Origin of the sequence: Bradyrhizobium sp. B097, assembly GCF_038957035.1 — a bacterium.
Taxonomy (GTDB): domain Bacteria; phylum Pseudomonadota; class Alphaproteobacteria; order Rhizobiales; family Xanthobacteraceae; genus Bradyrhizobium.
Genome location: NZ_CP152412.1, coordinates 1,168,773 through 2,077,225 on the forward strand (window position 1 = coordinate 1,168,773; position 908,453 = coordinate 2,077,225).

841 protein-coding genes, 3 tRNA genes, 9 pseudogenes and 1 riboswitch (2 of these 854 cut by a window edge) are annotated in these 908,453 nt (G+C 63.6%); of the genes and pseudogenes, 495 read left to right on the forward strand and 358 right to left on the reverse strand.

Translation table 11 applies throughout. The annotated features are described in order from the left end of the window. A protein-coding gene (locus tag AAFG07_RS05325) for a CoA transferase (protein WP_342726326.1) crosses the window boundary here: on the reverse strand, positions 1-82 show its 5' end (the start). 1,085 nt of this gene lie to the left of the window's left edge; 82 of the gene's 1,167 nt are visible here — the first part of the coding sequence; its start codon is at positions 80-82; the stop codon falls past the left edge of the window. After that, positions 79-1,164: a CoA transferase gene (locus tag AAFG07_RS05330; protein WP_342726327.1), complete on the reverse strand. Its 1,086-nt coding sequence runs from the start codon at positions 1,162-1,164 to the stop codon at positions 79-81. The genes AAFG07_RS05325 and AAFG07_RS05330 overlap by 4 nt, the downstream gene beginning before the upstream one ends. A gap of 407 nt (positions 1,165-1,571) precedes the next feature. Here AAFG07_RS05330 and AAFG07_RS05335 point away from each other — a divergent pair, with 407 nt between their 5' ends. Beyond that, positions 1,572-2,810 carry an ABC transporter substrate-binding protein gene (locus AAFG07_RS05335; RefSeq protein ID WP_342726328.1) on the forward strand — a complete coding sequence of 413 codons (1,239 nt, stop codon included), beginning with the start codon at positions 1,572-1,574 and terminating at the stop codon, positions 2,808-2,810. Between the two features lie 74 nt (positions 2,811-2,884). On the opposite strand, the gene AAFG07_RS05340 is transcribed toward AAFG07_RS05335, so the two are convergent. Continuing rightward, positions 2,885-3,649 carry an alpha/beta fold hydrolase gene (locus AAFG07_RS05340; protein WP_342726329.1) on the reverse strand — a complete coding sequence of 255 codons (765 nt, stop codon included), beginning with the start codon at positions 3,647-3,649 and terminating at the stop codon, positions 2,885-2,887. A gap of 46 nt (positions 3,650-3,695) precedes the next feature. Continuing rightward, positions 3,696-5,015 carry an MmgE/PrpD family protein gene (locus AAFG07_RS05345; protein WP_342726330.1) on the reverse strand — a complete coding sequence of 440 codons (1,320 nt, stop codon included), beginning with the start codon at positions 5,013-5,015 and terminating at the stop codon, positions 3,696-3,698. Positions 5,016-5,445: 430 nt separating this feature from the next. Between AAFG07_RS05345 and AAFG07_RS05350 the strand changes: the two genes are divergently transcribed. After that, positions 5,446-6,876, forward strand: a complete 1,431-nt coding sequence (locus AAFG07_RS05350) for an aldehyde dehydrogenase family protein (RefSeq protein ID WP_342726331.1) — start codon at positions 5,446-5,448, stop codon at positions 6,874-6,876. 126 nt (positions 6,877-7,002) lie between these two features. On the opposite strand, the gene AAFG07_RS05355 is transcribed toward AAFG07_RS05350, so the two are convergent. Together AAFG07_RS05355 and AAFG07_RS05360 are read right to left on the reverse strand one after the other, a co-directional pair. Further along, entirely contained in the window at positions 7,003-7,914 is a 912-nt protein-coding gene (locus AAFG07_RS05355) for a CoA ester lyase (protein WP_342726332.1), read from the reverse strand. 23 nt (positions 7,915-7,937) lie between these two features. Next, positions 7,938-9,170: a CoA transferase gene (locus tag AAFG07_RS05360; RefSeq protein WP_342726333.1), complete on the reverse strand. Its 1,233-nt coding sequence runs from the start codon at positions 9,168-9,170 to the stop codon at positions 7,938-7,940. Between the two features lie 915 nt (positions 9,171-10,085). Between AAFG07_RS05360 and AAFG07_RS05365 the strand changes: the two are divergent. From AAFG07_RS05365 to istB, 4 genes and pseudogenes are all read left to right on the forward strand, one after another. Beyond that, positions 10,086-11,071, forward strand: a pseudogene (locus tag AAFG07_RS05365) (MaoC family dehydratase). Positions 11,072-11,119: 48 nt separating this feature from the next. Beyond that, the gene (locus AAFG07_RS05370; RefSeq protein WP_342726334.1) at positions 11,120-12,412 is read left to right on the forward strand and encodes an alpha/beta hydrolase; all 1,293 of its coding nucleotides are present in this window, start codon (positions 11,120-11,122) and stop codon (positions 12,410-12,412) included. A gap of 907 nt (positions 12,413-13,319) precedes the next feature. Beyond that, positions 13,320-14,810, forward strand: a pseudogene (istA, locus tag AAFG07_RS05375) (IS21 family transposase); the annotation flags it as partial. Positions 14,811-14,818: 8 nt separating this feature from the next. Next, positions 14,819-15,682, forward strand: a complete 864-nt coding sequence (gene istB / locus AAFG07_RS05380) for an IS21-like element helper ATPase IstB (protein ID WP_176539598.1) — start codon at positions 14,819-14,821, stop codon at positions 15,680-15,682. Between the two features lie 1,188 nt (positions 15,683-16,870). Here istB and AAFG07_RS05385 read toward each other — a convergent pair. Continuing rightward, entirely contained in the window at positions 16,871-17,155 is a 285-nt protein-coding gene (locus AAFG07_RS05385) for an usg protein (protein WP_342726335.1), read from the reverse strand. 301 nt (positions 17,156-17,456) lie between these two features. Between AAFG07_RS05385 and AAFG07_RS05390 the strand changes: the two genes are divergently transcribed. Both AAFG07_RS05390 and groL (AAFG07_RS05395) read left to right on the forward strand, forming a co-directional pair. Continuing rightward, positions 17,457-17,774 carry a co-chaperone GroES gene (locus AAFG07_RS05390; RefSeq protein ID WP_342726336.1) on the forward strand — a complete coding sequence of 106 codons (318 nt, stop codon included), beginning with the start codon at positions 17,457-17,459 and terminating at the stop codon, positions 17,772-17,774. Positions 17,775-17,914: 140 nt separating this feature from the next. Further along, the gene (groL, locus tag AAFG07_RS05395) at positions 17,915-19,564 is read left to right on the forward strand and encodes a chaperonin GroEL (RefSeq protein WP_342726337.1); all 1,650 of its coding nucleotides are present in this window, start codon (positions 17,915-17,917) and stop codon (positions 19,562-19,564) included. 1,043 nt (positions 19,565-20,607) lie between these two features. On the opposite strand, the pseudogene fdxA reads toward groL (AAFG07_RS05395), so the two are convergent. Both fdxA and AAFG07_RS05405 read right to left on the reverse strand, forming a co-directional pair. After that, positions 20,608-20,942 (reverse strand): annotated as a pseudogene (gene fdxA, locus AAFG07_RS05400) (ferredoxin FdxA). 34 nt (positions 20,943-20,976) lie between these two features. After that, positions 20,977-21,579, reverse strand: a complete 603-nt coding sequence (locus AAFG07_RS05405; protein WP_342726338.1) for a MarR family transcriptional regulator — start codon at positions 21,577-21,579, stop codon at positions 20,977-20,979. Between the two features lie 100 nt (positions 21,580-21,679). On the opposite strand from AAFG07_RS05405, the pseudogene rpoH reads away from it, so the two are divergent. Continuing rightward, positions 21,680-22,574, forward strand: a pseudogene (gene rpoH / locus AAFG07_RS05410) (RNA polymerase sigma factor RpoH). Between the two features lie 179 nt (positions 22,575-22,753). Further along, positions 22,754-22,990 carry a zinc-finger domain-containing protein gene (locus tag AAFG07_RS05415; RefSeq protein ID WP_342726339.1) on the forward strand — a complete coding sequence of 79 codons (237 nt, stop codon included), beginning with the start codon at positions 22,754-22,756 and terminating at the stop codon, positions 22,988-22,990. Between the two features lie 98 nt (positions 22,991-23,088). Here the strand turns inward: AAFG07_RS05415 and AAFG07_RS05420 are convergent, their stop codons facing one another. The 3 genes from AAFG07_RS05420 to AAFG07_RS05430 form a co-directional block, all read right to left on the reverse strand. Continuing rightward, complete coding sequence (locus tag AAFG07_RS05420; protein WP_342729058.1) at positions 23,089-23,175, reverse strand: hypothetical protein; 87 nt, start codon at positions 23,173-23,175, stop codon at positions 23,089-23,091. Next, positions 23,153-23,386, reverse strand: coding sequence for a hypothetical protein (locus tag AAFG07_RS05425; RefSeq protein WP_342726340.1), 234 nt, complete (start codon positions 23,384-23,386; stop codon positions 23,153-23,155). Before AAFG07_RS05425 ends, AAFG07_RS05420 begins: the two co-directional genes overlap by 23 nt. A gap of 341 nt (positions 23,387-23,727) precedes the next feature. Then, a complete protein-coding gene (locus tag AAFG07_RS05430) occupies positions 23,728-24,099 on the reverse strand; it encodes a signal transduction histidine kinase (RefSeq protein WP_342726341.1) in 372 nt (123 codons plus the stop codon). A 562-nt stretch (positions 24,100-24,661) separates the two neighbouring features. On the opposite strand from AAFG07_RS05430, the gene AAFG07_RS05435 reads away from it, so the two are divergent. From AAFG07_RS05435 to AAFG07_RS05450, 4 genes and pseudogenes are all read left to right on the forward strand, one after another. After that, positions 24,662-25,591 carry a class I mannose-6-phosphate isomerase gene (locus AAFG07_RS05435; RefSeq protein WP_342726342.1) on the forward strand — a complete coding sequence of 310 codons (930 nt, stop codon included), beginning with the start codon at positions 24,662-24,664 and terminating at the stop codon, positions 25,589-25,591. Next, positions 25,588-27,873 carry a glycosyltransferase family 4 protein gene (locus tag AAFG07_RS05440; protein ID WP_342726343.1) on the forward strand — a complete coding sequence of 762 codons (2,286 nt, stop codon included), beginning with the start codon at positions 25,588-25,590 and terminating at the stop codon, positions 27,871-27,873. The genes AAFG07_RS05435 and AAFG07_RS05440 overlap by 4 nt, the downstream gene beginning before the upstream one ends. 6 nt (positions 27,874-27,879) lie before the next feature. Then, positions 27,880-29,199, forward strand: coding sequence for a glycoside hydrolase family 130 protein (locus AAFG07_RS05445; RefSeq protein ID WP_342726344.1), 1,320 nt, complete (start codon positions 27,880-27,882; stop codon positions 29,197-29,199). A 209-nt stretch (positions 29,200-29,408) separates the two neighbouring features. Next, positions 29,409-29,589 (forward strand): annotated as a pseudogene (locus tag AAFG07_RS05450) (hypothetical protein); the annotation flags it as partial. A 1,314-nt stretch (positions 29,590-30,903) separates the two neighbouring features. On the opposite strand, the pseudogene AAFG07_RS05455 reads toward AAFG07_RS05450, so the two are convergent. The 4 genes and pseudogenes from AAFG07_RS05455 to AAFG07_RS05470 all read right to left on the reverse strand — a co-directional run. Then, positions 30,904-31,262, reverse strand: a pseudogene (locus AAFG07_RS05455) (transposase domain-containing protein); the annotation flags it as partial. 333 nt (positions 31,263-31,595) lie between these two features. Next, the gene (locus AAFG07_RS05460) at positions 31,596-32,039 is read right to left on the reverse strand and encodes a tripartite tricarboxylate transporter permease (protein WP_342726345.1); all 444 of its coding nucleotides are present in this window, start codon (positions 32,037-32,039) and stop codon (positions 31,596-31,598) included. 71 nt (positions 32,040-32,110) lie between these two features. Next, positions 32,111-33,193 (reverse strand): ROK family transcriptional regulator, encoded by a 1,083-nt coding sequence (locus tag AAFG07_RS05465; protein ID WP_342729059.1) that lies wholly within the window; start codon positions 33,191-33,193, stop codon positions 32,111-32,113. Between the two features lie 48 nt (positions 33,194-33,241). Beyond that, a complete protein-coding gene (locus tag AAFG07_RS05470; RefSeq protein ID WP_342726346.1) occupies positions 33,242-33,904 on the reverse strand; it encodes an SGNH/GDSL hydrolase family protein in 663 nt (220 codons plus the stop codon). A 319-nt stretch (positions 33,905-34,223) separates the two neighbouring features. Here AAFG07_RS05470 and AAFG07_RS05475 point away from each other — a divergent pair, with 319 nt between their 5' ends. The 12 genes from AAFG07_RS05475 to AAFG07_RS05530 all read left to right on the forward strand — a co-directional run bounded on the left by AAFG07_RS05475 (position 34,224) and on the right by AAFG07_RS05530 (position 47,410). Continuing rightward, entirely contained in the window at positions 34,224-35,300 is a 1,077-nt protein-coding gene (locus AAFG07_RS05475; protein WP_342726347.1) for a substrate-binding domain-containing protein, read from the forward strand. A gap of 77 nt (positions 35,301-35,377) precedes the next feature. Continuing rightward, the gene (locus AAFG07_RS05480) at positions 35,378-36,874 is read left to right on the forward strand and encodes a sugar ABC transporter ATP-binding protein (RefSeq protein ID WP_342729060.1); all 1,497 of its coding nucleotides are present in this window, start codon (positions 35,378-35,380) and stop codon (positions 36,872-36,874) included. 79 nt (positions 36,875-36,953) lie between these two features. Beyond that, the gene (locus AAFG07_RS05485; RefSeq protein WP_342726348.1) at positions 36,954-37,832 is read left to right on the forward strand and encodes an ABC transporter permease; all 879 of its coding nucleotides are present in this window, start codon (positions 36,954-36,956) and stop codon (positions 37,830-37,832) included. A 3-nt stretch (positions 37,833-37,835) separates the two neighbouring features. Beyond that, positions 37,836-38,783: an ABC transporter permease gene (locus AAFG07_RS05490; protein WP_342726349.1), complete on the forward strand. Its 948-nt coding sequence runs from the start codon at positions 37,836-37,838 to the stop codon at positions 38,781-38,783. Between the two features lie 7 nt (positions 38,784-38,790). Next, positions 38,791-39,474, forward strand: a complete 684-nt coding sequence (locus AAFG07_RS05495) for an SGNH/GDSL hydrolase family protein (protein WP_342726350.1) — start codon at positions 38,791-38,793, stop codon at positions 39,472-39,474. 449 nt (positions 39,475-39,923) lie between these two features. Next, complete coding sequence (locus tag AAFG07_RS05500) at positions 39,924-40,835, forward strand: helix-turn-helix domain-containing protein (RefSeq protein ID WP_342726351.1); 912 nt, start codon at positions 39,924-39,926, stop codon at positions 40,833-40,835. 245 nt (positions 40,836-41,080) lie between these two features. Further along, positions 41,081-41,593, forward strand: coding sequence for a heme-binding protein (locus tag AAFG07_RS05505; protein ID WP_342726352.1), 513 nt, complete (start codon positions 41,081-41,083; stop codon positions 41,591-41,593). A gap of 8 nt (positions 41,594-41,601) precedes the next feature. Continuing rightward, positions 41,602-42,651: an alpha/beta fold hydrolase gene (locus tag AAFG07_RS05510; RefSeq protein ID WP_342726353.1), complete on the forward strand. Its 1,050-nt coding sequence runs from the start codon at positions 41,602-41,604 to the stop codon at positions 42,649-42,651. 32 nt (positions 42,652-42,683) lie between these two features. Next, a complete protein-coding gene (locus AAFG07_RS05515) occupies positions 42,684-43,544 on the forward strand; it encodes an ABC transporter ATP-binding protein (RefSeq protein WP_342726354.1) in 861 nt (286 codons plus the stop codon). A gap of 10 nt (positions 43,545-43,554) precedes the next feature. Further along, complete coding sequence (locus AAFG07_RS05520; RefSeq protein ID WP_342726355.1) at positions 43,555-44,370, forward strand: ABC transporter permease; 816 nt, start codon at positions 43,555-43,557, stop codon at positions 44,368-44,370. A gap of 76 nt (positions 44,371-44,446) precedes the next feature. After that, on the forward strand, positions 44,447-45,610 hold the full coding sequence (locus AAFG07_RS05525) for an ABC transporter substrate-binding protein (protein ID WP_342726356.1): 1,164 nt from the start codon (positions 44,447-44,449) through the stop codon (positions 45,608-45,610). A gap of 165 nt (positions 45,611-45,775) precedes the next feature. Then, positions 45,776-47,410, forward strand: coding sequence for a dihydroxyacetone kinase subunit DhaK (locus tag AAFG07_RS05530; protein WP_342726357.1), 1,635 nt, complete (start codon positions 45,776-45,778; stop codon positions 47,408-47,410). Between the two features lie 472 nt (positions 47,411-47,882). Here the strand turns inward: AAFG07_RS05530 and AAFG07_RS05535 are convergent, their stop codons facing one another. After that, positions 47,883-50,750: a hypothetical protein gene (locus tag AAFG07_RS05535; RefSeq protein ID WP_342726358.1), complete on the reverse strand. Its 2,868-nt coding sequence runs from the start codon at positions 50,748-50,750 to the stop codon at positions 47,883-47,885. 703 nt (positions 50,751-51,453) lie between these two features. Between AAFG07_RS05535 and AAFG07_RS05540 the strand changes: the two genes are divergently transcribed. Both AAFG07_RS05540 and AAFG07_RS05545 read left to right on the forward strand, forming a co-directional pair. Continuing rightward, positions 51,454-53,595 (forward strand): type I secretion system permease/ATPase, encoded by a 2,142-nt coding sequence (locus AAFG07_RS05540; protein WP_342726359.1) that lies wholly within the window; start codon positions 51,454-51,456, stop codon positions 53,593-53,595. Continuing rightward, positions 53,579-54,991 carry an HlyD family type I secretion periplasmic adaptor subunit gene (locus AAFG07_RS05545; RefSeq protein ID WP_342726360.1) on the forward strand — a complete coding sequence of 471 codons (1,413 nt, stop codon included), beginning with the start codon at positions 53,579-53,581 and terminating at the stop codon, positions 54,989-54,991. The genes AAFG07_RS05540 and AAFG07_RS05545 overlap by 17 nt, the downstream gene beginning before the upstream one ends. A 21-nt stretch (positions 54,992-55,012) precedes the next feature. Here the strand turns inward: AAFG07_RS05545 and AAFG07_RS05550 are convergent, their stop codons facing one another. After that, positions 55,013-55,816, reverse strand: coding sequence for an FkbM family methyltransferase (locus tag AAFG07_RS05550; protein WP_342726361.1), 804 nt, complete (start codon positions 55,814-55,816; stop codon positions 55,013-55,015). 150 nt (positions 55,817-55,966) lie between these two features. On the opposite strand from AAFG07_RS05550, the gene AAFG07_RS05555 reads away from it, so the two are divergent. From AAFG07_RS05555 to AAFG07_RS05565, 3 genes are all read left to right on the forward strand, one after another. Further along, positions 55,967-57,277, forward strand: coding sequence for an autotransporter strand-loop-strand O-heptosyltransferase (locus tag AAFG07_RS05555; protein ID WP_342726362.1), 1,311 nt, complete (start codon positions 55,967-55,969; stop codon positions 57,275-57,277). A 40-nt stretch (positions 57,278-57,317) separates the two neighbouring features. Beyond that, entirely contained in the window at positions 57,318-64,550 is a 7,233-nt protein-coding gene (locus AAFG07_RS05560) for a hypothetical protein (RefSeq protein WP_342726363.1), read from the forward strand. A 262-nt stretch (positions 64,551-64,812) separates the two neighbouring features. After that, entirely contained in the window at positions 64,813-67,332 is a 2,520-nt protein-coding gene (locus AAFG07_RS05565) for a hypothetical protein (RefSeq protein ID WP_342726364.1), read from the forward strand. Positions 67,333-67,369: 37 nt separating this feature from the next. Here AAFG07_RS05565 and AAFG07_RS05570 read toward each other — a convergent pair whose 3' ends face one another. Then, on the reverse strand, positions 67,370-68,887 hold the full coding sequence (locus AAFG07_RS05570; RefSeq protein WP_342726365.1) for an ATP-binding protein: 1,518 nt from the start codon (positions 68,885-68,887) through the stop codon (positions 67,370-67,372). A 327-nt stretch (positions 68,888-69,214) separates the two neighbouring features. On the opposite strand from AAFG07_RS05570, the gene AAFG07_RS05575 reads away from it, so the two are divergent. After that, a complete protein-coding gene (locus AAFG07_RS05575; protein ID WP_342729061.1) occupies positions 69,215-72,016 on the forward strand; it encodes an SUMF1/EgtB/PvdO family nonheme iron enzyme in 2,802 nt (933 codons plus the stop codon). Positions 72,017-72,048: 32 nt separating this feature from the next. Here the strand turns inward: AAFG07_RS05575 and AAFG07_RS05580 are convergent, their stop codons facing one another. Continuing rightward, on the reverse strand, positions 72,049-74,439 hold the full coding sequence (locus AAFG07_RS05580; protein WP_342726366.1) for a hypothetical protein: 2,391 nt from the start codon (positions 74,437-74,439) through the stop codon (positions 72,049-72,051). 365 nt (positions 74,440-74,804) lie between these two features. On the opposite strand from AAFG07_RS05580, the gene AAFG07_RS05585 reads away from it, so the two are divergent. Next, entirely contained in the window at positions 74,805-76,094 is a 1,290-nt protein-coding gene (locus AAFG07_RS05585; RefSeq protein ID WP_342726367.1) for an MFS transporter, read from the forward strand. A gap of 27 nt (positions 76,095-76,121) precedes the next feature. Here the strand turns inward: AAFG07_RS05585 and AAFG07_RS05590 are convergent, their stop codons facing one another. From AAFG07_RS05590 to AAFG07_RS05605, 4 genes are all read right to left on the reverse strand, one after another. Next, positions 76,122-76,832, reverse strand: coding sequence for an alanyl-tRNA editing protein (locus tag AAFG07_RS05590; protein ID WP_342726368.1), 711 nt, complete (start codon positions 76,830-76,832; stop codon positions 76,122-76,124). Between the two features lie 11 nt (positions 76,833-76,843). Further along, positions 76,844-78,019: an OpgC domain-containing protein gene (locus AAFG07_RS05595; RefSeq protein WP_342726369.1), complete on the reverse strand. Its 1,176-nt coding sequence runs from the start codon at positions 78,017-78,019 to the stop codon at positions 76,844-76,846. Positions 78,020-78,251: 232 nt separating this feature from the next. Beyond that, a complete protein-coding gene (locus AAFG07_RS05600) occupies positions 78,252-78,866 on the reverse strand; it encodes a TetR/AcrR family transcriptional regulator (RefSeq protein ID WP_342726370.1) in 615 nt (204 codons plus the stop codon). Positions 78,867-79,017: 151 nt separating this feature from the next. Next, entirely contained in the window at positions 79,018-80,190 is a 1,173-nt protein-coding gene (locus AAFG07_RS05605) for an acyl-CoA dehydrogenase family protein (protein WP_342726371.1), read from the reverse strand. A gap of 226 nt (positions 80,191-80,416) precedes the next feature. Here AAFG07_RS05605 and AAFG07_RS05610 point away from each other — a divergent pair, with 226 nt between their 5' ends. Next, positions 80,417-81,517 carry an asparaginase gene (locus AAFG07_RS05610; RefSeq protein ID WP_342726372.1) on the forward strand — a complete coding sequence of 367 codons (1,101 nt, stop codon included), beginning with the start codon at positions 80,417-80,419 and terminating at the stop codon, positions 81,515-81,517. Here AAFG07_RS05610 and AAFG07_RS05615 read toward each other — a convergent pair. Continuing rightward, positions 81,496-82,062 (reverse strand): sigma factor-like helix-turn-helix DNA-binding protein, encoded by a 567-nt coding sequence (locus tag AAFG07_RS05615; RefSeq protein ID WP_342726373.1) that lies wholly within the window; start codon positions 82,060-82,062, stop codon positions 81,496-81,498. The two genes, AAFG07_RS05610 and AAFG07_RS05615, sit on opposite strands and share 22 nt — an antisense overlap. Before the next feature lie 185 nt (positions 82,063-82,247). On the opposite strand from AAFG07_RS05615, the gene AAFG07_RS05620 reads away from it, so the two are divergent. The 5 genes from AAFG07_RS05620 (at position 82,248) to AAFG07_RS05640 (ending at position 89,049) form a co-directional block, all read left to right on the forward strand. Next, a complete protein-coding gene (locus tag AAFG07_RS05620) occupies positions 82,248-83,228 on the forward strand; it encodes an AraC family transcriptional regulator (protein ID WP_342726374.1) in 981 nt (326 codons plus the stop codon). A gap of 60 nt (positions 83,229-83,288) precedes the next feature. Beyond that, complete coding sequence (locus AAFG07_RS05625; protein WP_342726375.1) at positions 83,289-84,095, forward strand: MBL fold metallo-hydrolase; 807 nt, start codon at positions 83,289-83,291, stop codon at positions 84,093-84,095. Positions 84,096-84,181: 86 nt separating this feature from the next. Beyond that, positions 84,182-86,047, forward strand: coding sequence for a molecular chaperone HtpG (gene htpG, locus AAFG07_RS05630; protein ID WP_342726376.1), 1,866 nt, complete (start codon positions 84,182-84,184; stop codon positions 86,045-86,047). Between the two features lie 383 nt (positions 86,048-86,430). Further along, a complete protein-coding gene (zigA, locus tag AAFG07_RS05635; RefSeq protein ID WP_342726377.1) occupies positions 86,431-87,636 on the forward strand; it encodes a zinc metallochaperone GTPase ZigA in 1,206 nt (401 codons plus the stop codon). A gap of 264 nt (positions 87,637-87,900) precedes the next feature. Then, a complete protein-coding gene (locus AAFG07_RS05640; RefSeq protein WP_342726378.1) occupies positions 87,901-89,049 on the forward strand; it encodes a DUF3095 domain-containing protein in 1,149 nt (382 codons plus the stop codon). A gap of 187 nt (positions 89,050-89,236) precedes the next feature. On the opposite strand, the gene AAFG07_RS05645 is transcribed toward AAFG07_RS05640, so the two are convergent. The 3 genes from AAFG07_RS05645 to AAFG07_RS05655 form a co-directional block, all read right to left on the reverse strand. Further along, entirely contained in the window at positions 89,237-89,680 is a 444-nt protein-coding gene (locus tag AAFG07_RS05645) for a DUF2147 domain-containing protein (RefSeq protein WP_342726379.1), read from the reverse strand. Positions 89,681-89,874: 194 nt separating this feature from the next. Then, the gene (locus AAFG07_RS05650; protein WP_342726380.1) at positions 89,875-91,254 is read right to left on the reverse strand and encodes an MATE family efflux transporter; all 1,380 of its coding nucleotides are present in this window, start codon (positions 91,252-91,254) and stop codon (positions 89,875-89,877) included. Positions 91,255-91,508: 254 nt separating this feature from the next. Beyond that, positions 91,509-92,039, reverse strand: coding sequence for a GNAT family N-acetyltransferase (locus tag AAFG07_RS05655; protein WP_342726381.1), 531 nt, complete (start codon positions 92,037-92,039; stop codon positions 91,509-91,511). Positions 92,040-92,181: 142 nt separating this feature from the next. On the opposite strand from AAFG07_RS05655, the gene AAFG07_RS05660 reads away from it, so the two are divergent. The 13 genes from AAFG07_RS05660 to AAFG07_RS05720 all read left to right on the forward strand — a co-directional run bounded on the left by AAFG07_RS05660 (position 92,182) and on the right by AAFG07_RS05720 (position 106,761). Beyond that, positions 92,182-92,781 carry a superoxide dismutase gene (locus AAFG07_RS05660; protein ID WP_021078629.1) on the forward strand — a complete coding sequence of 200 codons (600 nt, stop codon included), beginning with the start codon at positions 92,182-92,184 and terminating at the stop codon, positions 92,779-92,781. A gap of 244 nt (positions 92,782-93,025) precedes the next feature. Further along, a complete protein-coding gene (crcB, locus tag AAFG07_RS05665; RefSeq protein WP_342726382.1) occupies positions 93,026-93,412 on the forward strand; it encodes a fluoride efflux transporter CrcB in 387 nt (128 codons plus the stop codon). A 483-nt stretch (positions 93,413-93,895) separates the two neighbouring features. Further along, a complete protein-coding gene (tolQ, locus tag AAFG07_RS05670) occupies positions 93,896-94,609 on the forward strand; it encodes a protein TolQ (RefSeq protein ID WP_016846954.1) in 714 nt (237 codons plus the stop codon). 95 nt (positions 94,610-94,704) lie between these two features. Further along, on the forward strand, positions 94,705-95,172 hold the full coding sequence (locus AAFG07_RS05675) for a biopolymer transporter ExbD (protein ID WP_212320444.1): 468 nt from the start codon (positions 94,705-94,707) through the stop codon (positions 95,170-95,172). An 89-nt stretch (positions 95,173-95,261) separates the two neighbouring features. Beyond that, complete coding sequence (locus AAFG07_RS05680) at positions 95,262-96,206, forward strand: protein TolA (protein ID WP_342726383.1); 945 nt, start codon at positions 95,262-95,264, stop codon at positions 96,204-96,206. 72 nt (positions 96,207-96,278) lie between these two features. Next, positions 96,279-97,613, forward strand: coding sequence for a Tol-Pal system beta propeller repeat protein TolB (tolB, locus tag AAFG07_RS05685; RefSeq protein ID WP_342729062.1), 1,335 nt, complete (start codon positions 96,279-96,281; stop codon positions 97,611-97,613). A 184-nt stretch (positions 97,614-97,797) separates the two neighbouring features. Further along, positions 97,798-100,122, forward strand: coding sequence for an EAL domain-containing protein (locus tag AAFG07_RS05690; RefSeq protein ID WP_342726384.1), 2,325 nt, complete (start codon positions 97,798-97,800; stop codon positions 100,120-100,122). Positions 100,123-100,299: 177 nt separating this feature from the next. Beyond that, positions 100,300-101,034 (forward strand): hypothetical protein, encoded by a 735-nt coding sequence (locus AAFG07_RS05695; RefSeq protein ID WP_212320437.1) that lies wholly within the window; start codon positions 100,300-100,302, stop codon positions 101,032-101,034. 270 nt (positions 101,035-101,304) lie between these two features. Further along, positions 101,305-101,799, forward strand: a complete 495-nt coding sequence (pal, locus tag AAFG07_RS05700; protein WP_092123460.1) for a peptidoglycan-associated lipoprotein Pal — start codon at positions 101,305-101,307, stop codon at positions 101,797-101,799. Positions 101,800-102,048: 249 nt separating this feature from the next. Further along, complete coding sequence (gene ybgF / locus AAFG07_RS05705) at positions 102,049-103,068, forward strand: tol-pal system protein YbgF (RefSeq protein WP_342726385.1); 1,020 nt, start codon at positions 102,049-102,051, stop codon at positions 103,066-103,068. Positions 103,069-103,119: 51 nt separating this feature from the next. Continuing rightward, positions 103,120-104,154 (forward strand): tRNA lysidine(34) synthetase TilS, encoded by a 1,035-nt coding sequence (tilS, locus tag AAFG07_RS05710; protein WP_342726386.1) that lies wholly within the window; start codon positions 103,120-103,122, stop codon positions 104,152-104,154. Between the two features lie 258 nt (positions 104,155-104,412). Continuing rightward, positions 104,413-106,335, forward strand: a complete 1,923-nt coding sequence (ftsH, locus tag AAFG07_RS05715; protein ID WP_097676103.1) for an ATP-dependent zinc metalloprotease FtsH — start codon at positions 104,413-104,415, stop codon at positions 106,333-106,335. 12 nt (positions 106,336-106,347) lie between these two features. Continuing rightward, positions 106,348-106,761, forward strand: coding sequence for a DUF3052 domain-containing protein (locus AAFG07_RS05720; RefSeq protein WP_342726387.1), 414 nt, complete (start codon positions 106,348-106,350; stop codon positions 106,759-106,761). A 2-nt stretch (positions 106,762-106,763) separates the two neighbouring features. On the opposite strand, the gene AAFG07_RS05725 is transcribed toward AAFG07_RS05720, so the two are convergent. Further along, positions 106,764-108,266: a hypothetical protein gene (locus AAFG07_RS05725; protein WP_342726388.1), complete on the reverse strand. Its 1,503-nt coding sequence runs from the start codon at positions 108,264-108,266 to the stop codon at positions 106,764-106,766. A gap of 411 nt (positions 108,267-108,677) precedes the next feature. Here AAFG07_RS05725 and AAFG07_RS05730 point away from each other — a divergent pair, with 411 nt between their 5' ends. Together AAFG07_RS05730 and AAFG07_RS05735 are read left to right on the forward strand one after the other, a co-directional pair. After that, positions 108,678-109,352, forward strand: coding sequence for a TetR/AcrR family transcriptional regulator (locus AAFG07_RS05730; RefSeq protein WP_342726389.1), 675 nt, complete (start codon positions 108,678-108,680; stop codon positions 109,350-109,352). A gap of 82 nt (positions 109,353-109,434) precedes the next feature. Next, on the forward strand, positions 109,435-109,863 hold the full coding sequence (locus tag AAFG07_RS05735) for an OsmC family protein (protein ID WP_092123474.1): 429 nt from the start codon (positions 109,435-109,437) through the stop codon (positions 109,861-109,863). Between the two features lie 115 nt (positions 109,864-109,978). Here the strand turns inward: AAFG07_RS05735 and pyk are convergent, their stop codons facing one another. Further along, entirely contained in the window at positions 109,979-111,415 is a 1,437-nt protein-coding gene (gene pyk, locus AAFG07_RS05740) for a pyruvate kinase (RefSeq protein WP_342726390.1), read from the reverse strand. Further along, complete coding sequence (locus tag AAFG07_RS05745) at positions 111,412-112,020, reverse strand: DUF1036 domain-containing protein (RefSeq protein WP_342726391.1); 609 nt, start codon at positions 112,018-112,020, stop codon at positions 111,412-111,414. Before AAFG07_RS05745 ends, pyk begins: the two co-directional genes overlap by 4 nt. 197 nt (positions 112,021-112,217) lie before the next feature. Between AAFG07_RS05745 and AAFG07_RS05750 the strand changes: the two genes are divergently transcribed. The 3 genes from AAFG07_RS05750 (at position 112,218) to AAFG07_RS05760 (ending at position 114,938) form a co-directional block, all read left to right on the forward strand. Then, positions 112,218-112,520 carry a DUF1244 domain-containing protein gene (locus AAFG07_RS05750; RefSeq protein ID WP_173638909.1) on the forward strand — a complete coding sequence of 101 codons (303 nt, stop codon included), beginning with the start codon at positions 112,218-112,220 and terminating at the stop codon, positions 112,518-112,520. A 249-nt stretch (positions 112,521-112,769) separates the two neighbouring features. Then, positions 112,770-113,042 (forward strand): DUF2312 domain-containing protein, encoded by a 273-nt coding sequence (locus AAFG07_RS05755; RefSeq protein ID WP_029085502.1) that lies wholly within the window; start codon positions 112,770-112,772, stop codon positions 113,040-113,042. A 132-nt stretch (positions 113,043-113,174) separates the two neighbouring features. After that, on the forward strand, positions 113,175-114,938 hold the full coding sequence (locus AAFG07_RS05760; RefSeq protein WP_342726392.1) for an adenylate/guanylate cyclase domain-containing protein: 1,764 nt from the start codon (positions 113,175-113,177) through the stop codon (positions 114,936-114,938). Between the two features lie 32 nt (positions 114,939-114,970). Here AAFG07_RS05760 and AAFG07_RS05765 read toward each other — a convergent pair whose 3' ends face one another. The 3 genes from AAFG07_RS05765 to AAFG07_RS05775 form a co-directional block, all read right to left on the reverse strand. Continuing rightward, the gene (locus AAFG07_RS05765) at positions 114,971-116,569 is read right to left on the reverse strand and encodes a DUF882 domain-containing protein (protein ID WP_342726393.1); all 1,599 of its coding nucleotides are present in this window, start codon (positions 116,567-116,569) and stop codon (positions 114,971-114,973) included. A 264-nt stretch (positions 116,570-116,833) separates the two neighbouring features. Further along, positions 116,834-119,092, reverse strand: coding sequence for a L,D-transpeptidase family protein (locus AAFG07_RS05770; protein WP_342726394.1), 2,259 nt, complete (start codon positions 119,090-119,092; stop codon positions 116,834-116,836). 299 nt (positions 119,093-119,391) lie between these two features. Next, the gene (locus tag AAFG07_RS05775; RefSeq protein WP_342726395.1) at positions 119,392-120,888 is read right to left on the reverse strand and encodes a sigma-54 dependent transcriptional regulator; all 1,497 of its coding nucleotides are present in this window, start codon (positions 120,886-120,888) and stop codon (positions 119,392-119,394) included. 142 nt (positions 120,889-121,030) lie between these two features. Here AAFG07_RS05775 and AAFG07_RS05780 point away from each other — a divergent pair, with 142 nt between their 5' ends. The 10 genes from AAFG07_RS05780 (at position 121,031) to AAFG07_RS05825 (ending at position 130,168) form a co-directional block, all read left to right on the forward strand. Beyond that, positions 121,031-122,992 (forward strand): M3 family oligoendopeptidase, encoded by a 1,962-nt coding sequence (locus tag AAFG07_RS05780; protein ID WP_342726396.1) that lies wholly within the window; start codon positions 121,031-121,033, stop codon positions 122,990-122,992. Positions 122,993-123,241: 249 nt separating this feature from the next. Next, a complete protein-coding gene (locus tag AAFG07_RS05785; protein ID WP_342726397.1) occupies positions 123,242-123,394 on the forward strand; it encodes an aa3-type cytochrome c oxidase subunit IV in 153 nt (50 codons plus the stop codon). Between the two features lie 143 nt (positions 123,395-123,537). Continuing rightward, a complete protein-coding gene (locus AAFG07_RS05790; protein ID WP_342726398.1) occupies positions 123,538-124,662 on the forward strand; it encodes a Re/Si-specific NAD(P)(+) transhydrogenase subunit alpha in 1,125 nt (374 codons plus the stop codon). An 11-nt stretch (positions 124,663-124,673) separates the two neighbouring features. Then, positions 124,674-124,991: a proton-translocating transhydrogenase family protein gene (locus AAFG07_RS05795; protein WP_016841609.1), complete on the forward strand. Its 318-nt coding sequence runs from the start codon at positions 124,674-124,676 to the stop codon at positions 124,989-124,991. Positions 124,992-125,034: 43 nt separating this feature from the next. Next, positions 125,035-126,432, forward strand: coding sequence for an NAD(P)(+) transhydrogenase (Re/Si-specific) subunit beta (locus AAFG07_RS05800; protein ID WP_092116272.1), 1,398 nt, complete (start codon positions 125,035-125,037; stop codon positions 126,430-126,432). A 48-nt stretch (positions 126,433-126,480) separates the two neighbouring features. Then, on the forward strand, positions 126,481-126,606 hold the full coding sequence (locus tag AAFG07_RS05805) for a hypothetical protein (RefSeq protein WP_342726399.1): 126 nt from the start codon (positions 126,481-126,483) through the stop codon (positions 126,604-126,606). Positions 126,607-126,621: 15 nt separating this feature from the next. Further along, entirely contained in the window at positions 126,622-127,440 is an 819-nt protein-coding gene (locus tag AAFG07_RS05810) for an alpha/beta hydrolase (protein WP_342726400.1), read from the forward strand. Positions 127,441-127,493: 53 nt separating this feature from the next. Continuing rightward, a complete protein-coding gene (locus AAFG07_RS05815) occupies positions 127,494-128,591 on the forward strand; it encodes an ionic transporter y4hA (protein ID WP_342726401.1) in 1,098 nt (365 codons plus the stop codon). Between the two features lie 135 nt (positions 128,592-128,726). Beyond that, on the forward strand, positions 128,727-129,011 hold the full coding sequence (locus AAFG07_RS05820) for a cupin domain-containing protein (RefSeq protein WP_092123500.1): 285 nt from the start codon (positions 128,727-128,729) through the stop codon (positions 129,009-129,011). 263 nt (positions 129,012-129,274) lie between these two features. Next, positions 129,275-130,168 (forward strand): hypothetical protein, encoded by an 894-nt coding sequence (locus AAFG07_RS05825; RefSeq protein WP_342726402.1) that lies wholly within the window; start codon positions 129,275-129,277, stop codon positions 130,166-130,168. A 126-nt stretch (positions 130,169-130,294) separates the two neighbouring features. Here the strand turns inward: AAFG07_RS05825 and AAFG07_RS05830 are convergent, their stop codons facing one another. Together AAFG07_RS05830 and rpsU are read right to left on the reverse strand one after the other, a co-directional pair. Next, a complete protein-coding gene (locus AAFG07_RS05830; protein ID WP_342726403.1) occupies positions 130,295-130,879 on the reverse strand; it encodes a tetratricopeptide repeat protein in 585 nt (194 codons plus the stop codon). Between the two features lie 188 nt (positions 130,880-131,067). Then, positions 131,068-131,364, reverse strand: coding sequence for a 30S ribosomal protein S21 (gene rpsU, locus AAFG07_RS05835; protein WP_021078544.1), 297 nt, complete (start codon positions 131,362-131,364; stop codon positions 131,068-131,070). 264 nt (positions 131,365-131,628) lie between these two features. Here rpsU and aqpZ point away from each other — a divergent pair, with 264 nt between their 5' ends. Beyond that, positions 131,629-132,351 carry an aquaporin Z gene (aqpZ, locus tag AAFG07_RS05840; protein ID WP_092123506.1) on the forward strand — a complete coding sequence of 241 codons (723 nt, stop codon included), beginning with the start codon at positions 131,629-131,631 and terminating at the stop codon, positions 132,349-132,351. Between the two features lie 85 nt (positions 132,352-132,436). On the opposite strand, the gene AAFG07_RS05845 is transcribed toward aqpZ, so the two are convergent. Beyond that, on the reverse strand, positions 132,437-133,540 hold the full coding sequence (locus AAFG07_RS05845; RefSeq protein WP_342726404.1) for a 5-(carboxyamino)imidazole ribonucleotide synthase: 1,104 nt from the start codon (positions 133,538-133,540) through the stop codon (positions 132,437-132,439). Continuing rightward, positions 133,537-134,025 (reverse strand): 5-(carboxyamino)imidazole ribonucleotide mutase, encoded by a 489-nt coding sequence (purE, locus tag AAFG07_RS05850; protein WP_342726405.1) that lies wholly within the window; start codon positions 134,023-134,025, stop codon positions 133,537-133,539. Before purE ends, AAFG07_RS05845 begins: the two co-directional genes overlap by 4 nt. 145 nt (positions 134,026-134,170) lie before the next feature. On the opposite strand from purE, the gene AAFG07_RS05855 reads away from it, so the two are divergent. After that, positions 134,171-134,887 carry a GGDEF domain-containing protein gene (locus AAFG07_RS05855; protein ID WP_342726406.1) on the forward strand — a complete coding sequence of 239 codons (717 nt, stop codon included), beginning with the start codon at positions 134,171-134,173 and terminating at the stop codon, positions 134,885-134,887. 3 nt (positions 134,888-134,890) lie between these two features. Here the strand turns inward: AAFG07_RS05855 and AAFG07_RS05860 are convergent, their stop codons facing one another. From AAFG07_RS05860 to AAFG07_RS05870, 3 genes are all read right to left on the reverse strand, one after another. Further along, positions 134,891-135,142: a hypothetical protein gene (locus tag AAFG07_RS05860; RefSeq protein ID WP_050422668.1), complete on the reverse strand. Its 252-nt coding sequence runs from the start codon at positions 135,140-135,142 to the stop codon at positions 134,891-134,893. 18 nt (positions 135,143-135,160) lie between these two features. Beyond that, positions 135,161-135,370, reverse strand: a complete 210-nt coding sequence (locus AAFG07_RS05865; protein ID WP_342726407.1) for a hypothetical protein — start codon at positions 135,368-135,370, stop codon at positions 135,161-135,163. Between the two features lie 186 nt (positions 135,371-135,556). Then, positions 135,557-135,763, reverse strand: a complete 207-nt coding sequence (locus AAFG07_RS05870) for a DUF465 domain-containing protein (protein WP_024583705.1) — start codon at positions 135,761-135,763, stop codon at positions 135,557-135,559. 240 nt (positions 135,764-136,003) lie between these two features. Here AAFG07_RS05870 and AAFG07_RS05875 point away from each other — a divergent pair, with 240 nt between their 5' ends. Beyond that, complete coding sequence (locus tag AAFG07_RS05875; protein WP_050422666.1) at positions 136,004-136,189, forward strand: DUF465 domain-containing protein; 186 nt, start codon at positions 136,004-136,006, stop codon at positions 136,187-136,189. Positions 136,190-136,282: 93 nt separating this feature from the next. Here the strand turns inward: AAFG07_RS05875 and AAFG07_RS05880 are convergent, their stop codons facing one another. Next, on the reverse strand, positions 136,283-137,386 hold the full coding sequence (locus AAFG07_RS05880) for an NAD(P)/FAD-dependent oxidoreductase (RefSeq protein ID WP_342726408.1): 1,104 nt from the start codon (positions 137,384-137,386) through the stop codon (positions 136,283-136,285). Positions 137,387-137,653: 267 nt separating this feature from the next. On the opposite strand from AAFG07_RS05880, the gene AAFG07_RS05885 reads away from it, so the two are divergent. The 3 genes from AAFG07_RS05885 (at position 137,654) to AAFG07_RS05895 (ending at position 144,025) form a co-directional block, all read left to right on the forward strand. Next, positions 137,654-140,341 (forward strand): EAL domain-containing protein, encoded by a 2,688-nt coding sequence (locus AAFG07_RS05885; protein WP_342726409.1) that lies wholly within the window; start codon positions 137,654-137,656, stop codon positions 140,339-140,341. 352 nt (positions 140,342-140,693) lie between these two features. Further along, the gene (locus AAFG07_RS05890; RefSeq protein WP_342726410.1) at positions 140,694-142,217 is read left to right on the forward strand and encodes an ABC-F family ATP-binding cassette domain-containing protein; all 1,524 of its coding nucleotides are present in this window, start codon (positions 140,694-140,696) and stop codon (positions 142,215-142,217) included. 341 nt (positions 142,218-142,558) lie between these two features. Further along, positions 142,559-144,025 carry a glycerol-3-phosphate dehydrogenase gene (locus AAFG07_RS05895; RefSeq protein ID WP_342726411.1) on the forward strand — a complete coding sequence of 489 codons (1,467 nt, stop codon included), beginning with the start codon at positions 142,559-142,561 and terminating at the stop codon, positions 144,023-144,025. 207 nt (positions 144,026-144,232) lie between these two features. On the opposite strand, the gene AAFG07_RS05900 is transcribed toward AAFG07_RS05895, so the two are convergent. Next, on the reverse strand, positions 144,233-145,462 hold the full coding sequence (locus AAFG07_RS05900; protein ID WP_342729063.1) for a tetratricopeptide repeat protein: 1,230 nt from the start codon (positions 145,460-145,462) through the stop codon (positions 144,233-144,235). A gap of 399 nt (positions 145,463-145,861) precedes the next feature. On the opposite strand from AAFG07_RS05900, the gene AAFG07_RS05905 reads away from it, so the two are divergent. From AAFG07_RS05905 to AAFG07_RS05915, 3 genes are read left to right on the forward strand one after another with little or no spacing between them, the layout of a single operon-like run. Then, on the forward strand, positions 145,862-146,962 hold the full coding sequence (locus AAFG07_RS05905) for an ABC transporter ATP-binding protein (protein ID WP_342729064.1): 1,101 nt from the start codon (positions 145,862-145,864) through the stop codon (positions 146,960-146,962). Next, a complete protein-coding gene (locus AAFG07_RS05910) occupies positions 146,959-147,873 on the forward strand; it encodes an ABC transporter permease subunit (RefSeq protein WP_342726412.1) in 915 nt (304 codons plus the stop codon). Before AAFG07_RS05905 ends, AAFG07_RS05910 begins: the two co-directional genes overlap by 4 nt. Next, positions 147,873-148,688, forward strand: coding sequence for an ABC transporter permease (locus tag AAFG07_RS05915; protein WP_342726413.1), 816 nt, complete (start codon positions 147,873-147,875; stop codon positions 148,686-148,688). The genes AAFG07_RS05910 and AAFG07_RS05915 overlap by 1 nt, the downstream gene beginning before the upstream one ends. A gap of 114 nt (positions 148,689-148,802) precedes the next feature. On the opposite strand, the gene AAFG07_RS05920 is transcribed toward AAFG07_RS05915, so the two are convergent. The 4 genes from AAFG07_RS05920 to AAFG07_RS05935 all read right to left on the reverse strand — a co-directional run bounded on the left by AAFG07_RS05920 (position 148,803) and on the right by AAFG07_RS05935 (position 154,276). Further along, a complete protein-coding gene (locus AAFG07_RS05920) occupies positions 148,803-149,654 on the reverse strand; it encodes a carbohydrate ABC transporter permease (RefSeq protein ID WP_176533664.1) in 852 nt (283 codons plus the stop codon). Further along, positions 149,651-150,520 carry a sugar ABC transporter permease gene (locus tag AAFG07_RS05925; protein ID WP_092123532.1) on the reverse strand — a complete coding sequence of 290 codons (870 nt, stop codon included), beginning with the start codon at positions 150,518-150,520 and terminating at the stop codon, positions 149,651-149,653. The genes AAFG07_RS05920 and AAFG07_RS05925 overlap by 4 nt, the downstream gene beginning before the upstream one ends. 198 nt (positions 150,521-150,718) lie before the next feature. Then, positions 150,719-152,104 carry an ABC transporter substrate-binding protein gene (locus AAFG07_RS05930; RefSeq protein ID WP_092123534.1) on the reverse strand — a complete coding sequence of 462 codons (1,386 nt, stop codon included), beginning with the start codon at positions 152,102-152,104 and terminating at the stop codon, positions 150,719-150,721. A gap of 207 nt (positions 152,105-152,311) precedes the next feature. Further along, positions 152,312-154,276 carry an AsmA family protein gene (locus tag AAFG07_RS05935; RefSeq protein WP_342726414.1) on the reverse strand — a complete coding sequence of 655 codons (1,965 nt, stop codon included), beginning with the start codon at positions 154,274-154,276 and terminating at the stop codon, positions 152,312-152,314. Between the two features lie 244 nt (positions 154,277-154,520). Between AAFG07_RS05935 and AAFG07_RS05940 the strand changes: the two genes are divergently transcribed. The 8 genes from AAFG07_RS05940 to AAFG07_RS05975 all read left to right on the forward strand — a co-directional run bounded on the left by AAFG07_RS05940 (position 154,521) and on the right by AAFG07_RS05975 (position 162,625). Beyond that, entirely contained in the window at positions 154,521-155,228 is a 708-nt protein-coding gene (locus AAFG07_RS05940) for a CoA transferase subunit A (protein ID WP_092123538.1), read from the forward strand. A gap of 78 nt (positions 155,229-155,306) precedes the next feature. After that, positions 155,307-155,957 carry a 3-oxoacid CoA-transferase subunit B gene (locus AAFG07_RS05945; RefSeq protein ID WP_092123540.1) on the forward strand — a complete coding sequence of 217 codons (651 nt, stop codon included), beginning with the start codon at positions 155,307-155,309 and terminating at the stop codon, positions 155,955-155,957. A 1-nt stretch (position 155,958) separates the two neighbouring features. Next, entirely contained in the window at positions 155,959-156,603 is a 645-nt protein-coding gene (locus tag AAFG07_RS05950; RefSeq protein WP_342726415.1) for a GNAT family N-acetyltransferase, read from the forward strand. Positions 156,604-157,150: 547 nt separating this feature from the next. Continuing rightward, entirely contained in the window at positions 157,151-158,176 is a 1,026-nt protein-coding gene (locus AAFG07_RS05955; protein ID WP_342726416.1) for a helix-turn-helix domain-containing protein, read from the forward strand. Between the two features lie 102 nt (positions 158,177-158,278). Next, positions 158,279-158,806 (forward strand): Tautomerase enzyme, encoded by a 528-nt coding sequence (locus AAFG07_RS05960; RefSeq protein ID WP_342726417.1) that lies wholly within the window; start codon positions 158,279-158,281, stop codon positions 158,804-158,806. 14 nt (positions 158,807-158,820) lie between these two features. Then, positions 158,821-159,804, forward strand: a complete 984-nt coding sequence (locus tag AAFG07_RS05965; protein ID WP_342726418.1) for a carbon-nitrogen hydrolase family protein — start codon at positions 158,821-158,823, stop codon at positions 159,802-159,804. A gap of 354 nt (positions 159,805-160,158) precedes the next feature. Continuing rightward, entirely contained in the window at positions 160,159-161,859 is a 1,701-nt protein-coding gene (locus AAFG07_RS05970) for a vWA domain-containing protein (RefSeq protein ID WP_342726419.1), read from the forward strand. A gap of 280 nt (positions 161,860-162,139) precedes the next feature. Beyond that, the gene (locus AAFG07_RS05975) at positions 162,140-162,625 is read left to right on the forward strand and encodes a cyclic nucleotide-binding domain-containing protein (RefSeq protein ID WP_092123548.1); all 486 of its coding nucleotides are present in this window, start codon (positions 162,140-162,142) and stop codon (positions 162,623-162,625) included. Here AAFG07_RS05975 and AAFG07_RS05980 read toward each other — a convergent pair. Both AAFG07_RS05980 and AAFG07_RS05985 read right to left on the reverse strand, forming a co-directional pair. Next, positions 162,564-163,391, reverse strand: coding sequence for a metallophosphoesterase (locus AAFG07_RS05980; RefSeq protein WP_342726420.1), 828 nt, complete (start codon positions 163,389-163,391; stop codon positions 162,564-162,566). The two genes, AAFG07_RS05975 and AAFG07_RS05980, sit on opposite strands and share 62 nt — an antisense overlap. Before the next feature lie 363 nt (positions 163,392-163,754). Continuing rightward, positions 163,755-167,672 carry a PAS domain-containing protein gene (locus AAFG07_RS05985; RefSeq protein WP_342726421.1) on the reverse strand — a complete coding sequence of 1,306 codons (3,918 nt, stop codon included), beginning with the start codon at positions 167,670-167,672 and terminating at the stop codon, positions 163,755-163,757. A 375-nt stretch (positions 167,673-168,047) separates the two neighbouring features. On the opposite strand from AAFG07_RS05985, the gene AAFG07_RS05990 reads away from it, so the two are divergent. The 3 genes from AAFG07_RS05990 (at position 168,048) to AAFG07_RS06000 (ending at position 169,421) form a co-directional block, all read left to right on the forward strand. Continuing rightward, positions 168,048-168,446: a phasin family protein gene (locus AAFG07_RS05990; RefSeq protein ID WP_229199309.1), complete on the forward strand. Its 399-nt coding sequence runs from the start codon at positions 168,048-168,050 to the stop codon at positions 168,444-168,446. Between the two features lie 274 nt (positions 168,447-168,720). Then, entirely contained in the window at positions 168,721-169,158 is a 438-nt protein-coding gene (locus AAFG07_RS05995) for a phasin (protein ID WP_092123552.1), read from the forward strand. 186 nt (positions 169,159-169,344) lie between these two features. Then, a tRNA-His gene (locus AAFG07_RS06000) sits at positions 169,345-169,421 on the forward strand. A gap of 433 nt (positions 169,422-169,854) precedes the next feature. On the opposite strand, the gene AAFG07_RS06005 is transcribed toward AAFG07_RS06000, so the two are convergent. From AAFG07_RS06005 to AAFG07_RS06015, 3 genes are all read right to left on the reverse strand, one after another. Continuing rightward, entirely contained in the window at positions 169,855-170,088 is a 234-nt protein-coding gene (locus tag AAFG07_RS06005; RefSeq protein WP_342726422.1) for a hypothetical protein, read from the reverse strand. Between the two features lie 96 nt (positions 170,089-170,184). Continuing rightward, a complete protein-coding gene (locus AAFG07_RS06010; RefSeq protein ID WP_342726423.1) occupies positions 170,185-171,555 on the reverse strand; it encodes a styrene monooxygenase/indole monooxygenase family protein in 1,371 nt (456 codons plus the stop codon). A gap of 89 nt (positions 171,556-171,644) precedes the next feature. Then, entirely contained in the window at positions 171,645-172,868 is a 1,224-nt protein-coding gene (locus tag AAFG07_RS06015; protein WP_342726424.1) for an acyl-CoA dehydrogenase family protein, read from the reverse strand. 510 nt (positions 172,869-173,378) lie between these two features. Here AAFG07_RS06015 and AAFG07_RS06020 point away from each other — a divergent pair. From AAFG07_RS06020 to sfnG, 7 genes are all read left to right on the forward strand, one after another. Then, the gene (locus tag AAFG07_RS06020; protein WP_342726425.1) at positions 173,379-174,800 is read left to right on the forward strand and encodes an LLM class flavin-dependent oxidoreductase; all 1,422 of its coding nucleotides are present in this window, start codon (positions 173,379-173,381) and stop codon (positions 174,798-174,800) included. A 6-nt stretch (positions 174,801-174,806) separates the two neighbouring features. Next, a complete protein-coding gene (locus AAFG07_RS06025) occupies positions 174,807-175,577 on the forward strand; it encodes an ABC transporter ATP-binding protein (RefSeq protein WP_342726426.1) in 771 nt (256 codons plus the stop codon). Between the two features lie 7 nt (positions 175,578-175,584). Further along, positions 175,585-176,466 carry a branched-chain amino acid ABC transporter permease gene (locus AAFG07_RS06030; RefSeq protein ID WP_342726427.1) on the forward strand — a complete coding sequence of 294 codons (882 nt, stop codon included), beginning with the start codon at positions 175,585-175,587 and terminating at the stop codon, positions 176,464-176,466. Between the two features lie 3 nt (positions 176,467-176,469). Beyond that, a complete protein-coding gene (locus AAFG07_RS06035; RefSeq protein WP_342726428.1) occupies positions 176,470-177,537 on the forward strand; it encodes a branched-chain amino acid ABC transporter permease in 1,068 nt (355 codons plus the stop codon). Positions 177,538-177,647: 110 nt separating this feature from the next. Beyond that, the gene (locus tag AAFG07_RS06040) at positions 177,648-178,970 is read left to right on the forward strand and encodes an ABC transporter substrate-binding protein (RefSeq protein ID WP_342726429.1); all 1,323 of its coding nucleotides are present in this window, start codon (positions 177,648-177,650) and stop codon (positions 178,968-178,970) included. 19 nt (positions 178,971-178,989) lie between these two features. Continuing rightward, complete coding sequence (locus AAFG07_RS06045; RefSeq protein ID WP_342726430.1) at positions 178,990-179,775, forward strand: ABC transporter ATP-binding protein; 786 nt, start codon at positions 178,990-178,992, stop codon at positions 179,773-179,775. Between the two features lie 16 nt (positions 179,776-179,791). Beyond that, the gene (gene sfnG, locus AAFG07_RS06050; RefSeq protein WP_342726431.1) at positions 179,792-180,877 is read left to right on the forward strand and encodes a dimethylsulfone monooxygenase SfnG; all 1,086 of its coding nucleotides are present in this window, start codon (positions 179,792-179,794) and stop codon (positions 180,875-180,877) included. Between the two features lie 51 nt (positions 180,878-180,928). Here sfnG and AAFG07_RS06055 read toward each other — a convergent pair whose 3' ends face one another. Then, positions 180,929-181,075, reverse strand: a complete 147-nt coding sequence (locus tag AAFG07_RS06055) for a hypothetical protein (RefSeq protein ID WP_342726432.1) — start codon at positions 181,073-181,075, stop codon at positions 180,929-180,931. Between the two features lie 34 nt (positions 181,076-181,109). On the opposite strand from AAFG07_RS06055, the gene AAFG07_RS06060 reads away from it, so the two are divergent. The 5 genes from AAFG07_RS06060 to AAFG07_RS06080 all read left to right on the forward strand — a co-directional run bounded on the left by AAFG07_RS06060 (position 181,110) and on the right by AAFG07_RS06080 (position 185,379). Beyond that, the gene (locus AAFG07_RS06060; protein WP_342726433.1) at positions 181,110-182,138 is read left to right on the forward strand and encodes an ABC transporter substrate-binding protein; all 1,029 of its coding nucleotides are present in this window, start codon (positions 181,110-181,112) and stop codon (positions 182,136-182,138) included. 10 nt (positions 182,139-182,148) lie between these two features. After that, positions 182,149-183,141 (forward strand): ABC transporter permease subunit, encoded by a 993-nt coding sequence (locus AAFG07_RS06065; protein WP_342726434.1) that lies wholly within the window; start codon positions 182,149-182,151, stop codon positions 183,139-183,141. After that, positions 183,141-183,929, forward strand: a complete 789-nt coding sequence (locus AAFG07_RS06070) for an ABC transporter ATP-binding protein (RefSeq protein WP_342726435.1) — start codon at positions 183,141-183,143, stop codon at positions 183,927-183,929. The genes AAFG07_RS06065 and AAFG07_RS06070 overlap by 1 nt, the downstream gene beginning before the upstream one ends. 34 nt (positions 183,930-183,963) lie before the next feature. Next, positions 183,964-184,221: a hypothetical protein gene (locus AAFG07_RS06075; RefSeq protein ID WP_342726436.1), complete on the forward strand. Its 258-nt coding sequence runs from the start codon at positions 183,964-183,966 to the stop codon at positions 184,219-184,221. 417 nt (positions 184,222-184,638) lie between these two features. Continuing rightward, positions 184,639-185,379 carry an alpha/beta hydrolase gene (locus AAFG07_RS06080; RefSeq protein WP_342729065.1) on the forward strand — a complete coding sequence of 247 codons (741 nt, stop codon included), beginning with the start codon at positions 184,639-184,641 and terminating at the stop codon, positions 185,377-185,379. Between the two features lie 31 nt (positions 185,380-185,410). Here AAFG07_RS06080 and AAFG07_RS06085 read toward each other — a convergent pair whose 3' ends face one another. Genes AAFG07_RS06085 through AAFG07_RS06100 form a run of 4 tightly spaced genes read right to left on the reverse strand, consistent with a single transcriptional unit; the run spans position 185,411 to position 189,611 of the window. Beyond that, positions 185,411-187,021, reverse strand: coding sequence for an ABC transporter substrate-binding protein (locus AAFG07_RS06085; protein WP_342726437.1), 1,611 nt, complete (start codon positions 187,019-187,021; stop codon positions 185,411-185,413). Continuing rightward, entirely contained in the window at positions 186,984-187,832 is an 849-nt protein-coding gene (locus AAFG07_RS06090) for an ABC transporter ATP-binding protein (RefSeq protein WP_342726438.1), read from the reverse strand. Before AAFG07_RS06090 ends, AAFG07_RS06085 begins: the two co-directional genes overlap by 38 nt. 1 nt (position 187,833) lies before the next feature. Continuing rightward, positions 187,834-188,604, reverse strand: coding sequence for an ABC transporter permease (locus AAFG07_RS06095; RefSeq protein WP_342726439.1), 771 nt, complete (start codon positions 188,602-188,604; stop codon positions 187,834-187,836). Next, complete coding sequence (locus AAFG07_RS06100) at positions 188,601-189,611, reverse strand: glycine betaine ABC transporter substrate-binding protein (RefSeq protein WP_342726440.1); 1,011 nt, start codon at positions 189,609-189,611, stop codon at positions 188,601-188,603. The genes AAFG07_RS06095 and AAFG07_RS06100 overlap by 4 nt, the downstream gene beginning before the upstream one ends. A 359-nt stretch (positions 189,612-189,970) precedes the next feature. On the opposite strand from AAFG07_RS06100, the gene AAFG07_RS06105 reads away from it, so the two are divergent. The 3 genes from AAFG07_RS06105 to AAFG07_RS06115 all read left to right on the forward strand — a co-directional run bounded on the left by AAFG07_RS06105 (position 189,971) and on the right by AAFG07_RS06115 (position 193,255). After that, positions 189,971-190,969: an alpha/beta hydrolase gene (locus AAFG07_RS06105; protein WP_342726441.1), complete on the forward strand. Its 999-nt coding sequence runs from the start codon at positions 189,971-189,973 to the stop codon at positions 190,967-190,969. An 80-nt stretch (positions 190,970-191,049) separates the two neighbouring features. Beyond that, a complete protein-coding gene (locus AAFG07_RS06110) occupies positions 191,050-191,832 on the forward strand; it encodes a MetQ/NlpA family ABC transporter substrate-binding protein (protein WP_342726442.1) in 783 nt (260 codons plus the stop codon). Positions 191,833-192,280: 448 nt separating this feature from the next. After that, complete coding sequence (locus tag AAFG07_RS06115; protein WP_342726443.1) at positions 192,281-193,255, forward strand: aliphatic sulfonate ABC transporter substrate-binding protein; 975 nt, start codon at positions 192,281-192,283, stop codon at positions 193,253-193,255. Between the two features lie 41 nt (positions 193,256-193,296). Here the strand turns inward: AAFG07_RS06115 and AAFG07_RS06120 are convergent, their stop codons facing one another. Together AAFG07_RS06120 and ftrA are read right to left on the reverse strand one after the other, a co-directional pair. After that, the gene (locus tag AAFG07_RS06120) at positions 193,297-193,815 is read right to left on the reverse strand and encodes a nuclear transport factor 2 family protein (protein WP_342726444.1); all 519 of its coding nucleotides are present in this window, start codon (positions 193,813-193,815) and stop codon (positions 193,297-193,299) included. A gap of 500 nt (positions 193,816-194,315) precedes the next feature. Further along, complete coding sequence (gene ftrA, locus AAFG07_RS06125; protein WP_342726445.1) at positions 194,316-195,275, reverse strand: transcriptional regulator FtrA; 960 nt, start codon at positions 195,273-195,275, stop codon at positions 194,316-194,318. 132 nt (positions 195,276-195,407) lie between these two features. Between ftrA and AAFG07_RS06130 the strand changes: the two genes are divergently transcribed. From AAFG07_RS06130 to AAFG07_RS06190, 13 genes are all read left to right on the forward strand, one after another. Next, complete coding sequence (locus AAFG07_RS06130) at positions 195,408-196,175, forward strand: carbon-nitrogen hydrolase family protein (protein ID WP_342726446.1); 768 nt, start codon at positions 195,408-195,410, stop codon at positions 196,173-196,175. A gap of 94 nt (positions 196,176-196,269) precedes the next feature. Next, positions 196,270-196,827 (forward strand): MSMEG_1061 family FMN-dependent PPOX-type flavoprotein, encoded by a 558-nt coding sequence (locus AAFG07_RS06135; RefSeq protein WP_342726447.1) that lies wholly within the window; start codon positions 196,270-196,272, stop codon positions 196,825-196,827. 15 nt (positions 196,828-196,842) lie between these two features. Continuing rightward, positions 196,843-197,601 carry an MBL fold metallo-hydrolase gene (locus tag AAFG07_RS06140; protein WP_342726448.1) on the forward strand — a complete coding sequence of 253 codons (759 nt, stop codon included), beginning with the start codon at positions 196,843-196,845 and terminating at the stop codon, positions 197,599-197,601. Positions 197,602-198,273: 672 nt separating this feature from the next. Then, positions 198,274-199,164: a DMT family transporter gene (locus tag AAFG07_RS06145; protein WP_342726449.1), complete on the forward strand. Its 891-nt coding sequence runs from the start codon at positions 198,274-198,276 to the stop codon at positions 199,162-199,164. A 235-nt stretch (positions 199,165-199,399) separates the two neighbouring features. Beyond that, positions 199,400-200,569 (forward strand): ABC transporter substrate-binding protein, encoded by a 1,170-nt coding sequence (locus AAFG07_RS06150; protein ID WP_342726450.1) that lies wholly within the window; start codon positions 199,400-199,402, stop codon positions 200,567-200,569. Positions 200,570-200,577: 8 nt separating this feature from the next. Beyond that, positions 200,578-201,459 (forward strand): branched-chain amino acid ABC transporter permease, encoded by an 882-nt coding sequence (locus AAFG07_RS06155; RefSeq protein ID WP_342726451.1) that lies wholly within the window; start codon positions 200,578-200,580, stop codon positions 201,457-201,459. Then, positions 201,456-202,298 (forward strand): branched-chain amino acid ABC transporter permease, encoded by an 843-nt coding sequence (locus AAFG07_RS06160; RefSeq protein WP_342726452.1) that lies wholly within the window; start codon positions 201,456-201,458, stop codon positions 202,296-202,298. Before AAFG07_RS06155 ends, AAFG07_RS06160 begins: the two co-directional genes overlap by 4 nt. Then, positions 202,295-203,059, forward strand: a complete 765-nt coding sequence (locus AAFG07_RS06165; RefSeq protein WP_342726453.1) for an ABC transporter ATP-binding protein — start codon at positions 202,295-202,297, stop codon at positions 203,057-203,059. The genes AAFG07_RS06160 and AAFG07_RS06165 overlap by 4 nt, the downstream gene beginning before the upstream one ends. Further along, positions 203,052-203,774: an ABC transporter ATP-binding protein gene (locus AAFG07_RS06170; protein ID WP_342726454.1), complete on the forward strand. Its 723-nt coding sequence runs from the start codon at positions 203,052-203,054 to the stop codon at positions 203,772-203,774. Before AAFG07_RS06165 ends, AAFG07_RS06170 begins: the two co-directional genes overlap by 8 nt. Positions 203,775-203,985: 211 nt before the next feature. Beyond that, complete coding sequence (locus AAFG07_RS06175) at positions 203,986-205,632, forward strand: FAD-binding protein (protein WP_342729066.1); 1,647 nt, start codon at positions 203,986-203,988, stop codon at positions 205,630-205,632. Continuing rightward, complete coding sequence (locus tag AAFG07_RS06180) at positions 205,629-205,994, forward strand: 2Fe-2S iron-sulfur cluster-binding protein (RefSeq protein ID WP_342726455.1); 366 nt, start codon at positions 205,629-205,631, stop codon at positions 205,992-205,994. The genes AAFG07_RS06175 and AAFG07_RS06180 overlap by 4 nt, the downstream gene beginning before the upstream one ends. Continuing rightward, a complete protein-coding gene (locus tag AAFG07_RS06185) occupies positions 205,991-206,863 on the forward strand; it encodes an ABC transporter substrate-binding protein (RefSeq protein WP_342726456.1) in 873 nt (290 codons plus the stop codon). The genes AAFG07_RS06180 and AAFG07_RS06185 overlap by 4 nt, the downstream gene beginning before the upstream one ends. Before the next feature lie 31 nt (positions 206,864-206,894). Beyond that, complete coding sequence (locus AAFG07_RS06190) at positions 206,895-208,022, forward strand: LLM class flavin-dependent oxidoreductase (protein ID WP_168855525.1); 1,128 nt, start codon at positions 206,895-206,897, stop codon at positions 208,020-208,022. A gap of 208 nt (positions 208,023-208,230) precedes the next feature. Here AAFG07_RS06190 and AAFG07_RS06195 read toward each other — a convergent pair whose 3' ends face one another. Beyond that, positions 208,231-208,596, reverse strand: coding sequence for a hypothetical protein (locus AAFG07_RS06195; RefSeq protein ID WP_342726457.1), 366 nt, complete (start codon positions 208,594-208,596; stop codon positions 208,231-208,233). Between the two features lies 1 nt (position 208,597). Here AAFG07_RS06195 and AAFG07_RS06200 point away from each other — a divergent pair, with 1 nt between their 5' ends. From AAFG07_RS06200 to AAFG07_RS06275, 16 genes are all read left to right on the forward strand, one after another. Then, entirely contained in the window at positions 208,598-209,272 is a 675-nt protein-coding gene (locus tag AAFG07_RS06200; RefSeq protein WP_342726458.1) for an ABC transporter permease subunit, read from the forward strand. After that, positions 209,269-209,997, forward strand: a complete 729-nt coding sequence (locus AAFG07_RS06205) for an ABC transporter ATP-binding protein (RefSeq protein ID WP_342726459.1) — start codon at positions 209,269-209,271, stop codon at positions 209,995-209,997. The genes AAFG07_RS06200 and AAFG07_RS06205 overlap by 4 nt, the downstream gene beginning before the upstream one ends. A 38-nt stretch (positions 209,998-210,035) precedes the next feature. After that, positions 210,036-211,103 (forward strand): ABC transporter substrate-binding protein, encoded by a 1,068-nt coding sequence (locus tag AAFG07_RS06210; RefSeq protein ID WP_342726460.1) that lies wholly within the window; start codon positions 210,036-210,038, stop codon positions 211,101-211,103. A gap of 36 nt (positions 211,104-211,139) precedes the next feature. Further along, positions 211,140-211,565: an OsmC family protein gene (locus AAFG07_RS06215; RefSeq protein ID WP_342726461.1), complete on the forward strand. Its 426-nt coding sequence runs from the start codon at positions 211,140-211,142 to the stop codon at positions 211,563-211,565. A gap of 2 nt (positions 211,566-211,567) precedes the next feature. Then, positions 211,568-212,899: an LLM class flavin-dependent oxidoreductase gene (locus tag AAFG07_RS06220; protein ID WP_342726462.1), complete on the forward strand. Its 1,332-nt coding sequence runs from the start codon at positions 211,568-211,570 to the stop codon at positions 212,897-212,899. A 432-nt stretch (positions 212,900-213,331) separates the two neighbouring features. Beyond that, positions 213,332-214,942, forward strand: coding sequence for an ABC transporter substrate-binding protein (locus AAFG07_RS06225; protein WP_342726463.1), 1,611 nt, complete (start codon positions 213,332-213,334; stop codon positions 214,940-214,942). Between the two features lie 9 nt (positions 214,943-214,951). Then, a complete protein-coding gene (locus AAFG07_RS06230) occupies positions 214,952-215,869 on the forward strand; it encodes an ABC transporter permease (RefSeq protein WP_342726464.1) in 918 nt (305 codons plus the stop codon). Beyond that, a complete protein-coding gene (locus tag AAFG07_RS06235; protein ID WP_342726465.1) occupies positions 215,866-216,774 on the forward strand; it encodes an ABC transporter permease in 909 nt (302 codons plus the stop codon). Before AAFG07_RS06230 ends, AAFG07_RS06235 begins: the two co-directional genes overlap by 4 nt. Further along, positions 216,672-218,525 carry an ABC transporter ATP-binding protein gene (locus AAFG07_RS06240; protein WP_342726466.1) on the forward strand — a complete coding sequence of 618 codons (1,854 nt, stop codon included), beginning with the start codon at positions 216,672-216,674 and terminating at the stop codon, positions 218,523-218,525. The genes AAFG07_RS06235 and AAFG07_RS06240 overlap by 103 nt, the downstream gene beginning before the upstream one ends. Positions 218,526-218,554: 29 nt before the next feature. After that, positions 218,555-219,778, forward strand: a complete 1,224-nt coding sequence (locus tag AAFG07_RS06245; protein ID WP_342726467.1) for an acyl-CoA dehydrogenase family protein — start codon at positions 218,555-218,557, stop codon at positions 219,776-219,778. A 205-nt stretch (positions 219,779-219,983) separates the two neighbouring features. Beyond that, positions 219,984-220,508 carry an OsmC family protein gene (locus tag AAFG07_RS06250; protein WP_342726468.1) on the forward strand — a complete coding sequence of 175 codons (525 nt, stop codon included), beginning with the start codon at positions 219,984-219,986 and terminating at the stop codon, positions 220,506-220,508. A 22-nt stretch (positions 220,509-220,530) separates the two neighbouring features. After that, entirely contained in the window at positions 220,531-221,592 is a 1,062-nt protein-coding gene (locus AAFG07_RS06255) for an LLM class flavin-dependent oxidoreductase (protein ID WP_342726469.1), read from the forward strand. A gap of 230 nt (positions 221,593-221,822) precedes the next feature. Next, positions 221,823-222,110, forward strand: coding sequence for a co-chaperone GroES (gene groES, locus AAFG07_RS06260; protein WP_021077051.1), 288 nt, complete (start codon positions 221,823-221,825; stop codon positions 222,108-222,110). 85 nt (positions 222,111-222,195) lie between these two features. Continuing rightward, entirely contained in the window at positions 222,196-223,821 is a 1,626-nt protein-coding gene (groL, locus tag AAFG07_RS06265; RefSeq protein ID WP_342726470.1) for a chaperonin GroEL, read from the forward strand. Positions 223,822-223,972: 151 nt separating this feature from the next. Then, positions 223,973-224,806: a MetQ/NlpA family ABC transporter substrate-binding protein gene (locus tag AAFG07_RS06270; protein ID WP_342726471.1), complete on the forward strand. Its 834-nt coding sequence runs from the start codon at positions 223,973-223,975 to the stop codon at positions 224,804-224,806. A gap of 9 nt (positions 224,807-224,815) precedes the next feature. Further along, positions 224,816-226,411: an ABC transporter substrate-binding protein gene (locus AAFG07_RS06275; protein ID WP_342726472.1), complete on the forward strand. Its 1,596-nt coding sequence runs from the start codon at positions 224,816-224,818 to the stop codon at positions 226,409-226,411. Here AAFG07_RS06275 and AAFG07_RS06280 read toward each other — a convergent pair. Genes AAFG07_RS06280 through AAFG07_RS06295 form a run of 4 tightly spaced genes read right to left on the reverse strand, consistent with a single transcriptional unit; the run spans position 226,408 to position 230,317 of the window. Continuing rightward, positions 226,408-227,367: an oligopeptide/dipeptide ABC transporter ATP-binding protein gene (locus AAFG07_RS06280; RefSeq protein ID WP_342726473.1), complete on the reverse strand. Its 960-nt coding sequence runs from the start codon at positions 227,365-227,367 to the stop codon at positions 226,408-226,410. The two genes, AAFG07_RS06275 and AAFG07_RS06280, sit on opposite strands and share 4 nt — an antisense overlap. After that, positions 227,345-228,349, reverse strand: a complete 1,005-nt coding sequence (locus AAFG07_RS06285) for an ABC transporter ATP-binding protein (RefSeq protein WP_342726474.1) — start codon at positions 228,347-228,349, stop codon at positions 227,345-227,347. The genes AAFG07_RS06280 and AAFG07_RS06285 overlap by 23 nt, the downstream gene beginning before the upstream one ends. A gap of 1 nt (position 228,350) precedes the next feature. Then, positions 228,351-229,328, reverse strand: coding sequence for an ABC transporter permease (locus tag AAFG07_RS06290; RefSeq protein ID WP_342726475.1), 978 nt, complete (start codon positions 229,326-229,328; stop codon positions 228,351-228,353). Positions 229,329-229,330: 2 nt separating this feature from the next. Then, the gene (locus tag AAFG07_RS06295) at positions 229,331-230,317 is read right to left on the reverse strand and encodes an ABC transporter permease (RefSeq protein WP_342726476.1); all 987 of its coding nucleotides are present in this window, start codon (positions 230,315-230,317) and stop codon (positions 229,331-229,333) included. A 211-nt stretch (positions 230,318-230,528) separates the two neighbouring features. On the opposite strand from AAFG07_RS06295, the gene AAFG07_RS06300 reads away from it, so the two are divergent. Next, on the forward strand, positions 230,529-231,731 hold the full coding sequence (locus tag AAFG07_RS06300; RefSeq protein ID WP_168855541.1) for an LLM class flavin-dependent oxidoreductase: 1,203 nt from the start codon (positions 230,529-230,531) through the stop codon (positions 231,729-231,731). A gap of 16 nt (positions 231,732-231,747) precedes the next feature. Here AAFG07_RS06300 and AAFG07_RS06305 read toward each other — a convergent pair whose 3' ends face one another. From AAFG07_RS06305 to AAFG07_RS06315, 3 genes are read right to left on the reverse strand one after another with little or no spacing between them, the layout of a single operon-like run. After that, complete coding sequence (locus AAFG07_RS06305; protein WP_342726477.1) at positions 231,748-233,145, reverse strand: LLM class flavin-dependent oxidoreductase; 1,398 nt, start codon at positions 233,143-233,145, stop codon at positions 231,748-231,750. Positions 233,146-233,160: 15 nt separating this feature from the next. Beyond that, complete coding sequence (locus AAFG07_RS06310) at positions 233,161-234,342, reverse strand: acyl-CoA dehydrogenase family protein (protein WP_342726478.1); 1,182 nt, start codon at positions 234,340-234,342, stop codon at positions 233,161-233,163. Positions 234,343-234,361: 19 nt separating this feature from the next. Further along, positions 234,362-235,969: an ABC transporter substrate-binding protein gene (locus AAFG07_RS06315; RefSeq protein ID WP_342726479.1), complete on the reverse strand. Its 1,608-nt coding sequence runs from the start codon at positions 235,967-235,969 to the stop codon at positions 234,362-234,364. A 262-nt stretch (positions 235,970-236,231) separates the two neighbouring features. Here AAFG07_RS06315 and AAFG07_RS06320 point away from each other — a divergent pair, with 262 nt between their 5' ends. From AAFG07_RS06320 to AAFG07_RS06380, 13 genes are all read left to right on the forward strand, one after another. Then, positions 236,232-237,830 carry an ABC transporter substrate-binding protein gene (locus AAFG07_RS06320; protein WP_342726480.1) on the forward strand — a complete coding sequence of 533 codons (1,599 nt, stop codon included), beginning with the start codon at positions 236,232-236,234 and terminating at the stop codon, positions 237,828-237,830. A gap of 161 nt (positions 237,831-237,991) precedes the next feature. Beyond that, the gene (locus AAFG07_RS06325) at positions 237,992-239,074 is read left to right on the forward strand and encodes an ABC transporter substrate-binding protein (RefSeq protein WP_342726481.1); all 1,083 of its coding nucleotides are present in this window, start codon (positions 237,992-237,994) and stop codon (positions 239,072-239,074) included. Further along, positions 239,071-239,907: an ABC transporter ATP-binding protein gene (locus AAFG07_RS06330; protein ID WP_342726482.1), complete on the forward strand. Its 837-nt coding sequence runs from the start codon at positions 239,071-239,073 to the stop codon at positions 239,905-239,907. Before AAFG07_RS06325 ends, AAFG07_RS06330 begins: the two co-directional genes overlap by 4 nt. 101 nt (positions 239,908-240,008) lie before the next feature. After that, positions 240,009-240,761: an ABC transporter permease gene (locus AAFG07_RS06335; protein ID WP_342729067.1), complete on the forward strand. Its 753-nt coding sequence runs from the start codon at positions 240,009-240,011 to the stop codon at positions 240,759-240,761. Then, positions 240,751-241,530, forward strand: coding sequence for an ABC transporter permease (locus tag AAFG07_RS06340; protein WP_342726483.1), 780 nt, complete (start codon positions 240,751-240,753; stop codon positions 241,528-241,530). The genes AAFG07_RS06335 and AAFG07_RS06340 overlap by 11 nt, the downstream gene beginning before the upstream one ends. An 865-nt stretch (positions 241,531-242,395) precedes the next feature. Beyond that, complete coding sequence (locus AAFG07_RS06345; RefSeq protein WP_342726484.1) at positions 242,396-243,451, forward strand: fatty acid desaturase; 1,056 nt, start codon at positions 242,396-242,398, stop codon at positions 243,449-243,451. A gap of 11 nt (positions 243,452-243,462) precedes the next feature. After that, a complete protein-coding gene (locus AAFG07_RS06350) occupies positions 243,463-244,293 on the forward strand; it encodes a PhnD/SsuA/transferrin family substrate-binding protein (protein ID WP_342726485.1) in 831 nt (276 codons plus the stop codon). Positions 244,294-244,581: 288 nt separating this feature from the next. Next, positions 244,582-245,574: a sulfate ABC transporter substrate-binding protein gene (locus tag AAFG07_RS06355; protein ID WP_342726486.1), complete on the forward strand. Its 993-nt coding sequence runs from the start codon at positions 244,582-244,584 to the stop codon at positions 245,572-245,574. Further along, positions 245,574-247,316 (forward strand): SulP family inorganic anion transporter, encoded by a 1,743-nt coding sequence (locus AAFG07_RS06360; protein WP_342726487.1) that lies wholly within the window; start codon positions 245,574-245,576, stop codon positions 247,314-247,316. Before AAFG07_RS06355 ends, AAFG07_RS06360 begins: the two co-directional genes overlap by 1 nt. A 204-nt stretch (positions 247,317-247,520) precedes the next feature. Beyond that, on the forward strand, positions 247,521-247,715 hold the full coding sequence (locus tag AAFG07_RS06365) for a hypothetical protein (RefSeq protein ID WP_342726488.1): 195 nt from the start codon (positions 247,521-247,523) through the stop codon (positions 247,713-247,715). A 99-nt stretch (positions 247,716-247,814) separates the two neighbouring features. Beyond that, positions 247,815-248,162, forward strand: a complete 348-nt coding sequence (locus AAFG07_RS06370; protein ID WP_342726489.1) for a DUF3088 domain-containing protein — start codon at positions 247,815-247,817, stop codon at positions 248,160-248,162. Between the two features lie 559 nt (positions 248,163-248,721). Continuing rightward, a complete protein-coding gene (locus tag AAFG07_RS06375; protein WP_342726490.1) occupies positions 248,722-249,825 on the forward strand; it encodes an ABC transporter substrate-binding protein in 1,104 nt (367 codons plus the stop codon). A gap of 24 nt (positions 249,826-249,849) precedes the next feature. Continuing rightward, positions 249,850-250,725 (forward strand): nitroreductase family protein, encoded by an 876-nt coding sequence (locus AAFG07_RS06380; protein ID WP_342726491.1) that lies wholly within the window; start codon positions 249,850-249,852, stop codon positions 250,723-250,725. A 45-nt stretch (positions 250,726-250,770) separates the two neighbouring features. Here the strand turns inward: AAFG07_RS06380 and AAFG07_RS06385 are convergent, their stop codons facing one another. From AAFG07_RS06385 to AAFG07_RS06395, 3 genes are read right to left on the reverse strand one after another with little or no spacing between them, the layout of a single operon-like run. Continuing rightward, positions 250,771-251,595, reverse strand: coding sequence for an ABC transporter permease (locus AAFG07_RS06385; protein ID WP_342729068.1), 825 nt, complete (start codon positions 251,593-251,595; stop codon positions 250,771-250,773). Continuing rightward, positions 251,588-252,403 (reverse strand): ABC transporter ATP-binding protein, encoded by an 816-nt coding sequence (locus AAFG07_RS06390; RefSeq protein WP_342726492.1) that lies wholly within the window; start codon positions 252,401-252,403, stop codon positions 251,588-251,590. Before AAFG07_RS06390 ends, AAFG07_RS06385 begins: the two co-directional genes overlap by 8 nt. 1 nt (position 252,404) lies before the next feature. Then, positions 252,405-253,412, reverse strand: a complete 1,008-nt coding sequence (locus AAFG07_RS06395; protein WP_342726493.1) for an ABC transporter substrate-binding protein — start codon at positions 253,410-253,412, stop codon at positions 252,405-252,407. A gap of 581 nt (positions 253,413-253,993) precedes the next feature. Between AAFG07_RS06395 and AAFG07_RS06400 the strand changes: the two genes are divergently transcribed. Then, positions 253,994-254,737 carry an XRE family transcriptional regulator gene (locus AAFG07_RS06400; protein WP_342726494.1) on the forward strand — a complete coding sequence of 248 codons (744 nt, stop codon included), beginning with the start codon at positions 253,994-253,996 and terminating at the stop codon, positions 254,735-254,737. Between the two features lie 60 nt (positions 254,738-254,797). On the opposite strand, the gene AAFG07_RS06405 is transcribed toward AAFG07_RS06400, so the two are convergent. Beyond that, positions 254,798-255,109: a hypothetical protein gene (locus tag AAFG07_RS06405; protein WP_342726495.1), complete on the reverse strand. Its 312-nt coding sequence runs from the start codon at positions 255,107-255,109 to the stop codon at positions 254,798-254,800. A 494-nt stretch (positions 255,110-255,603) separates the two neighbouring features. Between AAFG07_RS06405 and AAFG07_RS06410 the strand changes: the two genes are divergently transcribed. Genes AAFG07_RS06410 through AAFG07_RS06420 form a run of 3 tightly spaced genes read left to right on the forward strand, consistent with a single transcriptional unit; the run spans position 255,604 to position 257,395 of the window. After that, positions 255,604-255,960, forward strand: a complete 357-nt coding sequence (locus tag AAFG07_RS06410; protein WP_342726496.1) for a hypothetical protein — start codon at positions 255,604-255,606, stop codon at positions 255,958-255,960. Positions 255,961-256,005: 45 nt separating this feature from the next. Beyond that, on the forward strand, positions 256,006-256,596 hold the full coding sequence (locus AAFG07_RS06415) for an NAD(P)-dependent oxidoreductase (protein ID WP_342726497.1): 591 nt from the start codon (positions 256,006-256,008) through the stop codon (positions 256,594-256,596). A gap of 16 nt (positions 256,597-256,612) precedes the next feature. Continuing rightward, complete coding sequence (locus AAFG07_RS06420; protein WP_342726498.1) at positions 256,613-257,395, forward strand: class II aldolase/adducin family protein; 783 nt, start codon at positions 256,613-256,615, stop codon at positions 257,393-257,395. 452 nt (positions 257,396-257,847) lie between these two features. Here the strand turns inward: AAFG07_RS06420 and AAFG07_RS06425 are convergent, their stop codons facing one another. Beyond that, on the reverse strand, positions 257,848-258,672 hold the full coding sequence (locus AAFG07_RS06425) for an HAD-IIB family hydrolase (protein WP_342726499.1): 825 nt from the start codon (positions 258,670-258,672) through the stop codon (positions 257,848-257,850). A 353-nt stretch (positions 258,673-259,025) separates the two neighbouring features. Between AAFG07_RS06425 and AAFG07_RS06430 the strand changes: the two genes are divergently transcribed. From AAFG07_RS06430 to AAFG07_RS06485, 12 genes are all read left to right on the forward strand, one after another. Beyond that, complete coding sequence (locus AAFG07_RS06430; protein ID WP_342726500.1) at positions 259,026-259,619, forward strand: carbonic anhydrase; 594 nt, start codon at positions 259,026-259,028, stop codon at positions 259,617-259,619. A 21-nt stretch (positions 259,620-259,640) separates the two neighbouring features. Then, complete coding sequence (locus tag AAFG07_RS06435; RefSeq protein WP_342726501.1) at positions 259,641-259,955, forward strand: hypothetical protein; 315 nt, start codon at positions 259,641-259,643, stop codon at positions 259,953-259,955. 210 nt (positions 259,956-260,165) lie between these two features. Next, positions 260,166-260,978 (forward strand): CmcJ/NvfI family oxidoreductase, encoded by an 813-nt coding sequence (locus tag AAFG07_RS06440; protein ID WP_342726502.1) that lies wholly within the window; start codon positions 260,166-260,168, stop codon positions 260,976-260,978. Positions 260,979-261,424: 446 nt separating this feature from the next. Continuing rightward, the gene (locus tag AAFG07_RS06445; protein WP_342726503.1) at positions 261,425-262,816 is read left to right on the forward strand and encodes an amidase; all 1,392 of its coding nucleotides are present in this window, start codon (positions 261,425-261,427) and stop codon (positions 262,814-262,816) included. After that, entirely contained in the window at positions 262,813-264,252 is a 1,440-nt protein-coding gene (gene atzF, locus AAFG07_RS06450; RefSeq protein WP_342726504.1) for an allophanate hydrolase, read from the forward strand. Before AAFG07_RS06445 ends, atzF begins: the two co-directional genes overlap by 4 nt. Beyond that, the gene (locus tag AAFG07_RS06455) at positions 264,249-265,235 is read left to right on the forward strand and encodes an NrtA/SsuA/CpmA family ABC transporter substrate-binding protein (RefSeq protein WP_342726505.1); all 987 of its coding nucleotides are present in this window, start codon (positions 264,249-264,251) and stop codon (positions 265,233-265,235) included. The genes atzF and AAFG07_RS06455 overlap by 4 nt, the downstream gene beginning before the upstream one ends. A gap of 14 nt (positions 265,236-265,249) precedes the next feature. Further along, positions 265,250-266,047: an ABC transporter ATP-binding protein gene (locus tag AAFG07_RS06460; RefSeq protein ID WP_342726506.1), complete on the forward strand. Its 798-nt coding sequence runs from the start codon at positions 265,250-265,252 to the stop codon at positions 266,045-266,047. A 4-nt stretch (positions 266,048-266,051) separates the two neighbouring features. Further along, entirely contained in the window at positions 266,052-266,873 is an 822-nt protein-coding gene (locus AAFG07_RS06465) for an ABC transporter permease (protein WP_342726507.1), read from the forward strand. A gap of 69 nt (positions 266,874-266,942) precedes the next feature. Then, positions 266,943-267,236, forward strand: a complete 294-nt coding sequence (locus AAFG07_RS06470; protein WP_342726508.1) for a DUF971 domain-containing protein — start codon at positions 266,943-266,945, stop codon at positions 267,234-267,236. Between the two features lie 9 nt (positions 267,237-267,245). Next, a complete protein-coding gene (locus AAFG07_RS06475) occupies positions 267,246-268,982 on the forward strand; it encodes a fumarate reductase/succinate dehydrogenase flavoprotein subunit (RefSeq protein ID WP_342726509.1) in 1,737 nt (578 codons plus the stop codon). A 17-nt stretch (positions 268,983-268,999) separates the two neighbouring features. Continuing rightward, positions 269,000-269,233 (forward strand): ferredoxin family protein, encoded by a 234-nt coding sequence (locus tag AAFG07_RS06480; protein WP_050420777.1) that lies wholly within the window; start codon positions 269,000-269,002, stop codon positions 269,231-269,233. 1 nt (position 269,234) lies between these two features. After that, a complete protein-coding gene (locus AAFG07_RS06485) occupies positions 269,235-270,197 on the forward strand; it encodes a HEAT repeat domain-containing protein (RefSeq protein WP_342726510.1) in 963 nt (320 codons plus the stop codon). Here the strand turns inward: AAFG07_RS06485 and AAFG07_RS06490 are convergent, their stop codons facing one another. After that, complete coding sequence (locus AAFG07_RS06490; protein WP_342729069.1) at positions 270,198-270,914, reverse strand: Crp/Fnr family transcriptional regulator; 717 nt, start codon at positions 270,912-270,914, stop codon at positions 270,198-270,200. Positions 270,915-271,357: 443 nt separating this feature from the next. On the opposite strand from AAFG07_RS06490, the gene AAFG07_RS06495 reads away from it, so the two are divergent. Genes AAFG07_RS06495 through AAFG07_RS06505 form a run of 3 tightly spaced genes read left to right on the forward strand, consistent with a single transcriptional unit; the run spans position 271,358 to position 274,419 of the window. Next, positions 271,358-272,779 (forward strand): ABC transporter substrate-binding protein, encoded by a 1,422-nt coding sequence (locus AAFG07_RS06495; protein WP_342726511.1) that lies wholly within the window; start codon positions 271,358-271,360, stop codon positions 272,777-272,779. Between the two features lie 3 nt (positions 272,780-272,782). Next, on the forward strand, positions 272,783-273,586 hold the full coding sequence (locus AAFG07_RS06500) for an ABC transporter permease (protein ID WP_168855571.1): 804 nt from the start codon (positions 272,783-272,785) through the stop codon (positions 273,584-273,586). Beyond that, positions 273,583-274,419 carry an ABC transporter ATP-binding protein gene (locus AAFG07_RS06505; RefSeq protein ID WP_342729070.1) on the forward strand — a complete coding sequence of 279 codons (837 nt, stop codon included), beginning with the start codon at positions 273,583-273,585 and terminating at the stop codon, positions 274,417-274,419. Before AAFG07_RS06500 ends, AAFG07_RS06505 begins: the two co-directional genes overlap by 4 nt. Before the next feature lie 74 nt (positions 274,420-274,493). On the opposite strand, the gene AAFG07_RS06510 is transcribed toward AAFG07_RS06505, so the two are convergent. Then, a complete protein-coding gene (locus AAFG07_RS06510; RefSeq protein WP_342726512.1) occupies positions 274,494-275,885 on the reverse strand; it encodes an FAD/NAD(P)-binding protein in 1,392 nt (463 codons plus the stop codon). 688 nt (positions 275,886-276,573) lie between these two features. Here AAFG07_RS06510 and AAFG07_RS06515 point away from each other — a divergent pair. After that, a complete protein-coding gene (locus AAFG07_RS06515) occupies positions 276,574-277,548 on the forward strand; it encodes a quinone oxidoreductase (protein ID WP_342726513.1) in 975 nt (324 codons plus the stop codon). 29 nt (positions 277,549-277,577) lie between these two features. Here AAFG07_RS06515 and AAFG07_RS06520 read toward each other — a convergent pair whose 3' ends face one another. Both AAFG07_RS06520 and AAFG07_RS06525 read right to left on the reverse strand, forming a co-directional pair. Continuing rightward, a complete protein-coding gene (locus AAFG07_RS06520; RefSeq protein ID WP_342726514.1) occupies positions 277,578-278,132 on the reverse strand; it encodes an Lrp/AsnC family transcriptional regulator in 555 nt (184 codons plus the stop codon). 464 nt (positions 278,133-278,596) lie between these two features. After that, a complete protein-coding gene (locus tag AAFG07_RS06525; RefSeq protein WP_342726515.1) occupies positions 278,597-279,856 on the reverse strand; it encodes a site-specific integrase in 1,260 nt (419 codons plus the stop codon). 394 nt (positions 279,857-280,250) lie between these two features. Between AAFG07_RS06525 and AAFG07_RS06530 the strand changes: the two genes are divergently transcribed. The 3 genes from AAFG07_RS06530 to AAFG07_RS06540 all read left to right on the forward strand — a co-directional run bounded on the left by AAFG07_RS06530 (position 280,251) and on the right by AAFG07_RS06540 (position 281,980). Continuing rightward, the gene (locus tag AAFG07_RS06530) at positions 280,251-280,571 is read left to right on the forward strand and encodes a hypothetical protein (protein ID WP_342726516.1); all 321 of its coding nucleotides are present in this window, start codon (positions 280,251-280,253) and stop codon (positions 280,569-280,571) included. Between the two features lie 229 nt (positions 280,572-280,800). Continuing rightward, on the forward strand, positions 280,801-281,118 hold the full coding sequence (locus tag AAFG07_RS06535; protein ID WP_342726517.1) for a hypothetical protein: 318 nt from the start codon (positions 280,801-280,803) through the stop codon (positions 281,116-281,118). Between the two features lie 181 nt (positions 281,119-281,299). Further along, complete coding sequence (locus AAFG07_RS06540; protein ID WP_021081815.1) at positions 281,300-281,980, forward strand: ParA family protein; 681 nt, start codon at positions 281,300-281,302, stop codon at positions 281,978-281,980. 183 nt (positions 281,981-282,163) lie between these two features. Here the strand turns inward: AAFG07_RS06540 and AAFG07_RS06545 are convergent, their stop codons facing one another. After that, the gene (locus AAFG07_RS06545) at positions 282,164-282,307 is read right to left on the reverse strand and encodes a hypothetical protein (protein ID WP_171947763.1); all 144 of its coding nucleotides are present in this window, start codon (positions 282,305-282,307) and stop codon (positions 282,164-282,166) included. A gap of 155 nt (positions 282,308-282,462) precedes the next feature. Further along, on the reverse strand, positions 282,463-282,759 hold the full coding sequence (locus AAFG07_RS06550; RefSeq protein ID WP_092126096.1) for a DUF4282 domain-containing protein: 297 nt from the start codon (positions 282,757-282,759) through the stop codon (positions 282,463-282,465). Positions 282,760-283,080: 321 nt separating this feature from the next. Between AAFG07_RS06550 and AAFG07_RS06555 the strand changes: the two genes are divergently transcribed. From AAFG07_RS06555 to AAFG07_RS06565, 3 genes are all read left to right on the forward strand, one after another. Further along, entirely contained in the window at positions 283,081-283,539 is a 459-nt protein-coding gene (locus AAFG07_RS06555) for a MaoC family dehydratase (RefSeq protein ID WP_342726518.1), read from the forward strand. An 8-nt stretch (positions 283,540-283,547) separates the two neighbouring features. Then, positions 283,548-284,030, forward strand: coding sequence for a MaoC family dehydratase (locus AAFG07_RS06560; protein WP_342726519.1), 483 nt, complete (start codon positions 283,548-283,550; stop codon positions 284,028-284,030). Positions 284,031-284,225: 195 nt separating this feature from the next. Then, a complete protein-coding gene (locus tag AAFG07_RS06565) occupies positions 284,226-284,369 on the forward strand; it encodes a hypothetical protein (RefSeq protein ID WP_223969772.1) in 144 nt (47 codons plus the stop codon). A gap of 107 nt (positions 284,370-284,476) precedes the next feature. Here the strand turns inward: AAFG07_RS06565 and AAFG07_RS06570 are convergent, their stop codons facing one another. From AAFG07_RS06570 to AAFG07_RS06595, 6 genes are all read right to left on the reverse strand, one after another. Then, complete coding sequence (locus AAFG07_RS06570; protein ID WP_342726520.1) at positions 284,477-284,617, reverse strand: hypothetical protein; 141 nt, start codon at positions 284,615-284,617, stop codon at positions 284,477-284,479. Positions 284,618-284,843: 226 nt separating this feature from the next. Next, a complete protein-coding gene (locus AAFG07_RS06575; RefSeq protein WP_092117486.1) occupies positions 284,844-285,263 on the reverse strand; it encodes a hypothetical protein in 420 nt (139 codons plus the stop codon). Between the two features lie 154 nt (positions 285,264-285,417). Further along, positions 285,418-286,383 (reverse strand): hypothetical protein, encoded by a 966-nt coding sequence (locus AAFG07_RS06580; RefSeq protein WP_342726521.1) that lies wholly within the window; start codon positions 286,381-286,383, stop codon positions 285,418-285,420. A gap of 243 nt (positions 286,384-286,626) precedes the next feature. Next, a complete protein-coding gene (locus AAFG07_RS06585; protein WP_171947760.1) occupies positions 286,627-287,061 on the reverse strand; it encodes a nuclear transport factor 2 family protein in 435 nt (144 codons plus the stop codon). A gap of 288 nt (positions 287,062-287,349) precedes the next feature. Further along, positions 287,350-287,610, reverse strand: a complete 261-nt coding sequence (locus AAFG07_RS06590) for a hypothetical protein (RefSeq protein ID WP_097673103.1) — start codon at positions 287,608-287,610, stop codon at positions 287,350-287,352. A gap of 230 nt (positions 287,611-287,840) precedes the next feature. Beyond that, a complete protein-coding gene (locus AAFG07_RS06595; RefSeq protein WP_342726522.1) occupies positions 287,841-288,284 on the reverse strand; it encodes a nuclear transport factor 2 family protein in 444 nt (147 codons plus the stop codon). 356 nt (positions 288,285-288,640) lie between these two features. On the opposite strand from AAFG07_RS06595, the gene AAFG07_RS06600 reads away from it, so the two are divergent. The 4 genes from AAFG07_RS06600 (at position 288,641) to AAFG07_RS06615 (ending at position 290,597) form a co-directional block, all read left to right on the forward strand. Further along, positions 288,641-288,880 carry a hypothetical protein gene (locus AAFG07_RS06600; RefSeq protein WP_342726523.1) on the forward strand — a complete coding sequence of 80 codons (240 nt, stop codon included), beginning with the start codon at positions 288,641-288,643 and terminating at the stop codon, positions 288,878-288,880. A gap of 78 nt (positions 288,881-288,958) precedes the next feature. Then, complete coding sequence (locus AAFG07_RS06605) at positions 288,959-289,150, forward strand: hypothetical protein (RefSeq protein ID WP_342726524.1); 192 nt, start codon at positions 288,959-288,961, stop codon at positions 289,148-289,150. A 522-nt stretch (positions 289,151-289,672) separates the two neighbouring features. After that, complete coding sequence (locus AAFG07_RS06610; RefSeq protein WP_342726525.1) at positions 289,673-290,059, forward strand: hypothetical protein; 387 nt, start codon at positions 289,673-289,675, stop codon at positions 290,057-290,059. A gap of 37 nt (positions 290,060-290,096) precedes the next feature. Further along, positions 290,097-290,597 (forward strand): N-acetyltransferase, encoded by a 501-nt coding sequence (locus AAFG07_RS06615; protein ID WP_342726526.1) that lies wholly within the window; start codon positions 290,097-290,099, stop codon positions 290,595-290,597. A gap of 53 nt (positions 290,598-290,650) precedes the next feature. Here AAFG07_RS06615 and AAFG07_RS06620 read toward each other — a convergent pair whose 3' ends face one another. From AAFG07_RS06620 to uvrB, 4 genes are all read right to left on the reverse strand, one after another. Further along, a complete protein-coding gene (locus AAFG07_RS06620) occupies positions 290,651-290,818 on the reverse strand; it encodes a hypothetical protein (protein WP_342726527.1) in 168 nt (55 codons plus the stop codon). Between the two features lie 116 nt (positions 290,819-290,934). Then, positions 290,935-291,702 carry a DpnI domain-containing protein gene (locus AAFG07_RS06625; protein WP_342726528.1) on the reverse strand — a complete coding sequence of 256 codons (768 nt, stop codon included), beginning with the start codon at positions 291,700-291,702 and terminating at the stop codon, positions 290,935-290,937. 37 nt (positions 291,703-291,739) lie between these two features. After that, positions 291,740-292,156, reverse strand: coding sequence for a pyridoxamine 5'-phosphate oxidase family protein (locus AAFG07_RS06630; RefSeq protein ID WP_342726529.1), 417 nt, complete (start codon positions 292,154-292,156; stop codon positions 291,740-291,742). A gap of 3 nt (positions 292,157-292,159) precedes the next feature. After that, positions 292,160-295,072 carry an excinuclease ABC subunit UvrB gene (gene uvrB / locus AAFG07_RS06635; RefSeq protein ID WP_342726530.1) on the reverse strand — a complete coding sequence of 971 codons (2,913 nt, stop codon included), beginning with the start codon at positions 295,070-295,072 and terminating at the stop codon, positions 292,160-292,162. Positions 295,073-295,364: 292 nt separating this feature from the next. Between uvrB and AAFG07_RS06640 the strand changes: the two genes are divergently transcribed. Beyond that, the gene (locus tag AAFG07_RS06640; RefSeq protein WP_342726532.1) at positions 295,365-296,579 is read left to right on the forward strand and encodes a hypothetical protein; all 1,215 of its coding nucleotides are present in this window, start codon (positions 295,365-295,367) and stop codon (positions 296,577-296,579) included. Between the two features lie 66 nt (positions 296,580-296,645). Here the strand turns inward: AAFG07_RS06640 and AAFG07_RS06645 are convergent, their stop codons facing one another. From AAFG07_RS06645 to AAFG07_RS06660, 4 genes are all read right to left on the reverse strand, one after another. Beyond that, positions 296,646-296,837, reverse strand: a complete 192-nt coding sequence (locus AAFG07_RS06645) for a hypothetical protein (protein ID WP_342729071.1) — start codon at positions 296,835-296,837, stop codon at positions 296,646-296,648. A gap of 11 nt (positions 296,838-296,848) precedes the next feature. After that, positions 296,849-297,073 (reverse strand): hypothetical protein, encoded by a 225-nt coding sequence (locus AAFG07_RS06650; RefSeq protein WP_097673115.1) that lies wholly within the window; start codon positions 297,071-297,073, stop codon positions 296,849-296,851. Positions 297,074-297,225: 152 nt separating this feature from the next. After that, the gene (locus tag AAFG07_RS06655; RefSeq protein ID WP_342726533.1) at positions 297,226-298,446 is read right to left on the reverse strand and encodes an NAD(P)-binding domain-containing protein; all 1,221 of its coding nucleotides are present in this window, start codon (positions 298,444-298,446) and stop codon (positions 297,226-297,228) included. Continuing rightward, positions 298,439-299,341, reverse strand: a complete 903-nt coding sequence (locus AAFG07_RS06660; RefSeq protein WP_342726534.1) for a LysR substrate-binding domain-containing protein — start codon at positions 299,339-299,341, stop codon at positions 298,439-298,441. The genes AAFG07_RS06655 and AAFG07_RS06660 overlap by 8 nt, the downstream gene beginning before the upstream one ends. Positions 299,342-299,456: 115 nt before the next feature. On the opposite strand from AAFG07_RS06660, the gene AAFG07_RS06665 reads away from it, so the two are divergent. Continuing rightward, positions 299,457-299,690 (forward strand): hypothetical protein, encoded by a 234-nt coding sequence (locus AAFG07_RS06665; RefSeq protein WP_342726535.1) that lies wholly within the window; start codon positions 299,457-299,459, stop codon positions 299,688-299,690. 172 nt (positions 299,691-299,862) lie between these two features. Here the strand turns inward: AAFG07_RS06665 and AAFG07_RS06670 are convergent, their stop codons facing one another. Both AAFG07_RS06670 and AAFG07_RS06675 read right to left on the reverse strand, forming a co-directional pair. After that, the gene (locus AAFG07_RS06670) at positions 299,863-300,516 is read right to left on the reverse strand and encodes an SCO family protein (protein WP_342726536.1); all 654 of its coding nucleotides are present in this window, start codon (positions 300,514-300,516) and stop codon (positions 299,863-299,865) included. Continuing rightward, the gene (locus AAFG07_RS06675) at positions 300,513-301,628 is read right to left on the reverse strand and encodes an MBL fold metallo-hydrolase (RefSeq protein WP_342726537.1); all 1,116 of its coding nucleotides are present in this window, start codon (positions 301,626-301,628) and stop codon (positions 300,513-300,515) included. The genes AAFG07_RS06670 and AAFG07_RS06675 overlap by 4 nt, the downstream gene beginning before the upstream one ends. Positions 301,629-301,849: 221 nt before the next feature. Between AAFG07_RS06675 and AAFG07_RS06680 the strand changes: the two genes are divergently transcribed. Next, positions 301,850-302,557: a glutathione S-transferase N-terminal domain-containing protein gene (locus AAFG07_RS06680; protein ID WP_176533494.1), complete on the forward strand. Its 708-nt coding sequence runs from the start codon at positions 301,850-301,852 to the stop codon at positions 302,555-302,557. A 121-nt stretch (positions 302,558-302,678) separates the two neighbouring features. Here AAFG07_RS06680 and AAFG07_RS06685 read toward each other — a convergent pair whose 3' ends face one another. Then, positions 302,679-303,470 carry a crotonase/enoyl-CoA hydratase family protein gene (locus AAFG07_RS06685; protein ID WP_342726538.1) on the reverse strand — a complete coding sequence of 264 codons (792 nt, stop codon included), beginning with the start codon at positions 303,468-303,470 and terminating at the stop codon, positions 302,679-302,681. Positions 303,471-303,559: 89 nt separating this feature from the next. On the opposite strand from AAFG07_RS06685, the gene AAFG07_RS06690 reads away from it, so the two are divergent. Continuing rightward, positions 303,560-304,156 (forward strand): TetR/AcrR family transcriptional regulator, encoded by a 597-nt coding sequence (locus AAFG07_RS06690; protein ID WP_342726539.1) that lies wholly within the window; start codon positions 303,560-303,562, stop codon positions 304,154-304,156. A 493-nt stretch (positions 304,157-304,649) separates the two neighbouring features. Here the strand turns inward: AAFG07_RS06690 and AAFG07_RS06695 are convergent, their stop codons facing one another. Continuing rightward, positions 304,650-305,324, reverse strand: a complete 675-nt coding sequence (locus tag AAFG07_RS06695) for an HAD family phosphatase (protein WP_342726540.1) — start codon at positions 305,322-305,324, stop codon at positions 304,650-304,652. Further along, on the reverse strand, positions 305,321-305,536 hold the full coding sequence (locus tag AAFG07_RS06700; protein ID WP_342726541.1) for a cysteine-rich CWC family protein: 216 nt from the start codon (positions 305,534-305,536) through the stop codon (positions 305,321-305,323). The genes AAFG07_RS06695 and AAFG07_RS06700 overlap by 4 nt, the downstream gene beginning before the upstream one ends. A 103-nt stretch (positions 305,537-305,639) precedes the next feature. Here AAFG07_RS06700 and AAFG07_RS06705 point away from each other — a divergent pair, with 103 nt between their 5' ends. Then, entirely contained in the window at positions 305,640-307,205 is a 1,566-nt protein-coding gene (locus AAFG07_RS06705; protein ID WP_342726542.1) for a DUF1800 family protein, read from the forward strand. Continuing rightward, positions 307,202-308,431: a DUF1501 domain-containing protein gene (locus AAFG07_RS06710; protein ID WP_342726543.1), complete on the forward strand. Its 1,230-nt coding sequence runs from the start codon at positions 307,202-307,204 to the stop codon at positions 308,429-308,431. The genes AAFG07_RS06705 and AAFG07_RS06710 overlap by 4 nt, the downstream gene beginning before the upstream one ends. Positions 308,432-308,579: 148 nt before the next feature. On the opposite strand, the gene AAFG07_RS06715 is transcribed toward AAFG07_RS06710, so the two are convergent. The 3 genes from AAFG07_RS06715 to AAFG07_RS06725 all read right to left on the reverse strand — a co-directional run bounded on the left by AAFG07_RS06715 (position 308,580) and on the right by AAFG07_RS06725 (position 311,175). Continuing rightward, positions 308,580-309,521 carry an aldo/keto reductase gene (locus tag AAFG07_RS06715; protein WP_342726544.1) on the reverse strand — a complete coding sequence of 314 codons (942 nt, stop codon included), beginning with the start codon at positions 309,519-309,521 and terminating at the stop codon, positions 308,580-308,582. A gap of 274 nt (positions 309,522-309,795) precedes the next feature. Next, positions 309,796-310,257, reverse strand: a complete 462-nt coding sequence (locus tag AAFG07_RS06720) for a GNAT family N-acetyltransferase (protein ID WP_342726545.1) — start codon at positions 310,255-310,257, stop codon at positions 309,796-309,798. Between the two features lie 102 nt (positions 310,258-310,359). After that, entirely contained in the window at positions 310,360-311,175 is an 816-nt protein-coding gene (locus tag AAFG07_RS06725; protein WP_342726546.1) for a PAS-domain containing protein, read from the reverse strand. Between the two features lie 211 nt (positions 311,176-311,386). On the opposite strand from AAFG07_RS06725, the gene AAFG07_RS06730 reads away from it, so the two are divergent. Then, positions 311,387-311,740: a DMT family protein gene (locus tag AAFG07_RS06730; RefSeq protein WP_212016991.1), complete on the forward strand. Its 354-nt coding sequence runs from the start codon at positions 311,387-311,389 to the stop codon at positions 311,738-311,740. A 10-nt stretch (positions 311,741-311,750) separates the two neighbouring features. On the opposite strand, the gene AAFG07_RS06735 is transcribed toward AAFG07_RS06730, so the two are convergent. From AAFG07_RS06735 to AAFG07_RS06745, 3 genes are all read right to left on the reverse strand, one after another. Continuing rightward, positions 311,751-311,906 (reverse strand): hypothetical protein, encoded by a 156-nt coding sequence (locus tag AAFG07_RS06735; RefSeq protein WP_176533486.1) that lies wholly within the window; start codon positions 311,904-311,906, stop codon positions 311,751-311,753. A 60-nt stretch (positions 311,907-311,966) separates the two neighbouring features. Then, entirely contained in the window at positions 311,967-312,143 is a 177-nt protein-coding gene (locus AAFG07_RS06740) for a hypothetical protein (protein ID WP_342726547.1), read from the reverse strand. A gap of 179 nt (positions 312,144-312,322) precedes the next feature. Further along, positions 312,323-312,976: a glutathione S-transferase family protein gene (locus tag AAFG07_RS06745; protein ID WP_092117422.1), complete on the reverse strand. Its 654-nt coding sequence runs from the start codon at positions 312,974-312,976 to the stop codon at positions 312,323-312,325. Between the two features lie 647 nt (positions 312,977-313,623). Here AAFG07_RS06745 and AAFG07_RS06750 point away from each other — a divergent pair. From AAFG07_RS06750 to AAFG07_RS06760, 3 genes are all read left to right on the forward strand, one after another. Further along, the gene (locus tag AAFG07_RS06750; protein ID WP_092117420.1) at positions 313,624-314,826 is read left to right on the forward strand and encodes a pyridoxal phosphate-dependent aminotransferase; all 1,203 of its coding nucleotides are present in this window, start codon (positions 313,624-313,626) and stop codon (positions 314,824-314,826) included. A gap of 278 nt (positions 314,827-315,104) precedes the next feature. After that, a complete protein-coding gene (locus AAFG07_RS06755) occupies positions 315,105-315,629 on the forward strand; it encodes a DUF992 domain-containing protein (protein ID WP_212316213.1) in 525 nt (174 codons plus the stop codon). Between the two features lie 274 nt (positions 315,630-315,903). Then, positions 315,904-316,386: a DUF992 domain-containing protein gene (locus tag AAFG07_RS06760; RefSeq protein WP_342726548.1), complete on the forward strand. Its 483-nt coding sequence runs from the start codon at positions 315,904-315,906 to the stop codon at positions 316,384-316,386. Here the strand turns inward: AAFG07_RS06760 and AAFG07_RS06765 are convergent. Beyond that, positions 316,383-317,315: an alpha/beta hydrolase gene (locus AAFG07_RS06765; RefSeq protein ID WP_342726549.1), complete on the reverse strand. Its 933-nt coding sequence runs from the start codon at positions 317,313-317,315 to the stop codon at positions 316,383-316,385. The two genes, AAFG07_RS06760 and AAFG07_RS06765, sit on opposite strands and share 4 nt — an antisense overlap. Before the next feature lie 124 nt (positions 317,316-317,439). Here AAFG07_RS06765 and AAFG07_RS06770 point away from each other — a divergent pair, with 124 nt between their 5' ends. The 7 genes from AAFG07_RS06770 (at position 317,440) to AAFG07_RS06800 (ending at position 325,913) form a co-directional block, all read left to right on the forward strand. Then, complete coding sequence (locus AAFG07_RS06770; RefSeq protein WP_342726550.1) at positions 317,440-318,345, forward strand: LysR substrate-binding domain-containing protein; 906 nt, start codon at positions 317,440-317,442, stop codon at positions 318,343-318,345. 170 nt (positions 318,346-318,515) lie between these two features. Then, on the forward strand, positions 318,516-320,564 hold the full coding sequence (locus AAFG07_RS06775; RefSeq protein ID WP_342726551.1) for an elongation factor G: 2,049 nt from the start codon (positions 318,516-318,518) through the stop codon (positions 320,562-320,564). 182 nt (positions 320,565-320,746) lie between these two features. Continuing rightward, positions 320,747-322,738 carry a WG repeat-containing protein gene (locus tag AAFG07_RS06780; RefSeq protein WP_342726552.1) on the forward strand — a complete coding sequence of 664 codons (1,992 nt, stop codon included), beginning with the start codon at positions 320,747-320,749 and terminating at the stop codon, positions 322,736-322,738. Between the two features lie 91 nt (positions 322,739-322,829). Continuing rightward, positions 322,830-323,471, forward strand: coding sequence for a YoaK family protein (locus AAFG07_RS06785; protein WP_342726553.1), 642 nt, complete (start codon positions 322,830-322,832; stop codon positions 323,469-323,471). 31 nt (positions 323,472-323,502) lie between these two features. Next, entirely contained in the window at positions 323,503-324,369 is an 867-nt protein-coding gene (locus AAFG07_RS06790) for a shikimate dehydrogenase (protein ID WP_342726554.1), read from the forward strand. Between the two features lie 68 nt (positions 324,370-324,437). Continuing rightward, positions 324,438-325,058 (forward strand): hypothetical protein, encoded by a 621-nt coding sequence (locus AAFG07_RS06795; protein ID WP_342726555.1) that lies wholly within the window; start codon positions 324,438-324,440, stop codon positions 325,056-325,058. A gap of 246 nt (positions 325,059-325,304) precedes the next feature. Next, positions 325,305-325,913 (forward strand): hypothetical protein, encoded by a 609-nt coding sequence (locus tag AAFG07_RS06800; RefSeq protein WP_342726556.1) that lies wholly within the window; start codon positions 325,305-325,307, stop codon positions 325,911-325,913. Between the two features lie 241 nt (positions 325,914-326,154). On the opposite strand, the gene AAFG07_RS06805 is transcribed toward AAFG07_RS06800, so the two are convergent. Then, positions 326,155-327,291, reverse strand: a complete 1,137-nt coding sequence (locus tag AAFG07_RS06805; RefSeq protein ID WP_342726557.1) for an alpha-hydroxy acid oxidase — start codon at positions 327,289-327,291, stop codon at positions 326,155-326,157. Positions 327,292-327,414: 123 nt separating this feature from the next. On the opposite strand from AAFG07_RS06805, the gene AAFG07_RS06810 reads away from it, so the two are divergent. The 10 genes from AAFG07_RS06810 (at position 327,415) to AAFG07_RS06855 (ending at position 337,678) form a co-directional block, all read left to right on the forward strand. Next, the gene (locus AAFG07_RS06810) at positions 327,415-327,588 is read left to right on the forward strand and encodes a hypothetical protein (RefSeq protein ID WP_342726558.1); all 174 of its coding nucleotides are present in this window, start codon (positions 327,415-327,417) and stop codon (positions 327,586-327,588) included. Between the two features lie 217 nt (positions 327,589-327,805). Further along, positions 327,806-329,152, forward strand: a complete 1,347-nt coding sequence (glmM, locus tag AAFG07_RS06815) for a phosphoglucosamine mutase (RefSeq protein ID WP_092117402.1) — start codon at positions 327,806-327,808, stop codon at positions 329,150-329,152. 516 nt (positions 329,153-329,668) lie between these two features. Then, a complete protein-coding gene (locus tag AAFG07_RS06820) occupies positions 329,669-330,514 on the forward strand; it encodes an outer membrane beta-barrel protein (protein WP_342726559.1) in 846 nt (281 codons plus the stop codon). 179 nt (positions 330,515-330,693) lie between these two features. Then, positions 330,694-331,545, forward strand: a complete 852-nt coding sequence (locus AAFG07_RS06825; RefSeq protein WP_342726560.1) for an outer membrane beta-barrel protein — start codon at positions 330,694-330,696, stop codon at positions 331,543-331,545. Between the two features lie 71 nt (positions 331,546-331,616). Next, the gene (locus AAFG07_RS06830; RefSeq protein WP_342726561.1) at positions 331,617-332,207 is read left to right on the forward strand and encodes a glutathione S-transferase family protein; all 591 of its coding nucleotides are present in this window, start codon (positions 331,617-331,619) and stop codon (positions 332,205-332,207) included. Positions 332,208-332,225: 18 nt separating this feature from the next. Beyond that, positions 332,226-332,696, forward strand: a complete 471-nt coding sequence (locus tag AAFG07_RS06835) for a GNAT family N-acetyltransferase (RefSeq protein ID WP_342726562.1) — start codon at positions 332,226-332,228, stop codon at positions 332,694-332,696. Positions 332,697-332,858: 162 nt separating this feature from the next. Further along, positions 332,859-333,071, forward strand: coding sequence for a hypothetical protein (locus AAFG07_RS06840; protein WP_342726563.1), 213 nt, complete (start codon positions 332,859-332,861; stop codon positions 333,069-333,071). 78 nt (positions 333,072-333,149) lie between these two features. Continuing rightward, positions 333,150-334,322, forward strand: coding sequence for a phosphoserine transaminase (locus AAFG07_RS06845; protein WP_342726564.1), 1,173 nt, complete (start codon positions 333,150-333,152; stop codon positions 334,320-334,322). Between the two features lie 209 nt (positions 334,323-334,531). After that, positions 334,532-336,121, forward strand: coding sequence for a phosphoglycerate dehydrogenase (gene serA / locus AAFG07_RS06850; protein WP_229168507.1), 1,590 nt, complete (start codon positions 334,532-334,534; stop codon positions 336,119-336,121). Between the two features lie 384 nt (positions 336,122-336,505). After that, positions 336,506-337,678, forward strand: a complete 1,173-nt coding sequence (locus tag AAFG07_RS06855; RefSeq protein WP_342726565.1) for an acetyl-CoA C-acyltransferase — start codon at positions 336,506-336,508, stop codon at positions 337,676-337,678. 74 nt (positions 337,679-337,752) lie between these two features. Here the strand turns inward: AAFG07_RS06855 and AAFG07_RS06860 are convergent, their stop codons facing one another. Continuing rightward, positions 337,753-338,211 carry a MarR family transcriptional regulator gene (locus tag AAFG07_RS06860; protein ID WP_342726566.1) on the reverse strand — a complete coding sequence of 153 codons (459 nt, stop codon included), beginning with the start codon at positions 338,209-338,211 and terminating at the stop codon, positions 337,753-337,755. 85 nt (positions 338,212-338,296) lie between these two features. Between AAFG07_RS06860 and AAFG07_RS06865 the strand changes: the two genes are divergently transcribed. Continuing rightward, the gene (locus AAFG07_RS06865; RefSeq protein ID WP_342726567.1) at positions 338,297-339,724 is read left to right on the forward strand and encodes an MFS transporter; all 1,428 of its coding nucleotides are present in this window, start codon (positions 338,297-338,299) and stop codon (positions 339,722-339,724) included. A gap of 175 nt (positions 339,725-339,899) precedes the next feature. Next, positions 339,900-341,567: a mucoidy inhibitor MuiA family protein gene (locus AAFG07_RS06870; RefSeq protein WP_342726568.1), complete on the forward strand. Its 1,668-nt coding sequence runs from the start codon at positions 339,900-339,902 to the stop codon at positions 341,565-341,567. Positions 341,568-341,643: 76 nt separating this feature from the next. On the opposite strand, the gene AAFG07_RS06875 is transcribed toward AAFG07_RS06870, so the two are convergent. The 6 genes from AAFG07_RS06875 to AAFG07_RS06900 form a co-directional block, all read right to left on the reverse strand. Beyond that, a complete protein-coding gene (locus AAFG07_RS06875) occupies positions 341,644-342,087 on the reverse strand; it encodes a hypothetical protein (RefSeq protein WP_342726569.1) in 444 nt (147 codons plus the stop codon). Positions 342,088-342,559: 472 nt separating this feature from the next. Next, positions 342,560-343,912, reverse strand: coding sequence for an esterase-like activity of phytase family protein (locus AAFG07_RS06880; protein WP_342726570.1), 1,353 nt, complete (start codon positions 343,910-343,912; stop codon positions 342,560-342,562). A gap of 108 nt (positions 343,913-344,020) precedes the next feature. After that, positions 344,021-344,824, reverse strand: a complete 804-nt coding sequence (locus AAFG07_RS06885) for a heme ABC transporter ATP-binding protein (RefSeq protein WP_342726571.1) — start codon at positions 344,822-344,824, stop codon at positions 344,021-344,023. Next, a complete protein-coding gene (locus AAFG07_RS06890) occupies positions 344,821-345,921 on the reverse strand; it encodes an iron chelate uptake ABC transporter family permease subunit (protein ID WP_342726572.1) in 1,101 nt (366 codons plus the stop codon). The genes AAFG07_RS06885 and AAFG07_RS06890 overlap by 4 nt, the downstream gene beginning before the upstream one ends. After that, on the reverse strand, positions 345,918-346,868 hold the full coding sequence (locus AAFG07_RS06895; RefSeq protein ID WP_342726573.1) for a hemin ABC transporter substrate-binding protein: 951 nt from the start codon (positions 346,866-346,868) through the stop codon (positions 345,918-345,920). The genes AAFG07_RS06890 and AAFG07_RS06895 overlap by 4 nt, the downstream gene beginning before the upstream one ends. A gap of 8 nt (positions 346,869-346,876) precedes the next feature. Then, a complete protein-coding gene (locus AAFG07_RS06900) occupies positions 346,877-347,083 on the reverse strand; it encodes a hemin uptake protein HemP (RefSeq protein WP_342726574.1) in 207 nt (68 codons plus the stop codon). On the opposite strand from AAFG07_RS06900, the gene AAFG07_RS06905 reads away from it, so the two are divergent. The 7 genes from AAFG07_RS06905 (at position 347,001) to AAFG07_RS06935 (ending at position 352,765) form a co-directional block, all read left to right on the forward strand. After that, positions 347,001-347,222, forward strand: coding sequence for a hypothetical protein (locus tag AAFG07_RS06905; protein ID WP_342729446.1), 222 nt, complete (start codon positions 347,001-347,003; stop codon positions 347,220-347,222). The two genes, AAFG07_RS06900 and AAFG07_RS06905, sit on opposite strands and share 83 nt — an antisense overlap. 112 nt (positions 347,223-347,334) lie before the next feature. Then, positions 347,335-349,683, forward strand: a complete 2,349-nt coding sequence (locus tag AAFG07_RS06910) for a TonB-dependent hemoglobin/transferrin/lactoferrin family receptor (protein ID WP_342726575.1) — start codon at positions 347,335-347,337, stop codon at positions 349,681-349,683. Positions 349,684-349,823: 140 nt separating this feature from the next. Further along, positions 349,824-350,156: an antibiotic biosynthesis monooxygenase gene (locus AAFG07_RS06915; protein WP_342726576.1), complete on the forward strand. Its 333-nt coding sequence runs from the start codon at positions 349,824-349,826 to the stop codon at positions 350,154-350,156. An 11-nt stretch (positions 350,157-350,167) separates the two neighbouring features. Continuing rightward, on the forward strand, positions 350,168-350,677 hold the full coding sequence (gene hutX / locus AAFG07_RS06920; RefSeq protein WP_342729072.1) for a heme utilization cystosolic carrier protein HutX: 510 nt from the start codon (positions 350,168-350,170) through the stop codon (positions 350,675-350,677). A gap of 73 nt (positions 350,678-350,750) precedes the next feature. Beyond that, positions 350,751-351,488: a tonB-system energizer ExbB gene (gene exbB, locus AAFG07_RS06925; protein ID WP_342726577.1), complete on the forward strand. Its 738-nt coding sequence runs from the start codon at positions 350,751-350,753 to the stop codon at positions 351,486-351,488. Positions 351,489-351,491: 3 nt separating this feature from the next. Next, positions 351,492-351,938 (forward strand): TonB system transport protein ExbD, encoded by a 447-nt coding sequence (exbD, locus tag AAFG07_RS06930; RefSeq protein ID WP_342726578.1) that lies wholly within the window; start codon positions 351,492-351,494, stop codon positions 351,936-351,938. 5 nt (positions 351,939-351,943) lie between these two features. Next, the gene (locus AAFG07_RS06935) at positions 351,944-352,765 is read left to right on the forward strand and encodes an energy transducer TonB (RefSeq protein ID WP_342726579.1); all 822 of its coding nucleotides are present in this window, start codon (positions 351,944-351,946) and stop codon (positions 352,763-352,765) included. A gap of 164 nt (positions 352,766-352,929) precedes the next feature. Here the strand turns inward: AAFG07_RS06935 and AAFG07_RS06940 are convergent, their stop codons facing one another. From AAFG07_RS06940 to AAFG07_RS06955, 4 genes are all read right to left on the reverse strand, one after another. Beyond that, positions 352,930-353,838 (reverse strand): carbohydrate ABC transporter permease, encoded by a 909-nt coding sequence (locus AAFG07_RS06940; protein ID WP_342726581.1) that lies wholly within the window; start codon positions 353,836-353,838, stop codon positions 352,930-352,932. After that, complete coding sequence (locus AAFG07_RS06945) at positions 353,831-354,787, reverse strand: sugar ABC transporter permease (RefSeq protein ID WP_342726583.1); 957 nt, start codon at positions 354,785-354,787, stop codon at positions 353,831-353,833. Before AAFG07_RS06945 ends, AAFG07_RS06940 begins: the two co-directional genes overlap by 8 nt. A gap of 131 nt (positions 354,788-354,918) precedes the next feature. Further along, the gene (locus tag AAFG07_RS06950) at positions 354,919-356,265 is read right to left on the reverse strand and encodes an extracellular solute-binding protein (protein WP_342726584.1); all 1,347 of its coding nucleotides are present in this window, start codon (positions 356,263-356,265) and stop codon (positions 354,919-354,921) included. 146 nt (positions 356,266-356,411) lie between these two features. Continuing rightward, the gene (locus AAFG07_RS06955) at positions 356,412-357,455 is read right to left on the reverse strand and encodes a C-terminal binding protein (RefSeq protein WP_342726585.1); all 1,044 of its coding nucleotides are present in this window, start codon (positions 357,453-357,455) and stop codon (positions 356,412-356,414) included. 269 nt (positions 357,456-357,724) lie between these two features. Between AAFG07_RS06955 and AAFG07_RS06960 the strand changes: the two genes are divergently transcribed. Beyond that, entirely contained in the window at positions 357,725-359,410 is a 1,686-nt protein-coding gene (locus AAFG07_RS06960) for a methyl-accepting chemotaxis protein (RefSeq protein WP_342726586.1), read from the forward strand. Between the two features lie 323 nt (positions 359,411-359,733). Here the strand turns inward: AAFG07_RS06960 and AAFG07_RS06965 are convergent, their stop codons facing one another. Then, on the reverse strand, positions 359,734-360,117 hold the full coding sequence (locus AAFG07_RS06965) for a nuclear transport factor 2 family protein (RefSeq protein ID WP_342726587.1): 384 nt from the start codon (positions 360,115-360,117) through the stop codon (positions 359,734-359,736). Positions 360,118-360,252: 135 nt separating this feature from the next. On the opposite strand from AAFG07_RS06965, the gene AAFG07_RS06970 reads away from it, so the two are divergent. Next, complete coding sequence (locus tag AAFG07_RS06970) at positions 360,253-361,209, forward strand: LysR family transcriptional regulator (RefSeq protein ID WP_342726588.1); 957 nt, start codon at positions 360,253-360,255, stop codon at positions 361,207-361,209. Between the two features lie 137 nt (positions 361,210-361,346). Here AAFG07_RS06970 and AAFG07_RS06975 read toward each other — a convergent pair whose 3' ends face one another. Both AAFG07_RS06975 and AAFG07_RS06980 read right to left on the reverse strand, forming a co-directional pair. Then, on the reverse strand, positions 361,347-362,288 hold the full coding sequence (locus AAFG07_RS06975; RefSeq protein ID WP_342726589.1) for a DMT family transporter: 942 nt from the start codon (positions 362,286-362,288) through the stop codon (positions 361,347-361,349). A 341-nt stretch (positions 362,289-362,629) separates the two neighbouring features. Beyond that, complete coding sequence (locus tag AAFG07_RS06980; RefSeq protein WP_342726590.1) at positions 362,630-363,475, reverse strand: metal-dependent phosphohydrolase; 846 nt, start codon at positions 363,473-363,475, stop codon at positions 362,630-362,632. Positions 363,476-363,609: 134 nt separating this feature from the next. Here AAFG07_RS06980 and AAFG07_RS06985 point away from each other — a divergent pair, with 134 nt between their 5' ends. Then, complete coding sequence (locus tag AAFG07_RS06985) at positions 363,610-364,011, forward strand: DUF1330 domain-containing protein (RefSeq protein WP_342726591.1); 402 nt, start codon at positions 363,610-363,612, stop codon at positions 364,009-364,011. Positions 364,012-364,161: 150 nt separating this feature from the next. Here the strand turns inward: AAFG07_RS06985 and AAFG07_RS06990 are convergent, their stop codons facing one another. Further along, entirely contained in the window at positions 364,162-364,785 is a 624-nt protein-coding gene (locus AAFG07_RS06990; RefSeq protein ID WP_342726592.1) for a TetR/AcrR family transcriptional regulator, read from the reverse strand. A gap of 74 nt (positions 364,786-364,859) precedes the next feature. Between AAFG07_RS06990 and AAFG07_RS06995 the strand changes: the two genes are divergently transcribed. Then, on the forward strand, positions 364,860-365,264 hold the full coding sequence (locus AAFG07_RS06995) for a hypothetical protein (RefSeq protein WP_342726593.1): 405 nt from the start codon (positions 364,860-364,862) through the stop codon (positions 365,262-365,264). 190 nt (positions 365,265-365,454) lie between these two features. On the opposite strand, the gene AAFG07_RS07000 is transcribed toward AAFG07_RS06995, so the two are convergent. The 5 genes from AAFG07_RS07000 to AAFG07_RS07020 all read right to left on the reverse strand — a co-directional run bounded on the left by AAFG07_RS07000 (position 365,455) and on the right by AAFG07_RS07020 (position 370,430). Further along, the gene (locus AAFG07_RS07000; protein ID WP_342726594.1) at positions 365,455-366,609 is read right to left on the reverse strand and encodes an alpha-hydroxy acid oxidase; all 1,155 of its coding nucleotides are present in this window, start codon (positions 366,607-366,609) and stop codon (positions 365,455-365,457) included. Between the two features lie 213 nt (positions 366,610-366,822). Then, complete coding sequence (locus AAFG07_RS07005) at positions 366,823-367,632, reverse strand: MlaD family protein (protein WP_212316138.1); 810 nt, start codon at positions 367,630-367,632, stop codon at positions 366,823-366,825. Positions 367,633-367,714: 82 nt separating this feature from the next. Then, entirely contained in the window at positions 367,715-368,641 is a 927-nt protein-coding gene (locus AAFG07_RS07010; RefSeq protein WP_342726595.1) for a DMT family transporter, read from the reverse strand. Positions 368,642-368,931: 290 nt separating this feature from the next. Then, entirely contained in the window at positions 368,932-369,318 is a 387-nt protein-coding gene (locus AAFG07_RS07015; RefSeq protein ID WP_342726596.1) for a hypothetical protein, read from the reverse strand. Positions 369,319-369,656: 338 nt separating this feature from the next. Then, positions 369,657-370,430, reverse strand: coding sequence for a LuxR family transcriptional regulator (locus AAFG07_RS07020; protein ID WP_342726597.1), 774 nt, complete (start codon positions 370,428-370,430; stop codon positions 369,657-369,659). 79 nt (positions 370,431-370,509) lie between these two features. Between AAFG07_RS07020 and AAFG07_RS07025 the strand changes: the two genes are divergently transcribed. Genes AAFG07_RS07025 through AAFG07_RS07035 form a run of 3 tightly spaced genes read left to right on the forward strand, consistent with a single transcriptional unit; the run spans position 370,510 to position 372,747 of the window. Next, positions 370,510-371,166, forward strand: a complete 657-nt coding sequence (locus tag AAFG07_RS07025; protein ID WP_342726598.1) for an acyl-homoserine-lactone synthase — start codon at positions 370,510-370,512, stop codon at positions 371,164-371,166. Next, complete coding sequence (locus AAFG07_RS07030) at positions 371,126-372,490, forward strand: cytochrome P450 (RefSeq protein ID WP_342726599.1); 1,365 nt, start codon at positions 371,126-371,128, stop codon at positions 372,488-372,490. Before AAFG07_RS07025 ends, AAFG07_RS07030 begins: the two co-directional genes overlap by 41 nt. A 38-nt stretch (positions 372,491-372,528) precedes the next feature. Next, entirely contained in the window at positions 372,529-372,747 is a 219-nt protein-coding gene (locus AAFG07_RS07035) for a hypothetical protein (protein ID WP_092117320.1), read from the forward strand. An 83-nt stretch (positions 372,748-372,830) separates the two neighbouring features. Here AAFG07_RS07035 and ybaK read toward each other — a convergent pair whose 3' ends face one another. Then, positions 372,831-373,313 carry a Cys-tRNA(Pro) deacylase gene (ybaK, locus tag AAFG07_RS07040; RefSeq protein ID WP_092117318.1) on the reverse strand — a complete coding sequence of 161 codons (483 nt, stop codon included), beginning with the start codon at positions 373,311-373,313 and terminating at the stop codon, positions 372,831-372,833. Between the two features lie 349 nt (positions 373,314-373,662). Between ybaK and AAFG07_RS07045 the strand changes: the two genes are divergently transcribed. From AAFG07_RS07045 to AAFG07_RS07065, 5 genes are all read left to right on the forward strand, one after another. Further along, positions 373,663-374,955, forward strand: a complete 1,293-nt coding sequence (locus AAFG07_RS07045; RefSeq protein ID WP_342726600.1) for an adenylosuccinate synthase — start codon at positions 373,663-373,665, stop codon at positions 374,953-374,955. Between the two features lie 35 nt (positions 374,956-374,990). After that, positions 374,991-376,526, forward strand: a complete 1,536-nt coding sequence (locus AAFG07_RS07050; protein ID WP_342726601.1) for a hypothetical protein — start codon at positions 374,991-374,993, stop codon at positions 376,524-376,526. Between the two features lie 192 nt (positions 376,527-376,718). Continuing rightward, positions 376,719-377,153, forward strand: a complete 435-nt coding sequence (locus AAFG07_RS07055; protein WP_223969681.1) for a DUF5413 family protein — start codon at positions 376,719-376,721, stop codon at positions 377,151-377,153. 282 nt (positions 377,154-377,435) lie between these two features. Then, positions 377,436-379,058, forward strand: coding sequence for an inorganic phosphate transporter (locus AAFG07_RS07060; protein WP_342726602.1), 1,623 nt, complete (start codon positions 377,436-377,438; stop codon positions 379,056-379,058). 21 nt (positions 379,059-379,079) lie between these two features. Beyond that, positions 379,080-379,490: a cyclic nucleotide-binding domain-containing protein gene (locus tag AAFG07_RS07065; protein ID WP_342726603.1), complete on the forward strand. Its 411-nt coding sequence runs from the start codon at positions 379,080-379,082 to the stop codon at positions 379,488-379,490. Between the two features lie 318 nt (positions 379,491-379,808). Here AAFG07_RS07065 and AAFG07_RS07070 read toward each other — a convergent pair whose 3' ends face one another. Together AAFG07_RS07070 and AAFG07_RS07075 are read right to left on the reverse strand one after the other, a co-directional pair. Beyond that, entirely contained in the window at positions 379,809-380,054 is a 246-nt protein-coding gene (locus AAFG07_RS07070; protein WP_342726604.1) for a hypothetical protein, read from the reverse strand. Between the two features lie 79 nt (positions 380,055-380,133). Next, a complete protein-coding gene (locus tag AAFG07_RS07075; RefSeq protein WP_342726605.1) occupies positions 380,134-380,376 on the reverse strand; it encodes a hypothetical protein in 243 nt (80 codons plus the stop codon). Between the two features lie 237 nt (positions 380,377-380,613). Between AAFG07_RS07075 and AAFG07_RS07080 the strand changes: the two genes are divergently transcribed. Both AAFG07_RS07080 and AAFG07_RS07085 read left to right on the forward strand, forming a co-directional pair. Next, on the forward strand, positions 380,614-381,576 hold the full coding sequence (locus AAFG07_RS07080) for a helix-turn-helix domain-containing protein (protein WP_342726607.1): 963 nt from the start codon (positions 380,614-380,616) through the stop codon (positions 381,574-381,576). Positions 381,577-381,652: 76 nt separating this feature from the next. Then, positions 381,653-382,213 (forward strand): DUF4112 domain-containing protein, encoded by a 561-nt coding sequence (locus AAFG07_RS07085; RefSeq protein WP_342726608.1) that lies wholly within the window; start codon positions 381,653-381,655, stop codon positions 382,211-382,213. A gap of 164 nt (positions 382,214-382,377) precedes the next feature. On the opposite strand, the gene AAFG07_RS07090 is transcribed toward AAFG07_RS07085, so the two are convergent. The 6 genes from AAFG07_RS07090 to AAFG07_RS07115 form a co-directional block, all read right to left on the reverse strand. Beyond that, positions 382,378-382,668: a hypothetical protein gene (locus AAFG07_RS07090; RefSeq protein WP_097673192.1), complete on the reverse strand. Its 291-nt coding sequence runs from the start codon at positions 382,666-382,668 to the stop codon at positions 382,378-382,380. Positions 382,669-382,890: 222 nt separating this feature from the next. After that, positions 382,891-383,055, reverse strand: coding sequence for a DUF3309 family protein (locus AAFG07_RS07095; protein ID WP_176533426.1), 165 nt, complete (start codon positions 383,053-383,055; stop codon positions 382,891-382,893). 137 nt (positions 383,056-383,192) lie between these two features. After that, on the reverse strand, positions 383,193-383,570 hold the full coding sequence (locus tag AAFG07_RS07100) for a hypothetical protein (RefSeq protein WP_342726609.1): 378 nt from the start codon (positions 383,568-383,570) through the stop codon (positions 383,193-383,195). Positions 383,571-383,804: 234 nt separating this feature from the next. Further along, a complete protein-coding gene (msrB, locus tag AAFG07_RS07105; protein WP_342726610.1) occupies positions 383,805-384,218 on the reverse strand; it encodes a peptide-methionine (R)-S-oxide reductase MsrB in 414 nt (137 codons plus the stop codon). 115 nt (positions 384,219-384,333) lie between these two features. Then, the gene (msrA, locus tag AAFG07_RS07110; RefSeq protein ID WP_342726611.1) at positions 384,334-385,050 is read right to left on the reverse strand and encodes a peptide-methionine (S)-S-oxide reductase MsrA; all 717 of its coding nucleotides are present in this window, start codon (positions 385,048-385,050) and stop codon (positions 384,334-384,336) included. Between the two features lie 384 nt (positions 385,051-385,434). Next, positions 385,435-386,544: an ATP-dependent RecD-like DNA helicase gene (locus AAFG07_RS07115; RefSeq protein ID WP_342726612.1), complete on the reverse strand. Its 1,110-nt coding sequence runs from the start codon at positions 386,542-386,544 to the stop codon at positions 385,435-385,437. A 199-nt stretch (positions 386,545-386,743) separates the two neighbouring features. Here AAFG07_RS07115 and AAFG07_RS07120 point away from each other — a divergent pair, with 199 nt between their 5' ends. The 7 genes from AAFG07_RS07120 (at position 386,744) to AAFG07_RS07150 (ending at position 393,608) form a co-directional block, all read left to right on the forward strand. Further along, entirely contained in the window at positions 386,744-387,949 is a 1,206-nt protein-coding gene (locus AAFG07_RS07120; RefSeq protein WP_342726613.1) for an LLM class flavin-dependent oxidoreductase, read from the forward strand. Positions 387,950-388,165: 216 nt separating this feature from the next. Further along, positions 388,166-389,116, forward strand: a complete 951-nt coding sequence (locus tag AAFG07_RS07125) for a sulfonate ABC transporter substrate-binding protein (protein WP_342726614.1) — start codon at positions 388,166-388,168, stop codon at positions 389,114-389,116. Between the two features lie 39 nt (positions 389,117-389,155). Further along, entirely contained in the window at positions 389,156-390,109 is a 954-nt protein-coding gene (locus AAFG07_RS07130) for a sulfonate ABC transporter substrate-binding protein (RefSeq protein WP_342726615.1), read from the forward strand. Then, the gene (gene ssuD, locus AAFG07_RS07135; RefSeq protein WP_342726616.1) at positions 390,091-391,272 is read left to right on the forward strand and encodes an FMNH2-dependent alkanesulfonate monooxygenase; all 1,182 of its coding nucleotides are present in this window, start codon (positions 390,091-390,093) and stop codon (positions 391,270-391,272) included. The genes AAFG07_RS07130 and ssuD overlap by 19 nt, the downstream gene beginning before the upstream one ends. Before the next feature lie 158 nt (positions 391,273-391,430). Then, on the forward strand, positions 391,431-392,177 hold the full coding sequence (locus AAFG07_RS07140; protein WP_342729074.1) for an ABC transporter permease subunit: 747 nt from the start codon (positions 391,431-391,433) through the stop codon (positions 392,175-392,177). An 8-nt stretch (positions 392,178-392,185) separates the two neighbouring features. Then, complete coding sequence (locus AAFG07_RS07145; protein ID WP_342726617.1) at positions 392,186-393,016, forward strand: ATP-binding cassette domain-containing protein; 831 nt, start codon at positions 392,186-392,188, stop codon at positions 393,014-393,016. 7 nt (positions 393,017-393,023) lie between these two features. Continuing rightward, positions 393,024-393,608 (forward strand): flavin reductase family protein, encoded by a 585-nt coding sequence (locus AAFG07_RS07150; RefSeq protein WP_342726618.1) that lies wholly within the window; start codon positions 393,024-393,026, stop codon positions 393,606-393,608. 24 nt (positions 393,609-393,632) lie between these two features. Here the strand turns inward: AAFG07_RS07150 and AAFG07_RS07155 are convergent, their stop codons facing one another. Then, positions 393,633-394,010 carry a hypothetical protein gene (locus tag AAFG07_RS07155; protein WP_342726619.1) on the reverse strand — a complete coding sequence of 126 codons (378 nt, stop codon included), beginning with the start codon at positions 394,008-394,010 and terminating at the stop codon, positions 393,633-393,635. A 180-nt stretch (positions 394,011-394,190) separates the two neighbouring features. On the opposite strand from AAFG07_RS07155, the gene AAFG07_RS07160 reads away from it, so the two are divergent. Beyond that, positions 394,191-394,346, forward strand: coding sequence for a hypothetical protein (locus tag AAFG07_RS07160; RefSeq protein ID WP_342726620.1), 156 nt, complete (start codon positions 394,191-394,193; stop codon positions 394,344-394,346). Positions 394,347-394,387: 41 nt separating this feature from the next. Here the strand turns inward: AAFG07_RS07160 and AAFG07_RS07165 are convergent, their stop codons facing one another. The 6 genes from AAFG07_RS07165 to AAFG07_RS07190 form a co-directional block, all read right to left on the reverse strand. Beyond that, a complete protein-coding gene (locus AAFG07_RS07165; protein WP_342726621.1) occupies positions 394,388-395,773 on the reverse strand; it encodes a sigma-54 dependent transcriptional regulator in 1,386 nt (461 codons plus the stop codon). 53 nt (positions 395,774-395,826) lie between these two features. Next, positions 395,827-396,177, reverse strand: coding sequence for a flagellar motor switch protein FliN (fliN, locus tag AAFG07_RS07170; protein ID WP_021076999.1), 351 nt, complete (start codon positions 396,175-396,177; stop codon positions 395,827-395,829). Positions 396,178-396,195: 18 nt separating this feature from the next. Next, positions 396,196-396,819 carry a FliH/SctL family protein gene (locus tag AAFG07_RS07175; protein ID WP_342726622.1) on the reverse strand — a complete coding sequence of 208 codons (624 nt, stop codon included), beginning with the start codon at positions 396,817-396,819 and terminating at the stop codon, positions 396,196-396,198. Continuing rightward, positions 396,819-397,904: a flagellar motor switch protein FliG gene (fliG, locus tag AAFG07_RS07180; protein WP_021077001.1), complete on the reverse strand. Its 1,086-nt coding sequence runs from the start codon at positions 397,902-397,904 to the stop codon at positions 396,819-396,821. The genes AAFG07_RS07175 and fliG overlap by 1 nt, the downstream gene beginning before the upstream one ends. A gap of 1 nt (position 397,905) precedes the next feature. Beyond that, entirely contained in the window at positions 397,906-399,537 is a 1,632-nt protein-coding gene (fliF, locus tag AAFG07_RS07185) for a flagellar basal-body MS-ring/collar protein FliF (RefSeq protein WP_342726623.1), read from the reverse strand. Positions 399,538-399,710: 173 nt separating this feature from the next. Then, positions 399,711-399,986: a DUF1153 domain-containing protein gene (locus AAFG07_RS07190; protein ID WP_002714638.1), complete on the reverse strand. Its 276-nt coding sequence runs from the start codon at positions 399,984-399,986 to the stop codon at positions 399,711-399,713. A 542-nt stretch (positions 399,987-400,528) separates the two neighbouring features. On the opposite strand from AAFG07_RS07190, the gene AAFG07_RS07195 reads away from it, so the two are divergent. After that, the gene (locus AAFG07_RS07195) at positions 400,529-401,308 is read left to right on the forward strand and encodes an alpha/beta hydrolase (RefSeq protein WP_342726624.1); all 780 of its coding nucleotides are present in this window, start codon (positions 400,529-400,531) and stop codon (positions 401,306-401,308) included. Positions 401,309-401,449: 141 nt separating this feature from the next. Here AAFG07_RS07195 and AAFG07_RS07200 read toward each other — a convergent pair whose 3' ends face one another. Next, positions 401,450-402,703: an OpgC domain-containing protein gene (locus AAFG07_RS07200; protein WP_342726625.1), complete on the reverse strand. Its 1,254-nt coding sequence runs from the start codon at positions 402,701-402,703 to the stop codon at positions 401,450-401,452. A 122-nt stretch (positions 402,704-402,825) separates the two neighbouring features. Continuing rightward, positions 402,826-403,005: a hypothetical protein gene (locus AAFG07_RS07205; protein ID WP_342726626.1), complete on the reverse strand. Its 180-nt coding sequence runs from the start codon at positions 403,003-403,005 to the stop codon at positions 402,826-402,828. A gap of 565 nt (positions 403,006-403,570) precedes the next feature. On the opposite strand from AAFG07_RS07205, the gene AAFG07_RS07210 reads away from it, so the two are divergent. Further along, positions 403,571-404,548 carry an AraC family transcriptional regulator gene (locus AAFG07_RS07210; protein ID WP_342726627.1) on the forward strand — a complete coding sequence of 326 codons (978 nt, stop codon included), beginning with the start codon at positions 403,571-403,573 and terminating at the stop codon, positions 404,546-404,548. Between the two features lie 397 nt (positions 404,549-404,945). Beyond that, positions 404,946-405,233 (forward strand): hypothetical protein, encoded by a 288-nt coding sequence (locus AAFG07_RS07215; RefSeq protein ID WP_176533406.1) that lies wholly within the window; start codon positions 404,946-404,948, stop codon positions 405,231-405,233. Positions 405,234-405,369: 136 nt separating this feature from the next. On the opposite strand, the gene AAFG07_RS07220 is transcribed toward AAFG07_RS07215, so the two are convergent. The 3 genes from AAFG07_RS07220 to AAFG07_RS07230 form a co-directional block, all read right to left on the reverse strand. Next, positions 405,370-405,552, reverse strand: a complete 183-nt coding sequence (locus AAFG07_RS07220; RefSeq protein ID WP_342726628.1) for a hypothetical protein — start codon at positions 405,550-405,552, stop codon at positions 405,370-405,372. Positions 405,553-406,132: 580 nt separating this feature from the next. After that, positions 406,133-406,852 (reverse strand): flagellar hook capping FlgD N-terminal domain-containing protein, encoded by a 720-nt coding sequence (locus AAFG07_RS07225; protein ID WP_342726629.1) that lies wholly within the window; start codon positions 406,850-406,852, stop codon positions 406,133-406,135. Between the two features lie 10 nt (positions 406,853-406,862). Next, entirely contained in the window at positions 406,863-408,455 is a 1,593-nt protein-coding gene (locus tag AAFG07_RS07230) for a flagellar hook-length control protein FliK (protein ID WP_342726630.1), read from the reverse strand. Between the two features lie 362 nt (positions 408,456-408,817). Between AAFG07_RS07230 and mnmA the strand changes: the two genes are divergently transcribed. From mnmA to AAFG07_RS07250, 4 genes are all read left to right on the forward strand, one after another. Beyond that, on the forward strand, positions 408,818-410,014 hold the full coding sequence (mnmA, locus tag AAFG07_RS07235; RefSeq protein WP_342726631.1) for a tRNA 2-thiouridine(34) synthase MnmA: 1,197 nt from the start codon (positions 408,818-408,820) through the stop codon (positions 410,012-410,014). Positions 410,015-410,039: 25 nt separating this feature from the next. Further along, positions 410,040-410,678 (forward strand): methyltransferase domain-containing protein, encoded by a 639-nt coding sequence (locus tag AAFG07_RS07240; RefSeq protein WP_342726632.1) that lies wholly within the window; start codon positions 410,040-410,042, stop codon positions 410,676-410,678. A 52-nt stretch (positions 410,679-410,730) separates the two neighbouring features. Beyond that, positions 410,731-411,087, forward strand: coding sequence for a hypothetical protein (locus AAFG07_RS07245; protein ID WP_342726633.1), 357 nt, complete (start codon positions 410,731-410,733; stop codon positions 411,085-411,087). A 115-nt stretch (positions 411,088-411,202) separates the two neighbouring features. Continuing rightward, positions 411,203-411,279, forward strand: a tRNA-Met gene (locus AAFG07_RS07250). Here AAFG07_RS07250 and AAFG07_RS07255 read toward each other — a convergent pair. From AAFG07_RS07255 to AAFG07_RS07265, 3 genes are all read right to left on the reverse strand, one after another. Next, positions 411,236-412,867: a recombinase family protein gene (locus tag AAFG07_RS07255; RefSeq protein WP_342729075.1), complete on the reverse strand. Its 1,632-nt coding sequence runs from the start codon at positions 412,865-412,867 to the stop codon at positions 411,236-411,238. The two genes, AAFG07_RS07250 and AAFG07_RS07255, sit on opposite strands and share 44 nt — an antisense overlap. Further along, on the reverse strand, positions 412,806-412,991 hold the full coding sequence (locus AAFG07_RS07260; protein WP_342726634.1) for a hypothetical protein: 186 nt from the start codon (positions 412,989-412,991) through the stop codon (positions 412,806-412,808). The genes AAFG07_RS07255 and AAFG07_RS07260 overlap by 62 nt, the downstream gene beginning before the upstream one ends. Before the next feature lie 119 nt (positions 412,992-413,110). After that, positions 413,111-413,356 (reverse strand): hypothetical protein, encoded by a 246-nt coding sequence (locus AAFG07_RS07265; protein ID WP_342726635.1) that lies wholly within the window; start codon positions 413,354-413,356, stop codon positions 413,111-413,113. A 248-nt stretch (positions 413,357-413,604) separates the two neighbouring features. Between AAFG07_RS07265 and AAFG07_RS07270 the strand changes: the two genes are divergently transcribed. After that, positions 413,605-413,976 (forward strand): hypothetical protein, encoded by a 372-nt coding sequence (locus AAFG07_RS07270; RefSeq protein ID WP_342726636.1) that lies wholly within the window; start codon positions 413,605-413,607, stop codon positions 413,974-413,976. Between the two features lie 127 nt (positions 413,977-414,103). Further along, positions 414,104-415,213: an ATP-binding domain-containing protein gene (locus AAFG07_RS07275; RefSeq protein ID WP_342726637.1), complete on the forward strand. Its 1,110-nt coding sequence runs from the start codon at positions 414,104-414,106 to the stop codon at positions 415,211-415,213. A gap of 277 nt (positions 415,214-415,490) precedes the next feature. Here the strand turns inward: AAFG07_RS07275 and AAFG07_RS07280 are convergent, their stop codons facing one another. Next, on the reverse strand, positions 415,491-416,330 hold the full coding sequence (locus AAFG07_RS07280; RefSeq protein WP_342726638.1) for a phosphoadenosine phosphosulfate reductase family protein: 840 nt from the start codon (positions 416,328-416,330) through the stop codon (positions 415,491-415,493). 308 nt (positions 416,331-416,638) lie between these two features. Here AAFG07_RS07280 and AAFG07_RS07285 point away from each other — a divergent pair, with 308 nt between their 5' ends. Further along, positions 416,639-416,851 (forward strand): DUF2892 domain-containing protein, encoded by a 213-nt coding sequence (locus AAFG07_RS07285; protein ID WP_342726639.1) that lies wholly within the window; start codon positions 416,639-416,641, stop codon positions 416,849-416,851. A 630-nt stretch (positions 416,852-417,481) separates the two neighbouring features. Here AAFG07_RS07285 and mgtA read toward each other — a convergent pair. After that, positions 417,482-420,040 carry a magnesium-translocating P-type ATPase gene (gene mgtA, locus AAFG07_RS07290; protein WP_342726640.1) on the reverse strand — a complete coding sequence of 853 codons (2,559 nt, stop codon included), beginning with the start codon at positions 420,038-420,040 and terminating at the stop codon, positions 417,482-417,484. Positions 420,041-420,510: 470 nt separating this feature from the next. Between mgtA and AAFG07_RS07295 the strand changes: the two genes are divergently transcribed. Continuing rightward, positions 420,511-420,675, forward strand: a complete 165-nt coding sequence (locus AAFG07_RS07295; protein WP_342726641.1) for a hypothetical protein — start codon at positions 420,511-420,513, stop codon at positions 420,673-420,675. A 282-nt stretch (positions 420,676-420,957) separates the two neighbouring features. Further along, complete coding sequence (locus AAFG07_RS07300; RefSeq protein ID WP_342726642.1) at positions 420,958-421,170, forward strand: hypothetical protein; 213 nt, start codon at positions 420,958-420,960, stop codon at positions 421,168-421,170. A gap of 70 nt (positions 421,171-421,240) precedes the next feature. Here AAFG07_RS07300 and AAFG07_RS07305 read toward each other — a convergent pair whose 3' ends face one another. The 6 genes from AAFG07_RS07305 to AAFG07_RS07330 all read right to left on the reverse strand — a co-directional run bounded on the left by AAFG07_RS07305 (position 421,241) and on the right by AAFG07_RS07330 (position 425,415). Further along, a complete protein-coding gene (locus tag AAFG07_RS07305) occupies positions 421,241-421,978 on the reverse strand; it encodes a CBS domain-containing protein (protein WP_342726643.1) in 738 nt (245 codons plus the stop codon). Between the two features lie 407 nt (positions 421,979-422,385). Further along, on the reverse strand, positions 422,386-423,063 hold the full coding sequence (locus tag AAFG07_RS07310; RefSeq protein ID WP_342726644.1) for a helix-turn-helix domain-containing protein: 678 nt from the start codon (positions 423,061-423,063) through the stop codon (positions 422,386-422,388). 175 nt (positions 423,064-423,238) lie between these two features. Further along, positions 423,239-423,403, reverse strand: a complete 165-nt coding sequence (locus AAFG07_RS07315; RefSeq protein WP_342726645.1) for a hypothetical protein — start codon at positions 423,401-423,403, stop codon at positions 423,239-423,241. A gap of 18 nt (positions 423,404-423,421) precedes the next feature. Further along, positions 423,422-424,144 (reverse strand): CBS domain-containing protein, encoded by a 723-nt coding sequence (locus tag AAFG07_RS07320; RefSeq protein ID WP_342726646.1) that lies wholly within the window; start codon positions 424,142-424,144, stop codon positions 423,422-423,424. 63 nt (positions 424,145-424,207) lie between these two features. Then, entirely contained in the window at positions 424,208-424,501 is a 294-nt protein-coding gene (locus tag AAFG07_RS07325; protein ID WP_342729076.1) for a c-type cytochrome, read from the reverse strand. A 77-nt stretch (positions 424,502-424,578) separates the two neighbouring features. Continuing rightward, positions 424,579-425,415: a universal stress protein gene (locus tag AAFG07_RS07330; RefSeq protein WP_342726647.1), complete on the reverse strand. Its 837-nt coding sequence runs from the start codon at positions 425,413-425,415 to the stop codon at positions 424,579-424,581. Between the two features lie 162 nt (positions 425,416-425,577). On the opposite strand from AAFG07_RS07330, the gene phbB reads away from it, so the two are divergent. From phbB to AAFG07_RS07355, 5 genes are all read left to right on the forward strand, one after another. Continuing rightward, on the forward strand, positions 425,578-426,303 hold the full coding sequence (phbB, locus tag AAFG07_RS07335; protein WP_342726648.1) for an acetoacetyl-CoA reductase: 726 nt from the start codon (positions 425,578-425,580) through the stop codon (positions 426,301-426,303). Between the two features lie 15 nt (positions 426,304-426,318). Then, positions 426,319-426,798, forward strand: coding sequence for a CBS domain-containing protein (locus tag AAFG07_RS07340; RefSeq protein ID WP_342726649.1), 480 nt, complete (start codon positions 426,319-426,321; stop codon positions 426,796-426,798). After that, positions 426,795-427,175 carry a hypothetical protein gene (locus AAFG07_RS07345; protein WP_342726650.1) on the forward strand — a complete coding sequence of 127 codons (381 nt, stop codon included), beginning with the start codon at positions 426,795-426,797 and terminating at the stop codon, positions 427,173-427,175. Before AAFG07_RS07340 ends, AAFG07_RS07345 begins: the two co-directional genes overlap by 4 nt. Beyond that, complete coding sequence (locus AAFG07_RS07350) at positions 427,102-429,075, forward strand: alpha/beta fold hydrolase (RefSeq protein WP_342726651.1); 1,974 nt, start codon at positions 427,102-427,104, stop codon at positions 429,073-429,075. The genes AAFG07_RS07345 and AAFG07_RS07350 overlap by 74 nt, the downstream gene beginning before the upstream one ends. Before the next feature lie 87 nt (positions 429,076-429,162). Beyond that, positions 429,163-429,330 carry a hypothetical protein gene (locus AAFG07_RS07355; protein WP_198964632.1) on the forward strand — a complete coding sequence of 56 codons (168 nt, stop codon included), beginning with the start codon at positions 429,163-429,165 and terminating at the stop codon, positions 429,328-429,330. Positions 429,331-429,550: 220 nt separating this feature from the next. Here AAFG07_RS07355 and AAFG07_RS07360 read toward each other — a convergent pair whose 3' ends face one another. The 3 genes from AAFG07_RS07360 to AAFG07_RS07370 are packed head-to-tail and all read right to left on the reverse strand — an operon-like array spanning position 429,551 to position 432,435. After that, the gene (locus AAFG07_RS07360; protein ID WP_342726652.1) at positions 429,551-429,805 is read right to left on the reverse strand and encodes a hypothetical protein; all 255 of its coding nucleotides are present in this window, start codon (positions 429,803-429,805) and stop codon (positions 429,551-429,553) included. Positions 429,806-429,859: 54 nt separating this feature from the next. After that, positions 429,860-431,452: an AAA family ATPase gene (locus AAFG07_RS07365; RefSeq protein WP_342726653.1), complete on the reverse strand. Its 1,593-nt coding sequence runs from the start codon at positions 431,450-431,452 to the stop codon at positions 429,860-429,862. Further along, on the reverse strand, positions 431,452-432,435 hold the full coding sequence (locus AAFG07_RS07370) for a zinc-dependent alcohol dehydrogenase family protein (RefSeq protein ID WP_342726654.1): 984 nt from the start codon (positions 432,433-432,435) through the stop codon (positions 431,452-431,454). The genes AAFG07_RS07365 and AAFG07_RS07370 overlap by 1 nt, the downstream gene beginning before the upstream one ends. A 171-nt stretch (positions 432,436-432,606) precedes the next feature. Here AAFG07_RS07370 and AAFG07_RS07375 point away from each other — a divergent pair, with 171 nt between their 5' ends. Both AAFG07_RS07375 and AAFG07_RS07380 read left to right on the forward strand, forming a co-directional pair. Beyond that, positions 432,607-433,083 (forward strand): CBS domain-containing protein, encoded by a 477-nt coding sequence (locus AAFG07_RS07375; protein WP_342726655.1) that lies wholly within the window; start codon positions 432,607-432,609, stop codon positions 433,081-433,083. Next, positions 433,065-435,836 carry a bifunctional acetate--CoA ligase family protein/GNAT family N-acetyltransferase gene (locus AAFG07_RS07380; protein WP_342726656.1) on the forward strand — a complete coding sequence of 924 codons (2,772 nt, stop codon included), beginning with the start codon at positions 433,065-433,067 and terminating at the stop codon, positions 435,834-435,836. The genes AAFG07_RS07375 and AAFG07_RS07380 overlap by 19 nt, the downstream gene beginning before the upstream one ends. Here the strand turns inward: AAFG07_RS07380 and AAFG07_RS07385 are convergent. Then, entirely contained in the window at positions 435,806-436,216 is a 411-nt protein-coding gene (locus AAFG07_RS07385) for a hypothetical protein (RefSeq protein ID WP_342726657.1), read from the reverse strand. The two genes, AAFG07_RS07380 and AAFG07_RS07385, sit on opposite strands and share 31 nt — an antisense overlap. 182 nt (positions 436,217-436,398) lie before the next feature. Here AAFG07_RS07385 and AAFG07_RS07390 point away from each other — a divergent pair, with 182 nt between their 5' ends. The 3 genes from AAFG07_RS07390 to AAFG07_RS07400 are packed head-to-tail and all read left to right on the forward strand — an operon-like array spanning position 436,399 to position 439,377. Further along, entirely contained in the window at positions 436,399-437,511 is a 1,113-nt protein-coding gene (locus AAFG07_RS07390; protein ID WP_342726658.1) for an ABC transporter permease, read from the forward strand. A 2-nt stretch (positions 437,512-437,513) separates the two neighbouring features. Continuing rightward, on the forward strand, positions 437,514-438,251 hold the full coding sequence (locus tag AAFG07_RS07395) for an ATP-binding cassette domain-containing protein (RefSeq protein WP_342726659.1): 738 nt from the start codon (positions 437,514-437,516) through the stop codon (positions 438,249-438,251). A 16-nt stretch (positions 438,252-438,267) separates the two neighbouring features. After that, complete coding sequence (locus AAFG07_RS07400; protein WP_342726660.1) at positions 438,268-439,377, forward strand: MlaD family protein; 1,110 nt, start codon at positions 438,268-438,270, stop codon at positions 439,375-439,377. Positions 439,378-439,457: 80 nt separating this feature from the next. On the opposite strand, the gene AAFG07_RS07405 is transcribed toward AAFG07_RS07400, so the two are convergent. The 7 genes from AAFG07_RS07405 to AAFG07_RS07435 all read right to left on the reverse strand — a co-directional run bounded on the left by AAFG07_RS07405 (position 439,458) and on the right by AAFG07_RS07435 (position 447,987). Beyond that, the gene (locus AAFG07_RS07405; protein ID WP_342726661.1) at positions 439,458-440,642 is read right to left on the reverse strand and encodes an acetate/propionate family kinase; all 1,185 of its coding nucleotides are present in this window, start codon (positions 440,640-440,642) and stop codon (positions 439,458-439,460) included. A 28-nt stretch (positions 440,643-440,670) separates the two neighbouring features. After that, the gene (locus AAFG07_RS07410; protein ID WP_342726662.1) at positions 440,671-443,082 is read right to left on the reverse strand and encodes a phosphoketolase family protein; all 2,412 of its coding nucleotides are present in this window, start codon (positions 443,080-443,082) and stop codon (positions 440,671-440,673) included. A gap of 1,078 nt (positions 443,083-444,160) precedes the next feature. Further along, the gene (locus tag AAFG07_RS07415; RefSeq protein WP_342726663.1) at positions 444,161-444,412 is read right to left on the reverse strand and encodes a hypothetical protein; all 252 of its coding nucleotides are present in this window, start codon (positions 444,410-444,412) and stop codon (positions 444,161-444,163) included. 860 nt (positions 444,413-445,272) lie between these two features. Further along, entirely contained in the window at positions 445,273-445,881 is a 609-nt protein-coding gene (gene fixJ / locus AAFG07_RS07420) for a response regulator FixJ (RefSeq protein ID WP_342726664.1), read from the reverse strand. Beyond that, positions 445,878-447,308 (reverse strand): PAS domain S-box protein, encoded by a 1,431-nt coding sequence (locus AAFG07_RS07425; RefSeq protein ID WP_342726665.1) that lies wholly within the window; start codon positions 447,306-447,308, stop codon positions 445,878-445,880. The genes fixJ and AAFG07_RS07425 overlap by 4 nt, the downstream gene beginning before the upstream one ends. A 93-nt stretch (positions 447,309-447,401) precedes the next feature. Further along, positions 447,402-447,530 carry a hypothetical protein gene (locus AAFG07_RS07430; protein ID WP_342726666.1) on the reverse strand — a complete coding sequence of 43 codons (129 nt, stop codon included), beginning with the start codon at positions 447,528-447,530 and terminating at the stop codon, positions 447,402-447,404. Between the two features lie 100 nt (positions 447,531-447,630). After that, positions 447,631-447,987: a hypothetical protein gene (locus AAFG07_RS07435; protein WP_342729077.1), complete on the reverse strand. Its 357-nt coding sequence runs from the start codon at positions 447,985-447,987 to the stop codon at positions 447,631-447,633. Positions 447,988-448,685: 698 nt separating this feature from the next. Between AAFG07_RS07435 and AAFG07_RS07440 the strand changes: the two genes are divergently transcribed. Then, positions 448,686-449,435 (forward strand): CBS domain-containing protein, encoded by a 750-nt coding sequence (locus AAFG07_RS07440; RefSeq protein WP_342726667.1) that lies wholly within the window; start codon positions 448,686-448,688, stop codon positions 449,433-449,435. Between the two features lie 135 nt (positions 449,436-449,570). Here the strand turns inward: AAFG07_RS07440 and AAFG07_RS07445 are convergent, their stop codons facing one another. Beyond that, positions 449,571-449,726 carry a hypothetical protein gene (locus AAFG07_RS07445; protein ID WP_342726668.1) on the reverse strand — a complete coding sequence of 52 codons (156 nt, stop codon included), beginning with the start codon at positions 449,724-449,726 and terminating at the stop codon, positions 449,571-449,573. Positions 449,727-449,858: 132 nt separating this feature from the next. Here AAFG07_RS07445 and AAFG07_RS07450 point away from each other — a divergent pair, with 132 nt between their 5' ends. From AAFG07_RS07450 to ccoS, 10 genes are all read left to right on the forward strand, one after another. Then, positions 449,859-450,086, forward strand: coding sequence for a hypothetical protein (locus AAFG07_RS07450; RefSeq protein WP_097673058.1), 228 nt, complete (start codon positions 449,859-449,861; stop codon positions 450,084-450,086). A gap of 113 nt (positions 450,087-450,199) precedes the next feature. After that, the gene (locus AAFG07_RS07455; RefSeq protein ID WP_342726669.1) at positions 450,200-450,697 is read left to right on the forward strand and encodes a hypothetical protein; all 498 of its coding nucleotides are present in this window, start codon (positions 450,200-450,202) and stop codon (positions 450,695-450,697) included. Further along, positions 450,694-452,346: a cytochrome-c oxidase, cbb3-type subunit I gene (gene ccoN / locus AAFG07_RS07460; protein WP_342726670.1), complete on the forward strand. Its 1,653-nt coding sequence runs from the start codon at positions 450,694-450,696 to the stop codon at positions 452,344-452,346. The genes AAFG07_RS07455 and ccoN overlap by 4 nt, the downstream gene beginning before the upstream one ends. An 8-nt stretch (positions 452,347-452,354) precedes the next feature. Next, positions 452,355-453,089 (forward strand): cytochrome-c oxidase, cbb3-type subunit II, encoded by a 735-nt coding sequence (ccoO, locus tag AAFG07_RS07465; protein ID WP_342726671.1) that lies wholly within the window; start codon positions 452,355-452,357, stop codon positions 453,087-453,089. Between the two features lie 10 nt (positions 453,090-453,099). Continuing rightward, positions 453,100-453,264, forward strand: a complete 165-nt coding sequence (locus AAFG07_RS07470; RefSeq protein ID WP_097673061.1) for a cbb3-type cytochrome c oxidase subunit 3 — start codon at positions 453,100-453,102, stop codon at positions 453,262-453,264. A 6-nt stretch (positions 453,265-453,270) separates the two neighbouring features. Continuing rightward, complete coding sequence (ccoP, locus tag AAFG07_RS07475; protein WP_342726672.1) at positions 453,271-454,143, forward strand: cytochrome-c oxidase, cbb3-type subunit III; 873 nt, start codon at positions 453,271-453,273, stop codon at positions 454,141-454,143. Between the two features lie 94 nt (positions 454,144-454,237). Continuing rightward, positions 454,238-455,695: a cytochrome c oxidase accessory protein CcoG gene (gene ccoG, locus AAFG07_RS07480; RefSeq protein WP_342726673.1), complete on the forward strand. Its 1,458-nt coding sequence runs from the start codon at positions 454,238-454,240 to the stop codon at positions 455,693-455,695. Between the two features lie 15 nt (positions 455,696-455,710). Next, on the forward strand, positions 455,711-456,211 hold the full coding sequence (locus AAFG07_RS07485) for a FixH family protein (RefSeq protein ID WP_342726674.1): 501 nt from the start codon (positions 455,711-455,713) through the stop codon (positions 456,209-456,211). A gap of 11 nt (positions 456,212-456,222) precedes the next feature. Next, entirely contained in the window at positions 456,223-458,409 is a 2,187-nt protein-coding gene (locus AAFG07_RS07490) for a heavy metal translocating P-type ATPase (RefSeq protein WP_342726675.1), read from the forward strand. Continuing rightward, entirely contained in the window at positions 458,409-458,576 is a 168-nt protein-coding gene (gene ccoS, locus AAFG07_RS07495) for a cbb3-type cytochrome oxidase assembly protein CcoS (protein WP_165128271.1), read from the forward strand. Before AAFG07_RS07490 ends, ccoS begins: the two co-directional genes overlap by 1 nt. Here ccoS and AAFG07_RS07500 read toward each other — a convergent pair. Together AAFG07_RS07500 and AAFG07_RS07505 are read right to left on the reverse strand one after the other, a co-directional pair. Further along, a complete protein-coding gene (locus tag AAFG07_RS07500) occupies positions 458,558-458,743 on the reverse strand; it encodes a hypothetical protein (protein WP_342726677.1) in 186 nt (61 codons plus the stop codon). The genes ccoS and AAFG07_RS07500 overlap by 19 nt on opposite strands. A 1,381-nt stretch (positions 458,744-460,124) precedes the next feature. Further along, the gene (locus AAFG07_RS07505) at positions 460,125-460,409 is read right to left on the reverse strand and encodes a hypothetical protein (protein ID WP_342726678.1); all 285 of its coding nucleotides are present in this window, start codon (positions 460,407-460,409) and stop codon (positions 460,125-460,127) included. A gap of 185 nt (positions 460,410-460,594) precedes the next feature. On the opposite strand from AAFG07_RS07505, the gene AAFG07_RS07510 reads away from it, so the two are divergent. The 4 genes from AAFG07_RS07510 (at position 460,595) to AAFG07_RS07525 (ending at position 463,418) form a co-directional block, all read left to right on the forward strand. Continuing rightward, complete coding sequence (locus AAFG07_RS07510) at positions 460,595-461,074, forward strand: MarR family winged helix-turn-helix transcriptional regulator (protein ID WP_342726679.1); 480 nt, start codon at positions 460,595-460,597, stop codon at positions 461,072-461,074. A gap of 9 nt (positions 461,075-461,083) precedes the next feature. Beyond that, positions 461,084-462,031 (forward strand): helix-turn-helix domain-containing protein, encoded by a 948-nt coding sequence (locus AAFG07_RS07515; RefSeq protein ID WP_342726680.1) that lies wholly within the window; start codon positions 461,084-461,086, stop codon positions 462,029-462,031. A 128-nt stretch (positions 462,032-462,159) separates the two neighbouring features. Further along, positions 462,160-462,432, forward strand: a complete 273-nt coding sequence (locus AAFG07_RS07520) for a hypothetical protein (protein WP_342726681.1) — start codon at positions 462,160-462,162, stop codon at positions 462,430-462,432. Continuing rightward, entirely contained in the window at positions 462,429-463,418 is a 990-nt protein-coding gene (locus AAFG07_RS07525) for an MBL fold metallo-hydrolase (protein WP_342726683.1), read from the forward strand. The genes AAFG07_RS07520 and AAFG07_RS07525 overlap by 4 nt, the downstream gene beginning before the upstream one ends. Before the next feature lie 281 nt (positions 463,419-463,699). Here AAFG07_RS07525 and AAFG07_RS07530 read toward each other — a convergent pair whose 3' ends face one another. Together AAFG07_RS07530 and AAFG07_RS07535 are read right to left on the reverse strand one after the other, a co-directional pair. Next, the gene (locus AAFG07_RS07530; RefSeq protein ID WP_342726684.1) at positions 463,700-463,945 is read right to left on the reverse strand and encodes a PilZ domain-containing protein; all 246 of its coding nucleotides are present in this window, start codon (positions 463,943-463,945) and stop codon (positions 463,700-463,702) included. A gap of 108 nt (positions 463,946-464,053) precedes the next feature. Further along, positions 464,054-464,300 (reverse strand): annotated as a pseudogene (locus tag AAFG07_RS07535) (FAD-binding protein); the annotation flags it as partial. Between the two features lie 182 nt (positions 464,301-464,482). Between AAFG07_RS07535 and AAFG07_RS07540 the strand changes: the two are divergent. Further along, the gene (locus AAFG07_RS07540) at positions 464,483-464,785 is read left to right on the forward strand and encodes an NnrS family protein (RefSeq protein ID WP_342729078.1); all 303 of its coding nucleotides are present in this window, start codon (positions 464,483-464,485) and stop codon (positions 464,783-464,785) included. A 15-nt stretch (positions 464,786-464,800) separates the two neighbouring features. Here AAFG07_RS07540 and AAFG07_RS07545 read toward each other — a convergent pair whose 3' ends face one another. From AAFG07_RS07545 to AAFG07_RS07565, 5 genes are all read right to left on the reverse strand, one after another. Further along, positions 464,801-465,364 (reverse strand): hemerythrin domain-containing protein, encoded by a 564-nt coding sequence (locus AAFG07_RS07545; protein WP_342726685.1) that lies wholly within the window; start codon positions 465,362-465,364, stop codon positions 464,801-464,803. 13 nt (positions 465,365-465,377) lie between these two features. Continuing rightward, on the reverse strand, positions 465,378-465,602 hold the full coding sequence (locus AAFG07_RS07550; protein WP_342726686.1) for a hypothetical protein: 225 nt from the start codon (positions 465,600-465,602) through the stop codon (positions 465,378-465,380). A 295-nt stretch (positions 465,603-465,897) separates the two neighbouring features. Next, complete coding sequence (gene hemN / locus AAFG07_RS07555; protein WP_342726687.1) at positions 465,898-467,250, reverse strand: oxygen-independent coproporphyrinogen III oxidase; 1,353 nt, start codon at positions 467,248-467,250, stop codon at positions 465,898-465,900. 113 nt (positions 467,251-467,363) lie between these two features. Further along, positions 467,364-467,804, reverse strand: coding sequence for a cytochrome c maturation protein CcmE (gene ccmE, locus AAFG07_RS07560; protein WP_342726689.1), 441 nt, complete (start codon positions 467,802-467,804; stop codon positions 467,364-467,366). Positions 467,805-467,985: 181 nt separating this feature from the next. Next, positions 467,986-468,471 carry an SUMF1/EgtB/PvdO family nonheme iron enzyme gene (locus AAFG07_RS07565; RefSeq protein WP_342726690.1) on the reverse strand — a complete coding sequence of 162 codons (486 nt, stop codon included), beginning with the start codon at positions 468,469-468,471 and terminating at the stop codon, positions 467,986-467,988. A gap of 260 nt (positions 468,472-468,731) precedes the next feature. Between AAFG07_RS07565 and AAFG07_RS07570 the strand changes: the two genes are divergently transcribed. The 4 genes from AAFG07_RS07570 to AAFG07_RS07585 are packed head-to-tail and all read left to right on the forward strand — an operon-like array spanning position 468,732 to position 472,076. After that, positions 468,732-470,561 carry an ABC transporter transmembrane domain-containing protein gene (locus AAFG07_RS07570; protein WP_342726691.1) on the forward strand — a complete coding sequence of 610 codons (1,830 nt, stop codon included), beginning with the start codon at positions 468,732-468,734 and terminating at the stop codon, positions 470,559-470,561. A gap of 25 nt (positions 470,562-470,586) precedes the next feature. Next, a complete protein-coding gene (locus AAFG07_RS07575) occupies positions 470,587-470,922 on the forward strand; it encodes a helix-turn-helix domain-containing protein (RefSeq protein ID WP_342726692.1) in 336 nt (111 codons plus the stop codon). A gap of 46 nt (positions 470,923-470,968) precedes the next feature. Beyond that, on the forward strand, positions 470,969-471,214 hold the full coding sequence (locus tag AAFG07_RS07580) for a biotin/lipoyl-containing protein (protein ID WP_342726693.1): 246 nt from the start codon (positions 470,969-470,971) through the stop codon (positions 471,212-471,214). A 13-nt stretch (positions 471,215-471,227) separates the two neighbouring features. After that, positions 471,228-472,076 carry a copper chaperone PCu(A)C gene (locus AAFG07_RS07585; protein ID WP_342726695.1) on the forward strand — a complete coding sequence of 283 codons (849 nt, stop codon included), beginning with the start codon at positions 471,228-471,230 and terminating at the stop codon, positions 472,074-472,076. Between the two features lie 850 nt (positions 472,077-472,926). On the opposite strand, the gene AAFG07_RS07590 is transcribed toward AAFG07_RS07585, so the two are convergent. The 3 genes from AAFG07_RS07590 to AAFG07_RS07600 form a co-directional block, all read right to left on the reverse strand. Further along, positions 472,927-473,076 (reverse strand): hypothetical protein, encoded by a 150-nt coding sequence (locus tag AAFG07_RS07590; protein ID WP_342726696.1) that lies wholly within the window; start codon positions 473,074-473,076, stop codon positions 472,927-472,929. A 6-nt stretch (positions 473,077-473,082) separates the two neighbouring features. Continuing rightward, entirely contained in the window at positions 473,083-473,505 is a 423-nt protein-coding gene (locus tag AAFG07_RS07595) for an SseB family protein (RefSeq protein WP_342726697.1), read from the reverse strand. A gap of 69 nt (positions 473,506-473,574) precedes the next feature. Further along, positions 473,575-475,470 carry a sigma-54-dependent Fis family transcriptional regulator gene (locus AAFG07_RS07600; protein WP_342726698.1) on the reverse strand — a complete coding sequence of 632 codons (1,896 nt, stop codon included), beginning with the start codon at positions 475,468-475,470 and terminating at the stop codon, positions 473,575-473,577. A 336-nt stretch (positions 475,471-475,806) separates the two neighbouring features. Here AAFG07_RS07600 and AAFG07_RS07605 point away from each other — a divergent pair, with 336 nt between their 5' ends. The 10 genes from AAFG07_RS07605 (at position 475,807) to AAFG07_RS07650 (ending at position 485,726) form a co-directional block, all read left to right on the forward strand. Further along, positions 475,807-476,850, forward strand: coding sequence for an NAD(P)-dependent alcohol dehydrogenase (locus AAFG07_RS07605; RefSeq protein ID WP_342726699.1), 1,044 nt, complete (start codon positions 475,807-475,809; stop codon positions 476,848-476,850). A 57-nt stretch (positions 476,851-476,907) separates the two neighbouring features. Beyond that, the gene (locus AAFG07_RS07610; RefSeq protein ID WP_342726700.1) at positions 476,908-477,279 is read left to right on the forward strand and encodes a hypothetical protein; all 372 of its coding nucleotides are present in this window, start codon (positions 476,908-476,910) and stop codon (positions 477,277-477,279) included. A 71-nt stretch (positions 477,280-477,350) separates the two neighbouring features. Next, positions 477,351-477,548: a hypothetical protein gene (locus tag AAFG07_RS07615; RefSeq protein WP_342726702.1), complete on the forward strand. Its 198-nt coding sequence runs from the start codon at positions 477,351-477,353 to the stop codon at positions 477,546-477,548. Positions 477,549-477,698: 150 nt separating this feature from the next. After that, on the forward strand, positions 477,699-479,369 hold the full coding sequence (locus tag AAFG07_RS07620; RefSeq protein WP_342726703.1) for an aromatic/alkene/methane monooxygenase hydroxylase/oxygenase subunit alpha: 1,671 nt from the start codon (positions 477,699-477,701) through the stop codon (positions 479,367-479,369). Between the two features lie 103 nt (positions 479,370-479,472). Further along, positions 479,473-480,507: a 2Fe-2S iron-sulfur cluster-binding protein gene (locus AAFG07_RS07625; RefSeq protein ID WP_342726705.1), complete on the forward strand. Its 1,035-nt coding sequence runs from the start codon at positions 479,473-479,475 to the stop codon at positions 480,505-480,507. A 49-nt stretch (positions 480,508-480,556) separates the two neighbouring features. After that, on the forward strand, positions 480,557-481,663 hold the full coding sequence (locus tag AAFG07_RS07630; protein ID WP_342726707.1) for an aromatic/alkene monooxygenase hydroxylase subunit beta: 1,107 nt from the start codon (positions 480,557-480,559) through the stop codon (positions 481,661-481,663). Between the two features lie 47 nt (positions 481,664-481,710). Beyond that, positions 481,711-482,067: an MmoB/DmpM family protein gene (locus tag AAFG07_RS07635; protein ID WP_342726708.1), complete on the forward strand. Its 357-nt coding sequence runs from the start codon at positions 481,711-481,713 to the stop codon at positions 482,065-482,067. A gap of 114 nt (positions 482,068-482,181) precedes the next feature. Further along, complete coding sequence (locus AAFG07_RS07640) at positions 482,182-483,225, forward strand: amidohydrolase family protein (protein ID WP_342726709.1); 1,044 nt, start codon at positions 482,182-482,184, stop codon at positions 483,223-483,225. Between the two features lie 95 nt (positions 483,226-483,320). Continuing rightward, positions 483,321-484,031: an iron-sulfur cluster assembly protein gene (locus AAFG07_RS07645; protein ID WP_342726710.1), complete on the forward strand. Its 711-nt coding sequence runs from the start codon at positions 483,321-483,323 to the stop codon at positions 484,029-484,031. 66 nt (positions 484,032-484,097) lie between these two features. Beyond that, entirely contained in the window at positions 484,098-485,726 is a 1,629-nt protein-coding gene (locus AAFG07_RS07650; protein WP_342726711.1) for a molecular chaperone GroEL, read from the forward strand. A gap of 98 nt (positions 485,727-485,824) precedes the next feature. Here the strand turns inward: AAFG07_RS07650 and AAFG07_RS07655 are convergent, their stop codons facing one another. From AAFG07_RS07655 to AAFG07_RS07700, 10 genes and pseudogenes are all read right to left on the reverse strand, one after another. Then, on the reverse strand, positions 485,825-487,744 hold the full coding sequence (locus AAFG07_RS07655) for a sigma-54-dependent Fis family transcriptional regulator (protein ID WP_342726712.1): 1,920 nt from the start codon (positions 487,742-487,744) through the stop codon (positions 485,825-485,827). A 790-nt stretch (positions 487,745-488,534) separates the two neighbouring features. After that, positions 488,535-489,026, reverse strand: coding sequence for a recombinase zinc beta ribbon domain-containing protein (locus AAFG07_RS07660; protein ID WP_342729079.1), 492 nt, complete (start codon positions 489,024-489,026; stop codon positions 488,535-488,537). A gap of 257 nt (positions 489,027-489,283) precedes the next feature. Continuing rightward, entirely contained in the window at positions 489,284-490,105 is an 822-nt protein-coding gene (locus AAFG07_RS07665) for an LssY C-terminal domain-containing protein (protein WP_342726713.1), read from the reverse strand. Between the two features lie 95 nt (positions 490,106-490,200). Continuing rightward, positions 490,201-490,400 (reverse strand): annotated as a pseudogene (locus AAFG07_RS07670) (phenol degradation protein meta); the annotation flags it as partial. Between the two features lie 80 nt (positions 490,401-490,480). Further along, positions 490,481-490,993, reverse strand: coding sequence for a helix-turn-helix domain-containing protein (locus AAFG07_RS07675; RefSeq protein WP_342726714.1), 513 nt, complete (start codon positions 490,991-490,993; stop codon positions 490,481-490,483). 137 nt (positions 490,994-491,130) lie between these two features. Further along, on the reverse strand, positions 491,131-491,748 hold the full coding sequence (locus AAFG07_RS07680; RefSeq protein ID WP_342726715.1) for a response regulator: 618 nt from the start codon (positions 491,746-491,748) through the stop codon (positions 491,131-491,133). Positions 491,749-492,162: 414 nt separating this feature from the next. Beyond that, on the reverse strand, positions 492,163-492,723 hold the full coding sequence (locus AAFG07_RS07685) for a hypothetical protein (protein WP_342726716.1): 561 nt from the start codon (positions 492,721-492,723) through the stop codon (positions 492,163-492,165). Between the two features lie 1,674 nt (positions 492,724-494,397). Continuing rightward, entirely contained in the window at positions 494,398-495,702 is a 1,305-nt protein-coding gene (locus tag AAFG07_RS07690) for a TAXI family TRAP transporter solute-binding subunit (protein ID WP_342726717.1), read from the reverse strand. Between the two features lie 16 nt (positions 495,703-495,718). Continuing rightward, entirely contained in the window at positions 495,719-496,660 is a 942-nt protein-coding gene (locus AAFG07_RS07695) for a helix-turn-helix domain-containing protein (RefSeq protein ID WP_342726718.1), read from the reverse strand. Between the two features lie 229 nt (positions 496,661-496,889). Next, positions 496,890-497,885 (reverse strand): helix-turn-helix domain-containing protein, encoded by a 996-nt coding sequence (locus tag AAFG07_RS07700; RefSeq protein WP_342726719.1) that lies wholly within the window; start codon positions 497,883-497,885, stop codon positions 496,890-496,892. A 420-nt stretch (positions 497,886-498,305) separates the two neighbouring features. On the opposite strand from AAFG07_RS07700, the gene AAFG07_RS07705 reads away from it, so the two are divergent. The 6 genes from AAFG07_RS07705 (at position 498,306) to AAFG07_RS07730 (ending at position 502,884) form a co-directional block, all read left to right on the forward strand. After that, the gene (locus AAFG07_RS07705; protein WP_342726720.1) at positions 498,306-498,806 is read left to right on the forward strand and encodes a DUF992 domain-containing protein; all 501 of its coding nucleotides are present in this window, start codon (positions 498,306-498,308) and stop codon (positions 498,804-498,806) included. A 126-nt stretch (positions 498,807-498,932) separates the two neighbouring features. Continuing rightward, complete coding sequence (locus AAFG07_RS07710; protein ID WP_342726721.1) at positions 498,933-499,235, forward strand: hypothetical protein; 303 nt, start codon at positions 498,933-498,935, stop codon at positions 499,233-499,235. 424 nt (positions 499,236-499,659) lie between these two features. After that, positions 499,660-500,376: an outer membrane beta-barrel protein gene (locus AAFG07_RS07715; protein ID WP_342726722.1), complete on the forward strand. Its 717-nt coding sequence runs from the start codon at positions 499,660-499,662 to the stop codon at positions 500,374-500,376. A 204-nt stretch (positions 500,377-500,580) separates the two neighbouring features. Further along, a complete protein-coding gene (locus AAFG07_RS07720; RefSeq protein WP_342726723.1) occupies positions 500,581-500,934 on the forward strand; it encodes an HdeA/HdeB family chaperone in 354 nt (117 codons plus the stop codon). A 120-nt stretch (positions 500,935-501,054) separates the two neighbouring features. Continuing rightward, positions 501,055-502,008 carry a helix-turn-helix domain-containing protein gene (locus AAFG07_RS07725; protein WP_342726724.1) on the forward strand — a complete coding sequence of 318 codons (954 nt, stop codon included), beginning with the start codon at positions 501,055-501,057 and terminating at the stop codon, positions 502,006-502,008. 129 nt (positions 502,009-502,137) lie between these two features. Next, on the forward strand, positions 502,138-502,884 hold the full coding sequence (locus tag AAFG07_RS07730; protein WP_342726725.1) for an outer membrane beta-barrel protein: 747 nt from the start codon (positions 502,138-502,140) through the stop codon (positions 502,882-502,884). Between the two features lie 642 nt (positions 502,885-503,526). On the opposite strand, the gene AAFG07_RS07735 is transcribed toward AAFG07_RS07730, so the two are convergent. Both AAFG07_RS07735 and AAFG07_RS07740 read right to left on the reverse strand, forming a co-directional pair. Continuing rightward, positions 503,527-504,531 carry a phospholipase D-like domain-containing protein gene (locus tag AAFG07_RS07735; RefSeq protein WP_342726726.1) on the reverse strand — a complete coding sequence of 335 codons (1,005 nt, stop codon included), beginning with the start codon at positions 504,529-504,531 and terminating at the stop codon, positions 503,527-503,529. Between the two features lie 45 nt (positions 504,532-504,576). Next, on the reverse strand, positions 504,577-506,436 hold the full coding sequence (locus tag AAFG07_RS07740) for an ABC transporter ATP-binding protein (protein ID WP_342726727.1): 1,860 nt from the start codon (positions 506,434-506,436) through the stop codon (positions 504,577-504,579). On the opposite strand from AAFG07_RS07740, the gene AAFG07_RS07745 reads away from it, so the two are divergent. Further along, on the forward strand, positions 506,405-506,998 hold the full coding sequence (locus AAFG07_RS07745; protein WP_342726729.1) for a hypothetical protein: 594 nt from the start codon (positions 506,405-506,407) through the stop codon (positions 506,996-506,998). The genes AAFG07_RS07740 and AAFG07_RS07745 overlap by 32 nt on opposite strands. 4 nt (positions 506,999-507,002) lie before the next feature. Here the strand turns inward: AAFG07_RS07745 and AAFG07_RS07750 are convergent, their stop codons facing one another. Beyond that, positions 507,003-507,539 carry a DUF2721 domain-containing protein gene (locus tag AAFG07_RS07750; protein WP_342726730.1) on the reverse strand — a complete coding sequence of 179 codons (537 nt, stop codon included), beginning with the start codon at positions 507,537-507,539 and terminating at the stop codon, positions 507,003-507,005. 271 nt (positions 507,540-507,810) lie between these two features. Here AAFG07_RS07750 and AAFG07_RS07755 point away from each other — a divergent pair, with 271 nt between their 5' ends. Beyond that, complete coding sequence (locus AAFG07_RS07755) at positions 507,811-508,197, forward strand: DUF992 domain-containing protein (RefSeq protein ID WP_342726731.1); 387 nt, start codon at positions 507,811-507,813, stop codon at positions 508,195-508,197. Between the two features lie 276 nt (positions 508,198-508,473). On the opposite strand, the gene AAFG07_RS07760 is transcribed toward AAFG07_RS07755, so the two are convergent. Next, positions 508,474-509,583 (reverse strand): biotin/lipoyl-binding protein, encoded by a 1,110-nt coding sequence (locus tag AAFG07_RS07760; RefSeq protein WP_342726732.1) that lies wholly within the window; start codon positions 509,581-509,583, stop codon positions 508,474-508,476. 251 nt (positions 509,584-509,834) lie between these two features. On the opposite strand from AAFG07_RS07760, the gene AAFG07_RS07765 reads away from it, so the two are divergent. The 13 genes from AAFG07_RS07765 (at position 509,835) to AAFG07_RS07825 (ending at position 525,877) form a co-directional block, all read left to right on the forward strand. Continuing rightward, positions 509,835-511,277: a DUF1254 domain-containing protein gene (locus AAFG07_RS07765; protein WP_342726733.1), complete on the forward strand. Its 1,443-nt coding sequence runs from the start codon at positions 509,835-509,837 to the stop codon at positions 511,275-511,277. Positions 511,278-511,521: 244 nt separating this feature from the next. Next, entirely contained in the window at positions 511,522-512,202 is a 681-nt protein-coding gene (locus AAFG07_RS07770; RefSeq protein WP_342726734.1) for a hypothetical protein, read from the forward strand. 81 nt (positions 512,203-512,283) lie between these two features. Next, on the forward strand, positions 512,284-513,720 hold the full coding sequence (locus AAFG07_RS07775) for a DUF1254 domain-containing protein (RefSeq protein WP_342726735.1): 1,437 nt from the start codon (positions 512,284-512,286) through the stop codon (positions 513,718-513,720). A gap of 52 nt (positions 513,721-513,772) precedes the next feature. Continuing rightward, complete coding sequence (locus AAFG07_RS07780; protein WP_342726736.1) at positions 513,773-515,203, forward strand: DUF1254 domain-containing protein; 1,431 nt, start codon at positions 513,773-513,775, stop codon at positions 515,201-515,203. Positions 515,204-515,273: 70 nt separating this feature from the next. Next, the gene (locus tag AAFG07_RS07785; RefSeq protein WP_342726737.1) at positions 515,274-515,630 is read left to right on the forward strand and encodes an HdeA/HdeB family chaperone; all 357 of its coding nucleotides are present in this window, start codon (positions 515,274-515,276) and stop codon (positions 515,628-515,630) included. 52 nt (positions 515,631-515,682) lie between these two features. Next, positions 515,683-516,036: a response regulator gene (locus AAFG07_RS07790; RefSeq protein WP_342726738.1), complete on the forward strand. Its 354-nt coding sequence runs from the start codon at positions 515,683-515,685 to the stop codon at positions 516,034-516,036. A gap of 190 nt (positions 516,037-516,226) precedes the next feature. Further along, positions 516,227-518,005, forward strand: a complete 1,779-nt coding sequence (locus AAFG07_RS07795) for an ATP-binding protein (RefSeq protein WP_342726739.1) — start codon at positions 516,227-516,229, stop codon at positions 518,003-518,005. A 507-nt stretch (positions 518,006-518,512) separates the two neighbouring features. Further along, positions 518,513-519,058, forward strand: a complete 546-nt coding sequence (locus AAFG07_RS07800; RefSeq protein ID WP_342726740.1) for a nuclear transport factor 2 family protein — start codon at positions 518,513-518,515, stop codon at positions 519,056-519,058. Between the two features lie 501 nt (positions 519,059-519,559). Then, a complete protein-coding gene (locus AAFG07_RS07805) occupies positions 519,560-519,787 on the forward strand; it encodes an SDR family NAD(P)-dependent oxidoreductase (RefSeq protein ID WP_342726741.1) in 228 nt (75 codons plus the stop codon). Positions 519,788-519,926: 139 nt separating this feature from the next. After that, complete coding sequence (locus AAFG07_RS07810; protein ID WP_342726742.1) at positions 519,927-520,700, forward strand: SDR family NAD(P)-dependent oxidoreductase; 774 nt, start codon at positions 519,927-519,929, stop codon at positions 520,698-520,700. A 43-nt stretch (positions 520,701-520,743) separates the two neighbouring features. Further along, entirely contained in the window at positions 520,744-521,493 is a 750-nt protein-coding gene (locus AAFG07_RS07815; RefSeq protein WP_342726743.1) for an SDR family oxidoreductase, read from the forward strand. Between the two features lie 31 nt (positions 521,494-521,524). Next, positions 521,525-522,601, forward strand: a complete 1,077-nt coding sequence (locus tag AAFG07_RS07820) for a sigma-70 family RNA polymerase sigma factor (protein ID WP_342726744.1) — start codon at positions 521,525-521,527, stop codon at positions 522,599-522,601. A gap of 492 nt (positions 522,602-523,093) precedes the next feature. Beyond that, complete coding sequence (locus tag AAFG07_RS07825) at positions 523,094-525,877, forward strand: UPF0182 family protein (protein ID WP_342726745.1); 2,784 nt, start codon at positions 523,094-523,096, stop codon at positions 525,875-525,877. Between the two features lie 140 nt (positions 525,878-526,017). On the opposite strand, the gene AAFG07_RS07830 is transcribed toward AAFG07_RS07825, so the two are convergent. The 4 genes from AAFG07_RS07830 to AAFG07_RS07845 form a co-directional block, all read right to left on the reverse strand. Beyond that, positions 526,018-526,371 (reverse strand): hypothetical protein, encoded by a 354-nt coding sequence (locus tag AAFG07_RS07830; RefSeq protein ID WP_342726747.1) that lies wholly within the window; start codon positions 526,369-526,371, stop codon positions 526,018-526,020. Positions 526,372-526,446: 75 nt separating this feature from the next. Next, positions 526,447-531,279: an NAD-glutamate dehydrogenase gene (locus tag AAFG07_RS07835; protein ID WP_342726748.1), complete on the reverse strand. Its 4,833-nt coding sequence runs from the start codon at positions 531,277-531,279 to the stop codon at positions 526,447-526,449. A 308-nt stretch (positions 531,280-531,587) separates the two neighbouring features. Next, positions 531,588-532,487 (reverse strand): AraC family transcriptional regulator, encoded by a 900-nt coding sequence (locus AAFG07_RS07840; protein ID WP_342726749.1) that lies wholly within the window; start codon positions 532,485-532,487, stop codon positions 531,588-531,590. A 241-nt stretch (positions 532,488-532,728) separates the two neighbouring features. Further along, positions 532,729-533,700, reverse strand: a complete 972-nt coding sequence (locus tag AAFG07_RS07845) for an AraC family transcriptional regulator (RefSeq protein ID WP_342726750.1) — start codon at positions 533,698-533,700, stop codon at positions 532,729-532,731. A gap of 339 nt (positions 533,701-534,039) precedes the next feature. Here AAFG07_RS07845 and AAFG07_RS07850 point away from each other — a divergent pair, with 339 nt between their 5' ends. The 3 genes from AAFG07_RS07850 to AAFG07_RS07860 are packed head-to-tail and all read left to right on the forward strand — an operon-like array spanning position 534,040 to position 535,764. Then, entirely contained in the window at positions 534,040-535,002 is a 963-nt protein-coding gene (locus AAFG07_RS07850) for an NAD(P)H-binding protein (RefSeq protein ID WP_342726751.1), read from the forward strand. Then, positions 534,987-535,301 (forward strand): antibiotic biosynthesis monooxygenase, encoded by a 315-nt coding sequence (locus tag AAFG07_RS07855; RefSeq protein ID WP_342726752.1) that lies wholly within the window; start codon positions 534,987-534,989, stop codon positions 535,299-535,301. Before AAFG07_RS07850 ends, AAFG07_RS07855 begins: the two co-directional genes overlap by 16 nt. A gap of 22 nt (positions 535,302-535,323) precedes the next feature. Beyond that, entirely contained in the window at positions 535,324-535,764 is a 441-nt protein-coding gene (locus AAFG07_RS07860) for a hypothetical protein (RefSeq protein ID WP_342726753.1), read from the forward strand. Positions 535,765-535,810: 46 nt separating this feature from the next. Here the strand turns inward: AAFG07_RS07860 and AAFG07_RS07865 are convergent, their stop codons facing one another. Next, positions 535,811-538,120 (reverse strand): tetratricopeptide repeat protein, encoded by a 2,310-nt coding sequence (locus tag AAFG07_RS07865; protein WP_342726754.1) that lies wholly within the window; start codon positions 538,118-538,120, stop codon positions 535,811-535,813. A 231-nt stretch (positions 538,121-538,351) separates the two neighbouring features. Continuing rightward, complete coding sequence (locus AAFG07_RS07870; RefSeq protein WP_342726755.1) at positions 538,352-539,647, reverse strand: MFS transporter; 1,296 nt, start codon at positions 539,645-539,647, stop codon at positions 538,352-538,354. A gap of 94 nt (positions 539,648-539,741) precedes the next feature. Here AAFG07_RS07870 and AAFG07_RS07875 point away from each other — a divergent pair, with 94 nt between their 5' ends. Beyond that, entirely contained in the window at positions 539,742-540,338 is a 597-nt protein-coding gene (locus AAFG07_RS07875) for a TetR/AcrR family transcriptional regulator (protein WP_342726756.1), read from the forward strand. Positions 540,339-540,490: 152 nt separating this feature from the next. On the opposite strand, the gene fabF is transcribed toward AAFG07_RS07875, so the two are convergent. Continuing rightward, complete coding sequence (gene fabF, locus AAFG07_RS07880; RefSeq protein WP_342726757.1) at positions 540,491-541,753, reverse strand: beta-ketoacyl-ACP synthase II; 1,263 nt, start codon at positions 541,751-541,753, stop codon at positions 540,491-540,493. A 296-nt stretch (positions 541,754-542,049) separates the two neighbouring features. On the opposite strand from fabF, the gene AAFG07_RS07885 reads away from it, so the two are divergent. From AAFG07_RS07885 to AAFG07_RS07900, 4 genes are all read left to right on the forward strand, one after another. Then, a complete protein-coding gene (locus tag AAFG07_RS07885; RefSeq protein ID WP_342726758.1) occupies positions 542,050-543,036 on the forward strand; it encodes a hypothetical protein in 987 nt (328 codons plus the stop codon). Between the two features lie 383 nt (positions 543,037-543,419). Beyond that, positions 543,420-543,605, forward strand: coding sequence for a DUF2158 domain-containing protein (locus AAFG07_RS07890; RefSeq protein WP_342726759.1), 186 nt, complete (start codon positions 543,420-543,422; stop codon positions 543,603-543,605). 256 nt (positions 543,606-543,861) lie between these two features. Then, a complete protein-coding gene (locus tag AAFG07_RS07895) occupies positions 543,862-544,512 on the forward strand; it encodes a hypothetical protein (protein WP_342726760.1) in 651 nt (216 codons plus the stop codon). Continuing rightward, on the forward strand, positions 544,512-544,991 hold the full coding sequence (locus tag AAFG07_RS07900) for a hypothetical protein (protein WP_342726761.1): 480 nt from the start codon (positions 544,512-544,514) through the stop codon (positions 544,989-544,991). The genes AAFG07_RS07895 and AAFG07_RS07900 overlap by 1 nt, the downstream gene beginning before the upstream one ends. 66 nt (positions 544,992-545,057) lie before the next feature. Here AAFG07_RS07900 and AAFG07_RS07905 read toward each other — a convergent pair. After that, positions 545,058-545,174 (reverse strand): annotated as a pseudogene (locus AAFG07_RS07905) (SOS response-associated peptidase); the annotation flags it as partial. 364 nt (positions 545,175-545,538) lie between these two features. On the opposite strand from AAFG07_RS07905, the gene AAFG07_RS07910 reads away from it, so the two are divergent. The 3 genes from AAFG07_RS07910 to AAFG07_RS07920 are packed head-to-tail and all read left to right on the forward strand — an operon-like array spanning position 545,539 to position 547,477. Continuing rightward, complete coding sequence (locus AAFG07_RS07910; protein ID WP_342726762.1) at positions 545,539-546,303, forward strand: hypothetical protein; 765 nt, start codon at positions 545,539-545,541, stop codon at positions 546,301-546,303. Continuing rightward, positions 546,272-546,733, forward strand: coding sequence for a hypothetical protein (locus AAFG07_RS07915; RefSeq protein WP_342726763.1), 462 nt, complete (start codon positions 546,272-546,274; stop codon positions 546,731-546,733). Before AAFG07_RS07910 ends, AAFG07_RS07915 begins: the two co-directional genes overlap by 32 nt. Further along, the gene (locus AAFG07_RS07920; RefSeq protein ID WP_342726764.1) at positions 546,734-547,477 is read left to right on the forward strand and encodes an HNH endonuclease; all 744 of its coding nucleotides are present in this window, start codon (positions 546,734-546,736) and stop codon (positions 547,475-547,477) included. 663 nt (positions 547,478-548,140) lie between these two features. Here the strand turns inward: AAFG07_RS07920 and AAFG07_RS07925 are convergent. Continuing rightward, the gene (locus AAFG07_RS07925) at positions 548,141-548,407 is read right to left on the reverse strand and encodes an HGGxSTG domain-containing protein (protein ID WP_342726765.1); all 267 of its coding nucleotides are present in this window, start codon (positions 548,405-548,407) and stop codon (positions 548,141-548,143) included. Then, complete coding sequence (locus tag AAFG07_RS07930; RefSeq protein ID WP_342726766.1) at positions 548,404-549,063, reverse strand: hypothetical protein; 660 nt, start codon at positions 549,061-549,063, stop codon at positions 548,404-548,406. The genes AAFG07_RS07925 and AAFG07_RS07930 overlap by 4 nt, the downstream gene beginning before the upstream one ends. 613 nt (positions 549,064-549,676) lie before the next feature. Here AAFG07_RS07930 and AAFG07_RS07935 point away from each other — a divergent pair. The 3 genes from AAFG07_RS07935 to AAFG07_RS07945 all read left to right on the forward strand — a co-directional run bounded on the left by AAFG07_RS07935 (position 549,677) and on the right by AAFG07_RS07945 (position 554,047). After that, positions 549,677-551,998, forward strand: a complete 2,322-nt coding sequence (locus AAFG07_RS07935) for a molybdopterin guanine dinucleotide-containing S/N-oxide reductase (protein WP_342726767.1) — start codon at positions 549,677-549,679, stop codon at positions 551,996-551,998. Between the two features lie 103 nt (positions 551,999-552,101). Next, the gene (locus tag AAFG07_RS07940; protein ID WP_342726768.1) at positions 552,102-553,145 is read left to right on the forward strand and encodes an alpha/beta hydrolase; all 1,044 of its coding nucleotides are present in this window, start codon (positions 552,102-552,104) and stop codon (positions 553,143-553,145) included. Between the two features lie 26 nt (positions 553,146-553,171). After that, positions 553,172-554,047, forward strand: a complete 876-nt coding sequence (locus AAFG07_RS07945; RefSeq protein WP_342726769.1) for a PhzF family phenazine biosynthesis isomerase — start codon at positions 553,172-553,174, stop codon at positions 554,045-554,047. A 5-nt stretch (positions 554,048-554,052) separates the two neighbouring features. Here AAFG07_RS07945 and AAFG07_RS07950 read toward each other — a convergent pair whose 3' ends face one another. Continuing rightward, positions 554,053-554,565, reverse strand: a complete 513-nt coding sequence (locus AAFG07_RS07950) for a helix-turn-helix domain-containing protein (protein WP_342726770.1) — start codon at positions 554,563-554,565, stop codon at positions 554,053-554,055. A 208-nt stretch (positions 554,566-554,773) separates the two neighbouring features. On the opposite strand from AAFG07_RS07950, the gene AAFG07_RS07955 reads away from it, so the two are divergent. The 12 genes from AAFG07_RS07955 (at position 554,774) to AAFG07_RS08010 (ending at position 567,256) form a co-directional block, all read left to right on the forward strand. Then, positions 554,774-555,412, forward strand: coding sequence for a 2-hydroxychromene-2-carboxylate isomerase (locus AAFG07_RS07955; RefSeq protein ID WP_342726771.1), 639 nt, complete (start codon positions 554,774-554,776; stop codon positions 555,410-555,412). A gap of 49 nt (positions 555,413-555,461) precedes the next feature. Beyond that, on the forward strand, positions 555,462-557,009 hold the full coding sequence (locus AAFG07_RS07960) for a class I adenylate-forming enzyme family protein (protein WP_342726772.1): 1,548 nt from the start codon (positions 555,462-555,464) through the stop codon (positions 557,007-557,009). A 57-nt stretch (positions 557,010-557,066) separates the two neighbouring features. After that, positions 557,067-557,804, forward strand: a complete 738-nt coding sequence (locus AAFG07_RS07965) for an SDR family oxidoreductase (protein ID WP_342726773.1) — start codon at positions 557,067-557,069, stop codon at positions 557,802-557,804. 12 nt (positions 557,805-557,816) lie between these two features. After that, positions 557,817-558,998 carry an acyl-CoA dehydrogenase family protein gene (locus tag AAFG07_RS07970; protein WP_342726774.1) on the forward strand — a complete coding sequence of 394 codons (1,182 nt, stop codon included), beginning with the start codon at positions 557,817-557,819 and terminating at the stop codon, positions 558,996-558,998. A gap of 71 nt (positions 558,999-559,069) precedes the next feature. Then, complete coding sequence (locus AAFG07_RS07975; RefSeq protein ID WP_342726775.1) at positions 559,070-560,200, forward strand: acyl-CoA dehydrogenase family protein; 1,131 nt, start codon at positions 559,070-559,072, stop codon at positions 560,198-560,200. Positions 560,201-560,215: 15 nt separating this feature from the next. Then, positions 560,216-561,403 carry an acetyl-CoA C-acyltransferase gene (locus tag AAFG07_RS07980; RefSeq protein WP_342726776.1) on the forward strand — a complete coding sequence of 396 codons (1,188 nt, stop codon included), beginning with the start codon at positions 560,216-560,218 and terminating at the stop codon, positions 561,401-561,403. A 21-nt stretch (positions 561,404-561,424) separates the two neighbouring features. After that, on the forward strand, positions 561,425-562,435 hold the full coding sequence (locus AAFG07_RS07985) for a nitronate monooxygenase family protein (protein WP_342726777.1): 1,011 nt from the start codon (positions 561,425-561,427) through the stop codon (positions 562,433-562,435). Positions 562,436-562,446: 11 nt separating this feature from the next. Next, positions 562,447-563,220 carry an enoyl-CoA hydratase-related protein gene (locus AAFG07_RS07990; protein WP_342726778.1) on the forward strand — a complete coding sequence of 258 codons (774 nt, stop codon included), beginning with the start codon at positions 562,447-562,449 and terminating at the stop codon, positions 563,218-563,220. A 41-nt stretch (positions 563,221-563,261) separates the two neighbouring features. After that, positions 563,262-564,422 (forward strand): iron-containing alcohol dehydrogenase, encoded by a 1,161-nt coding sequence (locus tag AAFG07_RS07995; protein ID WP_342726779.1) that lies wholly within the window; start codon positions 563,262-563,264, stop codon positions 564,420-564,422. A 25-nt stretch (positions 564,423-564,447) separates the two neighbouring features. After that, positions 564,448-565,254, forward strand: a complete 807-nt coding sequence (locus tag AAFG07_RS08000; protein ID WP_342726780.1) for a glutathione S-transferase — start codon at positions 564,448-564,450, stop codon at positions 565,252-565,254. Between the two features lie 39 nt (positions 565,255-565,293). Continuing rightward, the gene (locus tag AAFG07_RS08005) at positions 565,294-565,995 is read left to right on the forward strand and encodes an SDR family NAD(P)-dependent oxidoreductase (RefSeq protein WP_342726781.1); all 702 of its coding nucleotides are present in this window, start codon (positions 565,294-565,296) and stop codon (positions 565,993-565,995) included. A gap of 55 nt (positions 565,996-566,050) precedes the next feature. Next, complete coding sequence (locus AAFG07_RS08010; protein ID WP_342726782.1) at positions 566,051-567,256, forward strand: ABC transporter substrate-binding protein; 1,206 nt, start codon at positions 566,051-566,053, stop codon at positions 567,254-567,256. 29 nt (positions 567,257-567,285) lie between these two features. On the opposite strand, the gene AAFG07_RS08015 is transcribed toward AAFG07_RS08010, so the two are convergent. Both AAFG07_RS08015 and AAFG07_RS08020 read right to left on the reverse strand, forming a co-directional pair. Next, a complete protein-coding gene (locus tag AAFG07_RS08015; RefSeq protein WP_342726783.1) occupies positions 567,286-568,842 on the reverse strand; it encodes a hypothetical protein in 1,557 nt (518 codons plus the stop codon). Positions 568,843-568,857: 15 nt separating this feature from the next. Then, entirely contained in the window at positions 568,858-570,048 is a 1,191-nt protein-coding gene (locus AAFG07_RS08020; RefSeq protein ID WP_342726784.1) for a glycosyltransferase family 4 protein, read from the reverse strand. A 277-nt stretch (positions 570,049-570,325) separates the two neighbouring features. Here AAFG07_RS08020 and AAFG07_RS08025 point away from each other — a divergent pair, with 277 nt between their 5' ends. Further along, the gene (locus tag AAFG07_RS08025) at positions 570,326-572,434 is read left to right on the forward strand and encodes a GumC family protein (protein ID WP_342726786.1); all 2,109 of its coding nucleotides are present in this window, start codon (positions 570,326-570,328) and stop codon (positions 572,432-572,434) included. A gap of 90 nt (positions 572,435-572,524) precedes the next feature. Here the strand turns inward: AAFG07_RS08025 and AAFG07_RS08030 are convergent, their stop codons facing one another. Continuing rightward, complete coding sequence (locus AAFG07_RS08030) at positions 572,525-573,871, reverse strand: polysaccharide biosynthesis C-terminal domain-containing protein (RefSeq protein ID WP_342726787.1); 1,347 nt, start codon at positions 573,869-573,871, stop codon at positions 572,525-572,527. 489 nt (positions 573,872-574,360) lie between these two features. Here AAFG07_RS08030 and AAFG07_RS08035 point away from each other — a divergent pair, with 489 nt between their 5' ends. After that, the gene (locus tag AAFG07_RS08035) at positions 574,361-575,581 is read left to right on the forward strand and encodes an FAD-dependent monooxygenase (RefSeq protein WP_342726788.1); all 1,221 of its coding nucleotides are present in this window, start codon (positions 574,361-574,363) and stop codon (positions 575,579-575,581) included. Between the two features lie 262 nt (positions 575,582-575,843). Here AAFG07_RS08035 and AAFG07_RS08040 read toward each other — a convergent pair whose 3' ends face one another. Next, positions 575,844-576,974, reverse strand: coding sequence for a GNAT family N-acetyltransferase (locus AAFG07_RS08040; protein WP_342726790.1), 1,131 nt, complete (start codon positions 576,972-576,974; stop codon positions 575,844-575,846). A gap of 495 nt (positions 576,975-577,469) precedes the next feature. Between AAFG07_RS08040 and AAFG07_RS08045 the strand changes: the two genes are divergently transcribed. From AAFG07_RS08045 to AAFG07_RS08060, 4 genes are all read left to right on the forward strand, one after another. Then, positions 577,470-578,282 carry a WecB/TagA/CpsF family glycosyltransferase gene (locus tag AAFG07_RS08045; protein ID WP_342729080.1) on the forward strand — a complete coding sequence of 271 codons (813 nt, stop codon included), beginning with the start codon at positions 577,470-577,472 and terminating at the stop codon, positions 578,280-578,282. A 72-nt stretch (positions 578,283-578,354) separates the two neighbouring features. Further along, on the forward strand, positions 578,355-579,638 hold the full coding sequence (locus AAFG07_RS08050) for an O-antigen ligase family protein (protein WP_342726791.1): 1,284 nt from the start codon (positions 578,355-578,357) through the stop codon (positions 579,636-579,638). Continuing rightward, complete coding sequence (locus AAFG07_RS08055; RefSeq protein ID WP_342726792.1) at positions 579,635-580,660, forward strand: cellulase family glycosylhydrolase; 1,026 nt, start codon at positions 579,635-579,637, stop codon at positions 580,658-580,660. Before AAFG07_RS08050 ends, AAFG07_RS08055 begins: the two co-directional genes overlap by 4 nt. A 187-nt stretch (positions 580,661-580,847) precedes the next feature. Next, positions 580,848-582,068, forward strand: a complete 1,221-nt coding sequence (locus AAFG07_RS08060) for an MFS transporter (RefSeq protein ID WP_342729081.1) — start codon at positions 580,848-580,850, stop codon at positions 582,066-582,068. Positions 582,069-582,133: 65 nt separating this feature from the next. Here AAFG07_RS08060 and AAFG07_RS08065 read toward each other — a convergent pair whose 3' ends face one another. From AAFG07_RS08065 to clpB, 5 genes are all read right to left on the reverse strand, one after another. Further along, entirely contained in the window at positions 582,134-582,325 is a 192-nt protein-coding gene (locus tag AAFG07_RS08065; RefSeq protein WP_342726793.1) for a hypothetical protein, read from the reverse strand. An 85-nt stretch (positions 582,326-582,410) separates the two neighbouring features. After that, entirely contained in the window at positions 582,411-583,226 is an 816-nt protein-coding gene (locus tag AAFG07_RS08070) for a family 1 encapsulin nanocompartment shell protein (RefSeq protein ID WP_342726794.1), read from the reverse strand. Next, the gene (locus tag AAFG07_RS08075) at positions 583,219-584,280 is read right to left on the reverse strand and encodes a Dyp-type peroxidase (RefSeq protein WP_342726795.1); all 1,062 of its coding nucleotides are present in this window, start codon (positions 584,278-584,280) and stop codon (positions 583,219-583,221) included. Before AAFG07_RS08075 ends, AAFG07_RS08070 begins: the two co-directional genes overlap by 8 nt. Before the next feature lie 117 nt (positions 584,281-584,397). After that, positions 584,398-584,667, reverse strand: coding sequence for a DUF2171 domain-containing protein (locus tag AAFG07_RS08080; protein WP_173638385.1), 270 nt, complete (start codon positions 584,665-584,667; stop codon positions 584,398-584,400). Between the two features lie 102 nt (positions 584,668-584,769). Next, positions 584,770-587,382 (reverse strand): ATP-dependent chaperone ClpB, encoded by a 2,613-nt coding sequence (gene clpB, locus AAFG07_RS08085; RefSeq protein WP_342726796.1) that lies wholly within the window; start codon positions 587,380-587,382, stop codon positions 584,770-584,772. 653 nt (positions 587,383-588,035) lie between these two features. Between clpB and AAFG07_RS08090 the strand changes: the two genes are divergently transcribed. The 5 genes from AAFG07_RS08090 to AAFG07_RS08110 all read left to right on the forward strand — a co-directional run bounded on the left by AAFG07_RS08090 (position 588,036) and on the right by AAFG07_RS08110 (position 591,268). Then, positions 588,036-589,436 carry a hypothetical protein gene (locus AAFG07_RS08090; protein ID WP_342726797.1) on the forward strand — a complete coding sequence of 467 codons (1,401 nt, stop codon included), beginning with the start codon at positions 588,036-588,038 and terminating at the stop codon, positions 589,434-589,436. 86 nt (positions 589,437-589,522) lie between these two features. Beyond that, on the forward strand, positions 589,523-589,705 hold the full coding sequence (locus tag AAFG07_RS08095) for a hypothetical protein (RefSeq protein WP_092116659.1): 183 nt from the start codon (positions 589,523-589,525) through the stop codon (positions 589,703-589,705). A 123-nt stretch (positions 589,706-589,828) separates the two neighbouring features. Next, positions 589,829-590,731 (forward strand): J domain-containing protein, encoded by a 903-nt coding sequence (locus tag AAFG07_RS08100; protein ID WP_342726798.1) that lies wholly within the window; start codon positions 589,829-589,831, stop codon positions 590,729-590,731. Further along, entirely contained in the window at positions 590,728-591,003 is a 276-nt protein-coding gene (locus AAFG07_RS08105; RefSeq protein WP_342726799.1) for a chaperone modulator CbpM, read from the forward strand. Before AAFG07_RS08100 ends, AAFG07_RS08105 begins: the two co-directional genes overlap by 4 nt. 40 nt (positions 591,004-591,043) lie before the next feature. Beyond that, positions 591,044-591,268 carry a hypothetical protein gene (locus AAFG07_RS08110; protein ID WP_021081495.1) on the forward strand — a complete coding sequence of 75 codons (225 nt, stop codon included), beginning with the start codon at positions 591,044-591,046 and terminating at the stop codon, positions 591,266-591,268. 5 nt (positions 591,269-591,273) lie between these two features. On the opposite strand, the gene AAFG07_RS08115 is transcribed toward AAFG07_RS08110, so the two are convergent. Further along, the gene (locus AAFG07_RS08115) at positions 591,274-591,507 is read right to left on the reverse strand and encodes a hypothetical protein (RefSeq protein ID WP_194459216.1); all 234 of its coding nucleotides are present in this window, start codon (positions 591,505-591,507) and stop codon (positions 591,274-591,276) included. Positions 591,508-591,546: 39 nt separating this feature from the next. Continuing rightward, the gene (gene ybaL, locus AAFG07_RS08120) at positions 591,547-593,280 is read right to left on the reverse strand and encodes a YbaL family putative K(+) efflux transporter (protein ID WP_342726800.1); all 1,734 of its coding nucleotides are present in this window, start codon (positions 593,278-593,280) and stop codon (positions 591,547-591,549) included. A 114-nt stretch (positions 593,281-593,394) separates the two neighbouring features. Between ybaL and AAFG07_RS08125 the strand changes: the two genes are divergently transcribed. The 17 genes from AAFG07_RS08125 to AAFG07_RS08205 all read left to right on the forward strand — a co-directional run bounded on the left by AAFG07_RS08125 (position 593,395) and on the right by AAFG07_RS08205 (position 612,896). Then, complete coding sequence (locus AAFG07_RS08125; protein WP_342726801.1) at positions 593,395-594,060, forward strand: HAD family hydrolase; 666 nt, start codon at positions 593,395-593,397, stop codon at positions 594,058-594,060. A gap of 9 nt (positions 594,061-594,069) precedes the next feature. Continuing rightward, a complete protein-coding gene (locus tag AAFG07_RS08130; protein ID WP_050402572.1) occupies positions 594,070-595,023 on the forward strand; it encodes a sugar-binding transcriptional regulator in 954 nt (317 codons plus the stop codon). Between the two features lie 342 nt (positions 595,024-595,365). After that, complete coding sequence (locus AAFG07_RS08135; protein WP_342726802.1) at positions 595,366-596,679, forward strand: sugar ABC transporter substrate-binding protein; 1,314 nt, start codon at positions 595,366-595,368, stop codon at positions 596,677-596,679. A 135-nt stretch (positions 596,680-596,814) separates the two neighbouring features. Next, positions 596,815-597,687 carry a sugar ABC transporter permease gene (locus AAFG07_RS08140; RefSeq protein WP_342726803.1) on the forward strand — a complete coding sequence of 291 codons (873 nt, stop codon included), beginning with the start codon at positions 596,815-596,817 and terminating at the stop codon, positions 597,685-597,687. 4 nt (positions 597,688-597,691) lie between these two features. Further along, a complete protein-coding gene (locus AAFG07_RS08145) occupies positions 597,692-598,522 on the forward strand; it encodes a carbohydrate ABC transporter permease (RefSeq protein ID WP_342726804.1) in 831 nt (276 codons plus the stop codon). Positions 598,523-598,538: 16 nt separating this feature from the next. After that, the gene (locus AAFG07_RS08150) at positions 598,539-599,546 is read left to right on the forward strand and encodes an ABC transporter ATP-binding protein (protein WP_342726805.1); all 1,008 of its coding nucleotides are present in this window, start codon (positions 598,539-598,541) and stop codon (positions 599,544-599,546) included. Between the two features lie 86 nt (positions 599,547-599,632). Then, a complete protein-coding gene (locus AAFG07_RS08155) occupies positions 599,633-600,406 on the forward strand; it encodes an SDR family oxidoreductase (RefSeq protein WP_342726806.1) in 774 nt (257 codons plus the stop codon). Between the two features lie 27 nt (positions 600,407-600,433). Continuing rightward, positions 600,434-602,086, forward strand: coding sequence for an FGGY-family carbohydrate kinase (locus tag AAFG07_RS08160; RefSeq protein WP_342726807.1), 1,653 nt, complete (start codon positions 600,434-600,436; stop codon positions 602,084-602,086). A 9-nt stretch (positions 602,087-602,095) separates the two neighbouring features. After that, on the forward strand, positions 602,096-603,034 hold the full coding sequence (locus AAFG07_RS08165; protein WP_342726808.1) for a carbohydrate kinase: 939 nt from the start codon (positions 602,096-602,098) through the stop codon (positions 603,032-603,034). A 119-nt stretch (positions 603,035-603,153) separates the two neighbouring features. Next, on the forward strand, positions 603,154-604,584 hold the full coding sequence (locus tag AAFG07_RS08170; RefSeq protein ID WP_342726809.1) for an amidase: 1,431 nt from the start codon (positions 603,154-603,156) through the stop codon (positions 604,582-604,584). A gap of 76 nt (positions 604,585-604,660) precedes the next feature. Next, positions 604,661-605,611 (forward strand): ABC transporter permease, encoded by a 951-nt coding sequence (locus AAFG07_RS08175; RefSeq protein WP_212319376.1) that lies wholly within the window; start codon positions 604,661-604,663, stop codon positions 605,609-605,611. Positions 605,612-605,661: 50 nt separating this feature from the next. Then, complete coding sequence (locus AAFG07_RS08180) at positions 605,662-606,504, forward strand: ABC transporter permease (protein WP_342729082.1); 843 nt, start codon at positions 605,662-605,664, stop codon at positions 606,502-606,504. A 2-nt stretch (positions 606,505-606,506) separates the two neighbouring features. After that, on the forward strand, positions 606,507-607,511 hold the full coding sequence (locus AAFG07_RS08185; protein ID WP_342726810.1) for an ABC transporter ATP-binding protein: 1,005 nt from the start codon (positions 606,507-606,509) through the stop codon (positions 607,509-607,511). Further along, the gene (locus tag AAFG07_RS08190; protein WP_342726811.1) at positions 607,508-608,542 is read left to right on the forward strand and encodes an oligopeptide/dipeptide ABC transporter ATP-binding protein; all 1,035 of its coding nucleotides are present in this window, start codon (positions 607,508-607,510) and stop codon (positions 608,540-608,542) included. The genes AAFG07_RS08185 and AAFG07_RS08190 overlap by 4 nt, the downstream gene beginning before the upstream one ends. 56 nt (positions 608,543-608,598) lie before the next feature. Further along, positions 608,599-610,089, forward strand: a complete 1,491-nt coding sequence (locus tag AAFG07_RS08195) for an ABC transporter substrate-binding protein (protein ID WP_342726812.1) — start codon at positions 608,599-608,601, stop codon at positions 610,087-610,089. Positions 610,090-610,530: 441 nt separating this feature from the next. Then, positions 610,531-612,240 (forward strand): PQQ-binding-like beta-propeller repeat protein, encoded by a 1,710-nt coding sequence (locus AAFG07_RS08200; protein ID WP_342726813.1) that lies wholly within the window; start codon positions 610,531-610,533, stop codon positions 612,238-612,240. An 89-nt stretch (positions 612,241-612,329) separates the two neighbouring features. Beyond that, the gene (locus tag AAFG07_RS08205) at positions 612,330-612,896 is read left to right on the forward strand and encodes a c-type cytochrome (protein ID WP_342726814.1); all 567 of its coding nucleotides are present in this window, start codon (positions 612,330-612,332) and stop codon (positions 612,894-612,896) included. Positions 612,897-613,029: 133 nt separating this feature from the next. On the opposite strand, the gene glyA is transcribed toward AAFG07_RS08205, so the two are convergent. The 3 genes from glyA to bla all read right to left on the reverse strand — a co-directional run bounded on the left by glyA (position 613,030) and on the right by bla (position 616,495). Further along, the gene (glyA, locus tag AAFG07_RS08210; RefSeq protein ID WP_342726815.1) at positions 613,030-614,307 is read right to left on the reverse strand and encodes a serine hydroxymethyltransferase; all 1,278 of its coding nucleotides are present in this window, start codon (positions 614,305-614,307) and stop codon (positions 613,030-613,032) included. A 34-nt stretch (positions 614,308-614,341) separates the two neighbouring features. Next, positions 614,342-614,427, reverse strand: a riboswitch (ZMP/ZTP riboswitch). A gap of 84 nt (positions 614,428-614,511) precedes the next feature. Continuing rightward, on the reverse strand, positions 614,512-615,426 hold the full coding sequence (locus AAFG07_RS08215; protein WP_342726816.1) for an ankyrin repeat domain-containing protein: 915 nt from the start codon (positions 615,424-615,426) through the stop codon (positions 614,512-614,514). Between the two features lie 151 nt (positions 615,427-615,577). Continuing rightward, positions 615,578-616,495, reverse strand: coding sequence for a class A beta-lactamase (bla, locus tag AAFG07_RS08220; RefSeq protein WP_342726817.1), 918 nt, complete (start codon positions 616,493-616,495; stop codon positions 615,578-615,580). Between the two features lie 99 nt (positions 616,496-616,594). Here bla and AAFG07_RS08225 point away from each other — a divergent pair, with 99 nt between their 5' ends. Beyond that, positions 616,595-617,575 (forward strand): LysR family transcriptional regulator, encoded by a 981-nt coding sequence (locus AAFG07_RS08225; RefSeq protein WP_342726818.1) that lies wholly within the window; start codon positions 616,595-616,597, stop codon positions 617,573-617,575. A 173-nt stretch (positions 617,576-617,748) separates the two neighbouring features. Here AAFG07_RS08225 and AAFG07_RS08230 read toward each other — a convergent pair whose 3' ends face one another. The 6 genes from AAFG07_RS08230 to AAFG07_RS08255 form a co-directional block, all read right to left on the reverse strand. Next, positions 617,749-618,717, reverse strand: coding sequence for a dipeptide ABC transporter ATP-binding protein (locus AAFG07_RS08230; RefSeq protein WP_342726819.1), 969 nt, complete (start codon positions 618,715-618,717; stop codon positions 617,749-617,751). Next, positions 618,714-619,694: an ABC transporter ATP-binding protein gene (locus AAFG07_RS08235; RefSeq protein WP_092116610.1), complete on the reverse strand. Its 981-nt coding sequence runs from the start codon at positions 619,692-619,694 to the stop codon at positions 618,714-618,716. The genes AAFG07_RS08230 and AAFG07_RS08235 overlap by 4 nt, the downstream gene beginning before the upstream one ends. Continuing rightward, positions 619,691-620,608, reverse strand: a complete 918-nt coding sequence (locus AAFG07_RS08240; protein WP_342726820.1) for an ABC transporter permease — start codon at positions 620,606-620,608, stop codon at positions 619,691-619,693. The genes AAFG07_RS08235 and AAFG07_RS08240 overlap by 4 nt, the downstream gene beginning before the upstream one ends. Then, on the reverse strand, positions 620,574-621,530 hold the full coding sequence (locus tag AAFG07_RS08245; protein ID WP_342726821.1) for an ABC transporter permease: 957 nt from the start codon (positions 621,528-621,530) through the stop codon (positions 620,574-620,576). Before AAFG07_RS08245 ends, AAFG07_RS08240 begins: the two co-directional genes overlap by 35 nt. Before the next feature lie 243 nt (positions 621,531-621,773). After that, positions 621,774-623,564: a peptide ABC transporter substrate-binding protein gene (locus AAFG07_RS08250; RefSeq protein ID WP_342726822.1), complete on the reverse strand. Its 1,791-nt coding sequence runs from the start codon at positions 623,562-623,564 to the stop codon at positions 621,774-621,776. 412 nt (positions 623,565-623,976) lie between these two features. Further along, complete coding sequence (locus AAFG07_RS08255) at positions 623,977-625,395, reverse strand: M20 family metallopeptidase (protein ID WP_342726823.1); 1,419 nt, start codon at positions 625,393-625,395, stop codon at positions 623,977-623,979. A 210-nt stretch (positions 625,396-625,605) separates the two neighbouring features. Between AAFG07_RS08255 and AAFG07_RS08260 the strand changes: the two genes are divergently transcribed. Continuing rightward, positions 625,606-626,967: a metallophosphoesterase gene (locus AAFG07_RS08260; protein ID WP_342726824.1), complete on the forward strand. Its 1,362-nt coding sequence runs from the start codon at positions 625,606-625,608 to the stop codon at positions 626,965-626,967. Positions 626,968-627,047: 80 nt separating this feature from the next. Here the strand turns inward: AAFG07_RS08260 and AAFG07_RS08265 are convergent, their stop codons facing one another. From AAFG07_RS08265 to AAFG07_RS08280, 4 genes are all read right to left on the reverse strand, one after another. Beyond that, on the reverse strand, positions 627,048-627,260 hold the full coding sequence (locus AAFG07_RS08265; protein WP_342726825.1) for a hypothetical protein: 213 nt from the start codon (positions 627,258-627,260) through the stop codon (positions 627,048-627,050). 406 nt (positions 627,261-627,666) lie between these two features. Next, on the reverse strand, positions 627,667-628,041 hold the full coding sequence (locus tag AAFG07_RS08270) for a LuxR C-terminal-related transcriptional regulator (RefSeq protein ID WP_342726826.1): 375 nt from the start codon (positions 628,039-628,041) through the stop codon (positions 627,667-627,669). Continuing rightward, a complete protein-coding gene (locus tag AAFG07_RS08275; RefSeq protein WP_342726827.1) occupies positions 628,038-628,904 on the reverse strand; it encodes a S1C family serine protease in 867 nt (288 codons plus the stop codon). Before AAFG07_RS08275 ends, AAFG07_RS08270 begins: the two co-directional genes overlap by 4 nt. A gap of 97 nt (positions 628,905-629,001) precedes the next feature. Then, positions 629,002-630,030: an AraC family transcriptional regulator gene (locus AAFG07_RS08280; RefSeq protein ID WP_342726828.1), complete on the reverse strand. Its 1,029-nt coding sequence runs from the start codon at positions 630,028-630,030 to the stop codon at positions 629,002-629,004. A gap of 264 nt (positions 630,031-630,294) precedes the next feature. Between AAFG07_RS08280 and AAFG07_RS08285 the strand changes: the two genes are divergently transcribed. Together AAFG07_RS08285 and AAFG07_RS08290 are read left to right on the forward strand one after the other, a co-directional pair. Continuing rightward, complete coding sequence (locus AAFG07_RS08285; protein WP_298366857.1) at positions 630,295-630,744, forward strand: cupin domain-containing protein; 450 nt, start codon at positions 630,295-630,297, stop codon at positions 630,742-630,744. Positions 630,745-630,861: 117 nt separating this feature from the next. Next, a complete protein-coding gene (locus tag AAFG07_RS08290) occupies positions 630,862-632,355 on the forward strand; it encodes an NAD(P)/FAD-dependent oxidoreductase (RefSeq protein ID WP_342726829.1) in 1,494 nt (497 codons plus the stop codon). Here the strand turns inward: AAFG07_RS08290 and AAFG07_RS08295 are convergent. Beyond that, the gene (locus AAFG07_RS08295) at positions 632,352-633,077 is read right to left on the reverse strand and encodes an alpha/beta hydrolase (RefSeq protein WP_342726830.1); all 726 of its coding nucleotides are present in this window, start codon (positions 633,075-633,077) and stop codon (positions 632,352-632,354) included. The genes AAFG07_RS08290 and AAFG07_RS08295 overlap by 4 nt on opposite strands. Positions 633,078-633,226: 149 nt before the next feature. Here AAFG07_RS08295 and AAFG07_RS08300 point away from each other — a divergent pair, with 149 nt between their 5' ends. Both AAFG07_RS08300 and AAFG07_RS08305 read left to right on the forward strand, forming a co-directional pair. Continuing rightward, positions 633,227-634,204 (forward strand): helix-turn-helix domain-containing protein, encoded by a 978-nt coding sequence (locus AAFG07_RS08300; RefSeq protein ID WP_342726831.1) that lies wholly within the window; start codon positions 633,227-633,229, stop codon positions 634,202-634,204. Positions 634,205-634,225: 21 nt separating this feature from the next. Further along, positions 634,226-635,293, forward strand: a complete 1,068-nt coding sequence (locus AAFG07_RS08305) for a maleylacetate reductase (RefSeq protein ID WP_342726832.1) — start codon at positions 634,226-634,228, stop codon at positions 635,291-635,293. On the opposite strand, the gene AAFG07_RS08310 is transcribed toward AAFG07_RS08305, so the two are convergent. Then, positions 635,294-636,748 (reverse strand): GH1 family beta-glucosidase, encoded by a 1,455-nt coding sequence (locus AAFG07_RS08310; protein ID WP_342726833.1) that lies wholly within the window; start codon positions 636,746-636,748, stop codon positions 635,294-635,296. 220 nt (positions 636,749-636,968) lie between these two features. Between AAFG07_RS08310 and AAFG07_RS08315 the strand changes: the two genes are divergently transcribed. The 6 genes from AAFG07_RS08315 to AAFG07_RS08340 all read left to right on the forward strand — a co-directional run bounded on the left by AAFG07_RS08315 (position 636,969) and on the right by AAFG07_RS08340 (position 647,429). Then, entirely contained in the window at positions 636,969-639,635 is a 2,667-nt protein-coding gene (locus tag AAFG07_RS08315; protein WP_342726834.1) for a M1 family metallopeptidase, read from the forward strand. Between the two features lie 78 nt (positions 639,636-639,713). Continuing rightward, entirely contained in the window at positions 639,714-641,366 is a 1,653-nt protein-coding gene (locus AAFG07_RS08320; RefSeq protein ID WP_342726835.1) for an acetolactate synthase large subunit, read from the forward strand. A 138-nt stretch (positions 641,367-641,504) separates the two neighbouring features. Further along, entirely contained in the window at positions 641,505-643,145 is a 1,641-nt protein-coding gene (pgm, locus tag AAFG07_RS08325) for a phosphoglucomutase (alpha-D-glucose-1,6-bisphosphate-dependent) (RefSeq protein WP_342726836.1), read from the forward strand. 23 nt (positions 643,146-643,168) lie between these two features. Continuing rightward, complete coding sequence (locus AAFG07_RS08330; RefSeq protein WP_342726837.1) at positions 643,169-644,125, forward strand: NAD(P)-dependent oxidoreductase; 957 nt, start codon at positions 643,169-643,171, stop codon at positions 644,123-644,125. After that, positions 644,118-644,993 (forward strand): dihydrodipicolinate synthase family protein, encoded by an 876-nt coding sequence (locus AAFG07_RS08335; RefSeq protein WP_342726838.1) that lies wholly within the window; start codon positions 644,118-644,120, stop codon positions 644,991-644,993. Before AAFG07_RS08330 ends, AAFG07_RS08335 begins: the two co-directional genes overlap by 8 nt. A gap of 111 nt (positions 644,994-645,104) precedes the next feature. Beyond that, positions 645,105-647,429: a xanthine dehydrogenase family protein molybdopterin-binding subunit gene (locus AAFG07_RS08340; protein ID WP_342726839.1), complete on the forward strand. Its 2,325-nt coding sequence runs from the start codon at positions 645,105-645,107 to the stop codon at positions 647,427-647,429. Positions 647,430-647,568: 139 nt separating this feature from the next. On the opposite strand, the gene AAFG07_RS08345 is transcribed toward AAFG07_RS08340, so the two are convergent. The 3 genes from AAFG07_RS08345 to AAFG07_RS08355 are packed head-to-tail and all read right to left on the reverse strand — an operon-like array spanning position 647,569 to position 650,720. Next, on the reverse strand, positions 647,569-648,765 hold the full coding sequence (locus tag AAFG07_RS08345) for an acyl-CoA dehydrogenase family protein (RefSeq protein WP_342726840.1): 1,197 nt from the start codon (positions 648,763-648,765) through the stop codon (positions 647,569-647,571). A 13-nt stretch (positions 648,766-648,778) separates the two neighbouring features. Next, complete coding sequence (locus tag AAFG07_RS08350; protein ID WP_342726841.1) at positions 648,779-649,924, reverse strand: acyl-CoA dehydrogenase; 1,146 nt, start codon at positions 649,922-649,924, stop codon at positions 648,779-648,781. 4 nt (positions 649,925-649,928) lie between these two features. Beyond that, the gene (locus tag AAFG07_RS08355; RefSeq protein WP_342729083.1) at positions 649,929-650,720 is read right to left on the reverse strand and encodes an enoyl-CoA hydratase; all 792 of its coding nucleotides are present in this window, start codon (positions 650,718-650,720) and stop codon (positions 649,929-649,931) included. 224 nt (positions 650,721-650,944) lie between these two features. Here AAFG07_RS08355 and AAFG07_RS08360 point away from each other — a divergent pair, with 224 nt between their 5' ends. Genes AAFG07_RS08360 through AAFG07_RS08370 form a run of 3 tightly spaced genes read left to right on the forward strand, consistent with a single transcriptional unit; the run spans position 650,945 to position 652,981 of the window. Beyond that, on the forward strand, positions 650,945-651,559 hold the full coding sequence (locus tag AAFG07_RS08360) for a LemA family protein (protein ID WP_342726842.1): 615 nt from the start codon (positions 650,945-650,947) through the stop codon (positions 651,557-651,559). A gap of 22 nt (positions 651,560-651,581) precedes the next feature. After that, positions 651,582-652,481, forward strand: coding sequence for a YgcG family protein (locus AAFG07_RS08365; RefSeq protein WP_342729084.1), 900 nt, complete (start codon positions 651,582-651,584; stop codon positions 652,479-652,481). A gap of 2 nt (positions 652,482-652,483) precedes the next feature. Then, positions 652,484-652,981: a TPM domain-containing protein gene (locus AAFG07_RS08370; RefSeq protein ID WP_342726843.1), complete on the forward strand. Its 498-nt coding sequence runs from the start codon at positions 652,484-652,486 to the stop codon at positions 652,979-652,981. Positions 652,982-653,184: 203 nt separating this feature from the next. Here the strand turns inward: AAFG07_RS08370 and AAFG07_RS08375 are convergent, their stop codons facing one another. The 4 genes from AAFG07_RS08375 to AAFG07_RS08390 form a co-directional block, all read right to left on the reverse strand. Continuing rightward, the gene (locus AAFG07_RS08375; RefSeq protein ID WP_342726844.1) at positions 653,185-653,799 is read right to left on the reverse strand and encodes a glutathione S-transferase family protein; all 615 of its coding nucleotides are present in this window, start codon (positions 653,797-653,799) and stop codon (positions 653,185-653,187) included. A gap of 157 nt (positions 653,800-653,956) precedes the next feature. Continuing rightward, the gene (locus AAFG07_RS08380; RefSeq protein WP_342726845.1) at positions 653,957-655,270 is read right to left on the reverse strand and encodes an MFS transporter; all 1,314 of its coding nucleotides are present in this window, start codon (positions 655,268-655,270) and stop codon (positions 653,957-653,959) included. Between the two features lie 124 nt (positions 655,271-655,394). Then, positions 655,395-656,204: an MBL fold metallo-hydrolase gene (locus tag AAFG07_RS08385; protein WP_342726846.1), complete on the reverse strand. Its 810-nt coding sequence runs from the start codon at positions 656,202-656,204 to the stop codon at positions 655,395-655,397. Then, positions 656,201-656,575: a cyclic nucleotide-binding domain-containing protein gene (locus tag AAFG07_RS08390; RefSeq protein ID WP_342726847.1), complete on the reverse strand. Its 375-nt coding sequence runs from the start codon at positions 656,573-656,575 to the stop codon at positions 656,201-656,203. Before AAFG07_RS08390 ends, AAFG07_RS08385 begins: the two co-directional genes overlap by 4 nt. A 204-nt stretch (positions 656,576-656,779) precedes the next feature. Between AAFG07_RS08390 and AAFG07_RS08395 the strand changes: the two genes are divergently transcribed. The 3 genes from AAFG07_RS08395 (at position 656,780) to AAFG07_RS08405 (ending at position 659,762) form a co-directional block, all read left to right on the forward strand. Then, positions 656,780-657,859: a hypothetical protein gene (locus AAFG07_RS08395; RefSeq protein WP_342726848.1), complete on the forward strand. Its 1,080-nt coding sequence runs from the start codon at positions 656,780-656,782 to the stop codon at positions 657,857-657,859. A 90-nt stretch (positions 657,860-657,949) separates the two neighbouring features. Beyond that, positions 657,950-659,497 carry a hypothetical protein gene (locus AAFG07_RS08400; protein ID WP_342726849.1) on the forward strand — a complete coding sequence of 516 codons (1,548 nt, stop codon included), beginning with the start codon at positions 657,950-657,952 and terminating at the stop codon, positions 659,495-659,497. Between the two features lie 100 nt (positions 659,498-659,597). Continuing rightward, the gene (locus tag AAFG07_RS08405; RefSeq protein WP_342726850.1) at positions 659,598-659,762 is read left to right on the forward strand and encodes a hypothetical protein; all 165 of its coding nucleotides are present in this window, start codon (positions 659,598-659,600) and stop codon (positions 659,760-659,762) included. A 107-nt stretch (positions 659,763-659,869) separates the two neighbouring features. Here the strand turns inward: AAFG07_RS08405 and AAFG07_RS08410 are convergent, their stop codons facing one another. Continuing rightward, the gene (locus tag AAFG07_RS08410) at positions 659,870-661,075 is read right to left on the reverse strand and encodes a CoA transferase (protein ID WP_342726851.1); all 1,206 of its coding nucleotides are present in this window, start codon (positions 661,073-661,075) and stop codon (positions 659,870-659,872) included. Between the two features lie 310 nt (positions 661,076-661,385). Further along, the gene (gene putA, locus AAFG07_RS08415) at positions 661,386-664,391 is read right to left on the reverse strand and encodes a bifunctional proline dehydrogenase/L-glutamate gamma-semialdehyde dehydrogenase PutA (protein WP_342726852.1); all 3,006 of its coding nucleotides are present in this window, start codon (positions 664,389-664,391) and stop codon (positions 661,386-661,388) included. A gap of 135 nt (positions 664,392-664,526) precedes the next feature. Here putA and AAFG07_RS08420 point away from each other — a divergent pair, with 135 nt between their 5' ends. Both AAFG07_RS08420 and AAFG07_RS08425 read left to right on the forward strand, forming a co-directional pair. Continuing rightward, positions 664,527-664,991, forward strand: a complete 465-nt coding sequence (locus AAFG07_RS08420) for an Lrp/AsnC ligand binding domain-containing protein (RefSeq protein WP_342726853.1) — start codon at positions 664,527-664,529, stop codon at positions 664,989-664,991. 175 nt (positions 664,992-665,166) lie between these two features. Continuing rightward, positions 665,167-665,733 carry a hypothetical protein gene (locus AAFG07_RS08425; RefSeq protein WP_342729085.1) on the forward strand — a complete coding sequence of 189 codons (567 nt, stop codon included), beginning with the start codon at positions 665,167-665,169 and terminating at the stop codon, positions 665,731-665,733. Positions 665,734-666,046: 313 nt separating this feature from the next. Here the strand turns inward: AAFG07_RS08425 and AAFG07_RS08430 are convergent, their stop codons facing one another. From AAFG07_RS08430 to AAFG07_RS08450, 5 genes are all read right to left on the reverse strand, one after another. Then, on the reverse strand, positions 666,047-666,247 hold the full coding sequence (locus AAFG07_RS08430) for a cold-shock protein (protein WP_021079749.1): 201 nt from the start codon (positions 666,245-666,247) through the stop codon (positions 666,047-666,049). A gap of 283 nt (positions 666,248-666,530) precedes the next feature. Further along, on the reverse strand, positions 666,531-666,842 hold the full coding sequence (locus tag AAFG07_RS08435; protein WP_342726854.1) for a cytochrome c: 312 nt from the start codon (positions 666,840-666,842) through the stop codon (positions 666,531-666,533). Positions 666,843-666,853: 11 nt separating this feature from the next. Next, on the reverse strand, positions 666,854-668,053 hold the full coding sequence (locus AAFG07_RS08440; RefSeq protein WP_342726855.1) for a molybdopterin-dependent oxidoreductase: 1,200 nt from the start codon (positions 668,051-668,053) through the stop codon (positions 666,854-666,856). Positions 668,054-668,261: 208 nt separating this feature from the next. Continuing rightward, positions 668,262-668,489, reverse strand: coding sequence for a hypothetical protein (locus tag AAFG07_RS08445; protein WP_176529489.1), 228 nt, complete (start codon positions 668,487-668,489; stop codon positions 668,262-668,264). A gap of 162 nt (positions 668,490-668,651) precedes the next feature. Further along, entirely contained in the window at positions 668,652-670,388 is a 1,737-nt protein-coding gene (locus AAFG07_RS08450; RefSeq protein ID WP_342729087.1) for an adenylate/guanylate cyclase domain-containing protein, read from the reverse strand. Positions 670,389-670,615: 227 nt separating this feature from the next. Here AAFG07_RS08450 and AAFG07_RS08455 point away from each other — a divergent pair, with 227 nt between their 5' ends. Beyond that, positions 670,616-672,133: a glycosyltransferase family 39 protein gene (locus tag AAFG07_RS08455; RefSeq protein ID WP_342729088.1), complete on the forward strand. Its 1,518-nt coding sequence runs from the start codon at positions 670,616-670,618 to the stop codon at positions 672,131-672,133. 60 nt (positions 672,134-672,193) lie between these two features. Here the strand turns inward: AAFG07_RS08455 and AAFG07_RS08460 are convergent, their stop codons facing one another. Further along, positions 672,194-673,933: a sigma-54-dependent Fis family transcriptional regulator gene (locus tag AAFG07_RS08460; RefSeq protein ID WP_342726856.1), complete on the reverse strand. Its 1,740-nt coding sequence runs from the start codon at positions 673,931-673,933 to the stop codon at positions 672,194-672,196. Positions 673,934-674,212: 279 nt separating this feature from the next. Between AAFG07_RS08460 and AAFG07_RS08465 the strand changes: the two genes are divergently transcribed. Genes AAFG07_RS08465 through AAFG07_RS08475 form a run of 3 tightly spaced genes read left to right on the forward strand, consistent with a single transcriptional unit; the run spans position 674,213 to position 676,281 of the window. Beyond that, positions 674,213-675,442: an acyl-CoA dehydrogenase family protein gene (locus tag AAFG07_RS08465; RefSeq protein ID WP_342726857.1), complete on the forward strand. Its 1,230-nt coding sequence runs from the start codon at positions 674,213-674,215 to the stop codon at positions 675,440-675,442. Between the two features lie 12 nt (positions 675,443-675,454). After that, positions 675,455-675,790, forward strand: a complete 336-nt coding sequence (locus AAFG07_RS08470) for an EthD family reductase (RefSeq protein ID WP_342726858.1) — start codon at positions 675,455-675,457, stop codon at positions 675,788-675,790. Next, positions 675,787-676,281 (forward strand): flavin reductase family protein, encoded by a 495-nt coding sequence (locus AAFG07_RS08475; RefSeq protein ID WP_342726859.1) that lies wholly within the window; start codon positions 675,787-675,789, stop codon positions 676,279-676,281. Before AAFG07_RS08470 ends, AAFG07_RS08475 begins: the two co-directional genes overlap by 4 nt. 198 nt (positions 676,282-676,479) lie before the next feature. Here AAFG07_RS08475 and AAFG07_RS08480 read toward each other — a convergent pair whose 3' ends face one another. Further along, a complete protein-coding gene (locus AAFG07_RS08480) occupies positions 676,480-677,511 on the reverse strand; it encodes a TIGR01620 family protein (RefSeq protein WP_342726860.1) in 1,032 nt (343 codons plus the stop codon). Then, positions 677,508-678,971 carry a YcjX family protein gene (locus AAFG07_RS08485; RefSeq protein ID WP_342726861.1) on the reverse strand — a complete coding sequence of 488 codons (1,464 nt, stop codon included), beginning with the start codon at positions 678,969-678,971 and terminating at the stop codon, positions 677,508-677,510. Before AAFG07_RS08485 ends, AAFG07_RS08480 begins: the two co-directional genes overlap by 4 nt. A gap of 191 nt (positions 678,972-679,162) precedes the next feature. Between AAFG07_RS08485 and AAFG07_RS08490 the strand changes: the two genes are divergently transcribed. Together AAFG07_RS08490 and AAFG07_RS08495 are read left to right on the forward strand one after the other, a co-directional pair. Continuing rightward, on the forward strand, positions 679,163-679,858 hold the full coding sequence (locus tag AAFG07_RS08490; RefSeq protein ID WP_342726862.1) for a hemolysin III family protein: 696 nt from the start codon (positions 679,163-679,165) through the stop codon (positions 679,856-679,858). A 252-nt stretch (positions 679,859-680,110) separates the two neighbouring features. Continuing rightward, positions 680,111-680,905, forward strand: a complete 795-nt coding sequence (locus AAFG07_RS08495; RefSeq protein ID WP_342726863.1) for an SDR family oxidoreductase — start codon at positions 680,111-680,113, stop codon at positions 680,903-680,905. Positions 680,906-681,166: 261 nt separating this feature from the next. Here the strand turns inward: AAFG07_RS08495 and AAFG07_RS08500 are convergent, their stop codons facing one another. Further along, entirely contained in the window at positions 681,167-681,787 is a 621-nt protein-coding gene (locus AAFG07_RS08500) for a helix-turn-helix domain-containing protein (protein ID WP_342726864.1), read from the reverse strand. Between the two features lie 81 nt (positions 681,788-681,868). On the opposite strand from AAFG07_RS08500, the gene AAFG07_RS08505 reads away from it, so the two are divergent. Beyond that, a complete protein-coding gene (locus AAFG07_RS08505) occupies positions 681,869-683,416 on the forward strand; it encodes a 4-hydroxyphenylacetate 3-hydroxylase N-terminal domain-containing protein (RefSeq protein WP_342726865.1) in 1,548 nt (515 codons plus the stop codon). 240 nt (positions 683,417-683,656) lie between these two features. Here AAFG07_RS08505 and mdlC read toward each other — a convergent pair whose 3' ends face one another. The 4 genes from mdlC to AAFG07_RS08525 all read right to left on the reverse strand — a co-directional run bounded on the left by mdlC (position 683,657) and on the right by AAFG07_RS08525 (position 687,601). Continuing rightward, complete coding sequence (mdlC, locus tag AAFG07_RS08510) at positions 683,657-685,285, reverse strand: benzoylformate decarboxylase (RefSeq protein ID WP_342726866.1); 1,629 nt, start codon at positions 685,283-685,285, stop codon at positions 683,657-683,659. Between the two features lie 307 nt (positions 685,286-685,592). After that, complete coding sequence (gene blaBJP / locus AAFG07_RS08515; RefSeq protein ID WP_342726867.1) at positions 685,593-686,480, reverse strand: BJP family subclass B3 metallo-beta-lactamase; 888 nt, start codon at positions 686,478-686,480, stop codon at positions 685,593-685,595. Positions 686,481-686,608: 128 nt separating this feature from the next. Continuing rightward, on the reverse strand, positions 686,609-686,992 hold the full coding sequence (locus tag AAFG07_RS08520; RefSeq protein WP_342726868.1) for a tautomerase family protein: 384 nt from the start codon (positions 686,990-686,992) through the stop codon (positions 686,609-686,611). Between the two features lie 111 nt (positions 686,993-687,103). Then, on the reverse strand, positions 687,104-687,601 hold the full coding sequence (locus AAFG07_RS08525; protein ID WP_342729089.1) for a helix-turn-helix domain-containing protein: 498 nt from the start codon (positions 687,599-687,601) through the stop codon (positions 687,104-687,106). 122 nt (positions 687,602-687,723) lie between these two features. Between AAFG07_RS08525 and AAFG07_RS08530 the strand changes: the two genes are divergently transcribed. From AAFG07_RS08530 to AAFG07_RS08545, 4 genes are read left to right on the forward strand one after another with little or no spacing between them, the layout of a single operon-like run. Then, on the forward strand, positions 687,724-688,329 hold the full coding sequence (locus AAFG07_RS08530; protein WP_342726869.1) for a VOC family protein: 606 nt from the start codon (positions 687,724-687,726) through the stop codon (positions 688,327-688,329). Positions 688,330-688,386: 57 nt separating this feature from the next. Continuing rightward, complete coding sequence (locus AAFG07_RS08535) at positions 688,387-689,037, forward strand: isochorismatase family cysteine hydrolase (RefSeq protein ID WP_342726870.1); 651 nt, start codon at positions 688,387-688,389, stop codon at positions 689,035-689,037. After that, on the forward strand, positions 689,034-690,401 hold the full coding sequence (locus AAFG07_RS08540) for an epoxide hydrolase (RefSeq protein ID WP_342726871.1): 1,368 nt from the start codon (positions 689,034-689,036) through the stop codon (positions 690,399-690,401). Before AAFG07_RS08535 ends, AAFG07_RS08540 begins: the two co-directional genes overlap by 4 nt. Positions 690,402-690,437: 36 nt before the next feature. Further along, positions 690,438-690,731 carry a putative quinol monooxygenase gene (locus AAFG07_RS08545; RefSeq protein ID WP_342726872.1) on the forward strand — a complete coding sequence of 98 codons (294 nt, stop codon included), beginning with the start codon at positions 690,438-690,440 and terminating at the stop codon, positions 690,729-690,731. 29 nt (positions 690,732-690,760) lie between these two features. Here AAFG07_RS08545 and hisC read toward each other — a convergent pair whose 3' ends face one another. The 4 genes from hisC to AAFG07_RS08565 all read right to left on the reverse strand — a co-directional run bounded on the left by hisC (position 690,761) and on the right by AAFG07_RS08565 (position 695,274). Then, positions 690,761-691,813, reverse strand: a complete 1,053-nt coding sequence (gene hisC, locus AAFG07_RS08550; RefSeq protein ID WP_342726873.1) for a histidinol-phosphate transaminase — start codon at positions 691,811-691,813, stop codon at positions 690,761-690,763. Between the two features lie 103 nt (positions 691,814-691,916). Further along, positions 691,917-692,771: a MaoC family dehydratase N-terminal domain-containing protein gene (locus AAFG07_RS08555; RefSeq protein WP_342726874.1), complete on the reverse strand. Its 855-nt coding sequence runs from the start codon at positions 692,769-692,771 to the stop codon at positions 691,917-691,919. 224 nt (positions 692,772-692,995) lie between these two features. Further along, complete coding sequence (locus AAFG07_RS08560; protein ID WP_342726875.1) at positions 692,996-694,093, reverse strand: CaiB/BaiF CoA-transferase family protein; 1,098 nt, start codon at positions 694,091-694,093, stop codon at positions 692,996-692,998. Between the two features lie 11 nt (positions 694,094-694,104). Continuing rightward, positions 694,105-695,274 carry an acyl-CoA dehydrogenase family protein gene (locus tag AAFG07_RS08565; RefSeq protein ID WP_342726876.1) on the reverse strand — a complete coding sequence of 390 codons (1,170 nt, stop codon included), beginning with the start codon at positions 695,272-695,274 and terminating at the stop codon, positions 694,105-694,107. Between the two features lie 152 nt (positions 695,275-695,426). On the opposite strand from AAFG07_RS08565, the gene AAFG07_RS08570 reads away from it, so the two are divergent. Beyond that, the gene (locus AAFG07_RS08570; protein ID WP_342726877.1) at positions 695,427-696,350 is read left to right on the forward strand and encodes a LysR substrate-binding domain-containing protein; all 924 of its coding nucleotides are present in this window, start codon (positions 695,427-695,429) and stop codon (positions 696,348-696,350) included. Positions 696,351-696,476: 126 nt separating this feature from the next. Here AAFG07_RS08570 and AAFG07_RS08575 read toward each other — a convergent pair whose 3' ends face one another. From AAFG07_RS08575 to AAFG07_RS08590, 4 genes are all read right to left on the reverse strand, one after another. Continuing rightward, positions 696,477-697,070 carry a thiamine pyrophosphate-dependent enzyme gene (locus AAFG07_RS08575; protein WP_342726878.1) on the reverse strand — a complete coding sequence of 198 codons (594 nt, stop codon included), beginning with the start codon at positions 697,068-697,070 and terminating at the stop codon, positions 696,477-696,479. Then, the gene (locus tag AAFG07_RS08580; RefSeq protein ID WP_342726879.1) at positions 697,070-697,627 is read right to left on the reverse strand and encodes a thiamine pyrophosphate-binding protein; all 558 of its coding nucleotides are present in this window, start codon (positions 697,625-697,627) and stop codon (positions 697,070-697,072) included. Before AAFG07_RS08580 ends, AAFG07_RS08575 begins: the two co-directional genes overlap by 1 nt. A 142-nt stretch (positions 697,628-697,769) precedes the next feature. Further along, positions 697,770-698,573 carry an isocitrate lyase/phosphoenolpyruvate mutase family protein gene (locus AAFG07_RS08585; RefSeq protein WP_342726880.1) on the reverse strand — a complete coding sequence of 268 codons (804 nt, stop codon included), beginning with the start codon at positions 698,571-698,573 and terminating at the stop codon, positions 697,770-697,772. 69 nt (positions 698,574-698,642) lie between these two features. After that, a complete protein-coding gene (locus AAFG07_RS08590) occupies positions 698,643-699,542 on the reverse strand; it encodes an alpha/beta hydrolase (protein WP_342726881.1) in 900 nt (299 codons plus the stop codon). Positions 699,543-699,649: 107 nt separating this feature from the next. Here AAFG07_RS08590 and AAFG07_RS08595 point away from each other — a divergent pair, with 107 nt between their 5' ends. After that, positions 699,650-700,159 carry a MarR family transcriptional regulator gene (locus AAFG07_RS08595; RefSeq protein WP_342726882.1) on the forward strand — a complete coding sequence of 170 codons (510 nt, stop codon included), beginning with the start codon at positions 699,650-699,652 and terminating at the stop codon, positions 700,157-700,159. 239 nt (positions 700,160-700,398) lie between these two features. Here AAFG07_RS08595 and AAFG07_RS08600 read toward each other — a convergent pair whose 3' ends face one another. The 4 genes from AAFG07_RS08600 to AAFG07_RS08615 form a co-directional block, all read right to left on the reverse strand. Then, positions 700,399-702,237, reverse strand: a complete 1,839-nt coding sequence (locus tag AAFG07_RS08600) for a methyltransferase domain-containing protein (protein WP_342726883.1) — start codon at positions 702,235-702,237, stop codon at positions 700,399-700,401. 115 nt (positions 702,238-702,352) lie between these two features. Beyond that, positions 702,353-703,633: a cytochrome P450 gene (locus tag AAFG07_RS08605; protein WP_342726884.1), complete on the reverse strand. Its 1,281-nt coding sequence runs from the start codon at positions 703,631-703,633 to the stop codon at positions 702,353-702,355. A gap of 286 nt (positions 703,634-703,919) precedes the next feature. Beyond that, positions 703,920-705,191 carry a cytochrome P450 gene (locus AAFG07_RS08610; RefSeq protein ID WP_342726885.1) on the reverse strand — a complete coding sequence of 424 codons (1,272 nt, stop codon included), beginning with the start codon at positions 705,189-705,191 and terminating at the stop codon, positions 703,920-703,922. Between the two features lie 240 nt (positions 705,192-705,431). Beyond that, complete coding sequence (locus AAFG07_RS08615) at positions 705,432-705,806, reverse strand: hypothetical protein (protein WP_342726886.1); 375 nt, start codon at positions 705,804-705,806, stop codon at positions 705,432-705,434. A gap of 310 nt (positions 705,807-706,116) precedes the next feature. On the opposite strand from AAFG07_RS08615, the gene AAFG07_RS08620 reads away from it, so the two are divergent. The 3 genes from AAFG07_RS08620 (at position 706,117) to AAFG07_RS08630 (ending at position 708,817) form a co-directional block, all read left to right on the forward strand. Beyond that, a complete protein-coding gene (locus AAFG07_RS08620; protein ID WP_342729090.1) occupies positions 706,117-707,268 on the forward strand; it encodes a DUF898 family protein in 1,152 nt (383 codons plus the stop codon). Positions 707,269-707,272: 4 nt separating this feature from the next. Further along, on the forward strand, positions 707,273-708,397 hold the full coding sequence (locus tag AAFG07_RS08625; RefSeq protein ID WP_342726887.1) for a M48 family metallopeptidase: 1,125 nt from the start codon (positions 707,273-707,275) through the stop codon (positions 708,395-708,397). Between the two features lie 174 nt (positions 708,398-708,571). Next, complete coding sequence (locus tag AAFG07_RS08630; RefSeq protein ID WP_342726888.1) at positions 708,572-708,817, forward strand: hypothetical protein; 246 nt, start codon at positions 708,572-708,574, stop codon at positions 708,815-708,817. A gap of 146 nt (positions 708,818-708,963) precedes the next feature. Here the strand turns inward: AAFG07_RS08630 and AAFG07_RS08635 are convergent, their stop codons facing one another. Then, positions 708,964-710,112 carry an ABC transporter substrate-binding protein gene (locus AAFG07_RS08635; RefSeq protein WP_342726889.1) on the reverse strand — a complete coding sequence of 383 codons (1,149 nt, stop codon included), beginning with the start codon at positions 710,110-710,112 and terminating at the stop codon, positions 708,964-708,966. Positions 710,113-710,468: 356 nt separating this feature from the next. On the opposite strand from AAFG07_RS08635, the gene AAFG07_RS08640 reads away from it, so the two are divergent. Next, positions 710,469-710,681, forward strand: coding sequence for a hypothetical protein (locus tag AAFG07_RS08640; protein ID WP_342726890.1), 213 nt, complete (start codon positions 710,469-710,471; stop codon positions 710,679-710,681). Positions 710,682-710,690: 9 nt separating this feature from the next. Here the strand turns inward: AAFG07_RS08640 and lspA are convergent, their stop codons facing one another. The 5 genes from lspA to AAFG07_RS08665 all read right to left on the reverse strand — a co-directional run bounded on the left by lspA (position 710,691) and on the right by AAFG07_RS08665 (position 715,471). Beyond that, complete coding sequence (gene lspA, locus AAFG07_RS08645) at positions 710,691-711,143, reverse strand: signal peptidase II (protein WP_342726891.1); 453 nt, start codon at positions 711,141-711,143, stop codon at positions 710,691-710,693. A gap of 85 nt (positions 711,144-711,228) precedes the next feature. Further along, entirely contained in the window at positions 711,229-712,224 is a 996-nt protein-coding gene (locus AAFG07_RS08650) for a LysR family transcriptional regulator (protein WP_342726892.1), read from the reverse strand. Between the two features lie 77 nt (positions 712,225-712,301). Beyond that, the gene (locus AAFG07_RS08655) at positions 712,302-713,333 is read right to left on the reverse strand and encodes a MerR family transcriptional regulator (RefSeq protein ID WP_342726893.1); all 1,032 of its coding nucleotides are present in this window, start codon (positions 713,331-713,333) and stop codon (positions 712,302-712,304) included. 671 nt (positions 713,334-714,004) lie between these two features. Further along, entirely contained in the window at positions 714,005-714,724 is a 720-nt protein-coding gene (locus AAFG07_RS08660) for a DUF2927 domain-containing protein (RefSeq protein ID WP_342729091.1), read from the reverse strand. A gap of 174 nt (positions 714,725-714,898) precedes the next feature. Continuing rightward, positions 714,899-715,471, reverse strand: a complete 573-nt coding sequence (locus tag AAFG07_RS08665) for a L,D-transpeptidase (protein WP_342726894.1) — start codon at positions 715,469-715,471, stop codon at positions 714,899-714,901. Positions 715,472-715,797: 326 nt separating this feature from the next. Here AAFG07_RS08665 and AAFG07_RS08670 point away from each other — a divergent pair, with 326 nt between their 5' ends. Next, on the forward strand, positions 715,798-717,342 hold the full coding sequence (locus tag AAFG07_RS08670) for an acetolactate synthase large subunit (protein ID WP_342726895.1): 1,545 nt from the start codon (positions 715,798-715,800) through the stop codon (positions 717,340-717,342). A 194-nt stretch (positions 717,343-717,536) separates the two neighbouring features. Continuing rightward, positions 717,537-718,073, forward strand: coding sequence for a hypothetical protein (locus tag AAFG07_RS08675; RefSeq protein ID WP_342726896.1), 537 nt, complete (start codon positions 717,537-717,539; stop codon positions 718,071-718,073). A gap of 384 nt (positions 718,074-718,457) precedes the next feature. Here AAFG07_RS08675 and AAFG07_RS08680 read toward each other — a convergent pair whose 3' ends face one another. After that, the gene (locus AAFG07_RS08680) at positions 718,458-718,691 is read right to left on the reverse strand and encodes a hypothetical protein (RefSeq protein WP_342726897.1); all 234 of its coding nucleotides are present in this window, start codon (positions 718,689-718,691) and stop codon (positions 718,458-718,460) included. Between the two features lie 179 nt (positions 718,692-718,870). Here AAFG07_RS08680 and AAFG07_RS08685 point away from each other — a divergent pair, with 179 nt between their 5' ends. Next, on the forward strand, positions 718,871-719,011 hold the full coding sequence (locus AAFG07_RS08685; protein ID WP_171947715.1) for a hypothetical protein: 141 nt from the start codon (positions 718,871-718,873) through the stop codon (positions 719,009-719,011). 66 nt (positions 719,012-719,077) lie between these two features. On the opposite strand, the gene AAFG07_RS08690 is transcribed toward AAFG07_RS08685, so the two are convergent. Further along, on the reverse strand, positions 719,078-719,449 hold the full coding sequence (locus tag AAFG07_RS08690) for a DUF4118 domain-containing protein (RefSeq protein WP_342726898.1): 372 nt from the start codon (positions 719,447-719,449) through the stop codon (positions 719,078-719,080). A 180-nt stretch (positions 719,450-719,629) separates the two neighbouring features. Here AAFG07_RS08690 and AAFG07_RS08695 point away from each other — a divergent pair, with 180 nt between their 5' ends. The 3 genes from AAFG07_RS08695 to AAFG07_RS08705 all read left to right on the forward strand — a co-directional run bounded on the left by AAFG07_RS08695 (position 719,630) and on the right by AAFG07_RS08705 (position 721,191). Next, positions 719,630-719,980, forward strand: a complete 351-nt coding sequence (locus tag AAFG07_RS08695) for a hypothetical protein (RefSeq protein WP_342726899.1) — start codon at positions 719,630-719,632, stop codon at positions 719,978-719,980. Between the two features lie 67 nt (positions 719,981-720,047). After that, positions 720,048-720,118: transfer RNA gene (locus tag AAFG07_RS08700), tRNA-Glu, on the forward strand. A gap of 857 nt (positions 720,119-720,975) precedes the next feature. Continuing rightward, positions 720,976-721,191 (forward strand): hypothetical protein, encoded by a 216-nt coding sequence (locus tag AAFG07_RS08705; protein ID WP_342729092.1) that lies wholly within the window; start codon positions 720,976-720,978, stop codon positions 721,189-721,191. Positions 721,192-721,234: 43 nt separating this feature from the next. Here the strand turns inward: AAFG07_RS08705 and tenA are convergent, their stop codons facing one another. Continuing rightward, a complete protein-coding gene (gene tenA / locus AAFG07_RS08710) occupies positions 721,235-721,909 on the reverse strand; it encodes a thiaminase II (RefSeq protein ID WP_342726900.1) in 675 nt (224 codons plus the stop codon). Positions 721,910-721,986: 77 nt separating this feature from the next. On the opposite strand from tenA, the gene AAFG07_RS08715 reads away from it, so the two are divergent. The 10 genes from AAFG07_RS08715 to AAFG07_RS08760 all read left to right on the forward strand — a co-directional run bounded on the left by AAFG07_RS08715 (position 721,987) and on the right by AAFG07_RS08760 (position 731,936). Further along, positions 721,987-722,292: a hypothetical protein gene (locus tag AAFG07_RS08715; protein WP_342726901.1), complete on the forward strand. Its 306-nt coding sequence runs from the start codon at positions 721,987-721,989 to the stop codon at positions 722,290-722,292. A gap of 521 nt (positions 722,293-722,813) precedes the next feature. Continuing rightward, the gene (locus tag AAFG07_RS08720; RefSeq protein WP_342726903.1) at positions 722,814-724,028 is read left to right on the forward strand and encodes an MHYT domain-containing protein; all 1,215 of its coding nucleotides are present in this window, start codon (positions 722,814-722,816) and stop codon (positions 724,026-724,028) included. 172 nt (positions 724,029-724,200) lie between these two features. Then, a complete protein-coding gene (locus AAFG07_RS08725; RefSeq protein ID WP_342726904.1) occupies positions 724,201-725,064 on the forward strand; it encodes a xanthine dehydrogenase family protein subunit M in 864 nt (287 codons plus the stop codon). Positions 725,065-725,075: 11 nt separating this feature from the next. Beyond that, the gene (locus AAFG07_RS08730) at positions 725,076-725,576 is read left to right on the forward strand and encodes a (2Fe-2S)-binding protein (RefSeq protein WP_342726905.1); all 501 of its coding nucleotides are present in this window, start codon (positions 725,076-725,078) and stop codon (positions 725,574-725,576) included. After that, positions 725,573-727,999: an aerobic carbon-monoxide dehydrogenase large subunit gene (locus AAFG07_RS08735; RefSeq protein ID WP_342726906.1), complete on the forward strand. Its 2,427-nt coding sequence runs from the start codon at positions 725,573-725,575 to the stop codon at positions 727,997-727,999. The genes AAFG07_RS08730 and AAFG07_RS08735 overlap by 4 nt, the downstream gene beginning before the upstream one ends. Continuing rightward, positions 727,996-728,868 carry a MoxR family ATPase gene (locus tag AAFG07_RS08740; RefSeq protein WP_342726907.1) on the forward strand — a complete coding sequence of 291 codons (873 nt, stop codon included), beginning with the start codon at positions 727,996-727,998 and terminating at the stop codon, positions 728,866-728,868. Before AAFG07_RS08735 ends, AAFG07_RS08740 begins: the two co-directional genes overlap by 4 nt. Beyond that, a complete protein-coding gene (locus AAFG07_RS08745) occupies positions 728,865-730,076 on the forward strand; it encodes a VWA domain-containing protein (RefSeq protein ID WP_342726909.1) in 1,212 nt (403 codons plus the stop codon). The genes AAFG07_RS08740 and AAFG07_RS08745 overlap by 4 nt, the downstream gene beginning before the upstream one ends. Position 730,077: 1 nt before the next feature. Beyond that, entirely contained in the window at positions 730,078-730,914 is an 837-nt protein-coding gene (locus tag AAFG07_RS08750) for an XdhC/CoxI family protein (protein WP_342726910.1), read from the forward strand. An 8-nt stretch (positions 730,915-730,922) separates the two neighbouring features. Beyond that, positions 730,923-731,435 carry a carbon monoxide dehydrogenase subunit G gene (locus tag AAFG07_RS08755; protein ID WP_342726911.1) on the forward strand — a complete coding sequence of 171 codons (513 nt, stop codon included), beginning with the start codon at positions 730,923-730,925 and terminating at the stop codon, positions 731,433-731,435. 102 nt (positions 731,436-731,537) lie between these two features. Beyond that, on the forward strand, positions 731,538-731,936 hold the full coding sequence (locus tag AAFG07_RS08760; protein ID WP_298367039.1) for a hypothetical protein: 399 nt from the start codon (positions 731,538-731,540) through the stop codon (positions 731,934-731,936). Positions 731,937-732,213: 277 nt separating this feature from the next. Here the strand turns inward: AAFG07_RS08760 and AAFG07_RS08765 are convergent, their stop codons facing one another. From AAFG07_RS08765 to AAFG07_RS08785, 5 genes are read right to left on the reverse strand one after another with little or no spacing between them, the layout of a single operon-like run. Beyond that, on the reverse strand, positions 732,214-732,951 hold the full coding sequence (locus AAFG07_RS08765; RefSeq protein ID WP_342729093.1) for an amino acid ABC transporter ATP-binding protein: 738 nt from the start codon (positions 732,949-732,951) through the stop codon (positions 732,214-732,216). Continuing rightward, entirely contained in the window at positions 732,935-733,588 is a 654-nt protein-coding gene (locus AAFG07_RS08770) for an amino acid ABC transporter permease (protein ID WP_342726912.1), read from the reverse strand. Before AAFG07_RS08770 ends, AAFG07_RS08765 begins: the two co-directional genes overlap by 17 nt. A gap of 4 nt (positions 733,589-733,592) precedes the next feature. Next, positions 733,593-734,210 (reverse strand): amino acid ABC transporter permease, encoded by a 618-nt coding sequence (locus AAFG07_RS08775; RefSeq protein ID WP_224924800.1) that lies wholly within the window; start codon positions 734,208-734,210, stop codon positions 733,593-733,595. Between the two features lie 50 nt (positions 734,211-734,260). After that, complete coding sequence (locus AAFG07_RS08780; protein ID WP_342726913.1) at positions 734,261-735,055, reverse strand: transporter substrate-binding domain-containing protein; 795 nt, start codon at positions 735,053-735,055, stop codon at positions 734,261-734,263. Next, positions 735,055-735,813: a GntR family transcriptional regulator gene (locus AAFG07_RS08785; protein WP_342726914.1), complete on the reverse strand. Its 759-nt coding sequence runs from the start codon at positions 735,811-735,813 to the stop codon at positions 735,055-735,057. The genes AAFG07_RS08780 and AAFG07_RS08785 overlap by 1 nt, the downstream gene beginning before the upstream one ends. Positions 735,814-735,926: 113 nt before the next feature. On the opposite strand from AAFG07_RS08785, the gene AAFG07_RS08790 reads away from it, so the two are divergent. Together AAFG07_RS08790 and AAFG07_RS08795 are read left to right on the forward strand one after the other, a co-directional pair. Next, a complete protein-coding gene (locus AAFG07_RS08790; protein WP_342726915.1) occupies positions 735,927-737,342 on the forward strand; it encodes an amidase in 1,416 nt (471 codons plus the stop codon). Then, a complete protein-coding gene (locus tag AAFG07_RS08795) occupies positions 737,339-738,082 on the forward strand; it encodes a fumarylacetoacetate hydrolase family protein (protein ID WP_342726916.1) in 744 nt (247 codons plus the stop codon). The genes AAFG07_RS08790 and AAFG07_RS08795 overlap by 4 nt, the downstream gene beginning before the upstream one ends. Before the next feature lie 176 nt (positions 738,083-738,258). On the opposite strand, the gene AAFG07_RS08800 is transcribed toward AAFG07_RS08795, so the two are convergent. After that, the gene (locus AAFG07_RS08800; RefSeq protein WP_342726917.1) at positions 738,259-739,383 is read right to left on the reverse strand and encodes an alkene reductase; all 1,125 of its coding nucleotides are present in this window, start codon (positions 739,381-739,383) and stop codon (positions 738,259-738,261) included. 587 nt (positions 739,384-739,970) lie between these two features. Between AAFG07_RS08800 and AAFG07_RS08805 the strand changes: the two genes are divergently transcribed. Beyond that, positions 739,971-740,912 (forward strand): ring-cleaving dioxygenase, encoded by a 942-nt coding sequence (locus AAFG07_RS08805; RefSeq protein WP_342726918.1) that lies wholly within the window; start codon positions 739,971-739,973, stop codon positions 740,910-740,912. Here AAFG07_RS08805 and AAFG07_RS08810 read toward each other — a convergent pair. Together AAFG07_RS08810 and AAFG07_RS08815 are read right to left on the reverse strand one after the other, a co-directional pair. After that, on the reverse strand, positions 740,909-743,770 hold the full coding sequence (locus tag AAFG07_RS08810; protein WP_342726919.1) for a winged helix-turn-helix domain-containing protein: 2,862 nt from the start codon (positions 743,768-743,770) through the stop codon (positions 740,909-740,911). The two genes, AAFG07_RS08805 and AAFG07_RS08810, sit on opposite strands and share 4 nt — an antisense overlap. 67 nt (positions 743,771-743,837) lie before the next feature. After that, positions 743,838-744,293 (reverse strand): hypothetical protein, encoded by a 456-nt coding sequence (locus tag AAFG07_RS08815; RefSeq protein ID WP_342726920.1) that lies wholly within the window; start codon positions 744,291-744,293, stop codon positions 743,838-743,840. A 191-nt stretch (positions 744,294-744,484) separates the two neighbouring features. Between AAFG07_RS08815 and AAFG07_RS08820 the strand changes: the two genes are divergently transcribed. After that, positions 744,485-745,408, forward strand: coding sequence for an AraC family transcriptional regulator (locus AAFG07_RS08820; RefSeq protein WP_342726921.1), 924 nt, complete (start codon positions 744,485-744,487; stop codon positions 745,406-745,408). 17 nt (positions 745,409-745,425) lie between these two features. On the opposite strand, the gene AAFG07_RS08825 is transcribed toward AAFG07_RS08820, so the two are convergent. After that, positions 745,426-746,052, reverse strand: a complete 627-nt coding sequence (locus tag AAFG07_RS08825) for a hydrolase (protein ID WP_342726922.1) — start codon at positions 746,050-746,052, stop codon at positions 745,426-745,428. A 14-nt stretch (positions 746,053-746,066) separates the two neighbouring features. After that, the gene (locus AAFG07_RS08830; RefSeq protein WP_342726923.1) at positions 746,067-746,882 is read right to left on the reverse strand and encodes an alpha/beta hydrolase; all 816 of its coding nucleotides are present in this window, start codon (positions 746,880-746,882) and stop codon (positions 746,067-746,069) included. A gap of 311 nt (positions 746,883-747,193) precedes the next feature. Here AAFG07_RS08830 and AAFG07_RS08835 point away from each other — a divergent pair, with 311 nt between their 5' ends. From AAFG07_RS08835 to AAFG07_RS08870, 8 genes are all read left to right on the forward strand, one after another. Further along, a complete protein-coding gene (locus tag AAFG07_RS08835) occupies positions 747,194-747,832 on the forward strand; it encodes a hydrolase (RefSeq protein ID WP_342713089.1) in 639 nt (212 codons plus the stop codon). A gap of 132 nt (positions 747,833-747,964) precedes the next feature. Then, complete coding sequence (locus tag AAFG07_RS08840) at positions 747,965-748,249, forward strand: XapX domain-containing protein (RefSeq protein ID WP_342726924.1); 285 nt, start codon at positions 747,965-747,967, stop codon at positions 748,247-748,249. Then, a complete protein-coding gene (locus tag AAFG07_RS08845) occupies positions 748,246-750,123 on the forward strand; it encodes an amidohydrolase (RefSeq protein WP_342726925.1) in 1,878 nt (625 codons plus the stop codon). The genes AAFG07_RS08840 and AAFG07_RS08845 overlap by 4 nt, the downstream gene beginning before the upstream one ends. Before the next feature lies 1 nt (position 750,124). Further along, a complete protein-coding gene (locus AAFG07_RS08850; RefSeq protein ID WP_342726926.1) occupies positions 750,125-750,565 on the forward strand; it encodes a DoxX family protein in 441 nt (146 codons plus the stop codon). Between the two features lie 25 nt (positions 750,566-750,590). Beyond that, positions 750,591-751,544, forward strand: a complete 954-nt coding sequence (locus tag AAFG07_RS08855) for a glyoxalase (protein WP_342726927.1) — start codon at positions 750,591-750,593, stop codon at positions 751,542-751,544. A gap of 8 nt (positions 751,545-751,552) precedes the next feature. Further along, positions 751,553-752,974 carry an alginate export family protein gene (locus AAFG07_RS08860; protein WP_342726928.1) on the forward strand — a complete coding sequence of 474 codons (1,422 nt, stop codon included), beginning with the start codon at positions 751,553-751,555 and terminating at the stop codon, positions 752,972-752,974. 1 nt (position 752,975) lies between these two features. Then, positions 752,976-753,671: a YoaK family protein gene (locus tag AAFG07_RS08865; protein WP_342729094.1), complete on the forward strand. Its 696-nt coding sequence runs from the start codon at positions 752,976-752,978 to the stop codon at positions 753,669-753,671. 6 nt (positions 753,672-753,677) lie between these two features. After that, on the forward strand, positions 753,678-755,279 hold the full coding sequence (locus AAFG07_RS08870; protein ID WP_342726929.1) for a Na+/H+ antiporter: 1,602 nt from the start codon (positions 753,678-753,680) through the stop codon (positions 755,277-755,279). A 59-nt stretch (positions 755,280-755,338) separates the two neighbouring features. Here AAFG07_RS08870 and AAFG07_RS08875 read toward each other — a convergent pair whose 3' ends face one another. Both AAFG07_RS08875 and AAFG07_RS08880 read right to left on the reverse strand, forming a co-directional pair. Continuing rightward, entirely contained in the window at positions 755,339-755,968 is a 630-nt protein-coding gene (locus tag AAFG07_RS08875) for an alpha/beta hydrolase (protein WP_342726930.1), read from the reverse strand. Beyond that, complete coding sequence (locus AAFG07_RS08880) at positions 755,965-756,903, reverse strand: ring-cleaving dioxygenase (RefSeq protein WP_342726931.1); 939 nt, start codon at positions 756,901-756,903, stop codon at positions 755,965-755,967. Before AAFG07_RS08880 ends, AAFG07_RS08875 begins: the two co-directional genes overlap by 4 nt. Positions 756,904-757,026: 123 nt before the next feature. Between AAFG07_RS08880 and AAFG07_RS08885 the strand changes: the two genes are divergently transcribed. Beyond that, a complete protein-coding gene (locus tag AAFG07_RS08885) occupies positions 757,027-757,920 on the forward strand; it encodes a LysR family transcriptional regulator (protein ID WP_342726932.1) in 894 nt (297 codons plus the stop codon). 7 nt (positions 757,921-757,927) lie between these two features. Here the strand turns inward: AAFG07_RS08885 and AAFG07_RS08890 are convergent, their stop codons facing one another. From AAFG07_RS08890 to AAFG07_RS08900, 3 genes are read right to left on the reverse strand one after another with little or no spacing between them, the layout of a single operon-like run. After that, complete coding sequence (locus AAFG07_RS08890) at positions 757,928-759,076, reverse strand: FAD-dependent monooxygenase (RefSeq protein ID WP_342726933.1); 1,149 nt, start codon at positions 759,074-759,076, stop codon at positions 757,928-757,930. A gap of 39 nt (positions 759,077-759,115) precedes the next feature. Then, positions 759,116-760,225: an FAD-dependent monooxygenase gene (locus AAFG07_RS08895; RefSeq protein WP_342726934.1), complete on the reverse strand. Its 1,110-nt coding sequence runs from the start codon at positions 760,223-760,225 to the stop codon at positions 759,116-759,118. Positions 760,226-760,265: 40 nt separating this feature from the next. Further along, a complete protein-coding gene (locus AAFG07_RS08900) occupies positions 760,266-761,468 on the reverse strand; it encodes an MFS transporter (RefSeq protein WP_342726935.1) in 1,203 nt (400 codons plus the stop codon). Positions 761,469-761,894: 426 nt separating this feature from the next. On the opposite strand from AAFG07_RS08900, the gene AAFG07_RS08905 reads away from it, so the two are divergent. Genes AAFG07_RS08905 through AAFG07_RS08915 form a run of 3 tightly spaced genes read left to right on the forward strand, consistent with a single transcriptional unit; the run spans position 761,895 to position 765,958 of the window. Then, positions 761,895-763,202: a cytochrome c gene (locus tag AAFG07_RS08905; protein ID WP_342726936.1), complete on the forward strand. Its 1,308-nt coding sequence runs from the start codon at positions 761,895-761,897 to the stop codon at positions 763,200-763,202. Between the two features lie 42 nt (positions 763,203-763,244). Next, entirely contained in the window at positions 763,245-763,733 is a 489-nt protein-coding gene (locus AAFG07_RS08910; protein WP_342726937.1) for a (2Fe-2S)-binding protein, read from the forward strand. Then, entirely contained in the window at positions 763,730-765,958 is a 2,229-nt protein-coding gene (locus AAFG07_RS08915) for a molybdopterin cofactor-binding domain-containing protein (protein WP_342726938.1), read from the forward strand. The genes AAFG07_RS08910 and AAFG07_RS08915 overlap by 4 nt, the downstream gene beginning before the upstream one ends. A 16-nt stretch (positions 765,959-765,974) precedes the next feature. On the opposite strand, the gene AAFG07_RS08920 is transcribed toward AAFG07_RS08915, so the two are convergent. After that, positions 765,975-766,646, reverse strand: a complete 672-nt coding sequence (locus tag AAFG07_RS08920) for a helix-turn-helix domain-containing protein (RefSeq protein WP_342726939.1) — start codon at positions 766,644-766,646, stop codon at positions 765,975-765,977. A gap of 199 nt (positions 766,647-766,845) precedes the next feature. On the opposite strand from AAFG07_RS08920, the gene AAFG07_RS08925 reads away from it, so the two are divergent. From AAFG07_RS08925 to AAFG07_RS08940, 4 genes are read left to right on the forward strand one after another with little or no spacing between them, the layout of a single operon-like run. Then, positions 766,846-768,096, forward strand: coding sequence for an FAD binding domain-containing protein (locus tag AAFG07_RS08925; protein ID WP_342726940.1), 1,251 nt, complete (start codon positions 766,846-766,848; stop codon positions 768,094-768,096). 30 nt (positions 768,097-768,126) lie between these two features. Then, complete coding sequence (locus AAFG07_RS08930) at positions 768,127-768,426, forward strand: DUF485 domain-containing protein (protein ID WP_342726941.1); 300 nt, start codon at positions 768,127-768,129, stop codon at positions 768,424-768,426. Beyond that, positions 768,423-770,081: a cation/acetate symporter ActP gene (gene actP / locus AAFG07_RS08935; protein WP_342726942.1), complete on the forward strand. Its 1,659-nt coding sequence runs from the start codon at positions 768,423-768,425 to the stop codon at positions 770,079-770,081. The genes AAFG07_RS08930 and actP overlap by 4 nt, the downstream gene beginning before the upstream one ends. Before the next feature lie 36 nt (positions 770,082-770,117). Further along, entirely contained in the window at positions 770,118-770,561 is a 444-nt protein-coding gene (locus AAFG07_RS08940; RefSeq protein WP_342726943.1) for a hypothetical protein, read from the forward strand. Between the two features lie 218 nt (positions 770,562-770,779). On the opposite strand, the gene AAFG07_RS08945 is transcribed toward AAFG07_RS08940, so the two are convergent. From AAFG07_RS08945 to AAFG07_RS08975, 7 genes are all read right to left on the reverse strand, one after another. Continuing rightward, positions 770,780-771,712 (reverse strand): sugar-binding protein, encoded by a 933-nt coding sequence (locus AAFG07_RS08945; protein ID WP_342726944.1) that lies wholly within the window; start codon positions 771,710-771,712, stop codon positions 770,780-770,782. Positions 771,713-771,803: 91 nt separating this feature from the next. Continuing rightward, the gene (locus AAFG07_RS08950) at positions 771,804-772,886 is read right to left on the reverse strand and encodes an ABC transporter permease (protein ID WP_342726945.1); all 1,083 of its coding nucleotides are present in this window, start codon (positions 772,884-772,886) and stop codon (positions 771,804-771,806) included. After that, complete coding sequence (locus AAFG07_RS08955; protein WP_207835400.1) at positions 772,886-773,650, reverse strand: ATP-binding cassette domain-containing protein; 765 nt, start codon at positions 773,648-773,650, stop codon at positions 772,886-772,888. Before AAFG07_RS08955 ends, AAFG07_RS08950 begins: the two co-directional genes overlap by 1 nt. Before the next feature lie 39 nt (positions 773,651-773,689). After that, positions 773,690-775,039 carry a carbohydrate porin gene (locus AAFG07_RS08960; protein ID WP_342729095.1) on the reverse strand — a complete coding sequence of 450 codons (1,350 nt, stop codon included), beginning with the start codon at positions 775,037-775,039 and terminating at the stop codon, positions 773,690-773,692. A 308-nt stretch (positions 775,040-775,347) separates the two neighbouring features. Then, positions 775,348-776,409 carry an ABC transporter permease gene (locus AAFG07_RS08965; protein ID WP_342726946.1) on the reverse strand — a complete coding sequence of 354 codons (1,062 nt, stop codon included), beginning with the start codon at positions 776,407-776,409 and terminating at the stop codon, positions 775,348-775,350. Continuing rightward, positions 776,406-777,932 (reverse strand): sugar ABC transporter ATP-binding protein, encoded by a 1,527-nt coding sequence (locus AAFG07_RS08970; protein ID WP_342726947.1) that lies wholly within the window; start codon positions 777,930-777,932, stop codon positions 776,406-776,408. Before AAFG07_RS08970 ends, AAFG07_RS08965 begins: the two co-directional genes overlap by 4 nt. A 64-nt stretch (positions 777,933-777,996) precedes the next feature. Next, a complete protein-coding gene (locus tag AAFG07_RS08975; protein ID WP_342726948.1) occupies positions 777,997-778,962 on the reverse strand; it encodes a sugar-binding protein in 966 nt (321 codons plus the stop codon). 241 nt (positions 778,963-779,203) lie between these two features. Here AAFG07_RS08975 and AAFG07_RS08980 point away from each other — a divergent pair, with 241 nt between their 5' ends. From AAFG07_RS08980 to AAFG07_RS08990, 3 genes are all read left to right on the forward strand, one after another. Then, positions 779,204-780,475, forward strand: a complete 1,272-nt coding sequence (locus AAFG07_RS08980; RefSeq protein WP_342726949.1) for an ROK family protein — start codon at positions 779,204-779,206, stop codon at positions 780,473-780,475. An 80-nt stretch (positions 780,476-780,555) separates the two neighbouring features. Further along, complete coding sequence (locus AAFG07_RS08985; protein WP_342726950.1) at positions 780,556-781,314, forward strand: SDR family oxidoreductase; 759 nt, start codon at positions 780,556-780,558, stop codon at positions 781,312-781,314. Between the two features lie 39 nt (positions 781,315-781,353). Next, entirely contained in the window at positions 781,354-781,494 is a 141-nt protein-coding gene (locus tag AAFG07_RS08990; protein ID WP_342726951.1) for a hypothetical protein, read from the forward strand. A 119-nt stretch (positions 781,495-781,613) separates the two neighbouring features. Here AAFG07_RS08990 and paaZ read toward each other — a convergent pair whose 3' ends face one another. Together paaZ and paaG are read right to left on the reverse strand one after the other, a co-directional pair. Continuing rightward, positions 781,614-783,641, reverse strand: coding sequence for a phenylacetic acid degradation bifunctional protein PaaZ (gene paaZ, locus AAFG07_RS08995; protein WP_342726952.1), 2,028 nt, complete (start codon positions 783,639-783,641; stop codon positions 781,614-781,616). A gap of 115 nt (positions 783,642-783,756) precedes the next feature. Then, positions 783,757-784,548 carry a 2-(1,2-epoxy-1,2-dihydrophenyl)acetyl-CoA isomerase PaaG gene (paaG, locus tag AAFG07_RS09000; RefSeq protein WP_342726953.1) on the reverse strand — a complete coding sequence of 264 codons (792 nt, stop codon included), beginning with the start codon at positions 784,546-784,548 and terminating at the stop codon, positions 783,757-783,759. A gap of 380 nt (positions 784,549-784,928) precedes the next feature. On the opposite strand from paaG, the gene AAFG07_RS09005 reads away from it, so the two are divergent. Then, positions 784,929-785,903 (forward strand): AraC family transcriptional regulator, encoded by a 975-nt coding sequence (locus AAFG07_RS09005; protein WP_342726954.1) that lies wholly within the window; start codon positions 784,929-784,931, stop codon positions 785,901-785,903. Between the two features lie 39 nt (positions 785,904-785,942). On the opposite strand, the gene AAFG07_RS09010 is transcribed toward AAFG07_RS09005, so the two are convergent. Next, positions 785,943-786,179 carry a hypothetical protein gene (locus tag AAFG07_RS09010; protein ID WP_342726956.1) on the reverse strand — a complete coding sequence of 79 codons (237 nt, stop codon included), beginning with the start codon at positions 786,177-786,179 and terminating at the stop codon, positions 785,943-785,945. A gap of 223 nt (positions 786,180-786,402) precedes the next feature. On the opposite strand from AAFG07_RS09010, the gene AAFG07_RS09015 reads away from it, so the two are divergent. From AAFG07_RS09015 to AAFG07_RS09050, 8 genes are all read left to right on the forward strand, one after another. Continuing rightward, entirely contained in the window at positions 786,403-786,843 is a 441-nt protein-coding gene (locus AAFG07_RS09015) for a hypothetical protein (RefSeq protein WP_342726957.1), read from the forward strand. A gap of 37 nt (positions 786,844-786,880) precedes the next feature. Next, positions 786,881-787,900 (forward strand): DUF4424 domain-containing protein, encoded by a 1,020-nt coding sequence (locus AAFG07_RS09020; protein WP_342726958.1) that lies wholly within the window; start codon positions 786,881-786,883, stop codon positions 787,898-787,900. A gap of 169 nt (positions 787,901-788,069) precedes the next feature. Next, the gene (locus tag AAFG07_RS09025; RefSeq protein ID WP_342726959.1) at positions 788,070-789,284 is read left to right on the forward strand and encodes an acyl-CoA dehydrogenase family protein; all 1,215 of its coding nucleotides are present in this window, start codon (positions 788,070-788,072) and stop codon (positions 789,282-789,284) included. Positions 789,285-789,311: 27 nt separating this feature from the next. After that, entirely contained in the window at positions 789,312-789,818 is a 507-nt protein-coding gene (locus AAFG07_RS09030; RefSeq protein ID WP_342726960.1) for a hypothetical protein, read from the forward strand. Positions 789,819-790,053: 235 nt separating this feature from the next. Then, positions 790,054-791,175: a branched-chain amino acid ABC transporter substrate-binding protein gene (locus tag AAFG07_RS09035; RefSeq protein WP_342726961.1), complete on the forward strand. Its 1,122-nt coding sequence runs from the start codon at positions 790,054-790,056 to the stop codon at positions 791,173-791,175. 237 nt (positions 791,176-791,412) lie between these two features. Further along, positions 791,413-792,456, forward strand: a complete 1,044-nt coding sequence (locus AAFG07_RS09040; RefSeq protein ID WP_342726962.1) for a hypothetical protein — start codon at positions 791,413-791,415, stop codon at positions 792,454-792,456. Positions 792,457-792,539: 83 nt separating this feature from the next. Further along, the gene (locus AAFG07_RS09045) at positions 792,540-793,304 is read left to right on the forward strand and encodes an alpha/beta hydrolase (protein WP_342726963.1); all 765 of its coding nucleotides are present in this window, start codon (positions 792,540-792,542) and stop codon (positions 793,302-793,304) included. A gap of 150 nt (positions 793,305-793,454) precedes the next feature. After that, positions 793,455-794,294 carry a class I SAM-dependent methyltransferase gene (locus AAFG07_RS09050; protein ID WP_342726964.1) on the forward strand — a complete coding sequence of 280 codons (840 nt, stop codon included), beginning with the start codon at positions 793,455-793,457 and terminating at the stop codon, positions 794,292-794,294. A 9-nt stretch (positions 794,295-794,303) separates the two neighbouring features. On the opposite strand, the gene AAFG07_RS09055 is transcribed toward AAFG07_RS09050, so the two are convergent. Beyond that, entirely contained in the window at positions 794,304-794,882 is a 579-nt protein-coding gene (locus AAFG07_RS09055) for a TetR/AcrR family transcriptional regulator (RefSeq protein ID WP_342726965.1), read from the reverse strand. Between the two features lie 80 nt (positions 794,883-794,962). Between AAFG07_RS09055 and AAFG07_RS09060 the strand changes: the two genes are divergently transcribed. The 4 genes from AAFG07_RS09060 (at position 794,963) to AAFG07_RS09075 (ending at position 799,788) form a co-directional block, all read left to right on the forward strand. Beyond that, complete coding sequence (locus tag AAFG07_RS09060) at positions 794,963-795,280, forward strand: monooxygenase (RefSeq protein ID WP_342726966.1); 318 nt, start codon at positions 794,963-794,965, stop codon at positions 795,278-795,280. Positions 795,281-795,428: 148 nt separating this feature from the next. Further along, the gene (locus tag AAFG07_RS09065) at positions 795,429-796,478 is read left to right on the forward strand and encodes an aldo/keto reductase (RefSeq protein WP_342726967.1); all 1,050 of its coding nucleotides are present in this window, start codon (positions 795,429-795,431) and stop codon (positions 796,476-796,478) included. Beyond that, positions 796,475-797,329: an amidohydrolase family protein gene (locus AAFG07_RS09070; protein WP_342726969.1), complete on the forward strand. Its 855-nt coding sequence runs from the start codon at positions 796,475-796,477 to the stop codon at positions 797,327-797,329. Before AAFG07_RS09065 ends, AAFG07_RS09070 begins: the two co-directional genes overlap by 4 nt. A 119-nt stretch (positions 797,330-797,448) precedes the next feature. After that, positions 797,449-799,788 carry a Tex family protein gene (locus AAFG07_RS09075; protein ID WP_342726970.1) on the forward strand — a complete coding sequence of 780 codons (2,340 nt, stop codon included), beginning with the start codon at positions 797,449-797,451 and terminating at the stop codon, positions 799,786-799,788. Between the two features lie 49 nt (positions 799,789-799,837). On the opposite strand, the gene AAFG07_RS09080 is transcribed toward AAFG07_RS09075, so the two are convergent. Beyond that, complete coding sequence (locus AAFG07_RS09080) at positions 799,838-801,301, reverse strand: catalase (RefSeq protein WP_342726971.1); 1,464 nt, start codon at positions 801,299-801,301, stop codon at positions 799,838-799,840. Between the two features lie 430 nt (positions 801,302-801,731). Here AAFG07_RS09080 and AAFG07_RS09085 point away from each other — a divergent pair, with 430 nt between their 5' ends. The 3 genes from AAFG07_RS09085 (at position 801,732) to AAFG07_RS09095 (ending at position 804,455) form a co-directional block, all read left to right on the forward strand. Beyond that, positions 801,732-802,256, forward strand: coding sequence for a hypothetical protein (locus AAFG07_RS09085; protein ID WP_342726972.1), 525 nt, complete (start codon positions 801,732-801,734; stop codon positions 802,254-802,256). A 146-nt stretch (positions 802,257-802,402) separates the two neighbouring features. Further along, positions 802,403-803,095: a response regulator transcription factor gene (locus AAFG07_RS09090; protein WP_021075850.1), complete on the forward strand. Its 693-nt coding sequence runs from the start codon at positions 802,403-802,405 to the stop codon at positions 803,093-803,095. Next, on the forward strand, positions 803,082-804,455 hold the full coding sequence (locus AAFG07_RS09095; RefSeq protein WP_342726973.1) for an ATP-binding protein: 1,374 nt from the start codon (positions 803,082-803,084) through the stop codon (positions 804,453-804,455). The genes AAFG07_RS09090 and AAFG07_RS09095 overlap by 14 nt, the downstream gene beginning before the upstream one ends. A gap of 425 nt (positions 804,456-804,880) precedes the next feature. On the opposite strand, the gene AAFG07_RS09100 is transcribed toward AAFG07_RS09095, so the two are convergent. From AAFG07_RS09100 to AAFG07_RS09215, 24 genes are all read right to left on the reverse strand, one after another. Further along, positions 804,881-805,507, reverse strand: coding sequence for an NAD(P)H-dependent oxidoreductase (locus AAFG07_RS09100; RefSeq protein WP_342726974.1), 627 nt, complete (start codon positions 805,505-805,507; stop codon positions 804,881-804,883). A gap of 9 nt (positions 805,508-805,516) precedes the next feature. Continuing rightward, complete coding sequence (locus AAFG07_RS09105; RefSeq protein WP_342726975.1) at positions 805,517-807,088, reverse strand: isochorismatase family protein; 1,572 nt, start codon at positions 807,086-807,088, stop codon at positions 805,517-805,519. An 18-nt stretch (positions 807,089-807,106) separates the two neighbouring features. Beyond that, on the reverse strand, positions 807,107-807,955 hold the full coding sequence (locus AAFG07_RS09110; protein WP_342726976.1) for an MBL fold metallo-hydrolase: 849 nt from the start codon (positions 807,953-807,955) through the stop codon (positions 807,107-807,109). A 51-nt stretch (positions 807,956-808,006) separates the two neighbouring features. After that, on the reverse strand, positions 808,007-808,897 hold the full coding sequence (locus AAFG07_RS09115; RefSeq protein ID WP_342726977.1) for an amidohydrolase family protein: 891 nt from the start codon (positions 808,895-808,897) through the stop codon (positions 808,007-808,009). Then, complete coding sequence (locus tag AAFG07_RS09120) at positions 808,894-810,012, reverse strand: VWA domain-containing protein (protein WP_342726978.1); 1,119 nt, start codon at positions 810,010-810,012, stop codon at positions 808,894-808,896. The genes AAFG07_RS09115 and AAFG07_RS09120 overlap by 4 nt, the downstream gene beginning before the upstream one ends. Next, positions 810,009-810,890, reverse strand: coding sequence for a MoxR family ATPase (locus AAFG07_RS09125; RefSeq protein ID WP_342726979.1), 882 nt, complete (start codon positions 810,888-810,890; stop codon positions 810,009-810,011). Before AAFG07_RS09125 ends, AAFG07_RS09120 begins: the two co-directional genes overlap by 4 nt. Positions 810,891-810,899: 9 nt before the next feature. Next, the gene (locus tag AAFG07_RS09130) at positions 810,900-811,922 is read right to left on the reverse strand and encodes a molybdopterin cofactor-binding domain-containing protein (protein ID WP_028333322.1); all 1,023 of its coding nucleotides are present in this window, start codon (positions 811,920-811,922) and stop codon (positions 810,900-810,902) included. 2 nt (positions 811,923-811,924) lie between these two features. Further along, complete coding sequence (locus AAFG07_RS09135) at positions 811,925-813,517, reverse strand: xanthine dehydrogenase family protein molybdopterin-binding subunit (RefSeq protein ID WP_342726981.1); 1,593 nt, start codon at positions 813,515-813,517, stop codon at positions 811,925-811,927. Positions 813,518-813,529: 12 nt separating this feature from the next. Beyond that, a complete protein-coding gene (locus AAFG07_RS09140; protein ID WP_029082752.1) occupies positions 813,530-814,009 on the reverse strand; it encodes a (2Fe-2S)-binding protein in 480 nt (159 codons plus the stop codon). Positions 814,010-814,015: 6 nt separating this feature from the next. Next, entirely contained in the window at positions 814,016-814,834 is an 819-nt protein-coding gene (locus AAFG07_RS09145) for an FAD binding domain-containing protein (RefSeq protein WP_342726982.1), read from the reverse strand. Positions 814,835-814,849: 15 nt separating this feature from the next. Further along, a complete protein-coding gene (locus AAFG07_RS09150; RefSeq protein ID WP_342726983.1) occupies positions 814,850-815,293 on the reverse strand; it encodes an SRPBCC family protein in 444 nt (147 codons plus the stop codon). Positions 815,294-815,509: 216 nt separating this feature from the next. Further along, positions 815,510-815,947, reverse strand: coding sequence for an SRPBCC family protein (locus tag AAFG07_RS09155; RefSeq protein ID WP_194458956.1), 438 nt, complete (start codon positions 815,945-815,947; stop codon positions 815,510-815,512). A gap of 9 nt (positions 815,948-815,956) precedes the next feature. Then, positions 815,957-818,848, reverse strand: a complete 2,892-nt coding sequence (locus AAFG07_RS09160) for a flotillin domain-containing protein (RefSeq protein ID WP_342726984.1) — start codon at positions 818,846-818,848, stop codon at positions 815,957-815,959. 24 nt (positions 818,849-818,872) lie between these two features. Then, positions 818,873-819,706 carry a phosphoenolpyruvate hydrolase family protein gene (locus AAFG07_RS09165; protein WP_342726985.1) on the reverse strand — a complete coding sequence of 278 codons (834 nt, stop codon included), beginning with the start codon at positions 819,704-819,706 and terminating at the stop codon, positions 818,873-818,875. Between the two features lie 3 nt (positions 819,707-819,709). Beyond that, entirely contained in the window at positions 819,710-821,920 is a 2,211-nt protein-coding gene (locus AAFG07_RS09170) for an ABC transporter permease (protein ID WP_342726986.1), read from the reverse strand. Beyond that, positions 821,913-822,695: an ABC transporter ATP-binding protein gene (locus tag AAFG07_RS09175; protein WP_342726987.1), complete on the reverse strand. Its 783-nt coding sequence runs from the start codon at positions 822,693-822,695 to the stop codon at positions 821,913-821,915. The genes AAFG07_RS09170 and AAFG07_RS09175 overlap by 8 nt, the downstream gene beginning before the upstream one ends. Next, positions 822,688-823,770 carry a branched-chain amino acid ABC transporter permease gene (locus AAFG07_RS09180; RefSeq protein ID WP_342726988.1) on the reverse strand — a complete coding sequence of 361 codons (1,083 nt, stop codon included), beginning with the start codon at positions 823,768-823,770 and terminating at the stop codon, positions 822,688-822,690. Before AAFG07_RS09180 ends, AAFG07_RS09175 begins: the two co-directional genes overlap by 8 nt. Before the next feature lies 1 nt (position 823,771). Further along, entirely contained in the window at positions 823,772-824,782 is a 1,011-nt protein-coding gene (locus AAFG07_RS09185) for a branched-chain amino acid ABC transporter permease (RefSeq protein ID WP_342726989.1), read from the reverse strand. A gap of 121 nt (positions 824,783-824,903) precedes the next feature. Further along, entirely contained in the window at positions 824,904-825,722 is an 819-nt protein-coding gene (locus tag AAFG07_RS09190) for an AraC family transcriptional regulator (protein WP_092124419.1), read from the reverse strand. Positions 825,723-825,860: 138 nt separating this feature from the next. Further along, the gene (locus tag AAFG07_RS09195; RefSeq protein ID WP_342726990.1) at positions 825,861-827,111 is read right to left on the reverse strand and encodes an ABC transporter substrate-binding protein; all 1,251 of its coding nucleotides are present in this window, start codon (positions 827,109-827,111) and stop codon (positions 825,861-825,863) included. An 841-nt stretch (positions 827,112-827,952) separates the two neighbouring features. Continuing rightward, positions 827,953-828,672: an SDR family oxidoreductase gene (locus AAFG07_RS09200; RefSeq protein WP_342726991.1), complete on the reverse strand. Its 720-nt coding sequence runs from the start codon at positions 828,670-828,672 to the stop codon at positions 827,953-827,955. Between the two features lie 20 nt (positions 828,673-828,692). Continuing rightward, on the reverse strand, positions 828,693-829,937 hold the full coding sequence (locus AAFG07_RS09205) for an acyl-CoA dehydrogenase family protein (protein ID WP_342726992.1): 1,245 nt from the start codon (positions 829,935-829,937) through the stop codon (positions 828,693-828,695). A gap of 113 nt (positions 829,938-830,050) precedes the next feature. After that, the gene (locus AAFG07_RS09210) at positions 830,051-830,986 is read right to left on the reverse strand and encodes a helix-turn-helix domain-containing protein (protein ID WP_342726993.1); all 936 of its coding nucleotides are present in this window, start codon (positions 830,984-830,986) and stop codon (positions 830,051-830,053) included. Positions 830,987-831,121: 135 nt separating this feature from the next. Further along, complete coding sequence (locus AAFG07_RS09215) at positions 831,122-831,895, reverse strand: SDR family oxidoreductase (RefSeq protein WP_342726994.1); 774 nt, start codon at positions 831,893-831,895, stop codon at positions 831,122-831,124. Between the two features lie 138 nt (positions 831,896-832,033). Between AAFG07_RS09215 and AAFG07_RS09220 the strand changes: the two genes are divergently transcribed. After that, positions 832,034-832,942: a LysR family transcriptional regulator gene (locus AAFG07_RS09220; RefSeq protein WP_342726995.1), complete on the forward strand. Its 909-nt coding sequence runs from the start codon at positions 832,034-832,036 to the stop codon at positions 832,940-832,942. A 37-nt stretch (positions 832,943-832,979) separates the two neighbouring features. Here the strand turns inward: AAFG07_RS09220 and AAFG07_RS09225 are convergent, their stop codons facing one another. The 3 genes from AAFG07_RS09225 to AAFG07_RS09235 form a co-directional block, all read right to left on the reverse strand. After that, the gene (locus tag AAFG07_RS09225; protein WP_342726996.1) at positions 832,980-833,147 is read right to left on the reverse strand and encodes a hypothetical protein; all 168 of its coding nucleotides are present in this window, start codon (positions 833,145-833,147) and stop codon (positions 832,980-832,982) included. A gap of 103 nt (positions 833,148-833,250) precedes the next feature. Continuing rightward, the gene (locus AAFG07_RS09230; protein WP_342726997.1) at positions 833,251-833,739 is read right to left on the reverse strand and encodes a hypothetical protein; all 489 of its coding nucleotides are present in this window, start codon (positions 833,737-833,739) and stop codon (positions 833,251-833,253) included. A 46-nt stretch (positions 833,740-833,785) separates the two neighbouring features. After that, positions 833,786-834,136: a hypothetical protein gene (locus tag AAFG07_RS09235; protein WP_342726998.1), complete on the reverse strand. Its 351-nt coding sequence runs from the start codon at positions 834,134-834,136 to the stop codon at positions 833,786-833,788. 115 nt (positions 834,137-834,251) lie between these two features. Here AAFG07_RS09235 and AAFG07_RS09240 point away from each other — a divergent pair, with 115 nt between their 5' ends. Continuing rightward, positions 834,252-835,184 (forward strand): LysR family transcriptional regulator, encoded by a 933-nt coding sequence (locus AAFG07_RS09240; RefSeq protein ID WP_342726999.1) that lies wholly within the window; start codon positions 834,252-834,254, stop codon positions 835,182-835,184. Positions 835,185-835,218: 34 nt separating this feature from the next. On the opposite strand, the gene AAFG07_RS09245 is transcribed toward AAFG07_RS09240, so the two are convergent. Together AAFG07_RS09245 and AAFG07_RS09250 are read right to left on the reverse strand one after the other, a co-directional pair. Continuing rightward, the gene (locus tag AAFG07_RS09245) at positions 835,219-837,492 is read right to left on the reverse strand and encodes a TonB-dependent receptor (protein WP_342727000.1); all 2,274 of its coding nucleotides are present in this window, start codon (positions 837,490-837,492) and stop codon (positions 835,219-835,221) included. 147 nt (positions 837,493-837,639) lie between these two features. Continuing rightward, positions 837,640-838,011, reverse strand: coding sequence for a hypothetical protein (locus tag AAFG07_RS09250; protein ID WP_342727001.1), 372 nt, complete (start codon positions 838,009-838,011; stop codon positions 837,640-837,642). A 141-nt stretch (positions 838,012-838,152) separates the two neighbouring features. On the opposite strand from AAFG07_RS09250, the gene AAFG07_RS09255 reads away from it, so the two are divergent. After that, positions 838,153-838,305, forward strand: coding sequence for a LysR substrate-binding domain-containing protein (locus tag AAFG07_RS09255; protein ID WP_342729096.1), 153 nt, complete (start codon positions 838,153-838,155; stop codon positions 838,303-838,305). A gap of 57 nt (positions 838,306-838,362) precedes the next feature. Here the strand turns inward: AAFG07_RS09255 and tuf are convergent, their stop codons facing one another. Further along, positions 838,363-839,568, reverse strand: coding sequence for an elongation factor Tu (gene tuf / locus AAFG07_RS09260; protein ID WP_342727002.1), 1,206 nt, complete (start codon positions 839,566-839,568; stop codon positions 838,363-838,365). 359 nt (positions 839,569-839,927) lie between these two features. Here tuf and AAFG07_RS09265 point away from each other — a divergent pair, with 359 nt between their 5' ends. Beyond that, a complete protein-coding gene (locus tag AAFG07_RS09265; RefSeq protein WP_342727004.1) occupies positions 839,928-840,548 on the forward strand; it encodes a hypothetical protein in 621 nt (206 codons plus the stop codon). A 124-nt stretch (positions 840,549-840,672) separates the two neighbouring features. Continuing rightward, positions 840,673-841,446 carry an SDR family NAD(P)-dependent oxidoreductase gene (locus AAFG07_RS09270; protein ID WP_342727005.1) on the forward strand — a complete coding sequence of 258 codons (774 nt, stop codon included), beginning with the start codon at positions 840,673-840,675 and terminating at the stop codon, positions 841,444-841,446. Between the two features lie 220 nt (positions 841,447-841,666). Here AAFG07_RS09270 and AAFG07_RS09275 read toward each other — a convergent pair whose 3' ends face one another. The 4 genes from AAFG07_RS09275 to AAFG07_RS09290 form a co-directional block, all read right to left on the reverse strand. Then, positions 841,667-843,850, reverse strand: coding sequence for a TonB-dependent receptor (locus AAFG07_RS09275; RefSeq protein WP_342729097.1), 2,184 nt, complete (start codon positions 843,848-843,850; stop codon positions 841,667-841,669). A 613-nt stretch (positions 843,851-844,463) separates the two neighbouring features. Next, positions 844,464-845,138 (reverse strand): RraA family protein, encoded by a 675-nt coding sequence (locus AAFG07_RS09280; RefSeq protein ID WP_342727006.1) that lies wholly within the window; start codon positions 845,136-845,138, stop codon positions 844,464-844,466. Between the two features lie 243 nt (positions 845,139-845,381). Continuing rightward, positions 845,382-846,407 (reverse strand): amidohydrolase family protein, encoded by a 1,026-nt coding sequence (locus tag AAFG07_RS09285; protein ID WP_342727007.1) that lies wholly within the window; start codon positions 846,405-846,407, stop codon positions 845,382-845,384. Between the two features lie 34 nt (positions 846,408-846,441). Continuing rightward, positions 846,442-847,770, reverse strand: a complete 1,329-nt coding sequence (locus AAFG07_RS09290; RefSeq protein ID WP_342727008.1) for an MFS transporter — start codon at positions 847,768-847,770, stop codon at positions 846,442-846,444. A gap of 202 nt (positions 847,771-847,972) precedes the next feature. Between AAFG07_RS09290 and AAFG07_RS09295 the strand changes: the two genes are divergently transcribed. Both AAFG07_RS09295 and AAFG07_RS09300 read left to right on the forward strand, forming a co-directional pair. Then, positions 847,973-848,908: a LysR substrate-binding domain-containing protein gene (locus AAFG07_RS09295; protein ID WP_342727009.1), complete on the forward strand. Its 936-nt coding sequence runs from the start codon at positions 847,973-847,975 to the stop codon at positions 848,906-848,908. Positions 848,909-849,156: 248 nt separating this feature from the next. Next, positions 849,157-849,507: a hypothetical protein gene (locus AAFG07_RS09300; RefSeq protein ID WP_342727010.1), complete on the forward strand. Its 351-nt coding sequence runs from the start codon at positions 849,157-849,159 to the stop codon at positions 849,505-849,507. A 9-nt stretch (positions 849,508-849,516) separates the two neighbouring features. Here the strand turns inward: AAFG07_RS09300 and AAFG07_RS09305 are convergent, their stop codons facing one another. After that, on the reverse strand, positions 849,517-850,230 hold the full coding sequence (locus AAFG07_RS09305) for a gamma-glutamyl-gamma-aminobutyrate hydrolase family protein (RefSeq protein WP_342727011.1): 714 nt from the start codon (positions 850,228-850,230) through the stop codon (positions 849,517-849,519). 79 nt (positions 850,231-850,309) lie between these two features. Beyond that, complete coding sequence (locus AAFG07_RS09310) at positions 850,310-851,284, reverse strand: hypothetical protein (RefSeq protein ID WP_342729098.1); 975 nt, start codon at positions 851,282-851,284, stop codon at positions 850,310-850,312. 444 nt (positions 851,285-851,728) lie between these two features. Between AAFG07_RS09310 and AAFG07_RS09315 the strand changes: the two genes are divergently transcribed. Further along, positions 851,729-852,277, forward strand: a complete 549-nt coding sequence (locus AAFG07_RS09315; RefSeq protein WP_342727012.1) for a cytochrome b — start codon at positions 851,729-851,731, stop codon at positions 852,275-852,277. A 193-nt stretch (positions 852,278-852,470) separates the two neighbouring features. Here AAFG07_RS09315 and AAFG07_RS09320 read toward each other — a convergent pair whose 3' ends face one another. After that, positions 852,471-852,944 carry an Lrp/AsnC family transcriptional regulator gene (locus AAFG07_RS09320; protein ID WP_171948063.1) on the reverse strand — a complete coding sequence of 158 codons (474 nt, stop codon included), beginning with the start codon at positions 852,942-852,944 and terminating at the stop codon, positions 852,471-852,473. Positions 852,945-853,085: 141 nt separating this feature from the next. On the opposite strand from AAFG07_RS09320, the gene ald reads away from it, so the two are divergent. After that, a complete protein-coding gene (gene ald, locus AAFG07_RS09325; RefSeq protein WP_342727013.1) occupies positions 853,086-854,201 on the forward strand; it encodes an alanine dehydrogenase in 1,116 nt (371 codons plus the stop codon). A 146-nt stretch (positions 854,202-854,347) separates the two neighbouring features. Here ald and AAFG07_RS09330 read toward each other — a convergent pair whose 3' ends face one another. Then, entirely contained in the window at positions 854,348-855,136 is a 789-nt protein-coding gene (locus tag AAFG07_RS09330) for a helix-turn-helix domain-containing protein (protein ID WP_342727014.1), read from the reverse strand. Positions 855,137-855,281: 145 nt separating this feature from the next. Here AAFG07_RS09330 and leuC point away from each other — a divergent pair, with 145 nt between their 5' ends. From leuC to AAFG07_RS09360, 6 genes are read left to right on the forward strand one after another with little or no spacing between them, the layout of a single operon-like run. Further along, on the forward strand, positions 855,282-856,685 hold the full coding sequence (gene leuC, locus AAFG07_RS09335; RefSeq protein ID WP_342727015.1) for a 3-isopropylmalate dehydratase large subunit: 1,404 nt from the start codon (positions 855,282-855,284) through the stop codon (positions 856,683-856,685). Positions 856,686-856,688: 3 nt separating this feature from the next. Then, positions 856,689-857,354, forward strand: a complete 666-nt coding sequence (leuD, locus tag AAFG07_RS09340) for a 3-isopropylmalate dehydratase small subunit (RefSeq protein WP_342727016.1) — start codon at positions 856,689-856,691, stop codon at positions 857,352-857,354. Continuing rightward, the gene (gene leuB, locus AAFG07_RS09345; RefSeq protein WP_342727017.1) at positions 857,351-858,484 is read left to right on the forward strand and encodes a 3-isopropylmalate dehydrogenase; all 1,134 of its coding nucleotides are present in this window, start codon (positions 857,351-857,353) and stop codon (positions 858,482-858,484) included. Before leuD ends, leuB begins: the two co-directional genes overlap by 4 nt. Beyond that, positions 858,484-859,545, forward strand: a complete 1,062-nt coding sequence (locus AAFG07_RS09350; protein ID WP_342727018.1) for an ABC transporter substrate-binding protein — start codon at positions 858,484-858,486, stop codon at positions 859,543-859,545. Before leuB ends, AAFG07_RS09350 begins: the two co-directional genes overlap by 1 nt. Then, a complete protein-coding gene (locus AAFG07_RS09355) occupies positions 859,542-860,375 on the forward strand; it encodes an ABC transporter ATP-binding protein (protein WP_342727019.1) in 834 nt (277 codons plus the stop codon). The genes AAFG07_RS09350 and AAFG07_RS09355 overlap by 4 nt, the downstream gene beginning before the upstream one ends. Beyond that, positions 860,372-861,244 carry an ABC transporter permease gene (locus AAFG07_RS09360; protein WP_342727020.1) on the forward strand — a complete coding sequence of 291 codons (873 nt, stop codon included), beginning with the start codon at positions 860,372-860,374 and terminating at the stop codon, positions 861,242-861,244. The genes AAFG07_RS09355 and AAFG07_RS09360 overlap by 4 nt, the downstream gene beginning before the upstream one ends. Positions 861,245-861,304: 60 nt before the next feature. On the opposite strand, the gene AAFG07_RS09365 is transcribed toward AAFG07_RS09360, so the two are convergent. From AAFG07_RS09365 to AAFG07_RS09395, 7 genes are all read right to left on the reverse strand, one after another. Continuing rightward, positions 861,305-861,511, reverse strand: coding sequence for a hypothetical protein (locus AAFG07_RS09365; protein ID WP_342727021.1), 207 nt, complete (start codon positions 861,509-861,511; stop codon positions 861,305-861,307). 138 nt (positions 861,512-861,649) lie between these two features. Further along, positions 861,650-863,191, reverse strand: coding sequence for a galactarate dehydratase (gene garD, locus AAFG07_RS09370; RefSeq protein ID WP_342727022.1), 1,542 nt, complete (start codon positions 863,189-863,191; stop codon positions 861,650-861,652). A gap of 190 nt (positions 863,192-863,381) precedes the next feature. Continuing rightward, the gene (locus AAFG07_RS09375) at positions 863,382-864,830 is read right to left on the reverse strand and encodes an aldehyde dehydrogenase family protein (RefSeq protein WP_342727023.1); all 1,449 of its coding nucleotides are present in this window, start codon (positions 864,828-864,830) and stop codon (positions 863,382-863,384) included. A gap of 17 nt (positions 864,831-864,847) precedes the next feature. After that, positions 864,848-866,203, reverse strand: coding sequence for a glucarate dehydratase (gene gudD / locus AAFG07_RS09380; protein WP_342727024.1), 1,356 nt, complete (start codon positions 866,201-866,203; stop codon positions 864,848-864,850). 32 nt (positions 866,204-866,235) lie between these two features. Beyond that, the gene (kdgD, locus tag AAFG07_RS09385; protein ID WP_342727025.1) at positions 866,236-867,177 is read right to left on the reverse strand and encodes a 5-dehydro-4-deoxyglucarate dehydratase; all 942 of its coding nucleotides are present in this window, start codon (positions 867,175-867,177) and stop codon (positions 866,236-866,238) included. Between the two features lie 127 nt (positions 867,178-867,304). Further along, positions 867,305-868,210, reverse strand: a complete 906-nt coding sequence (locus tag AAFG07_RS09390) for a LysR substrate-binding domain-containing protein (protein WP_342729099.1) — start codon at positions 868,208-868,210, stop codon at positions 867,305-867,307. A gap of 242 nt (positions 868,211-868,452) precedes the next feature. Further along, the gene (locus AAFG07_RS09395; RefSeq protein WP_342727026.1) at positions 868,453-869,790 is read right to left on the reverse strand and encodes an MFS transporter; all 1,338 of its coding nucleotides are present in this window, start codon (positions 869,788-869,790) and stop codon (positions 868,453-868,455) included. Positions 869,791-870,001: 211 nt separating this feature from the next. Here AAFG07_RS09395 and AAFG07_RS09400 point away from each other — a divergent pair, with 211 nt between their 5' ends. Next, positions 870,002-871,033, forward strand: coding sequence for an alpha/beta fold hydrolase (locus AAFG07_RS09400; RefSeq protein WP_342727027.1), 1,032 nt, complete (start codon positions 870,002-870,004; stop codon positions 871,031-871,033). A 14-nt stretch (positions 871,034-871,047) separates the two neighbouring features. Further along, positions 871,048-871,998 carry a fatty acid desaturase gene (locus AAFG07_RS09405; RefSeq protein ID WP_342727028.1) on the forward strand — a complete coding sequence of 317 codons (951 nt, stop codon included), beginning with the start codon at positions 871,048-871,050 and terminating at the stop codon, positions 871,996-871,998. Between the two features lie 3 nt (positions 871,999-872,001). Here AAFG07_RS09405 and AAFG07_RS09410 read toward each other — a convergent pair whose 3' ends face one another. Continuing rightward, positions 872,002-872,613: a TetR/AcrR family transcriptional regulator gene (locus AAFG07_RS09410; protein ID WP_342727029.1), complete on the reverse strand. Its 612-nt coding sequence runs from the start codon at positions 872,611-872,613 to the stop codon at positions 872,002-872,004. Between the two features lie 151 nt (positions 872,614-872,764). Between AAFG07_RS09410 and AAFG07_RS09415 the strand changes: the two genes are divergently transcribed. The 8 genes from AAFG07_RS09415 to AAFG07_RS09450 all read left to right on the forward strand — a co-directional run bounded on the left by AAFG07_RS09415 (position 872,765) and on the right by AAFG07_RS09450 (position 880,090). After that, on the forward strand, positions 872,765-873,790 hold the full coding sequence (locus tag AAFG07_RS09415) for a histone deacetylase family protein (RefSeq protein ID WP_342727030.1): 1,026 nt from the start codon (positions 872,765-872,767) through the stop codon (positions 873,788-873,790). A 237-nt stretch (positions 873,791-874,027) separates the two neighbouring features. Then, complete coding sequence (locus AAFG07_RS09420; RefSeq protein ID WP_342727031.1) at positions 874,028-874,957, forward strand: Gfo/Idh/MocA family oxidoreductase; 930 nt, start codon at positions 874,028-874,030, stop codon at positions 874,955-874,957. A 2-nt stretch (positions 874,958-874,959) separates the two neighbouring features. Then, on the forward strand, positions 874,960-876,030 hold the full coding sequence (locus AAFG07_RS09425; protein WP_342727032.1) for an aldose epimerase family protein: 1,071 nt from the start codon (positions 874,960-874,962) through the stop codon (positions 876,028-876,030). A 35-nt stretch (positions 876,031-876,065) separates the two neighbouring features. Beyond that, a complete protein-coding gene (locus AAFG07_RS09430) occupies positions 876,066-876,944 on the forward strand; it encodes an SMP-30/gluconolactonase/LRE family protein (RefSeq protein WP_342729100.1) in 879 nt (292 codons plus the stop codon). Positions 876,945-877,002: 58 nt separating this feature from the next. Beyond that, positions 877,003-877,749 (forward strand): TetR/AcrR family transcriptional regulator, encoded by a 747-nt coding sequence (locus AAFG07_RS09435; protein WP_342727033.1) that lies wholly within the window; start codon positions 877,003-877,005, stop codon positions 877,747-877,749. 66 nt (positions 877,750-877,815) lie between these two features. Next, positions 877,816-878,298 carry a hypothetical protein gene (locus tag AAFG07_RS09440; protein WP_342727034.1) on the forward strand — a complete coding sequence of 161 codons (483 nt, stop codon included), beginning with the start codon at positions 877,816-877,818 and terminating at the stop codon, positions 878,296-878,298. Beyond that, on the forward strand, positions 878,298-879,221 hold the full coding sequence (locus AAFG07_RS09445; protein ID WP_342727035.1) for a DUF1932 domain-containing protein: 924 nt from the start codon (positions 878,298-878,300) through the stop codon (positions 879,219-879,221). The genes AAFG07_RS09440 and AAFG07_RS09445 overlap by 1 nt, the downstream gene beginning before the upstream one ends. Positions 879,222-879,307: 86 nt before the next feature. Further along, positions 879,308-880,090, forward strand: a complete 783-nt coding sequence (locus AAFG07_RS09450; protein WP_342727036.1) for an SDR family oxidoreductase — start codon at positions 879,308-879,310, stop codon at positions 880,088-880,090. 461 nt (positions 880,091-880,551) lie between these two features. Here the strand turns inward: AAFG07_RS09450 and AAFG07_RS09455 are convergent, their stop codons facing one another. Then, positions 880,552-881,364 carry an enoyl-CoA hydratase gene (locus tag AAFG07_RS09455; protein WP_342727037.1) on the reverse strand — a complete coding sequence of 271 codons (813 nt, stop codon included), beginning with the start codon at positions 881,362-881,364 and terminating at the stop codon, positions 880,552-880,554. Between the two features lie 391 nt (positions 881,365-881,755). Here AAFG07_RS09455 and AAFG07_RS09460 point away from each other — a divergent pair, with 391 nt between their 5' ends. Then, positions 881,756-882,409: a PilZ domain-containing protein gene (locus AAFG07_RS09460; protein WP_342727038.1), complete on the forward strand. Its 654-nt coding sequence runs from the start codon at positions 881,756-881,758 to the stop codon at positions 882,407-882,409. A 428-nt stretch (positions 882,410-882,837) separates the two neighbouring features. On the opposite strand, the gene AAFG07_RS09465 is transcribed toward AAFG07_RS09460, so the two are convergent. Continuing rightward, a complete protein-coding gene (locus AAFG07_RS09465) occupies positions 882,838-883,644 on the reverse strand; it encodes a class I SAM-dependent methyltransferase (RefSeq protein ID WP_342727039.1) in 807 nt (268 codons plus the stop codon). 299 nt (positions 883,645-883,943) lie between these two features. Between AAFG07_RS09465 and AAFG07_RS09470 the strand changes: the two genes are divergently transcribed. Both AAFG07_RS09470 and AAFG07_RS09475 read left to right on the forward strand, forming a co-directional pair. Further along, positions 883,944-884,706, forward strand: a protein-coding gene (locus AAFG07_RS09470; RefSeq protein ID WP_342727040.1) for an IS5 family transposase whose coding sequence is annotated in 2 segments (ribosomal slippage) — positions 883,944-884,624 and positions 884,626-884,706 — 762 coding nt in all. Because the reading frame shifts where the segments join, the coding sequence is not laid out codon by codon here. A gap of 214 nt (positions 884,707-884,920) precedes the next feature. Continuing rightward, positions 884,921-885,319 (forward strand): hypothetical protein, encoded by a 399-nt coding sequence (locus AAFG07_RS09475; protein WP_342727041.1) that lies wholly within the window; start codon positions 884,921-884,923, stop codon positions 885,317-885,319. Positions 885,320-885,581: 262 nt separating this feature from the next. Here the strand turns inward: AAFG07_RS09475 and AAFG07_RS09480 are convergent, their stop codons facing one another. Both AAFG07_RS09480 and AAFG07_RS09485 read right to left on the reverse strand, forming a co-directional pair. Beyond that, positions 885,582-887,264: an arylsulfatase gene (locus AAFG07_RS09480; RefSeq protein ID WP_342729101.1), complete on the reverse strand. Its 1,683-nt coding sequence runs from the start codon at positions 887,262-887,264 to the stop codon at positions 885,582-885,584. Positions 887,265-887,293: 29 nt separating this feature from the next. After that, positions 887,294-888,277, reverse strand: coding sequence for a formylglycine-generating enzyme family protein (locus tag AAFG07_RS09485; RefSeq protein ID WP_342729102.1), 984 nt, complete (start codon positions 888,275-888,277; stop codon positions 887,294-887,296). 439 nt (positions 888,278-888,716) lie between these two features. Here AAFG07_RS09485 and AAFG07_RS09490 point away from each other — a divergent pair, with 439 nt between their 5' ends. Further along, on the forward strand, positions 888,717-889,808 hold the full coding sequence (locus AAFG07_RS09490; protein ID WP_342727042.1) for a transporter: 1,092 nt from the start codon (positions 888,717-888,719) through the stop codon (positions 889,806-889,808). Between the two features lie 66 nt (positions 889,809-889,874). Here the strand turns inward: AAFG07_RS09490 and AAFG07_RS09495 are convergent, their stop codons facing one another. Beyond that, a complete protein-coding gene (locus tag AAFG07_RS09495; RefSeq protein ID WP_342727043.1) occupies positions 889,875-890,579 on the reverse strand; it encodes a hypothetical protein in 705 nt (234 codons plus the stop codon). A gap of 184 nt (positions 890,580-890,763) precedes the next feature. Here AAFG07_RS09495 and AAFG07_RS09500 point away from each other — a divergent pair, with 184 nt between their 5' ends. From AAFG07_RS09500 to AAFG07_RS09530, 7 genes are all read left to right on the forward strand, one after another. Then, on the forward strand, positions 890,764-891,384 hold the full coding sequence (locus tag AAFG07_RS09500; protein WP_342727044.1) for a class I SAM-dependent methyltransferase: 621 nt from the start codon (positions 890,764-890,766) through the stop codon (positions 891,382-891,384). Positions 891,385-891,407: 23 nt separating this feature from the next. Further along, a complete protein-coding gene (locus tag AAFG07_RS09505) occupies positions 891,408-891,818 on the forward strand; it encodes a DOPA 4,5-dioxygenase family protein (protein WP_092124462.1) in 411 nt (136 codons plus the stop codon). 144 nt (positions 891,819-891,962) lie between these two features. Then, entirely contained in the window at positions 891,963-894,344 is a 2,382-nt protein-coding gene (locus AAFG07_RS09510) for an EAL domain-containing protein (protein ID WP_342727045.1), read from the forward strand. A 290-nt stretch (positions 894,345-894,634) separates the two neighbouring features. Further along, positions 894,635-895,594 (forward strand): DUF2778 domain-containing protein, encoded by a 960-nt coding sequence (locus AAFG07_RS09515; protein ID WP_342727046.1) that lies wholly within the window; start codon positions 894,635-894,637, stop codon positions 895,592-895,594. A gap of 254 nt (positions 895,595-895,848) precedes the next feature. Next, complete coding sequence (locus AAFG07_RS09520) at positions 895,849-896,898, forward strand: aromatic ring-hydroxylating dioxygenase subunit alpha (protein ID WP_342727048.1); 1,050 nt, start codon at positions 895,849-895,851, stop codon at positions 896,896-896,898. Between the two features lie 9 nt (positions 896,899-896,907). After that, positions 896,908-897,654, forward strand: a complete 747-nt coding sequence (locus AAFG07_RS09525) for a GntR family transcriptional regulator (RefSeq protein ID WP_342727049.1) — start codon at positions 896,908-896,910, stop codon at positions 897,652-897,654. Positions 897,655-897,666: 12 nt separating this feature from the next. After that, a complete protein-coding gene (locus AAFG07_RS09530; protein WP_342727050.1) occupies positions 897,667-898,647 on the forward strand; it encodes a PDR/VanB family oxidoreductase in 981 nt (326 codons plus the stop codon). Between the two features lie 18 nt (positions 898,648-898,665). Here the strand turns inward: AAFG07_RS09530 and AAFG07_RS09535 are convergent, their stop codons facing one another. Further along, the gene (locus AAFG07_RS09535) at positions 898,666-900,627 is read right to left on the reverse strand and encodes an EAL domain-containing protein (RefSeq protein ID WP_342727051.1); all 1,962 of its coding nucleotides are present in this window, start codon (positions 900,625-900,627) and stop codon (positions 898,666-898,668) included. A 285-nt stretch (positions 900,628-900,912) separates the two neighbouring features. Here AAFG07_RS09535 and AAFG07_RS09540 point away from each other — a divergent pair, with 285 nt between their 5' ends. Further along, positions 900,913-901,194, forward strand: a complete 282-nt coding sequence (locus AAFG07_RS09540) for a VOC family protein (protein WP_342727052.1) — start codon at positions 900,913-900,915, stop codon at positions 901,192-901,194. Here the strand turns inward: AAFG07_RS09540 and AAFG07_RS09545 are convergent. Genes AAFG07_RS09545 through AAFG07_RS09555 form a run of 3 tightly spaced genes read right to left on the reverse strand, consistent with a single transcriptional unit; the run spans position 901,184 to position 904,754 of the window. Next, positions 901,184-901,657 carry a heme-binding protein gene (locus AAFG07_RS09545; protein WP_342727053.1) on the reverse strand — a complete coding sequence of 158 codons (474 nt, stop codon included), beginning with the start codon at positions 901,655-901,657 and terminating at the stop codon, positions 901,184-901,186. The genes AAFG07_RS09540 and AAFG07_RS09545 overlap by 11 nt on opposite strands. Before the next feature lie 39 nt (positions 901,658-901,696). Next, on the reverse strand, positions 901,697-903,202 hold the full coding sequence (locus AAFG07_RS09550; protein ID WP_342727054.1) for an aldehyde dehydrogenase family protein: 1,506 nt from the start codon (positions 903,200-903,202) through the stop codon (positions 901,697-901,699). A gap of 10 nt (positions 903,203-903,212) precedes the next feature. Next, a complete protein-coding gene (locus AAFG07_RS09555; protein ID WP_342727055.1) occupies positions 903,213-904,754 on the reverse strand; it encodes a hypothetical protein in 1,542 nt (513 codons plus the stop codon). A 309-nt stretch (positions 904,755-905,063) separates the two neighbouring features. Between AAFG07_RS09555 and AAFG07_RS09560 the strand changes: the two genes are divergently transcribed. The 6 genes from AAFG07_RS09560 to AAFG07_RS09585 all read left to right on the forward strand — a co-directional run. Then, positions 905,064-905,831 (forward strand): iron-containing redox enzyme family protein, encoded by a 768-nt coding sequence (locus AAFG07_RS09560; RefSeq protein ID WP_342727056.1) that lies wholly within the window; start codon positions 905,064-905,066, stop codon positions 905,829-905,831. A 21-nt stretch (positions 905,832-905,852) separates the two neighbouring features. After that, positions 905,853-906,197 carry a 2Fe-2S iron-sulfur cluster-binding protein gene (locus tag AAFG07_RS09565; RefSeq protein WP_092124472.1) on the forward strand — a complete coding sequence of 115 codons (345 nt, stop codon included), beginning with the start codon at positions 905,853-905,855 and terminating at the stop codon, positions 906,195-906,197. 3 nt (positions 906,198-906,200) lie between these two features. Further along, positions 906,201-906,497, forward strand: a complete 297-nt coding sequence (locus AAFG07_RS09570) for a ferredoxin (protein WP_342727057.1) — start codon at positions 906,201-906,203, stop codon at positions 906,495-906,497. 12 nt (positions 906,498-906,509) lie between these two features. Beyond that, complete coding sequence (locus AAFG07_RS09575) at positions 906,510-906,839, forward strand: 2Fe-2S iron-sulfur cluster-binding protein (protein WP_092124474.1); 330 nt, start codon at positions 906,510-906,512, stop codon at positions 906,837-906,839. Positions 906,840-906,966: 127 nt separating this feature from the next. Further along, the gene (locus AAFG07_RS09580; protein ID WP_342727058.1) at positions 906,967-907,776 is read left to right on the forward strand and encodes a GntR family transcriptional regulator; all 810 of its coding nucleotides are present in this window, start codon (positions 906,967-906,969) and stop codon (positions 907,774-907,776) included. Positions 907,777-907,953: 177 nt separating this feature from the next. Beyond that, a protein-coding gene (locus AAFG07_RS09585) for a choline dehydrogenase (RefSeq protein ID WP_342727060.1) crosses the window boundary here: on the forward strand, positions 907,954-908,453 show its beginning. The gene runs 1,132 nt beyond the window's last position; only the first 500 of its 1,632 coding nucleotides appear in the window; its start codon is at positions 907,954-907,956; the stop codon falls past the right edge of the window.

Below are 908,453 nucleotides of genomic sequence, written 5' to 3' on the forward strand. Positions count from 1 at the left end.
GATCCGCCAGCATGGCCGAGGTGTTGGCGCCAGCGGTCAATTGTCCGAAATCGACGACTCTGACGTTTGCGAGCGGCTTCATGGGGCAAATGAGGTTGGGGACGAGGGTTCGCGAGGAGCAGGCGGCGCGAAACCGCGACCGTTCCACAGCACAGGCAATCGCGGTAAGCGAAGTCCTTCAAGCGAAGGATCGTTCAACGGAACGATGAAATCTCGCGCGGCATTTTGCTGATCATCCAGGAGATCAGAAGGCCCGCAAACAGGCCCGAGCGGCACACCGCGCGCCTGCGCTTCGGCATAGACTTCGGCTCGCGTCCGTACTGCAAACCATGGTGATAGGTATTCATACAGCTCCCGAATGTGGGCCACGCGCCCGGCTCGGGTAGCGAACCTTTCATCGTGCAGGCACCGGCTACCCACCAGGTCACGCAAGTTATTGAACTCAGTGACGGTGAAGACTACCGCGATCCAGCCATCGAGGCAGCGGACAACCTGGAATTCCGAACCGTCGCCTTCACGTGTCGGCGCACCACCCGTGTCGTCGACGCCCGCGATGGCTTTCCAGTTCACCCACATGACGCTCTCAATCAGGGAAATCCGAGCGGGCGGCGCCGCATGGCCCGCATCGCGCTGGGTGAGCAGCGCCATGAACGCGGTGAAGGCGGACAAGCCCGCCGAATAGGAGGCCTGATGGCCGCCGAGCCGCAACGGTTCGCGCTGTGGGCTTCCTACCATATCCAGCAGACCACCAAGTGCGAGAGCGGTGAACCCCGACAAGCGTCGCCCAGTCGGCATCGTCGTCGGCCATCCTGCGACCTCGACAACAGCGACCGAACTTTCGTCGAGAGATGCTCGGATAGGGTCGCCTTCCTCCAAGAAAACACCGTCGACGCGGCCGCTCAAAAGTGCCTCCAACGATCTCCTCATCGCGGTGGATTCGTTCGGCAGTATCAACGATGTCTTGCCCGCATTCAAAAATCTGAACAAGGCGCTGGGCTCGTCCCCGGAAGCATCCGGCAGCAATGGGGGCTTATGTCGAACAGGATCGCCCCCGAAGGGCTCGAGTTTGATCACCCGAGCACCGAGATCAGATACTATTTTGGTAGCAAGGGAGGTCGCCAAACGAACACAGGTTGGTGCCCGCGCATTGCCGATTTCCAGCACGACTGTCCCCTCCAGTGGAGGTGGCTCGGCAGGAACAGGGGCCGTCGAATTTGTCTCGTTCATGAAACCGAGTTAGCTTCTTTGGTTCGATTGCGGTTGTGCCTCACGTGCAAGCTCCCGAACCTAGTCTGTCGTCATGTGATCGAGCGGGATGCCTTCGTGTGTCCAGTTGCGGTGAGACTTGGTCCAGTGTCCAGTGAGTCTCCGCGGCTCGATGCGACAAATTACGGATGCAATTTCAACTCGAACGAGGCCCGGTACGAGGTCTTCGTCGTATCATTACAACCATGATAGTTCTTGGCGCTGAAGTCGAAACGAGTTGATTAGACGACGCGCTGCCGCAAACCTCCGGATCTTCAACGCCGCTATCGCATCTATGAGAATAAAGCGGCCTCCGGAGGAACGATATGTTGTCCAATTTTTCGCGCTTCGCGGCTATTGCGTTGCTTTGCGTGTCCTGCGGTATCGCCGCACCGGGTCAAGCGCAAAAGAAGTATGATCCCGGCGCGAGCGATACCGAGATCAAGATCGGCAATACGGTCGCATATAGCGGCCCAGTCTCATCTTACGGAACTATCGGAAAAGTTGAGGCGGCTTATTTCAAGAAGATCAACGAAGAAGGCGGCATCAATGGCCGGAAGATCAATTTCATCTCCTATGACGACGCCAACAGTCCGCCGAAAACCGTCGAACAGACCCGCAAGCTGGTGGAAAGCGATGAAGTGCTGTTCGTCTTTAGCGCAATTGGAACGGGGCCAAATGGGGCGGTACAAAAATATCTGAACGCGAAGCGGATCCCACAGCTCTTCGTCGGAAGTGGCGCGGCCAAATGGGGCAAGCCGGAGAGTTTCCCTTGGACAATCGGCTTGCAGCCAACATACCAAAGTGAAGGCCGCGTATTTGCCAAGCACATCCTCGAGCACTACCCGAATGCAAAGATCGCCGTCCTTTCGCAGAATGAGGATTTTGGTAAGGACTACGTGAAGGGGCTGAGGGATGGCCTCGGTAGCAGGGCGGATTCCATGATTGTCGCAGAAAAGACTTACGAGGTGACCGATCCTACGGTCGATTCGCAAATCGTCGCCCTGAAGGCTTCCGGTGCAAACGTCATGATGTCGTTTGTCACTCCCAAGGCTGCTTCGCAAGCGATTCGAAAGATGGGTGAAATTGGCTGGTCTCCCGTCCACTTCCTTGCTGGCATTTCGAACTCGGTTGGTTCAGTCATCAAGCCTGCGGGATTCGAAACCGCTCAGGGAATCATTTCCAGCGCATACATGAAGGATCCAACGGACGCAGCATGGGCCGAAGATGCGCCCATCCGCGAGTGGATTGCGTTTATGGAGCGATATTATCCAGAGGGCGACAAGACGAACAGTCTTAATGTTTATGGCTACCTTGCCGCGCAGACGGTCGTCCAAGTCCTAAGGAATTGCGGAGAGGATATATCGCGCGTTAACATCATGAAGGAAGCGGCGAACCTCAAGGAGTTTGAGCTCGGCCTTCTGCTACCGGGCATTAAGATCAACACGAGCCGCACGGACTATTATCCAATTGAGCAACTGCAAACGATGCGCTTCGAGGGCCAAGGCTGGCATCGATTTGGACCAGTAATGGTCGGTGAGATCGGAAGCGGGCAGTCGCAATAGCTACCCGCGCATTCAAAACCGGTCCATTGAGAGACTACAATAGACCAGGTTGGGCACGACCGACGCTGTCTGTCTCACTCCAGGCGGCGAGCGAAATCGGTGACCGCAAGATTGAAGTGTTCGGGCGCTTCCAGATTGATCGAATGCCCTCCTTCGATATCGGCCACTTCCAGCGCTGGCAGCCATTTCGCCGCGATGTTGCGCAGTGGCTGGAATTTCTTCTCCCAGAGGCCGTTCACCAGCAAGGTCGGAACGGTGAGATTCCGGAAGAAATCCGCCGTGGACAATTCCGCCGCGGTGTAGCGGATCGCATTGGCTATCGCGATCGGAGAGATCAGCGCCGCATCATCGAGCATCTCCTGCCTTACGTTACTTGAAATCCGAAGAGCAAAACGTGGATGGAACGGCAATGCCTCAACCGCGGTATGCCCGCCGCGTTCGATGCCGTCGGCTCGGGCCAGGCGGATGGCAGCATCCTGTGCTTGGTCTGGCATCGACAGAGCTGACATCGAATTGGTGAAGACTTGGCCGACGACCCGATCTGGATGACGATGGGCGTACCGAATCGTCAAGCCCGCTCCAAAAGACTGACCGCAGATCATCCAGCGATCGATGCCGAGACCGCGCCGGATAGCCTCGAATGCGTCGATGTAGCTGGAAGCGCGATACGCTTCAGGGTCGATCGGGGCAGGTGAACGGCCGTGTCCCCACAGTTCGACCACTACCGGCCGGAAACTGCTCTTTAGACCCTCCAGGTTCAAACGCCATTGTGCTCGGCTTGATAGGAAGCCGTGCACCAAAAGCAGGTAGGGGCCCGTGCCCCCGGCATGGACGTCCACATGAGGTTTCATAAGCGTCAGGTTCGCGCATTGGCTCCGCGGTGGCCTAAACCGTCGTGAGGAGATTGATGCGGTGTTGTGCGTTCAGCGTCGCTATATTGTTCCGTAGTTTATCGGCGCGATCGGCGCCGACAACAGCCGACGCCAGGGTGGTGAACTTATCTGCCAATCGCTTGCCTTGACGCGTGAGGTCGGAATCCGGAAGCCCAACATCGCATGTGAGTTCGGCGGATCGACCGCTACGTGAGGTCATGATGACGCGTGCGTCCTGCCCGGGCGGCCGATCGCCATAAACGGTCACGCGTTCTCGAACCTCCGCCAGCGAAGGATCGACAGCATACCGATCCGAGTATGAGGTGACCGAAGCCGTATCTGTGCCGCACGCCGCAAGCGCTGCCGTGTGGCGCAAGCTGAATTTGGTTTCGAGTCCGTTTCGCGGGGCGGGAATATTACAGACGGAAAGATGGCCAATCGGAACGTGCACGTCGATACTGGCAATATCGGGCCCGCTCAACTTGAGCTCGCGCCGCAACGCGGCGACAGCCTCGATGGTGGAGTGGGTGAGGTAGCATGCGGCATGATACTTGAAACGAGTCGTGACGACCACGCTTCCCAAGGGGAGCGGACGAACGTCCTTCTCCGGGCGCCCGTCGCATTGTGTGGTGACGAATCCCTGTGCAACATCGAGAACTGCCGGATTTGCGGAGAAGCCTCGTGCCGCCAGACGGGCCGCGATAATGCCGTTCGATGCTGCCTTGCCGGCATGGAATGGCTTCGCCATCGTACCAAACATTGACTTCAGGCCAGCGGCTTGGGTTCCGGCAAGCCCGAGCGCCACCGCCATTTGCGTCTCATTGAGTTTCATCAACACGCCGGCAGCAGCTGCGGCTCCAAAAGCGCCTAAGGTCGCCGTGGAATGAAAGCCGCGATCATAGTGCGAGGGCATCACGAGCGAGCCTACGAAAGCCGCTACCTCGTAGCCGGCGACAAACGCGCGAAGAACGTCGTCGCCGCTACAGCTTTCCGCCTCACCAAGGGCAAGAGCGGCAGGAAGAATTGCAGCGGTGGGATGACCGACGAGTGGGTGAACATCGTCGTAATCAAGCGCATGCGATGTTGCTCCATTGATCAAGGCGGCGTCGGCTGGAGCGCATCGCATATCATGTCCGATTATCGACGACATACCGCGTGAGCCAGGAGCAATTTCACTACGTAGAATTCGAGCCACTGGCTCGTCCATTCCGGCCAGCGTGACGCCAAACCAATCCAGAACGCACTGCTTTGCGACTGTAAGCGTCGACGTATCAAGTGCGGCAGTTCGGTATTCGATAGCATGGCGAGCCAAACGAGCAGTTAGATCATGCATTGCGGTTCCTCGCCTTAAATGATCGGCATCATCATGGAACGAGTATCCGCATGCAAGAATGATCTGAGGGGATACTCGACCATCTCATATGTGATGAGTTCGCTTACCATGATGACCTCACCTGGCCGAGGAAGATGAACTTCTGATATCGATACTTCTGCATGCAGCGCCCGATGACCGTGCCTTGGAAGCGGGCTCGCGCTGATACCAGCCACCGTCGTCATCATTGCGGCGCCGTGCCCAGTCTCGGTCGGAGGGGCAGTTTTTGTGAGAGGCACCATGCGGGCGACAACGTCCGTTCGGAGCGGTCCAACACGCGGGAGCGTATCTTGTCGCGTTTGCGAACGCGACCGGATCGCATGCAATCGGCTCCAAAGTGATTCCGCACCGAGATTCGAACATCAGATTTGATCCACGAGGAGAGGCCGTGATGAACGATGATTTGCTGCATTTCATTGGCGGAGAGGAGATGCCTCCCAGCTCGGGCGCTTACCTGGACAACTATGCGCCGGGCAACGGCGCACTCATCGGGCGGCTCGCGGCGGGGAACGTCGCCGACGTCGAGCATGCTGTTGAAGCGGCTAAGACTGCCTTTTCCGCATGGCGCGATCATCGCCCAATCGTCCGCGGTCGTGTCCTTGTCGAAATCGCACGGAAGATTCGAGAACAGATCGAGCGGATTGCGGCGATAGAGGCCGAGGATAGTGGCAAGCCGCAATGGCAGGCGCTGACAGAGGTCGAGGGCGCCGCGCAGTATTTCGAGTTCTATGGCGGTCTGGTGAATTTGCCCCAAGGTGACGTGATCAATCTTGGTTCTTCATTTCACAGTTTCACGCGCCGAGAACCTTTTGGAGTGGTGGCAGCCATCCTTCCATGGAATGCACCAATAAACCAAGCAGCTCGAGCAATCGCGCCCGCGATCGCGATCGGGAATGTCGTTGTTGTCAAGCCTTCTGAAGAAACGCCACGCTCAGTCGTGGAGCTGGCTCGAATCGCGACCGAAGAATGCGGTCTAGCGCCCGGTGTACTGAATATCGTACTCGGGACGGGCAAGGGTGTGGGAGAGCCGCTGGTATCGCACCCTGCGGTGAGGAAGATCATGTTCACAGGCAGCGTTCGGGCTGGTCGGGAGATCGGCCGAATTGCAGCGGAGCGTATCATTCCTTTGACCCTCGAACTCGGCGGCAAGTCGCCCAACATCATCTTCGAAGATGCCGATCTTGATACCGCGGCCGCGGTCGCGGCGCGTGCTTTCACGATTAATGCTGGCCAAGTTTGCGTCGCCGGGTCCCGACTTCTCGTGCAGGACAGCATCTACGATGTGGTTCTCGAGCGTCTCGTGCACCGTGTCGAAGCGCTGAAGGTCGGCTTGGCCTCGGATTCGGCCTTCGGAGCACTTACGACCAGGGCGCAGTTCGAGCGCGTGGAGGCCATCCATGGCATTGCCGAAGCTGAGGGCGCAAGACGGGTCACCGGAGGTCCCGGTAACCCGAATGAAGGATCTGGTCTGTTCGTCCGCCCTACCATCTATGCGGACGTAAAAGAGAGCATGCGCATCGCACGCGAGGAAATTTTCGGCCCGGTGTTGGCAGTCATCCGGTTCGGCGACGAGGAGGACGCATTGCGCATCGCCAATGACTCCGACTATGGTCTCGGCGCGGCTGTCTGGACGCGGGACATCAGTCGGGCGCTGCGCATGGCTGCTCGGCTTGAGGCCGGCCAAGTGTACATCAACGACTATATGGCTGGTGGCGTCGAGACGCCCTTCGGGGGCTACAAGAACAGCGGATATGGTCGGGAGAAAGGAATCGAAGCGCTTCTCCAATATACCCAACTCAAATGCGTGACAATCAAGCTGTAGCGGTACCGCATTCGACGATACCGGTGTAGGATCTCAAGGTACAAAATCGGACATATCGCACCATTCCGAGGTCAACGGTCGGGACTGTGTCGCCCGACCGTTGAAGCTGCTTCGATCTCGACGCACCTACACGCGGTAGAGCTCTGCTTTTGAGAGCGTTCCACGAACGAGACGCAGGGTTGCAGCATCGATCATGTTGCCCTCGAACATGGCGGCGCCAAGTCCCTCGTCCTGGGCTGCGAGGAATGCGGTTTCCATGCGGCGCGCGCGATCAACCTCTTCGATGGTGGGCGCGAAGATTTCGAGGGCGGGAGCGATCTGCGAGGGATGGATCGCCCATTTCCCAACCATTCCGAGAGACTTCGCCATGCGAGCTTGAGCGCGATAACCCATCTCGTTTTTGACATCCGCATATGGGCCGTCGATCGCATCGATCCCCGCCGCGCGGGCGGCCATCGTGACCCGAAAGCGAGCGTAGTGGAGGATATCCCCCGGGTAGACAGCTTGATCCCCAATCGCTAGCCAGTCGAGGCCTTGGGAACAACTATAGTCACCCATTCCGAAGATAAGCGCCTCCATGCGATTGGAGCACGTGGCGATGGCTTCCACATTCTGTAGAGCCCCGACTTCTTCGATCAAGACCTCGATGCCGATCCTGTAGTCGAGACCGAGCTTGGCTTCGAGTTGCCCGAGGAGACGATCGAGGAAGATCACGTCGGCAGCTGTATAGGGCTTGGTCAGCATGATTGTGTCGACGGATTTTCCTGCCTTCTCGACAATCGTGATAACGTCGTCGTGGCACCATTGCGTCGTTACATCATTAATCCTGACGCAGCGGGTCTTCGTGCCCCAATTGAGGTTATTGAGAGCCCAAGCGATTTTGTCACGAGCTTCCACCTTGGCGCTCGGGGCAACCGCATCCTCCAGGTCACAGAAGACGTGATCAGCATTTGATGCGGCAGCCTTGGCCAGCATCTTTTCACTGCTACCAGGCACCGAAAGCTGCGAGCGCCGAGGACGCGCGGGGCGAATAGTCATAGAATGGACTCCTTGGGGTTGCATTAATTCTTTGCGGCGCTGGCTTGGATTGCCGCATTGATCTCGTCGTCGTTCAGGCCAGCGTCGCGCAGACACGAGACTGTGTCCTCTCCAAGCAGCGGACTTCTGCTGCGAACGCCGCCAGGCGTGTCGCTCATCTTGATGGGGACGCCGGCGATGCGAATGGGCCGGGCGCCGGGCTGCTCGACATCCACGATCATGTTGCGAGCGATGTAGTGCCGATCCTTGACGATCTCGGCGATATCCATGACTGGTCCGAATGGAATCTCGCCGCCCAACCTGTCTTGGAGTTCGCGTTTAAGAAGACGTCGCGTACGCGAACTGATGGCTTCGATGAGCGTGGTTCGATTCTCCACACGCGAGGCTTCGCTGGCAAAGCGTGCGTCATCAAGGAGATCAGTGGCGTCAAGCCGCTTGCACAGTATTTCGAAGAAATTATCGCGCATGGCCGCGATGGTCACAAAGCCGTCCTTTGCCGGATACACGCCGAAAGGGCAGAAGTAGGGGTGATGATTGCCTTCTGGCACGGGCACAACGTTGAGAACAGAATGTTGCCAGACCAAACGCTCGCTCAGTGCGAGGATTGCGTCGACCATCGCTATGTCAACATATTGCCCATGTCCCGCTACACGCGCCCGGTGGATGGCAGCGAGCACGCCAAAGGCGAGGAACATGCCTGGAACGATGTCTCCGATTCCTGGCCCCACCTTCGTTGGTGTAGCGGTGTCGGGTCCAGTAACCGCCATGATGCCGCCCATGGCCTGCGCGGTGACGTCGAATGCCGGCCAATTGGTGTAGGGTGAAGCTCCGGACCGGACGTCGCCGAAGCCGCGGATGGCGCCGTATACTAGCCGAGGATTGACGTCCCGCAGGACCTCGTACGAGAGGCCAAGGCGTTCCATAACCCCCGACCGGAAGTTCTCGACCAAGGCATCGGCATTCCGAACGAGCGCGATCAAGGCAGCCTTTCCCTCGGCCGTCTTGAGGTCGAGAACAACGCTTTGCTTGTTGCGGCCGATGCTTTGGAAATAGCCGCCGAGCGCTTTCACTTCATCATCGGGACGAAATGGGCCCGCGCTGCGGCTCATATCTCCTTCCGGAGGTTCGACTTTGATGACCTTAGCCCCCTGGTCCGCGAGCATCATAGTTGCATAGGGGCCGGAGAGAAGTTGAGTAAGGTCGATGATTCTAAGATCGCGAAGCGCGCCAAAGCTCCTCGGGTTCGTGTCCGTCATATCTGCGCACCTCTGCCTATTTACCTTCGAAACGGCCAGCGATCTCCTCGCGGGCGTGGGCGCAGCCGTCCTCTGAAGGATGCGTCGGTGGAGTAAGGCGGGCAAGTGCGCAGCGCGCCTCGGGAAGATTCATTGCAGATGTAGTGAAATGGCGAGAATGTGATGAAGTTAAACTCGTGGACCAGCGGCTAGTGCGATCCGCCTCCTAGAGTGTATTGCGTGATTACGCCGTCGACGTTCACGCTTGTGGCTGTTGGATACCCATTCGCCGAGCGAGAAGCGCGTCCGGGTGCCGCAGTTCGCACAGAAGTGCCAATGCGCAAGCCGGGGATGGTCTGAGTACGTTCAGAGGTCAAGATGCCCGACATTCCTGACCGGGTCGCAATCTTTTCGAGGCAGCCAAGGCCCATACGCGTTTGCCGCGAGGCGTGTGTCGCAATGTCTCGAGGCGCGGAAGATCCATGATAGCTCTAGGATATGCGGGAGGGCATCGTGGATCGCCCGCTGACAATTCATTCAATTGAGTGACTATCGAGACAGAGTCGTTGAGGTCTATGACCATGTCGCGGCTCGAGCTTCGCGCTCTTAGAGAGCCGGTGGTCAGCTCTTCGCTGGATCGGCTGTCTCTCGCTATCGATCTCCTCGCAATCGTTGCAACTATCATACGGGAGGAATGGCGGGACACGGTCGGGAAGTGACTAGTGGCCGCAGGATGGAGCCACTCGCTCAAGCGCGCATCTTGCCGACGTTAATAGGCCAATTGTCATGCGGGCACACTTCGCATGCGACAGTTCTAGACGCGCGAGGCGTGATGCCATCTCATATGTAATCAGGAGGTGCGGCTCGGTAGTTTCCTGTTGTCGCTACGGCGCAGGACGATCAAGTTAGGGGACCAAATTCTTGGAGAGAGATGCAGTGAGCGACATTCGAGAGCGCGCGACGCTGTGGGCGAAGGGTCGGTTGTTTGAGGACTTCGTGGTCGGCGCCCAGTTCAAGCACCATTGGGGTCGAACGATATCGGAAAGCGACACATTGCTTTTCTCGACGCTTACGCTGTCGTTCAACCCTCTATATTTCAACCGTGACTATGCTCAAGAGCATGGACACCCCGACATCGTGGTCAATCCCCATCTTCTGTTCAACGTCGTCCTGGGGTTGAGCGTCGAGGACCTAAGTGAGATCGGTGGACCGTTCCTCGGGGTGTATGATCTCGTCTATCATCGGCAAGTCTATCCCGGCATCACCGTGCGGGCCGAGAGCGAGACCACGGAAGTCAGACTTTCCGAGAGCAACCCTGCCAATGGCATCGTAACGTGGTCAACCCGCGGCTTAGATGCCGGTGGCGAAACGGTGGTCAGCTTTCGACGGTCCAACCTCATTCGTCGTCGCCATCCGCAGGGAGAAGTCGAATGACTGGCGTTGCCGCACTGACAGCCACCAACAACTATTTCGAGGACTTTGAGGTCGGAACGGCTATTCGCCACGCGCGGGGAAAAACAGTCACGCCCCTCGAGAATGTGTTGATCACCAACATGGTTATGAATACCGCAGCCGGTCATTTCAACGAACATCAGATGCAGAACTCGCCCTTCGGCGGGATCCTGAGCTATGGGGGCGTAAATTTTTCGCTGATCCTGGGTCTGAGCGCACAGGACTGCTGCGAGAATGCACTCGCTGAGCTTGGCCTGGACAAGATCCGGCTGTCGAAACCTGTGAGGCATGGCGATACGCTCTATGCCTACAGTGAAGTGGTCGAAACAAGCGAAAGCGATCGCGCAGACGCCGGGATAGTTCGCTTTCGGCATTACGGCTTCAATCAGCGCGACGAGCAGGTTCTGCAGCTGGAACGGGTCGTGCTGATGAAGCGGCGAAGCCATTGGCTCAATGAGCGACCTCGATAAGCAAGCAAAAGTCCATCGGTGTCCAAAATAACAGACGGGAGGGTGATGATGTCGGCATTGAGTGAATTTGGTTCTGCGAGACTGGTCGAATTGTGCGCATCTGACGGAGAGTTCTTGCTTGCGGCTCGAGGATGGACCGGCGGCTTGAAGTTCGAAGGCGAAGCCGGCGCAGTCTCTCTCACCGTCAGCGATGGTCGACCTACGGCAGGCGACCCAGGAAACGGCCAAGGCGTGATCATGATCTCTGGTCCCGACACTCTCTGGGGCGCGCTTTTAGCGGCGGTGCCGCCGCGGCTCGAGAATGATCTGTGGCCGCTGGTCGGGAAGGGACAGCTCGCGCTCAAGGGAGACAATCTCACTTTTGCCCAGTATTTCGCGGCAGCCGCTCGTGTGATTGAGTTGATGCGACCGGCGAGCCCTTATGCCTCGCGTCAGGTTTCCGAAGCGGCTCGCACTGGACAGTTCGATAGCCCGACCGGCCGCTATATCCATCTAGATCTCGGTGGGCAGGACTATCGGATCTATTTCGAAGAAGCCGGCGAGGGTATTCCGCTGGTGCTCCAGCACACCGCCGGGTGCCATGGTTCTCAATGGCGGCATTTGTTCGAAGCAAAAGAGGTCACGGACCACTTCCGCCTCGTCGCCTATGATCTTCCCTTCCACGGCAAGTCCCTACCTCCCGTTGGACCAAAATGGTGGACGGAGCAGTACAGGCTAAGGGCGGACTTTCTACGCTCGGTTCCTGTTACGTTGTCGCAAGCTCTCGGTCTCGATCGACCCGTGTTCATGGGCTGCTCGATTGGAGGCATGCTGGCGTTGGACTTGGCGCGATACTATCCAGATAGTTTCCGCGCCGTAATTTCGGTTGAGGGCGCGTTGAAGACACACATCCCCGTGGAGCATCCTGCAGTCCAGACGATGTGGGACCCAAGGGTCAGTAACGACTACAAGGCGCGTATGATGGACAGCCTCATGAGCCCAACCTCGCCCGAAGCCTATCGTAAGGAGACGTCGCAGATGTATGCGGCCGGCTGGCCGCAGACATTCATCGGCGACCTTAACTATTATTGTTCGGATTATGATCTGCGAGAGGAAGCCCATCTCATCGATACGAGCAGGGTCGGAGTGCATATCCTCAACGGCGAATATGACTATAGCGGTTCCATTGAGGCCGGGCGCGAAGCCCATGCGGCAATTGCCGGGTCGACCTGGGCAGCGATGGACGGGGTTGGACACTTCGGAATGTCGGAGAACCCGGAAAAGTTTCTGGAGCATGTATTGCCGATATTGCGCGAGTTGCGGATGCGCAGCGACAAACGTTCCGAGAAACTGTCTGCATAGCGGCTTGGAAACTTGAAGCCGGAGGGCGAGCCCATCTGTCGCCCCTCTTGCGCTGGCTGCGCCGACCCTGCGTCGAGCGGAGATTACGCGACGTCGTCGCGGCCGGTTTGTAACTACCGAACCGAAGCTGCATGGGGACATTCCGACGGCTGTCGAAGTCAAGAGGAGCTGCGTTCCGCAGCTTCTTTTCGTCGGCGGACGCTATAGAGAATACCAACGGTTGGGAGACGCCGCCATTGAGCTATCGGCAGTTTCATGCCGCTCTTCGAATGGATTTCCATCGAGGAGGCCCTGCCGACGTTGCGGCTTGCCACCATCTCTTCGGCGCGCCTGCCGAAATTGCGACAGCAACCTACCAGCGCCTGCAACAATTTCCTCACAAGTCGCCAAGCCTGACGTGATGAACCTCGTCGATTCCGACATGGAAATGGCATTTCCTTTGCTGCTATCTGGTCTAGCTCATGAGAGGATGCGCCAAATCGCGAAGGCGCGGCCAAAATAAGCGCGCTGACTATCGAGTAGCTGTCAAAGACACCGGAATGGTCGGCTGAACGGTTGCTCGATCTCCGCGTCAGGAGAGAAACGCAACGGGGTTGGCATGGAATCGCGAGCGCCTGGAAATCGAGGCGTACCGCCGGACTGGCTCCGTTGGAGCGCAAGCGCGACAAGCCAAGCCGTACGACACGCACCTTAGCCACTAGCGACTTATTAATCTCCTGTTGTTTAGGTCCACTCGTTTGTCGAGCGTGCGGCTGCAAATGATGTGGTCCTCGACCGCCCGCAAGACCTGAGGTGTCATTCGGCCTGCAATATTGACCCCCTAAGCCGGGGGATCGGCGTCCAAAATTGACCCCCTGTAGGTTGGTCTGTTGCGCTGCCTGCTTTGGAATGAAGCAGGTGGTCGGGGATGCTGGTCGTGGAGACGATTGCGCGGATTCGGCGCGAGCACTTCATCAAGGGCAAGACGATCAAGGAGATCGCCCGCGACCTGAAGGTGTCGCGGAACACGGTCCGGAAGGTGCTGAGGTCCGGAGAGACCTCCTTCGAGTACGAGCGGCAGGTGCAGCCGCGGCCAAAGCTGGGGCGGTGGGCATCGGAGCTCGATAGGCTGCTGGCGGCGAACGCGACCAAACCGGCTCGTGAACAGCTGACGCTGATCCGGATCTTCGAAGAGCTGCGCGGGGGCGGCTACGACGGCGGTTACGATGCCGTGCGGCGTTACGCCAGGCGGTGGAGCAAAGAACGCGGGCAATCGACCGCGGCCGCTTATGTCCCGCTGTGCTTTGCCCCCGGCGAAGCCTACCAGTTCGACTGGAGCCACGAGGTGGTCTTGCTGAGCGGCACCACGGTGATGGTGAAGGCCGCCCATGTCCGGCTCTGTCACAGCCGCATGCTGTTCGTGCGGGCCTATCCGCGGGAGACGCAGGAGATGGTGTTCGACGCCCACGACCGGGCGTTCGCCCTGTTCAAAGGCACCTGCACCCGCGGCATCTACGACAACATGAAGACCGCCGTAGAGACGATCTTCGTCGGTAAAGGGCGTCTCTACAATCGCCGCTTCCTGCAGATGTGCAGCCACTATCTGGTCGATCCGGTCGCCTGCACGCCAGCGTCGGGCTGGGAGAAGGGCCAGGTCGAGAACCAGGTCGGGCTAGTCAGGGAACGCTTCTTCACGCCGCGGCTGCGGTTCAAAAACCTCGACGAGTTAAACGCCTGGCTGCTCGACAAATGCATCGCCTACGCCAAGGCTCATCGCCATCCGGAACTGGTCGATCAGACGATCTGGGAAGTGTTCGAAGCCGAACGCCCCAAACTCGTTCCTTATGCCGGCCGCTTCGACGGCTTCCATGCGGTGACGGCATCGGTCTCCAAGACCTGCCTGGTGCGCTTCGACAATAACAAATACTCGGTCGCAGCCAGCGCAGTCGGACGACCGGTCGAGGTTCAAGCCTATGCCGATCGCATTGTGATCCGTCAGGATGGACGCATCGTTGCCGAGCACCCGCGATCCTTTGGCCGCGGCGATACCGTCTACGACCCCTGGCATTATGTGCCGGTGCTCGCCCGCAAACCCGGCGCCTTGCGCAACGGTGCTCCCTTCAAAGACTGGGTGCTGCCGGCCGCGATCGAGCGGATCCGGCGCAAGCTTGCCAGCACCGACGATGGCAATCGGCAGATGGTCGACATCCTCAACGCGGTGCTGACTGACGGTCTGCCCGCGGTGGAAGCAGCCTGTGCCGAAGCGCTCAGTCACAGCGTCCATTCCGCCGATGTCGTGCTCAATATCCTGGCCCGTCAACGTGAACCCGCCCCACCGGCCAACATCATGACGCCGGCCGCACTGACGCTCCGTCATGCGCCGATCGCCGATTGTGCCCGCTACGACAACCTCCGGAGGACCATCTAATGGAACGAACCCAAATCTTCGACCTCATGGGCGAACTCAAGCTCTACGGCATGAAGGCTGCCTTCGACGAGATCATGGCAACTGCCGTCAAACGCCAGCACGAACCTCAGCGCATTGTCGGCGACCTGCTCAACGCCGAGATCAACGAGAAGCAAGCCAGGTCGATCAAATACCAGCTCACCATTGCCAAGCTGCCGCTTGCCAAGGACATTGCCGACTTCCAGTTCGACGGCACGCCGATCAATCAGACTCTCGTCAATGATCTCGCTGGCGGCGGCTTCATCGCCCAACAACGCAACGTCGTGCTGGTTGGCGGCACCGGCACAGGCAAGACCCACCTGGCCATTGCCATCGCCAGAAGCTGCATCCGATCCGGAGCTCGCGGCCGCTTCTTCAACGTAGTCGACCTCGTCAATCGCCTCGAGACCGAGACCCGCAACGGACGGCAAGGACGGCTCGCCGAGCATCTGACCCGGATGGACTTCATCGTGCTGGATGAACTCGGCTATTTGCCCTTCGCCCAGTCCGGTGGCCAGCTTCTCTTCCACCTCGTCAGCCGGCTCTATGAGCGCGCCTCTGTCATCGTGACCACCAATCTCGCCTTCGGCGAATGGCCGAGCGTGTTCGGCGACGCCAAAATGACCACCGCGCTGCTCGACCGGTTGACCCATCACTGCGACATTGTCGAGACCGGCAACGACAGCTGGCGGTTCAAGAGCCGAGACGACGATCACGCCACCCGCGCTCGTCTCGCCTCCGCTATCCCGGCCAGCTCCGACGAGACGAGCGCTACCAGCAAAGCCCGCCGCGCAAAGGGGTCAAAATTGGACGCCGATGAGGGGTCAAATTTGAACGCCGATTGACACGCCAGGAAAGCCTGCGGCCGGCATCGTCGTGCTCAAAGGGGTCGAAGTTCAGATCGTCGAATCGCGACAGGCGGATTGGGGAACTGCTGGCAAGCCGGCCGCTGCCCTTCTGCAGGCGATGCGGAGCGAGGGATTGACCGCATTCGCAAGACAAGTTCCGAACAATCAAGAAAGCTCCGACGCGATCCATATCAAGATCGGTGCCAAGCCATAGCAAAGTGCGGCCGGTCATCAGCCCGCATATCTGGACTCAGAATTCAGCGAGAATCCGCCAAATTCGCATGAACCCGCACTATTCATAACGATCAAGGCTGAAACAGGAGTTCGATTCCCCTAGGGAGCGCCACTCAAAACTCAGTTGCACATCAAATCGCAACCGCACCGAGTGTCGGTATCGGTGGTTGCGCCTCCCCGCAACCACTTTTGTTATGACTCACTCACCGTCCCAGTCTAACCGCCGGAACGGATTTAGCCTTTCCGGGGAATCCGGAGTCGGGTGGAGCAAGTCCTGCGACCGCGTGCAGCGTTACAGAACATCCAGAGATGCTACTTTCGCGCGCACGCTCAACTAAAGAGTGAGGCAGCGGGATATATGTAGAAGACAAAATCATCGCCGAATATTTTTACTGCGAATCTTGGGGGGCGAATCTCCCAGGGCGCGCCACTTCAGCATACCCTATCGACGCCAAACTGCGCCGATTTCCCGATGCAAGAACACTCCGCGCGCAACCACAGGCCCATCGATTTTCTGCAGGAAAGCGGCGATTCGAATCTAATCCAATCGGCAACGGACGACCATCGCTCGCCGAAGCGTCGGTCAACCGCTGTCGAACTGATACACGCCGCCCATTCCAAACGGTGCGCTCGACGTGCGATTCTGATGACAATCGGAAGGAGGCGTAGGCAACGTCCACAGCTTCATTTTATGGGTTTGAGGCTGTCCGTTTCACTTCCGCTTTAACTCGAAAAGCGGCGCTATAGCGGACATCGCGGCATGTCTCAAACCTGCACAGATTCGGACTCCTGCACCGCAGCAAACAACTATTCGATCGTTTCGTCGGCGCCGGCGAGTAAGAAATGCGGCACTGTGAACTCGCTGAATTTACCCCGAGTGACGGGAGTAAATTTCCCGAAAGCAATTTGCGCATGAGCGACAGAGATCACCCCAAAGTTCGCGCCCTTGCATTAGTGCAACTGGAACACGCCGTCGACGGCGTGCAATTCGGCTGGCTTGATCAGTTTCGAGTGCGCAACGCTAACTGCGAACAGAGGTCCTTCGAGTGATTTTTCCCAGAACGCGAGAAAATCCTTTAGCGCCGGGAAATTTGGAAACAGATCGTAGTCCTGCCAGACGTAGGTTTGTAGCAGCCAGGGACGATCCGGACGGCGATAAACGATTTCCGCCGTTGTCAGTCCGTAGCCCAAGACCTGCTTCCTGAAATCCTTGGAAGGGGCATCTTTCTCGACCATGGCAACCTCCAGCCCAACTAAAGCAGCTGCATGATTCTCAATTCGCCAAAAAAGAAAACGTTCAATAGATCATAGCAATCAACGCGCTAGCAGCTTATTTAGTTCGCCTGCTAGCGATCGCCCCAGACCTTCCTCCTGAAGAGACTGAAGTTGAAGTCTAACATCCTGGGCCGACGCCCCTTGCGCCCCAGTGTCACACAGCCCTTGCGCCTCAGTGTCGCAGTCTTATGTGAAGAGCGGCTAGCACTCGGTCATCGCGACTGCCAATCCAGAAATAATCACAAAAGCCAAGGAGGATTGCATGAAATTCCGTCCGCTCCACGACCGCGTCGTGGTCAAACGCATCGACGCCGAAGGGAAGACCGCAGGCGGCATCATCATCCCGGACACAGCCAAGGAAAAGCCCTCGCAGGGCGAAGTCATCGCGGTGGGCCCAGGTGGCCGCGACGAAGCCGGCAAGCTGATTCCGATCGACCTCAAGGTCGGCGACCGCGTGCTGTTCGGCAAATGGTCAGCCACTGAGGTCAAGATCGATGGCCAGGAGCTGTTGATCATGAAGGAAAGCGACATCATGGGCGTCCTCACCGACGTTCCCGCGGCCAAGAAGAAGGCCGCCTAAGCGCTAGCCAGTTTTCCTTATCCTGAGGATTCGGCGCAGCCGAGTTCTCGAAGGATGAGGTCCGCAATCAAATCTCATCCCTCAAGAGCCGACCCAGTCGCGCGGTCATGGGATCTGACCAGTTGAAAACGGAGACCATTATGTCAGCCAAAGAAGTCAAATTCGGCGTCGATGCCCGCGACCGCATGCTGCGCGGCGTCGAAATTCTCAACAACGCGGTAAAGGTGACGCTCGGTCCCAAGGGCCGCAACGTCGTGCTCGACAAGTCGTTCGGCGCACCCCGCATCACCAAGGATGGCGTCACCGTCGCCAAGGAAATCGAGCTTGAAGAAAAGTTCGAGAACATGGGCGCACAGATGGTTCGCGAAGTGGCCTCCAAGGCGGCCGACGCCGCTGGCGACGGCACCACCACCGCGACCGTGTTGGCCGCAGCCATTGTGCGCGAAGGCGCCAAGGCGGTTGCCGCCGGCATGAATCCGATGGATCTGAAGCGCGGTATCGACTTGGCAGTGGACGCCGTGGTCGCCGACCTCGTCAAGAACTCCAAGAAGGTCACCTCGAACGAGGAGATCGCCCAGGTCGGCACCATCTCCGCCAACGGCGATTCCGAAATCGGCAAGTTCCTCTCCGACGCCATGAAGAAGGTCGGCAACGAGGGCGTCATCACGGTCGAGGAAGCCAAGTCGCTCGAGACCGAACTCGAGGTCGTCGAGGGCATGCAGTTCGACCGCGGCTACATCTCGCCCTACTTTGTCACCAACGCCGACAAGATGCGCGTTGAGATGGACGACGCCTACATCCTCATCTACGAGAAGAAGCTCTCCAGCCTGAACGAACTGCTGCCGCTTCTGGAGGCTATCGTGCAGACCGGCAAGCCGCTCGTCATCGTCGCTGAGGACGTCGAAGGCGAAGCGCTCGCCACCCTCGTCGTCAACCGTCTGCGTGGCGGCCTGAAGGTCGCGGCCGTCAAGGCGCCGGGCTTCGGCGATCGCCGCAAGGCCATGCTGCAGGACATCGCGATCCTGACCGGCGGTCAGGCGATCTCGGAAGATCTCGGCATCAAGCTCGAGAACGTCACGCTCGCCATGCTCGGTCGCGCCAAGAAGGTGATGATCGACAAGGAAAACACCACGATCGTCAACGGCGCCGGCAAGAAGGCCAACATCGACGCCCGCGTCACCCAGATCAAGGCGCAGATCGAGGAAACCACCTCGGACTACGACCGTGAGAAGCTGCAGGAACGTCTCGCCAAGCTCGCGGGCGGCGTCGCGGTGATCCGCGTCGGCGGCGCGACCGAAGTCGAGGTGAGGGAGCGCAAGGATCGCGTTGATGACGCGATGCACGCGACCCGTGCGGCAGTCGAGGAAGGCATCGTCCCGGGCGGCGGCGTCGCCCTGCTGCGTGCCTCCGAGCATCTCAAGGGGCTGCGCACCAAGAACGATGACCAGAAGACCGGCGTCGAGATTGTGCGCAAGGCGCTGTCCGCGCCGGCCCGCCAGATCGCGATCAATGCCGGTGAAGACGGTTCCGTGATCGTCGGCAAGATCCTGGAAAAGGACCAGTACTCCTACGGCTTCGACTCGCAGACCGGCGAGTACGGCAACCTGGTTGCCAAGGGCATCATCGACCCGACCAAGGTGGTTCGCGTGGCGATCCAGAACGCGGCCTCGGTCGCGGCTCTCTTGATCACCACCGAAGCCATGGTGGCCGAAGTGCCGAAGAAGAGCACCGGTGCCGGCATGCCCCAGGGCGGCGGCGGCATGGGCGGTATGGGTGGTATGGATTTCTAAGTCCAACCGTTCAGCGCTGGTTCAAATCAGCAATGCCCGGCAGCGATGCCGGGCCTCTTTGCTGTGTGCCGAGTATGAACGGCAGCTTGGAGGTGGAAGTCCTCTGTCCAGCCTATGGCGGTGAAGGATTAGCGAAGCGCAAGGGCATCACCGCGAGGTGGGGTCTGAAGAAAGCGTGGAGCAAAGCCGCGGCTCGATGAACAAACACCGGATAACGAGGCCTACCCGGCCGGACGAGCGAGCAACTGATCGCGAAGTCCATGGTCATGAAGGACCGGGGTGGTAAATCCGGCGGGGATGCGGCGAAGGCGGTCGGTCTTACCTCGGAAGGTCTGCTCTGCGTCAGTAAGCGGTCCGGCGATTATTCGTCGCAAATCCGCCGGTTCATGCCGGCGTGCCTTACTTCGGTGGGTGCAAATCGCCTTGAAGCCAGCGTCCAAGACCCTTGGACCGCATAGGGTCTTCATACGCGGCAAGGGTCTTATGTACGCGATGGCAGATAGCGCATTCAAACGTATGCAAGTCGACGCCCGGGCGTGCCAGTTCGATACTGATGAGCATCATCGGGGCCTTGCACTTCGGACAAGCGGGGCGCTCAATTGCAACGAATGGAATGACGGACGACAGGCGTTGAGACTGGGGCATGATGCTTCCCTCGAACAGGCGGGAGCGCAACACTCTCTGTCACCGGTAATGCCCTGGAGGCGGAGCGGTGATTGTCTGAGTATGCGCCTCCAGCGATCTCGAAAGCGAGTTAATTCGCGTATATTTGAAAGGAAGGTAAGCGCCTCGCGGAAAACGCGAAACCCGACGCTCCCGCCCGATGCGGTGAGCTTCCTCCGCCAATTGCCAGTCTGGGGCCTGTGCGTGAAAGAGCTTAGCGTGCTCGCGCGTGAGTGGCGATATTCCCCCCCCCCGCGACAAGGGGGTACATGTCCTGCTAGCAAGAGCTTCGGTCATGTTCCTTGCCCCTCGTGTCAACCTTCGCCCGCATAAGGCTCGCAAACTGCGAGGTAAATGTTGCGGCGCGGGCACTGTCCGCCTCAATCACTCGCGCCGGGATTTGGTGAGAAGTATTGGAGTTTGTCCGGCTTCCCCTCCCACTCCTTGGAGTCGGGCGGGGGGCTTTTTTGACCGTAATATTTGGCCAGAGTCTCGCGTATTCCGCATTCAGCGACAGCCATTTCTCAAGCCCCGGCTCGGTGTCAGGCTTGATCGCGTCGACCGGGCATTCCGGCACGCAGACCCCGCAATCGATGCATTCGTTCGGGTGAATGACGAGCATGTTCTCGCCCTCGTAGAAGCAGTCTACGGGGCACACGTCGACGCAGTCCATGATTTTGCAGCGAATACAGCTCTCGTTGACGACGAAGGTCAATTAAGCGTCCTTTCAGCGGATCGCAGCGGTGAACTCATTCATGGTGTCCGTCCTCGCGGTGCTCGTTCATAGGTTGAAAATGGACGCACAGAAGACCTACGTCCTCTGGCTGAATCGGAACACCGAGGAGCAGGCATTCAGCGGCCGAGGGGTCCGTGCTCGGCAGGTTGCCGCACACCCCTCTGCCGAAGTACGTGCAGTCCGGGCAAACACCGAAGCGCCGATGCGCACCACTCGTAGCTAGAGTGGACAGCACTTGGTGCAAGGCTCGACGCATCGCAGTTTGCTCTGTCGCGTCGAGCGAATCCACGGCGCGCACTAGAACCTCGAACGGATCGCGTGCAAGCGCTTTTTTGCCCTTGCTCGTCAGTCGCAGACTTACGCTTCGTCCGTCCGTCTTGAATGGCTGTCGGACCAAGTACCCACCTGCTTCAAGCGCCTTAATGGCTTGTGTTGCAGTGCCGCGGGTTGTCGCTTGAAATTCCGCGAATGCCGACGGGGTCCGCGAGAACGGGTTGGCACGCGCGAAGAAGCGGAGCGCCATCCATTGGGCCGGACTGAGTTCGCCGTCATAGCCCTCAGCTTGTACGAGCCGTCCCACCTGCAGCAGGAGCTCTGCCGTTTCGCGCGCTGACATGACTGCCTCTTTGGAAATATAATAGTGTTTCGAAATTAACTTGACAATCGATAATCGGGTATAGATAATTCTGTTTCGAAACTAGTTAGAGGGCTTGATCATGGCCCGCAATGTGGCTCTGCCGATCCTCACGGCCGAACCCGGCCTCACCCATTATCTTGCGGAAATCCGGCGGTTCCCGATGTTGGAGCGCCAGGAAGAATACCTGCTAGCCAGGCGCTGGCGCGAGCACGGTGATCGCGACGCGGCGCACAAGCTGGTCACCAGCCATCTGCGGCTCGTGACCAAGATCGCCAGGGACTATCGCGGCTACGGCCTGCCGATCTCTGAGGCGATCTCCGAGGGCAATGTCGGCCTGATGCAGGCGGTCGAGCGCTTCGAGCCGGAGAAGGGCTTCCGGTTCGCCACCTACGCCGTGTGGTGGATCAAGGCGGCGATCCAGGAATACATCCTGCGGTCGTGGTCGCTGGTGAAGATGGGCACCACGGCCAACCAGAAGAAGGTGTTCTTCAACCTGCGCAAGGCCCAGAGCAAAATCTCCATCCTCGACGATGGCGATATTGCGGCTGGACCAGGTGAAGATCATCGCCCGGCGGATCGGCGTCACCGAAACGGACGTGATTTGCATGAACCGGCGGCTTGGCGGCGACGCCTCGCTCAATGCCGCGATCCGCGAGGACGGCGATTCCGGCGAGTGGCAGGACTGGCTGGTGGACGAATCCCCAGACCAGGAGACGACGCTCGCCGCGAGCGAGGAGTTCGATAACCGCCACAAGACGCTGTCCGATGCGCTCACCGTGCTCAACAAGCGCGAGCGGCGCATCTTCGAGATGCGCCGGCTTGCCGAGGAACAGATCACGCTCGTGGAGCTGGCCAAGGAGTGCGGCGTCTCGCGGGAGCGCCAGATCGAGGTGGGCGCCTTCGCGAAGGTGCAGAACGCAATGATTCAGAGCGTCGCGTCGATGGCGACCCCGGCGCCTCTGCAGGTGCGTTAGCTTCCGACCCTCTCCCGTGGTAGGAGAAACTGACGGTGGACGTCGCTATGGGTACGTTTTCACGGCAGCCGAACGACGCGAGGGGGGCGCCGCTCACCGGGTGCTGATCGAGCCCTCGGTCGACGATCCATGCACGGCACTTTGCATCATCGATCGGGCGCCCAAGCCGCGCGCTGCAGATGGAAAGTTATCCGACGTTTCATAATGAAGTCGGGGTGCCGATCGTGCGCATTGGCTGCCGCGAGTTCAAGTGCATTGGGGATAAACCGCCGCAAGATCACCCACACATCTACCTCAAGATGGGCGATGCCAGTGAGATCGTCTGCCCCTATTGCTCTACGCTATTCCGCGTCGATCCGAGCTTGGGCGCACACGAAGCTAACCCGGCAGATTGTGCTTACGGTGATACGGACTGAGTTGAAAAGCAGTAACGCTGTTTCCTTCGTCATGCCGGCCGGCGCCAGGCGCCATCGTCCTGCAGTTTCGGGGCGGCTCACGATGGCCACGAACGATCCTAATTCGGCAGGATGCAAGCGTCTCGACGGCCGAACCAGCGATAGCGGTTGCGCGCGATCAAGTCATAGATCGCGTCGCGGATCATCCGTGGGATGAATTGGAAGATCCACGTCCACTGTAGAGTCAGGAACGAAAGTATCGGCTACATAGTTTTTATCGGCCGAACCAAACCGGATAATAGTGTGCGTATAAATCCAACCACCCGGCACTCTGAAACGAAATATGGTTTCGTCATACTGACCGGAGACATGATCTTTAAAGACTTCTTCGTGCGCGTGAAGCTTTTGCTTGGGCATGAACATCTTTCGAGTGCCGCGGCCGGTAGCTGCCAAAATCAATTGACTCGCCACGCTTCAAAGACAAAGCTGCGAGGCGGTTGACTTGCTCACCGTTCGACAGACGGCCGTTGTCCCTCTCCAAGACCGCTCTTGAGCGTACTGCAAAAGGTACGCACCGGCGATGTGGTGATGGATGCATTCCAGTTCATCCATCCAGGTTGTCCATGGTAGCGGAGCTGAATTGCGCATGCCACTTCCAAACCAACATCCGGTCATAGTCGTCGTGCCGAAATCCTCCTCGCGTGAGCGCCATGTCACGCTTCTTACGGAACATCCGTCGTCTGTTCGCAGTGCAGATCTCAAGTCAGCCTATGAAATGCCGGCGGCAAGGGCTCACGGACGAGTTCACTCAAGTTCAGGACCTCTCCGCTTTCCGTGATGTCCGAGAACAGGACCTCGACAAAGGGATGCTGGCGGTTGGCCGCGGTGCCGCGCTGGTATTTCGCGCTCACGATCCGCTCAAGCGCCGCAAGGTTCAGCTTGCCAAGCGCGTTGTATTGACTGCGGAACAGACTTTGTCTTCCTCCAAGGTGCTCAATCGACTCGGCCCAGACGTCCATCACCTTGCGGCCTATGAACGCTTCGACCGATTCAGTTCCATCTCGGGCAAAAAGTCGTAACCCGTCCATGGCATGCAGTCCGTCATCGACGCGGAATTGTGTAAGCGACATGGAGTCCTCCTCTTGTTGGCGTACGTTCACACCGCGACTCCTCGCGGAACGGGTCTTTGCCCACCACGACGGTGCGGCGGCGCCTCAATGGGGCGTCGCGCCGGACATCCGCTGCCGCGGCATCACCACTGGATAATGACCGCTCCGGCAATCATCAGACCGAGGAAAACCGGCACCATAACTGGAGGGACGATCCACTCATGCAGTTTGAATTGTGGGATGGTGGACATACTGACCTCCCTCTCTGTGGCGGGAGTACAGGTCTCTCAGTCACCGATAGCAGCCAAGGGTGGACGGTGATAAGTGCAGCAGACGCCCTTTCTTGCACGATGTCGAGAGAAATCGCCAAGGCAATTGCTGTAAGCACTGTTTCTACTGTAGCGACCGCGCATCGCGAAAAGCTTGCTATTGGATGCACCAGTCTCCATATGATCGATAGCGTCACCGGCTTCCTGCAAGAACGCGTGTCCGGAGACGCGACGCCTTAGCCAAGCAAATCGTAATCGACGAGATCGAGCAGCGGCACGTCGCTCCGGCGTGCGCGTCACGCGTCAGGACAACCATGCCCATCGAACACGCATCCGTGCGGGCCGTGCACAAGCCCTGGGGCGTCAGCGATCTTCAGCCATGGAGCGACATCGACGGTACGGGTGACGCCGTGGGGGAGCTGTGGTTCGAGCGAGCCGACGAGAACGCTCCTGTCCCTGCGCTGCTGCTCAAGCTGTTGTTCACAAGCGGGCCATTGTCCATCCAGGTCCATCCGGACGACACCTTCGCGCGCGCGAAGGGGATGCCGAACGGCAAGAGCGAAGCTTGGTATATCATCTCGGCGAAGCCGGGCGCGCAGATCGGCATCGGTTTGAGGCACCGGGTGACGCCACAGGAATTGCGGGCGTCAATCGCCAACGGCTCGATCGTCGACCTGGTTCAATGGCGTCCAGTTGCGAAAGGCGATGTCATCTCCATTCCCGCCGGCACCATTCACGCCCTCGGCGCCGGCATCGTGCTGGCCGAAATTCAGCAGCGCTGCGACACCACGTTCCGCCTGTTCGACTATGACAGAGCGCGTGAATTGCACATCGAAAACGGCGTCGCGGTTGCCAACACCTGGCCGCTTCGACCCCGAGCCGGCCCGACCTGCCTCACCGATGAACGGACGGTTCTCGTCGCCAGCCGGCATTTCGTGCTCGAGCACGTTGACCTGCAGGAGGCTTCAAGCTGGGCGCTGGTTGCGGAACCCGAGACGTGGGTTCTTGTTCTCGACGGCCATGCGGCGATCGGATTGGCCACGGTATCGATCGGGCAGGCGGTATTCGTCGGCGGTGGCCGTAGCAGCATCGAGGTTGGCGCCAACGGCTTGGCCGCCCTGATTGCGTATCCGGCGGCTCGGCCAATTGCTTCGCTCTTGCAGAGACTCTGCGAGCCCTCAACCCAACCCGCTCAATCAGCGGTGCCCGATGATCCGATCGTCCTGGCAGAGGCTCGTACGTGACGCCGCCCCGCAGGATTGCGCTGATCGGCAATTCGCTGCCTCGCCACTGCGGCATTGCGACATTCACGACCGACCTGCTACGCGCGATCTCGAATTCAGGACCACACCTGCAGGCCTGCGTCGTGGCGATGACCGACCGCGATCAGACCTATGACTATCCTGCGTCGGTCGTCCTGCAGATCAGGGACGACAACCTTCAGGAATATGCCCGCGCCGCAGCTTCCCTGAACGCTGGTCGATTTGACGTCGTCTGCCTGCAGCACGAATTCGGGATTTTCGGCGGCGACGCCGGCGCCCACATCCTCGAATTGCTGACACGCCTGACCATGCCGGTCGTCACCACATTGCACACCGTGCTGGCAAGCCCCAGTGCGATCCAGCGCACGGTAACGGAGCGAATCGTCGAGGCGTCCGCGAGGGTCGTCGTGATGGCCGACAAGGGCCGTGAGCTGCTGCATAGCGTCTATCGGGTGCCGCACGAGAAGATCGAAGTCATTGCCCACGGCATCCCCGACTTTCCGTTTGTCGCGCCGGACACGGCAAAAGCAAGATTGGGATTCAGCGGCCGCTCCGTCATTCTGACATTCGGGCTGTTGTCGCCCAGCAAGGGCATCGAGGTCATGATCGACGCCATGCCTTCGATCCTGAAACGACGACCGGATGCGGTGTATGTCGTGCTCGGCGCGACCCACCCCAACCTGGTTCGCGATCAAGGCGAAGCCTATCGCGAAAGCCTGACGGCACGCGTGCGCGAACTCGGCGTCGAAGATCACGTCGTATTTCTCAATCAGTTCGTTGACCAAGCCACGCTGCTCGAGTTCATCTCGATGTGCGATGTCTACGTCACGCCCTACCTCAACGAAGCACAGATGACGTCGGGTACGCTGGCCTACAGCTTTGGCCTCGGAAAACCGGTCGTCTCGACACCTTATTGGCATGCGCGCGAGTTGCTGGCCGATGGGCGCGGCATCCTCGTTTCCTTTGGGGATGCAGCGGGGATCGGCCACGAAATCGCGGAATTGCTCACCGACGCCCCCCGCCGGCAGGCGATGCGCAAGCGGGCCTATGCCGCCAGCCGGTCGATGACATGGGAGCGCGCCGCCGAGCATTACATAACCGCCTTCGAGCATGCGCGGCAGGGCCACCGACTGAAGCTGATCGCGCGCGCCGCGCCTGAGGCGATAGCGCCGCTCAGCCCCGCGGGAGCGCCCGACATGCGATTGGAGCACTTTCTATCGATGTGCGACGATACCGGCCTGTTCCAGCACGCCGTGCATTCGGTACCCGATCGCGCGCACGGTTACTGCGTGGACGACAACGCCCGCGCGCTGCTACTGGCTTGCGCGCTCAATGAACCGGGCGAGCAGCCCCTTCCGGAAATTCTGACGGGCTGCTTTGCGGCTTTCGTGCAGCATGCCTGGAATCCTGACACCAGACGATTTCGTAACTTCATGGGCTTCAACCGAACCTGGCTCGAAGACAGGGGGTCCGAGGACAGTCACGGGCGAACGTTGTGGGCCCTGGGCGGTTGCGCGCGCAAGGACGCCAGCGCGTCACGGCGCCGCTGGGCCGCTACCCTGTTTGCCGAAGCACTACCTGCCGCGGCGTCGTTTCGTTCACCTCGCGCATGGGCCTTCACGTTGCTTGGTCTGGACGCCTATTGTGCGACCGCTCCCGATGATCTTCACGCCAGGGAAATCCGTCATCTTCTTGCCGACAGGCTGATGTCCGGTCTGTCGTCGGTCGAGACGCCGGACTGGGTGTGGTTCGAGGAGGGCCTCGCTTACGACAATGCGCGCTTGCCTCAGGCTTTGATCGCAACGGGCATGGCGACGCAGACACCCAGCTACGTCGAGGCCGGGCTGAGATCCCTGCGCTGGCTGACGACCCAACAGGGGGCAACGGGCCATTTCAGGCCGGTCGGTACCGCCGGGTTCGGCGATCGCCGAAAACCCCCTCGCGCGTTCGATCAACAGCCGTTGGAGGCCACAGCGACGATTGCGGCCTGCCTGACCGCGTGGCGCGCGGACGGCGATGCGGAATGGAAGACGCTCGCAACACGGGTGTTCTGCTGGTTTCTCGGCAGCAACGATCTGTCGGTTGCGCTCGTCGATTCCGAGACTGGCAGTTGCCGCGACGGTCTGCACCCCGATCGTGCCAATGAAAACTGCGGAGGCGAGTCAGTCGTATCCTATCTCCTGGCGGTTGCCGATATCCGTCAGCTTGGGCGCGCCGACGTCAACCCAAAAAACCCGGTATCGCTTCGGGCCGTCGGCACCTGATCTGGCATGACGCGGGCGAACAGAGGAACTTCATTGCAAGCCACTTTTCTGAATCGGCAGGCACTCCATCTGCGTCCTGATCCCGCGCGCGTGATCGTGCGCCCGTTCAAGCCGGCGACCGAACCGCGCGATCTTAACCCGACCGACAAGACGCGCGCCAACCATATCGTCGAACGCGTTCTCGATCTCGACTCGAAGGCCGCAGCCGCCCAGCTGGCGGACGTGCTGGATAACTTCCAGGGCCGGCATCGCAACCTGCTGGAGACGTTTGAACGCCGCGCCGATGAAATGGAAGAAGCTCTCGCGGCGCACGGTACGTTTTCAGTCGTTCAGCGTCAGCTTGTCGGCGCCTATTTCATGAACGAGTACTCATTCGAAGCATCGGCGCTGTTCAATCCCAGCATCGTTCCGCACCCCGACCAGTCAGGGACAGCGACAGGCAGCGTGCGTTTTGTTCTCAGCCTCCGTGCCGTTGGCGAAGGCCACGTGTCGTCACTGACGTTTCGCGCCGGCATCATCGCGGCCGACGGCAGCATTGCCATCGACCCGACAGTTCGGCTCGCTTCAAGCCCCCGGGTCAAATACTTGATACCGGGACCAATCGGCGACGAGGTCGAGCTCACCTTCGAGCCGGATCAGGACATCAGCGAACGCGTCATCTTTCCGATAACGGACTCGCAATCGCACGGCATAGAGGACGCCCGCTTCGTCGAATTTGCCGATGGCGCCCAGAAAACCTATTATGCGACCTATACGGCGTATAAGGGAACAGCGATCCGATCGGAGTTGATCGAGACCCGCGACTTCCTGTCATTCCGAATGTCGGCCCTGCAAGGCGCTGCCGCGCGCAACAAGGGCATGGCCCTGTTTCCGCGCAGGATCGACGGCAAGTACGCCATGATAGCTCGGCAGGACAACGAGAATCTTTATCTGATCTATTCGGACGACCTGTACAGATGGGATGGCGGTCAAGCCATCCTCAAACCGCAATTTCCGTGGGAGTTCGTGCAGATCGGAAATTGCGGATCACCGATCGAACTGGAAGAGGGCTGGCTGCTGCTGACGCACGGAGTCGGTCCGGTGCGAAAATATACCATTGGTGCGGCACTGCTCGATAAGCGCGACCCATCGAAGGTGCTGGCGCGTTCGAGCGAACCGTTGTTGAGGCCCGAACCATCCGAGCGTGAAGGATACGTTCCCAATGTGGTCTACACCTGCGGGGCGATGACCCACAACGATCAACTCATTTTGCCGTACGCCGTGTCAGACACCTTCTCTAACTTCGCGACCATCAAGATTTCTGCGCTGCTGCAGTCGATTTCCTGAATCCGAAGTGGCCCGGCGTATCTGCGCGCAAAGAGGCGCCACAAGGAGACGCGCATGGCTCGCGGAATAAGTTACTTCGTCCAAGCGTTCAACGCCGGTCGGGGAGGATATCTGAAAGCCGATGTTCCGATCGCCTGCAAGACGGCGAGGGGCGCACTGCAGACGGCAGAGAGACTGGCGTTGAGCAAGCTCGGCGTCATTGCCTTCTCATCCACCGGCGATCCCGCTCTGAGGTCGTTTCCCTGGCGCCCTTGATCGACCGCGTCCCCTCCGGCAAACAATGGATTCACGAAATCAAGTTCGACGGTTACCGCGTTCAGAACACATCGCCAATCTCGCGGCGATGGTGCTCACGCGGCGCGGAAGGACTGGACGGACCGGAAGATCGCCAGGAGCCGAGGAAGATCGCCAGCAGCCGAGCCGGCCTTGCGCTGCTCCAATTCGGAGACTGTCAATGTAGCCACACTAGAAGCGCGCCGCTCAAGACGATTGGCGACACGCCGAAGGCCATTGCACTCCAAAACAAGGCGTCTTTGAAAACATCGAGGTTGCGATGCATGGCAGTTCCTTTCCACCTGCGTCGCTTAGTCAAGGATTAAGACCGAAGCGCTTGCCGGCTGTAACCGTCATCAACATTCTCGGCACTGGCGATGTCGTGGCGGCGGCGGGAGCACTCGCTGGTCACGCCCTGTTCAGGACACCGTGGTGTTACGGACGTCTACTGTCGCTTTGTGCATCGACTGCAGGGTCGATACGCGTTAGTTCTATGGATTGTCCGTCTTCGAATATGTTTCCGATCAGCCCGGCCCTCGTGGCCGGGCTTTTCGTTCTAGGAGGCATCGCGGCGGTGCAGCGACCCGTTTGAACCTAGTGTGCTCAGCCCCGGGGCGAGGAAAGCCACTCGTTCATCTGGGAGGCCGTATCGGCTTGTTGGGCTCTGCAGATAAGGCGCTCGCGTTTGATGCGCGGCAGAGTGCCCGTCGCTTGTTGGCGCAAGCGAACAGCCGCTTGTGTCAGTCTAATTTGACGCGTTTCAGATCGTTGAATACGACGATGCCTATGCATGCGCTGCTCCATCCCTTCGGGATTGGCGGGAGCGCGACCGGCGTTCTCATCACCGATGTTTGCCACGGTACCGGGCGGTGACATCGTCATTGTGCGCCGTAAATCCGGGACATGCCACAAAATAAGCCAAGGCGTGGAAGGGAACCAAACCCGAAACGCTCCCCAAGAGCGGGTAGGCCGCGCCATGTCCAGGGGTTAGCGGGGGCCGATGCGAACTGCTGAAGTCCGATGCGCCACGATGGGCCCTATAACCCATTGCGACCTTGAAACTCCCGACGGCCGCTAAAATCGCTCCAGCGAGGCACAGCGTCACAAAGGTCCAATCGCGTTTCTTCATGTTGATCGCGGATCCCACGTTGAGCAGATAGGAGTCGTTGGCGATCTTTTTGAAGCGGCGGGTCCAGTCGTTGCCGCGGCGAGAAGACCTTGCCGGTAGACCGCGTAGCTTTGGCCAATCCACAGAATCTCCTCGCCTTCGTTGCCTAACTTATCGCTCTTACCCTTTACAAGATCGCGCAGTAGAAATGGTTTTGTGCAACGGCCGCTTCCATCTGTGCCCGCTCAGCCAATCCTATCGCAGTGTGGTCGTCCATTTCGTACGCGTCCGGCGAAGACCCCGGCCGCGGAGCTTGAGCGCGTTTAGGCGGCGGCGGCAGTCTTGGATTGTTGAGCGGCTTTCCAAGTCCACGGAAGCAGCTGGGCGACTTGGCTGGCGGGATGATCAGGAAGCCGCGCCAGCACGTCGGCCAGCCAAGGTTGCGGATCAACATCATTCATTTTGCAGGTCTCGATCAACGTATTGATCACCGCCAGCGCCCGGGCCGGCAAGAGTCTCCGATCGCGATGCCACGCAAGGCACGTTCGGTTGCGTTGTTTGACAAGCAGCCACGACCGTCGTCGAGGAAGCGGGTGAACACTGTCCAGCGGTTGAGAAGGTAGTTGATCGCCTTGGCGGTATCGTTCTTGGTGCAGAGTAAGGCTCGCTGCTGGCGCATCCAGATTTCTCGCTCGGAAAAGCGGACCTGACGCTGGGCAGCAACCCGCAGGCGGTGAGATTGGCCAGAGGCCTTTGCTTCAAACTCCCGAACAACTGGCTAAACTCGGCGACGAATTCTCCTGATTGCTTACTCGCTCGAATGGGGCAGAACTGCAATTTCGGTTCGGGCGCGCATATCGCGCTGTAAATCAGAGAAAGACTGGCGCGCCGCACCGGGGTGATGATGAGAACTATATCTCTCCTCCATAGCCCTCTAAGGCCCTCCATAGACCTGGTAAGCCTGGCAAGCACGGTGACACGTTAGTTCGAATCCCTCCCTCTCCTGCGGCCCTGATCAGTCTGATGCCGCGTTCGCGTCGGAGGCGAGCGCTGCGCGCCATGCTTTCAGCGTGGCGAAGATTTGCCAGGAAATAAAGAGCCCGAGCACGGAGAGCAGTGTCGCGCTGATCGGATGCTCGAAGAAGGTCAGGAAGTTGCCACGGCTGATGATCATCGATCGCCTGAAATACTCCTCCAGCATGGGCCCTAGGATGAAACCGAGCATCAGCGGTGCCGGATCGAAGGACAGCCGCATCGGGATGTAGCCGATCAGCCCGAAAGCCGCCGTCGTGTAGATGTCGTGGAGACTGTTGTTGATGCTGAAGGTGCCGATGCAGCAGAAGAAGAGGATCGACCGAAACAGCACGTTGTAAGGGATCTTGAAGACCGACAGCCAGAACCGCACCAGCGGCACGTTGAGCAGCAGCAGGAAGCAGTTGCCCACCCACAGCTCCAGCATTGGTGCTCCGTCTGCTGCTGCATGCTTACGTCTCGCGCATAGGCCTCACAAAGTCACTGCAGATGCAACTCCTACTGCACCATAAAGCGCGAGTGATACGGTAGGTTGGCTGCTCCCACAGCCTTTGGTGCAACAGAGTTCGCGCCGTAGAGGAAGTCTACCTCGGGTACCTCCTCATGAAGTTCGGAGCATAGCGTCTGCCCGAGTTTCGGCGGTGCGTAACTTGATATGACCACTGAGTTGAAACTGACAAAGCTCAGGAGTGAACGGACAGCCCCGACGAGGTGGCGGCAATACAGGCGACGCCATTCGGCGTAGTACTCTGCGGCAGCCGGCGGCAGGGTTTCCCGTCCGATGTCACTCAGCACGAGCCCATGCCGCTTCAATTCCTCGCGCAGGCGCAGCAGTCCGACGTCATGACTCATGCCGAACCTGCCGCTGTGAATTTGATAGTTCAGGACGAGTCGGCTGTGCAGGTGAGAACCCAGATAAAAGAAGAGAAAATCGGGCAGCGAGCGCGCTACGCCGAACAGGCTTTCCCCGCCTGCAGCCGCCGTTATGTCATCCTGGATGTATACGGAAAGATTAAGAGCGCTCTCAATGCTAGCCTGTAGACTTGGCAGGTCGCTCCCCAAGAGGTCTCTCACATGACGTGGTGAGCCTGCTTCGTTGGGAGCCGCCAGTCCGATGCCCGCAACTCGGGTTCGGCTCGATGGCGGAAGCGCCGCGAGAGTCTCCTCGATCTTCGCAGCGAGCGCGCCGGATCCCTGCAAGGCCGAATATGGATGCGCAGCGTGGTGCTGCACCTCGCCGACGAAATCGATGACGGCAATATCGACCGCGCTCTCGCCGAAGCTCACGCCGATTGAGAATGCTCCCTCGGGATTGAGGGAGAGGGGAATCGTCGGCGGCCCGACGCGACCACGCTGGGCCTCACCTTTCGAGACAAGGCCTTCCTGCTCGAGCGAACGCACGATGACAGATACGGTCTGTGCGGAAAGACCGGTTTTCTCGCCGATCTCGAGGCGAGAAATTCCAGAGCTCTGCAACAGCAATGAGAGCACAAGGCGTTCATTGTAGCTTCTCACGCTAGGCGCATTGAGGCCGCTCGCCCGGTCTGCAATCCGCAGCGGGTTCGGTGGCGCAAATCGCATGTCAGGCAAGGAACTGCTCCTCTCTGAAGAACTCAGGCGCGATTTCACTCAGCGCGGAGCCTCGCTAGGCCATCCGATCGCCTCGATCTCCTGCGCCAGCGCTGCCCCCAGTGCACGATGCGCCTCGGCGTTCAGGTGAAATCCGTCTGCCTCATCGCATTGGCATATGGCCCCCGCGTTGAAGAAATGCACGCCCAGGGAATCCGCCATGATTTCGAATTCTAGGGCAAGCTGTCGTGACTTCTCCGGTCCCCCTGCAAAGATTGATTTCCACTCCTTGATGTCGTCGAGCATTGGAGGAGGTGCAACGATCATGATCTCGGGTACGCTTCCTCCGGGTCCTGGCGCCAATTCTCGTATGTCGTAAATCAGGCACCCCATTCCCATCGCGACCTCGGAAGGTGGCTTGTTGAATCGCACCTTGAGGTCATTGGTGCCCAGCATGATGATGACGAGGTCGAGAATGGTGTGGCTCTGGATGCACGGGCGCAGATAGGTCCGGCCGTTCTTGTGCGCTCCCTCGATGGGATCGTCATGAACGGTCGTCCTTCCGCTCAGACCCTCCTCGACGACGTACCACTTCGGCCCCAGCTCGGCCTGAAGCACACCCGGCCACCGGGTGTGTCGATCGAAGCGTTCAAGCGGCCCGCGACCCGGTATTTGGCCGTGGGTATTGGAGTCTCCGAAACATAGAACCGAACGCACCCGCATCGTCCTGAATCCCTGTGCTTTTTCGGTGCCATCATTGTCTCCGCAATCCAGAGTCTGCAACAGACCAATTGATCATTCAATCTGAATAACTATTGACACCGGGAGTGACGCTGTGCATCGTAGGCTCGCGGCGGACTGAAAAGCCCGCCAGCACAGGGAGTAGAACGCCAACAGGCAAGCTCTTCGTCGAGAGGAGCTGATCCATCAACTTAAATGGATGCGACCACGTACGCCGTGCTGCGGCGGACGCGCGCTGACCTGCGCTCTGCTTTCCCTACCGAAGAGAATTGGGGCTTCAACTGCGTTGAAGGAGGGATTCATGCACCAGGGACTTAAACTTCTCGGAATTGGACTTGTCACCGCGACGTTGACTGCCTGGACGCAGGTTCGCGCCCAGGAAGTCAACTTGATGAATGGCGTCACGCCACGGCCGGGCGATGAGCGCACGACGGCACCGAACCAGTTCAAGAAGGACGGGCCATGGAAGATCGGGATGAGCCATTTTGGCGTGAACGCCAACACCTGGACGGTCCAGATGGCGCATGACGCGGAAGCGGCCGCTAAGCTCGACAAGCGAGTTGGTCAATTCATCCTGCTCGACGCCAATATCAGTCAGGCCAAGCAAGTCGCCGACATCGAAGATCTGGTTGCGCAAAAGGTCGATGCGATCATCGTGACACCGCTGACGCCAACCTCTGCCGATGCCGGCATTGAAAAAGCCGTCGCCGCCGGCATTCCCGTTATCGTCCACACCGGCCTAACCGAGACAGACAAATACACTGTCGACATCCAGGGCGGAGGTGTCCACTTCGGAAAGGTGATGGGAGACTTCCTTGTCAAGCAGCTCGGCGGCAAGGGAAAGATCTGGGTCTTGCGTGGACTTCCGGCGCACCCCGAGGACATCAACCGCTACAAGGGGCTTCTGGAAGCGATCAAAGGTACCGACGTCAAGATCATCGCGGAAGATGCCGGCAAGTGGCAATATGACGTCGGCAAGCAGGTCTGCGAGACCCTCTATCTGAATGATCCGCAGGTCGATGGCATCTGGTCATCGGGTGCCGATATGACCCGCGCCTGCGTCGATGTCTTTCAGCAATATGGCGCAAAGATTCCGCCTATCACCGGTGAAGGCAACAACGGCTTCTTTGCCAGGTGGATTGAACTCGGTTTCCCTTCCATCTCGCCGGAGTATGGTCCGGAACAGGGCGCTGCCGGCGTGCGCGCCGCGGTCGCTCTGCTCGAGGGCAAGCAACTCCATAAGCGCTACATCTATGAGCCCGAAGGCTGGGATTTGGAGAAAGCCAAGAAATATTATCGCAAGGATCTGAGCGCGAATGCCTGGTTCCCAACAAGCCTGACCGAGCAGGATCTGCAGAAGTATTACGGCAAGCACTGATCTCCGTTGGTGCCGGCGCCCATTTGGTGCGCCGGCACCCCCTTCCACTTATTCCGCCTTGGATCGAAGCGATGACCATGCAGCCGCTTGTCCAGATGACATCCGTCTCGAAATCTTTCGGGGGGACTGCCGCGCTCGAGAACGTCGATTTTCAACTGATTCCCGGATCCGTTCACGCGCTCGTGGGAGAAAACGGGGCCGGCAAATCGACCCTCATGAAGATCTTGGCTGGCGTCGTTCAGCCTGACGGCGGCATGATTCGGAAGAACGGGCGGATCGTCCGCTTCGCCTCGCCTCGCAAGGCGCTCGATGCCGGTGTATCGACAGTGTTTCAGGAGCATTCGCTGCTTCCCAATCTGTCGATTGCCGAGAACATGTTCCTTGGCAAGGAGCCAGTTGCAAGGTTCGGCGTAACCGACAGTGCCCGGATGGAGCGGGAAGCGAAGGAGGTCTTGTACGGCCTAGGCCTGAAACTCGATCCAGCGACCCTCGTCGGAAATCTCTCGATCGCGGAGCGGCAGTTTGTGGAGATCGCCCGCGGCATTTCGGCACGCGCAGACGTGGTCATTCTCGACGAACCAACGGCCGCGCTCAATGCCGCGGACGTCGAAGTTCTCAATACTCAGATTCTGTCGCTCAAGAAGCAGCAGAAGGCCGTCGTCTACATCTCGCACCGCATGGAAGAGATATTCAAGGTCTGCGACACCATCACCGTGCTGAAGGATGGTCGCAACGTGGACACCGTGCCAGTCTCGTCAATCCGTCCCAAGCAGCTGATCGGGATGATGGTCGGCCGCGAGCTGAGCGAGCTATTCCCGCCGCGGCCGGATCAAACGCAGGGCGAGGTCGTTCTCTCGATCGACGGTCTTCGACTGACTCCCGACGCGACGCCGTGTTCAATCGTGCTCCGGCGCGGCGAGATCGTCGCACTTGCAGGTCTGGAAGGGCAGGGGCAGAGGGAGCTTGTCAGGTCGCTCGTCGGCGAATACGTGCCCCACGGCGGCAAGGTCGCCGTCAGAGGACGCGAGTTCGCCTTCCCGCTCTCAGAAGAGCGCGGCATTCGCGAGATGCAGGCGCTAGGCCTCGGCTTTGTGCCCGAGGACAGAAAGCTCGAAGGCTTGTTTCTTGATCTCTCGCTCGCGCACAATCTCACCATCGGACTGCACAGCCGGCATTTTGAACTGAAGCCGGCTGCGGCTCATCGCGAGGTGATTGCAAACTCGATGAAGAGCCTTTCCATAAAGGCTGCAAGGCCGTCGCTGCCGGTGAACGCGCTCTCTGGCGGAAACCAGCAAAAGGTTCTTCTGGGACGATATCTGGCCCTGGGGGCCGACATATTGATCATTGAAGAGCCAACACGAGGTGTCGACGTCGGCGCGAAAGCAGAGATCTACAAGCTCCTTCGCGACTATGCGAACGCCGGCGGTTCAGTCGTTGTCCTCTCGCGAGAGACCCTGGAGCTGATTGGGCTTTGCGACCGGCTGTACGTCGTCCATGACAAGCATGTGGTTGCCGAGATGCCCGCCAAATCGGCTACCGAGCACGCCATTCTCGAAGCCGCTCTGCATGGTTGAGGGGAACACAACAGCGATGAGCCAACTTGGTCGCATGTTTCTAGGAGCAAACTCACGGGACGGGTTGTGGACGGTCCCGTTGATCGTCGCTCTAGCCTGTTGTGCAGGCCTGGCCTTCTCGACAGCTGAGTTCGCGAGCTCACAGAATATTCTCAACCTGATCGCACAGGCGGCGCCGCTCATCCTCGTGAGCATCGGACAGATGATCGTGATCCTTGTCAGAGGCCTCGATCTATCAGTCGGCTCTGTCGTAAGTCTGACCACGGGGATTCTGTCGCTTAATGTCCCGGTCTACGTTTCGGTGCCCGCGGTCATGCTCGCGGCAGCAGCGATCGGCCTCCTGAACGGGATCTCGGTAACCACGTTCAGAGTGCACCCAATCATCGCAACCCTCTCCATGATGGGCATTGTGCAGGGCGTTACGATGTTTGTCAGGCCCTCCGCTGGAGGCATGGTCCCACCGGAGATTCTTGCTCTGGTGAGCGGTCGGCTTTTGGGCATCTACATGCCGGTCATTTGGGTGATCGTTGCAATACTGGTGGCGTGGAAGGTGGTGCACGGCTCCCGTTTCGGTTTGCACCTCTTCGCGATCGGCGGAGGTGAAACGGCAGGTACCTTCGGTATCGCCGAACAGCGCAATGTCCTCGCCGCCTATGTCCTGAGTTCCTGTTTCGCCGCCGTGGCCGGCATCTTTCTGGCGGGTCGCATCGTTTCGGGGGACCCAAACATCGGGACGCAATATGCGGTCGACTCGATCACCGCCGTTGCGCTTGGCGGCACCCAACTTGCCGGGGGAATCGGCAGCCTCCACGGCACTGTCATCGGCTGCGCGCTTCTGGCGGTCATCGCAAATGGCATGAACCTGCTCAACGTCTCGGCCTTCATCCAGACGATCGTGAAAGGTCTGATCCTGCTTGCCGTGATCTCGCTCCAGCCCCGCAAGACAATTGGCCTGTAGGTCATGAACAGACTTTCGAATCTGTCCCGCGCGGCTTTGCGAGTACCGCCTTCCTATGTCGTTTTCGCAGTGCTCCTTGTCACCCTGTGGGCGATGCGGCCCAACCTGATGAACGTCGCGATCCTCGGTACGTTTGCGCGCCAGGTCGTGCCGCTCGGCATCGTCGTTCTCGGACAGCTCCTTGTAATCTCCTCGCGCTCCATCGACCTGTCCGCGGGCGGTGTCATTCTGCTCGTCAACTATCTGATATCTTCCGGCCTTCTTTACGACTGGCCCGTTTGTCTGGTCATTCTTCTGTGCCTTGGTGTCGGGTTGTCGGTCGGCCTTGCGAATGGCCTACTCGTGGGCAAGCGCAGAGCCTCCGCCGTCATTGTGACGCTCGCGCTGAACATCATTCTTATCGGATTGGTCGAATATCTCGCGAACGGCAAGCCGCCGGGAGATGTGCCGAAGTATTTCCGCGAGCTCTATAACCTAAGGTTCTGGACGCTGCCGGCCCCGGTCATCTTCTGGTTCGCGCTCGCTGGACTTATGAGCGCGTTTCTCGGCAGATCCGTGTTCGGCAGATTCGTCTGGTCGATCGGGAGCAATCCGATATCCGCTCATTTCTCGGGCGTGCCCGTCGAACGCACGGTCGTGCTTGCGCACACGATCTGTGGGCTCATGTCTGCCGTGGCCGCGCTGGTTCAGACGTCGTCGATCGCGGTCGGGAGCGTGCGATTCGGACCCGAGCTCGTCATGAACTCGATCGCGGCGACCATATTGGGCGGCGTGGTCTTCGGCCGACCTGCGCTTGTGTGGGGCCCGTTCGTCGGCGTCCTCTGCTTCGCCCTTCTGTTCGTTGTCATGACGACTATGGGCGTGCAGGAGCCAGGCAAGCTCATCGCTCAGGGGCTGATCATCCTTCTCGCCGCGATTTTCTACGGCGTTCGTTCCAAATCAAACTCATGAGGGACCGATGACGAAACGTATCCTGTGCTTTGGAGACTCGCTCACCTGGGGATGGGTTGCCGTCCCCGAAGGCTCGCCCACGACCCGTTTTCCCTATGCGGAGCGATGGACGGGCGTCATGGCTGCGAAGCTGGGACCCGACTACGAGATCATCGAGGAGGGGTTAAGCGCACGTACGACATCGATCGATGATCCGGCTGATCCGCGATTGAACGGTTCAGCCTATCTTCCATCAGCTCTCGCAAGTCATCTTCCGCTGGATCTCGCCATCATCATGCTCGGGACCAACGATACCAAGAGCTATTTCCACCGCACGCCCTACGAGATTGCGGTCGGTATGTCGAAGCTGGTGGGACAGGTGCTCACTTCGGGCGGCGGAGTCGGCACCATCTATCCCGCGCCCAAAGTGCTCATCGTCTCGCCGCCGCCACTCGCCAAATTGCCGGACCCGTGGTTCCAGGGAATGTTTGAGGGCGGGCACGAGAAGACCATCGAACTCGCCAATCAGTATAGTGCGCTCGCCGCCTTCATGAAGGTCGACTTCTTCGATGCTGGTAGCGTGATCTCAACCGACGGTGTGGATGGAATTCACTTCACCGCCAAGAATAACGCGGACCTTGGAAGAGCGCTTGCCGGGAAGGTAGCGGATATCTTTGCCACGACCGCGAAACGCGAGAAGGTCTTAACGTAGTCTGCATTCACGCCAGACAAGATGGTGCCTCAACCTCAAGGGATCAGTTGCCATCAGCTGCATTTGCGAATTGCGTCGCGGTCGCGCCGCGTGCGCTCCGTGGTCCCGCATGGGACGTTCCTCCCGAAACTGGTCATGACCTTCATGACCGGGCCCGCACTTCCCACAAGTGCGGGCTTTTTTCGGAACGCCAGCCGAATATGCGGTTTTGGCCACCCTGCATTCAAAGGTGCGACCGCCTCTTCGAGGAGCGTATCCAGCTCAATCAAGGCATCTGTCCACAGACCATCCAACAACTCCGCCGATCTTTAACTGGCCGATCCGGATTTGACTTAGAAGGGAGCTGGCATAAGATCGAATGAAGGGCGTTTTGTCGCCCGGTGCCCATCTGCCGTGAATTTCGCCAGGCGTAGGCCCGCGAGATGGGAAGTCGGAATCGGGAGGAGTTGTTGGGCACACAAAGCCAGGAAGCGTGGCATGCCCCCGCCCTTGCAGAGGATATCCGCGAGGATGTCTTTGCAAAGCAGCGGAAGCTGCGCACCCGGCTTCTTGATCGTGGTGCAATCCGCTACGCCCACGCGCGCGATCTAGCCGCACACATGCTTCTTCATCTTGATGACCTGTCGGGCTGCTGGTCGATTGCCACCAACTGGCTGCGGGCCGAACTTCGATGTCAGCGCGTCGACACCGGTTTCGGAATGCGCGAGGCCAGGGACTATTTCCCCGGCTTTGCGGAAGCAAAGGACGCAGGCTACGATGTTCCCTCGTTCGGCGGCAAAGCCGTCGACAATCGGGATGCCGCGATGCAGGCGATGTGGCTGGATCCCCGCCCGGTGATCTTTGCCGATATCAAGCAGGACAGCCGCATCACGATGCGACTGCGGCAGAGGCTTTCGGGGGCGCGGACGAAATCAAAGTTCGCTTGGGCGCTCCGGGCCGGACGCGGCAGCTACGGCCTGATCTGCGCCGACTGGACCGAGCATTTTGCCCCTTGGGAATCCGGCCTTTATGATTGCTTCGAGCAGACGGTGGTCGATGTCCTTAGCCCGATCGTTGCCGTTGCCAAAGAGATTGCCGATCGAGACCCGACGAGTCGGAATGGAGAGGCGCAGGGTAGCTATCCACTGACCTTATCCATGAGCCTTTCAGCGACTGCGTGGCTAGCAACCCTTACGGATTCAGAAGTCGAGGTCGCCAGACTGGTCGCGAAGGGCCTGAGCTACAAGGAAATCGCTAGAATTCGCCGCAGGTCCTTTTCCACTATCGATCATCAGCTCAGAAGCATCCGGCAGAAGACCGGCGTTTCAAGCACCTCCGCCTTGGTCAGCCTGCTGGCGCGGACCGGCTTGCCGCTGGCCTGAAGAGCAGCGGACGTCGCGCCGACCACATTCGCAACGTCGGGGAGCGAACGTCTACTCCTGACGAAAACCAGCATTCCCAAGATGTTGGATCGATGAAGCCATGCTTCACCGATCCTGATCGGTATCGCGAACCTTCGCGATAGATGGCTCCGCACGTCTCTTGGTAGACCCGTATTGCACGCAAATCATCGTGCCGCGCTGAACCATCTCAGATGGGGGGTTTTGCGAAGGGCGGGGGAGACGAGATGACCAAGCAATTGCTTGCGGCAACAATGCTCATGGCTTGCCTGCCAACGCTCGGCATGGCCGAGGGCTTAAAAGGCAAGCCCATACTTACCTACGGCGCAGCCGAAAAGATGATTGCGGCCTGTTTCGCTGCGCAGGCGGCCGCCGGGTATGCGAAGGTCAATGTCGTCGTGGTCGACGACGGGGGGCGTCTGATCGCCGCCGCGCGACAGGATGGGGCCTGCAAGGCCTGCACCGGCATTGCGGAGAACAAGGCGATCACGTCGTCGCTGTATGCCGCACCAACCCGGGCATTCGCCGATCTGTCCTTTGGCGCTAAGCGCGATGGCGTGAACGCCCTATTGCCAGGCGCGGCGTTTGTTCCTGGCCTTGTGGCGTTTGCAGGCGGCCTACCGATAAAGACCGGGACGGGCGATGTCGTCGGCGGGATTGGTGTCAGCGGCGGCAGCGAGGACCAGGACGAAAGCTGCGCGCAAGCGGGCCTTAATGCAGTTTCAGAAAGCCTGAACTGAGTGGCGCCATGATCGAGAACCCGTTTTACGGCCGCGAAACGCAGGGCGAGTTCAAGCTTTACGAACTCGGCAACCTCATCCTTGAAAGCGGCGAAACGCTGCGTGGCGCAAAGCTGGCCTATCGCACCTTCGGCAAGCTGAACGCAGAAAAATCCAACGCCATTCTGGTGACAACCTGGTTCTCGGGAACCGGCAAGGTGATGCAGGACGTATATGTCGGCCAGAGCCACGCGCTTGATCCGGACCGATACTTCATTGTCATTGTGGATCAGCTTGGCAGCGGCGTGTCGTCGTCGCCACAGAACACCCCCGCGCCACAGGCGATGGCGAAGTTTCCGAAGCTTACAATTGGCGACGATGTCCGCGCGCAGCACCAGATGTTGACAGACCTGTTCGGAATCGAACGGCTGGTGCTTGTGGTCGGCGGGTCGATGGGCGGGCAGCAGGTCTATGAATGGGCGGTCGCCTATCCGCTGATGGTTGAACGGGCGGCGCCGATAGCTGCGACGGCCCGTATTTCGCTGCACCAGCAGGTCTTTGTCGAAACTCTCAAAGAGGCGATCACGTCCGACCCCTGCTGGAACGGCGGCTGGTACGCCTCGGGCCTCGTCGTGCGCGAGGGCATGGACCGGATGGCGCGGATCGTGGCGACACTCGGCTGGTCTACGCAGTTCTACCAAGAAGAACGTTGGCGCAGCGTCGTTGGCATGTCGTCGCTTGACGATTTCATCAACGGCGTGATGAAGGCCTATTTCGAGCCGATGGATCCCAATGTCCTATTGTGTGAGATGCACAAATGGCAGCGGGCTGACGTGTCGCGGCACGCAGGGGGCGATCTTGCTCGAGCGCTGGCTCAGGTCAAGGCAAGGACAATGGTCATGCCCATCAGTCATGACAGTTTCTTCCCCCCGCAGGAATGCGAGGCCGACTGTCGCCTTGTGCGGGGCGCTCTGTTTCGGGTGATCCAGTCCCCTGAGGGTCACATGGGCCTGAATGGGTTCGAGCCGGGATACATGGAGCAGGTGGACCGCCATCTGAATGAACTGCTAGCCACCTGACGACTTCCAAAATCAATTTTGACCGCCCCCGAGTGCTGTGGCGCCGGGGAACGGAGGGGCATGCCCCGACGACCGCGCCGGAGGACGCGTTCAAGATGCAACAGATCAAGAGCAAGGCTCTCAACGTCAGAGCTGCCACCAAGACCTACACGACCCAATCGGGCGAAGTTCATGCCCTGAAGGACGTCGATCTGACGGTGCGGCCGGGCGAGTTCATCTCGGTCGTTGGACCCTCCGGTTGCGGCAAGACCACGCTGCTATGGTCGATCGCAGGATTGCACAAGCTAACCTCCGGCGCCATCGCTCTTGGCGAGGAATGGATTACCGGCCCACATCCCAGCATCGGGATGATGTTTCAGGAGGCAAACCTTCTGCCTTGGCGGACGATCCGCAAGAACATCGAGCTTCCGTTCGAGATCCGGGGACATCGCCCGGATACCGCGCGGATCGATACATTCCTGCAGCGTGTGGGGCTGGGCGGTTTCGGCGACAAGATGCCCCGCGAACTGTCCGGAGGCATGCAGCAGCGCGCGTCCATCGTGCGCGCGCTGGCCAGTGATCCCACGGTTCTTTTGATGGACGAGCCCTTCGGGGCGCTTGACGCTTTCACCCGCGACGAGATGAACAAGCTGGTCGAGGAGATCTGGCTGGAATCCCGCAAGACGGTGATGCTGATTACCCATTCCATCGCTGAGGCGGTGTTTCTGGCCGACAAGGTCTACATCATGAGCGCCCGCCCCGGTCAGATCGCGCGAATGGTGGACATTCCATTTCCGCGGCCACGGTCGCTGGACCTGATGGAAACGCGCGAGTTCTTCGAACTCGTCAACATGATCAAGCACGACATCCAGCACCAGCCGCCGGCCAGGCTTGCGGTTGCTGCGGCGAGATGAGGGCAACACCATGAGCCAGACAACTCAGACCGGTTCGGGCATCGCGGGTGCAACAGGAATTGCCAGCGGACTTGGTGACCAAGGGGTCAAGGAAGTGGCCGCGATCATCGCTGTGGCTCTGCTTGTCGTCGGTGGCGGAGAGCTGCTTTTGCGCCTGTTTGGCGTGCCGCAATACATTCTGCCCACTCCATCGGCTATCGCCAGCGTGTTCTTCTCGCACGAAATCTCGACCATCTGCGAACACTATTCCTACACGCTCATCGAACTGTTGGCAGGCTATGCCATCGGAGCGTCGATCGGGTTGGTCCTGGCTGCGGTCATCACGCAATTTCCGTTCGTGGAAAAGGTGATCACGCCGTACATCCTGTTGCTGGTGACCACGCCGATGCTGGCACTGGTGCCGCTCTTGATCCTGAACTTCGGCTTCGGATTCACACCGAGGATCATCGCCGTTGCTCTCGCGTCCGGTCCGATGGTGATGATCAACGCAGCCACCGGATTTCGGCGCGTCGACACGATGAAGATTGCGCTGGCGCGATCCTGCGGAGCATCGACCCTGCAGATATTCACAAAGATCCGCATTCCGATGGCCATGCCGATGGTAATCGTAGGCCTGATGATCGGAGCGATCTTCGGCATGATCACCGCGGTCGGCGCCGAGATGTCGGGCGGTGGGTTCGGGCTTGGCAGCCGCCTGACAACCTATTCTTCGACGCTTCGCATGCCGGAATTCTTTGCTTGCATCGTGATCCTCGCTGTCACCGGGATCACGATCTACGCCTTTTTCTTCTGGCTCGGGAAAAGGCTGGCCGGCTGGGAAAGCTGACCAGAAACGGGCGAAACGCCGCGCTCGACCCGGGACATACCAACATCGCGGCCTAACCAACGAGGGAGGAGATCCTATGACTCACCAAATGATGACGCGTCGGCGGCTGCTGCAAGTCAGCGCCACCGGCCTTGTGACAACCACCGTTCTCGGCGGCGGACTGCTGACCTCGGGCGCGGCCCAGGCCAGGCCCTACAAGTCTCCCTTCACCTGGATTTCGCCACGGGGCACCGTCGAGGTGATGGACGACTACCCTTACTGGGTCGCCAGGGAGAAGGGCTACTTCGGTGATCTCGGAGTAGAGACCGCTATGGAGCCGGGCCCTTCGGACGGGACCGCGGTGGTGAAATTCCTGGCGGTGCAACAGGCCGATATCGGTTTTCCCTCGCCGGGCGTTCTTTCCTTTGCGGTCAACGCGGGGATGGACCTTGTCTCGGTGTTCGGCAGCGGCTGTCTCGATCTCTTCAACGTCGCCTTCCGCAAAGGCGAAGGAGTCAAGGATCTGAAGCTACTCGAAGGCAAGACCGTGCTTGTGGGGTCGGCCGCTTGGCAGTCGATCTGCGACCCAATGTTTGCCGCCGTCGGTGTGAATCCCAAGAAGATCACCTATGTGGAGGCGGGCTGGCCGACCTGGACAACTGCGCTTGCCAGCGGACAGGGGCATGCCTGCCTCGCCTGGGAAGGCCTCAGGGCCGATCTGGGCGCAAAGGGTCTCAATTTCGACTACTGGCTGGGCATGCGCGGCTCACCTCTGCCGTCGAATTCGTTGGTCGTGCGGCGGTCCGATCTGGAGGATCCGGATCGGCTGAAGTTCCTGAAGAAGTACCTGAAGGGCTGGGCCATGGGCAGCGAGTTCGCCGACCGCAACCCGCGCGCCGCCGCCGATATCGTGTTCAAGGCGTTGCCGACGACCAAGGCCAACTACGGTCCGCGAGCAGGCACGGAAAGCCTCATGCAGATCCACCGCACCTTCAAGGGCAATATGGCGGCACGCGCAGGCTGGGGCGAGCACAACATTCCGGCTTGGGACAAGTTCTTCAAGACACTCAAGACCATCGGCCAGTCGAGCATCGACATCGATACCACCCGCTATGTCACCAATGAATTCATCGCGGGAGCGAACGACTTCGACAAGGCGAAGGTTCATGCCGATGCCGATGCTTATGCGCTGCCCAAGGAACTCGCGGCGATCGACATGGCTGACGTCGAAGCGAAGTTCTACAGCAACGTGATCAACTGACAGAACCGCGGCGCTGGCGGCGTGCGCACCGAAGCATGGCGCGATCTCGGTCACGTGAAGGACCGGGAACAGGCATCAACCATGCCACCTCGCCGGGCACCTACCTCCCGGTGCCCGGTGAGGAGTTGCATTCGGGTTGATGTCGCAAACAAAGAGACGATCAGAATGGCGCAGTTCATCAATTCCAAGGAAGACATTGTTCAAGAGGCGATCGACGGCCTTGTCGCCGCTTCCGGTGGACAACTCGTCAGGTTGAGCGGGTATCCGTTCATCCGGGTCGTCGCTCGGTCGGATTGGGACGGATCCCGTGTGGCGGTGATCTCCGGCGGCGGGGCGGGGCATGAACCAGCACATGCAGGCTTTGTCGGCCCGGGCATGCTGACGGCGGCAGTCTGCGGCGACATCTTTGCCTCTCCATCCGTCGAGGCGGTCCTGGCAGGAATCCTTGCTGTGACCGGACATGCCGGCTGTGTCCTGATCGTCAAGAACTACACCGGCGACAGGCTGAACTTCGGTCTTGCCGCTGAACGGGCTCGGGCCCTCGGCAAGAAAGTCAACATGGTCATCGTCCAAGACGATATCGCCATCCCGGACATCAGCCGTCCTCGCGGCGTCGCTGGAACTCTCTTCGTGCACAAGCTTGCCGGCGCGGTGTCCGAGCGCGGAGGCGACCTGGATGCCGTGACTGCAGCAGCACGCCGGGCGGCCTCCAATGTCATGAGCATCGGCATGTCGCTGGATACCTGCACGGTGCCCGGTTCGCGCAAGGAAAACCGAATCCGCCCGGGAGAGATCGAACTGGGGCTTGGCATCCACGGCGAAGCCGGCGCTTCGCACATCCCGTATCTTGGCGCACGTCAGGCTATGGCGGATGCTGCTGCAAAGCTCCTCCCAAGAATGAACGGCAGCAGCAGCTACGCAGCGCTCCTGAACAACCTCGGCTCTACGACCGAGCTTGAAATGTCCATCCTTGCCGGAGAGTTGCGGCAGTCCGCCATCGGACCCGCGATTTCCCATATCGTCGGTCCTGCCTCGATGATGACGGCACTGGACATGCACGGCTTTTCGCTGACGCTCTATTCGCTGAACACTGAGGACGAAAAGCTGCTGACCACGGAAACGCCACTGCGTACCTGGCCGGGGCTTAAGCCTTTCACGGCGCCCCGCATCGTGCCGTTGCCCGATGGGTTGGCTCCCCTGCGTCCAACGCCATCCGCCGATCCAGCAACCGAGGCACTCCTCATCCGGTGTTGCAAGGCGCTGATCGCGGCTGAGGCCGATCTGAATGCGCTCGATACAAGAGCGGGAGACGGCGATACCGGAACAACCCTGGCCAGGGCGGCGCGAGCCTTGATCCAAAACATTGGTCTGCTTCCGCTGTCGGACCCCACGCAACTCTGTCGCGCGCTGGGGCAAGAACTCAGCCAGACCATGGGCGGCTCTTCGGGGGTCCTGCTCGCGATCTTCTTCGCTGCCGCAGGGGATGCGGCATCAAGCGGGCACAGCCTGATGGGTGCGCTGAAGGTTGGATTGGCAAGGATGCAGGATGTGGGTGGCGCGCAACCGGGTGACCGAACCATGATCGACGCGCTGCTGCCCGGCCTTGATGCCTTGCCACGGGGGTTGGCCTATGCAGCCCGCGCAGCAAGAGAGGGGGCGAACCGGACGGCCACCATGTCCAGGGCGCATGCTGGAAGAGCCACCTACATCAGCGCGGAACAGCTGCAAGGACATGCCGACCCGGGCGCAGAAGCCGTTGCGAGATTGTTTGAGAGCTTGTGCCAAGTCGGTGTTGAATGAGTTGTTGTTCGCATTGACCAGGCGCTTCAGTAGGCCTTCTTCCAGCCGCAGTTGCAGTGCGTCGGCAGTTGGGAAGCCTAATCCTCACGGGCGCTCGCGCAAGCGTTTGTAGTCCAACACTCTTTCTTCGTCACTTTCACACCAGCCGGCTTGACGCGTGCCTTCGCAGGGCAACGGTTCTGCGTCGGCAGGACATCCTGCGATCGATGATCTTGGCCCCGAGAGCATTTTTAGGCCGCTGCACGAAAGAGCCCGTTCTTCAACGCCAGAGCCCCCACTGCCAGGGTCGAAGGAAGCAGGGGATTGTTTCGCAATTTGAGATGGTTGCAGGTCCCCGCAACCAAGTTCGGACCAACCGGTTCCGATAAAATGGCCCGCATCGCGCGGGCCATTTTTGTTTTGAGATGGATTCGCGCTCACGTTGCCGATTGCCCGGGTGCGGATCACTGCGTCCCCCAACCCGGCGCGCGTCCTAGACGATGAAATGAAATTCCTGCCAGGCGCTCCAGATCATGCCGTCGTTGGCGCGAACCCAGAGGTCGTCAGACACGGTGCCGCCATCGAAAGTCGTGCTGGCGAGCTGGGCCGCACTGACGTTGATTGCGGTGTTGGTGGGCTGCGCATTGCCGCCGATGCTCCAGTGGCCGCTGCTTGCCGACGCCGTCGAATCCCACAATTGATACTGGCTCATGCTGTCCCCGTCGGCATCCGAGACCGAGAACAGGCTCGTTGCGGCCACGCTCTGGTTGGCGGTCGCGTGGAAGTCGGATGCGGAGACGACCGGAGCATGGTCAATCGGTGCGGTGACGTGAAATTCCTTCCACGGTCCCCAGGCGAAGCCGTCATAGGCCCTCGCCCAGAGATCGTCTGAACCGGAGCCGCTCTGAAAGCTTGTGGTCGAGAGCTGGGCTGCCGTCACATCGATTGCAACATTGGTGCCCTGAGCTACTCCCCCGACCACCCAGTGCCCGCTGCTGGGATCAGACGTCGAATCCCACAGCTGATAGTTGGCGATAGTGTCTCCATCCGCGTCGGTGGCCGAGAACAGCGCGGAGGCCGCGATATCCTGGCCGTGGCTCGCGGAATAGTCGGTGGCCGATACGATCGGAAGGTTGTCGGCTGGCGCGTTGACGTGAAACTCCTTCCAGTTGCTCCAAGTCATGCCATCGAAGGCTCGCACCCAGAGATCGTCGGAGCCCGAACCGCTCTGGAACGAGGCATTCGTCAATTGGGTGGGCGTAACATCGATGGCGATGTTGGCGGCCTGCGCCACGCCGCCGACCACCCAATGCCCGCTGGCAGGATCGGCGGTCGAGTCCCAGAACTGATAATGGGTGAACGTATCGTTGTCGGCGTCGCTGACCGAGAACAGGCTCGACGCGGCGATGTCCTGACCGTGCGTTGCGGTCATGTCCGATGCGCTCACCACGGGCGCATGGTCGATCGGCGCGTTGACGTGGAATTCCTTCCAGGCTCCCCATGTGATGCCGTCATTGGCTCGCGCCCACAGGTCATCCGATCCGGAGCCCGATTGAAACGAGGTGCTCGTCAATTGAGCGGGCGTCACATCGATGGCGATGTTGGTGGCCTGCGCCACTCCGCCGACCACCCAGTGGCCGCTGGCGGGATCGCTCGTTGAATCCCAAACCTGATAGGCGGTGATCGTGTCGCCATCGCCGTCGGTCGCGCTGAAGAGACTGGATGCGGCGATATCCTGGCCGTGGGTCGCCGAAGAGTCGGTTGCGCTCACGGCCGGCGCATGATCCGGGCCTGGCGTGACCGTGAACGGGACCCATGCTCCCCACAGCGTTCCATCGTAAGCCCTGACCCAGAGCTGGTCCGGAGCTGAACCGAATTGGTAGGTGGTCTGTGCAAGCTGCGCGGCAGTGATGTCGATCTCCGCATCGGTGGCCTGAACGGCGCCATTCACCACCCAGGCGCCGTTTCCGTTGCTGTCCCAGAGTGCGTATTGGGTGATCGTATCGCTATCCGGATCGGTGGCGCTGAACAGGCTCGAAGCCGCGACCGACATTTGCCCGTGTGCTGCCGTGAAGCCGGAAGCCGAAGCAACCGGAGCATGATCCGGAGTTGGCGTGGCCGTGAACGGGACCCATGCTCCCCAGAGATATCCGTCATAGGCCCGTACCCAGAGCGTGTCCGGGGCCGCACCGAACACATAGCTCACTTGCGAGAGGCTGGCGGCCGCGACGTCGATCTCGGCGTTGGTGGCTTGTGTGGCACCATTGATCGCCCAGTGCCCGTGGCCCTCGGTGTCCCAGAATGCATACTTGGTGATGCTGTCGCCATCCGCGTCGCTGGCTGAGAACAGTGAGGATCCAGTTGCCGAGAGCTGCCCGTGCGACCCGGTCACGTTGGTTGCCGTGACCAGGGGCGCATGATCAGCCGGAGAAATCACGAAGGATTTCCAGTCGCTCCACAAATAGCCATCGAAGGCTCTCACCCACAGCGTGTCCGAGCCGGGGCCGGCCTGGTAACTCGCTTGGGCCAATTGCGACGCGCTGATGTCGATCTCGGTGTTGGTGCCCTGGACTGTTCCTCCCACCGTCCAGTGACCGTTGCCATTGGTGTCCCAGAAGGAATATTCGGTGATGGAATCGCCCGTGGCCATGTTCACCGAGAACAAGGATGAGGCCGCATAGATCTGATTTCGGGCGGCGGACTGATCGCTGGCGGTTACGACAGGTGTCGTCCGGATGCTGTATCCGAGGTCCTTCAGAACTCCGATGTCCAGGTTGGAGATCGCGTACTGGTAATTGGCGTAGAAGACGATCCCGTTCATCAGGTCCAGCGTAAGTGGATCCTTCACGGTCGACGGGGTGGCGTAGAGGTCGGATTGCTGGTTGCCGAAATGGTAGTAGTTCTGGGTGGTGCTGTTGGTGGTCAACGGTACCGGGCCGCCGTAAGCGGCCTCGGCATTCGCACCAACAAAGTTGGCGCCGGTTGCGGTCTTTTGAATCAGGGTGTCGAACGTGGACTCGTATGCGCCGGGCAACTGGCCGCTCTGGTCGTACCAGCCCGTCATGCCGAAGCCGTGCATGAGCTCATGCAGAAAAACGTTGATCGGATTGATCACGTTTCCAGGCACCTGACTGGACCAGCTCAGGCCGTAGTCGAGGTCGATGTACTGGAAGTAGCCGGGATCGATGTTGATGGTGATGTCGCTTGTCGTTCCAGGCACGTGCTGTCCGGTGGTCAGCTCGTACTGGCTTGACGGCTCATACACCGCGAGCCCGCCATTCGTGCCGATGTAGTAGCTCGAGGTAGGCCCGCCGTCGGCGCGGCCGACGGCGGTGGGCAGGATGTTGAGGGACACCGCCACGGTGCCGATGCCCAGGATATATCGCTGCCAAATATTGAGGGCCTGCTCGAGATCGTAAACGAGAGACGTGTCGGCAGATCCGCCTACGTTCGATGAATCGTTTAATGTTACGGAATAATTCCAAGTCATCTTGGTCGGGCCTTCAATCTATGGTAGCGTAGCAACAATCAGTAGTATTCATGCTGACCAGTCACGGCGTAGTCAACAGGCGCCAAACGGCCGGCACCGGACAAACCGCACGTGAGGCTGTTCATCTCCAGCGCCTCGGGCGCGATAGGCTTGGAGCATGGCACCGAGGCCCTGGCTATTCTTGCATGCTGCAAGATCGGAAGGGCATGACCCCCTTATACGCGATAAGGCCGACGCGATCATCCCTTCGATCCCGGTGACAGCCATATCGCGTGCCGCGATCCGTAAGACTACGGAGCCTGGTTCGGCTTTCCGAATGGTTCCGCGATGGACTCCATGATCGGCATGATGTTGCTCGCGAATTCGGCTTGGCCGTTGATAACGCCAATTGCATCTCGCCGAAGAGCCATAGTACTCTAACTGTCATATTCATTTGCTGCTCTGTCGTTTCGTTGCGAATAGCCAGTTTGCGCTGATCGCGAGGCCGACGGGCGGGGGCGGGGCGCGCTCACGGCAATCTCGGCTCACCTTCGACTGCAATTATTTTCAGCTACTGAGCAGATTAAATCGCGAGATGATTGAAACGCGGAGCGGTACGACAGCAGACAGCGGGATAGTTGGGCTCGCGATGCTGCTGCGTTTTCACGGCCTCCCGGCCGATGTCGACCAGATTCGTCATCAAGTCGGCAACGGCCCGTTCGGAACGCCGGAGATGCTGCGGTACGCGCGCTCGACCGGCGTCAAGGCTCGCGAGCTGAGCACCAACTGGTTAAGGCTCGAGAAGGTCCCGCTTCCTGCCATCGCGCTGTTGCGCGACGGCGGCCATCTGATCCTCGCCAAGGTGGGCGCAGACAAGATCCTCGTTCAATCGCCTCTGTCAGAGCGCCCGGAGTTGATCACGAGGGCCGAACTGGAAGCGGTGTGGACCGGCAAGCTGATCCTGGTGAGCCGGCGGGCGGGACTGGTCAATCTTGCACGCCGCTTTGACCTGTCGTGGTTTCTGGGGGCAATCCACAAATATCGGTACCATTTCGTGGAGGTGTTGATCGCCTCCTTTTTCTTGCAGCTGTTTGCATTGGTGTCGCCGCTGTTCTTTCAGGTGGTGATCGACAAGGTCCTGGTTAATCACACACTCAGCACACTCGACGTGCTCGTCGTGGGGTTGATCGGCATCGCGGTTTTTGAGACGGCCCTCGCGATACTGAGGACCTACCTGTTCTCCCACGTGACCAACCGGATCGATGTCGAACTGGGAGCCCGCTTGTTTCGACACCTCATCGGGCTGCCCATTGCCTATTTTCAGGCTCGCCGGGTCGGCGACTCGGTTGCGCGGGTCCGCGAGCTGGAGAACATTCGCAACTTCCTGACCGGCTCCGCGCTGACGGTCGTGATAGACCTGTTCTTCACCGTCGTTTTCATCGGTGTAATGTTTATCTACTCGCCGATCCTGACCTGGATCGTGCTTGGGTCCTTCCCGCTTTACGTCGGCATCTCGGCCGGCGCGACGCCGATGTTCCGTCAGCGGCTGGATACCAAATTCGAGCGCGGGGCCGAAAACCAGGCCTTTCTCGTCGAGAGCGTGACCGGGGTCGAGACCATCAAGGCCATGGCGCTCGAACCGCAGATGCAGCGCCGCTGGGAGGAGCAGCTTGCCGGCTACGTGGCGGCCAGCTTCCGCGTGCTCAGCCTGGCGAATGTCGCGAGCCAATCGGTCCAGTTCGTGAGCAAGCTCGTCACCGCGGTGATCCTCTACGCCGGCGCCAAGCTGGTGATCGACGGAAGCCTCACGGTGGGCGAGCTGATCGCCTTCAACATGTTCTCGTCACGCGTGAGCGCGCCGGTTCTGCGGCTGGCGCAGCTCTGGCAGGACTTCCATCAGGCCAGGCTCTCTGTCGCGCGGCTCGGCGACATCCTGAATACGCCGGCGGAGCAGACGTTCAGCCCCGGTCGCGCCGTGCCGCCGCCCATCAAGGGGCAGGTCACCCTTGAACACGTGTCCTTCCGCTATCGGGTCGATGGACCCGAAGTGCTGCACGACATCAACATCAGCATTCCGGCCGGCCAGGTCGTCGGCATCGTCGGTCCGTCCGGTTCGGGCAAGAGCACCTTCACGAAGCTCGTTCAGCGGCTTTACGTTCCGGAGAAGGGCAGGGTCCTTGTCGACGGGGTCGACCTTGCGATGGTCGATCCGGCGTGGCTGCGTCGCCAGGTCGGCGTCGTCCTGCAGGAAAACGTGTTGTTCAATCGCAGCGTACGGGAAAACATCGCGCTCGCCGACCCGGCCGCTCCGATGGAGAAAGTGGTCGCCGCGGCTCAGCTTGCGGGAGCGCACGAATTCATTCTGGAGCTGCCGGAAGGCTACGACACCGTCGTCGGCGAACGCGGCTCCAGTCTGTCGGGAGGGCAGCGGCAACGCATCGCGATCGCGCGGGCCCTTATCACCGATCCGCGCATCCTGATCTTCGACGAAGCGACGAGTTCGCTCGACTACGAAAGCGAAAGAGTCATTCAAGACAATATGAACCGGATCGTGAAGGGACGAACGGTTTTCGTCATTGCACATCGCCTGTCCGCCGTCAGGCGCACCGATCGGATCATCACCATCGATCGCGGCCGGCTCGTCGAACAGGGATCCCACGAGGAGTTGCTCAGCACAGGCGGAAGATACGCGTCGCTGTACCGGTTGCAGGCGGGGATCCATGAAGTCGGCTCGTGAAGCGCTTGCGGTCGGGGGCAAAACCCGGGACGAGCTGGCCTTCCTGCCGGCCGCCCTCGAAATCGTCGAGACGCCGCCATCTCCCACCGCCAGGCTGACCGCCGGCTTGCTTGCTGCCTTGTTCTGCTGCGCCGTGGCGTGGGCGGGTCTCGGCAAGATCGACATCGTTGCCTCGGCACCCGGAAAGATCGTGCCGGGCGACCGTGTGAAGCTGGTTCAGCCGCTCGAGATCGGAGTGGTGCGCGCGATTCACGTCCGCGACGGCCAAACCGTCAAGGCCGGCGAGATTCTGATCGAGCTGGATCCGACCAGCAATCAGGCGGAGCTTCAGCATCTGAAGAACGATCTTCTCTCGGCACTGCTGGATATCTCACGCACCCGTTCGGCGCTTGACGGAAATACCGACGCGCTTGAGGGCGTGCCGGACGACACGCCGCCCGCCTTGATTCAAATGCATCTGGAGTACTTGCGCAGTCAGGATTCCGAGCAGCGCGCCAAATTGTCCGAACTGGATCGGCAACGCCTGCAGAAGGTCGCGGAGACCAGGACGATCGACGCCAGCATCGCGAAGATTGAAGCTTTGCTGCCGGTGCTGCAGGAGCGCGTCGGGGTTCGCAAGTACCTGGCGGACCGGGAGTACGGTTCAAAGCTGCAATATCTGCAGGAGCTCCAGGAGCTCGTCGGGATGCAGCAGGACATCCTGGTGCAGCGGAGCAAGCTCCAGGAGGCCAACGCGGCCGTCGCCGCGCTCGAAGAGACGCGCGCCAAGCTTGTCTCGGAATACCGCCACCGCCTGTACGATGATCTGGCCAAGGCGACGCAGAAGGCCGGCAGCCTCAAGGACGAGGTGTCCAAAGCCGAGCACCGGACCAACCTTCAGAAACTTGCAGCCCCCATCGATGGCGTGGTGCAGCAATTGGCGGTGCACACTGTCGGCGGTGTCGTCACTCCCGCCCAGACGCTCGCGGTCGTCGTACCCAGCGACAATCTGATTGAAATCGAAGCGATGGTTTCAAATCGCGATATCGGCTTCGTGCACCCGGGCCAGGACGCCGAAATCAAGGTCGATACCTTCAACTTCACGCGCTACGGCCTGCTGCACGGCAAGATCGTCAGCGTCTCGCCCGATTCCGTCTCCCGCGACAAGGCGCGGGATCCGGCCCGCGAGCCCAATGGCGGAGCGCCGGACGAAAGCAGCGAGCCAAAGGGGCAGGGGCCGGTGTATGTCGCGCATGTCTCGATCGACCGGACCAAGATGGTCGTCGATGACAAGGAGATCAATCTTTCGCCGGGAATGACCGTGACTGTCGAGATCAGGACGGGCGCCCGCAGCGTCATGAGCTATTTGCTGTCGCCGATCGTGCGCTACCGGAAGGATGCTCTCCGCGAGCGGTGAAGGAATTCGGCGGTCAGGCCGTCATGACGTGGTTCGCGATTCGACGTGGCTCAGGGTCGGGTCGGATTCATGGATCGCAAGGCAGTTTTGCCCCGCGTCGTAGGTCCGGTATCCATGATCGTTCAGCTTGCGAACCAGTGCGGCCTTGTCGGTCTTGATGAATTCCGCATGAATGACGGGTTGATGTTGCCGGATCGTGGCGCTGGCTCCTTCCAGCACCTTCAACTCCATCCCTTCGACGTCGATCTTGATCAGATCGCAGCGGCTCAGATTCAGGGAGTCCAGGGTGATCATCGTCGTCTCAGAGCCTTTGGCCTCGGAATAATCGATCTTCTGGCCGATCTGCTCGGTGCCGGGGCGTTGCGTCACCTCCAGACTTCCGAAGCTGGCGGGCTCCTGATGGCTTAAGGTCGGCACCCAGGTCTTGCCGGTTTCCGACGAAATCACCGCGTGCATCGCCCGCGCGTTGAAGCAGTTGTTGATGGCGATGTTGCCGGCAAGCGCGTAGTAGACCCGCTCCTGCGCCTCGATGGCAAGGATTGAACCCCAGCCGTCCATGTGCTTGGACCATTCGATGGTGTGAACGCCGATGTTCGCCCCGCAGTCGATGGCCACCACGCCGTCCCCTCGGTAGGTTCTTCGCAGTGCAAGAAGACCCTTGGTCAGCTCGATTTCTGTGACGTCGAACGCGCCGTGCTCGAGAATCTGAATCCCAACGCCAAAGGTGTGATCGCCCGCGGTGTGGTAGTCCAGCCGGTTGACGATCAGCGGGCCATGCGCCGACGCTGCGATCACAAACGGGACCTTGCTGGGATTGCGGCTCATCGATTCAGTTTCTTTGTTTCTGCCGGTCCGGGACGAGCGGCTGCAAGGGGGTACTCGCTAAAGCTTTCGTCCGTTGACGCGGTTGTCAATCTCGCTTACCTTCTGCCCGCATTTTTAGCGGTCTTTATATTTTTAGGGCAGGGGATATTCGTGAATGCGATTGCCGTCGCGCCGGCGATCGGGCTGAAGCGTCCGATTGACCATGTGGCCGACCAACCCAAAGTCATCGTTGATCGGTCGACCGACGGCGTACCTGCCAAGTCGGAAGCGGTTGCGCCGGATGCCGAAACGCCCAAGCGTGCCTATCCGGCGGCCGCCGAACTGCCCACGCAAGTCGGTCCCAAAGGACTGCGATTCGACTTCAACGACGGCGCTCGAGTCGTTTGTCCCGAAGCCGAAGGCCCTTGGCGCGTGCGTCTTTGGGACGCCGAGACCGGCAATGTTCTGTTTGAGACGCAGTTCGCGGGCGGACGCGTCAACAGCTCAAAGCGCTACTACATTCGTTTCCGTATCGAGGTCTTGCAGGGCGAGGATGTCATCTTCTCGCATGAGTACAACGCGACGGATCGTCACGTCCTGATCCAGCTTCCGGTCGGCACCCTGGGCGACACGATCGGCTGGTTTCCCTATGTGGAGAAGTTCAGGAAAGCTCACAATTGCAGGCTGACCTGCGCAATGGCGGAGAAGCTGATTCCGCTGTTTCGCGATGCGTATCCGGAGATCAACTTCGTCACGCATGAGGAAATCCAAACCGACCGATATTACGCCACGTACAGCGTCGGATTGTTTTTCGACGACAAGAATTTCGTCTACCAGCCGTGCGACTTCCGCTTCGTGGGGCTGCACCGCACCGCCGGATACATCCTCGGTGTCGATCCGACCGAGGTGGCGCCACGCATCTCGCTGGCAGATGATCAAAGGCCCATCCCCGAGCCTTACGTTTGCATTGCGGTGCAGAGCACGACGCAGTGCAAGTACTGGAATAACCCCAACGGCTGGCGCGAGCTGACCGGCTTTCTCAAGCAGGCCGGCTATCGCGTGATCTGCATCGATCAGAAGCCGACGCACGGCCACGAGCTGGTATGGAATCACATTCCGAACGGCGCGGAGGACTGGACCGGTGACCGCCCGATTCAGGAGCGGGCGAATCTGCTCAACCATGCGGACTTTTTCATCGGCCTTTCCAGCGGGCTTGCTTGGCTGGCCTGGGCGGTCGGCACCCCGGTCGTGATGATCGCGGGCTTCACGCATCCGACAAATGAATTTGCTACGCCCTACCGCGTGATCAACTATCACGCCTGCAACAGCTGCTGGAACGATCCGGCCGTTCGATTCGACCACAAGGATTTTTTCTGGTGTCCCCGCCACAAGGGGACGCCGCGTCAGTTCGAATGCACAAGACTGATCACCGTGGACCATGTGAAGTCGGTGATCAGAACGATTCCCGGATTCAAGCTCTAGCCTATTTCAAGAACTGACATTTTTTTGGGGGAGCGCTGCCATGAGCACCACTGTTGTAAGCTCGGGTGTTACCAGCTCAGGATTGATCGAAACGGGCGGCAATACGCTCGAGGTCCTCAGCGGAGGCTCGGCAGCCTCGACGACGCTGAGCGGCGGCCAACTCCTGGTCGATGCCGGCGGCTACGCGGTAGGGACCACGATTTCCAGCGGCGGCAGTGCCGTCGTCGGCGCGGGCGGCGCGGGCGATCGCTTCGCCGTCTCGAGTGGCGGCACGCTCAACGTGGCGGGGACCGTCAACAGCTTCACCGCGGTGTTCACCGGCGGCGTCGAGAACATCGAGGCCGGCGGGTTCATCTCCGGAGCCATCGGCTCGGGGACCGGCATTTCCGGCGGCACCGTCAATGTTCTGGCAGGCGGCTCGGCTTCATACCTGTCGGTTTCGAGTGGCGGCGTCTTCAACGTAGCCGGCACGACGCTCAGCATGATCGGGGTCCGTAGCGGCGGTGTCGAAAACGTACTGTCGGGCGGTCTCATTTCGGGGGCGATCAGCTCAGGCACCGGCGTTTCCGCCGGCGGCATCCTGAACGTTTTGGCCGGTGGCTCTGCGGCGTTCGTCGGTGTTTCGAGCGGCGGCACGTTCAACGTATCGGGCACCGTGCTCAGCAATGTGTCCGTCTACGACGGCGGTGTCGAGAACGTGTTCTCCGGTGGTGTCGTCACCGGCGTGACCGGCTCGGGGACCGGCATATCCGGCGGTACCGTCAACGTCCTTGCGGGCGCTTCACTGGATCACCTGACGGTTTCGAGCGGCACGCTGAACGTCTCCGCTGGCGGTACGGCGCATAACATTACGGTGTCGGGCGGCGGCACCATGAATGTTGCAGGCGCGATCACCAGCAACACGCTGGTCTCGAGCGGCGGTATCGAGAACATCCTGTCGGGCGGGTCGATCTCCGGAGCGATCGGAGCCGGGACCGGCGTTTCGGGCGGTACGTTGAACCTTTCGGCTGGCGGCTTTGCGTCCTATGTGGGTGTGTCGAGCGGCGGTATCTTCAACGTCGCCGGTACGGTGCTGAGCTCTGTCGGCGTGTATAGCGGCGGCGTCGAGAACGTGCTGTCGGGCGGCGTGGTCCAGGGTGTGTCCGGAGGCTTTGGCACCGCGATCTCCGGCGGCACGGTGAACGTGCAGACGGGCGGCACGGCGACCGCGATGTTCGTCTATGCCAGCGGTGCGCTGAACGACAGCGGCATCGTCACCAATCAATTCGTGCTCAGCGGAGGCGTCGAAACCGTTTCGTCGGGAGGTCTCGCGTCGGGCGTGCAAGTTTCGGGCGGCGGTCTGCTTGACATTCTCGCCGGTGGTTCGGCGACGGGTGTCGGCGATGCCGGGCGGGTCATCGTCGAAGCCGGCGGCACTGCCGATCACATCCTGGTTTCGTCCGGCGGTGTGCTCAGCGTCGGGGGCACCATCACCAGCAATACAGGCATCCTGGCGGGCGGCGTCGAGACCGTGCTGTCCGGCGGACTGATTAGCGGAGCTAGTGGGTCGGGGACCGGCATTTCTGGCGGTACGCTGAACCTTCTGGCCGGTGGCTCGGCGGTCTTTGTCGGCGTGTCGAGCGGCGGCACGTTCAATGTGGCGGGCACCGTGCTCAGCAATGGGATGGTGTTTGCCGGCGGTGTCGAGAACGTGCAGTCCGGTGGATTGATCACCGGAGACGTCAGCTCGGGGACCGGAGTTATCGGCACCTTGAATGTTCAGGCCGGCGGCTCGGCGGCGTTCGTTGGGGTGTCGAGCGGCGGCATCTTCAACGTGGCGGGCACCGTGCTCAGCAGGGTGGCGGTTTGGGACGGCGGCGTCGAAAACGTTCTCTCGGGTGGCGTTGTCACCGGCGTGACGGGCTCCGGGACGGGGATATCCGGCGGTACCGTCAACGTGCTTTCGGGCGGTGCACTGGATCACCTCACGGTTTCGAGTGGCACTCTGAACGTCTCCGCTGGTGGTACGGCACACAACATTGCGGTGTCGAGCGGCGGCACCGTGAATGTCGCAGGCACGATCACCAGCAACACGCTGGTATCGAGCGGCGGTATCGAGAATGTGCTGTCCGGCGGATTGATCTCCGGAGCCACGGGCTCCGGGACCGGAGTGCTCGGCACATTGAACCTTCTTGCCGGTGGTTCGGCCGCTCACGTCGGTGTGTCGAGTGGCGGTACGTTCAACGTGGCCGGCACCGTGCTCGGCAATGTCGGCGTCTATGACGGCGGCGTCGAGAATGTTCTCTCGGGTGGTGTCGTCACCGGTGTCCCGGGCTCCGGGACGGGCGTGTCCGGCGGCACCGTCAACGTCCTTTCGGGCGGTGCGCTGGATCATCTGACAGTTTCGAGCGGCACTCTGAATGTCTCGGCTGGTGGCACGGCCCACGACCTTACGGTGTCGAGCGGCACCCTGAATGTTGCAGGCACGATCATCAGCAATACGCTGGTGTCGAGCGGCGGTACCGAGAACGTGCTGTCCGGCGGGTTCATCTCCGGCGCATCGAGTGCGGCGACCGTCATTTTCGCCGGCGGTACCGTGAACGTCCTGGCCGGTGGTTCGGCCACGCACGTCGGCGTGTCGAGCGGCGGCATTTTCAATGTCGCAGGCAAGGTACTGAGCAACACCGGTGTCTACGCCGGCGGCGTCGAGAACGTTCTGTCCGGTGGATCGATCTCGGGAGCGAGCGGATCGGGGACGGGAGTTTCGGGCGGTACGTTGAACCTGTCGGCCGGCGCCACGGCCGCCTTTGTCGGCGTGTCGAGCGGCGGCACCTTCAATGTTGCGGGCAATGTGCTGAGGAATGTCACCGTCAACAACGGCGGCGTCGAGAACGTGCTGTCCGGCGGGTCGATCTCCGGAGCCATCGGCTCCGGCACGGGCGTTACCTCTGGCGGCATATTGAACATTCTCGCCGGTGGCTCGGCGTCGTATGTCGGTGTTTCGAGCGGCGGCACATTCAACGTGTCGGGCACCGTGCTTAGCATGGTCGGCGTCTATGCCGGCGGCGTCGAGAATGTCTTCTCGGGCGGCGTCGTCACCGGCGCGGCGGGCTCCGGGACGGGTATCTCCGGCGGCACGGTCAACGTATTTTCGGGCGGTGCACTGGATCACCTGGCGGTGTCCAGCGGCGGTGTGCTGAACGTTGCGTCCGGAGGCACGGCGCACAACATCGGGGTGTCGAGCGGTGGCGTGCTCAATCTTGCAGGCACGACGACGAGCAACGTCTTCGTGTTCGCTGGTGGCAGTGAGATTGTATCTTCCGGCGGCTCCGCAGGGGCGGTGACGATCTCCGGCGGCGTGGTCGAATTGCAGGCGGGAAGCCTCGCGAGCGGCATCACCTTCAGCGGGTCCGGCGGGCAGCTCAAGATCGACGGCACGTCTTTGGCCGGCACCACCGTCAGCGGGCTGGTGCTGGGCGACAGCATCGATCTCGCAGGCCTCAGTTTCGTATCCGGCGGGTCGGCAACCTTGCTTCCGGGCAATGTCCTGCATGTCACGGAGGGGGCTTCCTCGTTCGATGTGCAGCTTGATGCGACGCCTGGCGTGCGGTTCAGCGTCGGCGCGGATTCCGGCAGCGGCACGCTGGTCACGGCGCGTGCCGATGTCGCACCGGTCACGTCAGCACCCAATGTAACGGCAATCTTTGGCGAGAGCTCTGCGCTCGCCTCCAGCCTGTTCTCGGTCACGGACGCCGATGGCGATCCCATCACCCAATATGCGTTCTGGGACACCCAAGGTAACGGACATTGGGTCGTCAACGGCGTCGCGCAGGCGACCAATGCCGAGATCGATATTGGGGCGGCCAACCTGTCGCAGGTGAGCTACGTCTTCGGTCCAAGCGGTTCGACCGATACCCTTTACGTTCGCGCCAATGACGGCACGGTTTGGGGCGCCTGGACTCAGTTTACGGCAAAGGCGTTTGTCGACACCGCGCCGACCGTGAACGCAGCCAACGTCACTGCGGCGCACGGCCAGACGTCGATTGCCGCATCCAGCCTGTTCACGGTGAGCGATCCGGATCCCGACACGATGACCCAGTACGCGTTCTGGGACACCGGCGGAAGCGGCCACTGGGTGGTGAATGGTGTGGCTATGCCCGCCAACACCGAGATCGATATTACCGCATCGCAACTGTCGCAGGTGAGCTACGTGTTCGGGCCGACAGGGTCGGCCCCTGATACGTTGTACATCAAGGCGAACGACGGAACGTTGTGGGGAGGCTGGAAGTCGTTCACGGCAACACCGGGGCCCGAAACCGCTCCGGTCGTGACGGCCGCGAACGTGACGGCCGCCCATGGGCAGACGTCGGCTCTTGCATCGAGCCTGTTCTCGACCTCGGATGCCGAGAGCGATCCGATCACCCAGTACGCGTTCTGGGACACCGGCGGCAATGGCCACTGGGTGGTGAATGGTGTCGCCCAGGCCGCCAATGTCGAGATCGATGTCGCCGCGGCGAACCTGTCACAGGTGAGCTACGTGTTCGGCCCCGGTAGCTCTCCAGCCGACACACTCTATGTGCGGGCGAACGACGGGATGCTGTGGGGCGCTTGGACTGCGTTCACGGCAACGCCGGGACCCGATCAGGCTCCGGTCGTGACGGCAGCGAACGTGACCGCGGTTCATGGTGAGACGTCGGCGCTCGCCTCGAGCCTGTTCTCGACCTCGGACCCCGAGAGCGATCCGATCACCCAATATGCGTTCTGGGACACCGGCGGCAATGGTCACTGGGTGGTGAATGGTGTCGCCCAGGCCGCCAATGTCGAGATCGATGTTGCCGCGGCGAACCTGTCACAGGTGAGCTACGTGTTCGGCCCCGGCAGCTCTCCAGCCGACACGCTCTATGTGCGGGCGAACGACGGATCGAAGTGGGGCACCTGGACCGCGTTCACGGCAACGCCGGGCCCCGATCAGGCTCCGGTCGTGACGGCATCGAACGTGACCGCGGTTCATGGTGAGACGTCGGCGCTCGCCTCGAGCCTGTTCTCGACCTCGGACCCCGAAAGCGATCCGATCACCCAGTACGCGTTCTGGGACACCGGCGGCAACGGTCACTGGGTGGTGAATGGTGTCGCCCAGGCCGCCAACGTCGAGATCGATGTCGCTGCGGCGAACCTGTCACAGGTGAGCTACGTGTTCGGGCCCGGCGGCTCGACGCCCGACACACTTTACGTGCGGGCGAACGACGGATCGAAGTGGGGCACCTGGACCGCGTTCACGGCAACGCCGGGCCCCGATCAGGCTCCGGTCGTGACGGCATCGAACGTGACCGCGGTTCATGGTGAGACGTCGGCGCTCGCCTCGAGCCTGTTCTCGACCTCGGACCCCGAAAGCGATGCGATCACCCAGTACGCGTTCTGGGACACCGGCGGCAATGGTCACTGGGTGGTGAACGGTGTCGCCCAGGCAGCCAATGTCGAGATCGATGTTGCGGCGGCGAACCTGTCACAGGTCAGCTACGTGTTCGGACCCGGCAGCTCTCCAGCCGACACGCTCTATGTGCGGGCGAACGACGGATCGAAGTGGGGCACCTGGACCGCGTTCACGGCAACGCCGGGCCCCGATCAGGCTCCGGTCGTGACGGCATCGAACGTGACCGCGGTTCATGGTGAGACGTCGGCGCTCGCCTCGAGCCTGTTCTCGACCTCGGACCCCGAGAGCGATGCGATCACCCAGTACGCGTTCTGGGACACCGGCGGCAATGGTCACTGGGTGGTGAACGGTGTCGCCCAGGCAGCCAATGTCGAGATCGATGTTGCGGCGGCGAACCTGTCACAGGTCAGCTACGTGTTCGGACCCGGCAGCTCTCCAGCCGACACGCTCTATGTGCGGGCGAACGACGGATCGAAGTGGGGCACCTGGACCGCGTTCACGGCAACCCCGGGCCCCGATCAGGCTCCGGTCGTGACGGCATCGAACGTGACCGCAGTTCATGGTGAGACGTCGGCGCTCGCCTCGAGCCTGTTCTCGACCTCGGACCCCGAGAGCGATGCGATCACCCAGTACGCGTTCTGGGACACCGGCGGCAATGGTCACTGGGTGGTGAATGGTGTCGCCCAGGCCGCCAACGTCGAGATCGATGTCGCTGCGGCGAACCTGTCACAGGTGAGCTACGTGTTCGGGCCTGGCGGCTCTCCAGCCGACACGCTCTATGTGCGGGCGAACGACGGATCGAAGTGGAGCACCTGGACTGCGTTCACGGCAACGCCGGGACCCGACACGGCTCCGGTCGTGACGGCAGCGAACGCGACCGGGATCCACGACCATTCGGTGGTGGCCTCGAGCCTGTTCTCGACCTCGGATGCCGAGAGCGATCCGATCACCCAGTACGCGTTCTGGGACACCGGCGGCAATGGTCACTGGGTGGTGAACGGTGTCGCCCAGGCCGCCAACGCCGAGATCGATGTTGCGGCGGCGAACCTGTCGCAGGTCAGCTACGTGTTCGGCCCCGGCGGTTCGACGCCCGATACGCTCTGGGTGCGGGCCAATGACGGCAGCATGTGGAGCGCCTGGAAGAGCTTCACGGCGACCGCCACCAACCAGGCGCCGACGGTCGCGGTCTCCAACGTCGTGACGGTCTCGGGGCAGACCTTTGCTGCTGCGAACCTCGTCACTGCGACGGACGCCGACGGCGATGCCATCACGAAATATGCGCTGTGGGATTCCAACTCGAACGGGCGCTGGAACGTTGGCGGAGTGAACCAGCCGGCGAATACCGAGATCGACGTGACGGCGGCACAGCTTGCCCAGGCGACCTATCAGGCCGGCTCGGGCACCGACCAACTCTGGATCCGGGCCAATGACGGCACCGCGTGGGGAGCCTGGCAGTCGTTCAACGTGACGGGAGAGAGCCCGAGCAGCGCCACCATCGTCCCGAGCGGCACCCTCGAATTGCCGGGGGCGTCGAATGCCGCCGTGGCGTTCCAGGGCTCGACGGGGACGCTGAAGCTCGACAATTCCGCGAGCTTTAGCGGGACCGTCGCCGGGATGACCGGTTCGGACGCGATCGATTTCGCGAACATCAATTTCGCGAACGTTCACACGCCGACCTTCAGCGGAGACTCAACGCACGGAACGCTCACGGTGACGGACGGCACCGTCACGGCGAGCATTGCGCTGCTCGGCAACTACATGGCCTCGACCTTCACGACCTCGAGTGATGGCCATGGCGGTACCCTGGTTGTCGATCCGCCGGCGATGCAGGTCAGCCAGCTTGCGCAGCCACAGCATGCGTGAGGCTTGAAGATAGGGCATGCGGAGCCACCAAGATAAGGTGGCTTCGCCTGCTGCCGATACCCGCGCAGCGATCGTGGCGCTCGAGCGACAAGGCATGTTGCCGTCCTGCGGCACGGCCGACATGGCGCTCGTGCGCCACGCGGCAGCGCGAAATAGCCGGGGCGCTCTTTAGGTCAGGCTGATCCGCCCGGCTGCTTCATCAAAATTTTCTGACGCCTCGCCGTCCGCACAGGATGGAGGGTTTTCAAATGGGGGGACTTTCATGCGGCTGGCGATCGGCGTTTTCACTTTTCTGCTCTCGGTCCATTCCGCGTCGGCACTCACGGACACGGAAAGGCAAATCATCGTCGAGAGAGTCAAGTCCGGAGACATCGCAGGTGGTGCGTACAAGCTCGAGATCAAACCGGAATACGCGGCCGATCTCAAAAAGAGGTCGCTGTTCGTTGAGCAAAGTGGTGGCAAAACGTACATAAATCGCGATCTGGACCCGGCCTGGCAGGACTGCATGAGCAAGGCTGGCGCGACATGGATGGTGAATCTTGTCGCAGGATACACCCCTGCCGGCCCGCTGGTTTCCTCCACCATCGATCTCACGGACCTTCCCAAGGTTGGCGATTGCAACAAGGACTGGCATCAGACGCTCTATCAGGCGGCCGTCGACATTCGGTTCGATGCAATATCGGCAGACGTCAAGATCGGCGACCAGCTCGTGAGGGAATACGTTGACCTCATATTTGGCAGCATCAACACCGACGTTGTCCAGCTTGAAAAGGACGGCAAGGTCATCAAGGCCGAGGTCAAGGATCTAAAGGGGGGCATGAAAACCCTTCAGGAGCAGGTCACGCAGCTGACGGGCGATCATAACAAGCTTGCCAAGCTTATTGTCGATGAGAACAAGAAACAGGTCGAAGCGGCGCAGGTTGCCGCGCAACATGAGCGCATCGCTGCCGGCGTTTCAACGGTTCAGCTGCTCGGCCGGATCGTTCTCCGAAATAACCCCGACGCACAGTACAAGCTCTCAACCGGCGTGAAGAGCGTGGGCGCGATCGCCGACGCGGTGGTGGAATTGGGGCGCAATGGCGTAACCGATGCTGCGAAGATTCTGCTCAGCGGTAACATAGCAAATGCGGCACTTTCCATCGTCGGGCTCTTTGGACCGGGCGGGCAAGATCCGACCATAGCGCTGTTGCAATCCGGCTTTGCTTCCGTGAGGGCGGATATTCACCAGCTCGAGTCTGAAATGAACGACAGATTCGACCGCGTCGATCGCGCCCTCGATACGATCTATTCGTCAATGCAGACCCGGTTCGACGAGATCACCGACCGTCTGGATGTGTTCAACGGCCGGCTGGACGGCCTCTCGATCGTCCAGAAGCAGGAATACGATCTGTCGATCTCGGCATTCCAGGCCTTGTTGACGCAACAATACAAGATGCGGATCCAGACCTGCCTGAATCCGGAGGCGCCGAAATATCTAACCTATGGTGATTTTGCACAATGCTTGACGGCTATCGCGTTGTACGGAACCGGCGATGCAGCGAACGATGTCTTTACCGGAGCCGTGTTTTTCGATGCGACCCTCCAACCTGAACAGACGGTCGACAATCTGGACGCGCTCGATCCGGACTACTGGCGGGGCCTTCTGGCGGCCTCGCTCAAGAGCCCAAAGGCATCGGTCGCCGAGCCTGGACTATCTGCTATTCGGGTCGAAAGTCCGAGCCCGATGGGCTGGTCGGGGGCCGTCGACACCTACTTTGCGATACGGGCGCTTGCGCCAAAGCTGAAGAGTGCCAAAGAGATCAAGCTGTCGTCACTCACAGGCGGTTCGCTCAAGCATCTTGAAGAGACCGGAAACAAGCTCTTCGGCAGCGTGGTCGCACTCCGAAAATATGGTGCACCCGTCGCAATGGATATCTACTTGCGGGACGCAAGAGCGGCGGCCAAGCCGTTGGCCAAGGCCATTGTCGCGCACCTGGCCGAGAGCAACCTCGGCGTCGTGGCGATTGGCGACTACCGCAAGAATACCGCCTATTTCTACCACGACGGAAACGACGTCGACTTCGACCTCTATCGAGGTTCGGCGGAGTACGTGACGGTCGGTCCCGACAAGGGTACGCTCGTCACGAACGTCTCGGTTCAACATCGCCACGTTGTGACCGGCTATCAGGCAACAGCGGCCAATGTCGCCTGGCTGCAGAAGTCGATGGACGACGCTTTGCATGATGATGCCAGCTTCGGGTTGGGCACCTACGAGCCTCCGGTCGTCACGCCTGCCGATGATGTGAAAGCGGCCGTCAAGCAGGCCAACGCGACCTATCTGAGCAAGGTGAAGATGACAGAGTGGCCGGTGCAGGCCATCTCGGCCCTTCAGACAAGCCTTGCCGACTATGCCGGGACAGCGGAACTCAAGACTGCATGTTCGAAAATGTCCGAGAGCAAACGTTACCTCGACGCTCTGGCTACACTTTATCGAGGCCGAATCGATCTCACCAAGGGATGGCCAGCAGAATTGCAGGCGCTCCCGACCGGCACAGCCTCCGACGCCATCTGCGGCGACGTTGCAAGGGCCGTCTCGCAAGCCGGTCCGATTGAGGCCAAGGACGGACTTGCCGCGGACATTCTCGCCGATATCATCGCCGATCGGGTCAACGCCCGTCTGACGAAGCTGCGAAACGCATACGCTGCTGCGCCGATGGACGACAGCAAGCTCCCTGAGATCGAGCTCCGGCTGCAGCGCATTCAGCGCTGTCGGAAGCATACGGACAATCCCGTGTGTCTCTGACGAGAGAAGCGGCCGGCATGACGTGCTCAGCGCGCGATCACAGCGACGAGCTGTTGGAGACCGCTTCCGCCGGCGCTTCGTCGGCATTCGGGTCGGCCGCGGCCGTGGCCCAGGCGAGCTCGACGAGTGTCACGATCCGCCGGCCGGCACCGTCAAGCTGGCAGACAATGAGGCCTTGCTCCTCGATGTAGGTCAGAAGATGCCGGGCGCGGCGCAGCGAGTGCGTGCCATAGGCGCGGGCGATCGCTGCATCGCTCGGGCAGGGCCAGCCTTCCTTCGCGGCACGGGCGATCATCATGAAGACGCCCTGCATGTCCTCGGGCAGGATGGCGGCACGCAGCGAGACATCCTGCCACGCGTCGTCCTCCGCCATCTCGGTGCCGAGCCCGGCGCGGGCGCGCGTCAGCATGCGGCGAAAATCGGTTAGCTCGGGCACGACGGCACCGAGACCCTCGATCCGGCAGCGGACCACGAACTCCTGATAGAGCACGCCGATGGCGCGGAAGCCGGCGTCGGGCTCGGCGAGGATCGCGCGCAGGATGCGATCCAGCCGCTCACGCCGCTCGGCCAGCTGCTCGGCGCTCGGCGGCGGCTCCGTGGCTTCGGGATCTTGCTCCGGTGCCGGCTGCTTGGCGGCCATCAGCTGGCTGAGCAGGTCGGGCGGCGGTGTCCGGCGCGGCGGCCTGGCCGCCGTTTCAGGCGGCGGCGCAGCCAGGATAATCGCGCGCGCGTCTTCGAGCGCCGCTTCAGGCAGCGGCATCAGCCGCGGCGCCGCGTTGCGCGGTTGGGTGTCGGTTGGACCGATGCGCAAGCCCAGCGGACGGCGGGAGAGCGCGGGCCCCAGCGCCATGAATTGTCCGCGCTCCAGGTCGCGGAACGCCTCCGCCTGCCGCCGCTCCATGCCGAGCAGGTCGGCGGCGCGCGCCATGTCGATGTCGAGGAAGGTCCGGCCCATCAGGAAGTTCGATGCTTCGGCGGCGACATTCTTGGCGAGCTTGGCCAGCCGCTGGGTCGCGATGATCCCGGCAAGCCCGCGCTTGCGGCCGCGGCACATCAAATTGGTCATCGCGCCGAGCGAGAGCTTGCGCGCCTCGTCGGACACTTCGCCCGCGATCGCCGGCGCGAACAGCTGCGCCTCGTCCACCACCACCAGCATCGGATACCAGTGGTCGCGGGCAACCTCGAACATGCCGCCGAGGAAGGCCGCGGCGCGCCGCATCTGATTCTCGGCGTCGAGCCCCTCGAGATTGAGCACGGTCGAGACGCGATGGATGCGCACGCGCTCGCCGGCGACCTGCAGGCTGCGCTCGGTATGGTCCTCGGCATCGATGACGAGGTGACCGAATCGCTCGGCCAGGGTCACGAAGTCACCCTCGGGATCGATGATGGTCTGCTGCACCCATGGTGCGCTCTGTTCCAGCAGCCGGCGCAGCAGATGGGATTTGCCGGAACCGGAATTGCCCTGCACCAACAGGCGCGTCGCCAATAGCTCCTCGAGGTCGATGGCCGCCGAAGCGCCGGCCGTCGTCTGTCCCATCTCGATCGCTACGGTCATGTCCCGACTCAAATTGTCATTGCGGGACGCGGCTTAACAAGCCGATCGCGCCCCGTCGAGCGAACCGCGGCATGATCCCCAGGCACGACCGGGACTTCGACAATCTGGAAACCATTGCCGAGAAAGCGTCGCGCGACGATGGCCGCCGGATGCCAGCTGAGGTCGAGCGGTATGAGCTCGCTGATTGCGAGCCGAAGTCCGAGATCAATTGTGCGCAGACACCTCCGCTGGTTGGCGAGACAATCCGGGTGCCTGACACGCCGCCATTGATCCGAAAAATCACAGTCTTTACGCACACTGTTTTAGGAGTACAACTATGTGGCGAGCATGCTGCCGGAGCAATTGCTCCAAGGGGAGGTCGAGGTGCATCGCTGGTTCATCAGTTATCACTCGCCGGAACGCCCGCTTGCGGAACGCATCAAGCAAGGGATTGAAACGCACGATGCGACTGCCAGCATTTTCTTTGCCCCGGCAAGTATGAGGGCTGGAGGATTCTGGACCAACCAGCTTGCCCAGGAGATCGCGACCTCAACTGTTTTTGTTCTGGTCCTGGGAGAATGCGGAATTGGGCCATGGCAAGTGCTGGAATATGGTGAAGCGCTCGATCGGAAGGTAGCGCACGACGATTTGCCGATTATCGTCCTGCTGCAGGAAGGACAGACCGCGCCGGGACTGCCGTTTCTGCGAAGACTGCACTGGATTGTGAGTGCGGATCTATCGTCTGCAGCCACAATAGCGCTCCTGTTTAGAGCAGCCGCGAACTCCACCGAAACTCCGCAAGCCCTCTGGCGTTACACTTCCCCATATCGGGGTCTCTCCGCGATGGAGCAAAAGGATAGCGATTATTTCTTTGGCCGTGCCAAGGAAACCACTCAAGTCCTTCGATCTCTGCACAATTATCCGGACAAAGTACCAATTCTGCTCGGTAACTCTGGCGTTGGAAAGTCGTCTGTAGCCCAGGCGGGGGTGCTCGCTGCGATGGTCAGACAGCGGTGGCCCGAGGAGAGTGCCGAAGCCTGGCCAGCCAGCTTCAGCAACAGCCGGCGCTGGTGCGTCTTGTCGTTTCGGCCGGGTGCGACGCCGATCAAATCGCTGGTCGAAGCATTCCTGGCAACCTGGCAGCTCGATGGCACAACCACCGAATGGCCTGACCGCCGGAAGCTGTGGATCGAGAAGCTGCTTGAAGAGAAACTCGATTTGCAGGACCTGATCGATCAGACCTGCCGCCGGTATGTCGAATTGAACCAGGTCCCACCTGCGTCCTTCTTTCTCTACGTCGATCAGGGTGAAGAACTATACCTGCGTTCGGACCCCAACCAGCGTCAGTGCTTCTCGAAATTGCTGGAACGGGGAGTCGCCGACGGCCGCATCCGTGCGCTCATGAGCATGAGATCGGATTTCCTCGGCGAACTGCAGAGCGACGCGCCGCTGTACCGGGCTCATATTCAGATCAATGTTCCCCCTCTCCGCGAAGATCAGCTTCTTCAGGTGGTGGGCGGTCCGGCCAAATTGCTGTCCGCACGCTTCGAGAGCGATACCCTGGCCGATGACCTGGCAAAGCGCGCTGCCGACGATTCGATCAAGGATGCCGGCGCCTTGCCGCTTCTGTCATACTTGCTCGACGGAATGTGGAAGCAGATGGTTGAGCGCGGCGACGGGATCCTCCGGCTTCCGCACCAGTCGATCGATCTGGGACGGGTATTGGTCGATCGCGCCAATCTGTTTATTTCGTCCAATCCAGAGTCGGAAAACGCGTTACGTCGGATCTTTACACTCCGGCTTGCAACAGTTCGCGAAGACGGTGAACCAACCCGCAGGCGCGCGTCCCGTTCTGAATTCTCGGATGCCGAATGGCGCCTGGTTACTCAACTTGCAAACGATCCATATCGTCTATTGAGCACCTTTACCCCGGAAATGACGACGACTGCGTCGGAGCCGCAGGATGGGGAGCGCATTCCTGGCAGGACGTTCTACGCTGAAGTCGCTCACGAAGCGATTTTCCGGAGATGGGACAAGCTTCGCTCGTGGATTTCATCGGAACGAGAGTTCCTGACATGGCGGACGGGGCTTGAACTGGCTCGTCGCGCATGGGATTCCGCGCCCTCCGACTCCAAGGATGAAGCTCTGCTGCTTGGCTTGGCTCTGAAGCAGGCCCTCACCTGGTTAGCCAGCCGCGCGGAGGATATTCCGGTCAAGGACCGCGAGTTCATCACCCGTAGCCGAAGCTCGCTGAGATCACGAAGGCTTCGTACGCAAGCGGCACTTGTTGCGACAGTCGCCCTGATCCTTTCGGCGGTCGGATTATGGGAATACGGCAGGAGCGAGTACCTTACGGCGATCAAGGAGGCATACTTTCGATTTGCGAAAGCCTCTGCCAAGTCAGATCAGCAAGTCCTCGCGCTGGGCCGAGGGCAGCCATTTGCGGACTGCATTGGTTGCCCGGAGATGGTCGCGATCCCGGTCGAGCCGTTCCTGATGGGGGCGCCCGGAACGCAAGGACTTGCTCGTGAACGTCCCCAACACCGGGTATCTCTAACCAAGCCGTTCGCCGTCTCCACGAATGAGATCACCTTCGACGAATGGAATCTCTGTGTTGCGAACGGTGACTGCGAAGCGCGCCATGCCGCATGGGAAGACGGCAATCGGCCGGTCATCAACATTACCTGGAATGACGCGAAGCAATACACCGGTTGGCTTTCGAGAGTGACCAGGCAGCGTTATCGATTGCTCTCGGAGGCCGAATGGGAATACAGCGCGCGCGCCGGGGGACAAGGCCTCTATTCCTTCGGCAACGACGACGACGCGCTTCTGAAGCAATATGCTTGGTATGATGCCAATTCGGACGGGCGCACCAATCCCGCTGGCAGCAAAAAGGCCAATGCCTTCGGCCTGCACGACATGCATGGAAATGTCGCCGAATGGGTCGAGGATTGTGCCTTCTATGAATACTCCACGAAGGAACCGGATGGCTCGCCATGGGTGGCGGCGAACTGCGGCAAGCGAGTGATACGAGGAGGATCCTGGCGCTACGGACCGTTTGCGCTCAGGTCGGCGGCACGAGATTCCGCAGGGATCGACACGTTCGATGACGATCGCGGGATGCGAGTCGCGCGTGAACTGTCGGATTGACGCGCATGTCTTCTACGTTTGATGCGTCCTTGTCATTCGTCATCGTCGCAGGTGCGCACACTGTAGTCTCCAGCCAATCGCCCTCGCGCATCGTCCGCGTGGCGCGTGAGAGTAAATCGCCTGACGATTTCCTGGTCCATCTTCTTTGCTTCCTCGCCCTTGCCGGCGCATGCGAGTGTTTGGGCCATGATCGAGTAGGCGTTATCGACGGCGTTTCCATTCGGTGAAACTTCTAGCAGGCGCTTGAAGGTCGCGCGCGCCGCCGCCAGGTCCTTCTTGCGAAGACCCTCCGCATAAAGCTGCTCGGCTAACGCATCGTCCAGCAAGGTCGAGTTTGGGAATTCGGCCTGCATGCTATTGACGGTCGCCGCGACGCTGTCGGGGGCAAAGCTGGCCGACAATCGCGCCTTCCGATAGTAGAGCCATTCGCGCAGCTTGTTGTACGAGGGAGCTTTCGGCGTGCTGGACAAAGCAATATCGGCCATATGAATTGCCTGCCGCAGGTCGCGATGCGTAAACGCCAACAATCCATATTTCTTCAGATTCTTCCGCTTGGGGTTCTCATCGTCGATGATCGTTGAGTACTTTATGACTATGGTTCGGGTCCGCTGTATGACCTCGGCCGGCTGCTTGCCCTGAATCGTTGTGGTAAAATTGATGAAGTCGATGAATTCTCGCGATGCCTGAAGTAGGTAGGGCAATTCAACAAGATTCGGATCGTCTCGCTCCTCAGCGTCGAACTTCTTGAGAGCCGCGTCTATCCGTTCCGGACTTGTCGTGGACGGCAGGCTCTCGGGCGTGATGCCCATGAGCTTCAGGTACCGGTTGGCCAGCGTGATGGCGAGCGGGTAATTGAACTCTCGATATGCCGATCTAGCGGCGACATAAGCGAGGATCGGCTGCTTCGGGAAGTTGGCGTCCTTGTCGACGATTGATCGCATTTCGGTCGTTGGAAGACCCGAGACGGCGCGAAGCACTGCTCTCCTTGCGCCCGGATCCTTATAATCTCCGTTTCCGACAATCATCGCCTTGGAAAGATAGGGCAGTGCTTGGTCGAGTTTCCCCTCGTTGATCTTCAGCCAGCCCAGCATGAAGGCGGCATCGTCGGCATGGGCTGTCTTCGGATCAGCAACAACGGCCTCGAAATGAGGGTAGATCCGGCCTACGCGTGCAGAGTAGTCAGGCAGCAGGTCGACCAAATACCTGCCCTTCACATGATCGGTATCTCGTATCAGGTCGCTGACCCGCTCGACCACCGCATCCGGCTCGTCAACATCGGCCTTCTCTTTCTTCAGGGTCCCGTAAACATCATGCAGCACGTTGCCCATTTCTCTCAGGCCAATCGCGTAGTGCAAAACGGCCCTTATCGGAGAGTCGTCGGAGCTCTTCTTGAGCGCTTCGTCGAGATCGCCGATCACATAGTAAGGGAATTCGACAAAGCGATCTGAAGGGTTTTTTGCGAGAAAATCTTCGATGGATTTCCGAATGTTCGGAAAGTCGGTCTTCGGTCCGTATATGTCCAACGCGTAGTGCATGTGATCGGCAAGGTGTCCGATGGCGCCGGACGGAAGCATCGGCCAAACTCGCGTGCGATACTTCTTGGACGGATATCGATCAAAGACGGTGTCGACACCCGCAATTGCTGTTTCGACCGACGTATCCCGCGCAAATCGCCGGAATGCTAGGGCAACTTCAGGCCAAAGAGAGTAGTCGTTGCCTGACAGGCGGCGGTCCTTGTCGAGCGCCGAAGATACGGCCGCTTCCAGGAGCCGTTGGCTGATCTCCGCACCGTTGATCGCGATATACTGTCGGTGTCCTTGCCCCTTCTTGTCAAAGCTCGCTGTATAAACATAGCCTTTCCCCCCACCCGTACGATAGACAGGTAGGCCCTTGTTCGCGGACGCTTGGGCGTCACCGAGAGGATCGACGAGTACGCCGGAATGTATCTCTCGTCCTTCTGCCAACGCGCCATACTCGAGAGAGGCAGGCGTAAGTTCCTCGAACTTTAGATCCCCCCACTTCGCGATCACGGATTGACCGTCGCTGGTCCAATCCGCTGCGTCTGGCGCGCCGCCACGTTCGCGCGAGAGCTCGTCAATCTCTCGCAGGATCTCCTTTTTTGTCAGCAGGACAGGAGCAACCTTGATGGCCACGAGCAGAAGATTCCGGTCCTCACCGAATAGCAATATGCTGTCAGCGGTGTAATTGTAGCCTCTGTTTCTGGTTTGCGTGCGATTGCAGGACGTAAGACGCGCAAAGTCCGGGCTCGAATTGCAGGTGAATGATTTCAGCCTGGAATCGCTCGCGGAAACGGACGTCCCAAGCGTCCATCCATCGACCAGAAAGTCCGGTGCCGCTTCGCCGCCTTGAACGCAGACCGTTAGCAGTATTGCTATGATACAAGCTCTGAAAACGCGAAGCATTGAAATCTCCCAATCGAAAATAATTGCGCAGGAGGGCGATCAATAGTATTGATACTACTACTGCGAGCATCTATTTCAATGGTCTCGCGGTCTGGATAATCCGGGGGCTGTTTTTGCGGTGCAGCTGCGCATCTGCTGAGCGCCAGATGCGCCAGTGGCGAGGTCTTTCGCCGTCACTTGCTCCGAGTTTCTTCCCGGCGCGAAGACGCGGATGACGCCGAGGCGGGCGTTCGTGCCGTCGCCGTGACATCGATGTGAACGGCGCCGCCATTCTCATGCCGGATACCTCCGTCCCGTTTGCCGGTGGTGTCCCCTCGCTCAAACCCCGTCATAGTCCTCAGCACAAAAGAAACGTGCGAGGAAACATGACTGAGAGCATCGTTGATGCCGTTGCGCCGTCGGTGGCGGCGACTGGTGCGGTGTCGCCGCGAAAGGTGTTTTGGGCGACTTGGTTCGGCTGGATGCTCGATGGCTTCGATTCTTCCATGTACGGCTACATCCTGGTCAGCGCGCTGAGCGAGCTGTTGCCCGCCAGCGGCATCGAGCCGAGCAAGGCCAATATCGGCATCTATGGCGGGCTGCTGTTCTCGATCTTCATGCTGGGCTGGGCCTGCTCGATGGTCTGGGGCTGGGCCGCGGACCGTTACGGGCGCGTCAGGATCATGTGCTGGACGGTGCTGGTCTACTCGCTGTTCACGGCGCTAAGCGGCCTTGCGACCGGGATCGTGATGTTCGCATTGTTTCGCTTCGTTGCCGGTTTCGGCATCGGCGGTGAATGGGCTGCGGGCACGCCGCTGCTGCAGGAATCCGTGCCGGAGAATACGCGGGTGCGGCTCGCGGGCTGGCTGCACACGGCCACGCCGACCGGATTGTTCCTCGCCGCTGCCGTGACGCTCGTGATCGGCAGCACGCTCGGCTGGCGCGGCATGTTCCTGCTCGGCATCCTGCCGGCGCTGCTGATTGCGTATCTGCGCAGCAACATTCCCGAACCCGAGGGCAGCGCGTCGCGCGAGCGGCCTTCGGTCTCGGCCCTGTTTGCGGGAGATCAGGCGCGCACCACCTGGGCGGCTGCGCTGATGATGGCCTGCATCATCTTCGGCCTGTGGTCGTCGAACTTCTGGGCGCCGACCGTGATTTCGACCAAGCTGGTCGCGGCGGGGGCGACGCCGGCGCATGCGCAGGAGATGGGGGCGGTTGCCGGGCTGATCACCAATGTCGGCACGCTGATCGGCTGCCTTCTTGTGCCATGGATCACCGGCTGGCTTGGCAGCCGGCGCCGCACCGCGGTGCTGTTCTTCATCGGCGGGCTGATCTCGGTCGTGGTCTGCTATGAAGTCGCGATCGAATGGCTCGATAGTCTGGTGCTGTTCATGGCTTTGCTCCCGGTGCTCGGCTTCTTCACCAATGGCGTGTTCGGCCTGTTCACGATCTGGCTGCCGGAGATGTTTCCATCCGCGCTGCGCGGCTCGGGTTCCGGTTTCGCCTTCAGCATGGGCCGCGTGCTCGGCGCCGCCGGCCCGACCCTGATCGGCGTGCTCGCCGCTCGCACCGGAAGTTTCCCGCTGGCGATATCGATGCTGTCGCTGATCTATCTGATCGGTCTGCCGTTGATCCGGCTCGCGCCGGAGACGGCCGGCAAGCCGCTCGCCAAATAGCAAGCGCGGGCGGCTTGGGAGAGCCGGTCAGACCGCAACCTTGATCCGGCGATTCTGGCGGCCCTTGTTGTCGATCTTGACGATACGCGCGGGTCGCGCGCGCCCGGTCGACGCCAGATGCGTCCCGCCGCAGGCCTGGCGATCAAGGTCGAGGATCTCGACGATGCGAACGAGTCCATCCTCCCCGGCCGGCGGGGCGACGGCCTTGCTGCGGAACAGGCCGGGCACGGCCTGCGCTTCGTCGTGTGGCATGAAGACGCTGTGCACCGGAAGATCCCGCCGAATGACCTCGTTCAGCGGCGCCTCGAGCGCCCGCAGCGTGCCATTGTCGGCTCCCGGCAGATCGAAATCGACGCGGAACGTGGCATCGGCGTTGAGCTGGGCGCCGGTGAGAAGGGCGCCGCCAAACTGCGTGTAGACGAGTGCATTGACGACATGGGCCAGCGTGTGCAGTTCGCACATCAGGGCGCGAAATGCCGGCTCGACCTCGAGCGTCACGTTGCCGGAGGGCAGGGCTTCGCCGGCAAACAGATGCCACAGGCCGCGTTCGTCGCGCTCAAGGCCGGTGATGGGCAGCACGCCGCCGGACCATCTCAGGACACCCTGGTCCGGAAGCTGCCCGCCCCCTCCGGGAAAGAACGGCGAGCGTTCGACGAGGACGGCGCCGTGCCGTGCGTCGCGCACCTCGGCTTCGAGCTGCAGGATGTCAGGATGATCGTGATAGAAGGCACGCGACATCGATGACGCGCCTATTCCGCCGGCTTCGCGGCCGCCGGCGCCTGCGCCTGCGCGGCCGCGGGCGGCTTCGGCGCCTTGTCGACCTTCTTCGACCAGGAGCGGTAATAGGCGAGCACGGTCATCAGCACGATGCCGATCGCGCTGACCAGGATCTGCATCCAGAGGCTGCCCGAGACCTCGACCAGCACCACATGCGCGACCACGGCAAGGAACACGCCCGAGCAGAACACCTCGAGCGACTGCTGGCCGCATTTGATGATCGGCCGGAATATCGGCCATTCATATCCGGGCCATTCGCGCGGCAGGAAGCGCGTGACGAAGAAGGCCAGCACCACGAAGTGAAGCACGCGATAGGGCGCGAGGTTGGTCTTGTCGTTCGGGTTGAAGGCGTCATAGAGCCAGGCCGGCATCGCCTGGCCCAGCTCCGGGAAACGGCCCGCCAGCGTCATGACCAGCGCGAACAACAGATAGGCGCCGCCGAGCCAGAGGAAGGCGCGCGAGCGGATGAATGTGATCGATTCGCTTGCGCCGCCGAGCGCGAACCAGCCGCCGAACACGAACAGGAACTGCCAGCAGAACGGGTTGAAGTACCATGAGCCGCCTGGATAGGCCGGCAGATTCCAGCCGAAATGGCGCGCGGCGAGATAGAGCAGGAACGAGGCCGCCAGCGTCAGATTGAGCTTCCGCAGCATCGCCCACAGTACCAGCGGATAGACCAGCATCAGCGCGATGTAGAGCGGCAGAACGTCCATGTTGACCGGCTTGAACGCCAGGATCAGGCCTTGATAGAGCGTCTCGGCCGGGTTCTGCATGAAGCCCGCGACGTTGAACTCGTTCTCCAGGTTGGGGTCGTGGTAGCGCTGGGCGAGATAGCCGATCTCGGCGATGTAGATCACGAACAGCAGGACATGCGCGACGTAGATCTGCCAGGCCCGCTTGATCAGTCGGGTGGCGCCGATCACGGTCCCGCGCTCGAGCATCGTCCGCGCATAGACGAAGGATGCGGTGTAGCCGGAGATGAACACGAACAGATCGGCCGCGTCGCTGAAGCCGAAATTCTTCTGGGTGATCCAGTTCACCGCGTTGTTCGGGATGTGATCGAGATAGATCGCCCAGTTGGCGAAGCCGCGTAGCAGATCGAGGCGATAGTCGCGGCCACGCGGCGGCAGAACGGCCTTGACGTCCATCGGTTCGCTCCCGTCCCCAGTGCCCGCGAGTCCAACCGCGGGTCGCCCATGGCGTCATACTAGAACAGGATTTCGACGGTTGTGTATTGGTTTTCTGGGAAAGGGATCGCCTCTGGGGCCGGCCAAAACAACGATGAATTTGGATCAAATCATGAGGGCCGCCGAAGCCAAGGCCGGGCATGACGCTTCCTGGTGTATGGGATGGGCAGTGCGTAGGATGGGGGAAGCGCAGCTAACGCTGAACAAACCCGTTGTGCAGCGTGGTGAACAGCGTCTTGCCCTTCTTCACCAGATCGTATTTGCGGCCGTACAGCAGCCAGACCGCGGTCAAGTGACACATGCCGCCCATCATCAGCGACATCGCGGTGTAGGGATCGAGATTGCGGCGATAGGTGCCCGCGCGGATCGCCTGCTTGATCAGCTGCACATAGCGCAGCGCATATTTGTCGACCGCCTTCTTCACCCGCGGCTCGGCGGCAAGGACGCTTGGCCATATCTCCAGGAAGAACACGCGGCCCCAGCCCGGGTTGTCCTTGATGTACTGGAAGTTGGTCAGGAAGATGATGCGAAGCTGCTCGACGGGGTCGCCGCCCTTCACCAGCAGCGGTTCGGTTTTCTGATACAGCGCTTCGAAATTGCCTTCGGGCACATCGAGCACCAGCGCGCGCTTGTCCTCGAAATAGTCATAGATGCTGGAGAGCGGTACTTTCGCCAAGGCAGCGATCTCGGTGAGCGAGGTGCCGTCGATGCCCCTCTGGCCGAACAGCTTGGTCGCTGCCGAGAGGATCTGCTCGCGCCGGTCGCGGCTGCGTTGTTGCTTGAGCTTGAGCGTCGTCCCCGAAGCCACGTCCTTCTCCAAGAGCGTTTTCGAGCGAAGTGGATACCGGTTCGCGCAAAGAAAACGCGTCAGAATAAGAATCTTGCGTCGCGCAAAAACAGTAAGACAGCGGCAGTGGATCACCAAGAACTATTGCAACATGAAGTGGAAGAGGCGGTTGTCAGATTGGCGCGTTCCGCCGTTCATGGTTGCGGAACGCGTTGCGGGCGATGATCTGCCGCATGATCTCCGATGTGCCATCCAGAATGCGGACCACCCGCGTTTCCCGCCAGATGCGCTCGATCGGCAGGTCCCTGGAATAACCGGCACCACCGAACAGCTGCATGGTCATGTCGGCCAGCCGCTGCACCATGTCGGCGCCGGTATATTTGGACAGCGCCGCGGCGGCGGTGCGGGCGGCGGCGTCGCTCTGGTCATAACGCCAGGCCGCCTCATAGGCGACAAGGCGCGCGGCATGCAGCGCGCTCGCCATGTCGGCAATCTGCCACTCGATGCCCTGGTGGTCGCGCAGCTTGCGTCCGAACGTTTCGCGCTCCGAGACATGTTCGAGCGCGTAGTCCAGCAGCTGGCTCGCTGCGCCGACGCAATAGGCACCCCAATGCGTGCGCCCGGCATCCAGGCACCGCATCGCGATGGCGAATCCTCCACCCTCCTGGCCGAGCAGGTTTTCGCGCGGAACGCGGCAGCCCTCGAAGATCACCTCGGCATGATCAGAGCCGCGGCCGGCGGCCATCTCGACCAGGCGGCCGATGGAGATGCCCGGCGTCTTCGCGTCCACGATAAACGCCGCGATGCCCTTCGCGCCGGCGGAAGGGTCGAGCGTGGCGAACACCGTAAAGACGCCGGCGACCGGCGCATTGGTGATGTAGGTCTTGCGGCCGTCGAGCACGTAATGATCGCCGTCCCGCCGCGCCCTGGTCTGGATGCGGGCGACATCCGATCCGGTGTTCGGCTCGGTCAGCGCGAAGGCGCCGATCATCCGCCCACTGGCGAGCTCGGGCAGATACCGGTCGCGAACCGCAGGCAGCGCGAAGAACTCGATCGCCTTCGAGCCGATATGAACATTCACCCCGCTCAGATAGTAGAAGGCGGTGTGCGCCTTGGCGAGCTCCTCGATCGCAAGGCAGCTGCCGAGCATCGAGAGGCCGAGCCCGCCGAATTGCCTGGGCGTGTTGGTGCCGAACAATCCCATCCTGCGCAGGCCGGCCATCGCGCTCTCCGGCACCTCGCCGGTTGCCTCGATCGCGGCATCGTGGGGCTTGAGCTCGCTGCGCACGAAGTCGCGCACCCGGCCTTGCAGAACGCGGAGGTCGTCGGGAAGCTCGAAATGCATGGCGGGCTCATATTTCGAATAATCTTCGAAAAATGTGCGCCGCCATTCCGGCGGTGTCAACATTTTGCAGGAGCGCCGGCGAACGAGGCGGTGTGAGCAGGGTACCGGGTGGGAGCGGCCGGGAAGGGCGGAATTCCGTCCCCGATGGTTTCCGCCGCAAGTTTGTCCATTTCTTGCGCGATAAAACCACGAGTTGTGAGTACGCAATTTGTCACTGGGGGAAGAAATGACGCTGCACTCGCTTCGATCGGCTCGTTCCGTACGCATCATCGTTGGCCTTGCCGCAGCCCTCGTGATCGGGCTCGCGTCGCCGGCCATCGCCCAGCAGTCGCCCGCCGGCGGCGCGCTGGCCCGCGTGCTCGTACTCGGCACCGGCGGCACCATCGCGGGCCAGGCCAATGCACGCGCCGGCAATGCCTATGATTCGGGCAAGGTCAGCGCGGCGAACCTGATCGCCGCCATTCCGGGGATCGACAAGCTCGCCCAGATCTCGGCCGAGCAGATCTCGTCGATCGGCTCGCAGGACATGAATGACAAGGTCTGGTTCGATCTCGTCAAGCGCATCCGCACCGCGATCGACAACAAGGAAGTCGACGGCGTCGTCATCACGCATGGCACCGACACGATGGAGGAGACGGCGTTCTTCCTGCAAAACGTGCTGGATACCGACATGCCGGTCGTGCTGGTCGGATCGATGCGGCCATCCACTGCGATCGGGGCTGATGGTCCGGCCAATCTGTACGAGGCGATGCGGGTCGCATCGGCGCCGGAATCTCGCGGCCGCGGCGTGCTCGTGGTGCTCAACGACACCATCCATGCCGCGCGCTGGGTGCAGAAGACCAATACCACCAGCGTCGAGACGTTCCGTTCCCCGGATGCCGGTCCGGTCGGTTATGTCGACACCGGCTCGCTGCGCTTTCTGCAACCGGCCGCACCGGTCAAAACTGCCAAGCTGAAGCTGCCGGACGCGCCGCCCTTGCCGCGGGTCGACATCATCTATTCGCACGCCAACATGGATGCCGCGGAGGTCGAGGATGCGGTCAAGCGCGGCGCCAAGGGCATCGTGCTGGCCGGCGTCGGTGACGGCAATTCATCGAAGGGCGCGATCGATGCGCTGGCGGCCGCGGCGAAGCAGGGTGTCATGGTGGTGCGTTCGACCCGCGTCGGCTCGGGCTATGTCAACCGCAACGTCGAGGTCGAGGACGACAAGCTCGGCTTTGCGGTCGCGCTCGATCTCAATCCGCAGAAGGCGCGCGTGCTACTCCAGCTCCTGATCGCCAACGGCGTCACCGAGTCCGCGGCGGTTCAACAGGCGTTCGCGCGGTAGATCGTGGGTTTCGATGTGCCGCTTGCAGGGCTCGCCTCCGGCGCCGCCCTGGTCGCTGCTCGCCGCGCTGCGAGCAGCAGGCCGCGGGCCTCCGCGATGCGCGCCATCACAGTGGTGACGGGAACGCCGGTCACCTCAGCGATCTCCTTGTAGGAGAGATCGATCATTTCGCGCAGGGTGATGACCTCGCCGAGCGGTGCGGGCAGGTCGTCGACGAGTTGCCGGATCGTCGGCGAGGCGCGCCGGCTGGACTTTTCCTTGGTGCCGGCATCGTCCGTCGGCGAGCCGCGGCGGACCAGCATCTCGCCGAGTTTTTCCTGGCAGACGGTTTTGAGGATCGCGAGCAGCCACGGCCTGACGGCGGTGCCGCGAAAGCCGTCGAACTGGCGCTGTGCGTGCAGATAGCAATCCTGCACGGCCTGTTCGGCGTCCGCCTCGGTTCCCATCAGCACCTTTGCGAACGCATAGGCATCGTCGAGCCATGGCAGCGCGGCGTCACGAAACTGCTGCGCCGTTTTATTCCCGGCTTTCGCGCTTCGCATCATAGGGTTGCATCTCGTGAATAGCTTTACCGTCAATCGGCGGAGTGGTATCAGGCTCCCCGCCGGAGTCGTGGACCGTCGCGCCAAGCGTAGGGACAGGAACGACATGCGTGTGACATGCGCATATCGGGCAGCAGGCGATCGATCGAGCCAGCGTCGAGGTCGATCGGGCGTTCGGAGCACGGATCATGTCCGAGACACAGGTGCCCAACCGCTTCTCGATCTTCCATCACGGGCTGGCGAAAGGGCCGGCCTATGAGGCTTGGCGCGAGGGCATTTGCCGCGGCTTCTGCCGGCTCGACGTCGGACCGACCGACGACAACCGCATCGATTGTCATAACGAGTTCACACTGCTGCATACGGTCGCGATCGCGACGCCGCGCGGCGGCTCGGCCCGTTTTGCCCGCACCCGCGCGCTTCTGAGCGACGGCTGCGACGATCTCGTCCTGATCTTCGCGACGCGCGGCGCGGTGCAAGTCACACAGGGCAGCAAGGCGATCGAGCTTAAGCGCGGCCAGATGTGCCTCACCGAAATGAATGTCGTCGGCACCGCCGATCTCACCCAGTCCGGCAGCTTTACGACAACGCGGTTTCCGCGGCGCCTCTTGCTCCAGGTCGCCCCCATGGCCGAGACCCAGCTGGCGCGGACGCTTGGGCGGGAGCCGGCCTTGAGCGCGATGATCGAGCGCTATTCGACGCTCTGCACCGAACTCGCCGGCGATCTGGATGTGCCGGGACAGCAGGCGGCGGCGCATCATCTGGCCGACCTGGTCGGCCTCGTGCTCGGCAGCAGTGCCGAGACAAAGGAATTGGCCGCGCGCGATGGCGTGGCGAAGGCGCGGCTCGATCTGATGAAGGCCGATGTCCTGAAGAATCTCGACAATGGCAGGCTCACGATCGAGGCCATAGCGAGGGCGAATGCGCTGAGCACGCGCCAGGCGCAACGCCTGTTCGCGTCCGAAGGGACCACGTTCTCGGAATATGTCCTCGAGCAGCGCCTGCTGCTGGCGCGCCGGCTGCTGCTGCACGCGCAGGGCGCCGGCCGCAAGGTCAGCGACATCGCCTATACGGTCGGCTTCAACGACCTGTCCTATTTCCACCGCGCGTTCCGCCGCAAGTTCGGCGCAGCGCCAGCGGAGATGCAGATGGAACTGGGGCGCCGGCATTGAACGCGTTGCGTGGCTGACGTAGATCAGGGGATCAGCTTCACCCCAACGCGTGTGCTCTCAATGCCTCTCTGGACCTGCGAACAATGCGGCGCGCAATTTCCCGAAACCGCGGCGCCGCCTTCGTCCTGTCCGATCTGCGAGGACGAGCGGCAATATGTGAACTGGAACGGGCAAGCCTGGCTGACGCGCGAGGAGCTCGCCGAGCGGCACCGGCTGGTCTGGCGCGACGATCTCGGGCTGGTTGGATTGGCGCTCGAGCCGTCCTTTGCGATCGGGCAGCGCGCGCTGCTGGTGCCTGACAACGGCGGCTGCGTGATGTGGGACTGCGTGCCGCTGGCCACGGAGGAGGCGATCGCGCATGTCAGGTCGCTCGGCGGCCTGAAGGCGATCGCGATCTCGCACCCGCATTACTATGGCGCGGTCGCCGACTGGAGCGCGGCGTTCGACGACGCGCCGGTCTATCTGCACGGCGACGATGAGCAATGGGTGACGCGGCCTTACTCGTCGATCGTGCCGTGGCAGGGCGACAGCCATCGCATCTCCGAAGACATTCTCCTGCTGCGCGGCGGCGGCCATTTCGCCGGCGCCACCATGCTGCATTGGCGCAAGGGGGCGGACGGACGCGGTGCGCTCCTGACCGGCGACATCGCGATGGTGGCGATGGACCGCCGCTCGGTTAGCTTCATGTATTCCTATCCGAACTACATCCCGCTCAACGCGTCCGCGGTCCGCCGCATCGCGCGCACGGTCGAGCCGCTGGCGTATGATCGGATCTACGGCGCCTGGTGGGGCAAGAACATCGCAACCGACGCCAGGGCGGCGTTCGACCGTTCGGTCGCGCGCTATCTCGCCGCGATCTCGGACTGACGGTTCCCGGCCGCTCGTCTTGCCAGGCGGCGCGATCGCGCTATATCAGGGCTTTCCCGCCACTTACCGTTTGTCCGAGTTTCTGCATGACCACAACTGCCGCCGCCGAATCCCAGCCGTTCCAGGCCGAGGTTGCCGAATTGCTGCACCTGATGGTGCATTCGGTTTATTCCGAGACCGATATCTTCCTGCGCGAGCTGATCTCGAACGCATCCGACGCCTGCGACAAGTTGCGCTATGAGGCGATCGCCAATCCCGGCCTGATCACCGACGGCACGCCGCCTGAAATCAGGATCGTCCCGAACAAGGCGGCCGATACGCTGTCCGTGGTCGATACCGGCATCGGCATGGAGCGGGCCGAGCTGATCGACAATCTCGGCACCATCGCGCGCTCCGGCACCAAATCGTTCCTGTCGAAGCTGACCGAGGCCAAGGACGGCGCCAACCTGATCGGCCAGTTCGGCGTCGGCTTCTATGCCGCCTTCATGGTCGCCGATAAGATCGTCGTCACCAGCCGCCGCGCCGGCAGCGATGAAGTGTGGGTGTGGACGTCGGAAGGCGGCAGCGGCTTCGAGATCGCGCCGGCGAGCGAGGAGGCCGCCCAGCGCGTTACGCGCGGCACCGAGATCGTGCTGCACCTGAAGAAGGACGTCGCCAAATATCTCGAGGCTTACGAGATCGAGCGCATCGTCCGCGAATATTCCGACAACATCCAGTTTCCGATCCTCCTGGTGCCGGAGGAGGGCGAGCCGCGCCAGATCAACTCGGCGAGTGCGCTGTGGCAGCGCTCGAAATCCGAGCTGACGCCTGAAGACTACGCGCAGGCCTACAAGCAGATCGCGGGCGCGTTCGACGAGCCGGCGATGACGCTGCATTATCGTGCCGAGGGCCGGCAGTCCTATGCCGTGCTGCTGTTCGCGCCGTCGCAGAAGCCGTTCGACCTGTTCCAAGTCGAGCGCAAGGGCAAGGTCAAGCTCTATGTCCGCCGCGTCTTCATCGCCGACGATGCCGAGCTGCTGCCCGCGTACTTGCGCTTCATCCGTGGCGTGATCGATAGCGAGGACCTGCCGCTCAACATCTCGCGCGAGATGCTGCAGAACAATCCGCAGCTCGCGCAGATCCGCAAGGCCGTCACCAGCCGCGTGATCGGCGAGCTGGAGCAGCTCGGCGAGAAAGAGCCGGAGACCTTCACCAAGGTCTGGGACGCGTTCGGCCCGGTCATCAAGGAAGGCCTGTGGGAGGATTTCGAGCGCCGCGAGAAGCTCCTGGCGCTGGCGCGCTTCACCACGACGTCGGGCGAGAAGCGCTCGCTGAAGCAAATTGTCGACGACTTCAAGCCGAACCAGACCGAGATCTATTATCTGGTCGGCGACAGCGTCGAGCGGCTGAAGTCGAACCCGAAGCTGGAATCGGCGCGCGCGCGTGGCATCGAGGTGCTGCTGCTGACCGATCCCGTCGACGCGTTCTGGACCTCGGCGCCGCTCGAGTTCGGCGGCAAGCCGCTGAAGTCGCTGAGCCAGGGCGATGTCGATTTCGGCCTGATCCCGCTCGTCGACGACAAGGCGGACGAGAAGAGGGACGAGCCGGAGGCCGATGCCGCGACCACGATCGCCGTGATCAAGGATGCGCTCGGCGAGCGCGTCTCCGACGTCCGCGCCTCGCAGCGGCTGACCGCGAGCGCGTCGTGCCTCGTCGCCGGCGGTGACGCGCGCGACCGCGCGCTGGAGCGGCTGCTCGCCCAGCAGAACCGCGGCGAGATCACCAAGCCGATCCTCGAGATCAATTTGCGCCATCCGCTGGTTGCCGCGCTCGCGACCGACACCGCGCAGGCGAAAGATCTGTCGCTGTTGCTGTTCGAGCAGGCGCAGATCCTCGACGGCGAGATGCCCGACGATCCGGCCGCCTTCGCCAGCCGCCTGAACCAGCTCGTGCTGCGGGGCTTGGGGAAGTAGGGCGCTCCAGCCGGGCTAAGCAGTAAATCCGTCATCCTGAGGCGCGAGCGGAGCGAGCCTCGAAGGATGCACGGCCGAGCTGCTGCAGCGGGGCCGTGCATGCTTCGAGACGGCCGCTGCGCGGCCTCCTCAGCATGAAGGGACTGGCAGTTCGTAGCCCGGATGGAGCGCAGCGCAATCCGGGGCACTTCAACCGCCGAGGAACATCCCGGATTTCGCTGCGCTTCATCCGGGCTACGGTTTCGCAGACAGACAAACGATGCGGCGCGCCGCACACCGGCGCTTGACACGTCTGCGTCCTAATGATGTTATGTTATAACATTACGTAAAACTACGTGCCATGCCCCGCCGCCGCCTATCCCTCCAGCAACTGTTTAATCTCGATGCAAAAACTCCCCGTCACCATCTTGTCCGGCTTCCTCGGGGCTGGAAAGACCACTTTGCTGAACCACGTGCTGAACAACCGCCACCGCCTGAAGGTTGCGGTGATTGTGAACGACATGAGCGAGGTGAACATCGACGCCGACCTCGTCCGCGACGGCGGTGCGAACCTGTCCCGGACTGACGAAAAACTGGTCGAGATGAGCAATGGCTGCATCTGCTGCACCCTGCGCGACGATCTCCTGAAAGAGGTGCGCGCGCTGGCCGAGAGCGGCCGCTTCGATTATCTGCTGATCGAATCCACCGGCATTTCCGAGCCGCTGCCGGTCGCCGCGACCTTCGAGTTTCGCGACGAAAATGGCCAGAGCCTGTCCGACGTCGCGCGCCTCGACACCATGGTCACAGTGGTCGACGCCGCCAATCTCTTGAACGACTATGCCTCGACCGATTTCCTCAGCCAGCGCGGCGAGGCGCTCGACGGCGACAAGCGCACCTTGGTCGATTTGCTGGTCGAGCAGATCGAGTTCGCCGATGTCGTCGTGCTGAACAAGGTCGATGCCGCGACGCCGGCCGAGCGCGAAGCTGCCCGCACCATCGTGCGCGCGCTCAATCCCGACGCCGACGTCGTCGAGGCGAATTTTGCAAACGTGCCGTTCGACCGCGTGCTCGACACCGGCCGCTTCGACCATGAACGCGCGCAGCAGCATCCGCTTTGGCACAAGGAGCTTTACGGTTTTGCCGAGCACGTGCCGGAGACAGAGGAATACGACATCACGAGCTTCGTCTATCGCGCGCGGCGCCCATTCGATCCGGTGCGGTTTCACGGGTTCCTGTGCGAGAGCTGGCAAGGCGTGATCCGCGCCAAGGGCCATTTCTGGATCGCGACGCGCCCGGATTGGTGCGGCGAGATGAGCCAGGCCGGCGCGATCGTCCGGACCGAAGGCCTCGGCTCGTGGTGGGCGGCTATCCCGCGCGAGCGCTGGCCGGATCATCCGGACTGGCGGCTGATGATGCAGCGGAGCTGGAACGATCTCTACGGTGATCGCCGGCAGGAGCTGGTCTTCATCGGCTCAGGCATGAACGAAGCCGACATCCGCCGCCGGCTCGATGCCTGCCTCGTCACCGGCCGGCCGGGCATGGACCCGAAGGCCTGGGCGCGGCTGAGCGATCCGTTTCCGCCGTGGAGGAGAACGGGCGAGGCGGCGTGAAGTGCTAGAGATGCGCCCTCTATCCCCGTCATCCTGAGGTGCGAGCGGAGCGAGCCTCGAAGGATGAATCGGCCCCGGATGTATTCATGGGGCACCATCCGTTCGTGGCGACAGTCGGGCCGTCGACCCTTCGAGACGCGCGCCAAGGCGCGCTCCTCAGGGTGACGGTGACAGAGGGCGCGGGCTCCGAGGGAAAACCCGGTCCCAACCTGCGCCGTATCTGCTAGAGAGTTTCGTGACGGACGAACACAGCACGGCGTTGCGATGGCTGGCGGCAGCGAGATCTTCTACGGCGGCATTCCGGTGTTTCGCGGCTTCGCGCGCCTGATGGATCCGGCGCTGTATGCGCCATTGCCGGATGACTGGACGGTCGGCGTCGCCGATATCGTGGAGTCGACCAGGGCGATCGCGGCGCAGCGCTACAAGGCGGTCAACATGGCCGGTGCCGCGGTGGTTGCCGCCGTCACCAATGCGCTGGAGGGCCGCGAATTCCCCTTCGTGTTCGGCGGCGACGGCGCGAGCTTCGCGGTCGCGCCCGCCGATCTCGACAAAGCGCGCGAGGCGCTCGCGGCGACCGCACGCTGGGTGCGCGATGATCTTGACCTGGTGCTGCGGGTGGCGCTGGTGCCGATGTCCGCGATCCGCGCCGCGGGCGCCGACGTGCGCATCGCGCGCTTCGGGCCGTCGGCCAATCTGTCCTATGCGATGTTCTCGGGCGGCGGTCTTGCGTTTGCCGATGCCGCGATGAAGCGCGGCGCGTTCGCGGTCGATCCGGCGCCCGAGGGCACGCAGCCCGATCTGTCCGGCCTGTCCTGCCGCTTCGAGGTGATGCCCTCAGTGCGCGGCGTCATCCTCTCGGTGCTGGTGCTGCCGGCGAAGGACGTCGATCCGGCTGCCTTCCGCAAGGTGATCGAGGATATTGTCGTGCTGGTCGAGAAGAGCCCGGAGGCTGGACGGCCGGTGCCGGCAAATGGCCCGCCGCTGCGCTGGCCGCCTCAGGGAATGGAGTACGAGGCGCGGGCGCGGCGCGGCGGCTCGCTTGCACTGCGCCGTGCCACGGTGCTCGCGTTCACGCTGTGGGCCTATACGCTGATGCGGTTCAATATCCCGGTCGGCAAGTTCGTGCCGAAAAACTATGTGCGGCAGCTGGTCGAGAATTCCGACTTCCGCAAGTTCGACGACGGCCTGCGCATGATCCTGGATTGCACGCCGGAACTCGCCGCCGAGCTCGAGCAGCGCCTGGTTGCCGCAGCCGCGCAGGGCATCGTGCGCTACGGCCTGCACGAGCAGGATGCCGCGATGATGACCTGCTTCACGCCGTCGGTGATGCGCGCCGACCACGTCCACTTCATCGACGGCGCCCGCGGCGGCTACGCCTCGGCCGCCACCGTGCAGAAGACGCGCGCGGTGTAGCGCTGATCAAGCGGCAAACTCGGTGCACCTCTCCCGCTTGCGGGGGAGGTCGCATCGCATCGAATGATGCGATGCGGGTGGGGGCTCTCTCCACAGTGTGACTAGAGGAGAGAGCCCCCACCCCAACCCTCCCCCGCAAGCGGGAGAGGGGGCGCAGCTTTCTCCGCGTTTGCTGCTCGGCCAAGGATCAGCGTCCCACCCGCGTCCAGGTCTCGCCGCCGCACAGCGCGCCGACGCAGCCTTCGACGCGCAGCGTGCTCTCGCCGGTGACCGAGATGCTGCTCGCATAGGTGCCGCCATCATCGGCATTGTAGATCTGGCCCGACCATTTGCCCGCGGCAACCGGCTGCATGCCGGAGAACAACGGCAGCCCGATGATCGGCCGGTTGGCCAGCGACGGATTGGGATTCTTGTTGTCGACCTGCGGCTTGCCGGTCATCGGATCGATCGGGTCGCGCAGGCTCGCCACCACGCCGCAGATGCCGCCGCCGCATTTGCTGACCTTGATGCGGGCATCGCCGGCCTGGGTCTGCCAGACGCCGAATGGCTCAGGCGCGCCTTGCGCATGTGCGGCAGGCACAGCGAGTGCCGTCGCAATGATTGCGATCACGAATCCGAATTTGCAGGCCATGACGTGTTCCCCAAGAGGTCGGCCTGCATATCAAGTCGAAAGATTTCTGCAATGTAATAATCGCGCGATCAGGCGGGCACGATCCGGAAAATTTTGTAGCTTCTTTCCGAGGCCGCCATGCTCCGGCAAGGCTCGGAAGGGTGGCGGTGCCATGTCGCGACTGAAAGCGCAGCGCGAGCTCCGGCGCTGCGGGTCTAGCCCCAACGGGTCAGCTTGATTGACACGATGGTCGCGAGGCCGAATGCCACCATCGCACCTCCGACCAGCGCAAACAGCGTCCACGCCGGGGCGCTCGCGGTGGCGAGCCACCAGCCGCCGATGCCGACCAGCAGCAGGCGGATGGTCCCAGCCAGCACCGGCCCGCCGACCTTGGCCGCGCCTTGCGAGGAAAAATACAGGCAGACGCCGACGCCGAAGAAGCCGAAGGCCGGGCCGGCCAGCGCGAAATAGGACGAAGCGGCGGCGGTCACGCCGGGATCGGTGGTGAACAGCGCAATCCACAGTGTCGGCTTGAGTGCGACCACGAGGCCGACCACTCCGACGACAAGTCCGGCAACCGTGCCGGCGGTCCATGCCACCTTGCGGGCCCGCGTCACCAGTCCCGCACCAACAGCCATGCCGACCATCGGCACCGAGGCGACGCCGACCGCGAATGCGATCGGAATCAGCAGGAATTCCAGCCGCGAGCCCATGCCGTATCCGGCCAGCGTCTCGGTGCCGAAGCTCGCCAGGATCTTGGTGAAGATCAGGATGGTCAGCACGCTCTGCAGCGGCGACAGGCAGGAGATCGCGCCCACTTTCAGGATGTCGAGGAACATCGCGCGCTGGAAGCTGAAGGCGGCGAAGTCGAGCTTCAGCCGGCTGCGGCCAGAGGCGAGATACCAGGCGAGGAAGATCGCACCACACGTGAACGCCGTGAGCTGGCCCGCGGCGACGCCACGCATGCCGAGGCCCGGCATGCCGAACAGCCCGAGACCGAACACGCCGCCGATCGCGATCTGGATCATCGAGACGGTGATCAGCGTCATCGAGGGGACGCGCATGTCGCCGGTCCCGCGCACGACGGAGGCGAGCGTGTTGACCAGCCAGATCGAGATCGCGCCGGAGAACAGCACCTGCGAGTAATGCATCGACTGCTCGAGCACGCCGCCGCGGCCGCCGAGCAGCGCATAGAAGTCGCGGCCGAAGCCCAGCATCATCACCGTGAAGAACAATCCGGCACAGGCGCCGATGATCGCTGCATGCAGCGCCAGGTCGGCGGCGCGGTCGCGGTCGCCGGCGCCGAGCGCGCGGCTGATCGCCGACGAGACGCCGCCGCCCATCGCGCCGGCCGACATCATCTGCGTCAGCATCGCGAACGGAAACACCAGCGCGATGCCCGCCAGCGGCTCGGTGCCGAGCCGGCCGATATAGGACGTCTCGGCGACCGCGACCAGCGTCGAACCGAACATCGCAATGGTGTTGGGGACCGCCAGCCGCAGCAGCGTCGGCAGGATCGGCGCCGTCAACAAATGGTCGACGGGTACCGCAGGCGTGGCCGGGTTGATGTCGTCGATCGAGGCATCGATGGTCATGCGCTGATTGCCTTCACCTCTCCCGCTTGCGGGGGAGGTCGGATTGCATCGGAGATGCAATCCGGGTGGGGGCTCTCTCCATGGAATGACTCGTGGAGAGAGCCCCCACCCCAGCCCTCCCCCGCAAGCGGGAGAGGGGGCCTATTGCCGATGCGGCGCTCTTCGATGTCAATTGTTCGGACTCGGAATCAATAAATGATGATCAACATGCTACGACGCACGTCTAATTCAGGCCACCCGCGCTCGCGCAGGGGTCACCACGGCAGGCCGCATAGGTCGATCTTGCCCTGGCGTGGCGCGCGAACGATGTCGTTGACGAACGGCGCCATCGCCTCGAAGCGGATCTGCCCGGAGGGCTGTTCGCAAGTGACTTCGCCGGCGAAGGGATGCCAGCCGCGCGACTGGTAGAATGCGAAATTGTGCGGCTCGCAGAATAAGATTGCAAATTTCACCGCGTCATTGGCACGAATGGTGTGCACGGCGGCATCTAACGCGAGCGATGCATAGCCGCGCCGCCGGCAATCCTCGCGGGTCGCAACCCCGCCGATGCCGCCGACATGCACCTTGTGGCCATTCCAGGTGATCGTCCGGAAATAGATACCGACGTGGCAGGCGAGCCCGCTATCGTCGGGCGCATCGAGAAACACGCGCAAATCCGCGTGAGCCCATTTGATGTCCGCCCACTGCTTGTTCGCCATGATATCCGGGCTCCAGACCGCCCCGAGCAGCGGCTCGGCGCGCCGCCACGACGCATCTCCGTTGAGAATGTCGATTTCGATGCTCATCGTCTCAGGTCCCTGGGTCTTGGTCCTCGGCTGCGCCGATCTGTCATACACGATCCGAAAATGCGGTGTTTCTCCGCCGTGGAACCTTCTATAAGGGGGACCCGTTAAGTGTAGTCTCCCACCCTCTGTTGGACATTACCCCATGACCTTCACGCTACCCGATCTGCCCTACGCCCACGACGCCCTTGCGCCCTACATGTCCAAGGAAACGCTGGAGTTTCACCACGACAAGCATCACCAGGCCTACGTCACCAACGGCAACAACGCGATCAAGGGGACCGAATTCGAAGGCAAATCCCTCGAGGAGATCGTGAAGGGCTCGTTCGGCAAGAACGCGGCCGTCTTCAACAATGCCGGTCAGCACTACAACCACATCCACTTCTGGAAGTGGATGAAGCCGAATGGCGGCGGCAGCAAGTTGCCCGGTCGGCTGGAGAAGAAGATCAACGAGGATCTCGGCGGCTTCGAGAAGTTCAAGACCGACTTCGCCGCTGCCGGCGTCGGCCAGTTCGGCTCCGGCTGGGCCTGGCTGCAGGTCAAGGGCGGCAAGCTCGAGATCGCCAAGACCCCGAACGGCGAGAACCCGCTGGTCCACGGCGCGGTGCCGATCCTCGGCGTCGACGTCTGGGAGCACTCCTACTACATCGACTACCGCAACCGCCGTCCGGACTATCTAAAGGCGTTCGTCGACAGCCTCGTCAACTGGGACTACGTCGACGAGCTGTTCGGCAAGGCCGGCTGAGCGCAGATCGCAATTCGGCTCGACCCTCTTATCCTCCCCTGGAGGGGGAGGGTCGACGCGAATGAAATGAGCGGCGGGGTGGGGTGACGGTCTATCCACGCGCGACACCGTCCGTGTTGAGAGATCATCCCACCCCGTTTCGCATTCCGCTTCGCTTCATGCGAACCGACCCTCCCCTCCAGGGGAGGGTGAGCTTTTGAGCGGCGCGTATTGTGAGCTTCTCGACACACCAGCGGGGGCATTGGTGGTTAACGCGGCAAGCTATCTCCTCGTCTTCTTCGGCGGCGGCCTCGGCGCCACGCTGCGGCAGCTGATCAATGTCACCTGCGCGCGCTGCATCGGCACCGCATTTCCCTACGGTACCTTCATCATCAACATCACGGGCTCGACCGTGATGGGCCTGATCGCCGGCTATCTCGCCTTCAAGGGCGAGGCCTCGCAGCCGTGGCGGCTGTTCCTGATGACCGGCATCCTCGGCGGCTACACCACCTTCTCCGCCTTCTCGCTCGACACCGCGCTGCTCTATGAGCGCGGCGAGCTCGGCCTTGCGGCGCTGTATGTCGCGGGCTCGGTGGCGTTGTCGATCGCGGGTCTGTTCGCCGGGCTTGCGATCGTCAGGCATTTGACCTGAGCTTGAATCGCGCCATATCCCCGTCGTCGTCCTGGCGAAAGCCAGGACCCATTACCCCAAGTCTCAATGTTGCGCGCGGCTGGGGCCGCGATCCCGTTCATCACCGAGCGCGGTGGTTGTGGGTCCTGGCTTTCGCCAGGACGACGCAAGGAGAGGGGGCACCCGCACCCCCTCCGTCTGGCGCAACCAATTCATCTGCGGAACCCGCCAACCGCCTCCGCCGGCGGCATTTCCCGCCTCCGAATTTCCCTTTGGTAACCTCGCCTTAACCATGATTAGCGTTTGGTTAGGGTCGGAATGCCGCGTGAAAAGCCCTCGTTTTGACATGTTGGCAGGGGAAGCAGGGCCCGGCTTTGGACGGGCCCCCCATGCGACAGATGCAAGAGGCTTTCGCGCAGTTTCGCCGCGCCTGATGCGGCCGTGGAATCGGTGCCGATGGGCGGCCCGCCTGATGGGGACACTTGCGTTGAGAGGATATTGCCGATGAATCCCGCCGACGTGGCTCAGTCAACTCTGCCACTGGCATCGAGCGATGTGTCGCTGATCGCGTTGTTTTGGCAGGCTCATTGGGTCGTCAAATGCGTGATGTTGGGACTTTTGTCCTGCTCGGTGTGGGTCTGGGCGATCGCGATTGACAAGATCCTGCTCTACGCCCGTACCAAGCGAGCGATGGACAAGTTCGAGCAGGCGTTCTGGTCCGGCCAGTCGATCGAGGAACTCTACCGGGCCCTTTCGGCCAAGCCGACCCAGTCGATGGCGGCCTGTTTCGTGGCGGCGATGCGGGAGTGGAAGCGCTCCTTCGAGAGCCAATCACGGTCCTTTGCCGGCCTGCAGGCCCGGATCGAGAAGGTCATGAACGTCTCGATCGCCCGGGAAGTGGAGCGGCTGGAACGGCGGCTGCTGGTGCTGGCGACCGTCGGCTCGGCCGGCCCCTTTGTCGGCCTGTTCGGCACCGTCTGGGGCATCATGTCGAGCTTCCAGTCGATCGCGGCCTCGAAAAACACCTCCTTGGCGGTGGTGGCGCCCGGTATCGCGGAAGCGCTGTTTGCGACCGCAATCGGCCTGATTGCCGCAATTCCGGCGACTATTTTCTACAATAAGTTCACCTCGGAGGTGAACCGGCAGGCCGCGCGCCTGGAGGGGTTCGCCGACGAGTTCTCCGCCATCCTGTCGCGTCAGATCGACGAGCGGGGCTAGAGCATGATCCGGAAAAGTGGAGACCGGTTTTCCGAAAGGATCATGCTCAAACAAAGAACCGAACTTACGATGGTCACTGTTGTGAGCGCACGATCATGGCGATGAGCATGGCAGGGTCCGGCGGTAGCGGCAGACGCCGCCGCGGGCGCAAGCCGGTCATGGCCGAGATCAACGTCACGCCGATGGTCGACGTGATGCTGGTGCTGCTGATCATCTTCATGGTCGCGGCGCCGCTGATGACGTCAAACATCGACATCGACCTGCCGGTCGCGAGCGGCGGCAAGTCGATCTCGTCGAACCAGCCGCCGCTGACACTGTCGGTGAAGCGCACCGGTGGTGGCTGCAACTCGAATGTCGAGCTCTATCTCGGCGACGCGCCGGTCACGGCCGCCGACTTTCCGGCCAAGATCAAGGCGATCGGGGACGCCCGGTCGGATGCCGAAAAGGTGGTTTATCTGCGTGGCGACAAGGATGTCTGTTACACGGATATGATGAAATTGCTCGGGGAGGTCCGGGCCGCGGGATTCAAGGCGAATATCGTCATCATCCCGGAAGGTGGATAGAGCATGATCCGGAAAAGTGGAGACCGATTTTCCGATCAGATCATGCTCCAATACGAGGCCAATGTGCGGCAAGGCACGGGGAGCCTGATTTGAAGGTCAAGGTCGACAAGACTCTGGCGGCATCGATTGTCCTGCACGTCCTCGTGATCGGGTGGGGCCTCGTGTCGTTTTCGACCAGGGCGTACGTGATGCCTGAAGAGGATACTGTTGCCGTCGACGTCATCTCGCCCGACCAACTCTCCCATGTCATGGCCGGCCTGAAGGACGGCAAGAAGGAAAATCCCAAACCGCTGGTCGAGAAGGTCGCCGAGGCCAAGCCGATGGATGATGCCGTCGGCAAGATCGATGACAAGAAGCCGCCTGTCGTGACCGATACGGCGCCGGCGCCGACGCCGAAGGTGGAGAAGCCGGAAGACAAGAAGCCGGATCCGCCGAAGAAGGTCGAGAACAAGCCGGAGAATAAGCCAAAGGAAGAGCCGAAGCCGGTCGAGAAGAAACCCGATCCGGTCAAGCCCGATCCGATCGCGGAAGCGATCAAGAAGGAAGAGAAGAAGCCGCCGCCGAAGCCGGTTCAGCAGGCCGCCAAGCCGCCGCCGGAGCAGAAGCCGAAGGATCGCGTGTTCGACCAGAGCAAGATCGCAGCGCTGCTGGACAAGCGCGATCCGACGCGTACCTCCGCGACCGGCGATACGCTCAACGCCAATGCCTCGCTCGGCACGGCAAAGGGCAAGGCCGCCGACAACTCCGCGACCTGGGGCGCGATGTTCAAGCAGCAGGTCGAGCGCTGCTGGAAGAAGCCCTATGGCGGCATCGAGGCGCAGCAGACCGAGGCCGTTTTCGAGATCAAGCTGAACCGTGAGGGCAAGCTCGAAGCGCCGCCGGTGCCGGAAGGCACGCCGGCGACGCCCTATTTGCGCGTCTATCAGGAGAGCGCGCTGCGGGCGATCATCGAATGCCAACCGTACAGACTGCCGGCGGCCTTCTTCGAGGAATGGAAGTATTTCGCGCCGGTGTTCACAGAACGGAAGACCTGAGGACAGCCGCGTCGCCTGGCCAACGGCAAGCAAAAGTTACCGACAATGACCAACACGAGTGATTTGCGGACCATGAAATTTCGCCTCGACCGTCGACAGATGATCTCCGGGATCGCCGCTCTCGGCGCGCTTGTCGGAAGCCGAAGCGCTTTCGGGCAGGCTGGCCCGAAGCGAATCCCGATTCCGGAAGGCGAGTTTGCGCCGGTGCCGATCGCGATCCCGAACTTCGCCGCCGGCACGCCCGGCGACGCCGAAGTCGGCGTCGGCGTCACGCAGGTGATCACCAACAACCTGAAGCGCAGCGGCTTGTTCGCGCCGATCGATCAGGCCGCCTATCTCGAGAAGCAGATCAACATCGACGCGGCGCCGAACTTCAACAACTGGAAGAGCATCAACGCGCAGGCGCTGGTGACCGGCCGCATGACACGCCAGGGCAACGGGCGCGTGAAGGCGGAATTCCGCCTCTGGGACGTCAACACCGGCCAGCAGCTCGCGGGCCAGCAGTACGACACCTCGGCCGAATACTGGCGGCGCATCGCGCACATCATCTCCGACCAGATCTATGAGCGCATGACCGGCGAGAAAGGCTATTTCGATACCCGCATCGTGTTCGTCGACGAGAGCGGTGCTGCGGATCGCCGCGTCAAGCGCCTCGCGCTGATGGACCAGGACGGCGCCAATGTGCGCTATCTGACCCGCGGCTCGGACCTCGTGCTGACGCCGCGCTTCTCGCCGTCGACCCAGGAAATCACCTACATGGAGTTCGGGCAGGGCGACCCGCGCGTCTATCTGCTCAACATCGAGACCGGCCAGCGCGAGATCGTCGGCAACTTCCCGGGCATGTCGTTCTCGCCGCGCTTCTCGCCCGACGGCCAGCGCGTCATCATGAGCCTGCAGCAGGGCGGCAACTCCAACCTGTTCGTGATGGATCTGCGCTCGAAGTCGATGACGCGGCTGACCGACACGCCGGCGATCGACACCTCGCCGTCTTACGCGCCCGACGGCACGCGGCTCTGCTTCGAATCCGATCGCGGCGGCAAGCCGCAGATCTACGTGATGCCGGCAACCGGCGGCGCGGCACAGCGCATCTCGTTCGGCGACGGCACCTATTCGACGCCGGTGTGGTCGCCGCGCGGCGACTACATCGCGTTCACCAAGCAGGGCGGTGGGCAGTTCGCGATCGGCATCATGAAGCCGGACGGCTCCGGCGAGCGCATCCTGACCTCGGGCTTCCACAATGAAGGCCCGACCTTTGCGCCGAACGGGCGCGTCGTGATGTTCTTCCGCGATCCCGGCGGCAATAGCGGTCCGTCGCTGTTCACCATCGACGTTTCCGGGCGCAACGAGCTGCGGGTGCCGACCCCCGGTTTTGCCTCCGACCCCGCCTGGTCGCCGCTGTTGTCGTGAGGCTCGCGCAGGGCTGCTCCGGGGAACCCTGGGGCGGTCGGCACTTCTTACCTAGCGCACTGAAACTTATGCCGAATTTCGGCTATCAATGGGTCGCGGCAACGACTCGCTAACGATGTTCCCTCAGAAAGACTTCACCTGCGATCAGTAAGAGTGCGAGCTGAAAAGGACGCGCGCTCTCACAATGCAGTTTGCAAGTCAGACGGGAGAACCGGACCAGTCGATGTCGCCGACGATCTCCGCGGCGCTGGTCGATTCCCTGTTCATGAACCCCGCGCCCATGATCTTCGGCGCCTTCGGCCCCGCCATCGCGGGCGCCGTGATTGCGTTCGTCACCGGCAATCTGCTGTCCTGGCTGTGCGTGCCGCTGTTCATCGTGGTGGGTCTGGCGCGCGCGCTGCAGATGTACCGCTATCAGCAGCGCAGTTCCCGTCTCACCGTCGAAGAATCCGTGACGTGGGAGAAGCGCTACCGGATCGGTACCATCGCCTATGGCATCTCGCTCGGCATCTGGGGCGTCACCGTCCTGCTCACGACCAAGGACGCCGCCGCGCATATGCTCTGCGTGACCACCGTGGTCGCCTACACCTCGGCGGGAGTGGGGCGGACCTTCGGCCGGCCGCAGATCTTCCACCTGCACCTGTTGATGTCGATCGGTCCCCTGATCGCGGCGCTGATGTATGTCGGCGGCCCCTATCACATCGCCCTTGCGCTGCTCAGCCTGGTGTTCTTCAGCGCCATCCGGCATCTCACCTCCAGCCTGCAGCGCATCTACGTCAACGCCTGGATCGCCAAGGAGCGCGAGGCCGCGCTGGCGGGCCAGTTCGATACCGCGCTGAACAACATGCCGCACGGCCTGTGCATGTTCAGCGCCGACGGCCGCCTTGCGGTGATGAACCACCGCTTCATCGAGATGATGGAGCTGTCCGACGATTTCGTGCAGCGCGGCGCCAGCGCGACCGACATCTGCAATGCCTGCGTGCTGTCCGGCGCGATCTCGGCCGCGGCCGCGCAACAGATTCTCTACGAGATCGAGAGCTCCCAGCGCGGCGACATCGTCACCAGCGACCCCGATCCGGCCCAGAACCGTTCGCTGGACTGGACGTTCCAGCCGATGCCAGGCGGCGGTACGGTCGTGCTGGTCGAGGACATTACCGAACGCAAGGACGCCGAGGCCAGGATCAGCCATCTTGCGCGCTACGACGAACTGACCGCGCTGCCCAACCGCGTCAATTTCCGCGACGAGATCGGCCGGCTGCTCGCCATGCAGCACGGCGACCATCGCTCCGCATTGCTGTTCGTCGACCTCGACCAGTTCAAGCAGGTCAACGATACGCTCGGCCATCCCTGCGGCGATCAGCTGCTTTGCGCGGTCGCCGAACGGCTGCGCGAGATGCTGCGTCCGGAGGATTTCGTGGCGCGGTTCGGCGGCGACGAGTTCGTCGTGTTCCAGCAGAACATCCATTCGCATGAGGACGCCGCCGCGCTGGCGCGGCGCATCGTCGACCGCCTGAGCGAGCGCTACAAGATCGACAACCATCTGGTCGAGATCGGCGCCAGCGTCGGCATCGCGATGACCGCGCCCGGCGTCGGCGCCGACACGCTGCTGAAGAACGCCGACATGGCGCTCTACCGTGCCAAGGCCGATGGCCGCGGCACCTTCTGCTTCTTCCGCGACGAGATGGCCCAGACTGTCGAGGCCCGCCGCATCCTCGAGCTCGATCTGCGCAAGGCGCTCGCCAACGAGGAATTCGAGCTGTTCTACCAGCCGTTGATCAACCTGAAGTCCGGCAAGGTCTCGACCTGCGAGGCGCTGCTGCGCTGGAACCATCCGGTGCGCGGCACGGTCTCACCGGTCGACATCATTCCGGTCGCCGAGGACATGGGCCTGATCGTCGATCTCGGCCGCTGGATCCTGCGCAAGGCCTGCATGGAATGCATGAAGTGGCCGGAGGCAGTGAGCGTCGCGGTGAATTTCTCGCCGCAGCAGTTCCATCAGCGCGACGTGCTGAGCGAGGTCCGCTACGCGCTCGAGGTCTCCGGTCTGCCGGCGCACCGCCTCGAGATCGAGATCACCGAGTCCTCGCTGCTGCACAACACCGAGCTGACCCACGACGTGCTGTCGCAACTGCGCTCGCTTGGCGTGCGGATCTCGCTGGATGATTTCGGCACCGGCTACTCGTCGCTCAGCTATTTGCACAATTTCCCGCTGCAGAAGGTCAAGATCGACCGCTCCTTCCTCGAAGGCATCGACAGCGATCGGCCGCTGACCTTGCTACGCGGCGTGGCGCGGCTGTCCGCGGACCTCGGCATGTCGGTCGTGGTCGAGGGGATCGAGACCAACGAGCAGCTCGAACTGATCAGTGCCGACGGCGCGGTGACCGAAGCACAGGGATACCTGTTCAGCCGGCCGGTTCCCGCCGTCCGCATTCGCCAGCTGCTCAATGCCTCGCACGGCCGGCGGGGCGACGAGCAACTGCACGTGGTTCCCTCGCGCTCGATCGCGTGAGCTTACGCACCGACCGTTCTCAATCGATAGTTGTAGGAGTCTTTGACTGCACGATTCGAAATGCACCGTTGCGGTCAGAGGTTAACTGTATTGCCGCGATTGCTTTGACGAAAATTAAGAAGCTGTTAATCTTTTGGCTCGCGCGTTGAAGTTGTTGAGTGATTCAGGGAGTGCCATATGAGGTCCGCGGCCGAAGCCATCAAGCCCGCGACAGGAAGGCTTGCGGACCCTCTGGATCAAGTCGACTACCGTCTCGCTCAGACCCCCGAACAGAAAGACGAAATCTACCGGCTGCGTTACCGTGCCTATCTGCGCGAAGGCGCGATCCGGCCCTCGGCGGACGAGCGCGTCGTCGATCAGTTCGACGATGCACCGAACGCCTGGGTGTTCGGCGTCTATCTGCAAGGCGAGCTCTGCAGCTCGATCCGCATCACCGTGGCGACACCGGAGTGGCGCTCCTCGCCGACGCTCGACGTGTTCGGCGATGTGCTGCTGCCGAAACTCGATCAGGGGCTGGTCTTCATCGATTCGACGCGCTTCGTTGCGGATCCCGACAAGGCGCGGAACAATCCGGAACTGCCCTATGTCACGGTGCGGCTCGGCTCGACTGCGGGCGTGCATTTCAACGCCGATTACGGTCTGGCGCCGGTCCGGCCCGAGCACATGGCGTTCTACCGGCGTGTGTTCCTGCATGAGACCTGGTCGGAGCCGCGGCTCTACCCGGGGCTCGTGAAGCCGGTCGGGTTAATGGCGTCGCATCTGCCGACCGTGCGGGAACGCGTGCTCGCCCGCTATCCGTTCCTGCGCTCGAGCGCCTTCGAGCGGCGGATGCTGTTTGAGCGGGAAGGCCAGTTGCAGCCCGACGGTATCGTCCGGCCGTTCGAGCGTGCCTCGATCGTGCCGAATCCCTGAGCAAACCGGCGTTCTGATCAATCTGACATCGATCGACTGTTGCGCGCGGGCCAAATTGTCCTGCAAAAGCGGCCGGTTCCCGCAAGCCTTGCCTTCCCTTCACCATCGCGCCACATTTGCCACCCATTAACCATCGGGGGCGCTTTTCGCCATTGCCTGGCATTTGATCGGCTCGAGCAAGGTCTCGTCAAGGTTGACGGAACGTTCGCTTAACCATCGCCCTGTAGACCCAATGGACAGTACGAAGAGCGTGAGCGTGGAGGCTCCGGAATGAAACATCAGATGCGTATCCTCCAGGGTATGAAGCTGGCTGCGGTTCTGGCGGTGGCGTTGTCGATGGGTGCCTGTGCCAACAAGAACCCGCTGGACGCCAATGGCGCAATTGGCGGCGCCGCGACCCCGGGCAGCCAGCAGGATTTTGTGGTCAATGTCGGCGACCGTGTGTTCTTTGAGAGCGATCAGACCGATCTCAGCCCGCAGGCCACAGCGACCCTCGACAAGCAGGCGCAGTGGCTGCAGACCTACAACCGCTATTCCTTCACGATCGAAGGTCATGCCGACGAGCGCGGCACGCGCGAATACAACATCGCGCTCGGTGCGCGCCGTGCCCAGTCGGTTCGCGCCTATCTCGCTTCGCGTGGCATCGACCCGAGCCGCATGCGCACCATTTCCTACGGCAAGGAGCGCCCGGTCGCGGTCTGTAACGACATCTCGTGCTGGTCGCAGAACCGCCGCGCCGTCACCGTGCTGAACGCCAGCTCCTGACGCGATCCTGGATCGATTTGTTCAAGCCGGCGCCTTCGGGCGCCGGTTCTGTTTTGGCCGCGTGAGAGCCTGACCCGGCTTCATCAAGATGAACGAAGCTGCGTGCAATTGGCCGCTTGCTTGTTCCACCGTCCGTACTAAACCGGTATCCGCGGCGCTGTCCCGGATTTGAACTGCAAGTCACAATTCTGGCGTACTCCGTCCCTCAAAGTCGCGCGCTTTTCACGTCGATCTCGTCGTCAGGGCAAAATGTCATCCAGGCTACATTTTCTTTCTTCCGCCGCGGCTATCGCGGCGCTGTTCGTCGTTTCCGCACCAGCGTTTGCCCAATCCGACGATTCCGATGCCGAGATGCGGATCGAGCGGCTGGAGAACCAGCTGCGGCAGCTGACCGGGCAGAACGAGGAACTGCAGTACCGCAACCGCCAGCTCGAGGAGCGCCTGCGCCAGCTCGGCGGCCAGCCGCCCGGCCCGAATGGACAGCCTCCGGCGGCCCAGCCCGGTGTCGCGGCGGTGCCGCCGGCGCAGCAGGGGTACCCGCAGGCGCAGCCCGGCAACGCCCAGCCACAGCAGGGATATGGCCGGCAGCCGCAGGGCGGCTATGACCAGCAGCAGATCGCGGCGCCCGCGCCGATCGTGCAGGAGCCGGCACCCGCGGCAGCTCCCGGCCGCCGTGGCCGCGGCGATGCCTTCGATCCGACCCAGAATCCGAATGCCCCCGGCGCTCCGCGCGTGCTCGGTGGCGGCGGACAGATGCCGATGCAGAACGATGCGGCGGCCGGTGCGCCCGGCGGCCGCGGCGCGGGCGAGCCGCTCGATCTCGGCAACACGAGCCCGCAGCGGGCGCCCGGCGCGAGCGCGGCCCTGACCACATTGCCGCCGTCGGCGACGCCGAAGGACGAGTTCGACCTCGGCATCGGCTACATGCAGCGCAAGGACTATGCGCTCGCCGAAGAGACGATGAAGAACTTCGCCACCAAGTATCCGAGTGATCCTTTGGTGGCGGATTCGCAATACTGGCTCGGCGAAAGCTATTTCCAGCGCCAGCAATATCGCGATGCTGCGGAAACTTTCCTCGGTGTGACCACCAAGTTCGACAAGTCCGCGAAAGCGGCCGACGCGCTGCTGCGGCTCGGCCAGTCGCTGGCGGCGCTGAAGGAAAAAGAAGCCGCCTGCGCCGCGTTCGGCGAGATCGCGCGGAAGTACCCGCGCGCGTCAGGCGGGGTCAAAGCTGCGGTTGACCGCGAGCAGAAGCGCGTGAAGTGCTAAACCAGCCGGGGGAGGCCGCTTCCGGCCTTTCCGCGACCTGCTGGTTCTGTGATGCCCGACGACCGATCCGCCATCCCGGCAAGCGACGCCAAGCGCCTGTTCGCGGGCCTGGCGCGCGCGCCAGCGATCGTGCTCGCGGTGTCGGGCGGTCCCGATTCCGTCGCGCTGATGTGGCTGGCCGCGCGCTGGCGCCGCGCGCTCGCGCAGGGACCGCGGCTGGTGGCGGTCACCGTCGATCACGGCCTGCGTGTTGAAGCGGCCCGCGAGGCGCGCGACGTCAAACGGCTGGCGCGAAGCCTCGACCTGCCGCATCACACGTTGCGCTGGAGCGGGCCCAAGCCCAGCACCGGCGTGCCGGCAGCCGCGCGTGAGGCGCGCTATGGCCTGCTCGCGCAAGCCGCGCGCAAGCACGGCGCGACGCATATCGTGACCGCGCACACCCGTGACGACCAGGCCGAGACGCTGTTGATGCGGATGCTGCGTGGCAGTGGCGTCGCGGGCCTCTCGGCGATGGCGCGCGAGACCGAGCGCGACGGCGTCATGCTGACGCGGCCGCTGCTCGATATTTCCAAGGCACAGCTGATCGCGACGCTGAAGAAGGCGCGCATCAGCTTTGCCGACGATCCGACCAACCGCGATCCGTCCTTCACGCGACCGCGGCTGCGCGCGCTGATGCCGCTGCTGGCGGAGGAGGGCGGCGACGCGCGGAACCTGGCACGGCTCGCGGCGCGGATCGCGCGCGCCAACGCCGCGCTGGAGGTGCTGGTCGACGGCGCCGAGGGCTATCTTGCGTTGAAGAGCGAGGATAACTTCGATGCGGGCTTCGACGCGGCACTGTTCGCGGTGATGCCGGACGAGATCCGCCTCCGCCTGCTCAAGCGCGCCATCGACCGCACTGGACATGAGGGGCCGGCCGAACTCGGCAAGGTCGAAACCCTGCTCGCCGCGGTCGATGAGGCCGTCAGTCAGCGCTCGGGACAACGCGAATCCAAGCTGAAACAGACGCTTGCCGGAGCGGTCATCAGCGTCGCCTCCGGCCGCATCAGGATCAGCCCGGCGCCGCCTCGCCGGGCCCGTTCCCGCTGAGCCGGGTTCGATTGTTTCAACCGCTGTCATAATCCGGCAAGGAGGCTTAACCACCCCGGAAAAACACCGGATTCCGCGTCATTTTTTGACCGGGAATTGGGCTAGGATGCGGTAAATAGTCGTGCGTGGTTCCCTTGGCATCGACCCCAGCGGCACCTAGATTGTAGGCATCGACGGGATGGATTCCCTGGGGATTCCCACAGAGCCTGCCCAAGGACTAGAGAGAGGCCGCGATCCGCGCGACCACGAAGGAAGACCATGAACGCCAATCTGCGGAATTTCGCCCTCTGGGTCATCATTGTCCTGCTGTTGCTGGCGTTGTTCACGCTTTTCCAGAATCCTGGCCAGCGCTCGTCGTCCTCCGACATCTCGTTCTCGCAGCTTCTCACTGAAGTCGATCAGGGCCATGTCCGCGACGTCGTGATTCAAGGGCCCGAGATTCACGGCACCTTCAACAACGGCACCAGCTTCCAGACCTACGCGCCGAGCGATCCGTCGCTCGTGAAGCGCCTCTATGACGCCAAGGTGCAGATCACCGCGAAGGCGCCCGGCGACAACGTGCCGTGGTTCGTCTCGCTGCTCGTCTCGTGGTTGCCGTTCATTGCGCTGATCGGCGTCTGGATATTCCTGTCGCGGCAGATGCAGGGCGGCGCCGGCAAGGCGATGGGCTTCGGCAAGTCGCGCGCCAAGATGCTGACCGAGGCGCATGGCCGCGTCACCTTCGAGGACGTCGCGGGTGTCGACGAGGCCAAGCAGGACCTGCAGGAGATCGTCGAATTCCTCCGCGACCCCGGCAAGTTCCAGCGGCTCGGCGGACGCATTCCGCGCGGCGTGCTGCTGGTCGGCCCTCCCGGCACCGGCAAGACGCTGATCGCGCGCGCGGTGGCGGGTGAAGCCAACGTGCCGTTCTTCACGATCTCCGGTTCTGACTTCGTCGAAATGTTCGTCGGCGTCGGCGCGAGCCGTGTCCGCGACATGTTCGAGCAGGCCAAGAAGAACGCGCCCTGCATCATCTTCATTGACGAAATCGACGCGGTCGGCCGTCATCGCGGCGCCGGCCTCGGCGGCGGCAATGACGAGCGCGAGCAGACGCTGAACCAGCTGCTCGTCGAGATGGACGGCTTCGAGGCCAACGAAGGCGTGATCCTGATCGCGGCGACCAACCGTCCCGACGTGCTCGATCCCGCACTGCTGCGTCCGGGCCGCTTCGACCGCCAGGTCGTGGTGCCGAATCCGGACGTCGTCGGCCGCGAGCAGATCCTCAAGGTTCACGTCCGCAAGGTGCCGCTGGCGCCGGATATCAACCTCAAGACCATCGCGCGCGGCACCCCGGGCTTCTCGGGCGCCGACCTGATGAACCTCGTCAACGAAGCCGCGCTGACCGCCGCCCGCCGCAACAAGCGGATGGTGACGCAGGCCGAGTTCGAAGAGGCCAAGGACAAGGTGATGATGGGCGCCGAGCGCAAGTCGCTCGTGATGACCGAGGAAGAGAAGTTGCTGACGGCCTATCACGAGGGCGGCCACGCCATCGTCGGCCTCAACGTCGTCGCGACCGATCCGATCCACAAGGCGACCATCATTCCGCGCGGCCGTGCGCTGGGCATGGTGATGCAGCTGCCGGAGCGCGACAAGCTGTCGATGTCGCTGGAGCAGATGACCTCGCGCCTCGCCATCATGATGGGCGGCCGTGTCGCGGAAGAGCTGATCTTCGGCCGCGAGAAGGTGACCTCGGGCGCCGCATCCGACATCGAGCAGGCGACCCGCCTGGCCCGCATGATGGTGACGCGCTGGGGCCTGTCGGAAGAGCTCGGCACCGTGTCCTATGGCGAGAACCAGGACGAGGTGTTCCTGGGCATGTCTGTCTCGCGCACCCAGAATGCGTCCGAGGCGACGGTCCAGAAGATCGACTCCGAGATCAAGCGCCTGGTCGAGGAAGGCTACAAGGAAGCGACCCGGATCCTGACCGAAAAGCATGGCGATCTCGAAGCCCTGGCCAAGGGTCTGCTCGAGTTCGAGACGCTGACCGGCGACGAGATCATCGACCTGCTGAAGGGCAAGAAGCCCAACCGCGAGTCCGTGCTCGAGCCGTCGACGCCGCGCGCCTCCGCCGTGCCGCCGGCCGGCAAGTCGCGTCCGCGTCCCGATCCGGACACCGGCATGGAGCCGCAGCCGCAGGCGTAAGCCTCGCCCGCCATGGCCGGCACTTCCGGCAAACCGATTGTGCAAAAGCTCGGCTTCAAGCCGGGCTTTTGTATTTTTGTCGACGGGTTGTCCGTTCCCTATCGCGACATTGTCGGCGAACTGCCTGCCGATGTACGGATCGCGAAGACCGCGCGGGCACCGCTCGATGCCGTGCATCTGTTCGCCGCCGAGGCCAAAGGGCTTGCCGCCAAGCTGCGGCGTTACCGCGAGGCGATCGCACCTCGCGGCATGATCTGGGTGTCGTGGCCGAAGAGGAGCTCAGGCGTCGCGACCGATCTCGACGACAGAGCGGTGCGCGAGATCGGGCTCGCGTCCGGCCTGGTCGACATCAAGGTCTGCGCCGTCGATGCGGTGTGGTCGGGGCTGAAATTCGTGATCCCGGTCAAAGAGCGCGGCAAGCGCTGAGGCTAGTTCGAACCTTCAGCCGCCGGCACCACGCCGGCCTTCGTCTCGTCCGATCGTATATGGATGACGGCGATGTCGTCCCTGTAGAGCCGCTTCCAGCCCTTGAGGTGGTCCAGCGCGTTTCCGGCCGGAGAGTCCGAGCTCAGCAGCGTGGCGTCGATCCGGTATTTGTCGAGCAGGTCCAGCAGCTGGCCGACGTCGCGGGCATCGAGCGCGGCGTAATAGTCGAGTACGAATTGCTCGCCATAAAGCTCGGCGCGGCCGTCGATGAACACCTTCATGTCGCGGCTGACCATGTAGCCGCCGAACGGCGCGGTGCTGAACACGCGCTGCGCCTTGTGTTGCTGGAGGACGTCGACCGCGGCAACGGGCGAGAACACCGGCAGGAATTTGAACTCGTGCTGCGCGACGAACATCGTCGTCGTCACCCACGCTCCGATCACCATTGCGATGGTCGCCAGGATCGTGACGACGGGGACGGCGCGTCCTTGCTCGAAGCGGGCGGCGCGGACGCCTGCCATTCCCCATTGTTCGGCGATCGGCTTGGCGAGCACCAGCGGCGCGATGAACGCGAACACCTCGGTGTTGCGGATATGGCTCAGCGCCATCCAGATCAGCCCGAGCAGCAACAGGATCCGCGGCACCGACAGGGTCAGCCCGCGATAGCAGATGACGCCGATCAGGCCGAGCAGCGTGGCTTCGAAGAAGCTGGGCTTGCTGAAATCCGCGGGCAGCCATTCGCCGATCATCGACAGCAGCTTGCCGAGGCTGAGGATCTTGGTCGCACCCAGCAGGCTATTCCAGCCATAGGGCGTCACGCAGCTCGCGGCCAGCGCGGCGACGCCGAACAATCCCCATCGCACGATGAGCTGACGGCGGCGGCTCGGCTCCGCGCTCCACACCGCCTCCAGTCCGATCGGCCCGATCAGCGCCAGGCCGAGCACGAAGCCGCCATGCAGATTGGCCCACAACGCCATCAGCGGCAGCAGCCACCATGACGGATGGGTGCGGCGATCCGCGGCCGAGATCAGGCCACCGATGAACGCCAGCAGCACCGGCAGTGCCAGCACATGCGGCCGCGCGAAGAAGTGGATCGTCGACAGCAGCAGCGCCAGCGCCGCGATCAGGAGTGCACGCGCCGGATCGAAATACGGGCTCAACAGATGCAGGAAGATCGCGACGGACGCGCCGATCGCGATCGACGTCAGGATCACCGGCCCGGCCCAATCGCCGCCGTACACGAGCGCGTACGCCACCTGCGACAGCCACGAGCTCGAGATCCAGGGCTCGCCGAAACGGGTGAACGAGAACACGTCTGTCGTCGGCATCGCGCCGTGTTCGAGGATCCACTGTCCGACCTTGATCTGCCACTCCGTGTCGGAATCGCGCAGCAGGATTTCACCGGCGGAGAGATAGAACAGATAGGCGCCCACGGCTGCGCACAGCGGCAGCAGTCCTCGCACCGCGCTACGGCTGCTCACGCGGCTGGTGATGGAGAGTGACATGCGCTTTCTTGGCTCGGCCGGGGACATCGAGGCAACGCCACACGTGGCGTTGGGCGCACTCGACCACGGCTTCCGATAAATTCGGGTAAATGCGACCGCGACGTGGTGGGTCCGCGCGAGATCGGATGTCTCGATTTCGAGCAATCGTCTTGGCGCGCGATTTACCATCGCAAGCCCGATCCGGACCTGCGTGCTGTCGGCACCTGGCGCTTCCGACGGCCGGAGGGCCGCCAGTTCAATCGGAGGTGGCGTGCGGCCGTCGCAAAATCCTTACAATTCCAGCTTGTCATTCAGTCTGAATAGTTGTTCACTTCTTCAAACGGTTGCGGGATCAATCGTTCAAAACATTGAAGACGCGTGTGTTCTGCCGGTGGGCGCCGGCCAGGGCACACGGTTGGGGGGCGGAACGCCATGGTCTACCGGCGAACTCATCAGGTCGTGAAACGGCTGGCTGCCCGGCGCAGCGCCATCCTGTCGGCTGCGCGCGACGCGGCGGCGGCGGGCGGCATGGCCGCGGTCCAGATCGCACCCGTCGCGGTGCGGGCCAATGTCGCGGCCGGCACCGTCTATCGCTATTTCCCGTCGAAGGCCGAGCTGATCTCGGAATTGATCACCGAAGTCTCACGTGACGAATTGTCTGCGATCCGGCGCGCCGCAGAGGCCGCGCCCGGACCGTCATCGGCGCTGGCCGCCGCGGTCACGACGATTGCGGTCCACGTGCTGTCGCAGCGCAAGCTGGCCTGGGGCATCCTGGCCGAGCCGGTCGATGTCGACGTCACCGCTTCGCGCCTCGCCAGCCGCCGCGATATTTCCGGCGAGCTTGCCATGCGCATCGACGCCGCCGTACGCGCCGGACATCTGCCGGCACAGGACACGGGGCTGGCCGCCACCGCCTTGCTCGGCGCGCTGCACGAAGCACTGGTCGGCCCGCTGGCGCCGGCCAATCTCGACGATCCGATCAAGCTGCGCGATACGGTGCAGACCGTGACGCTGCTCGCGCTGCGCGCGGTCGGTGTGATGGACGCGCGCGCCCGTGGCCTTGTGGTGCAGGCGACGACCCCCGCAAAGGCGCTGGTCGGGGCCTGAGATCGCGACTGCGCGGCGAACACTTCCGTCGCATTGGCGTTGTAGGTTGAGGCTGGGTTCAACCAACCTCACGGAGCAACGCATGACGACGACCCATGGTTCGGCCAAATGGCAGGGTGGCATCAAGGACGGCAAGGGCGCGATCTCGACCAAGAGCGGCGCGCTCTCGGACTACCCCTATGGCTTCGCCAGCCGCTTCGAGGGCAAGCCGGGCTCGAACCCCGAAGAGCTGATCGGCGCGGCGCATGCCGCCTGCTTCACGATGGCGTTGTCGCTGATCCTGGGCGAGGCCAAGCTGACGGCCGAGCACATGGAGACCAAGGCTGACGTGACCCTGGAGAAGGTCGCCGACGGCTTTGCCATCACCGCCGTGCACCTGACGCTATCGGCGAAGATCCCGGGTGCCGATAACGCAACGTTCCAGGAATTGGCGGGCAAGGCCAAGGCCGGATGTCCGGTGTCGAAGCTGCTCAACACCAAGATCACGCTCGACGCGGCGTTGCAGGGCTAACGGTCTGGAGCGCAGCATGGGGCCACGCTGATGCGCGGCCCGGCGCGCCGGGTTAGAGCGTTTTCGAGCGAAGTGGGCACCGGTTCGCGTGAAGAAAACGCGTCAAAACGAGAATCTACAGCTGCGCGTCGCCGTTCGGTCCGACCGAGGCGATGCGCAGCATGTTGGTGGTGCCGGGCGCGCGGAGCGGCACGCCGGCGACGATGATGACGCGCTGGCCGGCCTTGGCAAAGCCGTCCCGGAATGCAATTGAGCCGGCGCGTTCAACCATGTCGTCGAGATCGTGGGCGTCCTCGGCGACCACGCAATGCACGCCCCACACCACCGACAGCTTGCGGCCGGTGACGAGGTTCGGCGTGATCGCGACCACCGGCACCTTGGGGCGCTCGCGCGCCACGCGGATCGCGGTCGAGCCTGACGACGTCCAGCAGATGATCGCCGACAGATCGAGCGTCTCGGCGATCTGCCGCGCGGCGTCGGCAATGGCATCGCCCACCGTCGCCTCCGGATCGACGCGCTGTGCGTTGATCACGCTGCGATAGGTTGGATCGCGCTCCACCTCCTCGCCGATCCGGTTCATGGTCGAGACCGCTTCGACCGGGAATTTGCCGGCAGCGGATTCCGCCGACAGCATGATGGCGTCGGCGCCTTCGTAGACGGCGGTGGCGACGTCGGAGACTTCGGCGCGCGTCGGCACCGGCGCCTGGATCATCGATTCCAGCATCTGGGTTGCGACCACCACCGGCCTGCCGGCGCGGCGCGCCATCCGGATCATCTGCTTCTGCAGGCTCGGCACCCGCTCCAGCGGCAGCTCGACGCCGAGATCGCCGCGCGCCACCATCAGCGCGTCCGCCACCTCGATGATGTCGGCGAGGCGGTCGATCGCCTGCGGCTTCTCGATCTTGGCCATCACCGCGGCGCGGCCGCGGATCATCTTCTTGGCCTCGATCACGTCCTCGGCACGCTGCACGAAGGACAGCGCAACCCAGTCGATCCCTTCCGGAAGCGCGGCTTCCAGATCGGCGCGGTCCTTCGGGGTCATCGCGGAGACGGGCAGGTCGGTGTCGGGCAGGCTGACGCCCTTGCGGTCCGACATCTTGCCGCCGATCACGACGCGCGTGACCGCGCGGTCGGGCGAGGTTTCCTCGGCGATCAGCCGCACCTTGCCATCGTCGAGCAACAGCGCGTGGCCGGGGCGGAGCGCGGCGAGGATCTCCGGATGCGGAAGCTGGACGCGGCTGTTGTCGCCCGGCGCCTTGTCGGAATCCAGAATGAAGCTCTGGCCGTTCTTGAGCTGGGTCGACCCTTCCACGAAGGCGCCGACCCGCAGCTTCGGCCCTTGCAGGTCGACCAGGATGCCGATCGGCCGGCCGTAGCTCGATTCGACGTTGCGGATGGTCTTGACCAGCTCCCGCATCTTGTCATGCGGGGTATGGCTCATGTTGATGCGGAACACGTCGGCACCCGCCTCGAACAGCTTGCGGATCATCGCGCTGTCTGAGGAGGCTGGGCCGAGCGTCGCAAGGATCTTGATTCGGCGCAGTCGTCTCATTGTTTGTTTCCGGGTGGTGCGGCTGGCGGCAGACCCGACGCGCCCGGAGGCGCTGCGCCCGGCGGCGGGTTGGGCAGGCCCGGCATCGCCCCGGGGCTTCCCGGAGCCACGCCGCCCGGCATTCCCGGTACTTTCTGCGGCTGTTGTTCGTTGGCTTCGGTCAGCTGGACGGTCCATGCACGCTGCTCGCCGGTGTCGACCTCGAAGAAGCCGGTGCGGTCAAAACCCCGCGCCAGGCAATTCTCGGTGCCCTTGATTGTGAATTCCTTGTCGCGCGAGCACATGAAGGCCTGGCCGGACCATTCGCCGCCGCGATCGTAGTCGAGAGCGTAGATGTAGTAGTAGCGCGCCACAAGATTGCCGCGCAGCAGGGTCTCGCAGGTCCGCGACGACACATTCCACCAGCCTTCCGTGGTCCAGCCCTCGGCGTCCTTGTAGCCGAGCGCGATCCCGACCCGGCTCGAGGTGTTGTTGCAGAGCCGGAAATCGGCGGCCGCCGGGCTCGTCCACAGGCATGCCGCGACAAGCGCCAGCACCGGCAGGATGCCGGCCAGGATCAGGCGAGTGGTGCGGGGAGCAGAGGCGAGAGAATCTGTTGGGCTCATGCGGCGAAGCTATATCAAATCATTGTCGATTTCGCGTGCCCGGCAGGCACTGTCAACGGGCGGGCGCCCGTCTGCCACACTGCGGGACCGTGGCCAATGTGGCCGGAGAGCTCCGTATTGCGCGTCGATATGGCAAAATCTGTGACAATTCCCATCTGATATCAATATGGTGAGCGCATCACACCGGGATCACGATCATGAGCATTGACGACAAAACCAGAACAGAACTCGAGGCCGCGGTGTTCCGGCGCCTCGTCGATCATCTGCGCAACCGGACCGATGTGCAGAACATCGACCTGATGAACCTTGCCGGCTTCTGCCGCAATTGCCTGTCCAACTGGATGAAGGAAGAGGCCGACGCCAAGGGCCTTGCGGTGAGCAAGGATGAGAGCCGCGAGGCGGTCTACGGCATGCCCTATGAGGAGTGGAAGGCGAAGTTTCAGGGCGGTGCGACGCCGGAGCAGCTCGCGGCGATGAAGAAGGCCCAAAGCGGGCATTAAGCCCAGCAACGTCATTCCGGGATGGTGCGCTAGCGCCAGACCCGGAATCTCGAGATTCCGGGTTCGATGCTGCCGCATCGCCCCGGAATGACGTTTATACCTGAAAGACCAGCATCTCCTGTGGGCGCGCTGTGGATGAGCGCGATGTTTCCTTGACGGGACGTGCTCCAAAATCGAGGGTCGCCCGCGACAAGCGGTGCGCGTGGCGCGTATTCGCGCGACATTTCATTGCCATTTCAGGAGTACGCGATGGCCACCACGTCTGCCGCCGTTCAGGATGAACCCGCAACGCGATTTGCCAAGGATCAGCTCAAGTCCATCATCGAGCGCATCGAGCGGCTGGAAGAGGAAAAGAAGACCATCTCGGACGATATCCGCGACGTCTATGCCGAGGCCAAGGGCAACGGCTTCGACGTCAAGGCGCTGCGCACCATCGTGCGCCTGCGCAAGCAGGATGCCAACGAGCGCCAGGAGCAGGAAACCATCCTGGAGACCTATATGCAGGCGCTCGGGATGCTCTGAGGCGGCAGGCGGGCCGGTCTGGCGTCGCCAAGGCGCCCGCCCGAGGTAACTCGCCCAATCCTCTCGGCGAGGCTTGGGTGAAATCCCGGGATTTGCTACACTGCCGGTGAGGTAACCGGGCAGAGCGTTCAGATGGACGTGCCAGGACCAGAGCGTCGGCTCGCTGCGGTCCTCGCCGCCGACATGGTCGGCTTTAGCCGCCTGATGGAGGCTGACGAGACGGGCACCCTTGCGCGCCTCAAGACCCATCGGATCGAACTGATCGATCCGGCCATCAGCAAGAATCGCGGCCGCATCATCAAGACCACAGGCGACGGCCTGCTGGTCGAATTCCACAGCGTCGTCGATGCGGTGTTGTGCGCGGCCGAGGTCCAGCGCCGGATGGCCAAGCGCAACACCGACGTCGCGCCGGCGCGGTGGATGCAGTTTCGCATCGGCATCAATCTCGGCGATGTGATCGTGGACGGCGCCGACATCTTCGGGGATGGCGTGAATGTGGCGTCCCGCCTCGAGGTGCTGGCCGAACCCGGTGGCATCTGCATTTCCGGCGCGGTCCGCGATCAGGTCGGCGATCGCCTGGAAGATCTGAGCTTCGAGGATCTGGGCGACCAGACCGTCAAGAACATCGCGCGACCGATCCGGGTTTTCCGCGTCCATTTCGAATCGGGCGCCAGATCCGCAACCGACCATCCGAGCGCGGCGGCCGCCCCTGTCGTCGCCAAAAAGCCTTCGATCGCCGTGCTGCCGCTCGTCAATATGAGCGGCGATCCCGAGCAGGAATTCTTCGCCGACGGCCTCACCGAGGACATCATCACCGAGCTGTCGCGCTTCCACGATCTGCTCGTGATCTCGCGCAACTCGACCTTCGTGTACAAGGGCAAGGCGGTGAAGGTGCAGGACGTCGCGAAGGAATTCGCGGTCGACTATGTACTGGAAGGCAGCGTGCGCAAGGCGGGCGGCCGGATTCGCGTCACCGTGCAGCTGATCGATGCCGAGGCCGACCGGCACGTCTGGGCCGAGCGCTACGACCGCGAGCTCGCCGACATCTTCGCCATCCAGGACGAGATGACGCGCGCGATCGTGGCGACCTTGCCGGGCCGTGTCGAGGCCGCCGCCCATGACCGCGTCAAGCGCAAGCCGACCGACAACATGGCGGCCTATGAGTGCGTGCTGGCCGCCAAGGTGCTGCATCATCGCTCGGCGCGCGACGACAATGCGGAGGCGCAGCGTTTGCTCGAGCGGGCCATCGTGCTCGATCCCAATTACGCCCATGCGCACGCCTGGCGGGCCTGCGTGCTCGGCCAGACCTGGGTCTACAATTGGTGCGACGACCGCGACGCGACCTTCGCGCAGGTGGCGGCCGAGCTCGAGATCGCGCTCAAGCTCGACGACAATGACAGCGACGTGCACCGGATCCTCGCCGCGCTGAACCTCAACCGCGATGACCACGACAAGGCGGCCTTCCACCAGGAGCGCGCGCTCGCGCTCAATCCTAACTACGACCTCGTCGTCGTGCAGCAGGGCGAGCTCCTGACCTGGCTCGGGCGGCCGGAGGAGGGCATCGACTGGATCAAGCGGGCGATGCGCCTCAATCCGTTCCATCCGGAGCGATTCTGGAGTCATCTCGGCCGCGCCTGCTATTGCGCCGAGAAATATGCCGATGCGGCCGAGGCGTTCTCGCGGATCACGCGGCCCGACCACACCCATCACGCCTTCCTCGCCGCGACATTGGCGCAGATGGGCAACGCGGTGGCGGCCTCAGCCCATGCCACCGAGGTGCTGAAGCGCGAGCCAACCTTCTCGGTCGCCGCGCACCTGGCAACCCAGCACTACAAGCGCGCGCCCGATCGGGCGCGTTACGAGGCCGGCCTGCTCAAGGCGGGGCTGCCGGCTTGAACGGCTGATGAAGTGAAGTTGTCGGCAGAAGCCTAGCGCAGCGAGGCGGTGCGCAGCACGAAGGATTGGGTCGTCAGGAGGGCGGTCGCCGAGCCCGAGAAGCGATCGCAGGTCATGCCCATCATCGGATCTTCCGAGAAAGTCATGGCGACGGCGGCCTGCGGCTTCACGAAGTGAGCCCGCATCATGTTCATGTCGGTGTCGCCGAGCACGGTGGTCAGCATGCCGCTGCTCGCGCTCGGCGCCAACATCACGACGCGCATCCAGATGTCGTTGCCCTTGGCGGCCGAGATCCGCGCCGATGTCGTGATCACGCCCTGGCCAGGTGTGCCCTTCGCAACGACGGTGTTGATTTCGGTGGCCGGCGCCGCCGCATTGCGCGTCGGGCGCACATTGCGCGGGATCGGCGCGGTCGCCGCGACGATATTGGCACGGTCGACCGGCGAGGACGCAGCCGGCGCATAGGCTAGCGCCTTGTTGAAGTTCTCGGTCGTGCTGGCGGTGGTCTGCGGATCGGAGCCGCCGACCGCCTCACGCGCCTTCAGTGCGGCGATCTGCGCGGCCGATGCCTGCTTCGGCGCGGCTGAGTCGTCACCCCAGAAACCGCGGGCATTGATGATGTCGGCGGGCGATTGCGGTGCGGTGCTCTCGGCCGTCTGCACCACCTGCACCGCCGGCTTGGACTTCGGCATCGGGACGAGCTGCGCGTCGGCGGCGGCGAGCTGGATGGCGGCGGCGAATTGCTGCGGCTTGGCGCGCGGCAGCGGAACCGGGTCGGCGGATTTGGCAGGGGCAGCGGTCGCAACCACGGTGGCGGCGGCGGGCTTGTCGTTCACGGAAGCCCCGCCTTCGTCTTCGTCGTCACCCGACTTGCCGGCCCCGAACAGCTTCGCGAACAGGGTCGGCTTGCTGATGGTTGCAGCATCGTCGCCATTGCCGCGGCGTTCGATGTCGGCCTTGGCGAGTTCATAGCCCTTCAGTGGCGTGCCGTCGGTCGGGACATGGACGGTGCGGCCGTCGGGGAACACCCGGACCAGCTGCTCGCGGGTCATCCGCGGCCAGTGGCGAATGCCGCCGGTGTCGAGATGCACGAAGGGCGAGCCCGAGGTCGGATAGAAGCCGACGCCGCCACGCTGCAGGCGCAGGCCGGCGAAGCGGATCTGCTCCAGCGGAACGCCGGGAATGAAGAAGTCCATCGCATGCCCCAGCATGTGCTGGCTGTGGCGCGCAACGCCCGAGGAGCGGCGGCGGAGCATGGCGTTGGTGGCAGGGGCGCGGTAGGCGGAGATGATCTGGATCGGCTGCTTGCCGCCGACGTCGTTGTAGACTTCCCAGAGGATGTCGAACAAATGACGGTCCATCACCGTCTCATCCTGGGAGCGCCAGTCGCGCAGGAAGTGATTGAGCTGCTTCAGCGCGGCTTCGTCGTAGCGGCCATCGCGCTTGAAGGTGATGGTGAGGTCTTCGCCGGAATGGGTGTGGTGGAAGGAGAGGGTGCGGGTCTGGTTCAGCGCAGTCGCATCGTGCACCGAGCCGGCGCCCGCCAACAGCAATAGCGCGGTCAGGCCGACTTGGTACCCGGCCTTAGGCAGCGACAGCGGTTTGTAGCGGCGTGCGAAAACAGCCAGCACTATGAGCCCACCCAGTCGACGAGCGTTCGGTCGGCATCCTCGCAGACCCCCTGCGGAAGACGGTGAACGCTTTCTTAAAGCGGGAGGGTTAACCGAAGTTTACCGACCCGCCCCCAAGTTGGGCTTAACTAACTGGGGGAGTGTGGCAAAAGATAGCCCTGTTCCCCGGACCCCATCGCAAATGGTTAACGTAAACGATCTCGCTTTTTGAGCGAGATCGTTGATTTTACTTCAAAATTTATCGCAATCGGGCCGAGAGGCAGATCAGCGGGTAATCACCCGGCGCTGCTGCTGGGCCTGGCCGCGGCGGACCGGCTGCGGCTCCGGCTGGCCGAATCCACCGAACAGGCGCTCGAAGAAGTTCGGTCCGGAGGAGCCAAAGCCGCTGTTGTCGCCGGCGACGTTGACGCCCGGCGGCAGGCTGCTGCTCGGGGGCCGCGCGTAGCTCGGCTGGGCGTGCGCAACCACCGTTTCGAGATCCTTGCCGCGGCTGTTCTTGAGCAGCGACAGCATAGCGGCGTCGCGGCCGTAGATGTCCCTGCGGATCTGCAGCTTGCCGGCGTCGTCCACGAACGCGGTCTGGTAGGTGATGTTGACCGGGATCGGCGTCGGGAATTTCAGATCGACTTCGCTCGAGCCGTACATGCTGCGGATCCGTTCCGGCGTGTAGTGCTGGTTCGGCTCGGTGATGTTGAGCAGCACGGACGCGTACTGATCCGGATTCTGCACGCGCATGCAGCCGTGGCTGAAGGCGCGCTCATCCTTCGCGAACAGATACTTGTCCGGCGTGTCGTGCTGATAGACCAGGAACTTGTTCGGGAAGTTGAAGCGGATGCGGCCGAGTGCGTTGGCTTCGCCGGGCGGCTGCGAGACGTGGATCGAGCCGTCGCGGTTGCGCTCGAGCTTGAGGCCCATGCGCTGTAGCACCGTCGGATCCTGCTGCAGGGCCGGCAGATACTCGTTGTAGATGATCGACGGCGGCACGTTCCAGGTCGGGTTGACCGTGATGTACTTCATCGTCTCGGTCAGCAGCGGCGTGGCGTGCTGGCCGGGCTTGCCGGTGACGACGCGCGTGGTCCAGACCTGCGCGCCGTTCTGCATCACCTTCAGCGTATAGTCGGGGATGTTGAGGATCACATAGGCATTGCCGACATTGGCCGCGCCGAGCTGCCGCGGCAGCCAGCGCCAGCGCTCCATGTTGACGAGCACGGTGTCGATCTGACGGTCGCGCTTCGGATTGTTCAACGCCTTCACCGTGCGCTCGTCGAGCACGCCGGTCGCCTTGAGGTCGACGCTGCTCTGGAATTTCTCCACGGCCCGCGCCACCGTTGCGTCATACTTGGTGCTGTCGGCATCCTCGGTGATGCCGAGCTTGTTGCGCAGGTCCGGCACGCGCGGATCGTCCATCTCGACCGCGGCCTGCTTCTTGCGCGCGGGGACGTATTTCAGCGCGGGGCCGTCGGCGATCATGATCACCGGGCCGTCGCCCTGTCCGCGCAGCTCGGCGAGCTTCTTCTTCAGCTCCTTGTAGAGCTTCTGCGGCGGGTTGTAGCCGTCGAGCGCGGCAGAGGCGTCCTTGGCCGAGGTCACATTCGCAAACACCTCAGCCGGATCGATCGGATGCTCCGGATAGAGGATGTCCGCCGACACCTGCGACCAGTGCATGCGGCCGCTCTGGGCCTGGCGCGCATAGTCCAGCATGCTGGCCGCGAGCTTCAGCTCGGCGTCGGCCAGCGCATCCGGCGTCGTCGCAGCAGTGAAATCCGGCACCGGATAGTCTGATGCATCGAGGCCGTCGGCGGCCGCATCCTTCAGGCGGGCGATGACGCCCTTGCCGGCATCGGTCAACTTGCCGGCCTTGGTGAAGACGGGTGCGTATTCGCGGGCCGAGTAGAACTTCTCGGCCGCGGCGCGCTCGTTCTTGCGATCGAAGGTGCGCAGCGACTTGCTGGCGAGCAGCTCGCGCAGCTTGTCGGCGACCGGCTGATCCTCGGCGGCAACGTTGCTCGCAGCCTTCGCGGGTTCGGTCGCGGGAGCTGCCGCCGTCGCGGGAGCCGGAGCTGCGGCAGGCGCCGTTGCGGTTGCAGGGGCGGCCGCTGCCGGCGCGACCGCGGTATCGGTCTTCGGTGCATCGCCGGGCTTGGTCGCCGGTGCGGTGACGACATCGGCGGGCTTCGGCTCGACGGCCTTGGCGGTCGCGCTCGATTCTGCCGGCTTTGCGTCGACAGGCTTGGCATCGACGGGCTTGGCTTCGGTGGCCTGCACCTCGGCGGGCTTCACGTCCGCCGGTTTGGCGGCGTCGGGCAGCGCGGCAGTGGTGTCGGCCTTGAAATCGCTTGCGGTGGGCGGCGGCACATTGGCCGGTTCGGGGCGCGGGATCGCGGCGTCGATCGCCAGTTCCGAGGCGCTGGAGCGAGGCGTGTCCTGCGCGAAGGCCGAGCTCGCGGACACCGTGAGGAAGGTCGCCGCGACGGCCATCAAGACGCGGTCAAATCCTCGACGGTTGTTCGAACAGTCACGCATTTTCGCACCCCCTGGGTGGAACTGCCCCTCAGATTCTGGAACAGTTCAAATCGGTATTCGGTTTCATAGCTTGCGCGAAAGCGCCGGCTTCTCAAACGACTCGTATGCCTGCACGCAATTGACGCAGACGATACATTTGCCCCTCTTATGCAGCCAGCGCCTTGCGGGGCAACTCACGACAAACTGACCTCGAAGCGGCTGATTTCGCTCGGGCCGTGCGTTTTTGCCACGCGGCACAGCCTTTGTCTGTCACCGATGGGACACGGTTCAAAAGGTTCCCTGGTATGGCCCTGTCGGCCTCAGGTTGAGGTGGCGTCGCTTGTGCGCGTGCCGGCCGCGGCTTCGTCGAGCTTGCGGTAGAGCGTCGAGCGGCCGATCTTGAGACGACGCGCGACCTCCGACATCTGTCCGCGATAATGCGAAATCGCGAACCGGATGATCTCGTTCTCGAGATCTTCTAGCGGACGCACCTCGCCCGCGGCATTGAGTATCGAGAGGCCGCCTGCTGTCGGCAGCGCAGCGGTTACCGGTATTTCATTACCGGAGATCATGGCGGGCGCCGTGGACGGCGACACCACCAGCGGCTCGCCCTGGAGCATTTTGCCTTCCGGCACCGGATGCGACGCTCCTTGCGGGAAGTCGGCGAGCCCGAGCTGGTCGCCATCGCTCATCACCACGGCGCGATACACCGTGTTCTCGAGCTGGCGGATGTTGCCCGGCCAATCGAGCTGCGCCAGATGCGCCATCGCGTCGCCGCTGATGCCGGTGATGTTGCGGTTCTCCTCGGCGCAGAACCGCGCCAGGAAATGCCGCAGCAGATGCGGGATGTCTTCGCGCCGCTGCCGCAGCGCCGGAATGGTCAGCGGCAGCACGTGCAGGCGATAGAACAGGTCCTCGCGGAACTGGCCGGCCTTCACGAGATCGAGCAGCTTGCGGTTGGTCGCCGAGATGATGCGGACATCGACCTTGACCGGCTTGCGGCCGCCGACCGCCTCGACGGTACCTTCCTGCAGCGCGCGCAGCAGTTTCACCTGTGTGGCCAGCGGCAATTCGCCGACCTCGTCGAGGAACAGCGTGCCGCCATGGGCCTCGACGAACTTGCCCTGGTGACGCTCGGTGGCGCCGGTGAAGGCGCCCTTCTCGTGGCCGAACAGGATCGATTCAACGAGATTGTCCGGGATCGCGCCGCAGTTCACCGCGACGAACGGCTTGGCCTTGCGCTCGCTGCTGCCGTGGATGGCGCGCGCGAACAGTTCCTTGCCGACGCCGGACTCGCCCTCGATCAGCACCGGGATGGTCGAGGATGCCGCTTTCTGCGCCGTGCGCAGCACGCCGGCCATCGCCTCGCTGCGGGTGATGATGTCGGAGAAGGTCAGCCGGCCCTCGCGGCTGTGGCGGATGCGCTGCAATTCGCCCTTCAGCGCCGACGCGTTGAGGGCGTTGCGCAGGCAGACCTGCAGCCGCTCGAAGCCGACCGGCTTGACGACGAAATCCTGGGCACCGGCGCGCATCGCCGACACCACATTGTCGATGCCGCCATGCGCGGTCTGCACGATGACCGGGACGTTCAAACCAGCTTCACGAATTTTTGCGAGGACTCCGAGACCGTCGAGGCCCGGCATCACGAGGTCGAGCACGACGGCATCGATCGTCTGCGTCTCGGATGCGGTCAGGGCCGCTATCGCCGCGTCGCCACTGTCCACGACGAGGGGCTCATAGCCGCACTTCTGCACCATGTTTTCAACCAAACGACGCTGTACTGCGTCATCATCGGCGATCAAAATGGTGGCAGCCATGGTTTTCCCCGCACGCTACGTTTATCTGTCTCGAATCGGGGCAATGTCGCCGATGCCGATTAACGCACTCTTAAACCTTGCAAACCCGCCTTCATTCCGCCGCCGCCGACATCTTTCCGACTGAAGTAAGGTTACGAACAAGATGACCTCGCGCTCCAAAACTGCCTCCCCCAAATCTGCTCTCAGCAAGTCTGCTCTCAACAAGTCTGCTTCCGGCAAGTCTGCTCTCAGCAAGGCCGCTCTCCGCAAGGAAGCCGCGCTGCGCAAGACGGCCGCGCAACGCAAACCGGCCGCAGCCAGCCCGGCGGCGAAACAGGCAGCCAGCAAGACCGGCAAGCTTCCGGAATGGAATCTGGCAGATCTCTACTCCGGGATCGACGCGCCGGAAGTCGTACGCGATTTGCAGAAAATGGATGCAGATTGCGTCGCGTTTGAGACCGACTACAAGGGCAAGCTTGCCGAAAATACCGGCAAGGAAGGCGGCGGAAAGTGGCTAGCCGGGGCGATCCGCCGCTATGAGGCGATCGACGATCTGGCTGGCCGTCTCGGCTCTTATGCCGGCCTGGTCCATGCCGGCGACAGCGTCGATCCGGCGATCTCGAAATTCTACGGCGACATCTCCGAACGGCTGACGGCCGCGTCGGTGCATCTCCTGTTCTTCTCGCTCGAGCTCAATCGGGTTGACGATGATGTGATCGAGCGCGCGATGGCCGAACCCACGCTCGGGCACTACCGGCCATGGATCGAGGATCTGCGCAAGGACAAGCCGTACCAGCTCGAGGACCGCGTCGAGCAGCTCTTCCACGAAAAGGCGCAGAGCGGCTACGCGGCCTGGAACCGGCTGTTCGACCAGACCATCTCCGGCCTGCGCTTCAAGGTCGCGGGCAAGGAGCTCGCGATCGAGCCGACGCTGAACCTGTTGCAGGACAAGGCCGGCGACAAGCGCAAGGCGGCGGCGCAGGCGCTCGCCAAGACCTTCAAGGACAATGAGCGCACCTTCGCGCTGATCACCAACACGCTGGCCAAGGACAAGGAAATCTCCGACCGCTGGAGGGGCTTCCAGGATGTCGCGGATTCCCGCCATCTCAACAACCGCGTCGAGCGCGAGGTGGTCGATGCGCTGGTCGCCTCGGTGCGCGCGACCTATCCGAAGCTGTCGCACCGCTACTATGCGTTGAAGGCCGGCTGGTTCAAAAAGAAGAAGCTGCCGCACTGGGACCGCAACGCGCCGCTGCCGTTCGCGGCGACCGGCACCATCGCCTGGCCCGAGGCGCGCAACATGGTGCTGTCGGCCTATAACGGCTTCTCGCCCAAGATGGCCGAGATCGCGGAGCGCTTCTTCAGCGATCGCTGGATCGATGCGCCGGTGCGTCCCGGCAAGGCGCCCGGTGCGTTCTCGCATCCGACCACGCCGTCGGCGCATCCCTATGTGCTGATGAACTATCAGGGCAAGCCGCGCGACGTGATGACGCTGGCGCATGAGCTCGGCCATGGCGTCCATCAGGTGCTGGCGGCGAAGAACGGCGCGCTGATGGCGCCGACGCCGCTGACGCTGGCGGAGACCGCGAGCGTGTTCGGCGAGATGCTGACCTTCAAGCGGCTGTTGTCGCAGACCAGGAACGCCAAGCAGCGTCAGGCGCTGCTCGCGGGCAAGGTCGAGGACATGATCAACACCGTGGTGCGGCAGATCGCGTTCTATTCATTCGAGCGTGCGGTTCATACCGAGCGCAAGAATGGCGAGCTCACCGCCGAGCGGATCGGCGAGCTGTGGCTCAGCGTGCAGGGCGAGAGCCTCGGGCCCGCGATCGAGATCAAGCCGGGCTACGAGACGTTCTGGATGTACATCCCGCACTTCATCCACTCGCCGTTCTACGTCTACGCCTATGCGTTCGGCGATTGCCTGGTGAATTCGCTCTATGCGGTCTACGAGCACGCATCCGAGGGTTTCGCCGAGCGCTATCTCGACATGCTCGCCGCCGGCGGCACCAAGCATTACTCCGAGCTGCTGCGGCCGTTCGGGCTCGACGCCAAGGACCCGAAATTCTGGGACGGCGGCCTGTCCGTCATCGCCGGCATGATCGACGAACTGGAGACGATGGGCTGACGTCCATCGGCCTTCCCGCTCGCTCGGGTCAGATTCGCGCGGCGTTTTTTTGCGCCTCGCGGCATGATCATCCCGTGACGTCCGCGTTTGGGAGATCAATCCTGCTCCAGGGCGGCCGCAGGCCGTCGCTCGAGGGGTGAATCGGGGACGATTTGCGGTTCAAATCGCCCGATCGGGACCACGCCGTTGCCCTGCCAACCTGTTTGCGGTAATGGCTCGCAGAACGCGAATTTCTGACTGGGGACAGCGATGGCAGACCATAACGAAGTGGCCTATACGACCGCCGACGGCAACGATTACGTGGCGCATGAGCAGACCTATGAAGGGTTTCTCATCCTGGTCAAATACGGCACCATCAGCGTCGCCATCCTCCTCGCCTTGATGGCCTATTTCCTGGTCTGATCCCCTGATCGGCTAGCGGCATCGCCGTCCCGCGGCGGTGCCGGAATTCCTGTCGAAACCCGGATGGAAAAACCGGGTATCCAATCTGGCGAAAATAACGCTAGTTTGAAGACGCGTGCGCCGCTCGCGCCGCCGGAGGGCCCATGAAGATCGCCGTTGCCAAGGAAATCGATGCGTCCGAGCCGCGGGTTGCGGTTTCGCCCGATACCATCAAGAAGTTCAAGGCGCTCGGCGCCGAGGTCGCGGTTGAGCCGGGCGCGGGCATCAAGTCGGGGCTGCCCGATTCGGAGCTTGTCGCGGCCGGCGCCACCGTCAGCGCCGACGCGCTCAGGGATGCCGACATCATCATCAAGGTGAAGCGGCCGGAGGCCTCGGAGCTGTCGAAGTACAAGCGCGGTGCGCTGGTGATCGCGATCATGGATCCCTATGGCAACGAGGCCGCGCTGAAGGCGATGGCCGATGCCGGCGTGTCGGCGTTTGCGATGGAGTTGATGCCGCGCATCACCCGCGCCCAGGTGATGGACGTGTTGTCCTCGCAGGCCAATCTCGCCGGCTACCGCGCGGTGATCGAGGGCGCCGAAGCCTTTGGCCGCGCCTTCCCGATGATGATGACCGCCGCCGGCACCATTCCGGCCGCCAAAGTGTTCGTGATGGGCGTCGGCGTCGCCGGCCTGCAGGCGATCGCGACCGCGCGGCGGCTCGGGGCCGTGGTCACCGCGACCGACGTACGCCCCGCCACCAAGGAGCAGGTGGAGAGCTTGGGCGCCAAATTCCTCGCCGTCGAGGACGAGGAGTTCAAGAACGCGCAGACCGCCGGCGGCTACGCCAAGGAAATGTCCAAGGAGTATCAGGCCAAGCAGGCCGCGCTGACCGCCGAGCATATCAAGAAGCAGGACATCGTGATCACGACTGCGCTGATCCCGGGCCGTCCGGCGCCGAAGCTCGTCAGCGGCGAGATGGTGAAGTCGATGAAGCCGGGCTCCGTGCTGGTCGACCTCGCGGTCGAGCGCGGCGGCAATGTCGAGGGCGCAAGGCCCGGCGAGGTGGTCGAGACCGACGGCATCAAGATCGTCGGCTACACCAACGTCGCCGGCCGTGTCGCCGCCTCGGCCTCGAGCCTCTATGCGCGCAACCTGTTCTCGTTCATCGAGACGATGGTCGACAAGGCCAGCAAGGCGCTCGCGGTCAATTGGGATGACGAGCTGGTGAAGGCCACCGCGCTGACCAAAGACGGCGCCGTCATCCATCCCAACTTCCAGCCGAAGTAAGGAGAGAAGCCATGGAGCATCTCGCGCAGGCCGTCGATCCGTTCGTGTTCCGGCTGTCGATCTTCGTTCTTGCGGTGTTCGTCGGCTATTTCGTGGTGTGGTCGGTGACCCCCGCGCTGCATACCCCGCTGATGAGCGTGACCAACGCGATCTCCTCGGTGATCGTGGTCGGCGCGTTGCTCGCGGTCGGCGTCGGCATGGTGTCGAGCGGATCGGGCTGGGCCCGCGGCTTCGGCTTCGTGGCGCTGATCTTCGCCTGCGTGAACATCTTCGGCGGCTTCCTGGTCACCCAGCGCATGCTGGCGATGTACAAGAAGAAAGCCAAGTGAGCGGCGTGCACCTCGGGGTGACGAAGACAAAGGGGGACCTGAGATGAACGCCAATCTGGCTGCTGTTCTGTATCTCGTGGCGGGGGTGCTGTTCATCCTGTCGCTGCGCGGCCTGTCGAGCCCGGCGTCGTCGCGCCAGGGCAATTTCTTCGGCATGATCGGCATGGCGATCGCGGTCGCCACCACGCTGGCGAGCCATCCGCCGGCCGACGGCGTGGCCTGGCTCCTGGTCATCGTCGCGATCGCGATCGGCGGCAGCATCGGTGCTGTGATCGCGCGCCGGGTGCCGATGACCTCGATGCCCGAGCTGGTGGCCGCGTTCCACTCGCTGGTCGGCATGGCCGCGGTGCTGGTCGCCGCCGGCGCGTTCTACGCCCCCGAGGCGTTCGACATCGGCACGCCCGGCAACATCCATCCGCAGAGCCTGGTCGAGATGTCGCTCGGCGTTGCGATCGGCGCCCTGACCTTCACCGGCTCGGTGATCGCGTTCCTGAAGCTGTCGGCCCGGATGAGCGGCGCGCCGATCATCCTGCCGTTCCGCCACGTCATCAACATCGTGCTCGCCCTGGCGCTGGTGTTCTTCATCGTCGGCCTGGTGATGAGCGGCAGCGCGCTCGACTTCTGGCTGATCACGATCATCGCGCTGGCGCTCGGCGTCCTGATGATCATCCCGATCGGCGGCGCCGACATGCCGGTCGTGATCTCGATGCTGAACTCGTACTCCGGCTGGGCCGCCGCCGGCATCGGCTTCACGCTCGGCAACTCGGCGCTGATCATCACCGGGGCGCTGGTCGGCTCGTCGGGTGCGATCCTGTCCTACATCATGTGCCACGCGATGAACCGCTCGTTCATCTCGGTGATCCTCGGCGGCTTCGGCGGCGAGACCGCGGCGGCCGGCGGCGGCTCGGGCGAGCAGAAACCGGCCAAGCTCGGCTCGGCGGACGATGCCGCCTTCATCATGAAGAACGCCTCCAAGGTCATCATCGTGCCCGGCTACGGCATGGCGGTGGCGCAGGCCCAGCACGCGCTGCGCGAGATGGGGGATATCCTGAAGAAGGAAGGCGTCGAGGTGAAGTACGCCATTCACCCGGTGGCGGGCCGCATGCCCGGCCACATGAACGTGCTGCTCGCCGAAGCCAACGTGCCCTATGACGAGGTGTTCGAGCTCGAGGACATCAACTCGGAGTTCGCCCAGGCCGACATCGCGTTTGTGATCGGCGCCAACGACGTCACCAACCCGGCCGCGGAAGAGGACAAGACCTCGCCGATCTACGGCATGCCGGTGCTGCAGGTCTGGAAGGCCGGCACCGTGATGTTCATCAAGCGCTCGCTGGCCTCGGGCTACGCCGGCATCGACAATCCGCTGTTCTACCGCGACAACACCATGATGCTGCTCGGCGACGCCAAGAAGGTCACCGAGAACATCGTCAAGGCGATGTAAGGCACGCGGCGAATGGCGCTGAACCGGGAGTGGCATCGAGACCATCGCATGCCGCTCCTCGCTACCCGCGAGCAGCGCATCAAGTGGTATGCGGCGGCGTGCGCGTGCCGGCCGATCCCCGACAGCATCAAGGCTGACGTCGAGAAGCTGCTCAAGCTTCGCAGCAAGACATAGCTGCGGCTACCTGTGATGGCGCTGGCACTCGCAATCCTGAAATGGCTCATGATCGCAGCGGCCGTCGTCTATCTCGGCGGACTCGCGGTGCTGTACGTCAAGCAGCGCGAATTGCTGTTTCCGATCCCGCCGGTCGGGCGGACGGCGCCCGCAGCCGCCGGTCTTCCGGAAGCGGAGGAGCATGTCCTGACCACGGCCGACGGCGAGAAGGTCATCGTCTGGCATGTGCCGGCGAAGCCGGGCCGGCCGATCGTGCTGTTCTTTCCCGGCAATGGCGATTTCCTGGCCGGCCGCGTGGCGCGCTTCAAGGCCATCACGGCCGACGGGACCGGGCTGGTGGCGTTGTCGTACCGCGGCTACGCGGGCTCGAGCGGATCTCCGAGCGAGCAGGGGCTGATGCTGGACGCTGCGGCCGCCTACGCGTTCGCCACCGCGCGCTACCGCGCCGAGCAGATCGTAGCCTGGGGATTCTCTCTCGGCACCGGCGTTGCGGTTGCGCTCGCCGCCGAACATCCGGTCGGCCGACTGATCCTGGAGGCACCCTATACCTCGACGGTTGACGTCGCCGGCGTGCTCTTCTGGTATGTGCCGGTCAGCCTGCTGATGCGCGATCAATTCCACTCCGACCGACGAATCACCGGCGTCACGGCGCCGCTCCTGATCATGCACGGCACCAACGATCCGGCGATCCCGATCCGCTTCGGCGAGCGGCTGTTCGGCCTCGCCCGCGAGCCCAAGCAATTCGTCCGCCTGCCTGGCGGCGGACACGACAATCTCGACGATTTCGGTGCGATGGATGCCGCGAGGCGGTTTATCGACGCCGCAAGAGGCTGACGGCCGCGATTGTCTGTCGCATAATCGGGCCAATGACGTGAGGGGACCCCACGATGAGCGCACACGGACCGATGCCACGGTCGGCCTGGCTGTATCCCGTTCTGGCGGTGCTGTTGTTTGCCGCGGTCTCCGCCTCCGGCTACAGCTTCGCGCCATCGGCCGGGGGCTGGGTGTTCGCGGCCGTGCTGCTGCTGATCCTGTTCGGCACCGTGTTTGCGGCTGTCCACCACGCCGAGATGATTGCCGAGCGGATCGGCGAGCCGTTCGGCACGCTGCTGCTGACACTGGCGGTGACGGTCATCGAGGTGGCGCTGATCTCGACCATCATGCTGGGCGACACCCCGGCGCCGACCCTGGCGCGCGATACCGTGTTTGCGGTGGTGATGATCGTCTGCAACGGCCTGGTCGGGCTCTGCATCTTCATCGGCGGCATCCGCTACCGCGAGCAGGATTTTCAGATCACCGGCGCCAACCTTTACCTCAGCGTGCTGTTCGTGCTCGCGACCATCACGCTGGACATGCCGAATTTCACGCTCACGGCGCCGGGCCCGATCTACTCCACGGCCCAGCTCGCCGTGATCAGCGTCGTGACCCTGCTGCTTTATGCGGTGTTCCTCTACACCCAGACCATCCGCCACCGCGATTATTTCGTCAGCGGCGCCAATGAGGCGGCGGCGCATGGCGAGGTGATGTCGGACCGCATGACGGCGATCAGCGTTGCCCTGCTGCTGGTTTCGCTGCTGGCGGTGGTGCTGCTGGCCAAGAAATTCTCGCTGGTGGTCGATGTCGTCACCGTCAAGATCGGCGCGCCGCCGGCCTTTGCCGGTCTGGTGGTGGCGGCGCTGATCCTGCTGCCGGAGAGCGTTGCCGCGGTGTCGGCGGCGCGCAAGAACGACCTGCAGAAGAGCATCAACCTCGCGCTCGGCTCCTCGATCGCTACCATCGGGCTCACGGTTCCCGCGGTAGCCGTTGCCGCCTATGCGCTCGACAAGCAGCTGGTGCTCGGGCTCAGCAACCAGCATATGCTGATCCTGCTGCTCACCTTCATGGTCAGCATGCTCACCTTCGGAACCGGCCGCACCAACATCCTGTTCGGCCTCGTTCACATGGTGGTGTTCGCCGTGTTCGTGTTCATGGTATTCGTGCCTTAGAGCCTTTACCGTTCCGCACCGTTCCGCACCGTTCCGCTTGAAGCGGAACGGTGCTCGAGATTCTAGTTTTGACGCGTTTTCTTCACGCGAACCGGTATCCACTTCGCTTGAAAACGCTTTCGTGGAGAAGTGACGATGCTCAGCGCCAAATCGGATGTTCAGGTGGATACGGCGGAGGTCCGCGTGACCGAATGGCGGCTCGCGCCGGGCAGCGCCACCGGCCACCACACCCATGAGATGGACTACGTCATCGTTCCGATCACGGCAGGCGAAATGACCATCGTAGCGCCGAACGGCGAACGCTCGAAGGCACAGCTCGGGGCCGGCAGGTCCTATTTCCGCAAGGCGGGGGTCCAGCACGACGTGCTTAACGAGACGGCCAGCGAGATCGTGTTCCTCGAGGTCGAACTCAAGCCCTGACGCGGTGCAAAAGCCCTGCAAGGAACCCTGCGCGCGCCGAATGGCAGATCCGAGTCGGCCGGGCTGTGGAAATTCATAACCCGTTAACGGCTGCAGGATGATCTAGAAGGCGGATGCGGCCTGCGCAGGGGGCGCCTCCGCTGAAACCAAAGTGACACCAAAGGTGACGTCGGAACGGGGGTTTGCCACCGATCCGTCGCAGTTGATCCCTGAATGTGCCTCAAAGTTCCAGCATGAAATAACGGGGTGGGGAGTGGCAGGTCATGCTGAGTTACCTGAAGAAATTCGTGATGGACATCTTACCCTCGGTGGCAGCGACCATCATCGGGGCGTACATCGTCAATCATTACATCGTGGCCAAGCCGCAAGCGCCCGATGCCGCCGCCGTGACCGCCGCCGTGGATCCCAAGGCGGATCCGAAAGCCGCCGCCAAGCCTGCCGAAAAGTCCACCGTGGTCAGCAGCCTCCCGGAAGCCGGCGTGAAGGCCAAGGGCATGTCCGAGCGCACCCTGATCGAGCGGTCGGCGTCGGAGAAGGCCACCGTCACCGAGAAGCCCGCCGATCCCAAATCGGCTGATACCAAATCTGCCGACACCAAAGCTGATGCGCCGGCCGAGACGGCCAGCATCCCGGCCGATGCGCGCCATCATCCGGCAGCGCCGAAGGCGGTCGCGAAGGCTGCGCCCGCCGCGGCGCCGGTCGAGTCCGCCGTCACGCCGGAGGAAGCCCGCGATGCCAACGATCTTGCGCGTGCCGCCATCGAGCGGCTGCGCAAGGAGCGGCCGCAGGACGCTGCACGGTCCCAGGACGCTGGGCGGACCCAGGACGCTCGCAGCACCGATCTCGCCCGCCTGCCTGACCAGCAGCGTCCGGCGGCAGCCCCGACGATCCGGCCGTTGCCGCCGCCGATCATGGTGTCGAACCCGTCCAGCGACAATGCCGATCAAGCCTCGCAGCCGCGTCCGCCCTACGCCGCCAATGCCCAGGATTCGAATCGGCTGACGCCGCCGGCCGACATTCCGGTCCCGGTGTTGCAGGCTCCGCTGGACCTGCGCGCCGACGCTGCGATGCCGGCGCCGAAGAACGAGCGCCCGTCGGTGACCGACGACATGTTCTCCGGCATGAAGTCGATGTTCCACGCCGTCCTGCCGAAGTAACGCGCAGCACGGATCTATCGTTCTCGATGCATCCTGTTCGAGCGAAGTGGACGCCGGTTCGCGTGAAGAAAACGCGTCAAAACAAGAATCTAGAGCTTCGGTTCTGATTTAATCAGAACCGAAGCTCTAGCCGCCAGTGCGCGCCAGCCCGCTGCGCGCGCTTCCGTCATTTGGCCGCAGCGCGAGCGCGCGATTGTAGGACGCCGCTGCCTTGGCCTTGTCGCCGAGCCGCTCATAGGCCTGGCCGCGGGCGCTCCACGCCGCAACATTGCCGGGATCGGCCTGCACGGCCTCGTCGAGGTCGGAGGCGGCCTGCTTGGCCTTGTCGAGCGCGAGGTAGCTGGTGGCGCGGCCGATCAGCGGCTCGGCCTTCTGCGGCGACAGCCCGCTCGCCGCCGTGAAATCGTCGATCGCCTGCTGATGTTGTCCGCGGCCTTGATAGATCAGGCCACGGCCGTACAGCGCCTGGATGTTGTAGGGGTCGGCGGTCAGCGCCTGCTCGAATTCCGCCTGCGCCTCATCGAGCTTGCCGGAATGCGCCAGCACCTGGCCGCGCGTGGCGTGATCCTTGGCGCTGTTGATGTCCTGTGGGGTGATGGTGTCGGCAGCAGGCTTGTCGGCAGCGGCAGCCGGTTTCGGCTTGTCGTCCGAGCCCCATGATCCCAGGTCGAAGGAACAGCCCCCGAGCGGCAGGCCGAGAACCACGGCCATGATGACGAGGTGCGCCGCACGAGGGCGGTGTGCAGCGTCTGGGAGCGGGGAGCGGAGTGCCGGATCAGCCATCATGCAAAATGCTCTTGCCGGTCGTTTTGCATGGGTACCCCGGAACGCGGCTGGCTTCAAAACGACAACGCGGGCCCGTGGCCCGCGCTGTTAGACTTCCATATCGGCAAAACGGTTCAGCGAGGTCCGCGACCAGCGCCAGCACCACCGGGACGGCCGCCACGGTCGCCACCGGGACCAGCGCCGAACACCGGCTTCGGCTTCATCGGCAGCAGGCCTTCGCGCTGCAGCTTCTTGCGCGCCAGCTTGCGTGCGCGGCGCACGGCTTCGGCCTTTTCGCGAGCCTTCTTCTCAGAGGGCTTTTCGTAGTGACCGCGGAGCTTCATCTCGCGGAAAATGCCCTCGCGCTGCATCTTCTTCTTCAGCGCCTTCAGGGCTTGGTCGACATTGTTATCGCGGACGAGAACCTGCACGCGGCATCCTCTTTTGAATTGATCGGTTCGGAATTCTGGCAAGGTAAAGGGGCGGCAAAAGGCCTGCCTCTTAACCCTAGGCGCGCGCATGTATCAGACAAACGCGCAGATGTCCACCGGTCGAGTGACTTTAGGGCCTAGTAAAGCCACGAAATGGGGCGAAAATGCCTTCGTGCGGCCCTGATTTGGGTGGTTTGGCGCCAGGATCGGGGCCGCTCCCGGAGTTTCAGATAACCCGGACATTGGAAATAGGGGAGATGCCACATGGACATGAAGAAATACGCGGCCGAGCTGATCGGTACGTTCTGGCTCACATTCGCTGGCTGCGGCAGCGCGGTGATCGCGGCCGGCTTTCCGCAGGTCGGGATCGGCCTGGTCGGTGTGTCATTGGCCTTCGGGCTGAGCGTGGTGACCATGGCCTATGCGATCGGCCATATCTCGGGTTGCCACCTCAATCCGGCCGTGACGGTCGGGCTCGCCGCGGGCGGGCGTTTCCCCGGCGGCCAGGTGCTGCCCTACATCATCGCGCAGGTCGCCGGCGCGATCATCGCGGCCTGGCTGCTCTATGTGATCGCCAGCGGCGCGCCCGGCTTCGATGTCACCAAGGGCTTCGCCTCCAACGGCTATGACGCGCACTCACCCGGCCACTACAGCATGGTGGTGTGCTTCATCACCGAAGTGGTGATGACCATGATGTTCCTGTTCATCATCATGGGATCGACCCACGGCAAGGCGCCCGCCGGCTTCGCGCCGCTCGCCATCGGTCTCGCGCTGGTGATGATCCATCTCGTCAGCATTCCCGTCACCAACACCTCGGTGAACCCGGCGCGCAGCACCGGGCCGGCTCTGTTCGTCGGCGGCTGGGCGCTGGGGCAGCTCTGGATGTTCTGGGTCGCGCCGCTGATCGGCGGTGCGCTCGGCGGCGTGATCTATCGCTGGCTCAGCGACGAGCCGACCGGCATCGTCGCCGGTGTCAAGACAGCGTGATCGGCTAGAGCGCTAATGGGATCGTGGTTGCCACGATCCCATTTCCGTCGATGGCGCGAAGGCGGCCGCGGCCGCCGGTGTGGAATTACGGCTTACGGGCCGGCGTCACTTCGGTGACGTGCCCCATCTTGCGGCCAGGGCGCGGCGTGCCCTTGCCGTATAGATGAACAGTGGCGCCGGGAACGGTGAGCCACTGCTCGTAGCTCAGGATGTCGTCGCCGATCAGGTTGGTCATGGTGACATCGCCGTGGCGCACCGGCTTGCCGAGCGGCCAGCCGGCGATCGCGCGGATGTGCTGCTCGAACTGTGAGATCGAGGCGCCGTCGAGCGTCCAGTGGCCGGAATTGTGCACGCGCGGCGCGATCTCGTTGACCAGCACCGTCGGTGTGTCCGTGCCTGTTACCACGAACATCTCCACCGCGAGCACGCCGACATAGTCGAGCGCCGCGGCGATCTTTTCGGCGATCGCCCGCGCCTGCGCCGCAAGCTCGTCGGGGATCGCGGCCGGCGCGCGGGAAGTCTTCAGGATGTGGTCGCGGTGCTCGTTCTCGGTGACGTCGAAGCACTCGACCTCGCCGGAAGCTGAGCGCGCCGCGATCACCGAGATCTCGCGCTCGAACGGCACGAAGGCCTCGAGGATGGCCGACTTGGTGCCGATGTCCTGCCAGACCTGCTCGATGTAATCACCGGCGCGGATGATGGCCTGGCCCTTGCCGTCATAGCCGAAGCGGCGGGTCTTGATCACGGCGGGTAGGCCGATCCGTTCGATCGCTGCGCGCAGCGTGGCGACCGATGAGACGTCGGCATAATCGGCGGTGCCGATCCCGAGCTTGCTGACGAAATCCTTCTCGATCAGCCGGTCCTGCGTGGTCTCGAGGATCTTCTGTGCGGGCAGCACCGGACGGCGCGCGGCGAGCACCATCGCGGTCGCAGCCGGCACATTCTCGAATTCATAGGTGACGACGTCGACGTCGTTGGCGAACAGTTCGAGCGCCTCGACGTCGGCATATTCCGCGCAGGTCGCGTTCTGCACCACGTCGAAGGCCGGCGAGTCCGGATCCGGCGAAAACACCTGGCAGCGGAGCCCGAGGCGCGCGGCGGCAAGCACCAGCATCCGGCCCAATTGTCCGCCGCCGAGGATTCCAATGGTGTCGCCCGGCTTCAGCTTCACGAGGTTCGAAGCCGTCACGCCGAGCCCTCCGGATGCTCCTTGACCGCATCGGTCTGCTGCGTGCGCCAGGCCGCAAGACGGACCGACAATGCGGGATCGTTGAGCGCGAGCACGCTTGCCGCGAGCAACGCGGCATTGATCGCACCGGGCTTGCCGATCGCCAGCGTCCCGACCGGGATGCCGGCCGGCATCTGCACGATCGAGTACAGCGAATCGACGCCGGACAGCGCCTTCGATTCGACGGGAACCCCGAACACCGGAAGCTCCGTCAGCGCCGCCGTCATGCCCGGCAGATGGGCGGCACCGCCGGCGCCGGCAATGATCACCTTGTGCCCGGCCGCCTTGGCGCCCTTGGCAAAGGCATAGAGCCGATCGGGGGTGCGGTGCGCCGAAACGATGCGCGTTTCGCAGGCAACACCCAGCGCAGCCAGGGTCTCGGCAGCATGGCGCATGGTTTCCCAGTCGGACTGGCTTCCCATGATGATGGCGATCGGAGCGGTCATCTCTTCAATTCTGTGCAGGAATCCAAAAGCATAGGCCGATTATAGGGGCGGCCCGGGCGGCATCCAAGGCGTGGCAAGGGAGTTAGAATGGACTATCCTGTCTTGGTGAATCCCGGCAAGCCTTCATAAGCAGGCCTCAACAAGGATGCGCATGAAGAAGAAGACGACCGCGGCGGCCTCCGGGGCGGCAAAACGACGAAAAGGCGCGCCTGCCGTGCGCAAATCCGCGCCCGGCAGGACGGCAACAAAGGGGACTGGAACCAAAGCGGCTGGAACCGAAGCTTCCACGCGCGGCGCGGTCGCGTCCGGCGACAAATCCACGATCCGCAGGTTGCGGGCGCAGCTGGCGCGGGCCCAGGCCCGGATCGAGGAGCTGCAGGCCTCCGCCGAGACCGACTTCCTGCTCGACATCCTGAACCGGCGCGGCTTCGAGCGCGAGCTCGTCCGTTCGCTCTCCTTCATCAAGCGCTATCAGGCCTCCGGCGCGCTGATCGTGCTCGACGTCGACCGCCTCAAGCCGATCAACGATGCCTTCGGGCACGCGGCAGGTGACGAGGTGCTGAAGACGATCGTCGCCGCGATATCGGACCAGGTGCGCGCCTCCGACGTGATCGGCCGTCTCGGTGGCGACGAGTTCGCGGTGCTGTTGTGGAATCTCAGCGAGACCGATGCTCGCGCCAAGGCGGCTGCACTTGAAGAAGCGATTGATCACCTGACCTTCGTGTTCCGCGGCAGCCGCGTCTCCGCGGGCGCTTCCGCGGGCGTTGCGATCCTCACCGCACATTCGGATGCCGATCGCGTGCTCGATGAGGCCGATCGTGCGATGTATGTGCGCAAGGCGCAGCGGCGCCACGAATCCTGAAAATTACAGCGCGCTCAGATCCTCCGGCACATTGCCGTAGGCCCGCAGCAGCTTGGCATCGCCGAATTCGCCGATCGCGGGATCGCCGGTGCGGCTGAACGCGACGGCGCCGATGCTGCCGGGCATCCGCGACATCGTCTCCGCCCGGCGCAGCGCGATCGCCGAGCTCTGGCATTCCTCGGCACTGCCGGCGACCGGCGTGCCGTCGTCGTCCTGCATGAAAGGCAGCGCCACGTAATAGGTCACGTCCGCCATTGCTGTGCTCCCTGAAGATCAGGCGGCGTCGCTCGCCGCATGGGTTCGCGCCGGCACGCAGCCGGCCGTGATCGCGGCCTGCAATTCCTCGAGCTCGGCTTCCAGATATTCGTTGGCCATGATCAGCGCCTTGATGGTGCTGCGCAGGTTGCCGTCGCACATCGCGATCGCCTGATCGCAGGCCTGCTCGTAGCGGCTGTTGTCGGGCAGGGAAGGCGGTGCGGACATGGCGAAACTCCCTCTGATGGCTGGCGGATGGATCGACATGTTCTTATTTTGTTCTTTTGGAGTCAAGCGCCGAAAAGCACACGCGCGTCCGTTGTCGCGAACGTGAAGCCAGTCGGGCGCTGTGGATGACGGGGAAAACCGCCGCCGGATCTGAACCGGCGGGCCGCCGAACCGCCGAGGCGGGCGTCAGGCGATGATGTCGGGCGTGATCTGATCTTCGATGAAGGCGATGCGATCGCGCAATTGCAGCTTCCGCTTCTTCAAGCGTTGCAGCATCAAGAGATCCGGCGCCGGCGATTGATGCAGCGCGTCGATCGCGGCATCGAGGTCGCGGTGCTCTTGTTGCAGACGCGCAAGCTCGGCGAGGAGTTCGCGCTCATCCTGATCGTTCATGGTTGTGTATTGACTGGTAAGCACGACGAGATTGTTGCGGCCGAAGCAGCCGCTCGCCGGAATATCCTCCCTGAGCGCGCGCGGCGCAAGCCGAACCGGTTCCATAGTCACGATTAGTTACAGATAAACCGAAATGAGTGCATGCGGCATTTCGCGTCCCCTATCGACAGTACCGCCCACTCGTGTAGACTTATTGGTCCGGATCGAACCTGAGGTTTAACGCACCGAGGAGTGTTCGCAATGGCAATACAGGCCCATCTCGTTGAGCTGGAGCGTAAGCACAAAATACTCGAGAACGAACTGCACGAAGCACTCGTTCACCCCTCCGTAGACGATCTCCACATTTGCGAGCTCAAGCGCCGCAAGTTGATGGTCAAGGACCAAATCGAGCGGTTGAGACTTTCCGCCGACGACACGGTCCACTAAGCCGGTTCCTCCGCAAATTTGCAAATAATCTGGCCTTTTACCGAGGGATGAACGCCGCAGCGCGCATCCCTCGGGAGGCCATGTTGCATTTGCTCAGAGCTCTGCCAGCTCGCCGACATGGTCGGCGACCGCGAGCGATGACGTGAGTCCAGGCGATTCGATCCCGAACAGGTTGATCAGGCCCGCGACGCCGTGATCGGCCGGTCCCTGGATCAGGAAATCCTGGGTCGCGACCGCCGGTGGTACGATCTTGGGCCGGATTCCCGAATAGCTCGGCATCAGCGCCCCGTCCGGAAGCGTCGGCCAGTATTTGCGGATCGCCGGATAGAACCGCTCGGCCCGATCAGGGTCGACGGCGTAATCGATGTGATCGATCCATTCGACGTCGGGGCCGAACCTCGCCTGTCCGGCCAGGTCGAGCGTCAGGTGCACGCCGAGCCCGCCGGGCTCCGGCACCGGATAGATCAGGTGCGAGAACGGCGCCTTGGCGCTGCAACTGAAGTAATTGCCCTTGGCCAAATAGGCCGTTGGAATCAACGCGATCGGCATGCCCTCGACGTTGCGCGCGACGGCCGTCGCGCCGAGGCCGGCGGCATTGACCAGGAGATCGCAGGCCAGCGTCATGGGCGCGGCGCCGCCGGCTTCGATTTCGAACCCGTTGGCGGTGGCCCTGGCGTGGAGCAGCGGCGTATGGAAGGCGAATGCCGCTCCGGCCGCCTCGGCGTCGCCGCGCAGCGCCAGCATATAGGCATGGCTGTCGATGATCCCGGTGGAGGGCGACAGCAGCGCCGCGTCGCAGTTCAGCGCCGGCTCCAGTCCGCGGGCCGCCTCGCCGGACAAGAGCTGCATGTCGTCGACGCCGTTGGCCTCGGCATGGGCCCGGATCGACTGCAGTTTTTCGGTCTCTTTGGCCGTGGTGGCGACGATCAGCTTGCCGCAATTCCTGTGCGGGATGCCGTGCTCGGCGCAGTAACGATAAAGCGCCCGCTTGCCGCTGACGCACATCCGCGCCATCAGGCTGCCGGCCCGGTAGTAGATGCCGGCGTGGATCACCTCGCTGTTTCGCGACGAGGTCACGGTGCCGATCCCCTCGGCCTCTTCGATCACAATCACTTCGCGGCCGGCCTGTGCCAGCCGGCGCGCCACCGCGAGGCCGATCACCCCCGCTCCGACGATCACGCAATCAACCCTGTCCATCTCGTCCTTCACGTCCGAACATTTCCGCGCAGCCACGCCGTTGCCGCCAACATCGTTCAGCCGATCCCATCATTTTGGGCAAGTGCTTATTAGCCAAGTGCTTGGGCCATCTCAAATAGTTGGGGAGCCATGCCCTGTTAGGGCAGCATTAATCATGTCAGGGCAATTGCCGTACATTAAGGGGCATTTTCCAGTTGCATCCCTACGCGTTTACCCGATCCAAACCGCCGGAGCCGGACACTCACCCCGGAAATCCGCGGGTGATTGATGGCTGGCAGGAAGTGGCAGGCGGGCGGGAAGAATTCGATTCCGGCAAGGGCCGTCCTTTGCCTGATCGCCGCCGTCGTGCCGGTCGGTGCAGCCCGGGCCGCCTCCGCCGCCTTCGCGCCGTCGACCTACCTTGGTGACCTAGATCCCGGTGTGGTCTGGGAGCTCCTGATCGGCAGCGTCGTGGTTGCCTCCTTCCTCGGCGCGGTCGGGCTGTGGATTCTTTCGGCCCTGCGCAAGGCCAAGCGCGCGCAACTGCGGCGCAACGCCTTCGTGTCGTCCGCCCTCAACCACCTGAACCAGGGCGTGGTGATGACCGATGCGCGCGAGCGCATCGTGTTCTGCAACGACCGCTATCTCGACATCTACGGCCTGTCGCGTGCCGACATCAGGCGCAACATGACCGGCACCGAGCTGTTGGAGCTGCGCCGCGACCGCGGCGTGCTCGACATCAGCGCCGAGGATTTCTTCGCCAGGGCCGCAGCGCCCGATGGGCTGGTCACCGAACTGCCCGGCGGCCGGTCGGTGCTGGTGAAATATTTTCCGCTGCCGAACGGCGGCTCGGTCGCGACCCATCTCGATTGCACCGACCAGCGCAAGCTGTCGCGCAAGCTCGCCTCGACCACGCAATTCCTCGAATCCGTGCTCGACAACGTCCCGGTCTGCGTCGCGGCCAAGAACATCGAGGACGGCCGCTACATCTTCGCCAACCGCGCGTTCGAGCGCTTCTCGCGCTTCTCCCGCGATCACATCGTGGGCAAGCGCGCCGACGAGATCTTCCGTCCCGAGACCGCCGTCAGCATCGACACCGCCGACCGCGCCGCGCTGGACGCGCCGGAAGGCTATCACCGCAGCGAATTCTTCGTCGAACGCGGCTCGGAGAGGCGCATCCTGGCCTCGAACCGCGTGATCGCCCGCAACGAGGCCGGCGATCCGGAATTCCTGATCGCGCTGTTCGAGGACGTCACCGATCGCCGTTCGTTGTCGCGCGAGCTCGAGAACAACAAGAAATTCCTCGAGCTCGTGGTCGACAACATCCCGGTGTCGCTGATCGTGCAGCGCGTCAGCGACGGCCGTTACCTGCTGGCCAACCGCAGCGCCGAGACGATCCTCAATCGCCGCCGCGAAGACGCCGCCGGGCTCACCGCGTCCGACATCTTCAATGCGCGCGAAGCCAAGCTGATCGTCGCCCGCGACGAGGCTGCGATCCGGAAGCGCAGCATGATCGCCGAGGAGCACCCGATCTCGACCAAGGACGGTCTGCGGCTGTTCCTGACCCGCCGCATGACCGTGCTCGACGACCATGGCGAGCCGCAATATCTGATCAAGACCCATGAGGACGTCACCGACCGGCGCCAGACCGAGTCGCGCATGGCGCACATGGCCTATCATGACGGCCTGACCGATCTGCCGAACCGCGCCGCCTTCCTGCAGGCGCTGACCCAGATGATCGAGGCCTGCGACGGCACCGACGAGGAGTTCGCCGTGCTCTGCGTCGACCTCGACGGGCTGAAGGAGATCAACGACGTCTACGGTCATGCGATGGGCGACAAGGTGCTGATCGAGGTCGCGCAGCGCTTGCAGACCGTGGCGCGCGGCGGCGTGGTCGCGCGGCTGTCCGGCGACGAATTCGGCCTGATCATCGACGGCCGGCAGCCGGCCGCCGGCATTGCGCTGGCCGAGCAGGCCGCCGAGGCGTTGGGTGAGGATTTCGCGATCGACGGCAAATCGGTGCGCACCGGCCTCACCACCGGCATCGCGGTGTTCCCGCACAACGGATCCGACGCCGCCTCGCTGCTGGCCAATTCGGGCGCGGCGCTGTTCCGCGCCAAGGCCAAGTCGCGCGGCACCATCTCGATCTTCGAGCCGGAGATGGACCAGCAGATCCGCGATCGCCGCGTGCTGCATCAGGAGCTGTCGGTCGCGATCAAGAACGGCGAATTGTCGCTCTACTACCAGCCGCAGGCGGCCACCGGCGCCAGCGTTGCGGGCAGCCACATCATCGGCTTCGAGGCGCTGGCGCGCTGGCACCATCCGCAGCGCGGCTTCGTGCCGCCCAGTGACTTCATTCCGCTCGCGGAAGAAAGCGGCCTGATCGTCGAGATGGGCGAATGGATTTTGCGCGAAGCCTGCCGTGAGGCCGCCTCCTGGGCGGTGCCGATGCAGATCGCGGTGAACCTGTCGCCGGCGCAGTTCACCCATGGCGACCTCGTCGGGCTCGTGCATTCGATCCTGCTCGAGACCGGGCTGACGCCCGATCGCCTCGAGCTCGAAATCACCGAGGGCGTGCTGATCGAGGATTTCGACCGCGGCCTGTCGCTGCTGCGGCGACTGAAGGCGCTCGGCGTGCGCATCTCGATGGATGATTTCGGCAGCGGCTATTCCTCGCTGAGCTACCTGCAGGCGTTTCCGTTCGACAAGATCAAGATCGACCGCGCTTTCGTCATCAATCTCGGCCGCAATCCGCAATCGGCCGCGATCGTCCGCGCGGTCATCGATCTCGGTCACGGCCTCGAAATGTCGATCGTCGCCGAAGGCGTCGAGACCGAGGCGCAGCTCAGCTTCCTCTCCGAGGAAGGCTGCGACGCGGTGCAGGGCTATCTGATCGGCCGGCCCGCCCCGATCGGTCAATTTGCCGCGCTGGTCGGCGGCGACCGGCTTGCCGAAACCGTGCGCAGAGCCGGGTAAATCGGCCTGAACCGTCGGACCGGCCCGGCCGGCGGCGCTTGCCATCCGCGGCACGTCCGGTTAAATCTCGGGCCACCACAACATTCTTGCCGAGAAAGGAGGGCTGCGTCGTGGCGACATTCATCGATCATCACTTCAGGCGTGGCCCCGTCAACGCCCTGCAAATGCGTTTGCAGGGCTGACCGGAAACTCGGACAAAATCTCTTCCTGGTCTGCCCTTCGTGGCCGTGCGGCGTCGAACCTTTGAGCGTTCGCGCCTGCATTTGAATCCTCGCCGCGCACCGACACGCACATCCAACGATGGCTGGACGCCGCGGGATGTCGTGATCGCCGGCAAGACCAGAGATCGATCGTGACCCTCATCAATGTACGCAATCTCGGCGTGACGCTGAACGCGCCGCTGTTTTCCGAACTGAATCTTGTCGTCAATGCCGGCGACCGGATCGGCCTCGTTGCCGCCAACGGCCGCGGCAAATCCACGCTGCTGCGCTGTATCGCAGGCAGCGTGGAGCCCAATGAAGGCGACATCACCCGCGCGCGTGGCCTCACCGTCGGCCATGTCGAGCAGGATGCGCCGCCGAGGCTGCTCGATACCCCGTTCCATGCCGCCGTGCTCGCGGCGCTACCCGGCGAGCAGCGCGCCAGCGAAAGCTGGCGGGTCGACGTCGCCTTGCAATCGCTGGAGGTGCCGGAGGAGTTGTGGGCACGACCGCTCAAGCAATTGAGCGGCGGCTGGCTGCGGCTTGCGCTGCTCGCGCGTGTGCTGGTGACCGAGCCCGACGTGCTGCTGCTCGATGAGCCGACCAACCATCTCGACCTCGCCAAGATCAGCCGGCTCGAGGCCTGGCTGAATTCGCTGCCGCGCGAGATGCCGGTGGTGATCGCAAGCCACGACCGTGCCTTCCTCGATGCGACCACCAACCGGACGGTGTTCCTGCGCCCGGAGCGGTCGCAGCTGTTCGCGTTGCCCTACACCGCGGCGCGCGCGGCGCTCGACGAGTTCGATGCCTCGGACGAGCGGCGCTTCCAGCGCGACATGAAGGCCGTCCGCCAACTCCGGCAGCAGGCCACCAAGCTCAACAACCTCGGCATCAATTCCGGCAGCGACCTTCTGCTGTCGAAGACCAAGCAATTGAAACAGCGCGCCGAGAGACTGGAGGAGACCGCGAAACCGGCGCATGTGGAACGCTCGGCCGGCACGATCCGGCTCGCCAACCGCGACACCCATGCCAAGGTTCTGATCAGGTTGAACAACGCCGCGATCGGCACCCCCGACGGCCGGCCGCTGTTCAGGACCGGCCAGCAGTTCATCTGCAAGGGCGACCGGATCGCGCTGCTCGGGCCGAACGGCGCGGGCAAGACCCGGTTCGTCGCAGCGCTGCGGCTGGCGATCGAGGACGCGGAGGCGGCAGCCGCCGAGATCAGGGCCACCGAGTCGCTCGTGCTTGGCTATTGCGACCAGGCGCTGGCCGATCTCGCGGATAGCGATACGCCGCTGCATATGCTGACGCGGCGCTTCGCGGTCGGCGACCAGCGGGCGCGTGGCCTGCTCGCCGGCGCCGGGCTCTCGATCGAGATGCAGGGCCGTCCGATCGGGCGGCTGTCGGGCGGGCAGAAGGCTCGTCTCGGCATGCTGGTGCTGCGGCTCACCCAGCCGAACTTCTATCTGCTCGACGAGCCGACCAACCACCTCGATATCGAGGGCCAGGAGACGCTGGAGGAGGAACTGATGGAGCAGCAGGCCAGCTGCCTGTTGGTGTCGCACGACCGCCAGTTCGTGCGCACGGTGGCCAACCGGTTCTGGGTGATCGAACGCAAGAAGCTGATCGAGGTCGATGGCCCCGAACATTTCTTCGCCTCGGTCGGTGCGGACTAGCGTGATGGAGTCAGATTGGATAGCCGTCGCGAAGACGGTGTACCTCTCCCGCTTGCGAGGCCGTCGCGGGAGGAGCGCTGCCAAAATATCGAAAACAACCCCATGCAAAGTAGCCGGTGGCGGCCGGCGTTCGAGCAGGCTACTTGACACGTCGGGCAACTCAGGGGTATTATTCTAATATTCAGAAATTATGCAGGCGTACGCTCACCCCGCAGGCGGGAGAGGTGGAGTGTGCCGTGAGACCGCTTCACCCAGACATCATGTCGTTCAGCGCCACGCCTTGACGCAATTTGGGTGCGAATACGTATTCCGTTCGCATCGAAATGCGATAGGCGTTGCGCATGGCGGATTATGATCTCGCGATCATTGGCGGTGGCCTGAACGGCACGAGCATTGCGCGTGATGCGGCCGGCCGCGGCCTGCGCGTGATCCTGCTGGAGCAGGGTGATCTCGGCTCCGGCGCGTCGGGGGCCTCGCCGCGGCTGGTCCATGGCGATCTGGCCGGGCTGGAACGGCGCGAGTTCTTCCGCGTCCGCAGGGCGCTGAGGGAACGCGATGTGTTGCTACGCATCGCGCCGCATCTGGTGCGGCCGGCGCGCTTTGCGATCCCGGCGCATGCCGAGGAGCGACCGCCGTGGCAATTGCGGTCGTTGCTGCTGCTCTACGAACGGTTGGCGTCGCGCAGCGGCCTGCCACGCTCGACGACGCTGGATGTCACCCACCATCCGGTCGGCAATGCGCTGAAGCGGCCGTTCGGAACCGCGTTCGAATATTCCGACTGCGTCGTCGACGATTCCCGGCTCGTCGTGCTCAACGCGGTGGATGCCGCAGCGCGCGGCGCCGATATCCGCACCGGCGCGCGCGTGACCAGGGCCGAGCGAGGCGACACCTGGCGGCTGGTCACGATCGACCGCGGCTATCGCCGGGTGATCACGGCGCGGTCGCTGGTCAACGCGACCGGCGCATGGACCGCCTCCGTCGCCGACATCGTGTTGCGCGTGCCGGCACCACGGCTCGCGACCGTGCAGATCAGCCAGATCGTGGTGCGCCGCCTGTTCGACTGCGACAACGTCTATGTGTTCCAGCACAGCGACGGGCAACTGATCTTCGCCAGTCCCTATGAGCGCGACTTCACCCTGATCGGCAGCGTCGGTCATGCGTTCAAGGGCGATCCCGCCATTGTCGCGATGGGTGTGCTTGAAGTTGCTTATCTCTGCGACGCAGCCAATCGTTATTTTCGCGAGCAGATCACCCCGGCCGATGTGCTGCGAACGATTTCCGGCGCCAATTCCGTCATCGCTCCCGCGCGCCGGCGCAGCAGCGATGGCGCTGCGTCGCCCGATTTCAGGCGCGGCAAGGCCCCGCTGCTCACCATCTTCGGCGGCGACGTCACCACCTCGCGGCGCCGCGCCGAGCGGGCGGTCTCGGAGTTCACGCGGTTCTATCCGATGACGCCGCGCTGGACCGCAACCGTGCCGCTGCCGGGCGGCGAATTCGCCTGGCAGCGCTTCGAGACCGAGGTCGACATCGCGCGCGACCGCTGGCGTTTCCTGGACGAGGCGCAGGCGCGGCGGCTGGTGGCCGCCTACGGGCTGAACGTGAAGGATATCCTGGGCGAGGCGAAGCAGAAGGCCGATCTCGGCCCGGCCTTCGGCACGGAGTTGACTGGAGTTGAGGTGCGCTACCTCATGCGCAAGGAGTGGGCGCGCTTTCCCGACGATATCCTGTGGCGGCGCTCCAAGCTCGGGTTGACCATGCCGAAAGCCGATCAGCATGCGCTCGCGGCGTTCATGGCGAAGGGCGATTGAGCGCAACTCTCAAACCTCCCCTTGCAAAGCGGGTGGGGATCCTGCCTCCACAACATCCGCTGTCGCCTGTGGCCGACCCCCATCCCGACCTTCCCCCTTTCAAGGGGGAAGGAGAACACCTCCCGGCCGGCACGACTGCGTAGCCCGGATGGAGCGCCGCGAAATCCGGGAACAGGCGACGATACAGTCACCAACCCGCAACAGCTTCTATTGCCTTTCCGCCTCCTGCGACCAGGCGAGGTCACGCTTGGATGGACGGCGATGCAGCCGCTCCGAGATCAGGCTCGTCGCTTGCCGGCCTTGGCCCGCGCGCAGGCACGCGACGATGAAGGTGTCCTCCCACAATTCGCGTTGCGCGTGGCTGCCGCCGATCCGCACCAGCTCGGGCATCAGCGGCGCAAGGATGCGCACGGCGCGCTCATGATCGCCGGCGGCGAAGGCGGCAACGCCCCGGCCGAGCCCGATCGCGGCAGGGCCGGGCGCCAGTTTGCCGTCGGCGTCGCGCGCCGCCATCTCGGTCAATCGCGCCTCAAGCGCATCGTTGTTGGTCGTGGCTGCGACCAGCGCGTGGTGCACGTCGGCGAAATGCGCACCGGCCTTCGGGAAGTAGCCGTCGCCATAGGCGGCGACATCCTTCCAGTACGGTTCGAGACCCGTTTTGCCGGCGACCGACAGTCGCCACAGCAGCGAGGCCGTGTCGGTGTAGATATTGAGCGGCGGATAGGGCCGGCCCGCCGGCTTGATGTGCTGCTCGTAGATGGCGAGCGCGCCGTCGGCGTCGCCTTCCTCGATCGCGATCAAGGCGAGGTGCCAGGCGAGGTGGCCCTGCAGGAAGCTGGTGCGATCATTCGCCGGCAGCCATGCGGAGAGGAAGCTGCGGCCTTCCGCCGCGTCGCCCTGTTCGAACAGCGCATGCGCCACCGCGTGCGCGGCGCCGGCGTTCTCCGGCTTCAACTCATAGCCGCGCTCGGTGACGGCGCGGCCCGAGACGAGGTCGCCGGCTTCGGTCTTCGACCAGCCGAGATAGGTGAGGAACCACCAGTCGTCGCCATAGTCGCCGATGTAGCGTTCGCAGATCGTGAGCCGTGCCGCGTCGTGGTCGGACCGGCCGGAGAAGGCATAGAGGCCGAAGGCGCCGAGCAACAGCGAGAGCACCTGCGCATCGCGCGGATATTCGCTGAGATGCTGTTCGGCCGCTGTCATCGCCTTCTTGCCCTGGCCGTCGATCACCGACGCGATGATCTCGATGTGCTGGCGCTCGCGCGGGCTTGCGGCCGCCGCGAGCTGCCGTGCGTCGGCCGCCTTGGCGCGGGCTTTGGCGCCTTCCATGTTGAGCTGGTGGACGCGGGCACGGCCGAGATGGGCCAACGCGAAATCGGGGTCCTCGGCGATCGCCGCCTCGAACGCCGAATCGGCGCCGTGCAGCGCCGCCAGCATCCGATCGACGCCGTCGACATAATATGCGGCGGCGCGGTCCGAGGTGGTGGTCAGCGGCAGGCCGTAGCGGTCGTGAATCATCGGTTGTCCTCCCGAATTTGACTGCGAAGTCTAGAGCATTTTCGGTTCTGATTGAATCAGAACCGAAGCTCTAGCTTTTTGTTTTGACGCGTTTTCTTCACGCGAACCGGTTTCCACTTCGCTCGAAAACGCTCTAGCAGAGGCGCGGAAGCCGACAATATTGCGGGAGATGTCCGTGAGGCGGTTGAGCCGGTGGCGATCCGCCGCTAGCTTGCCGCCAGGATCGGACCTTGCGGGGAATCGGGGCTTGCGGACGTGACATCGGGCGAAGCGAGTGCGGAGGCGGCAAAGCCGTTGCCTGAACCGGCCGTCTCGGACATGCCGCTGCTGCGGATCGAGGGCGTCGCCAAGTCGTTCGGCAATTTCCGCGCGGTCGACCGGCTCTCGCTCGACGTCCGCGCCGGCGAGTTCTTCGCGCTGCTCGGCCCGAGCGGCTGCGGCAAGACCACGCTGCTCCGCATGCTCGCAGGCTTCGAGACCCCGGACGAGGGCCGCATCCTGCTCGGCGGCAGCGATATCGCCCAGGTGCTGCCGCATGAGCGGCCCGTCAACATGATGTTCCAAAACTACGCGCTGTTCCCGCATCTGTCGGTGCGCGACAACATCGCCTTCGGCCTCAGGCGCGCCGGCATGGCGCGTCGCGATATTGCGACCCGCGTTGCCGAGATGGTGGCCCTCGTCAAGCTCGAGGGGCTCGAGAAGCGCAAGCCCGACCAGCTCTCCGGCGGGCAGCGGCAGCGCGTGGCGCTGGCGCGCTCGCTGGCGCGACGCCCGCAGGTGCTGCTGCTCGACGAGCCGCTCGCCGCGCTCGACAAGAAATTGCGCGAGAGCACGCAAGGGGAGCTGATGGAGCTGCAACGCCGGCTCGGCATGACCTTCATCATCGTCACCCACGATCAGGAGGAGGCGATGACGATGGCCGGCCGGATCGGCGTGATGGATGCCGGCCGGTTGGTGCAGGTCGCGACCCCGCGCAATCTCTATGAGGCGCCGGCCTCGCGCTGGATCGCCGAGTTCGTCGGCGACATCAATCTGTTCAACGGCCAGGTCGCCGCCCGCGAGAATGGACGGTTGACGGTCTCCACCGCGGAAGCAGGCACGCTCGCGGTCAGCGAGCTGTGGCCGCCGGTGACCAAGGAGGTCGTCAGCGTCGCGATCCGCCCCGAGAAGGTGAAGCTGTCGCGCCGCGCACCGGCCTCGGACGCGGGCGCATCGCAGACGATCAACCGGCTGGAGGGCGTCGTCACCGATGTCAACTATCTCGGCGGCGTCACGAGCTACCGAGTGAAGCTGGAGACCGGCGCGGTGGTGCGCTCGTCGATGGCCAATACCGCGCGGCTCGATGTCGACGCCTATCTCGCCGGCCAGCGCGTGGTGGCGTGGTTCACCGCCGACGATTGCCTGGTGCTCGAGCAATGAGTGCGCGCCGCATCTTCGCGCGGCCGGCGCGGCTCGCCGCGATTGCGCCTTACCTCTGGATGGTGCTGTTCTTCCTGGTGCCGTTCGGCTTCGTGCTGAAGATCAGCCTGTCGCAGACCGCGATCGCGCAGCCGCCCTATACGCCGGTGTTCGATTTCACCGAGGGCCGCGCGGCGCTGGCGGCCGCGTTTGCGCAATTGTCGTTCGATAATTTCCGCCTGCTGCTGCAGGACAATCTGTACATCCTGTCCTATCTGCGCAGCCTCGTCGTGGCCGTGACCTCGACGTTGATCCTGCTGCTGATTGGCTATCCGATTGCGTACGGCATGGCGCGGCTGCCGCAGCGCTGGCAGGGCGTGGCGATGATGCTGGTGATCGTGCCGTTCTGGACCTCGTTCCTGATCCGCATCTATGCCTGGATCAACATCCTGCAGCATGACGGCCTGCTCAACCAGTTCCTGCTCACGCTGCACATCGTGTCTGCGCCGGTGGTCTGGCTGTCGACCGACAGCGCGATGTATCTCGGCATCGTTTACTCCTATCTGCCGTTCATGATCCTGCCGCTCTATGCGACGCTCTCGAAGATGGATGCCTCGCTGCTTGAAGCCGCGGGCGATCTCGGCGCCTCGCCGCGGCAGGCGTTCTGGCTGGTGACGTTCCCGCTGTCGCTGCCGGGCGTCGGCGCCGGCGCGCTGCTCTGCTTCATTCCTGTTGTCGGCGAGTTCGTGATCCCCGATCTGCTCGCCGGCTCCAACTCGCTGATGATCGGGCAGACGCTGTGGCTCGAGTTCTTCACCAACAAGGACTGGCCGGTGGCGTCAGCCGCGGCGGTCGCATTGTTGCTGCTGCTGGTGCCGCCGCTCGTGCTCTACGACCGCCTGCAACGCCGCCAGCTCGAGAGTAATCGCTGATGGCTGGCACCGTCACCAGGTTGACGCGCTTCAACATGACCTCGCTGGCGCTCGGGCTGGCGTTCCTTTATCTGCCGATCGTCATCCTGGTGATCTACTCATTCAACGCCTCGCGGCTGGTGACGGTGTGGGGCGGCTGGTCGCTGCGCTGGTACCATGAGTTCTTCAGCGATCGCGCCATGCTGGAGGCGGCGTGGATGAGCCTGTCGGTCGCCGCGGTGTCGGCGACGCTGGCGACATTGCTGGGCACGCTGGCCGCGGTCGGGCTGGCGCGCGGCGAACGGTTCCGAGGGCGGGCGCTGTTCTCCGGCATGCTGTATTCGCCGCTGGTCATGCCGGAGGTGATCTCCGGCCTGTCGCTGCTGCTGCTGTTCGTGGCGCTGAATGCCGAGCGCGGCTTCTGGACGGTGACGATCGCCCACACCACGCTGACGATGTGTTTCGTCACTGTCGTGGTGCAATCGCGCCTCGCCACGCTCGATCGCAGCCTGGAGGAAGCCGCGATGGACCTCGGCTGCGATCCGGTGCGCGCGTTCCTTTTGGTGACGCTGCCGCTGATCGTGCCGGCGATCGTTGCCGGCTGGATGCTGGCCTTCACGCTGTCGCTCGACGACGTGGTGATCGCGAGTTTCACCACTGGCCCCGGTTCGGCGACGCTGCCGATCCGGATCTATTCCGAGGTCCGGCTCGGCGTGAAGCCCGAGATCAACGCGATCTGCACCCTGGTGATCGCGCTGATCGCCGTGATCATCGTGGTCGCCTCGTTCGCCTCGAAACTGTCGAGCACACGCGGCGAGAGCGCCGCGCCGCTGTAGCGGCCCGTCATTGCGAGCGAAGCGAAGCAATCCATCGCGCCGCAAGCGGAGAGGTGGATTGCTTCGTCGCTGACGCTCCTCGCAATGACGACGAGGTTGGATCGGTTCCTGGCCTCACGACTTGACGGCGCCCGCCGTCAGCCCGCCGACCATGTAGCGCTTGAAGGCGTAGTAGACCGCGGCCGGCGGCAGCGCGTAGATGAAGCCGGTGGTCATCAAGAGCTCCCACGGCGAGTCGTCGGCGGCGAGGAAGTTGCCGAGCGCGACCGGCAGCGTGATGTCGGTGTCCTTCGACAGCAGCAGGAACGCGTAAAGATACTCGTTCCAGGCGAGCAGGATCGCGTAGGTGCCGACCGCGACCAGCGAGGGCATCATCAGCGGCACATAGACCAGGCGGAACAGCTGCAGCGTGGTGGCGCCGTCCATCGTCGCGGCTTCATCCAGTTCGACCGGCAGCTTGTCGGAGGCCTGCTTCAGCACCCAGATCGCGTAGGGCGCGGCGATCGTCACCATCGCGAGGATCAGCGACCAGTGATTGTTGAGCAGCCCGTAGGTGCCCATGGTGCGATACATCGGCACGGCGAGGAACGCCGCCGGGATGAAGTAGGTGAACAGCGCCAGATTCATCACAGCCCGGCCGCCCGGCACGCGCAGCCGCGAGATCGAGAACGCCGCGGCGGTGGCGACGAACAGCGTCAGCGCGCCGACGGCCAGCGCGATCACGGCTGAATTCCAGAACTGGATCCAGAAGTCGCGCAGGAAGTAATGCTGCTGGTGGAACACGATCGAGAAATTATGCAGCGTCGGATGCGTCGGCCACAGCTTGCCGGTGAACGCGTCCTCCTTCGGCGAGATCGCGAACACGAACATGTGGTAGATCGGGATCATGGTCCAGATGAAGACCGGGATGCCGATCAGCAGCAGCTTGGCTTCGGTGCCGACTTCGCGGAGGGTGGGCAGCTTCATCGCGACAACCGTTTCATCATGTAATAGACCAGCGGCAGCACGAACGGCATCGCGCAGACGATCGAGGCCATCGCCAGCGAGAGCTGGTCGAGCCTGAGATAGCGGATGCCCAGCGTCGACAGCACGTGGGTGAGGTCGGCGGGCCCGCCGCCGGTGAGCAGATAGACGCTGTTGAAATCGCCCAGCGTCCAGATCATCGAGAGCAGCGTGCAGGTGATGTAGAGCGTCTGCATCGACGGCCAGGTGATGTAGCGGAATTTCTGCCACCAATTGGCGCCGTCGACGTCGGACGCCTCGTACAGATCGTGCGGGATCGCGAGCCGTCCGGTCAGCAGGATCAGCGTCCAGAACGGCAGCGACTTCCAGATGTGCACGCCGATCGCCATCGCGAGCGCGACCGCCGGATCGTTCAGCCAGTTCGGGCCGTCGTCGCCGGTGAACTTGAAGATCAGCTGGTTGACCACGCCCCATTCGGGATTGAGCATGAAGCGCACCGACAGGATGGTCGGGATCGACGGCACCGCCCAGGGCAGGATGAAGATGACAGACAGCCACCTGATCCAGGGCCGCTGCTGAGCGAAGAAGCCGGACAGGAACAGCGCGATCAGCATCTTGATGTTGATGCCGATGACCAGGAAGATCAGCGTGTTGACGGCCGCGCGCGCGAAGATCGGGTCGTTGTAGAGCGCGACATAGCTCGACGGATGGCGCGCCAGCCACAGGCCGTAGCCGACCGGATAGACCACGAAGGCGAGGAAGACGAGCAGATAGGGCACGAGCAGCACGATGCCCCAGACCTGCGGCGGCGACAGCCGCGCCGACAGTGGCGGCGAGGGGACATCGGATGCGGAGAGCGTGATCGCCATTCGGTTACTCTAAGAACGAGGTGTCGGACGCATCCACGGTGTCGTCCCGGCGAAGGCCGGGACCCATAACCACAGGTCCCGGTCGTTGCGCGAAAGCCGTCGACCAGCATACTCCAGAACTGCTGCCGCGGCGTATGGGTCCCGGCTTTCGCCGGGACGACGCGGAGCTAGTGTCGGCAGTACCGGTCATCGTTTAGCTTACCCGGCGACCTGCTTGATGCGGGCGATCAGTTCGTCGACGGCCTTGTCCACCGGCACCTTCTCGCTGACCACGCGGTTCATCGCCTTGGCCCAGACGTTCTCGTTGTTCAGGATGGTGAACTTCCAGTTCTTGGTAAAGTCGAACGGCGCGGTGCCGCCGGTGAACTGATTCCAGACTGCCTTGCGATGCCGGTCGGCCTGCCAGAACGGGCTCGCCTGGCTGGCCTTGGTCACCGGGAACCAGCGGCCGAGCGCACCTTCGATATAGGGCCGCACGTTGTCTTCCTGCATCAGGAAGCTGATGAACTGCTTGCCTTCCGCCTTGTTCTTGGCGTTGGCGAAGATCAGCCCGGTCTTGACGTCGGAGCGATACCGGATCGTCGAGCCGTCCGGTGCCTTCGGGAACGACGCCGTGATGATGTCGTGCTCGTAGGCCTGCTTGCCGGCGGCGCGCTGCGCGTCGGTCAGCGCCGGGTTGGTGGAATCCTCGAACCACTTCGCCGCGATCGAGATCGTGAAATTGTGGGTCATCACGATCGTCTTGTTGTGGAAGGCGACGTTGTTGTCCGGGTCCTTCCAGGTCGTCGAGGATGGCGGCGTGCAGCCCTTGATGTAGGTGTCGGTATAGTCCTTCAGCGCGTGGATCAGGCCGTCGCGCACCTTGGGATCGTCGACGAGGAGCTTGCCGTCATCGTCGACCAGCTTGACGTGGTAGGCGTCCATGAAGGTGTAGAATGACTGGAACGAGTCGGTGGATTCCACGCCCATCGGCTGGCCGACGCCGTAGATGCGCTGGCCGGTCGCCTTGCGAATCCCCGGCTGCACCTTGTCGCACCAGAACGTCCAGTAATCCTCCCACTTGGTCGGGATGTCATCGGCCTTGAAGCCGGCCTTCTCCAGCATGTCGCCCCAGATCTGGACGTGCATGCTCTGCTGCTTGAGCGGGAAGCCGTAATAGGACTTCTTCTTGGTGACGTCATTGTAGAGCAGGGCCGCTTCCAGCGTGTTCGGCGCGAAGGCGTCCTTCATCGGCAGCATGATGTCGGACAGGTCTTCGAGCTTGCCCTCGAAGGCCCACTTGCCCTGGGCCTGCACATCGTAGGTGTCGGAATAGGCGACGTCGGGCACGGTGCCGGAATCCAGCGCGGCAACCGTCTTCGGAATCATGTCCTGGATCGCGTATTGCGACAGTTCGACCTTGATGCCGGTCTTGGCTTCGAATTTCTTGATCGTATCGAGCAGCGCGTCGTCTTCGGACTTGTAAAATCCCTTGCCCCACCAGACGGTGATCGTCTTGCCCTGGGCCAGAGCGGGTGCAGTTGCGGCGAACAGGCCGACCGCAGCGACCGCAATTGATAGCGCACCGATAACCTTGGATCTCACGTTCTTCTCCCCTCATGAGGCCGGCTTTTTTAACCGGTTAGGGAAAACACTAGCGCATGCCCGTGACCCGATAAAGATGTCGCGTCGACGACTTCTGTAGGGGGCTCGCGGGAGAGCGTGGATCAGTCCCGCTGCATTGATGCGGAAAGTGAATGGATCGATCAGTTCGACGCTTGATCAGTTCGACCTTGGTCGGTTCGACTTTGGTCAGTTCGATTTGGCATTCTCGGCCGCTGTCGCCGGTGCGTTGCCGGGCGTGCCTGCCGCGGCATCGGGCGCGGCCGCGGGCCGTGCGGCACCGCCGGTGAAGCGCTCGATCACCGAGCGCACCGCGTCGCGGGTCTTGCGATCCTTCACCGCGTCGAGCAACGGGGCGGATGCCGGCGAGCGGCGGATCAGGCTTTCCGGATCGGGGAAGATCAGCGGATCGTCCCACGGGCCTTGAATCACGAAGGGCAGATCGAACGCGGTGCCGCCGGCAGCCGCCGAGGTCAGGCTGGCGACGCCCTTGAGATCGTACTCGCGCGACGGCACCGAGGCGGTGCCGGTCAGCGTGATCTTCGCCGCCGGGCTCTCGACATGGATGTCGTCGGCGGTCGCGACGCCGTCGGCGAATTTCACCGAGACGCTGAGATTGTCATAGGCCGTCGAGCCCGAGCGGAAATTGCCGCCGCCGGACAGCGGCCGCTTCTCCAGCCGCCGCAGCAGTTGCTCGACATTGAAGCCGGCGATCGCGCCGTCATGCCCGTTCAGCGTCGCGGTGCCGTCCAGTGACGATGCGAGCCCGAACGGGCTCGAGCCGGAGGCCGTCAGCGAGACGTTGAGGTTGCCGCGTCCGGACAGCTTGTTGATGCCGAACAGTTCGCTGGCACAGGCCTGCAGATCGACATCGGTGAACTGGAATTGCGCCCTGACGTCGGCGACCGCGTCCGAGCGCGCGATCGCGAACGAACCCTTGGCGATGCCGCCATACATCTGCGCCTCGCCGACGCTGAGCGCGAGCGCGCCGCCCCGCAGATTGGCGCCGAACGCGGTGCGGCCGAGCTTGGACGGGCCGACCGTCACCTTGGCGGCCGACAGGCGCATGTCGAGATCGGTCGACGACAGCGAGGAGAGGTCGAACAGCTGTCTGTTCCAGTCGCGCTGGCCGCTGGCCAGCAGGCGGAACGTCGAGATGTAGGGCGTGAAATCGAGATTGCCGGCGGCAAGCGTCGCCTGCAGCGTCTGCCGGCCGTTATTGGCGTAGGTCATCACGCCCTCGGCGACATTGCCGTCGAGCTCGACATTGACATTGGTCAGCGCGACCGAGCCGCCGACCACATTGGCGCGAGCCTTCAGTGCGAAGCGGCCGAAGCCGCCACCGCCGCCGGGCGGCGCCTGGCCCATCCAGCGCAACGCGTTGCGCAGCGACGGTGAGTCCATGGTGGCGGTGCCTTCCATCATCAGGCTGGTGCGGTTGGCGACGGTTCCGTCGAACGCAATCTTCAGCGGCGCGCTGGCAAGCCGTGCCTTGAGGCCGGAGCGGTCGCCCGACAGCAGCGCGACGAAATCGCTGGCGCTGATCGAGCCGTCGACGCGTTCGCCGCGCCAGTCGAACTGGCCGGTCGCGGCAAACGAACGCGAGATGGAGGGCCAGGCCAGCGAAAGGTCGATATCGCCGAGCTGTTCGGAGATGTGGTTGGTGCCGTCCTCGTAATTCAGCTCGCCGTCCTGGATCCGGATTTCCGAGAATGACACCTGGTTCTCGGCGCCGGGCGTCATCGTCTTGGCGATGGTCTCGACGAACGGGGTCCAGTTGCTCTCGCCGGCGCTGTCGCGAACCACATGGATATGCGGACGGAGCATCATGACGTCGGCAATCTCGAACCGCCGCAGCAACAGCGGCAGCAGGCGCAGGTTCGCGGTCAGCACGTCGACCTGCAAGGCCGGATCGGTGGTATCAGCGCCCTTCAGCCCGACATTGTGAAAGGAGACATAGCTGCCGGGAAACACCGAAACGTCGATCGGCCCGTTGACGACGAGCTCGAGCCCGGTCACGGCGCGAATCTGCGCTTCCACCGCGCTCCGCAGCGCGTCCCGGTTGAGGAACCAGGACGTTGCGACCAGCCCCACGAGCGCCAGGCCGAGAAGCGCCGCGATCGGCATCCCCAGGCGCTTAATTCCTTGGGCCATCGTCAATGACATATCCGGGTCGGGTTGAGTTTTGTCGGGGCGTCGTCGAACACTGCCGGCTGCGCAATGGAAGCCGGTGCCAACCCACGCAACTTGAAGGGTTTTCTTGTCGCTTTCAAGGCCATGTTGATGCCGCAGGCCGCCGCCCGCCGCCGCACGGGGCCGTGATTGACGCATTGCGAAGATTTCGCCTAATAATCCGCTGGACAGAGCCGTTCCGCGCCCTCCATCAGGTATTCATTGCATGAACAAGGTTTATCCCGACGCCAAATCGGCACTCGATGGTCTCCTCAAGGACGGCATGATGATCATGTCGGGCGGCTTCGGCCTCTGCGGCATCGCCGAGACCCTGTCGGACGCGATCCGCGATTCCGGCGTCAAGGGCCTCACCGTCGTCTCCAACAATGCCGGCGTCGACGGCATCGGCCTCAGCCGGCTGCTGGAGACGCGCCAGATCAAGAAGATGATCTCGTCCTATGTCGGTGAGAACAAGCTGTTCGCCCAGCAATATCTCGCCGGCGAGCTCGAGCTCGAGTTCAACCCGCAGGGCACGCTGGCCGAGCGCATCCGCGCCGGCGGCGCCGGCATCCCGGCCTTCTACACCAAGACCGGCGTCGGCACGCTGATCGCCGAAGGCAAGGAAGTGAAGGAATTCGACGGCGAGAAGTACATCATGGAACGCGGCCTGTTCGCCGACGTCGCCATCGTGCACGCCTGGAAGGGCGACACCGCCGGCAACCTGGTCTACCGCAAGACCGCGCGCAACTTTAACCCGATGATGGCGACCGCCGCGAAGGTCACCGTCGCCGAGGTCGAGCATCTGGTGCCGGCCGGCGAGATCGACCCGGACCACATCCACACCCCCGGCATCTTCGTCAAACGCATCATCGAGGTCGGGACCGGCAAGAAGCGGATCGAGTTCCGCAACACCCGCCCGCGGCCCGCCGCTTAACGCATGATCCGGAAAACCGGGCACCGGCTTTCCGGCAAGATCATGCGCAACTAAGACATAACTCTTCAGGAGAGCCTCATGGCCTGGACCCGTGAACAGATGGCCGCCCGCGCCGCCAAGGAGTTGCGCGACGGCTATTACGTCAATCTCGGTATCGGCATCCCGACGCTGGTCTCGAACTACATCCCCGACGGCGTCGACGTAAACCTGCAGAGCGAGAACGGCATGCTCGGCATGGGCCCGTTCCCCTACGAAGATGAGGTGGATGCCGACCTCATCAACGCCGGCAAGCAGACCGTGAGCGAATTGCCCTCGACCAGCTATTTCTCGTCGGCCGATTCCTTCGGCATGGTGCGCGGCGGCCATATCGATCTGTCGATCCTCGGCGCCATGCAGGTGGCGCAGAACGGCGACCTCGCCAACTGGATGATCCCCGGCAAGATGGTGAAGGGCATGGGCGGCGCCATGGACCTCGTCGCGGGCGTCAAGCGCGTCGTGGTCGTGATGGAGCATTCCGCCAAGGACGGCGCGAAGCTGCTCAAGCAGTGCAATCTGCCGCTGACCGGCGAGCGCGTGGTCGACATGGTCGTCACGGATCTGGCGGTGTTCACCATCGACAAGCATGGCAAGGACGGCATGGCGCTGATCGAGCTCGCCGACGGCGTCACGCTCGACGAGGTCAAGGCCAAGACCGAGGCGGAATTCCGCGTCGCGCTGACGAACACCTGAGATGACCGGCGCGGGACGATCCACGATCCGTCCCGCACGATCCGACGACGCCGGCTTCATCGCCCGCATCGTGCTGGCCGCGCAGCGCGGCCCGTTGCCGCGCGGCTGGTTCGACATCGCGCTCGACCGCCCGGAGGCAGAGTGTCTCGCGTTCATGACGCGGCTCGCCGTCGCGCGGGTACGCTCATGGTACCATGTCGCCCATTTCCTGATCGCTGAAGTCGATGGTGTGCCGGCTGCCGCGCTGTGCGCCATGCCCGCATCCGGAACGGTCGTCGCCGCACGCGCGGCGATCGAGGAGGTCGCGGCCGAGACCGGTGCCGATGCCGATGGCATCGTCGCGCGCGGCGGCTATGCCCGCAATTGCTGGGTCCAGGGCGGCGAGGGCGACTGGCTGATCGAGCACGTCGCAGCCGAAGCGTCGCATCGCGGCGGCGGCCTGGTGCAGGCCCTGATCGCCCGCGCGCTCGCCGACGGCAAGGCCGCCGGCTATTCGCGGGCATCGATCTCGTTCGTGATCGGCAACGAGGCGGCCGAGCGCTGCTACACCATGGCCGGCTTTGCCTTCGCCGAGGAGAAGCGCGATGCGGCATTCGAGGCGCTGACCGGCGCGCCGGGCTTTCGCCGATTTGCGCGGGGGATCTGAGGCGGCGGCAAGGGCACGTAGCAAGCGATCATATACACCGCCGTCGTCCTGGCGAAAGCCAGGACCCATAACCACCGTATTCGGTAGTGAGCGGGATCGCGGCCCCAGCGTGGCGCACCAACCAGCACTTGGGGTAATGGGTCCTGGCTTTCGCCAGGACGACGATGAGGATAGCTCTCGCACGATACGACGCACCGCTATTGCGTACCGCATCTCGGTGTCATCGCCCGGCTCGACCGGGCGATCCAGTATTCCAGAGGCAGTTGTGCTCGAACCGAGAGGCCGCGGCGTACTGGATCGCCCGCCTTCGCGGGCGATGACAGATGAGGATGGGAAACAGCTTCGCGCTCTCGCGACATGATTGTCCGAGCTTTGCTCTTCGTTTCGCCGCTCTGAGATCAGAGGGCGCAGGGAAAGCCGGGTGCCGATCGCACCCATGGGTCTCGCGGGAGCTATCCGTCCGGCCGTCACATCGGCGGCCGCTGCCGGCCGCTTGCCCGCTCCCGCGCGAGATGGCAGAATTGCCTCACTTTGTGCAAGATCGGACATGGCCATGCCACTCATCCGGATTTGGGTCTATGACGGTATCCTCGCTTCGGGCGTTGCGGGCATTGTCGACGTGTTCACGGCCGCCAATTCGGTGGCGGCGAAGCGGCCGCAGCGCCACAACGGCAAGCCGTCCCAGCTGCGGTGGCGCGTCGAGTCACTCAATGGCCGGCCGGTGCAGACCGCGTCCGGCCAAATCATCGGCGTCGATGGACCGATCAGTGCGCGGTCTGCGGCGGATGCGGTGGTGATCTCCGGACCGTTCGTCGGCGACATCGAGCGCTTCTTCGCCCGGCTCGATACGGTCGAGCCGTTGCTCGCCGCGCTGCGGCGGCAACATGAGCGCGGCACCCTGCTCGCATCCTATTGCACCGGCAGCTTCATCCTCGCCGAAGCCGGCCTGCTCGACGGCCGGGTCGCGACCACCCATTGGGCGAAGGGGCGGACCTTCGCGACGCGTTACCCGGCGGTGGATCTGCGCGTCGCCGAGATCCTCACCGAGCAGAACCGGATCGTCTGCTCGGGCGCGGTGACGACCTCGCTCAATCTTGCGCTTCGGCTGGTCGAGAAGTTCGCCGGCGCCGATCTGGCCGCCGAGACCGGCAAGCTGATGCTGATCGACGGCAATCGCGTCTCGCAGGCGTCTTATGCCAGCCGTACGCACGACACCCAGCATTCCGACGCGCTGGTGGCGCAGGCGCAAAGCCTGATGGAGAAGTCGCTGCAGCGGGGCTTCAGCCTCGCCAGGCTGGCGCGCGACCTTTCGGTCAGCGAACGCACCCTGAACCGCCGCTTCAAGCTCGCGGTCGGCGAGGCCCCGCTGCAATATCTGCAGGCGCTGCGCGTCGATGTGGCCAAGCGCCTGATCGAATCCAGGCGGCTGAAGCTCGACGCGGTCAGTGCGCGTGTCGGCTACAACGATCTGTCGACCTTTCGCCGCCTGTTCAAGCGCGAAACCGGGCTTTCGCCGCGCGAATACCAGCGCCGGTTTGCGCGTGTCACCGCGCGCATGGCGCCTGCCGGCTGACGACGCCGTGTCCGAATTTGCCCTGAGAATGGCGATACTGCCACTGCTGCCGGAAGCACCTCGCGCATAGACCTCATGCTGGCAACAACAGGAGGTCTCTCAATGCCGATGATCGACGTCACAATTCCCGAAGGAGCCCTGAAGCCGGTAGCGGAAGCGCGGCTCATCAAGGAGCTCGGCGATATCCTGATCGGTCACGAGGGATTCGACCCGGCCAACAAGGTTGCGCAAGGCGTCACCGTCGTGTTCCTGCATCGGCCGGCCGCCGTCTATGTGGCGGGCGAGCCGTCGCCGTCGCCACGCTATCGCATCGTGCCGACGGTGCCCGAGGGGCAGTACACCGAAGCCTCGCGCGCGGCGTTGGTGAAGGACGTGACAGCCGCCGTGGTACGCGCTGACGGTGGTTCGTACGAGGATGTGGCGCCGCAAGTCTGGGTGTTTCCGACCGAGATACCGGATGGCCAGTGGGGCAGCCGCGGCGTCATTCGTCTGCTGCCGGACATCCAGGCCTTCATCGCCGGCGAGCATGAACGCAAGGTCGGCGAAGAGCGCCTTGCGCGGCGACGGCGCGTCAAGGCGCTCGAACTGCTTGCGGGCGCGCTCGATGCTGCCCGCAAGGGCGTCGCGTGATGCGGCACCCGGCCATGGCAATCGATACGCATTTCAGGCTCGCGGCGATCCAGGCCGCCGCGGTCCCGTTCGATCGCGAGGCGTCGGTGGAGAAGGCCTGTCGCCTGATCCGCGAGGCCGGTGCCATGGGGGCAACGATCGCCGCGTTCGGCGAGACCTGGCTGCCGGGCTATCCGTTTTTCTGTCATGCACCGACCGGTCCGAGCACCTTTCGCGCCATGGCGGAATATCTCGATAGCGCCGTCGAGATTCCGTCGCCCGCCACCGACCGGCTCTGCGATGCCGCAGAGGGCGCCGGGATCGATGTCGTGATCGGCGTTGCCGAACGCGACGCAGTCACGAAGGGCACGGTCTACTGCACGCTTCTGTTCATTGGCCGCGAGGGGCGGATTCTCGGCCGTCATCGCAAGCTCAAGCCGACCTTCAACGAGCGTTCGGTGTGGGCCGACGGCGACGCGGTCGGCCTGCGGGTTCATGAGCGGCCCTACGGCAGGATCAGCGGGCTCAATTGCTGGGAGCACAACACCATGTTGCCCGGCTATGCGCTGGCGGCACAGGGAACGCAGATCCACGTCGCCGCGTGGCCGGGACGAGAGCCCGCCGTGGCGCCGCCGTCACCCACGCCGCTGTGGCCGCGACAGCTCCTGCTGTCACGCGCGTTCGCGTCCCAGGCGGGTTGCTACGTCATCGCCGTGGGCGGCATGCGGTCGCACGAGGCGACGCCCGAACGCTATCGCGAGCTGTCGACGATCGAGTACAGCGGCGACAGTGTGATCATCGATCCGCGCGGTGAGATCATCGCGGGGCCGGCGCAAGGTGAGACCATCCTGATCGCTGACGGATCGCGGGAGGTTGTTCTCGCCGCCAAGGCGCTATGCGATATCGGCGGCCACTACTCGCGCCCGGACCTGCTGCGACTGATCGTCGACCGTGATCGACAGGATCGGGTCATCGATTGCGCCTTCGCCGGGCGCGTCGCGCCGGACATGTGGGAGTAGTGCGATCAAGTGCACGGCAGCGTACAAAGCAGCGTCATCTGTGATGACGCTCACGCCGACGAGCGCGATGCGCGCAACTCTGGAAGCAATTTAGTCGTCATCTGCGTGTCGCATCAGGCCAAATGCTTGTCGCAATAGTCCAAATGTTCGGACGCAAGTGACGCCAATCAAAGACATTTTGGCGTTTCGTCGCGTGCACGCCGGAAGTGTATCGCATCAGCAATCCGGCCAACAAAAAACAAAATCCGGATCGAAGGAGGGCGCAGCTGTGGCAAGGTGCGAATGATCTCACGACATGACCGCCGCCGCAGCCGTCTTTGCCCTCCGATTGTCTCCATCATCGAGGATCGATCCGTGATTAAGGTTTTTCGCCGCTCGTTCGTTGCCGGCCTGCTGTCGCTTGGCCTGGCGTTGCTGTCACTTCACGGCGCCCAGGCGCAGGCGCAAGCGCAGGGGACCGACACCATTCTCGTGCTCGATGCATCCGGCTCGATGTGGGGCCTGGTCGATGGGCAGAGCAAGATCTCCGCTGCACGACAGGCGGTCGATGCCATCCTGTCGAAATGGAATCCCGCCGATCGTCTCGGCGTGATGGTCTATGGCCATCGCTCGAAGGGTGACTGCAAGGACATCGAGCTGATGGTGCCGGTCAGCAAGTTCGATCCGGCGAGGATCAAGGCCGCGATCGACGGCATCAACCCGAAGGGCAAGACGCCGATCTCGGATTCGCTCCGTGCCGCCGCCGAGGCGCTGCACTCGACCGAGAACAAGGCCAATGTGATTCTGGTCTCCGACGGGATCGAGACCTGCGCGCCGGATCCGTGCGCGGCCGCGGCCGAACTGAAGAAGGCCGGCATCGGCTTCACCGCCCATGTCATCGGCCTCGACGTCGCCGACCCCGCGGCGAAGAGCCAGCTGCAATGCATCGCGCGCGCGACCGGCGGCGTCTATCTCGATGCCGGCAACGCCGCGAGCCTCACCGGCGCACTGACCAAGGCGGTGGCGGCGACGCAAGGCACCAAGGTCGCAAGCGAGGCGCCGCCGAAGCCTGTGGCCGCCGATCCGTATCTCGGCAAGAACCTTCGCGGCGTGGCACGGCTCGCCGAAGGACTCGATCCGATCAGCGACGAGGACGTCAACTGGGGCGTCTACAAGCGCGCCGGAGGCGAGAAGGGCGAGCACGTCAACACCTTCTACGGTGCGCCGTTCGCGGACAACATCGCGCCCGGCGATTACATCGTGGAGGTGAGCTATCGGCAGCTCAAGCGCGAGTTTCCGCTCAAGGTCGAGAACGGCAAGCCGGCGATGCTCGACGTCATCCTCGATGCCGGCTACGTCACCAGCGAGGGCTCGGTGGCCGGCGGCGCGGGCAAGGTCGATGACGTGGTCTGGCAGGTCTCCGACAAGGGCGGCAGACTGATCGCGCAGGAATACGACGCGGTGCCGCGCTTCGTGCTCGCTGCGGGCAACTATACGCTGACCCTGACCAAGGGGCAGTCGAAGACCAGCAAGCCGTTCGTGGTCGCCGCGGGTGACTCCAGCAACGTCCAGCTCACCCTCGACGTCGGCAAGCTGATCGTCACCACCACCTATGCCGAGGGCGGCCCCAAGGTCGAGAAGGACCTCGTGGTTGCCGTGCACCAGCCGGCGAAGGCCGACGGTGACGAGGGCGAGAAGGTCGCGCAGGAATACGACGCCGAATCGAAGTTCGATCTGCCCGGCGGCAGCTACGAGGTGATGGTGACGGTCGGCGAGGCCAAGGGCACGGCGCGCGCGGAGGTGAAGTCCGGCGCGCCGACCCGGATCAACGTCAATCTCAACGCCGGCGTGGTCGGGATCAAGGCCGACGGCGCCCATGAGATCGACATCTACGGCGCCGAGCGCGACATCAATGACGAGCGCAAGCGCGTCTCGGTGAGCTATGATGCGACCACCAACGTCGCGCTCAGCGCCGGCGACTATGTCGCGGTCGCCATCTTTGCCGACGGCCAGAAGGCGGAAAAGCCGTTCTCGATCGCCGCCGGCAAGCGCCAGACGCTGGAGATCAAGCAGTAGCCCGCTGGACGGTCGGGCCACGGAAACGGCGCACCTCTCCCGCTTGCGGGGGAGGTCGGATCGCATCTTCGATGCGATCCGGGTGGGGGCTCTCTCCACACTGGGACTCGCGGAGAGAGCCCCCACCCCGACCCTCCCCCGCAAGCGGGAGAGGGAGCCCTTCGGCCGCTGCGTCCCTCTCACGCACGGCATGCCGACAATTTGGGCAAACCGCCTGGCTAATCCCGTTCACCTCGGCCACATCTCCGCCTAGTCTGACCGCAGACGGAGGCGAAACAGCATGCGAGCGATCCTTGATCACTGCACCGGCGGGAGCAGGCGCAGCCTGCCGGCCGGCACGGATTTCATCGAGGAGGGCGGCCAGACAGGTCATCTGTTCGTCCTGCTCGAGGGCAAGGTCGAGGTCGTGAAGGGCGACAGTCTGGTCGCGGTGATCGACGAGCCCGGCGCGGTGTTCGGCGAGATGAGTGTTCTGCTCGACAGGCCGCACAGCGCAAAGGTGCGCGCGGCGTCCGACTGCGTCCTGTACGAATTCGACGATGCGGCGTCGTTCCTGCGGGAGCAGCCTGCGCTGGCGCTGCTGATCGCGCAGCTGCTGGCGCAACGGCTGCATGTCGCCACCACCTATCTTGCCGATCTGATGCATCAATATGCCGATCACGGCACCCATCTGGCGATGGTCAGCGAGGTGCTGCAGAGCATGATCAACCTGCCGCCGATGCAGGTCGCGCCAGGCTCGGATCGGCAATCCGATCCAAGGATGTGAGCCAGTCGGGCGCCTCGCCGAGCGGCGTTGCCGGCCGATGCAGGGGGGCGTTGAGATCGACGATCTGCGCGTCGCCGGCGGCGAGCCAGAAAACCTTCTCCTGGGTGAGATCGAGCACGATGTAGACCGGCGGCCGGCCGGGTTGCAGGCCGGTATTGAACACCCAGGTGGCCCCGATCCGGTCGAACCACGAGCCGTTCGGGATGAACGGCGATTGATGCACATGGCCCGAGATCACCATCGCCGGGTGGTGGCGTTCGATCCAGCGCAGCAGCTCGACGTCGCCGAAGAAGCGCTTGCCGCCCCAGCTGATCGGGGAATCCGCCGGCGGGGCGTGATGCACCCAGACCCAGCGGCGGTGCGGCATGGCGGCTGCCTCGCGCAGCTGCTCGTCGATCCGCGCTTTGACCATCGGGCCGTCCCACCACGGGCACACCGTGAACAGCGTGTCGCCGATGGTCAGATTGTCGCCGTCGCAGGCCACGCCGAATTCCCTGACGGCGGCGACCCATCGCGCAACCTTCTCGCCCTCTGCGTTGCGCTCGTCGAGGTCATGATTGCCCGAGCAGAAGATCACGCGCGTGAGGCCGGCGAGGCGCGCGAGGTATTTCGTGACGACGACGATCTGGGCGCGGAAATCGACCGCCGAGCCGAGGTTGAGCGCATCGCCGGCGAAGATCACCAGATCGAATTGCGGCGCGGCCGCCAGCAGCCAGTCGAACTGCGGCAATGAATAATGCAAGTCGGCGACGACAAGGCAGCGCATCCGCCAGATCCAGATGCCCGGAAAGCGGGCTGGGTTCGCGAGATAATGAATTTCAAACAATCGGAATTGCAGCAAGATCCATGCCGTGCCGCGCCGATCAAGCGCGACAGATTTTCGCAGTGAGGTAGGCACGCTGGCCAGGCTCCCTCTCCCCTTGCGGGAGAGGGTGGGGAGAGGGGTGGCCCCGGGCGAGATGATCGAGATGAGTGTCGGTCTCACAATCTCGGCCGCGTGGCATTGAAGAATATTACACGGAGGGAGCGTACCGTGTGGCCACCCCTCTCCCCAACCCTCCCCCGCAAGGGGGGAGGGAGCCCCTCCGCTAGTGCGTTCCTCACGCGGGCGACGGAGCGTGCCCGCCGCTTACACCCGCGCGGCGGCGTGGGAGAACACGATCTCGATCAGCGTGCCGGTGCGGCCGCCGGTCCGGATCTGGAATTTGGCGCGGTTGGCTTCGACCAGCGCCTTGGTCAGCGACAGGCTGACGCCGGCGGAGCCGGCCTGATCGGACGGCGTCGGCGCGCGGAACGGCTCCAGCGCCGCGGCGACCTCGTTGTCGTTGAGGCTCTGGCCGGTGTCGCGCACGCGCAGCATCACCTCGCCGAAATCCGACAGCGCGGTCGAGACGATCACCTGGCCGCCGGCATTGGCGAGATGGATCGAGTTGCCGATCAGGTTCAGCGTGATCTGGCGCAGCGCGCGGGCGTCGGCGACGACAGGCGGCAGCGTGTGCGCGAGCGAGGTGCGGATGATGATGCGCTCGCGATTGGCCTGCGGCTGCATCACAGCGACGCAGCTCTCGACCATCTCGTTGAGGTTCTGGCTGGTGAAGGCGAGATCGAGCTTGCCGGTCTCGATCCGCGACAGGTCGAGCAGGTCGTTGACGATCGTGATCACCCGCTCACCGGAGGCGCGGATGTCCTTCATGTATTCGACATAGCGCTCGTTGCCGAGCGCGCCGAAGCGCTCGCCGATCATCACCTCGGAAAAGCCGATGATGGCGTTGAGCGGCGTGCGCAGCTCGTGGCTGATCCGCGCCAGCATGTCGGATTTGGCGTTCGCTGCGCGTTCGGCGAGCCGCCGCGCCTCGCGCAATTCGCCCTCGCTCTTCCTGGTCTGCGAGAGATCGCGGAACACGGCGAAGAAGTTCGGGCCGTCGGCGCGGGTGCGGCCCATCGTCACCGACAGCGGGATGATGCCGCCCTGGCGCACGCGGCCGAGCGTCTCGCGGCCGTGGTCGAGCAGGCTGGCGACGCCGGCCGATTTCACGCTCGTGAGATAGTCGAAGATGCCGTGCTGGCTTTCCGGCGCGAACAGGTCGGCGAGATTATGCGTGATGAACTCGTCGCCGTCATAGCCGAACAGCGCCTCCGCGCTGCGGTTGCAGGAATGGATGTTGCCCTCGGCATCGAACATGATGATGCCTTCGGCCGCGGTGTCTAGGATCGCGCCGAGTTCCTCGGCGTCGGCGTGGCCGGCCTGCGGCGGTAGTGGCGCAAGCATCGGCTCGGCGGCAGCCACGGGCTCGGGATCGGGCTCGGGATCGGACTTCGGATCGGACAGAGCGGCCGCGACCGCGGCGTCTTCGTCCAGCGTGCGCGAGAAGATCAGCGCCAGCGCGGAATCGTCGTCCCAGGTGATGGTGTGCAGCCGTGCCTCTGCGGACACGGACTGCGCGCCGTCATCCGCGTTCTGGTTTGCGGAGATCGTCACCGGCGTGCCGGTGCCGGAGGTGCTGCTCGCCTGCGAGACGCCGGGCTCGACATAGAGCGCGTCCAGCCCGCCGGCGGCTTCCAGTGCGTGCAGGCTGTCATAGCCCATGCGGGCGAGGAAGGCGTGGTTGGCATAGAGCAGGCGGTCGAGCCGGTAGATCAGGATGCCGACCGGCAAGAGATCGAGCAGCGCGCGGTCGCGTCGGGACTCTCCGCGCGGTGCAGGTTCGCTCGCGGCGAGCCAACCGGCCTTTGGCGCGTCAGCCGGCGTATCGAGCTGCGCGATCGCTTCTTGCTGCCGCGGTGCCTCCGCCTCCGGTTCGCTGGCGGGCGGCGCTTCGGCAACCGCCTCCGTGGCGGCGCGCTCGTTCGTTGTCGCGGTGAGGCCGGCCTCGCTCTCGAGCCGCGCCGACAATTGACGGGCGAGCTCGTTGAAGGCGTTGTTCTCGACCGGCGTCAACGACGGCGGCCGCGTATCGCCGGCAAGGCGGAACGGCAGCACGTTCTGCGGCGGGTCGTGACGCACGTCGTGCGGTCCCTCCTGCGTTCCTCCTTGCGTTTCTTGCGGCGTTTCCACGGCGTGATCCGGATCGGCTTGGTGTGAGGTCTCTGCTGCGCTCGGCTCGGTCAATTCCTCGGGCGGCGCTGCGGTCGGGTCGGGCGGCGGAGCAACATCATGCGGCGCGGCGGGCCCGGGCGGCGCGGCGGTGCGCGGCGCCGGCGCGACATCGGCCGACAGCGATCGCGGCGCGATCGCGCCGCTGAAGAACTCATAGCGGCGCAAAGCGGCGAGTCGCGCAAGCCCGTCGAGGTCGCGACACACACCAAAGCCACGGTAGCCGGCGAAATTCCTGGAACGATCGAACACCGGCAGGCCGGACAGTTCGACCGGCAGCCGGCCGCCGCCGTCGACCGGCCAGTGCAGGGTGATGCCGCTCCAGGTGTCGCGGCTGGCGACCGCCTTGAGGACGCGGCCCTCGGGATCGAGGCCAAAGCTCTCGGCGATGTCGCTCCAGAGACGGCCGAAGCCTGCCGCGGTGTGCAGGCCGATCAGGCGGGTGAATTCGTCGGAGCCGAGCGAGAAGCGGGCCTCATGGTCCATCTGCCACATGAAGCGCAGCGGATGCCGCCGCACCGGCAGCGGCTCGTCGAGCCAGGATGGCGGCGGCACCGGCGCCAGCGTCGCGGGCGCCGGCTCGGCGGCAGGCGGCGGAGCCGGCACATCCGCGATCGCATAGGGCGAGGGCACGGGCTCGGCCGGTGGCGCCGATATTTCTGGAGCCGGCGCGTGTGCGGTCTCTTCGAGAGCGGGCGTAGGCGCAGCTGCGGGCGCTTCGACCTGTGCCGCAGCGGGCACCTGGATCAGCGCTTCCGATAGCGGTTCCTCGACCGCGGCAGTTTCGTCGGGCGTGGTGTCGAGAGGCGGGATCTCGACCGGCGCTTGCTCTGTATGCGTCAGCTCTGCCGACGCGAGCGGTGGAGCAGGGGGCGCGGGCGCTTCGACCTGTGCTTCAGCGGGCACTTCGATGAGCGCTTCCGATAACGGCTCCTCGACGGCGGGACTTTCGTCCGGTGTGGTGTCGAATGCCGTTGTCGCGACGGGCGCGGTCTCGACGTGCGTCTCTTCAGATGCGGGAGATGGAGCAATGCCCGCGGGTTCGGATTCAGTCACGCTGGCGATCGGCTCGAGCGCGACGCGCTCTTCCACCTGCGGATCCAGCGCATCGAACAGTGTGAAGCTGGCCGGCATTTCGCTGGCCGGCGCGGGGGCTTCTTCACGCGCTGTTGGCTGTTCGACGGCGGCAGGCGCTGGCGGCGGCTCCACGGCTGCGGCCTCTTGCGGCGCTGCTGCCGCTACCAGTGCCTCCGGCGCAACCGGCTCAGGCACGATCGGTGCCGCCGGTTTGGCGGCGAGATGCGGTGCCGGCTTGATCAGCGCGATCAGCGCGCGATCGGCACCGTGGCCGATCCGCTGCAGCACGACGCGGCCGATCGCAACGCTCGCCGCCGCGCGGCCCTGTGCCAGCGCTTCGTCGCGCGCGGCATCGAGGCCGGCTTCGGTGAGATCGTGCAGGCCGGGCAGCGAACGCGCCGCCTCGTTGGTTGCGAGTAAAAGTCCGTCGCCGTTGAAGGCGGCCGCCGGCCGCGGCAAGCCTTGCACCAGCCGCAGCAAGCGCTCGGCGAGCGGCATGTTGCGGCCGATCGCATTGAGCGCGCTCATCAGGATGCCGTGGTTGCCGTCGGGCAGGTCAATCCGCCTGCAGCCGCAGGTCGCAAGCCCGCCGGGCACCGCGCCGAAGCCGCGCAGCCGCTCCAGCCGCACCGCGCCGCCTGCGTCGAGGCGGTAGCCGAGCCGCGCGACCTGGCGGCGATGCGGATCGGCCGGGCCGAAGGCGCGCTTCGCCAGCTCGGCGCCATTGGCGGCACCGAATACCTGCGCGCCGACCGGATTGGCCCATAGAATCCGTGCGCCGTCGGCCGACCACAGCCACGCCGGCAGGCCGCTCGTCGCATGGTCCGCCAGCCGCACATCGCCGAGCGCCTGGATCTGGAATTCCGCGTCACTCATCACGCAAGATTTGACCGCATGGTTTGGCTTCTTCCTTAGCTTTGCCGGAGTGCCGGCGGCCGCAGGACGACAGCCTTAACAGAAGGTTAGTATCGCAACTGGGGGGCGGCAGGTCCATGTCCGCGGCCAGCGTGCCCCGGCTTAAGCCGGGATAACGTTAACTTGGCTGAACGATCCACAGCCGTTTGGCGTTGTCGGGTAGAGAGAGGCGGCTGCGACAGCGTGTTGCGGAGCCGGGGCGGCGCCGCGTCATGCCTGCGATTGCAGTGCCGCGATATGTTCTGCCGTCTATTCTACCTTGTATTCTGCCTTGTATTCCACCTTGGGCCCGCAAGGCCAACCGGCGGGCCGACCACCAAGCGAGGGAGAGCGACCATGAGCGACAACGGGCGTGACCATTTCGAGATCCCCAAGTTCGAGATTCCGAAGGACATGCGATCGATGGCGGAGGCGAGCTTCGATCAGGCGCGCAAGGCTTTCGAGCAGTTCGTGACCAACGCGCGGGACACCGCCGGCAAGATCGAGGAGCGCAACGCCACGGTGCGAGCCGGCGCCAAGGAGCTTTCCACCAAGGCGCTGTCCTACGCCGAGAAGAACGTGCAGTCGTCGCTGGACTACGCCCAGTCGCTGCTCAAGGCCAAGGACCTCACCGAGGTGATGCGGCTGCACAGCGAATATGTGCAGGGCCAGATGCGCTCGCTCGCCGAGCAGGCCAGCGAGATGGGCCAGGCGGTCAGCCGCGCCGCGATGGATGCGGTCAAGCCCAAGAGTTGATGAAAGAGCTGACGAAGAGCTGACGGGCTGTGGCAGGCCCAACCCTCGCCGGGCGCGGTAATCCCATATTCCGCCACATAAAAATGTGGCGTCGCACGCGATCTTACGTTGCGTTGCACAAAATTGACATGATATGGGTGTTTATTAGGCGCGCCCGACGAAGGGCACTCCCGTGAATCAAGGCAGCGTGATCCATTTCAACGTTCCCGGCCTTTGTGTCTCCGGGACGTTCGCAATGGTCACATCTACTCACCCGTTGCGAAGGATTACACGTATGACCAACCCGTCCGATCCGTTTTCCGCCTCGATCATCCCGTTCGAGGTTCCCGAGCAGATGCGCGCGTTCGCCGAAAAGGGCGTGCTGCAGGCCCGCGACAGCTACGCCAAGTTCAAGGATGCTGCCGAGACTCACAACTCGACGGTCGAGGCCGTGTTCACCTCGGTGAACAAGGGCGCCACCGCGTATTCGGCCAAGCTGATCGAGTTCTTCAAGGCCAATACCACCTCCTCGCTCGACTTCGCCCAGGAGCTGTTCAGCGTGAAGTCGCCGACCGAAGCGGTCGAGCTGTGGACCTCGCACGCCCGCAAGCAGTTCGAGACCTACACCGCGCAGGCCAAGGAACTGGCCGAGCTCGGCCAGAAGGTCGCCACCGAGACCGCCGAGCCGATCAAGGCCAGCGCCTCGAAGTTCTACCAGCAGCCGGCCGCCTGATCGCAGCCTGCATGAGATCGCGGAAGGCCCGGGCCGATGCGGTCCGGGCCTTTTTGCTGGACGGCGCCGTGGAATGGCCCGAGATAAGAGCGGAAATCAGCGCGTTACGGCCTTGCCAAAGGCGGGCGTTGCACCTAGTTTCCGCCGAAATCGCCGCCCCCTTTTTGCGGGGCCGCGCGTCAGGATGCAGTTGTAGCTCAGTTGGTTAGAGCGCCTGTCTGTGGAACAGGAGGTCGGTGGTTCGAGCCCACCCAACTGTACCAACAAAATCAATTTCCTACACTAGCATCCCTCGATGCCGCGAGCAGTCAGCATACCACAAACTGCAGCGGAGAATCGATAGCATACGACGAAATAAGTCGCTGATAGCTATGCTGGTTTTTGTGCCAAGGCTGAAAGGCGGAGCTCAAATCGCAATTTTCAAAGTCGTCTAGGGACAGGAGGTCAATTGCAAAATATACATAAAGATCAGTATCTTGTCTGCGATTCTTCCCTTTCAGAGCTACCGATTAGCTACCACTAGGGCTGGAACGCGATCTGGTTTTAGGAACAGTTCATTGTGACATCATGGCTGGAAAGACGCGGGTTTCAGCACGACAGAGATGCTGCGCGGAAAGGCAGTTGTCAGAGGCGGTGCGGGAACGGCCCCGCGCCGACGGTGCGCGGCATCCTCAATGATGCCGTCGCGAGGCGGCATCATTGACGGCACCCGGCCCATGGCGTCCGCAAACCCAAGGACAATGTATGAAGGCGTCGATTACGTGCCTCGGCGGCTTGTGCGATGGAGGTGCCGAAGCTTCTCGCGGTGAGATGCTTGTCGCCCCAACTCGCCACTTCGCCGAAGCGCACAATCCGCACGACGAAAACGCGAAAGGCCAGGTTCGCCGGGAAAGCCGCAAGGAACTGCGCCAGCGGCTGGGTATCGCGCAAGCGTCATTTCGCCACTGCCACCGGCCGTGACGCAAGCCGCACGATGCGATCTGCCCGGCCTTTGCCCGTCAACCCTTGCGGGACAACGCAGGTCGCTTATGTGGAGACAAGCGAACGCTCGTCGGCCTTAGCTTGCGCAAATTGCGTTGGTGCCTTGAACCTCGCCAGGACAGTCTCGGCGGCCTCGCCCGCCAAATCCGAGATGAACTTGCCGATCTGCTCTCGAGTCTGGATACCAAGCAGTGGCTTTGGCTCTGAGAGAAAATCGAAGAACGCGCTTCCAATCCTTGCGTTGACGGCAGCGGCCGGGAATAACAGCTCGGCATGCGTTGCATATTTTTCGTCACCCAGGAACAGTCGGGTCACTTCCGTTGCGGCCTCGGCGCGATGCTCCCAATGCGAATTGAATTGGTTCTGCAGCCACTCGTAGGTGATCTTGCCCGTGTGCTCCCTGAGCGCCCTTATTAGCAGCACGGATTGAACGACCGCATTCTGCGCTCCCTGACCACCGATCGGATCGAAGGAAACTGCGGCATCGCCGATCGCGGCAACAGGGTGTCCATTTCTCGTGCGGGCAACGGCACGCCGAACGGTCGGAGTGACTGCGCCGAGGAACCATGAGTGCGGGTCCTCATGCAGCGGCTCGAGCTGCTCGACCAACGCCAGATCTTCCGGGAAGTATGTCGCGAACAACTTCACCACGGCGTCGCGCGCGCTCTGGGTATCGGTCGCGGATTTGAACAGGTCGATCCACGGACTGCCTGGCTTAGCGAACCCGATGAAGGCTCGTGTGGCGCCGGCATCCTTGTGCAGGTAGGGGCCAAAAAAAGTTTCACCAAAATCGGCATGGATGGTGAACCAGTTGTGCCTGGCGCCGTCCGAACTGCGATAGGCGAACTGGTGATCGGCGCGATCCGGCCCCTTGAACGTCGCAAGCAGTAGATGCCGCTGCGGCTCCGCGTAGACGGTGCGATCCGGGTCAGCCGGGAACAGCGAGGACAGGCCGCCTTTTCCAGTCGCAACGAGGGTGAGATCGACCTCCGCGGCAATTGCATCGAGATCTTCTGTCGTGACCGTACGCACGACGAATTTGCCGCTTCGCGCGAGGAAGCGACCCAGCCGATCGTCGGCGCGCAGCCGCGTATCGACAGCTTGCGCCCGATAGTTGAACGGACGGTCGAACTCGATGATCGGAGTTCGAGCCTCGCCGGTGCCGGAGAATATCCGAACGCTCATCCCTGTGCTGGTCCCGACATCGTAGAGGTTCTCGATAATCTCGGCATCGTATTCCAGGGATTTGCCGAAGTAGACGGCGGTCCCGGTCGGAGGCACATTGTTGCGTAGCGACGCGCGGTCTCGATCGCTGTATATGGTGACGTCAAACCCGGCGTTGACGAGGCCAAGCCCGGCCGTCGTCCCGGCGAGACCTGCTCCGACAATGGCAACTTTTCGTTTGGTATTGGACACGTGGCTCTCCTGACGAAATTGCTTGTGCCAAGAAGCGAGGCCCGGGCATGCACCGTCTCAACGGGCTAAACTGCAGAGCGCGCAATCTTCTAACGGGTGTGCTGCCTAGCCCGACGAACGCCGGCACTCCATGCATATGGAAGGGCCTCGCCATTCAATTCATGTGCGCCGATTGCGCGAAGCTTGAAGATTGCGGGATTGTGGGAGGCGATGGTGCGTGCGTTGCGCCAGTGCCGATCGATCGCGAGCTTATCGGAACTGAGAGAGGCTCCGCCGACCTCGAAAAGAGCGGTCACGGCGTCGAGAACCAGCTTGATGACGACCACCTGGGCCTCGGCTGCCGCGAGCTCGGAGGCATCGAGCTGCTCAGGGTCTTGGTGGCGACCGTCAAGGGTCCGCGCGAGCTCGTCGACCGCGGCGAGGACGGTCGCTCGTGCGCCGAATGCCGCGCTGATCAGCTGCCCGATGACCTGCTGCACAAGGGGATCATTCCGTGGCAGGTCGGCGACAGCGTGGGAAAAGGTGCGGGTTCGCGCCTTGATCCATTCGGTCGTATCGATGGCCGCGCGTTTTGCGATTCCTGCGAGGGTCGCCAGCAGGATCAACTGAACGTGGGCGGTTCCGAAGACGCGTCCTTCCGATCCATAACCCGGGCCCACAATGCGGTCCGGACCGACGGTTACATCCTTGAACTCGGCCGTGCCGCTCGCGGTTAGTCTCTGGCCGAAGCCGTCCCAGTCGTCCTGAACGTCGACGCCGGGCTGGTTGGCGTCGACAAGAACCGTGACCCGCTTGCCGTCCTGGTCAGCCGCCACGATCAGGTGATCGGCATAGAGGGTGCCGGTCGTGTAATACTTTGTGCCATTGAGACGCAGTGCGGATCCCTCTGACGTCACGGCGGTTCGGTAGCGATCGACCGCGCCAATGCCGGGTTCAGTCACTGCAACACCAAATAATGCGCCGCTTGCGATGGCTTTGAGCCACCGCGCTTTGACTGTCTGATCCGTGTTGAGCCGCAAGTCTTCGACCAGGTTGAAGTGAGCTCTCAACGCCTGAGGCAGGTTGGAATCGGCGGCTGCAAGCCCGATCAGCAGGTCGAAGGTCTGACGAAGAGTTGCGCCAAGTCCCCCGAACTCAACTGGTACGCGCAAGGCCCCGAAGCCTGCCTCCTTCAACAGTCTGATTTCGTCGAATGGCAGTGTGCGGTTTCGTTCGCGCGCGACCGCCCCCGCCGCGATCTTCGCGAAGATCGGTGCAAACCGTGTTTCCAGCTCGTTGTCGCTCGTCGTGGGGTTTGCAACGTGAATGGTCATCGTTCCGCTTCAGCTCGTTCTGACATCAATCTTGGTGCCTTGAAGAATAGTCTGCTCCCGGCTGAGAGCCAGACTGTATTTGCGCTGGATCGAAGACGAACGTTCGGAGCAGTGCGTCGTACGAAGAAAATTCTGCCGTACATCATGATGTCTGATTCTGTGGCGGCGCTATTCGCGCTTCGTCGAAGAGCGGCGAGATGAACGCGACGATGGTCAATTCGAGAGAAGTGTTCTCCGAAGCGAGGCGTGATGCGGTGGATCGCATCGAGATTTGAATGCGTCGGGGCGATTCATTGTCGTGGTCCGTATGAGTGCGCTGCTCAACGTCGCTCGACGGTCACGGATTGGAATTCGTCGAGAGAGATTTTCTCATCTCGCAAATGGCTGCGGCGAAAGATGCGCATCGAAAAATGCCGATAAACGCGATGGACCATCGATCGCTTGTTGTGGCGAGATACCGTCGAAGGAAGCGAGAGCGTCGCAAGTGAGCGATGCAACGGAGAGATGTGCATGGCGCGACAGATTCGGTTCAACGCGTTCGACATGAATTGTGTCGGCCATCAATCTCCCGGTGTCTGGGCGCACCCGCGAGATCGCTCCTATAAGTACAAGGACCTCGACTATTGGCAGGATCTTGGCCGAACGCTGGAACGCGGGATTTTTGACGGCATCTTCATCGCCGATGTCATCGGCTATTATGACGTCTACAAGAATTCTCTGTTCCATGCGCTGGAGCAGGCAGCGCAGATCCCGGTCAATGACCCGTTGCAGCTGGTGGCGCCGATTGCGCTCGCAACCGAGCATCTCGGCATCGGCATCACAGCATCGACCTCATTCGAGCATCCCTACAGCTTCGCCCGCAGGCTCTCCACCGCGGATCATCACAGCAAGGGCCGTGTCGGCTGGAACATCGTGACCTCGTATCTGGAGAGCGGGGCGAAGAATATCGGCCAGGGCGGGCTGCGCCGCCACGACAATCGGTACGAGGTCGCGACCGAATATGTCGAAGTCCTCTACAAGTTGCTCGAGGGAAGCTGGGAGGAGGGGGCCGTTCTGCGCGATGCCGGGAAGCGGATCTTCACCGACCCTTCGAAGGTTCATGAGATCGGGCACAAGGGAAAATACTTCGATGTGCCGGGTTATCATCTTTGCGAGCCGTCGCCGCAGCGGACGCCGCTGCTCTACCAGGCGGGTGCGTCGGGCCCGGGTAAGGCCTTCGCGGCTCAGCACGCGGAATGCGTGTTTGTCGCCGCCCCGATCAAGCCGGTTCTGAAATCCTACGTCGCCGAGGTGCGGCGGCAGGCGGCTGAAGCCGGCCGCGATCCACGCAAGATCCTGATCTACAACCTGGTCACGGTGATCGTCGATGAAACCGACGCCAAGGCGGAGGCGAAGTTCAGGGAGTATCAGCAATACGCCTCCTATGATGGCGCGCTGGTGTTCATGTCGGGCTGGAGCGGCATCGATTTCGGGCAGTATGCGCCGACCGATCTGGTCAAGAAGGTCGAGACCAACGCGATCGTGTCTGTCGTCGATCATCTCGCCAGCGGCAGCAAGTCCTGGACCATCGAGGAACTGGCGCGCTGGGGCGGCATTGGCGGCCTTGGCCCGGTGTTCGTCGGCTCGCCATCGACAATTGCCGACATCCTGCAGGAGTGGGTCGAGGAGACCGACGTCGACGGCTTCAACCTTGCCTATGCGGTGACGCCTGAGACCTTCGAGGACGTGGTCAATCTGCTGGTGCCGGAGCTACAGAAGCGCGGCGTCTATCCGACGGGCTATCGTCCGGGGACGCTGCGCGAGAAGCTGTTCGGGGAGGGGCCATATCTGCCGTCCAGCCATCCTGCCGCGGCCTATCGCGACATCGAGGCGGTCAAGCGTCGGGCCGCCCAGGCGGCCGGTGTGGCCGGGCGACAGCCGGTCGAGGCCTGAGGCGCGATGTCCGGACCGGTCCTGCAACTCCGCGACGTCTCCTTGTCGTTTCAGCGCATCAAGGCGCTCAACGCGCTGAGCTTCGAGGTTGCGCGTGGCGAAATCTGCGCGCTGATAGGTCCGAACGGGGCCGGCAAGAGCTCGCTGCTCAACATCATCAACGGGGTGTATCGGGCCGACAGCGGCAGCGTCACGTTCAACGGCGAGCAGTTCATCCGGATTCGCCCGGCGCATGCCGCGCATCTGGGCGTGGGCCGGACCTTCCAGCATAACGCGCTGTTCCGTCACTTAAGCGTTCTCGACAATGTGCTGGCCGGACTGATCAGGCATTCCCGAACGACGCTCCTCGAGCACGCCTTTGGCGTAGGCCGGGATCGGCGCGAGACCCGCGAGTTCAAGCGCCGTGCGGACGAGATCATCGCGTTCCTGGACCTGACCAGGCATCGCGACACGGTGGTGGCGACGCTTCCCTATGGCGTTCAGAAGCGGGTCGATCTCGCACGCGCATTGGTCGGCCGCCCGAGCCTGCTGTTGCTGGACGAGCCGATGGCCGGAATGAACCAGGATGAGAAGCACGAGATGAGCCGCCTGATCGTCGAGACCAATGCAAGCCTTGGCACCACCATCGTGCTCATCGAGCACGACATGAGTGTCGTGATGGGGCTCTCGCATCACGTGGTCGTGCTCGACTACGGCCGCAAGGTCGGCGACGGCTCTCCGGAAGAGGTGCGCAAGAATCCGGACGTAATCTCGGCCTATCTCGGCACGGCGCATTGAGGTCGAGATGAGCTTCTTCATCGAAACGCTGGTCGGCGGCCTGCTCGCGGGCGTGATGTACTCGCTGGTTGCGATCGGCTTCGTGCTGGTCTTCAAGGCCTCCGGTGTTTTCAACTTCGCGCAGGGGTCGATGGTGCTGTGCGCCGCGCTGACCTTCGTGACCCTGCGCGACAAGGGAATCGATTTCTGGTTCGCCGCGCTGATCACGCTGGCGGTGATGGTTCTGATTGCGATCACGGTCGAGCGCGTCGTGTTGCGACCGCTGGTCAATCGTCCACAGATCACGCTGTTCATGGCGACGCTCGGGGTGTCCTTCGTGATCGAGGGTCTCGCACAGATTGTGATGGGTGCGAGCGTGCACGAGCTCGATCTCGGCATCGTCGATACGCCGATCGAAATCGGCGGAGTTCAGGTCAGCCAGTTCGACCTCGTTGCGGCAGGCACCGCCGGCGTTCTCGTGCTCGCGCTCTCGATCTTCTTCAACAAGACCCGCGTCGGGATCGCACTGCGCGCGATCGCGGATGATCCGCAGGCTGCACTCTCGATCGGCATCCGGTTGCAAACCCTGTGGCAGATCGTTTGGGGTGTCGCAGGCTTCGTGTCGCTGGTTGCGGGCCTCTTGTGGGGCGCGCGCCAGGGAGTTCAGTTCGCACTCACACTCGTGGTGCTCAAGGCCCTGCCGGTGCTCATCATCGGCGGATTTACCTCGATCACGGGCGCGATCGTCGGCGGCCTGATCGTCGGTGCGGGCGACAGCCTGGCGGAAATCTATCTCGGAAGCCTGTTGGGCGGCAGTGTCTCGACCTGGTTTTCGTATGTGTTGGCGGTCGCCTTTCTCCTGGTCCGGCCGGCTGGACTGTTCGGCGAAGCGCCGATCGAAAGGATTTGATGCATGTCAACGATCGGCACGGAAGCCATCGAAGGGTTCACCCCGTCGCGTGAGACCGCGCAGAGCGCGCGTGACCGGCTGCGCGCAGGCTCGCTTGTGGTGTTGCTCACCGCACTCGCGGGCATTCCGCTGGTGGCGAACGATTACTGGCTCAACGCCGTCCTTATCCCGTTCCTGATCATGTCGCTCACGGCGCTGGGGCTGAACCTGCTGATGGGCTATGCGGGACAGGCCTCGCTCGGCAGTGGCGGGTTCATGTCGGTCGGCGCGTACGCGACCTACAATCTGCTGCTGCGACTGCCGGAGCTGCCGCTGCCGGTCAGCCTGCTGCTCGGGGGTATCATTTCGGGGCTTGTGGGAGTCGTCGCGGGGCTGCCGAGCCTGCGGATCAAGGGCTTCTACCTCGTCGCATCGACGCTGGCGACCCAGTTCCTGCTCGAATGGCTGTTCAATCAATATGGCTGGTTCTCGAATTACTCGACCTCGAGCTCGATCTCGGCGCCGCGGCTCGCGCTTCTCGGCCATGATCTCTCGAGCCCGACCGGTCGCTATCTCCTGACCCTCGCCACCGTGGTGGTCGTGACGGCCGTTGCGGCGCGGCTGGTTCGCAGCCAGACCGGCCGGACCTGGATGGCGATCCGTGACATGGACACCGCGGCTTCGGTGATCGGCATTCCCGTATCCGCCGGAAAGCTGAAGGCGTTCTTCGTGAGCTCGCTGGTGATCGGGATTGCCGGTGCGCTTTGGGCCTTTGCCTATCTTGGCACCGTCGATGCACGCAGCTTCAACCTGGACCGGTCGTTCCAGGTGATGTTTGCGATCATCATCGGCGGCATGGGCAGCATCCGTGGCAATTTTCTCGGCGCCGCCTTCATGATCTTCCTGCCGATCCTGCTCGATCATCTCGGGGGCGGGGTGTTCGGTGGTGCGGTCGATCCCGGACAACTCGAGAACTTTCAGAAGGCGCTGTTCGGTGCGTTGATCGTCTGGTTCCTGATCAAGGAGCCGCGGGGCCTTGCAGCATTGCTGTCGCGAGCGTGGACGCAGCTGGTCTCGCGGATCAACCGTTAGCAAACGACGAAACTTGTCGTGCGTGGGTGTGAACCGCGCGCACGATCGAACGTGAATTCTGCAGTCAAATGGAGGGTAAGCAGATGTCTTTGTGGAAACAGAAGCGGCTCATGAGCAGGGCGGTCGGCCTGGCGGCGCTCGCTCTGTCGGCGGTGGCCGGCACCAGCGTCTCGGCGGAAGAAGCAAAAACGCAATACTTCCCGCTCGCGACCTTCCGGGTCGGCGCCTATGCGTCGAGCGGCATTCCGGTCTGGGCGGGCGAGATCGACTATTTCCGCTACATCAACGAGGTCGAAGGCGGCATCAACGGAATCAAGCTCGTCTGGGACGAGTGCGAGACCAATTGGGAAGTCGAGAAGGGCGTTGAATGCTATGAACGCGTGAAGGCCGGCAAGAACGGATCACTGGTTCCGATCTTCCTGCCGCACGGCGATCCGATCTCGAAGGCGCTGACCGAAAAATCGGTGGCCGACAAGATTCCGCTGGTCACGATCGCTTACGGCCGCACGGAAGCAATTGACGGACGCGTCTTCCCCTACAGCTTCCCCGTCGTCTTCAGCTTCTGGAGCGAAGCCTCGTCGGCGGTCAATTTCATCGCGGAGAAGGTCGGCGGCAAGGACAAGCTGAAGGGTCTCAAGATCGCGACCGTCTATCACGATTCACCTTACGGCAAGGAAACCCAGGTCCCGCTCGCCCATCTTGCGAAGACCTACGGCTTCGAGGACATCCAGATCCCGGTGCCGCATCCCGGCAATGAGCAGTCGGCGCAATGGGCCAAGATCCGCCAGCTCAAGCCGGACTGGGTGTTCTTGCGCGGCTGGGGCGTGATGACGCCGGTCGCAATCAAGACAGCGGCCAAGGTGGGCTTCCCGGTCGATCATATCATCGGCGGCATCTGGTCGGGCTCTGAGGAGGACGTCCGTCCTGCCGGCGCGGTCGGCAAGGGCTATCTTGCGATTACGCCATTCCCTGCGGGCGCCAATTTCGAGATCCATCAGAAGCTGAAGAAGTACATCCTCGACAAGGGGCTGAGCGATCTCAAGGATCCCAAGAGCTTCGGCTCGGTCTACTACAATTCCGGCGTCGACGAGGCGATCATTGCGGTCGAGGCGATCCGGACTGCGCAGGCGCATTTTGGCGTGCGGCCGATCAATGGCGAGGAGGCGCAGTGGGGCCTCGAACATCTCGATCTCTCCGAGAAGCGTCTCGCGGAAATCGGCGCCACGGGCCTGCAGCAGCCGCTGAAGCTCTCGGCCAAGGACCACGAGGGCGGCGGTGCCGGCAAGGTGCTGCAATGGGACGGTGAGAAGTGGAACGTGGTGTCGAACGGCTGGGTGAAGTCCGATCGGGACCTGTTGCTGCCGCTGATCTACGAGCGTGCCGCCGCCTATGCCCGGGAAAAGGGCATCACGCCGCGCGACGCGACCAACTGACGTCGCCTGAGGGATCGCTATGACCACGTCTTCGTTTCTCGAGGTCGACAACATCGAGGTCCTCTACGGTCATGCGATCCTGGCCCTGCGCGGCGTGTCGCTCAGGGTCGAGCAGAGATCGATCGTTGCTCTTCTCGGCGCCAATGGCGCCGGGAAGACCTCGACCTTGAAGGCCATCTCCAACCTGCTTGGGTCCGAACGCGGTCACTTGAGCCGGGGCGCGATCACATGGCGCGGCGAAGCGACGAGCCGGCTCGACCCGGCCGATCTCGTTGCCAGGGGCGTGGTCCAGGTTCTCGAAGGTCGTCATGTCTTTCCCCAGCTCACGGTCGAGGAGAATCTGCTCAGCGGCGGGTTCGTGCGTCGGCCGAGCCGTCGTGCGCTCGCCGACGATCTTGAGCGCGTCTACACCTGGTTTCCGCGGCTCAAGCAACGCCGCAGCGCGCGTTGCGGCCTGACGTCGGGCGGCGAGCAGCAAATGGTCGCGATCGGGCGCGCGCTGATGACGCATCCGACTCTCGTGCTGCTTGACGAGCCTTCGATGGGGCTCGCACCGATCATCGTGGAGGAGATCTTCCACATCATCCGCGATCTCAACAGGAACGAGGGGGTCAGCTTTCTGCTGGCCGAGCAGAACGCGCATCTCGTGCTTCAGTTTGCCGATCACGGCTACATTCTCGAGAACGGCAGGGTCGCCGCGTCAGGCACTGCGGCCGAGCTCGCCGAACGCGACGACGTTGCAGAATTCTATCTTGGCGCCGTATCGGCCGGAACGGCTGCCTCCCTTCAAACCCCGGTCGTCTGAACAGGAGCGACGCGTCTTGACCATTCGTTTCGGATATTGGATGCCGCTCGGCAGCGGCGGCTTCGTCATCAGCAACGTTCCCCAGCGGACCGATTGGACGCTTGACTACAATGCCTCCCTCGCGCGCGAGGCCGAAGAGCTCGGTTTCGAATATGGCCTCGCGCCGGCGCGCTTCATTGCAAGTCATGGCTGGGAGCTGCAGCAGGAAGCCATCACCTGCACGGCGGTGCTTTCGGCCCAGACCAAGCGGCTGAAACTCATCAGCGCGATCCACACCGGCTTCTGGCATCCGGCGATGATCGCCAAGGTGGGCGCCACGATCGACGTCTATTCGAAAGGCCGGTTTGCCATCAACATCTTAACCGGCTGGTTCAAGGATGAGTTCCGCGCCTTTGGGGAGCCCTGGCTGGAACATGACGAACGCTACCGTCGTTCGGAAGAGTTCATCCAGGTTCTCAAGGGGCTCTGGACGCAGGACAGGTTCACTTTCAAAGGCGACTTTTACAGCATCAACGACGCTTGGTTGAAGCCGCGCCCGATCTCGCAGCCCTATCCGGAGATTTTCCAGGGCGGCAATTCCAAGGCCGCGCGGCGGATGGCTGCGAAATATTCGGATTGGTACTTCCTCAACGGCACGACGGTCGAGGGTGCCAAGCAGCAGATCGACGAGGTCCGCGCGCTCGCCAAGGCAGAGGGGCGCACCGTCAAGTTCGGGCTCAACGGCTTCATCATCCAGCGGCCGACCGAGCGGGAAGCGCTTGAGCAGCTCGAGGCGATTGTCGCAGGCGCAGACCCCGAGATCGTGCAGGCCTTCGCCGAACAGGTGAAGCAGGCCGGCGCATCGACTGCGGACAAGATCGGGATGTGGGCGGATTCGAGCCATGCCAATCTGGTTCAGCCCAATGACGGCTTCAAGACCCGTCTGTTCGGCCCTCCCGAGCTGATCGCCGAGCGCATCCGAGCCTATGAGGCCATCGGTGTCGACATGATCCTCTGCGCCTTCCTGAACTTCACAGACGAACTGCCAGCGTTCGGTCGCGAGGTGATTCCACTCTTGAACCCGGCCAAAGCCTACAGAGCCCATGAGCCTGAACCGGCTTGAGGCGGCCGCAGCGGAATGTGGAAAAGGAATGAGCTGCGACCGTATGCGAATTCAAAACAAAGCGCGCGCAAAGTGAACGATCAGCAGCGCGCCCGTCGCTATTTTCGCAGCTTGCTCGACACATCGGAACTGACGACGCATCATCATCACGCATCGACGGACACCGAGCCGGTCGTTGTAACGGTTCTCGTTGATCAACTTTGAATCATCAGATTGGGACTGGAGCTTCGAAATGAGCAAATCGGAACGACGTCACAAGGTCAGCCGGCGTACCTTCCTGCGGGCAACGGGTGCTGCGGGGCTCGTGGCATCCGGCGGCATCGCGGCGAGCAACGTCTATTCGCCGGCGATCGCCAGTCCGGCGCCGAAAATCAGGTTAGCTTGGACCGAGGTGGCCGCCTGCCACTCGCCGCTTGGCTTCGGCCTGGCCAAGGGGATCTATGCCAAGCATAACGTCGACGTTGAGCTGTTTTACCAGGGAGCGAGCGGCCAGACATTGATTCAAGCACTGGCGACAGGCAAGGCGGACGCCGGCGCCGGCCTGATCGGCGACTGGCTGAAGCCGCTGGAGCAGGGATTCGATGTCAAGCTATTCGTCGGCTCACACGGCGGATGCCAGCGCCTGCTGGCCTCGCAGGCGTCGGGGATCAAGGATATTGCGGGTCTCAAAGGCAAGACGATTGCGAGCTATGATGTGGTTTCGCCGCCGAAAGTGGCCTTCCAGGTGACGCTCGCGAAGGCGGGCATCGATCCGGAGACCGACGTCACGTGGAAGGTCGTGCCGTTCGATCTGGTCGGCGAAGCCGTCAATCGCGGCGAGGCTGACGTCGCGGCTCATCTCGATCCCTGGGCCTACTCGATCGAGAAGAAGTTCAACTTCGTCAAGATCGCCGATACCCAGACCGGCGTCTATCAAGGCCATACCTGCTGTGTGCTCGGCGCCAACGGCCCCTTTCTGAACGCTAACAAGGACGCGCTGCGGCGGCTTGCGGAGGCCAATATCGAGGTCCACGAATACACTGCGAACCATCCCGATGAGGTGGCGGCCTGGTATCTCGAAACACTGAAGCCTGCGGGTTTGACGCTTGCCGAGCTCACCGAAATTCTCGGAACTCTGGTCTATCACGATCATCCGATCGGGCAGCCACTGGTCGATCAGATCAGGGTGACGGCGGAGGACCTCAAGCTCGTCAAGGTGCTGGACGCCTCGACGGATCCGAAGGCCTTCGCCGAGCGGGTCACCGTGAACCTGCTCGGCTGAGATTGGCACAATGAGCGAGGCGCAAGCGCTCGACGGCGCAGCCCAGGCGCAGCTGACATCGTTTCGTCGGCTGTGGCGCGACGGCTTGTTCGCCGCGCTCTCCTGGGGGGCGGCTGCACTGGTGACCATCGGGCTGCCCGACGTCGTTCCCTGGGGAAGTGCCGGTCTGTTCGCAGCGATCACCGGCGCACTTGCTGTGCTCTTCGTCCTACTGTCTCCGGTCGTCTACCGGCTCGGGCGCGCTGGCGAGGTCATGATCCATTACGGCCCATGGCTCGTCGCAATCGGCGTCTGGCTTGCCCTTTGGGAGCTCTCCACCGCAAAGTTCGGTTGGCTGCCGAAGCCGTTCTTCTCTCCGCCACACGGGCTGCTCAACGTCTATGTGGCGGACGGAACGCGCCTGTTGATCTGTGTCGGCTATACGCTGAGATTGTGGTCGCTCGGTTTCCTGTCGGGCGTGGCGGTCGGCTACGCCACCGGCGTGGCGCTAGGTTGGTCGAAACGATTCAGCTATTGGGGCATGCCCTTCCTCAAACTGATCGGGCCTGTGCCCGCGACGGCCTGGATTCCCTGCACATTCTACTTCTTCCCGACCACGTTTGGAGCAAGCGTCTTCATCGTTGCTCTGGCGTCCGGCATTCCGGTTGCGATCCTGACCGCGTCGGGCGTCGGTTCGGTCAACCGTTCTTTCTACGACGTGGGGAGAGTTCTGGGTGCTGACAATCGCTATTTGATCCGACGGGTCGCAATACCCGCGTCGCTGCCCCACGTCTTCGTCGGCCTTTTCATGGCGCTCTATTACTCCTTTGCGGTGCTGGTCGTAGCGGAAATGCTCGGCGCGAAATACGGCCTCGGCTGGTACATCCAGTTCCAGACGGCCTATTCCGGCTACGCCAACGTCTATGCCGCCTTGATCATCATGGCTGCGCTCTGCGCCGGCATCGTTCGCCTGCTGTTCGTCGTTCGCGACCGCCTGCTGCGCTGGCAGGAGGGATTCATCTGATGCCGAGCGTCCCGCTTGCCCCCAGGAGTCCCGAACTCGTGAGCTCCGGGATCGATATTCGGGCGGTAAGTCATCAGTTCAGCCTGTCCGGTTCGAAGCTGCCGGTCATCGATGCGATCGATTTCAGCGCCGTGCCCGGAGAATTTGTCGCGTTGTTGGGGCCGTCGGGCTGCGGCAAGTCGACCTTGCTTCGCTTGACCGCCGGTCTCGAGTTGCCGAGCAACGGCTCGATCCTCGCCGACGGCCTGCCCGTGATACGCCCCGATCCGTCGCGCATTCTGGTCTTCCAGGATCCGACCCTGTTTCCTTGGACAACGGTCTGGAAGAATGTGGCGACCGGCCTGGAGGCACGAGGGGTGCTCAAGCAGTCCCACGCGCGGGTGGACGCCGCCCTGTCGCTCGTCGGTCTCAGCGAATTCGCTGCGGCCTATCCGCATCAACTCTCGGGTGGCATGGCCCAGCGCGCGTCGCTGGCTCGGGCGCTCGTCAACGATCCGAAACTGCTGCTGCTCGACGAGCCCTTGGGCAAGCTTGACTCGCTCACGCGGCTGACGCTGCAGGCCGAACTGGTCCGCCTATGGCAGCGTAACGGCTTTACCGCGATCCTCGTCACGCATGACGTCGAGGAGGCGCTGCTGCTGTCGTCGCGCATCGTCGTCCTGAGCGAGCGGCCCGCCCGCGTCAAGGCCGAGTTCCAGTTCGGCAAGCCTTATCCGCGGCATCGTGACGATCCTGAGCTCGTCGCGCTACGGCGGAGAATCCTCGATACACTCGGCCTTGCGACCTGAGGTGAGGCCGATGCGGCATGCACGAGCTTGTCTGGTGCTGGGCATCGGCGTTGTCGTGCTCGCAGTGCTCTGGTGGTGGATCACATATCGTGATGTGGTCGGCTATGCCTATTTGTCGACGCGCGAAGCGGGCTTTTGCCTAGTCGGCCGCTCGGATCTTTGCGATTTGGCGCGGGCGCTCTGCCGCGGGACGCATCCCGCGATTGCGCTGGGTTACTGGTGGGGCACGTTCTGGATCGGTGTGGCAATCGCTTCGCTGAGCCTGGCATTGCCAGCACAGCGGCAGTCGTGATGGCCTCCACCTCGCTTGTTGGACCCGATCGATTCATGAACGATGCGGGTCGCGCCTTCCAGCTGCGCGCGAACGAAGGGATGACGCGTTCGCGCATCCGTACGCGGACTACCGCAAGAGGCGATCGAGGCGTTGCAGGAGATTGCGGCGTCCGTGAACGGAGCATCGATCGCTGAACGGTTGCGCGCTCGTCTGGCCGTTCCCACCGTCGGATCTCTGGCGGAGCGTGTGAGGGTCGACTAACAAGGCAGCTGTCGAACGATGAAGGACGGCTGCCATGTTTGAAGGATTCGAGCGCCACGATGTCGAGACCGAAGGTGCGACGATCGCCTCGTTCGTAGGCGGGAGCGGTCCTCCCTTGCTTCTGCTCCACGGGTACCGCAGACCCACGTCGCCTGGCATCGTATCGCCCCGGTCCTGGCGCGCGACTACACCGCGGTCGCCACTGATCTGCGGGGATATGGCGACAGCCGCGGTCCGCAGCACGTCGATGCATCGGCTTACTCCAAGCGGACGATGGCGCGCGACCAGCTCGCGGTCATGAAGCAGTTCGGCTTCGATCGCTTCGCCGTCATCGGGCACGACCGCGGCGCGCGAGTCGGGTATCGGTTGGCGCTGGACCATCCAGGAGCGGTGCAGGCTTTCGTATCGCTGACAGTGATCCCGACCGGCGAGGTGTGGGCGCGCACCGGCAAGGATTTTGCGCTCGGCGCCTATCACTGGCTGCTGTTCGCGCAGCCCTATGACCTGCCCGAACGGCTGTTGAGCGGCGATCCCGATTTCTTCCTGGACTGGACGTTGCGAAGAATGGCCGGGGATCTCGTTGCCCTGTCGGATGAGGCCCGCGACGCCTATCGCGAAGCATTTCGCCGGCCCGAGGTGCGACACGCGATGATGCAGGACTATCGCTCCGGCGCGAGTCTCGATCACGAGCATGATCTTGCCGATCGCGCCGCCGGGCGAATCCTCGATTGTCCTGTGCTGGTGCTGTGGGAGCAGGGCCGGTTTGGCGAGACGGATACCCCGCTCCAGATATGGAGGAGCTGGGCTGTCGATGTCGATGGCTGGGCTATTCCGGGCGGCCATCTTCAACCGGAAGAGCAGCCTGACGCCGTGCTCGACGCCGTCAGTTCATTTCTCGCACGCAAGCTCGGGTGACTGAGCGAATGCATTGATCGAGGTGCCGGGATCACCGGTCGAGCCAGGCGTCGGAAAAATCCCCTGCGGTGAGGTCGACGCTGTTGTAAAGATTGCGCACGCGCGCATTGCTGACGAGGGTTGTCTCCAGCGCTACCAGTGGCAAGGCTGGCAGGTCGTCACTGGCGATCTTTTGGATCTGCCGGAATTGATCCGCGCGCCGCGCTTCGTCACGTTCCGTGGCCGCTTGCCGGAACAGCTCATCAACCGTCGGGTTATTGTAGTGGGCCGCATTGACATAGGGCAGTGGGTGCTTGATTCCGTCGGACCAGTAGATCCGCTGCACGCCGACCGTCGGGTCGAACAGCAGGCCGAGCCCGTTGAGGTTGATGTCGAAATCACGGTCGTAATAGACCCGCTTGATAAAGGTACCGAGATCGCCGTCGAGAATGTCGACGCGGATGCCGGCACGGCCGAGGGCGGACCGCAGGTAGCCGGCAGTCGCCTTGAATGCCGCCCCCGGAATGAAGGTCAGCTTCAGTGCAAACCGGATGCCGCCGCTTCCGCGCTTTAATCCCGCCTCATCGAGAAGGCGATTGGCCTCGTCGAGATTGAAGGGATGGTCGAAGCTCATCGGGTCGAAATAGGATGAAAGCACTTCGGGAATCGGCGAGCGGATCCGGCTGGCATAGCCGTAATAGATCCACTGCCGGATGAAATCGCTATCGATCGTGCGCGCGATGGCGTGCCGCACGGTGCGTTGGACGAGGTATTGGTTGTCGAGGCTGAACTCCAGCACGGCGGCGTTGTTGAGATAGGCGTCTCGCTGCGACGAGACGATGAGCTTTCCACCCTCTGCCAGCCGTTTCACATCGCCGAGGGAAATGCTGCCGCTGATGTCGGCTTCTCCCGTTTCAAGCGCCGTGGAGGCCGCGGCCGGATCACCAACGAACTTGACCACCACTCGATCCAGAAAGGGCCGCTCGGGCCGCCAATATTGTGGGTTCCGGCGCAGGCTGACGTGGCTGCCGCGCTTCCATTCCTCGAAGATGAATGGACCGGTTCCGATCGGTGCGTTGTTGTTGGGGCTGCCGTCGAGATTATCGGGCTGATAGGCGTGACGCGGAACGATCGGCGATTCCGCAGCCGCGAGCGCCTTCAGGAAGTAGGGTGTCGGCTTCGACAGCTTCACCACGGCGGTGAGCGCATCAGGCGTTTCGACACGATCGAGATTGGCGAAGCTGATCCGGCCGCGCGGCCCGACCTTTTGCAGCGCTTGCAGCGAAAACTGGACGTCGGCGGACGTGAAGTCGGCGCCATCGTGCCATTTGACGCCGGGACGCAAAGTGAAGGCATATTCGAGTCCGTCTGCACTCGACTTCCAGGCCGTCGCCAGAAGCGGACGCGGTGTGAAGTCTGCATCGTAAGCCAGCAGACCCTCGGTGATTTTGGTGCTGATATTGCGGGTCTGTGTGTTGGTGTCGAGCAAGGGAACGAGCGTTCGCGGTTCTCCCTGCGTGACGACGGTCAGCGTCCCGCCGCGCCGCGCTTCGGCCGCGAGCGCAGGCGAGCCGGCGAGCGGCAGCGCGAGCGCGCCGGCCCCCGCCTTCAGGACATTTCGCCGATCAATGAGACTGCGGATACGATCGTAAGTCGTCATCATGTGGCAAGCTTTCCGTTGTTGCGTGCTGAGGGCGTGCGGCCTGCTCGCGCAGTGTCGCCAGGATCGACCGTTTCAGCTCGCCGAACGTGGGCGTCGCGATGATCTCCTGATAGGCGCGCGGCCGCGGATAGGGGACGACGATCTCTTCGACGATCCGGCCAGGGCGGCCGCTCATGATGGCGATGCGGTCCGACAGGAACAGCGCTTCTTCGATGTCGTGCGTGACGAACAGGACGGTGGAGCGGCGCTGCTCGCGCGCGGCCAACAGCAGCTCTTGCATCGCGAGTCGAGTCTGGGCATCCAGAGCCCCGAATGGCTCGTCCATCAAGAGGAGCAGCGGCTGCGATATCCAGGCGCGGGCGATCGCGACGCGCTGGCGCATTCCACCGGACAGCTCATAGACGGCATGATGCTCGAAGCCGCGCAGGCCCATCATCTCGATCAGCTCTTGCGCCCGTGGCCGATATTCGGACGCCGGGCGCCCGGCCAGACGCGATGCGAAGGTGATGTTGTCGATGACAGACAACCATGGGAACAGCGTCGCTTCCTGAAACACGATGCCGCGATCGGGGGACGGGCGTCCGACCGGCTTGCCATCGATCGTCACGCAGCCGTGCGTGGGTTGTTCGAAACCCGCCAGCAGGTCGAGCACGGTTGATTTACCGCAGCCGCTGGGTCCGAGCAGGCACACGAATTCGCCTTCCGCAACGCCAAGCGAAAGTCCGTCGAGCGCGACGGTCTTGCGTCGGCCGCGCTGGTCTTCGAAGCGCTTCTCGACATCTTCAAGCACGATCAGTGGAGAGGTCGTCATCTCAGGCGCGTCCTGACCAAGGGGCCACCCAGCGCTGCAGCCCCACGAGCGCCAGGTCCAGCGCGTAGCCTGTGCCGCCGAGCATGACGATGCCAAGCATGACGACGTCAGTGCGCAGATAGGAGCCGGCGTTGACGACCATCCAGCCGATGCCGGCGTCGGAGGCGATCATCTCGGCTGCGATCAGAGTCGTCCAGCCGATCCCGAAGGACAGGCGCAGCGTCACGAACAGCTCGGGCAGGATGTGGGGCAGGATCACGTAGCGAAACAACGCCAGCCCGTGCGCGCCAAGCGCCTGGCCGGCGCGGATCCGTTGTCTCTGCACGGTGCCGACCGCAGCCGCCGTTCCGACAATGATGCTGAGCGCGGCCGAGATGAAGATCAAAAGAACTTTCGAGGTCTCGCCGATACCGAACCAGAGGATCACGAGGGGGATCAGTGCGAGCTTCGGGAGCGGCCGCAGGAACTGGACGAAGGGGTCGAGCACGGCGCCAAAGCCTGGCGCCGTTCCCATGGCGAGCCCGAGCGGCACACCGATCAGCGTCGCCACGGCAAACGCGCCAAACGCGCGGGCGAGACTGAGCGCCAGGTGCTGCCAGAGCGGGGTACCACGATAGCCGTCCCGCATCAGATCGATCGCGGTCGTCACGATCTCGGACGGCGGCGGGAGCAACAGCGGTTCGACCAGGTGAGTCCGCCCGGCGATCTCCCACGCCAGCGTGACGCCGGCGACCGCAGCGAGGCCGATCAGGAAGCGACGGCTGGCGTTCAAGACGGGAACGCGCGCCGCAGCAATGCGTAGTTCACCGCGGGGACAAACGAGGCGGGGACGTCGTCGCGCCTGATCTCGCCTGTCTCGGCCAGGAAGGCGGCGGCATCGCCGAGCGCCTTGATGAGCGGTGCATCCTTTGCGGCGCCAGGCCCATCGCCCCAATATTTCGGACCGAGCTGATCCTGGAAGGTGGGATAGCGCAGCCCGGCCAGGGTGTCGCGCACGGCTTCGAACGGTGCGCCAAAATCCTTCGCCAGAATCCGTGACACGCCTTCCGGATCGGACCGGTATCGATCGAACTGAGCTTGAACGGTCCGCAGCCAAGCCACCACTGTCTCGGGGGATCGCTCGGCGAATTCGCTCCGCACCACGGCGCTGTTCCAGACAAAGACGCCCGAGGGCTGCAACTGTTCGGAGACCAGCAATTGCTGGCCGCCGTCCGCCAGAAGCTCCGCCCAGAACGGACCATTGATGTAAGTCGCGTCGATGTCGCCGCGCTTCCAGGCCGCGATCGTGTCCGGCTGGCTCAGGGGCAGGCGCTTGATCTTGCTGGCATCGAGCTTGTTGATCCGGATCAAGGCTTCAAGCGCGAAGGCCATCGTGGAGGCGGGAGCAACCGCGATGCGCTTGCCTTCGAGATCCCTGAGCGTGGTGATGCCCGGCTTGGCGACGAGCCGCTCGCTGGTGGCGACGATCTCCGGCGAGCCAAGAATTTGAATGGGCAGTTTGCGCGAAAGCCCGGCCACGATCGGCGTGTTACCGAAGATCGCGAAATCGATCTGCTTGGCGGCAAGCAGCGACAGCGCCGGTCCACCCGATGGGAACGGCACCCACTCGACCTTGACACCAAGCGACCTGTCGAAACTGCCGTCGGTCTTGCCTACCACCCAGGCTCGCGCCGCCGTCAGATAGCCGATGCGAACGACATCAGGCTTCACCGTGGTCTGCGCGCGGCTGCGTGCTGCCGTCAGTGACAACGCAACTGCGCCGAGGCCCAGTCGCAGCACGTCACGTCGTCCCGGCCTACCCGTGCGAATATTTGTCGTCATGGTGCACCTTCGTGAATGATGCGTGCAGATCGTCACCGCGATGGCGTCGAGTCAATCGCGGTCGAAAAATAAGATATTCGTTTCAGCGTGCCACGAACGAACGCAATGAATTGCGCTTCCGTCGCACGTGATGGATGAAATTCATTCTCACGAAGACGCCGAAAGCTGCGTTGATGAAGTTCGCCGTCTGCGGGCGGAGCAGAACTGAATCGTTCTCAATTCGCGAGCCTATTTAGAATTGACGGCGGCAGGCGTGAACGCCCAAATGCGCGTCGCAAAATCCGGATGAAATCCATCGCGTCTCGAAGGAAGCTCGCATGAAGCGCTTGTTGTCGTCGCTGCTGGTATCACTCTCGGCTGCGTGGTTGCCGGCTTCGGCGAAGGAACCGCGCCAACTGGTCACGCAGGATTATCATGTTGCGTCGGCGACACCAGGCGTCCAGATCTTCCTGCGAAACAAGCACCCGAAGGACCTCGCGACGTTCGACGCCTCGCGCACGGTCCTCTATGTCCACGGGTCGACGCAGCCATCGGAAACCGTCTTCGATCTGGCTCTGGGGCAAGGATCGTGGGCGGACTACATCGCATCGCATGGCTACGATGTCTGGCTTGTCGACGTCAGGGGCTACGGTGGCTCGACACCTCCCACGGACCAGTCGAAGCCATTTGCAACGACCAGGGAGGGGGTCGAAGATTTCGGTGCCGCGGTCAACCACATCCTCGCCCAGCGCAAGATATCGAAATTGCAGCTGATCGGCTGGTCATGGGGGACGCTGATCGCCGGCAGCTACGCAGCCGCACAGCCGCAACATGTCGCCGGCCTGGTTCTGCTGGCACCGCCCTGGCTCTCATCGTCCGGCGGCAAGATCCCGGAAGCGGCTTGGCAGGAATGGACCGTCGACGCGGTGCTGAAGCGCCTTCAGACCGGCGTACCGAACGGGCAGGCCGAGGCGATCTTCCCCCCGGCATCGAAGAAGATCTGGGAGCAGGCTCTTCTCTCGGCCCAGCCCGATGCCAAGGCGCATAATCCGCCGCGCTTCCGTTCTCCGACCGGCGTCGTGGCTGATGGCGCCGAGTACTGGAGCGTCAACAAGGCAATCTACGATCCCGGCAAGATTTCGGCGCCGACGCTCATCATTCGCGGTGAATGGGACGAGCTGACCCCGCTCAGCCAGTCGCAGGCGCTGTTCGCGCTTCTGCGTAATGCGGCGGTGCGCCACTTGATCGAGATTCCGCGCGCCACGCATTTCGTAGAGGTCGAGACGGGACGCGACGCGCTCTTCCGCGAAGTGCAGAGCTTTCTCGATCGCAATTGACGCGTCCTTCATCGAGCGCGCGGAGAGTTTTTCGCACTATACGCTACCTCCATTCAACACAGATGCAAGATCGCACAACAATGAAACATCGCCTGCTCGCACTTATTGCCGGATTCGCTCTCTTTGCCGCACCTGCTTTTGCGGATCAGAAGATCAAGGTCGGAATATCCGGCGGCGATTCCGAAATCGTCTGGGCCAAGGTAAAGGAGATCGCCGCCAAGGACGGGCTCGACCTCCAGGTGGTGGTATTCAACGATTATCTGCTGCCGAATGCTGCGCTCGATGCCGGTGATCTCGACGCCAATGCGTTCCAGCACAAGCCGTTCCTCGACAATCAGACCAAGACGAGAGGCTACAAGATCACTCCGGTGGGTGAGACCATCGTTGCGCCGATCGGCCTCTACTCCAAAAAGGCAAAATCGGCCGCCGAGATCAGGGACGGATCGTCGATCGGCATTCCGAACGATCCCTCCAACGGCGGCCGCGCGCTCCTGCTGCTCCAGGCTCAGAACCTGGTCAAGCTCAAGGATGGGGTCGGCATCTTGCCGACCGTGCTGGACGTTGTCGACAATCCGAGGAAGCTCAAGATTCGCGAGATCGATGCGGCGCAGCTCCCGCGCAGCCTTGACGACGTCGACGCGGCGGTGATCAACACCAACTACGCGGTGCCGGCCGGGCTGATCCCGGGCAAGGATTCCATCGCGATCGAATCCTCCGTCAGCAATCCGTACAACAATTTCATCGCCGTCCGCGAGCGCGACAAGAATGCCCCCTGGGTCGCCAAGCTGGTGCAGGCCTATCAGAACGACACCATCCGACAACTCATCAAGGACAAGTTGCCCGGCCAAATCCCTGCGTTTTGAGGCATGAGACGGGCGGATGGATTCATCAATTGGGCGTTCGGCGTTGACCGCAGTCGTAGAGTGCTCGCCAAGCGAGAGCCCTAAGGCATTGGGTTTCGCGTTCCTGGCGCTTCTGGGAAATGTGACATCGGTTTTTGGCCCCTTGATAGAGAGGAAGACAACATGTGACGAGAGTGTCGCGTCGACGCTCGCCGCGATACCTGATGCCCCTTCTTTCGTAGCTTCGAAGGTCCTTCTTGGCCCCGAAGCCGGCGGACTGAGGGCCCAATCCATTCATCATAGTAAGATTGGCATGCAAACGAGCGTGTCTTTGCAACACTCTTTCATTGCGAGATTGAAGGACGAAAGCCTTTTTTCGATGCGGCTGATTACAAAGAAGCTCTGTCCGCGCACGGTCGGATATCGAGCGCGCTTCCCGTAGCGACCACCCGCGAGCCAAGGAACGACAATGTCCACTTCCCGACGTCAGATCATCACCAGCGGCCTCGGTCTCCTTGGTACGGCCTTGCTTTCGCCACGCGTCGGTATCGCCGCGCCGGGCGGCGTCGTGCCGAAGGAGTTCAAGGTCGGTTTCCAGAAGGGCGCAGCCATTTTGGTTCTGGGGCGCGAGCAGCAAGTGATTGAAAAGCGGCTGAAGCCATTGGGTGTGGACGCCGTCCAATGGGTGGAATTTCAGTTCGGTCCCCCCATGCTGGAAGCTCTTGGCGCGGGGCTTATCGACATCGGTTCGGTGGGCGACACACCACCTATCTTCGCGCAAGCCGCCGGCTCCCCGTTGGTATATGTGGCGTCCACGCCGTCCGCCGAGCACGCAGTGCTGGTGCAACACGATTCGCCTATCAAGACCCTGGCAGAACTCAAGGGCAAGCGCGTCGCCTTCGCCCGAGGTTCCAGCGCCCATAACGTAGCGGTCAAGGCGCTGGCGCTGGCCGGCCTGGGCCTCAAGGATATCGTGCCGACCTATTTGGCGCCTGCAGACGCCACTGCCGCCTTTAACGGCGGTACCATTGATGCCTGGGTGGTGTGGGATCCGTTCTACGCGATCGCTCAGGAGCGCTACAATGCGCGCATTATTGCCGACACGTCCGACAAGCGGCTGGCCAGTTCCTCGTACTACCTGTCGAGCCGTGACTTCGCCGACAAATATCCCGCTGTGCTGTCGGCTGCGCTGGACGAGATCGGCAAGCTGACGGAGTGGTCCGGCCAACATCGTGATGAACTGGCCAAACTGGCTGCCGCCGCCACCAGCATCGACGAGAGATCATGGCGCGCTGCCTTCGCACGGGCAAGCTTTACCTTCGGTGAGGTGACTTCAGCGCAGGTCGCTCAGCAACAGCAATTGGCTGACGCCTTTTATGAACTTGGCATTGTGCCCAAGAAGGTCGCGGTTGCCGATATCGTTTGGCATCAGCCCAAGAGCTGACGTCGCCGCGGCGTATCGGCGACGAAATCGGGTGCGTCCTCTCAGGTGTCCTTTAGGAAAATAGGATCGATCTCCATCGATGGAGGTGGAGCGGCGCTCATGAATACCGGCTGGATTGTATGTGATTTGAACTGCCACGAATTGTCGTCGTTCAGCACGCACTCATTGATCAAATCCGCCACCATCATTGGAGGATTTGACTGTCGCGTGGATGGATAGGTCAGACCACCGTAGAACACGATGATGCCCACCACTGTCGCGGAGCGTTCGCTGCTGGACACGACGTACAGATTGGTGATCAGGTGGCGCACGGCCTTCACGCCACTGATCGCCAGTCGATCCGCTGCCTTCTCGCCGATTTGACTCGCGCGCCACTCATAAAATGCGCGGATCTCTTCACGTCCTTCAAACCGGTTGTGACCCACGATCTTCACGCCGTCCGGCGTGAAGAAGTCATGCGCCGTGCGGCCGTCGTTGAAGTCGACGTCATACCAATATGTCACCTCGAGACGATGAAGGGCATGCCAGAGAAGCAGGTCGTCTTGGGGCGTCATCGGCATCCAGACTACTCCGGAGAGCTGGCGGCTCCGCTGCCGACCTTCGTCCGCGAGCGGAACCGATGGAACGCTAGTGCACTGTTGCGAAGGTCACGAGATCCATCTCGCCATCGCCCTATGCTCCGACGATAGCATCATGCAGGTGTTTTGTTCGACGTGTCAAACGGCTTGGTCCGACGTGTTGCCGTGCGCACATCGCTATTCGTGCAAGCCCTTGATCTGACACGGCTCGGCCACTGTGCATGGGGTTGTTTTCGCCGTTTTGGCGAGAAGTCGGTTTACGCCGAGCGCCGCTGCGGCATCGGGCGGTCGAAACGGCTCGGTACTGGATCAAGCCCGAGCCTGTCGCGCGGCATGCCGTCGCGATACTCGCCTCGGAACGGGCCGCGTTTGCGCAGCAGCGGCACGACCTGGTCCGTGAAGACGGTGAACTGTGCCGTCTAGGTAATATAGGCATTGGATGAGCGGTCGCGGGTTCGGTTGGCAAAGGAAAGGGCGATAGCTCAGCGACTGTCCGCGCCAGCCTGAGAGCGGGCGGACGCCTGAAAGACAGCGCGATAGCGCACGGGACTCGTGCCGAGCCGCTGTCTGAAATGATGCCTCAGCGCTTCGACCGAACCGAACCCCGTGGCGGTTGCGATGCCTTCGATTGGAAGCTGCGTCGCCTCGAGAAGCTCCCGAGCCCGCGACACCCGTGCCTGCACCACCCATTCGCCAGGTGTCATGCCGGTTGCTTCCTCGAACCGTCGGATGAAGGTGCGGCGGCTCATTCTTGCCCGCGAAGCGAGACCGTTGATCGCCAGGTCTTGATCGAGGTGGCGTTGCGCCCACGCAAACACGGAGGCCAGCGCATCGCCCTCAGCCTTGCGAACGGGTTGCGGAATATACTGCGCTTGCCCGCCTTCGCGATGAGGTGGCACGACAAGCCGCTGCGCGACCTGGTTGGCGATCTGCGCGCCATAGTCTCGTCTGACGATGTGGAGGCACAGATCGAGACCTGCAGCCCGCCCGGCCGAACTCATGATGTCGCCATCGTCGACGTAGAGCACGTTAGGATCGACTTTTATCGTTGGATATTTGCGTGAGAGCAGTTCGGCTTGCGCCCAATGCGCTGTGGCACGGCGACCATCGAGCAATCCGGCGGCAGCGAGGACAAACACGCCGGCGCAGATGGATGCGATTCTCGCACCCCGTCGATGTGCACGGCGGAGCGCGTCGAGCAGCGCTACGGATGGTGTGTCTTCAATATTCTCCCATCCGGGAACGATGATTGTGGTGGCCCGCGCCAGTGTCTTCAGGCTGACCTCGGCGACAATTCTGATGCCGTTGTTCGCAACAAGCGGTCGTCCTGGATGCTCGGTGCAAACGACGAGGCGATACCAGTCAGCCCCCATATCGGTCAGGCCGAACACTTCGACGGCCATCCCAAGCTCAAAAGCGTTCACGCCATCATAGACGAGCACGGCGACAAGTCGCTCCCGTCGTGGCGGAGTTGGTTTCTGGGTAGCGCGGGTGCGGAATGGCATTATCTTAACGCTATACGGCATTCGTGCCACTGGTCAATCCGCCTCGCTCGTCACAAGATCTCGGTCGAGATGGAGAACACTGTGAGCTTTCGAGTAGCGACCTGCGAATTTCCCGATCGTGCTTATGAAGCAGGGGCGATGTGGCGCAGGCTCGAAGGTGAACTCACCAAAGCGCCCGTCGATCTCCTGGTCCTTCCCGAGCTGGCAGGCGTTGACAGCTTTTGGGAAAGTCCCGTGTTCGGCGAGGCGGTCTGGCGTCAAGCCGTTGCCACGCATGCCGGGATCTCGGACGAGCTGAAGCACCTCACGGCGAAGCGTATCGTCGGGACGCGGGCGGTCGAGGTGGATACACGGCGGTGGAACGAGACCTTTCTTTGGAAACCGGAGACCGGTCTCGTCCGAGGCAGGCCCAAGGCGTGGCTTCCCCAGCAGGAAGGTGGCTGGGAAGCCACCTGGTTCGAGCGCGGGCCACAGAACGTGCTGCCGGTGCGGGACGGCGGACTCTGTTTCGCCGAACTGGTGTGTACGGAGATCATGGTGAGCACCGTAGCGCGCTGCCTCGGGCAGGCTGGGGTTCAGTTGATTGCGGTGCCGCGAGCGACCGGCGGTCATGCGCGCTGGGAAGTGGCGACGCGGATGGCGGCGATTGCGGCCGGCGCCTTCGTGGTCACGGCAAATCGCCGAGGCGGCAGCCTTGCCGGCGGGAGCTGGATCGTGGCTCCTGACGGGGACATCCTTGCGCGCACGAGCGAGGCCAATCCAATCATCAGCCTTGACATTGATTTGGCCGCGGCCGACGCGGCCAAGCAGACCTATCCGCGCAACGTCAGGGATTGACTGGATCGAGGAGCCTCCGCCGATGCTTGAGGAGTTAACCTATCTCACGTCTGCTGAGGAACTGCGGCCACCGTATCTTGCGCCATCGGCGCTGATGCGCGCCAAGCTGCTCGACCGGCTGGATCGCCATTGCTGCAACTTTATTGCGCATGCGCCGCTTGTCATCATCGGCTCTTCGCATCCCGAGCGCGGCCACGACGTCAGCCCCAGGGGGGATGCCCCGGGGTTTGTGCATATCTTCGATCCCCATCACCTGGCGATTCCGGATCGGCCCGGCAACAACCGCCTCGATACGATGGAGAATCTCTTCGCCAATCCCGCAATCGGGCTGCTGTTCATCATTCCTGGCATCGAGGAATTGCTACGGGTAAACGGCACGGCGCGTCTCACGCGTTCGCAGAAGCTCCTCGAATCCATGTCCGTCGGCGGCAAGATGCCGAAGCTCGCCATCATCGTGAGCGTCACGGAAGCATTCCTTCATTGTACGAAGGCGCTCAAGCGCAGCCATCTCTGGCAGGATGATTATCGGCTGGATCGGGCCAAGCTGCCGTCGCTCGGACAGATGATTTCCGATCAGACCGAGCCCGCGGGTCTTACCGTCAAGGACATCGAGGCGCGAATTGAAGCCGACGCGCAAAAAAATCTCTATTAGCAACGGAAATGACGGATGAAGCTGCAACTCCTGCGAAACGCAACATTGAAGCTTACTCTCGGCGAGCGGACGATACTCATCGATCCGTTCTTCGCTCCGAAGCACAGCCGCCCCTCCATTGCGGGACGCTCACCAAATCCGCTGGTCGACCTCCCCGTGAGCACCGATCAGGCCCTGGACGGCGTCGAGCTCGTTATCGTTTCTCATCTCCATTCGGATCATTTCGATCCCGTGGCGCAAGGTCTGGTCCCCAAGGATCTGCCGATCGTCTGCCAACCCGGAGATGACACCAAGACAAGCTCCTTTGGCTTCGAAAAGGTCACGCCACTTCACGACAACCTTGTTTGGCGCGGCGTTAAGCTCACCCGACGCAAAGGTCGGCATGGCTTCGGCCCTGACGTCGAGAAGATGGGGCCGGTCATGGGGTTCAGCGTTGAACTGGAAGGCGAGCCGAGCCTCTATTGGGTGGGCGACACGGTCCTTTACCCGCCGGTCGAGGAGACGATTCGAAGCACCGACCCGGATATCATCGTGATTCATCCGTCCGGTGCGCTCTGGGAGGGGCAACCGATAGCCATGGATGCAGAGCAAGCCGTGACGCTCGGCAGGATCTTTTCGCGCCCGACTATCGTTGCGACCCATTTGGAGGCTCTTGATCACACGACCGTCAGCCGAGATGACCTGCGGCACAAGTTGCTCGCCCAGAACATCGCTGCCGAACGATTTCTGATCCCCCATGACGGCGAAGTGCTGACCCTCGGCGTCCCAGCTTGAGCAGAAACGACGACGAAGTGCGATGGCCATTCCAACAAATTGGACGGACAAGAAACAGGCAGTGTTAGTGTGCGCACCATTCGCGGCATTCCCAACCCTCAAGCCGGTGGAGCAATTGGATGACGAGATGGGCTGCAATCTTTGAGGACCATCCTGAAGCCGAAAAGGGCTGGATACGGCAACAGCACTCGCAAGATCATTTTGCCTATCTTGCGCAAAATTGTGGAAGGATCCTTCTCGCCGGCGGGCTACGGAATTCGCCGGACGAATGGTACGGTGGTGGATTGTGGGTATTGGAAGTGAAAGATCGGAACGAAGCCGTCTCGCTCTGCGAACAGGATCCATATTTTCGACTTGGCCTGCGACGAGGATATCAACTCTACCTATGGGGCAAGGCACCGTGCTACGGCGATGTCCAACTATAGCTCTGGAGGCCGTGTGGTCGGGCATGACTGGGATTGTTCCGAAGTCAGGGCTTGGTGCGCACGCCTCAATAGTTTGCTCATCTCACTATGCGACGGGTCATCTGGCCGTCCTCGAAAAAGGACGGTCACTTCCGGGAAAGATTGACCTCGCGCGGTCAGTGGAAAAGCGTTCTCATCCCCAAGTCCGGGGCGTCATCCCACAGCAATGCGCGTTTTGATCTCAACTCCTGGACATGAACGCACTTCGATGAATGTCGTAGCCCCGCTGCTCTTTCTGGTCATGTGGAGCAGCGGTGCCATTTTCGTGAAGCTTGGCCTCATGAGTTCGTCCGTCTGGACGTTCCTCGCCATCCGCTCCACCGGCGCAATGCTCGTTCTCGCGGTCGTCTTGGCCATCGGCTTCCGATCTGACCTTCGCGCCGCCTTAATGTTGCCTCGTCGGATCATTCTCTGGGCGGTCTTTGTCGGCGTCTTGCTGCAGGCAGGCTACCAAGGCGCGTACTTTCTGGCGATCGCTCACAAACTGTCACCCGGCACACTCACTATCATCCTTGGTGCTCAGCCCTTGTTGACGCCATTTGTCGCCCGGGAACGGACGTCATGGGCGGGCAAGGCGCTCTTGCTTACAGGATTTTTCGGATTGGTATTGGCGGTTGCCGGTACACGCGAGTTAGGTGATGGTTCGGTGCTGGGACTTACTTTCGGGGTAGTTGCGCTTGCGGCTATTACGGTAGGGACCGCCTTGCAGAAACAGATCGGGGTCACCGTGGCCCGCTCGATCCTGTGGCAGTATATCGGCTCAGTACTGATCTTTGGCGCGATCGTAATGGTGACCGGCTGGTACGCCACCCCAAGTATCAGCTTCCTGGTCTCTGCGACATGGATGATCTTGGTCGTGTCCGTTGGTGCGAACGTACTGCTCTTATATATGTTGTCGCGACATCCAGCCTCGAGAGTTGGTGTCGTATTTTACTTTGTACCGATCGTTACCTTGATCGGGGAGCATTACATCTACGGTACGGCTCACAGTGCAGAAGCAGTGATCGGGGCGGCGATCGTCGTCCTGTCCTCACTTATCTTTGCCAAGTTCGATGTCCTGCTGCCGCATCTCAGCACCCGCATGGCGGACAAATCGTAGTCGACCGAGAGCGTTGTAGCGCTCCTTTGATGGCGCGGCTCTCTAAAGCGTGCCGTGACCACGTGCCGAGCGACGCACGAACTTGCACAAAATTGCCGCCGCTCAGATCGATCATTCTCGTTCCGATTGCTATTCAAGGAAATTTTCTCTTTCATCTTCAATTGCTTGACACTGTTTTTGCGGGTTCTACACAGGCCTCCCGACCACACATGATGTCCAGTGTAGAGAATCAGGCATGGCTTCCATTTCCATTTCCATTTCCCTTTCCCGCCGCGCGGTTTTAGCTCTTGGCGGCGCTGCTGCGTTGTCCGGCTCCGGTGTCTTCGCGCAAGGCGTGCGCGTTGCGAAGATCGGTCTTGTCCAGTCCACTACCGGCGGATCGGCGGCGCTCTACGGCACCGAGCAGAAACAGGCCATCGAACTTGCCTTCGCGGAAATCAATGCCGCAAAGACCTTGAAGGACATCACGCTGGAAGCGATCCATGCCGATGATGGCGCCGATCGCGGGCAGACCGTCAATATATTCCAGCGGCTCATCCGGCAGGACAAGGTCGTTGCAATCCTGGGGCCCACTCTCTCCAACTCTGCGTTCGCCGCCAATCCCATCGCGCAGCAGGCAGGAATCCCTGTCATCGCAAGCTCGAACACCGCTCCGAACCTCACCAAGATTGGCGACTTCATCTTCCGCACCAGCGTTCCGGAAGATCAGGTGTTCCCGACCGTTCTTCGCTACGCCGTGCAGAAGCATGGCATCAAGAAGGTTGCGCTGGTCTACGGGCTTGATGACGCTCTGACGCGCAGCGCCCACGACGTGCAGAAGAAGGCGGTGGCGGATCTTGGCCTCGAGCAGGTAGGCGTCGAGAGCTATCAGCGGGGCGATGTCGATTTTTCGGCGCAGCTCACCAAGCTCCTGGCGCAAAAGCCGGATGCGATTATCCTTGGTACGCTTGCCGAGGAAGCCGCCGCCATCCTGCGGCAGGCGCGCCAGCTCGGATTCGACAGCAAAGTCGCATTCATCGGCTGCAACGCGAACATCTCGTCCAAGTTGTTCGATCTGGCCGGCCCGGCAGCAGACGGCATCATTGTCGGCGCGGCTTGGTTCGCCGGTTTCGACAGTCCTCGCAGCAAGGCGTTCGTGGATGCCTACCACAAGCGTTATGGCTCGACGCCGGATATCTATGCGGCGCAGGGCTACGACGCGGCCTATCTTCTCGCCGAGGCTATCCGCCGCGCGGATGACGTGACGAACGGCAGGCTGGTGCGCGACAAGCTGGCATCGATCAGCGATTTCGAGGGTGTACTCGGCCGGTTCGGCTGGTCGGCGGAGCGCGACGCGACGGTCCAGCCGAAGGTATTGATCGGCGACGGCGCCAACAAGGTTTTCGTCGCCGCGGCCACAAGCTGAGTCGTGCCATGCTCTTGCAGCAACTGGTGAACGGCCTCTCGCTGGGCGCCGTCTACGCCGTTTTCGCCATTGGCTTCACGCTCGTTTTTGGCGTGATGAACGTTCTCAACTTGTCGCAGGGCGCGGTCTTCATGTGGGGCGCGTATGTGGGACTCGAAGTCGTCCGCAAGCTTGCGCTTCCCCTGCCGCTCGCGATCCTCGCGGCGGCGGGCGCTGCCGGCCTGCTCGGTGTGTTGAGCGAGGTTTTGGTGTTCCGGCCCTTGCAACGGCGCGGGGCGCACCGCTGGATGGGCATGGTCGGAAGCCTGGCGCTCGCCCGCATCCTGATCGGCCTTGCACAGGAGATTTTCGGCACGCAAGTCGTACGCTATCCGGACAACGCTCTCGCCGGAGCCGCGGTTGAACTGTTCGGCGCACGGTTGCAGCTTCTGCAGATTGTCGCCATCGGTGCAGCGCTCGCGATGGTGATCGCACTCGCCGCGCTGCTGCGTTTCACAAATCTCGGACGCGCCATTCGCACGGTGGCATTCAGCGAAACGGTCGCGCGCCTCGTCGGCGTGCCCGTGGACCGGGTCCGGCTGGCGACGTTCTTTGTCTCCGGCGCGCTGGCTGGTGGGGCAGGTGTCTTGTGGTCGCTGCTGTTCCAGTCGGTGTCGCCGTTCATGGGCGATGGTATCTTGCTCAAAGGCCTGACGGTGTTGATCCTCGGCGGCCTTGGAAATGTTCTTGGCGCGCTGGTCGGAGGGCTATTGCTCGGACTGGTCGAAGTCGCGAGCGTCGTCGCTGTCGGCTCGGGTTACCGCGACGCGGTTGGCTTCGGGCTGGTCCTGCTCATCTTGTTGACCAGGCCGACCGGTCTGTTCGCAACGCGCGAGACGAAACGCGCATGATCGACTTTTTCCACGCTTATCATAACGTCATCGACCTCTGCCTGCTGAATTCTGTGCTCGCTTTCGGCTGCTTTCTGCTGCTCGGGGTCAACCTCTTCTCGCTGGCGACGGGTGGGCTGATGGCGGTCGGGGCCTATCTCTCGATCTGGCTCACCATGCAGCAGGGCTGGAGTTTTGCGCCGGCGCTGGCTGCCGCAGTTGCCGCTGCTTCACTCGCAGCCTTTGGCCTCGGTTCACTCGTGTTACGGCTGCGCGGCGACTACTTCACCATGGCAACGCTCGCCTTCACCGAAGTTATTCGGATCATTGCGTTGAATTGGGATTCGGCGACCGGGGGCGCGCTGGGGGTCTTCGGCATTCCGAAGTTGACGGAGACCTGGCAGCTTGTGCTGCTTCTCGCGCTCGTCATCTATCTTGTCTGGGCGGTGCGCCGTTCGGCCATCGGCGAACGCATGCGCGCAGTCGCCGCCGATGAGCTGGCAGTGTCGACAGCCGGCCATGACGTCGCGCGTTTCAAGCTCGCGCTATTTACGGCATCGGGCGCCATTGCCGGGCTTGGCGGCGGACTGGCGGCGCATCTCAACATGTTCGTTGCTCCCGGCGATTTCGGGTTCTTGCGTAGCGTCGATACCGTGATAGCGCCGGTGCTGGGTGGCGCATGGAATATTGCGGGTCCAGTGATCGGTGCGACCATTCTGACCGTCCTGCCGGAGGCGCTGCGGTTCTCCGCACAGATGCGGGAAATCCTGATCGGCGTGGCGATGCTCGGTGCCGTGCTGTTCCTGCCGGCCGGCCTTGTGTCATTGCCAACGGTGTGGCGACGGAGAGTGGCATCATGACGGCGCTTCTCGAGTTGCGTGGCATTTCTCGCCATTTTGGTGGTGTCGCGGCGCTATCGGACGTGTCATTGTCGCTGTCGAGCGGCGCCGTGATCGGGCTGATTGGGCCGAATGGTTCCGGCAAGACGACGCTGATGAATGTGATCAGCGGCGTCGATGCGCCAACCGAGGGCGCTGTGCTTCTCGACGGCGCACCGGTGCACGGACTGTCCGCGAACGCGCTGGCGCGACGGGGGGTCGCCCGCACATTCCAGCACATACGTCTCATTCCCGATCTCACCGTCGCACAAAACGTCACGCTCGCGCTGCATGCGCCCTTGGCCGGCGCATTCGACATTCTGCTGCGGCTGTCGCGGTTGAGACGAATTGAAATAGACCGGCGCGCTCGTGCGCTGGAGTTGCTCCGCAAGGTTGGCGCGAGCCAACACGCAGACGCACTGGCTGGCGGTTTATCTTACGGTGATCGGCGGCGGGTTGAGATCGCCCGTGCGCTTGCATCTGAACCGCGCCTTCTCCTGCTCGACGAACCCGCCGCCGGCATGACCCATGGCGAGCGAGCATCGCTGCGCGATCTGATCGCGAGTTTGCCAGCGCACGGCGTCACCGTGCTGCTGGTCGAGCACGACATGGATTTGATGATGAGCGTTTGCGACGAGATCCACGTCCTCAATCAGGGTAGTCCAATCGCTTCCGGCCGGCCGGAGGAGGTGCGGACCAACCCGAAAGTGATCGAAGCCTACCTGGGAGCCGAAGATGCTTGAGATCGCCGGACTGTCTTGCGGGTATGGCGGCCCGGCGGTCTTGAAGGACGTGTCGCTTCGCGTCGGTGCCGGCGAGATCGTCACTGTCGTTGGAGCCAATGGTGCCGGCAAGACCACGCTGCTGAATACCATTGCGGGGCTGCTGCACCCGGCGGAAGGCACTGTTCGGCTGGACGGTGCGTCGATCGGGGGCCATTCGACTGAGCGCATCGTACGCGCGGGGCTGTCGCTCGTGCCAGAGGGCCGGCAGGTTGTGGCGCCACTGAGCGTGGAAGAAAATCTGCTGGTCGGCGCTTACGGCCGCAAGGGCGGCGGCGCAGCAGATACGCTGGCTGCAATCTATGATCGCTTTCCCCGGCTCAAGGAACGCCGTCGCCAGCCGGCGGGACTGTTGTCCGGAGGCGAGCAGCAAATGCTGGCCATTGGCCGAGCCTTGATGGCGAACCCGCGCGTCTTGCTGCTGGATGAACCCTCGATGGGACTCGCTCCGCTCATCGTCTCGGAAATTTTCCTCTTGCTCGGGGAATTGAACAGGCAGGGCCTCACGGTGCTGCTTGTCGAGCAGAACGCCCGCAAGGCGCTGGCGCTTGCAAAGCGTGGCTATGTCCTCGAGGGTGGCCGGATCGTGCTGGAGGGACCAGCGGAGGAACTCGCGAAATCTCCGGCGATCGTCGAGGCCTATCTCGGCGCTGCGACCTCGGAGGTTGCGGCATGACCGCGGTCTCCGAAAGGCCCGCCGAAGGCGTCGGTGCCGGCGTGCTTCGCCGTGAGGGCCGTCGCCATGCGTGCAGTACTCGACATGACCTTCACGGTGGCAGGCGAGAAGATCGTCACATAGATGCCGGCATCTGTTAACTGCAACTCGGAAGGAGGCCGCGATGCATCTTGAAGCCGATGTCCTGGTGATCGGCGCCGGCGGTGCCGGGATGTATGCGGCCCTCGAGGCGGAACGTGCCGGTGCTTCGGTGATCCTGGCCGATCGCAGCCTGATCGGGCGTGGCGGCGCCACTGTCATGGCGCAAATGACCGTCGCTGCGGCGCTCGGGGAACAAACTCCAGATCATTGGGAAAATCATCTTGCCGACACGCTTGCCGCCGGGCGCGGCCTTTGCGACGAGCGACTCGCCGCTCTTGTCTGCGAGGATGGTCCGCGACGCATCCGCCAGATGGACTCCTGGAAGATTGGCTGGGCGCGCGAAGACAATCACATCAAGCAGGCGCAGGCTCCAGGCCACGACCGGCCGCGCTGCGTCTATGTCGATTTTCTTTCCACCGGTCCTGCCGTCTCGCGGACGTTGCGAACGCGGTTGAACGGGTCAAGCGGCGTTCGTCGGATTGGCGATCTTGCGATCGTCGATATCGCGCTCCATGACGGCGAAGCCGTTGGTGCGACAGCCCTTCACTTGACGACCGGGCGTGCGGTGACGATTGCTGCAAAGGCCGTCGTGATCGCAACGGGAGGGCTGACGCGGCTCTACAGCCGCAACAGTGCGTCGTCCAATATGGGGGGCGATGGCTATGCGCTCGCGCTGCGCGCCGGAGCTGAACTCATCGACATGGAGTTCGTGCAGTTCTTTCCGATCGGACATCTGGCGCCGCGGCTAGTGGGCATGGATCCGATCATGTGGGACCCGTTCCGCTACAAGCTCGGCGGCAAGCTGCTGAATGGCGAGATGCGCGAGTTCGAAGGGGACTATGCAACACGCGACCAGCGCAGCGATGGCAAGTATGTGCTGACGCGCGATCTCGCCACCTACGCGATCTCGAAAGAGGTTGAGGCCGGCCGCGGCAGTCCCGCCGGGGGCGCCTATCTGAGCTTTCGGCATGTGCCCGAGGTCGAGATTCGCCGCGCGTTCGGGCCGGTGGTCGATCGGCTTGCCGCAAACGGAATCGATCTCGCGCGTCAGCCGGTCGAGGTTTCGCCGATCGCGCATTATCACATGGGCGGCATTCGCGTGGATGACAAGCTCGAGACGCGGGTTCCCGGACTCTACGCCTGCGGCGAAGCGGTGGGCGGCGCCAACGGTGCCAACCGGCTGTCGGGCAACGCCATCACGGAGGCGTTTGTGTTCGGTGCTCGGGCGGGCCACAGCGCCGCGAACCGCGCGTTGAATACTGCCGATGCGTGGACGGCGGAAGCCGCGCGCCCCGCGGTCGATCTGCTGCGCAGCGCAAAACGCCGCGATGCGCCGAACATGGCAGCGAGCGTCCTGGAACTACAGGGCCTGATGTCCGAAAAAGCAGGTCCGTTTCGAAGCGAAGCTAGTCTCCGTGAGGCGGTCGGCGGGTTGGAGCGGTTGACTCGAGAAGTCGGCGAAACGCCGGTGTCCTCCGCGAATGGATTCGACCCCGTGCTGGTCGATTCGCTGGATCTTCGCAACATGCTGCTGGTCGCGCAGTCCGTGGTCTTTCCAGCGCTGGCGCGAACGGAAAGCCGCGGCGCACATCAGCGTGAGGATTATCCCGGCCTCGATGAGGGCGCTTGGCGAATCAATCAGATTGTGGCGCTCACCGAAGGACGGATCGACGTCAGGCAAAGCGGGCGGCTGCTGCAGGGGAGGGACGCGATATGAAGGCGACACTAGCGATCCAGCGCGGCATTCCGGGTGAAGCGCCGCTCGTGCAATCGTTTGATGTCACGTTCGAGCCCGGACAATCCGTGCTCGATGGTCTGCGCGTGCTGCGCCGCGAATCCGATCCGTCGCTTGCGTTCCGCTTCGCTTGCATCAATGCCAACGCCTGCAAGGAGTGCATGATGCTGATCGACGGCAAGGTCGACTACGCTTGTACGGTACGCCTCAAGGAAGGTGTCACGACTTTGGCGCCACTGCCAAAGAAGGCGCTCATTCGCGATCTGGTGACCGAAATCGCGCCTCCGGACGAGCGGCTACAGCTGTCGTCCTTTTCCATTCCTCAAGACGGAGCCGTCTCATGACGCTGGTTGTCGGAGCTCATCCTCAAAACCTGTCGCTATCCATTCTCGCGCGAAGGCCAAAATCGGTCGCTGCGTTACGTGAGAAGGGCCTGACGTTCTTTGTTTACGGTGCTGGCTCGCAGACCATCCCGCTTTTGAAGGCGGGAGTGTTGCATCTCGCGGGGACGGGCGCGACGCCGCCGATCCTCGCCAAGGCGGAAGGGCTTGCGACAGCGGTTTTCGGCATGTCCGGACCGAGACCCGAGCGCGGTGGATTGGTGGTGCGGGAAGCGTCTGGCATTCGCAGCCTTTCCGATCTCAGGGGCAAAGGTATCGGATTGATGCCAATTTCCTGGCACACGCAGTTCCTGGCAGCCGAGCTTGATGCCGCGGGCCTTCGCTGGAGCGACGTGTGCGCCTCCGAGATAATTCCCGTCACTGCCAAGGACGCGTTTCTTGAAGGTCTGCTCGATGCGATCGTCGCGACCGATCCATTGTATTCACAGATCGCCGGCAAGGTGACGACACGCGTGCTTGCAGCTCCCGGCGCGGCGTTTTCCAACCGCTCCGTTTACTGGGGGTTGAGCGAAGTGCTTCGTGACCGGCCCGATGCAGTCAGCGCCCTGCTCAACGCGTTGATCGAATCAGACCGGGCGACGGCGAATAATCCCCGAGAGGCCGCGGCGCTGCTCGCTGGTCTCAACGGTAGCTCCGCGGAGGAATGGCTGCCCGCACTCATGTCGCGCCCATGGGGTGTCGATGCGCCGGACGATGGCTTTCTTGCTGAACAGCAAGCCCACGCGAATATCTTCGCGAAGTTCGGACTCATTCCGCACGCGATCGACGTGACCGATACGGTCGACCGCACTCATTTTTCTGCGGCCGCCTGACGTCCGCACTTGCCCGAAGAAGAGGTTTGCCATGGAAGTTCTCTGGTATCTCACCGGCCCCGACGGCCGTTATCCCTGGCGCGCCGACGGCGCGCGCAAGCTGAACTATGCCTATTTTCAACAATTGGCTCGTGCAGTCGACCATCTCGGCTACACCGGCGCGTTGCTGGCGACCGGTTCGCACGACGCTTGGATCCAGGGCGCTTCGCTGATTCCGTTCACGGACAATTTTCAGCATCTGGTCGCGGCTCATCCGCCGCTGCTGTCGCCGACCTTGTTGGCGAAGATGATCGCAACCTTCGACCAGTTTTCGAAGGGGCGGCTGAGGGTCAACATTGTCAACGGCGATGCCAAGCTAATGGCGCAGTACGGCGTGCATCTCAGCCATGACGAGCGTTATGCCTACACCGACGAATATCTGACGGTGCTGACCGCCCTGCTGCGCGGAGAGACGGTCAATTTCAAGGGGCGTCATATTCATGTGGTCGATGCGGGTGTTCCGTTGCCGCCGGTACAGCGACCGCGCGTGCCGTTGTGGTTCGGCGGCTCGTCGCCGGCCGCGCACGAAGTTGCCGCCAAGCACATCGATACGTACCTGTCTTGGGGCGAGACGCCTGACCAGGCCGAAGTCAAGATACGCGAAGTCAAGGCGCTTGCCGCGCGCCACGGACGCGCGGGCAAGATCAACTTCGGTATCCGGCTCTATGTTATTGTGCGAGAGACCGAGGACGCTGCATGGGCGGCAGCACAGGATCTTTACGATCACATGGACGAGAAAGCGATCGCCGGCGCGCAGGCCTATGTGGCGGGCATCGATTCCGTTGGTCAGCAGCGAATGTCGGCGTTGCACGGAGGCCGCAAGCCGAAAGACCTGCGTGAGCTTGAGATCGCGCCAAACCTCTGGGCCGGCATAGGGCTTGTCCGGCATGGGCCGGGAACGGCGCTCGTCGGAAGCGCCAAGCAGGTGCTGGCGCGCATTCAGGACTATCGCGATGCAGGAATCGAGGTTCTGATCGTGTCGGGGATGCCCCTTTTGGAGGAAGCCTACCGCTTCGCCGAACTGGTGTTGCCGCACCTGCCGGTCGATCGTCCCATCGAAAGCGGTGTGACGTCTGCATTCACGAAGGACCGTGATGCTGCTTGGCAGAAGACGGCCTAGTTCGCCTCGTTCGCCATGGGGGCGATCCGGCTTTGCCGCTATGAGGGCCTTGGGGCCGATTGATCGCGGCGCATTATGGCCGCGGCCGGAAAGGCATGACTGGGCTCGGGAATGCTCGGGCTTTGGCATTCCTTTTCTGCAGCAACAAGTAACCGGAAGATAGGTCAGCAACGGTCATGAAAGGACGTTCTGCAAACTACGGTACAGGTTAGAACGGCATTGGCGTCAAACGTCGAAAAATGAATTTCAATCCCATCGAATTGTAGGCAAGAGTTTGCGAAGCTGACTGCGTCTCAAACGAGACGGAGTACATCGAACGAATGACAGATGCGTCGTTTCTTTCTTCGTCTGCCGGCGAGGCGGCGTCGCGAGCGGTTGTCCGCATGGAAGTCGCCTTGCGAACAGGCGCACCGATGGTGACGGTCGTGGCGGATGTGCCGCGCGAGAGCGACGCGACTGTGTCCCGCGCGCAAGCGGTGCAGTGGCGTTCATTGCTTCTGCCTTGGCTGCCGCCATTGGGATTGCTGGCTGTTTGGCAATGGTTGTCGGCTACGGGCTTGGTCTCGACGGCCATTGTGCCCGCACCGTTGGACATCTGGAACGCCGCGCGTCAGCTCGCCGAACGCGGCGAATTGCAGCACGATATCCTGGTCAGCTTACGGCGCGTCGCGATCGGCTTCAGCATCGGGGCTGCGAGCGGCCTGTTGTTGGGCTTGGTCGTCGGATTGTTCGTTGCGGCGCGCGACCTTCTCGACCGCTCGCTGCAGATGGTCCGGACGATCCCACATCTTGCGCTTGTACCCTTGATGATTCTCTGGTTCGGGATCGGCGAGGTGCCGCGGCTGATTCTCGTCGCGATGGGATCGCTGTTCCCTGTCTATATCAACACAGTCGGCGGCATTCGCAATGTCGATCCCAAGCTGATCGAGCTCGGCAGGTGCTATGGACTTGGGCGCGCGGAGCTTGTGTGGTCGATCATCCTGCCGGCGGCGCTGCAGCCGATCCTGGTCGGAATCCGCTATGCGCTTGGCGTGGCCTGGTTGACGCTCGTCGTCGGCGAAACGATCGCCTCGCGCGACGGAGTCGGATACCTCGTCCAGAATGCCCGCGAGTTGCTCCGCATCGATATCATCATGCTGGCCATCATACTCTATGCGATCGCGGGCTGGCTGTCCGATCTCATCACGCGTCTGATTGAGCAACGCCTGCTCCGCTGGCATCCGAACTATGCCGATCGAGGGGCGCCATGAGCGGCGCAGAAGTCAGCCTGCGCTCGGTCAGCAAGTCATTCGCCGGCCGCTCGGTGCTGCGCAAGGTCGATCTCGACATCGCGACCGGCCAGTTCGTTTCGATCATCGGGCCGAGCGGAGCCGGCAAGTCGACGCTGCTGCGCCTCGTGGCGGGATTGGATCCGCCTTCCGCAGGCCGTATCGAGCTGCGTACGACCGGCCACAGGGCGGACGTCCGACTGATGTTCCAGGAGGATCGCCTGCTGCCTTGGCGAACGGTGCTCGGCAATGTTCGATTGGGCCTCAAGGGCCGGGACCGGGAGGCTCGCGACATTCTCAACGCAGTGGGATTGCAGGGGCGCGAAACCGAATTTCCGGTTGCACTGTCCGGCGGCCAGCGCCAGCGGGTGGCGCTGGCCCGGGCGCTTATCCATGAGCCGGACGTGCTGCTGCTCGACGAGCCGTTCGGTGCGCTCGACGCCATCACCCGCGCGGCGATGCAATTGCTGCTCGAGCAATTGCTCGCCGCACGGCCTCGGACTGTCTTGCTGGTTACGCATGACGTGGAGGAAGCACTGCTGCTCTCCGATCGCGTGCTCCTGGTCAGGGACGGCGGCATCGCGCGGGATCTCGTGTTCGACCGCCCGCGTCCGCGTCATCGCGGCGATCCGGCGCTGGCTGCCCTGAAGGAAGAGCTGCTCGACGGCTTGTTGACGGCAGAAGGCAATCTGCCAGCGGTCGCGTGACACATCGAAAGGATACTTGTATGACTTCGAGAGGTCCAATGGTCAGGCGTGGTCGCTCCGTTTCGCGGCGAACATTCCTGGCGTCGGCCGGCGTTACAGTCGCAGCTGCCGCCGGCTTGCGCAGCGGGTCGCTCGCGCATGCGGCCGACGCGGTTCCGCCGCGACTCACTGTGGCCGTGATCGGCGATGGCCGGACCGGCGTTTGGGCTTCTCTACGGGCCGGAGCCGGCGGTCGCGATCTCGAGCAGGAACTCGGGACGAAGATCATCTGGCAACCAGGATTCACCGCTTCGCTGCCCGTGATGGAGGCTGTGAAGGCTGGGGCAGTCGACTTCACATTCGCGACCGCAACCGCCGTTGTAAACGCCGTTCCGGCGCGTGTGCCGATTGTGCCACTTGCGGCCTATCCGCTGCCCGCCGACGAGGTCGATTTCCTGGTGCAGGCCAATTCCGCGATCAGGACCGCGGCGGATCTGAAGGGCAAGAAGATTGCCCACCAGAATGGGACGACTGGCACCTACAGCTTGATCAAATATCTGGAGACCGCCGGGCTGAGATTGCCGGACGTACAAGCGGTCAGCCTGAGCGGAGCGGACGCATTCACGGCGTTTGCGCAAGGGAGCATCGACGGTTGGATTCACTGGCAGCCCGCTACGGCCCTCGCACTGACAAAGCTCGGCGACCAGGCGCGCCTGTTGCCCGACGTCAAGACCTACGACTACGCCTTCTATGTCGGGCGAAGCGAGGTCGCAGTGAAGTATCCGCAGACCTTTGCGAAGTTCGTGAAGATCATCCGCGAGACGCAAGCCTATATCTTCGCGCATCCCGCGGAGTCGGTCGCGCTTTGGGCTTCTCAGGGCGGCTTCCCGCCCAACGGAACCGAACAGGCGGTGTACGAGAAGCTGGTTCGCGACGCGAGACTATCGGAATCCACGGCAGTCGCGTTGAAGCCGGTCGACGAGGCCGCTGCCGCATCTACCCAGGACTTGGCGGACAATTTCCACGCCCTGGGCGTCTTGCCGAACAAGGTCGAGGTACGGTCGTTCCTGCTTGGCGCGCAATTCGACGCGGCAAAGCAAGCCGTCGCCTCGGCACTCGGCGCATAGGCAGCGACGCGAAACCGAAGGCACAGAGAAAGTATCATGAGTACCCAGGCTGGCGAGACGGTCTTCGTCACCTCTGCGACCACCGGCCTCTTTGGCCGCTATCTGGTCAGCGCAGGCACGAACCATTTTATCTCCGATCAGCGCGCCGCTGCCGGCGGGCCCGGCGAGGCAATCACGGCCGGCGAGTTGCTTCTGTCGTCTCTTGGTAGTTGCTCGCTCGGTCTCATCCAGAAGACCGCGAAAGAGCACGGCATCGCCTTACGCGAGGCGGGAACCGAAGTGTCGTTCCAGCGTCACGCCAGCGATCCCACGCAGTATGAGGCGATCCGCATCTCTGTGCGGCTATCCGGGGTGACTCCGCGTGAGGCCGAGACGCTGGTCGGCGGTTTCACTTCGAACTGCCCGATCTATAACACGCTAAAGCGTGGCGGGCCCGTCGAAATCACCTGGACCGTGAGTTGATCATGACTGCCAAGAAGTTGCATCTTGCTGCCTTCGTCTCCGCCGGCCCGGTCTCGGGCAGTCATGGCGGATGGCGGCATCCGAAAGCGGAAGGCGACCTGCTGTCCGCTGCCTACTACCAGAATATCGGCCGGTTGCTGGAGGAGGGCCGGTTTGACCTGCTCTTCATTCCTGACATTGTCGCCATTCCGGATACGCTTGGTGGCAGTCTGGACAGCCAGCTCCGCTACGGGGCCCTCGGGGCTCTACGGCTCGATCCGCTGGTGGTGCTGTCGGTCATCGCGGGCGCGACAAAGCACCTCGGGCTCGGCGCGACCATCTCCACGACCTACACTCAGCCGTATAGTCTGGCGCGCGCGCTGGCGACGCTCGACCATGTCAGCGGCGGTCGCGCTGCATGGAACATCGTGACCTCATTCCAGGAAGCGGAAGCCCGCAACTTCGGGCTGACAGAGCAGCTCTCGCGCGACGAACGCTACGACCGAGCCGATGAGTTTCTCGATGTCACGACCAGGCTGTGGAACTCCTGGCAGGACAACGCGCTCGTTCGCGATCGTGAGGCGCCGCTGTTTGCCGATCCGGCCCGGGTACACCGGATCAACCATGCCGGCAAATGGTTCAACGTCCAGGGTCCGCTCAATATCAGCCGGCCGCCGCAGGGCCGTCCGGTTTTCATCCAAGCGGGGGCGTCGGCACGTGGCCGCGATTTCGCGGCGCGCTGGGCCGAGGTCATCTTCGTAACTCCCGGCTTGATCGATGTAGCCGTCGAATTCCGGAATGACCTGCGTGCCCGGGCCGCGCGGTTCGGCCGCGATCCGGACTCGCTCAAGGTGCTGCCTGGCATCGTTCCTGTGATCGCCGACACCGAGAAGCAGGCCCAAGCGCTGCACGATGAGCTCTATGGGCTCGCCCATGCCGAGGCCGGACTCTCGACATTGTCCTATCATCTCGGTGTCGACCTCTCGCTGTTTCCGCAGGATCAGGTCTTGCCGGAGAACCTCAATGTCCCCGGAGTCGAGGGGCACTATCGCGAGGTCTCCGAACTCACCCGTCGCTCCGGTCTCAACCTCGCCGAGCTCGGGCAACGTTATGGCGCTGGGCGTACAACCAGCGGATTCACCGGAACTCCCGGCCTGGTCGCCGATCGCATGCAGGAGTGGTTCGAGGCCGGAGCCTGCGACGGGTTCATGCTGCAGATCCCTTATCTTCCTGGCGGCGTCGAGGACGTGGTGCACCGGCTGGTACCCGAGTTGCAACGCCGCAGCTTATTCCGCAGAGAATATGACGGCTCGACCTTGCGGGATTCGCTCGGGCTGGCCCGGCCCGTGAGTTGAATTTGTGAGGCTGCGCCGGCTGATCCTACAGAGTGCACCCAGAAGATCGGTGCAGGCTCTCTCTGTTCAACCAATTGGGTGAGACGGGCGTGACGACGTCCCCCGCATCACTCCCCGCTCATCAGGGCATGTTCGGAGACCCGCCGTTGCGTGTCATGTCGGGGCAGCATCGGATTGCCGGCTTCGCATCGTGTTGGATCGATTTTATCCATCGACGATGCAGGCTTGCGAATTATTTTTCAAACTTCGCTTGCGGACAGCGTGTCGATCGTTTGCATGTTGCGCTCATGCGCGGCCACGAATTAGATCGCACTGCAACAGAAGCGATGCCTGCAAATAATGGTTGAGGCACAGACATTCTCCATCCTCCAAATGGAAAATGTTCGATGCGCCGGTGACGCAGGCATTGGAAAATAAATGCAGGTGACGCGAATGAAGAACAATAGTTTGCTCGTAAACGGAATTGCGATCGCGTTGCTGGCGATAAATGCGGCACAGGCAGCGGATGCGCCAGTTTCCGGCGGCTCGCTGACATGGGGTGTCACGACAGAGCCATCCTGTTTCGATCCCCACCGCTCATCCCAGCAGGCCGCGTTCTTCGTCGCGCGCAACTATATCGACTCGCTGATCGCGAAGAAGACCGACGGCACTTTCGCGCCATGGCTCGCGACGGAGTGGTCGATTTCGCCGGACGGCAAGGAATACACCTACAAGCTCCGCGAGGACGTCGTTTTCCATGACGGCGAGAAATTCGATGCCGCGGCGGTCAAGGCAAACTTCGACTTCATCTTCAAGCCGGAGAATGCCGCAACCGCGGTCTCACTTCTGCAGACTTTCGATCACGCCGAGGTGGTTTCACCCTACGTTGTGAAACTCGTCCTGTCCAAGCCGGACTCGAGCTTCCTGGAATCGACATCGAACGTGAAACTGGGGCTGATTTCGCCCAAGGCGCTGGAGAAGGGTGATTTATGCGGCGGCGGACGCGCGCTGGCAGGCACCGGGCCGTTCATCTTCGAGGGCTACACGCGCGGTCAATCCGCGGTATTCGTTCGCAATCCCGCCTACAAATGGGGACCGGGCAACGCGGCTCATGATGGCCCAGCCTATCTGGATCGCGTGACGTTTCGATTCCTGCCCGAATATGCCGTGCGCACCGGCGCTTTGACGTCGGGGCAGGTCGACCTGATCGAGGGGGTGCAGCCGACCGATGCGCCGCTATTTGCCGAGCAGCCGGGCTTCAAGCTGCTCGTGGGACCATCCGGCGCCAGCACCTCCTTTACCTTCAACATCAACTATACGCGTTCCCCGGCCGACGATGCTCGCGTGCGTCGCGCGTTGCGCGATGGGTTCGATCTCGAGCCGATCGTCAAGCAGGTCTATCTCGGAACGGTACCTCGCGCCTGGTCGATCATCGGGCCCGCCAATCCCGCCTACAACAAGGCGCTCGTCGGCTCTTGGGGCAATGACATTGCGGGGGCCAACAGGCTGCTCGATGAAGCCGGCTGGACCGGCCGCGACTCCGAAGGCTTTCGAACCAAGGATGGCAAGCGTTTGTCGATCGAGGTCGGCTATCCCCAACCTTATGTCCGGGACAACCGTGACATCCTGATCCAGGGCGTTCAAGCGTCGCTACGCAAGAATGTGGGCCTGGATCTGAATTTGCGGCTCATCACTGCCGGCGAATATGCCAAGAACAACGCCAACGGCACCTGGACGATCTATCCGAACACGGACAATCCCTCTGATCCGGCGCGCGAGCTCTGGGATATGCTGGGCTCGAAGGGATTTCTGTACGCCAACATTCCCAACCCGGACCCGGTGATCACCGGCCAGATCGATGAGGCGCTTGCGTCGACCGATCCGGTACGCAAACGGGAGCTGACGGACGCGGTCCAGAAGCGTGGCGTCGATCAGGCTTTCATCGTCCCGCTGTTTGCCCCGAGCTGGTTCCTGGCCGCCAAGAGCACCGTCAATGGTTTGAGCTTCGAGGCTGGCCTCGACTCGCCGTCCAGTGCTTACGACTTCTGGATCGCAAAAAAGTAGGGCAGCTGGATGTGGTTCCGTATCATATCCAGGCTGTTCACCAGCCTGGTGGTTGCCTGGGCGAGCGTGACCGCGACATTCGTCGCGCTCCATGCTCTGCCGGGGCGCATCCAGGACATTCTTGCCGGAGACCTCGAATATCCTGGCCTGCGCGAGGCGATTGCCGCCGAGTGGGGACTGAACCGTAGTCTGCCAGAGCAGTATTTCGATTTCCTGTTCCGTATCTTTCGCGGCGATTTCGGCACCTCCTACGTGCTACGGCAGCCCGTGATCGAGGTGGTTGGTTCGCAGCTGCTGCCCACGGTCGAGCTAGCTCTGACCGCGGGCGTGCTGGCGGTCGTGATTGCAGGTGGCATCGCGCTCCTGACGGCCGGCCGTGGCAATTTCTCGCGAGAGATTGCATCAGTCGTCGAACTGGTGTTCGCCTCGACGCCGGTATTCTGGCTCGGCATTCTGCTGCTGATGGCATTCTCCTTCAACCTGCGCTGGTTCCCGGTATCGGGCGCCGAGGGGTGGAAGTCGATCGTTCTGCCGTCGATCACGCTGGCGCTGCCGACGGCGGGTCTGTTGACGCAGGTCCTGCGCGAGGCCATGGAGAAGACGCTCGACCAGCCGTTCGTGACGACGGTGCGGGCGCGCGGCGTCGGCGAGTTCATCATCCGGTGGCGACACGTGCTGCGACATGCCTTGCTGCCGGCGGTAACCTTGGGAGGCTGGCTGATCGGCGGCCTGCTCGGCGGCGCGGTGATCACCGAGAAGGTATTCGGCCGGCCGGGTCTCGGCACGGTGACGCTCGGAGCCGTGCTTACGCATGATGTGCCTGTGGTGCTGACCGTGGTGCTGCTCGCTGCATTCATCCACGTCGCCGCCTCGACCCTGCTCGACATCCTTTATGTGCTGATCGACCCGAGATTGAGGGCTCAATGACCGCGCCGTCGCATCGCTCGTTCGAGCAAGCCGTCCCTCTCGATCGGCCCGAAGACCTCGTCGGGTTCGAAACCTCGCTTCCAGTGATTGCGGTTCGGCGTCGTCCGCCTCTCGCGTTTGCGGTGGCCGTGGCATTCGTGATGCTCCTGATCGCTGCGGCGACGGTGCCGTCACTATTCACCCATTTCGATCCGCTCGTCGGCGATTTCAGCGAGGGCCTGAAGCCGCCAGGCTGGGCGCATCTGTTCGGCACCGATCGCCTCGGCCGCGACGTCTTTGCGCGAACCGTCTACGGCACCCGGTACTCGCTTTTGATCGGCTTCGGCGGCGTTGCCGTCGGGCTCGGTCTGGGTGTGATTCTCGGAATCATCGCCGGCCAGCGCAATCGGATCCTCGATGAATCCGTGTCACGTCTGTTCGACATGCTGTCGTCCTTTCCAGGCGTGTTGCTTGCGATGCTGATCGTCACCTTTCTCGGCCAGGGCATGCTCAACATCGCGATCGCAGTCGGAATCGCCGGCATTCCCAAGTTCGGCCGGGTGGTCCGGGCGCAGACCCAATTGGTTCGTGACGCGGATTACGTGACACAGGCGACAGTCTATGGGCTGAGCCAGTGGCAGGTGTTTCTGAGGCACGTGTTGCCCAACGTGCTGGTCGCCATCCCGATCATTGCGACCGTCTATATCGGCAGCACGATCCTGATCGTATCGGGTCTCAGTTTTCTGGGCTTGGGCCCGCAACCACCGACGCCGGAATGGGGCGTCATGCTGGCGGAAAGCCGGGACGTCTTGCGTGTGGCGTGGTGGCCGGGCGTCTTTCCGGGCCTTGCGATCACGGCCACGGTGATTGCCTTCGGTGTGATCGGCAATTTCCTGCAGAAGAAGTTCGAGGGTCGGGTGGCATGAGTAACGACCAAACCGCGATCGAGCATGCTGCTCCGCTCGTCGAAATCCAGGGCCTGAATGTGGGCTTTGCCGCCGTGAATGGCGGCCGGCCGATCGTGATCGACGTCGATTTGACGATCCGGCCCGGCGAGTGCGTCGCGCTGGTCGGCGAGTCCGGTTCGGGCAAAAGCGTGACCGCGCGAAGCCTGTTGAACCTCGCCGGAGAGGGCGCCAGGACAAGCGCCCGCCGCTTCGAGATCAAGGGGCGCGATGTCCGCAGCTATGGCGATGCTGATTGGCGAAAGCTGCGCGGAACGGTCACCGGTCTCGTCATGCAGGATGCGCTGGTTTCGCTCGACCCGTTGCGGACCATCGGCCAGGAGGTCGCCGAGGTGATCTCCAGCCATCGGATCCTGACGGATCCCGGATCGATCCGAGAGCGAACGCTGGACACGCTGCGCAAGGTCGGCATCCCCAATGCTGCCGATCGCGCTTTGCAATACGCACACCAGCTGTCAGGCGGATTGCGACAACGTGCGCTGATCGCATCGGCAATCGCCGCCAATCCCGATCTGATCATTGCTGACGAGCCGACCACGTCTCTTGACGTCACTGTGCAGGCGCAAGTGTTGCAGGTGCTCGCGGAACGAATCCGCGAAGGTGCGGGCGTATTGCTGATTAGTCACGATCTCGCCGTCGTCGCCGGAATCGCGGACCGGGTGATGGTGATGCGCGACGGCAGGGTCGTCGACGGCGGACCAACCCGTGACGTGCTGACCCGGCCGCGACACTCTTATACGCGGCAGTTGATCGCGGCCGTTCCGTCGGTCCGCTCGCGCGGAGCGCGGCTTGCGTCGGCGCGAATTGAACTCGCGGCAGTGAACGCCGGAAACGGAGATGCCGTTACGATCACGCGTGAGCCGTTGCCGGCTCGCCGCGAGGCCGGCGAGGTGGTTCTGGAGGTCGAGATGATTTCCAAGAGCTACATTTCGCCCAAGGCGACGGGGCGCATCCGTTCGACTGTGTTGCAGGGCGTTAGCTTCGACGTCAGGGCGGGCGAGGTTGTTGGCATCGTAGGCGAGTCGGGTTCGGGCAAATCGACCTGTGCCAAGATCGTTCTCGGCCTGCTTTCACCCGACGATGGCGAGGTACGATTGCTCGGTCATCCCTGGTCGACGGTCTCGGAAGCGGAGCGGCGGCCGCTCCGGCGTAAGCTGCAATATATTCCGCAGGATGCACTCAGCAGTTTCGATCCCCGCTATCGCGTTCAGGACATCATCGCTGAGAATCTCGCGGGCATGCCGGAGCGCAAGCAACAGCGTGAACGCATCGTTTCGCTGCTTGAGCTCGTCGGTCTGAGTGCCGAATTCCTCGAACGCCGGCCGAGGTCGTTGTCCGGCGGCCAGCGTCAGCGGGTCTCGATCGCGCGGGCATTGGCGGCCCAACCCGCCCTGATCGTCTGCGACGAGCCGGTGTCGGCGCTCGATATCTGCATCCAGGCTCAGGTGTTGGACTTGCTCGCGGAGTTGCAGTCGAAGCTTGGCATGGCACTGCTCTTCATCTCGCATGATCTCGGCGTGATCGAACATCTGGCCGATCGGGTGCTCGTTTTCCACAACGGCCGCTTGGTCGAGCAGGGGACCGTCGAGGCGGTGCTCGGACATCCGCAACAGCCCTACACACAGGCGCTGCTGGCCGCCGTCCCGGATATCCAGCGTGGATTGTCCGCCAGGGCGCTAGCGGCCGGCGCATTCGTCGCCGGCCCTGCTTAAGGGGCAGAGGCCGCAACAGGAGGATAGCGATGACGCAGATCGATCAAGCCTGGGGCAGTGGCCCGTCGTCACGATATGAAGACCTTGCGGGACCCTTTCGGCCGTTGTTCCGCTCGATCAGGGAGACCGCCGTCGCGCGTGATCTTGAGCGGCGCCTGCCCTATGACGAGATCAAGGCGTTGCGCGCGGCTGGCTTCGCGACCGTGCGGGTGCCGGACGAGTTTGGCGGCGCCGGCGCGACGCTGCCGGAGCTGTTCAACCTGCTGATCGAACTGTCGGAGGCCGACTCGAACGTCACCAATTCGCTCCGCTCGCATTTTGGCTTCACCGAGGATGTGCTCAACTCGGCCGATCCAAAGCGCCGCGAATTGTGGCTGCGCCGCATCGGTGAGAAGACCCTGTTCGGCAATGGGCACAGCGAGGTCGGCGACAACAAGCTGCAGGCCTTCTCGACCACTGTTTCCAGCAAGGATGGGCAGCTGGTGCTCAACGGCAGGAAATACTACACGACCGGCACGCTGTTTGCCGATTGGATCAACATCGCGGCCCAGCATGAGAATGGCGAGCCGGTCGGTGTCGTCGTGTCCCGCCATTCGCCCGGGGTCGAGGTGCTCGACGATTGGGACGGCTTTGGTCAGGCGCTCACGGCGAGCGGCACGACGATCTTCAAGGATGTTCCGGTCGAAGGTAACCAGGTTGTCCCGGTGACTGCACGGTTCAAATATTCCAATCCATTCTACCAGCTCGTGCATCTCGCGACACTCGTCGGCATCGGCCGCGCCGCGGCCAACGACGTTGCGCGCCTGGTCAAGCAGCGGACGCGGGTTTTCAGCCACGGCAACGCCGATCGCGTAGCGGCGGACCCGCAGATACTTCAGGTGGTGGGCAGGGTACGCGGCAATGCTTATGCGGCCGGGGCAATCGTGCTCAAGGTCGCCGAGGCCTTGCAGCGCGCCCATGAATCGCAGCTCTCTCGTGACGAGGATCGAACCGCCGCAGCCGTCGCCATCGCCGAGCTCGAGCTCGATCAGGCGGTCACGGTTGTCTCAAGCCTGATCCTGGAGGCGACCACGATCTTCTTCGATGCCTTGGGTGCATCATCGGCAGCGCGCAATCTGGCGCTTGATCGCTACTGGCGCAATGCGCGTACAATCACCAACCATAACCCCCGCGTTTACCGGGATCGCATCGTGGGTGATTTCGCGGTCAACGGAACGCCTCCGCCGGGCCAATACCGGATCGGCACGGTGTAAGACGGCAGCAAGTTGCGTCGCTTGCGGACCGACGCGCCTGTGACTGCGACGGTTTTCCTTCACACTGGTCAAGCCGTGGAACGAATGTGTTGTCGGTCCAACCTGCGAGGCTCTGTTCATCGTTTTTGTCGTGGCTCGATTGATAAGCAAGCCATGCGGCCGCACAATTTCGCCGTCGTAGCTTACTCAAGCGAAGGGACTTGCGATGAGCTTCAAGTTCAAGGATGTATTCACCGGAACCCAGGCTGCGTTGGGTGTAGACCCGGCGCAGGCTCAGGCCGTGTTCCATGCACAGTCGCGCCTCGGTGATGGTGTCAATAGCGCCGTTTCAATCCGCCAGTTTCATGTCGCGGTGGATGAGCCTCCGGGCCTTGGCGGGAATGACGCCGCGCCGAACCCGGTCGAATACGTCCTGGCTGCATTGGGGTCCTGCCAGGAGATCACCTACCGGCTCTATGCGGACGCGCTCGGCATTCCGCTTGATGGTGTCTCGGTTCGTCTCACCGGGACAATTGATCTGCGCGGCTTCTTCAACGTGCAACCGGACATCCGGGCGGGCTTTCAGGGGATCGAAGCCGAGGTAATTCTCGACAGCTCAGCCCCAGAGGCGGAGCTGGCGCGTCTCAAGCAGGTCGTCGACGCCCATTGTCCGGTGCTCGATATCCTTCGCAATCCGACGCTTGTGCAGCTTTCATTGCGGCGGGACTCGCTGAGCGCGGCGGCCGAGTGATTGGACGGCGAGGTCTCGATCGATGACGTTACCCCTGCGATTTGGCGTATGGGCGCTCACCCATGGCAGCTGGGCCTCCCGACATCATCCCGCCGATCCGCCCGATGCGTCCTGGAAACGCGTTCGTGCCCAGATTTTGAAGGCCGAAGCGCTCGGGTATGACTCCACGCTGCTTGCGCAGCACATCATTCATCCGAGCGGTGACGACCAGGATCTGCTCGAAACCTGGACCGGCGCGGCGGCACTTGCCGCCCTGACCGGCCGGATCGAGCTGATTGCCGCGATCAAGCCCTTGCTGGTGCACCCGGTCGTGCTCGCGAAGATGGCGCTGCAGATCGAGAATATCAGCGAGGGGCGGTTCGGCATCAACCTGGTCAATGCGTGGTACCGTCCGGAACTGGAACGTTCGGGAATTGGCTTTCCCGATCATGACGATCGCTATGCCTATGGGCGGGAGTGGGTCGAGATTGTCGAGCGGCTGACATCCGGCCATCGCGTGGATTTCCAGGGTCGGCACTTCAGCATCGAGGCCTATCAATTGCGTCCGCGCGACCAGTTCCGGCCACGACCGGCGATCTATCTTGGCGGCGAGTCGGAGGCGGCACGGGCGCTCGCGGCTCACGCCGCGGACGTCTATTTCATGAATGGACAGCCGCTTCAGGATATTCGCGCTCTGATCCAGGATGTCGTCCGCAGGCCGCGTATTGGAGCGCCGATCCGCTTCGGGATGTCCGCCTTCGTTATTGCCCGCGAGACGGATGCTGAAGCAGAAGCCGAGCTGACGAAGTTGTTTGCTATCTCGGAGCAGGACAAGCTGGAGCGCGCCCGCTTGGTGGCGAATGCGGATCCCGAAGCGCAGATGTTCAAGACCGCGGCCAAGGAGGCAAGAGTCGGGACCAATGGCGGCACCTCGGCGCGGCTGGTCGGAAGCTATGACACGGTCGCCAGGCGTATCGTCGAGTTCAATGCGATTGGTGTCGAACTCTTCATGCTGCAATTCCAGCCGGTCGACGAGAACATGGCGCGATTCGCCGAACACGTGATCCCCCGCGTTCGGCACTTGCAAGGCAAGGCTGCAGCTTAACGGCGCGACACCCTGCGGGTCTCGCCATCGAGGACTTGCAGGGTGTCATTGCATTTCGCCAACCGAAACGTTTTCCGCGTCGCGCTGCATCGGCAGCAATCGTCTATTTCAGCAGCGCAATTTGACATGGACACGAAATCATCGCGACCATAACGTTTTGAAGACGTCAAAGACGAAATTGCGCGGTTGATGCGCGAACTTGAACGCAGAATTCTTCGAAGGTAGTCCCGATGAGCTTTCGTCCGTTGCATGATCGTGTGGTGATCCGCCGCATCGAGGAGACCAACAAGACCAAGGGTGGAATCATCATTCCCGACACGGCGAAGGAGAAACCTCAGGAAGGGGAGGTCGTCGCCGTCGGCGGCGGGGCGCGGGATGAAACCGGCAAGCTGCATCCACTCGACGTGAAGAAGGGCGATCGGGTCCTGTTCGGAAAATGGTCTGGAACCGAGGTCAAGATCAATGGTGAAGATCTGCTGATCGCCAAGGAATCCGACATCCTCGGCGTGATCGCCTAGACCTCGTCATCAACAACACCTCAACGATGTCAGACCGCGCAGTCTTGCGCGCGGCAGGGACAGTTTTGCTCGAAGGACAACACATATGGTTGCAAAGGATGTGAAATTCTCGACCGATGCCCGCGATCGCCTCTTGCGAGGCGTCGATACACTTGCCAACGCCGTCAAGGTGACGCTCGGCCCCAAGGGGCGCAATGTCGTCATCGAAAAGGCATTCGGGGCTCCGCGGATCACCAAGGACGGCGTGACCGTCGCCAAGGAGATCGAACTCGAGGACAAGTACGAGAACATCGGTGCGCAGCTTCTGCGTGAGGTTGCCTCCAAGACCAACGATCTTGCCGGCGACGGCACCACGACCGCGACCGTGCTGGCGCAAGCCATTGTTCGGGAGGGCGCAAAGGCCGTAGCAGCAAGCCTCAATCCTCTCGATCTCAAGCGCGGCATCGATCTGGCGGTCGCCGAAGCGATCAAGGATATCGAGAAGCGGGCGCGAAAGGTCCAGTCCTCTGAAGAAGTCGCCCAGGTCGGCACGATCTCGGCGAACGGCGATGTCGCGGTCGGAAAGATCATTGCCAATGCCGTCAAGAAGGTCGGCAATGACGGCGTCATTACCGTCGAAGAGGCAAAGAGCCTCGACACCGAGCTCGATGTCGTGGAGGGTCTCCAGTTCGACCGCGGTTATCTGTCACCCTATTTCGTCACCAACGCGGAGAAATTGCTGGTCGAGTTCGAGGATCCCTATCTTCTGATCCATGAAGCCAAGCTGAATTCGCTGCATCCCTTGCTGCCGGTGCTTGAAGCGGTCGCGCAGTCCGGCAAGCCCCTGCTGATTGTCGCCGAGGATGTCGAGGGCGAGGCGCTCGCGACCCTGGTCGTCAACAGGCTCCGCGGCGGACTAAAAGTGGCTGCCGTGAAGGCGCCAGGGTTCGGCGATCGGCGAAAGGCACAGCTCGAGGATATCGCGGTCCTAACCGGGGGGCAGACGATCTCGGATGAGCTCGGGATCAAGCTCGAGAATGTGACGCTGTCGCAGCTTGGCCGTGCCAAGCGCGTCCGGATCGACAAGGAAAACACGACGATCGTCGGCGGCGCCGGCAAGCGCAAGGATATCGATAGCCGGATTGCCCAGATCAGGGCGCAGGTCGAGGAGACCACTTCGGAGTATGACCGTGAGAAGCTGCAGGAACGCCTTGCCAAGCTCTCGGGCGGCGTTGCCGTGATCCGCGTCGGTGGCGCGACCGAGGTCGAGGTCAAGGAAAAGAAGGACCGTGTCGACGACGCGCTCAACGCCACGCGAGCGGCAATCGCGGAAGGCATTGTGCCCGGCGGCGGCGTTGCGCTGTTGCGGGCAAAGGCCGCCATCGGCCGGCTTAGCCATGGCAATGCCGACGTGCAGGCGGGAATCAACATCGTACTCAAGGCGCTGGAAAGTCCGATCCGGCAGATCGCGGAGAATGCGGGCGTTGAGGGGTCCATCGTGGTTGGGAAGATCCTGGAGCAGCGATCGCCGACCTTCGGCTTCAACGCACAGACCGAGGAATATGTCGACCTGATCGAGGCTGGCATCGTCGACCCGGCGAAGGTGGTGCGAACTGCATTGCAGGATGCGGCCTCGGTCGCCTCATTGATCGTGACCACGGAAGCGTTGGTCGCCGAACTGCCAAAAGACAGGCCAGCAATTGCGGCTCCCGGGGCGGGGGGAGAGTTCTGAGCAGCCAGCCGGCAGTCTCGCCGGTCGATTGATCAGAACGGGGCTGTCACGAGGAGAAACGACCAAACGGCGGCTTTGGTTGGGTCTCCCGCGACAGTCGCCTCCGCCGCCAAGGGACGAGCCTTCCTGGCCGCAGCAAGAAGGGAAGACAGTGTCACAAGAGAGCCTGTATCGTTCGTCCAAACTGAGCCGGCCATGGCGATATTTCTCGATTGGCCTGACGCTCGTTGGGTTGCTTGTCAGCGTATCGCTGGTTTCGGCCGATGATAGACCGCTCAGAATCGGGCTCGCGACTAGCATATCGAACCAAGCCGCCGAGATTGCGGCGCGCGAAGCCAAGGCGCAGGGCCTGAACGTCGAACTGATCGAGTTCAACGACTGGAATACGCCAAATCGCGCGGTAGCCGAAAAGGAGATCGACGCGAATCTGTTCCAGCATGTCCCATTCCTTGAATTCAGCATCAAGAATGTGGGCTACGAGCTCGTTCCCGTCGCGGCGGCTTTCAGTACTCCGTTCGGACTTTATTCCAAGAAGTTTAAGTCGATACCAGATCTCCCGGACAATGCCCGGATCGCGATCTCGAGTGATGCAGTGAACACCGGTCGAGCGCTGCTGCTCCTGCAGCGAGCCGGCCTGATCGAGCTCAAGCCGGGGGCCGATCATCGTGCAAAGATCGAGGACATCGTCACATACCGCAAGCCATTGAAGCTGGTCCAACTCGAAGGTCCGCAGATTGCGCGCTCCCTTGATGACGTTGACGCCGCAGCAACCTATCCGACGTTTGCGAGGCTTGCGGGGCTCGATCCGTCCTCGGGCCTGATCTTTGAGAATGACCCGATTTATGCCTTTCAGTTCGTGACGCGGCCGGAATTGAAGGACGACGCGCGTCTGAGCCGTTTCATAGCGGTCTATCGCGACTCCGAGGCTGTGCATGCCAAGTTGCGTGAGCTTTACGGATCGCTCGTGACCTTTCCAGGTTCGTAGGGAAGCAGGATGGTCTCGATTTCCCGACGAACCTTCGTCACGGCAACCGTGGCTGCGCTCGCGGCGCCGGCTGGCAATGCGTGGGCGCAAGAGGGCACTCCCCGTGCGGGAGGGCGGCTATCCTTCGTGATCCAACCCGAACCGACCAGGCTGGTGTGCTTCAATACGACGGAGGGGCCGGCCATCCAGGCTAGCACCAAGGTCGTTGAGGGGCTGCTGACCTACGACTTCGAGCTCAATCCCAAACCGCAACTCGCAACGGCCTGGAGCGTCAGCGAAGACGGGTTGCAATATCGTTTCGAGTTGCGGCGGAACGTGAAATGGCATGACGGCCAGCCGTTTAGGGCAGCGGACGTTGTCTATTCCATCGGTCTTCTCAAATCCGCGCATCCACGTGGTCGTACGACCTTTGCCAACCTGCTCGAAGCCGGTGCGGTCGACGAGCATACGGTCGTGCTTAAACTGTCGAAGCCGGCGCCGTATCTGCTCTATGCGCTGGCGGCGGGCGAGTCTCCGATCGTTCCGCGTCACATTTACGACGGCAAGGGCGATCCGCTGCAGAATCCCAACAATCGTGCGCCAATTGGGACCGGGCCCTTCGTCTTCAAGGAATGGGTGCTCGGCAACTATGTCGGCTATGTCCGCAATCCGAACTATTGGGACAGCCCGAAGCCATATCTTGACGCCTTGCTAGTTCGCGTAATTCCTGACGGGGCTGCGCGCGCCGTCGCATTTGAAACCGGTGAGCTCGACCTCGGTGGATCGACGCCCGTTTCGCCGCTGGACCTTGAGCGCTTCCGCACCCTTCCGCATCTGGGCCAGGAGACGCGTGGTTACGAATACTCTCCGACGCTCTACGGCCTGGAGTTCAATCTGGATCACCCGATCCTGAAGAGCCAGCAAGTTCGAAAGGCGATCGCGCATGCGGTCGACCCCGCCGTGGTGCTGAACGTGGCATGGTACGGACTGGGAGAACGGACGGTCAGCATCGTCAGTCCGACCTTGAAGCGGTTCTACAACGCCAAGGTCCCGACATACCCTTATGATCCGAAGGCAGCGGCCAGGCTCCTGGACGAAGCCGGCTTCCCCTTGAAAGGCCGTTGGCGGTTTGCGCTGACGCACGACTTCCAGCCGTTTGGCGAGAACTTCAAGCGCAGCGGCGAAGCCCTGAAGAGCGCGTTGGCCGCCGTCGGCATCGACGTAACCGTTCGCGGGCAGGATTTTCCAAGCTATCTGAAGCGGGTCTATACCGACCGCGACTACGACTTCACCTTTCATCCCTTCACCAACATGTTCGATCCGACGGTCGGTTTGCAGCGGTTCTTCACCAGCGACAACTATCGGAAGGGTGTGGCCTTCACCAATGCGAGCCATTATTCCAATCCGGAGGTCGATCAGCTCTTTGCCCAGATTGCCGTCGAATCCGACGCGACCAGGCGCAGGGCGCTGATTGATCGCTTTCAGGAGGTTGTCGCGGATGAGCTTCCGGTGCTCCCCTTGATGCTGAGCAAGCCCGTGACGGTCTACAACCGGCGCGTAGTCGGGCACACCATCGATAGTGTCGGTGTGCAGGGCAATTTTGCGGAAGTCTGGCTGCGCGGCTAGGTCGGGCCCGATACTGCGGTTATCTCGGCGTGATGGCATGCAACCCGCTGGCCGGAGGGGGCGCTGCGCAGCTCAGGAGACTGCTGCTTGCAGAGCTCCGTTGCGAGCGGACAGCGTGGTTGGAAGCGACAGCCCTTGGTCGCGTTGCGTGGGTCCGGCGGGTCGCCCCGCAGGGGCGCCGCATAACGGCGCCGCGTGGGATCCGGAACGGCGTCGATCAGCGCGCGGGTGTACGGATGCAGCGGATTCCTCCAGATTTGCTGATGGCTGCCGGTTTCGACGATGCGCCCGAGATACATCACCAGCACCCGATCCGACAGATAACGCACGACCGAGAGGTCGTGGGATATGAAGAGCAGCGACAGCTTCAAGTCACGCTTGATGTTGGCGAGCAGATTGAGGATCTGGGCCTGCACTGATAGATCCAGCGCGGACACCGGCTCGTCGCAGATGATCAGATCCGGTCCCAGGACCAGCGCTCGTGCGATTCCGATGCGCTGACGCTGGCCGCCCGAAAATTCGTGCGGATAGCGTGCAACCGTGTCCTCCGGCAAGCCGACCTGGGACAGGATTGCGCTGACCCGCTGGCGTCGGTCGGCGCGTGAGCCTACGCGATGGACGTCGAGCGGTGCCAATAGAATATCGCCGATGGTGTGGCGCGGATTGAGCGAGGCAAACGGGTCCTGGAACACCATCTGCAGCCTGCGTCGGTAGGCCCGCAGTCGCCGCTCCGGCAGCGCGGTGAGATCCACGCCGTCGAACGCGATACGGCCGGCCGACGGTTCGACGAGCCGCAGGATCGTCTTGCCGAGGGTCGACTTTCCGCAGCCGGACTCTCCAACGAGACCGACTGTCTCGCCTGGCGCGATGTCGAGCGATACGCCATCCACCGCGTAGAGCGGCGCAGTACCGACCCGATAGGTGGTCTTGAGATTAGTAACTGACAGCAGCGTCATGATGCAGACCGCGAGATGATTTAGAGATATCGACATGGCAGGCAATGCGCCGTCCAATCGCAGCGTCGCGTTCGTACGGGACATTGGTCCGGCACTGCGTCAACCGGACCGGACATCGCGGTGCAAAGGGACAACCTGCCTGGGTTGCCGCGGACGCGATGTTGCCGGGAATCTCCGACAGCCTAGCGCTTCGATAGTGCAGATTTTCGTGCAATCGCGGAGATGCCGCGAGTAGCCCCTGCGTGTAGGGATGCAAGGGATGCTCGAACAAGACGTCCGGTGGCGCCTCCTCGACCTTCCGGCCGGCATACATGACGACGACACGGTCGGCCCATTGGCCGACCAGACCGAGATCATGGGTGATCAGCAGCAGCGACAGCGACAGTTCGCGGCGCAGGCGATCAAGCAGCTCGAGCACCTGGGCCTGGATGGTCACATCGAGCGCGGTGGTCGGCTCGTCCGCGATCAGGATCTTCGGACGGCACGCCGCCGCGATCGCGATCATGACGCGCTGGCGCATGCCACCCGACAGTCGGTGCGGATGATCATCCAGGCATCGCTCAGGGTTGGGAATGCGCACCAGATCGAGCAGCTCGGCCGCTTCGCGTCGCGCCTGTGCCTTCGACAGGCCGCGATGCACCTGGAGAACCTCCGCGATCTGTCGGCCGATGGTCAGCACCGGGTTGAGTGACGTCATCGGTTCCTGGAAGATCATTGCGATATCGCGGCCACGTCGGCGACGCATCTCGACCTCGGGAAGCGCGAGTAGATCTTCGTCATCGAGGCGCACCCGACCGGAGGTAATACGCGCGGTGCTGGGGAGCAGGCGCATCAGCGCCAATGCCGTCAGGGATTTTCCGGAGCCGGATTCGCCGACGATGGCAAGCGTCTCCGCCGGCGCCAGGCTGAAGCTGAGGTTCCGCACCGGCGTTGCGCTCGGAAAGCCGATGGTGAGATCGCGGACGTCGAGCAGGGGTGCCATCCTATCGCTCCCTGCTGAGACGCGGATTGAGCACGTCCGTCAGCCCGTCGCCGATCAGGTTCAGCGAGAGTACGGTCAGGACGATGACGAGGCCCGGAAGCGCGGTGAGATACCACGCCGTTCTGATCAACTCGCGTCCGGAGCCGATCATGCTGCCCCAGCTCACGACATTCGGGTCGCCAAGTCCGAGGAATGACAGCGCCGCCTCCATCAGGATCGCGGTCGCGACCATCACCGACGTGGTCACGATGATTGCCGGAAGGGCATTGGGCAGGATCTCGCGGACGACGATGCGGGTGTCGCTGAAGCCGAGACTGCGTGCCGCCATGACGAACTCCTTTTCGCGCAGCACCCGAAATTCGGCGCGGACCAGCCGTGCGATGGTCGGCCAGGTGACGAGCCCGATCGCCCAGGTCATCGTCGCAATCGAAGGTTGGGCGATAGCGACCAGCACGACGAGCAGGATAAAGCTCGGAATGGTCTGGAACAGTTCGATGACCCGGACGAGGAAGTCGTCGATGCGGCCGCCCCGATAGCCGGCGACCGCACCCACCACAGTGCCGACCGTCACGCCGATCGTCGTGGCGACAAAGCCGATCAGGAGTGAAATCCGTGCTCCATGCATCAGGCCGGCGGCGACATCGCGTCCCAGCGAGTCGGTCCCAAGGGGATAGGCGAGATCCTGTCCCGGCCACAACAGGGGACGCGCAACCATCGACAGAGGATCGCCGGGATAGAGAACCGGAGCGAACACAGCCGCCGCGATGATCACCAGCAGCAAGACGGTGCCCGCCACGAACGAGGGATTTCGTCGCAGACGGTCAGGCAACCAGGATCGCTGACGGCCAGCGTCGATCGCGATCACATGCGTGTCGGGCGCATGAATATTCGACCATTCGGGGCGGTCCGGGACAGGCCGCGGCCGATCATCAGCGGAGTGCTCGGTCGGGCGGGTGGAGTCCAACGTGGCGTCGGTCATGGTCAGCGCGTCTCGATGCGTGGGTCGAGCCAGGCCTGCACGAGATCGACCGTGACATTGGCGATGATCACGAGCAGGGAGGAAAGCAGGAGAATTCCGAGCAGCACGCTGAAGTCGCGGCTCATCACCGCCTCGAAAGCGAGGCGGCCGAGGCCGGGCCAGCTGTACACCGTCTCGACCACCACGGCGCCGCCGAGCAAACCTCCGAAGTGCATGCCGGCGACCGTCGTGACCGGCAACAGGGCGTTACGCAAGACATGACGCACTGTGATCGTGAGTGGAGATAGCCCTTTCGCGGCTGCGGTGCGCACATAGTCCTGTGCCTGGGCTTCGAGCATGGCGGCGCGAGCCAGTCTGGAGTAGATCGCGATGTAGAACAGCGACAGCGAGACTGCGGGCAGAACCATGTAGCGGGCACGATTGATCAGCAGATCGAAGCCGCTGATGTCAGCGCCGATCGTGGCCGCGCCGCCGCTCGGCAACCACCCCAGCTTGACGGAAAACAGCAGGATCAGCATCAGGCCGATCCAGAACCCCGGGATCGAGTAGAACAGCGTGACGACGATCGAGATCACCCGGTCGGGCCATCGGCCGGCGAACGTAGCCATCACGATGCCGAGCGCGATGCCGCCGGCGACGGCGATGACGAGCGCCGTCGTCATCAATGCCACGGTGCCGGGCAGTCGCTGGCCGATGATGTCGGCGACCGGAAGGTTGTAGCGCGGCGAATAGCCGAGGCTCAGATGGGCGAGATTGTCGAGATACGCCACGAGTTGCAGCAAGACTGGCTGGTCGAGGCCGAAGCGGGAGCGGAGCGCGGCGACCGTTTCCATCGTCGCCGATCCGGATTCGCCGGCAAGCACGTCGGCTGCATCGCCGGGCGCGAGCTGCAGCAGAAAAAAATTGATGACGATGATTCCGATCACCGTCGGGACCGCCTGCCAGATCGTGCGGCGAAAAGTCTTTCCGATGCGCTGGATGCCTGACATGTTTGTTCTAACTTTCGCGCCGTGTCGAAAAAATACGTGTGCTCATGCGTTCGCTCGTCACGTGTCGGGAGTACCGAGATCGCGCAATGTGGAACGTGCCGCGCGGTTGACAACGGCAAAGCCCGCCGCCAACGTCGATGCATTCACGTGCGATCGTATCGATGTTGCGGATGCTCCACGGACGGCACGTATCACCACGACGGACATGACGATGACGATAGTGCACAAGCCCGGCGACATTGTTGGCTGGCCGCTGTTTCCGAGCCCGAGCCAGTTTCCGGAAAGTCCTTTGTCGAAGTCGCTGAAGCAGCCGTTGCTGCTTGGCCTGTTCCTGCCGATCCAGGCCGGTGGCTGGAGCGCGTCGACCTTGCCGCGCTCGACGACGTGGACGTTCGACTACAATCGCGATCTGACGCTCAGTGCGGAGTCCTTCGGCTTCGATCTCGTGTTCGCGCTGTCCCAATGGCTGCCGAAGGGCGGCTATGGCGGCGTCTTTACGGGCGAAGCGCTCGATTCGTTCATCACTACCGCTTCCCTTGCCGCTGTCACGTCGCGGATCATGCTGATCTCGACTATCCACGTGCTCTACGGACCGATCCATCCCCTGCATCTCGCCAAATACGGCGCCACGCTGGATCATATTTCGGGAGGGCGCTGGGGGATCAATGTCGTGACCGGGCACCGTGCGATCGAGCACGAGGCATTCGGCTGGAACCAGATCGAGCATGACCGACGCTACGAGCTGGCGGCCGAGTTCATCGAAGTGCTGCAGCGGCTGTGGGGCGACAAGGAGAACTTCTCTTTCGAGGGAGAATCTCCCTGGCGCCTGAGCAATGCGTTCGTGACTCCCAAGCCGCGTTTTGCGCGTCCGATCCTGGTCAACGCGACCGGATCGGATGCCGGCATTGCGTTCGCGGGCCGCTACTCGGACATCGTCTTTGTCACCAGTCCGGCGGGTTCGTCGTTTGCGAGCGCGATCGAGGCGCTGCCGCCGCATGTCCAGCGCGTGAAGCAATCCGCCATCGATGTCGGACGAGAGGTGCGGACGCTGCTCAATCCGATGGTCGTCTGCCGGGAGAGCGAGCGTGAGACCTGGCAGTATCACGACGCTATCGTCGACCATCTCGATCCGGTCGCCAGCATGCAGAACTTCGCGAGCGATGCGCATGCCTGGAAAGGGCGCGTCGGCGTCGATGCGCCGAAGCGGCGCGCCATTGGCGGCAATATCGAGGTGATCGGCACCCCCGAGCAAGTCGTCGAGCAGTTTGTGCAGCTCAAGAAGGCCGGGATCGACGGCCTTCAGCTCAGCTTCTTCGATTTCAAGCCTGATCTCGATTTCTTCGGTCGCCGCGTCCTGCCGCTGATGGAGCAGGCCGGACTGCGCCATGCCGTGCCGAAGCTCGAGGTGGGTTGACCGGGGTTCCATGAGGTCAGGCGGATGCGGCTTCACGCGTCCGCGCCGCCGCATGGGGCCGGAAGCTTGCGGCAGGATGCGAGGACGGCAGGCGTGCCCGACCGGCGCCGAAGATTTTCTCCCGCAACGTCCCCGGAGCATATTCGGTCTTGTAGACACCGCGGCGCTGCAATTCCGGCACGACGAGCTCGGCGAAATCCCGATACCCGCCCGGCGTCACAGCGTAGCTGAGGTTGAAGCCGTTGATATCGGTCTCATCGACCCAGGCCTGGAGCTCGTCAGCGACTTCCGCAGGCGAGCCAACAATGACGGGGCCCCGGCCGCCGATGCCATTGTGCTCGATGATCTCGCGAATGGTCCAGGGGCGCTCGCTCCTGGAGAAGGAATCGATCATCGAGGTGACCGCGTTGTCCTTCTTCGCGGTCGGAAGGGGATCATCCAGGCTGTAGCGGGAGAGATCGATTCCGGTCCAGCCGGACAGCAGCGCGAGCGAGCCCTTGGGATCGATATAGCGTTGATAGTCGCGGTATTTGGCTTCCGCCGCGGCGTGGGTCTCTGCGACGATCACGGTCGTCAGGGCATAGAAGCGGATGTCGTGCTCGTCGCGGCCGAACGCCCGAGCGCGTGCCCGCGTCTCGGCGACGTTGGCCGCCGTGCGTGCCTTGGAATGCTCCCCCAGGAACACCGCTTCGGCGTGCCGGGCGGCGAAATCCTTGCCGCGATTGGAGGCGCCTGCCTGGAATAGGAATGGCGTCCGTTGCGGAGAGGGATGGACGAGGTGGATGGCGTCAAGCTTGAAATGCGTGCCGTGGTGATGAACTTTGCGGATGTGCTGCGGATCCGCGATCACACCTTTGGTGGGATCGACGATAATGGCCTCGTCGTCCCAACTACCTTCCCAGAGCGCATAGACGGCATCGAGGAATTCGTCGGCAAGATCATAGCGGGGGTCGTGCGGCATGATGCTGTCGCGGCCGACCGCACGTGACGCGGCGTTGGAGTAGCCGGTCACGATGTTCCAGGCGACGCGCCCCTTGGTCAGATGATCGAGGGTCGAGAAGCGGCGCGCGAGCGTGAACGGCGGCTCATACGATACGGGGGCCGTGACGCCGATGCCGAGATGCTCGGTGACATGCGCCATGGCCGAGACCAGCAGCATGGGATCGAGCTTCGGAATTTGCGCGCCGCTGCGCAGCGCCGCGTCGGCCGTTCCGGCATAAACGTCATGAATGCCGATGCCGTCGGCGATGAAGATCGAGTCGAACTTGCCGGCCTCGAGAATGCGCGCCACGTCCGTCCAGTAATCAAGCGTATCGAAGTCCAGCGAGCGGTCCTTCGGATGGCGCCATAGCCCGGGAGAAAGGTGAACCGGGCTGAAGATGGCGAAGCCGTTGATCTGGATTTGCTTGGGCACGACGGACTCTCTCGGCTACTGGAATGTGGACGGCTCGGGATGGACACCGGTGAGAAACCAGTTCCCGACATTGCGCGTCTTGTATTCGGCGGGATTGTGCAGCGTGTGGATGCGCACATTGCGCCAGAAGCGGTCATAGCCATTGGCAATAGTGGCGGAACGCGCACCCATCACCTCGAAGATGCGGCTGGTGACATCAAGCGCGACCTCACCGGCATGTGCATTGGCGCCGGCAATCACGACCGCGGCCTCGCCGCGCTCCTGGGGCGTCAGATCGCGGCCGCGCGACCAGACCCGGTCGAGCGTCACGGCCGCCTCATCCGCGAGCAGCGTGGCCGCTTTCACCCGCGTATAAAGCTCGCCATAGACCCGTCTGACCCAGGGATCATCGGTGTGCTTTTCAACGCCCGAATGAAGCCAGGGGCGGGACGTTTCCCGCGTATAGTCGCGCGCGGTGATCAGGGCGCCCTGCGCGCTGCCGATGAAGACGTTCAGCAGGGTGCTCTGCTGCAGGAAGGGCGTTACGGTCTGATAGGGACGGCCGCCGTCAGGCTTGTGGTCGAACACCTCGGTTCGATGAATCCGGACCCCGGTGTAGGTGACGCGCCCGCTTCCGGTTTGGCGCTGGCCGAAGCCGTCCCAATCATTCTCGATCCGGATGCCGTCCCGGTTTGCCGGAATGGCCGCAAAACTCCGTGCATTGGTGTCGCGATCTTCCCAGGCGACCTGCAGATAGTCCGCAATATGCGATCCTGATGTGAACGGACGAAACCCGTCCAATATATAGCCATCGGCATCGCGGCGACCGAACAGGCTCTTTGAGAAGCTGTTTGCGGTATTGCCCCAGAACCAATTGCCGGCAGCGGACCGCCGGAAGATATCGGCGGCTTGCTCGGCCGTGCCGCGCAGATGGGCGGCATGCTGGGAGCCGAAATGGTAGCCGTAGAGGTGCCCGAGGGCACCGTCTACCTTGGCAAACTCACGGGCGATCTTCAGCGCGGTCGACCAGCGTTCGCCGGCTCCGCCGAATTCCGTCGGTATCAACAGGTTGAGAAGGCCGCTCTCCTTCAGCAAGGCCAACTGCTCGAGCGGTTTGCCGCCGGCACGGTCGCGCTCGGCGGCGTCGCGCGCGAAGATCTCGCGCAACCGCGCTGCCTTGGCGAAATGGGGATTTGATGTATCGAGATCGAAACTCATGAGGATATCCCGTGCGAGATCAGCTTTGCAGCCAGACGTCGGCAAAGTTGGCGGACGGCCCGTCGATCGTCGTGGTGTGATCGCGGACCTTGCGGTTGACGATGGTCAGGTTTGGTCCCGTCACCAGATTGATGTCGGGCAGGTCGGTCGCGACGATGACCTGGAAGGCGTAGAACAGTTCCTTCCGCTTTGCCGGATCGCTTTCGACGGCGGCCGCCTCCAGCAGCCGGTCGACCTCAGGGTTGCTGTAGCCCGATCCGTTTGAGAAGGGCACGCCGGGTTTGAAGTTCTTCGACCAGTACAGCCGCTGTACGCCGACCGTCGGATCGAAGGAATGGCTCATGCCGTTGCTCATGAAGTCGAAGTCGCGGTTTGTGTAGGTTCGCTTGAACCAGGTCGGAACGTCCTGTGCGCGCAGCGTCACGCCGATGCCGATCGTGGAAAGCGCCTGGCGCGTGTAGGCGCCAAGTTGCTGATAGGTCTCGCCATAGGGCATGTAGTCATGGAAAACCTTGAAGCGCGTACCGTCCGGGCCGCGCGGCAAGCCTGCGGCGTCGAGCAACGCTTCGGCCTTCTTGGGAGCGAATTCGTAGTGCGGAATCCCGGGATTGTGGAATTGCTTCAGCGCGGGACTGATCGCGGCCGGTGCACTCTGGGTCCATCCGTAGAAAACGATGCGGTTGATCGCGTCGCGGTCGACTGCATGAGCGACGGCACGCCGGACCTCCGGCTTGGCAAAGTAGGGATTGGCGAGGTTGAACTCGAGCCGGTACACGATGGGCTGATAGTCATAGCCGCGTGTTTCGATCAGGAGGTTCGGGTTGGCCTTGAGCGTCTCGATCTGCCCGAGCGGCACCGGCGTATCAGGCGCGTAGTGGATCTCCCCGGTCTCGAGTGCAACCGCACGGGCGTTGGCGTCGGCGATGAAGCGGATGACGATGCGGTCGAGATAGGGCTTGCCCGGATCCCAATAATTGGGATTGCGCTCCAGCACGATGTGGCTGCCCTGTTTCCATTCCTTGAAAACGAAGGGACCAGTTCCAATCGGCGCGCGTTCATTGGGATTGGCCAGGGGATCGGTGCCCTCATAGATGTGTCGCGGCACGATCGGTGATTCTGAGGCCGTGAGGGCGGCGAGCAGGTATGGCGCGGGCTTGTCGAGCACGATTTCCGCAACATGCGGATCGGGCGTGCGCACCTCGCGAACCGAGGCCAGCGTGCCGCGGCCGCGCGGATGATGCTGCTTGAGAAGCTCGATGGAGTGCGCGACGTCTGCCGACGTGAAGTCGCGGCCATCGTGCCACTTTACACCGCGCCGGAGCTCGAACCGATAGCTGAGCCCGTCTTCGCTCTTCTGCCAGCTGGTCGCGAGCTGCGGGCGGGGATTGAAGTCCAGATCGAAGGCGACGAGCCCCTCGGTGACCTTTCCGCTCACGCGGGTGGTCGGGCCCGCGGTGTGCGTGAGGCTGACGAGGATGGGAGGCTCGGGCTGGATCACGACGTTCAACGTTCCGCCATGCTGGCCTTCATCGGCTGCGCGCGCCGAAGTCACCATTGGTCCGCCGACAAAGGCGCCGGAGGTCAACAGCAGAGCCTTTGTGATTTGCCGGCGCGTAAGCCAGTCCATTGCCGATCGCACGTCAGTTGTGAACACTGTGTCGCAATAATCCACCTCGAGGTCCGACAATCAATCCTACGGCGCGCTTCCTCGCATAATGAAAATTTTGCTGCTGCATGGGTGGCACGTCGCGCTCGCGAACGCGCGCCGTTGCTGTGAACAACAAAAGCAAATTCTCTGCGAAACATGATCAAGATTGAGGCGGTACAACTTGCGCGGCGGATCCGGCGAGATAACCTCTCCGTGCGCCGCGGTCTGACGCGAGGGCGCGATGTCGCTGGATCGACGGACCTTCAATCGCGGCCTTCTGGCTTCCGGCGCCGCCGGCCTGCTCGGTCCATCACAAGCGATGGCCGCCGATACGAAACCGGTACCCGGCGGCACCTTGAACTGGGTGTACTATCCCGACCCTTCCGCGATCATCGCGATCAACACGTCGTCGGGAACCGGGCAGACGATCGGCACCAAGATCAACGAAGGGCTCCTTGCGTACGACTACGATCTCAATCCGAGGTCGGTGCTGGCGACATCCTGGACCATCAGCGACGATGGCAGGCGCTACACGTTCCGGCTGAGACCGAACGTGAAATGGTCCGATGGACGGGAGTTCACGTCGGCCGACGTCGCATTTTCCATTGAGCGGCTGAAGATCGCTCACCCGCGCGGGCGCATCACGTTCGCGAATGTCGAGGCGGTCGAAACGCCGGACCGTCTGACCGCCGTGATCGTGCTGTCAAAGCCGGCCCCCTTCCTGATTTCGGCACTGGCCGGTGCCGAATCTCCCATTGTGCCCAAGCATATTTACGAAGCTCTCAAGCCCGAGGAACAGCCCCGGCTCGAGCAGACGATCGGGACCGGCCCGTTCCTTCTGCGGGAATGGGTTCCCGGCAGTCATCTTCTGTTCGTTCGCAATCCGAACTATTGGGATGCGCCGAAGCCTTATGTCGAACGCCTGGTGCTGAAGGTCGTGCTGGATCCGGCCGCGCGTGCGGCGGCGCTTGAAGCGGGCGAGGTCGATATCGGGGCGACGCCGGTGCCATATGGCGATATCGAGCGTTTCAAGATCGACAAGCGGTTCGTGGTCGACACCACGACCTACGCCTATTCGGGCCCACAGCAGCAGCTGTTCTTCAATTTCGATACGCAGATCCTGCAGGATCGCCGTGTCCGTCAGGCGATCGCCCATGCGATTGATCATCGGGCTTTGGTCAACGTCGTGTTCTTCGGCTACGGCCTGATCTCTCCGTCGCCGGTCAGCACGGCCCTGCCTAAGTTCTACGATCCGAAGATCCAGGCTTGGCCATTCGATCCGAAGGCGGGAGATCAATTGCTGGATGAGGCCGGCCTCAAGCGAGGTGCGGGCGGCATCAGGGCCAAGCTCAGGCTCACGCAAAATCCATTTCTGCCCGCGAGCTTCGCCGATTTCCTGCGCAATTCCCTGCGCCGAATTGGCCTGGACATCGAGATTCTGCGGTACGATCTCGCAACCTACCTGAATGTCGTCTATCGAGATCGGGCATTTGACCTGACGATCGAAAGCCTCTCCAACACGTTCGATCCGACGCTCGGCGTGCAACGCGCTTACTGGTCGAAGAATTTCCGCATCGGCCTGCCGTTCTCGAACGCGGCGCATTACAGCAATCCGGAGGTCGACCAGCTGCTGGAGGCAGCTGCGATCGAGCCGGATGCCGAGAAGCGGCGCGCGATCTGGTCCAAGTTCCAATCGATCATCCACGAGGGAGTGGCCTCCGTCGACATCGTCGCGGCGGGCGGCGTGATCATTGCCAACAAGAAGGTTCGAAACTTCGCTCCCGGCGCTGAGGGATTGAACGGGAGCTTCGCCGATCTCTGGATCGACCCGTCCGTCTAGGCCGTGACATCACATTCTTTTCCGTTCGCCTGCCTGCGCAGAAGAGAAATAGCGCGGTACGCGTCAAGAATGAAAATCTGTGAGATTGCGCAGGGCGATCATGGATCGTCATACTCTGACGGCACCGCCGGGCGGGTGATGGTGCGGCGAGGAACGTGTTGATGATCGCAAAACGCAAACTCTTCAGTCTCCTGCTTGCGGGGGCCGGTCTACTGTTCGGTTTGAGGTCGGGGCTTGCCGCCGATACGCTCACGGTGCGGATCGGATTTGCTTCCGTCGGTGCCGACAATCGCCAGTTCTCCGGCGGCTCGTCCGCGGCGGTTGCCCATTCCGAGCATTATCTCGATCGGGAATTGCACGACCGGCCGGACGTGAAGGTCGAATGGTATTTCTTCAAGGGAGCAGGCCCCGCGGTCAATGAGGCCTTAGCCAACAACCAGCTCGACTTCGCGATCCAGGGCGATCTGCCCGAGATCATCGGCCGTGCAAATGGCCTAAAGACCAGGATATTGCTCGCATCCGGTGCCCATGCGCCGATCTATCTTGCGGTTCCGTTCGGTTCGGCGATCCGAAGGGTTGCCGATCTCCGTGGCCGAAAGGTCTCCATTTTCCGTGGAACCAACAATCATCTCGCCGCCGTCAAGGTGTTGGCCGGCAACGGTCTCCAGGAGCGGGACGTTCAGATCATCAACATGGATACGGCCACCACGAATGCGGCGTTGACGTCAAAGGATATCGAAGCTGCGTTCGGCAACTTCCCGCTGGCCAGCCTCGCCGAGAAGAATATCGCGGAGATCATCTACACCACCAAAGGCGACAATCCGGCCTATGAACGGCATTCGACGCTGATCGGGCAGGATGCCTTTATCAAGGCGCATCCCGATATCACGCAGAAGATCGTCTCGGCGATCGTCCGTGCTGCGCGCTGGTCGTCGGACGAGGCCAACCGGGAAGCGTTCTTTGAGATATCGGCCCGAACAGGCTTTCCGGCGTCAGGATATCGCTTTGACTTCTCCAACCTAGAACTGAAGTATCGCAACACCCCGATTATCGATGCATCGATCATCGAGAGCTATCGCGTGCAAGCCAAACAGGCGAAGGAGTTCGGTCTGCTTCGCCGCGACGTTGACCTCAATGGCTGGTTCGACCGTTCATTCCTGGATGTTGCGCTCAAGGAGCAGGGTCTCGTCGGTTACTGGCAGGAATATGATGCGAGCGGACGGCCGCAGGCGGCGGGACAATGAACGTCGCCGCGCAACTGCGGACAACGGCATTCCCTGACCACGGGCAGGGGCGGCTGGAGGTGCGCAACGTCTCCAAGTCGTTTGTCGTGAATGGCGCGCCCGTTGAAGCGCTGCGGGACGTGTCGCTCGACGTCGCGGGCGGCGAGTTCGTCGTTCTCCTGGGGCCGAGCGGCTGCGGGAAGTCGACGCTGTTGCGGCTGATCGCCGGGCTCGAGCCGGAATTCCGTGGCAGCATCAGCCAGGATGGCAATGCAATCGCGGGGACGAGCCTGGATCGCGGCATCGTCTTCCAGGAGCCGCGACTGTTCCCCTGGGCAACGGTTTCCCAAAACATCGCCCTCGGTCTCAAGAATGCGCCGCTCAGCGAGCGGGCCAAGCAAGAGGCCGTTGCCGCGCATATCACGTTGGTCGGACTTGATGGATTCGCGCAAGCATATCCGCACCAGCTCTCCGGTGGCATGGCCCAGCGCGCGGCGATTGCGCGCGGCCTCGTCAATCGCCCTCGGCTGCTGCTACTGGACGAGCCCTTTGGTGCGCTCGACGCGCTGACGCGGGCGCGGCTCCAGGTCGAGCTACAGCGAATCTGGGCGCACGAGAGCATCACGATGGTGCTGGTCACCCATGATGTCGACGAGGCGGTACTGCTCGGCGACCGAGTCATCGTGCTCGCGCCTCGGCCCGGTCGGGTGTCGCGGATTTTCGCAATTTCCGCACCAAGGCCGAGGTCGCGAACCGATGATGATCTGGTCCGAATTCGCAACGATGTATTGCGCGCGCTCGGCGATGGTGAAGAGGACGGCTCCGAGGGTGCGCCGATCGTCGGCCCGGCATGAGTGATGCAGCGCTTCGCACGACACTTGAGCCTCGGACCACCGCGGTGGCGGGTTTTCGACGTATCTCCGGTCGCGTCAGCGAAGCGGTGTCTCGTCAGCTCATGAAGCTTGGCTGGTTGCTCATCCCGCCGGCCATCACTCTCCCGATCTGGATCGTCGGCACTGACCGCGGCTGGCTTCCGGAGCAGATCCTTCCGCGTCCCGGCGATGTGCTGCACACGTTGCGGGACATGATCGCAAGCGGCGAGCTTGCCCAGCATGCGGGCTACAGTTTACGGCGCGTCGCGTTGGGCTTCGCGATCGGTGCAGCTGCCGGCTTGGTCGTCGGCTCCGCCATGGGGCTGTCGCGGCGCGTGGACGACTATGTCCGTCCCCTGTTCACGGCGATCGCTCAGGTGCCGGCGCTGGCCTGGATTCCACTCGCGATGCTGCTGCTCGGCATCGGGGAGGGGCTCAAGATCGTCGTGATTGCGAAGGCGGCATTTGTGCCAGTGGTCATGAACACCAGCGCGGGCATCGCGAACGTGCCGAGGGCGTTCGTCGAGGTGGGAGAAACATTCCGCTTCACATCCCTGCAGATGCTACGCCACGTCGTCCTCCTGGGAGCGATACCGCCGATCTTCACGGGCCTGCGCTACGGGCTGACCCACGCCTGGATCGCGCTGGTCAGCGTCGAACTGCTGGCCTCGTCGGAGGGGCTCGGCTACCTCCTGGTCTGGGGCCGTCAGATGTTCTGGCTCGATACCGTGCTGGTCGCGATGATCGTGATCGGCGTGATCGGCTTCGTGAGCGACAAGATCCTCGCCGTTATCGAAGCCCGTCTGCAAACTTGGCGGATTGACGGTGCCCGGTAGCGCCGCTCTCGGATCACTCGGCCGCGGGCTGATCTTGCCGGCCGGGCTGCTGCTGACCTGGGAGGTCGCCAGCCATTCGGGCCTGGTCAACCGCCAATTCCTGCCGCCGCTCGAGCATGTGGGCGCCACAGCCTGGCAGGAGATGGCGAGCGGCGAGCTTCTAGAAGCGCTTGCCGCCAGCCTGCGGCGTGATCTTCTCGGATTTGCGCTCGGCTCCGGCGCCGGGGTGTTGATCGGGCTGTTGCTCGGCCTCTCCACAATCGCGGACCGCGTCGTCATGACCTGGTTCAACGGGCTGAAGCAGATCGCGCTCCTGGCGTGGATCCCGCTGATCTCGCTCTGGTTCGGTTTCGACGAGATGGCGAAGATCGTCTTCATCGGGCTCGCGGCGGCGATCCCCGTCATTCTCAACCTGGTCGAGGGTATTCACGCGACATCCCGCAAGCTGGTCGAAGTGGGTGAGATGTTTCGCTTCAACCGCGCGCAATTCATCCTTTATGTTTATCTTCCAGCGGCGATGCCGTCGCTGCTGACCGGGCTGCACCTTGCGCTGATCTATGGATGGCTTGCGACGATCGGCGCCGAATACTTCATGGCTGCCGGACCCGGTATCGGCGGCCTCATCATTGCCGGCCGCGAACGCTTCGACATGGATCTCGTGATGCTCGGTATCCTCGTCGTTGGCTCGGTTGGATTCCTGGTTGATCGCGGCGCAAGTTGGCTGGAGCGGCGATTGATCCCCTGGCATGGTGCTTCGGCGCGAGCCTGAGCTACAATCATCAAGCCCAAAGGAACCTGGCCAAGCTAGCCAACGTGTCCTGGAGAAGCACGCATTCGGCGCTCTTGTCGAAAGATGAGGAGTTTTCATATGTCGGCTCTTCTTCCTCGTCGGCGCGTACTTGCCTCGGGGCGCCAGGCAACTGTGGTCACAAATCCTTGGGAACTGCCGAGAAAATTATGCATGTGTCGATGCCCCGTCCATGCCAATGCAACCCAACTTTATCGCGCACTTTGGAATGGGCTGAGCTGCAATTTTGTAGAGTTTGGATGGCGGCTCTGGATTACGTATCCCCGTTGGTCCCGCGCCTCCTTCCTGAACTCGAGCGCACCCTGCGGCCCCGGTCCCCAGACTGGGGCCGTACCTTTTGCGGCTAACGAGAGTTGTTGCCCTGAGCTGAAAACCGGCAAGACGGCAACGCTTTTCTTCTGATCACTGCGCCGGATCGGCGCGGGTTTGATGTTTGAAAATCCGGTAGATATCCACGGGCGCCCGCTGCCATTCCAAAAGTCGGCTGTGAGGGGCAACATTTCGCCTGCTGTACCGAGTGATCGCAGGCAAATCCTGCAGAGAGCTCGCGCGGTCAGTCGCTTCATCGCGGGCGAGTAGGCCAAAGTCGGAAATCCTGTTTCCTAATTCGCGGCTCAAGCAGGCGATGTATTCTCGCGAGCAACGCGCGACTAAAAAACGCCGGCGCTGCAATGCAACGCCACTTTGATCGTACGATCATTCGGTAAATCATTCCGTTGACCCGGTCCGAAGCGGGCGACAAGGTCGCTGTCCGTCTTCGGATGTGCGCAGTCATGCTTTCGCGTCCCTGGAATCCCCCGTCCTGCTTGGCCGAAATGGAAGGTCGATGCCCTCGCTTGAGCTTGAACACGTTCGGAGTGATCTGGTCACGAGCAAGATCTCGGCAAGCCGCCCCCCCGGTGACTGGTCCTACCTCGGCGTAGAGTTTCATGCCGACTCCTTGTTCGAGCGCCATGATGGGCCAACTTTCCTCGTAGCTGGTGGTGTCTACGGTAGCTGGCTGCTTCTGCTCCTGCTGCACCGCCAGGTCCCCTGGTACGTCATGGCGCCGGTCGCCGGTTATGTCATTCAATGGCATTTCTCCTTGCAGCACGAAGCGATCCACGGCATGCGGGGCGTGCCGAAATGGCTCCGCCGAGCACTGGTCTGGCCCCCGATCGGGATCTGGTTTCCGTTCGAGTTATATCGGCGTCTGCACTCGCAGCACCATCGCAACGGCTATCTCACCTATCCTGGTGAGGACACTGAATCGTACTATCACGATGCAGAGGATTGGGAAGACTTCGGCGATCTCTCCCGGTGGCTGCTGACGATCAACCAGACCTTCCTCGGCCGGATCTGCATCGGACCGATCTTGTGCACGCCAAGGCTTTTCATCAAGGAGATGGCGAGGCTGGTCGCTGGCGAGACCGCCAACGCTGGCATCTGGTGCCGACACCTGATCGGCGTCGTGCTCGTCCTGCTTGTGGTCGAAGCCTTCGGCGTGAGCGTTCTGCAGTATCTGGCGGTGTTTGTTTATCCCGGCCTGATGTTCGGCATGATGCGCGGCTTTGTCGAGCATCGGTGGGGTGAGCGGCCCGAGGAGCGAACCGCGGTCGTCGAGTCGAATTGGGTTTTCGGCATGCTGTTTCTGTGGAACAACCTCCACGCTGTCCATCATACCTTTCCAACACTCCAGTGGTGGAAGGTGCCCCGGGTGTGGCGGCAGCATCGCGAATACATCAAGGCGCGTAACGGAGGATTCGTATTCCGGGGGTACGGTGAGATCGCCCGGCGATGGCTGGTCAAGCCCGTATTCGTTCCAATTCACCCGCATCGCTTCGCGCCGGGCTCGGTTCGTCACCCCGACGCATCGATGCGCCAGCCCCCCGCGACGTATTGAGGTCCACCGGTATGCGCGGCCGCACTGAACCGGAGACACTGAGCGGGGCAGGTCGCATCCTGAACCTGCCGATGTACGAGCTTCCCGAGATGGCGGCCGCCAATGACGCGTTCCTGGCTGAGCTGGAGCATCGGCTCGATAGCAAGGGGGTGAGGGCGGCCGGCCGCATTGCTGGCGAGGCGACGGACACTCAGCCGCATGTTCTCTTCACGCAGGTCTGCGGCTATCCGCTGTTGAAGTATCACGGCGATGAATACCGCGTCCTGGCGACTCCGCATTATGCAATGCCCGGATGCGCAGGCTCGCATCACCGTGCCTTCGTCATGGTTCGGGCCGACGACGCCGCCGCCTCGCTCGCGGACCTGCGCGGGCGGGTGTTCGGCTGCAACAGCCTGTTCTCGAATACCGGAATGAACCTCCCCCGTCTGTCGTTTGCGCGGATCGCCGGCGGCAAGCCGTTCTTCTCCTCTGTCGTGGTGACGGGGGCTCATGTCGCAAGTCTTCAGAGGCTCGACGAGGCCACGATCGACGTCTGTTCGATCGACAGCGTGACGTGGGGATATTTTCGGCAGCTCCGGCCGACGGCCGCCACAAGATACCGGATCCTCACAGAGACGCTGCCGAGCCCGTCATTGCCGTTCGTGACGTCGGCCGCCACGACCGAGGCTGATGCCGCGGTGCTCGCAGAGACGCTGCGCGAGATGATGCGTGATCCGGGGATCAGCCATATCCGTGAGCCGCTGCGTTTGACCGACGTCTCCGCGCCGGACTTGGCCGCTTACTGGCGACTGATCGCGTACGAGGCGGAAGCGGCAGAGCTGGGTTACCCCGAATTGGCCTAGAGCTCACCGGTATCATGAGTGAGCGCCAGCCCCGATCGAACCACCGTCAACGAACCGTTCGGCGCGAGGCGCAAGTCATTTGTTAGAGGCGCCATTTTCGAAGCATTCGTCTACGCGTGGCGCAGAATTTGACATGGACAGCCGGTTGAACCGCACTACGATCGTTGGTCACTGCAATCCGTCACTTTTCAAAGAGAGGCGCACAGGTCGTCTCACGATTGACCGCTGTCGATTGGTCCGGAGGCCGTGGTGGGAGGCTCCCAAACTTGGGTGAATGTTGGCGCAGTGGTGGCCGCCCTCGCGGGCCTGTCGGCCATTGTGACCGTCAATCTTCCTGAAAAGGACGACCGCCAGATCGTGAATGTCTCCTATGATCCGACTCGCGAACTGTACCAGGCCATCAATCCCCTGTTTGACGCGGCCTATGCCCGGGAGACGGGACGCCATCTACGTGTGGTGCAATCACATGGCGGGTCTTCGCGTCAGGCGCACAAGGTGGCCAATGGCGAGCAGCCGGCCGACGTTGTGACGCTCGGGTTGGCCTCTGATATCGAGACGTTGCGCAAGCGGGGCCTTGTCGAGCCGGGTTGGGCTGATAAGTTTCCCAATCATGCGGTGCCCTATGCCTCGACCATCGTCTTCGTCGTCAGGCACGGTAATCCACATCAAATCAGGGACTGGCCGGATCTGCTCGCCCCACAGCTGGAAGTCGTGATGCCCGACCCTCGGACGTCGGGGAACGGCAAGCTCGCGTCGCTGGCGGCCTGGGCTGCGACCATCACGCGAGGCGGGACGCAGGACGATGCAGTCGCTTTCCTCCGTGCGCTGTTCCGACAGGTCCCTGTGTTTGACGAGGGCGCGAGGGGCGCAGCGTTGCGCTTTGCGAACCCAGATGGCGGCGACGTGCATCTCACCTGGGAAAACGAGGCGATCCGCGAGGTAGCCGCTTCAAACGGTGCTCTCGAGATCGTCTATCCTCCAGTCAGCATTCTCGCCGAGCCGTCCGTTGCCGTGATAAGCAATGACAGGGTGCGCAAGGCGAGCCTCGCCGATGCCCGGACCTATCTGTCGTTCCTGTTCAGCGATGCCGGGCAGGAGACGATCGCACGGCTCGGATACCGGCCCTACAAGACAGAGATCGCGCAGAAGATCGGCGTGGTCTTCCCCTCCATCAAGCTCATACCGGTCAGCTCCATCGCAAAGGACTGGAGCGACCTGCAGGACAGGTTCTTCGCGGAAGACGGCGTCGTGGAAGCCGCCTTTGCATTGCGGAACAAATGATGGGCGGGATCAGTTACGGCCCGCAGACATTGCGGCGCGACGTCATCGCCGGTCTCACCGTCGCCGCGATCTCGCTGCCGCAAGCAATGGCTTATGCGCTTCTGGCAGGCGTTGACCCCCGTTATGGCCTTTATTCCGCGATCCTGATCACAGCCGTCGCCTCGGTATTCGGATCGTCGTCGCACCTCATCAACGGTCCGACCAGTGCAATCTCGCTGGTCGTGTTCAGCGCGCTCTCGATCTTCGACGCCGATCAGAGGATCGAGGCAGCAGAGGCCATGTTCCTGCTTGCAGCCTTGGTCGGCACGATCCAGATCGCTATCGCAGTTTTGCGGCTCGGGGATCTCACGCGCTACATTTCGGAATCAGTCATTCTTGGTTTCATGAGCGCCGCCGCGCTGCTGCTGGCCTTGGCACAGATCAGCAATGCACTGGGCGTACGCGACAAGGGGACGGGTGCCCAGCACATCTTGTCTCGGCTCTGGTTGACGCTTGCGACCGGCGACACCATTAACATGAAGGCCGTAGTTGTAACGCTCGTGACGCTCGTACTGGCGGTGTCGCTTCGGCATGTCGTGCGGCGCAATCGATGGCCGCAGTTCGACATGCTGGCCGTTCTGGTGGTCGTCGCGACCGGAGCCTATTTTGCCGGCTGGACCGTGCCCGCTGGCGATGGCAAGACGGCAATCGGAATCGCCGGCGCGGTGCCCGCCGACCTGCCATCCTTCCATATTCCGAAAGTGCAGTTGAGGTGGGCGCTCGATCTTTTCTCCGACAGTGTGGCGATCGCCTTCCTGGGACTGCTGGAGGCGCTCGCCATCGCCAAGTCTATCGCCCATCAAACGCGACAGCCGTTGGACTTCAACCGGCAGTGTCTTGCCGAGGGACTTGCCAATCTGTCGGGAGGTCTTTTTCAGTGCCTACCCGGATCAGGTTCGCTGTCTCGCTCGGCGATCAATTTCCAGGCGGGAGCCGCGACGCGCTTCTCGGGTATGTTGACCGCGACGTTCGTTGCGATCGCCGTGATCGCATTCGCGCCGCTTGCGCGCTACGTGCCGAAGCCCGCGCTCGCCGCGCTCTTGTTGTTGACCGCGTCGCGCCTGGTTGACTTCAAGCGTATCTCGTACGCCCTGCGTGCGTCGCGTGTGGATGCCGGCGTCATCGTGATAACTGCTCTGTCGGCGATAGCATTCGGCCTCGATCTCGCGATCATCATCGGTGTCGTGCTGTCGATCGCGTTATTCGTGCCGCGCGCAGCGAAGATTAGGGCCGCAGAGCTCGTTGTCGACGACGACGATGTGGTGCGGGAGCGGTTGCCAGCCGAGCCTTCAAATCGCGGGTTTCTGTTCTACGATCTCGAAGGCGAACTGTTCTTCGGTGCCGGCCCGGAATTGCACAAGGTGCTCGATCTGATCTTGCACCAGGCCTCGGGCGAAAAAGCGGGGCACATCTTGTTGCGTCTCAAGCGCGTGCGCAATCCGGATGTCGTCAGCCTCGAACATTTCGAGCAGTTTCTCAAGGACGCGCGCAACGCCGGCATCGAGGTCTGGCTGGCCGGTCTTCGTCCCGATTTGCTGGCGGCATTCGACCGCCTGGGCTTCGCAGACTGGATCAAGTCCGATCACATCTTTGCGCAGGGCGCGGACGAGGACTCGGCCACACTGGCGGCCGTGAGGCAGATCAGGTCGGAGCTGCAAGAGCAGGCGGCGAACGTCCGATCGCGATTGTATTATCGCGTATGATCGCAGTTGACGCTGCGAACGTCTCAGGGCTGCGTTATCATTCGTGGATCCATCCGACGTTGCAAGGATGCCGCCATTCGAAGCGCTCGCGAAACACGATTCCTTCTATCGTCGCAGTCAACTTTGGTTTGACGTTTTATTGCGTACAAAGACGTTTTTCCTCAATATCCAAGCGTTCCTCGACGGTGCAAGGAGGTCTCTACAATGAATCTGGCGACGCTTGCGGGTCGTGCTCTTCGTGCCTTTACTCCGTCGCGAACGTGGAGGCGCGCGGCCGCGCTTGCCGTTTCCGCCGCCGTACTCGTCGCTGCCCCAGCGTTGTCCGCGCCGGCTTTACAGAACGGCGCGGTTCGTCAGCTCATCAAGGACAAACTGCCCGGAGAGCTGCCTGCGTTCTAGCGGATACGGTAGCTCCATGGCGAAGACAACGAAAGTGCGCGGTGCAACGGGCGCACGATCTGATCGACAAGACCTATCTCGGCGTACGAGGTGAGCAACATGAGCAAGGATCAGCTATTCCTTCTGAAGCCCGGATTCGAAGACCCGGCGCAGGCCGGCAAGTTCTTCGTCTGTCCGCACTGCAATGCGATCGAAGGTCTCCTCGCATCATTTCCGGGTCTGGCCACGCAGATCGAGGTTCAGCGTTTGCCGTTCGCGCGACCGCGAAGTCCGATCGTCGAAATTCTCGGTGAGTTGCATCAGTCGTTACCCGTGCTGGTTTTCGACCAAAGTGGGCCGGTGCCCGAGGACGCTGGCGTTGTCAATGGCCGGCGGTTCATCGATTCGTCAGAGCGCATCCTTCGATATCTGGCCGAACGGTACTCCTTTCCATATGTCCATCAGTGAAGTGTATCGATAATTCTGCCGTCGTGATCGGCCATGGAGGCGAAGCGCGATCGGCCTCGAAGGTGGCACACCGCCTTTACACCGTTGACCGCCAGTCGATCCACTGCGTTTTCACCGATTTGGCTGGCACGTCACTCATAAAATGCGCGGATCTCCTCGCGCTCAAACGGCTTTGCCCGCTGCCTTGTTCCGCGCACATCGTTGGGCGTGCAAGCCCTTGATTTGGCGAGCCTGGGCTACTGTGCATGGGGTTGTTTTCGCCGTTTTGGTGAGGAACCCGGTTACGCCGGGCGCTGATGTTGCGGCGGCGTATCTGACCGGCGCCGCGGCGACATTTTTCGGCGACGTTGAGCAACGCTGTTTTCATTGCTCGTCGCAAAGCGACATGAACTCTCTCTGTTTGAAGCAAACTTTGCGATCGACGCAATCGGATGCTGGACTTAGCATTTCGGACAGGAGGTCGTGCCTTGAGGAGCGCTCCGTTGAACACGACAGGTGCTCTGCGCCGTGCGGGTAAGCTGGGTATATGCGACTACAGTGCAAAGCAGGAATGCGCATCATGACGATAGACCAACATCAGCCATTCTCGCCGTCGCGGCGCGCCCTTCTCGGTCTCGCCGGCCTGGCGGGCATCGCCGCGCCATTCGGCGTCATGAGCGCCGCGCGCGCCTTTCCGGCGTTTGGTCTGGGCCAGACCGTTGATCCCCTGAGCGAAGCGCCGATCTGCCGAGTTGCTGACGCGGCTGAGGCCTCGACAGGGCCGGCTCGTCACATCCGCTTTGCCTACAATGGCACCGGCATTTGCACGGCAGCGGTGCCCGTCGCCCTGCACCGGGGCTATTTCGCACGTCACAATCTCGATGTGGAATTCCTGCAGCTTGCTGGCAGTACCGACCAGATGTTGCAGTCGCTGGCGACCGACAAGGCGGATGCCGGCTCGAGCATGCTGCTCAACTGGCTGAAGCCGCTGGAGCAAGGCATCGACGTCAAGCTGACCACCGGCCTGCACGGCGGCTGCACCCGGCTGTTCGTGCGGAAGGGGTCCGGCTTCAAGGATATCACCGATCTCAAAGGCAAGACGATCGGTGTCTCCAGCATTTCCGGGCCTCCGCGGAACTTCTTCGCCATCCTGCTGTCGGACAACGGGCTCGACCCGCAGACCGATGTGCAATGGCGTGAATTTCCGGCCGATCTGCAACTCACGGCCCTGCAGCGCGGCGAGATCCAGGCGATCGCCGACTCCGACCCGAATGCCTGGTTGACGGAGCGGCGCGCCAATGGCGATCTGGTTGAGATCGCATCAAACCTGAGTGGGGATTACGCCAACCTGTCGTGCTGCACGCTCGGCGTGCGGAGTTCGCTCTGGGCGTCGGATCCCGCCGCGGTGAAGGCGCTGACCCTCGCCATCCGCGAAGCTGCGCACCACGTTGCCGAACATCCCGATGACGCTGCCGAGATATTTTCCAAATACACCCCGAAAGTAGCGGTCGCCGATCTGGCGACGATGCTGCGCAGCCACACGCACGGCCATCATCCGGCAGGTGCAGACCTGCGTCGCGAGGTCGTGAAGATCACGAGCGATCTGAAACGTGCCACGATCATCAAGCCGAATACGGACCCGAGAAAGCTTGCCAATCGCGTCGTAGTCGACATTGACGTCTAGGCGATTTACCGGAGGAGCGCGTTGATGAGCAACGCGAGAAGCAAGGCCGCTTCGACTGTGGTGCCCGGGCCGTCGGGGATTGATGATGCCGCTTCGGCGGCGTTGCACTCCCGTTACGGCAAGGATTTTCCTCTGATCGGCGACGCCTGGAACGGGGTGCTGGATAATCTCCTTGCCCACCGCTCGGTGCGAGCCTATCGGCCGGACCCGGTGCCGCGCGGTACAGTGGAGACGCTCGTCGCGGCTGCGCAGTCGGCCTCATCGTCCTCCAACCTCCAGACCTGGAGTGTCGTGGCGGTCGAGGATGAGGCACGCAAGGCGCGCCTCGCCGAGTTCGCCGGCGGACAGAAGCATATCGTCGAGGCGCCGCTGTTCCTGGTTTGGCTGGCGGATTTGTCGCGGGCCGAGCGTCTGGCCAGGAGTGCGAACCATCCCAAGGATGGACTGCCTTACCTCGAGACGTTCATCGTGGCCGTGGTCGATGCGGCATTGGCCGCCCAGAACGCGGTTGTAGCGGCCGAAGCGCTTGGCCTCGGATCGGTCTATATCGGCGCGCTCCGCAACAGGCCGCAGGCCGTGGCCGAGGAACTGCGACTGCCGCCCCAGGCCGCGGCGGTGTTCGGCCTCTGTATTGGCTATCCTGATCCGACCCGGCCCACCCGGGTCAAGCCGCGCCTGCGCCAGGACGTAGTCATCCATCGCGAGCGCTACGCGACGGCCGGAGAGGAGGCGGGAATCGCAGCCTACGACGCCACCTTGCGCGATTTCCAGAGCACCGAGGAATTGCCTGCGACCGGGTGGACCCAAACCGTGCTCAACCGGCTTGGATCGGTCCGGTCGCTGAATGGACGGGACCGCCTCGTCGAGGAACTGCGAGGATTAGGCTTTCCACTCAAATAGGATGCAAGTGGCGCTTGCGACCTCGAGCGCACGGAGGGGCGTGCTCTAAGTTCGCTCCTGCCCCCAGCGTTGGACCGTAATCCGGGTAAGGCTTCGAAACACCACGCTCTCCACGAGGAGGCCGATCAGGATGACCGTGAGCAGTCCGGCAAAGACGCTGGCGGTCTCCAATTGAGCGCGGCTGGTGTAGATGAACCAGCCAATTCCACCGGAACGCGCGCTGACGCCGAACACCAACTCGGCTGCAATCAGCGTACGCCACGCGAACGCCCAGCCGATCCGCAAGCCCGACAAGATTTGGGGAAATGCGGCCGGTACCAAAATCTCGGCAACGAAACGGCCGCCCGACAAGCCGAGGTTACGGCCGGCCATCAGCAGCGTTGGTGGGATGGCGCGAAAGCCGGCATGGCAGGCCAGTGCAACCGGCCACAGGACCGAGTGGACAATCACGAAAACGAGGCTGGGCGTTCCAACGCCGAACCACAGCAGCGCAATTGGAAGCAGCGCGATCGCCGGCAGCGGATTGAACATCGAAGTCAGCAGGCCAAGAGCCTCGTTGCCCCAGCGTGACAGGGTAGCAAGGGCGGTGAACACTGCGGCGATGCCGACCCCCAGCGCGTAGCCTGTGACCAGAACGCGCAACGATGTCAGCGTCCGATTTGGCAACTCGCCCGACAGGATCGCCGACCAGAGTGCCGACAGCGTCGCTCCCAGCGTCGGGAGCAGCAGCGCATTGTCGAGCCAGCGCGCATAGAGCTCCCAGGCGAGCGCAAAAGCAGCAAGAATCACAAGACGCCGCCAGGGCGTTTGCTCGAACACACGGCGCAGCGCCGGTGCGTCAGAAAGCTTCGGAGCTGTAATGTCAGCCATGATCAAGTTCCGGATCGGCAAAGACGGCTTGTTGGATCCTTTGCTCCAACTCGGCGAAAGCCGTCGTGCCGCGAGTGCGGCTTCCCGGCGGAACGTCAAATGTCGCGGCCAGACGCCCCGGATGAGGTGTCAGTGCGAGGATGCGGGTCCCGACCCGGATCGCCTCGTCGATGCCATGTGTCACAAACAATGCCGTACTGCCGGTCTCTTCGCATAGTTTGAGCAACTCGTCCTGCATCTGACGTCGCGTCAGGGCATCCAGCGCGGCGAAAGGTTCATCCATCAGCAGCAGCGCCGGCTCTAGTGCGAAGGCGCGCGCGATCGCGACGCGCTGCTTCATTCCGCCCGACAAGGTGTGAGGAAAGGCATCGACGAAGTTTTTCAATCCGACCCGCTTGAGCCAATCGCGAGCCACAGCCTCCGCCTCCCGGCGGGGGAGTGATCTGCCCCGCTCCAAAGCATAACGCACATTGCCCAGCACGGTGCGCCAAGGCAGCAACTGGTCGAATTCCTGGAACACCGTCATCCGGTCGGGGCCGGGGGCTCCGATCGGTTGCCCATTCATCCGCATCTCTCCAGTGCTCGGCTTCAGAAAGCCGCCGACCGCTCGGAGCAGCGTGGACTTGCCGCAGCCCGACGGACCCAGCAGAACAAGCCGCTCGCCTGCCGAAAGAGCGAGGCTGACATCTTCGACCGCAGTCAAGATGCCGTCGCGCATCGGGTAACTGATGCTGACGCGATCCAGCGTGAGCAACGTCGGAGACGCGGCATCGCCGGCGAGGTCGACCAATCGGGGAGCGACGTTCATGTCAGCTTCCCGGTTTGTCCCCGAGCCCGGACCAGAACAAGTCCCGCCACGACGCTGGCGCCTGCTTGATCAAGCCGACCTTGGCCTCGAAATCAGCGAACTTCTGGGCGCCTTCCGGAGCGGTTGTGAAATTGACGTCCTTGTCGCGAATGATGCTCTCGACGAAGTCGGGAGCGAGCTTCGAGCCCTCGGCCTTGATATAAAGCGCGGCCGCATCTTTCGGGTTCGCCTTGATCCATTCGTTGGCGCGATCGAGACCGCGAACGAACGCCTGGATCGTCTTCGGATTGTCGTTGACGAACTTCGTGGTGGAGTAAACCACGTTGAAGGTGTGCGGACCGCCGAGGACATCGTAGCTGTTGAGGACCTGATGCACCTTGCCGCTCGCCAGCTGCTGCTGTGAGAACGGTGGTGAAGTGAAGTGCGCCGTGATCTCGGAATGTCCCGACAGGATTTGGGCGGTGGCGTCCGGATGAGGCATGCTGACGGTGAGTTCGTCGAGCTTGTCGTATTTACCGAAGGCCTTGTCGGCCGCCATCTGGAGGACGATCGGCTGGAAGCCGACCTTGACCGATGGAAGCGCGATCCGATCCTTCTCGGTGAAATCCGCAATTGTCTTGATGGCTGGGTTGTTGGTGGTCAGGATGTTGGCCATCGATCCCAGCGCTGCCACGCCGATGATCTTGGCGGTTGTCCGCGTCTTGTCCCAGGTCAGGATCATCGGCGTGATGCCTGCCGTCGCGAAATCGAGCCCACCGGAAATAAGTGCCTCGTTCATCGCCGCTGCACCGGACAGCCGAAGCCATTCGATCTTCGGCGGCGCGATGCCGAGTGCTTTCGCTTCTTGCTCGATCAGTCCCTTTTCGCTGGCGACAATGAGCGGAAGATAGGCAATCCCGAATTGCTGCGCGATGCGAAGTTGATCGGTTTCCGCGCGGACGCTATTGGCGCCGCTTGCGAGCGCGATCAACGCCAGGGCGGCAGCACGTAGAAGCATCGATGTATTCATTCTGTGGTCTTCTGAGTTTCCGTTGGTCCAAGCGGCACGTCGCGCTTTTGCAGGCCCTTTTGGCCACACTTCAGGAAATGCTGCAATTGGTCCAATGGATTGGACGAATTGCAGCGGCTCTAGGAATTTTTCGTTGCGGTGCAGTTGGCGAGATCGTTGTTCTCCAATTCGTCTGCGACGGAGAAATCAGTTCTTTGTGGTATAGCGCCCCCCTTTGATGATGGTGTCCAAGTCGCGGTCGGTATGGTGGGAGCGTCGCAATCAAAGGGCTCCTACCCAATCGGCGTTCGCCGGCGCAATTGCCAGCGTGCCGGTTGCAGCGCGTTTCGAGCGAAACGAGCCGATTGCTATTGGAAGCACGGACGCGAGAAAGTCTTTGCTACATGATCGAACTTTACAGAGCGCGTGTTGTTTTGTTCGACAACGGCTTGTCGGGAGCCGGGGTCCAACTAGGATATCGGGGACGGCAATCGAACGCGGGCACACCAGGTGACAGAAGCCTTGAATTCAGCGCGGATCATTGATCTGGACGCCTATCGATCAATGCGGCGGAGGCAGCAGCCAGCGACAGCCGCCGGACAGTGGCAAAACGCCACCTTCAGTCCTTCCCTTGGCGCGGTGCAGCTTTTCTGGCTCTGGCCGGCCTGGGTGTGGGTGCCGATGGCGGTACCGGCGACATCCGCTGCGCCCTGGGATGCTTTATGAGCGACGGTAACGTCGCTTCCTCGTTAGACGCCAACCCGCCACCCGGCGTGGAGCAGGATCTGCCCGCGGTCCTCGGACGCAATCTGCGACGGCTGCGAACGAGCCGCGGCCACTCGCTGGAGCGGTTGGCGAAGCAGTCCGGTGTCAGCCGTGCGATGCTTGGACAGATCGAGACCGGAAAGAGCGTTCCGACCATTGCGCTGCTGTGGAAGGTCGCGAACGCACTGCACGTTCCGTTCGCTAATCTGTTGCAGGCGGATGTCGCGCGAGGCCCGGTCGTACTCCGCCAAAGTGACGCCAAGCTGCTCTCATCGAGCCAAGGGCAGTTCACCTCTCGCGCGTTGTTTCCGTTCGATGGCAGCCATCAGGTCGAATTCTACGAGCTCAGAATAGGTCCGCTGCATCGCGAGAACGCCGAAGCGCATGCGCCCGGCACCCGGGAAAACCTTTTCGTGGCGAAGGGCGTCGTGGAGATCGCTACCGGCTCCGACAAGCCGCAGACATTGACGGAAGGCGACGCGATTGTCTTCGAGGCCGATGTTCCGCATGTCTACAAGAATCTGGTAGCCAGCGAGGCAGTGCTGTACCTCGTCATGACCTATGCAGACGACGCGACCTGAAACAAAAGGAGGGCCGGCAATGCCGGCCCTCTGGGAAGGCAGCGCGAGCCGGTCGAGGTCCTAGGCCTTCATCGGCATGCACATCATCATCATGCCGCCGCAGCCCATCATCATGGGCATGCCCATCTGCATCATGTTCATCATGCTCTCGCAGCACTTCATGAACATGTCCTTCATGGCCGGGTCCATTGGCATCATCTCGCAGGTCATGCCGGTGGGGGTCATGGTGCACTTCATCTGACAGGCCATCATCGGCATACCCATGCCCATCATGGGCATGTTCATCATCGGCATCATGCCGCCGGCCATCGAAGGGTTCATCATGCCGCCCATCATCATCGGCATGGGCATCATCTGCATCGCGGTGTTCATCGTCGTTCTCCACGGGTAGAGCAGGGCGTGCTCAATTTCGTCACTGTCGTAGATAGAGTGCGGTGCGATACTGGAGAATAGGGAAAGTTCCATCTCATTCGCTTTCGTCTGAGAAAATGGAAGCGGAGCGAGATGCTGCGGCGAGACGTCCAATATAACGGATTTTCATCCGACAAATTGGAGGTGCTCGGACTGAGCCGGTTGCCGCGACGCGCTTGAAGCCATCCACGCGGACAGTCTGATCCTGTCGAGAACGCGGTCGATTCGCCGCGAGGCTGCAGATGACGGCATGTGATGCTCTTTCTTGTCCCGGCGTGGTTCAGAGCAGACGCCATCCACGTTGTGTGCGACCGCGGACGAAACTCAGAGAGGCGATTTCGTTTGCATCGTCTCGACGCGTTACCCGGTTGTTGCAGAGCCTTAGGCATCTTTGAAAAGACTATCTTGCCGCCGGCGCCTAGCATGTCACGAGTTTGCAATCGTGAGTGCATGCCATGAACACGCCTCGTATCGATAGCGGTCGCGCCTCCACCGGCGTGCGTTCGCCGATCATCATCAACCAGCTTGGAACCGAAGTTCGCGCGTCGCTGATCGACCACTGGTCCCGCCCGCTGATTATCGACCATCCCGCCGAGCGTCCGGCCTGGGACATCGCACCGGAAGCCGACGTGTTGCTGACTCGTCCGGCCGCAGGCTGGAGCAAGGCGCCGACGGGGAAGCCGAGGGGGTGGCCATACGGTCTGCGCTGGATCCAGACCGCGTCGACGGGCGTCGACTTCTTTCCGGAATGGCTGCTCGATGGCCCGGTGGTTACGGTCGGGCGCGGCATCTCGGCTAACGCGATCGCATAATATGTCTTGGCGGCAATCCTCGGTTTTGCCAAGCGGATTCATGACGTGCGTCCACGCAGTCGCGCGGAGTGGAAGATCACGCCGCTCGGTTCGCTTGCCGGCAAGACGGTTGGAATTGCGGGATTCGGCGCGATTGGACACGCTGTCGCCGAGCGTTTGAAGCCGTTCGGTGTTCAGATCAAGGTGTTGCGACGCTCATCGTGGCAATTTGCTGTTCCGGGTATCCTCCCGGTCGATAGTATCGAAGCGCTGGTTGCAGCCTCCGACCATCTCGTGATCGCACTGCCGGCAACGCCGAAGACAGCGCATTTGATCAACGCTGAGGTCCTGGCGCATGCGAAGGAATCGTTGCACCTGATCAACGTGGCGCGCGGCCGGATCATCGATCAGCAAGCCCTGCTGCGTGCGCTCGACAACGGGCAACTGGCGGGCGCCACGCTCGATGTCACGGATCCAGAGCCGCCGCCGGAGGGGGATCCGATCTACCTTCACCCGAAGGTCGTTCTGACCCCGCACGTGTCCTGGACCGGCGCAGACGATATCAAGCGGCTGACCGACAAGACGCTGGTCAACCTCGACGCTTACGCGCATGGCGCGCCGTTGGCCGATGTTTTTGACAAGAAACTCGGATACTAAGCAAGGAGCCCCGAGAATGAACCAGATCGTCGAGAAGCCGAAGAAGTACTCCCTGGTCGAGCGTGTGCCGGCAGCTTCGTTCGAGGAGGAGAGGCTGCATCGCAAGCAGCGTCTCGCGGCAACCTTCCGGCTGTTTTCCCGCTATGGGTTCGACCAGGGTCTGGCCGGGCACGTCACCGTGCGTGACCCGGAGTTTCCGGATCGCTTCTGGATCAATCCGCTGTCGAAGCATTTCGGTCAGATCAAGGTCTCTGACCTCCAACTGGTGGATCATGACGGTAACATTCTGATTGGCGACAAGCCGATCAACCAGGCGGGTTTCGTGATTCATTCGGCAATCCACGCCGCGCATCCAGAGGTCATCGCGGCCGCTCATACGCACTCGACTTACGGCAAGGCATGGTCGGCGCTCGGCCGGTTGCTCGATCCGCTTACCCAGGACTCCTGCGCGTTCTATCAAGATCACGCGCTGTTCGATCCGTTCTCCGGTGTCGTGCTTGAGGCGGAAGAAGGCCGGAAGATCGCTGAGGCGCTCGGATCGAACAAGGCCGTGATCCTGCAGAACCACGGTCTGTTGACGGTCGGCCCCACGATCGAAGCCACCGCTTGGTGGTACATTGCGATGGATAATGCCGCTCGCGCGCAATTGCTCGCCGAAGCGGCCGGCACGCCGAAGCCGATCCCCCATGAGGTAGCGAAGCTGACGGCCGGTCAGGTCGGCACGCATAAGGGAGGCTATTTCAGCTTCCAGCCGCTATGGGACTGGATCACTGAGGCCGAGCCGGATCTTTTCAACTAGGGGCACAATAATCCGTACCGCCGGCACTCGCGGCAAGCTCGTGTTTGCCGCCGATGTTGAAATACCGACGAAGGGAGGAACAGTGAGTACGCGACACGCTGCCGCCGCCAAAAAGCAATTCGGACCGACCTGCGATCGTCCTTGGACGGCTGCTGAAAAGCATAAGCTCAGGGGGTTGGCGAAGAGGAATAGCCCTGTCGAGAAGATCGCTCGAAGCCTGAATCGCAGCGTCCTTGCGACGATGACGACGGCAGCCAAACTAGGTGTCCTTTTGTGCGATGTGTCGCATCCGCCCGACCACCCCAGCTAGTGGCTGCCCAGGACAGCTTGCGCGGTACAGTCGCGCTCGACGGTAACGCTAGCTGCTGAGCCCGGTATCATTGAGAACCGTTGCCAAATGTCTCAATCGACGTTCGCCACAGCAATGAAATGCGGCCCCTCCTTGCGCGCCTTCACGTTGAGGGCGGAATAGGAGTTCCACGCGCGCTCCGCGCACTGCCTCGCGACGCGATCAGCGCGTTAGCCATTTCAACAAAGCCGGCGCCCCCTGGCCCCTCGGTGATCCAGGCAGGTGGCGTCCGAATGTCGGCGAGGTAGCGGACGATACTGCTTACACCGACGGTGTGACGAAAGTAGCCGAACATCGGCGCGTCATTGGTTGAGTCTCCGATATAGAGGATCTCGTCCTTTTGGCGGTCGAGGTCGACGCCATAAGCTTCGGTCATTACGCGGTGGGTCATCGCGAGCTTATCGTAGCCACCGAGCCAGCCGAGAATCCACAGATTGTTCACCGTAACGTCGGCTCCGGCGCGGCGCAGCGCAGCGGTAATCGCGTCTCGATCGCCTTGACCATTCGGTTGGCTGAACGCTACACTGGTGAGGCGAAATGGCTGATCCTCCGCTAGGCTCGCAGCAGGATGGGTGGCGCTGACCTCGGCACTGATTGCTGCAAGCCGACCCGCAACACGTTGCCTGTGTTCTGCGGGATGCCAAAAGTGCCGCTCGACGCAATCGCCGTTATCATGACGCCGGAAGAAGAAACCTCCGTTCTCGCCGATAACGCCGTCAACGGGCCACATCCGCGCCATTTGATCGCACCAGCCGGCGGGGGCCGCGGTGACCGGGATGACTGTCAGGCCGGCCTGTTGCAACCGTTCGAGGGCCTCGAAAGTTCGAGCCGCAAGACGACCCTGATAGGTGAGCGTCTCATCCATGTCGGTTAGAACGAAACGCACGTTGCAAAATTCTGAACGATGCGCCTTTGAGATGGGTTGCATGTATGCTTCACAGGCGAGAGAGGAGGGCCGAGCATAGGCGGCATACCGGTTTCCCGCCTGGGCTGTCCAGAGCAAGGTCAGCACGGTAATCGGGGACGAGGGTATATCAGGTTTGTTTGTCGGGTTATGTGTCCGTCGTGACGCCGATGATCGCCAATTGCGAGAGAACGGCGCGGTGGATATGGTTGGTGTCGACAGAGCGAGCTCATCTATCTCGCCAAGGAGGCCCGCGTTCTCGACACGAATTCATCGTGTTCGTGAGAACTTCGAAATTCCATTTCCTTGACGGGCGAGCCCCGCACTGATTCCATCTGGCAGGTGACCGTGCTTTCATAACCGAAGGATGTCGCGCCATGTCGACGCCCAGCGCCACGCTCCAGGAAGTCATTTCGGCCAACGGCAAATATGCCGCCGCGTTCGGTGACAAGGAAAAGCTGGCGTTGCCGCCCGCGCGACGGTTTGCGATTCTGACCTGCATGGATGCGCGGCTAGACCCGGCAAAGTATGCGGGACTTGCCGAAGGCGACGCTCACGTGATCCGAAATGCGGGAGGACGCGCATCCGATGACGCGATCCGCTCGCTCGTGATCTCGCACAAGCTGCTCGGAACGAATGAATGGTTCGTTATCCATCATAGCGATTGCGGGATGCAATTGTTCACCAACGAGGTCATCAGCGACCTCCTGGCGGATGATCTGGGCACCGCGCAGTTCGACGGTGGGAAGTGGTCGAATCCAAAACATGAAGGCGGCTCGGTCGCGGGCAAGTTCGTTCACTGGCATGCGTTCGAGGACAACGCCAAGAGTGTGCTCGAGGACGTGCAGCGGATCAGGAGCCATCCCCTGGTGCCGAAGCAAATTCCGATCTACGGGTTTATCTACGACGTGAAGACCGGCCGCCTGAACGAGGTCGTCGAGGCGACGGCAGCCGGTCGGCCTGCCGTTTAGGCGCAGCGAATATCTGGTGCAATGCCTGTCACCAAACGCATGTCTGTACGCGGTTTGCCGCGCCATCTTGCGCCGGACCTCGGCGTGTTCGTCATCGAGACGGAGGGGGCGCGAAGGCTGGCATTCGAGGCGGTAAGCCGTGAGGACGCGGAAGCGATGACGAGGGCAAACTGGTTCGTCTTGGCGCTTGGCAGCTTTTGCTCACGGCGACGTCATGCGGAGAGCGCCGAAAGCCGTTTGCGGGCCGCGACGGATCCGGAGATTGCGATCTTTCGGGAGTGGGCCACAGAGTTCGCCGGCGAGGCGGCCGACGTCTTCGTTGCCTGTCTTGATTGAGAGCGGCGAGATTTCGCTTCGCGGGACGTCAAGCGCGCTCCGGCTGCAAAGAGAAGCAATTGCCCTCTGCGTGTTGAGTTTTGGTGCGTCACATGCGTGGACGGGAGATCTTTAGTGAATGGCGACGCTGACGTTCGTGCGCCAGGGCGATAGTATCGCAACCAGAAAGCTGTCGCGGTATCTCCCGCGAGCCAACGTGGAGTAGCGATCATGGCGCTCGACGGACCCATCTCTTCTCGCAATCTCACTGCAAAGCTCCACTACCTCAAGCGTGGCCCCGAGAGGCCGACGTTTTACCGAATCGAGCCGCCTCCCGGCGTGCCGCAGTGGAACGGCATCGACGATGAGCGGGAGGTGGCGATCGAGGACGCGCGCGGACGCGAGTCCGAATTTTCGCTCGATCGTAACGGCTTCTCGCTGGTCAACGCACCAACCGCCGTTGCCAACTTTTACGACTCCGAAGAAATCAAGCGCGTTTATTACCCCGAAGTTGAGCAATTGCTGCGCGACGCTGTCGGCGCCAGCCGCGTATTCGTCTTCGACCACAACGTACGCAATGCGAGCGTTCCCGGTCTCGCTCCGCCATCCCGGCAGGTCCACAACGATCATACCGTCAACTCAGCGCCGCGGAGGGTCCGCGATCACCTCGGAGCTGAGGCGGACGAACTGCTGAAGCATCGATTTGGCATCGTCAATGTATGGCGGCCATTGCGCGGTCCTGTGCTGGATTCACCGCTGGCGCTGTGCGACGCACGGACATTTACGGATGATGATCTGATTCCCAGCGATCTCGTCTACGCTCATGTTCGTGGCGAAACGTCTCGGGTGGAATACAAACCGAATCATCGGTGGTACTATTTTTCCGAGATGCAGACCGACGAGGCGCTATTGATCCGGATTCATGACAGCGCCAATGATGGTCGTGCGCGGCTATCATTCCACACCTCGTTCGAAAATCCGCTCGCACCCGGCGCGCCGCCGCGTGAGAGCATTGAAGTCCGCGCTTTGGTCTTTTTTGGATAGCGGTTCGAAGAGGCAACTCGGCGGCGCAGGAAGCCGGCGTTTCCTTCAAACGTAGGTTCGCGTCCGTGGCCGAAATCCGTTCGAGCAAAGGCGAGTGGGATACCGCCGGCATCGTACCTCCGATGCCCGACCTCTGCGGGAATCGGTATTGCGTCAATGTCATGAGAGCCCGATTTCGGACGGGCGCCGCCGAGGAGTCCTGCAACGACCGAAGGCAGACTTCATCGTAGGAGCTGCGATTCGGAGATTTTCATTCCGACGCAGGATCGGTGGACGTTTGAGATGTTGCGATCTTGTCGCGCTACTCACGGTTCTGCAATTAATTGCTGATGTTCGCGGACGCGAGCGCCTAGCCATCATTCGTCCGGCAAATCATGCCCTGATGGACGAATGAGGTCGCGCGCATGTCCGCTCAAAATGCTCCCTTGCCAGCTTCGCGGCCGCGCGTGTCGGATGACATCGCCCTTCTTTCTGCAGCCGATCTGGTCGAGCACTATCGGGCAGGAACGCTCTCGCCGGTGGAAGCGACGCAGGCCGTACTCGATCGCGTCGAGCGTCTCGATCGCCATGTCAACGCCTTCGCGCTGCTGGATGCCGATGCCACCCGTGTGGCGGCGCGCCAATCCGAAATCCGCTGGCGACGTGGCGAGCCACTCGGTCCGGTCGATGGCGTGCCGGTCGCCCTCAAGGACCTCATTCTCGCCAAGGGCTGGCCGACGCTGCGGGGCAGCCGGGCGATCGATCCGGCGCAAGACTGGAACGAGGATTCGCCTGCCACGGCCCGGTTGCGGGAGCAGGGCGCGGTGCTGCTTGGCAAGACGACAACATCGGAATTCGGTTGGAAGGGGCTCGGCGACAGTCCGTTGACCGGCGTCACGCGCAATCCTTGGAACATCGCCCACACGCCGGGCGGCAGTAGCGGCGGATCCGCGGCCGGCGCGGCGCTGGGTTTCGGGCCGCTGCATGTTGCCACGGACGGCGGCGGTTCGACCCGGCTTCCGGCCGCACATAGCGGCGTGTTCGGGTTCAAGCCGACCTTTGGTCGCGTTCCCGTCTATCCGCCGTCGCAGAATGGATCGCTCTTCCACGTCACGCCGATGACACGCTCCGTGCGTGACGCGGCCTTGCTGCTCGACGTGATCGGGCAGCCGGACCTGCGCGACTGGACCGCGTTGCCGACAACCGAGATCTCCTGGACAGTTGGGCTCGATCAAGGTGTCCGAGGCCTGCGCATCGCATTCAGTCCGAAGCTCGGCTACGCACAGATCGACCCTCAGATTGAGAAGATCATCACCGAGGCGGCCAACACGCTTGCCGGGCTCGGGGCGATCGTCGAGCAGGTCGATCCCGGTATCGAAGATCCCATCGATCTCTTCCAGACCTTCTGGTTCGCGGGCGCAGCCAAGCTCCTGGCCTCGTTCGATCCGGCGCGTCGCGCCTTGGTCGAGCAGGGCCTGCAGGCTGTTGCCGAGAGGGGCCGAGCGATCGATGCCGTCACCTATCTGCAGGCAGTCGATCGCCGGGAGGCGCTCGGTCGACATTTCAATCGGTTCCATCAGGATTGGGATCTTCTGATCACACCCACCACGGCATATCCCGCTTCGGCGATCGACGCGTCGGAGGCCGATCTTGTGGTGCGGCCGATCCGCTCCCCCTTCACCTATCCATTCAACCTGACCCAGCAGCCGGCAGCCTCAGTGCCGGCGGGCCTTACCGAGGCGGGATTGCCGGTGGGTCTGCAGATCGTCGGAGCAAAATTCGCTGATACGACCGTTCTGCGCGCAGCACGCGCCTTCGAGCAGGCAAGGCCGTTCCCGCGCCCACAGGATCCGTCATGACCGAGCAGCCCCAAAGCCTTGACCTCGAACTGCCGCAACTGGCGATCGCCTACGCCAGCGGAACGTTAACGCCGTCGACCGTGGTCGAGCATATCCTGGACGACATCGCCCGCCGCGGCGCGGACGGCGTCTGGATCAGTGTCGTGGCGCGCGAGGACGCGCTGGCGCGAACCGCATATCTTGAGTCATTGCCGGGGCGGGAGCCGCAGGCATTGCCGCTCTGGGGTGTTCCGTTCAGCGTGAAGGACTGTATCGACACGGTTGGCCTGCCGACCACGTCGGCCTGCCCGGAATTTTCCTATCAGCCGGCGAAGAATAATCCGGCAGTCGAGCGGCTGCTGGCGGCAGGAGCCATCCTGATTGGAAAGACCAATATGGACCAGTTCGCGACCGGGCTGGTCGGGGTACGCTCGCCCTATGGCGTTGCGCGCAATCCGTTCGATCCCGCCTACATTCCCGGTGGATCCAGCTCGGGCGCGGCAGTCTCGGTCTCCGCAGGACTGGTCAGCTTTGCGCTCGCGACTGATACCGGTGGATCGGGACGGGTGCCGGCGGCCTTCAACAATATCGTGGGACTGAAGCCGACGCGAGGATTGATCAGTGGTGTCGGATCGGTCGCGGCCTGCCGCTCAATCGAGACACTCTCAATCTTCGCGCTGACGGTTGGGGATGCACAGGCGGCATTTGATGTCGCGCGGGGGTACGACGAGGAGGATCCGTTCTCGCGGACGGGATCGCCGGCGGCAGTTCGTGCGTTACCGGCTGAATTCCGCTTCGGTGTGCCCGCTTCGCCGTGGTTGGACTTCTTCGGCAATGCCGACGCGGCCGCGCTGTTCAGCGAGGCGGTCGCGCGACTGGAACGTCTCGGAGGCCGCAAGGTCGAGGTCGATTACGCTCCATTCGCGGAGATCAACGATCTTCTGTTCAATGGACCGTGGCTGGCGGATCGCTACGGCGCTCTGCGCCAGTTCGTCGACAGACAGCCCGAAGCCCTGTTTCCCGTCACCCGCGACATCCTGCTTGGAGGACGTGGCGTTTCCGGCGGAGAAGTCTTCGTTGCGCAGCAGCGGCTGAATATTCTGAAGCGCCAGATTGAGAAACTCTGGAACGAGATCGACGTCATCGTCGTGCCGACCACCGGCACAATCTACCGCATCGATGAGGTCGCGGCCGATCCTGTCACGCTCAACGCCCGGCTCGGGACGTATACGAACTTCGTCAATCTGGCCGATCTTTCGGCGGTTGCCGTTCCCTCGGGGTTTCTGCCCAACGGCTTACCACAAGGCATCACGGTGATCGCCCCGGCTTTCGCCGACCATCATGCCGCTGCTTTGGCGCAACGCTTTCACAACGCCGGCCTGCCGCTCGGTGCGCGCCACGTGCGCCCGGCCGCGAGTCCGGTTCATGCCCGCCGAGACAAGGAGACCATATCGTGACGTCTATTGCCGCCTTATTTGCCGGATCGATCAGGCTCGCACGCGCCGCGGCCGTCGCGCTTGCGGCCGTGCTGTCGCTGGCGAGCGCGCCTTCACGCGCTCAGGACATCACGATTGGTGAAGGGATTGCGCTCGGCTGGGGCCAGTTCTTCGTCGCCGACCATGACAAGACCTGGCAGAAGCAGGGGCTGGCGCCGAAGGTTTCGACCTTTGCCAGCGGCCGCCTGGTGCTGGATGCGCTGGTCGGCGGCGGCGTCGTGATCGGCACCGCGGCGGAAACGCCCGTGGTGTTCGCTACCCTGAACGGGCTGCCGGTACGCATTATCGGCACGTTGAACCGGCATGAACCCTTCGATCTCGTCGCCATCAATGACATCAAGACCACCAAGGACATCAAGGGGCGGCGTATCGGCTATTCGCAGGGGACGAACGCGCATTATTACCTGTCGAAGCTGCTCAAGCAGCAAAGTCTGGCGTGGTCGGACATCACGGCGGTCAGCCTAAATCCGGGCGATTTCGTCAGCAGCTTGGCAGGCGGTGCGATCGATGGGTTCATCTGGACGGAGCCGCATCTGTCGCAAGCGATCGCGCAAGGCCCCGACAAGTTCCACATCATTCGCTCGGAAGGGCTCTACAACACCTATTCAACAATCATCACGCTGCAATCGACCATCGACAGCAAGCCGGACCTGCTCGTCAAGGCGGTGAAGGCGCTGCTCGAGGCCGACGACAATATCAGGAAGGACCCCGATGCCGCGGCCACGCTGACCGCCGAACGCATCAAGCTCGATCCCGCGATCGCAAAGGCATTTTGGAAGCGGGCAAATTTCAAGCTCGAGCTTGACAAGGCGTCGCTGGTGTCCCTGATGGAGGAGCAAGCGAAGTGGGCCGTCGACAGCAAGTTGGTCCGACCTGATGCCAAAATTCCGGACTTCAACACGGTGGTGGTGACGTCCGTGCTGGATCGGGCGAGCCGGGAATAGGGTGGTCAATCGGAATGAATGCGAGGGTGGAGATCGCATCGCAGACCGCCGTCGGTGAGCCGCTGATCACCTGCATCGAGCTGGGGCATGTCTACGATTCCGGCCGCGGCCGTACTACCGCGCTGGGCAGCATCTCGCTCACCGTCGATCGAGGCGAATTCGTTTGCGTTCTCGGGCCGAGCGGGTGCGGCAAGACCACGCTCCTCAACATCCTGGCCGGCTTTGTCATGCCTGCGGGGGGCGTCGTTCGCGTCGGTGGCCATGCGATCAAGGGGCCGAGTTCCGAACGCGGCGTCGTGTTTCAGGACTATTCCTTGTTCCCATGGCTGACGGCGCAGGCCAATGTCGAGTTCGGGCTCCGGATGGCGGGGCGCGCTGCGCGCGAGCGAGCGAAGATTGCGCACGATCTGCTTGGGCTCGTTGGCCTGCCCGATGCTGGTGCGAAGTATCCGTTCGAACTATCAGGCGGAATGAAACAGCGCATCGCCATCGCACGCGCGCTTGCAACCCGTCCGTCGCTTCTACTGATGGACGAGCCATTCGCGGCGTTGGATGCGATGACGCGGAGCTCCCTGCAAGCCAAGCTGGTCGAGATTCACCGGCAGGAACGGCCGACCATCCTGTTCGTCACCCACAACATCGCCGAAGCGCTCGTGCTTGCGAGCCGGCTGATCGTCATGTCGCCGAACCCGGGACGGATCGTGGAGGACATCAGAATTGATCTGCCGCGTCCACGCCGTCGTACGGCGCCGCGCTTCAATGAGCTTTACGAGCACGTCGCACGGGCAATCGGTCTAGAAACGGCGGAGTAAGAACATGGCTTTCGGCGTGAGCCGCCACAGCGTCGCTGGCATCATCGGTACGCTCGCCTTCCTTGGCGCGTGGGAGGCGCTCAGCCGAAGCGGCCTCGTCAACAATGTGATGCTGCCCGCGCCGACCACGATCGTCCAATCCGCATGGGAGTTGCTCGTGACGGGCGAATTGCCGCGCCATTTCGGTGCCAGCTTGCTGCGGGCCGCGATCGGGTTCCTCGGCGGTTCAGTGCTTGGCGTGGCGCTTGGCGTCGCGATGGCGCAATCGCCGCTGTTACACGGTACGATTAATCCCCTCGTGCAGATGTTTCGCGCCGTTCCGTCGCTTGCCTTCGTTCCACTGGCGATTTTCTGGTTCGGCATTGGCGAGACTTCCAAGATATTCTTGATCGCCTGGGGCGTCTTTTTCCCGGTCTGGGTCAACACCTATATCGGCGTGCGCGACGTGAGCCCGCTGCTCGGACGGGCGGCAGCGAGTCTCGGCGCAGGTGGCTGGCGCAACTTCGCCTACGTCGTCATACCCGGCGCGCTGCCCTTCATCATCGCCGGGCTTCGCGTCAGCCTGTCGGTTGCGCTGGTCGTTCTGGTGGCCGCCGAATTGGCCGGAGCAGCGTTCGGGGTCGGCTATCTGATCCAGATGTCACAACAGGTATTTCGAGTCGATCAGATGTTCGTCGGGCTGATCGTGCTCGGCGGGATGGGATTTGCGGCCGATCTCCTGTTTGAACGCGCGGTCCACAGGTTGCTGCCCTGGTACGGCGCCGAGCAGGCAGGACAGAAGGGCTCGCAAATCGAGCGAGCCTCTGGTCGTCCGGTCACAAGATAGCGAAAGCAATTTATTGCGCGCCAGAGGCGACGGCCCGGCCTACAAGCCGTGGCAAGAAGGAGAGGCGACGTGCAACCATCCCAAGTCGAGCTATGCGAAAACGCAACAGCATTAGTGCTGACCTGGCCGGATTGCGGGACCCGGCAGGTTGACGCGGCGGCCTTGCGCCGAGCCAGCCGTGCGGCCAGCGAAATCCGTCGGCAGATTGAGGGCATCGAACTGGCGCTCCCGCCGGATCTTCACATCGCGGCGATCGAACCAATCGGGAATTACGCGCTGCGGCTCCATTTTTCGGATGGCCATGACCGCGGAATCTACCCGTGGTCCTATTTGCGCGAGCTCGCCGGCCAGCAGCCAGCCTGAGGGTACAATATGGATGAGATCAAAAGTGGCCTGACGGAGGTCGTCTGCGACATCCTGGTGATCGGCGGGGGGACCGCCGGACCGATGGCGGCCTACAAGGCAAAGCGCCATAGTCCGGGAGCGCGCGTCGTTCTGCTCGAGAAGGCCAACGTCAAGCGCTCTGGCGCGATCGCGATGGGTATGGACGGGCTGAATAACGCGGTCGTCCCGGGCTACGCGACGCCGGAGCAGTACACCAAGGAGATTACGATCGCCAATGACGGCATCTGCGATCAGGCGCCCGTGTACAAATATGCGTCACGCTGCTTTGAAATCATCCAGGAACTCGACGGCTTTGGCATCAAGTTCCAGAAGAACGAGAACGGTGATTTCGACGTCAAGAAGGTTCACCATCTCGGCTCTTACGTACTGCCGATGCCGAACGGCGATACCGTCAAGAAGGCGCTTTATCGCCAATTGCGCCGCGAGAAGGTGCTGATTTCGAACCGCTACATGGCGACACGGCTGTTGACCGGACGCGACGGGCAGATCGCCGGTGCAATCGCCGTCAACACCCGCAGTGCCGAGTTTCTGGTGTTCCGTGCGAAGACCGTCATCCTGTGTGCCGGTGCCGCGGGCCGGTTGGGCTTGCCGCAATCGGGTTATCTCTGGGGCACTTACGAGAACGCCACCAATTCCGGCGACGGCTATGCCATGGCCTACCATGCCGGCGCCGCGCTCGCGAACCTTGAATGCTATCAGATCAATCCGTTGATCAAGGATTACAACGGTCCCGCCTGTGCATACGTGGCCGGTCCATTCGGAGCCTACACCACCAACAGCGAAGGCAACCGCTTCATCGAGTGCGACTACTGGTCGGGACAGATGATGCAGGAGTTCTATAACGAGCTGCAGTCCGGCAAGGGACCTGTATTCCTGAAACTCAATCATCTGCACAGCGATACGATCGGCAAGATCGAGGCGGTCCTGCATCAGGTCGAGCGACCGTCACGGGGACGGTTCCACGAGAATCGGGGGACAAATTACCGCGAACGCATGATCGAGATGCATATTTCCGAGATCGGCTTCTGCTCCGGGCACAGCGCTTCGGGCGTCTATGTCGACGAATTTGCGCGTACCACGGTGCCGGGTCTCTATGCGGCCGGCGACATGGCAAGCGTCCCGCACAATTACATGCTCGGCGCCTTCACCAACGGGGCGGTGGCGGGCGAGCACGCTGCGGAAGTTGCAGCCAACATCGACCTCGCCGACTACAACGCCGCCGATGTCGTGCGCGAGCAGCAACGCGTGCTGGCCGCGACAAGACGAGAGGATGGCATTCCGCCTAACCAGCTTGAATACAAGACGCGACGCTTCGTGAATGACTATCTTCAGCCGCCGAAAGTGACCGCGAAAATGAAGCTGGGGCAGGCCCGTTTTGCCGAAATCCGCGAGGATATGGAGAGCGCGATGGTGGTGCGTGACGCGCATGAACTGATGCGTTCACTGGAAGCGGCGTCGATCCTGGATTGTGCCGAAATGGCGGCGTTTGCTTCGCTGTTTCGTACCGAGAGCCGTTGGGGGCTCTATCATCACCGCGTCGAATATCCCGAGAAGAATGATGACGAGTGGTTCTGCCACAGCATCCTGCGCAAACGGGACGGACAGATGACCGCGGAGAAGCGGCCGGTCGCGCCCTATATTGTGCCAATCGACGAATCCGAGCGCTCGGCCTACGACCGCCAGCGCATCCGGCAGCACGCCTAGAGAGAAGCGGACGTCTCATGCCAATTGCTCATACGCCAACCGCTGTTCCAGTCGTCGTCGACGAGGCCAAATGCATTGCCGACAAGGGGTGCACGGTCTGCGTCGACGTCTGCCCGCTGGACGTGCTCCGGATCAGCGATCTCACCGGCAAGGCCTACATGAAATACGACGAGTGCTGGTACTGCATGCCCTGCGAGACCGATTGCCCGACCGGCGCCGTGACGGTCAACATTCCCTATCTGTTGCGCTGACATGACCGGGTTCGAGCCATTTGAAACGTTCGGGGATCTCGGGGAGATTGCTGAACGGCTATCGAGTGAAGACCCATCGGTGCGCCGACTGGCGGTGCTGGACCTCGTGGAGACGTCGAGTGGCGAGGCGGTTCCGCTGCTGGCGGGTGCCATCCTCGACGCTGAACCGGTGGTCCGCCAGCAGGCCGCGCAAGCGCTTGGCGAGTTCGACGGCATCGACGTTGCCAAGGCTCTGATCTGCGCAGTACCCGACCCCGTGGTGGAGGTTGCCCGGGCGGCCGCTGACAGTCTTGCCGAACTCCGCGATCCCGGGGCGAGTGGCGTCCTCCTGCCGTTAGTGACCCATCCGGCCGCCTTTGTGCGCGCGGCGGTTTTTCGGGCACTGAAGGCACTCCAGGTCGATGCATCGCTCGGTCCTGCGATCACAGGGCTTGGTGACGACGATCCCGGCGTGCGTGTGCAGGCCGTGGGAGTCATCGGCTATCTCAAGAAGACTGAAACGCTGCCATCCTTGATCAGCGCAACGCGGGACAAATCTGCGGATGTCCGGCTTGCGGCCGTCAACGCGCTGTCGTTCGCTCGGAACGAGGTCGCGGCTCAGGCCGCTGCCGCCGCGCTCTCGGATTCGGAGTGGCAGGTCCGGGCTGCTGCGGCCGAAGCGATTGGGCGGATCGGTCAGGCTTCAGCCGCTGGCGCGCTGATTGCGTCGCTTGCCGACGGCTACTGGCAAGTTCGTCAGAAGGCATTGCAAAATCTTGGCCGGTTGCGTGTTCGAGACGGGGTCGAAGCTATTGTTGCCTTCCTTGACGACGAGTTGCCTTCGTTGCGCAAGGATGCTGCCGCGGCGCTCGGTGATATCGCAGATCCACGCTCACGCGACGCCCTCACGCGGCATACTGGCGATGCGGATCCCGACGTTCGAAAGACGGTGATCTGGGCGCTTGGGCAGATTGGCGGCGGCTGACTATTCCTTGAACAGGATGTCCTCGAGCAGATCGAGCCGCCTGATCCTTATGACGCCGTCCTCGATCGCGATGATGCGCTTGGTCTGGAATCGCTTCAGCATCATGGTGATCCACTGACGGGTCGAGCCAACCATCGCGGCGATCTGGTCATGTGTCAATTTTCGGTTGATGATGACTGTATCGCCGTCGGCGATTCCATAAAGCTCGGCGAGATTCAAAAGATACTGGGCGAGCCGCTCGATCACCGAGCGAGTTCCGAGCATCTGCGCCATCGACGAATAGCACTTGCCCTTGGCGATGAGTCCATCGATCAACGCCAGTGCGAAAGCCGGCACCTGGACCAGCAATCTTTCCAGCGCGGGGCTGGACAAGGCCAGGATCTCGCAGTCCTCCATTGCCACGCCGGACCACATGTGAGGTCCGCCGCCGGAGATCTCGGGACCGCCGATGAAGTGGCCTGGCGTCCAGTAGGCGAGGGTGATCTCCCGGCCGGATGGCGCAGTGTAGTAGACGCGGACCTGTCCTTTCCCGATGATGAAAATGCCGCTGTGGTGCTCCCCCTGGCTGAACACCATTTCCCCCTGGGCGGTGAAAACGGTACGTCCGGCGGCCAGGACCTGGGCCTTTTCTTCGGCGGACAAGCGATCCAGGAACTGCGCGCCGACGTTGAGGCCATCGATGCTCTCGCTCATGAAGAAAGCGGAGTCGCTGGCCATTGCGCGCGGTCCGCTGGAGACCGCAAGGCTATCCCTTGTTCGATAGCTACCGTCCGCGGAGATGCCTGTCTGCACCATCGGAGTGCGCGCGTAGCCTTCGGAAGCTTCCTTGATTGTGGTCATTGCGGCCCGGATGTCCTGCGCTGTCGTCCCCTAGCTAAGTGTGAGGAGATGGCGAAGTCCACTTCTTTGAATGTCCGTTGGCGCACTTAGCAAACCTGACGCGAGAACGACATTCCGCTGGAATGGATTTACTGCCGATCTGCCTGGCGTGAGAAAATCATTTGAAGCGTTTGCTGGATGCCGCGATTGGAATCCCCCAGCGAATGACGTCTCCGACGCGATGCAAGTAATTGCTTCTGTTACCGTGGTGTCGGCTCGATAGTCCGGTCTTGCGTTTTGCGGTGGCTGCCGGCCGCCGATCGATCGTTGGAGATGGGCCGATGCGTTCGCTTTCCTTTTTGAAGACAGCAGCCACCGCCGCGCTTGCCCTAATTGGCCTTGCCGCGATAGCGCAGGCCGAGACCATCCGGGTCGCGGTCGGGACGCAGGACACCACCATCAACTGCGCGACAGGCGGCCTATTGATTCGTGAGCTCAAGCTGCTGGAGAAATTCCTGCCGCATGACGGCAAGTACAAGGATGTCACCTACGACATCCAATGGAAGAACTTCACCAGCGGCGCCCCGCTGACGAACGAAATGGTGGCCGGCAAGCTGGACTTTGGCGCGATGGCGGATTTTCCGGGTTCGCTCAACGGAGTGGCGTTCCAGAAGGCGGGCCGCCGGAGCCTCTTCATCAGTGTTCTGTCCGGCAGCACGAAGGGCAGCGGCAACGGCATCGTAGTGCCCTCGAACTCTCCGGTTCAGTCGATCAAGGATCTCAAGGGCAAGACGATTTCCGTACCCTTCGCGTCGACCTCGCACGGCATGTTGCTGCGCGCGATCGAAGCCGAGGGCTGGAACCCGGAGACGGATGTCAACATCATCACCCAGGCGCCTGAAGTCGCGGGTCCTGCGCTTCAGGCCAACAAGATCGAGGCGCACGCCGATTTCGTTCCGTTTGCCGAGTTGTTTCCCTGGCGTGGGTTTGCCCGGAAGATCTTTGATGGTTCGCAAGCCAATGCGCCGACGTTTCACGGGGCGTTGGTCGATGCCGATTACGCGGAAAAGTATCCGGAGATCGTCGTTGCCTACCTGCGCGCCGCGCTCGAGGCGGATCGCCTGATCGCGAACGAGCCGGAAAAATACAGCGATCTGATTGCCAAGGTGACCGGTATCGAGGCGGAGGTCGTCTATCTGTTCCATGGACCGCTCGGCCTGCAAACGCGCGACGTGACCTGGAAGCCCGAGTATCGTCAGGCAGTGGCCACCTCGATCAAGACACTGAAGCTGTTGAAGCGCGCCGATAGCGACCTCGACATTAATCAGTTCGTGACCGACAAATACATCCGGGCGGCCGTTGCGGAAGCCGGCGGTGACTACGAAGCGCGGCTGAAGAGCTACGACCAGCTTGGGCTGAAGGTCCTGGATGCGACGACTGGCGCCAAGATCACGGATTTCGGCCGTGTCGCTCAGATTTGGATCAAGGACGAGCCGCTCGTTCAGCACTTCAGTTCACCGGAAGGCGCTTTGACGGCTCTTGCGGCCCTGGAAAAGCAAGGCAAGGCGATTCGCGTCATCTATGCCCAGGATCGCGAAACCGGAATCAAGCTGTTCGCAAGTCAGGCGTGGTTTGTGCGGTCGCCAAAGGGAGAGCTCAGTGCGTTCCTGCTCAAGGATGGGGCCGAAAGGTGGTCGACGGCGCATGGTGGCGTGGTGTTGGACTATGCCGGCGCACGGGAATCGCTTGTAGCGAGCCGTTGAGCAATGACGACCACTCGCACCGCTGTCCAGGTGCCGTGGGCGCGCTGGCTCGTTCGGGGTTTCTCGATAGTCGCTTGCATCGTGCTGTGGCAACTCGCCTCAGTTCTGCACCTGAGCCTGGGTTTCGTCACATTCCGCAATGTGCCGCCGCCGACCGAAGTTCTGCAATCCGCAATCATACTGCTCAAGTCGCCCAAGTTACTGGCTCATGTCGGCAGCAGCCTGTGGAGGGTATTTGCGGGGTACGGCGCAGCGGTCTTGTTGGGAATTGGCTTTGGCTTTGCGATCGGCCGCTCGCGCGCCGCGAGCGACCTGTTGCTGCCACCGCTCGAGCTGTTGCGGCCGATCCCGGCGGTGGCCTGGATACCTCTCTCGATCCTGATCTTTCCATCGTCGGAAGTTTCGATGATCTTCATCACTTTCATCGGCGCTTTGTTTCCTATCATTCTCAACACCGTGCATGGTGTTGCGAATATCGACCGCCGGCTGGTTGCCTCCGCGCGCAGTCTCGGCGGCACGCCTGCCGCCATTCTGCGTGAGATCGTACTGCCGGGGGCCGCGCCGAGCATCGTTACCGGGCTCGCCATCGGCATGGGCACATCGTGGTTCTGCCTCGTGACCGCGGAGATGATTTCCGGCCAGTTCGGCATTGGCTACTACACGTGGGAGGCTTACACGCTGCAGAATTATGCCGATATCATCGTCGGCATGCTCATCATCGGCCTGCTTGGCATGGGCAGTAGCTGGCTCTTGACGACATTGGGGCATTATCTGATGCCATGGCGGCAGCCAGCGGTCGCACGATGAATATTCGGATATCTGATGTTTCGACGAGATCCGTCGGACGTATCGGCATCGAGCGCATATCGATCTCGCTTGGGGGTGGCGCTGACGCCTTTGAGGCTGTCCGTGATCTCGATTTCGCAATCGCGCCGGGTGAACTGGTTTGCGTGCTCGGCCCATCCGGTTGCGGCAAATCCACCTTGCTCGGTGCTTTGGCAGGCCACCTGCCGGTAACACGAGGGCGCTTGACCGTGGATGACCAGGCGGTTCTTGGCCCGAGTCCGGATCGGGGAATCGTATTTCAGCAACATACGCTGTTTCCGTGGAAGCGTGTTCGCGACAATGTCGGCTTCGGCCCGAAGATGCGCGGCGTGGGCAGGAGCGAGCGATATCAGGCCGCTGACGAGATTCTGCGGTTGGTCGGCCTTGAGGGCTTCGAGCGCTTCTATCCTTCGCAACTCTCAGGCGGGATGCAGCAGCGTGTCGAGATCGCGCGTGTTCTGATCAACCGGCCACGTGTGCTGTTGATGGACGAACCGTTCGGCGCACTGGATGCGCAGACTCGCAGCATGATGCAGGAGGTTCTGCTCGACATCTGGACGAGAATCCCGACAACGACCATCTTCGTGACGCATGATATCGAGGAAGCGCTGTTTCTTGCGGACCGCGTCATTGTCATGAGCGCCAGACCGGGGCGGGTCATCGAGGACATCCGCCTCCCGTTCGGCCGGCCGCGCCGGGCTGAGCTTGTCACCGAGCCGGATTTTGTGCGTCTGAAGCGCCGGATTCTCGATCTCCTCAGACAGCCGGATAGCCCGGAGCCGCTTGCGCGTTTGAGTCCGCTCGGGATCAGGTAGGGATGCGTGAGAGATTCCGTTAGCGTCGCTACCTGGCTCGCGTGGCCGCCATTCACTCTGACGGGCGCCAGCAGCTAAGGTCGGACCCGCGCCAGCTCTGCTCGACGAGAGCCGGTCGGCTCGGTGAGCCTGGCGGCGAGAGCGGCACACTGGTTGCGGATATCGGGAATCGCGATGATCTCCCAGAACGCTGCCCGCGTCAGCGGGCCCACAGCAAAGAGCCGTTGCGAGACTTCGCCATCGCGGCCGATGATGGCACAGTTGCGATCTGTCTCAATACCGATGCAGAGCGGGTCGACGCGCGCCAGGCCGCGTTCGAACAGGCCGCGTATTGCCGGGTTTGGCGTGGCGCGCGGATCCTTGACGATGCCGGTGCAATCGACGACGGCGCCCACTTGCATGTTGAGGATCCTGGTATCACCGCGCCGGCGATAGTGGATGCGGGCTCCGTCGTCGGTCGGCGCGACGCTGATGACCTTGGCCGCTAACAGGCTGAGCTGCCCCGCATAGATTGCTTGAGACACGCGGGCCTCGACTTCCGGCGCCATCCGGTGCCGATACACATCCCACCAGGCGCGAGCGTGTTCGAGGAAGCGGTGTTTGGACGCCTGCGGAAGCTCGTGCCACAGCCGCTGGGTGTAGGGCCGCAGGCCGTCGATCACGCCACGCCAGTCACCCCCCTCGGCCGCATTCCGCGCGATACGGCTGCGGAGCCAGTGAAGCAGCTTGCTGATGCTGGCGCCAAACGGCACATCGGCTTCGTCAATGCGCTGGGCATTGACACGCCGATGTGGCTTTGCCAGCAGGCCGCGCCGCGACATCGCGATGATCGGCCCTCGATGGCCGTCGCGCAACAGCGACAGCACGTAGTCGATCATCGTCAGTCCCGTGCCAAGGAGCAGGACTGCCGCATCGGCATCAACCGGCGCGGTCGACGGCGGCGCCCACGGATCCGCATAACCCGCGCGGCTGGCGCGCATGTCATGTCCGGTCGCAAGAACGGCGGCATCGCCGGCCAGCGATTGACCATCGTCGAGCGTGACCGTCACCCCTGCTTGGCCTTCGTTGATATCGACACAAGTCCCACGAACGATGGAAAGACGCTCCACGTCTGCCGGATCGGACGTGTGCTGTTCGAGCAAGCTCGCGATGTAGTCGCCATAGATGCGTCGCGGCACGAAACAATAGGGATCCGGACAGAGGGGAACATCGAGCTCGCGCGAGCTAAGCCAGCCCCAGAAATGATCAGGCTGGTCCGGCAGCGCGCTCATATTCGCGACGCGCACATTGAGCAGGTGATCGGGATTGCCGGTGTGATAGGCGATGCCACGGCCGATATCCGGGCGCTGCTCGATCAGCGTGATGCGGAGATCGCGGGCAGGTTGATGTAACAGCTGATAAGCTAGCAGCACGCCGCTGGCGCCACCACCGATGATGATCACGTGCCGCCTACGGAGGCCCATCATGCTGCCACTCCATTGATCGGCCGGCCGCACCAGGCGTGCGACGCCGGCAATTCATGCCTTTGACTGCAAGTCGATACGCGACGTCAGAGGCAGGGATGGAGTGCTGACGCCCAAGCCTCAGGAAAGCCGTCCGCTTTACTCAGCGGGGTCGATACGGGGAGAAAGTCACTAGACGTGAGGGCCAAAAAAGAAGAACTCGTACGGGTCTTCGCGCCCGTCGGTTCGGTCAGGTCGTGCAAGCTTGCGACATTTTGCCTGGAACCGTTGAACCGTTCCACTGAAGGAATGAAGCCAGGAAGATATCCGACGCATAGACCCTCCTTCGCACCAGGAATTCGTTTCTAACGATATCATGTCTTCGCGCCGCTCGCGTTTGAATGTCGACGGTGAGTGTAAGTTCGAAAACGATGCGCTGTTCTGCGGCTCTTCTGAGGAGAGTAATTGTCTTGATGAGGTCGCGGTTGAAATCTCATTCCCCGTGCATGGACCGCAATCACCGTGAACTCGAGGCTCCTCTGCTTCGCGGCGGTGAAGCGTTGGCTATTGGCTCTGGCAGCCTCCGAGCTGCATGCGCTCACGGCAAGATGACCAAGCGGTCGATTGCCGGGTCGTGTCACGCTGATATGGTCAGCGCGGGCGGGCGGATCGCTATGCTTCGCCGCAACTCGTTGTCCGCAGGAGCCGGTTCATGACTTATGCCTTTCGCTTCAATCAGCCCGGTGGCCCCGAAGTTCTGAAATGGGAGGAGATCAAGCTCGGCAAGCCCGGCCCTGGCGAGGCGCGGATCCGTCACACCGCCGTTGGCCTCAACTTCGTCGATATTTATAATCGCGCTGGTGTCTACAATGTGCCGCTTCCCAGTGGTCTTGGGAGCGAGGGAGCCGGGATCGTCGAGGAGGTCGGCCCGGGAGTCACGAATTTGAAGTCAGGTGATCGCGTCGCCTATGGCAGTTCACCGCTGGGTGCCTATGCCGAAGAGCGCCTGATACCCGCGGATCGCTTGCTCAAGCTCCCGGACGGCATCGACGACAAGACTGCGGCGGCCATGATGCTCAAGGGCCTCACCGTGCAGTATCTCATCCGGCAGACATACCGCGTCAAGAGCGGCGACACTATTCTACTGCATGCGGCGGCCGGCGGAGTTGGTCTGATCCTGGGCCAATGGGCGAAGCATCTTGGTGCGACCGTGATCGGCACCGTCAGCACCGACGAGAAAGCTACGCTCGCCAAGCAACACGGGACCACACACGCTATTGTCTATTCCCGCGAAGATTTCGTCGCGCGCGTCAAGGAACTCACCGCGGGCCAGCTGGTGCCGGTGGTTTACGACTCGGTGGGCAAGGATACGTTCCTGAAATCGCTGGATTGCCTCGCGCCGCTCGGCTTTGCGGTGCTGTTCGGGCAATCCTCGGGAGCCATTGACCCACTCAATCTCGGTCTCCTGGCGCAGAAGGGCTCGCTCTATGTGACCCGACCGACACTCAATACCTATGGGGCAAAGCGCGAGAATTTGGTCGCCATGGCGAACGAATTGTTTGAGGTCGTAAGGTCGGGCGCAGTCAAGATCGAGATCAATCAGACCTATCCGCTCAAGGACGCAGCCAAGGCTCATGCCGATCTCGCCGCGCGCAAAACGACGGGATCGACGGTGCTTCTCGTTTAGTCGATTTTGGCACTAGGCTCGATTGCCCGCTAAACTCTCGTTTCAGCGGGAGATCGAGCTGGGAGGGCGTGCGGCTTCGGAAGCTCAAGTGGTGGTACGGGCAGGGCCGTAACGGACTTGATCTTCTCCATTGCGAACCGTGAGGTCACGTTCTTCAGCGCGATCGCGCCGATCAACTTCTTGTAGAACAGATCGTAGCTTTGCATATCGGCGACGACGACGCGCAGCACGTAGTCGACATCACCTGCCATGCGATAGAATTCGAGGACTTCAGGCATCGCGCTGACGACAGTCGCGAATTGTCTCAGCCACGCGTCCGAGTGATCGTCGCTCTCGACCGAAACGAATACCGACAGACCCAAGCCAATCTTGTTCTGGTCGACGATCGCCACCTTGCCGGTGATGATGCCCTCGGTCTCCAGGCGTTGAACGCGTTTCCAGCAAGGCGTTGACGACAGCCCGACACGTTCGCCGATCTCGGCGACCGACAATGATGCGTCCTCCTGGAGCACCCTCAAGATCTTGCGATCGATGGCATCGAGGCGACGGGACGGCGCTGCCGAAGGCGTTTGGATGTCGGTCATGTGCAGAAATTTCTTCCAAATGAGCTGTTGCAGACAATGTTAATTGAAAGGTTATTCTCCGCAAGCCGATGATATTTTGAAAAAGGCGATTGCCGGGGCAATGCTTTCTACAATCGTGGCCCCGCGTAGTGCATCGGTCCGCTCAACGAAAAAGAAGTCCCGTCGAGTAAAGCGCTGCTGTTGCGCAGGCATGGTCGACAACACGCACGGGTCGCGCGAAACGACCTCAGGACGAGAAGGATCAATACCTTGGGACATGCGCGGGCTAGGTGGCGGGCGGGGGATCAAATCGCAACCCGAACTGAATGTCGGTATCGGCGGTGCGCCTCCCTGATTCAAACCCGCCGTTCGACAGAGTCGGCGGCTCTCCCCGATAGCCTGCAAGCCAGTTCCTTAATCTGGAGACGGACCCCGAGTGTCCTTTGGCGCCTGGATTAGAGGAGCCGAGGCACGCTCAGGGAATGTCACCCTGTAGGCTCTTGCCGGTTGGTCGCGACCCTTGCTTGCGTTGGCAAGTTCGGTCCGGTTGGTCCGCGAAGTCGGTCGGCCTTGGGCTTCTGGCCTGGCAGGGTCGCAACGTGGTCTGCCCAGCGTTCGAGCGCCTCGCGCATCTCGCATGCATACCGAGCACGGTTGTACACGCCGGCAACGCCAGCCCGATGTCCGCTGACGTGGTTTAGGATCGCCTCCACGATGTGTGGCAACACGCTAAGCCGGTCGGCCATCACCGTGGATGCTGATCTCCGAAGATCGTGAATTGTCCAATGGGGCAGGGGTTCGCCCAAGGCTTCCGCGATCCGTAAATCAAGCGCCGCTTTCGATTTTGACCAGCCCGAGAACCCACGATGCGGGTCATCACTGCGTCGGGGCCCATCACCAAAGAGGAAGTTTCGGCCATTTCGGCGGGGCGGGAGCAGGGCCAAGGCGGCGGGAACCAATGGTAGCAAGTGCTCGCGTTGATTCTTGGTCCGGGCGCCTGGCAGCGTCCAGAGCCCCGAAACGGTATCGAGTTCGGCCCATCGCATGCTGCCCACCTCATCACGGCGTTGGGCTGTGAGGAGCAACAGACGCACAATGCGTCCGTAATCGTCATCGCCACAGGCCCGCCAGATGGCTGACAGCTCCGTCTCGGTCAGGACCCGTTCGCGGCTTCCCGGCTGCGCCGGTCGGTTGGTGCCGAGAACCGGGTTGGCGGGAATGTCGAGGCCTTCCCGAATTGCCCAGTTGAACATCGAGGACAGGGCGGTACGGGCGCGGGCCGCTGAGACCTTTCCATGACCTGATGCGATGTCAGCGACACGAGCCGAGATATGGCGGCGGGTGATCTGGAAGACCGAAACCGGATGCAGGGGTTTCCAACTGACCAACAAGTAGCGTTCGATTTCGGAATATGTCCGGGGCTTCAGCCTTTGTTTGGCGTTCCGCAGATATTGATTGGTGATCACCAGGAGCGTGTCAGCCGCCTGCAGGCGTGCCTTGGCTTTCTCGTCCGCCGGGTCTTTGCCATCGGCAACCAGGCCCAAAAGCCGCTTAGCCTCCCTGCGTGCGAGTTCGGGGGTCCATGGGGCGCCATGAGGACCGATGGTGACGAAGCGCTGCCGGCCGAACACGCGGTACTTGAGGACATAGGTCGCCTGGTCGCGTTGACGCCGAACGCCAAAGCCCCGCACCGCTTCGCGGTGGTCTGCGTCCCAAATAGTCTCGCCCGGCTTGAGTGCTTGCACTGCTCGGATCGTAATACTCGAGACCGCCATTGATTGCCTCTGTAGCTACCACGTAGCTACCAGAATAGCGCCAATTGCAGCGTAGGTAAGGCGAGACACGACGGTATTATTATTTGATAATGCTGCAGTTTTCGTGGAAACGGCGGAAATAGCGTAGACCCGGCGGAGCCCTTACTGTGTCTGTGGAACAGGAGGTCGGTGGTTCGAGCCCACCCAACTGTACCATCCACACCACCCAACGCGACGTCGCAAGCTCGGGCCATCGCAAGATCGCTTGCCGTGCCTTTGATCGCCGTTGGCGTGTCATCTCGCCCGCTTGCACTTCCTCGTGCCATCACCCACACTCCCCGAAACGACGCCTTAACGACGCCTAGTGACACCTTTGGGGGGATGCATGGGGACCGCCGGTTCAAGGAGATTTTCGTTTGCGTTGGTGCTCTCGATCGTCCTTGCAGCGCTGCTGCTGCCGGGCCGGGGTGAGGCTTACACGCCCGACCAGCAGCAGGCCTGTACGCCGGATGCGTTCCGGCTTTGTGGTCCCGAGATTCCCGATGTCGATCGCATCACGGCCTGCATGATCAGGAACAGGGCGCAGCTGTCACCGGCCTGCCGCGTGTTCTTCCGCGCAGATCCCGAGCCGCGCGAGGCGAGCGAGCGGCGGCCTGCGAAGCGGAAGCTCTCCAACTCGCACAAGGCGAAGAAGTCCACCCACTGACGTCCGCCCCTGAGCTGGTTCCCATCACGCGCACGCGAGAGCCGCCAGCCTCGGCGCGTTGTCCTGACGCGAACCGTTGTGCATTCGCGCGTGCTGATGGCTCGGCGGCAATTTCAAGACCGTCATGCGCGACAGACTGACGCCTTGTGACGCTGTCACGCAGCATCATCTCTGGAGCTTGTGTGGTTTGCCAAATCCGTTTCGCGACGGAACGGATGGAGTGAGGCGCGTGAGCGAATACGACAAGCAAGAGATCGATCGGCACTTCGCCTGGTTCGAAGCCAAGCTTCCGGAAAGGCCGGCGCGCTTCGTCGCGTGGCTGCGCAAGCCGTCATCGCGCTACGTGCGGATTCCGCTCGCGATCCTCCTGATGATCGGCGGCATCTTCAGCTTCCTGCCGGTGCTCGGACTCTGGATGTTGCCGCTCGGACTCCTTTTGTTCGCGCAGGATGTGCCGTTGTTGCAGAAACCGACGGCGCAATTGCTCGGCTGGATCGAGCGCAAGTGGATCGCGCGCCAGCGCGCCAAAACTGCCGAAAAGCGCTAGGCGTGAGTCTTATCAAACGCTTAGCGCTTCCATTTTCGGTTGTGTCATAAGTTGAGTGTGACTCAAAAAGCAGACTGCGCCGGTAATCTTGGCCACTTTGCGGATTGCAAGAAGTTTCTTCTTTCGCGAATCAGCGTGCTGATTCATTTTCGCCTCCTGGGGTCAATCTGGAGGCCAACGTATGAACGTGATTGTTTTCGCTTCGCGTAAAGGGGGCTCGGGGAAAAGTACCCTGGCTGCTCACCTCGCCGCGCAAGTGCACAAGGCAACGAAGCCCTGTCTGCTGATCGACGCCGATCCGCAGGGCTCGCTGACGCTCTGGCATAAATTGCGCGGCACCAACGAGCCGGCGATCAAGACGGCGGTGAACTCGGTCAGCGGGATCATTGCTCAAGCGAAGCGCGACGGCATCGAGTGGGTGTTCATCGACACGCCGCCGAATTTGTCGGCCGTGGTCGACGACTCCATCAAGAACGCCACGATGGTGATCATTCCGGCGCGGCCCGGCGTGTTCGACGTCAACGCGGTGCAGGAAACGATTCAGACCTGCCGCTCGATGCGCAAGCCCTACGCCGTCGTGATCAACGGCGCGCCTGCGCAGCGTGACGGCGCCGAAAGCCGCATCGTCGCGATCGCGCGTGAGGCGCTGGCGAAATTCCGCGCACCGGTGTGGAGCGGCCAGATCACCAACCGCGCCGACCTTCTGATGGCGCTCGGCCAGGGTGAAGGCGCGCGCGAATATTATGCGGAAGGCCGCGCTGCCGCCGAGATCAATCGGTTGTGGGCCGCGATCGAACGCTCGATCAAGGCGATCCGCGGCACGGCGTCGGCTTCCGGCGCGATGCACAAGCAGGCGGCGTAACAACGCCGCTTTGGTTCGAACTGGAAAGAAACGCGCGGCACTCGCGCGTTTTTTGCGTGGTGCTTATTCGGTGAGATGTCATTCCGGGATGGTGCGTAAGCACCAGACCCGGAATCTCGAGATTCCCCGATGCGCAATTGCGCATCTGAGGTTCATGCTTCGCATGCCCCGGAATGACAGGTCTCACGCCACCATCAGCAGATAGAACGCGATCACCGGCGCCAGGGTCAGGATCACCGACCAGATGCCGACAGCCCACAGAATATCCTCGGTCGTAAAGCCCGGCTCACCCGGCCTCACGGCAATAAAACCATTCCTCGAATTCACGACGCCCCCGCGTTGGTCTTCAGCGCAATGCGGAGACTGATACGCGAGCGGTTTTAAGATCCCGCTCGGAATTTTGCTGGCATTTGCGCGCGGGTGCTACTTCGGATTAACCACAGCCCGGGCGGCAGGCCGCGTCCGGCGGGAGCGCGAAAGCCTCAGTGCATGCCCCCGTCGCGATCGCGGATCGCGCCGAGATGCTCGTTGATCCGGAACACGATCAGGATGAACTCGGCGGCGATGCGCGACAACACGATGCCGACGAAGATGCTGGCGATCGACGCGAGCAACTGGATGAAGCCCACGAACGGGCTGATCGCCATCGCGGTGAGGCTCCACAGGATGCCGGAGATCCCGAACAGCACGATGACCGCGATCACCAGCCAGTAGAACGTCTTGATGATCGTGGGCGTGATGAAGCGGTCCCACTGAAACAGATCCTGGAAATCGAACATCATGGTTCTCCCGGCCAGCCGAAATATGATTCGCGTCTCGTTCATCCTACTGCGTCACCCCCGGCGTGATCACTTCGTCCCGGCAGCCTGCGCAGCAGGCGTCGGTCAGGACGAGGCGTTTCGCCGGGCCAATGGCTCGGGCCGGCGCCAAAGCGCCTCCGCACCCAAAGGGATCGCTGCCGCAGAAGCCCAATCAGTCTCGCCAAAGCCAGGCCCGGGACCGGGCGCCGGCAGTCCAGGGGCGAGCTATGCGAGTGGGCTGGTTGTGATTGCTGCAAATAACGGCCACAATCGGGCTTCCCTCCAGCATATCCTCACCCAATGACCACGCTGACCTTCGAAGACTTCAAGCCCGGCCGTTTCGGCACGTTCGGCCCGCGCCACGTTTCGCGCGAGGAGATCCTCGCCTTTGCCGCCGAATTCGACCCGCAGCCGATGCATCTCGACGAGGAGGCGGCGAAGAAATCCATGCTCCGCGGCCTGTCGGGCTCGGGCTGGCATCTCGGCTCGCTGATGATGCGGATGATGTTCGACGGCTTCATCGGCCGCACCGCCTCGCTGGGCGCGCCCGGGGTCAACGAGATGCGCTGGGTGGCGCCGCTGCGTCCGGGCGACGATTTGACGCTGGATGTCGATGTCATTGAAGCGCGGGTCTCGAAGAGCCGCCTCGAGACCGGCATCGTCACCTTCAAGAGCACGATCCGCAACGCGCGCGGCGAGATGCTGTGCGAGATGGAGGCGCCGATCATGATCAGCCGCCGTGACGCTGCGAGCGCATAGGAGACATCATGCGCTTTTTTGAAGACATCGAGATCGGCGCACGGCGCGAGTTCGGCTCATTCACCTTTACCGCCGAGGACATCAAGCGGTTTGCCGCGCAGTTCGATCCGCAGCGCTTCCATCTCGACGAGGAGGAGGGGCGCAAGTCGCTGTTCGGCGGGCTCGCCGCATCGGGCTGGCACGTCGCCAGCGTCTGCATGAAGCTGCTCGTCGCCGACGGCAAGCGGCTCGCCGCGGAAGCCGCCGCCCGCGGCGAGACGGTCGCGGTCTGGGGACCGTCGCCGGGCTTCCGTGAGCTGCGCTGGATCCGCCCGGTGCTATCAGGCGACACCATCAGCTTCACCAACCAGATCGAGACCAAACGCACGTCCGAGAAGCGGCCGGAATGGGGCATCCTTCAGGCGCGCAACACCGGCGTCAATCAGCGCAATGAGGTGGTGTTCTCGTTCCTCGCGACCGCCTTCGTACCGCGCCGGAATCCGGGTTCCTGATGTTGCCCCAGCGCCTCTGATGTTGCACGGACGCCATGGTTGGCAGCTACTTCTGCTGCCGACGTAGTTGTGCGTTGCGTGGAACTCATTTTTTGCTAACGCATTTTGAACCTTTGTCCCTGCCTTATGGCCGGGGGCACGAGCACTTGGGCGAACACTTGGCCTGGCAATTGGGCCGAACACCTGGGGACGACTATGGCAGATCGCAGCGCGCTGAAACTCGTCGGCATTATCTTTGCGACGGTCACAGTTGTCGTGATGGTGGCCACCGGAATGGTCGTGAAGGGCTTTGCGGACGGCAATTATTCCTTCGAGACCACCGCGAGCATCGACCGCTGATCGACCGTCTGTAACCCTCGGCGCTCGAGCGAGCGCCGTGGCGCGCATTCGCGTTTTTCAATGTGACCCGTCGGCAGGCTGCGTCACACTTCTCCCGATCCCGATACTTAACGATTCCAGATCAGCACCATCACGACGGTCGCGGCTGCCAGGATGGCGAGGAACCGGATCATGATCGTGCCGATGCCCTGCTGCGGCTGGCGCAGCGGTATAGGATCGGCGGCGTTATCCGGCCGGACGCTCTGCATGAATTCTCTCCAAATGGACGTCCCGCCAAGGCGCGGTCCGGACGCGAATTCCGGATTGGACGCGGGCTCGGCATCTCAAGTTCAAATCGGCTTCTGCAAGAATTGATGCCGCGGAGTTTACACCGCGCTGAATAACGAATCGTTCTGCGCTGAATCGGCCCGCGCAAAACGAAGCCGCCGCCCCCTGTTCGGGAGGCGGCGGCCATCAGTCTGGAACTGATCGGGATCAGCTGTTGCGCAGGCCGTCGGCGGCGCGCTTCCACTGCGAGACGTTGTCGGCGATCATGCGCGTCGACTTCATCGCGGCCTGGCTGAGCTGGGCATAGCCGGAGATCTCGCGCTGGACGCGCTGGCCCTCGGCATGCAGCAGGTCGCGCAGGCTCTCGAGCTCGCCGATCAGCTTCTCGATCTCGGCGAGCGAGGTGCCGGCGACGCGCTGGATCAGCGAGTTGACGTTGCTGACGGTGGCATCGGTATTGGTGTCGGTCGGCGCGGTCTCCGGGCTCGCCACCGGCCGGCGCAGATAGGCGATGTCGTTGCGCACGAAGTCGCGGATGCCGGCTTCGACTTCCGAGACCGCAGCAAGGTTGGAATCGACCTCGGAAGTCGTTTCAGCGGCTTCCTCGGTACGGTTGGTGGCGTTCATCGGCTTTCCCCTGGTTCGCAATAGCGAAGCGCGGCTTGTCCCCCGCACGACGAATTGATGAAGTTACGGACCTATCAGTGCCGCCGAATTTGACCGCATCTGGGCCAAGTTGGGGCAATGCCTGATCATTAGCGCGACAGGGCTAACAGATCGTTCACCATGAGCGCTTGTAGCCGGCGCCGATGCTCTTGTTGATCGTGCCCTGGGCGGTCTCGCCGACCGAGCCGGAGACGGTGACGCCGTCGAACAACTTCTGCTCGGCGCCGACCCGGCGCAGCCATCTGTCCTCGGCGGTCGACAGGGTCTGGCCGGCGGTGATGCTGGTGCCGGTGTCGGTAACGGACAGGCGTGCCGACTGATCGGTGTCGTAGCTGCGCGACGGGTGGCTGTCGACGCCGGGCACCGGCACCACGCCCTGCTGGATCAAATTGTAGCCGCTCTGCAAGGTCAGCGAATACTGCTCCGACAGCGGCACCGATTTGCTGAGCGAGGTGCCGACCTTGCTCTGGTCGGCGCCCGGATCGACCCGCGCCTCGACCGAGGTCTTGTCCCAGATCGAAGCCACGCCTGGTGCCGACACCGAAGCCCAGGCCGAGCCGCCGGATTGCGGGAGGCTGCCGCCATTGGCGAGCCGCTCCGACAATTGCTCCGACGTCGTCATCGTGCCCTGTTTGGCGACCGTCATGTCGGCGCCGATGCGGGTGTCGAGGAACGGCGAGACCGACTGCTTGACCGACACCGCCGACGAGCCGTTGGCGTTGTTGTTGGTGGACCAGGACGGATCGTTGCCGGCGATGCTGCTGGGTTTGGCCGCTCTCTTCGGCGCCAGCGTGGGCAGGCTGGTGGAGTCGGTGTCGAGCTGGCTCCAGTCGAGCTTGCTCTGGTCGATGTCCTTCAGGATGTCGGCGTCATTGGCGTCGGCCGCCGGCGGCGCCTCATCGGCCGCAGCCTCGGCATCGTCAGCGGGGGTGCCTTTCGCGGTGCCTTTCGCGGTGTCTTGGGCGGCGGGAGCGATCGCCCATGGTGAGGTCTGCGCCGCGGCCGAAAGCGCGATCGCCACGCTGAAGCCGGCCGCCAGCACCGGCAGCCTTGTCCAGCCAAATCGTGATGTAGAAGTCATTCCCAGCCCGCAAATTCCAGCGCCGCAACATGCGGTTTTCTTGGCGCAAAATTGTGGCAACGGCGCTGCCAAGGCAACTGATCAACGCGTGATCGTCATGTCCGGGACAAACGCTAGGCGCGTTGGCGCATCGCGCCGCCCGGGTGCGGCCGTTCGGGGCTGGCAAAACAGGCCGCTTCTGCCGGGGCGCCTTAACGCGAAGGCGCGGCCCGGACATGACGAAGGCGTGAAATCGTGGCGCGGTCAGACCGCGATGCGCGGCAGATGGATCGGGTAACCGACGGTCTGCTCGACCAGGTCGAAACTGTCGACCAGCACGCGGAAGCTCGTGAGCTTGCCGGCCTTGAACTGCGCGAAATGCGCGATCCTGAGCGAGATCGGCTTGTTGGAGTCCAATGCCGTCAGCGAATAGCGCAGCATCGAGGCTGCGGAATCCGCACCCAGCATGATCGACTCCCGATCGAAGCGGTGAACCCGCAGGTTCTCGCCGATCTGCCTGATCACCTCGAGCACGGCGGCCTTGCCGCGGCGCGAGCCGAAAAAGGAAAACAGGTCGATCGGCCCGTAGATGGCCCATTCGACCTCGTCATCGAGCAGCGGCTCGATGTCTGCAAGCTGGCGTTCGTTGATCGCGCGATGCAATGCGCGCGAAAAACGCCAGAGGCTGTGCTCTGTCATTTTGGTCTCGTCCTGAAACTGGATTTTCAAAGCAAACGAATGGCAGGCGGTCAGCGTCGACGCCCTGCCAGGTTGCTGCACGTCACTATTACCGCCTCAAATAGGGCGGAATGGCCAAAACGCAAATGACTTTTTTGCAATGCACAATTGCGCCGGTTTTGACCGGAATGTGACCGTCCGTCTACAGAACCCCGTTCCAATGGAATCGGAACGGGGTTCTGGATTCCAGTTTTGACGCGTTTTCTTCACGCGAACCGGCATCCACTTCGCTCGAAAACGCTCCGTAATTCAGCGGTCGCGCTGCCGCAGCGGCTGCCGTTCGATCACGATCTCGGCGTCGCGGATCGCCACCACCGCGAACAGCAGCGCGCCGCCGATGCCGCCGATCGCGGCGCCGAGCGGCATGAAGGTGAAAAACACCAGCGTTCCGCTGTCGAGACCTGAGGTTTTGGCCAGTCCGATCCAGGTCAGCCCGGCTCCGATGCCGAGAGCGGCGCCGCCAAGGGCGCCCAGTGCAAGGCCAAGCACAGCGAGCAATGCGACTTTCATGGTGATTTCAGCCCCGACCGCAACAAGCCCAGTGATAGGTCAGCGTCGGGCCTTCAAGGTTCAACGCTGGCGGGGACGAATTTGCGCGGCGGGGGGCGCCGGCGTGGGTTGCCCCGTGTTCCGGGAGCTAGAGCGTTTTCGAGCGAAGTGGACACCGGTTCGCGTGAAGAAAACGCGTCAAAACAAGAATCTAGAGCTTCGGTTCGGATTCAATCAGAACCGAAAATGCTCTAGCCCGCGTTTTGCCCGATCAGCGCCGCTGCGACATCACGCTCCAGCACCTGCTGGACGAGGTCGAACGTGTCGATGATCTCGCGGATCTCGGTGATCTTGCCGTCGCGCAGCGTGTAGAACACCGCGACGTCGAACTGCACCACGCGGGCGTTGTTGCGCTTGCGGAAGAACACCCGCAGCTGCGCCGCGACCTGGTCGCCTTCGGCCACCACCATCGGCGCCTCGTAGCGCATGTCGGAATAGCGCTCGTGGATCGTGGTCCACATCTGGCGCAGCGCGGCCTTGCCGCGGTGCTGGCCCATATGCGGAAGAATGTCGATCGGGGCGTTGGCGAGAAACGCGACGTCGTCGCTGCAGCGATCAAGCGCGCCCTCGATGCCGCCGGCATAATAGACGTCGAGGAAGTTCAAGACGCGCTGCCGGTTCAAATCCTCGCCCATATTCGACTCCGCCGGTTCGGTCCGACTCGCCTTTGACTGGCCCTGGCCCGCATTGTGAACCGAAGCGTTCCACTCTCAAACATATGTTTTGACGCACGAGACGCGATTAGGTTCGGCAACCGGAACGTGCATTGCGGCACAACATGGATGCGGTTGCGCCGGGGTGCCATCCCGACATGGCAAGAAACTGAACTGATGAAACTGGACTGATCGCGTTGCGAAGACGTGACGCGCGCGGGGGCAGGTGGCCGCGAATTCGTGAGAACTCCCCGGACGTCTCACGTCGGCCCGGAAGCGGCGGGAACCGGCGGGGCGGCCTGGCCGTTGATGCATTAGAATTCCATTGGAGCCGTATCATGAAATCGATTCTTCTCGCGTCCGCCATTGCCGTCAGTGCGCTTGCCGCCACCTCGCCCGCCGACGCCAAGGGCTGCATCAAGGGCGCGGTCGTCGGCGGCGTCGCCGGTCATTATGCCGGCCATCACGGCGTGCTCGGCGCCGCCGCCGGATGTCTCTACGGCCGCCATCACGCCAAGGAGCAGGAACGTCAGCGCCAACAGCAACAGGCGCAGCCCTCGCAGCAGGAGAAGCTGTAAGCCCGACCAGTTTGAAGTCTCATTTCCGGAACGCCGCCCGCGCGGGCGGCGTTGTCTCCTTGCGTAACGGAGACGATGATGACGAAACCAAAGACAAAGACCATCCAGCCCGTTCCCGACGACAACAGAAGCCATAAGGGCCCCGGCAGCTCCCCCGGCGTTCCCCTCGACACCACCAAGGGCCATCGCGACGACGAGAAGCACAACATCCGCGAGCAGGCCGCGCACGGCAATCTGATCCAGAACACCAGCAACAAGCGGTCGGGGTAGGATTATCGCTCGGCAAACTCCGTTGTCGTTCCGGCGAAAGCAGGGACCCATAACCACAGGGTTGTGTTGGAGAGGTAAGCTGGGGCCACAGCGTCGGACAACAATTCCTCCCCGTGGTTATGGGTCCCGGGTCGCGCTGCGCTTGCCCGGGACGACGTGGGTGAAATTCCGATTCACATGTCAAACAGCGCGCTCGGTGTCATCACCCGCGCATGCGGGTGATCCAGTATTCCAGAGACGCCAGAGCTTGAGCCGGGAGGGCGCGGCTTCTCCCGGCGTCGTCCCTGCGAAAGCAGGGACCCATACTCCGCGGCGGGTCTTATGAACGGGACTCGTCGTTCCGGTATCGCCCATCAACAACCAATCGTGGTTATGGGTCCCTGCTTTCGCAGGGACGACATCGAGATTGTTGGCGCGGCGAAGTTGCGCGGCGAGCGCCGTGACCTCCATCACGCCGCAGGCAAGCGCACCCGGCTAGCGTGGCGGCATCGAATCACCCGATTGCCCGAAGGGATCGCCGCCATGAATGCCATCGCTGCACCGAAATCATCCGCGCAGAACCGGCTCGAAGGCTTTGCGCTCACCGCCATCCTCCAGGGCCTGCCGACCTTCGCCGCCGCCGTGCTGGTGCTGAAAATGTTCGGCGCCCCGGAAATCGTCGGCGAACGCTATGGCGCCGCGATCTACGTCGTGCTCGCCTCGCTGGTCTATGCCGCGATCACGCCTTGGCTCGCCGCCAAATTCCCGCAACGCTTCGTGCACATCCATGCGCCGATGTTCTTCGACGCGAGTCTCGCGTTCTCCGAGAAGATCGCACAATGGCGGAGCCAGCCCGGCGTCTCGCTGCAACTCATGACGACGATGATCATGATGTCGCTGCTGGCCGTCGCGGTCGTCAGCGTCGGCTGAGCTTGCGCTTCGCCGCCGATCGGCCTTATTTGAGGTCATGCAGATCAGAGACGAACGCGATGAAGACGTCGCCGCGATCAGCCGCATCACGACGGCCGCCTTCGCGGCAGCGCCGCACAGCAGCGGCACCGAAGCCCGCATCGTCGAGGCGCTGCGCAAGGCCGGCGCGCTGACCGTCTCGCTGGTGGCGACCTCGGACGACGGACGCATCGTCGGCCACGTCGCCTTCTCGCCAGTGCAGATCGACGGCGTCGCTGGACGCTGGTACGGCCTCGGCCCGGTCTCGGTCGCACCGGAGATGCAACGCCAGGGCATCGGCGGCGCGCTGATCCGCGAGGGACTTGCGCGCCTCGCGGCACAGAATGCCGACGGCTGCGTCCTGCTCGGCGATCCCGCGTATTACAGCCGCTTCGGCTTCGTCGGCGATCCCGCGCTGACCTATGGCGGCAAGCCGAGCCCGTATTTTCAGCGGCTGGTGCTGAAGGGGAAAGCGCCGAAGGGGGATGTGAAATACCATGCGGCGTTCGATGTCGCGTGATCCAAGGACGGGTGTGCTTGGAGGCCATCGCCAATACGGCTCACGTGCTGAGATCATCCGTCCGCGGAGAGGAATTCCAACGCCTTCTCGCGTGATGGGAAGCGGCCGAGTTCACGGTAGTCGGGATCGTGCTCGGCCGTTTCAGGCGACCAGAGCACCACATACTCGCTGCCTTCTTCCTCGACCAGCGTGGTGAGGTCCTCGCTGTCGTAGGGAGTCATATTCCGCGCGCCGCAGTGAGGGCATTCGTCGTCGCACATGCACGACCACTCGTCAGCCCAGCGACGTCTGCAACGGTCGCATTTGTAGAGGTTCAGAAACCACGCCATGGCTGCCCTCACGACTTCAGTCGGTAGTTGCCCCGCGACAGGAATTCGATAAATCCGCGATCACGCAAATACTGGAGTTGTTGACGTATCTTCGGCCGGACATTCTGGTTGCCCGGATACAGATCGCCAAGATGGCGCTCGAAAGCATAGACTTCTTCGAGGGTGAAGTCGCGTTTGCCCAGCGACTCCACGCACTTCATGACGTCGAGAAGCCAGCCACGCGATTCCAGCGACTCGCTTCGAAGAAACAGTGTCTTCTGCCACTCCGCGAGGACCAACTCCTTGTCTCGAATGACACCGTTCTGGACAATGTGGATTTTTCCAGACTCCGGGACCTTCCCGAGCAGGATATTGGAGCCGATCCAGCCGGCGCGCCGAGCGGCCGCCGCCAGTGGCTTCCGCTCCTCTATGATGTCCCGAACGAAGAAATGCTTCGGAACGATCAGCAGATTGACGACCGCAAGCGTCTTGAGGTCGTAGTTCATCAGTAAAAGATTGGGATTATTGCTTGCGGCAAGACGTTCGCATTTCGTCTTGAAAGCGCCGTCGGCAACCTTGGGGCCGAACTTTCCCTTTTGGCTCTTAAGCTCGAACTCCTCGCTGCACGATCCACACAGGAAGTCGGCCACAGGGCTGTTGTTTGGAAACTGCGACATCCTCGCACTACCGCAATGCGGGCAATAGGCCCAGGCCTTGACCCAGGCCTCCGTCCAGGCGCGGGCGCTCTGCGAGCCGCTGGTGTAGGAGGTTTGCGATTCTTCGAAAGCGAGTTTCATGAGGCCAGCGTAGCGAAACGGAAGCAAATATCTAGCGCTACTCCAGTTCGCTCTCCTCAACCAGCGCCGGCACCGCGCCAAAATCGCTGAACCTCACCCAGCCCGGCCTCACGCGGACATAGCCGATGTTCGGCCACGCCTCACGATCCGGACCGTCGGGCCACGCCGCGAAATAGACCTGCTTGCAGGCGGCGAGCTCCGCACCGGTTGGAAAGTCGGCGACGCCCTCGAGCTGCGCAGTCTGCTCGGCGTCCCAGCCGATCACCAGCGCGGCACGGGGATCGGCGCGGAGGTTCTGGTATTTGCGCGACGTGGTCAGCGTATCGAAGATGATCTCGAGCTCGTCGCTGACCGCGATGCCGACGACGGCGGCTTGCGGCGCGCCGTCGTGGACCGTGCTGACCACTGCAAGCCGATGCATCCGCAGGAAGGCGAGAAGCTCGGCACGCGTCATGGTCTACCGCTTCTTCCACCCGCCCCGCTTGCCCGGCGCTCCCCCGCTCGAGCGCGGCGCTGGCCCGAACTCCGGCCCTGATTGTCGCGAGTCGTTCGGCTGGATGATGCGGCTTGTGGTGCCGAACGGTTTGGCCAGCAGTGCGCCGCTCGGGCGGAAGGGCAGCGATTCCGGGCCGTGCATCTCGTCGAGGTCGGGCTTGTGCACCCGCGATCCGGACTTGCCGCCGCGGCTCGCCTTGAGCGAGGTCTGTGCGATCTTGTTCTTCAGCGCGGCGACCGGCAGGTTGGCGGCATCGCCGTATTTCCGGGTGCCGGCATAGGCACCGGCCTGCTTCTGCACGTTACGCTGCTTGGCAGTGGGATCGTCGACCACGGCCATCTCGGTGGCGCGCAGGCGCTTGACCTCGTCGCGCAGGCGGGCGGCTTCCTCGAAGTTCAGATCGGCCGCGGCTTCGCGCATCCGCGTTTCGAGGTCGCCCAGCACGGCTTCGAAATTGTGCCCGATCGAGATCACGTCGTCGGCCATGCCGCCGTCGCCGATCTCGACCAGCACGTGGTCGCGCTCGTAGACGGAGCTGAGGATGTCGCCGATCGACTTCTTCACGCTCTCCGGCGTGATGCCGTTGGCCTCGTTGTACTCGACCTGCTTCTCGCGGCGGCGGTTGGTCTCGGCGATGGCGCGCTCCATCGAGCCGGTCATCTGATCGGCATAGAGGATCACCTTACCGTCGACGTTGCGCGCGGCACGGCCGATGGTCTGGATCAAGGACGTTTCGCTGCGCAAAAAGCCTTCCTTGTCGGCGTCAAGGATCGCGACCAGCGCGCATTCGGGAATATCGAGGCCCTCGCGCAGCAAATTGATGCCGACCAGCGCGTCGAACGCGCCGAGGCGGAGATCGCGGATGATCTCGATGCGCTCGATGGTGTCGATGTCAGAGTGCATGTAGCGGACGCGGATGCCCTGCTCATGCAGATATTCGGTGAGGTCCTCCGCCATGCGCTTGGTCAGCACCGTGATCAGCGAGCGGTAGCCGGCCTGCGCGGTGGCGCGCACTTCGCCGACGAGGTCGTCGACCTGGGTGCGGGCGGGGCGAATATTGACGGGAGGATCAATCAGCCCGGTCGGGCGGATCACCTGCTCGACGAACACGCCGCCGCTTTCGTTGATCTCCCAGCCGCTCGGCGTCGCCGACACTGCCACCGTCTGCGGCCGCATCATGTCCCATTCCTCGAAGCGGAGCGGGCGGTTGTCCATGCAGGAGGGCAGGCGGAAGCCGTATTCGGCCAAGGTCGCCTTGCGGCGGAAGTCGCCGCGGAACATGCCGCCGATCTGCGGGACGGTGACGTGGCTTTCGTCGGCGAACACCAGCGCGTTGTCGGGGACGTATTCGAACAGCGTCGGCGGCGGCTCGCCGGGGCGGCGCCCGGTGAGGTAGCGCGAATAGTTCTCGATGCCGGCGCAGCTTCCGGTCGCCTCCATCATCTCGAGATCGAAGGTGGTGCGCTGCTCCAGCCGCTGCGCCTCCAGCAGCCGGCCCTGGTCGTTGAGCTGGTCGAGCCGCATCTTCAGCTCGCTCTTGATCGATTTGATCGCCTGCACCAAGGTCGGGCGCGGCGTCACATAGTGCGAATTGGCGTACATCTTGATGAATTCGAGCTCGTCCTGCTTGTGGCCGGTGAGCGGGTCGAACTCCTCGATGGTCTCGATGGTGTCGCCGAACAGGTTCACGCGCCAGGCGCGGTCCTCATAGTGCGCCGGGAAGATGTCGATGACGTCGCCGCGGACCCGGAAGGTGCCGCGGGTAAAGTCGGCCTGGGTGCGCTTGTATTGCAGCGCGACCAGGTCGGCGATCAGCTGCCGCTGGTCGATGCGCTCGCCCTTCTTCAGCGCGAAGGTCATCGCGGTGTAGGTCTCGACCGAGCCGATACCGTAGATGCAGGACACCGAGGCAACGATGATGACGTCGTCGCGCTCGAGCAGCGCGCGCGTCGCCGAATGGCGCATGCGGTCGATCTGCTCGTTGATCGAGGAATCCTTCTCGATGTAGGTGTCGGTGCGCGGAACGTAGGCTTCCGGCTGGTAGTAGTCGTAATAGCTGACGAAATACTCGACCGCGTTGTCGGGGAAGAAGCTCTTGAACTCGCCATAGAGCTGCGCGGCCAGCGTCTTGTTCGGCGCCAGGATCAGTGCAGGGCGCTGCGTCGCCTCGATCACCTTGGCCATGGTGTAGGTCTTGCCCGAGCCAGTGACGCCGAGCAGCACCTGGGTGCGGTCGTTGCGCCCGATGCCCTCGACCAGCTCCGCGATCGCGGTCGGCTGGTCGCCTTTCGGCTCGTAGGACGACTTGATCTCGAACCGCACGCCGCCTTCGGATTTCTCCGGGCGCGGCGGCCGGTGCGGGGTCCACACCCGCATCGAGCCGTCGTCCCTGCGGAATTCCGGACGGCCGTCGCGGATCAGGTTCTCCAGCGCGTCGGCGGTCGCCTTGACGCCGAGCGCCTCCATCTTGCTGCGCGGCGGACGGGCGAGCGCCTCGTCATCGTCCTCGGCGGTCGGCAGGCCGAGCTGCCGTGCCAGTTCCGGATCGAGCGTCGGGATGGTGGCCGAGGTGCCGTAATTGGCCTGCGGGGCTTCCTCGAGGCCGGACGCGTCGCGCCTGGCGACGTCCTCGCTGGTCTCGCGCGTCGACGCCCGCGCGCGATGCGCCGCGGCCTCGCCGCCGGCGCGGCGGTCCCAGGAATTGTCCGGCGGCGGCTGCAGGCCGGTGCCCGAACCCATGCCGGCATCGCCGCGATTGATCGCCGGATTGAGCAGCTCAGCCAGCGCCGGTCCGATCGGTTGGACTTCGGGCCGGTGCGCTTTCGATTTGGGGGATCTGCCGGGCTTTTTCGGAGTGCCTGATGTCTTCGCCATGGCCGGAATATGGGACGAGTCCGGCAGCGAGAAAAGGGCAATCGACGGCTGGATTGGCGCACAGGCGAGGCTGCTGACAGCAGGGTGTCAGCAGCCCGGGTGGCAGGCCCGGAGGAGACGACCCGCACCTGAAACGCAGCGGCGGGAGCGCGACTGACGGAACCGAAGGTTGTGGAAAATCCGGAGGTAGTTGCGGCATTCCTCCGCAACCCTCTCGCGAATCGAGCCGGCGCATGACGTGATCCGCGCGCTGGTTTGATTTTTTTTTCATGACGCTTTTCCGGGGGCCAAGATGTTTTTGAAGGCCGCAAGCCGCCTTGTCGCGGCTGCCGTCGCGATATCGATGCTGATCGGCTGCGCTGAAATTGATCGCAGGGGTGGGACCGTCGCTGAAATGGAGGACTACGTCCTCTTCGCAGCCCACACCAAGAGTCACCGCCTGTTCCGGTCATATCTGCTGATTGGCGTTCTCCTGGCGGCGGCCAGACAAGGCGGTCACAACGAGGCAGATGTGGCGGCGATCGAAGGCAATTTGAAGTCCGCGCTCGCCGTGGCGTTTGAAGCCTACGATTGCCTCTATCAGGACGCCGCCGGCGCTCCTTCTGGCTGGATCAAGATCGCGACCCAGGTCAACAACGCCAACAGCCCAATCGGCACGTTTGAAGCGGTCAATTTTGTCTCTCCCGCCATTTGCCAGTTCTTTGACGAGAAGATGGCGCGGCTTGACTACGCGCTGTACCGCCTGGCGCTGAGCTCGCTCTTCAACGAGAAAACCAGTGTGCAACTCGCGTCCATTCGTGACAAGCTGGTTGGTGAAGTGCCGGTCCTGTCTGCGTCGGCGAAGGCAGCCATCTTCGGGGCGAGGGCGGTCAATCAAGCGACGACGATCGTCGACGATCTGCTGAACCTCAGCTTTTCAAGCCTGGGACCGGTGCTCACGCTGCTGCCGCTCTATCGCGACTCCCTTGAAATGAACATGTGGGTCATCGTCGACACGTTGACGCGATCTTGCGCGGATCCCAAGCCGTTGCTGAAGGACATCGTCCTGCTCGAGGATGGAACGCCCGCACCAAGTTTCGCTCTGGATTGTCAAACCAAGGCATACGCGTCCTACATCCTGAACTACGGCAACGGTGACCTGCGCACCTGGCGCAACTTCGTGTTTCACATGAACTACGTCGGAATGGGGATCGAGGCCTATGCACCGCACTTTGTGCTGGTTTCGCGGTTGATCTGGCGGTCTTGCAACAATCTTCTCAAGCAGTCGGATTGTACCGATGTGTTGACCAAGGCTGTCGCGCAGGCCGCCGGAGAAGCGATACTCGTGAAGGTCAATGAGGGAAATCGCATCTACAGTGCATCGGTGCGCATTCCGTCGCGGCTTGTACGACGGGCGCCCGCTGCGCCGACCGAGACGTCCGGAGCTCCGAAGGTGATCGCTGCTCCGCCCCGCGAGCCGGAATCGACTGGTTCGGTTGGTCAGCCGAATGCCGCACCCGCTCGCTGATATCACGGTCGGACGGCTGGCTTGGCCCGGATCGCTCGGCAAAGCGATATGCAGCAACCCGGCGCGTCAGGCGCGCGGCAGGTCGACGATATCGAGATGGATCCCGCCGCAGCCGTCGCAGCGCATGGTCCAGTATTCGGCGGCGCGGCCGGGAATGACGCGCAGCAGCGAGAGCCGGGCGGCGCATTCCGGGCAACTGGTTCTGACCTGCTCCGGCCAGACCGGATCCGGCTCGCATTGCGGGACGACGGCGACCACGACGTTGCCGGTCACGCCGACGGCATTGTCATGCCATACCGTTGTGGGAACCGGTCGATGGTCCGCTTCGCGTCGTCGATCGCCGCATCCGGATCGGACCACGCAAAGCCGATGTCGAGCATCGGAAACGGCATGCCATCGATGACGACCGGCCTTTGATCGACCCGTTGAATCCTGGCGTGCCATTGCCCCTTCCCCACCTCGAACGACTTGATCTCAAAACCGCTGTAAATCATCGCGACCTCGGATGCCCCTTCTCATAGGAAGCACGGGCGCGCGGCGCCCAATGTGAACCAGATCACAAGTCGCGCGGTTTATTTCCGACGGGGCAAAGGAGTTCCATCATTTTGTTTTGACGCGGTTTCTTCCGGCGAACCGCACCAACGCGCTAGCTGCGGGCCGCGATGTGATCGGCGAGCACGGCCGCGTCGTCGCCGACGCCTGACAGGAACGAGGATTTCATCTTCGACAGCCATTGCAGGCCGAGAAAATACAGGCCCGGCACGTCGGAGACGCCGTGGCGGTGTCTGGGTGCTCCATCGGCGTCCAGCACCGGTATGTCGATCCAGTTCAGATCGAGCCCATAGCCGGTGGCCCAGATCACGCTGCTGATCCGCTCGGTGCGCAGGTCGATCATCCGCAGCGGTGCAGTGAGGGCCGGCGGATCGGGCAGGCGGACGCGCGCCAGGGGATCGTCGGGATGCGCGAGGCCGCGTGCCGCGACGAAGTCGTCGACGATCCCGAGGAATGTCGCGTAGTAGGCGTCGCCATTGGCGATGTTGGTGGCGAGATCGGGCGCGATCTCGAGCACGCCGTCGCGCGCCGCCGTCACGCGGCCGAGCAGCGTCACGCCGTCAGCGGCGAAGCGGCGGAAATCGATGGTGTGGCCGCCATGGGCGCCCGTAATCACCGGCAGCAGGCGGGACGGGCCGCGCTGCTCGACCGGAGTCTCGTCGACGCCCATCTCGGCCAACCACCAGATCAGGTCGCGGCCGCGATAGCGGCGCGGCAGGCGGTTGTGACGCCCGATCGAGAGGAAGACGCGGCGGCCGGCGCGCACCAGCTCGTCGGTGATCTGCGCGCCCGAGGCGCCGGCACCGATCACCAGCACCGCGCCGTCAGGCAATTGCGCGGGATTTTTGTAATCGCTGGCGTGAACCTGAAGCAGGCCGGAGTGCTCGCGCAACAGTTCGGGCCGCAGCGGCCGCTGATAGGGGCCGGTGGCGATGACGACGTTGCGGGCGGCGATGCTGCCGCCGGCGATCTCGGCGAAGAAGCCGCCGGCGTCGCGGCGCAGCCTGGTGACCTCGACGCCGCAGCGGATCGGCGGCGCGACGAAGGCGGCGTAGTCCTCGATGAAGGTGATGACGGAGGCGGTGTCCGAGAAGCCGTCGGGATCGCTGTGCGGAAACGTAAACTCCGGCAGCCGCACCGACCAGTTCGGAAACTGGAACATCAGGCCGTCCCAGCGTTCGCTGCGCCAGCGCTCGGCGATCCGCCGCCGCTCCAGCACCAGATGGGCGATGGCGCGCTGCTTCAGCCGGTGGCTCATGGTGAGCCCGGCCTGGCCGCCGCCGATCACCAGCGTGTCGATGCTCTCGTCAGGCATTGCGCGCTCCCTTGCGGCGGGCGGCGGGTTCCGCGGCGGCGCGGATGATCCAGCGCCGGAACGCGGCGAAATCGCGCTGCTCGGTGTGGAAGCCGCGATAGACGAGATACCAGCGCATGCCCTTCGGCACGCTGAGCGCAAACGGCGCCACCAGCCGGCCGGCGGCGAGATCGTCATCGATATAGGGCCGGATCCCCATCGCGATCCCGAGCCCGTCGCTAGCTGCCTGCAGCGCCTGGCCGTAGAACTGGAATTCCGGCCCGCGCGCGGTGATCCGCGGCACGCCAGCGGCCTTCAGCCAGGACGGCCAGTCGTCGGGCGAATGCGCGACGCGGATCAGGCTCGGTCCCTTGAGGTCGGCGGGACGCTTCAACGTGTTGGCGAGCCGCGCCGTGCACACCGGCATCAGGTCGGCGGCGAACAGCGGCTCGGCAACGAGGCCCGGCCACTGGCCGTCGCCGAGCTGGATGCCGCAGCTCCAGTCGTCGGCGAACGGCACCGCCATGCCGCCGGTCGTGATCCGCACCTCGATGTCGGGCTCCACTTTGCGGAACTCGGCGAGGTGCGGGATCATCCATTTCAGCGCAAAGGTCGGGCCGACGCCGACAGTCAGCACGCGCGCGCTCGCGGATGCGGTGACCTGCGCGGTGAGGCTCGCCAGCGCGTCGAAGATCGGGGTCAGGCCGCCCTGATAGGCGCGGCCCGCCTGGGTGGTGACCAGGCGGTTCGCCTTGCGCTCGAACAGCGCGACGCCGAGCCGCTCTTCCAGGAGATGCACCATCCGGCTGATTGCGGCGGCCGAGACGTTGAGCTCGTGGCCTGCGGCCGCGAAGCTGCCGGTCCGCGCCGCGGCCTCGAATGCCTTGATGCCGTTGAGAAAGAGCAGTCGCCGCATGAACCCTCAGGAAAACTGATGCAAGGGCAAGATAACTCAGTTTGCCGGCAGAGGCCAAGCAGCGCAGAAATACCGGAGACGATTTTGAATCCCTGCTGACCCCGGCGAGGACCAAATGACTGAGACCACGGACGCCCTGGTGCTCGATCTCGTGGAATGGGTCGCGCGCGAGCCGCGGCCCTATGCCGAGGTGCTCGAGGTCTGGCGCACCTCATGCCCGCGGCTGACGATCTGGGAGGACGCCGTCGACCGCGGCTATGTCGCGCGCCGTCCCTCGGTCGAGGGCATGCGGGTGATGGTGACTGAGAGCGGCGAGACCTTTTTGCGCGCGCACGGGCGGATGCATTGAAGTTGTCGTCCTATCCGCGAATTCGCTTTCACCTCTCCCGCTTGCAGGGGAGGTCGGATTGCATCGCAAATGCAATCCGGGTGGGGGCTCTCTCCACGAAGCGACTCGCGGCGGCACCCCCACCCCGACCCTCCCCCGCAAGCGGGAGAGGGAGGGCAGTCCCTTTGCGGCGCTAGCGCGCCGGCTCGGCGAGCCGCGGCCGGATGATCTCGACCATGCGGTCGGCCGATGTGCCCGGCGGGAAGAAGCCGAGATAATTGCCGTCGCGGTCCATCAGATAGATATAGGCGGTGTGATCGACGGTGTAGTCGCCGTCCTTTAACGGTACCCTGGCGTAGTAAACCTTGTAGGCATCGGCGACCTTGCGGATCGCATCAAAGCTGCCGGTCAGGCCGATCAGCCGCGGGTGAAACAGCGGCACATACTCCGCGAGATGCGCAGCGGTGTCGCGCTCGGGATCGACCGTGATGAAGATCGGTTGCACCTGGTCGCCGTCAGCGCCGAGCTTGTCGAGCGCCAGTCCGATTGCTTGCAGATCGGTCGGGCAGACGTCGGGGCAAGTGGTGAAGCCGAAATAGACCAGCATCAGCCTGCCGCGGAACTCCTTGTCGGTGCGCGCATGGCCGGCCTGATCGGTCAGCGCGAACGGGCCGCCGACCGGCTCCCTGTTCCACATCAGGATGTCCATGATCTCGGCGGCCGAGCGCGCCGATTGCGCCGGTGCATCGCCGGCCGGCGCGGGCGTTAGCGCCAGCCAGAGGCCGGCGCCGGCGCAAGCCAGGCCGGCGCCAGCGCATGCGATAATGCGCAGGATCGGCCGGGTCATATGCCGAAGGAGAGGCGGCTGCCGGTTGTCGTGACCAGCACCTTGTCGCCCATCTGCGCGGTCGCCTCCTGCACGAAGTTGAGCCCGGAGCAATGCATCGGGATCAGCACGTCGGGGTCGAGCTTCTTGATCTCGGCGACCACCTCGGTGAGGTAGTCCTTCGGCGCCGGTCCGAGATGGAAGCCGCCGACGATCGCGTGCACCTTCTGGATGCCGGAGACCTCCTGCGCCTGCTTGACCGAATTGACGATGCCGACATGGCCGCAGGACGAGATCACGACCAGGCCGAAGTCCCGCACGTTGAAGCAGGTCGCGTGCTCGTGGATGTGCTCGTCGGGCACGATCTTGCCGTCCAGCTCGGCCGGCAGATAATGGCTGGCATTGCAGCCGAGCCCGTCCTTCATGCTGAACTCGACCCAGGTGTTGGGCAGCACGCGCTCGATGCTGCGGCGGTTGATCTTGCCGGTGGTGAAGGCGTGACCGGCGATCACGGTCGGGGTCTCGCACAGCACGGTGGTGACGCGCTGCGCCGCGAGCTGGCGGCGGTCGAGCGTGCCGAAATCGGTGAACTGGCCTTTGGTGGGCGTTGCGCTGACCCGGTGGCAGAAATTGTCCTCGCCGCCGGCATAGAGCTTCACGTCGGCCGGCAGTCTGTCGCGGAATTTGTCGAGGAAGCCGTTGAGGCCGCCGAAATGGTCGTAATGCCCGTGGCTCACGATCAGCGCGTCGAGCTTCGCCGGATCGACGCCGACCAGCGCCATGTTGTTGAGCAGCACCTCGGGCGTGTAGCCATAGTCGAGCATCAACGTGCGCTGCGCGCCCTTGGCCTCCGACTCCAGCCACAGCGACAGGCCCCATTCATTGTGCAGCGACTTCTGGTAGTCGGCGGTGCGCGGCGGCGGCGCGATCGTGACGCCGCCCGCCTGCTTCGGCTTGAAGAATAAATCGTAGCTGGAATCGACCAGCACGCGGATCGAGAGCTTGTCGACGGTCGGCACCTCGATCGGTGCCGCGCTCGCGATCTCGACGCAGGAGAATGCGCCCGCGGCGGCGGCGCCGGCGATCGCCGCCGAGCCCTTCAGGAAATCACGTCGTGCCAAATCCCGTGTCATCATAATCCCCTATGTTCTGAAAATTCTTCAATACAAACCACGCGGAGCCTAGGTTCAATCGGGGCGCAGCTCAATCGGGCACTTGCGTCGTTTGCAGATCACATTCGCGCGCGGTGCAATGCGCGCGCCATTGACTTGGGTGCGGTTATGCGCGCAACTTCATGCATTCGCATCTTTCTCGCCGATGCGTCAGCAATCCCCGGAAATGCAGGATCACGCCCATGATCGATCTCCACTACTGGTCCACGCCGAACGGCCACAAGATCACGATGTTCCTCGAAGAGACCGGACTGGAATACAAGGTTTTCCCGGTGAACATCGGCAAGGGCGATCAGTTCAAGCCGGATTTCCTGCAGGTCGCGCCGAACAACCGGATTCCGGCGATCGTCGATCACGCGCCGAAGGGCGGCGGCAAGCCGATCTCTCTCTTCGAATCTGGCGCGATCCTGCTCTATCTCGCCGAGAAGACCGGAAAGTTCCTGCCTGCGGATCTCTACGGCCGCTATGACGCGATCCAGTGGACGTTCTGGCAGATGGGCGGGCTCGGGCCGATGGCCGGGCAGAACCATCACTTCCGCAACTACGCGGTCGAGAAGCTGCCTTACGCGATCGATCGCTATGTCAACGAGACCAACCGGCTCTACGGTGTCCTCAACAAGCGGCTCGCCGACCGCGAATTCATCGCCGGCGACTATTCGATCGCCGACATGGCGAGCTATCCCTGGGTCGTGCCCTACAAGAACCAGGGCCAGGAGATTGACGACTTCCCGCATCTGAAGCGCTGGCTGGAGACGATCGGCAAGCGCCCGGCGACCGAGCGCGCCTATGCCAAGGCGAAGGAGGTCAACCCGAATTTCGGCCAGCCCGCGATCCGCACCGAGGAAGAGCGCAAGCTGCTGTTCGGACAGACCGCGGCGGTGGTGCGGTAGGGCGCGACTCTATTCCCCGTCATTGCGAGCGAAGCGAAGCAATCCATATCACGGCATCGTAGATAGATGGATTGCTTCGTCGCTTCGCTCCTCGCAATGACGGGTGTGGGACGAGCGGAGCTCACGCCCCCACATACTTCGCCGGCCGCCGTTCCTTCCACGCCGCGAGCCCCTCGGCGAGATCGCGGCTCGGCACCAGCGCGGCGAACTGCTCGCTCTCGACCAGCAGGCCTTCCGCAATCGGCATGTTGAGCCCACGCGTCACCGCGGTGATGGTGCCGGCGACGGCATCGGGCGAATGCCTGGTGATGCGGCCGGCGAGCTCACGCGCGGCGGTCAGCAATTGATCGTGTGGCACGATCTGGTTGATCAGCCCGATCTCGCGTGCGTGCTCGGGCGGGAACGGATCGCCTGTCAGCAGCAGCTCGAGGGCGCGCTTGCGTCCCGCCAGCCGCGGCAGCCGCTGCGTGCCGCCGAAGGTCGGGGGCATGCCGAGCTTGATCTCGGGTTTTGCAAACAGCGCGCGGTCGCTGGCGATGGCAAGATGCACCGCCTCAGTGATCTCGCAGCCGCCGCCGAAGGCGAGCCCGTTGACCGCGGCGATGACCGGCTTCTTGAACGCTTCGAGCCGCGCGGTCATGGCCTGGCCGCGGCGGACGAAGTCGCGCACCGCGACGGCCGCCCCCTGTTTGACGCTCTCGGAAAATCCCTTGATGTCGGCGCCCGCCGAGAACGCGCGTTCGCCGGCGCCGGTCAGGATCACGGCGCGCACTGTAGCGTCGCCCTCGATGCGGTCGAGCGCCGCCATCAGCTGATCGATCAGCTGGTAATTGAGCGCGTTGAGCTGCGCGGGGCGGTTCAGGGTGATCAGGGCGATCCCGTCGTCGATGGCGAGCAGGATGGGGTCGGGCATGGCGCAGTCTCCGGCATGGGTGTTCGTGGGGCCGAACCTAAAGGCTCCCGGAATTTGTGTATATTCACTGGTCAGTATACATACGACGGATGCCCAGACCCTCCGAACCCACCCGCGAGCGCATCGTCCAGGCGGCGAATTCGCTGTTCTACAGTGAAGGCATCCGCCGCGTTAGTGTCGACGAGGTCGCCGCCAAGGCCGGCCTCACCAAGCGCACGCTGTATTATCACTTCAAGAGCAAGGACGATCTGGTCGCCGCCTATCTCGCCGCGCGCGACCAGCCCAACCTCGCGCTGTTCCGCAAATGGTTCGCGGAGGCCGAGGGCGGCGTGCCGGCGAAGGTCGAGGCGATCTTCCGGAATCTCGCGCGCTCGGCGCGGCATCCGAAATGGAAAGGCTGCGGTTTCCTGCGCACCTCGGCCGAGCTTGCCAACATGCCCGGCCATCCCGCGATCCGGATCGGCGCCGCGCACAAGAAGAAGTTCGAGGACTGGCTGCGCGCGACCTTTGCGGAGCAGGGCATTGCCGATCCGCTAAAACTCGCGCGGCAGATCCTGCTGCTGCTGGATGGATCATTCGCCGTGGTGCTGCTGCATCGCGACGCCAGCTACATGGAGACCGCCGGCGAGGCCGCGCGCACGCTGATCGAGACGGCGTTGCCGAAGCCGGGGCGTAAACGGGGCTAGGGTCGCGTTCGCTGCGGTCGCAAAAGAGGCGACAAGGAATCCGATCTGATGTGTTGCCGTCTTTGGGTCAGCAACAGTCTTCCGCTTTCGCGAGTGTGTCATCCTCCTCGCCGAAGGGTCTTCCAAGCCAGAAGGGCAGCGGCAAGAATCGAGATGGCACAAAAGACGCTGGTCCCCAACATACGGACCCCGGGACGCGGTTCGTTGATCCACACGAGGGCGGCCAGACACAGAAACGCCGGGACTGCACAAGCTTGTGTAGCGATGTATTGCTTCCGCAATGCCGCCGGCGCACGGGGACTCCAGATGAATTCCTCGACCTCAAATCTGCGAGAAAAGGTGTCTATCGGCTCCTGGGGATACGACTTTGCGAGCTCCGCCATCACGGACATGAATCCCCATCCGGCAATGCCGATGAGCGTGATGGCAAGCAAGGCCAAGAGGAGCGACATCTCTCATCCATACCATCTGCGATATGAGCCTGAATAGCCGGCTAAAGCGCGCCGCGCTCTTGCAGCAGCGCCAGCACCGCATTGAGGTCCGGCAGCACGGCTGCGCATTTCGCGCGCGTCTCGTCGGTCGGCGGCGCCATGTCGGGCACCATCAGCGTGATGGCGCCGGCGGCGTGGGCGGCCGCGACGCCGTGGTTGGAGTCTTCCACCGCGATGCAGGCCACCGGCGTTACGTCGAGCCGCGCGGCTGCCTTCAGATAGAGTTCCGGGTCCGGTTTGCCGTGGGTCACGTCATCGAGCGTCAGCAGCGTGTCGAAACGGTCGCGGATTCCCGCGAGCGTGAGATGGCGCTCGGCCGTGCGGCGGGATGACGAGGTCACGATCGCCTTTCTGCAGTCGGCGGCGGCAAGGCCGTCGAGCAGCGCGAGCGTGCCGGGCTTGAGCGGCAGGCCGGCGTCGAACATGCGATCGCGGGTGACGATGAAGGCGCGATTGACCTCGGCGAGCGGAAACGCCGCGCCGTAATGATCGCGCAGCATCGCTTCGCAGACCGGGCCGGGCAGCCCGACCATCGAATGGCACAGCGCGCCGACGCCGTCGCTGTAGCCGCATGCATTCAGCGCCGCGACCAGGCTGTCGAAGTAGACCTTCTCGGTGTCTAGCAGCGTGCCGTCCATGTCGAGCAGGACGGCGTCGACGGTCCAGGGCGCGTTCACTTGGCGCTCACGGCGGCTTGCTGTTCCGCCAGTTTCCGCAGGCATGCCGGGCAGAGGCAGTCACTGCTGTCGGCCGGCATCGGCAAACGAAAGCTCTCGTCGGAACACCAGCACGATCCCGTGAGCGAGCAGGAGAATTCGCTGCCGCATGCCGTGCACGCTAGCCGGCGCGGTGATGCTGGTTCGGAACGATCGTGTGACGTGAGGTCCATTCTAACCGCGATTTAATGCGCGAATTAATCTCGGGTTCATCCCGGACCGCGCTATGATGCCGGGCAACTGATATAGCCGGAATAGGCCGTTAAGGGAATTCTGATGGCCCGTGATTCGCAAGCCGCGCTGATTGCCCTCAACCGGTTTGGATTTGGCGCCCGCGGCGGGGCGGCCGGCGACCTCATCAACGCGGCCTCCGATCCGCGCGGTTTCGTGCTGGCGGAACTGGCGCGTCCGAACGGCGCGCTGCTCGAAGTGCCGGGCCTGCTCTCGACGCCGGAGCTCGGCAAGCAGGTGTTCGACTATCAGTTCGAGATCCAGCAGGCGCGCAATGCCGCGAAAGCCGCGCAGCAAGGCGCGAGCGAGACGCCGCCGCAGGGGCCGGACGCGAAGCCGCAGCAGCGGCGCAATCTGTCGCTGTCGACTGCCGCGAAGGAGATCGCAGGCAAGGATCCGGCGATGCAGCCCCAGCCCGCCGACAACGCCAATGCGGCGATGACGCCGTCGACGATGCAGGCGGTGGCCGGTCCGGCCAAGCCGCCGGCGCAGCCGCTCAACATCATCCAGAAGACGTTTCGCGCCGAGGCGCTGGCGCGGCTGCAACGTGGCGTGGTCGCCGATTGCGGTTTCGTCGAGCGGCTCGTCGTGTTCTGGTCCAACCACTTCTGCATCTCCGCCAACAAGGGCGCGCTGGCGCGGATGTGGGCCGGCTCGTTCGAGCGCGAGGCGATCCGCCCGCATGTGCTTGGCCGCTTCGGCGACATGCTGAAGGCCGTCGAGCAGCATCCGGCGATGCTGTTCTTCCTCGACAACCAGCAATCGCTGGGGCCGGAGTCGCGCGCCGGCATCAACCGCAACCGCGGCCTCAACGAAAACCTCGCCCGCGAGATCATGGAGCTGCATACGCTCGGCGTCGGCGGCGGCTACACCCAGGACGACGTCACTTCGCTGGCGCGCGTCATCACCGGCTGGACCTTTGCCGGCCGGCAGGGCCAGCTCGGCACGCCCGGCAGTTTTGTCTTCAATGCCAATGCGCACCAGCCCGGTCCGCAGCAGGTGCTGGGCAAGACCTATGCGCAGGCGGGCGTCGCGCAGGGCGATGCGGTGCTGTCCGACATCGCGCGGCATCCCTCGACCGCAAAATTCATCGCGACCAAGTTCGCCCGCCATTTCGTCACGGATGATCCGCCGCCGGCGCTGGTGGCGAAGCTGCAGGATACGTTCAGCAAGACCGACGGCGATCTCAGAGCGCTCGCCACCGCGCTCGTTCAGTCGAATGAAGCTTGGCAGGCGCCGCTGACGAAAATGCGCTCGCCTTACGAATTCCTGCTCGCCTCCGGCCGCCTGCTGGCGCGCAATCCGGAGGATCCGGGCCGCTACCTCAACGGCCTCAACGTGCTCGGCCAGCCGCTGTGGTCGCCGGCCGGCCCGAACGGTTTCCCGGATACAGCTGCGGCCTGGGCGGCGCCTGAGGGCATCAAGCTCAGGCTCGACATCTCGGCGCAGCTTGGCTCCCAGCTCGCCGACCGGTTCGACCCGCGCGACCTGCTCGAGTTGATTGCGGCGGATGCCGCTTCGGTCGAGACGCGGCGCACCATCGAGCGTGCGGAATCGCGGCAGCAGGCGCTGGCGCTGCTGCTGATGTCGCCGGAATTCCAGAGGAGATGATCATGGATTGCTCCGAGAGCCTGATGCTGCAGGCGACATCGCGGCGCGCGCTGCTGCTCGGCGGCGCCTCCTTTGCCGCCTGGGCCTATTTGCCGAAATTCGCGCGCGCGGCCGATGGCCGCGATCCGCGCTTCGTCACCATCATCCTGCGCGGTGCGCTCGATGGTCTTGCCACCGTAGCCCCGATCGGTGACCCCGATTATGCCGGCCTGCACGGCGCGATCGCGCTGAAAGCCGATGGACCGAACGCGGCGGTGATGCTGGATCCGTTCTTCGGCCTGCATCCGGCGATGCCGGAATTCGCGCGGATGTATCGGGCCAAGCAGGCCGCGGTGGTCCATGCGGTTGCGACCTCCTATCGCGATCGCTCGCATTTCGATGGCCAGGACGTGCTGGAGAGCGGCTTCCCCGGTCCCGGTCGGGTGCAGTCCGGCTGGCTCAACCGCGCGCTCGAAGCATTGCCGAAGGGCGAGCGGGTGACGCGCGCGCTCGCGGTCGGCCCGACCACGCCGCTGGTGCTGCGCGGCGCAGCGCCGACCGTCGGCTGGGCGCCGACCGCGCTGCCGCAGGCCGCCGACGACACCGCGATGCGGCTGCTCGATCTCTACCAGCACCGCGATCCGACGCTGGCGAGCGCGCTGACGCAGGGCTTGCAGCTCGAGAAACAGGCGCAGGGCAACGAGATGAAGCCGCAGCCCGGCGGCGGCGGCGTCGCGGCGATGCGGCTGGTGGCGCGCGGCGCCGCCAAGCTGATGGCGGCGGATGACGGACCGCGGATCGGTGCACTCGCCTTCGACGGCTGGGATACCCATGCCAATGAAGGCGGGCCGGTCGGCCGGCTCGCGCAGCTGCTCGGCGGGCTCGACGGCGCACTGGCGGAATTTCAGAGCGGCTTAGGTGCGCGCTGGCGCGACACCGTGATCGTGGTCGCCACCGAGTTCGGGCGCACCGCGCGCATCAACGGCACCGAGGGCACCGACCACGGCACCGGCACCATCGCGCTGCTCGTCGGCGGCGCGGTGAACGGCGGTCGGATGATCACCGACTGGCCGGGCCTCAAGCCCGCCAATCTCTACCAGGCCCGCGACCTCGCCCCGACCACCGACCTGCGCGCCGTGATCAAGGGCGTGCTGCACGACCAGTTCGGCCTCGGCGAGCGTGTGCTGGCCGATGCCGTGTTTCCGGACAGCGCGCCGGTAAAGCCGATGAAGGGATTGGTGGCGTAGCACTCGCCACAACCACGGTGTCGTCCCGGCGAAAGCCGGGACCCATTACCACCGAACTCGATTGTTGGAAACGCTGGAGCCACAGCACGCCATGACCACGCGCATTTGTGGTTATGGGTCCCGGCCTTCGCCGGGACGACGCAAGTAATTACCCCTTCGTCATCCCGTCGATCTCCGCCATCTCCTCCGCACTCAGCTTCCAGCTGATCGCTTTCACGTTCTGCTCGATCTGCTCGGGACGCGTCGCGCCGGCGATGACGCTTGCGACTTGCGGGCGGGCGGCGAGCCAGGAGAAGGCGAGCTCGAGCATGGTGTGGCCGCGCGCCTGTGCGAAGGCCTGCAGCTGCTCGACGATGTCCTCGTTGCGCGGCGTGACGTAGCGGTCCTTCAAGGCCGGCGCCTTGGCGAAGCGGGTGTCGGCGGGCGCAGCAGTGCCGCGCTGATACTTGCCGGTTAGAAGACCGCTCGCGAGCGGGAAGAACGGCAGCAGGCCGAGATTGTATTGCTGCGCGGCGGGCAAGAGGTCCTTCTCGATGCCGCGCACCACGAGGCTGTATTCGTCCTGGCAGGACACGAAGCGGTTCACGTTCAGCTCGCGCGCGACGTATTCCGCCTCCGCGATCCGCCATGCCGGGAAATTGGAGTTGCCGATGTAGCGCACCTTGCCCTGGCGCACGAGATCGTCGAGCGCGCGCAGCGTCTCGTCGATCGGGGTCAAGGGATCGTAATCGTGCTGCTGATAGAGATCGATGTAGTCGGTCTTCAGGCGGGTGAGGCTCGCTTCGACCGCGGACATGATGTAGCGCCGCGAGGCGCCCTGTTTGGTGCCGTCGGTCGCCATCGGCTTGGAGAATTTCGTGGCGAGCACGATGTCCTTGCGGCGATCGCCCAGCACGGTGCCGAGCACGGTCTCCGAGCCGCCCATGCCGGCATAGATGTCGGCGGTGTCGAACAGGGTGATGCCGAGATCGATCGCCTTGTGGATCACCTTGCGCGAGGTTTCCAGGTCGGTGCGCTGGCCGAAATTGTTGCAGCCGATGCCGACCGCGGACACGCGCAGGCCGGAGCCGCCGAGATTACGAATTTCCATGAGACAATCCTGTGGGATAGGCGAGGGATGCGGCGCATTGTGACAATCGCGCCGCGGCGCGGCAAGGTGCCGCCCTACCGCCGATCACGCATGGCACCTATCACGCTCAGCAATGTCGAAAAAAAGCGGTCCCGGTCAGACGCGGCGACTGACGGGGACCGCTCGGGGCGAAGATCTGAGACGGGGGGCCTGATCTTACGCAAGCGGAAGCCTAGCCGGGCTTTGTAACGCGCCGGTGACATCTCCATTCCATCCACAGCCCGCGCAGGCGCGCTCAGATGATCTTGCGATAGATGACGAAGCCGGGCTTGTCCGCGACCTTGTCATATAGCTGCATCGCGGTGTGGTTGGTCTCATGCGTTTGCCAGTAGACGCGCGGCGATCCGACGAGTTTCGCCTGCGCGTAGACGCCGTTGATCAAGGCGCGGCCGACGCCCTTGCCGCGCGCGGCCTGGCTGGTGAAGAGATCTTGCAGATAGCAGGTGGGCGCGATCGCCGTGGTCGAGCGGTGAAACAGATAGTGCGTCAGCCCGAGCAGCGCGCCGCCGGCGTCGGCGACCAGTGCATGCACCGGCTCGTAGGCATCGAAGAAGCGCTGCCACGTCATCGCGGTGATCTCGGGCGCGAGCGCGGTCGGTCCTGACCGTTCATAGAAGGCGTTGTAGCCGTCCCACAGAGGAAGCCACTGGGCGTAATCGTCGCGCGTGACGAAGCGGATGGTGACGTCGTCGGACATGAGCGAACCTTGGATGATCCCGCGTTGCACGATGTCTGCGCATCGCTCGCGAAGGTTCTACCGTCGCGATCGCGCGGGATCAATTGCCGACGAAGTCGCGCCTCATTCGGCGGCGCGCAGCAGCCGCGCCAGATGGCGTTCGCGCCCGGCGCGCTGCGCGCGATATTCGTCGGCCCTGGCCGGATCGTCGGTGTGCCGCACAAGGTCGGTCACCGGCGTATAGCTCAGCATGCGACCGCCGTCGGGCAACGCGGTGCAGCTGAAGCGCAGCACCTGGCCGTCGGCGAGATTGAGGTTGATCGGCGTGGAATCGCCCGATCGCATCATCGCGATGCGCTCGGCGATGAACGCGCTCAGCTCGTCTTCCGGCAATTCGTAGGCGCCGGTGTCGCGGCCATGATACATCAGCGCGACGAACGGCGGCTTGCTGTCGGCCTGCGCGTCGGAGAGCGCGAAATATTCGCGGAAGGCGCGGTTGATGAATTCGGCGCGGGTGTCGGCGTCGAGCAGCACGATGCCGATGTCGACCTGGTCGAGCGCGGCGGCGAGCCGCGCCGAGGTGGCGTGATGCTGCTGGTCCGCGGCAAAGGCGTCGATCCATTTCTGCCGCAGCATTCCCGTGATCAGGGCGGTGCCGGCCGCGGTCGCGGCCAGCATCAGCATCCGCGCGACGTCGGCGGTGTCGTAGCCGGGCAGCGCGCGATGATCGAGGAAGAACAGCGCCGAGGCGGCCACCGCGATCGCCGCGGAGATCAGCCCGGAGCTGATGCCGCTGATCGAGCTGGCGAGCGCCACGATGCAGACGAACAGCGGCGCGGGATTGGGGACCGGGATAAGGAGACGGTCGATCAGGAAGGCGGCGAGCGCCGTGATCGCCGTCAGGGCCGGACCTGAAATTGCACGCCAATCAAGCCGCATGCGCGTTCTCGCTATCTGTCAAACGAACGATAAAGCGGTAGTTTGACGACAGCTCCGCAACGGCGCCGGGATTTTCGCCCCGACCGTTAAGCCGGCCTTGCAGGGGCCGAACCAGCTTTCGCTGCTTTCAAATCAAATGATATGCAGATCGGCATGGAACCCGGTTCCGGGCCTGCGGGTTACCGCGTGCTTTGCTTGAAAGAGGACATCGATGCCCGCCATTTCGCCTTCGCTGCTGCCGATCCTGATGCTGTTTGCCTCGAACGTCTTCATGACCTTCGCCTGGTACGGCCATCTCAAGTTCAAGGATCATTCGCTCCCCCTTGTCATCATGGTGAGCTGGGGCATCGCCTTCTTCGAATACTGGCTGGCGGTGCCGGCCAATCGCTGGGGCAGCGCGGTCTATAGCGCCGCGCAGCTCAAGACCATGCAGGAGGTGATCACGCTGGTCGTGTTCGCCGGCTTCTCGGTGTTGTATCTGAAGGAGCCGCTGGGCTGGAATCACGCGCTCGGTTTTGCCTTCATCGCCGCCGGCGCGTTCTTCATCTTCCACAAATGGAGCTAGCGCGTTCGCGCTAGCGGTGCGGAGCCGGCTTGGCGGCAGGCGTCGTGACATGCGCGGGGTGCGCGCGGTCTTCGCCCTGCGTGCCGGTCACGATCAGGAGCGAGGCCGCAAGCAGGATCGCCGCCGACAGCGTCACGGTCACAAGTCCGACGGGGGTCTTCATCATGTCGCGCCGCTGTCTCTCCCGCGCCTCGCCGCGGATCAGGTGCCAAATGGAATTGCCGGATTACGCCGGGATCGATGTCGCCATGCTGATGTTGCTCGCCAGCAGCGTCACGGCGACGACCAGACACAGCGTCAGTGCGCCAAGCGCGAGCAACGCGGCGATCGCGTTGGTCAGGCGGGATGATGCCACTGGGGCATGGCGGCCATGGAAGCCTGCCGTGCCGGACCACCGTTTCATGGTGTAAATCCCTCAGGCCGCGAGCGAATCACTCGCGACATCCGAGCGAATCTGCCCAGCGTCACCGGCAACATTGCGGCGGCGTGGCCCCTCGAAAACGGCGAAAATGCGGCCTTGGCCAGGGTTTTGCCCGTTATTTGGGCTGTTTCCCCGCTATTCCCGGAATTCAGGCTGGTTGTTCAAACGCCTGCGACAAGGCGGGCCTGGGGCTCGGCCCCGGCACCAGGCTGCCAATCCATCGAGACAAATCCGGGGGTCTGCTCGACCCGTTTCAGCCAGGCGCGGATCGACGGGAAGGTCGCAAGGTCGAAGTCGCAGCGGTCGGCGACGTGGGTGTAGCCGTAGAGGGCGATGTCGGCGACCGTGAATTGCTCGGCCGCGAAAAAGGCGTGCCCCTTGAGGTGATTTTCCATCACCTGCAGCGCCGCATAGCCGCGCTCCATCCAGTCCTCCAGCGCGTGCGTCTGCAGGTCGCGCCCGCCCTTGACCAGCGACAGCCAGAAATAGGCGGCGCCGATATTCGGCTCCAGCGCGTGCTGCTCGAAGAACATCCATTGCAGCGCCTCGGCGCGCTCGATCCGCGACTCCGGCGCCAGCGGCGTGCCGATCGCGACGTACCAGAGGATGGCGTTGGACTCGGCGAGATGGCGGCCCTCGGCGACCTCGAGCAACGGCACCTGGCCGCTCGGATTCTTGGCCAGGAAGTCCGGAGTGCGGCTCTCGCCGCGCAGGATGTCGATCTCGATCGCCTGATATGGCGTGTTCAACACCGCAAGCGCCAGCCGGACCTTGTAGCTGTTGCCGGAGCGCTGCATCGAATAGAGCTTGTACATTGCGTCGGTGTTCACTCGGTGCGTCAGGTTCACTTGGTCTGAGACGGTACGCTTGAAAATTGCGCGGCCTGTCACACCGCAATGCCGCTAAACAATGATGCCGACAGGGGTGCGTCGCAAGCCCTGGAACGTGGAAAAAGTCGAAACGTCTACCGCACTGCACGCGTGCAGAACGATTCCATCAACACGGCAGAACAACTCGGATCACGGCTGCGCGACGCTTTGCACGGTGCCGGTCGATGCCGTCGATACCGTGGCCGATACCTCGGCCGACGCGTGGCAATTCACAAACGTTAACGCGCCATCCCGATCGCGCGATGTGCCCGTCGGGGCTGCAACGGACCGCCTGCCGTCGGCACCATCGGGGCACGCGCCGCATAGCAATTGTCCTCGGAGCAATTCGCGCCGGCGCACGCGACCGCAGGCCTTGCCCGCAAGGCTGGAGCGGCCACAGCGGCGCTTGCCGGATATGAGTCATTTGGGGCCGGAACTTGCGGAATATTGCGCATGCTGCGAGCCATGCGGGAAAGTTTTCGTGCTTGACCGCCAAGCTTCTTGCGATGCAGCGGCGACAGGCCTAGGGTGCCGCGATCCCATTCAAATCAAGTCGTGGCCCAACGGCTCACGACGTTTGCCAGGAGATGATAATGGCCTTCCTGTCCGCTGCGCTCGACCGTGTGAAGCCGTCCGCGACGATCGCGGTCACGGACAAAGCACGCGCGCTGAAAGCCGCGGGCCGCAACGTCATCGGCCTCGGCGCCGGCGAGCCTGACTTCGACACGCCCGCCAACATCAAGCTGGCCGCGATCCACGCGATCGAGGCCGGCAAGACCAAGTACACCGATGTCGGCGGCATTCCGGAGCTCAAGGAAGCCATCATCAACAAGTTCTCGCGCGAGAACGGCCTGAGCTACAAGCCGAACCAGATCATCGTCGGCACCGGCGGCAAGCAGGTGCTCTACAATGCGCTGATGGCGACCATCAATCCGGGCGACGAGGTGATCATCCCGGCGCCGTATTGGGTCAGCTATCCCGAGATGGTCGCGCTCGCCGGCGGCGAGTCGGTGCCGGTGGTTTGCCCGGCCTCGACCGGCTTCAAGCTGCGCCCGGAAGATCTCGAGAAGGCGATCACGCCGAAGACCAAGTGGGTGATCCTGTGCTCGCCGTCGAACCCGACCGGCTCGGCCTATACCAGGAGCGAGCTCAAGGCGATCACCGACGTGCTGGTCAGGCATCCGCATGTCTGGGTGATGACCGACGACATGTACGAGCACCTCGTCTATGACGACTTCGTCTTCACCACCGCGGCGCAGGTCGAGCCGAGCCTTTACGAGCGCACGCTGACCGTGAACGGCGTGTCGAAGGCCTACTGCATGACCGGCTGGCGCATCGGCTATGCCGGCGGCCCGGCGCAGCTGATCAAGGCGATGGCGACGATCCAGTCGCAGTCGACCTCGAACCCGTCGTCGATCGCGCAGTGGGCGTCGGTCGAGGCGCTCAACGGTCCGCAGGACTTCATCGCCGCGAACAACAAGGTGTTCAAGGAGCGCCGCGACCTCGTGGTGTCGATGCTCAACCAGGCGAACGGCATCGAGTGCCCGCGGCCGGAAGGCGCGTTCTACGTCTATCCGTCCTGCGCCGGCACGATCGGCAAGAAGGCGCCCTCGGGCAAGGTGATCGACAACGACGAAGCGTTCGTCACCGAGCTGCTCGAGAGCGAAGGCGTCGCCGTCGTGCAGGGGTCGGCGTTCGGCCTCGGACCCGCGTTCCGCATCTCCTACGCCACCAAGACCTCGGATCTCGAGGATGCCTGCAAGCGCATCCAGCGCTTCTGCGGTAATCTGCGGTAATCGATTCCGAACCTGTAAACCAAGAAGCGCTCCCGCACTTCGTGTGGGAGCGCTTCTGTTTGTGTTTGCGTACTCGTCGATCGGGGCAGCGACATCGCGCGCCGGTAAAATCGGTGAGTCAAATCACATCACGCCCATCTCACGCGTGTGTGTACGAACATCGATGCCACACGCGGGAAGTTTTTACGGCGTCTTTGCGAACTGCCTTGTTTTGGACACGACCCTTGCATTCTGTCCGCCGCACAAATTCAGTTCAGTTCACCTTGCGGAGACAGATAATGCGACTTTCGACTCTCACCCTTGCAGCGCTTGCGTTGCTGGCGCCGTTCGCCACCGCCAACGCGGCACCCCAGCAGGTTCAGGCCGGGGTTCTGCAATGCCAGGGCGGCGAGAACGTCGGCTTCGTCGTCGGCTCTGTTGCCCGCCTCGAGTGCGTGTTCCAGAGCGGCGGCCGCCGTCCTGAGCCCTATGTTGCGACCGTGAAGCGGATCGGCGTCGACCTCGGCGTCACCGCGACGACCCAGCTCGCCTGGGCCGTAAGCGCGCCGACCACGCAGCTTCCGCGCGGTGCGCTTGCCGGCAGCTACGGCGGCGTCGGCGTCAACGCGTCGGTCGGCCTCGGTGCCGGCGGCAACTTCCTGTTCGGCGGCCCGAACAACGCCTACGCGCTGCAGCCGATCAGCGTGCAGGGCCAGACCGGCCTCAACGTTGCGGCCGGCATCGCCGGGATCGATCTCGAGCCGGTCCGCACCGCTGGTCCGCGCCGGCATCATCGTCACCACCGTCATCATCACCACCACTAAGCTGGTCGGTGTTCGATCAAAGAGGCCCGCGAAAGCGGGCCTCTTTTTTTGTGGTCCGTTTTTGCCGTGCGTTGCTTGTTGTCTGTTGCATGACAGGGTCAGCAGGGCGCGCGGGGCATAGCAACACCGCCACATCACGTAACAATCGGTGGCCGAGCACCGCAAATTCTGGCTGCACAATCGATGTTATGGCATAGGATGCGCAAGGCGCCGCAGATGCGGCGCCGTTCCGTTCTCTGCTCGCGTCATGCCTCTCAGCCGGAGACTCTCCAACATGCGTCGCTTCACTCTCCTTGTCGGTGCCGCCATCGCCACGCTGACCGCAATCGTTGGCGCCGACGCCCAACAGCCGAGCCAGCGCGTTCAGGTCGGCGTCCTGGAATGCCGCGGTGGCGCGAGTGTCGGCTTCATCGTCGGTTCAGTGACCCATCTCGGTTGCGTGCTGCGCGCCAACGGCCTGCCTGAGGATCGCTACATCGCGACCATCCAGAAGGTCGGCATCGATCTCGGCATCACCCAGGAATCGGCGCTGGCCTGGGGCGTCTACGCACCGGTAGAGCGGCTCGGGCCGGGTGCGCTCTCCGGCAATTACGCCGGCGCGCAGGGCAGTGCGACGCTCGGCGTCGGCGTCGGCGGCAATGTGCTGGTCGGCGGCTCCGACAACACGATCGCCCTGCAGCCGCTCAGCGTGCAGGGCCAGGTCGGCGTCAACATCGCCGCCGGCCTCGAGAGCCTGGAGCTCCGTCCGGGCCGCTAACGCGCGCGCGCACCGTTCTGCATTCCGCCGAAGAAGCCGCGGGCTTCTTCGGCAACGATCCCGGGCGCTTCGGCGTGAACATAGTGCCCGGTGTCGACGAAGCTGATCGAAGGTTCGCTCCAATAGTCCCCCAGCCGGTCCGACCATTCCGGCGAGATCAGCGGATCACGGCGGCCCCAGAGAAAGCGCGAAGGGATTTCGATGCGCGGCTGCAGCGGCAGTCTGCCTTCCAGCCAGAGCCGGCGATTGGGCGCGGACGAGAGATACCAGTCGAAGCCGCCCTGGATGTTGCCCGGCTTCATGAAGTTATCGACATAGGCTTCGAGCAGGTCGCCGAATACGGCGGGATCGTCGGCCGACCAATGCTCGAGGAAATGGCGGAAGTAGAGCCGGCATGACTCGCGCGAGCTTCCGACCAGTTGCGCAGCCCATGGCAGCTGCTGGAAGTATTGATACCAGACCTCGATCAGGTGGCCGGGCTCGCCGTAGCGTTGGCCGAGGCCCGGATAGGGCGTGCAGAGATAGAGCGTCCCTCGCAGCCGCCGCGGCTGACGATGCGACATCGCCTGCATGACATAGGCGCCGAGATCGCCGCCGATCACGCCGAAGCGGTCATGACCGAGCGCGTCCATGACCGCGAACATGTCCAGCGCGTGGCGCTCCGCCGTGGCGGACGCGTCAGGTCCCGGCACCGGCTTGCCGGTGTCGCCGCAGCCGCGCAGGTCCGGCGCGATCAGCTCGAAACTGTCGCCGAGCCGCAGCATCAGTGGGCGCCACACCAGCCAGAACTCCGGCCAGCCGTGGAGCAGGAGCAGCGGCGGCCCCTTGCCGAAACGCGCGACGTTGACGAACAGGCCGCCGATATCGATCTTCTGTTGCGTGATGCCTGCCGCGGCCGCGTCCGCGAAGGCTTTTTCCAGTGCCGTCATGGCGACCTCCTGTGGTTTGCCGCAGGCTGTCCGCGTTCGCGCGTCCGGTCCAATACCCGTTCGATACGGTAGCAGAGCTATTGCGTATGGCTGCCGGCGCCGGCCGCCGTGCTATATCGCCGGCATGGAATTGCGACACCTCAGATATTTCGTGGCGCTCGGCGAGGAATTAAATTTCACCCGCGCGGCCGAGCGGCTGCGCATCGCGCAGCCGCCGCTGAGCCAGCAGATCCGCCAGCTCGAGGACGAGCTCGGCGTGACGCTGCTGCAGCGGAATAGCCGTCCTGTCAGGCTCACCGAGGCCGGCGAGCTGTTTCTGGCGCGCGCACGCGCGCTGCTCGCAAGTTTCGAGAGTGCGGTGGCCGATACCCGGCGCGTCGGCCGCGGCCAGGCCGGCAAGCTCGCAATCGGATTCGTCGGCTCCGCCATGTTTGCCGGCCTGCCCGATATTATCGGCGCCTATCGCGATGCCTGTCCCGATGTCGAGCTCGTGCTCGACGAGATGCTGGCGGCCGAGATCGCCGAGGCATTGCGGCGGCGCCGGATCGATGTCGGCTTCGCACGCCCGGCGCTGTTGCCCGAAGCGGGGCTCGCGCAGCGTCTGATCCTCGATGAGCCCTATGTCGCGGCGCTGCCGCGCGCGCATCCCCTCGCGGCGCGCGGCGACATTGCGCTCGCCGAACTGTCCGACGATGCCTTCGTGCTCTATCCGGCGCAGCCGGAGCCTTCGGTCACCGGCCTGATCGTCGCCGCCTGCCAGGCCGCCGGCTTCACGCCGCGGCTCGCGCAGGAAGTTCTGCATCTGCAAACCGCGATCGGCCTGATCGCCGCCGGTGTCGGCGTGTCGCTCGTACCTGAAGGCGCGGCGCGCGCGCAAACCGGTCGTGGCATGTCGTACGTTCGGCTTGCCGCGCCGGCGGTGACGGCTCCGCTCACGATTGCGTGGCGCGAGGAAGATGTGTCTCCTGCCGTGCAGCGCCTGCTCGACATCGCGCAGCGCTGGCGCGAGATTGCGCCGTTCAGGAACTGACGCATCGGACGCAATCGTCCGGCGAATGGCGGTGCGCAGCTCCGCTATCGCAAACTCCCGCGACGCCGCACCGCAGCGACGTTTTCCCGCTTGCCAAATGTCAAACGCAGGCAGAGCATAAACGGTCGCCGACCCAATCATGGGCCGAGCTCCAACACGAGGAGGCGGCAATGGGACAAGACGTCAGAAGTCCCCGAGGTCCACGGTGCATCGCGCTGGTGGGCCCTTTCCAAAGCGGTAAAACCACACTTCTGGAAGCGATCCTGGCGCGCACTGGCGCCATCAAGACTGCCGGCAGCGTCGATGCCGGAACCTCCGTCGGCGATGCTAGCCCCGAGGCACGTCAACACAAGATGGGCGTAGGCCTGACCGCCGCGACCACCACCTTTATGGGGGACAGCTACACCTTTATCGATTGCCCCGGCTCGATCGAATTCGCGCACGACATGCGTGCCGCGTTGCCGGCGGTCGATGCCGCGGTCGTGGTCTGCGAGGCTGACGAGAAGAAGCTGCCGCAGCTGCAGATCATCCTGCGCGAGCTCGAGGAGCTCGGGATTCCCCGTTTCCTGTTCCTGAACAAGATCGACCGCGCCAACAAGCGCGTCCGCGAGACGCTTGCGACGCTACAGCCGGCGTCGCGCGTGCCGCTGGTGCTGCGCCAGATCCCGATCTGGAACGGCGATCTGATCGAAGGCTTCGTCGATCTCGCGCTGGAGCGCGCCTTCGTCTATCGCGAGCATAAGCCGTCGGAGGTGATGGCGCTGGAAGGCGGCAATCTCGATCGCGAGAAGGAAGCGCGCTTCTCGATGCTGGAGAAGCTCGCCGATCACGACGATGCGTTGATGGAGCAGTTGCTGGAGGATATCCAGCCGCCGCGCGATGCCGTGTTCGACGATCTCGCACGCGAACTGCGCGAAGGGCTGATTTGTCCGGTGCTGCTTGGCGCGGCGAGCCGCGAGAACGGCGTGCTCCGCCTGATGAAGGCGCTGCGCCACGAGGCGCCCGGGGTCACTGAGACCGCTGCGCGGCTCGGCATCAAGGACCAGAAGGATGCGCTGGCCTATGTGTTCAAGACCGTGCACCTGCAGCACGGCGGCAAGCTGTCGCTGGCGCGCGTGCTCGCAGGCCGGCTCGACGACGGCGCGACGCTGCAATCCTCAAGCGGCGAGAGCGGGCGGGTTTCCGGCATCCTCGCGGTCTCGGGTACGCATGACAGCAAGCGGCCGCAGGCCGAAGCCGGCGACGCGGTCGCGCTCGGCAAGCTCGATGCGATCAAGACCGGCGATACGGTATCGAGCGGCAAGACCGCCCCGGCCTCGCTGGTCAAGATCGAGCCGGTGGCGGCGGTGCTGTCGATCTCGATCGCCGCGACCGACCGCAAGGACGACGTCAAGCTCGGCCAGGCGCTGCTGCGGTTGAACGAGGAGGATCCCTCGCTGACGATGATCCAGAACCCGCGCACCCACGACACCGTGCTGTGGGGGCAGGGCGAGATGCATCTGCGCGTTGCGCAGGAACGGCTGAAGGACCGCTACGGCGTCAACGTCAAATCGCATCCGCCGGCGATCGGCTATCAGGAGACCATCCGCAAGGCGGTCACCCAGCGCGGCCGGCATAAGAAGCAGTCGGGCGGCCACGGCCAGTTCGGAGACGTCGTGCTCGACATCAAGCCGAAGCCGCGCGGAAGCGGTTTCGAATTCCACGAGAAGGTGGTCGGCGGCGCGGTGCCGCGCAACTATATCGGCGCGGTGGAGGAGGGGGTGGTCGACGCGCTCACGCGCGGCCCGCTCGGCTTCCCAGTGATCGACGTCGACGTCACGCTGACCGACGGCTCCTATCACAGCGTAGACTCCTCCGACCTTGCGTTCCGCACCGCGGCGCGGGTCGGCGTCAGCGAGGCGCTGCCGCAGTGCCAGCCGGTGCTGCTGGAGCCGATCCACGTGGTCGAGATCGTCTGTCCGACCGATGCGACCGCCAAGATCAACGCGATCCTGTCGGCGCGTCGCGGCCAGATCCTCGGCTTCGACACCCGCGAGGGCTGGAGCGGCTGGGACTGCGTCCGTGCCACGATGCCGGAATCCGAGATCGGCGACCTCATCGTCGAACTGCGCTCCGCGACCGCCGGCGCCGGCACGTTTACCCGCCAGTTCGACCGCATGGCCGAAGTGACGGGCCGCGCCGCCGACCAGATCATCGCCGCGCATCGCGACGCGGCGTGAGGCTGTAACAGTCATCCCGGGCGCGCAAAACTTGCGCCCGGGACTCGCGGCTACATTTGGTTCTGTCACTATCGGCCTGCAACGATGTGCAATTACACATTGTAGAATGACCGACACTATCCCGCCACGGAGTGCGCCTACTCGTCGATCCCGGTTTGGACGGTGAGGGCAGGACCGTGCGCGTGTGGTCGAAAGTTGCCGCGTTGGCAGGCGTACTGTTGATGCATGGCGTATTTGCGCAAGACAAGCCGATGGAATTGACGCCGGCCGGCAAGGCCGTTTTGCAGGATTTGATCGCGGAGAGGCCCTCACCCTACGACACTCCCTCGTCTGGCCCCCTGCCAATGTGCGCGTTTCCCGGCGGTCTGTGTGGAGCGGTGCACCGCGACGGTACGGTCGCGGTATTTCCCCGCTACGACTGGATCGGCACATTCTCGGATCAGCGGGCCGCCGTCCGCCTCGGCGGTCTCTACGGCTTCATCGACGAGGACGGCCACGAGATCGTCAAGCCACAATACCGCATCGTCGACGACTATCGGTTCGGCTTCGCGCAGGTCGATGTGGATGGAAGGTCCGGTCTGATCGACCAGGACGGCAAGATGGTGATCGAGCCGAAATATGGATTCATCCGAGCGATCAGTCCTGATCGTTTTGCCGTATCGGAAGACCGGCACCTGGGCGGTATGACCGGCGGGGAGGACTTTTCCAGTAGCCGGGTCGCGTTTACGCCGTCCGGCGAAGCGAGCTTCAGCGTCAGCGCCCCTGAGCCGTCCCTCACCGATGTCATCGACGTCCAGGGCCGATTGATCGAGTCGCGCAAACCGCCGATTCCCGGGTTCGACAACAATCCGGCACTCCGCTGGGTGCAAAAGGACAAGCTTTGGGGGCTGATGCGCGCTGACGGAAGCTGGCTCGTCGAGCCGAAATTCCAGCAGGTGAGTGCGTTGAATAACGGGCTCGCACGCGTGACCGTCAACGGCAAGGTCGGCTTTATCGACCGGCGGGGAAACTTCGTCATCGAGCCGGTTTTCGACAAAGCCGGGTGGTTCATTGCGGGCTTCGATCGCACCTCGGCCGAGCGCGACGGCATCGTGGGCGTGATCGACAAGTCAGGTGCATGGATTTTCCAGACCAATTATCAACAGCTTCAGTTTGCCTTTGCCAGCCTCAAGTCCGATCACCCGGGCGCTGTGTTCGGCTGGCGCTTCAAGACGGCCGACCGGTGGGGGCTTTTAGACCTCAATGGCCGCGTAATTATCGACGCCGAATACGATCAGCCGATCGGGCAATGCGCCGATGGCCGGCTCAACGCGTACAAGAACAAGGAAGCGCTCTACTTCAAGGCGGACGGCAGCCCGTTGCAGCCGCCCGACGGCCGGCTTATCGACGCGTCGTGCTATGGCGGCACTCCGCCATTCATTCTGAAGATCGGAGACAAATTCGGTTTGGTCGACGCCGGCTCGAACCCAGTGACGCCTGTGGTGTTTGACGCGATCGTCTGGGCCGGACCGGACGTCAAGAATGCCAAGCTTCATGGCAAATGGGGTCGCCTTGGGCCCGATGGACATTGGGTGCTCGAACTCAAATTCGACTACCTCTCAACCGGCGCCGGCCTCTTCGTCGCATCGATCCACGGCAAGCGCGGCTTCATGCGCTCGGACGGATCATGGCTGATCGAGCCGAAATTCGACGCAGCCGCACTGCGTCGCGAAAATGACACCGCCTTTGTGACCCTGTCCGGAGCGACCGGCGTGCTCCGGCTTTCGGATCAATCCTGGGTCATTCCGCCGCGGCCGGGCGTTCTGTGCGATGTCAGTATCAGTCCCGTGATGGTGTCGGAAGCCGCGGGCAAGCGCGCTATCCTGTCGCGAACCGGGGAGACGTGGATCGACATTGGCGCCGAACGCGTGGGGGTCAACGTCGATTTCGGCCTCCTGACCTTTCTCAGGGACGGCAAGTGGGGGCTGGTCGATACCGCCGGGCTAGTGATGGTCGAGCCGCAGTTCGACGAGCCGGTCTACTTCACGCCGCGCCTACGCGGCGTGGCGTGGGCCAAGCGCGACGGCAAATGGTGTGCGATCGACCGGCGCGCTCACTCGGTCCCGGGCGTCGCATGCCTCGATACCAACCCCCTGGGTCGCGACAACCGCTTCGAGTGCAAAGTTGAGCGGTGACTTCCTGCGATCACGCCCTGCGCGGGCGTGATCGTTGGCAGGATGGCCGGAGGCCGCTAGCTTGTGTCCCTGATGGGGGCGCAACGACATCATGCTTGAATCCCGCCGTAACCTGGCGCTGGCCTGCGCGCTCAGCGCGCTGGCCGGCTATGTAGACGGAATCGGCTATCTGCATCTCGGCGGGCTGTTCGTCTCCTTTATGAGCGGCAACTCGACGCGGCTCGGCGTGACCTTGGCCGAGGGCCATTGGCAGCACGCTCTGGATGCGCTGGAACTGATCGTGCTGTTCGTCGCCGGCGCTGCGGCCGGCAGCCTCATCGTGCTCAGCCGCATCGCGCATCGCCAGCCCCTGGTCCTGCTGGTCGAGGCGCTGCTGCTGATGGCGGCGGCGATCGCCTATGCCTACGGCCTGCCGAACACCGCGGTCGCCGCCATCGTGCTGGCGATGGGGCTCGAGAACGCCGTGTTCCAGCTCGAAGGCGGGGCCGGGCTTGGCTTGACCTATGTCACGGGAGCGCTGGTGAAAGCGGGGCAGCTGATCGCCGCCGCGCTGACCGGCGGTGCGCCCTGGGCCTGGCTGCCCAACGTATTGCTGTGGGCGGCGCTGGTCGCGGGCGCTCTGCTCGGGGCACTTGCCTACCGCTGGATCAGTCTCGGTGCGATCTGGTTTGCCGCGGGCTCCGCGTTCACCCTCAGCGCGCTGGTTGCCGCAACCGCGAAGCGGATGGATTGACAGCGCGCCTGCCTTGGCCGATGTCACGGCCATGACATCCCAAGGCGACACCCAAGGCAGCACCCAAGGCAAAACCCGCGCCGCGTGCCTGATCGGCTGGCCGGCGGCGCATTCCCGCTCGCCGCTGATCCATCATTACTGGCTGCGCACGCTCGGCATCGAGGGCGGCTATGTGATCGAGGCGGTCCCGCCGGAGGATTTCAAGGATTTCCTGTTCCGCCTGTCGCTGCGCGGCTTCGTCGGCGCCAACGTCACCCGTCCGCACAAGGAGCACGCGCTGGCGCTCTCGGCCCCGGACGCGCGCGCCCGCGCCGTCGGCGCCGCCAACACCCTGTGGTTCGCCGATGGCGAGCTGCGCTCCACCAACACCGATGTCGAAGGCTTCATCAACAATCTCGACGCCAGCGCGCCCGGCTGGGACAAGACGGAGGATGCGCTGGTGCTCGGCGCCGGCGGCGCTGCGCGTGCGGTGGTGTTCGGCCTGATCGAGCGCGGGATTGCGCGCGTGCATCTGGTCAACCGCACCATCGACCGCGCCCGCGCGCTTGCCGACCAGTTCGGCGCGCGCGTTCATCCCGCGACGTGGGACATGGTCGGCGAACTGCTGCCGCGCGCCGGCCTGCTGGTGAACACGACGTCGCTCGGCATGCATGGCCAGCCGGCGCTCGAGGTCGATGTGGCGTTGCTCCCGCAGAGCGCGGTTGTTTCCGACATTGTCTATGTGCCGCTGGTGACGCCGTTGCTTGCGGCGGCAGAGGCGCGCGGGCTGAAGACCGCCGACGGGCTCGGCATGCTGCTGCATCAGGCGGTACGCGGTTTCGAGCTGTGGTTCGGCCAGCGCCCGCACGTCACGCCGGAACTGCGTGCCCTCGTTGAGGCCGATCTCACAAAGACTTGAGGCCTGGAATAGCGTCTCCGGAGCGGTGTCTCGTGTTAGTCCCCCGCGTTCCCTCCCGGAGATCAATGATGCCTGCCAGCCGTTCCCATTTCATTCGTCCGTTCATTGCGCTCGCGATGGTGACGGCATCCACGCTCCACGCACTTGCGCAGCAGCCGCCGACGCGGGTGCGTGGAACCGTCGAGAGCGTCGACGGCGATACGCTCGCGGTGAAGTCGCGCGGCGGCGAGGGCGTCAAGCTGCACATGGCGGGCAACATGGTGGTGCTCGGCCTCACCAAGATCGCGCTGTCCGACATCAAGGTCGGTTCCTTCATCGGCACCACCACGGTGCCGGGGCCCGACGGCGTACCGAAGGCGGTCGAGGTGCATGTCTTCCCCGAAAACATGCGCGGCACCGGCGAAGGCTCGCGGCCGTATGATCTGAAGCCGAACAGCAGCATGACCAACGCCACCGTCGCGGAATCCGTCGTCGGCAATGACGGTCATACATTGCTGGTCAAGTACAAGGACGGCGAGAAGAAGGTGCAGGTCACGCCCGACACGCCGGTCGTGACCTATGTTCCCGGCGACAAGGCGGACCTCAAGGCCGGCGCCAAGGTCATCGCCTTCATGAAGAAGCTGCCCGACGGCTCGCTCGAAACCGACCGCGTCAGCGTCGGCCGCGACGGGCTTACGCCGCCGATGTGACACGCGGTTGGTAGCCCGGATGGAGCGAAGCGAAATCCGGGAGTCTCTCCAGGGAGGCAGTCCCCGGATTGCGCTTCGCTCCATCCGGGCTACGGGATGACAGTTTCGTTACCGCAGTAACGGCATCCTCATCCTCTCCGTAGTTGTCGTGCGTGTCGCCTCTCCCGCGAAGGGGAGGTAGCCGCACGGAATACCTACAACTCCCCGGTGTTCCCTGATTCGCCAGCCAAACCCATGAGGAACACCATGCCGAAATCGACGCTGTTCGCCGCATTGCTTCTCGTTGCCTTTGCCTCAGCCGCATCGGCGCAACAACCGCCGACGGTGCGCATCCGCGGCACCATCGAGGCCGTCGATGGCGCGATGCTGTCGATCAAGTCGCGCGACGGCGATGATATGAAGGTACGCACGACCGACAACGTCGCGGTGTTCGGCGTCGCCAAGACCGATCTGTCGGAGATCAAGTCCGGTTCCTATATCGGCGTCACTGCGATGCCCGAGCCGGATGGAACCCAGAAGGCGATTGCGGTGCATATCTTCCCGGAAAACCAGCGCGGCGCCGCCGAAGGTTTTCGTCCCTGGGACCTGCGCGCCAACTCGACCATGACCAATGCTACCGTCGCCGAGACAGTGAAGGGCACCGACGGCCAGAACATCACGGTGAAATACAAGGACGGTGAGAAGAAGGTCGTGGTGCCGCCGGGAACGCCGGTCGTCACCTTCGTCTCCGGCGACAAGTCGGAGCTGAAGCCGGGCGCCAAGATCATCATCTTCGGCGCGGTGAAGAAGGACGACGGCACACTGGAAGCCAATCGCGTCAATGTCGGCCGCGACGGCATCGCGCCGCCGATGTGACGCGAAGCGTCATCCCGGGGCGATGCGGAGCATCGAACCTCAGATGCGCAATTGCGCATCGGGGGATCTCGAGCCGCAAGTTACGCCGTCGTCCCTGCGAAAGCAGGGACCCATAACCACTGGGTTGAGTTGTTGAAGCTCGCTGTGGCCCCAGCCATGCGCAGCAATATCGATCGGTGGTTATGGGTCCCCGGTCGCGCTTCGCTTGCCCGGGACGACGTAGAATGTGTGGCTGCGCGTGCTAAACCGCCAGCACCCTGTCGTCGATCTCGGCGATGGTGTTGACGCCGCACAGCCCCATCGTGGTGGTGAGCTCCTTGCCCAGGATGTCGAGCGCCTTGGCGACGCCCTCCTGGCCGCCGGCGCCGAGGCCGTAGGCATAGGCGCGGCCGATCATGCAGGACTTCGCGCCGAGCGCGAGCGCGCGCATGATGTCCATGCCGGTGCGGATGCCGCCGTCGAACATGATCTCGAGCTTCGAGCCGACCTCGTCGACGATCTCCGGCAGCACCTCGATCGAGGACGGCGCGCCGTCGAGCTGGCGGCCGCCATGGTTGGAGACCACGATCGCCTGCGCGCCGGTCTTGGCGGCGAGCTCGGCGTCCTCGACATCGAGAATTCCTTTAAGGATCAGCTTGCCCGGCCAGATGCTGCGGATCCAGTCGATGTCCTTCCAGTTCAGCGTGGTATCGAACTGCGAGGCGGTCCATTCCGACAGCTTGGTCAGATCCTCGGTGCCTTTGACGTGACCGACGATGTTGCCGAAGCTGCGGCGCTTGCCGCGCAGCACGCCGGCGACCCATGACGGCTTGCTCGCGAAGTCCAAGAGCTTCGACAGCGACCATTCCGGCGGCACCGTCATGCCGTTCTTGATGTCCTGGTGGCGCTGGCCGATCACCTGCAGGTCGACGGTCAACACCAGCGCCGAGCATTTCGCCGCGATGGCGCGCTCGATCAGCGACTTGATGAAGCCGCGGTCCTTCATGACGTAGAGCTGGAACCAGAACGGCTTGTCGACGCTGGCTGCGATGTCTTCGATCGAGCAGATCGACATCGTGCTCTGGGTGAACGGGATGCCGGCCGCTTGCGCCGCGCGGCAGGCGTGGATCTCGCCGTCGCCATGCTGCATGCCGAGCAGGCCGACCGGCGCCAGGATGAGCGGCATCGCCGCCGGCTCGCCGAGGATCGTGGTCGCCAGGCTGCGCTTGGACACATCGACCAGGATACGCTGGCGGAACTTGATCTGCTGCAGGTCCTCGGTGTTGGCGCGCAGCGTGTCCTCGGTGTAGGAGCCGCGGTCCGCATAATCGAAAAACGCCTTCGGCACCCTGCGCTTGTGCAGCTGGCGCAGATCTTCGATGCAGGTAATGTGCTTCATGGACGTTCCCGGCCCTTCTTCTAGGTCGCAAGTTCGATGGAGACGTCTTGCGGGTGTTCAGTCTTGCCGTCATCTAGCATGGTTGGGGGGCCCGCCAAATCTGAAGACGGATGGGAGAGCACGATGACGCAATCAGGCTCCAAGCCGAAGCCAAACGACAACACCGAAAAGCGCCAGCTCGACGAGGCCCTGGAAGAGGGCCTGGAGGAGACGTTTCCCGGTTCCGACCCCGTCAATGTCACCCAGCCGGCCCCCTCCAAGGGCGACCAGCACGTCAAGCGAGGCGGCAAAGGGTAGGGGACAGCGTTCGTTCCCGGGGATTGCCTCAGGGGCGATAATGTTATATTTTTCAGCGCCTTAATGCCGAAAAACGCGGTTCGGCCGCGGTAATGATTCATCATATTTTTTGAAGTCATTTTAGCGCCTGGCAGTCTATAAGGCCGATGCACGCTACACTGGTAGGCGTTCAGGACTCTCTCGCCGGGTGGTTCGAGAGGTCCGTGTTGGGGGTATCATGAGCCGCAAATATTTCGGGACCGATGGAATTCGGGGCCGCGCCAATGGGCTGATCACGCCGGAGCTCGCGCTCAAGGTGGGGCAGGCCGCAGGGTTGGTGTTCCAGCGTGGCGACCATCGCCATCGCGTCGTGATCGGCAAGGACACGCGGCTGTCCGGCTACATGATCGAATACGCCATGGTCGCCGGCTTCACCTCGGTCGGCATGGATGTGCTGCTGGTCGGCCCGATGCCGACGCCGGCGATCGCGATGCTGACCAAGTCGATGCGCGCCGATCTCGGCGTCATGATCTCGGCGTCGCATAATCTTTTTGAAGACAACGGGATCAAGCTGTTCGGCCCGCAGGGCTTCAAGCTCTCCGACGATGTCGAGAAGCAGATCGAGCAGCTGCTCGACGAATCGCTCGACCGCCGCCTGGCGCAGAGCGCGAGCCTCGGCCGCGCCCGCCGTATCGACGGCGTCCATGACCGCTACATCGAATTCGCCAAGCGCACCCTGCCGCGCGACCTCTCGCTCGACGGCCTGCGCGTCGTGGTCGATTGCGCCAATGGCGCCGCCTACAAGGTGGTGCCGGAAGCGCTGTGGGAGCTCGGCGCCGATGTGGTGCCGATCGGGGTCGAACCCGACGGCTTCAACATCAACAAGGAATGCGGCTCGACCTCGCCGGAAGCGCTGTCGCGGAAGGTGCGCGAGATGCGCGCCGACATCGGCATCGCGCTCGATGGCGATGCCGATCGCGTCATCCTGGTCGACGAGCGCGGCCACATCGTCGACGGCGACCAGCTGCTCGCGGTGATCGCGCAGAGCTGGAAGGAAGAGGGGCGCCTCGCCAAGCCCGGCATCGTGACGACCGTGATGTCCAATCTCGGACTGGAGCGCTTCCTGCAGGGCCACGGGATTTCGATGGTCCGCACCCCGGTCGGCGACCGCTACGTGCTCGAGCAGATGCTGAGCGGCGGCTACAATCTCGGCGGCGAGCCGTCCGGCCATATCATCATGTCGGACTATTCGACCACCGGCGACGGCTTCGTCGCTGCGTTGCAGGTGCTAGCCGTGGTGCAGAAGCTGCGCCGTCCGGTGTCGGAGATCTGCCGGCGTTTTGATCCGTTGCCGCAAATCCTGAAGAACGTGCGCTATCGCAGCGGCAAGCCGCTCGACGACGCCGAGGTCAAGTCCGCGATCACCGACGGCGAGAAGCGCCTCAACGGCCATGGCCGCCTGTTGATCCGCCCCTCCGGCACCGAGCCGGTGATCCGCGTCATGGGCGAGGGCGACGATCGCATCCTGGTGGAAGAGGTCGTCGACAACATCGTCAGCGCGCTCGGCCACGCGGCGGCGGCTTAGGGCCCGCTGTTTCCAATCTCGCATCTGCCGATCCCGTCATCCCCGCGCAAAGGCTTCGCCTTTGTCGCTGGAGGAGCGCGCTTCTTGCGCGCGTCTCGAAGGATGCACGGCCCGGTGGTGGCCGATTCATCCTTCGAGACGCGGCCAAGCGGCCGCTCCTCAGAATGACGGGTCGTCGATGAGAGCTCCACAGCGCATCGCTGCCATCGGCTAGTGCAACTGGTCCGCTTCACCTCCGCGCGCATTAAGCATTCGCTAACACTCAGGGCTTGCGTGCGCGGCAAACCCTGCGCCTGCGTCAACGCCTCATTAGCACCTGTGGCGAGATCGCCATCTTTCGCCGCCGCACGCGCGCTTTTATCGACCCATAAGCAACAGCCGCAGCAAAAGGTGAGAGAAAATCAACCTTAAAAATTAGGGTTAAGTGCCGCTTAAACATTTGCTGGCATCGTCCGGCCCGTGAGTTTCAGACGTGGGGCTTTCGTGTCGCCTCACTGGCCCAAAAGGACGAAGCCAATGCGTAGCGTAACGACCCTGATTGCCGCAGGCGCGGCATCCCTGCTGTCTTCGGTGGCGTTCGCTGCCGACATGCCGATCATGCCACCGCCCCCGATGGCGTATGCTCCTCCGCCGATCCAGGATTTCGGCGGCTGGTATCTGCGCGGCGACATCGGCATGACCAACACCCGGGCCAAGCTGCACGCCAATGCCTACGACACGCTGCCGGCGGGCACCACGTTCAACCAGTTCGGCACCGGCTTCGACAGCGGCATGCTGTTCGGCGTCGGCGTCGGCTATCAGTTCAACAGCTGGTTCCGTGCCGACATCACCGGTGAGTATCGCTCGAAGGTGAGCTTCAACGGCACCGACTTCTTCACGTTCCCCGGGCCGAGTTCGCTGGGTGATACCTACCACGGCGGCGTTCAGAGCTGGGTCGGCCTCGCGAACATCTATGCCGATCTCGGCACCTGGGGGTGCTTGACCCCGTTCATCGGTGCCGGTGTCGGTGCCGCGGTAATCAAGACCTCGGCCTTCTCCGACGTCGCCACGTTCCCGAGCGGGTCCGGCCTGACCAGCTCCTTCGTCGCCGACGGCGCCACCAAGACCAACTTCGCCTGGGCGCTGCATGCCGGTGTCGCCTACAGGGTCACCAACAACTTCACGGTTGAACTGGCCTATCGCTACCTCGACATGGGCACCGCGGGCCACGGCCAGGGTCACTTCTTCGACGGCACGCCGGCCGGTCCCTCGAGCTTCCAGTTCCGCGACATGACCTCGCAGGATGTGAAGCTCGGCGTGCGCTTCGCCTTGCCCTGCTGCGACGTGCTGCCCCCGCCGCCGCCGCTGATCCGCAAGGGTTAATTTCGAGCCTTCACGGTTAACGATTGAACGGCGCGGGATCATCCCGCGCCGTTTTTCTTTGCCGTGTCATGCCGCGAGCTTCTGCAACTTGAGTTGTCGAAAGCGGCCGGCGACAACGATTGGTTAAGGTTAACAGGCGATGATCAACGCGCATTCGGTGAGTGGGATGGAGCGTTGCAATGCGTAGGTTCTTGCTGGCGGCGATGATGTTCGGGGCGGTGACCGGCGCGCAGGCGGCCGACATGCCTGATTTCCTTCGCGGCAGTCTTCCCGCTTCCAGCGCGCCGACCAGAAACTGGGACGGCTGGTATGCCGGCGGTCAGGTCGGCCAGACATGGATCAACACCGACTTCGGGGGCAGCGTTGCTTCCCTCACCAATTCCATCTTCCGCAACACCACGCTGCAGGGGCCGACGTCCCAGTTCAATTTGCTGGGCCGGGTCAATGCGCAAAGCTCGGGCTTCGGAGCGTTTGTCGGACGCAACTATCAGTTTGACGACGTCGTGGTCGGTGTCGAAGCAAACTATACCTATTGGTCCGGCCTTACGACAACGACCTCCGGAAGTCTGGGTCCGATTCAAGTGGCTCAGCCAACCCTGGTCCTGCCAGTCGGCGCCACTGCCGCCGATGGCGTGACGTTGAATGGAAGCGCTTCGCTGAAGCTCAAGGATGAGATGACATTCCGCGGCCGCGCGGGTTGGGCAACCGGTGACTTTCTGCCTTACGTCTTCGGCGGCCTTGCAGTCGGCCGAATGGACGTTTCGCGTACGGTCACAAGCTCGGTGAACCGAACGATCAACTTTGCTAACGGAAGTTCGACCACCTTTGCGCTCCCGCAGCTTGCCCAAACCGCGACAGATGCGAAAACGGACGCCTACGTTGCCGGCTGGACCGCTGGTCTCGGCCTGGAATACATGCTGTGGAATTGTGTTTTCGTGCGCGGCGAGTGGGAATACGTCAAGTTCAGCCCGGTCAAGAACACGTCGGTCACGCAGAACAGCGTGCGTGCTGCCATCGGCTACAAGTTCTGACGCACGCCGCGTCGCTTGACACTGCAATGCACGGCTGATCGGATGTTGCTCCGCGAGCGGAGCGACCTCAGATGAAAATCTACGGCGACGCCAATTCGGGCAATTGCCTGAAGGTGAAATGGGTGTGCGACAAGTTGGCGCTGCCGTACACATGGGTCGAGATCGACACCATGAAGGGCGGCAGCCGGACGGCGGAATTCCTCAAGCTGAACGGCTGGGGCCAGGTGCCGACGGTCGAACTGGATGACGGCCGCACGCTCGGGCAATCCAACGCCATTATCCGCTACCTCGCGCGCGGCAGCGATCTGATCCCCGGCGATCCCTATCGCGCGGCGCAGATGGATGCCTGGATGTTCTGGGAGCAGAACAGCCACGAGCCCTATGTTGCCGTCTGCCGCTTTCAGACCGTGTATCTCGGCAAGGCCGTGTCGGAGATTGATCCGAACCTCATCAAGCGCGGCTATGTGGCGCTCGATCATTTGGAGCGGCATCTTGCCGGCGCGCAGTTCCTGGTCGGCGATGCGTTCTCGCTCGCCGACGTCTCGCTGCTTGCCTATACGCGCGTTGCGGAGGATGGCGGCCTCGCGCTCGAACGCTACCCCATGACCCGCCGCTGGATCGCCGATGCCGAGCATGTGCTCGCTCTGCCGCCGGTCCGCTGATTTCGGGTAAACCTCGCCATGCGTGAAGCTTCATCGATCACGATCCGCCGCGCTCGCCGCGAGGATGTCGCCGCCATCGTCGGCATGCTGGCGGACGATCCGCTCGGCAGTGCGCGCGAGCGGATCGCGGATCCGCTGCCGCAAAGCTATTACGACGCCTTCGCGCGGGTCGAGCGCGATCCCAACCTGCAGCTTGTCGTCGCCGTCGACGGGGAGGGCGCGGTCGTCGGCTGCCTGCAGCTTGCGGTGCTGCCGGGTATCAGCTCGCAGGGCTCTTCGCGCGGCCTGCTCGAGGACGTCCGCGTCGCAACACACTGCCGCAGCCGCGGCATCGGTGAGCAGCTCGTGCAGTGGGCGGTCGCGGAGGCGCGCTTGCAAGGCTGCATGCTGGTCGAGTTGCTGACGCATCACACGCGCGTCGATGCGCAGCGCTTCTATGAGCGGCTCGGATTCGCGCGCAGCCATGTCGGCATGACGCTCCGCTTCTGACCTGCGCGAGTTGTGCCGCACCCAAGACAATGCCTGCGGTAGCCGCTGCTGCGCGATCCGGTTAACAGCCAATAAACTAAGCTGGTCTCCGTGAATTTACGGGTCGGAACGAGTCCGGTATGTCGGACGTCTCCCACGGGGCGGCGGCGACTGGGGATTGGAATGTCGGATTATTCGATCGTGCGGGTCGGCAACGAGTATATCGTGCAGGCCGGCGATAAGAGCGTTTTGAAAATATCGAGCCGGCGCAGGGCAGTTAAGATCATGACTCTCGCGGCAGATTTGCTCGATCAGGAGACGATGCAGCAGGTCGAGGACGCCCCATCAATCAGCCGTGATCCCCCGATTGCCCCGGAAAAGTCTGAACTTCCTTGACGTTTTGGTGCCCTTCCACTATGTCCGACCGCGGGAAACCTCTCCCCACCGAGAGGCAGCTATCTGGAAGGGTAGATTATGACTGCAGCGAAGCCCGCTTCGCGGCCCAATGTGCCGCATTTCTCTTCCGGCCCCTGCGCCAAGCGCCCCGGCTGGAACCCCAACAATCTCAAGGACGCCGCCCTCGGCCGCTCGCATCGTGCGAAGGTCGGCAAGGCCAAGCTCAAGCTCGCGATCGAACTGACGCGCGAGGTGCTTGAGGTGCCTGCGGACTACAAGATCGGCATCGTGCCGGCGTCGGACACCGGCGCGGTCGAGATGGCGCTGTGGTCGTTGCTCGGTGCGCGGCCCGTCACCACGCTCGCCTGGGAATCCTTCGGCGAAGGCTGGGTCAGCGACATCGTCAAGGAATTGAAGCTGAAGGACGTCACCAAGCTGAACGCGGCTTACGGTGAAATCCCCGATCTCGCCAAGGTCGATCCCGCATCCGACGTCGTCTTCACCTGGAACGGCACCACCTCCGGCGTGCGCGTGCCGAACGCCGACTGGATCAGCGCAACCCGCGAAGGCCTGACGATTTGCGACGCGACCTCGGCCGCCTTCGCGCAGCCGCTCGATTTCGCCAAGCTCGACGTCGTCACCTTCTCCTGGCAGAAGGCGCTCGGCGGTGAAGCGGCGCACGGCATGTTGATCCTGTCGCCGCGCGCGGTGGAACGGCTCGAGACCTACAAGCCGGCCTGGCCGCTGCCGAAGATCTTCCGCCTCACCAAGGGCGGCAAGCTCAACCAGGGCATCTTCGAGGGCGAGACCATCAACACGCCGTCGATGCTCTGCGTCGAGGATTATCTCGACGCGCTGAACTGGGCGAAGTCGATCGGCGGCCTGAAGGCGCTGATCGCGCGCGCCGACGCCAACACCAAGGCGCTCGCCGACTGGAAGGCGAAGACGCCCTGGATCGACTTCCTGGCCAAGGATCCCGCGATCCGCTCCAACACCTCGGTGTGCCTGAAGTTCACCGATCCCGCGATCACCTCGCTTCCCGCTGACGCGCAGGCCGACTTCTGCAAGAAGCTGGTCGCGCTGGTGGAGAAGGAAAACGCCGGCTTCGACTTCGCGTATTACCGCGATGCGCCGGCGGGCCTGCGGATCTGGTGCGGCGCCACCGTCGAGGCCAAGGACGTCGAACTGCTGACGCAGTGGATCGACTGGGCCTTCGCCGAAACCAAGGCGGCACTGCCCAAGGCGGCATAAGCTTTTTCTTGTCACCTCTCCGCGTTCTTACGGGGAGAGGTCGGATTGCGCAGCGTTCCGGGTGAGGGGCCTTCTCGGCTTGTTCCTCGCCTGTGGCTGCCCCTCACCCTAACTCTCTCCCCGCAAGAACGGGGAGAGGGAGACGTGATCTGAGACTTCACCACATTGGTCCAAGAGACCCGCCCGCTGCAGGGCAGAGGAACAGTCACATGACAAAACCCAAGGTTCTGATTTCCGACGCGCTGTCTCCCGCCGCCGTGCAGATCTTCAAGGATCGCGGCGTCGAGGTCGATTTCCAGCCCAATCTCGGCAAGGACAAGGACAAGCTCGCCGAGATCATCGGCAACTATGACGGCCTTGCGATCCGCTCGGCCACCAAGGCGACCGCCAAGATCATCGAGAAGGCGACCAGGCTGAAGGTGATCGGCCGCGCCGGCATCGGCGTCGACAATGTCGAGATTCCGGCCGCGACCGCCAAGGGCATCATCGTGATGAACACGCCGTTCGGCAATTCGATCACGACCGCCGAGCACGCCATCACCTTGATGCTGGCGCTGGCGCGCGAGATCCCGCAGGCCGACGCCTCGACCCAGGCCGGCAAGTGGGAGAAGAACCGCTTCATGGGCGTCGAGATCACTGCCAAGACGCTCGGGGTGATCGGCTGCGGCAATATCGGCTCGATCGTCGCCGATCGCGCGCTCGGCCTGCGCATGAAGGTGATCGCGTTCGATCCGTTCCTGTCGCCGGAGCGTGCCAAGGACATCGGTGTCGAGAAGGTCGAGCTCGACGATCTGCTCAAGCGCGCCGATTTCATCACGCTGCACACGCCGCTGACCGAGAAGACCCGCAACGTGATCGACGCGGCCGCGATCGCCAAGATGAAGAAGGGCGTGCGCATCATCAATTGCGCCCGCGGCGGCCTGGTCGACGAGCAGGCGCTGGTCGATGCGCTGAATTCCAAGCATGTCGCGGGCGCCGCCTTCGACGTGTTCGTCGAGGAGCCGGCGACGTCGAACGTGCTGTTCGGCCATCCCAACGTGATCTGCACCCCGCATCTCGGCGCCTCCACCACCGAGGCGCAGGAGAACGTCGCGCTGCAGGTCGCCGAGCAGATGTCGGACTATCTGCTGTCGGGCGCGATCTCCAACGCGGTCAACTTCCCCTCGATCACGGCGGAAGAGGCGCCGAAGCTGAGGCCGTTCATCGAGCTCGCCGAGAAGCTCGGCTCGTTTGCCGGCCAGCTCACCGAGAGCGGCATCCTCAAGACCACGATCACCTATGAGGGCCATGTCGCCGAGATGAAGATCAAGGCGATCACCTCGGCGGTGCTGTCCGGCCTGCTGCGGCCGATGCTGGGCGAGGTCAACGTGGTGTCGGCGCCTGTCGTCGCCAAGGAGCGCGGCATGGTGGTCGACGAGGTGGTCCGTGCCGCGCAGAGCGACTATGAAAGCCTGATCACGGTCACCGTCACCACCGAGCGCCAGGAGCGTTCGGTGTCCGGCACCGTCTATGCCGACGGCAAGCCGCGTCTCGTCGACATCAAGGGCATCCGCGTCGACGCCGAGTTCGGCAAGTCGATGATCTACGTCACCAACGAGGACAAGCCGGGCTTCATCGGCGCGTTCGCGAGCCTCTTGGGTGATGCGAAAATCAATATCGCGACCTTCCATCTCGGCCGCGTCAAGCAGGGCGGCGACGCCATTGCGCTGGTCGAGGTCGACGGTGCGGTGCCGGCGGATCTGCTCGCCAAGGTGCAGTCGCTGCCGCAGGTGAAGCAGGCCAAGGCGCTGACGTTCTAAGAGGCGCTGACGTTCTAGTTTTTTTGCGATCGGCGGTTTGTCCGCACACTCACTTCACCTCTCCCGCTTGCGGGGGAGGTCGGATCGCATCGATAGACGCGATCCGGGTGGGGGCTCTCTCCTCACGAAGACTTTCGATTGCCGAAATACCCCCACCCCAGCCCTCCCCCGCAAGCGGGAGAGGGGGCAAAGCGAACTCGTGGTCACCACCGGATCTCGTTCAAGCACATCCAAATTCCGATCTGCGGAACATGACACCGTCTCCGGCCCCGGAGGCGGCGTTTGCCGTTCCGGGGCGTCTGGTATTGCTGTTGCAGCGTCCAAAATATGTGTACGAAGGCGTCAAGACGCGCCACTATCCGGCGATCTCAGAGGGAGAAAACAATGCGTGAAGCCGTAATCGTTTCCTACGCGCGCACTGGCCTGGCGAAGTCCGGCCGTGGCGGATTCAACATCACCCCGCCGATGTCGCTGGCCGGGCACGCCATCAAGCACGCCGTCGAGCGCGCCGGCGTCGACAAGGACTATGTTGAGGATTGCTATCTCGGCAATTGCGCGCATGGCGCGCCGAACATCGGTCGCCAGGCGGCGCTGCTCGCCGGCCTGCCGAAGTCGACCGCGGGTGTCTCGGTGAACCGCTTCTGCTCGTCGGGCCTGCAGACCATCGCGATGGCTGCGAACTCGATCCGTTCCGACGGCTCCGATTGCATCGTCGCCGGCGGCGTCGAGAGTATCTCGATTCCCGGCGGCGGCGCGCCGAAGGAATCGATCGATCCGGACCTGCTCAAGACCGCGCCCGCCATCTTCATGGCGATGATCGACACCGCCGACATCGTCGCCGAGCGCTACAAGGTCAGCCGTGAATACCAGGACGAGTATTCGCTGGAGTCGCAGCGCCGCATGGCGGCCGCGCAGCAGGCCAACAAGTTCAAGGACGAAATCGTCCCGATGAAGACCAAGATGAAGGTGGTCGACAAGGCGACCAAGGCCGAGACGATCGTCGACTACGTCGTCGACCGCGACGAGTGCAACCGCCCCGAGACCACGCTGGAAGGCCTTGCCAAGCTTGAGCCGGTCAAGGGTCCGGGCAAGTTCGTCACCGCCGGCAACGCCAGCCAGCTCTCCGACGGCGCCGCCGCGGTGGTGCTGATGGAAGCCAAGGATGCCGAGAAGCGCGGCCTCAACCCGCTGGGGCGCTTCGTGGCCTGGGCCTCAGCCGGCTGCGAGCCCGACGAGATGGGCATCGGTCCGGTGTTCGCCGTGCCGAAGCTCTTGAAGCGCCACGGCCTGAAGGTCGAGGACATCGATCTCTGGGAGCTCAACGAAGCCTTCGCCAGCCAGTGCCTCTATTCGCGCGACCAGCTCGGCATCGATCCCGAGAAGTACAACGTCAACGGCGGCTCGATCGCGATCGGCCATCCGTTCGGCATGACCGGCGCCCGGCTCACCGGCCACTTGCTGCAGGAAGGCCGCCGCCGCAAGGCCAAGTGGGGCGTCGTGACCATGTGCATCGGCGGTGGTCAGGGCGGCGCCGGCCTGTTCGAGATCTACAGCTAAAGCGCGGTCGATTCTGATCGTGTCAGAACGAGCGGCCCGGCGGCAACGCCGGGCCGCTTTTCGTTTGCAGCCGGTCATGACACCGGCAAATCGGCCGCGCGCTCGCCGAAGTCGAGCGCGGCAATCAGTTCGAGCGTTTGCCTGAGATCGCCGGCCTGCTTTGCGCCGAAGGCGGTCTCGAAGCGCTCCTGGGCCTTGAGCCAGGCGGCCTGCGACTCATCCAGCCGGCCTTCGCCGCGTTTGGTCAGCCGCACCAGGCGGCTGCGGCGGTCGTTCTTGTCGACGGTGATGGTCAGCAGGCCGTCGCGCTCGAGCGGCTTGAGGTTGTGGTTGAGCGCGGTGCGGTCGAGCACCAGCGCGGCGGCCAGTTCGCCCATGGTCGGCGCGCCTGATCGTCTGACATAGACCAGAATGGCCCGTTGCGTACCGCGCAGCCCGGATGTCGCAAGGACCTGATCGTAAAGCTGTGACACCCGCCGCGTCGCCTTGCGCAACGCCGTGAGATTGCACCGGCTGGGTTCCGTTTTCGCCATCGCCGCCTCCAATGGGCTTGACAGATACATGCATATGCACCTAATGGCAATAGATGCATATGCACGTATCTGTCTGGAGGATGTGATGTCGGAGGTAGAGGCGGAGACCATCGGGCCGGCCGTCGGGACTGCTGCGCGGCCGCGCTCTCGCGTCGCAACACCGCGCCAGGTGCTGGCGATCGTATCGGTCGGAATCTGCCTCGCCAATCTCGACCTGTTCATCGTCAATGTCGGGCTGCCGAACATCGCGCAGGAATTCCGCGGCGCCTCGCTCGAGGATCTGTCCTGGATCCTCAACGGCTATGCGATCGTCTATGCGGCGCTGCTGGTGTTCTTCGGCCGGCTCGCCGAGCGCCACAGCCGCAATCTCAGCTTCCTGCTCGGCGTTGCGCTGTTCACGGCCGCGTCGGCGGCGTGCGCCCTTGCCGGCAATGTCGAATTGCTGGTCGTCGCGCGCGTCGCGCAGGCCGCCGGTGCGGCGTTGATGACCCCGACCTCGATCGGCCTGCTGCTGGCGTCGTTCCCGCCCGAGCAGCGTCCCGGCGCGGTGCGGACCTGGACGGCGATCGGCGGCCTTGCCGCCGCGCTGGGGCCGCTGGCGGGCGGCGTGCTCGTCACCTTCGACTGGCGCTGGATCTTCATCGTCAATGTCCCGATCGGCATCGTCGCACTCATCATCGGCTGGCTGAAATTGCCCGAGGTGCCCGGCCATGACGTGCCGCGTCCGAGTTCATGGGCCGCGCTGCTGGTGACCTGCGGCATCGGTGCGCTGACATTTGCGATCGTGAAGGCGAACGACTGGGGATGGAGTTCGCGCGGCGTCGTGCTTGGCTTTGCCGTCGCGGCCATCTCGCTCGCTGCCTTTGCGTGGCACTGCCTCAAATCGAAGAACCCCTTCGTCGATCCTGCCTTGTTCAAGGTGCGGCTGTTCACCGGGGCGACGTTTGTCATGGCGCCTTACTCGGCGGCTTTCGGCGCGATGCTGCTGTCGGTGGCGCTGTGGGAGCAAACCGTGTGGGGCTGGTCGGCGTTGAAGACCGGCCTTGCGATCGCGCCGGGTCCGCTGCTTGTCCCGTTCACCTCCTTGCTGTTCGCCGGCCGTCTGATCGCGCGATTTGGCGCCGCGGCCGTTGTGTCCGCCGGGATCGTATCGTTCGCGGGCGGCCTTGCGATCTGGGCAACGTTGCTTGGCGCCGACCCCAACATGCCTGCCTTTGTGGTCGGTATGATGCTCACCGGTATCGGTGTCGGGCTGACCTTTCCGACCCTGATGGGCGTCGGTGCTGGTTCGCTGCCGCCATCGTCGTTTGCCACCGGTTCCGGTGTCATCAACATGATCCGGCAGGCGGCGCTTGCGATCGGGGTTGCGATCTTTGTCGCGATCCTTGCAACCCCGGTCTCGATGGCGGACCGGATCGCGGCGTTTCAGCGCGGCTGGTGGATCATGATTGCCATCACGATTGCCGGTTTCGTGCCGAATTACCTGTTCATCCGGCGCAGGGCGGACCGCTAACGGGTGAAAGCCGTCGCCGCGCCATCCGGCAGCCGCGAGCGTGCCATCGTCGTGCCGCAGGGAAACCTCAATCGAACCAGTCCTTTCCTCGCTGCGTCTCACCACGAGAAACGGCGCGCCTTTGAGCGGGCGTGCCGTCCGTCTCGCGCGATGCGATGTTTCCCGGAGGGATGTGATGCGAAAGATTGCGAACTGTCTTGTGACCACCAGCCTGGTGCTGGCGGGTGCGCTGGTTGCCCGGCCGCTCCATGCGGCCAATCTCGATGCGGCGTCGCAGGTCGACGCCGTGACTGTCTATCCCGATGGCGCGAGCGTCACCCGCGTCATCACGCTGGATCTGCCCGCCGGCGACAACACGCTCGTCGCGAAGGATTTCCCGATGGGGCTCGATCCGTCTTCGCTCCGCGTGGAGGGCGAGGCGGGTGGCCGGCTGACGATCGGGGCCATCGACGCGCGGCCGCCGCGCCCGGTGGAGCCGGCGAACCTGCCCGAGATCGACAAGCGGATCGAGGCGCTGCGAGATCAGCGCGAGGATCTGCAGGGGATCATCACCTCGGCCGAGGCGCGGCGCAAATTCGCCGAACATTTCGCCGAGGCCTCGCCGGTCGGAATCGGCGAAAAGGGCGAGGCGCGTCCGGTCAGCGAGTGGCGCGCCGCGTTCTCGGCGGTCGGGGACGAAGTCGCAACCGCCGACACCGCGATCCGGGATGCCGCGCGCAAGCAGCGCGACATCGATCGCGAGATCGCGCGCCTCGAAGCCGATCGCGCGGCCAAGCCGCCGAGCAAGCTCGAGGTACGGATCGAGCTTGCCTCCGCCGCCGCGACCCGCGCGACATTGCGGGTGACCTATGCGGTGCGCAACGCCCGCTGGATGCCGCTCTACGACGCCCGTCTCGACACCGGCGCCAAGGATCGCAAGCCGGCGATCGAGCTGGTGCGCCGCGCCGAGATCACCCAGTCGACCGGCGAGGATTGGTCGAACGTCGCGCTCGCCGTCTCCACCGTGCGCGTCGCCCGCGGCGGCAATGCGCCCGACCTCAATTCGTTGATCGTACGATATCCGCAGCCGCCGCGACCGCTGGCCGCCGGCAGAGCTTTCGACAGCGTGCAACAGCCCTCGGCGCTGATGCCGGCACCGGCTGCGCCGCCGATGGAGCAGCATCTGTTCAAGCAGGCCGAGGAGCGGGACGCCGTCGCCGAGGTCGGCGCGTTCCAGGCCACCTTCAAGATTCCCGGCCGCGTCAGCGTCGCCGCCAACGAGGGCGCGAAGAGCCTGCGTATCTCGACGGCGACGATCACCCCCGATCTCGCGGTGCGCGCCGTTCCGGTGATCGACCCGACCGCGTTCCTGGAAGCGAGCTTCGTGCAGGCGGACGAGGCGCCGCTGCTGCCGGGGCAGGTCTCGATCTATCGCGACGGCATCTTTGTCGGCCGCAGCCGGATGGCGACCGCCGCCAAGGACGAGACCGTGCGGCTCGGCTTCGGCGCCGACGACAAGGTCAAGATCGAGCGCACGGTGGTGAAGCGCAACGAGGGCTCCGCCGGCCTGATCGTGACGACGTCGAAGACCGACGAACGCGCGTTCAAGACCACGGTGCGCAACGGCCACGACTTCCCGATCAAGGTCGCGATCCAGGATCAGCTCCCGGTCAGCGAGAACGACGATATCGTGGTCGAGATGCTGCCGTCGTCGACGCCGGCGACCACCACTAACCTGCGCGACAGACGCGGCGTGCTGGAATGGGCGTTCGAAGCCAAGGCGGGCGAAGTCCGTGACATCAATTTCGCCTGGCGGATGCGCTGGCCCAAGGACAAGGGCGTCGTGATGGTGCCGGCAGGCTGATCTGCGTCAGGTGCACGACACGACGTTCGCGAATTATCGGACGAAGAAGGAGTGACGCCTCGTGGGAGAACGCGGGCTAGAAGCCCGCGTCCTCCTCCAGCCATTGCTGATTGTCCCAGCGCGCGCGACGGCCGACGACATATTCGCGAACATCGTCCATGAAGCGCACCTTGCTGGCGAGTGCTCCGATGAAAGCTGCCAGCGCCGCGATCCAGGGCCACAGATGCATCAGCAGCGAGGCGGGTATCTGATTGGCAAATCCCGCCTGCAGCGCGCCGGTGACCAGGTAAGCCAACACGCCCCAGGCAACGGCCAAGATCGTCGCCACGACCTCATAACTGTTTTGATGAAATCTCACCAAGCGTCGCATCAAGCATAGGTAGGCAAAGTAGACGATCACGCCGAGCATCAAGGCGACGATTGGAGGTGGAAGTCCCCAGCTCTGGTCCCAGCCCAGATACGCAACGAAGCCCGCGGCGATGAACGCCTCGATGTAGGTCAGGCTGGATTTGTCTCGCATGATTTGCCCCGAAGCGATTCAAGTATCGGCCGAGGCTATCATCATTGAGCGCATCGGTAGAAGGGCAATTGCAAGACAACCTTTGGCGCCTTGTCCAGCGCGATCCTATGTTCGGGGATTCGGATGAAGAAGGAGCGAGCTAACGCTGAGTGTGGCGGGGCAGCTCTATCACCGTCACCCTGAGGAGGCCGCAAAGCGGCCGTCTCGAAGGGCGACGGCCCGGCTTGCTCCGCGCGGCATCGTCGGGGCCGTGCATCCTTCGAGGCTCGCTCCGCTCGCACCTCCAGCGACAAAGGCGAAGCCTTTGCGCGGGGATGACGGGACTGCTTCCGCATACTTACTGTCATGCCCCGCCTTGAGCGGGGCATCCAGTACGCCGCGGCTTATCCGCTGAGTTCGGACGCCTCTGGAATACTGGATCGCCCGGTCGAGCCGGGCGACGACACCGTTGTGAGTGGCGACAGCAATCGCCTCACTTCGCTTTCAGGAAGTCGCCGACTTCGAGCAGCACGAACTCGTCGTCATCGGCCTTGTTCGGATCGCGGCTCGAGGAGAACGGCAGATTGTTGTCGTTGCCGACGATGATGCGGGTCTCGTCGACCCGGTCGACGTTCTCGATGGTGAAGAACGGGAAGGTGTAGACGCCGTCGTTGAGCGGCTTGCGAGCCTTCTTGTTCGGATCGCGGGTCTTCATCAGGTCGATATAGGCGATCTTGCGCACCGGCTTGCCGACATTGGCGTCGGACAGCTCGATCTTGTAGACGCGCTTGAACTTGGCGAGGTCGGGGAAGCAGTTCTCGCCGCGCTGGCCTTGCGGGCAGGCCTTGTCGGCAGTGCCTTCGCCATTGTCGCGCTCGATCACGAGGCCCTGGGCCGGATCGATCATGTTGAAGTCGCCGATCGCATTGCCGTTCTGCTCGAACACATATTGCCAATAGCGACCGGTGAACTTCTCCGCCGCGACGTCGAATTCGAGGATGCGCGAGGCTTCCTTGCCGTCGACCTTCTCCCAATCCTTCTTGTCGGCATCCCACAACGGGCCTTCGAGCAGGCCGTAGAGGAACTTGCCGTCCTTGGAGGAGGCAAAGCCCTCATAGCCCTTGGAGCGGCGCAGATTGACGTTGGTGTAGGTGGCGCCGGGCGCGCCGGGCGACTGCACGGCCCAGTGATCCGGCGAGCGTACCGGCTTGCCGTCGGCGACCGTCTCGAACACGGCGAGGATCTTGCCGGTCTTGTCGGCCTTGAGGATGTAGGGCCCGAACTCGTCGCCGATCCAGAAGGTGTCGTTGATGATCTGGAAGCCTTCGGTGTCGAAGTCGGCACCGGTGAGGTAGCGCTTGGCGGTGTCCTCATGCACGATACGGAACGGCACCTTCTTGTCGGGATCGTGCAGGAACACGGTCTCCTGACGCTCGATCTTGCCGTTCGCCCAATCCATCTTGTAGCGGTTCAGGTACAGCATCGAGTCCGCCGAGTTGTAGCGCGAGCCCATGCCGTTGTCGGTGATCACCCAGAACGAGCCGTCGGGCATCGCCTTGATGCCGGAATGTCCCTGCAGCGGCTGGCCCTTGAACGGCAGCGACACGCCGGTCGGCCGCTCGTAGGACTTGCCCATCACGGTGCCGATGGCGTCGACGCGCTTGCCGGTGGTGTACTTGCCCGATGTCTTCAAATCCGCCGGGGCATCGGCGGGGGCGTCGATGAAGCTCTCTGCCGGCATCACGGCATGTCCTGCCAGCGTCGCCGGGAATTCGCCCTCGCTTTGCGCGAACGCCGGTGTGGCGAGCAGGATCGAGGCGACGGAACAGAGCAGTGACAGGCGCATGGTTGATCTCCCAAAGGATAAACGATGCGGTGTTCTCGGAGCCGCCTGTTACAGCCGGCTGACAGTTTTGTGAACCGCGGATGTTGCGATGGGATAAGCCTTGCGGCGTTACGTCGCCGTGCCCGCCGGCCGCATCGTCTGCGGCAGCAGGAAGGGCACGCCGCTCGCGGTGTAGTCGATCGTGGCGTCGATCTCGAAGATCTGCCTCAGCGTGTCGGCCTGCATCGCGGCGGCACGGTCGCCGTCGACGGCAAGCCGCCCGCGATGCAGCAGCAGGATGCGATCCGCGAACCGCATCGCGAGGTTGAGATCGTGCAGGATTGCGATCACGGCGGTGCCGCGCGCGGCGCGCCGCCGGGCGGTCTCGACCAGGTCGATCTGATGCCGCAAATCGAGGCTCGAGGTCGGCTCGTCCAGCAGCAACAGCCCCGGCCCATGCAGCGCCTCACCGCAGGCGAGCTGCACCAGCACGCGGGCGAAATGTGCGCGCTGCTGCTCGCCGCCGGACAGCGTCGGCAATTGCCTGAACCGGAAATGCGAAAGCCCAACCTCGTCCAGCGTGGCAGTGACCAGCGCCCGCGTCACCGCGCGCGGGCTCTCGCCGCCACCCATGCTGACGATTTCCTCGACCGTGAACGGGAAGGTGACGTTGACGTGCTGCGACAGCATCGCACGGTGCTGCGCCAGCGCGCGCGGACCATAGGCGTCGAGGTCGCGCTGCCTGAGCCGGATCGTTCCGCGCGACGGACGGAGATCGCCCGACAGCATCCGCAGCAGGGTCGATTTGCCGGCGCCGTTGGGACCCACGATCGCGACCATCTCGCCGGCGCCGATCTGCAGCGAGGCCGTATCGACCAGCGTGGCGCCGCCGATTGTCATCGATACCGACTGCGCTTCCAGCAGCGCGCTCACAGCGACACCAGGGAGCGCCGGCGCAGCAGCATGGCGAGGAAGAACGGCGCGCCGATCGCCGCGGTCAGGATGCCGATCGGCATTTCCGCGGGGGCGACGATGGTGCGCGCCACCGTGTCGGCCCCGACCAACAGGATGGCGCCGAGCAATGCGGAGGCCGGCAGCAGCAGGCGATGCCCGGGTCCGATCACCAGCCGCAGCAGATGCGGCACCACGATGCCGACGAAGCCGACAACACCGCAGACCGAAACCGCGACCCCGGTCATTGCCGATACCAGCACGATCGAAATCCGCTTCAGCCGTTCGACATCGACGCCGCTGTGGAATGCCTCGGCCTCGCCGAGCACCAGCACGTCGAGCCCGCGCGCGATCCAGAGGCAGGCGATCAGGGCAATGGCCAGCACCGGCGCCAGCGCTGTGAGCTTGGTCCAGGTCGCGCCGCTCAGCGAGCCCAGCATCCAGAAGGTGATGTCGCGCAGCTGGCGGTCGTCTGCGACGAAGACTAGGAGCCCGATGCCGGCATTGGCGATCGCGGCAATCGCAAGTCCGGCGAGCAGGAAGATCGCAATCGAGGTCCGGCCGCCGCGGCTCGCTATGCCATAGAGCAGGATGGTCGTGATCAGCGAACCGGCGAAGGCCGCGAGCGGCAGCAATTGATGTTGCAGGAAGCGCAGGCTCTCGCCGAGCTGGCTGTCGGTGAACACGATCGCCGCTGCGGCAGCAAGCGCGCCGCCGGACGAGACGCCGACCAGCGCGGGATCGGCGAGGGGGTTGCGGAACAGGCCCTGCATGATCGTGCCTGATACGGCAAGGAGTCCGCCGACCATCGCAGCCGCCGCGATCCGCGGGATGCGGATCGACCACACCACGAGCTGGTCGCGCGCGAGCAGCGGGTTGGCCACGCCGTCGGCCCATAGGCCGAGCGCGGCGGGAAGCCGTGCCACTGGGATACCCGCAGCCCCGACCGTCAGGGCGACCAGGGCGGTCCCCGCGAGCGCCGCAAGCAGGCAGAGCAGGGTGAGTGGCGCCGCCGGCCGCAGCGACATGCCGGCGCGCCGTTGCTTCGCACGCGCGCGGCGTTCGGCCAGCACGCTCATTGCCGGCAGTTCGCGGTCAGCGCCGCCGGCTTGAAGGTGGCGGCCTCCGGCGCCAGCGCCGGATAGAGCTTGACCGAGAGGTCGCGTGCCGCGGCCGCGGTGCGCGGCCCGAAGCCGAGCAAATAAAGCCCCTCCATCGAGATGAAGGCCTTGTTGGTGCCGACCGATGTCAGCGCGAAGGCCGGATGCGTGAACACGGCCTCCGATGTCAGCGAGTCCTTGCCGCGATCGATCGAAAGCACGACATCGGGTTTGGCCGCCACGATGGCTTCGTCGTTGACCGGCTTGTAGCCGTCGTAACCGTCGATCGCGTTGACACCGCCGGCGAGCTGGATGATCTCGTCCGCGGCGGTCTTGTGGCCCGCGGCCAACGCCCGGCCGTTCAGGAGCGACATCACGAACATCACGCGCACCGGTTTTGTCACTTTGGCGCGCAGTGTGCGCAGTTGCGCGAGGTCACTCTCCACCGCTGTGGCGAGGCAAGCGGCGCGCGGGTCGGCGCCCATGGCATGGCCCACAAGTTTGATCTTCTCGACCAGTCCGGCCTCCGAGAACGTCTCCGGCACCAGCACCAGCGGCACCTTGGCCGCTTCCAGCACGTCCATGGTCTCCTTCGGCCCGGAGCCCTGTACCGCGAGCACCAGCGATGGGTGCAGGCCGAGCACACCCTCCGGCGACAGCTGGCGCATGTAGCCGACGTCGGGCTTCTCCCGCAGCGCGGACGGCGGGTAGAGACTGGTCGCATCGACGCCGGCGATGCGGTCCTCGAAGCCGAGCGCATAGAGGATCTCGGTAATCGCGCCGCCGATCGAGACGATCCGCGTGGGATCGTCGATCACGACGTCGCGGTCGCGTGCGTCGTGCACGGTGATGCCCTCGGCGGTTGCCGCGCCGATCGGCAGCAGACAGGAGAGCGCGAGCAGAGCGAGCGTGCGACAAATTGTCATTGGAGCCGTCACTTGGTCAGGATCAGCTTGTTCTGCGAGGTCAACCGCAAGCGGTAATGCTCTTCGCCATGCACGATGATGATCTCGCGCTCAGCCGAGAACAGGTCGCGGCTGTCAAGGCGATTCCCGTGCATGACGAGCGTTTTGGCGGCGTCAGACGCGGATGCGGCGTGTTTTCCCGCCGCGCCGATGTTGTCTCCGGAAGGTGCCGACATGCTCGTGGTGCTGCGCCTACGAAATCTTCAAATGATGCTTGCTTGTACAAGCGGGCGAAGGCGCATTCCAACGGCTGCACTTTACAATCGATGTAAACAGCGCCGCCGCATTCTTGACCGTTTTGTTGCCGGCTCGTAACCAATCATCACTCGATGCGAGCTTGTGGCTTGCATCGCAACGTAGCCAGCAAGCCGCTCCGTGGAGCGCACGCCAGCCAAACCAGAAATGCGATGATCGGGCTGGGGCTAGAATGGCTGACGGGGCTAGGGTTTCGCGCGCCTTGATTTTGGGTGCGTCGGTGTTTTCATGTTCGGCGGCGCTGCCGGCAAACGGCTTGGCGCAAACGGCCGATCCGTCGGCTGCGCGTCCCGCGACCGAACGGCCGAAGCAGGTCGAGCGCAAGCCAAGGCCCGCGGCCAACCCGCAGGCGGCGGCGTCGCCTGCGATGAATGCGCGTGCGCAGATCGGCGCGGTGCCGGTGCAATCGCTCGACACCATCACGGCTGTCGCATCCAAGACCGAAGAGCGCGCGATCGACGCGCTGGCGCCGGTCAGCTCCGTCACGCTGGAGAAGATTCAGGGCCTGCAGCCGAACCGGCTGTCCGACATTTTCTATAACGTGCCCGGCGTCTCGTTCCAGGAGCGCGGCGACGATCCGGCGACGGTCATCAACATCCGCGGCCTGCAGGACTTCGGCCGCGTCGCTGTGGTGGTCGACGGCGCGCGGCAGAACTATCAACGCACCGGCCACAACGCCAACGGCTCGTTCTTCCTCGATCCCGAATTGATCGGCGGCGTCGACGTGGTGCGCGGCCCGACCGCGAATATCTACGGCTCCGGTGCGATCGGCGGCGTGGTCTCGTTCCGCACCAAGGACATCGATGACGTGGTGCGTCCCGGCGAGCGCTGGGGCGTCGACATGTCGGGGTCCTACGGCAGCAACAAGGACCGCGGCATGGGTTCGGTGTTCGGCGGCGTGCGCGCCGATCCGAATGTCGATGTGTTCGGCGGCGCGGTCTACCGCACCCAGGGCAACTACAAGGACGGCGCGGGCACCGAGATCGGCAACACCGGCAACGATATCGCGGCCGGCCTGATGAAGGTGACGATCCGTCCGGCCGAAGGCCACGAGTTCAAGATCGGCGGCGTCTTCCAGGACTACCAGTACAATATCGGTCAGCAAAACCGCGGCCCGACCACGACGGCGGCGCCGCTGGCCGCGATCGCGGGCTCCTCGGTCTACGCTTCCGATGCAAGGAACTACACGGGTACGCTGAGCTGGCGCTATTCCAAGCCCGACGACACGCTGTTCGACTGGAATATCTCGGTCTACGGCAACCGCACCGACAACGACCAGGTCAAGACCTACAACAACCGCATCACGTCAGGCGGCGGCGTCTGCACGCTCGCCAATCCCGGCAACAACATCTCCGGCTGCGTCGGCGACAAGCGCGGTTACTCGCTCGACACCGTCGGCCTCGACGTCAACAACACCTCGCGCTTCAATTTCGGCGACTGGCGCAACGCCGTGACCTACGGCTTCGACGCCTTCCGCGACGATGTCGAGACCTTCGACTCCCGCGGCAACTCCAACATCACGACGCCCGGCGGCCAGCGCACGGTGTCCGGCGGCTTCGTGCAGTTGAAGCAGAACTATTCGACCTGGCTTGAGCTCGTCAGTGCGGTCCGCTACGATCATTACGAGCTCACCTCGATCAACACCACGACCAGCGGCGACCGGCTGTCGCCGAAGATCACGGTCGGCGTCACGCCGGTGGCCGGCTTCACGCCCTATGTGAGCTATGCCGAAGGCTATCGCGCGCCGTCGATCACCGAGACCCTGATCTCGGGCGGCCACGCCACCGGCGGCGGCCCGGCGCTGTTCAACTGCCCCGACGGCACCAGCGGCCTGTTCTGCTTCCTGCCCAATGCGACGCTGCGGCCCGAGGTCGGCAAGAACAAGGAAGCCGGCATCAATCTGAAGTATGACGGCATCTTCACCGCGAACGATTCATTCCGCGGCAAGATCAACGTGTTCCAGAACGACGTCGATGGCTATATCGACCTCGTTCCGTCGGCGCCGACCCTGACGCCGTTCGGACGCTTCAGCCAGTTCTACCAGTACCAGAACATCGCCCATGCCCGCATCGAGGGCTTCGAGCTGGAGACGATGTATGACGCAGGCGACTGGTTCCTCGGTGTCGCCGGCCACCTGATGCGCGGCCGGAACACCGGGACCAATGTGGGGCTCGCCACCATCACGCCGCGCAAGGTGACGACGACGGGCGGCGTGCGCCTGCTCGACCGCACGCTGATCATTGCCGCGCAATGGTCCTCGTTCGGCGCGAACAACGATTTGCCGGCGGGCTATCTACCGTCGACCGGCTACGAGCTGGTCAACCTCTATCTGACCTGGAACGCCACCAAGGACATCACCTTCACGGCGTCGGTCGACAATCTCTTGAACCAGTACTACCGGCCCTATGCGATCCCGGGCTCCTCGAGCGACGGCACGACGCAGAACGACGTGCTGTTCTCGAGCCCCGGCCCGGGCACCGTCTACAAGGCCGGGCTCAGGATTCACCTAGGTGGAGCGTAACGCGACGAGCCGATCATTCCATCCAGGTTGCTCCGGCCGCGCTGGTGCCCCCAGCGCGGCTTTGGCGCATTCATGATATCAACGAGATCAACCGGCAGGATCGCCCGCGGGCATCCGCCGTCAAACAGGAGAAGGCTTTCATGTTCATCGCAATGAACCGGTTTCAGGTGATCAAGGGCAAGGAACAGGCGTTCGAGACGGTCTGGAAGACCCGCGAATCCTATCTCGGCGATCTGCCCGGATTCATCGAGTTTCACCTGGTGAAGGGCCCCGAGGCCGAGGACCACACGCTCTATGCGACCCATACGGTGTGGGCCAGCAAGGCGGCATTCGAGGACTGGACCAAGTCGGAGGCGTTCCGCCGCGCCCATTCCCGCGCCGGCAACGAGACCGGCGGCAGCCTCTATCTCGGCCATCCGAGATTCGAAGGCTTTGAGGTGCTGATCACCGAGCGCGCCAAGAGCCCGGCGTGACGGAGGCGGCCGTGCAGAACGCGGAGCCTGCCGGGTTGAAGGCCTATATGGCCGACAATCCCGGCGCAGTCATCGAGGACGTCGCGCGCGAGCGCAAGGTGACGCCGCGCGCGGTGCTCGAGGCGCTGCCGGGCGGCATGGTGCGGATCGGCGCCGCCGAGTTCGCCGCCGCGATGCAGGACATCGCGGAGTGGGGCGAGGTGACGCTGATCGTCCACACCGATGATGCGATCTTCGAGTTCACCGGCGCCATTCCGAAAGGCGAAATGGGCCGCGGCTATTTCAACCTGATGCAGCCGAAGGGCCTGCACGGCCACCTCAGGCATGAGCGCTGTGCGGCGATCGCGTTCGTCGAGCGGCCGTTCATGGGCAAGGTGTCGGCCTTCATCGCTTTCATCAATCTTGACGGCGGCATCATGTTCAAGGTGTTCGTCGGCCGTGACGAGACGCGCGCGTTGCGCGGCGACCAGCTGGCGCGCTTCCACGCGCTGGCGGACCGCCTCGCGCCGAAGGCGGGCTGAGACCGACGAAGGACGGGAGGCGACTATGTCGCATCGCAGGCTTGGGCGACGCATCGGGATGTTGGCGTGCGCCATGTTCGCAATGCCGCCGGGCGCGAGCCTTGCGGCGGCGGACGCTGCGCTGCTGCCGCGCAACCTCTCGCCCTGGGGGATGTTCGAGAGCGCCGACATCGTCGTGAAGGCGGTCATGATCGGGCTCGCCTTCGCCTCGCTCGTGACCTGGACGGTCTGGCTCGCCAAGACCATCGAGATCCGTCGCAAGACGACGCTTGCGCGGCAGCGGATCGGCCTGCTGGAGCGCGACACGCAGCTCGCCGAGGTCGAGCAGGCGAGCCGCGACGGCAGCGATGCCGTGGCGCAGATCGTGCAGTCGGCGTCGCGCGAGGCCGCGCTGTCCGGCGGCATGTTCGATGACGGCTTCAAGGAGCGCATCGCGCTGCGGCTGGAGCGGGTCGAGGCGGCGATGTCGCGGCAGATCGCGCGCGGCACCGGCGTGCTCGCCACCATCGGGGCCACCGCGCCGTTCGTCGGCCTGTTCGGCACGGTCTGGGGCATCATGAATGCCTTCATCGGCATCTCCGAGGCCCACACCACCAATCTTGCGGTGGTCGCGCCGGGCATCGCCGAGGCGCTGCTGGCGACCGCGCTCGGTCTGGTGGCCGCGATTCCGGCGGTCGTGATCTACAATCACCTGACGCGTTCGATCGCGGCCTACCGTGCGCTGCTCGGCGACGCCTCCGTCATGGTGATGCTGCTGGTGAGCCGCGAGGGCGATCGCAGCCTGTTCCGGCTGGCGCGCGCCGCGGAGTAGGCGATGGGCGCGAAGCTTGGCACTGGCGGTGCGTTCGGCGGCCGGCGTCGCGGCGAGGACGACCTGGTCGAGGCGCATGAGATCAACGTCACGCCGTTCATCGACGTGATGTTGGTGCTGCTGATCATTTTCATGGTGGCGGCGCCGCTCGCGACCGTCGATCTCGGCGTCGACCTGCCGGCCTCGACCGCGGAGCCGCAGCCGCGGCCGGACAAGCCGGTGTTCGTCACGGTGAAATCAGACCTCTCGGTCGCCGTCGGCGAGGATTTGATCGCGCGTGATGCGCTGACTGCGACCCTCGACGGCGCGACGCAAGGCAGGAAGGACGAGCGCATCTTCCTGCGTGCCGACAAGGCGGTCAGCTATGGCGACCTGATGGAGGTGATGAACCTGCTGCGCAATGCCGGCTATCTCAAGATCGCGCTGGTCGGCCTCGACGGACGAAGCTGATTTCGATGAACGCGTATGCGCTTCATGATGCGGGCGACGATATCAGGTTGAGGCGGTGGGGCCTGTCGGCGGTCGCGATCCTGGCCACGCATGCGGCGCTGATTGCGCTCGGCATGACCTGGGTCTCGGCGCCGCCGCCGGGGGTTGCCGTGCCCGCGGTGCTGGTCGACCTGACGCCGATCACGTCCTCGCCGGCGATTTCGGAGACCGAACTGCCGCCGGGTCCGGCGATGCAGGAGGCTGACGCGTCGCCGCCGGAGCCTGCCGCCGCGCAGTCGGTGCGGGAGGAGATCGCGCCGACGCCGCTGCAGGAGAAGCCCGAAGTGGCGGCGCCGCCGGAGCAGAAGCAGCAGGCCACGCCGCCGAAGCCCGAACCTACGAAGGTCGTTCCGGAGCGGAAGCCCGAACCCATCAAGCCGAAGGTGATCCGCCGGGAGGCCAAGAAGCCGTCCGAGGCGACGCCGGCACCACGCACCAGCGCGCCGAGCCGCGCCGAGCGTCAGGCGCCCGCGGCATCCGCGATCAGCGCCGGCGCAGCCGCGTCGGCGATCGCGGCCTACAACGCACGCGTTCGCGCGCATTTGCTGCGCTTCCATTCCTATCCCGCCGGCGGCAACGGCCAGCGCGGCGTGGTCCGGCTGGTGTTCACGCTCGGCCGTGGCGGGCAGGTGCTGTCGAGCCGTCTCGGCGGCTCCTCCGGCAATCCGACCTTCGACGCGCGGGCGCTGGCGATGCTGCGCCAGGCCCAGCCGTTTCCGGCGTTTCCGCCCGAGATGCCGCAGGGCTCGATGGGTTTTAGCGTGCCGGTCGCGTTCGTGCCGCGGTAGGTCGCGATCGAGGCCCTTCTATCCCCGTCATCCTGAGGTGCGAGCGGAGCGAGCCTCGAAGGATGCACGGCCCCGCTCGCGGCCGTCGACCCTTCGAGACGCGCTACGCGCTCCTCAGGGTGACGGGAAGAGATTGAGTGCGCTTCCATACGCCGGAAGCCCCGCTACTCCTTCACCGCCCCCGTCAGCGACGACACGTAGTAATCGACGAACAGCGAGTAGAACAGCGCGACCGGCAGCGAGCCGAGCAGGGAGCCGGCCATCAGCGCGCCCCACTGGTAGACGTCGCCGGTGATGAGCTCGGTCAGGATCGCGACCGGCACGGTCTTGTTGGCACCGCTCTGGATGAAGGCGAGCGCGTAGATGAACTCGTTCCAGGACAGTGTGAAGGAGAAGATGCCGGCCGAGATCAGGCCGGGCACCGCGAGCGGCAGCGTGATCCGCCACAGGATCTGCAGCCGCGTCGCGCCGTCGACCAGCGCGCATTCCTCGAGCTCGTAGGGGATCGACTTGAAATAGCCGATCAGCAGCCAGGTGCAGAACGGCACCAGGAAGGTCGGATAGACCAGGATCAGCGCCAAGGGTGAATCGAACAGGCCGAACTGCACGATCACGGTGGCGAGCGGAATGAACAGGATCGACGGCGGCACCAGATAGGCGAGATAGATGCCGAGCCCGACATAGGGGCTGCCGCGGAAGCGCAGCCGCTCGATCGCGTAGGCCGCGAGCGTCGAGGCGAACAGCGACAGGAAGGTCGAGCCGATCGCGACCAGCATGGTGGTCTTCAGCCAGCGCGGATACGAGGTGTCGAACAACAGATGCTTGACATGCGCGAGCGTCGGCGAGGTGATCCAGAACGGATTGTGCTCCTTGTAGTTCAAGAGCTCCGCGTTCGGTTTGAACGAGGTGATCGCCATCCAGTAGAACGGGAACAGCAGGATCAGGATGAAGCAGGCGAGCGGCAGATAGATCATCACCACGCGCCGGGCGCGGGAATCCCACGCCATCGTGTCGGGCGTGGCGCTGGCGACGTTGGAGGATTGGGCCAATACTTGAACATTTTGGTCAGTCATTGGCTTCTCCCTGCTGCCATTTGCGGCGGGCGAGGCCGAAGTAGCTGAATAACGTTGCGAACACGAGGAACGGGATCATCGAGACCGCGATCGCGGCACCCTCGCCGAGCTCGCCGCCGGCGATGCCGCGCTGGAACGCCAGCGTTGCCAGCAGGTGGGTCGAGTTGACCGGGCCGCCGCGGGTGATGGCGTAGACGAGCTGGAAATCGGTGAACGTGAAGATGATCGAAAACGTCATCACAATTGCGAGAATCGGCATCATCATCGGGAAGGTGATGTAGCGGAAGCGCTGCCAGGAGGTGGCGCCATCGAGCATCGCCGCCTCATAGAGCGAGGGCGAGATGGTCTGCAGCCCGGCCAGCAGCGAGATCGCGACGAACGGGATGCCGCGCCAGATGTTAGCCGCGATCAGCGAGAACCGCGCCGGCCAGGGCGAGCCGAGGAAGTCGACATTGCTGTCGCGCAGGTGCAGCACGTCGACCAGCAGATAGGAGATGATCGAGAACTGCGGATCGTAGATCCACCAGAACGCCAGCGCGGAGAGCACCGTCGGCACGATCCACGGCAGCAGCACGATGGCGCGGATCAGGCTCTTGAACGGAAAATGGTTGTTGAGCAGCAGCGCCAGCCAGAAGCCGAGCGCGAACTTTCCGAAGGTCGCGACCGCGGTATAGAAGATCGAGTAGAACACCGCGTTCCACCACAGGGGATCCTTGAGGAGATACTGGAAGTTCTCGAGCCCGATGTAGATGCCGCGCTGGCCGATCGTGGTGTCGGTGAAGGCAAGCCAGATGCCGAGGCCGAGCGGATAGGTGAGGAACACCAGCAGCAGGCCGACCGCGGGCGCTAGGCACATCACGATCAGGAACGGCTTGTAGTCGAACAGCCGCGCGAGCCAGCCCGGCTGGCGCAGCACTTGTCCCCGTGTAGGTAGTGTCGTTACAGACATTGAATGCTCGTCCGCTGCCGTCATTGCGGGGAGCGAAGCAACGAAGCAATCCATTCTCCTCGCGGTGCTATGGATTGCTTCGCTTCGCTCGCAATGACGGTTGGTCCAGATCTACGGTTCAATGACCGGCGTTACCGGCCCTGCCGCCGGAAGTACCGCTTGGCGCGCTGTTCGGCTTCCGCGGCGGCGGCTTCAGGCGTTGCCGCATCGGTCGCGACCGAGGCGCACATCTGCACCAGCACATAGTCGGCGTTGACGGCGCCGGTCGCGGTCGAGATCGGCCCCTTGTAGCCGTTATAATAGGGGCTCTTCATCGTATCTTTGAAGATCGCGACCTTGGGATCGCCCGACCACACCGCAGCGTCGGCGTAGGCCGCGAGCGGCTGCGACCAGTAGCCGGAGTTGGCATTGAGCCACGGCTCGTACTGCTCCTTCTCCAGCATGAATTGCAGGAACGCCTTCGCCGCATTGGGATACGGGCTGTGCTTGAACGCCATCGCATTCAGCGTCAGGCCCGACATCGGCGAGGTCGTTGCGAGTCCCTTGGGCAGGAACTGATGCTCGGTGTCGTCGGCGACCGCCTTGGTCGCGGGATCGTTCTTCAGCGAGAAGTACAGCGAGACGCCGTTGGCGGTCAGGCCGATTTCCTGCGACGAGTAGGCGCGGTTGTTGGAGACGTCGTTCCAGGAAGGCGTGCCGGCGATGAAGGTCGGATAGAGTTCCTTTAAATATTTCAGCGCGGCGATCGTCTCCTTGCTGTTGATAATGATATTGCCTTCCTCATCCAGCAGCGCGGCGTTGTGCGACCACAACAGCCAGTTGGCGAAGCCGTTGCCGTCGCCGACGGCGTTGCCGAGCGCGAAGCCCGCCGGCTTGCCGGCCTCCTTCAGCTTCTTGCAGAGCGCGAGAATGCCGGCGTGGTCTTCCGGCACCTTGTCGAAGCCGGCCGCGTTGACCAGCGACTTGCGATAGACCAGCGGGCCGCCCGAGGCGCCGAACGGCAGGCCGACCCAGCTCTTCGACTTCGAGCGCATGCCGTAGCGTTTCGCCAGCGTCAGCCATCCGCCGTAGCGCTTGTCGAGATAGTCGGCGACGTCGGTCAGTTCGATCAGCTTGTCGATATAGATGTGCGGCGCGTCGCCAAAGCCGATGATGATGTCGGGGCCGGCGCCGGAGTTCGAGGTCACCGCGGTCTGCTGATTGATGTCTTCCCAGCCGACGAAGTCGACCTTGACCTCGACGCCGGTCTTGTCGGTGAATCGCTTGGCATTGGCGCGGAACACGTCTTCGTCGGCCTGGACGAAGCGCACCGGCCGCAACATGCGCAAGGTCGCGCCCTTCTCGATCGGCAGCGACGGCGCCGCCACGTCGGCAGCCTTTACTTTCGATGCGTCCTGCGCTGAGGCCCCGGTGACCGCCAGTGCCGCCGCGGACGCCCCCAGCGCCAGCGCGTCGCGACGCGTGATCTCGTACTTCATGTCGTTCGCACTCCCGTTCTTATTGTTTCGTTGTTATTGTTCCTTCCCGGCGTTGGCCGCCGGTGAAGGGTCTTGTGGTCGCAGCGCGCCCGCCGCGCAAAGGGCCGGCTCGAGACGGGCCCTCGCGCGAAAAGCGCATTCCCGCCTTAGCTGTTCGGACCGCGATCCATGCTGACGGGTTGCCAGCGGCGCAGCGCGGTGTTCTGCAGCACCGACGGGTTGACGCAGCTTACCGGCCACATGCCTTGCAGCACTAGTGACAATTCGTAGCCCACCCGGCGCTTGCGCGCCTCGTCAAAACGTGCCGATGCCGAGGCGACATGGGCGGTCAAGGTAACATTGTCCATCCCGAGCATCGGATTGTTGTGCGACGGCGGCTCCTTTTCGAGCACGTCGAGCGCGGCGTGGGCGATCCAGCCCTCTTGCAGCGCCTTGATCAGCGATTCCTCGTCGACGGTGGCGCCGCGGCCGGTGTTGATGAAGATGGCCGATTTTTTCATCTGGCGAAAATGCTTCTCGGTCAGCATATGATGCACTTCGGGCCGCGCCGGGGCGTGCATCGAGACGAAATCCGACTGCGACAACACCTCGGACAGCGTCGAGGGAATCACGCCGTGGTCGTACATCAGCGTTTCCTGGATGAAGGGATCGTAGGCCATCATCCTGAGGCCGAACGGCGCGGCGCGCTTGGCCACCGCGCGGGCGACGCGGCCGAACGAGATGAAGCCGAGCGTCTGGCCCATCAGCCGCGGAATCTTCAAGAGCGCCGGGCGGCCCTCGGCCCAGCGGCCGCTGCGCACCATCTTGTCCTGCTCGATCAGGCGGCGGAAGCCGGCGAGCAGCAGCATCATGGCGTGGTCGGCAACCTCCTCGATGAAGGTGTCGGGGATGTTGGTGACGGGGATGCCGCGGGCTGTCGCGGCCTTCACGTCGACCGAGTCGACGCCGACGCTGCCGAGCGTGATCACCTTGCAGTTCTCCAGCGCGTCGATCACCGCCTTGGTGATCGGCATGCCCTTGGCGTAGATCGCATCCGCGGTGCGGGCGGCGGCGATGAATTCGGCCTCGTTGGCCGGCGCCTCGACGATCTCCGCGCCGATCGGATCGAGCGCCTCGCGCTCATAATCATAGCCGCCGCCGGCGACCGTGAAGCTCGCGCCCTTCGGCGTCACCACCCTGAATTTCGACATTGTCTGCTCCCGATTGAGGTCTTCTGTTCTTGCTTCTTGCTGGTCTGCTTCTTGATGTTCTTGCTTCTCGGAGCGCGGCTTGGATCACCGCTGTCCCTACTTCTACGCGAGCGGCGCTGCTCGCTCCACAATTGCCGGTTGGTCCATGGCCCGATTCTCCGGGCTTCTACGGGGAACCTCCGTAACCATCAGGTAAAGGGTCTCACATTACGGTGAGCGGAATCAATCCGCCAATCGCGTCGCGTTCCCCGCCTCTTCTGGAGATCCCCGTGAAGCTGTCAAATCTGAAGATCACCCCCAAGCTCGGCATTCTGGTGGGGGTGACCCTCCTCGGTCTGTGCACGGCCGGCATCCTCGCCGGTCAGCTGATGCAGCGTGAGATGACAAATGCGCGCATCGACCAGGCCAAGGCCATGGTCGAGATGGCGAAGAACATGGCAGCGAGCCTGAAGAAGGATGTCGACGCCGGAAAGATGACCAAGGAAGCGGCTCTGGCCGAGTTGGGTAAGCGCGGCAACGCGATGACCTACGATAATGGCTCGGGCTATCTGTTCGGCACGGACTACAACGGCATCACCGTGCTGGCCCCCGATCCGAAGCAGGTTGGCACAAATCGGATGGACGTCGTGACCAATGGCCGAAAGCTCTCGCAGGAGCTGATGGACGGCGTGAAGGCCAAGGGCGACATTCTGCTGTTCTATGAATACGTGAAGCCTGGTCAGGAGACGCCGATCCGAAAGCTTGGTTACGCCGTCGCAGTGCCTGGCTTCGACATGTATCTCGGCACCGGCGCCTATCTCGACGATATCGACACCAAGATGCGTCCCATTGCCTGGTTGCTCGGGCTCGCGATCCTCGGCATCGGCATCATCTCGAGTTCGGTCGCCTGGCTGATCGGCCGCAGCATCTCCCGGCCGCTCAACCTGCTGGGCTCGCGCATGCGCGACATCGCCGACGGCAAGCTCGATGGCGACATCCCGGGCGTCGGCCGCGGCGATGAGGTCGGCGGCATGGCGGCGACCGTGCAGATCTTCAAGGACAATGCGATCCGCATCCGCGGCCTTGAGCAGGCCGAGGCCGAGACGCAGGCGCGCGCCACCGCCGAGCGCCGCAGCGCGATGCAGAACATTGCAAGCGATTTCGAGCGCAGCGTGAATGGCATCGTCCGGACGGTGGCCTCCGCCGCCGCCGGCATGCAGACCACGGCGCAGTCGATGACCGCAACCGCCAGCGACGCCAGCGCGCGCGCCGCGACCGTGGGTGCCGCCTCCGACTCTGCCTCCAACAATGTCGGGACCGTGGCTGCGGCGGCCGAGGAGCTCTCCAGCTCGGTTGCGGAAATCTCGCGCCAGGTGGCCCGCTCCAGCGAAGTCGCAAGCCAGGCGGTGGCCGATGCCGAGCGCACCAATGCGACCGTGCAGGCGCTCTCGACCGGCGCGGAGAAGATCGGCGAGGTGGTCAAGCTGATCCACTCGATCGCCGCCCAGACCAACCTGCTCGCGCTCAACGCCACCATCGAGGCGGCGCGCGCCGGCGAATCCGGCCGCGGCTTCGCGGTGGTCGCCTCCGAGGTGAAGGCGCTGGCCAACCAGACCGCGAAGGCGACCGAGGAGATCTCGGCCCAGGTCGCGGCGATGCAGGCCTCCACCGGTGAGGCGGTGACATCGATCGGCGGCATCACCGCGACCATCGCGCAGATGAGCGAGATCACCGCCTCGATCTCGACCGCGATCGACCAGCAGGGCGATGCGACGCGCGAAATCGCGCGCAACATTCAGCAGGTCGCGGCCGGCTCGAGCGAGATCTCCGCCCATATCGGCGGCGTCACCACCGCGGCCGCCGCCACCGGCACCGCGGCGGGCGACGTGCTGTCGAACGCGCGCGAGCTCGACACCCAATCGGGCATGCTGCGCAACGCGGTCGACGAGTTCCTGCAGAAGGTCCGTGCGGCGTAACGGATTGCGCAGGGTGGGTTAGCTAGCGAAGCGCACCCACCCAGCGCATTCCACGACTGTGCACCCCGTCATCCTGAGGTGCGAGCGTAGCGAGCCTCGAAGGATGCACGGCCTCAGTCGGGCCGTCGATCCTTCGAGACGCGCGCAAGAGCGCGCTCCTCAGGATGACGGAATTGGCAGACTTCGCAGGGGCGCTGCCAAAATATCGAAAACAACCCCATGCAAAGTAGCCGGTGGCGGCCGGCGCTCGACCAGGCAACTTGACACGTCGGGCAAATCGGTGTCACATTTCTAATATTCCGAAAAGCCGGTCGTTGGCGACGCTACGATCCCGCCGGGAAGACCTGCGCGACGTGAAACGCCTTGGTGGTGATGAGCCACCTGCCGTCGATCCGATGAAACACGAGATGGTCGATGAAGCCGGTTTGGCCGGCCCTGACGCGCACCTTGGCGATGGCCAGATCGGACGCGGTCTGGTCGATGCTGATGATGGCCTCATCGCGCGGCGATTTCATCGACGCCGGCGAGGGACGGCTGCGGATGAAGTCGCGGAATTCCGTGGCCGACCGCACCGTGTGCTTGCCGTCCCGGATGCCGTGCACGATGCAGGCATCGGAGAAGACGTCGCGGAACCGGCTGTCGTCGACGTCATACATCAGGTTGAAATATCCATCGATCGCGGATGCGATGGCCTGGATGTCGCTCATTGCAAGATCTCCGTAGCGGATGATGTGGCGGTGGCTTCACCGGATCGAACCGGTGATCTGCGCCGACAGTGGCCGATATGGTGGCGGAGTGCTACGACTGGGCGGTCATCTCTTGGATGACTGAGAGGCATCGGCATGGACGAAGTTGACGGTCGGCTGGTTGGCGGCCTGGTGGTCCTCGCGGCGCTGGCGGATGCGCGCAGTTTTGGCCGGGCCGCCGAACGGCTCGGTATGACGCAATCCGGGGTCAGCAAGGCGATCGCCAAGCTCGAGGCTCGGCTCGATGCCAGGCTGGTTCACCGCACCAGCCGCGCCGTCGAGCTCACCGAGGAAGGACGTGCGCTATACGAGCGGGTTGCCGCGCATTTGGCCGGGATCGGCGAGGCGGCGGCGGAGACCTCGAAATCGCGCGATGCGGTCCGCGGCAGGCTGCGGGTCAATGTCGACCCGCTGTTCTCCCGCATGGTGCTGTCGCCGAAGCTGAGCGAGTTCCTGCTGCAGAATCCAGGCATGGAGCTGCGGATCGAGACCCGCGACCGGATCGCGGATCTGGTCAGCGACGGTTTTGATCTGGCGGTGCGTTTCGGCGAGCCGGCGCCGTCGGCGCTGATTGCGCGCCGCGTCCTCGATGCGCGCGTGCTCACCGTGGCCTCGCCGATCTATCTCGAACGACACGGCCGGCCGCTTGATCCGCGGGAGCTCGCGAGCCGCGACCATCAGTGCATCATGGCCATCGACGCTGCGACCGGGCGTCCGTTCGATTGGGAGTTTTGGCGCGGTGGCGAGGTCGTACCGGTCGCGGTCAACGGGCGGCTCACCGTGACCGATTCCGGAACCAAGCTCGGCGCCTGCCTGGCCGGCTTCGGCATCGCGCAGGTGATCGATCTCGGCCTCGACGACCACTTGCGGAGCGGCGCGCTGGTCGAGCTGTTTCCGGACTGGCCCGACGAACGTTATCCGCTCTACGTCTACTACGCCTCGCGTAACCACGTGCCGGCCAAGGTGCGGCGGTTCATCGACTTCATCACAGACACGCTGGCGGCAAAGCCACATTCGCCACGCAAATCCGCCGGCTTGCGCAAGGCAGGCTAGCGGCATCCTGGGCGTCAGCTAAAGTCTGATGAGATTGGGGTGAATCGGCTTGCCGCGGCTCCGGTCGACCTCTCCCCGTCGGGGAGAGGTGAACATTCGATGCCGCTCCAGCCCAACCTAATCTCATCATGCGTCGGCTAGCGCTTCGCCGAGCCTTGACGCGAAGCGATGATGACGCCGGCGAGCACCAGCGCGTAGCCGATCAGATGGTACGGCGCGAGCGTCTCGCCGAGCAGCAGGATCGCCATCGCCGAGCCGAACACCGGCACCAGATGGAAGAACGGCGCCGCGCGGTTCGGGCCGATCAATGCGACGCCGCGGTTGAAGAACAGATAGGCGAGCGTGGACGGGAAGATCAGCGTGTAGCCCAGCGTCGCAAAGGTCAGAACGTCGAGCTTCAGCGTCACGCCGTTCAGGAATTCCCAGATGGCGACCGGCAACAGCATCAGCGCACCGCAGCAGGTGGTGAACGAGATCAGCGAGAGCTGATGGATTTTCGGCCGCCGCGGGATCAGCGCCGAATACAGCCCGAACGACACCAGCGAGGCGCCGAACATGATGTCACCGCGGTTGAAGCTGATGCTGGCGAGCGCCGAGAAATCGCCGCGCAGGATGATGGTCAGCACGCCAGCCAGCGAGATCGCGATGCCGGCAAGCTGCGCCGGCGTCAGCCGGACCCCGAACAGGATCAGCGACCACAGCGCCACGAACAGCGGCCCCGCCGATTGGATCAGCAGCGCGTTCAACGCCTCGGTATATTGCATCGCCCAGTAGGAGATCGCGTTGTTGAACGCGAAGCCGACCGCGGACAACAGCAGCATCAGCGGCAGCGCCTTGCGCAGCTTCGGCCAGTCCTCCTTCAGATGCGGCCAGGCGAACGGCAACAGGATCAGGAACACGCCGAACCAGCGGATCGTGGTCAGCGTGACCGGCGGCACATGGCTGCCGACATGCCGCGCCAGCACGATATTGGCGGCCCAGAACAGCGACGTCAGGCTGAGCAGCAGATAGGGCTGGTTGTTGAGCCAGTGCAGCGGCTGATATCGTGGAGTTGTGGCAGGTGCGGGCAAGGCGGTCATTATCTGGCGGATGTTGTGCCCGAATCCGCCGCCGCCACAAGACGAAAGAGCGGATTGGAGCCATGCGTGCGGGGCCGCAATCTGACGCGGGAGCCACGCCGCCGCCGAATAACAGAACCCGTCATACTGAGAGACCGTGAATACATGCCTCTCGATGACGCAACATACTCGATGTCGTCCCGGCCTAGTGCGCAATTGCGCACGGGAGCCGGGACCCATAACCACCGAAGGTCATTGTTGCACGACGCTGGGGCCACAGCCTTCTAACAACTCAAATCTGTGGTTATGGGTCCAGGCTTTCGCCGGGACGACATCGGGGAGAGATTGCGCTGCATCCCCGCCTACTTCTGCGGCCCCGACAGCGAGATGTCGCGCTCGGCGCGAAACACGTTGCCGTAGAGATTGGCGATCCATTGCCGTCCGCTGGAGGTGATGTTGAGGTGGCGGATCGCCCTCTGCACATGCGGCGCGACGCTGTCCCAGTAGAAGCGCGGATAGAGGTCGACGAGGTCGGCCGGCGAATCGTAGCCGAGCTGGCGGTTCAGTCCGGCCTCCTCGAATTCGAGGTACAGCGCGTTGGCCTTGCGGATGTAATGGGGGTCGCCGAGCTGGCCGATCAGGTCGGCGGCCCGCAGCAGGATGGCCTCCTCGCCGAACTCCTCATCCCCGTCCGGCGCGCTCTGCGGAAAGCGGGTGCCCTCGATGGCGCGCGCGATGCGCTCCTTGTCGAGGAGCGCGACGCCCTTGAGCCGCTCCATCACGAAGATCTTCGAACGGTCGACGTGATAGGACATCAGCGCCGCATCCGACGAGCCGCGCGGCAGGATCACCTTGCGGCCGTCGGCGGCGACCAGGTAGCCGTCCTGGTCGTCGGCATCGAACAGCCCGCGCACATAGCCGATATCATGGGTGAGGCAGGCGACGATGACATGCGCATAATCCTCGGCGCTCATGTGCGAGTGCAGCGCGCGGCCGCGCAGGATGGCGTGGCCGGCCAGGGTCACCAGCATGGTGTGCTCGACATTGTGATACAGCGCGTCGCTGTTGCCGATGCATTCGATGGCGATCCGCGCGATCGAGGGCACCATCTCGACCAGCTGGGTCTGCGAAGAGCCGAACCGGCGCTGCATGTATTCGCCGAGGAATTTGCCGAGCGCGTCGGCCGCAAGTTCGGGAAGGGTCATCACGGCATTGACCTCCGAGATCGGGTGACGAGCTTACGGCCTGCCGGCATTTCAGGGTAGTCCTGCGATGTGACATAATCGTTGCGGCCGGACCGACCCGGCCCCGGGCTGATGTGATTTTGGGCGGGAGCTGGTGGATGGGTGTCGATCTCTTGAACGTCAAAGGCTTGAGCGAACTGGATCAAGAGGCTCCGGTCGTGATGGTCAATCTGATGCGATTTCGCCAGCGGTCGCTCGACGGCGACGGCTCGGGCTGGGATGCCTATCTGCGCTACAGCGCGCTCACCGTCCCCATGATCAAGGCCCGCGGCGGCACGCTGCTCTGGACCGGCAGCGCCGAGACGGTCGCGCTGGGCGAGCCGGCCGGCCAGCGCTGGGACTACCTCGCGCTGGTCCACTACCCGAGCGTCGCCGCCTTCCTCGACATGATGACCTCGGCCGACTACGAGACCCGCTGCGACCCGCATCGCCGCAACGGCTGCGAGGAGCACGTCATCATCGCGACGCGCGAGGCCTACAGCAAGTTTAAGGTGGGGTGAGGCGCACGCGCCCTTGGTGGCCGCACACTCATATCTATCCCCGTCACCTGAGGAGCGCGAAGCGCGTCTCGAAGGGTCGACGGCTCGACTGTGGCCGATTCATCCTTCGAGGCTCGCCCAGCGGCGCAATTGCGCCGCAAGGCTCGCACCTCAGGATGACGGGTTTGAGAGTAGGAGCGGCGCCAGCGCCGCGTGGCAGGCCCGCTGCACCACCCGGCAGACCTCATCCCGCGACCGTCCCCCGCTCAGCGAGGCGAAGGTCGGATAGCTTGTCAGCGCGAAGATCAGGTCGACGGCATCGTTGCGAGCCTGCGGCGGCGCGCTCTTGCCCGCAATGCGGTCGACCAATGCGGTGATGCCGCGGCGGCGGCGCTCGTTGCGCTCGCGCACGGCTTCGGCGAATTCGGGATCGGTCGCCATCGCGTCGTGCAGGCGTCCGACCGCGGAATCGCGGCTCCAGAAGCCGCAGAAGATCTCGACCATGCGGTCGAGCGCGGCGCGCGGATCGGCCATCGCCATGGCGTCGGCGAGCTGATGCAGCCCGCCATGGCGCGCGATCTCGTCGAACACGGCTTCGAGCAGTCCGCGCCGCGAGCCGAACTGGTTATAGACCGTCAGCCGCGTCACGCCGGCGGCCTTCGCCACCGTATCCAGCGAGAAGCGCGCAATGCTCTCGCCTTCGCGCAGCGTGCGCGAGGCGGCCTCGATCACGCGCTCCCGGGTCTCGGCGGCGGCAGCGCTGCGCGCCGGGCTCACATAACTGCGCGGCGGCATCGGCTGGCCTTGCTTTCGTCTGATTGACTATACATTATGTATATCTAATTCTCAATGCCCTTTGGAGCGAGATCATGCAGACCGTCCTCATCATAGCCCTGTCCCTTCACGTCCTGTCATCGGTGTTTTGGGCCGGCTCCAGCTTCACCTTGGCGCGTACCGGCGGCCTCGGTGGCGAGAAGCTGCTGGTCCCGCAAATCGGCGCGGCGACGGTTGCGATCGTGACCGGCGCTACGCTGTGGCGCCTGGTCCATGAAGGCTCATTCGCGCTGTCGGAGCAGATCCTGGCGGGCGCCGAGCTCGCCGCGCTGGCCGCCATTGCCGTGCAGATCATCGTCGGCGGCGGCGCTATCCGGCAGCTGCGCAATGGCGCGGCCGAACCGTCAGCCGCGCGTTCGCGGCTCGCGGTCGCCCAGCGCATCGCGGCCGCGCTGCTCGCGGTCACCGCACTCTGCATGGGCGCGGCGCGCTACGCGTGACCGCTTCTTACCTCTCCCGCTTGCGGGGTCGAGACGAGCGAAGCTCGCTCTTAGGTTGCTGTGCCCGAAGGGCGCAGCGGGTAGGGGCTGTCGCCACACAACGACTCTGTCGCAAGCAGAGATACCCCCACCCTAACCCTCCCCCGCAAGCGGGAGAGGGGACCGTAGTTCCGTTGCGGATGCAATCGTCTCAGTATTTCCGCACCAGGTCGGGGGTGATCTCTTTCAGGCTGCGGATGCCGAGCAGCGCGAGATCGCGGTCGATCTCGGCGTGCAGCAGCGAGATCGCGCGCGACACGCCGGCCTCGCCGGCGACCACGGCGCCGTAGAGGAACGGGCGGCCGATCCAGACGAAGTCCGCACCGAGCGCCAGCGCCTTGATCACGTCGGTGCCGCGGCGGATGCCGCCGTCCACCATGACGGTCATGTCGCCCTTCTGCGCCGCGATCTCCGGCAGCGTGCGCAGGCCGGACACGGTGTAGTCGAGTTGGCGGCCGCCATGGTTGGAGACCATCACGCCGTCGCAGCCGTGCTCGCGCGCCAGCCGCGCATCCTCCGGCGAGATCAGCCCCTTGACCACGAGCTTGCCGCGCCAGCGCTTGCGGATCAGCTCGACGTGTTTCCAGGCGAGCTGGTCGCGGCTGCCGATGTTGCGCATCAAATTCTTGGACAGCACCGGCGGGCCCCGCTTGGCGTCCATGTTCTCGAAATGCGGCATGCCGTGATTGAACACGGTGCGTGCCCAGGTGTTCAGTAGCCAGTCCGGATGGGTGATGGTGTCCCAGAACACAAGCGGCGTGATCTCGAGCGGCACCTGGAAGCCGTTGCGGATGTTGTTCTCGCGGTTGGGCGGCACCGGTACGTCGGCGGTGACGACGAAGGTGTCGTAGCCGGCCGCCGCGACGCGATCGACCAGCGGCTCGATGCGCTGGTCGAGCCCGGCGAGATAGGCCTGGTACCAGGCCTGCTGGTTGGCGGCGCGGACGTCCTCCAGCGTGATCAGCGAGGAGGCCGAGAGGATCATCGGCACATTGGCCGCCGCCGCGGCGCGCGCCAGCACGATGTCGCCGCGATAGGCGCACAGCGCCGACGAGCCCATCGGCGGAATCCCGAACGGCGAGGCGTAGGTCTTGCCGAATAGCGTCGTGGTCTGGTCGCGGCCGGAGACGTCCTTCAGCACCCGCGGCACGAAGCCGTATTCGTCGAATGCCCGGCGATTGTCTGACCGCGCTGCGTCGGTCTCGGCGCCGCCGGAGATGTAGCCGTAGAGGAATTTCGGCAGCAGCCGCCGCGCCTGCGGCTCGAAATCGTCGAGCGTGAGATAGCGGCGCAAATGCCGGGGCACGGCGCTCGCCGCGCGGTTGACGGTTGCGGGAGGCGGGGAAGCGGCTGCGGTCCGGTCGTGCACGTCGAGTGTTTCCGTTGTTCTTGGTTCTTGGTTGGAGCTTCAGGTTAGAGCATGATCCGGAAAAGTGTGAAGCGGTTTTCCGAAAAGATCATGCTCAAAAGAAACGAAGAGCTAAAGCGCAATGATGATTCAACCCAATCTCATTGCGCTTTAGCGCCTGCCGCCGCGCCCGACAATTTTTTCGTTGAACTTGTTGACGGACTGGCTGACGTCGCTGAGCGTCCTGCGGGTTTCGGCGATCATGGCGCCGGATTTCTTGTCAAAACTCTGGATCAGCTCGCGCAACGAGATCACGGTCGGCAACAGCTCGCCGCCATACTTGTCGCTGCCGAAGCTCTTCAGGAACTTGTCGGCGGACGTCAACTTGCTGTCGACCGCGTCGACGCCGTCCTCGGCGGCATCGATGAAGCCCGCGATCAGCTCGCCATTGCCGGACAGCGAGTTGGTGAAGTTCTCGAGCCCGAGCAGCGAGTCCTTGATGTCGGCCTCGTTCTCGGTGATGACGCGGTCGACATTGCGCAGCGCGACCCGCAGTTTCTCCTGAATGCCCATCGTGCCTTCGGCATCGGCGGTCAGCTCGGGAATGCCGTCGGCGCCGAGCGGCGGCGGCGGAGCATCGTCGGTACCACCGGTGAAGGAGATCGAGGCGATCCCGGTGAGGCCCTGGAATTCGAGGCCGACCTGGGTGTCCTTCTTGATTGGGGCGTTGCCCTCGATCCGCGTCATCGCCACCACGCGGTGACGGTCGAGCCTGATCGAGACCACTTCGCCGATCCGCACGCCGGCGAAGTTGACGCTGCCGCCGCGGCGCAGGCCGGAGGCCGAGCCCTCGAACACGACGCGGAACGGCACCATCCGCTTGATGCCGGCATAGCGCTGATAGCCCAGCCAGCCGCCGAGCGAGCCGGCGATCAAAGCCAGCGTCAGGGTGCCGATCACGAGATTGCTGGCGCGCGCCATGCGTTGGGGACCTGTCCGCGAAGCAGACCTCAAGAGATAGCGGATTTGCCGCCGATAGTCACCGCGCCTCCGGCGGGCAAGATCAGGCCGACTGCCTCCGCGACGCCGCGAAGACGCCGGCCAGCACCAGCGCGAAGCCGATGAAATGGAAGGCCTGCGGATGCTCGCCGATGAACACGATCGACATGATGGTGCCGAACACCGGAACCATGTGGAAGAACGGCGCGGCGCGGTTGGCGCCGATCAGCTGCACACCGCGGTTGAAGCACAGATAGGCCACCGTCGAGGGGAATACCGCGACATAGAACAGCGACAGCAGATTGCTGGTGGTGAGCTGCATCACCGGACGCGTGCCGAGTTCCCAGATCAGGAACGGGATCAGGAACAGCGCGCCGCAGCCGAAGGTGAAAGCCGCGACCGACAGCCCGTGGATCTTGGGCCGCTTCAGGGTCAGCACCGAGTACAGCGCGAAGATCACCAGCGCGGCGATGAAGATCAGGTCGCCCTTGTTGAACTCGATCTTCGACAGCGTCGTGAGATCGCCGTGCAGCAGGATGACCAGCACGCCGGCGAGCGACAGCAACACGCCGCAGAACTGCGCCAGCGTTAGCCGCGCGCCGAGCAGGATCAGCGACCACAGCGCGACCATCAGCGGCACGGAGGATTGCAGCAGCAGCGTGTTGAGCGCCTGGGTGTGCTCGAGCGCCCAGTATTGCAGTGTGTTGAAGGCGCTGATGCCGGTCATCGACAGCAGCATCATGATGCCGAGATTCTTGCGGATCGCAGGCCAGTCGCTGGCGAGGTGCTTCCAGGCAAACGGCAGGATGATCAGGAACGCCACGAACCAGCGCAGGAACGACAGCGTCACCGGCGGAATATGGCCGGCCGCGAGCCGGCCGACGATCGCATTGCCGGCCCAGCACATCGCGGTGATGCAGAGCAAGAGATATGGCTGGTTGGCGATCCAGGAGCCGGACGCAGGCGTTGTGGTGGAATCGGTGGCAGACATGCGAAGGGCCCGGGTTCACGACGCCGCGGCCCGCCCGCCCGGCCGTCGCCGGGCCGGTATGGATCGCCCCGGCACCCTGTCACAGACACGGATTCCACCGTTCTATCAATGGTGATCGACGCATCGCGACCATGCGCGAAGGCCCCTTACGGAAAGCGCAACGACGCTTTGCCAGGCCGGCCGGCACACGGCGATCCGCCACAAGCCGCTTGTTTGAGCATGATCTCCGCGCAAACGCGTTCCGCGTTTGTCGCGAGGGAAAACCGCTTCGCACTTTTCCGGATTATGTTCTAGCCGGTCTCCGGCGGCGTGGTCTGGCGCTTGACGATCTGCTCGGCGAGCTCGATCAGGATCCGCTTGGTGTCGGGGTCCTTGACGTCGCGGAACACCCGCAGCATGCGCAGCTCGAGCAAGGATTGCAGCGATTCCGACGCCTGGCCGCCTTGTGTCTGCGCTGTGGTGGCGGGCCGGCGATTGAGGATGTCCGCGGCGATCCCGAGCATTTCGGCGACGGTCGCCAGGCGGCCGGTATCGACTTTGACGGTGCCGTCCACGCCGTTCTTTTGCAGGGAGGCCCCCGCGCACAGGATCTCGGCGAGATCTGCCTGCGACAGCCCGATTGCGCGCCAGCGCGCCTGCACCAGTTGATCGATCTGGTCGTCCTGCGATGTGCTCATGGTGCGCTTGGGCGACCTCCAGCTACGTCCGTCGACAGCATGTCCGCGACGATGATTGGTAGCAAATGGAACAGCGGTTCGTCGTGACGGGACTTCTACGGATCACCCGGGTCGACAATCGGTCCCGGCGCACCGGGCAACGTGCAGGACGATCCGTGCTTCACGACAGCTCGGCAGTCGCGCCGGGCGGGCACTGCAATACGCACCCATGGTCTGAAATCCCTGTCATCAGGCCGCAGCCTTATTATCAAGATCGTACGCGAATGCAATCTGGGGGTGATCGTTGAAGAAAATCCAACCCGGATGTGTGACCTCGCCACAGTTCGCGGCGTTGTCGCTCACAGGTCGATGATCCCGAGCGCGATGCTCTTCGCCACCCCGTGCGTCTTGTTGGAGGCCTCGAGCTTGCGCAGCGCCTGCTTGATGAAGCCTTCCACCGTCTCCGGCGAAATGCCGAGGATCTGCGCGGTGTCGGCCACGGTCTTGCCGCGCGCCGCCCAGGCGATCACTTCCTTCTCCCGTGCCGTGAGCTTGATGGTCTCGGCGGCGTCGGCGGGCTTGAGAATGGTCGGCGCGTTGCGCTGGTCGCGGTTGACGATGTCCATCGCCCGCTGCACCCAGTAGATCATCAACAGATGCAGTTCATGGCGATGGCAGATGAACAGTTTGTCGAAGTCGCGCGGCTGGTCTTCCCAGAAGAACACCGTCGAGCTCGAATGCACGGCGCCGAGCCGGTCGCGATAATGGAAAGGTACCACGAAGCCGTCCTTGAATCCGAACTCGCGGGCGGCATCCATCGTCTTGACCTCGGGCGCCCGCTTGTGTCCGCTTCGCTCCGGCAGCTTCAGGCTGCTCCAGCTGAACGGCGTGTTGGTGCGTCGCGACCGCGCCAGCGCCGGATCGGCATGGACGAACTCGTTCTGCACATACGCCCGCTTCCAGGCGTCGGGAAAGGTGCCGACATGATAGGGCAGATCAAGGTCGGGCCGGCCGGCATCGACAAAGGCGAAGCCCGAGAAGCCGTAGTTCTGGATGACACGGTGCAATGACGAGCTGAGCTCGTCGATGGTGTCCGACGCCTCGATGGTTGAAATCGCGTCTACCAGGCCCATTGACTAAAACCCCCGGTTTCCGGGGGTACCACAGTTAACCCCTTTCGTTCCAGATGTTCCGCATTTGGAGGAAAGGATAATGCCGCATTCATTGGACGGATATCATGCACTCATCACCAGGGAAGAGCTTGATCCGGCGCATGTCGGGGCGATGTTGCGGCTGCGCAAGCGGCTGTTCGTCGACCATTGCGGCTGGCTTCTGAGCACGACCGGCGACGTCGAACGCGATCAGTTCGACAGCTGGTATACCGAGCACTGCCTGTTGTTCTCAGGCGCCGAGCTGGTCGGCGGCTTCCGGGCGATCCGCACCGACTATCCCTATCTGACCAAGTCGGTATTCCCGCAGCTTGCAGTGCGCCGCTTTCCGAGCCGCCGCGACGCCTGGGAAATCAGCCGGTTCGGCGTGCTGCCTGGTGTCGCGAGGTCGTGGACGGCACGCGTGAATTACGCGCTGATGTTCCGCTTCGCCGAGCTGCGCGGGGCCGCCGCGCTCGTGGCGCTCGCCGACCTTTCCTACGAGCGCTTTCTCACCCGCATGGAGATCCGCACCCGCCGCTACGGCCCGCCGCAGGTGATCGGCAATGATCGCATGGGCCGCCCGCTGACGGCGCTCGCCGGAGAAATCCCGCTTGGTCTCGCCGACAATCCCGGCCTGACCAAATTCCTCGACCTTGGACGGCAATTGGAGATTCACGATGCCTCACATGTTCTCGGACGTTCGAGCATTCCAGCGTGACCCGCTGCGTCTGCTGCTGACGCGCGGCAACGAGGCCGAGCTCGGGCTCGTGCCCCTGCGGCTCGGTCCTGCGCCCGTCTTTCTGGTGAACGATCCCGATCTGCTGCGCCCGATCCTCAAGGCGCCGGAGACCGACATCGGAAAGGGCAAGCTGATCAAGAAGCTGACGCCGGTGCTCGGCCGCAGCTCGCTGATGCTGAGCGGCGAGGAGCACAAGCGGCGGCGGACGGTGTTGCAGAAGCACATGGCCAAGGGCAGCGTCGAGAAATTCCTGCCGCATATGTGCGCCGAGATCCGCGCGGTCGGCGCCAGCCTGGCGCGGCTCGGATCGTTCGATCCGCACCATGTCACCGCGATGCTGGCGCTGCGGACGATCTGCGTCGCGATCTTCGGCTCCCAGGTGATGTCGTCCGGCGACGAGGAAGCGCTGGTTCAGGCCGTCGGCGTGATCGAGGACGATCTGGCCGAGGAGATGTTCCGCGCGTTGCCGTTCGGTCCGGTGGCTTGGTACCGGCGCCGGCAGAACCGGGTCTGCGCCAAGCTTGCCATGTCGACGGTGGTGCAACGCCTGCGCCGCAAGGCGGGCTCGAGCAGCGCGCTGCGCGATCTCGAGGCGCTCGGCCTGAGCGATCGCGATCTCGAGGACGAGATCCTGACACTGCTGCTGGCCGGCCATCACACCACCGGTTCGACGGCGGCGTGGATGTTCTACCAGATGGCCGCCGATCCCGCTTTGATGGACGACATTGCCGACGAGGCGGCGGAGTGCCTTGGCGACGACGGCGAGCTGCGACTTGACGCGGTGAAGCGCGCCAATCTGAGCGCGACGTTTGTCAAGGAGGTCTGCCGGCTCTATCCCAGCGCTTGGTGGTTCTCGCGCGAGGTGATGCAGCCGGTGACGATCGGCGGGCGCGACCTCAAGGTCGGCACCTCGCTGTTGATCTGTCCCTGGCAATTGCAGCGCGATCCCAGGCATTTCGAGGATCCCGACCGCTTCCTGATGACGCGGCGCTACAACACCGACGCCTACATCCCGTTCGGCGCCGGCCCGCGCGCCTGCGCCGGGATGGGAGTTGCGATGCTCGAGTTGCAATTGCTCGCGCTCGAGATCGCGGCGGCCTATCGCTTCACCGCCGTCAGCCCGAATCCGGCGCCCTGGCCGAAAGCCTCGGTGACGCTGATTCCGCCGCCGATGACGATCGACATCGAAGTCCGCGAGCTGCCATCGCGCATCCTGCATCTCGGTGAGGAAGCCGAGCGGCTGCCATACATTTCATCCGCCAGCGCGGCGTCCATCAGCACATTACAATCGGTATCCCAATGACCACACACATCACGACGGCCAGCATCGGGCAAAGGGCCATGGATCAAGTGCAAATGCGCAGCTTGCGCGACGTCATCGCGGTGTTGATCGAGCAGCGCAGCATCGTGACGGCGGCCGGTGCGACCTTCGCCGCACATCTGCTCGACCTCGCGATCATGCAGCTCAGGCTCAACGTCAACGATATTTCGGCGGAGGAATTGTCCGGCCTGTCCGACTATGTCGGCGCGGAGTTCAACAGGGACAAGCCCTCGCATTGATCGCGCGAAGTGGGCATCGGTTCGCGTGAAGAAAACGCGTCAAGACAAGAATCCAGAGCTTCGATTCTGATTCAACCGAAGCTCTAATCCTGCGTCGCCACCAGCGCCTTCATCGTGGCGCCGGCGGCAAGCGCGGCGTCGTTCGGATCGATCTCGATCTGCAGGCCGCGCTGGCCGCCATTGACGAACACGGTGACATGGGTGAGCGCGGTCTCGTCGATCGCGGTCGGCACTTTCTTTTTCTGGCCGAACGGGCTGATGCCGCCGACATGGTAGCCGGTCAGCCGCTCGGCATCGGCCGGGCGCATCATCCTGGCCGACTTGCCGCCGAGGGCTGCGGCAAGCTTCTTCATGCTGACCTCGCAGTCGGACGGCACCACGGCGCAGACCGGCTTGCCGTCGACCTCCGCCATCAGCGTCTTGAGCATGCGGTTCGGGTCGACCCCGAGCGCCTCCGCCGCCTGCAGCCCGATGCTCTCGGCGCTGGAATCGTAGACATAGGTGTGGAGCTTGAAGGCAATGCCTAGCTTGCGCAGCGCAATCGTCGCTTGTGTTGAATTGGGCATGGTCCGGGCCGGTTGATACGGCCGAATGATCGCCGCAATGGGCCCGGCGATCAATCGGCCGTACGGTCAGCCCAAGGCGGCGCCAACATTAAATTCCCGCCAGTCCGGAACGGCCGGGTGCAGCATGGAATTTTCAGGGGATATCAAAGGCTTGTCGCCCCTCTAAAAGGCGCAAACGACCCCCTTCTTGCTTGCGCAGCCGACCCGCTTCCTTTATCCGGTAGGCGCCTTGCGTGCGCGCGGCCGGGCGCCGCGGTTTGGGCTGGGCATATCATGCATGGTCGCTGTGGGCGGACGCGTTTTCGCCGCGATCATGGTCTCTGAAACACCTGAAGGGAACATCTTCGCAATGGCCAATGTTGTCGTCGTCGGCGCCCAATGGGGTGACGAGGGGAAGGGCAAGATCGTCGACTGGCTGTCGGAACAGGCCGACATCGTCGTGCGCTTCCAGGGCGGCCACAATGCCGGCCATACGCTCGTGATCAATGGCGAGACCTACAAGCTGGCGCTGCTGCCCTCCGGCGTGCTGCGCCCGAACAAGCTCGCGGTGATCGGCAATGGCGTGGTGTTCGATCCGCAGGCCTTCCTCGACGAGGTCGCCAAGCTGAGGGGGCAGGGCGTTGCGGTCGGACCGGACAATCTGCGGATCGCCGAGAACGTCACGCTGATCCTGCCGCTGCATCGCGAGCTCGACTCGCTGCGCGAATCCTCCAACGCCGTCACCTCGATCGGCACCACCCGCCGCGGCATCGGCCCGGCCTATGAGGACAAGGTCGGCCGCCGGGCCATCCGCCTGATGGATCTCGCCGATCTCGATACCCTGCCGCACAAGATCGAACGCCTGCTGGCGCACCACAATGCGCTGCGCCGCGGCAACAATCTGGAGGAGATCGACGGCAAGGGCATCCTCGCCGAACTGACGGCGTTCGCGCCGAAACTGCTGCCGTATGCCGAGACGGTGTGGCGGCTGCTGGATATCAAGCGCCGCGAGGGCAAGCGCATCCTGTTCGAGGGCGCGCAGGGCGCGCTGCTCGACGTCGACCACGGCACCTATCCCTATGTGACGTCGTCCAACACGGTGGCGGCGCAGGCCGCAACCGGCACCGGCATGGGTCCGGGCGCAGTCGGCTATGTGCTGGGCATCTGCAAGGCCTACACCACCCGGGTCGGCCAGGGTCCGTTCCCGACCGAGCTGAACGACGAGATCGGCGAGGAAATCGGCCGCCGCGGCAAGGAATTTGGCGTCAACACCGGGCGCAAGCGCCGGGTCGGCTGGTTCGACGCGATGCTGGTGCGGCAGACCGTTCGTACCTGCGGAATTGCCGGGCTGGCGCTGACCAAGCTCGATATTCTCGACGGGTTCGACAGCATCAAGGTCTGCATCGGCTACAAGCTCGACGGCAAGGAAATCGACCACCTGCCGGCGGGCGAGGGCGCGCAGGCCCGCATCGAGCCGATCTATGAGACCATCGAGGGCTGGAAGCAGCCGACCGCCAATGCGCGGTCCTGGGCGGACCTGCCGGCCCAGGCCATCAAATATGTCCGCCGGGTCGAGGAGCTGGTGGGGTGCCCGGTCACCCTGCTTTCCACCAGTCCGGAACGTGAAGATACTATTCTGGTACAGAATCCGTTCGAGGCTTAACGGGATATTACCTATATCCCACCAATTGTGTGGAAATGGCTGACTACTACCCGCTGATCGCCCGTGCCATCGCCGGACTGGACCCCAACGCCCCCGGCGAAGCCCGCCGTGCGCTGTATGCGCGGGCGCGGACGGCGTTGATCCAGCAACTCCGCGGCGTGCAGCCGCCGCTCTCCGAATCCGAGATCACCCGCGAGCGGCTGTCGCTGGAAGAGGCGGTGCGCAAGGTCGAGTCCGAGGCCGCGCAGCGCGCCCGCGAGGCCTCGCGCCCCGGCGGCGGGGCGGCCCGCAGCAGCGACCCGCTGCGCCGGGCCAATCCCCGTCCGCCCGAGGACAATGCCGCGCGCCCGCGGCCGCCGGCCGAAACCCGCCCGCCGCGCAATTTGCGCCCCGATGCGCCGCCGCCGGCCCCGCCGCGGCCGCAGAACCCGCAGGTTGCTGCCGGCACCGATACCCGGCCGGCGCCGCCGCGCCGTGGCCCCGAAGGCGCGCCGCCCCCGACGCCGCCGGCCGCCCCGGGTGTGCGCGGCTTCCGCGACATTACCGCCGACGCCGACGATCTCGGGCGTGCTGCGGCGCAAGCCAGCCGCAACGCGCGCAAGACCTACGCCAACGTGCCGTCGCCCTCGCCGGAATTCGACCGGCTCGAGCCGAGCCTCGAAAACCGCGGCGGCGATCCCGAGGCGCCGTATTCCTACGACGAGTCGATCGAGGAGGCGGAGCGCTACGCCCCGCAGCCGCCCCAGGCGCCGCCGCCGCCACGCGCGCGGGTCAGCAATGCCGAGCGCGAGCCGAAGCGGCCGCGTGTCGGTTCGATGTTCCCGTTCAAGACCGCGATCGCGATCGGCATCCTGCTGATCCTGGTCGGCACCGGCTTTCTGTTCCACCAGCAGGCCGCCACCCTCGTCAGCAGCCTGTTCAAATCCTCGGCCCCCGTCGAGGCGCCGAAGGACGCCGCGGCGACGCCTTCGAGCAAGAAGATCACCGACCGCGTCGGCCAGCCGTCGTCGTCCGGCGAGCCGGTCGCTCCGGTGGCGCAGCGCGTGGTGCTCTATGACGAGGACCCGTCGGATCCGAAGGGCAAGCAATATGTCGGTTCGGTGGTCTGGCGCACCGAGCAGGTCAAGGGCTCGGGCAACCAGAAGCCCGACATCGCCGTGCGCGCCGACATCGACATCCCCGATCGCAAGTTCAAGATGACGATGTCGTTCCGCCGCAACACGGATTCATCGCTGCCGGCGAGCCATACCGCGGAATTGACCTTCATCCTGCCGCAGGACTTCGCCAATGGCGGCGTCGGCAACGTGCCGGGCATCCTGATGAAGTCCAACGAGCAGGCGCGCGGCACGCCGCTGGCCGGGCTCGCGGTCAAGGTCACCGACGGCTTCTTCCTGGTTGGGCTCTCCAACGTCGACGCCGACCGCTCGCGGAATTTGCAGCTCTTGAAGGAGCGCTCCTGGTTCGACGTGCCGCTGGTCTACACCAACCAGCGCCGCGCCATCATCGCGATCGAAAAGGGCGCCCCCGGCGAGCGTGCCTTCAACGACGCCTTCGCGGCGTGGGGTGAGTAACAGCTTCAGCGCTCACCTCGTATTCACGCTCTCATCGCCCGGCTGAGTCCGGGCGATTCCGTATCGCAGCGAAGTCCGGCTGTTGCAGCGCATCGACGCGATGATCCCGGAACATTACCGGGCGCTTTCGATTTTCCCTAGAACCGTCGCGTGACTGCGTTACACTCGCCTGATGTCGGGCAGGGGCACGCCATGAAACGCTATCTGATCTTCGCAGCCATCGGGCCGTTCATCGGCGGCTTCCTGCTGCTGCTCATGACCACCTATCAGTCCGGCTACTGGACCGAGACCAATGGCGGCGAAGTGGCGAAGCTGCTCGTCGTGTTCGTGAAGTCGCTGCAGTACAATTATCTGTTCGGCATCGTGCCGTCGCTGATGTTTGGCGCAATCGACGACATCCTGATGCACATGCGGCGGATCACGCCGACGGTGCGGATGCTGATCGTAGGTCTCGTGGCGTTCGTCGGCGCGGCGCTGACTTACGCCTCGCACGGCTCCGAAAGCGGCGCCGTGCAGTTCATCCTCTATGGGCTGGTCGGCTTCATCCCGGGCGTGATCACATCCTGGCTGGCGCACAAATATGCCGAAGAGCAGCACGTGCCGGCGACGCCGGCATCCCAGCATTAGGGCGTGTACGCATTGCATTTCGGAAAGCAGAAGTCGCCGGCTTTGACGCGATCGGCGATTTCTGACCGTCGGCGCAATGAGCGCATCGTCGCCGGACAGGAAGCCGTGTCTAACGCACGGCCGCGGCCGCTCGCGCTATTATAGTAATCTTGTCAATATATTAGGCGCCCGGCTGCAAATCGCGCGCATCGTCTTTCATGGAACTGTCACATGGGCGTCATGCAAACATAGTCCCAATGTCACATGGCCGCTTTTGTCCTCCCGCGGCCGTGAGGGCGATCCATGAGCGATGTAGCGTTACCTGGTTCGATCGAGCCTGCGCGTAGCGGCGGGCCCGATCTCGAGAAAGGCTTTCATCCTCTCACCGGCATCATCTATCTCGGCGTGATCGGCGCCGCGCTGCTGTTCGTGGCCTACAGCATCTACGCGGATGTCGGCGCGACGGGAGCGGGCAAGACTTCCTATCTCGCGTTCCTGCTGCTGTTCGTCGCGCTGCTGATCTCGCTCGGCTTCGAATTCGTCAACGGCTTTCACGACACGGCGAACGCCGTCGCGACCGTGATCTACACGCGTTCGATGCCGGCTCACATTGCCGTCGTCTGGTCGGGGCTCTTCAATCTGATCGGTGTCCTGCTCTCCAGCGGCGCCGTTGCCTTCGGCATCGTCTCGCTGTTGCCGGTCGAATTGATCCTTCAGGTCGGCAGCAGCGCCGGCTTCGCGATGGTGTTCGCGCTGCTGATCGCCGCCATCATCTGGAACGTGGGCACCTGGTACTTTGGATTGCCCGCCTCGAGCTCGCACACCCTGATCGGATCGATCATGGGCGTCGGTATCGCGAATGCCCTGATGCACGGAAGGGAAGGGACGTCCGGTGTGGATTGGTCGCAGGCCGTCAACACCGGCAAGGCGCTGCTGCTGTCGCCGCTGTTCGGATTTGCGCTCGCTGCCATCCTGCTCTATGGGCTGAAAACCGCGCTGTTGCGCGCAACACCGGCGCTGTTCGGCGAGCCGAAAGGCGATCAGCCGCCGCCGTGGTGGATCCGCGGCATCCTGATCCTGACCTGCACAATGGTCAGCTTCTTTCACGGGTCGAACGACGGTCAAAAAGGCATGGGTCTCATCATGCTTATCTTGATCGGCGTGGTCCCGACCGCTTACGCACTCAACCGCGCGATGCCTGCTAGCCAGATCGATGCATTCACCGCGAATTCGGCGGCGGCGAGCAAGGTGATCGAGGATAAGGGGGCCGATCGCAAGGTGACGGGCAATCCGCGTCCGGCGGTGACGAACTACATCGCGCTTCGACAACTCACTGACGCTACCTATCCGTCACTCGCCGTTCTCGTCAGCGAAATCCGCGACCAGGTCATTCAGTACGGTTCGCTGGCGAAATTCCCGGCCGAGACCGTCGGCAACACGCGTAACGACATGTATCTGGTATCGGAGGCGCTGCGCTCGCTCATGAAGAGCAGCGACAGTGGGCTGAACGATGCTGATGTCGCGACGCTCAATCGCTACAAGGGCTCGCTGGATGCCGCGACCAAATTCATTCCGTCCTGGGTGAAGATTGCGGTCGCCATCGCGCTCGGCCTCGGTACGATGGTTGGCTGGAAGCGGATCGTCGTGACGGTGGGTGAAAAGATCGGCAAGACCCATCTGACCTACGCGCAGGGTGCCTGCGCCGAGATCACGGCGGCGGCGACCATCGCCGCGGCGGACGGATACGGCCTGCCGGTGTCGACGACGCATGTGCTGTCGTCCGGCATCGCAGGCACCATGACCGCAAACGGGTCCGGCCTGCAATGGTCGACCATCCGCAACATCGCCATGGCCTGGGTTCTGACCCTGCCGGTGGCGATGCTGATCTCGGGCATTCTCTACTTCGTGTTCGCGCATTTGTTCTAGCCGGAGCAGCAAGGCAATCGGATGCACGAGATCTGCATCCGGGTTCGGGGAAAGGAATTTCGAGTGGCAGATGCAAGCTTCAGCCTTCTGACGGGCAACGATATCGAAACCCGCCTGGTCCGGGCCGGTGGCATTATTTTTCGCGAGGGTGAGGAGGCCAACGAGCTGTTCGTGATCAAGAGCGGCTATGTGCGCATTCAGGTCGGCAACAAGACCATGGCGGACTTGCCGGCCGACACGATCTTTGGCGAAATGGCGTTGATCGACAATGAGCCGAGGAGTGCGACCGCCACGGCGCTCACGGATGTCGAGCTCGTCCCGGTCTCGGAAAAGCAGTTCCTCTTCCTCGTGAGCCAGACGCCGCATTTTGCCCTGAAGGTGATGAGGACGCTGGCCCAGCGGCTCAGAACCATGAACAAGGGCGTGTTCTAGAGCCTGATGAAGTTAGGTTAAGCCGGCGACCGCAAGGACACTGCGCTCCCTCTCCCGCTTGCGGGGGAGGGCTGGGGTGGGGGTATTGCCACGAATCCCATCGCGGAGAGAGCCCCCACCCGCCGCGCTCCGGACGACGCTTCGCGTCGCTCGTCGCGCGTCGGCCTCCCCCGCAAGCGGGAGAGGCGAAACGAGTCTGCGGCTCGGGCTGATTCAACCAAAAATCATCGTGCTCCAGCGAGGCGAACATCGAACGCAAAAGCGGCGGACGTTTCAGCCCGCCGCCGGCGTGATGCAAAAGGCCGCACGTTGAAATGCTCAGGTGCCGTTGGCGCGGCAGCGGCCGCCCGGGCCGAGATACCAGCCGCGCGGACAGGCATGCATCCACGGCCGCGCGTAGTTGCGGCGGCAGCCGCCATAGGGACCGCGATGCCAGCCGCCGCCGCAGCCGCCGGCGACCGCGATGACATCGGAATTCTGGGTGGGTGTAACCGGTGCGAGCGGCATGGCGCCGGCGCTGCCGATCGTCGCAAGAAGGAAGGCGGCCGCAATCAATCTGGTCATGAGTGTCGTCCTCTGCTGATGCCAAAAGTCATTCGTTGATCTCTTCAAAAATCCGTGGCGCACTTATTCGGATCATGCCCTAGCCGCCGCCGGCGAATGCGATGCCGGCACGCACCTCGCCCATCGCCTGATCGATCAGGCTGAGCGCACGCTCACGGTGACCGCCCTTGTTCGGCGTCGCCCTGGTGAGCTCGGCGCGCGCCGATTGCAGCATTGCAAGGCTCTCGTCCATGTGCGGCTGGGCGCCGATCGCGTAGCCGACCCCCATGCTGGTGGCGATCGCAACCCCGAGCAGCACCTTGCGGATCGCGGAAGTCTTCATCTCATTGTCTCCTCTGGCTGGGCCGCTTGTGTGCGGGGGCTCACTTTGAGTGGTCTTTCCTGGCTGCGAGCCGGCGCCATCGTTAAGCCTCCGGCGTCACGCGCGTCTTGGACTGGGAAGCGCCGGAGGATTCCGGACTTGGACTGTCCGGCGCTGTGCACAGGGCCGGTTGCTTTCATCTTCCGTTCATCTCGTGGTGGCCAGACTGCCGGCCAGCACCTTGGTCCCGTCCTTCCGATGTCCGTCATCAAGAAAAGGCTGTCGACCGACATGCTGCCGCCCGGTCTGGGCGAGCGGCAGCGCTACATGTTCTTCGCCGAACTGTTCGAGCATTTCTCCAACACCGGCGAGCTCGATCCGTCACCGGCGGTGCCGTTTCGCGCGACGATGAACTCGATCCATATCGGCACCACCCTGCTCGGCCGTTGCAACGGCAGCTTCACCACCGTACGGCGCGAGCGGCGCCAGGTGCTGGCGACCAATGACGACCGTTATTGCCTGGCGCGCAACACCGGCGATCGCGCCTCGGTCGTGACGCATCGCGGGCGCGAATTCCAGATGCGGCCGGGCGCGATGGTGCTGCTCAAGCTCGACGAGCCGTTCTTCACCGCCGACGGCGCCCACCACAAGCGCTTCACCAACGTCCATCTGCCGATGGCGACGTTGCGGTCCATGGTCACCGGGGTCGATGACCTGGTCGGCCGCGAGCTCGCGCCGGGCGGCGCGCTGTCGCTGGCGATGGACTATAGCGACCTGCTGCTGCGATCGCCCGATGCCGTCGACGAGGCCGGCTTCTCCATCGCCGCGCATCTGCTCGATCTCGCAGCCCTCGGCCTCGGCGCCCGCGGAGATCTTGCGGCCGCAGCGCAACGCCGCGGGCTTCGCGCGGTCAGGCTGAAGTCGCTGCTGATGATCCTCGCCAAGCGCTTCACCGAGCCGGATTTCTCCGCGCACAAGCTCGCCGCCGCGACGGGCCTGTCGGAGCGCTATGTCAACGAGCTGCTCTACGAGGCGGGCGCGAGCTTCACCATGCGGCTGACCGAATTGCGGTTGACGAAAGCTGCCCAATTGCTGGTCCATGACAGCGAGCGGCGGATCAGCGACATCGCCTTCGATTGCGGGTTCAACGATCTGTCCTACTTCAACCGTTGCTTCCGCCGCCGCTTCGGTCTGACGCCGTCGGCGGCGCGGGGCACGTGACGAGGCTTGAACGGCCTTGAATGTGACACAGTGGTAATGTGACGCAACTTGAACCACCTGCCCGCGTTACCATGTGATGGCCATGCCCGACGACGACATTTTCTCCCCCCACGCCACGCGATCGCGACCGCCCTTCGGCGGGGCGCAGGCGCGCGGCAAGGTCATCGATCAGGACGGGCGCGAGCTCGGCGATGGCCCGCTGCATCCGCAGTTCCAAGGTTTTCAGGGAGCCTTTCAGGAAGGCTTCCGCTTCGACTTGCGCAACTCCACCGCCAACCCGTTCGGCAATCTGACGCGCGAGGAACGGCTCGCGCGGCTGGAGATGATCGCAAAGCTGCTCGACGTCGCCTTCGTCGTGCCGGGCACCAATGTCCGCTACGGCATCGACGGGCTGATCGGCCTGATCCCGGTGATCGGCGATCTCATCACCACCGCGATCTCGCTGTGGCTGGTGCGAGAAGCCCGCTTGCTGGGTGCGCCCTGGCACATCACCGCGCGGATGCTTGCCAATGTCGCCGTCGACGGCGTGGTCGGCATGGTGCCGGTGGCGGGCGATGCCTTCGACGTCATGTTCCGCGCCAATATCCGCAATGTGCGGATGCTGCGGCGCTGGCTCGACAAGCAGCCCAGACTCTAGAGCCTATTCCGTTCCGATTGAATCGGAACGGGGCTCACGATTCTTGTTTTGACGCGTTTTCTTCACGCGAACCGGTATCCACTTCGCTCGAAAACGCTCTAGCTCCCAAAACAAAAGCCCCCGGATCGGTCCGAGGGCTTTTCGTTCAGCGACGAGTAGAAAGTCTACGCGGCGTCGGCGTCGGTCTGGGCCGGCTCAGCGCGCGGACGGCGCGGCAGCGGGAAGCCTTCGCTCTCATACAGCGAACGGATGCCGTTCTGGTCGAAACGGGCTTCCTCGACCTGGAGATAGGCGCCGTTCAGCGAATCCGCCGGCAGCTGCTCCATCGCGAACTGCACGGCCTCGGCAGCAGTGCCGAAACGGCGATAGGCGAAGCCGGCCCGCTTCTTCTTGCGGATCGCGGCGGGGAACAGTTCAGCGGACGTGTTATAGTTGAACGGACGCAGGGGACGCATGGTCGACGACCTCTTGTGTTCTTGGCATAGAGCGGCGAAAGGGATTTTGGGGGACGGCGGCCTATAATCGGCGGCGCGCCGTACATGTCATTTCGATCCCTAATATAGGCCTCTTTGACAAAAATGCGACCCCAGAAGCGCCCCCGGCAGGGCACATGCTGAATCCGCGCATAGCACGCGGTCAATCAAAATAACTCCATCAATTTCAATGGCTTACAGCAATTAAATCTTGTCGAGCAAGGCCAGGATCACGACCACGATCAAAATCACCCCGAAAAGGCCCATTCCGGAGTGGCCGAGACCATAGCCATAGCCGCGGATGCGGCCGCTATAGCCGCCCAGCAGGATAATCAGCAGGAGGATGATGAGGATCAGTCCAAGCGACATGGCGCCCTCCTCAGAACAGGCGGCAGCCGCACGGCGAGACGCCTACGGCCCCGCGAATTCGGAGCAAAGCACATTCCGGGGCGCGAGTCGTTAAGGCCGCCGGCCGATCACGAGGATGTTCTTGGGTGCCGGGGCGGCTACTTCTTACTTTCGTCGATCGGCAGCACCTTCAGCGGCGTCGGGTAGGGCTCGACCCGCAGCGAGTCGCTGGCGATCAGGCCGACCTTGTGCAGCGGCGCCTGTTCGAGCTCGCCGGAGGCGGATTTGTGCACGGCATATTGCCAGACGCTCATCGAGCCCTTGGCGACCAGCATCTTGGCGATGCCGCCGGCATTCTGGCCTTCGACCTGCGCCAGATCGGCATCCGTCAGGCCGATGACGATTTCGTCCTTGGAGGTGATGACCTTGAACAGCGAGATCTTGTCGGCGGCGAAGGCCGGCATGCTCACCGCGCTCCCGATGACCACGCTGGCAAGACCGAGACCAAACAATAGCTTTGCTGGAATTGGCGACATCAAAATTTCCTTGTGTTTACGCGCGCGGAAGGACGGCCGCGCCAAAACAAAACCCCTCGCGACCGGTTCTTGGTCGCGCGGGGCGGAGAAATTGTTCGACGTGAGGCCAGGATATTTGCCGGACCCGCCATTGTCATTGCTGGGCCTGACCCGGCAATCCATCGCGGAGAAACGCTCTCTCTTTCGATGGATGCGCGGGTCAGGCCCGCGCATGACGAGCGGAGTTGGCAGCCGTTACTTCTTCTCGTCGAGCTTCAGCGCCGCCGAGTTGATGCAGTAGCGCAGGCCGGTCGGGCCAGGGCCGTCGTTGAAGACATGGCCGAGATGGCCGTCGCATTTCGAGCACAGCACCTCGGTGCGGATCATGCCGTGGCTCACATCGTGCTCCTCGTCGACATGGCTCTCGACCGCGGGCTTGGAGAAGCTCGGCCAGCCGCAGCCGGAATCGAACTTCTGGTCGGACTCGAACAGCGGCTGCCCGCAGCCGGCGCAGACATAGGTGCCCTTGCGCGGATCATGCTCGTATTCGCCGGTGAAGGGCCGCTCGGTCGCCTTCTCCCGCAGCACGGCGTACTGCATCGGCGTCAATTCCTTGCGCCACTCGGCCTCGCTCTTGCGGACCTTGCCGTCGGTTTTGGTATCGGACATTCAACCTCCTTGGTTTGATCGTCATTGCGAGGAGCGAAGCGACGAAGCAATCCATCTTTCCGCTTGCCGCGACATGGATTGCTTCGCTTCGCTCGCAATGACGGGAAGCGTCGCCTCAGTTGGTGACCTTGGTGCTGCTCACCAGCGTCGGCTTCTCGATGTAGTTCTCCGCGAAGATCTTCTTCAGGTTCTCGACCTTCGGGATGTCGTTATACGCAATATAGGGCTGGCTCGGGTGCAGCGTCAGATAGTCCTGGTGGTAGCCCTCCGCCGGATAGAACGCCTCCAGCGCGCCGACCTTGGTGACGATCGGCTTGTTGTAGACCTTGGCCGCGTTGAGCTGGGCGATATAGGCGTCCGCCACCTTCTTCTGCTCGTCGCTGGTCGTGAAGATCGCCGAGCGATATTGCGTGCCGGAGTCAGGGCCCTGGCGGTTCAACTGGGTGGGGTCGTGCACGACGGAGAAGAAGATCTGCAGGATCTTGCCGTAGGAGATCTTCTGCGGGTCGTACTTGATTTCGACGGACTCGGCGTGGCCGGTCGTGCCGGTCGACACCTTCTCGTAATCGGCATTCGCCTTGCTGCCGCCGGAGTAGCCGGACACCGCGCTGACGATGCCGGCGGTGTGCTGGAACACGCCCTGCACACCCCAGAAGCAGCCGCCGGCGAGCACCGCGGTCTTGATACCGGTTTCCGGCGCGCTCGCGGCCGGCGCCGGGATGACCACGGCGTCCTCGGCGGCAAGCGAGGGCGCAACGGCAAAAGCGGCAACGGCCAGCGCGCCGATCGCGGCGGCGCAAAGCGAGAGGCGGCTGAGGGAGCTCTTGGGCATGGGTTCCTCGTGGGATCGCAATTGGGGGCCAGTCTAGAGCGGGAGCCGGCATTGGCAAATCGGGCCGGGCTGCTCCGACGCTTCAAAATACGGGCGAAGGGGCGGTTTGTTACGGCGCCGGCCACACGGTTTCGTGAGGGAAATCAGCGAGGTTCAGGGATGACGGTGATGGATTTTTGCCCGCGGCCGCTCCACGCCCGTCGTCCTGGCGGAAGCCAGGACCCATAACCACCAAATGTAACTGTAGGCGGGTTCGTGGCCCCAGCGTCCCGCAACAACAAGCAGGCGGGGTAATGGGTCCTGGCTTTCGCCAGGACGACGCTGAAGGTTGGTGCCGCCTGCGAGCTCACCTGCTGTCGGGATGACGTCGGCGCCTGCGGACGATCACACCACGATGCTCAGCCGCTTCGCCGCGCGCGTGATGCCCGTATAGAGCCACCGCGCGCGCGAGTCCTGGAACGCGAAGCTCTCGTCGAACAGCACCACGTCGTCCCATTGCGAGCCCTGCGACTTATGGACGGTCAGTATGTATCCGTAGTCGAACTCGTCATAGGGCTTGCGCTGCTCCCACGGAATGCCCTCGATGCCGCCGTCGAAGCATTCGCCGCGCACCGACACCTTGGTGACCTTGTGGCCGAAATCCTCGTCCGGCATCACGCGCATGGTGATGATCTTGGACTTCGACTGCGCGCGCGCCTTGACCCGCCACAGCCCGCCGTTGAACAGCGCCTTCTTGCGGTTGTTGCGCAGGCAGACCAGCTTGTCGCCGGCGACGGGGAGAGGATCTTCGATCTTTAGCCGCTGCCGCATCCGCATGTTGTAGGCGCGGCGGGTGTTGTTGCGGCCGACCAGCACCTGGTCGGCGCTCATCACGCGGTCCGGATCGAGCTCCTTGCGCGAGACCACCTCGCTCTCGCCGTGGCGGCCGATCTCGAGCTCGCGGCCCTCGCGGATATCCATCGACATCCGCACGATCGGATCGTCCTGCGCCTGGCGGTGCACTTCGGTCAGCATCGCGTCCGGCTCGGCATCGGTGAAGAAGCCGCCGCCCTGGATCGGCGGCAATTGCGCGGGGTCGCCGAGCACCAGCAGCGGGCAGTCGAACGACATCAGGTCGCGGCCGAGCTCGGCGTCGACCATCGAGCATTCGTCGATCACGATCAGCTTCGCTTTTGATGCGGGCGCGTCGTCCCACAGCTCAAAACTCGGCTGCTCGACGCCGGACTCGCGGGCGCGGTAGATCAGGGAATGGATCGTGGAGGCGCTGTCGCAACCCTTGTTGCGCATCACCAGCGCCGCCTTGCCGGTGAAGGCCGCGAATTTCACCTCGCCGTCGACGCCCTCGGCGATGTGCTGGGCGAGCGTGGTCTTGCCGGTTCCGGCATAGCCGAACAGGCGGAATACCGGCGGCGTCCCGTTCTGGCCGGGCTTGGCTTTCAGCCAGTCGGCAACGGCTTTCAGCGCGGAGTCCTGGTGCGGCGTAAAGGTGGTCATGTGGCTTTCGGAAGAATGAGCGCGCGACCGATAGCGCCGCGACTCACACCCGCACAAGCTAAACATTCATGCGTCCCAAGCAAGCCGTCTCCCGCTGCACGGAATTGGAGTTTCGCCCCCGAGGCTGGACTTGGTGTGTCCCGTCACTAGACTGACCAAAAACAACAAACGGTCGGGGACGGACCTTGGGAGTGACGCCATGAAATTCGGCATCTTTTACGAGCTGCAACTGCCGCGCCCCTGGAACGACGGCGACGAGCTCCGGCTCTACCAGAACGCGCTGACACAATTGGAGACCGCCGACCGGCTCGCTTACGACTACGCCTGGGTCGTCGAGCATCACTTCCTCGAGGAATATTCGCACTCGCCGGCGCCGGAATCCTTCCTGGCCGCCGCGAGCCAGCGCACCAAGAACATCCGGCTCGGCCACGGCATCTTCCAGCTCACCACCAATCATCCCGCGCGCGTCGCCGAGCGGGTTGCGGTGCTCGATCTGCTCAGTAACGGCCGCTGCGAGTTCGGTATGGGCGAGAGCGCCTCGATCACCGAGCTGACGCCGTTCGGCCGCGACATGGAGACCAAGCGCGAGGTGTTCGAGGAGGCGGTGAGTGCGATCTTCCCGATGTTCACCAAGGTCGGCACCGAACATCACGGCAAGTATTTCGATATCCCGCTGCGCAATGTCGTGCCGAAGCCGGTGCAGAAGCCGCATCCGCCGCTCTGGATGGCGTGCTCGCAATTGCCGACGATCGAACGCGCCGGACAGAACGGGTTCGGCGCGCTCGGCTTCCAGTTCGTCAGCGCCGAGGCGGCGCATGCCTGGGTGCACGCCTATTACAACGCGATCACCAAGCGGCTGAACAAGCTCGCCGACTACGAGATCAATCCCAACATGGCGCTGGTCTCGTTCTTCATGTGCGCCGAGACCGATGAAGAGGCGCGCAAGCGCGCCGACGGCGCGACCTTCTTCCAGTTCGCGCTGCGCTATTACGGCCAGGCGCAGAACCGGCAGCGCCCGGCGCCCGGCACCGTCAACATGTGGGACGAGTACAACAAGTGGAAGCGCGAGAATCCCGAGGCGCAGGAGGCCGCATTGCGCGGCGGCCTGATCGGCTCGCCGGAAACCTTGCGCAAGAAGTTGCGGCGTTTCCGCGCCTCGCATATCGACCAGGTGATCCTGCTCAACCAGGCCGGCAAGAACACCCACGAGCACATCTGCGAGTCGCTCGAATTGTTCGGCAAGGAAGTGATGCCCGAGTTCCAGCGCGATCCCGAGCACGATGCCTGGAAGAAGGGCGTGCTTGACGGCTCGATCCAGCTCGAGGAGATCGACACCCAGGCGTTCTCGGACCGCTACGGCAAACTCGCGGTCAATGTCGGGTCGAAAGCTGCCGCGGCAGGTTGATCGATTCCTGTGCAGCGACCTCGCGATCGCGTGAAGAAAATAATTCGCTACGCGCGACCTGCGCCTTGAACGAAACGGCACGCGCGATGCCTGCACCGAAGTGCAGGCATCGCTATTTTTGTGCGGTGCTCGACAGCTTCATTCGCGCGCCCCATCATCCTGACATCGCATGATCGCGTGTTGAGAAGCGCGCTTGATCGTCAGGAGAGTCTTGGAATGAAGCGTCGTGAGTTCCTCCAGCTGTCGCTTGCCACGGCCGCTGCTGCTGCACTGTCAGGGCGTGCGCGGGCCCAGGCGGACGCGAAGGAAATTCGTATCGGCTACCAGAAGAACGGCGTGCTCGTTATCACGCGCCAGCGTGAGGCCTTGGAAAATCATTTCAAGCCGCAGGGCGTCAGCGTGAAATGGGTCGAGTTCTCCTCGGGCCCGCCGATGATGGAGGCGATGAATGTCGGCAGCGTCGATTACGGCGCGGTCGGCGATTCCCCGCCGATCTTCGCACAAGCCGCGGGCGCGGCCATCGTCTATGCCGCCGCGCAGCCCATCATCAATGGGTCGGGCATCCTGGTGCCGCAGAATTCGGCAATCACAGGCATCGCCGATCTCAAGGGCAAGCGCGTCGGCTTCACGAAGGGATCCAGCGCCCACAACGTCGTGATCCAGACGCTGGAAAAGGCCGGGCTGACCTATGACGACATCACGCCGGTCTATCTGACGCCGCCGGACGCAGGTCCTGCCTTTGCCAATGGCGGCATCGACGCCTGGGCGATCTGGGATCCGTATTTCGCGATCGCCGAGACCAGGCAGAACGGCCGCATTCTGGTCAAGAGCAGCGATATCACCAAGACCAACGCGTTCTACATCGCCAACCGCGACTTCGCGAACAGGCACGGCGCCCTGCTGCAGCAGATCGTCGATGTCACGACATCGACCGCGGCCTGGGCGCAGGCGCACCCAGACGACGTCGCGAAATCGCTGGCCGCCGTCACCGGCGTCCCGCTCGATATCCAGACCATCGCGGCGAGGCGGGCCGGCTTCTCGGTCGGCCCCGTGACCGACGACATCATTGCGACCCAGCAGGGCGTCGCCGACCGCTTCTTCAAGCTCGGCCTGATCCCAAAGCAGATCGCGATTCGCGACATCGTCTGGCGCAACACCCAGACCTGATCGGCGCGTTTGGTCAATTCATATGCAGAGGACATTCCCATGACGCGTTTATTTCGACGCTGGGTTGCCCGCGCAGTGCTCTCGCTCAGCATCGTCGCGGCGACCGTCAGCGCTTCCTACGGCCAGGAGAAAGTCGTCCGCATCGGCTATCAGAAATACGGCAAGCTGGTGCTCTTGAAGAGCAAGGGCTCGCTCGAGGAGAAGCTGAAATCGGTCGGCACCAAGGTGGTGTGGACCGAGTTTCCGTCCGGGCCGCCGCTGCTTGAAGCGCTCAATGTCGGCGCGATCGATTTCGGCAACACTGGCGAGGCGCCGCCGATCTTCGCGCAGGCCGCCGGTGCGCCGATCCAGTATGTCGCCTACGAGCCGCCGGCGCCGAAAGGCGAGGCGATCCTGGTGCCGAAGGACAGCCCGATCAAGTCGGTCGCCGGTCTCAGGGGCAAGAAGGTCGCGCTGAACAAGGGCTCCAACGTCCACTATCTGCTGGTGAAGGCGTTGGAGAAAGCCGGCGTCAAATATTCCGAGATCGAGCCGGTGTTCCTGGCGCCCGCCGATGCCCGCGCGGCGTTCGAGCGCGGCGCGGTCGATGCCTGGGTGATCTGGGATCCGTTCCAGGCCGCGGCGGAGGCCGCGACCGGCGCGCGCACCGTCGCCGACGGCACCGGCATCGTCGCCAACTATCAGTTCTACTTCGCCTCGAAGAAGTTCCTGCAGGCCGATCCGAAGATCGTCGAGCTCGTGCTGGCGCAGTTGAGCGAGGTCGATGACTGGGCCAAGGGCGATATCCACGCCGTCGCCGAACAGCTCGCGCCGAGCATCGGCCTGTCGGTGCCGGTGGTCGAGGTCGCGCTGAAGCGGCAGGCCTACGGCATCAAGCCGGTCACCGCCGCCGTGATCGCGGATCAACAACAGGTCGCCGACACGTTCTTCACGCTCGGCCTGATCCCCAAACAAATCAAGATTTCCGACGTCGCATGGAGGCCGGGCACGTGAGCACCCCAACCAACGCCAATATCCTCTGGTTCCTGCCGACCCACGGCGACAGCCGCTATCTCGGCACGTCGATCGGCGGCCGCGAGGTGAACTTCAACTATCTGCGCCAGATCGCACAGGCTGCGGACCAGCTCGGCTATTACGGCGTGCTGCTGCCGACTGGGCGGAGCTGCGAGGATTCCTGGGTGGTGGCCTCAGCCGTCGCGCCCTGGACCGAGCGCCTGCGCTATCTTGTGGCGGTCAGGCCCGGCCTGCAGTCGCCGAGCGTTGCCGCCCGCATGACCGCGACCTTGGACCGGCTGTCGAACGGCCGTCTCTTGATCAACGTCGTCACCGGCGGCGATCCGATCGAGAACAAGGGCGACGGCATCTTCCTCGACCACGATGAACGCTACGCGGTGACGCGCGAGTTCCTCAACGTCTACAGCGATCTGCTGGCAGGCAAGACGGTCAATGTCGAAGGCAAGCACATCCGGATCGAGGATGGCCGCCTGCTGTTCAATCCCGTGCAGTCGCCGCGCCCGCCGCTGTATTTCGGCGGCTCGTCGGATGCCGGCATCGACGTCGCGGTCGACACCGTCGACAAATATCTGACCTGGGGCGAGCCGCCGGCGCAGGTCGCCGAGAAGATTGCCAAGGTGAAGGCCGTTGCCGCCCAACGCGGCCGCAAGCTGTCGTTCGGCATCCGCCTGCATGTGATCGTGCGCGAGACCAACGCGGAGGCCTGGAAGGCCGCCGACGAGCTGATCCAGTACGTCACCGACGACACTATCGTTGCCGCGCAGAAGATCTTCGCGCGGATGGATTCGGTCGGCCAGCAGCGCATGGCGCAGCTGCATGGCGGCCGGCGCGACAAGCTCGAGATCAGCCCGAACCTCTGGGCCGGCGTCGGCCTGGTGCGCGGCGGGGCCGGCACCGCGCTGGTCGGCGATCCCCAGACCGTCGCCGCGCGGATCAAGGAGTATCAGGACGTCGGCGTCGATACCTTCATCATGTCGGGCTATCCGCATCTCGAGGAAGCCTATCGGTTCGCCGAGCTGGTGTTCCCGCTGCTGTCGCTGGCGCAGCCCGGCAACGTGACGCCGATCCGCGTCAACACCGGACCGTTCGGTGAGACCATCGGCAACGACTACCGTCCGCAGAAGCAGGCATCGCAATCATGAGTCTCATCGACAGTCTTCCGCGCCGCAAAGCGTTTTCGAGCGAAGTGGATGCCGGTTCGCGTGAAGAAAACGCGTCAGAACAAAAATCTGGAGCTCCATTCCGATCCCATCGGAACGGAAACAGCTCCAGCGCCCCGAAACTTCCAAAGGTCGATGGCCTGATCCCCTGGATCGTGCCGCTTGCGATCGTGCTGATCTGGCAGCTTGCCTGCGTCACCGGTTTCGTGCCCTCGCGCGTGCTGCCGGCGCCGACCGATGTCGCGCTGGCCGGGTGGAAGCTGCTGCTGTCAGGTGAACTGGTCCGCAACATCTGGGTCAGCTTCTGGCGCGCCTCGATCGGCTTTGTGATCGGTGGCGGCATCGGCTTTGCGTTCGGGCTCGCCAACGGGCTGTCGCAGCTGTCGGCGAAGCTCACCGACACCACGCTGCAGATGGTGCGCAACATCCCGCATCTGGCGCTGATCCCGCTCGTCATCCTGTGGTTCGGCATCGACGAGTCGGCAAAACTGTTCCTGGTCGCGCTCGGCGTGTTCTTCCCGATCTATCTCAACACGCTGCACGGCATCCGCACCGTCGATCCGCAGCTGATCGAGATGGGCCGCATCTACGGCATGACCGACGGCGAACTGTTCCGCCGGGTGATCTTCCCGGGCGCGCTGCCCTCGATCTTCGTCGGGCTGCGCTTCGCGCTCGGCATCATGTGGCTGACGCTGATCGTCGCCGAGACCATCGCTGCCTCGTCGGGCCTCGGCTACATGGCGATGCAGGCGCGCGAGTTCATGCTGATCGACGTGGTCGTGCTCTCGATCCTGATCTACGCCTTGCTCGGCAAGCTCGCCGACAGCGCCTCGCGGGCGCTGGAGCGACTGACTTTGTCGTGGCACCCCGCCTTCCAGAACAAGTGAGAATGAGAATGCAAGAAGCGCTTCGTTTCCAGCCCGTCGACGCCGAACCGGTCGTCGTGAAGGCGCGGCATTTGCGGCGGGTGGCGGAAGGCGCGGCCCGCGGGTTGTCGCTGAGCATTCGCGGCTTGCGCAAGGCGTTCGGCGACAATGAGGTGCTGCGCGGCATCGACCTGCACATCCCGGCCGGCCAGTTCGTCGCGATCGTCGGCCGCAGCGGCTGCGGCAAGAGCACGCTGCTGCGCCTGATCGCCGGGCTCGACGCGCCGACAGCGGGAAGCATTGCCTTCGGCGAACAGCCCCGGGCGCAGGACGTCCGCGTCATGTTCCAGGAGCCGCGCCTGCTGCCCTGGGCGCGGGTACTGTCCAATGTCGAGGTCGGGCTCGGGCGCGAGCGCTCGTCGGCCGACGCGCAGGCGCGCGCCGAGCGGGCGCTGGTCGAGGTTGGCCTCGGCGACAAGCGCGACCAATGGCCGGCGGTGCTGTCAGGCGGCCAGAGGCAGCGCGTGGCGCTGGCGCGGGCGCTGGTCTCCCAACCGCGCGTGCTGGCGTTCGACGAGCCGCTCGGCGCGCTCGATGCGCTGACTCGCATTTCGATGCAGCAATTGCTGGAGCGGGTCTGGCGCGACCAGGGCTTTACCGCGATCCTGGTGACACACGATGTCGCCGAGGCGGTCGCGCTTGCCGACCGCGTGCTGGTCATCGAGGACGGCCGGATCGCCGAGGATGTCACGATCGACCTGCCGCGGCCGCGCCGGCGCGGTTCGGCCGAGCTCGCCGCGCTGGAAGGCGAGATCCTGAAGCACCTGCTCGAGGGCAGCGAAGACACATCCGATCTGTGAGGTCGCCATGAATTCCGTCGTCCGCAATGTTTCGATCGAGCCCGCGGTGGCGGCCGATGAATTCCGTGGCGCGATGCGCCATCTCACCGGCGGCGTCAGCGTCATCACCGCCGGCCGGGGCAAGGATATTTCGGGCATGACGGTGACCTCGGTGTCGTCGCTGTCGGTCGAGCCGCCGTCGCTGATCGTCAGCATCAACCGCGCCGCCTCGTCGTGGCCGCTGATCGCGCGCCACGGCGTGTTCGGCGTCAACATCCTGACCGCGGATCAGCTCGACATCGCCGAGCGCTTCACCGGCAAGGGCGGCCTCAAGGGCGCCGACCGGTTCACGGGCGCCGAATGGACGACGCGCGCCTCGGGCGTGCCGTTGCTGGTCGGAGCGCTGGCAGCGATCGACTGTGAGGTCGAGGAGGTCATCGAGCGGCATTCGCACGCGATCGTCATCGGTCGCGTGCTCGATGTGATCGCATCGGAGCGCACCGCCGCGCTGGCGTATTGGCACGGCGAATATGTCGCGATCGACCGCGACGAAGGCGCCGCCAGGCTGGCCGAGGTCAGCCTGCCGTCGCGTCACGTCCATGGTGTGCGCTAGCGCGCTGCTTGTCCGGATCAGGCGTCAGAACACTGCGCTCAGCGACGCCGGGCTGTCGATGATCACGGTGCTGCCGCGGACGCCAGCCCATACGGCCTGGATGGTCTGAGCTGTATTGCCCAGCGGGATGCCGACGACGAGCGTGGTCGGGATGCGGCCGAAGCTCGACGGGGTCTCGTTATAGGTGAAGCTCGCGACCACCGGCGAGACCTTGCCATTGACGGTGACGCCGAAACTGCCGCCCGGAATGTCGTTGCCCGTGGCGTAGGGATTCGGAACGTTGAGGGTGATGATCGCGGTGGTGCCGACGCCCTCCGGGATCGTCAGGCTGAGGCCTTGCATCGGCGTGAAAGTCCCGGAGTTGGTGGACAACGTGCCGGCGGTCTGCGCGTAAAGGGCCATATCACTCTCCAGTTGTCGAAATATAAAAGCGCAATAGGAGATTGAATAAGGCAACTGGCCGCAAGACTCAAGGGATGAATGGCAAGGGAACGTCAACGGGGCCGGCGCGGCATGTTGGCCGTGGCGCTTTGCCGGCAAGCGCACTAAAAGCCGCGGATGTTTCGCAGACGTGACGGTTCGATGAAGCGCGTGGGAGCCTGGCTGTTCTATGTCGTCGGCGCAATCGCCGTCGCGTATCTTGCGCTCTATGCGTATGTGACCTTCACCGGCCGCGACATCACACCCGGCGATCCGATCCGGATTTTTCGCAAGCCCGATGCGCCCAACTATTCGTGAGGCGCGGCCGTCGCGGCGGGATCACCCGCCGCTGCTCTTTCTCAGCCGGCGCTCGCCATGCGCTGATAATCGGGCGCGCCGTTGCCGGCCGGGGTGATCGGGATGCCGCCGTCGGCATATTCGTTCAGCTTGTTGCGCAGCGTGCGGATCGAGATGCCGAGGATGTTGGCCGCATGGGTGCGGTTGCCGAGGCAGTGCTTCAGCGTTTCCAGGATCAAATCGCGTTCGACGTCGGCGACGGTGCGGCCCACCAGCGCGCGGGTGACCTGCTCGGCGGCCAGCGTGGCATGCGCGACCGCGGGCGCGGTCTTGGCGAGGTCGAGACGGTCGCCGTCGGGGGTCAGGATCGCGTCGGCACCGATTTCGTCGCCCTGCGCCATCAGGACCGAGCGATGGATGGTGTTCTCGAGCTCGCGGACGTTGCCCTGCCAGCGGTTCGCAGTCAGGACGCGGCGGGCCTCGGTCGAGATCGGGCGGACCGCCACGCCGTTGGCTTCGGCATATTTCTTGGCGAAATGCTGCGCCAGTTCGATGATGTCGGCCGGACGATCGCGCAGCGGCGGGATCTTCAGGTTGACGACGTTGAGGCGGAACAGCAGGTCCTCGCGGAAGCTGCCTTCGCGTACCGCCTCCGACAGATTGCGGTTCGAGGTCGCGATGATGCGGATGTCGACCGGAACCGGCTTGGTGCCGCCGACGCGGTCGATCACGCGCTCCTGGATCGCGCGCAGCAGCTTGGACTGCAGGCGGACATCCATCTCGGAGATTTCGTCGAGCAGCAGCGTGCCGCCGGTCGCTTCCTCGAACTTGCCGATGCGGCGCGCCACCGCGCCGGTGAAGGCGCCCTTCTCATGGCCGAACAGCTCGGATTCCAAGAGGTGCTCGGGGATCGCAGCGCAGTTGATCGAGATGAACGGCCGCTTGGCGCGGGCCGAGCGGGAGTGGACATAGCGCGCCAGTACCTCCTTGCCGGTGCCGGACTCGCCGGTGATCATCACGGAGGCGTCCGAGCCCGCGATCTGCTGCGCGAGCCTGATCACCCGGCCCATCGCCTCGTCGCGATAAATCAGGTCGCGCGCGTCGTTGGCGACCGCGGCGAGCACGGCTGCGATCAGCTCGGGGTCCGGCGGCAGCGGGATGTATTCCTTGGCGCCGGCGTGGATCGCGGCGACCGCGGCGCGGGCATCGTTGGAGATGCCGCAGGCGACGATCGGCACGTGGATGTGTTCGGCCTCGAGCCGCATCACGAGGTCGCGGATGTCGAGGCCGACATCAACCAGCAGGAGGTCGGCGCCCTTGCCGCTGCGCAGCACGTTCATCGCCTGCTCGGCGGCCTCGGCGTGGGTCACCGAGGCGCCGTTGTCCATCGCGATCTTGGTCGCGATCGTGAGCTGGCCCTTCAGGGTGCCAACGATGAGAAGCCGCATGATGATCTCCTGTTCGTCTGGTCGCGCAGGTTCCGCGCGCTACCGTCAAGTTGTTACGAGCGTTCTGCCTTGATGATTTCTGTCATGGTCACGCCGAGCTTGTCTTCCACCAGCACCACTTCACCACGCGCCACCAGGCGGTTGTTGACGTAGATGTCGATCGCCTCGCCGACGCGGCGGTCGAGCTCGAGCACGGTGCCCGGTCCGAGCTTCAAGAGGTCGCCGACGTCCATCTTGGAGCGGCCGAGCACCGCCGAGACCTGCACCGGCACGTCGAACACGGCCTCGAGGTCGGCGGCGATGCGCGCGGCATTTTCGTCCTCGTTGTAGCCGATGTCGTCGATCCCGGGCGCGTCCGCGGCGTTGAGATCGGGAAGCGGGACGTGGGTGTCGGTGTCGCTCATGGTTCAGCCCTCAATCCTTCAGCCGGTCTGGCCGCGGGACGCCAGATAGCGCCCGACGAGTTCGTTGATCTTGCCTTCGATCGCGGCGCGCTCCAGCACCACGCCGCCGTCGGCCCATTCGATTCGGCAGTCGCCGGTCGCAATCGTGGGCTCGGCCAGGATGACCAGCCGGCCCTGGAAGCCGGAATGCGCCGCCACCCGCTCGATATTGTCCTGCGCCGCCTCGTAGAGTGCGTCATTGATGCGGACCACGAGATGCGGCGTCGCGACCAGATGCGAGAAGCATTCGGAGACCAGCGCGGTGATCTCGCCGAGCGGCTCGCGTGCCACCAGTTCGGAGCAGAGTTTGCGGGCGACCGCGACCGCGACATCCACGGCCTCGGTCTCCATCCGCGTCTCGATGCCGGCAAAGCGGGCGGCGATGCCCTTGATCGCGGTGCCGATCTCTTCCAGCGCCTGCGCGGCGCGGCGATCGCTCTCGACCTTGGCCTCGCGCAGCGCCGCCTCATAGCCGGCGCGATAGGCCCGCGCCTCGGCGTCGGCGACCTTCTGCGCGACCTCGGCCGGGGTCGGGGCGCGCTCGCGCGAACGGTCCGGCGCCGAGAAGTCCGTGTCGAACAGGAATTTTGCGGGTGCGGCCATCAGTACACCAGCTCGTCGTCGGCGCGGTTCTTGGTCAGGGTGATCTCGCCGCGGGCGGCGAGGTCCTTGGCGAGGTTGACCAGCAGCGCCTGGGCCTCGTCGACGTCGCGCAGGCGCACCGGGCCCATCGCGGCCATGTCGTCCATCAGCATCTTGCCGGCGCGCGAGGACATGTTGCCGAGGAAGAAGCTGCGCACCTCCTCGTTGGCGCTCTTCAGCGCGACACCCAGCTTGTCCTTGTCGATGTTGCGCATCAGCGTCTGGGCCGAGGCGGAATCGAGCTTGATCAGGTCGTCGAAGGTGAACATCAGCGCCTTGATGCGCTCGGCGGATTCGCGGTTTTCCTCTTCCAGCGAGGTGATGAAGCGGGTCTCGGTCTGGCGGTCGAAATTGTTGAAGATCTCGGCCATCACCTCATGGGCGTCGCGGCGGCGGGTCTGCGACAGGTTCGACATGAACTCGGTGCGCAGCGTCTGCTCGACGCGCTCGATGACTTCCTTCTGCACCGCCTCCATCCGCAGCATGCGGCCGACCACGTCGAGCGCGATGTCCTCGGGCAGGATCGCCAGCACGCGCGCGGCGTGCTCCGGCTTCAGTTTCGACAGCACCACGGCGATGGTCTGCGGATATTCGTTCTTGAGGTAGTTGGCGAGCACCTCTTCCTGCACGTTGGAGAGCTTCTCCCACATGTTGCGCCCGGCGGGACCGCGGATCTCGTCCATGATGCCGGTGACGCGCTCGGCCGGCAGATATTGCTGCAGCAGCCGTTCGGTGGCGTCGAAATTGCCCATCAGCGCGCCCGAGGCCGACATCCGCGAGACGAATTCCAGCATCAGGTCCTCGACCACGTCGGCCTCGACGGTGCCGAGCGTCGACATGTGGACCGAGAGCTCGCGGACCTCCTCGTCGTCGAGCATCGACCAGATCTTGCCGCCATACTGCTCGCCGAGCGCGAGCATCAGGATCGCGGCGCGCTTCGGGCCGGGCAGCGGCTTGCCCTTGGGCCGGGCGCTCTGCCGGTTCGCCAGCGTCGAGAGGACGGTGGCGATGTCGTTGGCGTTGGTGGTCTGGGGTACGGCGGCCATGTCAGTTCTCTACCGGCTCGCTCAGCCATTGTCGGACGATGGAGACGGTTTCGTTCGGATTGCGCTCGGCGAGCTCGCCGACCCGGTGCACGGCCTGGGCGTGGACCTGGCCCTGGATCTGGGCGACGTCGATCAATTGCGCTGCGCCGCTGCCGCTCGGGATCAGCGCCTGGCCGGGCGCACCGGCGCTCTCGGCATGGGCTTCGGCCAGCGCGGGCAGGCCCGCGCCGCCGCCCAGCGCCGGAATGACGTCGGCCGCCACGATGCGCTTGACCAGCGGACGGACCACCATGAACAGCACGACGAGGCCGAGCATCATCATGACGCCGAGCTCGATGACGTACATCACGTCATCCTTGGTGAACTGCAGCATGCCGAGCAGGCCGGTCGGCTCCGCGATCGGCTGCGCGGTCGGCGGCTCGGCGAAGCGGAGGTTGACGACCTCGACCTGGTCGCCGCGCTTCTGGTCGAAGCCGATCGCGGAGCGGACCAGGGCGGCAATGCGGTCGAGCTGCTCCTTGGTGCGGTCCTGGTAGACCATCTCGCCTTTTTCGTTCTTGGCGTAGGCGCCGTCGACCAGCACCGCGACCGAGATGCGGTTGACGCGGCCGGCCTCGGTCACCTCGGTCTTGGTGGTGCGGGAAATCTCGTAATTGTTGGTTTCCTCGCTCTTCTTGCTCTGGTCGCGGGCGCGGGCGGCGTTGTCCTGGTTCTGGTTGCCCGGCAGCTCGTTGGCGACGGTGACCTGGCCGGAATTGTCGGCGGTGAGGCTCGATTCCTCGCGGGTCTGGGTCGAGCGCAGCACGCGGCCCTCAGGGTCGAACTTGTCCGAGGTCTGGGTGATCTTGTTGTAGTCGAAGTCGGCGGAGAGCTGGACGCGGGCGCGGCCGGCGCCGACCACCGAGGAGACGATGTCCTCGACCTGCTTGCGCATCCGCTTCTCGAAGGCGGCGCGGCGCTCGTCGCCGACCGCGGCATCGGCATCGGATTGGGCGCCGTCGGCGAGCAACTGGCCGGCCTCGTCGACGATCGAGACCCGCTGCGGCTTCAGTCCGTTGACGGCGGAGGCGACGACATGGCGGATCGCGCGGATCTGCTGCGGTTCCAGCGCGCCACGCACCCTGAGCACGATCGAGGCGGATGGTTCCGGCGTCTCGCGCGAGAACAGCGGCTTTTCCGGCAGCACGAGGTGGACGCGCGCGGCCTGGACGCGGTCGATGGCGCGGATGGTGCGGGCGAGCTCGCCCTCCAGCGCCCTCAAATGATTGATGTTCTGGACGAAGCTCGTGGTGCCGAGCGCGTCCGATTTGTCGAAGATCTCGTAGCCGACGCCGCCGCCCTTGGGCATGCCGCCCTCGGCGAGCTTCATCCGGAGCCGCGTCACCTTGTCTTTCGGCACCATGATCGCGGCGCCGTCGCTGCGCAGCTCGAACGGGATCGCCTGGCGCTCCAGTTCCTTGATAATGGCCGAGGAATCCTCGGTCGACAGGTCGGTGAAGAGGGTGGTCATCTGGGGCGTGGTGACGCGCATGATGACGAACGCGAAGAAACCGATCAGGGCCGCGGTGACCGCAACCATGGCCGCGAGGCGGGCCGCACCAAGACCTCTGAAGAAAGCAACCAGACTTTGCACCAACGGCCCCCAGGGATTCGGCCCACGCGGGTCCGACTGGGCAAATATTGCCTAGGGTATGGTTTCCATATGGTTAACGAAGGTTAAGAACCGCGGCAAAAACGCGGACATGAAAAAAACCGGCTTCGCAAAGCGAGGCCGGTTTTCGTCAAATACCACGGTTTAGGCGAAACTTACTGCCGGTACTGCTGGATACGTGTGGTGCGCAGCCCGGCCAGACCATGCTGGTCGATCGAGAACTGCCAGGAAAGGAACTCGTCGACGGTCAACGTGTAGCGGCTGCAAGCCTCCTCAAGGGAGAGCAGGCCGCCGCGGACCGCAGCGACGACTTCGGCCTTGCGGCGGATGACCCACCGCTTGGTACCGGGGGCCGGCAAATCCGCAATCGTTAACGGGCTGCCGTCAGGCCCGATGACGTATTTCACCCTCGGGCGATGGGGTTCTGTCATGGCGTACTCACAAACTCTCAACCACTGAACTCGCAATTGGTAACCTACGCCCACCGGTTTAAAATTTGCCTAAGCCCAAGCGTTCAATACGAATCTCGTTGGAACGGCCGGGAACAGCGGACCGGCGGGCTGCCGGATCGGCCGACAGAGCTGCTTGGTTGTCGTTCCGTCAGGCGGCGGAGCAAGCAGTACCCCTCTCCCTAGCCCTCCCCCGCAAGGGGGGAGGGAACCCTCGCGCCGGTGCGTCCCTCACATGCAATTGGGTTGCTCAACGTGAGGTGAGCACACTTCTCAGGCACCCTCCCCCCTTGCGGGGGAGGGTGGGGAGAGGGGTGGCCCCGGGCGAGATGATCAATTTGAATCTCGCTTTCGCAATCCGGCCCGCGTCACGACATGTGTCGAAACATTGCCGGACGGACCGTCATCACTTCTCTTTGACAACAGCGTAGCGCCGTAACGACGCGCTCTCTCTTGCGTAGGAGTCGTTGTCCGCTCACCGCAGGTGGGCGCGTTTCCCCAATCACTCCATCCGAGCCCTTGTCATGATGATGAACAGACGCACCTTCTCGACCGCCTTGCTTGCGGGCGCTGCAGCTTCGCTGGTGTCCTCGCGCGGCATCGCCGCAACGCAGCCGCCGGTGAAGGCGCGCAACGTCGTGCTGGTGCACGGCCTGTTCGCCGACGGCTCGTGCTGGTCCGAGGTCATTCCGCGCTTGCAGGCCGCGGGGCTCAATGTGACATCCGTGCAAAATCCGTTGACCACGCTGCCGGAAGCGGTCGCATCGGCGCAGCGTGTGCTTGATCGTCAGGATGGCCCAACCGTTCTGGTCGGCCATTCCTTCTCCGGCATGATCGTCACCGAGGCCGGCGTGCATCCGAATGTTTCGGCGCTGGTCTATGTCGCCGCGCGCGCACCCGATGCGGATGAGGACTACACCGCGCTGGCCAAAACTTATCCGACGCCGCCCGCGAGCGCCGGCATCGTGTTCGATGGCGACGAGGGCCGGCTGAGCGAGGAGGCGTTCCTGCGCGATTTCGCCGGCGACATCCCGGAAGCGAAAGCAAAAGTGCTCTATGCCGTGCAGCAGCCGTTCCACAAGCAATTGCTGGCGGGCAAGACCAGCCACGCGGCCTGGCGCAGCAAGCCGAGCTACTACGCCGTCTCGGCCGAGGATCGCACCATCAATCCGGATCTCGAACGCTTCATGGCCAAGCGGATGGGCGCCACCACGATCGAGGTGAAGGCCAGCCATCTTGCGTTGATCTCGCAGCCCGAGCCGATTGCGCGGCTGATCCTCGAGGCCGCGGGCCGGTCGGAGTGAGCATCGGCGGCAAGCGTGCTTCGGCAGCAAACTCCGTTCCGCCTCGCCCCGCGTGCGGGGAGAGGTCGGAATGGTTGCATCGCGAATGCGTGTGCGCCCGAACCTGGCAAACAGCCGATGTCCGGCACGATCCAAATTTCATCAAGGGCAGTACGTCGACGGAGCGGTGACGGCTCTCAACTGTGCATCAAGAACGGTCCCGCGTGCGCGATCCTCAACTTTCCGATTTGTAACGGCTGCGGGCATTTTCCAATCAACTGCGCCTACCGCAGGCTTGCGCTTGGTGCTGAGCGCGTTCAGGAGCGCCGCGACGGCGGTCATCATCAAGACGCCGCCGAGACTGAGCGCGATCTGCATCGCAGGCCGGTTCGAGATGTTGAACAGATCAAACTGGCTGACCAGCGCCAGGAGGACGCCGAGGCAATAGATCGGTAGCGAATTCTCGCCACACCACCGCGCGCCACGCAGCATCGGCGTCGATAGTCCTCGCCAACCCGCGGGAACAAGCCATGACGCCACGATCGCGAGAGCCAGGAAATGCAGTAGCCGCAACGGGCTCAGATTCGATTTGTCCAATGGAAACAGTAGGTCCGTCACGGTCTGCGGCAGCGCCTTGATGTGCTGGCCGAGGGCAAGGACGAGGCTCGTCGCGAGAAAGAGAGTGGAAAGGACCAGCGCGGGGCGCGACGTTATCCAATCCCGGATTGTCTTCCCCTCGATGACGTACCATGCGCCCAGCACGACCAGAAACTGCCATGCCAGCGGGTTGAAGAACCAGACGCCGTCGGGCCAGGCGGGAACGCGCCAGCCGAAGATGTGCACCGGCGCATAGAGCAACAGCGAAAGGCCGAGCGTCACGTTTGGTGCGCGCAGCAGCAGCCACAACAATGGTGCGAACAACACGTGGCAGATCACAAAGACCGGCAAGACATCGGTATTGACAGGGCGGAATTGCAGGATCGCGGCGTGCGCAAGCGCGGCGCCCGGACGTTCGAACAAAACGCGCGTATTGCTGTCATCGGCAAGATGATCGCTGCCCGCGACGTAGACGAGCACGGCGCAAGCGAGCGCGAGCAAGAGAAAGGCCGCATAGATATCCCATGCCCGCCACAGCGAGCGGCTGACCATGCCTCTCCAGCCGTCACGCTGACGGGCTCTGCCGTAGGCCAGCGCGCACGTCACGCCCGAAATGAACATGAATATTTCGGCGGCATCGCAGAAGCCGTAGTTGCGCAGCGTCAGCCAGCTTCCGACGTTATTTGGAACGTGATCGAGAAAGATCCACCATAACGCGATCCCGCGACAGACGTCGATGCGCGGGTCGCGACCGGTCGATCTGAATTCCGGCGGAGTTTCGCCGATCAATCGCTTCGAGGTGTGGGTTCGATCATGCATCTGTCGATCTGTCTGGCGTGCGCGCGGCCTCGTCGGGCGCAAATCCATAGAACGCTTGGATGCTCCAAGGCGTGCGCGTGCCGGACCAGCCTCCGGCCAACCAATGGGATTGTGCGCTCCGGCTACCCGAGGGTTGGCGGCGCTTTCGCCGGCCAGCCGCAATCAAGGGGCCCGGAACGATCGCCGTCTTCCGGCGGCGCCTGCAGGACTTCGCCGACGAGCGGTATCAAAAGCTGCTTTCGCATTTCGGCGAGGCGGGCACGACAGTACTCGTGATAAAGCATGTCGAATATGATGGACATGATCGAACGCCTTCCTGATCACTGAGGTTGACTTCCCACGTGACAGATTTCGACCACTTCAACCGGCGGCCAAAAGCCAACAGTGCCGCCGGCATTTTATGTCCGACTAATCTGCTCAGCGATTTGGCTAGAGCAGCGAAATAAAATCGGTATCTGCAATCATTCAAAACAACCTGCCCGCGGCTCCGTAAACCGGATCAAGTGCGAACAGGGGCATCAAGCTGATCTGCGCTTGCGTGCCGCCAGGGATGTCCAATGAATCCGTTGGCGGCAATTACAGATAGAGCCGTCACGACCGTCTCCTCCTAAGGGAGAAATAAAGGCCGCGACTTTCGCGATCAATATAGACGTAATATTCTGACCCACATGTGAACCAGTTCACATCTGCGTCGATCACAGGCAAATCAGACTAGCAGATCGATAGCATGGCTTCTTGGACTTGCGCGCACGGACCCTGAGAAGGCCGGTGCGTGAATTGCAAAATGCAGACATTGAAAAATGCAGACATTGAAAATGGTGTGCCGCAGCATTTCATCCTGATGCTCTGCGAAGGCTGGAGGTCCCCATGCCTACGGACGCAGCCGATTTTGCATCGTATCGATTTTCGACGCGCGACCTTCCGGAGCGCATTCGTATCCCTCTCTGGCGCGAGCACTTTGGGCGATGCGTCGTGCATGCCGATATCGAGCCGCTGTCAAGCATTCCAATCCAGGCCGATGCGTCCCTGCAGGCGATCCAGGGCTTGCGTATGCTCGCGCTGAAGGGCACGTCGATGTGCTTCAAGCGTTCGCAAGCGAACATCGCCGATGGTGATGATTCCGTCGGCCTCATCTTCTGCTCTCCCGGCAGAAGTCGGCTATCGCAGCGCGGCCGCGAAGTTGAGCTTCGCGCCGGCGATGCGATTGCAATTCTGCATTCGGAGCCCGCGAGCGTAACCTATGTAGATGGATTGCAATTTGGCCTCGCGGTGCCGCGCGCGGAGCTTGAACAGCGCGTATCGGATGTCGAAAGCCTGGCCATGCGGCCGATTGGGCAACGCAAAGAAGCATTCCGGCTATTCGCTGCGTATCTGAAGTCGGTCCTCAAGGCGAGAGCACTGACTGCTCCGAAACTTCGTCATACGGTCGTGACCCATATCCACGATCTCGTCGCACTCGCGATCAGCGAGTGTCCTGCCTTGGGCGAGAGCGGCGCGAGCGCCGTCGTGGCTGCGCGGCACAGTGCAGCACTCGACTACATCACCGCACACTTTCAGGAGCCCGGGCTCAGCGTTCAAACGGTCGCACGTTGCCAGGGCATCTCGCCACGCTATCTGCAACGCCTGATGGCGTCATCGGGAACGTCGTTCACGGAGCGCTTGAACGAATTGCGTCTCCAGCGGGCGTTCGAACTGCTGACCGGGTCCCACGCCGGCTGTCAGCGAATCTCCGACATCGCGCTAGAGGTTGGTTTTTCGGATGTTTCGCATTTCAACCGCTTGTTCCGAATTCGCTTCGACGATTCTCCGCGCGGCGTTCGGCTTGCCCGAAGAGGGGCCAACTGAGCCGCGTGCCCAGACCGCCCCGTGTGCAATGCCCGCCATTATCGCGGGGGTGTCGGCCGCCAGGACAGGTCGTCGGACCAGAGGTAGATCGCGATCGCTGCCAGGCACAAGGCGATGCCGATCCAGAAAACCGGTGAGTGATGGATGGGGCGTCGATCGCTCGGAGCTGGCTTCATTCGATCAACTCATTGCGTGCGGAAGAATTGAGATCGGAAATCACCTGAAACGTAGAGTGTCGCTCAGGCAAGACATCCTTTGCAAGAGCCCGCGCACTCGCCGGCGCGGTTGCGTCGGTTGCAAAGCAGAGTGAGCTAGCTCACGGCGTGTGTGCGCGCAACGCATCATTGTTGGGGCGTCGCATTGGAGCGACGAATGGAAAACGAAGGACCCCGACATCATGGCCAATATCGACCACAAGCAAGGCACCTACACGATTGCTGCCAATTCGAGCCAGCCGTTCACCTTCTGGTGGGGCAAGGATTCGAAAGCGCCGAACGAGTTTTTCGACGTGTCGATCGCGCCGCATTTCGAGAAGAACCAGACCTCGATGGAGCCCCTGCACGAAACCGACCGGGCCGTGTACTGGGATCACCGCGGCGGTGTCGGCGTCGTGCTGATCCTGACCTTGCAGAACCGCAACAACTTTCCGGTGACGTTCGAGGCCAATCACGTCCGCATCTATTGATGCGGCGCGCGCATGGAGCGGGCCGCGCCGGTTGCGCGGCCGGCGCAGGCCAGACCTGCCAGCCTTGACTGGCGTTCGGGGTTCGTGAGCGCGGCGAGACAGCCTCGCACCCGGTCATTCCACTCCGCCTGCGTTGCTACTCGCCGGCAGTCGGCGGCAGCCGCTCCCGAAGCACTGCGATCTCGAGCATGACGGTGATGGCGATGGTCCTGAGGCGCGCATTCTCGGTCATTGTCTCGGCAAGCTGCGGGTGGGGTGCCCCGGCATGGCTTGGAGTGGTCTGGGTGCGTTCTGGCGGTGTCGGGCGTGTCGGGGTCACAGGCTAGCTCTTGCCGGCGGTCAAGGCGCGCAGCCCGGGCAGCTGCGGAGTTTCAGGGCGGAATCGGCGTTCACACGCGGAATATGAAGATAGCGTCCGCTTGCTTACAGGAAGCTGACGTGTCGCAATTTATTGCTGTTTATGTCTGTCGAGGTCGCTTGGGAAGCATGGGGCGCTGGCACTGACTCGCCCGACGGCGCAAGCCCCCGTCGCAAAAGTATTTAGCGGTATCCGAAATGAAGCTCAGTATATGGTCTGCCCGTCTCACCCGATCGAGGGGCGCTGCGCATCGTCACGGGTGTTGCGACCCGCGTGCGCGGGTGATGACAGCGAACTTGCCCGAGATCGCGCCACACACTCAGTGTCGTCCCTGCGAAAGCAGGGACCCATAACCACCGAAGTTCTTTGTTGTGCGTTGCTGCTATGACGAGTCCCGTCAACAACACCCGCCGCGGAGTGTGGGTCCCTGCTTTCGCAGGGACGACAGGTGTGTATGCGGCAAGTCGCGACGCGCAAAAAGCGCACGCGCAATTCCCGCGAAGCTGAACGCCGGATTGGCCCGATGCAGCGAAGCCTTGGCTTAGCTGCTGCCCGTCGCGCCGCGCACCACGCGCTTGATCTTGTCGGTGGTGTAGGTCTGGCCGCCGATCGAGAGCAGCGGCGGGGAGGCGGTCAGGTCGACGGAGTCGACGACGCCCTGAATCTCGGTCGAGATGGCGAGGTCGTTGCCTTTGGAATCCTTGCCGGTCGCGGTCAGCGTGTAGGTGCCGGCCGGCCATTGCGTGCCGTCAGTGCCCTTGCCGTCCCAGACGAAGCTGGCGTTGCCTTGCTTCAGGTTGAAATTGCCGGAATAGGCGGTCTGGCCGGTCGCGCTGGTGATCGTGATGGTGGCGCTGGTGGCTTGCGGGGAGACCAGATTCCAGGTCGCGGATTTGTTGAACTGCGTCTTGCTGCCGTCGACCGCGACCGTGTTGCCGACATAGACCAGCGCCTGGGTCGATTGCGCGCTTTTCTCGATCGCGATCAGCTGCTTGAGCTGATCGTTGGATTTCAGCTGCTGCTCGACGCCGGCGAACTGCACGAGCTGCTGGGTGAACTGATTGGTGTCGAGCGGGTCGAGCGGGTTCTGGTGCTGCAACTGGGTGGTCAGCAGCGTCAGGAAGGTCTGGAAATTGTCGGCGATGCCCTGCGACGAGGTGGTCAGGCCGCTGCCGGTGCCGCTGCCGCTTCCGGAGCTCGTTCCGTTGCTGGTGCCCGGTGCTGAGACGACCGGCGTCGGCATGGTTGCATCGACTGCCATGGTGAACTCCTTACACTCTGATATCGACGCCGCCGAGGGCGCCGGTTGCGCGGCCATAGGAGCGGCCCGCCGCTGCGGCGGGGACGCTGTCCTCCTCGGTGACGATCAAACGATGGGCGTTCGGATTGGACTGGCCGTTGTTGTTCTGGCCCGACTGCGACTGGTCGCGCAGGCTGAACTGCAATCCGCCATTGCCGGTCGACAGGCCGGCATTGTCGAGCGCGCGCTGCAGCTGGTTGGCGTCCTGGCGCAGCATCGACAGCGTCTCCGGGCGTTCGACGGTGAGATGCGAGGTCACCTGGCCGTTGCGATCGACATCGATGCGGACATCGATGCGGCCGAGCTCGGCGGGGTCGAGCCGGATCTCGAAGCGGCTCTTGCCGCTCTTGGCGGAGGCGGCGATCTGCATCGCAAGTCCGCTGAGCGGCACGGCGGCGGTCTGCGCGGCGTTGGTCACGGTCAATTGCGCCGTCGCAGACGGCGTCGTCTGGCTGGTCGGCAGTTGCGCCTGGAGGGCATTCGCCGCCTGCGCGCTGGGATCGGGCGTCGTAAGCTGGGTCTGCGCAGCCGCGTGGCTGCCGGCCGCCGGCGTCGGCGCGGCGTTGCCGTCGCCGCTTGCATCGGCCTTGATGGCATCGGCTGCGCCGTCCGCGGTGGCCTTCGCCTTGCCGGATACGGCGGCCGGCTGCGTGGCTGCGGGAACGATGTTGGTCGGAGCAGCCTGCGCGGTGTTGGCGTTGCCTTGAGTTGCGCCGTCCTGGTCGGTTGGCGTTGTCGCGGTCGCGTCCTTGGCGGCCAGCTGTGTCTTGGCTTGCGTCGTCGTCTTCGTGGCAGGCGTCCCGGCGGCGACGGTGGCGGCGAGTGTCGCATCGCCGGTCGCCGTCGCTGCGCCGGAAACCGTTGCCGCATCTGTCGTGATGACCTGTCCCTCGGTCTTGACGCCGGCCGCCTTGGCGACCTTGTCGGCATTCGCCGCAGTGGTCGCCGCCGTTGCGGTGTCGGCGCCGGCAGGCGCGCCGCTGCCGGCCGGCGCACCGGTCGCGGCGATGGCGGAGCTGGCCGCGATGGCGGCAGCCGCGATCGCAAGCGGTGCGGCCGGCTGGCCGGCTGGCGCGGTCGCCGCTGCCGGGTCGGTCGCCGGTGCGGCGGCGACGGGAACGGCAACCACGGCGTTGGCCGCTGCCGCATTGGATGGGTCCGGCTGCGGTACGGCTTGTGTCGTGGCCTTGTCGCCGGTGGATTGCGCGTCGGTGCTCGACTTCGAGTCGTCCGACTTCGATTTCGACTTGGTCTTGGGTGGCGCGTCGCTGTCGCTATCGACCTTGTTGTCGTCGCGCGAGCTGCCGGAATCCCGCGACGTCCGGTCGGGGGCCGTGTTGTTGTCGCGGGAGCGCGTGTCGGTCGTCGAGGTCGAATCGTCGGACCGGCGCGCGGGCGCCGGTTGGGCGTCGTACCTGTTGTTGTCGCTCGTGGATGCAGAATTGCTGTCGACCAGCGCGGCAAAGCCGTCGTTCCCCGCCTGCGGGGCGGGATCGGGCCGCGGCGACCGCGGTGCCGCGCCCTGAAAAGACCGGCTTGCCAATGCTTCCGACGTCACGCTCACCACTGCCAACCCTCGCAAATGAGACTTCCGGCGTATTGTCAGCAAGGAGCGGGCCAATCATCGCGCGTTACAAATAGTGAGTTATTTCAATTGGTTAAGAGCTGCGTGTGCGGCCTGGAACGGGTTCCAGACAGGCCTCCTTTTTGCCCGGCGGCAAGATTTGCCGTCCGCGCACGGCAAGGCACGGATTCCGCCGGATTGCCTCGCCGGAATACGGCCTATATTAAAGGTGGCCTCCGACGCGTCCCGAACCGACCGAATCGGCCTTGGGCGCGTTCTAAGGCTTTCTGGACAAAGGCTTTTTCCAATTTGGTCGCGGAGCGCATAAGCTCGCCGCGACAGTGACCAATGACCGCTTAGAGATGCTCAACAGTTTGGATCTTGAAGGCCGCCCTGAAGACACACGGATCGTCGTTGCCATGTCCGGCGGCGTCGACTCGTCGGTGACGGCTGCGCTGTTGAAGTCGCAGGGCTATGACGTGGTCGGGATCACGCTGCAGCTCTACGACCATGGTGCTGCGACCCATCGCAAGGGCGCCTGCTGCGCCGGCCGCGACATCCACGATGCGCGCAATGTCGCGGAGCGGATCGGCATCCCGCATTACGTGCTCGATTACGAAAGCCGCTTCAAGCAATCCGTGATCGACAATTTCGCCGACAGCTACGCGCTCGGCGAGACGCCGGTGCCGTGCATCGAATGCAACCGTTCGGTCAAGTTTCGCGATCTGCTCTCGACCGCGCGCGAGCTCGGCGCGCAGGCGCTCGCCACCGGACATTATGTCGCCTCGCGCCGGCTTGCCGACGGATCGCGCTCGCTGACTTGCGCGGCGGATGCCGATCGCGACCAGAGCTATTTCCTGTTCGCGACCACGCGCGAGCAGCTCGACTTCCTGCGCTTCCCGCTCGGCGACATGACCAAGCCGCAGACCCGCGAGCTGGCGCGGCGCTTCGATCTCGAGGTCGCCGACAAGCAGGACAGCCAGGACATCTGCTTCGTGCCGACCGGCCGCTACACCGACATCATCGGACGGCTGAAGCCGAATGCGATCGCGCCGGGCGACATCGTCGATCTCGCCGGCAACGTCATCGGCCAGCACCAGGGCATCGTTCATTTCACCGTCGGCCAGCGCAAGGGGCTCGGCATCGCCTCAGGCCATCCGCTCTATGTGGTCAAGCTCGATGCGGCGACGCGCCGGGTCGTGGTCGGGCCGCGCGAGGCGCTGCGGATGGATCGCATCGCGCTGCGCGACGTCAACTGGATCGGCGACGGCGCGCTAGACCGCGTGATCGGCGAGGGTATCGAGATCTATGTCCGCGTGCGTTCGACGCGCGCGCCGCAGCCGGCATGGTTGCGCGCCACCGATGGCGGCTATGAGGTCGAGCTCGTCGCCGGCGAGGAGGGTGTGTCGCCCGGCCAGGCCTGCGTGTTCTACGACGCGGCCTCCGGGCAGGCGCGCGTGCTCGGCGGCGGCTTCATCAGAAGTGCGAGCGCGAGCCGCGTGGCGCGGGCCGCGACGCAGGATGCGATGGCGCCGCTCGCGGAAGCGGTTCGCGGCTAGACAGAAGAAGCATCGGGGCAGGGGAATGGCTGGGGACATCGACCGCGAGGGGGTCGAAAAGGCGTATGGCCGCTGGGCACCGATCTACGATCTCGTGTTCGGCAAGGTGTTCGATCAGGGCCGTCAGTCGACGATCGCGGAGGCCGACCGGATCGGTGGACGTGTGCTTGATGTCGGCGTCGGCACAGGGCTGTCGCTGTCGGAATATGCGCGCACCACAAAGCTGTGTGGCGTCGATATTTCCGAGCCGATGCTGCGGCGGGCGCTCAAGCGCGTGCGCGCGCTGGGCCTCAGCAATGTCGAGACGCTGGCGGTGATGGACGCCAAGCACCTCGCATTTCCGGATTCGTTTTTCGACGCGGTGGTCGCGCAATACGTCATCACCGCAGTGCCCGATCCCGAAGCGACGCTCGATGATTTCATTCGCGTGCTGAAGCCGGGCGGCGAACTGATCCTGGTCAATCACATCGGCGCCGAGAGCGGCCCGCGCCGCATCTTCGAGCTCGCCTTCGCGCCGCTGGCGCGGCGGCTCGGCTGGCGTCCGGAATTTCCGTGGGAGCGGCTGACCGATTGGGCCGCCAAGCATGGCGGCGTCAGCCTCGCGGAACGCCGGCCGATGCCGCCGATGGGGCATTTCTCGCTGATCCGTTTCCGCAAATCGTGAGACTGCGGCGATTTTGACGGGAACATCGGCGCGTCGTCTCGGTTTTCTCGTCATGAGGATCAATCGAACACTCGCTTTATCCTGTGCCCTGATCATGGCGCCCGTCGTTGCCGCGGCGCAGGCGCCGCCCACGGCCGCCACGCCGCCGGCACAGACTGCGCCGCCGGCGCCGTCTCGCGCGGCCGCGAATTGCGCGCCGCAGCAGCCTTCGCATCCGGGTGTTGCGGTTCCGGAGGGAACCACCACCGGGCAAGCTTTGGGCGACAAGCTCGCCAAATCCGACGGCGTGCTGTGTCCGCCGGCCGGCGTCGACCCCGAAATGCGTGCGCCGACCCCGCAAGGCGGCAACACGCCGGTGATTCCTCCACCCGGCAGCCCCGGCGGCGACCCCTCGGTCAGGCCAAAATAGCCTCTGTCTGCAATAGTTTGCGGTCCCGTCCGGGTTTGCTTGACAGGCGTGCGTGCCACTCTTTATATGCCGCGCGTTCGCACCCGCGGCTCTACGCCGCCGATCGCGAGCCCATGGCGGGGTAGCTCAGCTGGTTAGAGCACGGGAATCATAATCCTGGGGTCGGGGGTTCGAGTCCCTCTCCCGCTACCATGTATCCCCCACTATTACGGTGGGCCTGAGGAAAGATGTCCCCGCCTATTAGGGCGGCGAGTTTGCCTTTCACTTCAACCTCCCAGCCTTTCCTGGGTCCTTTTGGGTGAACAGTTACGCTGTGCACAAGGGCCCGAAAATCCTCGATCAGAGAACCCCGATCGTCCTCTGCCTTTGAATGCTCAGCCATTATCTCGGCAAGTGTGTTCACTGTTCTGATGTAGCGGTCTAGGGTAGCTGGGTGCAGCGCGATGGGGACTGGCGCCTCTTCGAGTGCGGCCATTTCGGCCTCGACGCGCAGTCGCTCTTCCTTTAGCTCCGCGATCCGCTGCTTGGCATCCTCCTCGGAGATGACGTACTTGATCACAAGATCAATGTTCCGTTGCCGCTCGCCTTCGATCCGGTCACGTTTCGCCACAAGTCGCGCGCGCACCGCGACCGCGTTCCCCGCAAGCCGCTCCCGCTCATTGTTGTAGCTGCGTACATAGGTCTCGATCAGACGTGGATCCTTCAATTCCTCGACCATGCCGCTGAGTACAAGCCCTTCGATATCGCGCAGGTAGATGATCCTGCGATTTGAGCAGATCCCGCTTTCGCGAATCGCCGAACACCGAATCCTGGTCTTTCCAGTCTTGTCGCGGTCATGAACCGACATTCCCGATCGGCAACAGCCGCAGCGAAGAAGACCGGAGAGAAGATGCGGCGGCCGTCGCTTCACGTGGCTGGCCAAGTGGCTCCTTTCGGTTTTCAAAGCGTGAGCCTGCTCCCAAATGACCTGATCGACGATGCGCAGCTGAGGCGCCTCGATGCTCTGCCACTCGTCACGAGGGTTCGGGCGAGATAGTCGTTTGCCGGTATCGGGATCCTTGACCATTCGAACTTTGTTCCACACGATACGACCGGCATAGAGTTCGTTGAAGATGAGCCCAGCACCACGTTGGGCATTGCCGTTGATCGTCGACGCGTTCCATCGTCGGCCTCGCGGTGGACGAACGTTTTCTCTGTTGAGATCGTGCGCGATGTCTCGGGGCGTCCGTCCCGCGGCATATGCCGCGAAAATGCGCCGAACGATCGCAGCTTCGTCGTCGACGATTTCGAGTTCACCGGGTTTGCCGGTAACGGCTCGATATCCGTAGGCGCGTCCCCCGGCGTGTCGACCGTCGCGTATCACACCGGCCATGCCGCGACGGACCTTCTTCGCTCCGTCTTCGCGCTGCATCTGTCCAACGAGGCCGCGAATACCAATCAAGATCGAGTCCGCGGTGCCGTCATGAACAGCCTGGATTTCAATCCCCTGGAAAGATAACCTTTTGTGGATGCCAGCCAGGTCTTCCATGTCACGAGAAAGCCGATCCAACGCTTCCACAACGACGACGGTGAATCGCTGTTGGCGCGCCGCATCCATAAGCTGCATCAAGCCATCGCGGCCGAATACAGATGCCCCAGAACGAGTCTTGTCCTCGAAAGTCGCAACGACGTTGAGTTGATGACGGGCCGCATAGGCCCTACACAAAGCGATCTGATCTTCAGTCGACTTTTCGTTTTGAAGCTCGGTCGAGAACCGAGCGTAAATTGCTGCGGGCTTCATCTTGAACACCACCGCCGATACGTTTCTCGCTGGCGGCATCAATATGAATCTTCATCAGCCGCTCATTCTCGAAGAGATGATCGCGCCGTGCATCGGCGATTGCAAGGGCTTCAACAAATTTCACCAAAGCACGATCTATTTCAGTTGGGCTTACACACCGCGGCGTATGATGAAAACCCTCCCTCGTCTTCGCACGCTTCATAACAGCAAGATGCTGTATGCAGTCCAAGAGGGGTACGTCGCTTATTCATCGATCGCAGAATTGGATATGATTGAAGGCAGAACGGATAGACTTGAGAGCGGAAAAATCTGGAGTAGGGCTCTCGCAGAGATTAGGATCGGGAATCCAAGACCTCCAGCCAGACCGTTATGAGCGGCGGGATAGCGATCGGCTTCGTTGATGTTGTCTTCTTTCTCCATCCGATCGCGTTCGTTGCGCGTCGATTGGCTCATTTCTGGTGCGAAATTGGTGCGGTCACGCCTCTTCATGCAAACTGGTCGAGATCGACATCTACAGGCTCTATCGCCGAACTCTTTTCAGGATGATCTCTTGATCGGCGTCGCGATCGTGGTGGCAGCGGGTGAGGGGAGGCGATGGCGGGAACGCGTCGCAGTGTTAGGCTCGCGCCACCCGTTCCCAACGAGCTTTGAAGAACGTCGCGAGCAGGGTAAAGGAAGACATTACTGCCTGAACCGCGCCGGCAATGGCGCGCCCAATATTTTACAGGTGCCATCGCATGGTCCAGGGCGAACCTCACAGCTCCCCGCCCGACAAGAATTCGGCCCTCATTGCTCTCGGGGAGGAAATTCTCGCCGCTCTCGACGCGGTTGAAGCCGCTGCGCGATCTGCTCTGTCGTCGGAAGCCCCTGCCTTGGCCATGCCCACGCTGGCGTATCCGCAGAATCAAATAGCCGGCGAGAATTGGACCGAACGTTTTGTGTCCACTCGCAATGCGGAAGCGCGTAGGGTCATCCGGCTTCTGCTGATTGAACCCTTTATTGCGCGCGTGAAGGTAGATTGGGGACCGAAGGATCGAGGCGTGCAAACGCTCTATTTTCCAGCCCGCTCGGCAGGCGGCTCTCGCAGGCCATCGCTGGTGCATATTTAGTAAGCTATCTAGAGGATCTCGGTCGGCTCGCGGAATACGACGCGGGCGACATTGCTGAACTCGAGGTGAATGGCCGTGAGCGCGCCGGCCGGATACTCGAATGTAGCCACATCGAGCCGTCTCCGCATTGCGCAATTGGGCACGCGCCGTCGCCGAGAAACGCCGCACTCTAGGTGGTCGCTCGGGCCGCATCATCAGACTCATCGGCAGCCGTCTGCCACCGGAGGAAGGTTTCGCCACCGCCGGACGCAGGCTTATTCTGCTGGCACATCTCCGTACGCTCCTCCAGGCACCACGCCGATTTGTTCTCGGTGCACCCGGCTCCTACGTGTCGTTCCGGCGCGACGCTCTGAAAGAGGGGCGTCACTTCGACGTCAGCGATGCCACTAAGGAATTTGTCGGCAGCAACAAAATCTCGCCTGACGAACTCGATGTTCTCATCCTCATTATGTTGCGGCATGCGCGGCGCCTGCTTGCTTCGCCGGGACCGGAGCGCCTTGAATTGGCTTCAGGGCATGAATGGTTGGAGAGAATAAAAGGCCGCTATCTGATCCAGGTGTTCGTCGATGAAGCAACCGATCTGTCAACTGTTCAGCTTGCCTGCACCACCGAGCTTGCTTTTCCAAAGCTCCGGTCTTGGTTTGCCTGCGGGGGTTTTCGACAGCGCCTCACGCTGAACGGCATTCAGGACGGATCGGAGTTGGACTGGATCAGCCGGACTGCCGGCATTCGCCTTGACCCCCGCGACATCAACATCGGCTACCGGCAGAGCCGCCAACTTCGCGAATTGTCGGACGAGCTCGGAACGCTCCTTGATGGTGTTACGGCCTCAACGGTCCCGCCACGCGACGAGGAGGAAGCGGGCGTGCCGCCTCTGCTCGCTGAGAATATGTCCTCCTCGCGCGCCGCCGCGTGGCTTGCGCAACGCATTCGCGAAGTCGAACTCGCAATCGGAAGCCTTCCGGCCATCGCCATCTTCGTCGATGGCGATGGCCGCGTAGCCCCGCTTGCCCAAGCGCTAGAGAGCGCTCTCGCGCCGTGGAACATCGTGGTCAAAGGCCGCATGCAAGATAGTAGCGTGGGCGACGCGCGCGAGGTGCGGGTGTTCGACGTCAACAATGTTAAGGGAATGGAATTTGAAGCAGTCTTCTTTATCGGTATCGACGATCTGGCCGATCGTGTTCCCGAGCTTTTCGCCCGCTTCCTTTATGTGGGGCTGACTCGCGCTGCCGCCTGAGGACACCGCCTGCACCGCGGTCGCCGAACGCTATTACGAGGAGCGCTCAGAACTCCAGCTGCGGAAGTACGAGCAGGTCGGCTTCGAAGCCGTCCATGCGACCGCGAAAGAGTCCTTTGGAGGAAGCTGACGTTCCGACGGGCCGGCTGACGCGTTCACAGCCGACAGCGCGCAAGAACGTAAGCGCTTTCGACGCAGCGTCGATCATTGTGCGCTGATAGCGGTCGTGGAACGCAATTCCTTGAGCCCATCCAACTCACACGTTTACGGTCACACGCTAAAGAGAGCAAATTAAGCAGCCATCTTCTTTATCCTGCGCGTCGTCGGCTACCAGGCCGCCAATCGTCTCCGCTAGACTCCGGTTGCCTCGCTTTTGGCGCTGCCGCTCCTCGTAAGCCGCCCGATTTGCCTTAATCGCGGCCATACGTTCGGGCCGTTCGAGCTCGGCCAGGGACTCCGATGCACACCACGTAAAATCGACGCCTTGCTTGAGGCTAGCGGCCTCGTACTCCTTCGCTCGCTCGTAGAGGTCGGGGTACTTCTCCTTCAGTCTGACCCATTCGATCTTCTGCTGATAGAAGCAGAAGTAGCATCCCGACCGGCTCCTGCCCCACTCGGTATAGGTGGGCATGCCGAGCCCCGACTCCTCCAGAATGCGGTGGATGTCCGCGAGCACTAACCCGTCCTCGCGGAAGGGATAGACCGCCGTGATGTTGGCTTTCGTCGAGATGTAGCCGGTACGGGCTTCGTCCGCGCGCAGGCCGACGTAGTTAAACACAGGATCGTCGCCGACGTAGTTCTCGAACGGCTTGAGCTTGAGCATCCGCGTGCACCAGCGTCGGTGGTTGGAAGGAAGCATCCCTCCGTAGACCGAAAGCCAATGGTCGAAACTATCGGTGGGCGAGGTCCTAGCGATCGGCTTCCCGAGAATCGCCTCGGGCCGACCGAGATATTCGTACGTCTCTGGCAGTTCCTTCTCGGTATCGTGGAAGATGTACTCCATCTCGGGAACGCGGTCGCGCATGTATACGGCCAGTGCCGCGCTGTCCTTGCCGCCCGAGAGGCTGAGAATATGGCGTCCCGCGCCGAGCGGACGAAGCGCCAGGCTGCACGACATCGAGACCAGGCGACTCGCGATCACTTCATGAAGATTGCGGCCGGGTATGAGGCGCTCGCGTGCTCGGCTCGCAGCGTCGGGCAGGATCCGGATTAGGCAGGCGACCGACGTCTGACAAGCAGGACGCAGCCACCCGCCGCTTGCGAGATGTCGCGAGCTATCTCGAACGGCACAGTGTCAATTGCTAGTCGGCTGCGTCCCGCGGGGCTGGCGCTGGTTGGTGGTCTGCACCGTGTGAATTGATCACGATCAATCGCCCTGCGCCGGAATGCGTTCAAGTGGGAATGCATCAAAGGAGGCACATTGCCATGACACGCAACGTCGGACTCATTGATCAGTACGCCCGGATCATCATCGGCTTGGCTCTGATTGCATACACCGTGAAGGACGGCTCGCTTGGAGCGGGGTGGCTGGTCGTCGGGACTCTCGGATTCGTCCTGATTGCGACAGCGTTCTTCTCCTACTGTCCGCTCTACCCGTTGCTGGGAATCAACACTCGGCAGAAGTCCAGCTCGGTCTAGAGATCTGGTAGCGGTAATGAATGAAGGCCTCACTCTCGCCGAGTTGCGAACGCGACTCGACCGTCTCGGCGACGGCGCTGTTCTAAGGATCTCCGATCGTGATTATGAGCGGTTATTTGGGATCAACGAGGTCGCTGCCGCCAAGGTCGCACAATTTGCCAGGAAGCATCATTGCGTGAGCGTTCCGGGAGAGGGCTCGGTGTACTTCCGAAAGTCGAACTCCGACGCGTATGGTTCAGTCGAGTTGGTGCAGGACGCGCCCTCCGATGTCCCGCTGAGCCCGAAATCCGTCCAACGAACCTTCAGTCGAGAGTCATGATAGTCAGAAGCAGCTGGAAGATCTGCCAGCCGGCGGCGACCAGCAATGCTCCAACGATCAGCAGACGGCCGTACCATGAGACCGTCGGGCCGTTTCGACGCTGGCGGCGTCGGACCAGCTGGTTGAATGTTGGGGCCGGTGTAGAGGCTATAGCGGCCCGAGCATTGCTATCGCTCGTGTCGTCAGGTCTCTGTGCGTTCCGTTGCCGTGATCGATCCATTTGTGGTCAAAGCCATTTATCGTATCAGTGCGAGGATCGCATTCGGGGAAAGAATGGCCTTGATGCGGATCAACACTGATCCGTGCTCCCGCTAATGGGTAGTGTCTGTGTGTCGTCCATTCAGTGCGGCATCGCTGGCGGGATGCTGTCGCGCCAGCGTGGCGCGATTTGGCTGTGCGGCGGCTGGGAGCGCAAGATGCTTTCCGGCTTCGGCCATGGCGAGGTAGCTGATCGTTATCAAAGCTATCACACCCAGGAGCACAGGCGGCAGGTCCGCGAAACTGAACAAGGAACCGAACGGTCCCAGCGCCAGGAAGATGCCTGAAGCAAGTGCGCCCAGCGAGCCCAACGCCAGGATGCGATGCGGGCGGCTGGCGCGCCACGGCGGCCGCCGCGAGCGGATCAGGAAGATCACGAGGATCTGCGTAGCGATCGATTCCAGGAACCAGCCGGTTTGGAACGCGGCCGCATCGGTGTGGAAGACCTTCAGGAGAATGGTGAAAGTCGCGACGTCGAACAGCGATGAAATCGAGCCCATGACGAACGTGAACCGCAGGATATCCGCCATATTCCATGATTGAGGTCTCTCGGCATCCTCCTCGTCGATTTCGTCGAATGGAATGCCGATCTCGGAGAGATCGTAGAGCAGGTTGTTGAGGAGGATCTGCAGCGGCAATAGCGGCAGGAACGGCAGCGCAATGGATGCCAGCGCCATCGATAGCATGTTGCCGAAATTCGAGCTGGTTCCCATGCGGACATATTTCAGGATGTTTGCGAAGGTTCGTCGTCCCTCGATCACGCCCGCACCCAGCACCGAGAGGTCCGGCGCCAGCAGGATCATGTCCGCGGCGGCGCGTGCCACTTCAGTCGCGCCGGCGACGGATATTCCGACATGGGCGGCATGAATCGCCGGAGCGTCGTTGACGCCGTCGCCCATGAAGCCGACGACGTGACCACGCCGGCGCAGGGCTCGAATGATTCGTCGCTTCTGCTCGGGGTCGATCCTGGCGAACAGGTCGACATCCTCGATCTGGGCGGCGAGTGCCTGATCGCTCAAATCGGCGATCTCGCTGCCGGTCAGGATGCGACCCGAGGGTAGGCCGACGGCATCCGCGACATGTGCGACCACCGCAGCGTGGTCTCCGGAGAGCACCTTGATGCCGACGCCGCGTGCCCGCAGATCCCGGACCGAGTCGGCCGCATCGCGCTTGGGAGGGTCCGCGAAGGCGCAGAAGCCGACTACCGTAAGGACGGCTTCGTCCTCAGTCGTGACGTCGAGCTGATCCGGTGCCATGGTCCGGATAGCGACGCCGAGCAGCCGAAAGCCTTGCCGGGCATGGTCATCCTGCAGACGAACGAGCTGAGCGCGGTGGTTGTCATCCAGCGGTCGGGCCAAGCCATCGACCTCGACCGCGACCGCGCGGGCCATGATCGCTTCCGGCGCGCCCTTGACGATCAGAAATCGGTCGCTACCTCGCGCCGCAAGCACCGAGAGGCAGCGCCGCTCGAAGTCAAACGGGATCTCGGCCAGCCGGGTCCAGGCGCTACTTCCCGGCGGGCTGTCTGCGGCAAGCAATGCCTCATCCAGCGGGCTGTGAATGCCGGTCTGGAACGCGCTGTTCAATCGGGCCAGCTCGAGCACCCGATCGCTGGGGCGTCCCGCGGGATCGAGATGTGCCGCGAGCGTGATCTTGGCTTCTGTCAGCGTGCCGGTCTTGTCGACGCATAGCGTGTCCATCGCACCGAGATCATGGATGGCAGACAGCCTCTTGACGATCACCTGCCGCTTCGCCATCCGCTGCGCTCCGCGCGCCAACGTCACCGTCATCACCATCGGCAAGAGCTCGGGTGTCAGGCCGACGGCCAGCGCGACGGCAAACAGGAACGATTCCATGGCCGGCCGATGTGCCACGAGATGGGCGAGCAGCACGAACAGCGTCAAGAAAAGCGTAAGCTTGAGAATGAGCAGGCCAAGCTTGTGGACGCCCTGCTCGAGGGCGCTTGGAGGATCGTTCGCCAACAGCTCGGCGCTGATCATGCCGAAGCGCGTACGACGCCCGGTCTCGACGACAAGCATCACCCCGCCACCGCCGACGACGCTGGTGCCGGCGAACAGGGCATTGCTCGCTTCCGCAGGCAGACTCGTGGCGCATGGCTCCGTCGTCTTCGTGGCCGGAAACGGTTCACCCGTCATGAGGGCCTCGTTCAGCTGGAAATCGCGGGCCATAAGCGCGACCCCGTCGGCCGGCACGAGGTCGCCGGTCCGCAGCTCCACGACATCTCCGGGGACGAGTTCGCTGATTGGCAGCGCCACAATTGCACCATCGCGAATGACATCGGCCTGGATCGCAACCGAGCGCCGCAAGGCATCGGCAGCGACTTCCGCGCGATGTTCCTGCAGGATGTCCAGCGTCAGTGACAGGCCCACCACTATCGTAATGATCACAAAGCTCGCGAGGTCGCCGCTGAACCCCGACACGGCCGCCGCCACGATCAGGATGGCAATCAGCGGATTGACCAGACGATGTACGATCTTCTGCAGGATCGATCGCGTGCGCGATGGCTCTGCGAGGTTCGGGCCGATCCGGGCGAGCCGCTTTTCGGCCTCCTGTTGGCGCAGACCGCACCGTTCGGTGTCGAGACTGCGCAAGAGCGAATCGGTTGGCTCCCGCCAGAACGCTTCAACGGCTGGGCCATACGCAGACGGCTTGAGCGGCATGAGGATCTCGCGATGCTGGAAGGATTGGCAACGCAACCTAGTGCGACCGCTTGGGTCCGGGGTTGACGTGGCTCAATCCGGCTCGGCCAGGACACGCATTGCCGGTAATCCATTGGCTAGGTATCGAAACTCGCGATTCCATGGAGGCGAAGCCAGAGTCTGGCAACGCCGCTCACGACTTGACCGCCCGGAGTGGCTTTGTTGTTTCTGGCCCGTTTCCGACAGCAATGGCTTGAATTGCTTGGGAGGGCGGTCTCAGTAGGGCGGAATTGCTGACGTTTGGCCGACAGCGAATTTGATAGGGGACACCGTAGTTCCACTGTGTATACAGTAACGTATGTTGTTATGCCCGCGTCAGTTCGACGAGATCGTTTTTGGCTCCTGTGCGAGGGGAGTGGGCCATGGCTGATTTCGTTTTCAGGGCGAACATCGCCCACTACAAGGAGCTGCTGGCCACAGAGGCTGACGCACGGAAGATCGAAATGCTTCACAAGCTGCTGGCTGAGGAAGAGGCCAAGCTGGTCGAGTGGCGCAAGCAAAACCCAAGGCCTAAGGCCGCGGAATAAGGACCGGGTCACGATGATGGGCGCGGCAGTGGGTAGCCTATTGGGCGGCTGCGGGGCCGGGCCGCTCCCGCCTGCATCGGGGCAGATTGCGTTGCGAGGTGCGACGGAAAATCGCAAGCCGGGTTGATGGAGATCAAGTTCGACACGCCCGCAATCCGCTTTGCTTGGGTCGCGCAGATTCCCCCCCCAACTGCGCACAGCCAGCCCCACTGAAGCTGCCGGCAGGCGTAAGCTGGCAGCTTCTTTGGGCGGGGCTGTTTGGTCGGAGGCCTGTAGATCCTGATGAGAACCTACTACTTCGACACGAAGGACGGCGTCCCGGTCCGTGATCGGATCGGACTTGAATTCGCGAACGCCGCCGCCGCGATCACGCACAGCAAGCAAATGGCGAGCAGGATTCGCAGCGAGAATCCCTCTGGCGACGTCGATCGTCACGTGGTGGTCATCGACGAGTCGAGCGAGGAAATTCACCGGGAGGCGATCGATCCTGCCTGAAAACCGAGCTGGCGCCTGATCTGGCGATGCCCAGGCGCCATCGGCACGATCATCGGGGCCTCTCGCCAGCCTAAAAGGGCTGATCGTCTTCCGTCGAAGGCTCTTCCTCCAACGAGACAAAGTCGCCGCCGCCATAGTCCTCTTCCGGCGGTGGGTAGGTGATTTTCACCAATTGGTCGTCGACCCGCCTCACGCCCGCAACGTTCTCCACCGCAACGGTCGACGCCTTGCGCGCATTGTCGTTGCGGATGTTGCCGCGCAAGCTGACGACGCCGTCGCGCACACTCACGTTCAGCGCAGCAGGCCGCCAGGACGCATGCGCCAGTGCCGCAATGACGGATGCGCAAATCTGATCGTCGTTGCCGGAAGAGGAGGATAGGTCGAGGCGAAGGTTTGCGATGGCGGTCATGAAATCCGTGCGTGTGACCATCCCGACCACCTTTTTATCACGCACGACTGGAAATCGTGTCACGCCGTGCGATTCCATGAGTTGAACGACCTGCTCAAGCGGGGTGTCCTCTTCGATAGTAATCGGGTTGGGCGACATGATCTGATTGACCGTGCGGCCGTGTTGGCGGACGAAGTCAAGCGCGACCTGGTTCGTGCCCGCGAGCATCGCAAGCCAGCGGCCGCGGTGCTTCTCCGTTCCCACTTCCACGCGCCGGATAAAATCACCGTCGGACAGGATCCCGATGAGAGCTCCATCCCGATCGACGACAGGAAGGCCGCTGACGTGATGGGACAGCATCGTCTTGATGGCATCGATCACCGATGCATCGGCATCGATTGTGATGACGTTCCGTGACATGATCTCCCGTACGCGCACGGCGTAGATCCTCCGACATGAGCTGACAAACCCCAGCTAACTCCTGGAAGGAGCAACGTGTGTTGATCCTTATCAACCGGACGATCGTGCAATTGCGCTGATAGGCCCGGCATTGGGCAGGCAACCGAGTTGGGCAAGCCGCCGACAGTTGGTAACGATCTATGCTTTCCGATCGTTCGACCGGCCACCTGAACGGCGTGACCGCAGCACATCGACCGGCAAGACGGCACCACATGCAGGTAGATTGAGGCCGGTCGCCGGAACCGACCTGAACCATGTCCGGTAATCAGCGTCGCCGATGCGGAGCCGTGGGATAGCTTGTGAGCGCGGCAGCCTGTTCGGCCCATGGGTGATCGCCAGGGGTCATCGGAGCTTGGCGCGCCCTTCGCTTACGCCGCCATGATCCGGTTTGACATCGCACACTTGCGCAGTTCCACCCGGCGCGAGGTCGGAAGTGCGATCACGCCGTTCTGCTCGAGCTGGGTAAAGGTGCGTGATACCGTTTCGATCGTCAGACCGAGATAGTCAGCGATATCCTGGCGCGACATCGGAAGCTCGATGGCGGCATTCTTGACGGCGCGGCGCGCCATGTCATGAAGGAAGCCGACGACACGATCTTCGGCGCTGCAGATCAGCAGCATCAGATGCTCCTGGAAACGACGCAATTCCTGGGCCGTCGCATCCCACAGTTGCCGTGCCAGGTCCTTTTCGTGGCCGGCACGGACCATGAGCGCGGCGCGCTTGACCACGATGACCCGCGTCTCGGAGACGGCCTCGGCCGAGGAGATATGGGTCTCGCCGGCCTCAAAGCCGAAGATATCCCCGGGCAGATAAAATGCGCCGATCTGGCGACGTCCGTCCTCCAGAACCTTGTAGGTTCGGACGGCGCCGGAAACGACCTGGTAGAGATATTCCGCGGCCTCGTCCTCGCCGTAGATCTCGCTGTTGCGTGCGAACCGCATCGGCGTCCCGATCATGCCGAAGGGCCCATCAACGCGCGCCTGCCGGCTGAGGATGCTGGTCGGGTGACGGCTGTTCTCGAGTGAAATGGCGTTCTGGGTCTGCATGGCGGCACTCCATGGATGGGAAGATCAATGGAGGCAGATTGATCGCATCTCCTGGATCGGGAAATTTGGATATTTCCCCTAAGTAGAAGCCACTTACGTATTTATACGTAGGCGCCGGACAAAGTAGCCGCGCGCCGAGACATCGGTCGCGCGGCGCGTCGCTCAAGAGGAGAGGCTAGCGGCCGTTCTTGTCGGGATAGGCAGCGCGCGTGCTGGCTCCATTCCCGTCCTCTTCCCGAAGCCAGCGCGTCGTGCTGCGATCGGTCACGGCGAGCACGAGCGCAAAGAGCGAGAAGATGAGACAGACGGCCGTGACGACAAGCAGTGTGCTCATTGCCATGTTGGGCTCCTCGATTGATCAGCCGGCCGCCTTGATGTCTTCCGGCGATTCCACATAGTAGCCGGAATAACCGTCAACGAAGCAGAGGTGATCATGGACCTCCTTGACGCCCGAGGTGTTCTCGGCGAGCACGATCGCGGCCTGGCGTGCGCGGTCATCGAAGATCAGGCCGTTCAGATGCACGACGCCGTTGCGCACCCAGACCTGGAAGCCGGCCGGACGCCAGCCGGTGGCGTTGATTTCGCGCAGGATCCGTTCGCGGATATGGCTGTCGTCGGCGGTCGGGTCGGGAACTTCGCGCGCCAGCGATGCGACAGCCTGCAGGATGTCCGCCCGGGTGACGATTCCGACCATGGTCTTGCCGTTCACGACCGGCACTCGCTTCACGCCATGCTTGTGCATCAGATGCACGATCTCCTCGAGCGGCGTCTGCTCCTCGACGGTGATCGGGTTCGCCGTCATGACATCTTCGACTTTGCGGCCGCGCTCATGCACGAAATCGGTCGCGGCGCGACCCGCCCCCGTGAACAGTTCCAGCCATGCTGAGCGCTTGTGTCCTGTGCCGATCTCGCTGCGTTCCAGGAAATCTCCCTCGGACACCATGCCCCTGAGGGTGCCGTCTTCGTCCATCACCGGCAGACCGCTGAGATGGCATCGCAGCATGATGTTGGCCGCATCCAGGATCTTCGTGTGCGGGCTGACGGCGATGATGTGCTTGGTCATGATCTGATGCGCACGCATGTTTGGACCTCCGTGTTGAGAAACGAACAATAAAGCTTCGCGTGCCCCGCACGTTGACCTGGCTCAACGGTCTGCCGGGCCGCGCTCCAGAGATTTCAAGAACAGGATGAAATCGCCCACTTGGTCCGGCTCGAAGCTGAACTGGGGCATGGTCGGATGGCCGGTGACGATCCCTTCCGCCAGCGCTTCCTGCAGCATCTCGACCGGATAGCGCTCGTGCAAGGTCCGGAACGGTGGAGCTATCTTCAGCGGGCTCGGGCTGACCCGGTCGATCGAATGGCAGCGGGCGCAGTAAAACTGCGCCAGGCGCCGGCCTTGCGCCTCGTCGGCAGCGGCCGAGGTCAGCGCGGCGCAGATCGCGCCGATGACGGCGAGGCCGCGAGCGACATGACGCTGAAATGTCCTGGCAGGATGTTTCACGAGACGGCTCGCGCTTAGTGGGACATCAGGACGGGGATGGTCATCGCGCGCAGCATGTTGCGCGTCACGCCGCCGAGCAGAGTTTCCTGCAGGCGGGAGTGGCCGTATCCACCCATCACCAGAAGGTCGAGGCTCTCATCCGCCGCGATCGACAGCAGGATCGACTGAACTTCTGACCTGGACGCCGGCAACGACGTGATCTTGGCCGGAAGCCCTTCCTTTGCGAGATACCGCACCAGATGATCGGTGGAGGCTTCTGAGGGAATTGGATCGGTGCCATCGATGGTGATGACGGTGAGAGCGTCGGCTGCGCGCAGCAGCGGCATCGCGTCATGGAGGGCGCGGGCAGCAAGCCGGCTGCCGTCCCAGCAGATCCCGATCCGTTTCGCCGAGAATGCGCCATGGAACGTGTAGGGCATGAACAGGACGGGACCGCCAGCCCGGAACAATAGCTCGCGCGGGATCACGTTGTCGTAGCTGTTGTATTCGCCCAGCGGCTGCACCACCACCGTCAGGTCATGCAGTCGCGCGCTGGCGCAGATCATCTCGCGCGCATCGATGGGGAGCGCCCCCACGGCGCGGGTTGCGTAGGATATCCCAGCATTTCGCGCCTCTATGTCGAAGACGCGCAGCGCAGCCTCGGCGCGTTCCAGGGCCTGTGCATGTTCAGCGTCGAACAGCGAGGCGACCGCCACGCTCCCTTCGACGACGAACGGTGCGCTCGCAGTTTCGTAGCCGATCGCCATTGCGTCGAGATGCGCGCCCGTGCCGAGCGCGAGCGAGACCGATCCGTCGACCGCTGGACGTGGCGACAGCTCCGTCGGAATGTGGACGAGGATGTTCTTGAACATGGCTGTTCTCCAAAGGGGTGGAAAAGCAAGTGCCATCAGAGCACGGGTCGAGGCCGGCCAATTTGATCTGCCTCATGCGCGTTCGTGGATTCTAATTGAGCGAGATCAATTCATCGCACGTGCACTTCGCGCAAATGTTGCGTCCAGCTTGGAGGAGCCTGCATGGTGCGCGTCGCATTGGTTACGGGTGGAAGCAGGGGAATTGGCGCCGCGATCTCGCGCGCCCTCGCTACCGCCGGATGCCGGGTTGCGGCCTGCTATGCCGGAAACGCAGGGGCCGCATGGTCGTTTCAGGATCAGACCGGAATTCCCGTATTCCAGTGGGATGTCGCGAACTTCCAGGCCTGCGCAGCCGGTGTCCACGAGGTGGAGGCGGCGCTGGGCCCAATCGACATCCTGGTCAACAACGCCGGTATCGTGCGCGACGCCACACTGCATCGAATGACCAAGCCGCAATGGGACGCGGTGATCCGAACCGATCTCGATTCGTTGTTCAACATGTGCCGGCCTCTCATCGAGGGCATGCGGGCGCGCAAGTTCGGGCGGATCATCAACATCTCGTCGATCAATGGTCAGAAGGGCCAGATCGGCCAGACGAACTATGCCGCGGCGAAGGCGGCCGAGCTTGGCTTCACCCGCGCGCTCGCCCTCGAAAGCGCGCGGTTCGGAATCACGGTCAATGCGATCTGTCCGGGCTACATCGATACCGAGATGCTGGCCGCCGTGCCGGCCGATGTCATGCAGAACTCCATCCTGCCGCAGATCCCGGTCGGGCGGCTGGGACAGCCGGAAGAAATTGCCCGTGCCGTTGCGTTTCTTGCCGCCGACGAAGCAGGGTTCATCACCGGGTCGACACTGTCGATCAATGGCGGCCAACATATGTGCTGAATGGGAGAGATCACGATGCTCGCAACCGATGTGATGCGCAGTTCATTCGCGTCGATCAAGCCGACCGCCACAGTGCTCAGTGCCGTCGAGCTGCTGCTTGAAACCGATCAGCGCGGCCTGCCAGTGATCGACGACGCCGGCGACCTCGTCGGCATGGTGTCGGAGGGCGATTTCCTCCATCGCGATGAGCTTGGCATCAGCCCGCCGTCAGGAAACTGGCTGGAGTCTCTGCTTGGCATTGCGGAGAATACACCTGAACGCGAGCGCATGCGCACGCAGCAGGTAGGCTCACTCATGAGCGGCTCGCCGATCACCGTCGATGTCGAGGCATCGATCGAGGATGTGGTCACGCAGATGGATATCTACAATGTCGTCCAGATTCCGGTGCTCTGCGCCAGAACGGTCGTCGGTATTGTCAGTCGCAGGGAGCTGCTTGCGGCATTGGCGCGTCGATTGAGAGAAGTAGAGAAAGCAAGCACCGGAGTTACTTCATGAGCGAGATGACCCTGCAGTCACATGCACACGCCGTCGTTTGGATCGATCACCTTATCGCGAAGGTTTTCGGCATTGGGTTGACAGGTGTCAGCGCGACGGCCGTCCATGCGCATCTGGCGTCGCAGCATCTGCATCACAAGGCGAATACGATCGGCGATGGTCGCGTCCAGGTCGATGCGACATTTCTTGCCCGGGTAGGCGAAGCCGTAAGCGGTTGCAGCGATTTGCTCGTCATCGGCCCAGGTATCGAGAAGGCCGAGCTGACGCAGTATCTCAAGGCGGAGCGGCCCGACCTCAATTTGCATGTCGAGCCGAGCGATCATCCGACCGACGCCGAGATCGTGGCGCTGGGTCGGAAGCGATTCCGCCTCGGCTGAGCGGCAAAGGCCGGCGTCTGAGCAGATGCCAGACCGAAAGATAGATTGCGCCCGAGCTCATCCGGCTCGAGCAAGGAGGCGAGCGATGACAGTCCATGCAATTCTCGACCAGCCCACAACTCCTGCCAATGACGACGTGACGGGTGCCGGAACGCCTGCTTTAGTACAGCCCGAAGTCGCGCCATTGACCGGTGCCGAATCGCTCGACCAACTCGTTCACGCGGCGATGGCGCGATGGACTGGGGGGCTTTCACCGGCCGGCCTCGCGCTCGCTTTCGCCGATTGGCAACTCCACCTTGCGGCTTCACCCGGTAAACGGCTTCAACTGGCGCTGAATGCGCTAGCTGAAGGCGCGCGCTTCGCGCGCATGGTGTCGATGCCGCATGCTGCCTGGCAGCCCTGGTTCATGGTCAAGCCTCAACCGGGTGACAACCGATTTGCCGGCCAGGACTGGGCATTGCCGGCCTTCAACATCATGGCGCAGGCATTCCTGCTGGGTGAGCAATGGTGGCATTCGGCGGCCAGCGGCCTGCACGGCGTCTCAAAAGCAAATGCAGCGGTCGTGGATTTTACCGTCCGGCAATGCCTCGATGTTGTTGCGCCGTCCAACTTTGCGTTCAGCAACCCAGAGGTCCTGCGCGAGGCCATGGACTCTGGTGGCGGCAACTTCGTGTCGGGCTGGCATAACTGGTTGGAAGACTGCAGGGACCTGTTGAGTGCCAAGCCGCCCGGACCGGCCCCATTTGTGGTCGGCAAGGACGTTGCCGCGACCAAGGGCAAGGTTGTCTACCGGAATGAGCTGATCGAGCTCATCCAATACGCACCCGCAACAGCCGACGTTTGCCCCGAGCCGGTGTTGATCGTGCCGGCCTGGATCATGAAGTATTACATCCTCGATCTCTCGCCGCAGAATTCGCTCGTACGGTTCCTGGTCGAGCGCGGCTTCACCGTGTTCATGATCTCGTGGCGAAATCCGGAGCCGGCCGATCGCGAACTTGGTCTCGATCACTATCGCAAGCTCGGGATCGACGCCGCGATCGACGTGATCAATCAGCTCGTTCCCGAACGTCCGATCCATGCCGCTGGCTACTGCCTCGGTGGGACGCTGCTAGCAATTGCAGCAGCTCGGCTGCAGAAGGAGCGGCCCGGCTGCCTGTGCTCAGTAACGCTCTTGGCAGCCCAGGTCGATTTCACCGACGCCGGCGAACTGACGCTCTTCATCAATGAAAGCCAGGTCGCGTTCCTCGAGGATATGATGCGGCAGCGCGGCGTGCTCGAGACGGCGCAGATGGCTGGTGCGTTTCAGTTGCTGCGGTCGAACGACATGATCTGGTCGCGCCTGGTCCGCGATTATCTCATGGGCGAGCGCGCCGCGCCGAGTGATCTGATGTCATGGAACGCGGACGCGACCCGCATGCCCTACCGGATGCATTCGGACTATCTGCGCAAGCTGTTTCTCAACAACGACCTTGCCGAGGGCCGCTATCTGGTGGACGGACAGCCGGTGGCGCTTTCCGATCTTCGTGTCCCCATGTTCGCGGTCGGCACTGTCCGCGATCACGTCGCGCCCTGGCGGTCGGTTCACAAGGTTCACCTGTTGGCCGATGCCGATATCACCTTCGTGCTGGCGAGCGGCGGTCACAACGCCGGCATCGTTGCTCCGCCGTCGGAGGAGGGGCGCAGCTATCAGTTGTTGGAGAAGAAGGCGGATCAACCCTACGTCGGCCCCGACGAGTGGCTGCGGACGGCGGTGAATCGCGACGGATCCTGGTGGCTGGAATGGGTTCGGTTCCTCACGGCGCATTCCGGTGTGTGGGTGCCGGCGCAATCGGTGCTTCACGCGCCCGAGGGTGTATCGTCGCTTGGTGATGCGCCGGGACAGTACGTCCTCCAGCATTGAACGTCGCACCGGCTTGATCTGTCGCAAATCCTCACCGCCGCGAGCCGTTACGATGAAACGGTCGCACCAGGTTGCAGCGAGGAAGCCATGAGTCTGATCCTCCGCGTTTTCTTCATACTTGCGGGATCCATCACCGCGCTGTTCGTCGCGCGCGATTCTCTGAACTTTGACGTCATGCAGATGTTCGTGGCCATCCTGCTCGTGATCGGGCTCCTGTTGGCCGGCAGTCTCTGGAGCCTGTGGCGGCAAACGTGACAACTCGAACTTGGCCGATGGCCTTGGGATTGGAGCGTCCGTCATGGTTGGCCGGTATCGGCGCCATTCGCCCATAATATTTGCTGTTGCACGTCACGTACGCGCTGCATCGGTCATGCAGTAGGGCTCGAAACGACTGAGCGCGCCGAGGGCCGGCTGTTCAGGCCGGCCCTCGGAAAGCAGATGGCGGATGTCGTCGACGCGTCCCGAATGGAAAGGTCTATCGTCCTTCGAGCCCGGAAGAGCCCTTGGTGATGTTCATGAACATCAGGGCTATTGCCGATGCGGCAGCAACGAATGCTGCGGTCCATCTGACGGTAGAGACGGCAAAGGCGGCGTCAAGCCGCCAGCTTGTGGGCGCCGGCTCGGTCGAGGCAAGCGGTACCAGGTCGGGAAAGTACCAGTTGCAGAATAGAGCGAGCACGACCGCGAGGATCGCACTGGCGACAAAGACGAAGGTTAATCGCCGTTTCATGGAACTCCTCCTGTCAATGGGAGAATGTTGCCAGACCTGACGGCATCGACCAATTCAGGAGTTTCCCTTAGGCGATGTACCGCTCGCCCGTTCCGTCGGGGACGCCAGCAGGCGGGAAGTACTGCGTTCAAGCGTGGTGGAGGGCGTTCCGGAAGCGTCTACAATATCCCAATCGATCATTCCGGTTTCAATGTTGTCTTGGATCAGGACTACATCGGACGTCGCGTCCGACGCGTCGTTCTGCCGCGATGCCACGCGGTGCAGCCGTGTGGCACGCCCGGCGGTCAAGAAAATGCCGCGAAAGTCTACTTTTGTGTCGCGAGCAACGGCTTCCGCGGCACCACGCTCCACCGGCTTCAGAAAGACCGCATCGAGTATTACCGAAATTCCCCCGCCCAATGTGTGCGCGGCATGCTTGAGCATGGTCTGGTAGACGCGGTTCGATGCTTCGGGCGTATAGGTCTCCGGCGATAATGTGGCGTGCTCGGCGACGTGATAGAGCTGCTTGCGAATGACATCAGATCGCAAAACCAAGGCGCCCGGGGGCGGCGCGATCAGATGCGCCATGTCGCGCGCCAGCACGCTCTTGCCGGTACCGGACTTCCCGCCAACTGCAATTAGGCGGGGCGGCGCCGGTTCAATGAGCCGGCGTGCAAGCTCGAAATAGCGCCTCGCCTGGGCGTCGATCGCTTGATCGAGCTGGTATTGCCGTGCCTTGGTGAAGAGCACGTTGGCTCGGATCGCTGCGCGCATTGATAGGAACAGCGGCAGCAGACACAGCGCGCCCGATTGCGTGTCCCAGGCGGTGTGCATGTAGCTATTGAACAGCCTGTTGGCCACGGTCTCCCGTCCGAAGTACAGCAGGTCCATCAGTGGAAATGCGAGGTCGTAGAGGACGTCGGTCGTCGCGATCTTGGGGTCAAACTCGATCGCATCGAACAGAGTTGGCTCGCCGTCGAGCAGGGCAATGTTGCCGAGATGTGCATCGCCGTGACAGTGCCGGACCTGCCCAGCTGCGGCGCGGAGGCGCAGCAGTTCGAGGTTGCGCGCGAGGGCCTGATGACTCAGTTCGTGCAATCTATCGATTTCCTCCCGGGAGAGAACTGGCTCGGCGCAAAACTGCTCCGTATTGCGATCGATGATGACGGGGAGCGAGGCAAGCCATGGGGATCCTTCGTGTCCGGTTGCGGTCCGATGGGATTCGAGCAGGATAGCGGCCAGTCTCTCGCCGAGCTCTGGCCGGATTGCATCTTGCTGGGCAAGATGATCGAGCGTCTTGTTCTCGTCGAAGCGAGCCATTTCGACGGCCCATTCGACAACTTGACCCGTCCCCCCGACCGCAAGCCCATCGCGCCCGCGCGTGATCGGAACCACCCTGCGATAGATTGCGGGGGCGTGGCGCTTGTTGACCGCAATCTCATCCTCGCAGGCGCGCTGCCGCTTCTCCAATGTCGAGAAGTCGAGATAGGGCAGCTTGACCGCTCGCTTGATCTTCAGGACGAGCGAAGGCTCGAGAAAGACGATCGAACAATGGGTGTCGATCCGCTTAACCGGCGCGTTCGGCCGGCCAGATCCGGCCAGGAACGACAATACGGCGGCCTGGCCTGTCTCGCCTGTGGCCGCCTCGGTTGATGATGCCGGCGTCATCATGGCTTCAAGACGGCTGCGCCGACGAGCTTGCCGTCCCGCAAGCAGGCGAGTGCTTCATTCGCCTGGTCCAAGGGAAAGACGGTGACGTGTGTCCGGATTCCAGCCTTTGCCGCTGTCTTGAGAAAGTCGACGCCGTCTTGTCGCGTCAGGTTGGCAACGGAGACGATCTGCCGTTCACCCCAAAGGATGTCGTAGGGAAAGCTCGGGATATCCGACATGTGAATGCCGGCACAGACCACCCGTCCGCCCTTTCGTAGTGTGCGCAGCGCGAGCGGGACAAGCGGCCCGGTGGGGGCATAGATGATCGCGGCATCAAGCTCGGCCGGCGGCCGATCTTCTGAAGCTCCTGCCCAGCATGCGCCGAGCGACAATGCCAAGTGCTGGGCCTCGGTGTCGCCCGCGCGGGTGAAAGCGTACACATCCCGCCCTTGCCAGCGCGCCACTTGCGCCACGATATGTCCGGCCGCGCCAAAACCGTAGATGCCGAGTTTGCGACCGTCGCCAGCCATCACCAGGGAGCGCCAGCCGATCAGGCCGGCGCACAGCAGGGGTGCCAGCTCCGCGTCCTCGCCGTCATCGCCGAGCGGAAAGCAGTAACGCGCGTCTGCCACCATGTGCGTGGCAAAGCCGCCATCCCGCGTATAGCCGGTGAATAGGGGGGCGTCGCAGAGGTTTTCCTTGCCTTCCCGACAGTAGCGACAATGTCCGCAGGTCGATCCGAGCCAGGGCACGCCGACACGTGTGCCGAGATGCGCACGGTCCACGCCGTCACCGATCGCGTCGATGCGGCCAACCACCTCATGGCCCGGAACGATCGGATAGGCAATGTCCGGCAGCTCTCCGTCGACGACATGCAGGTCGGTGCGGCAAACGCCACATGCGCCGACCTTGACGCGGACCTCGCCCGGGCCGGGAACCGGGTCGAGCCGCTCCTTGTAGTGCAGCCGCGCGCCGCGCGCGGGCAGGATCATGGAGTGCATGACGGTACTCGTTTGGCATCTGTGCCGCTCTTTTGATCACATCACATTGGTCCGGTGTTGATCCTGGTCAACGGCTCGCGGGCCGTTCTCGACTAGCTTTGGTTTGCAAGCAGCAAGTAAGCAGGACAGCGATGCGTCCGCGAAATAGCCATCCATCCAAGGGGATCAGCCATGTACGAGTTTCTTCAGGAAACGGTTGCGAGCAACATGACGAGGTCGGTACGAAGCGTCGCTCCCGAAATGACCGTCGGCGACTTGTACCGGTTGTTCGCGAAAGACGACTATGACGCCTATCCCGTGCTCCGCGACGATGTCGTGGTCGGGTTCGTCACGAAACTCGACGGCCTGAAGGTGTTCGCCTGTCCGATCGATCACATCTTGCCACGTTACGACGATCGGATGGGAACGACGGTCGATGAGATCATGTCGTCCGATGTCATCGCGGTTGAGCCGGACACAAGTCTGCAGCGTGTTCTGCAGCTGATGGTCGCACATCGGCTCAAGAGCCTGCCCGTGATTGACAAGTATCGCCACCTGGTCGGGATCATTGCTCGTGAGGATGTCATGCGGGCTCTGGCGCGCTGCACGAAGCGGCGGGCGCCTTCGCTCGTTCCCTGCGAGACTGCCCGATGTCTACGTTTGGTCTAGAGCGGGTTCTTTCGCCTCGAACGGTCGCGCTTGTCGGTGGCAGTTCGCGTCCATCTTCGCTCGGCCTGGCGGTGCTCATGAACCTCAAGGCGTGCGGCTTTTCCGGCCGCATCGCCGTGGTCAATCCGAACTACGCCGCGATCGACGGCGAGACTACGTCCCCGGATCTCAAGTCACTTCCGTTCGTTCCGGATCTCCTCGCGATCACGGCGCCGGCGGCCGCGATTCCCGGGATCATCTCGGACGCCGCCGCGCTCGGTGTCGCCGGTGCGGTGATCCTGTCCGCCGGTCTCGGGCACGGCGCCGGCTCGCTTGCCGAGACGGTCGCGCGGACCGCGCGCATGCACGGCATGCGCCTGATCGGGCCGAACTGTCTCGGCGTCATGGTGCCGCGCGCGAAGCTCAACGCGAGCTTTGCCGCGCATCAGCCTGCCGACGGACGTCTTGCCCTGATCTCGCAGTCCGGCGCCGTAGCTGCCGCGATGATTGAATGGGCGGCAGAGCGGCGGCTTGGCTTCTCCGGCATCGTATCGATCGGAGACCAGATCGACGTCGATGTCGCTGATTTGCTCGACTATTTCGCGCAGGACGATCACACCAACGCGATCCTGCTCTACATCGAGGCCGTCAAGGATGCGCGCAAGTTCATGTCGGCCGCCCGTGCCGCGGCGCGGCTCAAACCGCTGATTGTCGTGAAAGCAGGCCGGATGGCGCAGGGCGCCAAGGCCGCGGCCACCCATACCGGCGCGCTGGCCGGTTCGGACGCAGTCTATGACGCGGCGTTCCGCCGGGCCGGCATGCTGCGCGTGTACGACCTTCGGGAATTGTTCGACTGCGCCGAATTGCTCGGCCGCGGCTTCGTTCCGCGCGGCAACCGGCTGTCGATCCTGACCAATGGCGGCGGGCTCGGCATCCTCGCGATCGACCGGCTCGTTGAGCTCGGTGGCGTTCCGGCGAGCTTGTCGGCGGTGACGATTGCGGCGCTCGATCGGATTCTACCACAAGGCTGGTCTCGCGCCAACCCCGTCGATATCTCCGGCGACGCCGATGCTGCCCGCTACGTGTCTGCGCTCGACGCATTGCTCGAGGACACGAACAGCGATGCCGTGCTGGTCATGAACGTGGAAACGGCGGTCGCGCCGACCGAAGGAATCGCCGAAGCGGTGGCGCAATGTGTTCGTGACCGTCGGACTAGAAAGAGTGACGTTGCCGCGCTGGTGCTTGCATCGTGGGATGGGGCCGACGAGCGCACCGCGGCAACCTTCGAAGCTGCCCGCGTCCCGCATTTCCCCACCGAAGATGACGCGGTACGCGCTTTCATGTACCTGGTGAGATATCGCGAGGCCTCCATCGCGCTGGCCGCGACTCCGCCCAGTATCGCCGCGACGTTTGCGCCGGAGACAGCCGCGGCACGGCGCGTGATTGCGAAAGCGCTGTCCGAGGGGCGGGGATGGCTCGACCCGGCCGAGATCGTCGCCCTGTTTGAGGCTTACGATATTCCGATTGTTCCGACTGTTGTGGCCCGTAATGCCGACGAAGCCGTGGACAAGGCCGCGCCCTTTCTTACACAAGGGCTTGCCGTAGCGGTGAAGCTGTTCTCTCGCGACATCAGGCACAAGTCGGACATCGGCGGTGTCATTCTCGGCTTGCGGACTCGCGAAAGCGTCGCGCAGGCGGCCAGGACGGTGCTCGCTCGCGCCCGGGCAGCGCGGCCGGATGCCGTCCTGCAAGGCGTGACGATCCAGCCGATGATCGAGCGACGGGCGGCACGCGAATTGCTCCTCGGCATTGCCGACGATCCGACCTTCGGTCCCGTGATCGTGTTTGGCCGCGGTGGCACCGCGGTTGAGGTGATCAACGACAAGGCGCTGGCGCTGCCGCCGCTCGACATGAACCTCGCTCGCGACCTGGTCGGGCGTACTCGGGTCTCGCGACTGCTTGCGGCTTACCGCGATGTGTCCGCCGTACCGGCCGAAGCCGTGCCGCTTACCCTCGTAAAGCTGGCACAGATGGCGGCCGATATTCCGGAGGTCGCCGAGCTCGACATCAATCCGCTGCTCGCGGACGAGACGGGTGTGCTGGCGCTCGACGCGCGCGTGGCGATCCGCAAGCCCGCGCGACTGTTTGCCGGTCAGACGCGGCTCGCGGTGCGGCCATACCCGTCGCAATGGGAAGGAGAGCTTGCCCTCAAGGACGGCTCGCGCGTCGTGGTCCGGCCGCTCTGGCCGGAAGACGAGCCAATGGTCGAGAGCTTCTTCAGGCGAGTGACCGCCGAGGATCTCAGACTTCGTTTCTTCCAGGCAATGAAGAAGTTTTCGCATGCGTTCATTGCGCGGCTGACCCAGCTCGACTACGCGCGTGCGATGGCCTTCGCGGCGCTGGATCCGAGCACCGGCGCCATGGTGGGAGCAGTCCAGCTTCATTCGGACTCGCTCTACGAGAATGCCGAATACGCTATCCTGTTGCAGTCCGACCTCAAGGGCAAAGGATTTGGGTGGGCACTGATGCAACTTCTGATTCAGTATGCGCGGTCGGAAGGGCTGAAACGGCTGTCAGGTGAAGTGCTGGCCGAGAACGCCACCATGCTGAACATGTGCCATGAACTCGGGTTCACCGCCGTGACAGAGCCGACCGACCACCGGATCGTCAATGTCGTCCTCGACCTCTCCCTTCCGGTGGTGGATGGCTTGGGGGCCGACATTCTGATCCAGCGCAGTCGCGGTCAAAGCGGCGTGACGGCAACGACACGATAGGGATGCATGCCATCCGCCTCGCGGACGGAGACATACTCGCCGAGCTGAAAACGCTCGCTGCCGAAATGAAACCCGGCTTCATCGGCGGTCGCGCCGGCCACGTCGTAGTGAAAGCGCCAACGGTTGGCCGGACCATGCACGAGATGACCGCGCTGATCGTCCTCGCCCGGCCGTTGGCGTACGACGCGGCAGGCGTCGCGATGGTCGTTCCAGGTCCCGATATCGATCCGCGATGCCGTGTCGAGCGGGGCGACGATGATATAGCCGATCGCGGACGTGCCCTCGGGGTGATCATGCTCGCGCGCGCGTTCGAGCCGAACCTGCCTGAACGAGTGCGGCAACGCAGTGTTTTGCAGAGGCGTGAAGGCGGCGCGATTCATCAGAAATCTCCCTGAACAAGCCCAAGACCGTCGGGCAACCTATTCAATTCTAGTGCCGCGGCGCGCCAAGCCGTTGATTTGGGTCAAGCGCATGTCTGGGGAGCACGGTGAGGCCGGTTGCGCTGGGTCAAACACAGCCGTCTCCAGCAGCCTAAGGTGAATTGCAAATTGGAGTCCGAATCTTGCTCAACGCCCCGGCCCTGACAGCGAATACGGACGATCCGCGCGTGCTGACCGCATGCGGGGCTTGGAACGTTGCCAATGTCGAGCTGCTGGAACGGCTGTGCGAGGGGGCGGCGCGCACCCACATCGGGGCGATTGATCTGCGTCGCGTCACAGCGCTCGACACGGTCGGGGCTTGGCTGCTCGAAAGGCTGGCCCGCGGCGGTGCGACCAGGGCAGCGCTCACCGGTGCCGATGGTCCATATGGCGACCTGCTGGAAGAGGTGCGAGGACTGAACCGTTCCGGCCCCGCCGAACGTAGATCGGTCAACCCGTTGCTGCAGAGGCTCGATCAGCTTGGCCGCGGCAGCAGGCGGCTGGTGTCCGATTCGGCGGCATTCCTGCATATGCTCGGCGCCTTCAGCGCAGCGCTGCTCGGCATTCTCAGGCATCCGCGATCGTTCCGCTTGACGCCGACCGTCTATCAGCTCGGTCGGGTGGGCTGGCAAGCGGTGCCGATCATGGTGCTGATCACGTTCCTGATCGGCGCCATCATTGCTCAGCAGGGCATCTTCCATTTCCGCCGCTTCGGCGCGGAATCCTATGTCGTCGACATGGTTGGCATCCTCGTGCTGCGCGAGATCGGCGTGCTGATCGTGGCCATCATGGTCGCCGGACGCTCTGGCAGTGCCTATACCGCCGAGATCGGTGCGATGAAGATGCGCGAGGAGATCGATGCGCTCAGCACCATGGGGCTCGATCCTGTCGCAGTCCTGATCCTGCCGCGAATCCTGGCACTGGTGGTGGCGTTACCGATCCTCGCCTTTCTCGGCTCGCTAGCGGCGCTCTATGGCGGCGGACTCATCGCCTGGCTCTATGGTGGCATGAGTCCCGCGATCTTCATCGCACGCCTTCACGATGCGGTTTCAGTCACTCATTTCGAGGTCGGCATCATCAAGGCGCCATTCATGGCGCTCGTAATCGGGCTTGTCGCGGCGGTGGAGGGATTGAGCGTCAAGGGCAGCGCGGAGTCACTCGGACAGCAGACGACGGCGTCGGTCGTAAGATCGATCTTCCTGGTAATCGTACTCGACGGGTTGTTCGCGGTCTTCTTCGCTTCGATCGGGATGTAGCCATGGCCGACATGCCAGCGATCCACATCCGCGACCTCGTGGTCGGCTTCGGCGAGAAGATTATCCTCGATCATCTCGATCTCGACGTGAACGACGGCGAGATTCTCGGCCTCGTGGGCGCTTCCGGCGGCGGAAAGTCGGTGCTGATGCGGACATTGGTCGGCCTGCTTCCGAAGCGGAGCGGGCAGATCGATTTCGCGGGCGACAGCGATGACGAACGCCGCTGGGGCGTGCTGTTCCAGCAGGGGGCGCTGTTCTCGGCCTTGACGGCTCGCCAGAACATCCAGTTTCCGTTGCGCGAGCGCGCGCGGCTGTCGCCAGGGCTGCTGGACGAAATTGCGGACGCGAAGCTCGAGATGGTCGGCCTTACGCGCGAAGACGGGGACAAGTATCCGTCCGAGCTCTCGGGCGGCATGACCAAGCGGGTTGCGCTCGCGCGGGCACTGGCGCTCGACCCCTCGCTGTTGTTTCTCGATGAGCCAACGTCCGGTCTCGATCCCATCGCTGCAGGCGAATTCGATACTTTGATCCGGACGCTGCATCGGACGCTGCGTTTCACCGTGTTCATGGTGACGCACGACTTGAACAGTCTGCAGGCCATCTGCGACCGCGTCGCCGCGCTTGCCGACGGCAGGATCGCAGCAATCGGGCGGCTGTCATCGGTACTCAAGTCCGATCATCCCTGGGTCCAGGCCTATTTTCACGGAGCTCGGGCGCAGAAGCTGGGCCTCGGCAACTAGGCAGAGAGAGACGCAAATGGAAATCCGCGCGCCCTACATTATCGTCGGTGCATTCGTGTTGTCGGCAATCGTCGCCGTGTTCGGCTTCGTCTACTGGCTGAACAATTTCGGTGGAATCGGAAAGCGGGAAACATATCAGCTCGTCTTTACCGACCCAGTGCCTGGTCTGCTCGTTGGGGCAGGCGTTCTCTTCAACGGTATCCGCGTCGGAGAAGTCACAGCCCTTGAACTGGTTCCGGAGCGCCCGCGCGAGGTTCGCGCCAGGATCGCAGTCGCCGAGCGCACGCCGGTGCATACCGATACGCGTGTCGGCCTCGATTTCCAGGGATTGACTGGTGTTCCGGTGATCGCGCTGGAAGGTGGTGATGATCCCCAGGCGCCGCCGGCGCGCGAACCGCTGGTGGCCGAAAAGGGCGCCGGGCGGAGCATGACGCAGGCTGCCCGCGATGCGCTACGCCGGGTCGATGCCGTCCTGTCCGACAACGCCGCGCCGCTGCACAGCACGATCGACAACCTCAGCACGTTCGCCGAGGGGCTCGCGCGCAACACGCCGAAGCTCGATGGCATCGTGACCGGGCTGGAACGCATGACTGGCGGCGGTGCGCCCGCGCCGCGCAAGATAGCGTATGACCTTCACGCGGTGGACAGCTTCGGAGCGCAACGCCATGCGAATCTGCCTGTGCAGCTGGTCATGGCGGAGCCGACCGCGATCGCTCGCCTCCAGACCCAGCGCTTTTTGTTCACGCCGGATGAGCAAACTCAGGGATTCGAAGGTGCGCAGTGGAGCGACAGTCTCCCGGTGCTGGTGCAGGCGCGGTTGCTGCAGAGCTTCGAGAATTACGACGTCGAGCATGCGCCACTGCGCGCCGACAGCGGTGTAGAAGGTGCGCCGCGTCTGCTGATCGACCTGCGCCGGTTCGAAATTGTGCAGGGGCCGCAACCACGCGCGACGATCTCCTTGTCCGCAAAGATCGTGGATCGAAATGGTCAGGTAAAGGCCGCGAAGCTTCTCGAGGGATCCGAAGGAATCAGCTCGCTGACGCCGTCCGAGGCGGCCGCCGCCTTCGATAAGGCTTTCGGCACCCTCGCAAGGGAGCTCGTGATGTGGGTTGCGGCGACGGACTGAATCTGACCGTTGCAGCGTCTCACGACGATCGTACTGGATCAGACTTGCTCGCGGCTGCCGACAACCCAGGGGGTCGCGACCTAGCGACCTGTGACCAGCAGGCTGCGGCAGTGCCGCGCAATACTGACTTCCTCATTGGTCGGAATGATCAGTACATCGACCGGGCTGCCCATCGCGGCGATCCGCTGCGCGCCCTGAGCATTTGCGGCTGCATCGATGCTGACCCCGAGCCAGGAGAGGCGATCGCAGATGCGCTGCCGGATTTCCGGGGCGTGCTCGCCGATGCCGCCGGTAAACACCAGGCCATCGAGGCCGGCGAGGGTACTTGCCATCACGGCGACTTCTGCGGCGACACGAAATGTGAAGAGATCGACGGCTTCGCGAGCCGCAGGATCGTGGCTCGCCAGCAGGGCGCGCATGTCGGCTGACACGCCTGAGACGCCGAGCAGACCCGAACGTTCGTACAGCAGGTGCTGTACGTCATCGACCGACATTTTCTCTTCCTGCATGAGATAAAGTAGCACGCCGGGGTCTATCGTTCCACAGCGTGTCCCCATCACGAGACCGTCGAGTGGGGTCAATCCCATCGTGGTGTCGACGCTGTCGCCCTTTCGTAAGGCGCAGAGGCTCGCACCGTTGCCGAGATGCGCCACGACGACGCGCTTGTCGGCCCATCGCGGCGCGATCGCGGCGAGCCGTCTGGCGACGTATTCGAAGGAGAGGCCGTGGAAACCGTAGCGGCGGATGCCGCGCTCCTCGAACTGCCGCGGGATGGCAAAGCGGCTAGCCGGCGGCGCCAGGCCGTGATGGAAGGCCGTGTCGAAGCAGGCGATCTGCGTCAGCTCCGGCTGCAGTGACTGCACGGCCCGGACCGGCGCAAGACAGCGCGGCTGGTGCAGCGGCGCCAGCGGCGTCAACGCCTCCAGCGCAGCGAGGGTCTGCCCTGCGATGACGACCGGTCCATAGAACTCGCTCCCGCCATGGACGATGCGGTGGCCGACGGCGGCGAGCTTACCGCCGTCGAGATAGTCTTCAATCCAGGCAAAGATATCGCTGAACAGACCGCTGTCCTCCAACGTGCCGCTCGCGCGGCGCTTCTCGAACAGCGGCTTGCCTGAGGCATCGCTCACGACGATGCGTGGGACCTTCTCCTGCTCGTCGAGCAGGCCTTTGCATTGCAGCTTTGGCTCGGCCGGCGCGATGTCGAACAGGCCGAACTTGATGCTGGATGAGCCGGCGTTAAGCACCAGGACGCTGTCGGACATAGACGGTCTCTCTCGCGTGCTCGCTGCCTCAGTCAACGGATTTGTGGTTCGTCATGCCGTAGGGCCAGACCCAGTCACGGATCTGCGGCATGTCCTCGCCATGCTCGCGCACGTAGCGCGTATGCTCGATCAGCGCGTCACGGAATTGCTGCTTGACATGGGCAGCTGCGATGTCGAGCCCCGGCACACGCTCGATTGCTTCGATGGCGAGATGGAAGCGATCGAGGCCGTTCAACACCACCATGTCGAACGGCGTCGTGGTGGTGCCTTCCTCCGCAAAGCCCCGCACGTGCATTCCATCGTGATTGGTGCGGTTGTAGGTCAGGCGATGGATCAGATAGGGGTAGCCATGATAGGCGAAGATGACGGGCTTATCGCGGGTGAACAGGCTGTCGAAGTCGCGGTCGGACAGGCCGTGCGGATGCTGCTCCGTCGGCTGCAGCGTCATCAGGTCGACCACGTTGACGACGCGGATCTTCAACTGCGGCAGCGCCTTGCGGAGCAGATCGACGGCGGCGAGCGTCTCCAGCGTCGGGACGTCGCCGGCGCAGGCCATCACCACGTCTGGCTCGGCGTTGACTGCTTCGGTGCCGGCCCATTTCCAGATGCCGATGCCTGCCTCGCAATGACTGATCGCGTCGCGCATCGAGAGCCATTGCGGCGCGGGTTGCTTCCCGGCAACGATCACATTGATGCGGTCATAGGTGCGCAGGCAGTGGTCCGCGACCCAGAGCAGGGTGTTTGCATCAGGAGGGAAGTAGACGCGGACGATATCGGCGTTCTTGTTAGTGACGAGATCGACAAAGCCGGGATCCTGATGACTGAATCCATTGTGGTCCTGACGCCAGACATGCGAAGTGAGGAGATAGTTCAGAGATGCGATCGGCCGCCGCCAGGGCAGCGCCCGCGAGACCTTTAGCCATTTGGCGTGCTGGTTGAACATCGAATCCACGATGTGGATGAAGGCCTCATAGCAGGAGAAGAAGCCGTGGCGGCCGGTAAGTACGTAGCCCTCGAGCCAACCCTGACAGAGATGCTCGCTCAGGACTTCCATCACTCGCCCGTCATGAGCCAGATGGACGTCATAAGGTTCGATGCCCTCCATCCAGACCCGGTCAGTGGCCTCGAATACCGCGTCGAGCCGGTTGGATGCGGTTTCGTCCGGACCCATGATGCGGAAATTGCGCGCCTCCGCATTCAGCTCCACGACCTCGCGCAAGAACTTGCCGAGTTCTCGCGTGGCTTCGGCGACGGCGTCGCCCGGAGCGGTGACCTCGACCGCATGCGCGCGGAAATCCGACAGCTTCAATTCCCGCTTCAGGAGGCCCCCATTGGCGTGCGGGTTCGACCCCATCCGACGATCGCCTGCGGGTGCAAGGGCTTGCAATTCAGGTACGAGCCGGCCGTTCGAATCGAACAGCTTGTCGGGCTCGTAGGTGCTCATCCAATGTTCGAGCAGTTTCAGATGCTCGGGGTTGCCGCGCGGGTTGGCGATCGGCACCTGATGTGCACGCCAGAAGCCTTCGACCTTCAGCCCGTCGACTTCCTTCGGTCCGGTCCAGCCCTTCGGGCTGCGCAGCACGATCATCGGCCATCGCGGCCGCTTGAGGCCGCCGGTCTGCTGGCGCGCGGCTTGCTGGATCGAGCGGATGCCGGCGAGCGCGGTATCGAGCGTGTCGGCCATCAACCGATGCATGGCACGCGGATCGTCGCCTTCGACGAACAGCGGCTCGTAGCCGTAACCGACGAAGAGATTGCGGATTTCATCGTCACTCATTCGGCCGAGCACGGTGGGATTGGCGATCTTGTAGCCGTTGAGGTGCAGGATCGGCAGCACGGCGCCGTCGTGCACCGGATTGAGGAACTTGTTTGAATGCCAGGATGTAGCGAGCGGTCCGGTCTCCGCTTCGCCGTCGCCAACCACGCAGGCTACGATCAGGTCGGGATTGTCGAAGGCTGCACCATAAGCATGGACCAGTGCATAGCCGAGTTCGCCGCCTTCATGGATCGAGCCCGGCGTTTCCGGTGCCGCGTGGCTCGGGATACCACCGGGAAAGGAGAACTGGCGGAACAGTTTTCGCAGGCCATCAGCATCGCGCGTCACCTCCGGATAGATCTCTGTGTAAGTGCCTTCGAGATAGGTATTGGCGACCATGCCGGGGCCGCCATGGCCGGGGCCGCAAATATAGATGACGTTGAGATCGGAGCTCCGGATCACGCGGTTGAGGTGGGCATAAACGAAATTGAGCCCGGGCGTGGTGCCCCAGTGGCCGAGCAACCGCGGCTTGATATGCCCCGGCTCGAGCGGCTCTCTGAGCAGGGGATTATCGAGCAGATAGATCTGGCCGACAGAGAGGTAGTTGGCGGCGCGCCAGTAGCGGTCGAGCAATTTCAGATCGTCAACGCGTGCCTGTTCGTTTGGAGCAGCCGTCGGTTGCATATCGCTCTCCGAAGAAAGGGTTCAGGAATGACCTCGAACAACCCCCATAAGTTCCAGATTAGTCGCCCAATGTGACGGAAATCGCTTGAGCCAGCTCAAATATGCTCGCTAGTGCCGAACCGAATCATCAAGGTGTACCCACCGGGGCCGTCGAGATTTGGCGGCGTCGTCAAACAACGCTAGCTGCGATCATCGCGAAAAGCGAAACCAGGCTGGCTCAAGGGGAGGACGGTATTGACAGGCTGGAAAGGTTAGCTCCAATCGCTTTCTCCCGCAGATTGACCTTACGCAATACGTCTTTGTGACGGATGGTGGATGTTGGCGTGGTACTCTTACCCAGCCGAGCATTGCCGTGACAATTCAAGTGAAAGTGCCTCTCGTCGAACAATCAAAGTCGCAGCCGAAGGACACCGCGAGTGTCAAATGTGGAAAGGTTGTCGATCGCGACTGGTTTTTGGATCGATTGGAGGATGACGAAATTCGCGAGGTGCTGAAGAACAGCGCGGCGCCCGTTCCATCCACAGCCTAGGGCAAGGATGTTTGGACGCGGAAGCAGTCTGCGGAGGGACACAGGACCGACGATTCGGCTCCCCATCCCGCCTTCCACGTTGTTTGGACGCGTTGGTCGTCCGTCACAGGTAGAATCAAGCGCTTGCCGGCTATCTATCGAGTAGACGACCCGCGAAAAAGAAGCCCGGCGCATTGGCCCGGGCTTTGAGTATCGAGACAACCGCAAAGGAGGATGGGTCGCTCGCCTTCGTGACGGGTATTTAACCCGACCCGGTCCGTCGAAGCTTGAGCTAGCGCAAAAGGATTCAATAAAAAGTCGAGGTCGCGGTTGGACAGGCTTCTTGCGGGCGCTCGATGCATGGACCGCACAGCCGCCGCCGGACAAGCACGATCGCGATGGGCCGATCCCCCGCTGGCTCGGTCAAAGTCCGGGGGGCGATCTCCAGGGCGATCTCGGCGTCGGGCAGCACGAAGTAGGAATGGCGTAGCGCGCCATCGAGGGCTGCAAAGGTTCGACCTTGAACTGTGCGGCGCTACGTAACTATACGTAGGTCGTTGCGCAGGCCGCTCATCGTTCTGCGGTCCCCGTTCGGGCTCCCTCGATGTCGGTTGGGACCATACCATATGTCCTCAGCACGGTGGTCCCCGGATGGCCGCCACGGATGATTGCCGCAGCGCCGGCGTGACCCATTACTTTCCACATGTGCTTGGCGTGCTCGATTGCCGAAGATGGATTGGCGCATTTGAGCTGTTGGCCGGGAAGAAGGTGGCAATCCGCGCGATCGTAAGGCACCGCGATGAAATGTGTGATTTCGTCCATCGATGCGTCTCCTAAACTGACCAACTGGGGCTACAGTGCGGCAATCCTCTTACGGAGGGTCGTCAGATGACCTGGGTCTGCCGACGAGCCGGTCACGACATTGCGCGCCGATATGAAATTGAACATTGCTGTTCTCCACTGCTGTTCCTTCATAAAAGCAGGGAAAGCCAAGGGCCGCTTTGATTTATCTCACTCTTATCGGCTCATTTCATGTGATCCAGATCAATGCGGAAGCGGCGCATTTCGGACACCTCGCGGCTCGAGGGGAACTCGTGACGGCGTCGTGGTCACCGATCGACTGATGGAGAAGCGCAACGGTGCTTGCAACTGGCGCGACGGTCGTACGAAATAATGCGCTCTCCTGCCGGATTCCGATAGAAGAATTCACGTGAGTTCAATCTCGCAGCTGAATAGTTCTCACCAGCTCAAGCTAGCCGGTATTGACTTCGCATGCCCAAGTCAGATCGGGGCAAGCAGTTTGCGGCCGATCAGTTGGTGAAGAGGAATGAATTTCAAAATCTCTCTGGCGCACCGCATTTGCGCAATCGTCGGATTGAGCTTTTGCGGGCTCACCGGCCTGGCCGCTATCCAAACAAGCAATTTGGCGGACGCTTTGCGCGGGCAGCGGCAGAGCGAGCTAAAGCACCTTACTCAGTTGGCTCTAAGCATTGCGCAGGAAGAGCATGACGCCGTCGAGCCTGTCGAACTGGCGATTGATGGGCTCACATTCCGGCTTGGCGGTGTCGTGGGGCGTATGGATCGCGGCTCGGTGTTGATCAACCTGAATCTGTCGGCGGAAACCGAGCAAAAGTTGGCTGCCGCGCTCTCGAGCGAGCGTGCGCGCTCGGCAGCAGCTAAGGCTAGAGCCCGGCAGCAATCGCGATCCGCATCAGCTCCGACATGCTGCGCACATTGGTCTTTGCCATCACGTTCGCCCGATAAACCTCGACCGTGCGCGGGCTGATGCCAAGGTCGTGGGCGATCACCTTGTTGATCTTGCCTGCAACGAGCCCTCGCAGGACGTCACGTTCGCGCGGCGAGAGGTCCAGCAGGCGAGCTTCGGCGTCGCGCTTGACCGTTCCGTCGGCCGGTGCTGCCGACTGTGCTCGCAGGGCTTCGCCGATTGCACGCAACAGAGCTTCGTCCTCAAACGGCTTTTCGATGAAGTCAACTGCGCCAGCCTTCATCGCCTCGACGGCGAGTGCGACATCACCATGGCCGGTCATCAGAATGACGGGGCATACCGCTGCGTCAGCCTTGAGTTTGCGGACGAGCTCAAGGCCGCTCATGCCGGGCATGCGTATGTCGGATACGATGCAGTCGACCGTGCCATTGGCGAAATGATCGAGAAACTCGGTTGCCGTCTCATAGGTCGTGACGGCAAAGCCGTTGACATCGAGCAGGAAGGCCAGTGAGTCCCGCATCGCCGGATCGTCGTCGATGACAAGAATTGTACGCCGCGTCGTCATGCTTCTTCTCCGTCCTCCGCGAACGGGAGGATGAACTGAAAAACCGTGCCGCCTCCAGAGTTTGGCATCACATCGATGCGTCCACCATGGGATTCGATGATGGTCCGGCAAATCGAGAGGCCGACGCCCATGCCTTGCTCCTTTGTCGTGATAAAGGGCTGAAACAGGCGGTCGGCGATGTCGGGGCTGATGCCCGGGCCGGTATCGGCGATAGAGAACGTCGCAACACCGTTAGTCTTGGCGACACCGACGGTCAATTCGCGGCGCGGACTGGAGGCCATCGCCTCGATCGCATTGCGAACCAGGTTGAGCACGACCTGCTGAATTTGGATCTTGTCGACGATGATCGAGGGCATGTCCCGGTCGCTGCGGATCGCTACCCGGATGCCCTGCTCCTTGGCGCCGAGCAGCGCTAATGCGACAGCTTCTTCAAGCAGGGTGGCCGGGCTCTCCAGGGAGTGTTGGGTCTCGCCCTTGGCGACAAATTCGCGCAGACGCTTGATGATGTCGCCAGCCCGTAGCGCTTGCTGCGCGGCCCGCTCGAGCGCGTCCCGAATGCGGGTAGCGTCCGGTGTCTCCGACGCCAGCAGTGACCTCGCACCACGCATGTAGTTCGTAATGGCTGATAGCGGCTGGTTGATCTCATGCGCGATTGAGGACGCCATCTCGCCCATGGCGGTCAATCGCGACACGTGAACCAGCTCGGACTGCAGCTCCTGAAGCCGCCGTTCCTGCGCACGACGCTCGGTGAGATCGCGGATAAAGCCGGTGAAAAAGCGTTCTCCGCGTACCTTGGCCTCGCCGACGGCCAGCTCCATCGGAAAGGTCGAGCCGTCGCTTCGTTCTCCGACCACGATGCGGCCAATGCCGATGATGCGACGCTCACCGGTCGTAAGGTAGCGCTCGAGATACCGGTCGTGCTCGCCGCGATACGGCTGCGGCATCAGGCTCGAAACGTTTTTACCGACGACCTGGTCCGCCTTCCAGCCAAACAGGCGCTCGGCTGCCGCGCTGAAGGAACGAATGATGCCATGGTCGTCGATGACGATCATCGCGTCAGGGACCGTGTCGAGGATCGACTGCATATGGGCTTGGCGATTTCGTGCCTGATCGCTCTCCTTCAGTAGCCGGTCGCCCATAAAGCCAAGGATCGGTCCGAGGACAGCGAAGCAAGCGATATCGATCAAATTCGCAGGTTCAGTGACCAGGCTCCAGCCGAGGAATTTGGCGCTGATGACAAGGCAGAGCAGGGTGGTGACGATCGCCGGACCACGACCGCCGGCGAACGCGGCAAACAGCACGGCCGGGACAAAGATGATCGTGAAGGTCCGGTCTTCGAGATAATTATCAAGCCCCGCGCGCACCGCGAACACGAGCGCGGCCGCTGCCGCGGCAGTGCCATAGCGGTACCAGATGCGGTCGGACATATTCCCCCGGCAAAGCCCTCAGTCTGTTTGATATTACAACGTCCGGACGCCAGGTGCTACCTGCCGCTCTGTTCAAAGCAGAGCGTAGATGAGCTATTTGCACCAGGCGCGCCAATGCGTCGGCTGCACCAAGATGCGCTCGACGGTCCCCGCCTTCACCCAGCCGCCCAGGATGCGGCGGCAGGGGAAGACGAGCTTGTGAATCGCGTTACCTTCGATCACGGCCAGCTCAAGGTCGCGGTCGAAGGGGGCCGTCGCGACCCCCTCCCATGTGGCGCTGGCGCCGGCCCCTGGGCGCTCTAGAGCGTCGCGTGCCGGCACGTCAGGCAGCCTTCTGAATAGCCTCGTCGACACCGCTCGTCTTTCGTGCGAGCAGGTTCAGCTCGATCGTGCCCAGCGAACGCGCGGTCTCGATCGCGTACGTCGCGTCGTTCGCGCCGCGCGCGGTGACGCCCTTGGCCCAGTCCTGCAGAGCCGTGATCTTCTCGGCCACCGAGGCGGTGGAATTGAACCTACGGAAAAGCTCCCAGGCTTCGTTCGATTCGATCTGGATCTGCTCGAACCAGTGCCGGTTTGCCTCGATCAGTTTCTCCGAGAATTCCGACTGGACCGCCATCGCCCGCTTCGCGTAGCTCTGGATGGCGTCGGAGACGGGACGGGCTTCGCTATGGTCTGTCATGTCCAACATCCTTCGTTGAGGGAAGTATTGTTTCTCATGCGGGCGGCGCCTGCGCGTTGACGCGCGTCAACTTGATGGCTTCCGGCCCGCGCGCTGGTTCTCGCGACCAGGCTAGCTGCGCTTGGGACTGACGACGGCACCGGTTCGCAGATTGATGAAGTGGACGCCGTCGCAGGCAGCGCAGGAGATCGAGTGCAGCTCGTCAGCCAGGGGCTCGGATGCGTCGGCGGGTAGCAAGCCTTGAACTCGATCGCCGGTATTGGGACACGAGAAGATGATGGGGCGCCAAGCCCTTATGTCTGCCATTTGCACGATCCTGACGGATGACCATCCTAAACGGCGGCGCGGCGCTCCGTTTTGATGCAGGTCAAAATTCCAGTCGGGTGGTCGGATTGGGCAGGCGGCGGCCTAGAACGGTCGGCGCCCACGGAGCTGGTGGGTGCTCGACTTGGCGGGCTGCCTGAGCGGCCGCCTTGGCGGCAAGCGCACCCTGGCGAACGTTACGAAGACAATCGTCAGCACTCCCATCGAGGCAAGCAGGTTCTGCAACATGACTTTGATCTCCTGACAGGGCGTCAGCATCGTCGATCATCGGCCGCGTCGCCTTGATTTCCGTCAAGCGCAGGCGTTGAGGGAGATCAAAGCAGATGAGCGGATTGCGTGTGACCTTGGTGGCAGGCGATGGACGGAGAGCGGCAATGCGCGCACATCAGATCATGGCGAGACACGTCATCACTGTCGGAACCGAGACATCCATTCTCGACGCCGCGAAGCTGATGATGGACCACCATATCAGCGGCTTGCCGGTGGTCGATGCGGCTGGAAGACTGGTCGGAATCCTGTCGGAGAGCGATTTTCTGCGGCGAAGCGAGATCGGCACGCAGAGCCGGCGTGGCCGCTGGTTTCAGTTCCTTCTCGGCTCCGGCTATGCAGCCGCGGACTTCGTCGACGAGCGCGGGCGGAAGGTCGGAGAGATCATGTCGTGCGATCCCGTCACCGTGACGGAAGACACGCCCTTGCCTGATCTGGTCGATCTCATGGAGAAGAAGGGCGTCAAGCGGCTGCCGGTGATGAACGACGGGCGGCTCGTTGGCCTCGTGACACGCGCGGACCTGCTGCGGGCAGTAGCGTCCGTCGCGCACCAGGTTCCGGATCCCACGGCGGATGACGAGCATATCCACGATCGCATCGTACGGGCACTCGACGGTGCAAACTGGTGTCCGCTCGGACTGCAAGTCTCGGTGCGCAACGGCGTGGTGCATCTCCGCGGGGTCATCATGGATGAGTGGGCGAGGCAGGCGGCGATTGTCGCTGCGGAGAATGCCGCCGGCGTCAAGGAAGTGCACGATCACCTGTGCTACGTCGACACCTATTCCGGCTTCTATATCCAGTCCGCGGAGGACGAGCGAGAAGCTGCCGCCAAAGCGGCGAAGGAGACGGCTGGATGATCGTTCGCCCTGCACTTCTACTGATCCCGTTGATCGCGACCGCGGTGGTCAGCGCCGATGTCGTGGGATTCGCCGCAACGCTGCTTGCGATCTGCGCGATCGTGGGCTTCGCGATCGTTGCCGCCGGATGGACCGTTAGCCGAAAGGCGACATCAATACCGGCAGCCCGGCCGGGATCCGCAGACGGGAAATCTCGCCACGAATAGTACTCGTCCGGTCCGGTTGTAGTCCCTGATCACGTGAGCCGCACGTCGCGAGATGCGCGCCGTCCGCGCTGTCGAGATCGTTCAAGCTCTGCTCGTCTTCGATACTCTCCGCAACACGGCACCCGCAACACAGAGCACGCCGTTGCGACAGATCAATACGGGCGCCTCGCATTGATGGCAGCGTCAGCAACAAGGAATCAGCCCACGCGAGGGTGCCATGCCATCATTTGACGTTCGTTTCATCAAAACGGTTTGCGACGATACCGGCCATGAACATCGCGCCTGCCAGGCAGCGTTCAAGGTCGATGCTGCCTCGCTTTCTGCGGCCGCACAGCTGGCCGAAGCCGACTTTTGCCGACAGAAGGGTGTCCGCGACTGGACGATCTTTGCCGACTCCATGGAGCTTCGAACACCGCCGGCATTGGCATCAGCATGGGGCGGCTAACGATCATAGGCGGCGGTCGCGATCGATTGCCGCGACATCGCGCGTTTGACCAAGATCAAATCGGAGATCGGATCTCTCCGCTAGAGGTAGAGAACCAGAACGGGGCTTGAGAAATGACCGACCGATCAGCTGGCAATAGCTCGCCGCAATTCGAGAATCTACTCGGCCGCTTGCGAGCATTTCTTGCTCGGCGACACGAATTCGATCTCATGACGTCTCGAGAGGTCGACGAAATCGCTCACGAGCTCAACCTCTCGACGTCGGACCTTCGTGCGCTTGCCCGAGAGCAAGGCTCGCCGGAGTTACTCAGCAAGCGTCTTGAGCATGCAGGTTTGTCCGAGCAGATGCTCGCTTCTTCCCATTGCGATGTGCTGCGTGACCTGCAGCGGGTTTGCGGTCTTTGCTGCGAGAAGGCACGCTGCGCCGAGGATCTGGCGCGGGAGCGGCGGGCCAGTCCGGCAAAATACTGTCCGAATGAAATGACCCTGACTGCGCTAAGCCGCGGCGCCGGCGGCACGCGGCATGGCGCCGGAATTGACGCCGATCAAGCGGTTGGAAGCCAGACTGTGATTTCCCTGACGCCGTCGCACCCAAAGAAAGCCTCCACATGACAGGTCCATCTTCCGTTTCAAAGTCGATGACGATGGGCGAAGCCGGCTTGGCGTCGGTACTCGCAGTTTTTGCCTTCGTTAGCTTTCTCGGCGCTGCGATGGGCCACGATGCGGCGTTCAGCTTTCACGCGTCGCTTGCTTGCGCCGCCAGCCTGATCTCCGTGATCATGATCGGCAATCGCTACCTTGACCGTCCGGCTCAGCTGCCTCCGGCGGAGATCGGCGGCCGCCCCAATTACAATCTCGGCCCGATCAAGTTCGCTTCCGCCATGGCGATGTTCTGGGGCATCGCGGGTTTCGCCGTGGGTCTGATCATCGCCTCGCAGCTGGCGTGGCCGGCGCTCAATTTCGATCTGCCCTGGACGACATTCGGCCGCCTGCGGCCGCTGCATACGTCGGCCGTGATCTTCGCGTTCGGCGGCAACGTCCTGATCGCAACGTCGTTCTATGTCGTGCAAAAGACCTGCCGCACGCGCCTTGCAGGCGACCTGTCGCCCTGGTTCGTCGTCGTCGGCTACAACTTCTTCATCCTGATCGCCGGCACGGGCTACCTGCTCGGCGTGACTCAGTCGAAGGAATACGCCGAGCCGGAATGGTACGCCGACCTCTGGCTGACGATCGTCTGGGTGACGTATCTGCTCGTGTTCCTGATGACGCTCGTGAAGCGCAAGGAGCCGCATATCTTCGTCGCCAACTGGTTCTACCTGGCGTTCATCATCACGATCGCGGTGCTCCATCTCGGCAACAACCCCGCGCTGCCGGTCTCCTTCCTCGGCTCGAAGTCCTATATCGCCTGGGGCGGTGTGCAGGATGCGATGTTCCAGTGGTGGTACGGCCACAACGCGGTCGGCTTCTTCCTGACCGCCGGCTTCCTGGCGATCATGTACTACTTCATTCCGAAGCGGGCGGAGCGTCCTGTTTACTCCTACCGGCTGTCGATCATCCATTTCTGGGCGCTGATCTTCCTCTACATCTGGGCCGGGCCGCATCATCTGCACTACACGGCGCTGCCGGACTGGGCGCAGACGCTCGGTATGACGTTCTCGATCATGCTCTGGATGCCGTCTTGGGGCGGCATGATCAACGGCCTGATGACGCTGTCGGGAGCTTGGGACAAGCTGCGGACCGATCCCGTGCTGCGCATGATGGTGGTGTCGGTCGCTTTCTACGGCATGTCGACCTTTGAAGGCCCGATGATGTCGATCAAGGTTGTCAACTCGCTGAGCCACTACACCGACTGGACCATCGGCCATGTGCATTCCGGTGCATTGGGCTGGGTCGGCTTCGTCTCGTTCGGCGCGCTGTATTGCCTCGTCCCGTGGCTCTGGAATCGCCAGCTCTACAGCCTGAAGCTCGTCAACTGGCACTTCTGGATCTCGACGATCGGCATCGTGCTCTACATTTCGGCGATGTGGGTGTCGGGAATCCTGCAGGGCCTGATGTGGCGTGCCTACACCTCGCTCGGCTTCCTCGAATACTCCTTCATCGAGTCCGTCGAGGCCATGCATCCCTTCTACATCATCCGCGCGGCCGGCGGCGCGCTGTTCCTGGTCGGCGCCCTGATCATGGCCTTCAATCTCTGGATGACGGTCAATGCCGGCCAAGCCAGCGAAACCGAGGGCGCCGGTGCTCTCCAGCCTGCCGAATAGGTCACGATATGTCTCTCTGGAATCGACACAAGATCTTTGAGAAGAACTCGATCATTTTGATCGTCGGCATTCTCGTCGTCATCGCCATCGGCGGACTGGTCGAGATCACGCCGCTGTTCTACCTGAAGAGCACGATCGAGGCGGTCGACGGCGTGCGGCCCTATACGCCGCTCGAGCTTGCCGGCCGCAACATCTATGTCCGCGAGGGCTGCTATCTCTGCCATTCGCAGATGATCCGGCCGCTGCGCGACGAGGTCGAGCGCTACGGCCACTATTCGCTGGCCGCCGAGAGCATGTACGACCACCCGTTCCAGTGGGGTTCCAAGCGCACCGGACCGGACCTAGCGCGCGTCGGCGGCAAGTACTCCGACGACTGGCACGTCACGCACCTGATCAATCCGCGCTCGATCGTGCCGCAATCGGTGATGCCCGGATACCCGGCGCTCGCCAGGACGGAGCTCGACCCGTCCGACGCCATGGCCCATCTGCGGGCCAACCGCGCGGTGGGCGTGCCCTATACCGACGAGCAGATCGCCAACGCGGCCGCCGATCTGAAAGCACAGGTCGACCCCGACAGCCCCGGCTCCGATGCGTTCCAGAAGCGCTATCCGAAGGCGGTGGTCCGTAACTTCGACGGCAAGGCCGGTAATCCGACCGAGCTCGACGCGCTGATCGCCTACCTGCAGATGCTCGGCACGCTCGTCGACTTCAAGCTCTACAACGAAAAAGCCAATCTGCGCTGAGGGCACGAGCATGAAAGCGATCATTCAAGTCGAGAATTTTGCGTCGAGCCTGGTCGGCACTCTGTGGACGCCCATCTTCGTTGGAATCTTCATCGCCATCGTCGCCTACGCGCTGTGGCCCCGCAACAAATCTCTCTTCGACGCCGCAGCTCGGATGCCGCTGCGGGAGGACTGACCGATCATGAGCGAGCACAACGAGATCGACCGCGTTTCCGGCCGCAGCACGACCGGTCATGAGTGGGACGGCATCAAGGAGCTGAACACGCCGCTGCCGCGGTGGTGGGTCCTGACATTCTATGCAACGATCATCTGGGCGATCGGTTATTGGGTCGTCTACCCGGCCTGGCCGCTGGTCTCCGGCTACACCACTGGTCTGTTCCAGTATTCCACCCGCGCCAGTGTCGCGACTGACCTTGCCGATCTCGAGAAGCTGCGCGGCGAAAAGATGGCGGTGCTCGGCAACGCGTCGCTGGCCGACATCGAGAAGGATCCGGCCCTGCTGGCGCTGGCACGTGCCCGCGGCAAGACCGTATTCGCCGACAATTGCGCGCCCTGCCACGGCAGCGGCGGCGCGGGTGCAAAGGGCTATCCGAACCTGAACGACGACGACTGGCTGTGGGGCGGTTCGCTTGACCAGATCATGCAGACCATCCAGTTCGGTGCACGTTCCGGACACGCAAAGACTCACGAAGGGCAGATGCTGGCATTCGGCCGCGACGGCGTCCTCAAGAAGGACGAGATCGTGACCGTCGCCAACTATGTGCGCTCGCTTTCCGGCCTTTCCACCGCGCCGAAGTTCGACCCAGCGGCCGGAAAGAAGATATTCACCGAGAATTGCACCAGCTGCCACGGCGACAACGCCAAGGGCAACCCGGAGCTCGGCGCGCCGAACCTGACCGACCAGATCTGGCTCTATGGCTCCGATGAGGAGACGTTGGTCGAGACCATCACCAATGGCCGCGCCGGTGTCATGCCGGCCTGGGTCGGTCGCCTCGACCCGGTCACCGTCAAGGCGTTGGCGGTCTATGTGCACTCGCTCGGTGGCGGCAAGTAGCCGCCACCGCGAGGGGCCGGGATCATTGACCGAGGTCAAACCCGGACACGGTGCAGGGATGTAGGTTTCAACCAGAGCCTCACTCGAGCAACCCATGAACAAGCCCGTGTCGCCTGATGAACTCACAACCGACGAAGACGGGCCGCTCTACGCGCCCCGCAAGAAGGTATATCCGCAGAGCGTCTCAGGCCGGTTCCGCTCGATCAAATGGCGGCTGATGGCCGTCTGCCTCGGCGTCTACTATCTGCTGCCGTTTGTGCGCTGGCATCGGGGCCTCGGCGCGCCCGACCAGGCGGTCCTGATCGATTTTCCAAGCCGACGCTTCTATTTCTTCTTCATCGAGCTGTGGCCGCAGGAGGTCTACTACTTCACTGGCCTTCTGGTGCTGGCGGCGTTCGCCTTGTTCCTGATGAATGCGCTCGGCGGCCGGATCTGGTGCGGTTATCTCTGCCCGCAGACGGTCTGGACCGATCTGTTCTATGCGGTCGAGCGGCTGGTCGAAGGTGATCGCCGCGCGCAGATGAAGGCCGACGCTGGCCCAATGACCGTAAAGCGGGCCGGTCGCCGTGCGTTGAAGCACGCGATCTGGCTGATGATCGCCTGGTGGACCGGTGGCGCCTGGGTGCTCTACTTCGCCGATGCGCCGACCCTGGTGCGCGACCTGGCGACCCTTCAGGCCCCAGTGATCGCCTATGTCTGGATCGCGATGCTGACCGCGTCGACCTATTTGCTGGCCGGCTACATGCGCGAGCAGGTCTGCGTCTATATGTGCCCGTGGCCGCGGATACAGGCGGCGCTGACCGACGAGTGGGCCCTCAACGTCACCTACAAATACGATCGCGGTGAGCCGCGTTGTTCGGTCAAGAAGGCGTTCGACATTCGCTCGCTCGGCGAGAAGGCCGGCGATTGCATCGATTGCAACCAGTGCGTTGCCGTGTGCCCGACCGGGATCGACATCCGCGATGGCGCGCAACTCGGCTGCATCCAATGCGGCCTGTGCATCGATGCCTGTGACGCCGTAATGACCAAGGTCAGTCGCAAGACGGGTCTGATCGGATACGACAACGATATCAACATTCAGCGGCGCGTTGCCGGCAAGCAGGAGATTTTCAAGCCCGTTCGAGCCCGTACCGTCGTCTACGCCAGCCTGATCACCGTGGTTTGTGCGGTCATGCTGTACGCGTTGATGTCGCGGACCCTGCTCGACGTCAACGTGCTGCACGACCGCAACCCGATCGCGGTGCGTCTCAGCGATGGCGCGATCCGCAATGGATACACGCTCCGCTTCCTCAACAAGCGCGGCTTTGATCGCGTGATCGCGATTGATGTCGATGGGCCAGCCGACGCGAAGCTGCATGTCATCGGTGCGGACTCCGTGACACCAGACCGTCCGATGATCGTCCTTGGCCGCGACACCACCACCGAGCTTCGCGTGCTGGTGACGGCGCCGTTCGATGAAAAGGCGGAAAAGTCGGTACCGGTCACGTTCCGCGTCACTGATATCGGCCTCGGAGAGGTCGCGTCCGCGACTGACCACTTCGTCCTTCCATAACGATGGAATCCAGCCATGGCAGCCTCAAGTTCAGTCGCACGACCCATCACCGGACGCTTCGTCCTGGTCACGACAATCGCGTTCTTCGCTGTCGTGATCAGCGTGAACATGGTCATGATGCGCCTTGCCATCACGACACTTCCGGGCACTGAGGTCGACAGCGCCTATAGCGCCGGCCTCGCCTATCAACGCGAGATCGACGCGGCAAGACAACAGAACGAGCGCGACTGGCAGGTTCATGCGCATATTGATCGGCAGTCTGATGGGACCGCCGCAATAGCACTCGAGGTGCGCGATCACGCTGGCGTACCGCTGGCCGGATTGAGTTTCCTCGCTCGGCTCGAACGACCAATCGATCGTCGCGCCGATCGGGAGATCGGGATCGGTGAGGCGGGCGTCGGTACTTATCGCGGCCGAGCCGAGGGCGTCGCCGCGGGGCAGTGGGACCTGGTGATCGAGGGCGACGCGGATGGTCGCCGCATGTTCCTGTCGAAGAACCGAATCCTGCTGAACTGAGGGGAAATCTCATGCAGGCGGATATCGATTTCTCTCACTATCTGAAGAGCGCGGGCACCGGACTCGTCCATCTCGATCTCGCAGTCGAGGGCATCAATTGCGCGGGCTGCATGGCCAAGATCGAGCGTAGTCTGTCAACCATACCGGACGTCACCTCGGCTCGCGTAAACCTGACCGACAGTCGCCTAGCGCTGGAATGGAAGGCGGGTGCAGTCGACCCGGCGCTGTTCGTAAGCCGACTCGCGGAACTCGGCTACAAGGCCTATCCGTTCGAGCGGAATGATGCCGAAACGCTGGAAGTGCAGCGAGCGCAAGGCCTGTTGCGCCGGCTGGGCGTCGCCGCCTTTGCGGCGATGAACGTGATGATGCTGTCGGTCCCCGTATGGTCCGGCAACGTGTCCGACATGCTGCCGGAGCAGCGCGATTTCTTCCACTGGCTGTCGGCGCTGATCGTGCTGCCGGCCGCAGCCTATTCGGCGCAGCCCTTCTTCTCGTCGGCTTTGTCAGCCCTGCGAGCGCGCGGCGTCAACATGGACGTTCCGATCAGTATCGGCATCGTGCTCGCGCTGGCAACCTCGGTGATCGAGACGGTAAATCACGCCGAACATGCCTATTTCGATGCCGCGATCATGCTGATCGCGTTCCTGCTCGCCGGTCGGTACCTCGACCAGAACATGCGGCGGCGCACCCGCGCCTTTGCGGGCAACCTCGCGGCGCTGAAGGCGGAGACCGCGACGAAGTTTATTAGCCCAACCGAGATCAGAACGGTCCCGGCAGCCGCGATCCGGCCCGGCGACGTCGTGCTGCTGCGGCCCGGCGAACGCTGCGCGGTCGATGGCAACGTGATCGAGGGCCGCTCGGATGTCGATCAGAGCCTGATCACGGGCGAAACCTTGCCGGCGATGGCGACGCCTGGCAGCGCTATATTCGCAGGCACACTGATCCGTTCCGGAACATTGCGCGTCCGTGTATCGGCCGCCTCGGGTGGTACGCTGCTGGATGAGATATCTCAGCTGCTCGATCGCGCGCTCCAGGCGCGCTCGCGCTATCTTCGACTGGCGGAGCGTGCATCAAGGCTCTATGCCCCGGTGGTGCACGCGACCGCGTTGATCACGATGCTGGGCTGGCTGGCGTATGGCGCGAGCTTTCATGATTCAATCGTGACAGCGATTGCAGTCCTGATCATCACCTGTCCCTGCGCATTGGGGCTTGCCATTCCTGCCGTGCAGACCGTTGCATCCGGTGCGCTGTTTGGCTCTGGCGTGCTGCTCAACGCCGGCGACGCGATCGAGCGTATCGCCGAGATCGACCGGGTGATCTTCGACAAGACGGGCACGTTGACGTTACCCGAGCTTGATGTCGCCAATCTCGCGGACATCCCGGACGATGTCGTGAAGCTGGCAGGCCGTTTGGCACTCTCGAGCCGTCATCCGGTCGCTGCCGCGGTCGCGCGCAAGGGGGGTGCGGCCGCACCCCTGCCGGACATCCAGGAAGAACCAGGTCAGGGCGTCCACGGTTTTTACGAAGGTCGTCCGATCCGGCTGGGCCGGCCGTCATTCTGCGGCGCGGATGACATCGCCAACGAGCTTCTGTGCCGCGATCCCGAGGCGTCCGTCGTCGCATTCAGGTCTGGCGAGTGCAGATATGCCTTCGCGGTTCGGCAACGGCTGCGGCCGGACGCGGCTGAGGTGGTGGCAGGGTTGGCTCGCATGGGCATCACCGTCGAGATCGTGTCTGGGGACCGAGAACCTGCGGTCCGGCTGGCAGCCGAGGTGCTCGGCGTGCATGAATGGCGCGCCGAGGTGTCTCCGGTCGACAAGATCGACCGGATCGACGAACTGGTGCGCCAGGGCTGCAAGGTACTGATGGTCGGCGACGGCCTGAACGATGCGCCAGCGCTGGCTGCCGCGCACGCCTCAATGTCGCCCGTTACGGCGACCCACCTGAGCCAGGCGGTCGCCGATGCGGTCTTTCTCGGCGAACGTCTCGTGCCAGTGCTGACGGCGGTCAAGGTGTCTCGCAAGGCGCTGCGGTTGATGCGCCAAAATCTCTGGCTCGCCGTGATCTACAACCTACTGGCCGTGCCGATCGCGATCGCCGGCCTGGTTACTCCGCTGATCGCCGCGGCGGCGATGTCGGGCTCCTCGGTGATCGTGATGTTGAACGCGCTGAGAGCGCGAGCGAGGGAGATGGTCTGATGGAAATTCTGGTCTTTCTGGTGCCTCTGGCTCTCGCACTTGGCTTTGCCGGCCTGCTCGGCTTCCTCTGGTCACTCAAAAGCGGCCAGTACGACGATCTCGACGGTGCAGCCTGGCGCGCCATCGCCGACGATGAGCCCGCGAACGGTCAAGGCCGATCCAAATAATGGAAATAGACCAGTGAAACACCCGCGGCGATGGTCATTGCCGTTGAGGCGAGCGCCAGCACCAATGTCCAGTCTGGCCGCCGCGATTGCGGCACCCGAGACCGCAAGAGCAGGACCGAGACCAGCCGGTTGAGAGCACCAAACCGCGCCATCGTCAGCAGCAGCACATTGGCAGCACGTCAGGCTGCCAATAGCGCCAGTGTGTCGCGGACACTGTGACGGGTCGCATCGTGGTGGCATCGAACCATCCGTCGGCGTGCCGAATGCAGGGAAAGCCAAGCGGATGTCGATCGTCGTCGATCACCGCGAGCTCGATCACGCGGTCAGACGGCGCCGACCCAATCTCGCGCCACCCTAACAGAGCCAGCCGTCGAATTATCGAGGTCAAAAGCCGACGCATATCGTAAGTTGCTCCGCTGAAGCATTTATCGTGACACGCTCACTCGCTTGAACGGTTGACGCAGCGCAATCGCAGGGCTGGAAACTGACAGTCTCGATGAAATGATTGGTGCGTTGACTGAGTCCTTCGGCCGCGAAGGTGTTGCAACGGCTTACGTGGTCCAGGGGTACGCCCCACAAGATCGCCGATCTCGGAGGCCGCCGAGCCTTGAGCTAGGTCAATGTGTCCCCATCGATCCGCTATAGATTGAAGCTCTGGTCCGACTGGTTCCCGTTCTGTCGCTGGAAGTTGTCGCCTCAAATGCCGGGGCCTATCAGGCACGTCGAGGTGGTAATGATACGGTTAGCTGATGCCGAAGCAATACTCGACGAAGTTGAGCGCGACGCCGCCGAGTTGCTATCCGAGGAGCTTCGGAAACTAGTGCAGCAGTACGTTGAGGAGCAACGCGTGGCCCTCAAAGTGCTTCGCAAGCTCTATCATCAATAGGAGTTAGCCCGACAAAGCGGAGGTACAACACGGCCTCGCGACGGAGGCGATTGCAATTTGTCGCGCAGACCAGCGCGCAAAGGAAAAAGGGACAGGTTGAAGGAGCTTCGAGCAACGGATGCATGTGCATTGTGCTGGGTGTACTGGCGCGAATAGCTTCTTCGCACTTTAGCTTGATGTGATGTGCCGCAATGCCGCGCGCGATCCGAGTGTGCCGCAACTCGTGCGGAAGATGGGCTTCATTCGATGTGGGCGGTGACGGCCGGTCAGTGTATTTGGATTACTGGCCCTTTGCAGCGGGGGCGTCTTCGTGAACGAAGCGGGTCGCGTGTTGTGAGATAGCGACAAGTCTCGTTTGGCCGTTCGCGCCGGCCTCGAGGAACTCTCGGTTTGACGCCCCGGAGCGATACGTATGGTCGCAGCATGCATGGCAGCCCGGCAGGAAGTTTCCTGCCGGGCTGCGTCATCGGCGTTCCCGAGGGCAGGTCGGGCCGCTCAATGACCGGTGAATCGCAGTTGGCTTCGTTGGCGGCGCGTTGGACGCTCGACGCCCCGTCGGAATGTCGAGCTTTCTTTTAGACGCCCAATGATCGTCAGCACCACGGCTGCAATCGGATGAGCAAGGGGGCGACGCCCTCCGAGCCGAACCGGGCGACCAGCGCTCAGATATCGCCGAGCCGGCACCAGGCGAGGTCGATCAACGTCCCGATCCGCGTAGATTTGGCTTGTAGTTGTTTGCGGTTCTCCGGATTCTCGATCTTTCCGATCACGATGGATGTTCGTGCATGAGTGATCTGAAGAGCGAAGACCGCCTCTTGTAGCGCCTCGCGCGCTTTCTGCCGGTGAGCACTCCAAAGCTCAGACGAATCGATCGGCGCTGCCCGGCATGCCAGCGACAGCGTGGGGCGGTGACGCTTACGTCGATCGAGGTTCGTGATGTCCGGCATGGTGCTTCTCCCTTGGCGTGTGCTCGGTGTTGATGTCCTTTCGAGGGGATATTGAGGGCACCGTCTTAATTGCTTGATCAATCCGATTATCGGAATCCGGCAAATCGTGGGAATTTTGTGATTAACCCTTTGAAAACGGCATATGCCGATAAATTACCGGTATATGCATATAACGCAGGTGCTCGATGAAGCAGGTTGTGTCGCTAATGCCCGAGGAACTGGCCGTGGTGGGCAGTTGCTGCGCCGCATTCAATGTTCGGAAGGCAAGCCGGGTGATTACTCGGCTGTATGCCGAGGCCTTCGCGCCCGTCGGCGTGGAGCCGACGCAATTCATGCTGCTCGCCGCCTGTGCACGGCAGAGGACCGTGACCATGGGAGCTCTTGCGGAGAGGATGGCTATGGACCCGAGTGCACTTGCCCGCAATATTGCGGTTCTTGAGCGCCGTGGGCTGGTGAAGGTCGCACTTGGAGTGGACCGGCGGGTGCGGGACATCTCGATATCCGCCCGAGGCAAACAAATCCTGTCCCGCGCGCTGCCCCGCTGGCGGGCGATGCAGGCGAAGCTGGCCGTACAGTTTGGCGAAGACAATTTTCAGGCGACCGTCGATCTGATGAAAAAGATGACGCAGGCAGGCGAGGCGCTGCTCATCGATTCAAACCCGTAAGAGGTCACGATGCCCGTCCGTTGGCTCGATCCGTCGCCGGTGCTGCGTGTCGAACGTTTCAACAGTTTCGACGAATTTCGACCCAACGATGTTATCGGCGGAATGAGAAGCACGCCGCTGGATTCCTCGCCCATCTCGGTCTCGCGGAGCATTCTGGCGCTTCCCGACTGCCTTCTCGTACTGCAGCGATCATTTGCCAGGCGGATGGAGGGAGATCTCGGAGCAAATCGTGGGGTTGGGGTCGTGATTCCTCTGGCCTTCCACGCGACGATGAACGGGAACGCGGTCGGCGATTCTACGATCGGAGTCATCCGCGGCCGGGCGCCTGTCGATGTCGTCGAACGGCATGCAAACACCTATCTCATGCTGCGTTTCGGCTCCGACATGCGCAATCGCGGATGGGCCGACTTCGAGGGCGGAATCGAGCTGTTCAGGCTGACACCGGCGAAGATGCTGGCGATACGATCGGCGATTCTGGACATGTTTTGCCTGGCGTCCAGCTGCAGGGAGCTCAGGGAGTTCGAACTGTTGAGGGGAGGGCTGCAGGAAACGCTCGTAGCCGGGCTCGACAGCGCCCTGGTCGAGGACAGCGTCAAGCGGGCACTGCCCGGCTCGTTCGACCGGCATCGGAAGCTGGTCGAGCGCCTGGATGAACTGGTGGCCGCGGTCGGCGAGGCCGATCTCTACAGCGCCGGCCTCGCGCAGACCCTAGGCGTTTCCGTTCGTACGCTTCAGACCGCCATACAGCACGTCTGCGGCGTTAGCCTGCATCAACATTTGCGATCGAAACGCATCTGGTCGGTCCGCAAGCTCCTCGTCAAAGGAGGCCCGCTCCTTACCGTGACCGCGGCGGCGCGGGCCAACGGCTTCTGGCACATGAGCGACTTCGCGAGATGTTACGGCCGTGCATATGGCGAGATGCCGTCGGAGACTCTCGCGCGGGTGCGAGGGGTCTAATCCACGGTGTGCCCGTCGAGGCCGTGTACCAATTAAAGCGGTGGCGGTGTGCCGAAGACCGCGTCCGCTTTGCCCTTCAACCAAGCCATCGCCGCAGTGCAATATTTCGTCATGGGCTAGAAGCAGCTATGAACTGGAAGCATTGGCACGCGCCTTCGTGCGACGGCTTCCCAGACACGATCGCGAAATCAAATCGGCGCACGTCTATCGAGACGCCAAGAGGTTCAAACCACAAGCTCAAAAATGTCTCGTTGCTGATTGGTCGACAGCATCCGAAGATAAGCGACAGTCGGCAACTTTCGCTGGGTGGAAATCCCAAGCCCAACGTTCAGCCGGCAAAATTTGAATTGCGTGAACTGAATTTTCGGCGGAATCCAACCGAAGAGGAGACGCGTCCATGAAATTCGGGAAATGGATTTTTATCGTCGCTGCTGTCACCTGCGCGACAACGGCGGGTCCTTGCGCGACCATCGCAGCCGAGCCGAACGGCAAGATTACGATACTATATGACGCGTTCGGCGCCGATCCCACAATGACAAAGGACTGGGGCTTCTCGGCGCTGGTGGAGGTCGCAGGTAAGCGCATTCTGTTTGACACCGGAGATAACGCCGAGATCTTTGCGAAGAATGTCGGAGCAAAGGGGGTCGATCTTACCATGCTCGATTTTGTGGTTCTCTCCCATCGTCACTCCGATCACATGGCGGGATTGAGCTACGTGCTGAGTGTCAACCCGAAGGTGAAGATCTACGCACCCAAGGAAGGGTTCGGCATCTACGGATCGTCGCTTCCATCGACCTTTTATCGCAAGGACGAGTCCCTGCCTGAGGAGATGCGATATTACGGCGGCAGACCGCCGAAAATCATGGAGTTCGGCGCCGCATGGCCCAATGCAAATTTCGAACTGGTTGATCAGACGACCGAGATTGCGCCTGGCATCAACCTAATTGCTCTGGTTTCTGATCTTCCCGGCACAAAGGAACTCAAAGAACTCTCTCTCGCTGTGAATACGCCAGATGGCCTCATTCTTGTTGTCGGCTGTTCGCATCCGGGAATCGAGCGTATTGTCGAGGCCGCAACAGCGATCAACCCCAAGATCCATCTCATTGCCGGAGGCTTCCACCTTGTTGTGGCCGCCGACGACGCCATTGATAAGATTGTGATCGCCCTCAAGGACAAATTCAAGGTTGAGAACATTGCCCCCGGTCACTGCGCGGGCGAACCGACGTTTGCTGCGCTAAAGAAGGCGTTTGGCACGCGATACATCTATGCCGGGCTCGGCACTTCACTGGCCCTTGGGCCCGACATCAACTCCAGTGTTCGGCACGGCGAAGCGCCTGCCTTTGACGATCTAGCGGTCTATCGCAGGCTTGCCAGTCGCGAAGACTGATTTTCCCGCCAGTCGGGAGAGGTCGTGGCGGACATCTCTCATATGGGCGGCCGCCATGACCGCATTGGGTCATTTTCGACGGATTTGGTGGGGTGGTAGGTTAATGTCCGCTTCTGCTCGTAAGCCTCCAACCGGGGCCCGCCCGGAAGCGTTACGTCGGGCCAGACCCCTATGATTCAAGGCCTCCAAACTGGGGGCTCGAATTATGCGCTACGAACTCGCCGATTATGAATTGATTGCCACCAAGCCCGTAAGAGTACGGATGGCGTGCGGCTGGCGAGCTAATTCGATTCGAACCGAACGCCGATGCGGTTCTCCTTCCGCCACACGATATGGCAGGGCAATTGGCTATGATCGGTGTCCATCACGAGCGTAAACCGATCCGGGATCCCGACCGGCGATATCACGTCCAGCGCTGCGCCCGTGTCAGACAGGTTGCGGACGGTGCAGTCGATTGCGCCCCCGCCGAATGAGATTGTGCCCGCTTTCAGCATTCGCCGCCGCTGTACTGCTCGATGTTCTTCCATAGCAAACCTACGCAAATATCGAGACGCCCGCATACGCCAACGCATGAGACGGCTGGCTGGTCGTCCCTTTGGGAAGTTTGCGTGACCTTGATTAACGGACCGTCACCTCAGTTCAACCGTCTGCGCGTGGAACCGATGCAGCGTTCCATCCATCAGTGACCACGCGACACTCGTCATCCACCATGATGAGGTCAAGCACGAAATATTCGATGAAGAGTTCGGCGCCGACGCGCAGGGCTTGCCCATAGAGCGTGTGAATCAAAGCATGTCCCGTTCGATCCGCCGCTGCGCAGGCGCGGCGGACCGGTTTTTTGCCGAACTCGCTCATATGGCCGCCGAATTTCGGATGGACCTGTATAGGTCGCACATCGGGGAAATGGATCAGTCCTTTTTACGATCCGCACGACAGAATCGGATAGCCCAAGGCGCTTCTTATGCGCTTCCTCAAAGCGTTCCTTCACCTCTGGCTCGGCTTCCAATCTGTTTTGAATGAAGAAATCCAGCGCTGCCCGGATCATGTCTCACTCACTATCCTCGATGGATCTCCTCGCCCCTAGCGCAGGGATCCATGCCTGGACCGGCGGCGCGATCGGCTCGATGACGATAGCTGTGATGACGCGGGCGTCCCTCGGCCATAGCGGGCAAGCGCTCTCGGCATCCACTGCCACCCGCGCCGTTTACGCCTCGATCGTCATCGCAGCGCTGGCGCGGATATGTGCTGCTGTCGATCCGACCTATTCGATCCCGCGGTTAGCGATCGCGGGTATCGCATGGACAGGGGCGTTTCTGGGATTCGCGCTGGCTTACGCCCCGCTGCTGTGCAGCACCCGCAAGCTCTGAGACGACGCTGACAGATCAGTGTCGTTCCGCTTCAGCCTCTTGCTCCATTCGCAGAATGTGCGCTCTTAGCGCGTCGAAAGTTTCTTCGGCGGCGTCGCTAAACAGCGGATCTTTATGATCGGCTAGGACTGAAGCGACCTCCGCCCAATCCTGGGGCAGTAGAGCCTTGAGGGCTGCTGGGAAGAAATCGCGCTCTTCCACCATCATATGGTGACGCTCGTTCACAATAAAATCTCGTATGATCTGGCCGACCTCCAGCCGAGGAATCTCGCGATCCGCGAGGACGCCATCGATCGCTTCGGCGAAGCGGCGCAAGCGATCGGCTCCGTCTGCGTGCTCACGTGCGAGATCGCCAACGGTTGCAGCCGCAGCCGGATCGCGAAGCGTCAGCTTGGAGAGTATCAAGTCTTCCTGGGGATGATGGTATACCTCCGGGTAGACTTCGAAATAGCTGATAATCGCCCGAATAACCTCATAATCGGGGCGACGCCCGTGCTCAAAGAGCTCAAGTTCTCGCTCGAGTATAGTGAGGAGCAAATCAATATTGCGATGCTCTCGGCGCAAAAGATCGATAATCACTGCAGCGCCCTCCTCAGAGGAGATACCCCAGTGGCCAAGGTAGGCCGAAGCCGGCTTCGCCTTTTTGCGCCAGATCAAGCCTGAACCGAACAAAGTGCGGTACCTCCTCGCTCAAGAAAGCGGAAGGCGGCAACGCTGCGATTTCGACCACCGCGTTGATCAAGCCGTTGATCAAGCGGCTATCGTTCGCGGAGATGTTGCGCGGCTGATTTAGCCGGGCGCGTTTGATCAGGCGCAAATCAGTTTAGCTCAAGTTCTGCGATCCATGTTCTGTAACAGCCATTCCGAGGGGCACCATGGACGCTGCATGATGGCCGTGGTGATACGGGTGACAGGCCAGACGATGAGCATTCGCGCAGATATGCAGGTGCTGCGCCTGTTGAGGGTGTTCCTGAGGATCGGAGGCCCGGATGCGCCGGCGGATCATGGCCAACTGTCTTGAGGAAAGGACCGTCAGAACGGATCAGGATCCGGACGAACGTCGTTAGCCGGTTCGATCAGCAGAAGCGGCAGCGTCCTTGCAGATTGCGCTCTCAGACAGCGCGGCTGTGGATCGCCGTGGACCGGGCGAGATGAGCGTCGAATGCGGAAGCCAAGCTCCGGACCAAGAACTCGGCGCCAGCGCTTACCGAGATCAGATCGTCGCTTATGGTCACCGCTCCGTCCGCGACGAGGCTTTCGAGTCGCGAGCGATCCACGATGGCTGCATCCGGATCGCGGCCGTGCGACCTGGCGATCTTGGAGAGATCGACGGCCATGTCGCACATGACACGTTCGATGATGTCGCCGCGGAAGCGGTCGTCTCCGGTGAACGTGTAGCCCTTGACGGTCGCGAGCCGCTCCTCGGCGATGCGCGCTAGGTAGTCGCGTGTCGCGACCGCGTTCTGAACGAAGCCCTGCGGCATCCGACCGATGGCGCTTGCGCCCAGGCCGACAAGCGTTTCGGCGGCATCGTTGGTGTAGCCTTGGAAGTTCCGCCGCAATCGGCCCTCCCGCTTCGCAACAGTGAGTTCGTCCGAGGGGAGCGCGAAGTGATCGAAGCCGATGCGTACGTAGCCCGCATCGACGAGCGCCTCGGCTATCGCTTCGGACTGCAGATGTCGTTCGGTGCTGTCAGGCAATGCGCTTTCGTCGATCTTGCGCTGGTGCTTCTTGAACGAGGGGACATGCGCATAGCCGAACACCGAGAACCGATCCGGCCGGAGTTCGATGCACCTCGCGACGGTGTCGAGGCAGGAACTCACTGTCTGAAGCGGCAGCCCGTACAGCAGATCGAAGTTGAGTTTGCCGATGCCGTTCCTTCGCAGGCCCTCGACGCTCCGGGCAGTCTGGTCGAAGCTCTGTAAGCGGTTGATCGCGCGCTGGACCGCGGGGTCGAAGCTCTGCACGCCCAGGCTCGCGCGGTTGACCCCACTGAAGCCCAGAGCCTCAGTCATCGGCTCGGTCAACGTGCGCGGGTCGATCTCGACGGCGATCTCGGCTTCGGGCACCACAAAGTAGGAATAGCGCAGCGCGCCGACCAGATCGGCGAAGGTCTCGGGTGTCATGATCGTCGGCGTGCCACCTCCGAAGTGGATGTGCGAGATCGGCTGCCGATGGCCGATGCTCTCCGCAACCAGATGCGCCTCGGTGCGCAGGCCCGAGGCGTAGATGGCGATCGGATCGTCCTTCTTGGTGACCGAGGTGTGGCAGCCGCAGTACCAGCACATGGATCGGCAGAACGGCACGTGCAGGTAAATAGAGGCCGGCCGTCGTGGGGAGATCGACTTCAGCCATCCGCGATATTCGGCTTCGCCGATCGACGGATTGAAGTGCGGGGCCGTTGGATAGCTGGTGTAACGGGGGAGCCGGTCCTGACCGTACCGTCTTGCGAGATCCGAGCGCATCGTCTGCCTTTCCATTGTACGAGGACATTGCCCGATGCGGCGTTCCCGAACGTTGCGTCAGGTCAACTTCGGAGCAGCTGGCAGGGGCGCTGGATGGGTCAAGGCCGTGTCTCTCAAGGCGTGTCGTTCTTCCAATGACCCTGCTTCTTCAGAGCGTCGGCCACCTCCCTGGGCATGTAGTTTTCGTCGTGCTTCGCCAGGACAGTGTCGGCGCGAAACACGCCGGCCCCGTCCAGAGCGCCTTCGGCGACGACGCCTTGGCCTTCCCTGAACAGATCGGGGAGGGGGCCTCTGAAGCTCACCGGGATGCTGCCTCCTCCATCAGCGATACTGAATGTGGCGGCCAGCCCGTCTCCCCGCGTCAGCGAGCCCGGCTGGACCAGCCCGCCGAGGCGGAAGCGCTTGCCCGCTACGATGTGCCTCTCCGCTGCCATCATGGGTGTGGTGAAGAACACGATGGAGTCGCGGAGCGCGTTGAGGACAAGTCCCGTCGCGATGGCGAGCACCGCAAGCGAACTTCCGATCATCACTATCCGTCGTTGTCTACGTTTCATTTCTTGCCGCGATCGGTTTTGCGCCGTGCGCTCGGAGGATCTTGCGGCAGCTCTTATAGGGGCTGAGTCGCGGAGAGACTTTGCGCCAGCTCAAGGTGGGTCCGAATTGTCTACGCCCGCCGCAGCAGCTTCACGGCTTTGCGGAAAGCGTCGGTGACGGCAGCTCCGGGACGTTCGGCGATCAGACGGAAGCCCAGGTTCGTCGGCGGAATCCGACCGCGCAACCGCCCGACTTCGGATCGCGGATGAAGTCGGTCATGTAGGCGCGATGGGCCCTTTCGACGATCGTACGTCGCAATTGGCGTTCGTCACCTGCTCGCGGTTCCCATCCAACGAGACGCGGATGAAGCAAGTATTTCGTCCACTCCCAGATGTTGCCGGCCAGGTCGTCGAAGCCCTTGCTATTGGTCCCGAATGTGCCGCCGGGCTGCGGAGCGGTCTCGGCCGGTTTCGAACAGTTCGATTCGGCTTCGTAGCGCGCGATCCATGCCTGAGCGGGGTCGGCGGGATCGACGCGCGGCAGGGCTTCGTCGCGCGCCTTTTTGGCCGCGGCGAACGTCCATTCCTCGTCGGTTGGCAGCCGATGCGTGACGCCTGTCTTCAGAGAGATCCAGGCCGCGTAGCCATCGTGGGCGTCCAGACAGGTTCGTCCGTCGTGGTCGGGCACGAGACTTCCGAAGCGTTGCGGGTCACTTTGTCGGGGGCGGCGGTCGGTCAGGGCGACGTCGTATTCACAACCCGGAACGAGACCGGTGCCGTCCTTTCGGCAAAGGACAGATTCGTCGATCGATGACCGCGCCTCTCGGCCGATCCGATCCGCGCCGAGTTCGACTACTTCGGAGACCGTAGAAACCCGGATTAGGGCTTTACCGGATTTGCAAACCCCGTCGTAACGGACCTAAGTCGGTCACCACTTGGAGCATGCGCATGACGACTGTCGAGCACTTCGAACCGTACGCCGCCTCCTCCCGGTCAGGCGGGGTCGCGAAGAAGCGCGATGCGATCTCGACGAAGCGCAGCGGCCTGCGTCCTCTGGTGTCGCTGTTTCCCTACGTGGCCCGCTATCGAGGACGCGCGATGCTCGCATTCCTGTCGCTCACGGTCGCAGCGGTTACCACGCTCGCTATCCCGGTGGCGGCACGGCGGATGGTCGATTTCGGCTTCGATCCGGACGACCTTTCGGCGATCGACGGCTACTTCGCGGCCATGATCGCGGTCGTGGCCGTGCTGGCCTGCGCCAGCGCCTGCCGATACTATTTCGTGGCGACTTTGGGTGAGCGCGTGGTGGCTGACGTCCGGCGGGATGTCTTCGGTCATTTGCTCCGACTGTCGCCTTCTTTCTTCGATCAATCGCGCAGCGGCGATCTCACCTCGCGGCTGACGGCAGACACCACGCAGATCAAGGCGGCGGTCGGCGCATCCGCTTCCGTGGCTTTGCGCAACCTGATCATGCTGCTCGGGGCAATCGTCATGATGACGGTCACAAGCCCGAAGCTTTCTGCAATGGTCCTGCTCGTCATCCCTGCCGTCGTGATCCCCCTGATCGCATGCGGTCGATGGGTCCGGCGACTGTCCCGCAACGCTCAGGATACGCTGGCCGATGCAACCGCCTACGCCTCGGAGCTGATCGGCGCGATCAGAACGGTACAGGCCTACAACGGCGCGGCGATCGCGACCGATCGCTTCGGTCGCGAGGTGGACGAAGCCTATGAGGCGTCTCGCGTTTCGACCAGGGCGAGGGCCGTTCTGACCCAGCTCGTCATCTTCATCGTTTTCAGCAGTGTCGTGATTATTCTCTGGGCCGGCTCTCGCGACGTGGCGATGGGAGCCATGAGCGCCGGACGTCTCGGTCAATTCATACTCTACGCGGTCCTGGCTGCGACGAGCCTCGGCCAGCTCAGCGAAGTCTGGGGCGAGGTGTCCGCGGCTTCGGGCGCAGCGGAGCGCCTGTTCGAGATACTTCGCCTCAAGCCCGAGATCGCAGCCCCGAACCGGCCGTTGAACCTGCCGCTGGCCTGTCAGGGAAGCGTGACATTCGAAGGCGTCAGCTTCGCCTATCCGGGAAGGCCGGACGTCCGGGTGCTCGACGACGTCGCGTTCTCCGTGCGCTCCGGTGAGAAAGTCGCCATCGTCGGGTCGTCTGGAGCCGGCAAGAGTACGTTGTTTCATCTTCTCCTGCGGTTCTACGATCCGAGTTCGGGATTGGTCTCGCTCGATGGAGCTGCCGTCCACGAGGCCGAGCCCGAAGAAATCCGCTCGCACATTGCCCTGGTTCCGCAGGATCCGGTCATCTTCGCCGCCTCCGCCCGAGACAACATCCGCTTCGGGCGCCCCTCCGCGACGGATGCCGAGGTAGAGCGCGCCGCCGACCTGGCCTCAGCTTCCGCGTTTCTGGCCATGCTGCCGGAAGGACTTGATACGCGACTAGGCGAACGTGGCGTCATGCTGTCCGGTGGGCAGCGCCAGCGTATCGCCATCGCGCGCGCGATCCTGCGCGATGCCCCCCTTCTGCTCCTCGACGAGGCCACCTCGGCGCTCGATTCCGAGAGCGAGGCCGCGGTCCAGGCCGCGCTGCAGGGGCTCATGATGGGACGGACCACTCTCGTCATCGCGCACCGTCTTGCTACCGTCCTGTCCTGCGACCGCATTCTGGTGATGGATCGCGGCAGGATCGTCGAACAGGGCACCCATGAGGAGTTGTCTTCGGCCCGCGGCCTTTACGCCCGCCTCGCGCGGTTGCAGTTCGGAACGAGCTGAGCCGACGCTTCGGATGTCGGAGGCTGTGAACATCGAAGATGAAGAGTGGGCGCTATATCGAAGCGAGCGCTCGTTCGACCCGAGCGCGTTGTCGTCGTCGTGTTCCGATCTCGATTTCCTAACTGCATTGGGCGAACGTCTTCGCGGACTCCGCACGGCTCGCGACATGTCGCGCCGCGAGCTCGCCGGCGCCTCGGGAATGTCCGAACGCTGGATCGCGCGGATCGAGAGCGGCAAGGGCAACATCACGATCCTCCTGCTACGGTGTCTGGCTTCGGCTTTTCGTCAACGACCGGTTCAGCCGGCGGTGGATATCGAGACGAATTTGCGCTGCAACAAGGAGTTGTCGGGCGGTTTGTGAGACCTTCTTCAGGAAGGCTTCGGCGCGAGCCCAACGGAGATGGACGATGAATATCGATATCAAGACGGATGAGACTCTCTGGCGCAATACCATGCTGCCTGAAGGCTTCGTGACGAAGTGGCTGGTTGCCGACGGCGAGCTGGCAAAAGAAGGGCACGGCATCGCCGTTGTCCGTATCGAAGGCGCGCTGCACGATATCGTCGCTCCGTGCCACGGCCGCGTGAAGATCGAGACGGGCGTCAATCACGTTATCGAGCCCGGATCGCTGCTCGCCACGCTCGTTCCCGCCTGACGGGAGAAACGCCATGCTGAAGGTCGCAAGCATCACGTTGGTCGCCGTGGCGCTGCTCGCATTGGTAAGTTCCGCTCCCTCGCTTGTTGAGCATGGACGTGTCGCCGTCAGCCAGGCCTGGAGCCGCGCCACGCCGAAGGGTGCCAAGGTCGCGGGCGGCTATCTCACTGTCGAGAACCGCGGTACTCGCGCCGATCGCCTGCTGTCGGCGGAAAGCCCCGCCGCCGGCAAGGTCGAAATTCACAGCATGACCATGCAGGACGGCATCATGACGATGCGTCCCCTCGACGACGGGCTGGCGATCCCTCCGGATGCGACGGTCACTCTCGCGCCAGGCGGCGATCACATCATGTTCGTCGGATTGACCACGCCGTTCGAGGAGGGACACCGTATCCCGGTGTCGCTGAATTTCGAACGCGCAGGCAAGGTCGAGGTCACGTTCGAGGTCGTCAGCGTTGGCGCGAAGGGACCGCGGCTGCAGATCGTTTCGGGCGATCCAGCACCGCTGACGGTCTTACCGGCAAACGCGGTCCCGCGCGGCGAGCCCTTCTTCACCCACATCTGCGGAACGCGGGTGATGGCCGACGTCACGGTCACGCCCGGCCGCAGCGGGCCTGTCGAGATCGACGTGAAGCTGGAGGACGGCGATGAGAAGCCGCTCGCGGTCGATGGGCTCTCTGTGGTCTTGTCCAATCCGGACAAGCACATCGCGCCGGTCAAGGCCACGGCCGAACGGATCGCGGCGGACAGCTGGCGCGTCCGCATGACGGCCGCGGTCGACGGCAAGTGGTCGCTGTCTCTCGGCATCGACATGACGAAGGACGATCGCATCGACATCGCGGCTCCGGTCATCATCGAGTAATGGGTGAGTCGTCGGACCGGGCATCTGTGCCAGCGAAATGCCGATAAAGCTCTCCGCCGACGTCAGCGAGTTCGAGCGGCGGGCCGGAGCTACCGCGGACGGGATGGGCCAATCGCCCGAGCTACTAGTTTTCGGACTGCCTCTTGGCTCCGAGCAGCATAGCGTTCATCGTAGCTCGGTTTCGCTCCAACCAACACCGACCTGATGGCAAAGCAACGAGTGGCGCGACAGAGGCCGCCGCGGCTTGGTTCCGTGATGTTACCGCCGGTCACCCCGCAAACCGTAGCTCTTAAGCGTGGGGTCAAAGGACGGATTTCGCGATGAAGAACACTATGCGGAGGACCTTAGCAGACGAAATCGCTCACGAAATTCGGGACTCTACCTCGTCGTCTTCAGCATCCACGTCAAAGAACTGGAGCGACCAATAGCGGAAGTATGGCAAGGAGTGTTGGCCATACCTAGGCGACCGCCTGAAATAGCAATTTGAGATGGTTGCATGTCCCCGATTTGAACCTACTCGTCGGACCATTTCAGCCGGCGACGGACCGCGCACGAACGGAGGCTTTTGGCGGACTATCGAGAACCGACGTTTCGAGTTAGGTTGCTCTTCTGTAACAAAACAGCGCCTCCGAAATAGTGGGATTCGCGATGTAGCGGACCCCCGCTACCAATCGTACGATTTTGCACGCCAACCTACGATCTTCTACGATTTCGTGCCCATGATGGAAGCTCTTGTGCCGCTACAGTGACGCGTGCCAAGTCACGAGCGGCCTTCCAGCAGTATGCGAGCCTGCATTCAGCCCGCAGGTCATGGCCAGGTGGTCACCTTGCGAGCTAATTAGGCTGCCCTTCAAGGTGACAACGTCGTCGCGAGCGGGTTGTCGAGCGGCAGCAGGGTATTCTGCTCGAGGTCGAAATATCCCGGATCATCGCGCATGGCGCTGACGAGCCAAATGCCATCGTCGACGTCTTTGATGCCAGGTGTTTGTCCGTCCAGCACCTTGGCCTATCGCGCGGACCTCATCGGCATCTCGAATATCTTGCCGCTCATCAGCAGAGCGATCTCGCTCGCCGGGAGCGGTTTCTGACATTCCGACAACGGATTGAGCCAGAAATTGCAGTTGGGCAGCATCTCGAACAGATTGCGCGCGGCGGCGCCAAGGCATACCTCGGGCTCCTTGATGTAGTCGTAGATGCGCTTCTTCGAGGTAAAGGCGGGATGCCATCGCATGTTCTGGAAGTCGACCGTTGCGATGTTGATCTGTTCCTGAAATTTGAGCGAACGACGGCGGCCGGGTTTCATCGGTGCTTCCGGCGTTAGAATGTAGATCTCCGCCTCAAGCAGCGCTTGATAGAACGCGGGAATGATGCCGGCGTCCCTCCCGGCGGCTTGCATCAGGGCTTCGAGGCTGTTTTCCGGTTCGAACATGGTGACACTCCCAATTCGACCCGACAAGGACATGGACTTCAGCGCCCACGGCCAAGCCGGATTGTTCAGTCATTCCTCGCCGCGATCATACTGGTCCTGCTTGCCGCGAAGGGCGCGGTAGATCGTATTGCGCGACACGCCGAGGCGGCGCGCGGTCTTGCTGATGTTGTTGCCGGTTTCCGCATACGCGCTCAGCACATGCGAGCGCTGAAGCTCATGCAGGTTGGCCTTTGCGCCGGCACCGACGGATTTGCCGGGCAGGCGCTCACTGGCTGAATGCGCAAGGACCGACTCGACGGATGTCTCGTCGATCAGATCTCCCGGCTCGACCAGCGACAACCGGGACAGGACGTTGCGCAACTCGCGGATATTCCCACCCCAATCCAGCTCGGCCAGGCGATCAATCGCGCCTTCCGTCAGATCCATCAAGGGATCGATCTTGTGGACCAAATGACGCGCGATCTCGGTGAAATCGGAACGTTCGCGTAAGGGAGGCAGCGTCACCTCAAGCGTGTTGAGGCGGAACAGCAAGTCGGACCGGAACCGGCCCTTTGCTATCGAGTCGTCGAGATTGGCGTTGGTGGCGGAGACCAGGAGCACGTCGACCTGGCGCTTGGTGCCGCCGACCGGGCGGACGGTCCAATCGTCGAGAAAGCGTAGCAGCACCGCCTGCAGCGTCACCGGCATGTCGCCGATCTCGTCGAGGAAGAGTGTGCCGCCATCCGCCTCCTTGAACAGCCCGGCGGCTCCGCCCTTCTTGGCCCCGGTAAACGCGCCTTCGGCATAGCCAAACAGCTCCGCCTCGATCAGGCTGTCGGGGAGCGCAGCGCAGTTGACCGGGACGAACGCCCCGGTCCGTCCACTGGCGACATGGGCATGGCGGGCGAGTTGCTCTTTGCCAGTCCCGGTCTCGCCGCGGATCAGGATCGGCATCTTGCGGAGCGCGGCCACTCCGACCCGCTGCACAACGGCTGCGATCGCCGGATCGGCCGAGACGAACTGTGTGGCGACCTTCGGCGTCGGCAGCCGCGGGCGCGAGATGGCTTGCATCATGGAGAACTGGCGTGCGTTCTCGATTGTTGCGACGAACTGGCTGCCGACCTCGTCCTCAAGACGCTGACGTTCCTTGCGCCGGCCTTCATCGACAAAGGCGCTGAACTTCGTGCGAAAGACATCGGCGAAGCGCCGGCCTGGCGAAGCCGGCAGGCCATGCAGCAGAACACTCGCGGCCCGATTGGCCGCGAGGATCCTGCCCTCATTGTCGACCGCGAGCAGGCCCGCGCTCAGCGTGTGCAGATATTCGCCGCGATTGTGGAACGCGATCAGGATATTGCCGCGGTGATGCTCGCGGAACAGGCCGTTCTCGATCTGGGTCGCGGCCATCGCGACCAGCGCCTGGGTGTGTGCCTGCCGCGACATACAGTCCGATGATGCATCCAGTATGCCGGCCAGCTCGCCGTCGGGCGCGAAGATCGGAGCCGCGATGCAGGTGAGATTGTTGTAGCGGGCGAAGAAGTGTTCGCCGCCGTGAACGACGATGGCCCGCTTCAGATACGCCGCCGTGCCGAGGCCGTTGGTGCCGCAAATGGCCTCGGTCCAGACGGTGCCGGGCCGGATGCTCGCCGCGTTCGAGGCATCGCTGAAACTGGAGTCGGAGATGATGTCGAGCAGCAGGCCGTCGGCGTTCGCAAAGGCGATCATGAAATTGGAGCCGGCAATCTGCTGATGCAACGTGTGCATCTCCGCAAGCGCGAGGCCGCGAATCAGTGAGCAGCGCTGCTGCTCCTGACGCAGCGTTGCAGGGCTTACGAACTCGGGCGACGGAGGGCGCAAGGTGTCGAGCCCGAGCGAAATGCAGCGCATCCAGCTGTCGTAGATATCGGCTGACAACAGCTCTGCCGGTGGCGCTCCACGCTGCTCGAGCGTCATCCAGGCGTTGTCCATGCGTCGGCCGGCAGTCAGCATCAGTGCTCCTCCCGGAGTCGCTGTTTGGCGATTTCCTCTTTCGTCGCGGCCCGTTCGGGTCGTTCGCGCGCGTGGCGCGGTTTTCGCGATGATAGATCAAACAATCGAAAATCCAAATTTCGCGCTGTTGCCGCCGTCGCCGCCAAAACTGTTCCGACTCGGAACAGTGCGTCGTGAAGTCTGCTCCGAGGCGGATCGGCGCGTGCACGCCCGCGATCGCGAGAACAATAGAAAGATCAGGCCGTTGTGCGCTTGGCACAGGCCTTGCTGACCTAGTCCGGCGGATCGCGATCGCTGCGATCGACGGAATAAAAAAATTTTGGGGAGGCTGATCAGATGAAGGCTGCGGTGCTTCATGAGTTCGACGAGAAACTGACGGCCAAGGAGTTCGTCAAGTTCGAGGACGTGACTGATCCGAAGATCTCACGGCCGATGGACGTCATCGTCCGCATCGGCGGTGCGGGCGTTTGCCGTACCGACCTGCACATCGTCGAAGGCATCTGGCGTAGCAAGGTCGACGTCAAGCTTCCCTACATCATGGGGCACGAGAATGCGGGCTGGGTCGAGGCGATCGGGCCGGGGGTCGAGGGCGTCAAGGTCGGCGACAGCGTGATCTGCCATCCGCTGGTGACCAGCGGGCACTGTCTTGCATGCCGGCGCGGCAACGACATGCACGCGCTGGACAGTTCGTTTCCCGGCATCAATGCCAACGGCGGCTACGCGCAATATCTGCTGACGGGACAGCGCTCCCTCATCAAGCTGCCGAAGTCGCTGGCCCCGAAGGATGTCGCTCCATACACGGACGCCGGGCTGACCGCCTATCGCGCCGCGAAAAAAGCATCCCGTCATCTGCTGCCCGGCGAGTATGTCGCGGTGATCGGCGCCGGCGGATTGGGCCACATCGGTATCCAGGTTCTCGCAGCGCTGTGTGCGGCGGAAATCGTCGTGATCGATCGCGCGGACCAGTCGCTCGAGCTCGCCAAGAAGTGCGGCGCGCATCATGTCGTGAAGGCGGATGGCAACGAGGTCGAGGCCGTACTGGCGTTGACCGGCGGACGCGGCGCCGAGGCTGTGATCGACTTTGTCGGCGAGGGCGATGCGATCGCCAAGGGCCTGTCGATGACCGCGAACGGCGGCTACTACTACATCGTCGGCTATGGCGGGAAGATCGACATCCCGACCATCGACATGATCACGTCGGAAAAGACCATCGTCGGCAACCTGGTCGGCACTTACGCGGAGCTGGTCGAGCTGATGGCGCTCGCCGACCGCGGCCTCGTCGAGCTCCATACCAAGGAATACCGGCTCAGCCAGGCCAATGACGCGCTTCATGATCTGCATCATGGGCGCATCCACGGCCGCGCCGTCCTGGTTCCGTAGTTCATGCACCGCAAGATGTTCGCCTTCAGTCCGGATCATCGAACGAGAGTGGCGCGAGTGACCAACGACAGCCCGCGCGGGCCGCAGACCAGCACCGAGATGGCCACCGAATTGCGGCGCGCCCGCGATCGGATGCTCGCCCGCGACAGGGTGATCGACGAGATGGTCGAAAACAACGAGCGGCAGATCAAGAACGAGCACGCGCGGGGTGGCGCCGAGATCGAACTCGCATGCGCCCGGCGCGAAGCAGCACGCGCGGAGGCAGGAGCGGCAGCGAATGCCGAACTGGATCGTGCGACCGCACACCTGGAAATGCTTCAGGAAGAACATCGGCGGCTGGTGGCCGAGCGCGAATGGCTCAACACTTCTTTGCTTGAGATCGACAACGGCCCGTCGACCGACGAGCACCAGCGGTCGGGCCACGCATGACGGGCAACAACGAGGGAACGAACATGATTGCATCAGAAGAAGCCGGACGTACGCCGTCTCCGCAAGCGGAAATGAGCGATGAAAGCAAGTCGAAGGACGTCTTCTTCGTTCAGCTCGCCGAACTCGCCGAGGCGATGATCGCGGCGCACGGCAAGGATTTCGCGATCGGTGCGCTGGTCCTGTCGGCGAAATTCGTCGCCGAAGGCAAGCCCCTCATCAAACGCGCCGACGGAAGCGACACGTCCGCCGGCGTCGAGAAGCCGAACTGACGTAGGACGACGAGATAGCAGATCAGGAATCGATTTAACGGAATCAAAGTGAGTTTTGCAGCCGAGAATTTCAACACCGAGATCCAGGTGTTCTGACCTGGGACCAACGCGAGAAACGCCGAGACAACGCAACGTTCAAAGGAGCTGGAAATGACTGCAAGTTTGACGCTGAACAAGATAACCGCGCAGAAGGGCATCAGCATCGCTGAAGCGGCCAACCGCGTCGCGGACCTCGGCTGGACGCCGAGCTACGTGCAGGAGGCGATGACCTTCCCGACCGACTACAAGATCTCGAAGACGCCGCGTGACCCGATGAAGCAGGTCCTGCGGTCGTACTTCCCGATGCAGGAGGAAAAGGACAACCGCGTCTACGGTGCGCTCGATGCGGCGTTGCGCGGCGACATGTTCCGTAACGTCGAGCCGCGATGGGTCGAGTGGATGAAGCTGTTCCTGGCGATCATCCCGTTCCCGGAGATCTCGGCGGCACGCTCGATGGCGATGGTCGGACGGCTCGCACCCGGCGAGGAACTGCGCACCGGTTTCACCATGCAGATGGTCGACGAGTTCCGCCACTCGACGATCCAGATGAACCTCAAGAAGTGGTACATGGAGAACTATATCGATCCTGCGGGGTTCGACATTACGGAAGCCGCGTTCGGCAAGTGTTACGCGACCACGATCGGCCGCCAGTTCGCCGAGGGCTTCCTGACCGGTGACGCCATCACCGCGGCGAACGTCTACCTGACCGTCGTCGCCGAAACGGCCTTCACCAATACCTTGTTCGTGGCGATGCCGTCGGAAGCCGCGCGCAACGGCGACTACGCGCTGCCGACCGTGTTTCTGTCGGTCCAGTCGGATGAATCCCGTCACATCGGCAACGGTCACTCGATGCTGATGGCCATGATCAACGATCCGACGAACCATCAGCTGCTCGAGCGCGACCTCAAATACGCCTTCTGGCAGAATCACGCGATCGTCGACGCCGCGATCGGGACATTCATCGAGTACGGCACGACCAACCGCGACAAGAACAAGGAGTCCTACGCCGAGCTCTGGCATCGCTGGATCTACGAGGACTACTACCGGACCTACATGCTGCCGCTTGAGAAGTACGGCATCAAGATCCATCACGACGACGTCGCCGCTGCCTGGGATCGCATCGTCAAGAAGAATTACGTCCACAAAACCGCGCAATTCTTCACGGTCGGCTGGTCGGTGAACTTCTGGCGCATCGAGGCCCAGACCGAAAAGGACTTCGAGTGGTTCGAGCACAAGTATCCGGGCTGGTACGCCGAATTCGGCGACTTCTGGAAGTGGCACGCCAAGCTCAGCGTGCCCGGCGAGACCAACATCCTCTTCAACAGCGAGGTGGGCTATGCGTACCCGCACCGGTGCTGGAGCTGCATGGTGCCGTGCCTGATCCGCGAGGACTTCGTCTGCGACGAGGTCGACGGCAAGATCTATACCTACTGCTCCGAAGGTTGCCGCTGGACCCACAAGGTGGCGTTCGCCGCCGAATATGAGGGCCGGGCGACGCCGGCGATGGGCCGCTTCAGCGGTCGTCGTGAATGGGAAGACTGCTATCACGGCTGGGATGTCGCCGACGCGATCAAGGATCTCGGCTTTGTCCGACCCGACGGCAAGACCATGATCGCACAGCCGCATCTGCGCTTCGACACCAAGGACATGTGGACGCTCGATCACGTGCGCGGACACACGCTTGGCAGCCCGTTGCGCGGTTTCAGGGCGCTGTCGCCCGCCGAACGCGAGGTCGCGACGGCCGAGTACCGCAAGGGCTTCAAGATCAACCCCTGCAACTAGTTGATGACGACGGGAGGGGCCGCCTTCGGTGGCCCCTCTTGCCGGACCGGCAAGAACGGCTTGCCGGATCGGTTCATTCAATTGCGGGACGAAGGCGGGGATGATGACGGACGTGCACAAAGTTCGTTTCGAGCCGGTGGGCATCGAGATGGAAGTGGAAGAGGGCGAGACCGTCCTTGACGCGGCGTTCCGCCAGGGCATCTCGTTGATGCACGGCTGCAAGGAAGGCCAATGCGGCAGCTGCAAATCGAAGCTGGTCGACGGCGACATCGAGCTGCTGAAATATTCGACCTTCGCGCTGCCGGACTACGAGAGCGAGACTGGCCACGTCCTGCTGTGTCGGACGCACGTCTACAGCGATATCAGCGTCGAACTGCTCAACTACGATGAGGATCTGCTAAGCCGCTCGATCGCGGTCAAGGCGTTTGCCGGCCGCGTTGCGGGGATCACGGTGCTGACATCCGATATCCGCTTGCTTGAGGTCGAGATCGAAAGGCCGATGAAGTTCTGGGCCGGCCAATACGTCGATCTGACACTACAGGATGGCTCGATCACCCGCGCCTTCTCGATGGCGAACCCTCCGGGTGATGGCAGCAATCTTCGCTTCATCATCAAGAAGTATCCGAATGGGGCGTTCTCGTCGCAGCTCGACGGCAAGTTGGCCGTCGGCGACGCCGTGACTGCCAAGGGGCCGTACGGCACCTGCTTCCGGCGCGAGGAACGACCAGGGCCGATGCTGCTGATCGGTGGTGGTTCCGGGATGTCGCCGCTGTGGTCGATTCTGGCCGACCATATCGGCAGCGGAGAGCAGAGGCCGGTCCGGTTCTTCTACGGCGCGCGCACGCGCACCGACTTGTTTTACCTCGATGAGATCGCAGCGATCGCGGCGCGGCTCGAGGACTTCAAGTTCGTGCCGGCGCTGTCGCATGCCGAAGCGGGCGACGGCTGGGACGGTGAAACCGGGCTGATTCACGAGGTCGTGCTGCGCCATCTGCGCGAGGAGAAATTGAGTGGCGCCATCGATGCCTACGCGTGCGGGCCGACGCCGATGATCGACGCCGTATTGCCCGTCCTGCAAATGAACGGCGTCGAGCCGGAGCACATCTATTTCGACAAGTTTACGCCGGCGGTGCGATGACGGCGTTCAAAGGTTCGTCGCAGAACAGAATGGCAAAAGGGAGTGAACGATGAGTGCACAGACGAGCAGCGCAACGGCAGCGGCCAAGCCCGCAGCAGCCGTCAAATCCGGTGCCGCGGGAGCCGCGGTCTTTCCGGGCTCCGACAGCCGCAAGTACAACTACTTCGAACCCAAAGGCCGCAAGGCGACCCACTACGAGGACATGACGGTCGACGTGCAGCCGGATCCAGAGCGATACCTGCTGCAGGACTGGATCATCTCCTTCCCGGACGGAACGCCGACCTATTCCAAGGACTGGACGGCGGCCAAGAGCTCGAACTGGCACAAATTCCGCGCCGTCGACCAGGAGTGGGAGCGAACCCATTACCAGCGCCAGTCGACGATCTGCGGCATGGTGCAGAACACCATCGAGAACGGCCGGAAATCAGGTGCGCCGACCCGCTTCGATCCCGCCTGGGTGAAGATCCTGCAGAACCACCTTGGCGCCTACAAGCACGCCGAATTCGGTCTCGGCACCTCGACCATGCAGGCGCAGCGTTACGGCTACACCCAGATGGTCAACAATGCGATCCTGACCAACTCGTCCTACAAGTTGCGGTTCGCGCAGGACATCACGCTCTATCTGAGCGAGATCGGTCTCGACCTCTCCGCCTTCGACATTGCTGCCGGGAAGAAGCACTGGCTGGAGGACCCGATCTGGCAAGGCGTGCGCAAGTCGGTCGAATCGGTGATGGGTTCGAACGACTATCTCGAACAGTACTTTGCAACGAACGTGGTGTTCGAGCCGCTGATCGGCGAACTGTTCCGCTCCGGCTTCCTGATGCAGGCGGCCTCTGCACAGAACGATTTCATCACGCCGGCGGTCGTCTCCGCCGCGGAGGCCGACTACGAGCGCAACCTCGCCAACTCTGTCGAGCTGTTCCACATTCTCGGCACGGATCCTACCTACGCGGCGCAGAACCTTGCGCTGTTCAACAAGTGGCTGGTCAAGCATGCCGACCTGGCGCTCGACGCCGCCAACCATCTGCAACCGATCTGGTCGCAGCCGCGTGTCAAGGTCGCTGCGTTCGCCGATGCCTTGGCACACGCGAAAAACCGGATCAAGGGCATCGCCGCCGAGCTTGGTCTGACGGTTCCGGCAAATCTCACATCCTGACCGGCACCGCTTCACCTCCGTCACAACAAAAGCTTCAGGAGACCGACATGCTGCACGAGAATGACAACATCTTCAAATCGATGAAGGACATCACGTTCGAGGACACGGTGTCGCATCAATGTGGCGTCACCATGAATGACAGCGTCGAGGCGCGCGCCATCGCCGAGGTGATGAGCCGGCATGACCATATCAAGGTGACCTACATGCCCGCGATGATCCGCATCGACGGCGTCGGCAAGATGGAGTTCAAGATGGACGAGATTTCGGAGGAGCTGGGGCGGGTGATGACCCCGCATCTCTTCGAGATCTCGACCTCCACGCACTACGGCCGGATGGTCATGATCGACGACAACACCGTCATGTTGTTCGGCGACATGAACGAGATGATGAAATACATCGTCTGACGACCGCTCGTGAACGAGCCCCGGCCGGCGCGACACCGGCCGGGTGCAATCGACGACATCAATCGCACGCTTTCAGAACGGCACGCAATCCAGCGGGGATCAGGGAGAAACGTCATGTACAGAACAGCCAAGGGTGAAGAGATTTTTGTCATCGATGGGCATACGCATTTTTGGGATGGCAGCCCGGCGAACCAGAAGAACATCCACGGCAAGCAGTTCATCGACTGCTTCTACGCCTATCACGCGAATCTGAGCCCACCCTCGGAGAAATGGGAAAAGGAGAAGTTCGAGAAATACGACGCCAAGACGATGTTCGACGATCTGTTCGTCACCGGCTATGACGACATGGCGATCCTGCAGCCGACCTATCTCACCGACTTCTACAAGAACGGCTTCAACACCACCGAGCGAAATTCGGCCATGAAGAAGAGCCATCCGGATCGCTTCATCCTGAACGGCGCGTTCGATCCCCGCGACGGCAGCAAGGGCATCGAGGAACTTCATGCACTGTCCGAGAAGCACAAGCTCAAGGGTGTCAAGCTCTACACCGCCGAATGGCGCGGCGAATCCAAGGGCTACAAGCTGACCGACAAGGCGTCCTACCAATATCTGGAGGCGGCGCAAAAGCTCGGCATCAAGAACATCCACGTCCACAAGGGCCCGACGATCATTCCGCTGAACCGGGATGCGTTCGATGTAGCCGATATCGACGACGTCGCGACCTCGTTCCAGGACCTCAACTTCATTGTCGAGCATTGCGGCCTGCCGCGGCTGGACGATTTCTGCTGGATCGCGACCCAGGAGACCAACGTCTACGCCGGTCTCGCGGTGGCGCTGCCCTTCATCCATTCGCGGCCCGGCTATTTCGCCCACGTCATTTCCGAGCTGCTGTTCTGGGTCGGAGCGGACAAGATCCTCTACGGCAGCGACTACGGCATCTGGACCCCGAAATGGCTGATCGACAAGTTGATGGCCTTCGAAATTCCGGCGGACGTCACCAAGGAGACCGGCTCGGTGTTGTCGATGGAGGCCAAGACGAAAATTCTCGGCCTCAACGCAGCGCGCATCTACGGGATCGATGTCGAGGCGCAGAAGAAGAAGATCCGGGCCGGCGGCGGCTATGCGCATCTGCCCGAAGCCGTTCATGCGCCGAGGTGACGGCCATGAATGGCGCCGTTGACAGCGCGATGCGGCCGCAAGACCGTTCGATCGATGACAGGCGGGCCCAGATCTGGGCCTGCCTGCAGGGCGTGATGGACCCGGAGCTCGACGAGTCCGTCACCGAGTTGAATTTCGTGACCCGCGCCGATGTGGACGCGGCCGACCGCGTCCACATCGAGTTCCGCCTGCCGACCTATTGGTGTGCGGCCAACTTTTCGTTCCTGATGGCGGACGACATGCGCCAAGCCGTGAGCCGACTCGACTGGGTGAAGGGCGTCAGCGTCGTGTTGGGCGAGCATATGTATGCCGACAAGATCAATGCCGGTCTTGCCGAGGGGCGTTCGTTCCAGGAGGCGTTTGGCACCGAGGCTGATGGTGGCCTCGACGATCTGCGTCAGACGTTCCTCGTCAAGGCATTCCAGCGTCGACAGGTCGTGCTGCTCGGTCACCTCATCGCATTGGGGCATTCTCCAGCGGAGATCGTGAGCTTGACGCTGGCCGAGCTTGGCAGCCTGCCGCTCGACGATACCGGGGAGAAGCTGGTTCAGCGTTATCTCGAACGACGTGCGGTCGTCGGCTCCGCGCCGAGCGATGCGACGGCCTTTGTCGACGCGAAAGGCGCGCGGCTAAACGCCGAAAGCCTTCCAGGCTATCTGTCGGACTTGCGGCGTGTCGGCATTAATGCCGAGTTCAACGGTGCGCTGTGTCGCGGTCTGCTGGCCGCCCGGTTCGACCTCGAAACGCCATTCGTCCCGAAATCGAAGGCGATGCCGGCCTCGCCGGGTGCGGACCAGGTGCCGTGATGCCGGCGTGCAGCAAGAGAACGAGTGCAAACGAGACGCCCTCCAGCCAACAGTCGGGGATGTAAGATGCCGAAGATCATGCTGCATGATGAAGCCGCGCGGGCCGCCCTAGGCAGAGGTGTTGCCAAACTCGCCAAGGCGGTCAGAGGCACGCTCGGACCGAAGGGTATGAACGCGATCATGGACCGGCCGATCGGTACGCCGATCGTGTCGCGCGACGGCGTCAGCATTGCCAGCGAGATCGAGCTGGAATGCCCGTTCGAGAACATGGGCGCACAGGTGTTGCGCGAAGTCTCGGCGCGGACCAATGAAGTGGCGGGAGACGGAACCACCACGGCCACCGTGCTTGCCGATGTCCTGGTGCAGGACGGCCTGAAATGTCTTACAGCCGGCGCCAATCCGGTCGAGCTGGTCGAGGGGCTGGAACTGGCGGTCACCGAGACTATCGCCGCGCTCAGACGCTTGGCGAAGCCGCTGCAGGGTGCCGCCGGCCTGCGTGCCGTGGCGAGCATTGCCGCCAATGACACGGCGCTTGGCGACATGGTGGCCGAGGCATTCCAGCGTGCCGGCAATCACGGAATCGTTGCGGTTGAATATGGCAGCACGGTCGAAACGACGTTGGAGATCGTCGAAGGCATGGCCTTCGATCGCGGCTATCTCTCGCATCACATGGTGACCGATGTCGAGAAGATGCAAGTGGTGCTCGACGATCCGTTCATCCTCATGACCGATATCAAGATCCAGACCGGCGAGCAGCTCGCCGGCGTGATCTCGCTGATCGAGAGGAGCGGCAGGCCTCTGTTGATCATCGCCGAAGAAGTTGCGCCGCCGGTCATCATGCAATTGCTGGCACGCCGGGAGCGCGGCGGCTTCAAGGTCGCCGCGATCCATCCGCCGGAATTCGGCCATTGGCGCAAGGCGATGCTTGAGGACATTGCGATCACGACCGGGGGACGTGTGATCTCGGTCGATCTCGGCGGAAGGCTCGAGAAGGCCGAGCTGCATGACCTAGGTTCTGCGCGTCAGGTGCGCATTTCCGCCTCGAAGACCCTGATCACCGCGGGCGCCGGGGATCAAAGGAACATCGTTGCGCGACGCGAGCAGGTGTTGCGGCAGTATGAGGCCGCTCCTGAAAATATCGAACGGGACAAATTCCAGGAGCGAATCGCAAAACTATCCGGCGGCACGGCGATGATCCTCGCTGGCGGCGCCACGCCGGTGGAACAGAAGCGCCGGACCCAGCTGATCGAGGACGCGATCAACGCGACCCGCGCGGCGATCGAAGAGGGCATCGTCCCGGGCGGCGGCCTGGCCTTGCTCAGGACCGCCGGGAAACTCGACGAGTTGATCGGCCGTCTGGATGGGAGCACCAGGCAGGGCGCCGAGCTGCTGCAGCGCGCGCTCAGTCGGCCGCTGTTCTACATTGCCGGCAATGCCGGCCTGAACGCTGAGGCGGAGGTTACGAGATTTGCAAAGACCAGGAATGGTCATGGCCTCGACGCGCGCAACGGTTCGGCGGTCGATCTAGTCGAAGCGGGCATCATCGACCCGGTCAAAGTGTGCTATAGCGCGGTTCGCAATGCGGCCTCGGTGGCCGGTCTGATCCTGACGACGCAGACCTTGATCGCCAAGAAGCCGGATGACCACGATCCGACCGCAGGGCCGGCGCGAGGCGGTGGTGCCGAACTGCTCTGATCAGCGGCGCGAACCGTCAATCTGATGCGAGCGGTTCGCGCCAGCTCGCGCTGCATGCTGCGCCACCGGCAGTGTCGACGGTCCGATACGGCTGCGGTTCATTCAGGCTTCTTTTGCCCGAGCGCGCGATAGATTGTGTTTCTTGAGACACCAAGACGTCGCGCGGTTTCGCTGACGTTGCCGGCGGTCTCGGCGTAGACCGCAAGGATTCGTGCCCTGTGGGTGTCGTGGAGCGATCCGGGCGCCGCTTCAGGGGATTGCACGGCGACATCCTGCCGCTGCGGCTCGCTCGAGGTGCCATCCGCAGCGGCAAGCGTGAAACGTGCCAACACATTGCGAAGCTCGCGGATGTTGCCGGGCCAGGGGCGTGTGGCGAGATGCGCGATGTCGGCCGGGGTGATTTCGCAGCCCGGGTCGATGGCATCAAGCAGATGGCGAACGATGGCGTCAAAATCGCTGCGATCGCGGAGTCTCGGCAACGTCACCTCGAGCGTGTTGAGGCGGTAGAGCAGATCGGATCGAAACCTGCCCTCGGCGACCGCCTTGTCGAGGCGCGCGTTGGTCGCGGAGACGAGAAAAACATCGACTTTCGTTCTGACGCCGCCGACGGGACGCACGGTCCAGTCGTCGAGCAGCCGCAGCAGCACGGCCTGCAATGCGACGGGCATGTCGCCGATTTCGTCGAGGAACAACGTGCCTCCGTCGGCCTCCCTGACCAGTCCAATCGCGCCGCCGCGCCGCGCCCCGGTGAATGCACCTTCGGCGTAGCCGAACAGTTCGCTCTCGATCAGGCTTTCGGGCAGGGCGGCACAATTGACAGGGATGAACGCGCCGGTCCGCCCGCTCGCTGCGTGAGCATGCCGGGCAAGCTGTTCCTTGCCGGTCCCGGTTTCACCGCGGATCAGGATCGGCATCTTGCGCGCCGCCGCGGTTTCGACCTGACGAACGACGGCCCGCACCGCGGGATCGCGGGCGACGAATCCGGCGGCGGCGCCCGGAAGCGAGGGGGGCTGCGGCCTTAAGTCCTTCCGGGCGGACGATGAGCCCGTGGTCTCGCGGTGCTCGGGCTCGAACCTCGATTGCCGAGCGTTCTGATGCGTGACCAATTGGCGTCGCCGTGCAGGCAGCACCACGATGGCGCCGATGCCGGAGCGTTCGTTCTTGACGAGATTGAAGCTGGCGTTTGGAAGCAGCTCTTTCAACCTGCCTGGCCACTCATCGAACGGCACCGTCTTCAAGAAGCGGGTCGGTGCATCGTCGTGAATGCCGTGCTGGATCACATTCAGCGCGCGTTCCGTGGCGTGAAGGATGGTGCCGCGGCGGTCGAGCACGATGCATTCGTCATTCGACCATTGCGCCCTCTTGGCCAGAAAGCGGCACAGCAATTCCTCATGTTCCTGTCGGATGGATTGCGCCAGGACGCCTTCGACGTGATGGCCGACCGCGACCGCCAAGGCGAGGCTCTGCGGATTGAAGGTGCTGGCGGGGCCGGAGATGTCCACCACGCCAAGCAATTCGCCATCGCTGGGATCGTGAACCGGAACGGCCGCGCAGGTCCACCGCTGCACCTCCGAACAGAAATGCTCCGCCCCGCGGATCTGGACCGGTTTCGATTCCGCGATCGCGGCGCCAATCGCGTTGGTGCCGATGTCAGCCTCGCTCCAGCGTCCGCCGTGCTCGAGATGAACCGCGCGCCCGGCGTCGATAACCCTGTCGTCGCCCTGGGTATCGATGATCAGCCCGCTGGGATCGGTGAGGATCATGATCGAATTCGCATCGCGCAGGAACGTCTTGGAATTCTCGAGAGCGCAGCGGGCGGCGTGGCGAAGCGAAGCGTGCTTGGCGCGCCGGCGAAACAACTCGGCGTCGGCGACGAGCGGCGCCCGCGCTCGGTCGACGGTGACGTGATGGTTTCTGGATCTCTGCCACGACGCGGCAACCGACGACCTCAAATCGGACGACAACGCTCCGCGCTCGACGAATCTTTCCCACGCCGCCAGCACTTCTCGTTGGTCCATCCTGGCTCCTCCGAGATCAAAGGCCACCAGACCCGGTCGCACGGGGCCGCTTGATCAACCATCCGAATGCAGGGGACTGCCCGCCGCGGCTGTCGGACTGATCAGGCAAGGGGCAACAACAGAACCCTCAGGCTGCTCGAATGGCCGCCCGCATCGGATTCCATGCCGCCGCACTCGCCGTCAAACCGGCCGCGCCGTGCGATCAAACAAACCTCTTCAGCGTCCCGCTCCCTGATGTCCCAGGCTCTCTCTCAGGCCCGGTAACCAGGTCAGAATATACATTTTGAATGGTTCTAGCAAAGGTAGCGGATCTAGCTTCATGAGATGGAACCCGGCAGCAGCCAGCCTTAAATTCGACGCCGCTGGATCGATCCAACTCCGCACGGGCCACGGTTCGATCTGTCGGAAGATCCTTGGTTGGGCCTGTGATGCAGCGCAGCATCCGGGGATGATGCAGCGTGGTCCTGTCGGTATCGATGGTTGCGCCTCCCCGACTTGAGATTGCTCGCCGACTGTTCAGCCGGCGGCGGATTGCGCTGAACGGCGGCCCTTGGCGGACAATGGAGAACCGATACTCCTAGTCAGGGTGCTCTCCGGTAAGAAAACAAGGCTGCTACAATGGGTCTTGCGGTGTAGCGGACCCCCGCTACCAAGTGTGACCCACTATCCTCAAAAGTGGGTTTCGGACTGTAGCGGTCTCCCGCTACCATCTTTCCCCACACTCCCGTTACCCGGTTGGGGTAGGCGGCTTCTCCAAGCAGGGCATTTAGGCGGCCGGCTATCTCCACCGCTACTCCATTTGGTCTTGGCTGGATCCCGAAACACAGTAACCGTATCGACAAGGTCTCGAATGGCTTCTGCGGCCTCTGCGTCGCCGGCTGCGACACTTTTCCCCAATGGCATCTAAGGCAGTCGATCGGGGTCCGAGAATGGAAGGATCGCCATGTCCTTTTGCGATCGCATCCACCAGGCGTTCGATTTCCCTGTTTAATTGACCAAGCTGCTGCTCAAGGCGCTGTCGGCTTGCATGTGATTTTGCCGCGAGGCGCTTCCGATCCTCTAGATATGTGCGTACGTACTCTGCAATTGCCTTCGGCGCGCGCAACTCGGCCCTTAACCCGTTGAGAACTGCACTTTCCACAGTATCTAAAGTCTTGGCGTCAGGACACGTGCCGCTCTCCGTCGCAGCCGAGCAGCGAATGCGAACGCGACCTGATTTGTCCCGCCCATTGGTTGCCATGCCGGAGCCGCATGAACCGCAGCGAAGCAAACCAGACAACATTCGACGAGGACGACGTTGCTGGCTAGGATGCGTCCGACTGCGCTCTTCTTTGCGTTGCTGAGCAGCCGTGAATAGCTCGAAAAGAAGATTGATGACATTCTGAAAGCGGAGCTTGCCAGGAACGCGAATAGTGATGGTGCCGACAGCACTGACATGGCTGCGTTTGGTCTTGTGGCTCAAAGGCTGCAATATCTCATGCGCCACCGCCGCACGCTGCTTCGAAAGACACCGGCGACCGAGCGAGTTGCGGAGGTCAACTAGGGCGCACCGGAGCGGTCAGTGTGGGCCGAAGACGCCCAGGAAAACACGGCATCCTTTATCTGAATCAATGCCGGCGGCGGCAGCGCCACGGCAACCCTGTCCGCCTTGTCGCCTCGACGAACGAGCCTGACCACCCATATCTCTCCATCCGTATAATAGGGGTCTCCCTCGCCATTCCGCCCATTGAGCGTGGGACCGATTCCTCTCATTTGATAAATGCCGGTGACCATCTGCGCCTGGTTCAGTCCGTCAACCAATTGGTCGCGCTCCTCATCAATGTTTGGTGCGATCTTATGGGTCACCTGACCGGTGTCGCGGCTCAGTGTCACTCCCTTGTCGAAAGTAGCAGATCCAAGCCAGACGGGACGTGCATCGGCCCCGTTGGCAAGCACGAACCACACCCGGACGTGTTGCCGGCGGTCGGCGCTCACCCCGTCCGGTTTTTCAAACGCCAGGTCCTCGCGCCGCCCCTCGAAGAAGAGCGGACTGACAGGCGCGTCCTTGTAAGGCCGATCAAACAATACGCTGCCCACGATCTCTGCGCTGGTCCGCAACGTAATCGGGTCTGCGGGATACCAGCCGGCGGCATGAAATGCAGAAACGACGTCTTCACGGCTTCCAACGAGGCCGACGTTGATGGGACCGCCTGGAATTCCCTGCGCCGTCGCAGTCAGCATCGGCCGATGTGAGAGTCCGGGCTCGTGTTCGATCCGTGACCATGTCGCAGGCAGAATCAGGTAGCTGATCGTGACGTAACAAGCGATCATCGCTGCGGGAACGGCAAATAGCGGCGTCCGAGTCCTTCTGGATCCATTCATGATACTGCCTTCGAAATTTGATCGTGGCAAAATGGACGCAATATCTGCGAGCCTATACTGCGGCCGGGTGACCGACCCAGCTCCGGGTAAGTCGCCTACTTCGTCACGATCCGCCGCGTCGGCGTGACCGTGCTGGTGGGCGCCATCGGCGAGACCGCGAACGTTATCCAGGCATTCAAGCCGCATGGTCGGTTCCGCGCTTCGAACTGGCCATAGGCTTTCGGGTTGAGGTATCCCTGCATATCGCCGACGGGAAACACGAAGCCGGCTGAGGGCCGATGCAGAGCACGCGCGACTATTGCGCGCCATCTGCCTGTCCCCCTCGACGGCGGCGTGGATCAGCGCAACGATCGGACGCCTCATCTCGGGCCAATGCTATGCAAATTCGGCCGGGTTCTGAATTTCGTCCTCATCTGTGTCAGCAAGATCACGCTGGAGCTGTATTATTCCGGATTTCGCTGAAGGCTGCTCCCTGCGGTCGGCATAGGCCCGACCTGTAGCACTCCGCTGCAGGGTTTTCGAAGGACTCTCGCCATACACCTTGCGGTACTCGACCGAGAATCGGCCCAATTCCACGAAGCCGAAAAGGGTGGCGATCTCGGTTACCGTTGCAAGATTATCGCCGGCGGACAGAAGCGCGCGCCTGGCCTGCGCCAGCCGCTGCATACGAAGATGGCGGCAGGGGGGGGCGCCGTGAACGGTATGAAATGCCTTGCGCAGCGTGCGCTCGCTGACGGCGAGAGCGTTGCAGAGCGCCGAAATGTGCAGCGGCGAGTCGGGCTCTGCGAGAACGATCGCCTCGGCCCGGTCGACGAGACTGCGCCAGGTTCTGCTGGTCGACTGGCAGGAAAAGTCCGAAAAGTTTTCTGACCAATAACGGATAGTCATTAGTGCCCCCGACTTTACGATCGCGGTAAAAGCGCTAGAGCTGTGGGCAACACAGCATCAAGTACCGGGGGCGCGCTACTGTACCTGGGGGCAAACGGTGCCTGGTCGAGCGGCCCTAGGCGCTCGCCCGGCGATGGTTATGAAGCGCCCTTGACGTCGGGCGAGGGCTCAGGCGTCAGCATCCCGGTGCGCTCCGCCACAGAGACTGCCTCCGCAAACGAGCGGACCTGAAGCTTTTGCATGATCATCTGCCGATGATATTTGATGGTTCGCTCTGAGGTACCCAGCGAATGGGCAATCTGCTTGTTCATCCTGCCACGGACCATCAGCGCGAACACTTCGCTTTCGCGAGGAGTTAATTGCGCAATCAGCGCCTTTAGCGAATCGAGCCGGCTCTGATTCCGTTGGACATCCCTGAAGCGTGACAGTGCGCGCTCAATCGCTTCCAGCAGCGTCTGCTTGAGGATCGGCTTGGAGAGAAAGTCCTCCGCGCCGGCCTTGATGGCGCGAACGCTCGTGGGAATGTCGCCGTGACCGGTCATAAAGATGATCGGCCAGTGATGCGACAGTTTTGCCAGCTCCTGCTGAAGATCGAGACCGCCGAGTGCGGGCATCTGCACGTCGAGGAGAAGGCAGCCCGGCTCGGCGTCGGTGGCTTCTAAAAAGCTCGCCGCCGAATCGTAGTCGGCAACGGCATAGCCCGAAGCTTTCAACACCCGGGATATCGCGCTGCGAAACGATGCGTCATCGTCCACGATATGAACCCTGGGAGCACCTGCTATTCCCAATCTCGCCCTCGTCGTGGCTCGTCGGCCAAGTCCCGAAAGATCTCCGGACGATTTGCTGCGGGCAGACCAAGGCTCAACCGAGCACCGCAGCAAGAAGTAACCGGAAACGCGAGAATAAGTGGGGTGGCCTCGGGCAGTCAACGTGGAGCGTGCATGTATGGAATATACAAGTGTCTGACTGCTGTATGCAGTTTGTGCCAGGCGAGCGAGGCTGGGCTACAGGCACGCCGTGTGGGAGCTGACCATACCAGAATTGACGCCCCGGCTCGCTTCCTGAAGAGAGTTTCGGGCGGTGATTCGGCGGAGGTCGAAGAGCGGCGCTTAGCCGCGGCGCTAGGTCGGTCAGCTGCCATCACAACAGCAATTCATGTAACAACGATCTTAAACCTGATCACGCTTTGAGTATCCTCTTTGCGTAGGACGCCCATCGGGTGCCAGCGTCGCGCGATTCTCAGTCCAGCACGATTCAATTGACGATAGGGACAACCTCTCTCCGCTTCCGATATCCCAAAGTTCGCTGATCATGGCGAACAAGAACGCCGTCGTCAGGCCAAACAGCAGCATGCCATTCAGCGCTTCCAAAGCTCCCATCAGCTGCCACTGATCTTTGAGATAGAGGTTTGCGTGACCGTAGCTGGTCATGGCGCTGAGCGAATAGAGCATCGCAGACCGCCCATCGGGAAACGCATCAAGAAATCGATATGATACAGCCCATAGGGCTCCTTCAAGCGCGTGAAGTACTGTGGCGAGCAATACAGCCACGCCCAGCACCGCGATAAACATCGGTGCAAAGTGTCTGCGAACCGCTGCAACATTCATTGTATGGACGGCACCTCGAAGGATCATCATGAGGCCGACGACGTGGATGACCACGCTGACGACGATCAATGGTAAGCCCCAAAGCCAGTCGATGTCCCAAGGGGCCGCCACAGTTGAACTCATTGCTCACCCCCAAACCCCAAACCAGTAACACTAACCTTCTGACTGGATTGGGAACGAACGCAGATCTCGCAACGCGCGGCCATTGGTCGAGTCTTGCTTAGCGGCGACGGCCTATGGAGATGTTCGTAAACGCGAATACGGAGATCGTTGGCCACCCACTGCTCGACGCCTGTCGTGTAATGGTTGTCGGCATAGCTTGCTACCGCACCGAAGATGGCAATAACCAGCGTCGCGGTCCCGGCGAATAACGCTACCACCGGGCGCAGCCCGTGATCTCCGAGGGCGTCATCGAGGACAAGCCTTAATGGCCATGGACGTGCTGCTACCGCAGGACTAGCGGCAAACTCCGCACGTACCATTGGGCCGCGCTGGGCCGCGGATTGCCGCCGTTATCCCGTCCTCATCGCGCTCTTGCGCGTTGACGACGCACGGTTTGTTGCCATCCCGCACGATTGAAAGCCGACGCGTCAGAGCATCTATCAATTGTAACAGGCAGCCCGCCAACTCCTCTTGGGAACTCACACTAGGTGCTCCTGCTTCTGGTCGGGCACGGCGACAGCACGCTGTAGAGAACAACACCGAAGGGTTCGATCACGTGGACCAGCGCCGTCTCTACCACTTCGCGGGAGAGCTTGGAGGCATGACACGCGTCCGTGTCTCACTTGATAGATAACCCCGACCGTGCGCCTGTCAGTATCGACGCACTCCAACGGCTCCTCTGCGGTATCCATACCGGCCAACTCCAACCGCCGCACATCCCCGTGGCCCGCAACGAGCTGCTGCGCAACCTCTTGGCCCACATCCCGCAGCGCCTGCTCTATAGTACGCTTCACTCCGACCACCACCAAAGGTGACGAGACCGAGAAACACGGTGAGACTCAAAGCCATGACACGAATAATCGGTGACATTTTCTTCTCCGGCGCTATCCATGTTGTCGCGCTACTTTGTACTGACCAAGCTTGACGTGATTATCAGAAGCCTCGTGGCGTCGACTATGCAAAAGCGGACAGTGATTAAAAAAAGTCTCGGCGCGCTACAGAATTAACATTGCCAGCGCAAAGCAGTTCGTTGCGCCAAGCTAGCCGGGATGACCACTGTGGCTGGTCTGTCGGGTCTCTTGGATGCACCCAGCAAGAAACGCCCCGGATGATGTCGGGGCTTAAGTTTGCTGAAAATTAGAATGAATCAGTAACCGGCGACGACGGGCCGCCGAAACGGCCGTTTACGCGCATAATGACCACATATCCACATCCTGGCTGATCCGATTGAGCGCACCGGCGCGTGTGATCGCCACCCGGCCAGTGAACGACCATCCCCCGTGTATCGCGGACGACGTCGACGACGATCTCTGCAATAACGGTCCAGGTTATCTTCTTGCGCGTCTCATGCGTGGCTCGCGCCCTGTCCAGGCCGCAGCCACGTCGCGCCCGACTACCATGAGGCATTGCCGATCCACGCTGGTGGGAAGCAGCTCAGTCCCGGCGTCGAGCTGATTGATCTCGGTTTCGAGACTTCGCACGGCAAAAGTCGCTCGTTCCAGCGTCTCCTTCTACATCGGCGCAAACGGCGGGTGCGGAACGAGCCGCAATTCCTGGAGTTTCGTGCCGGTAGTTGGCGTGGTCACCACCAGGCGGGCCGCCTAAGCAAAATCGGCAGAAATGAACGCAGATCGATTATGACACTTTCAGCATGGCCCGGCGCGCGTGTATGAGGCTCTCAACCCTGTTGGCGGCAACGTTCAACGTCGCCATATCTGCTGCATTCTCGTCCCCATCCGCAATTTTGAGGCGCTGGTCGCTCAAGATGTCATCAATCCGGTTCTCTATCTGGGACAATTCCTCCTCGCGCTCCGCCTTGCGAACCCGACGGGCCAGGACATAGAACGCGTCGAGTGCCGCTTCATCCGGTTTCGATGTCCGCAGGCCGATGAACCGCCAGGCCGCCGCGAGAATCGAGGCCAATCCGCCAAGGATCATCGGCGTCAGGTAGATCGCATTGCTCCATTCGTCCAAAAAGCTCTGCTGGGTGCCATTGAAGTACTCAGCCGCACCTGCATGGACCGGCAGGAAGGCGTCGGGATCCGTGTCGGGAGCGGTGACCTGCGCTAGCATCGGCAGTTCGTGGATGAGATCGCGCCGCGCGGCGAGAAGCGATTTCGTCAGGTCGGCAATGGTGTCGGGATTGAGCTTTTTTTGCGCGACCAGGTAGAATGACACACGCAACGTCGTCAGGTCGTCGCTCGGAAGTGGCGGCGCGCCGCGCAGCGTGCCCTTCGGCACATCGAAGCTTTCATATGCGGGATGGCTTTCCGCGATCGCCCCGGCCGATTCGATGGGAATGAGCACCGGCTGGGATTTCGCATTTTGCGGGAAGAGGCTGCGCGCCAGCGCCAGGTATTTTTCGGTCAGGGGAAGCACAAGCAGAAGCGCGTCGACGCTCCTCGAGGCGATAGCGCGGCGTACGTCAGGCGCCGGGATATCCTTGAAGGTGACTTTGGCGCGGTCGAGATCATATTCCTGACGCAGCGCGTCGACGACGGCTCTGTTGATCTCCCCGCCGACCACGCCGACGTTGTGGCCTTTCAGGCTCGGCACATCAGTCAGCGACGAACCGGGAGGGGCCAAAACCAGTACGACGGCGTGGGTAAGCACGAGGACGGCCTGGGCCTGCGACAGGTCGCCCACGTCACCACGGACGACGGCGAGATCGACCTTGCCCGATGAAAAGGCCTTGGCGGCTTCGAGCGTGCCCGGTTGCTTGACGATCCGAAGCCTTACCGGCGCCCCCGTCGCGGTCAGCCGATTGGCGATGGCAGACATGATCTTGTCAGCTTCGCCATCAAGCGATCCGACGGCAACTGTCAGCGAGACCGGACGGACATACCAGAGATAGGCGAACAGCCCGGCGCCAATGGCCAGCAGGAAAGCGCCGCTCACCATTACGATACGTAGCCAGGCCGGTAGTTTGATCGAGGTCATCGGGCAACTCTCCGAGCTAAGCTTTGCGTTGCAACGTCGTCAACGGCGCTTCTCCGAAGGCGGCACGATACGTCGCGGCAAAGCGTCCGACCTCGAAGAATTGATGGTCCCGCGCGATGCTCGCGACGCTCGCCATAGACGGATCGGCGCGCCGTAGCGCAGCGCGGGCCTTGTTCAGCCTGCGCAACAAGAGGTATCGCATCGGGCTGACGCCGAGAAATTCGCGACAGCACATCCGCAATGTGCGTTCGGCCACGCCGATTTCGGTACAAAGATCGGGCAGCGCGACCTTCCGGTCGACGGATTTGCGTAGCGCTGTTTCGAGGCGGGTCATCAAGGAGGTGTGCTTGGAGCGTGTCCCGGGACTGTCTTCAGTCCCGTCGCCGGTCAGGCAATGGATCACGGCATGAAGCATGTCCTGTTCAAGTGCTCGTGCCACTTCGGGTTGCTCAATTAGTTTGCTTGTGGGGGCTGCCAGGTGACAGGCGTGTTGGAATAGGCGTCGAAAACGGGACAGGTCCGCGCCGCAAGGGTGGAGCAGTCTGGTTGAGCGCGGTGGCAGGATCGGCTGGCCGGTCAATGCCGCACCACTGCTTGCGAGTTGATCCAGCGGCAGGGATATCAGGCCCCATTGGCATTTCCCGCTCGATAGCTGATGCATCTGCTGGCCTGGGCCATGAAAAGCGATCTTGTCACTTTGAAAAGCAAACCCGTCGCATTCCAGGCTCGCCCGGCCAACTGGAAAGGACAAGAAAACCCTGTCGACTGCAAGCGAAATGCAGCCAATGCGCGGCAGCCATTCGCGCAGCCGCATGATGACCAGATGGTTCAGTTTCAGCCGCAGCAGCTCCGCTTCGAAATCTCCGGGACCGGTTATTGTGAGATTGACCCCGATGTCGCCAAAACCCGCTTCGTATGCCCCAGGATCGTCAAAGCTTAGAATGGAGCGTTCAGCCATATCCGGTGTTCCATCGGACGGGCGAACGGCTCTTACGGCCTTTTGATGCCCATGGGTATCCTCGACGCGGCACCATCAGACAACTGATAGGCGCCGGCTATGCAATTCCGGCAGCGTGAGACGAAAAGGTCACTTCAGGGAGCGCGGACGCACATCCAGCTCCGGCAAATGCCGCGCTAGCGCAAATCGGCTGGTCGATTGTGCGTGGTTGGGTAACGAAAATGTTGCGTCAGTGAAGGCGTCCCACGATGTTCTCGGTGGGCAGCGTCGTGGGGCGATTGAGATGGAGATCGGGATCCTGCGCGGGCCGTCGCAGTGTTTCCGACGGCAACTCTCCAAACAGCTGGCGGTAGGTGACCGAGAAACGCCCGAGCTCCCAGAACCCGTAGTCGGTCACGATGCGGGTAACGGTGGCTTTGGATGCGTCAGCGCGCAGCAGCGCGCGCCGGACCAGATACATTCTTCGCAAGGCGAGATAGCGCATTGGGGCCATGCCGAGATGTTCTTCGCAAGCCGATCGCAGCGTCCGCTCGGAAACGCCAGTCGCAGCGCAGAGTTCGGTCAGATAGATGGCCCGGTTCGGATTTGCGGCCAGATAATCCTCGAGCCGCGCGATGATCGCATTGTGACGCCGCCTGCCAGCGGTAATCTCGATGCCGGCGCCTTCTGCAAGGCATCGAACCATCAGATAAGACAGTTGTTGTTCGAACCCGCGAAGCAGCTCCGGCGATTCCAGTGCGTCCGGCGCTGTATGAGCCAAATCGCCGACGGTCTGGTGCACCTTCAACAGGCGCGACATCAACTCCGGGCGGGGCCGAACCACGCGGGTTGTCAACTTTTCCAGAAAGTCAGCTCCGATGACGGTCGTGAGGGTTGCATTCATGTCCTCCTCGGAGAGAGACATCCCTCCATGGCGATGGTTGGCGCCGGAACGCTTGTGCGACACGTCGAACTTGTCGATGATGATATCACCCGGCGTGACGTCCATGCCGCAGTGTTGAATTGAAGCGCCTTCCGATTGCGTCAGAAAGCTGATGGATCTGCGTCCCGGCCGGACGGCAAGTTTGTTAACTTGAGGCAGGTTTACCTCGTATCGACTCATCCAAAGCCGATTCAAACCAATCTGCTCTATCTTTAGATCAAACTCACCACGCATTGTCGGAAATACGTTGAGCTCGCATCCTTGAACGGCACTCGGGCAAAGCAGCGGATCTTCGATCCTCATCGTTCTAACCCAAAACACTTCGGATGCTCCTGCAATGGTTGGATATCTCAGAAAGATCGCTCGAAACTAGCGCAGCATTCCAAAAGTAAAGTTGTAATTCAATATCGCATGCAACCGCCGAACAGTGAAGCCGTTATGACGAACCGAAAAGGGCAATTTTCGTCGTGTTGGCGCAACCGGTTGCCGATAGGTCTCGGCTAACACGGGAATGATAGAAGGTTGGAGCGCTGAAGGCGTTTGAATTTCGAAGCCGCGGCTTCGCTGCGAATTCGGCGCCGTGAGCCAAGGGCGCAATCTTTTCGCTCACGGCGAGTTCGTCGTGCCGATTTTGCATAGTCTCGGCTTCGCGCATGCTGCTCTATGAAAACAGAAGGCGGTTCGGGGCCAAGCGCCTGCCCGCGATCAATGAGGTTTTGCGAGATGATCGGGAAAGGAATGCGTGCGCAAGTTCTGGCCGTCGTCGGCGCGCTCTGCGCATGGTCTGGCTCTGTGTCTTCCGCAGCCGCCCAACAGGCATCGTGGACCCAGATCGGCATGCTGGCGTGCAAGGTCGACCCCAGCATCGGGTTCGTCATATTTGGCCATCAATCGATGTCATGTCGCTTTACACAAAACCCGCCGTTCCCGATTCAACTCTATGAAGGCGCACTCAACACCGTTGGGATCGATATCGGCGTTTCGGCTGGAGGCGCGCTCGCTTGGGCCGTTTTGGCCCCGACGGCAGGCCCTCCGGTCGGAGCCCTCGCTGGCGAGTATGTCGGGGCGTCAGGTGACATTGGGCTCGGCTTGGGCGCCGGCGTCAATGTTCTTGTCGGTGGCTCGGGGCGGTCATTTGCGTTGCAGCCCGTTTCCGTAGAGGGATCGATTGCCATCAATGTCACTGTCGGCCTTTCCGGCCTGCAGCTGCGTCCGATCTATTGAAGCTCCGCGCTTTTTTCTGGCGTGACGGGATGGGACGCGGCTCCAGTTCGTGGTGTCGAAAGTGCATGGCGGGAGCGAGCTCGCAGAGATCGGCGAGCCCACAGGGAAAGCAAATCGGAAGACCCGGTGCCAACTGATCCGCCGAAAACATGGTATGTTTCATTTGAGGTGCCGAAGAAGGTGCGCAAAGCATCGGCGCAGCGACATCCGAGACGAAGTGAGAGCTTTCCGACCGAGCTCGACGCCCAGAGGTTTGCTCGCCAGAAATTCGAGCAAGGATACGTCGTGACCGCGGGTACCATCAATCCCTGCACACCGCGACGGGCAATTCCTTCGATACTCATTCATCATTGGTTTGCGGAAATGTCCGAGCCGCCGTTTGTCGAGCCGGCCTCATTCGAGGATACCAAAGAGGCTGATCTGTCGTAGAAGTCACCGCGATGCGGTGCCCTGTGCATTGGCAGATTTTGCATAGAGCGTTCCGGCGAGTTGTCGATTTCGCTCCAGCATCCCGCAATCTCCCGGAATATTGAGCAGGGTTCGCCGGACGACGCACAATGCAAAGTTTGACCGAGATGTTGCCCGTCCCTCCCTCGATCGATCAGCTTGGCCGCATCATTGCTGTCAGTCGGATTGTCAGAATTTACATATTCGTCAGCTCGCTCGGCTGACACCCAAAGGCCTTTCGCGAAGGTCGCTTGTGGTGAACACCGATGGCGCGTCGGTGCTTCCGCTGCGGCAACTTGGCCACAGTCGGGAAAACTGAAGGCGGGCGTCAGATTCTGCATAGCGGGTTGCGCGAGTTCGATGCGATTTGATGTGCATGAATTTCTTCGATCAATCAGGTGGGGTCATGAACAAGATTGGAAAGCCAGCAGTTGCGATCGCGGCTTCGGTAATGATGGGTGGCTACGCAGTCGCGGCGGATTTGCCGGCGGCGCCCGTCTACAAGGCGGCTCCGGTTGCCGCCGTCTACAACTGGACGGGATTCTATGTCGGCGGCAACGGCGGTTATGGCTGGGGTAACCAGGACCCGCTTGTGCTGTTCTCCAACAGGTTCGATCGTGCCGGCTTCGACATCAATGGCGGCATGATCGGCGGCACGTTTGGCGCGCAGATTCAGCAGGGATATGTCGTGCTCGGCTTGGAAGGTGATGTGGACTGGGCCAACATCAAGGGCTCGTCCGTCGTAACACCCCGCGTTCTCGGCATCGGGCAGGGCGTCACGCTGAACACGTCGTCGAGCATCAGCGCCTTGGCAACGGTGAGGGCGCGTGTCGGTGTCGCCATGAACAACGTGCTGATCTACGCCACCGGCGGCGGAGCCTTCGTCAGGTCGACCGCCAGCGCATCGAGCATCGCGGGCGTACCCTGCGGCACGCTTGGTGTCTTGCCGGATTGTTCCGGCTCGTCCTGGCGTCCGGGCATCGCCGCGGGGCTGGGCCTGGAATATGGCTTTACGCCGAACTGGTCCGTGAAGGCCGAGTATCTCTACACGAAAGTCGTCGGCACTGGAATCAGCACGGATCAACTGAATATCGTGCGTGGCGGCGTCAACTATCGATTCTGAATGGAGCGGCATTGATGACGCATTCGGCCGTGTTCGATGCGCGATGTGCCGCCTCAACCATCCGATAGTGCTGCATGGATCCCGATCGCGCATCCGAGCCGATGGTTTTTCAGCTCGGATGCCGGTCGCCCGCGAAGGCGCCCGGACTCTGAAAGTCATGTGAAGTCCTTCCACATCTGATTCATTCCAAAATGGGGGCTCCCAATGCGTTCGAAACTGCTGCTTTCCGCCGCTCTGCTTGCCGCCGGCATGGCTTCAGCCAAGGCCCAAGTGCCGCTGTCGTCCTATGTCGATGCGAACGGATTCATCGACGTCCAGACGTTGACCTGCGCGCAACTCGCAGGGACTTACCAGGAGGACGCCGATGCGCTGACAGCCTGGTACAGCGGATGGTACAATGGCCTTGCCAAGAAGCACTTCCTTGACCTGCGCAAGGGCAAGCTCGTCGAGCACGAAGTCATTGTCTACTGCAAGGCCAATCCGGACAGGCGCATCATCGATGCTATCGCTGTCGTGTTCAAAGCGGAACGGGAGCTGATGGGCATCCAGATGAAGTAGATCGTCCGGAACGGCGTCGTCGCGGCGGCAGACCTGTCCCCTTATGCCGCTTTGCCAAAGCCGCACAGCTTGCCGTCTATTTCATGTGAGATGCCGCTCTGACGAGTCGGGATTCTAGATTTGAACGATTTCGGGCAATACACCGACGCCATTCGGGGTGCGACGGTGACATTTCTGAAATCCGCCCCATCGTCCCACCGTTGGGGGGTGAAGTATCTCCCCTTGAATCGCACGATCCTTCAGTTCGGAGCCGACGGCGGCCCGGGGATCTCTCATGGCGTCACCGCCCCGAACTTGACGACGGTGATGATCCAGTCGTCCAATTTCGATGATCGCGTCGTGCTCGATGGCGTGCCATGCCATGTGTCGGACCTGGTCATTATGCCCCCGGACTGTCAATTTACCTTTGTTCGGTTCGGTCACGTCGAGTGGATAGCATGGTCGCTGCCGGGGGATGGGGAGGTCGCGAGGAAGATCCTTCCCGTCGCCACAAGTCGGGAATCGCCGAACACCGCCAAGCATCGCGTCCGGTTGCCAATACCGATCGCATCGGGACTGATCGAAGCATCGAGGCGGGCCCTGCGTTCCGTCTCCGATTCCGCTTCCGCCGATCGGCCCATGATGGCCCGGGAGACGGAGCGCGCCTTGATGGATGAACTGGCTTACGTCTGGGACAATCGCCTGAGCGAGACCCTCCTGCCCACCAAGTACACCGTCTCGTCCGAGCGAATCGTTCTGGAGGCACTCGAATTCGTGCGGAAGAAGCCGGAAAGCATCGTCCATATCAAGGATATCGTGAAAGCCACCAAGGTGGAGTACCGAACCTTGCTGCGCGCTTTCGAGCGCTATCTCGGCTTCTCGCCAAAGCACTATCTGAAGCTGCGACAGCTAAACCTGGTTTACCATGAGATCCGTCGCGGGAATGGTGCATCCGCCAGGCTCGCCGATATCCTGGCGGCCCACGGCGTCACCGAGTTCGGCAGGTTTGCCGGCCACTACCGGTCGCTGTTCGGCGAGTTGCCATCCGAGACATATCGCCGGTTTCGCGCAGTGAAGTCTGGCAATTCGCTGTGAGTTCGGCGTGGTGTTTTGGTGCAACACCGCGGTGAAATGCTCGGCGGTGACAGTTTCTGCATATCAGGTGAGCCGGGGGCGATGGCAAATGGCTGGACTATTCTCCACCTTCGAAAAGGCTCACAGACGATGAAAAAAATCAGTTTACTCGCCGCAGCGGCGGTGACGTCCGTTTCACTGACGGGTATTGCAAAGGCCGCTGACCTTCCTCAGAGACCAACCTACAAGGCAGCGCCGATCGCAGCGCCGATGATGTACAACTGGTCCGGCTTCTATCTCGGCGCGAACGGCGGATATGGCTGGAGCAACCAGTGCATCGATGTCACCGCCATCAACGGAATTGGCGGCATTTTCGCGGAAGGCTGCAACAGCAAGGGCGGCGGCATCATCGGTGGTCAACTTGGCTATCGCTGGCAGGCTGGACAATTGGTGTACGGTCTGGAAGCGCAGGGCGACTGGGCCAACATCCGCAATACGCGCATCAGTGCGCAGGATCCGACCCGCACCTACAAGTCGACCCTCGCCGGCTTGGGCCTTTTCACGGCTCAACTTGGCTACGCGGTCAACGAGGCGTTGTTCTACGTCAAGGGCGGCGGCGCGGTTGGTAGCCAGGACTTTGCCATCATCAACAACGTGACCGGCACGGGCCTTGCTTTTGCGAACCGGACCCGCTGGGGTGGGGTCGTGGGCGTCGGCTTCGAGTACGGCTTCTCTCCGAACTGGACGGCCGGCATCGAGTACGACTATCTGTGGCGGGTGAACGAGAGCAACACCTTCCTGACGCCGTCATTGGGCCCCATCGCGTCGATCACCACCAACACCAAGACGGATGCGAATCTGCTCGCGCTCCGCCTCAACTACAAGTTCGGTTACTAATGAAGAGAGGAGGCCGGCCAACTCGGCTGGCCTCCACTCGGTCCCATCATGTGCCTGGGCCCAGGTCGTCCCTGATTCTGGAACTGATCATGCTGCCGAATACGATGTCGAGCGGGCCGAGTAATTCGTGCCGCACACCGGTGTTCGGACAAAGTGATTGGAGACATCCATGATCGCTGCACGTCGCACGTCGCACGTTGCCGCTGCTCGGCTTGGGCCTGTTCGCCGCTCCGCCGTCCACTTCCTTAACCGCCGTCACGCCAGATCTCGACCGACCACGTCATCCGCAGGTCTCAACGATCGGTTGATCCATCAACGCGCCGTCGAGGCCGTGATCTGGTCGATGCCAGCTATAAGCGAGGTGTTCTTCCGGCAGTCTCTTTTCCGTGGCCTCGGAATGAAGCCCGGCGACGTCATGGTCACGTGTAAGCCCCTTGTGGCGCGTCACGAGGTACTCACGGCAAGCAACCGAGTCAACCACGCGGCTATGGCATATGAGCAGAAGCAGCCCGTCTTCACCCTCAGTTGACCGCGTAGCACCCGTCGCTTGCCTCAACGCAACCGCTGAACTCGGCGCAGTGTCCGGGTCCAGTTCTGCGCCGGCGTTTGGTTCCCTGGGGCTATCGTGGCTGCCCCTTCTGTTCACGACGTACGCTTCTTTGGCTTCTTGCTTATGGCAAGCGTCTCCGCTCCCTTGGTTCCGTGTTTTTCGAAATCGGCCAAAATTCCTTCGTCGGACAAATCGAGCTTTTTGGAATTTTTCCAATCCTGGCGCGATGTCTTGACGAGCCGCTTCACGACATGCTTGGCGTCTGTCTCGACGGCCAGTTCTCGTCTTGCATCGAAACTTCCCGGCGTGAGGTTGATCGATCCTACAATCGCGCGCTTCTCGTCCGCGAGCAGCATCTTGCCGTGCAGCTTGAGGTCTTTGAGTTTATGAATCTTTGCACCGACGTCGTGCATGATGCGGAGACCGCCGACCGCTTCGACAAGCTTGTTCCGCTTCAGCTTGTGCGCGGGCCGCGCCATGATTCGGACGCGAACGCCACGATTTAAGGCTTGAACCAGCCTTTCGATAATTACCGTGTCCTGGTAACGCTCGTTTTGAATCCAGAGGCTTTTCTTGGCCCCGTCGATGAAAGCCGCAATACGTTCGCGGCCGTCGTTGGGACACCAGATGAGCCGCGACTTGGGGTTGGGCTTGAACGGCTTTCGTGACCAATCGGCGTTGAAGCACGCTATCATCTCCGCAACTTCGCGCTTGCTGGTCGTTACGACGGCGTAGTCGCGGGTTTCCGTAAGGTCCCGCGTCTCCCAGTTGAGAGACTCCACAAATCCAGACGCATCATCAACGACCATCGACTTTTGATGGGTTAGTGCAAACTTCTCGCTGCTGTTCCGAACCTTGACACCCGCTTTGAGCAATAGCTTGCGTGCCTCTTCGTTGTCGCTTTCCCCGTCGCGTCGCGCCGGGTTCAGCATCACACGCACGTTGACGCCGCGGTGTTGTGCCGCAATCACGGCACGCAACAGTGTCGGATCGGTGAACAGAAACATTCGAATGTTGAGCGAATGTTGAGCCGCATTGATCGGATCAAGGATCGATTTGGCGGTGTCATCCGGGAGAACGATTAACCTGTGCGACATTGCCTTAGCTCCAGAAAATCACAAAGCGAGATGGTCGACCGGAGGCTACGGGGTGCCGGCCGGTTCATATTGGACGCGGTGCAGTTCGGCGTAGACGCCCCCGCGTGCAATCAATTCGTCATTTGAGCCTTCTTCGGCGACGACGCCGTCCTTCAGGACGACGATCTTGTCGGCGCCGACGATGGTGCTGAGGCGATGCGCGATCATGATGACCGTGCGCCCCTTCATTAGACGCTCCAGGCCTTCAATGACCAGACGTTCGGACTCCGTATCGAGCGCCGCGGTGGGCTCGTCAAGGATCATGATTGGACTGTTGCGAATGACCGCACGCGCGATGCCGATGCGCTGCCGTTGGCCGCCCGAAAGCGTGTCACCACGCTCGCCGACAGGGGAGTCGTAGCCGTGCGGCATCCGACTAATGAACTCGTCCGCGTTGGCAATTTTTGCGGCAGCGATGACCTCGTCATTCGTGGCCCCGGGACGTCCATAGGCGATGTTCTCGCGAATGGTTCCACGAAACAGCACCGTTTCCTGCAAGACGAAACCAACCTGAGAACGCAGTGACGCCAGCTTGTACGTTGAGACGTCGGAGCCGTCGATCAGCACTCGTCCGCCGGTGGGATTGTAGAAGCGGGGAACCAGGCTCAACACTGTCGATTTGCCAGAACCCGTTGGGCCAACAATTCCCACGACCTGTCCGGGTTCGATGCTGAACGAAACGTCGCGCAACACTGGAGCATCGTCACCGTAGCCGAATGCGACATGATCGAACGTTATGGCGCCCTTGAGGCGACCAGGATCTGTGGCATCCGCATGCTCTTGGATGACGTCATCGGCGGACAAAATGGTTTGGATGCGTTCCAGGGCCACCGTCGTTTGCGCGATGGCGCTTGTCATGCTCGCGAGGTCTTTGACGGGTTTGAAGAACTTTGACAGATAGGCCAAATAGACGGTCAAGGCGCCTGCCGTCATCGTCCCTGCGACGATCAGGGAAGTGCCCTTCCACAGCACGATCCCCGTACAGACCGCCACCACGATATTGACCATCGGCGACAGCAGGGATTTCACCTGTCGCGCCTTCAGTGCAGCTTCAACGGTGGCATGGCTCGCGGCCTCCAGATGGGCAACCTCGAGATCCTGCCGTCCGAACGCCTTGACGGCCCGAACCGAACCCAGCCCCTCCTGGACAACGGCAACGATCTCGCTCTGGCGCGCACGCACGGTTCGTGTGACGTCCTTCACCGCCTTCTTGAAGTGGAAGAGGAACACCACCAGGAAGGGCGTGAAACCGACGGCAATCAGGGTGAAATCCCAGTCGAGCCAGAACATCAGCCCGACCATGAAAATGATCGTGATCAGGTCAACGACGATGTCGAGCGTCGATGACGATGCAAAACCTTGAATCGTTGCAACGTCGCTGGTGATCGTGGACATCAGCGCGCCGGTCTTGACGTTGTCATAGTAACGCAGCGAAAGGCGATGGAGATGTTCGTATATGCGAATACGAAGGTCGTTTGCCACCCATTGCCCAACGCTCGTCGTGTAGTAATTGTCGATGTAAGTGGCGATTGCTCCGAAGATGGCGATGAACAGGGTTGCGACCCCTGCGAACAGGGCGACGCCGAGCGTATGGCGTCCAAAGCCGTAGTCGTGTGCCCAGGCGAGCCAGTCCGGGAGCTTGTGGTGTCCGAGGGCGTCGTCGAGCACCAGCTTGAGTGGCCACGGTGCTGCCAAGCTCATGGCGATTTCGACCAGCATCGCGATGAACACAATGATTAGCCAGCCACGGTACGGCCTGAGGAGGTCAAGAACCAGGCGAGTCAACTGCCCGCTCTTCGCAAGGTTTGCTTTAGAGACTTCGCCGACCGAAACGGTGGTCGTTGCAGCGGATTTCGAATGCGGCATTCCTGATCACCTGGTCATGGCCGGCCTTCTACCTCGGTTCAAATTTTCACGGTGCGACATCATCCGCTATGCAGAATCGGGCAAATCGTGGAGGCTGAACTGTTCGGGTGAGGGAACGAAGTGCCGATATCGCAGGCGTCATCGTTTCGAGGTCGGATTTTGCATAGACGGACGGCGCGATGCCGAAATAAACACGATCAGCGAAGGCGGTCTGCTCGTGACCGTTGAACCAGGCAAGAACGAGGAGCTGCAGATGCCCATCTCAATTTCGATGATTGTTCTGAGCTCGCAACTGGTCATGCCCGTGGCTGACGGTGTGCCGAAGTTCGATATCGCCCGGAGCTGCAAGCTCGATATTGCGGCGACCGCGGGCCTCACGGTTGATCAGCCCCTGAAGAGCTGCATGAATGACGAACAGAGGGCCAAACGGCAACTCGCGGGTCAGTGGCAGAGATTCCCCGCGCCAAGCCGGGCAAGCTGTGTCTCGCAAGAGAGCATTGGCGGCACGCCGAGTTACGTCAGTTTGCAGACTTGTCTCCAAATGGGGCAATGGGCGCGGTAGCAGCTCAGCCGTAGTGATCGTATTCGCTCAGCGCAATCCGGACTTCACGGGCAAAATCTATCAGCGAGATGGTGAACGCGCCGAGCGAGATCATGAAGAAGATGGCGACTCCGCGCTCGTGGTGTATCTGAAAGAACGCCGTTACAAAGGCGACGATCACGAGAAGCGTCACCGCGATACTTGCGATCACTGCCCAGAAGATCGCCCGGTTCATCATCGCCGCACGCCGCATCAGACGCGGCAGATCGGCCTTCAGCCGGCATCGGGCCGTATCGTCATCGGGAATCCCGTTCAGGATCACCGTCCGGTCGACGATCCTGTTTAGACGGGAGATCAGGACGGCGATGAAAGCGGCCAGCGCGCCCAGGAGGAAAGCGGGTGCAGCCGCTTGTGCAATGACATGAGATAGCTGAGTTACAGAGGGCGTATCTGGGAACATTGAGCGGCTTTCGGTTGGCATCACGGTCAGCGCGCTTGGTTGGACCACCTGACTTACCGTCCATCCGACGGATCGGCTATGCAAAATCGGCGTCGTCTGCATTGAGCCTTCGATTCATTGGGATAGACAATCAGCGTTGCGCGTCGAGCACGGTCCGATTTTGCATAGGCAGGTGACGACGCCGGTTCGTATAGCTATTCCCGCACATCAGCCCGAGTGGGCTCATCCATCGCAGCGATCGGTGTCGGCCTCACAGGGAGTGATCGATCATGACCAAGCGCCATTTCGTTCTGGTAATGAGCCTTGCAGCGCTGATACTTCTCGGCCCGGCGTTTGCCTCGGCTCAGCAGCCCCTCCGGGCGTCCAGGCCGGTATGCTGACCTGTAACCTCGCGCCCAGCATCGGCCTGATTGTCGCCGAGAGCCAACGGATGAGTTGCCGGTATGCACCCAACGGGCCTTATCCGCCCGAGAACTATAATGGTGTGCTGAACACGGTCGGGCTCGAACTCGGCATCACTGCAGGGGGAGCTATGGCGTGGGGGGTGTTTGCTCCAACTCAGGGGACGCCGATCGGAGCGTTGGCCGGCGAGTACGTGGGCGCCAGCGGCGACATCACAGTCGGGGTCGGTGTCGGCGCCAACGTCCTGTTCGGCGGCTCAAACCGGACGATTGCGCTGCAACCTTTGTCGGTCGAGGGGCAGGCGGGTTTGAACGTGTCCCTGGGAGTGTCGGGCCTGACACTCGCCTTCGCGCCCTGATGCCGAGGTCATTTTCCGGGATGTTGCCATGGCCGACGGCGCGACCGCGCTTGCCCAGGGGCAATGGAATGCCCGACTTGATGAGTTGGCGGACCACATCGAGCGGAACGAAGGAGGAGAACGATTCCAGCGAGCTTCGCAGCAGCGAAGCCGCCGATTCCATCTTCGCAATCTTGCCGGATATTCGATCCATTCCCCATGCTCTGTCCGTTCTTTCAGCATGCCGGAATCTGCCCGATATCTTCCGTGGTCCTGCGACCAGGGAGGCCGCATCGGCTAGAGGTAGGCTGTGTAGGAGCTGACCCAGACCAGAATGGAGGCGAGCAGCCCGATAACGCCCGCATTCGCAGCAAAGGCGGTTGCGCTGCCGGACATCCCGAGCCGGAGCGAATCGCGGCTCATTTCGTCCGGAATGGAGATCGCTGCCGGAAAGACCGACGCCCCACCGATCGCATTGGTCCGCGCCAGGGTGCCGGATGTGGCAATCTGTCCCTGGCCTACCCCCTTTGGAATTTCCGTGATCTTCGCGTGATAGATCCGTCCGGGGGCGTTGTCGAACACGATATCGACGGGCGCGCCGGCCTTGACCGTCTGGAAGCCGTTTTGTGAGAACATTCCGACAATCGTAATTTCATTCTCAACGATAAACGACATCGTTGAGCGTGCCTGGAGGGCACGATCGCCGACAGTGAGTGCAACAGATGTGACATAGCCGTCGGCCGGCGCGCGAATGGTCGTCTGCGACAACTCCCAATTGGCATTCTCCAGCTGGGCCTGAATCTGGGCAACGGCGGTGTTCACCCCACCGATTTCCGAATCCAGGGCGAGCTTGGCGCTCTGCTGAGCGGCCTTGGCCGCATTGAGCTGCGCCAGTGATGTCTCGTATTGATTCTGGCGATCCTGTCCCTGGAATTGTGTGTTGGCATCATCAGCGACGAGCTTCTGTATGTCCGCGAGACGTTTTGCGTTGAACGCGACCTGCGAGGTCAAACCAACAACGTTGGCGGTGGCTTGCTCGTAGTTGGATTTCAGTATCTCGGTTTGCTGTCTTGCGGCCGCAAGCGACGCCTGCAATTGCGCTACCTTGTATTGAAATGGTGCAGGATCGATTTGAAACAGGATGTCACCTGAACTCACCAGCACGTTCGGCTTTACCGGAATTGCTACCACCTGACCTGTCACATTCGGCGTCACCTCGACCACCCGGCCAGCGACCGTCACCTTGCCCGACGGTGTCAGATTGTTGAACAGCGCGAGGAATGTCGCGAGAATAAGCGCGCCGATCAGTATCGAAATCGTTCCCGATAGCCAACCCCAGCCCATGAGCTTGAACCTGGAAAACACGGCCCACATCCCAGCAACATAAAGGCACAGGATGATGACCACGGCCGGATCTCCCATCGTTCGGGCACGAGATCGCCATTTTCCGGCAATCGATCAATGCGCGCTATGCAAAATCGGCGTCGTGAAAGTCTTCGTACCAAACGATCGCCGTGCAGCATAAATCTACCGGCGGAGATCCAGGCGGATCTGGATTGACCGTTTTTGCATAGCCAGCCACCGCACCGGGCGCCTAGCACTTACCTGCGATCCAAACGAGCTTGACCACTAGCTGCGAACCGGAAGGAATTGTTCGGATGTTTACGAAACGCGATCTGCTTCGCTCTGCTGCAATGACCGCGCTCACCGTCGCGATGGCGAAGTCCACCCCGGCAATGGCGCAGAACAAGGCCGATTGGCCCAGGCTGTTAGAGGCCAAGGACATCGCTGAGGAAGGCTTCATCTACGGCTTGCCGCTCGTGATGAATTATGCGGTCATGCAAGAATATGCCGTGGACAGGAACTCGGGGCAGTTCAAGGCACCGTTCAACGAAATCTACAACATGCACCACGTCGCCACCCCGGCGGACACGGCAATCATCACGCCGAACAGCGACACCCCTTACTCGATACTCTGGCTGGATTTGCGCGCCGAACCAATGGTCATCTCGGTGCCGACGGTCGAAAAGGACCGCTACTACTCGGTCCAGTTGATCGACGGCAACACCTACAATTTCGGCTACATCGGCACGCGCGCCACGGGGACCGAGCCGGGCGACTATCTGGTGGTCGGCCCCGACTGGAAAGGCGAAACGCCGACCGGAATCAAGAAGGTTTTCCGATCGACGACGCCGTTCACATTCGCGGCTTTCCGCACCCAGCTCTTCAATCCCGGCGACATGCCGAACGTCGAGAAAGTTCAGGCCGGCTACAAGGCCCAACCGCTTTCCGCCTTCCTCAAACAGCCCGCCCCGCCCGCCGCGCCGAAGATCGATTTCCTTCCTGCCACCACGGCCGGGATCAAGGATAACTTCTTCCAATATCTCGACGCAGCCCTGCAATTCGTCCCCGAGACGCCGAGGGACAAGGCGATCCGTGCGAAACTTGCGAGAATTGGCATCGGTCCCGGCAAGACCTTCGCGTTCAGGGATCTATCGCTCGAACACAAGGCCGAAATCCTGGTGGGCATGAAGCAGGGTGACGACAAGGTCGACAAATGGCTGGCCAGCGGAAACAAAAACATCAATGGCTGGAACGTTGGTTCGTTCTTCGGCGACGAGGCCTTCTTCAACGGCGATTGGGCGATGCGGGCAGGCGCCGCCAAGGGCGGTCTCTATGGCAACGATGCCGTAGAAGCGATGTACCCCTATACCCGGAAGGACGCGGCCGGTGAGTTGCTCGACGGCAGCAAGCACAAGTACACCATCACCTTTGCGCCTGGCCAGTTACCGCCGGTGAATGCGTTTTGGTCGGTGACGATGTACGACGGCAAGAGCCAGCTCCTGGTCAAGAACCCGATCAATCGTTACCTCATCAACTCTCCGATGTTGTCGGCGATGAAAAAGGACGCGGACGGCTCGCTGACGCTGTACATTCAAAAAGATAGCCCCGGTGCGGACAAGGAAGCAAATTGGCTTCCGGCGCCGGATGACAAAATCTATCTCGTGATGCGCCTGTATTGGCCGAAGCCTGCGCCACCTTCGATCTTGCCGCCGGGCCAGGGGACCTGGCAGCCGCCCGGCGTGAAACAGGTTTCATAGCAGGCGCAGATTTCCGGCGCTTGAGTCCACGCCCTGGTTCAAGCAACGCGGATATTCGCATGCCGCACAGCATGCGAGTGTCTGCTTTCGATGCGCCGTCCGGTCGTGAGGCGGCTCGCTTTATGTTTTCCCGTCGGTTGGTTTTTGCATAGTCGGTGCGTCATCGCACACCCATAGTGCCGGTTAGCGCGACCAACGCCTGCTGACATTGGCGATAACCCGAATCCCGATAGGAGAACTAGAGATGACGACTGCAAGATTTGTTCAGATGGCCGGGCTACTCGCGGTGACGGCGATACTGGGCAGCATCGCAACGGCCAGTGCCCAAACCGCACAGGCGCCGTCCGCGTTGAAAACGATTGGTGCGCCGTCCGTCGCAGCCAAGCCTGAGATCGTTCCCTCGCTGTTCGTACTCAATTCCCGTGCGGCGACGTTGCAGGGCGAGACGCTGGTGCTGACGGGCATTGCCCCGAGCTCCATCATATTTGCCGACCGCCCGGTGCGATCCGCCGGCCATCAGCTCACCGCCGACGTCATCGCGGAATGGGGATCGGGCGACGACAGCTTTGCCAAGAATCCACCGAACGCGACCGTGTCGGTGCTGGGCAAGGACGGCTCGGTCAAGGACGCCGTCGTGGTGCTGAAGAACCCGAAGCTCGAGGGCGACAAGCTCACCTTCAATGTCCAGACCCTCGAAGGCGATCTGGCAGGTGCCGACGGCGCGGCCGCGCTTTTCATCGATATTATCGGCCGGCCGTTCACGCCGCTGTCGTTTGCCGGCGTCGCCCGCCGCACGGCATTCAGGGGCGCGATGTATGCCGGTGCGGTCGGGGCGGCCGCGTATGGAGCTGCCTACTACCACCCGTACGCCTACGCCTATCCCCGTCCGGCCTGCGGCTATTACCCGTATCCGCCCTGCTACTGACGTCGGCCGATCGGCAGATGGTCCTGCGTCGTCTGCTGCTTCAGATTCCGGAAAGATTTTGGAAACCAGAAAGACCATGTCATGACAACGACCCGACGTTCATTCGCGGTCTCTGCATTTGCAGGTAGCCTCGTTCTCTCCAGCCTCGCGCTCAGCTTGCCCGCCGCGGCCCAGGTGTCGCCGACGGAAGCGCAACAGATCGCGACGGATGCCTACATCTACGGCTATTCGCTCATTACGACAGAAGTTACCCGCGTTCAGATGAGCAATGTGCCGAAGGTTGAGGGACTGAAGGGGCCGCCCGGGCAGTTCATCAACGTTCCGCGCTACCCGCCGGCCGACTATCGCGGTGTTTCGGCACCCAACGCTGACACGCTCTACTCGCTCGCCTGGCTGGATCTGACTGAACCGCAGGTCTTCAGCCACCCGGACATGGGTAACCGCTTCTATCTGTTCGAGGTCGTCGATCTCTGGATGTCGGATTCCGAGTCCTCGCCAAGCAAGCGCACGGCAGACGGCAAGGCGGCGAATTACCTGTTCACCCCTCCCGGCTGGAAAGGTGAGGTGCCGGCCGGTGTGAAGCACTTCCCCGTGGCGACGCGCCACATGGTCATTGTGGGCCGGACCTACGCCGATGGGACAGAAGAAGACTACAAGGCCGTCAACGCCCTGCAGGCGCAGTACAAGATCACGCCGCTTTCCGCCTGGGGCAAATCCTACACGCCGGTGGCGCCGCCGGTCATCGAGCCCGGTTACAGCATGACCGATAAGCCGCAGTCGGTGATCCTCGCCATGGGAACGGAAGGCTATTTCAACCTGATGGCCAAGCTGATGGGAGGGGTTGCCCCTCCGGCGACTGACGACGGTGCGATGCTCGCAAATATGGCGAAGATCGGCATCGTGCCCGGCAGGCCGTTCGAGATGAGCAAGCTCGATCCGGCCGTGCAGGCCGCGCTGAAAGACATTCCGCAATCCGCGTTGAAGAAGATCGAGGGAAACAAGGATAGCCTCGGAGAGATGGTGGACGGATGGGTCGTAACAAAGGGGCTCGGGACCTACGGGCCGGCGACCTACACGAAGCGCGCGGTGGTGGCCGCGTTCGGCTGGCCCGCCAATCAGGAACGCGACGCGGTGTACCCCAACACCCAGGTCGATTCCGCCGGACAGAAGCTGACTGGCGCGAACAAGTACACCCTGACCTTCCCGAAGGACGCGACGCCCCCGGTTAACGGCTTCTGGTCGATCACCATGTACATGATCGATCAGGGCTGGTGGTTCGTTCCAAATCCGTTGAACAAGTTCACCGTCAGCATGCGCGACAATCCCAAGTTTAATGCTGATGGATCCCTGACGCTCTATTTCCAGAACGAGTCGCCCGGCAAGGACAAGGAAGCGAATTGGCTGCCCGCTCCGAAGGGCGACTTCCTCCCGATGCTGCGGATGTATTGGCCGAAGGAGACCTCTCCTTCGATTCTGAATGGGAGCTGGAAGGTGCCAAAGGTGGTGAAAGCCGACTGACATACACGCTTGACGAAGCTCATTACGAAACTCAGTTGAAAGGAAGCCTCCGATGAACATCACTCGACGCAACCTCACCCTGGGCGGCATCAGCCTGTTGGCCGGAGCGTCCGCGAGCACCATCAGCCGCGCCGAATTCGGCTCATTCCTCGGGATCGGGGAGGGGATCGAAGACTTCATGCTCGCCACCGACGCCTACATCTTCGGATACCCACTGGTGACGATGGAGATGACGCGGCGCGTCATCACCAACGTCGCGTCACTGGTCGGCACACGCGGGCCGATGGGTCAGATCATCAAGATGCGGCAATATCCAGATGCATCGTTTCGCGACGTTACTGCGCCGAACGCCGACACGCTTTACACGACGTCGTTTTTCGACGTCGGCAAGGAGCCGTGGGTCCTCAGCGTTCCCGATATGAAGGGCCGCTATTTCCTGTTGCCCATGCTGGATGGCTGGACCACCGTATTCCAGGTGCCGGGCAAGCGCACGACAGGTACTGGCGCGCAGACTTACGCAATCACCGGCCCGGGCTGGAAGGGCACGCTGCCGCCCGGGGTCAAGGAATACAAATCGCCCACCTCTATCGTATGGCTGCTCGGGCGCATCTACTGCACCGGCACGCCGGAAGATTACGCCGAGGTGCACAGGCTGCAGGATGAATTCAAGCTGGTGCCGCTAAGCTCGTATGGCAAGCCCTATACGCCGCCGGCGGGGACGGTCGATCCATCGATCGATATGAAGACGGCGGTGCGCGAGCAGGTCAATCGGATGGATGCAGTGGCGTACTTCACGCTGCTATGCAAGCTGATGAAGGACAACCCGCCGTCGGCGGCGGATGCGCCGCAGCTGGCGAAGTTCGCCAAGCTTGGTATCGTTCCGGGTCAGGACTTCGATGCGAGCAAGCTCAAGGCGGATTTCGTCAAGCGGGTGCCGGAAATCGCTGTCGACCGGATCATGCTCCAGTTCAAGGTCAACAAGGCCATCACGGACGAGAACGGCTGGGCGTTCACGACCAGGACCGGCATCTACGAGACCGATTATTTGATGCGCGCCCTCATCACCGCGATCGGGCTTGGGGCCAACAGGCCGCAGGATGCGGTCTACCCGACTTCACAGAAGGATGCCGAGGGCCGCAAGTACAACGGTGCCAACAAGTACGTGATGCGATTTCCCAAGGGGGAGCTGCCCCCGGCGGAGGGATTCTGGTCGCTCACGATGTATGATTCCGGCTATTTCTTCGTCAACAATCCGCTCAACCGCTATTCGATCAGCGCGCGCGAGAAGCTGAAGTCGAATCCGGATGGCTCGACCGATCTCTACATCCAGAACGAATCGCCCGGCAAGGACAAGGAATCCAACTGGCTCCCGGCGCCGGCCGGAGATTTCATCCTGATGCTGCGGCTGTACTGGCCGAGCGAGAAGAATCCGTCGATCATCAATGGCTCCTGGAAGATCCCGCCGGTGAAGAAAGTCGCCTGAGCCAGCGGAGACGTCGGCGCTTCGGCGCCGGCGTCTCATCCACAACCAAAAAAACGGAATGGAGTGCAAAGTGCACAGGGCCCTGATTTTCGCAACGATATTGTCTGCGGCGGCGATTCCAGTTGCCCGCGCCCAGGTCGATCTCAGCACCTATGCCGATGCCAACGGGTTCCTGAACGTCCAGAAATTGACATGCGCTCAACTCGCCGGGACCTGGCAGGGCGACGCCGACCGGCTGACTGCCTGGTACAGCGGCTGGTACAACGGACTCGCTCGCAAGCACTACATGGATATCGTCAAGTCAAAAGAGGCCGAGCACGAAGTCATCGTCTATTGCAAGGCGAACCCTGATCAATTGATCATCGAGGCGATCGCCGTCGTGTTCAAGGACATGCGGGCGAAGCTGGGGATTGAAATGAAGCCCTGAAATCTGGCTGTTTGCTGTTACAACAATCTGGGCGCCCAATGATCGTTTCGTCATGCGCACCATAGCTATCGTCGATGACAATCCCAGCGTGCTGCAAGGTCTAAACCGCCTTTTGTCGGCGCACGGCTTCCACGTCAGAACGTTTGCATCGGCGGAGGCTTTTTTGGAGGCCGATGCCGGGTGCGAAGCGGATTGTTTGCTCCTGGATATTCACCTTGGCGGAATCTCAGGCATCGACCTGCAACGGCAATTGATCGCGTCAGGTAGGGAGTTACCGGTCATTATGATGACGGCCATCGACAATGAGGTCAGCCGGCAGGAGGCATTCGACGCGGGCTGCATTGCGTATTTGAAGAAGCCGTTTCTATCAAAACTGCTCATCGATGCCATTGGAAGGATTCCCTGAGGAGTCGAGCTCAATTTCTTAACGATTGCAGGGAATTGTCGCGGAAGTTGATTCTTCTAATTGTTCTCCCTGGCGCTGGGCAGGTCGAGTAGGATTGGGTTCTCGGTCACATTGTGACATCTCGCGTAAACGGCCGCCTTATCGCATGATAGCTCGAATAGCTTTTGGCTCAATCGTTCTGTTCCTGGCGATGACCGGTGCGGCGTTTTCCCAGCCAAAGCGGGTGCTGATTGTTCATTCCGTCGGCCGAGATTTTTCGCCGTGGGATGATTACGCAAGACATATCCGCGAACAGTTGAAGCTTCAGTCGAAAGATCCCATCGATATCTTTGAGGTGTCGCTGTCGACGGCCCGCTTCCCCGACGGGAATGAAGACGCCTTTGTCAGCTATTTGAACGCGGTGTTTTCCGAGCGCAAACTCGACCTGATCATAACGATCGGCGGCCCCGCCGCACGATTCTTTCAGCAGAACCGGCAACGGATTTTTCCTTCGATCCCGACGTTGTACGCGGCCCTCGAGCAGCGGATTTCTCCGAACGCACCGGCGACCGACGCGATGGTCTCCGTATCTATCGACGTATTCGGGACTCTCGACCAGATCCTGAAGCTGGTTCCGGAGACGACCAGGGTTTTCATCGTGCACGGGAATTCTCCGATCGAGAAGCAATGGTTGGTGGAGATTCGCAAGCTGCTCCAACCGTTCGCGAGCCGGGTCGAGATCACTTATTCCAGTGAATTGTCGCTGGAAGAGATCCTCAAGCAGGTGGCTGTCCTGCCACCTCGGAGCATCATCGTCTACGCACAGATGTTGGTGGACGCCGCCGGCGTCGTGCACGAAGGCGGTCGAGCCCTGGAACGGATTCACGCGGTTGCCAACGCGCCTATGTTTTCGGAGCAAGACACGTTTTTCGGCCGAGGGATCGTCGGCGGCCGGATGACGAACATATCCGACGTCAGCCGCCAGACCGCCGCAGTTGCCGTGCGCATTCTGGGCGGAGAGTCGCCTGGCAGCATCAAGACGCCACCGATTCCAGCGGCATCGCCCAGATACGACTGGAGGGAGCTGAAGCGCTGGAACATCAGCGAAAGCCAATTGCCTCCAGGCAGCGAAGTTCTTTTTCGCGTGCCCAGCCTCTGGGAGCAGTATCGCCCGCAACTGACGGCTGGTGTGGCGGCCATCATGCTGCAGGCGGGCATCATTGCATTGTTGCTCGTCGAGCGGCGGCGACGCGTTGTCGCCCAGGCGGAGGCGACCAGTCGTCGTCAGGAGGTCGTCCATCTGAATCGGGTCACGACCGCCAGCGTTCTGTCGTCATCGATTGCGCATGAACTCAATCAGCCGCTCGGAGCGATTTTGAGCAATACCGAGGCCGCGCAGATGTTGCTCAAAGCTAATCCACTTGATCTGGCCCAGCTCGGCGAAATCCTTTCCGATATCGTCCGGGATGAGCAACGCGCGAGCGACATCATCAGCGGCCTGCGGAATCTGCTCAACAACAGAGCGGAAGCCGATCTGCGGACGCTCGATTTGAACGACACCGTGCGTGACGTCGTCAAGATTGTGTCTTCTGAAATCACAAGGCGGGGAGTGGTCTTGCGTACCATACTGGCACCGGAGCCATTGCGGGTACGCTGTGATCCGATTCATCTGCAGCAAGTCATCATCAACCTTGTGATGAATGGCATGGACGCGATGGAGGGAGTGGCCAGCCCGCACAATCTGACGATCCGAACAGCCCTGGCGGATGCCGACGGAATCGAAGTCCAAGTATCCGACTCCGGGTCCGGTATTCCCAATGACAAGCTGGCAAGCATCTTCAATGCGTTCGTCACAACAAAGTCGCATGGGACCGGGTTGGGTCTTCCAATCGCACGAACGATACTTGAGAGCTACGGAGGCGAACTCTGGGCCAAGAACGGTAGTCGAGGTGCGGTGTTCTCGTTTAGGCTTCCGTTGGCCAGGACTTGAGCGAAAGACGGGCGATCGCGCTCGCGGGGCCCGATGAATCCTAAAAGCTAAATTGCGATTTCAATGGTATAAGGGTTCGCAGTTTTGTTCTGAATGGCGCGCCAAGGCTCACTAAAGCCCCAATATTTCAATAATTTACTGCAAATCATGGCTTTGGCCGCTTGACCGCGGAACGGTCCAGGCAATCCTCTGAAGTTTTGAGTCAGTCTCCCGAGTAAATCACGTCCGAAATCGCAAATTCCCGCTCGATCAAGCGGCGTGCCACGAATGTGTCCGGCCGCGTTCCTGGAGCGCGCGTCGAGTCGCGCCGGACGGTTCGCCCTTCGCGATGCCACCATCGCCCAGAGCATCCGCGAGCCCTTGACGTATCGGGCGCCGGTGCAGGGCTCATGCGCCGGAAGCCTCCGAGAATTATTTTTGCCACGCACCGATGAGTTCTGGCGGGTTCGCTTGTCATAGTCTCGAGAGAGAGAAGTCGACGGACAAAGGGGCAATCAAGAAAGAATATTGAAAAATAAGGTCGCGATGATCCACGGAGCCGGTGGCGCTTTTTTGGCAGCGTCGGCGCGCAAGAGTGATCTGGCTCGCGCGACAAATGAAACGCAGCGCTCCTCCAAACTCGAGGCAAACCACCTTATGGACGATACAAATATCGCCAGACAGGACGATCTGGAAGCAATAAATCAAACTCTTCTCGACTACATTGAAGGGTTCTACGACGGCAATGAAGCGCGGATGGAAAGCTCGCTCCACCCCGAACTGGCCAAGCGCATTGCCAACCTCGATTCCGCATCAGGCCGCGGCTACCTGGCCGAAATGAGCGCGCTCGCCCTCACGCAGCTGACCCGAAAGAAAGCTGATCGTCCAACGCCAGCGGCTGAGCGTGTGCAGGAGATCGCTGTTTTTGATATCTTTGAGAATGCCGCCAGCGCCAGGGTGACTGCATCGACGTGGATAGACTACCTGCACTTGTCACGCCTCAACGGTCGCTGGGTGATAGTCAACGTGTTGTGGGAAATGAAGGCTGGACAACCATTCAAGCCATATTGGTAATGGTAACAACCTATGTGCCCCTCGATGCCGTGGTCGCCAAGGAAGTCGCGGTGTCCCTTGGCGACTTGACAACAGCCGTAACGTCTAACTTGGTTACATTGGCGAGATAGGTAGGCGAAGCAACGCAGCGGCTTCTGCCTCCGCTATTGCAAAAGAGCTAACAGATGGCTGCTCGCCGCGAGGCTGTTGAGGATCGCGAGGGGCGAACCTGGTCCTTCTGCGCAATGTATTGGCTGGTGTGCTCAAGCTGTTCGCGCATCGTAGGCGACCATTGCGGTCACTGATCGGCTTCACGATGTCGCGGTGCCGACCGCGTATTGCTGCTGGCTTAATCCGTCAGCGAGCAGGCCAATCATCTAAATCGGGAAACGGCCAGGTTGCTGATGACGGCTCGCGCAGACCAGGCGCAAAAAAAGCCCGTCATGCACCGATGAGTTCCGCTCGGTCCACCGGTCATACCCTTTGCTGGGGGCAAAGCCCGGCTGGTCGGAAGGAACTCAAATGATTTTGAAAGACAAGGTGGCGGTGATCTACGGGACCGGCGGTGCTGTGGGCGGCGCCGTCGCGCGCGCCTTTGCGCGCGAAGGCGCCAGGCTTTTCCTGATCGGGCGCGAGCTGGCGCCGGTCGAAACGATCGCAAAGGAGATCGCGGCCACCGGGCATTTGCCGAGGGCGCGGAAGTCGACGCGCTCGATGCAGAGGCGATCAACAAGCATCTTCAGTCGGTGACCAAAAAGTCCGGACGCATCGATATCTCGTTCAAGGCGGCATGACCGGTAGCGTCGTCAACATCAGTCCGGGAAGCCTCGACGACTAACGGTTTCGTCGGTTCCCGCGAAAAGCGTGCAGTAATTGTGAAAGGACTCCCATGAAGCTCACAGGTCGTACGATCCTCATCACCGGAGGGTCCGCGGGCATCGGACTTGCCTTCGCGCTCAAGTTTGCCGAACTGGGCAACAAAGTCATTGTCACCGGTCGGCGCCAGGCGGTGCTCGATCAGGTCAGGTTGAGATATCCCAAACTCGATACGATCCGAAGCGACGTTGCAGACCCGGTCGAGATCGCCGCCCTCGCAGCGCGCGTGAAGGCGGACTATCCCAAGCTCGATGTGCTGATGAACAATGCCGGCATCAGCCACTATAAGAATCTAAAAGCCACTGCCGCCGATCTTGCGGGTTTGACGTCGGAATTGAACATCAATGTCGGAGGCGTCATACGCATGACGTCAGCGTTCATCGACGTCCTGAAGTCCAACAACGGCACGCTGATCAACGTGTCATCGGCCCTGGCCTTTGTACCGTTGCCCTGCATACCGATCTACTGTGCGACCAAGGCGGCGATCCACTCCTACACCCTGTCGCTTCGTTTTCAGCTTCAGGAAACCGGTGTGGAAGTCATCGAGCTTATGCCGCCCGCCGTGAAGACCGACATGACGGCAGACCTTCCCGAGGGTGACGGCATTACCTTGATCACGACCGGGGAGTTGGTGAAGCAGTCGTTCAAGGCGCTCAAGGCCGGCTCGCTTGAAATCCGGCCGGGTCAATCCAAGCAACTGGCGCTCATGAGCCGTCTCGCGCCTAACTTCATTAACGGACAGCTATGGAAAGCATCCAGCAAGCTGGTGCCGGTAGGGGCGGAGTAGTTCTGCCCGTTCAAGAAAATCGTTGGTAACATTGGAGCATGAGATGCACTCCCTGACAGGCAAGAATGTTGTCGTGATCGGCGGAAGCCGTGGCGTCGGACGAAAGATTGCGGAATCGGCCACAATTTCTGGTGCGCGTGTGCTTGCGGTGGCTCGTCAATTGGAGCCACTGCAGCGATTGGCTGAGGAGGTCTCTGGCATCGGCATTTTATCGCTCGATGCAACAGATGTGGAAGCCGCCGGGAAAGTGTTCGACGTCATGCTGCCGGATGTATTGGTCGTGTGCGGGGGCTCGTTTCCGCCAACCATGCCGCTCCACCAGCAAACTTGGCAAGAGTTCTCCATCAATTGGGATGGCGACGTCAAAATTGCGTTCAATTTCTTTAAGGCGGCACTCTCCCGGCCGCTCGTGGCTGGTTCAACGGTCGTGTTGGTCTCAAGCGGTGCCGCTTTGGCCGGGTCTCCACTTACCGGAGGGTATGCCGGCGCTAAGCGGACGCAACTATTCATGGCAAACTACGGCCAGAAGGAATCCGATCGTCTCGGCCTTGGCTTGCGGTTTGTCTCGATTGCACCTCGCATCATGCCGGACACCGAGCTTGGAAAGCGTGCCGTCGCCGGTTATTCCAACTATCTAGGCATAGCGGAAACTGACTTCATTCGCGGCATGGCCGCGCTGCCAACTTCGTCGGATGCCGCCAACGCGGTGATCGAACTTGTGACGACCCCGGACCGTTTCAAGGAGCATGTGTTCATCGTCTCAGGTAAGGGGCTCGAGGCCGCTCCGTCTTGAAACGGGGGTCGCCCAGGACCACATCACGGCAATGACCGCGACCGAAGCGTCACGCTCGTTCGAGATTTCCGATCGATCAGACAAGACGTTTGAGCGGATGGCGGAGCCGTTTCGCGGCGAGCTGAAATTGCATTGTTATCGAATGATGGGTTCGCTGCACGAAGCGGAAGACCTCGTGCAGGATACCTATCTTCGGGCCTGGCGGAGCTTCGATAGCTTTGAAGGTCGTGGATCGTTGCGCGGGTGGCTTTACCAGATCGCTACGAATACCTGCCTCAACGCGATTGCCGGCAGAAAATACCGGCAACGCTTCCTGCCAGACCAGCGTTTCCCTGTAACTGCCCAGATGCCCGATGGGGTTCCGGCGAGCGACGTCGATTGGCTTGAACCCTATCCGGACTCCGAACTGGCTGGAATTCTCGACGAGACACTCAATCCTGAAGCGCGGTACGCCTCTCGCGAGGCCGTACAACTCGCCTTTGTGGCCGCCATCCAACAGCTCCCGCCGCGCCAACGCGCCGCGCTTTTATTGTGTGACGTGCTCGGCTGGGGCGCCGCGGAAGCCGCGACCTTGCTCGGCGGCTCGACAGCGTCGATCAACAGCGTCCTGCAGCGCGCGCGCGTCACGATGGCAAAAAGCCGCAACGACGATGAACGCCCGATGATTTCAAAGCCCGCGCCGGCGCAGCAAAAGCTGCTCGACCGCTATTTGAAAGCATGGGAAGAGCTTGATCTCGACAAGTTTGTCGCCCTCCTGAAGGAGGATGCGACCTATACAATGCCGCCGCTCGCTCAGTGGTATGTCGGCCGCCAGTCGATCCGTGCCTTTTTTGAGTGGGCCTGGAAAGATTATGGCGGCTACCGCCTGCTGCCGACAGCGGCGAATGGACAGCCCGCATTCGCGGCCTATTTCCGTTCTCGCACCGCTCCGGATGCGCCGTGGAGCGCGCACTCGATCCACGTACTATCGCTCGCGCAGGGCAGCATTTCCGCGGTCACTCTGTTCGTGAGACCCGCCGCCCCGGCGCTCTTTCAGGCCTTTGGCCTTCCGCTTGTGATCACGGACACCGTCGGCACCGAATTTTCCGCCCAGGCAGAGCCCCCGTAACGGCGAAGCCCCCGCGTCGACGCAGATGCCTGCCAGCGAACCGCGTGGAGCTTCCTCAAGCAGGTGCCCCCTGGGTGCGGCACAGGCTCATGCGAAGGGTTGGACCAGGTATGGCAGGTTCGGTTGGCGTGTGAAAAGCGGAAGCGCTCCAGTAGCTCGAATCCTCGACAAGGCAGCTCAACAGAAGGAGCCGCTCCCAGTGAGGCCTAGAATTAGATAACGATCTCAATTACATAAGAGTTCGCAGTTTCATTCCGGGTGGCGCGCCAAATGTTCGCTTTTCCGCGACATTGTACGACGCGCCTCCGTTCGCGAGCGTCCTCCTGCTCGATGGCTGATTGATCGTGCCGGCCTGCATCAGCTGAGTTTGGCGCTTGTGCTCATTCGCGGTCCCGGCGACGGAGCTTTGAGCATCCGCGTCGCCCGCCTTGGCGGGCAGTCCGGCCCGTAAATCAAGCGGCGGGCGTCCCTCATTTCCGCTATGATCAAGCCATGACGATCGGGATTACCGGACCCGGCCGGAAGGTACCACGGCAAAGTGGCGTGGTCAGGCTGATCGTTGTGGCCGTCGTCATCACGATTTGCCTGATCCTGCTCTCGTTCGCGAGCGACTTCCTGGTCGATTGGCTTTGGTTTTCCTCGATCGGTTATCTCGAGGTTTTCCTGACGGCGATCGGCGCCAAGGCGACCGTCTTTTTCGCGGTCTTGGCGGTGACCACCGTCGTCCTCTGGCTGAACGGAGTGCTGGCAGCGCGGTTTGCCATGCAGCAGCCGCGACAGATTCCGGCCGCCCCGTGGAAGGTGGCCGGTGTTACGCCGCCGCCGGATCTGTCCGCAATGCTGCGCGATCGACTAACACGGCCGTGGTTTATCGCGCTCGGTGCGGGTTTGCTCGGCGTGCTGGTTGCCGCAGGCGAAGCCGGCAACTGGGGCCTCTTTCTGCAGTTTCTCTACGGCGTGCCCTATGGCGCGGAGGATCCGCTCTACAACAGGGACATCGGCTTCTATCTCTTTGCGCTACCCGCTTATCTTGCGATCAAGAACTGGATGCTGCTCGCAATCGTCCTGAGTGCGCTGTTTGCCGGAGCGATCTACTGGGCGCGCGGCGACATCGAGTACGATGTTCACAACCGATCAATCTCGCCGACGGTGATCGCGCATGGCTCGGCGCTGGTTGGCCTTCTGTTCGCGGTGAAGGCTTGGTCCTATGGGCTCGACCGCTATCTGCTGCTCTACGGCGACAATGGCGTCGTGGTCGGGGCAAGCTACACCGATGTCCATCTGGGGCTGCCGGCGCTGTGGCTGATGATCGGGCTTTCGATCATCGCGGCGTTCATCGCATGGGTCAATTTGCGCGCCCGCACCTACCGCCTTCTTGCCGCCGGGTTCATCCTCGTCGGCGCCGGCTCTGTCGTGCTGTCGAGTCTCGTCCCTTCGCTGTTCCGGCACTTCGTCGTCAAACCGACGGAGTTGCAGCTGGAGAAGCCGTACATCGAACGCAACATCGCGCTCACGAGGCAGGCCTACAATCTCGACCGGATCGCAGCCAAGCCGTTTGCCGCCGAACAGCGGCTGACCTTCAAGACGCTGGAAGCGAACAAGGCCACCATCGACAATATACGACTCTGGGACTGGCTGCCGCTGTCGAATACCTACGCGCAACTGCAGGAGATCCGGACCTACTACAAATTCCACGATCTTGACGTCGATCGCTACTGGCTCGACGGCTCCTACCAGAGCGTGATGCTCTCGGCTCGCGAACTGCGGGCCTCCCTGCTGCCGGCAAACGCCCAGACGTGGGTCAATCGCCACGTGCTGTTTACGCACGGCAACGGCGCGGTGATGAGCCCGGTCACCCGCAAGAGCCCAGAAGGACTGCCGTTCTTCTATTTGCGCGATATTCCGCCCGTTGCGGACGGCGGTCCCAAGATCGAGGAACCGCGCATCTACTTCGGCGAAGAGAGCGACGACTACGTCATCGTCAAGGCCAGCATCCCGGAGTTCGATTATCCGAAGGGGAAAGACAACGTCTATGCCGCCTATGACGGCAGTGGCGGTGTTCCGATCGGAGCATTGGGATGGAGAACGCTGTTCGCCTACTATTTCAATGACGCGAATCTGGTCCTCTCAAGCTACATCACGGCCGACAGCCGGATCATGATCCGGCGCAATATCACGGAACGGGTGCGTACGATCGCTCCATTCCTCAGTCTCGATCACGATCCCTATCTGGTCGTCAGCAACGGGCGCATGTTCTGGATGCAGGATGCCTACACCACGAGCTCCTATTTCCCCTCCGCGCAGCCCGTGCCGGAGCTCGGTCTCAACTACATCAGGAATTCGGTGAAAATTGTTGTCGATGCCTATAACGGGACGGTCGATTTCTATCTGATCGACCCACGCGACCCCGTTGCAGCGACCTACCAACGTATCTTTCCGAGCCTGTTCAAGCCATTCACGGCCATGCCGGCGGATTTGCAGAAGCACATTCGCTATCCGGAAGATCTGTTCCTGATTCAGGCGCGGCTGTATCAGACCTACCACATGGAGCAGGCCGAAACTTTCTATAACCGAGAGGACTTCTGGCAGTTTCCGCGACAGCCGGGCGGCGATGGCACCTCGGTGATGACCCCCTACTACATCATCATGCGGCTGCCCGGCGAGCCGCAGGCCGAGTTCTTTCTGATGCTTCCCATGGTGCCCAGTCGTCGCGACAATATGATCGCGTGGCTCGCTGCGCGTTGCGACGCCCCCGACTACGGCAAGCTGATCGTCTACGAATTCCCCAAGGACAAGCTTGTCTACGGGCCGTTTCAGATCGAGGCGCGGATCAACCAGAACACCGAGATCTCGCAACAACTCACGCTGTGGAATCAGATGGGCTCGCGGGTGATACGCGGTGCGAACCTGCTGGTGATCCCGATCGAGAACTCGATCCTTTATGTCTCGCCGCTCTATATGCGCGCCGAGCTTGGACACCTGCCGGAGCTGAAACGCGTGATCGCAGCCTACGGTGAGCATGTCGTGATGAAGGAGACGCTCGCTGACGCCCTGGCCGCGCTGTTCGCAGAGCCCGGTGCGGTGCCGACGGTTTCAAACGCAACGGAAACGATATCCCCTGCGGGCGGGACGGCGAGCCCGGCGCAGCAGGCGCTCGATCACTACAATCAGGCGCTAGAGCGATTGAAGGCCGGAGACCTGAAAGGTTTCGGCACGCAGTTCGATGCCCTGCGCGAGCCCCTGGAGGAAATGAACCGGCGCTCCGTCGGTCACTAATGGCGCGGGGGAATCGTGAGCGCGAAAGCGCGCCTCAATTGGGTGCTGTCAAAGGTTACATTTCAAATTTCAATGACATAAGAGTTCGCAGTTGTGTTCTGGACGGCACGCCATTTCCGCTTCGCGCGCGATGCCGCCGATCAATCGTCGCAATCGCCGGCGCCTCCGGTGGCGTCCCGGATCCTTGCCACGACCTCCGGCCGGTTGCTCTCGAGCCAGGCCACGGCGTCGGGTCCATCGACGACGCACGCGAAGGTTTCCCAGGTTGGGTCCTCCAGGGATTCCGGTTGCAATCGCTTCGCCGCATACTCAACGAGGTCGTGCAAGCGTTCATAGCCTCGTCGGCGCTCGAGGGAATCTGCAATCGCCGTACTGGCCCAGCCTCGCTGGGCCAAATCGATAATGCTCGGAGCGTCAGCCTCGCTGAACCAGGGGGTGGCATCGAACTCGATGCAGCGGACATTATCGGCGGTATGGCAAGTCGCGTGGATCATTGGATTCCTCCGTTCGCCGGCTAACAACCTGCGCCAGCATTGCTCATGGAGTTTCACATCGCCGCCTCGCACGCCTCAGGCTTTGACCAGGTCCCCCAGCAGGTTCGCCGCCACCGTCAGCTTGGCGAGCGTCAGGCCGCTGGCCGCGATCTCCTCGACCGAGCGGCGGATGCGCGCCGCTTCGGGGTGGGCCGCGAGCCAGGTCTCGACAGCCTGCTGGCCGGACTGGCCGGTTGCCAGCATATCCGCGGCCAGTCTTCTCTCGGCGCCGGCGATCTGCTCAACGGCGCGATCGATCGCCATACGTTCGAAATAATCGTTTGCCGGCACGCTGCGCGCGGCGGCGACGATGCGGTCGAGGCGGAAATTCGCTTCGGCGGCGAAGAAGGTCGCGGCGGCGTCGCCGATGGGACGGGCGGTGCGCTCGGCAACCGTCACGATATCGGGCGCCGAGACCAGAGCGTCGAGATCGGCGAGTTCGCCGGCGAGGCCGGCCGGGACACCGGCATCGGTCAGGTCCTGCCGACGCTTGGCACGTGCGGCCTGCAAGTCCGGCGGCAGCGCGGTGTCGAGCCCGGCGACGATCTGGCGGATAGCCGGACCGAAGCGCGCGACGACGGTCTCCAGCCCGTCCTTGAAATCGACATTGCGCACGTACCAGACCATGCGGGAGAGCAGCAGGTCCTGGACGGAAGCGTAGAGGGACAGCTGCACCCGCCCGTCGATGCAGGTATCGAGCGCATCGATCGCGTCACTGAGCCACTTGAGCCCGTAGCATTCGTCGACTGCCACATAGGCCATGACGATGGTCGGGATATCGGCGTCCGTCTCATCGATCAGACGCACGACGCAGGCCGGGCCGCCACGGTTGATCACCGCATTGGCGAGGCTGGTCGCGATGATCTCCCGCCGCAGGCGATGGGATTCGACCGCTCTCGGGTATTTGTCCTGAACCTCGCGCGGAAAATACTGAGATAGTTCCCGGGCAAGATAGGGATCATCCGGCACGCTGGTGACGAGCAGGTCATCGTAGAGCGTCAGCTTGGCGTAGGCGAGCAGCACGGCAAGCTCGGGCCGTGCGAGGGACTGGCCGCGCCGTGTGCGCTCGGTGAGCGCTGCGTCGTCGGGCAGGAACTCTACCGCGCGGCTGAGCAAATCGCGCTGCTCGAGCGACTGCATCAGGCGCGTAAGGAAGCCGGTCTCGGCCACGCCCTTGCGTTCGGCGAGCGAGAGCGCCAGCGACTGCAGATAGTTGTTGCGTAGCACCAGCGTGCCGACCTCGTCGGTCATCGCGGCCAGCAGGCTGTTGCGGTCAGCGGGGCTGAGCCGTCCCTCGCGCTCGAGCCGCGCCAGCGCGATCTTGATGTTGACCTCGACGTCGGACGTGTTCACGCCGGCCGAGTTGTCGATGGCGTCGGTGTTGAGCTTGACGCCCTTCTGCGCCGCCTCGATGCGGCCGCGTTGGGTGACGCCGAGATTGGCGCCTTCGCCGATTACCCGGGCCCGCACGTCGCTGCCCGTGATGCGGATCGGATCGTTGGCGCGGTCGCCGGCCTGATCGTCGCTTTCCGCGGCGGAGCGGACATAGGTGCCGATTCCGCCAAACCACAGCAGATCCGCGCGCGCCTTCAGGATTGCCGTCATCACCTCGAAAGGCGTCGCTTGCGGCTTGTCGAGATCGAGCAGGGCGCGTACCTCCGGAGCGAGCGGGATCGCCTTGAGCTGGCGCGAGAACACGCCGCCGCCCGCCGAGATCAGCGACTTGTTGTAGTCCTGCCAGCTCGATCGCGGCAGGTCGAACAGACGCTTGCGCTCGGCGAGGCTGATCGCAGGATCAGGCGAGGGATCGATGAAGATGTCGCGGTGATCGAAAGCCGCCACAAGCTTTGTCGCTGGCGACAGCAGCATGCCATTGCCGAAAACGTCGCCGGACATGTCGCCCACGCCGACCGCGGTGAACGGCATGGTCTGAATGTCGGTGCCGAGTTCGCGGAAGTGGCGCTTGACCGCTTCCCAGGCGCCGCGCGCCGTGATCCCCATCTTCTTGTGGTCGTAGCCCTGGCTGCCGCCGGAAGCGAAGGCATCGCCGAGCCAATGGTTTTTCTCTGCCGAGATCGCGTTGGCGATGTCGGAGAAGGTGGCGGTGCCCTTGTCGGCGGCGACAACGAGGTAAGGGTCGTCGCCGTCATGGCGCACGGTGGATTCGGGCGGCACGACGATGTCGCCGTCGAGATTATCGGTGAGCTCCAGCAGCGAGCGAACGAAGATGCGATAGGCTTCGGTGCCTTCCGCGAGCCAGGCGTCGCGATTGGAAGGCGGCGGCAGGCGCTTGGGCACGAAGCCGCCCTTGGCGCCGACCGGCACGATCACGGCGTTCTTGACCTGCTGCGCTTTCACGAGGCCGAGGATCTCGGTGCGGAAATCCTGCGGCCGGTCGGACCAGCGCAGGCCACCGCGCGCAACCTTGCCGAAGCGCAGGTGAATACCTTCGACACGAGGTGAATAGACGAAGATCTCGTAGAGAGGTCGTGGAGCCGGCAGGTCGTCGATCCGGCGCGCGTCGAACTTGAAGGAGATCACCGGACGCGGATGTCCGTCCTCGCCGATCTGCCACAGATTGGTGCGAATCGTCGCCTGCACCAGGTTGGTGAAACGGCGCAGGATGCGGTCCTCGTCCAGCGAGGCAACGGATTTGAGTTGCTCCTCGACCTCGGCAAGCAGGGCCGTCTCGCGTGCCGAGCGCTCGGCATCCGTGGAGGCGAGGCGTGGATCGAGGCGGGTCTGGAACAGCGCGACGAGGCTGGCCGTGATCGCGGCGTTCTTGCGCAAGGTCTCCCACATGTAATCCTGGGTGAACGGCGCGCGGATCTGGTGCAGGTAGCGGGACAGTGCCCGGATGGTCGAGACTTCCCGCCAGCCCAGGGCGGTGCGCAGGATCAGGCCGTTGTATCCATCGGATTCGGCGTGATCGCGGACCACGGCCATGATCGAGGCTTCAAGGCGATGGCTGAATTCCGGGGTGATCGTGATCGGCAGGCCGTCGCTGGTCTCGATCGTCATCTCGTGGAGCCAAACCGGCGGAGGCGCCGGCGTGGCGCGCGGCGCGATCTGATAGGTGCGTTCGTTGACCACGCGCAGGCCGTGATTTTCGATCACGGGCACGCGGTAGGACAGCGACAGGGGCGCGTCGTGCGAGAACACCCTCAGTCCGAAGCGCTTGGGATCGGCCTCGCTTGCGTCACGATGAACCGAAACCGCCACGGGGCGGGCTGGCGTGAGCTTTTCGATGGTGGCGATATCGGTGATCGCCTGTTCCGCGCCGAACACCTCGGTATAGCCACCGCTGAACGCCTGGGCATATCGGTTGGTGAGCATGCGTGCCCGCATGCCATCGGTGGAGGCAGTGAGCGCGGCCTTCAGCTTGTCGGCCCACGTCGCGGCAATGGCGCTGATCCCGGCTTCGAGCGTGGCGCGTTCGACGACGGGAGTTTTGCCGTCATAGCGCCCGATGATGTAGTGGACGCGCACAAGCGCCCCTTCAGGGAATGAAACGTAGGAGGCCGACAGCGTCCCCTTGTAGACCTGCGCCAGGAAGGCACCGACGCGGGTACGGACGTCCGTGTCGTATTTCTCGCGCGGAATGAAGGTGAGGATGGAGACGAAGCGATCGAACTTGTCCACCCGCGCCAGCGCGCGGACGCGCGGACGCTCGTAGAGGATCAGGATCTCCATGATGAAATTGTAGAGCGTGTCGACGTCGACCTGGAACAGTTCGTCACGCGGATATTCTTCGAGAATATGCATGAGCGCCTTGCCCGAATGGCTGTTCGGGTCGAAGCCGGCGCGTTGCAGCGCGCGCGTCACCTTGTGGCGGACATAGGGGATCTGGCGTGCGGAGCGGGTATAGGCGCCCGAGGTGAACAGGCCGACGACCCGCAATTCGCCCTCCAGCCGGCCGTCGGGCGTATAGAGCTTGATGCCGACATAATCCATGCGAATGCGACGATGAACGCGGCTGGAGACGTTGGCCTTGATGACGATGAGCAGGGTGGGGTCGTGCATGAACTCGCGTATTTCTGACGTCATCACCACCATTTCGCTTCCGCGGCGCAGCACCTTCGCATCCGGATCGCGGAGGACGCCGAGGCCTTTGCCCGTCGTGATGTCGTCGGATGCATCGCTGTCGGGCGAGAAGCGATATTCGCGCACGCCGAGGAAGGTGAAATTGTCCGCGCACAGCCATTGCAGGAACTGGTTGGCCTCGGCGACCTCGTCGATCGGCAGCGGCGGCGGATTGGAAGAAAAGGTCTTGATCGCGTCCTCGACCCGGTCGCGCATTGCGCGCCAGTCGGTGACGCAGGCGCGGACGTCGTTCAACGTCTTGGTGAGGCCGTCGATCAGCTTCTGGCGATCGGCATCGGCGTCCAGGCGGGTGATGTGGAGGTGAATCAGGCTTTCCCGCGTGCCGTTTACTCCCGCCGGCAACGCTTCGCCGTGGAAGCGCAGGAGCTTGCCTTGGCTGTCGCGCTCCACCGCGAGGATCGGGTGAGCGACGAGGGTGACTTCGATGCCTTGCTCGGCCAGCTCCGCCGTCGTGGAATCGAACAGGAAGGGCATGTTGTCGTTGAGAATCTCGAGCACGGAAATCTCGCGCCCGTCCGGCATCATCGGATTGACGACACGGATATCGGCGCCGCCGGCCGTACGCTGCTGCACGTGCTCCCAGGCTTGTTCCGCCAGGAAGGCCAGCGACAGCGCATCGTGATTGGCGAGGTCCTCGACATTGGTATAGCCGAACAGAAGTTCGGCAAAGCTCCGGGGCGCCTTGCCCGGCTGCACGCTTCCCGCTGCATCGCGGATCAGGGTTGAACGGGCCTTATCGTCACGCCAAGCCATCATGTCCTCCATTTGCCGCGCCGTCCGATCGCGTTCGCGATCATCAGCTTGATTCTGGAGTGCATCGCTTCGAGCGCCACAGCCTTGACCGCGATCGAGTGCGTACGCGAAATCCCCGGTCTCAAAGTTGCGACAACTCCGGACGACAATACTCCGATCCCAAAGCTATCCAAGACGCATGCTGTCGGGAGAAGCATTGAGAGGCCCTGCTGCAGCGCGTGAGGCCGAAGTCGGCGCGGAGGCTGCCGAACCGTTGGGGTTGGCCAAAATCACAAGCAATTTCAATCGAGTATGAGTTCGCAGCGCTGCGGTGCGGCTTTTCAACGCCGCGCCGCTGCGCGAATTTCCGAAGGCGTTGCGCCGTAACGGCGGCGGAAGATGCGGTTGAAGTAGGACAAGTCTCCGAATCCGGCTTCGAACGCGATGCTGGAGATGTTGCGTTCGTCCCAGAGCCGATCGGTCAGCAGCCGATGCGCGCTGGTCAGGCGGGCCTCCAGCACGAATTCCGAGAAGCTCGTGTCCTGGTCCGCAAACAGCCGCTGCACGCTGCGCGGCGGAAGACGCTGGCGCGCTGCGACCGCGCTCAGCGACAGGTCGGGATCGCAGAGACGCGCGCTGATGTCGGCCTTGATCGCGGCGAGCCGAGCGGCCCGCAGCCCGCGGCTTTCGGCCAGCGCCGCTCCATCGCTGGTGGCGCCGATCGCGAGCGCCGCCAGATCGTACATATGGGTGACGACGGCGCGCTGCAGCTCGTACGTCGTCAGTCGCGCCCCAGTCTGCAATTGCCTGACATAGTTCACGAGCAGGCGAAGTGGGTCGCTGCCGGGCAGCAGACGCATCAGCGCATCCTCGGGCCTGGACACGAGCGATGCGATGGCCTTGCGCTGCAGCGGAATCGTGATGAAGCATGACGGTGATGACGTGGCGGACATGCTGGTCTCCGCTGCCGACATCAACAACGCATCGCCCGCACGGAGCGTGACCTCTCGATCGCCTTGCGCTGCGACCCCGGTCCCGCTCGTAAAGACCTTCAGAACGAGATCGTCACGGTCGCCCAGCAGATCGCGCGTCCTTGCCGCGCGAATATTGACGCTCGCGCCGGACACGATCGCGAGCCCAGGGAGCGCCTGCACCACCAGGTCAGCGCGGAACGGGTCGTCGGTAAGCGGCCCGAGATCGAACTTCACGGTCGCGCGTCCGATGACCTCCCGCAGAATCATCAGCCGATCCCGCTCCGGCCAATCGGCGCTCGAGAATCGAAACGTGCTGGAGTCCGGCAATTTCGGCAACGCGGAGTCTGGATCACCTGCTCGCATGATGTTCTCGACCGTGTTTCCAACCGGTCAACCGCTCGCCGCCTTCAGAGGGGAACTCATACCCTTTCTACGGCGGGGCAGGGCGGGGAAGCTAGGACAGTCGCGCCAAGGGCCCGGTTTGAGGCGCCATCGATCCGACGCGTCATCAACGCCTTGGCGTTGCGCGAATCTCCGACGGCGTCGCGCCGTAGCGGCGGCGAATGGCGCGGTTGAAGTAGGACAGGTCGCCGAACCCGGCTTCGAACGCGATGCTGGAGATGTTGCGGTCGTGCCGGCGTGGATCGGTCAGCAGGCGGTAGGCGTGAGTGAGGCGTGCGCCGAGCACGTATTCCGAGAAACTCGTGTCCTGTTCGGCGAACAGCCTTTGAAGGCTGCGCGGCGACAGGTGCTGGCGCGCGGCAACCGCGGTCAATGTGAGGGCGGGATCGCCAAGATGGGAGTTGATATCGGCCTTGACGGCGGCGCGCCGCGCCGTCCGCAGCCCGCGGCTTTCAGCAACGGCCGCGCCGTCGCGCGTGGCACCGATCACCAACGCCGCGAGGTCGTACAGATGGGTGACGACGACATGCTGCAGCTCGCCTGTGGCCATCCGATCCATGCGGTTCAGCTCGTCGGCATAAAAGGTAAGCAGTCGCAATGCCTCGATGTCGCGTGGGACCGGACGCATCAGCGCATCCTCGGGGTTGGGCACGAACGGCGTAAGCGCCTTGCGCGGCAGCCGCAGACTGAGGAAGCGCACAAGCGACGGGTAGACGCTCACCCGCGGTTCTGCGGTCGACATCAGAATGGCATCGCCGGTGTCGCCGGTGGCCTCGCGTCTCCGGTGCGTGATGATGGGCGCACCGCTCAGCGCGATCCCGAGCACGAGATCGTCGCTGCCATCGAGCAACTCGCGGGTCACGGCGGCGCGTAAATTGGCCAATGCCCAGGAACCGAGCCAAAGCCCGGGCAGCGCCAGTACGGTCGCCTCGGCATGGAACGCGCCGTCGGACAACGGCTCCGTGTCGAGCTGGATGACGGTGCGCCCGATCGACTCGCGCCAGATTGCCAGTCGATCCCGGGCCGGCCAATCGGCGGTCGAGAACCGAAAAGTCGTAGGCGCCTGTTGCTCTGACATCGTCGGCTCGTTCCCGTGCCGTGGCATCCCCTGTTGCGGCATTGCGTCACCCGACCCGAAAAGTCAACGGTGGCGTCTGTGTCCTAGCTCACGGTGCGCCAGCCCAAGAACACCGGTCCGATCACCCCCTACACGTCGTGCCACGGGAACCGATCAACGGGAGTTTTTTTGCGTGTCTCGGAACAGGACTGGGCGCAGGTCGGGATATCGGCCGGCGACCTTCGGCTCCACCACTCAGGATCTGATCAGCACTTGCCGCCAAGGTCGAGATCAACTCCAAACCTTGACGACGATTTTGCCGCGTGAGGACCGGTTCGCAGCGAGGAACCGGTGAGACGCATGACGAAAACGGCGCTGCTGATCGGAGCGACGGGAGGCGTAGGGCGCGAAGTCGCAAGGGCCTTGGTGCGCCGCGGCTGGCACCTTCGGTGCCTGAGCCGCACGCCGAAGCTAGCCTCCGCCTCTCTGCCGGATAGCGGCGTCGCCTGGATCGAGGGAGACGCGATGAAGGCGGATGACGTGGCCAACGCAGCCAGCGATGTCGCCCTCATCGTTCACGCAGCCAATCCACCACCGTACAAGAACTGGCGTGGCCTCGCGATGCCGATGCTTCGTAACTCGATCGAGGCGGCGAGCGCCTCAAGCGCGCGACTGATCTTCCCTGGCAATCTGTATAACTTCGGCGCGGACGCCGGTCCGCTGTTGTCCGAGACCGCGCCGCAGCAGCCGAACACGCGCAAGGGCCGCGTTCGCTGCGAGATGGAAGACATGCTGAGGGCGGCGGCGGCGACCGGCACCCGATCGCTTGTCGTGCGCGCCGGCGACGTGTTTGGTGGACACGGGCCATCTTCAAATTTTTCGAATGTCCTGATCAAGCCGGGGCAGCCGCTGCGTGCCATCTCATATCCCGGTCCTCCTGCGACGGGTCATGCCTGGGCCTATCTGCCGGACTACGCCGAGGCGATTGCGCGACTTGCAGAGATCGAAGCCGATCTGCCGCCGTTCGACGTGTTTCACTTTGGCGGACACTGGATCGAACCCGGGATCGAGCTCGCTCAATCCATTCGCCGCGCGGCCGGAAGGCTCGACCTTCCCGTTCGGCACTTTCCATGGCTCGCCGTCCGGCTGCTCGCGCCCTTCGTCCCGCTCCTGCGTGAAGTCGAAGAAGTTCGCTATCTCTGGGATGTCCCGCTTCGGCTCGATAATTCCAAGCTGATTGCGTTGATCGGCGACGAGCCTCACACGCCTCTCGACCAGGCAGTTCGCGCCAGCCTGTTGGAGCTCGGGTGCCTGTCGAGTTGAAAGCGAAGTTGCAAAAAATGGAGACCAAAATGCCAGTCCTGATGGTTCGCGGTGATGTCGAGGACTTCGACAGATGGAAGCAGGTTTTCGACAAGAATTCCGACGCGCGAACCGCGCATGGCTGTCGCCGCGTCCGCCGCTTTCGCTCGACGGCAAACCCCAATCACCTGCTGATCCTGTTCGACTGGGACACCGAGGAAAATGCGAAGGCCTTCAGCTCCAGTCCGCAGCTTGAAAGAACTCAGGCCAAAGCCGGCATCTTGCCGGGGCGGGAGACCGCCTTTTTCGAGGAATTCTGACATGCTGACGCAGAGGCCGCCAATGTCGAAACAACTTCGCTCCAGCGCGATTGCGCGATGGTACATCATCGCGGCTGCCATCTATCTTTGCATCGGACTTGCTATCGGCATCGGCATGGGTGTTGCCGAGAACTTCAAATACGTGGTCGTGCACGCCCACCTGAATCTGCTCGGCTGGGCGACGATGTGTCTCTACGGGCTCGTCTTGCAGGCGTTCCCGGAATTTGGCGCATCCCGGCTCGTACGCTGGCAGTTCGCTGTCGCGAACCTTGGCGTCGTCATTTTCATCCCAGGGCTCGTTCTTGTGGTTGCCGGCGTCACTCACGTCGCTGCAATCGCGGGTGCGCTCATTTCCTTTGTCGGCGCCTTGCTCTTTGCCGGCCTGCTGATCGGATCGTTACGTCAGGGACGCGGCGAGGCGGAGCAGCCTGGCCCGAGCAGCACGTCGACAGCCGCTCATTGACCCATAACCGATCCTCGCCAGGATCAGGAGGGGTCGCAATCAGCGATCACGCCGGGACGACGATATGGTCCGGCGCAATGCCCGCCCGGTGACGCTCATACATCGCGGTGTAGGCGGCCTCGACATGTCGGGTGAAACGTTTGGTATCGAACAACGGTGCCGTCAGCCGATTGGCCGCCAGCCTGGTTTTGAGCGCCGCGAGTCTCGAAGGATCGGTCGCAAGATCGACCGCCATGCGCTCGTAAGCCTCCGGCGATTCCGCAATAAGCTCGGGCAGGCCGATCGCATGGAGCAGGCTCGCCGCGACCCGACTGGCAAACGTGTCGCCGAGAATGGTCAGCACCGGCAGGCCGACCCATAGCGCATCGCTGGTGGTCGTGTGGGCGTTGTAGGGAGTGCTGTCGAGGAACAGGCCGGCGAGGCGATGGCGTGCGAGATGGTCGGGCAACGACAGGCGCGGTGCGAACACAAGGCGCTCCGCAGCGACGCCACGCGCGACCGCCTCCTTGCGCAGATTTGCGGCAGCGTGGGCGTTGCCTTCGAGCAGCCACAACATGCTGCCCTCGACGCGACCGAGAATCCTCATCCACCGATCGAACATGTCAGGCGTGATCTTGTGGTTGTTGTTGAAGCAACAGAACACGAAGCCCGCCGGTGCCAGCCCGACGTCGCCGCGCGTAAACACGCGATCGGCGATGACGCGCTTGTCGTCGTTGGCCTGATAGCTGTTGGGCAGGGCGACCACCTTTTCGCTGTAGAATTCGCGATGATGATCCGGGATCACGGTACGGTCGGCGATGATGTAGTCGATGAACGGGGCACCGAGCGTTCCCGGGTAACCCAGATAATTGACCTGGATGGGGGCAGGCCGGCGGCCAAGCACTCTGGTGCGGGACCCCGCGGTAAAGCCTTTCAAATCAACCAGGATGTCGATTTCCAATCGTCTGATCAGGTCGGCGACCTCATCGTCGTTGATGTCCCGGACCTCGACAAATCGATCGAACGACACCTCCAGCCGTCGGCGCATCTCCGAAGGGTCGTTGGGCGACCACGAGATCGCCACCGTCTCGAATTTCGACCGGTCGTGGCACTCGAACATCCCCGCCATCAAAGCCGCTGTCGCGTGGTTGCAAAAATCCGACGAGAAATAGCCGATCCGAATTCGATCGTGATGATACCGTTCGCCCCGCCAACGCTGGCTTTCAGACGGCGGATGATTCTTCGCGGTCCATCGCGTGGCGCAGAGCAGTTGGTCGGCGGCCGATGAAGGCACGTTACAAAACAGAAATGGCGGCGTCGTCGCGTCCCGATTCCTGATCGACCCGATCAGTTGGTCGCACTCGGCGTCAAAGTCGACCCAGTCGCAAAGGTGAGATTTGACGTGCAAACGATAGCCTTCGATGTCGGCCTGGTCCGGCTTGAGCGCGACGGCCCTGTCAAAGGCCGCGAATGCCTCGTCATAGCGCGCCAGCATGGATAGAACCTTGCCGCGGTTGGCGTAGGCATCCGCATCGTCGCCCTTGTACTGGATCGCCTTGTCGATGCTGGCGAGCGCCGCCTCATGCTGCCTGAGCCTCAACAGCGCCGTGCCGCGGTTGTTGTAGGCCTCGGCATAGTCGGGCCGCAGCGCGATCGCTTTGTCGAAGCTTGCAGTTGCCTCTTCGAGACGATCCAGCTTGATCAGCACGTTGCCGCGGTTGTAACAGGCGCCGGCCAGCCCTGGCGCCCGGTCGTAGCTCGCGAGCGCATCATCGAACCTTTCGAGGTCATTGAGCACGTTGCCACGATCGTTGTGCGCACCGGCATCGTTGGGCTTGAGCGCGATCGCCCTGTCCAGGCTCGCCAGGGCCTCCTCGAGCCGCTCCAGCTTTCTCAGCGCGGCGCCCCTGTTTCGATACGCATCCGCATGGTCAGGCACGAGCGCGATCACGAGATCGTAGCTTGCGATCGCCTCCTCGTGGCGCCCGAGCTCCGCGAGCGTAAGTCCGCGATTGTAGAGTGCGGGCGCAAGGCTTGGCTTGAGCGCGGTCGCCCTGTCGAAGCTCGCGAGCGCTTCGTCGAAGCGACGCAAATCGCGCAGCGTGTTGCCCAGGTTGTTGTGCGCGTCCGCGACGGTGCCGTTGAGCCTGATCGCTCGCCGGATCAGGTCAGCGCCGCGCTGGCTGCGGCCGGTCTGTGCGGAAATCAGGCCTAACAGATGCAGCGCATCGAAGTTGTTTGGCTGCTGTCGCAGCATGTCTTCGTAGATCTTCTCTGCTGCCGCCAACTGCCCCCGCTGATGCAACGCGACAGCCTGCCCGAAGGCGAGCTGCAAGGCGGTCGAATCGGATTTTTGAGGTTTACCTGTTTCGGGCATCGAACTTCTTCACGCGTTCCGTGTCCGATCCGGGCTTTCAAAAGCAGTTGCAACAAGCGGGTTCAATAGCTTTAGGTCTTCGCCCTCACGCTGGTAGCCATTTGATATCTGTTTTGCCTCGAAAGCAACCGGCGGACGCGGGACTCGCGATGGGCGACCTGCGCGTCCGCCGGAAAGCCGGGCTGCTTCTCAATTGCAGTTCGTCGATACGCCAACGAGGTCGGCGCGTGCTTACGCGGCCACCAGGACCGGTTGCGCCGGCCGCCGGGTGATCATCAGTGACAGCACGGCAGCTATGATGCCGGTCAGGCCTGCGATCATGAAGGCCTGCAGATAATCGCCCTGGGCCGAGCGCATGAAGCCGGCAAAGAACGCGGCGCAGGCGGCGCCGAGCTGATGGCCTGCGACCACCCAGCCGAACACCAGCGGTGCGTTCTTGTCGCCGAACGCCTCGTTGGCGATGCGCACCGTCGGCGGCACGGTCGCGATCCAGTCGAGACCGTAGAACACCGCGAACACCGACAGGCTGACCAGCGAGAAGTCCGAGTAGGGCAGGTAGATCAGCGACACGCCGCGCAGCCCGTAATAGAAGAACAGCAGCTTGCGCGGATCGAAGCGGTCGGTGAGCCAGCCCGACAAGGTGGTGCCGAACAGGTCGAAGAATCCCATCAACGCGAGCAGGCTCGCCGCCTGCACCTCGACGATGCCATGGTCGCCGCAGAACGCGATCAGATGGGTGCCGACCAGGCCGTTGGTGGTGAAGCCGCAGATGAAGAAGGTGGCGAACAGGAACCAGAACGCCCGCGTCTTCGCGGCGCGCGCCAGGTTGCTGAATGCGGCGGTGAACGGGTTGCCCTGCGCCGGCGGTGCGGCATGATCCTCGTGCGTGCTGCCGAACGAGCGCAGCCCGACCGACGCCGGCCGTTCCGGCACCAGGAAATACACCAGCGGAATCAGCGCCGCGCAGCATGCGGCCACCGTCAGCACCACCGGCTGCCAGCCGCCCCATTCCACCAGCGCCGCGAGGCCCGGCATGAAGATCAGCGTGCCGGTCGCGGTCGACGCCGTCAAAAGCCCCATGACGAGCCCGCGATTGGTGGTGAACCAGCGATTGACGATGGTGGCGCCGAGCACGTTGGCGACCGCGCCCGAGCCGATGCCGGAGAGCAGTCCCCAGCTCATGAACAATTGCCACGGCGCGGTCATGAAGTAGCTCACGCCGGTCGAGGCCGACATCAGCACCAGCGCGCCCAGCACCGTGCGGCGGATGCCGAAGCGCTGCATCACGGCCGCGGCGAACGGGCCCGCGAGGCCATAGAGGAAGATGCCGACCGCGGCCGACGACGAGATCACGCCGACGTCCCAGCCGAAGGCCTGTTGCAAGGGCAGCATCAGCACGCCCGGCGTTGAACGCAGGCCGGCTGACGCGAGCAACGCGAGGAAGATCACGGCGACGACGACGAAGGCGTAGCTCTGGCCGAACGGCCGTCTGGACACAGGGGTAGCTTGAATGGATGGTTCTGGCATGTTACTTACCGGTACGTATTGCGATGCGGCATGTATACGTACCGGTCAGTAACATTGTCAAGCGTGCCGTATGCAAAATCGGGAGGGAGCCGTCATGAAGAAAGCTGTCGAGCCGTCTGCGGAACGCCCCGTGCGTGCCGCCGACCGGATCCGCGCGTCCGCGGCCGAGCTGTTCTATCGCGAGGGCATCCGCGCCGTCGGCGTCGACGAGGTGGTCGACCGGGCCGGCGTCACCAAGCCGAGCCTGTATCGCAGCTTCGCCTCCAAGGACGATCTCGCCGCCGCCTATATGCGCGACTATGAGGCGAACTTCTGGGAGAGTTTCGAGAAGCCCGGCGGAAAATCCTACAGTGATCCGCGCGAGCACGTGCTCGCCTATATCCGCGTGCTGTCGGCGCGCGCCGTGGCCGCAGGCTATCGCGGCTGCGGGCTCAGCAACGCGACCGTGGAATTTCCGTCGCGCGACAATCCCGCACGGCAGGTCGCCGAAGCGCACAAGAAGCTGTTTCGCAAGCGCCTGCGCGAGCTCGCCGCCGGCATGGGCGCGCGTCACCCCGCCGTGCTCGGCGACGCCCTGCTGCTGCTGATCGAAGGCATCTACGTCACCGGCCAGCAGTCGGAAGAGGGGCCGGCGCAGTCGGCGCTCGCGGTGGCGAAGCTCGTGATCGATGCGAGCGTGGCGAAGGCGTGAGGTGCAAGTCCCGTAGCCCGGGTGAGCGAAGCGATACCCGGGGAAGGCCCATCCCGCATATCGCTTGCGCTCATGCGGGCTACGATAGCTTGATCACCCCGCAAGCGCGCGAGCCGGCTTGAACCGTCACGCCTGCGGAGCCGCCTGCCGATTCAAGACCAGCGTCGGAACACCAGGCTGGCGTTGACGCCGCCAAATCCAAAGCCGTTCGAAATCGCGTGTTCGATGGCGGTTCGCCGCGCCACGTTCGCGACGAGGTCGATGCCCTCGGCGGCCGGATCGGCGTTCTCCAGGTTGAGGGTGGGCGGCGCCACCTGATCGCGCAGCGCCAGCACCGTGAAGATCGCCTCGACGCCGCCGGCCGCGCCGAGCAGATGTCCTGTCGCTGACTTGGTCGCGCTGACGGCAACGCTTCCCTCGCGCCCGAACACGCGCTTGATGGCCGCGAGTTCAGAGAGATCGCCGACCGGCGTCGAGGTCGAATGCGCGTTGAGATGCTGGATCTGGTCGGGCCGCAGCCCGGCCTGCCGCAGCGCCGCCTCCATCGCGCGGGCGGCACCGTCGCCATCCTCGGGACCCGCGGTAATGTGATAGGCATCCGCCGTCGTGCCGTAGCCGATGAGCTCGGCGATCGGCCTCGCGCCGCGCCGCAGCGCGTGGTCGAGCTCCTCGATGACGAGCACGCCCGCGCCTTCGCCCATCACAAAACCGTCCCGGTCGCGATCGAACGGCCGCGACGCCCGCGCCGGCGTGTCGTTGAACGACGTCGACAGCGCCCGCGCCGCCGCAAAGCCGCCAAGGCTCACCGGATCGATGCAGGCCTCCGCGCCGCCGCAGATCGCGACATCCGCTTCGCCCGACCTGATCAGGCGCGCGCCATCGCCGATCGCCTGCACGCTCGCCGCGCAAGCGGTCACCGGCGCGCCGATCGGCCCCTTGAAGCCGTAGCGGATCGTGATGTGTCCGGCCGCGAGATTGGCCAGGAAGGACGGAATGGTGAACGGCGACAGCCGGCGCAGCCCGCTTGTCTCCGCGGTGCGCACGGCGTCCGCGATCGCGGGAAACCCGCCGATCCCGGACGCGATCACGGTCGCGGTGCGCGCTTGCGCATGCGCCTCGGCCGGCATCCAGCCGGCCTGCGCCACCGCCTCGCTTGCGGCCAGCAGCGCGAACAGGATGAACCGGTCCATCTTCTTCTGGTCCTTGCGCGGCGCCGCGAGATCGGGATCGAAGCCGCCCTCGGCATCCTCGGCCTTGTCAGGGACCTGTCCTGCGACGCGCGCCGGCAGCGCGGCCGCCCACGCCGGCAATGCGCCAAGCCCGGACCGCCCCGCAAGCAGCCTCGACCAGACCAGTTCGGTGCCACAGCCCAGCGGAGACACCGTCCCCAGGCCCGTCACAACAATTCGACGCATGGTTCTCCTGTCGTGGTCTTGCCGGCGTGGCCGGAACTCGAAACTGCCAAGGCGGCGGGTCTATGTTATATGATGGTTGTCATGTATTATCTCGCCCCACCGGACGTCAAGGCGTCAGGCAGATACCTCATAGGCCTTGGAAGCTCGCCCGCCAGCGAATCGACGGACGGTGATGCGACAGTTGCGACCCTGTGAATAAGCGGGATAAGCGGGAAATGCGCCGCCAATACCCGCTCCGCGTGTCATCCTGCAGTTCTTTCGAATCACGTCTGAATGACTGCGAGGATTGCTAGCCTATGAAGTATCGAGAACTACCGTGGAAGCGCAATTTCAAGAAGGCTTCGCCTTCGATCATGAGCCAGTTGAGCGCCCTGAAGGGTGAAGTCTTCCACGTTGGTGTAACCAAGACGCTCACAGCAGCGGAGATTTCGGCAACTCCGCTCAAGTTGCTGAAGATCGGCTCAACCGCAGGCTCGGTTTCGGAGACTATTCCTTCCGAAGACATGGGCCCATACTCAGACCGCAATCGGAACGGATGGCAAGTGGTTCGGCGCGACCTGCCGAAGATCAAAAAATCGTTCTATTGGGAAACGCCCAATTTTGGCGACGCAGCCACCTATGGAACGCATCTCCATGAGTCGAAACGGGAAGTTTTTCAACGAGAGATTCACGAGGCGAGAAGCTATTCGATTTCGACGCACGTACTACGCACAGACCCAAGTGGCGGCATAGTCGTGCATTTGCGGATTAAAGAGGACTTGGATAAGTCGAGCGCGAAATTGGGGGACGAACTGCTCTTCATGCTTAATTTGCTTCAGGAAAATTGCGGAGCTATCGGCGTGGTGAGCAGCGACACGCCTATCGCTGAGTATATCAAGACGATCGCGTTAGACTGGGAGATATTTCCACCGGGCAATGCTGGGGAGGTTGCTGAGAGGTTGTTGAGGGGAAGAGCGTCAAGCGCTGCGGCGCGCGGAAAGATCGAGGAACGCATTCGCCTCTTCGCGAAACTCACACCGTTGGCTTATTTGCGAGGGTCTGGAGGATTCGGATCGTATATCGGTGCCAAATATGCGGATGATTTAGTCGTCTTTGAGAACGTCCAATACGGGAACGCGCTCTACCTGCTGTATGACGATTGGGAACAAGTCTCGAAAAGATCGCGAATTGATCTGCTTCACGGGACGGACAAGAAGTTTGATCGACTTCCGCATCGCGATGGATGGGAAGACGCTTTCGAGAAGATACTGCGTCGTGAAAAGCGGAAGAGAGGCCTGAAATAGGTTTCGAGTTGATGCGATAGCCGAACTGCTTACGGTGTAGCCCGCTCCGAGAATGGAAGTTAGGTGCACTGTCACCGCAACATCGAATCGTTCGTCGCTTTATTCGCTGGCGGGCGAAACGCGGTGGACGCAAGAGGCAGGCAAGTAGCGCTCAAAAGTCGTCCCGTTGCGATCCCGCCACGCGCAAACGAGGGCGCTCCGATTATTTTCCACGACCATCATAGTCGGGCCTCCGCTATTGAGTCTCACGAAACAGCCAATTCCAACGGGCCTGTCGCCAACGTTGAGGAACGTCTCAGTCGAACGAATTAGACGCAGGTTGCTTGCATTAATTCTTCGGTGATTTAGGGTCATTCTTCAACCTTAAGTAGGAGGAATTTCAGATGTCCAATTTCAAAGCTGGAGATACCGTCCGGCTCAAATCCGGTGGTCCGCTCATGACAGTTACGGTGATCCAGACCGATGGTGATTTGTGGTGTGAATGGTTCGACAAGAGCGACAAACCGCAAGCCAAATCATTTTCGCCCCACAGCGTTGTTGAAGACGATGGCGGCCCAGTTATTGGCTGAATCAAGAATGCGGCGCCGAATTGCGGCGACAGTGCGCTCAATTGATGCCTGATACCATTGCTTGCATCGTAGTCACCCTGCGTCGTCCGTATCGTCAATCCCCGACTAGCCGCACAGCGTTAGCGAGCGCGGCAACGCCGCGCGGGGAGCATTTCGAGAATGGAAGTTAGGTGCACTGTCACCATAGACTCCGGTTTGGCTGCCGGCGGCTTGGGCTCAGAGTTATAAGTGACCACCGAGGTAGAGGAGAGGATGTGTGGTAACGGAGGAGGAAAACAGGGCACGGCGCGAGCGGGCGTATCGCCACGTAGGTCAACTCATCGACGGGATTGTTGCTCAGGCGTGTGTGCGACACTATTTCGCCACAACGCAAGAACATCAGTTCACGAGCAAGATCGCAGACCGCCTCGAAAGCGAACTTAACAACCTCAAGGTATTTGGCGTGAGCGTGTCGGTTCATGCTCAGGATTTTCCGGACAAGGGGCGCGGAAGTTGGGAGAAACCTTCAGGTGCGGACGTTTACATCTCGGTCGTGATGAATGCCGCCGGCCATACCATCAATAAAGGGATGACTATCCAATCGAAGTGGGATGACTCGACCGACTACGCCGGCCTCGCCGAGCAGGTGGGCAAGATGAAGAAGCGGACGAAGTCTTCCTACGTATGGGTCTATGGGCCTTCCAGCATTGCGGTTGTGCCCTCCGGCGACGTGCATGGCGGCAGACTGGATTTCTCTCGTGCGATGACCGTCGGCACGCTCATTACCGAGGCTCTTCGATGCCATGAAGCGGACCCGCGTTTGGGCCTCAATCTCGCTTTGCCGATCCCGAATGCTCTTACCGCGATGATGGAGCAGCTAACCGTTCCCAATGGGTTGAGCCTGACCCTCACGGACGGCCCCGTCTAATGCTGTCGGAAGCGCAATTGCTCGGAATGACCATGGAGCAACGCGCGGATGCCGCAAAGATCGCAGTATGGCGGGGCTGCAAGAAATTACTAAAACGCGATCTCTTGCTTCTCGCGATAGGCGCGCATGAGCAGGCGATCTGTCATCGGCTCGCGGTATATCTTGAGACGTTTTCCGCCTTGAATGTTGACTGCGAATATAACCGACAGCGTGTGCATCCGAAGTCTATACGGGACGGACGGATCAAGCCGGACATCCTCATTCACAAGCGGATGGACAACCGCTTCAATATCATGGTCCTGGAAGCCAAAGCAGGTGCCGCCACTTCATTGCGCGACAAGCAGAAACTCGAAGCGATGTTGGAGATTCGCGGGATGTATCGCTACGCGCTCGGCGTGTATCTCCATGTGGAAAACCAGCGCAAGCGTGTACTGGAGACGGGCAAAGTTCCGGCTAAACCTGCGTTGGCATGGCACTGACGACGCTTACGAGATGGCGCGCGATGTTCCTGAGAATATTTTACATGAAATAGCCGCGCAACCGGACTAGTTGGATGCGCCATCTTCTTTCTGACCTCGGGCTACGATTTTGAGCGTTCCGTCCGGAAGCAGGTGCAGCCGCGGTTCCTCGGGCGGAGCGGTCAGCCAGGTTTCAATGGCGTCATAGTTGCGGTGAGTGCACTCAATTGACGCCTGATACGATTATTTCGCATCCTACTCGTCGCCTCGCTCGTGTCGTCATCCCCGACTAGCCGCACCGCGTTACCCGGTGTGGCATCGCCGCGTTGACCATTCCTAGAATGCAAATTAGGTCTACTGTCACCGTAACCGCATGTGGTTGAAGTTGATTCAGAGGGTGCTTCGTCGACGCGGTTTGCACGCTCTCAGGTTGCAGAAAACATTGTACACCCTGTCCGGGCGGCTTGATTTCTGGGAATATTCTAGCGAAGGTTCCAAGTTGAGGCCCGACATGGGAAAAGATCGCCATGTCGCAACGGCTTGGGCGCGTGACTTTTGAAGGTGCGACATGAGCAGCTGGTGCGACAAATTGGGATCGACCCCAGCAGCCGGGGTAACGCTAAGCACGCACTTCGTGACAGCCTTGCGGCTGCTCGACGCCTTCGCACCAATTCTCGACCTGCACGAGGAGCGAACCAGGGCGGCTTTCACGGTTGATGAAGCCGATAACTTCTCGGTCACGTTCAATACTAATGACGGCTACAAATATGGCGCCGACCACCGGCGGGTTCATGTGACCTTCAATCACCGAATGCGTGCCAAGAATGTGAGCGGTGGTGCACCGATCATGGAGATGCTTTCGGAACCCCTACCATACACCCAGCTGCTGCCGAAGACCCTTGCGAAGCTGACGGAAGCTGCTCTGCTAATCCCCAAGCGTGAAAGCCGAACGATTAGTCGCGTTGGCATTGTCTCCACTACTGTAGTGTCGGAAGACATCGTGCCACCCGGCATAGCCAGGATGCTGAGTTGGATGGGCAAGCCATGGGGTAAATTGACCGACGGATTTAGCATTCAGTTGACGGCCGAGATCGATCGCAAGCCGGGATGGACGGACCGTTGTGCTCATACTCTGTTGCGGACCGAACATGCGGAGGATTTGCTCACCTTGGTCTTCGACTTTCAGCGAACCTACAACATCGAAAAGCCGGTGCAGCAGGCCGCAATGAGCGAAATCTTTGGAGAGACCGAAAGAGCGGCCCTAAGATACTTCGAAGATTTGGCAGAAGGAAATCGTTTCGATGAGATCGATGTCGGCCACAAGGCTGGTTAACAGCTATGAGCTTGATGAAACGGGCGCCGCTCCAGCAGCTGATGGGGCCGTTCCGACGGGCTCGGCCAGTACGAGCAACACGGGTAGCACGGTAGCGAACATCCGTCTGCCCAACTTTGATTACGGGGAGGCCGCAGTAGCGTCGCGTATCGCCGGCCGGAGAAACGCGGCGCGAATTAGCGAGAGCGACCACGATGCACTTCTGATAGAGCGGCAGGTGTTACTCAACAAGCATTTTGCTGGCGAGATCACCAAAAAGGAGCACAATCGTCTCGAATACGTTCGATGGCAACTCGACAGGATTGAGGATGCCCTTTATGGCGACGCTGCTGATTTTCTGGAAGGAGCCATCGAACGATACGAGAGGCTATCTAAAGACATGAAGGATCTGACCTCTCAGCTCTCCGAAATGGGGAAGGCAAAGCGCTAGATGACGACGCTTCCTGCGGCGAAGAAGCCATCGGAGTTGGTGGTCCGCTCGGCCAATGTACCGAAGCTTAGCGATTATCGAGAATACAAGCCGTACCTTCGGCGCGACTTCCTGCATTCTTGCGCATATTGCACGATGTCTGAAGCTGAAGCGCTCGCAATAAGGTTCACCATCGACCACTATGAGCCCCAGCGTGCTCGAAGCGATCTGGTGAATGACTACGGCAACCTCATGTACTGCTGTAACGAGTGCAATATACGCAAAGGAGATCGCACCCCGCCGGCCGACGCCAGAGCAAAAGGCATTAAGTTCTTTCGCCCAGACACTGATTTCTTTGAGGACCATTTCACTCTAAATGGTATTCGGCTCGATCCGGCATCGCCAGCTGGCGACTACAGCATACATGCTCTTGACCTGAATCGTGCGATGTTACGCAAGCTGCGGGATCTCCGGCAGCGCGAGAAACTTGCTCGCGAGGCCGTCGCTGCCGGAGTGCGCGCATTGCGAGGGGTCTCGATCGATCGTCTCCCGAAGAGCATTCGTGGGCGAGCCGCCGTAGCGATGGCTCAAGCCGAAAAGGCAGCGAGCGATCTTGCTCGAGAAATAGAAGACTTACTTTGCGAGCATGCCGGATCTCCGCTCATAGATCTCCCGGAAGAGCCCGATGAACAAAAAGCGCGAACTCAACGCCTAAAGGACCTGCAGGCGATGATTCCAGGCGCTTGGCGCGCAAGAGACGCCTAACGTTGGCTTTGGGCCGGATCATTCGTCCATCGCCAGCGGAAGATTTCAAGTAGCCAAAAGCCTCGCAAACACGAGATCACCAGCACTGGATTAAAGCTCGGATGGGGGTGAACAACGAATTCCCACCCCCCATCGCCCGGTTCCCGGTAAATATGGCACTCCGGCCGCCAACTTGTTAATCGCGGAACGGTCACTAGAACCTCCCATTTTCTGGGTCGCGCCAGACCCGATGAGTACAGTGAAATGGATACGCTCTGATGACGTCAGCCGTCTTCACTGGCGTAGAGCCTTGATCGTCGACCGTCGTCGTCAGGCCGACGAGCTGGGCTGCAACATTTTCAGGATGCGATGGGTCGAATTTTGCGTAGCGATGAAGCCGACCGCTTAGCACGCCAGACCGAAACAATGGGCCACTTGCTCGGACGATGTCCGACGCGCCGTGGTGAGCCGCGCCGCGAAGATGTGAATCGACAAGCTGACGAAGCAGACGTGGCGCAACTAGGTTTTGGTTTCGCTTTCTTTCTTGGAGCGGACCGCAGTGAGTTCTATTTGTACTTCGCCGCTTTCTCTTCGAGCTTCTGATGGGATTTCAGCCGACGCCCTACCTAGCGGATTGATCCGTCGCCTGTTCCTCTTTGGCTGCGCGCTCTTCGCCGCACCCAATCACTTAATCCCTCCCAGCAGCTTCCGCACGCCCCCCAACAACGCCCGTATCTCCCTCCGCTCTTCGATCGCATCCCGGGTGAATAGGCCGTGCTTGCGCGCGTTCCGGTTTGCCCTTGGCGCGCCGGATCCCTTGGCGCCGCCGTGCATGCGGCAGCGTGTCTTTCCGTGCACCGCCGGCGCGCGGCACGCGCCGCCGGTGCGGGTCTTGGCGCCGCAGCGCCGGCTCGCCCGCATCGGGCCGGTGGTTTTGGTGTGACCGCTCATGCCTCAGCGTCCTGCCTTGCATCGGCGGCATCATGCCGTTGCCTGGCGCCCGCGGGCCTCAGTGCCCGCGCCGCGGCGGCCGGGGTCTGGTCGGAGACGATCACTCTCGCATGCTGGGTGATGGTGCCGACGATGGCGTTGCCGCCGTCCTCCACCTTCACGTTCTGCACGGTGATGGCGGGTTCGCGCTGGCTGCGATAACGATTCAGCGCGTCGATCTGGGCGGGGAACGTGCGGGTGAGCCGGCCGAGCGCCCGCGCGGCGCTGTCGTGCTGGGCGAGGTCGTCGGCATGCGCGAGGTGATGGGCGCAGCGCATCGCCATCACGTGCACCGACACCATCTGCGCCACCAGCATGGCCTCGACGGAATCCCGCGGGCCAATGCTCTTCACCATCGAGATCATGAAGGCGAGGTTGACCTCGCAGGGCTTGCCGCCGCTCACGCTGGCCTTGACCAATTGCCGCAGGATGCCGTCCATCGCGTCGCGATCGGCGGCGCCCAGCGCGTTCGCCATCAGCGCTTCGCCGAGCTTCCGGTCGGGATGGTCGATCGCGAATCCGCGCCGCGAGAGTTTTATGCGCGGGGTCGCGGTGGCGTGGTTCTGGCCGGTTGCGGCGGCCGTGGTCGGCACGGTGATGTCAGGTGCAGTCGTCATGTCGATGGTCCTTGGGGCGCGCGTGGCACGCGTGCAGGCGATCGCTCGCTGCGGCAGCCGGTGCGATGTCGATTGTGGGGAGGGGTTTTGGTCGCAAGCGCAATCGTCGCGCCCGCTGTTGCGGGGCGAGGGGCGCTTGCACGATTTCGGAATATTGGAAAACTACCCCTGAGTTGCCCGACGTGTCAAGTTGACTCATCAAGCGCAAGGCAGCCGCCGGCTACTGTGCATGGGGTTGTTTTCGATATTTTGGCGGCGCGGCGCTGCGGGGGATCCGAAGTCGGCTCCCTCTCCCGCTTGCGGGGGAGGGCTGGGGTGGGGGCTCTCCCCGCGAGTCATATCGTGGAGAGAGCCCCCACCCGCCGCGCGCTGGGCGCGCGTCGGCCTCCCCCGCAAGCGGGAGAGGCGAAGAGAGCCCGCGGACGATCTGCGCAGACGTCATGTGCAAATTGCCGCGTTGCGCCGGGGGCGCTCGCCCCCGTCCCGCTATGCCGGCAAGGCACGGGGCGATAACCGGCCGGCGGGTATCGCGGGCCGATTGGATCACTATACTGGCCGGAACGTTGCGACCCAGGCGCGGCCTCGCCGCCGGCCCGCGGATGAAGGACATTCGATGAGCGAAACCATTGGCTACCCCGATCCCGGCCTCGATCTGTCCGATGGTTTCAAGCCGCATACCTCGCATTGGGGCGTGTTCTCGGCGCGGCTCGGCCAAGCGGGCCTCGAAGTCCGGCCCTATGGCGGCGATCCCGATCCGAGCGGCATCATCAACAACTTCCCCGGCGCGCTGCGCCACCAGGCGCGCATCGCCCAGCCCGCGATCCGCCGCGGCTGGCTCGAACGCGGGCCCGGGCCCGACGACCGTCGCGGCCGCGATGAATTCGTCTCCGTGAGCTGGGAAAGGGCGATCGACCTGCTCGGCGGCGAGCTCGCGCGTGTCCGCGACACGGTCGGCCCGGGCGCGGTGTTCGGCGGCTCCTATGGCTGGTCGAGCGCGGGCCGCTTCCACCACGCGCAGAGCCAGGTGCATCGTTTTCTCAACATCGCGCTCGGCGGCTATGTGCGTTCGGTGAACTCCTATTCCTCCGGCGCGTCCTCGGTGCTGCTGCCGCAGATTCTGACCGGCTACGAGGACATCACCAAGCGCAACGTCACCTGGGAGCAGATCGCAGCCGAGACCGACATCGTGTTGGCGTTCGGCGGCATGGCGCTGAAGAACTCGATGGTCGCGGGCGGCTCGATCAGCAAGCATGTCGAGCGCGGCGCCATGGCAGCGGCGCAGCGGCGCGGCTGCGAGTTCATCCTGGTCAGCCCGCTGCGCGACGATCTGCCGGTCGAGGCCGGCGCCGAATGGATGACCGCATTGCCCGGCACCGACACCGCGCTGATGCTCGGCATCGTCCACACGCTTGTCAGCGAAGGCCTGCACGACCAGGCCTTCCTCGATCGCTACACCGAGGGCTGGCCGGTGTTTTTGCGCTATCTCATCGGCGAGAGCGACGGTGTGCCCAAGAGCGCCGAATGGGCTGCGGCGATCTGCGGCATCGACACTGAGGCGATCAGGACGCTGGCGCGCCGGCTTGCCGGGCGGCGCGCGCTGATCACCGTCTCGCATTCATTGCAGCGTGCCGAGCATGGCGAGCAGCCGGTGTGGATGGGCATGGTGCTGGCGGCAGCGCTCGGCCAGATCGGCCTGCCCGGCGGCGGCTATGCCTATTCGCTCGGCGCGATCGGCTATTACGGGCGCCGCGTCAATGCGGTGCCGGGACCTACGCTGGGGCAGGGCCGCAACGGCGTCGCCGACTTCATTCCGGTGGCGCGCATCGCCGACATGCTGCTCAATCCCGGCACCATTTATCGCTACAATGGCGAGACGCGGACCTATCCGGATATCCGCCTCGTCTATTGGGCCGGCGGCAATCCGTTCCACCATCACCAGGACCTCAACCGCCTGCGCAAGGCCTTTGCGCGGCTCGATACGCTGGTGGTGCATGAGCTCGCCTGGACCGCGACCGCGCGCCACGCCGATATCGTGCTGCCCGCGACGATGACGCTGGAGCGCGAAGACATCGGCTATTCCAGCAACGATCCGCTGATGGTCGCCATGCACCGCATCGCCGAGCCGTTCGGCCTCGCGCGCGACGACTTCGACATCTTCGCCGATCTCGCCGACCGGCTCGGGGCCCGCGAACCCTTCACCGAGGGGCGCACCTCGCGGCAATGGCTGGCGCATCTCTACGAGCCGACCCGCAAGGCCCTCGCCGCGCGCGGGCTCGAGGCCCCTCACTTCGAGGAATTCTGGGAGCGCGGCAGCCTGGTCGTGCCGCAACATCTCGACGACGGCGGCTCGCTGCGCCGTTTTCGCGAAGACCCGGTGGCGCGGCCGTTGCCGACGCCGAGCGGCCGCATCGAGATCTTCTCGCAGAAGATCGCAGGTCACGGCGATGCGGACTGCCCGGGCCATCCGGTCTGGCTCGCGAAGACCGACACGCCGACGCCGGGCGCGCCGTGCTTCCTCGTCGCCAACCAGCCGGTGACGCGCCTGCACAGCCAGCTCGATTTCGGCGGCCATTCGCAAGAGGCCAAGCATCGCGGCCGCGAGGTCGCGCGCATGAACCCGCGCGACGCGAAAGCGCGCGGCATCACTGAGGGCGACATCATCCGCATCTTCAACGCGCGCGGCGCCTGCCTTGCCGCGGTGCATGTCACCGACGGCATCGCGCCCGGCGTGGTGCAACTGCCGACCGGCGCCTGGTACGATCCGATGGACCCCGACGACGAGGCGCCGCTCTGCGTGCATGGCAATCCCAACGTGCTGACCCGCGACATCGGCACGTCGTCCTTCGCGCAGGGCTGCACCGGCCAGCTCACCACCGTCGAGGTGGAGCGGTTCAACGGCAATCTGCCGCCAATCCGGGCGTTCGATCCGGCGTAGTTTCATCGCCGGATCACGAACAAATCATCGGCGGGCGCTGGATGGCGCCGAGCCGTTCGGCTACGGCATCACGGATCACCTCTGACCTTGCGGATCTCCTGTAATGCATCTGAAAGCCCTGTTTCATTTTGCCGTCGCCGCAACCGTCGCGCTCGCTTCGTCCAGCGCCTTGGCGCAATCGGCCGCCGAGCCGGCATACGGACCGGAATTGCAGGGCTTCGATTATCCCTATCCGGTCGAGCATTATCGCTTCAGCTCGCAGGGGCAGGAGCTCGACATGGCCTATCTCGACGTCAAGCCGGCGACGCCGAACGGCCAGACCGCGGTGCTGCTGCATGGCAAGAATTTCTGCGCCGCGACCTGGGACGGCACCATCAAGGCGCTCAGCGGCGCCGGCTATCGCGTGATCGCGATGGACCAGATCGGCTTCTGCAAATCCAGTAAGCCGGAGCGCTATCAGTTCACGTTCCAGCAGCTCGCCGGCAACAGCCGCGCGCTGCTGGCTTCGCTTGGGATCGAACACGCGATCATGGTCGGCCACTCGACCGGCGGCATGCTGGCGATGCGCTATGCCCTGATGTATCCGGAGGCCACCGACCACCTGGTGCTGGTCGATCCGATCGGGCTCGAGGACTGGAAGACCAGGGGCGTGCCGTGGCTCAGCCTCGACGGCTGGATGCAACGCGAAACCCGCGTCACCGCCGACAGCATCCGCGCCTATGAACGCGCCACTTACTATGCCGACACCTGGGATCCGTCCTACGAGACGTGGGTGCAGATGCTGGCCGGCATGTATCGCGGGAAGGGCCGCGCCGCGGTGGCGTCGAGCTCGGCGCGGCTCTACGACATGATCGCGACCCAGCCGGTGTTCTACGAGTTCGAGCAGATCAAGCCGCCGACGCTGCTGTTTGTCGGCGACAAGGACACCACCGCGATCGGCAAGGACACCGCGCCGCCGGAGATCCGCAAGACGCTCGGCAATTATCCGGTGCTGGGCAAGGCGGCCGCGAAGCGGATACCGCATGCGCAGCTGATCGAATTCCCCGACCTCGGCCATTCGCCGCAGATCCAGGCGCCGGCGCGCTTCCACGAGGCGCTGCTCGGCTGGTTGCAGCATCCGGAAACCGGCGCGATGCTGGTCAAGTAGCAACGGCGAGACAAGCGGGCGACATCATGACGACAGCCGAGATGGTCAGCGTGTTCACGGTCGATGGGCAGGGCGGCAATCTCTGTCCGATCGTGGTCGATGCAAGCGGCATGAGCGCGTCCGAGATGCAGGACGTCGCGCGCCGCCATGGTCACGAGTCCGGCTTCGTATTGCCGGCGCAGAGCGACGATTTCGACGCCACGTTCCGCTTCTTCGTTCCGAACCACGAAATGGAGATGTGCGGCCACGCAACCATCGGCGCGCTCTGGCTGCTGGCGCGCCATGGCAAGCTGCCCGGCGATACGATCCGGATCTCGACGCGCAGCGGCCCCGTGACCGGCTTCATCAGCCGGGATCGCAACGGCGAGCCAAGTGTCGAGATCACCCAGCCGGCGGGAAAAACCGTTCCGCTCACTGATGCGCAACGCGATGACGTGCTTCGAGCGCTCGCGGTCGAGCCGGATGCGATCGGCGGGGCCGCGCCCTGCAATGCGGTCACATCGCGGATCAAGACCCTGATCCCGATGCTCTCTCCGGAAGCGCTGAATGCGCTGGATCCCGTGGCCGATGCCGTCGAAGCGGTGTGCGGCCGGATCGGATCGACCGGGCTCTATCCGTTCGCGGTGATCGACCGCGAGGCGCGCCTGTTCGAGGCGCGGCAATTCCCGCGCTCGTCCGGTTATCGCGAGGATGCCGCGACCGGCATCGCGGCCGCGGCGCTCGCATTCGGGTTGCTTGATAGCGGCCTGGTCGCTCCCAACGACGACGAGATTCGAATCCTGCAGGGCCGGGCGATGGGGCGTCTGTCGGAGATCCGCGTCCGCATCGGCTTCGCCGGCGGCCGTGCGGTCGGTTGCCTGCTCGGCGGCAATGTCGTGCTGATGGCCGCGCCGTCACACTGAATGAGCTAGCTCGATTCCGCGGCGCGCTTGGCCCGCTCCCGCGCGCTGGCGTGCACCGGCGACGATTTCCGAGCACCGGGGCCCGGATGCACATGGACCGCCTTCGCGCTCAGCGGCTCGCCGCATTCCGAGCAGACCATGACAGGGTCGAACATCTTCCCGCAGGTCTTGTGTTCGTGCAGCAACGGCCGGCCGCGTGCATCGACCATGTGGATGTTGCCCCAGTGCACGATCGACATGATGATCGGATAGAGGTCGAGACCCTTCTGCGTCAGGATGTATTCGTAGCGCTTCGGCGCCTCCTGATAGGGAATCTTGCGCAGCACGCCGAAGCGCACCAGCTTCTTCAGCCGGTCGGCGAGCAGATGCCGGGTGATTCCGAGCGATGCCTGGAAGTCATCGAACCTGCGGATGCGCAGGAAACATTCGCGCAGGATCAACAGGCTCCAGCGGTCGCCGATCACAGCGACGGTGCGGGCCAGCGAGCACGGCTCCTCCTCGAGGGTATCCCATTTCATCGGCGTCTCCTGCGATCTGCAACGGCATCGCACACAAAATTCTAAAACAGAACTGACGTCATTTCAATAGGATGCCTACGCAGAGCCTGCCGCTCGGTCATTGGATGACAAATATCATATTGACAGTTCTAAAATAGAACTTATGGTCCGGACCACGATCAACCGGCGGCAACAGGCGATTGCCGCCCATCGAAGGGAAGGGCGTTCCATGGCTGCTCCGCTCAGGGTCGAATTCCATTTCGATTTCGGAAGCCCCAACGCCTATCTCGCCGAGCTCGCGCTGCCCGGGATCGAGAGGCGCACCGGGGTCAAGTTCGACTACATCCCGGTGCTGCTCGGCGGCGTCTACAAGGCGACCGGCAACATGTCGCCCGGCGAATCGCTGCGCGGCATCAAGAACAAGCCCGAATACAACGCGCTCGAGACCGAGCGCTTCCTGCGCCGCCATAACGTCACGAAGTTCGCCATGAACCCGTTCTTTCCGGTCAACACGCTGGCGCTGATGCGCGGCGCGGTGGCCGCGCAGTTCGAGGGCGTGTTCGAGTCCTATTTCCGGGCGGCCTACACCCACATGTGGGTTGAACCCAAGAAGATGGACGACCCGCAGGTGTTCCGCGAGGCATTCCTGTCCTCGGGTATCGACATCGATCGTCTCATCGCCCGCGCCCAGCAGGACGACGTCAAGAAGAAACTGATCGACAACACCAGCGACGCGGTCGCGCGCGGCTCGTTCGGATCGCCGACGTTCTATGTCGGCAACGAGATCTTCTTCGGCAAGGACAAGGTGCGCGAGGTCGAGGAAGAGATCGTCGCGCAGCTGGCTGCGGGGCAGCGCAAGACCGCCTGAGCGGAAATTCCTCAACACAAGCCCGAAGGGCAGCGACAGGGAGGTTTGAGTGCAGGCGCCGATCCGGATTATCGAGGGAAGTGTGGAAGGCTTGCCGAACCGCCTCCACGAGGTGATCGATCACCACGTCGCGGCGACGCCGGATCATCCGGCGCTGATCGACGACAAGGGGCGGCTGACCTATCGCGAGCTCGATCGAACGGTCGGCCGCGTCGCCGAGGCATTGCAGGCGCTGGGCATCCGCGCCGGCGACCGCATGATGATCGTGAGCGAGAATTCGATTCCGCTGGCCTGCCTGCTGCTGGCGGCGAGCCGGCTCGATGTCTGGTCAATCGTGGTCAATCCGAGGCTGTCGCCGCGGGAGCTGGATCAGATCAGGGATCACAGCGGCGCCCGCCGCGTGCTGCTGACTGCCGACGTGTCGCAAGAAGCGGCCACCCATGCCGCGCGCTATGAGGCTGTTGTGCAGGATGTCGGCCCGCTCCGCGGCGTTGCCGTCACCGGCCTGAACTTAGCGACCACGGCCGAGCCGGTCGAGGCCGACGGCGCAAACCAGGTCGCGGTCCTGATCTACACGTCCGGCACCACCGGTACGCCGAAGGGCGTGATGCTGACCCATCGCAATCTGCTGTTCAGCGCCCGCGGCACCGCCGGCTTCCGCAAGATGGCGGCCGACGACGTGCAATATTGCGTGCTGCCGATCTCGCATATCGTCGGCATCTCGCTGCTGACGATGACCTTGATGGTCGGCGCCACCGTGCGGCTGGTCGCCAAATACGACCCGGCCGCGCTGGTCAAGGCGATGGCCGAGGAGGGCATCACGATCCTGAACGGAGTGCCCGCCACCTACCAGCGCCTGCTCGAATACCGGCGCAATGCCGGCCTGCCGAGGCTCGATCGCGGCCGGTTGCGGGTGATCTCGGTGGCCGGTGCGCCACTCGATCTCGATCTCAAATCCCGGGTCGAGCAGGAGCTCGACCTGCCGCTGCTCAATGGCTATGGCATCACCGAATGCTCGCCCGGCATCTCGGGCGTCCGGCCCGATAATCCGCGGGCCGACCATGCGGTCGGCACGGTGATGCCGGGGTTGGAGGCAAAGCTGGTCGGTCGCGATCTGAAGCCGGTTGCATCGGGTGAAGTCGGCGAGCTGCATGTCCGCGGCCCGAACGTGATGCGCGGCTATTACCGCGCGCCTGATCTGACCGCAAAGGCGATCGACCCCGACGGCTGGTTCAACACCGGCGACCTGGCCCGCTTCGAGAATGAGGTCCTCTACATCGTCGGGCGCACCAAGGAGATGATCATCCGCTCCGGGTTCAACGTCTATCCGGCCGAGATCGAGGCGGTGCTGAGCACGCACGACGCCGTTGTGCAGTGCGCCGTGGTCGGCCGGCCGGTCGCGGGCAATGAGGAAATCATTGCGTTTGTGCAGCTGATCAAGGGTTCGACGGCCACCGTGCAGGACCTGATGGCCCATATTGCCCCGCAACTCACCTCGTACAAGCGCCCGTCCGAGATTATCCTGATGGACGTGCTGCCCGCGACATCGACGGGCAAGCTGCTGAAGCACAAGCTCGCGGAGTCGCTGCGCAGCTGAGGCTGAGCCGCCGTGTCGTCCGCAACATCGTTCACTCGAACAAGACCGGAGTACACCATGCAGAAGAGAAACAAGACGGTCGCCGTCATTGGTGCCGGTGATTTCATCGGCGGCGAGATCGCCAAGAAATTCGCCTCCGAAGGCTTCACGGTCTTCGCCGGCCGCCGCAACGGCGACAAGCTCGCGCCGCTGGTCAAGGAGATCGAGGCCGCCGGCGGCGAGATCCATGCGCGTTCACTCGATGCGCGCAAGGAGGAGGAGATCACGGCGTTCCTCAACGACGCAGACAAGCATGCGCCGCTGGAGGTCTGCATCTTCAACATCGGCGCGAACGTCAATTTCCCGATCCTGGAGACCACCGAGCGCGTGTTCCGCAAGGTCTGGGAGATGGCCTGCTACTCCGGCTTCCTGGCGGGGCGCGAGGCGGCGCGGCTGATGACGGCGCGCGGCGAGGGCAACATCTTCTTCACCGGCGCGACCGCGTCGCTGCGCGGCGGCAGCGGTTATGCGGCCTTTGCCAGCGCCAAGTTCGGCCTGCGCGCCGTGGCGCAGGCGATGGCGCGCGAGCTCGGGCCGAAGAACATCCATGTCGCGCATCTGATTATTGATTCCGGCGTCGATACCGAATGGGTACGGCAGCGCCGCATCGAGGCGCTCGGCCCGAACGCGCTCGACAATCCCGATCTGTTGATGCCGCCGGCTTCAGTCGCAACGTCCTACTGGCAGCTCTACCAGCAGCCGAAGAGTGCCTGGACCTTCGAGCTCGAAATCCGGCCCTTCGGCGAGAAGTGGTAGGGAGCACGGCAGATGGAGCTCGCGCTCTCTCCTGAAGACGCGGCGTTTCGCGACGAAGTCCGCGCCTTCATCAAGGACAATTATCCGGCGGAGATGCGCGTCCCCAATCCGGAGACCGACCTCTCCAAGGAGCAGATGCTGCTGTGGCATCGCATCCTGCACGAGAAGGGCTGGATCGCGCCGCTCTGGCCCAAGGAATATGGCGGACCCGGCTGGTCGATCACCCGCCGCTTCATCTTCGAGCAGGAGACGACGCGCGCCGGCACGATGCCGCCGCTGGCCTTCAGCGTCACCATGGTTGGCCCCGTCATCTACACCTTCGGCAACGCGGCGCAGAAGGCGAAATTCCTGCCGCGCATTCTGTCCGGCGAGGATTGGTGGTGCCAGGGTTATTCGGAGCCGGGTTCCGGCTCCGATCTCGCCACCGTCCGCACCAAGGCAGTGCGCGACGGCGATCACTACATCGTCAACGGGCACAAGACCTGGACCACGCTGGCGCAGCACGCCGACTGGATCTTCTGCCTGGTTCGCACCGATCCGGCCGCCAAGCCGCAATCCGGCATCTCGTTTCTCTTGATCGACATGAAGTCGCCGGGGGTGACGGTGCGCCCGATCATCACCATCGACGGCTCGCACGAGGTCAACGACGTCTTCCTGGAGAACGTCCGCGTCCCCGCCGAGAACCTGATCGGTGAGGAGAACAAAGGCTGGACCTACGCCAAATTCCTGCTCGGCAATGAGCGCACCAGCATGGCCGGCATCGGCCGCTCGACGCGCTACATCGCGCGGCTGAAGAAGATCGTGAAGGCCGAGATCCCGGAAGACGATCCGGCGCATCTCGAATTCATCCGGGATATCGCCCGCGTCGAGCTCGACGTGCTGGCGCTGGAAGCGACCGAGCTTCGGGTCGTCGCCCAGATGGCGCGCGGCATCGATCCGGGGCCGGCGGCCTCGCTGTTCAAGATCCGCGGCACCGAGATCTTCCAGGATATCACCGAGCTGACCCATCGGGCGATCGGCAATGACGGGCTTGCGATCCGCGAGCATCCGGTCAGCGCCAATCACTTCATGCCGGGGCCGGACTACGGCCACACGGCGTCGGAGAAATATCTCAACTCGCGCAAGCTCTCGATCTACGGCGGATCGAACGAGATCCAGCGCAACATCATCGCCAAGGCGGTGCTTGGTCTCTAGAGCATGATGCTCAAACAAGGCGTTGGAGCGCATCGCAGCGCGCTTCAGCAGCAGCGGCACGAGAGGATCGGATGGATATCCAGTTCACGGAAGAGCAGGAATTGTTGCGGTCCAGCGTGCAGCGGCTGCTTCGCGACAATTATGGTTTCGACGCGCGCCGCAAGATCGTCGCGAGCGAGGACGGCTTCAGCCGCAAGCATTGGGCCGAGTTCGCCGACCTTGGTCTGGTCGCCGCGCCGTTCTCCGAGGCCGCCGGCGGGCTCGGCGGCGGGCCGCTGTCGACCATGATCATCATGCAGGAGTTCGGCCGCCATCTCGTGGTCGAGCCGTTCGTCGAGACTGTTGTCGTTGCGGGTGGCTTGCTCGAGCAGGCAGGCTCCGGCGCCCAGAAGCAGGCCTACATCGCCGACATCATCGCTGGATCGAAGCTCTGGGCGCTGGCGTGGACCGAGAGGGGCTCGCGCTTCGATCTTGCCACCGTCACCACGACAGCGCGCCGGGACGGCAACGATTATGTCCTCACCGGCGAGAAGACGGCGGTGCTGGCGGCACCCTGGGCAGATTATCTGATCGTCTCCGCCCGCACCTCGGGCCATCGTCACGATCGCGGCGGCGTCAGCCTGTTCGTGGTCGATCGCCGCGCCGCCAATCTCGATCTGCAGAGCTTCAAGACGATCGATGGCCGCCGGGCGGCCGAGATCAGCCTGCGCGGCGTACGCGGCGAACTGCTCGGCCGGGAAGGCGAGGGCGTCGCCGCGCTAGAGGCCTGCCGCAACCGGGCGATCGGCGCACTCTGTGCCGAGGCGGTCGGCGCGATCGGCGAGCTGAACGACGCGACACTCGACTATTCCAAGACCCGCAAGCAGTTCGGCGTCACGATCGGCAGCTTCCAGGTGCTGCAGCACCGGATGGTCGACATGTTCATTGCGCATCAGGAGGCGCTGTCCCTGATGCAGCACCTCAGCCTCAGTCTCAGCGACGACGAGGCCGGCATCTCCCGGCTGGCCTCGGGCGCCAAGTCCAAGATCGGCTATGCCGGCAAGTTCGTGGCCGACCAGGCGGTGCAGCTGCACGGCGGCATGGGCATGACCGACGAGCTCAATGTCGGCCACTACTTCAAGCGGATTTCCTCCATCAACATCCAGTTCGGCGATCCCGCCTATCACGTGCTGCGTTTCGCGCAGCTCGACGCGGTCGCATAAGCCAGAGAGGCAAGCATGTCACAGGATGCAGTCATCGTTTCCACCGCGCGCACCGGCGTCGGCAAGGCCTATCGCGGCGCGCTCAACAACACCGACGGCCCGACCCTGGCCGGCCATGTGATGGCCGAAGCCGTCAAGCGCGCCGGCATTGCGCCCGGCGAGGTCGAGGACGTGGTGATGGGCTGCGCCATGCAGCAGGGCACCATGGTGATGAACGTTGCGCGCAAGGGCGCGATCCGCGCCGGGCTTCCCGTCACGGTTGCCGGCACCACGATCGACCGGCAATGCGCCTCCGGGCTGCAGGCGATCGCGGTCGCCGCCCGCTCGGTGATGCTAGACGGCGTCGAGATCGCGATCGGCGGCGGCATCGAATCGATCAGCCTGGTGCAGAACGAGCACATGAACCGGTTCCATGCCGTCGACGACGAGCTGATGGCGATGAAGCCCGAGATGTACATGTCGATGCTGGAGACGGCGGAAGTGGTCGCCGAGCGCTACGGGATCGGCCGCGACAAGCAGGACGAGTACAGCCTGGAATGCCAGCGCCGCGTCGGCGCCGCGTTGCAGGGCGGTCGCTTCAATGAGGAGATCGTGCCGTTCACGACCAAAATGGCCGTGGTCAACAGGGACACCAAGGAAGTCAGCTTCCAGCAGGTGACGCTGGCGAAGGATGAAGGCCCGCGGCCGGATACCACGGCCGACGGCCTCGCCAAGATCAAGCCGGTGTTCGAGGGCAAGACCATCAGCGCCGGCAATGCCAGCCAGCTCTCGGACGGCGCCTCGGCCTGCGTGATCATGAGCGACAAGATCGCCGCGCAGAAGGGGCTGAAGCCGCTCGGCATCTTCCGTGGCTTCGTCGCTGCCGGCGTCGAGCCGGACGAGATGGGCGTCGGCCCGGTCGCGGCGATCCCGCGGCTGTTGAAGCGGCACGGTCTCAAGATCGACGACATCGATCTCTGGGAGCTCAACGAGGCCTACGCGGTGCAGGTGATCTATTGCCGCGACAAGCTCGGCATCGATCCGGACAAGCTGAACGTCAATGGCGGCTCGATCGCGATCGGCCATCCCTATGGCATGACCGGCGCGCGGCTCACCGGCCACCTCCTGATCGAGGGCCGGCGGCGCAAGGCAAAATACGGCGTGGTGACCATGTGCATCGGCGGCGGCATGGGCGCGGCCGGCCTGTTTGAAATCGTCCACTGACCGGAAACGCGGGAGAAATTTGTGAAGACAGCAATCACTGAACTGTTCGGCATCGAGCATCCGATCATCCAGGGCGGCATGCATTATGTCGGTTTCGCCGAGATGGCGGCCGCGGTGTCCAATGCCGGCGGCCTCGGGATCATCACCGGCCTGACCCAGCGGACGCCGGAGCTGCTCGCCAAGGAGATCGCGCGCTGCCGTGACATAACCGACAAGCCGATCGGCGTGAACCTCACCTTCCTGCCGAGCTTCACCGCGCCGCCCTATCCCGAGTATATCGCTGCTATCCGCGAGGGCGGTGTCAAGGCGGTGGAAACCGCGGGCCGCAGCCCGGAGCAGTACATGCCGGCGCTGAAGGCGGCCGGCATCAAGGTGATCCACAAATGCACCTCGGTGCGGCATTCGCTGAAGGCCGAGAAGATCGGCTGCGACGCGGTCAGCGTCGACGGCTTCGAGTGTGGCGGCCATCCCGGCGAGGATGATATCCCGAATATGATCCTGCTGCCGCGCGCCGCGGACGAGCTGACAATCCCGTTCGTGGCCTCGGGCGGCATGGCGGATGCACGGAGCCTCGTCGCCGCGCTGTCGATGGGCGCGGCCGGCATGAACATGGGCACCCGCTTCATCGCGACCAAGGAAGCGCCGGTCCATGCCAATGTGAAGCAGGCGCTGCTCGATGCCGACGAGCTCGATACGCGCCTGGTGATGCGGGCGCTGCGCAACACCGAGCGGGTGCTGAAGAACAAGGGCGTCGATGAGCTGCTCGAGATCGAGCGCGAGAAGGGCGGCAAGCTCAGGATCGAGGACATCCACGAGCAGGTCGCCGGGGTCTACCCGAAGGTGATGATCGACGGCGAGATGGATGCCGGCGCCTGGAGCTGCGGCATGGTGGTCGGCTTGATCCACGACATCCCGACGGTCAAAGAGCTGATCGACCGCATCATGAGCGAGGCCGAAGCGATCATCCGGCAGCGGCTGACCGGCTTCCTCGACGGCAAGTTTGAAACCACGGCGGCCCGCGCGGTCGCCTGACGGAGAGTGCCATGACCGAGCATGTCAAAGTCGAAATCGCTGCCGGCGTCATGACGCTGACCCTGCAACGGCCCGAGAAGAAGAACGCCCTGACCGGCGCCATGTATGACGCGATGTCGAACGCGCTGAAGCAGGCCGAGGCGGATCCGGCCGTCCGTGTGATCCTGTTCCAGGGCGATGGCGACAGCTTTACCGCGGGCAACGACCTGGCAGACTTCGCGAGCCAGGCGCGCGGCGAGAGCGCGGTCGACAGCCCCGCCCATCGCTTCATCGAGACCATCAGCAAGGTCGGCAAGCCGCTGGTCGCGGCCGTGCAGGGCAATGCGGTCGGCGTCGGCACCACCATGCTGCTGCATTGCGACCTGGTCTATCTCGCCGAGACCGCGCGGCTGATCACGCCCTTCGTCAACCTCGCTCTGGTGCCGGAGGCGGCGTCGAGCTGGCTGCTTCCCTTAAGGATCGGGCACGCGCGTGCCTATGCGATGTTTGCGCTCGGCGAGCCGATGGATGCACAGGGCGCGCTGGCATCTGGCCTCGCCAATGCCGTGGTGCCGCAGGCCGATCTGCGCAAGAAGGCGCATGACGCGGCGGTCGCGCTGACCAAGCGGCCGGCCGGTTCGCTCAGCATGACCAAGCAGCTGATGCGCGAGCAGCAGCGGATCGCGGTGCAGATCGCCGAGGAAGGCGTGTTGTTCAAGGAGCGGCTGACGACGCCCGAGGCGCGCGAGGCCTTTGCCGCGTTTGCCGAGCGGCGCCAGCCTGACTTCACCAAACTGTCGGCCTGAAGCCGCCGGGGAGTTCACGGATACATCGAGGGAGCGAAAGCATGCGCGTCATCGGCAGCCATCAATATCCCAGCATGGAATCCGTGATCTACGGCAAGCCGGCAGCCGAGGCGCTGCGCGGGGAGGCCGAACGGCTGGGCGCGAAGCGCGTCTATCTGATCGCGAGCCGCACGCTGAACACCACGACCGACGAGATCGAGAAGATCCGCAAGGCGCTCGGCGACCGCTATGCCGCGACCTTCGACGGCGTGCCGCAGCACACCACGCGGGATGTCGTGACCCAGATCGCGCGGCAGGCGAGCGAAGCCAAGGCGGACCTCGTCGTCGCGATCGGCGGCGGCTCGGTGGTCGATGCGGCGAAGATCGTGCTGATGTGCATCGAGCACGCGATCTTCGAGCCCGCGGGGCTCGACGGCTTCGAGACCACGCCGGACCGCCGGTTCGGACCGTTCCGCAACCCGAAGGTCCGGATGATCGCGATTCCCAGCACGCTGTCGGGCGGCGAATACAATTCCGGCGCGCTGGTCACCGATACCGGCCGCAAGCTGAAGCAGATATTCAACCATCCGATGATGATGCCGCGCAGCATCATCCTTGATCCCGCGATCACAAAATATACGCCGGAGAAGCTCTGGCTCGGCTCCGGCACGCGCGCGATGGATCACGGCATCGAGGCGATCTGCTCCAGTCGGCCCAACGTGCTGGTCGATTCGGTGTGCCAGCAGGGACTGCGCTATCTGCATCATGGCCTGCTGCGCACCAAGGCCAATCCCGGCGACGAAGCGGCGCGGCTGAGCTGCCAATTGGGCTCGTGGCTGTCGGCTTTTGGATTGCAGTCGCGGGTGCCGATGGGCGCCAGCCACGCCATCGGCCATGTGCTCGGCGGCACCTGCGACGTTCCGCACTATTTCTGTACGGCGGTGATGATGCCGAGCGTGCTGCGCTACAACCGTCCCGCGACGGAAACCGCCCAGCAGGCGATCGCCGCCGCGCTCGGCGCGCCGGGGCGTGACGCGAGCGAGGCGTTCGCCGGCTTCATTGCGGAGCTCGGCCTGCCGCGGCGGCTTGCCGATGTCGGTGTCGGTGAAGACCGCTTCGAGCTGATCGGCAAGAACGCGATGCTGTCGATCTTCACGCGGACCAACCCGCAGCCGATCCGCGAGCCCGGCGACGTCGTCAAGATCCTGAAGCTGGCCGCCTGAAGCAACAGCACACGGAGCAGCCACCATGGCCGCCTTGCGCATCTTCTCCTATCTACCGAACCCGCGGGTCTGGAAGGCAACCATCGCGGCGCGGTTCTGCGGCGTCGACGTCGAGGTCAGGGGTGCCTCCGGCAAGGAATTGCGCGATTGGCTGTGGGACTACGATGCCCGTCCGCTGGCGGAGCAGGAGCGCGCTGGGCTCGCCTCGCTTGCGCGAACCGGCCGGGTCGGCCTGACCGGCGCGCAGCTGTTCAAGACCGATGCGTTCATGGCGGCGCAACCGTTCGGCAACGTGCCGGCGGCGTTCGGCGCCGACGGCAAGGTCGGGATCTTCGAATCGAACAGCATCATGCGCGCGGTGGCGCGGCTCGGCGAGGCGGCGTTCCCGCTCTATGGGCGTGACGCCTATGAGGCGTCCAGGATCGACAGCTTTCTCGACGTCAGCCTGGTCTTTGCGCGGGACACGCAGATCTATCTGCTCGCGCTGTCGGGCGGCACGGTCGACGCGGCCATTCACGCCCGTGCCAAGGATGCGTTCGCGATCTATGCCTCGGGGATTGAGCAGGCATTGTCGCCACGGCGGGAGGCGCTGGTCGGGAACGGCATCTCGATCGCCGACATCTGCCTTGCCGCCGAACTTGCGCTGTTCATGAACGAGCATGCGCGGACCGAGCAGTTGCGCAAGCAGGGGTTGGAGAGAATTCTGCACCCGGGGGTAAGGGATGAATATCCGCTGATGTTCGCGCACTTTGCCCGGCTGGTCGAGCACGAGCATGTCAGGCCGGATCTCAAGCCTTACGTCGAGAAGCTGCTGTCGAAGGCGGCCGCCTGATCTCGAGAACGATTGGCTGCAACGCGGAGGATTGACTGCATGACCGCACCCGTCTGTCTGATATCCGGCGTTGGGCCCGGCACCGGCTCGGCGCTTGCCCGGAGGTTCGCTGAAGGCGGCTATCGGGTCGCACTTCTCGCCAGGAACGAGGAGCGCCTCGCTGCGCTCGAGAAGCAGCTGCCGGGGGCAAAGGCCTATCGATGCGATGTGTCCGACCTCGCGCAAATCGAGGCGGTGGCATCTGCCGTAGAACGCGATCTCGGCAGCCCCGGCGTCGTGATCCACAACGCCGTCGGCGGCGCGTTCGGTACCTTCCGCGAGATCGATCCGCAGATTCTCAATCGCAACTTCCAGGTCAACACGATGGGCCTGTTGTACCTGGCGCGGCGGTTTGCTCCGGCGATGATCAGCGCCGGCAAGGGCGCCATCGTTGCGACCGGCAATACCTCGGCATTGCGCGGCAAGGCCGGTTTCGCCGGGTTCGCGCCGACCAAGGCGGCGCAGCGCATTCTGGCCGAGGCGATGGCGCGCGACCTCGGGCCGCAAGGCGTCCACGTCGCCTATCTCGTGATCGATGCGGTGATCGATCTGGAATGGACGCGGAAGCGCTGGCCGGAGCGGCCGGACGACTTCTTCATCAAGCCGAAAGCGATCGCGGACGAGGTCTGGCACGTCGCCCATCAGGACCGCAGCGCGTGGTCGTTCAACGTCGAGATCAGGCCGTTCGGCGAAGCCTGGTAGGCGCCGCGCGGCGGTCGCAAGAGCCGGTCAGTTCATAAGAGTTCAGGGGGAGTTCATGTTGATGAAGACGACGTTTGCTGTGTCCATTGCGATGCTTGCGGCCGTTGCCGCTACTGCGGTCCGCGCGGAAACGCCCGGTGTCTCGGAATCGGAAATCAGGATCGGGGCGACATTCCCGTTCAGCGGTCCGGCATCCCCGCTCAGCAATACCGGCAAGGGCCTCATCGCCTACGTCCATTCCATCAATGATCGCGGCGGCGTCAACGGCCGCAAGATCAACCTCATCACCTATGACGATGCCTATTCGCCGCCCAAGGCGGTGGAGCAGACCCGCAAGCTGATCGAGAGCGACGAGGTTGCGTTCCTGTTCAGCCCGCTGGGGACGCCCGGCATCGGCGCAACCATCAAATACGTGACCGCGAAGAAGGTGCCGCACCTCTTCGTCGTCAGCGGTGTGACCAAGTTCGCGAACTTCGCCGAGTTTCCGCTGACGACCACGGGGCTGCCGAGCTACAACACCGAGGGAAAGATCTACGCCAAATACATTGCCCAGACGGCGCCCGACGCGAAGATCGCGATCCTCTACCAGAACGACGATCTTGGCCGTGACTTCGTGGCCGCGTTCAAGGAAACCCTGAAGGGCGAGTTCGACGGGAAGGTGGTGACGTCTCCCTATGAGGTCACCGAGCCCACGATCGAATCGCGCGTGGTGACGCTGAAGGCGTCGGGCGCCCAGGCATTCCTGATCGCCGGCACGCCGAAATTCGCCGCGCAAGCGATCAAGAAGGCGAGCGAGATCGGCTGGACGCCGCTCACCATCGTGAATTACGTGTCGAGCTCGGTCTCCTCGACCATCGTGCCGGCCGGGGCGGACAAGGCGGTCGGCGTCGTCGTGGCGACCATCGCGAAGGATCCGAACGACAAGAAGTGGGCCGACGATCCCGGCATCAAATGGTATCGCGCTCACTTCGAGAAATATCTTCCGGGCGCCGATATCGGCGACAGCAACTATCTGTTCGGGACCCAGCAGGGCCAGATCCTGGAGCAGGTGCTGAAGCAGTGCGGCGACGACCTGTCGCGCGAGAACATCGTGAGGCAGGCGCGCAACATCAAGGGGCTTGTGCTGCCGACCTTGATGCCGGGTATCACGGTCAACACCGGACCGGACAACAGCATGGCCTATACGCAGCTTCAGCTGCAGCGCTGGACAGGGAGCTCCTGGGAGCAGTTCGGCGGCGTGCTGAGCGCCGAGCCGAACTGAGCCGCCGACGGGATAACTAACGCAGCGCGCTAGTGGAGCCGTCGTGCGATCGGCTTCGCCAGCGTACCCTGCCAGCTCCATTGCGATGATGGGTCGCTCGATCGCAGGCTCGCCAGAAACGCTGTGGTCTTCGGCTGGACCCGCGAGCCGTCGATCACCTCGAGCTGGCCGCACCGGTTGAGCGTGTGGAGCTTGCGCCCGGTCCATAGCGGCCCGGGCTTGAGCAGATGTCGAACGGCCTGCTTGTAGGTCGTCGGTGACAGTTCGAGCACTTCCGCAAGGCCGAGTGCCGCACCGTACCCGTTGGTACAATCCTGCACCGGCCGCCACAGCTTTCCATTGACGGTCACGAAGTTTCCGGCCGGCCGCGTGGTCGCGCGATCCATCAGGATCGGATTGGCCGCATGCGGTTGCCAGGGGCCGAGCAATTGCCCGGCGTAATAGATCGCCAGCGTGTCGGAATATCCGCCGGTGCCATCGCGCCAGGCTCCGAACATGTAGTGAAGGCCGTTGTGCTGCGTGATCGTCACGTCGGCAAGTTCGAGGCCGGACAGCAACGTTGAGTGCCGCTCCCACTTGTCCGGAAAGCGGATGCATTTGTAGATCGGAACGTCCTGATGCGCGGTGCTTTCCGGGATCATCCAGAGCTCGCCGCCATCCTCGATCAGGAACGGATAGGACAGATGCCAGGGCTCCTCAAGCACCGGCATCACCGTGCCGATCGGCCCGCTGCCGTCGAATTCGATCGCGGAAATGATGCCTTTGCCGGTCCGGTGGTCGAGGTCTTCGAAGAAGACGAACGTCCTGCCCTGCCACTTCACCGGGACAGGATCGGCATAGAAGTGGTTGCCGGGATCGCCGAGCACGTTCCAGGTAGGTCCCGACAGGTCGCCGGTGCGCCAGATATCGGTATTCCCGGCAAAGCGCCAACCGATATGCCAGTGCGGCGCGTAGCAGCACAGACGATAGATCTCCTTCGCGATCGAAGTCGCCACGCCGCGCATGACAAAGGGCGCGGGATTTGGTGCCGTGCCGCTGTTCGCCGGAGCAGCCAATTGCGGCACCAGCCGCGGAGCTCCTGACAGAATCGGAGGCAGCATCGACAGCGTGCGTGCCATCACCGTTTCGAGCCCGCCGCTCAGGCCGGCCGCGGTTTCCGCGGAGGGATGGCCGCGGTCCATCACCGAGCCGTCGAGCTCATTGACGATTTCGATCACCGGCAGATCGCCGGCGAGAATGGCCGAAAGTACCGCGCTTTCTCCGGTGTGCCCGTTGAACCGCGGACGGAGATAGAGCTTGGCGGAGCAGTTCGGATCCCGCGCGGCACTGGTGAAGTCGACCACCACGTCGGGGTTGCCGGCGCGCGGACGCTCCGGGATCGTCTTCAGCCGGTCGGCCTCGCCGGTCTTGCCCTTGCGCAGGACGATGCGTTCGAGCTCGAACAGCATGTCGAGGCCGGCGGGTCGAGGCTCCGGCGTCGTGGTCCAGGCGATTTGAACGGGAATATCCTGATCGTTGACGCGCAGCGACTCGCGGCGCATCCAGAGCCGCGGCTGCTCGCGATCGCAGCGAAACTCGATAATCATGGCCAGCCCAACTTCCTAGTGCGCGTCCGCCCCCACAGCGTCGCCGAGAATGCGGACGTATTCTTCTATCATGGCATCCAACGAATAACGCGACTTCAGGCCCACGGCGCTTTGCCGCAGCTGGTCGCTCAACACACGATCGGTCAGGACCTTCGACACGGCGGCCGAGAATTCGGTCTCGTTCGAAGCGTCAACGAATACCGCGGCAGGCTGTCCCTGGCAGGACAGCACCTCGCGCAGCACGGGGAGATCGTTGACGACGCAGGGAATGCCGGCGCTCGCGGCTTCGACCGCGGCAAGGCCGAAAGTTTCGGCCTGCGTCGGGAATACGAAGACGTCGAGGCAGGCCAGGAAACCGGCCATCTGGCGCGGTGCAATCTCGCCGATGAAGTGCACCCGGTCCGCAACGTCAAGCTCGTCCGCCAGGGCCCTCAGCCGCCCCTCATCCGCGCCCTGGCCCGCGAGCGCAAGGTGCCAGGACCGATCGGCAGCCAGCAGGCGAATTGCCGCATCGAGCCGCTTGTGCGGGTGCAGCCGTGCCGCGCAGCCGAGCAGGGTCCGATCCGGCGGCAGCTTGAACTGTTGCCGCGCAACGTCCTTCGGCAGGCTGTGCGACTTGTCGTCGAAGCCGTGCGGGACGTGCTTCATGCGCGATCGATACGGAGCCGGATAGCGCGCATATTCGCGCTCCATGTCCCGCGAGTTCAGCGTGATGCAGTGAAAGAAACCGGTAGAACCCATGATGATGTCGGCCGCGCGCACCGGCATGCTCATCGACAGCGCCGAGGATACCTGGTTGGCGATAACGGGGGCGCGGCTGACGAGGCGCGACACGCCTCCGCCGATCACATTGCCGAAGTGCTGGAAGGTCAGCACGACATCGGGTTTGATGGTCCTGAGATGACCGGCGAGCGCCCACAGCATGCGCAGCAGCGCCACCGGATTTCCCGGACGGGTCTGCGCGCAATAGAACGTATTGGGCGGCTCGTCGAAGGAATCCGATTTGCGGAAGAAGAACAGGTTGGCGACGTCATAGCCGCGTGCGGTGAGGCCGGCGCCGAGCAGCCGCGAGATCTCCTGCGCGCCGGCGTTCTCGGCCTGGGTCTGCACCAGGACAACACGCAGCTTTCGCTTGCTCTCGTTCGGTCGATCGCGTGATGCGGTCGATGCCTCGCGCAATTCGGTGCTTGGCGTGTGCTGGAGCACGGATTCCTTACCCGTCGAAGGGGTGGATTCGCCCCCTTCATTTTTGCGCGCGTAGCTATCACGCGAAGCGCGTTCGTGCATCGAGTAGCGCGTGTTGAGGTTACTGCTCATTTAGCAATCAGACATGTGTCGGCAATCGAGAGCCATTATCTCACAGATAGGGTACAGCCGGCTCGTTAACTAATTGGTTACGGCAACGCGAAGAGGGGGTAACCGGCGATTAACCATAGATATTTACGTTGGAGCAGTACTGTCAGTTGAATTCGAGTCAGAACCCATGAAGTTCGGTAGCCGGATAGGCCCGAGACGTTCCGAAGTCACGGAACCCGCAGCGTCGTGGGAAACTGCCGGCGTGCCGGCTGGCCAATCCTCCGCGGAAACCACCAAGGGCGTGCTTAGCATTCCGGGTGTGGTGGCCTTTTTTCGCGAGAAGGGTCAACGGATCCTGATGCTCGCCGCGGTCATCTTCGCGATCGGTGTGATCCTGTTGATGTTGATCCCGGCGCGCTACGCCGCGACGGCGCTCGTCGTGCTCGATCCGCGCGAGCAGCGCGTGACCGCCGACCAGGACGTGCTGCCTGGGATCGGTCAAGATGCCGCAGCTCTGCAAAGCTACGTCGAAATCGCCAAATCCGATGGATTTCTCGGACCGCTGATCGATCAGCTCAAGGTCGCCGACGACAGCGACATCGCCGGCGGCAGGACCGACGCCACGCGCCTGCTCGACCGGTTTCGCAACCGGCTCGATATCTCGAGGCGCGGGTTGACCTATGTTATCGCCATCAAGTTCACGTCCAACAGCCCGCAGCGCGCCGCGTATTACGCCAATGCGGTGGCCGAGGCGTTCGTCGCCAGCCAGCGCGGGACGCGCAGCGTGGCAACCGACGAGGCCGCCGATTGGCTGAAGAGCCGGCTCAAGACCTTGAACGACCGGCTGCGGTCATCGGAAGATGCCGTTGCCAAGTTCAAGCTCGAGCACCGGATCGTCAACGCCGGCAAGGAATCCACCACACAGCAATTGCGCGTCACCGACCTGACGCAGCAGGTTGCCGCGGCGCGCGCCCGTGCCGAGGAGGCCAAGTCGCGCTATGAGCAGCTGCAACGCGACCTGAAGGCCAATGTCGACGGCCCGGTCAAGCAGGACCTGCTGAGCGCGCTGCGCGCCCAGCGCTCCGCGCTCAACGACCAGATTGCCCAGAAGCGCGGCGTGCTCGGCGATCGTCATCCCGACCTCGTGATGGCGCTCAGCCAGTTGAGCGATCTCAACCGGCAGATCGAGATCGAGCGCAAGAAGAACATCGACACCGCGAAGTCGGAATTCGAGGCGCAGCGCGACCAGCAGAAGGCGCTCGAAGACCAGCTGAAGGCGGCCGAGCAGCAGATCCTTGTCGACGGTCAAGCGCTCGTCAAGCTGCAGGAATTGCAGCGCGATGCCGATGCCAACAAGAACATCTACGAGCAGTTCCTGTCGCGCTACCGGACGACCGACGAGCAGCGCGGTCTTCAGAACTCGCAGACCAAGGTGGCATCGCCCGCGACGCCGCCGGTGCGTTCGACGCTTCCGCCGCTTCCTCTGTTGCTCGTCGCGCTCGCGATCGTCTCGCTGCTGACGTCGACGGCGATCGTCGCCGTGCCTGGTCTCGATCTGAAGCAGCTCCCGATCAAAAGCATTCCGCTTCGCCGCGCCGAGGCGCCCGCACCGGCACCGGCCCCGGCCGCGCCGCAATCTGCGCTGCCGCCGGGATTGCCGGTGCTGGCCCGCATTCCCAACATGGTGTCGTCGGATGCCGTCAGGAGCGTCTGGCAGACCCCGATTTCGACCGCGGCCGAGCCCGATCTCAGTCCGCATCTTCAATTGCTGATCGAGAACATCGAGCAGCTTCCGGGTGAGCACGGCAAGGTGGCGCTGCTGCTGTCGGTCGAGACCGGTGCGGGCGGCAGCACCGTCGCACGGTCGCTCAACCGGTCCGCCGTCAAGAACGGGATGCTCAGCGTCCTGATCGAGATGGAAACCAGGCGCGCCGAAGACGCGCCGCCGCAAGGCTCGGGGATCATCAAGGCCGATCTGCCGTCGGTCGTCGAACTGCTGGGCGCCAGCAGCAAGGCGCCGCCCTATCCCCAGGACGACATTCGCGCCGATTTCGGCCTGATCATCGTCGACGCATCGTCGCTTGCCATGCAGCCGGCCGCGGTCGCGCTGGCCGCCCACGCCGACCTGGTGATCCTGGTGGTTCGCGAGGGCGCCGCCAACCCGGCTGCGATCGGCAAGGCGCGGACCGATCTGTCCAGGTTCGGTTCGGTCCCGATTGCGCTCGTCGTCAATCGTGTGGCGGGCAATGCCGCGGCCGGCAACCCTCAGCGCGAAGCCCTGGGATTGGCAAGCTGAAGCTCTAGATTGTTGTTTGACGCCTTTCCCTCACGCGAAGCGGCGTCCATCCCGCATCAAGTGCGGGACAGGCTTTCGCTTGAAAACGCCCTAGTCCTTGCTATCCGCAACGCGGACTGCGTAAGCGCCGGCCTTCGACGACGAGAGATGCGACAGCACCAGGATTGACGGGTCGACGCCGGTCCGCCGGCGGCACAGCACATTAAGTGCGATGGTGGCGAGCACCAGGGAAACCGTCGCCGAGATCGCGGCCCCGAGCACGCCGAGCCAGGGGATCAGCACGACAAATCCGATCAGCCGCAGCGCCACGTTGGCGGCGACCACCGGAACATAATCGCGCTCATGCCCTGTCAGCTGCAGGACCGCGGCGGACGGCCCGCCTGCCGCCTGGAAGGCCGTTCCGATCGCGAGCACGATCAACACCCACTGCTGCGCGGCGAAATGCGGTCCGAACAGGCCGAGAAGGTAGGGAGCGCCGACCCAGACGATAACGAGCCCGCTAAGCACGCAGAGCGCGGTCACCTCGGCCATCAGCTTCAGCGTATGTTCGAGCTCGCGGTGATTCTTGCTGAAATACAGCGACGGCAGCCGGCGCGCGCCGAACGTGTAGAGCGCAGCGGAAAGCATCGCGAAGATGTTGGCCAGTCGCGAGGCGGCGAAATAGACGCCCGCAGTAGCCGGATCCAGCATCCAGTAGACCAGGATGACGTCGAAATACTGGTTCGCCGCTTCGAGAATGGATGCCAGCCAGAAGCGGAACGCACTGCGGTTCCAGCGCGACGTCTCGAAGCGCGCCGTGACCGAGCGCAGGTTCGGCAGCACGCGCACGATCGACACGATCTGCACGATGAGCCCCAACGCCATCGCGACCGTCATCGCGGTGAACAGCTCGGCGGGGGTGAGCTGGCGGTGGCCGAACAGCGCTGCGATCAGCACCAGGACAACGGCAACCCGCCAGAAGAATTCGCGATTGCCTTCGCCCATCAGGATGCTGACCAGTGATCGTGCGATCTGGCTGCCGAGCATCAGCCCAGCATTGACGGCGGTGAACGCCGAGACCGAGAGGATCAAGAGCCACCATTCGCCGCGAATGGTTGCCACCGCGGCGATCGCGGCGATCGAGATCAGCATCCCGATCGCCGAGTACTTCAGGCTCGACAGCAGTACACCCTTGGTGAACTCGGCCTGACTGCGCACCTCGTACTCGTTGAGGAAGCGAACCAGCAGCAGCTCCTGGCCGACCAGGCCCACGACGGCGCCGATCTGGGCGATGGAGAGCAGGGTTGCGAAGTCTCCGAACGCGTCAGGCGTCATCGCTCGCGCGGCCAGCGAGAACAGGGCGAACGCAAGCCCGCCGCTGCCAACCTTGAGGAGGATGGTCCCGGCAACGCCGCGCGTCACATCGCGCCGTAGCATTTGGAGAACGGAGGCAATCACAAGAGACGTCTCAATATCCTGTCAGGCTGCTGACCCTAGCAATCGGTGAGGTCAGGAGTGTTAATGTTCTCTTGCTAAGATTCCGTTCCTTCCAACCGGCCTCCGGGCGCACGCAGTCGGCCAATATGTCGCGCTGCTCCATTCTGGAACGCTGCCGTCCTCGCTGTGTCCAAACGGCGCAGATTGGATGCTTCTCCGGCGCCCGGTTCGACAGCGTGGACCGCGCTGGTTGAAGCCGCGTTAGCGCGTCAACGGCATCCGTCGAAGCTCCATGGCCTGGCAGTTGCCCCGCCAGCCTGCTGTGGAGCGCCCAAAACGTCGGTTTCATGACCGCTGTGGCTGCAAGCCACGTGCCGGGAAGGGGCTGATCGCGGTGGGGGCGTTGTCGTTAACCTCAATCATGGAACTCGTCGTGTCCGTTCTGCGCGGCGGCAGGGCAGGCAAGGAAATTGCAGTTCCGTAGCCAATTAGCCGTCGGAGCGGACAAATATGATTGCCGAGGAAAGCATGACCCAGCCGATCGCAACCTGCGAGGCTGAAACGATCGAAGCGGACGTTGCCATTGTTGGCGCCGGGTTGGCGGGCTCGCTTGCGCGGGCCGTCCTCACGCGTGCCGGGTATCGGGTCGTCCTGATCGACAAGCGTTCGATCCCGCCGGATGAATTCCGCGTCGAAAAGATCGCCGGACGCCAGATCGATATCTTCCGCCGTCTGGGCTTCATCGACGACGTCGAGGCCGTCGCCTCGTCCTATGACCGGGTGCTCAATATCAGGGACGGCAGACTGGTCGATATCGGCGTCGGCCGGTCCTACGGGGTTTCCTATGCCAACCTCGTCGACATGGCCCGCGGCCTGACGCCTGATACATCCAGCTTCCTGCTCGACCAGGTGACCAATGTCAGCTGCAGCGAGGATCGTCAGCAACTGACGCTGGCCTCCGGAAAACGCGTCGTCTCGCGGCTGGTCGTTCTGGCGACCGGCATGGCGGGCGCGCTTGGCTACAATCTCGGAATGCGCCGGCAGATGATCGCCGCGCGCCATTCGGTGACGTTCGGCTTCACGATCGCGCGGCCGGATAACGCGCCTTTCAGCTTCGACGCGCTGACCTGCTACGGCAAGGAGGCGGCTGACGGCGTCGACTATCTCAGCCTGTTTCCGATGTCGGGCGGCATGCGGGCGAACCTGTTCATGTTCCGCGACCCGACCGATCCGATCATGCGCGAGCTGCGCCGCGACACCAGGCGGACGCTGCTTCGTCTGATGCCGGGACTGGAGCGCTACCTTGGCGATTTCCAGATCGTCGGCCAGGTGCACAACTGGGTCATGGACCTGTCCGTGACCGAGGGCCATCTGCAGCCGGGCGTCGTGCTGATCGGCGATGCCTACCAGACCAACTGTCCTGCGGCCGGTACCGGCGTGAGCCGACTGCTGGTGGATGTCGAGCGTCTCTGCACCGAATATGTGCCGCGCTGGCTCGAGACCGACGGCATGGGCACGGAGAAGATTGCGCAGTTCTATTCTGATCGCGACAAGCTCGCCGCCGACCGGCATTCACTGCAACTGGCGCACTTCCGCCAGGCTTTGACCTCGAACACCGATGTACGTTGGACCATGCAGCGGAAGCTGCACTTCCTGCGCCGCATGATCACGCATCAGGTGGACCGGATTCATCCGGGATGGGTCATGCGCGTTCGCAGCGCGCTTCGGTAGAGGGCCGCGCTTCTCAAGCGGCTCTAAAGCCGGACGAGTTTTGATTTGAATCGGCTTGGTGCAGTCTCGGTTCACCTCCCCCCGTCGGGGAGAGGTCGGATTGCTCTCGGCGATGCGAAGCATCGTCCGGTGCAATCCGGGTGAGGGCGCTTGCTCTCTCGAAAGACCGTAACCCCTCACCCGATTTGCTGCGCAAATCGACCTCTCCCAAGGGAGAGTTGAGCTTTCGACGCAGTCCAGCTCAACCTGATCTCATCACGATCTAGCGTGTACCGGTCGAGGTGCGGACCGGCCTGAGGTCGGTCACCCGCTTCGCGGCCTGCTTGATCCAGGGCGCCTGCTTCAGCGCAAACAGTGCAAGCGATCCGGCCGCGCTGCCGGCCTGCGTCACGCTCGACATCGGCGTGGGCTGGCCTCCGAACTGCATCTTGTAGGGTTCGTCACCGATGGTGAAATCCAGCACCCGGTCTCCGCGCTCGATGCAGTCTTTGGCGACACTCTCGAAGGTCAGCGCGCCGATCGACTGGCTCTTGTATCCCTCGATGTTGAAAGCCGTCATGACGACGAGCAGGCTGCCGCGGTGAGCCAGCCCAAGGGCGGTGGCGATGACCTCGCCATCCATCTTCATGGCATAGAGTCGGGTAAAGGAGCCCATGCCGCGAAGCGCCACGCTCGAGTAGAAATCGAAATATTCCGGTCGCTGCAGCAGGTCACCGTCGCCGTGTGCCTGGAAACGCGGGCCGCGAAACTTCCTCATCACGTCCATGGCTTCGCCGATGGAAGCGCTGTCGTTGCAGCATGCGAAGGTGAGCGTGCCCTTCTTGTGGATCTGGCGCCATTTCTTTGCCAGTTCCTTTTGATAGGATTTTCCCAGCGCGTTGAGCTCCCATTGCTCGAACGGCGCGGACAGGACCGTCGCATAGGCATTGGTATCCATCAGACTGCGGTGAGGCGCCCCGAGCAGATTCTCGATCGGCATCCTGGCATCGAGCAGCTTGGGAATGCGCAGCAGGTCGAATGGCCGGACCAGTTTGCGAAGCTGCTCGCAGGCCTGCCGGTCCTGCAGCAGGTCGGCGAATGTCTTGGCGGCGCAGACCGGTGACAAATAGTCGGACACACGAAGGTCCGCGAATTCGATCGTGCGCATCGGGCCGCGCCGCACGCGGAGCAGCGGCAGCACGGCCGCAAGCGCCTTGTTTGCGCGATGACGGACGACGACGACCAGCGGCTTCGCTGCCGCGGCGGGAGCGAGCTTGCGATACAGGCTGTCGAGCCACAGCGGATGCTGGAAGGCGGTCGCGTCCGAGCCTTCGAACAATGTCGCGTACTCTTCAGACAGGAAGTCGAATGCGTCGTCGATACAAACATCGAACGCGTCATCATTCTTATTCATGCGAAACCAAACAAACGGGTTTTCAAAGCGCCGGTCGAGCCGCCGTGATCTCCTTATAGCAAAGGCTGACGACCTCCGGCACCGGGAGATTACGATTTGTATTAATGTCGTCCCTCGACCTTTGCGCAGTGTTGCTGCTCAAACATCGCCGGCCTTGCGGAATCCTGTGTGATGCTGTCGCTCCGCCCAGCGCCGGCATCGTTAACCATCCCTCACGGTCCGTCTCACGTCACGCTGCCGCGTGATATCGCATCCGTCTGGACCGGATATTGCAGTTAGGTGCACGTAAGCACTGGAGCCCCTGCTGAAATGTTGACTAACAGCCAAAAAGCCCGCGTTTCCGACGCAATCTCGCCCCTGCAGGCCGATCACGAGCGGCCGCGGCGTCTCGATTCGGATATGGCTGCTCCAGCTGTCCGGATTTGCAACACTTCGAGCGCCGGGCAGCCGGTTTCCTTCGCGGATGCGCCGGCCGAATCAACGATGCCGAACGGCGTGCCGGAGCGTCGCACCAATCCTGTCGGCAGGGCTGCGACCGCCAGCGTTGCGCGGGCGACGATCGGCGGGCTGCGGCTCGCTGTGCTCGATCGCGAGCAGACCGCGGATTTCATGGTCGAGGCGGTGTATCCGAACCGGCGTATCGATCGGCCGCTGTATCTGACATCAGCCAATGGCGAGGTGCTGTCGCGCTGCTCCACCGAGCCGATGACCGACCGGCTGTTCCGTGCCGCCGACCTGATCAATGCCGACGGGCAGCCGCTGGTCATGGTGTCGAAGCTGCGGTCGCCGAACCCGCTTCCCGAGCGCGTTGCGACCACGGACTTGTTCCACGACGTTGCGCGCAAAGCGGAAGAGCTCGGGCTGACCTTCTACCTGTTCGGTGCGAACGAGGCCGAAAACAAGGCGGCAATCGCCAATGTCCGCCGGGCCTATCCGGCACTCAAGATCGTCGGCTATTCGCACGGCTATCTGCGCGGCGACGCGCTTCGGGCCAAGGTGGATGAGATCAACGCTCTGGCGCCGGACTTTCTCTGGGTCGCGCTTGGCGTGCCCTATGAGCAGGCCTTCGTCGACGAATTCATGTCGCGGCTTGGCAATGTCGGCGTCATCAAGACGTCGGGCGGATTGTTCAACTTCCTGTCCGGATCGCGGCCGCGCGCGCCGAGATGGATGCAGATCGTCGGGCTCGAATGGGCCTGGCGTGTTTGGCTCGAGCCGCGCCGGCTGTTCTGGCGCTATCTGACGACCAATCCGCACGCCCTCTATCTGCTGTTCAACCGGACCCGGTCCTCGGCGACCAAGGACTGAGTCCGTACCGAGTGCAATGTGCCGCTCCGATCCACCGGAGCGGCGAGCTCTTCAATGAGCGGAGTACAATCGATGGACGGTCGAGCAGTCGATAGCTCGGTCTGGCAGGCGCCGGGCGTTGATGCGGAAGATTTCGCGCGAACCGTCGTCAACTGGTCGATCACCGTCAACGTGATCATGTCGATGGGGACGTTCCACCCCGCGCTGCTTCCGACCGAGGTAACGCTGGTTCAGCAGGCCGTCGCCCTGCTGATGTGGGGGGTGCTGATCTATGCGAGCCTGTTCATCCGTCCCTGCCTGCGGCTGGCGTTTAATCTCGATACGCTTGTGATCGTCGCATTCTATGCGTTCGCCACGATTTCGGTGCTCTGGACCAATTTGGACGCGGCGGCCCTGATGAAGGCCGCGGCGCTCGCGGTCACGACGCTGGGCGCGTTCTGCATGGTCAGTCGCGTCGACATCGACGACATCGTGAAATCGACCACCCGCGGCCTCTTCGTCCTGATCGCCGGCTCCGCGGTTTGTGCGGTCGCACTCCCGGACATCGGCGTGGACCAGACCTGGATGCACAATGGGCAATGGCAGGGCGTCTTCGAGTCGAAGCAGACCCTGGGCTTCGCTGGCGCCTATCTTATGTTCTTTGCCTGTTATCGCAAGATAACCGGACAGGGATGGCTGCCGTTCCTCGTGACGTTCGCACTGGCCTCGACCTGCGTCGTCTTTTCAGAGTCGCGCGGCGCCGGCGCCTTGTCGCTGGTCGCCTGTGCGTTGTTGCTGACCTCCTTGTGGTCGGTCAGCTGCATGCGGGTCTACGCGGTGCTGCCATGTGCCATGTGCGTCGCTGCCGCGTTGCTGATGCTGTACTTCTACACGACCGGGTACGACTCGATCCGCGTGTTCGACACGACGATCAATTTTACCGAAAGAACCTTCATCTGGCATTACGCCATCAGCCATTTCGATGATGCGCCGCTGTTCGGATTTGGCATCAACGGGTTCTGGACCAGACCGGAGATCTACGACTATTTCAACCAGAACCACGGCTGGGTGCTCGACAATTACCACAACGGCTACATCGCCATTCTCGTCGAAACCGGGTTCCTGGGCTATTTGCTGTTCATGGCGAGCGTCTTTCTGTTTTCCTACAGGATGCTCTGCCTGATCGCGGAGCGGGCGATCGACCGTCTGCATTGTGCGCTGATCGTCGGGTTCGTCTTCCTGAACTGCCAGACCAATTTTACCGAAACGGTCTTCCTGCGTTCGACGATGTTCACATCGGTGCTGTTGATCGCCTTTTTCCTCGCCGCTTGCCGCTCGTTGCCGTTGTCGCGCCTGCGCGAGCTGGAGTTGCCATGACCGCGTTTCGATTTGTTCCGCAAAGAGCCTTGAGCGCGCTGCTGGCAGTGGCGCTTTCTGCCGTGCTGATCTCGCCCGCGCGTGCGGCCGGGCAGGGGGCATCACCGGACGTCGCGGCGTTGGGGCGCGGCATCAATATTCTTGGCTATGACGGCATCTGGGAAGGTTACCCGAACGCGCCCTTTCGCCTGGAAAACCTCACCGCCATCCGCAAGGCAGGCTTTTCACACGTCCGGATCAACTTCTTCGGCTTCAGGCACATGGATTCCGGCAACATCCTGGATGACGCCGTCCTGCGGCGCCTCGATGCCGTGATCGAGCAGGTGCTGGCGAGCAGACTGATCCCGATCCTCGATGAGCACGATACCGATCTCTGCCAACGCGACGTGCCGGAATGCGCGGCGAAGCTCAAGGCGTTCTGGCGCCAGATCGCGTCGCGCTACGCGGGCAAATACCCCGCGCTCGTGTTTGAGATCCTGAACGAGCCCGGTGGGAACATGACATCGGCCGGGTGGAATGCGCTGCTCGGCGAATGCCTGGCCATCATCAGGGGCACGAATCCGAAGCGCGATGTCGTCGTCGCCGTCCTGAACACCGAGGAGCTGCCGGTCGAGCAGCTGACGTTGCCGGCCGGCGACAGGAACCTGATCGTCACATTCCACTATTATTTGCCGCTGCAATTCACCCATCAGGGCGCGCCGTGGTCGGCGACTTTCTCGAAGATCGACCCGTTGAGTTGGGGCTCAGCGGAGGACGAAGCCAAGGCCGCCGCCGATTTCGACAAGGTCAGGTCGTGGTCGGAGAGGGAGCAGCGCCCGATCTATCTCGGCGAGTTCGGCGTCTACGAGCGCGCGCCGGCGGAGAGCCGGACGAAGTACCTGTCGTTCGTGGCGAGGCGCGCTGAAGGCTTCGGCTGGGCGTGGGCCTATTGGCAATTCGATCACGATTTCGCGGCATTCGACGGCGCCCGGCAACGCTGGAACAGGGACATCCTCCGCGCGATCATTCCTTCGGCTCGATGAACCCATGCGGCCCTTGCGCGGCCTCTGATTCAGGATCGCGCTGAACGCCATGCCTTGCCTTGCATGGCCTGAGGAATGATACTCGCTCCGGACAGCCAAGCTTAAGGAATCGAGAGCGTTGCCGGACATTGCGAGCAGGGAACAGTTCGATGTCAAGCGCGCAGCCTTTGCCGCGACCATCGGCAACATGCTGGAGTTCTACGACTTCATCACCTACAGCTTCTTTGCGACCGAGATCGGGCGCACCTTCTTTCCGGCGCACAGCGAATACGGCAGCCTGATGCTGTCGCTTGCGACCTTCGGCGCCGGTTTCCTGACGCGCCCCATTGGCGGCATCGTGCTCGGCATCTTCTCCGACCGGGTCGGCCGGCGGCCAGCGATGTTGCTGAGCTTCGCGCTGATGGGTGGCGCGATCCTGACCATCGCGCTGACGCCGTCCTATGCCGCGATCGGCGTTGTGGCTCCGATCATCGTGATCCTGGCGCGGATGGTGCAGGGCTTCGCGCTCGGCGGCGAGGTCGGGCCGACCACGGCCTATCTCATCGAGATCGCGGCCCCCCGGAATCGCGGCCTGGTGGTGGCATGGCAGCCGGCCAGCCAGGAGATCGCGGCGACCGTCGGCGCCCTGGTCGGGGTCATCCTGAGCAGCACGATGGCGCCCGATATGCTGCAGGCTTACGGATGGCGGGTCGCATTTCTGCTCGGGGCCGTCTGCCTGCCGTTCGGCATCTGGATGCGCCGGACGCTGCCGGAAACGGTGCCTCACGGCGACCGCGCCGTGGCGGGGGTCGAGCGTTCGAGCCATGTCACGCTGGCGCGTCGGCATCTTCGTGTGATCCTGCTGGCCGTGATGATCCTGGCCAGCGGCACGATCTCGACCTACGTGACGCAATACATGACGACCTACGCCAAGAATACGCTGCATGTGTCGCCGTCGCTGGCGTTCACCGTCTCGCTGGTGAGCAACGGACTTCAGATCATCGGCGCGGTGCTGGGCGGCTGGCTTGCCGACCGGCTCGGACGCAAGCCGATCATGATCTGGCCGCAACTCGTCGTGCTGGTGCTGACCTATCCGGCCTTCCTGTGGATCGTCCGGGACCCCGGCGCGTGGTCGCTGCTGTTCGGATTCGGCATCCTGTCATTCATCGGATCGCTGCCGTTCACGGCATTTTATGCGGCCTTCACCGAAGCACTGCCGCAGAACATCCGCGGCGGCGTGTTCGCCACGATCTACGCGGTCGCAATCGCGACCTTCGGCGGCACCGCGCAGCTCGTGGTCACGTGGCTGCTGCACGTGACTGGAGATCCGTTGGCGCCGTCCTGGTATCTGCTGCTCGCAGCAGTGGTCGGCATCGTGGCCATGAGCCTGATGCCCGAGACCGCGCCGGTGAAGATCGGCGAAAAGTAGCGCGTTTTCGAGCGAAGTGGATACCGGTTCGCGTGAAGAAAACGCGCCAGAACAAAGCGCTGAGCTCAGTCCATGTCGCGAAAGGCGTGGCCGTTGGCCTCGATCTCCTTCACGAACTGCGGCGGCAGATTGGCTTGCGCCCAGGTGCCGTCGAACACCCAGTCCTTGGCATCGGCCAGATCGGGGAGGCCGGCGCCCTTGCGGACATAAAGGCCGACCGACGCCTTCTTCGGGTTGATGTAGAGATCGTAGTCCATTGCGCGCCTCCTCTTCGTTGAAGTTCAACGGAAGCTCCGGCACAGTTCGGCCGGAGGCTTCCTGGAAGAGTCAACGCCGGTGCGACTAGGCGGGTTTCTTCGCCTCCGGCGCAAGCACCACCGATGCTTCGCTGGTCAGCATCAGGAAGGTGATGGTCTCCTGGAAATACAGCTGGACCGAGGTCGCCGAGTGGCTGAGATAGCCGATCGAAAGGTCCTGGCCGATCGAGAGCTGGAAATCGCCGCCGCGGGTGGTGAGCAGGACGCCGCCCGCGATTGCGGGTGCCCAGATGATCTTGCCGTCGATCAGGCGCTGGATGTGCTGCAGCACGGGGTAGCCGTCGTCGGTCGCACCGCCGATCGCGGTATAGGGCTCGGTGCCGAGCAGCAGCGTATAGGGACCGTTGACGCCGGCGAGCCGCAACTGGCTGACCGCCTGCGCGACCACGGCGGGGTAATTCTTGATGCTCGACGGCAGCTTCAGCACCGGGTTGCTGGTGCCCTGACGGATGCCCTGAATGCCGGCGGCGGTGTAGCCATCGAACACCGCGCGATCCTCGGCGAAGGCGATCTTTCGCGCGGCTTCCTTGAGCGGATCCCAGTCGGAATCATTGGAGCCGCGTTCGACGTCGTCGATCGCCTGGCGCGACAGCTCGAACGGCACGCGCAGCTCGACCAGCGCGCGCACGTCACGCTGCGTCGCCTCGACCCCGTCGCCGGGTGTCGCAATTTTCTTCAGATGGCCGGTGCCGACCGCGGAAAAGTCCGTGCCCTTCGGACCATCGACGTCGACGACACGGCGCGCCGCCAAGTGGCGCTTCAACGTCCGCGAGGCCTCCTCTTCGATCTGGGCCCATGCCGCGTCTGAGATGGGGGCCAGTCCCCGATGAAGATTATTCATGTCCAGCCTCTCCTTTGAGTGAGCCGATCCCGAGCGAGCCGTCGGACGGCGGTATTTTTTGTGCAGGTGCCTCGTCGGCCCCGGCGTCGTCCAGCGACGGCTCAGCGGGCGCGGGTGCAGGTGGTTCGCTGGTGACGTCCTCCAGGAAGGTCGCAGACGGGATGAAGAACAGCGTGCCGGTTACGGCGCGACTGAAGTCGAGCAGGCGGTCGTAATTACCCGGCGGCTTGCCGACGAACATGTTCTCCAGCATCTGCTCGATCCGGTGCGGGGACTTGGCATAGCCGATGAAATAAGTGCCGAACTCGCCCCTGCTGATGTTGCCGAACGGCATGTTGTCGCGCACGATGTCGAGCTCCTCGCCGTTCTCGACGATCGTCGTCAGCGCGTTATGCGCGTAGCTCGGCTTCACCGCATCGTCGAGCTCGATGTCCGACAGCTTGGTGCGGCCGATGATCTTCTCCTGCATCTCGACCGGCAGCTCGTTCCACTTCTTCAGATCGTGCAGGTATTTTTGCACGATCACATAGCTGCCGCCGGCGAAGGCTGCGTCCTCGTCGCCGATGATCGTCGCCTCGGTCGCCGCCTGGTCTTCCGGGTTCTCCGTGCCGTCGACGAAGCCGAGCAGGTCGCGCTCGTCGAAATATTTGAAGCCGTGCACCTCGTCCGAGGTGGCAACCGCATCGCCGAGCCGTGACATGATCTGTGTCGCGAGCTCGAAGCACAGGTCCATCGGCACGGCGCGGATGTGGAACAGCAGGTCGCCTGGTGTGGCGACGGCGTGGTGGACGCCGTTGATCTCGCGGAACGGATGCAGACCTTGCGGCTTCGGCGCACCGAACAGCCGGTCCCACGAATCCGAGCCGATGCCCATCACGCAGGACAGCCGGCCCTCGAGATCGCGGAAGCCGACCGCGCGCACCAGCGCAGCCACGTCCGCACATAGCGACCGCACCACGGTATCAAATTCCGGATTGGGCTTGATCGTGACCGCAAGGAAGATGGCCGCGCGCGTCAGTTTCGCAGCGACCGGTTGCGGAACGGCTGATGGCACGCATCTCTCCTTAACTAACGGCACTTCCACGCGAAAAAGCCTGAACCGGACGCCGGATCGACGTCCAGACAGGGGCAGAGGAGCATGCCATCGGAGCCTTTACAAGAGCCCGGATTGCTAGGCTTCCGCGGATGGACCAACCGGCTTTCCGGACTTCTCCTCCTCGAGGGTCACGGCAATGGCTGCGTTGGCTGACAGCCGGACCTTGGTGCCTTCGACACCGGCAACGAAGCCGAGCTCGATATAGTGGTGATGGCCTTTGTGGAAGCCGTCGCTTTCGCTCTTCTTGAGCTTGATGCGGTTGCCTTCCACGTGATCGACGGTGCCGACATGCACGCCGTCGGCGCCGATGACCTCCATGTTGTCCTTGATGTTCTGCTGCGTCATGGCGCTCTCCCTGGTTGCAGGTCGGCTTGTATATCCAGCTTGCATATGATGCGCCCGGACGACGCGGCGATGACGGCGCGTCGTCGGCGATCCCGGCTTCGCTCACACCGGTTCGAATTCGTCCGCGGCAGCGTTCTCGGGCTTCTTGCCGTTGAAGGTGAGGCCGGCCTTGGTGGCGGAGAGCTTCACCCGCGAGCCGTCGCGCACGTCGCCGGCGAGGATCATCTCGGCGAGCGGATCCTGCACGCTGCGCTGGATCACCCGTTTCAGCGGGCGGGCGCCATAGGCCGGATCCCAGCCCTTCTCCGCCAGCCAGTCGCGCGCTTTCGGATCGAGCTCCAGCTCGATCTTGCGATCCTCGAGCAGCTTGCGCAGGCGCGAGAATTGAATCTCGACAATGCGGCCCATGTCGCTCTTCTGCAGCCGGTGGAACAGGATGATCTCGTCGATGCGGTTGAGGAATTCGGGGCGGAAGTGCGCCCGCACCATGTTCATCACCTGCTCGCGCACCGCGCTTGTGCTCTGGCCCTCCGGCTGGTTGACGAGGTACTCGGCGCCGATGTTCGAGGTCATGATGATCAGCGTGTTGCGGAAATCGACGGTGCGGCCCTGGCCGTCGGTCAGGCGGCCATCGTCGAGCACCTGCAGCAGCACGTTGAAGACATCGGGATGGGCTTTCTCGATCTCGTCGAACAGCACGACCTGGTAGGGCCGGCGCCGAACGGCCTCGGTCAGCGCGCCGCCCTCGTCGTAGCCGACATAGCCCGGTGGCGCGCCGATCAGCCGCGAGACCGAGTGCTTCTCCATGAACTCGGACATGTCGAGCCGGACCATCGCGGTCTCGTCGTCGAACAGATATTCGGCGAGCGCTTTTGCGAGCTCGGTCTTGCCGACGCCGGTCGGACCTAAGAACATGAACGAGCCGATCGGCCGGTTCGGGTCCTGCAGGCCGGCGCGGGCGCGGCGCACCGCGGTCGACACCGCACGCAAGGCCTCGGCCTGGCCGACGACGCGCTTGCCGATCATCTCCTCCATGCGCAGCAGCTTGTCCTTCTCGCCTTCCAGCATCTTGTCGACCGGCACGCCGGTCCAGCGCGAGACGACCTGCGCGATGTTGTCGGCGGTCACGGTCTCGCTGGCGGACGAGGTCTCGCTGGTCTCGACGGCAGCGAGCTTCTTCTCGAGCTCCGGAATGCGGCCGTAGGCCAGCTCGCCCGCCTTCTGGAATTCACCCTTGCGCTGCGCATTGGCAAGCTCGGTGCGCAACTGCTCGAGCTCACCCTTCATCTTCTGCGCGTCGGAGAGCTTGCTCTTCTCCGACCGCCATTTCGACGTCATGTCCGCCGACTTCTTCTCGAGATCCACGAGATCCTTCTCGAGGGTTTGCAGGCGGCTCTTGGAGCCGAGATCGGTCTCCTTCTTCAATGCCTCCTGCTCGATCTTGAGCCGGATGATCTCGCGGTCGAGCGAGTCGAGTTCCTCAGGCTTGGAATCGACCTGCATCTTCAGCCGTGCCGCGGCCTCGTCCATCAAATCGATGGCCTTGTCGGGCAGGAAGCGGTCGGTGATGTAGCGGTTCGACAGCGTGGCGGCTGCGACCAGCGCCGAATCCGCGATGCGCACGCCATGATGCTGCTCGTATTTGTCCTTGAGGCCGCGCAGGATCGAGATGGTGTCCTCGACCGTCGGTTCCGAGACGAACACCGGCTGGAACCGCCGGGCCAGCGCCGCGTCCTTCTCGACATGCTTGCGATACTCGTCGAGCGTGGTGGCGCCGATGCAGTGCAGCTCCCCGCGCGCGAGCGCGGGTTTCAGCAGGTTCGATGCGTCCATCGCGCCATCGCCCTTGCCGGCGCCGATCAGGGTATGCATCTCGTCGATGAACAGGATGATGCCGCCCTCCGCGGACGTCACCTCCTGCAGCACCGCCTTGAGCCGTTCCTCGAACTCGCCGCGATACTTTGCACCGGCAATCAGCGCGCCGAGATCGAGCGCGAGCAGCGCCTTGTCCTGCAGGCTCTCCGGCACGTCGCCATTGACGATGCGCAGCGCAAGCCCCTCGACGATCGCGGTCTTGCCGACGCCGGGCTCGCCGATCAGAACGGGATTGTTCTTGGTGCGGCGTGACAGAACTTGAATCGTGCGGCGGATCTCCTCGTCGCGGCCGATCACCGGATCGAGCTTGCCGTCGCGCGCGGCCTGGGTGAGATCGCGGGAGTACTTCTTCAGCGCGTCATAGGCATTCTCGGCCGATGCGCTGTCGGCGGTGCGGCCCTTGCGCAGCGCATTAATCGCCGCATTCAGGTTCTGCGGATTGACGCCGCCCTTGGCGAGCAGCTTGCCGGCCTCGCTGTCCTTGTCGGCTGCCAGCGCCTGCAGCAGGCGTTCGACCGAGACAAAGCTGTCGCCGGCCTTGTCGGCGACCTGTTCCGCCGCGGCGAAGGCGCGCGCGGTCTCGGGCGCGAGGTAAATCTGTCCGGAGCCGGCGCCGCTCACCTTCGGCACCTTCGCCAGCGCGTCTTCGGTTGCCTTGAGGATCGCGCGCGAGTTGCCGCCGGCGCGGTCGATCAGGCCGGCTGCGAGGCCTTCACTGTCGTCGAGCAGCACCTTCAGGATGTGGAGCGTCGAGAACTGCTGGTGTCCCTCGCGCGTCGCAAGCGATTGTGCCGACTGAATGAAGCCGCGGACGCGATCGGTATATTTTTCAATGTTCATCGTGGCACCTCAAGGCAGCACAGGCTCGTCGAGATCCATTATGCCATGCATTGCCGCCGGCGACAGATGGCGGAACGATGACATCCATCATGCGACCGACGTCCAATCGTGCCGGGCGGAGAACCGCGGGCCTGACGCCACCGCTGCTCGTATCGTGTGGTCGTTTCAGGGGAGTGTCAATCGCGGAGCGCGGCCGCCGGCATACCGCTTTTGAGGTGTTGCGACTGCCGGTGTTCGCCTTTGGCACTCATCCGGAGGCATTGCTACGGACGCGCCGACAAATCGGGGCCCGCATCACGCAGATGGCGGCTCGGCTGATCGCGGTGCCTGCGAAATGAGCCGCGCGACGAGTCCGGATGGTTGCAATCGTGCGAGAGCCGAAGTCATATTCGCGATTTCAGCAGCTGTCATCTCGCCCCTTGCGGAATGCACGCGATGATGCAGACGTGCGTCGCGCGCTGTTCCACTGAATCGCGCGATGATGAGTCACTGCACACTCTGAACCGTCGATGAATGGCTGCGTGATGCGTGTGGCGCTGTTTCAGGTTGATGTAAGGTCGAGGCGCTAGCGATGAAAGTGTGTCGGTACGTTGCCGATGCACGGAACTTTGTTCCGGTTCTCACGTTGAACGTGCTCATCGAAGAGGCTCCCAATGATCACTCGTCTTCTTTCGACCGCGTCGTGCGCCGCGCTGGCTACGGCGCTGTTCACCGCGACGGCCGTGCCGGCAATCGCGCAGGATGCGGCATGCGCGCCGGTCGCTGCCGTCGAGACCGCGCCGCCGCCGTTGCCGACCTACGATCAGCCGCCGGTGCCGGGGCCCGGTTACATGTGGTCTCCGGGCAATTGGTCGTGGGACGAGGATCGCGGCGATTACTACTGGGTGCCGGGCACCTGGGTGCAGCCGCCGCGGGTCGGGCTGCTCTGGACCCCCGGTTACTGGGGCGCGTTCGGCGGCGGCTTCATTTTCCATCAGGGCTATTGGGGCGATCGCGTCGGCTTCTACGGCGGCATCAATTACGGCTTCGGCTACGGCGGTTCAGGCTATGAAGGCGGCCGCTGGGATCACGGCAACTTCTTCTACAATCGCACCGTGAACAATCTGGAAGGCGCGCGGATCACCAACGTTTACGAGAAGAACGTCACGATCAATCAGACCACCATCAATAACGTCAGCTACAATGGCGGCCGCGGCGGCATCGAGGTACGGCCGACTCCCGCCGAACGTACGATCGCCAAGGAACAGCATTTCGCGGCGACCCCGTTGCAACGCAAGCAGGTCGAGACCGCAAGCCAGGATCCGAGCCTGTTCAAGCGGACCAACAACGGCGTGCCCGCAGTCGCTGCAACGGCGCGGCCCGGCGAGTTGAAGGGACCGGGTGTGGTCCGCGCGCGGCCGGCCGGCGAGGTGGTGCCTGCCAGCGCTGCACGGCCAGCGGCCGGGGAGCCGGCGCGGCCGGGAACTGCGGCTGCACCTGCGGCTGACTCCCATGCGCTTCCGGTCCCGGGTAAGGAGCTTCCGGCCGCTCAGCAGAACAAGCCGGCAGCCGAGGAGAAGCGCGCAGCTCCTGCTCCCGAGACGAAGGTTGAGCCGCACCCTGCTGCACCGGCGGCTGGCGGTTCGCATGCGCTTCCGGTCCCCGAGAAGGGCGTTGCGGCGCATCCGCCCGCCGAGGCGAACAAGCCCGCGGTCGACGAAAAGCGCACAGCGCCCGCCGCCGAGCCGAAGGTTGAGCCGCGGCCTGCAACGGAAGCGGCGCGTCCTGCCGCACCGGAGAGGCGGCCTGAGGAGGTGCGCAAGGAGGAGCCGCGGCCCGAGCCTGCCGCGAAGCCCGTCGCGCGGCCGGAGCAGGCCGCAAGACCCGAAGCACGACCGGAGCCCGCGCCAAGGCCGGAAGCACGGCCGGAGACGATGGCTCGCCCTGAGGCGCATCCGCAGTCGGCAGCACGGCCGGAGCCGCACATTCAGGCCGCGCCGCACGTTCAGGCGCCGCCGCATGCTGCGCCCGCCGCAGGTCACCCCGCGGAGGAGAAGCGGCAAGAGCAACGCTGAGGTACAATCGCGCTCCGCCGGCTCGTTCCGGCGGAGCGCGCACTCTCTTCTTCCCGCGCGCAGGCGATCATCACTGGAGGTCGGTCATGGCACAGAGTCACGGTGGCAGCGGACAGCTTGACGACGGCAAGCCGCGCCTGAGCGAGGACGATATGCAGCGAGCCCTGCTGGGTCCGCGGGGCGTGCCGGGCAAGCCGGATCCCGCCAGGATGACGCCGCAGCAGAAAAAGAACATGCCGAACTATCTCGATCCCGGACACACCTCGTAGCGGGCCGCGATCTGAGCGCATGCTGCGTCGCCCATTGCCGGGCGACGTGCGAGCGCACTTGCAAATCGGCTGCTTTTGCGCCCTCATGATTGCAGGTGCACTCACGGTGTTGCGGAGCATGTTGTGAGAAATCCGTACGAGGTTCTTGGCGTTGCCCCGACGGCGTCCTCGGCCGATATCCAGAAGGCCTATCGCAAGCTGGCGAAGAAGCTGCATCCGGATCTCAATCCGGGTGACAAGGCAGCCGAGGAAAAGTTCAAGGAAGTCGCCGCGGCGAACGATCTGCTCTCGGATGCCGACAAGCGCAAGCGCTTTGACGCCGGCGAGATCGACGCGAGCGGTGCCGAGCGGCCGCAGCATCGCTACTACCGGGATTTCGCCACCGCGGGTGAGGGGCATTCCTACGCCGACAGTTCCGGTTATGCCGACTATATGGACCAGGACGACGCGTTCGCCGAGCTGCTCCGGCGCAGTGAGCAGGCACGCGCCAACCGGCGCGGCCGCGACCTGCATTATAGCCTCGCGATCGATTTCGCGGAATCGATCACCGGCGCGAGCAAGCGCCTGACGCTTCCCGACGGCGGCACGCTCGACGTCACGATCCCGCCGGGGCTCGTCGACGGCCAGGTCATTCGCCTGCGTGGCAAGGGTATGCCCGGCAGCGGCAAGGGCGGTCCCGGCGACGCGCTGATCGAGGTCGAGGTTCGCCCTGATCCGCGCTTCACCCGCGAGGGCGACGACATCTCGCTGGAATTGCCGATCTCGCTGTCAGAGGCCGTGCTCGGCGGCAAGGTCAACGTTCCGACGCCGACCGGCGCGGTCACCATGACGGTTCCGAAGGGCTCGAACACCGGCACGACGATGCGGTTGCGCGGCAAGGGCGCGCCCAAGGTCGGCGGCGGTCATGGCGATGAGTTCGTCAAGCTCAAGGTGGTCCTGCCCAAAGGACCCGATCCTGCGCTCGAGGCGTTCGTGTCGAACTGGGATCGCAAGGGATTCAATCCACGCGATGATGGTGCATCATGAACAAGAAGCAGTTCCTGATCGATGCGGGTCTCGAGGTGCAGACCCTGGAGTTCTGGATCGAGCAGCAATGGCTCGTTCCGGACGAGACCATGCACGAGATCAGCTTCTCCGACACCGACCTGGCGCGCGCGCATCTGATCCGCGATCTGAAGGGCGATTTCGGCGTCAACGACGAGGGGATCGACGTCATCCTGCATCTGGTCGACCAGCTGCACGGCCTGCGCCGTGCGTTCGAGGAGTTGCACAAGGATATCGCGTCATCGCCGCGCTAGCCGCCTCGCTTGCGGCGAACCTCGGTCCCGGGAGACGATCATGACGGACAAGCCGACACCGCTGGCCCATGGCGAGATCGACGTTCTGATTTTGCAGGCGCTGGTGCGCAAGCTGATCGCCAAGGGCGTGCTGACGCCGGACGACGTCCGCGCGATGCTGTTCGAGGCCGCGAAAAATCTCGACCTTGTCGGCAGCGAGCTGACGACGGAAGCCGCCAACATCATCGTGCAGGAAGATCTGGCGCCCGCGTTTCTTGGTGGCTGATTTCCTCAGGTCTGCCCGCTGCGGTTGGAGACCAGCCGGATTTGCGTGATCTGGTCGGCGTTGCCGGCGAGATAGGCTTGCGCGTCGCGCACCAGACGCTCGATCGCCGCGGCGTCATAGCTCGGATGGCGGGTGTTCAGATGCAGATCGGTCTCGATCTGCATCACATTGGTCGTGGCCTCGGCGCCGATCTCGATCGAGAACGACACCAGTGAAACGTGCGGGCTCTTGAATGCCATGTCTTGATCTCCTTTCGTCGCGCAGTGGGCGCCGTGACCTCAGGCCGCGGAATCTTCCCTCGCGGTTGCCGTATCCTGCGTGGCGACACCAGCGTGTCTGCGGTCGAGCTCCTCGATCATGCCACGGGCGATCTCGCGCTCGCCCATGATCACGATGTCGGCCCCGAGGCCCTTCAGATGATCGACCTCGGCGTCGGAATGGGCGCGCGCGATGATCCGGATATCGGCATTGGCCGCGCGGGCCTGCTCGACGATCTGTCCGGCCTCGAATGCCTCGGGAATGGCGATGACCAGCGATCGTGCGCCGGCCGGATTGGTCGCGCGCAGCACGCTCGCACGCGCGGCGTTGCCCATCAGGGCTTCGATGCCGCGCTGCCTGAGCCTTGCGACCATGTCGTCGGACGCCTCGACCGCGAGGAACGGCGCGTTGCGCTGATGCAGGGCATCACCCACGATGCTGCCGACCCGGCCATAGCCGACCAGGATGGTGTGATCCTGCAAGTCGGTGATCGGGATCGGTTCAGCCGTTGCGACGGTTGGCGAGGAAGCCTTCGGCTTCTCGATCCGCAATGTCAGCCAGTCGACCACCGCGAACACCAGCGGGTTGAGCATGATCGAGAAGATCGCGCCCGCCAGGATCAGGTCGCGGCCGGCCTTCGGCAGCAGATTGAGCGCAACACCGAGTTCGGCCAGGATGAAGGAGAATTCGCCGATCTGGGCGAGGCTCGCCGAAATCATCAGGGCGGTCGCCATCGGGTGACGGAACAGCACGACGATCAGAAGCGCTGCGAGCGATTTGCCGACCACGATGACGAACAGCGTCGCGAGAAACGGCCAGGGTTCGCGCACCACGCTGAGCGGATCGAACAGCATGCCGACGGAGACGAAGAACAGCACCGCGAATGCGTCGCGCAGCGGCAGGGTCTCCTGGGCGGCGCGCTGGCTGAGCGGCGATTCCCGCAGCATCATCCCGGCAAAGAAGGCGCCGAGCGCCAGCGACACCCCGAACAGCTTGGTGGCGCCGAACGCGATGCAGAGCGCGATCGCGAGCACGGCCAGCCGGAACAGCTCGCGCGAGCCGGTGTGCGCGATGTAGTGCAGGGCCCACGGGATCAGCCGCCGTCCGACCACCAGCATCAGCGCGATGAACACGGCGATCTTGACCAGCGTCAGCACCAGCACGCCGGTCAGCCCAAGCCCGAAGCGGGTGGCGAGCGGATCGGAGGTGAGTGCCGCGCCATCGCCGCCCTGGAAGCTCGCCACCGCCGGGAACAGCACCAGCGCGAGCACCATGGCGAGGTCCTCGACGATCAGCCAGCCGACCGCGATCTTGCCGCGTTCGGTGTCCATCAGGCGGCGCTCCTGCAACGCGCGCAACAGCACGACGGTACTTGCAACCGACAGCGCGAGCCCGAACACCAGGCCGGCGCCGACGGTCCAGCCCATCACCAGCGCGAGGCCGAGGCCTAATAGTGTGGCGACCGCAATCTGCGCGATGGCACCGGGCACCGCGATCGCGCGTACCGACAGCAGGTCGTTCAGCGAGAAATGCAGGCCGACGCCGAACATCAGGAGAATGATACCGAGCTCGGCGAGCTCGGTCGCGAGCGCCTGATCGGCGACGAAGCCCGGCGTGAACGGACCCACGGCGACGCCCGCGATGAGATACCCGACCAGTGGCGGAACCCGAAAGCGCTGGGCGATGGTTCCGAAGACGAAGGCGAGTCCGAGGCCCACGACGATGGTCGCGATCAGAGGTGTGTCATGCGGCATTTCGCCTTGTCGCACAGCATGGTTGGCGGTGCACCGCGACCATTTGAGGCGCGGCATTCCGCGCACAAACTGTGATCTATTGCTCACGGCGTGAGCATATGATCTCATGCCGGGATGGATCCGCGGCTGCCCAAGACCGATCTGGTCATCTTCGACTGCGACGGCGTGCTCGTCGACAGCGAGGAGTTGAGCTGCCGCTGCCTCGCCGAGGCGATGGTGAAGGCCGGCATCGAGATGAGCACCGAGCGGGCGCTCGAACTCTTCCTCGGGCGCAGCACCACGGCCCTGGTCGCGTATTGCCGGGACGTGGGCAAGCCGTTGCCTGCGACGTTCCTGCCCGAATTGGCGCAGCAGGTGCGCGAGACCTTCCGCTCGCAGCTCAAGCCGATTGCGGGCATCGCCGCCGTGCTCGCGGAATTGCAGCTGCCGTATTGCGTCGCCTCATCGAGCGATCTTGAGCGGGTGAAGTATTCGCTGGAGCTGACCGGTCTTGCGTCGAGCTTCGGGCCACGGCTCTACACCGCGCAGATGGTCGAGCACGGCAAGCCGGCGCCGGACCTCTTCCTGCTTGCCGCCGGCAAAATGGGAGCCGAGCCGCGCCGCACGCTTGTCATCGAGGACAGCGTCAGCGGGGTGACGGCGGCGAGGGCCGCGGGCATGAAAGTGTGGGGATTTGTCGGCGGCTCCCACTATCGGCTGGCGGACGGCAGTGCTCTGCTGAAGCAGGCCGGGGCGGATCGAATCTTCGCCGCGATGACGGATTTCTGGAACGAAGGCTGACGCAAGATCATGGCTGCGCCCGACAACGAAAAGTCTCGCCTCGACGATGCGGCGCGCGCCGGCTGGCTGTATTTCATCGCGGGCCACACCCAGGACGAAATTGCGAAGATGCTGCAGGTGTCGCGGGCCTCGGCGCAGCGCCTGGTGTCGCTGTGTCTTGCCGAGCGGCTGATCACGTTTCGCCTCGAGCACCCCATTGCGGCCTGCATGGAACTGGCATCGCGGCTGAAGGAGCGGTTCGATCTGGTGCATTGCGACGTCGTGCCATCGGATCCGGCGGCGCCGCTGTCGAATGCCGGGATCGCTGAACGCAGCGCCAATCTGCTGGAGCTGACGCTGCGCTCGGAGACGCCTGTCATCGTGGCGCTCGGCACCGGCCGCGCGGTGCGTGCCGCGGTCGAGCGGGTCTCGCCGATCGAGCGGCCCGATCATCAGATCGTCTCGCTGGTCGGCAACATCTCCGCCGACGGCTCGGCGAGCTTCTACGACACGGTCGGACGGCTCGCCGACCGCACCGGTGCGCGGCATTACCCGATGCCGCTGCCGTTCCTGATGTCGAGCGAGGACGAGCGCAACCGCATGATTCGCATCGACCCGATCGCGCGGGTGAGGGCGGTCGCCGCCAAGGCCGATCTGCGCCTGATCGGCATCGGCCAGATGGACCAGAAGGCCCAGGTCCATGTCGACGGCTTCGTCACCCGCGAAGAGCTCTTGGAGATGATGCGGCTCGGTGCGGTCGGCGAGGTGACGGGCTGGGCCTATGATGCCAAGGGCCGCCTGATCAAGGGTGGCACCAACAAGCGGCTGACCAGCATTCCGCCGCAGATCCCCGCGGTATCGACCACGATCGCGGCGGCCGTCGGCGCTGCCAAGGTGCCTTCGATCAAGGCCGCGCTGGCGGGCCGGGTGATCAACGGCCTCATCACCGATGAGGCCACCGCACGCGCGGTGCTGGATCGCTAGAAGTCACGAATTGGGTGCGCTCCCTCTCCCGCTTGCGGGGGAGGGTTGGGGTGGGGGTCTATCCTCGAGTCGTATTGCGGAGAGAACCCCCACCCGGATTGCATCTTCGATGCAATCCGACCTCCCCGCAAGCGGGAGAGGTGAACCTTCGATGCCGCTCCAGCTCAATCAAATTCGCCGTCAGCCGCTTCCGTTCGCCCCGCAGAACCTCCCTCCCAGGCTGTGGTGGAACCCGCAATCGCGCGGGACGGGGGCACCCGCGTGCTTGACAAATTTTGACGACGGGATGAACATACGCTCAACACGTGGGCATATGCTCAACGTGACATAAGGGAGGTCACTGTGAAAAACGTCCTTTGCGCCGTTGCGGGCGCGGCTGCTCTTTTGATCTCTGCCCCCTCGATCGCCCAGACCACGTTGACGGTGGCGACCGTCAACAACAGCGACATGATCCGCATGCAGGGGCTCACCAGCGAATTCACCGCGAAGAACCCCGACATAACAGTCAAATGGGTGACGCTCGAGGAGAACGTGCTGCGCCAGCGCGTGACCACCGACATCGCCACCAAGGGCGGCCAGTTCGACGTGCTCACCATCGGCACCTACGAGGTGCCGATCTGGGCCAAGAAGAGCTGGCTGGTGCCGCTCGACAAGCTCGGCGCCGATTACGACGTCGGCGACCTGCTGCCGAAGATCAAGGATGCGGTCTCGGTCGACGGCAAGCTCTATGCCGCGCCGTTCTACGGCGAGAGCTCGATGGTGATGTATCGCACCGACCTGTTCGACAAGGCCGGCTTGAAGATGCCGGAAAGCCCGACCTGGGACTTCGTGGTCGATGCCGCCAAGAAGCTGACCGACAAGGCCGGCGGGGTCTACGGCATCTGTCTGCGCGGCAAGGCCGGCTGGGGCGAGAACATGGCGTTCCTGACCGCGATGTCCAACTCGTTCGGCGCGCGCTGGTTCGACGAGAAGTGGGAGCCGCAGTTCAATTCGCCGGAATGGAAGAAGACGCTGACGACCTATGTCGATCTGATGAAGCAGGCCGGACCTCCCGGCGCCTCGTCCAACGGCTTCAACGAGAACCTCGCGCTGTTCAGCGCCGGCAAATGCGCGATGTGGATCGACGCCACGGTGGCGGCGTCCATGGTGACCAACCCGAAGGATTCCAAGGTCGCCGACAAGGTCGGCTTCGCGCTGGCCCCGAACACCGGGCTCGGCAAGAACGCCAACTGGCTGTGGGCATGGAGCCTCGCGATCCCCGCCGGCTCGAAGAAAGTCGAGGCGGCCGAGAAGTTCATCGCCTGGGCGACCAGCAAGGATTACACCAAGCTCGTCGCGTCGAAGGAAGGCTGGTCCAACGTGCCGCCCGGCACGCGCACCTCGCTGTACAAGAACCCCGACTATCTGAAGGTCGCGCCCTTCGCCAAGTTGACGCTGGCCTCGATCGATGCCGCCGATCCGAACAAGCCGACGGTGAAGCCGGTGCCTTACGTGGGCGTGCAGTATGCGGCGATCCCTGAATTCCAGGGCATCGGCACCCAGGTCGGCCAGCAGTTCTCGGCCGCGTTGTCCGGCTCGACCACCGTCGATGCGGCGCTCACCGCCGCGCAGTCCGTGACCGAGCGCGAGATGAAGCGCGCGGGCTACATCAAATAAGCCACGCCCAGACAAAGCCAGGGCGCAGCACGCGCCTTGGCCGCCCGACCAGCTTAGACCTCCCGAGCTGGGTTACTTGCGACCATCCTGTCCCGCAGCGGGATGGTCGCTCCTTTCCTTAACAAGGAGGCGGGGATGGCGACCCAGCAGACCCAACTGCTCGCACGCACGCTGCTCACGCCCGCCGTGGCGCTGCTGTTCATCTGGATGATCGTGCCGCTGGCGCTCACGATCTACTTCGCGACCCTGCACTACAATCTGCTCGATCCCGGCTCCGAATCCTTCGTCGGCCTGGAAAATTTCCGCTACTTCCTCACCGATCCGGCCTTCCTCGCCTCGCTGCAGAACACGCTGGTGCTGGTCGGCTCGGTGCTCGCGATCACGATCATCCTCGGCGTGCCGCTGGCGCTGCTGCTCGACCAGCAGGTGGTCGGGCTCTCCATCGTCCGCTTGATGGTGATCGCGCCGTTCTTCGTGATGCCGACGGTGAGCGCGCTGGTCTGGAAGAACCTGTTGATGCATCCGGTGTCGGGCCTGTTCGCCTGGATCGCGCATCTGTTGGGGCTGCCGGCGATCGACTGGTTCAACGATGTGCCGCTGTTCTCGGTGATCCTGATCATCTCCTGGCAGTGGCTGCCGTTCGCGACCCTGATCCTGCTCACCGCGCTGCAATCGCTCGACGAGGAGCAGAAGGAAGCGGCAGAGATGGACGGCGCGAGTGCGATCTCGACCTTCATCTACATCACGCTGCCGCATTTGGCGCGCCCGATCACGGTGGTGATCCTGATCGAGACCATCTTCCTGCTCACGGTGTTCGCCGAGATCTTCGTCACCACCGGCGGCGGCCCCGGCCTGCAGACCACCAACATCGCCTTCCTGATCTATTCGCAGGCACTGATCCAGTACGACGTCGGCAGCGCTTCGGCGGGCGGCCTGGTCGCGGTGGTGCTCGCCAACATCGTCGCGTTCTTCCTCGTTCGCATCGTCGGCCGGAATCTGGAGGCGTAACGTCATGGCGCGGATGGTCACGACACGAAACAAGGTGATCTCGACGGCGGCGGCCTGGCTGGTCGGCTTCCTGATCTTCTTCCCGATCCTCTGGATGGCGCTGGCGAGCTTCAAGACCGAGCTCGAAGCTTTCGCGATCCCGCCGTCGTTCCTGTTTTTCCACTGGACGACGGAGAACTATATCACGGTGCAGGAGCGCAGCGACTACCTCCACCATGCGCTCAACTCGATCATCATCGCCGGCGGCTCGACATTGATCGCAATGCTGATCGCAATTCCGGCGGCATGGTCGATGGCATTCTCGCCGACCAAGCGGACCAAGGACGTGCTGCTCTGGATGCTCTCCACCAAGATGATGCCGCCGGTCGGCGTGCTGGTGCCGATCTACCTGATCTATCGGAATTTCGGCCTGCTCGATACCCGAACTGGCCTGGTCTTCATCCTGTGCCTCGGCAATCTGCCGATCGTGATCTGGATGCTGTTCACCTATTTCAAGGAGATCCCGAAGGACATTCTCGAGGCGGCGCGGATGGACGGCGCCACGATCGGCCGCGAGCTGATCTATGTGCTGACGCCGATGGCGGTGCCGGGGCTCGCCTCGACCTTGCTGCTCAATCTGATCCTGGCGTGGAACGAGGCGTTCTGGACCCTCAATTTGTCGACGCTCGAGGCCGCGCCGCTCACCGTGTTCATCGCATCTTATTCCAGCCCGGAAGGCTTGTTCTGGGCGAAATTGTCGGCGGCGTCGACGCTCGCGATCGCGCCCATTCTCGTGCTCGGCTGGTTCAGTCAGCGGCAACTCGTCCGCGGCCTGACCTTCGGCGCGGTCAAGTAGCAGAAAGGCTTGTCCCATGGGTCAGATTACGCTGCAGGGTGTGCAAAAATCGTTCGGGCCGGTCCACATCATCAAGGGCGCCGACCTCGAGATCACCGACGGCTCCTTCGTCGTCTTCGTCGGTCCGTCCGGCTGCGGCAAGACCACGCTGCTGCGGCTGATCGCCGGGCTCGAGGACGTCACCGGCGGCGCCATCCTGATCGACGGCCGCAACGTAGTCGACGTGCCGCCGGCCAAGCGCGGGCTGTCGATGGTGTTCCAGTCCTACGCGCTCTATCCGCATATGAGCGTGCGCGGCAACATCGCGTTCGGCCTGAAGATGGCCGGGATCGCCAAGGACGAGATCAACCGCAAGGTCGAGGCTGCCGCGGCCACGCTCAACCTGACGCCCTATCTCGAGCGCAAGCCGCGCGAGCTCTCCGGCGGCCAGCGCCAGCGGGTCGCGATCGGGCGGGCCATCGTGCGCGAGCCGAAGGCGTTCCTGTTCGACGAGCCGCTGTCGAACCTCGATGCCGCGCTGCGGGTGCAGATGCGGCTCGAGGTGACGCGGTTGCAGAAGCAGCTCGGCACCACGGCAATCTACGTCACACACGACCAGGTCGAGGCCATGACCATGGCCGACAAGATCGTGGTGCTGAACGGCGGCAAGATCGAGCAATATGGCTCGCCGCTCGAGCTCTATGAGAAGCCTAACAACCTGTTCGTCGCCGGCTTCATCGGTTCGCCGAAGATGAATTTCGTCACCGGCGAGCTCGCCAAGCAGCAGGGCGCGACCACCATCGGGGTGCGGCCCGAGCATTTGAAGGTCGAGCGCGACGGGCAGGGCGGCTGGCAGGGGACGGTGGCGGTCGCCGAGCATCTCGGCAGCGACACCTTTCTCTATGTCGATGCTGCGGCGTTGGGAACGCTGACCGCGCGCTATGTCGGCGAGCTCGACCTGCATCCCGGCGACAAGGTGTCGCTGATCCCGGATCCGGCACGCATCCATCGTTTCGACGACAGCGGAAAATCGATCCACGCGTAAGGCATGGATGGTCTCCGCAGTTGATCTCGCTCTGGCCGGGGCGGCACGCCCGCGAAAATACGGGCTCTAGGCAAAGGAAGAAGAAAATGTATCTCGAGAAATTCAAGCTCGGCGGCAAGACCGCCATCATCACCGGTGCCGGCCAGGGCATCGGACTGGCCTGTGCCGAGGCGCTGGCGGAAGCCGGCGCCAAGGTCGTCATCGGCGATCGCGACGCCAAGGCGGCCCATGACGCGCAGGCGGCGCTGAAGGCCAAGGGCTTCGATGCCGATATCGCGCTGATGGACGTGACGGATTCCGGGCGCGTGTCGGCGGTCGCCGACGAACTGGTTCGCAAGTACGGCAAGGTCGACATCCTCGTCAACAATGCCGGCATCGCGCGCAGCGAGACGCCGGCCGAGACCGTGACCGACGAGCACTGGCTCAACGTCATCGACGTCAATCTGAACGGCACTTTCTGGTGCTGTCGCGCCTTCGGCAATCACATGCTGAAGGCGAAGTCCGGCACCATCGTCAATGTCGGCTCGATGTCCGGCTTCATCGTCAACAAGCCGCAGGAGCAGTGCTTCTACAATGCGTCGAAGGCCGCGGTGCATCATTTGACCAAATCGCTCGCCGCCGAATGGGGCGCGCGCGGGGTCCGCGTCAACGCCGTGGCGCCGACCTATATCGAGACCCCGCTGAACGCCTTCGTAAAGAACAGCCCCCGCATGTACGACGCCTGGATCGGTGGAACCCCGATGGCGCGGATGGGGCAGGTCGACGAGATCGCTTCCGTGGTGCTGTTCCTGGCCTCCGAGGCGGCGAGCCTGATGACCGGAAGCATCGTTCTGGTCGATGGCGGCTACACTTGCTGGTAGGATCGCGCCGGAAATAACGGAGCGGCCATGCGGCAAGCCTATATCGGGGTGGACGTCGGGAGCACCAGCGCCCGGGCGGGGGTATTCGACGAGGCCGGCAAGCTATTGGGTTCGGCCCGGCATCCGATCCGGGTCTGGCATGAGCCCGGCGATATTGTCGAGCAATCGTCCGATGACATCTGGGCGGCCTGCGTGACGTCCGTGCGTCACGCGATGCGCGAGGCAGCGGTCGCGGCCGAGCAGGTCAAGGGCATCGGTTTCGATGCGACCTGCTCGCTGGTCGTGCTCGACCAAGCCGGCCGGCCGCTCACCGTCAGCCCGTCTGGCGATCCCGCGCGCAATGTCGTGGTCTGGATGGACCACCGAGCGATGGACGAGACGGAGTTCGTCAACGCGACCGGCGACCGCGTGCTGCGCTATGTCGGCGGCGCCATCTCGCCGGAGATGGAGATCCCGAAGATCCTCTGGCTGAAGCGGCATCTGCCGGCGACCTTCGAGGCCGCCGGGCATTTCTTCGATCTCGCCGACTATCTTTCATTCCGCGCCTCCGGCTCGCTGGCGCGCTCGACCTGCACGGTCACCTGCAAATGGACCTATGTGGCCGGTGAGGGCGGCTGGAGCGAATCGTTCCTGAAGCGCGTCGGGTTAGAGACGCTTGCAGCGGATCGCTTTGCCCGGATCGGGACCGAGATCGTGCCGCCGGGCTCGCCGCTCGGCCGCGGGCTGTCGGAGGATGCCGCACGCGATCTCGGCCTGACGCCGGGAACCGCGGTCGGCGCCTCGCTGATCGACGCCCATGCCGGCGGCGTCGGCGCGATCGGCGGTCGTGACGGCTCGGGCGCCGACGTCGATGTCTGCCAGCGATTGGCCTACATCATGGGAACGTCGGCCTGCATCATGGCGACCACGGTCGATCCTTGCTTCGTGCCCGGCGTCTGGGGCCCGTATTTCGAAGGGATGGTGCCGGGCTTCTGGCTCAACGAGGGCGGCCAATCCGCCGCGGGCGCCGCGATCGATCATCTGCTCAAATCGCATCCGGCGCATGCCGAGGTTATGCTTGCTGCGAAGCACGACGGCGTCGACGTCATCGAGTATCTCGAAAAGCGCATTCTGGCGCGCAGCGGCAATGCCGGCGCAGCCGCGCTGCTCGCGCGCAACGTTCATGTCCTGCCGGAATTCCTCGGCAACCGATCGCCCTATGCCGATCCCGGCTCGCGCGCCGTGATCGCGGGGCTCGATCTCGACACCGACGTGTCGGCGCTGGAGCGGCTGTTTATCGCCGGCCTGTGCGGGCTGGCTTATGGCCTCGCCGACGTCATCGAGGCGCTGCAGGCCCACGGCGTCAGTGGCAAGACCATCGTGATCGGCGGCGGCGCCAGCCGCAGCCCCCTGGTGCGCCAGATCATGGCCGACACCACCGGTTACACGGTGGCGCTGCCGCAGACGCAAGAACCCGTCTTGCTCGGCGCCGCGATGCTGGGTGCGGTCGCCAGCGGTGCGCACAACTCGATCAATGCGGCGATGGCCGGCATGTCGGCGCTCGGGCGGTTGAGCGAGCCGACCAGGCCCGAGCTCGCCGATTTCCATCGCAAGAAGCGCGGCGTGCACAAGATGCTGCGCCAGCTTGATCGCGACAGCCGCGAGGCGATGAAGCGGGCGCCCGGCGCGGCGCCGACTTGAGGTGTTTGCATGCTGCTGAGTTGCGGAGATGCGCTGATCGATTTCCTGCCGTCGCGGACGGCGGATGGACGCGAGGCCCTGACGCCCGCGGTCGGCGGCTCCTGCCTCAACATCGCGATCGGCAGCGCCCGGCTCGATGTTCCCACCGGCTTTGTCGGCGGCATCTCGACCGACACCTTCGGCCGGATGATCGCCGATCACGCCACGGCGTCCGGCGTCGATCTCAGCCGCGCGACGCGCAGCGATTGCCAGGCGACGCTGGCCTTTGCGCGCGTGACCGGCACCGAGACGCAATACGCGTTCTATGACGCGGACACCGCATCGCGGAACTGGACCTACCGGCGCGAGGCGATTGCGCTTGACGGCGTCACCTGCCTTCACACCGGCTCGACCACGCTGGTCCATGACAAGGGTGCGGCAGAGACGCTGGCCTTCATCGAGCATGCGCGGCCGAACGCGACGATCTCGCTCGATCCGAATTGCCGGCCGAACCTCGTCAAGGACAAGGACGCCTATCGCGCCCGCATGCTAGCGTTCTGCGGCAAGGCCGACATTGTAAAAATGTCCGACGTCGACTTCGCCTATCTGTTCGGCGATCAGGCCTATGCGGGGAGGGCCGAGGCGCTGCTGTCCGGCGGGGCGTCGCTCGTCGTCATTACGCGCGGCAATGATGGCGCCTCGGCCTGGCATCGCAAGGCCGGAGCGATCGAGGCCACGTCGCCGGTAGTGAATGTCGTGGATACGATCGGCGCCGGCGACAGTTTTCAGGCCGCGCTGCTCGCTGCATTGCATCGGCTGGATCGGATCGCACGAGCGCAACTGCGCGAGATCAGCGCGGCCGAGCTCACACGCGCGCTGTCGTTTGCCTGCAACTGCGCTGCCTTCACCTGCACGCGCGCGGGCGCCGATCCGCCGCGGAGCCGGGAGTTGCCTGCGAACACCTGGTAGGCCATGCGCCATCGCGGCCGCCCAGCGCGCCGTCATGCGCACGAGGCGATGGACTTGGCCGATGCAGCGCGGCACGATGCCCGGCGGTCGACCACGTTTGATGCGAGCGCCTTGTCCCAATGAGCGATGATCTCTGTATGCTGCCTGCCGTTGAGCTTCGTGCGCGCATCGCCCGCAAGGAGGTCTCTCCCGTCGAGCTCACCGCCGCGGTACTCGCCCGCGCCGAGCGGCTGCAACCCGAATTGAACTGCTTCATTACGCTGTGCGCCGACGAGGCGATGGTGCAGGCGAAGGCCGCGGAGCGGCAGGTCATGGCCGGCGAGCCGCTCGGGCTGCTGCACGGCATTCCCTTCACCGTGAAGGACATCGTCAGCACCAAAGGCGTGCGCACGACCTTCGGCGCGGTGCCGTACCGGAACAACGTGCCCGACCATGATGCCGTGGCGGTGGCCCGGCTCCGTGCGCAGGGCGGAATATTGATCGGCAAGACCACGACGCCGGAGTTCGGCAGCAAGTGCCTGACCGACTCGCCGCTGTTCGGCCGCACCCGCAATGCGTGGAGTGCGGAACGGACGAGCGGCGGTTCCAGCGGCGGCGCGGCGGTCGCGGTCGCGAGCGGCATCGCGCCGCTGGCGGTTGCGACCGACGGTGGCGGCTCGACCCGGATTCCCGCCGCGTGCAACGGCGTAGTAGGGATCAAGCAGAGCAACGGCGTGATCCCGCACAGCCAGGTGCAGGACGCCTTCGGCAACCAGACCTATGTCACGCCGACCACGCGCACCGTCGCCGACACCGCGCTGATGATGCAGGCGATGGCCGGCGAGGATCCGTCCGATCCCTGGTCGATTGGCGTGCCGGTGCCTGATTATCTCGATCGCGCGGCGCCGCGTGGCGATCTCCGGGGCAGGCGGGTGCTGTTCTGCCTGTCGCCGCCGGGTCGTCCGGTGAGCGCGGATGTCGCCGCTGACTTCAAGGCGGGCCTCGACCGGCTGGCCGGCCTCGGCGCGGAACTCGAGGAGTTTTCCGGCGACGGCTTCGACATCGAACCGATCTGGCGCGCTATCAATCACACCGTCTGGCGCACCCGCTTCGGGAAGCTCGCGGCCGATCATCCCGATGACCTCAGCCCCACCTTCCTGAAGCAGCTCGCGCTCGCCGCAAAGGTCAGCGGCGTCGAGTACCAGCAGGCGATGTTCGACCGCACCGCGCTGTTCCGCCGCGTGCAGGCGCTGCTCGAGCGCGGCGACATCCTGGCGATGCCGACGCTGACCCGTACGGCGCTGCCGATCGATCAGGATCTGTTCGGCACCATCGACATCGACGGCCAGAGCTTCGACAGCGTGCGGCCGCACTGGTTTCCCTGGACCATGCTGTTCAACATGACCGGGCATCCCGCGATCAGCATTCCCTCCGGCTTCGGCCGCGACGACCTGCCGATCGGCCTGCATCTGGTCGGCCGCTTTAGGGCCGACGCGGAACTGCTGCGCGTCGCGGCGCTGTTCGAAGAGGCGAGCGATCTGCTTGGCCGCAGACCGGCGCTGAAATCATGAATGGTGCGGCGAAGGGCTTGCATTCGTTCGCGAACATGTTGAAACCTGCGGCCTGTTCCTTACCCTTCGGGCGGGCATGAGCGTATTCTTCCTGCGGCGGATCCTGACCCTGGTGGCGACACTGTTCGCGGCCTCGCTGATCATTTTCCTGGTGCTCGACGCGTTGCCCGGCAATGCCGCGCAGATGCTGATGGGCGCCGACGCCTCGCCCGATGCGGTGCGCGCGCTCACCGTCAAGCTCGGGCTCGACCAGCCGCTCACGGTTCGCTATCTGCTCTGGATCAAGGGCATGGCGGTCGGCGATCTCGGCAACAGCTATGTCTATGGCACGCCGGTGGCCGGCCTGATCGCGGAGCGGCTGGTGCTGACGATCCCGCTCGCGATCATGTCGATGCTGATCACGGTGGTGCTGGCGCTGTCCGCCGGCATCTACACCGCGGCCAACCACAACAAGATCGGCGATGTCGGCGTGATGTCGCTGACCCAGATCGGCATCGCGCTGCCGAATTTCTGGTTCGCGATCCTCTTGATCCTGCTGTTCTCGGTGAAGCTGCAATTGCTGTCCGCCGGCGGATTTGCCGGCTGGGACGACGGCATCTGGCTCGGGATCCGCTCACTGCTGCTGCCCGCGATCTCGCTTGCCGTGGTGCAGGCCGCGATCCTGGCCCGCGTCACCCGTTCGGCGGTGCTGGAGGTGCTGCGCGAGGACTTCGTCCGCACCGCGCGCGCCAAGGGGCTCGGCAAGCGCGAGGTCTTGTGGCGCCATGTGCTGCGCAACGCCATGATCCCGGTCATGACTGTCATGGGCCTGCAATTCGCCAACCTGCTGGCCGGTACCATCGTGATCGAGAACGTGTTCTATCTGCCGGGCCTCGGCCGGCTGATCTTCCAGTCGATCGCCAACCGCGACCTGATCGTGGTGCGCAACTGCGTGATGCTGCTCGCCGCGATGGTCGTGACAGTCAATTTCGTGGTCGATGTGCTCTATGCCTTCATCGATCCGCGCATCAAGGTCGCCAACCTGTGAGCGCGCCGCTGACCGCATCCACCGGCACGGCGGCGATCGCACCGGGGGCGATGCCTGTGACCGGCTTCTGGCGCCGTGCGCTGCGCCATCGCAGCTTCGTGCTCGGTGCGGTGCTCAGCTTGGTCGTGCTCGGCGCGGCGCTGCTGTCGCTGGTCTGGACGCCGTGGTCGGCCTACGACATCGACGTCGCCTCGAAGCTGCACCCGCCGTCGGCGGCGCACTGGCTCGGCACCGACGTGCTCGGTCGCGACATCGTCTCGCTGCTGCTGGTCGGGGCGCGCTCCACCATCATGGTCGGCGTCATCGCGGTCGGCATCGGCCTGACCTTCGGCGTTGGCCTCGGCCTGATTGCAGCGGCCCGCAAGGGCTGGACCGAGGAGCTCATCATGCGGATGAGCGACTTCACCTTCGCTTTCCCGGCGGTGCTGTCGGCCATCATGCTCGCCGCGGTCGCGGGTCCGGGCATGGTAACGTCGATCACCGCGATCGGCATCTTCCAGATCCCGACCTTCGTCCGCGTCACCCGCGGCTCGGCCAATGCGATCTGGGCCCGCGAATTCGTGCTGGCCGCGCGCGCCGCGGGCAAGGGCTCATTCCGCATCACCGTCGAACACGTGCTGCCGAACATCCTGTCGATCCTGATCGTGCAGGCGACGATCCAGTTTGCGCTGGCGATCCTCGCCGAGGCCGCGTTGTCCTATCTCGGGCTCGGTACCCAGCCGCCGCAGCCGTCCTGGGGCCGCATGCTCAACGACGCGCAGACCCTGCTGTTCCAGTCGCCGATGCTCGCGGTCTACCCTGGTGTTGCGATCGCGATCGCGGTGCTCGGGCTCAACCTGCTCGGTGACGGCTTGCGCGATCTGCTCGATCCCCGTCTGGCACGGGAGCGTTGAGCATGGCTGACACAGGTACACCACTGATCGAGGTGAAGGACCTGGGCGTCCGGCTCAACACCAGCCGCGGCCCGGCGCAGGCCGTCCGCGGCGTCAGCTTCGCGCTTCGCCGCGGCGAGACGCTCGGGCTGGTCGGCGAATCCGGTTGCGGCAAGTCGGTCACCGCGCTGGCGCTGATGGGGCTGCTGCCGGACAGCGCCGTGATCAGCGGCAGCATTCGGCTCGAAGGCGCAGAGCTCGTCGGCCTGCCTGATGCGGCCTATTGCAAGCTGCGCGGCAACCGCATCAGCATGATCTTCCAGGAGCCGATGACCGCGCTCAATCCGATGCACACGATTGGGCACCAGGTCGCCGAGCCGCTGCGGCGTCATACCGGTATCTCGGCAACAGAGGCGCGGCTGGAAGCCATTGCCTTGCTCGATCGCGTCGGGTTGCCCGATGCGGCGAAGCGCGTCGATGCTTATCCGCATCAGTTTTCCGGCGGCCAGCGCCAGCGCATCACGATCGCGATGGCGCTGGCCTGCCAGCCCGACGTGCTGATCGCCGACGAGCCGACCACGGCGCTCGACGTCACGATCCAGGGCCAGATCCTCGATCTGATCGCCGATCTCGTCGCGGAGCGCGGCATGTCGATGATCCTGATCTCGCACGATCTCGGCGTGATCGCCGAGAACGTCGAGCGCATGATGGTGATGTATGGCGGCACCGTCGTCGAAAGCGGCGCGACCGATGCCGTGTTCACGCGGATGGGCCATCCTTATACGCAGGGCCTGTTCCGCGCCCGCCCACGGCTCGGCGCGCGCAAGGGGACGCGGCTCGCGACCATCGCCGGCACTGTGCCGGAGCTGGCCGACTTGCCCGCGGGATGCACCTTCGCCGATCGCTGCGCGATCGTCGAGGCGCGCTGCCGCGCGGCGCTGCCGGCTGTCGTCGATGTCGGCGCGGCGCATGGCGTGCGTTGCATCAGGACCGACGTCTCGATGGCGGCCGGGGGCGTTGGCGCATGACCGTGCTCGATCAGCTCCAGTCCGAGCCCGCGACGCCGCTGCTTGAGGTAACGGATCTCGCGCAGCGTTACACGCTGCCGCGTGAAAGCCTGTTCAAGCCGGCGGCGCAGGTGCACGCGCTCAATGGCGTCACGGCTCGGGTCATGCCGGGCAAGAGCCTCGGCGTGGTCGGCGAGTCCGGGTCGGGCAAATCGACCTTTGCGCGGCTGGTGATGGCGCTGGAGCGGCCGACATCGGGCACGGTGTGTTTGCGGGGTCGCGACCTCAACCGGATGCCGCCGCACGAGCTGCGCCACGCGCGCCGCGATTTCCAGATGGTGTTCCAGGATCCCTATGGCTCGCTCGATCCGCGGCAGACCATCGTGCGCATCGTGGCCGAGCCGCTGACCGCGCTCGGGCGGATCGATCGCGGCAGCCTGCGCGAGCGCGTCGCCACGGTGCTGCGGCAGGTCGGGTTGCGCGATGCCGACATGGACAAGTTCCCGCACGAATTCTCCGGCGGCCAGCGCCAGCGCATCGCGATTGCGCGCGCGCTGATCACCCAGCCGAAGCTGATCGTCGCCGACGAGCCGGTCTCGGCGCTCGACGTCTCGGTGCAGGCGCAGGTGCTCAATCTGATGCAGGATCTGCAGGACGAGTTCGGTCTGAGCTACATCCTGATCAGCCACGACCTCGCGGTGGTCGATCTGCTCTGCGACGAGATCGCGGTGATGTATCTCGGGCGGATCGTGGAGCAGGGGCGGCCCACCGATCTGTTCGCCCGCAGCGCCCATCCCTACACGCGTGCGCTGCTGGATGCGGTTCCGCGCGCCCGGGCAGGTGGTGTCCGGCGCCGCCGCGGCGCGCAGGCGATCGGCTCGCAGGCCTCGGCCGCGGCCGGCTGTCCTTACGCGCCGCGCTGTCCCCTGGCCGACCAGCATTGTCGCGAGGCGGCGCCTGCGCTACGCAACGTCGGAGACGCCCATCTGGCGGCCTGCCATTACGCCGAAGCCGTGATGGCGCTGCCGCCAGTGGTCGCGGAGGCCGGTTAGTCCATTGTGCGGGACCAGCCCAGGCTGATGAAAGAGCACGTCCGGGGAGCAGACCAATGTTGAGGAAATTGTGCATCATTGCGGCCGCTGCCGCGCTCGCCGCAGCGCCGCTGCCGAGCCTCGCGCAGGGCAAGAAGGACAGCGTCGTGATGGGCATGACGCTGGAGCCGCCGGGACTCGATCCCACCAACGCGGCGGCCGCGGCGATCGCCGAAGTGACTCTCTACAACGTCTATGAGACGCTGACCAAGATCAACGAGGACGGCTCGGTGTCGCCGCTGCTCGCCGAGAGCTGGCAGGCCTCGCCGGATCTCAAGACCTACACCTTCAAGCTCCGCAAGGGCGTCAAATTCCACAACGGTGAGCCGTTCGATTCCGCGGCGGTCAAGTTCACGTTCGACCGCGCCGCGGCGCCGACCTCGACCAACAAGGACAGGAGCCTGTACCAGGCCTTCGCGTCGGTGACGGCGCCCGACCCGGAGACGATCGTCGTCGCGCTGAAGTACGCCGAGCCGAACCTGCCGTTCCTGCTCGGTCAGGCGTCCGGCTCGATCGTCGAGCCGAAGAGCGCGCCGACCGACGTGACGCAGCCGGTCGGCACCGGGCCCTATACACTCGGCAGCTGGGCCAAGGGCTCGTCGATCACGCTGGTGAAATGGCCGGAGTATCGCAACGCTGCCGCGATCAAGCTTTCCAAGGTGACGATCCGCTTCATCGGCGATCCCGCCGCGCAGGTCGCGGCGCTGCTGTCGGGCGACGTCGACGCGTTTCCGCGGGTTGCGGCGGCGCGTAGCCTGGCACAGTTCAAGGCCGATCCGCGCTTCAACGTGTTGATCGGCGGCTCGCGAACAAAAACCATCGTCGGCATCAACGAGCGCAAGAAGCCGCTTGATGACGTCCGGGTTCGCCGTGCCATCCTGGCGGCGATCGACCGCAAGGCGATGATCGACGGCGCGGTCGACGGCTTCGGCACGCCGATCGGCAGCTTCTACACGCCGGGATCGCTCGGCTATGTCGATACCACCGGCATCAACCCCTACGATCCTGAACTCGCCAAGAAGCTGCTGGCCGAGGCCGGCGTCAAGACGCCGCTCGAGCTAAGCCTCAAGCTGCCGCCGCCATCCTACGCGCGGCAGGGCGGCGAGGTGCTCGCGGCGCAGCTCGCCAAGGTCGGCATCGTTGCCAAGATCGAGAACGTGGAATGGGCGCAATGGCTGTCGCAGGTCTTCACCGGCCCGCACAATTACGATCTCACCATCGTCGCGCATGTCGAGCCGTTCGACCTCGTGAAGCTGACCGAGCCGGATTACTATCTCGGCTACAAGTCCGAGGCGTTCAACGCGCTCTATCAGCAGATCATGGCGACGCCTGACGAAGCCGGTCGCGCCAAGCTGCTCGGCGACGCGCAGCGGATGCTGGCAACCGATGCGGTCGCCGGCTTTTTGTTCCAGCCGCAATTGATCACGATCGCCAGCAAGAAGCTGAAGGGCGTATGGAAGAACGTGCCGCAGTTCGAGAATGATTTCTCGACCTGGGCTTGGGAGTAACTTGGGAGTAACCCGGGAGCAGGCGATCGCGCTGGCGAAGACCAGTGGCTTCAGCCGGAGCCGCACCTCGCGCGCCGCCGTCGCTTGACGCTTAGTCTCATTTTGCGTGCTGCGCCTGCGAAGGCGAATGTGTCCGGCGATGCGCGAAGGCGCCGGAAGCTACCGATATTGCTCAGATTGATGCAAGCCCGCGGTCGCAGCACTTCGGGCGCGCGACCGCATGCTGTTGCAGTTTCGCATTGAGCGCATCGGTTGTCTTTGTGAAGGACAGCGCTAACATGGAACCCGTCCATCGATACCTGTCGTTGTCTTTTTTTTGATCATCTATTGCAGCGCAACCAAAGCCATCCACGGTGTGCGCTCGCTACGGCGGCCAGGCCTCGAGGGGGAAGTAGCAAACACCATCCCTGATACTGCAACCAAGAAATAACGGGGGAGACTATGTACGTGAAAGGGCTTGCGGCATTCGCCGCAGCGGTCGGCGTTGGCCTGTTGTCCGGTGCTGCCATCGCACAAGAAGTCAAGCAGGAGAAGCAGTCGGTCTTGGGTAACGCCAATGTCCCTCCGGTGACCCAGGAGCAACTCAACGCCGCCGACAAGAACGTCAAGGACTTCCTGCTCACCAACGGAAATTACGCCCAGACGCGGTTTTATCCGGGTAAGCAGATCAGCCGGGACAATGTGAAGAACCTGCACGTCGCCTGGATTTTCCAGACCGACGTCAAGGAGTCGCTTGAGACATCGCCGATCGTCGTCGACGGCGTGATGTATGTCACGACGTCGTTCAGCCATGTCTATGCGCTCGACGCCAAGACCGGCCAGCAGCTCTGGCACTACGCCCACAAGATGGGGCCGATCACGGTCTATTGCTGCGGTCCTAACAATCGCGGCGTCCAGGTGCTCGGCGACCGGGTCTATCTGGCGACGCTGGATTCCAAGCTGATGGCGCTGAACGCCAAGACCGGCGAGGTGGTCTGGACCACCAACATCGCCGATCCCGAGCTCGGCTACAGCGAGACGATGGCGCCGACCGTGGTCAAGGACAAGGTGCTGATCGGCACCAATGGCGGCGAATACGGCATCCGCGGTTTCGTGCGCGCCTATGACGCCAAGACCGGCAAGCAGCTGTGGAATTTCAACACCATTCCGGAGAACTCCGTCGGCGTCTGGGCGACCAAGGACGCCACCGGCCGCGACATGCATCGCAATATCCAGGCCGAGAAGGACATGCTCGCCAAGATCGGCGATCCCTATGCCAAGCTCGGCGGTGGTGTGTGGCAGAACCCGTCGGTCGATCTGGCGACCAACCGGATCTACTTCGTCGTCGGCAATCCGTCGCCCGACCTCGACGGCTCGAACCGGCCCGGCGACAACCTCTACACCAACTCGCTGGTCGCGCTCGATCTCGATACCGGCAAGTATGTCTGCCACTTCCAGTACATCGCCCATGACGTCTGGGACCTCGACGCGGTCAGCCCGACGGTGCTGGTCAACGTCAAGGACAAGGACGGCAAGACGATTCCCGGCGTCATTCATGCCGGCAAGACCGGGCACATCTATGTGCACGATCGCAAGGACTGCAGCCTGATCCGCTTCTCCGAGGCGATGGTGCCGCAGGAGAACATGTGGGTGCTGCCGACCAAGGAAGGCGCGCGCATGCTGCCCGGCGCCAACGGCGGCGTCGAATGGTCGCCGATCGCGACCGATCCGGGACAGGAACTGGCCTATGCCATCAACCTGCACCAGCCGATGACCTACCACGTCGAAAGCTCGGCCTATCCGAACGGCAAGCTGTGGCTGGGTGGCGCCTTCAAGGTGATCCCGAGCGAGAAGCAGTCGGGCAACATCACCGCGGTGAACTACAACACCGGTAAGATCAAATGGCAGGTCAAGACGCCCGAGCCGATGATCGGCGGCATCCTCGCCACCGCCGGCGGCCTGGTGTTCACCGGCGAAGGCAACGGCAAGTTCGCGGCCTATAATTCGTCGAGCGGCAAGGAGCTGTGGAGCTTCCGCGCCGGCGCCGGCGTCAATGCGCCGCCGTCGAGCTACATGATCGGCGGCAAGCAATATGTCGTGGTCGGTGCCGGTGGCAACGTCCAGCTCGATTTCAAGCGCGGCAACAACATCATCGCCTTCACGCTCGACTGAGCCGAGGCGGGATGCATCATCGCGCGTGCAAGCATTGACGGCGAGGCGGGACCGGTTCGGTCCCGCCTCTGTTTTCTTCGGATGGACCAATGTTCGGTAAATTGATGATGTGCGGCGCCGCGCTGCTTTTGATGGTGGCGCAAGCGCGCGCGGAGACGATCGAGGAGAAGGCGCAGGTCTGCACCGGTTGCCACGGCGAGGACGGCAAGCCCGTCGACAAGACCATTCCGACGATCTGGGGCCAGCAGGCCGGCTATCTCTATATCCAGCTGCGCGATTTCAAGCGCGGCGATCGCAAGAGCGAGATCATGCAGCCGATCGCGACCCAATTCGAGCGCGACGACATGCTGGCGATCGCGGAATATTTCTCGCAGAAGCCATGGCCGAATCTCGGCCAGCCCAGCGCGCCCAAGGACGTCGCAGCGAAGGCGCTCAGCGCCAGCGCTTCGGTCGGTTGCCCGGCCTGCCACCTCGATCGGTTCCAGGGCGACGGCACGGTGCCGCGGCTCGCCGGGATGGGACGGGACTACCTCGCGAAAACCATCGCCGATTTCCGCACCCGCGCGCGCGGCAACAATCCCGGCATGTCGGACCTGATGCTGGCGACCTCGCCCGACGACCTCACCGCGCTGGTGGATTATCTGGCGGGGCTTTAGCGGCGGGCAAGCTCAGCCTCACGCGAGCGCAGGGCTATCGCATATGTGTTCTTGGCGGTCGAGGTCGGACGCCGGCGCCCGATCCCGTTCTGTGCGTCTGCGCGCCAAGTTGCGGTTGCTGGCGTAGAGCCGATCAGTTCGGTCGAGACCTGGACACCACGCCTGGAACAGGAAAGGCTCGGCACATCTCGATGCACTCCGACCTGAGACGCGCGAGGACCGCATCGTCTCCGTTCGCCTGCAGAGCCCCCGCAATGAACTCGGCGATGCGGCGCATTTCGGGGTCTCCCATGCCGCGCGTGGTCGCCGCCGGTGTCCCAAGGCGAATACCGCTTGGCCTGAGCGGCGGGCGCGGATCGTCTGGAATAACCTGCTTGTTTGTCGTGATGGCGATGGCATCGAGCACGTCCTCGGCTGCTCGCCCGTCCAATCCGACGGATGCGACCGTATCGACGACCATCATGTGATTATCCGTCCCGTCCGTGACCAGCTTCATCCTGCGTTCCATCAGCGCGCCGGCAAGAACCTTCGCGTTGCGCAGAACCTGTCGCGCGTAAACCTGGAAATCCGAGGTCGCCGCCTTCTTGAGCGTCACGGCAATCCCGGCCACGACGTTCATGTGAGGTCCGCCCTGCAAACCTGGAAAGACGGAAGCATCGATCCGACCGGCATTCTCCTTCCGGCATAGGATGATCCCGCCGCGGGGGCCGCGCAGTGTCTTGTGGGATGTCGTCGTCATGATGTCGAAGCCGGCATCAAGCGGATTGCGCATGACATTAGCGGCAACCAATCCGCCATAGTGGCTCACGTCAGCCATCGTGAGCGCGCCGACTTCGTCGGCGATACTCTTGAACGCCGCATAGTCCAGGTCGCGCGGATAGGAGCTGTAGCCGCACAACACCATCTTCGGACGTGCTTCACGCGCAATCGCGCGCAATTCATCGAAATCGATCGCGCCGTTTGACGGGGCCGTCTTGTAGCGAACGAAGTTGAACAAGCGCCCCATGTGGGACACTGGCGCGCCGTGGGTGAGATGACCGCCGTGGGACAGATCCATGGCGAGAATCGTGTCGCCAGGCTGCAATAGGCCGAGATAGACGGCCTGATTCATCGGTGATCCGGAAAGCGGCTGAACGTTGGCGTGCTCGGCACGAAAAAGCGAGCAGGCCCGCTGGCGTGCGAGGTTCTCGATGCTGTCGGTATACTGCTGGCCGCCGTAGTACCTGCGTCCCGGATATCCCTCGGAGTATTTATTGGTGAAGACCGATCCGAGCAGCTCAAGCACCTCCGGGTAGGTGTAATTCTCGGACGGAATCAGTTCGACGCCGTCCTGTTGACGACGCTCTTCCCCTATAAGGGCGGCAGCGATCTCTTGATCGTTGATGGACAGTTCGTTGCGAAATGACGGCATGCTCGGGCTCCTCAACACGCTGTTTTTCCAGCAGATTGGTTGCCCAGGCGATCGGCGTTGGAACCCTTCGCGCTTCCCCGTGGTCGATTCCACGTTAGCTCGCCAGTCGCGCGATAGGACGAATGAGCACGGAGACTCTTCGTAGAGAAAAATTTAGCCCACCTGCGGACCTTTCGCAACTCATGAGTCCATCGCGCGCATGCCTCAGCGCGGCGTCAGCTCCTCGCGCAGCGCCGACAGGATGGTGAGATCGGCGGCGTGCTTGCCGGCCTTGTCGGCCAGCGCCGCATCGGCGCCGTGGGCCAGCAACGCTTTCGCGATCGCCGGATGGTTGCCCTCGGCGGCGATCATCAGCGCCGTGCGTCCCCGCGCATCGCGATCGTCGACCCTGGCGCCTGCGTCCAGGAGATACGCGACGACCTCGAGCGCCTGTGCCTCCGGCACGGTCTCGTCCGGTCCAGCCGCCCACATCAGGAGCGTGAGATCGTTGGCGTAGCGCGCGTTGATGTCGATATCGAGCGCGAGCAACTGCTTGACGATGCCGATCTGGCCGCCGGCGGCCGCGTACACGATCGGTGGCTTGCCGGTGTCGTCAGCCTTGCGGCCGTCGGCGCCGTGCGCCAGCAGCATGCGCACCACCATGTCGCGGCCGGCATAGGCGGCGGCCGCGACTGGGGAAGCACCGCTGCGCCCAGTGAGATTGACGTCGGCGCCGCGGTCGATCAGCCGCTGCACGATCGCGACATGGCCGCGCTCGGCCGCAAGATACAGCGCGGTCGATCCCGCGAGGTTGCGGGCATCGACCGGCGCGCCACGGGCCAGCAGCAGGTCGATCATGTCGAGATGGCCGGAGCGGGCGGCGTGGCTCAGCGGCCTTGCACCGAGCCGGTCCCGCGCATCGACCGAGGCGCCGCCATCGAGCAGCGCGGTGGCGAGGTTGACGCAATCGGCATTGGCCGCCGCGAACAAGGTCAGCGAGATCTCGACTGCGCTGAGCTGCGCCTTGTCGGTTTCGTATTTGCGGATCAGCTCGCGGCACCGCGCCGGGTCGGCCGCCGCGAGGCTGGTGTGGGTACTGCCGGCAACCAACAGCGCGGCGAGGGCGATGCGGCGATACAAGACGTGTCCTCCGTATGGCTTGCTATCAGCATCGCCATTCGGATTGAGCGTCGCATGATCCTTGGTTGCTGCCAAGCTGCCCGTCGATTTTCAAGCCGCGCAGGGATGTCGCGCCGCGCAGCGCCGTTGCGCCGCGCGGCGTTGTGCGGCTCTAGCCGGTCTGTCCGGTGCTCGCATTGGCAACGGCGCGCGCGACATTGGCGATCACCTCGTTGCACTTCTCCATCGGAGCGCTTGCCCCGGTCAGGTAGACCGTCACCACGATCGGCTTGCGGCCGGGCGGCCAGAACACGCCAATATCGTTATAGGTGCCGCGCTCGCCGGTGCCGGTCTTGTCGCCAACCCGCCAGTCGCGCGGCACGCCGGCGCGCAGCCTCGTGTCGCCAGTCTTGTTGGCGACCATCCAGTCCACGAGTTTCTGGCGCGAGGCGGCCTGCAGGACATCGCCGATCACCACGCGCTGCAGATTCTTCAGCATCGCGACTGGGCTCGTCGTGTCGCGCGGATCACCCGGCACGGCTTCATTTAGCGCTACCTCCCAGCGATCGAGCCGGCTGACATTGTCGCCGATGGTGCGGAAGAAGCTGGTGAAGCCGGCAGGCCCGCCTATCTCGCGCAGCAGCAGGTTGGCAGCGGTATTGTCGCTGAGGGTAATGGCGGCCTCGCAGAGTTCGGACAGCGTCATGCTCGATCCGACGTGCTGCTTGGCCACCGGCGCATAGGCCAAGATATCCTTGGCCTCAACCTGCACGCGCTGGTCGAGGCTGGATTCGCCGCGGTCGACCCGGTGCAGCACCGCGGCCGAGGCCAGCGCCTTGAAGGTGCTGCACATCGGGAACCGCTCGTCACCGCGCTGGCTCGCGCGCAATCCGGTCTCCATGTCGAGCGCGGCGACGCCGAGCCGGCCGCTGGTCGCGAGCTCAATGCGCGCAAACTCCTCCTGCAGCCGCCGCGCCGGTTCGCCTGGTCCCGCCGCTGCGCTCTGTCCTGCCGCGGCGCTTGGCCGCGGCAAAGTGCAGGAAACCGCAAGGCCCAGCGCGCGCAATCCGAATGTCCGTCTCGTCAGCATCTCTCGTCCCCGTTGGCGGCGCGAAACTGCCCAACGGCGTGACGGCGCACAAACAATCATTTATACAACGAGGCATGAGGAAAACTTGGTCATGACGCCGTGCGCCGGCATCTCCCGCTGAACGCATTGCGCGCCTTCGAGGCCTCCGCGCGGCTATTGAGCTTCACCCGCGCGGGCCTGGAATTGCGCGTGACGCAAACCGCGATCAGCCATCAGGTCAAGCAGCTCGAGGATCTCTTGGGCGCGAGCCTGTTCCGCCGCCTGCCGCGCGGGCTGGTGCTCACCGACGAAGGGCTGGCGCTGCTGCCGGTGCTATCAGACGCGCTCGACCGGATCGGTGCCGCGATCGATCGCATCGAAGCCAAAGGCACGCGCGAGGTCGTCACCGTCGGCTGCGTCACGACGTTTGCGACCGGGTGGCTGCTGCAACGGGTCGATCGCTTCAAGCGCGCGCATCCCTATATCGACCTGCGTCTGCTCACCAACAACAACCGCGTCGACATTGCGGGCGACGGGCTCGATCTTGCGCTGCGCTTCGGCGACGGCTCCTGGCACGGCACCGAGGCGATCCATCTGTTGTCCGCGCCGCTCTCGCCGGTGTGCTGCGCCGACGTGGCGGGCCGGCTGCGCAAGCCGTCCGATCTCGCGCAGGAGTTCTTGCTGCGCTCCTACCGCGCCGAGGAATGGCCGCTGTGGTTTGCGGTGGCGGGCGCGCCCTGCCCCAAGATTCAGGGACCGATCTTCGACAGTTCGGTCGCGATGGCCGAGGCGGCTGCGCGCGGCGTCGGCGTCGGCCTCGTGCCGATCGCAATGTTCAACAACGAGTTGACCTCAGGCCGGCTGGTGCGGCCGTTCGCGGCCGAAGTGCCGGCGGGGTCCTATTGGCTGACCTGGCTGAAGTCGCGCGAGGTGACGCCCGGCATGCGCGCCTTCCGCGACTGGCTGCTCGACACGCTGCGGGCGGAGGTGAGTGAGGTGGAGGAGGTGAGGGATGCGCCACAGGTGCCTGCCGCACGGCCCAAGCCGAAAGCCAAAGCTAAAGCGCAGGTCAAGACAAAGGCCGTGAAGAAGCGGCGGTGAGCAAGGGCTTTTGCCCCGTCATCCTGAGGTGCGAGCCCTTGCGAGCCTCGAAGGATGCACGGCCACCAGTCGGGCCGTCGACCCTTCGAGGGCCGCTGAAGAAGCGGCCACCTCAGGGTGACGGTGAGGGAGCAGACGCGCGTCGGCAGTTCGGCAGTGCCTGCGTTTCAGCCCTACGCCAGATGGCACGCCACAGAATGCCCGTTGCTGCCTTCGCGCAGCTCCGGCGCGGTGTGGCGGCAGCGCTCTTCGGCGATTGGGCAGCGGGTGTGGAAGTGGCAGCCCTTGGGTGGATTCATCGGGCTCGGCACGTCGCCCTTGAGTCGGATGCGCAGCTTCTTCGCCTTGGGATCGGCCACCGGCACCGCCGAGAGCAGCGCCTTGGTGTAGGGATGCTGCGGATTGCGGTAGAGATCGCTGGCCTTGGCGAGCTCGACGATGCGGCCGAGATACATCACCGCGACGCGGTCGGAGATGTGCTCGACGACAGAGAGATCGTGGGCCACGAACAGATAGGTGAGGTTCAGCTCGGCCTGCAGATCCTCGAGCAGATTGATGACCTGGGCCTGGATCGAGACGTCGAGCGCCGACACCGGCTCGTCGCACACGATCAGCTTCGGCTCCAAGGTTAGCGCGCGGGCGATCGCGATGCGCTGGCGCTGGCCGCCGGAGAATTCATGCGGATAGCGCCGCATGTGCTCGGCCTTCAGCCCGACCTTGACCAGAAGGCGCGCGACGCGGTCCTCGCGCTCGCTGGCCGAGGTCACGAGGTTATGGATGATGAACGGCTCGGCGAGGATCGCGCCGACCGTCATGCGCGGATTGAGCGAGGCGAACGGGTCCTGGAAGACGAGCTGCATGTTGCGCCGCATGGCGCGCAGGTCGCCGCCGCCGAGCCCGATCACGTTCTGGCCGTCGAACACGACTTCGCCCGAGGTCGGCTCGATCAGCCGCAAGACGCAACGCCCGGTGGTCGACTTGCCGCAACCGGATTCGCCGACCAGCCCCAGCGTCTCGCCGCGGTTGACCGCAAACGACACGCCATCGACCGCATAGACCTGGCCGACCTCGCGCGAGAGGAGGCCGCCGAGCACCGGAAAGTGCTTCTTCAGATTGCTGACGCGCAGCAGCGGCTCGCTCATGACGCGTCTCCGAGGTGGCAGGCCATACGATGGCCGGGTGCGATCTCGCGCAGGCGCGGCTCCTGCTCGGTGCAGATGCTCATGGCGTGTTTGCAGCGGGAAGCAAACCGGCAGCCGGGCGGCGGGTTGATCAGGATCGGCACCGAGCCGCCGATCGCTTCCAGCCGGGTCTTGTGTTCGGCGTCGAGATCGATGCGCGGGATCGAGCGGATCAGGCCCTGGGTGTAGGGATGGCTCGGATTGCCGAACAATTCGTCGACCGGCGCCTCTTCCACCACCTTGCCGGCATACATCACGACGACGCGCTGCGCGGTCTCCGCGACCACGCCCATCGCGTGGGTGATCAGCATCACCGCCATGCCGAGGCGCTCCTTCATGTCCTGCAGCAGGTCGAGGATCTGCGCCTGGATGGTGACGTCGAGCGCGGTGGTCGGCTCATCCGCGATCACGAGCTTGGGCCGGCAGGCCAGCGCCATCGCGATCATCACGCGCTGCCGCATGCCGCCGGAGAACTGGTGCGGATAGTGATGCACGCGGCCCGCGGCGTTGGGGATCTGCACCAGCTGCAGCATCTCGATGGTGCGCTCGAGCGCCTGCTTCCTGGTCACCGCCTCGTGGCGGCGCAGGCTCTCGGCGATCTGCTCGCCGATCGTCAGCACCGGGTTGAGCGAGGTCATCGGCTCCTGAAAGATGAAGCCGATCTCCTTGGCCCTGATCTCGTCGAGCTGATGGCTGGTCAGCGGCGCCAGATCGCGGCCCTCGAACATGATCTCGCCTGCGACGATCTTGCCCGGCGGCATCGCGATCAGCTTCAGGATCGACATCGCGGTGACGGTCTTGCCGCAGCCGGATTCGCCGACCACGCAGAGCGTCTCGCCGCGGTTGATGCTGATGTCGACGCCGTCGACCGCCTGGACGATGCCGTCGTCGGTGGTGAAATGGGTTTTCAGGCCCTTGATGTCGAGCAGCGCCATCAGATCACCTTGCGCGCGTCGAGCGCGTCGCGCAGCCCGTCGCCGATGAAGTTGATGGCGACGACCGCGATGAAGATCGCGCCGCCCGGAAACAGCGCCCAGTGCGGACCGATATCGAGAAAGTCCTTGGCGTCATAGAGGATGCGGCCCCAGGTCGGCGTATCCGGCGGAAAGCCGAGGCCGAGGAACGACAGCGTCGATTCCGCGATGATCGCGGCGGCGACGTCGATCGTGCCGGCGATGATCACCGGTCCCAGCGCATTGGGCAGGATGTGACGCACCACCTGACGCACCGGGCTCGCGCCGAGCGCGCGCGCGGCCTCGACGAATTCCTTTTCGCGCAGCGACAGGAACTGGGCACGCACCAGACGGGCGACCGGCATCCAGCGCAGGCCGCCGATCACAAGCACGATCAGGATGAAGATGCCACCTTCCGGGCCGAACACAGCCTTGAGCCCGTCGCGGAACAGATAGATCAGCATCAAGAGCAGCGGCAGTTGCGGCAGCGACAGGAACAGGTCGGTCAGCCACATCAGCGCATAGCCGAGTGGGCCGCGCGACATGCCGGCGAGCGCGCCGATCAACGTGCCGACGAACACCGAGACCAGCATCGCGGCGAGGCCGACCGCGAGCGAGATGCGGCCGCCATAGATCATGCGGGCGAGCAGGTCCTGGCCGAGATCGTCGGTGCCGAACGGATGCGCCAGCGAGGGGCCCTGCATGCCTGCCACGACGTCGATGTCGCTCATCGAGACCCGCCAGACGAACGGGCCGATCACGACGGCTGCGATCAGCAGCAGCAGCAGGACGGCGCTGACCACGGCGGGCCTGTGCCGGCGGTAGCGCCGCCAGGTTTCGCGCCAGGGCGAGTAGCCGCGCCGCTCAGCGGAAGGAGATGCGAGGGTCAAGCCAGCCATAGAGGACATCTGCAATCAGGTTGAAGAGCACCACGAGACACGCGAACACGAAGGTCACGGCCATCACGACCGGCGTATCGTTGGCGAGGATGGACGAAATCAGCAGCGAGCCGATGCCGGGAATCCGGAAGATCTGCTCGGTGACGATGGCGCCGCCGAACACGGCAGGCATTTGAAGCGCAATGAGCGTGACGACCGGGATCATCGCATTGCGCATCACATGCTTGACGATCACCTTGGCCTGCCCGAGCCCCTTGGCGCGCGCGGTGGTGACATAGTCGAGCCGGATCACGTCGAGCATCGCCGAGCGCACGAAGCGGGTCATCGACGCCGCCTGGAACAGGCCGAGCACCATCACCGGCATGATGGCCTGACGGATCATCTCCAGCAGCCAGGGGATGCCGCTGCCGGGCACGTCGGTGTAGACGAAGGGCAGCCAGTCCAGCTTCACCGAGAACACCAGGATGAACAGGATGCCGGTGAAGAAGGTCGGTAGCGAGAAGCCGATGAAGGCGAAGGTGTTGGCGAGCTGGTCGAACAGCGAATAGGGCCGGGTGGCGGCATAGACGCCGACCGGGATCGCGATCAGGAGCGCCAGCAGCTGCGCCGAACCGATCACGTAGAGCGTCGTCGGCAGCCGTTGCAGGATCAGCGTGTCGACATTGATCCGGCTGACAAAGGAGAAGCCCCAGTCGCCCTGCACCATCGCCGCAAGCCAGTGCAGATAGCGGAGGTAGATCGGATCGTCGAGGCCGAACTTGGTGCGCAGCGCGGCCTGTACCTCGGGCGGCACGTTCGGATTGGTCGCGAGCTCGCTGAACGGATCGCCCGGCGCGAGCGCCAGCACGACGAACAGCACGACCGAAATCCCGAGCAGGCTCGGGATCGCGATCATCAGACGGCGCAGGATATATTGACTCATCGAGAGATCATCTAACTAACGCTCGCACCTTGAGCACGTTGATCTTGCTTCCAGTCGAAAGGCGAGCTTCACCTCGCCCCGCGTGCGGGGAGAGGTCGAAATTCAAGCACAGCTTGAATTCCGGGCGAGTGAGACTCTCCAAGAACTCATCTCTCACGGTATTTGCGGTTGGAGCCGCTCTCCCCGTAAGAACGGGGAAAGGGAGAAGATGCACCCATTCAACTCCGAACCCGTCCCCGTGTCTCAGGTTTCACGATACCAGTCTTGCAGATTGTCAGTTTGGTTGGCCCAGCCGGAGAGCGCGGGCCGCACCGTGTTGGAGCAGGCTTCCACCGCAAGCCGATGCATCACGGGGATCATCACCGTGTCTTGCCACATCAGATCGTTGCACTTGATGTAGAGATCCGCGCGCTTGATCGGATCGGTCTCGGTATCGGCGGCATCGACTGCCGCATCGTAATCCTTGTTGACCCAGCGCGGGAAGTTCGGTCCCTGCCACTTGTTCTCCTTGGTGGCGACGTTGCGCGAATGATAGCGGCGCATGTGCAGGGCCGGATCGGGTTGCGTCATCGGGATCTGGAACATCTCGATGTCGGCATAGAAATGGGAGTAGGTGTCGGGGTTGGCGACGTCGGAGGAGAAGAACACCGAGGCCACCACCGATTTCAGCTCGACGTCGATGCCGGCCTTCTGGCAGGCCTGCTTGACGATCGCCTGGGTCTTCTGCCGCGGCCCGTTGATCGAGGTCTGGTATAGCAACTTCAGCTTCTTGCCGTCCTTCTCGCGGATGCCGTCGGAGCCGGCCTTCCAGCCGGCCTGCTCGAGCAGCGCGCTCGCCTTCTCGACCGAGAACTCCCATTTGGTGTTCTTGGAGACGAACTCCTCGGGGCCGTTGAGATAGTTGGCGGTGGCGCGGCCGGCGCGGCCGTAGATCACCTTCTTGATGGACTCGCGGTCGACCAGCAGCGCGAGCGCCTGGCGCACGCGCTGGTCGGACAGGATCGGATGCTTGGTCTTCATCGACGAGCGTTCGCCGTCGACCTCGGTGTTGGGGTCGGTGAAATTGATGGCGATAAACTCGATGTCGCCGCCGACGGCATAGAGCGTCTTGCCCTTGCCGCCCTTCTCCAGCCGCAGCAGCACCTCGTCCTCGACCTGGATATTCCAGGCGAAATCATATTCGCCGGTCTGGATCACCGCGCGGGCCGCCGACACCGCGTCACCGCCGCCCTTCATCTCGATCGTGTCGAAATAGGGCCGGTTCGCCATGTGATAATCCTGATTGATCTCACCGCGGATCAGGTCGCCCGGCTTGAACTCGATGAACTTGTAGGGTCCGGTGCCGACCGGCTTCAGATTGGTCGACGCCTCGCGCGACTTGCCGCCCTTGAATTCCGCGAACAGGTGTTTTGGAATGATGCAGCCATAGGCACCGACGAACGCGTTGGCCCAGAACGGCGTCGGATCCTTGAACTTGATACGGACCGTGAGGTCGTCGACCTTCTCCACGGTCATGCCGGCGTAAGTCGCGCTCGAGACCGCTGCCGTCGCGGGGTCGCTGGCATATTCCCAGGTGAAGACGACGTCGTCGGCGCTGAACGGTTTCCCGTCATGCCATTTGACGCCGGGTTTGAGTTTCCAGACCACCGATTTGGCGTCGGCGGCTAGGCCGCCATTCTGGATCGAGGGGATCTCGGCGGCGAGGATCGGGTTGAGATGGCCGTCGACGTCCCAGCTGGCCAGCGGCTCGTAGAAGATGCGCGAGCCGTCCTGGTCCTTGGTGCCGGTGGCGAAATGCGGATTGAGCAGGGTCGGGCCCTGCCACCACAACAGCTTCAGCGGACCGCCGCCGCCGCGCTTGGTCGGCTTGTAGGGGTTGGGGCTCTGCGCCATCGCGACGCCGCCGATCGCCAGAATCTGGTTCGCCAACGGCGCGGTGAGGCCGACGGCAATCATTCGCTTGACGAAGGCGCGGCGGTCCATCCGTCCGTCCCTTACGTCGTCGATCATCCCGCGCAGATTGTTGTCGAACATTGTCCCCTCGGTCCGGCTCACGTGTGATTGCGGCGGGCCTTGGAACCGGCCGCCGTGCTGGCGGCAGATGGCACACCGAATGACCGCGAAGGTCAACGCCTCCCGAGGTTCAGCGACTAGGTCTTTTGGCTATCGCTTGTGCAGAACCGCTCCGCGCCGCACATCGGTTCGGCATTTCGGTGCCAAAGCGCGCCTGCGCGTGCCTCGCAGTGCGGAAAATTTGTTCGTTATCCTTTGTTCCGAGATGCTTTTTTGTCACGCGCGCGCGTTTTCGAGCGGAGCGGATGCCGGTTCGCGCGACGAAAACGCGTCCAAGCAAAAATCCAGAGCCCCGCTCCGATCCAATCGGATCAGAACAGGAGCTGGCCGGGCCGCGCATCGGCGCGCAGGCCCGGCTCGTTAAATGCGGCGCTCAGGCGACCGACATGTCCAACGGCGGTGCAACATTCGCCGGCAGCGGACTGACATAGGGCGTCCGGGTGGTCCGCTTCTTGAGGTCGGCCTTGGCGGCTGCGATCAGCTCCGGCTCCATCAGCGCCTTCACGCCGAGGCCGGCCATCGCCTTGGCGGCCTGCACCATCGCCTTGTGCGCGGCCGGCGTCTTGCCCTGCGCCACAACCTGCCAGGTGTGGAACGGCGTGCCGATTGCAACCGTCGGTGCATGGACCTGCACCGTCGGCACCACCCAGCTGACGTCGCCGACATCGGTCGAGCCGATCAGCGGATTGCGCTTGGCGTCGATCGGCACCAGGAAATCGGCCAGCGGCCGGTCGGTCGGATCCATGCCGATCGCGTAGTAGACCGAGGCGATGTCCTTGTCGGTCAGGGTCGCACGGATCTTTCCGGCGAAATCCTTGTCGGCATCGTCGAAATGCGGCGGGCCGAGATCTTCCATGATGCGGTGCAGGGTCTGCTCCAGCGGCGTATTGGGCAGGATGTTGGAGACCGCGGAGATGATCTTCATCTCCATCCTGGTCTCGGTCATCAGGGCTGCGCCCTGCGCGATCTTGTTCACGCGCTCGACCAGCTCGTTCATGCCGGGCAGGTCGCGGGCGCGGATCGAATAGCGCACGCGGGCATGGGCCTGCACCACGTTGGGCGCAATGCCGCCGGTGTCGAGCAGCGCGTAATGCACCCGGGCGTCGCTCGGCATGTGCTCGCGCATGTAGTTGACGCCGACATTCATCAATTCCACCGCATCGAGCGCGCTGCGGCCGAGATGCGGCGAGGCTGCCGCATGCGAGGTCCGCCCGGTGAAGATGAAATCGGCACGGGTGTTGGCGAGCGACGGCGTCACCGCCACTTCCCAGAAACTGTGCGGATGCCAGGTGATGGCGATGTCGGCGTCCTCGAACGCGCCACAGCGCACCATGAAGGCCTTTGCCGCGCCGCCTTCCTCGGCGGGACAGCCGTAATAGCGCACCCGGCCCGGCACCTTGTTGGCGGCGAGCCAGTCCTTGACCGCGGTTGCCGCGAGCAGCGCGGAGGAGCCGAGTAGATTGTGGCCGCAGCCGTGGCCGTGGCCGCCGCTCTCGACCGGGCGAGGTTCGGCAATTCCGGCCTCCTGGCTGAGGCCGGGCAGGGCGTCATATTCGCCGAGGAAAGCGATGACCGGGCCGCCCTCGCCCCATTCGCCCATCACCGCGGTCGGAATGTCGGCGAGGTTCTCGGTGATGCGGAAACCCTGGTGGCGCAGCTCGGCCAGATGTTCGGCGGATGAGCGCGCCTCGGTGTAACAGACCTCGGGCATCGCCCAGACCCGGTCGCTCAATTCGATGAAACGCGGCTTGATCGTGTCGACGCCGCGCCAAACATCATTACGGTTGTCCATTTGCTTCGGTCCCTTAGCTCGCAAGGCAATCTGAAGCGCAAAAGGCTAGCAGCTTGGCGCGGCGCCGCCTAGCGCGTGCCGGCAGAGCAGCTTTTCCGCAGCGTCACGTCTTGGTGTGCAGAGAAACAGTCACAAAGGGCACCGGTCGCCTGTCTTGAGCGATCAGCCTGCCTTCCTCTATGATGCGGCTCGCGAGGACGTAGTCCGACCATGCATGATGCAATTCCGTCTCTGTTGCCGAGAAATTCGGGCCACCAGTTCGTGATTTATGCCGACGCCTGCTCGGGCATTCCCGGTGCACTGCATGAGCGCACCTTCGCGTCGGTGAACAACGTGGTCCGCCGGCTGCACCCTGCGCCCGAATTCATTCTCTTCCCCGGCGACGAGATCATCGGCCTCACCGCCGATGCCGACGCGTTGCGGGCGCAGTGGCGGCATTGGCTCGACACCGAAATGGCCTGGCTCGACCGGCGCGCGGTGCCGCTGTGGCACACGACCGGCAACCACACCACCTATGACGAGATGAGCGAGGCGGTGTTTCGCGAGGTGCTGAAGCTGCCGCGCAACGGTCCGCCGGGTCAGGAGGGCTTGTCCTATTGGGTCCGCCGCGACGATTTGCTGATGGTGTTTGTGCATACGCTGTGGAGCGGGTTGGGCGGCGAGGGGCATGTCGAGACCGACTGGCTGCAAGCGGTACTCGCACAGCACAGGGATGCCCGGCACAAACTGGTGCTGGGTCATCATCCCGTGTACCCCATCAATGGCTTCAGCGGCAGCTATCAGCGCGAGATCGGTCACGAATACAGCGCGCGCTTCTGGGAGGTCCTGGTCGGCGCCGGCGTGACCGCCTATCTGTGCAGCCACATCCTCGCATTCGATGTTCAGGTCCATCGCGGCGTGCTGCAGATCTGCACGGCGGGCGCGGGCACTGCGCACCGGATGCCCGAAGGCGTCGAGTACCTGCATTGCGTGCAAGCGGCGCTCGATCAGGACGGCCTTCGCTATCAGGTGCTCGACACCGAAGGCGCCGTGCGCGAGCAGCTCGCATGGCCGCTGCCATCTTTCGACCGCGCTGCGTGGTCGCCATTGCCGCACGGGACCAGCCCCGCGCCGCTGTCCGGGATGCCGGCGCCCGCGACGGTGGTCGCCCTGAAACTGTCGGGGCGCACCGCCGCGGCAAGCGCCGCGCCGCAAACGCTGCTGTGCACGCCCGTGCCAGACATGATCGCGCCGTTCTGGCTCGGCCTGCGCGGGCCGAACCAGACGCTCACCCTGATCCTCGGGCGCGAGCCCGGGCGTAGTCCGCACTACTGGGTCGGTCCCGATCTCGGCGATGAGCGGGATTTCGACCTCGACATCGCCTTCTATCCGGACATGGGACCGGGCGGCGTGCTGTGGCGACGCCGCGGTGACATCAGCTGGACGTCGTTCGCCGCGATATCGGCGACGGGGCTCGAGCGGTTCTCGTGGCCCGCGCTCTGGAGCGTCGGGTGCGGACAGCATGGACCCGACGACAGGCGATATGCCGGGCCTCGGCTCGACGTCGCTGCGACCGTGATCGCATTGTCATGAGCCAAAGTCTTGAGCCAAAGTCCTGAGCCAAGTCGGCGGCGATCGCGCTGGCGGAGAAACGGAGCAGGGACGTGTGCCGCCTAGTCAGATCCCTTGGGCTTCTTCCGTTCCGCGCTTTTCAATTCGCGATCGATCAGCGTGCAGACTCGTCGCTGTGCCAGCAGGCCGAGCCGCGCGCGCGTGGTGCCGTGCTTGATCTTGCCGTTGATCTCGAATGACCAGCTCCAGAGGTCGGGTTCGACGTTGGTAAGCGTGTATTGAATGTCTCGATGACGATCGATCAGCTTCTTCATGCCGTTTCTTTTTGTTGGCTGAAGATTGCATAGCCAGATCGAGGAGGCGTCTGTATCCGGACGACTACCTACACAATTGGTCTAAGCGTCCGCGCGGCGGAATTTTCCGCAATCACTGAGTTGGGGGCGTTGTCCAGTGGTTGCGTGATCATGTCGCGAGAATGCAGATTTGTATCCCCATTCTCATATGTCATCGCCCGGCTCGACCGGGCGATCCAGTACGCCGCGGCCTCTCGGCTCAAGCACCGCTGTCTCTGGAATACTGGATCACCCGCATGCGCGGGTGATGACACCGCGCAGTTTGACATCTTGAATCGAGAACCATCCTCATCGTCGTCTTGGCGAAAGCCAGGACGATGAAGGGATGGATATCAATCCGCCAGCATCAACCTTGTACGTTCCAGCCTCACAAATTGATCACCCCGCGCCGCGCCGCATGCGCGACGGCGTCGGTTCGGCCGGTGGCGTCGAGCTTGTCGAGCAGGGAGCCGACATGAAACTTGGCGGTGTGGACGGAAATCCCGAGCCGCTGCGCGATCATCTTGTTGGATGCGCCTTCGGCCAGCAGCGCCAGCACGTCGAGCTCGCGCGGCGTCAGCTCGAAGTCGCCGCCGCCCGCGGTCTCCCGGTTGCGTGCGACGATCGTCGCCGTCACCTGTTCGCCCGGCGCGGCAAGCCGCAGGCCGGCGACGCTGCCGAGCAACGTCGCCAGCCGGTCGGCGAGGACGGGGTCGTCTATCTCGAGTGCGATGACGATGTCGGAAGTGGGCTCACTGCTCACGTCTCGGGCCTTTCGCCGACCGTCACCTTGAAGTTCAACGGCTCGCCGCCGCGATGCACGGTGAGCTCAACCACGCTGCCGACGCTCTGTGGCCCGAGGCCGCGCGACAGCGCCCGCACGCCCGACAGCTTCTCGCCGTTGACAGCAATGATCACGTCGCCCTGGCGGATGCCGGCGGCGGCCGACGGGCCGGCCTTGTCGACATTCATCACCATCGCACCAAGGCCGTCGTCGAGACGGACCGGCTGCAGCCCGACGCCGAGATATCCGCGCGCGATCCGGCCGCTCTTCTCGAGCTGGGCCGCGACCCGCTCGATGGTCGCGGCCGGGATCGTCAGCACGCGGCGCGGGCCGAGCACCGCCATGCCGAACGGCACGCCCGCGGCATTCAGCGCCAGCCCACCCTGCTGGCTGTGCCGCAGCCGGACGTCGAGCTCGATCCGCGCATCGATCTCGCCGCCGCGCAGGCTGCGCCAGGCGGCGCCCGACCGCGAGACCATGCCGAGCCGCGCGATCGGCGCGCCGCGGTCGGCTGCGACGATGACCGCGAGCGATCCGAGCGCGGGGATTTCGGCCGAGAGCTTGATCGGCGCGACATCGCCATCGACGCGCAGCAGCGCGATGTCGGTGGTGTGGTCGCGTCCGGCGACGGTGGCTTGCCTGCGGCTGCCGTTGGCAAACTGGATTTCGATCTCGCCCTCGTCGGCGAGGGCCTCGTCGGCAGTCACGATGAGGCCGGTCTTCCAGACGAAGCCGGAGGCGCGCGCGCGATGCGAATGCACGGACACGATCGCAGGCGCAGCGCGCGCAATGGTCTCGGAAAGGGCTGACGACAGCGAGGCGAGGGTGGTTGATTCGGTCATGGGAAACTCCGTTGGCTTCCCCCAATCTGGGATGTCGCGGCTAAGGGCGAAACTGGCCGGATGGGCAGGACGCGGCCCCGCCGATCGGAACTGCCGCTCAGCTCAGCTGGTGCAGGGTGTCCTTCGGGCTTTCGCCGAACTTGGCGCGGTAGGCGCTCGCCATCCGGCTCAGATGGGTAAAGCCGAGGTCGAATGCAATATCGACGATGCGTTCGCCCGGCCGCGCCGTCTTGAGACGGGCGTTGAGATGGGCGAGACGGATGTCGAGCAGCATCTCGGAAACGGTGGTGCCGAAGTGGCGGCGGAAGCCGAGTTGCAGCGCGCGGACGCCGGTGCCTGCGATCTGCGCAAGCTCGACGAGATCCATCGGCTCGGTCGCGCGGGTCTCGAGATAGGCGCGCACGCGCTTCAGCGCCGCCGGCTGGGCCTCAGCGCGGCCGTTGAAGACATCGATTGCCGAACTCAAGGTGTGCCGCTGCTCGTTGAGCAAAACATTGAGAAACGACTCGCGCCAATCGGCCGCCGCCACCGCGGACAAGGATTTGTGCGGCCCGAGCTGCTCGGCGGTCGTTACGAGCTGCTCGATCCTGGCCGAGAGCGCCTGCCCGAGTGGCCCGCTCAGTGCGACAGCCGGATCGAACTCGACCGGCCGGACCGCCACGCCGCCAAGCGCGGCGGCGCGATGCTCGACCAGCTTGCGGTCGAGCAGCAGGATGAGCTGGGCGCAGTCGTCGCGCCATGTCATCTCGGTTGGAATCGTCGGCGACAGCAGCGAGGCACAGTGTTGTGGTCCGGTGGTGAGCTCGCGCGCGGCGGTCCGCACCGCGGCCGAGCCGGACAGCGGCATCTGCAACAGGAAGAAGCGGTCGAGGCAACCGGGGTTGATCGCGACCGATCCGCCATAGGCGACATAGTTGACCGAGAACCCGTTGAACCCAGCGCAATTGTGGTGTGCGGAGAAATCGCGCTCCGAACGATCGACCGGCGTCAGATCGTGCGGACAGAAGATGCGCCCGATCGCTTCAGCCGCGTCGTCGACGCGCGCCGTCGCGACGCGCGCGAAATCCTTGAGCCTTGCGCTTGTCGAACGTGCCCTTGCCGAAACCTCGTTGCCAACAGCAGTCACGCCGGCCGTCCGGAGTTGTTTGAGGTCTAAAACATCGTGCAGCCTAGTGCATCCGCCGGCAAAGGGGAACGCCGTTTCGTCGCGCAATCTGCCCGATCGGCGCGCAGGCGGATGCGGCGGCATTGGGCAGACCCCGCCGGGCTCGACGCTCCCGCATTGCAGCATGATCGTGCCGGCCGCGGATTCGTTTATCGGCTAGACAGCCTCACCGGCTGGCGACAGGCTCGGTGTCGGCAATACGCATCCAAAACTGGAGAGGCTGACATGGGCACGCTCGAAAAAGGCATTACCCGAACCGGCACCGGCTACGGCGGCAAGACCTGGAATATCCTGGGCCAGGTCTACTATCCGAAGGCGGTCACCGACTCGACCTTCGCGTTCGAGACCAACAGCGATCCCGGCCAGTTCGTGCCGGTGCACGTCCACCCGACCCAGGACGAGTTCATCCTGGTGCAGGAGGGCGTGCTCGACCTCAAGCTCGACGGCGTTTGGGTGCAGGCCAAGGCCGGCGACCTCGTGCGCATGCCGCGCGGCATTCCGCACGGCTATTTCAACAAGTCCGACAAGCCGGCGCGGGCGCTGTTCTGGGTGTCGCCGATGCAGAAGCTCGAGGCGCTGTTCGACAAGCTGCACAATCTGCAGGACCCCGTCGAAGTGGTGCGCATTTCCGCCGAGCACGAGGTGGACTTCCTGCCGCCTGAAGCCAACGAGTAGGCGGGCGAGCACACAGACAGCGCACCCGAGACAGCGATCGCCGGAGTTGGCTCCGGCGATGACGGGAACGCGTGCGCTTAGGGAAATGGACCTGTTCATTCATCGCGGAGACGTTTCATGGTCAAGCAGAAGCATGTGTGCGTGATCGGCGCCGGCATTTCCGGGCTCGCCGCCGGAAAAGCCTTTGCCGGTCGCGGTCACAACGTAACGATCATCGAGCGCAGCAGTGATCTCGGCGGGGTCTGGGAGCCGGCGCGCTCCTACCCCGACGTGCAGACCCAGAGCCCGAAGGAGCTCTATCGCTACACCGACAAGGCGATGCCGGAGTCCTATCCGGAGTGGCCGAAGGGCCCGCAGGTCCATGCCTATCTGCGGGACTACGCCCGCAGCCACGGGCTCGACGGCGCGATGCGGTTCGACACCAAGGTCGAGAGCATGACGCGCCGCGCCGATGGCAGACCGGGCTGGACGCTCGAACTGCGCTCGACCGACGGCGCCGCCGGCCATGAGGATTTCGACTTCGTCGCGGTCTGCACCGGGCAATTCAACGAGCCGCAGACGCTGCCGCTGGCCGGCGAGGACGGCTTCAAGGCGCAGGGCGGCCAGATCCTGCACTCGTCGCAATACAGCGATCCTGATCTCGCCAAGGGCCGCAAGGTAGTCGTGCTCGGCGGTTCGAAATCGGCGACCGACATCGCCGTGAATGCGGTCACTTCCGGCGCCAGCGAGGTCACCATCGTGTTTCGCGAGCCGGTCTGGCGGATTCCCTATTTCGTCGGCGGCCTCGTCAACTTCAAGCGCATCCTCTACATCCGCGCCCAGGAGCAGATGTTTGCGAGCTGGGGCATCGGTCCGATGGCGCGCCTCGCGCATGTCGTGGCAAAGCCGTTCGCCTGGGCGAACTGGCGTGGGCTCGAGAGCATGCTGAAGATGCAGCTCAAGCTGAAGCAGTGCGGCATGGTGCCGAAGGAGCGGATCGAGGACGGCGTCAACTGCTCGGTGCCGATCGCGACCCCCGGCTTCTATCCGATGGTCGCCGACGGCCGGATCAAGGCGGTGCAGGGCACCTTCGATCATTATGACGGCAAGACCATCGTGATGAGCGGCGGCCAGCGTGTCGCGGCCGACGTCGCGGTGCTCGCGATCGGCTACAAGCTCGGTGTGCCGTTCCTCCCTAAGGAGTATCAGAGCAAGCTGGTCGAGCCCGACGGGCAGTACCGGCTCTATCGGCTGATCGCCAACCCGGATCTGCCCGACATGGGCTTTGTCGGGTTCAATTCGAGCTTCTGCACCGTGCTGTGCGCCGATCTCGCCGCGAACTGGCTGGTGCGCTACGCCGACGGGCAGCTCGCGCGGCAGCCGAGCGCGGCCGAGATGCACGACAACATCGCGATGATGCTGAACTTCAAGCGCGTCGAGCGGCCGGCGGCGGGCGTCTATGGCGGGCTGTGCGTCGCGCCGTATCACTTCAAGCATTTCGACGAGCTGTTGGCGGACATCGGCACCAAAGCGTCGCGTCGCAACCCGCTCGTCGAAAGGTTCACGCCGCCGGACGCGGACGCCTATGCGCGCTTCCTTGCGACCGCGCCGGAGTACAGGGCGGTGGCCTAATCGCGGCCGGCGTCGAGGAAGGCTTGCGCCAGGCGCTCGGGATTGGAGAAGCAGAGCTCGTGGCTGCCCGGCACCTGCACGAGGCGGAACAGCCCGAGCTTCTCCGACAGCCGCGGATGCCAGGGCAGGCCGTGCGGCATCGCGGTGTCCTCGGTGCAGTTGACGTAGGACTTTGCGATCGGCATCTCGGCCGGATTGGTCCGCAGCGCGATCTTGTCCTGGAAGGTCTTCAGCGGGTGCGGGTTGAGCTTGTCATAGGCTCGCTGCGCCGTCTCGAGGTCGGCGTCGTTGATGAACGCCTCGCGCCAGATCGGGAACGGCAATACCACCGAGCCGTCGCCGCGCTCGGCATAGATGGCATCGAACAGGCCGACATAGTGCGGCGGCACCATGTCGTTGAGGCTCTCGCCATTGTTCGGCACGAACGCATTCCAGTACACCAGCCGGCGGATGCGATTGGCGGCGGCGTCGGCAACACCCGTGATGACCATGCCGCCATAGCTGTGGCCGACCAGCACGATGTCATTCAGATTGTGCTCGGCGAGATAGTCCACGATCGACTGGATCGCCTCGGCAAGCCCAGTATCCTTGCGGTCGCCGGGGCGGTTGCCCTTGATCGTCGGGGTGTGGACGACATGGCCGGCCTTGCGGATGGCGGCCGCAACCGGCTCAAACTCGGCGCCGGTATGCCAGGCGCCATGGACGAGAACATAGGTCGACATGTTGTGCTTCTCCGACGGGTTTGGTTAGATCGATCGACGCTCGCTTCCTCTTTAGGCGCGAGGTTCGTGCAACTGTTTGTCGGATATTGCGGTTGTCGGGCCGGCTGCGCTTGGCTGAGGCCGCACTGGAATGGCTTCGGAGTGAACTGATGCAGCAAATCGCTCCCCCGGATCGCGCGCGGAGCCTCGCCTGGAACACCGAGGATGTCCGGCCTGCCGAACAGTTCGCCTACTACCGTGAGGCGATCTGCCAGGTGTTCATGAAGCTGACGCCGGAGCCGACGGACAGATCGAGCTTTGCCGCCCGGATCGAAAGGGTCGCCCTGGGCGCAGGTGCCATCAATCGCGTCAAGTTTCCTGGCCACCTCGTGCACCGCTCGCCGAGCGATATCGCCGCGTCGAGCAGCAGCTGCTTCTATCTCAATCTGAAGCTCGCCGGCCGCTGCCGCATCGAACAGGGAGGGCGGGGCGTCGATCTGTCGCCGGGACAGGTCGGGATATTCGACAGTGAACGGCTGTTCGCACTGCGCCACAGTCACGGGCCGTCGCTGCAGGTGGCGTCCTTCTGGGTCCCGACCCAGCTGCTGCGGGACCGCCTGCCGCCATCGTTCGAGTTCAAGCCGGCGCGGGTATCGGACGACCCGCTGGTCGGCCATCTGATCGTGGAGACGGCCCATGCGCTCAATTCCGCAGCGGCCAGCATGCCGGAACAGGAGAGCGCGCAGCTGTTCGGCGTGCTGCTCGATCTCGTGGCCTTGAGCCTGTCGCGCGACGGACGGCGCGGCACAGAGCCGATCAGCCTCGTGGAAGCGACCTGGATCGCGTTGCGCCGCGCGGTTGACTCCAGGCTGCGCGAGCCCGGCCTGACCGCTGCGACGGTTGCTTTGTCCGTGCGCATCAGCGAGCGTTACGTCCACAAACTGTTCGAGCGCGCCGGGACCACATTCGCCAGCCATGTGATGGACCGTCGCCTCGACGGTGCGGCGCGCGACCTGAAGGATCCCGCGATCGCCGGGCGCGCGATCGGCGACATCGCGTTCGACTGGGGCTTCTCCGATCTGTCGCACTTCACCCGGCGCTTCCGGCATCGCTTCGGCTGCACGCCGCGCGACTGGCGCCGCGGCTGACCAACGTTTTTGGAAATCACCATGCCGCAAGCGTTCACCTATCAAGTCAGCCCGATGCGGGTCGTGTTCGGGGTCGGCACGATCGCGCAGCTGGCCGATGAACTCGACCGCCTCGGCATCAAGCGCGCTTTGGTGCTGGCGAGCCGGCGACAGCAGGCCGAACTCGGCGATCTCCCAGGCCTGGCCGGCGGCCGCATCGCCGGCGTGTTCGACGGCGCCGTGGTGCACACGCCGGTCGCGGTCACCGAGCGCGCGATGCAGCTGGTCGGCGAGTTGAAGCCCGACGGCGTGGTGGCGATCGGCGCGGGCGCTGCGACCGGCCTCAGCAAGGCGATCGCGCTGCGCACCGACCTGCCGCAACTGGTCGTGCCGACCAGTTATGCCGGCTCCGAGATGACGGCGGTGCTCGGCGAGACCGTGGATGGCGTCAAGACCACGCGGTCGTCGCCGAAGATCCTGCCCGAAGCCGTGATCTACGACGTCAACCTGACCCTCTCGATGCCGGCAAAATTCTCCGCGATCTCAGGCCTCAACGCGATCGCCCATGCGGCCGAGGCGCTGTATGCGCGGGACGGCAATCCGATCACCGCGCTGATGGCGGAGGAAGCGATTGCAAAACTCGCATCGTCGCTGCCGGACGTGATTGAACGGCCGCGCGATCTCGATGCGCGTTCGGACGCGCTCTATGGCGCGTGGCTGTGCGCGGTCTGTCTCGGCACTGTCGGCATGGCGCTGCACCACAAGCTCTGCCACACCGTCGGTGCGCTGTTCGACCTGCCGCACGCCGAAACCCATGCGGTGCTGCTGCCGCACACCATCGCCTACAACACGCCGGCGGCGCGCGATGCGATCGGCCGCGCCGCGCGGGCGCTTGGGACGACTGACGCAGCCGATGGCCTGTTCGATCTGTCGTCGAGGCTCGGTGCGCCGCGCTCGCTCGCGGGGATCGGCATGCCCGAGGACGGCATTGCAAAGGCAGCTGCGCTCGCGATCAGGAATCCCTACTGGAATCCGCGGCCGATCGAGGAGCGTGGCATCAGCGATCTGCTCAGGCGCGCGTGGTCCGGTGCGCGGCCGCAGGCCGGGTGATCACACCCCGATCGCGTTGCGCGCGATCACGTCGCGGTAGAACGCCGCGCTCAGTTTCGGCACCCGCGCCTGGGTTTCGAAATCCACCCGGTACAGGCCGAAGCGCTTCGCATAGCCGAAGATCCATTCGAAGTTGTCCATCAGGCTCCACAGGAAATAGCCGTGGACCGGAACGCCGTCGGCGGTCGCGCGCTGCAATTGGGCGAGGTAGTTGCGCAGGAACATGATGCGGTCGAGGTCGTAGATCTGCCCGTCCGCTTGCACGTTGTCCTCGCCGGAGGTGCCGTTCTCGCTGATATAGATGCTCTTGATGTTCCAGAGCTTGGCGGCGATCCGCGGCGCCCAGTAGATCGTCTCCGGCGCGATCCGCAGCCAATCCGAATTCATGTGCGGGAAGGAGGCCGGCATCGGCAGCGGTTTCCAGCCCGGTGCGCTGTCGGTGGCGAGAACGTAGCAGTGTGGCGCGTAGATGTTCAGCCCGACGAAATCGTTGGGCTGCGAGATGATCTTCAGCTCCTCCGCGGTGAATTTGGGCGCGTCGGCGCCGGCATATTGCAGGAAGCCCTCGGTGTACTTGCCTTCGAGGAGGACGCCGAGGAATCCCGCATTGAGTTCGCGGGTCGCGATCTCGGTGGCGCGGATGTGCTCCGGCGTGTTGATGGCGGGCACGCAGGCGGTGATGTTCTCGGCGGGCCCGACCCGTGTGCCGGGGCGGCCCTTGGCGCGGATCGCCTGCACCGCAAGCCCATGCGCCAGCGCGACGTGGTGGCGCGCCTGGTTCACCTCGGCCGGCGGCAGTTTCAGCCCCGGCGCGTCGACGCCGAGGGCGTAGCCGAAGGGGAGGAAACGCCCGACCTCGTTGAGGGTGAAGATGTTCTTCACCCGGTCGGTCAATCGCTGCGCCACATAGCCGGCATAGTCGCCGAACGCCTTCGACGTGTCGCGCGAGCGCCAGCCGCCGACGCGGTCCTGCAGCGCCTGCGGCAGGTCCCAGTGATAGAGCGTGGCATAGGGCTCGATGCCGTTCGCGAGCAGCTCATCGACCAGGCGGTTGTAGAAGTCGAGACCCTTCGGATTCGGCGTGCCGCCGCCGTCGGGAAACACCCGCGGCCAGGCGATCGAGAAACGATAGGCCCTGGCGCCGAGATTTTTGATGAGGCCAACGTCTTCCTTGTAGCGGTGATAGTGATCGTTGGCGCGATCGCCGGTCGAGCCGTCCTCGATCTTGCCCGATGTGTGGGTAAATGTGTCCCAGATCGACGGACCGCGGCCGTCCTCATTGACCGCGCCCTCGACCTGGTACGACGAGGTCGCGGTGCCCCAGACGAATCCCGTGGGAAAATTGGCGCCGTCCGGCCGCGGCGCACGGTTCGCGGCCTCGGCCGGCGCCGACAGGCCGAGCGCCGAGAGGCCCGCAAGGCCCGCAAACTGCCGGCGCGAGAATTTTCCGAACATAGCTGTCTCCCGTCGCCGGACGTTGCGGCTGGAATGCCGGTCGCAGGTTAGCCTTCCACACCGCGGTTGAGCAACAAGGGCCGGGAGGCGTGCCGTAGCAGACACGCGCCGATCAATGTCGCGCAGTTGTCAGTTCTGTGGCGACATGTTCTCTACTAGATTGCCTGCTACGTCCTTCCGCAATGACATCCGAAAATCCCGAGCCCCGGTGAGCTGCGCGATGAACCAGCCCGCAACCCATGTCCGAACCTCGTTGCTGCGTCGCCTTGCCGCGGCAATCGGCCTGTTGCTGACGATGGCCGCAGGCGCGCGGGCCGAGCAGACCTTTTCGTTCGACGGCACACCCGGAAAGCTGCCGAAGACAGTCGTCCCGTTGAGCTACGCGATCGAGCTGACGCCCGATCTCACCAGTCTCGCTCTGCCGGGGGTGGAGACCATCGACATCGAGGTGCGCGAGGCGACCGCGCAGCTGACGCTGAATGCGATCAGCACGACCTTCGCCGAGGCCACGATCGATGACAACGCACAGCGCGCGGAGGTGACGACCGACGCCGCTATGCAGACCGCGACGCTGAGCTTCGCCAAGCCGCTGGCGGTGGGCCGGCACAAGCTCCGCATCGCGTTCACGGCGCAGATCAACAAATTCGGCACCGGCCTGTTCGTCGTCGACTATCCGACCCCGGCCGGGATGAAGCGGCTGATCTCCAGCAAGCTGGAGCCGGCCGATGCAAGGCGAATCTTCCCGTGCTGGGACGAGCCGTCGTTCAAGGCGAGCTTTGCGCTGACCGTCGTGATCCCGCGCAATCTGCTGGCGGTCGGCAACATGCCCGTCGCCAGCGAGGTGCCGGGAGCCGGCGATCTCAAGAAGGTTGCGTTCGCGCCGACGCCGAAGATGTCGAGCTACCTGTTCGTGCTCACGATTGGCGAGCTCGAACGGGTCACGGCGGATGCCGGCGGCGTCACCATCGGCGTGGTGACCACCGAGGGCAAGAGCGGGCAGGGCCGGTTCGCGCTCGACAGCGCCGTGAAACTGCTCGGCTATTACAACGACTATTTCGGTGTGAAATATCCGCTGCCGAAGCTCGATCTGATCGCCGTTCCCGGCGGGTTCGGCGGCGCGATGGAGAACTGGGGCGGCATCACCTTCTTCGAGAGCCGGCTGCTGTTCGATCCCGCGACCAATGCCGAGACCGCGCGGCGCGGCATCTTCGGCATCATCGCGCATGAGATGGCGCATATGTGGTTCGGCGACCTCGTCACCATGGCGTGGTGGGACAATCTCTGGCTCAACGAGGGATTTGCCAGCTGGATGGCGACCAAGGCCTCGGAGCAGTTCTATCCGCAATGGCAGAGCTGGCTGAACGGCACCAGCGCGAAGCAGTTTGCCATGGCGCTCGATGCGCGCCGTACCTCACATCCGGTGCAGCAGCCGATCGCCGATCACAGCGAAGCGGTCACGGCGTTCGACGCCATCACCTACAACAAGGGCCAGGCCCTGATCCGCATGCTCGAGACCTATCTCGGCGAGCAGGCGTTCCGCGACGGCATCCGAAAATACATGGCCGCGCATGCCTACAGCAATTCCACCACGGCCGATCTCTGGCAGGCGCTCGAGGCGTCCGGCGGCAAGCCGATCACCGGCATTGCCGCCTCCTTCACCGAGCAGGATGGCGTGCCGCTGGTCGTCGCCGAGACGGCTTGCGAAGGCACGGCGCAGCGTCTGACGTTGCGCCAGGATCGCTTCGTGATCGCGCCGGCCAACGATCCACCGCTGCCGGCCCGCAACTGGCAGATCCCGGTCGCGGTGGGACCGGCGCACGGCAAGCCCTTTGACGAGATCTTGCTGAAGGGCAGCGGCGATGTCCCGGCCGGCGCGTGCGGCGATGCGATCAAGGTCAATCTCGGCGACGTCGGCTACTACAGGGTCGAATACGGCCCGAAGAACCGTGCCGCATTGCTGAACGCATTCCCGCAAATGCAGGTCGTCGACCGGCTCAATGTCGTCACCGACAGCTGGGCGCTGGTGCAGGCGGGCCGCGCCGAGGCGCCGTCGTATCTCGCGCTGCTCGACGCGCTCGATGCCGGCGACCATCGCGCAGTGTGGGATCAGGTCATCTCGACATTTGCCGCATTGAACCGGCTGTCGCGCGACCGCAGCGAACGGGGTGTGATCCAGGCCTATGCCCGGGCCAAGCTGCGCCCGGTGTTCGATCGGATCGGATGGGACGGACACGGTCCCGCCGACGACGACACCGCGCTGTTGCGCGCAAGCCTGATCTCGACGCTTGGCGACCTCGGTGACGCAGATATCGTCGCGGAAGCCAAGCGGCGCTTTGCGGCATTCCTCGATGATCCCAATTCGCTGCCAACCACGTTGCGCGATGCGGTCACCCACGTCGTCGGTATCACGGCCGATCGAGCAACCTATGACAGGCTGCTGGCGCTGGCGCGCAAGAGCACGGCGACCAATGAGCGGCTGCGCTATTATTTCGCCGCGGCAAGCGCGCGCGATGCCGATTTGGCACGCGCGACGCTGGACCTGACGCTGACCGGCGAATTGCCCGATACGATCGTGACCGGGATGATCGGCACGGTTGCGGGGGCAGGCGAGCAGCCGCAGCTCGCCTGGGATTTTGTCCGGAGCAATTTCGACACGTTGCTGGCCAGGCAGGGGCCGAACTTCCGCGACCAGTTCGTGCCGAACTTCATGACGAATTTTACCGATCAGGCCCACGCGGCGGAACTGGCCGCCTTTGCCCCGTCGCAATCGACCACCGGCGGACGGGTGATGGTGGCGCGATCCGTGCAGGCGATTGCGATCTCAGCCGATCTCGCCGCGCGCGTGCTGCCCGCCACTGAGGCCTGGATCAAGGCGCACAGGCCGTGAGCTCGCGAGGGAGTTTCCGGCGGCGCGCGATGCGGCTATGCTCCGAGCGCGGCATGCAAGCAACGATGCGAGGCTGAGATGGTCAAAGGTTCCGATTTGCTGGTCGCGGCCCTCGAGAACGAGGGCGTGGAACGGGTGTTCGGCGTCCCCGGCGAGGAGAACCTCGACGTCGTCGAGAGCCTGCGCAAATCCTCGATCAAGCTGATCGTGACCCGCCACGAGCAGGCCGCAGCGTTCATGGCGGCGACCTATGGCCGGCTGACCGGAAAGCCCGGCGTCTGCATGACGACGCTCGGCCCCGGCGCGCTCAACCTCACCACCGGTGCGGCCTATGCGTTGCTCGGCGCGATGCCGATGGTGATGCTCACGGGGCAGAAGGGCATCCTGAGCAGTCGGCAGGCCAAGTTCCAGATCGTCGACATCGTCAACACGTTCCGTCCGCTGACCAAGCTGTCGCTGCAGATCGTCAGCGGCGCGACCATTCCGACGCTGGTCCGTGACGCTTTCCGGATCGCAACACAGGAGCGGCCGGGGCCGGTGCTGCTCGAACTGCCGGAAGACATCGCGCGCGAGGAGATTGCCCCGGTCGAGATCGTACATCCGCATCCGATCGAAATTCCGATCGCGCACGCCGCCGCGCTCGACCGTGCCGCCGACATGATCCTGAGGGCGCAGCGTCCGCTGATCATGCTCGGTGCAGCGGCATCTCGGCCGCGCAGTACCGCCGGGATCGGCGACTTCGTGCGGCGGACCAAGATCCCGTTCTTCACCACCCAGATGGGCAAGGGCACGGTATCAGGCGGCACCAATCAGTACATGGGGACCGCTGCGCTGAGCGAGCGCGACTATGTGCATGAGGCGATCGACCGCGCCGACTTGATCATCGCGATTGGTCACGACACGATCGAAAAGCCGCCCTTCATCATGGGGCCGAAGGGGCCGCAGGTGGTCCATGTCAGCTACACGCCGGCGACGGTCGAGCAGGTCTATTTCCCGCAATCCGAGGTGATCGGCGATGTCGGCCCGAGCCTCGAATTGCTCGCCGACCGGCTCGAGGGCAAGCTGCCGCATGCCAGCGCGCTGCTCAGCCTGCGCGAAGGCATTTTGGCGAAGATCACCGATCGCGCCACTGAGGGCCGCTGGCCGCCGACGCCGCAGCGCATCGTGCACGATGTGCGGCAGGTCATTCCCGAGGATGGCATCGTCGCGCTCGACAACGGCATGTACAAGATCTGGTTCGCGCGCAACTACCGCACGCTGCTTGCGAACTCGCTGCTGCTCGACAACGCGCTCGCCACCATGGGCGCCGGCCTGCCGTCGGCGATGATGGCGGCGATGCTGTATCCGAAGAACCGCGTGCTCGCGGTCTGCGGCGACGGCGGCTTCATGATGAACTCGCAGGAGATGGAGACCGCAGTCCGGCTCAAGCTCAACTTGGTGATCCTGATCCTGGAGGACTCCGCCTACGGCATGATCCGCTGGAAGCAGGCGGTCGATCATTTCCCGGATTTCGGCCTGACCTTCGGCAATCCGGATTTCGTCAAATATGCCGAAAGCTACGGCGCCAAGGGTTCGCGGATCGAGAGCACGGAAGCGATCGTGCCGACCCTGGAGCGGGCGTTCGCCGGCGGCGGCGTGCATCTCGTGGTGGTGCCGATCGATTACACCGAGAACAAGCGGGTGCTGGTCGACGAACTGCGCGAGAAGGTAAAGCAGATCGACGTCGAGTAGCGGATTGCCGCTGACGGCACGGAACGAAAAGCCGTCGGCTTGATTGAAGGTAAGCCGCCATGGTAGCACGCCAGGATGTTGCGCAATGAGTATTACTCGTTGTGCTGATGGTCGGCGATACCAGATCTGAGAGGTCACGTGACTGCACCAAATCCTGCCGCCGGCAAACCCATCGATCCCTTAGCGCTTGCCAATGTGCCGCGGCTGGTCACGGCCTATTTCGCCGGCAAGCCCGACGCCGGCGATCCCACTCAGCGGGTTGCTTTCGGCACCTCCGGCCATCGCGGCTCGTCGCTGAAGAATTCCTTCAACGAGAACCACATCCTCGCCACCACGCAGGCGATCTGCGACTACCGCCGCGAGAAGGGCCTCACCGGTCCGCTGTTCATCGGCATCGATACCCATGCGCTGGCCGAGCCGGCGCTGGCCAGCGCGGTCGAGGTGTTCGCGGCGAACGGCGTCGAGATCATGATCGACGCGCAGGGCGGCTACACCCCGACGCCGGTGATCTCGCATGCCATCCTGAGCTACAACAAGGGACGCAGCACGGGCCTTGCCGACGGTGTCGTCATCACGCCGTCACACAATCCGCCGGAGGACGGCGGCTATAAATACAATCCGCCGCATGGTGGCCCCGCCGACACCGACGTCACCGCCGTGGTCGAGAAGAATGCCAACCGCTACATCGAGGCCGGCCTCAAGGGTGTCGCGCGGATGCCGTATGATCGCGCGCGCAAGGCCGCGACCACGCATCTGCACGACTACATCACGCCTTATGTTGCCGATCTCGGCAACACCGTCGATCTGGCGCTGATCAAATCCGCCGGCGTCAAGATCGGCATCGATCCGCTCGGCGGCGCGGCGGTGCATTACTGGCAGCCGATCATCGCGCGCTACGGCATCAACGCGTCAGTCGTCAACAATGCAGTCGATCCGACCTTCCGCTTCATGACCGCGGATTGGGACGGCAAGATCCGGATGGACTGCTCGTCGCCTTATGCGATGGCGAGCCTGATCGGGATGCGCGACCGGTTCGACGTCGCCTTTGCCAACGATACCGATGCCGACCGCCATGGCATCGTCACCCGCTCCAACGGGCTGATGAACCCGAACCACTTCCTCGCCACCGCGATCGCCTATCTGTTCGCGCACCGGCCGCAATGGAGCAAGGACGCCGCGATCGGCAAGACCATCGTGTCGAGCTCGATCATCGACCGCGTGGCGAAGAAGCTCGGTCGCAAGCTGGTCGAGACACCGGTCGGCTTCAAATGGTTCGTCGAAGGGCTCGGCAGCGGCGGCTTCGGCTTTGCCGGCGAGGAGAGCGCCGGCGCGTCGTTCCTGAAGCGCGACGGCTCGGCGTGGACCACGGACAAGGACGGCATCATCCTCGGCTTGCTGGCGGCGGAGATCATCGCCAAGACCGGCCGTGATCCCAGCGAATTGTTCAACGAGCTGACCGCCGAACTCGGCGTGCCCTATTACGAGCGCATCGATGTCGCGGCGACGCCGAAGCAGAAGAATGCGCTGAAGGCGCTCGGGCCCGAGCAGCTCAACATGACCGAGCTCGCCGGCGATGCCGTGCGCGCGGTCCGCACCAAGGCGCCGGGCAACGATCAGCCATTCGGCGGCATCAAGGTCGAGAGCGAGGCCGGCTGGTTTGCCGCCCGTCCCTCCGGCACCGAGGATGTCTACAAGATCTACGCCGAAAGCTTCCGCGGGCCGGATCATCTGAAACAGATCCAGGGCGACGCGCAGGCGGCGATCGCCAAGGTGTTCTGAGGGCACGGGGCCGGGCGGAATTCATGCGCGTATTGTTGACCGGCTCTTCCGGCTGGCTCGGCCGTTTCCTTGCGCCGCGGCTTCGACAGGCCGGTCATGATGTGACTGGCCTCGACGTCGTCCCAGGCGGGGCGACCAATGTGGTCGGCTCCGTGGCCGACCGGATGGTGGTCGATCGAGTGTTCGGCGATCACGGCATTGAGGCCGTGATCCATGGCGGCGCGCTGCACAAGCCCGACATCGCGCGGTTCTCGCCACAGGCCTTTGTCGACGTAAACATCACCGGCACGCTCAATCTGCTGCAGGCGGCGACTGCCGCCGGCCACGACCGCTTCGTGTTCACCTCGACGACATCGCTGATGATCTCGCAGGCGATCCGCGACGACGAAGGCCACGCGGCGGTGTGGCTCGACGAGAGCTCGGGGCCGCTTGAGCCGCGCAACATCTACGGAGTTACAAAACTCGCCGCCGAAGGGTTGTGCCGGCTGTACAGCCGGGAGCATGGGCTGAACTGCGCGGTGCTGCGCACCAGCCGCTTCTTCCCCGAAGACGACGACACGATCCGCGGCATCCATGGCGAGAACCTGAAGGCGGTCGAGCTGCTGTATCGCCGTCTCACGGTCGAGGATGCCGCCGATGCCCATGTCGTGGCGCTGGAGAAGATCCGCGGCTTCGAGGTGTTCGTGATCAGCGCGCCGACGCCGTTTGCGCGCAGCGATGTTGCGGCCCTGAAGATCGACGCGGCCGGCGTGATCGCGCGCACTTTCCCCGATGCGCCGGCGCTGTTTGCGCGTCGGGGCTGGCATCTGCCGCATTCGATCGGCCGGATCTACGACGCGGGCAAGGCCGAGCGGCTGCTCGGTTTCCGCGCGGTAACCGACTTTGCAGCTGTGCTCGGCGCCCTGCGCAACGGCGAGCCGCTTCCCTTTGCGCACGATCCCGATTATGTCTCGCCGTCAACGAGGCTTGCAAATGGCTGACTTTCACGGCGTCTTTCCGTATCTGGTGTCCCCGGTCGACCCCGCCGGCCATGTCCGCACCGAGGTGCTGGGCCGGCTCTGCGACGATCTGATCAAGGCCGGCGTCCATGGGCTGACGCCGCTCGGCTCGACCGGCGAGTTCGCCTATCTCAACAATGCGCAGCGCATGCAGGTGGTGGCGACCACGATCGAGGCCGCGCAGGGCCGCGTGCCCGTGGTGGCCGGCGTCGCCTCGACCTCGACAGCGGATGCGGTGGCACAGGCCAAGGCCTATCAGAAGCGCGGTGCTGCCGGCATTCTCGCGATCATGGAGGCGTATTTTCCGCTCGGTGACGCGCAGGTGGAGTCCTATTTCCGCGCCATTGCCGACGCCGTCGACATTCCGGTCGTGATCTACACCAATCCGAATTTCCAGCGCTCCGACCTCACGCTCGACGTCATCGCGCGCCTCGCCGCGCATCCGCGGATCGGCTACATCAAGGACGCCTCGACCAACACCGGCCGGCTGCTGTCGATCATGAACCGCTGCGGCGACAGCCTGAAAGTGTTCGCGGCCTCCGCCCATATTCCGGCCGCGGTGATGCTGATCGGCGGCCATGGCTGGATGGCGGGACCTGCCTGCATCATCCCGCGCCAGAGCGTCGAGCTCTACAATCTGTGCCGGCGCAACCGCTGGGACGAGGCGATGGCCCTGCAGCGCAAGCTCTGGCGCATCAACGAGGCGTTCGCCCGCTTCAACCTCGCCGCCTGCATCAAGGCCGGGCTCGCGATCCAGGGTTATGATGTCGGCGACCCCGTGCCGCCGCAGGCGCCGCTCGCGGCCGAGCAGCGCAAGGTCGTCGAGGCCGCGTTGCGCGATCTCGGTTGAAGCTGGCTTGCGCGTTGCATAAGGCGCATTACGTCGTCGTTTCCGGGCGTGTTGTCTCGCGCCGAAAATCCGTTAAAACCCGCCGAAATTTCTGAAATCAAGGACCCTCCGATGAACATTCTTCCCGGCAATATGCGTTTTGGTGCGGGCCAGCCGGTCAAGCGTCTCGAGGACCAGCGGCTGCTCACCGGGAAGGGGCATTTCATCGACGACAAGCCGCAGGACGGCGCGCTCTGGCTGCACGTGCTGCGCTCGCCGCATGCCCATGCCAACATCAAGTCGATCGACGCCAAGGCGGCGCTCGAGATGCCCGGCGTCAAGGCGGTCTATACCGGCGCGGACCTCGTGAAGGACGATATCGGCACGCTGCCGACGCTGGCGATCTTCAAGCGGCCGGACGGCTCGCCGATGACCGTGCCGCCGCGGCGCCTGCTGGCGCACGAGGTTGTGCGTTATGCCGGCGAGGGTGTCGCGGCTGTGGTCGCGACCTCGCGCGTGCTGGCGCAGACCGCGGCCGAAGCGATTGAGGTCGATTACGAGGTGCTGCCCTCGGTGGTCGATCCGGTCGAGGCGATCAAATCAGGTGCGCCGGCGGTCTGGCCGGAGGCGCCCGACAACATCGTGGCCGCGATGAGCTATGGCGACGCGGCCAAGGTCGAGGAGGCCTTTGCCGGCGCCGCGCACAAGGTGTCGCTCGACCTGGTCAGCCAGCGCCTGGTGCCGTCGGCGATGGAGCCGCGCTCGACCATTGCCGAGATCGAGAAGAAGACCGGACGGCTGATTCTCCACGTGCAGTCGCAGACCCCGGGCTCGACCCGCGATCTCCTGGCGGAATCGATCCTGAAGCGGCCGAAGGACAGCGTGCGCGTGCTGGTCGGCGATATCGGCGGCGGCTTCGGCCAGAAGACCAGCCTCTATCCCGAAGACGGCATCGTCGCCTACGCCGCGACCAAGCTGAACGAGAAGATCCGCTGGCGCGGCGACCGCACCGACGAGTTCGTCGGCGGCACCCACGGCCGCGACCTCACCTCGACCGGCGAGTTCGCGCTCGATGCCAAGGGCCGCGTGCTGGCCTATCGTGTGCGCTCGATCGGCGGCACCGGCGCGTACTCGTCGGGTACCGCCAACATCATCCCGCTGGTGCTCGGCCCGTTCGTGCAGACCGGCGTCTACGATCTGCCGCTGGTGCATTTCGAGGTGAAGTCTGTCATGACCAACACCGCGCCGGTCGGCGCCTATCGCGGCGCCGGCAGGCCCGAGGCGGTGTTCATCGTCGAGCGGCTGTTCGATGCCGCGGCGCGCCAGATCGGCATGGACCCGCGCACCATCCGCAAGGTCAACTACATCAAGCCGGCGCAACTGCCCTACACCAATGCGGTCGGGCAGGTGTATGACTCCGGCGCCTTCGCGCACATGCTGGAGCGCGCATCCGATTTGGCCGACTGGAACGGTTTTGCCGCGCGCAAGAAGGCGGCGAAGAAGAAAGGCCTGCTCTACGGCCGTGGCCTGACCAGCTACATCGAATGGACCGGCGGCCGCGCCCACACCGAAAACGTCTCGCTGCATGCGACCGCCGAAGGCCGCGTCATCCTGCACTCCGGCACCATGGCGATGGGGCAGGGCCTCGCCACTACGTATACCCAGATGATCGCTGATACGCTCGGCATTGCCATGGACAAGATCGACGTCATCCAGGGCGACACCGATCTCGCCACCGGCTTCGGCAGCGTCGGCTCGCGCTCGCTGTACGTCGGCGGCACCGCGGTTGCGGTCTCCGCCAATGACATGATCAACAAGGCGCGCGACAAGGCCTCCCATCTGCTCGAAGCCTCCGTCGGGGACATCGAGTATCGCGACGGCTTCCTCACCGTGGTCGGCACCGACAGGCGCATCAGCCTGTTCGAGATCGCAAAGAAGGAAAGCGGCGCCAAGCTCTCGGTCGAGAGCGAGGGCAATGTCGACGGCCCGAGCTGGCCGAACGGCACCCATATCTGCGAGGTCGAGATCGATCCCGAGACCGGCGTGACGCGGGTGGTGCGCTACACCACGGTCGACGACGTCGGCGTCGCGGTCAATCCGATGCTGGTGACGGGGCAGGTGCATGGCGGCGTCGTCCAGGGCATCGGCCAGGCCCTGTACGAGAGCGTGGCCTACAGCGAGGAAGGTCAGCTTCTGACCGCAAGCTATCAGGACTATTGCATCCCGCGCGCCTCCGACGTTCCGCCGATCACGGTGACGCTCGATCCCTCCGCGCCGTGCAAGACCAATCCGCTCGGTGCCAAGGGTTGCGGCGAGTCGGGCGCGATCGGCGGGCCGCCCTGCATCACCAACGGCGTGATGGATGCGCTGAGCGAGGTCGGGATCACCCAGCTCAACACGCCGCTGACGCCGGTGAAGATCTGGCAGGCGATCCAGGACGCGAAGGTGGGGACTTAGGCCGCGCGCACTCTCTCACCACGTCATTCCGGGGCATCGCGAAGCGATGAGCCCGGAATCCATTAGGCCGCACGTTCTGTCGTGAAATGGATTCCGGGCTCAGCCCTGCGGGCTGCCCCGGAATGACGGGGAGAGAGAGCTAGAGCCCCAACACCATCTTCGCGATGATGTCGCGCTGGATCTCCGACGAGCCGCCGAAGATCGTATACGCCCGCCCGTTGAGATATTCGGGCACCACCGGCAGCAGTTCTTCCGGGATCGCCGGCTCGTGGTTGAGCCGGTAGAACGGCCGCGCCGGCTCGACGGCAAGGCCGTCCTGACCGATCACGTCGACGCCGAGCCGCGTCACGGCCTGGCGGATTTCGCTGACCCGCAGCTTGATCAGCGACGACACCGCGCCGGGATTCTGTCCGGTCTGCAGCGCCGACAGCACCCTGAGCTCGGTCATTTCGAGCGCATCGATATCGACCTCGACCTCCGACATCCGCATCGCGATATCAGGGTCCTCGATGGCGCGGCCGGTGACTTCGGAACCTGCGAGATCGGAGATCGTCTTCAGCGCCTCGCGCAGCTTGGCGGAGGCGATGCCGGAGCCGCGCTCGAACTCGAGCAGATATTTGCCATAGGTCCAGCCCTTGCCTTCCTCGCCGACGCGGTTGGCGACGGGCACGCGAACATCGTCGAAGAACACCTGGTTGACCTCGTGGTCGCCGCCGATGGTCAGGATCGGGCGCGTGGTGATTCCAGGCGTCTTCATGTCGATCAGGATGAAGCTGATGCCGTCCTGCTGCCGCTCGCCCTCATTGGTGCGCACCAGCGCGAACATGCGGTTGGCGTGATGCGCATGCGTGGTCCAGATCTTGGTCCCGTTGATGACGTAGTCGTCACCGTCGCGCACCGCGCGGGTCTTCAGTGACGAAAGATCCGAGCCCGAACCCGGCTCGGAATAACCCTGGCACCAGTAGTCTTCACCCGAGAGGATTCGCGGGAGGTAAAAGTTCTGCTGCTCAGGGGAGCCGAAGCCGATGATGACGGGGCCGACCATCTTGACGCCCATCACGTTGACATTGGGCACGCCGGCGCGGGCACATTCGGCCTCGAAGATCCAACGCTGCGCCGGCGTCCAGTCCGGCCCGCCATGGTCCACCGGCCAGCCCGGCGCGCCCCAGCCCTTCTTGTGCAGCGCGCGCTGCCAGGCCATGCCGATGTCAGGGTCGGAGAACACCGACGGCGTCAGCGCGGTGGCGCGCTTCATTTCCGGCGTCAGGCTCTCGGCGATGTAGTCGCGGACTTCCTTTTCGAAAGCACGTTCCTCGGCGCTGAAGGTGAGATTCATCTTGCGCTCTCCGTTAGGCGTGGGCGCGGCCGCTCAACGCGGCGTGGCGGCGATAATGATGAGCACTGCCGCCGAACAGTGTGTCGAAGGCGAGCAGCCGCTTGAAATAGGCGCCGATGTCGAGTTCTTCCGTGACGCCCATGGCGCCGTGCAGCTGGACTGCCTGCTCGGCGACGAAGCGCGCGCATTTGCCGATCTTCGCCTTGGCGCCGGATGCGGCACGGCTGCGGGCGACCGGTTCGGCGTTGGCCATCAGCGCGGCGCGCAGCGCCATCGAGCGCGCCTCGTCGACCTGCATCGCCACGTCGGCAAGGCGATGGCGGATCACCTGGTTGGCCGACAGTGGCCGGCCGAACTGTTTTCGAATTTTGGTGTATTCGAGCGTGGTGTCGAGCAGCGTCTGCATGATGCCGACCGCCTCGGCGCCGAGCGCAGCCATCGCGCGGTCGACCACGGTCTCGATCGCGGGCAGCGCATCCTGGCCGTCGCCGAGCACCGCGTCGGCCGGCAATTGCACATCCCTGAGATCGAGGTTGCAGCCGCGCCCGCCGCCAAGTCGCGCGTAGTCGCGCAGGGTGAGGCCGGATGTTCCAGCCGGCACCAGGAACAAGCCGAGCTTGCCGGATGCGCCGTTGGCATTGGCGACGCGGGCCGAGACGATGATCTGGTTGGCCGATGCGCCGTCGAGCACCGCGATCTTGCTGCCGCTCAAAAGCCAGCCGTCGGCGGTCCTGGTGGCCGTCGTGTCGATATGGCCGAGGTCGAACCGCGCGGCGCGCTCCGAATGCGCAAACGCGAGCGTGAGCGCGCCCTCGGCGACCTTGGGCAGGATGACCTGCTGCTGCGCCTCGGTGCCGCATTCGGCAACCAGCGCAGCACCAATCACGACGGTGGAGAGGAATGGCTCGGACACCAGGCCGCGCCCGAACGCTTCCATCAACAGCCCGATCTCGATCGCGCCGCCGCCGAGTCCGCCGTGGGCCTCGCTGATCGGCAGCGCCAGCCAGCCGAGCTCGGCGAACTGCTTCCAGATCGCGGGCGAATAGCCATGCGGATCGTTCGCCGATTTCTTGCGGTGCTCTGATGTAAAGGTCTCCGCCACGAAGCGGTCGGCACTTTCGCGCAGCAGGCGCTGCTCGTCGCTGAGGGTGAGGTCCATCTGGTCACTTCACGTTGGCGTTTTTCTTGACGGAGGGATGCAGACCGGCGGGGTCCACCACCATTCCGAATTCCTGCAGATTGTGCGCGTGGCATAGCTGATGCAGCGCGAAGGCCTGATCGATCGCGGCGGGCTGGCCCATGATGTCGATCGAGCGGTTCACCGCCTCCTTCGACAGCTTCAGCGCAAAGGCGGGCTTGGCCGCGATCCGTCGCGCCAGCGCCAACGTGAAGGAGGAGAGATCGCCGCGCGGCACGACGTGATTGACCATGCCGAGGCGATGCGCCTCGTCGGCGCTCCAGACGTCGGCGGTGAACAGCATCTCCTTGGCCTTGCGCGCGCCAAGCTCCCAGGGATGCACGAACCACTCGACGCCGCAGACGCCCATCGTCACCACGGGATCGCAGAATTCGGCATCGTGGCTGGCGACAATCAGGTCGCAGGCCCAGGCCAGCATCAGCCCGCCGGCGATGCACTTGCCGTGCACTTCGGCGATCGTCGGCTTGGCGAGGTTGCGCCAGCGCCGTGTGATCTGCAGGTAGATCTCCTGCTCGCGCGCGAAGCGCCCATGCGCGTTGGGTTCGGCGAAGCCGCCCCAATTTCCGACTGGCGGGAAATCGACGCCGGCCTGGTTCTTGGCCCCAGGCCTGAGATCATGACCGGCCGAAAAATGCGGGCCGTTGCCGGCGAGGATGATGACCTTGACCGCTTCGTCCTGCACCGCCTGGTCGAAGGCGGCATTGAGGTCGTAGGTCATCTGCAGGTTCTGGGCGTTGCGCGCCTCAGGGCGGTTCATCACGATCCGCGCAATCGCAGGATCCGGCCGCTCGACGACAATCGTCTCGAATTGTTCAGACGCCAATGGATCCTCCCAGGATCGATTTTCTTGGCATGATGAACGGCGCAGGGAGGGATAGGCAAGGGCCATCATCGGCAAAACCGGCCGCGAATCCCGCCACGCGGGATTGTCGGGCGAAAATCTGTTACTCTGATTGAGAATCCACCGGGAGGAACAACTTCATGCGCAAGCTTTGGACCGTGCTGGCAGCGCTGGCGACTTTGAGCCTGACCAACTGCGGCTACAACGCGATCCAGACCAATGACGAGACGGTGAAGTCGAGCTGGTCGGAGGTGGTGAACCAGTACCAGCGGCGCGCCGATCTGGTGCCGAACCTCGTCAATTCGGTGAAGGGCTTTGCGCAGCAGGAGAAGGACGTGCTGCTCGGCGTCACCAACGCGCGCGCCAAGGTCGGCAGCATCCAGGCGACGCCTGAAGTGCTCAACGATCCGGCCGCGTTCCAGAAGTTCACGCAGGCGCAGGGCGAACTGACCAGCGCGCTGTCGCGGCTCCTGGTCGTGACGGAGAACTACCCGCAGCTGAAATCGGATGCGCTGTTCCGCGACCTGATGGCACAGCTCGAAGGCACTGAAAACCGCATCACCGTGGCGCGCAACCGCTACATCAAGGCGGTGCAGGACTATAACGTCGGCATCCGTACCTTCCCGAACAATCTGACCGCGATGGTGTTCGGCTACAAGGAGAAGCCCAACTTCTCGGTCGAGAACGAGAAGGAGATTTCGACCGCGCCCAAGGTCGATTTCAATCCGACGCCCGCGCCCGCGCCGTCGAAATAGCGCCGGCGTGCCCACCAACGCGATGACCACCGCACGCGTCTTCCTGCTCGCCTTCCTGCTGGGCTTCGTGTGCCCGGCGTGGGCCGAGGTCGCGGTGCCTCAGCTCACCGGCCGCATCGTCGATCAGACCGGGACGCTGTCGGCGAGCGATGTTGCGTCGCTGAACGACAGGCTGAAGGATCTGGAGGCCCGCAAGGGCAGCCAGATTGCGGTCCTGATCGTGCCGACGACGGCTGAGGAAACCATCGAGCAGTTCTCGATTCGCGTTGCGGAGGCCTGGAAGATCGGGCGCAAGAAGATCGATGACGGCGCGCTATTCGTCGTCGCCAAGAACGACCGGCATTTGCGCATCGAGGTCGGCTACGGCCTCGAAGGCGTGCTGAGCGACGTCGTCACCCACCGCATCATCGACGAGGACATCACGCCGAAATTCAAGGCCGGCGATTTCGCCGGCGGCATTTCGGCCGGCGTCGACCGCATGATCCGCCTGATCAATGGCGAGCACCTGCCGGCGCCGGAGCCCGAGCATTGGCAGGGCCCCAATCTCGTCGATCTCGCCAATCCGGTGACGATCTTTGTCGTCATCATCGTGGCGAGCGTGTTGCGCGCGATGCTGGGGCGGCTGCTGGGCTCGGCGGCGACCGGCGGCATCGTCGGCGTCTTCATCTGGATGGTGGCCGGCTCGCTCGCCACTGCCCTGGTGGTCGGGCTGTTCGCTGCCATTGCGGCGCTGATCTTCGGCGGATTGAATTTTGGCGGTCCGGCGGCCGGCTCGGGACCATACCGGCGCGGCGGCGGATATTCCGGCGGCTGGTCGGGCGGCGGCGGTGGCTGGAGCAGCGGCTCGAGCTCGAGCGACAGCGGCGGCTTCAGCGGCGGAGGCGGCAGCTTCGGCGGCGGCGGCGCTTCGGGGAGCTGGTAGGCATGGGCATCAAGCGCATCGGCAAGCATCTGCTCGAACACCGCTGGCGCGTGCGGCGCGAGTTTCCGCCGCGCGTGCTCGACGCGATCGAGAGGGCGATCAAGGCCGGCGAGGCTACGCATTCGGGCCAGATACGTTTCGTCGTCGAGGGTGCGCTCGACGGCGTGCCGCTGTTCCGCGATCAGCCGGCGCGGGAACGGGCGCTCGACGTATTCGCGCACTTGCGGATCTGGGACACCCATCACAACAACGGTGTTCTGATTTATCTTTTGCTCGCCGACCGCGACGTCGAGATCGTCGCCGATCGCGGCATCGATGCGAAGGTCGGCCACGCCGGCTGGGAAGCGATTTGCCGCGCGATGGAAACCGACTTTCGGGCCGGCCGGTTCGAGCAGGGTGTGATCAAGGGGATCGCGGCGGTGTCGCGGGAGCTGGCGCAGTATTTCCCGCATGTCGCCGGAGGCCCGAACGAACTGCCGGACAAGCCGGTGGTGATTTAGGGCGACCAACGATTTGGTCCGGTGCTCTTCATCCTCCCCTGGAGGGGGAGGATCGACGCGAATGCAACGAGCGGCGAGGTGGGGTGAAGGTCTCTCCGCGTGAACGCTGCCCGCGTGGAGAGATCACCCCACCTCGGTTCGCATTGCGCTGCGCTTCATGCGAACCGATCCTCCCCCTCCAGGGGAGGATAAGAATAAGAGCCCTACGCCTTCACCGAAGGCCGCGCGCCGACGCGGTTGAACCAGGCTACGATGTTGGCGTTCGACTGGTCCAGCGGTTGACCGACCTGGTTGCCGAAATCGAGCCAGCAATAGAGCAGCATGTCGGCGAGCGTGAAGCGCTTGCCACAGATATAGTCGCGGCCATCCGCCATCTGGTTATCAAGCCATTTGATGCGGTTGGCGGCGATCATCTTCAGCCCGGGCGAAGCCTCGGGTGCCACCGGAATGCGCTTCTCGAAGAATTTCAGCGCCTCGCCGAAGCGATAGCCGTTGGCGAGCGGCTCGGCGATGTTGAGATCGACGCGGCGCGTCCACATCCGGCATTCCGCGCGCTCTTCCGGCGTGCTGCCGATCATGGCGGGCGAGGGGTGCTTCTCCTCGAGATATTCGCAGATCGCCGTGATCTCCGAGAGGTAGCTGCCGCAGTCGAGCTCGAGCGCCGGCATCTGGCCGTGCGGATTGCGCTTCAGATGCGCTTCCTCGCGGTTCTCGCCCTTGCGCAGGTCGACGGTCTCCTTGGGGATCTCGATGCCCTTCTCTGCCACGAACATGCGCACGATGCGCGGATTGGGTCCGATCGAGTCGTAAAGCTTCATGGTCTTCGCTCCCTGTTCTTCAGCGTTATTCTTGCCGTTGTTGAACAGGCCACGCGCGGATTTGTCAAATGTAGCGCCGATGCGCGGTCGCGCACGCGCGGGCGTCGTACCGGTTGCGCGCCGACCGCATGGTCTGCCTGTCGTCTGCCGACGGAGGTCATTGCGCCGGCTGAGTTGCAATTCCCGGCACGGATGGTCGCCCGCGATAGACCGCCAGACCGAAGAGACCCACTGCCGCCGCAAACAGGATGTAGTAGACGGGCGCAGCCTTGTCGCCCGTTGCCTGGACCAGCCAGGTGTTGATGAACGGCGCCAGCCCGCCGAACAGCATCACGGCGAGATTGTACATCAGCGATGCTCCGGTCGAGCGTACGCCGACCGGAAATATCTCGGTCATGAAGGCCGGCATCGGCCCGGCCAAGGCTCCGAGCAGGACTGCGACGATCTGCAACTGCCAGAGGTTCGCGGTGGTCGGGTCGGCGACGAGCCGCTGCAGGATCACATAGAACAGCAGGCTGTAGACGATCAGCGCCGGAACGAGCACCGCGCGACGACCGATCCGGTCGGAGAGGGCACCGCTGGCCACCGCCACCGCCGCATTGATGACGCTGACGACGAGCAGGCCGAGCTGTGCATTCAGGATCGGCAGCTTCAACTCGGCGACCGCATAGGTGGGCAGAAAGATTGCATTGACATAGTTGATCGCCGTACCGGCCGCGATCAGGCAGAACGAGGCAATCAACTCGCGTGGGTGCTCGGAGAACAACTGGCCGAGCGTGGTCTGCCGGCTCGGCTGCGCCGTGGCGGCCTTCTCGGCGAGATACGCCTGGAATTCAGGCGACTCGTCGCACCTTTGGCGCAGGTACCATCCGGTCGGTCCGATCAGAATGCCGAGGATGAACGGCACACGCCAGCCCCAGCTCGCGAAGGCGTCGGGCGACAGGCCGAGATTGAGACCGATCGCCATCGCGGCACCGAGGCCAAACGCCAGCGATTGCGACACCATCTGGAACGAGCCGTAGAAGCCGCGCCGGCCGGGCGGCGCGAATTCGATCAGCATCGCGCTGGCGCTGCCGAACTCGCCGCCGGCGGAAAAGCCCTGGATCAACCGCGCCAGCAGCAGCAACAGCGGTGCCGCGATTCCGATCGCGCCATAGGTCGGCAGCAGGCCGAGCAGGCCGGTGCCGACAGCCATCAGCGATATCATCACGACCAGCGCCTTCTTGCGGCCGTGCTTGTCGGAATAGAGCCCGAACACCAGGCCACCCAACGGCCGGGCTGCGAAGGCGATCCCGAATGTCGCGAAGGTCAGCAGCAGCGAGGAATGCGGATTGTCCGCCGGAAAGAACAGCTTGCTCAGGATGCCGGCGAACAGGCCAAAGACGGTGAAGTCGAACCATTCCAGCGCATTGCCGATCGTGGAGGAGATCACCACCCGGCGGCGCATCTGCGCCCTCGTGTCAGCCTGCATTGGTTTCGTCTCCCCGCTGTCGGCAACGGCTTGCATCGCCGAGCCCATGATTTTTATCGTTGTGCGCCGATCCTAGTGCAAAGTCATGGCGGGCCACAACGGGCCCCTTGGCTGGGTCCGGGCGTCAATCGTCGAGCTTGTTGAGGTCACGCACCGACTGCATGATCGGCTCGAAATTCGAGCGCGCGTCGAGCGCATCGAACAATTGCGCGGTGTCCTCGAGCAGGGCATGCGAGCGTTGCAGCGCGATCCGCACGTCGTCCTGCGGCGTGTCGGACAGCCGGCCATGACCCGACAGCAGGATCTTCGAGTTGAGGCCCTTCAGCCGCTCCAGCGACTGGATGTAGTCGGCGATCGAGCCGGAGCCGAACACGCCGCCCATCACGCCGCCGGGCATCAGCGTGTCGGCGGCGAACAACAGCCCCTTGTCCTGATCGAACAGCGAGATGCAGGCCGAGGTGTGGCCCGGCGTGTACATCACGTTGAGGCGGAAACTGCCGAGGTCGATCAAATTGCCTTCCTCGAGCCAGATGTCGATGTCGATCGGCACGTTCGGTTCGTTGAACATCTTGCGCAGCATCGAGAAGTCGTCGCGCAGCATGATCTTGTTGGCGGCGAGCCGGTGCGCCGCGATGTAGGCGCTGCCGTGGAAATGATAGGCCGCGCCGATGTGATCGAGATGCTCGTGGCTCAGCACCACCATGTCGATCATCTCGGGCGTGATGCCGAGATGGTTCAGGCAGGCGACCAGCGACGGATAGTTGGTCGACAGCCCGACGTCGATCATGATGGTCCGCTTGCTGCCGCGCACGAGATAGGCGTTCGCCGCTCGGTTCTTGAAGCGGATCTGGTAGACGTCGTCGGCCGCCTGGATCAGCGTGGCGACGTCGGCCTCGAACAGCGTCTTGAATGGGCTTGGCTTGCGCTCGCTCATGGGGTGGCCGCCGCTCGGTAGGTGACGGCGTTGGTCGCGCGCAGCCGTTTCGAGAGCGCATCCATCACCATCAGCGCGAACGCCGGCTGCTGGCTGACCAGATAGACGAAGCGGGCGTGGTTGATCCGCATCACCCGCGTCGCGGGCGCGGAGGCGATCGCGGTTGCCGAGCGCGCCGAGCCGTCGATCACGGCCATCTCGCCGAAGAACTCGCCCTTGCCGAGGCTGACGATGACCGTCTTGTGTCCGCCATCGATCTTGGCGATGTCGACCGTGCCGTCGAGTACGACAAACAGCTCGCGGCCGGTCGAGCCTTCCTCAAAAATGACGTCATCGACATCAAATTCATTGATGCATTTCTCGATCGTCATGGCGCTGTCCTGCCTTCTGGCTGGAAGACGCCGGTATGTTAATCGGGAAACCGCCGCGCGCAAACGGAGCTGACGCAGATTGCCGCATGGCAACATCGCCTAAATCCGGCCCGGAAAACTCCCTAAAATTTAGGTAATGGCGGAGCTGGGTAACCATTTCGCAAGCAATAAAAGTTACCGAATTGTCAACCCAGTCTGGAGACTTTGAACGTGAGTGAGCAGCAGAGCGAGCCGATCAGCGGTCAAGCCGGCGCCGAGACGGCGGCGAAGAGCGAGCCCGTGATGGCCGCGGCCGGTGTCGAGGCTGTCCGGCTTGCGCCCGAGCAGGAAGAGACGTCGCCAAAGGCCGACGCGCCCAGGATGGACGCGCCGAAGGTTGAATCCCCGAAGATTGAGCCGTCCCGGCTCGATCCCATGATTGAGGCCAAGATCGACGCCAAGATCAATGCCAAGATCGAGCCGACCAACATGGACGTGCCCAAGGTCGAGACCGGCAAGCGTGAAGAGCCGCGTTTCCCGGGCAAGCTGATGATCATGGCGCCCGGCGACCGGACCTGGGACCATGAGGCGACCGCCTCCAAGCCGGGCGCCGAGCAGACCGCCAAGGCAGCAGGCAAGCCGGCCGGCACGCGCCGGTTCGGGGCCATGGCCGCCGTAGTTGCGCTTGCGACCGTGGCAGGAGCCGTCGGTGGCGCGCTCGCGACCGCCGGGCTTGGCCATCTCGCCGCCCCCGCCGCTGCTTCCGTCAGGGATGTGGCTGCCCAGGATGCAGCCAAGGACGCCGCCGCCAAGGAAGCGGCCGACGCCGCGCTCGCCCGGCTCGAATCAGAGATCACTGCGCTGAAGGCCAATGTGGAGCAGACGGCCAAGGCCGGCCAGGCCCAGTTCAGCAAGGCCAGCGACCGGATCGAGAAGGTCGAGAGGGCCCAAGCTGAGCCGATTGCCAAGCTCAACAAGCTCAGCGAGACCGTCGACAAGCTCCGCGCCCCGCAGACGACCGTCGCCGCCGCGACGCCCGCCCGCGAGGTGACCGGCTCGATCCCGCCGGCGACTGCCGCGGCAGCACCTGCGGCCCCCAGGCCCGAGGTCGGCCGCATGCCGGTGGTCGACGGCTGGGCGCTGCGCGACGTCGGCAATGGCGGCGCGCTGATCGAGGGCCGCGGCGGCATCTACGAGGTTTATGCCGGCGATCCCGTCCCCGGCCTCGGCCGCGTCGACGCCATCCGCAAGCAGGACGGCCGTTGGGTGGTCGTCACCAGCAAGGGCCTGATCGTTTCGCGTTGATCGGCGAAACACGACGATACCAAGGCGCTTCACCGCGATGTGAAGCGCCTTTTTTCTTGAATAGGGTTTGCCGTGCGGTGTTAGTGGGGCATGAGCCGCGCGCTGAAATGCCTCCTGGTGATGTCCGTTCTGCTCGTTGGCGCCGTGCCTGCGCGTGCCGCGGAAGATCGCGCGCTCGAGCGCGGCGCGGCGGTGATCGATCCCGCGATCCTGCGCGAGCTCGATCATGGCCGCTTTGGCCTCGGGCGGATGCTCGCGCCGGGGCGTTCCGCCGACACGCCGCTGTCGAACCGCGATCTGTTCGGATTGCCTGCGATGGTGCCGGTGCGCGAGGCGCTCGATAGCGAGTTCGATCGTTATGTCGGAAAGCACAAGGAAAACCTGCCGAACGAGAGCATCGGGGTCGGCGACGGCTTTGCGTTTCAGCTGTTCGATCGCGCGCTGTTTGAATCCCCTGACGTTCGCTTCGTGCTGGCCGGCATCGTCAACCGCATGGACCGCGCCTATGTGGCGCCGAAGGACTGCGGCGAGATCCGGCTGATCTATCGGCTGACCCGCACCGACGTGCCGCTGATCGGCGAGAACGCGGTGTCGCAGCGGCTGCCGATGACGTTGAACCTGGTGCTGAAGGCGAAGGGCGACGGCAACGATGCGTCGCTCAGCTGCCGCGAGATTGCGCGGCGCTGGCTCGCGACGGGCAGCGCAGCGCCGGCGATGGAGAAACTGTTCGGCAAGGACGGCCCGCTCGACCCGATCGATGCACGGAATATCGATCGCATCGAGACCAATCTGCAGATCGCACACGCGCCGAAATCGGCCATACGCGACTTCCGCACCGACTATCTCCTGAAAGTGTTCGACTATGACGGCGCAGCGAAACGCTTTGTCGAGGCGCCGCTGGAGAACCAGATCGACCGCGATCGCATTCTGGCCGACGAGGCGTTGAAGCGCGACTTCAAGGCATGGCTTCTCGATCCCAGGCATTTTGCCGAGCTTGATCGCGGCACCCTGCTGATCCCCGACAAATTCCTCGCGCGCGGTGCGGTCGCGCCGACGCCGACCGGTTTCGACGTCAGCGACCTGGAGCCGGAGTTCGGGATGGTGCAGGGTGAGGGGACGCCCGGCAACGCGCTGTTCTCGGAAGGTGACGTGGTCGGCGCGTTGCAGAAGGCTGCGGCCGACGGAACGAAGCTGCAAAACATCCAGTCGCTGGCCGGCTTCGAGCGGCGCCTCAACGACGTCACCTGCGCCGGCTGCCACCAGACCCGCGGCATCGGCGGCTTCCATTTCCCCGGCGTCGACTGGATGGCGGCAAAACCGTCGAACTCCACCGTGGTGCCGGCCTCGCCGCATTTCTTCGGCGACCAGCCTCGGCGCCGCGATATTCTCGCAAGTTTCCGCGACGGAAAAGCGCCGGACTTTTCGCGCGGCTTCTCCAACCGGCCGCAACTGCGCGCCGGCGCCGAGCTTGCCGGCACCGAATACAGCGATGGCTGGGGCGCGCATTGCTATCTGCCGGGCGCCAGGCCGGCCGAGACCGACCGCAGCTTTCGCGGCTGGACCTGCGCCGAAGGCCTCGCCTGCCAGGTCGCGGGGAAGACCTCACGGATGGGGATGTGCTTCGTGAAGGGGCGGTAATTCCGGCCGGAACCGAAGCGTCTGCGCGTCATTAGTTGATGCTACATTGCGGTCCGCGACCACGACCCGAACAGCCCAGCCCTTGAGCGGAGACCGGCCGATGAGTGCTCCCGAGCAGGACAAGCAGCGCAACCGCGAGATCGCGGCCAACGAGGCCGAGCGTCAGGCGGTGAGCGCCGTCCGCGTCAGCAGCTGGGCGATCGGGCTCGCGGTCATCATCGCCATCATCGTTGTGGCGATCGTCTGGGCCTGGATGAAACGGTGAGCTCCTTTGTAGCCCGGATGGAGCGAAGCGTAATCCGGGAACGAAGCATCCGTAGACGCAGCCGTCCCGGATTGCGCTTCGCTCCATCCGGGCTACTTGTCGCGTGACTATGCCACTGCGCCGGACGCGCGCAGCTTCCGGATCGTGGCCTCGTCGTAGCCGGCCTGGCGCAGGATCTCGTCGGAATGCTCGCCGACCTCGGGCGGCTTGCGCGGCTGCACCTTCTTGGCGCCGTCGATGAAGATCGGGCTGTTCACGGTCAGCATGGTGTCGTTCTCGAAGCGCACCAGCACCTCGTTCTCGATCATCTGCTTGTCGTTCGGGATGTCGTCGAGGATGCCGACGACGCCGAACACCAGGCCGTTGCCGTCAAGGATCTTGCGCCATTCGGCGAGATCCTTGCCGGCGAACACCTCGTCGAAGATCTTGATCAGCTCGACCGAGCGCGCATGGCGGTCCGCCTTGGTGGCGAAACGCGCATCGGCGAGGAGGTCCTCGCGGCCCATGCAGCGCGCCAGCGTCGGCCACTGCCGGTCTTCGTTGAGCAGCGACAGGATCAGCCAGCGGCCGTCCTTGCACTTGTAGTGGTTGGTGACGGCGTTCAGCGCCTCTTCGCGCGGCTTGCGCTTCTTGAACTTGGCGCCGACGAGCTTGGCCTGCGCCAGTACGCCGTTGGCCCAGATGCCGTTGGCCATCAAATTGGTCGCGACATGCGAGCCCTTGCCGGTCTTCTCGCGCTGGAACAGCGCGGTGACGATCGCGCCGTAGAACGCCATCGCGCAGGGGTGATCGCCCATGCCGGCGACCGAACGGGCCGGCGTGGTGTCCTCGTCGGCGCGTACCAGATCCATCAGGCCGGAGCGGGCCCAATAGGCGTTGGAGTCGAAGCCGGGCTTGTTGGCCTCTTCGCCCTTCTCGCCGTAACCGGTGAAGGAGGCGTAGATCAGCCGGTCGTTGAGATGCGCAAGATGATCGTAGGTGATGCCGAGCTTCTGGCGCACCTGCGGCGGCATGTTGGTGATGAACACGTCGGCCTCGGCGACGAGCTTGTAAAGCACCTGCTGCGCGTCAGGTTTGGTGAGGTCGAGCGCGAGGCTCTTCTTGTTGCGGGCCTCGAGCATCCACGCGAAATTGTGCTCGCTCGCTGGATAGCCGGGCAGGTTGGGCAGGTTGCGGTAGGGGTCGCCGGCGCCGGGCGGCTCGATCTTGATGACGTCGGCGCCGAAGTCGGACAGCACGGTGGCGGCCGCGGGCGCCGCGATGAAGCTCGCGCAGTCCAGGACCTTGAGCCCGTCAAAAATGCCTTTTTCCATCGTGCCGTCGCTCCCGTGGCGCTTGTTGGTGTTTTTCCGGTAGCTGGAATTATCGTGTGCGATGATCCCGATCGGACCGGCATTTGACCCATCTCGGGGGCACGATGCAACGGCACTTTCTTACCCACCCTTTTACTCTCCCCTGGAGGGGGAGGGTCGGCTCACATTGAGCGAAGCGAATGTGAGACGGGGTGGGGTGATCTCTCAACACGAGCAGCGTTCGAGCAGAGGGACTGTCACGCCACCCCGCGCCGCATCTCGCTGCGCGCGATGCGACACGACCCTCCCCCTCCAGGGGAGGGTGAAGCGCTTACTCCACCCCCGCCATCAACGCCGCATTGCCGCCCGCGGCGGCGGTGTTGATCGTTACCGTCTGCTCGGTTGCGAAGCGCGTGAGGTAGTGCGGGCCGCCGGCCTTGGGGCCGGTGCCGGAGAGGCCGCTGCCGCCGAACGGTTGCACGCCGACGACCGCACCGATCATGTTGCGGTTGACATAGATGTTGCCGACCTGGAGACGGTCGATCACGTGCTCGATCGTGTCGTCGATGCGGGAATGGATGCCGAGCGTCAGCCCAAATCCGGTTGCCTCGATCGCGGAAAGCACCTCGCCGAACCGCTCGGCGCGGTAACGCACGACATGCAGGATCGGGCCGAACACCTCCTCGCGCAGCTGGCCCGCCGCCGACAGTTCGAAGATATGCGGCGCGACGAAATTGCCTGCCGGGGCCTCGCCGGCGAGATGCACCCGCGCCTCCTGCTTCATCCGCGCGATATGCGCGTCGAGCCGTTGCTTGGCCTCCGCATCGATCACCGGTCCGATATGCGTCGACGGTTGCGAGGGATCGCCGATCTTCAGTTCGCGCGCGGCGCCCGCGATCATCTCGATCATGCGGTCGGCGACGTCGTCCTGCACGAACAGCAGCCTAAGCGCCGAGCAGCGCTGGCCGGCGGAACGGAACGCCGAGGTCACGACATCGTCGGCGACCTGCTCGGGCAGTGCGGTGGCATCGACGATCATCGCATTGATGCCGCCGGTTTCCGCGATCAACGGCACAATCGGCCCGTCCTTGGCGGCGAGCGTCCGGTTGATCGATCGCGCCACCTCCGTCGAGCCGGTGAAGACCACGCCGGCAATGCCGGGATGGCTGACCAGCGCGGCGCCGGCCGCACCGTCGCCCTGCACCAGATGCAACGCCGATCGCGGCACGCCGGCCTGATGCAGCAGCGCGACGGCCTCGGCTGCGATCTGCGGCGTCTGTTCGGCCGGCTTTGCGATCACCGCATTGCCGGCCATCAGCGCCGCCGTCACCTGGCCGAGGAAGATCGCGAGCGGGAAATTCCATGGCGAGATCGCGACGAAGGCGCCGCGGCCGCGCAACTCCAGCATGTTGCTTTCGCCGGTCGGCCCGGGCATCGCCTCGCCCTGCCCGAACAGCTTCCGGCCGAGCGCCGCATAGTAGCGGCAGAAGTCGATCGCCTCGCGCACCTCCGAGAGTGCGTCGTCGAGCGTCTTGCCGCCTTCGCTCTGCAGCAAGGCGAGGAAGTGCGCGCGCCGCTGCGCGAGCAGGTCCGCGGCCTTGTCGAGGATCGCCGCGCGTTGGACGGCCGGCGTGCCATCCCACGCCTTGAAGCCACCGCGCGCAGCGGCGACCGCGGCATTCGCCTGTTCGACCGTCGATGTCGCAACCATGCCAGACGCCGCCTTGGGTTCGCCCGCAATCGAAGACGTCAGTGCGTCGAGCGCCTTTCGCTCGCCGAATTCGATGCCGTGCGAATTCTCGCGCTGCGGCCGGTAGAGATCGGCCGGCAGGGGAATTCCGGAGTGAGCGGCATTGTTGTCGGCGCCGATGATCTCGGCCGGGCGGCGCAATAGGTCCACGATGGAGACGCGATTATCCGCCGCCAGCGCCACGAACGACGAGTTGGCGCCGTTCTCGAGCAGCCGGCGCACCAGATAGGCGAGCAGGTCGCGATGGCTGCCGACCGGGGCATAGGTGCGATGGGCGATCTCCGGTCTGTCGTCGCCGAGCTGTGCGTAGAGCGCTTCGCCCATGCCGTGCAGCCGCTGGAATTCGAAGCTCGCGGGATCGTCTGACAGTTCGAGGATGGTCGCGACCGTCAGCGCGTTGTGGGTCGCGAATTGCGGAAACAGCCGCGGCCGCAGCGCCAGCAGCTTGCGCGCGCAGGCGACGTAATTCAGGTCGGTCATCGCCTTGCGGGTGAACACTGGATAGCCGTCGAGCCCGCGCTCCTGTGCGCGCTTGATCTCGGTGTCCCAATAGGCGCCCTTGACCAGGCGCACCATCATCCTGCGGTCGAGCGCGCTCGTGAGTGCATCGATATAATCGATCACCTCAGCGGCGCGCTTCTGATAGGCCTGGATCGCAAGACCAAAACCGCTCCAGCCGGCGAACGACGGGTCGGCGAACGCGGCGGCGATGACGTCGAGCGACAGTTCCAGCCGGTCGGCTTCCTCGGCATCGACGGTGAAGTTGAGGTCGAACGCCTTGGCGCGGCGCGCAAGATCGATGAGCTGCGGCACCAGCTCGGTCATCACCCGGGCGTGGCTGACCGCCTCGAAGCGCGGATGCAGCGCGGAGAGTTTGACCGAGATGCCGGGCCGGTCGGGCAGGGGCTGATCGCCGGCCGCCTTGCCGATCGCGTCGATCGCGCGGGCGTAGGATTCGAAATAGCGGCGGGCATCGTCGGCGGTGCGCGCGCCCTCGCCAAGCATGTCGAAGGAATAGCGCGAGCCGCGCGCCGTATGTGATTGTGCCCGCGCCAGCGCCGCCTCGATGGTCTCGCCGAGCACGAAATGGCTGCCCATCAGCCGCATCGCCTGCCGTGTCGCGGCGCGCACCGCCGGCGCGCCGAGCCGCTTGGTCAGCCGCCCGATCGTGCCTTGCGGCGTCTCGCCGGGCTGGATCACGCGCGCCGACATGCCGAGCGCCCAGGCCGAGGCGTTGACCATGAACGCGCTCGATCTGGTCTCGTGGTTGACGAAGTCGCCCTGGCCGAGCTTGTCCTCGATGAACTGGTCGGCGGTGCGCGCGTCGGGCACCCGGAGCAGCGCCTCCGCCAGCACCATCAGCGCCAGGCCCTCCTTGGTCGACAGCGCGAACTCGCGCAGCATGTCCTCGACCCCGCCGAGCGGATCGTCGTTGGCCCTGATCGCCTCGATCAGGCGCCGCGCGGTGCGGTCGACCCCGGCCTCCTGGTCCGCGCCAAGCCTGGCGTCCTGGCGCAGGCGGCCGGCGATCGCGGTGTCATCGGGGGCGTAGGGCGCGCTGAACGGGGGCGGGAGCGGGTCGGGCATGGTGGTTCCTTGGCGGTCCTTGGCGATTCCTTGGGGTTGCACGGGAACACCTACGCGCGGTCGCACCGTAGTTCGATAGACAAATTAGCAGATTTGCCTTAGAAAATCCGGGTCAAGTCAGATATTGCCTTACATATGACAGACATAGACAAGACAGACCGCAAAATCCTCTCGATCCTGCAAGGGGATGGCCGGATTGCCAATGTGGAACTGGCCGAAAGGATCGGCCTGTCGCCGACCTCGGTCGGCGAACGGCTGAAGCGGCTGCAGCGCGACGGCTTCGTCGAGGGCTATGGCGCGCGGCTCAATCCGCACCGGCTCGGGCTCGGCCTCCTGGTCTTCGTCGAGGTGCTGCTCGACAAGACCACGCCCGATGTGTTCGAGCGCTTCGCCAGGGCAGTCCAGATCGCGCCGGAAGTGCTGGAGTGTCACATGGTGGCCGGCGGCTTCGACTATTTGGTCAAGGCGCGCGTCGCCAACATGAGCGCCTATCGCAGGTTTCTCGGCGAGACCCTGCTGGCGCTGCCGGGCGTGCGCGAGACGCGAACCTACGCGGTGATGGAGGAAGTCAAGCGCGACGCGCCGCTGCCGGTCGGCTGATGGGCTCCGGATCTGATCGACAGCCATGCGCAGGATGTCTTGGCATCGCGACGCACCCGCGATAATTCTGCCCCCAGTTGGGGGCCGCGACATGGACGATGCCAATCTGCCGATACGAGCGAAGCGAACCGGGGTTGCCGGCGCGTTATGCGCAGCCGTCTTGTCCCTCTCCGCGATGGCGCCGTCCCGCGGGGCCGAGTTCAGCTCCGGCATCATGCAGCTCTATACATCGGTCTCGATCTATCCGCCGTCGGCCTCGGCGATGACGGTGTGCTACGGCTTCGTCTGCCGGCGCCGCGAGATGCTCGACTTCAGCGGGGCTGACCGGGCAGCCCTGACCAGGATCATGGCCACGGGCCGCGCCAACGCCGCCGCCGAGCGCGCGGCCGTGCAGAACGCCGTGATCTGGTTCGACCGCCGGATGGGGCCGATCCTCGGCACCGACAAGCGCGTGGCGAAAGCGGACTTCCGCGCCAACGACGACAAGCACAATTACGATTGCTGGGACACGACACGCAACACGACCAGCCTGATGCTGGTGATGCAATCGTGGAACCTGTTCAAGTTCCACGACGTCGGCGACCCCCACTATCGCGGATTTTCGCTGGGACAAACGCCGCACAACACCGCCGTTCTGCTCGAACGCGCGACCAAGGTGGAGTGGGCCGTCGATCTCTGGCCCCGCGGCTATCTGCAACCGCCTGACGTCATGACCGTCGCCAAATGGGTGACGGAAGATTGAACGGCTGAACGTTCCTGCCGCGCGCGCACCGTTCACGGCGCAGCTTTTCCGTCACGACCCTGGCATGATGGAGAGAGACATCCCGCGATTGTCGGTGAGGCTCACGTGCGGCGGGCCACAGCAATGGGGCGGTGCCGGATGTGACGGTCAAATAGCCAATAGCGGCACGCGATCGGTGGCGGCCGAAAAAAGTTCAACGCCGTGGCGCGCGGGCGCCGTGCCCGCTCCGCCGAACGTCACGTCGTGTGATGTTGGATCGGCCCTCACTCCCGGATCGTGTCCGAGAGTGCGCCGCTGGATCTTGCGCGGTGCGCTAGACCTTGAGGTTCTCGGCTGATGTCTTGCCGCGATTGGCAATCTCTTCGTATTCAACAGACTGGCCTTCGTTGAGGCTCTGAAGACCGGCCTTCTGAACTGCTGAAATATGAACGAAAATGTCCTTGCCGCCTGTTGCGGGCTGGATGAATCCATAACCCTTGGTCGGGTTGAACCACTTCACTGTACCTTTGGGCATTCCAGTCGTCTCCGCGGAATCAATCGAAAACAGACCAGTCGGTCCCCGCACAAACCGGCTTGTCCGTACCGCACAGGATAGCAGTTTGAAAAAAGCTGGGTAGATCAAACCACGGTGTGTTTTTGCCCGGAAACAACCCGCTTTGCAGGGTTTTGGTGGCGGATTGCCTGTTTCGTGGTCAATTGATGCGCTGCAAAAAAGATCGGTTCCACTGAACCGAATTGGATCAATAGCCCCGCGCGCGGGCGTTCGGCCGGCGCGCGGGCAATGGATCGGCCGCGTCTCAATAGGTCGCGGAAAGATACTCGACGATCTTGCCGACGTCGGCCTGGTCGATCGGCGCGCCGTAGACCTTGATCATCTTGGTCACCTCGGCCTGCCAGAAGTCCTTCTTGAACTTCTCGCCCTGCGGCTGGGTCTTGATGTAATCGGCCGAGTGGCAGGCGGTGCAGTTGTTCTGCACCACGTCGAGGTTGGGACCGGGCTTGAAGGCCGCAGTCTCCTCGGGAAGCGCGTAGTTGACTGGCGCGGCAACAGCGGTGCCGATCGACAGCATGGCGATCGCGGCGAGGGAGGGAAGCAGCTTGCTGGTCATGATGCTTCTCCTCACGCCGCGGTGACGCGCACGGTTTCGACGACGTTGCGCAGATAGCCGGCGGGATTCCACCACGGATCCATCGGCTGGGTGTCGCCGGCATTGCTGGTGGCGCGCACCTTCAGGTCGGAGGCGCCGGCCGGGAGCGCGACCTTCAGCTTCCATTCGCGGAATGCGTATTTGCCGAGATCCTTGCCGAGCTTGGCCGGCGTCCAGCTCTTGCCGCCGTCGATCGAGACCACGACCTCCTTGATGCCCTTGCCGCCGTCGAAGGCGATGCCGCGCAGCGTGCTGCGGCCAGCCTTCAGCTTGGCGCCGTCGGCAACGCTGGTGATGAACGAGCGCACCGTGAAGCGGTTGATCGGGATCGTCGCCTTTGGTGCGGTGCCGGGCTCGACCGCATTGTTCGGCGTATCCGGAATCCGGTAGGCGGACTTCATCCAGAAGCCCTCGAAGACGTTGTCGATCACGGTGATCTCGTTGAGGTGCTTGACCCAATAGGTGCCGTAATAGCCGGGCACCACGAGGCGGAGCGGGAAGCCGTTGAGGAATGGCAGGTCCTCGCCGTTCATGCCCCAGGCCAGCATCACCTCGCCGTCGCGCGCATGGTCGATGTCGAGCGCCTTCACGAAGTCAGGCGTCGTCTCCATCACCGGACCGTCCATGCCGTTGAAGGTGACCTGCTTGGCGCCGGCTTGCACGCCGGCCATGTCGAGCACGGTCTTCAGCGGCACGCCGTGCCAGCGCGCGCAGCCCATCGCGCCGTTGCCGAGCTGGCCGCCGGCGACGCGCGGATTGAAGAAGCCCCGGCTGTTGCCGGAGCACTGGTTGACGGCGACGAGCTCGGTCGCCTTCAGCTTCCGGATATCCTTCAGCGAGAGCTTCAGCGGCTTGTCCACCTTGCCCTTGATCTCCAGCGTGAACTTGTCCGGATCCAGATCGTAGGGGATGCCGGCGAGGTGATAGCGGACGAAGAACGCGTTGTTCGGCGTGAGCGGACCGTCGTTGAAGACCGCAAACGGCGTTTCCAGCTGCGGCGGCCGGGCGGTCAGGCCGATCATCGGGCGCTTCTGCGGGTAGCGCACCAGCGGGCGTTCACCATTGCCGAACGGCAGCGTCACGGTGTCGAGTGCGAATGCACCCCTTGATCCCAGCCCCGCCACCAAAGCGGCCAACCCGGCGCGCTTCATCAAGTCTCGTCGATCGAGCATTCCGCTTCCTCCGAAGCTGTTCTGTCGTGAGCCGGTCATCACCAGGCTCACTCTGCCTTGCGCGCCTTCGCATCATGGAACGCGCGGCGACAAATGTCGCACCTGACAACTGCAAGTCAATTGAGCTTTCGCAGCGTTGCGTCGCAACAACGAGAAGCCCCGGTCGCATGCGGCGACCGGGGCATTTCCATCCAGGTCGAAGGCTCGATCAGTAGCAGACGTTCACGGTGCGATAGCGATAGCCGTACGGCGTCATCACCAGGCGGGTGACATAGCAGCCGGAATCGACGAAGCCGACGGAGATGCCCGGGCCACCCCAGAAGTGATGGTGATACGGATGCCAGAAGAACGGCTTGGCCGAAGCCGAGGTCGGCGCCAGCGCGGCGGCAGCAAGCGTTGCGGCGGTCGCGAGAGCAAGCGTGACTTTGCGAAGCATGGTCGTCTCCTTCAGATGCGCGTTGAACTCTGTCGCGGCGCGGTTGCAGTGTTACCCATCGCCAGTCAGTCGCATCCGGCGCCGGGCGCGTTCGAGCATCTCTGTTGAACGCAGCTTCGGATGTGCGGCAGGTCACATTCAGTGAAGGGGGAGATGAACCGGTCAGGCCGCGACGGCGTGCCGGTCATCGACCAGCGTGGACAGGACGCGCGTCGCCTCGACGGTGCGCACGGTCATCGGCTCGTTGCGGCCGCGGATCGCGACCTCCTGCGCCGGCAGGGCATCGTCGGCGAGCCCTGCGGTGACGCGCACCTCGTCGGAGATGACCGCCTCGCAGGCCAGCGCTTTAGTCATGTCCTGCAGCCGTGCCGCGACGTTGACGGCATCGCCGAGCGCGGTGAACACCATGTGGTCGCGATAGCCGATGTCGCCGACGATCACCTCGCCGCCATGGATGCCGATGCCGAACCGGATCGGCTCGCGCAAATCGTGGCTGAGAAACTGGTTCAGCTCGTCGATATTGGCTGCGATCAGCGCCGCCGCGCGCAGCGCCTGGCGGCAGGCCAGCTGCCGGTCGGTGGTGAGCCCGAACAGCGCGAGCATGCCGTCGCCGATGAACTGGTTGGGCCGGCCGCCGGCTTCCAGCACCGCCTGCGACACCGCGCCGAGGAAGCGGTTGACGATGAAAACGGTGTCGAACGGCAGCCGCTTCTCGGCAAGCTGCGTCGAGCCGCGCATGTCGACGAACATGCTGACGAGATATCGCTCCTGGCCGACCCGCGTCGGATTGGAGGCGTGCGCATTGGCCGACATCGTTTGCGGCAGGAACAGCTGGAAGAAGGCCAGGTCGGTGGTCGGCCGCAACTGGCAGGCCAGCCGGATCGACGGATCGTCGGCGCCGACCCGGTGCAGTACGAAGGCTTCGCGCGGGGAAGGCTCGGGCAGGGCGGCGTGATCGCCGATGATGCGGATGCGGCAGGTCGAGCAGCGCGCACGGCCGCCGCAGACGCTCGCATGCGGCACGTTGTAGCGCAGGCTCGCTTCCAGCACGCTCAATCCCTTCGGCACCCGCAGCGTGCGGCCGTTGCCATAGGACAGCGCGATCATGCCGCCGCGGCGCTCAAGCAGGGCACGCGCGCCCCTCGCCAGCAGCACGAGGGCGAGCAGGCCGAGATAGCCGGACGTCAGGCCACCCGTGATCTTCTCGAGCGTGGCAGCCTGGGCCGCCGTGCCAAGCTTCTGCACCGACAGCTCCTCGCGCCGCCACTCGGGATCCTGATAGTCCTCCATCGTGGCGCGGCCGCCCTGATAGATGCCGAGCATTGCCAGGGTCGGGATCAGCACGGCTGTGGCCAGCAGGAACGGCGCAGCCCACCGGAAGAACGCGCGCAGCCGCAGCCAGAAATACAGCCCGATGCAGCCATGCACCCAGGCGATCAGCAGCACCGCAAACATCAGCCACAGCCGGACCGGCGAGGCGATGAAGAAGGTGTAGAGCTCCTGCGGGTAGAGCTTCTCGTGCCCGTACAGCGTCTGGCCGAGCCGCACGCCGACGATGTGGATGATGATGAAGACCGGGATGCTCAGGCCGAGCACCAGCTGCAGCGGCTCGATCGCCTTCCAGTGGAACTCGCGGCGCTGATACAGCGCCCAGATGCCGAGGCCGGTATGCACCAGGCAGGCGCCGTAGAACACGATCGCGACCGGCAGGAACTGCCAGAATTCGGTGTGGTAGTGCACCCCGATCGCCATTGCGTCCGTCGAGATGTTGCCGAGCGCGTGGTTGAGGAAATGGCTGACCAGGTAGGCGAACATGATCGCCCCCGTGACCAGGCGAACCTGCCGCTGGCCGACGCCGCGGGCCATTTCCTGCAAATGTTCGCGCGAGGGGGAGGCCATGTGATTCATATCGGCAATTCTAGTGCTTAATTCCCGCGCTGAACACCACCGCGGGTCCGGACGGGCCCGCGGTAGCGGGCACTGCAGCACGTTGACACTCCGTTAAGAGTCGAACAAAAAGCGCCGTGACGATAGCCCGAGCCCAATCCGGAGCCGATAACATCAGCGTTAAGCCGGCCCGTTCGCGCGCGCCGGATTGGCGCGGCGTCATCGCCGTGATCGTCGCCATGACCGCGATGCGGCTGGTCTATGCCCATGCGCTCGATCTGCGCACCGACGAGGCCTATTACTGGACCTGGTCGAAGGAAAACGTGCTGTCCTTCCTCGACCATCCCCCGATGGTCGCCTGGTTCATCCGTTTTGGCACGGCTGTTCTCGGCGACACCAATCTTGGCGTCCGCCTCGGTGGCATCGTGGCGATGCTGGCCACCCAGCTCCTGCTTGCCGACATCGTCCGCCGCGTGACATCGAACAACGTCCACGCCGTGATGCTGGCGCTGCTGCTGCCGGAGGCGGCACTGTATTACGGATTGTTAATGGCGAAGGTCGCGCCGGACACGGCGCTGATCCCGTTTTCGGTTGCGATGCTGTGGTCGCTGGTGCGGCTCGCGCAAAGCAATGACGGGCGCTGGTGGCTCGCCGCGGGGCTGTTTGCCGGGCTGTCGCTGCTGTCGAAATTCACCGCGATCATGTTCGCGCCGGCGGTGCTCGCCTTTGCGCTGGTGCCGGACTGGCGCTGGCGCTGGCTGCGCAGTCCGTATCCGTACCTCGCCGCGCTGATCGCGATCGTCGTGTTCTCGCCGGTGCTGATCTGGAATGCCGAGCATGACTGGGCCTCGTTCCGCTTCCAGGCGGTGCGCGCCACCGTCGAGCGCGATCTCACGTTCCGCACGCTCGGCGAGTTCATCGGCATGCAGTTCGGCCTGGTCGGCTTCGTGCTGTTGCCGGTGACGCTGTTCGGGACAATGCTGACGGCATGGCGCGGCTATGTCAGGCGCGAGCCGGTCGCGATCCTGCTCGCGACCGCGGTGCTGGTGCCGGTCGTCTATTTCCTCTGGAAGTCGCTGACCTTGCGGGTCGGCGACACCTGGCCGATGTTCCTGTGGCCGGCGGGCTTTGCGGCGGTCGCCATCAACGTCACGCGGATGCCGTTCGAGGGCTGGTCGGTCGGGCTCGTCAAGTCGACCGTCGCCTGGGCGCGGACTGCGATCACATCGGGCATCGTCTTCGTCGTCTGCGTGTTCTTCTATTACATGTTCGCGCCGTGGAATCTGATCGGCCGCACCGATCCGATCGGCACCGAGGCGGGTTATGATGTGGTCGCCGCGCATACCCTGGCGCAGGTGCAGGCGACCGGCGCGACCTGGGTCGCGACCACGGATTATCGCACCTATGCGATGCTGCGCTGGATGCTGCGCGGGCGGGTGCCGGTCGTCGAGGTCAACGAGCGCGGCCGTTTCCAGGGCTTTGCCGATCCCGGCATCAGCAAGATCCGCGATCACGCCGGCATCTATGTCGGGCGCGAGCCCGAGAACAACCTGGCGCTATGGAGCGAGACATCAGCAGTGCGCCAGCCGCTGGAGCGCGTGACGCGAAGCTGGCGCGGCATGATCATGGACACCTATGCGCTGGAGAACATCAGCGGCTGGACACCCGATCTGTCGCCGCCGCCGGACACGACGTTTTTCCGCTGGCGGGTGCTGGCCTTCTCCTTGTCCCCGCGTGCGGGAAGAAGGTTGGGATAAGAGGGAGCTTCCGCGCGGACGGCGAGAGACGGTGACGCGGAGGCTCCCGCTCACCCGGAATCACTGAGACCGGCTTTGCTGCTTTTGAATGTAGTAGCGCAGCTTCGACCGAGAGATTCCCAAGGTTCGGGACGCTTCTGAGATATTTCCCTTACATGAGGCCAGCGCTTTCTGGATTGCTAACTTTTCGATTTCTCCAAGAGACAGTTTGCGAGGGATCACCAACTCGGTTGGATCGCCGGTTGCGATCTGCTCGTCTGCGTACGAAAGAGCGCCAAGCTTCCCCGTAGTTTGGGGCTTGAAGACCGTTCGATTGGATATCTGCGAGTGACTGAAGAGATGAAATAGACTTATGGGCTCCTCGTCATGAGTTAAGATCGCGGCACGCTCCACCATGTTCTCGAGCTCGCGGATGTTGCCAGGAAATTCGTAGACCAGAAGTGCCTCAATCGCTTCGGCCGTAAAGCCGGTCACGTGCCTCCCGGTCTTCTTGTTGAACCTATGCAGGAAATGACTGACAAGCAGGGGGATGTCGTCCCGCCTGTCCCTGAGAGGCGGGAGCTTTATCGGAAAGACATTCAATCGGTGCAGCAGATCCGCCCTAAACGTGCCCTTTGCCACTTCGGCATCAAGGTCCAGATTTGTCGCGCAGACCACACGCACGTTGACCTGCTTGGTCTTGGTGCCCCCGATACGGCTCAGTTGTCCCTCCTGCAGCACTCTCAGGAGCTTCGCTTGGGTAGTTGGGCTTAGCGTCCCGATCTCGTCCAGAAAAAGCGTGCTTCCATCGGCGGCTTCGAACCACCCTTCTCGCGCCTGGTGCGCGCCGGTGTACGCACCTCTCTCCACGCCGAAGAGCTCCGCATCGATCAGCGTTTCAGGAAAAGCCGCGCAATTGATGCTGTAGAGAGGCTTTTTTGACCTCGAGCTCGCGCTGTGCAGGGCGCGCGCGAAGATCTCCTTTCCGACGCCCGTTTCGCCAAGAAGGAGCACGGTTGTGTCCAGAGGCGCGACGCATCGTAGGAGATGCCACGCGCCGAGGAATCCGGGCGAAGTACCTACGACGTTGGAGCTGACCGGTTTTTCCGCTGCCTTCGCATCGATCGAGGGGCCAACCCGCTTTCCCGTAAATGATCGGCGAGGCATGAATTGTGACGCATAATCTTCCGGCCACTCCTCGACAGGCTTTCCAACGATCCGGCATTGTGGGGACCCACAGGCGATACACTCCACCTCTCTGAACAAGATCGCCCGTTCCATGATGGCGCTCGTATAGCCGGACGCGTAGCCAATCTGCATCCAGCAAACCGGTTCAGAGCTTCCACCAAACGAGGCAGCATGAGCTTCAGCCTCGGCAGAATTGCGCCATGTAAGTTCGCTGAAGTATTCTCCGGTTTCGACGTTTGCTTCTATGTTGACTGGCTCAACGAAGACTTCGCCACGCAACGCGTGAAGTTGCGGCCCTACAAGAAACGCGTCAATCTGCGGGCGATCTACGCGAACCTTCATCGCGACCTGCGCTTCCCGCGTTCCCGCAGCATGCCCCATGCGAAACAGAATTTGCCTGGCTTTCAGGGGGCCGTTGGCCTCGATCAGTTCGCGGCGCAGCGCCACCATGGCGTCCAGATTCAGAAGCACGGCTCTTTGGTCAGCCAACCAGATCTGCCCGTCGTGAGGCGAGAAGTGGACGCACGCACTCAGATCGGAGATGTCGGGCAAGACGCTGCTTCGCGCGGATGAACCGGTGCCAGTCCGATCAGCGATGTTCTCTTTCAACGCGAAGCTTGTGAACCGCGACACTACGTTCTCCCTTCTCCCGACATTTACGCACTAGCCGCCAGGTATCTCGCCATGATCGATCTCCAACATGGCTGACTTCAGCCGATCGAGCCGTTGAGATTGGCTATTTTCAACCACCATCCGGCGACAGTCCAAGGGACCACATTTCGAATCGCTTAGTAAACTCAAACGAGTACGAACAGTTTTCAGTGTTGGCACACCTTCTGCTTACGAGAGTTGCGCGCATCGTCACACCGACAGGTCGCGCCACTATCAAAGCAACATCAGGAGGAGATGCCTGTGCACTCAGTCGCTCAAAAGTCGAATGTTTCCGAGCCAACTGCCTCGTATATCGATCCGCTGGGACCTCAAAAGTCAATCGTCGAGCGCGCCACGCGATTGCAGTCCTTGGTCAAGGCGAACTCGCAAGCCGCCGAGGACGCGCGCCGCGTAGGTGATGAGACCATTGCTGCGTTGCAACGCGAAGGCCTGTTCCACATCGCGGTGCCGGAGCGTCTCGGAGGCGCCGGCGCGAACTTCCGAACCTTCATCGATGCCGTTTCGGAGATCGGTCGGGCGGACGGCGGCACCGGTTGGGCTGTCGCGCTTCTGAATGTCTGTACGTGGTTCGCGACGTTGTTCTCTGAACGCGCCCAAGCAGAGGTGTTTGGCAAGACGCCTGGCGCCAGGGTTTGCGGTGTGTTTACGATGCCGGTGCAGTCGGAGCGCGTTGATGGCGGATATCGGGTTAGTGGCGAATGGTGGTACGGCTCAGGTTCTCTGCATGCACAATGGGGTACCTTGGGCATCAAGATCGGAGAGAACGCCGATGGTTCGCCGATCACTGCGCTCGCCCTCATACCGCTAAGCGACCTCACAATTCGCGACACCTGGCATGTGGCCGGAATGCGGGCGTCAGGCAGCAATACGCTGGTTGCGGATAACGTGTTTGTCCCCGACCACCGGGTACAAGCTTTCGCTGACATGGCAGCCGAGAACTATGCGCGCGAGTGGGCCGAAGAGCCGAATTACCATGCTTCGTTCGTGCCGGTTGCCGAGATCGTTCTCGTGGCTGTCCAAATCGGGCTGGCGCGACATGCGGTAGATCTGACCCTCCAGAAGGGGGCCGGGAAGCCCGTCGCGTACACGGTGTTCAGCGAAGCCCGCCAATCTCCGGCGCACCAGATCAAATTGGCGGAAGCAATGTGCGACATCGACTCCGCCTATCTGCTCGTCGCACGAGCCTGCGCCGACATTGACGGCGCCGCGCTCCGGCGTGAAAAGCTCGACCTAGTGACGCGCGCACGGGTCCGTATGGACACGGGACACGCCGCCAAGCTGTGCCGCGAGTCCATCAATAAACTCCTCAGCGTGAACGGTGCAGGAAGCTTTGCCCTTGCGAACCCGCTACAGCGGATCTGGCGGGACAGCGAGATCGCCAGCAGGCACGCGTTCGTCCACCCAGAAATGGCCAGCCTTATCTATGGCCGCGCGCTGTTCGGCATCGAAGAACTGATCCAGCCGTACTAGCAGGGGGATTCAATGCATAAGCTCATCGCGCTTTATCATTCGCCAAAGTCGGAAGAGGACTTTCGAAGTCACCTCGTGAAAGTTCATCTTCCGCTGGTCGCCAAGTTCCCCAGACTTCGATCTCTTCGGTACGGATTCGGCGTCGAAGCCGGATCCCAGCCGTCGCCATATTATGCGGTCGTCGAGTGCGAATTCGACGACGAAGCCTCGCTGCGGGCGGCGCTCGCCTCTCCGGAAGGTGAGGCGGCGGCGGCCGATGTGCCCAACTATGCGACCGCCGGCGTAACGATCATCACGTTTCCACTCGAACCGGGTTTTGTTGGCGGTTCGATCGGGAGGACGACATGAACGCACCTCTGGTCGATTTCAAATCAGCCATGCGGCGACTGACCGCAACCGTGTCTGTCGTGAGCTGCACACGAGACGGCGAGTGGTTCGGCATGACTGCGACTGCAATCACTTCCGTCTGCGCGGATCCTCCGACTGTCCTGGTCTGCGTGAACGGAGCGGCGGCCATCCACAATCCCCTGGTTGAGAGTGGACGCTTTTGCGTCAACGTACTCCGGATCGACCAACAGGAGATATCCGCGACTTTTGGCGGAAAGCTGAAGGGGCGGGACCGCTTCGGTGTGGGGGACTGGAGCCTCTCGTTCGACGGAATTCCCATTCTGACGGACGCTCAAGCCAACATAGTGGCGTCCGCGCAGAAGGTCGTTCCTTTTGGAACTCACTCGGTGATTATTGGCGCAGTCGATCGAGTTTTGGTCTCGGAGAAGATCGCTCCCCTTCTGTACGAGAACGGCCGCTATATGCGGTCGGCCGAGCTGGCAAGTGCCTGACCGCGCTCGGCGAAGATGGCGGGCTATCCGACATCGACCTTTGTCGAGGCTCTTTCCAGAGCCTTGACCTTTCTCAGCAGTAGATCAGGTCGATCTGCGACTATGTATGGTCGCGAGGATGATGTATCCGTCCGAACCAACAATGACCGTTGGGCGCTTCCCGCGTCGAAGTGCTCGTGACCCACATGGAAAGCAAAGCTATTCCTCTTCCTCGCGCTTGCGGATCAGGTCTTTCGCCAGATCGGTCAGCGCGGGGCGCGGCAAAGCGTTGAAGGGGAGCGGGCGGGTGACGTCGATCGCGGCGAGGCCGAGGCGGGCGGTCAACAGGCCGTTGAGCATGCCTTCGCCGAGGCGTTGTGACAGTTTGGCCGCGATGCCGTGGCCGAGCATCTGCTGGATCAGGCTGTCGCTCGCGGCCATGCCGCCGGTGATCGCCAGATGCGCGATCACATGACGCAGCAGGCGGATCATGCCGAGCGCGCCGGGCCGGCCGCCATAGAGCCGCGCCAGCTGCCGGATCATCCGCAAGCTCGCCACGAACACGAACAGCACGTCGATCATCGCGCGCGGGCTGACCGCGGTGACGACGGAGACGCGCTGCGCCGCCGTCGACACCAGCCGCCGCGCCTCCTCGTCGAGCGGCGTCATTAGTTCGCGCTCGGCAAGGCGGATCATGTCGGCGCCGTCGATGATGTCGTCGGTGTGGCTTTGCAGCGCGCTGCGGGCGCGGGCGAGCTGCGGGGTCTGGTGCGCGAGCTTGAGCAGGTCGGCGACAACAGCGCGGCTCGCGGCGCGATCGTCGCTGATCAGCACTTCTGCGGCGCGCAGATGCAGCTTCTCGATGGTCGCAAGCCGCGCCAGCCCGACCAGTTCGCGCAAGGTGACTACCGCCAGCGCCACTGTGGCGATGACCGCGAGCCCGAGCCCGAGGACGCCGAGGCCCTCGTTGCGCGCGAACAGATCCTCGACCAGGTTGATGATGCCGAGCCCGGTGCCGAGCACCACGAGGCCCGCGACCGCGCTCCAGAACAGCGTGCCCCAGCGGAAGCCGCGGCGCGCCGGCAGCAGCGGCGTATCAACCGGCACCGGCAGCTGCGCGGGCTCGGCCTCGGGCACGATCTGGATCGTGCCGCGGCTGAGGCGGCTGTTGTCGTCGGGATCCATCACGACCACGCCGGGATCGTCGAGCTTGAACGTCGCCGGCCGCCGCGGGGGCGTCTTCTCGTTCATTGCAGTTTGTCTCCGATCAGGAACTGGAGAGCGCGGTCAAGGCGGATGTGAGGCAGCGCCGGCTCCGCATCGCCGCCTCGCTCCAGCTTCGGCGGCCGGAAGCGCAGGAAACGATAATCGGCGGCTTCGGCGCCGGCGCTCGAGAGGCCGCGGAATCCGCCGTTGAACAGCTCCTCCGGATCGTCGGGCAGGTCGCCCGGAAAGGTCGCAACTTCAGTTTCGCCATCCAGTGTCCCGCCATTGGCGACCTCGCCCGCCGCCGGTGTGCCGAGGATCGAGGGCAGCCGGTCGCGGCCGCGTGCGACCTGCGCCTCGCGCGTAGCGCGCACCGCGGCGAGCGCCACCACGTCGATGGCAGCGCCGGCATATTCGGCGCGCTCGGCGGCCTTGGCCACGATCCGCCGCAGCACGGCTTCCAGCCGGTCGTGGCTCTGGTGATGCAGATGGTCGGCCTTGGTAGCCGCGAACAGGATGCGGTCGATGCGCGGCCGGAACAGCGAACTCAGGATCGTGCCGCGGCCGATCCGGAAGCAGTCGAGGATGCCGGCGAGCGCCGCCTCGAGGTCGTGCAGCGCCTCGGGGCCGGCATTGAATGCGGCAAGCGCATCGGCCAGCACGATCTGGCGGTCGAGCCGCGCGAAGTGATCGCGGAAGAACGGCCGCACCACGACGTCCTTGTAGGCCTCGTAACGCCGCCGCATCATCGCCCATAGCGAGCCGTCGGGCGCGCTGCCGTCCACGGGCACGTCGAGCGGCGCAAAGGTCAGCGCCGGCGTATCGGCGAGGTTGCCCGGCATCAGGAAACGGCCGGGCGGCAGCAGGCTCATCGCGAAACGCTCGTCGCGGCAGGCGCGCAGATAATCGGTGAACAATCTTGCTTCGGTGCGTGCGGCCTGCTCGTCTTCTTTGGCCTCGGGCTTGAGCGTTGCAAGATGGGCGTGCCATGGCGCCGCCAGCTTTGCGCGCAACGGCTCGCGCGACAGCGCAAGGCTCTCGGCCGACCATTGCTCGTAGCTCTTGTTCAGCAGCGGCAGGTCGAGCAGCCACTCGCCGGGGTAGTCGACGATGTCGAGGGTCAGCGTGCGGTCTGCGCCATTTTGCCGCTGATACTCGATCACGAGGCGAAGCTCGGAGATGTCGGTGGTCGAGCTCGGCCAGCTCCGCTCCTCGATCAGGGTGCGGACATGGTCCTCATAGGCGAAGCGCGGCACCGCATCGTCGGGCTGCGGGGCGAGACAGGCGCGCGCGATCCGCCCCGAGGCATAGGCCTCGAATACCGGGAAGCGGCCGCCGCGGGTCAGGCCATGCACCAGCGCGGTGATGAACACGGTCTTGCCGGCGCGCGACAGGCCGGTGACACCGAGCCGCACCGTCGGCTTGAAAAGGCCCTCGCTATAGTCGAGCAGCGCCCGCGCCGACAGACGCGCTTCCTCGACGATATCAGAGAAGCGGGGGGGCATGGAGGGTTAACGAAAAGACCCGGCAGGAGGAGCCAAAAAAGGCGGGCGATCACCCGCAAGTTGGCGATTATCGGGCCAAAATCAAGCTTCACATTTCCGGCGCCTTTCCGGGCGAGGGGAATACCAAGGGGATTGAACGCGCCACGCCACCCGCGTTACCCATAGTTCATCGGCCCACAGGAAAGCCCTGCATGACGGTCTTTCGCCTCAAGCAACTTGCCTCGAACTCGATCCACGCGGCCGGCGCTGCGCTGTGGAACTACGACCGCGCCGAGCTGATCGCCGATGGCGTCGTTCATCTCGTCGGCGTCTGTTTCGGGCTGGTTGCCGCCACCGCCCTAATCGTGCTGACCGCGGTCTATGCCGGCCCGTTCGATATTGCCGTGGTCTCGGTCTATGTCGCAGGTCTGCTCGCGATGCTGACGCTGTCGGCGACCTATAATCTCTGGCCGGTGTCGCGCGCCAAATGGGTGCTGCGGCGCTTCGATCACTCCGCGATCTATCTGCTGATTGCCGCGACCTACACGCCGTTCATCGTGGAACTGAAGGACAGTTATTTTGCCATTGCGCTACTGATCGGCGTGTGGTGCGTGGCGATCGTCGGCATCTGGCTGAAGCTCACCTATCCCGGTCGCTTCGACCGGCTGGCGGTCGGGCTTTACCTTGCGATGGGCTGGAGCGGTATCATGCTCTACGACGCCGTCGTCAAGGCGCTGCCGGCGAAGGCGCTCGGCTTCGTGCTGGCCGGTGGCATTCTCTACAGCTTGGGGGTGATCTTCCACTCCTGGCGGCGGCTGCGCTTCCAGAACGCGATCTGGCACGGCTTCGTGCTGCTCGGGGCTGCCTGCCACTATACGGCGGTGTTCGACGTGGTGCTGGCGAGCTGAAGTTCTCGCCATTCGTGGCGGATGGGCTATCATGTTTCGTGATAGCGCATTCAGCCCTCTCACCGTCACCCCCGCGCAACGGCAAGGCCGTTGTCGCTGGAGGAGCCGCGCAGCGGCGTCTCGAAGGGTCGACGGCCACCAGCCGGGCCGTGCATCCTTCGAGACGCGCTCCGCGCTCCTCAGGATGACGGGATATAGGGGGCAGGGTGAGCAAAGCGACAGTGTGCAAGCAAAGATATCGGGAGGACAGCCATGCAGGTGGCAGGTAAAGTCGTGGTGGTCACCGGCGGTGGCAATGGCATCGGCAGGGCGCTGTGCGAGGCGTTCCACGCCGCGGGGGCGTCCAAGGTCGTGGTGGTTGACCTCGACCATGCGGCGGCCGAGCAGGTCGCAGCCTCGGTCGGCGGCGCCGCGTTCAAATGCGATGTCGGGCAGGAGAAGAACATCCTGCACGTGATCGACGAGACCGAGCGCATGTTCGGGCCGATCGCGCTGTTCTGCTCCAACGCCGGCATCGGCGGCGGCTTCGATCCGCTGTCGAAAAATGCCGGCGGCACCTCGGACGAGCCGTGGTCGCGAAGCTGGGCGATCCATGTGATGGCGCATGTCTATGCCGCGCGGCATCTGGTGCCGCGCATGAAGGCGCGCGGCGGCGGCTACTTCCTCAACACGATCTCGGCCGCGGGCCTGCTGTCGCAGGTCGGCAGCCCGGCCTATTCGACCACCAAGCACGCCGCGGTCGGCTTTGCCGAAAACCTCGCGATCTCGCATCGCGCCGACAACATCAAGGTCTCGATCCTCTGCCCGCAGGGCGTCGACACCAACATGCTGCGTTCGATCCCGAGGGGCCCGCAATCCGGCGACGGCGATCTCTCGGCGGAGCAGGTCGCGCAGGATGCGCTGAGGGGTATCGAGCAGGAGACCTTCCTGATCCTGCCGCACCCGCAGGTGCTCGGCTACATGCGCAAGAAGACCGAGAACTATGACCGCTGGATCGGCGGCATGGCGAAGATCCAGGCCAAGATGCGGGAAGCGCAGGGGAAGTGACTCGCAGGAAAGACTGACCGCGCACGTCGCTGTGAGGTGAGCACGCTGATCAGGCTCCCTCCCCCCTTGCGGGGGAGGGTTGGGGAGAGGGGTAAGCCCCGGGCGAGATCATTGTCGTAGTCTCGCCATCGCAATTTCGGACACGCGTCGCTCGAGCACATTGAGAGAGCACGCCGTGTGGTACCCCTCTCCCTAGCCCTCCCCCGCAAGGGGGGAGGGAACCCTTCCACCGGTGCGATCCTCACTTGCGCGTGCGCAATCTCACCCCTTACCGAGCTGCGCAATCTTGTCGCGCAGATAGGCGTCCATCAGATCGGGCGCGGAGGCGCCGAACATCCTGATGCGGCCGGTGTGCAGCAACAGCAAGAGGCCAGTGGCGTGCGCGAAGCAGTCCACCATCACGGTGTTCGCCTTCTGCCTGGACGCGCCGAGCGCCTCGGCGGCTTCGGCGATCGGATGCAGCGCGGCTTCCAGCGCGGTGTTCAGCTCGTGGTCGCGATCATGGCCGAGCCCGGCCGGCTTCATGCCGCCGCGGAACAGATAGAAGCCGAGATCGAGGTCGCGCGGGTTATCCGCATAATAGCGGAAGAAGCCCATGCCGGCGGCGTGCAGCCTCTGCTTGGCGCCGCGCGTCGTCGCGACCGAAGCGCTGACGGCTTCGCCGAGCGAGGCCAGCGATTGCCGCAGCACCTCGGCATAGATCGCTTCCTTGGAATCGAAGTGGAAATACAGTGCCGCCGGGGTGTAGCCGGCCCGCGTCGCGATCGCCCGCAGGCTCGCGCCCTCGAGGCCTTCTTCCGCGAACACGCTGCGCGCCGCATCGAGGATCAGCTCCCGCTTGTGGCGGCTGACCGCTTCCTTCCTGCTCTCGCGCATCTGCATCGGCGAATCCGTTCTTGACTCAATTCTAACAGCGTCAGATAATTTAACGATGTTAGAATAAATGATCAAGGGAGAAGCGCCATGCTGATGACGGCCGCGGACTACCGGGAATCCCTGCGCCGCTACAAGCCGCTTGTGTTCGTCAACGGCGCGGCGATAGCGAGCGTTGCCGACGAGCCGCTGCTGGCGCCGGGCGTGGCGGGTGTCGGCGTGACCTACGATTTCGCGCATCGCGCCGAGCACGTGCCGATCATGACGGCGCGGCAGGGCACCTCGGGCAAGACCGTCAACCGCATGCTCCACATCAATGAGAGCGCGCAGGATCTGCTCTACAAGCTCGAGGCGGTGCGGTTGGTGTGCAGGACGTCGGGCTGCGCCCAGCGCTACCTCACCCATGATGCTCTGAATGGCCTCTATCAGGCGACCAAGCTGACCGACGATCGTCACGGCACCGACTACAGCCAGCGCTTCCTCAACTATCTGCACGAGGTGCAGGACCAGGACCTGACGCTCGGCATCGCCATGACCGATGCCAAGGGCGACCGCTCCAAGCGCCCGGGCTTGCAGGCCAATCCGGACGTCTATGTCCATATCAAGGAGCGCCGCCCGGACGGCATCGTGATCCGCGGCACCAAGGCGATCGTCACCGGCGCGCCCTACATGCACGAATTCCTGGTCATGCCCTGCCGCACCCACGTGCCCGACGACAGGGATTTCGCGGTCTGTTGCGCCGTGCCGGTTGATGCGCCGGGCGTCACCATCGTCGCACGCCCGGCCGGCCGGCCCGGCGATGCATCGGCGAAATTCTCGGCGAAGTATGGCCAGTCGGTCGGTGTCGTGATGTTCGACGACGTGTTCGTGCCACATGACCGCGTCTTCCTCGCCGGCGAGACCGAGGAGGGCGGCTTCCTCACCACCTCCTACGCCACGCATCACCGGCATTCCTGCATCGGCGCGCGTGCCGGCTTCGGTGATCTGCTGATCGGCGCCGGCGCGCTGATGATCGAGGCCAACGGGCTCGATGCCGAGAAGCACGCGCATATCCGCGAGGCGATGGTCGAGCTGATCACCATCACCGAGAGTTTCTATGCCTGCGGCGTCGCGTCCTCGGTCTACTGCACGAAGGATCCGGCCGGCTCGGTGATGCCCGATGCGGTCTTCTCCAATATCGGCAAGCTGCTGCTGGCGACCAAGATCTACGACATGCACCGCGTCGCGCATTACGTCTCCGGCGGGTTGATCGTGGCGCTGCCGGGTCCCGACGAGGACCACAATCCGGAGACGCGCGCCTCGCTCGCCGCCGTGATGGGCGGGCGGCCCGACATTCCGGCCGAGCAGCGCGCCGAGGTGGCGCGGTTGATCGAGGACCTCACGGTGTCGCACGAAGCCGGCTGGTACTCGGTGATCTCGCTGCACGGCGGCGGCTCGCCGGAGGCGATGAAACGCGAGATCTGGCGCAACTATCCTGTCATGGAGAAGGCCGAGCTGGTCGAGAATCTGCTCGGCCGCGGGCTTGTCGACGACGGACAACGGGTGTCGAAGCAGCCCGGCCGCTGCTGCGCCACCGGCTGCGAGGTGCCGGCGCCGTCAGCTGCGGCGTTGGAGCAGGAGCCGGCGCTCGTCAGGTGAGTACGCTCCCCAGCCCTCCCCCCTTGCGGGGGAGGGCTGGGGAGAGGGGTAAGCCCCGGGCGCGATGATTGAAGCGAGCCACGCTTTCGCAACTTCGATCGCGCATCGTTGAAACTCATGTTGAGAGAGCGTGCCGCGTGGTACCCCTCTCCCTCACCCTCCCCCGCAAGGGGGGGGGAGGGAACCCTACCGCCAGTGGCCTCCTCACTACGGAAGCGCGCCACTTGATCAGCGCGATCCTCACCCCTTCTGCGCGTAGAGCAGCGGCACTGCGGAATCCACCATCACCTCGATCAGGCTGGCGCCCTGATGCGAGAGTGCGCGCTTGTAGGCGCCTGGAAGCTCGGCCGATTTCGTCACCCGCATTGCGTCGCAGCCCATGCCTTCGGCGAGCTTGACGAAATCGATGCCGGGCAGGTCGAGGCCCGGCACGTTGCGCACCTGCATCACCTGGCTGAACGAACGCATCGCGCCGTAGCCGGAATTGTTCATCACGACGACCGTTAGCGGCAGCTTGCGTTGCGCCGCGGTCCACAGCGCCTGGATCGAATACATCGCCGAGCCGTCGCCGATCAGGCAGACCGTGCGCCCTGTGCTGCGGCCGAGCGCCATGCCGACCGCGGCTGGCAGGCTGTAGCCGAGGCCGCCGCTCGCCATGGTGTAGAAACTGTCCTGGCCGCGCATCGGCATCGCCTTCTGCATCAGCGGGCGATGCGACGGCACCTCCTCGACCAGCGCATCGTGTGGTCCCATTGCGGCCGAGAGTGCATGCAGCGCGTATTCGGCGGGGATCGGGTCGCCGGCCGCGGGCGCCGGCGGCAGGACGCGGCCCGGCGATGCGGTGCGCCTGGTCTCGGGCAGCATCTCGAGCAGCGCCGTCAGTGCCGGCTTCATGGTGGCGACGATGCTGTGGCCGGTGGGCGTCATCGCCGCGGCATCGGGATCGTCGGTGATCTGGAAGATCGTGGTTGCGCCGTCGAAGATCGCGGCATGGCCCTCGACATGGAAGGTGAAGACCGGCGCGCCGACCACGACGACAAGATCGTGATCGCGCAAGGCATCGGAGAGCTGGCCCGGTGCGGCATGCAGGAAGCCGGCAAATTGCGGGTGCCGCTCGGGGAACGAGCAGCGCGCCGAGAACGGGCTGACCCAGACCGCGGCCTTGGTCTTCTCGGCGACGTCAACCATGAGGCCGACAGCCTCAGCGCGATCGACGGCGGGGCCGACGACGAGGGCAGGGCGCTTGGCCCCACCGAGCGCGGCCACCAGCGCCTGCATCGCGGCCGCATCGGGGCCAACCTCGCGGCTGACCTGGCGCGCATCGAGCGGCTGCGTCGCATGCGCCCAGTCGTCGATCGGCACCGAGACGAAGGTCGGCCCGCAGGGCGGCTGCATCGCGACATAATAGGCGCGCGCGATCGCGGCCGGCACGTCCTCGGCGCGCGCCGGCTCGACCGCGAATTTCACGTAAGGCCGCGGGAATTCGGAGGCGCGCTCGGCATAGAGGAACGCCTGCAGCGGCATGATCGAGCGCGCCTGCTGGCCGGCGGTGATCACGAGCGGGGTCTGGTTGCGATAGGCGTTGTAGATGTTGCCGAGTGCGTTGCCGACGCCGGCTGCCGAATGCAGGTTGACGAAACCGGCATTGCGCGTCGCCAGCGCATAGCCGTCGGCCATGCCGACGACGGAGGCTTCCTGCAGGCCGAGCACGTAGTCGATGTCGTCGGGCCAGTCGCTCAGGAACGGCAGCTCGGTCGAGCCGGGATTGCCGAACACCTTTTTGATGCCCCACGCGCGCAGGAGGCCGAAGGTGGCGTCCTTGACGGTGACGGTCTTGCTTTTGCCGGCGGCGGGTTTGCGCGAGGACATCGGGCGGCTCCCATTGCTGTCTTGTTACGTTCCGTCATTGCGGGCGGCAAAAGCGGAAAGGCAATCCACCTCTCGATGGATTGCCTGACGATGTCAAGCCGCCGCGCCCATAGTTGCCGCGGCAACGGCTGAAATTTGCGTGGGCGCCTATCCCGTCATCCCTGCGCAAAGGCTGCGCCTTTGTCGCTGGAGGAGCGCGCTCTTGCGCGCGTCTCGAAGGATCGACGGCCACCGGCCGGGCCGTCGATCCTTCGAGACGCCGCTTCGCGGCTCCTCAGGATGACGGTATGACTTCTAGCCGTGCTCCCTAATTCGCCTTCTGCAGTGCAGCGGTCTGCTTGGCGAGCTGCTTGTCGAAATCCTGCTCCAGCCCGGCCACATAGCTGGCGTTTTCGCCCGGCTTGACGAACGGGTTCGGCGCGCCGTCCTTCATCTGTGCGCGCTTGGCCTGCATGTCGTAGACCTCGGGATGCGGTCCGAGCAGCACGTCGACCTTCATCGCCTTGACCTTGGCGAAGGTCGAGCGGTAGTCGTCGACGATGCCGGGATAGGTCGGGCGGCCGACCAGCCGGTTCAGCGCCACCGTTCCGCTGCAGAAGAACAGCACGTTGCGCTGCTGGTTGCCGTCTTTCACCGTCATCTCCCAGCTGGTGCAGCCGGGCGAATGGCCTGATGTGGTGTGCGCGGTCAGCGTCACGTCGCCGAGCGTCACCTTGTCGCCTTCCTTGACGGTGCGGTCGACCTTGACCGGCGCAAAGGCAAGATCGGCATTGTTCTCGTCGCCCGGATAATAGCCGCCCTCGAGCAGCGGCTTGTCGCGCTCGCCGGCGATCAGCTGCGCGCCGGTCTCCTGCTTGATCTCGGCAAAGCCGCCGGTGTGGTCGAGATGGGCGTGGGTGTTGAGGATGATCTTGATGTCGCCTTCCTTGAAGCCGAGCTTGGCGATGTTGTCCTTGATCAGGCCGGTCGACTGCTGCATCGCCGTATCCATCAGGATCAGCCCTTGCGACGTCTTGATGATATAGACCGCGATCCCGTCAGTGCCCACGTAGTAGATATTGTCGATCAGCTCGTACGGTTCGAACGGCGCGGTCCATTTCTTCATGACAACAGCCATGAAATCCTTGAGCGTCTCTGCTTGCGCCCCGATTGCGATCAGCGCGAGCGCGCACAGCGCGGCTGCGATCGTCCTCATGGTTGCCTCCCTATTGTTGTTGTTTGTGCACGGAGGCGCACTATGCGTGCCGGCAAGGCCGATCGCAAGATACGGACAGCAAGCAGCCGGACATGCCACCGCGTGTCCGGCGCATGCCTGTTCCGCGTTCAGCTCGCGTATTGTGCGATGCCGTTGCCGAACGACCAGTTTTCCTTGGCGACCTCGACCAGGTTGATGAAGATATCGTCCGGGCGTCCCTGCAGCTGGCTCTGGAAATCATCCACGATCCGCTTGTAGAACGCCTTCTTCATCTCGACCGAACGCCCGGCATTCAGCGTGATCTGGATGAAGACGAGATCGTCGCTGTAATTGTTGCCGAGATAGTTGTCGGCATAGTTCAGGTCGCCGCGGTCGTGCTCGGTGATGATCTGAAACTTGTCATTCTCGGGCACGTTGATCACCTCGCGCATCGCCTTGTAGACGATCTCGCCCAGGGTCTTGCGATATTCGGCGGACTTGCCGCGCTTCAAATCGATACGAACGAATGGCATGGTGGTCTCCTGTGTTATGCGGGGCTCGGCCATGAGAGGCCCGCGTGATGGAAATGGTTCAGCAGTGTGACAGCAATTACGTTGTCCGCTTCGCCGGCGGCGTCGGGGAATTCAACGGGTCGCCTTGAAGGCCTCCCATCGCGCATCGCGCTCTCTTTGATATTTGGGCGTTCGCTCGCCCACCATGTCGGCGCGGCGGACCGGCTCGCCGCAGGACTCGCAGACCGGACCGAGCCCGGCCGGCTTGCCGCAGACGAGATGGGTGTAGTTCATTGCGCGGCCTTCCCGCGGAGACTTGCACCAGGTCTCGCCCCAGGCACGGAGCGCCATCAGCACCGGAAAGAACGCTTCGCCCTTTTCGGTGAGATGATACTCGTGGCGCAACGGGCGCTTGTTGTAGACGCGGCGCCTCACCAGACCGTCAGCTTCCAGCTTTTTCAGCCGTGCCGTGATCATCTGCGGCGTGCCGCCGGACTGCGCCTGGATCTCCTCGAAGCGATGATTCCGCGCGAACAGTTCGCGCAGAACAAGTACAGTCCAGCGGTCGCCCACAGCGGTCTCAGCGCGAGCGACAGGGCAGAGCGTCTGGTCAGCCGTGTTGTCCTTCATTTTGGTCATCACGTTTTCTTCATCCGGCTTGTTACTATGATTTTCATAGTAATATGGCCCGGCATCGTCGCAAATGCAATGGGCCGCTGATGGCCCGGTCTGTCATCACCAAGGAGCGAGCCATGACCACCGAACGGGGGCCGACAGCGGCCAAAGTCGATTTGAAGCTCGAAGTCGTCGTCATTCCGGTCTCGGATGTCGACCGCGCCAAGCGCTTCTATCAGGACCTGGGCTGGCGGCTTGATGCCGACTTCGTCAGGCCCGACGGTTCACGCGCGGTTCAGCTGACGCCGCCGGGTTCGCCGACCTCGATCCATCTCGGATCTGGATCCACGCTGCCGCGCTTTCTGATCGTCAATGATATCGAGGCGGCACGCGCCGAGCTGATCGCGCGCGGCGCCGATGTCAGTGAGGTGTTTCACCGCGGTGCGGAAGGCCGCATCAAGGGGCCGGACCCGGAACGGCCGAGCTACGGGGCGCTCGCCACGTTCAACGATCCCGACGGAAATGCCTGGCTGCTGCAGCAGGTGACGCAACGCCTGCCCGGGCGGGTCGACGGCAACAGCACGAATTTCTCCTCATCGGCCGATCTCGCTGCTGCGCTGCGCCGTGCGGCAGCAGCCCATGGCGAGCACGAGAAGCGGACCGGCGGCCACGATGCGAACTGGCCCGATTGGTACGCCGAGTACATCGTCCGCGAACAGGCCGGCAAGCCGCTGCCCGAGTGAACGGAGCGCGTCATTGAAGCAAATCCAACCGGGCGCCTGATGGCCAGGGAGCGAGCGATGTCCCAGATCACCTATCCACGCGAGAGAACCGCGCTGCTTCTCGTTGATCCCTACAATGATTTCCTGTCCGAGGGCGGCATGGTCTTTCCACGCATCAAGCCGATCGCCGACGAGGTCGGGCTGCTCGACAATCTGCGCCAGCTCGACAGCGCGGTCCGGGCCGCCGGCATCCAGGTGGTGATCGTCCCGCACCGCCGCTGGGAGCCGGGCGATTACGAGGATTGGGATCACCCCAATCCGACCCAGCGCTTGATCATGCAGCGCCATAGCTTTGCGCGCGGCGAATGGGGCGGGGATTGGCATCCGGACTTTGCGCCCAAGCCCGGCGATCTGATCGCCCAGGAGCATTGGGGGCAGAGCGGGTTTGCCAACACAAATCTCGATTTCCTGCTCAAGCAGAAGGGCATCACGCATGTGATCGTGGTCGGGCTGCTGGCCAACACCTGCATCGAGTCGACCGGCCGCTTCGCGATGGAGCTCGGCTACCACGTGACGCTGGTGCGCGATGCCACCGCCGCCTTCTCACACGACATGATGCACGCCGCTCACGAGCTGAATGGCCCGACCTACGCCCACTCCATCCTGACAACCGCCGAGGTGATCGCGGCGTTGCCGGCGGCCTCTCTTGCCAAGGAGACAGTCAAATGACCACGACATCGCAGGCACCAGTTGCAATCGCATTAGGCCAATCGACCGAGGAGGCCATCGACCAAACCCGGCGCAGGCTGCTGACGGGCGCGGCGCTAAGCCTGGCTGCTGCCGGTGCTGCCAGCCTGTTCCCCTCGCATTCCGCCGCGGCGGCCACCGGTGATGCGATCCGCTCATTCCGCATCAATATTCCCGAAGAAGACCTTGTCGACCTTCGCCGCCGTCTGGCCGCGACCCGATGGTCCGACAGGGAGACCGTCAACGACGACTCTCAAGGCGTTCCGCAGGCGATGCTGCGCGATCTCGTCCGCTACTGGCAGACCGACTACGACTGGCGGAAGGTGGAGGCGCGGCTCAACGCCCTGCCGCAGTTCATCACCGAAATCGACGGGCTGGACATTCACTTCATTCACGTTCGCTCGAAACATGACAATGCACTGCCGCTGATCGTCACACATGGCTGGCCGGGTTCGATCATCGAGCAGATGAAGATCATCGACCCCCTGACCGATCCCTCCGCACACGGCGGCAGCGCGTCGGACGCGTTCCATCTCGTGATCCCGTCGATGCCGGGCTACGGCTTCTCCGGCAAACCGACCACGGTCGGCTGGGATCCCCAGCGCATCGCGCGGGCCTGGGTTCAATTGATGAAGCGGCTCGGCTACAGCAAGTTCGTGGCGCAGGGCGGCGACTGGGGTTCGCCGGTCTCCAATGAAATGGCCAAGCTTGGTGCGCCGGAGTTGCTCGGCATTCACGTCAATCTGCCCGGCGTCGTTCCGCCCGAGGTCCTCAAAGCAGTTATCTCCGGCGGCCCTGCGCCGGACAACATGTCCGCGGAGGAGCAACACGCCTTCGAACAGATCAAGCTTCAATTCGCGAAACGGCGCGCCTACGCGCAGATCATGGGCACGCGCCCCCAGACGCTTGCGGCCTTTGCGGATTCGCCGGCGGGCCTTGCCGCCTGGCTGCTCGATCACGGCGACGGCTATGCCCAGCCGGCCTCCGCGATGCAATCAGCCGTGCTCGGGCGCGCAGTCAATGGACATTCCGCCGGCGCACTGACCCGCGACGACGTGCTCGACAACATCACGCTCTACTGGCTGACCAACACGGCCGTCTCTTCGGGCCGCCTGTACTGGGAGAACAAGACCAACCTTTATCTGCCCGCCAATGTCACGATCCCGGCCGCCGTCACCGCGTTTCCCGGCGAGAGTTTCGTGGCGCCGCGAAGCTGGGCGGAAAAGGCCTATCACAAGCTGATCTACTTCCATCAGGCCGAAGCCGGCGGCCACTTCGCCGCCTGGGAGCAACCCGACATCTTCAGCCGAGAGGTTCGGGATGCGTTCCGACCGCTGCGCAGCTGATCTGAATATTCAAAGGGACCGAAAGGAGTATTCATCATGGCCAAGCTTGCAATCGTTGCCACCATCGAGGTCGCGCCGGGTAAGCGGGATGAGGTGCTGCCGCTGTTGCTGGCACACCGTGCCCGTTCGCTGAGGGATGAGCCGGGCACGCTGCAGTTCGATGTCCTGGTGCCGCGCGAGGACGCTTCGAAGCTGCTGCTCTACGAGGTCTATCAGGATGATGCGGCATTCGCGGCGCATCGCACTGCGCGATCGATCGCAGAGTTTCGCGAGGAGACCGCGGACCTCGGCGTCAAGGTTGCCGGGACCTGGTGTACGCCCGCCGAGTAGACGTTGTCGTCGCCGTCGCCGTCGCGGGATCAGACCATCTGGCGCAGCAGGCCGATCAGGCGGCCGCATTCATCGTCCGTGCCGACCGTGATGCGCAGGAAATCCTCGATCCGCGGCTTCTGGAAATGCCGCACCAGCACGCCGCGCTCGCGCAGCTTCGCGGCGAGATCCGCGCCGCGATGGCCACCGTGGCGGGCGAACACGAAATTCGCATGCGACGGCAGCACGTCGAAGCCGAGCTCAGTGAGGCCGCGGGCGAGTGCCTCGCGGCTCCGGATGATGCGTTGCCGCGTCTCCTCAAACCATGCGTCGTCCTCGATCGAGGCGACGGCACCCGCGATCGCGAAGCAATCCAGCGGATAGGAGTTGAAGCTGTCCTTGACGCGCTCCAGCGCCTCGATCAGCGGGCGCTGGCCGATCGCGAAGCCGACACGTAATCCCGCCAGCGCGCGCGACTTCGACAGGGTCTGGATCACCAGCAGATTGTCGTGGCGCGCGACCAGCGGCACGGCGCTCTCGGCGCCGAAATCGACATAGGCCTCGTCGACCACCACCAGCCGCTCGGGATGCTCGGTGACCAGCGCCTCGATCGCGGCGCGCGGCAGCGCGATGCCGGTCGGCGCGTTGGGATTGCACAGCAGGATGGCGCTGCCCGGCCGCCGGTAGTCGGCAAGCTGTATCCGCATCGCGGCATCGAGCGGAACCGTCTCGTAGCCGACACCATAGAGGCGGCAATAGACCGGGTAGAAGCTGTAGGTGATGTCGGGGAACAGCAGCGGCGCGTCGTGCTTCAGCAGCGCCGGAAAGGCGTGGGCCAGCACCTCGTCCGAGCCGTTGCCGACGAACACTTCGTCAGACGTGACGCCGTAGCGCGCCGCGATCGCCTCGCGCAGGGCGGTTGCGCGCGGATCCGGATAGAGCCGCAGGCGATCCGTCGTCGCGGTGATCGCCGCTACCGCGCGCGGCGACGGCGGGTAGGGATTCTCGTTGGTGTTGAGCTTGATCAGGCCATCGATCTTCGGCTGCTCGCCGGGCACGTATGGCGACAGATTGTGGACGATCGAACTCCAGAAGCGACTCATGATCTCAGATCCAGGGGAGAATGCGATCACAATACGGAATACGAGGCGCTGATGAAAGCGCCACTTTATTCCCAAGCATTCTGATGTGTATCGCGCGCGCGACCTACCAGGTCGCCGTGCCCTTCATGGTCGGCTGGCCCTCGGCATTGGCCGTCCACAGCTCCATGCCGCCGTCTTTGTCGTTGGCATTGATCGAGAACTCGCTGCCCTCGAACAGCGGCTGCACGCCGCGATAGGTGAGCTTCTTCGGCGGCTTGCCGCCGCGCAGTTTCGCGGCGAATTCGACGATGAAGGAGGCCTGCAGCGGCCCGTGGAAGATCAGGCCCGGATAGCCCTCGACCTTGGTGACGTAGTCGCGATCGTAGTGGATGCGGTGGCCGTTGAATGTCAGCGCCGAATAACGAAACAGCAGCACCGGATCGGAGACGTGGCTCTCGCGATGCTGCGCGGCAGGGGGAGGCGGCGCCGCCTTGGCCGGTGCCGCGGCTTGTGTGCTCGTCATCTCGCGATAGACGATGTCCTGCCGCTCGCGGACCGCAAGCCCGCGCGAGGTCGTCACCTCGTGATGGACCGAGACGAAGCACAGCGTGCCGGTCGAGCCCGATTTCACCGTGACGTCGGCAATCTTCGAGGTGCGTTTGGCTTCATCACCAATACGCAGCGCGTCGAAGAATTCGAGCTCGCCACCAGCCCACATCCGGCGCGGCAGCGGCACCGGCGGCAGGAAGCCGCCGCGGGTCGGGTGGCCGTCGGGACCAAGCTGCGACATCGGAAACACCGGCTGCGCCAGGCACCAATGCGTGGTCCATGGCGCCGGGTCGCCGGCCTTCGGCTCGCCGATCTCCTGGAACAGCGTGGCGCGCAGCCCCATCACGAGATATTTGGTGACGACATCGGAGGCCTCAGTGGTCTTGCCGATCCACTGGCGGAGATGATCGAGGTCGAGTTTATCGGTCATGAGATTTTGTCCTCGGTGAGAGACATCTGAGGGTGATGGCGTCGGTGGGACGGCAAACTCGGTACACCTCTCCCGCTTGCGGGGGAGGTCGGCGCGTAGCGCCAGGTGGGGGCTCTCTCAACGTTAAGGCTCGTGGAGAGAGCCCCCACCCCAACCCTCCCCCGCAAGCGGGAGAGGGGGCGCAGCTCGTTCTTGATTGCAATCGCGCCTGATCTCATTACGCCCTAACGTTTGATGCGCTCGCCGATCGCGGGCACCTTGCCGTAGTGCCTGTCCTCTCCGACGACGATCGCGGCCGGCGCGGGATAGCTGACCTTGCCGTTCGGCGTGTCGACCTCGATGCGGCGCAGATGCGGATGTTTGGCGAGGTCGTCCATGCTGTTGACCTCGGCGAAGGCGATGTCGGCCTCGGCGAGCTTCGTCAGCAATTCCTCGCGCGTCAGTTTGCCGAACGCGTCGCCGACGATTCCGTCGGTCAGCGCGCGGTTGCGCACGCGCTCGACCATGTTGGCAAAGCGCGGATCGTCGGGGAGAGCGGGCTGGCCCAGCACCTTGGCGCACAGCGTCTTCCACTCGCGCTCGCTCTGGATCGAGATCAGGATCTCTTTGCCGTCCTTCGAGCGGAACACGCCGTAAGGTGCGATCGAGGGATGGGCGAGGCCGATCCGCTTCGGTGACTTGCCGTTCTCGGCATTGAGCAGCGGCACGGTGAGCCAGTCGGCCATCACGTCGAACATCGAGATGCGGATGTCGGCGCCCAGGCCGGTGCGGCCGCGGCCGATCAGCGCTTCGAGGATCGACGCGTGCGCGGTGGCGCCGGTCGCGACATCGACGATCGACATGCCGACGCGCGAGGCGCCTTCGGGACCGCCGGTGATCGAGGCAAGGCCGCTCTCGGCCTGGATCAGCAGGTCATAGGCCTTGCGGTCGGCATAGGGGCCGGTGTCGCCATAGCCGGTGATGGTGCACATGATCAGCTTGGGATAATCCTTGCGCAGCCGCTCGCGCGAGAAGCCGAGCTTGTCCATCGAGCCCGGCTTGAGGTTCTGCAGCAGCACGTCGGCGCCCGCGATCAGCGCCTCGAGCTGCGCGCGGCCTTCCTTGGTGGCAAGATCGACCACGGCGGAGTCCTTGCCGCGATTGAGCCAGACGAAATAGCTGCTCTGGCCCTTCGCTGCGGCGTCGTAGCCGCGGGCGAAATCGCCCTCGGGCCGTTCGATCTTGATGATATGGGCGCCGGCATCCGCCAGGCGTGACGAGCAGAACGGCGCGGCAACCGCCTGTTCGACGGCGATGACGGTCAATCCCTCAAGCGGCAGCATGGTCAAGCAACTCAATAGGAGCGGGGCATGCCGAGCACGTGCTCGGCGACGAATGACAGGATCAAATTGGTCGAGATCGGCGCCACCTGGTAGAGCCGGGTTTCGCGGAACTTGCGCTCGACGTCGTATTCCTCGGCGAAACCGAAGCCGCCATGGGTCTGCACGCAGGCATTGGCCGCTTCCCAGGAGGCATCCGCCGCCAGCATCTTGGCCATGTTGGCCTCGGCGCCGCAGTCGAGACCGGCTTCGTATTTGCGGGTGGCTTCCTTCACCATCAATTCAGCCGCGCGCATCGAGGCGTAGGCCTTGGCAATCGGGAACTGGATGCCTTGATTCTGGCCGATCGGCCGGCCGAATACGCTGCGCTCCTTGGCGTAGTTGGTGGCCTTCTGGATGAACCATTTGGCATCGCCGACGCATTCGGCTGCGATCAGGATGCGCTCGGCATTCATGCCGGAGAGGATATAGCGGAAACCCTTGCCTTCCTCGCCGATCAGATTCTCCGCCGGCACCTTCATGTCGGTGAAGAACACTTCGGTCGTGGCGTGGTTCATCATGGTGCGGATCGGGCGGATCTCCAGCCCCTTGCCCTTCACCTCGCGCATGTCGACGATGAACACCGAGAGCCCGTCGGTGCGCTTCCTCGACTGCTCCTTCGGCGTGGTGCGTGCGAGCAGGATCATCAGGTCGGAATATTCGGCGCGGCTGGTCCAGATCTTCTGGCCGTTGACGATGTAGTGGTCGCCGTCGCGGCGCGCGAAGGTCTTCAGCGACGAGGTATCGGTGCCGCTGGTCGGCTCGGTGACGCCGAACGCCTGCAGCCGCAATTCGCCGGTCGCGACCTTCGGCAGATATTTCGCTTTCTGCGCGTCGTTGCCGTGCCGCAGCACGGTGCCCATCGTGTACATCTGGGCGTGGCAGCCGCCGCCGTTGCAGCCGGCGCGCTGGATCTCTTCCAGGATCGCCGCCGCGGCCGACAGCTTCAGGCCCGCGCCGCCATATTCCTCGGGGATCAGCACCGAGAGATAGCCGGCCTCCGTCAGCGCATCGACGAACTCCTTCGGATAGGCCATCTGGCGGTCGAGCTTGCGCCAGTATTCGCCGGGAAACTGCGCGCAAAGCTTTGCGACGGCGTCGCGGATGTCTGTGTGGTCGTCGGTGTGCTGATCGTGTGCGGTCATGATTTCGTTTTGCCGAGAGGTTGCGCCAGAGCGTTGTCGAGCGAAGCGGAAGCCGGTTCGCGTGAGGAAAACGCCCGCTGTTGTGGGGTCCCGGTAAACTCCCTATGCTGTTTTGTTATAGCGTATGAACCTGCCTTCCAGGATTGGCAAGTATGGATTTCCGCCAGCTTAGGACCTTTGCGTGCGTCGCGGAACTCGGGAGTCTGAGCAAGGCATCCGATACCCTGCGGGTCGCGCAGCCGGCGCTGAGCCGGCAGATCAAGCTGCTGGAGCACGAGCTGCGCACCGAATTGTTCACGCGCAACGGCCGCGGCATGGTGCTGACCGATGCCGGCCGGCTGCTGTTGGCGCGCACCGGCGGTATCGTGCGGCAGATCGACCAGATCCGCGACGACATCCAGTCTGCGGGCGGCGCGCCGTCCGGGCGCGTCGTGCTCGGGCTGGTGCCGACGGTGAGCTGCGTGATCTCGGCGCGGCTGGCGCGCCGCACGGTGGAACGCTATCCCGGCATCTCGCTCTGCATCGTCGAAAGCTACAGCGGCCATCTGATCGAGTGGCTGCATCGCGGCGAGATGGATCTTGCGGTGATCTACGGTCCGTCGGTCGATCTGCACCTGGCGGTGCAGAGCCTCGGCCGTGACTCGATCGTCGCGGTCGGCCCGCGCGGCAGCGGGTTGAAGCAGAAGAAGCAGGTCGATATCGGCTGGCTGCTGCGCCAGCGCCTGGTGCTGCCCAGTCATTCGCACGGGCTCCGCGCCATGATCGAGCATGCGGCGGCGAAGAAGAAGGTCACGCTCGACGTCAAGCTCGAGGCGGATTCGTTCCGCGTGCTGACGAGTTTGGTCGAGGAGGGGCTCGGATACACCATGCTGCCGCCGTCCTCGGTGCGCGGCGAGGTCGCCGACGGCCGGCTCGAGACCGCGCCGATCGCGCGGCCGGCGCCGCGACGCGAGCTGACTCTGGCCTCGCCGGTCGAGCATCCCGGCTCCAACGCCATCACGCTGATCGCAAAATTGCTGCGCGACGAGGTCGCCGCGTGCCGCACCGAGGGGCTCTGGGATATCCAGCTCGCCTGAGCGCGGCTGCATTCATTTCCGTCATTGCGAGCGAAGCGAAGCAATCCATCGCGCGGCATGCGCGGTGGCATGGATTGCTTCGTCGCTGTCGCTCCTCGCAATGACGGGGTCGCACGCATTATGCTCTCATCTCACCGCGAAGCCGAGATGACCGCGGAAGCGGTTCTTCAGGTAGGTGCCGTCGCGCGGCGGCAGTGCGCGCTCGACTTCGCCGGCCGCGATCCTGATCCGTGCCAGCCGCGGGCCGCCGCCGAGATCGCGCAGGCTATTCCGGAAGCGTTCGATGCCGGCCATGTCGGCGATGTCGGAGACATCGCCGATGCCCGCGCCATCGGCGATCACCTCGAGCTTCGCCCCTAAGCCGGAATGGCTGAGCTGCATCCCGGTCTCGCCGAAATGGCCGTTGTCGAGCACCGCGATCGAGAGATTGCCGGGCTGCTTGGTTGCGATCGTCAAAAGGCTGCCGATCCCCATCAGCTGCTCGCCGTCGCCGGTGACGACCAGCACCGGGCGCTTCGGCTGCGCCAGCGCGAGGCCGAGCCCGATCATCGCGGCACCGCCCATCGCGCCCCAGAGATAGAAGTTGCCGGGATGCTCGCCGGCGTCGAACACATCGTAGGACGAGGAGCCGAGCCCGGAGATCACGAGCAAATCGCCGCGGTCGGCGAGCAGCGCCTTCACGGCGGCGCGGCGATCGAGCGTGCCTGTTGGTGCTGACATCAGTGCGTCTCCTTCGTCCACTTCTTGCGGCCGATCATCCGTTGCGAGATCAGCACCGCGACCTGCTGGTCGCCGTCATAGGCGAGCGAGGCAGCGGCCGAGATCACCTCCTCGGTGTCGTCGGGGTTCTCGAGCCGCAGCACGGTGGTGCCCATGATCTCGAAGGCCTGCGGCGTCGCGCGGCCCATCGGGATCTGCCAGGGATTGAACTCGGCCCATTCGCCGCGCATCGTCACCAGCGTGAGCAGCGGGAAGCGGCAGCTCGCCATCAGCGACAGCATGTTGACGCAATTGCCGACGCCGCTCGATTGCATCAACAGCACCGCGCGATCGCCGCCGAGCCAGGCGCCGGCGGCCATCGCCACGCCTTCCTCCTCGGTCGTCAGCACCGTGGTCTTGATGTCGGCATCGGCGTGCGACAGCTTGATCAGCTTGGAATGTCCGGCGTCGGGGACGTAGGACACCTGCGCGACGCCGAAGCTCTTCAGCGTGCGGTAGATCGCGACCGGCCAGTCGGTGCTGGTCGCGCTGTCCTGGTGAACGGCAATCTGGTCCATCGTGGCCTCGGCTCGGGGCGCGCAGTGGCGCGTCCTCACCCAAGCCTTACCGCGCGAGCAGACTTAACTCCCTTCGTATCTGGCTCGCGCAGCTATACCGGATTTGTATACCGCACGTCAGCGCGGCCGGCGACCTTCGAACTCAGCCATTCGGCTGCAGGAACGTGCCGTACTGCTTGCTCGCGACCACCGCGGCGGCGGCCTCTCCGATGACGCGCATCGCCGCCATCATCGGCCACGGCCCAAGGCTGATCCGGCGCACGCCGACGCGGGCGAGCTCGCCGATTTCGGGAACGCCCCGCGTCACCATGATGTTGACCGGCAGCGGCGTCAGTTGAACGAGCCGCTCGATCAGCGCGAGATCGGTCAAGCCCGGTACAAAAATTCCGTCTGCGCCGGCATCGGCATAGAGCTTCGCGCGTCGCACCGCTTCATCCAGGCATTGCTCCGGCGAGCCGAATTTCAGCAGGAACGGATCGGTCCGCGCATTGATGAAGAGATGAATGCCGAGCTGTTGCGCGGTGTCGCGCACCGCCCTGATCTTGGCGGCATGCTGCTCGGGACTGGCGAGCTGCCGCGTGCCGCCGAAAAGCCCGTCCTCGATATTGATGCCGATCGCGCCGGCCTTCAGGATCCTTGCCGCCGAACGCGCGGCGGCGTCCGCGGTGTCGCCATATCCGGCCTCCAGATCGATCGAGACCGGGACCAGGACCGAAGCGGTCATCCGCGAGACCATGCCTTCGATCATATCGAGCGGGGCATTTTCGCCGTCGGCAAAGCCGAGCGCAGACGCCACCGCGCCGCTGCTGGTCGCGATGGCCGGCGAGCTCTTCGCGATCGCCTTGGCGGTCGCGACGTCCCAGGCGTTGAACAGGACGAGCGGGTCGCCCGTCCTGTGAAGAGCATGAAACGCTTCGGCGTGTTGCTGCTGTGTCGTGGCGTCCATTGCGCGCACTCCTGGTTAGAGAGAATTCGAAAGACTTCGTGACGTGGTCGCTGGTTGCAGCACGGCTGTTCAGCCGGCGGCGTGGGTCTTGAACCAGTCCATGATCAAACTGTTGACCTCGGCCTCGCGCTCGAGGTGCGGGAAGTGCCCGACATTGGGCAGGACAACGCGCTGATGTGGCCCCTTGAAGAGCGGCTCTTCCTTGATCGAATACCGCGCTGTCGGATCGTTGCCGCCATAAATCGTCAGCGTCGGCGTATGCATGTCGTTGATCGGCAGCCGGCCAGCCACTCCCGCATCGACCAGGCCATTGTAGTATTTCAGCGCCGCCTTCATGGTGCCGGGAGAGCTGAGCGTCTCCTTGACGGAGCGCAGATGCGCGTCGTTCTCGAATGTCGGCGACCACAACTTCCAAAGGTAGTCGACGAAGGGAAGTCCCTCGATGTTGACCGCCGAGTGAGCGCCAGGCACCGTAAAGAAATAGACATGGAAGACCGATCGAACGGCATCGGGATCGCTCCTGAGGCTCGGAATCGTGATCGGGTGCGCGGTGTTCATGACAACCGCGGCCTTGATCGCCGACGGCGCCGTGGCCAGCACGTGGAACGTTGACGTGCCGCCCCAATCCATGCCGACGACGCGCGCCTGTCCGTCGTCGCTCAACGCCGCGATCAGCGCTTCGAGATCCTGGCCCAGCGCGATCGGATCGAAGATGCCGTCGGCCGGAATCTCGGTCGGCGCATAGCCCCGCAGGAACGGTGCGACCGCGCGATACCCGGCATCAGCGAACACCTGCAGCTGCTTGCGATACGACCAGGCGTTGTCGGGAAAGCCATGCATGAACATGACAAGCGGTCCGTTGCCCTGTTCGAGATAGGCAAACCGCACGCCGTTGGCCTGCACGTATTTCAGCGTGGGTTCGCTGCCGGCGGCGTCAGGCATTGCCAATGCGGTGCTTCGGATCGTCATCGCTGCTCTCCATTTTTGGTCGTTGTTGCTCTCCCGGATAAATATGTGCGTAGCGCACATATCAGGTCAAGTTGTTTTTTGTGCGTAGCGCACATATTATTCCCCGCATGGAACACGGAATCGCCAATCTGCTGGGTGCGCTGTCGCTCGCCGTCATGGATCGTATCGAGCAAGGCGCGCGCGAGGTGGTCGGCCGCGGCGGCGAGACGCCGGCGGCCCTCATCGTCATCGGCTATGGTCAGGGCATGACCAACGACAAGCTGAGGCGGATCCTCGGCCTGTCGCATTCCGGAACGGTCCGGCTGGTGGACCGTCTGGTTTCGGATCGGCTGGTCGAACGCCGTCCGGGCAAGGACGGCCGGGAGGTCGCCTTGCACCTGACGGCGTCCGGCGCTGCATCCCGCAACGAGCTGCTGGCGTCGCGGATTTCCGCCGTGACGTCATTGCTCGATGTGCTGTCGTCGGCCGAACGAAAGCAGCTCGCGACGCTGATCCGCGAACTGCTGGCAAGGCAGGATACATCGGAGATGGATCGCTTCACGATCTGCCGGATGTGCGACGACCGGGTCTGCACCAATTGCCCGTTGCCGACCAGCAAGGGCCAGCACGGTCACTAGAGGGATGACCCTACTCCGAGTCGAGCGGCAGGCTCCGCTTCACCTCGCCCCGCGTGCGGGGAGAGGTCGGAACGCATCCTTGGATGCGTTCCGGGTGAGGGGGAGCCTCCGCAAGCATAACTATCGCCGGATACGCGGAGACGGCCCCTGACCCCAACCCTCTCCCCGTAAGAACGGGGAGAGGGAGCGCAGTGCCGTCGCGGTCACTATTCGACCTCATCATGCGCAGCGCCTTGCCGTCAGCGCGCGGTCTTGCCGACCGTGAAGACGTACATGTCCCAGAACGTCTCGGGATGATCGACCTCGAAGCGGTGCCACTGGTCCAGATTGGTCTCGTCGGCCGCGCCCGGAAACTGTTTGCGGAATTGTTCGAGCACCGCCGGATCGTCAAACGGCTCGAAGCCCTGGAAGGTCAGACCGTGTTCGTTGAGGAATGCCGCGATCTCGGGGATCGTCAGGCGATGCTCCATGACGTTGAACAGCAGATCGCGGCAGCCGCTCATGCTGTAAAAATCCTTGGCGCCGATCAGCGGCTTCCATTGTTCGGCCTCGCGAAAAATGTCCTGGCGGCAGCGTCGGATGTCGTCCGCGGTGGCGCGATAATTGCGCGCGGCGATGCGGGCCCGGGCCTCCACGATGACGCGCCGCGCCAACTCGCTGTACAGGCCGATGCGCATCGTGCCGCCCGGTCGTAGCAGCGAGACCAGCACGCGCCAGCCGGCAAAAGGCTCGGCCAGATGGTGCAGCACGCCGACCGACTCGATGCTGTCGAAGGTGCGACCGATCGCGCCCAGTTCCAGGATATCCGCCTGCGCATATTCGATGTTGCGCAGGCCCAGCTCCCGCGTCTTGCGGCGCGCATAGGCGAGGCTCGTCATGCTGATGTCGACCGCGAGCAGGCGGGCGTTCGGATAGACCTGCGCGATCTGGATCGCGTGCGAGCCGGTGCCGCAACCCGCGATCAGGATATCCCGTTCGGCCTGCTGTTCCGCGGTCGCGACGGTCCGTCCCCGCGCCCGGTCGGCCGCGAAGGCCGTCAGCGGGTTGACGGTCCAGCGCGGATAGGGATTTTCCTCGTACTGGCGCATCACCTCGACGGATACCTCGTTCTTGATCGGGGTGAGTGTCGCAATGGTGCCGCGCTCTGCCATCTCCTCGCGCGGCTCGCGAAGCTGCACCTTCAACAGGCCGACAGCGGCCGCAGGCCAATCACGGCACAGCAGCGCGTCCGCCTGCGGGAGCGCATGAAGCGGGAAATAGGCCGCAACGACCGCGAGCGTGAGCGGCGCGATGGCGACACCTGACGCCGGATCTTGCAGTAGTCGATCGCGCAATGCGCCTGCACGTTCGCCTTCCACCTCGGTCTGCCCATACGGATATTCGTTGATGAAGCATTGGCGGGCGAGCGCGCATGCAAAGGCGACGATCTCGTCGTCCTCCGGGTCCTGATTGCTCGCGAGCCGCAGCAGTTCGGCCCGCGCATATCCGAGCAGAACCTCGAGCTGCATGTTGGCCAGTGTCGTCGCCTCCAACGCCGCGCGCAGGAACAGGTCGCGCGCAAGCGGGGCGAGGCCCTCGGCGCCGAACAATTCGACGGTCGTCACCGGGAGCGGCCACTTGCCGGCGATCCGCCCGATATAGCCGGCGATGGTCGGGCTCTGCAGGACGAAGCTGACCGCCCTTGCATCCATGCCGAGCGCCAGCGCCTTGCCGAAATGCGTGGTCGCCTTGGCGCGATTGCCCAGCGCCTGGTACGAATTGCCGGCATTGTAGTGGCAGGCGGCGTTCACCTCGTCGGAGGCAATCGCCTTGGTGAACAGCTTCGCGGCGGCCCGGTGATCGCCGGCTGCCTGCGCCATCAGGCCGAGAAGATTGAGGCTCTGCACATGGCCGGGCTCGCGCGCGAGAATGCGCCGGCAGATCTCCTGCGCTTCGTTGAAGCGGCGCATCCCGTAAAAGCGGCTTGCCTCGGCGGCGAGGTCGGCAATGCTGACGCCGGCGGAGCCGAAAGGTGGGCTTGGCCGCTTGGCGGACTCATCCTGTCGCTTGCTGGCCGCCCGCCGCTCTTTTCGGTTCATGTTCCGTCAACTGGCCCAAACTGCAAGGCACTGCCGAACGGGGCGGCCTGCAGCCGCGCATCGGCAATCACATCAGGCAGACATAGGGCCGAACGCACTTGCAGCCAAGGATATTCTAGACTCGGCCCGGGATCCGCACCGGCAGGTTCTCGATGCCGCGGACGAAGCTGGAATAGACTCGCTTCGGCTCGCCGACCACCTCGATTCGGTCGAAGCGCTTCAGCATCTCCTGCCAGACGATCTTGAGCTGCAGCTCGGCGAGCCGCATGCCGACGCAGCGGTGGATGCCGAAGCCGAACGACAGATGGATGCGCGGCCGGGCGCGATCGATGATGAATTCGTCGGGGCGGTCGATCACCTCGTCGTCGCGGTTGCCGGAGACGTACCACATCACGACGCGGTCGCCCTTCCTGATCGTCTTGCCGCCGATTTCGGTGTCCTGGAGCGCGGTGCGCCGCATATGCGCGAGCGGCGTCTGCCAGCGGATCACCTCCGGCACCATGGTGTCGATCAGCGCGGGGTTCTCCTTCAGCTTCTTGAACTGGTCGGGATGCTCGTGCAGCGCCAGCACCGAGCCGCTCATGGTGTTGCGCGTGGTGTCGTTGCCGCCGACGATGAGCAGGATGATGTTGCCCATCAGATTGTCGGGGTCCATGTGCCGCGTGGCCTCGCTGTGCGCCATCATCGACAGCAGGTCGTTCCTTGGCGGCGCGTTGACGCGCTCATTCCACAGCTTCGAGAAATAGGCGTAGCACTCGTCCATTTCCTGCCGCCGCTGTTCCGGCGAATCGACGATGCCGCTCTTCGGCAGCGCGGTGGAGACGTCGGACCAGCGCGTCAGCTTGCGTCGCTCCTCCCAGGGGAAGTCGAACAGCGTCGCCAGCATCTGGGTGGTCAATTCGATCGAGACGCGCTCGACGAAATTGAAGGTCTCGTTGCGCGGCAGATTGTCGAGCACGCTGGCCGAGCGCTGGCGGATCAGCTTCGCCAGCTCGTCGAGATGATTAGGGGTGAACATCGGCGAGACGGTCTTGCGCTGATGGGCGTGCTTCGGCTGGTCCATCGCGATGAAGCTCGGATAGTCGTAGCCGGGCGGCACGTCGCGGATCGAGATGCCGCCGAGCGTGGAGTCCGAGGAGAAGATGCCGTGGCTGGTGTCGACATGCATGATGTCGTTGTACTTCACCACAGACCAATAAGGCTCGATCGGCGAATTGGTGCAGTAGTGCACCGGCTCTTCCTTGCGCAGCCGCTCGAACCACGGCCACAGCGTGTCGTTCTGGAACAGTTTTGGCGCGCCGGGGTGAAAGTCCTGTAACGGAGTCGAATAGGCTTCCTCGCGGGCGAGGCGCTGCAACTCGGCCTTGTCGGCACTGACTGCGGCGTGGACGTTCATGATTTCTCTCCACACAATTTTGCCAAAGCCGCACGGGAGGTGGTTGGGCTCTCTCCCCCCTTGCGGGGGAGAGTTGGAGAGAGGGGTGTGCCACGAGCACTGCCCGCGCGGCTTACCCCTCTCCCTAACCCTCCCCCGCACACAAGTCGGGCCTGCCCGACTTGTGCGGATTCATGATGCGCAACCGGGGTATACCCCGGTTGCGTGGGGAGGGAACCCATCCGATTGTGCCTTCCTAACTCAGGCCGAGCGACGCGAATGTTTCAACACGATAGCGGATGCGGCCTCAGGCGGCGATGCGCACTGGCAGCGTCTCGTAGCCCTTGATGAAGCTGGAATACACCCGCTGCGGCTCCTCCACCACCTCGATCGTGTCGAAGCGCTTGAGGATCTCCTCCCAGATGATCTTGAGCTGCAGCTCGGCAAGACGCAGCCCGACGCATCGGTGGATGCCGAAGCCGAAGGAGATGTGGGTGCGCGGCCGGGCGCGGTCGATCAGGAACTCGTAGGGCTTCTCGATCGCCTCTTCGTCGCGGTTGCCCGAGACGTACCACATCACGACCTTGTCGCCCTTCTTGATCTGGCGGCCGCGGAACTCGAAGTCGGCGAGCGCGGTGCGCCGCATATGGGCGAGCGGCGTCTGCCAGCGGATCACCTCGGGCACGAAACTGTCGATCAGCGCCGGGTTCTCCTTGAGCTTGCGATACTGCTCCGGATGCTTGCTCAGCGCGTAGATACTGCCGGACAGCGTGTTGCGCGTGGTGTCGTTGCCGCCGACGATCAGCAGGATCAGGTTGCCGAGGAAGTTCTTCGGGTCCATGTTCCGCGTGGCGTCGCTGTGCGCCATCATCGAGAGCAGGTCGCTCTTCGGCGGTTGGTCAGCTCGTTCCTTCCACAGCCGTGCGAAATAGGTCGCGCATTCCATCAGTTCCGCCTGCCGCTCGTCCTCGGTGGCGACCAGGCCGCCGGCGCCGGGCAGGGTGGTCGCGACGTCGGACCAGCGCGTCAGCTTGCGGCGATCCTCCCACGGGAAGTCGAACAGCACCGCGAGCATCTGCGTGGTCAGCTCGATCGAGACCTTGTCGACCCAGTCGAACACCTCGCCGCGCGGCAGATTGTCGAGGCACTCGGTCGAGCGGTTGCGGATATTGATCGCGAGCTCGTCGAGGTGCGTCGGCGTGAACATCGGCGCCACGGTCTTGCGCTGCGCCGAATGGCGCGGCTGGTCCATCGCGATGAAGCTTTCGCGGCGCAGGTCCGGCGGCACGTCGCGGATGGTGATGCCGCCGAGCGATGCCGCCGAGGAGAACACCGCGTGGTTGGTCTCGATGTCCATGATGTCGTTGTAGCGGGTGATCGACCAGTACGGACCGAACATCGAATCCTTACAGTAGTGCACCGGATCCTCGCGGCGCAGCCGGTCGAAATACGGCCAGAAGGTATCGGTCTTGAACAGCTCGGGATGGCCGGGATCGTAGTCTGCGAGCGCAAGCGTGTTGGCGCGTTCGCGTGCAGTGTCCAGATTGGTGTCGTCGACCAGATCGATGGTCCCGTGCATGAGCGGCTCCTCAACCGTTTTCGCCGCCGGGGCATCGCCGGCGCGACATGTTTTACCGAATTACATTCTCATTCCGCGGTTTGCGCAAGGGCTCTCAACGCGCATTTGACCGCATTGATGTCAGGTCAAAGCGGCCGAATCCGGGCCTTTCCGGTGGTGGCGGGGCCGTGGGCCACGGCCTCGCTGTTTGAAACGGCGTTTGATTCGGTCGGGCGGCGGCGTGCGAACAGTGCGGGGCGGCTATTGGCTGGCGGGTTTTTCGCTGCCGGTTGTTTCACAGGGATAGGTATCCTGCATGCCCCACAGCAGCAGGAGCGCGACCGCCATCTCGCCTTTGGCGGACCGCTTGTCGGCGGACTTGAGCATGATCTCCTCGGTCTGCTCGCTCGTCAGTGCGAGGTCGCCCGGCATGCAGAACAGCAATTGGCCGCCATGCCGTTTCAGCCAGGCATTGGAAGCCATCATGCCGCCCCTGACGCCGTCCAGATACATGTGATTGAAGATGCGAAAATTCTCATTCTTTGGATTGCGATAGGAATCCAGCCGCACGTCGACGGCCGCAGCGGGAGCTGCCGTCAGCGCCAGAAAGCATGCCGACACGATCCACTTGCTCATCGCTATCCTTCCTCGCTTGTCCGGCGTGTTCCCTCGTCACCTGATCCGTAAGTATCTCATTCCCGCCATGGGGTTCGAAGCTCGCGCTCGACGAGGGCGGGGTGGCGGTCGCCTCGCTGCGACCGGGGCGATACCGGCAGCAAGGACGGCGCTGTTTCCGGCGATACCGTTAAGGCATGGCCAACCGCACCCCAGCAAAAATCGGCCTGTCATCTCGACCTTGTGTGAAACCTGGATCACACTCGCAGCGACAAACCTGTGCTTTTGATACGCAGAGATTGTCCCGTCTGGAGTTGACCCCGTGAACGACATGAGCTGGACCCCGCTGGGGCCGCCGCAGCCGCCCCCGCAACCGGTTCCGCCGCCGATGCCGGTGGCGTTTTCAGGGAACCGGAAGGAGTTCTTCCGGCTGGTCGCGCGCGGCGCCGGGCTCGAACTGGTCACGGTCGGCTTCTACCGGTTCTGGCTCACCACCGACATCCGCCGTCACCTCTGGTCGAACACCCAGATCGACGGCGACGCGCCGGAATATACCGGCCGCGGCAAGGAGCTCCTGATCGGCTTCCTGGTCGCGCTCGCGATCCTGGTGCCGATCTATCTCGGCTACTTCCTGATCGGCATCGAGGCCGAGCATCTCAAGGCGTTCGCCTCGCTGCCGCTGGTCGCCTTCTTCTATCTGTTCGGCCAGTTCGCGATCTATCGCGCGCGGCGCTACCGCCTGACGCGCACGGTGTGGCGCGGCGTCCGCTTCTGGATGAGCGGCTCGGGCTGGATCTATGCGCTGAAGGCCTCGCTGTGGGGCGTGGTGGTCGTGATCACGCTCGGCCTCGCGTTGCCATGGCGCGAGGCGGCGCTCGAACGCTACAAGATGCGGCATTCCTATTACGGCGACCTGCAGGGCTCGTTCGAGGGCCGCGGCTGGGAGTTCTTCAAGCGCGGCTGGTGGCTCTGGCTCTTGATGCCGTTCGCGCTCTACAGCACGATCTTCGCCCCGTTCGCCTATGCCGCGTTCAAGGCGATCGAGTGGCGCTGGTGGCTGTCGGGCATCCGCTTCGGCGAGGTCCGGCTGGAATCCACCTTGCGCCGCAGCGCGCTGATCGGCCTGTACTGGAAGGTCATCGGCTGGGTCATGCTGCTCGGCATGGTGTTCGCGGCCTATCTCGTGCTCTGCACCTTCTTGGTCGCCAGCATGGACGGCTCCTCGATCGAGAGCTTCTTCAAGACCGAGGCGTTCGCCAAGAGCATTCCCCTGATCGTGCTGCTCGGCATCGGCTATCTCGCCTTTGCGCTGGCCATGAACGTGGTGATGCGGGTCTATCTGATGCGCGATCTCTGGCTCCGGGTGCTGTCCTCGACCATCGTGCACAACATCGGCGCGGCCGCTGACGTCACCGCGCGCGGCGATCTCGCCAATGCGCTCGGCGAAGGCTTTGCCGACGGCCTCGACGTCGGTGGTTTCTAGCGACATGGACTCCGATACCAGCGAGACCAGCTCCGCGGCGACGCCTGCACCGGGCGCCGTCTTCTTCGACGGTGCATCGAACCGTCGGCGCATCGTTGCGCTCAAACTGTCCGATGCGCTGGAGATCAGGGAAGACGGCGAACTGCGCGCGCGCTGGGCGTTTGCCGACATCCGCCGCGCCGACAGCCCGTCCGGCCTGCTGCGGCTGAGCTGCCTGACCGCACCGTCGCTGGCGCGGCTCGAGATCCGCGACGCCCAGCTCATGACTGAACTCGTCGCGCGCTGCGATGCGCTCGAGGCCAGCCTGCCGAACCGCAGGAGCGTCGCCGCGATCGTCGGCTGGTCGCTCGCGGCTGCGGTGTCGATCGTGCTGGTGGTGCTGTTCGGCGTGCCGCTCGCCGCCGAGCGGCTGACGCCGCTGGTGCCCGACTCCTTCGAACGCCGCCTCGGCGATGTCGCGGAGGCGCAGGTCAAGGTGCTGTTCGACGGCAAGCCGTGCAGCAACGCGGCCGGCCAAGCGGCATTCGAGAAGCTGGTCGGCAAGCTGCGGGAGACCGCGGGCCTCGACAATTCAGTGCAGTCGGGCGTGTTGGCGACCTCGGTGCCGAACGCCTTCGCGCTGCCTGGCGGCAAGGTCTATCTGTTCGATGGGCTATTGGAGAAGGCCGAGAATCCCGACGAGATCGCCGGCGTTTTGGCGCATGAGCTCGGCCATCTGCGCCATCGCGACAGCATGCGCGAGCTGATCCACAATGGCGGCACCTCGTTCCTGATCGGGCTGCTGTTCGGCGACATCACCGGGTCCGGCGCGCTGATCTTCGCTTCGCGCTCGCTGGTGACGTCATCCTATTCGCGCGACGCCGAGACCAATGCCGACAGCTTTGCGATCGAGACCATGCACAAGCTCGGCCGTCCGGCGAAGCCGATGGGCGAACTGATGTTCCGCGTCACCGGCAAGGAAGGCGGCAAGGGGCTCTCGCTCGTCGCCGGCCATCCGCTGACCGAGGACCGCCTCGCGCGCATGGACAAGGCCGATGCCGGCAGCCGGCCCAATGGCCCGCCGCTACTGTCATCAGCCGAATGGCAGGCGCTGAAGGGCATCTGCGGATCGGGCAAGGGCAAGGTGTGAAGCAGGGGATTTCGAGAACACGGATTTCGAGAACGTCGCCTGGATAGGGCTCGTAGCCCGAATGAAGCGCAGCGAAATCCGGGGCCACTGCTCCCGGATTACGCTTCGCTTCATCCGGGCTACGGATCGCGATACACACGCATCGTCGTGACATTAGCACCGGGGAGCAATCCCATGCCGCGTGACGTCAGATACTGGTTTCCCGCCAAGCGCTACGGCTGGGGCTGGGGACCGCCGAACAACTGGCAGGGCTGGTCGGTTCTCGCGGGTTTCGTGGTGCTGATCGCCGCGGGCGCGGCAATCATGCTCCCGCACGCCAGGGCCGAATTCCTCGGCTATGTCGCCGTGCTGAGCGTGCTGCTCACCGGCGTGTGCTGGTGGAAAGGCGAGCCGCCGCGCTGGCGCTGGGGCGGCGACTAGAGCAACTTCGAGCAAGTAGCCCGCATGAGCGCAGCGATATGCGGGGCAACCGCCCCCGGATATCGCGGAGCCTGTCATCGGGCGCGCGTTCGCGCGACCCGTTGGCTCATCCGGGCTACATCCGTGCTGGCCGGCGGCCGAGCGACCTACTTCACCAGCCTGAACTTGCCGCCCTCGACCTTGATCAGGAACGCCGACCGCTCGTCATAGCCATTGTGATCGGTCGGGCTCATCGTCGAGAGGCCGTTGTTGAGATAGACGTCCTTGCCGCGCTCGAGCTCGTCGCGCAGCGCGGCGCGGAATTCCGGCGTGCCGGGCTTCGCCGTCTTCAGCGCGCTGGCCGCCGCCCGCTTGAACAGCGTGACGGCGTCCCACAGATGGGCGCCGAAGATGTTCGGGCTCGAGCCGTTGACCTTCTCGTAGGACGACACGAACGCGTCGCGCGCCTGGCGGAACGGATCGCTCGCCGGCAGATCGTCGGCGATTGTGAAGGCCTCGCCGGTGAAGATCGCGCCCTCGACATTGACGCCGCCGAGCTTGATGAATTCCTCCGACGCAACGCCGTGGGTCTGGAAGATCTTGCCGGCATAGCCGCGGCTGCGCAGCGCCTCCTGCGGCAGCACCGCCGGCGTGCCAGCGGAGGCGATGAACACTGCCTCCGGGTTGGTCGCGATCACCTTCAGCGCCTGGCCCATCGCGCTGGTGTCGGCGCGCGCATAGACCTCATGCGTCGTGACGGTGAGGCCGAGCGTGGGCGCCAGCCGCGACACCTCATTGTAATAGCCTTCGCCATAGCCGTCGGAGACGCCGATATAGCCGAGCGTCTTGATGCCGGATTTCGCGATGTATTTCAGGATCGCCGCCGCCATCAGATCGTCATTGGGGACCACCTTGAACGCCCAGCGGCGGCGGTCGTCCATTGGCCGCACGATCGCGGTCGCCGCGGCGAGCGAGATGATCGGCGTCTTGGATTCGAAGGCGACGTCGAGCATCGGCATGGTCACGGGGGTCAGCGAGGAGCCGATCAGGATGTCGACGCCGTCCTGGATCACGAGGCGGCGGGCATTCTGCGTGCCCTTGGTCGGGTCGGACTCGTCGTCGAGGGCGATATAGACCACCTTCTCGCCGCCGATCTCCTTCGGCAGCGCGGCGATGGTGCGCATCTGCGGCTGGCCGAGCGCCGAGCCCGGCCCGGATGCCGACACCACGACGCCGACCTTGATGTCGGCACGCGCGTCCGGCGCGACCAGCAGCGCGCCCGCGAGTACCCAGAGTCCGGCCATGGCCAGCTTCATCGCAAATCCTCCCAGCAGGTTCTTTTTGTGTCAGTGCGGCCGATGATAGCCGACCGGTGTCCGGTTTCGCATCATATTGATTCCGCCTGATGCGTCTGTCCCCCTGATTGGGGACATCCGGGCGGCGGCTGCGGCCCGGCCCTGAACCTGGCGTTTACCAATCCCTTAAAGGTCGCAGGAACCAGTTTCCCTAATCGGGCGGCAACGTCCTCCTGCTAATGAAGAACGGGAAAAGGGAGTACGAACCATGTTCAGCATTGTTCGGATCCTCGTCTTGATCGCATCTCGATATGCGGGATCCGTGGTTGCAGGCGTGCAGTTGGACGGCGCGTGGCCGTCGCAAGCGGTCCACGTCCATGATTGAGCATCATCCGATCGCGCCCGAGCACGCGCGTGCCATCTGCGAAGAGATCGGCGAGAGACTGCGCTATGCGCTGCAAGGCGATTACGCCGATTTGCCGCCAAGGCTGCGCGAGCTCGTGAACGAGCTCGCTCTGCAGGATTTTGAGGCGCCGTCGCTGGTGCCGACAATGGCGGAGATGACGCGGCCGCTCGTCGTCGCGGCCTAGGATATCGATCTAGTTGTTGCCGTGGTCTGTCTTGGGCGCTTCCAAAGATGGCAGCAGCGCAGCAAGCAGAACGAGCGCGATTCCCAAATCGATTGAAACGTCGGCGACGTTGAAAATCCAGACAAATCGAAGTTTCGAGGCATCGAACAGATCGACGACGGCTCCCAATCGAAGGCGGTCGATCGCATTTCCGGCGGCTCCGGCGCCGATCAAGGCGAATCCGAAGGCGTTGATGGTCGATGTCGATCTCCGCAGGATCGATCCGAGCAGCGCGGCCGCCGCGGCAAGGCCGACGAACGCGAGCGCCCACCGCGACAAGGCTCCGTAGTCGGGAACGAGACCGAATGCGTTGCTGCGATTGAACACGAGTGTAAGATCAACGGGCCCCGGCAGATTGACGGTGGCGCCGGTTTCCAGCGATCGAAGCGCCCAAAGCTTTGTCAGCTGATCCAGCGCCAGCATCGCAAGCGCGGCGCAGAGCGCGATGATGTGCGCGCTTCGATCTCTTCTCGCAAAACAGTTTCGAAGTGAGGAGCACAAGTTCGCTTCACACGTTCTTCGCGACCTTGCGCGTTCGCGTCGGACCGGCGCCGGCGATCGCCGGCTTGATGTTCCACACTGCGCGCACCGCCGCGAAGGCGTGCGCGATCACCGGCTCCTGGCGGCGGGAGGCAAGGCAGGCGAAAGAGAGATCGCAGGTGAGCTTCACCCGGTCGGAGACCACGAACTGATGCGGGCGCGCCATCCGTGGCGCCAGCACGCTGTCGCGCGCGAGGCTGAGGCAGAGCCCGGATTCGACGAAGTCGATCATCGCCTCTTCCTGATCGGTGTAGCCGACCCGCTTCGGCAAGGCGCCGAGCGGACGGAAGATGTCGTCGAGCAGCCGGCGGTGGCCGGAATGCGGCGGTGTCGCAAGCCAGGGCAGCTCGGCAAGCTCCGCCCAGTCCTTGCCGATCACCCGGTCCCGCCAGCCGATCGGCGCGATCACGCGGTAGTGGTAGCTGAGCAGCGGCGCCAGCTGGTAGCGGCCGTCGGCAATGGTCCGCTCAGTGAAGCTGTGATGAACCAGCTGCTCCGGCGGCGTGGCGTCGACATAGTAGCCGACGTCGAGCTCGCCCCGGCCGACCTGCGCCAGCATGTCGTCGCTGACGCCATGGCGCAGAAACACTTCGGTGCGCTGTGAGGACATCGCAAGGCTGCGCACGAATGGCCCGAGCCGGGTGAATTCGGGGTCGAGGATGGTGCCGACGCGCAGCGTGCCGCGCTGCGCCTCGTTCAGCGAGTCCGCCATCGCCTTGAAGTCGGATGCCGCGGCCACCGCCCGGTGCGCCAGCGGCAGCAGCGCGGCGCCGGCCTCGGTCAGCGTGAAGCCGCTGGGTGTGCGGTTGAACAGCTGCATCCCGGTGCTTTCCTCCAGCGCCTTGAGTTGCAAGCTGACCGCCGGCTGGGTCAGTTTCAGCATCGCTGCAGCGCGCGATACAGTGCCCTCACGGGCAACCGTGATGAAGCAACGCAAGGCCTGGGTACGGGGAAGCTCGGTCATTGTGTGAGCTTATAGCACAGTTTTCTTGTCGTGCATCCGACCTTGTCGCGTGATTATAATACAACCAATACGAGAAATCAGGATGGCCGCCACGCAACCATGCCTTCGGTCCGCGCGCGCACCTCCGGCGAGGCAAGGCAGGTCGCGACCGCTTCATAGCCCACCGCACCGGGAATGGGCGCGACGCAGATCGGCACGCTGTGATTGGCGGGGCACAGGATGATCGCTTCATCGTCGCCGACCGCGTCGAGGTCCAGGATCGCATTGGAGCGCGTGAGGAAGAACAGCGGCCGCGCTTCGGGTCCGCGGCGGCGCAGATGCGCGATCACGGCTTCCTGGCTCGCAGCATCGAGCCCTTGCTCGAGCATGTCGATCACCAGGATGGTGTCGCTGTCGGCCTCGAGAGCGGCGAGCAGGGTGGTCAGTGCGGGCGAGTCCACCGCGCCGTCGGCGAGCAGGGCGGCAAGGCTCGCGTCGACCCTTGCCTTGTGCGCCGGATCGGCATCGAGCAGTGCACGAACGGCCGCGCCGCCGTCGGCGGTGCGGTCCAGCCCGACGAAGCTGGCGTCGGGCAGCACGTCGGCGAGCCGCTGTGCGAGGCGCGTCTTGCCGCTGCCGAGCGGGCCGACGATGTAGTTCAGCAGCTTGATGTCGCGCAGCTCGAAGCGCTCGCCGCCCCACGGCCACGGCAGATCGAACGCGACGCCGATCGCCGGCCGCGCCCTGACCGCGCCGATGAGATCGCACGTCGCGGGCACTTTGCCGCGGCCCAGGTCGGCGCGCAGCCGGCGCACCCTGGCGATGCTGTCGCCGGATTGGCGCATCCGTGCTTCGAGCGTGGCCTCGTGCGCGGCCAGCACGCGATCGAGGATCACGGCGTCGCCGCTCAGGATCCGCGCCACTTCATTGATGCTGAGGCCGAGCGCGCGCAGCGCGACGATCTCGGCGCCGCGCGCCATCTCGGCCGCACCATAGGCGCGCCATCCCGCCGGCGTGCGGCCGGGTGCGATCAGGCCGCGCTCCTCATAGAGGCGCAGCGCTTTCGCCGAGATCCCGAGCTGCCTTGCAGCTTCGGACGGACTGAGGAAACGGGCAGCAGGAGCATTCATCGAATCACCTCGCGTCGTCTGACCGCGCTTCTATGGAGGCGGCCGCAGGGGCAAGGTCAAGCGGGGAGGGTGGTGATCCCGCATCGGGTGAGGAGACAACGGTGAGGCGAGCACGCTGCTCAGGCTCCCTCCCCCCTTGCGGGGGAGGGGTGGGGAGAGGGGTGGCCCCGGGCGAGATGATTGATGAAAGCGTCGCTCTCGCAACTTGCTTGCTTGTCATGACGATACGGAGAGAGCACGTCGTGTGGCACCCCTCTCCCTAACCCTCTCCCGCAAGGGGAGAGGGAACCCTGCCGCCGGTGGCTGCCTCACGCGCGCGCGTCGCGCGAGAATGCGAAGCTGCGTCCTCATCCTCAATTGTCATCGCCCGGCCTGACCGGGCGATCCAGTACGCCGCGGCCTCTCGCTCAAGCACAGACGTCTCTGGAATACGGGATCGCCCGGTCAAGCCGGGCGATGACACCGCGTGGTGTGGCAACTTGAATAGTGACCCATCCTCATCGTCGTCCCTGCGAAAGCAGGGACCCATAACCACCGATGCTGATCATCTTGCGTTGCTGGAACGACGAGTCCCGTTCACAACATCCGCTGCGGCGTATGGGTCCCTGCTTTCGCAGGGACGACAGCGGTGGGTGTCGCGAGCGTCTGCGCCCATCGCGCCGCCGCTACCCTCACTCCAGATGGTTCACCTTCGCCACCCAGGCGCGGACGTCGGTGAGCACTTCGGGCAGCGCGGCCTTGACCTCCTGCACGGTCATCCCGGGCTTGATGCGGGGGTCGTAGAGCAGATTGAGCAGGTATTGGTCGTAGACGTCGAAAAAGCCCATCGAGACGCTGTCGTTGAACATGGTCCACGGCACGGTCGCAGTGTCGTTGATCGGGCCGAGCGACTGCAACAGCTCCTCATAGGCGCAGTCGAGGAAGACGAAATCGCCATTGTCGACGGTGAGGATGACGTCGGAATGCTCGATCTCGTAATTCTCGTTCTTGCGGAAGCCCGACAGGCATTGCGGGTCGAGCGAGGTGCGGATCTCCTTGGCGCGCTCCTGGCCGTAGAAGGTCGCGATCGTGCGGTAGAGCTCGCGGTCGCGCACCAGCTTGACCACGACATTGGCCGCGTCGTTGTCCTCGGTCATCGCGATGTCGAGATGCTGCACCTTGGCTCGGATGTCGGCGATGACCTTGGCGAGCTGGGCCTTGCGGTCGGCGCGGTTGCCGTCGGCGAACACGCGCACCGATCTGTCGTATTTGCGGATGCGGTCGACCCGACCGGCGAGATGGTATTCCGCGCCGAACGCGGTTTTCAGAAAGCCCTCGACGATCTCGGCGTCGGTGAAGACCTTCTTCTCGTTGCGCTGGCGCGAGGCGATGGCTGGAATCTCTGCGCCCATCGCCGGTACGATGGCGTCGGTGAGCGAAGTGGCGAGCGCCGCGGCGAGCAGCAGCAGGATCGGCGAGCAATGTTGGCGCATTCGAACCACGCTGCCGTAATGCGCCCGGCAGCGCAAGGCAAGATCAGCGATCTCGCCGCATGGCAGCGCCTGGTTCCGTTGAAATCGACGCGATCAGTTCTTCACCACCACGGTGGCGCCGACCGAGACGCGATCATAGAGGTCCTTGACGTCCTCATTGGTCATCCGGAAACAGCCCGACGAGACCGCCTGGCCGATCGTCTCCGGCTCGTTCGAGCCGTGGATGCGATACAGCGTCGAGCCGAGATACATCGCGCGCGCGCCGAGCGGGTTCTCGATGCCGCCGGCCATGTGGCGCGGCAGATCGGGGCGGCGGCGCAGCATGTCCGAGGGCGGCGTCCAGGACGGCCATTCCTTCTTCGCGGAGATGCGGTGCACACCGCTCCAGCGGAAGCCGTCGCGGCCGACGCCGATGCCGTAGCGCAGCGCCTGGCCGTTCGCCATCACCAGATAGAGCCGGCGCTCGGCGGTGTTCACCACGATGGTGCCGGGAGCGTAGTTGGTCTCGTAGTTGACGGTGGTGCGCGGGATCGGGCTCGCGCCGCCGCCGCCGAAAAAGCTTGGGACCTCGGACTGGTAGCCCCGGGAGTCGAAGAACTGGGCCTGGGCCTGGCCGGCACCGGCCAGGATCGTGAGCGCGGCAAACATCAAGGCAATCTTGCGCATCGTCGTCGTCCTCGCGAACAATCAAATATGCAGCCAAAAAGGCCATAATCGCCGGCGTTTCGCAAGCGACGAAGCCGTGACATCAGCCATTTTCCGACAACACGGTTTAAAAAGGCAACAGACCGGAAGCGATACCTGCATTGTCCCGCCAAACCTTTGACGAAGCGGCTGAAGAATGGTTGATCTGGAGCGTTTTCAAGCGAAGTGGGGACCGGTTCGCGTCGAGAAAACGCGACCAAACAAAAGGATGAGAGCATGATTCGATTCAATCGGATCGGATCATGCTCTCAGCGACCTCAAGAACATCTCGAAACGGGAGCGTGAGCATGAACGGTGCGGAAAGTCTGGTGCGAACATTGGTCGCGGGCGGCGTGGACGTCTGCTTTACCAATCCCGGCACCTCGGAGATGCATTTCGTCGCGGCGCTGGACAAGGTCCCCGGCATGCGCTGCGTGCTCGGCCTGTTCGAAGGTGTGGTGACCGGTGCCGCCGACGGCTATTTCCGCATGAAGGGAACGCCGGCCTCGACGCTGCTGCATCTCGGGCCCGGTCTCGCCAATGGCCTCGCCAATCTGCACAACGCCAAGAAGGCGCATTCCGGCATCGTCAACATCGTCGGCCAGCATGCGACCTATCACATCGAATACAACGCGCCCCTGACGTCCGACATCGAAGGCCTGGCACGGCCGATGTCGGCCTGGGTGCGCACCTCGCCGGACGCCAAGTCGGTCGCCCGTGATGGCGCCGCCGCGATCGCCGCCGCCAGCGGCGCACCGCCGCAGGTTGCGACCTTGATCCTGCCTGCCGACACCGCGTGGAACGAGGCCGACGGGGTGGCCCAGGTGCCGGTGGAATCGCAGCGCCGGAACTATTCGCCACAGGCCGTCGAGAGCGCCGCCAAGGTGCTGCGCAGCGGTGAACCGACATTGCTGCTGATGACCGGCAGCGCGGTGACAGAGCCAGGGCTGGCGCTGGCGGCGCAGATCGCCGGCAAGACCGGCTGCAAGGTCATGGGTCAGCTGGCGAGCCCGCGGATGGCGCGCGGACGCGGGCGGTTTTCGATCGAGCGGGTGCCTTACGTGGTCGAGCTGGCGCTCGCGGCGCTGAAGGGCTTTCGGCACATCGTTCTCGTCGAAGCCAACGAACCTGTCGCATTCTTCGCCTATCCGAACAAACCGAGCCTGCTGAAGCCGGATGGATGCGAGGTGCATCGCATGACTTCGAGCGGGGAGAATTCGGTGGCGGCGCTGCAGGCGCTGGCCTCGGCGGTTGGCGCCAAGCCGGCCGATGTGAAGCCGCAGGCGACCGTCGAACTGGTGAAGCCGACAGGTGCCTTGAACCACGCGTCGATCGCCCAGGCGATCGCGGCTGCGGTTCCTGACAATGCCATCCTGGTCGACGAATCCATCACGACCGGGCGCGGCTTCTTTCCGCTGACGGCGAGCGCCGCTCCGCACGACTGGATTCAGAATCTGGGCGGCTCGATCGGCTATTCGACGCCGGTCGCGACCGGCGCGGCGATCGCCTGTCCGGACCGCAAGGTGATCTGCATGGTCGGCGATGGCAGCGCGATGTACACGATCCAGTCGCTGTGGACGCAGGCGCGCGAAGGGCTCAACATTGTCACCATCGTCTTCGCCAATCGCATGTACCAGATCCTGCGCGGGGAGTTCGATGGCGTCGGCGCCGGCGAACCGGGCAAGCGCGCGCAGGACATGCTGAGGATCGACAGCCCGACGCTGGATTTCGTCGCGCTCGCCAAGAGCATGGGCGTGCCGGGCCGGGCGGTGACCACCGCGGACGAGTTCAACAAGGCCTTGGCGGATGCCATCGCCGAGCCGGGCCCGCGGCTGATCGAAGTGCAGGTGTAGCAGCGCTGTTGCAGGGCCGCGGCGGCGGCCGAGCATGATCCGGACCGGAACGGCCGCGTTAGCGCAAAGTGCGAAGCGGTTTTACCTGCGACAAACGCGATGCGTTTGCGCGGAGATCATGCTCAAACAAAGAGCTAAAGCGCGATGATGGATCAACCTGATCTCATCGCGCTTTAGTCCAGTCGGAGGCGTCAATGCAGACCGAGCTGAACAAGGTGATCGCCGCCGTGCGGGAGTTTTATGCGCAGGAGACCTTCCTGCTGGAGCGCGATCTCGGCGAGCGAACGCTTACTCACCGGCTAGCGGTCTATGTCGAGCGGCAGTTTCCCGGCTGGCAGGTCGATTGCAACTATGATCGGCTCGGCGAGCGCACGCTGCGGCTGCCACGCGGCTCGGGGAGCTCGACCGATGACCATCTCGGCAAGTCGATCTATCCCGATATCGTCGTGCATCAGCGCGACATCCCGAACAATCTGCTGGCCATCGAGCTGCGCAAGGACAGCAACCACCAGCCGCTCGAGCACGATCAGCGCAAGCTGCAGGCGCTGACCGATCCGAATGTCTGGTTTGCTTATGCAACGGGCGTTCTGGTGATCGTCGGACAGGGTGGCGTGAGCCTTTCCGAAATCTATGCCGGCGGCGCCATCGACAGCGCCACGTCGCGCTGGTTTGCGGCGCGCCTACGCGAGAGCGGGCTCGCGGGTAGCCGCGACGACGGTGCTCAGCATTAAGTCTATCGCGATGAATCTTGCCCTGCATCGCAGTGATAGCCCGTTTGGATCATGCGTTGCCGCTGCACGCGCGTCAGAACAGAAGGTGCGGGAGGTGGAGCAATTCCTGGAGCTGGTGGTCAATTTTCAGTACGATCCGATGGCGGTGCGGATTATCGGCTCTGCGCCTCTTTCGCTCCCTCTCCCGCACCTCAATTTGCTGGTCAACTCTCACCGGTCCAGCGCTCACGTCCACAAGCCTCGCGATCGCAAGCGATCTGCGCATATGACTTGCGACGTACCAGGCGGAGGCAACATCCGCACCCGAGACAGCAAAAAGGCCGCCTGCGGGCGGCCTTTTCCGTGATGGCCAGGTTCGCGATCGGCTACCGCGATTGTTTCTGTTTATTGCTTGGCCGCATCATCGCCGGTCGCGGCTGCGCCGGCCTTGGCGCCCCCCTTGGCGCTCGATTTCTTGGCGGTCTTCGCTTTCTTCTTCGGCGCCATTTTGGTCGCCTCGCCCTTGGTCGCCGTGTCGCCGCTTTGCGCTGCGGGGGCCGGGCTGGCGGCCTTGTCCTGCGCGAGCGCGGTGGACGAGACGAAGGCAAGCGCCGTGGCGGCGAGGATCAGTGTTCGCATCGGATGGTTCTCCCAAGTTGGTTTCCGGCGCCCCTCAACGGGACAGAATGTCGCAGGTTCCGCGACGCCGATCAGCAGTCCGTGAGCTGTGCGTGAACGGCGCAGTCGCCCCGAAAGGGCCGGAACCGGGAACCGCGAGCCGCGTTATGTCGCTGGGCAGAGTTCCGAGGAGAGACGCCATGCGCTGGCGGTCAATGACGGAAACCACCAATACGGTGCTCGACACCGCCCCCGAGGACACCTTCTACACGGTGGGCTGGACCATCAGCGGGCTGGCGACACTGGCCACCATCGTCGCGGTCTGGATGTTCGGGATCTGAGCGGGCGATCCATGCAGGCAACCGGCTTGCTGGCGCCGGCGGGCGGTCGCGGCCTGCGCCGGCCGGCTATTTCCGCAAAATGGCCAGCGCTTCCCGGTAGAGCTGCGAGAAACCGAGCAAGAGCGCGCTCGACAGCAGGAACGTCGCGATGCTGTCACAGTCGTCGGCCGTCGGCCAGGCGAACTCGAAATAGGGGGGCATGAATACCCACCACACGATCGGTACCGTGATGATGGTGGCGAAGGCGCCGGCCGGCGCGCCGCCCATCAGGCCTACGATCAGGATCGCCGGCACGAAGGCCGCGAAATAGAACTGCATGCCGAAGCTTGCGAACATCTCCTGGGTCGCGGTGGCGAGCACCACGGCCAGCAGGGCGACGACGAACGTCGACAATGACCAAGGCCGCAGCTTCAGAATGTAGTCGTTGCCCTTGCGCATCGAGACGTCCCGGCCTCCGCGAGTTGCGGGAAGGTAGCCGAGGAGGCCTGCAAACAAAACCCCGTAGGACTCCGAGGGTCAGCGTTGTGCTCGGCGCAGTGACAAGGAACCGGCCCGGTCAAGCCGCTGCCGCATTGTCGCGCTTATTGCATTGCGACAGGGTGATGGTGGGACGACACAATGCTGGGATTGCTGATTGTCGTGCTCGTGACCGGGATCGGGTTCGTATCCGGATACGGCGCGCGCGAGCTGATCTCGCGCCGCAGACGGCGGTCTCCTCTCGGCGTTGACGCGCCGGAGGTTCGCGCCGCGCGGCATTGGGCACGGAGACGGCACGATGATGACGCCGACGCGCTCCTCGCCGCGAACGACGACATCTCCGCCGGTAACCTGCGACAGCCGCCCGGCACGCAGCAGGCCGGTCCCGCGACTCCACCCGACGAACTCGACGGCGCGGTTCGCGACCTGCTCGGCGAACTCGGCCGGCGCACCGCCAAGCCGTCATCGGCCCCGCACCGCCGCCGGCACTGAGCCGGCATGGCCGCGGCATCGCAGCCACTGCCGACGGTTCTGATTGTCCCAAAGTCGCTCGGCTCGAGGGCGGTAGCTGTCGCAGCCATCGCCCCTCTCAAGGCTGAAACAGGGGTTCGATTCCCCTAGGGAGCGCCAGCAAACTCAGGCACTTAGATAGCCATCGGCCGCGTTCGTTGAATAATGGTTGAATAAGACGCTGGTGAACAGCGGCGAACGCTTGGGGAATTTGCTGCCGACATTTGCAGAGTGGCCTCGGCGCGATGCCTCACTGTGGCTGGCGCATTCGCTAAAAATTTCCTCGTCGCCCTTTGTGTCCGGGAATATTCAAACCGCCGCCGACGTGCGCTGTCGTACGCGAGCGTCCTCGGATGCTCGCATTGACGTTGCTCGTCGCACAATCAACCCTTCTGTCGAGCTTTGTGCGAATAGGAGGGCCACGTGAAAATACAATCGACGAGAGAAAACTGGCGGACAACAGTCACAAGTCAGTCTATCCGCTCCGAAAACCGCAGAACCGAGCACGATGCCATTCGCCCAGCGGCTCACCTGCACGATTGACGATGCATGCGAAGTGACCGGCTTGGGACGCACGAAACTTTACGAGTTGATAGGAGCTGGGCGTATCGTCACGACAACGATCGGACGTCGGCGACTAGTAGTGGTGCGCTCACTTCTGGCGCTCCTTGACACTAACATGTCGAACTAGTGGACGTGCGACTTAAGGGGGCAACACCACTTTGAACGCGCAATTCTTCAGGCACTCATTTTGATGACACGACCGTGCTCCCACCACCGCATCATCAGCACGGCGCTCTTGCCAGAATCCGGCGGCATGGGTAGCGGCACTATTCTTGATGGTGTCTCTGTGCGCACTCTCAACTACGCCTATCGGCCGCAACTGCTGAGAGAGGCACACGCATCGGACCAGCATATAGAGCCAACTGATGGAGAGTTGCGCCTCAATGCGGCTGTGCTAGTACGCCCACTCTCGAATCGAGGAGCTAAAAGTGGCGAAGAAGGCAAAGAAGACGGCTACGAAGAAGAAGCCTGTGCGTCGCGAATACACAAAGGCTGACGTGAAGGAGCTGCGCGCTCATTCGAAAGCGAAGACTCCGGTTGCAAGAATTGCGAAGCTCACAAAGCGCTCCGAAGGCTCACTCCGCCAAAAGGCGCTCAAGCTTGGAATCCGGCTCGGTCACCAGCGCTAGAAGGCGGCATCATGACGCTCTTAAATAGAGTGTTGCCGAACGGCTATTCGAGACGCTGACCCGCGCGCCAGCCCATCTCCCAGAAATCTGCCTCGAGTCGGGTGGCTTCCTTGAAGATCGCAATCAGCTCTGCCTCGCGGGCCGGCGTGGCGTAGAAATCGGCGAGATGCTCCAAGTGCGCTCGTGCTTTCGCCGCGACCTCCTGGTATGGCGCGCCGGCGTACTCGGCGATCCAAACGCGATAGGGGTTCGTCGCAGCGTCCGCATCGGGTCGCGAGGCGAGCCGCGTGGCGATCTCGGCGTACCCGATCACGCAGGGGGCAAGAGCCACCTTGAGTGCCAGCAGGTCGCCGCGCATTCCAGCGTCGAGCACGTAGCGTGTGTAGGCCAGCGTCTCGACCGCCGGAGGGGTTTGTTCAAGATCGTTCGGAGATAGACCCCAACCGGCGCAGAGCTTCACATGAAGGTTCATCTCAACATCAAGGATGGCCGAGAGGCCGGCCGCTGCTTCACGCATGTCGACAAGCTTGGGCGACTTGTAGACCGAGAGCGCGTAGGCACGCGCAAACTCGATGAGGAACAGGTAGTCCTGCGCGAGGTAGTGACGAAACGCCGCTTCTGTGAGCGAGCCGTCTGCCAATCCATTCGTGAAGGGATGCTCGGTGTAGGCCCGCCACTCAGCGGATGCTTCTGTCTTTAGACGCTCGAAGAAACTCACGATCTATTTCGCCTGGCTTGCTTTCCCATGAACCTCTTTTGCCCGCTACCCATAGCGAGCGAATCGGGACGCTGACCTTGACAGGCCGCGGCGATCAGCCGGCGGCGACGGTGCACGGAATTCGCCTGCCGTCGGTCGCCGGGACTGACTTGCGTTCTCACGTTATCACCAACAGAACGCAATGCCCTAAGTCCAAATTTCGATTGCAGACGAGCCGCAGCGGTTTCGCATCAGAAGCAACCCGCGCGGCGAATGTGGTCGAATTCTACGAAAGCGCAAGAAAATCAACGGCGGCGGCCATTATCCGGCCGCTCGTAACGGCCTGTTTGCTGGTTCGAGTCCTGCCGCACATTATCGGAAAATCGCTCGCGCCAGATTTTTGACTAGTCTCCCTCACTCTACGGCTCTGAAGGCGCCATTACTTCGTACGCTTGAATGCCGCGTGATAGCTCGCCTAGGTGGGCTTCTTTTCTGCTCAGCCGTCCAGGGTGTTCTTCTAGTCAACCGCCAACTGCGGCTGCCCAGCTGCAGTTATAGTGAGTGCTCAACAACTTCATTGCGACAACAGCGACGAGGACGCAGGCGATCTGCAACAACGTTCTGGTCGAGAATCGTCAGGCTCATAACGTGAAGGTCATAGGTTCAAATCCTATCGGCGCAACCACCGACTTTCCGTGGTCCTAGATCGTGCCCAATTCGCCATACAGTGTCGCGTGCATTTCGCCGCCTTGGGGCCAGGGCAGAGAACGACCCGCTCGATCAGGTTTTGAAGAGCTTTTGTCGCTTCCGATCTTCCGGCCGGTTCAGCGCGCCACGATCGATTGATTGTAATTTCCGCCGCCGCGCCTGTAAACTCGGCGGTGGGAGGAGGCCTGCCCGTGAGGACGGGGAGGCCGAGACGATCATGTTCGAAGGACACGATCCCTATCTTGTCGCGCTCTCGGTGGTGATCGCGATCCTGGGAGGATACACCGGCTTCGGCTTGGCTGCGCGCATCCGCGGCACGCCGGATGCGAGCCATCGCGTGTTGCTCGCGGGCGCAGCATTTTTCCTCGCCGTCGGCATCTGGACCATGCATTTCGTCGGCATGCTGGCGGCGCCATTGCCGGCGGGCACCGTCTATCTGGTGCTTCCGACCATCGTCTCATTCCTGATCTGCGCGCTGGTGGTCGGCATCTCGTTATTCTTTGTCAGCATCGGCGAGCCGTCGATGCTACGAGTGGCATCGTCGGCGGTCCTGCTCGGGCTCGGCATCGTCAGCATGCATTATGTCGGCATGCACGGGCTGTCGGGTGATTTTGCCATGGCGCATGACGGCGCCATGGTGGTGCTGTCGGTCGCAATCGCGATCGTCACGGCCTATGGCGGCCTGCGCGCCTTCCTGGCGCGGCAAGGCGGCGTGCAACTGGCGTTGAGCGCGGTCGCCTTCGGGGTCGCCGTGTCGGGCATGCACTATACCGCGATGGCCGGCATGCATCTGGTCGCGCCGTCGGAGGGATCTCATCATCACATCGAGGGACTGGCCGCATCGTCGCAAATGCTGTCGCTGGTGGTGGCGCTGCTCTGCTTCGTGATCGCGGCCGGTTTTCTGCTGTCGCTGGTGCCCGACCCGCGTAAGAAGGCCGGGCCGACGGCCGATATGGTCGCCGCCGTTGCGGACCCGGACCGCCTCGCGGCCAATGTGCCGTCGGCGGACGCGAGCGGCGCGCCCACCAGCCCGCGGCTGCGGCCGACTCCGCTCGGCGGCATCGGCCAGCCGCCCCGTGTCGCACCCGCGCCCCGGCTGCCGGTCGAAGGCGCCGACGGCACCCACTTCATCGATACCGCCGATATCAGGAGCGTGCGGGCCGACGCCCATTACACCAAGGTCCATGACGGCACCCGGGAGCGGATGTGTCCGTGGTCGATCTCGGAGGCCGAAGCCCAGCTCGACCCCGGCCTGTTCGTCCGGGTGCACCGCAGCCATATCGTCGCGATCCCCCACGTCACCTTCGTCCGCAAGGAAGGCGACGGCGCGATCATCGAACTCGACGGCCCGTCGCCGCACCGCGTGCCGGTCAGCCGCGCCAAGATCGCCGAGGTGAAGGCGCGATTGGGCCTCGCCCGGCGACACGCCTAGCTTCAGCCATGTATTAGGTCCCCAACGCTGACGCATTTCGTGCGCGGAATTCCGCGACTCGTGCGCATTTCCCGACTTTGTGCCCCCGCGATTGCGCACGAAAACAACCGGGAACAGCCTCCCTCCCAACGTCCGCGCCTCCCAAGCGCCAAAGAACGAACGGAGGAGACCCATGATACCTGGCCCATTCAGCTATCACCGGCCGGCGACGGTCGCCGACGCGGTCAAACTGCTCTCGACGCTTGGCGATGAGGCCCGTCCGCTCGCCGGCGGCCACAGCCTGGTTCCGATGATGAAGCTTCGGCTGGCGACGCCGGAGCATCTCGTCGACCTGCATAACGTCGCCGGGCTGAAAGGCATCCGCCGCGACGGCAACAACGTCGTGATCGGGGCCATGACCACCCAGCACGAGTTGCTGGCTTCCGATGAGATCACCAAATCCATCCCGATCCTGCACGAAACGGCGCTCCTCATTGCTGATCCGCAGGTGCGCTACCGCGGCACCGTCGGTGGCAACGTCGCCAACGGTGATCCCGGCAACGACATGCCGGCGCTGATGATGACGCTGGGGGCCACCTATCATCTCGACGGTCCGGACGGCGCGCGCGAGGTTGCGGCAACCGATTACTATCAGGGAGCCTATTTCACCGCGATCGAACCCGGTGAACTTCTGACCTCAATCTCGATTCCGGTCCCCGCGGCCGGCCATGGCTATGCCTATGAGAAGCTGAAGCGGAAGGTCGGCGACTACGCCACCGCTGCGGCTGCGGTGGTGCTGACCATGTCCGGCGGTAAGGTCGCGACCTGTGCGATCGGGCTCACCAATCTGTCGGAAACCCCGTTGCTGGCCGATGCGGCCGCCAAGGCGGTGATCGGCACCAGCCTCGATGCGGCCACCCTGAAGAAGGCCGCTGCAGCCGCGCAAGCGATCATGGCCCCCGCCGCCGATGCGCGCGGCCCGGTCGAATACCGCAAGCATGTCGGCGGAATCATGGTCACGCGCGCGTTGCAGCGCGCCGCAGCCAAAGCCAGCTAGGGGAGGGACAGATGGCAAAAACGCACGTCACCATGAAGGTGAACGGCGCCGAGGTCGAAGGCCTCGTCGAGCCGCGCACGTTGCTCGTGCATTTCATCCGCGAGAATTTGCAGATGACCGGTACCCATATCGGCTGCGAGACCACGCATTGCGGCGCCTGCACCGTCGATATCGACGGCATGTCCGTGAAATCCTGCACCATGTTCGCGGTGCAGGCCAGCGGCTCTGACATCACGACCATCGAGGGGATAGCCAATGCCGACGGCTCGCTCTCCGCGCTGCAGGAAGGTTTCCGCATGATGCACGGCTTGCAATGCGGCTTCTGCACGCCGGGCATGATCATGCGCGCGCAGCGGCTTCTCAAGGAGAACCCATCACCGAGCGAAGACGAAATCCGGATGGGCATTTCCGGCAACATCTGCCGCTGCACGGGCTACCAGAACATCGTCAAAGCCATTCAATACGCCGCCGCCAAGATCAACGGCGTGGAATTCCGGGAGGCCGCAGAATGAACGACATGACTCCCACGCGGGAACAACGCACCGCCGCGCTCGAAGGTATGGGCTGCAAGCGTAAGCGGGTCGAGGACATCCGCTTCACCCAGGGCAAGGGCAATTACGTCGACGACGTGAAGCTGCCGGGTATGCTGCATGGCGATTTCGTCCGCTCGCCGCATGCCCATGCGCGCGTCAAATCGATCGACGACACGGAGGCGCTGAAGGTCCCGGGCGTGCTCGCGGTCATCACCGCGGAGACGCTGAAGACCGTCAACCTCGCCTGGATGCCCACGCTCGCCGGCGACGTGCAGATGGTGCTCGCCGACGGCAAGGTGTTGTTTCAGAATCAGGAAGTTGCCTTCGTGGTTGCGACCGACCGCTACGCTGCCGACGACGGCATCAACAAGGTCAAGGTCGAGTACGAGGCGCTGCCGCCGCTGATCGATCCGTTCAAGGCGATGGACAAGGATGCGCCGGTCTTGCGCGAGGATCTCGCCGGCAAGATCGCGGGTGCGCACGGCCCGCGCAAGCATCACAACCACATCTTCGAATGGACCGTCGGCGACAAGGATTTGACGGACGCCGCCTTCAAGAAGGCCGAGGTGACGATCAAGGAAATGATCTCCTATCACCGCACCCATCCGTCGCCGCTCGAGACCTGCCAGTGCGTCTGCTCCTTCGACAAGATCAAGGGCGAGCTGACGATCTGGGGCACCTTCCAGGCGCCGCACGTGATCCGCACCGTGGTGGCGCTGATCGCGAAACTGCCCGAGCAGAAGATCCATGTGATATCGCCTGACATCGGCGGCGGTTTCGGCAACAAGGTTGGCGCCTATCCCGGTTATATCTGTGCGGCTGTCGCCTCCATCGTCACCGGCAAGCCAGTGAAATGGGTCGAGGACCGTATCGAGAATTTGACCGCGACCTCGTTCGCCCGCGACTATCACATGACCACGGAAATTGCCGCGACGAAGGAGGGCAAGGTTACGGCGTTGCGCGTCCACGTGCTCGCCGATCACGGCGCGTTCGATGCCTGCGCCGACCCGTCGAAATGGCCGGCGGGCTTCTTCAACATTGTCACTGGCTCCTATGACTTCCCGACCGCGCATCTTTCGGTCGACGGCATCTACACCAATAAGGCGCCCGGCGGTGTCGCTTATCGGTGCTCGTTCCGCGTCACCGAGGCGGCCTATTGCATCGAGCGGGCGATGGACATCCTGGCGCAGAAGCTCGGCATGGATCCGGCGGAGCTGCGGCTGAAGAACTTCATCAGGCCGGAGCAGTTCCCCTATCACTCGGCGCTGGGCTGGGAATACGATTCCGGCAACTACGCCACCGCGATGAAGAAGGCGATGGAGACGGTAAGATACGCCGAGCTCCGCAAGGAGCAGGAGACGATGCGTGCCGCGTTCAAGCGCGGCGAGACCCGCGAGATCATGGGCATCGGCGTCTCCTTCTTCACCGAGATCGTCGGCGCCGGCCCGTCGAAGAACTGCGACATCTTGGGGATCGCCATGTTCGATTCCTGCGAGATCCGCATGCATCCGACCGGTGCGGGCATCGCGCGGATGGGCACCAAGAGCCAGGGCCAGGGTCACGAGACAACCTGGGCGCAGATCATCGCTACCGAGATCGGGATCCCCGCCGACAACATCATGGTCGAGGAGGGCAACACCGACACCGCGCCCTACGGGCTCGGCACCTACGGCTCGCGCTCAACGCCGGTCGCGGGCGCCGCAATTGCGATGGCTGCGCGCAAGATCAAGGCCAAGGCGCAGATGATCGCCGCCTACAAGCTCGAGGTCCACGAAGACGATCTCGAGTGGGACATCGACGGCTTCCGCGTCAAGGGTCTGCCGGAGAAGGTCATGTCGATGAAGGACATCTGCTGGGCCGCGTACAATTCCGTGCCGCCCGGCATGGAGCCCGGGCTGGAGGCGGTAAGCTATTACGATCCGCCCAACATGACCTATCCGTTCGGAGCCTATATCTGCGTCATGACCATCGATGTCGACACCGGCGTCTACAAGGTCAAGCGCTTCTATGCGCTCGACGATTGCGGCACACGGATCAACCCGATGATCATCGAGGGCCAGGTGCATGGTGGCCTCACCGAGGCCTTCGCGATCGCGATGGGGCAGGAGATCCGCTACGACGCCGAGGGCAACGTGGTCACCGGCTCGTTCATGGACTTCTTCATGCCGACCGCGGTCGAGACGCCGCATTGGGAGACCGACTTCACCGTCACCCCGTCGCCGCACCATCCGATCGGTGCCAAGGGCGTCGGCGAAAGCCCGAATGTCGGCGGCGTGCCGGCATTCTCCAACGCTGTCAACGACGCGTTCTCGTTCCTCGGCTCGACTCACATCCAGATGCCGCATGATTTTTGGCGAAACTGGCAGGCGGCGAAGAACCTCGGCGTGTTCGCTTCACCATGAAGACCCGCGACCACATCACGCAAGCACTCGGCAACGCCGGCTATATCGCCGACGGCGAGCTTGCGACCGCGATCTCGCTGATGCAGCTGTTGCGGCGCCCGCTTTTGCTGGAAGGCGAGGCGGGCGTCGGCAAGACCGAAGTGGCGAAGGCGCTAGCCGCCGTGCATGCGACCGAACTGATCCGCCTGCAATGCTACGAGGGGCTCGACCAATCGGCGGCGCTCTACGAGTGGAACTACCAGCGCCAATTGCTGTCGATCCAGGCCCATCGTGGCGCCGATGCCGATGCGGTCGAGGACCGGATCTTCTCGGAGAAGTATCTCTTGGAGCGGCCGCTGCTCGCGGCGATCCGCCGTGACAGGCCGCCAGTGCTGCTGATCGACGAGATAGACCGCGCCGACGACGAGTTCGAGGCGTTCCTGCTGGAGCTGTTGTCGGACTTCCAGGTCTCGATCCCCGAACTCGGCACGATCAAGGCGACCGCGATCCCGCATGTCGTGCTGACGTCGAATGGCACGCGCGAACTTTCCGACGCGCTGCGCCGGCGCTGCCTCTACCACTATGTCGACTACCCCGACGTCGAGCGCGAGGCGCGCATCATCATGGCGCGTATTGACGGCGCCGGCGCCTCGCTGGCGCTGCAGATTGCGCGCATGGTCGAGGGCGTCCGCAAGGAGGAACTCCGCAAGGTGCCGGGCGTCGCGGAGACGCTGGATTGGGCGACGGCGCTGGTCGGGCTTGACGTGAAAGACTTGCACGATGCGCCCGAGACCGTGCACGAAACCCTGATGTGCCTGCTCAAGACGCAGGAGGACAAGGCGCGGGTGACGCGCGAGGTTAGCGAACGTTTGTTGGGGAAGGTTGCATGAGCTGCTGCGGCGCATCTCCCGATTTCGACGATATCAACGAGGTGTCCCGTCTCGTCTCGACTAGGCTTGCGACGTTCTTGCGGACCTTGCGCGACGGCGGCTTCGCCGTCGGTCTCGCCGAGGGTCAGGATGCCGCCGCGCTGATAGCCGCCGGCTATGCGGCGCGGCCGGGCCTGCTCCGCTCGGCCTTCAAGCATCTCTTTTCGGCACGCAAATCCGATTGGGAGAAGTTTGACGGCATCTTTGATGCGTTCTGGCTCGGCAAGCGGGTGCGGTCGAGCTCGGTCGTCACGGGTGTTGCGAAGGCGGCGAACAATCCTTCGCTGAAGCGCCTGCCGAACCAGCCGGCTGAGCCTCGCGCGGGCGCTGAGACGGCGATGGATGAGGTGCCGTCGGTAGATGGGACCGAGAATGAGCTTTCGGGCGAGGGACGCGCGGAAGGCGCCTCGCGCACGGAAAATCTCGCCGAGGTCGATTTCCGCAACATGGCCGATTCCGAGCAGGTCGCGCAAGCCCACCTCGCGGCTGCGCAACTGGCGCGCGCGATGCGGACGCGGCTGACGCGGCGCGATCTGGCGCGGCGGCGTGGCGCCCGGCTCGATCTGCGCCGCACCATTCACGGCAATATTAGTCATGGCGGCGTGCCGATCAGCCTCGTAAAGCGGCAGCGCAAGCCGAAGCCGCTGCGATTGGTGGTTCTGCTCGATGCCTCCGGTTCAATGAGCATGTACACGGGTGTCTTTCTGCGCTTCATCCACGGTGTACTCGATGAGTTCCGCGAAGCCGAGGCATTCCTGTTCCATACGCGCCTTGCCCACGTCTCCGACGCGATGAAGGAAAGGGATGCCGGCCGCGCGCTTGACCGCCTCTCGATCATGGCGCAGGGCACAGGCGGCGGCACCCGGATCGGCGAGAGCCTGCAAACCTTCAATCGCTGGCATGCGGCGCGCGTGATCCATTCGCGCACCTGCGTGATGATCGTGTCCGATGGCTACGAGACCGGCGAGGCCGCGCTGCTCGGCCGCGAGATGGCTGCGCTCGGCCGCCGCTGCCGCCGCATCGTCTGGCTCAATCCGATGATGGGATGGCAGGGCTACGCGCCCGAGGCGCGCGGCATCAAGGCGGCGCTGCCGTATATTGATCTGTACGCGCCGGCCAACACGCTTGCGAGCCTGACCGCGCTCGAACCTTATCTTGCGAGGCTTTGAGATGGGCGTGCATGTCGAGGTGATGGACCTGGTCGCGCAGATGAAGGCGGCCGAGCAGGCCTTCGTGCTGGCGACGGTGGTGCGCACGGTATCGGTGACGGCGGCCAAGGCCGGTGCGAAGGCGATCATCCGGCCTGATGGTACCATTGCCGCGGGCTGGATCGGCGGCGGCTGCGCCAAGGGCGCGGTGCTGAAGGCCGCGCGCGACGCGCTGGCCGACGGCGAGCCGCGGATGGTCTCGGTGCAGCCGGAAAACCTGCTCTCCGAGCTTGGGGTCAGGCCCGGCGAGAGCAAGGACGGAGTGCGGTTCGCCAGCAACATGTGCCCAAGCAAGGGCACGATGGATATTTTCGTGGAGCCCGTCTTGCCGCACCCGTCGCTGGTCATCCTTGGTGCGAGCCCGGTCGCGCTGTCGCTGGCCGCGCAGGCGCGCCAGCTCGGCTACCACGTGACCCTCGCCGCACCGGCGGCAGACATCGTTGCTGCGCCCGATGCTCACGTCATCGTCGACGGCTTCGCGCCGCGTTTTCTCACTGACGCCCGCCGCTTCGTCGTGGTGTCGACGCAGGGCAAGGGCGACCAGCTTGCGCTCAAGCATGCGTTGACGATCGATGCGGCCTATTACGCCTTTGTCGGCAGCCGTCGCAAGATGGCTGCGCTGCGCGACAAGCTGATCGCCGCAGGCCTTGAGGCTGCCGCGATCGATCGCGTCAAGGCGCCGGCAGGCCTCGATCTCGGCGCCATCACCCCGGAAGAGATTGCGATGTCGATCCTCGCCGAAATCACCGTCGAGCGCCGCCGCGGCCGGCGCGCCGCCAACCCCGTTGCAAGGAGCTGAGTTCCGATATGCAGATGAATGACAGCCAGCGTATTCCGGCATCACAAGAGAAGGTCTGGGGCGCGCTCAATGATCCCGATATCCTGAAGCAGTGCATTCCCGGGTGTCAGTCGCTCGACATGTCCTCCCCCACTGAAATGACCGCGACTGTCGTGTTCAAAGTTGGGCCGGTGAAGGCGACCTTCAGCGGCAAGGTCACGCTGTCCGATCTCGATCCTCCCAACAGCTACCGGATTTCAGGCGAAGGCTCCGGCGGGGTCGCCGGCTTCGCCAAGGGCGGAGCCGCGGTACGGCTCGAGCCGGAGAGCCCCGAAGTCACGGTGCTCCATTATGAGGTCGACGCCCAGATCGGCGGCAAGCTCGCCCAGCTCGGCGCACGGCTGATTGATTCTACCGCCAGGAAGCTCGCGGGAGAATTCTTTGCATCATTTGCAACCGTGGTCGGAGGGCCCGCAGAACCGGCCGAGCAAGCCGGTACGGCCGCGACGGGTTGGCTAAAGAGACTGACTGGCGCGACCTGAGCCGCCTCCGCAGTGAGGAGGCGTTACCGCAACTACTGATCGCAATGGCGCGGGTGGCTATCCGCGATGAGAAGATGCTCATCTTGCTGAGGAGAACCGCCCATGCACATAGGCGAGCTTCTTGTCATTCGTAAGCGGCCGACGCCAATCATGCCTGCAGTTCTTTCCGTGCGCTCTGCCGTCGCACGCCTCGTGGAGTTGGACCACAAGGCAGCAATGGTCATCCGGGCGGACGGCACCTTCTCTGGCGTAGTCTGCGAGGCGAGCCTCATCGCAGCGATTTCCCAGCATCGTCGGACAGCGTTCGATCAGGCAATCGGCGAGGTGGCGTTAGATCGACACGTAGCTTACTGTTCGGTTCACGACACGTTGAACAACGCTCTCAGGCGTCTCAGCGAGCAGGGACGAAGCTTTCTCGTCGTGACACGTCGCATGCGCCCGATCGACCTCGTCTTCCGAGACGAGCTTACCGAGTGGTGGGAGCGACGATGCGGGGCTTAGGACGAGAGCAAAAGCCCGCGCAGCCACCGAAGATCGGGAGTAGCGGCGCGAGACGCGGTCTGGTGTGGCGCATCGGGCAAGTCAGCAAGAAACTTGGTCCCTGGCAACCTCCGGACCGCTCTGCTTGCAAAAGGCGCGTCCCTCATGATGGTGTAGCGGGAGAGCAGTGCCCCCACGCGCGCGCCTCGAATAGCGCGCCGTTGGGGCGGGCCTTGCGGCGGTCATCGGCGATTTGCAGGCAGGATGGGTTGCAACACGCTAACGCAACCGACGACCATCAATTGTGGAGCGATGATAGGAATTGTCGAAGCTCGGGTGTCCTGGGATTGGCAAAGAGCTCGTCGGGTGGTCCCATCTCATGAACCTTGCCCTGATGCATGAAGATCATGCGATCGGCGACCTTGCGCGCAAAGCCGATCTCATGGGTAACCATCATCAGCGTCATGCCATCCTTGGCGAGGCGTTCGACGACGCGTAGAACTTCGCCGACGAGCTCCGGATCGAGCGCGCTGGTGATCTCGTCGCACAACAGCAGGGCCGGTTCCATCGCAAGCGCGCGTGCAATAGCGACGCGCTGCTGTTGGCCGCCCGACAGGCGGTCGGGCATGGCGTCGTATTTCTCCTCCAGACCGACGCGCGAGAGCAGCGCGCGCGCCTGTTCTTCGCCTTGCTCAGTGGTGCGCTTCTTGACGAGCTTCGGCGCCAGCATGATGTTGCGTCCGACAGTCAAATGGGGAAACAAGTTAAAGCTCTGAAAGATCATCCCCACCTGTTGGCGCAGCTCACGCATCGCAGCCGCGCTGTCGTGATCGATCTGCTTGTTGTTGACCAGGATCGCGCCGCTGTCGAAGCGCTCCAGCCCGTTGATGCAGCGCAGGAGTGTCGATTTACCCGAACCGCTCTTGCCGATGATCGCGATCACCTCTCCCTGGTTTACGTTCAGGTCGACCCCTCTAAGGACCTGTGTCTCCCCAAAGGATTTGTAAAGCGCGGCGATCTCAACGATGGGCGGCATGGAGCGTCCTTTCGAGAGCGCGGGCCGTAAGGCTGATGGGATAGCACAGGGCAAAATAGATCAGCGCGACCAGGGCATAGACTGTGAAGGGCCTGAAGGTTGCATTGGTGATCATGCCTCCGGCCTTGGTCAGTTCGACGAAGCCGATCACGGAGGCGAGTGCCGTGCCCTTGATGACCTGGACCAGGAATCCGACGGTTGGAGGCACCGCGATGGTGAGCGCCTGAGGAAGGATGACGTGACGCAACTGCTCCCAGAAATTGAGGGCCAGGCTCCGGGCGGCCTCCCATTGGCCGCGCGGAACGGAGGCGACGCAGCCGAACCAGATCTCGCTCAGAAAGGCACTGGTATAGGCGGTCAGCGCCAGCGCCGCGGCGGTCCAGGGCGAGGTCTGGATGCCGAGCAGCGCCAGGCCGAAATAGGCCAGGAAGAGCTGGATCAGAAGCGGAGTGCCCTGGAAAAGCTGAACATAGAGGCTGACGAGGCGGCGCGCACTGCGCGAAGGTGTCAGGCGGGCAATCAAAAGAGCGAACCCCACGCAACCTCCGCCGATGAAGGCAATCAGCGACAGGCCCACCGTCCAGCGCGCGGCGAGCAGCAGGTTGCGCAAAATATCCCACAGCGTGAATTCGACCATGCCCTCAATCTCCGAACAGGAAGCGTGGGCCAAGCCAATTGAGCAATCGCCTCAGGGCTATCGACAGGGCAAGATAGATCAGAGCTGCGACGATGAAGGCCTCAAACGCCCGGAAGTTGCGGCTCTGGATCAAATTGGCGGCAAAGCTCAGCTCCTCGGTGGAGATTTGACCGCACACGGATGAGCCGAGCATGACGATGATGATCTGGCTGACGAGTGCGGGCCAAACCTTGCGCAGCGCCGGCGGCAGCACGACGTGAAAGAAGGTTTGCATGCGCGACAGCGCAAGGCTCAGTGCGGCCTCGACCTGGCCGCGCGGCGTCGCCTCGATGCCGGCGCGGATGATCTCGGTGGCATAAGCGCCTAGATTGACCACCATCGCGAGGATCGACGCGGCTTCCGGCGACAGCCGGAAGCCCATGGCTGGCAGGCCGAAGAAGATGAAGAAGAGCTGCACGATGAACGGCGTATTGCGGAACAGTTCGACATAAGCACCCGTCACGGCCTTCATCCAGACCGGCCCGTGAATGCGCGCCCAGGCGCATCCAACGCCCAGCGCAATCCCCGCAGTTGCGGAAATCGCGGTCAATCCAAGCGTCCATGCAACGCCCTTGGCGAGCATGCGCCAGTCGACAAGGATGGCCCCAAAATCGAGATCGACCACGGCCGGGCTTACTCCGGAAGGTCGCCGGTGGACCTGCCGAGCCATTTCCGCGAGAGGGCCTCAAGGGTGCCGTCGGCCTTGGCCGCGAGGATGATCTCGTTGAGCTTGGTGCGCAACGCGTCCTCGCCCTTGCCGATGCCTATGAAGTTCGGGCTGTCCTTGAGAAGGAATTTGTATTCGGCGCCGAGCTGCGGGTTCTTGGTGATCATCGCCGCGGCGACCTGCGCGCTGGTGGCGACGGCTTGAGTCTGGCCGGCGACGAAGGCGGAAATCGTGGCGTTGTTGTCTTCGAACCGGCGGACCTCGGCGGTCGGAGGCGCGACCTTTGTCAGTTCGGCATCATCCACCGAACCGCGCGTCACTGCGATTGATTTCCCAGCCAGCGCTTCGGGTCCCTTCAGCTCCGTTGCCTTGGGGGCGAACACGCCGATGAAGAACGGCGAGTAGGCGACGGTGAAGTCGATGACCTTCTCGCGATCGGGATTCTTGCCGAGCGTCGAGATGACGAAATCGGCCTTCCTGGTCTGAAGATAGGGGATACGGTTGGCGGTCGTGACCGGGATCAGTTCCGGCGTCGCCCCAAGTTTTCCGGCGATCAGGCGCGCCATGTCGATATCGAGACCCTGCGGCTGCATGTCGGAGCCCACGAAACCGTAGGGCGGGAAGTCCGTTGGAATAGCAATCCTGACCGCCTTGCTGCGAACGATGCCGTCGAGCGCTGTCTGTCCGAAGACCTCCGGGGCGGCGAATACCGAGAGAATGGCGGCGAAGCCGATCGACAAACTGCATCTAAAAAACCGCATCACGATTTCTCCTTACTGAATCGAAGAGGCCCGGCGACCCGCTTAATGGGCCGTCTCCTGCTTCGTCTTGTATGCAAGTCTTGTTCCATGTGGTCGATCGGCGACAGGGCCTGCCGCAACGTCGCCAGCGGATCGCTGCCGGGGGTGAGGCGAAGCTTTTCCTTCCAGGTGCGGAGATGGACGCCCATGCGCCTTTCGGCAAGCGACATGTCCCGCGCCTCCAGGGCTGCAACGATTCCGACATGCTCGTCGAAAGATCGAGTGGCTTCGCTTTGCGTCTGGTGGTGTGTGGCGGTCAGCGCCGTGCGAACGGTGAGATCGCGCAGAGTCTGGGCAAGAAGTTCGTTTCCGAGGCAGCGGGCAAGACAAACATGGAAATCGCCCAGAATGAAGCTCCTTAGTCCGATGTCAGAGCCCTTTATCGCCTTCGATTGACGCCGCAAGTGATCCCGCAAAAGCCTGAGTTCCGCCTCGCCGAGCGGACCGGCACCACGCAACAGTCCGGTCTCGATCACGAGTCGGGCCTCGAACGCTTCCCCTGCCTGTTTCTCCGTCGGCTCCAGCAGGTACCACCCGCGGCGGGCGCTGACCGAAACGAGGCCTCGTGTTTCGAGCCGCACCAGCGCTTCGCGCACGATGGTGCGGCTACAGCCGAACAACTCGGCCAGTTGCTGCTCGCCGAGACGGCTGCCTGGCTCCAGTTTCTTCGCCAGGATGGCGTCCAACAAGCGGTCGCTGATCTGCAGGGCGGAAGTCATCACTTGCCTCGAACGAAGGCTCATTCTTGCATGGATGCGTCATCGTTGTATACAAGATTGGCGCGTGATACATGCTTGCGCCCTGAACCGGCTCCTGGAACGGCAGTCCCCGCATGACCCATTTCTGGCATCTCGATGCCGCGCAATTGATCCAGGGGTATGCGCAGCGCGCATTCACGCCGGTCGACGTCATTGAAGACTGTCTGGATCGCGCACGGAATTTCGACTCTTCGCTCAACGCCTTCTTGCACTTCAGCGAGGCCGACGCGCTGGGGGCGGCAGAGGCAAGCGGCCGGCGCTGGGCGGAGGCGAGGCCGCTTGGCCCGCTCGACGGGGTCCCGGTCTCGGTGAAGGACAATCTGCATGCCGCTGGCATGCCGACCACATGGGGCAGCGCGCTGATGCGCGGCTTCGTCGCGGCGCAGGACGAGGAGCCGGTGTCCAGGATACGGGCGGCGGGCGCGGTGCTTTTCGCAAAGACCAGTTTGCCGGAGTTCGCGATGCAGGGCTTTACCGCAAATGCCCTGAAAGGCACGACCTTCAATCCCCTCGATCTGTCGCTGACACCAGGCGGTTCCTCGGGCGGCGCGGCAGCCGCCGTTGCTGCCTTCTGCGGACCGCTGGCGCTGGCGACCGACGGCGGCGGTTCAATACGGCGGCCGGCCTCCCATTGCGGCCTTGTCGGCTTCAAGCCGTCAGCCGGGCTCGTGAAGCGGCGCGGTGGCTTACCGGAGATATTTCTTGACCACGAGGTGGTGGGCGGGATTGGGCGAAGTGTTGCGGACGTTGCCAACTTCACGGAGATACTGGCCGGGCAACCGCTCGCCGCCGCTTCGAAAAAGGCCAGAATCCTGTATGTGCCGCGCTTTTCGGGCGCGCCCGTCGATCCTGGCATCGCCGATGCGGTCGAGCGTGCGGCCCAATGCTTCGAAGCGATGGGACACCTCGTCGAGTGTCCACCGTCATTCGACCTCTCCGACGAGATCAACAGCTTGTGGCCGCAGCTTTCCGCGATCGGTCTGGCATGGCTGTTTGAAGATGGCGCACACTGGCCTGAACTCGGCCTCCGCCGCGGGGCGCGACCGGACCAGACGATGTGCGGCGAGGCGGCCCGCGCTACTCTGCAAGAGGGCCGCTCGGCGCGAGCTACCGCACTGTTCAATCTTGCCAGTGCGATTCAGCAGCTCAAGCGGCGCTTGGATGAGCTCTTCGATTCCCATGACGCGATCCTCACGCCCGCCACCGCGGCTTTGCCCTGGCCCGCCGACCGTCCCTACCCTGAGACGATCGCCGGACAGGCGGCCGGGCCGCGGGGACACGCCGTCTTCACCGCGATCGCCAATGCCGCTGGCCTGCCGGCGCTCGCGATACCTTGCGGACGGGTATCGGCGCTACCGACGGGCTTCCAGTTGCTTGGCCCGAAGGGGGCCGACGCCGCTGTGCTCGCATTGGGTCGGGAATATGAGCGGAACTTTCCTTATGTCCGCCTGTCGCCGGAGCCCAGCCTCACCGTGGGGAGGACGCCGTGAGTCATGCGGGTGAAGCGGCGGACCGGTTGGTCACGGCCCGAAACAGCGGGCGGCCGGTCTCGTGGCGTGACATTCTCCCTTTGGATCGCGCCGGCGCCTACGCGATCCAGGATGCCACGCTTTCCCGGATCGGCCCGTCCGGCGGCTGGAAGGTAGGGGCGTCGGGCCCCGAGGCCGAGCCCATCTGCGCGCCGCTGCCTGCATCGGGTCTGCTCACCTCCGGCGCGCGACTTGGTCCGGAATTCCGCCTGCGCGGTGTTGAAGTGGAAGTCGCGCTCCGGGTCGGGCGAACTCTCACGGCTGAAGATGCCGCGTTGCCCGACCGCGAACTGGCACGCGCCTTCGACGCCGCGTATCCCGCCATCGAAGTGGTCGAGACGCGTCTTGAGAATTGGAAGAATAGCGCTGCCTTGGCCCAGCTTGCGGATTTGCAGAGCCACGGCGCGTTACTGCTCGGACCAGCCTCGACAGTTAGCCTTCCCTCCGTCGATTTGAGGGGCGTCGAGGCGCATCTCTCCGTCGGGGACGAGATCAGCCGGCAAACGACGGGAGGCAATCCGGCAGGCGACATCTGGCGTCTGCTGCGCTGGCTCATTCGCCATTGTGCGGACCGAGGCGTGCCTCTTTCACCGGGCCACATCGTCACAACCGGCTCGTGCACCGGCATGGTCTTCGCAAAAGAACGCACCAGCGCCCGTGCGCGCTTGGCGGGTCTCGGCGAGGTTGTAGTCGACTTCTGAGAAACGATGCTTCCTTGGTCTGTATTACCCGGATCAGTCAACTTTGGGCAGCCAACGGCTTCACCAAAATTGCGCGCGAGGAGATCTTCCAGCTCACAACACTCGTATCGCCTACCGGCGTTGATTATGTTAGCGCCTGGACTTACCCAATTTCCTCCTGCCGCCACCTGTCAGCACTATTCTCCTCGAGCGATTTCCTCGTCAATGGACGCCAGGCTCGGATAGTCGAGATACCCTTCATCCGACCCGCCATAGATCCCGATCGGCTGTGGCGAGTTGTAGGGACCGCCAGCTCGTATTCGCGCCGGGAGGTCCGGGTTGGCGAGAAAGAGGCGGCCGAACGCGACTGCGTCAGCCTCGCCGGAATTGACGATGTCGGCGGCCCGCTCGGGCGTGATGCCGGCATTGACGATGAGAGGCCCACGATAGTGCTCGCGAAATATCGCCAGCATTCGCTCGTAGTCCGGCGCTCCGGTCCACGCGTTGGTGTCCGCAAGGTGCAGATAGGCGAGCCCCGCGGTCTGGAGCCAGAGCGCGAGCCCGCCATAGGTGTCCTTCGGCTTCGGATCCCGCGTGCTGTTGTAATCGGCAAAAGGCGACAGTCGCAGTCCGATCCGCGATCGCGGCATGACGTCGGAGATCGCCGCAACAATTTCGAGAAGCAATCTGGAGCGCGCTTCGATGCTTCCGCCATACTGATCGGTTCGCAGATTGATCGTCGGTGACAGAAACTGGTGAACCAGATAGCCGTTGGCGCCGTGAATCTCCACACCGTCAAACCCGGCGCGAACGGCGTTGGCCGCCGCCCGTCGAAATTCGTCCACGACGGCCTCAATCTCCGCAGTGGTCATCGCACGCGACGACGTGGCCGCGACGCGCACATAGGCGCCGTTGGCAAGCAGCGCCCATACCTGCAGCTGTTCCAGATCGTCATTCACGCCCGACGGTGACAGCGGTTGCTTGTTGGACAGCAGACCGCGCGCGCTGGCGCGGCCGGCATGCCAGAGCTGCGCGATAATCCGGCCTCCTTGCTTGTGGATCCGCTCGACGACCGCTTTCCAGCCCTCGGTCTGCGCATCGGTCCACAGGCCGGGTGTTCGATCAAAGGCGTTGGACATCGGTCCTACATTGATGCCCTCACTGACAATCAGGCCGGCGCCGGCGCGCGCCGCGTAATACTCGCCGGCGGAACCATTGATGACACCATGTTCGTCGGCGCGCGAACGCGTCATCGGTGCCATGACGATCCTGTTCGGGAGACTGAGGTCGCCGAGCGCTGCGGGACGAAAGAGACCTGCCATGTTGTTCACCTTCGGTTGGGCTGTTCGCAAGATTGGCGCCGGCAGCTAGCGCCGCAGGACCTCGTGTAATTCGCGGGGATCCATTGCTCCGCAAAATACGCATTGATCTTGTGCGCGACGATCGTACCGTGTCCGGCGTCGTCCATTGTGATCGGATCCCTGACCGGTGTGGGCGGCGAGCGATGCCGAGGCGACAGCGCTCAATTTGACGTGCATGTCCCGGCCGGCGCGCGTGCACATGAGCTCGCTGGGCGGGCTCGATCTTGTTCCGATGTTGATCCAAAACAAATCCCGCTGATTGCACATCCTGGCGCGCAGTTGTACGATTGCGTCCAGGTTGAACGTGAGGATGCTGCCGGTTGTGGCTCCCAAGTCCGTCTGGCCCGCCACGTGATCGGGCGAAAATCCAAGACATTTCGACCGGTATCGGCCTCAATGAGCGATCAGACAGCTGCACCTGCCGATGGCGGGAGCGGGGACGAGGAATTGCGTTCGTGTGCGATTTGGATCGCCATATCGAGGATTGCGTATCGGCTATGACGGGTTCTTTTTACTACTGTTCAGCAAGGCAACGGTGAGCGCATATCGTGGCCGAACCAGACAGATCGTGCTCGCCATCTCGTGGACTACATCACGTCACGACAATCATTGATGACGTGCAGCGCGCGGCTGGTTTTTATGCCGGCGTTCTCGGTCTGAAACGGGTCAAGAAAACGGTCTGCTACGACGACCCGGGCAGTTACCATCTCTACTATGGCGACGACGCTGGCAGCCCGGGAACGGTGCTGAGCACCCTGGCATGGCGATGCGTCGCGAAGGGATTGGTTGGGGTCGGCGAAGTCGTGCAGACCGCCCTTCGTGTGCCGGCCGGATCGCTCGAATGGTGGTCGGAGCGGCTCAAGGCCGCGAACGTCGCGTGCCGGTTCGATCATTCGCCATTTGGCGAGCCGCTGCTTTGCTTCGCCGATCCGGACGGAACGACGCTTGCTCTGGCGGAAGCGGCGCAGGATCGTCGCGAAGCCGGGCGCAGCGATGCCTTTCGAGCGGTCATGGGGTTGAACGAGGTAACCCTGAACGTCCGCGCGGAGGACGCCACGATCGATATCCTCCAGGACGTGCTGGGTTTCAGGCGCGTTTCGCAGGCCGATGATTCGATCCGGTTCATCGCACATGACGGTCCTGGAGGCACGCTGACGCTGCGGATGGTGGGCGCGTCGTCGCGGGGCCGCCTTGGTGGCGGCACGATCAGGCATGTCGCTTTCCGCGCGGCCAATACTGAAGATCAATCCGAGATGATCCGGAAGCTTCAGAGACGGCACGACATCGCCGTGACCGAACCGATTGAGAGAACATACCTGACTGCGATCGGCTTCCGGGCGCCATGCGGCGTGCTTTTCGAGATCGCAACCGATGGGCCCGGTTTCGCGGTCGACGAGCCGCGCGATCAGCTCGGGGAGGGTCTTAGATTGCCGAGCTTTCTCGAGGAGCGTCGTCTGGAGCTGCAAAACATCCTGCCCCCGCTGAGCTAGCCGGGCTTGCGATTGTGCAACTCGTCGAGCATCGCCCTTGCGCGCCGGAAAGGGACGGTTTCGAAGCCCTCTGCGAATTTTCCGAGCGTCCGTTCCAGGACCGCTGAAGCCTCTTCATTTCGGCGCTGTTGACGCAGGAAACTTGACAGGCTCTCGGCCGATCTAAGCTCCCATCCGAGGGCGCCTTGCCGTTCCGAAACCTCGAGCGCCTCGCGCAAATGGTCTTCGGCCGGCTCCGAGTCGGGTCCCTGCAATGCAGCCAGGACATCGCCGTGGATTCTCAGCGAATCCGGCAGCAACCAGAGCGCCTCCGTAGCTTTGGTTCGCTCCAGGCATTCCGCGGACGCCAGCAGCGCTTCTTCCGGCCGGTCGTCCGCCGCCAGCACCTCGGCGAGGCGGCCGAGAAATGGGATCGATACGTTTTCGTATTGTGCGCCGCTCAGCTTCGAGAGCGCCTCTCGCAACAATCTCTCGGCGGGTTCGATCTGACCGCGCAGGAACAGCAGCCTGCCTTCGAAACCGATCGACGAAAACACGTAGCTTTGGATGTCGTTATCCTGAGCCACCTGCCTGAACCGCTGTATCGCGCAAGCAGCCCTGTCGAGGTCCTCCAGGCTCAGGAACAACGAAACCCCGCACCAGCTGAGTGCCTGGCAGATCGACGTCGGATTGCCGGTCTCCTCCGCTTCGGAATGCGCCGACAGGCAGGCTCGAACAGTTCGATCGAAGCGTCCCAGATTCCAATGGGCCCGTGCCATCACGCATTGCGCATAGACCGAGTGGTTCAGTCCCCATCGGCCGATCTGCGAGACGTCGCTATGAGTTCGGAAGTACTCGTGGGCCTCGCGCGCGAGTTCCAGGGCCGTCGCATACTCGGCGCGGAAGAACAGCGACGCACTCTTCGCGCTTTTCGTCATCGCCAGCGCCGCCGGCTCGTCGGCGTCAGCGACAAGCGTCTCGATCCTCTGCGTCCCTTCCAGCGCGCCCTTGAAGTCGCCGCGCCGATGCAGGAACACGATCAGGCCCAACCGCGCCCTCAGCTCCCATTGCCGGTCGCCCAGGCGTGCCGCAAGCTCGATTGCCCTGTTCAGCGCGTCGCGCGACTGGCCCGTCATGCCCTGGGTGAACATCACGGCGAGGCCGTGAGCCGCCTTCAGGACCATCTCGTTGCGCTCGCTTTCGATCGCCGGATCGAGCGCGTCGATCGCCCTGGTCGTCCAAGCGATACATTCCGTCAGCAGCGAATTCTCCAGCCACACGGGCACGGCGGCGGCCGCGAGCGCAACGCCCGCTTGCGCGTGGGTGTCCGTCGAGAACGCCCAGTCCAGGATTCCGCGCACGTTGTCGAGTTCCTGGACCGCGTCCCTAAGGGTTTGCACCTGTTTCGGGCCGTCGGCGTATCTGCAGAGCATTTCGGTGACGCAGGCCGCAAGTCGGCCGGCGAGTTCGTTCCGCTCCGATTGTTCGACCAGCTTGGCAAGCGCGAACGCCTTGGTGATCTCCAGCAGCCGAAATCGGGCGCGCTCGGAGCCGATGTCGACCGAGACCAGCGATTTGCAGACCAGATCGGCGAGGATCGATGCGGTGTCGGCGCCCTCAGCTGCCGGAATCACGGAGACGGCGGCCTCCAGCGTGAAGCTGCCGGCGAAAATGCCGAGGCAGCGGAGAACGTATCGCTCTCGCTCGCTCAGCAGCTGATAGCTCCAGTCGAGGGCTGCCGCGATCGTACGATGCCGCGCCGGCGTGCCGCGGCGCGCATCAGCGAGCAAGTGCACGCGGTCCTCGATCCGGGCGGCCAGCCCGTTGACGCCGAACGCGTCGACGCGCGCGGCCGCGACCTCGATCGCGAGCGGGTTGCCGTCGAGTTCGCGGCAGATCTGCGCGGCAAAACCGGCATTGGCATCGGTAAGCTCGAAATCGTTGACGATCGCTGCCGCCCGCTCCACGAACAACTGAACTGCCGGATAGCCCAGCACGTCCTTCGGTCCGAAGGACACACCGATTGGAGGCACCTCGAGGGGAGCGAGCCGGAACACCTGTTCGCCATCGACGCGGAGCGGCTCCCTGCTCGTGGTCAGCACCTTGATGCTGCCGGCGCCGCGCAGCAGCTCGCCGATGGCGGCCGACGCCCCGTCGATCAGATGCTCGCAATTGTCGAATACCAGAAGGAGGCTCTTGTAACGCAACGCCGCCGCGATGCCGGATAGTACGTCGCTCGAACGGGCGTCGATCGGAAGGGCGGCCGCGATGACGCTCGAAATCAACGCGGCATCCGTGATCGAGCCGAGGTCGATCAGCCACACGCCGTGTCGAAACTGCGGCAACATCGCTTCCGTCAGCCGAAGCGCGACAGATGTCTTGCCGACGCCCGGCGGTCCGACGATACTCAGCAGGCGACTGTCGGTCAGTTTTTGCTGCATCAAGCGAAGCGCTTCGGCGCGTCCGACCAGCCGGTTCAGTTGCGCCGGCAGGTTGTGAGCCGTCTGCATCGCCGGCTGATCAATGGCGGGGCGCTCCTCTTCGAGCACCTTGATCGGCGCAACGAAGCGATACCCGCGTCCGGGACTGTTGACGATATACTGGTTGGCGTTATCGTCCTCGCCAAGCGCGCGGCGAAGCGCCGCCACCTGGACGGTCAGGTTCGCTTCAACGACGAATGTATCTGGCCAGGCGATCTCGACGAGTTCGCGCTTACTCACCAGTTCGCCCGCGCGCTCGACGAGCGCGATCAGGATCTCGATCGCCTTGCCGCCGAGGCGAATGACGCGGTCGCCCTCGAGCAGGATTCGTTTGGAGGTGGAAAGGCGAAACGGTCCGAATAGAAACGTACGCTCTGGTCTGTCGTTGCGGTCGGGCATCCTTCAGTCAGCCATGGGCCTTCTCAAAGGACCTCACTACGCCACAGCCCGGAGGGTGTCCATCCCCTCAAGGATCCGCGCGAACGAGGACGTCATAGCTGTTTTCGCGCTCGACCTGAAGGGCAATCGCCTGCCGGCGGGCCATGATCGCGGTCACGGTGAGGCGTTCGGCCTCGACCGTGGACAGTGCCGCCAATTCCACCGCGACCGTGGCCATCTGCTCGATCAGATCGGCACGGGCGTGCAGCTGCGCGGTTTGCCGCTTGCTGACCCATCTGGACAGGGTTTCGGGCGCAAGCGTGGCGTCGCGTTCGAGGCCGGAGCGCAATGCCTCGCGAAGCGCTGCGGCGCGTTCGGCGGACTCCTTGACGGCTGCCTGCAGTTCTTGCGTCCGGCTCGCGAAGTCCGCGCCACGAGCAGCGGCGCCCCCCGCGAACAGTCCGTTGATGTTGCCAAGGCTCACTTGCAGGCGAGCCAAATGGAGGCACAAATCCTCACCGAATTGAGCCAAATTGCCGTTCATCAAATCCTCGTCTCATCGATGTACACAACTCTCTCGCGGCGGAAGGCCGCAGCCAAATAAAACCTTGCAAATTCCATGTGGTTGACGGCAACACCGCATCATCGGCTGTGGTTTTTGGAACGATTTACTGGCCATGCGATGGGGCGGGGAATAACCATCGGCGCGGTGTGCAGAATCTCGACGGGGCCCCGATGGACGACACCGATGCTTCATCCGACGGCTTCTACGGCCGTCGACTCGCCTCGCACCTCGGAATGGAAGGCGATTGCGTTCGCAAGATCAATCGCCACGGCAAGCTCGCGCTTGCCATCACGCGATTGACATGTACCCGATTTGTTCGTGAGCGGACTGCGGCGATTCCGTCGGAGCCTGCATTCAGCATCCTCCATCAACTGGGCGATCTGGACCGGCACTCATGCTGGCTCGCCGGGCGCCAGAGGTATTCCGGATCGTTCGGTGCGGGAACCGTAAGCGTCATCGACTTGCGCGACAATCCGCAGTGCGAGTTCAGAGGCCCGTTTGATGCGCTTCAGTACTACATCCCGCGCCGCGCTCTTGACGACTTCGCCTACGAGAACAGCGCGAAGCCGATCTCCACGCTGAAGTGGACCCGTGACCGGCGCGATCCCTATCTGTCCACGCTTTCAAACGTTCTCTTGAACGCCCTCGAAGAGGAGAGCGCGAACAATCAACTCTTCGTCGATCAGCTTGGACTGAGCTTGCTCGCCCATTTCGCGCAGACCTACGGTGATCTCAGCTCGCGCGAAGGCATTCAGGAGGGGGGACTGGCGCCATGGCAGGAGCGGCGTGCCAAGGAGATCATGCGTGCCCGCCTCGCCAGCGGTTTGACGATCGCCGATGTCGCGGCCGAGTGCAGGCTGACGCCGAGCCATTTTGCCCGCTCGTTCCGGCGCAGCACGGGTATCGCTCCCCACGAATATCTCTCCCGGCTCCGGATCGATGAGGCCAAGCGCCTGATGACCACCACCAGGCTGCCGTTGGCGGATATCGCGCTGATCTGCGGGTTCGGTGACCAGAGCTATTTCACCCGGGTCTTCTCGCGCAGCGTGGGAACGAGCCCCGGCGCCTGGCGCAGGGCTCGTTCTGAAGGCTGAAGGGCTTCCGCCGAAACCTAGGTAGGATGGATCATGTCACGCGCGTAGGACAAGCCGATCCCGTATCCGCCGCCATGGGCTTCGACGATGGCTCTCGCGTGGTCATAGGTCTCTCGGCGGGTCCAGTCTCGCTGCAATTCCAGAAGCACCTGGATCCACGATGTTGGCCGTGCGCCCGCGGCCTCCATGCGGCGAAGCGCGAGGTCATGGCCGACCGTGGTGAGACCTCCGCAGGCGTCGCCGACCACGTAGACCTCGAGCCCGGCGGCCAACGCCGATAGAACGGTGAAGCTGACGCATGCTTCGGTCAGCAGTCCCGATACGATGAGACGCCGCCGGCTGGTTGCGAGAATCTTCCCACGCGCGTTGTCGTCTTCCCAGACGTTCATGTTGCGCCGCTCGATCGGGACGATGCCAGGTAAGGCCGCACTGATCGCCGGCATCAGCGGACCGCTGTAGACTTTCGTCGCAGAGGTCGAGGCAATGACCGGAAGGTTGAACGCCGTGGCCGTCTTGGCCAGGGCGACCACGTTGTTGAGGAGGACTTGCCGGTCGATCGAGCTAACGCCGAAGGCGAGCCCGGCCTGCTGGTCGGCGAACAGGAGCGCGCAGTCTTTCGGTTCGAGAAGGGGAGCGTCGGTCATGTGTTCACCCAATGTCACGACTTGAGGAATTCGAGCAGATCAGCGTTGAGCTGGTCCGTGTGGGTCGTGGCGGTCGCGTGCGGAGCGCCGGGATAGACCTTGAGCGTGGCGGACTTGATCATCTCGGCCGCGCGCTTTCCGGTGTACTGAAGCGGGACCACCTGATCGTCGTCGCCGTGGACCACCAACGTGGGAACGTTGATCTTCGCCATATCGGGACGGAAATCGGTTTCGGAGAACGCGGTCACGCAGTCGATCGTCGCCTTGATGGAGGCCTGCAAGCCGATCTGAAGTGTCTGCTTGAAAATGCCCTGGGAGACCTTGGTGCCGTGGTTGGTCCCATAGAAAAGCGGACTGAAATCATCCAGGAATTGCGGACGGTCCTTGGCGAGCCCGGCCTTGATGCCGTCGAAGACGGCCTTGTCGACACCGTCATGGTCCGCCGTCTTGCCGAACAGGGGAGTCACGGCGCTCACCAGCGCCAGCTTCGACACCCGCGAGGAGCCGTGGCGCGCGACGTAGCGCACGATGTCGCCGCCGCCCATCGAGAAACCGACCAGGGTGACGTCTGTGAGCTCGAGATGCTTGACGAGTTCGGCGATGTCATCCGCGAACGTATCGTAATCGTAGCCTTCCCAGGGCTGGCCCGACCGGCCAAAGCCGCGGCGATCGAACGCCACGGCGCGGAAGCCGTGACTGGCGAAGAACAGCATCTGGGCGTCCCACATGTCCGCACTGAGCGGCCAGCCATGGCTGAACAGGATCGGCTTTCCGCTGCCCCAGTCCTTGAAGTAGAGGTCGGTACCGTCCCGTAATTTCAGCAGCGCCATCAGTTGCTCCTTTGTGGTGGCGATGGCCGCGCACCGATGCGTTGGGCCATCCCCGCCAAACTCATCGATGGAAGCCCCCTTGGCTTGGACGGCCTCGGCGCTGTTTGCACGGCCTCGCGGTCTCGGCCGAGCGCGCCGTCTGCAAGCTCCGAAGGGCAGTTTTGTCGCACGCGAGCCTTCATCGCGACTTCGTCCAAGCAGCGAACAACCTGTCCAAGCGGCGGCGGCGCCTCGGGTCATACAGTCGAAGCCGTACGGACGCTGGATGTCATTCGCTCCGGCCGGCAATCGTCAATTCAAGGAGAATCTCGATGTCCAAACTCGACATGCTGACCCCAGACAACAGCGCCATTGCGCTCATCGACTACCAGCCGGCGATGTACCAGGGCGTCCAGTCGCACGACCGCCTCGTGGTGTTCAACAACGTCCAGATCCTGGCGAAGGCCGCCAAGCTGTTCAAGATTCCGACCGTGCTGTCCACGGTTGCGAAGGACTCGTTCTCCGGACCGTTCATGCCTGAAGTCGCCGAGCTCTTCCCCAATCACGACATCATCGACCGCACCTCGATGAACTCCTGGCTCAATGCCAATTTCCGCAAGGCGGTCGCCGCGACCGGCCGCAAGAAGTTCGTGATCGGCGGCCTCTGGACCGAGGCCTGCGTGATGTTCCCGGCGCTGGACATGCTGAAGGAAGGTTATGAGGTCTACATCCCGGCGGATGCATGCGGCGACCTGTCCATCGAGTGCCACAACCGCTCGATGGAGCGTCTCGTGCAGGCCGGCGCGGTTCCGATCACCTCGTGCCAGTACGCGTTCGAGTTGCAGCAGGACTGGGCACGCACCGAGACCTACGACGGCATGATGGAGATCCTGAAGGCGCATTCGCCTTACGGCATCCAGATCCGCTTCTCGAAGTGGGCGCTCGGCGAGCATGCGTCGGAGGCTGGCTAAAGCATGAATCGGAAAAGCGCGAAGCGGTTTTCCGAATAGATCGTGCTCGAACAAGGGGCCAACGCGCGATGACCTGATCTCATCGCGCCTTAGGCCGCCTGATTTCTCCCTCCATCCTCCGAGAGGGGTGCGATGAAGATCTACATACTGTCCCTTGGCGCCGGCCTGCTGGTCGGCGTCATCTACAGCCTGCTCAACGTACGTTCTCCCGCACCGCCTCTGGTGGCTCTGGTCGGCCTGCTCGGCATCCTCATTGGCGAGCAGATCGTTCCCGTCGCCAGGCAGATGGTCGTTGGCGAGGGCCTTGCCGCCGCATGGCGGCAGGCGAAATGCGCGCCTCACATGTTCGGCCTGCTGCCGGGGCGGCACGCCGAGGAAGTCAAGACAACCACAGATGTTGCGGAGAAGGCGTCATGAGCGCTCCTGATACGATTCTGCATCGCGGCCTTTTCACCACGCTCGACCGTTCCAATCCGGCCGCCAGCGCCGTCGCCATCACGGACGGGCGCTTCACGGCGGTCGGCCACGACCACGACGTGATGCCGCTGGCCGGGCCATCGACCAGGGTGATCGATCTGAAAGGGCGGCGCGTCCTGCCCGGGCTGATCGACAATCATCTGCACATCATTCGCGGCGGGCTCAACTTCAACATGGAGCTGCGCTGGGACGGCGTATGGTCGCTTGCCGACGCGATGGCCATGTTGCGGAAGCAGGTCGCGATCACGCCGCCGCCGCAATGGGTGCGCGTCGTCGGCGGATTCACCGAGCATCAGTTCGCCGAGCGGCGCCTGCCGACGATCGACGAGCTCAACGCGGTCGCGCCGGATACGCCGGTCTTCATCCTCCATCTCTACGACCGCGCGATGCTCAATGCCGCAGCGCTGCGCGCCGTCGGCTACACCAAGGATACGCCGGAGCCTCCGGGCGGCGAGATCACGCGCGACGCGAAGGGCAACCCGACGGGGCTCCTGCTCGCCAAGCCGAACGCCAACATCCTCTATGCCACGCTGGCAAAGGGCCCGAAGCTGCCGTTCGAGTACCAGGTCAATTCGACCCGGCACTTCATGCGTGAGCTGAACCGGCTCGGCGTCACCGGCGCGATCGACGCCGGCGGCGGCTTCCAGAACTACCCGGAGGACTACGCGGTCATCCAGAAGCTCTCGGACGAGGGGCAGCTGACGATCCGGCTTGCCTACAACCTCTTCACCCAGAAGCCGAAGGGTGAAAAGGACGATTTCCTGAACTGGACCAGGACCTCAAAATACCAGCAGGGCACCGATTACTTCCGCCACAACGGCGCCGGCGAAATGCTGGTGTTCTCGGCCGCCGATTTCGAGGATTTCCGCGTCGCCCGGCCGGACATGCCGCCGGAGATGGAGGGCGAACTCGAGGGCGTCGTTCGCATCCTCGTCCAGAACAAATGGCCGTGGCGGCTGCACGCGACCTATGACGAGACGATCTCGCGCGCGCTCGACGTGTTCGAGAAGGTCAACCAGGATATGCCGCTGGACGGCCTGCACTGGTTCTTCGATCACGCCGAGACGATTTCCGACCAGTCGATCGATCGCATCGCCGCGCTCGGCGGCGGCATCGCCGTGCAGCACCGCATGGCCTATCAGGGTGAGTATTTCGTCGAGCGCTATGGGTACGGTGCCGCCGAAGCGACGCCGCCGGTGAAGAAGATGCTCGACAAGGGCGTCAAGGTGTCCGCGGGCACCGACGCGACCCGGGTCGCTTCCTACAATCCCTGGGTCTCGCTCGCCTGGCTCGTGACCGGCATGACGGTCGGCGGCCTGCGGCTCACTCCGCCGCGCAACTGCCTCGACCGCGAGACCGCGCTGCGGATGTGGACCGAGAATGTCACCTGGTTCTCGAACGAAGAAGGCAAGAAGGGGCGTATCGAGGTCGGGCAGCTCGCCGATCTGATCGTTCCGGATCGCGACTATTTCTCGTGCAGCGAGGCCGAGATCGCCGATACGTCGAGTGACCTGACGGTGGTCGGTGGCCGTATCGTTTACGGTGCCGGAGACTTCAAGGCGCTCGACACCAACGCGCCGCCGCCGGCGATGCCGGATTGGTCGCCGGTGCGCAGCTTCGGCGGCTATGGCGACTGGCTCGGAGCTGACGGCAAGGCAAAGGCGGTGCGGGCGAACGCCATGCAGATGTGCGGTTGCGCCAGCAGCTGCGGTGTGCACGGCCATGACCATGCCCGCGCCTGGACCGGCAAGCTGCCGGTTTCGGACCTCAAGAGCTTCTGGGGCGCGCTCGGCTGCGCCTGCTGGGCGGTTTGAGATGCATGCGAAGGCCGGCACGCCGCGCTGGATCGCAGCCATCCTGTCCTGGCCGCGGCTGCTGCCGATCGCCAGGGTTGCCTTGGTCTCGGCCTTCCTGATCGGCGGCATCCAGAAGCTCGCCGATTTTCCGGCAGCCGTCGCCGAGCAGGCGCATTTCGGTCTGCAGCCGGCCTGGCTGTGGGCCGCAGCGGCGATCGTCGTCGAGCTCGGCGGCTCCCTGCTGGTCATCGCCAACCGGTTCGTCTGGCTTGGCGCCGGCGGACTTGGCGTGCTCACTTTCGTGGCGATGCTGACGGCGAACGCATTCTGGCTGTCCACAGGCCACGAACGGTTCATGGCGCTCAATGCGTTCTTCGAACACCTCGGCCTCATCGCCGGTCTTGTCGTCGTGACGATCTGCGCTGAAAAGACGCAATCTCGTCGAGTCAGCGAATTCTAGTCCAATCTCGCTCAAGGAGTTGTCCATGAAACGGCTATCGGCATCGATTCTGCTCTTGTCGGTTGCGGCCATTGCCGCAGCGGCGCCAGCGGTCGCCAGGGATGCGGGAAAAGCCGGCAGGGAAATGGTTGCGGTGGCGCCGCAATACGACACGACCCATGTCTATGTCGCGCCTGATGACGTGGACAAGTTCGTGTCGAGCTTTCTGGCGACGTTCGGCGGCCAGAGCACCAAGCAGGTGGTCGCAACGGTCACGCCTACGCCGAGCAGCACGACGTCGCAATTGCTCCAGACGCCGGTCGGCACGGTCTCGCTGTTCGGCTTCAAGACGCCGGTGCCGTATCCCTTCGGCGCCGAACGGAACGGATATCTGGTCAGCGACATGGACGTTGCGGTCAAGGCCGCCCGTGCGGCGGGCGCCGACGTGATCGTCACGACCTTCCCGGATCCGATCGGACGCGACGCCGTGATCCAGTGGCCGGGCGGCGTCAACATGCAGATCTACTGGCACACCACCAAGCCGAACTACGCGGCCTTCGAGAAGATCCCGGAGAACCGGGTGTATGTTTCGGCCGACAGGGCAGATGCATTCGTGCGGAGCTTCCTTGCCTTCTCGCGCGGGAAGGTGGTGTCGCAAGCCGCGAAGGCCCCCGGGATCGAGATCGGCAAGACGGGGCAGACTTATAAGAGGATTCGCATCGAATCGGCATTCGGCAAGATGGTCGTTCTCGTGACCGACGGTCAGCTGCCCTATCCCTACGGCCGCGAGACGACGGGCTATGAGGTGGCGGATCTCGACGCGACGCTTGCCAAGGCAAAGACGGCCGGAGCCGCCGTCCTTGTCGAGCCCTACACGTCCGAAGGAAGGTCCGCGGCGATCGTGCAGTTTCCGGGCGGTTACATCGCGGAGATACATGCGACGCCTGCCAAACACGCTGCCCGTGCAGACCAGCAGCCCCTCGAACGCGCCTTGAAGTAATGGTCGTTATGCCGGCTTGGATCGACACGCGAATTGTCAGGACGCTATTGCCCCTTCTGGCGATCGCGTCCTCAGTCCATGCCGCCGTTGCGGCAGATGGGGATGACGCGACTGCGAAGCGGCCTGCGATCCAGGCCAACCGATGGGCCGAGGATTGGTCGGTGCTTGCCGATCCCAGGTTGCGGACCGAAGCCTTCGACGGGCTCAAATACATTCCCCTGTGGGCCACGGATCCGAAGAGCTACGTCTCGCTTGGGGCCACGTTGCGCGAGCGCTTCGAGTCGAACAATGCGGCGGCATTCGGAACCAGCAACACCCCCGCGGACAGCTACCTCCTGCAGCGGCTTCAGGTCCATGCCGACGTGCATTTCGATGAAAACTGGCGGGCGTTCGTCCAGCTCGAGGACGATCGTGCCTTCGACAAGCTGAACGTCTCCTCGGTCGATCAGGACCGCCTCGATCTGCGACTGGCTTTCATCGAGTATGTCAACACCACCGCGGCGGGCACCTTCAAGGCGCGCGCCGGACGTCAGGATTTTGCGTTCGACCTGCAGCGCTTTGTTTCATCGCGGGACGGACCGAACGTGCGCCAATCCTTCGACGCGGTTTGGGCCGATTGGGAGAGCGGTGCCTGGCGCATCCTCGGATTCGTCAGCCGGCCCGTTCAATATTTCGACGTGCGTCCGTTCGACGACACGTCGAACGACCGCTTCAAGTTCAGCACGCTGCGCGTAGAACGGAAGGTATTCGGAAACGACGAGCTGTCCGGCTATTATTCGCTCTATGAGCGCAGTGACGCCAAGTATCTGGACGCGCGCGGCGACGAGCAACGCCATATCCTGGACATACGGTTCGCAGGCAAGGGCGCCGGATTCGATTGGGACCTCGAGGCCATGGGGCAGGCCGGCCAGGTCGGTACGACGGACGTGCGGGCCTGGGCGGTCGGTGCGCGGACAGGCTACACCTTTTCCGATGTGACATGGCAGCCGCGTATCGGCCTGCAGCTTGACGCAGCATCGGGCGACCGCCACCCCGGCGACGGTGTGGTCGAGACCTTCAATCCGCTGTTTCCGAACGGCTACTACTTCACGCTGGGTGGCTATACGGGGTACACCAATCTCATCCATCTTAAGCCTGCGATCTTCGTCAATCCCACGGATCGGCTCAAAGTGATGGCGGCGATTGCGTTCCAGTGGCGTCAGACGACGGCTGATGCGATCTATGTGCAGCCGAACGTGCCGGTCGCGGGAACGGCAGGAACCGGAAGCGCTTGGACGGGTGCGTACGGGCAGTTGCGCCTCGACTACGCCTTCAACGATCATCTCACCGGCGCGGTCGAAGCGGTACACTTCGCCGTCGGCAATACGATCCTCGGCGCCGGCGGGCACACCAGCAACTATCTCGGTGTCCAACTCCAGTACGGCTGGTAGCATGTCAAAGCCAATTTCCCTTCTTGCCCTGCTGATGAGCCTCAACGCAGGTTTCGTTGATACGGCCGGCTTCCTCGCCCTTCAGGGGCTGTTCACGGCGCATGTCACCGGCAACTTCGTCACCTTCGGTGCCGCGATCGTGCTCGGGACGTCCGGGGCGTTGGCCAAGCTGCTTGCGCTTCCGGTTTTCTGCGCGGTCGTGATCGTCACGAGGATCTTCAGCTTCTATCTCCCGGTCATGGGACTACCGATCCTCCGCTCGATGCTGGCGATCAAGACGCTGCTTCTCGCGATAGGTGGCGCAGCGGCCGTCCATTTCGGGCCGTTTGTGCAAGGCGACAGTTGGCAGGCGATCGTCACCGGGATGCTCCTCGTTGCCGCGATGGCCATTCAGAACGCCGCTCATCGCATCCACATGGGTACGGACCCGCCCAGCACTCTGATGACGGGAACGACGACCCAGATCATGATCGATGCCGCTGACGTCCTGCGGCGCGCGCCGGTCTCGGTTCTGACCGTTGCAAAGCCCCGCTTGGGCAAGATGTCGGCGAGTGTGGCTGCGTTCGCCTTGGGGTGCGCGGCCGGCGCCTGCCTTTATGCCAAGTTCGGTACCTGGTGCTTCGTCCTGCCTCCGCTCATCGCGTTGCCGGCGGTGTTCCTGGCGGGGGGCGAGCCTGCACCGGAAAAGACGGCCTAGCGCGCGATGAGTTCAGCCGAGTCGTTCCAGACCATCCTTCTGCTGCTGATGATTGCCGTCGTGCTCGACACGGTGGCCCGTCGCTTGCGCCTGCCGTCCGCGTCGGTGCTGGTGCTGGCCGGCATTATGCTGGCCCTGGTTCCGGGACTTCCCGAGGTGGAGTTCGACCCGGACTTCGTCATGGTGCTGTTTCTTCCGCCGCTCTTGCTCTCGGGCGCCTATTTCACGGTGTGGCCTGACTTTCGGGCCAATCTCAGGATCATCCTGCAGTTGGCGGTCGGAGCCGTCGTGTTGACGACCCTGCTGGTCGGTGTCGTGACACACTTCTTCTTCCCGGCACTGCCCTGGGCCGCGTGTTTTGCGCTTGGCGCAATCGTTTCGCCGCCCGACGCCGTCGCGGCGCGGGCTGTGCTCGACCATCTCAACGTCCCGCCGCGCATCGCTGTCCTTCTCGAAGGCGAAAGCCTCATCAACGACGCATCGGGCCTCGTTCTCTTTCGTTTCGCAGTCGCCGCCGCACTGACCGGTGCCTTCAGCGCTGAGGCGGCCGCAGTAAGCTTCGTCTACGTTTCGGCCGTGGGCATCGGTATCGGTCTCGCGCTCGGCTGGATATGCGCCTTCGTCGCCGGACGATTGACCGATGCCAGGCTAACCGTGGTCTGGACCTTCCTGTCGGCCTGGGCCGCCTATCTGCTGGCCGACCGCCTGCATGTGTCGGGCGTGCTTTCGACGGTTGCGTGCGGGCTGATCCTCGGACGCCTGCAGCACAAGGCCTTGAGCGCAGCGTCGCGCGTGCAGGCGCTGGCGGTGTGGTCCGTCGTGACCTTCGTGATGGAGGCCCTGGTCTTCGTATTGGTGGGGTTGGCGCTTCGCGGCGTTCTGCACCGGTTCGGCTCGGATTGGGGAATCGTGCGCACGCTTGCGCCGGCGGCCGCGACGATCTTTGCAGTGATGGTGCTCGCCCGGTTCGCGTGGATTTTCCCGACCGCCTACATTCCGCGAGCATTGATCCCGTCGCTCCGCGAACGGGATCCCTATCCACCGCTGGCCGTTCCGTTGGTGATGAGCTGGGCCGGGATGCGCGGGGTCGTGAGTCTCGCCGCCGCATTGTCATTGCCGGAGCATTTTCCGGGCCGCGACATCATCCTGTTCGTGACCTTCTGCGTCGTCGCCGCGACCATCGTCGTCCTCGGACTGACGCTTGGTCCGGTGGCGAAGACGCTGACCGGGAAGGAGTTCCTGCTGCACGGAGACGAAACGCTGTCCGAAGAGGCGATCCGGGCCGAAATCGCGCGTGCCCAGTTCGATGCGATCCGCGCACATTCGCTTGACGGCGAGGGGAAGCATGCGCATCCGCGACTCGTTGAGCAGTACGGGCATCGTCTGGCGATTGCCGAGGACCACGCCCTCGGCAAGGGCCCGCACGAAGAGCGGAGGCTGCAGCATTATCGTGCGGTGCTGATCGCGGTGGATGCCGGCCGCAGCAAGCTGCTGGAGCTCTTCAACGGCGGGCGCATTCATGACAGCATCATGCACCGGCTGGAAGGAGAGCTGGACCAGGAGGAGCTGTTCGGGGCGCGCGTGGTCGAGGTGATGGAAGGCGACTGACAGGCGTATCCAAGGCAATGGAGCCGAACTGCCGGAGTGACAGTTCGGCTCGCATCAAGCTAGGCAACCCGGGCATCGGCACCGGCGATCCAATCGTGGGCCAGATTGACGTCCGCCTGCGACAGCTGGTGACCGGACGGCAAGGTCCTGAGAATCACCTTGGCTCCCGCGTCGGCCAGCATTGCCGACAGCCTCGCCGCATTGCCGGGTGGAACGATCGGGTCTGCCTGTCCCGACAAGATGAGCACCGGTTTGCCGTCGAGCCTGGCTTTCGGCGGGTCCGACAAGGGCACCATGGCCCTCATTAGCACCGCGCCGGCGAGAACGTCCGGCTTCATCAGGAGAAGCGCGGCCGCGATGTTCGCGCCGTTGGAAAATCCCACCGCGACCGGCGCCGCGATGCCGTGGCGTCGCCCTGCGTCTTCGACGAATGCTCCAAGCTCGAGCGCGCGCTTGCGCACGTCTTGTTCGTCGAACACGCCCTCCGCCAGGCGGCGGAAGAAGCGCGGCATGCCGTGTTCGAGGACGCGCCCGCGTGGCGAGAGCAGGGCCGAGCCCGGCGATATCATGGCGCCGAGTTGCAGCAGATCGTTCTCGTCGCCGCCGGTGCCGTGCAGGAGCAGCAGCGGCGGCGCGTCAGCCTTGCTGGCTTTCTCAAAACGATAGACGAATGAGGGGGCGTCCGTCACGATACGGCTCCTTCCAGCTTCGGCAAGACGCCTTCGATCTCCTTGCGATGCGACTCGAGGAAGCCCGGCAGCTTCAGTTCGTGTCCCAGCGTCTCCACCGGCTCATCGACGGCAAAGCCCGGGACGTCGGTCGCGATCTCGAACAGCACGCCGCCCGGCTCACGGAAGTAGATCGAGCGGAAGTAGTTGCGATCCTTCTGTTCGGTCGGATGCAGCCCGTGATTCTCGACGAGCTTCTGCGCCATCTTGCCCTGCTCGGCATCGTCGGCCGCGCGGAATGCGATGTGATGCACCGAACCGCCGCCTTGATGACCGCGCAGGAATCCCTTCGCCTCATAGATGTCGACGACGCTGCCGTTGACGTCACCGGGCGCCTTGTAGCGGATCACGGAGCCCTCTCGGGCCGTCTCCTTGAAGCCGAACACATCAGTCAAGACCGCCGCGGTCTTCCCGGCATTGTCGAGCAGAAGGGTCACGCCGTGAAAGCCGCGGATCGCGTGCTCGACCGGAACGTCGCCATTGCTCCAGGCCGGCTCGTCTTCGGCACCCGGCACGCCGACGAGCGCCAGCGCCATGCCGTCCGGATCCGTGAATGGCAGGACCGATTCTCCGAACCGCTTTTCCAGCGCTTCGTAATGGATGCCCTTTTCAAGGAAACGCTGCGTCCAGTAGCCGAGCGAGCGTTGCGGCACGCGGAAGGCGGTCTGGTGGGTTTCGCCGACGCCCCTCCGGCCCGGAGGAACGCCCTGCCAGGGAAAGAACGTCAGGATCGTGCCGGGCCGGCCGGTCTCGTCGCCATAATAGAAGTGATAGGTGGCCGGATCGTCGAAATTGACGGTCCGCTTGACGAACCGCAGGCCGAGATCCCGCGTGTAGAAGCCAAAATTCCTGATGGGGTCACCAGCGATGGCGGTGACATGATGAAGTCCTGACATGTTCTTCCTCCAGCTCGAACGAGCAACTTCGTTTCGCGAATACATATCGGACGGCTTTGTTCTGAGGACAATTCATGGTTTTATGGCAGCTATGTCTACGATTTGGCGACAATCGAGGGGTGGATGGACAAGCTGGCGAGCCTGAGAGCCTTCGTGAAGGTCGTCGAAAGCGGCAGCTTCGCCGAGGCCGGCCGCCAGATGCGGCTCTCGCGGTCGGCGATCAGCAAATATGTCGGCGAGCTCGAGGAGAGCCTCGGGGTGCAATTGCTGAACCGCACCACCCGGCACGCCAGCCCGACCGAGAACGGCCAGATGTATTTCGAGCGGGCCGTCGTCATCCTCTCGGATGTCGATGCGGCGGATCAGGCGGTCACTCAGTTGCAATCGGCGCCGCGCGGCCTGTTGCGCGTCAATGCGCCGATGTCGTTCGGCACGATGCGCCTCGGGCCCGCGCTCGCCGATTTCATGACGAAGTATCCGGACCTTCAGATTCAACTCGTGCTGAGTGACGATCTTCTCGACCCCGTCCAGGACGGCTTCGATGTGACACTGCGCATTGCCGAACTGGAATCCTCGAGCCTGATCGCGCGCAAGATCGTCCCCGTCCCGCGGCGGGTCTGCGCATCGCCCGATTATCTGAAGCGTCATGGTACGCCGCTCCATCCGCAGGATCTGCGCGATCACGTCTCCCTGACCTACGGCTTCCTGCTGACGGGCAATCAATGGAAGCTGACAGGCGACGATGGCGTGCATTGGATTCAGCCGGCGTGGTCGCTGTGCGTCAACAACGCAGAGGTGCTGCGCGACGTGGCGGTCAGGGGCAAGGGCATCGCGCTGATACCGGAGTTCATCGCGGCGGAGGCCCTGAAGAACGGCAGCCTCCAGGCCGTCCTTGCGAACTATTCGGCGCCGCCGCTCACCCTTTATGCGGTCTATCCGCCGACGCGACATCTTGCCGTCAAGGTCCGGCTCTTCATTGATTTTCTCGTCGATCGGTTCGGATCGGGCGCCGGCTGAGCGCTCGCTAGTCGGTGCTTCTATCGCGTGACCAGCGATTGCCGAGCGCAAGGCCGTATTGGTAGAGCGCGTTGCCATATTCCAGCTGCAACCGTTCGGTGGATTGAAGCGCGACGTCGACATTGGCGCGTGCCGATTTCAGCGCGCGTGCGAGAACCGAGGCCTCATATGCCGCCTTGGCGGTCCCTCCGGCCGTGTGAGGCCGCACCACGAAAGCTGCGTCGCCGGTCAGCAGGACGCGGCCGAACAGGGTTTTCGGCACCGTCACGTCGAGGATGCTCTGAAGGAACGGATCCGGCGTCTCCGAGACCAGCGCGGCCATCTTTGGATGGATCTCGCGCAAGGCGCGGGCCCTCAGATCGGCGACGGCTTTCGCCGATGCCGAGCCGCGCGGAAGCGAAGATCGATGCCGCGTGCCATCCTTGTCGGTCAGCACAGTCGCGAGCTCGGCGGCACCGACGTGCACATACCAGACCCAGTTGAGACGACGCGACCCGGGCATCACGGCCCCGTCGGGTCCCGGGATGAAATACGCCAGCATGTGGCCGCCATTGCGGGCTTCCGAGAAGGTGAAACGATCGTCGAAGAATGGGAAGAGATCGGAAGGCACGTTGCGCTCGTCGAGCGTGCCTCTCCAGGCAACATAACCGGCGTATCTGGCCTCGACATCAGGAAGCATTTGACGCCGGACCGCCGAGCCCGAACCGTCGGCGGCCACGAACAGATCGCTTTCCACGACGGAGCCGTCGCCAAGCGTCGCCGAGACCTTGGAGCCTGCCTGGGACACCGCCATCACCTCGGAGTCAGCCCGATAGCATTCACCGGGAACGGCTGCCCGCAGCGCCTTGTGGATGGCTTCCCAGGAGGTGAATTCCTGCGGCATGTCCTGGAGAACACCATCGCCACCGTCCGGGTCGAGATATCGCCGGCCGCGGCAGGTCGTGAACGGGAGCGGACCTGCACCGTTTTCCTCGAGCAACTGGATCAGTTCTCGCTGGACGACGATCCCGGCTCCTCGGGCCAGCATCGGACCCGGCACGCGCTCGTGTACGGTGACGGTCGCACCCAATTTACGAAGCGTGATTGCATTGCAAAGCCCGGCGACCGATCCGCCGCTGATCGTCACCCTGAAATCATGATCGTGATGCCAGCTCATCTGCTTCTCCCTGATTTGCCGTTTCGCCAACTGGCGGGCTCACACGAGGTGCGCGCCCAGCTCGCGGCCGGACGCGGCGATAGCGGCGCCTGCCTGTCGGCGTTCTCGGTCGTATTGCTGGAGCGCCTCGCCGAGCGGCGCCGATGCAAGGTGCTTTCGCAACGCCATGACGTCAGCCGCCGCCTTTGCGATGCCCATCCCCGTATGCGGCCGCACGACGAATGCCGCGTCTCCCACCAGCGCAATCCGTCGCGAGGTCATTCGCTCCGTTTCGTAGTCGAAGATCCCTTGCACGAACGGTTGGGGTGTCGCTTCGATCGCCGCGGCGAAGGAGCGCGGCAGCAATCGTTTGGCGTCCTCGACGAGTCCGTCGCGGGCTTGTGCGGAGATCGCGCCCGGAGGCAGCGAGTATGGGTGGATGCGGCCTTCGCGGTCCGTAAGCACACCGTCCCGTGCTGCTGGTCCGATCGCCGGCCGATACCAGACCCAATTGTATCTGCGATCTCCGGGCTCAGTTTCGCCGTTCGGCCCGGGGACGAGGAAGCCGATCACGTGTGAATGCGGCATGCGGAAGTATGCGAAGCGCTCGAGGAGGTCGCTGGCCGCGAAGCCCGGCAGGTCGCGTTCCGGAACAAGGCCGCGCCACCCGACATAGCCGGCGTAGACATTGGCCGTGGCCTTGCCGTCGACCGCGGCGCGCGCGACGGACGCGATGCCGTCCGCACCGATGACGAGATCGGCAGCCGTCTCGCTGCCATCGCTGAAGCGAACCACGACCCGGTCGGCTTCCTCGCGAAGATGTTCGACCTTCCGATCGAGCACATATGAGGCGTCCGCGATGTGCTTTCGAAACGCGCGATAGATCGAGTCCCACGACAGCTGCATCTGGGGCGGCATCTTCTGATCGATGGTCGGGCCCGTATCGCCGAACACGATGCGTTCCCGCGCGACCACCCCGACGCGTGCGACATGTTCGCAGCCGGCCGCGCGCAGAATGGCAAATGTCTCGCGCTTGCCCAGCAGGCCGGCTCCGCGCCCTTCAAGCCCATGGACCGATCGCTCGTAGACCGTCACGTCGTGTCCATCCTGGGCCAGCAGCGTTGCAGCGAACAATCCCGCAAGCGAGCCTCCGACGACCGCGATTCGCATGTCTTGCGATCTCCAAATGCGTCCGTTCGACCTGGCGAGGTCAGTGATGCGCGGCCTTCCGGCCGAACAGCGTCGGCAACTGCAAGAGCAGGCCAGCGGCCGCAAGTGCGGCTCCGTAGCCGCAAACGCCGAACCATGACGCGTGCGCATAGGCCCAGCTCGCGCCGAGCGATCCAAGCGATCCGCCGATGAACATGGTCGTCATGAAAACCGTGTTCAGCCTGCTTCGCGCCTCTGGACGGAGCGCGAAAATCAGGTGCTGGTTGGCCACCAGCGCTGCGTTCACTCCCACGTCGAGCAGCACCACTCCGACGGTCAGGCCGGCGACGCTGTTCCAGCCGCCGAACACGGCCCAGGAGGACAGCGAGATCGCGGCGGCAATCGCGATCACGAGATGAGGGCCGCGCTTGTCGGCAGTTCGGCCGGCGAGCGGCGCAGCGAGGATTCCCGTCGCGCCGATGACGCCAAACAGGCCGGCGATCTCGGGGCCGAAGCCAAACGCCGGCTCTTGCAGATGCAGGGACAGAACGGTCCAGAACGCGATGAAGGAGGCGAACAGCATCGCTTGCGTAGCAGCGGCCAGCCGAAGCGCCGGCTCTTCGATCAGCAAATGCACCAGCGAATGCAGCGCGGCGGCGTATCCCAGGCTCTGCGTCGGATGATGGCGGGGCAGGGTCGTGCGGACCAGCGCGGCGGCGCCGAGCGCCAGAGGCACGCCAAGCCAAAACATCTCGCGCCATCCGAAATGCGATCCGACGAAGCCGGCTATCGTGCGGCTGAGAAGGATCCCGCCGAGGATTCCGCTGACGACCGTTCCGACCGCGGCGCCCCGCGTCTTGTCGTCGGCGAGCGTCGCGGCGAACGGAACGATCTGTTGCGCCACCGTGGCTGCTACGCCCAGCACCAGCGAGGCTGCGATCAACGCGAGCGTGGTCGGTGCAACGGCAGCGAAAGCGAGTGCCGCCGCCAGAACGACGAATTGCACGGCGATCAGGCGCCGCCTCTCCACGAGATCGCCCAACGGGACCAGCACGAGGAGACCGACCGCGTAGCCGAACTGCGTGGCCGTGGGGATCAGGCCGATTGCCGAGGAGGCCGGATAATTCGCTTCGATGAGGCCGAGCAGCGGCTGATTGTAATAGATGTTCGCGACCGCGATGCCGGCACAAACCGCCATGGCAAACGTGCGTGCGCGGGTGAGTTCAGGAACCCGTTGGTCCGTGCTGAGAGCAGACGTCGACATGGCCGCAATCCTCGCTGGTCGGCGCGCAGCTTCAATTCGCTGCGTCCGACGCTTGACTTCAAACACGATCGGCAGTTAATTATCAATTGATAAATAACAAGTCCGTGCAAAATGAATGGCTGTCATGTGCAGCGGGCTGCACAGTGCGCGGTCTTCCGGATGAAAGAGCTCTCGCAAGGCACGTTACGCGGCAGGCCGGCGAACGTATTGGACTGAATGCGCATGCTTTGGACTGGCTTTTGAACCCGCGGGCGCATTGCGGCGCTGCGACCTCCCGGTCGAACGTCGTTGGCCGAACCGGCGACACGACGCCGGCGCTCCGCACCGTCGTGACCTCATCGGGAGATTGTTCAAGGGCCGCATCAAACTGAAAAGATGACGCCTGCGGCGAACTGGTATGGCGTTTCCATTCAGGAAGGGACGGCGATGAAGCTCAGGTCAGTTCTGCTCGCGCTGCTTGCCGTCGGGGCGATCGGTGGGACGGGGGCGCTTCTCTACGCCTGGGAATCGTCCATTGATCCGATTGATCCGCGATCAGCCAGGGCCACCGATACTGTGATGGTGCGTCGTGGCGCAAGCCTCGCGCTGCTTGGCGACTGCGCCACGTGTCACACGGCGACCGGCGGAGCACCCTACGCCGGCGGACTTGCGATGCCGACGCCGTTCGGCACGATCTACTCCACCAACATCACGCCCGATCCGGAGACCGGCATCGGTCGATGGTCGGAGCAGGCGTTCGTTCGCGCCTTGCGGTCCGGCGTGGACCGCGAGGGTCGTCACCTTTATCCGGCGTTCCCGTATGATCACTTCACGCGCGTGACGGATGATGATGCAAACGCACTGTATGCCTTTCTGATGTCGCTCGATCCGGTCAGGTCGTCGGCACCGCCAAACGGCCTTCCGTTCCCCCTCAATATTCGCCTGACGCTCGCCGGCTGGAAGCTGCTGTTTCTGCATCGGGAGCGCTTCGTCGCCGACCCGTCGAAGGATGCGAAGTGGAACAGGGGAAAATATCTGGTCGACGGGCTCGGGCACTGCGGCGCCTGCCATTCTCCGCGAAACCTGATGGGCGCAGAAGAGGTCTCGGCGAGTTTCCAGGGCGGCGTGGCCGAAGGCTGGCGTGCCTATGCGCTCGGTCGAAGCTCGCCGTCGACGGTCCCGTGGGATGAGGCGGCCCTGACCGATTATCTCGCACGTGGCTCGCATCCCATGCATGGCACGGCTCAAGGGCCCATGGCGAACGTGACCGACAATCTGTCCCAGGTCGATCCCGCCGACGTCAGCGCAATGGCCTATTATCTGGCCTCGCTCGGCAAGGGCGAAGCTCGGACAAGCGCAAAAATCCCCGTTGCCAAGGGACCGGGACAATTGCCGCAGGCGGCTGGCGTGCAAGCTGCGACGCCGCCGCTCCAGTCCGATCCGGGCGGAGCGATCTACGGTGCTCTTTGCGCGTCATGCCATGAGGGCGGCAGACCTTTGCCGCTGGGGGGCGTGGGCCTTGCTCTCTCCACGGCGCTTGCCGACGAGACGCCAGCCAATCTGATCAATCTCGTGCTGCGGGGAATCGCCGCGTCCTCCGACGGTTCGGCGCGTCCGATCATGCCCGGCTTTGGCGATGCTCTCGACGACCGGCAAATCTCCGATCTCGCCAATTACCTGCGCACCCAATTCGCCGGAAAGGCGCAGTGGAGCGGAATCGCCAAGGCGATCGCAGACGCAAGAGCCAACCGGTGAGCCGGACAAGAGAACAACGAGCAGAAGGGTCGCTGACGCGCCATGACAACGTTGACCGTTAACGGCGAGAGCCGATCCATCAAGGCGAGCCCGGACACGCCGCTGCTCTATGTTCTCCGCGACGAACTCGGGCTGAACGCTGCAAAGTATGGTTGCGGCCTCGGCCAGTGCGGTGCGTGCACCGTGATCGTCGATGGCAAGGCCATCTTCTCCTGCATCACGCCGGTGATGGTGCTGGAGGGGCGGGCCATTACCACCCTGGAAGGACTCGGGAGCCAGGCGGAGCCAGGCCCGTTGCAGCAGGCTTTCATTGCCGAGCAGGCGGCGCAGTGCGGCTATTGCATCCCGGGCATGATGATGCGCGCCCAGGCGCTGCTCAATCGCGATCCGAACGTAACCGACGAGGCGATCAGGGCCGAACTGCAGCCGCATCTGTGCCGATGCGGAACTCACATGCGGATCTTGCGTGCGGTCCGCCGTGCCGCTGACGAGCTGAAGAAGAAGTCTGAAGAGGTGAGGGCGGGGCGATGACGCATGCTGTCTCTCGACGGAGCGTATTGACGGGTGCCGGCGCGCTTGTTGTCGCCTTGCGATTTGCCGGGGCGCATGCACAGACGGAAACCGGCACCGGTGGAGGCCCCTCGAAGCACGGTCTTCCCGGAAGCCTCGACGACACACCCAACATCGACGCCTGGATTCGGATCGATGCGTCGGGCGCGGTCACGATCCTCACGGGAAAGGCCGAGCTCGGCCAGGGCCTCAAGACGGCGCTGCTCCAGGTCGCGGCCGAGGAGCTCAAGGTGCCGTTCGATCGGCTGTCGCTCGTTACGGCAGATACCGCGCGGACGCCCAATGAAGGCTACACGGCCGCAAGCCATTCGATGCAGGACTCCGGCACTGCAATCCGGCACGTGGCGGCGCAGGCGCGCGAGATTCTCCGTGACGAGGCTGCCCGCAGGCTTGGCGTGCCGGCGGCCTCGCTCCAGGTCCGCAACGGCGCGGTGTTCGGCCCACACGGCGCACGCCTGGCCTATGGCGAGCTGGTTTGCGATCAACTGTTATCTGTGGAAGCGAGCACAACGTCGCATCTCACCTCGCCGGCAGACTTCACGGTGATGAACCAGCCGGTTTCGCGGATCGATATTCCGGCCAAGGTGACGGGCGGTAGCGCCTATGTTCAGGATCTGCGCCCCGATGGGGTGCTGCACGGTCGTGTGGTCCGTCCGCCGAGTTACGGGGCCACCTTGCGCGATCTCGATATCGCGCCTGTCGAGCGAATGAACGGGATCGCCAAGGTTGTGCGCGACGGCAATTTCCTCGGTGTGATCGCAGACCGTGAGTGGACCGCCGTTCAGGGAATGCGAACGCTCGCAGCGAGCACGACCTGGATCGAACAGCAAGCTCTGCCTGATAGCGCGGACCTGCCGGGTGCCCTGATCAACCTGCCTTCGCGCGACACGACGATTCACGATGAGGGACGTCCGGGCAAGCCGGGAATCGCGGTCGAAGCGAGCTTCAGCCGGCCTTATCTCACCCACGGCTCGATCGGGCCGTCCTGTGCGGTGGCGCAATTCCAGGACGGCATGCTCACAGTTTGGACGCATACGCAGGGCGTTTTCTTCCTTCGTAATGCGATTGCCGGCATGCTGCGCATGCCCACCGAAAACGTTCGCTGCATTCATGCGGAAGGGGCCGGTTGCTACGGCCACAATGGCGCCGACGACGCCGCAGCCGATGCAGCGATGCTTGCCGTCGCGATGCCCGGTCGGCCGATCAGGGTGCAGCTGATGCGTGAACAGGAGCACGCCTGGGATCCGTTCGGACCTGGCATGGTGGTCAAGCTCCGCGCGGCGGTCGGACCGGATGGGGTGATCGCGGATTGGCACCACGAGGTCTGGAGCCAGTCGCATATGATGCGGCCCGGACCTCCGGGAACGCTGACAGCCGCCCGACTGAGGTCCGACGCTTCGCCACCCGCGCCGCCGGTTGCGCTGGCGCAGCCCGAGGGCGGCGGCGACCGCAATGCAATTCCGCTCTATGCGATCCCGAACAGCAAGGTGATCAGTCACTTCCTGCCCGACATGCCCTTGCGTGGCTCCTCGATGCGCTCGCTGGGTGGATACCTCAACGTGCTTTCGATCGAGAGCATGTTTGACGAACTGGCGGCGCGCTCGGGTCAGGACCCCGTCACGTTTCGACTTCGCCATACCGTCGATCCCCGCGCGCGTGAGGTCATCGAAACGGCGGCAACGCGCTTCGGCTGGGCCGCGCGGGTCAAGCGTTCCGACAACACCGGATTCGGCTTTGGTTTTGCACGCTACAAGAACCTCGAAGCCTGGTGCGCGGTGGCCGTCGAGATCGAAGTCGTGCGCCTCAGCGGCGCCGTTCGTGTCCGTCGCGTCGTGGCGGCGGTGGATACGGGGCAGGTCGTGAACCCGGACGGCGTCCGCAACCAGATCGAGGGCGGCATCCTGCAATCGATGAGCTGGACGCTGTTCGAGCAGGTCACGTTCGATCGCACCCGTGTGACGTCGGTGGATTGGTCCGCCTATCCCATCATGCGGTTCGACAGCGTTCCGGGCGCGGTTGACGTTCACCTGATAGATCGGCCCGGCGATGGCTTCTATGGTGTCGCCGAGGCCGCGCAAGGGCCGACGGGAGCCGCGATCGCGAACGCGATCAGGGATGCAACCGGCGTTCGGATGCATGACCTCCCGTTCAATCCCGCCCGCATCAGGAAGGCGATCGGCGCGTGATTGGAGGGAGCGGGATCTAGGCGATCGCCTTCGCCGGGAGGACGAAGCGAACGCCGCCCAGGAACGTCGTCACCTTTGCATCGATGATCGAATTGACGTCGGTTTCCAGGGGCATCGAGTAGATGAACTTGCGAACCCCGAGATAGAAGATCGCGGCGTGCAGGCCCCACACCATCTCGACTTCGATATCGGTGGTCGGCATCTCATCGGTCGAGGGACGTCCATACTCGAACCTGATCTCCTCGATCACCCTTTCGAACGCACGTTCGCGCAGCATCTTGAGATAACGGGCGTTGAGTCCGAGGTCCCTGAGGCCCGCGAACATGAACAGGCGGATCCATTCGTAGGTGAGGATGACCTCGGCGTATTCGCGATAGAACTGGATCAGCCTGGCCTTGAGCGGGACCGAGCGATCGGTGATGATCTTTTCCCAGGACGGTTTCCAGCGCCCGACAAAAACCTCCTGATAGACCCGCTCGATCAGGGCTTCCTTGCTTGGAAAATAGCGATAGAGCAGGGGCTGCGTAATGCGCAGCCGCTTTGCGAGTTCGCGGGTCTGTCCCTCGAACCCGTGCTCGGCGAAAAACGACACGGCTTCCCGCGCGATGATGGCTTCCCGCTCCGACGGGTCCAGCCTCTGTTGCTCTCGGATCGGTGTCGGAAGACGCGCTCGTCTGGCCTGCTTCACGCCTGATTCGTCGGTTTGAGGACACTGCCGCACCCTCATACACCGATTTGCCGCCGGAGCCGACCGCAGCAAACGTCATCACTTTTTGTTTATCAATTGATAAATAACTGTTGACTCGCGCCGGGCGCCGCGCCAATTATTGATCAATTGATAAATAAGCAACGAAACGCTGCAATCGATCACCGAAAGGAGGATGCCCATGAGCGACGACCGCTGGAAGCGTGGAGTGCCGCCGAAGGCACTTGTGATCGGCGGATCAATGGCCGGTCTGTTCGCTGCGTTGCTGTTGCGGCGGGAAGGCTGGGACGTCGACGTCTACGAGCGTATCGGCGCCGAACTGGCGGGCCGTGGCGCGGGCATCGTCACGCATTCGGAGTTGTTCGACGTCCTGGCCCGGGCCGGCATCGATACCGCGGCCGCGGCGGTCGGGGTCGTCGTTCCGGGGCGGCGCGTGCTGGACCGGAGTGGCCAGATCGCGGGCGAACTCGGGTTGCGGCAAGTGCTCACGTCCTGGGGGCACCTCTACGGGCTCTTGAAGGCGGCGCTGCCGGCCGAGCACTACCATCACGGCAAGAACCTCACGGACGCCACGGAATTCGGCGACCGGGTGGTGGCGCGCTTTTCCGACGGCACCGAAGCGTCGGGAGACCTGCTGATCGGCGCCGACGGCATATTCTCGAGCGTCAGGACGCAGCTCGCGGCCAACGTCCAGCCCAAATATGCCGGTTACGTCGCCTGGCGGGGCCTCGTCAACGAGCGGGACCTGTCGGCTCGGACGCGGGCGGAATTGTGCGACTGGTTCGCCTTCAGCCTGCCTCCCGGGGAGCAGATGCTCGGCTATCCCGTTGCCGGGGCCAACGAAGAGATGGATGTCGGCGAGCGCCGCTTCAATTTCGTCTGGTATCGCCCGGCCGACGCTGACCATGGACTGGCGGATCTGCTGACGGATATCGACGGTGTCAGGCAGCCATTGTCGATTCCGCCGACCAGGATTCGATCCGATGTGATTGCCGCGATGCGTCGAGACGCCGAGCGGCTGTTGGCGCCGCAATTCGCCGAGGTCGTTCACCTCACGTCTCAGCCGTTCATCCAGGCCATCCTGGATCTCGAGACACCGCGCATGGCGCTCGGATCCCGCACCGTCATCCTCGGCGATGCTGCGTTCGTGGCGAGGCCCCATGTCGGCATGGGCGTGACGAAAGCCGCGGCGGATGCGGCGGCTCTGGTCGATGCGTTGCGAGGCCATTCGGCCGATCTGCCGATGGCGCTCGCGACGTTCGAGACAACCCGGCTCCCGTTCGGGGCCGCAGTCGTGCGGCGCGCCCGCCATCTCGGCGCGTACATGCAGGCGCAAATCGCCACGGCCGAGGAACGGGCGATGGCAGAGCGGCATCGCAGCCCCGAGGCGGTCATGGCGGAGACCGCGGTGGCAACCGGCATTGCCGCCTAGGCGAATTCAACGGAGGGAGGACAATCACCAATGGACCTGCAAACCATCCAGCAGCATCCGACGTTCAGACAGCTTGCGAGCGAGCGCACACGCCTTGGCGTTGCGATGTCGATCGTCATGGCCGCCGCCTACTTCAGCTACATCCTGACGATCGCATTCTGGCCCCGGCTGCTCGGGTATCCGCTGTGGAGCGGCACGGTGATCACCTGGGGCGTGTTGGTCGGCGTCGGCCTGATCGCGCTCGGCTTCCTGCTGACGGCGATCTACGTGCGGCACGCCAATTCCCGTTTCGACAGCCTCAGCCAGCTTCTTCTGGAGGATCTCCGATGACGTCACGCTCGGTTTACGGAGCCCTGATTGCAACTGCTTTCGTCCTGCCTTCCGGGCCCGCAGCGGCCGACGCGCTGACCGCGGCGACAGGCACGCAGCAACCGTTGAACGCGACGGCGATCGCCATGTTCCTCGGCTTCGTCGCGATCAGTCTTGGCATCACATGGTGGGCTGCGCGGCGTGGTACGAGCACGGCCAAGGATTTCTATGCTGCCGGCGGCGGTCTCAAGGGCGTCCAGAACGGGCTCGCGATCGCCGGCGATTACACATCGGCTGCGACATTCCTCGGCGTTACCGCGCTCGTCTATACTTCGGGCTACGACGGCATGATCTATGCGATCGGCTTCCTGGTCGGCTTTCCGATGATCCTGTTCCTGATTGCCGAGCCGTTGCGCAATCTCGGCCGCTACACCTTTGCCGACGTGGCGGCATATCGGTTGTCCGAAGTCCCGGTGAGGGCGGTCGCGGGCGTCAACACCCTCGTGATCGTGGTCTTCTATCTGATTGCCCAGCTGGTCGGCGCCGGCAAGCTGATCCAGTTGCTGTTCGGGCTTCCCTACATCTACGCGGTCGGCATCGTCGGCGTATTGATGATGATCTATGTAACGGTCGGAGGCATGCTCGCGACGACCTGGGTGCAGATCATCAAGGCCATCCTGCTGATGTCGGGCTCGGTGCTGATGTCGATCCTGATCCTCGGGCACTTCGGCTTTAGCCTGGAGGCGCTGTTCCGTGCAGCCGTGACGTTGCATCCGAAGGCCGACGCCATCATGGCGCCGGGCGGACTCGTCAAGGATCCGGTATCGGCGATCTCTCTCGGGCTCGCCCTGATTTTCGGCACGGCCGGGTTGCCGCATATCCTGATGCGCTTCTTCACCGTGAGCGATGCCCGCCAGGCGCGCACATCGGTGCTGGTCGCGACCGGGTTCATCTCGATCTTCTATAGCCTGTTGTTCGTGCTCGGCTTCGGCGCCATCGCGATCGTTTCGGCCAACCCGCAGTTTCGGGATGCGTCGGGCGCCCTCGTTGGCGGCGTCAACATGGTGGCCCTGCATCTGGCCGATGCCGTCGGCGGATCGCTGCTGCTCGGGTTCATCTCGGCGGTGGCGTTCGCGACGATCCTCGCTGTCGTATCGGGGCTGACGCTCGCGGGAGCCTCGGCGGCGAGCCACGACCTCTATGCCCGCGTGATCCGCCGGGGCCGTGCCAGCGAGCATGAGGAAGTGCTCGTCTCGAAGGCTGCCGCGGTTGCGATCAGCCTGATTGCGATGGGTCTGGGTGTCTTGTTCGAGAACCAGAACATCGCATTCATGGTCGGACTGGTGTTTGCGATCGCGGCGAGTGCGAACTTCCCGGTGATCCTTCTCTCGATCGTCTGGCCCGACCTGACGACACGCGGCGCCGTGAGCGGGTCGCTCGCCGGCCTGCTGGCTTCGGTGGGACTGGTCGCGCTCAGCCCGGGCGTCTGGACCGCGGCGTTGAAGCTCGGGCCTGCACCATTCCCTTACGACAATCCGGCCCTGGTCTCGGTTCCGCTCGCCTTCGCCGTATCGTGGGCGGTGTCCGTGCTGGACCGCAGTGCGGCAGCCGCTTCCGTCCGCGCCTCGTTCGGCGCGCAGCACGTTCGCGCCCAGACGGGGCTCGGCGTCGAGTAACGCAACGTGGGTCACTCATCTCAGGGAGATATGACAATGAGCATCGATGTGATGGAGAAGGGGAGGGCCGCATGGCCCGACGCCATTCGCAAGGAGTTCGATACCAATCAGCTCAACGGGCGGGTCGGGACGCGGCTGTTGTCCGAGACCGAGCGCGTGCGGGTCTGGGAAATCCGGCTTGCCCCAGGTGAGCGCATCGGATTCCATCGTCACGTGCTGGACTACTTCTGGACCGCGGTAACGCCGGGCCGGGCGCAATCGCATGCGGAGGACGGGACGATCGTCGAAGCGGTCTACTCGGCCGGTGAGACGCGCCACTTCGTCTATGGAAAAGGTGAACACAAGATCCACGATCTCGAAAATGTCGGCGATGCCGACCTGTGGTTCACCACGGTTGAGTTCCTCGACAGCGCCAATGCGCCCTTGGAGCTTGGCCGCATGCGCGAGGGCGAAACTTCCTCAGAACGGGGCGATTCCTGAGGGAGCCAAACTGCAGCCGGCGGTCGCAACCGGTGAGCCCGCTGGTGCGATCGGCTCACCGCTTGCATGATTTCGGAATATTGGAAGTATCTCCCTGAGTTGCCCGACGTGTCAAGTTGCCTCGTCGAACGCCGGCAGCCGCCGCCTACTTTGCATGGGGTTGTTTTCGATATTTTGCCGGCGCGCACCCCGCGCCGCCAATTGGTCCGCTGGCGCTGCTACTTCAGCATCGCCGCGACGTTGTCCTTTGTCACGACGTCGAGACCGGTGTGGATGATCTCCGGCACCTTCTGGCCCTTCTTGATGGCGAGCAGCGTATCCATCGCTTTCTCGCCCATCTCGAACGGACGCTGGCCGATCAGTGTGTTGACATAGCCCTCGTTCAGAAGTTCAAGCTGCATCTTGAGGGTATCGGCCACGACGAGCGTGAACTTGCCGGCGTCGAGGTCCTTCTTGCTCTTGCTGGCGAACGCCTTGAAGGCTTCCGGGGCGAACATCGGCCAGCCGCCGACCGGGATGATCGCCGCGAGGTCGGGAACAGCGGTGCGCAGATCGGTCATCTGCTGGACGCCCAGCGCGGGGTCATCGTTGCAGAACGTCGGCGATCCCCCGATTTCGGTCCACTTCGAGCCTTTGAGCGCCTCCCGGACGCCATCGACGCGTTCGGCCAGATTCTTCGCACCTGGCCCGCCGGAGACCATCGCGTACTTGCCGCCATCGGGCCGGAGCTTCAGCAACTGCTTGCCGAGCGCGACGCCGAACTCCTTGTTGTCGGTGCCGATATAGCCAATCCGCTTCGAGCCCGGCGCGTCAGCGTCAAACGTGATGACGGGAATGCCGGCAGCAGTTGCCGCCTCGATCGACTTGGTCATGGCCGCGACATCGGCGACCGAGATGGCCAGACCGTCCACCTTCTGGGTGATGAAATCTTGGATGATCTGCGCTTGCGTCGCCGGCTCGTGCTCGACAGGACCCTTGTAGATGCATTCGATGTTGCCGAGTTCCTTGGCGCGCTTCTGGCAACCGTCGCGCGCGAAATCGAAGAACGGATTGTTCATCGCCTTGGGCACGATCACGAATTTGTAGCTCTGGGCAAAGCCGGGCGTCGCCATCATGGCGAGGACCGCAGCGGCAAGAAGTGCCTTCTTCATTGTTTCCCTCCTCATTTTTATGCCTATCCCTCGAAATCAGCGGCTCCCGAAGGCGGATAGGCGGACATTACGATCCTCCAGGACGAACTCTTCAGGCCATGCGTGAGCGAAGACGATCGACCAGCACCGCTGCGATGATGATCACGCCCACCAAGGTCTGCTGCCAGTAGGAGTTGATCTGCGCGAGCACGAGGCCGTTGCGGATCACCTCGAGCAGCACGCAGCCGACGATCGCCCCGAGCGGGCCGCCGGCGCCGCCGGCGAGATTGGCGCCGCCGATGACGGCGGCTGCGATCACGTTGAGCTCGTAGGATGTCGCCATGTTTGCCGGCGCCGATCCCAGCCAGCCCGAGACGATGATGCCCTGCAGACCCGCGGCGAGCGCGCAGATCACATAGATCTCGATCTTCACCCGTACGACCGGAATGCCGGTCAGCGCGGCCGCCTTCTCGTTGCCGCCGACGGCAAAGACGTGGCGGCCGAAACCGGTGTGACGCAGCACGATCGCCATCGCCACCGCAAGAACCACGAGATAGATGAACGGCGCCGGCATGCCGAATACGACGCCGGATGTCAGCGCGTAGAGATAATCGGCTTCGGGGCCGCTGGGAAAGCTGCCGCGGCCGTTGGAGACGACGTATCCGAGGCCGCGCACGATCGAAAGCATGCCGAGCGTGGTGACGAAGGGCGACAGCCCGAGCACCGCGATGCAGAAGCCATTGACGAGACCGACGATCAGCGCGACGCCGAGCCCTGCCAGGACCGAGACGAGCAGGATCAAGCCGGGCATATTTGCGATCACGGTTTTGCCGTCGTCGGCCAAATGCACGAACCACTCCGCGCCAGGCTGCCCCGGCGTCGAGATTTGCGTCATGACCATCGAGGTGATCATCGCGGAAAAGCACATCACCGAGCCCACCGAGAGGTCGATGCCGCCGGTGATAATGACGAAGGTCACGCCGAGCGTGGCGATGGCGATGAAGGAAAAGTTCTTCGCCACATTCTGCATATTGCCTTCGGTGAGGAAGTAGGGGCTGGCGAAGTTCATCACCACGAACAGCGCCACCAGCGCGAGCAGGACGTACCCGGTCTGCGAGGCAAAGAAGCCGCTCTGCCACCATTTGGTCTTGCCGACATTGGTGAAGGTGATGGGAGATTCCAGGGGCGTGACCATTACGCAGCCTCTCTCGCTCCCGTGATGAGGGAGGTGACTTCCTCGGGGCTGGTGTCGCCGATCGCCTTGTCGGCACGTTTTTCGCCGCGGCGCATCACGACGACGCGGTCGCAGACCGCGAACACGTCGGGCATGCGGTGCGAGATCAGCATCACCGCGACGCCCTGTTCCTTCAGGCGATGGATCAGGCTCAGCACCTGCTCGACCTGGCGGACCGAGATCGCGGCCGTCGGCTCGTCCATCATCACGAGCTTGGCATTGGACAGCCGAGTCCGTGCGATCGCGACCGCCTGACGCTGGCCGCCCGACATCTGCTTGACGAGATCGTGCGGTCGGGTCTCCGAACGCAGCTCGCCGAACAGCTCCAGCGCGCGGGCTGCCATCGCCTTGTGGTCGAGAAACGCGAACGGACCAAGCTTGCGCTTGAGCTCACGGCCGAGGAAGACATTGGCCGCTGCCGTGAGATTGTCGGCGAGCGCGAGGTCCTGATAGACCACTTCGATTCCGACCGCGCGGGCATCGATCGGCCGGGCGAAATGAACCGGCTTGCCGTCAAAACGGATCTCGCCGTGACTCGGCGGGAAGTTGCCGGCGATGATCTTGACCAGCGTCGACTTGCCGGCGCCGTTGTCTCCCATCAGGCCGACCACCTCGCCGGGAGAAACGCGCAGGTCGACGCCATGCAACGCGCGAATGGCGCCGAACTCCTTGCCGATGCCCTTCAACTCCAGGACCGCCAGCCCGGCGTCGTGAGGGGTTACCATGGCTGGCCTCGCTCGGGCATGCTGGCAAACCCCTCCGGCTCAGAAGTGCACCAGCGTGCGCAGACCAAGGACCCAGGCATTCTCGGTCTTGATGCCTGCGCCATTATAGCCGCGCCCGCCGGGATTGATCACGTACTGGGCGTCGAACTTGAGGTTCATCCAGCCAGTCGCCTGCCAGCCGTACCAGGCTTCGATCGGAACTTCGTTTCCGCCCGCATTCAGGGTGAGCGCGGCCGAATTCACGTGGGTCGTACCCACTGCGAAACCGACTTCGTCTTCCGGACGCCAGGAGAACGTTCCGGTGTGCCGGAAGCCCAGGGCGACCTGGTAGTCCTGATACGACGTCCGGTGATCGGCGACCGTCGTGTTGAGGAACATGTACCAACCCTGTGCCTTTGCACCCTCAACGGTCAGTCGCTGCAGGATCGACTCATAGATGCCATAGCGGCCGCGTTGATCGCCCAGATTCTGGTCCGAGACGCCGCCGATGCCCGGGGCGATCGCGATGATACCGGGAAGGCCGCCGTCGATCGTCGACGCGCTGTCATACCAGCCGCCGAATCGCCAGGTCCCGTTCAGCGGACCGCTCGGCGCCCAGACCACCTCGACCGGCACCAGCACGCCGGAGGCCCGGCTCGAGCCGGGGACGCCAGGCAGGAAGTAGGTCGCGGAGTCCGACGTCGTCAGATAGTTCGGATTGGCGTCGTAGACGCCGACCGAAAGCTGCCATTCCTTGGTGAAGTTGTAGTGTGCGACACCGGCCCATTGGCTCACCGGCCAGTTGTAGATGTAGCCACCCTGGATGTTGCCGGGCTGGCCGCCGCAGAAGGTCAGGTTGATGAACTCGCACAGGCCGAAGAAGAAGTCGGAGCCGACCGGCAGACGGCCGCCCTTGAGTTCAAGGCGGTCATCGAACAGCTTCTGCGAATAGTAGAGTTCGGTGAGGCGAAGAATGCTGCCGCGGCCGAACACTTCGTTGGTCAGCTGCAAGGCCGGAATGCCCGCCTCGTCGTTCAGGTTGCGGCCGAAGCGGTCGACCAGCGTGAGGCCGACCGTACCGCCCTGGATGCCGGCAAGCTTCGCCATATCGAACTTGGCTTGAAAGAATAGCTGTCCGGCCTGGGTCGCGGTGTTCCTGTTGCCGCCCGACAAATTGCCGACGGCTTCGTCGCCCAGCGTCAGGGCCAGCGAGATACCGCGTTCCTTCAACTGCGTTCTGCCGAGATCACCGAACAGATACGGTCTTGTCCAGAAATCATCGGTCTCCGTGTAAGGCACAGGCGGAGCCTTCGTTAAGAGATCGGCCGCATGCGCGCCGCCGCCGAACAAGGATAACAAAGCGATCCCCACGCCGCATGCCCGCGCGGTGTTTACAGACCTATGCAACATTTTCTGCACTCCCAGCGTCCCCGGCTTTGTCCATTTTTGTCTCACGTCCCTGCCCAAAGCCCTTCGGCCTGGAACGTGCCCCGTCAATGTATCGATCCGTCAACTTGAGATAGAAACTGCGCGCACACCAAAGCCTTTCAAGACGGTGGTGAGGGCCTGCCCGCGGCCCCACCGGGTTCGGTGTGCAGGGCCAACGCGGACGCGAGCGTCGTATGCTTGATCAGTCTTGCGCATCGAACTCTCTTCCCCTTGTTCCTCTACCGAAGTCGCCGCGGCCATATTCCCGATCGTGGTTCTTCGCAGTCGAGTCATGCTTGATCGCCCGCGCTCGTCGGCAGCGCCGTCGCGCCGTGCGCAGATGCGCTTTGCAGAATTGTGGTTTCCTTTGCTCGAGGCGCCGTGCGGGCGAGGCCGGCCAGCGCCGCCTTGCGCCGCCGCCGGGCCTGCAATTGCTGATCCGCCAGCACGCCGATCAGAATCACGGTCCCCATCACCGCGAAGTTCAGGGAGTTCGGAATGCCGAGGATGTTCACGAGGTTCTGCAGCACCTGCAGCAGCGCCGTGCCCAGCACGATGCCGAGAATCGAGCCCTCGCCGCCGCGCAGGCTGCAGCCGCCGAGGACGGCGGCCGCAATCGCATAGAGTTCGTAGAAATTGCCGAAGGAACTCGGAGAGACCGAGTTGGTGTAGAAGACGAACATCACGGTCGAAACGCCGGCGAGGCCGCCGCTGATGACATAGGCGGTCGCGATCACGACATTTGTGTTGATACCGGAGAAGCGCGCCGCTTCCTCGTTCTTGCCCACCGCATAAAGCCAGCGTCCGTAGACCGAACGATGCAGCAGCACGCCGAGGATCAGCGCCAGGATGATCAGGAAGATGAAGGTGTTCGGAATGCCTGCGATATTGCCGGAGGCGATGTTGCCCAGCGTGCTGGCCTCGTCACCATAGCCGAAGCCGCGTGTCGAATCGCTGGTGTAATAGCGCGCGGCGCCGCGATAGATCAGCAGCCCGCACAGCGTCACGATGAAGGACTGCATTTTCAGCCGCGTGATCAGGAAACCCTGGATGCCGCCCAGCGCCAGCCCGCCCATCAGGACCAGCAACAGCGCGAACGGCCAGGGCACCTGATACGTCGTCAGCAAGTCGATGAAAACGACGCCGAGCAGCGCGAACATCGAGCCGAGCGAAAGATCGATGCCTCCGGTGATGATGACGAGACCTTCGCCCAGTGCGAACACACCGAACAGGCCGATCAGATTGGCCATGTTCAGCAAGTTCACGAACGACAGGAAGGCCGGATTGATCGCGCCGGTGATTGCGGAGATCACCGCCAGCAGCAAGAACAGGCCGAGTTCCTTCTTCATCATGGCGCAGCGGTCTCCAGGGTTTCGAGCGCCTGGCCGACCGCCAGCCTCAACACGTTGTATTCGCTGAACTGCTCGCGCTCGAGCACGCCGCTGACGCTTCCTTCATGCATCACTGCGACGCGGTCGGAGACGCCGATGACCTCTTCCATGTCGGAGGAGATCATCACGATCGCAACGCCGCGGTCGGCGAGGCTGCGCATCAGCGCGTAGATCTCGCTCTTGGCGCCGACATCGATGCCGCGGGTCGGCTCGTCGAAGAACATCACGCGCGGCTGCATGGAGAGCCACTTGCCCAGCACCACCTTCTGCTGGTTGCCGCCGGAGAGCGTCACGGCTTCGATGTCGATGCTCGGTGCCTTGATCGACAGGCGCCTCGCCTGTTCCTTCGCGATTTTGCGCTCGGATCCGCCGTTGACCAGCCACATCCGCGCATGATCCAGCAGGCTCGCGAGCGTCACGTTCTCCCGGATCGGCAGCTCCAGCACCAGTCCGGATTTCTTGCGATCCTCCGGCACGAGGTAAATCCCTTGCCTGATCGCATCGCGCGGCGAGGCGACACCGACCGGTTCGTTGTCGATCCTGATCTCGCCCCCCAGCAGCGGGTCGACGCCGAATACCGCGCGGGCGAGGGAGGTGCGGCCGGCGCCGACCAGCCCGGCGAGGCCGAGGATCTCGCCGCGCCGCACGGAAAGGTCGATCTGCCGGTCGGGAAAGGCCGTCGTCACAACGCCGGCGATATCGCAGCCACCCGGCTCTGGCGAGCGTGCCGGAGGTGTGTAGAGTGCCTTGAGGTCGCGGCCGATCATCAGCCGGATCATCGCGGCATGGCTCAGCTCGTCGCGCGCCAGTTCCCCCACGGTGCGCCCGTCGCGCAGCACCACGACGCGATCGGCGCAGCTCATGATCTCGCCGAGGCGGTGAGAGATGTAGATCACCGAGATGCCGTGGGCCTTCAGGTCGGCGATCACCTCCAGCAACCGCTCGGTCTCCGAAATCGTCAGGCTGGAGGTCGGTTCGTCCATGATGATCACGCGGGCATCGATCGAGAGCGCCTTGGCGATCTCCACCATCTGACGCTCCGCGATCGACAAATTGTCGACCAGCGTGTTCGGCGTGAAATCGGCGCCCAGCCGTTGCAGCAGCGGCGTCACGCAGGCGCGCATCTCCGCGTTGTCCACCAGCTTCAGCAGGCCGCCGGCGAGTTTCTCGCGCCCGATGAAGACATTGGCCGCGACGTCGAGATTCTCGAACAGGTTCAGCTCCTGGTGCACAAAGGCGATGCCGGCCAGGGTCGCCTCGTTCACCGTCATCCTTGCGTGATCGTTGCCGCCGATGCGGATCACGCCCGCGCTCGGCGCGATCACGCCGGCCAGCACGCGCATCAGCGTCGACTTGCCGGCGCCGTTCTCGCCGATCAGGCCCAGCACCTCGCCGCGGCAGACGTGCAGATTGACGTCGTCGAGCGCCCTGACGCCGGGATAGGTCTTGCTGATACCGCTGAGTTCGAGCAGCGTCTCCGCCATTCGGCATGTCCTCCTGCACTCCGCCCGGCGGCCTGTGGCGGCCGGGCGGCGAAGCCAACTGAAGTTACTTCTTCAGCAGTTCCTTCAGTTGCCCGGCGAACTCGGCGACGTTGGTCTTGCTGATCACCTTGGTCGGCACGATCAGCTTGCTGTCCTTCGGAATCCAGGACTTGTCGCCGTTCAGCGTCTTGATGATGTTGGTGGCGGAGAGATAGCCGAACTCGTAGGGCTGCTGCACGACTGTGGATTCGATCGTGCCGTCGGAAATGCCCCGCAGCGTCCGCTGGTCCTCGTCGAAGCCGACGATCTTCACCTTGCCGGCCTTGCCGGCGGCCTTCACCGCATCATAGATCAGCGGGGTCTCGTAGCTCCACAGGCCGGAGAGCAGCGCGATGTCGGGATATTTGACGAGCACGTTCTCCATGTTCGCCTTGGCCTTGGCAAAGTCCACCTGGTCGGTGAACACATCGACCAGCTCGACCTTGGTGCCGGCGATCGATTCCTTGATGCCCTGCACGCGCTCGCGGGCATTGTCGGCGTCCATCGTTCCGACGAACAGCGCGATCTTGCCGCCGTTCGGCAGCGCCTTCTTGATCTCCTCGCCTGCCTGCCGGCCTGCCGCGACGTTGTCGGTGCCGATATAGGCGAGACGGTTGCTCTGCGGCGCGTCGCTGTCTGTCGTGATCAGCACGGTCTTGGCCGCGACCTTGTTGAGCTCTTCGGTTGCATGCGGCGCATCGTCGACCGAGATCGAGATGCCGGCGACGCCGCGCACCAAGAGGTCGTCCAACTCGCGCCGCTGGCCGGCCGCGGTGCCTTCGTTGGTGACGATCAGCTCGATATTGTATTCCGGATGCTCTTTTTGCGCCTTCTCGAGCCCGCGGCCCGCGATGGTCCAGAAGTCGGCCGCAACATTGGTCACCAGCGCGATGGTCTTTTTCTGCTGCGCCTGTGCTATCCCTGTGGCCATCGCGAGCGCGGCTGCGCCCGCCAATAGCGGCACGATCAATAGTTTCATTGAGTCATTCATATGCACCTCCCTGTCGACACCCCCGGTGAGGGGTTTTCACGCTCGGCGCTTTTCACGCCTTATTTTATTCACGTAACTAATAAATTAGCGCGACAAAATGTCCAGTCAAGGATGCTGTTGCCCATAACTTCACGCAACAATAGTGCATCGGTGATGTATTGTTGCCACTATCGACGCCTTTTGACCATTATATGAGTTGCCCGCGTTGAATAACTTCATCAAGAGAATTAAAAAAGCCGATATGAATGAACAGCCCGAACCGCTGAGGCGTGCTTCGAGTTTGGCCCGCGGATCGAACCGCGGCCGGCTCGTCGAAGTCTTGCGGCGTCAGGGGCCATTGCCGCGCGTCGAACTCGCACGCAGCACAGGGCTGAGCTTCCCGGCCATATCGGCCATCACGTCGAAACTGATGGCGGAAGATCTGCTGTGCGAAGCCGTGACAGAGACGGCGACGTTGTGGCCCGACGATACCGACGAAGAGGATACGGATGGCCTGAACGGCCGTCGCCGCGGTCGGCCAGCGGTCTTGTTGACCCTGAACCCCGAGTTTGGCCGCATCATTGCGGTTTCGCTGCGCATGAATCTGATCGAGACATTGATCGCCGATTTCAGCGGCTCTGCCCTGGCGCAATCGCGGCTCGAGCTCACGACCCGCGGGCTCGATGCAGGCGCGTTGTGCGATCTCGTGACCGCGCAGATCGAGGCCATGCTCGATGAGACGGCCACGCCGCGAGACCGGCTGTTGGGAATCGGGATTGCGCTGCAGGGCATCGTCGATGCCGACACCGGCCGGCATCTGTGGAGCCCGGCGCTGTCGATCACCGACGTCGATCTGGCGACGCCGATCCGCGAGGCATTCGGCGTCGAAGTCGTGATGGCGAACGACGCGGTCGCGGTGGCGTTGGCCCTCGTGGCGGCCGAGCCGGCGCTGGCGCAGGGCCTCACGGCCACGCTCATGGTCGGTCACGGCATCGGCATGGGCATCGTTGTCGACGGTGAAGCGCGCTGGGGTGCCGGCGCGGGCAGCGAGATCGGCCATGTCAAGTTGACGCCGAACGGTCCGCAGTGCCGCTGCGGTCAGCGCGGCTGCATCGAGGCCCATCTCGCCGACTATGCGCTCTACCGCGACGCCCGCACCTTTCTCGATCTGCCGCCGGCGGTGTCGCAGCAACCATCCGAGGCGCAGATGGCTCTGTTGCGCGCGCGGGCACGCGCCGGCGATCCCCGTCTCGAACAGCTGTTCCGGCAGGCAGGCCACGCGCTTGCTGAGGCGGTCGCCACGACGATCTCGGTGCTGCGCCCGCATCATTTGATCCTTGCGGGTCCCGGCCTGCAGGCGTTTGACATGATGCGCAGTGCCTATGAGGAGCGGCTCGAGCAGGCGGTGTTGCCGTGGCTGCTCAAGTCCACGGCGATCCATGTGCGTCCAAGCGAGTCGGCGACGATTGTCGACGGCATGGTGCGGCGGACGCTGCGGGTGGTGGACCGAAACTACATGGAGACAACCGAGTGAACCTCGGGGGTTGTGGCTCCTGGCTTTGAGCCGCAGCAACGCAATCGACGCGCTTCAGGCGCCAAAGCGAGAGAATGCCAATGCAGGGTGCCATCTATCCAAGCCTCAAGGACCGGACCGTCCTGGTAACCGGTGGCGGTTCCGGCATCGGCGAGGCCATCGTCCGCCAGTTCATCAGCCAGGGCGCGCGGGTTGGATTCATCGATATCGATTTGACGTCCTCGGAGCAGCTGCTGTCCGATTTGGGAGCGCATGCTCGCGTGCACTTCGAGCACGCCGACCTGCGCGACATCGCCGCCTTGCGACGCGCGGTTACCGGCATCCGCGAGGCGCTCGGGCCGATCACCATTCTGGTCAACAACGCGGCGCGCGACGACCGTCACGCGATCGAGGACGTGACACCGGAATTCTGGGACGAGCGGATCGCCGTCAACCTGAAGCATCAGTTCTTCAGCGCCCAGGCGGTCGCACCCGACATGAAACAGGCAGGGGGCGGTTCGATCGTCAACATCGGCTCGGTGAGCTGGGTGATCGGTCAGGGCAACATGCCCTGCTACACCACGGCGAAATCGGCGGTTCAGGGCCTCACCCGGGCGCTGGCCCGCGATCTCGGGCCGCACAACGTGCGGGTCAACTCCATCCTGCCCGGATGGATCATGACCCGGCGGCAGCAGGATCTGTGGTTGACGCCCGAAGGTGTGGCCGAGCTGATGCAGCGCCAATGTCTCAAGCGCAAGCTCGTGCCTGACGACATCGCCCGCGTCGTCCTCTTTTTCGCCGCCGACGACAGCGGCGCCTGTACCAACCAGAGCCACATCGTCGACGGTGGCTGGGTCTAGCAGCCGCTGGTTGCGAGCGAGCGGATCCTGGTCGGGATCATGTCGGATGCGCTCGCCGCGGCGGTGCCGGCGGCGAAGCAGAAGCGCGTCCTCAAGCCGCTGACGATGAGCGTGTTCGGCATGCTGAACTGGCACTATATGTGGTTTCGCGAGGGCGGGCCGATGACCCGCGCCGAATAGGCCGAGTTCGTCGCGCAATTGGTGTTGGCCGGTGCCGCGGATGCGGCCGCCGCCCGGCCGCGCAGCAAGGCAAAGTCTGCCGGCCGAAGCCGGCAGGCCGCGTTGCTCTGAGCTGCGCGTTACGTCCGCATCGCGTTCATCGTCAGAAGTTCATAGGTCGCCGCGGTCTCGCCGGTCCCGGTCGTGATCTCGACGTCCCAGCGCACCTCGCCATACTGCTTGTTGCGCGGCGTCTTCTCCTTCGCGGTCAGCCGCACCTGGATTTGCTCTCCCGGCTGCACGGGTTTGACGAAGCGCAGGCTATCGAGGCCGTAATTCGCCAGCACCGGTCCGTAGTCGGGATCGACGAACAGGCCGGCCGCGAACGACAGCAGCAGGTAACCATGCGCGACGCGGCCCGGGAAGAACGGATGGCCCTTGGTCGCTTCCTCGTCCATGTGGGCGTAGAAGGTGTCGCCGGTGAAATGCGCGAAGTGCTCGATGTCGTCGAGCGTGATCTGCCGCGCCTTCGAGACCAGCGTGCGGCCGATCTCGAGATCGTCGTAGTGATAGCGGAACGGGTGCAGGTCACCCTCGAGCGTCGGGCTGCCCTTGAACCAGCGGCCGGTGACGCCGCTCAGCATCGCAGGCGAACCCTGCAACGCGGTGCGCTGCATGTAGTGCTGGAGGCTGCGGACGCCGCCGAGTTCCTCGCCGCCGCCGGCGCGGCCGGGGCCGCCGTGAACCATCTGCGGCATCGGCGAGCCGTGTCCGGTGTGCTCGGTCGCGCAGTCGCGGTCGATGATCGCGACGCGGCCGTGAAAACTGCCGATGCCGAACGCGAGCTCGGTCGCGGCCGGGATATCGTGGGTGTAGACCGATGCGACCAGGCTGCCGCCGCCGCGATTGGTCAGCGCGATGGCCTGGTCGAGATCGTCGTAGCCCATCACGGTGCAGACCGGCCCGAACGCCTCGATCTCGTGGACCGCGGTTGCGGCGAGCGGCTTGGGGCAGTGCAGCAGCAGCGGCGGGACGAAGGCGCCGCGTTTGGCGTCGGCGTCGACCAGCGCGAAGTTGTCGGGATCGCCGGCCACCAGTTCAGCCTCGGTGCGAAGCCTCGCCACATGGGCAAGCACATCGCTGCGCTGGGCGAGGCCGACCAGCGGTCCCATCCTGACCTTCTCGTTCTCGGGATTGCCGATCGTGACCTTGGCGAGACGCTCGCGCAGCGCCGTGATGACGGCGTCGATTTGCGCTGCCGGCGCCAATGCGCGGCGGATCGCGGTGCATTTCTGCCCGGCCTTGACCGTCATCTCCTTCGCCACCTCCTTGATGAAGAGGTCGAACTCCGGGCTTCCCGGCACGGCGTCCGGCGCCAGGATCGCGGCGTTGAGCGAATCCCGCTCGGCGATGAACCTGACGGCCTCGCGCGCGATGACCGGATGCCGTTGCAGCTTTTGCGAGGTGTCGGCCGAGCCGGTGAAGGACACCACATCCTGGCAGGTGAGATGGTCGAACAGGTCGCCGGTCGATCCGACGATGAATTGCAGGGTGCCTTCGGGCAGTGCGCCGGACTCGGTGATCATCCGGACCAGTTCGTAGGCGACATAGGAAGTGACGGTTGCAGGCTTGGTGATAACGGGAACGCCGGCGAGCAGCGCGGGCGCCAGCTTCTCCAGCATGCCCCAGCACGGGAAGTTGAATGCGTTGATATGCACGGCAACGCCGTGCAATGGCGTGACGATGTGCTGACCGGCGAATGCGCCGCCCTTGGAGAGCCCCTCGACGTTGCCGTCGAGCAGGTATCTGGTGTTCGGAAGCTCGCGGCGTCCCTTGCTGGCATAGGCGAACAGCGTGCCGATGCCGCCATCGACGTCGACCATGGCGTCGGTGCGGGTTGCGCCCGCATGGAGCGACAGTTTGTAGAGCCGGTCCTTGTGCTGGCTCAGATAGTCGGCCAGCGTCTTCAGCAGGCCCGCACGCTGGTGGAACGACAGCTTGCGGAGATTCCTGCCGCCGACCGTGCGGCCATAGGCGAGGATCTCGCGCATGTCGAGATCGCTCCTGGTCGCGAGCGCCACCACATCGCCGGTGACCGCACTATGAATCTCGGCAGCCGGTTCGCCGGGACCGGTCCAATGCCCACGGACGAAGCTGTTGAGCTTCATGACGGACTCTCCCGTTCGCGCGGCGCCGGATTGAGGCTGTGTCATTGAAATCGCACCCTTTGATCTGTGATCTATGTTGCGTCTTGCCGTGGCGGCGGAATGTTCAATTCTGCGTCTAGGCGCGTCCGACGAACCGCGGCGCGCGTTTCTCGAGGAACGCGGTCACGCCTTCGGCGAAATCCGACGTCCGCCCGGCGCGGCCCTGGAAATCGCGCTCGAGGTCGAGCTGCGCATCGAGCGTGTTGGTCTCGGACGCATCGAGCGCCTGCTTGATCAGCGCCAGGCCATCCGTGGGTTGCGTCGCGAGGTTGGCGGCGAGGGCGTGAGCCTCGGTCATCAGATCCGCATCCTCAACCATCTTCCAGATCATGCCCCATGACTGCGCCTGTTCTGCGGAGACAGGCTCGGCCAGCAGGGTCAAGGCACGCGCCCGGGCAGGTCCGACCAGCCGCGGCAGGAACCAGGTGCCACCGGAATCCGGGACCAGGCCGAGCTTGGCGAAGGCCTGAATGAACTTGGCCGACCGTGCGGCGATCACGATGTCGCAGGCAAAGGCGACGTTGGCGCCGGCGCCGGCCGCGACGCCGTTGACCGCGCATACGACCGGCATCGGGATGCCGCGCAGCTTGCGCACCAGCGGGTTGTAGAATTTTTCAATCCGCACGGAGAGATCCGGCGTCTCGCCCGGCGTGAATACGCCATCCGAAAGATCCTGGCCGGCGCAGAATCCGCGTCCGGCCCCGGTCAGGATCAGCGCACGGCAGGATCTGTCCTGCTCGGCGTCCGTCAACGCGGTGAGCAAGGCGGTATGCAGTTCGGCGCTGAATGAGTTCAGGCGATCGGGCCTGTTGAGCGTCAGGACGCGATATCCGTCGCGGATATCGGTCAACACCATATCGCTGACCATGATTACCTCCCGTTGCGGCTTCTGATGACCGAAGGTCGCGTGACCTGCGTCTGGATTACTATTGACCGTCCGGTCAGTCAATTATAAATATGCCACGCTCCGGCGTCGACGGCGTCTTCAGGCTTATCGAGCGAGGACAATTCTATTCCCGGTCGCGATCCCGCGCACGACGTTAGATGAGCGTCGCGCGCGCTGCACCAAGCCGCGCATTTGCGAAGCTTGTGCGCGATGCTTGACACTTGTCAGATCGAGGCATCGATGGAACCCGCGAAAGGTTCACGTTTGCAGCCTCGCTGCATGGCCCCCATGCTTCGATTTGCGCCGCCACAAATCAGCCGCATATGAACGGCGACCTCCGCCGCCATGAGGGCGAGCTGATAATGCAGTCGGGCGATATCACAGGGTTTCGGTTTTCGACTGCGCATTTCGGCGAGCGAGACCGCTTGCCGATCTTTCGCGAGCAGATCGGGCGGATGATCGTCAAGCTCGATCCGGAGCCGCTCGACGATGGCGCGTTTCATGCCGAAGCCAATGTGCGCGAATTGTCCGGGCTCGGCATCGGATCGTGGGCGTGCAGCAATCTCAAGATCGCAAGACCGCGCGAACTGCTCGACGGCACCGACGACCTGGTGCTGACGATCATCACGAGCGGCAACACCCGTGCTTCGCAGCGCGGCCGCGAGATCGAGCTCGGCCCGGGCCAGGCCGTGCTGCAGTCGAGCGCCGAAGCCGGCAACATGGTGGTGCCGGTGTCGCCGAGCCGCTTCGTCGGTCTCCGCTTGCCGCGCAAGGCGCTGGCCTCGCTGGTCAACGATCCCGAAGACATGCTGATCCGCCCTCTGCCGGCGAATACGGAGGCGATGCGCCTCTTGGCGCTTTACATCAGGGAGCTCGACGACAGCTACCAGCTTTCGACTCCCGAGCTGCGCGGCGCCGTCGTCAAGCATCTGATCGATCTCGGCGCGCTGATCATCGGCGCCAACCGGGATGCGGCGGTTGCCGCGGAAGACGGCGGACTGGCGGCTGCCCGGCTTGCCGCGGTCAAGGCCGACATCAGTGACAATCTCAGCTACGGCGACCTCACGCTGCCCGCGGTGGCTGCCCGGCTGAAGCTCACGCCGCGTCATATCCAGAGGCTGTTCGAGAGCGCGGGGTCGACATTCTCGGAATTCGTGCTCGGCCAGCGCCTGGCGCGCGCACATCATCTGCTGACCGATCCGCGCCACAGCCGCACCACCATCGGCACGATTGCATTCGAAGTCGGGTTCGGCGATCTGTCCTACTTCAACCGCACCTTCCGCCGGCACTACGGCGTGACGCCGTCGGATATTCGCGCGGTGCCGCGGCGTTCCTGATCGATCGTCCGGATTCCCGTTGTGCGGCCCGACCGCTCTCTACGGCTCTCCGCAACCAGGCACCTGCCGGATCTGTTCGATCAGCCGTTGGTGACGCTCTGCGGATAGCGCGCGCTCGTTCGCGCACATCAGCATGGCGACGCATGTCGCCTGCGGCGCGGAGGGCCAGGCGATGGTGCCGTCGATCGCGCCGTCGCATTTGAGGTAGGCGTTCTTCGCATCCCAACGGATCGCGCTGTCGGGTGCTGATGTCGCGGCTGCCGCGATGACCGCCATTGCAATGAGCGCGGCGGATCGCGGCGTCCAATGACATTGTTCGAGAAGGCGCTTGTCAATCTTCACGGCGATCGGAAGTCGCGCGCGGCACCGATCATTAAGGGCGCATCAGTGCGCTCGCAAGCCTATCGTCCGGCATGACGTGTGATGTCGAAGAGAAAAGATCGTGGTCATCGCGAACCTGTTGAGTGTTGGGCACACTCATTCAGGAAGGATTGCGCTCATGTCGGCTTCACTCATTCGATCAGCATCGGTAATTCTCTGTCTTCTAGCGGGAATAGCGCCGATCGCCACCGAGGCCGCGGGTGCGAAACCTGTGCTCAGTATCGAGAACGGATTCCAACAGACCGTTGCGGTCTCGGCCGGGAGCGAACTCTCGTTCGGATCACCGCGGCAATCGCCGATCCGGCCTGGTGGCACCGCCGCCGGCGAAATCACGATCTCGCTTGCGGCCGGCGCTGCCGCCGGCATTGCCAAGCTGCATGTTTTCGAGCGCAGTACTGTCCCGATCGGTTTCACGGTGACGGCCTGGCAGGGCCGGAAACCGATCGCTGTCGTCAAGCTTTGCGGTCATCTCGAGATGGACAGCTGGGTCGTGCTGCCGATCGAGACGACGCACGTCGACGTCTCCGATTTCTTCCCGGTCAAGGACGGATGCGACTGACTGCCGCGAGTTTCCTCCCCCAATCAAGAGAGAAGGAATGACCATGCCTCCGATGGCCAAACGCGCCTTTTGGGTTCTGCTTGCCGGGCTGATGCCCTGGTGCGCGCGAGCGAATGACACGTCCGCCGCGCTGGAAACCGGGGGACTTCGCTTCAAGCAGGACCCCGATATCGTGATGCGCTCCGAGGATTTGTTCATCTCCGAGAAGCAGATCCGGATCGTCTACCGGTTCTTCAACACCTCGGCTGCTGACAAGACGATCATGATCGCGTTCCCGATGCCCGACATCGCCGGCAAGGAGGGGGACGAGAATATCGGGCTCCCCACCGACGATCCCGAGAACATCTTTGATTTCCACGTCACCGCCGATGGCAGGGCGGCCGCGCCGCATCTCGAGCAGACGGCACTCGCGAACGAGGTGGACCAGACGGCGCTGCTGCGGAAGCTCGGAATTCCGCTGATGCCGATCAGGGGACCCGCGGGCGAGCTGCTCGACCGGTTGCCGAAATCGAACTGGCCGGAGCTCGTCAAGCTCGGTGTCGGCGCCATCGAGACCTACGGATCCGGTGGCCCGATGCAGGATCACCTGGTGCCGACCTGGACGTTGCGCTCGGCCTATACCTGGACGCAGACCTTTCCGGCGGGCCGGGAGATCACGTTCGAGCAGACCTATCGTCCGAGCGTCGGCGGCTCGGTGCAGACCATCATCGGCGCCGACAACTGGCGCAGCAATCCGGAGGCGCGAGAGTTCGTCGCGTCATATTGCATCGACGATGACCTGATCCGCACCATCGAGCGGGCGCGTGCGACGAAGCACGCTCCCTATCCGCCGTTCAGTGAACGGTCGATTGCCTATGTGCTCTCGACCGGCGCCAACTGGGCAGCGCCGATCGGCGACTTTCACCTCACCGTCGACAAGGGCGAGCCCAACAATTTCGTCAGCTTCTGTGCCGAAGGCGTCAAGAAGACCGGACCGACGCGCTTCGAAGTCCGGCACGCGAACTTCACGCCGTCGCGAGATCTGAAGATTGTCATCTTTGTTCCGAACCCGAACTAGCGCCAGCAAGAAGCAATGCAACGATTGGGAACATTGTTGTGTGATGTCGCATGCGTCCCAATCCCCCGTCGCATCCGTCCGAGCTTCGCATCGCAGAGGCGCCTAAAAGGCGGCCCCCGTGATCGCCCTGCGCGAGCGATCCACCGATAGCGACATAGCGAGGCCACCAATGACTGACACCACTTCATCGTTCGTCGATGCTGCCGCGGCGCTCGCGCCACGGGTTCAGGCGTCGGTGCAGGAGAGCGAGCGGTCGCGGCGGCTACCTGTCCCGCTGGTTGAAGCGATGGCGAAGGCGGGGCTCTTCCGCCTATGGGTTCCGCGCGCCATCGGCGGCGAGGAGGCTGACCCGATGACTCTCGTTCGGGTGGTCGAGGAGATCTCGCGCGCCGACGGTGCCGCCGGCTGGTGCATGGCCATCGGGGGCGCCTATGGCGTGTTCGGCGGCTATCTCGCGAAGGACGCCGCGCGCGACATCTACGGCAGCGATCCGCTGGTTCGGACGGCGGGAGCCTTGCGGCCGTTCGGCATCGCCAGGATCGTCGATGGCGGCTATCGCGTCACAGGCCGCTGGCCGCTCGGAAGCGGCTGCCAGCACTCGGGCTGGATGATCGGCAATTGCCGGATCTTCGACGGCGATCAACCGCGCTTGCGCCCCGACGGCACCCCGGTGATGCGCTTCATGCTGTTTCCGACCGCGCAATGCGAGATTCTCGACACCTGGCACAGTATCGGGCTGCGCGGCACGGGCAGCCATGACTACGCGATCGCGGATGCCTTCGTGCCATCCACGCAGTCGCTCTCGTTTCGCGAACCGCCGGTGGAGCAGGGGCCGCTCTATGCGTTTCCGACCATCGCGCTGTTCGGGGCGGCACTTGCGGCCGTGCCGCTCGGCATCGCCCGCCACGCGATCGACATTCTGGTCGAGCTTGTCGGACGAAAGATCGCATCGCGCTCGCGCAAGCTGCTCCGTGAGGATGCGTTGATCCAGGCCGATCTCGGCCGCGCCGAGGCCTTGCTGGGTTCGGGACGGGCTTTCCTTTACGGCAAGCTGGAAGAGGCCTGGCAGGCCGTCAGTGCCGGCGAGGTGCTCAGCGTTGCCGAGCGCGCCACGCTGTGGCTGGCTTCGACCCATGCGGCGAACACGGCCAAGCAGGCGACCGAGCTGATGTTCGGTGCCGGCGGCTCGTCCGCGCTGGACGTGAGCTGCGGGCTCGAACGCTGCGTGCGGGACGTCCATGCTGCCGTCCAGCACCTCACTTTGGCACCGGCCAACTATCAGATGGCTGCTGAGGCGTATCTCGGCGCAGACATGCGGTCGACGCCCTTGCTGTTCTCCGATGACCGCGAGGAAGCGCGCCCCCTATCTGCCAACCCGAATTAGCGCCGGCGCGTTCCGCACATGATGAGCATGCCAAGGATGGTCCTGAAGCCTGCCCTGCGCCTGCTTTTCTGTATCGGCGGGTTGGCCGCCCCGGCATCGGCACAGTCCACCGATCCGCATCAACCGACGGTGCTCGGCGCCGGAGTCAATCGCGCCAACATCACCAATGATATCCGCGGTCATTACTACAGCTTCATGGCGGGGCCGGGCCATGTCGACGTCGAGCTCGCTTTCAAGGAGATGGGGGTGTTCGGCCGTCCGCTGCCGCAACATCTCAACTTCGACTTCTGGAATGCGGATGGCGTTCGGCTGTCCCACGTCGAAGTCCTGTCGCAGGGCGGCATCGCCCGCCGGCACACCGATGCCGATTTGCCGGCGCGACAACGAATCAATCTGGCGGTCTCGACGCAATGGGGTGCGATCAAGGTCGGCGGTTACTACGAGATCGAGTTGAAAGGCGCTGTTGAGGCGGCAGCACCACCGGTCGGAGCCGACGTCAAGCCGGCGGAGTCCGAGCCGCTGGTGCGGCCGTGATCGAACAAGCCATCAGCTGTGTGCTGACGCGCACACAGGGCGATTCCAGGCGCCAATGCACGGCAACGTGTTTCACATTGTTGCCTAATGTCGCATATGTCCAATCCCCCGTCGCCTCAGTCCGAGCCTGCTGCTCATCGCGCGCATACAAGGCAGCCCCCGGTGATCGTTGCGGCCGGCGATACCAGTCGATTGCGATGCATTGAGGCGACTTGAGACCATCGAGGAGAATATGATGAAGTTTGCACTTCGAGGATACTTTCTTGCGCTTGGCACGAGCCTGGCATTGTCCGGCGCGGCCATGGCCCAGGATATCAGTGTTGCCGTGGTTGGGCCGATGACCGGCTCGGAGGCGAGCTTCGGCCAGCAGTTCAAGAACGGTGCTGACCTCGCCATCGCCGACATCAATGCGGCGGGCGGCGTGCTCGGCAAGAAGCTGAAGCTGGAAGTCGGCGACGACGCCTGCGATCCGAAGCAGGCGGTGTCGGTTGCCGAGAAGATGGCGGGCGCGAAGATTCCGTTCGTGGTCGGGCACTTCTGCTCGTCGACCTCGATTCCCGCCTCGGACGCCTATGCCGAGGGTAATGTGCTGCAGATCACGCCGGGTTCGACCAACCCGCTCTTCACCGAGCGCGGATTGTGGAACACGTTCCGCGTCTGCGGCCGGGATGACCAGCAGGGCATGGTCGCGGCCGCCTACATCATCAAGAACTACAAGACCAAGAACGTTGCGATCATCCACGACAAGACGACCTACGGCAAAGGCCTCGCCGACGAGACGAAGAACGCCATCAATGCGGCGGGCGTGAAGGAAAAGCTCTATGAGGCCTACACCAAGGGCGACAAGGACTTTGCCGCGCTGGTGTCCCGCTTCAAGAAGGAATCGATCGATTTCGTCTATGTCGGTGGCTACTACGCCGAGGCGGCATTGATCCTGCGCCAGATGCGCGAGCAGGGCGTCAATGCGGTGCTGATGGGCGGCGATGCCTTGGTCGACAAGCAGTTCGCCGCGATCGCGGGTCCGCTTGCCGAGGGCTCGCTGTTCACTTTCTCGCCCGATCCGCGCAAGAAGGTGACCGCGGCCGCGACCTTGAAGAAGTTCAAGGACAAGGGCATCGATCCGGACGGCTACACGCTCTACAGCTATGCCGCGTTCCAGATCTGGAGCCAGGCCGTCGCCCGCGCCCAGACCACGGACGCCAAGAAGATCGCAGCGACCATCAAGAGTGGAAACTGGGACACCGTGCTCGGCAACATCAGCTACACGCCGAAGGGTGACATCACCCTGATCGACTACGTCGTGTACCGCCGCGACAAGGACGGCAACTACGCCGAGCTGCCCGCAGCCGGTCAATGAGATCGCTGGCCGCGACATCGGCCGCTCCTCCCTGATCGATGTCGCGGCCTGAGCGCCGGCTCACAGCGCCAACGGACCAACCCTCTGCCAGCCCCGAGGTGTTGGCGCTGTGACGCCTGGTCCGCGGTGGACGAGGCAGGATGCCGCATGAGTCATCGAGCTGATCCCGCAACAACGATCCCTTTGAATCCAATTTCGATCGATCACGGCAACCCAAGAGCCAACGAGAGGCAACACGTGTCTGACATAAGCCTGAGCAATGGCGGCGGCCGCGGCGGCTCAGCCGATTGGCACGCTGCGGGACAATCCCAAGGACCGTCTCAAGGACCGTCCCACTCCTACCCGCTGCTGGTGCGCAATCACGGTCTTGGCGCCGCGCTGAAGCTGTTGATCGAAACCTTGCCCTATGCGCTGGCGCGATGGGGCGTGTTGCTGGGCTTTGCCGCCGCGTGCGCGGTCTGGGCCATCGTGGCCGTCGGCGGCGCGGTCTGGCTCGGCACCCATGTTGCCAGCGTGTTCGGCTATTGCTGGCTGCTTGGCATCCTGTTGCTCGGCGGATGGATCTGGGGCGCCATCCTGCGCTACACGCTTCACATGATCGCCTGCGGCCATGTCGCCGTGCTGACCGAGCTGATCACGCATGGCCGCATCGGCAGCGGTAGCGAAGGGCAGTTCGCCTACGGCCGCCGGATTGTGATGGACCGGTTCGGCGAGGTCGCGGTCCTGTTCGGGCTCAACGCGCTGATCCGCGCCGTGCTCCGCGCGTTTCACAATGCGCTCGATACGCTTGGCGATTGGCTGCCGGCGCCCGGGATGAAGGCGATTGTCGGTCTGCTCAACACCATCCTGTCGGCCGCAACGCGCTATCTGGACAAGGTGGTGTTGTCCTACGATCTGGCGCGCGGCGGCGCCGATCCGAAGCGCAACATCCAGGACGGACTGGTCTACTATTGCCAGAACGCCAAGCCGATCCTGGCGACGTCGGTCTGGATGGTCATCGTCGAGCGGATCCTGAGCATCCTGCTGTGCCTGCTGCTGCTGATCCCCGCCGGCGTGGTGACGGTCTGGTTGCCGGAGGCTGTCAGAGAATATGGCGCCATGGTCACGGTCTTGATCGCGGCCCTGCTCGCGGTCACGGTGCGCGCGGCATTCATCCAGCCGCTATTTTTGATCTGCATGATGATCCGCTTTCACGCGCTGATCGAGAACCAGCCGATCAATTCGACCTGGGTCGGTTATCTCGACGGCCTCACAGACAAGTTCCGGCAGATCGGACGCTGAGATCGGCGGACGGCAGCTCATGCCGTACTGCAAGCCGGCCGGCCGCCACCTGTGCTGATGGTATTTCGCAACGGAGATGTTCGGTGACCGATGTTACGCTCGACAATGACGGCGTCAGGCTTGCGGCTTCGGTCGATGGCCCGCCGGACGGCGAACCGATCCTGTTTCTGCACGGCCTGTCGCTCAGCCGGGACACATGGCAGGAAACCGGCGGCCGGCTGAAGGATCGATATCGGGTCTGGACCCTGGATTTTCGGGGGCACGGACACTCGGATCGGGCCCCGAGCTACGCGCTCGCCGATTATGTTTCGGACGCGGAGACTGCACTGGCGGCAATCGGGCGTCCGGCGGTGATCGCCGGGCACTCGCTCGGCGGCTGCGTTGCCGGTGTGCTGGCACAGAGTGGTCATTCCAGCGTGCGCGCCGCCTTCCTCGAAGACCCGCCGTGGTATCTTGGGCAGCCGGGTGAGTGGGAGAAATCGGCATTCCCAAAACTGTTTGCGATCGTCAGCGCGCGTCAGGCGGCGTGGCAGCAGGCGCGCGCGCCACTCGGGACGTACCTTGCGTTCCTTGCAGACTCTCCGACGCCGCATGGGCGGGATCGGCAGCGATCATTACGGCTCCCGACATCTCTTGAGCCATGCGTCAGCGCTGCAGCGGCAGGACGGACGGTGCTGGGCGGACGGAAACGTTGCGACCTCGATTCTTGCGGCGATTCCGACCGGGCGGGAATTCCTCTGTCCGGTCAGGATCGTTCATGCCGATCCCGGATGCGGAGCGGCGTTGCTGGAGCACCACGATGCGCGCTTCGCGCACGACAATCCGCGTGCCGACATCGTTCGCTATGAGGGATGCGGCCATTCACCCCATCGCTCTATTGCGTTCGAGCAGCGCTTCGCGGCGGATCTGCAAGCTTTCTTGTCGAGCCTACATCCGGCGTGAGCACGGGCGAACGGCAATCCGGCACCTGATATTCACGAACCGAGGCGGGTAGATCCATGCAAGAGACGTCCGGCTACGATCCGAACTATGTGATGGGGCGTTCGACCGCGGAGACCGACAGGCTCAAGCGGCAGTCGCAGCTCTACGATGCGTCCACATGGCAACTCCTGAAGGAGGCCGGGCTCTCGCGGGGCATGAAGGTGCTCGACGTCGGAAGCGGCGCCGGCAACGTGTCCTTCATTGCCGCTGGCCTGGTCGGCGAAAGCGGGGCGGTCGTCGGGATCGACAGCAATCCCGCCATCGTTGAGGAAGCCGCGGGCACGGCGCGTTCGCTCGGCCTGAGCCAGGTCTCGTTCCGGGTTGGCGATATCAGCATGATCGAGCTGGACCGGGATTTCGATGCGGTCGTCGGCCGGCTCGTGCTGATCTATGTGAAGGACCCCGCGGCGCTAATTCGACGCTTGCTCGGGTACGTCAAGCCCGATGGCATCGTGGCGTTTCAGGATCTCGATTGGGGTGAGGGGCCGATCGCCAATCCGCCGTCGCCGCTGCTGTCGCAGGCGTGGGGCACTGTGAAGGAGATGTTCAAGCGGGCGGGTCTGAACAACCGCATGGGATTGTCGTTGCACGGCGCCTTCGTGGCGGCCGGGCTTCCCGCGCCGCGCATGAGCCTGTTTGCGCCGGCCGGAGGCGGGGCGGATTTCGACGGCTACGACTACATGGCGAGCGGCCTGCGCAGCAATTTGCCGCATATCGTCAAGCTCGGCGTCGCCACCGAAGCGGATCTGGCGCTGGACAGTTTTGCCGAGCGCCTGCGCAGCGAGGTGGTCGCCATGCAGGGCGTCTTTGCGCTGCCGACCTTCGTCGGCGCATGGTCGCGCAGGCGGCCGGGCTGAAGCGCGACCTCAGGCATTGCCGACGACCGCGTCGATGAACGTCGCGGCCAATTCCCTCAACTGCTTGCGGCTGTATCCGGCGCGCTCCATCACGGCCAGCCCGCGCGTGTAGGTCACGATGACGCGCGCCAGGCGGTTCGCATCGGCCGCGCTGCGCTTGCCCGGCCCCGTGCCGATGGCCTTGCCGATCAGCTGTTCAAGCCGCGCGAGCACGTCCTGCACGCGCTGACGCACATCTGCGCTTGAAATGGCTGCGTCGAGAGCGGTGCGCGTGGTCAGGCAGCCGCGTGGCGGCGAACCGTCGGTCATGTTGACGATGATCATGTCGAAGAAGTGCCTCAGCCCCGCGACAGCGTCGCCGTGCGACAGCGCGTTGCCGGCCGCCTCCAGGAACTGCCCGGTATACTGATCGAAGGCGCGCAGGAAGATCGCTTCTTTGTCGCCATAGGCGTTGTAGAGGCTGCCGCGCAGCACGCCGGTCGCCGACGCGAGGTCCTGCATGGTCGCGTCGTGCAGGCCCTTGCGCCAGAACACGTCGAGCGCGGTTGTGATCACCTCGTCCTCGTCGAACTGACGCACGCCTACCATGCGATTCGCTCCAGCAGATCATTATTGACACTATCGTCAAGATTGACAATCATGTCAAGAATGATGCCCAGGAGGTCCAGATGATCACCGCCGTCACGACGTTCAGATTGCCGAAGCCGGTCACCCGCGAGGAAGCGCGCAGCATCTTCCTGAGCACCGCACCGCTCTATCGCGACGTGCCGGGGCTGTTTCGCAAGACCTATGTGCTGTCCGAGGACGGCATGACAGCCGGCGGCATCTATTTCTGGAACTCGAGGGGTGAGGCCGAAGCGCTGTACACCGATGCGTGGCGCGCCCGCGCCCGCGAGAAATACGGCGCGGATCCGACGGTCACATACTTCGAGAGCCCCGTCGTGGTCGACAATGTGGCCAAGGAGATCAGCTCTGACGACGAATAGGCTCGCGTCGTCACATCAGATCCACAGTGGCACGGAACTTTCGACCGTCGCTTGACGGCGTGTCCGCTCGTGACGCCTCCGCTTGTGTTCGGCACGCGCGCGAGGCTACTCTCCCTGCAAGCAAGAAAACTACAAGGGAGCCGTCACGGTGAACCAATCTCCATCCTCAGATCCGGCGCCTGCGTCGGCGCTGCCACGCCGCAGGCTCGGCCGCACCGGGCTCGATGTCTCCATTCTCGGCTTCGGCACCGCGCCGCTTGGCGACCTCTTCGCGCGGCTCGACGACGCCACCGCGATCGCAGCACCGGAGCGGGCGTTCGCCCTGGGTGTGAACCTGCTCGATTCCTCACCGCTCTATGGGCATGGTCTCGCCGAACATCGTTGCGGCACGGCGCTGCGCCGCGTGGCGCGTGACGATATCGTTATCTGCACCAAGGTCGGGCGCTGGATGGACCCGTTCCATGGCCGCGGCGACGGCTCGAACTTCGTCGGCGGCGCGCCGCATCGCGCGGTGGTCGACTATTCCTATGACGGCACCATGCGCTCGGTCGAGCAGTCACTGCTGCGGCTCGGCACCGATCATATCGACTTGCTGCTGATCCACGACGTCGACGTCTGGACCCATGGTGCCGATGCGATCGAAGCCAGGTTCCGCGAGGCGATGGAGGGCGCCTATGTCGCGCTCGACAAATTGCGCGCCGAGCGCGTGGTCAAGGGCATCGGCATCGGCGTCAACGAGGCCGAGATGTGCATGCGTTTCGCCAGGGCCGGCACGTTCGACACCATGCTGCTCGCCGGCCGCTATTCGCTGCTGGAGCAGCCGGCGCTTGCCGAATTCCTGCCGCTCGCGCAAGCGCAGGGCATCGGCGTGATGCTCGGCGGCGTGTTCAATTCCGGCATCCTGGCGACCGGCGCGGTTGCCGGCGCCAAGTACAATTACAAGGACGCGCCGGCTGACGTGATGCAGAAGGTGGCGGCGATCGAGCGCGTCTGCCGCGCGCACGGCGTGGCGCTCGCGACCGCCGCGCTGCATTTCGCGCTGGGCCATCCGGCGGTTGCGAGCGTCGTGCTCGGCGCGCAGACGCCGCAGGAGGTCGAGCGCAACGCCGCCGCCTTGTCGTCGCCCGTCCCCGCCGCGCTGTGGCGCGACCTGAAAGCCGAGGGGCTGCTCGACCAGCACGCGCCGGTGCCGGCATGATGCGGATCGATGCTCATCACCATGTGTGGCGACTTTCGCGCGCCGATTACGGCTGGCTGACGCCCGAACGCGGGCCGATCTACCGCGACTTCGGCCTGGCCGATTTGATGCCGCATCTCGCCGCGGCCGCCATCGAAGGCACGATCCTGGTGCAGGCGGCGCCGACCGAGGCGGAGACGGCGTTCATGCTCGACGTCGCCAAAGGCTCGGAACTGGTGCGCGGTGTGGTCGGCTGGATCGACTTCGATGCTGACGACGCCGCGACGCGGGTCGACGCGATCGCCGGGCGCGAGCTGCTGGTTGGCCTACGGCCGATGGTGCAGGACATCGCCGATGACGACTGGCTGCTGCGAGCCGCATTGGCGGCGCCGCTCGAGGCCATGGCGCAGTACGGCCTGGTGTTTGACGCGCTGGTGCTGCCGCGCCATTTGCCACGGCTCGTTCAGGTGGTCGATCGCCATTCGGACCTGCAATTCGTGCTCGACCATTTCGGCAAGCCGCAGCTCGCAACCGGCGACATCGCGGCCTGGAAGGACGACATCGCAAGCCTTGCCGCGCGGTCCAACGTCGTCTGCAAGTTGTCGGGCCTTGCGACGGAGGCCGCGCCGAACTGGCAGGTCGTCGATTTGCGCGAGGCGGTGGATCATGCACTGGCATGCTTCGGGCCGCAGCGCATGCTGTGGGGCAGCGACTGGCCCGTCGTCAACCTCGCCGGCGGTTATGCACAATGGTTCGCCGCCGCTGAGACCTTGCTTGCTGATTTGTCAAGTGAGGCAAGAGCTGCGATTTTCGGCGGCAATGCGGCGCGGGTCTATTTGTCAAGCCGCGGACGGCGAACATCCCGGAAATAGCGCGCGCAAGACGCCAAATTTGATCCACAGCGCGCCTTGATGAATCATTCCGGGATGGTCCATAAGCGGCGTCCGCGCCATCGGTGATTTGGCGGTGCAACGGGGTGAGAGAGACAGGCGTGGCAAAGATCCATCATCAGATTGCGCAGGAGCTGGGAGTCCGCGACGAACAGGTCGAGGCGGCGGTGACGCTGCTCGACGGCGGCGCCACGGTGCCGTTCATCGCGCGATACCGCAAGGAGCTCACCGGCGCGCTCGATGACGCGCAGCTGCGCACGCTGGAAGAGCGGCTGACATACTTGCGCGAGCTCGAGGAGCGCCGCACCGCGGTGCTGAATTCGATCCGCGAGCAGGGCAAGCTCGATGCCGCGCTCGAAGCCCAGATCATGGCGGCCGACAGCAAGGGCCGTCTGGAAGACATCTATCTGCCGTACAAGCCGAAGCGCCGCACCAAGGCCGAGATCGCCAAGGAGGCCGGCCTCGAGCCGCTCGCCGATCAGCTGTTGACGCAGCCCGAGAGCGATCCGAACGAAGCCGCTTCGCCCTTCGTCAATGCCGAAAAACAGGTCGCCGACGTCGCCGCCGCGCTGGACGGCGCGCGCGCGATCCTGGTCGAACGCTTCGCCGAGGATGCCGACCTGATCGGCGCGCTGCGCGAGGAGATGTGGTCGAACGGCATCATGGCCTCGACCGTCCGTACCGGCAAGAAGACCGAAGGCGAGAAGTTCAACGACTATTTCGATTTCTCCGAGCCGCTGCCGAAGCTGCCGTCGCACCGCATCCTGGCGCTGTTCCGGGGCGAGAAGGAAGAGATCCTCGACCTCGCGATCAAGCCGGAGGCGCAGGAGCCGGTGGTCGGCGTGCCCGGTCTCTACGAACTCCGGATCATGAACCGCTTTGCGATCTCGAACCAGGGCCGCAAGGGCGACAAGTGGCTGACGGAGACGGTGCGCTGGGCCTGGCGCACCAAGATCCAGATCCATCTCAACATCGACCTGCGGATGCGGCTGTGGACCGCGGCCGAGACCGAGGCGGTGCGCGTGTTCGCCTCGAATCTGCGCGACCTGTTGCTGGCGGCGCCGGCCGGCCCGCGCGCCACCATGGGGCTCGACCCCGGCTATCGCACCGGCGTCAAGGTCGCGGTGATCGATGCCACCGGCAAGGTGGTGGCGCATACGGCAATCTTTCCGCACGAGCCCCAGCGGCGCTGGGACGAGGCGCTGGCCATTCTCGGCAAGCTCGCGATCGAGCATGGCGTCGAGCTGATCGCGATCGGCAACGGCACCGCCTCGCGCGAGACCGACAAGCTCGCCGCCGAGCTCGTGAAGCGGCTGCCCGAGCGCAAGATGACCAAGATCGTGGTCTCCGAAGCCGGCGCGTCGGTCTACTCGGCCTCCGCCTTCGCGTCGAGCGAACTGCCCGATCTCGACGTCACCATTCGCGGCGCAGTCTCGATCGCGCGGCGCCTGCAGGATCCGCTGGCCGAGCTGGTCAAGATCGAACCGAAGGCGATCGGCGTCGGCCAGTACCAGCACGATCTCGGCGAGGCCAAGCTGGCGCGCTCGCTCGATGCCGTAGTGGAAGATTGCGTGAACGCGGTCGGCGTCGATGCCAATACCGCCTCGGTGCCGCTGCTTTCGCGGGTGTCGGGCATCGGCGCGGGGCTGGCGCAGAGCATCGTGCAGCACCGCGACGCCAACGGCCCTTTCAGGTCGCGCAAGGCGCTCAAGGAGGTGCCGCGGCTCGGGCCGAAGGCGTTCGAGCAGTGCGCCGGCTTCCTGCGCATCAGCAACGGCGAGGACCCGCTCGATTCATCCGGCGTGCATCCGGAAGCCTATCCCGTGGTGCGCCGCATCCTCGAGGCGACCAAGAGCGACATCAAGGCGCTAATCGGCAACGCCGACGTGGTGCGCGGGCTCAGGCCGCAATCCTTCGTCGACGACACGTTCGGCCTGCCGACCGTCACCGACATTCTGCGCGAGCTGGAAAAGCCCGGCCGCGACCCGCGTCCGGCGTTCAAGGCGGCAGTGTTCAAGGACGGCGTCGAGGAGGTCAAGGATCTCAAGAAGGGCATGATCCTCGAAGGCACCGTGACCAACGTCGCCGCCTTCGGTGCTTTCGTCGATATCGGCGTGCACCAGGATGGCCTGGTGCACATCTCCGCCATGTCCCGCAACTTCATCAAGGACCCGCGCGAGGTGGTGAAGCCGGGCGACATCGTCAAGGTCAAGGTTCTGGATGTCGAGGTCGCACGCAAGCGCATCGCGCTGACGCTGCGACTTGACGACGAGATTGGGCCGAAGAAGGACAACGCCGGACCGTCGCGCGATTTCTCGCGCGGCTCGGCCAAGATGACGTCGTCAGCTCCGCGCCGCCCGCAGGAGCAGTCCGGCGGCGGCGCGCTCGCCGAGGCGCTGCGTCGTGCGGCCGAGAAGAGCGGACGCGGCAAGCCGACCTAGGTCTGCGGCAAAGAGGCGGCGAGCCGAGCTCGCCGCCCTTCATCTTTCCTTACAGCTTGCCGTCGGAAAACCGCGCGAGCGCATCCGCGACACCCTTGCCGTAGGCCGGGTCGGCCTTGCTGCAATTCGCGACGTGCCGGTCCTGGATGGGCTTCGACGCCTGGCCGACCTGGCGGGCGGTGTTGTCGAACAGCGCCTGCTTTTGTGCGGCACTCATCTTGCGGAACAGATCGCCCGGCTGCTGCCAGTGATCGTCGTCCACGCGATGATCCCAATGTGCGGCCGCGCCGGCGATCTCGAGCGGCGGCTCGTTGAGCTGCGGCTGGTCGGTCCATTCGCCACGGCTGTTCGGCCAATAGGTCAGCGTGGCGCCCAGATTGCCGTCGGTGCGCATTGCGCCGTCGCGGTGATAGCTGTGGAACGGGCATTTCGGCGCGTTGACCGGGATCTGGTGGTGGTTGACGCCGAGCCGGTAGCGTTGCGCATCGCCATAGGAGAACAGGCGGGCTTGCAGCATCTTGTCCGGCGAATAGCCGATGCCAGGCACGACATTCGCCGGCGCGAACGCCGCTTGTTCGACCTCGGCGAAGAAGTTCTCCGGGTTACGGTTGAGCTCGAAGTGACCGACCTCGATCAGGGGATAATCCGCCTTCGGCCACACCTTGGTCAGATCGAACGGGTTGAACGGGAAAGCGTTGGCCTGCGCGTCGGTCATCACCTGGATGAACAGCGTCCAGCGCGGGAAATCGCCGCGCTCGATGCTGTTGAACAGATCCCGCTGGTGGCTCTCGCGGTCCTTGCCGACCAATGCCTCGGCCTCGGCATCGGTCAGGTTCTGCACACCCTGCTGGGTGCGGAAGTGGAACTTGACCCAGCTGCGCTCGTTGCTCGCGTTGATGAAGCTGTAGGTGTGGCTGCCGAAGCCGTGCTGGTGACGGAAGCTCTTCGGGATGCCGCGCTCGCTCATCACGATGGTGACCTGGTGCAGCGCTTCCGGCAGCAGCGTCCAGAAGTCCCAGTTCATGTCGGGGTCGCGCATGCCCGTGCGCGGATGCCGCTTGATCGCGTGGTTGAGGTCGATGAAGCGCAGGGGATCGCGGAAGAAGAACACCGGCGTGTTGTTGCCCACCACGTCCCAATTGCCTTGATCGGTGTAGAATTTCAGCGCAAAGCCGCGGATGTCGCGCTCCGCGTCCGCCGCGCCGCGCTCGCCGGCAACGGTCGAGAACCGCGCGAACATCGGCGTCTGCTTGCCGATCTCCGAGAAGATGCTGGCCTTGGTGTAGCGGGTGATGTCGTGGGTGACGGTGAAGGTGCCGTGCGCGCCGGCGCCCTTGGCGTGCATTCGACGCTCCGGGATTACTTCGCGGTGAAAGTGCGCCAGCTTCTCGATCAGCCAGACATCCTGCAAAAGCGCCGGCCCGCGCGGCCCCGCCGTCATGATGTTCACATTATCGGCAACGGGTGCGCCGGAGGCGTGGGTCAGAAACGGTCTCTTGATCTCGTCGCTCATCGAAAACTCCTTGCTGGAAGTCAGCACTCGTCGTCCCGGCGCCCAGAGAAGCCGGGTGAAAGACGATTGCATCGCGGATGGTTACGGCCGGCGCGACGGGGGACCCGGTGATCGACAAATTGTGAACCGGATCTGCGATCCCGCCGCGACGACGTCGTTTCTTGATGACTGCAGGATTAAGAAACCCGGCGGATCGATTCAACGCGCGCTAACCGCTGATTCCAGCCAAATGTCCGTCGATCTCGGCCAACGCAGGCGCGGCCCGCGATCGAGCCATTTGCCGCGCGTGCCGGCCTCCTCGCCAATCCTAAATCCGGCGTCAGAATCTGGCGCATTTGTCAGTTGAAGTCGGCCTCGTGCTTGCGTCTTCTGGTCACGCTCTGCATGCGGCGACACGAGGTTCGCCGCGGTCCCAATCAGGGAGGATTTCATGACGAACAGGCTCTTCACGCTTCTCACGGCGGCGACGCTCGCCGTCAGTGTTGCGCTTGCACCCGTAGCCCTCGCTAGAGGTGGCGGCGGTGGCGGTGGTGGGCACGGCGGTGGCGGTGGCTTCGGCGGCGGCCATGGCGGCGGTTTTGGTGGCGCCATGGGCGGCGGTATGCACGGTGGCGGTTTTGGCGGCGGAATGCATGGCGGCGGTTTCGGCGGCGGCATGCGCGGTGGAGGCACGGCGTTCGCCGCCATGGGCGGCGGCGGACATTTTGTCGGTGGGCATTTTGGCGGCGCGCGCTTCGCAGGTTCACCGGCGTTCGGCCCGCGCTTCGCCGGCGCCGGATTCCACGGCTCGCACTTCTTCCATCATGGCGGCTTCTTCCACCACCATCACCGCTTCCATCGCTTCGCCTTCTTCGGCGGGCCCGGCATATATGCCGATTATTATGACGGCTGCTACCGCAGGGTATGGACGTCGTACGGGCTGCAATGGGTCAATGTGTGCGGGGACTATTGGTGATCGCCCAACGAACCGCACCGTTGTCGCGGCCGTCGCCAGGCGTTCCATCCAGCCCCGGAATGGGATAGTCTGGCGGCGACCGTTGCGGGGCGCTCGGAGAGTTTGAGAACTCGGGGAGTTCAGGACAACTCGGAGAGTTCAAGAACATGACCGGAGCTCACCGCCGCATTCTCGTCGTTGAGGACGATCCGGAAACCGCGGGTCAGCTCGTCGAGGAGCTCACCACGAGCGGCTATGACGTGGATCTGGCGGCGAACGGCCGCGAGGCGCTGAGCCAGGGGGCGGCGCGCGACTACGCCGTGATCACGATCGATCGCATGCTGCCCGACATCGACGGCATCACGGTGATGCGCCAGATGCGCGACGACGGCATCGCGGTGCCGTTCCTGATCATCAGCGCGCTCGGCGAGGTCGATGATCGCGTACGCGGCCTGCGCGCCGGCGGTGACGACTATCTGGTCAAGCCGTTTTCCTTTGTCGAGCTGCTGGCGCGGCTGGAGGCGCTTGGCCGCCGCAGCGAGACCGTTGCCAAGGAGACTATCCTTCGGGTCGGCGATCTCGCGGTCGATCTGATCGCGCGGACGGCAAGCCGCCGCGGCCGCAAGATTCCGCTGCTGCCGAAGGAATTTCAGCTGCTCGAGTATCTCGCGCGCAACGAAGGCCGTGTGGTGTCGCGCGCCATGCTGCTGCAGCATGTGTGGGACCTGCACTTTGATCCTTCCACCAACATCATCGACGTCTATGTCGGACGGGTGCGCCGCAAGGTCGACGACCAGCAAGCCTATCCGCTGATCCACACGATCCGCGGCATCGGGTACTGCCTCCGTGCTCCTGGCTAAGACCCTCAGATCGTCGACGTTCCGCCTGGCGTTGATCGCCATCGGTACGTTCGGCCTCATCGTGTCCGTGATCTTCGCCTATGTCTACTGGTCGACGCTGTCCTATGTGCGCGACAGGTCCGACCGCGCCATCATGACCGAGCTGGCAAACCTGGACGATGCCTATGCGCGGTCCGGCCGCGATGGCCTGATCGCGTTGATCGCGCAACGCATCGCAAACAAGGGGCTTGCCGATCAGGTTTATCTGCTGGTCGGCCCTCGTTCCGTCGTGCTCGCGGGAAATCTCAAGCAATGGCCACCAGACACTGTTGGAGATGGATGGACGGAATTTCGAACCTCGCTACCAGCGCTGCCTTCGGGAACCGCGCTCGTGCGCGCCGTGACGGAGACCTTGCCAGGCGGTGATCGGTTGCTGGTCGGCCGCGACATCAGCGATCTCGACGGCTTCATGGCGCAGATCAGGGCCGCGGGCATCGCGGTCGTCGTGCTGATCATCGGCCTTGCAGCTGCTGCCAGCATCGGGGTCACGCGGCGAACCGTCGGCCGGATCGAGTCGATCAACGCGACCAGTCGCGCCATCATGCTCTCCGGCCTCGACCAGCGCATCCCGCTCCATGGCAGTCATGACGAATGGGATCGCGTCGCCGAGAACCTCAATCTGATGCTGGATCGCATCCAGACCCTGATGGGCGACGTGAAGCAGGTCAGCGAGAATATCGCCCACGACCTGCGCACGCCGCTGACCCGCATGCGCGGCCGGCTCGAGAAGGCCTATCACGCCCCGCGCAACGGGGAGGGCGATGCGGCGCTGATCGGCGACACCATCGCCGATCTCGACGCGGTGCTCGGGATGTTCGCATCGATCACGCGGATTTCCGAGATCGAGACGCGGGCCCGCAAGGGTGCGTTCCGCACCGTCAATCTCGTCGAGATCGCAGGCGAGGTGGTCGAGCTCTACGATGCCGCCGCTGAAGAGGTCACCACCCATCTCGACCTTGCCGGCGATCCGGCGGTGCTGGTGACCGGTGATCGCGACCTCTTGTTCGACGCCATCGCCAATCTCGTCGACAACGCCATCAAGCATGGCCGTCCGGGCGGACGGGTGACCGTGACCTGCGACAATGACGAGGGTGAAGCGGTGATTTCGATCGCCGACGACGGCCCCGGCATCCCAGCCGAACAGCACGATCGCGTCTTCAAGCGCTTCTATCGGCTCGAGCAAAGCCGCTATACGCCAGGCAACGGCCTCGGCCTCAGCCTGGTCGCGGCGGTCGCAAGCCTGCACGGCGCGCGCATCGAATTGCGCGACAACGCGCCGGGATTGTTGTGCAGGCTCGTGTTTCCGCCGACGGAAACGTAGGGAGAGTGCGGAGTAGCCCATATTCATCGTATGTGAGGTGAGCACGTCCCCAGGCTTCCTCTCCCCTTGCGGGAGAGGGTGGGGAGAGGGGTGGCCCCGGGCGAGATGGTCGATGAGTGCAACGCCCTCGCAACCTGTTCACTTGTCGTCGAGATTGATGCGGAGAGTGCCGTGTGGCACTCCTCTCCCTACCCCTCCCCCGCAAGGGGGGGAACCCACCCGCCGGTGCGCCCCTCGCGCGCCAATCGCTGAGTTGCCTGACGTCTCCAACCGACGTCATCCCGGGCAAGCGAAGCGCGACCCGGGACCCATAACCACCAATACGAATTGCTCTTGCTGAGCTAGGGCCACAGCTCGCTTCAACAACACGACCCTGTGGTTATGGGTCCCTGCTTTCGCAGGGACGACGATGTGGTGAGAGCAGGTCAAAACCGCCTCGCCATCTCCACGAGCCGGCGGTGCGCGGCCTCGCGGGCGGCGCGGATCGGATCAGTGGGGCCGGTGGTCGGGCCGATCGGCACGAAGCGGACGTCGCTGACGCCGATGAAGCGCAGCGCTTCGCGCAGATAGGGCGTTGCCATGTCGATGCGGCCGCGGTTCATGCCGGTGACGAAGTCGCTGCCGCTGGCGATGATCACGACCGTGGGGCGGTCCTTGAGCAGCGGCAGGTAACCTAACGCCGGATCGAAGCGGAAGGTCAGTCCGGGCTGGATGATGACGTCGAGCCACTGCTTGAGCTTGTAGGGGATGGAAAAATTCCACATCGGCGTCGAGATCAGCACGCGGTCGGCCAGCGACAGCCGCAGCGCCAGGCGCTCGGCCATCGCAAAGGCATCTTGCTGCGAATTGGTGAAGCTCTTGCCGCCGATCCGGGCGTACTTGGCCTCAAGCAGATAACCCTCGAACTCGGGCAGCGGATCGCGCCAGAGATTCATCGCGTCGATCTCCCAGTCCGGCCGCATTTCGCGGAAGCGATCGAGAAAGGCGCGCGCGCCGGCTGCCGATTCCGAATCGGCGCGGGGAGAGCAGGCGACGTGAAGCAGCTTCGGCACCGCGCCTCCTCAGCCGAGCGCCTTGATGACGGTGTCGGCGTTGGTCACAACGGAGACGTTCTGCAGGGCAAAATTGATCGCGGCGTTGTGCCAGTCGGCATTCATGGTCGAGCAGCAATCTTCCGGCACGATCATGAAATAACCCTTGTCGGCGCCGGTGCGCGCGGTGTGCTCGACCGACATATTGGTCCAGGCCCCGGTGTTGATGATCATGTCGCGGCCGGTGGCCTTCAGGATGGTTTCGAGCCGCGTGCCCTCCCAGGCGCTCATCCGCATCTTCTCGACCACGAAATCGCCCGGGCGCGGCTCGAGCCCCGCGACCGGCGCCGCGCCCCAGCTGCCCCGTACCATCGCCTTGCTGTCGACCAGCCCCTCGAACAGCGGCGCATTCAGTGTCACGCCGGGCGCGCCCGGCTCGACCACGAACCAGACGTGGATGATGGCGACGCCACGCGCGCGCGCGGATTCCGCGACACGGCGCACATTCTCGACGACGTGCTGCTGGCGGGCATGGGCCGGCGCGCCGGAAGAGGCGAATGCGCCGCCGTCCATGATGACATCGTTCTGCATGTCCTGGATGATCATCGCGCAGCGCTGCGGATCGATCTGCATCTCGCCGGCGGTCAGGTTCGGTGCCGACACGGACGATGCCGCACTCGCCGCGCCAGGTTTGCCGCTCATATAGGGCTCATGGCGCGGTCCGACCTTGGTCGGGATCGCGTAGACCGAATGGGTCGCGGTCAGATAGAGCGTGCGGAAATCGGCGCCGCCCCAGGCGAGGTTGGCGACGAGCTCGGGCAGGCGGACCTTGCCGAGCAGGTCACCGGCGGGCGAATAGACCCAGACGCCGCCCGGCGCGGTGACCCAGACATTGCCGCGCTGGTCGCACTTCATGCCGTCGGGCACCCCTCGCTCGAGCTCGGAGCGGATGCCGGAGGCGAACACGCGCGGATTGGCGAGCGAGCCGTCGGCGCTGACATCGAAGGCGCGGATCAGCGCCTGCACGGTGTCGTTGACGTAGAGGATGCGCTCGTCGGGCGAGAAGCATAGTCCGTTCGGCTGCTCGAACAGATAGCGGTCGACCAGCAGTTTCGGCGCGCCGCCGCCGGGCGGCACGCGATAAACGCCCTGGAAGCCGAGCTGGCGCGGCCGCTCGACGCCATAGACCGGCATGCGGCCGTACCAGGGATCGGAGAAATAGATCGCACCGGAGGAATGGACGCAGACGTCGTTCGGACTGTTGAGCTCCTGGTTCTCGTAATGCGAGGCCAGCACCTCGCGCCGCCCGTCGGGCCGCTCGCGGATCAGCGAGGAAGTCGCGTGCTCGCAGACGATCAGATTGAGGTCGGCATCATAGGTCATGCCGTTGCATTTGTTCGACGGGCGCTTGACCTCGACCACGCCGCGCCGCGCATCCCAGCGCCGGCGCACGTCGCCCGGCATGTCGGAGAACAGCAGGAAGTGATCGACCGGGTGCCAGATCGGTCCTTCCGTGAAATCGAAGCCCGTGCCGATCTGGCCGACCGGCGCGTAAGGGTCGATCAGGTCTTCGAACTCCGCGCGCAGCGTGACATGCGTCATCGTGTTCGTCCTCCGCGTCTACGCCGGGAACCAGCTGCGTTGCGGCAGACTCTGCACGACCGGCCCGGGCACCTGGTCGTGCAGCCGGCCGACCACCATGCCACCCTCGATCTTCGCCGGGCGATCGTGCACCGGCAGCAGATAGCGCGAGCTGGAGAGCAGCTTCTTGATCGCGGCCTTCTCGGCGCGCTTGCTGGTGCCGTGGTTGCCGGTGGTGCGCGGCTCGGCGTCCTGGATTTCGTTGAAGGGCGTGACGATCTGGTCGTTGAAATCATAGATCACGTCGCCGCAGATCGTCGCGATGCCGTCGGCGGTGTGGACGTGGATGTTCATCGAGCCTTCGGTATGGGCGTTGGCGGCGTCGCAATAGACGCCCGGCATCAGCTCGACCGGACCGGTGATCTCGAGGTCGAGGAAGCGCAGTGCGCTCTTGGTGTGCAGGCGGTCGATCAGGTGCTTGATGTCGGGCGCTGGATACTGCGGATGCATCAGGCCGGAGACCGAGTATTCCAGCTCCTTGCGGTTCAGGACCACGGTCGTGTTCATCGGAAACAGATCGTCCTTGCCGGCATGGTCGATGTGCAGATGGGTGTGGCAGACGAAACGGACGTCGCCCATGCGCACGCCGTGCCGGGCGAGCTGGTTCTCGATCATGTTCTCGTGGAACTGGAGGCCGCGCATGCCGAGCGTCTCCATGATCTGGTTGGAGCGGTAGCCGGTATCGACCAGCACGGGGTAGGGGCCACCGAGGATCAGGAAGCCGAGCGTCAGCACGCGGCGGGTGCGTCCGCAATTGTGCCCGAGCACGAGGAAGCTCGATTCCAGCTCGATATCGCCATAGTCCAGAATCTTGATCTCCAACGGCATCTTTCTCCCTCCCAATTCATGTTCGCTGCTGTGTTCGTGTCCGCAGCGCGCCTAGGGCCCGAGCCGATAGACCCGCGCCGCCGTCGTGCTGAAGATCGCCTCGCGCTGCTCCCGGCTGAGCCGTTCGGCGGCCGCCTTGAAGGCGTCGATGAGATCGCGGTAGCTGGTCCACAGCTTCTCGATCGGAAAGTTCGAGCCGAACAGGCAGCGGTCCGCGCCGAAGATCGCGACCGTGTCGATCACGATGCCGGCGATATGCGCGGCATCGTTGCGGTGGATGAAGGTGCCGAGCCCGGACAGCTTGGACACCACGTTAGGGCACTGTGCTAGCCGAGCCATGCCGGCGCGCCAGGCGGCGCGGCCTTGCGGCGACAAATCCTCCAGCATGCCGGCGTGCTGTAGGATGAAGGTGACGCCCGAGCAAGCCTCGGCGAGTCCTGCCGCATCGGCCATCTGCGGCGCGAACACCTGCAGGTCGAAGCTCCAGCCGTAGTCGGCGAGGTGGCCGACATTGCGCCGGATCACCGGATCGGTGCAGAGATCGGGACGGGCCGCGAAGCGGTAGAGCGGGTTTTCGTGCCAGTGCAGCTGCATGCGCACGCCGCGCACCAGCGGATAACGCTTCAATCGATCGAGCTGCGGCCGGACGTCGTCGACGGAAAAGTCGGCATAGGCGACGAGCGCGTGCGGCCAGCCGTGCTGATCCGCGGTCTGCTGCACCCAGGCCGCCTCGTCCTCGAATTGGCCATTCGGCCAGTTGGTCTGGACATAAACCGATCGGGTGACGCCAGTCCCCTTGAGGTCGTCGAGATATTCCTCGATCGGGTAGTCGCGGCGGATCGGCTCGTAGGGGCCGAAGATGCGCGGCTGCATCGGGCCGGACAGCCAGGCGAGATCGGCCTGACGCCAGATGTGATGATGTCCGTCGACAATGCCGGTCACGCGGCTCTCCTTGTTGCAAGCGACAGCAGGTGCGCAACGACTGCCGCGCTCGATCCGCCGTCCACGAGATCATCGACGAAGCGCTGGATCGCGATCAGCGCCTCGGTTTGCGGCTTGAAGCCGGGCGAGGTCGCGAGCGGCGTCAGCCAGCTCACCCGCCAGGCCCGGCGCGACAGCTTTGCAACGGCATCGCGCAGCGCCGCCGGATCGCCGCGCTCGAGGCCGTCGGAGACGATCACGACCGCGGCGCCGCGGGCATATCCGCCGAACCGCGGCACGGCGAGAAACGCCTGCAGCGCGTCGCCGATCCTTGTGCCACCGTCCCAGTCGCTGACTAGGAAGGAGGCCGCGTTCAGCGCCTGCTCGCGGCGTTTCAGCCGCAGCGCCGGCGTGACGCGGGTCAGACGCGTGCCGAAGGTGAACACCTCGACATTGCCGGCCGCGTGCACCAGCACATGCGCGAGCCTCATGTTCTCCTCGGTGCGCGCCTTCATCGAGCCGGAGACGTCGATCAGGAACAGGATCTTGCGCGGGCGGTGGCGGCGGCGCATCCGGCCTAGCCGCAGCACCTCGCCGTCATTGCGCACGCTGTCACGCAGGGTGCGGCGCAGGTCGGCGAATGGGCCGCTCCTCGCGCGGCGTCGCCGGTGGCCGCGCCTTCGCGGCAGCCGTTTTGCGGCGTCGCGCGATAGCCGGCGCAGCGGATCGCTGGTTGCTGTCTGGGCAAATCGTCGCTCGACCAACGCTTCGGCGCGCGCCGCGGCGAGGCCGGATTCATTGGCTTCATCGGCAAGCGGCGGCTCGTCCTCGCCGCTGCCCTCCTCCTGCAGGCGGACGGTTTCCTCGTCCTCGCCCTCGGCCTGCTCGATCGCCTCAGCGCCGCGGAAATGGATGTCGAACAGCCGGTCATACGTCGCGCGGCGCTCCGGCGGCGGCGCCAGCGTGGCAAGCCCGGCCCGGCGGATGTGCTCCAGGCTTCGTGGCCCGAGCAGTTCAATCGCGGCGAGGAAGCTCGTCGTTTGTTCCGGCGCGACCGAGAAGCCGTTGGCGCGCAGCAGCGCGACAAAGGTGACGAAGATCTGCGCGGCGTGCGGCAGCTTGAGGTCGTCGCTCACGCGGCTGCCTCCGCGATGATCGCATCGAGCCGGGGCGAGATGAAGTGAAGATCCTCCTCGTCCTTCAGCGCGACGCCGATCGAGCGCTTGAATGCATCCGGCCAGCGTGCGCCGCCCTTGTTGAGCAGGGTCGCGGCCTCGGCCCAGTCGACCGCTTCGGCAACCCCGGGCGCCTTGCTCAGCGGCTCGCGGCGCAGCCGGCCGACGGCGGCGACCACGGCGCGGGCAGTCGCCTCGGCGACGCTGGAGGCGCGCATCATCACGATCCGCGCCTCGCGCTCGGCGTTCGGGTAGTCGATCCAGTGATAGACGCAGCGTCGCCGCAGCGCCTCGTGCAGGTCGCGCGTTCGGTTCGAGGTCAGCACCACCACGGGATGCTCGGCGGCGCGCACCGTGCCGCGCTCGGGGATCGAGATCTGGAAGTCGGAGAGGAATTCCAGCAGGAACGCCTCGAACTCCTGGTCAGCGCGGTCGATTTCGTCGATCAGGAGCACGGTCGCGTCGGGCGCGCGCAACGCGGCCAGCATCGGCCGCTCGATCAGGAACGACTCGCCGTAGATATCGATGCTCTCCTCGCCGGCCTGCCGGATCGCCAGCATCTGGCGCGGATAGTTCCACTCGTAGAGCGCAGCCGAAGCATCGATGCCCTCATAGCATTGCAGGCGGATCAGCCTGCGGCCCAGCACGGCGGCGATCGCCTTGGCAGCCTCGGTCTTGCCGACCCCCGGCGCGCCCTCGAGCAGCAACGGCTTGCCGAGCGCGAGCGAGAGATAGGAGGCTGTCGCGATGCCGTCGTCGGCGAGGTAATAGGCCGCGCGCAGCGCCTTCTCCAGCGCCTCGGGGCTGTCGATACCGACAATGTTGCTGCGGACCGGCATGAGTTGACCTCAGCGCCGCGGCTGCGGCCGTGCGCCGCCCTGCGCCTTGATCGCGCGCAGCACCTTCTCCGGCGTGATCGGCAGATCGTCGATCCGGACGCCGACCGCATTGAAGATCGCATTCGCGACCGCAGGCAGCACCGGATTGGCGCACATCTCGCCCGGCCCCTTGGCGCCAAACGGGCCGTCGGGCGCGGGGCGCTCCAGCACCGCGATGTCGTGCGGGCAGATGTCACCGGGACCCGGCATCAGATATTCGACGAAGTCGCGCGGGCCATGCACCGGCTCCGGATAGTAAGGCTCCGGCGTCTCGTAGAGCGCGTGGCTGACGCCCATCCAGGCGCCACCGACCAGCTGCTGCTCGACCAGCCGCGGATTGAGCGCGCGGCCGAGCTCATAGGCAGAATCCATCCTGACCATGTCGACCTCGCCGGTCTCGTCGTCGACCTCGACCTCGGCGACCAGGCAGGCATGCGCATAACATGTCGCCGGCGACATCTCGCCGGTTTCAGGGTCGACGTCGGACAGCGGCACCAGGAAGATGCCGCGGCCGGAAATCGTCTTGCCCTGCTTGAACTGCGCGGCGATCGCGACGTCCTTGGTCGAGATCGAGCGGTGCGGTGCGCCCTTGACGTGGATGTTGCCGCGGCCGTCGGTCTCGAGGTCCGCCGCGTTCACCTCCAGCTCCTCGGCGGCCGCCTCCATCATCACGCCGCGCGCTTCCCGCGCCGCCGCCATCACGGCGTTGCCGACGCGATGCGTGCCGCGCGAGGCGAACGAGCCCATGCAGTGCGGGCCTGTGTCGGAATCCGCGGTGTCGACATAGACGTCCTCGACCGGCACGCCGAGCGTCTCGGCGCAGATCTGCCGCGTCACCGATTTCATGCCCTGGCCGAGATCGATCGAGGACAGCGCCACCGTGAACTTGCCGCTCGGGTTGGAATGCACCAGCGCCTGGCTCGGATCGCCGCCGAGATTCATGCCGATGGGATAGTTGACCGACGCGATGCCGCGTCCGCGATGCCGGGTCATGGTCAGCGCCTCCTGGTGCCGAAGACGGAAGAGAAGCGGGTCGCGCCGTGCGACGGCGCGCTCGGTCGCGCCGAGGGAGGCGACGGTGGCGGCGAGGAGGGCGGCGGTGGTGGCGGCTCGCGGGTCGCGGCCGGCGCGCGGTCATATGTCGTGCGCTGCTGGACCGGTGCGGCCGCCGGTGCATGCGATTCCCGCGGCGTCAGCGGCACGGCGGCACGGATCCCGCCACCATCCTTGCGCGACGACATCCGCTTGAACTCATCACGGATCGGCCATTTCGCTTTCTCGGCTGCGACCTGCACGCACTCGATCAGCGCCGTGTTCTTGGCCTCGCGGCGGTGCGCCTTCATGTCGCCGTCGCGATACGCATTGAGGATCCGGAACTCCATCGGGTCCATGCCGACCAGATGGGCGAGCTTGTCCATCTGGCATTCGATGGCGAAATCCATCGCCGTGACGCCGAAGCCGCGCATCGCGGTGGCGGGCGTGCGGTTGGTGAAGACGCAGTAGACGTCGCCATGGACGTTCGGGATCGTGTACGGGCCAGGCAGATGCGCAGCGCATTTCACCGCGGCATAGCTCGACAGCCGCGTATAGGCGCCGCTGTCGAAATAGGCGCGCACCTTGCGGGCGACGACGCGGCCGTCGCGCATCACGCCATCCTTGATGTAGATGCGCTCGGCGCCGCGCGGGGGGCCGTACTGCATCTCCTCTTCGCGCCCGAACACGTAGCGCACCGGCCGCCCGGTCAGCATCGCGCCGAGGATGCAGAGCGGCTCGGTCAGGGTATCGACCTTGCCGCCGAAGCCGCCGCCGACCGTGCCGCCGATGAAGTGGAAGGTGTTGGAGGGTACATCGAGGATCTTGGCGCAGGTGTCGACCGAGAAAAACAGCGCCTGCGTCGAGGTGTAGACGATGTAGCGGCCGTTGGTGTCGGGCGCTGCGATCGAGCCGTTGGTTTCGGTCGGCGCATGCTCGATCGGCGACATCTGGTAGCGCTGCTCCAGCACATGGTCGGCCGTGGCAAGCGCCCGGTCGGCGTCGCCGAAGCGCAGCTGCTGGCGATCATAGGTCTCGTGATAGGTGAAGGTGTTCTTGGGGTAGACCTCGTTGACCACGGGCGCGCCGGGCTTCAGTGCCTCCTCGACGTCGAATACCGCCGGCAGCGGCTCGTAGTCGATCTTGACCTTGGCGATGGCCTCAAAGGCTTCGCGCGGGCTGTCGGCGACGATGGCGACGATCGGCTCGCCCTTGTAGCGCACCTTGTCGACCGCGAGCGACGGCTCGTCGTCCTTGCCGAAATTGATCAGGCTGAGCAGCGTGTTCAGGTTGCGAGGCACGTCGGAGGCGCGGATCACGCGCCGCACCCCTGGCGACCGCTCGGCCTCCGAGGTGTCGATGCGCCGCAATCGTGCATGGGAATGCGCGCTGCGGACCACCTTCAGGTGCAACATGCCCTGCAGCTTGTGGTCGTCGAAATAGGGCGAGGTGCCGGTGACATGGCCGAGCATGTCCTGGCGCTGCGTGCCCTTGCCGATCTCCTTCAGGTTGTCGTCGCGCTCGTCGGCGAAGAGGTCCTTGCGCAATTCCAGCATGGCACTGTTCCCTTACGCGCGGGCCCGGCCGCCGGAAGCGGCTGCCAGCACGGCGTTGATGATCGGCTCGTAGCCGGTGCAGCGGCAGATGTTGCCAGAGATCGCCTCGACGACCTCGGCGCGGCTCGGTTGCGGATTACGGTCGAGCAGCGCCTTGGCGGCCATCAGCATGCCCGGCGTGCAGTAGCCGCACTGCGCGGCGAAATTGTCGGCAAAGGCGCGTTGCAGCGGGTGCAGATTGGGACCGTCCTTGATGCCGTCGAGCGTCTCGACCGAGCGGCCGGCGACGGTTTCGGCGAGCGTCAGGCAGGAGAGATGCAGCTCACCATCGATCAGCACGCTGCAGGTGCCGCAGCCGCCCTGACCGCAACCGAATTTCGGCGTCATGTCGCCGATCAGCTCACGCAGCGCGACCAAAAGGTTGGTGCCGCCGTCGACGAAGATCGCGACGTCACGGCCGTTGTGTTGAAACTGGAGAGGGGTCTTGGCCATGACGATCTATTCCTGACCGGACAACAGGCGCCTGAGATGCACGCCGACGATCTCGCGGCGATACCAGGCGCTGGCGAGCGCATTGTCGCCGGGCGAAGTTCCTTCGACCGCTGCCGCGGCAGCCGCATTGATCGTGGAGGCGTCGAGCGCGCGCCCTTCCAGCGCGCGCTCGGCAGCGCGGGCGCGGATCGGCGTCGGCGCCATCGACCCGAGCGCGACGCGGGCGCCGACGATGCGGCTGCCGTTGACCGGCAGATGGGCCGCGAGCGTGATCACCGCGCCGCCCTTGGGCTTGATCCGCGCGATCTTGCGGTAACGGAAGGCGTCAGCGCTGCCGGGCTTGGCAAGGGAGATCGCGAGCACCAGCGTGCCGGCCTGACGGTCGCGCGATTGCAGGAATTCCTCGATTCCGATCTCGCGGCCGCCGAGGCCGCCCTGCACCGACACGACGGCATCGAGCGCGAGCATGGCGACCGTGAAATCGCCATATGGCACCGGCGCGAACAGATTGCCGCCGACCGTGCCCATGTTGCGCACCGCCGGTCCGCCGATCGAGCGGGCGGGGGCGTGCAGGAAGCCGAGATCGCGCTCGGCCAGGATGCGCGCGAAGGTGACGCCGGCGCCGAGCGTGATGCGCGAGGCGGAGGCGTCGATCCGCCTCATCGCTTGGTCGCTGGCGCGCACGACGGTCGAGATCGAGATGTCGCCCTCGTTCAGCGCCCGCATCACCAGCGTGCCGCCGCCGAGATAGCGCGCGCCCCGATCCGACGACAGCGCCGCCGCGGCCTCGTTGGTGCTGGTGAAGGTCTTCACCGTGACTGGCATGATGTCCTACCCCGCTTACGCGGCCTCCTTCAGATGCCGGCGGATGGCGTCGAAGCCGGCCTGGTAGATGTCTTCCGAAACCATGTGCGTGATGCGGTCCGTGTCCTCGGTCCGCGTCATGAAGCGCGACTCCCAGTGCCAGAACGTGCGGTCGCCGTCGGTCACCGGCAGCAGGCGGACATGCGCCACGTAGTTGAACATCGGGACCGGCGTATCGAGCAGGCAGTAGCTGAAGCTCTGCTCCAGGTCGGACAGCGCGAGCAACTGCTCGCGCAGCTCGGAGCCGTCCTTCAGCTTGAAGCGCCTGACGCAGCCGATCTTGTCGGACGGCTGCGCGCGCTCGATGCCGCTGGTCGCCACCGCCGGGTGCCAGCGGTCATGGCCGTTGAAATCGCGCAGCACGGCCCACACCGTATCGGTCGGCGCATCCAGGATCGTGCTTTTGACGATATGCGGCACGGCTAGCGTCCAATGTCTATCGTTTGCATCGATGTGGCCGCGTGCACCACCTCTCCCCAACGGGGAGAGGTCGCGCCGAAGGCGCGGGTGAGGGGGCGCAGGTCCCTCGATAGACCGCAACCCCTCACCCGGATCCCATCTCGCGATGCGATCCGACCTCTCCCACAGGGGGAGAGGTGGACCGTCTGCGCGGAAAAAGTTGACCTACGCATTTCGTTACCCCCCGAACGCCCGCTTCAGCGCGTCGAATCCACCCTGGAACACGCCGCCGCCGATATTGTTGACAAGCTCGGTCTCGCGCTCCGGCGCGCAGTCGAACTCGGCGGTCCACTCCATGAACGTCTGGTCGCCATCGGTGACCGGTGTCAGCCGCAGCGTCGCGACGTAGTTCTCGACGCCCATCGGGGATTCCAGGATCGAGTAGGTGCAGAACATGTCGTAGTCGGACAGGCCGAGCAGCTTCTCGCGGATACGATCGCCGTTGCGCAGTCGGAAATCCCTGACGCAGCCGATCTTGTCCGAGGGCTCGCCGCCCTCGATCCGGCTCTCCGCGATCGCGGGATGCCAGTTCGGCAAGCCATTGAAATCGCGCACCCGGGCCCAGACCCGGTCGTTGCGGGCGTTGACGACGGTGGAGACGTAAACCCGTGCCATGTTGCGAGCTCAGTCCTTCTTGCGCGGCGCGCGTTCGGGGCGGGGTTCGCCGCCGCCTTCGGGCGCTGCCGGCTTGGCCTCACCGCCGCTCTTGCGTGCGCTCTCCTTGATGCCTTGCATGTCCCGGGCCTCGCGGATCAGGCCGGGCATCTTGGCGAGGCTGCCGCCCTCGACGCCGATGTCCGAGAGGATCGAGTCGATCAGCGGCGCCTGCACGCGGTAGCGCAGCGCCGAGTCGATCACCTCGTCGGTGGCGCTGCGGCCGGAACCGCCGCCATTGCCATTGCCATTGAGCCCGTCGACCTGGAGGATGCGGATGCCCTCGATCTTCTCCATCGGCTTGACGCTCTCGCGCACGATGCCCTCGATCCGGTCGAGCAGCTTGCGGCGGAACAGCGAGTAGCGGGCCTGGTCGGTCAGCACGTTCTCGGCCTCGTTGAGCAGGCGCTGCGCCTCGGCCTCGACCGTGGCACGGACACGTTCGGCGCCGGCCGCGATCCTGGTTTCCTCGGCCTGCTTCTCGGCGAGCAGCACCTCGACGGTCTTGCGCCGCTTGGCGATCTCGCTCTCGCGCGCGGTAACGACGCGCTCGGCCGCTTCGGTGGCGTGGACCCTGGCGTCCTCGGCGGCGGCGCGCGCCGCGGATTCCTCCAGCGACTTCTGGTGCAGCGCGATGGCCTTCTCCATCAGCGCGGTTTCGACGTCCTTCTCCCGGTTCACCTCGAGCTTGCGCAGCTCGCGCTCGCGGCCGACCCTCGCCTCGTCGAGGCCGCGGTCGGAGGCGATGCGGGCGCGCTCGACCTCTTCACGCGCGGCGATCTCAGCTTCTTGCAGCGATTGATTGCGGGCGACCTCGAGTTGCTCGATCGAACGGCGCCGTTCGATCCGCGCCGCCTCCAGCGCCTGCTCGCGGGTCACGTCGGTTGTTTCGACCTCCTTGCGGGCCGTGATCTCGGCCTGCTTGACCTGCCGGTCGGCGTCGATCCGTTCCGAGCGCTTGGCGGCGAGCGCGATCACGCGCTCCTCGTCGGCGAGCTCGATCGCCCGTTTCTGGTCGATGTTGAGCACCTCGCGGGTCTTGGAGGAGGTGATCCGCTCGCTCTCCAGCGCCAGCTCGACATCGATCCGCTGCCGCTCGACCGCGTCACGGCGCTTCAACTCGGCGGCCTCGATGGCTCCCGTGCGCTCGATCTCGAGCGCGCGGGTCTCGCGCTCAGCGCGGATGCGCTGCGCGGCGACCGACTTCTCCTGCGAAATGCGTGCCGCCTCGATCGATTCGCGCGAGGCGATGTCGGCCTCCTCGATCGCGCGGGTGCGGGCGATCTCCAGGGAGCGTACGTGTTCCTCCTGTGCGATCCGCGACGCCTCGGTGGCGTCGCGCGCGGTGATCCCGGCGATCTCGATCGCCTGGTTGCGTTCGATCTCGAGCTTGCGCGTGGTGTGATCGGCGGCGATGCGCTCGGCCGCCAGCGTCTTTTCTCTGATGATCCGAGCGGCTTCGACCGACTTCTGCGCCTCGATCTCGGCTTCCTGGATGGTGCGGACTTGCTGGATTTCCAGCGCGCGGGTGCGCTCGTCGGAGGAGATGCGCTCGACATTGACCGTCATGGTCTGGGCGATGCGCGCCTTTTCGGTGGCCTCGCGAGCCGCGATTTCGGCTTCTTCGACCGCGCGGGTGCGCTCGATCTCGCGCCGCCGAGTCTCTTCCTCATTGGCGATGCGGGCATCGGTGACGACGCGATCCTGCTGGATGCGGGCCTTTTCGATCGACTCGCGGGCCGCGATCTCGGCCTCCTCGACGGTGCGCATCCGCTCGATCTCGCGCTGGCGGACCTCGCGTTCGGAAGCGATGCGCGTGGTGTCGACCGAGCGCTGGTTGGCGATCCTGGCCTTCTCGATCTCTTCGCGCGCCAGCAATTCCCGTTCTTCCACCGCGCGGGTGCGCTCGATCTCCCGGTGCCGGGTCTCGCGTTCCGACGCGATCCGGGCTTCGGTGATCGCCTGCTCGTTGGCGATGCGTGCCTTCTCGATGGCTTCGCGCGCGGTGATCTGGGCCTGCTCGGCCTCGGTCTCGCGCAGCGCGCGTTCACGTGCGACTTCGGTGCGCTGCAGGGCGCGGCGCATCTCGATGTCGCGCTCCTGCTCGAGGCGGGCGGTCTCGCTCTCGCGCTCGATGTCCAGCGCCTGCCGCTCGGCCTCCAGGTTGCGGGAGCGGATCTTGATCATCGAGTCTTGCTCGATGTCGTTGCGCAGCTTGCGCTTGGCCTCGATGTCCTCCATCAGCCGGGTCAGGCCTTCGGCGTCGAAGCGGTTCGAGGGGTTGAAGTATTCGAGGTCGGTCTGGTCGAGATCGGTGATCGCAACCGATTCCAGTTCGAGGCCGTTTTGCGCCAGCGCTTCGGCGGCATTGGCCTTGACGCGGGAGACATATTCGCCGCGCTGCTCGTGCATCTGCTCCATCGTCATCTCGGAAGCAACGGAGCGGATCGCGGAAATGAACTTGCCGGAGAGCAGGGTGTGCAGCTGCTCGGGCTCCATGGTGCGGCGGCCGAGCGTAGCGGCGGCGATCGAGACGGCCTCGCGGGTCGCCTGCACCCGGACGTAGAAATCGGCCTCGATGTCGACGCGCATGCGGTCGCGGGTGATCACCGCATCCTGCCTGGAGCGCACGATCCCCATCGGCAGCACGTTCATGTTGACCGGCGTGTAGTCGTGGATGAACGGCAGCACGAAGGCGCCGTCATTGATCACCACGCGTTCGCCGAGGAAACCGGTCCGGACGAAGGAGGTTTCCTTCGATGAGCGGTGGTAAAGCCAGTTCACCACATAGACGATGATGACGATCGCGACGATTGCGACGATGAGCCAGAGGATCAATTCACCGACCAGCATCCCTGACATCTCTTCCTCCCTTGGTCACGGCGGCTAGCGCGCGCCGATCGCCTTGAACTTGCGAACCTGATCCGTCAGCGCCCGCTCGATCGGCAAGCGCTCCATCGAGGAGGCACCGTAGAAGCCGTGGCAGTTGCGGGTCTGCTTCATGATGAAATCGGCATCCGCGGGGTCCGCGATCGGACCGCCATGCGCGAGCACGATGATGTTCGAGTTGACGCTGAGCGCGGCCTCGGCCCAGGCCTCGATCCGGACGGGGCAGTCGGCGAGCTTCAGCGCGGTCTGCGCGCCGATCGTGCCACCCATCGTCAGCCCCATGTGACAGACGATGATGTCGGCGCCTGCGATCGCCATCGCGGTCGCCTCCTGCTCGCTGAACACATAGGGCGTGGTCAACATGTTCTTGTCATGCGCCTTTGCGATCATGTCGATCTCGAGCGCATAGGACATCCCGGTCTCTTCGAGATTGGCGCGGAAGGTGCCGTCGATCAGGCCGACGGTCGGGAAGTTCTGCACGCCGGCAAAGCCTATCGCCTTCAACTGGTCGAGGAACACATCCATGTCGCGGAACGGATCGGTGCCGTTGACCCCGGCGAGCACCGGCGTCTTGGTCACGACCGGCAACACCTCGCCGGCCATCTCGACGACGATGGCGTTGGCATCGCCATAAGGCATCAGGCCGGCGAGCGAGCCGCGGCCGGCCATGCGGTAGCGGCCGGAATTGTAGATCACGATCAGGTCGACGCCGCCGGCCTCCTCGCATTTCGCCGACAGACCTGTGCCGGCGCCGCCGCCGACGATCGGCTCGCCGCGTGCGATCATGGCGTGAAATTTTTTCAACAGCGCAGAGCGTTCAAACCTGGGCATGGGTCACCTCGCCACTCTCCGCCGGCCACCGGCGCGTCCGAGCAGCGGACGGAACGCGCTGACGATGGCGGCCGTGAACTCGGGATCGTTGATGTTGCGCTTGATGCGGATGATCTGCCGGTTGCCGGTCTGGCGCACGGTCTGCTCCAGCGCGCGGAACAGCGTCGTGTCGGCATCGGGGTCCCAGAACGGCTGGCCGGGCGCATCGAGCGCGGAAACGCCGCCTTCGGCCAGGAAGAAGCGCACCGGCCCGTCCATCTGGTTGAGACGTTCGCCGATCCAGCGGCCCATCCGCTCGTTCTCTTCCGGCGTGGTCCGCATCAAAGTGACCTGCGGATTGTGGACGTGGAATTTGCGCTGCCGGTAGCGCTCCGGAATGGTGTCGGGTGCGCCGAAATTCACCATATCCAGCGCGCCGACCGAGCCGACATAGGGCACGCGGCTGCGGATGATGGCGCCGAAGCGGTCGTCGGTCGCCGGGAACACGCCGCCCATCAGGAGGTCGCAGACCTCTGTCGTTGTGAGGTCGATGACCCCCGCGAGCTGGCCGGATTCGACGAGCTTCTCCATCGAGCGGCCACCGACCCCGGTGGCGTGGAACACGAGGCACTCGAAATCTTCGCGGAGGTCAGCCGCGATCTTCTGCACGGCCGGCGTGGTGACGCCGAACATGGTGATGCCGATGGCCGGAAGATGAGCGCCGGTATCGCGTGGCTTTCCGGTCTGTCCCTCGTGCCGCGCCTTGACCATGCCGACCATGGCATGGGCGCCGTTGCCGAGCACCGTGCGCGAAATCGAGTTGAGACCCTGCACGTCGGTCACCGAATACATCATGGTGATGTCGGCGGGACCGACATAGGGACCGACGTCGCCGGACGCGACCGAGGAGATGATGAGCTTCGGCACGCCGATCGGAAGCGCGCGCATGCCCGGCGCGACCAGCGACGCGCCGCCCGAGCCGCCGGCGGAGATGATGCCGGCGACATTGCCCTGGCGGCGCAGCCACCGCTCGAACGCGTCCGCCATCGCGGTCACCGAGGCGCCGCGATCGGTGCCGAACACGCCTGAGCCGCCACGGCCGTGGTTGAGGGCAATCTCCTGCGCGGTGACGTCGCAGCTCGCCGCCTTGCCGCTGGTCGAGACGTCGACCAGCCGGGTGCGCAGGCCGCTGGCCGCGATGAGATCGCGGATGAAGCGCAGCTCAGCGCCCTTGGTGTCGAGCGTGCCGACGACCAGCACGACGGGAGGCCCCGATGTCCTCGACGTCGTCGGTTCGCGCCGCGTACGGGTTGCTTCCTCGAGCCGCGTGACGGCGACGGACTGCGTCCGCGCGGCGGCCTCGATACGGGCGATCGGCACCGGCTGCGACCAGCGCGTCGGCAGCACGGGATTGGAGACGTAGATGCGAGCCGGACCCTTGCGGTCCGGCTGCGGTGTGCCGGCCGCCTCAGCTCTTGCCGGCGCCGTCTCGGCATCGATCTCGTCAGCGCCGTGGGTGCCGACGCCGAGCAGCCGCTGCTGCAGTTCGCGGTCGGTCGCAAGCCGCGCGGAGTCGATGATGCGGTTGATTCGGCCATTGACCATGATGGCGACGTTGCGCGACACCGCCGTCGCGACGCCGATGTTCTGCTCGATGACCAGGATGGACATGTCGCCTTCGTCACCGAGGCGGAGCAGCATCTCCTCGACTTGCGCGACGATCACAGGCGCGAGGCCCTCGGTCGGCTCGTCCATGATCAGCAGCTGCGGGTTGGTCAGCAATGCGCGCGAGATCGCGAGCATCTGCTGCTCGCCGCCGGAGAGCTGGTTGCCGCCGTTGTTCTTGCGTTCGGCGAGGCGCGGGAAGGTGTCGTAGATGCGCTCGATGGTCCAGGCGCCGCGCCGCAGGCCGCCGGCGAGCGCAAGGTGTTCGTCGACCGTCAGCGAACGCCACAGCCGCCGGCCCTGCGGCACGTAGCCGACGCCGAGCCGTGCGATCCGCGCCGGATTCAGCCGCGTGACTTCCTCGCCGCGAATCCGGATCGAGCCGCTGCTGGCGCGAACCAGGCCCATGATGGCCTTGCACAGCGTGGTCTTGCCCATGCCGTTGCGGCCGACCACCGAGAACACGCCGGCATCGAGCGTGAGGTCGACGCCCTGCAGTGCATGCGAATGCCCGTAATAGACGTCGAGGCCCTTCACCTCGAGTGCGGGAACTGGGCGGCGTTCATTCATGGCCGCCTCCGAGATAAAGCTCCTGCACCTCGGGATCGGACTCGATTTCGCGCGGCAGGCCCTCCTTGAAGATGCGGCCGTTGTGCATCATCGTCACGCTCTCGACGACGCGCAGCGCAACATCCATGTCGTGCTCGATGATGATGTAGCCGATATGCGCAGGCAGCGAGGTCAGGATCTCGATCAGCTCGCGCCGCTCGGTTGGCGACAGTCCGGCCGCCGGCTCGTCGAACAGGATGAAGCGCGGCGCGCCGGCCAGCGCCAGCGCGATCTCGAGCTGGCGCTGCTGGCCATGCGCCAGCTCGGCAACGCGCTGGTCCTTGACGCCGGCAAGGTGCACGGCCTGCACCAGCGTTTCGGTCGCGTGCGTCAGCGCATCGTTCTGCCCCGCGCGCAGCAACGAGAACCGCCCGCGCGAGACGCCGCGGCAGGCGAGATAGACGTTGTCCTGCACGGTGAGGCCGGGGAACAGCGCCGAGATCTGGTAGGTGCGGCGCAAGCCCCGGCGAATGCGCTCATAGGGCGGGAACTGGGTGATGTCCTCGCCGAAGAAGCGGATCGTGCCGGAGGAGGGCGGGAAGTCGCCGGTGATGCAGTTGAACAGCGTCGTCTTGCCGGCGCCGTTGGAGCCGAGCACCGCGCGGCGTTCGCCGGGGCGCACGGTGATGGTGACGTCGGTCAGCGCAGCCAGCGCACCGAACAGCCGGGTCACGCCGCGCAGCTCCAGCGCCGCGCCGGCGCCGACCACGGACAGTCGCTGCGCGACGCTATCCATGGCGGCCTCCACCCGGACGTTGCGTCGTGGATGCGCTACGCCGCCAGCGGTCCCAGAGCCCGATCACGCCGTCCGACGACCAGAACACGATGGCGAGGAACCCGAGCCCGATCAATAGCCGGAAGCGGTTGCCGTCGAGCCCGAACTTGATCAGGACGTCGAGCGCGAAGGTGCGCAGCAGGACGAAGATTAGCGCACCGATGAACGGGCCGATCGGCCGGGTGATGCCGCCGACCACGGCGATGATCAGGACGTCGATGCAGGCGCCGACGCTGACCGAGCCCGGCGAGATCTGCCGGTAGTTCCAGACTTGCAGCACGCCGCCGAGCGCGGCGATGAAGGCGGCGAAGGCGTAGGCGGCGATGCGGTGGGCATTGGGATTGAAGCCGAGTGCGGCCATGCGGCGGGGGTTGTCGCGGACGCCTTGCAGCGCGAGGCCGAAAGGGGCGCGAGAGACATACTGGACGGCGAAGTAGCAGATCGCGGCGACGCCGAGCGTCACATAGTAGAAGGCGATGTCGGCACGCCAGTCGACGCCCCAGAAATGCGGCGTCGCGACGGTGTTGATGCCGGTATGGCCGTTGAAGATCGCCCAGTTCTGGTTGGTGAAGTAGTAGAACGCTGCGCCGATCGCCAGCGTGATCATGATGGTGTAGATGCCTTCGGTGCGCACCGCGAGCGCGCCGCCGAGTGTGCCGAACAGCGTCGCCAGCGCCAGCGCCATCGGGGTCGCGAGCCACCACGGCCAGCCCAGGCTGATATTGGCGTTGCCGCTCATGCCGAACACCGCGACCATGTAGCCGGCGAAGCCCGCGATGGTGAGCTGCATCAGGCTGACCATGCCGCCATAGCCGGCGAGGAACATCAGGCTCAGCGCGATGACGCCGAGGATCAGCGTGGTGGCGAAGATCTCGATCAGGAAGAAGCCGTTGGCGATCAGCGGCATGATCACGAGGATCAGCGCGACCAGCCAGGCCGCCGGGTTCTGGAATTCCGGCCAGGCGCGGATCAACGCGCGGCGGGTCGCGTTGGCGGACGGGTCGGGGCGGAACTGGGTGCTCTGCAGCAACGACATCTCATCGCCTCGCGAGCAGGCCCTGCGGCCGCAGCGCCAGCACCACGACCATGATCAGGAAGGTGACGACGATGGCGTAGGTCGGGATGTAGACCGAGCCGAGCTGCTCGGCGAGGCCGATGATGACGGCGCCGAGCGCAGCCCCCGGGATCGAGCCCATGCCGCCGACGATCACGACCACGAGGGAGGCGAGCAGGAAGCGTGTATCCTCGCCCGGCGACAGCGACTGGAAGGTGCCGCCGACGACGCCGGCGATGCCGGCGAGCCCTGCGCCGAGCGCGAACACCAGCACGAAGACGAGCTGGATCGGCACCCCGGTCGCGGCCAGGATGTCGCGGTCGTCGACCCCGGCGCGCACGATCATGCCGATCCGCGTGCGGTTGAGCGCCAGCCACATCGCGATGCCGATCACGACGGAGGCCGCGAAGATCACCAGCCGCACCAGCGGATATTGCAGATAGACCGGCTCGCCCGATGATTTGATCGCTGTGAGCAGTGGCAGCTGCACCGGGCCGATCAGCCAACTCGGGGTCTGCACCTGGTAGAAGTCGCCGCCGAATACCCAGAGCATCAGATCGGCGAACACGATCGAGAGCCCGATCGTGACCATGGTTTGCCGCAGATCCTGCCCCTCCATGCGGCGGAACACCGCGAGCTGCAGGATCACGCCGACCAGCGCCGCCGCGATGAAGGCGACGATGAAGGACAGGATCCACGACCCGGTCCAGGTGCTGATGGCGTAGCCGATATAGCCGCCGAACAGATAGAGCGAGCCGTGCGCGAGGTTGACGTTGCGCATGAGGCCGAAGATCAGCGTGAAGCCGCTCGCGACCAGGAAATACAGCCCGCCGAGCGTGATGCCGTTCAGCACCGCGTTGAGGAACACGCGCTTGCGGCCGATCGCGGCTTCCAGCCCCGACGGCCAGATCGCGAACACCAGCCACAGCAGCACCGCGACCGCAATGATCACGATCAGCGCCCAGGCCGGATGGCGTTCGATGAACCTGGCCATCTCCGTCGCGTTCCCTCAGTGCTCGCGACCGTCTTGCGGGCCGCGTGTCCTTGCATCCTACCGAGGGCGAAAGCGGCGGATTTGATCGAGAGTATCTTTTATCGTCTGCTCTGGAACTCCTTCACGGCCGCAACACCTTGGCGGCGCGGCGATAGTCGGTCGGGGCCATGCCGACATTGGCGGCGAAGAAGCGGGTGAAGCCGCTCTGCGAGGAGAAGCCGAGATCGAAGCCGATATCGGCGATCGGCGCTTCCGTCGCCACCAGCGCATCCAGCGCCTGCTCCATGATCAGCGTGTTCATGTAGAGGTGAGGGGTGACGCCGGTCTGGGTGCGGAACAGCCGGTAGAAATGCGGCCGCGACAATCCCGCTTCGCGTGCGATCGCATCGAGCTCGATCTCGGCGCCGGGGCTTTCCGACATCAGCTTGATCGATTTGCGGACCCGGAAATCGGTCACCGCGGCGGCGGCGGGCGCGTCCTGCGCGGCCTGCCAGCTCTCCTCGTAGCAGGAATCGATCAATTGCCTGAGCTCGCAATCGAGGCTGCGCAGCGACGGCGCGCCGCACACCAGTGCTGCGGTGCGGCGGATCAGCCGGTCGAGCGCCTCGGTGCGGGGAAAGAAGGTGCGGCCGAACCGCAGGCCCTGCGCGCTCGCGGGCTGCGGCGCGAACCATTCGGCATTGACATAGAGCACGAAGAAGATCGCGCCGTGGTCCATGTCGGTCGGCAGAAAATTGTGCGGTTCCCACGGGTTGACCGCAACCACGGTGTCGTCCTTGAGCAGCAGGCGCTGCTCGGAGACATCGATCTGCGCCGGCGTTCCGCCGACGTGAAAGATCAGGTGCCCTTCGCGGTGCGCATGCACGTTGAAGGGACGGTTCAACTGATAGACCGTCGCGCGACCGAACCGGCCGTGGAAGACGGCAAGCGCCCTGCTCATGCCTCCCCTCCCGCGGGATGTTCTTGTCTTTTCGACAAGCGTTCATCATCCGCCCGCGGAAAGCAAGGGCGAGCAGGGCTGTTCATGCAACCGCGCGCTTCCGTCACGGTTGGCTTGCTCGCACCTGCAACAAATACGTCAGTACTTCTTGCACTCCGGGACCGTGCGGCTCGGCAGGCCGATCTTGGCGAACACCGCCGGATCGTAGCCCAGCGTCTGGTTGACGTTCGGGATCACCTTCACGACCTTGCTGAACAGCGCGCCCTTGCCGTCGTCGACCACCTCGGTGACGAAATTGGTGCCGATCGCCTGGCGGTTGGCGTCGAGCTTGATCTTGCCGTTCGGGGCGTCGATCTCGATCTTCGCCAGTGCGTCCTTGAGCTTGGCCTGGTTGTTGGAGAGATCGCCATTGACCTGCCGCAGCGCCAGGATCAACGCCATGGTCGAGCCGTAATAGTTGGTGGCGAGCAGCGACGGGCTCGGGAAGCGTTTGCTCTCCGGGAACGAGTCCTGATAGGCCTTCACGAACTTCTGCCAGCCCGGATCCTCCCAGGTATCGGCCTGGCCGCTCGCGGCGATGGTGCCGATCAGCGCGTTCTTGGCGCTGCCCTTCGACGACAGGATGGTCTGGTCGATCATGATCGAGCCGCCCATCAGATGCGCCTTGCCGCCGGCCTGCTGATACTGGTTGAGGAAGTTGACGGCGTCGGCGCCGCCGAGGCCGAGATAGATCGCATCGACATCGTCGGGCAGTGCTGCGATCACGGAGGCGAAGTCCTTGGTGCCGAGCGGCACCCATTGCCGGTTGGTGACCTGGCCGCCGGCGCCGCAGAACTCGAGCACGAGGCCGAACACCTGGGTGTAGATGAACGAGTAATCCTCGCCGACGGTCGCGATCTTGCGATAGCCCTTGGTCTCATAGGCATACTTGCCGAGGCCGACCTGCCACTGCGCGCCGTCCATGTTGTAGCGGAAGAAGTTCGGCGCCGGGTCGACGTAGGTCGTCTCCTGCGCGCCGGAGGCGGCGTTGACGAAGGTCAGCTCCGGATGGGTCTTGGCAAAATTCTTCACCGCGATGCCCTCGTCGCCGGACAGCGGCGACAGCAGGATCTGCACCTTGTCCTGCTCGATCAGCTTGCGCACCGCACGCACCGCGGAGTCCGGCGTCGCGTCGGTCGAGGCGACGACGAATTCGAGCTCCTTGTCGCCGATCTTCTTGCCGAGCACGTTGAGCGCGGTCTGGTGGCCGCGCATGCCATCCTCGCCGAGCACCGTATAGGTGCCTTCGAGCGTCGCGGTGACGCCGACCTTGATCTTCTCCTGGGCGAGCGCCGTGCCCGAAAGCAACAGGCTGCTCAACGCAATCAGTCCCAAACTGCCTTTCAACATCGCTCTCCTCCCTCTGTGTTGTCACCGGCGTCCACATGGCCTGACGAAGGCTGATGGGCGTCCGGTTGTTGCCGGCAAAGCTAGCCGAAGGCAGGCGCGGCGCGGATGTCGTCGCGGCGGGGGTGCTTAACGGGCAGTCTCATTTTGATTGTTGCGCCGCAACGAGGTTCGCGGCGCGACGTGGTGGTTACTTGCTCGGTGTCATCACCCGCGCATGCGGGTGATCCAGTATTCCAGAGGCGGCTGTGCTTGAGCCGAGAGGCCGCGGCTTCTCCGGTGTCGTCCCTGCGAAAGCAGGGACCCATAACCACCGCATGTGGTGATGAAGCGGATCGTGGCCCCGGCGTCGTGCAACGATTGAGATTTGGGGTAATGGGTCCTGGCTTTCGCCAGGACGACGATGAGGGTGGGTCGCAATTCAAGATGTCAAACAGCGCGGTGTCATCACCCGCGCATGCGGGCGATCCAGTATTCCAGAGGTGGCTGTGCTTGAGCCGATAGGCCGCGGCGTACTGGATCGCCCGGTCGAGCCGGGCGATGACGGTGTGGGTGAGGCTTTGCCTATCCTGGAGTCCGATGCAGCGCCGCATACACAATCGTCGTCCCGGCGAAGGCCGGGACCCATAACCACAGGATTGGATTGGCGAGGAAAGCTGTGGCCCCAGCGTCGCGCAACAATCACCTTCGGTGGTTATGGGTCCCGGCCTGCTCCGGGACGACACTGAGTTTGTCGCGCCGCTTATGAGTCACACATCCGCATTCCCGCGACATGACTTGTCCGAACTAGCGCTACCGCGGGGCCCGAAGTGGCGGTAGCGCCAACGTGGTCCGGGCATCGCTGCTACGGCATGTGGTGGCCGGCGGCCTGTCCGCCGTCGACGTGGAGCACTTCTCCGGTGACGAATCCCGCGCCATCGAGGTAGAGCACGGCGCCAACGATGTCGGAGATCTCTCCCATCCTGCCAACCGGGTGGAGCGCGGCCAGCGCTTGATGCGCTTCCGCCGGGTGCATCGGGGTCTTGATGATTCCGGGCGACACCGCGTTGACGCGGATTCCGCTCCTTGCATATTCGATGGCGAGCGCGCGGGTTGCGGCGTTCAGGGCGCCCTTGGTCAGCGAGGCGAGGGCGGCGGGAACGCTGCTCATCGGCTGGTCGACGAGACTGGTCGTGATGGTGACGACGTGGCCGTGGCCCTGCTTGCTCATCAGCTCCAGCGCGCGCCGGGTCATGTGGAAGAAGCCGGTCACGTTGGTCGAGATGTAGCTGGCGTAGTCATCCTGCGTATAGGCGGTGAATGGTTTCGCCATGAAGATGCCGGCGTTGTTGACCAGCGTGTCGACGCGGCCGAAACGCTCCAGCGCCGCCTTGAACACGTGCTCCGCCGTCTCAGTAGCGCCGACGTCGCCCGCCACCGTGACGATATCCGCATCGGCGACCGGCTTGATCGCGCGCGACGTCGCAACGACCCGGCAGTTTCGATCCCTGAAGGCCTGAACGATACCGGCGCCGATCCCTTGCGATGCGCCGGTGACGACTGCCACTTTCCGCTCTGTGCTCATGATTGCACTCCTTTTTCGCGCTACGCTGCGCCGCTTGCGGCGAGCGGGATGTAGTCGCGGCTCTTGAACATCGTGTGCAGTTGCCGCCGCCGGATGCCGAGATTGCCGCCGTCGAAGATCGGCAGCGCGAGCGCGTCCTGCAGCAGGCCGCCGAATGGCGCTTCATGATCGTAGCTGTCGATCCCGACCACCCGCATCAGATCGGTGATGACCCGCACGGCGGCCTCGGAGCCGAAGATCTTGGCCTGCACGGCCAGCTCCTCGGCCGCCGGCGACTGCGTGTCCAGGGCATGGCAGGCGCGCCAGCTGAGACTGCGCGCCGCTTCGATCGTGGTCTTGGCATCGGCGAGCGCGTATCCGACCGCCTGATGCTCGATGATGGGATGAACGCCGCCGCGCTTCTCGCTGCGGGCAAAATCCAGCGCGAACGCGAAGGCTGAGCGCATCAGCGCGACGCCGAAGATTCCGACCAGCGCGGCGGTCCCGGTGAATGCGGCCGCGGTCAGCGCCAGGCCGGCACCTTGCTGCCCGAGCAGATTGTGGTGCGGCGCCGCGACGTTCTGCAAGCCAAACTGCGGGACGAGGTGGGCGCGATGACCGATGCTGTCGATCGCGCGTTCGAGCACAAGGCCGGTCACCGGTCCTTGCACGGCAATGATCGAGATCGCCGCATCGGGTGCCGCTGCCGGATCGGTGCGGCACACGACGGTCAGAAGATCGGCGCCCTCGCGATTCCAGCCGGTCGCCGAGGACACCCACTTCTTGCGGCCGTTGATCAGCCAATTGTCGCCCTCGCGCCGCGCGGTGGTGCGGACGCCCTCGCCGGGCGGCGGCGAGGCGGCGTTGGCGCTGCCGCCCGGCTCGCTCGAGCAGAAGGCGGCGAGCGGCGCGCCGGTGGTCTTCAGGAACGGCGCGAGCAGCCGTTGACACTGCTCCGGCGTGCCGCCGAGCAGCAGCGGCAGCAGGCCGAGCACGCTGCCGAGCATGGTGAGCGTCACGCTGGGGTTCACGCTGTAGAATTCCTCGGCGAGGATCGCCATGTCGATCATCCCGGCATTGTCTCCGCCCGCCGGCGCCGGAATGCATTTGCGTAAGTAACCGGCCGCCACCATCGCCTCATAGGTCGGCTTGGTCGCGAGAAAGCGTTGCTCGGGCGTCGCCAGCTTTTCGGCGGCCCTGGCCTCGGCCAGCACCTCCCTGGCAAACATACGGGAGGCGAGCTGCAGCTCGCGCTGCTGTGCCGTGAGCGTGAAATCGATCGCCATGCCAATGCCCTCCGTGTCGGCGGTTCGGGCTATGGCTATCGCGGCGTGGTGGGGAAATCTTGGACGGCAGTGCCCGATTTCTTGGCGCGGAGTGAACCCAATCTCGCCGCGCTTCAGTGCGCGGCGGTGCGGCGGAACTCGCGCGGGGCGAGGCCATTGTGGCGCTTGAACAGGCGGTTGAAATGCGAGATGTCGCGGAAGCCCGCGGCAAAGGCGATCTCGGCAATGGTCTTGTGCGCTGAGGTGCGATCGAGCAGGGCGCGCGTGCACGCGGTGATCCGCTGTTCGTTGAGGTGTTCGCCCACCGAGCGGCCGGTGCTCGCAAACAGGCGATGCACGTAACGCTCGGAGCAGCGGAATTTTGTGGCCAGCGCCGGCGCGCCGAGCTCGGGGTCGTCGCTGTGCCGGGCGATATGGTCAAGCATGACAGACAGCAGCACCGGCGTATGCACGCGCTCCGCCGGCATGTCGGCGAGGATAGCGGGTGCGTGCGCGATCAGCTCGGCGATATGCGTGCCCAGCATCGTCGAGGTCGTTGCGATGCGACCGCCGCTCAAGCAGAGCTCGGCGTAGCTCGCCAGCGTCCGCGACAGCGCGCGGCCGGTTTCGGTCGCAGACAGGCCGAGCCGCGGGCGATCGAACAGCGTGTCCGGCAACAGGCGCCGCGGCACGGCAAAGCAGAACAGCTTGAAGTGATGCCGGTGGGCGATCTCGAACGGCTGCGTCGTATCGGCAAGCGCGAGATCGCCGGGGGCGCTGATCTGCTCGTGGCCATGCTGCAAGGTGCGTCCGAGCCCTTCGAGCTGGAGGTTGACGAAGCAGAGGTCGTCGGTGCTCGCAGCGATGTGCGAGGCGAGCCGGTGCACGATGTGTCCGCTGGCCGTGACCCGTGATATCTGCAGCGGCGCGGCGTCGACCTTGCAGATCGCGCCGGCGAACGATTCCTCGGCGATCCGGCGCGGCTCCAGTCGCACGAAGGCAGCTGCGAGGTCGTCGGCCCAGCTGCCGAAGGGCTGATCCGGACGGGCCGGCCTGGTCGACCATTCCATGTGCGCCTCGAATAGACCGTCACTGCGAAGGGCCCAGCGAGGCGAAAGATATCGCCGGCCAAACCGGCGGTCAAATTCCGCCGGCGGCCCGTTTTCCCTGCAGAGAGTGGCGCGTGCATGCAGAGGACGACGGCCTCACTTCGTGGTGTAGCCGCCATTGACCAAAATGGTCTGCCCGGTCATCCACCAGCCATCCGACACCAGGAGGCGAATCCAGGGCACGATATCCTTGATGTCGGTAAGACCGGTCTTCGAGAAACCGGACAGCGCCGCTGCCGATTTGTGATAGGCGACCGCATCGGTGCCTTCGGCCGGATAGAAGAACGGCGTGTCCATCGGGCCGGGGCCGATCGCGGTGACCGAGATGCCGCGCGCGCCGAACTCCTTCGAGGCCGCGCGGGTGAAATGCTCGACCGGCGCCTTGGTGCCGGCATAGGCGGCATAGAACGGCGTGTAGGCGCCGAGCAGCGACGTCACCAGGGTGCAGATCTTGCCGTTGTCGTTCAGATGGCGGCCGGCTTCCTTGAGGAAGAAGAACGCCGATTTGGCGTTGACCGCGCTCATCGCGTCGTATTCGGCCTCCGAGATCTCGACCATCGGTTTCTTCAGCACCTTGCCGACGGTGTTGATCGCGATGTCGGGACGGCCGATCGCAGCGACGGCGTCAGTGAACAGCTTCTCCATCGCGCCCGATGTCGTGAGGTTGGCCTGGAACGCGACCGCGTTGGCGCCGGCAGCCTTGATCGCGGCGACGGTCGCTTCGGCGTCGGCCTTGGTCGCGGCGCTGTTGTAGTGGATCGCGATCGCCTTCGCGCCGTGGGCCGCAAGATCGCGCGCGATCAGGCCGCCGAGGTTCTTCGCGCCGCCGGCGATGATGACGGTCTTGTCCTTGATGCTGTGGTCGGTCATGACGTTCGCCTCTCCGGATCGTGCGGCTGCGCCTTGCGGCCGCTCTCAGGGAAGCAACGATATCGTCTAGGATTTCCCGATAAAGCCGTGCATTCTGACGTCACTTGTCAGGAACGGCGAACAATCGGGGCGCTAATCGTGGACCGCATCGATCTCTTCCGCATCTTCGCCCGCGTCGTCGAGTGCGCGAGCTTTACGCGGGCGGCCGACACGCTCGGGCTGCCGCGCTCGTCGGTCTCGTCGGCTGTCGCCGAGCTCGAGCAGCGCATCGGCGCCCGGCTGCTGCACCGGACAACGCGAAAAGTGTCGCCCACCCATGATGGTGCGGCGTTCTATGAACGCTGCCTGCGCGTCGTCGCCGATGTCGAGGAGGCCGAGAGCCTGTTCCGCCATGCCGCCGCCGAACCGTCGGGCCGGCTCAGGGTCGACGTGCCCGGGCGGATCGGACGCCTGATCATCGCGCCGGCGCTGCCTGCTTTCCTCGATCGCTATCCGCAGATCGACATCGATCTCGGCATCACCGATCGTGCCATCAACCTGATCGCGGACTCCGCCGATTGCGTGGTGCGCGTCGGCCCGCTCGGCGATTCCGGTTTGATCGCGCGGCCGCTCGGCAATCTCGTGCTGATCAATGTCGCGAGCGCGGCATATCTCGCGCGCCACGGCACGCCGCAGACGCCGGATGATCTTCCAGCGCATTGGGCGGTCAATTACGCGTCGCCATCCACCGGCCGCATCGAGGAGTGGGAATGGTCCGAGCAGGGCGCGTCGCGGACCATTGCGATGCGTGGCCGCGTCACCGTCAACAGCGCCGAAGCCTATATCGCCTGCTGCCTTGCCGGCCTCGGGCTGATCCAGATTCCCGCCTACGACGTGAAGCGGCATCTCGATGCCGGAGAACTCATTGAGCTGATGCCGCAGCACCGCGCGGCGCCGATGCCGATGACCTTGCTCTATCCGCACCGCCAGCATCTGTCGCGGCGGCTGCAGGTGTTTGCCGATTGGCTGACGGCACTGCTGAAAGAGCAGCTGCTTGCCGCGGGCTAGAACTTGAGCCTGATGCGGGCCCGAGAGCCGCGCGGCATCATCGCCTGCTGTTGCCGGCGCGTGTCGAGGCCGTCCTTGTCGCGCGCTTCACCTCGGCCTTGGGTTTGAAAAACAGGCCGGGCATCACCGAGACCAGTCCGAAGGTCATTCCGAGGAATGCCAGGAACGTATCGAGATAATTGATCTCCATTTCAGTTGTCTCCATTCGGCCTGCACCGGGCTGCCCCGGTGCAATGCGTTCGTTGAACCTAGATATGGTCCGGTACATTGCTCGGTACAATAGAAACATTGATCTCGGAGCAATACTTTCAATGCTCCGCGTCTAGGCAGCGATCCGGGCCCTTCTGAAGCGCGTCCGCGTTCCGCTGCTCGATGGCCTTGACGGAGTTTTCGAACGCCTTCTCCAGGACGCTTCTGCCGATCGACCCGAGCACGAGACCGAGGACCCATCCTTTGAGATTCTTGCCGTCGCGCACCACGACCACGTCAATGTCGGTCGTGCCATCGGACCGCCGCGCGAAGTTGTAGATGTGGCCCGACTTGCCGCCCCACACATTGGAGTCGGTCGTCGTCAGGACGACATGGTCGAGGTCGGACCAGTCGTAGTGCAAACGTTCCCAGATGCCGTTCGAGCCCTCGGTCACATCCGCCTGCGTAGGGCCGCGATCATGCACCTTGAGATAGGCGTCGGCGCTGTTGCCGAACAGTTTGGAACGGCCCGGCCCGAAGTCGATGAGGCCGGCGACGTACTGCTCGGGCGTCAACCTGGTCGTCCGATGAAGGTGGATCGTGGACATCTGTGGCTCCTGCACCTTTGTCGGAAGGCTCCGACCGCTGTGCCCACTAGTTGGAGAGCGTGCCCGACTTGCGGACAGTCACGCTGTCGCCGTTCCGGCTGATCTCCACTGTGCCTGCCTGGTTCGGCGTCGAGAGCAGGGCACGCTGACCGGGCGCCAGCACCGACACGAAGCGGACGGGGGTTCCGGACTCGCCCTGTGCGAGCGTGGTCACGACGCGATATCCGTCGGGCTCGACCGTGTAGTAGGCGACGCCGGATACGTCGCCGAGATGAATGCTTTGTGCCTCGATCGGCCTGAGCCCGCGCGCCTCTGCGGCCCCAAGCGAGGCGCCAAGTGAGGCGCCAAGTGAGGCGAGGGTGAACGCGGCGGCGAGAACTGTGCTGCGGATCGACATGGGATCCTCCATTGGCTTGAGTGTCAGAACCTGGGCGGCGAGCGATGGCCCGTCTGCTCCCTTGCCGGAGGAGATGGTGAGGCTATGATCATCGATCAAACAGATAGGATCGATAATGGCCATCGATGCCGTCAATTTGGGTCGGATCGACCTGAATTTGCTTGTTCATCTCAATGCGCTGCTCACCGAACGGAGCGTGACCCGGGCGGCCGGCTCCGTCGGCATCGGTCAATCCGCGATGAGCCACAATCTCGCGCGCCTGCGCGAACTGTTCGATGATGAGCTGCTCACGCGAGGGGCCGATGGCATGCGCCTCACCCCCCGTGCGATGACCTTGCTCGATCCGGTGCGGACGGCGCTCGCACAGGTTGAGGCGGTGCTGCTGCGCGACCAGACCTTCGACCCGGCCACCGCGGTGCGGACGTTCAGGCTCGGCCTGTCCGACAGCATGGAAATCCTGATCGTGCCGCGCCTTCTGGCGCGCATGCGCGAGATCGCGCCGGGCATTCACCTGCGGCTTTACAATGTCGATACGTCCCGGCTGCTCGATGACCTCGACGCCGACGAAGTGGATCTCGCGCTCTCCTATGGGCCGATCCAGCAAGGACAATTGCATCACAAGCAGCGCGTGCTGTTCACCGAGAGCTTTCTTTGCATGTTCAATGCCGAGAAGACCGGTGTCACGCCGCCCATCTCGCTCGAGGACTACGTCCGGCTTCCGCACGTGCTGACCAGCCTGCGGCCGGGGCGCAGCGTGCGCGGCTTCGTCGATGAAGCGCTCGAAGAGCTCGGCCTGCAGCGGTCCGTTGCGCTGACCACGCCGCGTTTCCTGACCGTGCCGTATCTGGTGGCGCAGGCGCCCGTGATCGTCACCATGGGCGAGCGGCTGGCGCGCCGCTTCGCCGCCGAACTCGGGCTCAGCCTCAGTCCGCCGCCGGTGAAGGTGAAGGACGTCACGGTGTCATTGCTGTGGCACGCGTCCTACCATCACGACCCGGCCCATGTCTGGTTGCGGGACCAGCTGGTCAAACTGGTCGCCGAACTGTGAGCCGGCACGGCGGGCGCGCCTCGCGCCGGCCTCGTCAGAACTTCTGTGTGATGCCGGCGTAGAAGCCGCGACGCGGGCCGTATTGCGGCGCGAACACGCCGATGCCGGAGCCGTCGCGGATCTGGTACACGGTGTCGAACAAATTGACGACGTCGAAACGCAGCGTGGTCGGCTTGTTTGGCGCGACAATGTTGAAGTCGTGCGAGACGCCGACGTTGACCTGCGCGTAGGGCGGCACCGTGCCGGTATTGGCGAAGCCGTCGCGCAAGCCTGAGCCGTAGATCACCGACGCGCTGAATTTGGTGTCGCGCCATTGGTACCAGCCGCCGACCGATGCGGTCAGCGTCTGGGCATGGTCGGTGTTGACGTAATTGTTGGCGATGTAGGCCAGCTCGTCCGGATCGAACAGATACTGGTTCGAGACAACCTGGGTGGCGACCTGCCTGGCGATCGCGACATTGCCGTAGAGATGCAGATTGTCGTGATCGTATCTCGCGGTCAGCTCGACACCTTCATTGGTGCCTTTCGCATAGTTGAAGGCGGTCAGGACGTAGGCCTGGCCGAACTGGCCGTCGTCGAGCAGATCGGTCGCGATCTTGTAATAGGCGTCCATGCCGACCTCGAGGCCCGGAATCGCGTATACTTTCTGTGTGACGCCGATGTCGAACACGTGCGAGCGCTCCGGCAGCACGGGGTCATTGGCGGTCGTCGCCGGCTGCGCCGTCGTGTTCTGCACCAGCGCAAGATTGGTCGGCGCCGCCAGCACTTGCTCGGGCGGCGTGAAGTTGCGGGCATAACCGGCATGGAAGGTCGTGCCGTCAGTGGGCTTCCATGTCAGGCTGATCCGCGGGCTCAGCTGGTTGGCATCGACATATTGCCACATCTGGTCGAAGCGCAGGCCGGCGTTGAGCGTGAGCTGGTTCGTGATCTTCCATTCGTCGGCGATGTAGGTGGAGAACAGATATCCGGTCTTGGCGCTGGAATCGAACACGGAGAGCGGCGCATCGATCGGGTTGCCGGAATCGTCGAGCGGCAGCACGGTCGAGCCGTTGTTGACCAGCGAGCGCTCGGCGCTGAACGCGACGCCGAACTTCAGCGTGTGCGCGAAGCCCAGCCGGTAGGCAGTGTCCTCCTGGATGCCGTTGATGAAGCTCTGGCGATAGACGTCCGACGCAACGCCGTTGAAGACGAGATCGCCGACCGGATCGGGCATGAAGTGCAGCTGGCTGTAGCGATTGAAATAGGCGATCTGGTAATCGAACCCGTCGCCGGCCTTCTGATAGGCCACGACGTTGAACTGGTTGAACTCGTGTTGCCGCTCGTTGAGCAGCGCGGAATCGAAGTTCGAGACGCCGTAGGCGGTGAAGGCCGGGGCCTGGCCGGGATTGTTGGGGATCTGATAGGCGCCGTTCGAGACGCCGCCGATATAGGTCAGCCGGCTGGTCGGATCGAGCGCGGTCGACACGTAGGCAAAGCCCTTCTCCTGATCGGTCCGGTCGTGGATGGCGCTGTAGGCCGGCGTCGGGTTCTCGATGCCGACATCGCTGCCGAAATAGCGGCCGGAGACGTAATACTGGGTTTGTCCGATCGTGCCGCCATAGTCGACGCTGGTCGTGAAATTGCCGTGGCTGCCGCCATAGACGCTGACGCTGCCGGAATTGTTGAAGGCGTCGGTCTTGGTCTGGATGTCGAGCACGCCGGCGGTGCGCAGGCCATACTGTGCGGGCAGCGCGCCCGTGATCAGCGCCATGCTGCCGACGATTCCGGTGTCGATGATCTGGCCGAAAGCGCCGACACCGTCGGGCAGCATGATCCCGTTGATGCGGTATTGCAGGTTGGCGTGCTCGTTGCGCACGTGCAGTTCACCGCTTGCGGCGGAGTCCTGCGAAACCCCGGGCGCCTGCAGCAGCGCCTTGTCGAGGGTGGTGTTGGTGCCCTGTGGCAGCGCCTCGAGGGCTTGCCGGCTCATCTGGTAGCTGTTGGCGCCGGTCGGCGCCAGCAGCGCCGCGCGGGCCTGGTCGAGCCGCGAGTTCTGGCTGGCGACGGCCTGAGCCTCGGTCTGTTCTGGAGATTCCGGCGTCGCCGATACCGCACCGGTTCTTCGCGCGCGGCGACCGCCTCCGGTCGTAACGCGCGTCTTCGGCTTGTTCGACCCGGCCGGCGCGGTGTGGCGCTGCGGTGCCGTCACCGTGATATCAGGAAGTGTCGTTGTCGGCGTGGTCGTCTGCCCGAATGCGGCGCCGTTGATCCCGCAGACCAAGAGCGATGCAGCGCCGGCGGCGGCGCGTCGTCTGATATGTCCTGACATGTTGGTTCTCGATCTCGCGAGGCTGCGATCCGGATCCTCACCGAAGGACGCGGTCGAGCCCGCCGTCGATGCGCGACGGCGAAATTCCCCATTGATCAAACGGCAGCCGATATGTGGCCGCGTTCGACGTTCAGTCGTGCAGGGAGTTCAGGAGATCGGAGGCGCGCGCGGCTGATAGTGCAGCCGGCCGATGTCGAGCGGCGCCGCATAATTGTCGATGTGCCAGGCGAGCAGAGCTGCGGCATCCGGCAGCTGGAGTGGCGGCAGCGCCGGCGCGGGCATCGCCGAATTGACCATCGCCACGACGGCGCAGATGGCGCAAAGGTCGGCGGCCTGATCGGAATCGGGATTCGAATAGGGCGCGTCGCGCGAGACGTTCTCGACATGTGCCGCTGATGACGTCGTCGCCTGTGCCGGCGCAATGGCATGAAAATGGCCGAACGACAGCACGAACTGGATCGACAGCGCCAACAGCGCCAGCCGAGCCCCGTGCCTGATGTTCGAACGAAACCACTTCATGACGACGCCATTTCCGCGTCGAGAGGTCACAAGACCGATGGACGGCGCCTGCGACGCGGTGTCGCACAGTTTCGAAAACGTGCCAGCCTGTCAATCCGCATTGCCCGTTGATGCGATCAATTTCCGGCCGTTCTGGTGATCGTGCAACACCGTGTTCGCGTCAGGCTGCTGGCCGAGTGGACGCCGCCCTATCCGGGGATCTGCCTTTATTATCCCAGCGGCCGCCACGTGCCCGCAGGCTTGCGCGCCTTCATCGATCTGATCCAGCAGCGGCGAAGGCAGGCTCCGGGCTGATCGCGTGGCTCCGGCATCTGTGAAATGGGGGCCCGGCTCGCGCCGCGCCCCCATTCCTCACTCCACGATCGCAGTGACCACGCCGGCACCGACGGTGCGGTTGCCTTCACGGATCGCAAAGCGCGACCGCGCCTCGAGCGCGATCGGCTTGTTGAGCTCGATCGTGAACTCGGCGCTGTCGCCCGGCATCACCATCTCGGCGCCGTCGGCGAGCTGGACGGTGCCGGTGACGTCGGCGGTCCGGAAGTAGAACTGCGGACGATAGTTGGCGAAGAACGGCGTGTGCCGGCCGCCTTCGTCCTTTGTCAGCACGTACACTTCCGCGCGGAAGGTCCGGTGCGGCGACGCACCACCCGGATGCGACAGCACCTGACCGCGCTGCACGAGAGCCTTGTCGATCCCGCGCAGCAGGCAGCCGACGTTGTCGCCGGCCTGCCCCTGATCGAGGATCTTCCGGTAGCTCTCGATGCTGGTCACGACCGACTTGCGGGTCTCGCCGAGGCCGACGATCTCGACCTCGTCGCCGATCCTGATCGTGCCGCGCTCGACCAGCCCGGTCACCACCGTGCCGCGGCCTGCGATCGACTGCACGCCCTCGATCGGCATCAGGAACGGGCGATCCTTCGGCCGCTCGGGCAGCTCGATATAAGCGTCGAGCGCCTCGAACAGTTTGAGGATCGCTTGATCCGCCAGCGGACCGTGCTCGCCGCGCAGCGCCTGCATCGCCGCACCGCGCACGACCGGTGCGTTGTCGCCGTCATACTGGTACTTCGACAACAGATCGCGCACCTCGATCTCGATGAGATCGACCAGCTCCGGATCGTCAGCGACGTCGCACTTGTTCAGGAACACCACGATGCGCGGCACGCCAATCTGGCGCGCGAGCAGGATGTGCTCGCGCGTCTGCGGCATCGGTCCGTCGACGGCGGAGACGACCAGGATCGCGCCGTCTATCTGCGCCGCGCCCGTGATCATGTTCTTCACATAATCGGCGTGGCCCGGGCAGTCGACGTGCGAGTAATGGCGTGCCGCCGTCGAGAACTCAACGTGGCTCGTCGCGATGGTCAGGATCTTCGTATCGTCACGCGTACCTTGCGCGGCCGACGCCTTGGCAACATCCTGGTAGGAGACGAACGCGCCCCAGCCGTGATCGGCTGAAACCTTCGTCATCGCTGCCGTTAGCGTCGTCTTGCCATGATCCACGTGGCCGATCGTGCCAACATTGCAGTTGGGCTTGAGGCGGATGAACTTCTCTTTGGCCATGGGACACCTGTGGTGTTCGAGCTCCCGTGCTGGGTTTGCACGACTCGAGGCACCGCGAGAGCCCGTTCGGCGCCAGGAGCCGCTTCCGCTCCGGGCTGCCTTCCAATGTCAGGTGTGACGTGAGGTCAGGTCCAAAGCAGAATGGCGGCGGACGAGGGCATTAGCCCTCCCGTCATCAGCATCGATGCTCGCTGTGACTGCCGCATGTTGGAAACCTGGGTCGCTCGCTCTACAAGAGGAGGCGCGTACATAAGCGGTCGCCGCGCGATTGGCAAGAGGCGGGGCTGTCGCGCCGAAGCGCAGCGCTGGCATTGTCGACGTCCGACGGGTATAGTTTGGCCGCACGTGACGGTAACCTGATGTCCACTTTCGCAAGCAAATCCGGTCTCGCAATCATCGCCGCAGTGCTCTGTCTCGGCGCCCAGCAGGCCAACGCCCAGGCCGGCCCCGTGCGCTACTGGACGCCAGGCTCGCTGTTCGGCTTCGGCGGCAGCCTGGCCGACGGCCAGAAGGCGGACACTTACGGCAACTTTCCGGGCTTCGACGCCACCGCCCCGCAAGGCGGCGACTTCTCGTATCTGAACGGCCGTCCGGATGGCTGGTTTATCGGTGGCGAAGGCGGCCGCGTCGGCTGGAACACGCTCGGTCAATCGGCGGCGTTCGGCTCGCTCGAATATCAGGGCGCGCAGGTCGGCTACAATTTCAAGGGTGTCGGTGATACGCCGGTGACGTTCTTCGCCGGCTTCGACTCGTTGAAATACAATCCGCCCGGCGCTGGCGGCCCGCTGGCGCCGTTCAGCGGCAATCCCGGCGTCAACGCCGGGTATACGGCGCGTGCGGGACTGGAGTTCCGCCCGACCTCGAATGTCACCCTGTCGTTCGGGGCCGGTTTCACCCAGCTTGGGGCGGAGCGCATGGACAGCGACATCCATTCGCAGCTGCTGCCCGGTCAGTCACCGGTTCTGTTCGGCGGCCGCTAGCGCGAAGCCGGCCGCGTGACGGTAGCGCGTCAGCGCAAGACCGCGGCGCTGCGCTCCTGATCCAACCAGAACTTCGACCAGCACCAAGAAGGCTCGAGCTCGCGAGCACAATCAGGATCGAACCATGGACATGCAAGGCAAGATCGCACTCGTCACCGCCGCGGCGTCGGGCGCCGGCCGCGCCGGCGCGCTCATTCTCGCGCGCGAGGGGGCGGCGGTCGCGGTGGTCGACCAGAACGAGGCCGGCGCGAAGGCGGTGGTCGACGAGATCAAAAAGGGCGGCGGACGCGCGCTGGCGCTGACCGGCGATCTGCGTGACGACGGCTTTGCGCGCGACATCGTCGCTGCGACCGTGAAGGAGTTCGGCGCGCTCGACTGCGTCTGGAATCATCTCGGCATTCCCGGGCCCTCTGTGATCGATGATCTGGAAGGCTGGGATCTCAGCGTCGATCTCAATCTGCGCTCGCAGCTGATCACGACCAACGCGGCGCTTGGGCAGATGACGGCGCGGCGCAAGGGCAGCATCCTGTTCACCGCATCGACCTCGGGCCTGGTCGGCTCGCCGTGGAGTCCGACCTATTCGGCGGCCAAGGCCGGCGTGATCGGCCTCGCGCGGGCGCTCGCCAAGCGCCACGCCAAAGACGGTGTGCGCGTCAACGCGATCTGTCCCGGCGCGATCGACACGCCGATGCTCCGGGTGTTCGTCAATCGGCCCGACCAGCCGGGCCACAACGAGGCCGACCCCGAGGAATTGATCAAGGCCGCGGTGACCCGTAACCCGATGGGCCGCGCGGCGCGCCCGGAGGAGATCGCCGAGGTTGCGGTGTTCCTGCTGTCTGACAAGGCCTCGTTCGTCACCGGCATCGCGATGCCGGTCGACGGCGGGACGGTGGCGTAGCCGTTTGATGGGTTGAAGTCGAGCTGTACCCTCGAAGGGAACTGCGCCCCCTCTCCCGCTTGCGGGGGAGGGTCGGGGTGGGGGTATCTCCGCGAGTCACATTGTGGAAAGAGCCCCCACCCGCATCGCATCTTCGATGCGATGCGACCTCCCCCGCAAGCGGGAGAGGTGGCAGCGAGTCTATCGCTGGACAAAATTAGCGAACGAGATTTCCCTGGAACTAAAATTTCGCCCTGATGCCGGCGTACGCGGCGAGCGGCATGCCGGGCACGAAGGTGCGCGGATCGCTCAGCTGCGCCATCAGGTTGGGGAGGCCGCCGGCGCTGGTAAAGCCGCCCGTTTGATAGAACGCGCCGCTCAGATAGTAGTGCCGGTTGAACACATTGTTGATCAGGCCGAACACCTCGATGTTCTTCGTGACCTGGTATGATGTGTGCAGATTGACGACCGAGTAGGCCGGCACCTTCGGGCTCTGGTTGGTGTAGTCATGGATGATCCACTGGCTGCCCACGAAATTGAGGTCGGCGCCGACCTTCCACGCATCTGTCACGTTGTAGTCGACGCCGGCCTTGAAGCGGTGCGCGGGAATGCCCGGGATGTGGTCACCCGGCGTGACGTTGACAAATTGCGCGCCGGCATCGTTGGTCAGCGCATTCGGATTGTTCGGCGAGGATAGCGTGATCGCGCTTCGATAGGTCGCGTCGACATAGGTGTAGTTGGCGTAGGTGTTCCAGCGATCGAAGCGATAGTCGAGCTTGGCCTCGATGCCCTGCCGCAGGGTCTGTCCGGCATTCTGGAAGAACCCGAAATTGTTGACGCCGAGCGGGCTCGTCACCTGGATGATGTCGTCGTCGGACAGGGTGTGGAACACGCCCAGGCCCCAGCTCAGCACGCCGGTCCTGGCGTCGCGGCCCCAGCTGCCGCGCAGGCCGGCCTCGACAGTGTGCGACACCACCTGCTTGAGCGGCGGGTCGGCCACCAGGAAGGTGTCGATCATGCAGGGATGGTTCGGATCGGAGCAGCCGAGCTCCAGCGGTGTCGGTGCGCGGTTGGCCTCCGAATAGCCGGCATAGGCGGTGAGGTTCGGGGTGATCTTGAAGGTGCCGCCGATCACCGGGTTGAACCGCTGGAAACGATTGCTGCTGTTGAGCAGGTCGTTGGTCCCGGTCTGGTCCTGCAGGTCGATCTGGGCATAGTTGAACCGTCCACCGGCGGTGACCGAGAACCTGCTCGTCACGTCGAACGTGTCGGTGAGGTAGACGCCCGTATAGGTGTTGGTGGCGCGCAGATCGACCGGGCTGAGACCGGCGTCGGGCTGGTTGATGAAGACTCCGGTGCCTGTCACGAACAGATTCTGGTCGACGGTGCCAAGCTCGCTGGTCGCGGTAAACTTGGTGTTGCCATGGTCGACGCTGACACCCATCACGACGTGGTTGTCATGCCCGAACAGTCTGTCGGTATTGGTGAACTGGGCCGTACCGCCAAAGCTGTTAGTGGCGGCCCGGTTACGATCGAGTTCGCCAAGGAAAGCGTTCCCCAGCGTGTTCGGAGTTGCGGGACCATCCGCAGGACCGAAAACCGGAAGGCCGTCGCCGATGCACAAATTCGTGGGATCGTCGCACGGCGCAACGTCAGTGCCGTTGCCGTCGGCATGGGTCTGCCGGAAGCCGCGGAAATAGGCGTTGCCCTGGAACGACCAGGTGTCCGAGAAATTATGGCTCAGCGTGGCGTTGACGAAGGCGAGCTGCAGCATCGTCGATTGCGGCCAGGTATAGACGCTCGACCAGCGCTGGTTGAGCATCTCGACCGGCGTTGCGGCGACGTTGCCGAGCAGATTGCTGGCGCCGGTGAAATTGACGTGGAATTCGGTGTCATCGTAGCGCGCGCCGATGTCGACATACATGCGGTTGACGTGCGACGAATTGGCGTAGTCGCGCCATCCGCGGTCATAGGCGGATTCGAACGCGGCATAGGCCGAGATATTGTCCTTCTGGCCGCCGGCCTGCACGCTGCCCTGCACGCGCCCAAAGGAGCCGCCGAACACTTCACCCTCGACGCCCTGATAGGTGAAGCCGTTCTTCATCTGGATGCTGAGCGCGCCGCCGATCGCGTTGAGGCCGAACACGGGGTTGTTGGGAACCAGCGACACCCGGTCGATGGCCTTTTCCGGGATGAAATCCCAGTTGACCACGTCGCCCCAGGATTCGTTGATGCGCACGCCGTTCTGATAGACCGCGATGCCCTGTGGCGTTCCCTGAACCGGCGAGGCGACGAAGCCGCGATAGTCGAGATTGCGCTGGAACGGGTTGCCGGTCTGGTCGGTGAGCGTGACGCCTGGCAGCTTGCGGTTCACCGAGTCGAGAAAGTTCGTCGAATAGTTGCGGCTGAAATCCGCCGAGGTCAGCACCTCGGTGTTGGACGGGATCTTGTCGCGATCGAGCAGGCTCGAATCCCGGTCGGAGGGGCCCGGGACCCCGGTACCGCCCTCGGGCGCCGCCGCGGTTTGGGCCGGCGCGGCCCGTGTTCGGGCGGTTCGCGAGGTCCGCACCACCGGCCGGGCGGCAGGCTTGATGCTGCGTGTGCCTGAAAGCGGTGAGGGGGCAATCACGGTGACCGGCGGCAGTTCGGTCGGGGCGGCGGTCTGGGCCTGCACCATCGTCAGCGGCGCTGCGGCTCCGATGGCGGTGAGCACGGCCGCAGCGCCGCGCGTCGTGGCCGAAGAAGACAAAAATCGTGTTGCCGTAAGCAACAACGCACCAGCCATAACGCCCACCCTGTTGTCCCGGTTCGACTTTTATCCCCGACGAACCTTGGTTTCGAGACTGCGGGAGCGCTGGTGCTTTGGCAAACAAGATGTGTCCCGGAGGTCCGGGATTCTTTTCCATCCGTGATCGGGAAAAATTCCCGATGCCGGTCGACGGGCCCGCCAACCGGTTGCGGGGCGATGATTCTCGTTGGTTTTGCGGAGACTTATGCCCACGAGGCAGGCATCCCGTCTCCTGGCCAGCGGCCGCAGGTCAATCCTTGAACTCGCAGCCGAGGCGCTGCAGGGCCTCATCGACCCAGCGGCGGTCGCTGGTGCCGGCGAGGATCTGCTGGATGGCTTTTTCCTCGGTCGCCTTCTTGGCCTCGGTCAGCTTGCAGACAGCTTCGGCGTCGTTATGGGGCACGCAGAGTACGCCGTCGTCGTCGGCCACGATGAGATCGCCGGGCTCGACGATCATGCCGTCGATCGAGATGGCGCAATTGATCTCGCCCGGGCCGTCCTTGTAGGGGCCGCGATGGGCGACGCCGGCGGCGAACACCGGGAACGATCCGGCGCGGATCGCGCCGGCATCGCGGATCGAGCCGTCGATCACGAAGCCCGCGACGCCCTTCTTCTCGGCCAGCGTCGACATGATCTCGCCGATGATGGCGTTGACCAGGACGCCGCCGGCGTCGACCACGATGACGTCGCCCGGTTGGGCCAGGTCGATCGCCTTGTGCACCATCAGATTGTCGCCGGGCCGGGTCTTCACGGTCAGCGCCGGGCCGCCGAGCCAGCCGCCGGCATGCATCGGCCGCAGCCGGTTGGTACCCGCGATCCGCGACATCACATCGCTGATATTGGCGACCGGCAGCGTGCGGTAGCGCGTGACGAGGTCGGGCGACACTTTCCGCTTCGCCTTGTGAATTGCAAATCCTATGGCCATCGGTGTTCTCCGGGGTCTGTTGGGGCGTGATTGCTTGGAGCACGATTGGATCGGGTCAAACTGTGGCCGCGCAGTAGATGGGCTCCCTCTCCCGCTTGCGGGGGAGGGCTGGGGTGGGGGCTCTCTCCACGAGTCATGCTGTGGAGAGAGCCCCCACCCGGATCGCATCTTCGATGCGATCCGACCTCCCCCGCAAGCGGGAGAGGTGAAGCGGGTCTGCGGCCATATCGGCTCAAGCATCAACTAATGCGCGCGGCGGTCGAGATGGGCGTTGAGGCGCGGATAGACGCGGCGGGCATTGCCTTCGAAGATCTTGGCCTTGTCCTCCGCGCTCAGCGGCAGCGCATCGATGTAGCGGCGGGTGTCGTCGAAGTGATGACCCGTTTCAGGATCGATGCCGCGGACCGCGCCGACCATCTCCGACGCAAACAGGATGTTCTCGACCGGGATCACCCGGGTCAACAGCTCGATGCCGGGGAGATGATAGACGCAGGTGTCGAAGAACACGTTCTTCAACAGATGCTCCGACAGCGGCGGCAGCTTCATGTCCTGCGCGAGGCCGCGGTAGCGGCCCCAGTGATACGGCACCGCGCCGCCGCCATGCGGGATGATGAACCGCAGGGTCGGGAATCGCTTGAACAGGTCCGAGGTCAGGAACTGCATGAAGGCGGTGGTATCGCCGTTGAGGTAATGCGCGCCGGTGCCATGGAAGCACGGATTGCAGGACGAAGAGACATGGACCATCGCCGGCACGTCGAGCTCAGCCATCTTCTCATAGAGAGGATACCACCATTCATCGGTCAGCGGCGGATCGCACCAATAGCCGCCGGCGGGATCGGGATTGAGGTTGCAGCCGACGAAGCCGAGCTGCGTCACGCAGCGCTCGAGCTCCTCGATGCAGTTCGCCGGCTTGACGCCGGGGCTCTGCGGCAGCTGGCACACGGGTACGAAATTCTGCGGGAACAGCGTGCAGACCCGGTGCACGAGGTCGTTGCAGATCGTGGTCCATTCCCGGCTGGTCGCTTCCTTGCCGACATGGTGCGCCATGCCGGCGGCGCGCGGCGAGAAGATGGTGACGTCGGTGCCACGCTCCTTCTGCAGGCGGAGCTGCGCGCCCTCGACGCTTGAGCGGATCTCGTCGTCGGTGATGCCGAGATTGGTGGTGAGCGGCCGGCGCGATTTGTCGGCGAGGCCGGCGAGCTGCTTGTCGCGGAAGATCTGCAGCTTGGCCGGCTCGGTGGTGTAATGGCCGTGACAGTCGATGATCATGGTTGCGTCCTTGCTGTTCCCTTTGGCAGGGTTGTCAGTGTGCGACGGTTGACGGGATCGCGCCCGTCAATTCCGTCTCGCGCGGTTTGACCCGCATGGTGGCGGCGATGGCGGAGGCGACGAACAGGAAGCCGGCGATGCCGACCAGTGCCCAGGAGAAGCTTCCGGTGGAGTCCTTGATCAGGCCGATGCACCAGGGGCCGATCAGGCCGCCGAACTGCGCCAGCGTGTTGACCATGGCGATCGCGGCGGCGCCGGCCGCGCCGGTCAGCAGCGAGGCGTTGATGCTCCAGAACAAGGGATTGCCGGCGTTCAGGCTGAAGCCGACGACGCAGAGGAACACGAAGGCCAGCACCGGGCTCGCGACATAGGCGCTGCCGAGCATCGCGACGGCGGCGAGCAGATAGACGGCCGCAAGATGAAACTTGCGGTCGCCTGTCTTGTCCGAGCTGCGGCTCACCACGATCGTGCCGACGACACCGAGCAGCGGCGGGATTGCCGACAGGAAGCCGACCTCGATGTTGCTGAGATGGCCCATGCCCTTGATGATCTGCGGCAGCCACAGCAGCAGGCCATAGATGCCGACCAGCGCGCAGCCGAACAACGCCGCCAGCAGCCAGACCCGGATATCGAGCACGCATTCGATCAACCTCTGCTGACCCTGTTGTTCGATCTCGGCCCGCTCAGTGGCGAGCTCGCCCTCCAGCCAGGCGGCCTGCTCTTTGGTGAGCCAGCTCGCCTTGGCGGGACGGTCGGTCAGATAATAGAGCGTGAAGAGGCCGAGCAGAATGGTCGGCACGCCCTCGGCGATGAACATCCATTGCCAGCCATGCAGGCCGGCCGCGCCGTCGAGGAAGGTCATGATGCTGGTCGAGATTGGCCCGCCGAGCACGGCCGAGAACGAGCCGGCGATGATGTAGCCGGCGACCGCGCGGGCCCGATAGCGCGCGGGGAACCAGTAGGTCAGATAAAGCACCACGCCGGGCATGAAGCCGGCTTCCGCGACGCCGAGGCTGAACCGCATCACGTAGAGGCTGAGCGGATTCCAGACAAAGGCGGTCAGCGTGGCGACGAGGCCCCAGGTGATCAGGATGCGCGCGAGCCAGATCCGCGCGCCGAGCCAGTGCAGCATCAAATTGCTCGGCACCTCGAGCACCATGTAGCCGAGGAAGAAGATGCTGGCGGCAAAGCCGAAGATCGCGGGGCTGAGGCCGAGGTCCTTGTTCATCGTCAGCCCGGCGTAGCCGAGATTGATGCGGTCGAGATAGTTGAAGAACATCATGACGAAGAGGATCGGGATCAGCCGCCAATAGACCCGGCGGATGGTTTGCTGTTCGAGCTCGCTGACGGACGCTTGGCCCATTGGAATCCTCCCTTGCTTTCTTGTTATCGCGCTTGTGATCCGAACCGGGCGGAGCGCCTGTTATTCGCGGCGATTTCGCATGGCTGACCGGCTGCGCGTGTTGCCCCTTGGAGCATCCGCGTTTTGACGCCAAGATCGGGAAACGGACCTGGGAGGTCAAATACCGCTTTGACCCGTCACTTATAGGGAAACGGAATAAGCGATGGATTACAGGCAGCTTCGCTACTTCATCGCGGTCGCCGAAGAGCTCAGCTTCAGCCGCGCCGCCAAGCGGCTGCATGTCAGCCAGCCGCCGCTGAGCACGCAGATCAAGGCGATGGAGGAGGAGCTCGGCACCCAGCTGTTGTCGCGGACGCGGCGCGCGGTCGAACTCACCCAGGCCGGCCAATTGCTGCTGGAGCACGCACGGCGTGCCGTCAGCGAGCTCGACCTCGCATCGGAGACGGTGCGCCGCGCCGCGCGCGGTGAAGCCGGCGCGGTCCGTGTCGGCTTTACCGACTCGGTTCCGATGCTCGACATGTTCGCCGAACTGTTCCGCAGTTTCCGCGGCAGCTATCCGCGGGTGAAGATCGAACTCAGGCACATGTCGACAGCGAAACAGCTGCAGGCCCTCGCCGACGCCGAGCTCGACGTCGCGATCATGCGTCCGCCGCTGGATTTCCGGCCCGCGGCCGACTTGCAGGTTCATGTCGTCTGGCGCGACCGGTTGATGGTGTTCCTGCCGATCGATCATCCGCTGGCCGCTGCGGCCGGCAAGCTCAACGTTGCCGACCTTGCCGAGCATGAATTCGTCGGCATGGCGGAGAGCGGCTGCGGCGTCGGCGACCAGGCGGCGATGCTGTGCCGGCGCGCCGGCTTTGCGCCGCGGATCGCGCAGGAGGCGCACGAACTGCGCACGGTGCTCAGCCTCGTCGCTGCCGGAATCGGGCTTTCGATCCTGCCGTCGTGCTACCAGCAGGCCGGCGTCATGAACGTTGTCGCAAAAGCGCTGGACACGCCGGATGCGGAGAGCCGCATGCTGGTGGCGATGCGCTCGAACGCCTCGCTGCTGCCGCGCCGGTTCGTCGAATGCGCGCTGCAAGCGGCATCGCGAAGCGCGCCGCCGCTAGTTCCCGAGGTCGCTGCGGCGATCCGCTGATCGAGCTGTGCCGAAGGCGAACGCGCGCGCATGAGAAGGCGACCTGCCGTGCGCGGCACGCGACGGTCCGCGTTCCCATACTTTCGTCGGCCGTAGTCTCCCGGGATGCAGTTTGGCGTCGCTCTTGCATACTCGAATGCCAGGTGCTGGGGCGCCGATTCGTCGTGTTTCGCCCGCGACGGCAATGTCGCCGGCGAACAGTAAATGATGCGCGCCCGCAGCTGGATCAGATCTGCGGAGACCACAACATGCACGCCATCACGCGTGCGGCACTGCTGCTGGGGGCGATGTGGCTGACATCGCCGACCCTGGCGCGCGACGACGGCCGCTACGCCAATTCACCTCTGAAACCCTGGTTTGAAAGTCTGCACAGCGGCTACGGACAATGCTGTTCCGACGCCGACGGATACGTGGTCGCCGATCCGGACTGGGAGTCGGACCACGGCCATTATCGCGTGCACATCGACGATGAATGGGTCGTGGTGCCGGACGAGGCCTTGATCACCGAGCCGAACAAGATCGGCCGAACCATGGTGTGGAAGCACTATATCGACGGCCACCCGCGCGTGCGCTGCTTCATGCCGGGCAGCATGACCTGAAGCGCTGTCTTACGCGAGCTTATGGCCGGTGAGGAAGCGCGTGACCACGCCGCCGAGCGTGGCGTGGTCGAGAGGTGCGGCGAGCGATGCCTTGGCGGTTTCGACCACGGCATCGGGCGCGAATCCGCGGCGCAGGTCGCACAGCGCGTCGGCGTAGTCGACGGTGAATTCCGGATGCGGCTGCACCGACAGCGTCGTGCCGTTGGCATAGAGCAGGCCGGCATGCGGGGTGAACGCGGACGCCATGATGGTGCGCGCGGAGGCGGGCGGGGTGATCACCTGGTCCTGATGCGAGGCGGCCGCCGCGATTGTCTCGCCGTCGATCAGCCCGTTGTCCGGCGCCAGTCGATAGACGTGGCGGCCGATGCCCCAGCCCTTCTCCGATTTGCGCACGGTGCCGCCGAGCGCTTGCGCGATCAGCTGATGGCCGAAGCAGACGCCGACCATCGGAACGTGCTTGCCATGGGCGGCGCGCACGAAGGCTTCGAGCGGGGCGATCCAGGCGACATCGTCATAGACACCGGCCGCTGATCCCGTGATCAGGATCGCATCCAATCTGGCCGGATCCGGAAGTGTCTCACCGTTGGCGACGCTGACGACGTCGCAGGCGACCGACGGATCTGAAGTCGCCACCATCCGCTGGAACATCTGCGGATAGCTGCCGTGGCGCTCGCGGAATTGCGGACTGACGAGCCCGGTTTCGATGATGGTGATGCGGGGCATGAACGCGCTGATGGATGAGCGGGGATGATCCAGCCTTTACTCCGGAAGCGCTGGCGGCCGCAAGCCGCGCGGCCGCCGCTCAATTCCGCGACGGCGCCGCCGCGTCGATCGTTGCGGTGTGCTGCGCCGCCGGAACCGTGCTCACGATCGCCGGTGCCGGGCTTTCGATCGCCGGCGTCGTCGCGACGATCGCAGGCTCGGTGCGGTAACGCGGCAGCTGATCCTCGAGCGAGTAGCCGACGCAGAGCGCGAGGCTCGACCACACCGCCATGCTGAAATACAACGACATCCAGGCGATCTCCTCGCGCCACTCGGCGATGTCGTGGGTCACGACCCAGCGCCGGCTGACGTCGCGCAGGCCATCGAGCGGATGCAGCAGCGTGCCGCCGGCGGCGAGATTGGCGCGCCAGCGGTTCAGATACATCGGGACGTCGACGGTCATCAGGAAGGCGAGGAAGGCGGCGATGCCGACGATCGCGACGATGAAGGCCCAGCGCACTGGGCCCTGAAACTCGGGCAGCAGCCGGCACAGCGCGATCCCGACCAGGAAGAACACCACGGCCCAGATCGAGTTCTCGATCGCGTTGCAGAGATAATGGGTGGTCAGCACCGCGTACCAGGAGAAGCATTCCGCGATCACGATCAGCGGCACGATGATCCAGGCGATGTTGATGGTGGTCTCGGCGCCGGTCATGGTGCCGAGCTGATGCAGGATGATGGCCCATTGCGCGGCGAAGCAGACCTCGGCGACGGTCGCGACGGTGCGGCCGACCACGACGCTCGACAGCCAGGTGTCGAACAGGCAGATGCGCTGCACGTCGGCGCGCGGCAGCACCGAGCGGAAGGCGCAGCCGAACACATAGGCCGCGCAGAGCAGCAGCATCAGGCCGATGCCGGACGTATTGCTGAGGCTGCCGTTCGACTGCTCGTGGAACTGGCGGTACAGCGCGAACCAGATCGCGATGTTGGCGGCACTGACGAGGCTCAGGAAGCCCCACCACCGGACCACTGGATTCGACCAAGCCAGCGAAACCGGCCGCGCCCGCCACTCCATGCTCATTCACAGCTCCGCGTGTAACCGAACTGATATTGAATTGTAGCAATTCTGTCATAGAAGGTGGCGAATCACGACTAAAAAATGCGTGTGGCGCGGGGCCGGGCGGCTCCGATTGTGACAGCTTTTGTGACAGCGCGGCGTTTGTGACAGTGAGCGCTTGGCTGCGCGGCCCACGAAACCTCCCCTTGTCATTCCGGGATGCGCCGAAGGCGCAGGCCCGGAATCCATCGCGCCGCAGTGTTGCGGTTGAATGGATGCCGGGCTCGCGCTTCGCGCGCCCCGGAATGACGATGGAGGGAGCCCCGGCCTTCGCGATCGTGATCGAAGTTGGCGCCCGCGCCGGTAGGCAGGCATCGCGCGATCATCTATTGAACGGTTTCCTTTTTTCGGGCCGAACCCGCACGGGCTGGCTTCAAGCGAAGGCGCCTTGTGACGACGGACATGACGGCCAGCTACGATCCGCTGCTCCGCCGGATTCACTGGGCGACGGCGGTGCTGTTCATCGCGGCCATGCTGATCGGGCTCTATTGCGGGCTGCAGCCGGCGGGGACGTCGCCGCGGCGCGAGCTGCTCGAGGTGCACAAGTCGCTCGGCGTCACCCTGTTCTTCCTGGCGATCCTGCGGCTGATGGTGCGCGCCGTGACCACGGCGCCGCCGGAGCCGGGCTCGCTCTCGCCGCTGGTCAGGATCGCGGCACGGCTCAATCACTGGGCGCTCTACGCCATCCTCTTCGTGATGCCGGTGACCGGATACATGTTCTCGTCGGCCGGCGGCTACTCGCTGCGCTATTTCTGGACCTTCAGCTGGCCGCGCCTGTTCGCCGACAACAAGACGGTGGCGGAGGCGGGCGAGCTCGCGCATGGCGTGCTGGCCTACTTCGTTTATGCCGTGGTCGCACTGCATATCGCGGCGACGCTCTGGCATGTCGTCGTCAAGAAGGACGAGACGCTGGCGCGGATGTGGCCGCGCGCGAGCCGCAATCCGTTCTGAAGTCGAGATTAAATCAGTCTAGCGGCAGACTCGCTGCACCTCTCCCGCTTGCGGGGGAGGTCGGCATGCGTAGCGTGCCGGGTGGGGGCTCTCTCCACAATGTGACTCGTGGAGAGAGCCCCCACCCCAACCCTCCCCCGCAAGCGGGAGAGGGGGCGCAATCTCGTCGCGGTCGCAACTCGACCATTCCGGATTAGCCGCGCAACGCGGTTTCGGGAATAGTGCGGCGGACCACCTCGCGCATCGCGAAGCTGGAATGGATGCGGGCGACGCCCGGCATCCGCGACAGATGCTGCTTGTGGATGCGCTCGAAATCGGCGATGTCGCGGGCAATGACCTGCAGATGATAATCGTCGCTGCCCGACATCAGATGGCAGGACACAACGTCGGGGCAGCGCGCGATCGCGGCCTCGAAGGCTGCGAGATAATCCTCGCTCTGCTTCTCCAGCGTGATGGTGACGACGACGGTCGTTACAAGGCCAAGTGCCGTCGGCTCGAGGTCGACGCGGTAGCCGCGGATCACGCCGATCTCCTCGAGATGGCGGATGCGCCGCGCGCAGGCGGTCGGCGACAGCCCGACCTTCTCGGCGAGCTCAATCTGGCTGGCGCGCGCGTCGGCGACGAGCTCGGCAAGGATTCTGAGATCGATACGATCGAGACCGTCCACGCAGTTTTCCTTCGAGCGGTGAGCTGGAAACGAAGGATATGAGCGTAACTGTATGTGCACAAGCCGGAATTCGCTGAGAAACGCCATGTGACGAGGAATAGCGTTGGGGGCAACGGAAACGAATCCTTCAAGGAGCGGACCATGCGCATCGGCGTGCCCAGGGAAATCAAGGTCGAGGAATATCGGGTCGGGCTGACGCCTGCCTCGGTGCGGGAATATGTGGCGCACGACCACGAGGTGGTGGTCCAGCGCGGCGCCGGCGACGGCATCGGTGCTGGCGATGACGTCTATACCCAGGCCGGCGCGCGCATTGCCGACACCGCCGAAGAGGTGTTCTCGGTCGCCGAGATGATCGTGAAGGTGAAGGAGCCGCAGCCGTCCGAATGGATCAGGCTGCGCGAGGGCCAGATACTGTTCACTTATCTGCATCTTGCGCCCGACGTGCCGCAGACCGCGGGGCTGATTGCCTCCGGCTGCACGGCGGTGGCCTATGAGACCGTGACCGATGCGCATGGCGGGCTGCCGCTGCTCGCGCCGATGAGCGAAGTCGCCGGCCGGCTTGCGATCGAGGCCGCGGGCGCCGCCCTGCGCAAATCGGCCGATGGTATGGGCAAGCTGCTCGGCGGCGTGCCGGGCGTTCCGCCGGCGCGCGTTGCGATCATCGGCGGCGGCGTGGTCGGCACCCATGCGGCGCGGATGGCGGCCGGGCTCGGCAGCGACGTCACCATTCTTGACCGCTCATTGCCGCGGCTTCGCGCGCTCGACGACCTCTTCCTCGGGCGCGTCCGCACCCGTTACGCCACGCTGGAAGCGATCGAGCAGGAGGTATTTGCGGCTGACGTTGTGATCGGCGCGGTGCTGGTGCCCGGCGCGAGCGCGCCCAAGCTGGTGTCGCGCGCGCAGCTCGCAGGCATGAAACGCCGTGCGGTGCTGGTCGACGTCGCGATCGACCAAGGCGGCTGCTTCGAGACCTCGAAGGCGACCACGCACCAGGCGCCGACCTATCTGGTCGACGACATCGTGCATTATTGCGTTGCCAACATGCCGGGCGCGGTGCCGGTCACCTCGAGCCATGCGCTCAACCACGCCACCTTGCCGTTCGGCCTGGCGCTGGCCTCGAAGGGACTGCGGGCGCTGGTCGAGGATCCGCACCTGCGCGCCGGCCTCAACGTCCATCGCGGCCGCATCACCAACCGCGCGGTGGCCGAAAGCCAGCATCTGTCGGCCGTGATGCCGGAGGAAGCGCTGGCGTCGTAGGAATTTCGACGCGCATTTGTAGCCCGGATGGAGCGAAGCGAAATCCGGGGCCGACCTCTCCGCGGAGGGACTGCCCCCGGATTGCGCTTCGCTCCATCCGGGCTACGGCACCGTCATCCGCGCGACGCGTTAAGCGTCCTGAGACGTCATTTTTCAACGACTCCTGGCCCGGCTACATCTGTCAGCTCTTTCAGCCGGCTCTGCATGACTTCAATAATGTGCGCGCGCTTTGCCGCGATCCGTTCGATTGGTCCGCCGACGCCGATCGCGAGCGGAGCGCGTCGCTTTGGCAGGGGAACAAGCATGCCGATTGTGTTTGCGCCCGGCGTCGTGCGGCCGCTCGACTCGGAAAAGCCACGGCGGCGGATGCGCTCGACCTCTTCGAGAAAGGCCGCTTCGCGAACGCGCGCCGACTGGCTGGGCTCCTCAGCGTTGTTGCGACGGATAATGCCGCGAATTTTGGTGTTCGGCATCTGGCTCAGCAGCACGTGTCCGAGCGCGGTGCGAACCATCGGTCGTATTTGACCGGCATTCGCAATGAACTGAAGCTGAGAGCCGCCGGGGACAACGTGTAGATATCGCATCCCGGCGGCGCCTGCCTGTTGCCCAAGCATGACGGTTTCGCCGCCAGTCGCGGTCCAGAGTTCCTCCATCAGATCGGTGAGCTTTCGATCACGGAACGGAGAACGACGGATCCAATCGCCAAGCAGATTGACCCGGTAGCTGGGGATGAAACGCCGGGTCTGCCGGTCGTATTCAAGGTAGTTCAATTCAACGAGACTGCGAAGCAACACGGACGTGCTCGATTGGGGCATCTCCAGCGCGGAAGCTATCTCGGTCACGGAAGCAGCCCGCTTGCTTTCCCGAAAGAACTCCAGAACCGCAAACGTCCGCATGGCGGATTTGACGATGGCCGTCTTGTTCGCGTTCGGCATGGCTGTCTCCGCGGCGGGGCAACGACCGCGCCTCCATCACATATGTGATGTTAGGCCGAAACGGCTTCACTTGACGACAACTTTGGCACAGATTGGCGCCAATTAGATCAAGCCGCATGGAAACGCGGAGAGCAGGGGAAGGCCGATGCCCGGACGGAGTTTGCTCGAGAAGATCTGGGACCAGCATGTCATTGCCCGCCTCAGCGAGGACACGGACCTCCTGCATATCGACCGCCATTTGTTGCACGATCTCGGCGGCTCGCGCGGCCTGCTCGATCTCAAGAGCCGTGGGCTCAAGGTTCACAATCCCGAACTGACGTTTGCGACGCCGGACCACGCGCTCTCCACGGCGCCCGGTCGCGCCGGGACCAGCAAGATCGGCATGGAATTGCTGGCCGCGCTGCGGGCCGAGACGGCGGCAAGCGGCATCACGCTGTTCGATGTCGATCAGCCCGGCCAGGGCATCGTCCACGTCATCGGGCCGGAGCTCGGCTTGAGCCTGCCGGGCGCGACGATCGTCTGCGGCGACAGCCACACCTGCACCCATGGCGGCCTCGGCGCGCTCGCCTTCGGCATCGGGTCGAGCGAGCTCACCCATGTGCTGGCGACGCAGGCGCTGATCCAGAAGCGTCCGAAGACGATGCGCGCGCGCTTCGAGGGCAAGCTGCCGCTCGGCGTCACCGCCAAGGACATGATCCTCGCACTGATCGGACATATCGGCGCCGCCGGCGGGACGGGTTACGCGGTCGAATATGCCGGCAGCGCGATCCGCGAACTGCCGATCGAGGGACGGCTGACGATCTGCAATCTCTCGATCGAGCTCGGCGCCAAGATGGGCATGGTGGCGCCCGACGAGACAACCTTCGAATTCCTGCGCGGCCGCCCCTACGCGCCGCAAGGCGAGATGTGGGATCTCGCGGTCAAGGCATGGCGCGAATTGCCGAGCGATCCCGATGCGGTGTTCGACCGCGAGGTTGTGATCGATGTCGAAAAGATCATCCCGCAGGTGACCTGGGGCATCAGCCCCGAGCACGTCGTCGGCGTCGATGGCGTCATTCCCGATCCGAAGACGGTCGACGATCCGGCGCGGCGCGCCGCGATCGAAACCGCGCTCGAGTATATGGGCCTGCAGGGCGGCGCGCCGATTGCCGGCACGCCGGTCGACTGGGTGTTCATCGGGTCCTGCACCAACAGCCGGCTCAGCGATCTGCGTGCCGCGGCCGAGGTGGCGCGCGGCCGCAAGGTCGCCGCCGGGGTCCGCGCCTGGGTGGTGCCGGGCTCGGAAAACGTCAAGCGCGAGGCGGTTGCCGAAGGGCTCGACAAGATCTTCATCGAGGCCGGCTTCGAATGGCGCGAGCCGGGCTGCTCGATGTGCCTTGCCGCCAATGGCGAGGTGGTGGCGCCCGGGCAGCGTTCGGTCTCGACCTCGAACCGCAACTTTGTCGGCCGGCAGGGGCCGCGCGCGCGGACCCATCTGGCGAGCCCCGCGAGTGCGGCGGCCTCGGCCATTGCCGGCTCGATCGCCGATGTCAGGATGATGGGGCGCTAGACGATGCCAAAACCGTTCGACAAAATCACCGCAACCGCTGCGCCGATCATGCGCGCCAATATCGATACCGACGTGATCATCCGGATCGAGCGCCTGGTCGGCAACGGGGTCCGCGGCTCGCTCGGCAAATGGGCGTTCGGTTCGCTGCGCTATCTGGCCGACGGCTCGGAGAATCCGGATTTCATCCTCAACCGCGAGCCGTATCGGGAGGCGGAGATCCTGGTGACCGGCCCGAATTTCGGTTGCGGTTCGTCGCGCGAGGGCGCGGTGTGGTCGCTGCAGGAACGCGGCATCCGCGCCATCATCGGCTCCGGCTTCGGCGACATCTTCTTCGCCAACTGCTTCCAGAACGGCATCCTGCCAGTCCTCGTCGACAAGGCGGTGGTGGATCAGCTTGCCGCCGACATCGAGGCGACGCAGGGCGCCGGCAAGGTCTCGATCGACCTCGAAACACAGACCATCATCTCGCCGTCGGGCGCGCGGCATTCCTTCGAGATCGATCCGAGGCGGCGCGAAGGGCTATTGAAGGGGCTCGACGAGGTGGCGCTGACATTGCAGCGCGACGACGAGATCCACGCCTTCCAGGCTGCCGACCGCACGGCACGGCCCTGGATTCATTTTCAGAGAACACCCGCTTCAAGGACACCCGTTTCAAGGACATCTGCATGAGCACGCAATCCAACATGGTCAAGGTCGCCGTCGTCGGCGGCGAGGGCATCGGTCCTGAGGTCACCGCGCAGTCGCGCCGCGTGCTCGAGTGGTTCGCGGCGAAACGGAACGTGCCGATGACCTTGCGCGAGGCGCAATACGGCCTGATCCCCTATCTGGCGACCGGCAAGGTGCTGCCGGAGGACACCGCGGAAGCGATGGACGAGGCCGACGCCATCCTGTGGGGCGCGACCGGCGGACCGGAGACCACCGAAGTGCCGGCGGCGGCGCGCAAGGCCGGCAGCCTGCTGGGGCTGCGCAGCAAATACGATCTATACGCCAATTTGCGGCCGATCGTGGCCAGCCCGGCGCTGTCGGCGTCGGCGCCGCTCAAGCCCGAGGTGCTCGACGGCGTCGATTTCGTCATCATCCGCGAATTGACCAGCGGCATCTATTTCGGCGAGCCGCGCGGCATCGAGACCTTGCCGGATGGCCAGCGCCGCGGCTTCAACACCGAGCAATACACCACCAACCAAATCCGCCGCGTGGCGCGCTCGGCGTTCGAGCTGGCGCGGACCCGGCGCAACAAGGTCTGCTCGGTCGACAAGGCCAATGTGCTGGAGACCAGCGTGGTCTGGCGCGAGGAGGTGATCAGGCTGCACAAGGAGGAGTTCTCCGACGTCGATCTGACCCACCTTTATGTCGACAACGCAGCGATGCAGATCGTGCGTGAGCCGCGGCAGTTCGACGTGATGGTGACGGGCAACATCTTCGGCGACATCCTGTCCGACTGCGCGGCGATGGCGTCGGGCTCGCTCGGCATGCTGCCGTCGGCCTCGCTCGGCCCGGTCGATCGCTTCGGCCGGCGCAAGGCGCTGTATGAGCCGGTGCATGGCAGCGCGCCCGATATCGCGGGCAAGGGCATCGCCAATCCGCTCGGCTCGATCCTCAGCGTCGCGATGCTGCTGCGCCTGACGCTCAACCGCCCCGAGGATGCCGACCTGCTGGAGCACGCGGTGCAGACCGCGCTCGCCTCCGGCGCCCGCACCGCCGATATCGCCGAGGCCGGGGCGAAGAAGCTGTCGACCGCCCAGATGGGCGATGCCGTGCTCAGCGCGCTCGAAAAGATTTCGGCGAAGGAGCACGCGTGATGGCCCGCCTCACCATGCCCCACCTCTCAAGGCGATCGGCCTTGACGGTGATCGCCGCGGGCGGCGCGGCGCTGGCGACCGGGCGTGCGTGGGCGCAGGCAGCCACCGGGCGCGCGATCTATCCGGTCGCGGTGCCGGTCTATCAGACGCAATTTGTCGCGGACCGTATCGGCTACTTCAAGGAAGCCGGGCTCGACTGCAAGCTGGTGCAGGGCGGCAGCGGCGTGAAGACCCGCGAGATCATCGCCTCGTCGCAGGGCGACATCGGCATCGGCGACGTCACCCATCCGATGCAGCTGACCAACCACGGCCGCGCCGGGCGCGTGCTGCTGCCGGTCGACACACGGTCGAACTCGGTGATGTTCATCCTGCGCAAGGATCTGAAGGATCAGGGCATCAACACGCTGGAGGCCTTCACGCAATGGAAACGGCCTGACGGCCGCAAGCCGATCGTCTCGGTCTCCTCGCTCGGCGGCACCAACCATGTCTGGTCGTCTTACTACATGGAAACCATGGGGCTCGACGACAAGGTGACCTGGATCGGCACCGGCAATGTCGACACCATGCTGGGATCGCTGAAGTCGAAGCAGGTCGATATTCTCGTCAGCTCGCTGTCGCTGCTCAACGAGGCGCAGCAGCAGGGCTGGGGCGAATTGCTGTTCGACGGCACCGATGAGGCGATCTGGAACAAGCATATCGGCGGCAAGGTACCGGTGACCGCGCATTTCACGTTGCAGGCCACCATCGACAAGGATCCAGCCAAGATGCAGGCCTACGTCACCGCGCTGTGGCGCGCGTCGCAGTGGATCAAGGCGCACAAGCCGGCCGAGGTCTATGATGCCATCGAGCCCTATGTCGGCAGCACCTCGCGCGACGCCAATCTGCTGGAGATATCAGCGATCCAGAAGGTCGCGGACTATGAGGGCATTGTCGACGCGGCGAGCTTCGCGCGCGGCGAGAAGGTTTGGTTCCGCGAGATGACCGGCATCAAGCCGCTCAAGATCGCCGACGTGATCAACTCCAACCTCATCGAAGCGGCGCGAAAGGCCTATCCGGGTTGAGCGCGCTCGAGACGAGCGCACCCGTATCGCCGCGCGCCTCGGCCGATCGCCGCGTCGAGGTCAAGGGCCTGAGCAAGTCGTTCCAGCTCGCCAGGACCACGATCGAGGCGGTTCGTGACGTCAGCTTCGACGTTCGACGCGGCGAGTTCGTCGCGCTGCTCGGCCCGTCGGGCTCCGGCAAGAGCACCGTGCTCAACATGATCGCCTCGCTGATCCGCCCCACCGGCGGCGAGATCCTGATCGACGGCAAGCGCGTCGTTCCCGGCAAGGCGACGCCCGATGTCGGCTACGTGTTCCAGCGCGACACGCTGTTCCCCTGGCGGACCGTCGCCGACAATATCGGCTACGGGCTGGAGCTATCGGGCGTGCCGGCTCAGGAACGGAAAGAGCGCATCGCGCAATGCGTCGCGCAGGCAGGCTTGAAGGGATTTGAGAACGCCTATCCATCGGCGCTATCAGGGGGCATGCGCCAGCGCGCGGCGTTGATGCGGACGCTGATCGTCGAGCCGCAGATACTCTTGATGGACGAGCCATTCGGTGCGCTCGACACCCACACCAAGATCGACATGCACGAGGTGCTGCTGCGGATCTGGGAGCGCGAGCAGCAGACGGTGCTGTTCGTCACCCACGATCTCGGCGAGGCGCTGACCTTGGCCGACCGCATCATCCTGTTCTCGGCGCGGCCGGGCCGCATCAAGGACATGTTCGCGGTCGACTTCGCGCGCCCGCGCGATGCGGTGAAGGTGCGCGAGACCCCGCGCTATGCCGAGCTGTTCCAGCACATCTGGCACTCGCTCGGAGAGGAATTCGTCAAGGGCCGCAGCGCATGAGGCGATACGGCATCCTCAGCACGATCGGTTGGCAGGTCCTGATCTGCGCGATCGTGCTGTCGGTGTGGCAATGGGGCTACGATCTGCGCACGTGGCTGCCGTGGCTGGTGCCCGACCTGCTCGATCCGTACTTCATCTCGAAGCCGTCGATGATCTTCGACAACTTCTTGATCCAGAGCTGCCTCAAATCGAAGCTGGGCGTCTTCAACGGCTGGTTCAACGGCGAGTTCGCAAAATGCCTGGCGCGCAACGAGAACAATCTCTGGGCCGCGACGGCGATCACGCTGAAGAACACCTTCTTCGGCTTCGTCACCGGCGTGGTCAGCGGCTTCGTCGCCGGGCTGATCCTCGGGCGATCCGACCGTCTCAGCGCGATCTTCCAGCCCTTCATCACCGCGGTGAATTCGATCCCGCGGATCGCGCTCGCGCCGATCATCGTGCTGGCGTTCGGGATCGGCGACATGTCGAAGATCGTGACCTCCTGGATCGTGGTCGTGTTCCTGGTGTTCTTCAACACCTTCGAGGGCGCGCGCTCAATCGACGAGGGCTTTACCAACGCGGCGCGGCTGCTCGGCGCCAGCGAATGGCAGATCACCCGCACCGTGGTGATCCCCTCGACCATGGCCTGGGTGTTCGCCTCGCTGACGCCCGCGATCTCTTTCGCACTGATCGGCGTGATCGTCGGCGAGTTCATCGGCGCCGAGCGCGGCATCGGCCGCCTCATCATCGAATCCGAGGCGCGCGGCGAGGCCTCGGGCATGATGGTCGCGGTCGTGGTGCTGATGCTGGTCGGCGTCGTGCTATCGGCGATCATCTGGCGGCTGCAGGCCTATCTGCTGCGCTGGCAGCGGCAGCGCAGCGCCGAGTAGAAAGCGGCCCGCGGCGACATTTAATTGTCGTGCGCGGGCCATTTCCAGACCTAAGTTGGCTCAAATTCGGGCTGCGGTTTCCGACGGAGCAGCGGTTGCGGTTTCCGACGGCGAGGTCTCGCCGTCGAGCCAATCCTGCTCCTTGGCCAGCGCGCGCCAAGCTGCCTCCATTCGCTTGTAGCGGTTGTAGGTCGGCTCATCGTCGGCGCGCTCGGCAAGCTGCGCGCAGTTCTCCGCATTGTCGAGGAAGTGCTGCGATTGCTTCATGGAATGTCCTCCTGTTGATGAGGAGGTGGGCCATCAAATCGGGCTATTCAACGCGTGGAACATGAGCATTTCGCCACACAGGTGAATAGCTGTTCAGCGAGGTTCCCGAACAGGGCCGCTTTCGCGAACGCTGCGCTGCTAGGTGACCGGCGCCGGGTTGAACAGCGTGAGATCGTTGTGAATGCCCCAGCGGTCCGACCACGGCTTGGTCCGGCCGCTCGCGACGTCGAGGATCAGGCGGAACAGGTCCCAGCCGGTTTCCTCGATCGTCTTCTCGCCGGTCGCGATGCAGCCGGCGTCGAAATCGATCAGGTCCTTCCAGCGCCGAGCCAGCTCGCTGCGGGTCGCGACCTTGATGACGGGCGCGGCGGCAAGGCCATAGGGCGTGCCGCGGCCGGTCGTGAACACCTGCAAGGTCATGCCGGAGGCGAGCTGCAAGGTGCCGCAGATGAAGTCGCTCGCCGGTGTCGCGGCGAACAGCATGCCCTTTTGCCGCGCCTTCTCGCCGGGCGACAGCACGCCCGCGATCGGGCCGGAGCCGGATTTGACGATCGAGCCGAGTGACTTTTCGACGATGTTGGCAAGCCCGCCCTTCTTGTTGCCCGGTGTGGTGTTGGCGCTGCGGTCGGCGCCGCCGCGGGCGAGATAGGCGTCGTACCAGGCCATCTCGCGGATCAGCGCGCGGCCGACCTCCTCGTTGACGGCGCGGCGGGTCAGAAGCTGGATCGCGTCGCGCACCTCGGTGACTTCGGAGAACATCACGGTCGCGCCGGCGCGAACCAAGAGGTCCGCCGCGAAGCCGACCGCGGGGTTCGCCGTGACGCCGGAGAACGCATCGCTGCCGCCGCATTGCAGGCCGATCACGAGATCGGCGGCCGGGCAGGTCTCGCGCGTGCGGGCGTTGAGCACCTTCAGGCGGGCCTCGGCCTGGGTCATGACGGCGTCGACGATGGCGCCGAAGCCGTCAAAGGCTTCGTCCTGCATCCGCACGATGGCATCGCTGACGCCTTCGGGCACCAGCCGCTCCGGCGCAAGCTTCTCGCAGCCGAGGCCTATGACCAGGATCTCGCCGCCGAAATTCGGATTGAGCGCGAGGTTCTGCAATGTGCGGATCGGCACCACGGCGTCGGGCGCCGCGATCGCGACGCCGCAACCATAGGCGTGGGTCAGCGGCACGACGTCATCGACATTGGGATATTTCGGCAAGAGCTCGGCGCGGATGCGCTTGACTGCGTATTCCATCGTGCCCTTGACGCATTGCACGGAGGAGGAGATGCCGAGGATGTTCTTGGTGCCGACCGATCCGTCGGGATTGCGAAAGCCTTCGAAGGTAAAGCCTTCGAGCGGCGGCAGCGCCGGCGGCACCGCGGTTGCGATCTCGAGCTGATCGAGCGGCGGCGCGTCGGGCATGCGGATGCGTGCCTCGTCGACCCATTCGCCGGCCAGGATCGGCGACAGCGCATGGCCGATCACCTCGCCATAGCGGACGATCGCCGCGCCCTCGGCGATGTCCTCCAGCGCGGTCTTGTGGCCCTGCGGCACGAAGGTGCGCAGCGTCAGGCCGCAGGCGAAGCGCGAGCCGGCGGGCAAGCCGAAATCATTCACGACGATCGCGACATTGTCGCGCGCGTTGAGCTTGATGTAGCGGGGCTGCTCGTGCGCGCCGATCGACTGGTCCATGAGGGCTCTCCTGAGGTTTTCGGCGCCAACGGCACTCTTGCTTCACCTCTCCCGCTTGCGGGGGAGGTCGGCACGCGTAGCGTGACGGGTGGGGGCTCTCTCCACAGTATGACTTGTGGCGAGAGCCCCCACCCCAACCCTCCCCCGCAAGCGGGAGAGGGGGCGCAGCACCGACAAGGTGCGACCGCCTTCACCCCGGGAACGTATAAGCCGTTTTCACCGTGGTGTAGAACTCGCGGGCATAGGCGCCCTGTTCGCGTGCGCCGTAGCTCGAGCCTTTGCGGCCGCCGAACGGCACGTGGTAATCGACGCCGGCGGTCGGCAGATTGACCATCACCATGCCGGCCTCGCTGTTGCGCTTGTAGTGCGAGGCGTATTTCAGGCTCGTGGTGCAGATGCCCGAGGCGAGGCCGAACTCGGTGTCGTTGGAGATCGTCAGCGCCTCCTCATAGTCCTTGGCGCGGATCACGCAGGCGACGGGGCCGAAGATCTCCTCGCGGGCGATCCGCATCTTGTTGGTCGCTTCGGTGAACAATGCCGGCTGCAGATAGAAGCCGGGCGTCTCGCGGTTCAGCAGCTCGCCGCCCCAGTGCAGGCGGGCGCCTTCGTCCTGGCCGATCTTGATGTAGCGGAGATCCTGGTCGAGCTGGCTCTGGTCGACGACAGGGCCGACATGCACGCCGCTCTTCAGCGCGTCATCCACCGCAAGCCCCTTCATGCGCTCGGTCATCGCGGCGACGAAGCGGTCGTGAATCCCTGATGTGACGATCAGGCGCGAAGATGCCGTGCAGCGCTGGCCGGTCGAGAAATAGGCGCCGTTGACGGCGACTTCGACCGCGACCTTGACGTCGGCGTCGTCGAGCACCACCAGCGGGTTCTTGCCGCCCATCTCGAGCTGGAATTTCTTCATCGGATTGGAGAGCACGCATGCCTGCGCGATCTTGCGGCCGGTCTGAACCGAGCCGGTGAAGGAGATCGCAGCCACATCAGGATGCTCGAGCAGCGTCTGCCCGACCACCGAGCCCGAGCCGACCACGAGGTTGAACACGCCGGCCGGAATGCCGGAGCGGGCGATGATCTCGGACAGCGCATGCGCGGAGCCCGGCACCAGCTCGGCCGGCTTGAACACCACCGAATTGCCGTAGCAGAGCGCCGGCGCGATCTTCCAGGCCGGGATCGCGATCGGGAAATTCCACGGCGTGATCATGCCGATGACGCCGACCGGCTCGCGGGTGATCTCGACATCGAGACCGGGGCGCACCGATGCACCCTTCTCGCCCATCAGCCGCAGCGCCTCGCCGGCGAAGAACGCAAAGATCTGCCCGGCGCGCGCCACCTCGCCGATGCCCTCGGGGAGCGTCTTGCCTTCCTCGCGCGCCAGCAGGCGGCCGAGCTCTTCCTTGCGGGCGAGGATTTCGACGGAGATTTTGGTCAGCGCGTCAAAGCGCTCCTGCGGCGTCGAGCGCGCCCAGGCCGGGAAGGCGGCTTTCGCCGCGGCGATCGCCTTTTCGGTCTGCGCCTTGTCGGCCTTGGCGTATTCGCCGACCACGTCGGCCGTGTTGGAGGGGTTGATGTCCCGCGTGATGCTTGTTCCGTCGACCCATTCGCCGGCGATGAAGTTCTTCTGGTGGGCGGTCATGTTTCCAACCTTTCTTGTTAGCGCACGAGGCAGGGACGCTTGTCGTCGAATGTCCAGCCGGGAATCAGGAACTGCATGGCCAGCGCATCGTCGCGGGCGCCGAGGCCATGCTGCTTGTATAGCGCGTTCGCCGCCTCGATGGCAGCGCGATCGAGCTCGATGCCGAGGCCGGGACGGTCCGGGATCGCGATCTTGCCGCCCTTGATCTGCAGCGGGTCCCTGGTCAACGCCTGGCCGTCCTGCCAGATCCAGTGGGTGTCGATCGCGGTCACCTTGCCGGGCGCGGCGGCGCCGACATGGGTGAACATCGCCAGCGAAATGTCGAAATGGTTGTTGGAGTGCGAGCCCCAGGTCAGGCCGTTGTCGCGGCAGGTCTGCGCCACCCGCACCGAGCCCTGCATGGTCCAGAAATGCGGGTCGGCGAGCGGAATGTCGACCGCCCCGAGCCGCAGCGCGTGGGAGAGCTGGCGCCAGTCGGTCGCGATCATGTTGGTTGCGGTCGGCAGCCCGGTGGCGCGGCGGAACTCGGCCATGATCTCGCGGCCGGAGAAGCCGGCCTCCGCGCCGCAAGGATCCTCGGCATAGGCGAGCACGCCATGCATGTTGCTGCAAAGCCGGATCGCCTCATCGAGCGACCAGGCGCCGTTCGGATCGAGCGTGACGCGGGCGTTCGGAAAGCGCTTTGCAATTGCGGTGACGGCCTCGATCTCTTGTTCGCCCGTGAGCACGCCGCCCTTGAGCTTGAAATCGGCAAAGCCGTAATGCGCCTGCGTCGCCTCGGCGAGGCGGACGATCGCCTCCGGCGTCATCGCAGCCTGGTGGCGCAGATTGAACCAGTCGGGCTTGCCGGTCTCGCCTTCGACGTAAGGCAGGTTGGTCTTCCTGCGATCGCCGACGAAGAAGAGATAGCCGAGCGTCTCGACGCTGCTGCGCTGCTGGCCTTCGCCGAGCAAGGCTGCGACCGGGAGATTGAGATGCTGGCCGAGCAGATCGAGCAGCGCGGATTCCACCGCGGTCACTGCATGGATGGTGACGCGCAGGTCAAAGGTCTGCTTGCCGCGGCCGCCGGCGTCGCGGTCGGCGAAGGTGCGGCGTATCGACGCCAGGATGTTGTTGCAGGCGCCGATGCTCTGGCCGATGACGAGGTCGCGGGCATCCTCGAGCGTCTTGCGGATCTTCTCGCCGCCCGGCACCTCGCCGACGCCGGTATGGCCGGAGTTGTCGGTGAGGACGACGAGGTTGCGGGTGAAGAACGGCGCATGTGCGCCGCTCAGATTGAGGAGCATGTCGTCGCGGCCGGCGACCGGGATCACCTCCATCGCCGTGACGACGGGGGCGCCGGCAAAGCCGGTGCGGATCGAATCTTGAATCATCTGCTCCTCCCTTTGGTCGTTGGCCGTTCGGTCTATTCCGCTGCCTGCTGCGCGGCGGCCTGCGGCAGCTTCGCCACCAGTGCCGCGAGCTCGGCGATCTCCTGCTCGGTGAGATCGGTCAGCGGCGGCCGCACCGGGCCCGAATCGCGGCCGATCACCTTCATGCCGGCCTTGATGATCGACACGGCATAGCCCTTCTTGCGGTTGCGTATCGCGATCAGCGGCAGGATGAAATCCTTCAGGCCTGCATGGATGGTCTGATGATCGCGCCGGCGCACCGCGGCGTAGAATTTGGTCGCGAATTCCGGCACGAAGTTGAACACCGCCGACGAATAGGTGGTCACGCCCATGTCGAGATAGGGCAGCGCAAAGGTCTCTGCCGTCGGCAGGCCGCCGATATAGGTCAGGCGGTCGCCGAGCCTGGTGTAGACGCGGGTCATCAGCTCGATGTCGCCGATGCCATCCTTGTAGCCGACGAGGTTCGGGCAGCGCTCGCAGAGGCGCGCCAGCGTGTCGGGCTGCAGGATCGCATTGTCGCGGTTGTAGACGATGACTCCGATCTTCACCGACGAACACACCGCCTCGACATGGGCGGCGAGGCCGTCCTGCTCGGCATGGGTGAGATAGGGCGGCAGCAGCAGCAGGCCGTCGGCGCCGGCCTTCTCGGCGCCAACAGCGATCTCGCGCGCGGTGGCGGTGCCGTAACCGGTGCCGGCCAGCACGGGAACGCGGCCCTTGGTCTCTTCGACCGCGATCTTCACGACATGGGGGACTTCAGCCGGCGTCAGCGAGAAGAACTCGCCGGTGCCCCCGGCGGCGAACAGGCCGGCGACGTCATAGCCGCACAGCCAGTCCATGTTGGCGCGATAGGTCGCCTCGTCGAACGAATAGTCCGGCTTGAAAGGGGTCACGGGAAAAGACAGGAGGCCGCCACCGATTCTCGCGGCCATCTCCCGAGGGGTCATCTTGCTCATGGCGCCACTCCTTGAATGATGTTGGGATCAGGGATGCGCGAGCAGCGCGCGTCCATGGCCGAATTCTTAGGGAATGCTTCGATGCGCGTCCAAGCCAAACGCGGTATCGAGCGATGCTAACTCTGCATCAATCGCCACGCAGATTCGGGGCGGCGAGTTCGGTTGCGATCTCGATCAAGGCCGGCAGCAACTGGTTCTCGTGATCGCGCCGCCACACCATGAACAGCTCGACCGGCACCGGCGTGCGCAGCTTCAGCGGCTTCAGCTTGACGTCCGCGATCTTCAGGCTGGCGGCGGCCTCCGGCACGATCGCGATGCCGAGCCCGGCGCGCACCATCGCGAGGATCGAATGGATCTGGCTGAGATGCTGCACATAGCGCGGCAGCACGTCGGCGCGCGTGAACAGCGACACCAGGAGATCGTGGAAGTAGCGTGCCTCATAGGGCGAATACATCACGAAGGGCTGGTCGTCGAAATCCTTGATGCTGACGGTGTCGGCTGTGGCCAGCGGATGTTTCTTCGGGATCGCCGCGAGCAGCGGCTCGGCGACGACGCGCCGGCTGGCGAATTCCGGCCGCGCGATCGGCGGGCGCAGCAGGCCGGCATCGATCTGGCCGGTGGTGAGCGCCTCGAACTGATCGCCGGAAACCATCTCCTTCAGGGAAAAATCGACCTCCGGCAGGCGGGAGCGGGCGGCTGCGATCAGTTCGGGCAGGAAGCCATAGGCAGCCGCAGCCGTGAACCCGATCTTGAGCGAACCTGTTTTGCCGAGCGCGATGCGGCGGGCGACCTGCGAGGCCGACTCGGCCAGCTTCAGGATGCGCCGCGCCTCGGGCAGGAAACTGCGCCCCGCCGGGGTCAGCCGCACCGAACGGCTGGTGCGCTCCAGCAGCGGCGCATCGATGATGTGCTCGAGCACCTGGATCTGCCGGCTGAGCGGCGGCTGCGTCATGTTGAGCCGCGCCGCGGCGCGGCCGAAGTGCAATTCCTCGGCCACCGTGACGAAACAGCGGAGCTGGTTCAGGTCGAACATCGATGCTAGCCTGGAATGGATCGCGCGAGGATTTGTACGTTCTAGCATCGATGCCTCCCACTGGCCAAGAAGACAAACAGGTAGACAGAGACGGCGGCCGAAGCCGCCGCTTCAAGTTTTGCGCCCAACTCCATCCCCGTCATTGCGAGCGAAGCGAAGCAATCCACCGGGCGGCAAATGCGGAAGCATGGATTGCTTCGCTTCGCTCGCAATGACGAGGCGATAGACGTCGGCGGCCCCGCTCAGGCCGCCTTCAACTGTACCCGCTTGATCTCGCCGACGATGAACAGATAGGCGATCGCCGCGACCAGCGCGTTGGCGCCGACGAACACCAGCGCGCCGTTGAACGAGCCGGTGGCGGCGAGGATGTAGCCGATGATGATCGGCGTGGTGATCGAGGACAGATTGCCGAAGGTGTTGAACAACCCACCGGAGATGCCGCCGGCTTCCTTCGGCGAGGTGTCGGAGACGACCGCCCAGCCGAGCGCGCCAATGCCCTTGCCGAAGAAGGCAAGCGCCATGAAGCCGACCACCAGCGCCTGGCTGTCGACGTAGTTGCAGGCGACGATCACCATCGACAACAGCATGCCGCCGACGATCGGGATCTTGCGCGCCATGGTCAGCGAGCCGGTGCGGCGCAGCAGGTAGTCCGAGATCACCCCGCCAAGCACGCCGCCGACGAAGCCGCACAGCGCCGGCAATGTCGCGACGAAGCCGGCCTGCAGGATCGAGAGCCCGCGTTCCTTCACTAGGTAGACCGGGAACCAGGTCAGGAAGAAGTAGGTCAGCGTGTTGATGCAGTACTGGCCGATATAGACGCCGAGCATCATGCGGTTGGCGAGCAGCTGGCGGATATGGTCCCAGCCGGGGCCGCTGTCGTGCGTCTTGCCGGCCTTCGCCGCGTCCATGTCGACCAGCGCGCCGCCCTGCTTGATGTAGTCGAACTCGGCCTCGTTGATCCCAGGGTGGTCCTTCGGCTCGTAGATCGTCTTGATCCAGGCGATGCCCATGATGATGCCGAGCCCGCCCATCACGTAGAACACGTGGCGCCAGCCGTACTCGTGCGCGATCCAGCCCATCAGCGGCGCGAAGATCACGGTCGCGAAATACTGCCCGGAATTAAAGAACGCCGATGCGGTGCCGCGCTCATTGCCGGGGAACCAGGCCGCGACGATGCGGGCATTGGCCGGGAATGACGGCGCTTCGGCGAAGCCGACCAGGAAGCGCAGCCCGAACAGCAGCACCACGGCGGCGCCCGCGGAGAGGAACCCGACCAGGCCCTGCATCGCGGTGAAGATCGACCAGACGATGATGCTGATCGCATAGACCCATTTGGAGCCGTAGCGGTCGAGCAGCCAGCCGCACGGTACCTGCGCGATGACATAGGACCAGCCGAAGGCCGAGAACACGTAACCCATCGCGATGGGGTCGAGATGCAGTTCCTTGGAGAGGGCTGGGCCTGCGATCGAGAGCGTGGCGCGATCGGCATAGTTCACGGTGGTGACGAGAAACAGCATCGTCACGATCAACAGCCGGACGCGGGATCGCCGCGCGTCCGTGGCGGACACAATTGCGCTCATTCGCGCCTCCTTAAGATTTCCTCGGGGTCTGTCCTAGAGAGATGACGGCAATGGGTCCAAGCCGAAACGGGTATTGATCGATACCGATTTTGAATGGATCGGCCCGGTGCGATGCCACCTTCGCCGCCCTTGCTTCGGTTCCTAATTAGTGTACTATAAGTACAGTTATTGAGGGCGCAGCGCCGCGCCAGCCGTTCGAGGTCGAATGCGCATGACCACGTCACGCGACTATGAGGTGTTCGAGGCAGGCAAGGTGACCTTGCAGGGCGGCGCCCTGTTTCCGCAGCTTGCGCTCGCCTACCAGACCTACGGCATGCTGAACGCGGCCAAGGACAACGTCATCCTCTATCCGACGTCGTTCGCCGCACAGCACACCGACATCGAATGGCTGTTGCAGCCGGGCGGGGCGCTCGATCCCGAGCGCTACTTCATCATCATCGCGAACCTGTTCGGCAACGGCCTGTCATCCTCGCCGTCGAATTCGAGCGAGGTGCTCGGCGGCGCACCGTTTCCCGCCTTTACCTGTCATGACGCGGTCGCCATCCAGCGGCGGCTGCTGGTCGAGCGGTTTGGCGTGACCAGGCTCGCGCTGGTCTACGGCTGGTCGATGGGCGGCATGCAGGCCTATCACTGGGCCGCGCGCTATCCTGACATGGTCGAACGCGCGGCGGTGGTCTGCGGCAGCGCGCGGTGCTCGCCGTATAATCATGTCTTCCTCGAAGGCGTGAAGGGCGCGCTGACCGCCGATCCCGGTTATCAGGATGGCCGCTTCGTCGCCAAGCCGACAGCGGGCCTTCGCGCGATGGGGCGCGTCTATGCCGGCTGGGCGATGTCGCACGAGTTCTATCGCGAGGAGACCTGGCGCGAGGCCGGCTTCAACTCGTTGGAAGACTACCTCGCGGGATCGTGGGACGGTGCCTTCGCGCGGCGCGATGCCAATAATCTGCTGGCGCAGATTGCGATCTGGCAGGCCGGCGATATCAGCCGCTGCGACGAATTCGGCGGTGACTTCGACCGCGCATTGGCCGCGATCAAGGCAGACGTGCTGCTGATGCCAGGACGCACCGATCGTTATTTCGATCCGCGCGACAACGAGGATGAGCTCGGCCGCCTGGTCAACGCCCGCTCCGCGGCGCTGCATCCGATCCCCTCGATCCATGGGCACCGGGCCGGCAATCCCGTCAACAACGCCGAAGACCGCGCCTTCATCAACGCCGAAATCTCGGCGCTCTTGCAACGCTGACAGGTGAGACGACCATGAGCACCGCAGAGACCAGTGACGCCGGACCTCGCCTGAAGCCGCTCAACCCGCTGACCTTGCGCGACCTGTCGACCAAGTCGAACCTTGCCGGTGCGGTGCGCGCGGCCAGCCATTACGGGATGATCGCTGTGGTCGGCGCGCTGATCTGGTTGGTCTCATCGCATTACGGTTTGCCATGGGCGTCGCCGCTGATTGCCATCCAGGGCTATTTCGTCGCGTTCCTGTTCATGGTGGTGCACGAGACCGCGCACAAGACGGCGTTTCGCAGTCACGCACTCAATCTTGTGGTCGGCAACCTGTCGGCCTTCATGATCGGATTGCCTTACCAATATTACTGCCTGTTTCACTGGGACCACCATCGCTACACCCAGGATCCGGAGAAGGACCCGGAGCTGATCGTCGGTCCCAAGCCCGCGTCGGACACCCAGCTCGCAATCGCCTATTCGGGACTGTTGCAGGTGCTGGTCCGGATCCGGCTGATGTTTCGGCATGCACTCACCGGGAAGGTGATCGTGCCGTGGATTCCGCAGCACAAGCGCGCCTCGATCGTGCTGGAGTCGAGGCTTTATCTCGCGGGTTACCTGCTGTTGCTGGCGGCATCGCTCGCGCTGCACAGCGCGATCCTGCTCTTTGTGTGGATCGTGCCGCTGCTCGCCGGCCAGCTCATCCTGCGCCCGTATCTCTACGCAGAACACACCGGTTGCGAGCGGACGCGGAGCGCATTCGAGAACACCCGCACCACGATGACGGGCCGGATCATGAAATGGTTCGCTTGGAACATGCCCTACCATGTCGAGCACCACGCCTATCCGACGGTGCCGTTCCATGCGTTGCCGAAGCTGAACGCGATCGTCGATGGCCACATCGTGTATCGCGGCAGCAACTACCGCGCCGTGACGCAAGAGACCTGGGCCTGGTTCCGCCGTCAGCGGCAACGCTCGGTTTGATGCTCACGCGTCGGCGTGCGGCCGCAGCACCAGATTGACGAGGTTGCGGGCATAGGCCGGCGTCAGCGGCTTGATGCCGAAGACATAGCGATAGAACAGGCTGCCGTAGATCGCGTCATAGATATCGCCGGGTACGCCCGGCGCGCCAATGCTGCCGTCCTTCTGGCCGGCAGCGATGATTTCCAGCATCCGGCTGCGACGAAGGCCGAGGTAGCGCTCGTAGAACAATTCCGCCGTGCCGGTCTGCGAGATGCATTCGGAGATCACCGCGAGCTGCACCCGCCCGAACTCGCCCTGCAACGCCTCGACATAGGTCGCGACATGACGGCGGATGCGGGCCACCGGATGGCCCGCTTCCGGCAGCGGCACCGCCCGCGAGGCCTGGTCGAGGAAGGCATCGATCAGCAAGGCCTCGCGCGATGGCCACCATTTGTAGATCGTCATCTTCGAGACGTTGGAATGTCTGGCGATCGCGTCGATGGTGGTGGCGGCAAGGCCGGTGGTCGCCATCAGGCTATAAGCGCTGTGCAGGATCGCGGCCGTGGTCGCGGCGGAGCGTGGCCGGCCGCGCCGACCCGTTGCCGTATCCTCCGTCTCCGCCTTGCTTCCCGCCATGGCCGGGATTCGTTTCCTGCGTGTTTGAATCATTGCGTGCCTTGCGGACATAGCATGAAATCGCGCGCTGTTTCAGATCATCGCCGCCGCTGATACGGTACAACTCGCCAGCGAAGGCTCAGCTCAACTGCTCATCGAACAGGAGTATCCCGTGAAGGCCGTCTACAGTGATCTGCACCGCAGCCACGATCCGCAATTCTTCCTGGTCCGCGGTGTGGTCCAGCGCACCACCGAGCAGCCCGAGCGCGCCGACCGGCTGCTGGCGGGCCTGAAGGCCGGCAAGCACACGCTGATCGAGCCGACCACATTCGGGCAGGGGCCGCGGGCGCGGGTGCACAGTCCGGAATATCTGAGCTTTCTCGCTGATGCCTGGGACGAATGGTCGGCGCTCGGCAATGCCGGACCGGAGATGATCGCGAACATGCACCCGGTGCGCAACGCCGGCACCTATCCCACCCACATCGTCGGCAAGCTCGGCTGGCACACGGTCGACACCGCGGCGCCGATCGGCCCCGGCACCTGGGCCGGCGCCTGCGCCTCCAGCGACGTCGCGGTTACCGCGGCGCAGATGGTGCTCGACGGCGAGGACGCCGTCTACGCGCTGTGCCGTCCGCCTGGTCACCACGCCTATCGCGATCTCGCCGGCGGCTTCTGCTTCCTCAACAACAGCGCGATCGCGGCCGAGCATCTGCGCCAGAAGCACGAGCGTGTCGCGATCCTCGATGTCGACGTGCATCACGGCAACGGCACGCAAGGCATCTTCTACGAGCGGCCGGACGTCTTCACGGTCTCGATCCACGCCGATCCGTCGTTCTTCTACCCCTTCGTCTGGGGCTATGCACATGAGCGCGGCGCCGGGCCCGGCCTCGGCACCAATCTCAACATTCCCCTCGCCAAGGGCACCGGCGACGACGACTACATCAAGTCGCTCGCGGCGGCGGAGAAGGCGATCCGCTCCTTCGCGCCGACCGCGCTTGTGGTCGCGCTCGGCCTCGACGCCTCCGAGAAGGACCCGCTCGCGGGCCTCGCCGTCACCACCGACGGCTTCCGGCGGATCGGCGAGGCGCTGGCCCGGCTCGGCCTGCCGACCGTGCTGGTGCAGGAGGGCGGCTATCTCTCCGATATCCTCGGCGCCAACCTGACGGCGGTGCTCGGCGGATTCGAAGCCGCGCGCTAGAGCGGTTTCGAATGATGCGGTGACCGGTTCGCGTGAAGATATCCTGCCAAAACAACAACCTGGAGCATCGGTTGTGATCGATCAGAACCGATGCCACCGCCGCGCGCCGCACAACAAAGCGTCGTGGACTTGCGCCTTTGCAACCAAAGTCGGAGCAAGCCGTTGGTATTCGGTGCTGGCTTATGATCCTGCCTGGCGGCATCGGCCGGCCAGGCGGGCAGCAACGCGAGGACGGCCATGAGCGATCTGCTTCGTATCGCCATCGTCGGTTTCGGGGAGATCGCGTGCCGGCAGCACGTGCCTGCGATCGCGAAGACATCAGGCGCCGCACTCGTCGCGGTGGCCGATCCGGCCAAGAGCCCATCCGGCCTGCCGCATTTCCGCGATTTGCAGGAGTTGTTGCGCGACGGGCCGGAGATCGATGCCGTTGCGCTGTGCACGCCGCCGCAGGCGCGTCACGCGCAGGCCGCCGCGGCGCTAGCCGCAGGCAAGCATGTCCTGCTGGAGAAGCCACCTGGGTCTACGTTAAGCGAACTCACGCCGTTGATCGCGGCCGCGGGCGAGGCGGGCCGGACATTGTTTGCGGCATGGCACTCGCGCTACGCACCCGCGGTCGGACCGGCGCGGAAATTGCTCGCCGGCCGCGCGATCAACAAGGTGACCGTCATCTGGAAGGAAGACGTCCGCGTCTGGCATCCAGGCCAGGCGTGGATCTTCGAGGCGGGTGGCTTCGGTGTGTTCGATCCCGGCATCAACGCACTGTCGATCCTGACCGAGATCCTGCCGCGTTCGGTCTTTGTCAGAAGCGCGGTCCTGGACTTTCCCTCCAATCGGGAGACGCCGATTGCCGCAGCAGTCGAGCTGTCCGATGAGAGCGGCCTGCCGATCCACGCCGAATTCGATTTTCGCCAGACCGGGCCGCCGAGCTGGGACATCCTGTGCGAGACCGAGACCGGGTCTGTGACGCTGTCGAAAGGCGGACGGCAGCTGCGCGACGGCAGCAGGTTGGTGGTCGATGCCACGGACGAGGAATATCCCGCGCTGTACCGCCGCTTTGTCGCGCTGACGTCGGACGGAAAATCCGAGGTCGACCTCGCGCCCTTGCGGCTCGTCGCCGATAGCTTCATGCTGGGCCGACGGCGCCCTGTCGAGGCGTTCGAGGACTGACAATGACATCAGCCGGCATTGCTCGCGCGCCCTTCGGCACGTTGCCCGACGGCACCGTGGTCGACCGCGTGACGCTGCGCGACGAACACGGCTTTGAGGCCAGCATCCTTCCCTTCGGCGCCACGCTGCAGGCGCTGCTCGCGCCCGATCGCGGCGGGCATTGCGACGACGTCGTGCTTGGCCACGACGCGTTCGACGGCTATCTCGCGCAGCGCAAATTCTTCGGCGCGACCATCGGGCGCTACGCCAACCGGATCGCCGCCGCGCGCTTCATGCTCGATGGCGAGACGGTGAAACTCGACGCCAACAACGGCCCCAACGCGCTGCATGGCGGCTTGCAGGGCTTTGATCGCAAGCTGTGGCGGATCGCCGAACTATCAGATGAACCAGGGCCGACGCTGGTGCTGGAGCGCGAAAGCCCGCATGGCGAAGAGGGCTACCCGGGCAATCTTCAGACGCGGGTGACCTATCGCGTGGGCGACCCGATGGAACTCTCGATCACCTATGAGGCGACCACCGACCGGCCGACATACGTCAACCTCACCAATCACAGCTTCTTCAATCTCGACGGCGCGCGCTCAGGCACGCAGATCCTCGATCATCTTTTGACGATCGCTTCCGATCATTTCCTCGCGGTCGACGCCACCGCGATCCCGCTATCGGGCCTGCCGCGGCCGGTTGACGGCACGCCGTTCGACTTTCGCAAGCCCACCGAGATCGGCGCGCGGATCAGGATGAACGACGAGCAGCTGCGGCTCGGGCGCGGCTATGACCACAATTTCTGTCTGGCCGTGGGGACTGGCCTTCGCTTCGCCGCGCGCCTCGAGGCGCCGCACAGCGGCCGTGTGATGGAGCTGTTCACCGATCAGCCGGGGTTGCAGTTCTATTCCGGCAATTTCCTCGATGGCTCGAGCGCCGGCAAGGGCGATCTGCTCTATCGCCAATCCGATGCGCTATGTCTCGAGCCGCACGCCTGGCCGGATACGCCGAACCGGCCCGACTTCCCGCCGGCGCGGCTCGATCCCGGACAGATCTATCGGCGTACCGCAGTTTATCGATTCTCGACCATGTGAGTGACGCCATGACCGACCGTGCCGCCGAGCCGCTGATCGAAGAGGTGCCGACATCCGTGCTGTTGGCCGAGCGCTGTCATCTCGGCGAGGGCCCGACCTATGACGCGTTAGCCGACACCGCCTGGTGGTTCGACATCCGCGAGCGTCGCCTGTTCGAGCACCGTTTAGCGAGCGGCCGCACCGTCATTCACGAGCTGCCGTACATGGCGAGCGCGTTGGCGCGGATCGATGGCGAGCGACAGCTGATCCTCACCGAAAATGGGCTTTACGTCCGGCAGGTCGCCAGCGGGCGCATGGAGCTGTTCGTCGCGCTCGAAGCCGACAATCCGGCGACGCGCTCCAATGATGCGCGCGTGCATCCGTCGGGCACCTTCTGGCTCGGCACAATGGGGCGTCAAGCCGAGCAGGGCGCCGGCGCGATCTACGCGCTGCACCGGGGCCGCATCACGCGGCTCTATCCCGGGATCACGATCCCCAATGCGATCTGTTTTTCGCTCGCAGGCGACGTCGGCTATTTCGCCGATACCGCGACCAATGTGCTGCATCGCGTGCCGCTCGATCCATCGACTGGACTGCCGACGGGCGAACCGATCGACTTGATCAGACATCAAGGCACCGGCGGGCTCGACGGTGCGATTGTCGATGCCGATGGAAAGATCTGGAACGCGCGCTGGGGCGGTGGCTGCGTCGATGTCTACGACCCCAGCGGCCGGCACCTGCGCATGCTGAGGGTGCCGGCGAAGCAGTCGAGCTGCCCGGCCTTTGTCGGCCGCGATTTCTCGCGCGTGCTGGTCACCTCGGCCTGGCAGGACATGGACGAGGCACAGCGCGCGGCCGATCCCGGCCATGGTCAAACCTTTCTGCTCGATGCCGCGGCACGCGGCCGTGCCGAGCCTGACGTCAAACTGTCCTGAACGCGGGCTTGCCGCCGCCTTGTTGACGTGACCTGATTATTTGGACGATGGTGCAAATATGGTCCGTAAACCTGCCAAGTCCGGCATGAAGGCCGACGCCAAGGCCGCCAGCACCCGCAAGCCGAACATGCGCGAGGCGATCCTCGCCGCGGCGGAGGAATTGTTCTCGACCTACGGCTTCAACGCCGTCTCGGTACGCGACATCGCGCAGGCAGCCGGCGCCAATCCCGGCAGCGTGACCTATCACTTCAAGACCAAGGACGGCCTGCTGCTGGAGATCTATCGGCGGCATTGCGGCCCGATGAACCGGCGGCGCTCGGAGCTCCTGGCGGCGGCGCGGCGGGTCCGCGACCTGCAGGACCGGCTGGAGGCGATCGTGCGCGCCTATGTGCTGCCGGCCTTCACCTCGGGCAGCGATCTCGCCGGCGGCGGAACGCGGTTCACGCGATTGCGCGCGATCATGTCGGCCGAGGGCAACGAGGTCGTGCGCAAGATCATCGCGCAGACCTTCGACGACACCAGCCATGCCTTCATCGACGCGATCCATGACAGCCTGCCGCACGTTCCGCGCACCGATCTGGTCTGGCGCGGCCACTTCCTGCTCGGCGCGCTCTACTACACGCTCGTGACGCCGGAGCGCGTCTCGCGCCTGTCGCGCGGCAGCGCCGACGGCACCGATGCCGGTCATGCCGTCGAGGAGCTGGTGCGCGCGACGGTTGCGGCGCTGCAAGCCGCGCCGGTCGATCAACCAACACCTGTGCCGCGCAAGGCGTCGGGCGTGAATCCAGGGCGCGCGCTGACCTGACCCCGCGGAGTTCGTCGCCATGGAGAAACTTCGGCTGCGCACGGCATCCTTGCCAACGATCATGGCGTGAACCTCGATCGGATCAACTGGGTCACGTTCGAGGACCCGCATGTCGCCGAATATGTCGACAGCACCGAACGTGCCCCGAAGGGCAGTGCCATCATCCAGATGCTGAAGGACGGCGAGCTCGATGCCGTGCTGGGCGAGACCTCGAGCGATCCGGCGCTCAAGCCGTTGTTCGCCGATCCCGCCGCAGAGGCGGCGCGGTGGTACGCGCGGCACAGCGTCGTGCCGGTCAATCATCTGGTGGTGGTGACCAAGCGGCTTGCGACATCGCGCCCGGACGTGGTGCGCAGCCTCTACGAACTCCTCAAGCGCGCCAAGGCAGACGCCGGTTCCGCGAGTGCACCGGACCTGCTGCCATTCGGCGTCGAGGCGAACCGCAAGCCGCTCGAACTGATGATCGACTATTGCGTCCAGCAGGCGCTGATCCCCCGGCGCGTCACGGTCGATGAGCTGTTTGACGACACAACACGGGACTTGAACTGATGACAATCTCCAGCGATCCGCGGCAGTGGCAGGTCGGCATGCTCGGTTATGGCGAGGTCGGACGCATCCTCGCCGAAGACCTGCGCCAGCAGGGCATCAAGGTCGCCGCCTACGACATCAAGCTCGACCGCGCGGAGGGCGCGGCGCTGCGCGCGCACGCGGCGGAGACCGGCGTCGCGCTCGCGCAGTCCCACGCCGATCTCGCGGCGCGGGCCGATTTCACCATCTCGGCGGTGACGGCAAGCCAGGCGGTGCCGGTAGCCGAGGCCTGCGCGCCCGCGATCCGGAACGGCGCCTGGTTTCTCGATTTCAATTCAGCCTCGCCCGGCGCCAAGCAGCGCGCGGCGGCCCACATCGATGGCGCCGGCGGCCGCTATGTCGAGGGCGCGGTGATGACCTCGCTGCCGCCCTACCGGATCAAGGTGCCGCTGCTCCTCGGCGGCCGCGGTGCGCGCGAGCTGGCGCCGCTGCTGGTGGCGCTCGGCTTCACGGCGAAGGTGGCGAGCGACGAGCTTGGCGTGTCCTCGGCGGTCAAGATGTGCCGTAGCATCATGATCAAGGGCCTTGAGGCCATGGTGATCGAGAGCTTTACCACCGCACGCGCCTATGGCGTCGAGGATGCGGTGCTCGCCTCGCTCAAGGAGACCTTTCCAGGCATCGATTGGGAGAAGCAGGGCGCCTATTTCTTCCAGCGGGTGATCGAGCATGGCCGGCGGCGTGCCGAGGAGGTGCGCGAGGTGGCGGAGACCGTGCGCGAAGCCGGACTGACGCCGTGGTCCGCGTCCGGCACCGCCGAGCGGCAGGGCTGGATCGCCGATCTTGCCGATGACGGCGTGTTCGGGCCCAAGGGAACGCCGGAATTCGCCCGCAGCGCCGATTGGCGCACCGAGGCCGACCGGATTCTCGCGCGCATCAAGTCCTGACCTCTCGCGCGGAGAATCCGCCGCGTTCCCTGCCGACGCGCAATGCGCTATTGCTCCGTGAACAGTTTTGGTCTGGAGGCACTCCCATGAAGAATTCCGGCAAGGTCGTCGCCATCACCGGAGCGGCGCGCGGTATCGGCAAAGCCTGCGCCGCGCGCTTCCTGTCCGATGGCGCCAGGGTCGTGATCTCGGATGTCGATGCTGCGGGGCTCGTCCACGCCGCCCAGGAGCTCGGACATGAGGATCGGTTGCGGGCGGTCGAGGCCGACGTCAGCAAGCGCGCCGATGTCGATCGCATCGTGGCTCACGCGGTGAAGGAGTTCGGTCGGCTCGACGTCATGGTCAACAATGCCGGCGTGGCGCGCAACCGCGACTTCCTCGATATCAGCGAGGCCGAATTCGACGACGTGATGGGGATCAACCTCAAGGGCGCGTTCTTCGGCGTCCAGGCTGCGGCGCGCCAGATGATCGCGCAGGGCGGTGGCGGCGTCGTCGTCAACATGTCCTCGGTCAATGCGCTGCTCGCGATCCCCTCGCTTGCGACCTATGCGATGTCCAAGGGCGCGATGAAGCAGCTCACCTCGGTGGCCGCGGTGGCGCTGGCGGCGCACGGCATTCGCGTCGTGGCGGTCGGACCCGGCACGATCCTGACCGAGATGGTGGCGACGGCGATCTTCTCGTCGGAGGACGCGCGGCGCAGCGTGCTGTCGCGCACCCCGGCCGGCCGCTGCGGCGAGCCGAGCGAGGTCGCTTCCGTCGTGGCTTTCCTCGCCAGCGACGACGCCTCCTACATCACCGGCCAGACCATCTATCCCGACGGCGGGCGGTTGATCCTCAACTACACGGTGCCGGTCAACGAGAAGAAGTAGGCGGCGGCTTCAATCGCGAGCTCACTGCCAAAATATCGAAAACAACCCCATGCAAAGTAGCCGGCGGCTGCCGGCGTTCGTCACGGCTACTTGACATGTCGGGCAAATCAGGGATATTCTTCTAATATTCAGAAATCTCTCGACAGCATCACCTGTCATCGCCCGGTTCAACCGGGCGATCCAGTACGCCGCGGCCCATCGGCTCAAGCACAACCGCCTCTGGAATACTGGATCGCCCGGTCGAGCCGGGCGATGACAGTGTGTTGCGTGGCAACGACGACGGCGGGCTGGACCACCGCTGTTACCGCACTCTCAGCTGTCACTACCGGCGAAAGCATGCGCGTGTGATGACACCGGATGGCTAGAGCCTTTTCCGTTCCGATGGAATCGGAACGGGCTCTAGATTCTTGTTTTGACGCGTTTCTTCGCGCGAACCGGTAGCCACTTCGCTTGAAAACGCTCTACCGGCCCTTGAACTGCGGCTTGCGCTTTTCCATGAAGGCGCTGCGGCCTTCGCGGAAATCCGCGCTGTCCATGCAGTCGATGCCGATCTGCTTGATCGCGGCCATGTCGCGATCGGCGGGATCCTTCAGCACCTGCGCGATGGTGATCTTGGCGGCCTTGATCGCCAGCGGCGCGTTGCCCGAAATGGTGCGCGCGATCTCCATGGTCGCGTCCCACAACTCGGCATCCGGCAGCACGCGATCGACGAGGCCGATCCGCAGCGCTTCCGCGGAGTCGATCCGCATGCCGGTATACATGATCAGCCGCGCCCAGGACGGGCCGACCAGCGACACCAGATGGCGCAGCCCGTCATAGCCGTAAGCGATGCCGAGCTTGGCGGCGGGAATGCCGAACTGCCCGCTCGTGCCGGAGATGCGGATATCGGTCAGCATCGCGACCTGCATGCCGCCGCCGAGGCAGAAGCCGCGGATGCAGGCGATGGTCGGCTTTGGGTAGTCGGCGAGCAAGGCGCGCTGGGCGGCGCTGCGCCGTGAATATTCCTCGGAGGCTTCCGCGTTGTGGCGGGTCTTCTCGAACTGGCTGATATCGGCGCCGGACACGAAGGCCTTGTCGCCCGCGCCGACCAGGACCACGACACGGACGACCGGATCGTCGCGCAAGGCGGTCAGCGCCTCGCCGAGCCCCTCCCACATCTCCAGCGACATCGCATTGCGCTTGTCGGGATTGTTGAAGGTGATGACGCCGACGCCGTCGACCACGCTTTGCAGGATCTTGCCGTCGGCAAGCGACTTGTCTGAGATGGTTGGCATAGGAGGATCCGGTCTGATTTCGGCCAAGGCTACGAGCAAGGCTAGCACCCGGTTGCAAGCCGAGGCAGGCGGTTTAGGGCACGGCGCGATTGCATCGGCGCGCGGCAGCTCTCCCGGTAGTTGTGCGGCTCGCAAAATAAACTGACGCGTAAGGGTCGCGTCATAGACTGCGCCGCCCGCGCTCTGTCCCGGCTTAACTTTTTCCTAGTCTTTCGACGGTACAACCGTACGCACCTGCGCGCCAGGACGATGCGCGACGCGCTGGGACGCAACCCGCGGCCTTCCCGCTGCAATCGCGTCGGTAACGGAAGTCCCCGCCACCAGACCGACCGCCGATGTCGGTCAACCCCAGACCTCCGTGCACTCAGATCGCCTCGGGCGAGGTCCAGTCGTGTCTGTCGAAAAGTTTCTCAAGCAACGCGCGGTCAGGATCATCGTCAACGGCAGCTACACGCTGCCGAACTGGTACGATGCGCAGGGCAAGCTGCGCACCTTCGCCTGCCGCACCACGCGCGTCTCGCCGTTCCGGATGATCGTGGACGTGCCTGTCGTCGGCAAGGTCGGCGACCGGCTGACGTCGTATTTCGAGGAGTTCGGCAAGTTCGAAGGCTGCATCACCGACACGATGAGCGGCAGCTTCCTGGTCGAGCTCGAGATGACGCATGCCAGGCGCGAGAAGTTCGCCGGCAAGCTGACCTGGATCGAGAAGAAGCAGAAGGATCCGAGCGTCCGCGAGGCGCGCAACAATCCGCGTTTTGTGCCCGTCGCGCCGCATGCCATGCTGACGCTGGCGGACGGCACCATGCAGAGCTGCTTCATTATCGACATGTCGCTGTCGGGCGCGGCGGTGTCCTCCGAGCTGCAGCCGCCGGTCGGCATGCCGCTGGCGATCGGGGCCTGCGTCGGCCGCGTGGTCCGGCATCTGCCGAACGGATTCGCGATCAAGTTCGTCGAGACCTACAAGCAGGGCGATCTCGGCCGCCTGATCGCGCGCAAATCCAAGGACCTGCTGGTGGTGTCTGCCGACGCGGGTCCTGTTGCCTAGGGGTCTTCATAAATCTGGTGCGCGCGTGCGGGGATAGCGGGGTCTGAGTTGTCCTCCAAAGCAGACATCGACGGACGCCTAAGTGAATGTCCGCAAAGGAACGGTAGCGGAAATTAACTTTGAAGTCTGCAACGCAGCGACGAGATTATGGACACGGCCGTGAACCCATAAATCGGCCGCGCTGACGACTCGCGAGAGTCCGCTATGCCCTGGTAGCGATCAAATTCCGCAGCGCACCGAAATGTCGCGATGGGCCAAAAGACGACATTCGATCAGCTCGTCGGCGCGGCTAGGGATTGCCTGCGGATGTGGCACTGAGCGCTTTTGCGGCTTTGAAGTCGATGACAAGTTCGAATGTCGCGGGCGTCCGTACCGCAAGTCTGGCGATCGCGCTCTTTTGAGCGCGTACTATCCGACCGGTCTCGCCGTCAGTTCGGCACCATCCCTCGCACCGCGCGGAACATCATGGGGAAGGACCGCGGCCCGTCCGGTCGGCCAAGCAGATATCCACCACGAACATGCTCCTGCACTGTTCTCTGTACGTCGTCCGAGAGAGCCATCAGATACCTAGAGACGATGCCCTGACCGCTCGTAAACGTTGCCCAATAATCGGCGAATGACGGATACTCGCAATCTACGACGACAGGAATCTCCGCAACATCTACGAGGCCCATCTTCCGCCACAGCGCCGCCTGTCCATTCGGCCAGAATTGCTGACGGCCCGCCCGAGCGTCTCGCACTTCGCGGATGCTGGCATCGAGAACGGCCGCTGTGTTGATCACGAGGTCGAACGCGGTCATGCCACCGAGGAACTGATGCACGGCCGAGGCTACAATGCCGCCGGGGCGGGTGACGCGGTTCATCTCGGAAACCACTTGCTCGATCTCTGGGAGCACATCCAGCGCGAGCGTCGAAACGGCTGCATCGAAGGAGTTGTCGGTGAACTGCATCCGGCGAATGTCGCCGTCCTGGTAAGTGATATTGGGGTGAGTCCTATGACTACGCGCGCCGGCCAGGTATCCTGCCGAGGCATCAACGCCGATCACACTCGCACCTGCTTCCGCGAGGGCTTTCGACAACACGCCGGTCCCGCAAGCGACGTCGAGCACGCGCGCGCCCGGGGCTATACCCGTGAAGTCGATGAATATCGGAGCGAGGAGTCCACTCCAGCGCCCCATGAATGCCTCATAGGCGTCGGCATCACTCCAGGCATACTGGGTGTTCGGTTCGGGCATGACTTTTCCCCTTTTGGCCGAGACGTAACATCGCGCGCATAGCCCTATGCACTAGAGCCTAGTTCAAATGCGGGGATCGGTAAATTGCGGGGTCATCGGCTGAGGGCGCGGGCCCGTGAGGCCCATGTCTGGAAGGGGTCATTCGCGACGGGGCCGGGCCAGCAGCAAGTCCGGCAATGTCCCTTATGCCGCCGGAAGCGGAAGTAAATTCAGAGCATTGGCAGGACCGCGACCGGCCGTTGCGGGTTGGTGGCGCTGCCCGAGACGTGATTCAAGCTCCAAGACCGGAGCCTCGAATCATGCGCTACGAACTCAGCGACTACGAATGGACCACCATCAAACCGATGCTGCCGAACAAACCCCGTGGGGTCCGGCGTGTAAACGACCGTCGTGTGCTCAATGGCATCTTCTGGGTCCTCCGCTCAGGTGCTCCATGGCGCGACCTGCCCGAGACCTATGGTCCCCGCACCACTTGTTACAATCGCTTCGTGTGGTGGCGGCGTGCTGGCGTCTGGGACCGGATCATGGATGCGCTGGCCGCCGGTCATGATGCGGCGGTGCAGATGATCGATACCTCCGTCGTGCGCGTGCACCGGCACGGAGCGTGTATCTCGGACAGCAATCACCAAGCTATGGGTCGCTCGCGAGGAGGGCTCACGAGCAAGATTCACGCGGTGGTGGACACCAATGGCCTGCCGGTCCATCTCGCGCTCACGCCCGGTGAAGCGCATGACAATCGGCTGTGTTCGGTTCTCCTCAGCGCCTTGCTCCCACAAACGATGTTACTCGCGGATCGTGGATACGACGCGGACCGGATCAGGGAGCTTGCGCGCCAGCAAGGAGCACGGGCGAACATTCCGCCGAAACGAAATCGCAAAGACCCGATCTGCTTCAGCCCGCATCTGTATCGCGCGCGGAACTTGATCGAACGGTTCTTCAACAAGATCAAGCAATGTCGGCGTGTCGCAACCCGGTATGACAAAACTCGCCGCCAACCATCTGGCGTTCGTCAAGCTCGCATCTATCCGAATTTGGCTGCGTGCTAATGAGTCCATGCTCTAAGTGTTGATCTGGATCAAGTAAGTCGGGTTGAGAGGTGAGCTGATGCGCGCGCAGATCAAGATCGAACGGGCACCTTGGTGGAACTGGCTAATTGCACTTGGCCGCTTTTAGTGGGAACCTCCGCAACCCACAACGTCATTGCCGAAGGTGCATAGCGCGAGAAGCTCTTTCTTGTTGTACTCCGGTAGCCTATTGACCATTTGAGGAGAGTGTCATGAGAGCCTTCAATCCGTTGGTGGTCTTAGCACTTCTAGTTACAGAATCGGCCTCAGCACAGGCTGCGGATTTGAACGGAGCTTGGACCGATGACGCCTCGGCCTGCAGTCAGATCTTTACCAAAAAGAACAGCAAACTTGCGTTCAAGCAAGATGCTGATCTCCACGCGGGCGGTTTAATCGTTCAAGGAAAGCAAATAACCGGCACATTTCAAAAATGCACTGTCAAATCGTTGCACGATGACGGGGCGGATCTGAAAGTGATTGCGTCGTGCTCGGATGGCGTCGCGGTTTCAGACGTGCCATTTGACGTGAAAGTCACCGGAGAGAACAGCATCACACTCAGCTCCAAGAAGCCGGTGCCAATGGAAACGCAGTATATTCGCTGCTCGATGTGATGTCCGCGGGGGAAGACTTGAGGAATACGTGGATGAATGATCCGGCCGTCGAGCCTAGGAGCGTAGCGTCGTAGGCTTGACTTCCGCTCCGGGGCAGATCCGGAAGAACTCGGGTTAAGCTTATCAAGTCCACTTCACACCCAAGGAGCGGGCATGGAGCGGACATGCCGGGTCGGCCGCTCAGGGCCAGCAGGAGACATTTCCCCGGTGCTGCGCGGGGCGGCCTAGAGGCCGCCCCCACCATGCCGATCATGAGTACATGTTATTTTGCCATCGCCGTCCTGGCGGCCTCGATTTTCGCCTTCACGGCATCGAGATTGAAACTCGCGCCTTTCTGCATCGGCGGAAACTCGATCGCCGTCATCGCCAGCTTTTCCACCTGCTGCTGAACAAACACAAAGCGCCAGAATTCGAATTTGAACCAGTCGAAGTATTGTTGCGCACCGTATTTCGTCCCGCTATCGGGCCATCCCGTTCGCTCGAAAGGATCGAGGCGAAGGTTAATCAGGTAGGGCACGTCAGGCTTGGTTTTTTCACCCAGCCAGCCTCCAGGCTGGTCGATGAAGCGATACTTGTAGTCGTCGATGCGCACGGCACCCAGCTCGCTTTCCCCGAAGTACCAGATTTCGTGCCGGTTCGACGGCCCCTTGCCGGTAATCATGTCCATCTGGTTATAGCCGTCCAGATGACATTTGTAGGTCGTGTCACCGATCTGCTTGCCCTTCTTCAGCTCTTCGACAATGTTCGGGTTGCCGGCCGCCGCAAGGAGGGTCGGAAACCAGTCCAGCCCGGAGATGATGCCGTTCTCGACCTTGCCCGCCGGCACTTTGCCCGGCCAGCGGATCATCGCCGGCGCGCGGAAGCCGCCTTCCAAGACCGTGCCCTTGCTCTGCGCGAATGGCGTCTGTCCACCATCAGGCCAGGTGAATACCTCGGTGCCGTTGTCGGTAGTGAAGATCACGATGGTGTTGTCGTCGACGCCCATGTCCTTGAGTTTCTTCATCACGATGCCGACGTCGTCGTCGAGCTGCGCCATGCCGGCCTCATGGATGGACCAGCCGTTCTTGGAGTTGCGCAGCGCTTCGTACTTCGGCGACAGATGGGTGACGATGTGCATGCGGGTCGGATTGAGCCACAGGAAGAACGGCTTGTTGTCGGCCTTGGCCTTGTCGATGAACTTGAGCGCAAAGTCGCGGATTTCGTCGTCCACGGTTTCCATCCGCTTAGGATAGAGCGTGCCCGCGTCCTCGATCTTCTGTTTGCCGACCTTGCCCCAGCGCGGATCCACGGTGGCGTCGTCGACATTGGTCGCATAACAATGGAGCATGTTGCGCGGACCGACGGTGTTCAGCAACTCCTGAGGATAGGCGGGATGCGCTGGATCTTCCATCGCATCGAGGTGATACAGGTAGCCGAAGAACTCGTCGAAACCGTGCACCGTCGGCAGAAACTCGTTTTTGTCGCCAAGGTGGTTCTTGCCGAACTGGCCGGTGGCGTAGCCCATTCCTTTCAGCGCGGTAGCCATGGTTACGGCCTGCGCGGGTATGCCTGTGGGTGCGCCGGCCTGGCCGACCGTGGTCATGCCGGTCCGGATCGGCAGCTCGCCGGTGATGAAGTTGGCGCGGCCCGCTGTGCAGCTCGCCTCGGCGTAGTAATCGGTGAACAGCATGCCCTCGGCGGCGATCTGATCGAGATTCGGAGTCCGGCCCGCCATCATGCCGCGGTGGTAGGCGCCGATATTCCAGATGCCGATGTCGTCACCCATGATGACGACGATATTGGGCCGCTGTCCGGCCGGCGCGGGCACCGGGGCGGACGCTGGTTGCTGCGCTTGTGCAAAGCTTGCCGCACCAGCGGCTGAGAGTGCTGAAGCGGCGACGAGCGAACTACCACTCAACAACAGATCGCGGCGTTTCAATCCTGCGCTGGTGGGTCCCGTGCTCATCTCAGGCTTTTCCGGAATCGTATCGTTACTCATGACGTGATCCTCTTCCTGGTGATGCACCTGAAGCCGACATGGCTTGCTGAGGTGTCGATCGGCTCGGCATGACGCGCGGCCGGACGATAGCGGCGGCAGTAGTTGGGGGCGCAAAGATGCGAGCCGCCTTTAAGCACCTTGCGTGGAATCCTGAGGTTCGGCTGACGAGAGTCGTAGCTCGCGCCCTCGGACCCGCCGCGAGGATTTTGCGGGATGCAGCAGGCTTTCGGGGCGTCTGCGTCGTGCTTCTGTGAATACCAATCGGCCGTCCATTCCCAGACATTGCCGATCATGTCATGAAGGCCGTAGCCATTGACCGGGAATGCGGTGACGGGCGAGGTGCGTTCGAAGCCATCAGCCACCAGATTCTGGTGCGGGAAATTGCCCTGCCAGGTATTCGCCATGTGCCTGCCGCCGGGAAGTTGCTCGTCACCCCATGCGAATTCCGCGCCGTCGAGTCCGCCGCGCGCGGCAAACTCCCATTCGGCTTCGGTCGGCAAGTCCTTGCCAGCCCACGCCGCGTAGGCCTCAGCATCACGATAGGCAATGTGGACCACGGGATGATCGTCGAGGCCGCTGATCGAACTGCGGGGGCCGTATGGCCGGCGCCAGTTGGCGCCAAATTTGAAACTCCACCATTGCGACCAGTCGCGCAAATCGACCGGATGCTTCGGTGGCGTGAAAACCAGCGAGCCTGCCTTGAGCATGTGCGGCAGTGCGCCCGGATAGTCCTTTGCGTCAGGCCGCGTCTCCGCGAGTGTCACGTAGCCTGTTGCGTTGACGAACTTGCGAAAATCGCGATTGGTGACCGGCGTTGCATCCATCCAGAAGCCGCTCACCGAGACGCGATGGACCGGCGCCTCTTCGGCATAGTGCCTGTCGGACCCCATGCGGAACATGCCGCCCGGAATCCAGATCATGCCCCTTTGACCGGGTCCATCCGACAAAGGTACGCCTGCCGCAACGCCAACGTCGTGCATGGGCCGCCCGCAGTGAACGAGATTCAAGGTTACCAACGCCGCCCCGAGCAAGAAGCTCTCGGCAGCTTTCTAGCTCGCCGATTGCTTCGGGGAACGGTTTAACGCCTCGGTCAGTCAAAAAGACGATCGAGTATCTGAAGCGCGACTACAAAGCGTCCACAACCTAGACAAGATAACAAGATAAGATGCTTCCAGCAACGCATCCTTCTTATGTTGATCCAGATCAATCGAGTCAGGTCGCGTCTTCCTTATCAAGAGCCCCTGACGACTATGCAAAAACTGCCAAGGCTGTGGCGTCATGGACACAGCCTTTCAATAAAGGGCAGGCTGAACGCAAGTATTCCGATTTCGCATGGACCAACGGCAGCGTTAGCTTACTCTCTCCGAGTTTCTACCCCGCCGGAGCAATGGCGGGATTGCGAGAGTCGGGGGATCGGCGATGCGGTACCTTGGATCGGGTTTGGGACGCAGATTTTTTTCGCAGTGGCATTTGGGTGTTGGGGCGCTTGCCGCTCTACTCGTGCTTTCCAACCAAGTGGCTCGTGCCGATGAAGGCGGCGTGAGCTTTTGGGTACCCGGATTTTTTGGCAGCCTCGCGGCTGTTCCTCAGCAGGCGCCGGGCTGGTCGGTGACCTCGATTTATTATCACACCTCTGTTTCCGCCGGCGGCGACGTGGCACGGTCGCGCGAAATCACGCTCGGTCGCTTTCCCGCGAATCTGACGGCCACCGTGAACGCGAACGTCAATGCCAACGTGAACCTTGGCTTTCTGGCCGGGACTTATACTTTTGCGACACCCGTGCTTGGTGGTCAGGCCTCTGCCACCCTGTTGGCGGCCTACGGATCCAACTCCACCTCGCTCGCTGGATCGCTTGCGGGGACATTGACGGGACCGGGCGGCGCCACGTTCCCCTTCTCCCGGTTTGACAGCATCGACAGCTCGCTCATTGCATTCGGCGACCTGATCCCGCAGTTCGCGCTGCGCTGGAATGCCGGTGTCAACAATTACATGACGTACATTACCGCCGACCTCCCGGCCGGCGCCTACCAGTCGACCCGCCTAGCGAATTTGGGGATTGGGCACTGGGCAATCGACGCGGGCGGCGGCTACACCTATTTCGATCCAAAGACCGGGCATGAATTTTCGGCGGTGCTGGGATTCACCTACAACTTCGTCAACCCCTCCACTGAATATCAAAGCGGCGTCGACATGCACCTCGACTGGGGCGCGTCGCAATTCCTGACCAAGCAGTGGCAGGTCGGCCTCGTCGGTTACCTCTATCAGGGGCTCGGATGCGACAGCGGCTCCGGCGATCGCGTCGGCTGCTTTCGGTCGCGCGTGGCCGGCGTCGGCCCGCAGGTCGGCTACATTTTCCCGGTGGGTGACATGCAGGGATATCTGAACCTGAAGGGCTACGGCGAATTCGCCAATGAAAATCGGCCGGCAGGCTGGAACGTCTGGCTGACGTTCAATCTTCAGCCCGCGGCGCCAACGCCGCCGACATCCACAAGGCCAAGATTCACAAAGTAGCGGCGCCGGTGACGCTGCCACCGGTGCCGTGCGCACCCTAATCTGCGGCCGCGCGTCCGATTCGCGCTACGTCAGCTCTTCCGGATCGTCAGCAACGCGCATGCGCGCAATACCGTCTTCGGTCGCCGCCGCGCCGGCTGCGGCGATCGCGATCTCGCGCGCCAAATTGGTGCACTCGGCCCACAGCAGGAAGAACACCAGCGGCGGCCGCTCGCGCGCCTCCAGCATCTGCCGGCAGCGCTCCGCGGCGCCGTCGAGCGCCCACCACTGCCGGGCGACGACCATGACCTTGCGGAAGCTGCGCAGTGTGCCCGAGAATTTCTGCGGATCGGCACCCACGATGGCGCCGCAATGGTTCAGCCAGTTCAGCGCCGCATAGATCGCGATGCCGTAATCCTCGATCGCCGTTCCCGTGAAATCGACGACGGTGTTGTCGTGCGCGCGCTGGCGCAGGAAGGCGTCGATCATCTCGGCCTGGCGCACCGGATCGACCAGCAGCGAGGTGTCTTTCCGCGGCACCATCGGGACATAGCGCATCGCTTCGAGCCGCGTGTGCTCCCAGATCGCCCTGACATCGCCGAGCAAGTCGCCGGGCTTGCGCTTGCAAGCCGGATAGACCAGCACGCCATTGTCGGCGAGATCGAGATAGCGCGGCACCACCTTGTCGAGCGCGGCGAGAAACGCGCAGGGATCGGTGAGGCCGCGCAAGTCGCTGGCGGCGTCGTCCGCTTGTGCAGGCTTGTTGCCGCGTGTCCAGCCGAAATTGGCCATCCCCGGACGCCCCGATCTCAACCTCGCCATCAGGTTAAATGGAAAATGCGGCGATGCAAATGCGGCATTTGCTGCTGCGCAGCCGTGCGCGTCGGCTGCTGCCGGTTGACGCGGGAGACCGCCGCGCCTAGCTCATGGTTAATGGTGCGCAACGCGGGTTGTCGCCGCTTCGGGACGTATCGCCATGACCGCTTCTGATCGACAATCGCATTGGCAGACTGTCTATCTGACCAAGGGCGAGCAGCAGGTGAGCTGGTCGCAGGCCGATCCGCAGCCCTCGCTGCGTCTGATCGAATCCGCCGCGCCCGGCCGCGACGCGTCGATCATCGACATCGGCGGCGGGGCTTCGCGCCTCGTCGATGCGCTGCTGGCGAGGGGCTTTCATGATCTGACCGTGCTCGATCTCTCGGAAGCCGCGCTGACGAGCGCGCGGGAACGGATCGGCGCGACCGGCGCGGCGGTGCGCTGGGTTGCCGACGATGCGACGGTCTGGCAGCCGCAGCAGGCTTTCGACATCTGGCACGATCGTGCGGCGTTTCATTTTCTCGTCGCGGAGAGCGACCGCGCGGCCTATCTCGAGAGACTGCATCGCGGCGTCAAGGCAGGCGGCCACGCCGTGATCGGTACCTTCGCGCTCGACGGTCCGGAAAAATGCAGCGGCCTGCCGGTGCAGCGCTATGATCCCGCGACGCTCAGCCGGACCATCGGCCCGGCATTCGAGTTGATCGCGCATGAGGCGCATCGGCACGTCACGCCCTGGGGCGCGACGCAGTCGTTCCAGTTCAGTGTACTGCGGCGGAAGTGACCGGCCGCGGAAGGAGAGGCGAGATGACGGACGGGCCACGGACGATCGGCGAGATCGCGAGCTATCACGCCCATGTCTATTACGATCCCGCCACCAGCCGCGGCGAGGCCGAACGCCTGCGCAACTGGATGGGCGAGCGCTTCCTGGTCACGCTCGGGCGTTGGCACGACGTCAAGGTCGGCCCGCACGACCAGGCGATGTATCAGGTGGCGTTTGCGGCCGAGCTGTTTCCGACCCTGGTGCCGTGGCTGATGCTGAACCACGGCAGCCTGAGCATCCTGGTCCATCCCAACACGACGAATCCGCGCCGCGATCATCGCGACGATCCGCTCTGGATCGGCACGCCGCTTGCCGTCCATGCCGACAAGCTGCCCGAAGAGTCCGAAATGGAGCAGGCGCCGGCCCCGAACACGTCGCCGACATTGCGTCCCTGAGCGCCGGCTCCGGTCGACCGGATGGGTAAAGTTTGACGCAATTGCGTTACAGCCAAGTCGTTTCAAACTCATCGCGTTTTGCAACGTGAGGTTAAGCCGGCATTCCTAGGCTTACCCGACATTTCAGGGTCGGGCGCATTAGGCATGTTCTTTTCGTTTCGAAGCTGGTCACTGTGGCGGGTGGTCGGGCCTCTGCTCGCCATCGTGTTGCTGCTGGGCGGTCTGTCCGCCGGCAGCCTGCAGGTGATGTCCGCGGTGCGCGCCTATGTGGCGGGCGAGAGCCTGTGGTCGAAGGGGCAGAAGGACGCCATTCACGACCTTCAGATCTATATCAGCACCGGCGCACCGCTCTATCTGCAGAAGTTCGATGCCGCGATCGCGGTGCCGCTGGCCGATCGCACGGCGCGGCGCGCGCTGGAAGCGCCAGGCAACAACGACGCCGTGGCGAGGAGTGGCTTCGCCAAAGCGGGCAATCATGACGACGACATTGGCGGCCTGATCTGGCTGTTCAAATATTTCCGCACGATGCACCACGTGGCCGGTGCGGTGACGGCCTGGCGGAATTCGGACGCGTTGCTCGATCAGCTGATCGAAATCAGGAACGAGGCCGCCAACGACGTCGCGCTGCATGATCCCTCGGCCGCGACCATCAAACACTGGGCCGAGCGGATCGGTGCGGTCGACGCTGCGCTGAGCACGCTCGCCGTCGATTTCTCCGACCAGTTGGGAAAGGCGTCGCGTCAGGTCTCAGCGCTGCTGCTGCTGGTCAATCTCGTGATCGCGGCCTGCCTGGCCGGCATCGTCCTGTTCCACACAAGGCGGATGCTGTGGCGGCGCTGGCTTGCCGAGACCGCGCTCGCTGTCGAGAAGGAGCGCGCCCAGCTCACGCTGGCCTCGATCGGCGACGCGGTCATCGTGACGACGCAGGACGATCGCGTCGGCTACATGAACGGCGCCGCGCAACGGCTGATCGCCTTTGGGCTCGACGTGACCGGATGGCAGCTTTCATCGCTGTTCAACATCGCGGAGCAGCCGGTGCGCGGATCGTTCCAGAGCGCCGACGCCGACGACGAAAGCCGGCCGCAGCAGCGGCTGCTGGTGCGGCCGGATCATTCCAGCGTGCCGGTCTCGGTGGTCGAGACCCCGATCGTGCATGCCGGCGAGCCGGCCGGCCGCGTCATGATCATTCACGACATGACCGCCGAGCGGCGGCTGGTCGAGGAACTGGCATGGGCTGCCTCCCATGACGCGCTCACCGGCCTTGCCAACCGGCGGCAGTTCGAGTTCGAGCTGCACAAGGCGATGTCGGGGTCGCCGGTCGTGGGCGCCGATCTGATGCTGATCGACCTCGACCAGTTCAAGATCGTCAACGACACCTGCGGCCACATGGCGGGTGACCGGTTGCTGAAGCAGGTAGCGAAGATGCTGGCGGCCGAGGTCGGCGACAGCGGGCTGGTTGCGCGTCTTGGCGGCGACGAATTCGGCATTCTGCTGCACGACGATGGCTCCGCTACACACGACGTCGCTGCCGACGTCGCGGAGCGGATCAGGGCGGTGGTCGAGCAGTCGAGCTTCGTCCATGAGGGCTCGAGCTTCCGGATCAGCGCGAGCATCGGCCTGGTCGCGCTTGCCGACAGCGCCGGCGTGCAGGACGCGTTGCGGCTTGCCGACGTCGCCTGCTTCCTCGCCAAGGACAAGGGACGCAATCGCGTCCAGGAACACCGTCCGTCCGATACCGGCATGGCGGTGCGTGTCGCCGAGATGAGCTGGGTCAATCGCATCCGGAAGGGATTGGATGAGGGACGCTTCTGCCTCTACGAGCAGGAGATCCGTCCGATCAGCGGTGCGCTGAAGGGCAATGAGCGGCGCGAATTGCTGCTGCGGCTGCGCGACGAGAACGGTGCGCTGGTGCCGCCCGGCAGCTTCCTGCCCGCGGCCGAACGCTACGGGCTGATGCCGCTGATCGACCGCTGGGTGGTTCGCCGCGCCTTCGAGATCATCGCCGAGCGCAAGTACCACCCGCGCAAGATTGCGAGCTACGCCATCAATCTCTCGGGCGCCACGATCGGGGACGGCGACTTCGTCGACTTCGTCGCCGAACTGTTCGCGCAGCATGATGTTTCGCCGGCATTGGTGTGTTTCGAGATCACCGAGACCAGCGCCATCTCGAATCTCGACGAGGCGCAGACGTTCATCGCGCGGCTGCGCGAGATCGGCTGCAGCTTCTCGCTCGACGATTTCGGCACCGGCATGTCCTCGATCGCGTATCTGAAGCACCTGCCGGTCGACATCATCAAGATCGACGGCTCGTTCGTGAAGGAGATCCTGAACAGCAAGGTCGATCGCGCGATGGTCGAGATGATCACCAAGACCGCGAAGATCATGCAGAAGCAGGTGGTCGCCGAATTCGTCGAGAGCCTCGCGATCCTGGACGAATTACGCCAGATCGGGGTCGACTACGCGCAGGGTTACGCCATCGGCAAGCCGGTCCCGGTGCTCACCCTCCGGGAAGAAAAGATCGCCTGAGTCGCCAAAATTGTCTCGAATCGGGACTTTTTAGGCCGTTTCAGCCCTCCCGGTGCTGATTCTCGGGCACTTTCCATCCGAAAAACGTTTAAAAATCCTGTCGTTGCCCGCTTCGTCTCGATTATGCCTTACTCTAATTCCCTGATATAATGAGCGAACGGTGAATCCAGCGTGGGCCGGGTAACAGGCCCCAGAGCACCGACTTGGGGATGATGGGTCAACGTACGACGAAAGCAGCCGCGCGTAAGTCGAACCGCGGCGTGTCTCTGGTGGGCAGCACGGCGTTCGCCGTGAGCGCGCTCGTCCTGTCGTCTGGCCTTGCCGCCTGGATGGTCGGCATCGACCCTACCGCATGGCTGCATGGACCGGCATTCGCCAACACCACCGCCTCGCTGAATTTCGACGATCGCTTCGGCTCTCGCTCCACGATCAACACGGCCTCACTCTATTATCCCCTGCGCCGCGGGTTCCGTTCGAGCCGCGGCGATTTCAATTCCGAGTTCGGTCAGATCGAGGACGCGCTGGCCGGCCAGCTGCGTGACACCCAGACCGAGCTGCCGACCAGCCAGCCGGCGACGGCATCGGTCGCGGCCACGACCACGACCGCGGCATCCGCCGTGCCGATGCCGCGATCGCGGCCGGTCGAGGCCAATCTGCTCGCGCGCAACGATCAGCCGCTGCCGCCGCAGGCGCCGGTGCAGCAGGGCGACAACCGGACGTTCCTGCAGAAGATCGCCGACATGATGCCGGGCAAGCTGCAACTGGCCTCGATCGATCCGAATGATGGCTTGTTGTCCGGCCCGAGCCTCGATCTCGGTGCGCTCGGTTATGACAGCACCACGGCGGTCTACGACATCACCGGCCGCATCGTGTACATGCCCGACGGCACGAAGTTCGAAGCGCATTCGGGGCTCGGCAATCTGCTCGACGATCCGTCGCATGTGACCGCCCGCAACGCCGGTGCGACGCCGCCCGGCGTCTACGAGATGAAGCCGCGCGAGAAGCTGTTCCACGGCGTGCCCGCGCTGCGCATGACCCCGGTCGATGGCAGCGATACGTTCGGGCGTGTCGGCCTGCTCGTGCACAGCTACATGCTCGGGCCGAACGGCGACTCCAACGGCTGCATCTCGGTCAAGCACTACGACAAATTCCTGCAGGCCTATCGCAGCGGCTCGATCAAGCGCATCGCCGTCGTGGTCAGCATCAAGGACGTCAAGTCGGCCTCGACCCGCGCGGCGTCGAACTCGTAAGCCGCACGCCGGCACGGCCGGTTGTTCATCGAACCCCCTCAAATCCTCTGTGAGTCACCTCGCCTCCAGCGCGGCAAGCGCCGGACGATGAGCTGTTGGCGCAGCGGAATGCCCCGGCACTGCTCCCGCCGCTGATTAATATCGCAAGGTTGTATACTGGAATGTATGATATAGGTATTTAGTTACTCCGACTTGCTAAAATATTGGATTGATGTATACATCAGGTATCCGAAAAGACCCTAAGAGGGCGACCGATGCCAAAACCCTTTCCAATGAACGCGTGGTACGCGGCCGGTTGGGATGCCGAGATCAAGCACGCGCTGCTGCCGCGGACGATCTGCGGCAGGCATGTCGTGATGTACCGGAAGGGCGACGGCGAGGTCGTAGCGCTCGAGGATGCCTGCTGGCATCGCCTCGTGCCGCTCTCCAAGGGCCGGCTCGACGGCGATACCGTGGTCTGCGGCTATCACGGCCTGAAATACAATGCGCAGGGCCGCTGCACCTTCATGCCCTCGCAGGAGACGATCAATCCATCGGCCTGCGTGCGTGCCTATCCCGTCGTCGAGCGCCATCGCTTCATCTGGCTCTGGATGGGCGATCCCGCGCTGGCCGATCCCGCGCTGGTGCCCGACATGCACTGGAATCACGATCCGGCCTGGGCCGGCGACGGCAAGACCATTCACGTCAAATGCGACTACCGCCTCGTCGTCGACAATCTGATGGACCTGACCCACGAGACCTTCGTGCACGGCTCGAGCATCGGCAATGATGCGGTCGCCGAAGCGCCGTTCGACGTCACCCATGGCGAGAAGACCGTGACCGTCACGCGCTGGATGAGGGGCATCGAGGCGCCGCCGTTCTGGGCCAAGCAGTTGCAGAAGCCGGGCCCGGTCGATCGCTGGCAGATCATCCGCTTCGAAGCGCCGTGCACCGTCAACATCGACGTCGGTGTCGCGCCGGCCGGATCCGGCGCGCCGGAGGGCGATCGCTCACAGGGCGTCAACGGCTATGTGCTCAACACCATCACGCCGGAGACCGAGAAGACCTGCCACTACTTCTGGGCCTTCGTCCGCAACCACCGCATCACCGAGCAGCGCCTGACCAGTGAAATCCGCGACGGCGTCGCCGGCATCTTCCACGAGGACGAGATCATCCTGGAAGCGCAACAGCGCGCGATGGACGAAAATCCGGACCGCGTGTTCTACAATCTCAACATCGATGCAGGTGCGATGTGGGCGCGCCGCGTCATCGACCGCATGGTGGCGAAGGAAAATCCGCCACAGCAGTTGCAGGCCGCCGAGTAGGAGCAAACCATGGCGGAACGCGAAGCCGATCGCTCAGTGTCGCACACCGTGCGGGCGCAGCTCGCGCTGCGCGACCTGGTTCTCTCCGGCCGGCTGCGGCCGGGCGAGCGCATCTCGGAACTGCAGGCGGTCGAGATCACCGGGGTGTCGCGCACGCCGGTGCGGATGGCGCTGGTCCGGCTGGAGGAGGAAGGCCTGCTGGAGGCGATCCCGTCCGGCGGATTCATGGTCAAGGCGTTCTCCGAACGCGACATTCTCGATTCGATCGAGCTGCGCGGCACGCTGGAGGGCCTTGCCGCGCGCTTTGCCGCCGAGCGCGGCGTCTCGTCGCGCGATCTCGAGCCGCTGAAGGAATGCCTCAACGAGATCGACGGCCTGGTGCGGCAGGATTCGATCTCGGTTGAAGCCTTTTCGTCCTATGTCGCGCTCAATGCACGCTTCCACGCACTGCTGACCGAGCTGTCGCGCAGCCCGCCACTGATCCGGCAGATCGACCGCGCCTCGGCGCTGCCATTCGCCTCGCCGAGCGGCTTCGTGATGGCGCAATCGGCCTTGCCCGAGGCGCGCCAGATCCTGCTGATCGCGCAGGACCATCATCGCGTGGTGGTCGACGCCATCGAGAATCGCGAGGGCGCGCGCGCCGAAGCGATCATGCGCGAGCATGCCCGGCTGGCGGCACGCAATCTGCGGCTGGCGCTGCGCAACCGCACGCACCTTGATCTGCTGCCGGCATTGGCGCTGGTCACGGCCGGCTGAACGGAGCGCGCGATGCGATTCATTGAAACCTGGACCTCCGCCACGCTGCTTGCGACGCGCGACCTCACGCCCGGCATCTGCGAATTCCTGCTGCGGCCGGATAATTTCACCGCCGCGCCCTATCCCGTCGGCAGCCACATCGACGTCGGCGTCACCATCGAGGGCCAGCCGCAGACCCGGTCCTATTCGCTGGTCGGCGAAGTCGATCCGCAAGGTTTTCGAATCGCGGTGCGGCACGCAGCGGATTCCCGCGGCGGCTCGCGCTACATGTGGTCGCTCGCGCCGGGGGCGCGGCTCGCCATCACGCAGCCCGCCTCGCTGGTGCAGCTCGACTGGACGCGGCGGCATTTCTGCCTGATCGCGGGTGGTGTCGGCATCACGCCGATCGTCGGCGCGGCGCAGGTGCTGGCCCGCCGCGATGCCGCGGTGACCTTGCACTATGCGGTGCGCACGCGCGGCGACGCGGCCTACCTCGATACACTCGAGCGTCTGCTCGGCGACCGCCTCATCGTCCATGCCGGCGACGAAGGCGGGCGGCTCGACCTCGACGGCGTCTTCGCAGGCTTGCCGCAGGATACGATGACGTTGTTCTGCGGCCCGATGCGGATGCTGGATGCGGCGCGGCGTGCCTGGGAAGCGTCCGGCCGAGCGATGACCGATCTGCGCTACGAGACCTTTGGATCGAGCGGGCTGCTGCCGACCGAGGCGTTCCGCGTGCGGCTCAGAGGTGAGGGGACCGAGTTCGTGATCCCGCGCGACCGCTCGATGCTGGACGTGCTCAACGAAGCCGGCCATGAGGTGATGAGCGACTGCCGGCGCGGCGAATGCGGCGTCTGTGCGATAGACGTGGTCGATGTCGACGGCGAAATCGACCATCGCGACGTCTTCTTCAGCGATCACCAGAAGCAGGAGAGCCGCAAGATCTGCACGTGCGTCTCGCGTGTCCGCGGCACCATCACGGTGGACACCTTGCATCGCGCCGACGCGCTCTGAAGGGGCGCCCGATCGGCGCTACGCCGCGTGCTCCGAGCGCTGCGGATTGCGATCGAGCAGCGCGGAGATATCGCTGCCCGACATCGGCCGGCCGATCAGATAGCCCTGCACCTCGTCGCAACTGGTCTGGCGCAGATATTCGAGCTGATCCGCGGTCTCGACGCCTTCGGCCACGACGCCGATCTGCAGGTCCTGCGCGAGGCTAATCACCGATTTGACGATTGCGGCGCAATCCGGCTGGGTCAGCATGTCCCGGATGAAGGATTGATCGATCTTGATGCGGCTGAACGGCAGTTTGCGCAGATAGGTCAGCGACGAGAACCCGGTGCCGAAATCGTCGAGCGCGACCGTCAGGCCGAGCTCGAGCAGCCCGTTCAGGATCGCCGGCGCCGATCCGTATTTCGAGATCAGCATCGATTCGGTGATTTCGATCTCCAACCGGTTCGGCGCGACGTTCGCCTCGGCAAGCGCCTCGACGATGGTCTGCAGGATGCCGACGTTCTGGAACTGGACCGCGGAGAAATTCACCGCGATCCTGATGTCGTCAGGCCAGCGCGACAGCATCGCGCAGGCGCGACGGATCACCCACTCGCCGAGCTGGTGGATCAGTCCGCTCTCCTCGGCGATCGGAATGAAGACGCTGGGCGGGATCAGACCACGCGTCGGATGCTGCCAGCGCAGCAGCGCCTCGAAGCCGGTAACGCGGCCTTCGCGGATGTCGAGGAACGGCTGGTAGACCAGAAACAGCTGGTCGGCCTCGATGGCCTGTTCCAAATCGCGCTGCAGCGCGCGGCGGTCGCGCGCCGATTGGTCGTCGCTGGCCTCGAAGAAGCAGATGGTGCCGGGGCCGGATTTCTTCGCCCGGTAGAGCGCGATGTCGACATGCTTGAGCAGATCGTGGGACGTGTTGCCGTCCCGCGGCGCGAGCACGATGCCGATGCTGATCGCGCTGGTGATCTCGAACCCGTCGATCGGGAACGGATCGGCGAACGCCGCAACGAACCGCTCGGCAATCGCGAGCGCGTCCTCCGGCCGCGTCAGATTGGACATGATCAGCGCGAATTCGTCACCGCCGATCCGCGCGACATGCTCGGCCGCGCGTGTGCAGCGCTGCAACCTCGCCGCAAGCTGCACCAGGAGTTCGTCGCCCGCCGGATGGCCGAACCTGTCGTTGATCTCCTTGAGGCGATCGAGATCGAGCAGCAGCACCGCGAATTCCTCGCCCGAGCGCTCCAGCCGGCTCAGCGCAGCATTGAGCGCCTCGTTGAAGGCGACGCGGTTCGGCAGATGCGTCAACGGATCCTGCCGCACCGTCCGTTCGGCCTCGTGCTGGGCGATGATGCGACGCCTGAATTCGAATGCGTTGAGGAACACGCCGCGCAGCAGCACGGAGCCGTAGACCAGGACGAGCACGGCCATCAGCAGATAGATGAAGTCGCCGTCCCTGCCGAGGCAGATCGCCGTGCCGACGAAGATCGGCCCGGTGAAGGCAATGGCGGCGATCGGGATGGTGGAGAAGGCGAAGGCGCCGCCGGCCAGCATGCCGGCGCAAAGACAGGTGATCACCAACTGGGCGCCGCTCGATGCGTTCGCGAAGAATGCGACCGGGACGACGCCCCAGGCCGCGCCGAGCGCCAGCGCATTGCGCACCAGCCGGTACATGGTCCGGCGCGACACGAATTGCGGCTTGGCGATGCGGCGCGATGCGCGCACCTGCATGCCGAAGAACAGCGCCGCGCTGCTCACCGCGGCGGCCCACACCAGCGCGAACGCCCAATCCGGCGATTGCCACAGCGCAACCGCGAGCACCAGCGCGTTGCAGGCGTTGGCTAGCATGATGCCGAAGGAATAGCCGAGCACGAGCGAAACCTGCTCGGCGCGGATGTGGCCGGCAAGCGCTTCGTCCGTCGGTGGTGCGCCGAAGGCCGCGAGGTCACCCGCGAACAGGGTCGCGAAATATGATCTGAGATCGATACGCATCTCACTACGTTGCCTGCGCGGTTTGGCCATGGCGCAATGGCGAAGAATTCTCTGCAAACCTTTGACAAACTATGAACTATTGGAACGGACCGTGCCACGGCGGGCTCACGTTTTGGTTCCACCGGCAGGCATTGCTAACAAATCGATACAAATGCGTGACGGGTGTCGCGGCGGGCCGTGACGGGTGTCACGGACCGGCCAAGCTTGCCCCCGCGCGGCTTGATCCTCCGCCGGTTTTTCGCAATGACTTGAGTTCCCGCGACCGGCAAGAACCAGAAGGTGCGCATGAGCCTCCCGATCACGAACCATGATCCCGGGTTTCGGATCACGCGGGCCAGCCACGTCGTCCTTGATGTCCGTGATCTCGCGGCAAGCCGGAGGTTCTACGAGAACGTGATCGGGCTGATCCTGACCGCGGAGGAGGGCGTTGCTGCCGCGCCGCCCGGGCCGAGGTGCCGCATCAGGGCCGCAGGCAGCGCCGACGAGCTCAATATGCTCGCCGGGCAACTGCTCGAAGGTCTCGGTGCGAGACATCAGTCGTTCCCGGCGACATCAGTCACTTCTTGATGTCGGCCGCGACCAGCACACGATGGCCGCGCAGCAGCTCTTGCAACGCCTGCAGGGCTGCGACGCCGCATTGGGTGTCCTGCTCGCCGTTGCCGCCGCTCAACCCGATGCCGCCGACAACCTCGTCGTCGACGACGATCGGAAAGCCGCCGACGAACACGGCGAATTTTCCGTCGAAACTCCACTGGATGCCGAAGGCCTCGTTGCCGGGCAGGGCAGGTCCATTCGGCGGCTGGTTGAACAAATGGGTGGAGCGCTTGTGTCCGGCCGCCGTGAACGCCTTGTTCCAGGCGATCTGGGGACCGGTGATCCGCGCGCCATCCATCCGCTCCAGCGCCAGCGGATAGCCGCCGTCATCGGTCACGCAGACCGTCTCCGCAACGCCGATCTCGGCGGATTTGCGGATCGCGGCCGCGATCATGTGGCGGGCTTCGGCAAGTTCGAGTTTGAAAGTCTGTCTCATCGCTTTGGTCCGGGATTGGAGTGGGCCTTCGACCGCGGCTCAGGTGCCGCGGTAGACCGTCTTGATCTGGGTGTAGAATTCGAGGCCGGTGCGGCCGGACTCGCGGAAGGTCGACGTGCTCGACCGCTTCAATCCGCCGAACGGCGCGTTGATCAAATTTCCGGTGGTGGTGCGGTTGATCTTCACCGTTCCGGACTGGATGTCATTGGCGAAATCGTGCATCGCGCGCGGGCTGCGCGTCACGATCGCGGCCGACAGGCCGTACTCGCTGGCATTGGCCTTGGCGATCGCGTCGGCATAGCTATCGACCTCGATGATCGCGATGACCGGGCCGAAGATTTCCTCGCGTGCGATCGTCATGTCCTGGGTCACATCGCTGAAGATCGCGGGTGAGACGAAGTATCCGCCGTCATAGGCGGCACCGGTGAGCCGGTCGCCGCCATAGAGGTGCGTCGCTTCCTTTTTCCCGATCGCGACGTAGCGCAGCACGGTTTCGAGCTGCCTCGCCGTGGCCAGCGGCCCCATCTCCATCCCGCCTGTGAGGCCGCTGCCGATCTTGATCGCCTTCACCTTGGCGAGGAGCCGTGCGGTGAACTCGGCGCGCACCTGCTTCATGACCAGGACGCGGCTGGTGCCGGTGCAGGCCTGGCCGGCCAGCGAGAGGCCGCCTTTGACGGTCAAATCGACCGCCAGATCGAGGTCGGCGTCGTCCATGACGATCAGCGGGTTCTTGCCGCCGAGCTCCATCTGCGTGCGGGTCGTGAAGCTGACCGCGCGGCAAATCTGTTCGCCGGCGGATGTCGACCCGGTGAAGGAAATCGCCCGAATGACCGGCGGCTCGGTGATCGCAGGCCCGATCTCGCCGGCCTTGCCGGTGATGAAGTTGAGCGCGCCATTCGGCAGGCCCGCCGCAATCAGCGCCTCCGCCAGACGATAGCCGCTGAGCGGCGCATCGGACGATGGTTTGAACACCACCGTATTGCCGGTGATGAGGGCCGGCGCGATCTTGCGCGCCGGGATGGAGATCGGAAAATTCCAGGGCGTGATCACCGACACGATGCCGAGCGGCTCGCGCAACGTATAGACCGTCATGTCTGCATCGTCGTTCGGAAACACCTCGCCGGTGAGCGACTGTCCCTCGACGGCATAGAACCGCAGGGTCTGCGCCGAGCGCAGCACTTCGTCGCGCGCGAGGCCGAGCGATTTGCCCATTTCCCGCGTCATCTCCCGGGCGATGTGATCGGCGCGGGCCTCGAGACGATCCGCGGCCCGGTTCAGGATGGCGGCGCGTTTGGAGATCGGCGTCCGCCGCCAGCCTTCGAACGCGGCGGCCGCGGCATCGACGGCCGCTTGCGCATCGGCGGCGGTCGATTCCTGGAAGCGTCCGACCAGGTCGCTGGTGTCGGCGGGATTGACGTTCACGAACAGTCTGCCGGAGGCGCTTGCGGTCCGCTCGCCGGCGATCAGGTTCGGAAATTCCTCGATCCCTGCGCTGCCCTCCGTGGAAGGGGGCGCGTGGCGTATCGTCGTTTCAGCTATCGTCACAGGACTCTCCTCAATGCCAGATCAGCACCGCGCAGACGGTCGACACCGCGAGCCCGGTCAATACGGGGACCATCGCCGTCCGCACGATCTGGAAGACGGGGACGCGCGCGAAGCCGGCCACTGCGATCAGCGACGACCAGGCCACCAGCGTGCCGCCGCCGGTCCACACCGCGCCCATCTGGCCGATCGCGGCGAGCGTCGCCGGCTCCATTCCGACCGACGGTGCCAGCGCGCCCGACAGTGAGCCGGTCAGCGGCAAGCCGGCAAAGCCCGAGCCGTCGATGCCGGTGATCATGCCTGATATCAGGATGCCGAAGGCGACGAAAATCTCGTTGCCGGGGATCCAGGCCTGCGCGGTCTGGATCAGTTCGAACAGGAGGCTCGGCGCCTGGGCCGCGGGTACCCCGAGGATCGGGGCAGACAGGCTCGGCTCGGCGCCGAGAAAGAAGAAGCCCGCGATCGGCAGCACGGAGCCCATCGCCTTGAATGCGAAGACGAAGCCTTCGGTGACATGGTCGGCGCTGGTGTCGAGGAATTTGCGCAAATCATCGGTGATGAAGGATGCGCAGATCATCAGGATCGCGGCGACGCCGCCGACCAGTGCGGCAGCGTCGCCGCCCTTGAGGTCGTGGCCGACGCCGAGCTTGGCCAGCACCATCACCGCGATGACGCAGAGAAAGGCGAGCGGGGTCGCAACCGCAAAGAATTTCGACCAGCCTTCGCGGCGCGTCGGTACTCCGGCGAGCTCCTTGTCGATCTGCGCCTGGGTCGCGAGCGGCCGCTGGCCGTCGGCGGTGCCGCGTGCGATCTCCGCCTTGTCGAAGCTGCCTTCCTGCTCCAGCCGTGCCAATTCGCCATTGCTCGACTGCGCCTGCCAGCGCTCCAGCAGCCGCTCGTCGGGCTTGGTGATCGACTTGCGGATCGAAAGATAGGCGAGCGTCAACGCGATGCCGCCGGTGATGAGGGACAGCACCAGCGCGCGGTCCGCGACGGTGGCGGCGCTGACCGCGGCGCCGGCCGCCTTGGCGCTGATCCCGGGCGCAACGCCGATCACATAGTCCGACGACAGCGCCATGCCCTGTCCGGCGATCGCGATCGCAATGGCACCGCCGAGCGGCGACAGGCCGGCCGCAATCGCCGCGGGCAGCAGCACCGCGGAGACCAGCGGCACTGCCGGTGTCGGCCAGAAGAACAGCGAGATCACATAGGTGATGGCGGCAAGCACGAAGTAGGCGGTGTGTCCGCTTTTCATGATGGCGCGGAACGGTTCGACCATGCGAATGTCCGAGCGCAGCACCTTGAGCGCGTTCAGCAGCGCCGTCATCAGCGCGATCACCAGGAAGATGTTGAACAGCTCCTTGGCGGCGGTGAAGCTCGCGTTGAAGACGCTGGCGAGCGCTGCGACCGGGCTGTGCGTCCAGGCCAGCGCGACCAGGAGTGTCGCGACCACCGACGGCACCACGACGTTGGCGCGCCAGATCATGGTGAGAACGATGACGGCGACGCCGAGCAAATAGACCCAGTGCGCGGCAACGATCGGAGCGTGCTGCATGGTTGTTGCTTTCCCCTCTAATGCGGCGAATAATGTATACTGTATTCCGCAATGGCAAGCGCAAATTGCGAGCTGGCGATCCATGCGTCGAAGAAGGATGGGAGCGTCTCCGACCGCATTTTTGTGCAACGGAAGCACAAAATAGCGGCGATTCAATGCGGTCGGTGTCGGGTGGGAGGGATGGCGGGGAACCCGGCCTTCGATGTTGACAGGCGCAAAGATAGTATACAGTATACCGAAATAGCCGACCGAAACGGACCGATGGTCCGTTGCCGGGCGGCGATTTCTTCACGGCACAGGAGCGCCACGATGCAAAAGCTGATGGATCACGTGGAATTTCGAGCGGCCCTCGAAAATGCCATCAAGGGAAAGAGCGCCAACAAGGCTCCGTTCAGCGTCGCCTGGGCGAGCGGCAAGCTCAGCCGCGCGCATCTCGCGCGCTGGGCCGAGAACCACTACCACTATGTCGGTCCGTTCGCCGACTACCTCGGCTACATCTATGCGCGGATGCCGGAGCAGTACCAGGAAGCCAAGGACTTCCTGCTCGCCAATATGTATGAGGAAGAGATCGGGGGCGACCGTCACACCGATCTGCTGATCCGCTTCGCGGAGGCCTGCGGCACGACCGCGGCGCGCATCAAGAACCCCGACAACATGACGCCGACGACGCGCGGGCTGCAGAGCTGGTGTTATGCGGTCGCGATGCGCGAGGATCCGATCGTCGCAGTGGCCGGCCTCGTGGTCGGTCTGGAGTCGCAGGTCCCCTCGATCTATCGCAAGCAGACGCCGACCCTGCGCGAGAAGTACAAATTCACCGACGAGGAAGTCGAGTTCTTCGACCTTCACATCGTGTCGGACGAGATTCACGGCGAGCGCGGCTACCAGATCGTGCTCGAGCATGCCAATACGGTCGAGCTGCAGCAGCGTTGCCTCAAGATCTGCGAGATCGGCGCACAGATGCGGCTGCTCTATACCACCGCGCTGTACCACGACTATGTCGCAAACGACATTCCGCTGGCGGAGCTCGATCTGGCCAGCGGTGTGTCCGCTAAAGAACGCGTGCTGTTGCAGGCCTGAGTCGCGGGGAGCAGCGGCGCGATGCCCAACGTCATCTTTCACCGCAACGGCGAGACCTTTGTCGGCGAGGTCAAGGAGAACACCAATCTGGTGGTCCGCGCCGGCATCCGCCAGTTTCCCTATCCCAACTTCCTTTACGGCTGCGGGATGGGGAAGTGCGGGAAGTGCGCGTCGCTCATCATCAAGGGCGGCGAGCACTTGCCGGAGCCGAACTGGAAGGAAAAGAAGCGCCTCGGTGCCAGGATCGAGCAGGGATATCGCCTCGCCTGCCAGCTCTGGCTCACGCATGACGTTGAACTGTCGCAGGAGGCAGCCCCGCTGGTCGACGTCGTCGCGCCGGCCGGCGCCGCGGTTGGGAGGACGTGACCGATGTACGTGATACTGACGAGCAAGCCGGGGCAGTTTCGCACCGAGATCGCTGACGGCCTGCGGCCGCTCGCGGCCTACGACTACCTGTTCTACGGCATCAGGAAGGCGACGTTCGTGATCGCCGAGCTGCTCGAGGAGACCAAGGTCAGGGTGATCGACGAGGCCTGGTCGCCGCCGATCGTGAACGAGGTGCCCTCGAAATTCCTCGAGAAGTTCGAGACGCCCGAGCGGGCGCTGCACGAACTCGAGCACCTCATCACATTCGGTCACATGGACACCAAGCTGCGCAAGCGCTGAGCGGATGGCGGGATGATCGAAGTCACGTTTCTGACCAATGGCGGGAAAACCGTCACTGCCGCGGAGAACAGCAATCTGCTGCGCGTCTCGCTGCGCGAGCAGGGCGGCATTCCGTTCAAGTGCGGCGGCGGCCTGTGCGGAACCTGCAAATGCCTGATCGAGAAGGGCATCGAGAACACCGATGCGATCAAGCCGAAGGAGCGAAAGCACCTCACCGACGCGCAGTTCGCCGCCGGCTATCGGATGGCGTGCCAGACCTTTCTCACCGGCAGCGTGAGCGTGTCGTGGGTGCCGAAAGCCGCGGTGCCGGCGGCTCGACCTGTAGCTGTTGACGGCGAATGAGCGCGGCTTGATGGCATGCAGCCGGCGGTCTAAATACGCAACAGCGGTCATTCGGCCAGGACTCTGGCAGCTCGTTGGACCTCCGGTGTCCATGCATTGAGCGAAGCGCGGCCGGACAGGTCGGTTCATGGCAGGCAAGCTCGGAAGCTCCAAACGTCTCGGCGACGACTACCTCTCCCTCCACGGCAGGGTGATCGAGGAGCTGCGGCAGGCGATCCTGAGCCGGCGGCTGAAGCCCGGCGAGCGGCTCGTCGAGGGCCGCCTCGCCGATGAGCTCGGTGTTTCCCGCAATCCGGTGCGCGAAGCGATCCGCGTGCTGGAGTCGGAGGGGCTCGTCGAGGTGACCGCGCGGCGCGGTGCCTCGGTCATCACGATGAGCGATGAGGAAGCGCGCGAGACGGTCGAAGTCCGCGCGCTGCTCGAGGGACAAAACGCGCGCCTGGCTGCGCGGCGCCGCGAAGAGAGCATCATCAAGCGGATCGCGGCGGTGTTGAAGCAGGGCAACGAGGCGGTCGCGGGACGGCGCTACGACCTGTTGTCGGATCTCAACCAGCAATTCCATCATGAATTGGCGGAGGCCGGCCGCAACCGCGTGCTCGCCGATCTGCTGAAGCGGCTGCGCGAACGCACGGCGATGCTGTTCTCGCCCACCGATCCGGTGCGCCAGGCGCGGACCTGGGATGAGCACGCCGCGATCCTGCGCGCCATCATCGCCGGCGACGAGCGCGCCGCCGCCACGCTTGCCGCCGAGCATGTGATGCGCGCCGGTGCGGATTTTCTCTCGAGCCTCCATGTGCCCGATGAGGAGACCTCGCTGGAGGCGGCGTCGGCGAAATACGGCCTGCCGTCCGGCTCCCGCGTGGATCAGACGGCGACCAAGCCGGCGCGCCGGAACCAGCAGCGCGCCGGTACGCGGCGGCGAAAAGCAGAGAGCTGAACGCGCCCGTCGCATTGATGGTTTGTGGCCGCCGATCCTGCGGTGAAAGGTCCGGTGGTACCGCTCCGGATCGCCGGCTAACTTTCTTGACCGTATCTGCCACGCTCGCTACGTCTCTTCCCAATGCTGGGCAGGGGCGCAACTCTGCCGGCCGCGCCGCATGGCCGGGGGAAACCAATGAACAACAACAAGGATGGCGCATCGACGAACGATGTCGCCGAGTATGATTACGTGATCGTCGGCGCCGGCTCGGCCGGCTGCGTGCTCGCCAACCGCCTGAGCGCCGACGGCAGGCACTCGGTGCTGCTGCTCGAGGCCGGGCCGAAGGACACTAACATCTGGATCCATGTCCCGCTCGGCTACGGCAAGCTGTTCAAGGAAAAATCCGTCAACTGGATGTACCAGACCGAGCCCGAGCCCGGCCTGAACGGACGCCAAGTTTTCCAGCCGCGTGGAAAAGTGCTCGGCGGCTCCAGCTCGATCAACGGGCTGCTCTATGTGCGCGGCCAGCAAGAGGACTATGACCGCTGGCGGCAGCGCGGCAATGCCGGCTGGGGCTATGACGACGTGCTGCCCTATTTCAGGAAGGCGGAGGATCAGCAGCGCGGCGGCGACAAATATCACGGCGCGGGCGGCCCGCTGCCGGTGTCGGACTGGCGGCACCACGATCCGCTGTC

Bases quoted from the DNA above. Each gene is read 5' to 3' on its own strand.
- AAFG07_RS05335 (WP_342726328.1), top strand. From the start codon at position 1,572: ATGTTGTCCAATTTTTCGCGCTTCGCGGCTATTGCGTTGCTTTGCGTG.
- AAFG07_RS05345 (WP_342726330.1), bottom strand. From the start codon at position 5,015: ATGCATGATCTAACTGCTCGTTTGGCTCGCCATGCTATCGAATACCGA.
- AAFG07_RS05350 (WP_342726331.1), top strand. From the start codon at position 5,446: ATGAACGATGATTTGCTGCATTTCATTGGCGGAGAGGAGATGCCTCCC.
- AAFG07_RS05355 (WP_342726332.1), bottom strand. From the start codon at position 7,914: ATGACTATTCGCCCCGCGCGTCCTCGGCGCTCGCAGCTTTCGGTGCCT.
- AAFG07_RS05360 (WP_342726333.1), bottom strand. From the start codon at position 9,170: ATGACGGACACGAACCCGAGGAGCTTTGGCGCGCTTCGCGATCTTAGA.
- AAFG07_RS05370 (WP_342726334.1), top strand. From the start codon at position 11,120: ATGTCGGCATTGAGTGAATTTGGTTCTGCGAGACTGGTCGAATTGTGC.
- istB (WP_176539598.1), top strand. From the start codon at position 14,819: ATGGAACGAACCCAAATCTTCGACCTCATGGGCGAACTCAAGCTCTAC.
- AAFG07_RS05385 (WP_342726335.1), bottom strand. From the start codon at position 17,155: ATGGTCGAGAAAGATGCCCCTTCCAAGGATTTCAGGAAGCAGGTCTTG.
- AAFG07_RS05390 (WP_342726336.1), top strand. From the start codon at position 17,457: ATGAAATTCCGTCCGCTCCACGACCGCGTCGTGGTCAAACGCATCGAC.
- groL (WP_342726337.1), top strand. From the start codon at position 17,915: ATGTCAGCCAAAGAAGTCAAATTCGGCGTCGATGCCCGCGACCGCATG.
- AAFG07_RS05405 (WP_342726338.1), bottom strand. From the start codon at position 21,579: ATGTCAGCGCGCGAAACGGCAGAGCTCCTGCTGCAGGTGGGACGGCTC.
- AAFG07_RS05415 (WP_342726339.1), top strand. From the start codon at position 22,754: ATGGAAAGTTATCCGACGTTTCATAATGAAGTCGGGGTGCCGATCGTG.
- AAFG07_RS05420 (WP_342729058.1), bottom strand. From the start codon at position 23,175: ATGATCCGCGACGCGATCTATGACTTGATCGCGCGCAACCGCTATCGC.
- AAFG07_RS05425 (WP_342726340.1), bottom strand. From the start codon at position 23,386: ATGCCCAAGCAAAAGCTTCACGCGCACGAAGAAGTCTTTAAAGATCAT.
- AAFG07_RS05430 (WP_342726341.1), bottom strand. From the start codon at position 24,099: ATGTCGCTTACACAATTCCGCGTCGATGACGGACTGCATGCCATGGAC.
- AAFG07_RS05435 (WP_342726342.1), top strand. From the start codon at position 24,662: ATGCCCATCGAACACGCATCCGTGCGGGCCGTGCACAAGCCCTGGGGC.
- AAFG07_RS05445 (WP_342726344.1), top strand. From the start codon at position 27,880: ATGACGCGGGCGAACAGAGGAACTTCATTGCAAGCCACTTTTCTGAAT.
- AAFG07_RS05460 (WP_342726345.1), bottom strand. From the start codon at position 32,039: ATGCTGGAGCTGTGGGTGGGCAACTGCTTCCTGCTGCTGCTCAACGTG.
- AAFG07_RS05465 (WP_342729059.1), bottom strand. From the start codon at position 33,193: ATGCGATTTGCGCCACCGAACCCGCTGCGGATTGCAGACCGGGCGAGC.
- AAFG07_RS05470 (WP_342726346.1), bottom strand. From the start codon at position 33,904: ATGCGGGTGCGTTCGGTTCTATGTTTCGGAGACTCCAATACCCACGGC.
- AAFG07_RS05475 (WP_342726347.1), top strand. From the start codon at position 34,224: ATGCACCAGGGACTTAAACTTCTCGGAATTGGACTTGTCACCGCGACG.
- AAFG07_RS05480 (WP_342729060.1), top strand. From the start codon at position 35,378: ATGCAGCCGCTTGTCCAGATGACATCCGTCTCGAAATCTTTCGGGGGG.
- AAFG07_RS05490 (WP_342726349.1), top strand. From the start codon at position 37,836: ATGAACAGACTTTCGAATCTGTCCCGCGCGGCTTTGCGAGTACCGCCT.
- AAFG07_RS05495 (WP_342726350.1), top strand. From the start codon at position 38,791: ATGACGAAACGTATCCTGTGCTTTGGAGACTCGCTCACCTGGGGATGG.
- AAFG07_RS05505 (WP_342726352.1), top strand. From the start codon at position 41,081: ATGACCAAGCAATTGCTTGCGGCAACAATGCTCATGGCTTGCCTGCCA.
- AAFG07_RS05510 (WP_342726353.1), top strand. From the start codon at position 41,602: ATGATCGAGAACCCGTTTTACGGCCGCGAAACGCAGGGCGAGTTCAAG.
- AAFG07_RS05520 (WP_342726355.1), top strand. From the start codon at position 43,555: ATGAGCCAGACAACTCAGACCGGTTCGGGCATCGCGGGTGCAACAGGA.
- AAFG07_RS05525 (WP_342726356.1), top strand. From the start codon at position 44,447: ATGACTCACCAAATGATGACGCGTCGGCGGCTGCTGCAAGTCAGCGCC.
- AAFG07_RS05530 (WP_342726357.1), top strand. From the start codon at position 45,776: ATGGCGCAGTTCATCAATTCCAAGGAAGACATTGTTCAAGAGGCGATC.
- AAFG07_RS05540 (WP_342726359.1), top strand. From the start codon at position 51,454: ATGATTGAAACGCGGAGCGGTACGACAGCAGACAGCGGGATAGTTGGG.
- AAFG07_RS05545 (WP_342726360.1), top strand. From the start codon at position 53,579: ATGAAGTCGGCTCGTGAAGCGCTTGCGGTCGGGGGCAAAACCCGGGAC.
- AAFG07_RS05550 (WP_342726361.1), bottom strand. From the start codon at position 55,816: ATGAGCCGCAATCCCAGCAAGGTCCCGTTTGTGATCGCAGCGTCGGCG.
- AAFG07_RS05560 (WP_342726363.1), top strand. From the start codon at position 57,318: ATGAGCACCACTGTTGTAAGCTCGGGTGTTACCAGCTCAGGATTGATC.
- AAFG07_RS05565 (WP_342726364.1), top strand. From the start codon at position 64,813: ATGCGGCTGGCGATCGGCGTTTTCACTTTTCTGCTCTCGGTCCATTCC.
- AAFG07_RS05570 (WP_342726365.1), bottom strand. From the start codon at position 68,887: ATGACCGTAGCGATCGAGATGGGACAGACGACGGCCGGCGCTTCGGCG.
- AAFG07_RS05575 (WP_342729061.1), top strand. From the start codon at position 69,215: ATGCTGCCGGAGCAATTGCTCCAAGGGGAGGTCGAGGTGCATCGCTGG.
- AAFG07_RS05580 (WP_342726366.1), bottom strand. From the start codon at position 74,439: ATGCTTCGCGTTTTCAGAGCTTGTATCATAGCAATACTGCTAACGGTC.
- AAFG07_RS05585 (WP_342726367.1), top strand. From the start codon at position 74,805: ATGACTGAGAGCATCGTTGATGCCGTTGCGCCGTCGGTGGCGGCGACT.
- AAFG07_RS05590 (WP_342726368.1), bottom strand. From the start codon at position 76,832: ATGTCGCGTGCCTTCTATCACGATCATCCTGACATCCTGCAGCTCGAA.
- AAFG07_RS05595 (WP_342726369.1), bottom strand. From the start codon at position 78,019: ATGGACGTCAAGGCCGTTCTGCCGCCGCGTGGCCGCGACTATCGCCTC.
- AAFG07_RS05605 (WP_342726371.1), bottom strand. From the start codon at position 80,190: ATGCATTTCGAGCTTCCCGACGACCTCCGCGTTCTGCAAGGCCGGGTG.
- AAFG07_RS05610 (WP_342726372.1), top strand. From the start codon at position 80,417: ATGACGCTGCACTCGCTTCGATCGGCTCGTTCCGTACGCATCATCGTT.
- AAFG07_RS05615 (WP_342726373.1), bottom strand. From the start codon at position 82,062: ATGATGCGAAGCGCGAAAGCCGGGAATAAAACGGCGCAGCAGTTTCGT.
- AAFG07_RS05620 (WP_342726374.1), top strand. From the start codon at position 82,248: ATGTCCGAGACACAGGTGCCCAACCGCTTCTCGATCTTCCATCACGGG.
- AAFG07_RS05625 (WP_342726375.1), top strand. From the start codon at position 83,289: ATGCCTCTCTGGACCTGCGAACAATGCGGCGCGCAATTTCCCGAAACC.
- htpG (WP_342726376.1), top strand. From the start codon at position 84,182: ATGACCACAACTGCCGCCGCCGAATCCCAGCCGTTCCAGGCCGAGGTT.
- zigA (WP_342726377.1), top strand. From the start codon at position 86,431: ATGCAAAAACTCCCCGTCACCATCTTGTCCGGCTTCCTCGGGGCTGGA.
- AAFG07_RS05640 (WP_342726378.1), top strand. From the start codon at position 87,901: ATGGCTGGCGGCAGCGAGATCTTCTACGGCGGCATTCCGGTGTTTCGC.
- AAFG07_RS05645 (WP_342726379.1), bottom strand. From the start codon at position 89,680: ATGGCCTGCAAATTCGGATTCGTGATCGCAATCATTGCGACGGCACTC.
- AAFG07_RS05650 (WP_342726380.1), bottom strand. From the start codon at position 91,254: ATGACCATCGATGCCTCGATCGACGACATCAACCCGGCCACGCCTGCG.
- AAFG07_RS05655 (WP_342726381.1), bottom strand. From the start codon at position 92,039: ATGAGCATCGAAATCGACATTCTCAACGGAGATGCGTCGTGGCGGCGC.
- AAFG07_RS05660 (WP_021078629.1), top strand. From the start codon at position 92,182: ATGACCTTCACGCTACCCGATCTGCCCTACGCCCACGACGCCCTTGCG.
- tolQ (WP_016846954.1), top strand. From the start codon at position 93,896: ATGAATCCCGCCGACGTGGCTCAGTCAACTCTGCCACTGGCATCGAGC.
- AAFG07_RS05675 (WP_212320444.1), top strand. From the start codon at position 94,705: ATGGCGATGAGCATGGCAGGGTCCGGCGGTAGCGGCAGACGCCGCCGC.
- tolB (WP_342729062.1), top strand. From the start codon at position 96,279: ATGAAATTTCGCCTCGACCGTCGACAGATGATCTCCGGGATCGCCGCT.
- AAFG07_RS05690 (WP_342726384.1), top strand. From the start codon at position 97,798: ATGCAGTTTGCAAGTCAGACGGGAGAACCGGACCAGTCGATGTCGCCG.
- AAFG07_RS05695 (WP_212320437.1), top strand. From the start codon at position 100,300: ATGAGGTCCGCGGCCGAAGCCATCAAGCCCGCGACAGGAAGGCTTGCG.
- pal (WP_092123460.1), top strand. From the start codon at position 101,305: ATGAAACATCAGATGCGTATCCTCCAGGGTATGAAGCTGGCTGCGGTT.
- ybgF (WP_342726385.1), top strand. From the start codon at position 102,049: ATGTCATCCAGGCTACATTTTCTTTCTTCCGCCGCGGCTATCGCGGCG.
- tilS (WP_342726386.1), top strand. From the start codon at position 103,120: ATGCCCGACGACCGATCCGCCATCCCGGCAAGCGACGCCAAGCGCCTG.
- ftsH (WP_097676103.1), top strand. From the start codon at position 104,413: ATGAACGCCAATCTGCGGAATTTCGCCCTCTGGGTCATCATTGTCCTG.
- AAFG07_RS05720 (WP_342726387.1), top strand. From the start codon at position 106,348: ATGGCCGGCACTTCCGGCAAACCGATTGTGCAAAAGCTCGGCTTCAAG.
- AAFG07_RS05725 (WP_342726388.1), bottom strand. From the start codon at position 108,266: ATGTCACTCTCCATCACCAGCCGCGTGAGCAGCCGTAGCGCGGTGCGA.
- AAFG07_RS05730 (WP_342726389.1), top strand. From the start codon at position 108,678: ATGGTCTACCGGCGAACTCATCAGGTCGTGAAACGGCTGGCTGCCCGG.
- AAFG07_RS05735 (WP_092123474.1), top strand. From the start codon at position 109,435: ATGACGACGACCCATGGTTCGGCCAAATGGCAGGGTGGCATCAAGGAC.
- pyk (WP_342726390.1), bottom strand. From the start codon at position 111,415: ATGAGACGACTGCGCCGAATCAAGATCCTTGCGACGCTCGGCCCAGCC.
- AAFG07_RS05745 (WP_342726391.1), bottom strand. From the start codon at position 112,020: ATGAGCCCAACAGATTCTCTCGCCTCTGCTCCCCGCACCACTCGCCTG.
- AAFG07_RS05750 (WP_173638909.1), top strand. From the start codon at position 112,218: ATGAGCATTGACGACAAAACCAGAACAGAACTCGAGGCCGCGGTGTTC.
- AAFG07_RS05755 (WP_029085502.1), top strand. From the start codon at position 112,770: ATGGCCACCACGTCTGCCGCCGTTCAGGATGAACCCGCAACGCGATTT.
- AAFG07_RS05760 (WP_342726392.1), top strand. From the start codon at position 113,175: ATGGACGTGCCAGGACCAGAGCGTCGGCTCGCTGCGGTCCTCGCCGCC.
- AAFG07_RS05770 (WP_342726394.1), bottom strand. From the start codon at position 119,092: ATGCGTGACTGTTCGAACAACCGTCGAGGATTTGACCGCGTCTTGATG.
- AAFG07_RS05775 (WP_342726395.1), bottom strand. From the start codon at position 120,888: ATGGCTGCCACCATTTTGATCGCCGATGATGACGCAGTACAGCGTCGT.
- AAFG07_RS05780 (WP_342726396.1), top strand. From the start codon at position 121,031: ATGACCTCGCGCTCCAAAACTGCCTCCCCCAAATCTGCTCTCAGCAAG.
- AAFG07_RS05785 (WP_342726397.1), top strand. From the start codon at position 123,242: ATGGCAGACCATAACGAAGTGGCCTATACGACCGCCGACGGCAACGAT.
- AAFG07_RS05790 (WP_342726398.1), top strand. From the start codon at position 123,538: ATGAAGATCGCCGTTGCCAAGGAAATCGATGCGTCCGAGCCGCGGGTT.
- AAFG07_RS05795 (WP_016841609.1), top strand. From the start codon at position 124,674: ATGGAGCATCTCGCGCAGGCCGTCGATCCGTTCGTGTTCCGGCTGTCG.
- AAFG07_RS05800 (WP_092116272.1), top strand. From the start codon at position 125,035: ATGAACGCCAATCTGGCTGCTGTTCTGTATCTCGTGGCGGGGGTGCTG.
- AAFG07_RS05805 (WP_342726399.1), top strand. From the start codon at position 126,481: ATGCCGCTCCTCGCTACCCGCGAGCAGCGCATCAAGTGGTATGCGGCG.
- AAFG07_RS05810 (WP_342726400.1), top strand. From the start codon at position 126,622: ATGGCGCTGGCACTCGCAATCCTGAAATGGCTCATGATCGCAGCGGCC.
- AAFG07_RS05815 (WP_342726401.1), top strand. From the start codon at position 127,494: ATGAGCGCACACGGACCGATGCCACGGTCGGCCTGGCTGTATCCCGTT.
- AAFG07_RS05820 (WP_092123500.1), top strand. From the start codon at position 128,727: ATGCTCAGCGCCAAATCGGATGTTCAGGTGGATACGGCGGAGGTCCGC.
- AAFG07_RS05825 (WP_342726402.1), top strand. From the start codon at position 129,275: ATGCTGAGTTACCTGAAGAAATTCGTGATGGACATCTTACCCTCGGTG.
- AAFG07_RS05830 (WP_342726403.1), bottom strand. From the start codon at position 130,879: ATGGCCGTGGTTCTCGGCCTGCCGCTCGGGGGCTGTTCCTTCGACCTG.
- aqpZ (WP_092123506.1), top strand. From the start codon at position 131,629: ATGGACATGAAGAAATACGCGGCCGAGCTGATCGGTACGTTCTGGCTC.
- purE (WP_342726405.1), bottom strand. From the start codon at position 134,025: ATGACCGCTCCGATCGCCATCATCATGGGAAGCCAGTCCGACTGGGAA.
- AAFG07_RS05855 (WP_342726406.1), top strand. From the start codon at position 134,171: ATGCGCATGAAGAAGAAGACGACCGCGGCGGCCTCCGGGGCGGCAAAA.
- AAFG07_RS05860 (WP_050422668.1), bottom strand. From the start codon at position 135,142: ATGGCGGACGTGACCTATTACGTGGCGCTGCCTTTCATGCAGGACGAC.
- AAFG07_RS05865 (WP_342726407.1), bottom strand. From the start codon at position 135,370: ATGTCCGCACCGCCTTCCCTGCCCGACAACAGCCGCTACGAGCAGGCC.
- AAFG07_RS05870 (WP_024583705.1), bottom strand. From the start codon at position 135,763: ATGAACGATCAGGATGAGCGCGAACTCCTCGCCGAGCTTGCGCGTCTG.
- AAFG07_RS05875 (WP_050422666.1), top strand. From the start codon at position 136,004: ATGGCAATACAGGCCCATCTCGTTGAGCTGGAGCGTAAGCACAAAATA.
- AAFG07_RS05880 (WP_342726408.1), bottom strand. From the start codon at position 137,386: ATGGACAGGGTTGATTGCGTGATCGTCGGAGCGGGGGTGATCGGCCTC.
- AAFG07_RS05885 (WP_342726409.1), top strand. From the start codon at position 137,654: ATGGCTGGCAGGAAGTGGCAGGCGGGCGGGAAGAATTCGATTCCGGCA.
- AAFG07_RS05895 (WP_342726411.1), top strand. From the start codon at position 142,559: ATGGCGGATTATGATCTCGCGATCATTGGCGGTGGCCTGAACGGCACG.
- AAFG07_RS05900 (WP_342729063.1), bottom strand. From the start codon at position 145,462: ATGCTGGCGGCGCTGCACGGCGCCGATTCGGCGTTCGAGGCGGCGATC.
- AAFG07_RS05905 (WP_342729064.1), top strand. From the start codon at position 145,862: ATGCCGCTGCTGCGGATCGAGGGCGTCGCCAAGTCGTTCGGCAATTTC.
- AAFG07_RS05910 (WP_342726412.1), top strand. From the start codon at position 146,959: ATGAGTGCGCGCCGCATCTTCGCGCGGCCGGCGCGGCTCGCCGCGATT.
- AAFG07_RS05915 (WP_342726413.1), top strand. From the start codon at position 147,873: ATGGCTGGCACCGTCACCAGGTTGACGCGCTTCAACATGACCTCGCTG.
- AAFG07_RS05920 (WP_176533664.1), bottom strand. From the start codon at position 149,654: ATGAAGCTGCCCACCCTCCGCGAAGTCGGCACCGAAGCCAAGCTGCTG.
- AAFG07_RS05925 (WP_092123532.1), bottom strand. From the start codon at position 150,520: ATGGCGATCACGCTCTCCGCATCCGATGTCCCCTCGCCGCCACTGTCG.
- AAFG07_RS05935 (WP_342726414.1), bottom strand. From the start codon at position 154,276: ATGGCCCAAGGAATTAAGCGCCTGGGGATGCCGATCGCGGCGCTTCTC.
- AAFG07_RS05940 (WP_092123538.1), top strand. From the start codon at position 154,521: ATGAACAAGGTTTATCCCGACGCCAAATCGGCACTCGATGGTCTCCTC.
- AAFG07_RS05945 (WP_092123540.1), top strand. From the start codon at position 155,307: ATGGCCTGGACCCGTGAACAGATGGCCGCCCGCGCCGCCAAGGAGTTG.
- AAFG07_RS05950 (WP_342726415.1), top strand. From the start codon at position 155,959: ATGACCGGCGCGGGACGATCCACGATCCGTCCCGCACGATCCGACGAC.
- AAFG07_RS05955 (WP_342726416.1), top strand. From the start codon at position 157,151: ATGGCCATGCCACTCATCCGGATTTGGGTCTATGACGGTATCCTCGCT.
- AAFG07_RS05960 (WP_342726417.1), top strand. From the start codon at position 158,279: ATGCCGATGATCGACGTCACAATTCCCGAAGGAGCCCTGAAGCCGGTA.
- AAFG07_RS05965 (WP_342726418.1), top strand. From the start codon at position 158,821: ATGGCAATCGATACGCATTTCAGGCTCGCGGCGATCCAGGCCGCCGCG.
- AAFG07_RS05975 (WP_092123548.1), top strand. From the start codon at position 162,140: ATGCGAGCGATCCTTGATCACTGCACCGGCGGGAGCAGGCGCAGCCTG.
- AAFG07_RS05980 (WP_342726420.1), bottom strand. From the start codon at position 163,391: ATGCGCTGCCTTGTCGTCGCCGACTTGCATTATTCATTGCCGCAGTTC.
- AAFG07_RS05985 (WP_342726421.1), bottom strand. From the start codon at position 167,672: ATGAGTGACGCGGAATTCCAGATCCAGGCGCTCGGCGATGTGCGGCTG.
- AAFG07_RS05990 (WP_229199309.1), top strand. From the start codon at position 168,048: ATGAGCGACAACGGGCGTGACCATTTCGAGATCCCCAAGTTCGAGATT.
- AAFG07_RS05995 (WP_092123552.1), top strand. From the start codon at position 168,721: ATGACCAACCCGTCCGATCCGTTTTCCGCCTCGATCATCCCGTTCGAG.
- AAFG07_RS06015 (WP_342726424.1), bottom strand. From the start codon at position 172,868: ATGACCATTCACGTTGCAAACCCCACGACGAGCGACAACGAGCTGGAA.
- AAFG07_RS06020 (WP_342726425.1), top strand. From the start codon at position 173,379: ATGGCGCGACAGATTCGGTTCAACGCGTTCGACATGAATTGTGTCGGC.
- AAFG07_RS06025 (WP_342726426.1), top strand. From the start codon at position 174,807: ATGTCCGGACCGGTCCTGCAACTCCGCGACGTCTCCTTGTCGTTTCAG.
- AAFG07_RS06030 (WP_342726427.1), top strand. From the start codon at position 175,585: ATGAGCTTCTTCATCGAAACGCTGGTCGGCGGCCTGCTCGCGGGCGTG.
- AAFG07_RS06035 (WP_342726428.1), top strand. From the start codon at position 176,470: ATGTCAACGATCGGCACGGAAGCCATCGAAGGGTTCACCCCGTCGCGT.
- AAFG07_RS06040 (WP_342726429.1), top strand. From the start codon at position 177,648: ATGAGCAGGGCGGTCGGCCTGGCGGCGCTCGCTCTGTCGGCGGTGGCC.
- AAFG07_RS06045 (WP_342726430.1), top strand. From the start codon at position 178,990: ATGACCACGTCTTCGTTTCTCGAGGTCGACAACATCGAGGTCCTCTAC.
- AAFG07_RS06060 (WP_342726433.1), top strand. From the start codon at position 181,110: ATGAGCAAATCGGAACGACGTCACAAGGTCAGCCGGCGTACCTTCCTG.
- AAFG07_RS06065 (WP_342726434.1), top strand. From the start codon at position 182,149: ATGAGCGAGGCGCAAGCGCTCGACGGCGCAGCCCAGGCGCAGCTGACA.
- AAFG07_RS06070 (WP_342726435.1), top strand. From the start codon at position 183,141: ATGCCGAGCGTCCCGCTTGCCCCCAGGAGTCCCGAACTCGTGAGCTCC.
- AAFG07_RS06085 (WP_342726437.1), bottom strand. From the start codon at position 187,021: ATGATGACGACTTACGATCGTATCCGCAGTCTCATTGATCGGCGAAAT.
- AAFG07_RS06090 (WP_342726438.1), bottom strand. From the start codon at position 187,832: ATGACGACCTCTCCACTGATCGTGCTTGAAGATGTCGAGAAGCGCTTC.
- AAFG07_RS06105 (WP_342726441.1), top strand. From the start codon at position 189,971: ATGAAGCGCTTGTTGTCGTCGCTGCTGGTATCACTCTCGGCTGCGTGG.
- AAFG07_RS06110 (WP_342726442.1), top strand. From the start codon at position 191,050: ATGAAACATCGCCTGCTCGCACTTATTGCCGGATTCGCTCTCTTTGCC.
- AAFG07_RS06115 (WP_342726443.1), top strand. From the start codon at position 192,281: ATGTCCACTTCCCGACGTCAGATCATCACCAGCGGCCTCGGTCTCCTT.
- AAFG07_RS06120 (WP_342726444.1), bottom strand. From the start codon at position 193,815: ATGCCGATGACGCCCCAAGACGACCTGCTTCTCTGGCATGCCCTTCAT.
- AAFG07_RS06130 (WP_342726446.1), top strand. From the start codon at position 195,408: ATGGAGAACACTGTGAGCTTTCGAGTAGCGACCTGCGAATTTCCCGAT.
- AAFG07_RS06135 (WP_342726447.1), top strand. From the start codon at position 196,270: ATGCGCGCCAAGCTGCTCGACCGGCTGGATCGCCATTGCTGCAACTTT.
- AAFG07_RS06140 (WP_342726448.1), top strand. From the start codon at position 196,843: ATGAAGCTGCAACTCCTGCGAAACGCAACATTGAAGCTTACTCTCGGC.
- AAFG07_RS06145 (WP_342726449.1), top strand. From the start codon at position 198,274: ATGAATGTCGTAGCCCCGCTGCTCTTTCTGGTCATGTGGAGCAGCGGT.
- AAFG07_RS06150 (WP_342726450.1), top strand. From the start codon at position 199,400: ATGGCTTCCATTTCCATTTCCATTTCCCTTTCCCGCCGCGCGGTTTTA.
- AAFG07_RS06155 (WP_342726451.1), top strand. From the start codon at position 200,578: ATGCTCTTGCAGCAACTGGTGAACGGCCTCTCGCTGGGCGCCGTCTAC.
- AAFG07_RS06160 (WP_342726452.1), top strand. From the start codon at position 201,456: ATGATCGACTTTTTCCACGCTTATCATAACGTCATCGACCTCTGCCTG.
- AAFG07_RS06165 (WP_342726453.1), top strand. From the start codon at position 202,295: ATGACGGCGCTTCTCGAGTTGCGTGGCATTTCTCGCCATTTTGGTGGT.
- AAFG07_RS06170 (WP_342726454.1), top strand. From the start codon at position 203,052: ATGCTTGAGATCGCCGGACTGTCTTGCGGGTATGGCGGCCCGGCGGTC.
- AAFG07_RS06175 (WP_342729066.1), top strand. From the start codon at position 203,986: ATGTATGCGGCCCTCGAGGCGGAACGTGCCGGTGCTTCGGTGATCCTG.
- AAFG07_RS06180 (WP_342726455.1), top strand. From the start codon at position 205,629: ATGAAGGCGACACTAGCGATCCAGCGCGGCATTCCGGGTGAAGCGCCG.
- AAFG07_RS06185 (WP_342726456.1), top strand. From the start codon at position 205,991: ATGACGCTGGTTGTCGGAGCTCATCCTCAAAACCTGTCGCTATCCATT.
- AAFG07_RS06190 (WP_168855525.1), top strand. From the start codon at position 206,895: ATGGAAGTTCTCTGGTATCTCACCGGCCCCGACGGCCGTTATCCCTGG.
- AAFG07_RS06195 (WP_342726457.1), bottom strand. From the start codon at position 208,596: ATGGCCGTCGAGACCAAGCCCGTAGCCGACAACCATTGCCAAACAGCC.
- AAFG07_RS06205 (WP_342726459.1), top strand. From the start codon at position 209,269: ATGAGCGGCGCAGAAGTCAGCCTGCGCTCGGTCAGCAAGTCATTCGCC.
- AAFG07_RS06210 (WP_342726460.1), top strand. From the start codon at position 210,036: ATGGTCAGGCGTGGTCGCTCCGTTTCGCGGCGAACATTCCTGGCGTCG.
- AAFG07_RS06215 (WP_342726461.1), top strand. From the start codon at position 211,140: ATGAGTACCCAGGCTGGCGAGACGGTCTTCGTCACCTCTGCGACCACC.
- AAFG07_RS06220 (WP_342726462.1), top strand. From the start codon at position 211,568: ATGACTGCCAAGAAGTTGCATCTTGCTGCCTTCGTCTCCGCCGGCCCG.
- AAFG07_RS06225 (WP_342726463.1), top strand. From the start codon at position 213,332: ATGAAGAACAATAGTTTGCTCGTAAACGGAATTGCGATCGCGTTGCTG.
- AAFG07_RS06230 (WP_342726464.1), top strand. From the start codon at position 214,952: ATGTGGTTCCGTATCATATCCAGGCTGTTCACCAGCCTGGTGGTTGCC.
- AAFG07_RS06235 (WP_342726465.1), top strand. From the start codon at position 215,866: ATGACCGCGCCGTCGCATCGCTCGTTCGAGCAAGCCGTCCCTCTCGAT.
- AAFG07_RS06245 (WP_342726467.1), top strand. From the start codon at position 218,555: ATGACGCAGATCGATCAAGCCTGGGGCAGTGGCCCGTCGTCACGATAT.
- AAFG07_RS06250 (WP_342726468.1), top strand. From the start codon at position 219,984: ATGAGCTTCAAGTTCAAGGATGTATTCACCGGAACCCAGGCTGCGTTG.
- AAFG07_RS06255 (WP_342726469.1), top strand. From the start codon at position 220,531: ATGACGTTACCCCTGCGATTTGGCGTATGGGCGCTCACCCATGGCAGC.
- groES (WP_021077051.1), top strand. From the start codon at position 221,823: ATGAGCTTTCGTCCGTTGCATGATCGTGTGGTGATCCGCCGCATCGAG.
- groL (WP_342726470.1), top strand. From the start codon at position 222,196: ATGGTTGCAAAGGATGTGAAATTCTCGACCGATGCCCGCGATCGCCTC.
- AAFG07_RS06275 (WP_342726472.1), top strand. From the start codon at position 224,816: ATGGTCTCGATTTCCCGACGAACCTTCGTCACGGCAACCGTGGCTGCG.
- AAFG07_RS06280 (WP_342726473.1), bottom strand. From the start codon at position 227,367: ATGACGCTGCTGTCAGTTACTAATCTCAAGACCACCTATCGGGTCGGT.
- AAFG07_RS06285 (WP_342726474.1), bottom strand. From the start codon at position 228,349: ATGGCACCCCTGCTCGACGTCCGCGATCTCACCATCGGCTTTCCGAGC.
- AAFG07_RS06290 (WP_342726475.1), bottom strand. From the start codon at position 229,328: ATGACCGACGCCACGTTGGACTCCACCCGCCCGACCGAGCACTCCGCT.
- AAFG07_RS06295 (WP_342726476.1), bottom strand. From the start codon at position 230,317: ATGTCAGGCATCCAGCGCATCGGAAAGACTTTTCGCCGCACGATCTGG.
- AAFG07_RS06300 (WP_168855541.1), top strand. From the start codon at position 230,529: ATGACGATAGTGCACAAGCCCGGCGACATTGTTGGCTGGCCGCTGTTT.
- AAFG07_RS06310 (WP_342726478.1), bottom strand. From the start codon at position 234,342: ATGAGTTTCGATCTCGATACATCAAATCCCCATTTCGCCAAGGCAGCG.
- AAFG07_RS06315 (WP_342726479.1), bottom strand. From the start codon at position 235,969: ATGGACTGGCTTACGCGCCGGCAAATCACAAAGGCTCTGCTGTTGACC.
- AAFG07_RS06320 (WP_342726480.1), top strand. From the start codon at position 236,232: ATGTCGCTGGATCGACGGACCTTCAATCGCGGCCTTCTGGCTTCCGGC.
- AAFG07_RS06325 (WP_342726481.1), top strand. From the start codon at position 237,992: ATGATCGCAAAACGCAAACTCTTCAGTCTCCTGCTTGCGGGGGCCGGT.
- AAFG07_RS06330 (WP_342726482.1), top strand. From the start codon at position 239,071: ATGAACGTCGCCGCGCAACTGCGGACAACGGCATTCCCTGACCACGGG.
- AAFG07_RS06335 (WP_342729067.1), top strand. From the start codon at position 240,009: ATGAAGCTTGGCTGGTTGCTCATCCCGCCGGCCATCACTCTCCCGATC.
- AAFG07_RS06345 (WP_342726484.1), top strand. From the start codon at position 242,396: ATGCCCTCGCTTGAGCTTGAACACGTTCGGAGTGATCTGGTCACGAGC.
- AAFG07_RS06350 (WP_342726485.1), top strand. From the start codon at position 243,463: ATGCGCGGCCGCACTGAACCGGAGACACTGAGCGGGGCAGGTCGCATC.
- AAFG07_RS06360 (WP_342726487.1), top strand. From the start codon at position 245,574: ATGGGCGGGATCAGTTACGGCCCGCAGACATTGCGGCGCGACGTCATC.
- AAFG07_RS06365 (WP_342726488.1), top strand. From the start codon at position 247,521: ATGAATCTGGCGACGCTTGCGGGTCGTGCTCTTCGTGCCTTTACTCCG.
- AAFG07_RS06370 (WP_342726489.1), top strand. From the start codon at position 247,815: ATGAGCAAGGATCAGCTATTCCTTCTGAAGCCCGGATTCGAAGACCCG.
- AAFG07_RS06375 (WP_342726490.1), top strand. From the start codon at position 248,722: ATGACGATAGACCAACATCAGCCATTCTCGCCGTCGCGGCGCGCCCTT.
- AAFG07_RS06380 (WP_342726491.1), top strand. From the start codon at position 249,850: ATGAGCAACGCGAGAAGCAAGGCCGCTTCGACTGTGGTGCCCGGGCCG.
- AAFG07_RS06385 (WP_342729068.1), bottom strand. From the start codon at position 251,595: ATGGCTGACATTACAGCTCCGAAGCTTTCTGACGCACCGGCGCTGCGC.
- AAFG07_RS06390 (WP_342726492.1), bottom strand. From the start codon at position 252,403: ATGAACGTCGCTCCCCGATTGGTCGACCTCGCCGGCGATGCCGCGTCT.
- AAFG07_RS06395 (WP_342726493.1), bottom strand. From the start codon at position 253,412: ATGAATACATCGATGCTTCTACGTGCTGCCGCCCTGGCGTTGATCGCG.
- AAFG07_RS06405 (WP_342726495.1), bottom strand. From the start codon at position 255,109: ATGAACACCGCGATGCAGATGATGCCCATGCCGATGATGATGGGCGGC.
- AAFG07_RS06410 (WP_342726496.1), top strand. From the start codon at position 255,604: ATGAACACGCCTCGTATCGATAGCGGTCGCGCCTCCACCGGCGTGCGT.
- AAFG07_RS06420 (WP_342726498.1), top strand. From the start codon at position 256,613: ATGAACCAGATCGTCGAGAAGCCGAAGAAGTACTCCCTGGTCGAGCGT.
- AAFG07_RS06425 (WP_342726499.1), bottom strand. From the start codon at position 258,672: ATGCAACCCATCTCAAAGGCGCATCGTTCAGAATTTTGCAACGTGCGT.
- AAFG07_RS06430 (WP_342726500.1), top strand. From the start codon at position 259,026: ATGTCGACGCCCAGCGCCACGCTCCAGGAAGTCATTTCGGCCAACGGC.
- AAFG07_RS06435 (WP_342726501.1), top strand. From the start codon at position 259,641: ATGCCTGTCACCAAACGCATGTCTGTACGCGGTTTGCCGCGCCATCTT.
- AAFG07_RS06440 (WP_342726502.1), top strand. From the start codon at position 260,166: ATGGCGCTCGACGGACCCATCTCTTCTCGCAATCTCACTGCAAAGCTC.
- atzF (WP_342726504.1), top strand. From the start codon at position 262,813: ATGACCGAGCAGCCCCAAAGCCTTGACCTCGAACTGCCGCAACTGGCG.
- AAFG07_RS06460 (WP_342726506.1), top strand. From the start codon at position 265,250: ATGAATGCGAGGGTGGAGATCGCATCGCAGACCGCCGTCGGTGAGCCG.
- AAFG07_RS06465 (WP_342726507.1), top strand. From the start codon at position 266,052: ATGGCTTTCGGCGTGAGCCGCCACAGCGTCGCTGGCATCATCGGTACG.
- AAFG07_RS06475 (WP_342726509.1), top strand. From the start codon at position 267,246: ATGGATGAGATCAAAAGTGGCCTGACGGAGGTCGTCTGCGACATCCTG.
- AAFG07_RS06480 (WP_050420777.1), top strand. From the start codon at position 269,000: ATGCCAATTGCTCATACGCCAACCGCTGTTCCAGTCGTCGTCGACGAG.
- AAFG07_RS06485 (WP_342726510.1), top strand. From the start codon at position 269,235: ATGACCGGGTTCGAGCCATTTGAAACGTTCGGGGATCTCGGGGAGATT.
- AAFG07_RS06490 (WP_342729069.1), bottom strand. From the start codon at position 270,914: ATGGCCAGCGACTCCGCTTTCTTCATGAGCGAGAGCATCGATGGCCTC.
- AAFG07_RS06495 (WP_342726511.1), top strand. From the start codon at position 271,358: ATGCGTTCGCTTTCCTTTTTGAAGACAGCAGCCACCGCCGCGCTTGCC.
- AAFG07_RS06500 (WP_168855571.1), top strand. From the start codon at position 272,783: ATGACGACCACTCGCACCGCTGTCCAGGTGCCGTGGGCGCGCTGGCTC.
- AAFG07_RS06505 (WP_342729070.1), top strand. From the start codon at position 273,583: ATGAATATTCGGATATCTGATGTTTCGACGAGATCCGTCGGACGTATC.
- AAFG07_RS06510 (WP_342726512.1), bottom strand. From the start codon at position 275,885: ATGATGGGCCTCCGTAGGCGGCACGTGATCATCATCGGTGGTGGCGCC.
- AAFG07_RS06515 (WP_342726513.1), top strand. From the start codon at position 276,574: ATGACTTATGCCTTTCGCTTCAATCAGCCCGGTGGCCCCGAAGTTCTG.
- AAFG07_RS06520 (WP_342726514.1), bottom strand. From the start codon at position 278,132: ATGACCGACATCCAAACGCCTTCGGCAGCGCCGTCCCGTCGCCTCGAT.
- AAFG07_RS06530 (WP_342726516.1), top strand. From the start codon at position 280,251: ATGGGGACCGCCGGTTCAAGGAGATTTTCGTTTGCGTTGGTGCTCTCG.
- AAFG07_RS06540 (WP_021081815.1), top strand. From the start codon at position 281,300: ATGAACGTGATTGTTTTCGCTTCGCGTAAAGGGGGCTCGGGGAAAAGT.
- AAFG07_RS06550 (WP_092126096.1), bottom strand. From the start codon at position 282,759: ATGTTCGATTTCCAGGATCTGTTTCAGTGGGACCGCTTCATCACGCCC.
- AAFG07_RS06555 (WP_342726518.1), top strand. From the start codon at position 283,081: ATGACCACGCTGACCTTCGAAGACTTCAAGCCCGGCCGTTTCGGCACG.
- AAFG07_RS06560 (WP_342726519.1), top strand. From the start codon at position 283,548: ATGCGCTTTTTTGAAGACATCGAGATCGGCGCACGGCGCGAGTTCGGC.
- AAFG07_RS06565 (WP_223969772.1), top strand. From the start codon at position 284,226: ATGGCAGATCGCAGCGCGCTGAAACTCGTCGGCATTATCTTTGCGACG.
- AAFG07_RS06570 (WP_342726520.1), bottom strand. From the start codon at position 284,617: ATGCAGAGCGTCCGGCCGGATAACGCCGCCGATCCTATACCGCTGCGC.
- AAFG07_RS06575 (WP_092117486.1), bottom strand. From the start codon at position 285,263: ATGAACGCCACCAACCGTACCGAGGAAGCCGCTGAAACGACTTCCGAG.
- AAFG07_RS06580 (WP_342726521.1), bottom strand. From the start codon at position 286,383: ATGACTTCTACATCACGATTTGGCTGGACAAGGCTGCCGGTGCTGGCG.
- AAFG07_RS06585 (WP_171947760.1), bottom strand. From the start codon at position 287,061: ATGACAGAGCACAGCCTCTGGCGTTTTTCGCGCGCATTGCATCGCGCG.
- AAFG07_RS06590 (WP_097673103.1), bottom strand. From the start codon at position 287,610: ATGAAAGTCGCATTGCTCGCTGTGCTTGGCCTTGCACTGGGCGCCCTT.
- AAFG07_RS06595 (WP_342726522.1), bottom strand. From the start codon at position 288,284: ATGGGCGAGGATTTGAACCGGCAGCGCGTCTTGAACTTCCTCGACGTC.
- AAFG07_RS06600 (WP_342726523.1), top strand. From the start codon at position 288,641: ATGAAATCGATTCTTCTCGCGTCCGCCATTGCCGTCAGTGCGCTTGCC.
- AAFG07_RS06605 (WP_342726524.1), top strand. From the start codon at position 288,959: ATGACGAAACCAAAGACAAAGACCATCCAGCCCGTTCCCGACGACAAC.
- AAFG07_RS06610 (WP_342726525.1), top strand. From the start codon at position 289,673: ATGAATGCCATCGCTGCACCGAAATCATCCGCGCAGAACCGGCTCGAA.
- AAFG07_RS06615 (WP_342726526.1), top strand. From the start codon at position 290,097: ATGCAGATCAGAGACGAACGCGATGAAGACGTCGCCGCGATCAGCCGC.
- AAFG07_RS06620 (WP_342726527.1), bottom strand. From the start codon at position 290,818: ATGACTCCCTACGACAGCGAGGACCTCACCACGCTGGTCGAGGAAGAA.
- AAFG07_RS06625 (WP_342726528.1), bottom strand. From the start codon at position 291,702: ATGAAACTCGCTTTCGAAGAATCGCAAACCTCCTACACCAGCGGCTCG.
- AAFG07_RS06630 (WP_342726529.1), bottom strand. From the start codon at position 292,156: ATGACGCGTGCCGAGCTTCTCGCCTTCCTGCGGATGCATCGGCTTGCA.
- uvrB (WP_342726530.1), bottom strand. From the start codon at position 295,072: ATGGCGAAGACATCAGGCACTCCGAAAAAGCCCGGCAGATCCCCCAAA.
- AAFG07_RS06640 (WP_342726532.1), top strand. From the start codon at position 295,365: ATGTTTTTGAAGGCCGCAAGCCGCCTTGTCGCGGCTGCCGTCGCGATA.
- AAFG07_RS06650 (WP_097673115.1), bottom strand. From the start codon at position 297,073: ATGATTTACAGCGGTTTTGAGATCAAGTCGTTCGAGGTGGGGAAGGGG.
- AAFG07_RS06655 (WP_342726533.1), bottom strand. From the start codon at position 298,446: ATGCCTGACGAGAGCATCGACACGCTGGTGATCGGCGGCGGCCAGGCC.
- AAFG07_RS06660 (WP_342726534.1), bottom strand. From the start codon at position 299,341: ATGCGGCGACTGCTCTTTCTCAACGGCATCAAGGCATTCGAGGCCGCG.
- AAFG07_RS06665 (WP_342726535.1), top strand. From the start codon at position 299,457: ATGACTGAGACCACGGACGCCCTGGTGCTCGATCTCGTGGAATGGGTC.
- AAFG07_RS06670 (WP_342726536.1), bottom strand. From the start codon at position 300,516: ATGACCCGGCCGATCCTGCGCATTATCGCATGCGCTGGCGCCGGCCTG.
- AAFG07_RS06675 (WP_342726537.1), bottom strand. From the start codon at position 301,628: ATGACACGGGATTTGGCACGACGTGATTTCCTGAAGGGCTCGGCGGCG.
- AAFG07_RS06680 (WP_176533494.1), top strand. From the start codon at position 301,850: ATGATCGATCTCCACTACTGGTCCACGCCGAACGGCCACAAGATCACG.
- AAFG07_RS06685 (WP_342726538.1), bottom strand. From the start codon at position 303,470: ATGCCCGACCCCATCCTGCTCGCCATCGACGACGGGATCGCCCTGATC.
- AAFG07_RS06690 (WP_342726539.1), top strand. From the start codon at position 303,560: ATGCCCAGACCCTCCGAACCCACCCGCGAGCGCATCGTCCAGGCGGCG.
- AAFG07_RS06700 (WP_342726541.1), bottom strand. From the start codon at position 305,536: ATGGACCTCACGTCACACGATCGTTCCGAACCAGCATCACCGCGCCGG.
- AAFG07_RS06705 (WP_342726542.1), top strand. From the start codon at position 305,640: ATGGCCCGTGATTCGCAAGCCGCGCTGATTGCCCTCAACCGGTTTGGA.
- AAFG07_RS06710 (WP_342726543.1), top strand. From the start codon at position 307,202: ATGATCATGGATTGCTCCGAGAGCCTGATGCTGCAGGCGACATCGCGG.
- AAFG07_RS06715 (WP_342726544.1), bottom strand. From the start codon at position 309,521: ATGGAAATTCGTAATCTCGGCGGCTCCGGCCTGCGCGTGTCCGCGGTC.
- AAFG07_RS06720 (WP_342726545.1), bottom strand. From the start codon at position 310,257: ATGTCCGACGACGTCACCATCCGCTTCGTCACGCGCGACGATTACGCC.
- AAFG07_RS06725 (WP_342726546.1), bottom strand. From the start codon at position 311,175: ATGCGGCTTGATTGGCGTGCAATTTCAGGTCCGGCCCTGACGGCGATC.
- AAFG07_RS06730 (WP_212016991.1), top strand. From the start codon at position 311,387: ATGCCCGCCATTTCGCCTTCGCTGCTGCCGATCCTGATGCTGTTTGCC.
- AAFG07_RS06735 (WP_176533486.1), bottom strand. From the start codon at position 311,906: ATGATGAAGACCCCCGTCGGACTTGTGACCGTGACGCTGTCGGCGGCG.
- AAFG07_RS06740 (WP_342726547.1), bottom strand. From the start codon at position 312,143: ATGAAACGGTGGTCCGGCACGGCAGGCTTCCATGGCCGCCATGCCCCA.
- AAFG07_RS06745 (WP_092117422.1), bottom strand. From the start codon at position 312,976: ATGTACAAGCTCTATTCGATGCAGCGCTCCGGCAACAGCTACAAGGTC.
- AAFG07_RS06750 (WP_092117420.1), top strand. From the start codon at position 313,624: ATGGCCTTCCTGTCCGCTGCGCTCGACCGTGTGAAGCCGTCCGCGACG.
- AAFG07_RS06755 (WP_212316213.1), top strand. From the start codon at position 315,105: ATGCGACTTTCGACTCTCACCCTTGCAGCGCTTGCGTTGCTGGCGCCG.
- AAFG07_RS06760 (WP_342726548.1), top strand. From the start codon at position 315,904: ATGCGTCGCTTCACTCTCCTTGTCGGTGCCGCCATCGCCACGCTGACC.
- AAFG07_RS06765 (WP_342726549.1), bottom strand. From the start codon at position 317,315: ATGACGGCACTGGAAAAAGCCTTCGCGGACGCGGCCGCGGCAGGCATC.
- AAFG07_RS06770 (WP_342726550.1), top strand. From the start codon at position 317,440: ATGGAATTGCGACACCTCAGATATTTCGTGGCGCTCGGCGAGGAATTA.
- AAFG07_RS06775 (WP_342726551.1), top strand. From the start codon at position 318,516: ATGGGACAAGACGTCAGAAGTCCCCGAGGTCCACGGTGCATCGCGCTG.
- AAFG07_RS06785 (WP_342726553.1), top strand. From the start codon at position 322,830: ATGCTTGAATCCCGCCGTAACCTGGCGCTGGCCTGCGCGCTCAGCGCG.
- AAFG07_RS06790 (WP_342726554.1), top strand. From the start codon at position 323,503: ATGACATCCCAAGGCGACACCCAAGGCAGCACCCAAGGCAAAACCCGC.
- AAFG07_RS06795 (WP_342726555.1), top strand. From the start codon at position 324,438: ATGCCTGCCAGCCGTTCCCATTTCATTCGTCCGTTCATTGCGCTCGCG.
- AAFG07_RS06800 (WP_342726556.1), top strand. From the start codon at position 325,305: ATGCCGAAATCGACGCTGTTCGCCGCATTGCTTCTCGTTGCCTTTGCC.
- AAFG07_RS06805 (WP_342726557.1), bottom strand. From the start codon at position 327,291: ATGAAGCACATTACCTGCATCGAAGATCTGCGCCAGCTGCACAAGCGC.
- AAFG07_RS06810 (WP_342726558.1), top strand. From the start codon at position 327,415: ATGACGCAATCAGGCTCCAAGCCGAAGCCAAACGACAACACCGAAAAG.
- glmM (WP_092117402.1), top strand. From the start codon at position 327,806: ATGAGCCGCAAATATTTCGGGACCGATGGAATTCGGGGCCGCGCCAAT.
- AAFG07_RS06820 (WP_342726559.1), top strand. From the start codon at position 329,669: ATGCGTAGCGTAACGACCCTGATTGCCGCAGGCGCGGCATCCCTGCTG.
- AAFG07_RS06825 (WP_342726560.1), top strand. From the start codon at position 330,694: ATGCGTAGGTTCTTGCTGGCGGCGATGATGTTCGGGGCGGTGACCGGC.
- AAFG07_RS06830 (WP_342726561.1), top strand. From the start codon at position 331,617: ATGAAAATCTACGGCGACGCCAATTCGGGCAATTGCCTGAAGGTGAAA.
- AAFG07_RS06835 (WP_342726562.1), top strand. From the start codon at position 332,226: ATGCGTGAAGCTTCATCGATCACGATCCGCCGCGCTCGCCGCGAGGAT.
- AAFG07_RS06840 (WP_342726563.1), top strand. From the start codon at position 332,859: ATGTCGGATTATTCGATCGTGCGGGTCGGCAACGAGTATATCGTGCAG.
- AAFG07_RS06845 (WP_342726564.1), top strand. From the start codon at position 333,150: ATGACTGCAGCGAAGCCCGCTTCGCGGCCCAATGTGCCGCATTTCTCT.
- serA (WP_229168507.1), top strand. From the start codon at position 334,532: ATGACAAAACCCAAGGTTCTGATTTCCGACGCGCTGTCTCCCGCCGCC.
- AAFG07_RS06855 (WP_342726565.1), top strand. From the start codon at position 336,506: ATGCGTGAAGCCGTAATCGTTTCCTACGCGCGCACTGGCCTGGCGAAG.
- AAFG07_RS06860 (WP_342726566.1), bottom strand. From the start codon at position 338,211: ATGGCGAAAACGGAACCCAGCCGGTGCAATCTCACGGCGTTGCGCAAG.
- AAFG07_RS06865 (WP_342726567.1), top strand. From the start codon at position 338,297: ATGTCGGAGGTAGAGGCGGAGACCATCGGGCCGGCCGTCGGGACTGCT.
- AAFG07_RS06870 (WP_342726568.1), top strand. From the start codon at position 339,900: ATGCGAAAGATTGCGAACTGTCTTGTGACCACCAGCCTGGTGCTGGCG.
- AAFG07_RS06875 (WP_342726569.1), bottom strand. From the start codon at position 342,087: ATGCGAGACAAATCCAGCCTGACCTACATCGAGGCGTTCATCGCCGCG.
- AAFG07_RS06880 (WP_342726570.1), bottom strand. From the start codon at position 343,912: ATGCGCCTGTCACTGCTCTGTTCCGTCGCCTCGATCCTGCTCGCCACA.
- AAFG07_RS06890 (WP_342726572.1), bottom strand. From the start codon at position 345,921: ATGAGCGTGCTGGCCGAACGCCGCGCGCGTGCGAAGCAACGGCGCGCC.
- AAFG07_RS06895 (WP_342726573.1), bottom strand. From the start codon at position 346,868: ATGACAATTTGTCGCACGCTCGCTCTGCTCGCGCTCTCCTGTCTGCTG.
- AAFG07_RS06905 (WP_342729446.1), top strand. From the start codon at position 347,001: ATGACGAGCGTTTTGGCGGCGTCAGACGCGGATGCGGCGTGTTTTCCC.
- AAFG07_RS06900 (WP_342726574.1), bottom strand. From the start codon at position 347,083: ATGTCGGCACCTTCCGGAGACAACATCGGCGCGGCGGGAAAACACGCC.
- AAFG07_RS06910 (WP_342726575.1), top strand. From the start codon at position 347,335: ATGGCTGACGGGGCTAGGGTTTCGCGCGCCTTGATTTTGGGTGCGTCG.
- AAFG07_RS06915 (WP_342726576.1), top strand. From the start codon at position 349,824: ATGTTCATCGCAATGAACCGGTTTCAGGTGATCAAGGGCAAGGAACAG.
- exbB (WP_342726577.1), top strand. From the start codon at position 350,751: ATGTTCGCAATGCCGCCGGGCGCGAGCCTTGCGGCGGCGGACGCTGCG.
- exbD (WP_342726578.1), top strand. From the start codon at position 351,492: ATGGGCGCGAAGCTTGGCACTGGCGGTGCGTTCGGCGGCCGGCGTCGC.
- AAFG07_RS06935 (WP_342726579.1), top strand. From the start codon at position 351,944: ATGAACGCGTATGCGCTTCATGATGCGGGCGACGATATCAGGTTGAGG.
- AAFG07_RS06940 (WP_342726581.1), bottom strand. From the start codon at position 353,838: ATGACTGACCAAAATGTTCAAGTATTGGCCCAATCCTCCAACGTCGCC.
- AAFG07_RS06945 (WP_342726583.1), bottom strand. From the start codon at position 354,787: ATGTCTGTAACGACACTACCTACACGGGGACAAGTGCTGCGCCAGCCG.
- AAFG07_RS06950 (WP_342726584.1), bottom strand. From the start codon at position 356,265: ATGAAGTACGAGATCACGCGTCGCGACGCGCTGGCGCTGGGGGCGTCC.
- AAFG07_RS06955 (WP_342726585.1), bottom strand. From the start codon at position 357,455: ATGTCGAAATTCAGGGTGGTGACGCCGAAGGGCGCGAGCTTCACGGTC.
- AAFG07_RS06965 (WP_342726587.1), bottom strand. From the start codon at position 360,117: ATGAGCGACATCCAGGCCATCGCATCCGCGATCGATGGATATTTCAAC.
- AAFG07_RS06970 (WP_342726588.1), top strand. From the start codon at position 360,253: ATGGACGAAGTTGACGGTCGGCTGGTTGGCGGCCTGGTGGTCCTCGCG.
- AAFG07_RS06975 (WP_342726589.1), bottom strand. From the start codon at position 362,288: ATGACCGCCTTGCCCGCACCTGCCACAACTCCACGATATCAGCCGCTG.
- AAFG07_RS06985 (WP_342726591.1), top strand. From the start codon at position 363,610: ATGGGTGTCGATCTCTTGAACGTCAAAGGCTTGAGCGAACTGGATCAA.
- AAFG07_RS06990 (WP_342726592.1), bottom strand. From the start codon at position 364,785: ATGCCGCCGCGCAGTTATGTGAGCCCGGCGCGCAGCGCTGCCGCCGCC.
- AAFG07_RS06995 (WP_342726593.1), top strand. From the start codon at position 364,860: ATGCAGACCGTCCTCATCATAGCCCTGTCCCTTCACGTCCTGTCATCG.
- AAFG07_RS07005 (WP_212316138.1), bottom strand. From the start codon at position 367,632: ATGGCGCGCGCCAGCAATCTCGTGATCGGCACCCTGACGCTGGCTTTG.
- AAFG07_RS07010 (WP_342726595.1), bottom strand. From the start codon at position 368,641: ATGTCTGCCACCGATTCCACCACAACGCCTGCGTCCGGCTCCTGGATC.
- AAFG07_RS07015 (WP_342726596.1), bottom strand. From the start codon at position 369,318: ATGAGCACATCGCAGGACGACCAGATCGATCAACTGGTGCAGGCGCGC.
- AAFG07_RS07020 (WP_342726597.1), bottom strand. From the start codon at position 370,430: ATGGGCCTGGTAGACGCGATTTCAACCATCGAGGCGTCGGACACCATC.
- AAFG07_RS07025 (WP_342726598.1), top strand. From the start codon at position 370,510: ATGCCGCATTCATTGGACGGATATCATGCACTCATCACCAGGGAAGAG.
- AAFG07_RS07030 (WP_342726599.1), top strand. From the start codon at position 371,126: ATGCCTCACATGTTCTCGGACGTTCGAGCATTCCAGCGTGACCCGCTG.
- AAFG07_RS07035 (WP_092117320.1), top strand. From the start codon at position 372,529: ATGGATCAAGTGCAAATGCGCAGCTTGCGCGACGTCATCGCGGTGTTG.
- ybaK (WP_092117318.1), bottom strand. From the start codon at position 373,313: ATGCCCAATTCAACACAAGCGACGATTGCGCTGCGCAAGCTAGGCATT.
- AAFG07_RS07045 (WP_342726600.1), top strand. From the start codon at position 373,663: ATGGCCAATGTTGTCGTCGTCGGCGCCCAATGGGGTGACGAGGGGAAG.
- AAFG07_RS07050 (WP_342726601.1), top strand. From the start codon at position 374,991: ATGGCTGACTACTACCCGCTGATCGCCCGTGCCATCGCCGGACTGGAC.
- AAFG07_RS07055 (WP_223969681.1), top strand. From the start codon at position 376,719: ATGAAACGCTATCTGATCTTCGCAGCCATCGGGCCGTTCATCGGCGGC.
- AAFG07_RS07060 (WP_342726602.1), top strand. From the start codon at position 377,436: ATGAGCGATGTAGCGTTACCTGGTTCGATCGAGCCTGCGCGTAGCGGC.
- AAFG07_RS07065 (WP_342726603.1), top strand. From the start codon at position 379,080: ATGCACGAGATCTGCATCCGGGTTCGGGGAAAGGAATTTCGAGTGGCA.
- AAFG07_RS07070 (WP_342726604.1), bottom strand. From the start codon at position 380,054: ATGACCAGATTGATTGCGGCCGCCTTCCTTCTTGCGACGATCGGCAGC.
- AAFG07_RS07075 (WP_342726605.1), bottom strand. From the start codon at position 380,376: ATGAAGACTTCCGCGATCCGCAAGGTGCTGCTCGGGGTTGCGATCGCC.
- AAFG07_RS07080 (WP_342726607.1), top strand. From the start codon at position 380,614: ATGTCCGTCATCAAGAAAAGGCTGTCGACCGACATGCTGCCGCCCGGT.
- AAFG07_RS07085 (WP_342726608.1), top strand. From the start codon at position 381,653: ATGGCCATGCCCGACGACGACATTTTCTCCCCCCACGCCACGCGATCG.
- AAFG07_RS07090 (WP_097673192.1), bottom strand. From the start codon at position 382,668: ATGCGTCCCCTGCGTCCGTTCAACTATAACACGTCCGCTGAACTGTTC.
- AAFG07_RS07095 (WP_176533426.1), bottom strand. From the start codon at position 383,055: ATGTCGCTTGGACTGATCCTCATCATCCTCCTGCTGATTATCCTGCTG.
- AAFG07_RS07100 (WP_342726609.1), bottom strand. From the start codon at position 383,570: ATGTCGCCAATTCCAGCAAAGCTATTGTTTGGTCTCGGTCTTGCCAGC.
- msrB (WP_342726610.1), bottom strand. From the start codon at position 384,218: ATGTCCGATACCAAAACCGACGGCAAGGTCCGCAAGAGCGAGGCCGAG.
- msrA (WP_342726611.1), bottom strand. From the start codon at position 385,050: ATGCCCAAGAGCTCCCTCAGCCGCCTCTCGCTTTGCGCCGCCGCGATC.
- AAFG07_RS07115 (WP_342726612.1), bottom strand. From the start codon at position 386,544: ATGACCACCTTTACGCCGCACCAGGACTCCGCGCTGAAAGCCGTTGCC.
- AAFG07_RS07120 (WP_342726613.1), top strand. From the start codon at position 386,744: ATGAAATTCGGCATCTTTTACGAGCTGCAACTGCCGCGCCCCTGGAAC.
- AAFG07_RS07125 (WP_342726614.1), top strand. From the start codon at position 388,166: ATGAAGCGTCGTGAGTTCCTCCAGCTGTCGCTTGCCACGGCCGCTGCT.
- AAFG07_RS07130 (WP_342726615.1), top strand. From the start codon at position 389,156: ATGACGCGTTTATTTCGACGCTGGGTTGCCCGCGCAGTGCTCTCGCTC.
- ssuD (WP_342726616.1), top strand. From the start codon at position 390,091: ATGGAGGCCGGGCACGTGAGCACCCCAACCAACGCCAATATCCTCTGG.
- AAFG07_RS07145 (WP_342726617.1), top strand. From the start codon at position 392,186: ATGCAAGAAGCGCTTCGTTTCCAGCCCGTCGACGCCGAACCGGTCGTC.
- AAFG07_RS07150 (WP_342726618.1), top strand. From the start codon at position 393,024: ATGAATTCCGTCGTCCGCAATGTTTCGATCGAGCCCGCGGTGGCGGCC.
- AAFG07_RS07155 (WP_342726619.1), bottom strand. From the start codon at position 394,010: ATGGCCCTTTACGCGCAGACCGCCGGCACGTTGTCCACCAACTCCGGG.
- AAFG07_RS07160 (WP_342726620.1), top strand. From the start codon at position 394,191: ATGAAGCGCGTGGGAGCCTGGCTGTTCTATGTCGTCGGCGCAATCGCC.
- AAFG07_RS07165 (WP_342726621.1), bottom strand. From the start codon at position 395,773: ATGCGGCTTCTCATCGTTGGCACCCTGAAGGGCCAGCTCACGATCGCG.
- fliN (WP_021076999.1), bottom strand. From the start codon at position 396,177: ATGAGCGACACCGACACCCACGTCCCGCTTCCCGATCTCAACGCCGCG.
- AAFG07_RS07175 (WP_342726622.1), bottom strand. From the start codon at position 396,819: ATGGCCGCACCCGCAAAATTCCTGTTCGACACGGACTTCTCGGCGCCG.
- fliG (WP_021077001.1), bottom strand. From the start codon at position 397,904: ATGGCCGCCGTACCCCAGACCACCAACGCCAACGACATCGCCACCGTC.
- AAFG07_RS07190 (WP_002714638.1), bottom strand. From the start codon at position 399,986: ATGACAGAACCCCATCGCCCGAGGGTGAAATACGTCATCGGGCCTGAC.
- AAFG07_RS07195 (WP_342726624.1), top strand. From the start codon at position 400,529: ATGATGATGAACAGACGCACCTTCTCGACCGCCTTGCTTGCGGGCGCT.
- AAFG07_RS07200 (WP_342726625.1), bottom strand. From the start codon at position 402,703: ATGCATGATCGAACCCACACCTCGAAGCGATTGATCGGCGAAACTCCG.
- AAFG07_RS07205 (WP_342726626.1), bottom strand. From the start codon at position 403,005: ATGTCCATCATATTCGACATGCTTTATCACGAGTACTGTCGTGCCCGC.
- AAFG07_RS07210 (WP_342726627.1), top strand. From the start codon at position 403,571: ATGCCTACGGACGCAGCCGATTTTGCATCGTATCGATTTTCGACGCGC.
- AAFG07_RS07215 (WP_176533406.1), top strand. From the start codon at position 404,946: ATGGCCAATATCGACCACAAGCAAGGCACCTACACGATTGCTGCCAAT.
- AAFG07_RS07225 (WP_342726629.1), bottom strand. From the start codon at position 406,852: ATGGCAGTCGATGCAACCATGCCGACGCCGGTCGTCTCAGCACCGGGC.
- mnmA (WP_342726631.1), top strand. From the start codon at position 408,818: ATGCTCAACAGTTTGGATCTTGAAGGCCGCCCTGAAGACACACGGATC.
- AAFG07_RS07240 (WP_342726632.1), top strand. From the start codon at position 410,040: ATGGCTGGGGACATCGACCGCGAGGGGGTCGAAAAGGCGTATGGCCGC.
- AAFG07_RS07245 (WP_342726633.1), top strand. From the start codon at position 410,731: ATGAGGATCAATCGAACACTCGCTTTATCCTGTGCCCTGATCATGGCG.
- AAFG07_RS07255 (WP_342729075.1), bottom strand. From the start codon at position 412,867: ATGAAGCCCGCAGCAATTTACGCTCGGTTCTCGACCGAGCTTCAAAAC.
- AAFG07_RS07265 (WP_342726635.1), bottom strand. From the start codon at position 413,356: ATGAAGAGGCGTGACCGCACCAATTTCGCACCAGAAATGAGCCAATCG.
- AAFG07_RS07270 (WP_342726636.1), top strand. From the start codon at position 413,605: ATGGTCCAGGGCGAACCTCACAGCTCCCCGCCCGACAAGAATTCGGCC.
- AAFG07_RS07280 (WP_342726638.1), bottom strand. From the start codon at position 416,330: ATGTCGTGCAGCCTGGCGCTTCGTCCGCTCGGCGCGGGACGCCATATT.
- AAFG07_RS07285 (WP_342726639.1), top strand. From the start codon at position 416,639: ATGACACGCAACGTCGGACTCATTGATCAGTACGCCCGGATCATCATC.
- AAFG07_RS07295 (WP_342726641.1), top strand. From the start codon at position 420,511: ATGGCTGATTTCGTTTTCAGGGCGAACATCGCCCACTACAAGGAGCTG.
- AAFG07_RS07300 (WP_342726642.1), top strand. From the start codon at position 420,958: ATGAGAACCTACTACTTCGACACGAAGGACGGCGTCCCGGTCCGTGAT.
- AAFG07_RS07305 (WP_342726643.1), bottom strand. From the start codon at position 421,978: ATGTCACGGAACGTCATCACAATCGATGCCGATGCATCGGTGATCGAT.
- AAFG07_RS07310 (WP_342726644.1), bottom strand. From the start codon at position 423,063: ATGCAGACCCAGAACGCCATTTCACTCGAGAACAGCCGTCACCCGACC.
- AAFG07_RS07315 (WP_342726645.1), bottom strand. From the start codon at position 423,403: ATGGCAATGAGCACACTGCTTGTCGTCACGGCCGTCTGTCTCATCTTC.
- AAFG07_RS07320 (WP_342726646.1), bottom strand. From the start codon at position 424,144: ATGCGTGCGCATCAGATCATGACCAAGCACATCATCGCCGTCAGCCCG.
- AAFG07_RS07330 (WP_342726647.1), bottom strand. From the start codon at position 425,415: ATGTTCAAGAACATCCTCGTCCACATTCCGACGGAGCTGTCGCCACGT.
- phbB (WP_342726648.1), top strand. From the start codon at position 425,578: ATGGTGCGCGTCGCATTGGTTACGGGTGGAAGCAGGGGAATTGGCGCC.
- AAFG07_RS07340 (WP_342726649.1), top strand. From the start codon at position 426,319: ATGCTCGCAACCGATGTGATGCGCAGTTCATTCGCGTCGATCAAGCCG.
- AAFG07_RS07345 (WP_342726650.1), top strand. From the start codon at position 426,795: ATGAGCGAGATGACCCTGCAGTCACATGCACACGCCGTCGTTTGGATC.
- AAFG07_RS07350 (WP_342726651.1), top strand. From the start codon at position 427,102: ATGTCGAGCCGAGCGATCATCCGACCGACGCCGAGATCGTGGCGCTGG.
- AAFG07_RS07355 (WP_198964632.1), top strand. From the start codon at position 429,163: ATGAGTCTGATCCTCCGCGTTTTCTTCATACTTGCGGGATCCATCACC.
- AAFG07_RS07360 (WP_342726652.1), bottom strand. From the start codon at position 429,805: ATGAAACGGCGATTAACCTTCGTCTTTGTCGCCAGTGCGATCCTCGCG.
- AAFG07_RS07365 (WP_342726653.1), bottom strand. From the start codon at position 431,452: ATGACGCCGGCATCATCAACCGAGGCGGCCACAGGCGAGACAGGCCAG.
- AAFG07_RS07370 (WP_342726654.1), bottom strand. From the start codon at position 432,435: ATGCACTCCATGATCCTGCCCGCGCGCGGCGCGCGGCTGCACTACAAG.
- AAFG07_RS07375 (WP_342726655.1), top strand. From the start codon at position 432,607: ATGTACGAGTTTCTTCAGGAAACGGTTGCGAGCAACATGACGAGGTCG.
- AAFG07_RS07380 (WP_342726656.1), top strand. From the start codon at position 433,065: ATGTCTACGTTTGGTCTAGAGCGGGTTCTTTCGCCTCGAACGGTCGCG.
- AAFG07_RS07385 (WP_342726657.1), bottom strand. From the start codon at position 436,216: ATGAATCGCGCCGCCTTCACGCCTCTGCAAAACACTGCGTTGCCGCAC.
- AAFG07_RS07395 (WP_342726659.1), top strand. From the start codon at position 437,514: ATGGCCGACATGCCAGCGATCCACATCCGCGACCTCGTGGTCGGCTTC.
- AAFG07_RS07400 (WP_342726660.1), top strand. From the start codon at position 438,268: ATGGAAATCCGCGCGCCCTACATTATCGTCGGTGCATTCGTGTTGTCG.
- AAFG07_RS07405 (WP_342726661.1), bottom strand. From the start codon at position 440,642: ATGTCCGACAGCGTCCTGGTGCTTAACGCCGGCTCATCCAGCATCAAG.
- AAFG07_RS07410 (WP_342726662.1), bottom strand. From the start codon at position 443,082: ATGCAACCGACGGCTGCTCCAAACGAACAGGCACGCGTTGACGATCTG.
- AAFG07_RS07415 (WP_342726663.1), bottom strand. From the start codon at position 444,412: ATGGACGAAATCACACATTTCATCGCGGTGCCTTACGATCGCGCGGAT.
- fixJ (WP_342726664.1), bottom strand. From the start codon at position 445,881: ATGACGACGCGGCGTACAATTCTTGTCATCGACGACGATCCGGCGATG.
- AAFG07_RS07425 (WP_342726665.1), bottom strand. From the start codon at position 447,308: ATGTCCGACCGCATCTGGTACCGCTATGGCACTGCCGCGGCAGCGGCC.
- AAFG07_RS07435 (WP_342729077.1), bottom strand. From the start codon at position 447,987: ATGACAGACCATAGCGAAGCCCGTCCCGTCTCCGACGCCATCCAGAGC.
- AAFG07_RS07440 (WP_342726667.1), top strand. From the start codon at position 448,686: ATGCGCGCACATCAGATCATGGCGAGACACGTCATCACTGTCGGAACC.
- AAFG07_RS07450 (WP_097673058.1), top strand. From the start codon at position 449,859: ATGCCATCATTTGACGTTCGTTTCATCAAAACGGTTTGCGACGATACC.
- AAFG07_RS07455 (WP_342726669.1), top strand. From the start codon at position 450,200: ATGACCGACCGATCAGCTGGCAATAGCTCGCCGCAATTCGAGAATCTA.
- ccoN (WP_342726670.1), top strand. From the start codon at position 450,694: ATGACAGGTCCATCTTCCGTTTCAAAGTCGATGACGATGGGCGAAGCC.
- ccoO (WP_342726671.1), top strand. From the start codon at position 452,355: ATGTCTCTCTGGAATCGACACAAGATCTTTGAGAAGAACTCGATCATT.
- AAFG07_RS07470 (WP_097673061.1), top strand. From the start codon at position 453,100: ATGAAAGCGATCATTCAAGTCGAGAATTTTGCGTCGAGCCTGGTCGGC.
- ccoP (WP_342726672.1), top strand. From the start codon at position 453,271: ATGAGCGAGCACAACGAGATCGACCGCGTTTCCGGCCGCAGCACGACC.
- ccoG (WP_342726673.1), top strand. From the start codon at position 454,238: ATGAACAAGCCCGTGTCGCCTGATGAACTCACAACCGACGAAGACGGG.
- AAFG07_RS07485 (WP_342726674.1), top strand. From the start codon at position 455,711: ATGGCAGCCTCAAGTTCAGTCGCACGACCCATCACCGGACGCTTCGTC.
- AAFG07_RS07490 (WP_342726675.1), top strand. From the start codon at position 456,223: ATGCAGGCGGATATCGATTTCTCTCACTATCTGAAGAGCGCGGGCACC.
- ccoS (WP_165128271.1), top strand. From the start codon at position 458,409: ATGGAAATTCTGGTCTTTCTGGTGCCTCTGGCTCTCGCACTTGGCTTT.
- AAFG07_RS07505 (WP_342726678.1), bottom strand. From the start codon at position 460,409: ATGCCGGACATCACGAACCTCGATCGACGTAAGCGTCACCGCCCCACG.
- AAFG07_RS07510 (WP_342726679.1), top strand. From the start codon at position 460,595: ATGAAGCAGGTTGTGTCGCTAATGCCCGAGGAACTGGCCGTGGTGGGC.
- AAFG07_RS07515 (WP_342726680.1), top strand. From the start codon at position 461,084: ATGCCCGTCCGTTGGCTCGATCCGTCGCCGGTGCTGCGTGTCGAACGT.
- AAFG07_RS07520 (WP_342726681.1), top strand. From the start codon at position 462,160: ATGAACTGGAAGCATTGGCACGCGCCTTCGTGCGACGGCTTCCCAGAC.
- AAFG07_RS07525 (WP_342726683.1), top strand. From the start codon at position 462,429: ATGAAATTCGGGAAATGGATTTTTATCGTCGCTGCTGTCACCTGCGCG.
- AAFG07_RS07530 (WP_342726684.1), bottom strand. From the start codon at position 463,945: ATGGAAGAACATCGAGCAGTACAGCGGCGGCGAATGCTGAAAGCGGGC.
- AAFG07_RS07540 (WP_342729078.1), top strand. From the start codon at position 464,483: ATGGATCTCCTCGCCCCTAGCGCAGGGATCCATGCCTGGACCGGCGGC.
- hemN (WP_342726687.1), bottom strand. From the start codon at position 467,250: ATGCGCTCGGATCTCGCAAGACGGTACGGTCAGGACCGGCTCCCCCGT.
- ccmE (WP_342726689.1), bottom strand. From the start codon at position 467,804: ATGAAACGTAGACAACGACGGATAGTGATGATCGGAAGTTCGCTTGCG.
- AAFG07_RS07570 (WP_342726691.1), top strand. From the start codon at position 468,732: ATGACGACTGTCGAGCACTTCGAACCGTACGCCGCCTCCTCCCGGTCA.
- AAFG07_RS07580 (WP_342726693.1), top strand. From the start codon at position 470,969: ATGAATATCGATATCAAGACGGATGAGACTCTCTGGCGCAATACCATG.
- AAFG07_RS07585 (WP_342726695.1), top strand. From the start codon at position 471,228: ATGCTGAAGGTCGCAAGCATCACGTTGGTCGCCGTGGCGCTGCTCGCA.
- AAFG07_RS07595 (WP_342726697.1), bottom strand. From the start codon at position 473,505: ATGTTCGAACCGGAAAACAGCCTCGAAGCCCTGATGCAAGCCGCCGGG.
- AAFG07_RS07600 (WP_342726698.1), bottom strand. From the start codon at position 475,470: ATGCTGACTGCCGGCCGACGCATGGACAACGCCTGGATGACGCTCGAG.
- AAFG07_RS07605 (WP_342726699.1), top strand. From the start codon at position 475,807: ATGAAGGCTGCGGTGCTTCATGAGTTCGACGAGAAACTGACGGCCAAG.
- AAFG07_RS07615 (WP_342726702.1), top strand. From the start codon at position 477,351: ATGAGCGATGAAAGCAAGTCGAAGGACGTCTTCTTCGTTCAGCTCGCC.
- AAFG07_RS07620 (WP_342726703.1), top strand. From the start codon at position 477,699: ATGACTGCAAGTTTGACGCTGAACAAGATAACCGCGCAGAAGGGCATC.
- AAFG07_RS07625 (WP_342726705.1), top strand. From the start codon at position 479,473: ATGACGGACGTGCACAAAGTTCGTTTCGAGCCGGTGGGCATCGAGATG.
- AAFG07_RS07630 (WP_342726707.1), top strand. From the start codon at position 480,557: ATGAGTGCACAGACGAGCAGCGCAACGGCAGCGGCCAAGCCCGCAGCA.
- AAFG07_RS07635 (WP_342726708.1), top strand. From the start codon at position 481,711: ATGCTGCACGAGAATGACAACATCTTCAAATCGATGAAGGACATCACG.
- AAFG07_RS07640 (WP_342726709.1), top strand. From the start codon at position 482,182: ATGTACAGAACAGCCAAGGGTGAAGAGATTTTTGTCATCGATGGGCAT.
- AAFG07_RS07645 (WP_342726710.1), top strand. From the start codon at position 483,321: ATGGACCCGGAGCTCGACGAGTCCGTCACCGAGTTGAATTTCGTGACC.
- AAFG07_RS07650 (WP_342726711.1), top strand. From the start codon at position 484,098: ATGCCGAAGATCATGCTGCATGATGAAGCCGCGCGGGCCGCCCTAGGC.
- AAFG07_RS07655 (WP_342726712.1), bottom strand. From the start codon at position 487,744: ATGGACCAACGAGAAGTGCTGGCGGCGTGGGAAAGATTCGTCGAGCGC.
- AAFG07_RS07660 (WP_342729079.1), bottom strand. From the start codon at position 489,026: ATGTTGTCTGGTTTGCTTCGCTGCGGTTCATGCGGCTCCGGCATGGCA.
- AAFG07_RS07665 (WP_342726713.1), bottom strand. From the start codon at position 490,105: ATGAATGGATCCAGAAGGACTCGGACGCCGCTATTTGCCGTTCCCGCA.
- AAFG07_RS07675 (WP_342726714.1), bottom strand. From the start codon at position 490,993: ATGACTATCCGTTATTGGTCAGAAAACTTTTCGGACTTTTCCTGCCAG.
- AAFG07_RS07685 (WP_342726716.1), bottom strand. From the start codon at position 492,723: ATGAGTTCAACTGTGGCGGCCCCTTGGGACATCGACTGGCTTTGGGGC.
- AAFG07_RS07690 (WP_342726717.1), bottom strand. From the start codon at position 495,702: ATGACCTCGATCAAACTACCGGCCTGGCTACGTATCGTAATGGTGAGC.
- AAFG07_RS07695 (WP_342726718.1), bottom strand. From the start codon at position 496,660: ATGGCTGAACGCTCCATTCTAAGCTTTGACGATCCTGGGGCATACGAA.
- AAFG07_RS07700 (WP_342726719.1), bottom strand. From the start codon at position 497,885: ATGAGGATCGAAGATCCGCTGCTTTGCCCGAGTGCCGTTCAAGGATGC.
- AAFG07_RS07705 (WP_342726720.1), top strand. From the start codon at position 498,306: ATGATCGGGAAAGGAATGCGTGCGCAAGTTCTGGCCGTCGTCGGCGCG.
- AAFG07_RS07715 (WP_342726722.1), top strand. From the start codon at position 499,660: ATGAACAAGATTGGAAAGCCAGCAGTTGCGATCGCGGCTTCGGTAATG.
- AAFG07_RS07720 (WP_342726723.1), top strand. From the start codon at position 500,581: ATGCGTTCGAAACTGCTGCTTTCCGCCGCTCTGCTTGCCGCCGGCATG.
- AAFG07_RS07730 (WP_342726725.1), top strand. From the start codon at position 502,138: ATGAAAAAAATCAGTTTACTCGCCGCAGCGGCGGTGACGTCCGTTTCA.
- AAFG07_RS07735 (WP_342726726.1), bottom strand. From the start codon at position 504,531: ATGTCGCACAGGTTAATCGTTCTCCCGGATGACACCGCCAAATCGATC.
- AAFG07_RS07740 (WP_342726727.1), bottom strand. From the start codon at position 506,436: ATGCCGCATTCGAAATCCGCTGCAACGACCACCGTTTCGGTCGGCGAA.
- AAFG07_RS07750 (WP_342726730.1), bottom strand. From the start codon at position 507,539: ATGCAGACGACGCCGATTTTGCATAGCCGATCCGTCGGATGGACGGTA.
- AAFG07_RS07755 (WP_342726731.1), top strand. From the start codon at position 507,811: ATGCTGACCTGTAACCTCGCGCCCAGCATCGGCCTGATTGTCGCCGAG.
- AAFG07_RS07765 (WP_342726733.1), top strand. From the start codon at position 509,835: ATGTTTACGAAACGCGATCTGCTTCGCTCTGCTGCAATGACCGCGCTC.
- AAFG07_RS07770 (WP_342726734.1), top strand. From the start codon at position 511,522: ATGACGACTGCAAGATTTGTTCAGATGGCCGGGCTACTCGCGGTGACG.
- AAFG07_RS07775 (WP_342726735.1), top strand. From the start codon at position 512,284: ATGACAACGACCCGACGTTCATTCGCGGTCTCTGCATTTGCAGGTAGC.
- AAFG07_RS07780 (WP_342726736.1), top strand. From the start codon at position 513,773: ATGAACATCACTCGACGCAACCTCACCCTGGGCGGCATCAGCCTGTTG.
- AAFG07_RS07790 (WP_342726738.1), top strand. From the start codon at position 515,683: ATGCGCACCATAGCTATCGTCGATGACAATCCCAGCGTGCTGCAAGGT.
- AAFG07_RS07795 (WP_342726739.1), top strand. From the start codon at position 516,227: ATGACCGGTGCGGCGTTTTCCCAGCCAAAGCGGGTGCTGATTGTTCAT.
- AAFG07_RS07805 (WP_342726741.1), top strand. From the start codon at position 519,560: ATGATTTTGAAAGACAAGGTGGCGGTGATCTACGGGACCGGCGGTGCT.
- AAFG07_RS07810 (WP_342726742.1), top strand. From the start codon at position 519,927: ATGAAGCTCACAGGTCGTACGATCCTCATCACCGGAGGGTCCGCGGGC.
- AAFG07_RS07815 (WP_342726743.1), top strand. From the start codon at position 520,744: ATGCACTCCCTGACAGGCAAGAATGTTGTCGTGATCGGCGGAAGCCGT.
- AAFG07_RS07820 (WP_342726744.1), top strand. From the start codon at position 521,525: ATGACCGCGACCGAAGCGTCACGCTCGTTCGAGATTTCCGATCGATCA.
- AAFG07_RS07825 (WP_342726745.1), top strand. From the start codon at position 523,094: ATGACGATCGGGATTACCGGACCCGGCCGGAAGGTACCACGGCAAAGT.
- AAFG07_RS07830 (WP_342726747.1), bottom strand. From the start codon at position 526,371: ATGATCCACGCGACTTGCCATACCGCCGATAATGTCCGCTGCATCGAG.
- AAFG07_RS07835 (WP_342726748.1), bottom strand. From the start codon at position 531,279: ATGGAGGACATGATGGCTTGGCGTGACGATAAGGCCCGTTCAACCCTG.
- AAFG07_RS07840 (WP_342726749.1), bottom strand. From the start codon at position 532,487: ATGATTCTGCGGGAGGTCATCGGACGCGCGACCGTGAAGTTCGATCTC.
- AAFG07_RS07845 (WP_342726750.1), bottom strand. From the start codon at position 533,700: ATGTCAGAGCAACAGGCGCCTACGACTTTTCGGTTCTCGACCGCCGAT.
- AAFG07_RS07850 (WP_342726751.1), top strand. From the start codon at position 534,040: ATGACGAAAACGGCGCTGCTGATCGGAGCGACGGGAGGCGTAGGGCGC.
- AAFG07_RS07860 (WP_342726753.1), top strand. From the start codon at position 535,324: ATGTCGAAACAACTTCGCTCCAGCGCGATTGCGCGATGGTACATCATC.
- AAFG07_RS07865 (WP_342726754.1), bottom strand. From the start codon at position 538,120: ATGCCCGAAACAGGTAAACCTCAAAAATCCGATTCGACCGCCTTGCAG.
- AAFG07_RS07870 (WP_342726755.1), bottom strand. From the start codon at position 539,647: ATGCCAGAACCATCCATTCAAGCTACCCCTGTGTCCAGACGGCCGTTC.
- AAFG07_RS07875 (WP_342726756.1), top strand. From the start codon at position 539,742: ATGAAGAAAGCTGTCGAGCCGTCTGCGGAACGCCCCGTGCGTGCCGCC.
- fabF (WP_342726757.1), bottom strand. From the start codon at position 541,753: ATGCGTCGAATTGTTGTGACGGGCCTGGGGACGGTGTCTCCGCTGGGC.
- AAFG07_RS07885 (WP_342726758.1), top strand. From the start codon at position 542,050: ATGAAGTATCGAGAACTACCGTGGAAGCGCAATTTCAAGAAGGCTTCG.
- AAFG07_RS07890 (WP_342726759.1), top strand. From the start codon at position 543,420: ATGTCCAATTTCAAAGCTGGAGATACCGTCCGGCTCAAATCCGGTGGT.
- AAFG07_RS07900 (WP_342726761.1), top strand. From the start codon at position 544,512: ATGCTGTCGGAAGCGCAATTGCTCGGAATGACCATGGAGCAACGCGCG.
- AAFG07_RS07910 (WP_342726762.1), top strand. From the start codon at position 545,539: ATGAGCAGCTGGTGCGACAAATTGGGATCGACCCCAGCAGCCGGGGTA.
- AAFG07_RS07915 (WP_342726763.1), top strand. From the start codon at position 546,272: ATGAGATCGATGTCGGCCACAAGGCTGGTTAACAGCTATGAGCTTGAT.
- AAFG07_RS07920 (WP_342726764.1), top strand. From the start codon at position 546,734: ATGACGACGCTTCCTGCGGCGAAGAAGCCATCGGAGTTGGTGGTCCGC.
- AAFG07_RS07925 (WP_342726765.1), bottom strand. From the start codon at position 548,407: ATGAGCGGTCACACCAAAACCACCGGCCCGATGCGGGCGAGCCGGCGC.
- AAFG07_RS07930 (WP_342726766.1), bottom strand. From the start codon at position 549,063: ATGACGACTGCACCTGACATCACCGTGCCGACCACGGCCGCCGCAACC.
- AAFG07_RS07935 (WP_342726767.1), top strand. From the start codon at position 549,677: ATGAGCGAAACCATTGGCTACCCCGATCCCGGCCTCGATCTGTCCGAT.
- AAFG07_RS07940 (WP_342726768.1), top strand. From the start codon at position 552,102: ATGCATCTGAAAGCCCTGTTTCATTTTGCCGTCGCCGCAACCGTCGCG.
- AAFG07_RS07945 (WP_342726769.1), top strand. From the start codon at position 553,172: ATGACGACAGCCGAGATGGTCAGCGTGTTCACGGTCGATGGGCAGGGC.
- AAFG07_RS07950 (WP_342726770.1), bottom strand. From the start codon at position 554,565: ATGAAATGGGATACCCTCGAGGAGGAGCCGTGCTCGCTGGCCCGCACC.
- AAFG07_RS07955 (WP_342726771.1), top strand. From the start codon at position 554,774: ATGGCTGCTCCGCTCAGGGTCGAATTCCATTTCGATTTCGGAAGCCCC.
- AAFG07_RS07965 (WP_342726773.1), top strand. From the start codon at position 557,067: ATGCAGAAGAGAAACAAGACGGTCGCCGTCATTGGTGCCGGTGATTTC.
- AAFG07_RS07970 (WP_342726774.1), top strand. From the start codon at position 557,817: ATGGAGCTCGCGCTCTCTCCTGAAGACGCGGCGTTTCGCGACGAAGTC.
- AAFG07_RS07975 (WP_342726775.1), top strand. From the start codon at position 559,070: ATGGATATCCAGTTCACGGAAGAGCAGGAATTGTTGCGGTCCAGCGTG.
- AAFG07_RS07980 (WP_342726776.1), top strand. From the start codon at position 560,216: ATGTCACAGGATGCAGTCATCGTTTCCACCGCGCGCACCGGCGTCGGC.
- AAFG07_RS07990 (WP_342726778.1), top strand. From the start codon at position 562,447: ATGACCGAGCATGTCAAAGTCGAAATCGCTGCCGGCGTCATGACGCTG.
- AAFG07_RS07995 (WP_342726779.1), top strand. From the start codon at position 563,262: ATGCGCGTCATCGGCAGCCATCAATATCCCAGCATGGAATCCGTGATC.
- AAFG07_RS08000 (WP_342726780.1), top strand. From the start codon at position 564,448: ATGGCCGCCTTGCGCATCTTCTCCTATCTACCGAACCCGCGGGTCTGG.
- AAFG07_RS08005 (WP_342726781.1), top strand. From the start codon at position 565,294: ATGACCGCACCCGTCTGTCTGATATCCGGCGTTGGGCCCGGCACCGGC.
- AAFG07_RS08010 (WP_342726782.1), top strand. From the start codon at position 566,051: ATGTTGATGAAGACGACGTTTGCTGTGTCCATTGCGATGCTTGCGGCC.
- AAFG07_RS08015 (WP_342726783.1), bottom strand. From the start codon at position 568,842: ATGATTATCGAGTTTCGCTGCGATCGCGAGCAGCCGCGGCTCTGGATG.
- AAFG07_RS08025 (WP_342726786.1), top strand. From the start codon at position 570,326: ATGAAGTTCGGTAGCCGGATAGGCCCGAGACGTTCCGAAGTCACGGAA.
- AAFG07_RS08035 (WP_342726788.1), top strand. From the start codon at position 574,361: ATGATTGCCGAGGAAAGCATGACCCAGCCGATCGCAACCTGCGAGGCT.
- AAFG07_RS08040 (WP_342726790.1), bottom strand. From the start codon at position 576,974: ATGAATAAGAATGATGACGCGTTCGATGTTTGTATCGACGACGCATTC.
- AAFG07_RS08050 (WP_342726791.1), top strand. From the start codon at position 578,355: ATGGACGGTCGAGCAGTCGATAGCTCGGTCTGGCAGGCGCCGGGCGTT.
- AAFG07_RS08055 (WP_342726792.1), top strand. From the start codon at position 579,635: ATGACCGCGTTTCGATTTGTTCCGCAAAGAGCCTTGAGCGCGCTGCTG.
- AAFG07_RS08060 (WP_342729081.1), top strand. From the start codon at position 580,848: ATGCTGGAGTTCTACGACTTCATCACCTACAGCTTCTTTGCGACCGAG.
- AAFG07_RS08065 (WP_342726793.1), bottom strand. From the start codon at position 582,325: ATGGACTACGATCTCTACATCAACCCGAAGAAGGCGTCGGTCGGCCTT.
- AAFG07_RS08070 (WP_342726794.1), bottom strand. From the start codon at position 583,226: ATGAATAATCTTCATCGGGGACTGGCCCCCATCTCAGACGCGGCATGG.
- AAFG07_RS08080 (WP_173638385.1), bottom strand. From the start codon at position 584,667: ATGACGCAGCAGAACATCAAGGACAACATGGAGGTCATCGGCGCCGAC.
- clpB (WP_342726796.1), bottom strand. From the start codon at position 587,382: ATGAACATTGAAAAATATACCGATCGCGTCCGCGGCTTCATTCAGTCG.
- AAFG07_RS08090 (WP_342726797.1), top strand. From the start codon at position 588,036: ATGATCACTCGTCTTCTTTCGACCGCGTCGTGCGCCGCGCTGGCTACG.
- AAFG07_RS08095 (WP_092116659.1), top strand. From the start codon at position 589,523: ATGGCACAGAGTCACGGTGGCAGCGGACAGCTTGACGACGGCAAGCCG.
- AAFG07_RS08105 (WP_342726799.1), top strand. From the start codon at position 590,728: ATGAACAAGAAGCAGTTCCTGATCGATGCGGGTCTCGAGGTGCAGACC.
- AAFG07_RS08110 (WP_021081495.1), top strand. From the start codon at position 591,044: ATGACGGACAAGCCGACACCGCTGGCCCATGGCGAGATCGACGTTCTG.
- AAFG07_RS08115 (WP_194459216.1), bottom strand. From the start codon at position 591,507: ATGGCATTCAAGAGCCCGCACGTTTCACTGGTGTCGTTCTCGATCGAG.
- ybaL (WP_342726800.1), bottom strand. From the start codon at position 593,280: ATGCCGCATGACACACCTCTGATCGCGACCATCGTCGTGGGCCTCGGA.
- AAFG07_RS08125 (WP_342726801.1), top strand. From the start codon at position 593,395: ATGGATCCGCGGCTGCCCAAGACCGATCTGGTCATCTTCGACTGCGAC.
- AAFG07_RS08130 (WP_050402572.1), top strand. From the start codon at position 594,070: ATGGCTGCGCCCGACAACGAAAAGTCTCGCCTCGACGATGCGGCGCGC.
- AAFG07_RS08140 (WP_342726803.1), top strand. From the start codon at position 596,815: ATGGCGACCCAGCAGACCCAACTGCTCGCACGCACGCTGCTCACGCCC.
- AAFG07_RS08145 (WP_342726804.1), top strand. From the start codon at position 597,692: ATGGCGCGGATGGTCACGACACGAAACAAGGTGATCTCGACGGCGGCG.
- AAFG07_RS08150 (WP_342726805.1), top strand. From the start codon at position 598,539: ATGGGTCAGATTACGCTGCAGGGTGTGCAAAAATCGTTCGGGCCGGTC.
- AAFG07_RS08155 (WP_342726806.1), top strand. From the start codon at position 599,633: ATGTATCTCGAGAAATTCAAGCTCGGCGGCAAGACCGCCATCATCACC.
- AAFG07_RS08160 (WP_342726807.1), top strand. From the start codon at position 600,434: ATGCGGCAAGCCTATATCGGGGTGGACGTCGGGAGCACCAGCGCCCGG.
- AAFG07_RS08165 (WP_342726808.1), top strand. From the start codon at position 602,096: ATGCTGCTGAGTTGCGGAGATGCGCTGATCGATTTCCTGCCGTCGCGG.
- AAFG07_RS08170 (WP_342726809.1), top strand. From the start codon at position 603,154: ATGAGCGATGATCTCTGTATGCTGCCTGCCGTTGAGCTTCGTGCGCGC.
- AAFG07_RS08175 (WP_212319376.1), top strand. From the start codon at position 604,661: ATGAGCGTATTCTTCCTGCGGCGGATCCTGACCCTGGTGGCGACACTG.
- AAFG07_RS08180 (WP_342729082.1), top strand. From the start codon at position 605,662: ATGCCTGTGACCGGCTTCTGGCGCCGTGCGCTGCGCCATCGCAGCTTC.
- AAFG07_RS08185 (WP_342726810.1), top strand. From the start codon at position 606,507: ATGGCTGACACAGGTACACCACTGATCGAGGTGAAGGACCTGGGCGTC.
- AAFG07_RS08190 (WP_342726811.1), top strand. From the start codon at position 607,508: ATGACCGTGCTCGATCAGCTCCAGTCCGAGCCCGCGACGCCGCTGCTT.
- AAFG07_RS08195 (WP_342726812.1), top strand. From the start codon at position 608,599: ATGTTGAGGAAATTGTGCATCATTGCGGCCGCTGCCGCGCTCGCCGCA.
- AAFG07_RS08200 (WP_342726813.1), top strand. From the start codon at position 610,531: ATGTACGTGAAAGGGCTTGCGGCATTCGCCGCAGCGGTCGGCGTTGGC.
- AAFG07_RS08205 (WP_342726814.1), top strand. From the start codon at position 612,330: ATGTTCGGTAAATTGATGATGTGCGGCGCCGCGCTGCTTTTGATGGTG.
- glyA (WP_342726815.1), bottom strand. From the start codon at position 614,307: ATGCCGTCATTTCGCAACGAACTGTCCATCAACGATCAAGAGATCGCT.
- bla (WP_342726817.1), bottom strand. From the start codon at position 616,495: ATGCTGACGAGACGGACATTCGGATTGCGCGCGCTGGGCCTTGCGGTT.
- AAFG07_RS08230 (WP_342726819.1), bottom strand. From the start codon at position 618,717: ATGAGCGAGCCGCTGCTGCGCGTCAGCAATCTGAAGAAGCACTTTCCG.
- AAFG07_RS08240 (WP_342726820.1), bottom strand. From the start codon at position 620,608: ATGGCTGGCTTGACCCTCGCATCTCCTTCCGCTGAGCGGCGCGGCTAC.
- AAFG07_RS08245 (WP_342726821.1), bottom strand. From the start codon at position 621,530: ATGAGTCAATATATCCTGCGCCGTCTGATGATCGCGATCCCGAGCCTG.
- AAFG07_RS08250 (WP_342726822.1), bottom strand. From the start codon at position 623,564: ATGTTCGACAACAATCTGCGCGGGATGATCGACGACGTAAGGGACGGA.
- AAFG07_RS08255 (WP_342726823.1), bottom strand. From the start codon at position 625,395: ATGGACAACCGTAATGATGTTTGGCGCGGCGTCGACACGATCAAGCCG.
- AAFG07_RS08260 (WP_342726824.1), top strand. From the start codon at position 625,606: ATGCATGATGCAATTCCGTCTCTGTTGCCGAGAAATTCGGGCCACCAG.
- AAFG07_RS08265 (WP_342726825.1), bottom strand. From the start codon at position 627,260: ATGAAGAAGCTGATCGATCGTCATCGAGACATTCAATACACGCTTACC.
- AAFG07_RS08275 (WP_342726827.1), bottom strand. From the start codon at position 628,904: ATGACCGAATCAACCACCCTCGCCTCGCTGTCGTCAGCCCTTTCCGAG.
- AAFG07_RS08285 (WP_298366857.1), top strand. From the start codon at position 630,295: ATGGGCACGCTCGAAAAAGGCATTACCCGAACCGGCACCGGCTACGGC.
- AAFG07_RS08290 (WP_342726829.1), top strand. From the start codon at position 630,862: ATGGTCAAGCAGAAGCATGTGTGCGTGATCGGCGCCGGCATTTCCGGG.
- AAFG07_RS08295 (WP_342726830.1), bottom strand. From the start codon at position 633,077: ATGTCGACCTATGTTCTCGTCCATGGCGCCTGGCATACCGGCGCCGAG.
- AAFG07_RS08300 (WP_342726831.1), top strand. From the start codon at position 633,227: ATGCAGCAAATCGCTCCCCCGGATCGCGCGCGGAGCCTCGCCTGGAAC.
- AAFG07_RS08305 (WP_342726832.1), top strand. From the start codon at position 634,226: ATGCCGCAAGCGTTCACCTATCAAGTCAGCCCGATGCGGGTCGTGTTC.
- AAFG07_RS08310 (WP_342726833.1), bottom strand. From the start codon at position 636,748: ATGTTCGGAAAATTCTCGCGCCGGCAGTTTGCGGGCCTTGCGGGCCTC.
- AAFG07_RS08315 (WP_342726834.1), top strand. From the start codon at position 636,969: ATGAACCAGCCCGCAACCCATGTCCGAACCTCGTTGCTGCGTCGCCTT.
- AAFG07_RS08320 (WP_342726835.1), top strand. From the start codon at position 639,714: ATGGTCAAAGGTTCCGATTTGCTGGTCGCGGCCCTCGAGAACGAGGGC.
- AAFG07_RS08330 (WP_342726837.1), top strand. From the start codon at position 643,169: ATGCGCGTATTGTTGACCGGCTCTTCCGGCTGGCTCGGCCGTTTCCTT.
- AAFG07_RS08335 (WP_342726838.1), top strand. From the start codon at position 644,118: ATGGCTGACTTTCACGGCGTCTTTCCGTATCTGGTGTCCCCGGTCGAC.
- AAFG07_RS08340 (WP_342726839.1), top strand. From the start codon at position 645,105: ATGAACATTCTTCCCGGCAATATGCGTTTTGGTGCGGGCCAGCCGGTC.
- AAFG07_RS08345 (WP_342726840.1), bottom strand. From the start codon at position 648,765: ATGAATCTCACCTTCAGCGCCGAGGAACGTGCTTTCGAAAAGGAAGTC.
- AAFG07_RS08350 (WP_342726841.1), bottom strand. From the start codon at position 649,924: ATGGACCTCACCCTCAGCGACGAGCAGCGCCTGCTGCGCGAAAGTGCC.
- AAFG07_RS08355 (WP_342729083.1), bottom strand. From the start codon at position 650,720: ATGAACCGCCCTGAGGCGCGCAACGCCCAGAACCTGCAGATGACCTAC.
- AAFG07_RS08360 (WP_342726842.1), top strand. From the start codon at position 650,945: ATGCGCAAGCTTTGGACCGTGCTGGCAGCGCTGGCGACTTTGAGCCTG.
- AAFG07_RS08365 (WP_342729084.1), top strand. From the start codon at position 651,582: ATGACCACCGCACGCGTCTTCCTGCTCGCCTTCCTGCTGGGCTTCGTG.
- AAFG07_RS08370 (WP_342726843.1), top strand. From the start codon at position 652,484: ATGGGCATCAAGCGCATCGGCAAGCATCTGCTCGAACACCGCTGGCGC.
- AAFG07_RS08375 (WP_342726844.1), bottom strand. From the start codon at position 653,799: ATGAAGCTTTACGACTCGATCGGACCCAATCCGCGCATCGTGCGCATG.
- AAFG07_RS08380 (WP_342726845.1), bottom strand. From the start codon at position 655,270: ATGCAGGCTGACACGAGGGCGCAGATGCGCCGCCGGGTGGTGATCTCC.
- AAFG07_RS08385 (WP_342726846.1), bottom strand. From the start codon at position 656,204: ATGAGCGAGCGCAAGCCAAGCCCATTCAAGACGCTGTTCGAGGCCGAC.
- AAFG07_RS08390 (WP_342726847.1), bottom strand. From the start codon at position 656,575: ATGACGATCGAGAAATGCATCAATGAATTTGATGTCGATGACGTCATT.
- AAFG07_RS08400 (WP_342726849.1), top strand. From the start codon at position 657,950: ATGAGCCGCGCGCTGAAATGCCTCCTGGTGATGTCCGTTCTGCTCGTT.
- AAFG07_RS08405 (WP_342726850.1), top strand. From the start codon at position 659,598: ATGAGTGCTCCCGAGCAGGACAAGCAGCGCAACCGCGAGATCGCGGCC.
- AAFG07_RS08410 (WP_342726851.1), bottom strand. From the start codon at position 661,075: ATGGAAAAAGGCATTTTTGACGGGCTCAAGGTCCTGGACTGCGCGAGC.
- putA (WP_342726852.1), bottom strand. From the start codon at position 664,391: ATGCCCGACCCGCTCCCGCCCCCGTTCAGCGCGCCCTACGCCCCCGAT.
- AAFG07_RS08420 (WP_342726853.1), top strand. From the start codon at position 664,527: ATGACAGACATAGACAAGACAGACCGCAAAATCCTCTCGATCCTGCAA.
- AAFG07_RS08425 (WP_342729085.1), top strand. From the start codon at position 665,167: ATGGCGCCGTCCCGCGGGGCCGAGTTCAGCTCCGGCATCATGCAGCTC.
- AAFG07_RS08430 (WP_021079749.1), bottom strand. From the start codon at position 666,247: ATGCCCAAAGGTACAGTGAAGTGGTTCAACCCGACCAAGGGTTATGGA.
- AAFG07_RS08435 (WP_342726854.1), bottom strand. From the start codon at position 666,842: ATGACCAGCAAGCTGCTTCCCTCCCTCGCCGCGATCGCCATGCTGTCG.
- AAFG07_RS08440 (WP_342726855.1), bottom strand. From the start codon at position 668,053: ATGCTCGATCGACGAGACTTGATGAAGCGCGCCGGGTTGGCCGCTTTG.
- AAFG07_RS08445 (WP_176529489.1), bottom strand. From the start codon at position 668,489: ATGCTTCGCAAAGTCACGCTTGCTCTCGCGACCGCCGCAACGCTTGCT.
- AAFG07_RS08450 (WP_342729087.1), bottom strand. From the start codon at position 670,388: ATGGCCTCCCCCTCGCGCGAACATTTGCAGGAAATGGCCCGCGGCGTC.
- AAFG07_RS08455 (WP_342729088.1), top strand. From the start codon at position 670,616: ATGACCGCGATGCGGCTGGTCTATGCCCATGCGCTCGATCTGCGCACC.
- AAFG07_RS08470 (WP_342726858.1), top strand. From the start codon at position 675,455: ATGCATAAGCTCATCGCGCTTTATCATTCGCCAAAGTCGGAAGAGGAC.
- AAFG07_RS08475 (WP_342726859.1), top strand. From the start codon at position 675,787: ATGAACGCACCTCTGGTCGATTTCAAATCAGCCATGCGGCGACTGACC.
- AAFG07_RS08480 (WP_342726860.1), bottom strand. From the start codon at position 677,511: ATGAACGAGAAGACGCCCCCGCGGCGGCCGGCGACGTTCAAGCTCGAC.
- AAFG07_RS08485 (WP_342726861.1), bottom strand. From the start codon at position 678,971: ATGCCCCCCCGCTTCTCTGATATCGTCGAGGAAGCGCGTCTGTCGGCG.
- AAFG07_RS08490 (WP_342726862.1), top strand. From the start codon at position 679,163: ATGACGGTCTTTCGCCTCAAGCAACTTGCCTCGAACTCGATCCACGCG.
- AAFG07_RS08495 (WP_342726863.1), top strand. From the start codon at position 680,111: ATGCAGGTGGCAGGTAAAGTCGTGGTGGTCACCGGCGGTGGCAATGGC.
- AAFG07_RS08500 (WP_342726864.1), bottom strand. From the start codon at position 681,787: ATGCAGATGCGCGAGAGCAGGAAGGAAGCGGTCAGCCGCCACAAGCGG.
- AAFG07_RS08505 (WP_342726865.1), top strand. From the start codon at position 681,869: ATGCTGATGACGGCCGCGGACTACCGGGAATCCCTGCGCCGCTACAAG.
- mdlC (WP_342726866.1), bottom strand. From the start codon at position 685,285: ATGTCCTCGCGCAAACCCGCCGCCGGCAAAAGCAAGACCGTCACCGTC.
- blaBJP (WP_342726867.1), bottom strand. From the start codon at position 686,480: ATGAGGACGATCGCAGCCGCGCTGTGCGCGCTCGCGCTGATCGCAATC.
- AAFG07_RS08520 (WP_342726868.1), bottom strand. From the start codon at position 686,992: ATGCCATTCGTTCGTATCGATTTGAAGCGCGGCAAGTCCGCCGAATAT.
- AAFG07_RS08525 (WP_342729089.1), bottom strand. From the start codon at position 687,601: ATGAAGGACAACACGGCTGACCAGACGCTCTGCCCTGTCGCTCGCGCT.
- AAFG07_RS08530 (WP_342726869.1), top strand. From the start codon at position 687,724: ATGACCACCGAACGGGGGCCGACAGCGGCCAAAGTCGATTTGAAGCTC.
- AAFG07_RS08535 (WP_342726870.1), top strand. From the start codon at position 688,387: ATGTCCCAGATCACCTATCCACGCGAGAGAACCGCGCTGCTTCTCGTT.
- AAFG07_RS08540 (WP_342726871.1), top strand. From the start codon at position 689,034: ATGACCACGACATCGCAGGCACCAGTTGCAATCGCATTAGGCCAATCG.
- AAFG07_RS08545 (WP_342726872.1), top strand. From the start codon at position 690,438: ATGGCCAAGCTTGCAATCGTTGCCACCATCGAGGTCGCGCCGGGTAAG.
- hisC (WP_342726873.1), bottom strand. From the start codon at position 691,813: ATGAGTCGCTTCTGGAGTTCGATCGTCCACAATCTGTCGCCATACGTG.
- AAFG07_RS08555 (WP_342726874.1), bottom strand. From the start codon at position 692,771: ATGACCGATAAACTCGACCTCGATCATCTCCGCCAGTGGATCGGCAAG.
- AAFG07_RS08560 (WP_342726875.1), bottom strand. From the start codon at position 694,093: ATGCTGCCGCTTGAGGGATTGACCGTCATCGCCGTCGAACAGGCGGTT.
- AAFG07_RS08565 (WP_342726876.1), bottom strand. From the start codon at position 695,274: ATGACCGCACACGATCAGCACACCGACGACCACACAGACATCCGCGAC.
- AAFG07_RS08570 (WP_342726877.1), top strand. From the start codon at position 695,427: ATGGATTTCCGCCAGCTTAGGACCTTTGCGTGCGTCGCGGAACTCGGG.
- AAFG07_RS08575 (WP_342726878.1), bottom strand. From the start codon at position 697,070: ATGTCAGCACCAACAGGCACGCTCGATCGCCGCGCCGCCGTGAAGGCG.
- AAFG07_RS08580 (WP_342726879.1), bottom strand. From the start codon at position 697,627: ATGGACCAGATTGCCGTTCACCAGGACAGCGCGACCAGCACCGACTGG.
- AAFG07_RS08585 (WP_342726880.1), bottom strand. From the start codon at position 698,573: ATGGACGCCACGACACAGCAGCAACACGCCGAAGCGTTTCATGCTCTT.
- AAFG07_RS08590 (WP_342726881.1), bottom strand. From the start codon at position 699,542: ATGACGATCCGAAGCACCGCATTGGCAATGCCTGACGCCGCCGGCAGC.
- AAFG07_RS08595 (WP_342726882.1), top strand. From the start codon at position 699,650: ATGGAACACGGAATCGCCAATCTGCTGGGTGCGCTGTCGCTCGCCGTC.
- AAFG07_RS08600 (WP_342726883.1), bottom strand. From the start codon at position 702,237: ATGAACCGAAAAGAGCGGCGGGCGGCCAGCAAGCGACAGGATGAGTCC.
- AAFG07_RS08605 (WP_342726884.1), bottom strand. From the start codon at position 703,633: ATGAACGTCCACGCCGCAGTCAGTGCCGACAAGGCCGAGTTGCAGCGC.
- AAFG07_RS08610 (WP_342726885.1), bottom strand. From the start codon at position 705,191: ATGCACGGGACCATCGATCTGGTCGACGACACCAATCTGGACACTGCA.
- AAFG07_RS08615 (WP_342726886.1), bottom strand. From the start codon at position 705,806: ATGAGCAAGTGGATCGTGTCGGCATGCTTTCTGGCGCTGACGGCAGCT.
- AAFG07_RS08620 (WP_342729090.1), top strand. From the start codon at position 706,117: ATGAGCTGGACCCCGCTGGGGCCGCCGCAGCCGCCCCCGCAACCGGTT.
- AAFG07_RS08625 (WP_342726887.1), top strand. From the start codon at position 707,273: ATGGACTCCGATACCAGCGAGACCAGCTCCGCGGCGACGCCTGCACCG.
- AAFG07_RS08630 (WP_342726888.1), top strand. From the start codon at position 708,572: ATGCCGCGTGACGTCAGATACTGGTTTCCCGCCAAGCGCTACGGCTGG.
- AAFG07_RS08635 (WP_342726889.1), bottom strand. From the start codon at position 710,112: ATGAAGCTGGCCATGGCCGGACTCTGGGTACTCGCGGGCGCGCTGCTG.
- AAFG07_RS08640 (WP_342726890.1), top strand. From the start codon at position 710,469: ATGATTGAGCATCATCCGATCGCGCCCGAGCACGCGCGTGCCATCTGC.
- lspA (WP_342726891.1), bottom strand. From the start codon at position 711,143: ATGCTGGCGCTGGATCAGCTGACAAAGCTTTGGGCGCTTCGATCGCTG.
- AAFG07_RS08650 (WP_342726892.1), bottom strand. From the start codon at position 712,224: ATGACCGAGCTTCCCCGTACCCAGGCCTTGCGTTGCTTCATCACGGTT.
- AAFG07_RS08655 (WP_342726893.1), bottom strand. From the start codon at position 713,333: ATGAATGCTCCTGCTGCCCGTTTCCTCAGTCCGTCCGAAGCTGCAAGG.
- AAFG07_RS08660 (WP_342729091.1), bottom strand. From the start codon at position 714,724: ATGGGCGCAGAGATTCCAGCCATCGCCTCGCGCCAGCGCAACGAGAAG.
- AAFG07_RS08665 (WP_342726894.1), bottom strand. From the start codon at position 715,471: ATGCGCAAGATTGCCTTGATGTTTGCCGCGCTCACGATCCTGGCCGGT.
- AAFG07_RS08670 (WP_342726895.1), top strand. From the start codon at position 715,798: ATGAACGGTGCGGAAAGTCTGGTGCGAACATTGGTCGCGGGCGGCGTG.
- AAFG07_RS08675 (WP_342726896.1), top strand. From the start codon at position 717,537: ATGCAGACCGAGCTGAACAAGGTGATCGCCGCCGTGCGGGAGTTTTAT.
- AAFG07_RS08680 (WP_342726897.1), bottom strand. From the start codon at position 718,691: ATGCGAACACTGATCCTCGCCGCCACGGCGCTTGCCTTCGTCTCGTCC.
- AAFG07_RS08685 (WP_171947715.1), top strand. From the start codon at position 718,871: ATGCGCTGGCGGTCAATGACGGAAACCACCAATACGGTGCTCGACACC.
- AAFG07_RS08690 (WP_342726898.1), bottom strand. From the start codon at position 719,449: ATGCGCAAGGGCAACGACTACATTCTGAAGCTGCGGCCTTGGTCATTG.
- AAFG07_RS08695 (WP_342726899.1), top strand. From the start codon at position 719,630: ATGCTGGGATTGCTGATTGTCGTGCTCGTGACCGGGATCGGGTTCGTA.
- AAFG07_RS08720 (WP_342726903.1), top strand. From the start codon at position 722,814: ATGTTCGAAGGACACGATCCCTATCTTGTCGCGCTCTCGGTGGTGATC.
- AAFG07_RS08725 (WP_342726904.1), top strand. From the start codon at position 724,201: ATGATACCTGGCCCATTCAGCTATCACCGGCCGGCGACGGTCGCCGAC.
- AAFG07_RS08730 (WP_342726905.1), top strand. From the start codon at position 725,076: ATGGCAAAAACGCACGTCACCATGAAGGTGAACGGCGCCGAGGTCGAA.
- AAFG07_RS08735 (WP_342726906.1), top strand. From the start codon at position 725,573: ATGAACGACATGACTCCCACGCGGGAACAACGCACCGCCGCGCTCGAA.
- AAFG07_RS08740 (WP_342726907.1), top strand. From the start codon at position 727,996: ATGAAGACCCGCGACCACATCACGCAAGCACTCGGCAACGCCGGCTAT.
- AAFG07_RS08745 (WP_342726909.1), top strand. From the start codon at position 728,865: ATGAGCTGCTGCGGCGCATCTCCCGATTTCGACGATATCAACGAGGTG.
- AAFG07_RS08750 (WP_342726910.1), top strand. From the start codon at position 730,078: ATGGGCGTGCATGTCGAGGTGATGGACCTGGTCGCGCAGATGAAGGCG.
- AAFG07_RS08755 (WP_342726911.1), top strand. From the start codon at position 730,923: ATGCAGATGAATGACAGCCAGCGTATTCCGGCATCACAAGAGAAGGTC.
- AAFG07_RS08760 (WP_298367039.1), top strand. From the start codon at position 731,538: ATGCACATAGGCGAGCTTCTTGTCATTCGTAAGCGGCCGACGCCAATC.
- AAFG07_RS08765 (WP_342729093.1), bottom strand. From the start codon at position 732,951: ATGCCGCCCATCGTTGAGATCGCCGCGCTTTACAAATCCTTTGGGGAG.
- AAFG07_RS08770 (WP_342726912.1), bottom strand. From the start codon at position 733,588: ATGGTCGAATTCACGCTGTGGGATATTTTGCGCAACCTGCTGCTCGCC.
- AAFG07_RS08775 (WP_224924800.1), bottom strand. From the start codon at position 734,210: ATGCTCGCCAAGGGCGTTGCATGGACGCTTGGATTGACCGCGATTTCC.
- AAFG07_RS08780 (WP_342726913.1), bottom strand. From the start codon at position 735,055: ATGCGGTTTTTTAGATGCAGTTTGTCGATCGGCTTCGCCGCCATTCTC.
- AAFG07_RS08785 (WP_342726914.1), bottom strand. From the start codon at position 735,813: ATGACTTCCGCCCTGCAGATCAGCGACCGCTTGTTGGACGCCATCCTG.
- AAFG07_RS08790 (WP_342726915.1), top strand. From the start codon at position 735,927: ATGACCCATTTCTGGCATCTCGATGCCGCGCAATTGATCCAGGGGTAT.
- AAFG07_RS08800 (WP_342726917.1), bottom strand. From the start codon at position 739,383: ATGGCAGGTCTCTTTCGTCCCGCAGCGCTCGGCGACCTCAGTCTCCCG.
- AAFG07_RS08810 (WP_342726919.1), bottom strand. From the start codon at position 743,770: ATGCCCGACCGCAACGACAGACCAGAGCGTACGTTTCTATTCGGACCG.
- AAFG07_RS08815 (WP_342726920.1), bottom strand. From the start codon at position 744,293: ATGAACGGCAATTTGGCTCAATTCGGTGAGGATTTGTGCCTCCATTTG.
- AAFG07_RS08820 (WP_342726921.1), top strand. From the start codon at position 744,485: ATGGACGACACCGATGCTTCATCCGACGGCTTCTACGGCCGTCGACTC.
- AAFG07_RS08825 (WP_342726922.1), bottom strand. From the start codon at position 746,052: ATGACCGACGCTCCCCTTCTCGAACCGAAAGACTGCGCGCTCCTGTTC.
- AAFG07_RS08830 (WP_342726923.1), bottom strand. From the start codon at position 746,882: ATGGCGCTGCTGAAATTACGGGACGGTACCGACCTCTACTTCAAGGAC.
- AAFG07_RS08835 (WP_342713089.1), top strand. From the start codon at position 747,194: ATGTCCAAACTCGACATGCTGACCCCAGACAACAGCGCCATTGCGCTC.
- AAFG07_RS08840 (WP_342726924.1), top strand. From the start codon at position 747,965: ATGAAGATCTACATACTGTCCCTTGGCGCCGGCCTGCTGGTCGGCGTC.
- AAFG07_RS08845 (WP_342726925.1), top strand. From the start codon at position 748,246: ATGAGCGCTCCTGATACGATTCTGCATCGCGGCCTTTTCACCACGCTC.
- AAFG07_RS08850 (WP_342726926.1), top strand. From the start codon at position 750,125: ATGCATGCGAAGGCCGGCACGCCGCGCTGGATCGCAGCCATCCTGTCC.
- AAFG07_RS08855 (WP_342726927.1), top strand. From the start codon at position 750,591: ATGAAACGGCTATCGGCATCGATTCTGCTCTTGTCGGTTGCGGCCATT.
- AAFG07_RS08860 (WP_342726928.1), top strand. From the start codon at position 751,553: ATGCCGGCTTGGATCGACACGCGAATTGTCAGGACGCTATTGCCCCTT.
- AAFG07_RS08865 (WP_342729094.1), top strand. From the start codon at position 752,976: ATGTCAAAGCCAATTTCCCTTCTTGCCCTGCTGATGAGCCTCAACGCA.
- AAFG07_RS08870 (WP_342726929.1), top strand. From the start codon at position 753,678: ATGAGTTCAGCCGAGTCGTTCCAGACCATCCTTCTGCTGCTGATGATT.
- AAFG07_RS08880 (WP_342726931.1), bottom strand. From the start codon at position 756,903: ATGTCAGGACTTCATCATGTCACCGCCATCGCTGGTGACCCCATCAGG.
- AAFG07_RS08885 (WP_342726932.1), top strand. From the start codon at position 757,027: ATGGACAAGCTGGCGAGCCTGAGAGCCTTCGTGAAGGTCGTCGAAAGC.
- AAFG07_RS08890 (WP_342726933.1), bottom strand. From the start codon at position 759,076: ATGAGCTGGCATCACGATCATGATTTCAGGGTGACGATCAGCGGCGGA.
- AAFG07_RS08895 (WP_342726934.1), bottom strand. From the start codon at position 760,225: ATGCGAATCGCGGTCGTCGGAGGCTCGCTTGCGGGATTGTTCGCTGCA.
- AAFG07_RS08900 (WP_342726935.1), bottom strand. From the start codon at position 761,468: ATGTCGACGTCTGCTCTCAGCACGGACCAACGGGTTCCTGAACTCACC.
- AAFG07_RS08905 (WP_342726936.1), top strand. From the start codon at position 761,895: ATGAAGCTCAGGTCAGTTCTGCTCGCGCTGCTTGCCGTCGGGGCGATC.
- AAFG07_RS08910 (WP_342726937.1), top strand. From the start codon at position 763,245: ATGACAACGTTGACCGTTAACGGCGAGAGCCGATCCATCAAGGCGAGC.
- AAFG07_RS08915 (WP_342726938.1), top strand. From the start codon at position 763,730: ATGACGCATGCTGTCTCTCGACGGAGCGTATTGACGGGTGCCGGCGCG.
- AAFG07_RS08925 (WP_342726940.1), top strand. From the start codon at position 766,846: ATGAGCGACGACCGCTGGAAGCGTGGAGTGCCGCCGAAGGCACTTGTG.
- AAFG07_RS08930 (WP_342726941.1), top strand. From the start codon at position 768,127: ATGGACCTGCAAACCATCCAGCAGCATCCGACGTTCAGACAGCTTGCG.
- actP (WP_342726942.1), top strand. From the start codon at position 768,423: ATGACGTCACGCTCGGTTTACGGAGCCCTGATTGCAACTGCTTTCGTC.
- AAFG07_RS08940 (WP_342726943.1), top strand. From the start codon at position 770,118: ATGAGCATCGATGTGATGGAGAAGGGGAGGGCCGCATGGCCCGACGCC.
- AAFG07_RS08945 (WP_342726944.1), bottom strand. From the start codon at position 771,712: ATGAAGAAGGCACTTCTTGCCGCTGCGGTCCTCGCCATGATGGCGACG.
- AAFG07_RS08950 (WP_342726945.1), bottom strand. From the start codon at position 772,886: ATGGTCACGCCCCTGGAATCTCCCATCACCTTCACCAATGTCGGCAAG.
- AAFG07_RS08955 (WP_207835400.1), bottom strand. From the start codon at position 773,650: ATGGTAACCCCTCACGACGCCGGGCTGGCGGTCCTGGAGTTGAAGGGC.
- AAFG07_RS08960 (WP_342729095.1), bottom strand. From the start codon at position 775,039: ATGTTGCATAGGTCTGTAAACACCGCGCGGGCATGCGGCGTGGGGATC.
- AAFG07_RS08965 (WP_342726946.1), bottom strand. From the start codon at position 776,409: ATGATGAAGAAGGAACTCGGCCTGTTCTTGCTGCTGGCGGTGATCTCC.
- AAFG07_RS08970 (WP_342726947.1), bottom strand. From the start codon at position 777,932: ATGGCGGAGACGCTGCTCGAACTCAGCGGTATCAGCAAGACCTATCCC.
- AAFG07_RS08975 (WP_342726948.1), bottom strand. From the start codon at position 778,962: ATGAATGACTCAATGAAACTATTGATCGTGCCGCTATTGGCGGGCGCA.
- AAFG07_RS08980 (WP_342726949.1), top strand. From the start codon at position 779,204: ATGAATGAACAGCCCGAACCGCTGAGGCGTGCTTCGAGTTTGGCCCGC.
- AAFG07_RS08985 (WP_342726950.1), top strand. From the start codon at position 780,556: ATGCAGGGTGCCATCTATCCAAGCCTCAAGGACCGGACCGTCCTGGTA.
- AAFG07_RS08990 (WP_342726951.1), top strand. From the start codon at position 781,354: ATGTCGGATGCGCTCGCCGCGGCGGTGCCGGCGGCGAAGCAGAAGCGC.
- paaZ (WP_342726952.1), bottom strand. From the start codon at position 783,641: ATGAAGCTCAACAGCTTCGTCCGTGGGCATTGGACCGGTCCCGGCGAA.
- paaG (WP_342726953.1), bottom strand. From the start codon at position 784,548: ATGGTCAGCGATATGGTGTTGACCGATATCCGCGACGGATATCGCGTC.
- AAFG07_RS09005 (WP_342726954.1), top strand. From the start codon at position 784,929: ATGCAGTCGGGCGATATCACAGGGTTTCGGTTTTCGACTGCGCATTTC.
- AAFG07_RS09010 (WP_342726956.1), bottom strand. From the start codon at position 786,179: ATGGCGGTCATCGCGGCAGCCGCGACATCAGCACCCGACAGCGCGATC.
- AAFG07_RS09015 (WP_342726957.1), top strand. From the start codon at position 786,403: ATGTCGGCTTCACTCATTCGATCAGCATCGGTAATTCTCTGTCTTCTA.
- AAFG07_RS09020 (WP_342726958.1), top strand. From the start codon at position 786,881: ATGACCATGCCTCCGATGGCCAAACGCGCCTTTTGGGTTCTGCTTGCC.
- AAFG07_RS09025 (WP_342726959.1), top strand. From the start codon at position 788,070: ATGACTGACACCACTTCATCGTTCGTCGATGCTGCCGCGGCGCTCGCG.
- AAFG07_RS09030 (WP_342726960.1), top strand. From the start codon at position 789,312: ATGCCAAGGATGGTCCTGAAGCCTGCCCTGCGCCTGCTTTTCTGTATC.
- AAFG07_RS09035 (WP_342726961.1), top strand. From the start codon at position 790,054: ATGAAGTTTGCACTTCGAGGATACTTTCTTGCGCTTGGCACGAGCCTG.
- AAFG07_RS09050 (WP_342726964.1), top strand. From the start codon at position 793,455: ATGCAAGAGACGTCCGGCTACGATCCGAACTATGTGATGGGGCGTTCG.
- AAFG07_RS09055 (WP_342726965.1), bottom strand. From the start codon at position 794,882: ATGGTAGGCGTGCGTCAGTTCGACGAGGACGAGGTGATCACAACCGCG.
- AAFG07_RS09060 (WP_342726966.1), top strand. From the start codon at position 794,963: ATGATCACCGCCGTCACGACGTTCAGATTGCCGAAGCCGGTCACCCGC.
- AAFG07_RS09070 (WP_342726969.1), top strand. From the start codon at position 796,475: ATGATGCGGATCGATGCTCATCACCATGTGTGGCGACTTTCGCGCGCC.
- AAFG07_RS09080 (WP_342726971.1), bottom strand. From the start codon at position 801,301: ATGAGCGACGAGATCAAGAGACCGTTTCTGACCCACGCCTCCGGCGCA.
- AAFG07_RS09085 (WP_342726972.1), top strand. From the start codon at position 801,732: ATGACGAACAGGCTCTTCACGCTTCTCACGGCGGCGACGCTCGCCGTC.
- AAFG07_RS09090 (WP_021075850.1), top strand. From the start codon at position 802,403: ATGACCGGAGCTCACCGCCGCATTCTCGTCGTTGAGGACGATCCGGAA.
- AAFG07_RS09105 (WP_342726975.1), bottom strand. From the start codon at position 807,088: ATGACGCATGTCACGCTGCGCGCGGAGTTCGAAGACCTGATCGACCCT.
- AAFG07_RS09110 (WP_342726976.1), bottom strand. From the start codon at position 807,955: ATGCCGTTGGAGATCAAGATTCTGGACTATGGCGATATCGAGCTGGAA.
- AAFG07_RS09125 (WP_342726979.1), bottom strand. From the start codon at position 810,890: ATGCCGGTCCGCAGCAACATTGTCGGTATCGACAGCCCCGAGGCGCTG.
- AAFG07_RS09130 (WP_028333322.1), bottom strand. From the start codon at position 811,922: ATGACCCGGCATCGCGGACGCGGCATCGCGTCGGTCAACTATCCCATC.
- AAFG07_RS09135 (WP_342726981.1), bottom strand. From the start codon at position 813,517: ATGCTGGAATTGCGCAAGGACCTCTTCGCCGACGAGCGCGACGACAAC.
- AAFG07_RS09140 (WP_029082752.1), bottom strand. From the start codon at position 814,009: ATGGCCAAGACCCCTCTCCAGTTTCAACACAACGGCCGTGACGTCGCG.
- AAFG07_RS09145 (WP_342726982.1), bottom strand. From the start codon at position 814,834: ATGCCAGTCACGGTGAAGACCTTCACCAGCACCAACGAGGCCGCGGCG.
- AAFG07_RS09155 (WP_194458956.1), bottom strand. From the start codon at position 815,947: ATGGCACGGGTTTACGTCTCCACCGTCGTCAACGCCCGCAACGACCGG.
- AAFG07_RS09160 (WP_342726984.1), bottom strand. From the start codon at position 818,848: ATGTCAGGGATGCTGGTCGGTGAATTGATCCTCTGGCTCATCGTCGCA.
- AAFG07_RS09165 (WP_342726985.1), bottom strand. From the start codon at position 819,706: ATGCCCAGGTTTGAACGCTCTGCGCTGTTGAAAAAATTTCACGCCATG.
- AAFG07_RS09170 (WP_342726986.1), bottom strand. From the start codon at position 821,920: ATGAATGAACGCCGCCCAGTTCCCGCACTCGAGGTGAAGGGCCTCGAC.
- AAFG07_RS09175 (WP_342726987.1), bottom strand. From the start codon at position 822,695: ATGGATAGCGTCGCGCAGCGACTGTCCGTGGTCGGCGCCGGCGCGGCG.
- AAFG07_RS09180 (WP_342726988.1), bottom strand. From the start codon at position 823,770: ATGTCGTTGCTGCAGAGCACCCAGTTCCGCCCCGACCCGTCCGCCAAC.
- AAFG07_RS09185 (WP_342726989.1), bottom strand. From the start codon at position 824,782: ATGGCCAGGTTCATCGAACGCCATCCGGCCTGGGCGCTGATCGTGATC.
- AAFG07_RS09190 (WP_092124419.1), bottom strand. From the start codon at position 825,722: ATGAGCAGGGCGCTTGCCGTCTTCCACGGCCGGTTCGGTCGCGCGACG.
- AAFG07_RS09195 (WP_342726990.1), bottom strand. From the start codon at position 827,111: ATGTTGAAAGGCAGTTTGGGACTGATTGCGTTGAGCAGCCTGTTGCTT.
- AAFG07_RS09200 (WP_342726991.1), bottom strand. From the start codon at position 828,672: ATGAGCACAGAGCGGAAAGTGGCAGTCGTCACCGGCGCATCGCAAGGG.
- AAFG07_RS09205 (WP_342726992.1), bottom strand. From the start codon at position 829,937: ATGGCGATCGATTTCACGCTCACGGCACAGCAGCGCGAGCTGCAGCTC.
- AAFG07_RS09210 (WP_342726993.1), bottom strand. From the start codon at position 830,986: ATGGAATGGTCGACCAGGCCGGCCCGTCCGGATCAGCCCTTCGGCAGC.
- AAFG07_RS09215 (WP_342726994.1), bottom strand. From the start codon at position 831,895: ATGACCGACCACAGCATCAAGGACAAGACCGTCATCATCGCCGGCGGC.
- AAFG07_RS09225 (WP_342726996.1), bottom strand. From the start codon at position 833,147: ATGGAGACAACTGAAATGGAGATCAATTATCTCGATACGTTCCTGGCA.
- AAFG07_RS09230 (WP_342726997.1), bottom strand. From the start codon at position 833,739: ATGTCCACGATCCACCTTCATCGGACGACCAGGTTGACGCCCGAGCAG.
- AAFG07_RS09235 (WP_342726998.1), bottom strand. From the start codon at position 834,136: ATGTCGATCCGCAGCACAGTTCTCGCCGCCGCGTTCACCCTCGCCTCA.
- AAFG07_RS09240 (WP_342726999.1), top strand. From the start codon at position 834,252: ATGGCCATCGATGCCGTCAATTTGGGTCGGATCGACCTGAATTTGCTT.
- AAFG07_RS09245 (WP_342727000.1), bottom strand. From the start codon at position 837,492: ATGTCAGGACATATCAGACGACGCGCCGCCGCCGGCGCTGCATCGCTC.
- AAFG07_RS09250 (WP_342727001.1), bottom strand. From the start codon at position 838,011: ATGAAGTGGTTTCGTTCGAACATCAGGCACGGGGCTCGGCTGGCGCTG.
- tuf (WP_342727002.1), bottom strand. From the start codon at position 839,568: ATGGCCAAAGAGAAGTTCATCCGCCTCAAGCCCAACTGCAATGTTGGC.
- AAFG07_RS09265 (WP_342727004.1), top strand. From the start codon at position 839,928: ATGTCCACTTTCGCAAGCAAATCCGGTCTCGCAATCATCGCCGCAGTG.
- AAFG07_RS09270 (WP_342727005.1), top strand. From the start codon at position 840,673: ATGGACATGCAAGGCAAGATCGCACTCGTCACCGCCGCGGCGTCGGGC.
- AAFG07_RS09280 (WP_342727006.1), bottom strand. From the start codon at position 845,138: ATGGCCATAGGATTTGCAATTCACAAGGCGAAGCGGAAAGTGTCGCCC.
- AAFG07_RS09285 (WP_342727007.1), bottom strand. From the start codon at position 846,407: ATGATCATCGACTGTCACGGCCATTACACCACCGAGCCGGCCAAGCTG.
- AAFG07_RS09290 (WP_342727008.1), bottom strand. From the start codon at position 847,770: ATGGGCCAAGCGTCCGTCAGCGAGCTCGAACAGCAAACCATCCGCCGG.
- AAFG07_RS09295 (WP_342727009.1), top strand. From the start codon at position 847,973: ATGGATTACAGGCAGCTTCGCTACTTCATCGCGGTCGCCGAAGAGCTC.
- AAFG07_RS09300 (WP_342727010.1), top strand. From the start codon at position 849,157: ATGCACGCCATCACGCGTGCGGCACTGCTGCTGGGGGCGATGTGGCTG.
- AAFG07_RS09305 (WP_342727011.1), bottom strand. From the start codon at position 850,230: ATGCCCCGCATCACCATCATCGAAACCGGGCTCGTCAGTCCGCAATTC.
- AAFG07_RS09310 (WP_342729098.1), bottom strand. From the start codon at position 851,284: ATGGAGTGGCGGGCGCGGCCGGTTTCGCTGGCTTGGTCGAATCCAGTG.
- AAFG07_RS09315 (WP_342727012.1), top strand. From the start codon at position 851,729: ATGACGGCCAGCTACGATCCGCTGCTCCGCCGGATTCACTGGGCGACG.
- ald (WP_342727013.1), top strand. From the start codon at position 853,086: ATGCGCATCGGCGTGCCCAGGGAAATCAAGGTCGAGGAATATCGGGTC.
- AAFG07_RS09330 (WP_342727014.1), bottom strand. From the start codon at position 855,136: ATGCCGAACGCGAACAAGACGGCCATCGTCAAATCCGCCATGCGGACG.
- leuC (WP_342727015.1), top strand. From the start codon at position 855,282: ATGCCCGGACGGAGTTTGCTCGAGAAGATCTGGGACCAGCATGTCATT.
- leuD (WP_342727016.1), top strand. From the start codon at position 856,689: ATGCCAAAACCGTTCGACAAAATCACCGCAACCGCTGCGCCGATCATG.
- leuB (WP_342727017.1), top strand. From the start codon at position 857,351: ATGAGCACGCAATCCAACATGGTCAAGGTCGCCGTCGTCGGCGGCGAG.
- AAFG07_RS09350 (WP_342727018.1), top strand. From the start codon at position 858,484: ATGGCCCGCCTCACCATGCCCCACCTCTCAAGGCGATCGGCCTTGACG.
- AAFG07_RS09360 (WP_342727020.1), top strand. From the start codon at position 860,372: ATGAGGCGATACGGCATCCTCAGCACGATCGGTTGGCAGGTCCTGATC.
- AAFG07_RS09365 (WP_342727021.1), bottom strand. From the start codon at position 861,511: ATGAAGCAATCGCAGCACTTCCTCGACAATGCGGAGAACTGCGCGCAG.
- garD (WP_342727022.1), bottom strand. From the start codon at position 863,191: ATGGACCAGTCGATCGGCGCGCACGAGCAGCCCCGCTACATCAAGCTC.
- AAFG07_RS09375 (WP_342727023.1), bottom strand. From the start codon at position 864,830: ATGACCGCCCACCAGAAGAACTTCATCGCCGGCGAATGGGTCGACGGA.
- gudD (WP_342727024.1), bottom strand. From the start codon at position 866,203: ATGATTCAAGATTCGATCCGCACCGGCTTTGCCGGCGCCCCCGTCGTC.
- kdgD (WP_342727025.1), bottom strand. From the start codon at position 867,177: ATGAGCAAGATGACCCCTCGGGAGATGGCCGCGAGAATCGGTGGCGGC.
- AAFG07_RS09390 (WP_342729099.1), bottom strand. From the start codon at position 868,210: ATGTTCGACCTGAACCAGCTCCGCTGTTTCGTCACGGTGGCCGAGGAA.
- AAFG07_RS09395 (WP_342727026.1), bottom strand. From the start codon at position 869,790: ATGAGCGCAATTGTGTCCGCCACGGACGCGCGGCGATCCCGCGTCCGG.
- AAFG07_RS09400 (WP_342727027.1), top strand. From the start codon at position 870,002: ATGACCACGTCACGCGACTATGAGGTGTTCGAGGCAGGCAAGGTGACC.
- AAFG07_RS09405 (WP_342727028.1), top strand. From the start codon at position 871,048: ATGAGCACCGCAGAGACCAGTGACGCCGGACCTCGCCTGAAGCCGCTC.
- AAFG07_RS09410 (WP_342727029.1), bottom strand. From the start codon at position 872,613: ATGGCGGGAAGCAAGGCGGAGACGGAGGATACGGCAACGGGTCGGCGC.
- AAFG07_RS09420 (WP_342727031.1), top strand. From the start codon at position 874,028: ATGAGCGATCTGCTTCGTATCGCCATCGTCGGTTTCGGGGAGATCGCG.
- AAFG07_RS09425 (WP_342727032.1), top strand. From the start codon at position 874,960: ATGACATCAGCCGGCATTGCTCGCGCGCCCTTCGGCACGTTGCCCGAC.
- AAFG07_RS09435 (WP_342727033.1), top strand. From the start codon at position 877,003: ATGGTCCGTAAACCTGCCAAGTCCGGCATGAAGGCCGACGCCAAGGCC.
- AAFG07_RS09445 (WP_342727035.1), top strand. From the start codon at position 878,298: ATGACAATCTCCAGCGATCCGCGGCAGTGGCAGGTCGGCATGCTCGGT.
- AAFG07_RS09450 (WP_342727036.1), top strand. From the start codon at position 879,308: ATGAAGAATTCCGGCAAGGTCGTCGCCATCACCGGAGCGGCGCGCGGT.
- AAFG07_RS09455 (WP_342727037.1), bottom strand. From the start codon at position 881,364: ATGCCAACCATCTCAGACAAGTCGCTTGCCGACGGCAAGATCCTGCAA.
- AAFG07_RS09465 (WP_342727039.1), bottom strand. From the start codon at position 883,644: ATGCCCGAACCGAACACCCAGTATGCCTGGAGTGATGCCGACGCCTAT.
- AAFG07_RS09475 (WP_342727041.1), top strand. From the start codon at position 884,921: ATGAGAGCCTTCAATCCGTTGGTGGTCTTAGCACTTCTAGTTACAGAA.
- AAFG07_RS09480 (WP_342729101.1), bottom strand. From the start codon at position 887,264: ATGAGCACGGGACCCACCAGCGCAGGATTGAAACGCCGCGATCTGTTG.
- AAFG07_RS09485 (WP_342729102.1), bottom strand. From the start codon at position 888,277: ATGCACGACGTTGGCGTTGCGGCAGGCGTACCTTTGTCGGATGGACCC.
- AAFG07_RS09490 (WP_342727042.1), top strand. From the start codon at position 888,717: ATGCGGTACCTTGGATCGGGTTTGGGACGCAGATTTTTTTCGCAGTGG.
- AAFG07_RS09495 (WP_342727043.1), bottom strand. From the start codon at position 890,579: ATGGCCAATTTCGGCTGGACACGCGGCAACAAGCCTGCACAAGCGGAC.
- AAFG07_RS09500 (WP_342727044.1), top strand. From the start codon at position 890,764: ATGACCGCTTCTGATCGACAATCGCATTGGCAGACTGTCTATCTGACC.
- AAFG07_RS09505 (WP_092124462.1), top strand. From the start codon at position 891,408: ATGACGGACGGGCCACGGACGATCGGCGAGATCGCGAGCTATCACGCC.
- AAFG07_RS09510 (WP_342727045.1), top strand. From the start codon at position 891,963: ATGTTCTTTTCGTTTCGAAGCTGGTCACTGTGGCGGGTGGTCGGGCCT.
- AAFG07_RS09520 (WP_342727048.1), top strand. From the start codon at position 895,849: ATGCCAAAACCCTTTCCAATGAACGCGTGGTACGCGGCCGGTTGGGAT.
- AAFG07_RS09525 (WP_342727049.1), top strand. From the start codon at position 896,908: ATGGCGGAACGCGAAGCCGATCGCTCAGTGTCGCACACCGTGCGGGCG.
- AAFG07_RS09530 (WP_342727050.1), top strand. From the start codon at position 897,667: ATGCGATTCATTGAAACCTGGACCTCCGCCACGCTGCTTGCGACGCGC.
- AAFG07_RS09535 (WP_342727051.1), bottom strand. From the start codon at position 900,627: ATGCGTATCGATCTCAGATCATATTTCGCGACCCTGTTCGCGGGTGAC.
- AAFG07_RS09540 (WP_342727052.1), top strand. From the start codon at position 900,913: ATGAGCCTCCCGATCACGAACCATGATCCCGGGTTTCGGATCACGCGG.
- AAFG07_RS09545 (WP_342727053.1), bottom strand. From the start codon at position 901,657: ATGAGACAGACTTTCAAACTCGAACTTGCCGAAGCCCGCCACATGATC.
- AAFG07_RS09555 (WP_342727055.1), bottom strand. From the start codon at position 904,754: ATGCAGCACGCTCCGATCGTTGCCGCGCACTGGGTCTATTTGCTCGGC.
- AAFG07_RS09560 (WP_342727056.1), top strand. From the start codon at position 905,064: ATGCAAAAGCTGATGGATCACGTGGAATTTCGAGCGGCCCTCGAAAAT.
- AAFG07_RS09565 (WP_092124472.1), top strand. From the start codon at position 905,853: ATGCCCAACGTCATCTTTCACCGCAACGGCGAGACCTTTGTCGGCGAG.
- AAFG07_RS09570 (WP_342727057.1), top strand. From the start codon at position 906,201: ATGTACGTGATACTGACGAGCAAGCCGGGGCAGTTTCGCACCGAGATC.
- AAFG07_RS09575 (WP_092124474.1), top strand. From the start codon at position 906,510: ATGATCGAAGTCACGTTTCTGACCAATGGCGGGAAAACCGTCACTGCC.
- AAFG07_RS09580 (WP_342727058.1), top strand. From the start codon at position 906,967: ATGGCAGGCAAGCTCGGAAGCTCCAAACGTCTCGGCGACGACTACCTC.